A 914,117-nucleotide genomic window follows, 5' to 3' on the forward strand; every position below is an offset into this window, starting at 1 on the left:
TACTACGTTCCGGAGGCGGCCCACCCCTGGGAGATCTTCCGCAAGGCCGGCTACGAGGTGGACGTCGCCAGCGTGCGGGGCGGGCAGCCGCCCCAGGACGGGTTCGACGCCGCCGACGAGACCCAGGTGGCCTTCCTTGCCGCGATCGGGGAGCGGGACACCGACCGCCTCGCGGACGTCGACGCCTCCCGTTACGACGCCGTGCTCTACGCCGGAGGCCACGGCACCATGTGGGACTTCCCCGACGACCCGGACGTCATCCGCGTCGGGCGCGAGGTGTACGAGCGGGGCGGCGTGGTCGCGGCGGTCTGCCACGGCCCGTCCGCGCTGGTGAACCTGACCCTCTCCGACGGCTCGTACCTGGTGGCGGGCAAGCGGGTGGCGGCCTTCACCAACGAGGAGGAGCGGCTGCGCGGCGTGGCCGACGTGGTGCCCTTCCTGCTGGCGGACAAGCTGGTCGAGCGTGGCGCCGAGCACCAGCCGGGCGCCAACTGGCAGGCTCAGGTCGTGGTGGACGGCAGGCTCGCCACCGGCCAGAACCCGGCCAGCGCCGCGCCTCTGGCGGAGCGCGTCCTCGACGTCCTCGCCGAACGGCGGGACTGAGGAGCGCAATCGCCGCCGGATGGCGGTTGTGTGCCACGGCGCGGGCTCTGACCATCGAGGAGTAGCCCCATGGAAGGGATATCAGATGGCATTCCACCCCAACCTCGACCCGGAGATCCGCGCCTTTCTCGAGCGGACTCCGCTCCCGCAGTTCGACCTGGCGAACCTGGCGCCCGAGGAGCTGCCCGGGCACCGGGCGCAGGTCAACGCGTTCCTCGCCGCCGCGCCGCCGGCCGACACCGACGTGGTGATCGAGGACCGGCACGTGCCGGGCCCCGACGGCGCTCCCGACGTGCGGGTACGGATCTACCGCCCGGCGGGCGGCGGCGAGGGGCGGCCGGGTCTGTACTGGATCCACGGCGGCGGGATGATCATCGGCACGCCCGAGATCGACGAGGCGATGATGATCGGCTACGTCGAGGAGCTCGGGTGCGTGGCGGTCTCCGTCGACTACCGGCTGGCGCCCGAGAACCCGCATCCCGCGCCGGTCGAGGACTGCTACGCCGGGCTGGTGTGGACCGCCAAGGCGGCGGGTGAGCTGGGCATCGACCCGGCCAGGATCGCGGTCGGCGGCGCCAGCGCGGGCGGGGGGCTGGCCGCCGCCACCGTGCTGCTGGCCCGCGACCGGGGCGGCCCCGACGTGGCGTTCCAGCTGCTGGTCTGCCCCATGCTGGACGACCGCAACATCACCCCGTCCAGCCACGAGTTCACCGAGGCGGTGGTCTGGGACCGCAGCGCGAACCTCTTCGGCTGGACCGCCCTGCTGGGCGACCGGATCGGCACCGACGACGTGCCCCCGTACGCGGCTCCCGCCCGGGCCACGGATCTGGCCGGGCTGCCGCCGGCGTTCATCGACGTCGGCGAGCTGGAGGTGTTCAGGGACGAGGACGTCGACTACGCGCTGCGGCTGTCGCAGGCGGGGGTGTCCACCGAGCTCCACCTCTATCCGGGGGCCTTCCACGGGTTCGACGGGATGGTCCCGGACGCCGAGCTGTCGAAGCGGGCGCGGGCGGCCCGGCTGGCGGCGCTCAAGCGGGCGTACGGGCTCTGAGGATTCAAGCGGCCGGGCTCTGCTCAGACGGGCGTACGGGCTCTGAGGACTTAAGCGGGCTTTGAGCTCAGGCCGGCGTGCCGGACCTGAGGTTGGCGCGCAGCCGTACCAGGGCGAGGGCCAGGTGGGCGCGCAGGCGGCCGGCCGCGTCGGCGAGCGAGAAGCCCAGCACGGACTCGGCCCGGGCGATGCGCGCGGCCATCGAGCTGTGGTGCAGGTGCACGGTGGCCGCCGCACCGCGGACCGAGCCGGCCAGGCACAGCGCCCGCACCGCCGCCAGGGACTCCTCGCCGAGCCGCTCCATCGCCCGGACGTCGGCCAGCCCCGCGACCGCCGCCTCCGGCAGGTCGGCGAACAGCGCCAGGGCCCCCAGCTCCGACCAGCGCATCACGCGATCGTGCGGGCCGGTGAAGCGGAGCGCGGTCCGCGCGCCGGCCCACGACTCGGCCGCCCGCGCGCCCGGCAGCTCGGGCCCGATGCCCACCCGCGACCCCTCGGGAAGGTCGCGGGGCAGGGTGGTCGCCACCAGGACCGCTTCGGTGTCGCCGATCCTGGTGGCGCGCACCTGGTGACCCATGGCGCGCAGGCCGGCGGCCAGTCCCCGGTCCGGCCCCCGGTCCGGCCCCCGGTCCGGCCCCCGGTCCGGCAGGGCGATCGCCAGGGCCTGCAGCGGGGTGGAGGGGGCGAAGCCGAGCAGGCGCAGGGCGCGGGCGCGTTCGGTCTCGCCGGTCTCGGCCGACAGCACCAACTCCACCAGCGCGGGGTCCTGGCCCGAGCGCGCGAGCGCGGCCGCGCGTTCCAGGGTGACCTCGGCCGCCACCGCGTACCGTTCGAGCACGATCTCGTCGAGCCCGTGCGCCGGCCCCTCGCGCTCCATCCAGACCGCCCCGAGCCCGTCGCTCAGCTCCCTGACCTGGGCCGGGGCCTCGGCGGGCGTGTCCACGGCGCCGTGGGGCGACGTGCGGGTGCGGCGGCCGGTGGCCGCGTCGAGCAGCCCGACCGGGCACTGCGCCAGCCGGGCCGTGGCCGCGAGCAGCGTGGGCACGCTCACGTGGTCGCGAAGGAGCGAGTCGAAGTAGGCGATCACCCGCACCGCGCTCTCCGCGTCGGCGTCGAGCGTGGACAGCTTCAGCAGCAGTCCCTGCATGGCCAACAGACTATGTCCGCCAACCGCTGTTCGGGTTACCAAGCGTGCGCTAGGTTGGTTATGTGGATCTCGACTTCTCCCCGGCCGAACAGGGCTTCCGCGCCGAGGTTCGCGACTGGCTGCGCGCGCACGTGCCCGGACCGCTGCCGTCCATGGACACCCCCGAGGGCTTCGCCGCACACCGCGCCTGGGAGGCGCTGCTGGCGGGCGCGCGGCTGTCCGTCGTCTCCTGGCCCGAGGAGTACGGCGGGCGCGGCGCCTCCCTGATCGAGTGGCTGATCTTCGAAGAGGAGTACTGGGCCGCCGGAGCCCCCGCCCGGGTCACGCAGAACGGCATCTTCCTGCTGGGCCCCTCGCTGATGCGCTTCGGCACGCCCGAGCAGCGCAGACGGTGGCTGCCCAGGATGGCCAGAGGCGACGACGTGTGGGCCCAAGCCTGGTCGGAGCCGGAGGCGGGCAGCGACCTGGCCGCCCTCACCTCCCGCGCCGAGCCCGTGCCCGGCGGCTGGCGCCTGTACGGGCACAAGACGTGGAGCTCGCGGGCCGCCCACGCCACGCACGGGTTCGGCCTGTTCCGCACGTCGGGGACGCGGCACAAGGGGCTCACCTACTTCCTCTTCCCCCTCTCCGAGGTCGCCGTGCGGCCGATCGCGCAGCTCGACGGGCTGCCGGGGTTCGCGGAGCTGCACTTCGACGGGGTGTTCACGCCTGACTCGATGGTGCTCGGCGAGGTCGGCGCGGGCTGGCGGGTCGCGATGGCCACCACGTCCTCCGAACGCGGCCTCACCCTGCGCAGCCCCGGCCGCTTCCTGGCCACGGCCGACCGGCTGGTCGCGCTGGCCCGCTCCGCGGGCGACCCTGTGGCGGCCGATCGGGCCGCCAGGTGCTGGACCGAGGCGGAGGCGTACCGGCTGCACACGTTCGCGACGGCGCGGCGGCTCATGGCAGGGGAGGACATCGGGTCCGCGGCCAGCATGGGGAAGGTGTTCTGGTCCGAGCTGGACCTGCGCATGCACACCCTGGCCATGGAACTGCTGGGGGACCGGGCCGGGGAGGAGGGCTGGCTGGACGGGTTCCTGTTCTCGCTGGCCGGGCCCATCTACGCGGGCACGAACGAGATCCAGCGCAACATCGTCGCCGAGCGGGTCCTGGGGCTGCCACGGTCAACTACCACCGGCTGAGGCCGGTGGTTTGCTCTCGCGGTCCCGTCTGGCTGAAGGGAGGCCGGTAGCGTGTGGCTGGTTGACAGCAGCCCAGCCCGCAGCGCCGCGTGTGGCGATGTTGCGGGCCGCGATGTGATCGGCGTGCCCAGCGAGGCCACACCCAGTACAGACGAATCGACCCCGCGCTGGCCGATTTTCCCTGGCCACACACCCGCACCGCGGACAAGCCTGCGAGGTATAGGCGGGGTCAACCAGCAGAAGAGCGACCCCGGCCCGCGCGGCCTTGTAACTGGTGAAATCGATCATCTGGGCAAACGCCCAGCTGTGAATGGTGCGCCGCTGGAGCCGGTGAGCCCTTACCCGCCCGCGGATGCCCTGGAGATCCTCCAGGGCGATCCCGCGGCCGGTGCGTTCGGCTTCGCGCACCACATAAGTGGAGATTTGGTGGTTGACATCGGTCATCATCCGGTGCTCGCGCCCGGACAGGCGGCGCAGTACCCGCCGCGCCGAACTCGTGCCCTTCTCCTGCAAACGTTGGCGCTGTCGGTGACGGCGCTCGCGCAGGGCGCGGGCGTGGTGGTTGCCGCCGATGGTGCCCGTGAGCACCGGACCGGGCAGCACCACACCGTCAGAGGTGACCGCCAGGTTCGCCACCCCTTGATCCACTCCGAGGAAGCCATTGACCGGCTCGCGCACTGCTGGTTTGGGCAGGGTGACGGCGACCTGCAACAGCCACATGCCGCGCCGGCATATCAAGTCGGCTTCTCCGATTGGCAGCGTGTCGAGAGCTTTGAGGTCTTCCTGTCGCCCGGCATAGGAGACGTGTACGCGGCCGGTAGGAGTCCACAGCGACACGGTGCGGGTGTCTCGGGACCAGCTCATAAGGCGAGCGTCATAGGAGATGGCGCCGAGTGGACGGAAGATGTGGGCGCGCTTCTTGCTGGCGCGGCGGTTGGCGTAGGCGCCGGCAACCCGGGCGATAGCCCGCACGGCCGCTTGGGCGCCCAACTCGGGCAAGTGCGCGCGCGCCGGGTAGTAGGCGAGCCTGTGCAACTCCAGCACCGTGAAAGTGTGCTGCTGCCAGGCCAGCCGCGAGACGAAGGTAGCCGCTTGATTACACACCCGCACCGCATTGGCCAGGGCGTCAGCCTGAGCCGGAGTGGGGGAGAGCAGCAACTGCACCACCGAGGGCAGACCGCGCTGCTTGACGACGGAGCGACGAATCGCCATCGCGCACCTCCTGTCACCGCGGCATCACACAGCGCACACATTACCGACTGTTGCCGATGTTTTCCATACTGTTTTCGAAAGGGGGTGGCGCTTCCTTCCGTTCCTTAAGGAGCGGTCGCCGCGCCAAATTCGGATGAACTTTGGATTTGCGGATGAGCAGCTGGCGCTGGCCGCGACGGTGCGGGACGTGCTGCGGGCGCACTGCCCGCCGGCGGCGCTGCGGTCGGAGCGGCGGCCGGCCTGGGAGCAACTGGCCGCGCTGGGGTTCTTCGGCCTGCTGGCGCCTCCCGAGTCCGACGGGCTGGGGCTCGGGCTGGCCGACGTCCTGCCCGCGCTGGAGGAGACCGGGCGGGCGTGCCTGCCGGGGCCGGTGGTCGAGACCGCCGTGGTGGCGCCGTACCTGCTGCCGGACAACCCCAAGCTGGCCTCCGGCGCCCTGTGCGTCGCCGTGCTGCCGCCGGGGCAGGCGTACGCGCCGGACGCCGACCTGGCCGACCTGCTGCTGGTGGCCCGGGACGGCGGGTGGCGCCTGGTGGCCAGGGAGTCCGTACGCCTGGAGCCCAGGACCGGTGTGGACCCGTGCCGTCCCGTGTTCGAGGTGGCCTTCGACGAGTCCGAGGAGCTGGGCGGTCCGGCCGCGCCGGCGCTGCGGCGGGCCACGGTGGCGACGGCGGCGCAGCTCATCGGGGTCGCCAGGGAGCTGCTGGCGGTCACCGTCGCCTACGCGCGGGTCCGGACGCAGTTCGGCGCGGCGATCGGGTCGTTCCAGGCGGTCAAGCACCAGCTCGCCGACGTGGCCGTGGCGGTGGAGTTCGCCGCGCCGCTGGTGCACCGGGCAGCCCTGTCGGTGGACCGGGCCGTCGGGAGCGCCGATCGGGACGTGAGCGCCGCCAAGGCCGCCGCCGGTGAGGCCGCCGTGCTGGCGGCCCGGGTGGCGCTGCAGGTGCACGGTGCGATCGGCTACACCGAGGAGCTGGACCTGCGGTTCTGGCTCGCGCGGGCCTGGTCGCTGTCGAGCTCGTACGGCACCACGGCGTTCCACCGCGAGCGCCTGCGCGCCGCCGTGATGGCCGGTGACCTGCGGAGGTATCCATGAAGTTCGGGGTGCCGCTCGGGCTGGTGCATCCGGCCGCGTGGAAGGACGTGGCGGTGGCGGCGGACGAGCTGGGGTTCGAGTCGGTGTGGCTGCCCGAGCACCTCGTCTTCGCCACCGACCTGTCGCTCGCCCACTACCCGGGCACGTCCGACCCGGGGATCAAGCCCGGCACGCCGCTGTTCGACGCGCCCGCGTACCTGTGCTGGCTCGCCGCCTTCACCTCCCGCGTCAGGCTCGGCACGGCGGTGCAGCTCCTCGCCCTGCGCCACCCCTTCGTGTCCGCCCGCGCGTTCGCCACCCTGGACGTGGTCTCGTCGGGACGGGCGATCTGCGGGGTCGGCGCGGGCTGGTACCGGGGTGAGTGGGAGGCGGCCGGCGTCGACTTCCGCACCAGGGGCGCGCGGCTGGACGAGGCGATCGAGGTGGTCAGGCGGCTCTGGAGCGAGCCGGTGGTCACCCATTCCGGGAGGTTCTACTCCTTCCCCGAGGTCGCGTTCGAGCCCAAGCCGGTGCAGCGGCGGCTGCCGGTGCTCGCGGGCGGGGAGTCGGCCGCCGCGCTGCGCCGGGCCGCCCGGCTGTGCGACGGGTGGATCAGCATGCCGCACACCCTCGAGTCCATCAAGCCGCAGCTCGACCGGCTGGGGGCGGGGGTGCCGGTGACCGCGCACGCGTACGCGCTGGCCTCGCCCGACGAGGTGCCCGCCTGGGCGGCGCTGGGCGTGGAGCGGTTGATCGTACGGCCCTGGGGCCGCAGCCGGGACGCGGTGTCCCGGCTGGCCGCCTTCGCCGCCGACTACGGGGTGGGGGACGCCTCGTGAGGGCCGCTCACGCGCGGTGGTGTCCCGCTTCCGGGTGGGGGACGCCTTCTGATGGCCCCTCACGCGCGGTGGCGGCCTCGCCTGCGGGGCTGGCCGGGGGTGTTCCTGCCAGGCTGACTCGGGGCGCTCCGGCCGGGCTGGCCGGTGGTGCTCCTGGCCGGGTGGCCGGAGGTGCCCCTGCCGGTGCCGCCCGTGCCGACCAGCTGGCGCTCGTCCTCGCGCCGGTGCGGCTGCGGGGACCCGGCGGAGGCGTGGCGGTGGCCCGCCAGGGGGGCGTCCTGCGTGAACGGCTGCGCGCCGCCGATGTGCATGCCCTGGGTGGGCGCCGGACGGCGGTGGCGGCGGCCGCGCAGCGGAACGTCGGCCGTCCCGGACTCGTCGGCGGGGCGCCCGCGGCGGCGGCGTCCCTGGTAGGTGGCGCCGATGTCGGGAATGTCGCCGCCGCTGCCGGCGGTCGGGCTGAAGGCGTCGAACGCGCTGGTCGCCTGGGGGATGACGATGCGCTCGAACGGCCCGGTGTCCACGATGCGCTCCAGCGGCCCGGTGTCCACCAGGATCTCGACCGGTCCGTCCCCGGCGGGCTCGGTCGGCCGGGAGGCAAGGAAGGCGTCGAACGGGTCGATGTCGGCGAGGTGGCGGTGCAGGTCCGAGAGCTGGTCCGAGAGCTGGCCCGGGTGCTGGGCCAAGGGCCGGTCCACGGTCGCGCGGCGTGGCGCGTCCGTGGCGAGGTCGAAGGGGCGCGTGTCGAGCGAGCGCCTCCGGCGTCCGGCGGCCCGGGCGGCAGGCCGGACGGCGTCCAGGGCCGTTGCCGGCTGGAGGGCGTCGAGGGTGCTCGCGGGCTGGAGGGCGTCCAGGGCGGTCGCGGGCTGGAGGGCGTCCAGGGCTGCGGGGGCGAGGGCGGCGGTGTCCAGGGCTGTGGCGGGCTGGAGGGCGTCCAGGGCCGCGACATCCAGGGCGGCGGTGTCCAGGGTCGCGGCCGGCTGGAGAGCGGCCGTGCGACGGCTCGTACGGACCGGCTCGACCTCGAGCTTGCGGCGGCGACGGCGGCGGTTGGCGGCCGAGCGGGTCGCCGTGGCCCCAGCGGTGACCCCAGCGGCGACCCCAGCAGTGACCGGGGCGGTCCGCAGGCGGCGGGTCTTGGCCACGGCGAGCAGCGCCAGGGCCGCCACCAGGGCCGAGCCGACCAGCGTCGGAGAGGAGATGGCCGGCATGGGGCCGGTGGCCGAGGCGTCCGCGTGTGTGGGCAGCGGTTCGGCGGTCGCCGCCGTGGTGTCGGCCGTCGCCGGCTTGGCGTGCTTGGCCTTCTTCGGCTGCTTGGGGCTCTCCGCGGTCGTGTTGTCCGAGACGGAGCCGATGGCGGTCTTGGGGGCGGCGGGCGAGGGCGCGGCCTGCGGCTCCTTCTTCGCGGGGGAGCTTCCGGTCTCAGGGGCCCGGGCGGGCTCCTCGATCTCGCTGCGCGGGATCAGGGAGGTGAGCAGCTCGTTCCCACTGGGGAACTGGAGCATGCCGACGTCGGTGCCCGGCCCCGGCTTCAGGGCGGCCTGCTCCTCGGCCTTCTTCTGGGCCTCGCGCTGCTGCCGGGCCGCCTCCTCGTCCAGGCGGGACTTGATGCGCTCCGGGTAGCCGTACCCGACGACCTTGCTGGTGTCACGTTCCTTGCGCTTGGCGACGCCACCGTCGATGTTGCCCTCGATGGTGAAGATCGTGTCGCCCTCGACCCTCGTCACGATGCCGACGTGGTCGATGTTGTCGATGCTGTTGGAGCCGCTCCAGTCGTAGAAGACGAACGCCCCGGGCTTGGGCTTGTGACCCCACGCCCCCTGCTCCTTGAACCACTCCGCGTGCGACACCGTCCACGCGAACTGCCCGATCCAGTCCTCGTAGCCGAGCTTGTGCGCGGCCCAGGAGAGGTACATGTCGCACCATGGGGCGGAGCTGTAGTCGGCGTCGAACTCGACGTTCTTGCCGTACCAGGCACCGAACTTCGTGTACGCCCCTGATTTCTCGGCATACCCGAGCTGGCTTTCCAGCAGCTCGATGTACTTCTGCATCTCTGGCGTCATGGAGGTATGGGGACACCTTCCGGGCAAGACCGGTTTTATCCGCATAGATCCCGGGTAAAGGGACACCCTGTGACTACTGGGACAAAACCGGAGGCTTGTCGTCTTCCGTGATGAGCGAGGCTACCGTGCCGTCCCGGCAGGTCAAGCCAACCCCAAGAGACGTCCAAGCTTTCCTGGACCAAGAACCCGCTGGTCAAAGATGCTGCCAGAAATGTCCAAGCGAAGGAGGTTTAATCCAAAAAGATCTATCTAGTGCCAGGTGAGAGGCTTGCCCTGAGTCAGTAGCCCGCGCCCGTGAGCAGCCCGCCGTCCACGGTGAACTCGCTGCCCGTGCAGTAGCTGGCCCGGTCCGAGGCCAGGAAGGCCACCACGTGGGACACCTCCACCGGCTTGGCGAAGCGCTTGATGACCATGGACTTCACGAAGGCGTCGGCGTCGACCTCGTTCATCAGGTCGGGGTCCATCGCCATCGAGGTGTTGATCGCGCCCGGATGCACCGAGTTCACCCGGATCTTGAACCGGGCCAGTTCCCGCGCCGCCGACTTGGTCAGCCCGCGCACCCCGAACTTCGACGCCGAGTACGCCGACAGCCCCTCGGCCCCGACGTAGCCCTCGATCGAGGAGATGTTCACGATGGCGCCCCGCCCGGCCGCCTTCATGGGCTCGATCACCGACTTGATGCCCAGCCAGGTGCCCTTGAGGTTGACGCCGATCACCCGGTCGAAGTCCTCGGGCGACATATCGCCAATGCGCCGAAATTTCAGGATCCCGGCGTTGTTGACCAGTACGTCCAGCCGGCCGTGCAGCTCGGTGGCCGTCGCCACCGCCCGCTCCCACTCCTCGACGCTCGTCACGTCATGATGGACGAACGCCGCCCCCGTCTCCTCGGCCAGCGCCTTCCCCTCCTCGTCCAGCACGTCACCGAACACCACCCGCGCGCCCTCCTCGAGGAACAGCCGCACGTGCGCCGCCCCCATCCCGCGAGCGCCACCGGTGATCAACGCGACCTTGCCGTCAAGCAACCCCATAACGCCCTCCAGCCGCGACGGCCACCGCCGCCGCCTCCATGGAGCGGTAGACGGGGATCCCCGCCTCCGCCGCGATCCGCCTCACTTCGTCCTCGACGCCCGGGGGCGCGCACTCGCCGTTCCTGGTGACGAGGGTGATCCTGGTGCCCGCCAGCGCGGCCTGCGCCTGCGCCACGGCCCGCGCGTACGCGTACAGGGGCTCGGCCGCGTCCCCGTACGTGAAGAACGCCTGGACGTTCACGTGCAGGACCACGTCCCCGTACGGCCGGCACCGCAGCAGCGCGGAGACCACCTCGGGCACGAGCCCGGCCCGCCCCATGGGCCCGACCGGCACTTCGAGCGGGTTGCCGGAGGCCACCACCCCGAGCCCGCGCAGCGCCGCCGGCGCTTCCGGCGGCAGCGGGTCCAGCCGCACCCCCGCCACGTCGAACGCGTCCGCCGCCAGCACGCTCGCGCCCCCGCTCGGCCCCACCACCAGCACGCCGCCGCGGGCGTCGCGCGAGCCGTGCGCCTGGAAGTACGCCAGCACCCCGATCAGGTCGTCCTGGCTGGCGACCAGCACCGCCCCCGCCTGCTCGGCCACCGCCTCCCACACCCGCCGGTCGCTCACCATGCCGCCCGTGTGGGACGCGGCGGCCTCCTGCCCCTGCCCGCTCCGCCCGCCGACCAGCAGCACCACCGGCAGCCGCGCGGCGCGCAGCGCCTCGAACAGCTCGCGCCCGTCCCGCGGGTCCTCCAGGTACAGCCCGACGGCCCGCGTCTCCTCGTCGCGGGCGAGCCAGCGCAGCAGCTCGGCGGGGGTCACGTCGGCCGAGTTCCCCACGGTGACGACCCGGCTGAACGCCAGCCCCCGCCGCTCCCCGACCTTGATCACCTCGCCCGCGAGCCCGCCGCTCTGCGAGATCAGCGCCACCGGCCCGGCGGGGCCGAGCCCGCCCCCGACGAACGTCTGCCGTCCCCGAGGGCTGTACACGCCCATGCAGTTGGGCCCCAGCAGTCGCGTGCCCGCCGCCCGCGCCGCCTCGACCAGCCCCTCCTCCAGGTCCGGCCGGCCGGTCTCGGCGAACCCGCCGCTCATCACCTGCACGAACGGCACCCCGCGCGCCTCCCGCACCACCTCGGCGCACCGCTCGGCGGGCACGGCCACGAGGGCGTAGTCGACGTCCGCCTCGGCGAGGGACGGCACCGCCGGCACCCCCGCCACCTCGGCCGCCGTGGGGTGCACGGCCACCAGTGGGACGCCCGCGGCGCGGTAGAAGCCGAGGAACATGTTCCCGAAGTTCGGTCTGGTCGTGGAGGCTCCGACGACGGCCACGGCCTTGGGCTCGAAGAGCGGCAGGAAGTCCGTCGCCGCACGGGGCACGCCCGCCACGGGTCCCGGGGAGGGCAGGTGGCGGGCGTCGACCGCGATCACCCCGGAGGGGCCGGCGATCACCGGGTTCAGCTCGAACTCGCCCAGTTCGAGCCGTTCCCACAGCCCGCCCGGGCCGCCGACCGTCATGAGCAGCTTGACCACCGCGTCCACGTCCACCGGCGGGCCGCCACGCGTCCCGTACAGGAGGGAGGACCCGCGCAGCGACGCCAGCATGCGCCGCGCGTCCTCCTCCGAGATCGGGCAGAGCCGCAGCGCCGTGTCGCGCAGCGCCTCCGTCCACACCCCGCCCAGCCCGGTGAGCAGCACCGGCCCGAAGCCGGGGTCCCGCACCAGGCCCACGATGAGCTCCACGCCGGCCTCGGCCTGCTCCTCGACGAGGAAGCCCGCGACCTCCAGCCTGGCCCGCATGTCGGCCGCCTTCGCGGCGAGGTCCTTCCTGGAGAGCCCCAGCGCGACGGCGCCGACGTCCGACTTGTGCACCAGCCCCGGCCCGAACGCCTTCAGCACCAGCGGCTCGGCCAGCTCCCCGGCCCGCTCGAAGTCCAGGCCATCCACCACGACCCCGCGCGGCACCGGCACCCCGGCCGCGGCGATCAGCGCCTTGACCTCGTGCTCGTACGCGCTCACCCGAGCAGCTCGCGGATCTTCCCGCGCAGCAGCTTGCCGGGGCCGCCGGAGGCGTCCTGCGAGTGCGGCAGCGCGTCGGCCACCACGATGTGGTCGGGCCGTTGATGGGCGGGCAGCGTGTCGGCCAGGGCGAGCGCCAGCTTGGACGCGTCCAGCGTGTGCCCCGCCCGCGGCACGACCGCCAGCAGGATTTGCTGCTCGGAGGCCCCCTCGGGCACGCCCACCGCGCCGGCCTCGGCCACCCCGTCCAGCGCCGAGACCGCCTCCTCGATCACGACCGGCTGCGTCCAGACGCCGCCCTTGAGTATCGCGTCCTCCCGCCTGCCCAGCACGCGCAGCACGCCGTCGGGGGAGAGCGTGCCGAGGTCGCCGCCGACGTACCACTCGCCGCGCAGCACCTCGGCCGTCCGCTCGGGCAGGCCGTCGTAGCCGGTCATCCGGTGCGGCCCGGCCAGGTTGATCTCGCCGACCTCGCCGATGACGCGCTCGCCGTTCGGGTCCGTGATCCGGACCGCGTTGCCGGTGCGGGCGCGGCCCGAGGAGCCGAGCGGGATCGTGCCGTCGTCGACGCGGCCCATGCACGTGTACGGGGCCTCGGTCTGGCCGTAGTACGAGTACACGCCCGCCTGCGGCAGCCTGGCCTTGATCCGTTCGAGCATGGTCGCGGTCAGCGGCTCGCCGCCCAGCATGATCACCTGGATGGACGACAGGTCCACGTCCTCGTGCTCGGGGGAGGCGAGCAGGGCCGCGTAGAACGAGGGGATCTGCGAGAGATGCGTGACCCGTTCGCGGGGGACGACGCGCAGGAAGTTCGCCGGGCCCCAGTCCTGCTCCAGAACCAGCCGCATCCCGGCGTACAGGGCGGGCCCGGCGATGGCGGGGAAGCCGATGCCCCAGATGATCGCGCCCGTCCCGAACACCGAGTCGGGGCCGCGCGGCACGTCCAGCCAGATCTGCGCCGTGGCCAGCGACGAGGCGTGCGTGTGCACGACGGCCTTCGGCAATCCCGTCGTGCCCGAGGTGTAGTAGAGCGCCAGCGGGTCGTCGTACCAGCCGCTGATCGGCGGCTCCTCGTCGGAGGCGCCTTCGAGCTCCCGCACGTCGATCCACGTGGTCACGCCGGGGAGCGAGTCCCTGATCTGCCCGACCACGCCCTCGACCGTCGCGTCGTACACGAACGCCGTGCACCCCGAGGCCGCCACCACGTCACGCAGCGTCTCCACCGGCCAGTACGGGTTCAGCGCCGCCGTCACCGCCCCGATCTTGGCCTGCGCGAGGTAGACCTCGGCCACCCGCAGCGTCTCGTTGAGCAGCGCCGCCACCCGCCGGCCCGGCCCGACCCCCTTCCCCAGGAGGGCGTGGGCGCGGCGGTTGACGTTCCTGTTGAGCTGGTCGTAGGTGAAGCTCTGCTCGCCGCAGTACGTGAGCGCGACCTGGTCGGGCGTGCGCAGCGCTCCGGCGGTCAGGATCGCGTGGCCGTAGTTGCCGTAGGGTGATCGCGCCATGGGGGAGGCCTCCAGTCAGAGGGGCTGATAGAGCACGAAGACGTTTCCTGAGGGGTCGCGCAGCACCGCCCGGATCTCATGCGGCCCCTTCTCGGGCTCCCGCACCACCTCGCCGCCGCGTGCCGTCAGCTCCCGCACGGCGTCCGCCACGTCGTCCACCTTGTACGACGGCGCGACCGAAGCCGTGACGTGCTCGGCGGGCCCGGCCAGCGCCACGGTGAAACCGCCGCCGTCGAGCGCCGCGAACCTGTCGCCGTCCCTGAACTTCACCGGCAGCCCGTAGAAGGCGATCGCCTCGTCCAGGTTCGCGACGGGGATGAGCACGTTGCCGAGCTTCACGCGGGCCTCCAATGGGGGAGTTCGTCGATGAACGTCACGCGTACCGGCATGCCGACGCGTACCTCGCCGGGGGCGCAGCCCACCACGTGCCCGAACGCCCGCACGCCGGCCGGCAGGTCCACCCAGGCCATCACGTACGGCTCCCGGCCCCGGTAGGCGGGAGCGAACGAGCGGTGCACGACGGTGAAGGTGTGCACGACGCCCTCGCCCTCGACCGGCTCGAAGACGAGCTCTCCGCCACCGCACCAGGGGCAGGCCGCCTCGGGGAGGTGGACGCGGCGGTCGCAGGACGTGCAGCGCTGGACGACCAGCTCGCCGCGCTGGCAGGCGGCCCAGTACGCAGAGGAGTCACCGCTCATCGCTTGCCAAGCTAGCGCACGCTTGGTTGCCTCACAAGGCCCCGTCTCTCCGAAGGACCCGGCCGAAGCGCGCCGCTAAAGGGGCGGCTCCTCCTCGGGCGTCGAAAGGAGCATCATGGGCTCCTCGGAGGCCTGGTCGGTGGGCTCGTCCGACGGCTGGGAGAGGGCTTCCTCCGACGGCGTGGGCGTCCCGGCGGCCGTCCTGCTGTGCTCCTCGCTGGGCGTGGGCGTGGGCGTCGGCGTCGGCGAGTGGGAAGTCGGCGTAGGCGTCGGGCAGGCGGGGCCGTCGACGGCGACCTCGCTCACCTGCGGCCCGTTCCCCGCCGCCGGCTCCGTCATCACCACGATCCCGACATACACCCGCTTCCCGCAGGAAACACCCCCAGGGTCGTGCGTGACGGCGCTGGCGTACGCCGTGCTCCCCCGTAAGGTCCGCGTCTCCTGCCGCACCGTCCGGGCCGCCCCGCCCTCCCCCTCCCGCCGCGTGTAGGAGATCCGCAGCCGCACGGGCCCCGTCCCGTCCGCCGAGACCCTGATCGTCCCCGCCGTGCCGCTCCACCCCACGATGCCGGCGGCCCGCACCGCGGTCGGACGCGGCACCGAGGTCCCGCCCTGCCGCACCGTGGGAGGAGGGCTGGGGGGAGGGCTGGGAGGAGGGGAGACGGTACGCGCGGGCGTGCTGCGCCGGGGAGCCGCGGACGTCCGGGTACGGGCGGGCGTGGCCGCGTCCACGGGCGCCGGCTCCGGCTCGCTCTGCGCCGTCTTGGGCGGCGGCATCAGGATCGTGCCCGGCCCGGGAGGCAGGCGCCCGCCCGACATCATGAGCGAGATCGCCACGGCGACCACCGTCGCCCCGGCCACCCACAGGTGCGGTGGCAGCCGGGGTATGCGGTCGCGGATCGTGCGGCCGGCTCCGGAGGCCCGTTCGGTCCTGGCCAGCGGGAAGCGCAGGGCCAGGAGCGTGGCCAGCTCGCCCAGGTGCCGCCGCCCGCGCTTCTCCCAGTCCGGGCCGTACCCGGCGACCGCGTCCTCCTCCAGCTCCGCCGCGAACTGCCTGGCCGAGGCGTACCTGGTCGCCGGGTCCTTGGCCATCCCGCGCCTGAGCAGGTCGCGCAGCGAGTCGGGCGCGACCTCCAGCGGCACCGGCTCCGCCAGGTGCCTGTCCCGCACGGCCGGGACGTCCAGCGCCCCGTCCTCCTTGACGGCCCGGTACGGGGGCCGCCCCCTGACCGCCTCGAACAGCACGCACGCCGCCGCGTACACGTCCGCCGGCGGCCCCGCCCTGCCCTGCGTCCACAGCTCGGGCGACATGTACTCGGGGCTGCCCGCGGGCACGTCCGGCTCCTCCGCGTGCACGACCACGCCGAAGTCCGCCAGCTTGCTGGTGCCGTCGGCCTGGACCAGGATGTTCTCCGGATTGACGTCGCGGTGCGGCACCCCGCGCTCGTGCGCGGCGGCCAGGGCCAGCAGCGTGCTCTTCAGCACGGTGAGGGCGGCCTCCGGGCTGATCCCGCGGTGCTCGGCCAGCAGCGTACGCAGCGACACGCCGTCCACCAGCTCCATGACGACGGCCGCCCTGGTGGGGGTCTCGACGTACTCGTAGAGCCGGACCACGTTGGGGTCGTCGATCTCCACGAGCTCGTGGGTGTCCGACCGGAAGCGGTCCATGAACTCGGCGTCCCTGCGCAGGGTGGCGTTCAGGTACTTGATCGCCACGTAGGCGCCCGTCTGCTGGTAGGTGGCGAGGAACACGCGGCCGGTACGGCCGGCGCCGAGCTGGCGTACTTCACGGTAACCAGGGACCAAGTCGAACCCCCATCAGCGGCCGTCATCGATTCGACGGTCTCACCCGGGGTTCGGGTTGTCACGACTGGAGATATTTCGCCGGGCGTTAATCCGAAATAACCCTGTGTCGCGGGTGATATGCTGAGGCGTCCCAAGCAAGCGCTCGGCTAAATCTACGGAGGTCGCCCGTGGAGCGCGTGGCCCTGCTGGTGATGGAGATGCAAAGGGGCGTCGTTGGCGATCTCACGAAATTTCCGGATCTGGTGGCGGCCTGTGGGCGGCACGACGTCGTCGCCAACGCCGCCCGCCTCCTCCACACGGCCAGGTCGGCCGGGCTCCCGGTGATCCACTGCACGGCGGCCTTCCGCCCCGACCGGTCCGGCTCCCACACCGGCAACTGCCCGTTCATCGTCTCCCTGCTCAAGGACCCCGGCCACATGCTGGAGGGCACGGCCGCCACCGAGGTCCTCCCGGAGCTGTGGGACGGCGGCGACCTGGAGAGCCGGCGCCACCACGGCTTCTCCCCGTTCACCGGCACCTCGCTCGACATGACGCTGCGCTCCCTGGGCGTCTCCCACGTGGTCGCGCTGGGGGTCTCGCTCAACCTCGGCATCCCCGGGCTCGCGCTGGAGGCGGTCAACCTGGGCTACCGGGTGACCGTGGTCAGGGACGCGGTGGCGGGCATCCCGGAGGAGTACGCGCAGGCCGTACTGAGACACACGATCAGCCTCCTCGCCACCCGCGCCACCACCGCCGACCTGATCGAGGAGTGGAAGTGATGGACGGGCTGCGCCTGGACGGGCGCGTCGCGGTGGTCACCGGGGCAGCGGGCGCGATCGGCGCGGCCATCGCCACGGACCTGACCGCGCTGGGCGCGGAGGTCGTCGTCGCCGACGTGGACCTGCCGAACGCGGAGAAGGTGGCCTCCGGCCTGCCCGGCGCGCGGGCGCTGCCCGTGGACCTGACCTCGCCGGAGTCCGTCGCGGAGTTCGGCGGCGCCGTGGGGCCCGTGGACATCCTGGTGCACAACGCCGGGGTGTCGATCGTGGAGCCGTTCACCGAGAGCGACCCGGCGAACTGGGACCTCATGTGGCAGGTCAACCTGCGCGGGCCCATGCTGCTCACCAAGCTGCTGCTGCCCGGGATGGCGGCCAGGGGGCGGGGGCGGCTGGTGTTCATCTCCTCGGACGGCGCCAGGGCGGGGTCGGGCGGCGAGGGTGCGTACGCGGCGACCAAGGCGGGGCTGTTCGGCCTGGCCAAGACGCTCGCCCGGGAGGCCGCCAAGGCGCACGTCACCTCCAACGTGGTCTGCCCCGGCCCCACGGACACGCCGATGCTCCGCCGGGTGTCGGCGGCCGAGCCGGGGCTGGTGGACAAGATCGCGCGGGGCATCCCGCTGCGCCGCCTCGGCACGCCCGCCGACGTGGCGGGGCTGGTGGCCTACCTCTGTACGGATCGCGCCGCGTACATCACCGGGCAGACGCTGTCGGTGAGCGGCGGCGTGACCATGCAGTGAGCGGCGGTCATGCGGCGGTCAGAGCGAGTCATAGACGGCCTGCACCAGGCGCAGGCCGCGCATGTTGCCGGAGACGGCGTTGGCCATCTTGTTCATGACGTAGCCGATGCCCAGGCCGCGTTCCGGATCGCCGATGCCGAGGGAGCCGCCCAGCCCCGAGTGGCCGAACGTGGTCGCGGACGGCATCGGGAACGTCATCGACGGCCGCATGTAACCCAGGCCGAACGACGTGTCCAGGAAGAGGATGCGGTCGGGGCCGTCCACGCGGGGGCGTACGGCGTCGCGCAGCGTCTCGGGGCGCAGCAGGTCGCCCGCGATCAGCGACCGGTAGAACCCGGCCAGCCCCCTGGCCGTGGTGACGACCCCGGCGGCGGGCCAGCCGGCGCGCAGGATGTCGGGGTGGTTCGCGCCGCCTTTGAGCCGGTGCATGCCGGGATTGCCGAGCGCCCGGTTCATGAGGCTGTGCGGATCGAGCGCGGCCTTGGCCATCTCGGCCACCACGGTCGGCACGGCTTTCTCGGCCTCACCCTGCTCCTCGGTCTCGGCCTGCCCCTCGGTGGCCGCCGGGCCTGCGCCCGTTTGTGGGCGTTCGCCGGCTTGGAGGCGGGCCGTACGGGCGATCACCGAGTCCGGCGCGCCCACCCACAGCTCCAGCCCCAGCGGCCCGGCGATCTCGGCGGACACCAGCTCGCCGACCGACTTGCCGGTCACGCGCCTGACCACCTCGCCCACCAGGAACCCGTACGACAGCGCGTGATACCCGTGCGCCGACCCCGGCTCCCACAGCGGCGCCTGACCGGCGAGCCGGGCGGCGATGGCCGCCAGGTCCCCGAACTCCTCCACCGGCACCGGCTCCTCCACCACCGGCAGCCCGCTCTGGTGCGTGAGCAGGTGCTCGACGGTGATCGCCCCCTTGCCCCGGGCCGCGAACTCCGGCCACACGTCCGCGACGGCCCCCCGGACGTCCACCAGCCCCCGCTCGGCGAGCTGCAGCAGCACGGTGGCGGTGATCGCCTTGGTGCAGGAGTAGGCGAAGGCGGGCGTGCCGTGCTCCCACGGCCGGCCCGTGTGCCGGTCGGCGACGCCGCCCCACAGGTCCACGACCAGCTCGCCGTCCAGGTGGACGGCGAAGGCGGCACCCAGCTCCGCCCCGTCGGCGAGCTGGCGCTCGAACACCTCGCGCACGCGGGAGAAGCGCGGATCGCAGTACATCAGACCTCCGGGAAAGGAAGCGCTTACTTGGTTCACGAGCCTAACAACTGGGGACGATTCGGCCCAGACGATCAGCGCGGCACTCTCAACCTCCTCACCCCGGCCGTGGTGCTCGACGCCCTGCGCAGCGCCACCACGGGCGAGGTGCTGAGCCTGGCCATGCCGATCAGGGGCGCCACCTCCTCGCCCGCCCCCACGACGGTGCCGCACCTGCCGGGCCGCCCGCTGCCGCAGCACTTCATGTCCGTGGACGGCGGCGACTACGCGGCCGGCGCCCGCGCGATCGGGGAGGGCCTGTACGTGGCCGACGACGCGCTGGTCGTCAGCCATCACGGCACCACGACCCATATGGACGCGCTGTGCCACATGTGGTCGGGCGACGAGCTCTACAACGGCCACCCGGCGGCCCGGGTCCGCTCCTACGGGGCGACCAGGTGCGGCATCGAGCAGGTGGGCGGCGTGGTGGCCAGGGGAGTGCTGTTCGACGTGCCGCGGCGCCTCGGCCTCGACCACCTGCCCGCCGACTTCCGGATCCCGGCCGAGCTGCTGGCCGAGATCGCCACGCCGCGGCCGGGGGACGCCGCCGTGATCCGTACCGGATGGCCCGCGGTGTGGGGGCGCTCGCGCGAGGAGTACTGGTCGGGCCAGCCCGGGCTGTCGGCGGAGGCGGGCCGCTGGCTCGCGGCGCACGACGTGTCCGTGGTGGCCTCGGACAACGCGGCCATCGGCGGGCTCAACGCCCGCGGCCTCGCCGACGAGGGCCTCGCCGACGACCTGCACCTCATCCTGCTGCACCGGCACGGCGTCCACCTGATCGAGATGCTGTGGCTGGAGGAGCTGGGGGAGAGGGGGTGTACGGAGTTCGTGTTCGTGGTGGCGCCGCTCAGGATCGAGGGCGGGACGGGCAGCCCGGTGACCCCGCTGGCCATCCTCTGAACGGCCGCGACCAGGCCCTGGAACGCCTCAGTCGATAGTCGGCCACGTCACTGGCAGGCACCGCACCCCGTACACCGAGGCGTCGTGCTTCAGCGGCACCTCGGCGGCGGGGACGGCCAGCCGCAGGCCGGGGAAGCGCTCGAACAGCGCCCGGTAGCCGATGCGCAGCTCGTTCCTGGCAAGCTGCTGCCCCAGGCACTGGTGCACGCCGTGGCCGAACGCCAGATGCCGCCGCGCGTCCGCCCGGTCCAGCCTGAGCACGTCCGGATCCTCGAACACCGCGCCGTCTCGGTTGATCACGGGCAGGGACAGGGCGACCGTCTCGCCCTTCCTGACCAGCTCGCCCGCCACCTCCACGTCCTCCAGCGCCGCCCTGGACGGCGCCCCCTGGTGCAGGATCGACAGCCACCGCAGCAGCTCCTCCACCGCCGCCTCCACTGGGCCCTCCTCGAACGGCAGTCCCTCCTTCAGCAGCGCGAACACGCCCAGGGCCAGCATGTTCGCGGTGGTCTCGTGGCCCGCCACGAGCAGGATCAGCGCGACGTAGGTCAGCTCCTCGTCCGTCAGCTCGCCGGTCAGGCCGCTGATCAGGTCGTCGCCCGGCTCGACCCGCTTGCGGCGTACCAGCTCGCCGAGGTACGCGGTGAGGTCCGCCGTCGCCTGCGCGCCGTCCCCGTCCGGGGCGACGAGGGCGGCGCTGCGGTCCTGGAAGAAGTCGTGGTCGGCGTACGGGACGCCGAGCAGCTCGCAGATGACCAGCGACGGGATCGGCAGGGCGTAGGCCGTCACCAGATCGACCGGCGGGCCCGCCTTGGCCATGGCGTCGAGATGGTCGGCCGCGATCTGCTCGATGCGCGGCTCCAGCAGGCGCATCCTGCGCAGCGTGAACTGCCCGGTGAGCAGGCGGCGGTAGCGCGTGTGCTCGGGCGGGTCGGTGGCGGCGAAGAACCCCGGCGGGGCGGGCCGGGCGGGACCGCCGGGCCGCGCGACGTGCATGGCGGTGTGCTTGAGCTCCTGCCTGGCGCTGAACCTCGGGTCGCCCAGCACGGTACGGGCCGCCGCCATCGTCGTGGCCAGCCAGCCCAGGTGCCCGTCGGCCATCTCCAGCCGGGCCATCGGCGGCAGGCCGCGTAGCCCTGCGGGCGGGTCGAAGGGGCACTCCTGGTTGCGTTCGATGGGAAGTCGCATGATTTTGAGAGTAGACTCTCAATTAAGAGTTGTATAGCTATTCGTGGTCTTCTCCTGCGACTGGACTCTGGGGGCCGGACATCGGAGAATTGCCAGTCATGAGCGATCGACCGGGCCTGCGCGAGCGGAAGAAGGCCAAGACCAGGGCGCTGATCCAGAAGGAGGCGCTGCGGCTCTTCCGGGAGCGGGGGTACGCCGCGACGACGGTCGAGCAGATCGCGGAGGCGGCCGAAGTGGCGCCGAGCACCGTCTTCCGCTACTTCGCCACCAAAGAGGACCTGGTGCTGGTCGACCAGTTCCCGCCCTTCATGGAAGCCCTCCAGTCGGTCCCCGCCCACCTCAAGCCGGTGCCGGCGGTGCGGGCCGCGATGCGGGCGGTGCTGGCCGGGCAGACGGCGGAGGAGTTCGCCGAGAGCGTGGAGCGGGAGAAGCTCATGTTCACGGTGCCCGAGCTGTGGGCGGCCAGCCTGGACAACATCAGCGGCGTGGTCAGAACCATGCACGAGCAACTGGCGGCCAGGGAGGGGCGAGCGGCGGATGATCCGGAGTTGCGCAATGTCACGGGGGCGATCGTGGGGGTGTTGATGGCGGTATGGCTTGACTTGGTAAAGGATCCGACTTTGGACGCTGCCGCCGAACTCGACCAGGCCCTGGCCCACCTGGAAGCAGGCCTCCCCCTATAGCCCCCACCTGCCCCTCACACGCCCACGCGCCCACCACCCTCGCAGGCCCGTCCACCCGCGCCCGTCCACCCGCGCCCGTCCACCCGCGCCCGTCCACCCGCGCCCGTCCACCCGCGCCCGTCCACCCGCTCCCGTCCACCCGCTCCCATGCGCTCGCGTCCGTTCGGTCGTTGGGTGGCCGTGGCAGGCTGGGGTGGTCAGGTGCCGGGGTAGTTGCCGCCGCCGTGTGCCGCGTCCAGGGCGTCGTAGTCGGGGGTGAAGCCGCGCTTCGGTATCGCGTCCACGAACGCCACGTGGCTCGGTTTCTTGTACGACGCCAGCTGCGTCCTGACGTGGTCGACGAGCTCGTCCGCCGTGGCGGTGGTGTCGGGCTTGAGGGCGACGACGGCCTTGACCGCCTGGTGCCAGGTGGGGTCCGGGACGCCGATGACGGCGGCGTCGGCCACGGCCGGGTGGGACTTGAGGACGCGTTCCACCTCGGCCGGGTAGATGTTCTCGGCGCCCGATTTGATCATCCGGAGCTTGGGGCCGATGAAGGTGATGGTGCCGTCGGGTTCGCGGCGGCCGAGGTCGCCGGTGTGGTGCCAGCCGTACGCGGACTTAGCCGCATTTAAGTCGGGCCGGGCGAAATATCCGGAAAAGAGGGTCTTGCCGCGGGCGCAGATCTCGCCCACCTCGCCGGGCGGCAGCTCGGTCCCGTCCGGGGCCAGGATGCGTACCTGGACCAGCGGAGAAGGACGCCCCGCGAAACCCGAGCCCCCATCCGCCAGCCCGAGGAACGTGAGCATCCCGCCGACCTCGGTCTGCCCGTACCCGCCCATCTTGGACCGGCACCACGGAGAGCCGTCCACCGTGATCATGCTGTCCCACTCGGCCGAGTGGGAGACGAACCGCAGCGACGACAGGTCGTACTTGCCCCCGGCGTTCGCGGCCGTCACCGCGTCGATCATCGGCCCGAACAGGAACGCCTGCGTCACCCGTTCGGCGTCGATCAGGCGGCAGACCTCCTCGGCGTCGAAGGCGGGGGTGAACACGTTCGTGCCGCCGATCTGGAACGTGGCCAGGCAGAACATCATCGTGCCCACGTGGAAGAGCGGGCCGTTGTTGAGGAAAGTGAAGCCGGGCTCCATCTGGCGTACGACGAGGAGCGAGGCGCTGTGGGCGACCAGGGCGGCGCTGCTGAGCAGGGCCGCGTTCGGGCGTCCGTCGAAGGCGGCGGTGTAGAGGGCGAGGACCGGCTCGCCGTCGTCCACCTGCGGGAAGTCCCTCGGGGATCCGCTCGCCACCAGCCGCTCGTACTCGTCCCCGGCCCGCACCCACGTGCTCTCGGACACGGCCGTCGTGGCGTCCGAAGGCTCCCATACGACGACCTTGGGGGTCAGATCGGACAGTACGAACCGCAGCTCGTCCTCCGACTGCCGCCAGTTGGCCGGGCAGAGGATCGCGCCCAGGCGCGAGCAGGCCAGCAGCAGCTCCAGTACGGCGTGGGAGTTCTGGCCGAGCCACACCACCCGCTCCCCGGCCGCCACACCTCGCCCCGCCAGGGCGTCGGCCAGCCGGGTCACCCGGGCGTCGAGCTCGGGGTACGTACGCCGTACATCCCCGTCCACCACCGCCGTGACCTGGGGACGGCTGCGGGCGTGATCGGCGAGGAGGTCCGACAGGGACAGGCTGTGGATCATCTGAGCCTCCCGAGGGGTTACCGGAACGCGGGCATGACTTCGGCGGCGAAGAAACGCATGATCCGCTTCATGTCCTCCAGCGGCATCGGGCGGGTGCTGCCGAAGTCGCACAGGAGGTTCGAGAAGCCGGAGTCGCGCAGGAGGGAGATCTGCTCGATGGCCCGCGCCGGGTCCCCGATCACGTCGAGTTGCTCCCACCGGAAGTCGGTCGACAGCGTGCCGCCCTTGAGGTAGCGGTCCTGGTAGTACTCGAAGCCCTGCGCGGCCCGGCCGGTCTTCGGGTCGATGGGGGCGCTGCGCTCGTTGAAGATCCGCGAGCGGTCGAACGACGCCTCGAACCGCGCCTGGTCCTCGCGGGCCTGTTCCAGCGTGGGGGCCACGTACACGCTGCGCGCCACCACCAGCTCCGCGCCCTCGGGGTGGCCCGCCTGCGCGGCCGTCTCCCGCCAGGTCTCCGCCGCCTTGACGACCTTGCGGAACGGCGCCGCCGGGTCGGCGAGAATGGGCAGCCCGCGCTCGGCGTACATGGTCACGGTCTCGGGGGAGACGGCCGCCACGTGCATCGGCGGGTGCGGCGACTGCAGCGGCCTCGGGACGAGGCTCACCTCGGAGCCGGTCTTGTAGAACTTCCCCTCATGCTGGTACGACTCCTGCGTCCAGAGCCCGACGATGACCTCCAGCGCCTCGTTGAACCGGTCGCGCGCCTCCGCCAGGTCGATCCCGAACCCCTCGAACTCGAAGCTCTGATACCCCCGCCCGATCCCCAGGTCCAGCCGCCCTCCGGAGAGCACGTCCACCATCGCGGCCTCCTCGGCCACGTGAACCGGGTTGTGCAGGGGCAGCACCACGATGCCCGTGCCGAGCCGGATGCGGGAGGTGCGGGCGGCGGCGTGGGCCAGCATCGTGAACAGGTTGGGGACGACGCCGTAGTCCCGGAAGTGGTGCTCGGCCAGCCGTACCCCGTCGAACCCCAGCTCCTCGGCCAGCTCGACGAGCTCCAGATGGTAGTCATAGACGTCCTTGAAGCTGTGGCCGTCGAAGCGGTGGAAGAGGTGGAAGGTCGAGAACTTCATGCGGCGACCTCTCGGCAGGCAACTAAACCAAGCGCTCGCTTGGGAGCGTACCACGCCGGCCAGGAACGCCCCAGGGCCCGGGAGAAACGCATGACCTTCCACGAAGGCGGCGCTTCGCGCCAAGGGGCTCCAGACAGCGCCTCCCAGGAGGGACTCCGCCCCCCTTCGACCCCCCGAAACCCCCGCTCGCTTCGCTCGCCAGCCCCCACCCCTTACTCGATTACCGGCCTGACCTGCTGGAGCTTCGCTCGCCACAGACCGCCCGTTGCGTGGTTACCGGATGGGCTCGCTGGAGCCCTCTCCCGCCCGCGAGAGGACGGTCGGCCTGCGGATCGGTGCGGCAGGCCTATGCGAGGCGACCGAAGGCGTGGAGCGGTGATGCCGGCGGGACCGCGGTCGTGGGCGTCTACGCCTCTGTAAGGGCGTAGAGCAGGGCGTTCATGCTGGTCCCGCTGACGAGGTCACGCTTGTCGATCAGACGGCGGATGTCCGTGAGCGGCACCCACTCGATGCGTTCGGACTCCCACGCCTCGGTAGGCGGGCCGATGTACCGGGCGCTGTCGGCGCGGAAGATGTGATGCTCGGAGTCGGAGATGCCGCTGGTGGGCTGTGTGTAAAGCAACGGACGCAAGGGACCGGGCCGCCAGCCGGTCTCTTCCTCGACCTCCCGGGCAGCGGCCGCGATCGGCTCCTCACCGTCGTCGACCTTGCCGATGGGGAGTTCGACGAGGCGCTCGGATGAGGACCGGGGCCGCCGGTCGCGTCGATCCGCTGCAGCGCGCTCACGAACCCGGCCAGTTCCTCCGTGGTCTCATCTGGCAGCCACCAGTAGACCGACCAGGGGAACGGGTAGACCTCCCCGGGCTCGCCCTTCGCGAGCGGCTCGGAGATCGGCAGCGGCAGGTGCGGGGCGAGCCGCGGCAGCCATTCGTGCTCGCGGTCGTAAGCGCCGTGCGCGGCGCCGCCGGACCGGCGGCGCCGCGCTGGGGCAGATCACCGACGCCCTGTTCGAGACGGGCGGTCAGTACCGCCGCAACGTCTAGCAGTAGCTGGCGCCATTGAACTTGCGCGGCGCCTTGGGCACGGTGCTGGAGATGGTCTGGCCGGGGTCGACGGTGAAGCAGCGGCCGTCGGCCCCGTACGACCAGTCGATGCGGTAACGCATCCGGCGGCCGCAGTCGTTGCGGGCGTAGCCGGTCTTCTTGACCCAGCCGCTCTTCTGCCAGATGGCGACGCAGGCGGGGGTGTTGCCCTGTGCCTTTGCGGCTTCGGCGACGGCGCTGGTCGGGGCGGCCGTCAGCATGGCGATGGAGGCCGCGCCGCCGATGGCCAGGGCGCTGAGCGACTTGCGAAGCTTGATGTTCATCGTCGTCTTCCTCTCGTGTGTTGTGGCTGATGAGAGGAAGGTAGGTGCGGCAGTGTTGAGCCCATGTTGAGGATTCGTCGAGGCGGATGCCCGGGCACGTGACGGCCCGTACGGTCAGTACCTCGCGCGCCGGCCCATCGCGCTCACGCCGCAGCTCGGCCATGCGGGCATGACCGGCGCCCAAGAGAGGACCGTCGGGTACGTCGACGACGTGCCGGCCGCCGGATTCGTCCCGCACGTCACCGCGAGGTCAGGGTGAGGCTCCAGGCGAGCAGCCCGAACGCGGCGGTGGAGGTGACCACCCGGACGAGGTTCCAGCCGATCCACCGGGCCTCGTCGAACCGCTCGCGTACGGCCGCCACGTCGATGCGCGCGGGGTCGCCAGCGTTCTTGATCATGTCGTTGAGCGGCACGTTCACGGCGATCGTGATGACCACCGCGACCGCATAGAGGATCAGCGCGGCCACGATCCAGGGCAGGGCCCGCTGCCCGATGTGGGTGAACGCGGCCAAGGCGGTGAAGATCAGGGCGCCGAAGAAGCAGAGGCCGATGAACCACACGTTCATGATCGCGCGGTCGGTCGCCTGGAACGCTGCCACGAATGTCCGATCGTCGGTCCGCCCGAGACCGGGCATGATCGTATGCGCGTACAGGGCGAACGCCCCTGCCGCCAGGCCCATCGCCAGCGTGGCGGCCATCAGGGTGGTGACGCGAAGAGTTTCCATGATCGTTCTCCTCAGGAGTTCCAGATACCGGTGGACGCCGTCTCGCGGGCGTAGTCGTCGAAGTCGCGGGGCTCCCGGCCCAGGGCGCGCTGGACGCCGTCCCCGAGGTGGGCGTTGCGGCCGTCGAGCACGGTGGTCAGTACGTACATGATCAGTTCGGCCAGCTCGGCGGGGACCTGCTCGACCGCCAGCGCCGCCGCGTACGCCTCCTCGGAGACCCGCGTGAAGGCGAGGTCGCGACCGCTCGCGCGCCCGATCGCCGCCACCGCCTGCTCGAACGTCAGCAGCCGCGGCCCGGTCAGCTCGTAGATCTCCCCGGCGTGGCGATCGGAGGTGAGCGCGGCGGACGCCACGTCGGCGATGTCCTCGACGTCGACGAACGGCTCGCCCACCGGCCCCACCGGGAGCGCCACGCGGCCGGTGCGTACGGCGTCGAGCAGGTAGTTCTCGCTGAAGTTCTGGTTGAACCAGGCACAGCGGACCACCGTCCACTCCGCCCCCGAAGCCGCGACCGCCTTCTCGGCCAGCCGCGCCTCCTCCTCGCCACGGCCCGAGAGCAGGACCAGGCGGCGTACGCCGATCGAGACGGCCAGGTCGGAGAAGGCGGCCACCGCGTCGGCGGAGCCGGGCAGGGCCAGGTCCGGGTAGTAGGAGACGTACGCGGCGGTGACGCCTTCGAGCGCGTGCTCCCAGCTGTTGCGATTCGCCCAGTCGAAGGGGACGCCGCCCGACCGGGTGCCGATCCGCACCGGTACGTCACCTCTGGTGAGCCGCTCGGTGATCCTGCGTCCGGTCTTGCCGGTACCGCCGGTGACCAGGGTCAATGTCGTGTTTCGCATGCCTTTACGATCTCGGCCGCGAGGCCCGGCAACAACGAGCGGATCGGCAACGATCGTTAACCTGGGTATTTATGGAACGCCGTGACCTCGAGATCTTTCTGATCCTCGCCGAGGAGCTGCACTTCGGCCGTACCGCCGAGCGCCTGCACGTCTCGACCGCCATGGTCAGCCAGACGATCAAGAGCATCGAGCGGCGCATCGGCGTACCGCTGTTCGAGCGGACCAGCCGGCGGGTCGCGCTCACCCCCGTCGGGCGCCGCCTGGAGGAGGACGTACGGCCGGCGTTCCTGCAGATCGAGGAGGGCATCGCCCGGGCCGTGGCGGCGGGCAGGGGCGTCACCGGGACGCTGCGCGTGGGCTTCGTCGGCACGGCGATCGGCCAGTTCGTCATAGGGGTCGCCGACCGGTTCTCGGCGCGCCACCCCGAATGCGAGGTGCGGATCATCGAGAACCGGTACGCCGACGGCACGTCACAGCTGCACGCCGACGAGATCGACCTTCTGCTGGCCGGTGCGCCGTCCCTGGAGGACGACCTCGCCGAGAGCCCCGTGCTGTTCCGTGAATCGCCGGTGCTGGCCGTCTCCGCGCGCCACCCCTTCGCCAGGCGCGAGTCCGTGGCGATGGCGGACCTCACCCGCGACCAGGTGCTCATGCCGCGCTCGCTCAGCCAGGAGGTGGACGAGCTCGTCGTGCCACCGCTCGAAGGGCTGCGCCGCGGGCCGTCGTTCAGCACGATCCAGGAGATGCTCGCGCTGATCGGAGCGGGTAAGGGCGTCTTCCCCGTGCCCGCGCACGCCGTCCACTACGACTCGCGGCCGGACGTCGCCTATGTGCCCATCCGCGACGGGCAGCCGTTCGCGTGGCGGCTCATCTGGCGCGCCACGGCGGAGTCGGCCCGCATCCGCGCCTTCGTCCAGGCGGCCGAGGACGCCGTCAAGGACGACCCCAGCCCCCTGATCCCCTGACCGCGGCACGGGCGGCCTCGAACAGCAGCCGGCTCGGCAGCCCGCATTTCAGCTGGGTGTTTCGCCACGCTCCTGCGCGGAGCCGGATGACCCTTGGAATCCGCTTTGAGGCTGACGAGGTCTTGGTGTGCGGCTTGTTCGGGGGGAGTGTTCCGCCCGTCGAATACGGGAGCTCCTGCACACCCCGTTGTTCCCGCGATGACTGCATCGCTCGGGCCCCGCCCACCCCGGAGTACTCCCACGCCCTCGTCGACCTCGCTCCAGGTGCGGGGCGAGCCGCGGCAGCCATTCGTGCTCGCGATCCACCTGCCCGACCCACCGGGGATAGCGCGGCAATCGTACGGACATGTCCGTGCCGAGCCGGAACGTCGCGTTGTCCATCCCGGATCGCGGCACGGCGGAGAGAGGCAGACCGGCCCACTGGGGGAACTGCGCCTCCAGTAGGCGGCGGACAAGGGCCTCATCGATCAGCAGGGTGGTCGGGGTCGAGCGTTGGCACGGACGTCTCCTTCTGAGGAGAGCGGTGCGATCAGCAGGTGGCCGGGGTCAGGCGTCGACACGGACGTCTCCTTCTGAGGAGAGCGGTGCGATCAGCAGGTGGCCGGGGTCAGGCGTCGACACGGACGTCTCCTTCTGCGGGAGAGGTGCGGGAGGGGCGCAGGACCGGGGCGAGCAACGTCAGCAGCACGACCACGCACGTGATCAGCGCGAACGCGGTGGGGTAGCCGAGCGCGCCTGCGACCCAGCCCGTCACGGCCGGGGCGATCAGGCCCGACAGGTACGTGATCGTCGCCACGCCCGCCACGCCCTCGCCCGGAGTCGTGCCCGCGTTGCCCGCCGCCGCGATCACGAGCGGCACGATCACCGCGATGCCCAGCCCGACCAGGGCGAACCCGGCGATGCCGAGTGCGGGCGTGCGGGCCGCGACCACGAGGGCGCCACCGACCGCCGCCACGGCACCGCCCGCCCTGACAGTCGCCACCGGACCGATCCGGCGGATGACGTGGTCGCCCAGCAGTCGCGTGCTCGCCATGCAGAGCATGAAGACGGTGTATCCGGCGGCGGCCAACCCGGGACCGGCGGCGGTGACGGCGGTGAGGTAAACGGCGGACCAGTTCGAACTGGCGCCCTCCGCGAACGTCGCGCAGAACCCGACCAGCCCGATCACCAGGATCCCGCGCGTGGGGAGCGCGAACCGCCGCGGCGCCGGCACGTCGCGCCGGGCACCCGCCCTCCCGCTGTCGGGGAGGGGGTTATGCCCGGAGCTCGCTATTCCGCTGTCGGGAAGGGGAGTGTGCCCGGCCCCTGCCATTCCGCTGTCGGGAAGGGGAGTGTGCCCGGCCCCTGCCATTCCGCTGTCGGCGAGGAGGCCGCGTCCGGCCCCTGCTATCCCGCTGTCGGGAGGGGGGTTGTGCGCGGAGTCCGCCATTCTGCTGTCGGGGAGGAGGCCGCGTCCGGCCGCCGCTCCGAGGCCGAGTAACGCGAGCGACATGGCTCCGAGGTGGATCCGGGCGTCGATGCCCGCGTGTGCGGCCAGGGCGCCGAGTCCGCCGGCGGCCAGGCTGCCGACGGACCACATGCCGTGCAGCCCCGACATGATCGAGCGGCCCAGATGCCGTTCGAGGAGGACGGCGTGCGCGTTCATCGCGACGTCGCACATGCCCGCCGCCGCCCCGAACAGCAGGAAAGCCCCGAACAGCCACACGGGCGACGGCGAGAGCGCGGGGAGGGCCAGACCCGCGCACCACAGCGCGAGGAGGACGCGGGTGGCGGCGCGGTTGCCGAAGCGGTAGGCGAGGCGGCTGGCCATCGGCATGCCCACGAAGGCGCCGATCGACGGGCACAGGAGGGCGAGGCCGAGGGCGCCAGGGGTGAGGTGCAGGTGCTCCTGGATCCAGGGGATGCGCGTGGACAGGCTGCCGGCGACGGCGCCGTGCGCGACGAAGACGGCCGCGATGGCACGGTGATGGCTCATGAGCCGAAAATTATCAGGCAGGCTTCCTGATGAAAAGAGGTTTTAGGCAGGGTTCCTGATTATTATGGGGACCGTGAAGACCGCCACCCCCGCCCTGGCCCGAGCGATCAACGACCGGCTGGCCCTCGACCTGCTGCTGGAGCACGGGCCGCTGACCGCGCCCCAGCTCCGCACGCTGACCGGGTTGTCCAGGCCCACCGTGTCCGACCTGATCGAACGGCTCATTGCGGGTGGCCTCGTCGAGGTCACGGGCGAGAGCGGCGAGGTTCGGCGGGGGCCGAACGCACGCCTGTACGGGCTGGTGGCGGACCGGGCCCACGTGGCCGGGGTGGACGTACGGCGCGACGCCGTCAACGTCACGGTCGCCGACATCGCCGGGCGGGTGGTCAGCGAGGCCAGTACGACGATCGGCGCGAGAGCCGACCTGGCGGCCCTCATCGCGAAGGTGGTCGGGGACGCGGTGGGCCGGCGGGCGCTGGACACGGTCGTGGTCGGAGCGCCGGGGCTGGTCGATCCGCGTGATGGGGAGCTGGTGTCGCCCAACGACGTGCCCGGGTGGCGGCGCGGCATGATGGGGTCCGTACGCGAGCGCCTGGGCGTGCCCGTGATCCTGGAGAACGAGGTCAATCTCGCCGCCATCGCCGAGCTCCGCACCGGAGCCGCCGTCGGGAGCGAGGACTTCGTGCTCCTGTGGCTGGACGACGGGGTGGGAGCGGCGGTCGTGCTCGGGGGCCGGCTGCGCCGGGGGGCGTCGGGCGGCGCGGGGGAGATCGGGTTCCTGGAGGTCGGGGGTGTGGCGTTCTGCGAGCTGTTGAACGCCGAGATCACACGGAGGTTCGACCAGGACGAGCTCGCCCGGCGGATCGCCCAGGGTGCCTTCGCCTACGCCACCCTCCTCGACCCGGGGCTCGTCGTCCTCGGCGGGAGGACGGGGCATGAGGGCGGGGACGGGCTGGCCGAGCTGGTGGCCGACCACTTGCGCGCCCTGGCCCCGGCGCCCACGGAGGTCCGCGCCAGCACGGTCACGGGCAACGCGGTCCTCCAGGGTGCCGTGCTGACCGCCCTCGACGTGGCCCGCGACCGCGTCTTCGGCTGACGTTCCTGTCACGTCCTGCCTGGTGGTCGAACCGCCGACCCCGTCCGCCCGACCCCGGTCTGTCGACCCGGTCTCCCGATTGCGACACTCGGCGGTGACCTCCGGCGGTGACCTCCGGCGGTGACCTCCGGCGGTGACCTCCGGCGGTGACCTCTGGCGGTGACCTCTGGCGGTGACCTCCGGTGGTGGGCTCCGGCGGGGTGACGTGCCGCTTGTGAGTGCCCCGCGCCCATCCTGAGGCCGTCGGGTGGGCGGTTGCGTTTCCCTGGAGGGGTCAGGTGAGGGCGGTGATCAGGCCTATGGTCAGTGCCGTGCGTTCCGCGATGTGCTCCACCAGCACATGCTCGTGCCGCGCATGCGCCCCGTCCCCCACCGCACCCATCCCGTCCAGCACCGGCCGGCCCAGTGCCGAGACGAAGTTCCCGTCGCTGGCGCCCCCTACCGACACCTCGTCCAGCAGCCAGCCGAAGCTGGCCGCCACCTCCTGGGCCTCCTTGAACAGTCGCTGGGAGGCTGCGTTCGGTGTCATGGGCGGGCGGTTCCACTCGCCGGTGGCCGAGATGGTTACCCGGGGGTCCGACGCCTTCAGGCCGGCGAAGACGTCGTCGATTCGTCCCATCTCGGCTGGATCCGTGACGCGTACGTCGATTCCGCAGCTCGCGTCCCCGGCTGTCACGTTGCGTCCGGTGCCGCCGCTGATCAGGCCGACGTTCACGGTGGTCCCGCGCTCGCGGGAGCCGGCCCGGGCCAGGGTGGTGACGATCTCGGCCAGGGCGTGGATGGCGCTCGCCCCCGCGTACGGGTCGAGCCCCGCGTGCGCCTCCACCCCGGTCACGCTCACATTGAACAGCCCCACGCCCTTCCTGGCGGTCTTGAGCGCTCCGTCCTGGGAGGCTTCGAAGACGAGGGTCGCCAGCGCGTACTCGCTGGCCGCCTCGATGTGCGCGCGAGAGGCGGGGCTGCCGATCTCCTCGTCCCCGTTGAAGAGGTAGCGCACGCTCGGATGCGGCAGCCCGAGCTCGCGCAGCCCGCGCAGGGCCCAGATCGACTGGACGAGGCCCGTCTTCATGTCGAACACGCCGGGCCCCGTCGCCTTGCCGTCCACCACCGCGAACGGCCACGCGGCCAGCGTCCCCGTCGGCCAGACGGTGTCGTAGTGGCTGAGCATGAGCACGGTGCCGGGCGCGGTGCCCCGGTAGATCAGCTCCAGGATGTCGCCGTACGACCCGCCGTCGTGCAGAACCTCCTCGTCCGGTGTCCCGAGGCGTTCGACGGCCCGGCCGCGGATCTCGCGCAGCCCCTTGACCAGCATGGCCTTGTCGTAGCTGTGGGTTTCCAGCTCCACCGCGGCCTTGAGGTCGTCGAGCATGGCCGGGAGGGCCTGCCGGGCCCAGTCGGTGATCAACACGAGGTCCTTTCTAGGGAATCGGGAGGTGGAAAGGAGGCGGAGGAGTCCGGGGAGGAGGCGGAGCGGGAGAGTTCCGCGGAGGGCGGGAATGCGGGGGAGGTCGGGAAGTGGGAGCCAGGGGCGAGGGGGAGGCCGAAAGCTCCGGGGAGGAGGAATCGGAGAGTTTCCGAGGAGGAGCGGGAGACGAGGGAGTACGGGAAGCCCGGGAACCGCAGGGAGGAGGGGGAGGCCGGGGAAGTGGGGGCCGGGGGCGAGAGGAGGCCGAAAGGTCCGGGGAGGAAGTTTCGAGGAGGAGCGGGCGACGAGCGAGTCCGGGAAGCTCGGGAACCGCGGGAAGAGGGGGAGGCCGGGGATGAGGAGGCTGGGGGCGAGGGGGAGGCGGTTGGCGGGGCGATGGGTATTGACTCGACCTGGCGCGCCAGCACGCGCTCCGTGACCACGGTGATCGTGGCCGCCAGCACCAGGGAGGAGGCCAGCGAGAAGAAGTAGTTGGCCAGCGGCGTCACCGCATAGGCCGGATCGACGGTATGCGCCGCAGCCGTCGTGAGCCCCGACAGGATGGCGTCGGTCGGCGTGATCAGCGGGTTGGCGTCGTACCCCGCCGAGATCGACACGGACGCCACCACGATGCCCAGGAGCGGGCTGCGCCCCACCGCGCGGAAGGCCAGCGCGCCGAGCGGGATGAGCACGACGTACGCGGCGTCGGAGGCCACGTGCGCCACCATGCCGGTGAACGCCGGCGCGAACGTCACCCACTTCGGCGACACCCTCGACACCCCGGCGCGCAGCACGGCGGCCAGCAGTCCCGATCGCTCGGCGACCGCGACGCCGAGCATGACGACCAGGATCGTGCCGGGCGGCGGGAACGAGGTGTAGTTCGTGACCGCGTCCCCGACCATCATCCGCACGCCGTCGGCGGACAGCAGGCTCTCGGCCACGACGGTCTTGCCCGTCGCCGCATTGACCGCCGGCACCCCCTGCCGCCGGCAGACCCCAGCTGACCAGCGCAAGTAACGCGGCCAGGATGGCGAACAGCCAGAACGGATGGGGCAGCCGGTTGCCCAGCCGCTCGATCCCGCCCAGCAGCCGAAGGAGCGCGTTCAGGGACCCCGAACGAGTCACCATCTCGGACGCGCCTCCTTCCCGCATTTCGGTCAACCATTACATGCGGTAAGGAAGCGTCCTGACAAGAGTCAGGTCAAGGCGACCGGCTCGCGGAGCGGGAGCCGTACCTCGAACCAGGTCTCGCCCGGAACCGAGCGCACCTTGATCTCCCCGCCGTGCCGCCCGGCCACGATCCGGTACGAGATGTCCAGGCCGAGACCCGTGCCCTGACCCACGCTCTTCGTCGTGAAGAACGGCTCGAAGATCCGGTCCTTGATCGCCTCGGGCACGCCGGGGCCGGTGTCGCCGATCTCGACGATGGCCTCGTCCTCGTCGTGCGCCGTGCGGATCGTGAGCGTGCCCTCGTCGCCCATCGCGTCGAGCGCGTTGTGGATGAGGTTCGTCCAGACCTGGTTGAGCTCGCCCGCGTAGCAGGGGATGGGCGGCAGCGTGCGGTCGTAGTCGGTGACCACGGTGATGCCCGGCGGGATCTTGCCGCGGAAGATCGCGACCGTGCTGTCGAGCAGGTCGTGCACGTCGGCCTGCTGGAACGGCGCCCGGTCCATCTGGGAGTACTGCTTGGCCGAGCCGATCAGCGACGTGATGCGCTCGGTGGCCTCGGTCACCTCGTTGAGCATCTGGGAGATCTCGATCGCCTTGGCCAGCCACTGCACCGCGGCGGGAGCGCGGTCCTCGCCCACCTTGGCGCGGATCTTGTCCAGCGCCTCGGACGTGAGCCCGGCGGTGACCAGCGCGGGCGCCAGGTCCCACGCGTCCTCGACGCCCAGCTCCTCCAGCGCTTCGCCCAGCTCGTCCTCGGCGTCGGACATCTCCAGCGGGCTGCGCTGGGGCAGCTTGCCCAGGTTGGCCGTGCAGGACTCCTGCCACTCGATCAGCGTGCGCAGCTTCTCCGGCGGGATGCCCTCCTCGGCGAGCTGGGCTAGCTGGAGCCGCGAGGTCTTGATCAGCGAGCGCAGCTCGCTCGCGGCGCGCACCGCCGCGGCGGCCGGGTTGTTCAGCTCGTGCGTGAGCCCGGCCGTGATCGTGCCGAGCGCGGTCAGCCGCTGCCGCCGGTCGATGATCTCCCTCTGCATCCGGCCGCCCGACAGCATGCCGTCGAGCAGGTGCATCGCCATCGGGAACCACTCGGCCACGATGTAGGCGAACTTCTTGGCCGGCAGCATGAACATCCGCGTCGGCGCGGTGGTCCGCAGCGTGTGCTGGTACGTCTGCGGCGCCCGGTCGCCGAGGTAGGCGCTGGTGGCGCCGCCGTAGACGCCCGGCTGCGACGTACGGGGCATCGCCACGGTCCCGGCGCTGACCGTCTCGCTGATCATCTGGATCTCGCCGTCGAGCAGCACCGCGAAGCACTCGGCCGGCTCGCCCTGCTGGAGGATCACCTCGTCCTGGCCGAACGTGCGTACCTGCCCGCTGTTGGCCAGCTTGGTGAGCTGCTCGTCGTTCAGCCGCTCGAAGAGGAAGAGCTTGCGCAGTTCATCGATGTCGATGTTGGTCATTGCTTCTCCAAGTAGCGATGCACGAGCGCGACGGCCATCGCGCCCTCGCCGACGGCGGAGGCCACTCTCTTGATCGAGTCGGCGCGTACGTCACCCGCGGCGAGCACCCCGGGCACGTTCGTCTCCAGGAAGTACGGCTCGCGCCGCAGCGGCCAGTTACGCGGCCGCTTCCCGCCCTGCACCAGGTCGGGCCCGGTCAGCACGAACCCCTTCTCGTCGCGCTCGATCGTGTCGCCCAGCCACGAGGTGTACGGCTCGGCCCCGATGAACACGAACAGCCACTGCGCGTCGACCGTGCGCTGCTCGCCCTTGGTCGAGAGCGTCAGCCGCTCCAGGTGGTCGTCGCCTTCGCCACCGACGACCTCCGTCTGGAGGTGCACCTCGATGTTGGGGATGGCGGCGATCTGCTCGATGAGGTAGTACGACATGGACTTCTCCAAACCGTCACCCCTCACCAACAAGTTGACCTTGCTCGCGAATCCCGACAGGTAGACGGCGGCCTGACCCGCCGAGTTGGCCGCACCCACGATGTAGACGTCGGTGTCCTGGCAGGAGGGCGCCTCGGTCAGGGCGGCGCCGTAGAAGACGCCCCGGCCGGTGAACTCGTCGAGCCCCGGCGCCTCCAGCCGGCGGTAGGTGACGCCGGTCGCCAGGATCACCGCGTGCGCGGCGATCTCCCCGCCGTCCTTGAACCCGACCACCCGAGCCTGCCCGCGCGGCTCCAGCGAGACGACCTTGCGCGCGGTCAGCAGCTCCGCCCCGAACTTCAGCGCCTGCCTGCGCGCCCGGTCCGCGAGCTGCTGCCCGGAGACGCCGTCGGGGAAGCCCAGGTAGTTCTCGATCCTGGAGCTCTGCCCCGCCTGGCCGCCCGAGGAGTAGGCCTCGACCAGCACGGTCTTCAGCCCCTCCGAGGCGCCGTAGACGGCCGAGCCGAGCCCGGCCGGCCCGCCGCCCACCACGATCAGGTCGTAGAAGTCGGTGGCCGGAGTGGTCGACAGGCCCACCACCGCCGCCAGCGCGGCCTGGTCGGGGGACTCCAGGGTGGTGCCGTCGGCGGTGACCACGAGCGGCAGGTGGCAGCCCTCGCCGGCCGCCTTCACCAGCTGCACGCCCTCCGGGTCCTCCGCCAGCATCCACCGGTACGGCACGTGGTTGCGGGCCAGGAAATCACGCACCTTGTACGACTGCGCCGACCACCGGTCGCCCACCACCCGCAACTCGGACCGCTCGATCCGGTCCGTGCGCATCCAGGCGTCGAGCTGGCCGTCGATCACCGGGTAGAACTTCTCCTCCGGCGGGTCCCACGGCTTGAGCAGGTAATGGTCCAGGTCCACCACGTTGATCGCCTGGATCGCGGCGTCAGTGTCGGCGTAGGCGGTCAGCAACACCCTGCGCGCGTACGGATACATGTCCATGGCGGCTTCGAGGAACTCCACGCCGTTCATCTGCGGCATGCGGTAGTCGGCCAGGATGGCCGCCACCTCGTCGCCCCGCAGCCGCATCTCCCGGACGGCCTCGATGCCGTCCCGGGCCGCCTCGGCGCGGACAATCCGGTATTCCTGGCCGTAGCGGCGTCTCAGGTCGCGGGCCACCGCCCGAGAGACGCCCGGATCGTCATCAACGGTAACGATGACCGGCTTGTCCATGTCTTCTCCCCACTCGTCCCTACAGGAAGCATGTCATGTGCGGGGGAGTCAGTAAGCACTCGCTCATATCATGGTCGGATGCGTACACGCGATCGCATCGTCGACGCCGCCGAGCAGGCGATTCGGGAGTTCGGCATCGCGGGTGCCACCACCAAGCGTATCGCCCAGCAGGCCGGCTGCTCCGAGGCGCTGCTCTACAAGCACTTCGCCGGCAAGGAGGCGCTGTTCCTCGCGGTGCTGCTGGAGCGGCTGCCCGCGCTCCGCCCCGCGCTGGAGCGGCTGCGGGCGAGCATCGGGCAGGGCGACCTGGCCGGCAACCTCGCCGAGTTCGCGCTGATGGCGCTGGAGTTCTACACCAAGGCCGCGGCCATCGCCTCCGGCCTGCTGGCCGACCCGTCGCTCATGGCGGGGTTCAGGGGCATGCTGGCCGCCAACGACATGGGCCCGCACCTGCCGATCCGGGCGCTGGCCGAGATCCTGCGGGCCGAGCAGCGCGGCGGCCGGCTCGACGAGGGGATCGACGCCGACGCCGCCGCGTCGATGCTGATGGGCGCCTGCTTCCACCGGGCGAACCTGTCGTACTACATCGACCTGCCGGAGGCGGACGAGACCTGGGCCGCCGCGATCGCGCGCACCCTGGTGCGCAAGTGACGCCCGTCAGGCGATGACGCGGCTCTCGCCGCCGTCCACCAGCATCGAGATCCCGTTCACGAACGAGGCCCGCTCGCTGGCCAGGAACGCCACCACGTCACCGACCTCCTCCGGGCTGCCGACGCGCCCGATCGGCACCGCCTCGCCCCGCCGGGCCAGCCCCTCCTCGTCGCCCGCCAGCGTCCGCAGCCGATCGGTGTCGATCGGGCCCGGCATCACGTTGTTGACCAGCACGCCGTCGCGGGCGACCTCGCGGGCCAGCGTGCGCACGACGCCGGCCACGGCCGAGCGGGTGGCGTTGGACAGGGCCAGGCCGTCCAGCGCCTCGCGGGCCGACCTGCTGGTGATCGTGACGATGCGGCCCCAGCCGCGCGAGCGCATCTCGGGCAGGACCGCGTACATCAGGCGTACGGTGCCGAGCAGGTTGCGCTGGACGGCCACGTCCCAGTCGGCCAGGCTCGTCTCGTCGAAGCGGCCGGCCGGCGGCCCGCCGGAGCTGGCCACCAGGATGTCGATCGGGCCGAGCACGTCACGCGTCTCCTCGACCACCCGCCGGGCCGCGGCCGGGTCCTCCACGTCGGCCAGCACGGCGTGCACGACCTTGCCGTACTCCTGCAACTGCACGACCGCCTCCGCGAGCCGCTCCGGGTTGCGGGCGGCGACGCAGACGTCGCAGCCCTCCCGCGCGAGGCTCTTGGCGGCGGCGAGCCCGATGCCCGCGCTGCCTCCGGTGACGAGGGCGACCTTGCCCGAGATGCCGAGATCCATAGGGGCGACTATAGATCGTCAGGGGGGGCCGCGACCTCTGCGTCGGGGGTGACGCGGGTGAGCTTGTCGGGGTTGAGCAGGCCGTAGATGCGCGTGATGAGGCCGTCGCGGATGTCGATCAGCACGACCTGGCGGTTGCCCGCGACCCGCGTCCAGAGGGCCGGCTGGCCGTTGACCTCGATCAGCCGGGAGTCGGCGAAGTCGTAGCGGCTGAGCAGGCCGTTGAGGAAGGCCACCACCTTGTGGCGCCCGAGGATCGGCCGCAGCGCGGCCCTGACCTTGCCGCCGCCGTCGTTGTAGGAGACGACGTCCTCGTGCAGCAGCTCGGTGAGCGCCGCGAGGTCGCCGCCCGCCGCCGCGTCCATGAACTTCGTCAGCAGCTCGGTGTGGTCCTCGGCCGACGGCTGGAACCGGTCGCGCCCCTCGGCGAGCCGGACGGAGGCCCGGCGGTGCAGCTGCCGGGCGTTGGCCGCGGAGGTGCCGACGATCTCCGCGATCTCGTCGTACGGGAGCTCGAACGCCTCCCGCAGCACGAACACCGCCCGCTCCGGCGGCGACAGCCGCTCCATCAGGTGCAGGGTCGCGTACGAGACGGTGTCACGCAGCTCGGCCGTGTCCAGCGGCCCCGCCTGCGCCGTCATCACCGGCTCGGGCAGCCACGGCCCCGTGTACGCCTCGCGCTTGACCCGCGCCGAGCGCAGCTGGTCGAGCGCCAGCCGCGAGACCACGGTCACCAGGAAGGCGCGCGGGTCCTTGATCTCGCTCCGGTCGGTGCCCTGCCAGCGCAGCCAGCCCTCCTGCACGACGTCCTCGGCGTCCCACATGCTGCCGAGCAGGCGGTAGGCCAGCCCGAGCAGCATGGGGCGGTGCTCCTCGAAGTCCACGCTTGGCATCATGCCCGGTCACCCAGGAGGGGGCCGAAGCGGGGGATGTGAAAGGTCACGGGTGGAAAAGGCGCGGTAAGCATGATGAGCTTGGCGGGTGGCGAGAAATCTGATCCTGTCAGGAGGCCTGTTCCACGACTTCGCCGCCACGTCGGCCGCGCTCGCGGAAGTGCTCGCCGAGGTGGGGGTCGAGTCGGAGATCACCGAGGACATCGCGGGCGCGCTGAGCGAGCCGTCGGAGGTCCAGCTCATCACCGTCAACGCGCTGCGCTGGCAGATGGGCCACGACCGCTTCGCCGACCTGCGTGACGAGTGGCGCTTCGCCTTACCGGCGCAGGCCCGCACCACGCTCCTCGACCACCTCGACCGGGGCGGCGGGCTGCTGTGCATGCACTCGGCGTCGATCTGCTTCGACGACTGGCAGGGCTGGCCACGCGTCCTGGGCGGCTGCTGGACCTGGCCCAAGTCCCACCATCCGCCGCTGGGGTGGACGGGCGTGCGGGTGCACGGCGATCACCCGGTGGTCGACGGCCTGCGGGACTTCGACGTGGTGGACGAGGTCTACAGCGACCTCGACATCCTGCCGGACGTCGAGCCGCTGGCCTCCTCGAACGGCCAGCCGCTGATCTGGGCGCGGCCGGTGCGGCGCGGCCGGGTGTTCTACGACGCGCTGGGCCACGACACCAGGTCGTACGGCAACGAGGTGCACCGCACGCTGCTCCAGCGGGCCGCGCTGTGGCTGCTGAAGCGGCCCGTCACCATCACGGAGTGAACGACCAGCCGCTCCAGCGGGTCACGTCCACGAGGATCACGGGGCCGCCGGGCCGGTGCTCGCGGTACTGGCCGTACTTGGCCGCCAGCGCGTCGAGCGCCGACTCGCGCTCCGGCCCCTCCTCCACCACCGTGGCCAGGCCGTCGGCGCGGGCCCACCACAGCCGGGCCCAGTCGTCCTCGTAGTGGTCGGCCAGCAGGCTGACGCGCGGGTTCTCCCGGATGTTGCGCGTCCGTCTCAGCTCGGTGGTGGTCTTCGGTTTGTGATCGATCGCGGTCACCACCCGGTCCGCGACCACGGCGAAGGTGACGGGCACCAGGTGGGGCGTCCCGTCGCCGCTCGCCGTGGCCAGCCGCGCCACCCGCTCGCCCCGGAACCTCGCGCGGGCCCGCTCGCCGTCCATGCGCCCATTCTCACCGCAGGCGGATCGGTCCGGAACTTACAAGACCGCATGTCGCGAACGTGGGCACGATGAGCTCATGAACGTGAACCTTTCCGCGATCCCCGGCTTCCTCGCCGGGCACGCACGTGTTCTGGACCGCCGCCGCTACGACCTGCTCATGGGCGACGGCGACGCCGCCTCCGCGCTCGGTGCGCTGGAGGCCTACCGCAACCCCGACGGCGGCTACGGCTGGGGCCTGGAGCCGGACCTGCGCACACCCGAGAGCCAGCCGGGGGCGGCGCTGCACGCCTTCGAGGTGTTCGCGGACGCCGGCCCCGTGACCTCGCCGCGGGCCGCGGAGCTGTGCGACTGGCTCGACTCGGTCACGCTGGCGGACGGCGGGGTGCCGTTCTCGCTGCCGCTCACGGTCGGCGAGGCCACCGCGCCCTGGTGGGCGGGTGGCGACGCGGACACCTCGTCCCTGCAGATCACCTCGATCTCCGCGGCCGCCGCCCACCGCGTCGCGGCCCACGACCCGGCCGTCGCCGCGCATCCGTGGCTGGAGCGGGCCACGCGATACTGCCTCGACGCGATCCAGGAGCTCGACCAGGCGCCGCACGCGTACGTGCTGGCGTTCGCGGTGCGCTTCCTCGACGCCGTGTACGACACCCAGCCCAGGGCGGCCGGCCTGCTCAAGCGGCTCGCCGCGCACATCCCCGCGGACGGGCGGGTGCCGGTCGAGGGCGGCACCGAGAACGAGACGCTGCGGCCGCTGGACTTCGCGCCCCACCCGGGCCCGGCCCGCGACCTGTTCGAGCCCGACGTGATCGCGGCGGACCTCGTACGGCTGGCGGGGCAGCAGAAGGACGACGGCGGATGGGATGTGGACTACGCGCGCATCTCCCCGGCCGGGGCGCTCGACTGGCGCGGGGCCGTCACCGTGAACAATCTCGCCCTGCTGCGCGAGAACGGCCTCGTCTAGGGGGACAGGCGGCGGGCCGACTCCGACTCCTGGGCCATGCGGCGCAGCGCCTCGAACGCCTTGCCGTACAGGACGGTGCCGAGCACCAGGGCCTCTACGGCCGCGTCGCGCGGGCCGTCGAAGGGGATGGTGTTCATCTCGACCTCGGAGACGAGCTTCTGCGCGATCCCGACGTACGGCTTCAGGTCGACGGGCAGGCCGAGCTGGCGCATCCGGACGATCGTCTGGGCCAGCTCGTCGCGGGCGGGGGCGGCCGGCGTGACGTCCCAGCCCTGGTCGGCGATGAGGCGGTCCACCTCGTCGCGGGCGATCTGCCACTCCTCGCCGGGTTCGGGCTCGACCGTGGCGCTCAGGGCGTAGTGGGCGGTGCCGAGCAGCAGGTGCAGGGGGAGCGACTCGTCCTCGACTGCTTCGATGATCTTCTTGATCGAGGCGACGGGGAGCCGGCCCACTTCGAGCAGGGCTCGGATCAGGCGGAGTCTGCGCAGGTGGGACTCGTCGTACTCGGCTCTGGTCGCGGCTGTCTGCTCGCCGGGGTGCAGCAGGCACTCGCGGAGGTAGTACTTGATCGTCGGAATGGCCACACCGGACTTGGCGCTGAGTTCGGAGATGCGCATCACTAGATAATAGCGCTATCCAGAGCGGGCGAGGTGGCGGGCCGCGCTGAGGAGCTCGTGGACGTCCGTCTGGCGGTTCCAGAGGAAGACCACCTCCAGCGGCGGCACATCCTCTTTTATAGGGACAAATGCGAGTGTGTCGGGGATTGTGGTGCCCTCGTGGACGCACAGCGCGTAGCCCGCGCCCTCCTCCACCATCTTGATGACCAGGTCGTGCGTGGCCGCGGCCGGGCCGAGGCGGGGGTGGAGGCGGTGCCGTACGAATCCCTCCAGGAAGCGGCGGGCCCCGGCGACCGCGTCGGACTCCGGCATCACCAGCGGCTCGCCCGCCAGGTCCGCCAGGGACAGCGCCTCGTACGACGCCAGGGGGTGATCGCGGCGGAGCAGGGCGCGCACCGGGAACCGGTGGACCAGCATGCGGGCCACACCCCTGGGCAGCGAGCCCGGCGCGTAGCCGAGCCCGGCCTGCAGGGTGCCGTCCGCGATGGAGACGATCTGCTCGGCCGTCCCCATGGGGGCCACGCGCAGGTTGGAGGTCTGGAGCTGGGAGAGCAGCCGGGCCACCACGTCCGCCAGCCCGTCGGCCACGCCCAGGCGCGCGGTCGTGTCCCGGTTCCTGGCGGCGGCCACGGCGCGGTCGAAGGCGTCGACCGCCACGGTGGCCTGGGCCAGGAAGGCCTCGCCCGCCTCGGTCAGCTGCACGCCGCTGGACGACCGGCTGAACAGCTCGACGCCGATCTCCTTCTCCAAGGCTCTGAGCTGCTCCGACAGCGTGGGCTGTGCGATGTGCAGCGCGGTGGCGGCGCGGCGGAGACTGCCCGCGCGAGCGATCGCCATCGCGTACCGGACGTAGCGTAGATCCATCCCTCACCTCAGCGTGATGATGGGCTTATCGGTTGATCACTCCTCCGTATTACAAGAGGACCTGCCTCCCGTGAAGATATTCAGTTATCCACTGGTGGCGACATTTCCGGATTGAATGCGGTCGCCGAGCAAGCGCTTGTCTCAACCGCTCGGCGCGGGCTAGCGTGCCTCTACGGAGCGGGCCACGGACGTGGGAGGCGGCGGATGCAGCCGTTTGCGGGGCTGGCGGCGGTGGCCGGGGTCGGGATGACGGCGCTGACCAGGGAGTCCGGGCGTAGCGAGCTGGAGCTGGCGGTCGAGGCGTGCCGGGCGGCGTGCGCGGACGCGGGCATCGGGCCGCGCGAGGTGGACGCGGTGCTCAGCTACCACCTGAACGACTCCGCCCCCGTCGTCCAGGTCGCGCGGGCCCTGGGCATCGAGCGGCTCGGGTGGCACAACGACATCGCCGGGGGCGGCACGCAGGCGGCGTCGATCCTGGGCGACGCGGCGATGCTCATACACGCCGGTTTGGCGCGAAATATCGTGGTGTATCGGGCGCTCAACGGCCGCTCCGGCAAGCGCATGAACACCGTCTCCACCGGCCCCCAGGAGCGTTTCACGTACGGGCTGGCGGGCCCGATCCCGCTGTTCGCCCTGGCCGCGACCCGCTACCTGCACGACACGGGCCTCACGGAGGAGCACCTGCACGCGGTCGTCGCCCAGTCCAGGGAGAACGCCAAGACCAACCCCCGGGCCCTGCGCCGCGAACCCCTCGAACTCGCCGACTACCTCGCCCGGCCGTACGTGAGCACCCCGCTCCGCACGGTCGACTGCTGCCAGGAGACCGACGGGGCCTGCGCCCTCGTGGTCAGCGGCGTGCTGGACGGGCCGCGCGTGCGGGCGGTCGTGCGCGGGGGCGGCCCCGGCTGCTCGTCGATGGACCGCGCCCCGGACGTCACCGCGATCTTCTCGGCGTACGTGGCGCCCATGCTCTGGGAGGCGTCCGGCCTGCGGCCGTCGGACGTGGACGTGGCGCTGCCGTACGACGCCTACTCGTGGCTCGTGCCCCGGCAACTGGAGGACTTCGGGCTGGTCGAGCGCGGGGACCTGGGGGCGTACCTGCTGGAGCGCCGCCACGCCTGGGTGAACCCGCACGGCGGGCTCCTCTCGGAGGGCTACGTACACGGCCTGAACAACGTGGCCCAGGCCGTCCGGGAGCTGCACGGGGGCCGTGCGGTGGCCCTCGTGACGGGGTTCGGCGGCAGCTACGGGAGCGCGGCCCTGCTCGTACGGTGAGCAAGCCGATCGGGGTGCTTCGTGAACGCCGCGTGGAGTGCCTGGGCGTCGGCCTGGGGGAGCAGTTCGCGGGCTGCCAGCCAGGCCGCGCCGTCGGCCGTGTCCCCCGCCGTGACGGCGTCCGGCAGGAGGTCGTGGACCGCTCGCCTGACGGGGCCCTCCGGCGTGAGCACGCCGCCGGCGAGCACGATGGGCAGGCCGGGCTCGTGTACCTGGGCGGCGGTGCTCGCCAGCCGTGCCGCCGCCTCGGCGACGAGGGCCTGGGCGACCGGGTCGCCCGCTTCGGCGGCCTGGCTGACGAGGGGCGCCAACTCGGCGAGCGCGAGCGGTGGCCGGGCGTGCACCGCCGCCGCCAATTGCGCGACCGGATCCTCGCCCACGCCTTCGGGCAGCAACTGTCGGACGACGAGCGCCACCAGCCGCCCGTCCCCTGACGTCGGTGCGGACGGCGGACGGGCGGTGGCGAGGGGGTCGGGGATGGTGTGAGTGGCGAGGGGGCCGGTGGTGGCGAGGGTGTGGATGGTGGTGCGGGCGGCGGCGTGGCCGAGCCAGAAGCTCGACCCCTCGTCCCCGAACAGCCACCCGTACCCGTCGGCGGTCGCCGTCTGCTCGTGATTGGTAATTTTTGCCGCGATCGCCCCCGTCCCCGAGATCAGCACGGTGCCCGACGGCGCGGCGGTGCCGGCGGCGAACGCGGTCACGGTGTCCCCGACGACCCGTACCGGCGGCCCCTGGGGGAGGAGCGGGCGCAGGACGCGCGCGGCCAGCTCCCGGCACGCCCCCGGATTCCCCGCCAGCCCTAACACCACCGCGCTGACGTGCGGTAACGAGGCCGAACCAGCCTCCTGGACGGCGGCGGTCAGGTGCGCGCCGGCCTGGTCCATGCCGAGCGTCACCGGGTTGGCGCCGGGCGCGTGCCCCCGCCCGACCGGCGCTCCGTCCACCGTGAACAGCGCGGCCCGCGACGAGGTGCCGCCGGCATCCACTCCCAGTACCAGCATGTCAAAAATTATTGCCCAAACGCCTTGACGATGCCAGATCCTGGTCATAATTTTCATCGCGTGGAACTACTCAACCGCATCCAGGCCGAACAGCCCGACATGCCCGAGGCGCTGCGCAAGGTGGCCGAGGTGATCCTGGCCGCGCCCGCCGAGGCCGCCCGGCTGACCATCGTCGACCTGGCCGAGCGGAGCGGGACGTCCACGGCGACCATCACGCGCTTCTGCCGCGCCCTCGGCTTCACCGGGTACGCCGAGCTGCGCGTGGCCGTCGCCACCGAGACCGGCCGCAAGGCCCAGCAGACCTGGCACACCGACATCGGCCAGGAGATCCTCCCCGACGACAGCCTCGACAAGGTGCTCGGCGTCGTGTCCGGCAACGACATCCGCCTGATCCAGGAGACCGCCGACCAGCTCGACCTGGCCGTGGTGGACAAGGCCGCCCAGGCGGTGGCCAGGGCCGGGCGGGTGCTGCTGTTCGGCGTGTCGAGCAGCGCGGCGGTGGCCAGCGAGATGGAGTACCGGCTGCAGCGCATGCGCGTACCGACCTGGAGCAGGTCCGACGCCCACAGCGCGCTGACGGACGCCGCGCTGCTCGGACAGGGTGACGTGGCGATCGGCATCTCGCACAGCGGCCGCACGCGCGAGGTCATCGAGGTGCTCGCTGAGGCGAGCAGCCACGGCGCGATCACCGTGGCCGTCACCTCGCAGCCGCGCTCGCCGCTGGCCGAGGTGGCCGAGCTGGTGCTGACCACGGCCAGCCGCGCGACGAGCTTCAGGTCGGAGGGGTTCGCCGCGATCCACTCGCAGCTCCTGGTGCTCGACGTCGTGTACGTGTCGGTGGCCCAGCGCACCTACGAGCGCACCAGGCAGGCGTTCGACGTGACTGTCCGGGCGGTGGCCGGACATCGTCTCCCGGAAGGGGATTTATGACAGTAGATCCAGCAAAATTCGCTCAGCACATCGCCGACCTCGTCCGGACGATCCCGGAGGATCCGGAGATCGCCCGGGCCGCCGGCCTCTTCACCAAGGCGGTGCTCGGGGGCGGCGTCATCCAGGCGTTCGGCTCCGGCCACTCGGAGGCCGTCGCGATGGAGATCGCCGGCCGCGCCGGCGGTCTCGTGCCCACCAGCAAGCTCGCGCTCAGGGACCTCGTCCTGTACGGCGACGCCCCCCGCTCCGAGCTGGACCGCTACGACCTCGAACGCGACCCGTCCGTCGCCCGCGCCATCCTCGACCTGGCGCCCGTCCACCCCGGCGACCTGTTCGTCATCATCTCCAACTCGGGCGTCAACGGCGTGGTCGTCGAGCTGGCCACGCTCGTCAAGCAGCGCGGTCACGACCTGATCGCGATCACCTCGCGCGCCCACGGCGAGGCCGTCGCCTCCCGCCACCCCTCGGGACGCAAGCTCATCGACCTGGCCGACGTCGTCCTGGACAACCGGGCGCCCTACGGCGACGCCGTGCTCGCCCTGCCCGACGGAGGCGCCTCCGTCGGAGCCGTCTCCACCATCACCTCGGCGCTGCTGGCCCAGCTCGTGGTGGCCCAGACCGTACGCAACCTGCTCGAAGCGGGTGAGGTGCCGCCGGTCTACCTGTCGTCCAACGTCCCCGAGGGCGACGCCCACAACCTCAAGCTGGAGGCGCTGTACGCCGGTCGCATCCGGCGCGGCGCCTGAGCCTCCCGCAAGCCGCCACGAGCTCTGTTCGGCATGCCCGAAATTCGGGGCCGCACCTCGCAAGGAGAACCCCCCATGTACCGAAATATCGGAAAAGTTGTCCTCTCCTTAGCCCTCCCTCTCGTCCTCGTCGTCGTGGCCCTGGTCGCCCCGGCCAGCGCCCAGCAGTCCGTACGCCTCCAGTACCGCACCAGCGCCCCCGGCGCCACCACCGCCCAGGCCGAGCCCTGGTTCCAGCTCTTCAACGACGGCACCACCGCGATCCCGCTCAACCAGGTCAAGATCCGCTACTACCTGACCGGCACGGAGACCTACCGCTTCGCCTGCTCCTGGGCCGTGGTGGGCTGCTCGACGGTGACCGGGCAGTTCGTCCGCCAGTCGGGCGCCGACCAGTACCTGGAGGTCGGCTTCACCTCCGGCAACCTGGCCCCCGGCGCGAACACCGGCGACCTGCAGCTGCGCTTCTACCGCGCGGACTGGCAGACGTTCACGCAGAGCGACGACTACTCCTACGGGTCCGGCACCGCCTACACGAACTGGGACAAGGTCACCGTCCATGTCAACGGCCAGCTCGCGTGGGGCCGGCCGAACGGCACCGAGCCCACCCCCACTCCCACGCCCACGGTCCCTCCGACGGGCTCGGCGGGCGTGCTGTTCGACGACTTCACGTACTCGGGGTCGAGCGACCCGCGCCTCGCCCAGCGCGGCTGGACGGTGCGCTCCAGCTCGGGCGGCCCCGGCGTGCCCGGCGCCACCTGGTCGCCCTCGGCGGTCTCGTTCCCCGGCGGCCTGCTGACGCTCGACTCCACCACGAACGGCACCGCCGCCGGCACCGTGCAGACCGAGCTGTCCACCGCGAACCGCAAGTTCTTCGAGGGCACCTACGCCGCCCGCGTCCGCTTCAGCGACGCCCCGACCGGCGGCCCCGACGGCGAGCACGTGGTGCAGACGTTCTTCACCATCACCCCGCTGCGCTACAACCTGGACCCCGACTACGGCGAGCTCGACTTCGAGTACCTGCCGAACGGCGGCTGGGGCGAGCCGTCCAACATCCTCTACACCACCAGCTGGGAGACCTACCAGGCCGACCCCTGGCAGGCCGTCAACACCCACACCGAGGAGCGCGCGAGCTTCGCCGGCTGGCACGACCTGGTGATCCAGGTCTCCGGCGGCCGGATCAGGTACTACGTGGACGGCCGCCTGTTCGCCGACCACGGTGACGGCTACTATCCCGAGACGCCCATGTGGATCATGTTCAACCAGTGGTTCATCGATCTCCAGGCCGCCACGGGGACGCGTACGTACCGGCAGCAGGTGGACTGGCTCTACTACAGCAAGAACGAGGTCGTCCCGCCCGCCGACGTCACCGCCCGGGTCGCCTCCCTGCGCGCCGCCGGCACCTCCTTCACGGACACCGTCCCCAACCCGTGACAAGGATCGCCATGAAGAACCGCATCCTGGCCCTGGCGGCCGTCTTCGCGGTGGCCGCGTGCGGCGCCGCCGAGGAGCCCAAGACGTCGGCGGGTCCCACGAAGCTGACCGTCTGGATCATGGACGGCAGCGTCACGCAGGACCTGCTGAAGAAGTTCGAGACCGAGTACGAGGCGGCGCACAAGGGCGTGGACCTCGACATCCAGATCCAGGCGTGGGACGGCGTCGGCGAGCGCGTCACCGCGGCCCTGGCCAGCACCGACGCCCCCGACGTGATCGAGGTGGGCAACACCCAGGTCGCCCAGTACTCGGCCAGCGGCGGCGTCACGGACCTGACCGCCAAGGTCGCCGAGCTCAAGGGCGAGGACTGGCTGCCGGGCCTGGCCCAGCCGGGCAACGTCGACGGCAAGCAGTACGGGATCCCCTGGTACGCCGCCAACCGCGTGGTCGTCTACAACAAGGACCTGTTCGCCGGGGCGGGCATCAAGGAGCCCCCGAAAACGCGGGACGAATGGCTAAATATCACTGCAAAGCTGAATAAAAACGGAAATCAGGGCATTTATTTGACCGGGCAGACCTGGTACGCCCTGGCCGGCTTCATCTGGGACGAGGGCGGCGACCTGGCCGTCCAGGAGGGCGGCAAGTGGAAGGGCGCCCTCGACACCCCGCAGGCCCTGGCCGGCATGGACTTCTACAAGCGCCTCCAGGCCCTCGGCAAGGGCCCCAAGGACGCCGACGAGGCCAACCCGCCCCAGCACGAGGTGTTCGCCCAGGGCAAGGTGGCCCAGATCATCGCCGTCCCCGGCATCGCCGCCCGCGTCCTGGAGGTGGACGGCAAGCTGAAGGGCAAGATGGGCTTCTTCCCCATCCCGGGCAAGACGGCCGACAAGCCCGGCACCGTCTTCACGGGCGGCTCCGACCTGATCGTCCCGGCCGCGTCCAAGCGCCAGGAGGCGGCGTACGAGCTGGTCAGGGCCCTGGCCGGGGAGCAGTTCCAGACCGAGCTGGCCAAGGCGATGAGCTTCGTGCCCAACCGCACCTCGCTGGCCGGCGTGCTGTCCGGCGACGAGGGCACCGCGGCCATGGCCAAGGGCGCCGCGGGCGGCCGCGCCACCCCGAACACCCCCAACTGGGCCGCCGTCGAGGCCACCTCCGTGATCAAGCAGTACATGACCGCCGTGCTCACCGGCGCCGACCCCGCGACGGAGGCGAAGAAGGTCTCCGAATCCATCACCACGACCCTGAACAGCGGGTCCTGAATGCGCGGCACCAGGAGCCTGTGGCCCTACCTGCTCATCGCCCCCACGGTGGCGGGCGGGGCCTTCCTCCTGCTCTACCCGATGCTCAAGGCCGCGGTGATCTCCTTCCAGCACTTCCGCATGGGGGAGCTGATCAGGGGCGGCGCGGCCTTCGCCGGTCTGGACAACTACGCCGAGCTGCTGGCCGGCGCGGAGTTCTGGCAGGTGCTGTGGCGCACGCTGGGCTGGACCGCGGTCAACGTGGTGCTGATCGTGGTCCTGTCGACGGGCGTGGCGCTGATGCTCGCCCGCCTGCGCCGCGGCCTGCGCCTGGCCCTCATGAGCGCCCTCGCCCTGGCCTGGGCCACCCCGATCATCGCGGCCACGACGGTGTTCCAGTGGCTGTTCCAGTCGGAGCTCGGCGTGGTGAACTGGCTGCTGGCCGCGCTCGGGTTCGACTCCTTCCGCGGCTACACGTGGTTCGCCGACGGCACGGCCACGTTCGCCGTGCTCGTGGTCCTCGTCGTGTGGCAGTCGGTGCCGTTCGCCGCGCTCACCCTCTACGCCGGGCTGACCACCATTCCGGTGGAGCTGTACGAGTCTGCCCGGATCGACGGCGGCACCGGCCGGCAGGTCTTCTGGAAGGTCACCCTGCCGATGCTGCGGCAGCTGTTCGCCCTGGTCGCCTCGCTGGAGGTGATCTGGGTGGCCAAGTGCTTCCCGCAGATCTGGGTGCTCAGCCAGGGCGGCCCGGACGGCGCGACGACCACCCTCCCGGTGTACGCGTTCAAGATCGCCCGGGTGCTGCACCGGTACGACCTGGGCTCGGCGGTCGCCATGCTCACCGTCGTCATCCTCGCCGTCGCCCTGGTCAGCAACCTGCGAAGGATGGTCCGCCAGTGAAGAGGCTGACGCTCAACGCGGCCGCGGTCGCCGTGCTCGTCATGACGATCTTCCCTGTCTACTGGATGTTCCTGACCGCGTTCAAGCCGACCGGGGAGATCCAGGCGGCCACGCCGACCTTCTGGCCGGCGCACCCGACCCTGGAGCACTTCGCGACGGCGGTGAACGCGCCGGGGTTCTGGACCTACTGGCGCAACAGCCTCGTCGTCACCGTGGTCGCGGTGCTGGTCGCGCTGGTGACGGCGCTGCTGGCGGCGTTCGCGGTGGCCAGGATGCGCTGGCGGGGGAGAGGGGCGTTCGTGGTCGCGGTGTTCGGGGCGCAGATGGCGCCGTGGGAGGCGCTGCTGGTGCCGGTGTTCATCATCGCCAGGGACACCGACCTGCTGGACTCGCTGGCGATGCTGACCGGCGTCTACTTCATGATCACGTTGCCGTTCACGATCGTGACGCTGCGCGGGTTCCTGGCCGCGATCCCGCCGGAGCTGGAGGAGGCGGCGCAGGTGGACGGGTGCGGCCGCCTGGCCGCCTTCCGCCGGGTGGTCTTCCCGCTGCTGGCGCCCGGGCTGATGGCGACCTCGCTGTTCGGGTTCATCACGGCGTGGAACGAGTTCGCGTTCGTGAACGTGCTGATCATCAAGGACCAGGACAAGCGCACGCTGCCGGTGTGGCTGTCGTCGTTCCGCGACGTCTTCGGCACGGACTGGGGCGCCACGATGGCCGCCGCCAGCCTGTTCGCGCTGCCCGCGCTGCTGCTCTTCCTGTTCCTGCAGCGCCGGGTGGGCACGGGGATGACGGCGGGGGCCGTCAAGGGCTGACGGCCGTGAACGCGGCGTGCAGGGCCTTCGCGCCGGCCTCCGGGAGCAGGTCCCGGGCCGCCAGCCAGGCCGCCGCGCCCGCCGCGTCACCCGCCGTCGTGACGCTCTCGCCGGCCAGCAGCTCCGTCACCGCCCGGCGTACCGGACCCTCGCTGGTCAGCACGCTCCCCGCCAGCACCACGGGACCGGACTCGTGCACCCTCCTCAGGGTGGCGGCCAGGCGCTCCGCGGCCTCTGACGCGATCTCGAGCGCGGCTGGGTCGCCTGCCTCGGCGGCCTGGCTGACCAGGGAGGACAGGGCGGCCAGGCGCATGTGGTCGGCCTGCGCCAGCCGTACGATGCGGTCGGCGGCGGCGCGTGACGCGGCCGGCCGATCGTCGCCGAGGAAGTGCTCCACCACCAGCTCGGCCAGACCCTCGCCACGCGGGGGCGCGCCCCGGTCCAGGGCGTGGACCACGGACCGGACGGCCCGGCGCCCGATCCAGAAGCCCGACCCCTCATCGCCCAGCAGCCAGCCCAGCCCGTCGGCGACCATGTCGACCTTGAACTCCACGATCCTGGCCGCCACGGCGCCCGTGCCCGACAGCAGCAGCGAGCCGTCGGGCTCCGCGGAGCCCGCGGCGTAGGCGATCGGCACGTCGCCCATGTAGCGCGGCCCCTCGGCGATGCCGTGCCCGGCCCAGACCTTCGCCACCTCGGGCACCATCTCCGCCACGTGCCCCGCCACCCCGGTCAGCGAAGCGACGACCCGCCCGCCGTCATGCGCCCCCAGCGCCTCGGCGAGCGCTGCCGCCACGTTGGCCACCGCCTTGTCCACGCCGTGAGCAGTGGGATTGCCCGCGCCGGCCCGCGCGTAGCCGACCCTGGTGCCGTCGAGCGTGTGAACGGCGACCCGCGTGGACGTGGCCCCGGCGTCGACACCGACCACTAGCGATTCAGTCACGGTCCGAGTCTGGGGGTTGACGCGGACCGGAAGCAAGAATAATTTTCGCCAGAAGACCGGGTATTCGGAAGGAATATTCGTGACTTCAGGAGCGCTAGGGCGCGTCGAAACAGAACTACCCGGTTTGCCGGAGGCTTTGCGCAGGGTCGGCGAGGTGATTCTCGGCGATCCGGCCGAGGCGGCGCGCTCGACCATCATCGCGCTCGCCGAGCGGGCCGGCAGCTCGCCGGCGACCGTGACGAGGTTCTGCCGGGCGTTCGGCTTCTCGGGGTACGCCGAGCTGCGCGTCGCGCTGGCCACCGAGACCGGCCGGGCCGCGCAGGCGGGCTGGGGAGCGGGCGTCGGCCACGAGATCGGCCCCGACGACCCGCTCGACTCGGCCATCGAGGTGATGGCCGCCGCCGACGCCAGGCTCATCCAGGACACCGCCGCGCAGCTCGACCTCGACGTCGTCGCCAAGGTGGCCGACGCGATCGTGGCCGCGCCGCGCGTGCTCCTGGTCGGCGTCTCCACCAGCGGCAACGTCGCCACCATGTTCGAGGGCCGGCTGCGCCGCATCGGCGTCCCCGGCTGGAGCGCCGGCGACGCGCACGTGGCCCTGTCGGAGGCGGCCCTGCTCAAGGACGGCGACGTGGCCATCGGCATCAGCCACCGGGGCCGCACCCGCGAGGTCATGGAGGCGCTGGCCGAGGCCGGCAGCCACGGCGCGCTGACGGTCGCGGTCACCTCCTTCGCGCGCTCGCCGCTGGCCGAGCTGGCGGACCTGGTGCTGACCACGGCCAGCAGGGAGACCACGTTCAGGCTCGGCGGGCTGGCCGCCGTCCATTCGCAGCTGTTCGTCCTGGACGCCGTGTACGTGGCGGTGGCCCAGCGCACCTACGAACGCACCAACGAGGCGTTCGAGCGCACGATCAGCGCCGTGGAGAGCCATCGGGTGGAGAGAGGCTGAATGACGTACGCAACCGAGGTCCTCGATCTGGCCCGCCAGGTCACGCAGAGCCAGGCCGAGCCGGTACGGGAGGCGGCCGCGCTGGTCGTGGCCTCGATCCGGGCGGGGGGCGTGGTCAACGCGTTCGGCTCGGGGCACTCCGAGGCCATCGCCATGGAGATCGCCGGACGGGCCGGCGGCCTCGTCCCCAGCAACCGACTCTCGCCCAGGGACCTCGTCCTGTACGGGGGCCACCCGCCCGGCGTGCTGACCTCCGAGCTGGAGCGCGACCCGGCCATCGCGCACGAGATCTACGACCTGGCGCCGGTGGCGCCGCAGGACGTGTTCGTGCTGATCTCCAGCTCCGGCGTGAACGGCACGGTCGTCGAGCTGGCCACGCTCGTCAAGGAGCGCGGGCACCCGCTGATCGCCCTCACCTCGGTCAGGCACAGCACACAGATGACCTCGCGCCACCCGTCGGGCCGCAAGCTGCTCGACCTGGCCGACGTCGTGCTGGACAACGGGGCGCCGTACGGCGACGCCATCCTCGAACTCCCCGGCGGCGGCACGTACGGAGCCGTGTCCACGGTCACCTCGGCGCTGCTCGCGCAGATGGTGGTCACCCGGGCGGTGGACGAGCTCGTGGCCATGGGCGAGACGCCCCCGATCTACATGTCAGTCAACGTGACCGGCGGCGACGAGCACAACAAGGCCCTGGAGAGCCGCTACGCAGGCCGGATCCGACGCGGATCATAGAGAAAGTCAGGAGCAGTCAGATGCCCAACACCCCCCATATCAGCAGGCGTGAGCTCCTTCGCGGCGCCGCACTCGTACCCGTGGCCGGGGCGCTGGCCGCCTGCGCCACGCCGGCCGCCAAGCCCACCGCGTCGTCCTCGGCGGCGCCGGTCGCCACCAGCGCGGCCAACCCGTTCGGCATGGCGGACAACAAGCCGCTGGAGGTGTGGATCTTCGACGGCGGCTTCGGCCAGGACTACGCCAAGAACATCCACCAGCCGCTCTTCAAGGGCAAGCACCCGAACGTCGAGATCAAGCACAACGCGACCAAGGAGATCACCAAGGTCCTCCAGCCGCGCTTCGCCGGCGGCAACCCGCCGGACGTGATCGACAACTCCGGCGCCAACGCCATGGACTTCGGCGCGCTCGCCCAGGACGGCCAGCTCCAGGACCTCACCCCGCTGCTCGACGCACCCAGCTGGGACGACCCGAACACCAAGGTCCGCGACACCATCGACCAGGCCGTCATCGACCTCGGCACGTACGACGGCACCTTCAGCGTGCTCGGCTACGTCAACTACATCTTCGGCATCTGGTACTCGCAGAAGGCCTTCCGTGACAACGGCTGGGAGGCCCCGAAGACCTGGGACGAGTTCCTCAAGCTCTGCGAGACCATCAAGAAGTCCGGCAAGATGGCGCCCTTCACCTATGCCGGGAAGTTCCCGCAGTACCTGTACGAGCCGCTGCTCACCATGGCCGCCAAGATCGGCGGCGCTGAGGTGCTCGTCAACATCGACAACCTCGAGGACGGCGCCTGGAAGAGCGACGCCATGAAGACCTCGGCCACCGCCTGGGCCGAGGTCGGCGCCAAGTACCTCATGGAGGGCACCGCCGGCCTCGACCACGTGCAGACCCAGACGGCCCAGAACAAGTACAAGGTCGCCATGCTGCCCTCCGGCTCCTGGCTGGAGAACGAGCAGAAGACGACCACCCCGGCCGACTTCGAGTACGGGATGTTCCCGATCCCCGACTTCGGCAGCTCCGACAAGCTGCCGTACGGCACCCTGCACAGCCAGCCGAGCGAGAACTTCATCGTGCCCTCCAAGTCCCCCAACCCGCAGGGCGGCATGGAGTACCTGCGGGCCATGCTGTCGAAGAAGGCGGCGGGCGACTTCAGCGAGATGGTCAAGACGGTCTCCGTGGTCAAGGGCGCGGGCGAGGGCCGCCAGCTGTCGCCGGGCGCCGAGAGCGCGACCAAGGCGTTCGCCGCCGCGGGCACGAACGTCGTCTACTACCGCTGGCAGACCTGGTACGCCCAGCTCAAGGACGAGGCCATCGCCGCCACCGGCGAGCTGATGACCGGCGGGCTCAAGCCGGACGCCTACCTCGAGCGCCTGCAGAAGAAGGCCGACGAGATCAAGAACGACTCCTCGATCAAGAAGTACAAGCGTTGATGATCTTCAACAGGTATCGCCGCGGGCTGTTCATCACCTCGTTCCTGGCAGCCCCGGTGATCCTCTACCTGGTCTATGTGATCTCGCCGTACATCCAGGCGTTCTACATCGCGATGACCGACTGGCGCGGCGTGACGGCCACGCCCACGTTCATCGGCCTGGACAACTTCAAGCGGCTCTTCAGCGACGGCACGTTCTGGAAGGCCGTCACGCACAACGGCGCGCTGCTCGTGCTGCTGCCGCTGATCACGATCGTCATCGCCCTGTTCTTCGCCTTCCTCCTCAACGTGGGCGGCGCGCAGGGCACGTCCGGGATCCGCGGGTCGAAGTTCTACCGCGTGGTGTTCTTCTTCCCGCAGGTCCTGGCCGTCGCGGTGGTGGCCGTGCTGTTCCAGCAGGTGTTCCGGCCGGACGGCAGCGGCATGCTGAACGGCCCGCTGATGGCGCTCGGGGTCGGGCCGATCGGCTTCCTGTCCGATCCCGACGTGGCGTTCTGGTCGGTGCTGGGCGTCATGGTGTGGCAGGCGGTCGGCTTCTACGTGGTGCTCTTCTCCGCCGGCCTGGCCTCCATCCCCAGGGACATGTTCGAGGCCGCGCAGATCGACGGGGCCGGCCGGGTGAGCCTGTTCTTCCGCATCACGCTGCCGCTGCTCTGGGACACCGTGCAGGTGGCCTGGGTCTATCTGGGGATCCTGGCGCTGGACGTGTTCGCGATCGTCTGGGTGATGACCGACCAGCACGGCGGGCCCGACTGGTCGACCACGGTCATGGCCGCCGAGATCTACCGCAACGCGTTCCAGTACTTCCGCTTCGGCTACGCCTCGGCGCTGGGCGTGATCATGTTCTTCTTCACCGTCGGCTTCGCGATCCTCTCGCTGCGCCTCTCGCGGCGCGAACGAATCGAGTACTGATGACAACGACGATGCCGTGGACGGCGGCGAACTCGCGGAAGCTCGCCCGCCAGGAACGCCGGCGCCGGCTCGGCCCGATGGGCGTGCTGACGCACGTCGCGCTGCTGGTCTGGACGCTGCTGGTGATCGTGCCGATCCTGTGGACGTTCCTGGCGTCGGTCAAGAGCGAGGACGAGATCTTCGGTGACGCCTGGTCGCTGCCGGCCACGCTGCACTGGGACAACTTCGCCAGGGCCTGGGAACAGGCGCACATCGGGCAGTACATGCTCAACAGCGTCATCGTCGTGTCGTTCAGCACGTTCGGGACGATGCTCATCGGGTCGATGGCGGCGTACGTGCTGGCGCGTTATCCCTTTCGCGGCAACCGGGCGATCTACCTGCTCTTCGTCTCGGGGCTGGCCTTCCCCGTCTATCTGGCCCTGACCCCGCTCTTCTTCGTCGTCCAGAACATGGGCAACGTGCCGCTCATCGGCCCCTTCATCGGCCTGAACACGCACGCGGGCCTGGTGCTGGTCTACATCGCGTACTCGATGCCGTTCACGGTCTTCTTCCTGTCGGCGTTCTTCCGCACGCTCCCGACCGCTGTGGGAGAGGCCGCGATGGTGGACGGCGCGTCGCACACCAGGGTCTTCTTCCAGATCATGCTGCCGATGGCCAGGCCGGGCATCATCAGCATCACGATCTTCAACATCCTGGGCCAGTGGAACCAGTACCAGCTGCCGCTGGTGCTGCTGCAGGAGCGCGACAAGTGGGTCCTCACCATGGGCATCGCCGACATCTCCACCGCCGCCGGATACGACCAGGACTGGTCGGCCCTCTTCGCCGCCCTGACCCTGGCGATCCTGCCGATGCTGGTGGTCTACACGGTCTTCCAACGCCAGATCCAGAGTGGCCTGACGTCCGGAGCCCTCAAGTAGCCGCTGGGGTTTTAGGCTGCGGGTGTGAATGGCGAAATCCGTGCGCTGCTGGCCCGCCATCTGCCCGACTACCGGGTGCGCTCCATCGATCGGCTGGGCCAGGGCCTCGACAACACCGTGTACGAGGTCAACAACGAATTACTGGTACGGCGTAACAAGGCGACGACGCCCGAGGAGACCCGCCAGGAGGTCGCCCGCCTGGCGGCCGTCAGGGAGTTGTCCCCGCTGCCGGTTCCCGAGGTGGTCTTCGCCGACGAGTCGGGGGTGATCGCGTACAGCAAGCTCCCGGGCGAGCCCCTCAACCGGCACCCCGTGGCCGACCCCCGGCTCCTGGCCCGGCCCCTGGCCGACTTCCTCAGCGCCCTGCACGGCGCCTCCCCTGACCGGATGCGCGACCTCGCGCCGCTGGACACCTACCCTGCCCCGACCCTCCTCCAGGACGCCGAGCTCGACTACCGCGATGTCGAGGCCCACGTCCCGGAGGACCAGCGCCACCTCGTGGAGCGCTTCCTCGGGGAGCCGCCGCCGGACGAGCCTGCCGAGCTCCGCTTCTGCCACAACGACCTGGGCGCCGAGCACCTGCTGGCGGACGCGGCCGCCAGCACGATCACCGGCGTCATCGACTGGACCGACGCCGCCATCACCGACCCGGCCCACGACTTCGCCCTGATCTACCGCGACCTGGGACCGGAGGTCTTCGAGCTGACGGTGTCGCACTACGCCTTCGCCCTGGACGAGGCGGACCGCGCCCGGGTGCTCTTCTACGCGAGGTGCGCGCTCATCGAGGACCTGGCGTACGGCCTGAGCACCGGCCCCCACCACTACGCCGAGGCCGCCCTGACCCACCTGGCCTGGACCTTCGGCTAGGCCCCCCACCCGCTGCCCTGCCACGGGGTGGGCCTGCTGGAGCCCGCCCCGAGCGGTCCTCGCTCCGCTCGGGCTGTTCGCCTTGGGGGCGCGCCTGGCGGCGCGCACGGTCTTCGCCTGGGGCGCTTCGCGCTCAGAGACCTCAGCCGTCCCCCCAGTCGGGCCGGGTCCCGACCCCTGGAGGCCTTCGCTTCGCGAAGACGTCCTTATCCAGGCGCAGGCTTCGCCCGCGCATACCCGTCGGGGATCTGGCCGAGCGCATGGGGGTTACCAAAGGCCGTATTTCGCAGATCGAGCAGGGCAAGATCTCGGGGCAAGACGTCCTCGCTCGCTACGCCAGCGCCCTTGGCGGGCGGCTGCACCAGGCGATCTACTTCGACGACGGCGACATTGCCGCTATCGCCTGATCGTTCTCGCCGACGCCGCTCGGCCTGCTCGTCCCACCCGCCGCCTCACCGAATACCGAGCCGATTCCGGGCCACCTGGTAATACCGCGGACCTGGGTTGGGTGCCTCGACGAGTACCTTGTCCCGACACCACTCACGGCGCGTGCTGGCCGGGCTCCGGTGGAATCCGGCCGTGACAGCGTTGAGATCTTCATACGGGAAGATCTCCCCAGCCTCCGTTCCGGACGGCACAGGATCGAGCGGGAAGCACATGAGCATGGGTCGGCGAACGATCGGACTAGCTCTCGTGCTGACAGCATCGGTCTCGGTCATTGGCCCGCATGCCGAAGCCGTCACCCGTCCCGATCCGATCGCGGCGCTGAAGCGGCAACTCAACGGTCACGGCGGAGTACGGCAGAGTTCGGTGTATCGATTCGTCTGGGGGCCGAAGAAGGATCACGTCACCAGCCGATCGCGGGCCGTCTACGAGTTCGGTGGCGGTGGGATCGTGGCCGTCGACCTCCGCTACTCGAAGTTCTCCTCCGGCGACTCTCGGAGCATCATCTTCCCCGACCGCGCCTACGGCTGGGAGCGCGACCGCCCCGACCATCTACCGGCGGGCAAGTCCTGGATTGTGGAAACCAAGAAGAACGACTTGGAACTGGCGTGCGGGAAGATCAGGCTGAGCGATCCCGCCACCCTCCAGCACGTGCTAGCCACCACGACGGTCAAGCGGCCCGCCGGCGTCTACGACGGCACCCGCACCACCCTCTACGAAGGCAGCACCACCATCGGCGAACTGTACAAGCTGAACCCTCGCCTGCAGGTAGGCGACTTCGAAAAGCCCACAGGACAGTACGCGAGCTACACCAAGTTGCCCGTGAAGTGGCGGCTGTGGCTCGGCTCGGATCAGCTCGTACGCAGGTGCCAGACGCGGTATGACGAGCCCGACTCCCTCTGGAACACCAAAGACCGCGATCTCGAGACCGCCGATGTGCGGTTCTCCGGCTGGGGCGACGCGATCCACATCAAGCCGCCTCCCGCCGAACTTGTGGCGACGCCCGATGAACTGGTCTTCTCCAACGACGACTGAAACGCGGGGAGGCTGCCGCCGCACACTTGCGCCCCTCGACCCGGTGGCACGGGGTCGAACACGCACCGGCCCGTCCACTTTTTCCTGCAACGGTCCGGATGATCAAACTGAGGCCGAGACACCTGCCTGACCGCGCTCTGTTACTGACATGTTGTGTCACGGCCAGCTGACGCTATCGTGCCGCTCAACACGAGCCACGGGCTCGATCCAGCGCAAAGTGCCTGATCATGTGGCAGGTGGGGATGTTATCGTCCATCGCATGATCGAACTGATCGCACCCACGGGACGGCTCCACTCCTCGTGGCTCGCCGCGCGTGACGAGTGGCCGCCCGGTGCTCATCAGGACGGGGCCGGCTTGCGGCTGGTCGCTGACGTTGACCTCGACAGTTCTGAAGGGTTCGCCTCATGGGTCGAGCGACTGCGCCGGCAGTCAGATCGGTCGCTGCCCGTCGGGGAAGGACGCGTCCACGCCACCCACTGGTGGATCGCCGACGGTGAGACCTACCTCGGAGCCATCGACCTTCGACACTATCTGAACGCCTTTCTGCTGGAAGGCGGCGGGCACATCGGCTACAGCATCCGGCCTTCTGCCAGAAGGCGGGGACTGGCCACGTGGGCACTGGGAGCGGTGCTGCTCAAGGCGCCGGCGCTCGGTCTGGACCGGGTCCTGCTCACCTGTGACGACGGCAACGTCGCTTCGGCGCGCACCATCGAAAGTAACGGCGGCGTCCTGGAAGACGTGCGCAGCACCGAGATCGGGGTCAAGCGCCGCTACTGGATCCCCCTCGATGACGTTGAGAACAGCCGTTCATCGATGGCGGCGCCGAGGACGGTCGTCTCGTAGCGGACGGCGAGCTCGTCGTGTCTCGCGGCCACGGCCTCTGGAGGCGGTTGATGCCGCACCCCACCGGGCTGCCGCGAGGGCGTCCGTGGCCGTGGTCTGCTGGCTCGATGGGGACGACTCCGGGCGGCTTCTCCTCGGACTGGCGGCGGCGCTGGTGGGCCAGGCGAATAGTGGAGTCGAGGTTCTGGGCCTGCAGCCGGGTGAAGATGCCGTCGGGGTCAAGTCGGCGGACATCCCGCTGGTCTTCGACGATGGACGACGCGACAACCGTGCCGCCGCCCTGACGTCAGATCTGCCGGCGCAGCCACTCCAGACCTCGTTCGGCGTGGGTGACGATGGTGAAGTGGCTGTCGCCCTCGCAGAGCCGCAGCTCGGCGGTCGGGCAGCGGGCGGCGAGCCACGACCCGTGACCGGCGGGGATGATCCGGTCGTCGGTGCCGTGCAGGAGGAGGACCGGGGCGTCGACAGTGCCGGGATCGCAGCCCCAGGGAAGGGTGTAGGAGACGTCGTCGTCGATCTGGCCGTACGGACCGGCGGCGAGAGCCGGTTGCCCGACCTTCCCCAGCCATCCCCACGGCCCCTCGAACAAGGCCAGATCGTCCTTGGTGAACTCGCAATCGTAGATGAAGTCGGACGCCTGCAGCGCCGCCCTCGCCTCGCGGCCCTCCGCCGCTGCCCTCAGCGCGGCCAGGCCTGACGGAATCATCCCGGCGAACCAGTCCAGTCCGGTCGCGCCGTACGGGGCGATGGCGGCCAGGCCCAGCACGGCCTGGACGCGACTGCCCAGAACCGCCGCGCACCCGAGAGCATAAGACCCGCCGCCCGAGTACCCCGCGACGGCGAACCGATCGATGCCGAGCGCGTCCGCGACCGTTGCAGCGTCGGCGGCGACCGACGCGATCGTGCGCCCTGGCGCGACGCTGGAGCCGCCGTAGCCCGGCCGATCGAATGACACCCAGCGCAACCCCAGCTCGGCGGCCGCGGTGAAGAGCGGCTCCGGAGGCGCCCCCACGTTGGGGGTGCCGTGATGCCACATGACAGGCAACCGCCCGCTCTGCTCCGGGGCGGTGTCGTAGACGTGCAGCGTGCGGCCGCCACCCGCGGGGACGTCCAGCTCGATCATCTCATCGCCTTTCGTGGTCGACGTTCACGGAAACCTGACCCCCAAGGCGGTGTCAGTCGTCCCAGCGCTGGGCGTTCTGGTCGTTCAGGGAGCCCGGAGGCTGGGGGATGACGCAGAAGGGCAGTCCGGCGGGGTCCTCCATGATGCACCAGTGGTCGTTGACCAGCCGCAGGCGCCGGGCACCGAGGGCCTCCAGGCGCGCGGTCTCCGCCTCCAGGTCGTCGGTGTGGATGTCGAGGTGGACCCGCGCGGGGCCCGTCCCGAGTCGCTGGACGAGCAGGGCGAAGACGTCACCGGGTAAGGAAGCGCCGTGGTACTCGGGGTACCGCTCGAACTGGGTCAGCGTCTGACCGGTCGCCTCCTGCCAGAACGTCAGTTCCTTGCCGTGATCGCCCTCCGGGACGTCGATCACGACCTTGTAGAGCCTGCTGTAGTGCGTCATGACACCCATCCTCCTGGATGGGTGTCATCCCCGGGACCGGGTCCTGCCGGGGGCGAGGGGCATCCGCACTTCGGCGAGTCCGGACGTGCTCCCAGAGTCCAGACGTGCCGCCAGAGTCCAAACGTGCTCCCAGAGTCCAAACGTGCTCCCAGCCGGGCGGCGCGGCCCACCCCCTGCACGGCTTCGCTGCGCCTGCACGGCCGGTCGGCTGCACGGCCGGACGGTCGGGCGGTTGGACGGTCGGGCGGTCGGGCGGCTGGACGGCTGCACGGCCGGACGCTTGGACGGCCGGATGCCCGGATGCCTGGATGCTCAGGCGTCAGTGGCCGAGGAGGGTGAGCACTCCGGCGCCCAGCGGGCCGAGCCACTGGGCGATGCGGCCCAGGGCGTCGATCAGCGTGGCGCCGGCCCCGGCGAGCGCTCCGGCGCGTTCCAGCCCCGAGGTGAGCTCCTGGAGATGGTGACCGGCCTGCTCCCTGTCGGGTGTCTCTCCTCCCACCGCGGCCTCGACCGCCGACAGTTCGCGTTCCGCGCTCCGGCGCTCGGCCGCGGACAGTCTCAGCTCGTCCAGGGCGCTCCTGATGGCCTCCAGGTCGGCGTGGAGGCCCGGGCCGGCGAGCTGGTGTCCCGCGACGCCGTGGATGTCCCGCCCGGCGGTCTGGTGGTGTCCGCCGACGTACTGTGTGCCGCTCCCGGCGTTCACCGGCCCGCTGACGTTCCCGAAACGGAAGTTTTCCCCCATTACCGCCACCCCTCCCTAACGCCGCGGCCCGTGCCGCCGCCGTCTGCGCTGCTCCGCGCGCTTGCGCGCGGCCTTGGACATGGACGAGCCGATCGCCGCGAGCACCCCGCCGGCCACGAAAAGGCCGAAACCCGCCGGCGCCTGGGGAACGCCGGGAATCAACTCCTGCGTGAACGGGTCCGAGAAATCGTTGGAGGTCATGGCGCCGAAGATGAGGGACGACCAAATGGCGAACCCGACGAGCGCGATCAACGAGCCGAGGACCAAGAGAACGCGCCCGAACCCTTTTCCCTGGAAGACTTCGTCAAACGGCTCATAATCGGCACTGACTTGAATGTCGTAATTGTCGCCATAAATGTCTCGGCCGGCGTTCTGGTGGTGCCCGCCCACGTACTGGATGCCGCTTCCCGCGTTCACCGGCCCGCGCACGTCCCCGAACTCGTAACCCGCCGACGGACCCGCCGCGGCCGGCTGGACGAACCGCAGCTCCGCGTACCCCATCCGCAACTGATCCCCGTCACGGAGCACTTGACCACCGACGATCTTGTGACCGTTGAGCCAGGTCCCGTTCCGCGACCCGAGATCGTTGATGACCACGTGGTCGCCGTTGCGGTCGAGCGACGCGTGCCGCCGGCTGACCCCGTCGACCTCCAGCAGGATCCCAGAACCCCGCATACTTCCGATCTCGGTGTGCCCGCCGGGAATGTCGAACCTGATCCCGGCCATTCCTCTGCTGACAACGAGCAGCTGGGGCTGAGAACCCATGCGCGCCTCCCCATGGCCCCGGCCCACGAATGACGAACAGCGCAATCAAAGCAAATAATAGAGCTCGATCCGACGGGATTTTTATAAGAGCTGCCGAATCCCCGCAATAGGGTGGCTCCGAAATGAAAGGCCTGCGGATCATGACGCCGGCAGACGGCCAGGGCCTCGTCGCGTCGTAGGTGCGCTTGACCGGGGCGCATGGTCTTCGTCGGTGAGTTCGCCGTCGCCTGGATTCCTACTCGTTTGATAATCTCGGAACCATGGCTGAGACCTTGTACAGCATCGGTGAGGGTCCCTCGACCCGGGTGAGCCTCTCCTTGGCCGAAGGGACGGCCGAGGCGATCCGTCGCCGGGTGGGCAAGAGGGAGTTCTCCGCGTTCATCGCCGCGGCGGTGGAACGCGAGCTGCGTGGCCAGATTCTGGACGAATACCTGGCCGACTACGAGCGCCGGAACGGTCCTGTGCCGGCGGAGGAACAGGAGCGGGCCCGCCAGGTGTTCGATGAGGTGTTCTCGGAGGAGGAGGCGTGGCGGGCCGCAGGCTGACGCATGAGGGGACTCTCGTCCTCGACTGCGAAGGGTTGTCGAAACTGCTGGCCGATCAGCCCTCCGTCGTCGCCATGGTCGCGGAAGCGCGAAGTCGCGGGATGGAAGTGGTGGTCAGCGCCCTCACCATCATCGAGGCCGCCCACCGCCGGACGGATCGATCCCGGCTCGCGTGGTTGTTGTCCGGCACCCGGATCGTTCACGTCGGGGAAGAGGAGGCGAGGGCCGCCTCGGCGATGCTGGTCGGGGCGGGGCTGCACGGCCACAAGTACGCGATCGACGCCGTGGTGGCGGAGATGGCGGTACGGCAGCGGCGGCCGGTCGTCCTGCTCACCTCCGACATCGACGACATGGCCAAGCTCTGCGGCGAGCGAGTGCGACTCGTGGCGGTATAGCGACGCGCGCCTGCCGGGAAAACCGTTGGCCGTGGGCTGCGGAGGCGTGGTTTGCTGCCGGGCATGACGTCGGCATGGGTAGGTCAGCTCGTCCGGTTGCGCGCCATCGAGCCCGAGGACTGGGAGACGTTCCACTCCTTCGACGAATACTCCGACGCGGTCAGGAACGGCCATCAGCTCCACCCGCCGCAGTCGGCTGCCCAGGCCAGGAAGTGGGCCGCCGAGCTGGCCGAGCGGACCCAGGACCTGGACGAGGTGCGCCTGGTGATCGCCACCCGGGAAGGGAACACCCCGGTCGGCATGCTGAACACGCACGGCGTCGACCGGGTGCACGGCACCTTCTCGTACGGGATCGGCATCGGGACGCCCCACCACCGCAAGGGGTACGCCGGTGACGCCGTCGTCCTGCTCCTGAGGTACATGTTCTTCGAGCGCCGCTTCCAGAAGGCCGAGCCGAGGGTCTACGGCTCCAACGAGGGGTCACTGGCGCTGCACCGGCGGCTGGGGTTCGTCGAGGAGGGCCGCCGGCGCAGGTGTCACTACGCCAACGGCCGTTACGACGACGAGGTCCTGTTCGGGATGACGATCGAGGAGTTCACCGAACGCCATGTCTCCTGAAGGACGCCACGCCTCTTAAGCCACGCCGCTTAAAGAGCGTGGAGGTCCGCGCGGACCCGGCGGGTGGCCGTGACCACGTTCGCCAGTGACGCCTCGACCTCCTCGTACGTCCGGGTCTTCAGCCCGCAGTCCGGGTTGACCCAGACCCGCTCCGCCGGCAGCACCGCCAGCGTCCGGCGCAGCAGGTCCTCGACCTCCGAGGCCGCGGGCACCCGCGGCGAGTGGATGTCGTAGACGCCGGGCCCGAGCCCCCGGCCGAAGGCCCCTACGGTGCCCAGGATGCGCGCGCCCGAGCGGGCCGACTCGATGGTGGTCACGTCGGCGTCCAGGCCGTCGATGGCGGCCAGGATCTGGTCGGCGTCCGAGTAGCACAGGTGGGTGTGGATCTGCGTGCGGTCGCCGGCCCCCGACGTGGCCCGGCGGTACGCGGCCACCGCCCACTCCAGGTAGTCGGCCTGCGCGGCCCGCCGGAGCGGGAGCAGCTCGCGCAGGGCGGGTTCGTCCACCTGGATGACCGACACCCCGGCCGCCTCCAGGTCGCGGACCTCCTCCCGGACGGCGTCCGCCACCTGGAACACGACGTCGCGCAGCGGCAGGTCGTCGCGGACGAAGGACCAGGCCACGATGGTGACGGGTCCGGTGAGCATGCCCTTGACCGGCTTGTCCGTGAGCGACTGCGCGTACGTGGTCCACCGCACCGTGATCGGCGACGGGCGGCCGACGTCCCCGTGCAGGATCGGGGGCCGGGTGCAGCGGGAGCCGTACGACTGGACCCAGCCGTTCCTGGTGACGGCGAACCCGTCGAGGTGCTCGGCGAAGTACTGCACCATGTCGTTGCGCTCCGGCTCCCCGTGCACGAGGACGTCGAGCCCGAGGCGTTCCTGGACCCGGATGACGCGCTCGATCTCGGCCTCGACCTGCTGCTCGTAGCCGGCCTGCGAGAGCGTGCCCGAAGCGACCGCGGCCCGGGCGGCGCGCAGCGAGCCGGTCTGCGGGAACGAGCCGATCGTGGTGATCGGCAGCGCGGGCAGCCGCAGGTGCTCGGCCTGCGCCGCCGCCCGCACCGCGTACGGGCTGCGCTCCTCCGGCACCACGGGCGCGGGCAGCGCCACGGAGGGCGCGGTGTGCGGCGTGTCCCGCAGCGGGGAGCGCGCGAGCGCCACCACCTCCGCCACCTTCTGCTCCGCGAACGCCAGCCGTTCCTTCAGCGCGGGGTCCAGCTCCGGCTCGGCCTCCACGTCGTAGGGGACGTGCAGCAGCGAGCACGACGTGCTGACCACCACCTCCGAGGCGCGTACGGCGCCCAGGGCGGCCAGGGCGCGATCGGGGGAGGTGCGCCACACGTCGCGCCCGGACACCACGCCCGCCACCACGGTCTTGCCGGTCAGGTCGAGCACGGGCACGGCGCCGCGGACGAGGTCGATCCCGATGGCCTCCACCGGCGTCTCGGCCAGGACCGGGAGGGCCTCCCCGAGGTCGCCGAAGTAGGAGGCCACGAAGAGCCCGGGCCGGGTGGTGAGGGAGCCGAGCCGGGAGTAGGCGGCGCGCACGGCGGCCAGCTCTTCCGCGGTCCGGTCGCCGACCAGCGCGGGCTCGTCGAGCTGGACCCACGAGACCCCCTCGGCGGCCAGCGCGGACAGCAGCTCCTCATAGCAGGCCAGCACGTCGTCCAGCCGCTCCAGCGCCGACCCCAGCAGCAGGAACGTCACCGGCCCCACCACCACGGGCCGCGTCTCGTACCCCAGCGCCCGCGCCTCGCGCACCTCGGAGAGCGGCTTGGCCGCGTCCAGCTTGAACACGGTGTCGGGGCCGATCTCCGGCACGATGTAGTGGTAGTTCGTGTCGAACCACTTCGTCATCCGCAGCGGCGCCAGCCCCTCGGTGCCCCTGGCCATCGCGAAGTAGGGGTCGCCGGCCTCGCGGTAGCGGGCGGGCACCGCGCCCAGCAGCACCGCCGTGTCCAGCACCTGGTCGTACAGCGAGAACGTGTTGGACGGCAGCCCTTCCAGCCCCAGCTCGGCCAGCCGGTGCCAGGTCCGCTCCCTGATCTCGGCCCCCACCCGCTCGAGCTCGGCGCGGCTCGACCGCCCGTCCCAGTACGACTCCAGCGCCCGCTTCAGCTCCCGGCGCGGCCCGATCCTCGGATATCCGAGCACTGTGGTCTTGGGGAATGGGGACATGTCTCTGGCTCCCTTGTCTGGGTTCGGCTGATCGCAGGCATCCTGCCGAGCACTCGGGAGGTCATGCATCATGGATTGGTGCTGCTTATGCTCAAGGAGCTGCTCTGCTTCGCCAGGGTCGCGGAGCGGCTCAGCTTCTCCGGGGCCGCCGCCGACCTGGGGATGTCCCAGCCGGCCATGAGCCAGGCCATCACCCGGCTCGAGCGTGCCGCCGGGGTCAGGCTCTTCGAGCGGTCGGCCCGCGACGTGCGGCTGACGGCGGAGGGCAAGGCGCTGCTGCCGTACGCGGAGCAGGTGATCGAGTCGGTCGGCGCCTTCGAGGCCGAGTCGGCGCGGCTGGCCAGGCCGACCATTCATCTGGCTTATCCACCGCTCGTCGGGGCGCTGGCGGCGCGCATCGTCAGGCGGCTGGCGGGCCGCACTCCGGCGATCGGCGTGGAGCTGCGGGCGGCGGGCCGGGGCACGGCGGTGCGGGCGCTGGCGGACGGCGAGGTCTCGGCCGCGATCCTGGCCACTCCGGCGCCGGCGCAGTTCGTGACGGCGGCCAGGTTTCACGTCACGGTCGACCACCTGGCCGTGCCCGCGGGTCACCGGCTGGCCGCCCGGCCCAAGGTCGCGCCCGGCGAGCTGGGCGGGCAGGTGCTGCTGACGCCGGGCAGCCGCCCGTGGCCGGGGCTGCCGGGGCGCTCGCGCATGGCGGCCGACGACGATTTCGCGGCCGCGCTGGACCTGGTGGCGGCGGGCGCCGGGCTGCTGCCGATCCCGCAGCTCCTGGTCAGGACCATCAGGAGGGACGACGTGCGCTTCGTGCCGCTCGACGCCGGCGACCTGCGCATCACGTACGCGCTGGCCTGGTCGAAGGAGCGGGTGACGCCGGAGCTGATGGCCCTGGTGCAGGCCGTCCAGGACGCCCTATGGACTAGATGACAGGGTGGACTAGGTGAGGGGAACGTTCTTCAGCGCCTCGCGGCGGCTCAGGCCCGTGAGGCCCTTGGCGTTGACGTAGCGGAGCACTTCGGCGGGATTGGTCTTGGCGTATTCGCGTAACGCCCAGCCGATCGCCTTGCGCGCGAAGAAGTCGTTGTCCGACAGGCTCGGCTCGATGCACGCGTACAGCAGGGCCGTGTCGGTGCGCTCCTTGAACCGGTTCTGGCTGAGGATCGCGGTGCGCCGCTTCCACAGGTCGCCGTCGTGCGCCCACTCCAGCATGAGCGGCCGCATCGAGTCGGGGTAGGCGGCCAGCAGCCCGCCGACGCGGTGGGTGGCCAGCTCGTCGACGAGGTCCCACCAGGCCCCGGTGACGATCATCTCCTCGTACATCGGCACCGTGTAGAGGGTCTGGTAGTCGCGGTAGAGGTGGTAGCCGGACAGCTCGACGGCGGCGTAGCGCTCCTCGCGGTATTCGGCCTCCCGCCACAGCGCCAGCACGGCCCGCCGCCACTCCGGCGCGGTGTCCAGCCGGTGTTCGGCGAACACCCGCCGCAGCACCGCCCGCCTGCGCACCGCCTGGACGCCGAGGAACGGCATCGTGGACTTCATGTACGTGCGCATCGTCTCGGCCTTGCCGGGCTCCGCGGCCTCCTGCAGCGCCAGCCGCACCGCCTTGCCGAGGCTCATCCCTTTTGTGTGGTGCGCTCGCCGGTGGCGAGGCCGTCGAAGAGCACGGTGATGTAGTGCTCGGCCAGGCCGGTGGTGTTGAGCCGGCCGCCGGGGCGGAACCAGCGCACCGCGACCCAGATCGTGTCGCGGATCATGCGGTAGGTCAGCTTCGGATCGACGTCGGCCCGGAACAGCCCGGCCGCCTGGCCCGCCTTGATCTGCGTCACCCAGATCTGCTCGACCTCGTCCTCGGCCTTGACCAGGTAGTTGAACCGCTCGAACTGCCGCAGGTAGTTCCAGTCGTTCTGCATGACGGTGATCGCGGCGCGGTGCGGCTCCAGCGTGCCGAACCCGATGCGGACCATCTCCGACAGCACCGTGCGGGCGTCGGCGCTGGTGTCGACCGCCGCGCGGTAGCGGGCGATGAGGTCGTCGAGGAAGGTGGACAGCACCTCGTCGACGATCGTCTCCTTGGAGTCGAAGTGGTGGTAGAGACTTCCGGAGAGGATGCCCGCCTCGTCGGCTATCTCACGTACTGTCGTGGCCTGGAAGCCCTTGCGTGCGAAGAGCTCCGCGGCGAGCTTGACGAGGTGGTCGCGGCGCTCGGAGGCGGACCCCGATGAGCTGGCGCGCTGACGCTTGGCCGGGGTGGTCGTGGTGCCGGAGTTCTTACGCGTGGTCACGACACCATTATGAGCCCTCGCACAATCGCTTGTTCACCTAACCGGCCCAGCTCATGCGGCATTCCGTTCTGTACCAAGCGCTTGCTACGATGCGGTGATGGTGAACGAGGCGTACATCGTGGGAGCCGTCCGCACCCCCGTCGCGCGCAGGAACGGCGGCCTGGCCGCGGCCCACCCCGCCGATCTCGGCGCGCACGTGCTCAGGGAGCTGATGCACCGGACGGGCGCCGATCCGGCGGCCGTCGACGACGTGATCTTCGGCTGCGTGGACACGATCGGCCCGCAGGCCGGGGACGTCGCCCGTACCTGCTGGCTCGCGGCCGGGCTCCCCGAGGAGGTGCCCGGCGTCACGGTGGACCGCCAGTGCGGCTCGTCCCAGCAGGCGCTCCACTTCGCCGCGCAGGCCGTGCTGTCCGGCACGAGCGACCTGGTGGTGGCCGGCGGCGTGCAGAACATGAGCATGATCCCCATCTCGGCCGCGATGCTCGCGGGCCGCGCCTTCGGCCACGAGACGCCGTTCGGGGGGTCCAAGGGCTGGGTCGAGCGGTACGGCACGCAGGAGGTCTCCCAGTTCGCGGGGGCCGAGCAGATGGCCGTCACCTGGGACCTGTCGCGGGAGGAGATGGAGCGGTACGCGTACGAGTCGCACCGCCGGGCGCTGCACGCCATCGACGCCGGGCACTTCGTGCGCGAGATCGCCCCCTATGAGGGCGTGACCACGGACGAGTGCCCGCGCCGGGACACCACGATCGAGCGGATGGCCGGGCTCAAGCCCCTGGTCGAGGGCGGCCGGCTCACCGCGGCCCTGGCGTCCCAGATCTCCGACGGCGCGGCGGCCCTGCTCGTCGCCTCACCCAGGGCCGTACGGGAGCACGGCCTGACCCCGCGCGCCCGCGTGCACCACCTGTCGGCCCGCGGCGCCGACCCGATCGTGATGCTCTCCGCCCCCATCCCGGCCACCGCCCGCGCCCTCGGCATGACGGGCCTGTCCATCGGCGACTTCGACGCCATCGAGATCAACGAGGCTTTCGCGCCGGTCGTGCTGGCCTGGATCAAGGAGACCGGCGCGGACCCCGCCAGGGTGAACCCGAACGGCGGCGCCATCGCGCTCGGTCACCCGCTCGGCGCGACCGGCGCCGTGCTGGCGGTGAAGCTGCTGCACGAGCTGGAGCGCACGGGCGGCCGGTACGGCCTGCAGACCATGTGCGAAGGAGGAGGACAGGCGAACGTCACCGTCATCGAGCGGCTCCCCGCCTGAAGGCGGGTGCTGACGTCAGAAAATGACTCTAGCAAATAGGAAACTTTCCTATTAGATTTCGGGTCATGCCCTTGAGCGGTGACCTGCTTCGCCTTGCCGACGCCGTCCTCTTTCCCGGTTTCACCGGGCACACGCCTCCCGACTGGCTGCGCCGCCGGCTCGGCGAGGGGCTGGCCGGCGTGGCGCTGTTCTCGCGCAACATCGCCGACCCGGCTCAGGTGGCCCGGCTGACCGCCGCGCTGCGCGCGGAGAACCCCTCGGTGCTCGTCGGCATCGACGAGGAGTCGGGGGAGGTCACGCGGCTGGAGGCGGCCACGGGGAGCAGCCGCCCCGGAGGGTACGCGCTGGGCGTCGTGGACGACGTCGCCCTGACCGAGGCCCTGGCCAGGGACCTCGGCGGCGACCTGGCGGCGGCGGGCATCACGCTCGACTTCGCCCCCTCGGCCGACGTGAACTCCAACCCGGACAACCCGGTCATCGGCCTGCGGGCCTTCGGCGCGGACCCGGCCCTGGTGTCCCGGCACACCAGGGCGTTCGTACGCGGCCTGCAGTCGGCGGGCGTGGCCGCGTGCGCCAAGCACTTCCCCGGGCACGGGGACACCTCGGTCGACTCGCATCACGGCGTCCCCGTGGTGGCCGACGACGGGATCGAAGCCGCGCTGCTGCCCTTCCGGGAGGCGATCAAGGAGGGCGTCAAGGCCGTCATGACCGGCCACCTCCTCGTGCCCTCGTACGACGCCGAGCTGCCCGCCACGCTCAGCCCCAAGGTGCTCACCGGGCTGCTGCGGGAGGAGCTCGGGTTCGAAGGAATGATCATCACTGACGGCATCGAGATGGCCGCGGTGTCGGGGGCGTACGGGATCGGGGGCGCCTCCGCCCGCGCCATCGCCGCCGGGGCCGACGCGATCTGCGTCGGCGGCGAGCGGGCCGACGAGGCCACCGCCGCCGGCATCCGCGACGCGATCGCCACGGCGGTGACCCAGGGACTGCTGCCCGAGGAACGGCTGGCCGACGCCGCTCGAAGGGTCCGCGAGCTGGCCTCGTGGGCCGCCTCCTCGGGCAGCCAGGCGCCCCGCGACGGCTCCGTCGGCCTGGCCGCCGCGCGCCGCGCGATCCGGATCACCCGCCGCTCCACCGCCCCCGTGCTGCCGCTGGCCTCGGCCGCGACCGTGGTGGAGCTGGCCCCCGAGATGAACCTGGCCATCGACAGGAACACGCCGTGGGGCGTCGGGCAGCCGCTCGCCCGCCTGCTGCCCGGCACCGCGGTGACCCGGCTGGCGGTGGGGGACTCGACGGGGCCGGCGCTGGAGCGCCTGCTCGGGGAGGCCACCGGACGGCCGCTGGTGATCGTGGTCCGCGACGTGCACCGGCACGCCTGGCAGGAGCAGGCGCTGCGGCACCTGCTCAGCGCCCGGCCCGACGCCGTGGTGGTGGAGATGGGGCTGCCCGAGCGGTCGGACCTGGGCGCCGTGCACATCGCCACGTACGGCTCCGCCCGGGTCTGCGGGCAGGCGGCGGCGGAGGTGCTCACGGGTAGGGTTTGATCCCGTGAACTTCGACGGCGAGGATCTTTCCCGCAAGGCGCTGGCCGACCGTCTCCCCGCGGACGAGACGCATTTCTTCCGCGAGTGCGACCTGACGGAGACCGACCTGTGGGGCGCTCCGCTGGCGGGGGCCAGGTTCGAGTCGTGCGTGCTGGACCAGACCGACTTCCGCAAGGCCGACCTCGACGGGGCCACGTTCGCGGGCGGGGGCGGGATGCGGACCCGCTTCAACGACGCCGACCTCATCGACGTGACGTTCACCGACGTGGACCTGTCCTCGGCACAGTTCGGCGGCGCGCTCCTCACGGACGTCTCGTTCACGGGGTGCCGCATGATCGGCGCCGCGCTGACGGGCTCGCGCGGCACCGGCTTCAAGGTCGCCCGCTCCAACCTGACCCTGGCCAACCTCGGCGGGTGCTCCCTGCGCGGGGAGGTCGTCGAGGGGGTCCGCTTCGACGACGCCGACCTGTCGGGGTGCGACTTCACGGAGGCCACGTTCAGCGACTGCCGGTTCATCGGGACGCGCCTGCTGCAGACCAAGTTCAACAAGGCCGATCTGCGCGGCGCGGACCTGGGCGAGCCGGACGACGCGAAGCTGCGGGCGTTCGCGGGCGCCATCATCAACCAGACCCAGGCCAACGCCATCCTCGCCGCCCGCGGCATCACCGTGCTCTGAGCCCGGCCAGTGCGTCAACGCGCGCCGGCTCACCCGGAGGGCGCGGTCAGGGCGCCTCCATTGTGCGGCCCAGGTGGGTCAGGGTGGTCTCGGCGTCGGTCATGATGCGGTCGATCAGCTCGCGGCAGGACGGCAGGTCGTCGATCACGCCCACCACCTGGCCCGACGCCATCACCCCGAGGTCCGCCCGGCCCTCCACCATGGCGGCCCGCAGCAGCACCGGCGTGTTGGCCGCCTGCAGGACCTGGGCCCAGGTCAGGTCGCGCGCCTGCCTCATCCGTCGGCCCTCGCGCAGCATCTCGCCCCACGACAGCCCCGACAGCCGCCTGAACCTGGCCCCGTTCACCACCGCCCTGACCAGGCGCGAGCGCTCCAGCGACGCCACGAACGGGGTCAGCAGGACCCGGTGGGGCACCCCGTCCACCTTGGTCGTGACGACCGTGTCCCGCGTGGCCAGATAGAGCTTCTTCACCTCGTCGGGCACGGGGGAGTCGCTGGTCAGCAGGAACCGGGTCCCCATGGCGATCCCGCAGGCCCCGTACGCCAGCGCCGCCACCAGCCCCCGCCCGTCGAAGAAGCCCCCGGCCGCGATCACCGGGATGTCCACCGCGTCCACGACCTGGGGCAGCAGCAACGTCGTGGCGACGGAGCCGGTGTGGCCGCCGCCCTCCCCGCCCTGGACGATCACCGCGTCCACGCCCCAGCCCGCCACCTTCTCCGCGTGCCGGCGCGCCCCGACCGACGGGATCGTGACCACGCCCGCGTCCTTGAGCCGGGCGATCAGGTCCCGCTTGGGCGCCATCGCGAACGACGCCACGCGCACGCCCTCCCTGATCAGCACCTCGATCCGCGCGGCGGCGTCGTCGGCGTCGGACCGGAGGTTCACCCCGAAGGGCGCGTCCGTGCGCTCCTTCACGCGCCTGATCGCGGCGGTCATCTCCGCCACGGACATCGTCGCGGCGCCGATCACGCCCAGACCGCCGGCCTGGGAGGTGGCCGCCGCCAGCCGGGCGCCGGCGACGTACCCCATGCCGGTCTGCACGATCGGGTGGCGGCACCCGACCAGGGACGTCAGCGCGGTCCTCACGCGAACTCCCGGTCCCGCAGTCGCCCGGGGTCGAGGCGGTCCAGGACCTCCAGCTCCTCGACGGTCGGCCCGCGCGTCCGGGGCACGTTGGTGGGAATGTCGAGCTCGAAGCCGGTCGCCGCCACCACGTCGTCCACCTCGGCCCCCGGGTGCACCGACACCAGGCGCATGGTGCCGCCGGGGGTGCGGAAGTCCAGCACGGCCAGGTTCGTCACGACGCGGCGCAGGTCGAAGGCGCCCCTGTCGGTCCCGACCCCGCTGACCAGGTCCACCGAGGGCACGAACACCCGAGGGGAGTGCCGGGGGATCCAGTAGCTGGTGGGGTCGCAGCGGGTGTTCCCCGGCGCGCCCCGCACGCCCAGCAGCTGCGCCTTGGGGCGGGCCCAGTCGCCGATGCAGGAGATGTTCGTGTTGCCGTACCGGTCGATCTGGCTCGCCCCGAGCATGACGTGCCGGCGCCCGTTCAGCACCAGCCACAGGTGCTCGCGGAACGGCAGCCACCCCTCCACCACCCCGGGCGCCTCGCCCAGCGCGGGCACGTCGCCGGTGAGCAGGCAGGTGCCGTCGTGCGTGAGCAGCTCCGGCTCGAACGTCAGCCGCGCCAGCCGCGCCGCCAGCACCGTGACCGGCCCGCCGATGCCCGCCGCCAGGATCTCGCCGTCGCCCCGGAACGCCTCCGCGCACGCCACCACGCACACGTCAGCCCTGCTGCTCATCGAACTCCTCCCAAGGCGTCTCCACGTAGCGCCGCTGCAGCGCCTCGTCGCGCCCGTAGTCGGGCTCGCACGCGGTGAAGCCCGCCCCGCCGGGCGCCTCCACCACCCCCGCCACCGTCGACCGGTTGATCAGCAGCGACTGCACGGGCCCCTCCTTCAGCAGGTTCTCCACGACCCGCTCGCAGGAGACGTAGCAGCGCCGCGCCGCCTTGGCGTAGAGGTCGTCGAAGTACGGGTCGGGCCCCAGGTACTGGGCGTTGCCCCGCGCGTCGGCCCGGTTCAGGTGGACGAGGGCCACGTCCATGGTCAGCGCGGGCACCGCGACCAGCTCCTCCCCGTCCGCGTACGGCGAGCGCACCGTCCGCAGCCCGGGGTTGACGCGCAGCACGTCCGACCCCAGCCCCGCCCGCGTCGGCAGGAACGGCAGCCGGTGCGCCCCCGCGAGCAGCCCGAACATGAACATGCCCTCGTCGTACTCCACGAACTCGATCTCCCCGGCCTGCCTGGCCCGCCGGAAATGGGGCTCCAGGGGGATGGAGTCGAGCGTCACGAACGGGGCCACGACCTTGCGCACCTTCCTGGCCGCGCAGAGCATGCCCACGTCCGGGCCGCCGTACGAGACGATCGTGAGGTCGGTGGCGGGGGAGCGCAGGAGTGCGCGGACGAGGGCCATCGGCTTGCGCCGCGAGCCCCAGCCGCCGATCCCGACCGTCATCCCGCTCTCGACCGTGCCCGCGACCTGCTCGGCAGACATCAGCTTGGTCACGTGAATCGCTCCCTGTGCCGGTCTCCGGCGCCCATCAGGTTCAGCTCGAAGGTGAAGCCCTGCTCGAAGCGGTAGCTGCGCTTGACGTCCACGGGGTCGATGCCGTTGAGGGACTCCTTGGCGCGGCGGATCACGTACGGGTCCTTCGCGGCGATCTGCCCTGCCACCTCCAGCGCCGCGTCACGCAGCTTGTCGCGCGGCGCGACCTCCAGCACCGACCCGAACGCGTGCAGCTCGGCCGCCGTCACGTTCCTGCACGTGTAGACCATGGCCCGCATCAGGTGCTGCGGCACCAGCCTGGCCAGGTGCGTGGCCGCGCCCAGCGCGCCCCTGTCCACCTCGGGCAGCCCGAAGTACGCGTCGTCGGCGGCCACCACGATGTCGGCGTTGCCCGCCAGGCCGACGCCGCCGCCCAGGCAGTGGCCGTGCACCGCCGCGATCACCGGGACCGCGCACTCGTAGACGGCCGCGAACGCCGCGTAACAGGCCCGGTTGACCCCGACCAGCGCCTCGTACCCCTCGGCGTCCCGCAGCTCCTTGATGTCGACCCCGGCGTTGAACCCGCGCCCCTCGGCCCGCAGCACCACCACCCTGGTCTCCGGATCGTCCCCGGCCCGCCGGACGGTCCAGGCCAGCTCCTCCCAGCCGCGCACGGTCAACGCGTTCACCGGCGGCACGTCCACGACCACCTCGGCGATCGGCCCGGCCCGCAGAGTGATCCCCATGAGACTCCCTGGTTGCACCTAACGCTTGCTTGGTACGGTAGCACCCGTGACCGTGACTTACGACTACACGGGCAGGGCCGTCCTGGTGACCGGCGGCACCCAGGGCATCGGCGCGGGGATCGCCCGCGCCTTCCGGGAGGCGGGCGCCGACGTGACGGTCTGCGCCCGGCGCGAGCCGGCCGCGCCGGTGCCGGGGATCCGGTTCGCGCGGGCCGACGTGCGGGTGGCCGAGGACGTCGAGCGGCTGATGTCCGGGTTCGACCGGCTGGACGTGGTGGTCAACAACGCCGGCGGCTCGCCGTACGCGCCGCTCGACGGCACCTCGCCGCGCCTGCACGCCCGCGTCGTCGAGCTCAACCTGACGGCCCCGCTGCTGGTCTCGCAGTTCGCCTACCCGTTGCTCGCCCCCGCCGGCGGGGCGATCGTGATGATCGGCAGCGCCAGCGGCGCCCGCCCCTCGCCCGGCACCTCCGCGTACGGCGCCGCCAAGGCCGGGCTGCACCACCTGGCCCGCTGCCTGGCCGCCGAGTGGGCCCCGGAGGTGCGCGTCAACACGGTCGTCGTCGGCCTGGCCGCCACCGAGCATGCCGCTTCCCACTACGGCGGGCAGGAGGACGGGATGGGGGCGGCCATCCCGGCAGGCCGGATGGCGACGCCCGCCGACGTGGCGGCGGCCTGCCTGTGGCTGGCCGCGCCCGGCTACGTCACGGGCGCGGAGGTGCGGGTGGACGGCGGCGGCGAGATCCCCGCCTGGCGGCACCTGGCCTCCGGCGACATTTCCTGATATCTCTGCATGATCCTTCTGGGAGGTCTGGGTGGGAATCTGTGCTGGCCGCGTGGTGATCGTGACGGGCGCCGGACGCGGGATCGGGAGGGAGCACGCGCTGGAGTTCGCCCGGCAGGGCGCCCGCGTCGTGGTGAACGACCTCGGCACGGGCCCCGGCGGCGAGGGCGGCTCGGGAGCCCCCGCGCTGGAGGTGGTCGCGGAGATCGAGGCGCTCGGCGGCCAGGCGGTGGCCAACTGCGACGACGTGTCCGACTGGGGCGGCGCGGCCCGGCTGGTCAAGACGGCCGTCAGCGCGTACGGCCGCCTCGACGTCCTGGTGAACAACGCCGGCTTCCTCAGGGACCGGATGCTCGTCTCCATGACCGAGCAGGACTGGGACGACGTCGTCCGCGTCCATCTCAAGGGCCACTTCCTGCCGCTGCGCCACGCGGCGGCGTACTGGCGGGAGAGCGCCAAGGCGGGCGAGCGCGTCACGGGCCGGGTGATCAACACCTCGTCCGGCGCGGGCCTGCTCGGCAGCGTCGGCCAGGCCAACTACTCGGCCGCCAAGGCGGGCATCGCCGCGCTGACCCAGGTGGCAGCGGCCGAGCTGGGCAGGTACGGCGTGACCGTGAACGCCATCGCCCCCGCCGCCCGCACCCGCATGACCGAGGAGGTGTTCGCCGCGACCATGGCCAGGCCGGAGTCCGGCTTCGACCCCATGGACCCGGCCAACATCGCCCCGCTCGTCGTCTGGCTCGGCTCCGAGGGGTCGGGCCACGTGACGGGGCGGGTGTTCGAGGTGGAGGGCGGCTCGATCGCCCTGGCCACGGGCTGGCGCCACGGCGAGCGGGCCGAGCGCGACGGCCGCTGGGACCCCGCGGACGTCGGCGACGCGGTCGACGGGCTGCTGGCCGCCGCCCCGTCGCCGGAGCCCGTGTACGGAGCGTGAGCCCCGCGGGTCAGCGCATGGCCGAGCGGGCGGTCGGGTGGAGCAGGATGCGCTCGGGGGCGGCCGTCAGGCGGGGCTTCACCATGGGGAGGTCCACCTCCCGCTCCTCCTCGGCCGCGTCGAAGCGGGCGAACCACACGAACACGTTCTCCCCGGTCCGGATCGGATGCCGGGGGAAGTTGTTCTCCGAGTGCTCCGTCTCCAGGCACGCGACGGGCGGCACGCCGGCCTCGGCCAGCACGGGCGCGACCTCGCGGGCGAAGAAGGCGGAGAAGCCGTCCTCGACGTGGTAGATCGTGGCGGCGTACAGGGACTTCGGCAGCTCGGTCGCGCCCGCGGGCGGCCGCTCCCAGGCGGGCGGCTCGGCCCCCACGGAGTGCAGCAGGAGCACGTCGTCGGTGTCGACCATGGTGGCCCTGGCGGCGTCCCGGTGGGCCTCCCATACGGGCCCGTCGTAGAAGGCCTCCAGCGCGTCCTTGCGGGCGGCCATCGACCGGTGCGCGCGGAGCCAGGCGAACCGGTCGGGCGCGCCCCCGACGCGGAAGGTGCCGGTGACCCGCATGCCCGTCGCCTCCTGGGTCTCCACGAATTCGCGCTCGAAGAGCTCGATCAAGGTGTCCCGCTGCCCGGGCCGCAGCGTGTACTGGCGCAGTTCGTAGATCATGCGGCGGACGTTAGGCCCGGGTCGCTGACACCTTCTGTCAGCGTATTGAGCGAATAATATTCTGGTAACAGACAGCTACCGATCCACAACTCACGGTTATATGCTCGCTGTGACCTTGATCTCCTGCGGTCAAGGAAGGTCAAAGGGGCGGCGCGCCCGTGCGCGCCGGCCCTGAACCCTACCGGCTAAGGAGCGGAAGTTGATCAAAAGAGCGTGCGCCGCCGCGGCCGTGCTGGCCGCGGCCGTCGGCGGCGCACTCCTGGCTGCCCCGGCGCACGCCGACGACTGGTGGGGGCCGCTGGGCGGCGACACCCGCGCCGGCAACTGGAGCGGCAACAGCGACTCGGCCCAGTCCGGAAACAACTTCGGGAATGTCACCGGCGTCAACCGCGGCCGAGACTTCTCGACCAACGTCAACAACGTCAACGGCATCGCACCGACCGCCACCAACGGTGGCATCACGGTGACCTACATCTTCTACTGACCGGCTGACGTCCAAAGCCAACACGATCCGAAAGGACCATGACCATGGTGAAGAAGCTCTGCGTGACCGGTCTCGTCGCCGCCGCGGCTGCGGGGGTGACCCTGCTGTCGGCCCCCGCGTACGCGGACGTCAACGCGGGTAATTCCAGCTCCAACCGCGGCTCCTCGCAGTCGGGCAACAACTTCGGCAACGTCGTCAGCAGCAACGTCAGCGGCCGCGGCGCGACCGGCGTCAACAACGTCAACGGCAACGCCGCGACCGCCACCAACCGCAGCGTTGTGGGCATCGACGACATGGTCGATTTCGACTAGCCGGGAGGGGTGCGGGCCAGGTCCCCGTCACGGCCTGGCTCGCACCCCGTACTAGCATCCGTGGGTGGTTCTCTGTGCTTATGTAACGTTTGAAGATCCCCACGGCGTCGACGACGAGCGCGACCCGGTCCTTTCCGCCTGGCGCGAGGCGGGCATCGAGGGGCGGGTCGAGCGCTGGGACGACCCCGCCGCCGACTGGAGCGCGTACGACGCCGTCGTCGTCCGCTCGGTCTGGGACTACTCCCTCAGGCGGGCGGAGTTCCTGGAGTGGGCGCGCGGCGTGGAGTCCGTCACCAGGCTGCTCAACCCGGGCTCCGTGCTGGAGTCCAACACCGACAAGACCTACCTGCGGGACCTGGGCGTGCCCGTCGTGCCGACGCACTGGTCGTCGCGGGACCTGCCGCACTGGCCCGAATACGTCGTCAAGCCGGCCATCTCCGCCGGTGCCCGCGACACCACCAGGACCACCGATCGCGACGAGGCCCGGGCGCTGGCCGCCGCGATCGAGGCCGGCGGGCGCACGCCGATGGTGCAGCCGTACCTCGACATGGTCGAGGCGGAGGGGGAGACCTCGCTGCTGTACTTCAACGGCCGCCTCAGCCACGCCGTCCGCCGCGTCCCCATGCTCGCCCCCGGGGCGAGCGAGCAGGACAACGCGCGGGCCGAGCGGCGCACCCCAGCCCCGGACCAGGTCGATCTCGCGGAGAAGGTGCTCGCCGCCGTACCTCAGCCCCTTCTCTACGCCCGGATCGACCTGGTCCGGCTACCCGGGGGCGAGCCGGCGGTCATCGAGGTGGAGCTGACGGAGCCGTACCTCTACCTGCGGTGGGAGCCGCAGGCGCCGGCGAGCTTCGCCAGGGCGCTACGCGAGCTGCTCTGAGTCCTTCACCCACAGGCGCAGCAGCCCCCTGAAGTGCTCGACGAAGCGGTCACGCTCGTGGGCCGGGTACGTGGCGGTCACGGTGTCCACCAGTAACCGGTCGAACTCGGCCCCGGCCACCCACTCCAGCACCACCTCGTCGAGGTGCGCCAGGCGGTCCTGGCAGAACTCGTGGTAGCGGTCGGTCTCGAAGTACGCGTCGGCCAGCTGGCGGTATTCGGCCAGCCGCTCCTCGTACGTCCCCGCCACGGAGAAGTAGTCGTGCGTCTCCAGGTCGATGCGCGGCCGGCGCCGGGTGGCCACGCAGAACACGCTCCACTTCACCAGCGTCTTGATCGCCCAGGGGAAGTAGTAGTGCAGGCTGGTCAGCGCCACGTCGGGGCAGGCGTTGGCGTAGTCGATCGGGTGCACGTCGGAGCCCTTGACCAGGGTCTCGCAGGAGTTGAACTCCCACCGGAAGAACGCGTTCACCAGCTTCCCGATCGTCACGACCTCCTCGCCCACGGACGGCGACAGGAACGCGTGGTCGACGGCGTAGCGGGCGTGCATCGGCTCATCGGGCCTGAAGCGCATGACCATGGTCTCCGCGCCGATCGACAGGGACCTGGCGAACGCGTCGTACCCGTCGATGGCCTGCTGGAGGTGCATGAGCATCTCGCCGCTCTGGTCGTAGGCCCGGTGCAGCTCGTCCCGGTCGCGCACGAGTGACACGCCGCGCCAGGCCCCGCCGTCGTAGGGCTTCATGATCAGCGGGTAGCCGATCCGCTCCGCGACCTCGTCCAGGTCGAAGGGCTGGTTGTAGCGGGCCGCCGTGTAGGCGTACCGCGCGTTGTCGACCGGGTTCTTGAACGGCACCAGCACCGTCTCCGGCACCTTGAGCCCGAGCCGCATCATCGCGCAGTACGCCGTGTGCTTCTCCATCGACTGGAACGTGAACGGGCTGTTCAGCAGGTAGACGTCGTCCATCATGGCGACCTTCTTGAGCCACTCGCGCGGGTGGTAGTACCAGTACGCGAGCCGGTCGATCACCAGCTCGTGACGCGGCTTCGCGCGCAGGTCGAACGGCTCGATCGTGAGCCGCTCCACGTCGAACTCGCCCACCCCCTTGATGGGCCCGAGCCGCCGCAGCACGGTCTCGAACGCCGACGGCCAGTCCTCCTCGGTCCCCAGCAGCAGCCCGATCAGATGTCGCACGACGCCCCTCCAGCCTGACCGCCCGCGCGGCGGCCGGGGTCAGACGCCAGGGAGCCGGCCGTTGCGGAACAGGTCGACGAACCGTTGATGGTCTTCCCGGGCCTGTGCCCCGTACCGATGGGCGAAATCCACCAACATCCCGATAAATCCGGGTTTGTCGTTGCCGATGACCGCCACGATCGCCTCCTCCGTCGAGAAGTCGACCAGGTCGTGGCTGGACTCGTCGTCGGCCACCGAGTGCATGCGCGCCACCGCCCGCCCCAGGTCCTGCACGATCGAGCGCAGCTCGGCCGGCTCGTTCACGTCGTCCCAGTCCAGGTCCGCCGAGTACGGCGACACCTCGGCCACGAGCTGCCCCACGCCGTTGAGCGTGGTGTACCCCAGCCAGGGATCGGCGTACGCCTGCAGCGCCCGCTGCGACTCCGCCGTGCGATGCCCCTGGTGCAGGAAGTACGAGGCCACCTTCTCGTCGGCGACGTGCCGGGCCACCGCGGGCACGGCCGCCTGCTTCATGTAGAGGATGACGTCGTTCTCCAGCGCCTGCGAGCGCCCTTCGAGCAGCAGGTTGTACGAGGGCAGCCCCGCGGAGCCGATGCCCACGCCCTTGCGCAGCGCCACGTCCTTGATCACGTGCTCGACCGGGTTGGCCTGCGCGGGCAGCGTGGTCAGGTACCCCTCGAACGCGGCCAGCACCGCCTGCCTGGTCGCCGCGTCCACCGGCTCCCGCCCCTCCATGAGCGCGAACCGCCGGTCGTAGTCGTCGATCACGGTCTCGACGTCCAGCAGCGCCACCCGCGTGCTGAGCCGGGCCGTCTGGAGCACCCGGTGCAGCACCCCGCTGGTGGTCTCCAGGGTGAGCGAGCCGATCGCGTCGTCCCCGCCCGCGGCGAGGGCGCCCAGCTCGACCAGGTACGCGGCGGCGAAGTCGGTGACGAGCACGCTGATCGAGTCGTCGGACAGCGCCTTGGCGTAGCCGATGAGCGCCACGCTGGCGGCGAAGCGCTTGAGGTCCCAGACATACGGGCCCACGTAGGCCTCGTCGAAGTCGTTGACGTTGAAGACGAGGACGCCGGAGGCGTTCATGTACGTGCCGAAGTTCTCCGCGTGCAGGTCGCCGTGGATCCACACCCGGCTGGTGGGTTCGTCCAGGTAGGAACGGTCCGCGTAGGACTCGGCCATGTCCGCGTAGAACAGGCAGGCACTGCCCCGGTAGAACGCGAACGGGGAGGCCGCCATTTTCCGAAATTTCCGCCTGAAAGCCGCGGGGTCTCGCTTGATCGACTCGCCGAACTCTGCCATGAGGACATCGAGCAGGAAAGAGGAGCGTGCGCCCATGTCTCGGACACTAGATCCCCGGAACCTTGCCGACCACCCTGATCTTTCCCTGACACGCGGACGTCAGCTCCTCAGGGGTGCTGCGAGGAGACCGAGACCACCTCTCCCGTCATGTACGAGGAGTAGTCGCTGGCCAGGAAGACGATCACGTTCGCCACCTCCCACGGCTCCGCCGACCGCCCGAACGCCTCCTTGGCCGCCAGCTCCGCCAGCAGCTCCTCGCTGGTCACCTTCGCCAGGAACGGGTGCACCGCCAGCGAGGGCGCCACCGCGTTCACCCGCACGCCGTGCTCGGCGGCCTCCAGCGCGACACACCTGGTCAGCGCCATCACCCCGGCCTTGGCGGCGGCATAGTGCGACTGCCCCCGCTGGGCCCGCCAGCCGATCACCGAGGCGTTGTTCACGATCACGCCGGAGCCCTGGGCGGTCATCTGCCTGAGCGCGGCCCTGGTGCAGCGCATGGTGCCGTTGAGGGTGACGTCGATGACCGCGTGCCACTGCTCGTCGGACATCTCGGCCAGCGGGGCCGTACCGCCGAGACCGGCGTTGTTGACCACCACGTCGAGCCTGCCGTGCGCCTCCACCACCGCGTCGAACAGCGCCAGCACCTGCGCCTCAGAGGTCACGTCGCACGGCACGGCCAGCGGTTTGACGCCGGTGAGCTCGGTCAGCGCGTCGGCGGCGGCGGCCAGGCGGCGCTCGTGCCGGTCCGAGACGACGATCGTGGCGCCCTCCTCGGCGCAGCGCCTCGCGGTCGCGTAGCCGATGCCGGCCCCTGCGGCGGCCGTCACGAGCGTCACCTTGCCGTCGAGCAGTCCGTGCGCCTTCGGGTACGGGGGCATCCGTGCTCCAATCAGCGGGGGAGTCCCAGGGTGCGCTCGGCGATGATGTTCCGCTGGATCTCGCTGGATCCGGCATAGATCGTGTCGGCGCGGCTGAACAGGTAGAGCCGCTGCAACTCGTTCAACTCGCCGTCGGCGGGCTCGGCCACCAGTCCGGCCTTCCCCTGCACGGCCTGTGCCAGCTCGCCCAGCCTCCGGTGCCACTCCGACCAGTAGAGCTTGGCGATCGACACCTCGGGGCCGGGGTCCGGCCGCAGCATCCGCAGCGCGTTCAGCCGCATGATCTCCAGCTCCAGCCACGACTGGACGAGCCTGTCACGCAGCACCGGGTCGTCGATCGCGCCCGTCCGCCCGGCGGTCTCGATGACCTTGGCCAGCTCCCGCCGGAACCCGATCTGCTGCCCGAGCGTCGAGGCGCCGCGTTCGTAACCGAGCGTGGCCATCGCGACCCGCCAGCCGTCGCCCGGCGCTCCGAGGATGTTCCCCGCCGCCGTGCGCGCGCCGTCGAAGAACACCTCGTTGAACTCCGACGTCCCGGTGAGCTGCACGATCGGCCGCACGTCCACGCCCGGTGCGTCCATGGGGACGAGCAGGTACGACAGCCCCTGGTGGCGCTGCGAGCCGGGCTCGGTACGGCACAGCACGAAGCACCAGTCGGCCACGTGCGCCAGCGACGTCCACACCTTCTGCCCGGTGACGATCCACTCGCCGCCTTCCAGGTGCGCCTTCGTCTGCACGTTGGCCAGGTCGGAGCCCGCCTCGGGCTCGGAGTAGCCCTGGCACCAGAGCTCGTCGCCGCGCTGGATCGGCGGCAGGAAGCGGTCCTTCTGCTCGTCGGTGCCGAATTCGAGGATGGTCGGGCCGATCAGCCCCTCGCCGATGTGGCCCACCCTGGCGGGGGCGTCGGCCCTGGCGTACTCCTCGTAGAAGGCGACCTGGTCCTCCAGGGACGCGGCGCGGCCGCCGTACCGCTCGGGCCAGCCCAGGCAGGTCCAGCCGGCCTTGCCGAGGTGGCGCTCCCACGCCTGCCGCAGCTCGTGGCCCTCGTGCTCGCGCCCGGGCCCGCCGAGCCCTCTGACGTTCGCGAACTCGCCGCTCAGCGCCTCCTCCAGCCAGGCCCGCGCCTCTTCCCGCAGCCCTGCCCGAGGAACGTGCCCGTGGTCCGCGCCCCCGTCAGAGACGCTCAACGAAGCCTCCGTAGCCCCCGCGGAAGAACAGCAGCGGGCCACCCTCGGAGTACGTGTCGAGCTGGAGCACCCGGGCCACCACGATCATGTGGTCGCCAGCCGGGTGCTCGGCCTCGATCGCGCAGTCGATCCAGGCCAGCGCGCCTTCGAGCACCGGGTTGCCGCCGGGGGAGCCGCTCCACTCCAGGCCCGCGAACTTGTCGCCGCCCTTGGTCGCCAGCTGGGCGCACACCGCCTGCTGGTGCTCGGCCAGCACGTTCACGGTGATGACCTTGGCGCCGCGTACCTTGGGCCAGCTGGAGCTGGTGTAGGCCACGCAGAACGCCACCAGGGGCGGGTCGAGCGAGACCGAGGTGAAGGAGTTGGCCGCCAGGCCGCACGGCAGGCTGTTCGCCGGATCGACCGCCGTGATCGCCACCACACCCGTCGCGAACCTCCCGAGCACCTGCCGGAAGCGGCGGCTGTCGAGGTGACCGTTCGCGCTGTGAGGTGAAGGGCCGGTCGGCATTGCGGCTCCGTTGCGAATCCTGCGCTGATGGGGCGTCGGAAGGCCGCGACAGCCGTCCGGCGCGACGAGCCGGGCAGCGTGTGTGCTCATGGTCCGCCTCCTAGTCCACCGTCTGCGCTCTATCATACCAAGCGCTTGCTTGGACGCTAGGGCGAACCGGGAAACCATGTCAAGTTCGCATGCCGCTGCGGGGGCGGACGGTCAGGGGTGCGTTGACATAGGGGAAATTTCCGGCCTAACGTGACGTTTGTGCCCAAGCGCTTGCTTGACATCCGAGACCGCGCCGCGATAGCCGGGGTCGGCTACACCCCCTTCACGAAGGACTCGGGCGTCAGCACCCTCACGCTGGCCTGCCGCGCCGTGCTGGCCGCGCTGGAGGACGCGGGCCTGGCGGTGGACGAGGTGGACGGGCTGGCCACGCACCGCGTGGGCGACTCCGCCGCCCCCACGCTGGTGGCCCCCGCGCTGGGCCTGACCGACCTCTCCTGGCACCTCGACCAGTTCGGCGGCGGCAGCGTCTCGCACGCCGTCGTAGGCCAGGCAGCGCTGGCGGTGGCGGCCGGAGTGGCCGAGACGGTGGTGTGCTACCGGGCCATCAACGCCCGTTCCGAGTTCCGCATGGGCGGCACCGACCGGAGCGTGCCGGTGAGCCCGGAGGTGCAGTATCAGGCGCCGTACGGGTACGTGGCGCCGCCGCAGCAGTACGCCATGTACGCCCGGGCCCACATGCTGAAATATGGCACTCAAGCCGAGCATTTCGGGCAGTTGGCCGTCACCCAGCGCGCCAACGCGGCCAAGAACCCCCGCGCCCTCATGCGCACCCCCATCACGCTGGACGACTACCTGGCGAGCAGGTGGATCGCGGAGCCGTTCCGGCTGCTGGACTGCTGCCTGGAGACGGACGGGGCCTGCGCCGTGGTCGTCACCACGGCCGAACGCGCCCGCGCGCTCCGCCGCCCACCGGTGCTGATCTCGGGCGCGGCCTGGGGCGGCGGCACCTCTCACCTCTCGGGCCCGTCCGCCGACCCCACGGTGACCGCGGCCGCCGCCCTGGCCCCGCGCCTCTACGCGCAGGCCGGGCTGGGGCCGGCGGACATCGACGTGGCCGAGCTGTACGACTGCTTCACGTACTCGGTGATCGTCCAGCTCGAGGACTACGGGTTCTGCGAGAAGGGCGAGGGCGGGCCTTACGTGGCCTCGGGCGCGACGGCGCCGGACGGCGCGCTCCCGGTCAACACCCACGGCGGCTTCCTGTCCGAGGGCTACGTCCACGGCATCAACCACATCGCCGAGGCCGTCTCCCAGCTCAGAGGCGACGCGGGGGACCGCCAGGTGCCCGGAGCCGAGGTCGCGCTGTCCACGGCCCAGCCCGGCTACATCCTCCCGGCCACCTCCGCCCTGATCCTGAGGAGATCATGATGACGGCCTACCGGCCCGAACCCGACCGCGACTCCAGGCAGTGGTGGGAGCGGGTCGCCGGGCAGGAGTTCGCCGTCCAGGAGTGCGAAGGATGCGGGGCGGTGCGCTTCCCGGCGCGGTCGTTCTGCCCCGAGTGCCGCACGGAGGCGTGGCACTGGCGGGAGGTGGAGCCCGAGGGGGTGGTCGAGAGCTGGATCGTCAACCATCAGCCGTTCATGCCGGGGTTCGAGGTGCCGTACGTGGTGGTGATGGTCCGGCTGGCGGCGGTGCCGGGGTGCTTCGTGTACGGGAACTGGCGCGGCGACGGCCCTCCGGAGCGCGGCTGGCGCGTCCGGGCCGCCTACCGCCGGGTCGACGAGCGGTTGACCCTGGTGGACTGGGCGCCGGATGATCATCCGGTGGGGCGCAAATCCTCCCGCTAGTTGACCTTGCTCCGGAAATTGGATTGGTACCGGAAAATCCCACCAGTCCCACCATCACGAAGGGGCCCCCAGGTTCGGCTCCGAGGGTTGATGATGATGGTGGAAGGCGTCGACGCGGACGGCTCGGACTGGCGGCGAACGATGACTGATGGGAAGTCGGTGGCGGGCGTGACCTGCGGGTCACGAGTAACGATCCTGCCTGCCCGCCGGTCTTCGACAGAACCACCCAGCCGGTCGTGCCGTGCCGTGACGGCGCCCGGCCCCGCACACCGGAGAAGCGTCTCCCTGGACGGGGCCCGGCCGTGGTCGGCGGATGGGGCCGCCCGTGGTGACCGTAAGAGATGGGTTGTGCCGTTCTGGGCGACGGCGAGTGCTTCGGGATCGGCGAGGAACCTCGGTGGCGTGCGCATCCGGAGGGCGGCGGGCACCTGGGGATCGGCGAGGACCCGAAAGTCGGCGAGCGCCCGGGGATCGGCGCGGTCGGCGGTCACTCACGCGCCCGGGGCGCGGGATCCGCCTGGAAGGGCCCGGCCCCCGCCCGAGGCGGGAAGGCGTGCTGCCCTGCGTTGGTCCCTTGGAGGAAAACGCGCCCTGGCGGGCGTGGGGGACCCGCCAGGACGCGCTTCCTGTCCCGTGCGCGACGGCGCCAGGACTCCGGCGAGGGATGGAGTCCTAGACCGTTGGTTCGCGCACGGAGTCGATGGGGGAGTGTGAAAGCTCCCGTTGCCGGTAACGTGCGGCGATGCGTTGAGCTGCACCAACCGGGTCATCAATGGGGTGCGTGACGGGGGCGCCACCCTCCTCATTCCAGACAAAGGATCCGTCATTGCACCACACGGTCAGCTCAGTCAACACCGATAGCTCGCGCACACCGATGCCCATGCTCTGGTAGGTGTGGGTGAACCCCTGGCGACGCAACCCGTAACGCAGTAAACGTGTTGCTTCGCAAGGGGCATGCCAGGGCAGGTACGGCGTACCCGTGCGGACCGGCAACACTGGCCTTCACCCCCTCACCGGCCTTTAGATGGATTTGTACCAACGAATGGATGATGGGCCGGTGGAGGCGGTTCGGTCAAGGGGTTGTGGCCTGCTAGAACCAGATCGTCTAAATTGTTGGAACAAAAGGGGTGAAAGTGGCAAGGTCGGTGCTGTATCAGCAGGTGGCTGCGGAGTTGCGTCGAGCCATCTACTCGGGTGTCCTCGGCCCGGGATCACAGCTGCCGACCGAGGCGCAGCTCATGGAAGACCATGGGGTGAGCAGGAACACCGTAAGGCTGGCCCTGGGAGAGCTCGTCAATGAGGGGCTCGTTACGCGCACGCCGCGGCGCGGAACCGTGGTCAGAGACCGCAGACCGCTGCTGATCTATCCGCAGCGGGAGCTGGAGCCACAACCTTCTGGGGAACTGCGGGAAGCCTTCGCCTATGCCGTGGCGCAGGAAGGCCGCGAGCCCAGCCAGTACATCGAGGTGCTGACGGTTTCTCCCGTTGAGGAGATCGCCAGCAGGCTGGAGCTGGCGGACGGGGAATTGGCGGTGGTGAGGCGTCGTCTGCGTTTCGTGGACGGCCAGCCGTACAACACCAACGATTCCTACTTCCCTCGTGATCTGGTTGCCGACTCCGAGATCGCCAGGCCCGGAGACATCGCACGAGGGGCGAACCGGGTGCTGGAGGAGCTGGGGCATGCGCAGGTGCGCGTCACCGACGACATCTGGGCCCGCATGCCCAACCAGGAGGAGGCCGAGCGCCTCCAGCTCGAGCTCGGCACGCCAGTCATGGTGTACGTCCGAGTCGGATTCGACGGGGCCGACATGCCAGTGCGTGTCGCGGTGTCGGTGCTGCCCGCCGACAAACATTTGATCAGATACGAGCTCGATGGCCGCTAACGAGCTCGGTTGAAGGGGTGATCCCGCCGGCTGGGGCCGGGCGCAGCGAGAAATTAGCCGCCTCGCTGGCCTAGGGGAGTCGTGCATACTCCCCTAAATCGCCATTTATCCATATATATCGGGTTGAGGCCCCATTTTCGGCTACGCGCACCATTGCGTCATCACGCTTTGTGTATGCGCGCAAACCCTACGCAACGGGAGTTTCATTATGCACACCAACACGCTGCTCCACCCGCTCGCGCTCCGCAGAGCGGAGCCCGAGGACCTTCCCGGCGTACTCACGCTGCTCGCGGACGCCGCCGAGTGGCTCTACTCGCGGGGAGTGCGGCAATGGCCGCGCGGGGGGTTCGGCCCCGAGCGCATCGTGCCGCTCATCGAGGAGAGGGTGCTCTTCCTGCTCGACGACGAGCTCAGATACCTCGATCCCGACGAATCGGCCCCGCCGGTAGCCACGATAGCCGTCGACGACCACGCGGACCCCGAGTTCTGGACACTCGACGACGACCCCGGAGCTGCCCTTTATGTCCACAAGCTCGCCGTGGCCCGTCCCTGGTCCGGCAGCGGCCTCGGGGACGCCCTCCTGGACTGGGCCTGCACCTACGCCCACACGGCCGGCCTGCCGTACCTGCGCCTGGACTGCGCCAAGGACAACTGGCGGCTGCAGGAGTACTACCGCAGGCGCGGGTTCCGCCACGTCCGTACGGTGGACCTCCCCCACCGCGCGTCCGGCGCCCTCTTCGAGCGCCCGTCGCGGGACCTGACCACCACGGCCTTCCGTGACCTGACCATGGCCGAACTCATCTCCGCCTGACACCTCGCACCCACGGCCCCGATCCCGCCGGGATCGGGGCCGAGGCCCACCAGGGCCGCCTCCTCGCGCCGTCACGGGCGTCGCGGGCGGGCGGCCCAGGCCGGCCACGGCCCTCCGCGGATGTGCGCCGGCCGGGCTGTGCTTCCGCCCCACAGGGCGCGTGGTGGGCCGCGGGCTGTCCGGCGGGGTCCGGCAGCGGGCGCCGGTCGTGCGGGCGCTGTGGGAGCGTTCGGGGGCCTGGAGCGGGGCCCTGGGACGGGGAGCGAGGCCGTTGGCGGGGACTTTTTGGTGTGATCAGCGGCGGAATGGTGCAGAGCACCATATAACCTCTCCTCCATGACCGGATCCCTGCTCGAGGTGATCGCCCTCAACGTTCGTGACGCCGTGGCCGCCGAACAGGGTGGAGCCGACCGGCTGGAGGTCGTCGCCGACATGGCGGCCGACGGGCTGACCCCCTCACCGGAGACGGTCGCCGCGATCGCCGCGGAGTGCCCCCTCCCCCAGATGGTGATGCTCCGCTGTGACGCCAACTTCATCGCCGACTCCGACGTGCTCGACCGCCTGAGCCGGGACGCCAAGGCATTGGCGCAGGCGGGGGCGGCGGGGTTCGTGTTCGGGTTCCTCGACGGCTCGGGGAAGGTCGATCTCACGGCCACCGAGGCGCTCATCCACGCCGTCTCGCCGCTCCCGTGGACGTTCCACCGGGCGGTCGATCACGCCGCCGACGTCCAGGCGTCCTGGCGGGCCGTGCGGCTGCTGCCCAACCTGGCCACCGTGCTCACCTCGGGCTCGCCCAACGGGGTGGGGGAGGGGCTGCCGGTGCTGAGGGCGCGCGCCGAGGCCGGTGACGGCTCGATCATCCTGGCCGGGGGCGGGCTGAAGCCGGCGCACGTGCCGGCGCTCCTCGACTACGGCATCCGCGCCTTCCACGTGGGCTCCGCCGTGCGGGCGAGCTGGTCGGATCCGGTGGAGTGGCGCCTGGTACGCCAGTGGCGGTCCCTGGTCGAACGCGACTGAGACCGCCAGGGCGACCGCCAGACCGCTAGGGCAGGGCCGCGTCCGCGCGCCTGAGAGCGGCCACCAGCGTGCGGATCGTGGCGGGCTCGTCCATGACGCCGCCCCCCGCATCCCGCTGCTCCTCCCACGCTCTCACTCGCTCCTGGTAGGCGTCGTAGCGCTCCAGGTGGAAGGCGTAAACGGTGGCGAAGCGGCTCACCAGGTGGGAAGGGTGCATGTCCCACCCCTGGTAGAAGCCGTGCCCCAGGGAATGCCTGACCAGCTCGGCGTGCCGCCGCCACAGCGCGTGCACGTCACGGGTGAGCCCGGAGGCGGGCGAGGCGGCCAGCGACCCGTCCGACAGCTCCACCCGCGTGCCCGCGAACGCCGTCTGCATCACGTGCCGGGCGTGATCGCACGCCGGATGGTCCAGCCGCTGCTCGTGCGGCGGCAGCCCGATCGCGGCCGTGTAGTCGAAGACCCCGAAATGAGCCGCCGCGAGCCGCCCGCCCAGCGACTCGGCCAGGTCCCCGCGCAGGAAGTGCAGCGTCTGCGGCGCCTCCACCTGCATCTCGAACCGCAGCCGCACCCCCAGCTCGTCCTCCAGCCCGGCCAGCACCTGCGTGAAGAGACCGAGGTAGGCCTCCATGAGGACCTTGGGAAAGGTCACCGTGAAGCCCGGCGGCAGCTCGCCGGCCCGCTCCATCAGCCCCGACAGGAACAGCTCGAGCGTGCGCACCGACCGCTCGGGGTCCCCGTCGGCGAACGACTTCACCCGAGGCCCCCACCGCCGCGGCAGCGTGCCCGCCGCGTGCATCGTGGCCACCGCCTCGACGGCCTGCGCCACGTGCTCGTCCTCCACCAGGCCGGGACGTACGCCGTACCCGTCCTCGAAGTCGATGCGCAGGTCCTCGATCGGCTCCGAGGAGAGCTTCTGGACCACCTTGGGGTGCACGGCGGCCGCCAGCCCGCCGGGCACCCCGAAGACCTCCGCCAGCGTGGCCGGATCGGCCAGATGCGCCTTGACCAGGGACATCGCCTGGTCGCGCCACTCGGAGAGGGTGTGGATCGAGAACCGGTCGGCCGGGACGTAGACGGTGTGGACCGGCTGCCGGCCCTGGCCGGTGGAGGGGAATCGGGCCTGCTGGACCCGGTAGACCTCGTCGAACCCCTCAGGAACGGAACGCACGGAGCATTGCCTCCAGGCCGACCAGCTTGACGCGTTCGCCCCGGCCCAGCGACCTGGCCAGCTCGGCCTCGGCCGCCTCGATCGCCAGCCAGTCGTCGTACGTCACCGGACGCACCCCGCGCGCGGCCAGCAGCGCGTCGATGGCCCCGCCGCTCACCCGCGGGCGATCCGAGAGGTCGGCGAGGAGCGTGCGGACCGTCTCCGCGGCGTCGGACTTGTTGGTGCCGATGACCCCGGTGGGACCGCGTTTGAGCCAGCCTGCCACGTATTCGCGGTCGCGCACCCGCCCGGCCTCGTTCGGCACGGTCATGGTCTGGTCCGAGAACGGCACCCCGGGCAGCGGCACGCTCTGGTAGCCCACCGAACGCAGCACCATGCCGACCGGCAGCGTCTCGAACTCGCCCGTGCCGACCACGCGCCCCTCCTCCGACAGGCGGGTGCGTTCGAGCTTGAGGCCCTCCACCCGCTCGGTGCCGAGGATCTCCACGGGCCGCAACCAGAAGCGCACGTCGAGGCGGCGCGGGCGGCCCACCGGCTCGCGGGCGGCCCATGACTGCAGGACCTTGATGTTGCCCTGGACCTGGCGCGGGAAGTCGACGCCCAGGACGACTGCCTCGTCAGGGCGGACGCAGACGTCGGCGTTGGCCAGCTCGCCCAGCTCGCGCAGCTCCTTCAGGGTGAACTTGGCGTGCTCGGGGCCGCGGCGGCCGATCATGTGGATGGCCTTGACCTGGCTCGCCTCGAGGCGTTCGAGCACGTCGTGCGGCACGTCCGTGGAGCGCAGCTCCTCGTGGGTCTTGGCCAGGACGCGTACGACGTCGACCGCCACGTTGCCGACGCCGATCACCGCGACCTCGGAGCTGTCGAGCGTGAAGCGCCCCGGATCGACGTCGGGGTGCCCGCAGTACCAGTTGACGAAGTCGGTCGCCGCCACGCTGCCGGGCAGGTCCTCGCCGGGGATGCCGAGCTTCCTGTCGACCATCGCGCCCGTGCAGTAGACGACCGCGTCGTAGGCGCCCAGCAGGTCATCCACGGAGACGTGCTCGCCCAGCGTCACGCCGCCGAGGAAGCGGACCTCGGGCAGTTCGAGCACTTTCCGCAGGTAGTTGGCGATCGACTTGATCGACGTGTGGTCGGGCGCGACGCCGTACCTGACCAGCCCGTACGGGGTCGGCAGGCGTTCGAGGACATCGACCTCGACGGGCTCGGCCGACTGCTTCACCAGAGCCTCGGCCGTGTAGATCCCGGCGGGGCCCGACCCGATGACCGCCACGTGCAACGCCACGCTGCCTCCTAAGACTCGGTTACACGCGTCCCACCAGATGTAACCGGCCGGTGTGATCCAGGTATCCCCGATCGCCGGTCCGGATGAACCCGTCTCACGCGAACACCGCATGATCGGTGTTCTTGCCAACGTAGCCGTTCATCACCGCCTCGGAGCGGAGGAGCACCTCACCTTCGCCCTCATCTGACAGTACGCGCCCGCCGGCGTTCCTGATCGACACGTCCACGCCGTCGCGTGGCCTGCCGGCACGGACCTCGGCGTCCTCGGGCGGGTCGTCGGCCCGGGTGCCGAGCCCCAGCCCGGCTTCGGGGCAGATGTAGCGGTTGCAGCCAGGCACGCAGTATCTGTCCCCAGCTCGGGCGCGGCGGGCGCGCCGGAGGACAGGACGAGGGCTAATTCGACCCTACTCGCCCCGGAGCCTCGGCAGACGGCTTCGCGCCCCCGTTCTCACCTTGCCGGAGATGGAGCTCACTCCCTCAGGAGAGCCTCGGCCGAAGTACGCAGCGCCGGCTTGTCCACCTTGCCGTTCACGTTCACCGGCAGCGAGTCCACCACCACGACCCGCCTGGGAACCTTGTAGGCGGACATGTTGTCCCTGGCCCAGCCGATCAGCCCCGCCGGATCGACGGTGACCCCGGGCCGCGGGACGACGTACGCCACCCCCGCCTCCCCCCTGGCAGGGTCGGGCACGCCCACGACCGCCACCTGCGCCAGCGACCCCTCCCGCAGCAGCAGCGACTCCACCTCGGCCGGCGAGACGTTGAACCCGTTGACGATGTAGAGCTCCTTCTTGCGGTCCACGATGGCGAGGTTGCCGGCCGGGTCCAGCACCCCCACGTCGCCCGTGTGCAGCCACCCGTCGCCGTCGAGGACCTCCGCCGTCCGCGCGGGCTCGCCCCAGTAGCCCCGCATCACCCCGTAGCCCCGCTCCAGGATCTCCCCGCGCTCCCCGGGCGCGACGTCCTTGCCGTCGTCGTCCACGATCCGCACCTCGATCCCGGGCACGGTCCGGCCGGTGGTGTTGGCGATGACGTCGATGGGGTCCCCGGCGCGGGTCATGGAGACGACCGTGCCCTCCATCAGCCCGTACGCGTTGATCATCCGCTCCAGCCCCACCCGCTCCACCAGCCGCGTGATCAGGCCGGCGGGGACGGCGGCGGCGCCGCAGATGGCCACGCGCAGCGAGGACACGTCCCAGGACCCGCGGTCCAGTTCGTCCAGTATCCGGTGGAAGAGCGTCGGCGGCCCGGCCAGCACCGTGATCCGCTCGGAGGAGATCAGCGACATCACGGCGTCGGGCGTGAAGACGGCGATCGGCATCATCGTGGCGCGGCGCAGGACGCAGGCGATGAGCCCCGCGTTCAGCCCGAACCCGTGGCTGAACGGGGCGACGATCGGATAGCGGTCGCGCTCGTCGAGGGTGACGATCTCGGACCAGTCCCAGTAGCCGCGCAGGACCTGCGCGTGGTCGATCATGACGCCCTTGGGCGTGCCCGTGGTGCCCGACGTGGACATGATCTCGCACAGGTCGTCAGGCCGTACGGCCAGCGCCCGTCCCTCGGCCTCCCGGGCCGAGACCCGCGTGCCCAGGGCGGGTAAGTCGTCCGGGCGCCGCAGCCCGGACAGGGGCGGCAGCAGGCCGGCGAGGGGAGTGGCCGACGGGCCCGCCCCGGTGATGAGCACCTTGGCGCCGGTCTTCTCGATCAGCTGGGCGGCCTCGATGCCCTTGAAACGGGACGAGAGCGGCACGATGACCGCCCCCGCGTCCCAGATCCCGAACGCGTGCCGCACCCAGAACGCCGAGTTCACCCCCCACAACGCCACCCGGTCACCGGGCGCGACGCCGAGGGCGATGAGGCCGCGGGCGATCTCGGCCGCCGAGGCCCGCAGCTCGGACAGCGTCATCCGGGTGCCGCCCTCGGCGACCACGACGGCGCCGGGGTGGTTGTCTGCCTGGTCGCGAAGCATGCGGGGGAGCGTTCCCCAGTCCGGCATCGGTGCCATGTCACCCCTAGGTGATGAGAGCGCGGTCCCTTCCGAGGTGGTGGCCGCGCAGGTCGTTCACCGTGCCCGGCGCGGGGGTCTCGGAGACGTCCTGGGCGATCTCCACGTCGATCGATATGGGCGTCAGCGCCTGGACGGCCTGCTGGATCCTCGACTTCCACATGGGGTTGCGGACCAGGCTCCCCCGGCTGAACGTGACCGTGAGCACGGCCGCGTCCAGCGTCCCCTGGCGGCTGATCGACAGGTCCCAGCCCGAGACGCCGTCGATCTTGGAGAGCGCCTTCTCGATGCGCGGCAGCGCCAGCCACACGCCTCTGACCAGCACGTGGTCGCCCACCGTGTGCGCCGGTGCGGGTATGCCCGCGCCGCCGACCCTGGCGACCTGGCCGGTCCTGAGCACGGTGTCGCCGGCCGCGGAGGTGACGACCAGCTCGGCGAGCTCGGCCGCGGAGTCGGGGGAGTCGTCCTTGGTCAGCGCCGCCAGGCCCAGCACGTCGTCGGCGAGCGGGGTGAGCGGGTCCTCCTCCGACGCCCGCCACGCCAGGGCCCCACCGGTGAACGGGCTCGCGAACACCTCCGTCACCCTGGCCTCGAACTCTCCCGCCAGGTGGGCGATCGTCCGCTTGGAGGCGATCTCCCCGGTGAGGACGATGTTCCTGAGCCCGAGGTCCAGCGGGTCCAGCAGGAACTCCAGGTGCAGGCGGGCCAGGAAGTCCATCGCGCCCGTCGGGGTGATGACCAGGGTGGAGGCCTTGAGGGCGGTCAGCGCGTGGTGCAGGCGCATCCGGCCGCGCGGGCCCACGTCGGCGGCGGCCTCGGCCACGTCGGCCGCGGCGGCCGTCCAGAGCGCCCCGGCGGGTTCGGCGAGTGCCACCACGACGCGCTCGCGCTCTCCGGCGCCGCACTCGCGCAGCGCCTTCGCGGTCAGTACGTGGTCGCGGGGGTCCAGCGGGACGGCGCTCGACAGGTCGGGGGAGACGAGCAGGAGCCCGGTGGCGGTGCGCGCGGTGGCGCCGAGGTCGTCACGGGTGAGCCAGCGGGCCATCGAAGCACCTATCTCCGTAGGTCGAGCGTCCGGGGCAGCGGGCGAGGGCGGGCCGTCGACGCGGTCAACGTGCCACCTCGGTCATGAACAGCGTCATCGAGTCGCACACCCGGTCATGCGCCAGCCCGCCCACCTGCGCCTGGATGATGAGGTCCGTCGCGCCCGCCTCGGCGATCCTGGCCAGGGCCTTGCGCGAGCCCTCCACGTCGTCGACCACCACCATCAGGTGCTCGCGCAGCGTGGCCATGGACTCCTCGGGCGGCATCCCGGCCGCGAGCTGCCCCAGCACCCGGTGGGTGGCGTGGCGGGCGTCGTAGTAGTCGGGCGGGGTGACGAGGTTGACCTGGCGGCGGATGTACCACAGGACGGCGTCGGCGGCCGAGGCGGTCGCCTCGTCGCGGGTGGGGGCGACGTACCAGGGGATCATCAGGGCGACGCGGCGGCTCGCGGGGTCGAAGCCGTGCTCCGCCAGACATTCCCGATATTTCGTGATGTCGGAGGCCACGTCGTCGATGCCCTTGAGCATGGTCATGCCGAGCAGGTTGTACCCGTGCCTGGCCGCCGCCAGATAGCCCTCCAGCGAGGTCGAGGCCACCCACACCGGCGGGTGCGGCCGCTGGGCCGGGCGCGGGTAGACGGCCACGTCGGGGATCTCGAAGAACTCGTTCGACCGGCTGATCGGCTCGCCGTCGGCCTGCCAGATGGCCAGCGTCGCCTCCAGCGAGTCCTCCCAGATCTGCCGCGACTTCTCGAACGGCCGCTGGAACGCCTGGTACTCCAGGGGCGAGGCCCCCCGTCCCGTGCCGAACTCCACCCGGCCGCCGCTCAGCACGTCCAGCGTGGCGACGCGCTCCGCCGTGCGGATCGGGGACTGGAACGGCAGCAGCACCACGCCGAGCCCCAGATGGATGCGCTCGGTGCGCTGCGAAATGGCGGCCAGGACCAGGTCGGGCGCGGAGGAGTGGGAGAAGCCCCTGGTGAAGTGGTGCTCCACGAACCAGGCCGTGTCGAACCCCAGCCGGTCGCCCAGCACGACCTGCTCGATCACGTTCTGGAACGTCTGCTGCTCCACTTCGCGGGTGCGACCGCGAACCTCCAGCTCATACCCCAGGCTGATCCTTAGGGACGTCATCGCGCCTCCGAAGTAGTGAACCAAGCGCTCGCTTGGTAGAGCGTATCAGCAGCGAAGACTTGCGGGAAGGGCGCGGAGCCGATCAGAGTGGATGCCTGTGAAGCGAAAGCACGCGCTGCGGCGGCCTAAGGACGGCCCGTTCCCCGATTCCGCCGACGACGACCTCTCGCTCACCAGCGCCCGCAGGTATGAGGCGTTCGGCCGGGTGATGGCCGCGCTGGCGACCGAGGCCGACTTCATCGAGTCGTGCCGCGACCTGACGTGGTGGCGAGGGGCCGATCACAGCTGGCACATCGAGTGGCGCGACGGCCCGTACGCGTCCGAGGTGGCCTTACTGCTGGCCCAGCAGGTGCGCGACCCCGACTACGACGGCCCGCTCGTCACCGAGGCCGGGCCGGGGAGCAGCGGTTCGGCGGTGCTCGACGTGATGGGCGTGCGGTTCGAGCTGCGGGCCATCGACCCGATCGGGCGGGCCACCGTACGGGAGCGGCCCGGCTTCTGGCGCCTGGCCGAAGCCCTCGACACCACCCGCCGCACCAACACCCGCCACCCGTGGGAGGAACTGCTCGGCGGCTGACCCCGTACCCATGGGGCGCGGGCGCTAACCGAGGGCGTGGGCCGCCAGGCGGGCGCGATGGGCCTGCGGCGGCCCGAAGAGCTGCGCGTCCGAGGTGGCCCGCTTGAGGTAGCGGTGCGCAGGATGCTCCCAGGTGATCCCGATCCCGCCGTGGACCTGGATGTTCTCACCCGCCGCCGCCAGATACGCCTCCGTGCAGTACGACCCCGCGATCGCCGCGTACACCCCGTCGGCCGCCGCCGCCCCCGCGGCCGACCTGGCCGACTCCACCAGCAGCAGCAGATCGGCGAGCTTGTGCTTGATCGCCTGGAACGACCCGATCGGCCGCCCGAACTGCCGCCGCCGCTTCGCGTGCTCCACCGCCATCTCCAGGCACCGCTGCGCCCCGCCCACCTGCTCGGCGGCCAGCGCCGCGATCCCGAGGTCGCGCACGCGGGGCCACGACGAGCCGTCGCCGAGCCGCCGTGCCGGGGTGTCCTGGAAGGAGAGCTCCTGCAGCGGCCGGCTCTCGTCCATGGTCCGGTACGTCCTGCGCCGGGCGGGCACGGCCGCCACCAGCAGCCCGTCCACGTAGACCAGCGCCAGCTCGCCCGCCGGCACGTACGGGACCACCCCCGTGAGCAGGCCGGACTCCAGCCGGAGGGTCCCCTCGCCCGGCGGCACCACGGTCGCGGTCGTGGCGCCGCCGACCAGCGCCGGGAGCAGGTCGTACGCGCCGCTCGCCCTGAGCGCCTCGACGGCCATCACCGCCGTCTGCAGGAACGGGTGGGGCGACAGCGCCCGGCCCAGCTCCTCGCCCACGGCGGCCATTTCGGCCGGCCCGCATCCCGCCCCGCCGTGTTCCTCGGGGACGAGCAGCCCCGCGATCCCCACGTCGCGCGCGAAAGCCTGCCACGGTGCGTCCGGCCGGTCGGCGAGGTAGTCGCGGACGACGGCGCGGAGCTCATCGGGAAGTGCCACGGGCCCATACTAACCAAGCGATTGTTTGTTTGACATCCGGGTGACCGAAATTTGCCTTTTTTGTACAGTCACATAATCTGGCACTGGTCATCCCAAGGGTTACCCGGGGGAGGGTTGACCAGGGACATGGATATGAACGAACCCAGCATCGACTACGCCGACCTCGCCGAGTACGACCGGCGGCAGCGCGGCATCGAACGTCACCTTCTGTCGGCTTTCTTCGGAGGACTCGCCGTCGGGCTCGTCGGCATGCTCATCGCCGGCGAGGTTCCCGCGTGGGTCGGCCAGCTCTACGACCCGTACGCCTACCTCGGCCTGTCGCTGGCCGTGGGCGCCACGGCGTCGGGGTTCGGGTGGGCGCTGCTGACGACGTTCCTGGCGGTGGCCTCCACGCTGGTCGCGGCCATGGGCGCGAGCGCGCTGAGCGGCGACATGGCCTTCGAGATCGTCGGAGGCAGCGCCGCCGGGCTCAACTGGACGCTCGCCCTGCTCGTCACCCTGGGCCTGCTGGCGTTCGCCACGCGCAGGGAGGACGTCTGGGGCGACCTCGCGGCGGGCGCGGTCGGCGCGGCGCTGATCGCGGACGTGGTGGACCGGGCGACGCCGGGGTTCATCGACAGCGAGCGGTCGTTCTGGCCGGTTCCGGCGCTGTTGATCGGATTGCTGTCCGTCGGGCTGGTGCTCGTGCTGCGCAGGAACGCCTGGGGCCGGGTACGCGCGCTGGCGCTGTCGGCGGTGTTCTCCGCTCTGTTCACGGTGTTTCTGGCCGCCTTCGTGTCCGGCTGGATCCCGTTGACGGTCTGAGTCCTGCGGGACCTGTGGATAACCTCGCGCGCGGCGCCACCCGGAGTCGATAGCCTGTAATCCTTCACATCCAGGTTCGAGCAAGGAGTAGCCGTGTTGCTGCGCATGTCGTCGTTGTTTCTTCGCACCCTGCGGGACGACCCGGCAGACGCGGAAGTGCCGAGCCACAAGCTCCTGGTCCGCGCCGGCTACGTCCGCCGGGTGGCGCCGGGCATCTACTCCTGGCTGCCCCTCGGCAAGATGGTGCTGGAGAACGTCACCAGGATCGTCCGCGAGGAGATGAACCGGATGGGCGGTCAGGAAGTGCTCTTCCCCGCCCTGCTGCCCCGCGAATACTACGAGGCCACCGGCCGCTGGACCGAATACGGTGACACGCTCTTCCGGCTCCAGGACCGCAAGGGCGCCGACTACCTCCTCGGTCCCACGCACGAGGAGCTCTTCACCGACATGGTCAAGGGCGAATACTCGTCGTACAAGGACTATCCGGTCACCCTCTACCAGATCCAGACGAAATACCGCGACGAGGCCCGGCCCAGGGCGGGCATCCTGCGCGGGCGCGAGTTCCTGATGAAGGACTCCTACTCGTTCGACCTCGACGACGACGGGCTCAAGCACTCCTACGAGCAGCACCGCGACACCTACATCCGCACCTTCGACCGGCTCGGCATCAACTACAAGATCGTCTTCGCCCAGTCGGGGGCGATGGGCGGATCGGCGTCGGAGGAGTTCCTGGCGCCCACGCCCACGGGCGAGGACACGTTCGTGGCCTGCCACTCGTGCGGCTACGCGGCCAACGCCGAGGCCGTCGTCACGCCCGCGCCCGCCGCCCGTCCGCTCGAGGACGCCGCGCCGCTGCAGGTCATGGACACGCCCGACACGCCGACCATCGAGACGCTGGTGTCGTACGTCAACGAGCACCACGGCCTGTCCGTCACCGCCGCCGACACGCTCAAGAACGTCGTGGTCAAGGTCACCACGCCCGGCTCCGACAAGGTCGAGACCCTGGTCATCGGCGTGCCCGGCGACCGCGAGGTCGACTTCAAGCGCCTGGAGGCGGCGCTGGCGCCCGGCGAGCCCGCCATCTTCGAGGCCGCCGACTTCGCCAAGCACCCCGGGCTCGTACGCGGCTACATCGGGCCGCAGGTCCTGCGCTCGCTCGGCATCCGCTACCTCGTCGACCCCCGGGTCGTCACCGGCACGTCCTGGGTGACCGGCGCCAACGAGCCGGGCAAGCACGCCGCCAACGTGGTGGCCGGGCGCGACTTCACCCCCGACGGCACGATCGAGGCCGCCGAGGTGCGCGCCGGCGACCCCTGCCCCCGGTGCGGCTCCGGCCTGTCCATCGACCGCGGCATCGAGATCGGCCACATCTTCCAGCTCGGCCGCAAGTACGCCGACGCCGCCGGCCTCGACGCCCTCGGCCCCGACGGCAAGCCGATCCGCATCACGATGGGCTCCTACGGCATCGGCGTCTCCCGGGCCGTGGCGGTCATCGCCGAGCAGGCCCACGACGCGCTCGGGCTCGTGTGGCCCCGCGAGGTCGCTCCCGCGGACGTGCACATCGTCGGGACCGGCAAGGAGAACCAGGTGGAGGCGGCCCTGGAGCTGGGGGCCGAGCTGGAGTCGCGCGGGGTGCGGGTGCTCGTGGACGACCGGCCTTCGGTTTCGCCCGGGGTGAAGTTCAAGGACGCCGAGCTGCTGGGGCTGCCGACCATCGTGGTGGTCGGGCGCGGGCTGTCGCAGGGGGTCGTGGAGCTTCGGGACCGGGTCTCCGGCGAGAAGTCGGAGATCCCCCTGTCCGAGGCCGCCGACCGCATCATCGCCGCCCTGGCCTGACCTTTCCCGCCGGGCCCTACGAGGCCCGGCCCGCCGTCCCTTCGATCCGCCTCCGGGGGTAACGCACCCCTGGAGGCGACGCGCCCCTGAGGTGAGGCACCCTCGAACACCCCGCACTTTGGGCGGTGACGCGCCCTTGGGAGGCGTCGGGCTACGGGTAGTGGTGCGCCGCGGGACATGACCACGCCGCACCCACCTCTCGCCACCGCGACGGCCAGGGGCTGGATGGCGGCGTGGCGGCGAGCGCCGCTTGTGTGGTTGGCCGCCGTGCAGGTGCGCCGGGCTCCGCCGTACGTCGTCTCGCCGACGCGGCGCGTTTGGGTGTCTCCCAAGGAGGCCGTGATTTGGGGGCGTCTCCCACGGCGATGCTGCGTTGCGCCGTGCGGGTCACCGCCATATCGTGCGGCCGTGAGACTTCGGTGCGCCGCTGCCGCCGCATCCCGCTAAGCGGCCCGTCACGCCCCGTTGCCCCTGGACGCCGTTGCCGTCGAACGTCGTCGCCCGTTCCCGGTCGGGTGGCAGGGGGAAGGCACGCGGGGGCGTCAGGTGGCGGTGGGGACGGGGGGCTTGGTGCGGCGGCGGAGGAGGGGTGGGCCGATGAGGCAGGCGGTGGCGATGAGGAGGATGGTCAGGGAGACCGGACGGGTGACGAAGATCGACGGGTCGCCCTCGCTGAAGGCCAGGGCGCGGCGGAACTGGACCTCCATCAGCGGCCCCAGCACCGCCCCCAGGATCAGCGGCGCCACCGGGTACCGGGCCCGGTGCAGGATCCAGCCCAGCAGCCCGAACCCGTACGCCACCAGCACCTCGAAGACGCTCTGGGAGATCGAGTAGACCCCCAGCGTGGCGAAGGTCAGGATGGCGGCCGTGAGGAGGGCGGCGGGGACGGTGAGGAGCTTCACCCAGACCCGGATCAGCGGCAGGTTGAGCACCAGCAGCATCACGTTGCCGATGTAGAGGCTGGCGATCAGCGTCCACACCAGCACCGGTTGCTGGTCGAAGAGCTGCGGCCCGGGCTGCACGTTGTAGATCTGGAACGCGATCAGCAGCATGCTCGCCGTGGCCGACGTCGGGATGCCCAGCGTCAGGAGCGGCACCAGGACCCCGGAGAAGGCCGCGTTGTTGGCCGCCTCCGGACCGGCCACGCCCTCGATCGCGCCCTGGCCGAACTCCTCCTTGTGCTTGGACAGCCGCTTCTCGACGTTGTAGCTCAGGAACGTGGGAAGCTCGGCGCCTCCGGCGGGCAGCGAACCGATCGGCAGGCCGAACAGGGTCCCGCGCAGCCAGGGCTTCCACGACCTGCGCCAGTCCTCGCGGGTCATCCCCACTTTCCCGGCGACCGCGACCGGAGGTTGCGCCGGCTGGTGCCGGGAGGCGGCCGTGGAGATGGCCTCCGCCACCGCGAACAGCCCCACGGCGACCGCCACCACCGACAGCCCCTCGTAGAGGTCCGGCACGCCGAACGCGAAGCGCGGCTGCCCGGTCATCTGGTCGATCCCCACCATCCCGATGGTCAGGCCGAGGAACAGGCTCGACAGCCCCCGTACGATCGAGTCCCCCATGAGCGAGGTCACCGTCACGAACGCGAGCACCATGATCGAGAAGTACTCGGCCGGCTGGATCAGCTTGGCGATGTTCGACATGCCCGGGGCCAGGAACGTGATGACGACCGTCGAGATCGTGCCCGCCACGAACGACCCGATCGCCGCCGTGGCCAGGGCCGCCCCGGCCCGGCCGCGCCTGGCCATCGGATAACCCTCGAGCGTCGTGGGGATCGAGGCCGTCTCGCCCGGGATGTTGAGCAGGATCGCGGTCGTCGAGCCGCCGTACATGCCGCCGTAGTAGATCCCGGCGAACATCACGAACGCCCCCACCGGGTCGAACACGAACGTCAGCGGCAGCAGCAACGCGATCGTCGTGGCGGGCCCGAGCCCGGGAAGCACGCCGACCAGCGTGCCGACGGTGACGCCGAGCATGGCGAGCAGCAGGTTCTGCAGGCTCAGCGCGTGGCCGAAGCCGTCCAGCAGGTTGCCGAGCACGTCCATCTCAGATCGCCAATCTGACCAGGCCCGGCGGCAGCGTGATGCCGAGGAGCCGGTCGAACAGGAAGTACGTGGCCAGCGCCAGCGCCAGCCCCACGAGCAGGTCGCGCACCAGCCTCCTGCTGCCCAGCACCCGGGCCACGGCGACGAAGAAGGCGGTGGTCGCCTGCCAGTAGCCGGCCGGGACCAGGAGGAGCGCGTAGGCGGCCAGGCTGCCGATCAGGAGGAGGACGGAGGGCCAGTGCGGCTTCTCCGCCGCCTCACCGCCGCCGTCCTCGGGAACCCCGGCGGTGGCGGGGGCCCGCGTACCAGGTCTGAAGGCCTGGACGACCCCGATGACGGACACCACCGCCAGCCCGCCCCCCACCAGCAGCGGGAACGCGCGCGGCCCCACCGCCTGGTAGCCCTCGCCCTGCTGGATCGCGAACGCCTGGGCCAGCACCACCACGGCCGCCGCCAGGAAGCCGAGCGAGACGATCCGCTGGGTCACTTGCCGAGCCCCAGTTCGCCCAGGATGGTCGTGACCTGGGTCCGCTGCTGGGCCAGCACCTGGCCGAACTGGTCGCCCGGCCGCCAGTCCTCCACCCAGTTGTTGCGCTCGAGCACCTTCTTCCAGCAGGAGGTCTGGCGCACCTTGTCCAGCAGGCCGATGACGTCCTGCTGCTGCTCCTTGGTCAGGCCCGCGGGCGCGAGCACGCCGGCCAGCGTGGAGATCGCCGCGTTGGCCAGGCCGAGCTCCTTCATGGTGGGCGCGTCGATGCCCGCGACCCGCTGCTCGGAGTCCACCGACAGCACCCGCAGCTCGCCCGCGGAGATCTGCGCGCGCAGCTCGGCGACGGTGTCGATGCCGGCCGTGGCGGCGCCGCTGAGCAGCAGGTTCAGGGACTCGCCGCCGCCCGCCGTGGGCACGAAGTTGACGTCCTTGGCGGCGACGTCACGCTCCTTGGCCAGTCCCGCCACCGTCATCTGGCCGGGCCCGCCGAGGGAGCCGCCCGTCCACTTGACGCTGTGGGGCTTGGCCTCCATGGCGTCCAGCAGCGACTTCAGGTCCTTGTACGGCGACTTCGCCGCCACCACGATCGCGGTCGGCCCCCGGCTCAGCCCGGCCACGGGGGTGAGGGTGGCCAGGTCGACCGGCGACTTGTTGTTCACGATGCCGCCCAGCATGGTCACGCTGTCCATGACCATGAGCTGGTACGGGTCGCCCTTCTTCTTGGCGAACTGGGCCAGCCCGATGGTGCCGCCCGCGCCGGGCACGTTCGTGACCGTGGTGTCCACGTCGGCCACCTTGCACTCGCTGAGCGAACTGGCGATGCCGCGCGCCCGCGTGTCCCAGCCGCCGCCGGGGCTGCCCGGCGCCATGATCGACAAGGGCTTGCTGGGATAGCCGCCACCTGATTCGGCGGCCTCGCCCACGGCGCAGCCGCTGAGCGTCACGGCCACCGCGGCGGCGGCCAACAGCTTGATCTTCATGATGTCTCCCGGGGGGTGAGGATCGATGCGAAGAAGTCCTTGACCGGCTCGAGCACCAACATCGGGTCGTGACCCACGCCCGGCACGACGTCGAACCGGACCTCGATGCCATGGGCCGCGAAGTTGTCGCGCAGCGCGGCGAGCCGTTCGATGCGGGTGACGCCGTGGGCGTCGGCGCCGTCCATCCAGTTGGAGTCGCCCTGGTTGTTGATCTCCCAGGTCTCCACGTCCGCACTGCCCACGACCATCTGCACCGGCACGTCACGAAGCTCCTCGAATCTGGGAGCGCTGCCGAACTCCTCCTCGAACCCCTTCAGCCCGATCCACCACGGGCTGCTGGGATCGATGTACGTTATCCGCCCTGGTGCACCGATTGACAATCCGGCGAGCCGGTCGGGGTGCAGGTAGGCGAAGCGGTGCACGAACTGGCCGCCGCCGGAGAACCCGTGCAGCAGGAACCGCTCGGTCCGTACGTTGAAGCGCTCGCCGACCTCCTCCACCATGGCCAGCAGCGCGTGGTCGAAGCGGATGTCGCCGTACTTGAGGAACTTGAAGCCGTGCAGGTCGTGCGGGTCGCCGCCGATGCCGGCGGGGAAGAGCGGGGCCAGGACGAGGCAGCCGTGCTTCTCGGCCCACTCGGCGAAGTTGTCCCGGTACTGGGGGCCGCGCCGTCCCGTGCCGTGCTGGAGAACCGCCAGCGGCAGGGGAGTGCCGTCCGGGTCGTGCGCCGACGGCACGTACAAGCAGTAGGAGAACCTCTGGTCGTACCTCGACGCGAAAACGGTCGTCGCACCCGCCGAATAGAAGCCGGTCGGATGCCTGACCACGTGCAGTTCCTCAGCCATGACGCCACAGCCTGGGCAAACGCCGGGTGACTCTCAAGCAGATTGACGTCAACGCGGTAATGTTCAGGGTGGCCGTCACGCTCCTCCTCGACTCCCCCGGCACCGGATCCATCGCCGTCCAGCGCTCGCCGCTGGCCGAGCTGTGCGCCTGCCTGCACGCCCTCGACGAGCCCGGCCACCACCCCGGCAGCGCGAGCTGGGTGGCCAGGGCGCACGCCGGGCTGGACAGCGAGCTGCTGGCCACGGCCGCCGCCTGGGCGCCGCTCTGGGGCGCCTTCCGCGCCCGCTACCTGCTGCCGCTGTCGGCGGGGCCGGCGCGCACGCTGGCCGCCGAGCTGCGGGAGGTGGCGGCGCTGCCCATCGGCGACTTCGTGGCGATGACCGTGCAGGCCCTCATCGGGAAGAACGACACCGAGCTGGCGCCCAGGCTCAGCGGCGAGGTGCTGCAGCGGCTGCGCCTGATCTCCACCAGCCGCATGGAGATCGGCGCCAGGCTGCGCGCCGACCCCGAGGCGTTCCGCGGCGAGCTGCTCGGCTTCCTCGCCGACTTCGCCGCCGCGGCCTTCGACGCCGAGTGGCCGTCGCTGCGCGCGGCCCTCGACCGCGACCGCGCGGAACGCGTACGCGACCTGCGCCGGCGCGGCGCCCTCGTCCTGGCGGACCTCCCGACCGCCTCCGCGTCGTCCGGCGCGCGCAGGCCGCTGCGCATCGTGTTCGACAAGCTCTACAACGCCACCGCCCGCGTGGACGAGGGGCGGCCCTGCCTGCTCGTCCCGACCGTGCACGGCCGGCCGCACTTCGTGATCAAGCACTATCCCGGCTACCCGGTCGTCATCCAGTACAGCGCCGACGGCGCCGCCGTCCCGACGCTGGAGACGGCCAGGCGCCGGCTCGCGGCGCTCCAGGACCCGACCAGGCTGCGGCTGGCGTACGCGATCCTGCGCAACCCCGTCGCCACCTCCGAGCTGGCCATCCAGCTCGGCATGACCGCGCCCCAGGTCTCCCGGCACCTGCGCAGGCTCAGGGAGGCCCAGCTCGTGCACACCCACCGGCGCGGCTCGGTCGTCTACTACCAGCTCGACGCCGGCGCCGTCGAACGCCTCGGCCCCGACCTGCTCTCCGTCCTGTACCGGTGACAGGCCTGTACCGGTGACAGGCCTGTACGGGTGTCAGGCCCTGCCGGTCAGCCGCCCTGCTGCGACGCCGAGGGCGACGAGGGCGGGGACGCGGGCGGCGCCGCCGCGGGCATGCCGGGGAAGGCCGGGGGCTGGGCGGGGCGGAAGGCGTACGAGCGGGCCGTCGCCTCCTGCATGGCCTGCGCGGCGTAGCGGCGCAGCGTGACGTCCTGCGCGGCGGCCAGCTCGAGGTAGGCGGCCGTGACGCCGGTCTCCAGGTGCACTGCCAGCTTGGCCGCCAGCGCCGGCCCGGAGGGGAAGAACGGCAGCGCGTAGGACGCGTCGGGCTCGACCGGCCGTCCGCCCCGCGCCGTGATCAACGTGCGGAGCTGGTCGCGGCATGCCCGGTGGGCGTCGAAGGCCGCGCTCATCCTCGCCCGCAGCGACCCCGACGTCCGCGCCCCCAGCAGCCCGTACGCGAACAGCGCGGCGTGCTCGGCGGCCAGCGCCTTGCGGAGCTTCTCGACGTCGTCGGGGTTCACAGCGACCTCGGCAGGGCCAGTGCGTGGGCGGCCTCGCAGGCCCCGATGCTGGCGATGAGCTGGGCCACGCCCGGCGAGACGCCGTCGAGCTGGCGGATCCGCAGGGCCGCCGCCTTGCGCTCCAGGTCGCGCAGGCGCGACAGGGACGCCTTGGGGGTGGGGGCCGGGGTGGCGGTGCCGGTGGCGGTGCTGGTGGTGGTGGCGGGCGGCGCCGAGGCCACGGTGACGTACTTGCGCAGCTCGTTCACGTGGGCCTGGTGGCGGTCGCGGAACGGCGCCAGTTTCTGCGCCCCGCCCGAGATCAGCGACGAATAGAGCGCGATCGTCCGCTCCTTCTCCGCGATCAGGCCCTTCAGCAGCGTGGTCTCAGGGGAGTCGGAGGCCTGGACGGACGGCTGCGGCGGGCCTGCGGTGCTGCAGGCGGTGAGAGCGGCCGCTCCGCCCACCAGCAAGACTCGCCGGGAGAGGTGACGCGGGCGCACGGGCTAGGACCTCCAGTGACGGTGGAGCCGACCGACGGGAAAACCGCCCATGGGCAGGCGCGCCCGATCGACGCCGCGGCGGCGGCCCTTCGGGGGCTTTCTCGTCGGTAGCATCGTACGGGCTGGTGCCCGCGATCGCTGTCAGGCGACGCTCCGCCATTCGACCATGACGAGTGGCGCTCTTTCCGTGCCCCCATACAGATAGGGTGTCAACTGTCGTCGCTGGCTGAGCGGCCAGACGGCGGAGAGCCAGAGGCGAGGTCCGCCCGGCTGAGACATGACAATAGGGGAGGTCGATATGGGCAGCGCATCACCCCGCGACCACCTGATGAAGCTCCTTGAGCCTGTGGTCAGCGCGGAGGGCCTCGATCTTGAGGACATCACGGTCACCCAGGCCGGCAAGAGACGGCTGCTGCGCGTGATCGTCGATCGCGACGGCGGCGTGAGCCTCGACGACGTGGCCGACGTGAGCCAGGCAGTCTCCGCGGCCCTCGATGACGACGACGCGATGGGCCAGGCGGCCTACACGCTGGAGGTCTCCTCACCGGGCGTCGACCGCCCGCTCACCGAGCCGCGCCACTGGCGCCGCGCGGCGAAACGCCTGGTGAAGGCCGAGATGAGAGACGGCACCGTGGTGGAGGGGCGCATCCTGGCCGCCGACGAGGCCGGTGTCGACCTCGACGTCGAGGGCGCCGCACGCAGGCTTGATTACGAGGACCTGACCCGGGGACGGGTACAGGTGGAGTTCCGCCGGATCGACGACGTCGACGGCGACGAAGGCTAAGGGGGAGCCGTCGTGGACATCGACATGAGCGTCCTGCGCAGCCTCGAGCGAGAAAAGGACATCTCCTTCGACCTGGTCGTCAAGGCGATCGAGGACGCGCTGCTGATCGCCTACTTCCGCACCGACGGCGCCGCCGCCAAGGCGCGCGCCGAGCTCGACAGGAGCAGCGGTCACGTCACGATCTGGGCCGCCGAGCTGGACGAGGACGGCGAGGTCGTCAGGGAGTACGACGACACACCGGGCAACTTCAGCCGGATCGCCGCCACCACCGCCAAACAGGTCATCCTGCAGCAGCTGCGCGACGCCGAGGACGAGATCAACTTCGGCGAGTTCGCCAGCCGCGAGGGCGAGCTGGTCTCCGGCGTGATCCAGCAGGGCAAGGACCCGCGGGTGGTGCTGGTCGACCTCGGCAAGATCGAGGCCGTGCTGCCGCACGCCGAGCAGGTCCCCGGCGAGGACTACGTGCACGGAGAGCGCATCCGCGCCTACGTCGTGCAGGTGAAGAAGGGCCACAAGGGCCCCTCGGTCACCCTGTCGCGCACGCATCCCGGGCTGGTGAAGAAGCTGTTCGCGCTGGAGGTGCCCGAGATCGCCGACGGCACCGTGGAGATCGCGGCGGTGGCGCGCGAGGCGGGCCACCGTACCAAGATCGCGGTCCGCTCCCGCAAGCCCGGGGTCAACGCCAAGGGCGCCTGCATCGGGCCGATGGGCTCGCGGGTGCGCAACGTGATGACCGAGTTGCACGGCGAGAAGATCGACATCATCGACTGGTCGGAAGATCCGGCGGAGTTCGTGGGGAATGCCCTGTCACCTGCGCGCGTTTCCCATGTCGAGGTGCTCGATCTCGAGGGGCGCGTCGCACGCGTGACCGTGCCCGACTACCAGCTTTCGCTGGCCATCGGGAAAGAGGGCCAGAACGCCCGGCTCGCCGCGAGACTCACCGGATGGCGGATCGACATCCGGCCGGACACACAGGCCGAAGATGCCGCCGGTTCCGTAGATGCGTCAACACGGTAAGCTGGAATATGGTGGCCAAGCGACCCCTCAGCGCACCTGTGTGGGCTGCAGGGTTCGTACGGCTAAGTCCGAGCTGCTCCGTCTGGTGCGGGTCGAGGACCATGTGGTCCCTGACCTGCGAGGACGGCTTCCTGGCCGTGGTGCATCGCTGCATCCGTCCTTGAGCTGTCTGGAGCTTGCCGAGCGTCGCCGAGCGTTTCCGCGCGCTTTCCGCGTGGCGGGACCGCTTGACGTCTCGCGCGTGCGGGCGCAACTGGAGGGAGACCACGCAAATGTCATGTAGGACGCCGAGTTGATGGGCGGAGTCAGATTGCTATGAGCGCCTGATGAGCACGCGGCGATGAAGACGTCAAGGTAGCGACGGTCCGGACGGCATAGCCAGCCTCCCGGGCCGAGTAAGGGAGTGCAGTGGCGAAGGTCCGGGTATACGAGCTCGCTAAGGAGTTCGGCGTAGAGAGCAAGGTCGTCATGGCCAAGCTCCAGGAGATGGGAGAGTTCGTCCGTTCGGCGTCCTCGACCATCGAGGCGCCGGTGGTCCGCAGGCTCACCGAAGCTCTGGGCGCATCGAAGGGTGGGCCCTCCAGAGGCGGCGGACAGCCGTCGAACAGGCCGCAGCCGCCCAAGGCTGCTCCCCGGCCGGCAGAAGGCCAGGCCGGTAACGGCGCCGGACAGGCGCCGGTCCCCACAGCCCCGCGTCCGGGGCCGGGCCCCAGGCCCGGTCCGGGGCCGCGTCCGGGTCCCGCGGGCGGCGGTCAGCCGCGCCCGCCGGTGCCCATGCCTCACCAGCAGCCGCAGCAGCCTGAGGCCGCTCGCGGTGAGACGTCCGGGGCTCCGCAAGCACGGTTCGAGAGCGGCGCGCCCGCGCGCCCGACTCCGGGCCCGCGTCCCGGCCCCGGTGGTGGCGGTGGCGGTCGTCCCGGCCCCAAGCCGGGTCCCGCGCCCCGTCCGGGTCCCAGAGACAGGGACAGGGACGGTGGCGGCGCCCCGCAGGCGCCGCGTCCCGGCGCGCCCACCGGCGGCGGTCCCCGTCCCGGTCCGGGCCCCAAGCCGGGCCCGCGTGGTCCGCGCCCCGGTAACAACCCGTTCTCCTCGACCGCCAGCGGCATGGGCCAGTCCCGCCCGCCGCGTCCCGGCGGCCAGCGCGACGGCGGCGGTCCCGACCGCCGCGAGCGCCGCGACGGCCCGCCGCGCGACGGCGCGATCCCGCGCCCGCCGCAGGGCCGCGGTGGCACCGGTGACGCCGGTCCCCGTCCCGGGCCGCGTCCTGGCCCGCCCGGTGCGGGCGGTCCGCGTCCTGGTCCCGGCGCGGGTGGTCCCCGTCCCGGCGGTCCGCGTCCCAACCCGATGATGATGCCGCAGGGTCGTCCTGCCGGTCCCGGTGGCGGCGCAGGCCGTCCGGGCGGCGGTGGCGGTGGCGGTCGTCCCGGCGGTGGCGGCGGTGGCCGTCCCGGCGGTGGCGGCGGTGGCGGTCGTCCCGGTGGCGGCGGCGGCTTCGCCGGTCGTCCCGGTGGCGGCGGCGGCACCGGCCAGCGCACCGGCACCGGTGGTCCCGGTGGCGGCGGCGGTGGCTTCGGCGGTCGTCCCGGTGGCGGCGGTCGCGGTCGCGGCGGCGGCACCGCAGGCGCCTTCGGGCGTCCCGGCGGCCGTCCGGCCCGCGGGCGCAAGTCGAAGCGGCAGAGGCGCCAGGAGTTCGACAACATGTCGGCGCCGGCGATCGGCGGCGTGCAGGTCGCTCGCGGCAACGGCGCGACGATCCGCCTTCCGCGCGGCGCGTCGCTGTCCGACTTCGCCGACCGCATCGGCGCGAACCCCGCCTCGCTCGTGCAGATCATGCTGCACCTCGGCGAGATGGTGACCGCGACGCAGTCGGTCAGCGAGGACACGCTGCAGATCCTCGGCACCGAGCTGGACTACAACATCCAGGTCGTCAGCCCGGAGGAGGAGGACCGCGAGCTTCTCGAGGCCTTCGACATCGAGTTCGGCGAGGACGAGGGCGACGAGGCCGACCTGGCCGCGCGCCCGCCGGTCGTGACCGTCATGGGTCACGTCGACCACGGTAAGACCAAGCTGCTCGACGCCATCCGCAAGACCAACGTGGTGGCGCGCGAGGCGGGTGGCATCACCCAGCACATCGGCGCTTACCAGGTCGCCACCGAGCACGAGGGCGAAGACCGGAAGATCACCTTCATCGACACCCCGGGTCACGAGGCGTTCACCGCCATGCGTGCCCGAGGCGCCAAGTCCACCGACATCGCGGTGCTGGTGGTCGCGGCCGACGACGGTGTGAAGCCGCAGACGATCGAGGCTCTCAACCACGCCCAGGCGGCCGACGTGCCGATCGTGGTCGCGGTCAACAAGATCGACAAGGAGGGCGCCGACCCCAACAAGGTCCGTGCCCAGCTCACCGAGTACGGTCTGGTGGCCGAGGAGTACGGTGGCTCGACGCTGTTCGTCGACATCTCGGCGAAGAACGGCACGGGCATCGACAACCTCCTCGAGGCCATCCTGCTGACCGCGGACGCCGAGCTCGACCTGCGGGCCAACCCGACGATGGACGCCCAGGGCATCGCGATCGAGGCGCACCTCGACCGTGGTCGCGGCCCCGTCGCGACCGTCCTGGTCCAGCGCGGCACGCTGCGCGTCGGCGACAGCATCGTCTGTGGCGAGGCCTTCGGCCGCGTCCGGGCGCTGCTCGACGACAACGGCGACGCGGTCGAGGAGGCCACGCCGTCCCGTCCGGTCCTGGTGATGGGTCTGACGGCCGTGCCGAGCGCCGGTGACAACTTCATCGTGGTCACCGACGACCGGATGGCCCGGCAGATCGCCCAGCAGCGCGCGGCGCGCAAGCGCAGCGCCGACATGGCGAAGTCGAGCCGTCGCCGCAGCCTCGAGGACATCTTCAAGGACCTCGAGAAGGGCAGCGTCGACGAGCTCAAGCTCATCATCAAGGGTGACGTGTCCGGTTCGGTGGAGGCCCTGGAAGACGCCCTGCTCAAGATCGACGTCGGCGACGAGGTCAGGCTCCGTGTCCTGCACCGCGCGGTCGGCGCGATCACCGAGTACGACGTCAACCTGGCCGTCGCCGACGACAACGCGGTCATCATCGGCTTCAACGTCCGCCCCGAGCCCCGGGCGCGCGACCTGGCCGAGCGCGAGGGCGTCGACATCCGCTACTACTCGGTCATCTACCAGGCGATCGAGGAGATCGAAGCGGCGCTCAAGGGCATGCTCAAGCCCGAGTTCGAAGAGGTCCAGCTGGGCACCGCGGAGATCCGCGCGATCTTCAAGGTCCCGAGGATCGGCAACATCGCCGGTTCGCTGGTCCGCTCCGGCAGGATCGTGCGCAACAGCAAGGCGCGCCTCATCCGCGACGGTGTCGTCGTGACCGACAACCTCACCGTCTCCTCGCTGCGGCGGGAGAAGGACGATGTCACCGAGGTCCGCGAGGGCTTCGAGTGCGGTATCGGGATCGGCTACAACGATCTCAAGGAAGGCGACGTCATCGAAACCTTCGAGATGCGGGAGAAGCCGCGAGACTGACGCGCGGCTCGGCGCCCGGCGGGACATCCGCCGGGCGCCTCTCGCACGCCCTGGCCTGGTCCCCACCGCAGCAGGCCGGGCGTGCGCTCACCACACCAGGCCAAGCGGTGGTTACCAACGATGTATGTGGGTGCTCTGACCCTGGACATCCTGCTCGGCGACGTCAGGTCGCTGAAGCAGAAGCGCTCTGTCGTACGGCCGCTGATCGCCGAGCTGCAGCGCCGTTATCCCAGCATCGCGGTGGCTGAGACCGGCCATCTCGACCTGCACCGAAGGGCCGAGGTCGGCCTCGCGGTGGTCTCCTCCTCCGCGGGTAACTGCAACGAGGTCATGGACGCCTGCGAGCGGATGGTGGCCTTCCGGCCGGAGATCGAGCTGCTGTCGGCCAGGCACCGGCTCTACAACGACGAAGATTGAACGACTGCACGGCCACGTCGTGCGTGAGGGGGAGCGAACATGGTGGATGCCGCACGAGCGCGGAAGCTCGCCGATCGCATCCAGCAGATCGTCGCCGAGATGCTGGAGCGCCGGATCAAGGACCCGCGCCTGGGCTTCGTCACCGTGACCGACACGCGTGTCACCGCCGACCTGCGCGAGGCGACCGTGTTCTACACGGTGTACGGCTCCGAGGCCGAGCGGTCCGACAGCGCGGCCGCCCTCGAGAGCGCCAAGGGGATCATCCGCTCCGAGGTGGGCCGCCAGACCGGCGTGCGCTTCGCCCCGACGCTGACGTTCAAGCACGACCCGCTACCCGACTCCGCGCGTCACCTCGACGACCTGATCAGCGCCGCCCGGTCCCGGGACGCGGAGGTGGCGCGCCAGGCCCAGAGCGCCTCCTACGCCGGCGAGGCCGATCCTTATCGCAAGCCCGAGGAGGGCGAAGCGGAGCTGGGCGAGGACGACCAGGCGTGACGCCCGACGTGCGCGACAGAGCGGATCGCCCGTTCCGTGCGGACCCCCGTACGGTCACCGGCGGCGCGATCCCCGAGGCCGCATGGGACCGGGCCCTGCGGCTGATCGGCCAGGCCGACGAGATCGCGCTGGCCTGTCACGTGACGCCCGACGGCGACGCCCTCGGGTCGATGCTGGCCGTGGGGTTCGTGCTGCGGTCGATGGGCAAGCGGGTGGTGGCGTCGTTCGGCGACCACCATTTCGTGGTGCCGCGGCTGCTGCGCTTCCTGCCCGGCCAGGACATGCTGGTGCCGCCGCAGGACTATCCCGCGGCGCCGGAGCTGATGATCACCTTCGACGTCTCGACGTTCGAACGCCTCGGGCTCCTGCGCGAGAACACCGCCAGGGCCCGCGAGGTCATCGTCATCGACCACCACCCCTCGAACGAGGGGTTCGGCACGCTCAGCCTCATCGACTCCACGGCCGCCGCGACGGCCGTGCTGGCCGAGCAGCTGATGTACCGGCTCGGCGGGCGGCTCGACCGCGACATCGCCGTCTGCCTCTACACCGGGCTGGTGACCGACACGGGGTCGTTCCGGCACTCCTCGACCACGCCGGCCGTGCACCAGATGGCGGCCAGGCTCGTGGCGACCGGGCTGCGCACCGACGAGATCGCCCGCGAGCTGTGGGACCGTTCCCCGTTCGGCTACCTCCAGGTGCTGGCCGCCGCCCTCGAACGGGCGGCGCTGGAGGACGGGCTGGTCTGGACGTACGTGACGCGGGTCGACCGGGCCGCGCACGGGCTCCCGTACGCGGAGCTGGAAGGCATCATCGACATCGTGCGGCGCACGGACGAGGCCGAGGTCGCGGTCGTGCTCAAGGAGGACGACCAGGGCGACTGGCAGGTGTCCACCCGCTCCAAGGGCAAGGCCGACGTCGGGGCGGCGTGCGCGGCCCTGGGCGGCGGCGGGCACCACAACGCGGCCGGTTACACCTCGCACGAGACCGTGGAGGCGACCATGGACGCCTTCCGGCGCGAACTTGGGAAGGTCGGATGGCCGAGAGCGGGCTGATCATCGTCGACAAGCCGGGCGAGTGGACGTCCCACGACGTGGTGGCCAAGATGCGGCGCATCGCGGGCACCCGCCGCGTGGGCCACGCGGGCACGCTCGACCCGATGGCGACGGGCGTGCTGGTGGTCGGCGTGGAGAAGGCCACCAGGCTGCTCGGCCACCTGACGCTGACCGAGAAGGTGTACGAGGCCACGATCAGGCTCGGCGTGAGCACCAACACCGACGACGCCGAGGGCGAGGTCACCGCCACGGCCCCGGCGTCCGGCGTCACGGCGGCCGAGATCCACAAGGGCGTCGCGGCGCTCACCGGCGAGATCATGCAGATCCCGCCGCAGGTGAGCGCCATCAAGGTCAACGGGCAGCGCGCCTACAAGATGGCCCGCGCGGGCGAAGAGGTCGAGCTGCGGGCCCGGCCCGTCACCGTGCGGTCGTTCGAGGTGCTCGACATCCGGGCGCACGACGACGTCGTGGACGTGGACGCGGTCGTGACCTGCTCCAGCGGCACCTACATCCGGGCGCTGGCCCGCGACCTGGGCGCGGCGCTCGGGGTCGGCGGGCATCTGACGGCGCTGCGGCGCACCCGCGTGGGCCCCTACGGCCTGTCGCTGGCCAGGACCATCGACCAGCTCGCCGAGGAGTGCGTGATCCTGCCCATCGGGGAGGCGGTGGCGGCGGCGTTCCCGCGCCGGGACGTGACGGCCGAGGAGGCACGCGTCATCGGGCACGGGGGACGGCTGGCGGCCGCCGGGCTGGGCAAGGGGCCGATCGGCGTGTTCGGGCCTGAGGGCGAGCTGCTGGCCCTGGTGGAGGAGCACGGTCGAGTGGCCAAACCCCTCGCCGTCTTCGTCTCCTAGACCCCTCTCAGGCCGCCGCAAGGGGTCATGAGGGCTTGCGGGCGACGATGAGGTCGCGGACGATCGCCTGGTCGACCCAGTGCTCGAAGTCGGGGTAGTCCATCACCTGCAGGCCCGCCCCCTCGAGGATCTGGGCCAGCTCCGAGGTCTTGCCGCCGTAGGTGTTCCACGAGATCCCCATGGCCCCGCCCGGACGCAGCAGCTCGGCCCAGACCGGCACGGCCTGCCGCAGCAGCTCCATCGGGCTGCGGGACAGGCCGCCGCCGCCCTTGCTGCCGTGCTGGACCCCGTAAGGCGTGTCGGTCACCAGGGCGTCGAACGAACGCGGCTTGAAGAAGTCCCTGCTCTTGAGGGTGTCGGCGTTGACCACGGCCAGGTGCTGCACGTCGCCGGCCTTGACCGCCTCCTTCGACAGCCCGAACGTGACGTTGAGCCGCCGCCCGACCAGGGCTCGCTCGCGCCGCACCGGCACGGTCTCGGCGGTGTGCTTGAGCCGCTTGTTGCGCAGCCAGGTCTTGATGAACGCGGTGTACGCCTCGAAGTCCTTGCCGTCGACGTCGAGCCCGTAGGCGTCGTAGCCGTACATGAGGGCCTGGTTGAGCGTCGTGCCGCGCCCGCACAGCGGGTCGAAGACCGACAGCCGCTCGCCCAGCCCCTTGGCCCCGGCGAGCAGGGTGACGTTGAGCAGCAGCTTGGTGAAGTGCTCGTTGGTCTTGCCGGCGTATTTCTGGATGGTGATGAGGTCGCTGCTCAACCGGTCGAGCGAGGCCATGGAGAGCGGCCGGAGCAGGTCCCCTTCAATCCCGAAAATCGCATAAACAGAGGAAAGGTTCGACAAAAGAGAAATGTCCGGCTGCGTCAGCGGCTCGGATGTCTCGAAAGTCACATACGGCACACCGCCGATGGTGGTCTCCTCGCTGGCGAGGATCTTGCCGCCCAGGCCGTACGTGCTGAAGACCGCCAGCTCACTCCTGGTCAGCCGGATGGAGCTCTCCCCGTAGACCCGGTTGAAGGCAGGCAGGATCAGAAGCGCGTAACGAGGCATGATGCCCGATCCTATCGCCCTCGATTGGAGCGAACGGTGACGCGCGTGGCAGGCTTGTGGGGGATTGATCCGCCACGAGCGAATGGGGCCTAGCGTGCAGGGTTCGGGAAGGTCTGTCGTCACCATCGGCGTGTACGACGGGGTCCACCGCGGGCACCGGCGGGTGGTCGAGCGCGCTGTCGCCATCGCCCGCGAGCGGGGGCTGCGCAGCGTGGCCGTCACGTTCGAGCCGCACCCCGACGAGGTCGTGCGGCCCGGGACGCATCCGCTGCGGCTCACCAGCCCCCGGCGCAGGGCCGAACTGCTGGCCGGGCTCGGGGTGGACGAGATCGACGTGGTGGACTTCACGCTCGACCTGTCGCGGACGAGCCCGGACGACTTCGTCCAGGCCGTGCTGGCCGAGCGGCTGGCGGCGGCCGTCGTGGTGGTGGGCGAGGACTTCCTGTTCGGCCACGAGGCCGGCGGCGACGTCGAGACTTTGCGGACGCTGGGCGACAAATACGACTTCGAGGTGGAGGCCGTGCCCCTGCTCGACGCCGTCTCCTCCGCCTCGATCCGCGAGCGGATCGTCGAGGGCGACGTCGAGGCCGCCGCTGAGCAGCTCGGGCGGCCGCACCGGGTGGAGGGCGTGGTCGTACGCGGCTACCAGCGCGGACGCCAGCTCGGCTTCCCGACGGCGAACGTCGAGACCCCCCAGCACACCGCCATCCCGGCCGACGGGGTCTACGCGGGGTGGCTGGAATGTGTGGCGATGGCCAACCTGCCCGCGCTCTACCAGGGGGAGCGGTGGCCGGCGGCGATCTCGGTCGGGACGAATCCGACGTTCGAGGGAGTGCCGCGGACAGTCGAGGCCTATGCGCTGGATCGGGATGATCTGGAGCTTTACGGGGTGCACGTGGCGGTCGAATTCCACGCCCGGCTACGCGGCAACACGCGATTCGACTCCATCGAGGCGCTGATCGAGCAGATTCACGCCGATGTCGACGCCGCCCGCCGCCTCACGAGCTGAAACCCGCCGATTCGCGACGCGGACAACGCCGTGATAATGAGCGCCCGAGCACCGCGCGTGAAGTGGTAACCTTGCATGTCGGCTCAGTAGCGGCGCCGCTGCGCGCTGCCCATGACGGCCTTCACGCGGCGACTGTAGGCACGCACGGTCGTTCGCATCTTTCATCATCGTTCGCGCGTGCCCGTAGCTCAAAGGAGAGCCGTGTCCCTCGACACCGCTGCCAAGAAGTCCATCATCGGAGAATACGCGACGGCCGAGGGCGACACCGGGTCGCCCGAGGTGCAGATCGCACTGCTGAGCAAGCGCATCAGCGAGCTCACCGAGCACCTGAAGACGCACAAGCACGACCACCACAGCCGTCGTGGCCTGCTTCTGCTCGTCGGTCGCCGGCGTCGCCTGCTGAAGTACCTGCAGAAGGTCGACATCCAGCGCTACCGCTCGCTCATCGAGCGGCTCGGCCTGCGCCGATAGCATGAAAGGGAGCGGCGAACGCGCCGCTCCCTTCTCATATGGGTAAGCCATATGGTCGGATATGTGGCGATGTGGATACGTTGTCACCTCTGACCTACAACTGAATATCCGAGACACACAGCCCCCGCGTCCGTTCAGCACCATGCGACCCGCGACGCCTGCGGGCCGGTCCTCGGTAGTGGCTTCCGGTAGGAATTCGACAGTGAAATGAGACCGGGCGCTTCGATCGAAGACCGGCGCTGCACCTAACGAGGGTGCCGGTGAGAAAAAAGGGCGCGGGAGACCGACCACAAGGAGGTCCCCCGTGGAGGGTGTCCACACCGCTGAAGCCGTCATAGACAACGGCTCATTCGGCACGCGCACGATCCGGTTCGAAACCGGTCGTCTCGCGCGCCAGGCGGCCGGCTCCGCCGTCGCCTACCTCGACAACGACACGATGGTGCTCTCTGCCACCACCGCGTCGAAGTCCCCGAAGGAGAACTTCGACTTCTTCCCGCTCACCGTCGACGTCGAAGAGCGAATGTACGCCGCGGGCCGCATCCCCGGCTCGTTCTTCCGGCGTGAGGGCCGTCCCTCCGAGGACGCGATCCTCACCTGCCGCCTGATCGACCGGCCGCTGCGCCCGTCGTTCGTCAAGGGCCTGCGCAACGAGATCCAGGTCGTCGCCACGGTGATGGCGCTCAACCCCGACCACCTCTACGACGTGGTGGCGATCAACGCCGCGTCGCTGTCCACCCAGCTCGCCGGTCTGCCGTTCTCCGGCCCGATCGGCGGCGTGCGCGTCGCGCTGATCGACGGCCAGTGGGTGGCCTTCCCGACCCACCACGAGCTGGAGCGGGCCACGTTCGACATGGTCGTCGCGGGCCGCGTGCTCGAGGACGGCGACGTCGCGATCATGATGGTCGAGGCCGAGTCCACCAAGGACACGCTGAAGCTGGTCGCCGAGGGCGCCGTCGCGCCCACCGAGGAGACCGTCGCGCAGGGCCTGGACGCCGCCAAGCCGTTCATCAAGGTGCTGTGCGAGGCCCAGTCGCGCATCGCGCAGGTCGCGGCCAAGGAGACGGCCGAATACCCGGTCTTCCTCGACTACCAGGAGGACGTCTACGCCGCGGTCGAGGCCGCGGTGAAGACCGAGCTGGCCGCCGCGCTGACGATCGCGGGCAAGCAGGAGCGCGAGAACGAGCTGGAGAAGGTCAAGGCGCTGGCCGCCGAGAAGCTCCTGCCCGAGTTCGAGGGGCGCGAGAAGGAGATCTCCGCCGCGTTCCGCTCGGTGATGAAGAAGCTCATGCGCGAGCGGGTCATCAAGGAGGGCATCCGCATCGACGGCCGCGGCACCAAGGACATCCGCGCCCTGTCGGCCGAGGTCCACGTGGTGCCCCGGGTGCACGGCTCGGCGTTGTTCGAGCGCGGCGAGACCCAGATCCTGGGCATCACCACTCTGAACATGCTGCGCATGGAGCAGGTCATCGACACGCTCAACCCCGAGCGGACCAAGCGCTACATGCACAACTACAACTTCCCGCCCTACTCCACCGGTGAGACCGGCCGGGTGGGCTCGCCCAAGCGCCGCGAGATCGGTCACGGCGCGCTGGCCGAGCGGGCGCTGATCCCGGTGCTCCCGACCCGCGAGGAGTTCCCGTACGCCATCCGCCAGGTCTCCGAGGCGCTCGGCTCCAACGGCTCCACCTCGATGGGCTCGGTCTGCGCGTCCACGATGGCGCTGCTGGACGCGGGTGTGCCGCTCAAGGAGATGGTCGCGGGCATCGCGATGGGCCTGATCGGCGAGGGCGACTCGTACGTCACCCTGACCGACATCCTCGGCGCCGAGGACGCCATGGGCGACATGGACTTCAAGGTCGCCGGCACCAAGGACGTCATCACCGCCCTGCAGCTCGACACCAAGCTCGACGGCATCCCCGCGAGCGTGCTCGCGGGCGCGCTCAAGCAGGCCAAGGGCGCGCGCCTGGCGATCCTCGACGTGATGCAGGAGGCGATCAACTCTCCGGCGGAGATGAACCCGACCGCGCCGCGCATCATCACCATCAAGGTCCCGGTCGACAAGATCGGCGAGGTCATCGGCCCGAAGGGCAAGATGATCAACCAGATCCAGGACGACACGGGCGCCGAGATCACCATCGAGGACGACGGCACGATCTACATCGGCGCCACCGACGGCCCGTCGGCCGAGGCGGCCCGTTCGGCGATCAACGCCATCGCCAACCCGCACATGCCGGAGGTCGGTGAGCGCTACATCGGCACGGTCGTCAAGATCGCGGCCTTCGGCGCGTTCATCTCGCTCCTGCCCGGCAAGGACGGCCTGCTGCACGTCTCCCAGATCCGCAAGCTGCACGGCGGCAAGCGCATCGAGAACGTCGAGGACGTCATGAGCGTCGGCGAGAAGATCCAGGTCGAGATCGCCGAGATCGACGCCCGGGGCAAGCTCTCGCTGGTGCCGGTCGAGGTCATCGAGAAGGAGGCCGCCGAGAAGGAGGCGAAGGCCGCCGGGGCCGCCGAGGGCGGCGACGGCGCCGAGGCCCCGCAGGCCGAGGAGGCCGCCGCGGCGCCCGCCGAGGACAAGGCGGAGCGGCCCCGCCGCACCCGCACCCGCGTGCGCACCCGCGGCAGCAGCGCTGACGGGGACGACCGGAACTCGTGAGTACCACCACGTTGCACCCCGGCCGGGACGGGGCCGGGGTGGTGAGGCGCACCGTCCTCCCAGGTGGGCTGCGCGTGGTGACCGAGACCATGCCGACCGTGCGTAGCGTCGCGGTCGGCATGTGGGTCGGCATCGGCTCGCGTGACGAGGCCCCCGAGCACATGGGGGCCACCCACTTCCTCGAACACCTGCTGTTCAAGGGCACCCCCACGCGCGACGCCATGGAGATCTCCGCCTCCATCGAGGGCATCGGCGGTGAGATCAACGCCTTCACCGCCAAGGAGTACACGTGCTACTACGCACGCGTGCTCGACGAGGACCTGCCGGTCGCGGTCGACGTGCTGGCCGACGTGGTGACCAGCTCGCTGGTGACCGAGGAGGACGTCGAGTCCGAGCGCGGCGTGATCCTCGAAGAGATCGCCATGCACGACGACGACCCTTCTGACGTGGTGCACGAGCAGTTCGCCGCCGCGCTCTACGGCGACTCGGCCATCGGCCGGCCCATCCTGGGCACGGTCGAGTCGATCAACGCCCTCGGGCGCGAGCGGATCGCCGAGTACTACCACCGCTTCTACCGGCCCCGCCGCACGGTCGTGTCCGTCGCGGGCAACATCCGGCACGAAGAGGTCGTCGAGCTGGTCACCAGGGCGTACGAGCGGGCGGGCGCGCTGGGCGGCCCGGCCGAGTTCGCGCCCCCGCGCACCAGCGGTCCCGGGGCCGAGACGCGTTCCGGGGTGCGGGTGCTCGACCGGCCGACCGAGCAGGCCAACCTGGTGCTCGGCACCACCGGCCTGTCCCGTACGGACGACCGCAGGTTCGCGCTGGGCGTGCTCAACGCGGCGCTGGGCGGCGGCATGTCGTCCCGGCTCTTCCAGGAGATCAGGGAGAAGCGCGGCCTGGCCTACTCCGCCTACAGCTACACCTCCGCCTACGCCGACACCGGCCAGTTCGGGATCTACGTGGGCTGCCTGCCGTCGAAGATCGACGACGTGCTCAAGATCTGCCGGGACGAGGTGTCCAGGGTGGTGGCCGACGGCCTGAGCGCCGACGAGATCATGCGCGGCAAGGGCCAGATGCGCGGCGGGCTCGTGCTCGGCCTGGAGGACACCGGCTCGCGCATGTCGCGCATCGGCAAGAACGAGCTCGTCTACGACGAGCTGATGTCGGTGGACGAGGTGCTGGCACGCATCGAGGCGGTCACTCCCGACGAGATCGACGAGGTGGCGCGGGACGTGCTCAAGCGGCCCCTCACGCTCGCCGTGATCGGCCCGTACGGCGACAAGGACTTCGCCGAGGCCGTCCGCCCGTGAGGACGAACCCGCCACATGGGTCCTGAACGGCCACGACAGTGAGCCGGCGGTCCCATGGGCGGGTTTTCCCGCTGGTATAGGGTTGGCCTGTGATCAGGGTAGGTGTGCTGGGCGCCCGCGGGCGCGTCGGCGTCGAAGTGTGCAAGGCGGTCGAGGCGGCCTCCGACCTGGAGCTGGTGGCCGCCCTCGACAAGGACGACTCCATCGAGGGGCTCGAAGGCGCCGAGGTGGTGGTCGACTTCACCCATCCCGATGTCGTCATGGGCAACCTCGAATGGGCGATCCGGCACGGCATCCACCCGGTGGTGGGCACGACCGGGTTCGACGAGGGCCGGCTGGAGACCGTGCGCGGCTGGCTGGCCGAGTCGCCGGGCACCCACTGCCTGATCGCGCCCAACTTCGGCATCGCGGCCGTGCTCATGATGCACTTCGCGCAGCAGGCGGCCCGCTACTTCGAGTCGGTCGAGATCGTCGAGCTGCACCACCCCAAGAAGGCCGACGCGCCGTCCGGCACGGCCCGCCGCACGGCGGAGCTGGTGGCCGAGGCGCGCGCCAAGGCGGGGCTCGCCCAGATGCCCGACGCCACGAGCACCGCGCTCGACGGCGCCCGCGGGGCCGACGTCGGGGGCGTCCACGTGCACGCCGTGCGGCTGTCGGGCCTCATCGCGCACCAGGAGGTGCTGCTGGGCGGGGAGGGCGAGATCCTCACGATCCGGCACGACACGATGACCAGGGCGTCGTTCACGCCGGGCGTGCTGCTCGGCGTGCGCCGCGTACGCGAGCTTCCGGGGCTCACCGTGGGCCTCGAGCCGCTCCTCGACCTCTGACGCTCCCTGACCTCGACAGGGGGCCGCACACGACGTGCCCACAACCGTACGGTCGTGGGCACGTCGTGAGGAGAGGGCCCCGGCTCCGCACAGCCGGGCCTTACGATCATCAACATTAAAATATGAGCGGCGGGATCCGGCTCCACCATGAGATCGTGTCGGCATGGTGCGATGGGCCGAGGCGGATGAGCTCTCCGGGCTGACCGCGATCGAGCTGGCGGCGGACAGGCTCTTCGAGCAGGTGGACATCGTCTTCCCGCCCGGCACCACCATGATCGAAGAGGTCGACGACCCCCTCAGGGTGCTGGTCGAGGGGACGCCTCCCACGGGGTTCGCGCTGATCGGGTGGGTGGACGGCAACCTGCACCTGGAACAGCTCGCCGTGCGTCCCGACCACATGCGCCAGGGCATCGGCGGGCGGCTGGTCGCGGCGGTGCTCGACCACGCGCGGGCCGCCGGGGCGCCTGCCGTGACCCTGACGACCTACCGCGACGTGCCCTGGAACGCGCCGTGGTACGCGCGGCACGGCTTCTCGGTGCTGGCCGAGGAGGAGTGGGGCCCGGAGCTGCGCGCGCTGGTGGAGCACGAGCGGGAGCTGGGCATCGAGCTCGCGCCCCGCGTGGTGATGCGCCACTAGCCTCGCAGGCCGGGCTCGGGGAGGTGTCGCGCGCCCGGGCGCCGTGGTCAGCGGCGCCGTGGTCAGGGGTGCGGTGCGCGGTTGGTGGCGAACCAGGCGGCGGCGTAGTCGACGGCGGCGGTCAGCGGGAACAACCGGGCCCGCGCCGCGCCGACCGGCCCGCACCGTACGCCCACGGCCCGCTCGAAGTCGGCCCCCAGGCGCGCGAAGTCGCTGTCGTCCACGTGCACGTCCTCGAACTCGCACCACGCCCGCCCCTCCCCGTCGTCCACCACGGCGCGGTAGCTGCGGCGCGGCGGGTCGGGGTGGTAGCGGTATTCGGCCAGGTGGAACGCGGTGCACTTGTCGTAGCCGACGCCGAGCAGCAGGACGAGGGCGCCGGCCTCGTAGAGCCGGGCGAGCGGTGAGCGCTCGCCGAGCAGGCAGTCTCGCGCGTGCCCGTCGATGATCGCCGCTGAGTGCGGCCCGACGGCGGCGAAGGACGTCTGGGGATGGGCGCTGCGCCGCGCTCCGGGCAGAGTGCGCACGTGCTCGGCGATCACGCCCATCAGATTGGACGGGGTGGAGGCGGGGGCGTAGGCCGGCATGCGCGAGCGGTGGCCGGCGATCTCGTCGGCGCTCATGCCCGCCACGGCAGCCCGGTAGATCGGCGAGGTGTCGGAGTTGGCCGAGGTGCCGGTGGGCACCGCGAGCGTGCCGTGCGGCCCCAGCGACTCCCTGAGCGCCGCGACCACCGTGTGCTCCCCGCCCTCGACCCAGCCGATGCTGCTGAGTGAGGAGTGCAGCAGCACGACCTGCCCCGGCTCGACGCCCAGAGCGGAGAAATCCCGACTTATGCGGGCATAATTCACCATGATCTTCTGACCGGGCACCGCGTCAGCTTAACCTCCGCGTCCCATTGGCGGGCGCGTCCTTCGCGGTTATCGAACGGCGGTGGCGAGGTAGGCGTCCACCTCGGCCAGATAGGCGTCCTTGAGGTGCCGGGGGAGCCAGGTGATCTCGAAGGCGTTCCGTTCGAGCTGGGCCAGCTCCTCGTGGGTGAGCTGGAGCGCGCCCTGCAGCGCCTCGAGGTTCTCCCCGACGTAACCAGCGAAATAGGCGGGGTCGTCGGAGTTGATCGTCACCCGCACGCCCAGGTCCATCAGCTTGCGGATGGCCTCGGACTTCATCGAGTCGGTGACGTAGCCGTTGGAGATCGGGCAGCAGGTCAGCCCCATGCCGCGCTCCAGGACGACCTCCACGAGCCGCTGGTCCTCCAGGATGTTGACGCCGTGGTCGACGCGGTTGACGCCGATGTCCTCGACGGCCTGGCGGATGTGCTCGATCGAGTTCTCCTGGTCGACGTCGCAGTGCATGGTCAGCAGGTAGCCCTCCTGCCGGGCGCGCTCGTACACCGCCGCGAACTTGACCGGCGGGTTGCCCTTCTCGTCGGAGTCGAGCCCAACCCCCGCGATCCACTCCTTGTACGGCAGCGACTCCAGCAGCGTCGCCATCGCGTATTCGGCCTGGAAGTCACGCAGGAAGCACATGATGAGCTGCGCCCGCACCCCGAGCCGCGCCTCCGCGTCCATCAGCGCCCGCCGCAGCCCGCGGATCACCACGTCGAACGGCACGCCGCGCGAGGTGTGGGCCTGCGGGTCGAAGAAGATCTCGGCGTAGCGGACGTTCTGCTCGGCGGCCTTGCGCAGGTAGGCCATGGCCAGGTCGTAGAAGTCGGGCTCGGTGCGCAGGACCTGCATGCCCTCGTAGTAGACCTTGAGGAAGGACGGCAGGCTGTCGAAGGCGTAGGCGGCCCGCATCTCCTCCACGGATGAGTACGGCAGCTCCAGGCCGTTACGCCCGGCCAGCTCGAACTTGAGCTCGGGCTCCAGCGTGCCCTCGATGTGCAGGTGCAGCTCGCACTTGGGCAGCCCCGCGATGAAGTCCTTCACACGCCCAAGCTTAGAAGACGAGCGCCAGCCCCACGGCGAACAGGAGCCCGTACGCCATCTGCAGCTTGCCCGTCTGCTGCAGCACCGCGATCAGCGCGGGGCCCACGGCCTTGCCCAGCACGGTCCTGATCGGGCTGATCGCCAGCGGCGCGGCCAGCAGCACGAGCGCGGCCCACGGCGTCACCGGGACCATCGCCAGGGCCACCACGAACGGCACCACCTGGCAGGCCACGTAGAGCGCGCGGGTGCGCTCGGCCCCCAGCACCACGGCCAGCGTGCGCTTGCCGGCCTGGCCGTCCGTGCCGACGTCCCGCAGGTTGTTGACCACGAGCATCGAGCACGAGAGCAGCCCCACCGGGATCGAGGCGAAGAACGCCGGCCAGCTCAGCGACTCCGTCTGCACATATGCCGTGCCCACCACGGGGACGATCCCGAAGAAGACGAACACGGCTATCTCGCCCAGCCCGCGGTAGCCGTACGGGCGCTTGCCGCCGGTGTAGAACCAGGCGGCGGCGATGCACGCCGCTCCCACCAGCAGGATCCACCACGCCCGCGTGACGACGACCAGGATCAGCCCCAGCACCGCCGCGACCGCGAAGCAGCCCAGCGCCGCGACCAGCACGTCACGCGGGCTCGCCGCCCGCGAGCCCACCAGCCGCATCGGGCCGACCCGCTGGTCGTCGGTGCCGCGGACGCCGTCGCTGTAGTCGTTGGCGTAGTTGACGCCGATCTGCAGCGACAGCGCCACGAACAGCGCCAGGATCGCCCGCCACCACACGAAGCCGCCCTCGCCGATCGCCACGCCCGTGCCCACCATGACGGGCACGACGGCGTTCGGGAGGGTACGCGGGCGCGCGCCCGCGATCCACTGGCCAGGGGTTGCCATGTCTGTCGTTCGTCCTCTAGCTGATGTCCGTCGTGAGCCTGATCATCCGGATCGGACGGCCCATGTCGAGCACGCGCTCGGCCATGTCCTCGCCCCAGCCGGCCGACTCCAGGAAGCCCAGCACCGCGTAGTTGTCGGCGAACACCCAGGTGACGATCTGCCGGAAGCCGTCCTCGCGCAGGTAGTCGACGGTCGCGTTGAGCAGCCGGCTGCCGTGGCCCCGGCGTACGAAATCGGGGTCGACCAGCAGCGTCAGCATCTCGGCCACCACAGTGGGGTCGAGGTCGGGATCCTCCGCGGGAGCATGCGAGGCCAGCCCGACCACGCGCTCACCACCACGAGGGGTCGTCAGCGCGGCGCTGCCGCCCGCGCCCAGGGCGGGGAAGCCCTCGGTGTCGAGGATGGTCTCCACCGCCACCAGCACCCGGTGCCTGGGGGTGGGCGGGGCCACGATCGCCTCGTCCCACTGGCGCAGCCACATCTTCTCGGCCGCCGCGCCTGTCATCTGCTCGAGTGGCCCCTCGGGGAGGAAGTCCCGATAGCCGTAGCGCCAGGCGCGGATCTGAGTATTCGCAACCTGGAGCACATCCTCGCGCCGGGCCGCCCGGACGCCTACGTCTGCCATCTCGGCCCGCTCCTTCGCCTGCCGTTCGTGCCACAAGGCACGAGTTACACCGTATCGGTGTTTGACCCTTGGAGACGACGCGAACCCCTCTTCGGAGCCGATCTCGCCCAGAGCTTCCTCAGCCGGTCCGCGTCGCCTCAGCCGACGCCCGGGCGAGTCGTCGCACCCCCTCGTGCAACTCGGCCAGATGGGCGGCGGCGATGTGCGTCACGCGGATCCTCGGCCCCGGCGGCTCCGACGGGTAGTACAGCCTGCCCGGGCTCACCAGCGCGCCGTTCCGCCTGGCGGCCTCGACCAGCGCGTTCTCGTCGATCTCGGCGGGCAGGCGCACCCACAGGTGCATCCCGCCGATGGGCAGCAGGTGCACCTCCGCCCGCGGCATGTGGGTGGCGAGCGCGGCCGCGAGGGCGTCGCGCCTGGTCCTGATCTCGCTGTGCACGGCCGCCAGATGCCGCTGCCAGGCCGGCGACCCCACGAACTCCAGCGCCGTCTCCTGCAGCGGCCGCGCCACGAAGAACGACTCCACGAGCTGGCTCGCCCGCAGCCGGTGCGCGGCGGGCCCCCTGGCGATCACGGCCGCCACCCGCATGCTCGGCGACAGGATCTTCGTCAGCGACCTCACGTGGACGACGGTGCCGTGCTGGTCCATGGAGGCCAGGGACGCCGGCGCCTGCTCGGTCAGGTAGCGCGCGAAGTCGTCCTCGACCACGAACGCCCCCGCCGCCCTGGCCACCTGGAGCACCTGCTCCCTGCGCTCCACCGGCAGGGTGGCCCCCGTCGGGTTCTGCAGGGTGGGCTGGCAGAAGAAGACCCTTGCGCCCGTGACGGCGAACGCCTCGGCCAGCAGCTCGGGACGTACGCCGTCCCGGTTGACGGGCACGGCCGTGGGCCGCAGCCCGGCCGCCCTGGCCGCCGCGAGCGCGCCCGGGTAAGTGGGCGTCTCGACCAGCACCGGCGTGCCCGGAGCCGCCAGCGCCCGGAACGCATGAGTCAGCGCCGCCTGGCCCCCGCTCACGATCAGCGCGTCGGCGGCGGTCACGTCGCCCCCGGTCTGCCTGGCGAACCACCCGCGCAGCTCCTGAAGCCCCGCCAGGGGCGGCATGGCCCACGCGTCCGGCCTGCGTACCGCCCGCGCCGCCGCGGCTCCCAGCTGCCTGTCCGGCCGCAGGCCCGCCGGCAGATACCCGCCGGTGAGGGGTACGACCCCTTCGGCCGCCGCCCCCAGCAGCGTCGCCACGGGCTCCTCGTCGACCACCCGGTCCCCGAGCGCGACGGTCTGCCATGAGAGATCGACCGCCTCCTGCGCGGCGGCCACCTGAGGCGTCACGAACACCCCGCTGCCGGGCCGCGCGACGACCCTGCCCTCGGCGGCCAGCTGTCCGATGGCCCTGGACACGGTGACGGGGGAGACGTTGTGCCGCCGCATGATCTCCCGGCTGGACGGCAGCCGGGCCCCGGGCCCCACCCGGCCGGCCTCTTCGCGCAGTATCGCGGCGATCTGGGCGATACTGCTATCGTTGTCCATGAAGAGACAGAATAGCGCTACTGCCCCCGATGGAGTAGCACTCCCTCCCGTCCTGGATCGCGCCGCGCAGGGCACGTCCCTGGCCTTCCTGGGCGTTCTGGCCTTCTCCGGGTCCTTTCCCGCCACCGTGTACGCCATGGAGGGCTTCCATCCGTGGCTGGTGGCGATCGGCCGTGCCGCCATAGCCGGATTTCTCGCGCTTCTTTGCCTTAAAGTCGCAAAAATCGCGATAATTCCGGCAAGGCGTGATTGGACGTCGTATGCCCTCATCTCTCTGGGCGTGGTGTTCGGGTTTCCCGTCTTCAGCGGCCTGGCTCTGGCGCTGGGCGCCAGCACGTCGCACGCCGCCGTCGTGATAGCCCTCCTCCCGGCCGCCACCGCCGCCTGCGCCGTCCTCAGGGCGGGGGAACGTCCCCGTCCCCTCTTCTGGGTGGCCTGCGCCGCGGGCGCCCTGGCCATCACGGCCTTCACCCTCACCCAGAACCAGGGCCTGCCCACCTGGCCCGACCTGCTCCTGGTGGGCGCGCTGCTGTCGGCCGCGATCGGCTACACGGAGGGTGGCCGGCTGTCCAGGCGGACCCCGGGCTGGCAGGTCATCTCCCACACCCTCGTCCTCTCCCTGCCCCTCACCGTCCCCCTGACCGTGGGGCTGGCCCTCCTCACGCCCATCACCCCGACTCCCGCCGCGATGGCGGGCTTCGCGTACGTGTCGCTGATCTCGATGTTCCTCGGCTTCATCCCCTGGTACGCGGGCCTGGCCCGGGGCGGCATCGCCAGGGCCGGGCAGACGCAGCTCACCCAGCCCCTCCTGACCCTGCTGTGGGCCTGGTTCCTGATGGGGGAGCGGTTCGGGCCGGCCACGGTGGCCGCCGCGCTGGCCGTGCTCGTGTGCGTGGCCGTCACTCAGCGTGCCCGTACTTGAAAGGCGTGACGCCTGCACGCAGGATGGGGGAGGAGGTGTCACAACAATGGCGGACCTCACGATCCCAGAGGGCGGCTTCTGGCCCGCGCCGGAAATCCCGCAGCCCAACATCTATCCCATGGAGTGGCGGGTAGAGACCGAGAAACTCGCCGCGATCTACGAAAAGTCCAAGCGCGTGGTCTGGAACCCGGCCGACCTGCCCTGGGACGGCCTGGACCCGGACGACTTCACCCGGGAGCAGCGGCTGGGAATCATGTACTGGTTCGCGGTCCTGGCGAACTTCGACGCGTCGGGGCCGGCGGTGTTCGCCCGCGCCACGATCCAGGCCTTCGAAAAGCACGAAGAGGACCCGGTCAGGAAGTGTTTCTTCTCGATCACCCGTGACGAGATGAACCACGAGGAATGCTGCCAGCGCACCATCGCCAAACTGTGGCCCGGCGGCCCGCTCGACTGGACCCCGTCCGACGATCTCGAAAGAGCCGCCCACAACAACATCGGCTGGCTCTACCACAACGGCGGCCGCTACTGGAACGGCTACACCTCCGCCGTCGGCAAATATTCACTCCCGGTCCTCTTCACCAGCTTCATGATGGGGGAAATGGCCGCCTCGACGCTGTTCAGGGGAATGTCGTCGGGCACGCAGCACCCGGTCTTCAGCGAGATGTTCCAGCGAATAGGCCGGGACGAGTCCCGCCATCTCCAAATCTGCATGACCATTCTGGAGAACGAATGGCCGGGGCTCACCGACGAGACCCGTACCCTCATCACCCGCCAGCTCAGAGCGGGCTTCGTGTTCCTCAGCATGATTCTGTGGGAGCCGCCCGGGGGTTTCTGGGAGCTGCCGCCGTACTTCCTGCCCAACCATCGCGTTCTCATGGACCACGCCAGGCAGGCGGGCCTGGGCGTGCTGTCGTACGAGGAACAGGCGGAGAACTGGCGCGTGGCCATGGCCAGGGTCCGCGCGATCGTGGAACGCTGGGGCATCGCCTTCCCCGCCATTCCCGAGCTGGACCTGGAAGGCGTAGAGGTGGACTTCATCGATCCGGAGGACATCATCCCGGTCTTCTAATATGCGTCCTATGTGGCCACGCATCGACGGACTCAGGGTTCTGGAGTTGGGCACGCCCGGCGAGTTCCGTACCCAGTTGACCGACCTCACTCTGGCGGGCGAGAAAACGGCCACGGCCGGTCTGCTGCCCCTCGACTACCACGCCGAGGGCGAGAAGGTGGAGCACGTCGGCGAGCGCCTGGTCCTCGTGGACGACGCGGGCGCGCGGGTGGCCGAGATAGAGGTGACGCGGGTGGAGCTGACCCCGTTCGCGGCGGTCACCTGGGAGTTCGCCCAGGCCGAGGGCGAGGGCTTCCGCTCGGTGGAGCACTGGCGCGAGGGTCACCGCCGCTACTGGAAGAGCCAGGGGTACGCGGTGGACGACTCGACCACGGTGGTCTGCCTGTGGTTTCGCGTCGTGGATCAGGAAGTGGGCCGGCGCTCCTCGGGCGCGACGTAACTGCCACGGTGCGGGACGGTGAACACCCAGCCCTGCTCCCGCAGCAGCGCTATGGCCCGCCGTACGGTCTCGCGGGCGGCACCGTACTGGCGCACCAGCGTCACCTCGCGCGGCAGCGGCCGGTGCGCGGCCAACTCGCCGGCCATGATGCGTTCCCTGATCTCGTCGGCGATCTGCCGGTAGAGCGGAATCTGCTCGGCCCCTTCGCCGGGGGTGCTGACGAATGTGCCCTCGCCCTGGCGCGTGTGGACCAGCCCCTGGTTGCGCAGCACCCGAATCGCCCGGCGCGCCGTGGTCCGGGCCACCCGGAACTCCCGCTGGATGCCCGCCTCGCTGATCAGGAGATCCCCTGGGGAGAGTTCGCCGGTTATGCGTGACTTGAGAACTTCGCTGATCTGCAGATAGAGGTACGTGTCACCCGAGCGATCCAGCACATCTCAATGATATACAAGCAGCCTGACATAGGAGTGCGATTAAGAATCCCTATTCCTGGGCCACTTTTCCGGCTCATTCACAAAAGTGCCCCTATAAGGGACGGTGAACACCCATCCCTGCTCCCTGAGATGCGCGACCGCCTGCCGCACCGTCACCTTGGCCACGCCGTATTGCCGCATCATCACTTTCTCGCCGGGAATAGCCCGGTTCGGCGAGATCTCGCCCTGGATGATACGCGTGGAGACCTCCGCGGAGATCTGCTGATACAGCGGCACCTTCCTGGGTGAACGCGGAGTCCCCGGCCGCCCGACGAACGTCCCCTCGCCCTGAATGGTGTGCGCCAGCCCCTGCTCCCGCAGTTCCCGAGCCACCCGCCGGGCCGTGGTGCGCGCGATGCCGTAATCCTTCTCGAGCGTCGCCTCACTGGGCACCGGATCGCCGGCTTTGAGTTCACCCCGCTCGATCTGATCGCGCACCAGGTCAGCGACCTGCTTGTAGATAGGCACGGGGCCTTCGCGATCTAACACGGTACGGATCGTAGACGAAACCGTACAGACCTGCACAAGGAAAACGTCTAGTGGAAGGGTGGATACGTGCCCTAAACATACGGACTCAGCATGAAGCGAGAACCCACGACCACCCGAGCAGTCCCATCGCCCCACCCGTCCACCGCGCCCGCCCTTACCGCCCGACAACGAAAATCGGCGACTCCGGCTCGCACTCCCACGGAATTGAAGCGACTCGGCTCAGGCGGTGGCGGCTCGCCGGTTGCGGCACCCGCCGTCGCGGGGACCGGCTGGCAGTGCGGGATTGGGTGGGGGCGGGGACTGGCTGGCAGTGCGGGACCCGGCCGGGGGCGGAGACTTGCCGGCGGACGGGACTTGCCGGTGGTGGGGACTTGCCGGCGGTGCGGGACTTGCCGGTGGTGGGGACTTGCCGGCGGTGCGGGACCCGGCCGGGGGTGGAGATCTGCTGGCGGTGCGGGACTCGCCGGGGGCGGAGACTTGCCGCGGTGAGGACTTGCTGGCGGCGGAGGCTTGCTGGCAGCTGCAGTAACTCGCTGGGCCGGCCGCAGGGAAGATCCCCTTCCCCTGACCGCCATCCTGCGGGCGAACCCCTGGCCGCCTTCCTGCGGGCGAACCCCCTGGCCGCCTTCCTACGAGCGGAAGATCCACTCCTTCGGTCGCCCTCGTATCAGCCGTTCCCGACATCGCTCACTGAGTCCAGCCCCAACGCGACCTCCTCATTCATCCGCAACGCGCACCCGGCGGCCTTCCTGGCCCAGTGAGGCGCCGCACCTCCCCAAGAACACAGGTGGGACAGGCGCAGCGGAGCACAGGGCACGCCGGAGCACAGGGCGCAGCGGAGCACCAGGGCACGGCGGGGCACAGGGCACGGCGGGCACAGGGCGCACCGGAGCACCAGGGCGCGGCGGGACACAGGGCACGGCGGGGGTACAGGGCACGGCGGGGGTACAGGGCACGGCGGGGCACAAGGCGCAGGAGGCCTATCGGGCGCCCTCGCGCGACGGCCACTTTCCTGGCTCATTCACAAAAGTCCCCCTATAAGGGACGGTGAACACCCACCCCTGCTCCCTGAGATGAGCAATGGCCTTCCGGACCGTGACCTTGGCAACCCCATGCCGCAACATCAAGGTCGTATCGCTCGATATCGAGCAGTTCGGCCGGAACTTACCGCACCTGATCTTCGCAGCGATATCATGGGCGATATCAAGATAGAGGGCCCTCTTCGGCCTTATCCGAGGAATACCCACAGGCCCAACAAAAGTGCCTTCCCCTTGAACGGTGTGGACAAGGCGACGCTCGCGCAGCTCCCGAACCACATTGCGTGCCGTCGATCGCGCGACACCGAACCTCGCCTCCAACGCCGCTTCACTCGGCACGGCCTCGCCGGCTCGCAACCGCCCACCGACGATCTGCTCCTGGATCGCATCGGCAATCTGTACGTAGATCGGGACCGGCCCGTCGCGGTCGAGCATGCTCACAGCGTAGACGTCTGGATACAAGCAGGCGAGCACAGTCAGCCCTGGGGCCACGACTCCTTCGGCGACACGTAACTGCCTCGCTGCGCAACCGTGTAGATCCACCCTTGCTCCCGCAGGAGCGCCATGGCGCGCCGCACGGTCTCCCGGGCCACGTCGTACTGCTCCACCAGCGCCGACTCACCCGGTATGGGACGTCGCGGCAAGAAACGTCCTGCCTTGATCTGCTCGGCGACGTCCGTCGCGATCTGCTGGTATAGAGGGACTTTCCGCTGCTTACGAGGCGCTTCGTCCGGCCCGCCGACAAAGGTCCCTTCGCCCTGAACGGTGTAGATAAGCCCTTCCTCGCGAAGTACGTGCACCGCCCTCCGAGCAGTGGTCCTGGCGACGCCGAACTCCTGCTGGATGTCCGCCTCACTCGGCACCGGGTGTCCGGACGCGAGACCAGAGACTCGTTGCCGAAGGATCTCGGCGATCTGGAGGTAGATGTGGGTGTCCCCGTCATAGTCGAGCACGCCTGCAACTTAGACCAACAGGTGCAAGACCTACCATATCGTTCTGTCTCTATAGACAGACAGTCCCTACTCAGTAGACAAGAGGAGACGACCAGACGTACTGTTCACCCATGCCCAAGCCCCTCGACTGGCCCTGCTGCGAGATTGCGGTCCATGTCGCTGACCTACAGCCCGACCACGCGGTCATCAGGTGGGATCCCGCGTCGCCCCACGCCGTACGTGTGCGAGTCCGGGAATACACATGCGCTTGTCTGCCGACGTTCTACGAGCTGTGCCAGAGCGGCGGCCAGTTCTTCATCCGCAGAACTCGTCGCCTTCGTCAAAAGGCGGTGATCCACGAAAGCCTCCGAACCACTTACGCAAGCGCGCTGGCCACCTGGACCGATTTGCTGAACGGCGCAGCCCACTGATCGCATCCCGGGCTGCTCGAGCGCTACCAGCGTCGAACGAGCAGGCTCACCAGCCAGCTGGGCGCAGTGGTCAAAAACAGGCTGGGCGGACGGGCGCTCGGCTTTCAGCTCATGCGGCTGCCGCTGCCACTGCTACGGATTCTGCGCGTGCTGGGTGTCAATGATTTCGCTCTCAAGCGCCACCGCCGTTATGCCACCATCCTTACCGGCGCCGAGGCTGGGGAGCGGATGCGGTGCAGGTCGGCGACCGGTGGCACCTGTGGGCCAACTTCTGCGACAAGGCCCTCGCTGAGGTTCGTTCCCGCAGCGTCTGCTGGGCCAAGGTCAACCCGTCCCGGCCCGCCGGCAGACCACCCGGCAGCGTTGCGGGGAAGATCCACGACCTGCTGGACAAGGGCGTCGGTCTCGTCGACGAGTGCGCCCGCCGCCGGAATATCCCTCACACCATCAAGCGCTACCCCCGCACCCGGGAACCCGATGCCTTACGCCGCGCCACTGGCCCACTCTGGTCCCATAGCTGCTACGTCGGCGAACACCGAGGTGTCCGCAGGGGGCAGCAAGCGTCTTGCACCCGAGCAGGTGTCCGTACGACGCCGTTCCGCCAGCGGCGGATGGACTCCATGGCGGGACACGGCGGTGTCGTGGTCAGTGCCGACGTTGACCGGGCCGCTGTCGGCGCTCAGGTCGAAAATGTCGTACGGGATGGCCTTCCCCATCGCCGCACGCCCTACGGACAGGGCTCTCCGCTTGCCGTGGGCAGGGAGAGGAGGAGAGGTGTCCGGTTCGCGCTTTGGCCGCCGAGCGCGCGAACCGGACACCCTAGGTGATGGCAAACGCAGCTGCCATCGGGGGCGCACCTTGCGATCCCAGGCGACGCGCCTGCCCGAACGTCCGCCGAAGAGCGCCGGGCTTCGCCTGAGATCGGTGCGAGTGACGGGCATGGCCCCGAGCCCTCCGGAGGCAAGGGACCATGCCACTGCGAGTAATGGCCGGCTGACGTCCGTAACGGCCTACCCGCGCTATTAGATTCTCATGGCCGTCACTTGGAAAACTGCAGTTCGGCGCTATACACAGGATGATTCCCTTTGGTGTTCGGTGGGTTCATGGTCCCTAGAGGAATCGATTTATGTAGGGATCCTCCGCCAGGCGGCGTCCGTGATGATCAGGTGGTCGAGCAGCCGTAGTCCCACCGTCTCGGCAGCTCGGACGAGTTGGGCCGTGGCCTCGAGGTCGGATTGGCTCGGTTCGAGGGAGCCGGCCGGGTGGTTGTGCGCGAGGCCGAACATGGCCCCGCTCGCGGTGAGCACTTCCGTGATCACCTCCCGGATCGGCACCGCCGTGTGGTCGGACGCGCCTTCGGTCAGGATCGAATGCTTCAGCACCCTGCCACGCGTGTCGCACACCACCAGGACGAGCCGCTCCTGTTTGCGGCCGCGGAGCAGCGGGGCGCAGTGGTTGGCGAGATCGGATGTGCTTGTGATCCGTTCGCGCTCGGGCCACGCGTCCGCACGGCGTACGAGATGAAAGGCCGCGGCGACTCGCGCGGCCTTGGCGGGGCCCACTCCGGGCACGGCGAGTAACCGATGCGGGTCCGAACGGCGCAGACCATCGAGATCTCCGCAGTGCTTGATCACCTGGCTGGCCAGATCCAGCGCACTCGACCCTCGAAATCCCGAGCCGAGCAGCACGGCCAGCAGCTCGCGGTCCGCCAGCGCGGCGGCGCCGCTGGCCATGAGCCGTTCGCGTGGCCGGTCGCTCTTGGACAGGTCTTTGACTCGCATCGGCAACCTCCGCGACCGTTGTATCAGCGCGCACCGACAATCTCTGACCTGCACTTTTACCGGAATCCAGCGTTCGTCGCCGGATGGGCGAAATGTGTCAGCCCGGCGCGTGCTCGGATCAACAGCATGCGTGGATTGAGGCACATCGTCTCGTAGAGGGAATGACCATGAGAGCGCTCGTGGCCAAGCAGTGCGGCCCGCCGGCTCCCTTCACCAATCGAGGATCGTCTCGCCCCGGACAGCTCCAGGTTCGGGTGCGAGGCCTCGATCAACCCTGCCGACCCGCTGTTGGCCGATGGGACCGTGCAACCTGGTGCCGCTGGACTTTCCGCACATATCGGCACCGACTTCGCCGGAACCGTGACGAAGCTCGGGCTGGACGTGGATGGCTTCGAGGTGGTCGAGGTGTTGGGGTTCTGCGCCCCGCCGTCCTACGCGAGCGGCGCTGGCCCTGGCGCTCAGGGCGAGCCGTTGATCGCAGCTGCCACGGTGATCCGGTCTGGAGGGCGGCTGCTCAGCACCATGCCCGGAACGCCCGAACAGTCCGCGTTCGGCCGGGAAGATCTCTCGGTGTGCACGCTGAAGGTCCAGAACCATCCATTCCCGCCATCGCCGCCCGCCTGTCCGAAGGAATCCGGTCAGCCGCCGGTACGGATTCGATGATGCTGTTCGGGCTTTTCCGGATCTCGCCGGTACGCGGCACGATGCCGGTCGGATGACGCGCGTCGTCGGACACGAGTGGCATGGGGACGCCGGTGAGCTGAACGTGCATACCCGCCTCCGTTCGATCCGATACCTGGAGAGGCCTCGTCCGCAGATCCTTGCGTGAACTCGGCTGGTCGGCGCCGGCCGGCCCAGCGTCGCTGTGGGCGCATCGCAACGCCGTACGCCTGCGGTCCGCTGCTCGTCACCGTTGGTGTGGGCAGCCGCGCGCTTCAACTCGGCCAGGCCATGGCGCATCATGGTCACCGCCAGCGCCGCGAACGCGCAGTGCTGCCGCGATCTCGACGCCGCCTGCCTGAGCGACGATGTGGCTCCCGTCAGGCTGGACGAGGATTTCGATGCGATCCTCGACGCCTACGGCGGTTCGCTGGACGCGTATCGTCACCAGCTCCGTCGCGGAGGTGGAAAGATGACCGCGTCGACCGATCGGGTGAAGTTCGAGCTGTCGGCGGCCCGGCGTGTCCGCCTGATGATGGCCTGCTTCGTGCGCTCGCAGAATTCGTAGACCAGTGCAAATGTGCCCGATCACGGACCGGATTGACCCGCTGGAGAGCCTCGCGGCGGCTCACCAAACCGCCCCCTGCCTGGCCGAATGGAGGCGATCGCCGCCATACCCCGACTGAGGGGCTCCGGGCGAGAAGGGGCTTCGCCCGGAGACGTCCGCGTCCGATATATCAGACGGGCATGCTGTACGTGACTCTGAACCGGTCGCCTGGAACGACGATGTCGCTCGTCTCGACGGGACGGTCACCTGCCCAGTGGGTGCGTTCGATGTGCAGTACGTGAACGCCGGCCGCCAGATCGAGCGCGTCGCTCTCCGCGGGGCGCGGAACCCGCGAGTGCACGCTCTCGACGACTTCGGTGATCTTTATGCCGTGCGCGTACATCCTGGCGACCAGGCTCCGCCGCTCCTCCTCGGAGTGGGGGGTGAACTCCAGCGGTTCGTACGACGTGGCGAGCTGCAGCGGTCTGCCCTCGCCGCGAAAGATGTAGTGCGTTCTGGTCAGCGTGGTCGACTCGCTGAGGCGCAGGCGTCTGGCGATGTCGGGCCCCGCTTCGGTGGGTTCGCTGTGCCAGTCCCATGTCACGCGTCTGCCCTGTGACTGCAGGTCGGCCGCGAACGGGGCAGGGTGATCGAGAAAGCGCCATCGGTAGAGCGGGGTCAGGTCGGGGCGTTCCCTGACGTAATGGCCCGAGCCCACGCGGCCGATGATGAGGCCCTCGCTCGCGAGCACGCGCAGCGCGTGCCGGGCAGCGGTCTCTCCGACCTGATATTTACGGGTCAGCTGCGCTCGTGATGGGATCGGCGCGCCGGGGGGAAGGGTGCCGTCGGTGATCTGCCGCCGAATGTCTTCGACGACACGCAGGTAGACCGGATCTGAGGTGGCCACTAGTCCATCCCTGGGGGTTCGTGTGAGGCGTTGCCCCATGTTGCCGTATTCGGCAGGTAACCGACCGTCATCGATGGGCGTTGGAGCCCCAACTTTGCGATGGCAGAAAATTATCGGAGAAACCCTGTAACGCCGGTGTAAGAGGGGCCGATTCTCCGGTAGAGGTCGTCGATGTGTGTACCCCCGAGCACATATCGGCGGCCTCTTCCAATTTGCGCACCTGCGGCCGCGGCGGCGCCCTGACCAGCCGCTGACCTGGCCCTTTAAGGGCATCCGCACCGTCCGGCCGACACCTCGCCGGTCGAGACCTACACGGACTGCGGAGCTGCCTGAGTGATCTTGACGTGAGGTGCCTGCCTGCACGTTACCTCGCGAGGCGCGCGATGGGCAGGACTTCAAAACGAGCGGTGGGTGCGCTTTCGCGCGGGGTGTGCAGCTGTTTGAGTCCGCCGGTGGCTGTGGCTTGGAACGCGGTGGCTGCGGGCCCGAGTTGAGTCGGCCTGGCTGGTGAGGCGGTGACTGGGTGCTGCTGGGTGGCGGGCTGCCTTGTGAGGCATGCGATGGGCGGGCTGTCGAGGCCCACGATGGCCGGCGATGCCCGGTTGAGGCGCCTTGCTGGTGAGTTGTTGGCTGGTGAGCGCCTGCGGCGGGAGCTGTTGTCATGCGGGGCCTGCGGTCGGAGTGGGTAGCCGCCCACGTCAGCGCTCCTGGCGACTGACCACCAGGCGCAAGTGGTCTTCTGGTCTCACCGCGGAGTGGCCGTACCTCACTGGGCCACTTTTCCCTAAGTTGGTGGTGCTGACTCCGACATAGATCACTCTCCGGGGCATATCGCGCAGCGCCGTGCCAAGCCACAGCTGACCTGTGCTCCTCAGAGATGTCCAAGCAAGAGGAACTTTCATGATCGACATAGGCAAGCTCCTTCCATCCGATCGGGATGTCTGGGAGGACTTGTTCCGCGCGTACATCGACTTCTATCAGCGGATCGAACCGGACAAGATGTACGACCGCGCATGGCAGGAGTTCCAGGCGGACACCCGCCTGCACGCGTTCGGGGCGAAATTGGACGGCAGGCTCGTCGGCATCACGCACTTCTTCACCCACGCGAACACCTCAGCGCCCGACACCAACGTCTGTTACCTCCAGGACCTGTTCACCGCTCCAGACGTCCGAGGCAGAGGCGTGGCTCGCGCGCTGATCGAAGCTGTGACCGCCTGGGCCCGAGAGCGCGGCTGCTCCCGCGTGTACTGGAACACGCACGAGTCGAACGCGACAGCACGCCGCTTGTACGACAAGGTGGCTGAGAATCGAGGATTCATCAAATACCAGATCGAACTGTCGTAGCAGTAGCCTCTCGAGGTGACGGGGTCACCGTGCGCAGCCGGGCTCGCCCTCGGAGCTGGGGGAGCGTAACGGCCGCTGCGCTCCTCTGAGGCGTCCGCCGGGGCGAGAATGTCTCGCAACCGCCAGATGCGGCTTCCCTCCAGAGTGAGGGGCGTGGGCTGACGGGGGGTACGCACCGGATCACCGAAACCGCCGGCCGCTCGGCCGGCTGGGCGCTGCGGCCGGAACCGCCACCTGCGGCTTGGTGTGGTTTTAATGGTCGTATGCGGCCTGGCAGGTACTTTGGCTGCGGGGGAATGTCGGGTAGCCGGTGCTGTCATCGGCTGTGACGGTGGGATTCGGCACACTATGCGATCCGACAGGTGTTCGGTTGCGGTGGGAAGGCACGGCAGTCCGTTCTCCTTTTCGGCTGCGACAGCAAGACGTAGGGCTCTTTGTGGCCTGATGGGTGCTTTGGACGCTGCGGCGAGATCCGGCACCACGCGTGACCGCCATTCGGGCTTGCTGGTCAGGCGCGGGGCCCCGCCTGGCCGCCGTACGGGCGTGGCGGGCCGGCGTGATGCGCGGCGTGGCTTGATGGGTGCGGTCGCTGTAACCTGGCGATCAGTGGAGCAGGTGCCGATGCAAGGTGAGATGGATGTCGTCGTCAGGGAAGGCTCTGAGATGCCCGCGAAAGGGGGCAAAAAGCGGCTCCAGGCAGGCAAAGCGGGGTGGCGGCGTCCAATGGATTTCTGAATCCAGGTAGCGTTCGCACTATGGCATCGCCAACTGGAACCACAGACGCGCCCTTCGGCCGCATGTTGACCGCCATGGTCACGCCGTTCACTCCTGACGGCGAGGTCGATTATGTGGCCGTGCGACGTCTTGCCGCCTATCTGGTGGACGAGCAGCACAACGACGGCTTGATCGTCAACGGGACGACCGGTGAGTCGCCCACCACGTCGGACGAGGAGAAGCAGCGCATCGTCAGCGCCGTTCTCGAGGCGGTAGGCGATCGCGCGACTGTGGTCGCAGGGGCGGGCACCAACGACACCCGCCACAGTGTCGAGCTCGCGAAGCAGGCGGCACGTGCGGGCGCGCACGGTCTGCTGGTGGTGACGCCCTACTACAACAAGCCCCCTCAGGAGGGGCTGTACCAGCACTTCACCGCCGTCGCCGACGCGACCGATCTTCCGGTGATGTTGTACGACATTCCGGGACGCAGTGGTGTGCCGATCAAGACCGAGACTCTGCTGAGGCTGGCGCAGCACGAACGCATCGTGGCCGTCAAGGACGCCAAGGGTGATCTGTTCGCCGCCAGCCAGGTGATGAGCGCGACCGATCTGGCGTTCTACTCCGGCGACGACCTGCTCAACCTGGCCTGGCTCTCCCTGGGGGCGGCCGGGTTCGTCAGCGTCGTCGGCCACGTGGTGGGCGCCGAGCTGGCGCGGATGATCCGCCTCCACAAGAACGGTGAGGTCTCCCAGGCCCTGGCCGTACACAGCCAGGTGGCCCCCGTGGTAGACGGGATCATGCTGCGCGCCGGTGGCGCGATCATGGCAAAGGCGGCACTGAGCATGGTGGGCGTACCGGTGGGTTCGGTACGACTGCCGCTCGTGGACGCGACAGAGACGCAAATCGCCGAGCTGCGTGCTTGCCTGGTAGCCGGCGGGGTGAAGTTGACAGACGCATAGGAACGGGGAGGAACCGGGAGTTTTGAGAACACGATCTGACCGTGGGGGCCAGGCATGAGCCATCCGCATCCTGAGCTTGGTCCCCCGCCGGTGCTGCCTGACGGCGGCTTGCGCATCGTCGCGCTCGGCGGATTGGGGGAGATCGGCAGGAACATGGCCGTCTTCGAATACGACGGCCGCCTGCTGATCGTCGACTGCGGGGTGCTTTTCCCCGAGCCCGATCAGCCGGGCGTCGACCTCATCCTGCCCGACTTCGAATACATCAGGGACCGGCTCGACGACGTCGAAGCCGTGGTGCTCACGCACGCTCACGAAGACCACATCGGGGCGGTGCCATACCTGCTGCGCGAGCGGCGCGATATCCCGCTCATCGGATCGAAGCTCACGCTTGCCCTGATCGAGGCCAAGCTCACCGAGCACAGGATCCAACCGACCAAACTCGAGGTCGTCGAGGGAGAACGGCACACCTTCGGGCCGTTCGACTGCGAGTTCCTCGCGGTCAACCACTCGATCCCCGACGCACTGGCCGTCGCCATCAGGACGCCTGCGGGCATAGTCCTGCACACCGGCGACTTCCGCATGGACCAGTTGCCGAGCGACGGCCGCCTCACCGACCTCGGCGGTTTCGCCAGGCTCGGCACCGAGGGCGTCGACCTGCTGATGTCCGACTCGACCAACGCCGAAGTACCAGGGTTCGTCACCAGCGAACGCGAGATCGGGCCGGTCATCGACGAGGTGATCCGTACCTCCGAACAGCGGGTCATCGTGGCCAGCTTCGCCTCGCACGTGCACCGCATTCAGCAGGTGATGGACGCGGCCGCCAAGCACCGCCGCAAGGTGGCGCTGGTCGGACGTTCGATGGTCCGCAACATGGGCGTGGCCCGCGACCTGGGTTATCTCAAGGTGCCGCCGGAGCTGATCGTCGACTCGCGTGACATCGAGGAGTGGCCGCCGCAGGACGTGGTGCTCATCTGCACCGGCTCTCAAGGCGAGCCCATGGCCGCGCTGTCCAGGATGGCCAACCGCGATCATCCGATCCGCATCGCCGAGGGCGACACCGTACTCCTGGCCTCGTCGCTGGTTCCGGGGAACGAGACCGCGGTCAACAAGGTGATCAACGGACTGACCAGGTGGGGCGCCCGCGTCGTGCACAAGGGCAACGCCAAGGTGCACGTCTCCGGCCACGCGGCCGCCGGCGAACTCCTGTACGTGCTCAACCTGACCCGCCCGTCGAACTTCATGCCCGTTCACGGTGAGTGGCGTCATTTGCGTGCGCACGCCAAGCTGGCCGCCCTCACGGGCGTGCCCGAGGACCACATCGTGATCGCCGAGGACGGCGTCGTGGTGGACCTGGTCGACGGCCGGGCGAAGATCGTCGGTGCGGTTCACGCCGGGTACGTCTACGTCGATGGCTCGTCGGTGGGCGAGATCACCGACACCTCGCTGAAGGACCGCAGGATCCTCGGCGACGAGGGGTTCATCTCGGTGGTCGTCGTGGTCGACTCCAACACGGGCAAGCTCACCGCCGGCCCCGAGATCCACGCGCGTGGTTCCGGCATCGACCCCGCCCAGTTCGAGGAGTTCATCCCGCAGATTCAGCGAGCTCTCGAGGAGAAGGCCGCGGACGGGGTGGTCGACATGCAGGAGATCCGGCGGGTGGTCCGCCGTACGGTGGGACGCTGGGTAAGCGACACCTACCGCCGCCGCCCCATGATCATCCCTGTGGTCCTGGAGGTCTGAGCCCTCCCACGGTACGGCAGGCGCGTTCGTCTGCCGTACCCCTGGGGGAGCAGGGTGTGGGACGTACATCCGCGCATGTCGCCTGGTCGGTCGGGAGGCCGGCGGAAGGCCGGGCGTTTCGCTTTGTGCCTTGGTCATGTCCCTACTACTGCTCCGGCCGTCCTTGCACTCGCGAGCGGGACCGGTGGCTTTGGTGCTGGTGGGCGTCCCAAGGGGTCGGCAGGAACCGTGCCTGCGAAGGAACGGCGACGTTACGAGCGACCCGATTCGTTGGGCGTTGCTGGCTGTCGGAGACGGTTGGGCTCGCTTGGCGCTTTTACGCGAGGCAAGCCGACGGCGCGCGCTGGTCGGACCGGATGCCGGGGACGAGTGGTCCTTCTCGGTTCGCAAGGTGACAGTGAGTCCATGGATCCTGCCGGCGCCTTCGCGTTCGGTGAACAGGCATGCTCGCTTGGCCTGTGGTGCCGCTGCGACGGTGTTGCGGCGTACCTCCGGGAGACCGCTGATGCGGCGGATAAGTTGCCAAGCGAGTCTGAGCCGGGAAGTGGCGCTCGGCCTGATGTGGTCTTGGGGCGGTCGCATCGAGGGCTCCGGGGTGGACATCTCAGGCGTCTTTCCGATTTGCCAGCCATATCGCCGCTGCCAAGGGGAGCACTGCGTGCGTGGCCAGGACTGTGGCAGCTGCGGGGGATAGGAGGGAGCCGTTTGCTGATGTGGTGTTGTGGTGGTGGCGTCGAAGGCTTCGGGGTGGACATCTCAGGCGTCTCGTCGGCCTACCAGCCATATGGCCACTGCCAAGGGGAGCGCTGCGTACGCGATCAGCACCGCGGCGGCCGCTGCGGGAGATAGGAGCGAGCCGTATACCGAGGTATTGATCAGGTCGCCAGTGATCTCGCGGGGAAGTGCGCCGATCATCACAGAGCCGAGACGTTCACTCCATGGCTCCGGGATGTTGCCAATGATTATGGGGATCACGTAGACGAGGCCGGCCAAGGAGGCGATCGAGGCGGCGGTCGAGCGGAAGAGCGCGCCCAAGCCCAAGCCGAGCAGCGCGAACGTGGGCACTGTGAGACTAATGGCAGTGAGGAGCGGCAGCCGGTCCGTGAAAGCGTCGGTGTACGCGCCGGAGAAGCGGTCGCCGATCACCCATCGGGTGACGAAGTAGGTGCCGAAGACTGTCACCAAGCCGATGATCAGACCCAGCGTGCCGACAATGGCGGATTTGGCGACGAGGACGGGCCAACGGCGCGGGACGATGGTCAAGCTCGTTCTGATCAAGCCGGTCACGTATTCGGAAGTGATGGCAAGCGTGCCCAGGATGCCCATGCACAGTTGGGGCACGATCACGATGACCTCCTCCAGGTCTGCGATCCGAGCGCCGGGTCGCTGGGCGGCGGGGGCGGTGTCGTACATGTTGGCGGCCATCACGGCGAGCGCGAACCCCAAGACAACCGTGCCGAGGCTGAGGCTGACAATCAGGTGCGTGGAGCGGAGGGAACGTACCTTCAGCCATTCCGAGGTGAGAACGCTCATGCTTGCGTCCGCTCTGAGCTCAGGATGCCGATGGGGGTAGCCATTCTTTGGATGAGTGAGGTCATGTGGGGTGGGTCCGTTCGTTAGGGAAATGCTTCGTTATGCCTGTGTCTGAGGCAGGAGCGTGCGTGTGGCCTTGCGTTCCCAGGGCCGTTGCCGTGGTGTGGGGAACGTTCGGTTAGGTGATGGTGAGGACGCTCGTGCGGCCGTGGTTCTTGCGCTTGCTGAAGACGCTTGAGCGAGGGCATGCCGTCAGCTCCGCTGGGGGCTCTCAGACCCGTGGCTCTTTGCGCTGTTGGGGGATGCTCATACAAGCGTCCCTTCGTGGGCAGAAGTCGTGCTTCCCGCTGTTGCTGCGGCTGGGGCATTCACGGTGCTTGGTGTGAGGATGCTTGAAGGGTTGTGCACCTGAGGGTGAGAGCGTTCGTTTAACTGGCTGCTCATGTGGTGAGAGCGGGCTTTGCTGTCCTTGCTGTCCTTGCTCCAGTGCTTGGAGCGGGCTTCGCTGTTCGCACTCCAGCAGCGACAATGGCCTCGCGGCCTGCGCTTCGTGGTGAGAATGCGTCTGTGGTTGCTCGAGCGTGACGTGGGGGCCGCTCGTGTCGCTCCTGCTGCTGGATGCTCCCTGCGGCATTTCGGTTCACATGGGGGTGCCTGCATGAGCGTTTGTTTGGGGCTGACGGCGCTCTATAGCTGCTTGTCTCGTTTTGTGTGGTGGCGGTGCTGGTGATCGTCATGGAAAGGGATGGGAGGGCTCAGACATCTCTTCGGTTGAGTTGGTGGTAGCCGATGGCGAGGGCGACGAGGGGGTAGGCGAGGAGGGCGGCTAATGCGGCCCAGGGAGGCAGGAGACCGTCACCCAAGCGTGAGGAGAGGCGCTGGTCGGCTATTTGGGGGACGAGGTTCGGTAGGAGGAGCGTGGCCACGCGGGTGTTCCAGGGTGGGGGCAAGTAGTTGACGACACCTGGTAGCACGAACAGCAACGCAACGATCGAGACGATTGCTCCCGCTGTTGAGCGGATCGCGGTGCCGAGGCCGAGGCCTACCAATGCCAGGGCAGTCACCGAAAGGCCGGAGGCGAGCAGCATGGGTAGGTCGTCGGTGATCGAGGTGTTGTTGAAGCCCAGCTTGTGACCGCTCGCTATCAAGCGGCTCGCCGAATAGGTGACCAGGAGAACGGCGTTCGCGGCTGTCAACGTGGCCAGGCCGACGATGCCGGCCTTGGCCAGAAGTAAGGTGTCGCGTTTCGGGACGGCGATCAGACTGGTGCTGATCGTGCCCGTGGCGTACTCGGAGGTGATCGCGAGCACGCCCAGCACCGCCAGGCTGATCTGGACGAGCGGAAGGAAGCCCTGTTCTGGAGCCGCTGCCCGCAGCTCGCCTCGCTCGTCGGCCAGGCCGCTCACGTAGAGGGTCCATGCCGCGCCCAGCAGCACTGTGAGGGCCGCCGTACCCAACGTCTGGTAAGTAGAGGTCACTGAGCGCAGCTTCAGCCATTCGGCGGCGAGGACCGCTTTCATCGGGACGCTCCGTACTGCACGCTGCCGGCGGTCAGGGCCATGTAGGCGTCTTCGAGCGAGGGATAGTGCGCTGTCAGCTCCGTGACGGTGGCCTCGGCGATCAGCTTGCCTCGGCCTACGATGATGATGCGCTCCGCGGTGAGGGCCATCTCGCTCATCAGATGGCTGGAGAGCAGGATCGTGCGCCCTTCTGCGGCCAGAGAGCGCATGAGGTCGCGGATCCAGCGAACGCCATCTGGGTCCAGACCGTTCACCGGCTCGTCGAACATCAACACGGCTGGATCGCCGAGCAGCGCCGACGCGATGCCGAGGCGCTGTTTCATGCCGAGTGAGAACCCGCCCACCCGTTTTCGGGCCACGCCTGCCAGGCCGACCTGGTCGAGCACCTCGGCCACCCGCGTAGGGCCGATGTCATTGGTGCGGGCCAGGGACAGCAGGTGGTTGTAGGCGCTGCGGCCGCCGTGGACGGCACCCGCGTCGAGGAGGGCGCCCACCTCGTGCATCGGCTTGGCGATCGACGTGTATCGGCGCCCGTTGACCAGCGCCTGGCCGGAGGTCGGGGCGTCGAGGCCGAGGATCAGGCGCATCGTGGTGGACTTGCCCGCGCCGTTGGGGCCGAGGAAGCCGGTCACGTGACCCGGCTCGACCTTGAACGACAGGTCGTCCACGGCGAGGGTGCCGCCGTAGCGCTTCGTGAGGTGCTGGAGTTCGATCACGCCGTAAAGAATGCGGGACGGCGGGCCGCCAGCGCGTCGGACCACGGTTCGAATCTCAAGGTCAGACCCTGGGTTGACGTGAGGAGGCAGCCGCAGCGGCTACCGTTCAACGCGTGAACGACACCCATCCCTTCTTCGCCAGGCGATTGAGCCGTAGCCAGCTGATCATGCTCGATCTGGCAGCGGGGATGTGCTTTGCCTTTGTTTCTTTCACGGTGGCGGTGAACGCCACCGCGCTGCCGCCCTGGATGAGGATCGCCATCCCTTTCTGGCTCGGGCTGCCGCTGGGGCTGCGAAGACTATGGCCGCTGCCCGTCTTCTGCTTCACGCTTGTGGTCGCCGTCTTCGCCGCGCTGGTCGACGCCGTGGGATTCGCCTACCTCGCGCCCGCGTACGCCCTTTATATAATCGCCCTCTCCGACAGATTCGGGGCTGTGGTCCCGACCACGGCCATCGGCGTATCGAGCCTGGTCACGGTCCTCGGCCTGGCTCTAGCAGGTGCGCCGCGTGACACCGCTCCGGGATGGCTGTTGCATCTTGACCAGCCACTCATGGGGATCGCAGCGCTGGGCGGCGCTTGGACGGTCGGCCGGGCCGTGCAGGAGCGCCGGCTCTACGCGGCCCGCGACGCTGAGCGGTTGGCGGCACAGGCGGTGACGGACGAGCGTTTACGGATCGCTCGCGAGCTGCACGATGTGGTCACGCACAGCGTGGGATTGATCGCCGTCAAGGCCGGCGTGGCCAATCACGTGATGGCGACCAGGCCGGACGAGGCGCATGACGCGCTGCGTGTGATCGAGACGGCCAGCCGGAGCGCGCTGGTTGAGATGCGCTATTTGCTCGGTGTGCTTCGATCTTCGTCCAAACCCGACCTTGTCCCCGCGCCTGGCCTGGCGGGGATCGAAGGGCTGGTGGCGCAGGCTCGGCTGGCTGGGGTCGAGGTCAGGCTCGAGGTACGGATCGGGAACGACGATGGAGGCGTAGAAGGGGACCCCGAAAGGCGAGGGCGGATCCCTGAGGGTGTGGGGTTGTCGGTTTATCGCATCGTGCAGGAAGCGCTGACGAATGTCATCAAACATGCCGCCCGCGCTCGCTGCCGGGTGTCCGTGGTCGCCGATGGTACGAAAGTGCGGATCGAGGTGGTGGATGACGGGACTGGCGGTCGTACGTCGTCTGCTGCCGGCACCGGGCATGGTCTGATCGGGATGCGGGAGCGGGTCATGATGTACGGCGGGACGTTTGAAGCCGGGCGTCTTTCTGGACGAGGGTTTCGTGTTTTCGCCGAATTGCCTTATGAGGAGGTCCCATGATCCGGGTCGTTATCGCCGACGATCAGGCATTGCTCAGGGGAAGCTTTCGAGTGCTCGTGGACTCCGAGCCGGATCTGGCTGTCGTCGGTGAGGCGTCCACTGGAGTGGAGGCTGTTACTGTTGCTTTGGAGCAGCGGCCGGATGTCGTGCTTATGGACGTTCGAATGCCTGAAATGGATGGAATTGAGGCTGCTCGGCGCCTCCGGGATGTTTCGCGAGTGCTGGTCGTGACGATGTTCGACCTCGATTCTTACGTCTATGATGCACTGAGGGCCGGGGCTAGCGGATTCTTGCTGAAGGACACGCCGCCGGCGGATTTGCTCGCCGCTATCCGCGTGGTCGCGAGTGGGGAAGCTTTGTTGGCGCCTACGGTTACGCGCAGGTTGATTGAGGAATTCACGCGTACGCCTGTTCTGCCGCGGGTGAAGGGGTTGGACGGGGTTACGGAGCGGGAGCGCGAAGTCCTGATGTTGATCGCGCGGGGCCTGTCCAATGGGGAGATCGCGGAATATCTTCAGGTGAGCTTGGCTACGGTGAAGACTCATATCACCCGGTTGCTGGCCAAGCTGGAGGCCCGAGATCGGGCGCAGCTTGTTATCGCGGCGTATGAAAGTGGACTCGTTTCTGCTGCAGGCTAAATTCGTGCACATCGGTGCCGAGTTTCGGGGTTGATGCTGGAGTTGTCAGCGTTTTGTTAGCGCGATATTGGGGGCCTTGCGCGAGGAATTGGCCAAGGTCTCGGGGGGTCTTGGATGACGCCATAGCGGGATGTGGCACGGTGGCGCGATATGGCGCAGTTGGCGAGATGTCGGGCAACTATGGGGGATCGGTTCTGCTGTGTCCCAGTAATGAGATGCGGCGATGCGGTGTATGCGGTGTGGAGCTGGGATGCGGCGCTGTGGTGTACGCGATGTGGCGGTGTGGACGCGACGCAGTGGTGGCGGGATGCCCTGTGGTGGTGGGATGTGGCGCTGTGGTGAGGCGTCCTGTGGTGGGGCGCGGCGCTGTGGTGGTGGGATGTGGCGCAGTGGTGGGACGCAGTGGGGGATGGGATGCGGCGGGATATGGCGTGGCAGTGGGATATGGCCGGGGCGTAACGGTGCGGGTTCTCGTGAGTTGGTGGGGTAAGGGCTGAGGTGATCAGGTGGTTTTGGCGAGCCACTCGAGGTGGGCGCCGCCGAATGGGCCCTTTCTGTGGCCTACTGCGTCGAGTAGCCAGCGGGCAGTGGCTTCTGCCTGGGTGATGAGCTCGGGGGGATAGCCCAGGAGGACCTGATGTTCGGCGAACTCGTCTTCGTCGTCGAGGATGAGCCGGCCGTCTCGCATCCTGATCACGTCGAGATCGAGGTCGAGCATCGTCACCTCACCGTCTCTCCATTCGGGGATGGTTGTGACGTCGACGTAGATCTCGCTCCGATGGGGTGGTGTGTTGAAGGACGCAGTCCACCAGGCGTTTCGAGGGAATAGCATGATCGCAGTGGTCTCCCACGTGACCGGTGGGCCTTCGCCCTTGCGGGCGACCGTTCCGCCGGGGATTTCCGCCCAGACTCCGTGTTCGTCCTCGCCCAGCAGTCGGCCGGGGTGGTTCCAGTGCAGCGCCCCGCCGTACTTTCGGTACACAATTCGCACATTGGTCACATATGGCAACTTAGCCGTGTGTGGGGCGCAACGCTCAAGGCCCCACGCATTGCGCAGGGCCCTGGTTTGTGGAGTTCGGTTCTCAGTGGGAATTCGGGTGGCTGGGTTTGCCGCGTTAGGGGTGCTGGCGTAGGGCCCCTGCGATGGCGGCCAAGCGCTGTGGGGAGGCCAGGCCGGCGTGGTACAGGTGAAACTCGGTCGCGCCTGCCTTGGCATAGGTACGGAGTTGGTCGGCCAGGACCGTGGCATCGGCCGGACGAGGGGGCAGGGCCAGGACGTAGGCACCAATTCGCTGGCCGGGAGTGGATAGGTCCTTGAGTTGGGCGAGGCGGGTGGCATCCGTGGCGGGGTCGCCCCAGCAGTTGGCCACCAGCACGTCTGCTCCCGGTTCGCCCGACGGCAGTGGTGCGAACGCGCCTGCTGCCCAGGGGTTCGGGTTCGCGTGCAGGGTGATGGGGGTGTTGGGGGCGGTCCTACGGGCGACGGCGATCAGGCGGTGGCGGAGAGAGTCGGACAGGCTTACGCGAACGGCGCGTACCTCGTCGGTCAGATCGCCGAGAGCCTGTTCGATCGTGAGTGGGTGAGTGTTGGGAGTCGCGGCGTTGGCCGTGAAGCTGCTGCCCCTGGTGCTGCTGACCCTGGTGGTGCTGCCCGTGGTGGGGGTGCCTGTGGTGGTGCTGCCCGTGGTAGTGGCGCTTCTGGTAGCGCCTGTGGCGATGGTGCCTGCGGCGGTGTCGGCCGTGGTCCTGCTGGCACTGGTTGTGCTGCCCCCGGCGGTGCTTTCGCTGGTGGTGGTGCTGGCGGGGGTGGCGGAGATGGAGCGTGTGGAGTGAGTTGTCGTGGGGGTGGCTGGTGAGGGTTGCGTGGGGTGGGTGCGGTCTATGGCGGCGCGGACCCTGTCTTGGGTGGCTGCGGGGTAGCGGTCGGCGCAGGCGGTGCAGAAGCACAGGGAGAGGAGGTCTGAGTCGGTGGGTGTCCAGTCCGCACCGGAGGTCTTCTCGTGGACGCTCTGGTGGCCGAAGCCCATGGGGCCGCAGGCTTCCAGGATGAGGCCGTCCGGCTCGCCTACCGTGAGGATCTCCTCGACCAGGCGTTCGCAGTACTCCAGGACGTCCTGGTGGGCGGGGCAGAGTGCGTACGGATACGGGTCGCCGAAGGCGTTGCGTACGACCAAGTCGGGATTCGCGGTGCCCAGGTGGGAGTTGTGAGTGAGGACGGTCCAGGCGTGCACCTGGAGGCCGACCGCCTTCAGAGCGTCTCGGGCCTGGAGGTATGCGTCCTCGGGGGTCCACGTGGGGGCCGCGGGGACCAGACGGGACCAGGACGACGGGCGGATCGGGAGGTAGAAGGCCGGATAGGGAACGTCGAGTACGCGGTGGGACGGGTGGTTAGGCGTGGCCGCTCTCGTCGAGTGGTAGCTCGCTGCCAGAGCTACCGCCTCCACGCCCAGGCCGGCCAGGCGGTCGGGGGCGGAAGGGTCGCCGACGATGTCCCAGGGGTAGACGTAGGCCACGTTCACCAGCGCGGTCTCCTTGTGGAAAAGGTGGGCTCGAAGCGTTGCATGTAACTCGTGTCGTCGCGGGCGGAGATCCCGCACTTCTCGTACTGCTCGTTCATGACGGCCAGCGCGTCCCGATCGAGCTCGACACCGAGGCCGGGGCCGGTGGGCACAGGGACGGCGCCGTTCACGAAGCGCAGGACGCCGGGCGCGACCACGTCCTGGCCATCCTGCCAGGGGGTGTGCGTGTCGCACGCGAACGTGAGGTTCGGGGTGGCGGCTGCCAAATGGGTCATGGCGGCCAGGCTGATCCCGAGATGGGAGTTGGAGTGCATGGACAGCGCCAGGCCGAATGTGTCGCACAAGGTGGCGACGTGCGCGGAACGTACGAGGCCGCCCCAGTAGTGGTGGTCGAGGAGGAGTACGCCGATCGCGCGGGATGCGATGGCGGGAGGGAGGTGTTCATGGGTGACCACGCACATGTTCGTGGCGAGCGGCATGGGGACGGCGGCGGCCACTTCCGCCATGCCGGAAATGCCGGGAGTGGGGTCCTCCAGGTATTGGAGGGTGCCTTCCAACTCCTGGCCCACGCGGATCGAGGTCTCGACCGTCCAAGCGGCGTTCGGATCCAGGCGGAGGGGCACCCCGGGGAATGCCTCGTGAAGCGCGCGGGTTGCGGCTATTTCCTGGTCGGGAGGGAAGACGCCGCCTTTGAGCTTGATGGACTCGAAGCCGTATTCCTTGATGAGGAGGGACGCTTGTTCTACGAGACCCGATTCGTCCAAGGCCGCGCCGAACCGGTCGGGGTCCTGGCCGGGGTGGCCCGCCCACTTGTAGAAGAGGTACGCACTGTACGGCACCGCATCCCGGACACGGCCGCCCAACAGGTCGCTCACCGGGACGCCGGCCGCCTTGCCCCGGATGTCGAGGCACGCCACCTCGAAGGGGGAGAAGACCCGGTCGATGCTCTTCTCCTTGGTGGCGACACCGGTCAGTCCGTGCAGGTCGGTCACCGTCTGACCGACGATCGCGCTGATCCGGGCGTACATCGTGTTCGTGGCGTGTACGTCGAGGCCGATCAGGGCCTGCGCGCACTCGCGTACCTTGCCCAGGTGCCCGAGGTCTCCATAGGTCTCCCCCAACCCGGTCAGGCCCTCATCGGTGACGACCTCGACAATGGTACGGAGGGCCCACGGCTCGTGGACTCCGGCGGCGTTCAGGAGTGGCGGATCCCGGAAGGCGACAGGGGTGACGTGAATCTGTCTGATGATCATTTAGACCGCCGTCCAGATATGTGAACAATAGCCAGATTTGTGGACAAGTTGCCGCAACTGTAAGAATCAAGCTGAAGAAGTGTCAAGCTCGGAAGGGCCTTTCGATGATCTACGGACACGACCCCAGGACCGGCGAGACCGTTGGCGCCGCACTGCCGGAGACCGACAGTGCCGGGGTCGACTTGATCGTTTCCGCCGCGGCCGCCGCCGGCGCTGCCTGGCGGGCGACTCCGGCGGCTGAGCGGGCGACCGCGCTCGAGGCCGTCGCCGATGCGCTCACCGCGCACGTGGACGAGCTGTGGCAGCTCGCCGACCAGGAGACCGCGCTCGGCGAGGGACGGCTGCGCGGCGAGGTCGCGCGTACGGCGGGGCAGTTCCGGCTCTTCGCCCAGGTCCTCAGGGACGGCGGTTACGTCGAGGCCATCATCGATCATGCGGATGCCTCGCTCACGCCGCCCCGGCCCGACGTGCGGCGGATGAAGCACGCGCTGCCGGGCGTGGTCGCGGTGTTCGCGGCCAGCAACTTCCCGTTCGCATTCTCGGTGGCCGGCGGTGACACGGCGTCCGCGCTGGCGGCGGGATGTCCGGTGGTCGTCAAGGCGCACCCTGGGCACCCGAACACCTCCGAGCGGGTGGCGAAGATCGTCCGGGACGCGCTCCCGTACCCCGACCTGCTGGGTCTGGTGCAGGGCATGCAGGCGGGGATCGATCTCGTGCAGCACCCCGCGGTGGTCGCGGCCGGGTTCACCGGGTCCGTGGCCGGGGGCAAGGCGATCCAGCGCCTGATCGACGAGCGGGAGGTGCCGATCCCGTTCTACGGCGAGCTGGGCAGCGTCAACCCCGTCGTCGTGCTGCCCTCCGCGCCGGCCAAGGATGTGGCCACGGGGTTCGCCGGGTCGCTGACGCTGGGGGTCGGGCAGTTCTGCACGAACCCTGGGCTCATGTTCGTGCCCGAGGGCGACGAGCTGCGCAAGGCCCTGGCCGAGGCGGTCGAGGGGACCAGCGGTGGACCCATGCTGGCCGAGCGGATCAGGGACGGGTACCTCGGCGGTGTCGAGCGGCTGGGTGAGCTGCAGCTGCTGGCCGAGGGCAAGCCTGGGGAGGGGAGCTGGGCGGTCACGCCCAAGGTGTTCACCGCCGATCTCGACACGTTCGAGGAGAAGCTGCCGCGGATCGCCGAGGAATGCTTCGGGCCGGCGTCGATCGTGGTGACGTATCGCGAAGTTTCCGATTTGCGGCCCGTGCTTGAGCGGCTGGAAGGGTCGCTGACCGCCACCGTCCACGGCACTGATCCGGAGGAGGCCGGCGAGGTCGTCGAGGTGCTGGGGAGGAAGGCCGGCCGGCTCATCTGGAACGGGTGGCCGACCGGGGTGGCCGTGTGCTGGGCGATGCAGCACGGTGGTCCTTGGCCTGCTGCCACCACGACGTCCACCTCTGTCGGGGCGACGGCGATCGATCGGTGGCTGGCGCCCACGGCGTACCAGGACTGGCCGGAGGCGCTGCTGCCGGACGAGCTCAAGGACGACAACCCGCTGTCTGTTCCGCGGAGGGTTGACGGTCGTCTGCAGGTGTGAGCGGGTCACTCCCGAAGTGGGGGTGATGGTGGTCGCGGGCTGACGGCGGGGTGGTGCCGGCCGTTCGGGCGCGTGGTGATGGGGTTCGTGCGGCTGACTGGCCAGCTGTGAGGCTGGCTGGTTGGTCGGTCGCGGTTCCGGGGACGGCCGTGGGCGACGGCGTGGGATGGGGCTGGGGCCGGTTGGCTGGGGGTGTCGGCCCAGGGTGTGAGCCGGCTGTCGGTCTCGGGATGAGGTGGGGTTGGGCGCTGGCTGTGTACGGGGGTGAGCGTCGGTTCTGGGGTGGGGTTGGGCGCTGGCTGTGTACGGGGGTGAGCGTCGGTTCTGGGGTGGGGTTGGGCGCTGGCCGTGGATGGGGCTGAGCGTCGGGTTCTGGGGCGAGGTTCGGCGTCGGCTTGGGGTGAAGGTCCGGCGTTGGCTTGGGGTGGGGCTGAGCGTTGGCTTGGGGTGAGGGTCAGCGGTTGCTTGCGGGGTGGGGGTGGGTGTCGGTTTGGGGTGAAGATCAGGCGTCGCTTGAGGTGAAGGCCCGGCGTCGGCTTGGAGCGCGGGTTGCGCGTTGGTTTGGGGTGAAGGTCCGGTGTCGGCTTGGGGTGGGGGCTGAGTGTTGGTTTGGAGTGGGGGTTGGTGGTTGCTTTCGGGGTTGGTTGGGTGTCGGGTCGGAGCGGGGGTTAGCCGTCGGTTTTGGGTTGGGTGGGGGGTGGGCTGGGCGGTTAGGTGTTGGTTATGGCTAGGCCGCTGGTGATGATGCGTTCCAGGGAGGCCGTGTGCTCGGGGGTCGGGTCCAGCAGGGGTGGGCGTACGCCTCCCACCTCCACCCCCCGCAACCGCGCCCCCGCCTTCACCAGCGAGACCGCGTAACCAGGCACGAGGTCGCGGAGCTCCACCAGCGGAAGGTAGAAGTCGGTCAGCAGCCGTTGCGTCAGCACCTCGTCCCCGCCCGTCACCGCCTTGTAGAAGGCCAGGGAGATCTCGGGTGCGAACGCGAACACCGCGCTGGAGTACAGGTTGACGCCGAGGCCGCGGTAGGCGGGGACGGTCAGTTCGGCGGTGGGGAGGCCGTTGAAGAAGGTGAAGTCCTTGTCGGTGGACCGGCGGACGGTGAGGATGATCCGTTGCAGCAGGTCGAAGTCGCCCAGGCCGTCCTTGAAGCCGACGATGTTGGGCTCCTCGGCGAGTTCGGCGACGGCTGAGGGGGTGAAGCGGGTGGTGCCGCGCTGGTAGATGATGATCGGCAGGTCGACGGTCGCGGCCAGTTCGCGTACGTAGCGCACCAGGCCCGCGGGCGGGCCGCTGACCAGGTAGGGCGGCATGAGCAGCAGCCCGTCGGCGCCCTGGGCGGTGGCCGCACGGGCGATGGCCTTGGCGGCGGGCAGCGGGCCGCCGGCGCCGGCGAAGACGGGGACGCGGCCCGCGGCGGAGGCGACGGAGACGCGCACCACCCGGGTGTACTCGTCGAGGTCGAGGGCGTTGAACTCGCCGGTGCCGCACGCGGCGAACACTCCTCCCGCTCCCGCCGCGACTCCGTCGGCGACGTGCCGGGCCAGCGTGGGTTCGGCGAGGTCGCCATCAACTTTGAAGGGGGTCACCGGGAAGAAGAGAACACCATCCAGCCGCATCGACGGTCCTTTCTAGCGGATGCCCTCCCTGCGAAGAGTGGCAGCCAGCTTGCGGGTGTGTTTGATCACTGCCTCGGTGATCCGCTCGACCTCGGCGGGCGCCAGCCTCGCGGGCATCGAGCAGCTGATCGCGTCCGTGGCCGGGATGCGGTAGTCGACCGCCACGGCCACGCAGGCCACGCCGCGGGTGCCCTGCTCGCGTTCGTACGCCCAGCCGCGGGTGCGGACCTGGTCGAGCTCGCCGGTCAGTTTGTGCAGGTCGGTGATGGTGTAGTCGGTGAGCGAGGACAGCGGGTCGGGGAGGATGGCCATGACCTCGTCGTCGGTGAGCTGGGCGAGCAGCACCTGGCCGAGCGCCGTGACGTGGGCGGGCAGGCGCCGGCCCACCCTGGGGATCACGTGGTCGGCCTCGCGTGACTCGCGGGTTGCCAGGTAGAGCACGTGCGCTCCGTCCCGGCGGGCGAAATGGGCGGTCTGGCCGATCTCTGCCCGCAGGTCCTCCAAGGTCTCCTGCGCGAACGGCAGCGCGGGATCCTTGTCGAGGTACGCGGTGCCGGTGAGCAGCGCGTGCGGCCCGATCCCGAACGCGGACCTGGCCGAGTCGGTCTCAACCCAGTTGAGCTCGACCAGCGTCCGCATGAGGGCGTGGAGGCTGCTGCGGGGGAACCCGGTGCGCTGCTGGAGCTCCGACAGCGTCAGGCTGTCGTGCGAATCGGCCAGGGCCTCCAGGATGCGCACCGTCCGCTCCGCGGACTTGACCAGCTGAGGCTCCATACTCATCCCATCTACTGCTGCGGGTTCGACATCCAGGATATGGGATAGCGTCCAGATACGTGGACGCTTAACCCTTGATGGCACCGCTTGTCAGACCTCGCATGAACTGCCGCTGGAAGGCCAGGAACGCGATGATCGACGGCAGCAGCGCCAGCAGCGAGGCGGCCAGCAGCACGCCGATCCCCACCTCCTCGTCCGAGCGGAGCGAACGCAGCGCGATGGGCAGCGTCCACATGCTCGACTCGGGCGCGACGATCAGGGGCAGCAGGTACTGGTCCCAGATCATCGTGAACCCGAACACCCCGATCACGCCGAGCGCGGGACGGCACAGCGGCAGGATGATGGTGGCGAAGATCCTGATCTCGCCCGCGCCGTCGATGCGCGCGGCCTCCTCCAGTTCGACCGGCACCTCCTTCATGAACTCGGTCATGACCAGGATGGAGAAGCCCCAGGCGCCGACCGGCAGGATCATGCCCGCGTACGTGCCGATGAGGTTCACGTGCAGCAGCGGCATGTCGGCCAGGACCAGCGACAGGGGGATCGCGATGATCTCCTCGGGGAGCATCATCGTGGTGAGCATGAGCAGCAGTACGAACGTCATGCCGCGAAACTTCTTGCGGGCCAGCGAGTACGCGGCGAAGACGCTCACCAGCATCTGCAGCAGCAGGCCGAAGCCGACGACGATGAAGGAGTTCAGCAGGTAGAGGTAGACGTTCTTCTCCTTGGCCTGGACGAAGTTCTCCAGCGTGAAGTCGTCCGGCCACAGGGAGAAGGAGGTGGGGTCGAGCGTCTTGCTGAAGGCGCTGACGAGCAGCCCGACCAGCGGCCCGGTGAAAACCACCACCATAAAGCTATAAATCAGGACTTTTCCGCCGACGGCCAGGGGCCCCTTGCGCGACTCCAGCCCCAGCGCGCTGTCGAACCTCATGTCGCCTGCCTCCTGCGCAACATCTGAGCGACCAGCGTGAGCACCAGCGTGGCCAGGAACAGCACGATCCCGCCCGCCGAGGCCACGCCCAGGTCGTTCTTCTGGAACCCGAGCTTGTAGATCAGCGTCATCAGCACCTCGGACGACCCGTTCGGACCGCCGTTCGTCAGGACGTACACCTCGACGAAGACCCGCAGCCCGCGGATGGCCGCCAGCGTGAACAGGATCCAGAACACCGGCCGCAGGGCGGGCAGCGTGATGTGCCGCAGCCGGTGCCAGGTGGAGGCGCCGTCCACGGCCGCGGCCTCGTAGAGCGTGCGGTCGACGCCGACCAGTCCGGCCAGGAAGATCATCATGTCGTACGGGGTGCCGCGCCAGATGCTCATCAGCATGATCGACCACAGGGAGGAGTGCTCGCTGGCCAGCCACGGCTGCGGATCGATGCCGGCCCAGCCGATGATGACGTTCAGCATCCCGCTGTCGGCCGGGTGGAACATGATCCGCCACACCTCGGCCACGGCCGCCATCGTGGTGACGACGGGCAGGAAGGCCGCGGTGCGCACGAACCACAGGTAGCGCGCCGGCCCCTCGATGAGCAGCGCGAACCCCAGCCCCAGGACGAGCGAGCCGACCGTGGTGCCCAGCGCCAGCAGGATGCTGTGCCAGATGGCCGCGGCGAAGTCGGCGTCGCTGATGATCGTCCGGTAGTTCTGCAGGCCCAGCCACTCGTCACCGAGGAACGTCTGGACCTTGAAGAAGCTCTTCCACAGGCCCACGAACATCGGGATGAACTTGAAGTACAGGAACAGCAGCAGCGCGGGCGCCAGGAACAGCCACGCGACCAGCGGCCCCCGCCACCGCACCCGCTTGGTGCGGCGGTGGGGGGTCGCCGTACGGCTGCGCGCCTCGGTCAGTGTCGAGGTCATGACGCTTTCTGGCTCTGGAGTTCCTGGGTGAGCTTGGTGTTGAGCTGGTCCATGGCCGCCTTGACGTTGGAGGAGCAGTCGGCCCAGACCGCGTTGATGGAGTCGGCCGAGTCCTGGCGGATGGGCGCCCAGTTCGGCACGGGCGGGGCGTAGACGGCGTTCGCGTACGCGTCCTGGAACACCTTCCAGCGCGGATCCTGCCGTTCGGCGGCCATGTCGACCTGCGTGTTGACGGGCAGGCGGACGATGGCGCCGTTGGCGTCCTTGTTCATGCCGATCTTCTGGCCTTCGGGGGAGATCGCGAACTCGGCGAACTTCTTCTGCGCGTCCTGCTGGTCGGAGCCGGCCATCATGTAGACGTTCTCGCCCTCGCCGAGGGTGCCGGGACCGCCGGAGGGGCCCTTGGGCAGGGGCAGGACCTCGATCTTGTCGGTGCCGATGCTCTTGACGAACCTGGCCAGCACGTACGGGCCGACCAGGTAGATGCCGCCCTGGCCCTTCTCGAACACCTCGTGCGTGACGGTCGTGTCGTTGCTCACGGCGCCGGGGTTGACGGTCTTGGACTTGCAGAACTGGTCCTGCAGGTACTGGACGGCCTCGACGGTCTTGGGGTCGTTGACCGTGGCCTGGAAGTGGCCGCCGCCGGTGCTCTTGATGAAGTCGCCGCCGTTGGCGTAGATGAGGGAGGAGGCGTACCAGGAGGCGTAGCCGCGTTTGGTGCCCGCGGGGATGACGAAGCCGGCCGTGTCGGCCTGGCCGTTGCCGTCGGGGTCCTTCTCGGTGAACGCCTGCGCCAGCTTGGCCAGGTCGTCCCAGGTCTTGGGCGGCTCCATGCCGACCTTCTCGCGCCAGTCCTTCCGTACGATCAGCGCGAAGGCCTGGGCGGAGAACGGGGCGGCGTAGAACTTGCCGTCGCTGCCCGTGGCGGCCACCCACGCGCGGTCGGACAGCTTGTCACCGCCGGCCAGCGCCGCCTTGTCGACCTCGCGCAGCCAGCCCTGCGAATGCATGTTGCCGAGCTGGGCGGTGTCGTTGATCACGATGTCGGGCAGCTTCTTCTGGGCGGCCTGCTGGTTCAGCTTGGTCTCGAAGTCGTCGAATAGCGCGACGACTTTCGTCTTCACCCCGCTGGCCTTCGTGAATGCGTCGGCGAGTTTCACCGCCGTCTTGGCGGAGTCGGAATCGGGCGCCTGCCTGATCCAGATCTCCAGTGCGTTGTCTGTACTTGATCCCCCGGAACCGCAGCCTGTCAGCGTTACGGCCAGGGTCGCTGTCACCGCGACCCCGAGCAGACGACGTGACATCAGACCGCCTCCCGTTCACATACGTGGACTTGAGTCGTGGACTTGAACTCGTGGCTGTGAACGTAACTACTTGCATGGTTCACGGTCAATATTCAAGGATGTGAATTTCGGCCAGAATCGTGTACACCATGAGACATGCGCATTCTTATGACCGGAGCCGCTGGAAAAGTTGGCACCCTGCTCCGCCCACGGCTCGCCCGTGACGGCCGCACGCTGCGGCTTTCCGACCTTCACCCGATCGAGCCGGGCCCCGGCGAGGAGTGGGTGACGGCCGACCTCGCCGACCCGGCCGCGGTGGCCGAGGCGATGAAGGGCGTGGACGCGGTCATTCACCTTGGCGGCCAGAGCCGGGAACATCCTTGGGCTGACATCGTGCAGGCCAACATCAACGGCACGCAAGTGCTGTTGGAGGCGGCGCGCCAGGAGGGCGTCCAGCAGTTGGTGCTCATGGGCAGCCACCACGCGGCCGGCTACCACACGCGGCCCGCTGACGGCTCCGACCTGCCTGACTACGCCTTTCCCCGGCCTGACACCTTTTACGGGGTGAGCAAGGTCGTCATGGAGGCGCTCGGGAGCCTGTACCACGACCGGTTCGGCATGAACGTCACCGTGGTCCGGCTCGGCACCTGCAACGAGGCTCCCGGCGACACGCGCGGGCTGGCCACGTGGATCTCGCCCGACGACCTGACCCGGCTGATCGAGGCGGCGCTGACCGCGCCCGGGTACCACGTGGTCTGGGGGGTCTCGGACAACGCGCGGCGGTGGTGGTCGCTGGAGGAGGCCAAGGCCATCGGGTACGAGTCCCGCGACTCCTCCGAACCCCGGGCGGCGGCGCTCATCGCCGAGTTCGGGGAACCGGATCTTTCGGAGCCGCTCCACGACCGTGCCGGAGGGGTGTTCACCCTCAACGAGCTGGGGGGTCGCTGGTAACCCTGGGTTGGTTTGCGGCCGTTGCCGCTCTGGGTCGGCCCGGATTCTCGCGGGCGCCGCCGCTGCACACAGGCGTGAAGTGAGCGGCGGTGCGCAGGGGTGGGGAGGGGACGGGCCGTCGCGGCGGGGCGCGGCGGCGCAAGGGGGCGTGGCCGGGCGGGGGTGCGCTGCGGCGCGGTAATAGGGCCCCTCGTACGGCTTTTTGGAGCGGGCTAGGGAGGGGCTGTCGTGAGGGTATATGGCAACCGGTTGCAAGAACCTTGACGAGGGGAGGCGCGAAGGTCAAGGTTTAGTCTGGCAACCGTTTGCAAGGGAGAACGACGATGGCGGCGACGATCAAGGACGTGGCCCGCGCCTGCGGCGTGCACGTCTCCACCGTGTCCCGCACCTTCTCCGCCCCCCACCTGGTCAATCCTGCCACCAGGAGCCGCGTGCTGGCCGCCGCCGACGACCTCGGTTACCGGCCCAACCGCGCCGCCAGGGCGCTCACGACCGGCCGTACGTTCAACATGGGCCTGATCGTGGCCGACATCGCCAACCCGTTCTTCCCGCCGCTCATCAAAGCCGCCCAGTCGCAGGCCAGGGGCCGTGACTACCACGTGTTCGTGGCCGACACCGACGAGGATCCGCGCGTCGAGGAGGAGCTGATCAGGACGTTCACCAAGCAGGTGGACGGCGTCCTGCTGTGCAGCCCCCGCCTGTCGAACAAGATGATCGAGCGGCTGGCCGAGGACGTGCCGTTCGTGGTGATCAACCGGCGCATCCGGGGCATGCCCGCCGTCCTGATGAACGTCGCCCAGGGCGCCAAGCTGGCGCTGGAGCACCTGGTCGGGCTGGGGCACCGCAGGATCGCGCTCGTGTCGGGGCCGATCGGCTCGTGGACCAGCAACGAGATGCAGGGCGCCGCGGCCGAGGCGCCCGGGCTCGACCTCGTCTTCTTCGGCCCCAACCAGCCCACGGAGTCGGGCGGCCTGGCGGTGGCCGCCGACGTGGCGGCCTGCGGGGCCACGGCGGTGCTGGCGTACAACGATCTCGTCGCGCTTGGCCTCGTTGAGGGGCTGTCGGAGATGGGGATAGGGGTACCAGACCAGATAAGTGTGATCGGGTTCGACGACATCCTGCCGGGACGGCTCAACCGGCCCAAGCTCACCACGGTGGCCATGCCGGCCGTGGCCGCCGGGAGGATGGCCGTCGACCTGCTGCTCCAGTCCGGGGGCGAGGGCGCGACAGTGACCCTCGACACCGCCCTCATTGTCAGAGAGTCCACGGGAAGGGCCCAATCATGAACTTCGGAACGCTGCCGTCGGGGGAGAGCGTCGAGCTGGTGGAGCTGTCGTCGGGACGGCTGCGCGCCGAGGTGCTCACGTACGGCGCCATCGTGCGCTCGCTGGAGGTGTCCGGCCGCAACGTGGTGCTCGGCCTGGACACGCTGGAGGACTACCAGACCCGCAGCCGCTACTTCGGCGCGGTCGTCGGCAGGTACGGCAACCGCATCGCGGGCGGCCGCTTCACCCTCGACGGCGTCGAGTACGAGCTGGCCGTCAACAACGGCACCGCCCACCTGCACGGCGGCATCGTGGGCTTCGACAAGAAGGTGTGGTCCATCGAGTCCAACGACGACAGGTCGGTGACGCTGAGGCTGATCAGCCCCGACGGCGACGAGGGCTACCCCGGCACGCTGACCGCCCGGGTGACGTACACGCTCGAGGACGACGCGCTCCGCATCGACTACGAGATGGAGACCGAGGCCCCGACCGTGGTCAACCTGACCAACCACTCCTACTTCGACCTCTCGGGCGAGGGCGACGTACGCGACCACGTCGTGCGGATCGACGCCGACCACTACCTGCCGGTGGACGACGCCAAGATCCCCACGGGGGAGCTCGCGCCGGTCAAGGGCACCGCGTTCGACTTCACCGAGCCGCACGCGGTGGGGGAGCGCAACGACGGTGCCTACGACCACTGCTACGTGCTCGGCGGCGGCGGTGCCACGGTGACGGCCGGCGGCCTGACCATGGAGGTCACGACGACCGAGCCGGGCGTGCAGTTCTACACCGGCCACATGCTGGACGGGGACGCGACGCCGTACGGGCCCTTCGGCGGGCTGTGCCTGGAGACGCAGCACTTCCCCGACTCGCCCAACAAGCCCCAGTTCCCCTCCACCGTGCTCCGGCCGGGCCGTCGGCGCACCTCGACGACCACGTACAAGTTCATCTAGGCGAGGCCTTGATCACCAGCAGGGCCACGTCGTCCTGCGGCGGCTCCTCGGCGAACGTCTCGACCGCGTGCCGCACGCGTTCGGCCACCGCGTGGGCGCTCAGCCCCGCGCAGCCGGACAGCAGCTCGGCCAGCCCGTCGCCGTCGTCGAGCAGCCGGTCGCCGTCGCGCCGCTCGGTCACCCCGTCGGTGACGCACAGCAGCAGCTCCTCCGGCGCCAGCTCGAACGTCTCGACGTAGAACCTGGCGCCGGACTCGATGCCCAGCAGCAGCTGCGGGCTCGCCATGGGCTCGACCTTGCCGTTAGGCCGCAGCAGGAGTGGGGGCGGGTGGCCCGCGGAGGCGATCGTGCAGAGCGCGCCGCCCTGCGGCAGCGGGGTGAGCTCGCCGCACAGCAGGCTGAGGAACCTGCCCTCCTCGCCCTCCTCCAGCAGCGCGTGGTTGAGCCGGTCGAAGATGTCGGCCACCGTGTAGTGCTCCTTGGCCAGCAGGCGTACGGCGTGGCGGGCGAGCCCGGTGACGGCGGCCGCCTCGGGCCCGCTGCCGCAGACGTCGCCCAGCGCGAAGCACCAGTGGTCGGCCACCGTGAACAGGTCGTAGAAGTCGCCCCCGACGTGCGCGCCCTCCTCGGCCGGCTCGTAGACGACCGCCGACTCCAGGCCGGGCATGGGCGCCACGCGCATGGGCAGCAGGCTGCGCTGCAGCACCCGGGAGGTGGTCGCCTGCCTGGCGTACAGCATGGCGGTGTGCAGGTTGAGCGCCACCAGGCGGCACAGGTCCGACAGCAGGTCGGCCAGCTCCAGCGGCAGGGTCGGCTCGGTGCGGCCGATCACCAGCGCCCCGTGCGACCTGCCCTGCGTGAGCAGCGGGAACGACAGCACGGTCTCGGGGCCGACCGGCCAGCTCACCTCGCTGAGGGCGGTGCGCGGGATGGCGGGCAGCGACTTGCGCAGGTCGGCGTTGTGGCGCTCCTCGCTGTGCCAGACGTGGGCGAGCCTGGTCATACCCGCGAGGTCGGTCAGGTAGACGGCCGCCCAGGTCGCGATCTTGGGTACGACGAGCTGCGCGGTCAGCGCCGCGATCAGCTCCTCGTCGTGCACGCCCGCCAGCAGCTCGCCCGCCTCGGCCAGGAACGACAGCCGGCCCCGGTGCGCGCGGTCCTGCTCGGCGAGCCGCTCGCGCTGGACGGGGACGGCCACCTGGCCGGCGATGTGCTGGAGGCTGACCGTGAGCTCCTGGTCGAAGCGGTCCGGCTGGGCGGCCGTCACCACGAGGTAGCCGGCCAGCTCGCCGCCGGCCAGCAGCGGCGCGCACGCCAGCGACCTGGCGCGCAGCTGCTGGGCCAGCTCGACGTCCACGGCGAGCAGGTCCTCGATCATCGTGGGGGTCGTGCGCTCCGCGCCGAACACGCCGGTGGCCAGCACTCCCACCAGCCCCGCCGTGGCCCCCGCGCCCGCCGCGACGCCGAACCTGTTGCCGCCCTCCGCGGCGAGCAGCACGTACGCGGCGTCGCCCCCGCTGGAGACCTGCACGATCCGGGCGATCGTGTCGAGCAGCTCGGCGAACGGCATGTCCTGGTCGAGCAGGTCCTTGATGCGCCGGCCGGCCCCGCCCAGCCGCGGCGCCGGCGGCGGCGTCAGCACGTAGGCGTGGTCGGCGGCCACCACCATCCAGATCGAGCAGCGCTGCCGGCTGGAGCGCAGGTGGGAGACGTAGACGGGGACCAGCCGGCCGTCCTGGTGCCGCATGCGCGCCTCGCCCCGCCAGCGGCCCAGGCCGAGGGTGTCGGCCAGCGACAGCGCGTGCGGCCCGTGGCCGCGCCAGGCCACTAACCGCTCGAGGGAGCGGCCGACCGCCTGGTCGGCCCGCCAGCCGAGCAGTTTCTCGGCCTCCGGGTTCCAGGACCGCACGACCCCGTCGCGGTCGGCGACGATCACGCCGACGTGCAGGGTCTCGATGGGCGCCGCGCTGGGCGGCGCGGGCGCGGCCTCCTGGACGTCGCAGCCGTCCGAGATCTCCATGCGCACCCAGACGCGCTTGGCGGTCCTCGTGTACGTGACGCCCCAGGCGTCGGCCAGCATGCCGGCCAGGGCGAGGCCGCGCCCCGACGTACGGGTCGGCTCGGGCGCGGGCCCGGCCGCCAGGACCGTCCGCGCGGGGTGGCGGTCGTCGACCTCGATCTCCAGCTTCGGGGGGCTGGCCGTCACGTCCAGGCGGCAGGTCAGCTCGACGCCGGTGCCCGCGTGCACCACGGCGTTCGTGACGAGTTCGCTGGTCAGCAGCACGGCGTCCTCCGCCAGATGGCTCAGGCGCCATTCGCCGAGCACCTGGCGGACGAACTTGCGCGCGTGAGCCGGGGCATGGGGCGTCCCGTCGAAAGCCGTGCTCGACACCCTGGTCGTGTCCACTCTGCGTCCTAGAACATCACTCGATGTGGCAGTACGGTCACTCTCAGAGTGTCAGAATGGTGTCGTTGATACCTCCTGTTGTGAAAGAAGGCGCGCTCAGGGGACGAGGGCGGCCCTGAGACGGTCCGCGTGCGCCTTGGTGAGGCCGTGGGCCAGCAGGAGCCGCTCCGCGCCGCCGAGCTCGCCCAGCGCGGCCAGGAACGTCCGCATCGCGCTCTCCGGCGCCTCCAGCAGCGCGGCGGGCGCGTCCCGCGACGGCGTGAGGTCCAGCATGAGCATGACGTCGGGCAGTGCCTTCGCGGTGAGCGCGTAGTCGCGGACGATGGCCTCGTGCTCCACGCCGAGCAGGTCGAGGATCAGCGCGACGACGATGCCGGTGCGGTCCTTGCCGGCGGCGCAGTGGACGAGGGCGGGCAGGCCGTCGGCGATCTCGGCGACGACGCCGGCGAACCAGGTCGTCCTGTGCCGCAGGAGGCCGACGTACAGGTCGCCGAGGGTCAGGTCGGCAGGCAGCGCCGCGAGCTGGGCGGGCGCGGCGTCGGAGGAGCCGGCGCCGAGCAGCGCGTGCCGCACGGCGCCGCCGAGGACGGGCGCCCAGTCGCCGGGGCCGCGCTCGTTGTCGCCGCGCAGATCGGCGATGAGCCGCAGCCCGGCCACCAGCTTCGCGTCGTCGGCCGTGAGGGTGTGCGGCTGCGCGGAGCGGTAGAGCACGCCGGGGCGCAGCGCGGTCTCCGTCGCGACGTCCCGGAGGTTGAGGAGAGGCATAGGACCATTCAGGAAGGAGTTGTCTGCGGCCGCACGGCTTTTACGTGGACATCGGGTGAACCTTCCCGGGATCTTCGTGCCCGTTCGGCAGGGTCGTCGGCGAGCCTCCGCGCGATCCACGGTGTCTCCGACGTACCTTTGGCATCATGGCCACCCGTACGCCGAAAAGCGCATCGAAGGGGCCGGCGAAGCGGTCGACCTCGTCTCGCTCGACCCCCGCCAAGCGCGGGACCTCGTCGACGGGGCGTCCCAGGGCGGCCTCCGGTCGCAAGCCTTCGATGACCCACCAGGACCCGATCAGCTGGGTCTTCACGATGATCGGCAAGCTGATCGTCGGGCTGTGGATGCTGCTCGCCAACGGCATCGGCAGCACGGCTCGCGCGCTGGGCAAGAACGCCCGCGAGCTCGATCCCGCGCACCGGCGCGACGGGGTGGGCCTGACGGTGCTCGCCGGAGCGATCGTGCTGGCGGCCATGACCTGGCGCAACGCCGAGGGCGCCGTCTCGGGCGTGGTGAACGCGACCGTGCACGGCGTGTTCGGCTCGCTGGCGTGGGCGCTGCCGCTGCTGTTCGGGCTGCTGGCCTGGCGCTACCTGCGCCACCCCGACCAGAACGCCGACACCGGGCGCATGGTGATCGGATGGGCCGCGCTGATGGTCGGCGTGCTGGGCGTCATCCACGTGGCCAACGGCACCCCCTACCCGGCCGGCGAGGGCCAGGGCATGGACAAGGTGTCGCAGGCCGGGGGCATGATCGGGTTCATCGTGTCGGCGCCGCCGATGAGCATCCTGCCGCCGTGGATCACGATCCCGCTGCTGCTGCTCCTGTCCGGGTTCGGCGTGCTGGTGATCACCGCCACCCCCGTGCACCGGATCCCGGAGCGGCTGGCCGAGCTCAGGCACATGCTCTTCGAACGGCACGCCGAGCCTGAGCCGCGCCAGCCGGGCAAGAAGCGGGTCAGGACCTCCAAGAAGCCGGCCGAGGAGGGGGCCGACTTCGTCAAGCCGTACGACACCCCGGTCCTGTCGGACAAGACCGACAAGCGGCCCGAGCACTCGCCCGAGATCGTGCCCGGCCTGACGGACGAGGAGGAGCCGCCCGCCGCCGAGGCCGAGAAGCGGCCGGAGCCGCCCCAGCCGACACCCGCGCCGCGCAAGGTGGAGCAGCTCGTGCTGTCGCCGCAGGCGGGCCCGTACAGCCTGCCCGACCTGCAGTTCCTCAAGCAGGGCACGGCGCCCAAGCCGCAGACCAAGGCCAACACCACCGTGGTCAACGCGCTGACCAGCGTGCTCGAGCAGTTCGCCATCGACGCGCAGGTGATCGGGTTCACCCGGGGGCCGACGGTGACCCGCTACGAGATCGAGCTGGGGCCCGCGGTCAAGGTGGAGAAGGTCACGGCGCTCACGAAGAACATCGCGTACGCCGTCAAGTCCGCCGACGTCCGGATCCTGTCCCCCATCCCGGGCAAGTCGGCGATCGGGGTCGAGATCCCGAACGCCGACAAGGACCTGGTGGCCCTGGGCGACGTGCTGCGCGCGCAGGTGGCGCAGGCCGACCACCACCCGATGATCGTCGGCCTGGGCAAGGACGTCGAGGGCCGCACCATCGTCGCGAACCTCGCCAAGATGCCCCACCTGCTCATCGCGGGCGCCACCGGCGCCGGTAAGTCCGTCTGCGTCAACGGGCTGATCACCAGCATCCTGATGCGGGCCACGCCCGACGAGGTGCGGATGGTGCTGGTGGACCCGAAGCGGGTCGAGCTCAGCGTGTACGAGGGCATCCCCCACCTGATCACCCCGATCATCACCAACCCGAAGAAGGCCGCCGAAGCCCTCGAATGGGTCGTGGGTGAGATGGACCGGCGCTACGACGACCTGGCGGCGTCGGGGTTCCGGCACGTCGACGAGTTCAACAAGGCCGTACGGGCCGGCAAGCTGCAGCCGCCGCCCGGGAGCGAGCGGGTCTACCAGCCGTACCCGTACCTGCTGGTGATCGTGGACGAGCTGGCCGACCTCATGATGGTGGCCCCGCGCGACGTCGAGGACTCGATCGTGCGCATCACGCAGCTGGCCCGCGCGGCCGGCATCCACCTGGTGATCGCCACCCAGCGGCCCTCCGTCGACGTCGTCACCGGCCTGATCAAGGCGAACGTGCCGTCCAGGCTGGCGTTCGCCGTGTCGAGCCTCACCGACTCCCGGGTCATCCTCGACCAGCCGGGCGCCGACAAGCTGGTCGGCCAGGGTGACGCGCTGTTCCTGCCGATGGGCGCGAGCAAGCCCATCCGCATCCAGAACGCGTTCGTCTCCGAGAAGGAGATCGCCGAGATCGTCGCGCACTGCAAGGCGCAGATGCAGGTCGAATACCGCGACGACGTGGCCGCCGCGCCGGTCAAGCGGGAGATCGACGAGGACATCGGCGACGACCTCGACCTGCTGATCCAGGCCGCCGAGCTGATCGTGACCACCCAGTTCGGCTCGACCTCGATGCTGCAGCGCAAGCTGCGGGTCGGGTTCGCCAAGGCGGGACGGCTGATGGACCTCCTGGAGAGCCGGAACGTGGTCGGCCCCAGCGAGGGTTCCAAGGCCCGCGAGGTGCTGGTCAAACCGGACGATCTACCGGGTTTGCTCGCCGACCTGCGTGGCGAATGACCCCAATGCGTGCCTGCCGGGTAGTAACTGGTTGAATATAAATCACTACCCATTGTGGTAGCAGGTGCAGGTGCCGTGGGGGAGGCGTTCGTTGTGCAGGAGCAGAGCATCGGGGCCATGCTGGCGGCAGCCAGGCAAGCGGCCGGGCTGACCGTCGAGCAGGTCAGCGCGGCCACCAGGATCCGCGAGGCGATCATCCATGGCCTGGAGCAGGATGACGGCAGCCAGTGCGGTGGCGACTTCTACACCAGGGGGCACGTCAAGGCCGTGGCCAAGGCGGTGGGGCTCGATCCGGAGGCCACCGTCCATCTGTACGACCAGCAGCACGGCGGGGCGCCCAGGCCGGTCGCGGCCTCGGCCGTGTTCCAGGCCGACAAGAAGATCAACGTGCCGGAGCGGCGCGGACCCAACTGGACGATGGCGCTCGGGGTCGCGCTGGCGATCGTGGTCGTCTTCGGCATGATGCGGGTGCTGGGCGGCGCGAGCGACCAGGTGCGGACGGCCGACGTGCAGGTGGCCTCGGCCCGGCCCAAGGTCCCGCCGAACATGCCCGTCGAGCAGCCGAAGCCGGCGGCGGCCAAGGCGGTCAAACGCACGGTGACCATCGAGATCAAGGCGAAGCGGTCGTCGTACGTCCAGGCTCACGACGGGACGGGGCGCAAGCTGTTCGCGGGCACGCTGAAGGCCGGAAAGTCCGACACGTGGCGTGCGGAGGACAAGGTCAGCGTGCTGCTGGCGGACGCCTCGGCCGTTACGCTGCAGGTGAACGGCAAGAAGGTGCAGCTGGACGCGGGCAGGGGGGAGATGCTGCGGCGCTCGTTCGGGCCGCCCAAAACGACCGAGCGATAGCCATCTGGCGGGAGCCAGTGCATCGGGTGGTGGCCAACTCCCGATACCGTAGTGTTCACCATGTCATCCCGCCGAACCGCATCGCTGATCACGCTGGGCTGCGCCCGCAACGAGGTCGACTCCGAGGAGCTGGCCGCGCGACTTGAGGCTGCCGGTTGGCAGCTGGGCGACGACGACCCCGATGTCGTCGTCGTCAACACGTGTGGCTTCATCGACTCGGCCAAGAAGGACTCCATCGACACGCTGCTGGCCGCCGCCGACACCGGCGCGAAGGTGGTCGCAGCGGGCTGCATGGCCGAGCGCTACGGCAACGAGCTGGCCGAGGCGCTGCCTGAAGCCAGCGCGGTGATCTCCTTCGACGACTACACGGACATCGGTGGCCGCCTCGACGACGTGCTCGCCGGGCGGCCGCTGAAGCCCCACACGCCACGTGACCGCCGCACCCTGCTACCCATCTCGCCGGTGGATCGTGCCAGCGCGCCCAAGGCCAACATCCCCGGTCACGGCGATCTGCCCGAGGGCCTGGCGCCCGCGAGCGGCCCGCGCGTGCTGCGCAAGCGCCTCGACGAGAGCCCGGTGGCCTCGCTCAAGCTGGCCTCCGGCTGCGACCGGCGCTGCACGTTCTGCGCCATCCCGGCCTTCCGCGGCTCCTACGTCTCGCGCCGGCCCGACGAGCTGCTGGCCGAGGCCGACTGGCTGGCCCACCGCGGCGTGCGCGAGCTCGTCCTGGTCAGCGAGAACTCCACCTCCTACGGCAAGGATCTCGGCGACCTGCGGGCGCTGGAGAAGCTGCTGCCCGAGCTGGCGGCCGTCGAGGGCGTCTCCCGGGTGCGGGTCAGCTACCTGCAGCCCGCCGAGCTGCGTCCGGGGCTCATCGACGTGCTCACGGGCACCGAGGGCGTCGCCCCCTACTTCGACCTGTCCTTCCAGCACGCCAGCGGCAGCGTGCTGCGCAGGATGCGCCGCTTCGGCGACCCTGAGCGCTTCCTGGGGCTGCTCGAGAGCATCCGCGAGCGCGCCCCCGAGGCGGGCGTGCGCTCCAACTTCATCGTGGGCTTCCCCGGCGAGACCGAGGAGGAGTTCGGCGACCTGGTGGGCTTCCTGGAGGCGGCCAGGCTCGACGTGATCGGCGTGTTCGGCTACTCCGACGAGGACGGCACGGAGGCCGCGGGGCTGCCGGGCAAGCTCGACCAGGAGGTCATCGACGAGCGCGTGCGCGTGCTCACCGAGCTGGCCGAGGAGCTGACCGCCCAGCGCGCGGAGGAGCGCATAGGCACCGAGGTCGACGTGCTGATCGACGACGACCTGGGCGACGGGGGCTACGAGGGCCGGGCCGCCCACCAGGGGCCCGAGGTCGACGGCTCCGTCACGGTGCAGGGCATCGGCCTCGTCAGGGGGCAGATCGTGCGCGCGGTCGTGGTCGACTCCGAGGGGGTCGACCTGATCGCGCGTATCAAGGCAAGTCCATGAAAAGGGACGAGCGCCGCGTCGTAAGCCCGTGGAACATCGCCAACGTCCTCACGGTTCTCCGGTTGGCGCTCGTCCCCTTCTTCGTCTTCTGTCTGTTCCTGCCGGGCACGGGCTGGCGGGTGGCCGCGCTGGCGGTCTTCGCGGTGGCCTCGATCACCGACCACCTCGACGGTGAGCTGGCCAGGCGGTACGGCCTGATCACCGACTTCGGCAAGATCGCCGACCCGATCGCCGACAAGGCGCTCACCGGCGCGGCGCTGGTGAGCCTGTCCATACTCAACGAGCTGCCCTGGTGGGTCACGATCCCGATCCTCGGCAGGGAGGTCGGCGTCACGGTCCTCAGGTTCGTGCTGCTGCGGCGCGCGGTCATCCCGGCCAGCTACGGCGGCAAGGTCAAGACCGTGCTGCAGATCGCCGCGATCGTGCTCTATCTCCTGCCGTGGGTGCCGGGGCCCGTCCGGTGGGTGGTCATGGGGGCGGCTCTGGTGGTCACCGTGGCCACCGGGGTCGACTACGTCATCAGGGCGACGCGGCTGCGCAAGGTCGCCAAGCAGGTGCGCGGGGAGTGATCGATGGCCGAGGTGGCCGAGGTTCTGACGATGCTGGTTGGCCGGTCCGCCACGGTGGCGGTGGCCGAGTCGCTGACCGGCGGGCTCATCGGGGCCGCCATCACGTCGGTCTCGGGGTCGTCGAAGGCGTTCCGGGGCGGGGTGATCTCGTATGCCACCGATCTCAAGCAGGAGCTGCTAGGGGTGCCGGGGGAGTTGCTGCGGCGCGAGGGGGCCGTACATCCTGAGGTGGCCGCGGCCATGGCGGCGGGGGTCGCGCGGCTGTGCGGGGCCACGTACGGGCTGGCCGTGACGGGTGTGGCCGGTCCTGAGCCGCAGGACGGCAAGCCCGTCGGCACCGTCTACGCGGCCGTCTGCGGGCCGGGGGGCAGGATTTGGGGGCGTGAATTGAGACTTTGCGGGTCGCGCGAACGTATCAGGGTAGAGACGGTGGACGAGGCAGTCGATCTACTGTCAGGTGTGCTGAAGGCGAACATAGGGGAACATTCCGGGTGATTACCGTGTTACGTCCCGAGCGAACATGCGAAGCACGGTCTGACGCGGTGTCGGTGGATACGGGTACGGTGGAGCTGTGAGTGAGGTCCGTGAGCCAACTGCAAGCACCGAGCGCCCGGCCGGCGGGCCTGATGAGTCGCGAGCGGCGGTCCAGGGGCGGTCACGCCCCATGATGACGGCGAGGAGTATGTACGAAGCTAAGAAGACCACAGTGCGGCACGATCCGATCGCGCGGGGCGTGGTGAAGTCATCCGCGCCGGGGAGGGAGCGACAGATGATTCTGCTGCGTCAGCTGCTCGGCGACGTGCTGAGGCGGTTGAGGGTGCGGCAGGGACGCACGCTACGCGAGGTGTCCACCCAGGCACGTGTCTCGCTCGGCTACTTGTCCGAGGTCGAGCGCGGCCAGAAGGAGGCCTCGTCGGAGCTGCTGGCGTCCATTTGCGGTGCACTCGAAGTGCCTCTTTCGCAGGTGTTGCGTGAGGTTTCCGACCAGTTCGCGCTGGCGGAGCTCCAGGCTGCCCCTGTGCTGGCCGACGTGCCCGATCGCGAACGGCTGCCCCTTACGGAGACGGTTCCCGGGTCGATTTCCGACTCCGTGTTCCCCGAAGTCAAGGACATGGTGGCTGCCTAACCCAGCTGGCAGCCAGCACACCACAGGATCAGCCGTTCCTGTGGCTGCGCCCCCATCTCCCCACGGCTGATGCGGGTGCCGCATCGGCGACAGGGCTTCCCCGCCCTGCCGTAGACCCACGTCTGGTTCGCCGGGCGGCGATCGCCTGTGGTCACCGTGCCCGCATGTCCCTTGTTCGCGTCCAGCAAGCGCTGGGCCAGTGACACGAGCCCGTGGAGATCCTTGATCTCCCCGACCTTCTTCCACGGCCAGATACCGCGCAGGAACAGGGTCTCGGCGCGATAGATCGTGCCGATCCCAGCCAGGTTGCGCTGATCGAGCAGCGCCTCCCCGATGGTCCTGTCGGGCGCCCCTCGCAGCCTTCGCACGGCCTCATCCGGGTCCCAGTCCGGGCCGAGCAGATCCGGCCCCAGGTGGCCGACCAGCCGCTCCTCCTCGCCTGTCCTGACGAGGTCCACCATTCCCAGCCTGACCCCCACCGCCTGCCACCGCTCGTTGGCCAGGATCAGCCTGACCTGGTCGCCCGGCGCGGTCCGGCGTCCGGCCGCCATCACCTGCCAGCTCCCGTCCATGCGCAGATGGGTGTGCACGGTCAGGTCGCCTTCGACGCGGGTGAGCAGGTGCTTGCCCCTGGAGACCGTGGTGATGACCGCACGGCCGGTCAGGTCGGCCGTGGCGTGCCTGGGGACGCGGAAGTCCGACCTGGTGAGCACCTGGCCGTCCAGCGCGCCGCGCAGCTTCGCGGCCGTGCGGTAGACGGCGTCTCCTTCGGGCACCCCTCCAGTCTAGGAACGCCCGCCCGCCCCGTGGGCGGCCACCCAGCCGTCCACCAGCGCGCACAACCGGTCCAGCGCCTCCTCCGCCCGCTCGCGCTCGCCGGTCGTGAGGAAGTCGATCTGCAGCTCGGAGCTCCACGCTGGTCAGCTCGGCAGCGCCTCGGCCTCCGGGACGCCCCGATCGCGCAGCAGGCGCACCACGAACTCCGACCGGTCCGCCGGCAGCCGGGGCACGTGCCCCATGAGCCGTGCTCTCGCGGGTCAGCCGGGCGAATCACGCTGTGGACCTTCGGGGGCTGGGAGGAACTGATCGTCTCGCCCGGCGGCGGCTACGTGGCCTCGCTCTCGGCCACCCGCTTCCGCGCGCCCGACTTCGAGACCCTGCGGATACGCGACCGCGTCACCGGTCAGGACCGGCAGATCCGTACCGTCGACAAGTCCGCCACGCTGTTCCGCCCGAACTGGCCACCGTCATCGAGGATCGGGAACCGGACCGCGTCGTGGGCTTCGCGGTCGTGGACGTCGTCGCGGGCACCGTCAAGCTCACCGAGGTCGCCGGCGGGAGCGAGGCCAGCGGTGTCCCACGGGTGACTCGACGACGCCCACTTCCTGGCCGGCACGCCCGACGGCAAGGACACCGACGTGGTCCTCGCGGACGCCACCGGCCGCACCGTGCGTAAGCCGGCCGCCGGGCCCAAGGCCGAGATCGACCGGGTGACGCTCTGGTTCACCCGGAAGTGATCAGTCCCAGGCGGCCGGGTCGGCGGCGAGCTGGCGGACCCGCTCGGGCAGCGCCCCGGAGGCGACCTGGTCGAGGGTGACCTCCTCCAGGATGGAGCGCTCGGTGGCGCGCAACGCGATCCACACCTGCTGCAACGACTCGGCGGGCCCCCGGTAGCCGACGTGCTCGGGCCGCTCGCCGCGGACGTTGGCCAACGGGCCGTCCACGGCCCTGATCACATCGGCCAGCGAGATGTCGGTGGCGGGCCTGGCCAGCACGTAGCCACCCTCGGGCCCCCGCTGCCCGCGCACGAGCCCGGCACGCCGCATCTGCAACAGGATGTTCTCCAGGTATTTGGGCGGCATGTCCTGTTCCTTGGCGAGTTCGCCCACGGTAGTCGGGCCTGCACCGGCTGCGGCGAGTTCGGCGGCGGCACGGAGGGCGTAGTCGACACGAGCGGAAAGGCGCATGTTCTCGATTATCCCCCCTGGTCAACACTGGTTAGGCGCAAGCTCGTCAGAACGGGCACCCGATCCGAATGCACGCGATGGTGAGAGCGCTAAACTTCCAGCAACCTTTTCGATCGAGAACGCCGGGCGCGTGGCTTCAGCTATGGGGGTAAGCCCGGCGCGGGAGTGCCCGCCAGGGCGCGAGCGTAGATCGACGGGAATCGACTGCGGTGACGTGCCCGGCGTTAGTATGGTGGATCGTGGTCGAACACGTGAGTGATAACCAAGCTCGCGAGGGGGACCGGGCAAGGATCTACTCACCGCTGGGAGGGCGGAGCACGCACAACTCAGACCGGGTGCGCGTGTTGGGGCGTGGAAACCCGCGAAAGCGGGGCCGGAAGGTGAATCGCCAAGCGACAGCGTCGCGACCATGCGCGTAGCCGCACGGTTGGGACGGCTGGAATCCCCCGGATTCATCCGTGGGGAGCACTTCAAAACAGCGGTTCTATGAGACGGCGGAATTCAGCGTGGAGCGACGCCCTGGTGTGCCCAGACTGCTCAGGGAGATCAACGACCGGGCCGCGCTGGACCTGTTGCTCGCCACAGGCCCCATGACCCGTGGCCAGATCGGCGATCTGACCGGCCTGTCCAAGGTCACGGCCTCGCAGACGCTGGCCAGGCTGGAGGAGCGCGGCCTGGTCGAGGTGGTCGGCACCCAGGCCGGCGGGCGGGGGCCCAACGCGGCCCTCTACTCCGTGATCCCCTCCAGCGCGTACGTGGCCGGCCTCGAGGTCGGCCCCGAGCTGATCTCCACCGCGGTGGCCGACATCCACGGCCACACGATCGCCGAGGTCACGGTCGACCCCGGCGGCCACGACGACCCCGTCTCGGTGGTCCACGGCGCGATCGTCAAGGCCTGCCGCAGCGCCAAGATCAGCCTCTCCAAGCTGCGCGGCGTCGTGATCGGCACCCCCGGTGTGGTCGACCCGCGCAGCGGCGACGTGCGCTTCTCGTTCGACCTGCCGGGCTGGCACGAGGGCATCCACGAGGCCCTGGCCGGCGACCTGCGGCGCGAGGTCACCATCGAGAACGACGTCAACCTCGCCGCCATCGCCGAGCGAGCCGACGGGGCGGCCAAGGGGCTCGACGACTTCGTCCTGCTGTGGTCCAGCCGCGGCCTGGGCCTGGCGATCATGCTGGGCGGCAAGCTGCACCGGGGCCGCTCCGGCAGCGCCGGCGAGATCGGCTACCTGCCGGTGCCCGGCGTCCCGCTGCCCGAGGACATCCGCACCGAGCCGGGGCGGCTGCCCTCGCTGGCGGGCGGCCTGCAGTCGCTGGTCAGCGCCGAGGCGGTGGCGGAGCTGGCCCAGACGTACGGGTTCGCGGCCGACAGCGCGGGCGAGTGCGTCAAGGTCGCCATGGCGGCGGGCGCCGCGGGCGAGCCGCTGCTCGACGAGATCGCCAACCGGCTCGCCCTGGGCGTCGCCGCCGTGTGCGTGATCCTGGACCCCGGCCTGGTCGTGCTGGCCGGGGAGATCGGCCATGCCGGCGGACCCGCGCTCACGTCCCGGGTGGAGGAGGCCGTGGCCCGGATCTGCCCGGTGCGCCCGCAGGTCGTCACGACGAAGGTGACCGAGGCCAATCCCGTGCTGCGCGGCGCCGTGCTGGCCGCCCTCGACCAGGCCCGCGAGGAACTGCTGGCGCCTTAGCCCGCGAGAGGCTACGCGGTGAGCAGTTCGATCGCGGCCTGGGCGTTGGCCCGGGCGGCCCCGTACGTGGCGATGTAGGCGGCGCTGTCGGGGCGCCACACGGGCAGCCCCATCTCGATCACCGTCGCGTCCGGGCGGGCCGCCACCAGCGCGGAGACCAGTTCCTGGCTCGCCTGGTGGCGGTGCGCGTCCTTGACCACCACGACCAGGGACCGGTTCACGGCCTTGGCCAGCAGGGCAGGGACGTCGGCGGCCGCGGGCTTGACCCGGACGATCTCCGCGTCCGGCAGCCACGGGCCCACGCCCCACGGCACGTCGCCCACGGCGATCGTCGGCGGGGTGTCCACCTCGATCACCAGGGGCTCGACCAGGGGCTCCGCGGCTCCGGTCAGCCGCACGGCGCGGCGCGCGGCGTGCAGGCCGACCACGTTCTGCTCGGCGGCGACGGACGCGGGCGCACCGAACCAGGTCCGCAGCGCCGCCACCCGCGCCGCCGCCTCCTCCAGCCGGGAGAGCGGCAGGCGCCCCTCGCGCACCGCGGAGACGATCTCCGCGATGATGGCCTGGACGTCGTCGTAGGTCGGCAGCGGCCCGAGGCACAGCAGGTCGGCCCCGGCCGCGAGGGTCAGTACCGCGCCGCCGGCCAGGCCCACGCTCCTGGTGATCGCCCGCATGTCGAGCGCGTCGGTGATGACCACGCCGTCGTAGCCGAGCTCGCCCCTCAGGAGCCCGGTGAGCGCGGCGCTGGACAGCGTGGCGGGCGTCTCGCCCGTCACCGCCGGCACCGCGACGTGCGCGGTCATCACCGACCTGGCCCCCGCGCCGACCGCCGCGCGGAACGGGGCCAGCTCCCGCTCCCGCAGCACGTCCAGGTCCACGTCCACGACGGGGATGGCCAGGTGGGAGTCCACCCGGGTCGCGCCGTGGCCGGGGAAGTGCTTGACGCAGGCGGCCACGTTCACCGACTGCAGGCCCTCCACTGCCGCCACCGTGTGCCTGGCGACCAGCTTCGCGTCGGCCCCGAACGACCTGGTGCCGATCACCGGGTTGTCGGCCTCGGTGTTGACGTCGGCGCTGGGCGCCATGTCCAGGTTGATGCCGCAGGCGGCCAGCTCCGAGCCGATCGCGCGGTAGACCCGGCGGGTCAGCTCGACGTCGTCCACCGCGCCCAGCGCCGCGTTCCCCGGGTACGGGCTGCCGACGTGGTACGCCAGCCGCGTCACGTCGCCGCCCTCCTCGTCCAGCGAGATGACGGGCTCACCGGCGCCCCGCAGCGCGGCCGTCAGCTCGCTCACCTGGCCGGGATCGGCCACGTTGAAGCCGAAGAGCGTGACGCCGCCCAGGCCCTGCTCCAGCTCGCGCAGCACCCATTCGGGCGCCACGGTGCCCTGGAAGGCGACGAGCAGCGTGCCGGCCGCGAGACGGCGCAGCCCCCGATCACTCTGACTCATGGCTCCTCTTCGGAATTCAGGCCCAAAAGATGGGCCCAATGATGGGCAGGGTCGAACAAGGCGTTCGCCCTGCGGAGGTCAGCCCTTCACGGCCCCGGCGACCAGGCCGGAGACCATGCGGCGTTGTACGAGAAGGAAGAAGACGACGACCGGGATGGTCATCATCGTGGAGCTGGCCATGATGGCGCCCCAGTCGGTGCCCTTCTGCCCGAAGAAGTACTGCAGGGCGACGGGCATCGTGTATTTCGTGGGGTCGTTGATCAGGTACAGCGCCATGATCAGCTCGTTCCACGCGGTGATGAACGAGAAGATGCTGGTCGCGACCAGCCCCGGGGCCACCAGCGGGAAGAGCACCTTCCAGAAGGTGGTGAACCGGCTCGCGCCGTCGATCCAGGCCGCCTCCTCCAGAGACTTGGGCACTGCGGCGACGAAGGTACGCAGCATCCAGATCCCGAACGGCAGCGTCAGCACCACCTGCGTGATGATCAGGCCGAGCAACTCGTCGTACAGGCCCAGCCGCTTGACGCCGAGGAACAGCGGGATGACCAGCGCCTCGGCCGGGATCATCTGCGCGACGAGCAGCAGGGCCAGGTACGCCGTGCGCCCCTTGAACCGGAACCTGGCCACGGCGGTGGCCGACAGCAGCGCGAAGACCGCGCCGATCAGGACCGTCCCGAGCGCGACGATGGCGCTGTTGCGCATGTAGAGCCAGATCGAGTGCCCGGCCACGCCGTCGGTGAGCACCCGCGTGATGTGCTCGAAGGTGAAGTGCGTGGGGAACGGGATGAATTCGGTGGTGAAGATCTGGTCGTTCGACTTGAAGGCGGTGGAGACCATGAAGTAGACGGGGAAGACCGCCACCAGGAAGACCAGCACGCCTGCCGCGTTGAGCGCGACCTTGCCCAGGCGCCTGCGGGCCAGCGGGCTCATCACAGCTCCTCCTGCTTGAACATCTGGCGGATGTAGGCGGCGGTGACGATGAGCAGGATCACGGTCAGCACCACCGCGATGGCCGCGCCCGATCCCATCTTCGGCGGGGCCTTGAACGCCTCGGTCACCGCGTACATCGACAGGTTGTAGGCCTCCCGGTTGGTGGTGCCGGCCAGCACGTAGAGCTGGGCGAAGACCTTGAAGTCCCAGATGATCGAGAGCACGGTCAGCACCGCGAACACCGGCTTGAGCAGCGGGAAGGTGATCTTCCTGAACGTGCGCCACGGCCCGGATCCGTCCACCTTGGCCGCCTCGTACAGCTCGGCCGGGATGCCCTTGAGCCCGGCCAGCACCGAGACCGCGATGAACGGGAAGCCCGCCCAGACCACGCAGATGATCAGAACCATGTAGATGGACCAGGCGTCGTTGAGCCACGGCTCACCGGTCCAGTCGGCCCGGCCGAACAGGGCGTTGGAGAGCCAGTCGGGCAGCAGGTTGAGCGCCCAGTTGACGATGCCTCTCTCGGCGTCGAACAGCCAGCGCCAGATGACGCCCTGGGCCACCGGCGGGACCGCCCAGGCGAACATGATGCCGATGATGACGAGCAGCGACATCTTCTTGCCGAGCCGGTGCAGCAGGACGCCGACGCTGGTGCCCAGGATCAGCGTGAGCGGCACCGCGATCACCGCGAACACCACCGTGTTGCGCAGCGAGGACCAGAAGATGTCGTTCTCGAAGACCTTGGTGAAGTTCTCGAGTCCGACCCAGGTGGCCGGCTTCTTGCCCGAGATCTGGACGAGGCCGACCTTCTGGAAGGAGATGATCACCATCTGGATCAGCGGCCACAGCAGCAGCGCGCCGATGACCAGCAGTCCCGGGATCAGCAGGACGTAGGGGATCGACCAGGCGGGCAGCCCGCTGGCCCGTGGTGGCCGGTGTGAGCGGCGCCGTCCCGGGGTGGAGGCGCGGCCTCCGCCCCGGGGGGCGAGCGTTGACGTGTTCGTCATAGGTCTCAGGAAGCGTTGAGGATGTCTTCGAGTTCCTTGTTGGCCGCGGCCAGCGCGTCATCCGCGCTCGCCTTGCCCTCGATGACCTTGCGGGCCGCGTTCTGCAGCACCGCCTTGGTCTCGTTGGCCTCCGTCCACTGCGGGTCGGCGGGGAAGGCCTTGGCCTTGGCGAAGGCGGCGGCGAACGGCGCCTGCGCCGGGTCGCTGGACAGCGCGGCGAGGGCCTCGGGGTAGACCGGGAGCAGGCCGCCGTCGGTGGCGTACTTGACGCCCCACTGCTTGTTGGAGGCCAGCTTCACGAACTCCTTGGCCGCGTCCTTCTCCTTCGCCGAGCCCCAGACGGCGATGTCGTTGCCGCCCAGGAACGACTGCGCCTCGCCGCCGTCCTTCGCCGGGAGCGGGAAGAAGGCCAGCTTGTCACCCTTGAGCTTGCCCTTGCTGTCCTCCTCGATCCCCGGCAGGTCCCACGACGCGGTGAGGTACATGCCGACCTTGTTGTTGGCGAAGCGGGTGCGGATCTCGGTGGTGTTCTGGTTGAGGCGCGACTTGCTGGACAGCCCGTCGGTGACCAGCCCGGTGTACTGGGCGAAGCCGGCCTTGAAGCCCGGGTCGGTGAGCTTGCCGACCCACTTGTCGCCCTCCTTGACGGCGTAGTCGCCGCCGGCGGTCCAGGCGAGGGCGCCGAGCAGGTGGTTGGCGTCGGAGCCGCCGTTGAAGGCGAAGCCGTCCACGTCCTTGCCCTTCTTGGCCTGGATCTTCTTGGCGGCCGCCACGAGCTCGTCCCAGGTCTTGGGGATCTCGATCTTGAGCTCCTTGAACCAGTCGGCGCGGTAGAGCACCGCCCGGCTGCCGCCGCCCCACGGCACGGCGTACGTCTCGCCGTCGATGGTCTCCAGCCCCATGAGGTTCTTGGGGATCTGGGCCTGGTCGCCGCTCGCCACGATGTCGGTGATCGGCTCCAGGGCCTCCTGGCTCTGCCACAGCGGGACCTGGTCGTTGCCGATCTCCGTCACGTCAGGGCCGGTGCCGCCCGCGGCCGCGGCCGTGAACTTGTCGTTGACCTGCGGCCAAGGGATCCACTCGACGTTGACCTTGGCGCCGGTCTGCTTCTCGAACTCGGCGACCAGCTCGTCGGTGTACTTCTGGGCGGCGGGGTTGGTGTCCCCGAGGCGCCAGAACGTCAGCGTCTTGCCGGCGTACTTGGGGCCGCTGCTGGCGGGTGCGGCGGCGCTGGGTGAGGACGAGGGGGTCTCGCTTGAGCCACAGGCGGCCAGGCCGAGGGCCAGCGCGGCCGTGCTGACCGTAGCGGCTGTGATCTTCGCGATCCTCACAGGGTTCTCCCTTCCCGGGTGCCGGCCTACGGTCCGCACCAGGCTGATCGTCAAATGTCGAAAGACGCTGCTAAACTAACAAGAAACTTTCTTAAAAGAAACGCTCGTTAGCCATTCGTGACGAGAGGGGTGCGGTAATGAGTCGAAGCCCGGGAGTCCCCCGGCTGCTGCGCCGGTTGAACGATCGCGCGGCACTCGAACTCCTCCTGACGGACGGCCCGCTCACCCGGGCCGAGCTGGGGGAACGGACCGGGCTCTCCAAGGTAACCGCAGGTCAGCTGCTTGCTCGCCTGGAGGAGCGGGGGCTGGTCGAGGTCGCGGGGGAGCGCGCAGGAGGCAGGGGGCCGCACGCCGCCCTGTACGCCGTCGTTCCCTCCAGCGCGTACGTCGCCGGGCTCGAGGTCCTGCCCGACAGCCTCAAGGTCGCTGTGGCGGACATCACAGGCAGGGTGGTCGTCGAGATCACGCTCAACCCGTCCGACGGCCGCGATCCGGTCAAGGCGGTCCACGAAGCGGTGCAGCGCGCCTGCGACACGGCGAACGTCAGCCTCTCGCGGCTGCGCGCGTTCGTCATCGGCACCAGGGGCGTGGTCGACCCGGTCACGGGGGACGTGCGCTGGTCGTACGACCTGCCGGACTGGCACGTCGGCGTGCTGGCCAGCCTGCGCGAGACGCTCGGCGCGTCCGTCACCATCGAGAACGACGTCAACCTGGTCGCGCTCGCCGAGCACAAGTACGGCGCGGCCGTCGGCCACGACGACTTCGTGGTGCTCTGGGCCGGCGTCGGCCAGGGCCTCGGCGTCATGCTGGGCGGCCGGCTGCACCGGGGCCTCAGCGGGGGAGCGGGCGAGATCGGCTGGCTGCCGGTCCCCGGCGAGCCGCTGCCGACGGACGTCTCGGAGCCGCAGTCGGGCTCGTTCCAGCGCCTGGTGGGCCACGACGCGCTGCGCGGCCTGGCCGACCGGCGCGGCGTGACCGGCAGGACGGTGCCCGACCTGGTGCGCGGCGGCGACGACGGCTATCTGGACGAGGTGGCGGGACGGCTGGCCGTGGGCGCGGCGGCGGTGACCGTCGTGCTCGATCCCGGGCTGATCGTGCTCAGCGGCGACGTCGGCCGGGCGGGCGGCGCGCGGCTGGCCGCCAAGGTGCAGGAGGCGGTGGCCCGCGTCTGCCCCAGCCGGCCCACCGTGGTGACGACCCAGGTCGCGGGCAACCCCGTGCTGCGCGGGGCGCTGGTGGCCGCTCTGGAGCAGGCCCGGGAGCAGGTCTTCTCCGACACTGTGTGAGAATTTCTGCTCATGTGGCAGTCCCCCAACGATGTCGTGCTCATCTCCGACCCCAGGGTGACCGCGCTTCCCGTGCGCGAGTGCGGCGAGCCGCTGGCCGACGTGCGCGGGCGGCTGCGCGTGGACCCGCGGCTGGCCGACGACGAGGGCGCGTACGCGCACCTGCGCTCCGGCCTGCTCGACCGGCTGGAGCGGGCCGAGCGCTCGCTGCCCGGCGGGTTCCACCTGCTGATCGTCGAGGGTTACCGGCCCATCGCCACCCAGCGACGAATCTTCGAGACGTACCGGGCAGAACTCCACACCACATTCCCCGAAATTTCCCCCGACGAGTCATATATCGCGGCGAGTCGGTACGTGTCCCCGGTCGAGGTCGCCCCCCACACCGCCGGCGCCGCCGTGGACCTGACCCTGTGCGACACCGACGGCGTCGAGTACGACATGGGCACCCAGGTCAACGACAACCCGGAGCAGAGCGACGGCGCCTGCTATACGGCCGCCCCCAATATCTCCGCCGACGCCCGAGCCCACCGCAAGCTCCTCGCCGCCGCTCTGGAGCCGGTCGGCCTGGTCAACTACCCCACCGAGTGGTGGCACTGGTCGTACGGCGACCGCTACTGGGCCATGTCCACAGGATTTCCCCACGCCCACTACGGGCCCCTCTAAGCAACCGTTTGCTTGACGGGTTTTCCTCGGGGCGCGCGCCGGGCACAACCTTCAGTCGGAGCGTTTGGACTCCCAGCGAGGTGTGGGCATGGTTCCGTTGATCGGGATCGAAGAGGAATACCTCGTAGTCGATCCCCGCACCCGCCACGTGGCTCCCCGAGCGGCCGATGTCCTGGCCGCGGCGACGGATGTGCTCGACGTGGTGCAAGAAATCACGCGTTTCCAGGTGGAGGCTCGCACGCCGCCCTCCGCCGACCTCGGCGAGCTCGGCTCGCAACTGCGTTCCGCGCGGCAGGAGGTGGCCTCCGCCGCCCGTTCGTGCGGACTGGCCGTCGTCGCGAGCGGCATCCCCGTGCTGGGGAACGTCATGCCGCCGCCGCTGGCCGACGACGATCGCTATCACCGAGGGAGGACGCTCTATCGCGCACTTCATGACGAGATCAGCATCTGCGCCCTGCACGTACACGTGGACGTGCCCGACGAGGAGCACGCCGTCTACGTCGGCAACCACCTGCGTCCCTGGCTGCCCACGCTGATCGCGCTGGCCGCCAACTCGCCGTTCTTCGTGGGCCGCGACACCGGCTACGCGTCCTGGCGGGTGATCAGCTGGGGTCGCTGGCCGGTGTCCGGCGCGCCGCCGTACTTCCCGTCGTTCGGCGACTACGAGCTGGCGGTACGCGCGCTCACGGACTCGGGCGTGCTGCTCGACGCCAAGACGGTCTACTGGGACGCCCGGCCGTCGTCCCGGCTGCCCACGGTCGAGATCAGGGTGGCCGACGTGCCGCTCGACGTGAGCGACAGTCTCACCCTGATCGGGCTCATCCGCGCGCTGGTGGTGACCGCGCTGGCCGCGGTGGAGCGGGGTGACCGGGGGCTGCCGATCCCGGCGGAGGTGCTGCGCGCCGCCTACTGGCGCGCGGCCCGCTACGGGCTGACGGGCGACAGCATGGACGTGCGGCACGGCACCCTCGTGCCCGCGCCGGTGATGGCCGGCCGCCTCCTGGAGCACGTGCACAAGGCGCTGGCGGAGGCCGGCGACCTGACGTTCGTCCAGGAGGGGCTGGACCGGTTGCTGCGCAAGGGCTCGGGAGCCATGCGCCAGCGCCGGGTGCACGCCAGGGGCCACGACCTGGCCGACGTGGTGGACGACCTCATCGTGGCCACGGTCGCGTAGCCACACCACCTGACGCACGGCTCGACGCAGGGCCTAACGCAGGGCAAGCGCCACGGCCACACCCAGGCCGAACGCGACAACGACGCCGCGCAGGACCTTGGCCGACATGAGTCTGGCCAGACGCGTGCCCAGGAACCCGCCGGCCAGGCTGGCCGGCGCGATCACCGCCACGGCCTGCCACTGCACGGGGCCGAACAGGGAGAACGCCACGACCGACACCGTGCTGATCACCAGGGCGAGCGTGGCCCGCACGGCGTTCACCCGGTGCAGGCTGTCGTGCAGGAACATGCCGAGCACCGTCAGGAGCAGCACGCCCATGCCGCCGTTGAAGTAGGCGCCGTAACAGCCGCCGAGGAAGACCCCGGCGTACACCAGCTTGCTGGGCGGCCCGTCGGCCTCACCGCCGAAGAGCCTGCGCAGCCACGGCTGGACCAGCAGCGCCAGGCTGGCGAAGGCCACCAGCCACGGCACCAGCGACTCGAACAGCCGGCCGGGCGTGAGCAGCAGCAACGCGCTGCCCACGCCCGCGCCCAGCACGGCCGTGACCGACAACGCCGTCGCCCGGCGCCGCTGGCCGCGCAGCTCGGCCCGGTAGCCGAGCACGCCGCCCAGGTAGCCTGGCCACAGCGCCACCGCGTTGGTCACGGACGCGGTCAGGCTCGGATAGCCCAGCGCCAGCAGCGCCGGGAACGAGATGAGCGTCCCGCCGCCCGCCAGCGCGTTCACCACGCCGGCCAGCAGACCGGCGCCCAGCATGAACAGGAGATCCGTCATCGGCCGACTGCGTAGCCCTGGGCGCCGCGCGGGTTGGCGCCGGCCTTGAGGAACTCGCCGTCACGGGCGACGGCGCTGAGCCTGCCGAGCGTCCACGGGCCCTGCACCTCGACCTCGTGCCCGCGCCGCCGCAGCTCCGCCGTCACGGCCGGGTCCACCCGATCCTCGATGTGCAGCACGCCGGGACGGGAGCCGCGCGGGAAGAACGAGCTGGGGAAGTGCTCGGAGTGGAACATGGGGGCGTCGATGGCCTCCTGCAGGTTCAGCCCGCCGTGGACGACCGCGAGGAAGAAGTTCAGGCTCCACTGGTCCTGCTGGTCGCCGCCGGGGGTGCCGAACGCCAGCCACGGCCTGCCGTCCCTGAGCGCGAACGACGGCGTCAGCGTGGTACGCGGGCGCGTGCCGGGGCGCAGCGAGGCGGGCAGCCCCTCCTGCAGCCAGAACATCTGCGCCCTGGTGCCCAGGCAGAAGCCCAGCTCGGGGACCGTGGGGGAGCTCTGCAGCCAGCCGCCGCTGGGGGTGGCGGAGACCATGTTGCCCCACCGGTCCACGACGTCGAGGTGGCAGGTGTCACCCTTCACCGTGCCGTCGCGGGCCACGGTCGGCTCGCCGACGCCCTGCGGGGAGCGCGCGCCGGAGATGCCGGGGGCGTCGCTGGCCGTGCCGGGCGCGGGGTAGTCGGGCAGCCTGGGCGCGCGTCCGCCCGGGGCGCCGGGGCGCAGCTCGAAGCTGGCCCGCGCGCCGACGAGCTTGCGCCGTTCGGCGTTGTAGGACTCGCTGAGCAGGTCGGACACGGGCACGTCGGTGTCGCCGTACCAGGCCTCGCGGTCGGCGAAGGCGAGCTTGGCGACCTCCGTCACCGTGTGCACGTAGTCGGCGCCGAGGAACTCCATCCCGTCCAGGTCGAAGCCCTGCAGGAGCGCGAGCTGCTGCAGGAACACCGGCCCCTGCCCCCACGGCCGCGTCTTGCAGACGGTGTGGCCGCGGTAGTCGAAGGTGAGCGGCTCCTCGACCGACGCCGACCACCGGGCCAGGTCGTCGCCGGTGAGCAGCCCGCCGTGCACCTCGCCGCTGCTGTCCCGCCAGGCCGTCTTGGCGCAGAACTCGGCGATCGCCTCGGCCACGAACCCCTCGTACCAGGCGCGGCGGGCGGCGGCGAGCTGTCCCTCGCGGGTGCTCGACGCGGCCTCGGCCTCGGCGACCACCCGCCGGTAGGTGGCCGCCAGCACCGGGTTGGCCAGCTTCGACCCGGCCGCCGGGGCCCGGCCGCCGGGCAGCCAGGTCGCCGCCGACGTCGGCCAGTCGTCGGTGAACAGCCCTTCGACCGACTCGATCGTGGCCGCGATGCGCTCCAGCACCGGCACGCCGTGCTCGGCGTAGTGGATCGCGGGCGCCAGCACGTCGGCCAGCGACCAGGTGCCCCAGCGCTCCAGCATGAGCATCCAGCCGCCGAACGCCCCCGGCACGGTGGCCGCCAGCAGCCCCGTGCCGGGCACGATGTCCAGGCCCAGCCCGGTGTAGCGCTCGATGGTGGCCGCGGCCGGCGCCACGCCCTGCCCGCACACCACGGACACCTTCTGCTCGTCCTCGCTCCACAGCAGGATCGGCACCTCGCCGCCGGGGCCGTTCAGGTGCGGCTCGGCGACCTGCAGCACGAACCCGGCGGCCACCGCCGCGTCGAAGGCGTTGCCGCCGCGTTCCAGCACGCCCATGCCGGTGGCCGAGGCCAGCCAGTGCGTGCTGGCGACCATGCCGAAGTCGCCCGTCAGCTCGGGCCTGGTGGTGAACAAGATCTCTCCTTCTAGTGATGGGCGGCCGCGTCGGGGACGTGGTCCGCCGTTACCAAGTGGCACGCGGCCGGATGGCCGTTCCCACGTGGATCGGTCAGGGGCGGCTCCTCGGTGCGGCAGGCGTCGTACGCCAGCGGGCACCGCGTGTGGAACCGGCACCCGGACGGCGGGTCGACCGGGCTGGGGACGTCCCCGCCGAGCACGATCCTGCGCCGCTCCCGCTGCCGCACCGGATCGGGCACGGGCGCCGCCGACAGCAGGGCCTGCGTGTACGGGTGCCGCGGCGCGGCGAAGATCTCGGCCGTCGGGCCGGACTCGACGATCTTGCCCAGGTACATGACGGCGATCCGGTCGGCGAGAAACTCCACCACCGACAGGTCATGCGTGATGAACAGGCACGAGAACCCCATGTCCCGCTGCAGGTCCGTGATCAGGTTGAGCACCGACGCCTGCACCGACACGTCCAGCGCCGACACCGGCTCGTCCGCCACGACCAGCTTGGGCTCCAGGATCAGCGCCCTGGCCAGCCCGACCCGCTGCCGCTGCCCGCCGGACAGCTCGTGCGGGAACCGGGAACGCATCTCCTGCCGCAGCCCCACCTTCTCCAGCATGGCGGACACGCGGCCGGAGACCTCACGCCGGTCGGCCACCTTGTGCCGCAGCAGCGGCTCGGCGACGATCTGCCCGATCGTGAAACGCGGGTTGAGCGAGGAGTAGGGGTCCTGGAAGACCATGTGGACGTCCCTGCGCAGCGGGCGCATGGCCCGGCGCGACAGGTGGGTGATGTCGCGGCCGGCCAGCTCGATGGCCCCCGCGGTGGGCTCGGTCAGGCGCAGGACGCACTTGCCGACGGTGGACTTGCCGCTGCCCGACTCGCCGACCAGGCCGAGCACCTCGCCCTGGGCGATCTCCAGCGACAGGCCGTCCACGGCGCGTACCTGGCCGTAGTGCTTGACCAGGTTGTCGATCCGCAGGATCACTGCGTGCCTCCCGGGTGGAAACAGGCCGCCAGATGGCCGTCCGCGTGCCGTTCGAGCGGCGGCCTGGCCGCGCGGCAGTCGTCCTGGGCGCGCGGGCAGCGGGCCTGGAACGCGCACTCGCCGGGGTCCGACAGCGGCGAGGGCACCATGCCGGGGATCTCGGCCAGGCGGCCGTTGACCGCCGCCGACGGGAGCGCGTTCATCAGGCCCAGCGTGTACGGGTGCCGCGGATTCGCGAACAGCTCGGCCACCGGGGCCTGCTCGACGGCGCGGCCGGCGTACATGACCACGGCCCGGTCGGCGATGTCGGCGACCACGCCCAGGTCGTGCGTGATGAGGATGATCGCCGTGCCGAGCCGGTCGCGCAGGTCGCGGAAGACGTCCAGCACGCCCGCCTGGATCGTCACGTCGAGCGCCGTGGTGGGCTCGTCGGCGATCAGCACCCGGGGCGAGCAGGCCACCGCGATCGCGATCATCACGCGCTGGCGCATGCCGCCGGAGAGCTGGTGCGGGTACTCCTTCATGCGGCGTTGCGGCGCCGGGATGCCGACCAGCTCCAGCAGCTCGACGGCGCGGCTCCTGGCGGCCTGGCGCGAGAGGCGCTCGTGCCTGCGCAGCACCTCGGTGATCTGGTATCCGACGCTGAACGACGGGTTCAGCGAGGTCATCGGCTCCTGGAAGACGACCGAGACCTCCTTGCCGCGTACGTGCCGAAGGTCCGCCTCGGGGAGCGAGGTGAGCTCGCGCCCGTCCAGCTTGACCGAGCCGGACAGCCGGGTCGTCTCGGGCGGCAGCAGCCTGGGCACCGACATCGCGGTGACCGACTTGCCGCAGCCGGACTCGCCGCACAGCGCCAGGATCTCGCCCTCGTCCAGCGTGAGCGAGATGTCCCTGACCGCCTGCACCAGGCCGTCCTCGGTGTCGAAGCCGACCTTCAGGTCGGTGATCTCCAGCAGGCTCATCGGCCGCTCCTCGGGTCCAGGACGTCCCGCAGCCCGTCGCCCAGCAGGTTGAAGCCGAGCGTGGCCAGCGCGATCATGATCCCCGGCCAGACGGCCAGCCAGGGCGCGTCGCTCAGATACTGCTGCGCGGTCGTCAGCATCACGCCCCACGAGGGCGTCGGCGGCTGCACGCCCAGCCCCAGGAACGACAGCGTGGCCTCGCCGATGATCGCCCCCGGGATCGCCACGGTGGCCTGCACGATGAGCGGGTTGAAGCAGTTCGGGAGCACGTAACGGAAGATGAGGTGCCCGTCGCCCGCGCCGTCGGCGACGGCCGCGGCCACGTAGTCCATCTCCCTGACCGCCAGCACCTCGCCACGGGTGATCCTGATGACGGCGGGCAACTGCGCGAAGCCCAGCGCGAACACCACGCCCTTCAGCGAGGGCCCGATGATCGCCGCCAGGCCCACCGCGAACACCAGGAACGGGAACGCCAGCGTCACGTCCACCAGCCGCATCACGACCGGGTCGAGCCAGCGCCGGTAGAACCCGGCGACCAGGCCGATCGGGATGCCCACCGCCATCGCCAGCAGCGTGGACAGCACCCCGGCCTGCAGCGACACCTGCGCGCCGTGCGCGATCCTGGCGAACGCGTCGCGGCCCAGGTCGTCGGTGCCCATCGGGTGCGCGCCCGACGGGGGCGCGAGCGTGGCCAGGTAGTCCTGCGCGGTGGGGTCGCCGGTCACCAGCGGCCCGATCAGCGCCAGCAGCACGAACGCGACCACCAGCACCAGCCCGGCCATCGGCATCGGGCGCCTCTTGAAACGCCGCCACAGCCTAGTCATTCGCGCCCCCCGACAGCCTGATCCTGGGGTTGAGGAACGCGTACACGATGTCGACCAGCAGGTTGACCAGCACGTACCCGACGACAGTGATCAGCACGACGGCCTGGATGACGGGGTAGTTCCTGGTCAGCACCGCGTCCACGGTCAGCTTGCCGAACCCGGGGATCACGAAGATCTGCTCGGTCACCACCGCGCCGCTGATCAGCGCGCCGAGCTGGAGGCCGAGCACCGTGACCACGGTCGTCAGGCTGTTGCGCAGCGCGTGCGCGCCCACGACCTTGACCTCGGACAGCCCCTTCGACCTGGCGGTCCGGACGTAGTCGGCCGAGAGCGCGCCGAGCATGGCAGAGCGGGTCTGCCGCATGAGGATGGCGGCGAAGCCGGTGCCGAGCACGAGGGCGGGCAGGATCATGCGCTGGAGGTTCTGGCCGGGATCCTGGGTGAAGGGGACGTAGCCGGAGGCGGGTAGGACCCGCCAGGTGACCGCGAACAGCAGGATGCCGAGCAGGCCGAGCCAGAAGTGCGGCACCGACAGCCCGGCCAGGCCGAACCCGGTGGCCAGGTAGTCGGCGAGCCGGCCGCGCCGGACGGCCGCGACGATGCCCGCGCCCACGCCGACGACGATCGCGACCAGCATGGCCAGGGCCGACAGCTCCAGCGTCACCGGCAGCCGCTCGGCGATGATGTCGATCACCGGGAGCTGGTCCTGCGTGGAGCGGCCGAAGTTGCCGGTCAGGGTCTGGCCGACGTAGTCGAGGTACTGGGCGGGCAGCGGTTTGTCCAGGCCGAACTCGTGCCGGATGGCCTCGACCACGGCGGGCGAGGCCTCCTCGCCGGCCATCACCGTGGCCGGGTCGCCGGGCAGCGCCCTGATCCCGAGGAAGATCAGGACGCTGGCCAGGAACAGCACGATCACGGCCGATCCGCAGCGCCTGAGGATGAACCAGAGCATTACGCGGTGAACCCGGCGGTGACGAAGCGCGGCAGGCCGTCCTTGAAGTACTGGACGCCGGCCACGTTCTTGCTCATGCCCAGGTAGTACTTGTTGTGGTACAGGTACAGAACCCCTCTGACCTCGGCGGCCTTCTTCAGGGCGCCCGCGTAGAGCTCTGCCCGCTTGGCCGGGTCCGACTCGGCGGCGGCCTGCTTGATCGGGTCGTCGATGCCCGGGTCGGACATGCCGCTGTAGTTGTTGCTGCCGCGGCTGGTGATGAGGTTCGTGAGGTTGCCGTCCGGGTCCACGCGGCCCGACCAGCCGTTCAGCAGGACGTCGAACTTGCCGGACTTGCCCTGCTCAAGCGTGCTGACGAACTCGGCGGTCTGCACGCTCACGTTGAAGCCCGCCTCCTTGGTCATCTGCTGGATGACCTGCGCCAGGCGCACGTTGGTGGCGTCGTTCGGGCTGGTGAGCGTGACCGGGACCGGCGTCTGCACGCCGGACGCCTGCACCAGCTGCTTGGCCTTGGCCAGGTCGCGCGCCGGGCACTGCAGGTCCTTGGCCCGGTAGGGGCTGTCCACCGGCACGGGGAAGCAGTCCACCTCGTGCAGGCCGTTGTAGACGGTCTTGTTGATCACGTCGCGGTCGAGGGCCAGCTCGAACGCCTCGCGCAGCTGCGGGCTCTTGGCCAGCGCGGTGTTCACGGTGCCGGGCTTCTCGGTGGATCCGTCGGCGTTGCCGGTGTTGATCGTGATGCCGTAGTAGCCGAGGCCGCCGCCGGACACGACCTTGAGGTTCGGGTCGCTCTGCACGCCCTTGACCGTGGTGGTGGCGAGGTTGTCGCCCACCTGGACGTCGCCGGACTTCAGGTTCGCGGCCCGTACGTTCGGGTCCACGATGATTTTGTATACGAGCTTGTCGAGCTTGACCTTGGCGGCGTCGTAGTAGTCGGGCGCCTTCTCCAGCACGATCTGGCTGCCGGACGTACGGCTCGCGAATTTGAACGGCCCGACGCAGACCGGGCTCGCCCCGAAGTTGTCACTGTTCGCGTCCAGGGCCTTGGGCGACATGATCATGCCGGCGCGGTCGGCGAGCTGCGCGGTCAGCGGCGTGAACGCCTGCGTCAGCGTGAGCTTGACCGTCGTGGAGTCGACCACGCTGACCTTGGACACCGCCGCCAGGTCGGCCTGGCGCGCCGACTTCTCCCAGGTGCGGTGCCGGTCCAGCGACTTCTTGACCGCCTCGGCGTCGAACGCCGTGCCGTCGTTGAACTTCACGCCCTCGCGCAGCTTGACCGTCACCTCCTTGCCGTCGCCGGAGACCTCGGGCAAGGCGCTGGCCAGCTGCGGGACCAGGCTCGACTGCGCGTCGATGTCGAAGAGCTTCTCGCACATGTTCGCGAACACCTCGCGCCCCACCAGGGTGGTCGAGATGCTCGGGTCGAGCGCGTCGGGGTCGGCGCTGAGCGCCACGTTGAGCGTGCCGCCCGCCTTGACCGGCCGGTTGTCGGCCGAGGCGTCGGCTATGGAGGGAGGGGCCGCGGGGGTGCCGCTCGATCCGCCTCCGCCGCAAGCTGCCAGCACAAGGGGGAGAACGGCGAGCGCCGCGACGAGCCTGGGGGACGGTCTCATGGGGCCTCCGTTGAAAGGTTTAGGAGACTGTATACAAGACCTCACATTTCACGGGTGTTTCATGGCCCTATGTTGTTATCTGAGTGTTTTCTAATCGTTCGGGGGATTTGGCGTGCGGATCGCCGTCAGGAACGACCGCCTGGCCGCCGCCACGTGCGCGATCGCCCTGGCCTGCGCCTCGTCCTCGTCCCCCGCCGCGATGGCCTCGCACAGGCTCAGGTGCTCGGTCCAGGAGTGCGGCCCGCGGGCGGCCGCCGTCTGGCTGAAGACCCACTGCGCCCGCAGGAGCATGGGCTTCATCATCAGGCTGAGGTACGAGTTGCCCGCCGCCTCACCGACGGCCAGGTGGAAGGCCGTGTTGAGATCGGCCACCTCCTCCAGCCGCCCGTTGTCCACGGCCTCCTTGGCCTGCTCCAGCACCCGCCGCAGCCGCTCGGCGGACTCGGGCGTGCACTTGCGCGCGGCCAGCCGCGCCGCCAGGCCCTCGACCGCCATGCGCACGTCGAAGAGCTCCTCGCCCTCGGCCGCCGACAGCCGCGCGACGGTGGCGCCGAGCCGGGGCACGACCTCGACGAACCCCTCGGCGGCCAGCACCCGGATGGACTCGCGCACGGGGTTGCGCGACACGCCGAGCAGAGCGGCCAGCCGGTCCTCGACCAGCCGCTGACCCTGGGGGAGCTCGCCGGAGAGTATGCGTCGCCGCAGCTCCTTGGTGACCTCGTCGCGCAAGGTCGAATGGGCCGCGCCCAGCGTTAAATCAGTCATGAGGCGACAATCGTATACAGCACGCCCCACTCCTCCACCTCCACCCGAACCTCATCCTCCACCCGAACCTCATCCTCCACCTCCACCCCACCGCCCGCCCGCACCCCCGGCACCCACTCCGGCACCCCACCCCCGCATCCCACCCCCGGCACCTCACCCCCGCATCCCACGGCCCCGACCCTCGACCTCCGCACCTCCGGCGCGGGTCCCCCCACAGTTCGCTGATCGCGGCGCCGATCCCCTTGTCGCTGATCTCGACCAGCGGCCGGTCGCGGCCGACCAGGGTGGCCTGGCCCACCACGACGCGCGACAAGCATCCGGACGCCCCCGCTAGCCCGCCGAGTCGATGTCACCGTCGGCGAACGCGAGCGCCGTCGGGAGCAGCAGCATCCAGAGGAAGGCCGCGAACGGCAGCTCGTTGGCGGCCAGGCCGAAGTAGTAGCTCGTACGGCCCAGCGGGCGTGAGAACGGCACGGCCGTGGCATGCCACGAGCACACCAGCAGGGCGGCCGACGAGCTCCGCGTCGCCCAGCCCTCGCCCAGCCCTCGCCCCCGGACCATCGCGCGGCTGGGGGCCGACCGAGGGAGATCGGCTTGGTTTCGCGCCGCACGGGCTCAGGCGCGCAGGCGCAGCCCCCGGGGGGTGGGGTGGAAACCGGCCGCCTCCAGGGCCGCCGCCAGGGGCGACTCGACGATGGACGTGCCGTCGGCCCGTTCCACGGTCAGCTTCCCGAGCGCCCCGTCCCGCACGGCCAGCGCTAGGGCGTCGACGGCGGGCTGCAGCCGGTCGTCGTCGGTGAAGGACAGCAGCGTCTTGCCGCCCCGTTCGACGTAGAGCACCAGATGCCCGTCCACGAGCACGACCAGCGAACCGGCCTTCCGGCCGGGCTTGTGCCCGAGCTCGCCGGGGTGCTGCGGCCAGGGGAGCGCGGCGCCGTACGGGCTGGCCGGATCGGCGGCGGCCAGCACCACAGCCCGCCGCCCGCTCCCTGAGCCAGGCCCCAAACCTCCGCCACCTGAGCCCGGCCCGAAACCTCCGGCCGCTGGGGCGGGCGCCGGGCCGCCGGACGGGGCGAGGCCGGGTGCCATGGCGCGCATCCGGTCGACCGCTCCGGGGAGGGCGAACTGCGCGCCCCCGAGGCTCTCGACGAAGTAGCCCCGGCGGCAGCGCCCGCTCTCCTCGTACGCCCGCAAGACCTGATATATGGGCGTAAATCCCCCAGGAAGTCGTTCCGAGGTCACCGCGCCCCGGGTCACCACGCCGTGCCGTTCCAGCAGCACCTCGGCCTGCGCGTGCACCCGCTGGGTGGTGTCGGCGGCGGGCGCGGGCAGCAGCCACCACCGGCCGCCCACCGTGGGCGGCCCGCTCCTGCTCGGCAGCACGGCCCGGCGCCGCCGCGTGGTCGCGGGCCGGTGCGCGGGACGGCCGGTGCCGAGCGTGGCCCGCAGTGGCGCCAGCGTGTCGCCGGAGATCCGCCCCGCCCACACCAGATCCCACAGCGCCGCCGCCAGGGCCGCGTCGTCCAGGGAGCCGAGCTGGTCGGACAGGCCGCGGAAGAACAGCGCGCCGCCCCCGCCCAGCAGCTCCAGCACGCGTTCGTGCAGCGGGGTCATCGTGATCTCGGCGGGCTCGGGCATCAGCAGCGGCGCGGTGTCGGCGTAGTAGAGCGACACCCACCCGTCGCCGCCGGGCAGCGAGCCCTGCCCCGCCCACATCACCTCGCCCGAGGAGGTCAGCTCGTCGAGCAGCGCGGGGTGGTAGCCGGGCACCCGCGCGGGCAGCACCAGCGTCTCCAGCGCGGACGCGGGCACGGCGGCCCCCTGGAGCTGTTCGATCGAGCGGACCAGCGCGTCCATGGCGCGGGCCGCCTCGCTCGCGCCCCGGCCGCCGACCGCCCCCGCGGCGCCCGAGCCGGTGATGCCGTGCCAGGCGGGCAGGAAGCGGGCCAGGGTCTCCGGCGCGACCGGCTCCACCTCCTTGCGCAGCCGGGCCAGCGACCTGCGGCGCAGCATCCGCAGCACCCCGGCGTCGCACCACTCCTCGCCCCGCCCGCCGGGCCGGAACTCCCCGTTCACGACCCGCCCGGACGCGGCCAGCCGGCGCAACGCGTCCGTCACCACGGCCACCCCCAGCCCGAACCGGGCCGCGGCCGAGCCCGCGTGGAAGGGCCCGCGGGTGCGGGCGTGCCGCGCCACCAGGTCGGCCAGCGGATCGGCGACCGGCTCCAGGAACGCGTGCGGCACCCCGACCGGCAGCGGCACACCCAGCGCGTCACGCAGGCGGGCCGCGTCCTCGATGGCCGCCCACTGCTCCTCGCCGGCGACGCGTACGCGGATCGCGCGGCGCGAACGTTCGAGCTCCTCCAGCCAGGCCGGGTCGCCGCCGCGCACGCTCACGTCGGGCGCCAGCAGCGGCCCGTGGGAGCGCAGCAGGTCGGCGAGGTCCTCCAGATCGCGCAGCGGCCGGTCGAGCCTGGCCAGCTCGCGCTCGGTGTCGGAGATCACGTCGGGGTCGAGCAGCTCGCGCAGGTCGGCCTGGCCCAGCAGCTCGGCCAGCAGCGTGGTGTCCAGCGCCAGCGCCTGGGCGCGCCGCTCGGCCAGGGGCGCGTCGCCCTCGTACATGAACGCGCCCACGTAATGGAACAGCAGCGTCGCCGCGAACGGGGAGGCCTGCGAGGTCTCCACCTCCACCAGCCGCACCCTTCGCGCGGCGATGTCGCGCATGAGCTGGACGAGCCCCGGCACGTCGAAGACGTCCTGCAGGCACTCGCGCATGGTCTCCAGCACGATCGGGAACGAGGCGTACTGCGAGGCCACGCCCAGCAGGTGGGCGGCGCGCTGGCGCTGCTGCCACAGGGGGCTGCGCTTGCCCGGCGTGCGGCGCGGCAGCAGCAGCGCCCGCCCCGCGCACTCCCTGAACCGGGAGGCGAACATGGCCGAGCCGCCCAGCTCCTCCGTGACGATCTGCTCGATCTCCTCGGCGTCGAACGCGGCCACGTCGGTCGGCGGCTCGGCCAGCGTGTCGGGGATGCGCAGCACGATGCCGTCGTCGGAGTGGACCGCCTGCACGTCGATGCCGTAGCGCTCGCGCAGGCGCCGGTTGATCGCCAGCGCCCACGGGGCGTGCACCCGCGCGCCGTAGGGGGAGTGGATGACCACGCGCCAGTCGCCGAGCTCGTCGTGGAAACGCTCCACGAGCAGGGTGCGGTCGTCGGGGACGTAGCCGGTGGCCTCGCGCTGTTCGTGGAGGTAGGCCAGGAGGTTTCCGGAGGCGAACTCGTCGAGCCCCGCCTCGCGCATGCGCTCGGTCGAGCCGTTCTTGGCCTGCTCGCGCAGGAACTGCCCGATCGCCCTGCCCAGCTCGGCCGGGCGCCCGGGCGCGTCACCGTGCCAGAACGGCAGCTTGCCCGGCTGGCCCGGCGCGGGCGAGACGAGCACCCGGTCGGCCGTGATGTCCTCGATCCGCCAGGACGTCGCGCCGAGCACGAACACGTCGCCCACGCGCGACTCGTAGACCATCTCCTCGTCCAGCTCGCCCACCCGGGAGGCCTTCTCGCCCACCAGGAAGACGCCGAACAGGCCGCGGTCGGGGATCGTGCCGCCGTTGGTGACCGCCAGCCGCTGCGCGCCCGGACGGCCCTGGAGGGTGCCGGTGACCCGGTCCCACACGATGCGCGGCCGCAGCTCGGCGAACTCCTCGCTCGGATAGCGCCCGGCCAGCATGTCGAGCGTGGCCTCCAGGGCGGTCCTGGGCAGCGTGGCGTAGGGGGCGGCCCGCTTGACCACGGACTCCAGCTCGTCGACCGTCCACTCGTCGAGCGCGGTCATCGCCACGATCTGCTGCGCCAGCACGTCGAGCGGATTACGCGGATAGCGCAGCTCCTCGATCTGGCCGCTCTTCATCCGCTCGGCCACCACGGCCGTCTGCACCAGGTCGCCCCGGTACTTCGGGAAGATCACACCCTTGGACACCGCCCCGACCTGGTGACCGGCCCGGCCGATGCGCTGCAGCCCGCTGGCCACGCTCGGCGGCGCCTCCACGCACGCGACCAGGTCGACCGCGCCCATGTCGATGCCCAGCTCCAGGCTGGACGTGGCCACCACGGCGGGCAGCCGGCCCGACTTGAGCGCCTCCTCGATCTGCGCCCGCTCCTCCTTGGAGACCGAGCCGTGGTGCGCGCGTACGATCTCGGTCACGACCCCCTTGCTCGCCCCGGCCTGCGCCATCATGTCGGCGGGCATCCGCTGGGGCTGTTGCGGCGATGGGGGCGTCTCCCAGATGGACAGGTCGATGGCCTCGACCCCGCCGCCCTCTCGCTCGTACGCGAGCTCGTTGAGGCGGGTGCACAGCCGCTCGGCCAGCCGCCGCGAGTTGGCGAAGACGATCGTCGAGCTGTGCGCCCCGATCAGGTCGAACAGCCGGTCCTCCACATGAGGCCAGATCGACCGGTTGCCCGGCTCGGGCGCGAACTCCTCCCCGCCCTCCGGCTGCGGCCGGCCCTCCATCTCCGTCATGTCCTCGACCGGGACGACGACCTCGACCTCGATCCGCTTCTCCGACGGCGGCTGCACGACCGTGGCCGGTCGCGTGCCGCCCAGGAACGCCGCCACCTCGCTCACCGGCCGCACCGTCGCCGACAGCCCGATCCGCTGCGCCGGCTGGTCGAGCAGCGCGTCGAGCCGCTCCAGGCTGAGCGCCAGATGAGCGCCGCGCTTGGTGGCCGCGACCGCGTGGACCTCGTCCACGATCACCGTCTCCACCCCCCGCAACGCCTCCCGCGCCTGGCTGGTGAGCAGCAGGAACAGCGACTCCGGCGTCGTGATCAGGATGTCGGACGGCTTGGCGGCGTAGCGTCTGCGGTCTTGCGAGGGGGTGTCGCCCGAGCGGATCGCCACCGAGATCTCCGGCACCGGCAGCCCGAGCCGCCGCGCCGTCTGCTTGAGCCCGGCCAGCGGGGCGCGCAGGTTGCGCTCGACGTCCACGGCCAGGGCCTTGAGCGGCGACACGTACAGCACCCGCGTCCCCTTCGGCGCGCCTTTGCCCACGCCGGCGGCCTCGGGCGCGGCGGGCCGGGCCTCGGGTGATGCGGCGGCGGGCCCGGTTTTCTCGAACGCCAGCCTGTCGAGCGACCACAGGAAGGCCGCCAGCGTCTTGCCCGACCCGGTGGGAGCGACGACCAGGGTGTTGTCACCGCGCGAGATCGACTCCCACGCCCCCTCCTGGGCGGCCGTGGGAGCGTGGAAGGCTCCGGTGAACCATTGCCTGGTCACCTGGCTGAACTGGTCTAGGGAGCTCACCTGCACATATTGCCTCGTGCCACCGACAGAAAACGCATTTGGCGCCCCGGCGGGCGGTTGAGCGGGGGCCCTGGCGGACATACAGCGACCGTGACCATTGACTACGCGGCCATCGAAGCCCGCCGAGCGGAGATGCGACAGCGCTACGTCTTAGCGCACCGGCCATCGAGCAGCGCCCGGGGCCTGCACCACATGGCCCTGCTCTCGTCGGACGTGGAGCGCACCATCAAGTTCTACCAGGAACTCCTGGAGTTCCCGCTCACGGAGATCATCGAGAACCGCGACTACAAGGGCTCGAACCACTTCTTCTTCGACATCGGCAACGGCAACCTGCTCGCGTTCTTCGACTTCCCCGGCCTCGACCTCGGGCCGTACCAGGAGGTACTGGGCGGGCTGCACCACGTCGCGATCTCCGTCGACCCCGCCACCTGGGAGAGGCTGCGCGGGAAGCTGGAGATGGCCGGCGTGCCGCACCAGATAGAGAGCGGCGCCTCCATTTACTTCAAGGACCCCGATGGCGCCCGGCTGGAGCTGCTCGCCGACCATCTCGGTGAGATGTACGGCTCGCGTGTGCTGTGACCGCGGGTCCGCCCTAGCGCCGCGACGCCCTGCGCGTACGCGGCTTGCCCGCACGGGGCTCCTGCCTGACGCCCGCGTGCCTTTCTGATCGCTCAGACTTCTCCTTCTGTACGGCGAGGCGCAGCGTGTGCAGTAATCGGCGGCGTCTGGCCCTGTGGGCCTTGCTCTCGGCTGTCTTCGGTGGCGAAGACTTGGGGGTCTTTGGCATGGGGATGTCCTACCCACACCCCAGGCGATTCCATACTTGAATCCATGCGCCTGACGGAGTTCTGGAGACGGATGAACGCTCACTTCGGCGACACGTATGCCGAGTCGTGGGCCCGCGACTACGTGCTGGCGCCGTTGGGCGGGCGGACCGTCATGCAGGCGCTGGCCGACGGGGAGAGCGCCAAGACGGTCTGGCGCGCGGTCTGCCAGGTGGAGGACGTCTCACCCAAGCTCCGCTAGCCGCGGCGGCGTCAGGGCTGCGACACGTCCAGGGCCTGCCGCAACGCGGCGGCCGTGACCTCCAGCTCGTCCACGCTGCCCTGCCCTCCGGGCGACCACAGGAACGTCCATCCTTTGTGGGACGGGGTGGCGAAAATGATCGTCTGACGGCCCGTACGCGGGTGCCAGACCCACAGCACCGGATCGTCGTTGCCGACCAGGCGACTGACCAGGCCGTGATGGGGGAGCACCTCGGCGAGCGCCTCCAGATGGGTGCGCCGTTCCCCGGTGTAGCCGCTCGCCACTCGCCGCCTCCAACCCTCGGCCCCTGCAGTGAGTCTCCCCAGCTCACCGCCCGGGCAACACGTTGGGGGCCAACATCGGAAAGGCTTGTTCATGGGGATGCGCATGCGTTCGAAGTCGAACGTGAGCGCATACGGCTCGATGAACCCGTTCGCGGGCGGGCCCTCGACACGGAAGCCGAAACCGTGCTCGAACCACGCGTCGGGCGCAGCCAGGTCGGCCCCTCGGGCAGCGCGAGGGCCACCACGTCCACGGCAGCCGGTCGAGCGCCGTCGCCCGGGGATCGGGATCCCTCGGCCGCCTCGAAGGCGGAGCGGTGAAGCCGAGATCGCCGCCCCCGATGTGACGAGAAGCTCCATCACGGTGCGGGAAGCTCCAGCACGGTGCGGTGGGACAGCAGGAAGCGGTCGCCCGGGCACCACATCGGACGCGCCGAGCCCCGGCCGTTCCGCGCAGGTGCAGCTTCCCGCGCAGGTGCAGCTTCCCGCTCGGGTGCAGCTTCCCGCGCAGTCCAGCCCGCTCGGGTGCAGCCTCCCGCACGGGTCCAGCTTCCTCCCGCACGGGTCCAGCTTCCTCCCGCACGGGTCCAGCTTCCTCCTGGACAGGTCCAGCTTCCCGGCCAGACACACCGACACGTTCACCGCGGCCACGTGACGACCAGCTCAGCCGATCGTGGACAGGAAACGCGACCGAACACCTCGCCCCTGCCTGGATGACCCTAGCCGCCGCCCAAGGCGGGGTGATTGACGGCGACCTGCGTGTTCCTGCTGTGATCGAACAGCCGTTCGGCTACGATGGATTTCGCCCGAGCCACGTCTTCCCCGGCAGTCGCATGAAAAATGTCGGTGGCAGGCCGTAGCTTTCACTCGACTGATCGGACCACGACCCTCCAGGGGGAGTTCCCATGGCTATCAACGACCGCGAGAAGGCCCTCGAGACCGCGCTCGCTCAGATCGAGCGACAGTTCGGCAAGGGCTCAGTCATGCGCCTGGGCGATGACGCCCGAGCTCCCATCGAGGTGATCCCCACCGGGTCGATCTCCCTTGACGTGGCCCTTGGCATCGGCGGCCTGCCGCGCGGCCGCATCGTCGAGATCTACGGCCCCGAGTCCTCCGGTAAGACCACGATCGCCCTGCACGCGGTGGCCAACGCCCAGCGCGCCGGCGGCATCGCGGCGTTCATCGACGCCGAGCACGCCCTCGACCCCGAATACGCCAAGAAGCTGGGGGTCGACACCGACGCCCTCCTGGTCTCCCAGCCCGACACCGGTGAGCAGGCGCTGGAGATCGCCGACATGCTGATCAGGTCCGGCGCCGTCGACATCATCGTCATCGACTCGGTGGCCGCGCTGGTGCCCAAGGCCGAGATCGAGGGCGAGATGGGCGACAGCCACGTCGGCCTCCAGGCCCGCCTCATGTCCCAGGCCCTGCGCAAGGTCGCCGGCGCGCTCAACAGCACGGGCACCACCGCCATCTTCATCAACCAGCTCCGCGAGAAGATCGGCGTCATGTTCGGCAGCCCCGAGACCACGACCGGTGGTAAGGCGCTCAAGTTCTACGCCTCGGTCCGGATGGACATCCGCCGCATCGAGACCCTCAAGGACGGCACGGAGGCGGTCGGCAACCGCACCAGGATCAAGGTCGTGAAGAACAAGATGGCCCCGCCCTTCCGCGTGGCCGACTTCGACATCCTCTACGGCGTGGGCATCTCCCGCGAGGGCGGCCTCATCGACATGGGGGTGGAGCACGGCTTCGTCCGCAAGTCCGGCGCCTGGTACACGTACGAGGGTGACCAGCTCGGCCAGGGCAAGGAGAACGCCCGCAACTTCCTGAAGAACCACCCCGACATGGCCAACGAGATCGAGAAGAAGATCAAGGACAAGCTGGGCGTGGGCCCCCGCCTCGACGCCCCGGCCGAAGCCGCCGCAGCCCCTGCCCCGGCCCCGGCAGCCGCTCCTTCCGGCCGCGGCTCGAAGTCCACCCCGAAGCCGGGTGACGTCTGATCGTCCACCCATGAGCGACTGTGCCCCCTCCCATGAGTGACCCGCACCGGCCACCGGCGCCCCAATCCGGGGGCGCCCGGCCCGCCCCTCCCCCCTCCCGGGGCCGCGACCTGGCCCGCTCGGCCGCGGACGGCTGGCCATCGGTCGACGAGTGGCGCGAGCACCGCACCCGCCAACGCGCCTCGGCCGAGAGCGAGGCCGCCACAGACAAGGAAGGAAACCGCGACAACCCCACCCCCACAGCCGCCCAGCACGCCACCGCCACCGGCGACCAGCACGACAAGCGCTCTGCCATAGACGGGCAGCACGACAACCCCACCGCCACAGGCGAATGGGACGATGAGCGTGCTGCCACAGACGGGCAGGACGATGGGCGCATCGCCACTGACGGGCAGCTCGATGAGCGCGCTGCCACAGACGGCCAGCACGACCAACGCACTGCCACAGACACGCAGCTCGATGAGCGCGCTGCCACGGACGGGCAGGACGCCGTGCATGCCGTCACGGGGGAGCCGGACGACATCCGTACCTCCATAGGTGGACAGGACGGCGTCCGCAACGACGATCATGTGACCACCGGCATCCGGGAGGCCACAGGCAACCTCTACCGGGAACGCACCGGCAGACACCCCTTCTTCGGGGACGACCCCGGCGATCAGGACGGCCCCCGCATCACCGCCGACACCCAGGCCCGCTCAGCCAGTCAGCACGATTCCCGCACAACCGCCGACACTCAAGCCCGCTCAGACGACGGGTACGACTCCCGCACAACCGCCGAGGCCCAGGCCCGCTCAGCCAGTCAGCACGATTCCCGCACAACCGCCGACACTCAAGCCCGCTCAGACGACGGGTACGACTCCCGCACAACCGCCGAGGCCCAGGCCCGCGCGAATGATCAGAGTGCACCCCGGATCACTGCGGAGGGCCAGCCCCTCGCAGACGATCAGCAGGATTCGCGCAACGACACCCAGGCTGGCCCAGACGCTGAGGCAGCCGGGCACCCCGGCGACGGTGACTCCGCTGACGCCGACCCGAGTCCTGCCGGCGCCGACCGGAGGGAATCGGACGGCGGATGGGTCACCACGCAGGTCTCGCATTCCGCCGACGAAGCCCTGCCTGCCGTGCTTGCCGGTCGGGGAGACGGCGGGTGGCACTCCGAAGTGCTCGCGGGCAGCAGCTGGTTCTCGGCCGAACAGCCGGACGACGGCGAAACCGGTAGGAAACGATCGGGCAGAGGGCGCCGATCCGCCCGCTCCAACGGACGAACCGGGCGAAATACCCGCGAGCGCGGCTGGCCATCCGAAGAACCGGACGCCGAAGGCCGTCCCGAAACCCGCCAAGACAGCGGGCCCTCCGCCGAAGCTGCGCAGCATGGCCACGACTTCGCCAGGGCGGCGCAGGACGGTGTTGATTCCGCTTGGTCTCGGAGATCAGGCGGATCCGGGCGGCGAGGGGGGAGGTCTCGCGGATCTGGGCTGAGTGGTGAGGGCTTTGGCGGAGGTGGGCAGGACGCTGATCCGGAGTCGGTGGCGCGGGCTATTTGTCTTCGTCTGCTCACTATGGCGCCCAAGACGCGGGCTCAGCTTGCCGAGGCGCTCCGGAAACGTGATGTGCCCGACGAAGCTGCCGAAGCGGTCCTCAGTCGCTTCTCCGAGCTGGGGCTGATCAACGACGAGGCGTTCGCTGCGGCCTGGGTCGACTCGCGACACCACGGGCGGGGGCTGGCCAAGCGTGCCTTGGCCGCTGAGCTACGTCATCGCGGCGTGGACACCGACACGGTCAAGGAGGCAGTCGAGCGGCTGGATCCGGACCAGGAGGCGGAGACGGCGCGGCGGCTGGTGGAGCGCAAGCTCGCCTCGACCCGGTCGCTCGACCCGCAGACCCGCACGCGGCGGCTGGCGGGCATGCTGGCACGCAAGGGGTACCCGTCGGGGCTGGCTTTCCGCGTCATCCGCGAGGCGCTTGAGCAGGAGGGGATCGAGATGGATGAGGACTTTCCGTAACATCTCGTGCTCCACGGCGGGTCTCGGATCCACGGCTGGCCTCGGCTCCGCGGCTCGTCCCTGCTCCACGGCGGGTCTCGGATCCACGGCGGGTCTCGGATCCACGGCGGGTCTCGGCTCCACGGCTCGCCTCGGCTCCGCGGCTCGTCCCTGCTCCACGGCGGGTCTCGGCTCCACGGCTCCCCCCGGCTTCACGGCTCGCCTCGGGCTTCACGGCGGGTCTCGGCGCCACGGCTCGCCTTACCTTCGCGGCTCCGCGGGTGGCTCCGGCTCCTCGGCTGGTTCCGGATCCAGGCTCTCTCCAACGGCCCGGAGGAAAGGCGCTGGGGTGGTGGTCGGCCGCTTCTCTCCTACAACGCCCGCAGCTACGACCGATGGCCGAAGGGCCCCACCGGGTCGCGATGAACTGGCCTGGCTCTGCCCATCGTGATGAATGAGCACAGCCCCGTGGCCAGCTTCCGTGGTTAGCCCAACCCCGTGGCCAGCTCCCGTGGGTAGCCTCGTGGTCGGCTCCCGTGGGTCGTCGGCTTCCGTGGGTCGTCAGGTTTCCGAGGCTCGTCGGGCTTTCGTGGGTCGTCGGGGTTCCGTGGGTTCACGCGTTCTGGGGCTCCCTTGTTCTGTGGGGCCCGCGCTCCACGGTTTCCTGGGGCCACCTGCGGCTCCCCGCGTTTTTACTGGGTTGCCCCGTTGTGTGGCTCGTCTCGTTGTGTGGCTCGCGCGTTCGGGGGGCTTGTCGCGTTGTGTGGATCTGGGGGTCTCTGGGGCGGGGGTTTTCGTCGGATTGCTAGGGCTGCATGTGCTCATGCAGCTGCATCTGCGAATGCTGCAGGGATTGCGGGTGCATATGCGGATGCGGGTGCTTTTGCACTCGCACAGGGTCCCTTGTCCATGCGCGTCCCCTGTCTTGCCTGTAGGTGTCGGTAGAGATGCAGGCCCGTAAGACACGCTTGATGACGCGTTTGCTTGCTCGTGACCTGTTCGACGCATAACCTCGACGGCAGTGAGGAGTTACTCCGCGCAGTGCGGATTGCCATACCGGTGAATGACGGACGAACGAGGCTGGTTGATCTAGGCGGGCGAGGTGTCGGCTTTGCGAGTCGACGCCCGGTCAGCCTTGGCTGTATATCGATCCAGACGCCGACCGGGCTATTCGTGGCGCGCTTGTGACCCCTCCCGTTTGTGGCCGCGTTATGAGGTGTTGACGACGCGAGGAGGGCGGGGCGCACATGGGGCCGCTTGTCGTGGTGCTGATGGTGGCGGTGCTCGTGCTCGCGTTCGGGATGATCGTCGCGCTTCTCGTCGTCATAAGGCGCACCTCGAGCAGTCTGCCACGCGTGTCCAAGGCCACTCCCGAGCAGCAGCAAGCCGTACACGAGGAGCTTGAGCAGGCGCGGGAGGAGGCGCGGGAGATCCGGCACAAGGCCGAGACCGACGCCCAGGAGATTCTGCGCAGGTCGGAGGCCGCGGCCGAGAGCGCGGCGCAGATGCGGCGGGAGGTCGAGGAGGAGAGCCGGATACTCAAGTCCGAGCTCAAGGCGCTGCGCGCCGACCTGGAGCGCCGGGAGGCCCGGCTGGCCGAGCGGGAGCAGCGGCTGGACGAGGAGGCCAGGCGGCAGTCCGAGCGGGACAGGAAGCTGGCCGAGACCGAGGTCGAGCTGGCCGACCGGCGCGAGGAGCTGCTGCAGGTCGAGGAGGAGCGGCGGGCCATCCTCGAACGGGTCGCCGGGCTGACCGGCGACCAGGCCAAGGCCGAGCTGGTCAAGGAGATCGAGAACCAGGCCAAGCGCGAGGCCGCGCTGATCGTCCGGGAGATCGAGAGCGATGCCCGCAAGGAGGGCGAGAAGCGGGCCACCAAGATCGTGACGCTGGCCGTGCAGCGGGTGGCGGCGGAGCAGACAGCGGAGTCGGTCGTCAGCGTGCTGCATCTGCCCGGAGACGAGATGAAGGGCCGGATCATCGGGCGCGAAGGGCGAAACATTCGGGCCTTCGAGTCCACGACCGGCGTGAATCTCATCATCGACGACACCCCTGAGGCCGTGCTGCTGTCGTGTTTCGATCCCGTGCGCCGGGAGACGGCCCGGCTGACGCTGGAGAAGCTCGTGCTGGACGGGCGCATCCACCCGCAGCGCATCGAGGAGGCGCACGATCGCAGCCGCCAGGAGGTGCAGGATCTGTGCGCGCGGGCCGGCGAGGACGCCCTGGTCGAGCTGGGGATCACCGACATGCATCCCGAGCTGACGCTGCTGCTCGGGCAGCTCAGGTATCGGACGTCGTACGGGCAGAACGTGCTCAAGCACCTGATCGAGTCCGCGCACATCGCCGGGATCATGGCCGCCGAGCTGAGGCTGAACCAGGCGCTCATGAAGCGCTGCGCCCTCCTCCACGACATCGGCAAGGCGCTCACGCACGAGGTCGAGGGCAGCCACGCGCTGATCGGGGCGGAGATCGCCCGCAGGTACGGCGAGGAGGAGGACGTGGTGCACGCCATCGAGGCGCACCACAACGAGGTCGAGGTGCGTACCGTCGAAGCGGTTCTCACGCAGGCCGCCGACGCGATCAGCGGCAGCCGTCCGGGCGCCCGCCGCGAGTCCCTGGAGGCGTACGTCAAGCGGCTGGAGCGGCTGGAGGAGATCGCGCAGTCGTACGAGGGCGTGGAGAAGGTCTTCGCCATGCAGGCCGGGCGGGAGATCCGGGTCATGGTCAAGCCGGATGCGATCGATGACATCCAGGCGCAGGTGATCGCCCGTGATGTGGCCAAGCAGGTGGAGGAGGAGCTGACGTATCCGGGGCAGATCCGCATCACCGTGGTGAGGGAGTCCCGGGCCACCGAGTTCGCGAGGTAGGCCGGGCCCCCGTCGCCGGTGCCGGTCTGGAACACTGCGGCGGGTGCACGGCTCGACCGTCGTTCGTGGAGGGCCGGCGGGAGTGGAGGGCCGGCGGGAGTGGAGGGCCAGCGGGTCGGCGGGTCGGCGGGTGTGGTGGGTCAGCGGGTCGGCGGGCAGCGGGGGCGGAGGGCCAGCGGGGGTGGAGGGCCGGCGGGCGTGGGGGTGCCTGAGGGAGGCTGAGGCGCCGGGGTACGCCCGCCGGGGTCTGACAATCGGGCGAGCGTCAGGCCAGGCGGATGCGGGGGTCGAGGAGTCCGTACGCCACGTCCACCAGCAAGTTCGCCACCACCACCGCGGTCGTCGCCAGCGTGACCACGCCCATGATCACGGGCAGGTCGCCGCTGACGAACGCCTGCACCACCGCCTGCCCCACGCCGCCCAGCCCGAAGACCGACTCCGTCACCACCACCCCGCCGATGAGCGTGCCGACGTCCACCCCGAGCTGCGTCACCACCGGTGTGAGCGCCGCCCGCAGGCCGTGCCGGTAGATCACGCGCCGCTCCGGCACCCCCTTGGCCCGGGCCGTGCGGATGTAGTCCTCGCCGAGCACGTCCAGCATGGAGCCGCGGGTGAGCCGGGCGTACGACGCCGCCTGGACCGTGGCCAGCGTGATCCACGGCAGGATCAGGTGACGGGCCCATTCGGCGGGGTTCTGCGAGAACGGCACGTACGAGTCGGGCGGCAGGACGGGCACTCCCGCCATGGTGAGCTGGAAGAACAGGAAGTACAGCAGCAGCAGGCCCACCACGAAGGTCGGCATGGAGACCCCGGCCAGCGCCAGCAGCGTCAGGCCGCGATCCACCAGCGACCGGGCCCGGGTGGCGCTGAGCACCCCCGCGCCTACGCCGAGCGTGAACCACAGCGCCGCGCCCCCCAGCACCAGCGAGAACGTCGGCGGGAAGTCGGCGGCCAGCAGCTTGCCGACCGATTCGCCGGAGAAGTACGACTGGCCGAGGTCGCCGTGGAGCAGCCTGCCCAGGTAGTCCAGGTACTGGACGAGGGTGGGCCGGTCGAGGCCGAGGTTGTGGCGGATCAGCTCCACCTGCTCGGGAGTGGCCTGCCGCCCGGCCAGCGTCCTGGCGGGATCGCTCGGCGCGACGAAGAACAGCAGGAACGTCCCGAGGGTGACCAGCCAGAGCACCAGCAGGCCGAGCAGGGCCCGGCGCAGCAGGAACGCGCGTAGCATCACGCCCCCTTACGCGTACGGCGGCGGCGGCCGAACAGGCGCTCCATCCGCGGATCGATGGCGTCCCTGATCCCGTCGCCCACCAGGTTGAACGCGAGGGTGGTGACCAGCAGCGTGGCGGCCGGGAACCCCAGGTACCAGTACGCCACCCGGTAGAACCCCTGCGCCTCGCTCAGCAGGTTCCCCCACGACGGGGTGGGCGGGACGATCCCCAGCCCCAGGTACGACAGCGTCGACTCGAACACGATGGCCGCCGGCACCAGCAGCGTGGTCAGCACGATGACGGGAGCGAGCAGGTTCGGCAGGATGTCCACGAACATGATCCGGAAGTCGCCGGCCCCCATGGACCGGGCCGCCTCGACGTACTCGCGCTCCTTCACCGACAACGTCTGCCCGCGCACCACGCGGGCGATGGCCGCCCACGAGTAGAACGCGATCACCCCGATCGTGGCGGTCAGCGAGGGCCCGGCGATGGACACCACCGCGATCGCGAAGATCAGGTACGGGAACGACAGCACCACGTCCATGAGCCGCGACAGCACGGTGTCCACGACGCCGCCGTAGTATCCGGCCAGCAGCCCGACGACCACCCCGACCAGTGCCGCCAGGCCGGTGGCGACCACGCCGACGAGCAGCGAGACGCGGGCCCCGTACAGGACCCGGATGAACAGGTCGCGCCCGAGCCGGTCGGTGCCGAACCAGAACTCCCCGTTCGGCGGCACGGGCAGCCCCTGGGCCGTGATGCCGGTGTCGCGGAACTGGTCGTCGGGGCCGTGGCCGTTCCAGGCGGCGATGAGCGGCGTGGCCAGCGCCAGCGCGCACAGCAGGATGACGACCAGGCCGGAGACCATGGCGACCCGGTCGGTCCTGATCCGGCGCCAGGCGAGTTGCCAGGGCCCGCGCCCGGCTATCGCCTGGGAGGTGACGGCGCCCGGTCTGATCTCGGTGAGTGTCATACGACCACCTCAATGGGGAAGTGGCAGGCAGCGGCCCTTTCAGACGGCCCCTCGAGCTGGGGCTCCACGGACGAGCAGACCTCCTGGGCCCGCGGGCAGCGCGGATGGAACCGGCACCCGGACGGCGGATCGATCGGCGAGGGCACGTCCCCGGTGAGCACGATCCGCTGCCGCCGCTCCGCCTCGTCCGGGTCGGCCACCGCCGTGGCCGACAGGAGCGCGTTCGTGTACGGGTGCCGCGGCCGTTCGTACACCGGCTCCGCGTCCCCCAGCTCGACCACCTTGCCCAGGTACATGACCGCGATCCGGTCGCTGATGTGCCGCACCACGGACAGGTCGTGGGCGATGAACAGGTACGTCAGCCCGAACTCGGCCTGCAGGTCCTTCAGCAGGTTGAGGATCTGCGCCTGGATGGACACGTCGAGCGCCGACACCGGCTCGTCGCAGATGATCAGCCGGGGCCGCAGCGCGAGCGCCCTGGCCACCCCGATCCGCTGCCGCTGCCCGCCGGAGAACTCCGCGGGGAAGCGGTTGTAGTGCTCCGGATTGAGCCCGACCCGCTCCATCAGCTCCTGCACGGTCCGGCGGAGCCGCTCGCCGCTCATGACGCGGTGGATCACGAGCGGGTCGGCGATGATCGACCCGACCCGCCGGCGCGGGTTCAGCGAGCCGTACGGGTCCTGGAAGATGACCTGGATGTCGCGGCGGTAGGGCCGCATGCGCTTCCTGGGCAGGCTCGTGATGTCCGCGCCGTCGAACCGCACGCTGCCGGAGGTGACCGGATGCAGCCCGGCGACGCAGCGGGCGAGCGTGGACTTGCCGCAGCCGGTCTCGCCGACCAGGCCCAGCGTCTCGCCGGGGGCGAGCGCGAAGCTGACCCCGTCGACCGCTTTGACCTGCCCGACCACGTGCTTGACCAGCGCGCCCGTGGTGATGGGGTAGTGCTTGACCAGGTTCGAGACTTCGAGCAGCATCACGACTCCTTCGCCTTGAGCCGCAGCGCGTCGGCCGCCGCGCCCAGCCCGACCGCCTCGTGCGGCAGCCAACAAGCTGAGGCGTGGCTGCCCTCACCTGTGACCGTGGCCAGGGGCGGGCGTTCGGCCGAGCAGACCGGCATCGCGTACGGGCAGCGCGGGTGGAACGCGCACCCGGACGGCAGCGCGATCAGGCTGGGCGGCGAGCCGGGGATGGGCCGCAGCCGCCCGCCCCGGTCCCCGCTGCTGCCGGGGATCGACTCCAGCAGGCCCTTGGTGTACGGGTGGTGCGGCCGGTAGTAGAGCGTGCGCCGGTCGGCCCGCTCCACGGCGAGCCCGGCGTACATGACCAGCACCTCGTCGGCCATGCCCGCCACCACGCCGAGGTCGTGGGTGATGAGGATGAGCGCGATCCCGAACTCCGCCTGCACCCGTGTGATGAGCTCCAGGATCTGCGCCTGCACGGTCGCGTCGAGCGCCGTGGTCGGCTCGTCGGCCACGATCAGCTTCGGGTTGAGCGCGAGCGACATCGCGATCATCGCCCGCTGCCGCATGCCGCCGGAGAACTGGTGCGGGTAGTCGTCCACCCGGCGGTCCGGCCGGGGGATGCCGACCAGGCCGAGCAGCTCGACCGCCCGCCTCCGGGCCTCGGCGCGCGAGGTGCCCGGCCGGTGCACCCTGATCAGCTCCTCGATCTGCCAGCCCACCTTGTAGAGCGGGTGCAGGCTGGTCAGCGGGTCCTGGAAGATCACGCTGATCTCGGCGCCGCGGATGTGGCGCAGCCGTTCGCCGTCGAGTTCGAGCAGGTTGACGCCGTCGAACACGGCGCTGCCCGAGATGTCGGCCCCGGGGGTGAGCCCCAGGATGGCCTGGGTGCTCACCGTCTTGCCGCTGCCGGACTCGCCGACGATCGCCAGCGTGCGGCCGCGTTCGATGCGGAACGACAGCCCCCGCACGGCCTGCACCACGCCGTCGGACGTGGGGAAGGCCACGCGGAGGTCGGTCACCTCGAGCAGGCTCATCACGGGTTGTTGGGGTCGAGCCAGAGGTTGGTGAAGTCGTAGAGCTGGAACGCCGGCAGGTACAGGGCGTTCTGCACGCGCTTGCTCTTGTAGATCGGCGTGTTCTGGTTGTTGAGCGGCACGATCACCGCGTCACCCATGACCGCCGTGTCGACCTGGTGCCACAGCGCGGCCGCCTTCGTCTGGTCCTGCTCGGCCAGCGCCTGCTTGATCAGCGAGTCCACCTTGGGGTTGCTGTAGCAGCCGTAGTTGCTGGTGCCGGGGTTGCAGTTGGTCTCGAACAGCGGCTGGACGACCGCGCGGCCGTTGTTGCCGTACCAGTCGGGGACCCAGCCGGGCGCCGAGATGTCCCACTTGCTGGCCTTGGCGATGGACGGGTTCTGCAGGAAGGCGCCGTAGTAGTCGCCCTGCCGGACCGGCAGCCCCTTCACCGTGATGCCGCACTTCTGCAGGTCCGCCGAGTACGACTGGAAGTTGGCCGGGTGGTTGCCCGCGTTGCGGAAGGCGCCGATGAGGGTCAGCCCGTTGGGGTAGCCGGCCTCGGTGAGCAGCTGCTTGCACCTGGCCGGGTCGCCCGCGTCACCAGGGCTCGGGTACGGGTTGTACTCCTGGTATCCGATGTTGCCCGGCGGGATCGCGGTGTGCAGCGGCGTGGCCACGTCGGAGCCGCCGTAGACCTTGGCGATGGCGACCTTGCTGACCGCGTACTCGATGGCCTGGCGGACCTTGAGCTTGCCCATGGCGCCGCCGGCGTTCTTGCTCTGCAGGTTGAAGACGATGTACGGGTTGCTCACCGCGCCCGGGAAGATCGTGAAGTTGGGATCGCCGGAGCTCTTGAGCCGCGGGATCTGCGCGGTGGGCACCGGCAGGTCCCATGACAGGTCGGCGCTGCCGGCCTCGAGCTGCTGCTGCACCGCGTCCGGCTCGTTGACGCCCATCTTGACCTCGATGGCGTCCACGTACTGGTGCCTGATCGGGTCCGACTCCTGCTTCCAGGCCGGGTTCCGCTCCAGCCTGATCGACTTGGTGGCCACGTACTGGGTGATCCGGTACGGGCCGTCGGAGATCGTGTGCTGGCGGAACGTGGCGTCGTCCGGCACGTACTGGTCGTACTCCTTGGGCGCGGCCACGGAGAAGTTCAGCGCCAGGATGTTGAGGAAGTCGCTGGCGGGCTGGGTCAGCGTGAACACCAGCGTCTTGTCGTCCTTGGCCTGGACGCCCGCGATCTCGCGGGAGTTCTGGAAGCCGGCCAGCGCCGCGGCGGTGGGCTTGGCCTTGGTGAACGCCTTGGTGTACGCGTCGCAGTACGCCTTCATGCCCTTGATCGTGCTCGTGTAGTAGCCGGGCGCGCCGGAGCCCGCCACCGGGTTGCAGATGCGCTTGAAGCCGCGGACGAAGTCGCCCGCCGTCACCTCGCGCGGCGGCTGCGTGTCCCACTGCACGCCGTCACGGAGCTTGATCGTGTACGTGAGGCCGTCGGCGCTCAGGCCGCCGTTGCCCGTCGTGGGCAGTTCGGAGGCGACATCGGGGACGAGCGCGAAGCCCTTGGTGGTGTCGGACCCCTTCGCCACCCCGTTGAGCCCGAAGAGCCCGCGGGCGTACGTGCGCAGGATCCCGTTGGTGACCGTGTAGTACGAGCTGGTGGGATCGAGGTGATCGACGTCCCCGCCGCCCACGAGCCTGAGCGTGCCCCCGGAAACCGGCTGGCCGGGGGCGGCGGAGGTGGGCGGGGCGGAATTCCTGGCTCCGGTGTCCGTCTGGCAGGCGGTGGCGAACAAAGTTGCGAAGACCGCCACGGCAATGCTGAAATGGCGCATGCTGGCCATCTGGCCTCCCTCGTGCCGAGATGCGGGGCGTGCATGGCTGGCCGTGTGGGGCGTGCGCCGTGGCCGCGGAGCACGTCCCACCTTGCATGGTCACGCGCGAGGGAGCGCAATTGAAAAGCCGGTTATGCAACCGATGATGATTAGCGACTGGCAAGTAATATCGATTTGGTACGAATTCTGTTAAAGAATTACGACATTAGCTAAAAAGCTGCTGGTAGAAGGCCAATTCGGCGGCCAGCGCGGCCACCCGCGTCTCCGTGCGGCGGAAGCCGTGCGACTCGCCCTCGAACGCCAGATACGTGCACGGCACGCCGCGCTCCGACAGCGCGTCCGCGAACGCCGTCGACTGCTCGGGCGGCACCACGGGATCGTCGAGCCCCTGCAGGAGCAGCATGGGGCAGCTCACGCCGCCCACGAGGGCGAGCGGCTCGCGGGAGGCGTACACCTGCGGGTCCTCCGGCCCCACCAGCCACTCCACGTAGCGTGACTCGAAGTCGTGGGTGTGCGCCGCGAGGGGCGCGAGCGCGCTGACGCCGAAGTACGACACCCCGCCGGCGAACACGTCGGACCGGCAGCAGGCCGCCATCACGGTCCACCCGCCCGCGCTGGCCCCGCGCACCGCGATCCTGCCCGGGTCGGCCAGCCCCTCCGCGGCCAGCCACCGGGCGGCGGCGATCGTGTCGGCCACGTCCACCAGCCCCCACTGCCCCTTCAGCCGCTCGCGGTAGGCCCTGCCATAGCCGGTCGAGCCGCCGTAGTTGACGTCGAGCACGCCGATGCCGCGCGAGGTCAGGAACGCCTTCTCCAGGTCGAGCGCGGTGTCGGCGTGCGCGGTCGGCCCGCCGTGCACGAAGATCACATAGGGCGGCGTGCCGTCGGTCGCCGGACCGTACGGCGGGTAGAGGAAGGCGGGCGCGGGCGACTCGACCGCGCGTGGAACGGGCAGCAGAGCCTGCTCGGGCAGCCGCGAGAGGTCGCTCTTGAGCGCGCCGGCCACGCCGGAGGCGACGTCCACGCTGACGACCGACCGGGGGAGCGTGGGGGCGTACCCGATGCCGACCACGGACGTGCCCTCGGCGGCCAGCGCCGCGTCCCACCCGTCGTAGGGCACCTCGAGGTCGGCGAGCGTGCCCGAGCCGGGGTCCAGCACGCCCAGCCGCAGGTCGCCGCGGCCGTGCAGGACCGCGAGGCGGCCGTCGCCGAGCACGGTGTACGGGTGCCCGCCCAGCCGCCACGGCGGCAGCGTGAACTCCTCCTCGGCGGCGTGGATCGCCCGCAGCCCGTCGCCGCGCAGGCCGACCTCGTAGAGGTTCCACCAGCCGGAGCAGTCGGAGACCAGGTAGAGGCTGGAGTCGTCCTTCCAGGCCGGGGCCAGCACCGACTCGGCCGGGCCGCCCTTCACCGTCCAGGCGCCGCCGCCCGGCAGCCGGGTGACGCGCAGCTCGGTGCCGTCCCAAGGCATGCGCGGGTGGTTCCAGCAGACGTAGGCCAGGTGCCGCCCGTCAGGGGAGAGGGCGGGGGAGGCGTAGAAGTCGCTGCCGGTGGCCCACTCGTGGATCTCGCCGGCGTCCAGCGAGATCGACACGATCGCCCGGGTGACCTTGCCGTCCTCGGCGTGGTGCTCGCGGACGCACCAGACCCGGCCGTCGCGCACCAGCGGGTCCGCGTAGCGGCACCCCTCGGCCGTGATGGGTTTCGGATCGCCGTAATCGCCCAGAATGTACAGGCGCTGGTCTTTGAAGTTGGCGAAGACCACTTCGCCCCCTGGCGTGATGGCATACGGTCTTCCGCCGTACTCGTGGACTCTGGTACGCGCGCTCCACGGGGCCCGCAGCAGGTCGTGCAGGGTGCCGTCGGCGTCGCGGCGCACGATCGTGGTGCGCCCGCCCTCGTCCGGACGGTCCTCGGTCCACCAGATCCGGCCATCCTGGGCCGTGGGCCAGCCGGGGCGCACGCCGGAGGCGGCCACGTCTCTGGTCGAGATGGGGGAGGGCCAGAAAGGCATACCCGCATCCTGCCGGAAGATCGGCAACGGCGTGGGGCGGTCCCCACAGTTCAGGGGCACCCCACGGGCGCCGGCCGGTGCGACGGCAGCTTGAGCCCCGTCTTGCCGAACCACCTGCGCAGCAGCCGCGTGGCCGTGCCGTCGTGCCACATCTCGGCGACCGCCTGGTCGACGGCCTCGCAGGTGGCGGTGTCGCCCTTCTTGATGCCGACTCCCCAGGTCTCGTCGCTGACGGGGTCGTTCAGCAGCCGGAAGTGGCCCGGCTCCTGCTCGGCGAAGCCCGCCAGGACCAGGTTCTCGGTGCTGACCGCGTCGAGCCGGCCCTCGGCGAGCTTGCGTACGCAGTCGGAGTAGTTGGCCGCGGGCACCAGCCGCATGGGAAGGCTCAGCTTGCCGTTGGGCGGGGGATCGACGATCCGCCGGTACGAGTTCGAGCCCTCCGCCAGGCAGAGCCGCTTGCCCCGCAGGTCGGTCACCTTCTTGATGCTGGTGTCGTCGGCGCGGACCATCGTGTCCTGCGGGGTGACGATGTAGGGCCCGCCGAACGTCACCTTGGGCAGGCGCGACGGGGTGATGCTGTAGCTGGCGACGATGAGGTCCGCGCTGCCGTTCTGGAGCAGCGCCTCACGGGCGGAGGAGGGCGACTCCCGCCAGGTGATCTGCACCTGCCGGCCGCGGGCGAGATGGTCGACGATGTACTTGGCCACGTCCACGTCGAAGCCCTCGGGAGGGCCGTCCCCGGTCTTCAGGCCCAGGCCCGGCTGGTCCCACTTGGTGCCGACGACGACCCGGCCGGCGTTCCTGATCTTGTCCACGACGGTGGCGTAGGAGCCCGCGCCGCCGCACGCCGCGGCCAGTACCACCACGGCCGCCCCGGCGAGCGCCACCCCACGCATGGAGACAGTCTGGGGGCTGGGCAAACCGTGCGGGTGGTTCCAACAGAGAAATGGGGTGTTCTTGGAGATTTGCGGACGTACGGGCGCTGCTGCGCCCGTACGTCCGGTCACTCCACGGAACGGTCGGGGCCCAGCCCGGCGTCCTCGGTACCCTCACCCGCACCCACGCTGACCTCGGCCGAGCCCGGCGCCACGACCGGGGCGGCGGCCGTCTTACGGCTGCGCCTGCTGCGCCGCTCCAGCCACGTGGCCAGGTAGCTCAACGCCATGTTGAGCGCCACGTAGATGATCCCGATGACGATCGCCGCCGGGATGAGCGAGCCGAAGAAACGGGCCGGCAGGATCTTGAAGCCGGTGTTGAGCAGGTCGACGTAGGCGATGATGTAGCCGAGCGCGGTGTCCTTCAGCAGCACCACGAGCTGGCTGACGATCGCCGGCATCATCGCCGTGACGGCCTGCGGCAGCAGCACCAGGCGCATGACCTGGTTCTTGCGCATGCCCACCGCGAACGCCGCCTCCGACTGGCCGCGCGGCACCGCGTGCACGCCCGCCCTGACCACCTCGGCCAGCACCGAGCCGTTGTAGAGCATCAGGCCGACCACGACCGCCATGAACGAGTAGTCGCCGCTGCCGCCCACCGCCGGCGCGAGGTAGAAGATGAAGAAGATCAGCAGCAGCAGCGGGATGGCCCTGAAGACCTCGACCACCACGCCCGCCGGGACCCGGATCCAGGCGTGGTCGGAGAGCCTGGCCAGGCCGAAGACCGCGCCGAAGACCAGCGCGAGCACCGCGGCCACCGCGGCGGCCTGCAGCGTGCCGAGCAGGCCGGGGAAGATGTAGGTCTCCCACGTCTCCCACTGCAGGAACGGCTGCCAGATCTTGCCTTCCCACTGGCCCTTGGCGTCGAAGCCGCGGTAGATGCCGTACAGGACGGCGCCCACGGCCACGACGCTGATCACCGTGAGGAGGCCGTTGCGCACCCGCGCGCGCGGCCCGGGGGCGTCGAACAGGACTGTGGTGCTCATCGCGCCACCGCCAGACGCCTGGCCAGCCGGCCGGTGAGGAAGCCGATGGGCAGCGTCACGGCCATGAAGGCGGCCGCGATGCCGAGGAAGATCGGGATCGACGCGCCGACCTGGTCGAAGGCTTCCTTCATCTTGCTCGCGGCCTCGAAGGCGGCCCCGCCGGCGGTCGCCACGGTCGTGTTCTTGATCATGGCGATCATCACGCTGCCGAGCGGGGCGATGACCGTGCGGAACGCCTGCGGGAGGATGATCATCCGCAGCGACTGCATGAACGTCAGCCCGATCGCCCTGGCCGCCTCGGCCTGCCCGAGCGGCACCGTGTTGATGCCCGAGCGCAGCGCCTCGCAGACGAAGGCCGCGGTGTAGGCCGACAGGCCCATCGCGACGATCCAGAACGAGTTGGTGGTGGGCACGTCGGAGAAGACGAGCCCGAGCTGGTCGCTGAGGCCGAGCGCGGAGAAGGCCAGCACCAGCGTGAGGGGGGTGTTGCGCACTATGTTGACGTAGATCGTGCCGGCCGCGCGCAGCACCGGCGTGGGGGAAACTCTCATCGCCACCAGGACGGTGCCGAGAATGAGCGAGGCGATCGCGGCCACGAGGGAGAGCTTGATGTTCTCCAGGAACCCCAGCGCGAGGTCGGGCGCGTATCTAATCAGATCTTCCATCGTGCTCCACCGCATAGGGGAGCGGCGGCCGGTTCACCGGCCGCCGCCTCTGGTGTGATCAGCTGCAACCCTCGGCGGGCGGTGCCGTCTCCGACAACTTCAGGCCCTGGATGCCGCCGAACCACTTGTCCAGCAGCTGCTTCATGGTGCCGTTGTCCCACAGCTTCTTCACCGCGGTGTTGACGGCCTCACACGTCTTGGTGTCGCCCTTCTTCAGGCCGACGCCGTACTTCTCGTCCGTGAAGCCCTGGCCGAGCACCTTGAAGCTGCCACCGGCCGCCTGGGCCTGCTTGGCGAAGCCCGCCAGGATCAGGTCGTCGGTGGTGACGGCGTCGAGGTTGCTGCCGGTCAGCTTCTGCACGCACTCGGAGTAGTTGGCCGCGTCGACGGTGGTGGCGTCGATGTCGAGCTTGCCGTCCGGCGGCGGGTCGGTGATCCGCTTGTAGGAGTTGGAGCCGGCCGCCTTGCAGATCTTCTTGCCCTTGAGGTCCTGCGGGGCGTTGATCGCGGTGTCGTCCTTGCGGACCATCACGTCCTGGTGGGCGACGACGTAGGGGCCACCGAAGGTGACCTTGCCCTTGCGCTCCTCGGTGATGGAGTAGGTGGCGAAGATGATGTCAACGGTGCCGTTCTGGAGGAACGGCTCGCGGTTGGAGGAGGCCGACTCCTTCCATTCGATCTGCGGGTCCTTGCCGCCGTTCATCTCCTTCAGCACGGCCTTGGCCACGTCGACGTCAAAGCCCTCGGGCCCGTTGCTGCCCTTCAGGCCCAGGCTCGGCTGGTCCCATTTGGTGCCGACCACGATCGTGCCGCCGTCTTTGACCTTGTCCACAACGTTCGCGTAGGTCTTGCCCCCGCCGCCGCAAGCGGTCAGACCGGCGGCGAGTGCCGCAAGCGAGAGCACTGCTCCCGTTCGACGCATGTGCATGTGTACCTGCCTCAATGATCAGTGCGTGAGGATCTTGGAAAGAAAGTCACGCGCCCGGTCTGTCTGCGCGTTGGTGAAGAACTCGTCGGGAGTGTTCTCCTCCACGATCTGGCCGTCGGCCATGAAAACCACCCTATTGGCAGCTCTCCGGGCGAAACCCATCTCGTGAGTGACGACCATCATGGTCATCCCGTCGCGAGCCAGCCCGATCATGACATCGAGCACCTCCTGCACCATCTCGGGGTCCAGAGCGGAGGTCGGCTCGTCGAACAGGATCATCTTCGGCTCCATGGCCAGCGCCCTGGCGATGGCCACGCGCTGCTGCTGGCCGCCGGAGAGCTGGGCCGGATATTTGTCCGCCTGCGCCGCGATGCCCACGCGCTCCAGCAGCTCCATCGCCCGCTTGTTGGCCGCATCTTTAGAGACGCCGCGCACCTTGAGGGGGCCGAGCGTGACGTTGTCGCGGATGGTCTTGTGCGCGAACAGGTTGAACGACTGGAAGACCATGCCGACGTCGGAACGCAGCTTCGCCAGTGCCTTGCCCTCCTGGGGGAGCACCTGACCGTCAAAGATGATCTGGCCCTCGCTGATCGTCTCCAGACGGTTGATCGTGCGGCAGAGCGTGGACTTGCCTCCGCCCGAGGGACCGATAACGACCAGCACCTCGCCGCGGGAGACGGTCAGGTTTATGTCCTTCAGGACGTGCAGCGCCCCAAAGTATTTGTTGACGTTCTCCAACCGTACGAGTGGAGCGTCGTTACCGTTCTCCGTCATGCGTCAAACCGTAGACGCTCTCAAGAGTACTGGTCACTAACCAAGCAATACCGATCCGATCACATCATGCCATCAAGCTGGCCTTTTAGCGCAGCCGGGACTGTCCGGAGCCGGACAGCGACTACCCTTGAACGTGCCATGACTGTGACCCAGGAGGGCGCCCGCACGTATGAAGTGCGCACATACGGGTGCCAGATGAACGTCCACGACTCCGAGCGGCTGTCCGGTCTGCTGGAGGACGCCGGCTACGTGCCGGCTCCCGAGGGGGAGACCGCCGACGTGGTCGTGTTCAACACGTGCGCCGTGCGGGAGAATGCTGACAACCGCCTCTACGGCAACCTCGGCCATCTCCGGCCCGCCAAGGTGAGCAACCCGCGCATGCAGATCGCGGTGGGCGGCTGCCTGGCGCAGAAGGACCAGGGCGAGATCGTCCGCAAGGCGCCGTGGGTCGACGTGGTCTTCGGCACCCACAACATCGGCTCGCTGCCGGTGCTGCTGGAGCGGGCCCGCATCGAGGGCGAGGCGCAGGTCGAGCTGAAGGAGTCGCTGGAGGTCTTCCCCTCCACGCTGCCCACCAAGCGCGAGTCCGCCTACGCCGCCTGGGTGTCCATCTCGGTCGGCTGCAACAACACGTGCACCTTCTGCATCGTGCCGTCGCTGCGCGGCAAGGAGAAGGACCGCCGCCCCGGCGACATCCTCGCCGAGGTCCGGACGCTGGTCGACCAGGGCGTGCTCGAGGTCACGCTGCTGGGCCAGAACGTCAACACCTACGGCGTCGAGTTCGGCGACCGCCTGGCCTTCGGCAAGCTCCTGCGCTCGTGCGGCACGATCGACGGCCTGGAGCGCGTGCGCTTCACCTCGCCCCACCCGGCGGCCTTCACCGACGACGTCATCGCCGCCATGGCCGAGACGCCCAACGTCATGCACCAGCTCCACATGCCCCTGCAGTCGGGCTCCTCGCGCGTCCTGCGCGCGATGCGCCGCTCCTACCGGGCCGAGCGCTACCTCGGCATCATCGAGCGGGTGCGCGCGGCCATGCCCGACGCGGCCATCTCGACCGACATCATCGTCGGCTTCCCGGGGGAGACCGAAGAGGACTTCCAGGCCACGCTCAACGTGGTCCGCGAGAGCCGCTTCGCCAACGCCTTCACCTTCCAGTACTCCATCCGCCCCGGCACCCCGGCGGCCACCATGCCCGACCAGGTGCCCAAGGAGGTCGTGCAGGAGCGCTACGAGCGGCTCGTGGCCCTGCAGGAGGAGATCTCCTGGGAGGAGAACAAGAAGCAGGTGGGGCGCACGCTGGAGGTGCTGGTCGCCGAGGGCGAAGGCCGCAAGGACGACGCCACGCGCCGCCTTTCTGGCCGCGCCGCCGACAACCGCCTGGTCCACTTCGCGGTCGGCGCCGAGACGCCGCGGCCCGGTGACATGGTCACGGTCGAGGTCACGTACGCGGCCCCGCACCACCTGGTGGCCGACGGCGCGGCGGCGACGGTCCGGCGCACGAGGGCCGGCGACGCCTGGGAGGCCCGCCAGGGCGGCGCGAAGCCGGCGCCGGGAGTTCTGCTGGGCATGCCCACCATCGGCCGCCCGGCCCCTGCCCCCGCCGCCCCTTCCGGAGCCTGCTCGGCGCACTGAACGCCGCCCTGGGTCCCGCCGCCCCGGTCAGTGGGTGAGGCGGTTCAGGTAGGCGTAGCAGGGCTGCCGGCGGAAGTCGTGGAACGTGGCGCAGGGGTCGGCCCCTCCCGAGATCGCCGGGGGCGGGTCCGCGCGCCGGTCCGGCTCCGGGTCGGCGCGCACCTGCGGTGGTGCCTGGGGCGTGGGTGAGCTCGCCGGTGGAGGCACGGCCACCTCCCTCCGGGGTGGCGCCGAGCGCTTCGGGACCGTTCTCGCGGGCGGTGGCGGCGTGGCGATCGAGGCGGAAGGCCGGGGCATGGGGGCGATCCGGTCCGGGACGGGCGCCGGCGGGTCGCCGTAGATCGAGGCCGGCGGGCCCGGGTCGAGGGACGGTACGGCGTAGATTGAAGCCAAGGGGTCCGGGGTGATGGACGCCCCGGGGCCTCCGGGCGAGGGCACGGCCTGGATCCAGGACAGCGGCTCCAGGGTGGATTCCAGGGTGGATTCTTGGAACGATCCATGCGACTGATCCGGGGTCGGGGTCGCGGAAGAAGAATGCGATCTTGGGGTAAGCGGGCTTTTCTGATCGAATTCCGGTGGGCTTTGCGCGGGCGGTTCGGCGGAGTTGGTAAATGCCAGGAATATGCCCGTGATCGCGGTCGCGAGCACCCCGGCGACTCCGGCGACCGGTGCGAGGTGGGCGCGGCGACCTGGGTAAACGGATCCACGGGGGGACATGTCGTGATTCCTTTGTGATTGGTGTGCGAGCATTCATCCGTTGCGGCTAGTGTGGTCCATCACCCGCGGAAGCCGGTTAGCTTTCGCCGATACGACCGCAGGGAGCTGCACCACCATGCGAGATCCGATCGAGCCGGATCGTCAGGAGATCCTGTCCGGGCCCGGGGACACCCGCCTGGCGGAAAAACCCCGAAAGGGCACGAAGAAGACCATCGCCATCGCCGCCTCGGCGCTCGTCGCCGTGCTCGCGGCGGGCGGCGTCGGCTACATGCTGGCCGCGAACCCCACCGGCACCGCCCAGCCGGGCGGCGCCCGTCCCGCGCCCGCCCAGAGCACCGCGGGGAGCGAGGACCTCGGCGACGACGACGCCACCATGGGTGACGTCACCACCGACGCCCCCGAGGGCGATCCGGCGGCCGGCGCCCCCGACGACGCCCCCGACGACGGCAGCATGGGGGACGCCGCCCCCGACCTGGGCACGGGCGACGAGCCCACGGGCAGCGACCGCGGCACGGACTCCGCCCCGGGTGGCAAGCGGCCCGCCACGACGTCCCCCGCCAAACCGGGCCCCACGAAGTCGGCGCAGCCGTCCGACGGTGACAACCCGGCAGACGGTCCGGCGGGCGAGCTCAGCGGCCAGTGCTCCAAGAGCGGCTGCTGAGCCGGCCTGGTCAAGTGGCTCGCCGGTTATCGGTGGCATTGGCCCTACGGCGACAGCCGCCCCGGTCCGTAGGGTCGGATCATGACGACTGACAGAGCCTCCGCCCTGCGCGCGCTGCACGTGCCGGGAGACCCCGTGATCCTGCCGAACGTCTGGGACGCCGCCTCCGCCCTGGCCGTGCGGGAGGCCGGGTTCCCCGCGGTGGCCACCAGCAGCGCCGCCGTCGCCCGGGTCCTGGGGTACGAGGACGGCGAGCGGACGCCGGTCGGCGAGATGATGGCGGCCGTCGCCCGCATCGCCAGGGTCGTGGACGCGCCCGTCACCGCCGACATCGAGCGCGGCTACGGGCTCAAGCCCGCCGAGCTGGTCGAGCGGCTGCTCGCCACCGGAGCCGTGGGCTGCAACCTGGAGGACTCCAGCGCCGGCGGGCTGGTCGATCCCGGCGAGCAGGCGGACTTCCTGGCCGAGGTCCGGGCCGCGGCGGGGCAGGCGCTCGTGATCAACGCGAGGGTCGACACCTACCTGTTGGGCCCGAAGACGCGCGAGGCGGCGCTGGAGCGCGGGCGGCGGTATCTGGCGGCGGGGGCCGACTGCGTCTACCCGATCGGGCTGGCCGCCGAGGAGGAGATCCGGGCCCTGGTGAGCGAGCTGGGCGCGCCGGTGAACGTCTACGCCCGGCCCGGCGCCGCGGAGCCGGCGCGGCTCGCCGAGCTCGGCGTGGCCCGGATCAGCTTCGGCAGCGGTCTGCACCAGGCCGTCCACGTCCACGCCCAGGGGCTGTTCGCGAAGGTCAGGGCAGGTCGCAGTCCCTACTGAGCCGGCCGCCGCGTACGCTTGCCCCGTGCTTGTCGCCGCGGCCGTCTGCCCGCCCACCCCGCTGATCACGCTCCAGCTCGACGACCTCCGCTCGGCCTGTCACACGGCGATCGCCGCGCTCCACGACGCCGGTCCCGACGCGCTGATCGTGGTGGGCGGCGCGGAGACCGCGGCGGCGTACGGAGGCCAGGCGGCGGGCACCCTGCGCCCGTGGGGGATCGACGTCACGGCCGGCCGCGCGGACCCCGTGCTCCCGCTGTCGCTGACCGTGGGCCGCTGGCTGCTGGGCGACCGCGCCCCGGACGGCTTCCAGTCCGTCGCGCTCGACGCGCCGAGCGCGGAGTGCCTCCAATTGGGCGAAAAACTAGGAAAAATCGCGCAAAAGGTGGCGTTGCTGGTCATGGCCGACGGCTCCGCCTGCCTCAGCGCGAGGGCCCCCGGCAAGTACGACGAGGCCGCGGGACCGTACAACCACCTGATCGCGAACGCCGTCGCCCGGGCCGACCCCGCCGCCCTCGCCGCCCTCGACCCCGCGCGGGCGGACCGGCTGTGGGTCGGCGGGCGGGCCGCCCTCCAGGTGCTGGCCGGCGCGGCCGGCACGCAGGGGTACGAGAGCCGCCTGCTCATGGAGACGGCCCCGTACGGCGTGGGCTACTTCGCCGGCCTGTGGACCTGACGCCGCGGCACCGGGATCTTCATCAGGTCGCGGGCGAGCACGACCTCCCCGTCGAAGTGCCGGCGCACCTCCGCCACGAAGGCCGGCTCGTCGGCGAACCCGTAGCGCTCGGAGAAGTGCGTCAGCACCAGCCTGCGCACCCCCGCGTCCGCCGCCACCAGCCCCGCCTCGAACGCCGTCAGATGCCCGTACTCCTTGGCCAGCGCGCTCTCCGACGACAGGAACGTGCACTCGATCACCAGCAGGTCCACGCCCCAGGCCAGCTCGAACACGGTGTCGCAGAGCCGCGTGTCCATGACGAACGCCGCGCTCTGCCCCGGTCTGGGCACGCTGCACTGGTCGAGCGTGACCCCGCGCACGGAGCCGGTGCGCTGGAGCTCGCCGACCTCAGGGCCGCGGATGCCGTACGCGGCCAGCCGGTCGGGCAGCATCGTGCGGCCGGCCGGCTCCTGGACGCGGTAGCCGTACGACTCGACCGGGTGGGACAGGCGGCGCGCGGTCAGCGCGCCGACGGAGGCCAGGTCGCCGGAGAGCGGGTGCTCGGAGATCACCGAGGTGTCGGCGAAGGCGGCGGCGTGGCGGAGCCTGCGCCAGTATTCGGCGCCGGAGCCGGGGAAGACCGCGCGCACCGGGTGCCTGACCTTGTCACGCGCGATGCGCTGCACGACCCCGGGCACGCCCAGGCAGTGGTCGCCGTGGAAGTGCGTGACGCAGATCCAGTGCACGTCGTTCGCGCTCACCCCGGCGTGCAGCATCTGCCGCTGCGTGCCCTCGCCGGGGTCGAAAAGGAAGCCTTGTCCATCCCAGCGCAGAAGGTAACCGTTGTGGTTACGGTGTCTGGTAGGAACCGCGCTGGACGTCCCCAGCACCACCAACTCACGCGAGGACATGATGACCACAGTCTCGTTCGCCGAGGTGCCGACGCCGGTAGGGCCGTTCGTGCTGGCCGTCACCGAGGTCGGGCTCGTCGCGTCGGGCTGGAGGTCCCGGCCGCGGCTGGACGAGCGGCTCGGCCTGGCTGAAGTCCATGATGCGGATCGTACGGCCTTCGTGGTCGCCGAGCTGAACGCTTATTTCGCCGGCGAGCTGAAGACCTTCGAGACGCCGGTGGACTGGCGGCTGATGTCCGGCTCGCGGCTGCGGGTGCTCCAGACGCTGCACGAGGTCCCGTACGGCACCGCCGTCACGTACGGCGAACTGGCCACGCGCAGCGGCTCCGGCGTGCCCGCCCGCGGCATCGGCTCGATCATGGGCTCCAACCCCATCCCCATCATCGTGCCCTGCCACCGCGTGATCGCGGGCAACGGCCTGGGCGGGTTCAGCGGCGGTGAAGGCGTGGAGACCAAGCGCTGGCTGCTCACCCACGAGGGGTACCTGCAGCCGACACTGCTTGACTTCTAGCAGACTTGCTCTTGTGCGCCAGCAGCCAGTCATCGCCGTCGTGGGCCCCACGGCGGCCGGGAAGTCCGACCTCGCCGTGGACATCGCGCTCCGCCTCGGGGGCGAGTGCGTCAACGCCGACTCCATGCAGCTCTACCGCGGCATGGACATCGGCACGGCCAAGCTCACCCCCGCCGAGCAGCGCGGGGTCCCGCACCACCTGCTGGACGTCTGGGACGTCACGGTCACGGCCAGCGTGGCCGAATACCAGAAGCTGGCCAGGCAGGTCATCGACGCCGTCGAGGTGCCCGTGCTGGTCGGCGGCAGCGGCCTGTACGTGCGGGCGGCCATCGACGAGCTGGAGTTCCCCGGCACCGACCCGGAGATCAGGGCCAGGCTGGAGGGCGAGCTGGCCGAGCGCGGCCCCGCCCCGCTCTACGAGCGCCTGCGCGACCTGGACCCGGTGGCCGCGGCGGCGATCCTGCCGAGCAACGGCCGCCGCATCGTCCGCGCGCTGGAGGTGATCGAGCACTCCGGGCGCCCGTTCTCGGCCACCATGCCGGGCTACGACGCCGTCTACCCGAGCGTTCAGATCGGCCTCGAGGTGCCCAGGCCGGAGCTGGACGAGCGGATCGCGCTCAGGGTCGAGCGCATGTGGCGGGCGGGCCTGGTCGAGGAGGTGCGGGGGCTGCTCGGGCAGGGCCTGGCCGAGGGCCGCACGGCGAGCCGCGCCCTGGGATACGCCCAGGTCATCCGCTTCCTGGAGGGGGAGTGGAGCGAGGAGCAGGCGATCGAGGAGACCGTCAGGACCACCAGGCGCTTCGCCCGCCGCCAGGAGTCGTGGTTCCGCCGCGATCCCAGGGTGCGCTGGCTGCCGTACGACGCGCCGGATCTGCTTGCGCGGTCCCTGGCGCTGATCTCCGCAAACCCGTTCGCATAAGCTTGTAAAATGCGGTTTCTTAAGGGGCACGGCACCGAGAACGACTTCATCATCCTTCCCGACCCTGGCGGAGAGGCGGGCGTGACCGCCTCGCTCGTCGCCAAGATCTGCGACAGGAGGGCCGGCATAGGGGCTGACGGCGTGCTGGTGGTGACGCGCACCAAGGAGAGCCCTGAAGTGGCCGAGCACGCCGCCGTGGCCGAGTGGTTCATGGACTACCGCAACGCCGACGGCAGCGTGGCCGAGATGTGCGGCAACGGCGTGCGCGTGTTCGCGCGCTACCTGCTCGACGAAGGGCTGGAGAAGCCCGGCGAGTTCATGCTGGCCACGAGGGGCGGCGTGCGCAAGGTCCGCGTCGAGCCCAACGGCGACATCACCGTCGACATGGGCAAGCCCGTCGTGCGCGGCGAGAGCGTGGCGACCGTCGGCGGCCAGGAATACCGGGGGATCCACGTCGACATGGGCAACCCCCACCTGGCCTGCGCCATCGGCGATCCCGTCGTCCAGCTCGACCTCCACTACCAGCCGGGCTTCGACACCGGCGTCTTCCCCGCCGGGGTCAACATCGAGCTGTTCAACCCCGTCGGCACCCGCCGCGCGGTCATGCGCGTCCACGAGCGCGGCTGCGGGGAGACCCGCTCCTGCGGCACCGGCACGGTGGCCACGGCCGTCGCCGCCGCAGCTCTGACGGGCGAGACCACCGGCACCTGGACGATCGAGGTGCCGGGCGGCACGCTGACCGTCGTCCTGGAGGAGGAGACGAGCTACCTTTCGGGCCCCGCGGTCATCGTGGCCCGCGGCGAGCTGATGCTTGCAGAATAATGTTCTCTTGAGGGATGCTGGGTCCACTTCGCGAACTGAGAGGTGGACCATGGCTGACCCACGCACCACCGCGAGGCAGGTCAAAGCGGCGATCGGCCAGTACGGCGGCGGGTTCATGATCTCCCGAGAGGCCAAGGCCGTCTGCGAGGAGTACGGCCTCGGCGCCCGCGAGCTCTACTTCCGGGGCCGCTGCGGCGTGCTCGGCGAATGCGACGCCGACGTGGTCAATTCGGTCGTCGTTTTCTTCCCGCCCGACCACGTCGAACAGAGCTGGAACGGCGGCCGCAAGCTCCCCGTCGAGCAGGCCGTCGAGCTGTACGCCGAGATCTGCAGGGCCTGGGGCCGGCGCAAGCTGGGCGGCTACGACGGCTGCGCGCGGCTCGCGGAGCTGCTCCAGCCGGTCGTCGAAGCCGCCCCGTGCGCGGGCGTCCCGCTGTTCGCGGGCTGGCGGGCCGTGCCGCTGCCCGACGACCCGCCCGCGCGGGCCGTACAGCTCATGCACGTCGTACGCGAGCTGCGCGGCGGATTGCACGCCAACGCCGTGATCGCGGCCGGCCTGCACCCGCTGGAGGCCACGCTCGCCAGCGGCCACGACGCGACACCGTTCGGGGCCACCACGGGAGAGATGATCGCCAGGTTCTTCCAGTGGCCGGAGCCGTACGCCACGCCGGGTCCGGACGTCGTGGCGCGCCGCGCCGCGGTGGAGGAGACGACGGACGACCTGATGGCACCGGCCTTTTCGGTCCTTGACAGCAGCGAAACGGACGAGCTGATCGGCCTTCTGCGTTTTGGGGACGCTCGTTGACCTGGCAGACTGGCTGCCCATGGACGTGGACATCTGGGCCTGGGTCGGCGAAACCCAGCAGCAGCTTTCCGAGGCGGGCAACGTTGGCCTCGCCATGGCGCTGGGAGACCTTCCCGCACAGGCCTATGAGGGCCGATACCCGCAGCTCGACGTCATGGCCCCGGCCATCGCGCAGCAGGCCGAGGCCCTTGAGCTGCCCTGGCTCGAGTTCTACGCCCGCTACTGGCACCTGATCGGCCGCATCGGCGACCGGGCGCAGGGCGCGGTCGCCCTCGACGACGCGCAGCAGCTGCTGGCGTTCGCCCAGCGCGAAGACGTACGCGAGTGCCCGGCCGCCCCGGCGGCGGTCGAGGCCCTCGCCGTCGCCTGGGCCAACACGGACGGCCCCGGCTACGCGAGCGAGCGCCTGGAGGCGCTGGGGGCGCACCTCGAGGGCATGAGCCCGGAGAAGTCCGCCTTCGCCGGCCTGGTCACCCAGTACGTCGCCGCGCTCATCGACGCCGGCAAGCCGGGCGAGGCCGTGACCTACGCCGAGTCCGCCGTCGAGCGGCTGCGGGTCGCGGGCCGCGAGGCGAGCTGGGAGCTCGGCGCTGAGAGCGCCCGCGCGCTGCTCGCCGCGGGCCGCGCCGAGGACGCCCTCACCGCGCTGCAGGCCGCGGCGGAGTTCCAGGCCGACGACCCGGTGGCCAAGGCGCACCGCGACGGCGTGCGCCGGGCCCTGATCCTCGCCACGCTCGGCCGCACCGCCGAGGCCGTGGACGCGCTGCCCGACCTCGACGTGGTCGGCGAGCACCCGCGCGTGTTCGTGGAGTGGTCGCAGGCGGTCAGCAAGCTGGCCGGCTCCTCCCAGATCACCAACACCTGGCAGCTCGGCCGCGTGCTGCGCCAGTGGATCGACTACTTCGGCATGATGGGCGGCTACCGCGCCCGCGTCGAGCTCGCGCTGGTCGCCGGCGACCTGGCCATCGCCAGGCAGGGCGTGTGGCAGGCCCGGCTGCTGGCCGACCTGACCGAGTCCGCCGCCGCCGAGCTGCGCGAGACCGAGGGCGTCGCCGACCGCGTCGCCGCCCTGCGGGCCGCCGCCGACGCCACCTCCGAGCCCGAGGCCCCGGGCGAGCTCGGCGAGCGCGTCGGCCTCTTCGACGCCGCCGACGGCTTCAACGCCGACCCGGAGCGGTGGGTCGGCTGGCTGGCGCCGCTGTCCGGGAAGGACCTGGAGGCCACCCGCCGCCACACCACCACGCTCGGCTTCCTCGGCTACCCCGCCACCGGCGCCGACATCTACTGGAAGATGCTGGTCGACACCGGCGACATCGCCACCGCCGACTCCGACGACGTGGCCTACCTGACCACGCTGCTCATCGAGGCCCGCCAGGACGAGCGGCTCGAGCAGATGGCCGCGATGCTCCCGCACGCCGCCCAGCACCTCGCGCTGGCCCGGCTGCACAGCGCCCGCGAGCGCTGGGAGGAGACGGTCGAGGCCGCCGAGCACGCCGTCGCGGCCGGCGCCGGGCTCGACGCCCGCCGCCTGCTGTCCGGCGCCGCCCAGCAGCTCGACGCCAACTCCAGGGCCGCCGAGGTGCTGCTGGAGGTGATCGACGAGCTCGCCGACGAGGACGTCTGGCGCATGATCGTGATGGCCACCTCGGCGGAGGACTGGGAGACCGTACGCAAGGGCGCGGCCAAGATCGGCATGCCGATCAAGTCCACGGAGGGCCCGATCGAGGAGGAGATGGGCCTCATCAGGGTCATCCTCCCCGCGCCCGACGGCGGCCAGCGCCAGGTGCTGTCCATCCGCACCGGCCCCGCCACGGCCCGGCTCGCCCTGCCGCAGCCACGCGGCATGGACTACAACGCCGGCGACCTGGTCGTCTTCGACCCGCAGCTGCTGGAGCCGGTGCCCGACGACCCGCAGGAGCAGCAGAACTTCGTGCCGCCGTTCGCCGCGGTGCGCATCCTGCGGCCCGGCGGCTACACCAGCTACTTCTTCGACGGCGCCGCGCCGAGCGAGGAGGACTGGGCGGAGTTCACCGAGGTCATGGCCGAGCGTGGCTGGCCCATGTGGGTCTACAGCGACGAGAACTACACCGTCACCCACCCGAGCACGGGCGAGACGCTGCCCGGGGTCTTCGGCTGGGTGGCGGTCCCGCCGGACGTGTCGGCCTCCGAGGTCGACGCGCTGCTCGACGACGCCACGGAGCGGTGGGTGCACCCGCTGGCCTGGCTCGACCTGGCCCGCGAGATCGACGTCGAGGTGGAGCGGCACGAGCGGATCGTCAAGGAATACGGCCTCTGACGGCGGCCCTGGGCATCGCCCCCTGAGCAAGGGTCCACCGGCCCATCCCCGCACGGTATGCGCGGGGATGGGCACGTTGCGCTCCTGCCCCGTGCGGGGCATTCTGGAGCGCCGCGTCGGTGGGTGGCAGGGATGAGCGGGAAGGCGGGATGTGACGTGCTGGAGCGGTTCGCGCTCGACGGCAAGGTGGCCATCGTCACCGGTGCGTCCTCGGGGCTGGGCGTCGCGTTCGCCCGGGGTCTCGCGGAGACCGGCGCCGACGTCGTGATCGGGGCCCGGCGTGCCGACCGCCTGGAGGAGACGCGGCGGCTGGTCGAGGAGACCGGCAGGCGATGCCTGGCCGTCGAGACGGACGTGGCCCGCCCGGAGGACTGCGACGCGCTGGTGGCCGCCGCCGTCGACGCCATGGGCGCCGTGGACGTGCTGATCAACAACGCCGGCATCGGCACCGCCGTGCCCGCGCTGCGGGAGACGCCCGAGGAGTTCCGGCAGGTCATCGACGTCAACCTGCTCGGCACGTACTGGATGGCCCAGGCGTGCGCGCGGGTGATGCGGCCCGGCTCGTCGATCGTGAACATCGGCAGCATCCTCGGCGAGACCACGGCCGGGCTGCCCCAGGCCGCCTACAGCGCCTCGAAGGCGGCGATCATCGGCCTCACCAGGGACCTCGCGCAGCAGTGGACCGGCCGGCGCGGCATCCGGGTCAACTGCCTGGAGCCGGGGTTCTTCCACTCGGAGATGACCGAGCAGTTCAAGCCCGGCTACGTGGAGGCGGTCGTCGAGTCCAGGGTGGTGATGAAGCGGCCGGGCGATCCGGCGGAGCTGGTGGCCGCGGCGGTCTTCCTGGCCGGTGACGCGGCCTCGTACATCACCGGGGTGACGCTTCCGGTGGACGGCGGGGTCCTGCTCACCTGACGCCGGCGGCTACGAGCCGAAGCCGGCCACCGGCAGGCCGTCCGAGCAGGCGATCTCGAGCTCGACGTCCACGCCTTCCTCCGGCTCGAACTCCACCTTGGCCCTGCGGGCGGGCCCCGGCTCGACGTGGTCCACCGAGTAGTTCTGGGCGGGGCTCCACGAGCGCAGCGTGACCAGGTCGCCCTCGCACGAGGCGATCACGGTGCCGCCCGGGGTGCGCAGCAGCTTGCCCTGGGCCGTCTGCGACGGTGTCCCCGGCGCCGGGGTGGCGTCGTCGGCCGGGGTGCCGGTGGCGCGCTGGGTGGCGGTGTTCAGGGCGGCGCGGACCTCGGCCGGGCTGAGCACGTGGCCGGAGTCGCCGGTGAGGCCGGTGCCGAGCAGGGCGAGCACCGCCACGGCCGCGCCGGTCGCGGCGACGGCGGTGGCGACCCAGGCCAGCACGAGTCTCTTCATGGTCGACCACCATCCCCCATGTACGGCTAACGCCAGGTTAAGGCGGCGCTAAGGCTGCTCGGGGCATCGTCATCGACCGTCTACGTTCTTGTATATGGCTGACATCCTGCTCATCGAGGACGACGTGGCGATCCGTACGGCGCTCAGCCGCGGCCTGCGCGAGCTCGGTCACGCCGTCTCCTCGTCCCCCACGGCGCTGGACGGGCTGCGGCTGGCCGTGCAGGACCGTCCCGACCTGATCGTGCTCGACCTGGGCCTGCCTGATCTGGACGGGGTGGAGCTGCTGCGGATGTTGCGGGCGGTCAGCAGGGTGCCGGTCATCGTGGCGACCGCGCGTGACGGGGACGCCGAGATGGTGCCGGTGCTGGACGCGGGGGCCGACGACTACGTGGTCAAGCCGTACAGCGCGGCGCAGCTCGACGCGCGGGTGCGGGCCGTGCTGCGGCGGGCCGGGGGGTCGGCGCCGGAGCCGGCGCTGGCGGTGGGGGCGTTGCGGGTGGACCCGCGGGCGCGTACGGCCACGCTCGACGGGGCGGCGCTGGATCTGACGCCGCGCGAGTTCGACGTGCTGCACTATCTGGCCGCGCGGCCCGGCGAGGTGGTGACCAAGCGGGAGCTGCTGACGGAGGTGTGGCAGCTGCCGTACGGGGGCGCGGACAAGACCGTGGACGTGCACCTGTCGTGGCTGCGCAGGAAGCTGGGCGAGACGGCCGCGGAGCCCCGCTACCTGCACACCGTGCGCGGGGTCGGCGTCAAGCTGGTCGAGCCGTCATGACGCGCGTGAGCGCGGCCTCGGGGAGGGGGCGGGCGTGAGGCGGTGGCTGGCGTTGCTGGTGGCGGCCACGACGTCGCTCGTGCTGATCGCGTTGCTGGTGCCGATGGCGCTGCTCATCCGGGCCGTGGCCGAGAACGGCGCGATGGGCAGGGCGACCGCTGCGGCCGAGTCCGTGGCGGTCGCGGTGGGCACGCCCGACCTGGAGCTGGCGATGGCGCAGGTGTCGCGTCCGGTGACGGTGTTCCTGCCGGACGGGAGCACGGTGGGCGCGGCGGCGGCCCGTACCGACGCCGCGCGCCTGGCCGCGACCGGGCGCAGCGTCACCGCCGCGGCCTCGGGCGGCAGGGAGGTGCTGGTCTCCGCGCAGTCGTCCGGGGGGACGGCGGTGATCAGGGTGTTCGTGCCGGACGCGGAGCTGACGAAGGGCGTGCGCGAGGCGTGGCTGGGGCTGCTCGTGCTGGGGATCGTCCTGGTGGTGCTGGGGATCGTGCTGGCGGACCGGCTGGCGCTGGCCGTCACGCGGCCGGTGGACGGGCTGGCCCGGGTCTCGCACCGGCTGGCCGGGGGTGACCTGACGGCCCGGGCGGAGCCGGGCGGGCCGCCCGAGGTGCGTTCGGTGGCGCTGGCGCTCAACCATCTGGCGGGGCGGATCGACGAGCTGCTGGTGGCGGAGCGGGAGTCGGTGGCCGACCTGTCGCACCGGCTGCGTACCCCTTTGACCGGCCTCAGGCTGGACGCCGAGTCGCTGCGGGACCCGGAGGAGGCGGCGCGGGTGCAGGCCCGCGTGGACGCCCTGGAGCGGGCGGTGAGCGCCGTCATCACGGAGGCGCGGCGACGCTCGGCCGGGCGCGCGTCGTGCGACGCGGCGGCGGTGGTGGGGGAGCGGGTGCGGTTCTGGTCGGTGCTGGCGGAGGACCAGTGCCGCGAGCTGTCGATCTCGCTGCCCGACGGGCCGCTGCCCGTCGCGGTGAGCGCCGAGGAGCTCGCGGCCTGCGTGGACGCCCTGCTCGGCAACGTCTTCGCGCACACCCCGGAAGGGGCCTCGATGGCGGTACGGCTCACGCCGCACCCGTCGGGGGCGGTGCTGGCGGTCGAGGACTCGGGGCCGGGCTTCGACCCGGAGCTGCTGGAACGGGGCAACAGCGGGGGCGGTTCGACCGGCCTCGGCCTCGACATCGCCCGCCGTACCGCCGAGTCCTCGGGCGGCCACCTGGCCGTCTCCACGCCCGAAGGGGGAGGCGCGCGGGTGGAGATGGTCTTTACCGCCGCTTAGCGCGCGATTATCGGAGATCGCGATTTCGTGGAGTCATGCAGATCACGAAGAAGTTCATCGTCGTCGGTGCCGGGATCGTCGCGCTGGTCGCGGGCGGGGGCGTCGCCTTCGCCGCCACCACGTCCACGGCCGCCGCGCCCAAGGTCACGGCCGAGCAGGCCATGGAGATCGCGCACAAGCAGGTGGCAGGGGCCTGGGTCAGCGAGATCGACTACCAGAACGGGGGCACGCGGCCCGACGTGTGGGAGGTCGAGCTGACCAAGGGCACCGAACGGCACGAGCTGGACGTGGACGCGGCCACCGGCAAGGTCACCAAGCACCAGACGGACAAGGACGACGACCACGGCCGCGACGACCACGACGACGACTGACGGCGTCCCCCGCGGCCACCAGGCCCACCGCGCTCGGCGGTGGGCCTTCCGGCCGTCAGCGGGTCATCTTCATGACGATCGGACGGTGGTCGGACAGGGTGCTCGACAGGACGGAGCCGCTCGTGATGGTGACGCCCTTGGTGTAGATGTAGTCGATCCGGGCGTCCCCGTGGGTCGGCTTGTTGGCGTACCTGGCGCCGGTGTCCACCCAGCCCGCGCTCACGAACTTCTTCGACAGCGCGTCCGTGGGCGGCGCGTTGAAGTCGCCGGTCAGGATCAGCGGGGACCGGTTGGCGAGGTAGTTACGGACCTTGTCCGCCTGGGCCTCGCGGCGGGCCACCGAGGTGGCCGACAGGCCCGGGGACAGGTGGGTGGTGAACACCGTGATCGTCGAGCCGCCGCCGAGGTCGAGCTTGGCCCCGGCCATGGAGCGGTTGACCGGACAGGTCTCGAAGTCACTGATCGGGATCGTCACGCGCTCAATGATCTTGAACGAGGACAGGATCGCGTTGCCCGCCTGGCCCGGCTGCGGATCGTCGCAGGGGCCGGGGTTGTCGCCCGCGCCGAAGTGGGCATTGGCCGTGATGTCCCAGCCGAGCTCGTCGGCTAACTGCCTGACCTGGTCCGCTTCCGGCTTGCGATGAATCTCCTGCACGGTCACGACGTTGGCGCCGCTGCCGCGGATCACCCCGGCGATGGCCTTCATGTCGGCGGTGTCGCCCGCGATGTTCCAGTTGAGGACCACCAGGTTCGTCGTGGCGTGCGCCGGGGCGGGCAGGGCGGTGGAGGCGAGCACCATGACCGCGGCGGCCATCATCACTTTGATCCGTTTTGTCGCATACATGCCGTTTGATCTTACGGACCGCGTGACTGTTCGTATAGATCTTCAGCAGCTCGACAGGATGCTCTCCATGGCGTCCTTCTCCGCCGACGTCACCCAGACGCCGTACTTCGTCTTCACGTCGATCTGGCGGGCGATGTAGGTGCACCGGTACGACTTGCGCGGCGGCAGCCAGGTGGCCGCGTCGGAGTCGCTCTTCTGGCCGTTGAGCGGGCCGTCGACGGCCATGAGGTTCAGCGGGTCGTTGGCGAACTCCTTGCGCTTGTCCGCCGCCCACTGCTGCGCGCCCTTCTGCCAGGCGTCCGACAGCGGGATCACGTGGTCGATCTGGACGGCCGTGCTGGTGTCCTGGCCGCGCTTGAAGTTGATCGTCTTGCCGCTGTACGGGTCGTGCAGCGTGCCGCTCAGCACGATGCAGTCGTGGGTCCCGGCCTTGAACTTCTCGTCCACCAGGTCCCGCTTGAGTATGTCGTTACGGGTGTCGCAGCCGTTGTGGTCGACGTCCGCCCACGCCGGGCCGAACTTGTCCCGGTCGAACCCGGTCTTCGGGGCCCGTCCCTTGACGGTTAACTTCTCGAGCTTCTTGCGGGCGTCCGAGACGGAGACCGAGTCGGACTTGCCTCCCTTGTCGGTGCCGGCCGAGGACTGCCCCTGCAGGCCGCCGCAGCCCGCCAGCACCGCGACCGTGGCCATACCGGCCATGAACGCCCGAACCCGTCGCCCCACGCCCACTCCCCAGAGTTCGCCCTACCTCCGTAAAGTCTAGGTCAAGTGCCCGCAAAAGGCCTTTCTACGCGTACCGTGCACCTCCGGACAAGGCTGCCTTAGTCTGAAGGCGGATCATGGCATGCCGGAAAGAGGGGACATGGCGCAGCGGCGCTTGCTGGAGGGACTCGGCGTCACCGTCGCCGAGGAGACCGCCTACCGCGCGCTGCTCAGGCACGGCCCGGCGACGCTGAGCCAGCTCGCCGCCGAGACCGGCTCGTCCGCCGCGGCCATCCGCCGCATGCTGCCCAGGCTGGAGGACCTCGGCCTCATCTCCCGGGTGGCCGGCCGGCCGCTGCGGCTGATCGCCACTCCGCCGAATGTCGCCATCGACATCCTCGTCGCGCGCCGCCAGGAGGAGATCACGCACAGCAGGGCCGCCGCCGCGCTCCTGGCCACCGAGGTCGCCGAGCGCAACGGGCCGCACCCGGAGGAGGTGCTGGAGGTCGTGAGCGGGCGTGACGCCGTGGCCCGCCGCTACCTCCAGCTGGAACGCAACGCCACGCGCGAGATGCTCGTGCTGGTGCATCCGCCGTACGCGGTGGACGTGAGCGACGACCGGGAGAACCGCAGGCGGGCGGCCCGCCAAGGGGCGCCCACCCGCGGCATCTACGGTCCGCAGGCGTTCGAGCACCCCGGCATGCTGGCCCACACGCGGCGGGCCATCGCCGACGGCGAGCAGGCCAGGCTCGGGCAGGTGCCGGTCAAGCTGGCCATCGCCGACGCCCGCACGGCCATCCTGCCCCTGGTCTCCGACGAGGACCAGGCCGTGGAGAGCGCGCTCGTGGTGCACCCGTCCGCCCTGCTGGATGCCCTGGTGGGGCTGTTCGAGACGCTGTGGCGGGCCGCCGTGCCGCTCCGCCTGACCGCCGCGGACGGCCTGGAGCCCGAGGTGTGGCCGCGCACCCCCGACACGGAGGTGCTGGCGCTGCTGGCGGCCGGGATGAAGGACGACGCCATCGCCAGGCAGCTGGGGCTCAGTCCGCGTACGGTGCAGCGCCGGGTGCAGGTGCTGTGCGAGCGCCTGGACGCCAGGACCCGCTTCCACGCGGGCTTCCTCGCCGCCCAGCACCGCCTGCTCGAATGAGCTAGACCTCGGCGCTCAGGGCCGTCTTCGTCAGCTCCGCCTGGCGCTGGATCTGCCCCAGGACGATGGGGTTGACCCCCTTGGCCTGGAACGTGGCGACCATCTGGTCCATCACCGCGTTCGCCCGCTCCAGGTCCCCCTGCCGGGCCTCCGCTCTGGCCAGGCGGCGCATCACCAGGTTCAGGGTGATGTTGTCGATGCTCGCGTCGCGGGCGACCCGGCTGAGGTGCTCGATGCCCTGCTTGGGATCCGGCGGCCGGACGCGCAGCCGCTTGGCCGCCGTCACCGCCTTGAACTCCCGCTCGGCGTTCAGCCCCTTGACCAGGCGGGCGTAGACGGCCAGCGGGTGGTCGCCGTAGCGGTCGATGACCTCGTCCAGGGCCTCGTTGCCCGAGCGCAGCGCGGGCGAGTCGGAGCCGAGCAGCGAGAACAGCTGCCCCTGCTCCTCGCCCAGCATCAGCTCGGCCACCCGGTGGTCGTCGCGGCCGACCGGGAAGCGCACCCTGACCAGGCACGCGGGGGAGACGATGCGGGAGCCGTCCGCGGCGATGTACTGGGCGCGCACGTGGTACTCGCCGGGCTGCTGGAAGTAGTGCCCGTCGCGGCCGTGCCCGATGTACGCGCTGCGGTACATGGCCGGGTTGCCCTCGTCCAGCCGGATCTCCGGCGAGGCGTCCACGCAGTGCCGCATCATCGGCCGGTACAGCACGGTCCTGCCGCCCGGCTGCGTGATCGACACCTGGGTGAACTCGGTGTCGGGGTGCAGGTGGCCGTGCGTGACGCGGGGCTCGCCGGCGCAGGACAGCCTGAACTCGACCACGACGGGCTCGCCCAGCTCGAACGACTCCTTGGCACGCAGCTCCAGCCGCAGCCCGGAGCGGTCCTCGACGGGCTGCTCGAACGGCGCGATCTCGGCGGCGCCGGTGCCGAACGCGTTCGCGCCCATGGCCACGTCGCGGTAGAAGCCGTGGCGCAGGTGGACCAGCTCCGGGTCCGTGAACTGGAACGGGAAGGCGGCCCAGTACGCCGGCTCGCCGCCGGGGCGGTAGTTCTGCACGTAGTTCATCCACGACAGGTCGCCGAACCCGCCGTCGGGGCCCAGCGGCTGGGGTGGGGTGCCGAGGTTCTTCTGCCAGGAGTGCAGCAGGTTGAAGGCGTGCCCGAGCTCGTGCACGTACGTACGCAGTTGCGCCCGCTGCGCCTGCGGCGTGGTCCCCTTGATCACGTCGTAGAACACCGCGGACCCCTGCCGCTGGTGCGCGTCGTTGTAGTCGAACATGATGCCCCGGTAGCCGCCCACGTGCTTGCTGGCCACCAGCAGCCACACCCGCCAGGCCGGCGCCTCGCCGAACGAGCTGAACTGCTGCGTCATCGCGTGATGCAGCTCGGCGTCGTCCCACGCCAGGTCCGCGCCCGAGCCGTCCACCGGGATCACCCCCGGCTGGGCGAGGGTGAGCTCGATGCCCGCCTCCGCGTACGCCGCCCGCACGCTCAGCTCCCTGGCCGGTGAGCCGCCCGGCCCCGCGAGCGTGCCGGTATGGTACGACACGAACGGCACGGTCCCGATCACGGAGTCCTGCTCCAGCAGCACGCTGCGGAAGTAGGGAGAGGCGAAGGCCACCTGGTAGGCGCGCCCCGCGACCTCGGCCGTACCCGACCCGTCGGCGATCGTGACGCTCACGTCCTTCACCGGGGTGTCGAACGTGAAGACCCCGCGCCCCTGGATCCGGCCCCCCCGCACGGTGGGGGCGTTGACCACGAACGAGCCGGCGTAGGAGATCGTCGCGCCCGCCACGGTGAACAGGTCGCCGCTCACCCGCCCGGTCGGCCTGGCCCCGTCGATGTCGACCCGGAGCGCCAGCTGCGAGTCGCCGTCCTGTCCCTGGTACAGCCCGCTGATCATGGGCGCTCCCTCGCTCGGGGCCTACACGAGGGAACACTTCACCGACCGCGGGTGCCTGTCAACGCGATCCGCGAACTTGGAGCGCGCCGAGCAACTCCTCCGACGCCTTGGTGATCGTCTCCACCGCCCGGTCGAACGCCTCGGCGTTGTGCGCGGCGGGCGCGCGGAAGCCGGAGATCTTCCTGACGTACTGCAACGCCGCCGCCCGCACGTCCTCCTCGGTCACGCTCTCGGTGAACGGGGGGCGCAGGGTCTTGATGCTTCTACACATGCCTTTACCGTAACTTCGTTCAGCGCGTGTCGACCGCCGGACCGAGCTCGTTGCCGAAGTCGAGGGCGATCTTGCGCATGCCCTCGGCCAGGTCGTCGCGGTCGATCGCGTCGATCCGCTCGGCGGGCCCGGAGACCGACATCGCCGCCACCACCCGGTCGCCGTCCCACACGGGCACGGCCAGGCAGTGCACGCCGAGCTCCTCCTCGCCCAGGTCCATGGCGTGACCCTGCGCCCTGACGAGCTCGAGCTCGGCCAGCATGGCCGTCAGGTCGATGATCGTGTTGGGGGTGCGGCGGGGCATGCCGGTGCGCTCGAAGACGGCCACCGCCTCGGCCGCGGGCCGCCCGGCCAGCAGCACCTTGCCCACGGCCGTGCTGTGCGGCAGCACCCGCCGGCCCACCTCGGCGAACATCCGCAGCCTGCGCGGCGAGGGCACCTGCGCCACGTAGACGACGAAGTCGCCTTCGAGCACGGCCAGGTTGGCGGTCTCGCCGGACAGCTCGACCATCTTGGCCAGGTACGGCTGCGCCCACACGCCGACCATGCTCTCGGCGATGCCGCCCAGCCGTACGAGGCCGCCGCCCAGGGCGTACCTCTTGTCGGATTCCTGCCGCACGTAGCCGCGGGCGAGCAGGGTGCGCAGCAGCCGGTGGATGGTCCCGTACGGCAGGCCGGTCCTGGCGGCGATCTCCGACAGGCCCGCCTCGCCCCCGTGCTCGGCCAGCGCCTCCAGCACGTCCAGCGCCCGCTCGACCGACTGGACACTCACTGGCCCTCCTCCGTCGGGCCAGTGAGCACACTCCCGTGCTTATCGGGTCGCTCGCTTCGCTCCCCTAGCGAGACCCCGCGCAGCGAGGCGTCGAGCACTTCGGCCGTGTGGGCCACTCTGATGTCCGAGCCGGCGCGCCGCATGGCCGCGGCGATCTGCATCGTGCAGCCGGGGTTGGCCGAGACCAGCAGCTCGGCGCCGGTCGTGGCGACCGAGGCGGCCTTCCTGTCGCCGAGGTCGCGGGCGGCCTGCGGCTGGAAGATGTTGTACGTGCCCGCCGACCCGCAGCAGATGGCCGACTCGGGGATCTCGCGGACCACCAGCTCGGGGATGCCGCTCAGCAGCTCGCGCGGCTGGGCGCGCACGCCCTGGGCGTGGGCCAGGTGGCAGGCGTCGTGGTAGGCGACGGTGAGCGGCAGCGGGTGCCGCTTGGCCACGGGCCCCAGCTCGGCGAGGTATTCCGACAGATCGACCACCCTGAACCCCGGCTCGCGCCCGAGCAGCTCGCCGTACTCCTTCATCGACGAGCCGCAGCCGGCCGCGTTCACCACGACGGTGTCGACCCCGGCCTGCTCGAACGTCCTGACCGTGCGCCGCGCCAGCCGCCTGGCCTGGTCGTCGCGCCCTGAGTGCACGCTGAGCGCCCCGCAGCAGCCCTGGCCGCGCGGGATGACCACGTCGCAGCCCTCCAGGGAGAGCACCCGCGCGGTGGCCGCGTTCACCTGGGGGAAGAACTCGCCCTGCACGCATCCGGTGAGCATGCCCACCACGGCCCGGCGCTCGCCCCTGGCCCTGACGACGCGCGGCATCCGCTGCCGGTGCTCGACGCGCGGCGCGAGCGCGGCCATGGCGCCGAGGCTCGGGTGAACCCTGGCCAGGAACGGCGCCATGCGCTCGGCCAGCCACATCCCCGGCCGCAGCAGCCGCAGCCGGCGCGGATAGGGGAACAGGCCGAACACGATCCCGCGCACGGCCCGCTCCTGCGGATCCCGCACGTGCCTGCGCTCCACCTCGGCCCTGGTCTGCTCGATCAGGCGGTCATACCGGACCCCGGACGGGCAGGCCGTGACGCACGCCATGCACCCCAGGCAGGCGTCGAAGTGCCCGGCCATCTCCGGCGTGACGGGGGTGCCCTCGACGTGCTGCTTCATCAGGTGGATGCGGCCGCGCGGCGAGTCCATCTCCTCGCCCCACAGCACGTACGTCGGGCACGTGGGCAGGCAGAACCCGCAGTGCACGCAGTCGTTGATCAGCTCCGGATCCACTTAGATCCCTCCCAGGAACCGGCCGGGAGACATCCTGCGCCCGGGATCGAACCGTTCCTTGACCCGCCGCATCAACGGCAGCCCGCTCACCTGCCCCCACCTGTCGACGCCCTCGTACGGCGTGGCCAGCACGTTCAGCCGCCCGCCCAGCGTCTCGATCCGCCCGCGCAGCCCTGTTACGGCCGCCGCCAGTTCCTCCTCCGAGACCTCGTCCCAGAGCTCCAGGTACGCCCGCCCCGCCGCGGCCGACCCGCGGAAGGCGAACCCGGCCTCCCCGGCGGCGGCCAGCGCCCCGGCCGCGCGGGCGGGCGGGAACCGGGCCTCCAGCAGCACGTCGTCCCTGAGGATCAGCCCCCACCACTCCGGCGCCTCGGCCGTGACCGTGCCCTCGCCCAGCACCTCGCGCAGCGCCAGCGCGCGCTGCTCGGCCGCCGAGCCCTCCACCAGCACCGCGACCGTCGCCTCCTTGCCGTCGGGGCAGTCGATCTCCACGGCGGACGGTTCGGCCTGGGAGGCGGCCAGGCGGAGCAGCACGTCGTCGGCCGGTGGGGTGGTCGCCACGAGCCAGCGCCGCTCGGTGGGCAGCGGGTGCAGCCGGAACGTGGCCTCCGCGATCACGCCGAGCGTGCCCTGGGAGCCGGTGAAGAGCTTGCCGAGGTCGTAGCCCGCGACGTTCTTGACCACCCGGCCGCCGGACCTGGCGATGGTCCCGTCGGGCAGCACGACCGTGATGCCGATGAGCAGGTCGCGGGCGGTGCCGTAGCGGAAGGCGCGCGGGCCCGCCGTCGCGGTGGCGAGCGTGCCGCCGACCGTGGTGTGTTCCCTGAACGGCGGGTCGAGCGCCAGCTCCTGGCCCTGCTCGGCGAGCGCGGCGGCCAGCGCGTCCATGGTCAGCCCGGCCTGCGCGCGCACCACGAGATCGCCGGCGGCGTGCTCGATGAGGGAGTTCATGCAGCACAGGTCGATGAGCACGTCGCAGCGCTCGGGCGGGGCGCCCCAGTGCAGCTTCGTGCCGCCGCCCGCGGGCACCGCCGCCAGGTCCTGCTCGGCGCAGGCCCGCAGCACGGCCGAGATCTCCTCCACCGTCTCGGGCAGGGCGACCCAGCGGGGCCGCACGCCGTTGACGGCGTCGTCGGCGTCCGCCTGCCTGATGGTCACCCCCGTGTCGGCCAGCATCAGAACTGCTCCGCCTTCCCCGACTCCACCAGCGGGTGCACGCCCTTGCGCACTCCCGGCACCTCGCCGCACAGGCGCGGGGTGGGGAACACCTTGCCCGGGTTCGACAGGCCATGGGGGTCGAACGCGCACCGGACGAGCTGCATGGTGTCCAGGTCGTCCACGCTGAACATTTTCGGCATATAGCGGGATTTATCCACCCCGACTCCGTGCTCGCCCGTGATCGAGCCGCCGTGCTCGATGCACAGGTCGAGGATCGCCCCGGAGACCACCTCGGCCCGCTCGCCGGCCCCCGGCTCCGCGTCGTCGAACAGCACGAGCGGGTGCAGGTTGCCGTCTCCGGCGTGGAAGACGTTCGCCACCCTGATGCCGTGCTCGTGCGAGAGCCGGTCGATGGCCGCCAGCACGCCGGGCAGGGACGTGCGCGGCACCACGCCGTCCTGCACGATGTAGGCCGGGCTGATGCGCCCGACGGCGGCGAACGCCGACTTGCGGCCCTTCCAGATCGCCGCCCGCTCGGCCGGGCCGGCGGCCACCCGCAGCTCGAAGGCGCCCGAGCAGATCTCCGTGAGCCGGGCGAACTGCTCGTCCACCTCCGCCCGCGGGCCGTCCAGCTCCACGATCAGCACCGCGCCCGCACCCTCGGGGTAGCGGCAGGCCACCGCCGCCTCGGCCGCCTCGATGGCCAGCGCGTCCATCATCTCGATCGCGGCGGGCACGATGCCCGCGCCGATGATCGCCGAGACGGCCTGGCCGCCCTGCTCGATGCTCTCGAACGCGGCCAGCACCGTGGTCACGGCCTCGGGCGCGCGGCTGAGGCGTACCGTGATCTTGGTGGCGACGCCCAGCGTGCCCTCGGAGCCGATGAACGCGCCCAGCAGGTCGTAACCGGGGTCCATGCGGTCGAGCGTGACTAGGTCGCCGTCGGGCGTGACGATCTCGCAGGCCTCGACGTGGTTGACCGTGAAGCCGTACTTGAGGCAGTGCGCGCCGCCGGAGTTCTCGGCGACGTTGCCGCCGATGGAGCAGACCTGCTGGCTGGAGGGGTCGGGCGCGTAGTAGTAGCCCCGGTCGCGCACGGCCTCGGTGATGGCCAGGTTGGTGACGCCGGGCTCGACGACCGCCCGGCGGTTGTCCAGGTCGATCTCCAGGATCCTGCGCATCTTGGAGGTGACGATGAGCACGCCGTCCTCGCGGGGGAGCGCGCCCCCCGACAGGCCGGTGCCCGAGCCCCTGGCCACGAAGGGCACGCCGAAGTCGTTGCACACGCGGACCACGCGGGCGACCTGCTCGGCCGTGTCGGGCAGCACGACCACGCCGGGGGTCGCCCGGTGGTAGGTGAGGCCGTCGCACTCGTAGGTGCGCAGGCGTACCGGATCGGTGATCACCGAGTCATGGGGCAGCAGCGAGCGCAGGGCCGCTGTCAGCGTTTCCAGCACCCGATCCCCCTCTTTTTCCTAGTTCTACGGCATTTGAGCATAGGCGGGAAGCGTCAGGAATTCGGCGAAGTCGTCGTCCAGCGCCACCTCCTTGAACAGCGCGGTCGCCTGACCGTACAGCTTCTCGTCGTAGCCGGGCTCCTCGGCGATCTTGGCGAGCTCCTCCGCGATGATCTGCTCGACCAGTTCCTTCGTCACCTGGGCGCCCGTGTCGGCGAGCGTGATGTCGTTGTGGATCCACTGCCAGATCTGCGAGCGCGAGATCTCGGCGGTGGCGGCGTCCTCCATGAGGTTGTGGATCGCCACCGCGCCCAGGCCGCCCATCCAGGCGGCGAGGTAGCGCAGCGCCACGTCCACGTTGTTGCGCAGCCCGGTCTCGGTGATCTCGCCCGGCGTCTCGGAGACCGACAGCAGCTCGGCCGCGGTCACGTTGACGTCCTCGCGCAGCCGGTCGAGCTGGTTGGGCCGCGACCCCAGCACGCCGTCGAACACCTCACGGCACACCGGCACCAGGTCGGGGTGCGCCACCCACGAGCCGTCGAAGCCGTCGCCCGACTCGCGCGTCTTGTCCGCCCGCACCTTCTCCAGCGCCACGGCGTTCACCTCGGGGTCGCGCCGCGAGGGGATGAAGGCCGCCATCCCGCCGATGGCGTGCGCGCCCCGCTTGTGGCAGGTGCGCACCAGCAGCTCGGTGTACGCGCGCATGAACGGGGCCGTCATCGTGACCGCGTTCCGCTCGGGCAGCAGGAACTCGCGGCCCCGGGTCCGGAACTTCTTGATCACGCTGAAGAGGTAGTCCCAGCGGCCCGCGTTGAGCCCCGCCGAGTGGTCGCGGAGCTCGTACAGGATCTCCTCCATCTCGAACGCGGCCGGGTAGGTCTCGATGAGGACGGTCGCCCTGATCGTGCCGTACGGGATGCCGAGGAGCTCCTGAGCCCGGGTGAACACGTCGTTCCAGAGCCGCGCCTCCAGGTGGGACTCCATCTTGGGCAGGTAGAAGTACGGGCCCTTGCCCTTGTCGATCTGCCGCTGGGCGCAGTGGAAGAAGTAGAGCCCGAAGTCGAACAGCGAGGCCGAGACCGGCTGCCCGTCCACCCGGGCGTGCTTTTCGTCCAGGTGCCAGCCGCGCGGGCGTACGACGACCGTGGCCAGCTCGTCGTCGGGCCGGAGCGCGTACGTCTTGCCGCCGGTCTCGAAGTCGATCGTGCGGTCGAGCGCGTCGCGCAGGTTGAGGTGGCCGCTCACGCAGTTCTCCCAGAGCGGAGAGTTGGCGTCCTCGAAGTCGGCCAGCCAGACCTTGGCGCCGGAGTTGAGCGCGTTGATGGTCATCTTCTTGTCGACCGGGCCGGTGATCTCCACCCGGCGGTCCTCCAGACCGGGCGCGGGCGGCGCGACCTGCCAGTCGGCCTCTCTGACGTGCTTCGTCTCCGGCAGGAAATCGAGCAGGCCGCCCGCGGACAGCTCCGCCTGCCGCGCCTGGCGGGCCTGCAGCAGCTCCAGCCGCCTGGCGCCGAACTCCCGCTGGAGAGTCGCCACGAAATCGAGCGCCTCAGGAGTGAGGATCTCGTCGAACCGGTCGAGCATCGGGCCGGTGATCTCCATGGGGTGCCTTTCCGCTTCGTGGAAAATGACTTCTGGATTGTGGAAGTGAAATTACTCCCCTAGTAGTCCCGGGTCAAAGGTTGGGGTTCCTTCGGGGAGTCGTCGGGGGCATCCCCGATGTGGCCGGGGGCATGCGCGGACAAGATTGACGGCATGAAGACCATCGCGATCGCGGGCGGGCTGCTGGCCTCCACACTGATGCTGACGGGATGCGGGCTCGGGAGCATCACCGGTCCGAGCAGCGAGGAGACCGCGTCCTACGAGGTGACGGACAAGGTCGCCAGGCTGCAGGTCAAGAGCGGCGCGGGCGAGACCGTGGTCACCGAGACGGGTGGCGGTGCCGTACGCGTCACCGAGACGCTGCGCTGGCGCGGCGACGACAAGCCGAAGCCGGAGCACAGCGTCGAGGGGAACGCGCTGCTCCTGTCGTACGACTGCCCGTCGAACCTGGGCAGCTGCAGCGTCGACTACAAGATCGAGATCCCCAAGGGGCTGGCCGTCGACCTGAACAGCGGCTCGGGCGACGTCACGCTCAGGGGGCTGACGGGGGAGCTCAACGTGAACGTCGGCTCCGGCGACCTCGACGCCGCGGAGCTGGCGGGCAAGAAGCTCGTCGCGGAGGCGGGGTCCGGGAAGGTCGAGCTCAAGTACACCGCCGCCCCCGACAGCGCCGAGCTGCAGGCCGGCTCCGGCGACATCGTGCTCCGCGTGCCCGACGGGGCCTACGACGTGAGGACCCAGGTGGGCTCCGGCGACGCGGACGTCTCGGTCAGGAAGGACAGCTCCTCGCCGCACAAGATCTCGCTCAAGGCCGGATCCGGCGACGTCACGGTGGCCGCCGGATAAGGGGGTGATTGTGGCGGGGGTGTCGTGCCACCATCGTGGGAAGACACCGAGGTGTCCAGACGTTCCCTAATAGAGATGACACGAATGCACGATTACACCGCGCTCGACCTCGACGAGTTCGAGACCGGCGACATGGACCTCGAGGAGCGCCAGGCGCTGCGCCGCGTGGCGGGCCTCTCCACCGAACTCCAGGATGTCTCCGAGGTCGAGTACCGGCAGCTACGGCTGGAGCGGGTCGTCCTCGTCGGCGTCTGGACGTCAGGCACCGTGGACGACGCGGAAAACTCCCTGCTGGAGCTGAAGCTCCTGGCCGAGACGGCTGGGTCCCAGGTGCTCGACGGCCTCATCCAGCGCCGCCAGAAGCCTGATCCGGCCACCTACATCGGCTCGGGCAAGGCGCTCGAGCTGCGCGACGTGGTCGAGTCGACCGGCGCCGACACCGTGATCTGCGACGGCGAGCTGACCCCCGGCCAGCTCCGCCAGCTCGAGGAGACGGTCAAGGTCAAGGTCATCGACCGCACCGCGCTGATCCTCGACATCTTCGCCCAGCACGCCAAGAGCCGCGAGGGCAAGGCCCAGGTCGAGCTGGCGCAGCTGCAATACCTGCTGCCCCGCCTGCGCGGCTGGGGTGGCAACCTGTCCAGGCAGGTCGGCGGTCGCGCCGCGGGCGGCGTCGGCATCGGCGGCCGCGGCCCCGGTGAGACCAAGATCGAGCTGGACCGGCGCCGCATCCGCGAGCGCATGGCCAAGCTGCGCCGTCAGATCAGCGGCATGTCCACCTCGCGCGACACCATGCGCTACCAGCGCCAGCGGCGCGAGGTCCCCGCCGTGGCCATCGCCGGCTACACCAACGCGGGCAAGTCCTCGCTGCTCAACCGCGTCACGGGAGCCGGGGTGCTGGTGGAGGACGCGCTGTTCGCCACCCTCGACCCGACCGTGCGGCGGGCGCGCACGCCCGAAGGCCGGCTCTTCACGATCGCCGACACCGTGGGCTTCGTGCGGCACCTGCCGCACCAGCTCGTCGAGGCGTTCCGCTCGACGCTGGAGGAGGTCGCCGAGGCCGACCTGATCCTGCACGTGGTGGACGGCTCGCACCCCGACCCGGAGGGCCAGCTGGCCGCCGTACGCGAGGTGCTCGCCGACATCGAGGGCGCCTCGGACATCCGCGAGATCGTCGTGATCAACAAGGCCGACGCGGCCGAGCAGGACGTGATCGACCGGATCATGCGGCGCGAGCGCGACTGCGTCGTGGTGTCGGCGCGGACCGGTCGCGGCATCCCCGAGCTGATGGAGGTCATCGAGCGGGAGCTGCCCCGGCTGGACCACGAGATCCACCTGCTGGTGCCGTACAACAGGGGAGACCTGATCTCCCGGGCCCACAAGGAGGGCGAGGTGCTCTCCATGGACCACGTGGAGGACGGCACGATCCTGCACGCCCGGGTGCTGCCCAGCCTGTGGCAGGAGCTCGAGCGGGTCGGCAAGCCCGTGGAGCGGGTCTTCTAACCCTCCGGTCAGCCCCGGTTTTCGTCGTTGCGGCCGGGCGACTCCCACGCAAGCGGTACGGTGGGGTCGCCCGGCCGAACACGTTCGGGCGGGTCTGCCGTGACGGTCGGCGAACGACGGCACTGGTCGGGCGCGACGGCGGCATGTGGCAGGCTGGAACGTCGGCGGCGAACGTTGTGTACTGGGTCGGCCCGCGCCGCAAATCACGCATGGCTACCCAAAAGCGGCAGTGGTCCCCGAACCCTGAGGTTGCTAGAATCGGCCAGACCCCTTACGCGGTCGGGTTTCTAGGTTTGGGTCTGGGTTTCGGATGATGACTCGTGTGATCAAAGTCGTCAACGGGGGCCTTGGGGACGAGGTGGGGCTGGGTGACGGTCGGGATCAGTGGTCTTTCTTCCGAATAACCCTGTACAGCAAGCCCAGCTGTGAAATAACGTAACTGAACTGAAATCGCCGGATCATGACTCTGGCGATACGGTCACCGCACAACTCGATGCGGATGAGAGCAGGAGACCCCCCATGTCGTCCGGACCCGGAGCGGACTCAGTGGGCGCGGCACAGCCCCTGAGCTGTGCGCTGCGCCCATGCCGGTGCGCGGGCGAGGGCTCACGCAGGGCGGTGATGCGGTGACCGTTCGACTGCTGACCAACATCGGCCGCCTGTGGACCGGCAACGAGGTCCTCAGCAACGCCGCCATCCTCGTGCACAACGACCGCATCGCGTGGGTCGGGCGGGCGCCCGACCTCCCGCAGAGCGTCCCCGGAGTCGTCGATGACATCGTCGACGTCGACCACGTCGAAAACCTCGGCGGCGCCCTCGTCACGCCCGGTCTCATCGACGCGCACACGCACCCCGTCTACGCCGGCAACCGCTACGCCGAGCTGGCCATCCGCACCGGCGGCTCCAGCGCCGCCTCGATCACCGCGGCGGGCGGCGGCGTGGGCTCCACGGTCACCGTTACCCGCGGCACCGACCCGTGGACCCTGTGCAACGGCGTGCGCGAGCGGCTGCGGAGCTGGCTGCTCAGCGGCACCACCACGGTCGAGGCCAAGACCGGCTACCACCTCACCCGCGACGGCGAGCTGGCCGACGTGCGGCTCCTGCGCGAGCTGGAGAAGGAGCCGATGATGCCGCGGGTGCATGTCACCTTCCTCGCGGGGCACGTCGTGCCACCCGAATACTTCGGCCGCCAGCGCGAATACGTCGAGGCCGTGGGCTCCTGGTGCGCCGACGCCGCCGCGGCGGGCGCCGACAGCGTCGATGTCTACTGCGACGAGGGCCACTTCACCACCGAGGAGTCCCGCTGGGTGCTGGCCTCCGGCCGCAACGTCGGGCTCCTGCCGCGCATCCACGCCGGCCTCTTCAGCCGCCGCGGCGCCGTCCAGCTGGCCGCCGAGCTCGGCTGCGCCTCCGCCGACGGGCTGCACCACATGTCGGACGAGGACATCGCGATCATGTCCCGCTACGGCGTGCCCGCCGTCGTCTGCCCGGCCACGGCCCTGCAGCGCGGCCACCTCCCGCCGGTCCGCCAGATGATCAAGCACGGCGTCCAGATCGCCCTCGGCAGCGACCACAACCCCGGCTTCTGCGGCATCACCTCGATGTCCCTGGTCATCGCCATGGCGGTGTCGGCGTTCGGGATGAGCGTCAACGACGCCCTGCGTGCGGCCACCCTCGGCGGCGCCACCGTCCTGGGCGCTCCCGACCGCGGCGTCCTGGCGCCGGGCCGGCTGGCCGACATCGTGCAGTGGGACGCCGACCACGAGGGCGCCTTCGCCTGGTCCTTCGGTCTCAAGCCGCGCCGCGTGTGGCGGGGTGGGACGCCGGTCCAGTAGTTACTCTCGGGTTATGCCGCCCTCGGTCGCCGTGGTCACCGACTCGACCGCCTACCTGCCTGCCGTGCCGGGGGTCACGGTCGTCCCCGTCCAGGTGATCGCCGGCGGGGTCTCGTACGACGAGCCGCTGTTCACCGGCGACCTCGCCGCCGCCACCACCTCCCGCCCCGCCCCGGAGAGCTTCGCCTCCTGCTACGCCTCCCTGGCGGCCGCGGGCGCGACAGCAATCGCCTCGATCCACGTTTCCGGCGATATGTCCGGCATCGCCGATTCCGCCCTGACGGCCGCGTCCGGCGCCCCCGTACCCGTGGAAGTGATCGACAGCCGCTCGATCGCCATGGGCCTCGGCTACCCGGTCCTGGCCGCCGCCCGCGCCGCCGCGAGCGGCGCCGCCCTTTCGGCGGTGACGGCGGCGGCCCGGCGCTGCATGGAGACCACCCGGACGTTCTTCTACGTGGACACCCTCGACGCCTTACGGCGCAGCGGCCGCATCGGCACCGCCGCCTCCCTCGTCGGCTCGGCCCTCATGATCAAGCCTCTGCTCCACATCGGCGACGGCCGCATCTCGCTCCTGGAGAAGGTACGCACGTCCTCCCGCGCCATCGCGCGCCTGGAGGACCTCGCCGTCCACGCGGCCGGCGAGGGGCCCGTGGAGGTGGCCGTACAGCACCTCGGGGCGAGCGACCGCGCCGAGGCCCTGGCGGAGCGCCTGCTGAAGCGGCTGGCCGGTCTGGCGGAGTTGCGGGTGGTGGAGGTGGGGGCGGTGATCGGCGTCCACGTGGGGCCCGGCATGCTGGGCCTCACGGTCTCCTCGTGCGCCCCCTGACCAGGTGGGTCATCGTAGGCTCTGGTTCCGGCGTGCACCCCATACGGCCGCCCCGGCCGCCAGGAGCAGAACGCCGGCGAGCCACAGGATGCCCTGGAGCGGCAAGGCATCGACGATTGCGCCGCCGGCGAACGCGCCGAGACCGATCGAGAGGTTGAACACCGCCACCCACAGCGCGGAGGCTTCCTCGACCGCCTGCGGTGCGGCCTTGATCATCCAGGTCTGGAGGCTCGTGGAGACCCCGCCGTACGCCAGGCCCCATGCGACGAGCAACGCCACCCCGCCCACCGCGGTGAGACCTGCCACGGGGTAGAGGAGCACGATCACTCCCAGGGCGGTGGCGATGGAGAGCACTGTGCGATGGAGCCGGTGCGCCACAGTGGCACCCGCGATGAAGTTTCCCGCGATGCCCGCCACGCCGAACCCGAACAGCAGCGGCCCGACGAATTGCGCGTCGATGCCGGACAGATCCTGCAGCACGGGGCTGATGAACGTGTAGGCCGAGAAATGGCCGGTCACGATCAGGAACGTGGCCAGGATGCCGACCCGGACGCCCTGGTTGCGGAACTGGCCGGCCAGCCGCCGCAGGCCGACGGGCTGAGCGGCGGTCAACGGTGGCAGCACGGCCAGCAACGTGACCAGCACGGCAAGCGCGAGGGCGCTCAGCGCGCCGAACGCGATCCGCCAGTTCGCCAGCCCGCCGATCATCGTGCCGATGGGGACGCCGAAGACGTTCGCGGCCCCGACGCCGCCGAAGATGATCGCGGTGGCCCGCGGTACGCGCGAGGCCGGGACGAGCCGGACGGCCAGCCCGCCGGCGATGGCCCAGAACCCGCCGATCGCCACCCCCACCAGCACGCGGGCGATGATCAGGAGCGGATAGTCCGGGGCCAGGGCGGAGGCCAGGTTGGCGAGCGTCATGAGTCCCATCAAGGCGACGAGCAGGAGCCTGCGATCCATCCTGCCGACGAGTATCGGGACCACCGGCGCCGCGACGGCGGCGACGATGCTGGGGACCGTGACCATCAGTCCTGCCGCGCCTTCGGACACCGATAGGGCCGATCCGACGGGGGTGAGCAGCCCGATGGGGAGCTGTTCGGCCGTCACCAGCAGAAATGTGCCAAGGGCTACGGCGGACACCGCGATCCATTGACGTTTCGCCGATGCGTCCCGCTCGGTCGGCGTGCGGTCCGTTGCCGTCACGTCGAGCCTCCTTCCGTCATTTGGGAGCGTTCGCTCCCATATGGCGGCACACACTAATACGGGAGCGATCGCTCCACAACTTTGGTAGGGTGGCGACCATGGCACGGCCCAGGGAGTTCGACGAGCAGGACGTGATCGCCAAGGCGACCCACCTGTTCTGGTGTCGCGGCTACAACGCCACGTCGGTCCGCGACTTGGGCGCCGAGCTGAGGCTCAAGCAAAGTAGCCTGTATCGCACTTTCAACGACAAGCACACATTGTTCCTGCGGACGCTGGACCACTACCGGGCGACCGAGTCCACCCAGGCTGAAGAGCAGCTCAGCGCCCCCGGCCCCAGCCTCGAAGTCTTGCGGGAGTGGCTGATCTGGATGGTCAGCCACGAGGCCGGTCGCGGCTGCTTCGTGGTCAACACGGCCACCGAGCTCGGCACCACCGACCCCGAGGTCCGACAGAGGACCGAGGCCGCGTTCGAAGTCACCCGGAAGGCCCTGGCGTCGCTGCTGCGCCGCGGTATCCGTGACGGTGACCTGCCCGCGACGTGTGATGTCGACGCTGCGGTGGAGTTGCTGTTCACGACCGTGCTTGGGCTGCGCGTACGCGAACGCGCCGGACACGATCCCCAACGGCTGGCCACGACTGTCGACTTCACGATCAAGATGCTCGCGGCATCTGCGACCTGACCGCATATCGCCACCGAGGACGGCGATGCGAGCGAAGATCGGGTTGGCGGAGCATGCGGAGGTGGTGGCGTGTGCGCCGACGGGCAGCGGCAAGGTCCTCGGGAGCGCGCAGACGGGCAGCTGCAGGCTCGTCACGAGTGCGCCAACGGCGCGGCAGGCTCGTCGCGTGTGCGCCGACGGCGCGGCAGGCTCGTCGCGTGTGCGCCGACGGCGCGGCAGGCTCGTCGCGTGTGCGCCGACGGCGCGGCAGGCTCGTCGCGTGTGCGCCAACGGGCAGTGGCAAGCCCGTCGCGATGCGGGCGAATGGTGAGGGTGCGACCGGCCTCGGCCAGGGCGCGAGCGTGGTGGGCAGCCGGTGGTGAACGCCTGGCGCGGCAGGTTCCGGCCTGACGGCGTCGGCAAGGGGACGTGGCGCGCAACCGGGCAGGTCACCGTGCCGTCAGCGGTGTCGATGGCGAAGTCATCGAGCTCGATCCCGCCGGGCTGGAGCGCGGCACGGCGGCGCGAGCTTGATCACGGCGCGATGCCCGGGGACGGGCGTCGGCCGGTGCAAGCGGGCGGTGCAAGCGGGCGGGGCGAGCAGGCAGGGCGAGCAGGCAGGGTTGGCGGGCGGGGGGAGCAGGCAGGGGTTGGCGGCCTGGTGGGGCTCGACGCCTGCTCGCCCTGCCAGGCCGCCGTTTTCGCGGGTCCGGGAGCGGGCCCCGTAGCGCCCTGACCTGCGAAAACAGAAACGATGGACCACCTGCGGGCCAACCGGACGAATCCTGGGCAGCGTAGCCCTAAAACCCCAGGTCAACCTTGTGGATAACCCAACGTTCTCCCCAGAACGGAGTTCGGAACCTCCGCGATAACCGGTGAGGACCTACATTCTCAGCCGTGCGAACCCCCGACCCCACGGCAGAGCGGACCATAGCCGAGTCCCGGCTACGGTCGATCACCGCGCCTTCCCGCCGCTCCCGCCACCCTCTCGGTCGGCTCACCGGTGCCATGACCGAGCCGACCGGGGCCAGGCACGGAGCCACGTCGCAGCGCGCCAAGCCACCGGACGGCCTTCATCCGAGCCGCGACAGAGAGAAGCTTGGGACGGTTCCGCCCCCACCACCCAGCGCCAGGGAAGCCGCTGGGAGGACCCTGCACCCGCAGCACCAGGTGAGGAAAGCCGCTGGGACGACGCTCCCCCCAGGACACCTCCTGAGCGGCCTGACCATGATGAGGCCGTCGGCTCACGCTCACCCCGCAAAAGCCCCAACCAGCGATCAAGTGCATCACTGTCACCTGACCAAAAGCGCGGTCCCGCCCCGGTGCCACCTACCTTCCAAGCATTCCGCGCAGCCATCACCTCCCAAGCCCCAGCCCTGGACCCGGGCAAGCCCGGCCTCCGAGTCCTGGTGGCCTTGGGAGCCCTCGCCGCAGCCGTAGCAGCGTTCTTCCTCTGGCGCTCCCAGCCCGCACCGCAGCCCTTGCCACCTCCCACCCCGATCTCGCAGCCACCAAAATCGCCGTCCCCCACCGCCGTCGCCAAGGTGACCGTCCACGTCACCGGCAAAATCCGCAAACCGGGCGTCTACCTACTCCCCGCAGGCGCCCGAGTCACGGACGCGGTGGCAGCAGCCGGAGGAGTGTCCCGCGGCGCCTCCACAGGAGCACTCAACCTCGCCAGACGCCTGATCGACGGCGAGCAGATAGTCGTGGGCGCCCCCGCCGGCCAGGCAACTGAAGGCTCACCCACCGCAGACCCGGCCACCACCGTTCTCGACCTCAACTCCGCCACCACCGACCAACTCGAACAACTCCCAGGAGTGGGCGAGGTCCTGGCAGCCCGCATCGCCGAGTTCCGGGACACCCACGGCGGCTTCACCGCCGTCGAACAACTACGCGAGGTGAGCGGCATAGGCCCACGAAAGTACGACGAGCTCAAGCCAAAGGTCCGCGTCTGACATGGCCACCCCGCGTACCAAGGACACCCGCCCAACACCTCCAAGCCGAGACAACGCCAACTCGGCACTCGACAGCGCCCGCACTGCCGACGGAGCCAGCACGAACACCGAAGCCAGCACGAACACCGAAGCCACCCACCCTGACCCCGACGCTGCCCAGCGTGACCGCAGTTGGCCCCTTATGCTTCCCGCACTGGCCGCCTGGGCAAGTGCCTTGGTCCTACTCGGCTGCTCCGCCCGCACATCCCTGATCGTCGCCATGTCCACAACCCTGGCCGCCTCAGCCGTAGCCTGGCCCGCCCGCTCCGTAATATGGCCCGCCCGCTCCGTAACGTGGCGCGCTCGGTCCGTATGGTGGCGTGTTCGCGTCCCAACCCGGCAAGCACGCCCCAACACTGGGGCCTGCCAACGCGAGAGCCCGACCACGAAGCACGGAGCTCCGGCCCCCTGGCGCAACATCACCATTGCCGCCCTCATCTGCGCGGCCGCTGCCTCGGCGTCGATCGCCCTCAGAGTTCACGCCCTGACCACGGGCCCAGTAGCCGCCTTGGCCAAGCAGAACGCCACAATCAAGGCCCAGATCGCCCTAACGGACGACCCCAAGCGCAGACAGAACAGAAGCGGTCACTTCAACCAAGAGAGCTACGTAACCCCAGCCACCCTGGAGATCATCCAAACAGCCGGCAACCGGCAGGCCGTCAACGTCCCCATCACCGTCTTCGCCAACGGACACGACTGGAGCACCCTGCTCCCCAGCCAGCACGTCGAAGTGACCGGCCGCCTGGCCAAGCCAACCCCAGGCGACCTCGTCGCAGCCATCCTCCTGGTGCAAGGCCCGCCACGAGTCCTGACACCCCCGTCCCTGCTCCAAACAGCAGCGGGCAGCCTCAGAGCGGGCCTACGGGCGGCCGCCGCCACCCTCCCCACCGACCAGCAAGGCCTTCTGCCGGGTTTGGTCGTCGGCGACGTCTCACGCATGGATCCCCAAGTGTCGTCCGACCTCAAGGAGGCCGGCCTGAGCCACTTGAACGCAGTGAGCGGGGCAAACCTCGCAATCGTGGCAGGCGCCGCCCTTGCCCTCTCCCGCCTCATCGGGCTCCCCCTCCCGGCAAGGGCCGTCTTCGCCGCCGTCGCGATGCTCGCGTTCGCCGTGGTCGCCCGCCCCTCCCCAAGCGTTCTACGCGCCCTCCTGATGGGCCTTGCCGCCACCATCGCACTGGGTACAGGCCGAGCGAAGGACGGCCTCGCGGCCCTCTCGGCAACGGTCCTCCTCCTGGTGCTGTTCGCCCCGGAACTAGCCCGTTCGTACGGCTTCGCCCTCTCGGTAGCAGCCACCGCCGGGATCCTCATCCTCGCCCCACGCTGGCGCGACCGCCTGACATCCCCAAAAGCCGAGGACGACACCGACAATCAGAACAACACAAGACACGGTAAGCCCGCTGATCGTGACCCACAGGGCGAGCCAGGTCTGCGCGGACAGCGCGCCCCCAGCGCGGACGACAGCCTGTACCCAGACGACAGCCTGTCCCCAGACGGAAGCCTGCAACCAAAAGGAAGCCTGCGCCCTGACCGAAGCCTGCACCGGAACCCCGACCTGCACCGGGACTTGCACCGGGACCTCGACCTGCACCGGGACCTGCACCGGGACCTCGACCTGCACCGAAATCTCGCAGTGCAACCTGATCACATCCCGCGCCCAAATCCTGATCTCCAGTCGGAGCGTGCTCTGCCGCAATCGACGACTGAGGGCGGCTCCAGGGTGCCGTATCGGTTGCCGCGGTGGATGGCGGAGGCCGTTGCTGTACCGGTGGCCGCGCAGGTGGCGGTGACGCCCATTCTGGTGCTGATGTCGGGGCAGTTGACGCCCGTCGCCGTGATCGCCAACCTGCTTGTCGCCCCCGCAGTAGCCCCTGCGACGTTGCTCGGTTTCGGTGCCGCCCTGGTGGCACCCGTCTGGCCCGGCGGCGCGGAGCTTCTCGTCGTCCCGGCCGGTTATGCAGTCGGATGGATCATCATCGTCGCCCGCTGGGCGGTGAACCTGCCTTTCGCCACCCTGCCCTGGCCCGGCGGGCTCCCGGGATTGGGGTTGCTGCTGCTCGCGGTGGCGATCGCCGTGCCGATCCTGCGGCGCAAGGCATGGAGGACCGTGGCGGTGACCGTGGCGGGGGCGGCCTTGGTCGCCGTACTGGTGATCCGGCCCATCGTCGGCTCCTGGCCGCCCAAAGGGTGGTTGATGGTGATGTGCGATGTTGGGCAGGGAGACGGGCTCGTCGTGGCGGCGGGACCTGGAAGAGGGATCGTGGTCGACACCGGGCCCGATCCGATCGTCATGGATCGGTGCCTGCGTAGGCTCGGCGTCGACGACGTACCCCTCCTGATCCTCACCCACCCCCACGCCGACCACGTGAACGGCCTCCCCGGCGTCCTCCGCAACCGGCGCGTAGGCGCCGTGGTCGTCAGCCCGCAGCGCACGAGCGCGCGAGCCATCGCGCATCTCTCCGCCACGCTGAAACGCCGTGGGATACCGGAATGGACGGCCTCACCCGGGACTCGTTGGCGCTTCGGCCCGTCAGAACTGGCCGTACTCGGCCCCGACCCCGCCATGGACGAGATGAGCGGGCAAGGGGAGGGAAGCGCGATCAACAACTCCAGCGTCGTCGTCCACGTACGCTGGCAGGCCGGGTCCATTCTGCTCAGCGGTGATCTGGAGACAGAGGCGCAGGACGACCTTTTGCGCCGGACGGCGGTACGAGCCGACATCCTCAAGACCCCGCACCATGGGTCCAACCGGCAATCCGAGGCCTTCTTGTCGGCTGTCGGCGCACGAGCGGCCTTGATCAGCGTGGGCGCCGACAACGACTACGGCCATCCCGCCTTGTCCACGCTTGCTGTCCTACGACGGCTGGGAGCCAGCGTCTACCGGACAGACCAGTCCGGCGACCTGGCCATCGTGGAGCGGGAGGGTCAAATGGCAGTGGTTCCTCGCGGCCCGTAGCCCGCACCGTCCGTACCCACACCGTCGGCGGCTGCACGGTCGGTGGCCACACGGTCGGTGGCCACACGGTCCGTAGCCCACATGGCTCGTAGCTTCGCGGCCCGTGGCCCACACAGTCGGTGCCTGCACGGTCGGTGGCCACACGGTTGGTGGCCACATGGCCGGTAGCCACACACCCGTAGCCCACATGGCTCGTAGCTTCGCGGCCCGTAGCCACACCGGCCGCAGCTCCACCGCTGCACTTCCGCAGCCCCCCAGCTCCGCATCCCGAACTTCCGTAGCCCGTAGCCCAGCTCTTCGTAGCTCCGTAGCTCCGTAGCTCCGTAGCTCCGTAGCTCCGCCGCCCGCCGCCCGCCGCCCGCCGCCCGCCGCCCGCCGGATATGGCGCGCGTAGTGGGTGGCCCCTTGGATTGCGGGGGCTCAGATGAGCGCGTCCAGAGGCACCTGGCACGCCTGGCGTACCGGGTGGTGGCGCACCCTGAACTGGGCGGGCTGTGTCCAGGGAATTATGGCCCTGGGAGGCGGTGCTGTGCGTGGTCGTTTCCGTCGTGTCGCGACAGTGAGTGCATGCAGCGGGCCGGGTCTCAGGGCTGGGGTGTGGGTTGGAGCTGGCAAGGGTGTCAGGCCGGTGGCGTGTACGGGCTGCGCTCCGAGTACCTAGTTGTCGGCGGCGCATGGCATGCTGCCTGACATGGCGGGAACCGATCCAGCACCTGTGACCCTGGTCCTCGGCGATGAGGAGCTGCTGGCCGAGCGGGCGGTTAGTGGCGTCGTCGCGGCTGCGCGGGCCGGCGACCCGCAAGCCGAGGTGCATGACCTCATGGGCGGGAAGGTCGGGGTCGGTGAGTTGACGCAGCTTACCTCTCCGTCGCTCTTCGGCGACCGTTCCGTAGTGGTGATCCGGTCGGCCCAGGATCTTTCCAAGGACGTCATCGCCGAGATCGTCACCTATGCCAAGCGCCCCTCCGACGACACCGTGCTCGTCCTGTCGCACCCGGGCGGGGTGAAGGGGAAGGCGCTGGTCGACGGGGTGAAGAAGGCCGGGGCCAAGGTGGTCACGGTCAACAAGGTCACCAAGGCGGGGGAGCGGCTGGACTTCATCAAGGGGGAGTTCAAGCGGGCCGGGCGGGGCATTGCGGGGGACGCGGCCCAGGCGTTGCTCGATGCTGTGGGCAACGACCTGCGGGAGCTGGCGGCGGCGTGCAGCCAGCTGATGTTCGACACGGAGGACAAGACGATCAGCACGGCCGCCGTTGCGCGCTATCACAAGGGGCGGGCCGAGGTCACCGGGTTCAATGTGGCCGACTCCGCGGTCGAGGGGCGGCTGGCCGACGCGCTGGAGCAGCTGCGGTGGGCTCTCGGCACCGGGGTCGCCCCCGTGCTGCTGGTGAGTGCGCTGGCCGGTGGCTTGCGGTCGCTGGCCAAGGTCGGCAGCGCACCGCGCAACCTCCGAGGCGGGCAGTTGGCCAGTCATGTCGGCATGCCGCCGTGGAAGGTCGATCGGGTGAAGCGGCAGCTGAACGGGTGGGGGCCTGAGGGGCTGTCCCGGGCGATCCAGGCTGTGGCGAGTGCGGATGAGCAGGTCAAGGGTGGGGGCGCGGACCCGGCGTACGCGTTGGAGCACGCCGTGCAGGTGGTCGTGGCCAGCCGCACGGGACGGTAGCCGGCGGTCGGTGCCCCGGCCCCGGGTCTCGGCAGGGACAGACCGGGGAGGTCCATACCGACTGGCTGTATCAGGCCATCAATGTCGGGCTGGGCGTCGGCTCGGCGTATCGGGTGGTGCGGTGTACAACGCTGGTTGGTTTGGTGGGGTGGTCGGCAGTGCACGCGGGGAGGCGCGCTGTGCTCGGCGCGGTCCGGCGGTCAGGTCGGCTTCGTCGGAGTTTCCTACGGCGGCCCTCTGGAAGTCGGCACGATGTTCAGCTCGAACGTCGGCGTGTGCGGCGGCGTCGCACCCGTCCGCAGCTACCTCGACGAGCTCCTGCCCGACGTTCTGGACGGCACCATCCAGCCGGGACGCGTGTTCGACGCGGAGATGCCCCTGTCCGACATCGCCGCCGCTTACGCCGGGATGGAGGAACGGCGCGCGGTCAAAGTGCTTCTCCATCCGTAAAGCCCCATGTAGTCCTGTGGGGTCGGACGTGGTCGCTCGCGTGGTACGGGCGTCGAACGGGAGTCTCGCTCGCCCCGCCTACTTCGCGGCCGGGCGGAGAGGGCGGAAGAACGTGGTCAGTTCCTCCTGCATCAGCGCAGGCTCCTCCAAGGCCAGGAAATGGCCGCCGCGGCCGGGTTCGCTCCAGTGGCGCAGGTTGGTGCAGGCGCGCTCGGCGATCGAGCGGGGGATGCCGGACATCACTGGTTCGTGGCTGAGCGTGATGGCGGTCGGCACCGTGATGGGCGGGCGAGGGGTGTTGTGCTCCCAGTCGTAGTACTGCCGGAAGGAGGTGCCGATGGAGCTGGTTGCCCAGTACAGGGTCAGGATCGTGAGCAGGGTGTCGCGGTCGAAGCGGGACTCCAGGTCGCCGTTGCAGTCGCTCCAATCCCGATATTTGTCGATTATCCAGGCGGCGAGTCCGGCCGGCGAGTCCATCAGGGCGGCGGCGATGGTGTCGGGCCGGGTCCCCATGATGGCGCTGTAGCCGCCGTCGAGCTCGTCGTACGCCTCCTCGGCCGCCACGAACGCCTGCTCCTCCGCCGACATCGGCGGGTCGTCGAACGACGCGGGGAACGGGGGATGGATCAGGTGGATGCCGATCACCTCCTCCGGGTGGAGCGCGGCCAGCCATTGGGTGGCCGCCCCGCCGATGTCGCCGCCGAAGGCGGCGTACCGGTCGTACCCCAGGGTGTCGGTCATCAGCGTGTGCAGCATCCGCGCCATCGCCGCCCGGGTGAGCGGCTCCGGCGGCAGATCGGAGTAGAGGAAGCCCGGCATGGACGGGATGACGACGTCGAACGCGTCGGCCGGGTCGCCGCCGTGGCGGGCGGGATCGGCGAGGCGGGCCGCCAGGGGGAGCATCTCCAGGAAGCTGCTGGGCCATCCGTGGCAGAGGAGGATGGGCATGGGCGCGGGGCCGACTCCGGCGATCCGGACGAAATGCAGGCCCCGCTCGCGGTAGTGCGGCAGCGCGTTGAGCTCGTCCTCCCGGGCGCGGTAGTCGAATTCCTCCGCCCAGTACGTCACCAGTTCCCGCAGGTACGCGGGGTCGGCCCCGGCCTGCCACGGCTGCGCCCCGCTGCGATCGGTGAACCTGGTCGCCCGCAGGCGAGCCCGCAGGTCGTCCAGAACGTCGCCGGGCACCTCGATGCGGAAGGGGGATTGAACCACGCATTGCCTCCGATAGCCGGAAATTTCAGGACTGGCTTACCACCGCCGGCCTGCCTCCCTCAAACGGATTACCGGTGCGGTCAGTGGCCGGTTTCCGTCTTCACCAGGAGCCGTTTGAGCAGGCCGTCCAGCAGGGCCTGGTCCGCGGGCGGAAGGGTGTTCACCAGGTCGGCCTCCACCTCCCCCCGGATCGTCATCGCGTCCATCCAGAGGTCGTGTCCCTTGGAAGTGAGCTCGACGTCCACCCGCCGGCGGTCCTCCGTGCTGCGCACCCGGCGTACCAGACCCGCTCGCTCCAGGGTGTCCAACCGGCCCGTCATCCCGGCAGGGGAGAGCAGGAGGTCGGCGGCCAGCTCGGACGGGGTCGCCGAGCCGTCGCGCGCGACGAGCCGGTGCAGCGTCTCGAACTCGAAATCCTGCATCCCCACCTCCTTCAGCGCCGCCTCCTTGGTGTGGGCCAGGTGCTTGACGAGGAACTGCATCCGCGTCACGACCGCCTCCACCCGCTCGTCGAAGGGTGCCCTGCCGCGCCAGCGGGCCAGGTGACGATCGACGGAGTCCTCCATGCGACGGATCATACGGCGATAAGTATTTTGTTGACGAAACATTCGCTGGCGAAATACCGTACTGACCCGTGATCCAGAGACTCCTGATCGGGCGGTGCCTGTCCGCGCTCGCCACCGCGCTCATCCCCACCACCCTGACGCTCGCGGTCCTGCGGGCGACCGGGGACGGCGGGGCGCTGGGCATCGTGCTGGCGAGCGAGATGGTGCCGCTCCTGCTGCTCCTTCCCGTGGGCGGCGTGCTGGCCGACCGGATCCGGCCCGAACGGGTCGCGCTCCTCGCCGACCTGACCCGGTGCCTGTCGCAGGCCGCCATCGCCATCGAACTGCTGCTGGGCGTGTACCGGATCCTCGATCTGGCGGTGCTGTCGGCCGTGGCGGGGATCGCCATCGCGTTCGGCAGCCCGGCCGTGCCGAGGCTGGTGGTCGCGGTGGTGCCCGGCCAGGACAGGTTGCGGATGAACGCGCGTATCGGCGTGGCCACCAGCCTGTCCGCGGTCGTCGCTCCGGCGCTGGCGGGGACGGTCACGCTGGCCGCCGGTCCCGGCTGGGCGGCCGCGCTCACGGCGGCGCTGTTCGCCTGCTCGGCGCTCACTCTCGGTGGCATCAGCAGCACGCCCGCGGCGTCTCACGTCAAAGCGGCGCCTCACGCCGATGCGAGGCTTCAGGTCAATGCGGTGCGTCAAGTCGAAAAGGCGGCTCAGGTCAAAAGGGTCAGCGCCTTCGGCAGGGACGTGGCCGAGGGGTGGCGGGAGGTCAGGGGGCGCCGATGGTTCCTGGCCTGCACGCTCGCCCACGGCGTCTGGCACTTCATGGCCGGACTGTTCCTGACACTCGCCCCCATGACAGCCGTGCGGGAGCTGGGCGGCGAGGTGAGCTGGACGGTGATCGTGCAGAGCGGCACGGTCGGCCTGGTCCTGGGCGTGCTGGCCGCTCCTCGGCTGCCCATCCGCAGGCCGCTGGCGGTGGTCCAGGCCGGTGCCGCCTGCTACCTGCTGCCCATGGTGGCCCTGGCCGTGACGGCGCCCACCGCGGTGATGGCGGGCGCGTACTTCGTGGCGATGTTCGGGCTGGGACTGCTCAGCCCGCTGTGGGAGACGGTGGTGGCCGAGGAGATCCCGGAGCGGGCGCTGGGGCGGGTGCGCTCGTTCGACCAGCTCATCTCGTTCGCGTCGCGGCCGTTCGGGCTGGCGGTGGCGGCGCCGCTGGCCGGCGTCACCGGGGTGACCGCCCTGGCCCTGACGGGCGGCGTGCTGGTCGCCGTCGCGAACCTCGCCGCCATCCTCCCGTCGCGCTCCTCCCTCCGGCCCGCTCCCGCGGAAGCCGCCCCGGCGAGGGTCAAGTGAGCGCCGCCTCCCGTACGACGCCGTCGTTGATCTCCAGGACCCGGTCGGCCAGCGTGATCAGGCTGGGGTCGTGGGTGGCGACCAGGGCCGTGACCCCCTCACTCCGTACGAGGGCCCGCAGCAGCTCCATGATCTGCCGCCCGGTCTGCGAGTCCAGCTGCCCCGTGGGCTCGTCGGCCACCAGCAGCCGGGGCCGGTTCGCCAGGGACCTGGCGATGGCCACCCGCTGCCGCTGCCCCCCGGACAGCTCGTACGGCCGCTGGTTGGCATGCTGCTCCAGCCCCACCAGCGCCAGCAGAAGGCGTACGCGGGCCTCGCGCTCCTCCGACGGCGTCCGCAGCAGCCGCATCGGCACGCCGACGTTCTCCGCCGCGGACAGCACCGGGATCAGCCCGAACGACTGGAACACGAACCCCACCACGTCGCGGCGCAGGGCCAGCAGGTCGTCCTCGGACATGGCGGTGACCTCGTGCCCGGCGACGACCACCCGTCCGGCGTCCGGCCTGTCCAGGCCGCCGATCTGGTTGAGCAGGGTCGTCTTCCCGGACCCCGACCGCCCGCGGACCGCGACGAGCTCGCCAGGGAACACCGAGAACGACACCTCCCGCAGCGCCACGACCTCCTTGGGCCCGGTCCGGTAGACCTTGCGCAGCCCTTCCACCTCGACCAGGGGCGAGTCAGTCATCAGAGGGCTCCTCCCGGGCGGGCCACACGCCGATGTGGTCGGATTCGAGCTCGAGGCGCACCCGCCGCTCCATCTCGAGCGCGTTCATGAAGTCGCGCGGCAGTTGCAGCCGCCCGACCCGGTCCAGCACGGCGTACTCCTCGGCGACGATCTGCCCCTCGGCGCCCTCGCGCCGCAGCGTCTCGCTGCTGGTACGCCCGTCGCGAATGCCCACCGTACGGTCCACCTGCTCCGACACCAGCGGGTCGTGCGTCACGACGACCACGGTCACCCCCAGCTCCCTGTTGGCCTTGCGCAGCGCGTCGAACACCTGCTCCGACGTCTCGCTGTCCAGCTCGCCGGTGGGTTCGTCGGCGAGGACGAGCTGCGGGGAGTTGGCGAGCGCGACGGCGATGGCGACCCGCTGCTGCTCGCCGCCCGACATTTCGGGAATCTTGCGGTCTGCGCAGTACCCGACGCCCAGCAACTCCAGCAGCTCCAGCGCGCGACCCCCGCGGCGACCGGCCAGCTTCATCGGCAGCTCGACGTTCTCCCTGGCGGAGAGGTACGGCAGCAGGTTCCGCGCGGTCTGCTGCCAGATGAAGCCCACCACGGACCGCCGGTACCGCAGCCGGTCGCGGGCGTTCATCGACAGCAGGTCCATCCCCGCCACCCTGGCCACGCCGGCCGTCGGCACGTCCAGCCCGGACAGCACGTTGAGCAGGGTCGACTTGCCCGACCCCGAGGCGCCCACGATGGCCACCAGCTCGCCCTTGTCGATCACCAGGTCGAGCCCCTGCAGCGCGACGACCTCCACGCCCTCGGTCTTGTAGATGCGTACGAGGTTGTCGCACACGATGTGCGCGTCACCGCCGAACGCGGCCTTCTCCCGCGTGGCCCTGGCTTCCAGCTCGGACAGGGTCGGGTTCATGAAAGATCCCCCACTCGAAGGACGGCGCCGAGGTTGCGGCGGCGGCTGATGGCGGTGTGCGCGTACGCGCCGAGCACGGCGACGGTGGTGAGCCCGCCCGCCAGCAGCGCAGGCACGAGCAGGTCGAGCGAGTAGTCGCCGACGGGCAGGCCGCCGGCGTACGACGACAGGTCCACGCCGGCCCCGAGCGCGAACGGCAGGCCGAGGCCCAGACCGAGCCCGACCAGGGCGGTGACGAGGATCATGGGCAGGATCTCCAGCACGGTCAGCCGCTGCGCCTGCCGGTCCGACAGCCCGAGTGTGCGCAGGAACGACACCGCGCTGGCACGCTCGGCGGCGCCGATCACGAGCGCCAGCACGACGGCGACGAGCGCGTACGAGCCGAGCGCCACCGTCACCACGAGCAGCGTCCAGCGCACGGTGCTGGTGAGGGGGTCGTCCTGGATGGCGCTCAGCGCCCGCTCCTGCGTCTCCACGGTCGCCGACGGGACCAGCCGCGCCAGCACGTCAGGGGAGACGTCGCCCTTGATCAGCAGGGTGTTCGGGGCGGGCCGGGTCAGCACGCCCAGCGGCACCACCATGAACTTCCCTTGGGTGAAGAAACTGGGCACCGACTCGACCACGCCCCGCGTGGCGAGCTTCACCCGCGACTGCCACCCGATCTCGAACGTCCCCCGTCCCCGCAGCTCGGGGGAGACCAGCGCGCCGTCGGACAGCGGAGGCACGCTGATCGGGGCCCCGTCCAGGATCCGCCGCCACTGCGCCACGTCCACGGCGAGCGCCTCGGCCCGCTCCGCGCCGTACCCGACCTGCACCCGCCCGGTCTGCGCGATCACCACCTGCTCGACCCCGGGCGTCGCCCGAATCCGGTCGATCGAGGCGGCGGGGATCTCGACGTTCGACGTCACCTTGATCGGCGCGCCCACCTGCTGCCAGGACGCCAGCCGCTGCGTGTCCGCGATCCCGCCGGAGATCACCGCGGCGAACACCGACACGCCCAGCGCGGGCAGCAGGATCAGCACGGGCAGCACGCCGGCGGAGCGCGCCCTGGCCGCCCTGGTCAGCCCCAGGAACGGCACGGCCGCCCGCCCGCGCGCGGCCAGCCGTACGAACAGCCGCAAGGGGTACGGATAGCAGCGCAAGGTGATCAACGCCGCCGCCAGCGTCAGCCCGACGGGCACCAGGAGCAGGAACGGATCCTGCGACGCGCCACGGGCCCGCAGGAGGTACGCCCCGACCAGGGCGAGCACCACGACCAGCACCTCCAGCGTGACCCGCCGGGCGGAGGGCCGGCCGGCGGACACGTCGTCGCGGCGCTCGTGCAGCGGCGTCCGATGGGTCAGGGCCAGCCGCGCCCCGGCGAACCCGACGGCCGCCACGACCACGACCAAGGGCCCCAGGTGCACGATGGGCAGGACGGGCCCGGGCACCAGGAACGACAGCCCGTACCCGGCCAGCGCGGCGGGCAGCACCGCGACGCCGGTCAGCAGCGCCCCGGCCCCGGCCACCTGCCGCAGCGACCCGCCCCGCGCCCGCGCCAGCGACAGCGGTTGGTCGAGCCGGTTGCCCAGCAGCAGCACGACCAGCGCGATCACGCCGAGCGCCACCGCCAGCAGCCCGCCGAGCACCAGGTACGTCACGGTCTGCGCGGTGGCCACCTCGGCGAGGAAGTCGCCGAGCAGCTTGGAGAGCCCGGTGTCCAGGTGGTACGGGCTGGCCGTCGACTGGAGCGCGGCCACCCGCCCGAACTCGGCGACCGCCGCCTGGAGGTCGGGCGCGGCCAGCGCGCTCGCGGCGCGGGCGTCGATCGGCAGGATCCAGTGGTAGGACAGGTTGCGCCCCTCGCCGCTGAGCGCGGTCAGCCCCGCGTCGGGGATCAGCGTCGTGATGCGCTTCTCGAGCTCGTCGCTGCCCGGCGTCTGCGCCTTGACGACCTGGAGGATGTCGACGTTGTGGGACCAGTAGCGGTCACGGGGGTCCTTGGCCTTGAAGGCGCCGACGATCTTCAGGGCGGCGTAGTCGTTCTCGCCGACCATCTTGGTCTGGCCCACCTCGAAGCCCAGCTCGGGCAGGGCGTCCGCGACGATCCCCACCTCGAAGACCGGGATCGTCGCGCCCTCGTACCGCATGGTCGAGGGCTTGCCGGGCGCCCGCCCCTGGACCCAGTCCACGCGCCGGTCCGCGTCGGAGAGCCAGCCCAGGTTCATGTGGGTGTGGCCGGAGGTTCCGGTGACGGGCGTGGAGGTGGTCTTGGCGCTCATGTGGCCCGCGCCGGTCGCCAGCGGGCGCAGCGCCGGCGGCAGGATCTGGCGCCAGCGGCGGTCGCGGGCGTCGAACTGACCGCGTTCGTGCAGGTCCTCCTCGGACGAACGCGACTCCACGGACACCGTCAGGTCGGCCTGCACCGCGGGGGCGCTGACCAGCGAACGGCGCAGCGCCTCGTCGAACGACGCCTGCATCGCCCTGGGCAGCCCCGCGACCAGCAGGCAGGCGCTCAGCGCCAGCACGAACAGCACGGCCATCGTGCCCAGGTGCGCGCGGGCGAGCAGGGCGATCCTCACCGTTCCTCCACGAGTTGCCCGTGCTGCCCGCGCAGGCGGCGGGCCAGCCCGGCCACGATGGCGAGCAGCACCGCGGCCACCAGCGCCAGCATCGCCGCGGTGGCCGCCCACGGGATGTCGAGCACCACGCCGGGGGTGACGGCCGAGGCCTGCCCGGTCAGTACGATGTGCGGCACGACCAGCACGCCGACGACCACGGCGAGCCCGGTGCCCGCGACGAGCGACAGCCCGATGACGAACGCCTGCTCGACCGCCAGCACCCCGAACACCTGCCGGGAGCTCACCCCGAGCGCCCGCAGGATCGCGAACTCGCCCATGCGCTCCCGGGCCGCGACGGTCGCGTTCACCAGGAACCCGAGCGTCGCGAACACCAGCGCCGCCGCGAACCCGAGCATCAGCGCCCCCTGCAACCCGCTGGCCAGGGGATCGTCCCGCAGCTCGGCCGCCAGCCTGCGCTGGTCGAGCGCGGTCACGTCCCACTCGGGCCGCGTCTGGAGCGCCTTGACCGCGGGCGCGGTGTCACCGGCCGCGAGCCACCATTCGGTGGCGGGCCTGGGCAGCTGCGCCGAGGCCAGCTCGTACGTCTGCAAGGTCGCCCAGTCGGCGAGCACCGCCTTCTGCCCCGCCGGGGTGGTCGGCATGCTGTCCACGACCCCCACCACCTTGACCTGGAGCACCCTGCGGTCGATGCTGGCCGGCCCGACCTGGCCGACGGCCAGCTTGAGCGAGGCGGCCAGGTCGGCGGTGAGCACCACCGGCAGCGGTCCGGGCTTCGGCAGCGGCGCGAGGCCGGCGACCGCGGGCCGCACCACCTTCATGGACACCGGCGGCGCCGCCACCTCGCGGCCGTCTGCGCTGAGGCCGGTCAGGGTCAGGTTCACGGGGCTCTGGGGGGTGCCAGCGACGAGGCCGCGCAGCGACAGCGGGTACGTGATCTTCCCGGTACGCCCGGCCAGCGCCCGGAGGTCGACGTCGATCCGGTTCTCGCCCTTGCGCAGCACGCCGAGCGGCACGTCGCGCCACACGCCGAGCGCGTCGGAGAGCACCAGCCGCAGCGGCAGGACGCCGTCCGCTCGCGCCCGCAGCGTGAGCGCCGACGGCTGCCCGGGAAGGTCCAGCTTGCCCGCCCGGTCTCCGGCCAGCGCCCGCGACATCTCCCCGACCGGCTGCGCGGACAGGTCGGCACGCAGGTGGAACAGCTCGCCCAGCCTGCCCGCGTCCAGGCCGAGCAGCAGCGCGCTCTCGCCGCTCACCTCGGTCTGCCCGCGAAATCCCGGCGAGTACGCCGTGACCCCGGGCAGCGCGGTGAACGCCGTCCCGCGCCCGAGCGCCCCCAGCTCCGGCCCGTCAGGGGGACCGGACAGCCGCAGGTCGGCCCCGGCCTGGTGACGGGCCTGGTCGGCCTGCGAGGCCCGCCAGGTGGACGCGGTGGCCATGGACACGATGCCGATCGCGATGGCCATGGTCAGCAGCAGCGCCGGGCCCGCGTACTTGAGCGGCCGCCTGCTCACCTGCCAGGCCCCCAGCGCGGGGGCGAGCGCCGGCCGCCTGGACGTCACCCGCTCGGCCAGCTTCGAGACGCGCGGCACCAGGCGCAGCCCCAGCATGCCGCCCGTGAGCAGGGCCAGGGCCGGCCCGGAGATGATCAGCGGGTCGATGCCGAGCCCGCCCGCGGCCGTCGCGGTCACGGGCGCGCCGTAGCGCTGGAGCTGCCAGATCGCCAGCCCGGCCACGACCAGCAGCGCCAGGTCGGCGCCCGCCCGCTCGATCAGCCCGCGCCCGCCGCCGCGCCCGCGCGCCGACTGCTCCTCCACGTACGTGCGCCGCGCGCCCGCCAGCGCCGGCAGCACCAGCAGGACCGCCGCGGCCAGGGCCACGCCGAACGAGACGAGGAACGTGCCCAGGTCGGCCGAGGGCGCCAGCCGTACCCCTGACGCCCTGATCCAGGGCAGCAGGTTGACCAGCGCGAGCAGCGGCGGGCCCAGGAACGGCGCGACCACCGCGCACGGCACCGCCACCAGCAGCGCCTCGCCGCCCGCCAGCGCGGCCAGCCGCACCGTGCCCGCGCCGCGCGAGCGCAGCAGCGCCACCTCCATGCGGCGGTGGTCGGCGAGCAGGCGGGCGGTGAGCATCAGCGCGTACGCGGCCAGCAACAGCAGCTGCAGCACCGGGATCAGCATCGTGGAGCGCGCGACCAGGGACGCGGTGTCGAGCTGGGTCAGGATCTCCGGCAGGTGGCTGGCGGCCACGCAGCTGCCGCAGCCGTCCGCCTTCAGCCGCGCGCCCAGCCGGTCGATCGCTCCGGCCAGCGGGCGCAGCTGGGCGGGCGTGAGCGCGCGCAGGTCGGGCACGGCGGTCCAGGTGGCGTTCACGCTCGTGGCGAAGCGGGCGACGAACGTCTCGCGCGGCACCATCAGCGGCCCGTACGTGGTGAACTCGCCGCGCTCCACGCCCCGGCTGAGCAGCTGCTCACCCGCCCACCGCTCGCCGAACGGGTCGTTGAGCTGGAACACGCCCACGACGCGGACCGTGACCGGGCGCGGGTCGAGGCGGCCCTTCGTGGTGAACTCCTGCCCCGCCTTGAACCCGGTCGCCGAGGCCGCCGACAGCGAGATCGCGGCCTCCACCCGGTCGCCGCCGGCGCGCGGCCAGGAGCCGGAGACGAGCCTGGCGTGCTGGTCGAGCCCGTCGTAGCTGCCGAACCTGAGCAGCTCGGGGCGCTCCTGGGCGTCCTGGCCGGGCAGGACGTAGGAGTCGGAGCGGAAGCTGGTGGTGACGGCGGGCGGCCGGGTGTAGGCCCTGGCGAACTCGGCGCGTACCGACCGGTCGAACTTCGGGAACGTCTCGGCCGTCACGGGGGCGCTGACGGTGGCGGCGGTCTGGCGGTACGAGGCCGTCTCCATCGTCCTGCGGACACCGGCGTCCGCGATGGAGGAGGCGTACATGGTGAGCGCGACCAGCGTGGTCGTGGCCAGGAGGATCGAGCCGAAGGCGGCCAGGAGGAGCAGCGGCTCGTTGAGCGCCCGTTTGACGACCAACGGCCCCCGCATGTGTCCCCCTTCGCCCCGTTTAGTGCACCTTCGGGCAGGGCTGGGCGACGGGGCAAGGTGATCTCTGGAACGGTGACGCACCCGATACGGCCGTGTGATATCGAAACTGTGACAAAAGGGTGCGAAAACGAGAACGCCGCACCCCCGGAGGGAGTGCGGCGTTTCCTGTGCCAGGCGTTCCGCTTGGCGGCCGGCTTACTTGGCGGCCAGCGACGCGGCCTGCTTGGCGATCGCGGACTTGCGGTTGGCGGCCTGGTTCTTGTGGATGACGCCCTTGCTGACGGCCTTGTCGAGCTGGCGGGCGGCGGCCCGCTGCAGCACGGCGGCCTGCGCGGCGTCGCCCTGCTCGGCGGCCTCGCGGAACTTGCGGACAGCCGTCTTCAGAGAGGACTTGACCGCCTTGTTGCGCAGGCGAGCCTTCTCGTTCTGCTTGTTGCGCTTGATCTGGGACTTGATGTTCGCCACGAAGAAGCCTCGGTGAAAGTCTGGGTGATGGATGGGGCGCGCGGGCTCGAGAGAGGGCGCGCCACACGCAGTTGAACAGGATACCAATAACTCAGGTTGGCTCTCAAATCAACCGCGTGGTGGAGCATCGGCGTTTCCGATGCTCGGCGCCCGAAAGCCCCAGGTTAGCCGATTACCCACCGCGTGGCGTACTCACGCCAGTCCTCCTCCGTGGCGGCGAAGTCCACATAGAGGGCCAGGCCGAAGCGCTCGCGGCGGCCGTGCTCCGACAGCGCGAGCCGGGCGCCCTCGGCGGCCATGGCGACGCTCTCGGCGTTGTCGAGCCAGGGCACGCCGTGGTCGTGGTAGGCCGGGGCGCCGATGTAGAGGGCCTTGGCGGCGGGCACCAGGTCCAGGGCCAGCTCGGACTGGCGGGCGACGTAGCCGCCGTAGAGGGACTGCAGCGGGGTGAAGGAGTCGTACGTCATGACGGCGACCTGGTCCACGCGGTCCACGACCTGCTTGAAGTAGCCCTGGGACCAGTACTTGTCGTGCGCCAGCACGGCCCTGGCGGTCAGGCGCAGGCCCGGGTACGGCTCGATCTGCGGGGTGGAGGCGGACAGCAGGGCGGTGTGCCGGCGGGTGCGCTCCAGCAGCTCCAGGAACTCGGTGTCGCCGTCGCCGATCGGCTCGAAGTTGTAGTGGATGCCGTCGTAGCCCTGTTTCATGATGGCGGCGACGCCGGACAGGACGTTCTCGCGGGACTTGGGGTCGTCGAGGTCGAGGCCGTTCTTGACGGACTGGCCGAGCCAGGCGGAGATGCGGACCGCGGGGAGGCGCTCGCGAAACCATTTCACGAAATTTCCGGCGTTGGGGTATTTGTCTGGGCTTAAGGTGCCGTCCCAGTTGAAAGGGCCGGAGTGGACGTACACGTCCTTGATCCCGGTGGCGCGCAGCCGTACCGCCAACTGCTCGACGTCACGCTCCGTGCGGCGGCCGTCCACCCACGCGTGGCCCAGCCAGAGCGCGTCGTTGCCCGTGCTCTTCGCCCAGGCCGCCGGCGCACCGGTAAACTGGAGCCGGAGCGCGGCGGCGAGGAGGCCGACCAGCGCGGCCACGATGGCCAAGGCAAGCGCGAGCAGGCGCAGGCCGCGGCGGATGACGGTTCGGGCAGTCACCCGGGCATGTCACCATGAAAGACTGCTTGACCTCAACCCTGTCGAAACGGACTTCGGTGCGCACTCAGCCTGGCCAGACCGACCCCGCGTTGATCCGCAACTTCTGCATCATCGCGCACATCGACCATGGCAAGTCGACCCTTGCCGACCGGATGCTGCAGATCACCGGCGTGGTCGACGACCGCTCCATGCGTGCTCAGTACCTCGACAGGATGGACATCGAGCGCGAACGCGGCATCACGATCAAGTCGCAGGCCGTGCGGCTGCCGTGGGACGGCCACGTGCTCAACATGATCGACACGCCCGGCCACGTCGACTTCACCTACGAGGTGTCCCGGTCGCTGCAGGCGTGCGAGGGCGCGATCCTGCTGGTAGACGCGGCCCAGGGCATCGAGGCGCAGACGCTGGCCAACCTCTACCTGGCCATGAACGCCGACCTGCACATCATCCCCGTCCTCAACAAGATCGACCTGCCGGCGGCGCAGCCGGAGAAGTTCGCCGAGGAGCTGGCGGGGCTGATCGGCTGCGACCCGTCCGACGTGCTCAAGGTGTCCGGCAAGACCGGCGAGGGCGTGCGCGAGCTGCTCGACCACGTGGTCCAGGAGGTGCCCGCCCCCGTCGGCGTCGCCGACGCGGCGGCCCGGGCGCTGATCTTCGACTCCGTCTACGACACCTACCGCGGCGTCGTCACGTACGTGCGGGTCGTGGACGGCCACCTGAGCAAGCGCGAGCGCATCCTCATGATGTCCACCGCCGCCACCCACGAGACGCTCGAGATCGGCGTCATCTCGCCCGAGCCCAAGACCTCCGACCTGGGGCTCGGCGTCGGCGAGGTGGGCTACCTGATCACCGGCGTCAAGGACGTGCGCCAGTCGCGCGTGGGTGACACGGTCACCTCGTCGGCCAAGCCCGCCCAGGAGATGCTGGCGGGCTACGAGCACCCCAAGCCGATGGTGTTCTCGGGGCTCTACCCGATCGACGGCGACGAATACCCCGAGCTGCGCGAGGCCCTCGACAAGCTGCAGCTCAACGACGCGGCGCTGGTCTACGAGCCGGAGACGTCGGCGGCGCTCGGGTTCGGGTTCCGGGTCGGGTTCCTGGGGCTGCTGCACATGGAGATCGTGCGGGAGCGGCTGGAGCGCGAGTTCGGCCTGTCGCTGATCTCCACGGCGCCCAACGTGGTCTACCGCGTGGTCATGGAGGACGGCAAGGAGCTCACCGTCACCAACCCGTCGGAGTTCCCCACGGGCGGGAAGATCGCGCAGGTCTTCGAGCCGGTCACCAAGTCGACGATCCTGGCGCCGTCCGAGTTCATCGGGGCGATCATGGAGATCTGCCAGGGGCGGCGCGGCCAGCTGCTCGGCATGGACTACCTGTCGGAGGACCGGGTCGAGATCCGCTACACGCTGCCGCTGGGCGAGATCATCTTCGACTTCTTCGACCAGCTCAAGTCGCGCACCCGCGGCTACGCCTCGCTCGACTACGAGCCCGCCGGCGAGCAGGAGGCCGACCTGGTCAAGGTGGACATCCTGCTGCAGGGCGAGCCGGTCGACGCGTTCAGCGCCATCGTCCACAAGGACAAGGCCTACACGTACGGCGTCGACATGGCGAAGAAGCTGCGCGAGCTGATCCCCAGGCAGCAGTTCGAGGTGCCGATCCAGGCCGCCATCGGGGCCCGGGTCATCGCCCGCGAGAACATCCGCGCCATCCGCAAGGACGTCCTGGCCAAGTGCTACGGCGGTGACATCTCCCGTAAGCGGAAGCTGCTGGAGAAGCAGAAGGAAGGCAAGAAGCGGATGAAGATGGTCGGGCGCGTGGAGGTGCCCCAGGAGGCCTTCGTCGCCGCGCTGTCCACCGAGTCGTCCACCGACAAGAAGAAGTAGGGCTTTCGGGGTAGGCGACTACCCTGAAAGCATGGAAGTGGTGCAAACCGCGCGCATGGTCCTTTCTCGGGTCACGCTCGACGATCTAACCGCTGTCCATGAGCTTCACTCCGACCCCCGTACCAATGTGTACAACCCCGGGGGCCCCAGCGTCGACCTGGTGTCCAGCCGCGCCATGCTGGACCTGTGGCTCGCCGACTGGGCCGAGCGCGGCATCGGCTACTGGGCCGCGCGGGCGATCGGCGGGTCGGAGGTGCTCGGGTTCGGGGGACTGCGCCGCGCGATCGTCGGCGGAGACGAGGTGCTGAACCTTTACTACCGGTTCCGGCCGTCCGCCTGGGGTCACGGGTACGCGGGGGAGCTCGTGGAGGCGGCGCTGCGGGTCGGCAAGGAGCTCGGGACCGTCGTCGCGGTCATCCGGCCCGACAACCTGGCCTCGCTGAAGGTGGCGGAGCGGGCGGGCATGCGCAGGGACGGGACGATCCCGTACGGGGGCGTCGAGAGCGTCGTGTACGTGGCCTGAGCGCCCTACCCGCGATTTCGGATTACGTACCCCACCAGCACCAGAGCGCCCGCGGCGGCCTGAGCCGCCAGGAAGCCGCCCAGCGGGCCCGGCGGGGACAGCAGCGCGGCGACGGCGGGCAGGCACCCGAGCACGGCCAGGTCCACCCCGGTGAGCGCCCACCGCAGCGGCCCGGTCGGGATCGCGCCGCCCGGGGTGTCGATGATCGGCATGGAATGGTCGATCGGACCCCTCCTGGCCATCCGCAGCGCGGCCGCGGCCAGCGTGGGGGCCGCCAGTGGCCCGAACAGCCACCACGCGCCCGGCAGCGCGCCGCCCACGCTCAGGGCGGCCAGCCCGAGGGTCGCCCACGCGCCGCCCAGCAGCATGGGCAGCACCGCGCGGGCCGCGAGCGCCTGGCGACGGTCCACGCCGAGCAGCCTGGACAGGGCCGGATTGTCGCCGTCCCTGCGCGCCCCCGACACGCTCATCGCCGCCACGGCCAGCGAACCCGCCAGCACGGCCGCTCCGAGCGTCACCGGAGCGCCGCCCGCCTGCGCCAGCACGGCGGGCAACGCGGACATCGCGAACATGACCCCCAGGCGTCCCGGCCTGCGGCCCACCCGGCGCCAGTCGTGCCAGGCCAGCGCGAGGGGCGCGGGCAGCGACGGCCACCGCCGCGAGCTGAGCTTCCTGGCCCGCCAGTGGTTGTCCTCCGCGATCCAGGTGAGCACTTCGGGGTCGAGGCCGACGGCCGCGTCCGCGACGTGGCCCGCCCGGGTCGAGGCGGTGACGAGGGTACGGGTGGGGATCCGGTCGAGCGACGCCCACGCGTGGCGTACCAGCAGGGTGGAGGACGCCGCCGCGAGGGCCGCGGCGACGGCCACCGCCGACAGGGGAGCGCTCGCGGCGACGGCGAGGACCGTGCGCAGCTGGCCGCTGACGGTCACGACGGCGGCCACCAGCAGCGCGACCGTCGCGGCCGTCAGCCAGACCTGCCACGACTGGGACGCCTGACCGAGCACGGCCAGGGCCATCCCGCCCGCGGTCGCCGAGACGCCCACCACCAGCGCGCCGAGCAGGCGCCACACGAGCTGGTCCGGGGCGCCCAGCACGGCGACCAGCCCCAGCCCGAGCAGCAGCCCGGCCGCCACCGCCACCGCGAGCAGCACCCGAGCCGTTCGCCCGAGCAGGTGCCGCCGGTTCAGCGGCGAGGGCAGCAGCCAGGAGGCGTCGGGGGCGGGCAGCATCACGGGTCCCGCCGCGCGGGCCGCGGCCAGGAAACCGGCCAGCGCCAGCGCGAGCAGGGCCGCTCCGGCGCTCACGCGGGCGGGATCGGCGGCTCCGGCCAGCCCTTGGAGCACGGTGGTGAGCGGCTGGCCGAGCACGGCGGCGAGCATCGCCAGCCCGAACCCGGCGACGTACCGATCGAGCAGGCCGCCGCGGGCCGGGCCACGCGAGCGGAGATACGCCCGCACCACCCGCACACTGCCCGCCGCCCCGCTCACGCGCCCACTCCCGACGGTGGGGGTACGTCGGCTCCGCTCATGCGGCCATCCCCGACGGCGGGGGGCGCGTCGGCTCCGCTCATGCGTCCACCCCTGACGGTGAGACCTGGCGGGCGCGGCCGGCCAGGCCATGATCGTGCGTGGCCATCACCACGGTGCCTCCCTCACTCGCGTACTCCTCGAGCAGATCGCCCAGCCGGCCCCGGAAACCGGCGTCCAGGCCGCGTTCCGGCTCGTCGAGCAGCAGCAACGTGCTCGGCCTGAGCAGCGCGGAGGCCAGGGAGAGACGCTGGCGCTGCCCGGTGGACAGGTTCAGCGGCGGCGCGTCCGCCCGCTCCACCAGCGCGAACACCTCCAGCGCCGCCTCCACCTCCATCCGCGCCTCGGCGTGCACGGCTCCCATGAGCTCCAGGTGCTCGCGGGCGGTGAGCCCCGGATACCAGGCGGGCTCGTCGCCGAGCATCGCCACCCGGCGCCAGAAGGCGGCGTCATCGGCCGGTGGCTCCCCGAACACCCTGACCTGGCCGGAGGTCGCCGGCTGGAGCCCCGCCAGGCAGCGCAGGAGGGTCGACTTGCCGCTCCCGTTCGGGCCGACGACCGCCACGATCTCGCCCGGTGACACGGTCAGCTCCATGTCCCGCAGCACGGGGTTGCCGCCGAGTTCGACCGTGAGGTCGTGAACGCTGATGATCGAGTCGTACACGGTTCGAGCCTAGCCAGCCGGGCGCGCGGCTGATCGCGACGATTTTCTGTCGGTGCCATCGCCTACCTTCTATTCCGAACACCTGTGCGACTGGAGGGTGACGTGATTGCTTCTGAGCGATTCGAGCGTGCCGCCGTGTTGGGGGTGGCTGTGGCTGAGGAGACTCGGCGGCTGCTGAGGCTCCACCTGGCTCCGGGGGAGGAGGGAGGCGACGGCACCGTGCTCGTCGACGTGCCCTATCCCGACGCGGCCGTGGTGGCGGCGCTGCTCGACGTGGCGGCGGAGTGTTTCGGCGAACGGGGTGACTCCGTCGAGGAGACCAGGCAGGCGGCGTTGGAGACGTTGTTACAACTGGCCGGGTTCGACGGCGAGTCCCAGCTCAGGCGTCCCTGATCGGCCGGCTCACTGGGGGCGCGCCACTCCGTGCCGGAAGGCGTAGGAGACGGCCTGGGCGCGGTCCCGCAGTCCCGCCTTGGCGAAGAGGTTGTTGATGTGGGTCTTGACGGTGGCCTCCGAGATGTAGAGGCGGGCGGCGATCTCGGTGTTCGAGAGGCCGTCGGCGATGAGGGCCAGCACCTCGCCCTCGCGCGGGGTCAGCCCGTCGGGGAGCCCGTCACGGACGATTCCAGGAGGAGGAGGAGGGGTGTTTCCGGTTGTGGCCGGGGGTTGCCTCGGGGGCACCGACATGGTGTCCAGGAGGCGGCGTTGGACGGTGGGGTCGAGTTGGGCGTCGCCGCGCTTCACCGTGGCGACGGCCCTGGCGATGTCGTCGGCGTCCGCGTCCTTGGTGAGGAAACCGCGCGCGCCCGCTCTCAGCGCCGCGAAGACGGACTCGTCGTCGGAGTACGTGGTGAGCACCACGACCTGGGTGCCCGGAAACTCGGCGCGGATGCGGGCGGTGGCCTCCACGCCGTCCATGCGGGGCATGCGCAGGTCCATGAGCACCACGTCCGGCCGCCGCTCCCCGACCAGCCGCAGCGCCGCCTCGCCGTCGCCGGCCGAGCCGACCACCTCGATGTCCGGCAGCAGCCCGAGCAGCAGCACCAGGCCCTCGCGCACCACGGCCTGGTCGTCCACCACGATGACCCTGGTCATCCGGGCGCCCTCGGTCATGCCGGCACCTTCAGGCGCACCTGGAAGCCTCCGTCGCGTTCGCCTGCCGACAGCGTCCCGCCGAGCAGCTCGGCCCGTTCACGCATGCCCACGAGACCGTAGCCGCCCCCGGGCGAGCCCTTCTCGGGGGAGGCCGGGTTGGTGATGCGCAGCTCGCACCAGAGCCGGTCAAACTCGAGCTCGACCGTGGCCGGGCTGCCGGGGGCGTGGCGGCGTACGTTCGTGAGGGCCTCCTGGGCGGTGCGCACCAGGGCGAGCTCCGTCTCCGGCGGCAGGCGGTGCTCGGGGCCGCAGACGCGCAGCGTGCAGGTCTGGTGGGCGGCGCTCTCGAAGTCGTCCGCCAGCGTGCGCAGCGCCACGGGGAGCGCGGGCGGGTCCTCGCGCAGCGCCTGCACCGCACGCCTGGCCTCGTCGAGCCCAGACTTGGCCAGGTCGCGGGCCTGGGTGACCCGATCGAGCGCCTCGGCCGTCCGCTCGGCGCGCAGCAGCAGCTTGGCACCCTCCAGGTGGACGAGCTGGGCCGAGAGGGAGTGGGCGAGGATGTCGTGGATCTCCCTGGCGATCCTGGCCCGCTCCGCGAGCACGGCCTCCCGCGCCTCGGCGGCCCTGGTGGCCTTGCGCTGCCTGGCCGCGTACGAGAGCAGGAAGATCAGGCAGGTGCTGAGGACGAGGGGGAGGTCGCGGGCCGGGTTGCCGACGATCGCCCCCGCCACGACCAGGCCCCCGACGGCCAGCAGGCCGATCGGCAGTGCTTGGCGCAGGGTGAAGCGGGTCACGGCCAGGCTGACGCAGATGAGCAGAGCCCCGATCGCGGCGCCGCCGTCGGTCAGGGTGCTGAGGACGATGGAGAGGATCACGGCCAGGGCGAGGGCGATCAACGCGACAGGCACCCCAAAAACCTGCAGCCCCCGCAACTCCCCCCACCCCGCCCCCGCGCCCGCCTTCGCGCCCGCCTTCGCGCCCGTTCCCGCGCCCGCCTTCGCGCCCGTTCCCGCGCCCGCCCTCGCGCCCGTCCCCGTCCCGGCGCCCGCGCCCGCCTCCGCCACGCCACCCGGCGTCCGCAGCCTGCTCGATGCCGCCGGCCCCGGCCGCATCGCGCCGCCGGTCGTCGGCGACCCTGGCCGCGTCGGACCGCCGGTCGTCGGCGACCCCGGCTGCGTCAGGCCGCCGTGCCCTGACGGTGCCGGGGCGACGGGTTCCGACGATCCCGACACCGTCAGGCCGCTGGTTGCTGGTCCTGACGGTGCCGGGGTGACGGGTTCCGATGATCCCGATGGTGCCGGGCCACCGGTTGCTGGTGCTGACGGTGTCGGGCTGCTGGATGCCGGGGGCTCTGGCTGCGGTTGGTTGGCCGGTGTCGGGGCTTCCAGTCGCTGTCGGCTGCCTGACTCCGGAGCTCCTGGGGCCGTCGGGGTGCCTGGCGCGGACCGCTGCGGTGGGCTGCTTGGCACTGGCACTTCTGGCCGCGGCGGACTGGCCGGCGCCAACGGCTGCGCCAGCGAGCCTCCTGCCCGCCGACCCTCCGCGTGGCCCTCCGGCCGGACCTCCCACTGGCTCTCGGGACGCGCCTCCTGTCGTCCCTCTTGCCGGGTCGCTCGTGAGGCTTCCCGTGGGGTCTCTCGGTGGACGGGATGGGGCTGGGTGCGGCGGTCGCGGAGGGACAGGAACAGGGTGGCGAGCAGGGCGAGGCCCAGTCCGGCGGTCAGGAGGGTGATCGCCAGTCCGGTGCCGGTCAGGCCGGGTGCGGGGGTCGCTCCCAGCTGGGCCACGATCAGCAGCGCGATCACCCCGAGCTGCAACGCGAGGGCGATTCCGTACGGCGCACGCATCACCCCACGACGGTATCCGGTCGCCTGGCCGTGCTCGAAAGCGCACGCCCCCTCTGAGCGATGACGTACGACTGGGCGCCGATGGTGAGGCCGATGAACAGCAGGATCCCGCCGGTGGAGAGTTCGAGGCCGAGGGCGCCTCCGGCGAAGTACAGGCCGACGCGGATGGCGATCGAGGCCAGCCACACCAGCATGGTCCAGGCCGTGGCCTTCGACCAGGAGACGCCGGAGTCGTCCAGCCACACCCGTACGGTCGTCGCCCGCCACACGCCCAAGGCGACGGCGATGGCGGCCTCCACCAGGACCAGGCTGATGCTGAGCACGAGGTGCCGGGGATCGATGGCCCCGCCGGATGCGATGCCGGCGACGATCATGGCGGCGGCGGTGTAGAGGATGCCCCGCTTGGCGGTGGGACGGGTCTTCATCTGGCGGTAGACGACGAACACCACGGCGAGGAGGACCAGGGGAGTGATCAGTATGGGTTCCACGGGTTCGACCGTAGGGATCGGCGGGGCGTACCGGATCGGCCCGGGGGTTGAGTGCGCGGATCTCCACCCTGGGGTGGAGATCGAGGTGAGAGGTAATCGGGTCGCTGGGGGAGCGGGCCGTCCAAATATCGTCGTTGTCTCCGTAAGCGTGAGCCAAGCGGTCGAAGCTGGGGCGTACGGCGATCGACAAGCGGGCGGTCATGCACCGGGTGGCCGTACTGGCCAACCCAGACAGCCGCACATCCCCAGGTGGGGAGGTGCTGGGTGGGCCGGGCGGCAGCGGTGTGCGCCCGGCTCAGGCCAGGGCTCGGAGCTGGGTGGGGTCAGTGGAGGATCGAGTACAGGGCTGAGGTGAGGGAGGCTCTGGTGTCGTCCTGGTCGATGGACCACATCATCGAGCCGCCCAGCCCCTTGAGGCGGATGTACGCCGCCTTCTGCAGCAGCACCGCCGGATCGTCGTACGACCAGAACTCGTTCCCGTCATACAGCCACAGCGTCCCGGTCCGCAGGTCCCGGTAGCGCTTGCCGGGCTTGGTGACCAGGTCCTTGTAGTCCTCGGTCCCGGGCCCCCACTTCCCGGCGGCGGGGCCGGTGGCCGGCTTGTAGAGGCCGTCGCCGCCGCCGGTGACCCCCGTCCAGCCCTGGCCGTACGCGGGTACGCCGACCACGATCTTGCGGCCGGGCGCCCCGCGGGACAGGTAGTCGCGTACGGTCTGGTCCACGCTGTAGCGCACCGGGTTCGGATCCCGCCGATCGGTGAAGAGGTTGCCGTTGTGCCCGGTCTGCGCCTCCCACGTACCGTGCAGGTCGTACCCCTGGACGGTGGCGAAGTCGAGCGCCCTGAACACCCGCCGCACCTCGAACCCGGTGTCGATCTTGGCGGCCGCGGCGGGGAGGAAGGCCGAGAGCTGCGCGCTCGAGGAGAAGGCGGTGAGCTGCGCCCGCAGTTCCTCCGCGAACAGCGTGAAGTTCCGCCTGTCCTCCGGCCGCACGACGTTCCCCTCGGCGCCGGAGGAGCCCGGCCACTCCCAGTCCAGGTCGATCCCGTCGAACACCCCGGCTCCGGCTCCGGCGGGCAGGTCCGGCAGGTTGCCGCGCAGCCACAGGTCGATGCAGGAGCGGGCCAGCGCGGCGCGGGACTCGGCGGTGAGGACCGCGTCGGAGAAGTACTTGGAGCCGGTCCAGCCGCCCAGCGAGATCAGCACCTTGAGCCCCGGGTGCTTGGCCTTGAGCTTGCGGAGCTGGTTGAGGTTGCCGTTCAGGGCCTGGCCGGGCGCGTCGGCCACGCCGTCCACGCTCTGCTCCGCGGGCACGGGCCGCTGCCAGTCCGCCCACGGGTCGGCCGAGTAGCAGGCGCCCTCGGCGTTCACGAACCCGAACGCGTAGTTCAGGTGCGTGAGCTTGGCCGCGGCGCCCGTGGCGTCCACGTCCTTGACGTGGTAGTTGCGCCCGTAGACGCCCCACTGGATGAAGTACGCGACCCGTTTGAAGCCGGTGCGGGCCTCGGCGGGCACGGAGATCGCCGTACAGCCGAGTAAGAGCGAGAGTGCGAGGAGGATCGTCTTCTTCACGGGGCGACTCCCGGGGTGCATTTATAGGAAACTTTCCTAAAAGTAGGGCGCAGGCCCGCCGCCGTCAACGATCCGCGCCACCTCCTCGGGGCTCGAGATCACCGCCCACGCGTACGCCGGGTTCGCGAACAGGCCGAGGACCAGGTCCGCCACGTCCTGCCTGGTCGTGGCCGCCAGCAGCAGGGTGACGACGTGCGCGGCCGGCGGCCGCAGGAACGCGTTGGTCCAGTCGGTGACCGGCGCCGCCGCCTCCCACATCCGCTCGGCCGTGGCGCGGCCGAAGGCGGCGTCGTACGGGCCGCCCGCGGCGATGGCGTCGGCCGCGATCCAGGCGCAGGCCGAACCCAGGTTCGCGCCCTGGCCGGTCAGCGGGTCGTTGGTGATCCAGGCGTCGCCGACGGCCAGCGCGATCCGCCCGCTGGGCAGCTCGGCCACCGCCTCGCGAACGACGGGCGTGATCGCCCCCTGCAGCAGGTCGTCCTCGCCCAGCAGCTCGAAGCCGCCGTCCAGCCGCTCGGCCAGCCGCGGCGCGTGCTCGGCGAGCAGACCGGCCAGCTCGCCGGCGACCTCGGCCGCGGGCAGGTGCGAGAGCGCCTCCAGCGGCCCGCCGGGAACCGCCTCGACCAGCACGCCGGAGACCACGCCGCCCCTGGTCATCATCGGCATGCGGAGGATCTCCCCGCACCCGGGCGAGACGTTGTAGCTGAACACGGGGCCGAGGTCGAGGCCGCCGTACAATCCGGCCGTCAGGACGCGCTGCGGCCGGTCGAACGGCGAGCGCGCCGGGTCGCGCGGGAACAGCTCCGCCACCGAACGCCGCCCGGCCGTCACCACCATCAGCTCGTGCTCCCGGGACCAGCGGTCCATCCGCGCCGCGTCCGCCGGCGCGCCGGTGACGACGACCTCGCCGCCCCGGCCGGTGAAGTCCTCCAGGTACGCCGGCAGCAGCAGCCGGAAGTCGACCGCGTGGAACGGCTCGGAGATCCTGGCCAGGAACTCCAGCGGCGGATCCCCCTTGATCGAGAGCCTGGCGGATCCCATCAGGCAGGCGGGATCCCGGTAGTGCTCGCTGCCCAGCTCCCGCTCCCGCGCCAGGGTGTGCCCCATCCTGCTCACCGTGTTGGGCAGCCGCCCCGAGCGCAGGGAAGCGGCGTCCCGCTCGCTGTAGAGCGTGGCCTCGACGCCGAGCTGCTGCAGGCGCAGGGCGAGGGTCAGCCCCGAGATTCCCGCGCCCACGATGCCGATGCCGGCCATGTGATCAACTCCCTCCCAGGTAGTGAACCTCTCGGGGGTTGCAGTTCGATAGCACCCTCGAACACCCGGCACACTGAAGGGGTGCCATCCACCCTGCCTGACGGCGATCCCGTGCCCGCTTCGGGCGAGCTGCCCGACAGCGCCCTGAGGGGCCTCGGCGAGCGTCCGTTCGGCTTCTATGTGCACGTACCGTTCTGCGTGACCCGCTGCGGCTACTGCGACTTCAACACCTACACCGCTGCCGAGCTGGGCCCCGGCGCCTCGCACCGGGACTACGCGGACACCGTCGTCGAGGAGATCCGCCTCGCGCGCCGCGTCCTGGGCCAGGCCGAGCTGCCGGTGGAGACGGTGTTCTTCGGCGGTGGCACGCCCACGCTGCTCCCCCCGGAAGACCTGGCCAGGATCCTGGCCGCGATCGACTCGGAGTTCGGGCTGAGCGCGGGGGCCGAGGTGACCACGGAGGCCAACCCCGAGTCCGTCGACCCCGCCTACCTCGACAAGCTCCGGCAGGGCGGCTTCAACCGGGTCAGCTTCGGCATGCAGAGCGCGGCCGAGCACGTTCTCCAGGTGCTCGACCGCCGGCACACCCCCGGCAGGGCGGCGGCGGCCGTCAAGGAGGCGAGGCAGGCCGGGTTCGAGCACGTCAACCTCGATCTGATCTACAGCACGCCCGGCGAGTCCGACGACGACTGGCGGGCCTCGCTGACCGCCGCGATCGAGGCCGGGCCCGACCACGTGTCCGCGTACTCGCTGATCGTCGAGGAGGGCACCAGGCTGGCGGCCAGGATCCGGCGCGGTGAGCTGCCCATGCCCGACGACGACGTGGCCGCCGACCGCTACCTGATCGCCGACGAGCTGCTGTCCCAGGCCGGGTTCGACTGGTACGAGGTGTCCAACTGGGCCACCTCCGACCGGGCCCGCTGCCGCCACAACCTCCTCTACTGGACCGGCGGCGACTGGTGGGCCGCCGGGCCCGGCGCCCACAGCCACGTCGGCGGCACCCGCTGGTGGAACGTCAAGCACCCGGCCGCCTACGCCCAGCGGCTGGCCGCGGGCGCGTCGCCCGCCCACGCGCGTGAGGTGCTCGGCGACGACGACCGGGCGGCCGAGCGGCTGATGCTGGAGCTGCGGCTGTCGTCCGGCTACCCGCTGGCCGACGTGGCCCCGGCCGCGCGCCCGGCCGTGGCGAGCGCGCTGGCACGCGGCCTGCTGGAGCCCGGGCCGTTCAGGTCGGGCCTCATGGTGCTCACGCTCCAGGGACGGCTGCTGGCCGACGCGCTGATCAGGGATCTGCTGGTCTAGGTGATCAGGCGGATGGCGAACGGGTAGCGGTACCTCTCGCCCTTGTTGGTGGCCATGGCGGCCTGGATGTGGAAGATCAGGGACAGGATCCAGATGGCCGGCAGCAGGAGCAGGCCGATGAAGATGATCGTCAGGAAGCCGGCCACGACGTAGCCGATGAACATCGTGATCTGGAAGTTGAGCGCCTCCGCCGCCTGATCCCTGACGTAGGGGGACTCGTCCTTCTTCATCAGGTAGATGATCAGCGGGCCGACCCAGGAGACCACCAGGCCGAGCACGTGAGAGAGCATCGCCATGGTGGTGTCGTCGGTGCCCGGACGGGGGCCGAACCTGCCGGGGACGTACGGCTCGCCGGGCGCGCCGTACCCGTAGCCGGGCGGCTGCGGCGCGGAGCCGTAACCGGGCGGGGGAGGGCCGTAACCCTGGGACTGCTGCCCGCCATAGCCGGGCTGGCCGTAGCCGGGCTGGCCATAACCGGGCTGGCCGTAGCCGGGCTGGCCCTGGCCGGGTTGCCCGTAGCCGGGTTGCCCGTAGGGCGGTTGGCCGTAGCCGGGCTGGGACCCTGGCTGCTGGCCGTACCCCGGCTGGCCGTAATGGGGCTCGGAGCCGGGCTGCTGGCCGTAAACCCCAGGCTGTCCGTAGGAGCTGGGCTGCTGGGGGCCGGAGCCCTGGCCGGGCGGGATGCTCGACGGGGGGACGAAGCGGGTGGCGTCGTCGTCCGGCGGCGGTTGCGGCGGGCCCTGGCTCATGATGCCTCCGTAACGAAGTCGATCAGTTCCTCGACCCGGCCGAGCAGTTCCGGCTCCAGGTCTGTGTACGTGGAGACGGCCCCGAGGATCCGCCGCCACGCCTCCGGGGGCTCCATGCGCCAGCCCAGGGCGGCGATCACGCCCTCTTTCCACGGCACCCCGCGCGGCACCGCGGGCCAGGCGGGAATGCGCAGCACGGACGGCTTGACCGCCTGCCAGATGTCGATGAACGGATGCCCCACGACGAGCACGTCCGGCGAGGTGATCTCGGCGGCGATCCTGCTCTCCTTGGAGCCGGGCACGAGGTGGTCCACCAGCACCCCCAGCCGGCGCCCCGGCTCGGGGCCGAACTCCGCCACGATGGCCGGCAGATGGTCCACGCCCTCCAGGTATTCGACCACGACTCCCTCGACCCGCAGGTCATGGCCCCAGATCTTCTCCACCAGGGCGGCGTCGTGCACGCCCTCCACGTAGATGCGACTCTCCCGGGCGACCCTCGCCCGCAGCCCCTCCACGGCGATCGAACCCGACGCGCTGCGCCTGGGCCCCGCCGGGGCCGCCGTCGGGCGTACCAGCGTCACGGTCTTGCCCTCCAGCAGGAACGCGGCGGGCGCGAGCGGGAACAGCCGGCGCTTGCCGAACCGGTCTTCGAGCGTGACGGCCTCCTTGTCGCAGGCCACCACCGCGCCGCAGAAGCCGCTGTCGGCGTCCTCCACGACGAGGTCCAACTCGGCCGGCACCTTCGGGATCTTGCCCTTGCCCGGCCGCCGCCAATTCCCCGCCAGCACATCGCCCTCGTACACACGGGGACCGTAGCAAATCACCCGCCGACCGCAAGGCGCTTGCGCGCGCCGCTGCGGCGGACCAGCACGATGATGGTGCCGGCGATGGCGACGAGCAGTCCCGCCCCGGGGATCAGGATGAGCGCCATCACCCCGCCGGCGATGCCGCCCGCGGCCGAGGTCAGCTCGCGGCCCACGCCGTACCGCACGTCGGCCTGTTCCTGGGTGGTGCAGGACAGCTGGTAGTCGCCCCTGCTGGGCGCGTTGATCACGAGGATCTGCTCCCACTTGACGGACCCGGACGTGACCGTCTGGGTGCCGGTGGTCTTGGCGAGCCTGGCTCCGTTCGAGATCTGGCACTCGTAGTGGACGGCGGTGTCGCTGGAGAGGTAGACGGCGGGTTTGTTCGCCGGGTCGATGGGCACCGTCACGGTTTCGCCGGACGCGAACGTCTTGGTGGGGGCGATGTTGCTGACGCTGCTGACGATGCCGTTGGTGAACAGGACGACGCCTGCGATGGTGCAGGCCACGGCGATGCCCCAGACGAGAGCGATCCACCAAAGTCGCGGTTTGATGGCTTTCGAGTCGATTCGCGCGGGGAATTGGGGTTGTTGGCCGTACTGTCCGTACTGAGGAGGTGGGCCGTATTGGGGCGGCGGGCCGTACTGAGGCGGGGGCCCGTACTGCGGTGGCGGGCCGTATTGAGGCGGCGGCTGGCCGTAGCCGGGCTGGGACCCGGGCTGAGGGCCGTAGCCGGGCTGCGAGCCGGGCTGAGGCCCGTAACCCGGCTGGGAGCCGGGCTGTGGGCCGTACCCGGGCTGGGAGCCGGGCTGGGGCCCGTACGGCGGCGGCGGGGAGTTGTCGCTCATGTCGGCAAGTGTGGTACTTGCCCCTTGTAAGAAGCTAGGAGCTGGGTTGCGACCTTGTGTTATCGCACCTTGTGGATGAGAGCCGTACACTTGGCACTCAGGAACACAGAGTGCTAGATGGTTGCGTTCCTCGGATGTCAGAGGCAGGAGGTGAGCACGTGCTCGACGATCGGAAGCTGGCGGTGCTCCGCGCCATTGTCGAAGACTACGTGTCCACCAACGAACCGGTGGGCTCCAAGGCGCTCGCTGAGCGCCACAACCTGAAAGTCTCCCCGGCGACGGTCAGGAACGACATGGCCGCGCTGGAGGAGGAAGGCTACATCACCCAACCCCACACCAGTGCGGGGCGCGTGCCGACCGACAAGGGCTATCGGCTGTTCGTCGACCGGCTCTCGCAGGTCAAGCCCCTGTCGTCGGCCGAGCGCCGGGCCATCGAGACGTTCCTGGCCGGCGCGGTCGACCTCGACGACGTGGTCACCCGCACGGTCCGGCTGCTCGCGCAGCTGACCAGGCAGGTGGCGGTGGTGCAGTATCCGACGCTGACGCGTTCGACGGTCAGGCACGTCGAGCTGGTGCCGCTGAACGACCGGCGGGTCATGCTCGTGCTGATCACCAACACCGGCCGCGTCGAGCAGCGCGTCATCGAGCTGCCCGAGGTGATCGAGGACACCCGCATCGCCCACCTGCGCGCGGTGCTCAACGCCTGCCTCGACGGCTGCGGCCTGAGCAACGTGCCCGAGCTGGTCGCCGACCTGCCCGAGCGGCTGCCCATCGAAGACCGGCCCGCCGCGGCGACGATCCTGTCGGTGCTGCTCGAGACACTGGTCGAGCGGCACGACGAGAAGATCGTGTTCGCCGGCGCGGCCAACCTCGCGGGCGCCGACTTCGCGACCGGCCTGCGCGACGTGCTCGAGGCGCTGGAGGAGCAGGTCGTGCTCATGAGACTGCTCGGTGAGACATCCGCAGACACACCGTCCGCGCTCACCGTGCGCATCGGCTCCGAAAACCCCTATCTGCGGGGGACATCCATAGTCGCGACCGGATACGGTTCAGGCGACAACCAACTGGCCCGGCTCGGCGTGTTGGGGCCCACGAGGATGGACTACCCAGTGACGATGGGAGCCGTGCGCGCGGTGGCACGCTACGTCAGCCAGATCCTGGCTGCATCATAAGAGGTCGATAAGTGGCAAACAGCGACTATTACGCCACCCTCGGGGTGCGCCGTGACGCCAGTCAGGACGAGATCAAGAAGGCCTACCGCCGACTTGCCCGTGAGCTGCATCCCGACGTGAACCCCGATCCTGAGACCCAGGAGCGGTTCAAGGAGATCACGCAGGCTTACGAGGTGCTGTCCGACCCGAACAAGCGCCAGATGTACGACCTGGGTGGCGACCCCTTCGGCGGCGCCGGAGCAGGCGCGGGCGCCGGCGGCTTCGGAGCGGGCTTCCCCTTCAGCGACATCATGGATGCCTTCTTCGGCACCGCGACCGGCGCCAGGGGGCCGCGCTCGCGTGCCCGCAGGGGACGCAACGCCACCATCCGGGTCGAGCTCGACCTGCGCGAGACGGCGTTCGGCACCACGCGTGAGCTGGTCGTCGACACGGCCGTGCTCTGCGAGGTCTGCCACGGGGCCGGCGCGGCGCCCGGCACCCACCCCGACACCTGCGACATGTGCAACGGGCGCGGCGAGATCTCCCAGGTCACCCGCTCGTTCCTGGGCCAGGTCATGACCTCGCGGCCGTGCCCGCAGTGCGGTGGTTTCGGCACCATCATCCGCCACCCCTGCCAGGAGTGCTCCGGCGACGGCCGGGTGCGCACCCGCCGTACGATCAAGGTCCGCATCCCCGCGGGCGTCGAGGACGGCACCCACATCCAGCTCGCCGGCGAGGGCGAGGTCGGCCCCGGCGGCGGCCCGCCCGGAGACCTGTTCCTCGAGATCGTCGAGCGCGCCCACGAGATCTTCGAGCGGCGCGGCGACGACCTCCACTGCACCGTGCAGATCCCGATGACGGCCGCCGCGCTCGGCACCATCCTGGCGGTCGAGACGCTCGACGGCTCGGAGGAGGTCGACGTCCGCCCCGGCACGCAGTCGGGCCAGGTCATCACCATGTTCGGGCGGGGCGTGCAGCGGCTCAACGAGTCCGGCCGCGGCGACCTGCTGATCCACGTCAACGTCGAGACCCCGACCCGCCTCGACCCCGCGCAGGAGGAGCTGCTGCGCGAGCTGGCCAAGCAGCGGGGCGAGGAGCGGCCGCCGGGCAAGTTCGCCCCCGGCCAGCAGGGTTTTTTCTCGCGGCTGCGCGACGCCTTCAACGGCAGGTGACGTGACCGTCCCGGTGTTCCTGTCGCAGGAGCTGGACGGGCCCGAGCTGACGCTCGGCGGCCCGGAGGGGCGCCACGCGGCCTCCGTGCGGCGCCTGCGGGCCGGCGAGCGGATCGATCTGACGGACGGCGCCGGCGCGGTCGCCGAGTGCGTCGTCCGCGAGGTCCTCAAGGACGCGCTGAGGCTCGACGTGCTGCGCCGCTACGAGGTCGAGCCGCCGCGCCCGCGGCTGGTCGTCGTCCAGGGGCTGCCCAAGGGCGACCGGGGCGAGCTGGCCGTCGAGATGATGACCGAGGCGGGCGTGGACGTCATCGTGCCCTGGGCGGCCGCGCGCAGCATCACCCAGTGGAAGGGCGACAAGGTCGCCAAGGGGCTGCACAAGTGGCGCTCGACGGCCCGTGAGGCGGGCAAGCAGGCCCGCAGGTTCCACCTTCCCGAGGTGGCGGAGCCCGCCACCACCGCGCAGGTCGACAAGCTGCTGGCGGGCGCGGCGCTGGGGCTGGTGCTGCACGAGGAGGCGGCCGAGCCGCTGTCCGGCGTGGCGCTGCCCGCGTCGGGCGACATCGTGGTGATCGTGGGGCCCGAGGGGGGCGTCTCGGACGACGAGCTGGCCGGGTTCCGGGCGGCGGGGGCGGTGCCCGTGCTGCTGGGGCCCACGGTGCTGCGTACGTCCACGGCAGGGGTGGCGGCGGCCTCCGTGCTGCTCACGCGTACCGGACGCTGGTAGGAGCCTTCAGGGCGCCGTGTGCGAGGCGTCCACCAACGGGCTGGTCACGTCGGTCGGACTGTCGGTGATGTCGTCGGGCGGGCACTCGTCGGCCGGGCACGCCGTGGGCTGCAGGGTCTCCTCCACCGACTGCGACGGCGTCGGGGTCGGCGAGACCGTGGGGCAGTCGGACGGCGGCTCGGCCTGCTCGGCCAGGGGCGACGGGCACTCGGTCGCCGTGGGAGTGGGGGTCGGCGAGGGCCTGCTGGTCGACTCGGCCCTCTTCGTGGGCCGGGGCGTCGGGCTCTTGGAGGGGACCTCGGGGACCCCGACCGGGTGCTGGTCGTGGCTGGTCGGCTGCCTGGGCGGCGGCTCCTGGGAGCGCGTGGTGGAGGAGTTGGACGGGACCTTGGAGGTCGTCTCGCTGTCCACCCCGATGATGGGCTGGTCGATGATCTGCTGGCGCAGGCTGGGAACGGCCATCACGATCGTCCCCGCCACCAGGAGCGCGCTGGCGGCGGCCGCGCCCGCTCGCCACCAGAACAGATTGCGGACACCGCGCCGCTCGATGCGGGCGCGGATGATCTCCAGTCCTTCCGGCGAGGGCACGACCGCGTTCGCCTCCGCGCGGAGCGCACGGCGCAGGAGATCTCCGTGCTCGTCGGGGGGCTGGGTCATGACATTTTCTCCAGAACGGATCGCAAGGCGGCCATGCCACGTGCGGTGTGGCTCTTGACCGCGCCCTTGCTGATGCCCATCGCGTGGGCTATCTCAGCTTCGGACAGATCACCGTAGTACCGCAGAACAAGTGCTTCTCTCTGTCGGGTCGGCAGGGCCCGTAACGCCTCGATGACGGCGGAGCGTTCCAGCTCGCCGATCGCGCCGTTCTCGGCGCTCGGAGCATCCGGCAGACCTTTGGGTGCGTACTTCTCGACGACCGCGCGGTGACGCAGCACGGAACGGGACCGGTTGACGACGGATTGACGGAGGTAGGCGAGTGCTTTGTCGGGGTCCCGCAGTCTGCGCCAGGCGCCGTGAATGGCGACGAACGCGTCCTGCACGACTTCCTCAGCTGTTGCTATGTCTCGCACCAGCAACACGGCAAGACGCACCAACGACCGAAAATGCGCGCTGTAGAGCGCGGTAACGGCCATGTCGGCATCCCACCCGACCGGCACCGCCCCCATCGACCTGTCGGCCAGAAGGGTTTCGGTGGTCACATCAGTGGGACGCGCGGCCTTCCCAGAGGGTTTACGCTCTTCCGGTTCTTGAGGTTTCCCCGGTTCCTTAGGGTGCATTACCCAGTCGTGTCCTCGCCAGGTGGCGCTCGCCCGACCCTGAATCGTCTCTTTTTTTGCTGAAGTGTCGCACACTTACCCTAACCGTGTGGATCTTCCTGCGCACGACACAGCTGATTACCGATTCGCAACGGGTTCCCTACGTCGGGTGTCTCGATAGGGTGGCCGGGTGAGCGATTGCCTCTTCTGCCAAATCGTCGCCAAGGAGATTCCCGCCGAGATCGTTTACGAAACCGGCAGGACGCTGGCGTTCCGCGACCGCAACCCGCAGGCCCCGACCCACGTGCTGGTCATCCCGAAGCAGCACCACCGCGACGCCGCGGAGCTCGCCGGGGCCGACGACGGGCTGGCCGACGACGTGCTCAAGACCGCCCACGCCGTGGCCGTGCAGGAGGGCGTGGCCGAGGGCGGTTACCGCGTGGTGTTCAACACCGGGCCCGGCGCCGGGCAGACGGTCTTCCACGTGCACGCCCACGTCCTGGGCGGGCGTGGCCTCACCTGGCCCCCCGGCTGATGCCGGCCGGCTGATATTGGGGAGAGCAATCGGGCTGCTCCCGGATACCATGGGCTCAGAAGAACAACGCAAGAGACCTGGAGGCATCAGGCCGCGGGCCTGCCCATGTCCGAACTACACGAATCCCGACGTACGGCACCTCCCTCGCGCACTCAAGCCAAGGTGCTGATTCCGGACGAATACCCGATGGTCAGCCTCCTGGGCTCCCGCGACGAGCTGCTACGCGTCATCGAGGGTGCCTTCAGGGCCGACATCCACGTACGGGGCAACGAGATCACCGTCACCGGCAGCCCCGACGAGAGCGGCACCGTGGTGCGGCTCTTCGAGGAGCTGGTCGAGGTCCTGCGCAGCGGCGGCGAGCTCACCCCCGATGCGGTCGAGCGGAGCATCGCCATGCTCCGCATGACCTCCGACCGTCCCGCCGAGGTGCTGTCCCTCGACATCCTCTCCTCGCGCGGGCGCACGATCCGGCCGAAGACGGTCAACCAGAAGCGCTACGTCGACGCGATCGACAAGCACACGGTCGTGTTCGGCATCGGCCCCGCCGGCACCGGCAAGACCTATCTCGCGATGGCCAAGGCCGTGCGGGCGCTGCAGGAGAAGCGGGTCAACCGGATCATCCTGACCCGCCCGGCCGTCGAGGCCGGCGAGCGGCTGGGTTTCCTGCCGGGCACGCTGTACGAGAAGATCGACCCCTACCTCCGGCCGCTCTACGACGCCCTGCACGACATGGTCGACCCCGACTCGATCCCCAAGCTGATGGCCGCGGGCACGATCGAGGTCGCGCCGCTGGCGTACATGCGCGGTCGCACGCTCAACGACGCGTTCATCATCCTCGACGAGGCACAGAACTCCTCGGCCGAGCAGATGAAGATGTTCCTCACCCGGCTCGGGTTCAACTCCAAGATCGTGGTGACCGGTGACGTGACGCAGGTCGACCTGCCCGCCGGCACGGTGAGCGGGCTGCGGGTCGTCCAGGAGATCCTGGACGGCATCCCCGACATCCACTTCGCGCGCCTGTCCAGCGCCGACGTGGTCCGCCACAAGCTGGTGAGCGAGATCGTGGACGCGTACGGGCGTTACGACGCCACGCAGGCCGCGCAGGAGCCCAAGAGCATCCAGCACCGGGGGAAGCGGCGGCCATGAGCATCGAGATCAACAACGAGTCGGGCGTGGCGGTCGACGAGGAGAAACTCGCCGCCCTGGCCGCTCACGTGCTCGGCGAGATGGGCATCAACCCGCTCGCCGAGCTGTCCATCGTGGTGGTCGACGAGGACGCCATGGCCGAGCTCCACGAGAAGTGGATGGGCGAGCCGGGCCCGACCGACGTGCTGGCATTCCCGATGGACGAGCTGCGCCCTGGCGGCGGGGCGCGCGGCGACTCGGAGAGCCCCGCCGACCCGGCGCTCCTCGGCGACGTCGTGCTCTGCCCGCACGTGGCCGCCCGGCAGGCCAAGGAGGCGGGCCACAGCGCGGCCGACGAGCTGGAGCTGCTGTGCACGCACGGCATCCTCCACCTGCTCGGCTACGACCACGCTGAGCCCGAGGAGCACAAGGAGATGTTCGGCCTGCAGGCCCGGCTCCTGGAGTCGTGGCAGGAGGTGCGCAACCCGCGGTGAACGCCTGGTTGCTGTCGGCCATCGCGCTCGTGATCATCGGTGGCCTGATCGCCAGCGCGGAGACGGCACTGACGCGCATCTCCAGGGTGCGCACCGAGGAATACGTGCGTGAGGGCCGGCGGGGCGCGAAGCGCCTGCAGGCCATCGTCGACGACCCGCCCCGCTACCTCAACCTGCTCCTGCTGCTCAGGCTGAGCTGCGAGCTAGTGGCCACGGTCATCGCGACCCTGCTGTTCATCGACCTCATGCACGACCAGGGCTGGGCGTACGTCTGGGCCGCGGTCGTGATGATCGTGGTCAGCTACGTCGTGGTCGGCGTCATGCCGCGTACGCTGGGCCGCCAGCACGCCGAGCCGGTCGCGCTGGCCAGCGCCCCCATCGTCTACGGCCTGACCCGCATCTTCGGCCCCCTGCCCAAGCTGCTCATCCTCCTCGGCAACGCCCTGACCCCCGGCAAGGGGTTCCGCGACGGGCCGTTCACCTCGGAGGCCGAGCTGCGCGAGCTGGTCGACCTGGCCGAGGAGCGCCGGGTGATCGAGCCGGACGAGCGCGAGATGATCCACTCGGTCTTCGAGCTGGGCGACACGCTGGTGCGCGAGGTCATGGTGCCGCGCACCGACATGGTCTACATCGAACGCGGCAAGACGATCAGCCAGGCCCTGTCGCTGGCGCTGCGCAGCGGGTTCTCCCGCATCCCCGTCCTGGGCGAGAACGAGGACGACGTCATCGGCATCGCCTACCTCAAGGACATCGCCCGCAAGATCCACGAGTCCGGCGAAGGCGGGGGCGAGGACACGGTCGAGTCGATCATGCGGCCGGCCGCGTACGTGCCCGAGAGCAAGCCCATCGACCAGCTCATGCGGGAGATGCAGGCGCGCCAGATCCACATCGCCATCGTCATCGACGAGTACGGCGGCACCGCCGGGCTGGTCACGATCGAGGACGTGCTGGAGGAGATCGTCGGCGAGATCACCGACGAGTACGACCAGGAGGCGCCCCGCGTCGAGCCCATGTCCGACGGCGGGATGCGGGTTACGGCCCGGATGCCGGTCGACGAGCTGGGCGAGCTGTTCGACACGGAGATCGAGGTCGACGACGTGGAGACCGTCGGCGGGCTGCTCGCCCACGCTCTGGGCCGGGTGCCCATCGCCGGCTCGCAGGCCGAGGTGGCCGGGCTCGCGCTCACCGCCGAGAGCCTGGCGGGCCGCCGCAACCGCATCAGCACGGTGGTGGTCCGCCGCGCCAAGCCGCCGGAGGACGACGCCGAACCGGTCGGCGCCGAGCAGGACTGACCTGTCTCACGGCGGGTCGGGACGAAGGCGGACGAAGGTCGCAAGCGTTCTACAAGTCTTCTGCAAGCCGGGCCGGGCACTCTCTAACCACGGCATCCAGTGCGGTGGGTGTCAGAGGGGAAGGCATCCGAACGCCGGGTGGGGTTCGCGGCGAGAGGATGCGCCTGGGGGGACGACAGTGTCCCGGCCGGCTGCCCAGCCGGCTGGGACGCGGGTCGGCGTAAAGGGTGTTCTCGTCCGGAAAACCGGGTGAGGGCACCCTTTTTGCGCATTGGTGGAAGCTCCGGTGGATTGCCGCATTCGTCGGTGGGGGAGGCTGCGATCCAGGGGGAATCATGAAACGCGAGATCATCGCCGGTGCCCTGCTGGCCGGCGTACTGGGGGGTTGCGTCAGCGGCGGGAGGGGGAGCGCTCTCGACGCGCAGGCCACCGCGCACCTGCGCGAGGTGCTCAGCAAGGAGCCGCCGTTGCCCGACGGGTTCACGGCCAGGCCCGAGCAGGCGTGGCGGATGCCGTTCGCGCAGGCCGACAGCAACTGCAAGGCCGTGCTGGAGCCCGTCGGGGGGCTCGCGCCGCGGCAGGCGCTGACGGCCGAGGCCGCGGTCAGCTACCGCGGCGACGGGCTGGGGGAGCAGGCCGGGGTGGGGCTGGCCCGGTACGCGGACGGGGAGGCGGAGGAGCACCTCGACGCGCTGGCCGAGGCCCTGGAGTCGTGCCGGGAGGTACGCACGTCCTCCGGCACGGAGCTGCGCTCGCAGGAGCTCCCGGTCGAGAACGCGGCCGACGAGACCGTGGGCGCGCGGCTGACCGGACGCCTGAACGGCTACCCGTACGCGATGGACGTCGTGCTGTCGCGGGTGGGCGACACGCTGGTCTCGGTCGTGCACACGGGCATGAACGACGTGGACGCCGCCCGTACCAGCGAGGTGGTCGACGCGGTCATCTCCATGGCCGGGACGCACTGACTCGCATCGTCTGCTGCCAGGCCTGGTCGAGCCCGCCTGGCGGATTTCTCGTTAGCCTTGTCCCCGTGACACTCGATCCTGAAGACAGCAAGATCATCACTCTGGCCCGGGCCGCGCGGGCGCGTAACGAGTCCGCGGAAGGGGCCGCCGTACGCGACGAGACGGGTCGTACGTACTCGGCGACCAACGTGGCGCTGGATGCGCTCACGCTGTCGGCGGTGCAGGTGGCCGTGGCCATGGCCGTCTCCAGCGGCGCGCGGTCCCTGGAGGCCGTGGCGCTGGTGAGCGAGGGCGCGCCGAGCGCCGCCGACGAGGCCGTGGCCGCGGAGCTGGGCGTCAAGGCGCTGCTCGTGGCCGGTCCCGACGGGAAGCTGCGGGGCTGACCATGCCGATGTCGCCATTTTTGGCGAAATTGCGGGAAAAGGTTGGCTCTGACCTGCTCATGCTGCCGTCGGCGGCCGCGTTCGTGTTCGACGACGCCGGGAGGCTCCTGCTGGCCAGCCACGGCGACGTGGGCCTGTGGGCCGCGCCCGGCGGCGGCATCGACCCGGACGAGCGGCCCGAGGACGCCGTCGTCAGGGAGCTGCGGGAGGAGCTCGGCCTCGACATCGAGGTACGCGGCCTGATCGGCGTGTTCGGCGGCCCCGAGTTCCGCACCGTCTACCCCAACGGACATCAGGTCGGCTACGTCATCGCCGCCTACGCCTGCGCGATCGCCCCCGGCTCCGCCGGGCCGGAGCCGGACGGCGTCGAGATCAACGACTTTCGATGGGTGACCGAGCAGCAGCTCTCGGAGCTGTCGACGACGCCCTGGACCCCGATCGCCGCGCCTCGGGCGTTCGCCTGGTGGCGTGCGCATGCCCGCTGATAGGCCACAATGCAGAATGTGACTTCGCCAGACAACCATCGCGCCGGATTCGCCTGTTTCGTGGGGAGGCCGAACGTCGGCAAGTCCACGCTCATGAACTCCCTGGTCGGCAGCAAGGTGGCGATCACCTCGTCCAAGCCGCAGACGACCAGGCGCACCATCAGGGGCATCGTGCACCGGCCCGACGCCCAGCTCGTGATCGTCGACACGCCTGGTCTGCACCGGCCGCGCACGCTGCTCGGCGAGCGGCTCGACAGCCTGGTGCTGTCCACGCTGACCGAGGTCGACGTGATCGGCTTCTGCGTGCCCGCCAACGAGCCGATCGGCAAGGGCGACCGGTTCATCGCCGACAAGCTCGCGGCGGTGAAGAAGACGCCGGTCGTGGCGGTCGTGACCAAGTGCGACCTGGCGTCCAAGGAGCAGATCGCGGAGCAGTTGCTGGCGGTGTCGCAGGTGGGGGAGTTCGCCGCGATCGTGCCGGTGTCGGCGCAGTCGGGCGAGCAGCTCGACGTGCTGGCCGACGTGCTGATCGAGCACCTGCCCGAGTCGCCGCCGCTCTACGAGGACGGCCAGCTCACCGACGAGCCCGAGCAGGTGCTGGTGGGCGAGCTGATCAGGGAGGCGGCGCTGGAGGGCGTACGCGACGAGCTGCCCCACTCGATCGCCGTGGTCGTCGACGAGATGATGGCCCGGGAGGGGCGTGACGACCTGCTGGACATCTACGCGCACCTGTTCGTGGAGCGGCCCTCGCAGAAGGCGATCGTCATCGGGCACAAGGGGGAGCGGCTGCGCGAGGTGGGCACCAAGGCCCGCAAGCAGATCGAGGCCCTGCTCGGCACCCGCGTCTACCTGGACCTGCGGATCAGCGTGGCGAAGGACTGGCAGCGCGACCCCAAGCAGCTACGGCGGCTGGGCTTCTACGACTGATCCGCTCCGGGGCGGCGACCCAGCGCCAGCAGGCCACGACCGCTGACCATCGTCAGGGCGGGCAGCACGACGGCCGCTGACCAGCTCAGGGGCGGCGGACCAGCGCCTGGGCGGGGAGCGCGAGGACCGCTGATCCGCTCACGGGCGGTGGACCAGCGCCTGGGCGGGGAGCGCGACGATCGCTGATCCGCTCACGGGCGGCGGACCAAGGCCAGGACGGACAGCACGACGACCGCCACCGCGCAGCCCATGGCCGCGAACCAACCGAACTTGATCACCGGCCCGACCGACAGCACCTGGCCCAGGTCGAACGAGAGCCGGTCGCGGACGCCGCTCCCGTCGGTCATGAAGAGCACCAGCACCGCCACCGCCGCCACCCCCGGGACGGCGGCCAGGGCGGCGAGCCTGGGACGGGTGAGCAGTCCGGCGATGCCGCAGCCCAGCGCGGCCAGGCCCGCCACCAGCGTGTAGACGCCGAAGGTGTCGTCGATGCCGCGGATCTCGTTGGCCAGCCCGCCGCCGATCAGCTCGCTGCGCACCTCGAGCCCGGCCCACGGCAGGACGGCACAGAACACCAGCAGCGCTCCGGCCACCACGACGGCCAGGGCGTAGCCGCGATGGGCCGCCGGCTTGGCGGGAGCGGGCTGGAGGTAATCGGCCACACGATCACTGTAAGCCGGACACACGCCTCCCACCACCGTACGCAACGGGGTCGTCACCATCACCCCCAACCGCCGCCCCCAACCGCCGCCCGCCCCGCCGACTGCTCCCGACCACACCGCCAACAGCCACCGCCCCGACCGCCGCCGGTTGTCATCGCCACCCCCGCCGCCGCCTCCGACTGCCGGACGCCTCCGCCGGACGCCGCCGCCGACCGTCGCCCGTCGCCCGCCTACCTGCTGCCTATCGCTGGCTGCCACCTATCGCCGGATGCCGCTGGCCCGCCGTCACTGGCCGCCGTCACTGGCCGCCGCCGCTGCCGGGCGCCGCTGCCGGGCGCCGCTGCCGGGTGCCGCCGTTGGGTACCGGGATCGGGCGGTACGGGGCGATTGGGGCATATCGCCGGTCACCCGCCATCCCCGGTCGCCCGCTCCACCGCCTTCGTACGTCCGACAGCAGGCGGGCTTGAGGGCGGCTGGGCTACGGGGGCGGGGTGAGGGTGGTGCGTTCGCCCCATTCGAGGCGGGAGCGGAGTTGGACGGCGTCCGTGGCCAGGGCGGATACGAGCGTGCCCGGACCGGCCAGGGGTAGCACGGCGACGCCCTCGGCCACCACCGGCTCCTTGGCGGACGTCGTGAGGTACGTGGTGCCGACGCAGCGGGCAGAGCCGTAGACGGCCGGGGAGGTGTCCACGGCCGGGTCGCCCACGGTGAACTCCTGCCGGAGCACCGGGCGGCCGTCGCACGTCGCGTCGAAGCGGGCGTGACAGCGCCCCGAAGCCTCGCCGTGGCGGCCGAAGACGATCTCCTCGCGCCACAGCACCTCGGCGTCCGCCGCCAGTTCGAGGCGTACCAGGAGCCGGTGCTCGCAACCGGCGGCGAGCACCGTGGGCTCCGGGGTGAAGCGGAGTGTGGCGCCCGCCCCCACCCGGGCCGTGACCAGCATCTCGGACGTGCCGTCCCCCGGCAGGACCAGGGTGCTGGCGACCGAGCCCAGCTCCAGGGTGGTGCGCGGGGCGACGTCCAGGTCCAGGGAGAGCCGGTCGCCGCCGAGCGGGCCCGCCGCCGTGGAGATGAGATGCACGGTGTACGGCCCCGTCTGGCGCAGCGTCAGAGGGGGCGCCGAGGCCAGCCGGCGGATGAGGGTCCGGCCGTCCGGGGACGAGGCCGTCGCGACGGCGGCGCTCGCCCTCATCCCGCGGCGGCCGGGCCGGACGCTGGCGGGCATCAGGAGACGGGGGCCGCGTGGGAGTGGGACCAGGCCGTCACCTGCTCGGACACCCAGGCGGCGACCGTGGCGGCGGTGGGCTCCTGCCTGATCGAGGTGAACAGCACCGGCCTGTCACCGCGTACGGCCGCCGCGTCGCGGTCCATCACGCCCAGGTCGGCGCCCACCATCGGGGCGAGGTCCGTCTTGTTGACGATCAGCAGGTCCGCCGTCGTCACCCCGGGACCGCCCTTGCGCGGCACCTTGTCGCCGCCCGACACGTCCAGGACGAAGATCTGCCTGTCCGCCAGCCCCCGGCTGAACGTGGCCGTCAGGTTGTCGCCGCCGCTCTCCACGATCACCAGGTCCAGCGGGCCGAAGCGGTGTTCGAGGGTCTCCACGGCGTCGAGGTTCGCGGCGATGTCGTCGCGGATGGCGGTGTGGGGGCAGCAACCGGTCTCGACGGCGAGGATGCGCTCGGGGTCGAGCACGCCCGCCCGGCGCAGGAAGTCGGCGTCCTCGGTGGTGTAGATGTCGTTGGTCACCACCCCGAGGGACAGCGACGGGCCCAGCGTCCTGCACAGCGCGGCGACCAGGGCCGTCTTGCCGCTCCCTACCGGGCCGCCCACCCCCAGCCGCAGCGCCCGGCCACGGCCGTCGGGGGCGTGGTGGTGGTCGTCGTGATTGGCACCCATGTCTGGGGATCCTTCCTTAGGAGACGAACAACCTGACCTCGGCGCGCGCATGCTGCTCGGCCAGAAGGTCAAGGGCTGGGGAGGAGTACGCGGGCAGCGCCGCCAACCAGGGGCGCGGATCCGCGGGGTCCGGGGGCCGGCTCGGGAAGCCGGGGTGGGTTGAGGATTCGGCGTCCGCCACAGCGGTGGAGCGGGCTTTCGTCACGGTGAGGTGGGCTTCGGTGGCGATGGCCGTGAGGTGGGGGGTGAGGTCGGCCAGGAGCCCGTGTACGGCCACCGGGTCGAGGCCCAGGAGTCGCACCGCCGCCGTGGCGGGGCCGCTGATCGCGTGGTACGCCGCCGCCATGGCCGCTTCCTCGGCCGTGGCGCCCGCCGCGTACGCCACCGCGCCGAGGGCGATCGGGTGATGGGGGCTCGGTACGGCCCGCGCCAGCTCCTCCAGCACCGGTGACGGCCACACGCGACGGGCGACCCTGAGCAGGAGCCTGCCCTGGGTCCTGGACGCGTCCCGCTGGGCGGGGGCGGCGGTCCTGGCATCGACCTCGGCGTCGAGCAGCACCCACGGCGACCCGGACACGGGCTGACCGACTCCGGCGTTGGCCCGTGTCCCGGCGTCGGTGCTCGGCGGGCTGGTGGCGGGGGATCGGGTGGCGGCCGGTGGCAAGTTGGATGCCGATGTGGTCGGCGGTGCCGCAGCCGGTGGTGGGATCGAGGTCGTTGCTGGGGTGGTGGGTGGCGGGGTGATGGGCGGTTGGGGGATAGGTGGGGATGTGGTGGTGGCGTGGGTGTGGGCGGCGGCGGTGAGGGTGGCGGTAAGGGCGCCGGTGGTGTGAAGGCGGCCGTGAAGGAAGCGGGCCAGCGAGGGCACGTCGAAGACAGCCCCCGACGCGATGGCCCGTTCGGTGCCGCCCGAGTGGGCGTGGCCGCCGGCCGGGAAGCGGGAGTCGGCCAGGAGGAGCAGCGCTGGGTTCATCACGTCAGAAGAGGAAGTAGCGCTGGGCCATGGGAAGGCGGGTGGCGGGGGCCGGTTCGACGGGGTCGCCGTCGATGCGGACCTCGAAAGTGTCGGGCGCCACCTCGATCCGGGGCATGGCGTCGTTGAGCGGCATCGAGGACTTGCCGCGCCGCCGTACGTCCGCCACCGGAGCCAGGCGCCGGCGTACGGACAGCCGGTCCGCGAGGCCGGACTCCAGGGCCGCCGGCGCGACGAAGTGGAGCGAGGTGGCGGCGGCGGTCACCGGTGAGGCGCCGAACATGGGGCGGGGCAGCACCGGCTGCGGCGTCGGGATGGAGGCGTTGGCGTCGCCCATCTGCGCCCAGGCCACCACGCCGCCCTTGAGCACGAGGTCGGGCTTGACCCCGAAGAACGCCGGGTCCCAGAGGACGAGGTCGGCGAGCTTGCCGCGTTCGACGGAGCCGATCTCGCCGTCCAGGCCGTGGGCGATAGCCGGACAAATCGTATATTTCGCGATGTAGCGGCGGGCGCGCAGGTTGTCCGCGGGGCCACCGAGCGACCCCCGGCGCCCCTTCATGACGTGCGCGGTCTGCCACGTACGGATGATCGTCTCCCCGATCCGCCCCATCGCCTGCGAGTCCGACCCGATCATCGAGATCGCCCCCAGATCGTGCAGCACGTCCTCGGCCGCCATCGTCGTCGGCCTGATGCGCGACTCGGCGAACGCCAGGTCCTCCGGGATCGACGGGTTGAGGTGGTGGCACACCATGAGCATGTCGAGGTGCTCGTCCAGCGTGTTGACGGTGTGCGGCCGGGTGGGGTTGGTGGAGGAGGGCAGGATGTTGGGGGAGCCGGCGACGCGGATGATGTCGGGAGCGTGCCCGCCACCGGCCCCTTCGGTGTGGTACGCGTGGATCATCCGATCCCCGATGGCCTTCAGCGTCGACTCCACGAACCCCGCCTCGTTCAGCGTGTCCGTGTGCAGCGTCACCTGCACCCCCGACGCGTCCGCCACGCTCAGGCAGGCGTCGATGGCGGCCGGCGTCGAGCCCCAGTCCTCGTGCAGCTTGAAGCCGGAGGCCCCGGCCTCGAGCTGCTCCATCAGGCCGTCGGCGGAGACCGTGTTGCCCTTGCCGAGCAGCGCGAAGTTCAGCGGGTAGGCGTCCAGCGACTCCAGCATCCGGCCCAGGTACCAGGTGCCGGTGACGGTCGTCGCCTTGGTGCCCTCGACGGGTCCGGTGCCGCCCCCGACGATCGTGGTGACACCGGACGCGATCGCCTCGTCGAGGACCTGCGGGCAGATCAGGTGGACGTGCGAGTCGACGCCCCCGGCGGTGAGGATCTTGCCGTTGCCCGCGAGCACCTCCGTGGACGGCCCGATGACCAGGTCGACGCCGTCCATCGTGTCCGGGTTGCCGGCCTTGCCGATGGCGTAGATGCGGCCGTCGCGGATGCCGACGTCGGCCTTGACCACGCCCCAGTGATCGAGGATCACCGCGCCCGTGATGACCAGGTCGGCCGCGCCCTGCGCCCGGGTGGTCCGCGCCTGTCCCATGGACTCGCGGATGACCTTGCCGCCGCCGAACACCGCCTCGTCCCCCGGCCCGGCGGGCCCGATCGACAGGTCCTCGGTGACCTCGATGAACAGGTCGGTGTCGGCCAGGCGGATCTGGTCGCCGACCGTGGGGCCGTAAAGCGCCGCGTACCGGGCGCGCGAGATCTCAGCCATCCAGCGGCCCCGCCCACTCCGGCCGCAGCCCGGGCACGACCCGGTTGCCCGCCAGCGGCACGAGCGTCACGTCGCGTTCGACGCCCGGCTCGAACCTGATCGCCGTCCCCGCCGGCACGTCCAGCCGCATGCCCCAGGCCGCCTTCCTGTCGAACTCCAGCCCCGGGTTGGCGGCCGCGAAGTGGTAGTGCGAGCCCACCTGCACCGGCCGGTCCGCCGTGTTCACCACCCGCAGCGTGCGGCGCTCGCGCCCGGGGTTGAGGGTGTGAACGCCCTCGGGGTGCACGTACTCGCCCGGGATCACGGGATGGGCCTGTGTACGGTGACCAGCTTCGTGCCGTCGGGGAACGTCGCCTCGATCTGCACGCTCTCCAGCATCTCCGGCACGCCCTCCATGACGTCGGCCCGGCCGAGCACCGACCGTCCGGCCTCCATCAGGTCGGCCACGGAGCGCCCGTCCCTGGCCCCCTCCATGAGGAACGACGCGATGATGGCGGTAGCCTCGGGGTGGTTCAGGCGCAGGCCCCTGGCCTGCCGCTCGCGCGCCACCCCGGCGGCGACGTGGATGAGCAGCCGTTCTTGCTCGTGTGAGGTAAGCCGCATGGCCGGACCATAGGAACCGGCGGTTTCGTGGCTGTTGCCGGGGCATGTCGTGTTGGTTTCGCGCTGTGAGTGAACCCCCTTATTTCGGATTTTGTGCATTTGTGAATTTTTGGCAATTGCCTCTTAACATACGGGATCTTCTCGAGAAATGTCCTGGAGTCACCTTTCTGGCAGTACCGGTCGGCGAGGAAAGGAACGGCTGTGCGCATCTCCCGTCCGATTGTCACCGCGACCCTGGTGTTAGCCCTCGCGGCCTGCGGTGCCGACGCCAAGCCCGCCGCCGACTCCAAAGAGATCAAGGTGGGCCTCCTCCACTCGCTCAGCGGCACGATGGCGATCAGCGAGGTCACCGTCCGCGACGCCGAACTGCTGGCCATCGAAGAGATCAACAAGGCCGGCGGCGTGCTCGGCAAGCAGCTCGTCCCCGTCGTGGAGGACGGCGCCTCCGACTGGCCCACGTTCGCGGAGAAGGCCACCAAGCTGATCAGGCAGGACAAGGTCGCCACCGTCTTCGGCGGCTGGACCTCGGCCAGCAGAAAGGCGATGCTGCCGGTCTTCGAGCGCTACAAGGCCCTGCTCTGGTATCCGGTGCAGTACGAGGGGCTGGAGAGCTCGCCGTACATCTTCTACACGGGCGCCACCACCAACCAGCAGATCATCCCCGGCCTCGACTACCTGAAGGAGCAGGGCAAGAAGAAGCTGTTCCTGGTGGGCAGCGACTACGTCTTCCCGCGGACCGCGAACAAGATCATCAAGGCGTACGCGGCGGCGAACGGGATGGAGATCCTCGGCGAGGAGTACACGCCGCTCGGCCACACCGAATACTCCACGCTGGTCAACAAGGTCCTGCAGGCCAAGCCGGACGCCGTCTTCAACACCCTGAACGGCGACAGCAACGTGGCCTTCTTCAAGCAGCTCAAGAGCGCGGGCTCGTCCGCCGACAGCCTGCCGGTGCTGTCGGTGAGCATCGCCGAGGAGGAGGTCACCGGCATCGGCGTGGACAACATCGCAGGCCAGCCGGTCGCCTGGAACTACTACCAGACCACCGACACCCCGGCCAACGACGCGTTCGTCAAGGCGTACAAGGCCAAGTACGGGCAGAACAAGGTCACCTCCGACCCCATGGAAGCCGGCTACAACGCGGTCTACCTCTGGGCCGAGGCGGTCAAGAAGGCGGGCAGCACCGAGGTCGAGGCGGTAAAGAAGGCCGCGCCCGGCATCTCGCTCGAACGCCCCGAGGGCCTGGTCACCATCGACGGCGAGAACCAGCACATGTACAAGACCGCCCGCATCGGCATCATCCAGCCCGACGGCCTGATCAAGCAGGTGTGGGACTCTGGCAAGCCGATCAAGCCGGACCCGTACCTCAAGGGCTACTCCTGGGCCTCCGGCCTGGCGGCGGGACAGTGATGCCGGCCTTCCTCAACCAGCTCCCCATCGGGCTGTCCATCGGGGCGGTGCTGCTGCTCATCGCGCTCGGGCTGACGTTCACGTTCGGGCAGATGGGCGTGATCAACATGGCGCACGGCGAGTTCATCATGGCGGGTGCCTACACCGCGTTCCTGCTGCAGGACCTGGTGCTCGCGCTGCCCGCGGCGTTCCTGGTGGCGGGGCTCATGGGGCTGATCCTGGAGCGGGCCGCCATCAGGCACTTCTACGGCCGCCCGCTGGACACGCTGCTGCTCACCTGGGGTGTCAGCCTGGTGCTGCAGCAGCTCGCCCGCGACCTGTTCGGCGCGCCGAACGTGCAGGTGCCCGCCCCCTCCTGGCTCGCGGGCGGGATCGGCATCCTGCCCTACAACCGCCTGTTCATCATGGGGCTCGCGATCGCCGGCGTGGTGGCGGTCTGGCTGTACCTCAACCGCACCGGGCTCGGCCGCCGGACCCAGGCCGTCGTGCAGAACCGGCAGCTCGCCGCGACCAGCGGCATCGACACCGGCCGGGTGGACATGCTGACGTTCTTCATCGGGTCCGGGCTGGCGGGCGTGGCCGGGGTGGCGCTGACGCTGATCGGGCCCGTCGGGCCGGCGCTCGGCACGTACTACATCGTGGACGCGTTCCTCGTCGTCGTGGCGGGCGGGCTCGGGCAGCTGCGCGGCGCCGTGCTGGCCGCGATCGGGCTGGGGCTGCTGAACTCCTACGCCGAGTTCTGGTCGGACGCCTCGCTGGCGAAGGTCATCGTGTTCGCCGTGATCATCGCGTTCCTGCAGGTACGCCCGCAGGGCATGTTCGTGCTGCGGTCGAGGGTGCTCACATGATCAAGAGAAATCTGCCCTTCGCGACCGTGTTCGCGACCGTGGCCGTGATCGCCCTGGTGGCGGCCCCGCTGCTGCTGGAGCCGTTCCGGCTGGGGCTGCTGGCGAAATACCTCTGCTACGCGATCGTCGCGCTCGGGATCGGGCTGGCCTGGGGGCAGGGCGGCATGCTCACCCTCGGCCAGGGCGTCTTCTTCGGGCTCGGCGGCTACGCCATGGCGATGTACCTCAAGCTCACCGAGGCCGGCGGCGGGCTGCCCGACTTCATGGTGTGGAGCGGGGTGGAGCGGCTGCCCGCGCTGTGGGCGCCGTTCGCCAACCCGATCTTCGCCCTCGCCATGGCCGTGCTCGGGCCCGTGGCGATCGCGCTGCTGCTGGGCGCGCTGGTGTTCCGGCAGCGGGTACGGGGCGCGTACTTCGCCATCCTCACCCAGGCACTGGCCGCCGCCCTGGTCATACTGCTCGTCGGCCAGCAGGGCCTGACCGGCGGCACCAACGGCATGACGAACTTCTTCGAGCTGTTCGGCCAGGACCTGGCCGAGGACTCCACGCAGCGGACGCTCTACCTCGTGGTGGCGGTCGTCCTCGGGCTCCTCTACCTCGCCACCCGCCAGCTCGTGAACAGCCGCTACGGCCGGCTCCTCGTCGCGGTCAGGGACGGCGAGGACCGGGTGCGCTTCCTCGGCTACGACCCGGCGCTGGTCAAGACCGTCACCTTCGCCGCCTCGGCGGGCATGGCGGGGCTGGCGGGCGCGCTGTTCGTGCCGGTGGTCGGCATCATCTCGCCCGCGCTGCTCGGCGTCGTGCCCTCGCTGGAGCTGGTCGTCGCGGTGGCGGTCGGCGGGCGGCACGCGCTGGCCGGCGCCGTGCTCGGCGCGGTCGTCATGGGCTACGCCAAGACGGCGTTCAGCGAGCAGTTCGCCGACGGCTGGCTCTACCTGCAGGGCGCGCTGTTCATCCTGGTCATGACGCTCGCCCCGAAGGGCATCGTGGGCGTGCTGGGGAGGTGGCGGCGTGCTCGAACTACGTGACGTCCAGGTCGTGTTCGACGGCTTCCGGGCGCTCGACGGCGTGGACCTGACCGTGCCCGAGGGCGAGCTGCGCTTCCTGATCGGGCCCAACGGCGCGGGCAAGACCACGCTGATCGACGTGATCACCGGCCTCACCAGGCCGGCGGCGGGCAGCGTGCGGTTCGGCGAGCACGACCTGGTCGGCAGGAAGGAGCACCAGATCGTCCGCCTGGGCGTCGGCCGCACGTTCCAGACGTCGGTCGTGTTCGAGGAGCTGACCGTGGTCGAGAACCTCGACCTCGCGGCCAGCTTCCGCCAGCCGCTCTGGTCGCTGGCCAGGCGGCGCAAGGGCGTGTCCGAGGCCGTCGCGGAGGCGCTGGCCAGGACCGGACTCGAAGATCTCGCCGAACGTTCGGCCGGCGTTCTCTCGCACGGCCAGCGCCAGTGGCTGGAGATCGGCATGCTGCTGGCGCAGCGCCCCCGGCTGCTGCTCCTGGACGAGCCGGTGGCGGGCATGTCCAGCGACGAACGGGAGCGCACGGGGGAGCTGCTCACCCGGATCGCCGACGACCACACGGTGATCGTGGTGGAGCACGACATGGAGTTCCTGCGGCGGCACGCCTCGACGGTGACCGTGCTGCACGAGGGCAGGGTGCTCGTGGAGGGGTCGGTCGACGAGGTCAGCGCCGACCCCCGCGTCCAGGAGGTCTACCTGGGAAGGAGAGCCAGCGATGCTGTCGGTGACCGGCCTTGAGTCGGGGTACGGGAGGGCACGCGTACTGTTCGGGGTCTCGCTGGAGATCGGGCCGGGACAGCTCGTGTGCGTCATGGGGCGCAACGGCGTCGGCAAGACCACGTTGCTCAACACCGTCATGGGCGTGCTCCCGGCGACGGCCGGCACGGTCACGTTCGACGGCCGCGACGTCACCAGGCTGAAACCGCACGAGCGGGTCAGGCTCGGCATGGGGTACGTCCCCCAGGGCCACCAGTGCTTCCCCCAGCTCTCGGTCCTGGGCAACCTGCTGGTCACCATGGAGGCCGCCAAGGTGACCAGGGAGGCCATCGACGAGGCCCTGGACGTGTTCCCCGCGCTCAAGCCGCTGCTCAAACGGAGCGCCGGCCACCTGTCGGGCGGCCAGCAGCAGCAGCTCGCCATGGCCCGAGCCCTGGTCACCAGGCCCAGGATGCTCATCCTCGACGAGCCGACCGAGGGCATCCAGCCGTCGATCATCCTGGAGATCGAGGCGGCGATCGAGCGGCTGCACGCCTCCGGGCTGGCCGTGCTGCTCGTGGAGCAGTACCTGGACATCGCGCTGCGGCTGGCCGACACGTTCGTCATCCTCGACGGCGGGCACGTCGTGCGCACCGGAGCCGCCGAGGAGCTGCACCGGGAGGACGTCCGCCGCCTGCTCGCGGTCTAACCCTGGGCCAGCACGGCGCGGGCGTTGGCGGCGCCCTGGCGGTCGCCGGTCTCCTCGAACACCTCCAGCGCCGCCCCGGCCAGCTCCCGCGCCCGCCCCGCCGCGCCCTCGGCCCGGTTCACCCTGGCCAGGGCCAGCAGGGCGTGCGCGTCCAGCAGCCGGTCGCCGAGGCGTACGGCGATGCTCCTCGCCTGCTCGGCGGCGGCCCTGGCGTCCGCCTTGGCGGCCCGCGCCAGGTGCGTCGCGGACAGGTCGAGCAGCGTGTCGGCCTGCCGGTGCCGGTCGCCCAGCTCCTCCAGGTGCTCGACGGCGGCCCGCAGGTGCTCGGCGGCCTCGTCGAGCCGCCCCGCGCGGCGCAGCACGACGCCGAGCACGTGCTCGGCGTCGGCGGCGTCCCGCTGGTTGTCGGCGCCCTCCAGGCAGGTGCGCAGGGCCCGCTCGGCGTCCTCCAGGCGTGCCTGCCCCAGGTGGACGCGGCCGAGCCGGCGCCTGGTGTGGTTCACCTCGCGGGTGCGGCCCTGCCGCAGGAACATGCCCAGCGCCAGCCGCAGCCGTTCGTGCGCGCGCTCCCACTCCCGCTCGGCCAGGTGCAGGTCGCCCTGGTCCAGCAGGATCAGCGCCTCGCCCCGGTCGTCGCCCGACCGCCGCGCCGACTCCAGCGCCAGCGCGGCCACCGCCCGCCAGTCGTCCAGGAACCGGTGGCGCTCCAGGTAAGGAGCCAGCAGGTGCGCCAGCCGCCAGCACCCGTCGTCGAGCCCCGCCGCGTGCAGGTCGGCGACCAGGCTCACCAGGAACGCCCGCTCGGCCGCCAGCCACTCGACCGACTCCCTGATGTCCCTGGTGGCCACGGCCGTGGCCGGATCGCCCGACACCAGCGAGAACCGCGAGGCCCGCACCCTGGCCAGCACCACCTCCGACAGCCGCCCCAGCACGCCCGGCACGGGCTGCTCGCGGGCGAAGAGCCTGGTCAGGTCGTGCAGCCGGTAGCGGACCTGGCCCGCCACGTCCACGCCGTGCGTCTCCAGCAGGCCCGCGTCCACCAGCGCCTCGGCCTGCCCGCCGAGCTGCTCGGTCACCCAGTCGGCGAAGTCGGGGGCCGACAGCGCGCCGAGCCCGCGCAGCGTCAGCCGGGCGGCCTCGGGCAGCCCGTCGAAGCCGATCGCGAACACGCTGCGCACCGCCTGGTCGCCCGCGTGCAGCCGGTCGAGCCGCCCGTGCTCGTCCTCCAGCAGGCCCACCAGGTAATCGACGGTCCACTCCGGCCGGGCGGCCAGCCGGGAGCCGGCGATGCGCAGCGCGATCGGCAGGCCGCCGCAGAAGCGGGCCAGCCGGGTCATGGCCTCGTCGGCCGGCCGGCCCGAGCTGCTCACCAGCAGGTCGATCGCCTCGCCGGCGCCGAGCACGCCCACCGACAGCCGCCGCGCGCCCGTCAGGCCGCCGAGCGAGGACCGGCTGGTCACGATCGTCGGACACGAGGTCAGCAGCGGCCGCACCTGAGCCTCGCCCGAGGCGTTGTCGAGCAGCACCAGCAGCCTGCGGTTGGCCGTGTAGGTGCGGAACAGCCTCTCCCGCTGCTCCGGCGAGGCCGGGATCGCCTGGGCCGGGCAGCCCAGCCAGCGCAGGAAGTCCTCCAGCACGGCCGACGGCGCGGTCGTCTCGCGCAGGTCGGCGTACAGGATGCCGTCGGGGAAGCTCTCCCGCTCCCGCCAGGCGGCGTGCACGGCCAGCGCCGACTTGCCCACGCCCGCCTGCCCGTGCACCACGACGTGGCCGCCCACCACCGCGTCGAGCAGCTCGCCCCGGCCGGTGAAGCCGGTCACGTCGGGCGGCAGCAGCACCGGCGGGCCCGCCGAGACGTGCAGCGACACGTCATCGTAGAGCATGCGGTGATAGAGCAGCTGCAGCTCGGAGTCGGGCTCGATCGCGTGCCCGCCGTCGAGCTGGTCACGCAGCACCGCGTACGCGGCCAGCGCGTCCACCCGGCGGCCGCTGCGGTAGAGGGCCAGCATGTACTGGCCGCGGAAGCGCTGCCACGTCGGATGCTGCCTGGTCAGCCGGCGCAGCTCGGCGAGCAGCTCGCGGTGCCTGCCGGCGTCCAGGTCGGCCTGCACCCGGCGCTCCAGCGCCAGTAACCGCAGCTCCTCCAGCTCCTCGCGCAGCCGGCGCGTCTCGACCCACCGCTCGCCCTCGGGATCGACGTCCTCCAGGACCTCGCCCCGCCACAGGCTCAGCGCCTCCTCGTAGGCCCCCTTGTCCACCAGCAGCCGGAACCGGTCGACGTCGAGCTGCCCGTCGCCCAGCGCCAGCACGTACGAGCCCGCCACCGTCGTGATCACGTCTTTCCCGACGAGCTGGCGGAGCTGGCCGACGTAGCCGCGCACCAGCGAGTCGGAGCGCTCGCCGCCCTCGCGCGGCCACAGCAGCCTGCGCAGCCGCTCGACCTTGAGCGGGCGCCCGGCGTTGAGCAGGAACATCGCCAGCAGGTCGCGGTGTTTCGGCACGGTGGGGGTGCGGTCCTGTCCGTCGCCGTCGAGCACCTCGAGCGGCCCCATGATGCGAAATTCCACGCGACCTTCCTTGGGGGAGGAGACGTCGATCAGAATGGCACACCTGACGGCTGACCTCTGCCCTTAGGCGGTCCAGGCGCGGGCCGACCTGACGATCTCCTCCAGGTGGTCGCTGTGCGCGCCGCGCCAGTAGACCTGGCCGCACTCGCCGCACCGCCCGTACGCGTCGTAGTTGCGCTCCGTGCCCGCCTCCAGCAGCGACGCGACCTCCTGCTTGGCGACCGGCCGCAGCTCGCCGTTGCACGCCGTGCAGCGCGTCCACGGGCGCAGCGGCGGGGTGAAGCGTTCGAGCAGGTCGCGGAGCTGGTCGGCGGGGCGGGAGCCGCGTACGTACGCGCCCAGCCACAGCGCGCGCCGGCGCAGCAGGCCGCGGTCCTGCGTGAGCAGCACCCGGTGCTCCTCGTTGGCCTGCACCACCAGCGAGGGGTCGTCCATGTCGTTGTGGTAGGCCGCGTCGATGCCGAGCAGCCGCAGCCGCCGCGCCAGCGTGCCAAGGTGCACGTCCAGCAGGAACCGCGGCTCCTCCGGCAGTGGCTGCGGGCGGGGCACCGGGTGGACCTCCACCACGTCGCCGGCCACGAGCTGGTACGACGGCGGCACCCCGCGGCCGTCGGCGACCATCGGCCCCACCTCGGTCAGCGGGATGCCGAGCGACTCGACGTGGTGGCCCAGCGTCGAGGTGCCGTCCAGCGTCACCCGCTGCCACTCCTGGCGCCGGCTCACCGGAAGGAACATCGTCAGCTCTGAGGCGATGAGTAGGCGTGCGTCCCGTTCGCTCACATGTCCATTCTGGTGGACCGGATAACGTAATTTCATGCCGATATCTCGCCGTGCCTTTCTCGGGCTCGCCGCGCTGGCGGCCGGGTGCTCGGCGGCCGACGGCAGGCAGGCCGAGTTGCGGCTGGCGACGGGTGTGACCGGTGGCATCTACGAGCAGCTCGGTGACGGGCTCGCGCGGGAGCTGCGGCAGGACGGGCTCACGGTGCGGGTGATGAAGACCGCGGCCAGCGTGCAGAACCTGACGATGATGACCGACGGGCGGGCCGACGTGGCGTTCGCGCTGGCCGACAGCGCCGACGACGCCGTCAGGGTGCGCCACCAGCCGGTGTCCGCGCTGGCCAGGGTTTACATGAACTACGTCCACCTGGTGGTGCGGCGCGGCTCCGGCATCGTGGCGGTCAAGGACCTGGCCGGGCGGGCGGTCTCCATCGGGCTGGAGGGGTCGGGCACCGCGGTGACCGCCACCCGCGTGCTGGCCGTGGCCGGCCTGGCCGAGCCCGCCGAGGTCAGCAGGCTGGGCCTGGACGAGTCGGTCAAGGCGCTGCTCGACGGCCGGATCGAGGCGTTCTTCTGGTCGGGCGGGGTGCCCACGCCGGTCCTGACCTCGCTGGGGGACATCGAGCTCGTGCCGCTGGAGCCGCTGGTGACGGTCCTGCGCCGCCGGTTCGGCCCGCTCTACGAGCACGGGCTGGTGCCCGCCGGCGTGTACGGCAGCGGCCGGCCGGTGCCGACCATCGGCACGCCCAGCTACCTGATGTGCCGGTCCACGCTCCCGGACGATCTGGCGTACGTGATCACCGAGACGCTCTTCGGCGCCCGCGACCGCCTCCAGGCCCCGTCGGCGCCGGGCGGGCGGCTCGACATGCGCTACGCCATCGGCACCGGCGTCGTCCCGCTCCACCCGGGCGCCGCCCGCTATTACCGCTCCGCCTACGGCTGAGCCCTCAGGCGCAGCTCCACGACCAGGCCGTGCGGCACGGCGGGCAGCAGCGCCAGCGTGGCCCCGCACGCCCTGGCCAGCTCGGCGGCGATGGCCAGGCCCAGGCCGCTGCCCGGCACGTTCGCGTGGGCCCCGGACCGCCAGAACCGGCCCAGCGCCTCCGCCCGCTCCTCCTCGCCGAGCCCGGGCCCGTCGTCCGCGATCCGCAGCACCCCGTCCTCCAGGGTGACCGTGACGGTGCCGCCCTCGGGCACGAACTTCTGGGCGTTGTCGAGCGCGATGTCCGCGACCCTGGCCGCCGCCTCGGGAACGACCGACATTTCCGAAATTTCGGTTATGAGGTGGACGCCCTTGGCCGCGTACACCTCCCGCCACGTCCCCAGCCGGGGCGCCAGCGGGACCTCCTTGCCCTCGACGCCCGCGCCCGCCTCCACCTTCGCCAGCGCCAGCAGGTCCTCCACCAGCAGAGCCAGCCGGTCCAGCTCCGCCATCGCCTCCTCGAACTCGGCCGTCCCCTCGCCCCGCAGATGCGGCTCCAGGTTCTCCAGCCGCAGCCCCAGCACCGTGAGCGGGGTGCGCAGCTCGTGGGAGGCGTCCGCCACGAACGCCCGCTGCCGCTCCATCGCGTTGGAGACCGCGTCGGCCATGGCGTTGAAGCGCTCCTCCAGCCGCCGCAGCTCGGAGGGCCCGGCGCCGGGATGCGCCCGCGCGTCGAGCCTGCCCTGCGCGATGGCCCGCGTGGTGCGGTCGAGCTCGGTGACGGGCCGCAGGATCCAGCGGGCCAGCCGCCTGGCCGCGAGCGCCGAGTAGCCCAGGGCCACCAGCGCGCCGACCAGCAGCGCGCCCCACACCAGCGACACGTCCTGCCTGGCCCGGTCGGTGGGCACCTCCAGCAGCACCACGCCGGACAGCTGCGCGTCCCGGCCCGCGGGCTCGGCCAGCAGCACCGTGGCCGGTCCGAACGGGCTGATCGTGGGCAGGTCCTCGGTCGTGCGGCCGGCCAGCGCCAGGCGGGTGGCCTCCCGGTCGTCGGCCTCGAAGCGGCCCGCGGTGGCCAGGACGGTGCCGTCGCGGTCGCGTACGCGCACCGCCGCCCCGTAGAGCTCGGCGTAGCGGTCGATCTCGGCGATCAGCCCCGAGCGGTCGTCCTCCCTGGCCGCCTGGTCGGCCAGCTCCGCGAAGCGGGTGGCGTCGGCGCGGCGGTCGAGGAGCAGGCGGTTCGTACGGTGGGAGGCGTAGGCCAGGCCCAGCGGCACGGCCAGCGCCGCGATCAGGAAGACGATCAGCGTGGTGAACGTGACCACCAGGCGGGAGTTCACGCCGTCGAGCCCAGGCGGTAGCCGGTGCCGCGCAGCGTCTCCACCAGCCCCGGGCGGCCGGTCTTGGAGCGCAGGTTGGCCACGTGGACGTCGAGCGAGCGGGACGCCGACAGCAGCGGATCGCCCCAGACCTCGTCCAGGATCTCCTCCCGGCCGCGCACCACGCCCGGCTCGCGCGCCAGCATCGCCAGCACGTCGAACTCCCGCCTCGTCAGCGTCACCGGCTCGCCGTCCACCGTGACCTGCCGGGACTCCAGGTCGATGCGGACGTCGCCGACGCTCACCACGTCGTCGCGGGCCGGCATCGGCCTGGTGCCACGCCGCACCACCGCCTCCATGCGGGCCATCAGCTCCACCGTGCGGAACGGCTTGACCAGGTAGTCGTCGGCCCCGGACCGCAGCCCGCGCAGCACCTCCCGCTCCTCCGTGCGGGCCGTGACCACGATGAGCGGCACCGCCGACACCCGGCGCAGGCGGCGCAGCACGTCGAGGCCGTCCATGTCGGGCAGGCCCAGGTCGAGCAGGACGAAATCGACGCCCCCCGCCAGGCGGAGGGCGTCGACGGCCAGCCCGGCACGGGTGACCTGATGGCCGTGCCGGGCGAGGGCCGTGGTGAGCGCGGACGCGAGCCGATCGTCGTCCTCGACCAGGAGAACTCGCATGGCCCCAGGTTAGACGCGGGCCGCCACCGCATCCTCCGACGCCTGCTCGGCGCGGGAGAGGGCGGCGTCCCTGGTCTCGCGCATGGTGAGGTAGACCACGAGCGACACGGCGGCGCAGGCGGAGACGTACCAGAAGTAGCCGGACTCGATCTTGTTGTTCTTGAACCACAGCGCCACGTACTCGGCGGTGCCGCCGAACAGGGCGTTCGCGATGGCGTAGGGGAGGGCGACGCCGAGCGCGCGCACGTTCGTCGGGAACAGCTCGGCCTTCACCACCGCGTTGATCGAGGTGTAGCCGGTGACGATGACCAGGCCGATCAGCGAGAGCACCAGCGCTCCGGCGAACCCCGTGACCCCGCCGAGCGCCGTCATCAGCGGCACCGTGCCCAGCATCGACCCGATCCCGAACGTGATCAGCAGCGGCCGGCGCCCGATCCGGTCCGACAGCCCACCGGCCAGCGGCTGCAGGCACATGAAGATGAACAGCGCGCAGAAGCTCACCAGCGTGGCCGTCTCCTTGGGCAGGCCGGCGCTGATGCTGAGGTATTTGGTGAGGTACGTGGTGTAGGTGTAGTACGCGACCGTGCCGCCCATCGTCAGGGCGATGACCAGCAGCGCTTCCTTCTTGTGGGCGAGCAGCTGCTTGATCGTGCCGCGGCCCTGGTGCTCGACCTCGCGCTCCTCCTCGTCGTACGCCTCCGTCTCCAGGAGGTTGCGGCGCAGGTAGAACACGACCGCGGCGCCCAGCGCGCCGATCACGAACGGGATGCGCCAGCCGTAGGAGTCGAGGGCCTCCGCGGACATCGTGTTCTGCAGGATGATCTGCAGGCCGAGGCCGACGAGCTGGCCGGCGGTCATGGAGACGTACTGGAAGCTCGAGGCGAAGCCGCGCCGGCCGCGCGGGGTGGCCTCGGTGAGGTACGTGGCGCTGGCCGCGTACTCGCCGCCGACCGAAAGCCCCTGCAGGAGGCGGGCCACCACCAGCACCACGGCGCCGAAGTAGCCGACCGTCTCGTACGTGGGGGCGATGGCGATCAGCAGGGCGCTGGCCGACATGAGGGTGACGGTGAGCGTGAGCGCCGCCTTGCGGCCCTTCCTGTCGGCGTAGCGGCCGAGCAGCCAGCCGCCGAGCGGGCGCATGAAGAATCCGACGGCGAAGATGGCCGCGGTGTTGAGCAGCTTCGCCGTGTTGTCGCCCTCAGGGAAGAAGGACGCGGCGAAATAGACGGCGAAGCTGGTGTAGACGAACCAGTCGTACCACTCGACCAGATTGCCGACGGAGCCGCCGATCACTGCCTTCCACGGCACGCGTGCTTTGCTCACGGGGTCCTCCTGTGTGGAGCCTGGGGGGAGTAGGTGCAGGCCAGAGCCTCTCCGCAGAAGGATGTTCGGACAAGGGCAGGTGGCCGAGATCTAACGTCCGCTTAACATGGGCGCAATCTCGGGCTTGCCCCGGCCCCTCACAATGGCGGGTTGGCCTTCTGGGCCCTCTCCAGCGCCAGCTCCGGCCACCACTGGCCGGCCTCCGGGGACACCACGCCGCGCTCCGGGTCCTTCTCGCCGTCCTCCCCGCGCCTGCACCGGCCGCTGGACGAGCCCGCCCGCGCGATCCACAGGTAGGCGTCCACCAGCTCCTCACCCGTGTCGGTCGTGGGCCGCTCGCCGACGCCCCGGCCCGGCGGGTTGCACCACGTCTGCGGGTCGGGGTACTTCTTCGTCGGGGTCCACGAGCCCTGGCCGTTCCTGGCGGTGTCGACCACGAAGTGGGGCATGGTCGCCGGGTCGACCTTCCCGTCCGCCGGGCAGTCCTTGGCGCCCGTGGCCCGCTGGACGCTGATGCAGGCCGACAGCGCCTTGCCGTACGCGACGCTCTTCTCCGTGGGGTGGTAGGCCGCCGTGTTGAGGAAGAAGCCGTCCGCCCGGTCGATGCCCGCCCTGATCAGCCGCTCGGCCATGATCGCGGTGCCCGGGTAGAGGTCCTGGCTGCCGTCGAGGTAGACGGCCGTGTTCGGGTTGGCCTTGAGGGTCTGGACGGCCTGGCTGAGGTCCCTGTAGCGCGGGTCCACCGAGCCCTGCGGGTCGCACTCCTTGACGCCGGGGACCTTGACCGTGGCGCCCGGTTCGAGGATCACCACCGCCTTGGCCTCGCCTATCGTGCTCGCTATGCCCTTGATCCACTCCTGGTACGTCGCCAGCTCGGCGGCGGTCGCCGGGCGGCACTCGCTGCCGGGCAGGGAGTTGATCAGGAACACCGGGACGCCGCCTTCCTTGCGGGCCTCGGTGATGGTGGCGTCGACCTCCGGCCTGACCTCGGGCGCGTTGAGGCGGATGGCGTGGGGGACGGCGGCCAGCTTGCGCATGAGCTCGGCGTCCTTGGGCCGGTCCTTCTTCCACTGCTCGGCCTGGCGGTTGGCGGCCGGCTCCGGCGGGGAGTAGAACGTGATCTTGCCTGGGGCTCTGAGCGGGTTCTGGGGCTTGGCTGCCTGCGTGGTGGAGTGGGTGGTTTGGGTGGTGGTGGTCGTCTGGGCGGGAGTGCGGGCGCTCGACGAGGTGCCCAGGGTGCGCCAGGCGACGGCCACGGACACGCCTCCCACGGCCACGGCGACGGCCGCCGCGGCGGCGAGCACCCTCCTCCGGTTCCCCGCCACCCCGGGGCCGGGGAGGGAGGGGCTGCCGGGCGGCGCCGTCGCCGCGCCGGGCGGTCGCGGGCCGTCAGCCGGCGCCGTCGTCAGGTCGGCGCGTGCCGGTTGGCCGGGCGCGTCCGTGCCTGTGCCCGTGCTCGTGCCTGTGCCCGTGCTCGTGCCTGTGCCCGTGCTCGTGCCTGTGGGATCCGGCGGGGGAGTGCCGCCTGGGGCCAGGCCCGGGTCCGCCACGCTGAGGTGGTCCATCAGGTCCTGGGCCGTGGGGCGTTGATGGGGGTTCTTCGTCAGCGAGGCGAGCACCAGGTCGCGCAGCGGGCCCGAGAGGCCGTCCAGCTCCGGGGCCTCGTTGAGGATGCGCAGGAGGATCGTGGGGACCGAGCCCGAGCCGAACGGCGGTCTGCCGCTGGCCGCGTAGGCGACCGTGCAGCCCCACGAGAAGATGTCCGAGGCCGGGCCGATGGTGGCGCCCGACACCTGCTCGGGCGACATGTACGACGGCGTCCCCACGATCGCGCTGCTCATCTCCGCGTCCATGAGCTGCGCGATGCCGAAGTCGATGACCTTGGGGCCGACCTGGGAGAGCAGCACGTTCGACGGCTTGAGATCGCGGTGCACGACCCCCGCGCCGTGGATGGCGCGCAGGGCCATGGCCATCGCGGCGGCCAGGCCGTCCAGCGCCGAGCCCTTCAGCGGCCCCGACTCGCGGACGGCGTCCCCCAGGCTGGGTCCCTCGACGTACTCGGTGACCAGGTACGCCACGTCCCCCTCGACGTCGGCGTCCAGGACGGGAGCGGTGCAGAAGCGGGCGACCCGCTTGGCGGCGGCCACCTCGCGGGCGAAGCGCCGCCTGAAGTCCGCCTGCGCGTCCATCCTGGCGTGGATGAGCTTGACCGCCACCCGCGTGCCGTCCGGTGCCTGGCCCAGGTAGACGACGCCCATGCCGCCCTCGCCCAGCCGGACCAGGAGTGTGTACGGCCCCACCTGGCGCGGATCCCCGTCCCTCAACGCCTCCAAGGTCATAAAGGGTCAGGTTAGTCCCCCGTCCCCTAACGGCCTACAGCTCCAGCCGCCATTCGTTCCATTCGTCGAGGAGCTCGAAGCCCATGGCCTCGTTGATGGCCAGCATGTGGGCGTTGGAGGTGGCGTTCCAGGTGATGATCCGCTCCAGGTGGGGCTCGTGCTCGCGGAGCCAGAACAGGTTGGCGAGCTTGAGCAGCAGCCCGAGGCGGTGGCCACGGTGCCCGGCCAGCACGGTGGTGTCCGCCTGGTGTCCCCAGCCGTCGGAGCGGTCGGCGCCGAGGTAGATCCGCGTGTATCCGGCGGGGGCCCCGTCGGAGTCGCGGCGGGCGATCATCGAATAGCTGGTGAAGCCGCGGTCCTTGATACCCTCCTCGCGGTCGCGGATGCGCTCGGAGCTGAAGTCGAAGTCCTCGATGCCGGCGTCGCGAGGGGCGTCGTTCATGCCGTTCATCAGGGTCGAGAGGTCGGGGATCAGGCCGGGGTCGGCCTGGCCGATCCAGCGTTCGAGACGGTAGCCCTCGACGGTGGGGAGCATGCGTCCGAGGGCGTCCCAGTCGGCCTTGTGGAGATCCAGCACGCGGCGGGCCTCGGCGACCGCCACCGTCATGCCGTGGGCGAGCGCGAAGCGGGCGCCCACGCCGGTGGTCGGCGTCTCCGTGAGGAGCAGGCTCCTGCCGTGGTGGCGCAACCTCTCCAGCGCATGCTCGAACAGCGCCGAGCCCAGCCCCCGGCCGCGCCGCTCGGGGCGCACGACGAGGGGGAAGAGCCAGCCCATGTGGGTGTTGTCGAGCTGGGAGAGCGACAGTCCGTAGCCGCCGACGACCTCCCCGCCCTCGACGACGGCCCACAGCTCGGCCCGGTTACCCGGCGAGTGCCTGGCGATGTCGTGGCGGAAGTGGGCGAGCGACATCAGAGGGCCCGGATCGTCGGAGTAGGCCACCGTGTACGCCTCGTGCAGGCCCGTGACCAGGTCGCCCGGCCGGTCGAGATCGATGGGCTGGATCCACATGTGCCCAGCAAATCGCACGGGCGATGGCCGGGGCGAGCGAATTTACTGGCGGTAGTTCTCGACCTCGTTGGCGGGGCGGGCGGCGGCGTTGTCGGGGTCCTCGCCCGCGCTCCGCCTGGCCCGGCGCTGCCTGAGCAGGTCCCAGCACTGATCGAGCGCCGTCTCCAGCTGCTTGATGCGCTCCTGCTCCTCGTCCGTGGTCACCTCGCCTTGGGTCAGCCTGTTGCGCAGCTCGTGCTCCTCGTCGACCAGAGCACTGATCCTGGTGAGAATTTCGTCGTCCCGCATGCCTGAACTCTAGTCACCGGTCCCGCCCAGCCTTCCGCCCCGGTGCCCGTTTCCCACCGCACTTCGGCTGAGGTCCCTTGGGAAGGGGGAAGGCGCGCCGTCGGCGACGGGATCCGTCGGTGGGGCGCGGTGGCGGGCGGCCGGTGGCGGTGCGGTGGCGGCATCCCTCGGTGAGGCCCGGCGGCGGAGGCCCGGCGGCGACGGCCCGGTGGTGGGGTGCCGTGGCGCGGAGGTCCGATGGCGAGCAAGGGGCCGGGGACGAGGAGGCCGGGCGGCGGCGAGGGTTCGGTGGCGGGGTCCGATGGTGGGGAGTCCAACGGCGGAGGGCGGTGGTGGGGTGCGGAGGTGCAGCGGTGGGGGGTTGGCGGGGCGAGGGGCGGGGAGGGGAGTGGGGTCTTGGGGGAATGGGCGGTGGTGCGTGATAGAACACGGCCATGTCCGGCCTTGCGCTCGTCAGGAAACCCGGCCCCCGGATCGCCGAGGGCATCGTCACCCACATCCAGCGCGAGCCGGTGGACCCGGAACGGGCGCGGCACCAGCACGACGCCTACGTGGGCGCGCTGGCCGCCGCTGGGTGGCGGGTCACGTACGCGCCAGATGCCGACGAGCTGCCCGACGCCCCGTTCGTGGAGGACGCGGTGGTGGTGTCGGGGCGGCTCGCCGTACTGACCAGGCCGGGGGCGCCGGAACGGCGGCCCGAGGTGGAGTCGGTGGCCGCGGCCGTGCGGGAGCTGGGGCTCAAGGCGGTCAGGATCGTGCCGCCCGGCACGCTCGACGGCGGCGACGTGCTGCAGGTCGGGCCCACCGTGTACGTCGGGAGGTCGGCCCGCACCAATGACGAGGGGATCGCGCAGCTCGCGGGCCTGCTGCCGGAGCGCGAGGTCGTGCCCGTGGACATGACCGGCGTGCTGCACCTGAAGTCGGCGGTGACCGCCCTGCCCGACGGGACGCTCATCGGCGATCCACGCCACGTGGACCTGCCGGGGCTGCTCGCGCCGCCGGAGGAGTCGGGCGCGCACGTGGTGCTGCTGGGCGGGGGCCGCGTGCTGATGGCCGCCTCGGCGCCCCAGACCGCCGCAATGCTCGAAAAACGCGGATTTATCGTGACGAAGGTAGATATTTCGGAGTTCGAGCGGCTGGAAGGATGCGTGACCTGCCTCAGCGTCCTGATCCCGGACTGACGGCGACCCGCCATCTTCTCAGGATCCGAGATCCAGGGCAACGCATCCCGAGACGTCTGGTAACGTGCATGGCATGCTGCGTGGGCTGCTTCTTAGCTGCCGCGGCGGGGGCCACTGAGGCCGGCTCCCTCGCCGCGGAGCCAGTCATGCGCGTCGGCCGTTTTCATCAGACCGACGAGGAGCCAGCAGACATGACCGCTCAGCAGCCCAGCCCGATGCCCATCCATCGCTATCAGGCGTTCGAACCCATCCGCCTGACCGACCGCACCTGGCCCGACAAGGTCATCACCAAGGCGCCCCGCTGGTGCGCGGTGGACCTGCGGGACGGCAACCAGGCCCTGATCGACCCGATGGACTCCCACCGCAAGCTCCAGATGTTCGAGCTGCTGGTACGCATGGGCTACAAGGAGATCGAGGTCGGCTTCCCGGCCGCCTCGCAGACCGACTTCGACTTCGTCCGCCAGATCATCGAAGAGGGCCGCGTCCCCGACGACGTGGTCATCCAGGTGCTGACCCAGGCCAGGCCGGAGCTGATCGAGCGCACCTTCGAGGCCATCGAGGGCGCCAAGCAGGCCATCGTCCACCTGTACAACTCGACCTCCACCCTCCAGCGCCGCGTCGTGTTCGGCCTGGACAAGGAGGGCATCACCGCCATCGCCGTCGAGGGCGCCAAGCTGGTCAAGAAGCTCGCCGACGCGACCGACGTCGACGTCTACTTCCAGTACTCTCCCGAGTCGTTCACCGGCACCGAGCTCGAATACGCCGTCGAGGTGTGCGACGCGGTCAACGACGTGTGGCAGCCCACCCCCGACCGCAAGGTCATCGTCAACCTGCCGGCCACGGTCGAGATGGCCACCCCCAACATCTACGCCGACCAGATCGAGTGGATGCACCGCAACCTCAAGCACCGCGACTCGATCGTCCTGTCGCTGCACCCGCACAACGACCGCGGCAGCGCCGTGGCCGCCGCCGAGCTGGGCTACATGGCGGGCGCCGACCGCATCGAGGGCTGCCTGTTCGGCAACGGCGAGCGCACCGGCAACGTCTGCCTGGTCACCCTGGGCATGAACCTGTTCTCCCAGGGCGTCGACCCCGAGATCGACTTCAGTGACATCGACGAGATCCGCCGCGTCACCGAATACTGCAACCAGCTGCCCGTGCACCCGCGCCACCCGTGGGGCGGCGAGCTGGTCTACACCGCCTTCTCCGGCTCCCACCAGGACGCCATCAAGAAGGGCTTCGAGCACCTGGAGCGCGACGCGGCCGCGGCGGGCGTGCCGGTCGACCAGTTCACCTGGGCGGTGCCGTACCTGCCGATCGACCCGAAGGACATCGGCCGCACCTACGAGGCCGTCATCCGCGTCAACAGCCAGTCGGGCAAGGGTGGCGTCGCGTACATCATGAAGGCCGACCACCAGCTCGACCTGCCGCGCCGGCTGCAGATCGAGTTCTCCAAGGTGGTGCAGGCCCGCACCGACAGCGAGGGCGGCGAGATCAGCCCCGCCGCGATGTACGAGATCTTCCGCGACGAATACCTGCCCAACCCGGCCAACCGCTGGGGCCGCCTCAGCCTGATGGCCCACCGCCACGAGTCCACGGTGGACGACAAGGACCGCATCGGCGCCGACGTCCGCATCGACGGGGAGATCCGCGAGATCTCGGGCGCCGGCAACGGCCCGATCTCGGCCTTCATCGACGCCCTGGCGGGGGTCGGCATCCAGGTGCGCGTGCTCGACTACGTGGAGCACGCGATGAGCGCCGGCTCCGACGCCAAGGCCGCCTCCTACCTGGAGTGCGAGGTCGACGGCCAGGTGCTGTGGGGCGTCGGCGTCGACGCCAACACCACGACGGCCTCGCTCAAGGCCATCATCTCCGCGGTCAACCGCGCCTCGCACTGACCTCTGATTCGCTGTAACCGGCCCTGGCACCGACCTGCCGGGCCCGGTTTATCCGGTACGCGCCCACAAGGCCTCGTACCCATCACTCGACCGCGCCCCCACGAACAGCGGGAGGCGCGGTCGAGGTGGTTGCGCGCTGAATTGCTATGTGCCAGGAGTGCAGTTGTACAGCTTGCCGTAGCGTTTTTGGGCGATGCGCATGAGCTCGGTCATATCCTTGAACGCATCCCTGCCTTTGGCGACTTGGGCCAGGTAGATGTCGATCATGCGGTCTTCGTCGCCGCAGCCGAACTTCGCGCTCACCCGGTATGGCTGGTCGGCCAACGGGCTATTCGTCACGTAGGCGGCCATGCCTTCACCAAGTTCTGTAGGAAGTTCGACTCCGCTGTGCCGTGTGTAAACGCTGCGTCTGTCGGTCATGAGGAAGCGTAGATGCTCCTGACCGGTCTCGCCGTCCGCTTGCAGCCAGTTCACTTGAAGAGGCCAAGGTGCTGTGTCAGGAGCCCAGCATTCGCCGCTTTCCGTGCTACCGGCGGTCCTTTCCGCGAGAGGCCGGGTTACCCCGCTCACCAGGCGAAACGCTTCTTCAGGGATGAACTTGCAGATATACGGCGGCACATCCTGGATCAGCTGAGGTGCCCGAGTCGGTGTGGAAACGATGTCGGTCCCCGAGGTGCATGCTGCCATGGATAGAACAAGAGCGATCAGGGCGACAGGCAGACGAGAATTCCTCATCTTCTATCTCCAGTGGATGACGGAATCTGCAGGCCGAGATAATCGTCCACCTCACTGGTCCTGCGGAATGTACCACCGAAACGATCGAGCAGGCCACTGCTTCCGCCTTTGTCTCGGACCCAACGAAGGAACTCGCTGTATTCCTGCGGGCTCATCTCAGCGAAGGGCTTGATCGTCGGTGGTGTTCCGGTCATGAATATCTCCCCTCTCCGGGAGAACTCATCGAGCAAACCCTTGTTCAACAGGGAACTGGCGAGCATCTGCTCCGCCAGTCTCTCCACCGCCAGCCTGTTGTCTCCCAGCGTCCGGTGTGTCTCGTCCAAGCCTCGCCCGCGTTGGGACATCTGCTGGGCGATATGTTCCGCGACTGCGTCATATGCCGTTCCGGCGAGCTTGTCGTATCCCTTGCCGACCAGATCGCCAAATGCCCCGATGGCCAGCTGGCCCACCTGCTTGGCTCCCGGCACCGGCAGTAGTCCTATCGCGTCGCCGACCATGGTCTTCAGCGCTTCGTCCGCTTTCTTGTCGTCCAGTCCCTGGGCGATCAGCACCTGGCGGCGGATCTCCACGATGTGGGAGAAGGGACGTGCCTCTTCCACAGTCCGATCCGTCAGGAACTGCATGATGTCGGCCTTGTCGACTCGCCCGTCCCCGTCGAAGTCGAACTCTTTGACGTCGTCCTTTGTGAAGCCGAGCCGCTCGGCGTTGGAGGCGTTGAGACCGACCGGAGGCAGGGTTCCGAGGGCTGCCCGCATGTGTTCGGTCTGCGCTCGCACCAGCGCCTCGAACCCGGCGTCGTTGGAGGTGGCCAGTGCCAGCGCGTAGGACATGTCCTTGGCTGAGACCTGGCCGAACGTCGCGTGGTTCAGGAGAAGCCGGGAGAGCTGGTCGATGTTGGCGGCGATCGCGCGGCTCAGGGGATAGCTCAGGGCCGCGTACCGATCGAAGGTTTCCCTGTTCTTGATCTCCAGGTTGCCGCTGTCGGCTTTGCTGAAGGCGCCGCGCATCTCGTCGGCGAGGATCTTGGTCATCTCGGCGGCCAGTTTCTTGGAGGTCGCGTCCTGGCCGGTCGTCGCGGTCACCAGCATGTCGCTGATCGGCTTGTAGTCGCCCAGAAAGCGGGAAGCGTCCCACCGGGTCGTCAGCAGATAGTCCAGCACGGACTCCTTCCATCCCGCCGGGGTGTGGTTCAGGAGTGCGTGAGAGGCTTCGCGGCTGGACTTCGCCGCATGGAACAAATCCTCCACCACCGATGCCTGGTTCTTCATGTCCGGGCTGCTCGCCTGCGAGTCCGGCCTGAGCATGGTGCCGAAACCGAGCGTGCCGGCCAGGTCGAGTATGGGGAGTTGAATTCCCCCGAAGGGACGGCCCAGCGCGTCCTTGCCCGCCGCCCATTCGTCCTTGCGCTGTTCGTTCTCGTAGACGATCACGTCGCGCCCGACGACCTCCATGAACTCCTTCGAGAACGGCGGCTTCCCGTCGTGGGCACGCCAGATGAGCGCCTGAGCCTGGTAGCCCGAGTACTTCGTGTCGCCCGCCTTGTGCTCGGCCCGGCCCTCCGTCACCAGCTCCTTGAGGAGGTCATCGCCCATGTACGCGGGATTCTTCGGATCGGTTCCTCTGGCCAGAGCCGTGCTCAGCATGCGCAGGGCCTTCTTGCCTTCGCTGGAAATCCGAGCCATGCGATCACGGTCTCCGTGGACCTGGGCGTCGCGCAACTGCATGGCGAGCGAGCCGGGCAGTCGTGTCACACCCTGGGCGCCGAGTGCGCCGAGGAACGCCTTGACGAACTCCGCGTCCCCGCTCCGCGACGCGTACTTCTCCAGCTCTGCCAGCGCTTTGGCGTCTCCGTACGCGGCCTTCAAGGCGGCACGACCTGCCAATGTCCCGTCCAGCAGCCCTTTGGCGGCGTCCAGGTCGTCAGGCATCTCCAGGAAGCTTCCGGCGGGCGTGCTTCTGCCGAAGGTGACCTTCTGCCGCTGCAGCTCGTGGACCAGTCTCTGCCGCCGCCGCAGGTCCTCGGCCTGGGTGGTGACCCGTCCGGCCAACTGCCGCAGCCGCGCCGCCGGGGAGGTGTCGAGCCCGGCGCTCTGCAACTCGCTGTGCAGCGCCTGCGCCAGCTCCTCCAGCCGCCTGGCCGCCTCGGTGTGCTTGCTCGCCATCGTGTCGAATTCGGGCTGTTTGACCCCGGTGAACTCGGTCATGGCGTGTCCTGAAGCGATGCCAGCTTGGTGTTGGCGCTGTGGACGGCCTGCGTGAGCATGCCCCGCAGCTCCTGCTGGTCGGCGTGGACCTGGGTGCCGAACCGGGTGCCCGTCGGGCCCACCCACGCGTCGTTCTCCATCAGGCGGCAGGAGAGATCGAGCGCCCACCAGTGCTCGTCCGACAGCCGCTGGATCCGCTCCGCCACGGCCCGCATCGCCTGGCGATCGAGGTCGGCCAAGATGATCCCCTCGTACGGCTCGCTGCACCAGAACAGACCAGGAGGCGGCGTCTCCCCAGCGCTCACACCGTAATCAACAACACGTCAACAGAACAAGCTTAAATGCAGTGAAAGGCTTGGCGCGTTCGAGTTTTGTTCGATAATGGGTCGTTCTGTCCGGCCATAGCGTGCCCTCGGCTCATCGCAAAGAGGGAGAGATGCGCGGAGTCAACGTTACGGTCTGGTAGAGATGTGATCTTCCGACGGTCTTGTCGGGTAATAATTGGCCGTGGCCAAGGGGTTTCTCTTCCCCTGACGAAAATGAAATCCGGCGGGCGCTCGTTGAGCATCAACTGAAACAGTTCGGATGGAACCGTGACCACCTGGTCGACGACGGACGGAAACATCCTGGCCGCCGACGGCAAGCCGAGGCAGGAAGCACAACTGCGCGGACTACGTGCTCGAATATCGCCCGGGCCCGCCCATTGCGGTGGTTGAGGTTAAGTGGACCTCTTTCAGCGGCCGAAGACGGCGTCGAGCAGCCAAGCGATACGCCAGAAAGCTGGAGGTGTCCTTCGCCTATGCGACGAACGGGCTGAAGATCCGGGAGATCGACCTCAACCCGGGTCTCATCACGGAGATCGACGCCTATCCTTCACCGGATGAGCTGTGGGCCTGCTACCGCCAGGCGAAGGGCCTTGACGTGCAGCTCGCCACCGACCTCGTCCTCACGCCGTTCGATCAGACACCCAAGAGGTTCGCTGTCCACAAGGGGGTCGAGGCCATCGGGAGAGGCAAAGATCGTGTCCTGCTCGTCTTGGCCAGGTCATGGGCGGACTCATGAAAGCGGTTATGGCGGATGAGCGTGCGTCGCGCTGAAGACCCCGTTGCTGAACAAGGCATCCAACGGGGAGCTTTGAGAAGCAATACGAGGGCGGCCGGCTGTTGATCGGAGGGCTGTTCGGAGAGGGACTCCGAGGAAGGTCTGCGTGAGGCCGAGGATCTTCCTCGGAGGAGAGGGGCTCGTGGTGCCTAGTCGAACTCACCGTTTCTTACGCCGTTGATAAAAGCGTCCCATTCTCCTGAGGTGAAGACCAGCGCTGGGCCGGTGGGGCTCTTGCTGTCACGGACGCCTCGGCGTCCGCCGGACAGCTCGGCAACTTCGACGCAGTTGCCGCCATCGGGGCCCGAGCGGGTGGATTTTCGCCACGTTGCTGCGTTGAGTTCTTGGGTCAGCTCGTCCATCGCTGCAGCGTCTCCTTGATCAGTTCTAGGGATTCGCGTTGGGGCAGTGCGTCGGAGCGAATCGCCTCGTATCTGTATGTTAGGACTCTTACGTCCTCTGGTCGCTCTGTTACTCGGCTCATAACCCCGGCAGACTCCACATATGCCGTGTCAAAGACCCCGTGAGCTTGTGCGATGGCGAATCCGCCGGCAAGACCGGTTGTGGAGTAGGCATTGTGAGGAAGGACCCTGCGCCGACATGACCGTGGGGCTGCCGATCGGTCGATGCAGAAACCCTTCATCGATCACGACCCAGAGCAAAGGTGGTTTGGGGCGCCTGAGGATGCTCTGGCGTTCCATCCGAGCGATCACATGCTCCTCTACCTGTTCAGGTTCCGCGCCCACATCGCCGCTCAGCACCGCTCTGGCGTAATCTTCGATCTGGAGCAGGCCAGGCACGACGAGCGGCTCCCAGGTTCGGATCGCTTCCGCCGTGGCCTCCACGTCGAGCCAGGGGCGGAACCACGGCGGGGCCGATGCGTGGCTGACCATTGGCCAGAGCCGCATCAGTGCCCCCTCTGCCTCCAGCGCCTCGTCGCAGTGGCGGGCGAACTCCTCCGTCGGTGACCGCCGGGCCGTCTCGATCATGCTGATCGTGCCGACGGAGTAGGACACCTCCTTCGACAGGCGGAGCTGGGACCAGCCTCGGGCTTTGCGGTGTCGTCGCAGTTCGAAGCCGAAGGGCGCGGTCGGAGAATCAGCGGGGCATAGTTCGCTTTCCTTTGGCACCTGACCTCCCGGGGGATCGCCACCGTTTCAACGAAGCTTTCACCGAAACAGCTGATGGCTGATTGAAGTCAATTGACTACTTAACGTAGTCGAAGCTTGGGATGGTGGGAAGGCAAACGAGGCTGTCTCTTCGAGGTTTGGTGAAGCCATGAAAACAGCCAGCGCGGAGCCGAGGGTCATCGGTTCGATTCGTCTGGTGGGCATCCGTGAGTCCGTCTCGCACGCCCGCTCCGAAGTGCGCAAATGGCTCGGAGACGACCACCCTTCTGTCGACGACGTCGTGCTGGCGGCATCCGAACTCGTGACCAACGCACTCCGGCATTCAGACGCCAGGCCGTACGACCTCATCGGCCTCACCGTCACCGCGGCGGAGGGCATGGTCTACGTGGAGGTGCTTGACCCGGGTTCGATGTTCTCCGCGCCGCACATCCGGCAGGAACCGGAGGCGGTGGACGGACGGGGGCTGCTGATCATCCGTGAGACTCCCAGGGCTGGGGAATGCGAGAGCATGGCCGCGGGCTTGGTCGTACCGTCTGGTGCGCCATCCAGGCCGTCATTCCTTCCCCTGATCCGCCCGCTCCCGAAACGGTCTCCGGATCGGTCGGCGAACGCGGCTCTGGCTGAACGCAACCAGTCAGGGCCAAGGGCTCCGTCTTCTCATGGAGAGGGAGAGGCGAGAGCCGCCGAGAAACGTCCGGCCTGGGATCTCCCCCCAGCCTCAGGCCGGGCATGGCCCCCGATGGGCGAGCCCATCACACCCTCATTGGGGGCCGTCTCCATACCCCTGGGCGGCTCGGCGGATCGGGCGGGGCGGCGAGTCCGGCGAGTTTCAACGTGCGGTGGTGCAGGGTTTCGGAGCGGATCCGTAGAAACTCCTTGTAGTTGATGCGCGCTCGGGAGGCGGGATCGGGGCTCAGAACCGCAGCTCAGCCCAGCCGATGGTGAGCAGCAGCGGGTTGGTGATCGCAGGGGCGGGGTCGGCCTCTTTCATGAGCGTTCCCACGTGTTTGTAGAGCATCGAGGCGAGGTCGAGCCGGTAGCGCTCGATGGTGGACACGCCGCGCGCGGAGTTTCTCTCCCCGCTCCCGATACAGCACGACGTCGGGGCGGCGGTTGAGTAGCGGTACGTCTCGCAGCCGGAGGTCGACGTCGTTGTTGACGGTGAGGCACTCATGTCCACGGCTCATCGCGTCCCTGGCGTAGCGCTCCAGGGGGTTGGCCAGCCGCCTGCCTGCGCTCTGATGATCGGGAGTGGGAGCCTCGCAGTAGACCACGTAACCGTCTGCGATCTCCTCCGGGAGCTCCTCGTACTCCTCGGCAGTGACCCGGCTGGGTTGAGGGCGGATGCTGTGGAGCCAGCTGTCTTCCGGCAAGGCTGTCATCGGCAACTCCTCGATCGCAGGCGGCAAGGCAAGCGTACGGAGTCAGGGGGTTGGGTGAGGGCTGTTGCCCGGCAGCCTCGCCCTCGGCATTAGTGAACGTTGCGTTTCTTCGAGTTGAATTCTATGCTCCTTAGAGAACGACTCGTTCTCTAAGGAGGCCCCATGCGCGCCGTGCTGTCCGGCCTGATGCTGGCGATGCTGCTGGGCGCGCTCGATCAGACGATCATGGCGCCCGCGCTGCCGGCCGTGGCGGGCAGCCTGGGCGGGCTGGGCCAGATGCCCGCTGTCGTCAGCGCCTACCTCGCCGCCGCCACCGTGGTCATGCCCGTCTACGGCAAGCTTGGCGACCGGTACGGCCGCAAGCCCACCATGCAGGCCGCCATCGTCGTGTTCGTGACCGGGGCCGTGCTGTGCGCGATGGCCACGTCGATGCCCCAGTTCATCGCCTTCCGCGCCGTGCAGGGCCTGGGGGGCGGCGGGCTGATGATCGGGGCGCAGGCGATCATCGGCGAGGTGGTGAGCCCGCGCGAGCGGGGCCGCTACCTCGGGCTCATCGGGGCCATGTACGTGGTAGCCGCCGTGGGCGGGCCGCTGATCGGAGGGTTCTTCGTCGACCGGCTGAGCTGGCGGTGGATCTTCGCGATCTACCCGCCGCTCGGGGTGCTGGCGCTCGTCGTGCTGAGCGTCACCCTGCGGCTGCCGAGACCGCGCGGGCAGGCGGGCCGGGCGCCGCTCGACGTCGCCGGGGCCGTCACGCTGGCCGTCGCCGTGGTCGGGGTGGTCCTGCTGGGGCAGACCAGGAACCCCGTCTACCTCGGCGTGGCGGCCGCCGGGGCGCTGGCGTGGCTGGTCAGCGCCCGGTTCGCCAAGGACCCGATCCTGCCGCTGCGACTGTTCCGCGACCGGGCGTTCGCGGTGCCGGTGTCGATCAGCCTGCTCATCGGGTTCGCGTTGTTCGGGACGATCACGTACATGCCGGCCTACCTGCAGATCGCGCTGCGCTCCAGCGCGACGGGGGCGGGGCTGCTGGTGACGGCGCTGATGGCGGGTGTGCTCGCCACGACCGTCGTGTCCGGGCGGCTGATCACGCGGACCGGGAGGTACCGGCCGTACCCGATCGTGGGCACGGCCGTGGCCGCCGCCGGGCTCGGGCTGATCGGCCTGGCGGGCCGCGACCCGCTGGCGCTGGCCGGCGCGATGCTGGTGACCGGGCTGGGGGTCGGGCTCGTCATGCAGACCATGGTGCTGGCCGCCCAGAACGCCGTGGAGTACGCCGACCTGGGCACCGCCACCTCGTCGGTGACTTTCCTGCGCCAGATCGGCGCGTCCGCCGGGGTGGCGCTGGTGGGCGCGCTGATCACGCTGAGGTCGGGGATCTCCGCCACGAACCCGTCCGACGTCCCCGACAGCATGCGGGACGCCTTCGCCGCGGCCGTGCCGCCGGTTTTCGCGGCCATGGCGCCGCTGCTGGCCGTGGCGTTCTTCCTCGCGCTGGCGCTGCCGGCGCGTCCGCTTCGCACCACCGCCTACGCCGAGGAGAGATCGTGAAACTCGTCGCACCGCTGCACTCCTTCGGCCGGGGCGACCTGGCCATGGCCGGAGGCAAGGGCGCCAACCTGGGCGAGCTCGTCAGGAACGGCTTCCCCGTCCCCGGCGGCTTCGTCGTCACCACCCACGCCTACGACGTGATCGCCCAGGGGCACGGCACGCGGGCGTACTTCGAGCAGGTCGAGCTGCCCGACGAGCTGCGGGAGGCCGTCGCGGGCGCGTACGCCGCCCTCGGCGGCGGGCCCGTGGCCGTGCGCTCCAGCGCCACCGCCGAGGACCTGCCGGGGGCCGCGTTCGCCGGCCAGCAGGACACGTATCTGAACGTCGTGGGAGAGCAGGCGGTGCTCGACGCCGTACGCCGCTGCTGGGGCTCGCTCTGGACCGACCGCGCCGTCGCCTACCGCGCCCGGCTCGGCATCGACGACTCCGAGGTGCGGATCGCGGTCGTGGTGCAGAACATGGTCGAGGCGGACCTGGCGGGCGTCATGTTCACCGCGAACCCGGTCACCGGCGACCGCGCGCAGCTCGTCGTCGACGCCAGCAGCGGGCTCGGCGAGGCAGTCGTGTCCGGCCTGGTCACGCCCGACCACTACGTGATCTCCGACGCCGGCACGGCCTTCACGCCGGGGCGCCGCGAGGTCGTCATCAGGGGCGCGGCGGACGGGGGAGTGACGCGCGAGACAGGCTCGGCCGCTCAGGAGCGCCTGCCCGACGCGGCGCTTGGGGAGCTGGTCAGGCTGGGGAAGGAGGTCGCCGCGCACTTCGGGCGGCCCCAGGACATCGAGTGGGCGTACGCGGGCGGTCGCGTCCACCTGCTGCAGGCCCGGCCCATGACCGCGCTCCCGCCGCCCCCGGTCGGGAGGCTCAACCGGGTCCAGCGCCGCATCGCCACCGTTCTGATGGAGTACCTCCCGGAACGGCCCTATCCGATCGACATGACGACCTGGATCCCGTACGGGCCCGTCGGGCTGATGGCCAGGGTGGCGGCCAGCTTCGGCATGGCCGGCGTGTTCGACGGGTTCCTCCGGGAGGAGGACGGCGTCGTCTACCAGCTCGTTCCGCAGAAGCCGCGCCCCACCCTGAAGCTGCCGGCCGTCCCGTTCAGTCTGCTGGCCAGGGCCAGGAGGTTCGACCCCGCCCGCTGGACCGAGGACCCGCGCTTCCGCGCCTACCTCGCCGGGGTCAGGGAGCTGGCCGCCCGCGACCTGGCGGAGCTGCCGTGGGCGGAGCTCGTCCGCGTGCCCAGGCAGGCCCTGGACCTCGTGGGTCCGGTGACCGGCCTGCGCACGGACTACCTGCCCGGCACCGGCCTCGCGCTGCTGCGGCTGCTGGTGGCGGTCAAGCTGCTCGGGCGCGGCCGGCTCTTCGGCGACCTGCTGCACGGGGCGCGTACCCGCACCACCGACGCCAACCAGGCGCTGGAACGGCTGGCCGAGCTGGCCAGGCGGACGGGCGCGCTCGACGGGGGCCCGAGGCCGGCCGAGTTCGAGGAGGGGCTGCGGGCGTTCCTGGCCGAGTACGGCCACCGCGAGACCTCGAGCCCGATCCTCGTCACCACGCCCACCTGGTCCGACGCCCCCGGGACCGTCATCGACCTGATCAAGGTGCTGGCCGCCGGGCCGCCCGCGCGGAAGGACGGCGACGACGCCCTCGGCCGGCTGCTCCGCCACCCGTGGCTGAAGGCCGCAGGTCGCGCCCGGATGCGGCGGTGGGTGGAGGCCGCGCGCGCGGGCGTCGCCTTTCGCGAGGACAGCCACTTCTCCTTCATGATGCCGCAGCCCATCCTGCGCAGGTCCCTCCTGGAGATCGGCCGCCGCCTGCGCGGGCAGGGCCTGCTCGACCGGCCGGAGGACGTCTTCCACCTGCGGCTGCCGGAGCTGGAGGCCATCCGCGACGTGACCGCGATGGCCGGCGCGGACCGGGAACGGCTGCGCGAGACGGTCAGGGCGCGGGCGGCCAAGCGGGAGGAGCTGTCGGGCGTGCGGCTGATCGACCCCGCGGCCGTCTTCCCCGTCCGCGAGACGGGGGACGCGCTGGTCACCGGCGCGCCGGCCAGCGGCGGCGTGACGACCGGGCCGGTGAAGGTGATCAGGGAGCCGAGCGAGTTCGCCAGGCTGGAGAGCGGCGACGTGCTCGTCTGCCCGTACACGAACCCGTCGTGGACGCCCCTGTTCCAGCTGGCGTCGGCCGTGGTCGTGGACGCCGGCGGCGCGGCCTCGCACGCCGCGATCGTGGCCAGGGAGTACGGCATCCCGGCCGTCATGGGCACCGGCAGGGCCACCTCCGTGCTGGTGGACGGCCAGCCGGTGACCGTGAACGGCGACACCGGTCGCGTCACCCGCGCTCTCTAAAATGCCATGGTGACCGACCACCGCAAGCTGCCGCGACGCCGGGGCGAGGCGCTGAACGCCGCGATCTTCCAGGCGACGCTCGACGAGCTGGCCGAGGCCGGCTACGCCGGGCTGACCATGGAGCGCGTCGCCGAGCGGGCCAAGGCCAGCAAGGCGTCGCTCTACCGGCGCTGGCCCACCCGCATCGAGCTGGTGATGGACGCGGTCTACAACTCGCTGCCCACCCCCGGGTCGGCGCCAGACACCGGCAACCTGCGCGACGACCTGGTGGCCATGCTCAGGATGACGTCGAAGGCGCTGTCGGGCCCGGCGGGCGAGGCCATGCGAGGGCTGCTCGGCGAGGCGCTGAGCAGCGGCTCCCCGCTGCGCGCCCTGCGCAAGGACTCCCAGAGCACCAGCAGGAGGCTGATGGCGGAGGTCGTCGGCCGGGCGGTCGAGCGCGGTGAGGTCGCCCCCGAGGCCGTCACCCCGCGCCGCCTCGACGCCGGTCACGCCCTGCTGCGCCACCACTTCCTCTTCGAGGGCTCGCCCATCCCCGACGAGCTCGTCGTCGCGATCGTGGACGAGGTGCTGGTGCCGCTGTTCACGCGGGGCTGAGCCGGCCCATCACGGTCCTGCCACGCCTGATCGCGCTCCTCGCCACCAGTGCGGCCATCCACACACTCACCAGCGCGCTCGTCGTCACTGTCCCCACGAACGACCACCACACGTTCTCCCGGCCCATCACCAGCAGAATCGCGACAGGCACCCAGGCGAGCGTGTTGCAGATGGCCGCCGTCGCGAGGACCTGGCCCGTGCGGCGCACCTCGGCGCCGAACGCCGGCGAGTCCGCCGCCGTCATGGGCAGCGCCAGCACCAGCGCCATGATGGGCGGGACCAGGAAACCACCGACCATCGCCTCGCCCAGCGGTCCGGTGGGATAGCCCACGTCCAGGTACGCCGTGCTGACGAAGCCGAGGCCGACCAGCCCGACGGGGATGACGAGCGCCACGGCCGTCACGATCACTGTCCGCGCCGTCATCCGGTTGATCGGATCCTGTGCGGAACGCCGCCGGGCCGCGAAGCAGGCGGAGAGCAGCGGCGTCACCGAGAGCACGGCCATGGCGCCCGCCCCGGCGTGGAGCAGCCGCGCCAGGTCGTGCAACTGGGTGGCGATCGAGCCCGCGCCCGCCGCCCCGGCCCATGCGCCACGCATGCTGACCAGGTCGGCCGTGTCGCGCAGGCCAGGGTTCCACAGGAGGAGGAGCGCCGCCCCCATGCAGGCCAGGACCGCCGCGAACGGAACCGTCAAGGTCCCGGCCGCCGGGCCACGCCGGTGGTGCAGCCACGCGTCCGCCGCGCCCGAGACCAGGTCGAGCACCGTGCGCACGCCTGCCGGGCGCGAGGCGACCAGGTCGGCGACCTCCTCGCCGTAGCGCTCCCGCCACGCCCTCGGGTAGAGCGTGAGCATCGCCATCGCCACCGCGCGCATCATGCGAGCCCCCAAGCCGCTCCCGTGCGCCTGGCACCTGCCTGCTCGATGCGGCGCAGGGTGGCGAGCTGCTCGCCCAGCGCCGAGCGTCCGCTCTCGGTGAGCCGGTACGGCTTGCGCCGCTCGGCCGACTCGACCGGCTCGATCCAGCCGCGCTCCTCCAGCCGCATCAGCGCCCCGTAGAGCGTGCCGGGCTCCAGCGAGGTTCCCGAGAACTCCTCGATGTCGCGTGTTTAAGTCTTACTGAGCAAGCCCGAACGTCGAGCCCGCCAGCCGCATCGAGTGCTCGAACGCCGCCCGCCGGTTCTCGATCGTGTTGTTGAACTGGCCGAACACCTCGAAGTTGACCCACCCGTACAGCGCGGTCCACGCGGACAGGCCGCGCCAGAGCAGGTCGTCGGGCACGCCGGGCATGAGCCCGCGGAACGCCTCCACCTCCGGCGCCAGCTCGCGCGGGGCCTCGCCGGGAGGGGGTTGGAGCGCGCCCGCGGCCCAGGCGTCGGAGAGGATGCGGCCCAGCACGGTGACGTCGCGCACCCGGGCCGCGATCGTGTCCTGCGGCGCCTGGTAGCCGGGCACGGGGGAGCCGTAGAGCAGCGCGTACTCGTGCGGGTGTGCCAGCGCCCAGTCGCGTACGGCGTGGCAGGCCGTCATCCACCGGCGCGGGTAGTCGTCCTGCCGGCACGCGGCGTCGGCGCGCTCCACGCTCTCGCCGAGCGCGTTGTAGCCATCGATGATCAACGCGGTCAGCAGGTCGTCACGGCTCGGGAAATAGCGGTAGATGGCCGAGGAGACCATGCCCATCTCCCGGGCGACCGCCCGCAGCGACAGGCCCCCGGCGCCCTCGGTGGCGAGCTGGCGGCGCGCGATGTCGGTGATCTCCCTGGTGAGCTCCGCCCTGACGCGTTCTCTGGCGGTACGGCTGGCTGTCATGAAAGCAGGCTATCAGAGCGGTGCAAGAAAACGAGAGCACTGCTCTTGACGATCGCCGCTCTTTTGAGAGAGCATTGCTCTCGTAAGCGAACGACAGTTCACGGAGGACCGAAATGCTCGGCATCGTCAAAGGCGCCAACGCCACTCTGATGTTCTTCCTGGAGCTCGGCGTGCTGGCCTCCGTGGGATACTGGGGCTTCACTCTGAGCGCCGCCTGGTGGATCAAGCTGCTGGCCGGGGTGGGCGCCCCGGCGCTGTTCATCGCCGCCTGGGCGCTGTTCGGGGCGGGCGGGGGCGCCAACGCCACGTTCCCCCTCACCGGCCTGGCCCGCGCCGCGCTGGAGATCCTCTGGTTCGGCGGGGGCGCCGCCGCGCTCTACGCCTCCGGCCTGGTGACCCCGGCCGTCGTCTTCTTCGCTGTGTTCGTCGTCAACGCGGTTCTCCGCATCGTCTGGAAGCAGGTCTGATCATGGGTAAGCACGTCGTCGTGGGCTCCGGCCAGGTCGGTACGCATGTGGCCGCCAAGCTTCTCGCCCAGGGGCACGAGGTCACCGTCGTGACCCGCTCGGGCAGCGGTCCCGAAGGGGCCGTCAAGGTGGCCGCCGACATCTCGGACAAGGCCCGGCTGATCGAGGCGGCCAAGGGGGCCGACGTCCTCTACAACTGCGTCAACCCCAAGTACCACCGCTGGCTCACCGACTGGCCGCCGATGGCCGAGTCGTTCCTGGCCGCCGCCGAGGCGAGCGGCGCCGTGTACGTGATGCTCGGCAACCTCTACCCGTACGGGCCCGTCAGCGGCCCCATGACCGAGGACCTGCCCCTCGCCTCCGCCAACCCCAAGTTCCGGGTGCGGGCGAAGATGTGGCGGGACGCGCTGGCCGCGCACGAGGCGGGCCGGATCAGGACGACCGAGGTGCGCGGCTCCGACTTCTTCGGCCCGGGCGCCAGCGACCAGTCCTACCTCGGCGACCGGTTCATCGTGCCGCTCAGGGCGGGCAAGGCCATCCAGCTGGTCTACCCCCCGGACATGCCGCACAGCTGGACCTACCTGCCCGACGTGGCGGACGCGCTGATCGTGGCCGGCGGCGACGAGCGGGCCTGGGGCCGGCCGTGGCACGTGCCCACCGGCGACCCGCTGAGCTTCCGCCAGATGGGGGAGCGCATGGCCGCGCTGCTCGGGCGGCCCGCGCCCAGGTTCGCACGGCTCCCGTGGCCGCTGGTCAGGGTGGCCGGCCTGTTCTCGCCCATGCTCGGGGAGCTCGGCCACGTCAGGTACCAGTTCACGGCGCCGTTCGTGCTCGACTCCTCGGCCTTCCAGACCACCTTCGGTGTCGCGCCTACGCCGATCGAAGTGGCGCTCAAGGCTACGCTCGAGGCGTGAAGATAGCCGTGATCGGCCTGGGCGACATCGCGGAGAAGGCGTACCTGCCCGTGCTCGCCGCCCAGCCCGCCCTCGACCTGCACCTCTGCACGCGCAACCGGGCTCGCCTGGATCGGCTCGGCGACACCTACCGGATCGCCGGGCGGTCCACGAGCGTGGACGAGGTGATCAAGGCGGGGGCCGACGCGGCGTTCGTCCACGCGGCCACCGAGGCGCACCCGCAGATCGTGGAACCCCTGCTCAACGCGGGGATCCACGTCTACGTCGACAAGCCGATCGCCTACACGCTCCAGGACTCGGAGCGGCTCGTACGGCTCGCGGAGAGCGTGGGGAGGTCGCTGATGGTCGGCTTCAACCGCCGGTACGCGCCCGGATACGCCGGGCTCGCCGCCCATCCCCGGCACCTCGTCCTCATGGAGAAGAACCGCGACAACCAGCCCGACGAGCCGCGCCGGGTGATCTTCGACGACTTCATCCATGTGGTGGACACCCTCAGGTTCCTCGCCCCCGGCCCCGTGACCGGCACCAGGAGCAGGACCCGCGTCAAGGACGGCCTCCTCGAGCACGTCGTCCTGGAGCTGACCGGCGACGGCTTCACCGCCATCGGCGTCATGAACCGGGCGAGCGGGGCGAGCGAGGAGACCTGCGAGGCCATGGGCGACGGCGCCAAGCGCCGCGTGGCCAACCTCGGGGACGTCGTCGACTACCGGGGCGGCGAGACGCTCGCCCGTCGTCCCGACTGGGTGCCGGTGGCCAGGCAGCGCGGCATCGAGCAGATCTGCCTCGACTTCCTCGCCGCCGTGCGCGAGGGCCGCCGGATCGCCGCCGACGACGCCCTGGCCACCCACGCGCTCTGCGAGGAGATCGTCAGCCGGGCAGCTTGAGCATCTCCTTGTCGGCCCTGGCGAGCATCCGCCCGAACACCGACCCGCCCAGCCTGGTCAGCACGGTGTAGCCCTGGGTGTCGCTCATCGGGCTGGACGACGACACGACGCCGGCCAGCGCGTCGCCGTACAGGGCGGGACCGCCGCTCCCGCCGGCGGCGGCGTGGCAGTTGTGCGTGATCATCAGCCCGGGCCCCTCGGACAGGCCCTCGCTCGCGTCGCCCACGCACCGGTACATCTTCGTGCCCGGATAGCCCTTGCCCGCCGGATAACCGAGCAGTTCGAGCCCGCGCAGCTTCGTGCCCCTGGTGGTGGGCATCGGCCGCAGGCCCTTGCCGGTGACGGCCTCCAGCGGGCGCTCGCGCCGCGCCACACCGACCAGGCCGACGTCGTACGGCAGCAGACTCGGCGAGTACGGCTCGGTGCGCCACTTGGCGGGCACCCACACGCGCACGGCCGGCCAGACCCCCAGCTTCGGCTGCCCCAGGTCGTAGCCGGGCAGGAAGGTCACCTGCTGGAGCGAGCGGCCGTGCTGGTGGAGGCAGTGCGCCGCGGTGACCACCAGGCTGCGGCTGCGCGAGCCGATCACCGTGCCGCCGCACAGCACGTTCGTCCGCGTCACGGGGTCGCGGCCGAGCAGGACCCCCGTGAGGCGCCGCGCCCCCGTGTAGGGGCGCGGGACCGGCGCGTAGCCCAGGCGGTCGCCGTCGGGGGTCAGGACGCGCGGGACGGGGACGTTACGTTGCGACACCTCGGCGACGGCGGTGGGGTCGAGCAGGACCAGAGACAGCACCAACCTGAGCACACTCCCACCTTAAGGTGACGATGATCAGTGCTCTGACCTGCGACATCAATCTTTACCTCAACTTGTGTACCGAGAGCCCAGCGCGCGCAGCCGGGCGTGCGCCCACGGTCGGCGGGATCGTCCCGCCGTCGCCGAGCGCGTCGCCGACGTGGGCTGGGGTTCCTTGTGGGCGAAGGGCAGGGCCGCGCAGTGGGACGGTCCGTCGCCGTCGAGGGGTGGGGTTCCTTGGGGGAGAAGGGCGGGGGGCGTTGTGGAGGGGGTCAGCGGGTGAGGGTTCTGGCGAACAGGGCGGCGTGGGCCTGGATGCGGTCGCGGGCGCGCTCGCGCTGGGCCTGCGTGGCCTCCCCGTGCAGCCACAGCAGCCGGGCGTGGGCGATCGGGGCCAGCAGGGCGTAGGCGAGGTCGTCCGGACTGCCCAGGTCCGTACGGATCCGCTGCTCCGACTGCCACCGCGCGAACACCTCGGCGAGATGGCCCAGTACGTTCTCGATGCCCGCGGCGAGTGTCTCGTCGTGGATCAGGCCGTCACGTGAGACCAGGCTCATGACCTGCCTGGACCGCGGGGTGTCCCACGCGGCCAGCAGCCGGGCCGCGAACGACTCGACGAAGGCCGCCGGCTCGTCCGGGGCCTCGTCGAGCGCCACGTCGGCCGCCTGCGGGCCGGCCAGGGACATGGCCGCGTCGTAGATCGCCTGCTTGCCGGCGAAGTGCGCGTAAAGGACGCTCTCGCTCAACCCCACCTCTCTGGCGATGGCCCTGATCGAGGTGCCCGCGTACCCCTTCTGCGCGAACAGGCGCAGTGCGGCGTCCAGGAGTGCGGCCTTGGTGTCGCCGGCCTCGGCCTTGGAAGGACGGCCCGGGCGGCGGCCGCTGGTGATGCTGCTCACGAGGACATCCAATCACCTTGAAAAATAATCGCTCGTTCGATTAGTTTAAAGGCACGGAGAGAGATGGGAGCGGAAATGTTCACTTCGCGGATTCCCGAGCGTGAGATCGCCGAGCGGCCGGCCGGTTACGGCGGGCCGAACCTGTCGCCGGTGGGTCTGGAGCTGGTGCCGCACGCGTTCGCGGAGGGCGTGTACGCGTTGATGGCGAACCTGCCGCCGAAGGACAACAACGGGGTGGTGGCCGGGCGGAACGCGGCGCTGGTCGTCGACGCCGGGATCACGCCCGAAATTTCGGCAAAAATCCAGGGGGTCGCCGCGGGCCTGACCGACCGGCCCCTCCGCTACCTGGTCAACACCACGTACCACGGCGATCACAGCTTCGGGAACGCCGCGTTCCCCGACGAGGTCGTCGTCGTCTCGTCCCGGGCGAACCGCGACAACATGGCCGACCTCGCGTACGAGAAGCAGACCAGGTCGGCGAACATGTACGGCGACGACGCCCTGCTCGACGCGGTCACCACGTGGCGCCGGCCCGACCTCGTGTTCGACGCGTACGCGGAGATCGACCTCGGCGGGCGCGTGGTCCAGCTGCACCACTTCGGCCCCGGCAACGGGCCGGGCGACACCGTCGTGTACGTCCCCGACACCCGTACCGCCTGGACCGGCAACTTCCTGTGTCACGCGGGCACGGCCCACATGCTGCTCCAGGGCGGTCCCGAGCCGTACCTGGGGTCGTTGCGCAGGATGCGCGAGGCGCTGCCCGAGCTGGAGACCATCGTCCCGGGTCACGGTCCGATGGGGGACGGGCCGGCGGCGGTGGACGCCCTCATCGGATATCTGGAGCGACTGCACGACGAGGTGCTGGCCGCCGTGGAGGCCGGGCGCAGCCTGGAGGAGGCGTACGCGGCCTGCACCGATCCGTGGGCGGAGGCGCTCGATCCCGGCCTGGCGGCGGCCCTGGCCCGTTATCCGGTGCCGCGGGGTCTGGCCGAGCAGGGGATGCTCGCCCTCTGCCGGGACCTCCACCGGCTGAACATCCTTGCCACGTACCGCCTCTACGAGCAGCACCGGTAGGCGTCCAGCGTGTCGGGCGTCCTTCGGGGGAGGGGTGGGCGCGCGGTGGTGGCGCGCGCCCACCGTCGTTCAGCCGGTGGGGCTGAGGTGTGGTTACGGGTAGAGGCCGCGGAGCTGGTGGGCCTCGACGACGCGGCCCACGCCGATGACGTGTGCCGCCTGGCGGAGCGTCAGGCCGCGTTCGGCCGCCACCGACTTCACCTCGGCGAAGGCCTCCAGCATGAGCTCGCGCAGCTTGAGCTCGACCTCCTCGGCGCTCCACGAGTAGGCCTGCAGGTTCTGCACCCACTCGAGGTAGGACACGATCACCCCGCCCGCGTTGGCGAGGATGTCGGGCACCACCGTGGTGCCGTTGGCCGTCAGGATCTCGTCGGCCTCGGGCGTGGTGGGGCCGTTGGCGCCCTCCACGATCAGCCGGGCGCGGATCCGGGGCGCGTTGGCCTCGGTGATCGCACCTTCGAGGGCCGCCGGGACGAGGATGTCCACGTCCAGCTCCAGCAGCTCGTCATGGGTCAGCGCGTCGGCCTCGCGGAAGCCGCGCACGCCCCCTGCCTCGGCCGCGTACGCGACCAGGGCGGGGATGTCGAGGCCGCCGCAGGCGTACACGGCGCCCGTGACGTCGGAGACGGCCACCACCTTGCAACCCGCGTCGGCCAGGAACTGCGCGGCCGGCGCGCCCACCTTGCCGAAGCCCTGCACGGCGACGGTGCTGCCGGCGGGCGAGCGGCCGAGCGCGGCCAGCGCCGCGATCTGCACGCCGCGCGAGGTGGCGGACAGGCGTCCGTGCGAGCCGCCCAGCGTCTTCGGCTTGCCGGTGACGACGCCGGGCACCGGGAAGCCGGTGTGGACGCTGTAGGTGTCCATGATCCAGGCCATGGTCTGCGCGTCGGTGCCGACATCCGGAGCCGGGATGTCCTGGTCAGGGCCGATCAGCGGCATGACCTCGTTGACGTAGCGGCGGGTCAGGCGCTCCCGCTCGCGCTCGGTGAGTGTGGACGGATCCACGGCCACGCCGCCCTTGGCGCCGCCGTACGGGATGCCGACCAGCGCGCACTTCCACGTCATCCACATCGCGAGCGCGGTGACCTCGTGGATGTCGGTGTCCGGATGAAAACGGAGCCCGCCCTTGGCGGGTCCTCGCGAGACGTTGTGCTGGACGCGGAAGCCCTGCACGACGTCCATGCGGCCGTTCTCGCGCCGGACCGGCACCGAGACGGTCAGCGACCGCCGCGGCGTGGCCAGCATCGTGCGGAGCCCGTCGTCGAGTCCGAGCTGCTCGGCGGCCTGGTCGAGCTGGTGGAGTGCGGAATCGAGGGCCTGGCGGCCCGGGGTGATCAGGGCCGGCGTCTTTGACGGCACCATGATGCTCATGGAAGAGAATCCTCCTGCTATGACGCCCTTTTTAAAGAGGGAAGCGCCATTGCCTCCCACTTTGGGCGTTGTTGTCTCGATCATCCTAAGGCGGAGGGTTTGACCTTGCCTAGCAGTCGATGAAATCCCGAGGTGCTGTGGACCGTGCCACTCTGGCAGGCTTGCGTCCGGTCAGTGTGCCGAATCGTGAATATCTCGGGGAGTGAGATGCCCGCACTCGTGATGGGGCCGATGCTGCGATACGTGGACTCGGTCAGCGCCTCGATCTGGGTGGAGACCGCCGAGCCCTGCACAGTCACCATCGAGGCGGACGGCAGGTCTTACCGGTCGCCTACCTTCACCGTGCACGGTCACCACTACGCGATCGTGGATCTCGTTGAACTCTCCCAGGATATCGGGTCGTATTCGGTGAGGCTCGACGGGGAGCAGGTATGGCCTCTGGCGGGTCGGCCGCCGAGCCGGATCCGGCTGCTGCCCGCCGACGGGGTGCGCAGGCTGGCGTTCGGCTCGTGCCGCACCAGCGTCCCGCATGACGCCGCGCACCTCCTCACCCACGGCGACGACGTTCTGCGCGCGTACGGTGAGCACCTCCCCACCGCGGACGACGAGGAGTGGCCCGACCTGCTGGTGCTCCTCGGCGACCAGGTCTACGCCGACAACCCCTCGCCCGCGATGCTCGACTACATCCGCGCCCGCAGGAGCACCGAGCCGCAGAGGGAGATCGCCGACTTCGAGGAGTACGCCGAGCTCTACCGCCTGGCCTGGACCGACGAGGAGATCCGGTGGCTGCTGTCCACCGTCCCGTCCGCGATGATCTTCGATGACCACGACCTGCGTGACGACTGGAACACCTCGCAGCCCTGGCGCGAGCAGATGGCCGCCGTGCCGTGGTGGCAGCGCCGCGTCGTCGCGGGGCTGGGGGCGTACTGGATCTATCAGCACCTCGGCAACCTCTCGCCGGCCGAGCGCGCGGAGGACCCGCTGCTGCGCAAGCTGATGGACGGCGACGGCGGCGCGGCCCTGGACGAGTTCGCGGAGAAGGCCGACGCCGAGCCGAGCAGCAACCGCTGGAGCTACGCCCGCGACCTCGGCAACGCCCGCCTGATCATGGTGGACACCAGGTGCGCCAGGCAGCTCACGCCCGGCGACCGCCGCATGCTCGACCCGGGGGAATGGGCCTGGCTGGAGGAGCAGGTCGCCGCCCCGGCCGAGCGGCTGATCATCGGCTCGTCGATCCCGTTCCTCCTCCCCGAGGGCGTCCACGGCGTGCAGAACTGGAACGAGGCCCTGTGCGACGGCCGGTGGGGCCCTCTCGCGCGGCGGTGGTCGGAGAAGTTCCGCCAGGCCATCGACCTGGAGCACTGGGCGGCGTTCCGGCGTTCGTTCGAGGACTTGTCGAGGCTGCTGGCGAAGGTCGGCAAGCCCGTGCTGATCCTCTCCGGCGACGTCCACTACTCCTACCTGGCCAAGGCCGGGGCTGGGCAGATCTACCAGATCGTCTGCTCGCCGATCCGCAACCCGCTGAGCCGCATGCTGCGCTGGGCCAACGTGTTCACCCAGTTCTCGATCGCCACGCTGGTCGGCGGCCTGCTGGCGCGGCTGGCGGGCATCCCGAAGCCGCCGTTCAGGTGGCGGGTCACGAACGGGCCCTGGTTCCAGAACGCGGTGGCCACGCTGACCCTGCCCGACGAGGTCACCTGGTACGAGTCCGTCGGCGATGCGGTCAGGCCGATCGACTCCGTCCGCCTACGCTGAAGCGCATGCACAAGGATGATTACGCCGCCGCCGTGCCGTTCTACGACCTCTGGCACGAGGACGGGCATGTCCCGATGGTGCGGGAGCTGCTTCCCCTGCTGCTGAAGGGGGTGCGGCGGAGCGTGCTCGAGATCGGCGCGGGCACCGGCCTGATCACCGAGCTGCTGGCCAGGGAGACGCCGGCCGAGATCTTCGCCGTGGAGCCGTCACTGGGCATGCGCTCGGTCCTGGTCTCCCGCCTGGCCTCCGACCCCGCGACGCTGCGGCGGGTGACCGTGCTGCCTTATGGGGCGCTCGACGTGGAGGTGGACGAACCGGTCGAGGCGATCGTGATGATCTCCGTCCTGCAGAGCTTCGACGCGGAGGAACGGGCCGCGCTGTGGCAGGTGCTGGGCAGGCAGCTGGAGCCGGGCGGGCGGCTGGTGTTCAACTGGCGGGAGCGGTCCGCGCCGGTGCCGGGCGATCTCGAGGTCCTGGGGTCGTACCAGGTCGGCAGGCACGCGTACGAGGTGGCCGGGCAGGTGCTGGAGGCCGAGGGGGAGAGCGTCACCACGCGCTTCGTCTACCGGATCAGGCAGCACGGCGTGGCCATCAGCGAGGACGAGGTGGTCCTCACCAACCACTGGCCCGCCCGGGCCCGGCTGGTCTCGGAGCTGGAGACCGCGGGCTTCACCCCGGAGCCGGCTCCGGAGGGGATGGAGGTGTGGCGCCTCCCGTAGCCGGTCGGAAGAAAGGTGGAACCGCCCTCCGACGTGCGGCCAACAACAGGGTGACCGCATGAGAGAGGACCGGCAGAGTGGTGGGTGTTCAGGATGTGCCTGAGACGCTGGATGACTCGACGCTGATCGGGCATTCGCTGGCCGACCCGGAGAGCTTCGCGGCGCTGTTCGACCGGCACGCCGACGAGATCCACAGGTACGCGGCCCGGCGCCTCGGGAGCGAGCTGGCCGACGACGTGACGGGGGAGGTGTTCCTCGTCGCGTTCCGCCGGCGGGCGCGTTACGACCGCTCGTGGCCCGATGCCAGGCCATGGTTATACGGCATCGCGACCAAGGTCGTCGCCCAGCACCGCAGGGCCGAACGGCGGCGCACCGCCGCCATGGCCAAGGTGAACGTGGAGCGCCCCGGCACCTTCGACGACCGCAGCGCCGATCGGGTGACCGCCGAGCAGCTCCAGCCCAGGCTGGCCAGGGCGCTCACCCGGCTCAGCGCCGGCGAGCGCGACCTGCTGCTGCTCGTGGCGTGGGCGGACCTGACGTACGAGGACGCGGCGCTCGCGCTCGGCGTGCCGGTCGGCACCGTCAGGTCCAGGCTCCACCGGCTCCGCGTCAAGGTGCGCAGGGCTCTCGGCGGCACCGATCCCTTCGCAGCAGAGGAGCCCCAGCATGGATGAGGACGAGATCCGCATGTTCGCCGACGGCCGGCCCGCCGTGCCGCCGTACGGGGCCGAGGCGAGGGCCACGGCGCGGGAACGGCTGCTGGCGCAGGCGCGAGGCGGGGGCCGCTTTCGCCTGCCCGGATTCGGCTGGCAGGCCGCGGCCGCGTTCGGGGTCACGGTCGCCCTGGTCGGCGGGGTGGCCATGGCGCTGACGAACCAGGGCCACGGGGGCACCGGCCCCGCCACGGCGGTGACCCAGTCGGCCGCCGTGGCGTCGTCCGACGAGCCGGCGCCCCGTCCGGGCCAGTTCGTCCTCATCGAGTCCGACACCATGTACCGGTCGATGGCGGCCGACGAGAGCGGCAAGACCTCACGCCACCTCTACCGGACCCACAGGAAGATCTGGCAGTCGGCGGACGGGAGCGCGAACGGCCTGCTGCTGATCGAGGGCCGCGAGCCCCGGCCGTGGCCGGGCGAGCAGCTGCCGGCCGACGCCGGGAACTGGCAGGGCTCCGACTGGCACGTGCTGCCGTCCTGCCCCTCCCCGCTGGGCGAGAACCGCACCGACTACGCCTACCTGAGCACCCTGCCGACGGACGCCGCCGGGATGCGGGCACGCCTCTACAAGATGCCCGCGGCGGCGGGCGAGGCCAAGGGCGACGAGAACGACCGGGCCGCCTTCGACCATCTGACGGACCTGGTCAGGGAGACGTACCTGCCGAAGGCGCAGCGCGACGCGCTCTTCGAGGCCGCCAAGTCGATCCCCGGCGTCCAGGTGACCGAGGGGGTGGAGGACTCGGCGGGCCGCAAGGGGGTGGCGCTCGGCCGGGTCGACCCCCAGGGGATCCTCAGGCAGGCCATCTTCGACCCGGCCACGCACGTGTTCATGGGAGAGCGGGAGACGGTCGTGGACGACCGGCTCGCGGGGGCTCCCAAGGGGAGCGTGCTGGCGCTGACCGCCCAGTTCAAGGCGTCGGTGGTGGACGCGCTGCCGCAGGCGACGCCGTCGTACAAGGGCGAGGCGGTCTGCGCCCCGTCCAGCGCCGAGCCCGCCCCGGGCGAGACGAGCTCAGCCGTTCCGCTGCCGAGCGACGAGACCGTCTCGAAGCCGGTGCCGACCATGACGGTCTCCCTGGAGGCGACGAGCGACCCGTCCGCGGGGGAGCCGGGGCCGACGATCACAGTGAAGCCGACGCAGGCGCCGGCACCGAAGCCGACGGCCACCGTGAAGCCGACGCAGGCGCCGGCACCGAAGCCGACGGCCACCGTGAAGCCGTCACAGGGGCCGGCAGCAAAGCCGACGGCCACCGTGGCGCCGTCACAGGGGCCGGCACCGGCGAAGGCGTCCCCGGCCGGCGAATGACCACCCAGACGGGCAACCGGGCGCCGTAACGGCGCCCGGCCCCGTAAACCGGAGAAGCGTCTCCCTGGACAGGGCCCAGCCACGTGCGGCGGTTGGGCCCTCCCGTGCTCCGCCGTAAAAGACCTTGAAACCTCAGGCGGTGGTCAGCTCGTAAAGGGCGTCGGCGAGCTGGTTGACCGCCCAGATCAGGTCCTCCTCGGAGACCACGATGGGCGGGGCGAGGCGGATCGTGGAGCCGTGGGTGTCCTTGGCGAGCACGCTCCGCGCCATCAGCGCCTTCGACACCTCCCGCCCCGTCGCGAGCTCCGGGTCGATGTCCACGCCGGCCCACAGCCCGCGCCCGCGCACCTCCACGACCCCCTTGCCGATCAGCTCGCGCAGCCGGGCGTGCAGCACCTCGCCGAGCTTGGCGGCCCTGGCCTGGAACTCGCCGGTGTTGAGCAGCTCGATGACCGCGATGCCCACCGCGCACGCCAGCGGGTTGCCGCCGAACGTGGACCCGTGCTGGCCGGGCTGGATGATCCCGAGCACGTCGCGGTTCGCGGCGATGGCCGAGACCGGTACGACGCCGCCGCCGAGCGCCTTGCCCAGGACGTAGACGTCGGGCACGACCCCTTCGTAGTCGCACGCGAACGTCTGCCCGGTGCGCCCCAGCCCCGACTGCACCTCGTCGGCGATCATCAGGATCCCCTGCGCGGTGCAGAGCTCCCGGATCTCGCTCAGGTACCCGTCCGGCGGGACGAGCACCCCGGCCTCGCCCTGGATCGGCTCGACCAGCACCGCGACCGTGTTCGGGTCGACGGCCTGCCTGATCGCCTCGGTGGAGCCGTACGGCACGAGCCGGAAGCCCGGCGTGTAGGGCCCGAAGTTGTCGTGTGCCTCCGGATCGGTGGAGAAGCTCACGATCGTGGTCGTGCGGCCGTGGAAGTTGCCTTCCATCACGATGATGTTCGCCTGGTCGGGCTCGACGCCCTTGACCTCGTAGCCCCATTTGCGGGCCACCTTGATGGCGGTCTCGACGGCCTCGGCGCCGGTGTTCATGGGCAGGATCAGGTCCTTGCCCGTGAGGTCGCCGAGCCCGGCGCAGAACTGCGCGAACTGGTCGTGGTAGAACGCGCGGCTGGTCAGGGTCAGGTTGTCGAGCTGGTCGCGGGCGGCCTCGATGATCTTCGGGTGTCCGTGGCCGAAGTTGAGCGAGGAATAGCCGGACAGGCAGTCCAGATATCGCTTGCCCTCCACGTCGGTGACCCAGGCGCCGTGCGCCTCGTGGATCACGACGGGAAGCGGATGGTAGTTGTGCGCGCTGCGGCGCTCGCTCATCTCGATGAGCTCTGCGCTGGTGGTCATGGTCAGTTCTCCCCCCTGATCTCCAGTGTGCAGCACTTGGGTCCGCCGCCTGCTTTACGCAGCTCCGACAGGTCGACGGGGATGACCTCGTGGCCGCGCCGCTTGAGCTCCAGTTGCAGGTTCGACGCCTCGGCGTTGATGACGACGTTCCTGCCGTCGCTGACCGCGTTCAAACCGAGCACCTCGGCGTCCTCGGCGGTCGCGATCACCGCGTCCGGGAACAGCTTGCGCAGCACCTTCCTGCTGCCCTCGGAGAACGCCTCCGGGTAGTACGCGACATTGCGCCCGTCGAGCGGGAACAGCGCCGTGTCCAGGTGGTAGAAGCGCGGGTCCACCAGCGTCAGGGAGATCACCGGGCGGCCCAGGAACTCCTGCGCCTCCTGGTGCGCCACCACGTCCGTGCGGAAGCCCGTGCCGGCCAGGATGACGTCGTCGAGCGTGAGGAAGTCGCCCTCGCCCTCGTTGACGTGCAGCGGCTCGCGCGCCGGGTAGCCGCGCTCGGTGAACCACCGCAGGTAGGCGGGGCCCTCGGGGCCGCGCTCGGCGTGGGCGAACCGGGCGCCGTAGACGCGGCCGTCCACGACCAGCGCGCCGTTGGCGGCGAAGACCATGTCGGGCAGCCCCTCGATCGGGTCGATCAGGCTCACCTGGTGCCCGAGCTCCTCGTACGCCGCCTTCAGGCCCTCCCACTGCCGGACCGCCAGGTTGCGGTCCGCGCCTGCCTCGGGATCCATCCACGGGTTGATCGCGTACTCGACCGTGAAGTAGTCCGGACGGCACATCAGGAAGTGTTTGGGCATGCAGGTCTCCGTCGAGGTTTATGGGTGGATGTCCTTTTCGAAGGGACGAAGACAGCCTAGGAATGCATGTTTATGCAGGCCAAGTGTTTGGCATTGCGTGTTCGCGCAGGTCTGTTGCGTCTTTCAGAGCTGGGCGGGCGATCCGTTGCGCGGCTCGGGGACGGTGGTGCCGGGAGGTGCGTCCACGAGCCGCGAGAGCACGATGGAGCTCTTGGTCCGCACCACGAACGACTCCGCCGCGATGCGCTCGATCACCCGTTCCACGTGGCGCACGTCCGTGGCCCTGATGTGCAGCAGCGCGTCCGCCTCGCCCGTGATCGTGGCCGCCCCCACCACCTCGGGGAACTTCGCCACGGCCAGCGCGATGTCCGACGGCTTGGTCTTGCCCTGGCAGAACAGCTCCACGTACGCCTCGGTCGTCCAGCCGAGCGCCTGCGGCGCCACCCTCGCGCTGAACCCGGTGATCGCCCCCGCCTCGCGCAACCGGTCCACCCGGCGCTTGACCGCCGACGCGCTCAGCCCCACCTGGTGTCCGATGTCGGCGAAGGTCGCGCGGGCGTCCTCGACGAGCGCCGCGATGATGTCACGATCGAGCCGGTCCAGTTCCACGCGCTCTGTATACCGCCTGGCCAGGCTGGCGCGCGACGAGCGGCACGCGGGAGACTAAGCGGGCAGACAGTCATCGGAGGGTTCCGCCAGAATGAGCACCGCAAGCTTCCCCGAGGGTTTCGTGTGGGGAGTCTCCACCTCGGCCTTTCAGATCGAGGGGGCCACGTCCACCGACGGCCGCGGGCCGTCCATCTGGGACGTCTTTTCCGCCGACCGCGCCGAGGCCTGCGACCATTACCACCGCTATCCCGAAGACGTGCGGTTGATGAAAGACCTGGGAATGGCCGCCTACCGGTTCTCGGTGAGCTGGCCGCGCGTTCTCCCCGACGGCTCGGGCAAGGTGAACGAGGCCGGGCTCGACTTTTACGACCGGCTGCTCGACGAGCTTCTCGCGGCCGGCATCACGCCTTATGCGACCCTTTATCACTGGGATCTGCCGCAGGCGGTGGAGGAGCTCGGCGGCTGGCCGTCCCGCGACACCGCCCGCCGTTTCGCGGACTACGCCGCCGCCGTGCACCACCGGCTCGGCGACCGGGTCGACACCTGGTTCACGCTGAACGAGCCCTGGGTGGCGGCATTCCTGGGATACAGCGACGGAAGCCACGCGCCGGGCCGGAAATCGGCCGCCGAGGCGTTCAGGAGCGCCCACCACATGATGCTCGCGCACGGGCTGGCCGCGCAGGCCCTGCGCTCCGGCGGGGCGGCCCGGGTCGGGACGGTGCTCAACATCTCGCCCGTTCTGACGCCCGCCCAGGTCAGCGACTTCGGCAGGCAGCTGTCGGAGGAGGACGCCGAGGCCGTGGCCAGGATCGATGCCCTGGCCAACCGGCAGTTCCTGGAGCCGATGCTGCGCGGCTCGTACCCCGCCGAGCTCCTGCCCATCATCGAGCGCAACGGCGGCCTCGGCCACGTCCGCGACGGCGACCTCGACATCATCGCCCAGCCCCTCGACCTGCTCGGCGTCAATTACTATTCGCCTTCGGTGGTGCAGGCCCAGCCCAGCGAGCCCGCCTCCCCGGCCTATCCGGGAAGCGAGGGCGTGCTGTTCTGCACGATTCCGACGGCGGTCACCGCGATGGGCTGGCCGATCGTGCCCAATTGCCTTTCGCTGGTGCTGCGGCGCCTTTCCGCGGAATATCCCGAGCTCGACCTGATGGTCACCGAGAACGGCGCCGACTTCGTCGACGTGGTGACCGGCGACGGCATTCACGACGTCGAGCGCATCAGTTTCGTCGAGGAACATCTGCGGGCCTTGTTGTCGGCCGTCGAGAGCGGCGCCCGCGTTCGCGGATATCTCGTCTGGACGCTGCTCGACAACTTCGAATGGACCGAGGGCTACCAGCGGAAGTTCGGCCTCGTGCACGTCGATTTCGCCACCCAGAAAAGGCGGCCGAAGGACAGCGCGCTGTGGTATCGCGACGTCATCCGGCGCAACGGCCTCACCGAGACCCGGCCCAAGCGGCCCACGCTGGAAACCGTCGCCGCCCGCTCCGGCGTCTCCCGCGCCACCGTCTCCCGCGTGGTCAACGGCGAGGCGTCGGTGAGCCCCGAGGTCCGCACGGCGGTGATGCGGGCCGTCAAGGAGCTCGGCTACGTGCCCAACGCCGCCGCCCGCAGCCTGGTCACCCGGCGGACCAACGCCATCGCCCTCGTCCTGTCCGTCCCCAGGCAGGGGGACGCGCTGACGGCCGCCGTCGTGCAGTACGTCACCAGCATGCTGGAGGGCGCGGGCAAGCAGATCACGCTCATGCTGGCCGACACGGCCGAGAGCCACCGGCGCATCGTCCAGCAGGCCGAGGCCCGGCTGGTGGACGGCGTCGTGCTGCTGCCGCCCGACCGGGGCGACACGCTGGCCGAACGGCTCTCGCGTACGGACGTGCCGATCGTGCTCCTCGGCAAGCCGGCCGTCGCCTCGCTGGTGCCGTACGTGGACGTGGACAACGCCGGCGGCGCGGCCGCCGCCACCGAGCACCTCCTCGCGAGCGGGCGCCGCCGCATCGGCATGATCTGCGGCCCCATGGACCTGGTCGCCGTCCAGGACCGCCTGGCCGGACACCGGGCGGCGCTGCAGCGGGCGGGCGCGCAGCCGTTACTGGCCCTGGCCGACCTCACCCGCGCCTCGGGCGCGGCGGCGGCCCGGCAGCTCCTCGGCGACGAGCCGGCGCTGGACGCCGTGTTCGCCGCCACCGACCAGCTCGCCATCGGGGCGCTGCAGGCCGCGCGGGAACTGGGCCGGCGGGTGCCCGAGGACCTGGCGATCGTGGGCTTCGACGACATCGACGCCGCCTCGGCCACCACGCCTGGGTTGACCACCGTGCGGGTTCCGCTGGCGGAGCAGGCGCTGGCTGTGGCGCGGCTGCTGCTGTCGCGGCTGGAGGGCCGCCACACCACCTCCGTCGTACTGCCGACCCGGCTCGTGGTCAGGGAATCCGGCTGAGCCCCGCACCGGGCCGGGCCCCCTGGATCCCCCACTCGCTACGGCCTCCGGACCCCGGCCCGCTCGGCCCGCTCGGCCCGCTCGGCCCGCTCGGCCCGCTGCTCGTCGTCCCGCTCGTGGAAACGCGGCCTGCTGCCGGTCTGGAGGGCGAGCGTGTCGATCTGGCCCTCGACCGCACACCGCGGGCCGCCTGCCCCCGGCGGCACGCCGTCGGCCGCCTGCCCTCGGCCGAGCTCGTCCTCCTCGTGCCGGCGCCGCGCCCAGCCGGGCAGGCGGTAGAGGTCGCCGGGAGTGGGTGGATGTCAAAATGACGATGTGAGCGAATTGCCGGTGATCGACGTCTCGTCCCTGCTCGCCACCGACCCCACCGACCCCGCCGCCGCCAACCCCGCCGCCACGGACCGCGCCGACCCCGCTGCCGCTGGCCTTGCCAAGCGTGCCGTGGCGGAGGCGATCGGGGAGGCGTGCCGGGACAGCGGTTTCTTCTACGTCTCCGGCCACGGCGTGCCGCCGGAGCTGCCGCGCCGGCTCGACGCCGCCAGCAGGCGCTTCTTCGCCCTGCCCGAGGAGGTGAAGGCCGAGATCTCCATGGAACGCGGAGGCAAGGCCTGGCGCGGCTTCTTCCCGGTCGGCGGCGAGCTGACCTCGGGACGGCCCGACCTGAAGGAGGGCATCTACTTCGGCGCCGAGGAGCCGCCGAGCCCGCTGCCGCTGCACGGCCCGAACCTGTTCCCCGCCCAGGTGCCCGAGCTCCGCGACGCCGTACTCGACTATCTCGGCACGATGACCGCGCTCGCCCAGGCCGTCATGTCGGGGATCGCCCTGAGTCTCGGCCTGGACGAGGACTACTTCCGTTCCGGCTACACGGCCGAGCCGACCGTGCTTTTCCGGATATTTCATTATCCGCCCGCCCCGCCGGACGACCCCGACACCTGGGGCGTCGGCGAGCACACCGACTACGGCCTGCTGACCCTCCTCCTCCAGGACGCCAACGGCGGCCTCCAGGTACGCACCCCGCGCGGCTGGATCGACGCCCCGCCCCTGGAGAACACCTTCGTCTGCAACATCGGCGACATGCTCGACAAGCTCACCGGCGGCCACTACCGCTCGACCCCGCACCGGGTGCGCAACCGCAGCGGCAACGAGCGCCTGAGCTTCCCGTTCTTCTTCGACCCCGGCTGGGACAGCGAGGTACCGCCGCTGCCGTACGCCCCCGGCCACCGCTGGGACGGCCAGGTCGACTTCACCGGCACCTACGGCGAGTACCTGCTGTCCAAGGTCTCCAAGGTCTTCCCGCGCCTTTTCGAGACCCTCTGAGAGCCTCAGCTGGTCGAGAACGTGAACCAGTTGACGTTGACGAAGTCCGCGGGCTGACCGCTGCTGAAGGTCAGATAGACGGTGTGCGTGCCGGTCACGCCCGAGATGTTGGCCGGCACCGTACGCCAGCTCTGCCACCCGCCCGTATTGGCGACGGCGAAGTCCCCGATGGGAGCGGCGGTGGGGCTGTCCAGCCGGACCTGCACCAGCCCGCTCACCCCGGCCGCGGCCCCGGACGCCACCCTGGCCCTGAACTGGCGGGCGGCCTCCGTTCCGAAGTTCACGCCGTCGAACCGGAGCCAGTCGCCGTTGGCGATCGCCCCGACGTTCTGGCCGCCGCCGGTGTCCGTGGTGGTCTCGACGATGGTGCCCGACTGAGCCTGGTACTGCTCGGCCTGGATCGTCGAACGGGCGTCCACGCCCCCGGGCGGGTTGGTCGGCGGGGTGCCGCTGCCGCTCTGCCACACCGCCACGTAGTCGACCAGCATCGGCCGCCCCGGTACGGTCGCCGCCGTGGGCGTCTGGCCGCCGAGCGCGTTGGGGAACGCCCCGCCCATGGCCACGTTGAGCAGCAGGAAGTAGCCCGCGTGCCCCGTCATGTTGGACCAGGTCGCCGCGTCGAACTGCGACTGGCTCACGCTGTGGAACTGCTGCCCGTCCACGTACCACCGCAGCTGGTTGGGGCTCACGCTGCGGTCCCACTCGAAGCGGTAGGTGTGGAAGGCCGCCTGGCACGTCGAGCCGGGGCAGGCGCGGTTGGCGCCCAGGCCGGTGGTCTCCTGGCACGGCCCGCCCGGGTTGACGCCGCAGTGGAGCACGCCCCAGACGGCGTTGATGCCGTTGACGTTCTCCATGATGTCGAACTCGCCGATGCCGGGCCAGTTCCAGTAATTGCCCCGGTACGGCGCCCCGAGCGCCCAGAACGCCGGCCAGTAGCCCAGCGCGGCGTCGCCGGTCACGTTCGGCATCTGGATGCGTCCTTCGATGCGCAGGATCCGGCCGTCGGCGGGCTTGAAGTCGGCCCGCCTGGTCTCGACGCGCGCCGAGGTCCACTCGCCCGAACTGCTGCGCTGCGGCGTGATGCGGAGGTTGCCTCCGCCGTCGAGGCTGAGGTTGGAGGTGCTGGACGTGTAGTTCTGGATCTCTCCGGTGCCCCAGTTGGCCGGGCCGCCGGGGTAGGAGTGGCCCGTGTCGACGATCCAGTTGGCCGACGAGGGCAGCGTGTTGGCGGCGCCGTCGAAGTCGTCCGACCAGACCAGCGACCAGCCGGACGGGGTGGGCGGGACGGCGGCCGAGGCGCTGACGGCCACATTGACGAGCAGGCCGCTGAGCGCCACGAGCGCCACGGCCACCGCCGCCAGTCGGCGCCGGCGCCGGTGCCGGATGGCTGTTGTCATCGTTGCTCCATGGGGGGGTGGGGGCTTGAGAGAGAGCGCTCTCTGGGCCGATGTCAACACAGTCTTTACGTGCTGTCAACGCTGAATACGCGTGGGAGCGCGCTCTCCAGGAGCAGATCCGCCGCCCCGAGGCGCGATCGTCCGACGCGGCGGCGGAGCGCTATGCCGAACAGTGAAGAGCTGAAGGACGCCAAGTGGCGCAAAGCGCGTGCGTCGGGCGGCCACGGGGGCGACTGTGTCGAGGTTGCTCCGCTCTCCGGAGGCCGCGTCGCCATCCGGGACAGCAAGGACAAAGATGCGGGGCCCGTCCTCGTGTTCACCGGGTCCGAGTGGGCGGCCTTCAAGGACGGGATGAGCAAGGGTGAGTTCGACTTCTAGCCGGATCGACAAAGGAAGCAGTGCACCTGCCCATGCCGATACGTGGTCTTATGGTCACAGTGAGAAGTCATTTTGGTGAGGGGAGGCCCCGGCGTGGGCAAGCAGGAAGGTGACAAGAAGAAGGACAAGCCCTTCAAATCGGAGCCGGTCAAGCCTCAGCAAGGTGACAGAAACCCAAGGGGCGGCCAGCACGGCGGCAGTAAGAAGTGACACCGCAGAACGTTGGGCAGCGGATCGAGCAGATGATCGCGGAAATTCCGCCGGCCGCTCAACGTACTGAACGCATCTTCGATGCGATGCGGGCTGTGCCCCGCCATCCCTTCATTCCCAGGTACGCGCAAGCCCTTCTCGGCGCCGCAGAGGTCGAGCAGATCATCGACCGTGACGCCGACCCGGAAGCATGGTGGAACGCCGTCTACAGCGACTCCGTGATCGTCACCCAGGTCAGCGACGGGGCAGGCGAGATCATGCCAGGTTCGAACGACCCCACCTCCTCGGCATCCGCGCCCAGCACGGTCGCGGACCTGCTGGGATGGCTGGATCCGGTGCCCGGACAGAGCGTGCTGGAGATCGGCACCGGCACCGGCTGGACCGCCGCGTTGCTGACGCATCTCCTCGGCGAGCACGGGTCGGTGACGACGATCGAGGTGGACGAGGCCGTCGCCGAGCAGGCGGCCAAGAACGTGGTCGCGGCCGGAGCCCAGCCACACATGATCATTGGTGACGGCGCGAAGGGCTGCCCAGACCGTGCGCCGTTCGACCGAGTTCACGTCACGTGTGGCGTCCGCACCGTGCCCTATGCCTGGGTCGAGCAGACCAGGCCGGGCGGCGTGATCGTGCTGCCGTACTGTCCAGGACTCGGAAACGGACACGGGCTGCGGCTCACCGTGATGCCGGACGGCACCGCCCACGGCCGATTCCCGGGCTTCGCGGCGTACATGATGATGCGCTCCCAGCGCCCGCCCGATGCCATCCCGGACGACGGCAACGGCCAGGACCTCACCACCCGGATCGACCCGCGCACGATCGCTTACGCTCCCGCAGGGGCGTTGCTCGCGATGGCCGCCCTCACGGGCTTGCAGGTCACCTTCAAGGGGGAGGGCGACCAGCTCTTGCTATGGGTGATGGACCAGAGCGATCCTGGCGTGTGGACGCTGGTCACCTACACGCCCGGTCATCAGGAATATGAGGTGTACCAGCTCGGCGACCGTCCCCTGTGGGACGAGGTCACAGGCGCCTACTTTCGCTGGGTGAGCTGGGGAGAGCCGGGCCGCGACAGCTTCGGCATGAGCGTCACGCCCGATGGGCAGCGGATCTGGCTCGATGCCCCGGAGCGCGCGATTCAGTTCCCATTGCCACGCGGCAGCTAGTGCCGCATCAGAGAATATTTGCCCCGTAGTGACGTGACGCGCCGGGTCGGTGGTGACCTGGCGGCGGGCCCAGATGGTGCTGCTGTCCGCGCAGGGCATGCCGGTTGGAAAGATGCGAACAACGTCGAACTCGCCTACACGCCGACCGACAGCTCCCGGCTCAACCGCATCGATCCCCACTTCGTTCGCCGCTCATCAGGGCAGGCGGGCGTGTTCGGCTCGGGTGGCAGCGATCCGCTCACGCGCGAGCGTACGGGCCCGTTTGGTGTCGTCGCCGGTGAGTCGGGCGAGGATCGTTGCGAGCGGCCTGATCTGGCCCCAGCCGCCCCAGTGGCCCTCGGGGATCTCGGTGGGGAATACCCAGATCCGGCTGGCGTCACGCGGCCAGGCGCCGTTCTCCGCGTCGAGGATCGCCTCGGTGACCTCGGCGATGACGCTCGCACGCTTCTGCTCGTCGAGCTGGCCCTCGGGGACGGACGGGACGACCTTGTAGCGAGGTGCGTCCGCGGGTTCTCCGCCGACGTAGATGCCGGCCGGTCGGTGCAGCCAGAGCCAGGAGACGGAACGGCTCACCGGGTCGGCGGGGTCGAATCCCTCGTTGCGGACGAGGATCTCGGTGATGCGGTTGAGCAGGGCCGCCTCGGCGTCCGGCTGGAGCGCGCCGTCGGGAATGTACACGTCGAGCATGGGCATGGTCGATCTCCTATATGAGTTTAGTTCTTCAACTCAGGCCGGGAGTCTACGAGGGCTAAGTACAACTTGTAAACCCAGATGGGTACACTCGTCCCATGGAGACGCGGCGAATCGACCCAGTGAACTGCTCGGTGGCGCGCGCCCTCTCGGTGGTGGGGGAGCGCTGGTCGCTGCTGATCGTTCGTGAAGCGCTGGACGGCGCGCGCCGGTTCGGAGAGTTCCACTCCCGCCTCGGGATCGCCAGAAATCTCCTGGCGACCCGGCTCGAGACCTTGGTGACCGCGGGAGTGATGCGCCGCGTGCCCTATCAGGAGCCCGGGGATCGGCAGCGCTTCGCCTACGAGCTCACCGAGCAGGGCCGGGCGTTGCGGCCCACGCTCGTGGCGCTCCTGGAATGGGGCGACACGTACCTCGCCGACCCGCAGGGCCCGTCGGTCATCGTCCGGCACCGGCCCGTCGACGATGCGAGCTCCTGCGACGAGCCGGTCAAGGTCGTCCTCGAGTGCGCTGCGGGGCACAGCCACCTCGCCCCGGAAGACATCTGCCGCACGCCCGGGCCGGGCGCGCGCTTCGTGGAAAGCTCCTGAGATCCCAGGATCGTACTGAGCAGCTCTTATCGCGAGAAGCATGATCCAAACAGCGACGCCTGGGCCATGGGGTAAACGTTGGATGCTGCGGCACCAGGTTGCCCGGATCAGGCGCTGAGGTCGAGATCCGATCCGTCGTGCTCGCCCTGTCAAGCGGGACGTCGACCTGGTCGCCGGCCCAGCCGCTGCCGGTCGTGCAGGTCATCGAGATGCCGAAGGCGTGATCCAGCAGCTCGACCGCCCAGCGGTCTTTCGGTGTCGTGGGCAGCGCGAGGAGCGGATCCATCTCGTCGAAGCTTGCGGGATCCGACCAGCAGTTCTGGCCCGTCGCGGACTGGGTGGCGCTTCACGGCAGGTCGCTGGGGTCGCGGTCAGGCCAGCGGGTGGCCGGAGGCGTGTCGGTCTGGGTGGGTGTCAGTCGGCCCACCGCCTCGCCGGTCAACGGGTGGGCTGCGCGATGGCGCCGTAGGCGCGGGGGTTGCGCCGGAAGGCGCCTGGATGAGAACGCCTGAGCCCCGAGCGCGAAGCGCTCCCCTCGGGAAGCCCTTTGTGCTCGGGGCGGGTGTCAGCAGGCCCACTTGGTAATCGGGCAACGGGCGGGTGGCCCCTGGCCCACCTACCCCTTGTCCGCCTCGCCGGTGGCCTGTTCGAGCTGGTCCTCCGGGGAGGCCTCGAGGTCCTGCTCGGCGTCGGCGCCCGCCTGGGCGGAGGCCTTGTCGAGGCGGACCCAGCTGGTCACGCTCTCCACGGCGAACAGCACGAAGAGGTACGCCGTCAGCACCGCCAGCACGGGCGTCAGGATGTCGAGCGCGGCGCCCAGGCCGATGACCAGCAGGCGCACCTCCCAGCCCAGGCCCGCGTGGAACACCCAGGCGGGCGGCCAGATGCTCTGCCGGGTCCGGTAGACGGTGTCGTACGTGTGGTAGCCCACGACGTAGACGAGCACGAACAGCAGCCACTTGGGCGCGTCCGCGGCCAGGCCGATCGCGATCATGGCGAGGAACTCGGCGCCGCGCAGCAGCGGCGGGGTCAGCCAGTCGAAGCGGCCCAGGTGGTCGCGCGGCGTGGTCGGCAGCACGAGCAGCAGCGTGGTCGCGACGGGCAGGAGGAGGATGGGGCCGCCCTGGTCGAGCAGGCCGGTGACCAGGAAGGCGACCACGGCCAGGAGGGCCACGAGCGTGGCGGGCACGGGCGGCAGGCCCTTGCCGAGCTTGCCGGCGAGGGCGTGGGCGAGCGGGCCGTCGTCACGGTAGGCGAGCAGGCGGGCGGTCTGGATGCGACGGCGTTCCTCGTCGGGGTCCGGCGTGGGGGTGGCCATGGCCTGCGGTTGGGTGATCATACGAGCGACCTCATGAGGCGTCCGGTGAGAGTGTAGGCGGCGGCGACGGAGCCCCAGATCACCAGGGTGATGAAAGTGATCCGGGCGTCGAAGAGAGCGGCGGTGATCGCGATGGCCGCGAACCGCTCGCCGATGGGGAAGACGATCATCTTGCGGGCCCAGTGGACGGCGCGGAACTTGCCGGCCTTGGTCCACATCTTGAGCACGCCCCGCAGACCCTGGCTGCGCTCGACCTTGCGGCGCGTGAGGGCCTGACGCAGGGCGCGGTCGTCGGGCGCGTCCAGTGCCAGCGTGGGCAGCGGGGACGGGGGCTTGCGGCGGTTGGCGACGCCGAAGGAGAAGTCGAGCAGGTGGCGTACGGACTGCAGGCCGATCGCGGCCAGCGCCAGGATCCAGATGTCGTCACTGTTGCCCGAGACGACCCAGCCGATGGCGAGCCCGGCGAAGACCACGTACTCCTTGAACCGGTCGAACGTGGCGTCCAGCCAGGCCCCCAGCACGCCGAACTTGCGCGCGTAGCGGGCGACCTGCCCGTCCACGCAGTCGAAGACGAACGCGAAGTAGATCAGCACGCCGCCCAGCACCATCCACGGCCGGTCGCCGGTGGCGAAGCAGGCGGCGGCGGCCACGCCGAGCGCGATCGAGATCAGCGTCACCTGGTTGGGCGTCAGCCCGCGCCGGGCCGCCCAGCGGGCGATGAAGCGGGAGTAGGTGGAGACGAAGTACGTGGTGAAGAAGCCGTCGGCGCCCTTGACCGCGTTGTTGAGCCTGGCCCGGTCCTCGTCCATGCCGGCCATCTCGGCGCCGGCCTCGTTGACCTCTTCCTGGGTCGTGACCCGGCGGTAGAACAGGTCGCGCCGGCCCCTGATGCCGACCGACACGCCGTTGCGCACCAGGCCGAACACGATCAGCTGCACCAGGTCGTCGTCCTCGCCGAACGTGTCGGCCATCGCGGCCAGCTCGCGGCAGGTCTGCGCCAGGACGGGCGCGTTGCGGGCGCTGACGTGCAGCGGGCCGAGCAGGATGGCGTTGGGCCTGGTCACGGCGTGGCGAGCGGTGCCCACCGAGACCACGCGCGACTTGCCGACGCGCGAGCGGACGGGCAGCCCCTCGAGGCGGCCGAGGCCGATCTCGGGCTCTGCCTCGTCGATGGGGACGACGTCCTCCTGCGCCTCCTCTGTCACCTCCGGCCGCGGCTCTTTGGCGACGAGCGCCAGCGCGCCGCGCTTGGCCTTGGTGATCTGGTAGATCAGCTCGTCGTGGACGACGGAGTTTTCCGGGATGATGAAGAGGTTCTCCGTCGCGGCCTCCGCGACGTCGGCCAGCGCGCGCAGGGCGGCGGCCACGTCGCCTGACTCGATCGTGGCGAGCCGCGGATCCATGGAAGTGAGCTGGCTGCGCAGGCGTTCGGCCACGGTGGGATTGCCTGGCAGCGCGGCCAGCCTCAGGCCGGTCGGAGAGGTGTCGGGGCCGGGCGAGGCGCCCAGCAGGACCACGCGGGTCATGACTCCCTTTCGAGGCGGTAGCGGGGGGTTGAACAACGGGTAATCCGGGGACAGACGTCAAAGTCTAGTGAGGGTGACGTAAAGTCGCGTCACCAGAGCATGCCCGTAACGTCGCTTGGGTGCGGCCGTAAGATGTCCGAGTGAGTCTCTACCGTGACGAAGGCGTAGTTCTACGCACCCAGAAGCTCGGTGAGGCCGACCGCATCGTCACCATCCTGGCCAAGCGCACCGGCAAGATCAGGGCCGTGGCGAGGGGCGTGCGCCGCACGAAGTCCCGCTTCGGCGCCAGGCTGGAGCCGTTCACGCATGTCGACCTGCAGCTCCACACCGGCCGTACGCTCGACGTCGTCACGCAGGCGGAGACCATCAGACCTTACGGCGAGACGCTGGCCGCCGACTATCCCCGCTACACCGCCGGCAGCGCGATGCTGGAGACCGCCGACCGGCTGACGCACGGGGAGAAGGAGCCGGCGCTGCGGCAGTTCCTGCTGCTGGTGGGCGGGCTGCGCACGCTGGCCGACCGCGGCCACGAGGCCCGGCTGGTCCTGGACGCGTACTTCCTGCGCTCGCTGGCCGTGGCCGGCTACGCGCCCGCGCTCGACGCGTGCGCCAAGTGCCAGGCGCCGGCGATCAGGGCGTTCGCCATCGTCGCGGGGGGCGTGGTGTGCGGGGCGTGCCGGCCGGCCGGCTCGGCCGTGCCCGCCGGGGAGACGATCGGGCTCATGACGGCGCTGCTGCGGGGCGACTGGGCCACCGCCGACGCCTCGGAGCAGCGTCACCGGAGCGAGTGCAGCGGGCTCGTTGCCGCATATCTGCAATGGCACCTCGAACACGGAATACGCTCTCTCCGACACGTCGAAAGGGAGCCTGTGTGAACGTACGACCTCCGACCCCGCATCCGTCGGGCGCGACGCCCCCGCCGATCCCGCGCGACCTGGTGCCCAAGCACGTCGCCATCATCATGGACGGCAACGGCCGCTGGGCCAAGGCCCGCGGGCTGCCCCGCATCGAGGGGCACAAAGCGGGCGAGTCCTCGCTGTTCGACGTCATCGAGGGGGCGCTCGAGCTGGGCATCCCCTATCTGAGCGCGTTCGCGTTCTCCACCGAGAACTGGCGGCGGTCGCCCGACGAGGTCCGCTTCCTCATGGGGTTCAACCGCGACGTCATCCGGCGGCGGCGCGACGAGCTCAACGCCATGGGCGTGCGCGTGCGGTGGGCGGGCAAGCCGGGGCGGCTGTGGAAGAGCGTCATCTCGGAGCTGCAGGCGGCCGAGGAGATGACGGTCGGCAACAGCAAGCTGACGTTGCAGTTCTGCGTCAACTACGGCGGGCAGGCCGAGATCGTCGAGGCGGCGGTCAAGCTGGCCGAGGACATCGCGGCCGGGCGGGTCAAGCCGTCCAAGGTCAACGAGAAGGTGTTCGCGCGTTACCTGGACGAGCCGGAGATCCCCGAGGTGGATCTGTTCGTGCGGTCGTCGGGGGAGCAGCGCTTCTCCAACTTCCTGCTGTGGCAGTCCGCCTACGCCGAGATGGTCTTCCTCGACCGGCTGTGGCCCGACTTCGACCGCAGGGATCTGTGGGAGGCCTGCGAGACCTTCGCCAAGCGCGACAGGCGCTACGGCGGGGCGCTGCCCAACCCGGTCTGACCGGCCCCGATCTGGAGATCGGGGCCCAGGGCTGGCTGGCGCCTATACGCGGGTATAGCCTGCTGTTCACCGGAACAGTTGGCTGTACTCGTGAGTAGGAGCTGATGCCGAATGGCTGACGCACGAAAAGGCCGGGCCGGAGCTCTGGCGGGCACCGGCCACCTCGTCCGCCTGGCGCTGCGCCGCGAGCGGGGCATCGCGCCCTGGTGGATCCTCCTGATCGTGGCCCTGGCCCTGGCTCTGGTGTCCTACGTCAACCGGGCCATGGGCACGTACGAGCTGAAGCTCACCTACGTCGAACTCGCCACCAGGAACGTCTTCCTGCGGGCACTCGGCGGCGGCCTCATCGAGCCGCGGCTGGAGGTGATCGCGACGTGGCGCAGCGGCGGGTTCCTGTACGTGGCGAGCGCGCTCGCGGCCCTCATGTCGGTCGTCCGCCACACGCGCAGGGAGGAGGACGAGGGGAGGGCCGAGCTGGTCCGCTCCGGCATGGTGAGCCGCCACGCGCCCCTGACCGCCGCTCTGCTGGTCGCCGGCGGGATCAGCCTGGCCGGCGGGGTGCTGACCGGGGCCGTGCTCGTCGGGCTCGGGTTCGAGCTCGTCGGGACCGTCGCCTACGGGGCCGCGATCACGGTCGCGGGCTGGGTGTTCGGCGCCGTCGCGGCGGTGGCCGCGCAGCTCGCGCGCAGCGCCCGCACGGCCACCGCGATCAGCCTGGCCGCGCTCGGCGCCGCCTACGTGATGCGTTACGCCGGTGACGCGACCGGACAGTACTGGCTGAAGGCGCTGTCGCCGATCGGCTGGAGCCACCTGGTGCGGGCCTACCAGGACGAGCGGTGGTGGCTGCTCGGCGTGTCGGTGCTGGTCAGCGTGGTCCTGTACGCGGTCGCGTACCGGCTGCTCGACCGCCGCGACCTCGGCGAGGGCCTGCTGCCCGAGCGCCTGGGCCGGGAGTCGGCGCCGGAGCTGCGCGGCCCGATCAGCCTGGCCTGGCGGCTGCACCGCGCTCTGCTGGCCAAGTGGGCGGCCGGGGTCGCGTGCTTCGCCGCGGCCGGAGCCGGGCTGAGCCCGCTCGCCCAGGACCTGCTCTCGCGGCCGAGCCTCGTGGTGCGGAGCATCACGAGCCTCCTCGGCGTGTCCGACACGTCCACCGCGCTGGGCGCGTACTCGTGGTACCTGATCCTCATCATCGCGTACGCCGTCGCGCTCTACCCGGTGCTCATGACGCTGCGGCTGCGTTCGGAGGAGACCTCGGGCCGCGCGGAGACCGTGCAGTCCACCCCGATCACCCGCCTGCGCTGGGCGGCCGGTCACCTGGTCGTGACCGGGCTCGGCACGGCGGCGCTGATGGCCGTCGCCGGGCTCGTGTTCGGCGCGCTGTACTCGCTGCTCGTCGGCGATCTCGCCCGCGACCTGCCCCGCTTCCTGGTGGGAGCGCTGAGCGCCGTGCCGGCGGCCTGGTGCGTGGGGGCGGTCTGCGCGCTCGCGTACGGGCTGCTGCCGAGGGCGAGCGTGGCGATCTCCTGGATCGTCTGGCTCCTGACCGCCGGGCTCGGCAAGGTCGTCAGCCCCCTGTACGGGCTGTGGCACGGGACCCCGCTGGAGCCGTTCCACTACATCCCCAACCCGATGCTCGGAACGCCCTTCGACCTCCGCCCGGCCCTCACCCTGACGGCCCTCACGGCGCTGCTCGTCGGCGGCGCCCTCGCGGCTCTGCGCCGCCGCGACTTCGGGTGATTGCTCTAGCATGTCGTCCCATTCGACAAGATCGGGGGGCGGATGGGCGGCCATTCCATCGAGGTGCGGTCCGACGTGGTGATCAAGCGATACCGGTCGTCGGGCTACGGCGAGCCCGAACGCGAATGGCGCGCCCTGGAGCTGCTGGACGAACACGATCCCGGCCTGGCCCCCGCGCCGGTGACCGCCGAGCTGGCGGCCGATCCGCCGACCGTGGTGATGTCCCGCCTGGACGGCGCGACGGTGAGCGGGGAGATCGCGGGGAAACGCGTCGACGCCCTGGCCGAGGCCATCACGGGCGTCCAGCACTCGATCCCGTCCCGGGTGCTCGACCGGGTGCCGGCGCGTGCCGGGCACCCGGTCCATCTCCTTTCGCAAGTACGCGATTGGGCTTCCGCGGCCACGCCCGAACCCGCGACCGCCGAGGCCCTCCGCGCGGCCACGGACTGGGTGGCCGGGCCGGGCCTGGAGGCGATGTTCGCGCAGCCGGGCACCCCGGTGTTCGGCACCGGCGACGGGAACCTGGCCAACTACCTGTGGGACGGCACCCGGGTCCGGGTCATCGACTTCGAGTACTCCGGGCGCAGCGACCGCGCGTTCGAGCTGGCCGAGGTCACTGAGCACATCTCGGTCTGGGAGAACGATCCGGCCGGGTTGACCGCCGTACTCGACCGGTTGGAGCTGACCGCCGGGGAGGCGGCCAGGCTCACGGAGTGCCGGCGGCTGATGGCGCTGTACTGGCTGCTGCGCTGCCGCCCGGAGATCCGGCCCGCGCAGGCGGACCGGATGCTGGCCCTGCTGTAGGGCTTCCCAAAGGGCGCCCCACTTCCCTCAGGAGGGCGGTTCCCAGCCGAGCACGCGACGCGCTGGCGTCAAAGGGTGCTGACCACGTCCGCCAGCCGGTCCACCTGATCCGGGTCGCTGCCGTAGCAGTAGAGCATGACCTCCTCCACGCCGAGCTCCGCGTACTGCGCGACGCACTCGCGGATCTGCCCGGGCGTGGTGAGCATCCCGGCGACCATCCGCTCCGCCATGCCGGTGAACTCGTAATAGGCGCCCATCGCCGTACGGGCCTCGGTGACGACGTCCTCGGAGCCGAGCGCGACGTTCACCTGGGCGACGATGCGGGGCGCGCCGGACCGTCCGGCTTCCCGCCAGAACCGCCGGACCGTGTCGATGAGCCCGCCGGCCCACGACGGCGCGGCGGCGGCGAGGAACCCGTCGCCCCAGCGCGCGACCCGCGCCAGCGCGGCCGGCTGGAAGCCGCCGAAGAGCACCTCGGGCCCGCCCGGCCGGGCGGGCAGCGGTCCGATCATGCCGGCGCCGGCACCGTACGGCTCGCCGGACCACAGCCGCCGCATGACGGCCATCTGCTCGTCGAGCCGCCGTCCCCGGGTACGGAGGTCGGTGCCCGCGACCAGGTGGTCGTCCTCGCGGCCGCCCACGCCGAGCCCCAGCACCAGCCGCCCGCCGGACATCCGGTCCAGGGTCGCGGCCTGCTTGGCCAGCAGGGCGGGCTCGCGCAGGGGCGCGAGCAGCACTTCGGTCTGCACGCGTACGCGGGTGGTGGCCCCGGCGACGAGGGCGAGGGCGATCAGCGGTTCGGGGTTGTCGTAGACGAGCCGGTCGAGGAGACCGAGGGTGGTGAAGGGGCCGGCGTCAGCGCGCCGGGCCCAGTCGAGCAGCGCCGCGGGGTCGCTGATGGGCAGGCCAAGACCGACGTTCATGAGGTACCTCCGTGAAGGGGCATGCGGAATCGATGCCGCCCCTCCAGGCCCTCCACGACGGGGAGGCAGGGCTCCCGTTCTGCGGCGCACTTCTGGGGAGCTCCTGATCAGAGTGATCCTCACTCTAGGGCAATCCGCCGCCCGCGCAAAGCCGGGCTCACCCGCGATCGCTCCCGGCCGTGGCGCCCCAGTCCCAGAGTGCTTGGAGGACGGGCCCGAGGCGGCGCCCGTGCGGGGTGAGCCGATAGTGCGTACGGGCCGGCCATCCAGACCTCCGGTGACGTTCGAGCACCCCGGCGTCGATGAGCTGCGCCAGCCGATCGGACAGCACCTTGTCCGACAACTCCGGCAGCGCCCGGCGGAGCTCCGTGAACCCGCGCTCGCCCCGCAGCAACTCGCGGATGACGAGGGTCGTCCACCGCCCGCGCAGCGCCGCGAGCGCGATCTCCACCGGGCACGACGGGTCCGGCTCGGTGACCTCGGCCCGAGGATCGTCGGGCAGGCCGGGGTGGCCAACCGTTTGGTGAGTCACGAGGGCGCCTCCTAGCGTTTCCACATCCACCCGATTTCTACCTGCCGGAAGGACGTGCAGACTGCGATGCGCCAACTCGCCGAACGCCCCGAGGACGTGCCTGCCGCGTTCGCCGACCGCTTCAACACCGGCGACCCGGCGGCCGTGGCCGAGGTCTACGAGAGCGGGGCGGTGTTCGTACCCGAGCCCGGCACCCCGCTGACCGGCCCGCAGGCCCAGGCCGCCAACGCCCGCTTCATGGCCCTGGGGGTGCCGATCACGGTCCGGCCGCGGCACGTCTACGCCGCGGGCGACACGGCCCTGCTGATCGTGGACTGGGTCATCGACGGTGTGGACCGGGACGGGCAGCAGGTCCACATCGAGGGCACCGCCACCGACGTCGCCCGCCGCGGAGGGGACGGGCACTGGCGGTACGTCATCGACAACCCCTTCGGCGTGGCATGACGGCGGCCGGGAATCAGAGGCCTCTCGGCGGACCTCGTCCCGCGCTGCGCCCCCACCGAGCACGACGAGGAAGCCGGCACGTTCCGCAGAGGCGCCGTGCATGACTTCTCGGCACGAGTGCTCGGCGGAGTATGCGGAAGTGCCGGTGTCTTCTCCACGGTGGCCGACCTGGCGAAGTTCCTGCGGCACTTGCTCGAACCCGGCGCCGGATCCGGCTTCGGCCCCGCCAGGGTCCAGGAGTCCCTGCGGATCCACACCGGCGACCTCCGGCCGGCGTGGGGCCTGTTCTGGCACCCGGCTTCCGGCGCCGACCCGCTGGACGGCCTGTATCGGCACTACGGCTTCACCGGGACGGGCATGTGGATCTCCCTCGAGCAAGGACGCTGGGCCGTCCTCCTTCGCGTAGATCGCCCGAGAACGCTGGTCATCGCTGTGTCGTCATGCCTCAGGGCTCGACGAGGCCGACCACGAACGCGTAGTCGTCCAGGATGAACTGACTGATGCCGGTGATACGCAGGGCCTGCACCCGGACGGTGTAGGTGCCCGGGCCCAGAGGGGCGGAGAACCGTTCGAGGGCGTGCGCCTCCTCGGCGCCACCGGGGCTGTCGAACCTGTAGTCCGTGCTCGTGACCGGCTGCAGTTCGGTGGTCGTCCCGGCGGAGTTGGTCACGACGATGCGCACGGAGCACCATGCGCTGGCGTCGCCGGCACAGACGGACTCGGCGGTGAAGCGGGCATCGATGAATCGCGTCGTTCCCGAGGGGACGGTCACGTTGACAACCGCCGTCGGGATGTTCCCCCAGGCCCCGACCGTCTGGGCGGTCCATGGGCTGCTCTCCCCGGTGTAGGACTGGACGCTGGTCTGCGTACCGGACTGGGAGCTGGACACGGCGGCGGCGGCCGTGACCGTCAGAGCGAGAGCGCCGGACAACGCCGCCGCGGCGAACGCGGCCTTGGTGAGTCTGGACAACGGGGTTCCTCTCTGCTCGCGCGAAGCCGTGCGCTCCGCGACGGGTCGCTGCTGGAACCACGCTGACGAAAACCCCCCGGCCGGTGAAGCCCTGGCCGAATCATCCGTACAAGTCCGTACAAGCGCCGGGCGGAGATCGAGGGGACCCCGGGCTTCGTCGGGGTCAGGCGCGGCGGCGGGCGCGGTAGGCGGCTACGTGCATGCGGTTGCCGCACGTGCGGCTGTCGCAGTAGACGCGGGACCGGTTGCGGGACTCGTCGACGAAGACGCGGTCGCAGTCGGGGGCCGAGCAGGTGCGCAGGCGTTCGACCTCGCCCTCCACCAGCAGATGGGCCAGGGCGACGCCGCAGTCCGCCGCCACGTGCTCCGCCAGGGTGGAGTCCGCGGCGAAGTAGTGCACGTGCAGCGGGTGGCCGTCGTGCTCGGTGAGCCGGGGCGTGATGCGCGTCTCGGCGAGCAGGGCGTTCAGGGTGCGGACCGCCGTGGGCTGGTCCGGGGCGGTGAAGACGCGGTGGAACGCCTCTCGTACGATCCGCACCTGGCCCAGGTCGCGGGGCGTCAGCTTGGTGACGCCGCTGATCTGGCGGGACTCCACGAACGCCTGCAATTCGGCCAGGCCGGCCAGGCCCTCCTCGCCCCCGGTGGAGGGCGAGGTGTTGACCAGCTCGACAACGGTGGCCAAAGAATGCACCATGTCATGGCCAAACGGCATGTTGACTCCTGTCCGCGCCGGGTTCTAGCGTGGTCGCACTGTATCTCCTGCATGGCCGTACGGGGGTTTCTATGAGTGCACATCGCCGTATCGTGCTGATCGCGATCGTCGGTGCACTGATCATCTCCACCTCCGCCCCCTTGGTCCGGCTCTCAGGTGTATCGCCTGCCACGTCCGCGTTGTTCCGTTGCGCGTACGCCGTGCCGCCCATGATCGTGCTGGCCTGGCTGGAGCGGCGCAGGCTGGGGCCGCTGCCGCTCAAGGGGCTGGTGCTGGCCTGGCCGGCGGGCGTGGTGTTCGCGCTCGACCTGCTGTTCTGGCATCACGCGATCGACTACGTGGGCGCGGGGCTGGCCACCGTCCTGGGGAACCTGCAGGTGTTCCTGGTGGCGTTCGCGGCCTGGGCGCTGTTCGGGGAGCGGCCGTCCTCCCGGTTGATGGTCGCGACGCCGGTCGTGTTCGCGGGGGTGGTGCTCATCTCCGGGGTGTTCGACAGCGCCGCCTACGGGCGCGATCCGGTCATGGGCGTGCTGGCCGGGGTCGCCACGTCCATCTCGTACGCGGCGTTCCTGCTGCTCATGAAGGCCGGGCCGCAGCGGTCGGTGGGGCCGCTGGCGCACGCGACGGTGGTCGCCACCGTGGCCATCGCCCTGCTGAGCCCGCTCTTCGGTGGCGCCGACCTCGTGCCGAGCTGGCCGGCGCACGGGTGGCTGCTGCTGCTCGCGCTGGGGCCGCAGGTGCTGGGGTGGTCGCTGATCACGTTCTCGCTGCCGCGCCAGCCGGCCGCGCTCACCGCGTTGCTGCTGCTCATCCAGCCCATGACGACCGTCGCGCTGTCCGCGGTGGCGCTGGGGGAGCGGCCGTCGGCGCTGCAGCTCGCCGGGTGCGCGGTGATCGTCCTCGGAGTCCTGTACGGCTCCCGCACCCGCTCGCCGGAGCCCGGTGAGCCCCGCCGGAAGGAGACCCACCGGCAGGAGGTGTCGAAGGCCCCCAAGGGCTGACGCCGGTCAGCCCTTGGAGCAGCCGGCGCAGGTGCCGAAGACCTCGACCGTGTGGGTGATCTCGGTGAAGCCGTGCTCGCTGCCCACCGCCTCGGCCCACCGCTCGACCGCGGGCCCTGCCACCTCCACCGTGTGGCCGCAGCGGCGGCAGACCAGGTGGTGGTGATGGACGTCGCTGGCGCACGCGCGGTAGACGGACTCGCCCTCGTCCGTACGCAGCACATCGACCTGCCCGCCGTCGGCCAGCGCCTGCAGGGCGCGGTAGACGGTGGTCAGGCCGATCTTGGCCCCGTGCAGGCGCATCTCGGCATAGACGTCCTGCGCGCTGCGGAACCCCTCGCTCCTGCGGAGGGTGTCGTGCACAGCGTCGCGTCTCGTCGTCATGCGACCTCCTCCACGCGCATCTTCGGTCGCTCGCTCACTGTCGACTCCTGGGTACGGCCTCGCCGTACGAATTTACCGACACCGAGGGCCAGGACGAAGCCGGCGAGAGCAAGAAGCACGATCGCCGCGCCGGGAGGCACCTTGGCCGAGTAGGTGGAGGCGAGCAGACCGCCCACCGAGGCGAGCACCCCGAACAGCATGGCCAGCCCCATCGTCGTGCGGAACCCCCGGGTGAGCTGCTGGCTGGTGGCCACCGGGATCACCATCAGCGCGCTGACCAGCAGCAGGCCCACCACGCGCATCGCGATCACGACGGTGAGCGCGGCGGTGACCGCGATCAGCAGGCTGAGGAAGCGGACCGGCAGGCCGCTCGCCCTGGCCATCTCCTCGTCCTGGCAGAGCACGAACAGCTCCCTGCCGAAGACCACGACCACGCCGATCACGGCCACGGCCAGCGCGGCGATGACCCAGATGTCCTGGACCGTGACGCTGGCGATGGCGCCGAACAGGTAGGAGTTCAGCTTGGCGTTGCTGCCGCCCGGCGCGATGGCCATGAGCATGACGCCGCCCGCGATCCCGCCGTAGAACAGCAGCGCCAGCGCCACGTCCCCGCTGGTGCGCCCGCGCGCCCGGACCAGCTCGATGGCCACCGCCCCGACGACGGAGACGATCACGGCGGTGAGCACGGGCGTGGTGCCGGTCAGGAAGCCGAGGGCGACGCCGGTCAGCGCCACGTGGCCGATGCCGTCACCCAGCAGCGCCAGCCTGCGCTGCACGATGAACGTCCCCACGGCGGGCGCGCACAGGCCCACCAGCAGCGCGGCCACCAGGGCGAGCTGGAAGAGCTGCTCCTGGAGCAGATCCATGATCATCGTGCTTCCCTCCGTCGGCGGCCGTTCACGGCGCCTCCCCCTGCCAGCCGGTCAACGGCCCCGCGGCCGGTGTGGCCGCGTGCGGATGCTGGTGTTCGTGGCCAGGCCGGGCGCAGTCGCCCTCCGGGCGCGGCGGCCTGCCGTCGTGCGCGACGCGGCCCTCGCGGATCACCACGCCGCGCGTGATGATCGGCTCCAGCGGCCCCAGCTCGTGCGCGACCAGCACCACCGTCTTGCCGTCGCGCACCAGCCCGGCCAGCGTGTCGGCCAGCAGCTGCTGCGTGTCGGCGTCCACGCCCGCCGTCGGCTCGTCCATCACGTACGTGTCCGGCTCCCCGGCCAGCGCCCGGGCGATGAGCACCCGCTGCTGCTGGCCGCCGGACAGCGACTGGACGGGGTCGTTCGCGCGGTCGGCCAGCCGGACGGCCTCCAGCGCATCGGCCACGGCGGCCTTGTCGGCCGGGCTGGTCCGGCGAAAACGGCTCTGCCTGGCGATCCGGCCGGAGGCCACGACCTCGCGTACGGTGGCGGGCACGCCGCCCCCGACCTGGAGCCGCTGCGGCACGTAGCCGATGCGCCACCAGTCGCGGAACCTGCCCGGCGGGGACCCGTACATCAGCGTCGAGCCGCCGGTCAGCGGCGTGATGCCGAGCAGGGCGCGGACCAGCGTCGACTTGCCGGAGCCGTTGGCCCCCAGGAGGGCGACGACCTCGCCCGGGCAGACGGTCAGGTCGATCCCCCGCAGGACGGGCTTGCCGTCGAAGGAGACCCGGCCGTCGGTCATCGCGAAGGCCGTTTCGCTCATGCCGTACACCCCAGTGCTGTTTGTAGGGTTTTGAGGTTATCGCGCATGGCGGACAGGTAATCGCCGGAGGGGCGGCTCTCCAGCGGGTCGAGCACGGCGGTCTTGGCGCCCACCTGGTTCGCGAGCACCTCGGCTACCTTGGGGCTGACCAGGGACTCGGTGAAGATCGTGGTCACGCCCTCGGCCTTGGCCAGCTTGGCCACCTCGGAGATGCGCGCGGGCGACGGCTCGGTCTCGGGGTCGAGCGTGATGCCGACCTGCTTGAGCTTGTAACGGTCCGCCAGGTAGCCGAACGCCTCGTGCGCCGTGACCAGCGACCTGGTCCTGCACGTGCTCAAACCCTTGGCGAACTCCTGGTCGAGCGTTCCGAGCGCGCCCGCCGTCTTGGCGGCGCGGTCCTTGTACGCCTGCGCGTGCGCCGGGTCGGCGGCCGCCAGGCGCTCGCCGAGCTTGGTGGCGACGGTGGCCAGGCGGGTGGGGTCCAGCCAGAGGTGCGGGTCGTACGAGACCTCGTGGCCGTGCTCCTCCTCACCCTCCTCGTGCCCGCTCGCGGGCAGGGTCGTGACGGCCGTGGCGGCGTCGAAGCTCTTGTCGGCCTCGACCGCGTCGTCCACGGCGGGCTGGACGCCCTTGATGTAGACCGTGAGCGTCGCCTTCTGGAGCTCGGTCACCTGCTGGATGCTCAGCTCGAGGTCGTGCGGCTCGACGCCGGGGGCGGTCAGGACGGTCACGTGGGCGTCGGATCCTCCCACCTGCTCGGTCAGCCATTGGAGCGGGTAGAACGCGGCGACCACCTCCGGCCGGCCCCCTGCGGCGGTCTCGGCGGAGCCGGATCCGCAGGCGGCGGTGGTGAGGAGGGTGGCCCCGGCCAGCAGTCCGACAGCGTACGACCGGGAAAATCCTGACATCATGTGAGTCAGTATGCGCCAAAATGAAAACGGTTGTCAAAATCCTCCCCTGGCTCGGAGCGACCGAGCCCGCCTCCACGGAGTGGAGGCCATAAGCAGGGAGGGGATGCCGACGGCGGCTGGGGGCCAGAGCGCCGTGCGGCATCCCGCCATCACCCCGGTGAGTGCGCGCCGGCCGAGCCATAGCCGGCGCCCGAGGCGATGCTCAGGCGGCGCTCGCCCGTGTAGACGTTCATCGAGTCCCCGCGCAGGAACCCGATGAGCGTCAGCCCCTCCTCCGCGGCCAGTTCGACCGCGAGCGACGACGGCGCCGAGACCGCGGCGAGCACCGGGATGCCCCCCATGACCGCTTTCTGCACCAGTTCGAACGAGGCCCGGCCCGACACCATCAGCACCGTCCCCCGCAGGGGGAGCCGGTCGTTGCGCAGGGCCCAGCCGAGCAGCTTGTCCACCGCGTTGTGCCGGCCCACGTCCTCGCGCACGCACAGCGGCTCGCCGTCGGACGTGAACAGGCCGGCCGCGTGCAGGCCCCCGGTGCGGTCGAACACCCGCTGGGCCGCGCGCAGCCGGTCCGGCAGGGTGGCGACGGTCGGCTGCGCCAGCTCGACCGGGTCGTCCGCGGCGCTCCAGCGAGCCACCGTGCGTACCGCCTCCAGCGACGCCTTGCCGCAGACGCCGCAGGAGGACGTGGTGTAGAAGTTGCGCGGCGCGGGCGCCGCCACGCCGGGCGCCAGCCGCACGTCGAGCACGTTGTAGGTGTTGCCGTCGTCCACCGTCGCGCCCGCGCAGTAGCGGATCGTGGCGATGTCGTCCGCCGCGCCCACGGCCCCCTCGCTGACCAGGAACCCGGCGGCCAGGTCGAAGTCGTCGCCGGGGGTGCGCATGGTGACCGTCAGCGGCGTGCCGTCGAGGCGGATCTCCAGCGGCTCCTCGGCGGCCAGCGAGTCGATCCTGGGGGTGCGGGCGGTGTCCTTGACCCGCAGGATCCGCCGTTTCACCGCGACCCTAGACATGAGCGCTCCCCCCGGCCCGGACGAGCGCCCTAGACATAGCCGTACCCGAAGCGGCCCTTGACGCACAGGTTGCCCTTGGTCACCGGGTTGTCGTGCGGCGAGCTCACCTTGACGATCTTGTTGTCCTGCACGTGCAAGGTCAGGTTGCAGCCGACCCCGCAGTAGCTGCAGACCGTCGTGGTCTCGCTCTGCCGCGACTCGTCCCAGGTGCCCTCGGCCCGCATGTCGAACTCGGTCTTGAACGACAGCGCGCCCGTCGGGCACACCTCCACGCAGTTGCCGCAGTAGACGCAGGCCGAGTCGGTGAGCGGCGCGTCGAACTCCGTGGAGATCGTCGCGTCGAACCCGCGGCCCGCCACGGCGATGGCGAAGGTGTTCTGCCACTGGTCGCCGCAGGCGTCCACGCACTTGTAGCACAGGATGCACTTGCTGTAGTCGCGCACGTAGAGGTCGTTGTCCACCTTCGCGGGCTGTTCGACCGTGGCCGCGTCGTCGCCGTAGCGGGCGGGGTCGGCGCCGTACTCCTCGGTCCACTCGGCGGCGCGGGGGGTGGTCGACAGGTCCACGGAGGAGCCGAGCAGCTCCAGCACCACCTTGCGGCTCTGCCGGGCCCGCTCGGTATCGGTGCCGACCTTCATGCCGGCCTCGGCCTTGCGGGAGCAGGCGGGCGCCAGCGTCCTGGCGCCCTCCACCTCCACGACGCAGACGCGGCAGGCGTTCTTCGGGGTCAGCGTGTCGCCGTAGCAGAGGGTGGGGATGTCCTTGCCCGCCGCGTGGCAGGCGTCGAGGATCGTCGAGCCCTCCGGCACGCGTACGTCCTCGCCGTCGATCTGGACGTCGATGAGCCGCCGGGGCGGCTGGAGCGGGATCATTTGAACACTCCCAGACGGTCGATGGCCGATTCGACGGCGTTCCAGGCGGTCTGTCCGAGGCCGCAGATCGAGGCGTCCCGCATGGTCTGGCCGACCTCGCGCAGCAGCACGAGATCGTCGTCAGAGACCCGGCGCGAGAGCCGGTGCAGGGCCTCCTCCTGCCGTACGGTGCCCACCCGGCAGGGCACGCACTGGCCGCAGGACTCGTCGCGGAAGAACTCCGCGATGCGCAGCAGCAGCCGCTTCATGTCCACGGTGTCGTCGATGACGAGCACCACGCCGGAGCCGAGCGTCGCCCCGGCGTTCCTGGTGCCCTCGAAGGTGAGCGGGATGTCCAGGTCGGTGACGAACGCGCCGGCCGCGCCGCCGAGCAGCACCGCCCGGGTGGTGCCGGTGGTGCCGGTCAGGTCCAGCAGCTCGCGCAGGGTCGTCCCGAACGTGAGCTCGTACACGCCGGGCCGCTCGACCGCGCCCGAGACGCAGAACAGCTTGGGCTCGGCCGCCGCGTACGCCCGGGCGCCGCGCTCCAGGATCGGCAGCACGTTGACCAGCGTCTCGACGTTGTTGACCACGGTCGGCTTGCCGAACAGCCCCTTCTCCACGGGGAACGGCGGCTTGCTGCGCGGCTCGCCGCGCTGCCCCTCGATGGAGTTGAAGATCGCGGTCTCCTCGCCGCAGATGTACGCGCCCGCGCCCCTGCGCAGCTCGATGTCGAACGACAGGCCCTTGCCGAGGATGTCGTCGCCGAGCAGGCCCCGCGCGCGGGCGGTCGCGATGGCGTGCTGGAGCCGCGCGGTCGCCCTGGGGTATTCGCCCCTGATGTAGAGGTATCCCTTGGCGCAGCCGGTGGCGTAGGCGGCGATCGTCATCGCCTCCACCAGCGCGTACGGGTCGCCCTCCATGATCACCCGGTCCTTGAACGTGCCGGGCTCGCTCTCGTCGGCGTTGCAGACCAGGTAGTGCGGGTGGTCGGGCTGGCGGGCGGTGGCGTCCCACTTGCGGCCGGTCGGGAACGCGGCGCCGCCCCTGCCGACCAGCCCCGACTCCAGGACCTCCCGGATGACCCCGGCCGGCCCCAGCTCGAACGCCCTCCTGAGCGCGGTGTAGCCGCCGGCCGCCCGGTAGTCGTCCAGGCTCGCGGGATCGGTCGTGCCGACCCTCCTGAGCAGGGTCAGCCCGTCCTGCCCGGCCTGCGGCACGGCCGCCGCCACCGGGGCGTCACCGGCGACGTCGAGGCTGGGGGTGGTGCCGTTGGGGGTGGGGGAGTCGAGGGTCAGGGAGGCGTTCGCGGGCGCGTACACCTGGGCCTTGGGCGGCGTGCCCGCCTCCAGGGCGAGCGCGGCGGGGGCCCGCTCGCACAGGCCCAGGCAGGGGCTCTCGTGCCACGACCTGCCGGGCGGGCCGAGCCGCTCCTCCACCCGCCTGCGTACGTCCTCGCCGCCCTTGGCCTGGCAGGCCAGGTCGGTGCAGACGTGCAGCACCCGCTTCGGCCGCGGCTCCATGGAGAACAGCGAGTAGAACGTCGCCACCCCGTACGCCTCGGCGGGCGGCACGGTCAGGCGGCGGCAGATGTAGTCGAGCGCGCCCTCGCTGATCCAGCCGACGCGGTCGTTGACCGCGTGCAGCGCGGGCAGCAGCATGTCGCGCTGCGACTCGGCCCGTACGGCGACCCGCAGGTCGGCCTCGGTCCTCCCGCCGCCGTCCCATGCCGACGCGGGCGGCCCGAGCAGGGCGTCGACGGCCGCGCGCTCCTCCTCGGACGGCTCTGCGCCGCGGAACCTCAGATCCATCTGATCACCCGGCCTTCACGAGCTTCTCGACGCGTACGGCCGCCGCCTTGAACTCGGCGGTGCCCGCGATCGGGCAGGTGGCCTCGATGGTGAGGGAGTTGGTGTCCACCTCGTCCGGGAAGTGCATGGTCATGAACACCAGCCCCGGCCGCAGGGCGGGGTCGATGAACACCGGCGCGACCACCGACCCGCGCCGCGAGGTGATCCGCACCTCCTCGCCGGCGACGACGCCGAGCCGGTCGGCGTCCTCGGGGCAGAGCTCCACCGTCTCGCCCCGGCGCAGGGGAGAGGCGAACCCGGAGGACTGCACGCCCGTGTTGTACGAGTCGAGCCGCCGCCCGGTCGTCAGCCGCAGCGGATACTCCTCGTCCAGCAGGTCCACCGGCGGCGAGTGGCGCAGCACCGCGAACGGCGCCGGCGTGCCCCGCTTGACCGGGTCGCTCTCCCACAGCCTGCCGTGCAGGTAGGGCGGCTCCAGCGAGTCCTCCGACGGGCAGGGCCACTGGATGCCCTGCAGGTCGGCCAGCCGCTGGTAGGTCATGCCGTGGTGCTGGGGCGACATGGCGCGCAGCTCGTTCCAGACCTCCTCGGCGCCGTCGTAGTGCCAGTCGTGGCCCAGCCTGCGGGCCAGCTCGCACATGATCCAGATGTCGTCGCGCGCCTCGCCCGGGGGATCCAGGGCCTTGCGCACCCGCTGGACCCGGCGCTCGCTGTTGGTGAACGTGCCGTCCGCCTCGCACCAGGCGGCGCTCGCGGGCAGCACGACGTCGGCCATCTGGGCGGTCTTGGTGAGGAAGATGTCCTGCACGACCAGGTGGTCGAGCATGGACAGTCGCTTGATGCAGGCCAGCGAGTCGGCCTCGGACTGCACGGGGTTCTCACCGATGAGGTAGCAGGTGGTCACCTCGCCCTCGGCCATGGCCTCCAGCATCTCGGTGAGGTTGAGGCCGTAGCGGGGCTGGATCTCCCTGCCCCACGCGCTCTCGAAACGCGCCCGGATGGCGGGGTCGAGGAGGTCCTGGAAGCCGGGCAGGCGGTTGGGGATGGCGCCCATGTCGCCGCCGCCCTGCACGTTGTTCTGGCCGCGCAGCGGTGACAGGCCGGAGCCGTAGCGGCCGACGTGGCCGGTGAGCAGGGCCAGGTTGATCAGGGCCCGTACATTGTCCGTGGCGTTGTGGTGCTCGGTGATGCCGAGCGTCCAGCACAGCTGGGCGCGGTCGGCGCGGGCGTAGGCGTGGGCCAGCTCGCGGATGGCGTGCGCGGGCACGCCGGTGACCTGCTCGGCGACGGTCAGCGTCCAGGGCTCGACCGACTCCTTGAACTCCTCGAACCCGCTTGTGGCCCGTTCGATGAACGCCTCGTTGTGCAGCCCGGCGTGGATGATCTCCCTGGCCACCGCGTGGGCGAGGGGGATGTCCGTGCCGACGTTCAGCCCCAGCCACAGGTCGGCCCACTGGGCGGTGCCGGTGCGGCGCGGGTCCACCGCGAACATCCGCGCGCCGTTGTGGATGCCCTTCAGCACGTGCTGGAAGAAGATGGGGTGGGCGTTACGCGCCGCCGAACCCCACATCACGATCACATCGGTGTCCTCCACCTCCTGGTAGGAGGACGTGCCGCCACCGCTGCCGAACACCGCCGACAGCCCCGCCACGCTCGGCGCGTGGCAGGTGCGGTTACAGGAGTCCACGTTGTTGGTGCCGATCACCACGCGGGTGAACTTCTGCCCGACGTAGTTCATCTCGTTGGTGGAACGGGCGCACGACAACATGGCGAAGCAGTCGGGCCCATGTGCGGCGAGGTTGCGGCGGAAGCCCTCCGCCGCCCGCTCCAGGGCCTCGTCCCAGCTCGCCCTGCACAGCACGCCGTTCTCACGCACCAGTGGATGGGTCAGGCGGTCATAGCTCATGATCCCTCCATTCTGTATACAGGCTACGGTATTCCTCGCTAGACCGCGCGGACAAGGTTGGCGTTGAGGAGGTCGCTCACCGCGTGGATCGCGCGCAGCGTCGGCACCTCGGCGCCGGTGAGGTCGGCCAGCTCGACCACCGCCGCGAGCAGCACGTCCAGCTCCAGCGGCTTGCCCTTCTCCAGGTCCTGCAGCGTGGAGGTCTTGTGCTCGCCCGCCTTCTCCGCCCCCTTCAGGCGGCGCTCGATGGAGATCCCCGGGTCGCAGCCGACCCTCCTGGCCACCTCGACGGTCTCGCGCATCATGGCCACGACGAGCTCCCTCGCGCCGTCGTGGCGGCAGATCCCGGCCATCGTCGCCCTGGCCAGCGCGCTGATCGGGTTGAAGGCGATGTTGCCCATGAGCTTGATCCACACGTCTTTGCGCAGGTCGCGCTCCACCGGGCACTTGAGCCCGCCGGCTGTCGCGGCCTGGCTGAAGGCGGCGCACCGCTCGGTCAGCTCGCCGTCCGGCTCGCCGATGGAGAAGCGGGTGCCCTCCAGGTGGCGGATCACGCCGGGCCGCTCGATCTCGGTGGCGGCGTACACGACGCAGCCGACGGCACGGTTCAGGGGCAGCGCGGCCGTGACCGCGCCGCCCGGGTCGACGCTCTCGATGCGGTAGCCCTCGTAGGGGCCCTTGAGCCCGTGGAAGTACCACCACGGGATGCCGTTCTGCGCGGCGATGATGCTCGTGGTCTCGTGCAGGAGCGGCCTGATCATGGGGCCCGCCGAGGCGTAGCTGTTCGCCTTGAGGCCCAGGAAGACGTGGTCCACCGGGCCGACCTGGGTGGTGTCGTCGGTGGCATGGGGATGGGCGGTGAAGTCGCCTCTGGGGGTGAGCACCCGCACACCGGCGCGCCGGATCGCCTGCAGGTGCTCGCCTCTCGCGATGAGGTGCACCTCGACTCCCGCCCGGTGGAGGGCGGCCCCCACGTATGCGCCGATGGCGCCGGCGCCAAGAACAGCGACCTTCATGCTGCGCTCCGTTCTCGCGTCGGATTTGCATTCGGTATACAGTATGGAAAAACGCGGGTCAAGGAGCATGCCTGTGACCGTTCTTCGGCATGATCTAGTGGTGGAATCGACGACCTGGGTGACCGCGCGGGCCCTCGCGAAGGGGGCCGCGGCGCCCCTGGAGCCCGCCTCCGTGTCGCTCGCCGACGCTCTCGGCGGCCGTCTGGCCGCGCCTTTGACGGCGCTGGTGGCGGTGCCCGGTGTGGACGTGTCGGCGATGGACGGCTACGCGGTGGCCGGCGCCGGGCCGTGGCGGGTGGTCGGCCGGGTTCTGGCCGGTGGCGCCTGCTACGGGGGCGAGCTGCGGCCGGGGGAGGCGGTCGAGATCGCCACCGGCGCTCCGACGCCCGCGGGGGCCTCGGCGGTGCTGCCGTACGAGCACGCGGCGGTGGACGGGGCACGGGTGAACGGCGCCGTCGAGATCGGGCGGCACATCCGGCGGCGGGGCGAGGACATCGCCGAGGGCGCGGTCGTGCTGGGCGCGGGCGCGGTGGTGACCCCGGTGGCGCTCGGGCTGGCCGCCGCGCTGGGCCACGACGAGCTGCTGGTACGGCCCCGCCCGCGGGTGGCGGTGCTGATCACCGGGGACGAGGTCGTGCGCGAGGGCCTGCCCGCGCCGGGCCGGGTGCGCGACGCCATCGGCCCGTTCCTGCCCGGCCTGGTGGCGTGGGCCGGCGGCCGGGTGGCGAGCACGGACGTGCTGCCCGACGGTCGGGAAGCGCTCCGCGCCGCGCTGGAGACCGGGGTGGCGGACGTGGTCGTCGTGTGCGGCGCGTCGTCCAAAGGGCCCGCCGATCACCTGAGGGCCGTGCTCGGCGACCTCGGCGCCGACGTGATCGTCGACGGAGTCGCCGTGCGGCCCGGGCACCCCCAGCTCCTGGCCCGGCTGCCGGGCGGGAGGCTGGCCGTCGGCCTGCCGGGAAACCCGTTCGCGGCCCTCGGCGCGGCCCTCACGCTGCTCGCGCCCATCCTGCGCGTGCTGGCCGGGCTCCCCGTCCGCACGGAGACGTCGGCGCTGGCCGGAGCGGTGCGGGCGCATCCGCGCGACACGCGGCTCGTGCCGGTCAGGCGGTCGGGCCGGGGCGTGGTGCCGGTGGGGCACGACCGGCCGGGTTCGCTGTGGGGCGCGGCGCTGGCCGACGCGCTGGCCGTCGTCCCGCCGGGGTGGGCCGGTGAGCAGGTCGAGCTGATCGAGTTGCCTCCTGGGGGCTAGACAGGCCGAACGGGAGGGAGTAACCATTGCGGTCATACGGTATGCAGTATGCGGAAGACAGCCGACGCCGGAAAGGGTGGCATGATGTCGGAAACGATCTCTGGTGGTCATCTCGTAGCCAAGGCACTCAAAGCCGAGGGCGTGGACGTGATCTACACGCTCTGCGGCGGCCACATCATCGATATCTATGACGGCTGCGTCGATGAGGGCATCGAGGTCATCGACGTACGCCACGAGCAGGTGGCGGCGCACGCGGCCGACGGGTACGCGCGCATCACCGGCAAGCCCGGCTGCGCGGTGGTCACCGCCGGGCCGGGCACGACCGACGCGGTCACCGGCGTGGCCAACGCCTTCCGCGCGGAGAGCCCCATGTTGCTCATCGGCGGCCAGGGAGCGCTGAGCCAGCACAAGATGGGCTCGCTGCAGGACCTGCCGCACGTGGACATGATGAGCCCGATCACGAAGTTCGCGGCCACGGTGCCCAGCACGGAGCGGGTGGCGGACATCGTCTCGATGGCCTTCCGCGAGTGCTACCACGGCGCTCCGGGGCCGTCGTTCCTGGAGATCCCGCGCGACGTGCTCGACGCGAAGGTCCCCCTGGAGAAGGCGCGCATCCCCAAGGCCGGGCACTACCGGGCCTCGACCCGCCAGCAGGGCGACCCCGAGGCGATCGAGCGGCTGGCCGACATGCTGGCGCACGCGGAGAAGCCGTGCATCCTGCTCGGGAGCCAAGTGTGGACGTGCCGGGCCACGGACGCCGCGATCGACTTCGTCCGCGCCCTCAACGTGCCCGCGTACATGAACGGCTCGGGCCGCGGCACGCTCCCACCCGGCGACCCGCACCACTTCCAGCTCAGCCGCAGGTACGCCTTCACCAACGCCGACCTGATCATCATCGTCGGCACCCCGTTCGACTTCCGGATGGGCTACGGCAAGCGCCTGTCGCCGACCGCCGCCGTCGTCCAGATCGACCTCGACTACCGCACCGTCGGCAAGAACCGCGACATCGACCTGGGGATCGTCGGCGACGCCGGCCTCGTCCTCGCGGCGGCGGCCCAGGCCGCCAGCGGCCGCATCGAGAACGCGGTGACCAAGCGCAAGGAGTGGATGGACGAGCTGCGCGCGGTCGAGACCCAGGCGTACGAGAAGCGCCTGCCCCGCCAGCTGTCCGGCGCCCAGCCCATCGACCCCTACCGGCTGGTCCACGAGATCAACGAGTTCCTCACCGAGGACACGATCTACATCGGCGACGGCGGCGACATCGTCACCTTCTCGGGCCAGGTCGTGCAGCCCAAGTCGCCCGGCCACTGGATGGACCCGGGACCGCTCGGCACGCTCGGCGTCGGCATGGCGTTCGCGATGGCGGCCAAGCAGGCGCGGCGCGACAAGGAGGTGCTCTGCCTGTTCGGCGACGGCGCCTTCAGCCTGACCGGCTGGGACTTCGAGACCATGGTCCGCTTCGACCTGCCGTTCATCGGGGTCATCGGCAACAACTCGTCCATGAACCAGATCAGGTACGGCCAGGCCGCCAAGTACGGCGAGGACCGCGCCCGCGTCGGCAACACCCTCGGCGACATCCGCTACGGCGACTTCGCCAAGCTGCTCGGCGGCTACGGCGAGGAGGTGCGCGACCCGGCCGAGATCCGGCCCGCGCTGGAGCGGGCCCGGGAGTCGGGCAAGCCCTCGCTGATCAACGTGTGGGTCGATCCAGAGGTCTACGCCCCCGGAACCATGAACCAGACGATGTACAAGTAGGGGAGCGCCAAGATGAAGGCTCTCGAAGGTGTCCGCGTCCTCGACATGACCCACGTCCAGTCGGGCCCGTCCTGCACCCAGCTGCTCGCCTGGCTGGGCGCGGACGTCGTCAAGCTGGAGGCCCCGACCGGCGACATCACCCGGCAGCAGCTCCGCGATCTGCCGGACGTCGACAGCCTCTATTTCACGATGCTCAACTGCAACAAGCGCAGCATCACCCTCAACATGAAGAGCGAGCGCGGCAAGGAGATCTTCACCGAGCTGGTGAAGAGCGCCGACATCCTGGTCGAGAACTTCGGCCCGGGCGCGGTCGACCGCATGGGCTTCACCTGGGACCGCCTCCAGGAGCTCAACCCGCGCCTGATCTACGCCTCGATCAAGGGCTTCGGCACCGGCAGATACGCCAAGTTCAAGGCGTACGAGGTGATCGCCCAGGCCATGGGCGGCTCGATGGCCACCACCGGCTTCGAGGAGGGCCCGCCGCTGGCCACCGGGGCGCAGATCGGCGACTCGGGCACCGGCATCCACGCGGTCGCCGGCATCCTGGCCGCCCTCTACCAGCGCCAGCAGACCGGCCGCGGGCAGCGCGTACAGGTGGCCATGCAGCACGCCGTGCTGAACCTGTGCCGCGTCAAGCTCCGCGACCAGCAGCGCCTGGCGCACGGCCCGCTGCGCGAGTACCCGAACAAGACCTTCGGCGACGAGGTGCCCCGCTCGGGCAACGCCAGCGGCGGCGGCCAGCCCGGCTGGGCGGTGCGCTGCGCGCCCGGCGGGCCCAACGACTACATCTACGTGATCGTGCAGCCGGTCGGCTGGAAGCCCATCTCGACCATCATCGGACGGCCCGAACTGGCCGACGACCCCGAGTGGGCGACGCCCGAGGCGCGGCTGCCGAAGCTGGACAAGATGTTCCAGCTCATCGAGGAGTGGACGATCCGCCACGACAAGTGGGCGGTGCTCGACCGGCTCAACGCCGAGAACATCCCGTGCGGGCCGATCCTGTCCACCAAGGAGCTGGTCCAGGACGAGAGCCTGCGCGAGGAGGGCATCGTCGTCACGGTCGACCACCCGGAGCGCGGCGAGTTCGTGACCGTCGGCAGCCCGTTGCAGCTGTCGGACTCCCCGGTCGACGTCCGCACCCCGCCCCTGCTCGGCGAGCACAACCAGGAGATCTACGGCGAGCTCGGCGTCAGAGCGGAAGAGCTGGCGGAGCTGAAGACGAACGGAGTCATCTAGTGGAGCGGCGAGTAGGGTCCGACAGCGGCAGCTTGCGTAACCAGGGAGGACCCGTAGGGAGCGCGACCATGGGCGCAGTCCGCGAAGTCATCGAGAAGGCGCTCGCCGAGGGCCGCACGGCCCTGACCGCCCCCGAGGGGCGCAGGATCTGCGAGGAGTACGGCATCGCCACCCCCGGCGAGGGCCTGGCCACCTCGGCCGACGAGGCGGTCTCGATCGCCGAGCGCATCGGCCTCCCGGTCGTCCTGAAGATCGTCTCCCCGGACATCCTGCACAAGACGGACGCGGGCGGCGTGCTGGTCGGCCTGAAGAGCGCCGAGGAGGTCCGCGCGGGCTACGACACGATCCTGGCCAACGCCCGCGCCTACAACCCCGACGCCGCCATCGACGGCGTCCAGGTGCAGCAGCTCGTCGGCGGCGGCCACGAGGTCATCGTCGGCGCCGTCACCGACCCCACCTTCGGCAAGGTCATCGCCTTCGGCCTGGGCGGCGTCCTGGTCGAGGTGCTCAAGGACGTGACCTTCCGGCTTGCCCCGGTTTCGGGTGAAGATGCCCTTGGGATGCTGGACGACATCAGGGCGGCGGAAGTGCTCCGTGGTGCCCGTGGCGCGGAGCCCGCGAACCGGGAGGCGCTCGCGGAGCTGATCGAGCGCGTCGGCAGGCTGGTCTCCGACTTCCCCGAGATCGTCGAGGTGGACCTCAACCCCGTCTTCGCCGACGCGAACGGCGCGGTCGCCGCCGACGTGCGCATCCTCATCGGGGACAAGCCCGCGGAGGTCGCCCGCCTGCCGCGGGAGGAGATCCTCCGGCAGATGACGCGCATCTTCAAGCCGCGCTCGGTCGCCGTGATCGGCGCCTCCGCCGAGACCGGCAAGATCGGCAACTCGGTCATGCGCAACCTCATCAACGGCGGCTACCAGGGGCAGATCTTCCCGATCAACCCCAAGGCCGACGAGATCATGGGGCTGACCGCGTACAAGAGCATCTCGGACGTGCCCGGCGACGTGGACGTGGCCGTGTTCGCGATCCCCGCCAAGTTCGTGGCGCCGGCGCTGGAGGAGACCGGGCGCAAGGGCGTGGCGGGCGCGATCATGATCCCGTCGGGGTTCGCCGAGACGGGGAACGTCGAGGGCCAGAAGGAGATCGTCGAGATCGCGCGCAGGCACGGCGTGCGCATGCTCGGGCCCAACATCTACGGCTACTACTACACGCCGGAGAACCTCTGCGCGACGTTCTGCACCCCGTACGACGTCAAGGGCAGCGTGGCGCTGACCTCGCAGAGCGGCGGCATCGGCATGGCCATCCTGGGCTTCAGCCGCACCACCAAGATGGGCGTCTCGGCCATCGTCGGCGTCGGCAACAAGGCCGACGTGGACGAGGACGACCTGCTGACCTTCTTCGAGCAGGACGACAACACCAAGGCCGTCGCCATGCACCTGGAGGACCTCAAGGACGGCCGCGGCTTCGTCGAGGCCGCGCGCAGGGTCGTCAGGCAGAAGCCGGTCATCGTGCTCAAGGCCGGCCGCACCGCCATGGGCGCCCGGGCGGCGGGCTCGCACACGGGCGCGCTGGCGGGCGACGACAAGGTCTACGACGACATCCTGCGGCAGGCCGGGGTCGTGCGCGCGCCGGGGCTCAACGACATGCTCGAATACGCCCGAGCGCTGCCGATCCTGCCCGCGCCCAAGGGCGAGAACGTCGTCATCATCACCGGGGCGGGCGGCTCGGGCGTGCTGCTGTCGGACGCCATCGTGGACGCCGGGCTGACGCTCATGGACATCCCGCCCGACCTGGACGCGGCCTTCCGCGCCTACATCCCGCCGTTCGGCGCGGCGGGCAACCCCATCGACATCACCGGCGGCGAACCGCCCTCGACCTACGAGAACACGGTCCGCCTCGGCCTGGCCGACGAGCGCATCCACGCGCTCGTCCTGGGCTACTGGCACACGATCGTGACGCCGCCGATGGTCTTCGCCGAGCTCATCGCCCGTGTCGTGGCGGAGGAGCGGGCGAAGGGCAACGTCAAGCCGGTCGTGGCGTCACTCGCCGGCGACACCGAGGTAGAGGAGGCCAGCGAGTACCTGTTCGAGCACGGCGTGGTCGCGTACCCGTACACGACGGAGAAGCCCGTGGCGGTCCTCGGCGCGAAATACCGCTGGGCCAGGGCCGCCGGACTGCTGCGCTAAGAGCCGAGCGCAACAGGTCGGGCGAAGGGGGCTATTCGGGGCGCACGAGGAAGCAACAACCCCCCAGGAGGTCCGTAGGTGGACACATCGAAAACACCACCGGCGACGGCCACGCCGCCGGTCGAGGACGAACGAGTATGGAAAGCGGGCCGGCTCGCGCCGATGCCCATCAGGAAGCTGCCCGACGCGCCTCCGTCGGTGCACATTCTCGGGCCGACGGTCTTCCTCGTCGCGCTGGGCGTGGGCATGGGCGAGTCGTACATGTGGCCCAGGCTGGTGCTGCTGTTCGGGCCCGAGATCAGGTGGCTGTTCCTCATCGGCGTCACGCTGCAGGCCTTCGTGATGCTGGAGATGGCGCGCTACGCCATGGCGACGGGGGAGAGCATCTTCTCCGGCGCGGCCCGGGTGTTCAAGCCGCTGATGTGGTTCTTCTTCATCGTGGCCATCGCCGTCTACATCTGGCCGGGACACCTGTCGGCGGGAGCGGCGGCGTTCGAGGAGATCACCGGGATCCCGTGGATGGTGACCGCCGTCATCGGGCTCATCCTGGTCGGCGTGGTGTTCAGCCTGGCCAAGGTGATCTACAACGTGCTGGAGAACGTGCTGTCGCTGCTCATCGGCACGCTCGTGCTCGGCACGGCGGTGGTCGCGGCCATGGTCGGCTCCTGGGGCGACGTGGCCTCGACGCTCTCGGGCATGTTCTCCTTCGGCTACTTCCCGTCGGAGGCCATGTCGGCGGCCTGGTTCCCCGTCATCGTGGGGGCGTGCGCCTTCGCCGGGCCCTCCGGCATGCAGCAGATGTGGTACACGCTGCACCTGCGTGACTCCGGAGCCGGCATGGGCGCGCACATCCCGCAGATCCGCGGGCTGCGGCACGCGGGGCAGGAAGAGGAGATGCCCGCGCGCGGGTTCATGTTCGACACCGAGGACCCGGCCGAGATGGCCAAGTGGAAGGGGTGGCGGCGCTGGGTCACGTTCGACGCGCTGCTGCTGTTCTGGGGCGTCACCATGCTGGTGACGATCTCGTTCACGGTGATCGCGCAGTCGGCCGTGCGGCTCAACCCGGGCGTGCGGACCGTCATCCAGGGCGACGACCGCGAGGTGGCGCTCACCGCGATGGCCAACGCCGTCTCCCACGCGGGCAGCTCGGTGCTCGGGTCCGTCTTCCTCGGGTTCATCGCGCTGATCGGCCTGAACGCCACCCTGGGACTGTTCGACTCCTTCTCCCGGGGCCAGGCTGACATGACCTACCACTTCGTGCCCGGGGCGAAGAAGCTGGGCATGTCGCGCCTGTACGGGGTCTTCCTCTGGGGCGTGATCCTCTTCGGCATCCTGATCCTGCTGTTCGGGCCGGCCGACGGGCCGAGCGGGATCCTGGACACGCTGGCGTTCCTGTCGACGTTCGCGATGGGGGCGTACTGCGTGACCCTGCTCCTGGTGAACAACCGCATGCTGCCCAAACCGATCAGGCCCAAGTGGTGGACGAACGTCATCATCGGCTTCGGCGCGGTGTTCTACCTGGGGATGCTGTTCTACAGCCTGTTCGCCTTCGGCGTGGTCGTGGGCTGATGGACGGACGGCACAGCCTCGAACTCGCCCTGCCAGGGGCGTCGATCGGAGCCGTCGCCGGAGCCATGGCCGGTGGGCTGACCCTGTTCGCGGGGCAGCCCACCGGGATGGCCGCGCTGTCGGCACTGTCGCTCGCCCTGCCGCTCGCCCTCTTCGGCGGCCTGTACGGCGTGCTGCTCGGCCACGGCGTGTTCCGTCCGGGGACCTTCGGGCCGGTCGGCCTGTACTGGGTGGTGGCCTTCCCCGTGGCCCGGCTCGCGCAGGAGAGCCTGGTCGGGATCGGCCTGGCCGACGGAGTGCTGCCGTTCCTGGCGTACCAGGCGATGGTGAGCCTCGGCTTCGCGATCGGCTTCGTCTGGCTGCACGAGCGGATCATGCCGCACTGGCTGATCCGCCGCGCCGCCGCCAACCCGGTGGCCAAGGACCTGCTCGGCCTCTACGTCCGGCACGCCGGGATGCTGCGCGCACGGAAGGGGGCCCGCCGGTGAACCTGCCCCCCTGGATCTGGCTGGCCACCATCGGCGGCTTCGTCGTCGTGCTCGCCGTGGACTTCTGGATCGTCGCCAGGAGGCCGCACGAGCCGTCCATGAAGGAGTGCGTGGCCTGGGTCTCGTTCTACGTCGCCCTGGCCGCGGCCTTCGGCGCGGGACTCCTGCTGCTGTCGGGCCCCGCGCACGGCGGGGAGTTCTTCGCCGGCTGGATCACCGAGTACTCGCTCAGCGTGGACAACCTCTTCGTCTTCCTGCTGATCATGAGCCGCTTCCAGGTGCCGCGCGAGTACCGCCAGAAGGTGCTGCTCATCGGCATCATCCTGGCGCTGGTCATGCGTGGCGGGTTCATCGCGGCCGGCGCGGGCGCGGTGGCCAGGTTCGACTGGCTCTTCTACGTGTTCGGCGCCTTCCTCGTCTACACGGCGTGGAAGCTGATGGGCGGCGAGGACGACGAGGCGGAGTTCTCCGAGAACGTCGCCCTGCGCGCGGTGCGCCGGGTGCTTCCGACCACGGACACCTATCACGGCGCCCGGCTCACCGTGCACCTCGGACGCAGGATGGTCACCCCGATGCTGATCGTCATGGTCGCCATCGGGACCACCGACCTGCTCTTCGCGCTCGACTCCATCCCGGCCATCTTCGGCCTGACCAAGGAGCCGTACCTGGTCTTCACCGCCAACGCCTTCGCCCTCATGGGGCTGCGCCAGCTCTTCTTCCTCATCGGCGGGCTGCTCGACCGGCTCGTCTACCTGAGCAAGGGGCTGTCGGTGGTGCTGGCCTTCATCGGCGTGAAGCTGATCCTCGAGGCCCTGCACCACGACGGAGTGTCGTGGGCGCCGGAGATCCCGATCCTGGTCTCCCTCGGCGTCATCATCGGCACCCTCGCCGTCACCACGGTGCTGAGCCTCATCAAGTCGGCCCGCGACGCGAGGGCGTCCGCCGCGGCCTCGGAGGGGGTGGAGCCCGAGCCCGTGGAACGCTGACCACGCCGCGGCCTCGGGGCGATCGCCCCCGCCGCGGCTTCTCAGTGACGCGTTCTCAGTGATGGGGGCAGTCGTGTACGTCGTGCTCCGCGGCTGCCCACTCGCGCAGGTAGCGGTCCGCCTCGTCAGCGGAGTAGTGCTTCTTGAGAGCTGTGCTCAGACCCAGGCCGATCGCCCGGCCGTCCGCTGCCTGGCCTGGGGGATCACCGAGGAGAAAGCGGATGAACGCCTTCATGTCGCGCGCCTCCTTTCGTCCGGCTCCATCCTCTACCCGAGGTGTTTCGGAGCATGCGGTCTCTTGTGAACGACAGATCAACCCGGCTGTCGCGTCCGGCGCCGCCGCACCGGCTTGGGCGCCGGCTGGACGGGCTCCTGCTCGCGCTGGGCCATGTACGAGGCGCGGGTGTGCTCGGTGTGCTCGCGCATGATCTTGGCCGCCCGCCGCTCGTCGCCCGCCTCGATGGCGTCGATCAGCGACGTGTGCTCCTCCCACGACGCCATGCCGCGCCGGCGGGCCACCGGCGTGTGGTACCACCGCACCCGCCTGGCCACCTGGCTGGCCAGCTCCGAGAGGACCTTGTTGCCCGACAGGGCGGTCACCAGGGCGTGCAGCTCGGAGTTGGTCGCCACGGCGGAGTCGACGTCGTCGGCCTCCACCGCCGCGATGCCCCGCGCGCACAGGGCGCGCAGCCGCTTGACGCCGTCCTCGCCCGCGTGCTTGGCGGCGAGCCTGGCGGACTCGGTCTCCAGCAGCGTGCGCACGGCCAGCAGCTGGTCGGCCTCCTCCACGGTCGGGACGTGCACGAACGCGCCCTGGCCGGGGAACAGGTCGACCCAGCCCTCGCCGCTGAGCTGCTGCAGCGCCTCGCGGACCGGCTGCCTGGAGACGCCGAGCAGCTCGGCCAGCTCGCTCTCCACGAGGTGCTGGCCCGGCTTGAGCTGCCCGGAGACGATGAGCTCCTGGATAGCCTCGATAACGCTCTCGCGGAGCGTGGCAGGGCGGGGAATCTTGGCGGCCGTCGCCTGACCGGCCTGATCCGACAGCAACATGGTCACGTCTCCAGGGCTGCGTTACGGTTTTTCGTCGACTGCCTACAGCATACCGTCCAGGGGTCTCTCCTGGTCGTGAGCCTCATCACAGGCGCCCCTGCGGGGCGGGGGTGTCACAGGGGGATGGTGGCCGGGAGGCCGGGGATGCGCAGGCGGGGGATCGCCAGGGCCGGGAGGGCGGCGAGGGCGGCGGCGACGGCGAGCGCGGTCACGGGCGTCCCGAGGGCGAGCAGGGCCAGGGCGGCGGCCCCCGCTCCGGCCAGGGCCTTGGCGCTGTAGACGACGGCATGGATCTCACCTGCCCGCTCGACCCCGAAGAACTCCCGCACCAGGCTGGCGAGCAGCGGGTAGAACGCCCCGCCCCCGAGCCCGGCGGCCACCGCCCCGAGCCACAGCAACGGCCCCCCGGCCATCACAGGCCCGGCGTCCGGGGGCGTGGTGGCGAGGGCGGTGGCGAGGAGCACCTGGCCGGCGGCGAGAGCGGTCAGGACGGCCGCGAGCACGCGGCGCCGCCCGAACAGCTCCGAGCAGCGCATCGCCACCGACCGGCTGGCCCCGTTCAGCGCCACCAGCACGGCCAGCGCGCCCCACGACCCGGTCCCCGCGACCACGATCACGTCGACGACCGACACCGCGCCCGCGCACGTCAGGATCAGGGCCAGCGCCGGCAGCGTACGCGTGCGCAGCGCCTGCGCCGGCCCGAACTGCCGGGCCGCCTCAGGCGTCGTGCGCAGCCGCGCCGCGTCCAGCGCGTGCGAGCGCGGGTCCACGTCCTCGGGCCACCACAGCGCGGGCGGCAGGCGCAGGTGCCGGGCCGCGGTCCCGATGACCGCCAGCGCGACCACCGCCGCGACCAGGAACGCGGTGGACGTGGCGGCCGGCGCGATCCCGGCCCAGACGAGCAGGGGCACCGCGCCGTACCCGAAGGCGCCGGTGATCAGCCCGACCCGGGCGGCGGGCCGTTCCGGGTACCAGGCGGAGACGACCTCGCCGCAGACCCCGTAGACCAGGCCCGCGCCCAGGCCGCCGAGGAGCGCGTACCCCACGAAGGCGCCGGGAGCGCTCAGCGGGAGCGCCGCCGCGGCGAGGCCGGCGAAGCTCAGGGCGGCTCCCGCGGCCAGGCTGGTACGGACGCCGAGGCGGCCCCGCCGTACCAGGTGGAGCGCGGGGAGGGCGCCCGCGGCCTGGCAGGCGATCCAGACGGCCAGGAGGGTGAGCCCGGTGGCCTCCTTGGCGAGGAGGGCGGCGTAGCCGTACTGGAGCGGGCTGATCGCCGCCATGGCGCCCCAGGCCAGCCAGAACATGCGCGTGCGGTCGGCGGGGACGGGTCCGGGGAGGTACGAGCGACCGCGCCAATCTCTAACTGCATTCTCCATACTGTATGGAATATCCAGTAGACGAGAGCCTGTCGAGACCCTAGACGAGGGATTTTCCATACGGTATACCGTCTACAAAGGAGGCTCGAATGGACCTGTACGAGTACCAGGCGAAGGAGCTCTTCGGGCGTCATGGGATCCCGGTCCCGGCAGGCAGGCTCGCGGCCACCCCGGCGGAGGCCCGCGCGACAGCCGCCGAGCTGAACGCGCCCGTCGTCATCAAGGCCCAGGTGAAGACCGGCGGACGCGGCAAGGCTGGCGGGATCAGGACCGCGGCCGGGCCGGTCACCGCCGAGGCGGAGGCCGAGCAGGTGATCGGGATGGACATCAAGGGGCACGTCGCGCGCAGCGTGCTGGTCGAGACGGCGACCGTGCCGTTCGAGGAGTACTACGCGGCTTTCCTCGTCGACCGGGCCGAGGGCGGTTTCCTGGCGATGGTGTCCGGCCGGGGAGGCATGGAGATCGAGGAACTGGCCGCCACCGACCCCGACGCCCTGGTGAGGCTGCCGGTCGACCCCGTGACGGGCGTGGACGCGGACACCGCGCGCCTGCTGGCGGCCAAGGCGGGGCTGCCCGAGCAGGCGGCCGAGGTGCTGGAGAAGCTGTGGCGGGTCCTGGTCGCCGAGGACGCCCTGCTGGTCGAGGTGAACCCGCTGATCTGCACCACCGACCAGCGCATCGTGGCCCTCGACGGCAAGGTCACCCTGGACGACAACTCCGCGTTCCGGCACGCCTGGGAGTACGGGGAGACCACCGGCAGCCTGGAGGACCGCGCCCGGGCCAAGGGGCTGAACTACGTCAAGCTCGACGGCCGGGTGGGCGTGATCGGCAACGGCGCCGGGCTGGTCATGAGCACGCTCGACGTGGTCGCCGGGGCCGGGGCCGCCCCCGCGAACTTCCTGGACATCGGCGGGGGCGCCTCCGCCAAGATCATGGCCGACGGGCTGGAGATCATCCTGGCCGACCCCGACGTGCGCTCGGTGCTGGTCAACGTCTTCGGCGGCATCACCGCCTGCGACGCGGTGGCCAGCGGCATCGTCACCGCACTCGAGCTCCTCGGCGAGCGCGGCCTGGCCAGGCCCATCGTCGTACGCCTGGACGGCAACAACGCCGAGGTGGGCCGGCGCATCCTGAGCGACGCCCGGCACCCGGCGGTCCGGCAGGTCTCCACCATGGACGGCGCCGCCGAGATGGCGGCCAGACTCGCGGCAGGTGCGTGATGGCGATCTTTCTGACCAAGGACAGCCGGGTGCTCGTGCAGGGCATGACCGGCGCGGAGGGCACCAGGCACACGGCCCGCATGCTGGCCGCGGGCACCGACGTCGTGGCCGGGGTGACGCCCGGCAAGGGTGGCCGGTCCGTGGACTTCGGCGAGCGCACCGTGCCCGTCTTCGGGTCCGTGGCCGAGGCGATGGCGGAGACCGGGGCCGACGTCTCCGTGGTGTTCGTGCCACCGCGCTTCACCGGCCCGGCCGTGGAGGAGGCGGTCGAGGCCGGGATGCCCCTGTGCGTGGTGATCACCGAGGGCGTCCCCGTGCACGACGCGGTACGCTTCCGCGCCCTCGCGCACGGCCGCACCAGGATCATCGGCCCCAACTGCCCGGGGCTCATCAGCCCGGGGCAGTCCTCGGCCGGGATCATCCCCGCCGACATCACCTCCGCCGGGCGCATCGGGCTGGTGTCGAAGTCGGGCACGCTGACGTACCAGCTCATGTACGAGCTGCGCGACCTCGGCTTCTCCACCGCCGTCGGCATCGGCGGCGACCCGGTCGTCGGGACCACCCACATCGACTGCCTCCAGGCGTTCCAGGACGACCCCGGCACGGACGCCATCGTCATGATCGGCGAGATCGGCGGCGACGCCGAGGAGCGGGCCGCCGCCTACATCGCCGCGAACGTCAGCAAGCCCGTGGTCGCCTACGTGGCCGGGTTCACCGCGCCGGAGGGCAAGACGATGGGGCACGCGGGCGCGATCGTGTCCGGCTCGTCCGGCACCGCCCAGGCCAAGAAGGAGGCGCTGGAGGCGGCCGGGGTCCGCGTCGGCCGCACCCCGTCGGAGACCGCCCGCCTCATGCGCTCGGCGATCTCGCGAGGGAGCGCCGTCGCCTGGAGGAGCGGCGGGAGCGTAGCGACCAGAGCGGGGGAAGGCGACGGCATCAATGGCGACCGAGCCCGCCTCACGGAGTGAGGCCATGAACGCTGTGAAATTCGCCGTCAACCTCTCCATTCTCCTCACGGACCTGCCGCTGCTGGAGCGGCCCGCGGCGGCGGCCAAGGCCGGGTTCGACGCGGTCGAGCTGTGGTGGCCGTTCGACGGGCCGGAGCCGCCGAACAGGGATCTGGCGGCGCTGCGGCAGGCGATCGAGGACGCCGGGGTGCGCCTGACCGGCCTCAACTTCGACGCCGGCGACATGGCCGCCGGCGAGCGCGGCCTGCTGGCCAGGCCGGACGGCTCCGCCCGGTTCCAGGCCAACATCGACGTGGCGGTCCGGCTGGCGGGCGAGCTCGGCTGCGGCGTGCTCAACGCCCTGTACGGCAACGATCCGGGCACCGACCGGACCCTGGCCGTGGCGAACCTGCGCAGGGCGGCCGACGCGGCGGCCTCGATCGGGGCGACCGTGGTCGTCGAAGCCCTCAACTCCCATGAGAACCCGAAATATCCGATCACGTCGTCGCAGGCGGCGTTCGAGCTGATCGACGAGGTGGACCGGGAGAACGTGGCCCTCCTGGCCGACCTCTACCACCTGCACCGGATGGGCGAGGACGTGCTGGAGCTCATCGACCGGCACGGCGCCGGGTTCGGCCACGTGCAGATCGCCGACGACCCCGGCAGGGGACGGCCCGGCAGCGGCCGCATGCCGTACGGCGAGATCTTCGCCCGGCTGGCGGCGGCGGGCTACCAGGGCCACGTCGGCCTGGAGTACCGGCACGAGGGGCCGGGCGCGTTCGACTGGAGGCAGGCGTGAACATCGGGTTCGTCGGCTTGGGGATCATGGGCAGCCCGATGGCGGCCAACCTCCTCAAAGCCGGACATGTCGTGACCGGTTATGACGTGAGCGCCGAGCGGGTCGAACAGCTCGTCGGCCTGGGCGGCAAGGGCGCCTCCGGCGTGGTCGACGCGGTCGGCGGCGCCGAGGTGGTGATCACGATGCTGCCCGACTCGCCGCAGGTGGAGGAGGTCGCGCCGCTGATCGTCGAGTACGGCCGCCCGAACCTGCTCTACATCGACATGAGCACCATCAGGCCCGAGACCTCCCGCTGGGTGGCCAGGCAGGCGGCGGCCGCCGGCGTACGGGCGGTGGACGCCCCCGTCAGCGGCGGCGAGCGCGGCGCGATCGACGGCACCCTGTCGATCATGGTGGGCGGGGCGGCGGAGGACGTCGAGGCGGCCCGCCCCGTCCTGGGCACCCTGGGCACGACCGTCGTGCACGTCGGCCCGGCCGGCGCGGGACAGACCGTCAAGGCGGCCAACCAGCTCGTCGTCGGCGGCATCTACGGGCTCGTGTCGGAGGCGATCGTGCTGCTCGAAGCCTCCGGCGTGGACCCCCTGGCGGGCCTGGACGTGCTCGCCGGCGGCCTGGCGGGCTCCAGGATCCTGGAGCTCAAGCGGCACACCATGGTCAGGCGGGAGTTCAACCCCGGCTTCCGGATCGACCTGCACCACAAGGACATGGGCATCGCCGTCGCCGCCGCCCGCGAGGCCGGCGTCAGCCTGCCGCTCACCGGGCAGGTCGCCCAGCTCGTGGCCGCGGCCCGGGCGCAGGGCCACGGCTCGCTCGACCACTCCGCCCTCCTGAAGGTCGTGGAAAGGCTCAACGGATGAAAAGAATTCCGTGCATGGAGGCCGTGGTGGCGGTGCTGGAGTCGGAGGGGGTGGACACCGTCTTCGGCATCCCGGGCGCGGCCATCCTGCCGCTCTACGCCGCGCTCCAGCACAGCTCGATCAGGCACGTCACCGTACGCCACGAGGAGGGCGGCACCCACGCGGCCGACGGCTGGTCCAGGGTGACCGGGAACGTCGGCGTCTGCATCGGCACCTCCGGCCCCGCCGGCACGAACATGATCACCGGCCTCTACACCGCCCTGGCCGACTCGATCCCGATGATCTGCGTCACCGGCCAGGCGGTCTCCTCCAAGCTGCACCAGGAGGCGTTCCAGGCGGTGGACATCGTGGAGATCGCCCGGCCGGTGACCAAGTGGGCGGTGCAGCTCAAGGAGCCGGCGCAGGCGCCGTGGGTGTTCCGGGAGGCGTTCCGGATCGCCCGGTCGGGGCGGCCCGGCCCGGTGCTCATCGACCTGCCGGTGGACGTGCAGCGCGGGACCTGCCTGTACGACCGGGAGCTGGACGCGCCGCTGCCCGTCGAGGAGCCCGCGCCGCTGCCCGGAGCCGTGCGCAAGGCCGTGGACCTGCTGGCCGAGGCCAGGCGGCCGATCATCCTGGCCGGCGGCGGCGTGATCATCGCGGACGCGTCCGACCAGTTGCGCGCGCTGGCCGAGCACCTCCAGGTGCCCGTGCAGGTGACGCTCATGGGCAAGGGCGCCTTCCCCGAGGACCACCCGCTGTTCGCGGGCATGGCGGGCATCCAGACCCAGACGCGGTGGGGCAACGCCGCGTTCCTGGAGAGCGACCTGGTGCTGGCCGTCGGGGCCCGCTTCGGCGACCGGCACACCGGCGACCTCGACGTCTATCGCCGGGGCCGCACGTTCGTGCACGTGGACATCGAGCCCACGCAGATCGGCCGGGTCTTCGAGCCCGACCTGGGAATCGTCGGGCACGCCCGGCCGGTGCTGGCGGAGCTGCTGCGCGAGGCGCGCCGGCGCGGCGGGCCGCGGCAGCCGGGCAAGTGGGTGCGGAAGGTCGCCGACCTGCGCAGGACGATGGCCCGCCGCGACGACTTCGACGACGTGCCGATCAAGCCGCCCAGGGTGTTCAGGGAGATCAACGAGTATTTCGGCAGGGACACCACGTTCGTCACCGCCATCGGGCTCTACCAGATCTGGTCGGGCCAGTTCCAGACGACCTACCTGCCGCGCCGCTACCTGGTGTGCGGCCAGGCCGGGCCGCTGGGCTGGGAGGTGCCCGCGGCGATGGGCGTCAAGTGCGCGCATCCGGAGCGGCAGGTCGTGGCGGTGGTGGGCGACTACTCCTTCCAGTTCCTCATGGAGGAGGTGGCGGTGGCCGCCCAGTACCGGATCCCGTTCGTCATCGTCATGATCAACAACGAGTACCTGGGTCTCATCCGGCAGGCCGAGATCCCGTACGGCATGAACTACGCCGTGGACCTGCACTACGGAGAAGGCGGCATCGACCATGTCAAGGCCATGGAGGCGTTCGGCTGCCCGGCGCGCCGGGTGGAGCTGCCCGGCGACATCCGGGACGCGCTCGCCTGGGCGACGGCGGAGTCGGCGCGGGAGCGGCTGCCGGTGCTGGTGGAGGTGATGGTGGAGCGCGAGGCCAACGCCGCCATGGGGCCCTCGCTGGAGGCGATCAAGGAGTTCGAGCCGCTGCCCGAGCTCATCACCGCCGACTGGTCAGACTGAGGAGGAGCGCATGCGGCTCAAGCCGGGTACGGCCTGGCGGGACGCCTACGAACGGTGCTGTTCGGCGGCCCCCGAGGCATTCCACGACGACCGGGTGCTCAACCACTGGGGCGGCATCTGGCACCGCGACGGGCGCCCCGTGCCCGGCTTCTCGCCGCTGGACGGCACCGCCATCGCGGGCCTGCCCCGGATCGACCGGGCGGGCGCGGGACGGGCGGTGGCGGGCGCGGTGGAGGAGCACCGGCGCTGGCGGCACCTGCCGCTCGCCGAGCGCAAGGCGATGGTCTCGGCCGCCGTCGAGTCGATGGCCGCCCACCGCGACCTGCTGGCCCTGCTGCTGGTCTGGGAGATCGGCAAGCCGTGGAAGACGGCCTGCGCGGACGTGGACCGCTGCCTGGACGGCGTGCGCTGGTACGTGGCCGAGATCGACCGCATGGTCGCCGGCCGGACGCCGCTGCCCGGGCCCGTCAGCAACATCGCGAGCTGGAACTATCCGATGAGCGTGCTCATGCACGCCATGCTCGTGCAGGCGCTGGCCGGCAACGCGGTGATCGCCAAGACCCCCACGGACGGCGGCCTGTGCTGCCTGACGCTCGCCTGCGCGCTGGCCGTGCGCGAGGGCCTGCCGTTCACGCTGGTGAGCGGGGGAGGGGCGGAGCTGTCGCCGGTGCTGGCCGGCGGGCGGGCATTGGGCAGCGTGTCGTTCGTGGGCGGCCGGGACGCGGGGGCCAAGGTGGCGACCTCGCTGGCCGACCTCGGGCGCCGGCACGTGCTGGAGCAGGAGGGGCTGAACTGCTGGGGTGTGTGGGAGTACGGCGACTGGGAGCTGCTCACGAGGCAGATCCGGGCGTCGTTCGACTACGGCAAGCAGCGGTGCACGGCCTATCCGCGGTTCGTGGTGCAGCGGTCGCTGTTCCACGAGTTCCTGGGGGCGTACCTGGCGGCGGTGGGGTCGCTGCGGTTCGGCCATCCGCTCGCGGTGGCCGATCCCGATGATCCGCTGCCGGAGCTGGACTTCGGGCCGCTGATCAACGCCTCCAAGGCCAAGGAGCTGGCCGATCAGGTGGACGAGGCGGTGGCCAGGGGCGGGGTGCCGGTGCACCGGGCGTCGCTCGATGCCGGACATTTCCTGCCGGGGCAGGATATTTCGGCGTATGTGGCGCCGACGGCGCTCCTCAACCCGCCCCGCTCCTCACCCCTCTTCCACGCCGAGCCGTTCGGGCCCGTGGACACCATCGTGCTGGTGGACACCGAGGCCGAGCTGCTGGCCGCCATGAACGCCAGCAACGGCGCCCTGGTGGCCACGCTGTCGTGCGAGGAGGAGGAGACGTTCCACCGGCTGGCGCCGGAGGTGCGGGCGTTCAAGGTCGGGCACAACCGGCCGCGCTCGCGCGGCGACCGCGAGGAGCTGTTCGGCGGGCTCGGGGCGTCCTGGCGCGGCGCGTTCGTCGGCGGCGAGCTGCTGGTGCGGGCCTCCACCGCGTCCTCCACCGCGTCCTCAATTGGGGGCCCGGACGGCGAGCGCCTGCCGGGCAACTTCCCGCACTACACCCTGTTGCCCGAGGGGTCGCCCTAGAGACGGCTCTTACGGGGCGATGAGGCCGAAGCGGGTCGCCGCCAGGAGCAGGAGGAAGGTCAGCATGGCGACCCGCATCACCTTCCCGCCGATCCCCAGCGACGGCCACGACAGGTACGCCAGCCAGCCGATGAAGGCGATCACCGGCAGCACGGCCACGCCGCCCAGCGGGTTGGCCACGGCGAACCCCACCAGCAGCAGCACCACCAGCACCGTCGGCGCCGTCCAGCGGGGCACCTGCGTGAACAGGTAGGTCATCGGCACGGCGCTGCGCTGCTCGACGGCCTTGCGCAGGCCGGTCGCGCCCGGCGTGAAGAACTGCTCGCCCTTGGGAAGCGGGCGCTTGCTGTCTGGGGCCACACCCAGAGCCTACGGGAGAAGGGGCGCCGAGCGGGCGGGCCGCCTTATGGGCCGCCTTGTGGGGCGGGCGCGTCAGACGGGCGTGACGCGTTTAATCTGGTCGGGTGCTCGCCGTGATCCGATACACCGTTCCAGAGTCCCAGTCCCAAGACTTCCTCAAGCAGGGCCACACCATCCTTGACACGTTCGCCGCCCAGCCGGGCTACCAGCGTGGCAGGCTGGCCCGTTCGGTCGATGAGCCCAACCTGTGGGCCCTGGTCACGGAGTGGGAGGGTGCCGGTTTCTACCGCAGAGCGCTCTCCGCCGCCCGGATGGTGATGTATCCACTGATGATTCTCATGGTCAACGAACCCAGTGCGTTCGAGGACGTTTACACGCAGGAAGGCGCTTAACGATTACTGGCGCGCGAGAGGGTCCGCGCGTCCCCTAAGCTGGGATCTCACCAATTTCACTCGCCGACCTCCAGCCGGAAAGAGAATCAACCAAAATGGCACGACGCACCGACGTCATGGACACCATCGTCAGCCTCGCCAAACGCCGCGGGCTCGTATACCCGTCGAGCGAGATCTACGGCGGACTGCGCGCGTCGTGGGACTACGGTCCACTGGGTGTCGAGCTCAAGAACAACGTCAAGCGGCAGTGGTGGCTGTCGATGGTCCAGTCGCGCGACGACGTGGTGGGCCTCGACTCCAGCGTGGTCCTGGCCCCCGAGGTGTGGCGGGCCAGCGGTCACGTCGAGACCTTCACCGACCCGCTGACCGAGTGCCTCTCCTGCCACAAGCGCTTCCGCGCCGATCACCTGATCGAGGCGTACGAGGAGAAGAACGGCAGGGAGCCCGAGGGCGGCCTGGCCGACATCACCTGCCCCAACTGCGGCAACAAGGGCACCTTCACCGAGCCCAGGCAGTTCAGCGGCCTGCTCAAGACCTACCTCGGCCCGGTCGAGGACGAGTCGGGCCTGGCCTACCTGCGCCCCGAGACCGCGCAGGGCATCTTCATCAACTACCTCAACGTGCAGCAGTCGGCGCGCAAGAAGATCCCGTTCGGCATCGGCCAGATCGGCAAGTCGTTCCGCAACGAGATCACGCCGGGCAACTTCATCTTCCGCACCCGCGAGTTCGAGCAGATGGAGATGGAGTTCTTCGTCAAGCCGGGCACGGACGAGGAGTGGCACCAATACTGGATCGACGAGCGCTACCGGTGGTACTCCGACCTGGGCATCAACAAGGACAACCTGCGCCTTTACGAGCACCCCAAGGAAAAGCTGTCCCACTACTCCAAGCGCACCGTCGACATCGAATACCGCTTCAACTTCACCGGCTCCGAGTGGGGTGAGCTCGAAGGCGTCGCCAACCGCACCGACTTCGACCTGACCGCCCACTCCAAGGCGTCGGGCACCGACCTGAGCTTCTTCGAGCAGGACACGGGGGAGCGCTACGTCCCCTACGTCATCGAGCCCGCGGCCGGTGTCGACCGCGCCACGCTGACGTTCCTGCTCGACGCCTACAGCGAGGACGAGGCCCCCAACGCCAAGGGCGTCATGGAGAAGCGCACGGTCATGCGGCTCGACCACCGGCTCGCGCCGGTCAAGGCCGCGGTGCTGCCGCTCTCGCGCAACGCCGACCTGTCGCCCAAGGCCCGCGACCTGGCCGCGCAGCTGCGCCGCCGGTGGAACGTCGAGTTCGACGACGCGGGCGCGATCGGCCGCCGCTACCGGCGCCAGGACGAGATCGGCACGCCGTTCTGCATCACGGTCGACTTCGACACGCTCGAGGACCAGGCGGTGACCATCCGCGAGCGCGACTCGATGGCCCAGGAGCGCATCTCCATCGAGGGCGTCGACTCCTACCTGCGCCAGCACCTGAATGACTGATCTCGCGTAGCGCCCATCTCACGGGCCGCCCGCCGTTCTCGCGGTGGGCGGCCCGTTGTGCTTCAAGACCCGTCCTTTACGGCTGCGCACGGTGGGCTCCACCCGCCGCAGCGGCCTGAGGGCCCTCCAGGGTGACGCTTCTCCGCCTCACCGCCGCGCCGCCGTGACGCGCGCAAGCTTGACCGGCGCCGTGGTTGTCCGAGGCGGGGACCGAAAGATCATGTAAAGACGGCGGTTACGCGGGTTTTCGCGGTCGCTTGATGACATGCGTTCTATGCGTACATCACGTTTCGCTCTTGTGCTGTTGGCCGCGGGCGCCGTGCTCATGACGGGAAGCGCCGCGTTCGCCGATCCCGAGCCGTCCGCGCTGGAGCTGCGGGTGGTCGTGGACGACTGCGACCACGCGGTGGTGCAGCCATGACCGATCCCGCGCTGCTCGAACGGGCGTTGTTCGAGGTCAAGCGGGTGATCGTGGGGCAGGACCGCATGGTCGAGCGGCTGCTCGTGGCGGTGCTCGCCAAGGGCCACTGCCTGCTGGAAGGCGTGCCCGGCATCGCCAAGACGCTGGCCGCCGAGACCATGGCCACCGTGGTCGGCGGCACGTTCGCCCGCATCCAGTTCACTCCCGACCTGGTGCCCGCCGACATCGTCGGCACCAGGATCTACCGGCCGTCGACCGAGACCTTCGACGTCGAGCTCGGCCCGGTCATGGTCAACCTGCTGCTCGCCGACGAGATCAACCGGGCGCCCGCGAAGGTGCAGTCGGCGCTGCTGGAGATCATGGCTGAGCGGCAGGTCAGCATCGGCGGGGTCTCGCACGACGTGCCGAAGCCGTTCCTGGTGCTGGCCACCCAGAACCCGATCGAGTCCGAGGGCGTCTACCACCTGCCCGAGGCGCAGCGGGACCGCTTCCTCATGAAGATCGACGTGGACTATCCCAGCGAGTCGGAGGAGCTGGCGATCGTCTACCGCATGAGCGTGGACCCGCCCGTCCCGCACGCCGTGCTGGACGCCGCTCAGGTCGTCGCGCTCCAGCGGCGGGCCGAGGAGGTCTTCGTGCACCACGCGGTGGCCGAGTACGCCGTCCGCCTCGTCTACGCCACCCGCGATCCCGACCGGTTCGGGGTGGCGGACGTGCGGCGGCTGCTGGCGTTCGGGGCGAGCCCCAGGGCCACGCTCGGCCTGCTGGCGGCCGGGCGGGCGCTGGCCCTGCTGCGGGGGCGCGACTATGTGCTGCCGGAGGACGTGCGCGACCTGGCGCACGACGTCATGGCGCACCGGCTCGTGCTCTCCTTCGACGCGCTGGCCGACGGGGTGGCGCCCCGGCAGATCGTGGACCGGGTGCTGGCGGCCGTCCCGCTGCCCGTCATCGCCCCCCAACAGCAAGCACAGCAGCAGGCCCAGCAGCAGGCCCAGCAGCAAGCACTGCAGCAGGCCCAGCAGCAGACACAGCAGAACGAAGCCGTGGCATGAGGCCGTACCTGATGGCCGAGCCCGCGCTGCGCCGGCTCGAGCTGACGATCACCAGGAGACTGGATGGACTGCTGCAGGGGGAGCATCTGGGGCTGGTTCCGGGGCCGGGGAGCGAGCCGGCGGAGACCCGGCCGTACCAGGCGGGCGACGACGTGCGGCGGATGGACTGGAACGTCACCGCCCGCACCAACGAGCCCCACGTCCGGGACCTGGTCGCCGACCGCGAGCTGGAGATCTGGGCGCTGCTCGACGCCACCGCCAGCATGGACTTCGGCACTGCGGCCATGGAGAAGCGGGAGCTGGCCGTGTCGGCGCTGGCGGCGGTCGGCTTCCTCACCCAGCGGACCGGCAACCGGATCGGCACCCACCTGCTGCACGGCGGCGGCGTCAGGACGCTGCCCGCCCGGACGGGCCGGCCGCACCTGATGGCGCTGCTGCAGGCGGCGTTCGCGCTGCCCCGTACCCCGCCCGGGGTGGCCGAGCCGCTGCTGGGCGTGGCCGCCGACCAGCTCGGCCGGGTGGTACGGCGCCGCGGCCTGGTCGTGGTCGTGTCGGACTTCCTCGACGCGCCCGAGACCTGGGAGCTGCCGCTGCGCAAGCTCACCGCCAGGCACCAGGTGCTGGCCGTGGAGGTGCTCGACCCGCGCGAGCTGACCCTGCCGGACGTCGGGATCCTGACGCTGGTCGACCCGGAGACGGGGCGGCGGCGCGAGGTCGCCACGGGGAGCGCGCGGCTGCGGCGCAGGTACGCGGAGGCGGCGGCGGAGCAGCGGGACACCGTGGCGCAGGCGCTGCGCCGGGCCGGGGCGACCCACCTGCGGCTGCGCACCGACCGGGACTGGGTGCGCGACCTGGTCCGGCACGTCATGCGCCAGCGCCGCCTGGCCGTGCTGGCCCGGCCCTCCGGGGGAGGAGGTGGTGCGGCGTGACGCTGATCGCGCCCCTGTGGCTGCTGCTGCTCGTCCCCGTGGCCGTGCTGGCCCTGGCGTACGTGGTCATGGCGGTGCGGAGCAGGACCGCGTACGCCGTCAGGTTCACCAACCTCGACCTGCTCGACAGGGTCGCCCCGAGGCGGCCGGGCTGGCGCAGGCACGTTCCCGCGGCGGCGCTGCTGCTGATGTTCGTCCTGCTCGTGATCGGTTTCGCCCGGCCGACGGCCGAGGTGCGGGTGCCGAGGGAGCGGGCGACGATCATGGTGGCGTTCGACGTGTCGGCGTCCATGAGCGCCACCGACGTGCGGCCCAACCGGTTCGAGGCGGCCAAGCAGGCGGCCAGGCAGTTCGTGGCGGGCCTGCCGGAGCGGTTCAACCTGGGCCTGGTGTCGTTCTCCTCGTCGGCGTCCGTCGCCGTGCCGCCGACCACGGACCGGCAGGCGGTGCTGAGCGCGCTCGACCGGCTCAGCACCGCCTCGGGCACCGCCATCGGCGAGGCGGTCTACTCCTCGCTGGACGCCATCGCCGCGCTCGACTCGCAGGAGGAGACGCCGCCCGCGCACATCGTGCTGCTGTCCGACGGCTCCAACACCACGGGCCGCACGGTCGGCGACGCGGCCGCGGCGGCCTCCGGGAGGGGCGTGCCGGTCACGACCATCGCGTACGGCACGGCGGACGGCACGATCGACATCTCGGGACGCGAGATCCCGGTGCCGGTGGACGCCCCGGCGCTGCGCGGGCTGGCCGAGGCGGCCGGCGGCGGTTTCTACGAGGCGGCCAGCGGCGACGAGCTTCAGGCGGTCTACGAGGACATCGGCACGTCGGTCGGCTACCGGACCGAGCGGCAGGAGGTATGGATGTGGTTCGTGGCGGCGGGGATGGCCTTCGCGCTGATCGCGGCGGTGACGTCGATGCTGTGGTTCTCGAGGCTGCCATGAGGGGCCTGGGCAGCCCGCGCGGGCCGGAGTTCGTCACCCCGCCCGCCGCGGCCATCGTGCCGCAGGACCTGCCGCGGAAGGGGGCGCCGCCGCCCAAGGGACGCCTGCTGGTGACCGTCGCGCTCGTCGCGGCGCTCACCGGGGCGACAGCGGGCGTGGCGGCGGGAGCGGCGGGGGCGTGGCTCTCCGAAGGGGCCGGGCCGGCCCCCGCCGCCCTCCCCAGGGCGGCGCCCGCGCCGTCGGCCGGTCTCAGCGGGCTGAGCGCGACGGCGGCCCGAGTGCTGCCCAGCGTGGTCTCGGTGGAGACGGGCGGCGGGGGCGGCTCGGGTTTCGTGGTGGACGGCCGCGGCCACATCCTCACCAACGCGCACGTGATCAGGGGCAGCGACCGGGCGACCGTCGTGCTGAACGACGGCCGCCGGATCAACGCCCGTGTGATCGGCGAGGACGACGACGAGGACCTGGCCGTGCTGGAGGTGGACTACCCGAGGGAGCTCACGCCCGCCACCCTCGGCAGGTCCGGCGACCTGGCCGTCGGCGACCAGGTGCTCGCGATCGGCTCCCCGCTGGGCCTGTCGGGCACGGTCACCGCCGGCATCGTGAGCGCTCTGGACCGCGAGGTACGGTTGGGCTCGGTGCGGCGCACGGCCGTGCAGACGGACGCGTCCATCAACCCCGGCAACTCGGGCGGCCCGCTGGTCAACGCCCGGGGCGAGGTCGTGGGGGTGAACACGGCGATCGCGTCCGGGCGGGGCGGCGGCAACATCGGCATCGGGTTCGCCATCCCCATCGACCGGGCTGCCCCGATCGCGGAACGAATCATCCGAAACTAGGGTGCGGGGCATGCGACTGCTTGTGGTGGAAGACGAGGAGGACCTGGTCGACGCGTTGCGCGTCGGCCTCGTCCGTGCGGGTTACGCGGTGGACGTCGCCTACGACGCGCCTTCCGCGCATGAGAAGTTGCAGGTCAACTCGTACGATCTGGTCCTGCTCGACCTCAACCTGCCCGGCGGGGACGGCTTCCAGCTGTGCCGCAGCGTGCGCGCCGCCGGGCAGGGCGCGCGGATCATCATGGTGACCGCCCGCGACCGGCTGGACGACCGGGTGCGCGGGCTCGACGAGGGGGCCGACGACTACCTGGTCAAGCCGTTCGCGTTCCCCGAGCTGCTGGCGCGGGTGCGGGCGCTGCTGCGCAGGGACTCCGGCGCCGGCACGTCGGTGCTGGAGGTGGGCGGGCTGCGGATCGACACCGCCAGGCTGGAGGTGTCGCTGCACGGCAGGTCGCTGGCGCTGACCCCCAAGGAGTACGGGGTGCTGCACTACCTGATGCGCCGCCCCGGACACGTGGTCTCCTCCGAGGAGCTGCTCGAGCACGTCTGGGACGAGCACGCCGACCCGTTCACCAGCACCGTGCGCGTCACGGTCGGCAACCTGCGCCGCAAGCTGCAGGAGGAGGGCCTGATCGAGACCGTGATCAGCCGGGGCTACCGGCTCAGGGAACCGGCGTGATCCACACCATCCGCTTCCGGCTCACGGTCCTGTACTCGGGGCTGCTCTTCGTGCTGGCCGCGCTCGTGCTCGGCGGCACCTACTTCGCCGTGTCCAAGACCACCGACCAGCGCCCGATCACGACGGAGTTCGCCAAGACCTACAGCGGCACCACCTACCTTGGCAAGCGCGAGGTGGTCTTCGTCGAGGAGGTCGAGAACGCGGTCAACGTCCGGACGATGGCCACCCTGCGCGACTACTCGCTGATCACGCTGGCCGGCCTCTACGTCGCCAGCCTGGGCATCGGCTGGGTGCTGGCGGGCCGCGTGCTGCGGCCGGTCAGGTCGATCACGCGTACGACGGAGGAGATCCAGGCCACCGACCTCAAACGGCGCATCAAGCTGAACGGGCCGCGCGACGAGCTCAAGGACCTGGCCGACACCATCGACACCATGCTGGACCGGCTGGAGGAGGCGTTCAGGGCGCAGCGCCAGCTCATCGACGACGCCTCCCACGAGCTGCGCAGCCCGCTGACGATCATCCGGGCGAACGTGGACGCCGTGCTCGCCGCGCCCGAGGCCAGCGACGAGGAACGGGTCAGGGCCGTGGCCATCGTGGACCGCGCCACCACCCGCATGACCAGGCTCGTCGAGGACCTGCTGGCCAGCGCCAGGCGGCAGGGCGGCGCGTTCGCCGACGCCGACCTCGACCTGGCCAGGGTGGCGGGCGAGGCGTGCGAGGAGTACGCGACCCCGGCCGCCGCCCGCGACCTGACGATCACCCGGCAGCTGGGGTCGGGCCTGGAGGCGACCGGCGACGCCGACGCGCTGCGCCGCGCCGTGGCGAACCTGCTGTCCAACGCCGTGCGCCTCACGCCGCCCGGCGGGACGATCCGGGTCTCGGCGGGCAGGTCGGAGGGCTGGCTGTGGGTGGCGGTCCGCGACGACGGCCCCGGGATCGAGGCGGCCGACCAGGCGCGGGTGTTCGACCGGTTCTGGCGCGGCGAGTCCAGCCGCCGCGACCGCCACACGGGCCTCGGCCTGGCCATCGTCCGCCAGATCGTGGAGTCGCACGGAGGGCGGGTGGCGGTGTTCTCGCGGCTGGGGGAGGGGGCCACGTTCGTGCTCTGGCTGCCGCCGCGCGACGGCGTGGCCGGGGCGCCGCCCGATCACAACCCTCTTTGACCGGCACGCCCGCGGCAGACCGCCCGGGCGATCAGGAACGCCGCCACCGGCACCACGAACACGGCCACCCGCAGCCCGAGCACGATCATCACGTAGGTGTCGTGCGGCACCGTGAGCAGCGCGTGCGGGGCCGCGGGCGGCTGCGGGAACCCGGGCGCGGAGTGCATCGGCGGCGCCGCCTCCGAGACCCACGTGCCCGCCCACAACACGGTGAAGAACGCGAGGACCGCGACGCCCAGCGCCGTGCGCACCGGGGCCTGCGAGGGCCGGTCGAGCAGGTGGTGATCGTCGCCGTCGCCGGTGAGGCGCCGCTCGAGGAACGGGTAGAGCAGCAGGATCCCGAAGAAGACCGTCAGGATCAGCGGCGGGATCCAGAGCCCGGGCTGCAGGACGTACCCGCCGACCGTGATCTCCCACGGCGGGACGAGCCGCTGCGCGCCGTCCAGCACCCCGAAGTACCAGAACGGCTGCGCCGACGGGACGTAGCCGCCGGGGCTGTACGCGCCGTGCTCCCACACCGGGTTGACCCGGACGAACGTGGCCAGCGCCGCGATGGCCCCCACCGTGAACAGCGCCGTCGCGCCGTTCTTGACCGCGAAGTAGGGGAAGAACGGGCCGCCGGTGACCCGGTCTGGTCGGGAGCTCCTTCGCTCGTGTTCATGGTCGCGACCGCTTCGCTCGTGTTCATGGTCGCGACCGCTTCGCTCGTGTTCATGGTCGCGACCGCTTCGCTCCTCGTTGGCTCGTCCCTCGCTCTCTCGTCGCGAGCTCCTTCGCTCGGTGTGCTTCTGCCGCCAGGTGAGGATCAACGCGTGCAGCGGCACCACCGCCATCAGGATCCCCGGCACCAGCAGCACGTGGGTGACGAAGATCCGCGGGAGGACCTGCCCGGGGAACTCGCCGTCGAAGGCGAAGGCCGACAGGTACGTGCCCACCAGCGGGATCGACAGCAGCAGCCCCTGTGCCTGCCGCAGCCCGGCCATCGCGAGCTGGTCGCCGGGCAGTGAGACGCCCAGGAACGACTCGAACAGCACCAGCCCGAACAGCACCACCCCGAGCATCCACGTCAGCTCGCGCGGCCGCCGGAACGCGCCGGTGAAGAAGACGCGGCACAGGTGGGCCACGATCGCCAGCACGAACACCGTCGCCGACCAGTGGTGGAGCTGCCGCAGCAGCAGCCCGCCCCGCACGTCCAGGCTGATCTCCGCCGCGGAGGCGAAGGCCACGTCGGGGTTGGGCTTGTAGAACAGCGTGAGGAACGTGCCCGTCAGCACCAGCAGCGCGAACGAGTAGAGCGCCAGCTCGCCCAGCAGGAACGACCAGTGGCTCGGGAACAGCTTGCGCAGCTGGGGGCGGAGCCAGCGGGCGAAGGGCAGGCGGTCATCCAGGTAGATCGCCGAATCGACGGCCGTTTTTGCGGATCCCGCGACGATACGGGCGCCTCGCTTGGGCTTGGTAGGAGTGGCCATGGGGGCCTCCTGGTGGGGGTGTGATCCGATTCTGCCCCCATACGCCTCCTTTCTCAAGAATTGGTGTAAACCAATTGGTCTAATCCAATTTCCTGGCTTCTAGAACTATAATTGGATTAGACCTTTCATGAGGCTTTGACCAGCACAAACGAGGACTTATCCGAGGAGTGCAGTTTCATCATCAATTTCGCCGGTAGAGTCCGGGCAGAGGCGTTGATTGGAGCGTGTGGTGGCCAAGTACGTTTACGACTTCACCGAGGGCAACAGGAATCTCAAGGATCTTCTTGGCGGCAAGGGAGCGAACCTTGCCGAAATGACCAACCTCGGGCTCCCCGTTCCCCCCGGATTCACGATCACCACCGACGCCTGCCGCCATTACCTGGCGGCAGGCGTCGTACCGGACGGCCTCGATCAGGAGGTCGCCGAGCACCTGGACGCGCTCGAGAAGCAGATGGGCAGGCGGCTCGGGCAGGCCGACGACCCGCTGCTGGTGAGCGTGCGCTCCGGGGCGAAGTTCTCCATGCCCGGCATGATGGAGACCGTCCTCAACATCGGGCTCAACGACGAGTCGGTGCACGGCCTGGCCAAGCAGGCGGGCGGCAACGACCGCTTCGCATGGGACTCCTACCGCCGGCTCATCCAGATGTTCGGCAAGACGGTGCTCGGGATCGACGGCGACCTGTTCGAGCACGCGCTCGACGCGCTCAAGGGCAAGCGCCAGGACACCGACCTCGACGCGGGCGAGCTGCAGGGGCTCGTGGAGACGTTCAAGGGCATCGTCCACGAGCAGACCGGCAAGGACTTCCCCACCGACCCGCGCGAGCAGATGCGCCTGGCCGTCATGGCGGTCTTCGACTCCTGGAACGCTCCCCGGGCCATCCTCTACCGCCGCCAGGAGCGCATCCCCGCCGACCTCGGCACCGCCGTGAACATCGTGGCCATGGTCTTCGGCAACGTCGGCAACGACTCCGGCACCGGCGTCGCCTTCACCCGCGACCCGGGCACCGGCACGCAGGGCATCTACGGCGACTACCTGCAGAACGCCCAGGGCGAGGACGTGGTGGCCGGCATCCGCAACACGATCCCGCTGGAGGAGCTCGAGCGCATCGACAAGCGCTCGTACGACGAGCTGCTCGGGATCATGGAGACCCTCGAGAACCACTACCGGGACCTGTGCGACATCGAGTTCACGATCGAGCGCGGCAAGCTGTGGATGCTGCAGACGCGGGTCGGCAAGCGCACGGCGGCGGCCGCGTTCTGCATCGCCACCCAGCTCGTGGACCAGGGCCTGATCACTCTCGACGAGGCCGTCACCCGCGTCACCGGCGACCAGCTGGCGCAGCTCATGTTCCCCCGCTTCGACGGCGGCGCGGACAAGAAGAAGATCGCCAAGGGCATGAACGCCTCGCCCGGCGCGGCCGTGGGCAAGGCCGTGTTCTCCTCCGAGCGGGCCGTGGAGCTGTCGGAGCAGGGCGAGGACGTCATCCTCGTCCGCCGCGAGACCAACCCCGACGACCTGGCCGGCATGATCGCCGCCAAGGGCATCCTGACCAGCCGGGGCGGCAAGACCTCGCACGCCGCCGTGGTGGCCAGGGGCATGGGCAAGACGTGCGTGTGCGGGGCCGAGGAGCTGGAGGTCTCGACGAGCGAAGGCCGCTTCACCGCGCCCGGCGGGGTGGTGGTGTCGGAGGGCGACGTCATCTCGATCGACGGGACGTCCGGGGAGATCTACCTGGGCGAGGTGCCGGTCGTGGACTCGGCCGTGGTCGAGTACTTCGAGGGCGCCGAGCCGCAGGACGAGCTGGTCAAGGCCGTGGACCGGATCATGAGCCACGCGGACTCGGTCCGGCGGCTGGGCGTGCGGGCGAACGCGGACACCCCGGACGACGCGGCGCGGGCCCGGCGGTTCGGGGGGCAGGGGATCGGGCTGTGCCGGACGGAGCACATGTTCCTGGGCGAGCGCCGGCAGCTCGTGGAGGACCTGGTCCTGGCCTCGACGGACGAGGCCCGCCAGGCGGCCCTGGACGCGCTGGAGCCGCTGCAGAAGGCCGACTTCACCGAGATATTTCGGGCTATGGACGGAAATCCCGTCACAATTCGGTTGATCGACCCGCCGCTGCACGAGTTCCTTCCCGACATCGTGGATCTGTCGGTCAAGGTCGCCACGGACGGAGCCACCGACAAGGACCGCCGGCTCCTGGCGGCCGTGAAGCGCCTCCACGAGCAGAACCCGATGCTCGGCCTCCGCGGCGTCCGCCTCGGACTGGTGATCCCGGGCCTGTTCGCCATGCAGGTGAGGGCCATCGCCCAGGCGGCCAAGGAGGTGCCGGGCGCGCGGCCGGAGATCATGATCCCGCTGGTGGCGGCCGTACAGGAGCTGGAGTCGGTACGCGAGGAGGCGGCCAAGATCCTCGCGGAGACCGGCGTGGAGGCCCTGATCGGCACCATGATCGAGGTCCCCAGGGCGGCCCTGACCGCGGCCCAGATCGCGGAGGCGGCGGAGTTCTTCTCCTTCGGCACCAACGACCTGACCCAGATGACCTGGGGCTTCTCGCGGGACGACGTCGAGTCGGCGTTCTTCTCCCGCTACCTCGACCAGGGCATCTTCGGCGTCTCCCCGTTCGAGACCCTGGACCGGGAGGGCGTCGGACGCCTGATCAGGATCGCGGTCGAGGAGGGCCGCTCGACCCGCCCGGACCTCCACCTGGGCATCTGCGGCGAACACGGCGGCGACCCCGACTCCGTCCACTTCTGCCACGACGTGGGCCTGGACTACGTCTCCTGCTCCCCGTTCCGCATCCCGGTGGCCCGCCTGGAAGCAGGCCGCGCCGCCCTGACCGACTCCGACTCCGACACCCGCTGACCCCGGACCCGTTGCGTGGTTACCGGGTGGGCCTGTTGGATCCCGCCCGGAAACCCCCGCTCGCTTCGCTCGCCAGCACCCACCCGTTGCGTGGTTACCGGGTGGGCCTGCTGGAGCCCGCCCCGAGCCGCGGGCGAGGTGGCCTGCCGGCCCCCTCGCGCTCCCCCGGCTGTCGGCCACCTTCACAGGAGTGTCGACCGGCGTTCTACCGGAGAGATGATGCTAGGCGGCGTGAGCCTCGAACCAGACCGATCCGAGATCATGGCCAGAGGTGAGCCGGACGTCGGCCTCCAAGGCCGCGGCAAGGCGGTGTAGCAGCGCGACGGTCGGTGCCGTCCCACCTTCCTCGATGCACTCGATCTCATCCTCGGTCATCATCGCCCGATCGGCCAGCTCCGCTACGCTCAAGCCAAGTGCGACGCGACGATCGTAAAGCGCCTTGCCGAAGGCCAGCGCCTCGCGGGTGGCGATGCGTTCGGGATCTTCCGCCTGCTCAGAAGGGCGGACCCAGCGAGTGTGGTAGCCGGACATCACATCTGCCTTTCAAAGGTCTGGGTCGCTGGACCCAAGATCGCGCTCGCAGAGGTTCTGCGCTCGGACTGCTCGGTCGATCTGCCTTCGGTCATGCTGCCTGGTCTTGCGGAGGCTTTCAGGACGCGGGAGAGGAGTCTCGGCTGAGGGCCGTGCGCTCGAGAGGCCTGAGCGGTCCAGATGATGATCGGAGGCGATGCGGCTCGGGTCGGTGGCGGTCTCAAGGCGGTGATACCGACGAAGCGGGTCGCGGTATTCGACCTCGTAGGCACCGTCTCCAAGGCAGGTGACTGAGGTGAACCAGGTGGGATCGTCTCTGCCGGGTCGTGTTCGCCCTCTGGGCGGCGAATTCACGTGGGGATCGCCACTGCCCGGACACGGCTTGCGGGCAGCACGGTCGCCAGCACCGCGAGCACGGAGCAGAGGGCGATCACCCCGATGACCGGTTGCCAGGGCACCTCGATCGCCACGGGGCCCGCCAGTTGCAGCAGCGCGGCGTACAGTCCGAGCAGCCCGAGCGCGGTGGCGAGGGCGGCGAGGAGCACGCCGACCGCCACGACAAGCAGCGCCTCGGCCACGACGTATCGCAGGACCTGCCCCTTGGTGGCGCCGAGCAGGCGTAGCGCGCCGTGCTCGCCCGCCCGGTCGGGGGCCGCCATGAGGAGGGTGTTGACCTGCGCGATCACGGTGTAGCTCAGCATGATGCCGAGTACGGCGAGCAGGCCAAGACGGCTGGCCGAGGCGGCGCGGTCGGTGACGGTTCCGGCCCAGGCGGACTTGGTCATGGAACGGGCGTTGTGCCCCGTTACGGCCTGCTCCAGCGCCTTGGAGGCGGAGGCGGAGGCGCCGGGGCGTAGCTTCACGTACGCGAGCGAGGGCCGGGCGGACAAGGCGTGCGTCGGGGTGACGTACGCGTCCGCGGTGGAGTCGGCGCCGAGCAGCGCGACGACCGTCAGGGACACCTGGCTGCCGTCGGCCCGCCACAGCCGTACCCGCTGGCCAAGGCTCACCTCCCAGGTGGGGGAGACCGCGATCGTGTCGTCGCGCAGCTCCTTGAGCGACCCGGCGGTCACGGGCACGGACAGCGCAGTCGTGAGCGTGGCCGGGTTCACGGCCTCGGCGGGCCGCTGGATGAGCTGGGTCCCGGCGCCTTCGAGCGTGTAGAGGCTGGTCGGGGTCACGGTGGTGACGTCGGCGCCGGGGATGGCGCGCAGGCGTTCGCTGAGTTGCCGGTCCAGCCCGGCCGGGCCGGACGGCAGCACCACATAGTCGGCGCGTACGGGGTCGATCCGCATCGCGGCCTTGGTGGCGTCGGTCATGGCCGCGCCGCCGAGCAGGGTGGCGGCCAGCGCGACGGTCATCAGGACCGGCGCGGCCGTGGCGGCGGTACGCCTCGTGGAGGCGACGGCGCCGGCGGGGACCACGAGAGCGCCCGCGCCGCGCAGGCGTCCGAGCGGGGCGGCGAGCAGGTTCGCGACCGGGCGGACGACGACCGGGGCCAGCAGCCCGGCGGCGGCGATGAGCAGCATGACGATGGGCATGAAGGTCTTGTTGTTGGTCGCGCCCGACGGGTCGCTGACGGCGTTGACGGCCATGCTGATGACGGCGGTGGCGAGCAGGCCGCCGCCGGCGATCCAGCGTCCGGGCGTCATGGCCCGCGGTTCCACCGCCGCCTGGCGCAGCGCCTCCGCGGGCCGCACGCGGCCCGCCCGCCAGGCGGCCACGACCACGCCGAGCACGGCGACCAGCACTCCAGTGCCGAAGGCCACGTACGAAGGCACCGAGGAGGTGGAGGGCAGCAGCCAGGCAGGCGCCATGCCGAGCGAGCTCAGCAGGTCCAGGATCGGCCGGGTGGCGAGGGGACCGGTCAGCGCGCCGAGCGCCGAGGCGGCGATCGCGACCAGGAGCGCCTCGCCGTACACCATGCGCCTGACCTGGCCGGTGGTCGCGCCGACGGTACGGAGCAGGGCGAACTCGCGCTGCCGCTGCCCGACCGCGAAGGCGAAGGTGGAGGAGACCACGAACACGGCGATGAACCCGGCGAAACCCGCGGCGATGCCGGCGATCGTGTTGGCGTTGTTGCGGGCCTGCTCGTCGCTCTCGCGGGACGGGTCGAGCAGCGCCCGCTCCTGGCCGGTCAGCACCTTGACCTCGGTGGAGACCACGGGCGTCCCGCCCTGGCGCGGTGCCGCCCCGGACGCGATGACCTGGCCAGGGGCGGCCTGGTCGGAGGTGGGCTGGTCCGCAGAGGCTTGGTCCGTAGAGGCGTGGTCCGTAGAGGCGTGGTCCGTAGAGGCGTGGTCCGCGGAGGCGTGGGTCGCGGATGCTTGGGCCAGAGCGGTGCGGACCTCGGTGGCGGGGCGCCACACGGCCAGCGCGTCGATCCGCGGTGACAGCCGGGCGGCCCGCCCGTCGGTGAAGAACACAGTCGGCTGCGGCCCCGCCGTGGCGATCCCCACCACCCGGTACGACCGGCTCCCCGCCGCGGTCACCACCTGCACCCGCCGGCCCACACGCGCACCGGCGGTGACGACGATCTCGTCGTCCGCGGCGGGCGCCCGTCCCGACGTCAGCCGCTGCGGCGCCGTACGGGCAGCAGACCAGGGACGGCCGACGGCGGGTGGTCCACCGGCGAGCTGCGCTGCGAAGATCCGATCCACCACGGCCCCGGGGATGCGCCGGGCCAGCTCGGGATCCAGCCCGCGCGGCTCGGCCAGCGGCGCGCCGCGCTCGCCGAACGGGGTCCGCAGGGTGAGCCGTTCGTCGGGCGCCACCACGACGGGTGCGGCGGCGTACCGCTGCGGCCCCCGGTCGGGTGAGGTGATGCTGGAGGCCAGCACCTGGCCGAGCGCGGCCATGAGGGCCGCGCCGAACGCCAGGGCGACGAACGTGCCGGCGAAGGACGACCACCGGACGCGCAGCGTGGACCAGGCGATCCTCAGCACGACGCCTCCAACTGCAGCATCCGGGTCGCGACCTGCTCGGCGCTCGGGTCGTGGAGCTCCCCGTAGACCCGGCCGTCGGCCAGGAACACCACGCGGTCGGCGTGGGCCGCGGCCACCGGGTCGTGGGTGACCATGATGATGGTCTGTGCCTGCCGGTCGACCAGGTCGCGCAGCAGGCGGAGCACCTCGCGGCTGGTGTTGGCGTCCAGGGCGCCGGTGGGCTCGTCGGCGAACAGCACCGCCGGCCGGGTGACCAGGGCCCGGGCGATGGCGACGCGCTGCTGCTGGCCGCCGGACATCTCGGCGGGCCGGTGGTCGACGCGCCCGGCCAGGCCCACGGCGGTCAGGCTCTGGCGCACCTGCTGGGAGTCGGGGCGGCGGCCGGCCAGGCGCAGGGGGAGGGCGACGTTCTGGGCGGCGGTGAGCGACGGCAGCAGGTTGAAGGACTGGAAGACGAACCCGATCCGGTCGCGCCGCAGCAGCGTCAGCTTCTTGTCGCTGAGCGTCGCCAGGTCCCGGCCGTCCACCGTCACCCGCCCCGAGCTCGGCCGGTCGAGCCCCGCGGCGCACTGCAGCAACGTCGACTTGCCCGACCCCGACGGTCCCATCACGGCGGTGAACGTGCCGGCGGCGAAGCCGATCGACACGTCGTCGAGCGCCGTGACGCCGTGTGCGTAGTGTTTGGTGACCGAGCTCAGGTCGACCGCTTGCGTGGAATTCATGACGGCGACACTATGAAGGCGGGCACCTGGGCGGTACCGGATGAATGACTAGGATTCGTCCCATGCTTCGGGGGCGGGAGTCTGAACAGCAGGCCATTGACGTGCTGCTTGACCAGGCTCGCGCCGGACGCTCCGGCGTGCTGGTGCTCGGAGGCGAGCCGGGGATCGGCAAGACCGCCCTCCTGACCTACGCCGGGGAACGCGCCCAGGACATGCGGGTGCTGCGCGGCCTGGGCGTCGAGACCGAGGCCGAGATCCCGTACGCCTCGCTCCACCTGCTTCTGCGCGGCGCGCTCGGCCACCTCGATGCGCTGCCCGAGCCCCAGGCGGCGGCGCTGGCGGGCGCCCTGGGCCTGGCGCCCGCGCGGGCCGACGATCGGTTCCATGTGGGCGTGGCCGTGCTGTCGCTGCTGGCGGAGCTGGCCGAGGACCGGCCGCTGCTGTGCCTGGTGGACGACGCGCACTGGCTGGATCCGGCTTCGGCCGTCGTGCTGCGCTTCGCCGCGCACCGGCTGCACGCGGAGGGCGTCGTGATGCTGTTCGGCGCCCGCGACGGCTTCGACCCGGGGGGCCTGCCCGAACGGCGGCTCAGCGGCCTGGACGACGGCAGCGCCGCGCGGGTGCTCGCCGACGCCGCGCCCGGCCTCACCGGCTCGACCCGTCTGAAGATCCTCAAGGAGAGCGCGGGCAACCCGCTCGCCTTGCTCGAACTGCCGCGCACCGCCGACCTGCCGTTCTACGACCACAGCCCGCTGCCGCTGCCGGAACGCCTCCGCCTGGCCTACGCCGCCCGCGTCGGCCGCCTGCCCCAGGCGGCCCGGACCGCGCTGCTGGTCACCGCGCTGGCGGACGACGGCGACCTGAACATGATCACGAAAGCCTGCGCCGCGCTCGGCGTCGAACTCGCCGCCCTGGGCGCGGCCGAACGTGCGGGCCTGGTCACGATCGCCGGCCGGCAGGTGCGCTTCGCCCATCCGCTCATGCGCGCGGCGGTCTTCCAGCTCAGTACGTACGACCTGCGCCTGGCGGTGCACCAGACCCTGGCCGGTCTGCTGGCCGATCGGCCCGACCGGCGGGCCTGGCACCTGGCCGCCGCCGCGACGGGTCCCGACGAGGCGGCCGCGCGAGCGCTGGAGGACCTGGCCCGCCGAGCCGGGGAGCGCGGCGCGAGCGTCAGCGCCTGCACCGCGTTCGAGCGGGCGGCCGAGCTGAGCCAGGATGAGGAGCTCAAGGGGCGGCGGCTGCTCTCGGCCGCCGTGCACGCCACCGAGGCGGGCCAACCGCAGCGGGCCCAGCGGCTCGTCGAGGCCGCCACCGCGCTCGTGCCGGCCACGTCGGCCCGCACCACGCTCCCCAAGCTGCGGGCCAGGATCGCCCTCGACCAGGGCGCCCCGCACCTGGCCCACGACCTGCTGCTCAAGGGCGCCGCGGACGTGGCCGGCGACGACCGCGCCGCCGCGGGCCTGATGCTGGTCGAGGCGGCCCGCAACGCCAACCGGTTCGGCGACGCCGCCAGGCTCGTCGAGGCCGCCGACCGGCTGCGCGAGCTGGACCTGCGCCCGGAGGACGACCTCGACCTCGCCAGACAGGCCGCCCTGGGAACGGCGCTGCTGCTGACAGAAGGCCCCGCCGCCGCCCTGCCGATCATGCGCGAGCTGGTGTCCAAGGGCAGCCGGATCACGCCGGAAATGCACTCACGCCGGATCAACGCCTCCTACTTCGCCCTCCAGACCGGTGACTTCCAGGCCGCATGGGAGATCGCCCGCGCCGCCGCCGACGAGTGCCGCGCCAACGGCGAGCTCGGCAAGCTGGCCGTCCTCCACATCACGCTCGCCGCCAGCGAGATCTTCCTCGGCAGGTTCACGGACGCGACGGCCACCGCGACCGAGGGCCTGCACCTGACCGCCGAGACCGGCCGGCCGAGCCGGGCCGGCTGCATGCGGGGCATGCTCGCCTGGATCGCCGCCGCCCGGGGCGACGCGGACCGGTGCGCCGAGCTGGCCGCCGCCGCGCACGAGCACTACGACGCCAACGGCATCGTCAACGGCCTCGCCTGGGCCCAGTGGGCGCGGGCCCTGCTGGATCTGGGCCTGGGCCGCCACGCCGAGGTTCTGGACCGGCTGGAGACGGCCCTGGCGGGGCCGGCGCGCCACCAGTTCCAGGCCGTCCACTTCGCCCCCGACCAGATCGAGGCCGCGGCCCGGCTCGGCCTGCCCGCGGACCGGCCGCTGCGCCGCTACGAGGCGTGGGCGGAGGCGTCCGGCCAGACCTGGGCGCAGGCCGTACTGCACCGTTGCCGGGCCCTGCTCGAACCCGACGGGGAACGAGCGCACGACCACTTCCGCACCGCCGTACGGCTGCACGCCGGCGGCGGCCACCCCTGGGAGTCGGCGCGCACCGCACTGGTCTACGGCGAGCGCCTGCGCAGGGACCGGCACAAGGGCGCGGCCCGCGCCCAGCTGCGCGCCGCGCTGGAGACCTTCCAGCGCCTGGGCGCGCGGCCCTGGGCGGACCGCGCCGGCAACGAGCTGCGTGCCGCCGGCGACACCGGTCTCGTCGCAGCCGGGGCCGACGCGCTGTCGGCGCTCTCCCCGCAGGAGCTGCAGATCGTTCGCCTGGCCGCGGCCGGGCGCACCAACAAGGAGATCGGCGCGCAGCTCTTCCTCAGCCCCAAGACCGTCAGCTATCACCTGTATCGGGCCTTCCCCAAGCTCAACGTGACCAGCCGGGCCCAGCTCGCCGGCCTCGACCTGGCGTGAGCGGCTCCAGAGGGCGATGTCCTCGCCCTCCTGAACGGCGTCGGGCGAGGCCGGAGATTCGGCTGCTCGGCAACGCCGGCACGGCGGCCGTTTGTGAAGTGGCGGCGGAAGTCGCGTACCGCGCCGGTGGCCGCGACCGGGTCGCCGTCCAGGCCGGCGGCGCGGGGGCGAGGAGCGTGTGTTTCCGGAAGCTGGTCCGAACGGTTCTGTGATCTCCGAGGGCGCGTTTCCGGAAGTCATCCGCCCGGCCTACTTCCGCAATTGTGTGTTTTTCGGAAGCAAGAGGTAGGTTGAAAGCACCGAGGTCTCTTCGAGCGTTGGCATTCGGGTCTGCGTCGCCCCCGGCGAACCACTCATCGTGGCCCTCCCCTCGGGGCCTGGACAGGTCAGACGACCATGACGCCGACACTGCTCTCTCAGCGCGTACCGCTCGGCTCCGGCTCGTCCGCGATGCCGCGGGTCGATTCGGCACTACGGCTCAGTCTCCACCCTTTGCTGGATCGGCGGGCCGTCGTGAACGGGGCCTGGTGGCCCTACTCCCACGACGCGGCCGCCGAACTACCCGATCTCATCGCCGCCGTCGACCAGCGGCTGCAGCGGACCACGATGCTGGTAGGAGTGCACCGGAACGCGTGGCGGCGTATCCCGCAACGGATCCCGGCACGTGGACGGACGGTACGCGTCGGATGGTTCCGGCATGCCGACCCCCACGTGATCGTTCTGTTCTTCACCTCCGACGAGCCGGTCACCCTGCTGATGATTCCGCCGGACACCGCCGCCGGCCCTGCCGAGGCCGCGCTCAAGCTCACCGCCCGGAACACCGCCGACCTGAGTGACGATGCCATCTTCGCCCTGGCGCACCTGCCGCCCGATCCCGCTCTCCGCGCGACGGCCGAAAGCATGGCCTGCTGCGAGAGCGAGACCCGGTCCTCCACCAGCCGGCCGTCAGCGCCGGTGTAATCCACGTACCGTCCGCCGGCCGATCGAGCCGGGTTCAGCCAGAGCAGTCCCGACGGCGGACCGGAGGGCAGCTCAGCTTCTCCAAAGGGAGACTTCCATGACCGTCATCGAGACCGCGCCACTCGGCGTGGCCGACCCGTCAAAGCCGACCACCGTTCACCTGTCCGGCGAGATCGACATCTTCACCAGCGCGGCGCTTCGCCGGCAGCTGCTCGACACGCTCGACCACAGCACGAGCGTGCTCATCATCGACCTGTCGCAGGTGTCGTTCTGCGATGCCGGAGGCTTGGCCGTCCTGGTCGGTATCCAGCGCCGCGCCCGGATGATGGGCATCACCTTGGCCCTGAGCGCTCCCCGCCCGTTCATGTCCCGGCTGCTGCACATCACCGGCCTGGAGCGTGGCCTGCCGATGGTGGTGTGAGCGGGGTACGCGCCCAGGCTCCAGGCCACCGCTCTGGATCAGCTTGTCGCGCCTGGCCTTGCAGCCGGCCAGGAAATCGTCACAGTGCCAGCACGGTGCCGAGCCGGCGGATCACCTCGGCCTCGCCGGGGTCGGCGTCGTCGCCGGACGGCGCGTGTTCGGTGATGGCCGCCCCGACGACGTCGTCCACCTGGGCGAGGAGGTCGGTGAGCCGCTGCGGCCGGACGCCGTCCGGCTCCGGGTAGCAGGTCGAGCCGAAGGCGGTGGGCTCCAGGACGTCGAGGTCGACGTGCACGTACACGGGGCCGCGCAGATCGTCGAGGACGCGCTCCAGGTCGTCGACGCCGTACCTGCGCAGGCCGGTCCTCGCGAGGTACTCGTGCTCGGACGCGTCGCCCGCCCGCTCCCCGGCGATGATCACCTGCTCCGGCCGGAGCGGCCGCTCCGGCGTGAGGCCGGCCGGGCCGTCCCCGAGCAGCGCGCGCACCACCATGCCGTGGAAGGCGCCCGACGGCAGCGTAGGCGGGCTGTAGACGTCCGGGTGCGCGTCGATCCACAGGACCGTCAGAGCGTCCCCGTGGCGGGCGTGGGCGGCGTCGATCGGCGCGATGTCGACCGCGCAGTCGCCGCCGACGGTGATCACCCGGTCGTCGATGCCGGCCAGCGCCTCGCGCGCGCGCCGCTGGTTCTCCACGAGCACGTCGTACGCGCGGACCCCAGCGACCTTGTCCCCGCCGGTCTCGACCACCGGCACGGTCACCACCGCGTCGGCGGGGACGAGCGCGGCGGCACGGCGGGCGCCGGCCATCAGCCGCGGCGCGCTGCCGGACGCCGAGCCTTGCCATTGCGGTACGCAGAGCACAGTGGTCATGCGGGCGACGATACGAGGCGCCAGATCAAAGTGCTAGATCGTTCTCCAGGAGGTCCAGGTCAGGCGGGACGAGGGTGGTCGACTCCACCAGGCCCCTGAGGAGGTTGTGCAGGAGGTTGTTGTCGTACGGGCGGCCTTCCGACCGGTCGTGGCGCAGCGGGTACGGGAAGCCGGCGGCGTGGAGGCGGTGCCGGACGGCCTCGATCCGGTCCTCGATGATGCCCGCCCGCCACTTCTCCCCGGGCCGCAGATAGGCCAGCCGGGCCTCGGCCTGTTTGTACGTCAGCGGGCGCGGCGCCTCCTCGTACAGCAGGTAGCGCTCGCCCAGCACCACCAGGAGCAGGCGTTCGGTCTCGCTGAGGCCCCAGATCTTCGGCGGGTTGGTCGCGGCCGCGTGCAGGTCGGTCTGGGGATTGCCGTAGACGCCCGTGACGTGGAGCTCCACCAGGTGCTGACGGTAGCCGGAGCCCCTGATGAACAGCGGGGTGTAGCCCGGCTCCAGCGGCACGGGGTCGGTGGACCTGTGCATCAGCTGGCCGCGCGGCAGGCGGATGAGCTGCTGTCCCAGGTTGCGCAGCCACCACCGGCTGTCCTCGTACGTCACCTCGGCGTGCAGGCGGCTCACCGACTGGTCGTCCGCGCCCACCCGCAGATCGACGTTCGGGCGCTGGTCGCGGCCGAAGCGGACGTGGCGGCCGGGGCGGGGCGCGACCCTGATGCCGCCCATGACGGTGCGGGCGTGCAGGGTGCCCGGGGCGGCCGGGTCCACGCCGTGGGCGAGGCTGGGGGGAGCGCTCATTTGTTCGCCTCCTGAGTGCTTGTCGGACGCAGCCGTATGATGCCCCAACCTGTCCGGGACCCTCCCCGGATGCGCGGCCCGGATGTCAATGTCACCCACCTCAGCGGTCACTTCCATGGAAACCCTTGCCGCATCCGGATCGTAGTCGTACCGTCACGGATAGCGTTTCCCGGGATATGGAGGTGGAGCTGTGGGGAGGCACGAATGCGGGCGTCTCGCGAACGGGGAGGTGTGATGTTCACGCACATCGCGTGGCGGCTCGACGCGATGATCGCGGCGATCACGGACCATCGGCCGCCGCTCACCCGCCCGATCGAGCAGGCGCTGCGGGCGGTCCCGCGCCACTGGTTCGTGCCGCCGGTGGGGGAGTCGCCCGAACGCGACGGGCGAAGCGCGCCGATCGACCGGGAGGCCGACCCGCCGGCCTGGTGGGACGCCGTCTACGCCGGCCGCCCGATCGTCGCCCCCGACGGGTGCTCGTGTCCCGCGCCCAGCGCGGTCGCCGACCTGCTGGAGCTGCTCGGGCCGGTGCCGGGGCAGAGGGTGCTGGAGGTGGGCACGCGTACGGGATGGACCGCCGCCCTGCTGTGCCGGCTGGTCGGGCAGTCGGGGAGCGTGACCTCCATCGAGGCGGACCCCACCGTGGCCGAGCGGGCCGCCAAGAACCTGGCCGCCGCGGGAGCGCTCCCGCACCTGGTCGTGGGTGACGGCAGGGCGGGCTGGGCCGAGCGGGCGCCGTACGACGGGGTGCACGCGACGTACGCCGTGCGGACCGTGCCGTACGCCTGGATCGCGCAGACCAGGCCGGGCGGGGTGGTGGTCGCGCCATACGGCGACGGGCACGCCCTGCGGCTCGTGGTCGGGCCGGACGGCACGGCCGGCGGCCGGTTCTCCCCGCTCACGACCATGACGTGGACGCGGCGCGACACCCCGCCGGGCGCCGTCCTGACCGAGGACGTCCTCGCCGAGCCGGGCGACGCCCGCCGGACGTGGGCGGACTGGGGCGAGCCGGAGCGGGAGCGGTTCGGCGTGACGATCACGCCCGACGGGCAGCGGGTCTGGCTGGACAGCCCCGAGCGGGTGATCGGCTGACCCCGCTGAAATTCGGTTGACCCCGCGCGGAGCCCGTCAGAAGGATGCGGGGGTGCAGATCGAGTTCACGCGATTCTCCCCGGACGACGTCGAAGCGCTCGTCGGCTTCCTCACCGGGCACGAATGGCCCTTTCACGCGGGCGTCCAGGACGCCGGGACCGTGCGCGAGCGCGCCGCGGACGGCCGCTACGACGACGAGGAGTCCAGGACGTTCTGGGTGCTCGCCGACGGGCAGCGCGCGGGCCTGGTCCGGCTGCAGGACCTCGCCGACGACACCCCCCTGTTCGACCTGCGGATCGGGCAGGAATGGCGGGGCCGGGGCCTCGGCGCCGCGGCGGTCGCCTGGCTGACCGGATACCTCTTCACCGAGCTGCCGCGGATCAACCGGATCGAGGGCACGACCCGCCAGGACAACCACGCGATGCGGGCGGTCTTCCGCAAGAGCGGATACGCCAAGGAGTCGCACTACCGGGAGTCGTGGCCGGGCCTGGACGGCACGGTCCACGACGCCGTCGGCTACGCGATCCTGCGCCGCGACTGGCTCTCCGGCACGGTGACGCCTCCCGACTGGGACGACGAACCCCGCTGACCGCGGGCGGTGCGCCTGGCCGGAGACCGGCCAGGCGCGGGGGTCAGGAGGTCTTGCGGGGGCGGTGGCGGGCGACGGCGCGGGCGTGGGCCTCGGTCAGGAGGGGGCGGGCCTGCTCGCCCGGGTTCACGATGGCGATCCAGCCCTGGGCCGCGTACTTGGGGTGGGGCAGGACGCGGTCCTCGGCCGTGTAGTCGACCTCGGAGCCGTCGCCGGCGAGCCGCTGGAGGGTGGCGCGCCCGACGGCGATGTTGAGCCGGAACACGCCCGGCCTGTTCAGGTCGGAGAAGGTGTCCCAATCCGGGTAGTCCTTGATGATGATCGTGGCGAACGGCTGCCTGGGGTGGGTCTCCAGGGTGCCTTCCGGGTCGTAGAAGAAGAACGTGTCGCCCCAGGCCACCTCGGGGGCTTCGCTGTTCTCCTCGATGGTCTGGGTCACGACTCCGGGGAAACCGGACACGAACTCGATGATCTCGCTCTCAGTCATGCCTTCAAGTGTTTCATTGCACCACCCTGTGAGACTTTCCGCGCTGAACAGGCCATTTGCCAGGTGAAAGCCTCAAACCGCGTACCTATGCGGCAGTCTGGAGACCATGTCGGAGACACACCTTCCCGGGGGTTTCGTCAACGCCGTCGTCCGGGTCGGCGACACCGTCCGCCGCACCCCCGGGCAGCGGGCCGCGTACGTGCACGAGCTGCTGCGCCTCTTCGAGCGGAGCGGGTGGGCGGGCGCGCCCCGGTTCCTGGGCCTCGACGGGCGCGGGCGGGAGATCCTGAGCTTCCTGGACGGCCACGTGGCCTGGGAGGACGTCCAGCCGGACGGGGTCGCCTCGGACGAGAGCCTGGCGCGGGCGGCGGAGCTGGTGCGGGAGTTCCACGACCTGACCGCCGGCACCGCACTGGCCAGGGAGGAGGAGGTGGTCTGCCACAACGACCTGTCTCCCAAGAACACCGTCTACCGGGGCGAGGAGTTGCGGCCGGTGGCGTTCATCGACTGGGACCTGGCGGGGCCGGGACGGCGCGTCCACGACGTGGCGCACGTCTGCTGGCAGTACGCGGGCCTGGGCCCGCTGATCGCCGACCCGGCCGACGCGGCCCGGCGCGTGCGGCTGATCTGCGACGCCTACGGGCTGCGGGAGCGCGGGGAAGTGGTCGAGACGATCCTGTGGTGGCAGGACAGATGCCGGCGCGGCATCGAGCAGGAGGCCGCGGCGGGGCTGGCGCACGCGGTCAGGCTGCGCGAGCAGGGGGTGGTGGCGCAGGTGCGCGCCTGCCACGACTGGGTCGCCGCGCACCGCGCCGGGTTCGAGCGGGCGCTGCGCCAGGGCTAGGGAGTGACGGCCTGGGCGGGATGCCCGGGGGAGGGCTCCTCGATCGGGACGTAGTCGTGGCGCATGCCGTGGTCCCCCAGCCAGCGCCGCAGCCCGGCGACGGCGTCCGGATTGGCCGACACCTGGGCCGCGTACTCCGACAGCGCCACCTCCTCCCCGTCGTCGAACAGCAGCCGCGCCGGCCCCGACCACGACAGCGTCCACTTGGCCTCGCCGAGCTGGATCAGCACCGCCTCCAGCGCCTGCCCCAGCACCCCGGCGAGCAGGGTCTCCGAGGCGTTCCAGCCCTGCTCGCGCAGGACGGCCTCCAGCTCCGCCTGCCGGCCGCGGGCGATCGCCTCGAAGGCGGCGTCCAGGTACGGCCGCGCGGCCCCCATCACCCGCTGGCCGGCCACCGCCAGGTCGTGGAGGGCGTCGGCGTTGCGGCCCGCGTACATGGCGTGCGCCACCAGCTCCTCCCACGCCACCGGCCGCAGCCCGGTCAGCGCCTCCGGCGTCCACATGGACTGCTCCACGGCCTGCACCGCCACGTTCGCGTCGCGCAGCAGCGTCAGGGCCGAGCGCGGGTCGGGGACGTGCGGCGGCTCCGGCAGGTGCTCGATGGCGGCCAGGCGCTCGGCCAGGCTCGGGTGGGAGTCGTACGGCGAGACCTCCTGCGGCTCCTCGCCCAGCTTGGCGATCTCGGCCTGCCGCTCGGAGTCGCTCATGAGCGCGTGGAAGCCCCCGAACACCGAGACGGGCCTGGTGCCGCCCGCGCCGGTGAGCGAGAGGTAGTTGGCGACGTAGAGGTCCCAGCCGGTCGCGGTGGCCTGGATCTTGCGCAGCGCGCCCGCCATGGCCTGCCGCCCGCCGATCGCGACCGCGAACTGGTCGGCCTCCAGCTCCTGCTTGCGCGAGACGGCCTGCGAGACCCGCAGGTAGAACTTGGCGTACCAGGTGAACAGGCGCTGGACGAACGGGTGGTTGTGCAGCCCCTGGACGGTGGCGAGGAGCGCGACCCGCCCCCGGTAGACCGGCGCGCCCAGCCGCGTGTGCGCGCCGCTGTAGTGGCCCAGCTCGTGTCCCAGCACCGCGCGCATCTCGTCCACCGTCAGCGTCTGCAGCAGCGGCAGCCCGATGAACATCCGCCGCCGCGTCGCCTTCATCCCCAGCCAGCGCGTGTCCTCCGACACGGCCGCGTTGACCTCCGCCACCAGCCGGATCTCGTCCGGCGGCGCCGTGCGCACGCGCTGGGCGAGCTCCTCGACCGTCTGCCACAGCACGGGCTCGTGCTCGCGCCCGATCGGCACGCCCGGCTGCTCGCCGCCCTGTCGGCGGCTCACCACGAACAGGGCCCGTACGAGCGCGCCCGCGACCAGGGTGAGGACGATCGCGGCCTTGAGGGCGTTGGCGTGGAAGTCCACGAGGAGCAGGACGTCGAAGAAGACGGCGGCCACCAGGAAGAGGCCGACCAGAACGTAGAAGCCGGCGAGCAGGATGAAGGCCAGCACTGCTCGGAACGCTGTCGTCATGGGGTGAGGGCTCCCGGGGAAGGGGTTCTCGCGAGGCTCGACCTTAGCGGAGACCGGAAACTGGATAAAATCACCAAAGCAATGCCGTACTACGATGATCACGATCAGGAGCGCTGGATTCCGGAACCTCCCGGCAATCCTGAGCGCTCCGCGTTCGAGCGCGACCGCGCCCGCGTGCTGCACAGCGCCGCCCTGCGCAGGCTTGCCGCGAAGACGCAGGTCGTCGGCCCTGCCGAGTCCCTCGGCGGCGGCCAGCACATCCCGCGCACGAGGCTCACGCACTCCCTCGAATGCGCTCAGGTCGGCAGGGAGATGGGCGCCACGCTCGGCGTCGATCCCGACCTGGTGGAGACCGCGTGCCTGGCGCACGACCTGGGGCACCCGCCGTTCGGCCACAACGGGGAGATGGCGCTCAACGCGCTGTCGGCCTCGTGCGGCGGCTTCGAGGGCAACGCGCAGAGCCTGCGCCTGCTCACCAGGCTGGAGGCCAAGGTCCTCACGGAGGACGGCCGCAGCGCCGGGCTCAACCTGACGCGGGCGGCGCTCGACGCTTCCATCAAATATCCCTGGACATGCGAAAAATCTGCAAAATTCGGCGTATATGACGATGATCTACCTGTGTTCCGGTGGATCCGGGACGGCGCGCCGGACGGGAGGGTGAGCTTCGAGGCGCAGATCATGGACTGGGCCGACGACGTCGCCTACTCCGTGCACGACCTCGAGGACGCGCTCCACTCCGGCCACGTCACCCCGGAGGCGCTGCGCTCGCCCATCGAGCGCACGCTGGTGTGCGAGACCACCCGCACCTGGTACGCCCCGAACGCCGACCTCGGCGAGCTGGAGGAGATCTTCGCCAAGCTGATCACCGACCCGCTCTGGCCGCGCCGCTTCGAGGCCACGCTCGCCGACCTGGCCGGGCTCAAAGCCCTCACGAGCGGCCTCATCGGCCGCTTCTGCCGCTCGGCCCAGACCGCCACCAAGGAGGTGTACGGCTCCCGCCACCGCGCCGACCTCGTCGTGCCCCGCGCCACCCGCCTGGAGTGCGCCCTGCTCAAGGGCGTCACCGCCCACTACGTCATGGCCACCAGGGACCACAACGCCAACCAGGCCAGGCAGCGCGAGCTCATCAGCGAGCTGGCCTCGATGATCACGCTGGGCGCGCCGGGCACGCTGGAGCCCGCCTTCAGGCCCGCGTTCCTGAACGCCGCCGACGACGCGGCCCGCGTCCGCGTGGTGATCGACCAGATCGCCTCGCTCACCGACACCTCGGCGGTGGCGTGGCACCGCAGGCTCTCCCGCTGACCAAGTTTCCCCATGAGCCGCTACACCCGGCTTTCCCCATGACCCGCACGGGCGGATACTGCGCCCATGGCCACATATGTGATCGTCGGTGCCGGACTCGCGGGGGCCAAGGCCGCGGAGACGCTGCGCGAGGAGGGCTTCGACGGCGAGATCGTGCTGATCGGCGCGGAGAACGAACGGCCCTACGAACGACCGCCCCTGTCCAAGGAGTACCTGCAGGGCAAGAGCGAGCGCGAGAGCATCTTCGTCCACGGCCCCGAGTGGTACGCGGACAACGCCGTCGACCTGCGGCTCGGCACGCGCGTCACGCGCATCGAGCTCGACAGGCACCTGGTCAGGCTCGGCGACGGGTCGCGCCAGCCGTACGACAAGTTGCTCATCGCCACCGGCGCCACGCCGCGACGCCTGCCGGGGCCCGCGTACTACCTGCGTACCGTGCACGACAGCGAGGCGCTCAAAGAGCGCCTGGCCGGCGCCAGCAGCGTGCTCATCGTCGGCGCGTCCTGGATCGGGCTGGAGACCGCGGCGGCCGCCCGCGCGGCCGGCTGCGAGGTCACCGTCGTCGAGCCCGAGCCCACCGCGCTCAACCGGCCGCTCGGCAACGAGCTCGGCGACCTGTTCGCCCGCCTGCACCTCAGCAAGGGCGTGGACCTGCGCTTCGGCACCGCCGCCGCCGAGATCACCGAGACGGGCGTGCGGCTCAGCTCGGGCGAGCGCCTCGCCGCCGACTTCGTCATCGCCGGCATCGGCGCCGTGCCCGAGGTCGGGCTCGCCCGTGACGCCGGGCTCGACGTCGGCCAGGGCATCCGCACCGACGCCGCGCTGCGCACCTCGCACCCCGACGTGTTCGCCGCCGGCGACGTGGCCGAGTCCTTCCACCCCCTGTACGGGCGCCGGCTGCGCGTCGAACACTGGGCCAACGCCCTGCACGGCGGCCCCGCCGCCGCCCGCTCCATGCTCGGCCAGGACGTGGTCCACGACCGGATCCCGTACTTCTACACCGACCAGTACGAGCTGGGCATGGAGTTCTCCGGCGACATCGAGGGCTACGACGAGATCGTCTACCGCGGCGAGCCGGAGAGCCTGGAGTTCATCGTGTACTGGCTGCGCGAGGGCCGCGTGATCGCCGGCATGAACGTCAACGTCTGGGACGTCGTGGACGAGATCCAGGAGCTCATCAGGTCACGCGTCATCGTCAACCAAAAGGAGCTGTCGACGGGGTGATGGTGACCACGCCCGGGTCGGTGCGCTTCGGCTTCGGCTCCTGGGTCTTGCCGGCCTGCGGGACCTTCTTCGTCCCGCCGCACTGCACGGCGCAGGCCGGCGTCTCGCCCAGCTTGCCGCGCAGCGCCAGCGTCTTGTCCCTGGGCGAGTACGTGCGGTTGCCCGTCGCCCAGGCGTCGAGGTAGTCCCACGGTTCGACCATGCCCCTGCGTACCCACCAGAAGGCCGGGCCCGTCTTCCACGAGATCGCGAAGTAGAGGTTGGGCCCGGTGTCGCGGGCGTTGCCCGTCCGGCCCACGCGTCCGAGCAGCTGGCCCGCCTTGACCCGGACGCCCGGCTTGACGCCGTCGGCGACCGAGTCGAGGTGACCGCCGAGGTAACGCACGCCGTCCTCGCCGATGATCGTGACGAACCTGCCCTCGCGGGTGGCCCCCGCGTCGGTGGACGGGCTCCACCTGTCCTGGAGGTTCACCTCGTCCACGACGCCGCCGATCGGCGCCACGAACGCGCATCCCTGCGGCGCCCAGATCGTCGTCTTGGGCAGTACGAGGAGTTTGCGCTGGTAGGTCGTCTTGCAGCCCTTGACCGGGAAGGTGTACTCGTACTTCGACAGCTTCGGCGGCGGCACCTTCACCGGGTCGTCGCCCTTGGGCGGCTGCTCGGCCGCCTGGTGCTCGGGCTCCGCCGATTCGCCGGACTGCGCGGCGGCCGGGGGGCTCGTGGCCGGCGGGGTGGAGGGCGACGTCGCGTTGACCCCCGCCAGGCCGGTGGCCTGGGAGCAGGCGCCGGTCAGCAACAGGGCGGCCGTGACGGCCGCCCATCGTCCGAGATGCCCCGTACGCATGATCTCCACCCGTGTCACCGTTTCCACCGACAACCTTTACCTTTGTAGCCGACCGGGAGCCCCCGCAGAGCCGGTTTCCCCCTTTAGCAACCGACAGGTAATGTCCGCCTACCCCGTACCGGGGCCGCGCGGGGCGGAACCGTCGGTGGGGCGGAATAGACTCACCGGCGTGGCTGGCCGGATCCGTGATGTCGACATCGCGCTCGTACGCGAGCGTTCACCCATCGCCGACGTGATCGGCGAGCACATCCAGTTGCGCAACGCAGGGGGCGGCAACCTCAAGGGCCTGTGCCCCTTCCACGACGAGAAGAGCCCGTCCTTCAACGTCACCCCCGAGCGCGGGATGTACTTCTGCTTCGGCTGCTCCGAGGGCGGCGACGTGATCACGTTCGTCGAGAAGATCGAGCATCTGTCGTTCGGCGAGGCGGTCGAGCGGCTGGCGCAGCGGGCCGGGATCACGCTGCAGTACGAGCAGGGCGGCTACGTCCCCCGGCGCGACCACGGCGAGCGGGCCCGGCTGATCGAGGCGCACAAGGCGGCGGCGGAGTTCTACGCCGACAAGCTGCTCGTGCCCGACGCGGCGGCCGGGCGGCGGTTCCTGTCGGAGCGGGGCTTCGAGCGGGCCGACGCCGAGCTGTTCGGGGTGGGCTACGCGCCGGCCGAATGGGAGGCGCTGACGCGGCATCTGCTGGGGCGCGGGTTCACCACCGAGGAGCTCGTCAAGGGCGGGCTGGCCAAGGAGGGCCGGCGGGGGCCCATCGACCGCTTCAGGGGGCGGCTGATCTGGCCCATCAGGGACGCCACGGGCGATGTGATCGGGTTCGGCGCGCGGAAGTTGCTCGATTCCGATGATGGTCCGAAATATCTGAATACGCCTGACTCGCCGCTTTACAAGAAGAGCCAGGTGCTTTATGGGATTGATCTCGCCAAACGGGAGATCTCCAAGCGTGCCCAGGCCGTGATCGTCGAAGGCTATACCGATGTGATGGCCTGCCATCTGGCCGGCGTGCCGACGGCGGTGGCCACCTGCGGCACGTCGTTCGGCGAGGAGCACATCAAGATCCTGCGCAGATTCCTGCTCGACCAGGCCGAGTTCCGGGGCGAGGTGATCTTCACCTTCGACGGCGACGCGGCCGGGCAGAAGGCGGCGCTGCGGGCGTTCGCCGACGAGCAGAAGTTCGTCACCCAGACCTACGTCGCGGTGCAGCCCGACGGGCTCGACCCGTGCGACCTGCGGGTCAAGCAGGGCGACGCGGCCGTGCGGGACCTCATCGCGAGCCGGGAGCCGCTCTTCCAGTTCGCGATCAGGAGCACGATCTCCCGCTACGACCTGCGCAGCAACGAGGGCAAGATCGCCGCGCTCGACGCCGCCGCGCCGATCGTGGCCGGCATCAAGGACGTCGGGCTGCGCAAGCGCTACGCCATCGACCTCGACCGGTGGCTGGGGTTCATGGACGAGCGGTTCGTGATGCAGCGCATCGCCGAGGTGGGCGGGGCGCAGCAGGGCCGCCCGCGGCGCGCGCCCAAGGCGGCGCCCGTCGATCCGAGCGTGCGGGTGGAGGGGGAGCTGCTCAAGCTCGCCGTGCAGCGCCCGGCGCTGCTCGGGCCCCGCTTCGACGCGCTCGACCCGCAGGCGTTCACGGCTCCCGACCACGTGATGCTCCACAAGGTCATCCTCGCCGCGGGCGGCGTGGCCGCCGGCGCCTACGGCGGGCGCGAGTGGGTCGACCGGCTGCTGGAGCACGCGCACGAGGAGGGGGCGCGGGGGCTGGTGACCCGCTTCGCGGTGGAGCCCATCCAGGCGGACGCGCACGCCGAGGAACGCTACGCCGGCGCCATGCTGGCGGCCATCGAGGCCATCGCCGTCGACCGGGCCATCGCGCAGGCGAAGTCGCGGATGCAGCGGCTCAATCCGGTGGAGGAGCAGCAGGAGTACAACAAGCTGTTCGGGGAGCTGGTGGCGCTGGAACAACAGCGCCGCGTCCTCCGCGACCGCGCCGCCGGCAGCTGACCCCACCCCCACCGCCCACGACTCCTGCCCACCCGCCAACCGGCCACCCGACCGCCCCAGCAACCCCAACCCGCTGCATGACCACCGGGCCCGCCGGCGCCCCGGGCACTCGACCACCCGCCCTGCGCCGCCCGCGTCTGTGGTCGCTCGGTCGGTGGTGTCGCCCGTCGTGGCGCGCTCACCTCGGCCCGGTACGCCACCGAGGCCGACGGGACGCGGGCCGACGAGGTGGCGGACGATCCGGCGCCGTTCGAGGTCAGCGGGACGGCGGCACCATCGCCTACGTCAGGGCCCGCCACGGCCGGGTGGTCGTCGCGCGGTGGCCGGGCGGCAAGGCGACCGTGCTGCCCTTACGGCACGCGGGGGTGCCTAAGTGAGAGCGAGTCGCCTTGCCGTCGTGGCCGCGCTGCTGGCGCGGTTCGCGATCACGTCGGCCGCGGGGGCCGCGAGCGACCCGATCCGCTACGCGGCGCCGCTCAAGGGCAGGACGCTCCAGGTCGTGCTCCGCAGCGGCGCCACGCGCACGGTGCGGGCGCTGGGGGAGGGACACATGCCGGTCGCGGTGAGCGCCGACGGGGCCCGGATGACGTACTTCAGGGCCGGGGACAGGGCCCTGGTGACCTACCCCTCCGGCAGGCGCGTGGGATCGATCAGGCAGCCCAGGAACGAGGTGGGCGTGGACGAGACGACGCTGGCCTGTTTCGGCAACGACGGCTCCAACCGGGGCCGCGTGTTCGACGCCGTCACCGGGAAGAAGATCGGCTCGCTGCCAGCCCCCGTCAACTGGCACCCGGCCGGGTTCAGCGGCGGCGGCGGTGAGGTGCTGCTCGTCCGGAGCGGCTCGACCACGGAGCTGCGCGGGCGCGTGCTGCGCCGCGACACGCCGCCCCAGCTCGTGGGCTTCGACCTGCCCGCGTGGGAGGGCGACGGCAAGGTGGCGGCGCCGGCGGCCGACGGGCGCAGGATCGCCGTGTACGTGCCGGGCCAGGCCCCGGGCCTGGTGGTGTACGACCTGGCGAGCAGGCAGGCAGGCGAGAAGATCGCCGTACGGAAGCCCGCGGCCGCCACCTGGACGGGCGAGCGGGAGGTGACGCTCCGCGTGGACGGCGGCGGCCGGACGCGGCGGGTCAGGGTCGACGTGGACAGCGGCGCGAGCCAGGTCGCCCGACGACTACCGAACCCCTGTGAAGCGGGCATACCACGCGGGCGGTTGATAACAGTTCGGCCGCGATGACAAGCGGGATACCAGGGCGGTTGACCAGGGAACTGGCGCGGTCCAATAAGCGGCAAAGAGGAGGGGCGACGACTTCCGGGCAGCAAAAGAGTTGCGTCCGGCCGGGGGGTGGTGCCGGGCGCCGGGAATCAGACCGCGTAATTGACTTTACTTTCCTGATCAAACTCCGGCTAAACCTTTAAGTGATCTCAATTCGGTAAGGACGTTGGTCTTACCTTCGGTGACAAAAATGGGTCTGCCATTTGATGGAACCAATACTGCAGACTGTCTCCCGTGGGTGCATCGGTTCTGCCAAGTAGTCCGCCGTCGGTAGATCAGGTGGCGGATCTCGTCGCGAAGGGAAGAGAGCGCGGGAGCGTAACCGTCGATGACGTCGCAGCCGCGCTTGACCGATCCGAGTTGCCGTCCGACGCGCTGGAACGCGTCGTGCGCATGCTCGCCGAGAACGGCGTGGAGGTCCTCGAGCCCCAGGGCGACGAGGAGACCACCCGCGCCGATGAGGAAGACGTTGGCAAGCGGGCGCCGACCAGCGATCTGGTCCGTATTTATCTACGGGAGATCGGCCGCGTGCCTTTGCTGACCGCAGAGGAGGAGGTGGAGCTCGCCAAGTCGATCGAAGCCGGTCTGTTCGCCGAGGACAAGCTGGGCAGCGGGGTCTCGCGCCTGGCCTTTCCGGAGTTCAGGGAGCTCGTCTGGCAGGGCACCCGGGCCAAGCAGCGGCTCATCGAGGCCAACCTCAGGCTCGTGGTGTCGATCGCCAAGCGGTACGTGGGCCGCGGCATGCTGTTCCTGGACCTGATCCAGGAGGGCAACCTCGGGCTCATCCGGGCGGTCGAGAAGTTCGACTACACGAAGGGCTACAAGTTCTCCACCTACGCCACCTGGTGGATCAGGCAGGCGATCACCAGGGCCATCGCCGACCAGGCGCGGACGATCCGCATCCCCGTGCACATGGTGGAGACCATCAACAAGCTCGTGCGCGTGCAGCGCCAGCTCCACCAGGACCTCGGCCGCGAGCCGATTCCCGAGGAGATCGCCAAGGAGATGGACCTCCCTGTCGATCGCGTGGTGGAGATCCAGCGCATCGCCCAGGAGCCGGTGTCGCTGCAGTCGCCGATCGGTGAGGAGGACTCCGATCTCGGTGACTTCATCGAGGACGCCGACGCCGTCGTGCCCATGGAGGCTGCGGCCTTCATCATGCTGCAGGACCAGCTCGACGACATCCTGGCCACGCTGTCCGACCGCGAGCAGCGCATCATCCAGCTCCGCTTCGGCCTCGCCGACGGCCATCCGCGCACGCTGGAGGAGGTGGGCAGGGAGTTCGGGGTCACGCGGGAGCGCATCCGGCAGATCGAGTCGAAGACCCTGGCCAAGCTCCGGCATCCGACGCGGGCGCAGATGCTGAGGGACTATCTGGACTGATCCGGAGGGTCCCAAGGGAACGGGCCCGGGCGCCTCGCCCGGGCCCTTCCCATGTCCGCGGCCGTCAGGAGCAGCCCTCGAACTGCGGCACCGCGACCGTCGACAGGTCCAGCCCCGACTTGCCGAACCACCGGTGCAGCAGCCGCGCGGCCGTCCCGTCCTGGTACATGTCGGTGATCGCCCGGTTGACCGCCTCGCACCCGGGCACGTCGCTCCTGCGCATGCCCACCCCGGTGCGCTGCTCGTTGAACTGCGCGTTGGCCAGCTTCAGCCCCGTTCCGTCCTGGTTGGCCAGGCCCGCCAGGATGACGTCGTTGGTGGTGACGGCGTCGACCTGCTTGCTCTTCAGCGCCGTCAGGCACGCCTTGTAGTCGTCGAACGGCACCAGCTGCGCCGGCACCTCGCGCTCCTGCACGACCCGCTGGGCCGCGTTCGAGCCCTTGACCGCGCAGATCCTGCGGCCCTTGAGGTCGCGCACGTTCTTGATGGTCTCGTCGGGCCGCTGCAGGATGTCCTGGTAGGAGACGTGGTACGGCCCCGCGAACAGCACGTCCTTCTTGCGCTCCTGGTCGATCGTGAACGTGGCCAGCACCAGGTCGGCCTTGCCGTCGGTGATCACCTTCGCCCGGTCGGCGGCCAGCACCCCGATGTAGGAGGCCTGCTTGTGCAGCTTGCGCGCGATGTAGGCGGCCACGTCCACGTCGAAGCCCTCGAACCTGCCGTCGGGGCGGCGGAACCCGACCGACGGCAGGTCCGGCCGTACCGCGATGACGATCTGCTCCTTGTCCAGGACCGATTCCTGCCCGTCCGTGCCGCAGCCCGCGACGACCGTCGCGACCAGGGCCAGCACCGCCGCCAACGCCCGCTTCACCGGTACTCCTTGAGTCGTGGCCACACCCCTGCGATCACCAGCAGGCCGATCGCGCCGATGGCGAACGGCAGCAGCCGCCACAGGTTGTCCAGCGAGCCCTCGCCGGTCGTGATCGCCCGCGTGAACACGGCCTGGTGCCCGGCGGACAGCGACACCAGCGCGCGGTCATAGGCGTCGAACGCCTGGGCCACCGGCCCGAGCCGCTCGGCGACCGCCTCGTTGGTCCTGCCGGCGGCCACCAGCTCGCGGAACTTCCCGTCGGCGGCCTGGAAGCTCCGGTACGCCTCCATCGCCTGGTCGCCCTGCGTGCCGACGAGCTCGGGCCCCAGCAGGCCGAGGACGTCGTCGTCGCCCTTGACGACCTGGTCGTGGTAGGTCCGCAGGTTGCCCGCCTTGAGGTAGACGACCGACATCGCCTTGTCCAGGAACGTGTGCTCGTAGGTGTCGGCCCACTCCTTGTCGAGCAGGTAGCGGCTCTGGTCGCCCTGCATGCTGTTGCTGATCGAGCGCGCCTTGGCCAGCGTCAGCACCGAGTCGAACCCGGCCGACTTAGCCGTGCGCAGCGCGTTCTCGTCCTGCGAGAGCACGTTCGTCCCGATGAGCAGCGCGGCCGCGGTCGTCACGGTGGCGACCAGCAGCGCCGGGCCGAACACCCGGCGGAAGCGCCGCGCGAGGAAGACCTGCAGCCAGATCAGGCAGCCCAGCGCGAGCAGCCCGGCCACCACCACGGCGACCCGCAGCAGGGGCACCATGACGGCCTTGTCGTCGTAGGTGGCGCGCACGATCGTGCCGCTCTCCAGGGTCAGGTTGTACGCCTGGGGCAGCAGCTCGACCCGCATCAGCTTGGTGGCCTCGCGGTAGGTGAGCACCACGTCCTGGGGCGGCGGCCCCGGCGCGTGCTTGGACCGCTCGTCCAGCAGCAGCGCCTGGCCGGTCAGCCGTTCGTAGCGGCCCAGCCGGTCGAGCACCGAGTGGACCGTCTCCTGCTCCGCCTTGGTGTCGGCCAGCGACAGTGCCTGCATCAGCGCCTCGTTGGCCCTGGACCGCGCCGCCTCGTAGCGGTCGAGCGCCTGCGCGCGCTGCGGCGCGTACTGGTCGCCCATCACCAGCACGTTGGCCACCTGCGCGTCCATGTCGCTCAGCGCCAGGTACAGATCGGCGGTGGCGACCACCTGCGGGCCCGCGTCGCGCCCGATGACCTGCAGGCCCTCGCGGGCGGTCGTGCTGCCGACCGCGAGCGCGCCGAAGAGCAACGCCAGCGAGGCGACGGTGATGCCGGTGATGACCCGGATCCTGCCGGGCACGCTCCGCCGCGCCGGCGGCGGGCCGCCCGCCGCCGGCACCGCGGGCGCCTGGGGCGCCTGGGGCTGTGCGAGGGTCACGGCGTGCCCTCCCTGATGGTGATGACGGTCCACGCGCCCAGGTGGATCCGGTCGCCCGCGCCGACCCTGACGGGCACGTTGACCTTGACGGGCCTGCCGTTCACCTGGGTGCCGTTGGAGGAGCCGGGGTCGACCAGCAGCCACGAGCCGTCCGGCTGCGCCAGCAGCACGGCGTGCAGGTGGGAGACGCCCGGGTCCTCGGGCGGCCCGGTCAGGTCGATCTCGGGGGCCACGTTCCTGGCCCTGCTGCGCCGCCCGATGCGTACCTGCTCGCCCACCAGCGCGAACGAGCGCTCGGGGCAGTACGGCGGGAACGCCATGGCCGCCGCGTCGGGCCCGCCCTCGGCGACGACCTTCTCGTAGTAGGTCCGGTCGGCCGCCGTGACGGCCTCGAACCGCACCCCTGTCACGGGGACCGAGACGGGCGCGCTGCCGCCGGTGAAGTCGTGCCCGCACACCTCGCAGAACTGCCCGGCACGCGGCGTCTGGCAGACCGGGCACGCCTCCACCGACGGGCCCGGAGCCTGGGGCTGGGGCGCGGCCGCGGGCGCGCCCCCCATCTGGGCGCCGCAGACGTCGCAGTAGTCGTCGGCGCCTGACGGGTGCCCCTGCGGACAGGTGGCCATCAGTTTCCTTCCTTGCGCAGCCGGCTGGTACGGACGGAGCCGGTGTCGAGCTCGAGCTCGTCGGCCTTGTCCACGTTCCTGCGCAGCCTGGCCGTGCCGGTGGCCGGATCGACCTCGACCACCTTCTCCAGCAGCCTGGCCGTGTCCTCGCGGCCCGACTGGGCGGCCAGCTGCTGGGCCTTGGCCAGGCGGGCGGTCGCGGTGTCGACGTCGCCCATGGCCCGGGCGCTGAGGCCGTCCTGGATGAGCTCGTGCAGCTCGGCCTGGCCGGTGTAGTGGGCGACCTTGCCGTTGATCCGGGTGGACTGCGCCAGGTCGTCGGTCCACTGGGCGAGCACGTTGCCGCTGGCCAGGACCTCCTGGGTGTCGGGGCGTACGAGCTTGACCCAGCCGGCCCTGATCTCGTGCCCGATCTGCCCCGGCGGCACCTCCACGCAGATGTGGTACTCGCGCTCCTCCGTGCCCCAGGAGCCGGTCGGGTAGTCGCCGGTCAGCGGGTTCACGTCGGTGCGCTTGCCGGTCAGGTCGAGCAGCGTGGGGGAGACCTGCTTGACGAACTTCAGCGTCGCGGTCTGCGGCACCCACACCCGCAGCGACAGCTCGGCCACGGTCTTGCTCATCGACGTCTGCGTCAGCCTGCGGAAGAACTCCGACAGATCCCCTTGGTTGCGTACGTAGTCGAACGAGCCGAGCATGGCCTCCGCGACCTTCCGCAGCTCGGCGGGCACCCAGTCCTCGCCGATCCCCAGGGAGTCGCAGACGAACTTGCCGCTCCAGCCCGCCAGCACCGAGGCGAACACCTCGGGCCGCTCGTTGTTCTGGCCGTCGGTCATCAGCAGCGCGTGCCGGATCGCCGACGGGTGCGCCGCGAGGAGATGCCCGGCCAGCTTCAGCCACTCGCCCATGGCGGTGCCGCCGTGCGCGCTCAACCGGCTGATCGCCCGCTCGGCCTCGGCCCTGGTGGCCGGGCTCGCCTTGACCAGGTTGGCGTTGCCGCCGGGGTAGACGACCTTGGCCCGCTCGGTGCCGGCGACCACCGCGAAATACACCCCGTCGCGCAGGGTGTGGACGGCGGCCGTGGCCGCCTGCCTGGCCTCGCGGATCTTGCTGCCGCTCATCGAGCCGGACGTGTCAATAATGATCACTTCGGCAGCCTCGGCGGTGACGGACTGCGTGGTGACGCCGCCGGTGGAGCTGACCGTGAGGATGGCGTGCACGTCGCGGCCGTCGGTGGCGAGGTACTTGTTCTGGTCGATCGTCAAGGTGAAAGTCGGCTGCTCACCCATGCGTCACTCCTAAGGGGATCAAGGCGATGGTCACGTTGTCCTGGCCGCCGGAGTCGAGCGCGTGGCGCAGCATCTCGCGGGCCATGTCGAGGGGGGTTCCGGAGCTGGGGAAGGCGTAGCCGTCCAGATAGCGCCACAGGCCGTCGCTGCAGACGAGCAGCAGGCCCGGCTCCTCCGGGGTGAGGGTGCGTACGTGGAGCGGGACGTCGACCGCGTCGGCGCCCAGCCAGCCGGTGATCTCGCCGGTCTCGATCGCGTCGTCCACGGTCAGCATGACGACGGGCCGGTCCGGCGGGCCCGGCAGCCAGTAGGCCCTGGTGTCGCCGGCCCAGCCGAGCGTGATCCGGCCCGGCTCGACCACGGCGGCGACGTACGTGCAGGCTGGGGCGTCGTCCACGGACGTGGCGAGCTTGGTGACCGCGCGCCCGGCCAGCGCGAACGCCTCCTCCTGCCCCAGCCCCCTGGCCAGCGCCGCCGAGGCGGTCTCGACGGCCACCGCGGACGCCTCGTCGGCCCTGGGTGAGCTGCCCACGCCGTCGCAGACCACGGTCACGATCGTGTCGCCGGACGCCAGCAGCGCCACCGCGTCCTCGTTGCGGCTGCGGCGCAGGCCCTTGTCGGTCACGGCCGCCGCGCCGCCGTCGATCACGGTCTCCGCGTGGTCCCTGCCGGTGGGCTGGCGCAGGCCGCACCGCTCGCAGTAGCCCTCGGCGTCCACGGCCGCCGCGCCGCACGACGCGCAGGTGGGCGCGCCCAGGGTGTGCCCGCACGCCTCGCAGTACGTGTCACCCGCCAGCACGGGCGCCTCGCAGACGGGACAGCTGGCGCTGTTTTGCCGAGCTGCGCTCGGAGTGTTCTGATGGATGTCCTCGCTCCGCTGCGGATCCATCAGAACCAGCTCCTCGGTCGTACCGCGTTCGCCTGGTCGATGAGGGCGTGGCGCTCCTGGCGGGACTCGGCCGCGACGGCCAGCCTGCGGAAGATCGACTCCAGCCGCCTGCGCAGCCCCTGCTCGGTGAACGGCGCCCCGGCCAGTTGCGCGCCCTTCGGCGGAGAGTTGCTCTCGAGCCAGGCCAGCGCCGAGGTGAGCAGCTCGGCGGTCAGCAGGTCGCGGCGGCGCGGGTCGAGGTCGGCCTGTTTGGCCAGCCGGTCGGCCGAGCCCACCAGGTCGTCCGTGGTGAGCGTGCTCAGGTCGGCCCCCCGTACGGCCGAGACCGCCAGCGCGACCTGCGCCCGCGCCCGGTAGACCGAGTGGGCGGGCACCTCGTCGAGCACGCTCATCCGGCCCGACCTGGCCAGCCCGAACACCGCGCTCACGTACGAGTGGTCGGTCCGCCAGACGGCCTCGTACCAGCCGGCGGCGGGCTTGCCCGCGCACTCCAGCGCGAACGCCAGCGCCAGCTTCGGCGCCAGCTCGCCGGGCAGTGCCGACAGGCACGCGTCGAACATCGCGACGGCCTCCTCAGGCCGCGCCGTGGTCAGGTACAGCACCCCGCGGTACCAGGTCACCCGCCAGTCGCGGGGCAGCTCGATGTCCAGCTCGTTCAGCGCGACGGGGGCCTCGGACGCGGCCCCCTCGGCCAGCAGCCTGGCCCGCATCAGCTTCGTCTCGGGCGTCTTCGGCAGCGCGGCGAGCTGGTCCATCAGCTCCTTGCCGTCGCTGCCCAGCAGCCCGGCCAGCGCGCCCGCCGCCGCGTCGGCAGGATCGACCAGCGGCACCGGCAGCGCCTGCGCGACGGCCACTGGGTCGAGCGGCCCGAACACCACGTCGCTCTCCTCCGCCAGCGCCGTGCCGACGGCGGTCCGCTCGGGCCCGAACATCGGCGAGGGCGCCGGGTACGGGACGTTGTCCTCGATGGCGCAGACCTCCCGCAGCACCCCGACGAGCTGCTCCTCCATCTCCTCCGCGCTCTGGAACCTGTCGGCGGGATTGACGGCGGTGGCCTTGCGCAGCAGCCGGGTGAACGACGGGTGCCCGCAGTCCTCGGGCAGCGGGGTGGCCACGTTGTTCGCGTACGGGGAGAAACCGGGGATCGCCAGCACCGCCAGCGTCCTGGCCACGGTGTAGAGGTCGGCGGTGACGGCGGCGGGGTGGGCCTCCACCTCGGGGGCGTGGTAGCCGGGCGTGGCCCAGCCCGAGCCGGGCGGCGCGCCGATGGGCAGCACCGCGCCCAGGTCGATGAGCTTGAGCCGCTTGCCGACCCTGATCACGTTGGCCGGCTTGAGGTCGCAGTAGACCATGCCGTGCTCGTGCAGGTAGGCGAACGCCTGCAGGATCTCCCGGCCGTACATGAGGGCCTCGCGCAGCGGCAGCGGGCCCTGGCGGCGCAGCTCGTGCAGCGACTGGCCGCCGACGTACTCCATGACGATGTAGCCGAAGCCGCCTGAGCGCTGGAAGTTGAGGATCTTGACGATGTTGGGGTGGTCGACGGTGGTGAGGAACTTCCGTTCGGCCTCCGCCGCCGCCAGCGCCTCGGCGTCGTTGGTGTTGAGCAGGCCCTTGAGCACCACCCACATGCCGTCGAGGTTCTCGTCGGAGGCCAGGTAGATCCAGCCGAGCCCGCCGTGCGCCAGGCAGCCCAGCACGCGGTACTGGTCCGCCACCAGGTCGCCCTTGCCCAGCTTGGGGGTGAACGAGAACTGCGTGCGGCAGTGCGGGCAGAACCCGTCCGTCAGCCCCGGCCGGCCCTCCCTGGACCGCCCGACCTCCTTCCCGCACGCCGGGTTGGCGCAGTACCGCTTGTTCTCGGGCACCACGGGGTCGGCCATCACCGCGGTGGCCGGGTCGCGGTAGGGCACCGACGGCAGCTCGGCGATCGTGGCCAGCACGCCGGGCCGCGACCTGCCGCTGCTCACCGGAGAGGTGACGGACCGGCTCACCGGCTGCGTCTGCAGGGGGACCGAGACGGGCCCAGAAATGGGCCCAGAAATGGGCGCAGAAGCGGGCGCCGGCGCCGGGGTGCTCGCCGAGTGGCCGCACAGGTCGCAGTAGCCGTCCTCGATCGTGCCCGTGCAGCCCGGCTGCGCGCATCGGGTCATGGTCTACCTCCGTGGATCGCGCGCTGGTACGTCTCGACGGCCGCCGCCGCCCTCGTCAGGTCGCAGGGCGCGGTCCACAGCAGCACGCGCGCCCGTTCGAACAGCTCGCCGGCCGCCGGGTCCTCCGCCAGGCCCTTGCGCACCGCCATCACCTGGCAGGCGCCGAGCCGCCCGCGCAGCTCGTCGCGCCTGCTGACCAGGCCGTAGAGCGCCTTGGCCGTGGTCTGCGACTGCTCGGCCGCCTTGCGGGCCTCCTCCTCCAGCGCCGCCAGCCGCTTGGCCCGCAGCACCCAGGTGTCGGCCGAGGCGTCGAGCGCGTCCAGCTCGGCGGCCAGGGACTCGGCCCGGCCGCGCGGCTGCGCCTGCGGCGGCAGGGCGATCTTCACGACGACCGCGCCGTGGGCCAGCCTGGCCTCGCTCTCGGCCGCCCGCACCCGGTCGAGCGCGGCCACGAGGTCCTCCCGCCGCCTGGCGAACTCGTCTTTTACGGTGAGCGCCAGCTCCAGCTCCGCGCGGGAGCCGGCCAGCAGCCGGGTCAGCCGGTCGAGGTCCGGCTCGGCGGACGGGCCCAGCGGGTCTTCGAGCACCGAGCCGCGCAGCCGCTTCAGCTCGGCCTCCTGCGCGGTCAGGTCGGCGCCCTCGCCGAGCCGGCGTTCGAGGTCGCGGATGTGGCGCAGGTCGCTGTCAGCGCCGTCGAGGCGGGGCAGCACGGCGTTCCAGACCGCGTCGATGTCGTTGAGCGTGGAGGTGACCTCGCGGAAGGCGGCGTCCATCCGGGCCAGGGTCTGGTCCAAGGTCAGCCGCTCGTCCTTCTGGGGGAGCAGCGAGCGCTGCTCGACGGGCTTGGCGGTGGCCCGCAGCACCACGGACGGGCCCGAGAGCAGCTCCGTCAACTGGCTCAGCTGTTCGGGGGTCAGCCTGGCGCGCGTGGCCCTGATCTGCTCCGCGTCGCGCAGCACCCCCCGGTACGCGTCGTTCAGGGACCACAGCGTGACCAGCGACTCCTGTGCCGCGGCCCATCTGCGCTGCGTCTCCCCGCGTAAGGAGGCTCCCTTGAGCACCTGATAGGTGGTGTGGGATTCGAGATCGAGCAGGTCGCCCGAGACGCGGTCGCGTTCGTCGGCTCGAGCGCGCAGTGCGTGCTCGACGCCCTCCCTGCTCATAGGTGGTCCCAGGCTCATCACGCTCCCCGTGAAGCAGGCCGCCCCCGAACCCTCGCTCCTACCGGCACAACGGGGGGATCGGCCGGTTGGTTCCAAGAGTAGGGGTGACCCCTGACTTGTCCCTGATTCAACCCTGCATCGCCTGCAATTCGCTTAAAGGATCTTTTACCGTTGCGGGCATGGGACGAATTCTGCTGATCATCGCGGCCGTCATCGCCGCACTCGTACTCCTCGGGCCCCTTGTGGGCTTCGCTCTCACGCTGCTCAAGTGGGGACTGATCATCGGTGCCGTGGCTTTCGGGGTCATGCTCCTGTCGAAGTGGGTCAAGAGGACATAGCGTCCTGGCGTTTCCCCAGGCATAGTTGTGTGATGGAGGCGCGGCCCGCGGTCGACGATGCCGCGCTCGGGCGCGAGGCACTGGCCGTGCTCGAGGCGAACTGGACAGGCACGGGCACCGTGCCCGCGCCAGGTCTCTATCCGCACCAATGGAGCTGGGACTCCGCGTTCGTCGTCATCGGTCTGGCCAGGCACCGGCCGGACCGGGCCCGCGACGAGCTGCTCAGCCTGCTGCGGGGGCAGTGGGCGACCGGGATGGTGCCGCACATCGTCTTCCACACGCGGGAGGCGTACTTCCCGGGGCCGTCCGTGTGGCGCTCGCAGGAGCACGAGGCCGCGCCACGCGTGCTCACCTCGGGACTCACCTCGCCGCCGCTGCACGCGCTGGCGCTGTGGTGGTTCTACCGGCACACCGGTGACGTCGCGTTCGTCAGGAAGGCGTACCCGGCGCTGGTGGCCCAGCACGCCTACCTCTCCTCGGCCCGCGATCTCGGCGGCGCGGGCCTGGCGGCGATCGTGCACCCCTGGGAGTCGGGCATGGACGACAGCCCCTCCTGGGACGAGCCCCTGAACGCGCTGCCCGCGATCAGGTACGGCTACCGCCACGTGGAGCTCGAGCAGCGCCACCCCGACAGCGACCACGACCGCTACGTCTGGCTGGCCATGCGCTACCGGGACGCCGGATACCGGGCCGAATACCTGCGGGACGAGCATCCGTTCGCGATCGAGGACCCGATGTTCAACGGGATCTGGCTGGCCTCCTGCCAGGCCCTGGCCGAGCTGGCGCCGCTGGCGGGCGCCGACCCCGTACCCCACGCCGAGCAGGCCGACCGCATCAGGCAGGCCATGCTCGACCGCCTGTGGGACGGCTGCTTCTACGCCCGCGACCTGCGGACCGACCGGCTGATCCGGGTCTGCACCGTGGGCGGGTTCGGGCCGCTGCTGGATCCCGGGCTGCCCAGCGACCACCTGCACACGGCGGTGGAGGTGCTGGAGTCGGCCAGGTTCATGGGGGCCACCGGCTATCCGGTGCCGAGCTGCGAGATCCGGGCGCCCCAGTTCGACCGTACGCGCTACTGGCGGGGCCCCTCCTGGGTGAACACCAACTGGCTGCTGCGCAGGGCCGCGGCCGTGCACTCGCTCGACCAGCTCGGCCGCCAGCTTGCCAACGGCACCCTGCGCCTGGTCCGGCAGGCCGGATTCCGGGAGTGCTTCGACCCCTTCGACGGCAGCGGGCGCGGGTGCAGGGACTTCTCCTGGAGCGCGGCGCTCACCCTCGATCTGCTCGCCGATAACGTGGAGGAATGAGCATTTTCCGCCGCCTGCCCGCCGACGTCCGCAAGTCCCTGGCCACCGAGCCCGGGGAGCGGGTGCTGACGTTCGCCGCCGGGGCGGTCTCCGGCTATGTGGTGGCCACGGACCTCGCCCTGTACCTGACGGACGGGACGCGGGTGCCGTACGAGAAGGTCGACAAGGCGTCGTGGGACGACGACGGGGTGCGGATCCTCACCACGGACGGCACGTGGCACGCCGAGCGGATCACCGATCCGCGGATGCTGCCCGAGACCGTGCGGGAACGCGTCAACTCCACGATCGTGGTCAACAAGCACGTGAAACTGCCGGGGAGGGGCGGCGTGCGGCTGGTGGCCAGGCGCCGGCCCGGCGGCGAGGTGCGCGGCTGGACCTTCGTCTTCGACGACGGCCTCGACCCAGAGGACCCGGGCCTGCGCGCGCAGGCCGAACAGGCCCTGGAAGGGTTGCGGCGGAGCATGGGCGTGTGACGCCAGCCCAGCCGGCGGGTGGCGGAGCATGGGCGTGTGCGCCCGCCCAGCTGTGGACGCCCGTACGGAACCGTGTGGGGCGCCCACGCCCATGCCCTGCCGTGCCTTGTCGGACTTCTGTCGGATCAGTAAGGGATGCCGCTCTCGCGGGCCTTCTTGTCCACGATGTCCTCTTCAGGCCAGCCCGTGCCCGTGTCGGGGTGGTGGTTGTCGGCGCTGAGGAACGGGATGCGGTGTTGCAACGTCGCCCCCATCTTCGACTTGGCCACCCCGGCCAGCCTCGACGCCTGCGCGCCCACCACCCCGGCGACCTCCTGCACCCTGGGGTTGTCGGCGACACGCTGCGCCGTCCGCCTGATCTGTTCGTACCGTTCGCGTCCGGCCCGGCTGCCCAGCACGTAGCCGACCGCCAGTCCCACAGCGAATGTCACTCGATAACGCATTTTGCACCTCCGCTGTCTCCGGGCCTACCCCGCTTACGATGCGACACGCACTCCAGGAGTGCGCTAATCTATTCCTGCGCACGACGAAGGGCCCGAAAGCCCCGAGGACATGCGCAGACGCACGATCCCGCGTAGCTCAACGGCAGAGCAGCCGGCTGTTAACCGGCAGGTTATAGGTTCGAGTCCTATCGCGGGAGCTGCAGTCAACCAAGAGGTTGGCAGTTCAGGCCCTCTCACCGGCAACAGGTGGGAGGGCCTGAGCCGTTCCGGGAGCCAGCGGGGGAGCCACTACCCGGTTTGATCATCCTTGCCGAAGACGGCGTCCATGGTTTCAGCTCCATGCACGATGACCGGCCTGATCTGGTGCCGGTAGACGGTCTGCGTGGTGGTGGGTGTCGAGTGCCCGACGAGATCGGCGATACGTTCCACCGAGACATCCCCGTCACTCAAGATCGAGACGAAGGAATGCCTCAGTTCCCGTACCTTCCAGCGGTTCCCGATACCGGCCTTCTTCGTGATCACTCGCAGGCCGCGCAGTACGCGCATCGGGTCGAGCGGGGTTCCGTCATCACGTGCGAAGACGAGATCATGCTCCTGCCACGCCTCGCCAGCGAGCAGCTTCTGAGCGGTCTGCCCTGCTCGGTGCCGTTTGAGTTCATCGACCACGAGGGCAGGAAGAGCGAGCGCCCGACGTGACTTCTTGGTCTTGGTGTCGCCGCCGACTCGATCGGCGCGCAGGACCGAGATGGACGGTGGCTTCCCGCGCAGATCCACGGCCTCCCAGAGGAGCTTGCGAGCTTCCTCGGGCCGGATTCCGGTGAGGAGTGAGGTGATGACATACGCGCCGAACTTTTCACCCTCACAGGCCTTGAGAACCGCGACGGCCTGGTCCAGCGTGAGGGACCTGCTCGGCCGTCCTTCCTGTCCGTGTGGTGTCTCGCACAGGGCCGAGACGTTGCGGCCGACGAGTTCACGCTTCTCCGCCATACGGATGGCTCGGGTCAGAAGGTTGTGAATCTGGATGATCGTCTTGGTGGCGAGGGTCTCGGCGAGTTCATCGAGCCAGAGATCGACATGTTCGGCTCGAAGGTCCTTGAGCCGATAGTTACCGATCTTCGGTTTGATCTGATTCTCGGCCATTGACCGAGCGTGCGTGATGGTGCCGAGGCTGCGGCCTTTGAGTCCGTGAGTGAGGAAGTCCTCCACGGCGTCACTCACGCGGTAGTTTGCCTTGGTCTTGATCCCTTTTTCGGCCTCTTCGCGGAGCTTCTTGACCTTGGGGGTCAGCAGCTTGATCGCCTGTTCTCGCTGTTCGCCGACCGGACGATCTTGCCACTTGCGGGGCAGGACAACCGATGCCTTGCGACGGACACGACGGCCGGCGCCGTCGAAGCCGAGAGACACGGCCGCGATCCAGGCGTTCTTGCTCGCGTCGAAGTAGATCGAGAAGTCGAGGTCCTCTGTGCTCATGCCGCCCTCCCTTCGAGGCGAGCGACGTACTCGGAGAGTGCGGCTACCGGGATACGCCGACAGCCGTCGATCTTCACTGAGCGGATCTCCCTGCTCCGGAGTAATGCATAGACCTTCGTTCGACTGATCCGAAGCTGGGTTGCCGCCTCTTCGGGCTTGTAGAGCAGCGGCAGGACCGTTGAGTCGGGCATGTAGTGCTCCGTTCGCGTTCTGAGGGTTGGTCAGGCGGCGAGCGGTGTGGACGAGCTCTGTTCCCAGGCGTGGTGGGCGAGTTCTTCGCGTCCTGCTCGGGTGCGTTCGCGGGCTTGTGCCGCTGCCGTGTTGGCGAGGAGTTGGTCACCGGTGCTGTGCCAGCCGGTGCCTGCATAGGCGAGGAATCCGATGATGAGGGTGGTTTCCTCGGTTTTGGTGTCAAGGTCTGCTTGACGCTGGAATGGCGCTGTTTCGGGGTGTCCCTCTGGCCTTGGGTGGCCGTCGTTGAGGGCCTGTGTGCGTCTGTAGGCGGCTCGTTGTGCCCGGATGGAGCCGAAGGTGATCGAGTAGCGGCGGGCTTTGGTGAGGAAGTGTCCGCCGAAGCCGAGCATATGGGCCCACCTGCGTAATCCGGCCCATTCGGGTGCTTGGCCGAGGGTCCAGGCGGCGGCGATGAGGCGTTCGGGATGGGCGCCGTGGGGGTTGGCGTACAGGTCGATGGTGTCGGGGGTAAGTCGCCGGGAGGCGTGGCCGGTGGCTTCGGTGCCTTTGGTGGAGTACTTGGCGAGGTAGGCGGCGACGGCCTGGTCGTCGAGGGCGTCGCCGGAGGCCGACAGGGTGATGGACCGGATCTCGTGTTGGTCGCCCCAGGCGATGCGCCAGCCGTCGGGGCGGGTGGGGTGGGGGTCGGTGGTGTAAACGATGGTGGTGACGGCCAGAGTGACGGCGGCGATGACGTCGTCGGCGGTGATGCCGTCCGGGGGCGCGATGATGGCGTCGGGCATGTCGGGGTCGATGCCGTCCAGGCGCAGCAGGACGTGGAAGTGGACCGCGCCGCGTGCTTGATATTCGGCGGCTTTGCCGTGAGAGAGCCGGATTTTGGGCAGACCGCGTTGCCGAGCGAGCCGGTTGAGGTGGCGTTCGGCGTGTTGCTTGGTGCGGCGCCAGAGTTCTCCGGCCTGGTGGTTCCAGACGACGTGGTGGGCGTGGTCGTAGCAGTCGGCGCATAGTGGCCGGCCGAGCTGCTCGTCACCGACGGCGTGACGTTGCCAGCAGGCCAGCGGGGTTCCGTGGGGGCAGGTGGGGGCGTCGCGGCGGGCATGACAGGGGGTAGGTCGGCAGGTGCAGCGGGTCTTGTCGCGGCAGGCGCAGCGGCGCACGTCGCGAGTGTGGACAAGGCCGAAGGAGGGGGCGGTGAGGGTGGCGAAGACGGCCGGGTGGGTGCGGACGCTGTCGGGGATGGTCTTGCCACCAACGAGTCCGGCGCGGACCAGGTGGTAGGCGTCGTGTTGGTAGGTGGTGGCGCAGGCGGGGCAGACGGTGTGGCGGCGGTTGCCGCAGGCTTTGTAGATGACGCCGTCAGGCAGGGTCGAGGTGTGCCGGTGGGCGAGGATCTCGCCGGTGCCCGCGTCGACGGTGGCCAGGTGGCCGTGCAGGCGGATTGGGTTCGTGCAGGCGGCGGCTGATTCGACGTGACGGAGCCAGGCGGGGTAGTCGGGGCGTGCGGCGCATTGCAGGGCGGTGCGGATCTGCTGGCTGGGTTCGTGCGCGAAGGGGCTGGACAGGTGGGTTTCGGTGTTCGCCCCCACGCCCGGGGCCGGGGAAACGGTCCCGGGGGTGAGAGCCAGCGCCGAAGCGGTGTCGAGCTGGGTGGGCATGGGTTAGTGCTGTCCTTCCAGGGCGTGAGCGGGCAGTTGGAGAACTGGCAGGACCGGCAGGGCCGGGGGCTGCTCCTGGAGGGTGCGGTGGTCAGTGTGCTCGTGGTCCTGGCGCTCGAGGCCGAGGGGCGTTACCGCAGGTTCAGACGTGGGTTCCGGGTCAGCTTCGAGTGCGGTGGCCTCTTGAGGTGTCGCCGGTTCGGTGGTGGGGATGCGTGAGAGCACCAGCTTGGTGAGGGCGAGGAAGGCCAGTGCGGGGATGGCGGCGATCAGCCAGCCGGTGGGGTGGGGTTTGGCGACGGCGATCTGTGCCGCGACGGACAGGATGGCCGAGGCGATGAGAACAACCATCGGGTACGTGATGGGTTGGCCGTTACGCTTGCGGCGTCGAACTTCCAGGCCGGAGGCGGTGGGGGTGAGTTCGGAGATGACGGCGTTGGCCCAGCCGAACCATTCGCCGGTTCCTTCGGGGCTGTTGGCCATGGTCCAGTCGTGGACGTGGGTGAAGGAGGCTGCTCCGGCCATGAGGCCGACCAGGAGCAGGATGAGGAGCTGAACGCCGGATTCGATGCGTTCGGAGCGGTTAGACGGTGAGGGCATGGCGTTCCCCCTGGGCGTCGCGAGTGAGTGGGACGACGGGTTGGTGGCAGTCGCCGCAGGTGAAGGAGGCTGTGGCGAGCAGGTCTGCGGCGACGGTGATGATCCGGTTGCATGCGCAGGTGGCGGCCACGAGGTTGATCGCGTAAAGCGTGCTGGTGTCTCCTGGTGCCGGGTGGTCATGGTCTGCCGGCTCCCAGCCGGTGACACGCGGGGTGACTCCGCATAAGGGGCAGGATCGTGAGGCTCCGCCCCGGTTCTTCAGGGAGCGTTCGAGGTTACGTCCGCCGTTCCAGACACGGGCGACGACGAAGTCGATGCCTGCGGCGGTGATGACTTGGAGCAGACGGGCGCCGGTGCCGTTGCGGTGCTGGCGGAGTCGCCGGGTCAGGTCTCCGGGCGTCCAGCCGATGTAGTGGCGTGCGTGCTTGTAGGGCCGGTCGAAGTGCAGCAGGTAGACGGTTCCGCTGGAGCTCATGTGCTCTCACCGCCCCAGCGCTGTTGGGCGGCCTGCCGTGTGATGCCGAGAGGCCGGGCGATGTCGGCCCAGGAGTAGCCGTACTCGGCTCGCAGCTGGATGACGGCCTGGGCGATGGCGTGGTCGAGTTCGGCGACGACGCCTGTCAGGTCGGCGAGGGCTTCGATGTCGCCATCGGCGATGCGCTTGCTGTAAGCGCGGATGATCCGCTTGAGGAAGGCGGCGTAGTCGGGGTTTTCGATCGAGCGGCTCATGATGCGCTCCGCTCGTTTCGGCGGGCGCGGCGAGCGCGCAGGGCTTTGCCGAGGGCGTCGAGCTGCTTGCTGGTGGGCTTGCGCTTGGGCAACGCGCGGGCGATGTCGTAGAGGTAGGCGACGCGGCCGCCTTTGCGCCACAGGATCTGGGCGACGGGAGCTTGTCCGCCGGGGCGCAGGCCGAGGGCGGCGAGTTGGCGTCGGGTCTTGAGGTTCTTGGGGGCCCACTTCCAGGGGTAGGTGGGCAGGCCGTGTTCGCTGCCGGTGGGGTCGTAGAAGACGACACGGGTACCGGGGGTGGCGTTGAGCCGGTCGAGTTGCGGTATCCGGGCAGCCGAAGCGCCGCTAGTGTGCATGGTGTGTTCTGCTCCTTTGCTTGATCGCTGGGAGTTGGAATGGGAAAGGCGGGGGCCGGAGATCTTTGGCGAGAGGTCCGGCCCTCGCTTGCGTGTTCAGTCAGTGCCGTCAGGCGATGGGGTCGCCGCAGCAAGCGCAGTGCCAGCCGTCGGCGGTCAGGTAGGTGGAGCGGCACTCTCCGTCGCACAGGACGAATTCAGCGGTGCCGTGGCTGTTGGTGCCGAGGGTGAGCTGCGGGGAGCCGCAGGCGGGGCAGACCAGGGCCCAGGAGATCAGGCACATGGCGAGCACGTCGGCGCAGGCGGGGCAGTAGCAGCGCGAGTTCTCGCGTCTGCCGATGGACCAGCCGGACGGTGTCGCGTTCAGGATGGGGATCATGTTGGGGCAGCCGTTGTCGCACTGGACCATCCAGTTGCGGAGGTCGGGGCTGCCGTTGGGGTGGTAGGCCTTGTGGATCACAGTGGCCTCCAGTGGGGGTCGTCGTAGGCGGAGGCTGGAACGGTCATCGCGGTCATGTCTTCGCCGGTGTCGATGTCGTTCTTGAGCCAGAACATGGGCAGGCGCCAGGTGTAGGGGCGGCTGAGTTCGTCGTACCAGCGGGTGTGACCGATGATCTGCGGGCTTTCCAGCCAGGTGATCGCGGGGGTGGAGTCAGCGGTCATTGATGTACACCTCCTGGCACCAGGTGCATTCCAAGGCGCTCTCGCGGCCTCGGTCGGTGGTGATGATGATTTCGACGAAGGTGTCATTGCTGCACTCGACGCAGCACAGGGCGAGCACCTCCAGGTCATGGGGTGGCTGGTCGGGCCAGGGCACCTCACTCAGGGCCGGGACCATGTCGTGGTCGTGGGGCATGGTGGTTCTCCGTTCAGGCAGCCAGGGGCACGGGGGCTGGATCGCCGTTGCGGCGGATCCAGGTGACGTAGTCGACGAGCTGGTGGATCTGCTCGTCGGTGAGGTAGGCGGCTTTGACCAGATGGGGGATGCCGCCTTCGGCGATGAGGTAGAAGACGCCAGGTGTGCTCGGGCTGATGGCTTGGGCGTTGAATCCGGCCGAGGCCCAGCCGTGGCCGAGGATGATGTCGGAACTGTTGGGGGTGGTGCAGCGGAAGGCTGCTCGGTAGCCGAACAGGTCGCGTAGCGAGGTGGGGATGATGTCCACGCTGGGGCGTTGGGTGGCGGCGATGACCGGCATGGCGCAGGCACGGCCTCGTGCGACCAGGTCGCGGACGAGGGCGATGAACTCTTTCTGCTGCTCAGGTGTGCCGGTGGTGGCGGTGTAGTAGGCGAGTTCGTCGATGAAGACGCCGATGACTTTGATGAGGTCGCTCGGCAAGAACTTGCGGCGGCCATGCGCGACCAGCCAGGAGTAGCGTCGGTCCATCACCTTTTGCAGGCGTCGCAGGACGCGAAGGCCCTTGTCGATGTCGGGGCCGACGAACACGCCGCCGGCTGCTTCGGCGGCTTCCATCCACATCCCCAGTTCGACCCACTTGGGGTCCAGCAGGACCGGGGTGAAGTCGTGGCACATGAAGGCGTGCCCGACGAGGTTTTGGATCAGTACGGACTTGCCGCCGCCGGGTTCTCCGGCGTCCAGCAGGTTGTGGTACACCAGGTCGAGGTAGACCGGGTTGCCGAATTCGTCGATCCCGATGAACACCGGGTCGAACATGGACATGGTCGGCGCTACCGGGATCGTGACCGGGAGTTCGGGAAGAGCCGCGCGCATGGCAGCGTCACCTCTTACGTGTCTGAAGGCGTGTGAGAGGTGCTACCGGGAGGGGCAAACGAGGTTCTCCCGGTAGCGGACGACGCGTCAGATCCAGTCGAGGTCGGAGTTGTCCGTGGCCGTCTTGGCGGGGGCGCCGGTGACGGCCGGGGGTCGGCCGTTCTTCTTGGCCGGACGCTCGGTGGGGTCGGTGTCGTCGATGTCCGGCACGTCAGCGAGATCGAGCTGCGCCGGAACGGTTGCGACCGGCCGGGGGATGGCCGGGACATCGGTCGGCAGGTCCTCGGTGAGGGGGGAGCCAACCAGGCCGCCGAGGACATCACGGCGTTTAATGTCCAGGTAGATGGCGGCGGAGTTGGAGGAACGAGCCTTGGTCACGGTGACCGAGGCGGCCCAGCAGGCGACGGCGATCTTGTCGAGTTGGGATTCGATCTGTTCCAGGGATAGGCCCGGGCGCAGCCAGACCCAGACGCGTTCCCCGACCGGGATGGGCTTGGCCACGCCGATGAAGGGCAGATGGCCGTGCCGGTCGGCGGGGAGGAAGGTGTTGAAGCAGGTACGCAGGCGATGCCGGACGATAAGGCACCACAGCAGCGCCAGCATGTAACGACGCACGACCGGCACGAGGCCGATAGAGGCGATCGTGCTGGCGTAGATGACGCCTGTGATGATCGGGTTGATCTGGTCTTGGAGGTACACCCAGCCGCCGATCAGCAGCATGGCGAGGGTGATTTCCGGCAGCCACCACCAGATGGCACGCAGGACGGGCCAGATGGCGATGATGCAGGCAACCAGGCCGCCGACGATGGTGCCGGCTATCAGGCCGAGCGGCACGGCGGCGAGTGGGTGCAGGTATTGGGTGGCGATGACGGCGGTGAAGGGGCCGACGATGGCCATCACGACGTAGAAAGTGATCTTTGCGGTGCGCAGGTAGCTGTACTGCACGTTGGTTTGGATCACCGTGACGGCGTTACCGCGACGGCCGATGCCACCTCTGTTGTTGTGGTGCGTGCCGAAGGTACGCTTGGACATGGCTCTCCTCCTGTCGAGGGTGGGGAATTGAGGCGGGACCGTGGCGTGTGGCAACAGGCACGGTCCCGTCCATGTCTTCAGGAGAGGCTGATCAGCCCTCCAAAGTAATCAGTGCAGGTCCTCTTGCGGGTTGGCGAAGCGGCACGTAACCGCCTCGGGCGGACCCTCGCATACGACTGCAGATGGATCCTTGCGGGGCTCCTTCTTCTTTTTCGCGGGCTTATCGCTGCCGCGATGCACGGAAGGTGCCGGGTCCGCCGGGGCGGACGTGGTGTTGAGGGACTTCAGCTTGTCGCTGATCCGATCGCCGAGGTCGTTCATCTCACCGCTGTTCATGGCTCCGAACGCGAACGCGATTGCGACGATGACGATGAGAAGCTGGATACCCAGGCCGACGTTCTGAGTCGTGGAGACCTTGTCTCTGGCCATCACACAGACACCCCCAGGGCGTCGGGTTCGAGGCTGAAGTACAGGATGCTCAGCTGCTGTACGCCGAGCTCGCGCTTGATGCGGTTTTCGACGATGTGGGTGTAAACAGCCAAGCGGCTGGTTCCCGGCTTTGCGTCGAAGGTGCCGGCGACAGTGGCTTGCGCACTGCCGATGAGCACGGTCATGAGGTACATGTACCGCGTGGTGGTTTGCGTGTTGGCGTTCATGCAGTCTCCGTTTCAACGGGCGCTGACTGCTGATCCGGGTCCGGAACCGGCCTGGATGTGAACATCAGCGCCGATCCCGAATCTCCGGTTGGTTGCCTGGAGATGTGGCAACGAATCTCCAGGTGATCTCGTTGTGCGATCTTCGACAATTCGACCGACGAAGATCGGGAACGCGGTCTACTTACTGGCGGGAGCGCCAGCGGGCTTGATGTCAGCCGCGCGGAAGGCCACGCCGTTGCGACCGTTGGTCGCCCAAGGCAGTGCCTCCAGCTTGAACAGGGCGACCTGAGAACCAACGGTCACCGTAGGCCTTTCACCGGCCGTGGTGATGTTGATCATCTCGCCGCCCGTCTCGTCCAGCGCCATGACCTGCGTGACCCACATCGGTCGGCCGGTCTCCCGCTCGGACTTCTGACGCCCGTTCTGGTCGGACTTCTCGACCGCTTCCTTCGTCACCATGAACGACTTGCCGGTGACGTCGATGAAGAGCTTCACAGAGCTCACCTCCGAATCGAGGGCCGCACCCCTGTGGTGCGAACTCCCTGTGAGCTCCATGAAACTGTCATCACGTGGCATTACGGCAGCCGACAAAACTCAACATGACTTAACGAAGCTTGTTAACCCTGCGCGAGCAGCACGTTCATAGGGCATCATAGGTTTGCTAAGGGGTTGACAACCGTAGGCCGGGCCATTGCGAGGTGCGATGGATATTCCAAACTTGCTCAAGCAAGCCCGGAAGCGGCATGGCTGGTCCCAGGAGCAAGCCATCGTCCGTTTCGAACAGATTGGCCGCGCACTAGAGATCGACATTCCCTCTCGGTCCAGCTTGCGCACTCTGTTCTCCATGTTTGAGAACAACCGTCGAGAAGTTCCCGAGACTTACCGACGGATATTTTGCGAGCTATACCGAGCCTCCGACACCGACCTCGGACTTGACACAAGGTCCGGGATCATCATGGCAACGCCGCCCACACTGCCTCAAGCTCTACCGGGTGCCCCTTCACCCGAGGTGATCACCTATCTTGCGAACGTGCTGGCTGAGCACACGCGGGCCGACACTCTTCTTGGCCCGCTCTACCTGGTACCAGCCGTACAAGCCCAACTTCCGCTAATAGATCGACTTGTGCAGTCAACCCGTGGAACCGACCGCCGCCAGATGCTCGAAGTTGCTGCGCGGTTCGCCGAGTTTTGTGGCTGGCTCTACCAAGACTCTGGTGACCCGGAATGCGCGATGCATTGGACCAACCGGGCACTCGACTACGCTCAAGAATTGGCAGACCCTCAGGGCGTGGCCTACATCCTCATGCGAAAGAGCAACATCGCCACCGAGGCCGGGCAACCCGGACAAGGTCTAGGCCTAGCCAACGCCGCACTCAATGCCGCACCGAACCTCACTCCACGACTTCGTGCCGTCTCTCTCCGGCAACTCGCCAACGCACACGCTCTTCTCGCCGAACCCCGCGAGTTCGAGTCCGCCATAGATCAAGCCATTCAGTACGCCACTGACGGTATGACCCAGCTCGCAACAGACAAGGCGCGCTACTGCACGCCCTCGTACGTCGAGATGGAAGCCGGCATGTCCTGGGTACTTCTCGGCAAGCCAAGCGCCGCCGTGTCCGTCTTCGAACACAGCCTCACACAGTGGCCTGAAGCCGCTCAGACCCGTGACAAGGGTCTCTGTCTAGCTAGGTTGGCCACCGCAGCCGCAGCCCAAGGCGAGATCGAGCGCGCCCTTCAGGCCGGCACCGAGGCCTTGACCATCGCCCAGAAGACCGGTTCAGCTCGAATCCGAGCACAGTTGGCAGCTCTTCGCGATCGCTTGACACCTGTCGCCCAGCTGCCTTCCGTGCAAGACTTGTGGAAACAGTTAGCCCAGGTCACGCATCACGCCGCATAAGCAACACGCTTCGCTGCAAGGAGACATCGTGAATCATTTGCTGCCAACTCAAACAACCAAGGATGAACATGCGCGAGACGCGCACGTCGCCATCCTGCCGATTGGCAGCTTTGAACAACATGGTCCGTATCTGCCGCTAAGCACTGATGCGGCCATCGCGTCGATCATCGCTCGCGAAATCGCGCAGCTCTACCCGGTACGCCATTTGCCACCAATCACCATCTCCTGTTCCCATGAACACAAAGCTTGGCCCGGAACAGTGAGTATCTCAGCGAGGACGCTCTTCGCTCTCATCGCAGACATCCAGGCTTCTCTACGAGCATCTGGCATCGACAAGCTAGTGTTGATTAACGCCCATGGTGGTAATTACGTGCTCTCCAACGTCGTGCAGGAAGCCACCGTCACCGAACGATGCATGGCACTCTTTCCAACCAATGCCGACTGGAAAGCAGCACGCGCTAAGGCCGAAATGGAAACCACCAGCCACGAGGACATGCACGCTGGCGAACTCGAAGTTTCCATCCTCTTGGCGACTAACCCCGAGTTGGTGCGAGACGGCTACGACACTGTCGATCACATAGCCGACGATCGCAACGATCTTCTTACCGTCGGCATGGAGGCATACACCAAAACAGGTGTCATCGGTCGGCCCTCACTGGCCACCGCCGACAAAGGCCGAACCGTCCTTGACCACCTCGGCAAGGCATTTCGTTCCTGCCTCCGAAGCATCGATGTAGTCGTGTGACGTGTGAGAACTTTCTCTACAAACTTAAAGCGGCCCGAAAGCGGGCCGCTCGGGCGGCCGACCTGGGGGAAAGCATGAGGTGCTGGGACTTGGGGTCCCAGCACCTCAGCCGCGTCACCGCGCCCCCGCGTCGGCTCGCCCGACAACCAAGCAGATCGGGCCGCAAGAGATTCAGAAGGCCGCGAAGCTGAGAAGAGGGCGCACTATTCGGGTCACGGGGCCGAGCTCGCTAAGCGCACGCGTGCCCAGGCGCCGGCGGGGCCTTACCGCATGCCTCCGGCGGGGGCGCTCCGGCTCCGGGCAGCTGGTGGAACCTGCCCGCCTGCCGCCGTCCCAGAGCAAGCCCTAGCAGACCAGCCGCGGGGCCGCCTCCGCTCCATCACGACGCTGACATCGGGCGCGCGGCCGGGGCAGCCCCGCGGCTGGCCCGCTACCCGTGGGGTGGGACGACAGCAGACGGGCAGGCGCTGTCGCGGATGAGCTCGACGCCCAGCATCCCAGTCAACATCAAGCACCGCCGTTGGTAGTCAATGCGATGATCGTGATGACGACAGCGGCAGCTAGCGCAAGGCCGGTAAAGAAGCCGCGCTTTATCCATATCCATCCCGCAGGCGACGGTGGCCACTGCGTATGGCTCTGAACCTCGTCGGCCTGGATCGCACGCAGCTCTTGGAGCTCCTGGACGACCTCCTCGATACGTACTGTCGCCTTATTCAACGCGAATGACCCAGAGTCAGCATATCCCGAGTTTTGGGACGAGAAGGAGGCATTGTTTGAGCTTTCAACAAAGCTTTCCAGGAGATGCCAGGGAATCTCATTAGCTGCGGAGCGGAACATGTAAATGCGATCGCCCAAGCCCTCCAGCTGTCTTGTTGCATCCAACAGAAGTGAAGTATTGTCTTCCAAATTCCCGAGTTTTTGGGATGCGCTGTAAAGAAGAGAAGTATTGTCCTGAAGATGCGACAAGCGACGGGCGGCTTCGTAGAGAAGATGGGTATTGTCTTCGAGATGACGCAATCTAGAAGCGGCCTCATAGAGCAACTGAGCACTGTCATACGGTCGATCGAAAGCTTCGAGCATCAGAGACCGGAGAGTCTCTACCGTTTCCTTGCTGCTGGACTTCAGATCGTTTACAGCCCCGAGAAGGTCATGTTTAGTTGTTGTGATGGCTGTCAGCATTAGATCTTTTAGTCTGTCTTCAGTAAGCCCCGAGATCCTATTTAGTGCGGACGCGGCGTCTCCCTCGTGCGCCTTCTTCCATTCATGAAGAAGTTCTTTTGGAAACTTCTTCTCATTATCTTTGTTGTCGATTTGAACATGATGACCTTCGCACAGCAGGAGCATGTTACCGAAACTTGTGCGAATCTCTTTCGGCATCGTCGGGTCATGTCGTGGACCGCCTGGTTCTCCACATATATGTGCGATCTTCCCGTATACATACGGGTTCCCGTCTTCGAGCATTTGAACTACTGGTCGAGGACACTCCGGGGCATAGCACTCCCCTCGACTGAGGAGGAAGAGAGCCTTCTGGACAGCAGCAGGAATGTGATCTTTGCTCATGTTTGCTCCGGCTGGGAGGACGACAACGAAGCGGGGAAGAGCGGTTGAAGGCCATCGTAGAGACGCAGCCCGACAGTTTCTGTCCAGACCGTCGCGCAACACTCCAGCTGGGGAAGAAAGATCGAGCGATCGAGTGACAAACTGAGTGACATCGAGGATGCCCCTTGTCGCACAACCATGCACCTCAGTGCATGCCGAGCCCTGAGCTGAGCAGCAAAAACCGCAGTTCCTATGATCGAATAGCTACTCTTACAAGCGAAGGGTCACGAGGTGGCCCAACCAGCGCATGTCAGCTTTCGACACGTGATTGGCTGACGGGGCGAAGGGGAGCCAAGTGGGGAGCCACGCCAGGTGAACGAGTCTGAACCGGACGGAACTCAGTAGACCGACCAACGGCGTCTCTGAACCCCTATGGACTGATCAGAACGGCAAGAGCCTGGTTCGAGTCCTATCGCGGGAGCTTCGGTAGAGCTCAGGCCCCCTTCCTGGATCAAGGACAGGGGGCCTGCGCCGTTCCAGGAGCCGTGCCGAAAGCTCCCTTCCCGGGGGCCTTTGGCGTTTGCGGTGGTCAGGAGGGGCGTTTGGCGACGATGCCGGTCAGCGCCCAGCCGAGGCCGACGACGAGGCCGCCGACGATGGCGACGACGCCGACCCCGCCGGTCTGGAGCAGCGCCAGCAGGGCGATCACCACCCCGTAGACCACGGTCAGGGCGAGCATCAGGCGGAGATACGTCTTCTGGGTCATACGCACACGATCGCGCGGCGCAGGACAGTGGTCTGTCCCCCGATCGGTGGACATGCTCCCGGTAAAATGTCGATCATGGGCAGTCCCGTGGACGCGCGGGCGGAGAACGCCTGGTTGCGGTCCTATCCGTTCTGGGACGCATACTTCGCGATCGTGCTGATCGCCACCATCATCACCATCGTGGTGGACGGCGGCGCGCCGGCCGCCGTCATCCTGCTGCTCCTGATCACCGTCTCGTACGCGCTGTGGGGCCGCCAGGCCGTGCGGGCGCCGGTCGCCCCCACCAAGGAGGGCTGGTGGCACGCCGCCGCGATGATCGTCCTGTTCACCGCGGCCGACCTGCTCGCGCCGCAGTCCGCCGTCGCGCTGTCGGCGCTGATCCCCATGACGTTCATGGCGCTGCGGCGGGCGCGGGCCGTGGCCGTGACGGTGGCCATGTTCACCGGGCCCGCGATCCAGCTCATGGCGGACAACGGCTCGCACCCGCTGCTGATCGCGGTGGCGATCGTGCTCGGACTGTCGGCCAGCACGCTGCTCGGGGTGTTCATCGACCGGCTCGGGCGGCAGAACACCGAGCGGGCCCGGCTGATCGCGGAGCTCGACCGCACCCGGGAGGAGCTGGCGGAGGTGAGCAAGGAGGCCGGGATGCTGGCCGAGCGCGAGCGGCTGGCCGGTGACATCCACGACACGCTGGCCCAGGGGTTCGCGAGCATCGTGATGCTGCTGCAGGCCGCGGGGGACGGGCACGACCCGTACGTGCGGCGCGCCATGGAGACGGCCAGGGAGAACCTGTCCGAGACCCGCGCGCTCATCGCCGCCCTGGCGCCGCCCGCGCTGGAGGGCGCCTCGCTGGAGGAGGCGCTGGGGCGGCTGGCCAAGGGGTTCGAGCTGCCCGTGGAGGTGAGCGTCGCCGGGGCCGCCGACGTGCCCGCCCTCGTGGCGGAGGCGCTGGTGCGGGCCGCCCAGGAAGGGCTGGCCAACGTCCGCAAGCACGCCCGCGCCCGCTCCGTACGGCTGGCCCTCGAACACGTGCCGGGCCCGGCCGTACGGATGTCGATCGCCGACGACGGGCGCGGCTTCGACCCCTCGGCCGGCGGCGACGGGTACGGCCTGCGCGCGATGCGCAACCGGGTGACCCGGCTCGGCGGCACCGTCCGGATCACCGGCTTCCCCGGCCAGGGGACCACGCTCGCGGTGGAGCTGCCGTGCTCCGGGTGATGCCATGCTCAGAGTGATGATCGTCGACGACCATCCCGTGGTCCGCGAGGGGCTGCGCGGGATGCTGCTGGCCGAGCCGGACCTGGAGGTGGTCGGCGAGGCCGGGTCGGGGGACGAGGCCGTGGTCGTCGTGCCCCGGCTGCGGCCCGACGTGATCCTCATGGACCTGCGCATGCCGGGCGGCGACGGGGTCAGCGCCATCGAACGGCTGGGGCCCGGCCACCGGGTCATCGTGCTGACGACGTACGAGGACGACGGGGAGATCCTGCGGGCCGTCTCCGCGGGCGCGGCCGGATACCTGCTGAAGGACGTGTCGCGGGCGGACCTGGCCTCGGCCGTGCGGGCGGCGGCCGGCGGCCGGACGGTGCTCTCGCCCTCGGTCGCCGCGCGGCTGGCCGGGCGGCTGGTTGGGCGGCGGCCCGCCGTGCCGGTGCTGTCGGAGCGGGAGCGGGAGGTCCTGGAGCTGGTGGCCCAGGGGCTCACGAACGGGGAGATCGGCAGGCGGCTGTTCATCGGGGAGGCGACGGTCAAGACGTACCTGCTGCGGGTGTTCGGCAAGCTGGGCGTCTCCGACCGCACCTCGGCCGTCCTGGCCGCCCTGGACCTCGGCCTCGTCCACCGCCGCCCCTGACCGTTCCTGAAGATCTCTTCGGGTGCGTTAAGCCCTCCTTCAGGTGCGGCGCGCCACCCTCGGGCTGTCTCATCGACTCGGGGAAGGAGACCCCAATGTTCAAGCGACGCGCCGCCGTCGTCCTCACCGCCGCCGCCCTCGGACTCGCCGGCATGGCCGGGTCCGCGCTGGCCGACGACGGTCCGGTCGAGGTGCGCGGCGAGGGGCTGGTCACGGTCCACGGCGAGCCGGCCTTCCCGGCCGGCCCGCTCACGTGCTGGCTGGCCGACGGCAAGGTGGTGAAGTTCTCCAAGGCCAGGGTGGCCGAGCTCGTGGACGAGGAGTACGTAGAGCCGGCCCGGCCCGTGACCGTGGGCGGCGTGACGACCTTGCCCGCGGACCGGCTGTCGATCAGCGTCCCGGCCGGGGAACTGCCGCGCGAGGTCAAGATCGGCAAGCGCTGGCACCGCGGCCGCGTCATCCACCTCACGTGCGTGTGGAAGGACCACGCGAGCCGTTAGCCGCTCATCGCGCCCCGGAGCCTGCCGGCAAGCGGCGCCGGGGCGCGTTCATTTCATGGTTTGGCGGGACAAAGCAGAGAGCGGCTGGTAAGGATGGGTTACCGGTCCTGTGGGCCGGGAGCCGCGGGCAGGTCGACGGGGGCGAGGAGAGGGCGCCGCCACCAGGACGTGTCGCCGACCCGGAATCGGCGGGGCGATCCGATGACGGAGAAGTGCTGATTGCCGCGTGCGTACCTGGATTACGAGCCTGCGCCCCTTCGATGCCCTGACCGCGCAGGCGGTGCTTGAGCGAACCACCGACTTCCGCGAGGCGGAGCGCTTCATCAGGCTCTTCCACGCCGAGAACCCCCAGGCCGGAGGCCTGCACGCCCGGCTGCGCGACGTCTCCAGGGACGTGGCGCGCCACGGGACCTACACCCATACCTACGAGGAGCTGGAGTTCGGCGCCCGGGTGGCCTGGCGCAACAGCAACCGGTGCATCGGGCGGCTCTACTGGCGCTCGCTGAAGGTGCGCGACCGCAGGCAGGTGACCACGGCCGAGGGGGTCGCCCTGGAGTGCGTGGAGCACCTGCGGGTGGCCACCGGGAACGGCAAGATCAGGCCCACCGTGACCGTCCTGCCGCCCGACACCCCGGCGCTGCGCGGCCCCCGGATCCTGAATGACCAGCTCATCCGGTACGCGGGCCATCGCACCAAGGGGGGCCGCATCGTGGGGGACCCGCGCAACGCGGAGCTCACCGACCTGGCCAAGGCGCTGGGCTGGCAGGGCAGGTCCGGCCGGTTCGACGTGCTGCCGCTGATCATCCAGCCGAGCCTGGGCGATCCGCTGCTGTGCAACCTGCCGGGGGACGCCGTGCTGGAGGTGCCGCTGGTGCATCCGGAGTATCAGTGGTTCGAGGAGCTGGGCCTGCGCTGGCACGCCGTACCGGCTATTTCCGACATGTGCCTGGAGATCGGCGGCATCTGCTACCCGTGCGCGCCCTTCAACGGCTGGTACATGGGCACCGAGATCGGCGCCCGCAACTTCGCGGACGCCGACAGGTACGACCAGCTCAAGGTCGTCGCGGAGCGGCTCGGGCTGGACACCTCGACCGAGCGGACCCTGTGGCGGGACCACGCGCTGGTGGAGCTGAACGTGGCGGTGCTGCACTCGTTCGAGCGGGAGGGGGTCACGATGACCGATCACCACACCGAGTCGCGCCGTTTCCTCACTCACCTGTCGCGCGAGGAGAAGGCCGGGCGCGTCTGCCCGGCGGACTGGTCATGGATCGTGCCGCCGATGTCGGGCGGCGTCACCCCCGTCTTCCACCGCTACTACGACACCAGCGTGCTGAGCCCGGCCTTCGTCCATCACCGCCAGCCGCCGTCCTTGCCTTCCCAGGCTAGAACATGGTTCGGTTAGGGCATGGCAGAACTCGTGCTCTCATCCCTCGACCAGGGCGTACTCACGCTGACCTTCAACCGTCCCGACACCCTCAACGCGTGGACGGACGCCATGGGGCGGCGCTACTTCGACCTGCTGACGGAGGCCGAGAAGGACCCGGAGGTGCGGGCCGTCGTGGTCACGGGCGCGGGCAAGGGGTTCTGCTCGGGCGCGGACTTCAAAGCCCTGGCGGCGATCCGGAACGGCACCTACGACGAGGAGCCCGATCCGCGGCCCAACACGTTCCCGACCACGGTGGGCAAGCCGATCATCGCCGCCGTCAACGGGGCCTGCGCGGGGCTGGGCATGGTGCACGCGCTCGTCTGCGACCTCGTCTTCACGGCCGCGGACGCCAAGTGGACCACGGCGTTCCCGCGCCGGGGACTGATCGCCGAGTACGGGCTGTCGTGGGTGCTGCCCAGGCTCATGGGGCAGCAGCGGGCCATGGACGTCCTGCTGTCGGGGCGGGTGTTCACCGGGGCCGAGGCGTACGAGCTCGGGCTGGTCAACCGGGTCGTGCCGGGGGAGGGCGTGCTCTCCGAGGCGCAGGCGTACGCCCGGGAGCTGGCGGCCTACAGCTCGCCGGCGTCCATGGCGGTGATCAAGCGGCAGGTGTGGCGCGACTGGGACGCCTCCCTGGAGGACTCCGCCGCGGCGGCCGTCCGGGAGATGATGGCCTCCTTCGGCCGCCCCGACTTCGCTGAGGGCGTCGCCAGTTACCTGGAGCGACGCCCCCCGAACTTCCCGCCCCTATGAGCGGCTCAGGCCAGGCGGTGGGCGCCGCGGGCCGGGGTGGCGGGAAGGAAGCGCGGAGCCTGGAAGCCGTGCTCCGCGTACGCGGCGGTCACCGACTCCTCGACGCTGGACAGGCGCTCCACCGGCACCAGGGCGATGGCCGAGCCGCCGAAGCCGCCGCCCGTCATCCGGGCGCCCCGCGCCCCGCCCCTGACGGCCGCCTCGACCGCGACGTCCAGCTCCGGCGAGGAGACCTCGTACTGGTCGCGGAGCGACAGGTGGGAGGCGTTGAGCAGGGCGCCGATCTCGGTGACGGCGCCCGCGCGCAGGAGGCCGATGAGGGCCTCGACGCGGTGGTTCTCGGTGACGATGTGCATCGTGCGCTTGCGCTCGTCACCCTGGAGCTGGTCGAGGGCCGCCGCCAGGTCCGTGACGTCGCGCAGGGCCGGGACGCCGAGCTTGCGGGCCGCCGACTCGCACTCGGCGCGGCGCTTGGCGTACTCGCCGTCGGCGTGCTGGTGGTGGACCTGCGTGTCGATGATCAGCATGCTCAGCCCGTGGGCGGCCAGGTCGAGCGGGATGTTGCGGGAGGCGAGCGAGCGGCAGTCGAGGAACAGCGCGTGGCCCTCCTCGCACAGCGCGGAGGCGGCCTGGTCGAGGATGCCGCAGGGCATGCCGACGAAGTCGTTCTCGGCCTTCTGGCTGAGCAGGGCGACCTCCATGGGCGTCAGGCCCAGGCCGTGCAGGTCGTTGAGCGCCGAGGCGACGGCCACCTCGAGGGCGGCGCTGGAGCTGAGGCCGGCGCCCGGCGGGACGTCGCCGTCGATCGCGATGTCCGCGCCCCGCACGCGCTCGCCCAGCATGGCGAAGACGCCGACGACGTAGCGCGTCCAGCCCGCCGACTGGTCGTGGCTTGTGAGCGTGACGGGCTCGCCGGGAGCCTGGAGGGACAGGAGCCGGATGGTGCCGTCCGTGCGCGGCGTGATCGCGGCCGTGACGCCCCACGGCACGGCGAAGGGGAGGACGAAGCCGTCGTTGTAGTCGGTGTGCTCGCCGATCAGGTTGACCCGGCCGGGCGCACGCCAGACGGTCTGGGGGTCCGCGCCATAGGCGGCACGGAAAGCTTCAACAACGCGCATAATCGAACACTCCTCAACACAGGCTCGACCGTAGACTAGCGCCATGGAAGAGCTCCTGGATCCCGGGCTCGGCCGGGTCCGGCTGTTCCTGATGCAGGACGACAACAAACCCCGCAAACTCCGGTACAACCTGGGCCATTCCCGCCTGCTCACCTTCGGTGGCGCGTACTCCAACCACATCAGGGCCGTGGCCGAGGCGGGGCGGCGGCACGGGATCGAGACCATCGGGGTCATCCGGGGCGAGGAGCACCTGCCGCTGAACCCCTCGCTCGCCCACGCGAAGGCGTGCGGGATGACCCTGACCTACCTCGACCGCGCCTCCTACCGGCTCAAGCACACCGAGGGCGTGCTGGCGGCGCTGCGGGCGCGCTGGGGCGACGACGTGGCGATCCTGCCCGAGGGCGGGAGCAACGCGGCCGCCGTGCGCGGGTGCGCCGAACTGCCGGGGGAGATCTCCGCGGAGTACGACGTCATCTGCTGCCCGGTCGGCACCGGCGGGACGCTGGCCGGGATCTCGGCGGGGCTGCCGGAGGGGAAGCGGGCGATCGGGTTCGCGGTGCTGAAGGGGGCGGGCTTCCTGGCGGGCGAGGTGGCCAGGCTGCAGCGGGAGGCGTACGGGCGCACCTGGGCGAACTGGGAGCTCAACCTGGACTACCACTTCGGCGGCTACGCCAAGTCGACCCCCGCCTTGGACGCATTTATCCGGAAATATCGTGTCGAGGGCATCTATGTGGCGAAGATGCTCTACGGGATCCTCGACCTCGCCCGGCAGGGCGCCTTCCCCGACGGCACCCGCATCGTCGCCGTGATCACCGGTCAGCCCTCCACGCCCGTCTCGGCGTGAGCGGCCCCCACCGGCTTCGACTCGGGTGACCCCCGCTGCCGCAGGTAGATCGAGAGCACCACCATCGACAGCACCGCGAGCAGCTCCGACTGCCAGTTCTGCAGGGTCCGGTCCCAGAACTCGGGCGCGGTCACGTACGACCACCACGAGAGCGGGTCGCGCAGGTCGCCGAGCCGATCCGAGTTGTACGCCGCCTGCCCCGTCACCGACTGCGCCAGCCACGACAGCACGAAGATGGCCCCCATCACCAGCCCCAGCGAGTTGCTGTAGACCCACAGCCTGGCCCCGCCTGCCCTGGCCCACCGGGGCGAGCGCGGGCCGGCGTGCGCCCCGATCCGCTGGTCCTCATCGGACTCCGTCCCCGCCCGATCCAGCTCCTTGGACTCGGGCGACCCCTTCTGCACGAGCCAGACGGTCAGCATGATGAACAGCAGGAACTGCAGGTACTCCGACTGCCAGTTCTCCGAGACGTCCACCGCGAACGGCGACGACGTCACGTACTGCGCGAACGAGACCTCCTCCGCCCCCTCGGCCCGCTGCACGTCGTTGTACTCCAGCATCCCGGCCAGGGCCTGGCCGCCCAGCGACAGCAGGAACATGACGAGGAACGCCAGCGCCAGCGAGTTCTGCTTGACCCACCTCATAGTCGCGAGAGCCCCACGACGAAGAAGAACGCCAGCCCGATCACGATGATCAGCATGGTGATCGTGAACATCGCCCGCATCAGTCCTCCACCTCGCAGTCGTAGGGGAGGTCGCGCACCGGCTCGCACCCGGCGGCCTTGACCCGCCAGCCGTCGGTGAAGCGGTGCAGGAAGAGCGTGTCGCCGGCCAGCCGGACCTGGGCGGCGTCTCCCCACACGCTGACCGACGTGACGGACCCGCCGGGCCCCAGCTTCGCCTCGCGCAGCGCCTCGGCGCAGGTCTGGCCGGGATCGGGAAGTTTCTCGGCGGTCTTGCGGGTGAGCATCGCGCACGCGGCGTCCTCGTGGTGCGCGGAGAGCGCCGCGTGGAAACGCTCGGCCGCCCGCGCCGGGGCGGCCGTGTCAGGGGCGCACCCCACGGTGACCAGCGCGAGCGCCGGCCAGATGAGCAGGTTCCTCATGGACCTCCGCTACCCCTGGATCACCCGCGCATGCTAGCCGCCGAGCTGGTCGAGGACCGGTGACACCAGCGCGTTGAGCTCGCGGGTCAGCACCACCACCGCCCGGTGCGCGCGCTGCTCGACCTCGTCGTGCGGCCCCTCGGGCTCGGGTGGCAGGTCGTCCAGGGGCACGGGCACCTCCAGGAGCAGCGAGGCCCGCAGGAACGGGTGCCGGGCCAGGTCCTGCTGGGTCGGCTCGACGTACTGGCCGAAGGTCTCCTGCCAGCCCAGCCACCCCCGGTCGCGCCACCAGGCCCGCGAGCGGGTCAGCTCCTCGGGCAGCGGCGAGACGACCCTGACCCGCGCGTAGAGCGAGCCGTCCCAGGTGTTGCGGTGGCAGGTGGCGTCGAGCACGCGCCGGTCCCACCGTACGTAGCCGGGGGTCAGCGCCGGCGGCGTGGCCAGCCGCCACGCGGCGCACGCGAACCTGACGGGGGCGATGTCCCCCCATTCGAACTCTTCGAGGTTCTTGCGAACGTGTACGGCATAGCGCCCGTCACGGTCTCTGTCGAACTCTTGATCGATCCAGAACGCCTTGCCCATGAGGACTACGCTACGGCCTCCCCCCTCGGCCGGGGCTCCAAAAGCACGCGCCATCTCCACAAATGACCTGTGACGGACGTGACACATGTGTAGCTTTTTCACATTGTTGGATGACTTTGGAGTGAGCAATGGCGTCAGAACAGCTCGACGCGGCCATGAGCCACTGGCAAGCGGGAGATCTCGACCAGGCCGCCGCGCTGTTCAGGCAGATCGCGGCCACAGGGGACCCGGAAGCCTCACACCTGCTGGCGGGCCTGCTGCAGGAGCAGGGCGACCTCGACGGCGCCGAGGCGGCGCACAGGTCGGTGATCCAGTCCGGCGACCCCGTGTTCGGGCAGCGTTCGGCCATCGCCATGGGCATGATGCTCGTCGCGGCCAAGGAGTGGCCGGCGGCGCACCGGGTGCTGACGATCGCGTCCGACGGGGCCGACTTCGAGGTGGCCGCGCTCGCCGACACGGCGATGGTGCTGGTGCTCACGCAGCTGGGCGACGTGGAGGGCGCGCAGGAGGCGCTGGAGCGGGCCCGCAGGTGTGACAGCTCGGCGGTGGCCGAGCTGGCCGCGCGGCTGGAGCTGCCCGAGTTCCACTTCCAGGACCCGGCCTCGGCCCGCGAGCTCTATGAGGAGGCGGAGGACGAGGACGACTTCCGGGCGCTGCTGACCTGCGGCGACCCCGACGTGGTGTCGCTGTCGGCGTTCCGGCTGTACCAGATCTACGCCGAGGAGGAGGAGTTCGAGCAGGCCAGGCAGGTGTGCGAGCACGCCATCGCCGTCGGGCACCCCGACCACCTGGCCATGGCGCACAAGCTGCTCGGCGCGGTGCTGGTGGACCTGGGCGAGTACGCCGAGTCCGCCGCCGCCTACCGCGTGGCCGCCGAGGACCCGAGGCCCGACCTCCGGTTGCCGTCGCTGATCGAGCTGGCCAAGGTGACCGCGTCGCTGGGCGACGTGGAGGAGACCAGGGCGATCTTCCGCCGGGTGATCGCCAGCGGGCAGCGCGAGTACGTCGTGCAGGCCCAGGCGTGCCTGGCCCAGATGCACGTCGAGGCGGGCGAGACGGCCGAGGCGCTGGCCGCGCTGCGCGCGGTGCTGGAGGCGGGGGAGGACGAGTGGGCGTCGATCTGCGTCACGCTCCTCGGCCTGCTGCTCGACCAGCATCCGGAGGCGTACGACGAGGCCATGGAGCTGGCGCGGTTCGCGTCCGCGCACGACGATCCCGACGCCGCGTTCAAGGCCACGCTGCTCCTGGAGCACGCCGCCAGGCAGCAGCCGCTGGCCGACCCCGTCGAGGAGCAGGCGCTCCAGGACACCGACGAGGGGCTCGCCCGCCTGCAGGCCGGTGACGTGGCCGGGGCCAGGCGGCTGCTGCGCAAGGCCGCCGACTCCGGCGCGGCCACGCAGTCGCTCAGGGCCATGGCGACGCTGGCCCAGCTGGAGATCGGCGAGGGCGACCGGGAGCAGGCCGACGAGCTGCTCGCGTACGTGGCCGAGGGCGACGACGTGCTCCAGGGCTTCAGCGCGGCCTTCCTGCTGCACCTGCTGCGCGAGTCGGGCGAGGAGCCGCACCCCGTGCTGGCCGCGATGCTCGACCACCAGCGGCTGGGCAGGGAGGAGGGGCTGGTCCGCTACCGCGCGGCCATGGACCATCCCGATCCGGCCGTCGCCGCGATCGGGTCCGCCGTGTTCGCACAGGTGCTGGCCTCCATCGGGTACGACCTGTCGGACGCGGCCAAGCTGTTCGAGTCGGCGGCCGAGAGCGGGGACCCGCTGGCGCTGTCGTACACGGCGGTGATCTGCAAGGAGGTGCTGTCCGACGGGGAGGCCGCGCTCGCGCTGCTGCGCCGGGCCACGGCGGAGGGGCATCCCGTGCTGGCGCCGTGGGTGGGGTACGCGCTGGGCGGGCTCGTCATGGAGCACGACCTGGGCGAGGCGCGGGCCGCGTACACGGCGGCCCTGGACGGCGGCAACCGCGGGCTGCGGATCGAGGCGACCGCCTCGCTGCTGACGGTGCTGGAGCGGCAGGGCGACCTGCTGGCCGTCTGCCGGCTGCACGAGAGGCAGATCGAGGAGGAGACCTCCGCGGACGACCGCTCGCGCGGCGCCTGGCTGCTCGGGCTGCACCGGGTGCGGGTCGACGACCTCGCCGCCGCGCGGGCGGCCTTCGAGCTGGCGACGGGGGAGCCGCGGGAGATGGGGCGCTTCGCCCGGTTCCTGCTCGACCGGGACCTCGACGCCGCCGCCGAGGCGCTGGCCGAGATCGAGGACGAGGGCAACGCGTTCCTGGTGAGCATGCTGGCCATGGAGAGCGCGCACGCCTGGCAGCGGCGCGGCGAGATCGCCGCCGCCGACGCGGCGCTCTCCATGGTGCTGGCCGCCGGGCACCCCAACTACCGGCAGGAGGCCGGCTGCTACCTCGGCGCGCTGCGGAACGAGGCGGGCGACAAGCGCGGCGCGCTGGAGGCGTGGGAGCAGGTCGCCGAGGGCGACGACGAGCGCCTGGCCGCCATCACGCTGCGCGACATCGGGCAGGTGCGGCAGGAGCTCGGGCTGCTGGTCGAGGCGGCCGCCGCCTACCGGGGGGCGCTCGGGGAGCTCGGCGAGGCGCGCAGGAAGGACGCGACCGTGCGGCTCGCCGAGGTGCTCGTCGCGAGCGGGGCGGCGCAGGAGGCCGGAGAGCTGATGACGGAGGAGTTCGGCGCGGCCGGGCGGCTCAAGTTCGCCGTCATTCTCCGCGACCACGGCGACCTGGGCGCCGCCCTGTCCCTCCTGGCGCCCGGCTCGGGCGACACGCTCGAGGAACAGGTGCTCGGGGAGCTGCTGGCCAGGACGGGCGACGTGGCGGGGGCGCGGGAGGCGTTCGAGCGGGCCGTGGCCGCCGACCCCGAGTCCGCGTCCGGTGCGCTGATATGGGCGGCCCGGACGCTGGCCGAGGCGGGCGACGACGAGTACGCCCGCTCCGCCTACGAACGGGTCGTCGCCCTGGACGACGACGAATGGCTCACGGCCGTCGCCCGCGTCCGGCTCGGCACGGCGTCGGCCAAGGAACGCGGATGGGTGCTGGCCGACGACGGTGACCGGGAGGGGGCGCTCGCGGCGCTGACCGAGTTCGCCGGGTCGGAGCTGATGGCCGAGGTGCTGCTCGCGCTCGACGAGGGCGACGCGAAGGCCGTACGCCGCCTGGTGGCCGCGGCGGACCCGCGGGACCGGCGGGAAGCCCTCGCCGAGACCCTGGAGCGGGCCCGCGGGCTGCGCGACGAGCACGCGGCCGCGGCGCTCTGCCGGGTGGTCGTCGAGCTGGGCGAGCCCGACCTCGCCGCGCAGGCCGCGGTGGACCTCGGCGTGGTCCTCGCCGAGCGCGGCCACCACTGCCGGGCCGAGCTGAGCACCCTGCCCGCCACCGAGCATCCGGGCACGGCCGAGATGGCCTGGCGCAACATCGCCATCCTCCGCCACCGCCGCGGCGACCTCGACGGGGCGATCGGGGCGGCCCGCGCCGCGATGCCCGCCACCGCCGTCGTGCTGGCCGACCTCCTCAACGAGCGGGGCGACACCGAGGGCGTACGCGAGGCGCTGACCGCCGGGGCGGCGGCCGGGGACCTGGAGAGCGAGCGCCACCTGATCGCCCACCTGCTCCTCGTGGAGGACCACGACGCCGTGGTGGCGGAGGCCGAGCGGGCGATCGGCACCGGCGACCCCGAGACCGTGTCGATGGGCTACTGGGCGTGGGGCGACGCCTACAAGGCGCGGGACGACCTGGAGAACGCGGCCCTCATGTACCGGCGGGGCGTGGAGACCGGCTTCCCCGCCACCTCGGCCGGCATCCGCGTGGACCTCGCCAAGGCCCTGCGCGGGCTGGGCGACGCGGCCGGCGCCGTCCGGGAGGTGCGGCTGGCCATGGAGTCCGGCGCGCCCGACGCGGTGGACCGGGGCGGCGTGCAGCTCGGCATCTGGCTGTACGAGGAGGACGACCACATGGGCGCCGCCCAGGCGTTCGCGGCCGCCGCGGGCGCCGGGTCCGAGGTGGCGGCGGGCAACCTGCGCGTGCTCGCCCACCAGGCGTCCGGCCGCGGCGAGCACGACCTGGCCGTGCGGATCCTGCGGCTGATGGGCGACGAGGCCGCCGCCGTGGCGCGCGAGCTGGGCGAGCGGTGCGAGGACCCGGCCGCCGTACGGGCCTACTTCGAGCTGGCCGAGCGGGGGGCGTTCACCGAGCTGGACGTCGCCGACCGGCTGGCGGAGCTGGGCGAGCACGCCGAGGCCCGGGCGATCTACGAGCGGCTCAGCCGGCACGACGACGCGGACGTACGCTTCGTCGCCGGCGGCAGGCTGCTCGAACTGCTCGACGACGAGGGGGACGACGAGGCGTTCTTCGACGTCGCGCAGCGGGCGGCGGCCGACGCCGACAGCCCCATCCAGGGGGTGTTCGGGAGCCTGCTCGGCATGCTGCAGGACAACCGCGGGGACACCGAGGCGTCCCTGGACACGTTGCGGGCGGCGGCGGCCGGGGGCGAGCCCATCGCGCTGGCCACGCTGGCGCAGACGCTGGTCGGGGCCGGGCTGGTGGACGAGGGGCGGGAGGCGTACCTGCGGGTGCTCGCCGCCGGCGACGCCGAGCTCGCGGCCCGGGCGGCGATCGCGCTGGGGCAGACGTACCACGAGGAGGACGAGGAACGGGCCCGGCACTGGTACCTGAGGGGCGTCGAGGAGGCCGAGGGGCACTACAGCGCGCTCGCGGCCATGTACCTGGGCGCGCTGGCCAAGCGGAACCGGGACTTCCCCGAGGCGCTCACCTGGTACCAGCGGGTCATCGACGCGGGCGACACCGAATCGGGGCTGGCCGCGGCGCACCTCGGCGAGCTGTGCTACTGGCTCGGCGACCACGACGGCGCCCTGCGCTACTACGAGCTCACGCTGGGGCTGACCGAGCAGGCCGACCTGGTGGCCGAGGCCGCCTGCCGGATGGGGGAGATCAGGTACGCCCGGGGTGACATGGAGCTGGCCCGGCGGCTGCTGGTGACGGCGGTGGAGACCGGCGACCCGTCCTTCGCCTCCCCGGCCTCGACGCTGCTGGCCAAGCTCGGGTAAGCCCGGGCGCGCGGCGCTTCACCGCTCTCGGCCACCCTTGGGGGAACTTGTCATTAATTTAATGACCCATTAGTCTCATCTGGTCAAACAAATGAGGTGAGACGGATGGTCAAGGTAGGACGGCCACCGCAGGACCCGGCCCGGCAGCTGGAGCGGGCCCACCGGATCCTCGACGCCACCGCCGAGCTGGTCCTGCGCTGGGGCTACGGCAAGACCACCATCGACGACGTGGCCAAGCGGGCAGGCGTCGCCAAGGGCACCATTTACCTGCACTGGAAGACGCGCGACGAGCTCTTCGCCGCGCTGCTGCGCCGCGAGCGGGTCCTCATGCTGGCCGAGGTCCGCCAGGGCGCGCCGGCCACGCTGGGCGAGCTGTACGGCGGGTACGCCCGCGCGCTCCTGCGCAGGCCGCTGCTCCAGGCGCTCATGCGGGGCGACTCGGACCTGCTGGGCAAGTTCACCCGCCAGAGGCAGCAGGCGGGCCAGTCGCCGACGATGGGCGCTCCCCTGGAGGCGTACGTGGCGGAGCTGGTCAAGCTGGGCGCGGTGCGCGCGGAGCCGGGCGACCACGCCATGGTGGCCAACGCCGTCCTGTACGGCTTCCTGTTCGTGCCGGACGGCCTGTCCCGGGAGGAATCCGCCGACCGGATCGCGTTCCTGGTGGCCGACACCATCGACCGGACCATGAGCACGGGCCGCCCCCTGTCCGGCGACGACGCGGACGCCGTCGCGCGGGCCACCCTCGACTTCCTCGCCGCCGCGCAGGAGATCGCCGAGCAGCGGCTGGCGGCCTCCATGGGCGGCACGCAGAAGGCTCAAAGGAGCGTGTGACGTGAAGGCCGTACTCCCTCTCGACGACGTGGCGGCCGACCTCGCGACCGTCGGCGGCAAAGGCGCGTCACTGGCCAGGCTGAGCAGGGCGGGGCTGCCCGTTCCCGCCGGGTTCCACATCACGACCGAGGCCTACCGGGCGTTCGTGTCGGCCTTCCGCGACGAGCTCCCGCACGCGCAGGACCCGCGGGCGCTGTTCGCCGCGCACGACCTGCCCGCCGGGATCGCCGCGGAGATCCGCCGGGCGTACGGGGCGCTCGGCGACGACGTGCCGGTGGCCGTGCGCTCGTCCGCCACCGCCGAGGACCTGCCGGACATGTCGTTCGCCGGCCAGCAGGACACCTACCTCAACATCAGGGGCGACGCCCTGCTCGACGCGGTCAGGCGCTGCTGGGCCTCGCTGTGGAACCCGCGCGCCATCGCCTACCGCGACCAGAACGGCGTCCCCCACGACGACGTGGCGCTGGCCGTGGTGGTCCAGGAGCTGGTGGACGCCGACGCGGCCGGCATCATGTTCACCGCAAACCCGATCAGCGGCGCCCGCGACGAGACCGTCGTCAACGCCTCCTGGGGGCTCGGCGAGGCGGTCGTCGGCGGCCAGGTCACCCCCGACACGATCGTCGTGTCCGGCGGTGCCGTCACTCAGGAGCAGGTCAGCGACAAGACGGTCATGACCGTGCGCACCCCCGGCGGCACCCGCGAGCAGCCCGTCCCGGAGGAGCTGCGCCGCGCGGCCGTGCTCGACGCCGCACAGGCCGTGGAGCTGGCCGCGATCGGCGCGCGCATCCAGAGCCTGTACGGCACGCCGATGGACGTCGAGTGGGCCAGGCGCGACGGGAAGCTCGCCATCGTCCAGGCCCGCCCGATCACCGGCATCAAGCCGCAGGTCGAGGAGTGGAACGACAGCCTCAAGGGCGAATACCTGTGGACCGGCGGCAACCTGGGCGAGGCCATCCCCGACGTGATGACGCCCATGACGTGGTCGTTGGTGCGCCTGTTCATCCATGAGGCCATGTCCGCCTCGGCCCTGCCCGGCTTCGACATGGTCGGCAACATCGGCGGCCGCTTCTACATGAACCTGAGCGTCGTCCACTCCATCGCCGGCGCCCTGGGCATGCGCGGCAGGCTGAGCGCGACCGAGCAGGTCTTCGGCAAGCTGCCGCCGGGGCTCGTCGTGCCGATGGTGCCGGTGTCGCGCTGGGAGATCATCAAGCGCGTCCTGCCCATGGCGGTCGGCGTCCGGCGCCGCGTACGTACCAACCTCAAGGGCATGCGCGCGTTCCTGGCCACCTCGCAGCGGCGCTGCGAGGAGCTGCGCGCCACGATCGCCGCCACCGGGTCGGGCCCCGAGCTGGCCGGGCTGTGGGACCGCGAGATCAGGCCCCACCTGGTCACCTCCTGCCGCATGCTGGAGGCCGCCGGCCGCCAGGGCGGCGCCACCCTGGTCTGGACCCGCGACCGGCTGCGCAGGATGATGGGCGAGGTCGACGCCGAGGCCATGCTGACCGGCGTCAACACCGGCGGCGAGCTGGCCAGCCTGGGCCCGGTGATGGGCCTGTCCAGGCTGGCGCGCGGGGAGATCACCAGGGACGAGTTCGCCCGCACGTACGGGCATCGCGGCCCCCACGAGTTCGAGGTGTCGATCCCGCGGCCCGGCGAGGACGACGCCTGGATCGACGCCCAGCTCGCGGGCCTGCGCGACCTGCGGGCCGGCACCGAGGCGCTGCTCGCGCGGCAGCGCAAGGCCAGGGAGGAGGCGTGGGCGCGCTTCGCCCGGCGCTATCCGCGCCAGGAGGCCAGGATGCGCGCCAGGGTGCGGCGCTGGAACGCGGTCGTGCGGGACCGCGAGTCCACGCGTTCGGAGAACATGCGGGCGTTCTGGGTGCTGCGGGCCTTCGCCGTACGGGCCGGGGAGCTGTCGGGCCGGGGCGACGACGTGTTCTTCCTCTACCTGGACGAGCTGCTGGCCCTGCTGCGGGGCGACCCGTCCGCGCTGGAGCGGGTGCCGGTGCGGCGGGCCACCTACGAGCGGTACGCCGCCCTGCCGCCCTACCCCGCGCTGATCGTCGGCCACTTCGACCCCGTGCGCTGGGCCGCCGACCCCGACCGGCGGGCCGACGTCTACGACGCGCGTGGCACGGCCGTGCCGGTGAGCGACACCGTGAAGGGCTTCCCCGGCGCCCCCGGCATCGTCGAGGGCGTCGCCCGGGTGATCTCGGGGCCCGAGGAGGGCGACCGGCTCAAGCCGGGCGAGATCCTCGTCACGACGCTCACGAACGTGGGCTGGACCCCGATGTTCCCCCGTGCGGCGGCCGTGGTGACCGACATGGGCGCCCCGCTGTCGCACGCCTCGATCGTGGCGCGCGAGCTGGGCATCCCCGCCGTGGTCGGCACCGGCAACGCCACCATGCGGGTGCGCGACGGCGACCGGATCAGGGTGGACGGCGAGCGGGGCACGGTCGAGTTGCTGGCGTGAAAAGTCTCCGCCAAGTCGACCGCTTTATCGAGTGGCATGGGATGACCTTGGTGCCCATGATCGAATGGTGGACTCCACAGGACGTGTACGAGCTCGAGGCGCGCTGCGCCCGATTCCGCATTGCCAAGCTGGCGCTCGATCGGGGCGCCGAGGAAACGGACAGGGAGGATGAGGCCGACCCGGCGGCGTGAGTTCGCCGAGCTGCCGCCGTCGCTCGTGGCCGAGGTGGAGCGCAGGCTGGGCGCCGTGCGCGGGTTCGAGGAGCGGCGGGGCGGCTTCTCGGACGGCGTGCTCGGCGTGGCCGCGCTCGCCGGCGGGGAGCGCGTGTTCGTCAAGGCCGTCCCGGCGGACGGCGGGGACGCGGACGCCTACCGGGAGGAGGCCGCCGTCAGCGCGGCGCTGCCTCCCGGGGTGCCCGCGCCGCGCCTGCTGTTCACGGACGAAAGGGACGGCTGGCTGCTGATCTGCTCCGAACTGGCGCCCGGGCGGGTGCCGCACGAGCCGTGGCGCCCCGAGGAGCTGGCGGCGGCGCTGGACCTGCTCACGGTCTGCGCCAGGGAGCTGACCCCGGCGCCGGTCGACGGCCTCCCGACCGTCGCCGCGCGCATGAAGGGCCGCTGCGAGCTGTGGCAGGACCCGGGCAGCGCCCGGCTCGGCGCGTGGGAACGCGACCACCTGGCCAGGCTGGCGGAGGCCGAGCGGGAATGGGAGTCGCTGGTCACCGGCGACACGATGCTCCACTTCGATCCGCGCTTCGACAACATCCTCATCGACGAGCGCGGCACGGCCCGGCTGGTGGACTGGGGGCGGGCCTGCGTGGGCCCGGACTGGGCGGACCTCGTCTGCCTGCTGCTGGAGTCCGAGCTCGGGGACCCCGATCCGGAGGAGGTCTTCACCGGGCACCCGCTCGGGCGGCGGGCGGCGCCGGAGTGCGTGGACGCCCTGCTGGTGACGCTCCTGGGCTACTGGACGCGTACGGCGGTGCTCCCCGGGCCGGCGCACGCGCCGCACCTGCGGGAGCGGCGCGAGCACTCCCGCCGCGCCACCCTCGCCTGGCTCGGCACCCGCTGGGCGTGAAGGGCCTGCCGGGCGTGAAGAGCCTGCCGGGCGGGCGGAGCCCGCTAGCCGCCGACGTGGATGCCGGGCCGCGCGGCGGGGTCGGGCTCGCTCTTGCGCAGGATCTCGCGTACGACCGGCGCCGTGTCGCCGCGGCCGAGGATGAGATAGCGGAACAGGTGCACCAGCGGCGAGCCCTCCGCCCACGCGAAGTAGCAGTGCGGCCGCACGCCGCCGGCGTCGCGGAGCGCGAGCAGGATGGCGGCGATGGCGTTGGGCGCGGCCGGGCTCTCCGCGCGCAGGACGCGGTACTTGTCCACCTCCACCCCGCGCACGTGGAGCGCGCCGCTGAAGTCGGACGGGTCGATGACGTCGACCTCCAGGAACAGGATGTCCGCCCGGCCCGGGACCGGGTTGACCCCGCGCTGCTCGACCTCCTTGTCGGCGTACTCGGCCGCGTCACCCGCCTGGCGGCGGTTGGCGATGATGTTGAGCGCGCCGTCGTAGTCGAGCGAGTCGGCGATGAACCGCCGCGCCGCCTCGTCGAACTCGATCCGGTCGGCCCGCAGCTCGGTCGTCCGCGAGACGCGCGAGATCAGCGAGATGGCGACGATGCCCAGGATGAACAGCGCGGAGATGGCGATGCCGTCGGGCTTCTCCCGGATGTTCTCCACCAGCGCGTACACCAGCACCAGGGTGAGCACCGTGAAGCCGGCCGTGGCGGCCCGCTGGCGGCGGCGGACGGCCGAGATCGTCACCGCGACCGCGCCGGAGACCATCATGGCCAGGATGCCCGTGGCGTACGCGCCGGCCTGGGCGTCCACGTCGGCGTCGAACGCGATGGTGAGCACCACGCAGATGCCCGTGTAGACCAGCACCACGGGCCGCACGGCGCGGCCCCAGTCGGGCGCCATGCCGTAGGAAGGCAGGTAGCGCGGCACGATGTTGATCAGGCCGGCCATCGCCGAGGCCCCGGCGAACCACAGGATGAGGATCGTGCTGATGTCGTAGACCGTGCCGAACACCTCGCCGAGCCGCTCGTGCGCCAGATAGGCCAGCGCCCTGCCGTTGGCCTCGCCGCCGGGCCGGAACTCCTCGGCCGGGATGAGCACCGTGGTCACGAAGCTGGTCGCGATCAGGTAGACGCTCATGATGAGCGCGGCGCAGGTGAGCAGCTTGCGCGTGTTGGCGACGCGGGACTCCAGCTGCTCCTCGGCGGTCTTGCCGGCGGCGGCCACCAGCGGCATCATGCTGACGCCCGTCTCGAACCCCGAAAGGCCCAGCACGAGCAGCGGGAAGGCGAGCACGGCAGGTCCGATGAGGCCGCCGAAGCCGCCCGTGCCGCCGGCCAGCGCGTCGGTCCAGCGGGAGAGCGCGTCCGGCGAGGTGAAGACGTCGCCCAGGCCGACGGCGACGACGACCGCGTTCAGCACGAGGAAGATCGCGACCAGCGGGATGGCCACGCCGACCGCCTCGCTGAACCCGAGCAGGAACACCCCGCCCAGCACCAGCAGCAGCACCACGGTCAGCAGGACCTCGTGGCCGTGCAGGAAGCTCGGGAAGAACGGGTTCTCCACGACGTGCACGGACGCGTCGGCCGCCGACAGCGTGATCGTGATGATCCACGACGTGGCCACGAACCCCAGCAGCACCAGCACGAACAGCTTGCCCTGCCAGAACGGCAGCAGCCGCTCCAGCATCGCCACGGAGCCCTGCCCGTTCGGGCTCTCCCGGGCCACCCGCCGGTACATCGGCAGCATGCCGAGCAGCGTCAGCGCCACGATGAGCAGCGTGGCCAGCGGCGATAAGGCGCCGGCCGCCAGCGCGGCGATGGCGGGCAGGTAGGCCAGCGTGGAGAAGTAGTCGACGCCGGTCAGGCACATGACCTTCCACCACGCCTGCGGCTCGGCGTGCGCCTCGCTGGCCTCCGGGCCCGTCGGCTGCACGCGAAGCTGCAGCAACCAGCGCGCCAGGCCGTTGGACGGGGGCGCTGGAGGGTTCGGGCTTTCGACGACCGCGGGGATCGTACGCCCACCGGTACCGCTCACCGGATCTTCCTCTCTCATCGAGAACGCACCCCACCCTAGGGGGTCCGGCGCGCTGCCACGCGGCTGGTCCGGCGAATCTCCTCACATGCCCCCGAACACCACATACCTCAAGCGCAGAGGTTCAGGCGCCGTCCTTGTCGGAGTCGGCGGAGAAGACGATGACGCCGAGGTAGCCGTCGTCCTCCTGGGTGATCTTCATGAGCATGCTGTCGTCGTAGATGGTGTCGTCGTCGTTGAACGTGTCGCGCCCCGTGTGCTCGGAGTACGGCGACTTCGCCATGACCGCGCTGTTGAGCTTCTCGTCGAACATCAGCTGCGTGGTCAGCACGCGCTGGTTGCTGAAGTGGACCATGGCGTGGATGTGGATCGTGCGCCCCCGGTACCAGCCCGGCCAGATCGTGGTGAACTCCACGATGCCGTCACCGTTGGTGACCTGGGCGCCGCGGAGGTAGCGCTTGTCGTCGGTGGGCGTCAGATCCGCCATGTCGCCCCCGCCGTTACCGCCCCCGCCACTGGGCCCGCCGCCCGGCGGGGCGCTCGGGGGAGTGCCCCCGCCGGGCGGGTTGCCGCCGCCCCCGCCGGTCGAGGCCGCCTCGGCCCCCGAGTAGAGCCCGGCCGCGTCGCAGTGCCAGATCTCCACGACCGCGTTGCCCAGCGGCTTGCACGTCTCGCTGTCCTGCACCTTGATGGCCACCCGCAGCCGCACGCCCGGCCTGTCCTCGCGGATGTCGCTGCGGATCTTGTCGGCGTCGAAGTAGTACGGGCCCTGCGTCGTGGTGCTGGTCAGCTTGCAGGTGCCGGCCCCGTCGAACAGCGAGGTGAGGTCCTGGGCCGTGGTGGCGGCCGGCGTCACGCTCGCGCCCGTGGACGTCGTGACGGTCGCCGTGCCCTCGGCGCTCGAACAGGCCGCCAGCAGGCTGCCGAGCCCGAGCGAGCTGATGCCGGCGAACAGCCGCCGCCGGCTGACGCGCTGACCTTCGTGATCGTGTCCCACTGTGGTGTCCTTGTCCGGGATGCTCTGGTGTTCCGGACCTCACCGTAGGACGGGACCTCTTGGGGCCTCCTTTACCTCGGATGAAGTTCTCATGAGTTGGGTACGGCGTCAGCCGCCGTCCCGATCGGAGTCGGCGGACAGGATGATCGTGCCCAGGTAGCCGTCGCCGTCCTCGATGACCTGCAGCATCATGCCGTCCCGGAAGATGTTGTCGGCGCTGTTGAAGGTGTCGCGCCCGGTGTGCGCCGCGTAGGGCGGCGTCGCCAGCACCTTGGCGTTGAGCGCGTCGTCGAACATGATCTGCGTGTTCAGCACGCGCCGGTCGCTGAAGTGGACCATGGTGTGGATGTGGACCGTGCGGCCGGGATACCAGCCCGGCCAGATGGTCGTGAACTCCACGATGCCGTCGCCGTTGGTGACCTGCGCACCCCGCAGGTAGCGGGAGTCGTCCGAAGGTTTCATGTCGCTCATGAAGGCCACGTCGGTGAAACCGCCCGGGGGAGGGCCGCTGGCGGCGTCGTCCTTCGACTCCTTCTCCGCCCCCGAGTAGACCCCCGCGGCGTCGCAGTGCCAGATCTCCACGACGGCGTTGCCCATGGGCGAGCACGTCTCGCTGTCCTGCACCCTGATGCCCATCCGCAGCCGCACGCCCGGCTTGTTCTCGCGGATGTCGCTGCGGATCTTGTCCGCGTCGAAGTAGTACGGGCCCTGCGTCGCGCTCGGGGTCAGCTTGCACACGCGCGACCCGGCGAGCAGCGAGGCGAGATCGCCGCCCGCCGCCCTCGACGCCGCCCCGGCGCGGGCGCCGGGCGCCGACAGTACGGCACCGAGCCCGAGCGAGCTGATCCCGGCGATCAGCCGCCGCCGGCTGACCCGCTGACCTTCGTGATCGTGTCCCACTGGAGTTCCTTCTGGCGTTCCTTCTCTCAGACGAACCTCTCACGGGAGGACCGCCTTTCAGCGGAGGCGCGTCCTGCGGCCGATGACATTCCAGCCGAAACCCTTTTCGGTGATATGAAACTGTAACCAGGCTGCTCGCGAGCTGATCAGCGACCGTCAGGCCGGATAAGCCCAGTGTAAAGGCCATGCACACAGTTGCAGTGGCCGATTGACAGCCCCTGTCTGGTCGTTCTACTTTCCCGAAAACCTTTTAGGTTCACCGCTTCGATCCCTGTCCGTGATGTTAGCGCTAACAAAAACAATCGCTAGGTTGTAAGGGGCGAACACATGAGACGACGCTGGGCAGCGGCCCTCACCGCGGCACTCGTGCTCATCCTCGGCACCGCGACGCCCGCCAACGCGGGCGCGCCGATCACCACCGCGATCTACACGGCCGACCCGGCCGCGCTGGTCGTGGGCGACACCCTGTACCTCTACACCGGCCACGACGAGGCCCCCGCGGGCGGCACGAACTTCGTCATGCGCGACTGGCACGTCTTCACCTCGACCGACGCCACCAACTTCACCGACCAGGGCGCCAAGCTGTCGATCTCGAACTTCTCCTGGGCGGGCGCCGACGCCTGGGCGGGCGAGGTCGAGCGCGGCGCCGACGGCAAGTACTACTGGTACGTCCCCGTCAACGGCAACGGCGCCGGCTGGATGGACATCGGCGTGGCCGTCGGCGACAGCCCGCTCGGCCCGTTCCGCGACGCCAAGGGCGGCCCGCTGATCAGCGACAGCACCCCCAACTCCTCGCCGCTCAACATCGACCCCACCGTCTTCACCGACGACGACGGCCAGGTCTACATGTACTGGGGCTCCTACTACGGCCTGCGCGCCGCCAAGCTCAACGCCAACATGACCTCGCTCAACGGCTCGGTCGTCACCCCGAGCGGCGTGTCGAACTTCTGGGAGGCCCCCTGGATGTTCAAGCGCAACGGCGTCTACTACCTCGCCTACTCGGCCAACGACTCGGCCTGCTCCGCGCCGGGCTACGCCTGCATCAGGTATGCCACCGCCAGCAACCCGCTCGGGCCCTGGACGCACCGCGGCGTCGTGCTCGACCAGGTCAGCTCCACCACCAACCACCCGGCGATCATCGAGTACAAGGGCCAGTGGTACATGGTCTACCACAACGCCGCCGCCCCGGGCGGAGGCAACTTCCGCCGCTCGGTGACCATCGACAAGCTCTACTTCAACGCCGACGGCACCATGCAGAAGGTCGTCCAGACCGGCGGCCCCACCACCCCGGGCAACCTGGCGGCCAGTGCCACCCCGTACACCTCGTACGTCTCGTCCTGGGAGACGCTCGGGGCGATCAATGACGGCTACACCCCGGCGAACTCGGCCGACCACAGCCACGGCGCCTACGGCAACTGGGACCACCAGGGCACCGAGTGGATCGAGTACCGCTGGCCCAGCGCCCAGAACATCTCCAGGATCCAGACCTACTGGTTCGACGACGACCAGGGCATCGACCTGCCGGCCTCCTGCCAGGTGCAGTACTGGAACGGCAGCGCCTACGTCAACGTGCCGGGCCAGTCGTCCTGCGGCGTGGCGGGCAACACGTTCAACACCACCACGTTCACCTCGGTCAACACGACCCGGTTGCGGCTGAACATCACCTCCAAGTCCGGCTTCTCGACCGGTGTGCTCGAATGGAGGGCCTTCTCATGAGGCGCGCCCTATTAGCCCTGCTGCTCGTGGTCGGGATGCTCGTCGCCGGTGCGCCGGCGTACGCGGACCAGACCATCGGCTACCCGACCTTCAGCGGCCCGGCCGTCCCCGCCCCGCCGGGGTCGTACACGCCCGGCAACACGATGCAGGCCATCTACGACGCCGAGAGCTCCGGCACCGACTTCTGGATGGACCGGCTGCTGGCCCGCTCGGGCAACGACCCGGCCGGCACGTGGCTCATGACGCGCGGCCGGGCGCTGTTCATGAAGACCCACACGCCCGGCACGCTCGGCTTCGCCGGGCAGGTGGCGTACTGGGAGAGCATCAGCAACAACAACGCCTTCACCGTCGCCGTCACCCCCGGCACGTTCACCGAACAGGTGAACTCGCGCTGGCAGGCGCCCAGCTACTGGAAGAGCCGGCACACCAGCGGCTCGATCACGATCGACCAGACGAAGTTCATCACCGACAACAACGTGGCGGTGGCCAACCTGGCCATCACCAACGGCGGCTCCGCCTCGACGACGCTGCAGTTGCGCGCCACCTCGCCGTACGCCACCACCGGCAGCGGCAGCGAGCTGACCGGCCAGGTGAACGCCTACAACAACCTCACCACCATCTACCCGAGGCTGACCGGTGACGGGTTCACCGTCTCCAGCGGCGGGCTGAACAGGTCCGTCACGGTCGCCGCCGGGGCCACGGTGACCGTCAAGGTCGTCATGGGCTTCGTCACCAACGAGATCCCGGCCTCCCGCACCGACTACGACGCCTACGCCGGCTACACGCCCGCCACCGCGTTCGCCACGCACGTGCGGGCCTACAACAAGTGGTGGGCCGACAACATCCCCTACATCGACGTGCCCGAGCCCGGCATCAAGAAGAACATCTACTACCGCTGGTGGCTGATGCGCTTCAACCACCTGGACGCGGACATCCCCGGGCAGACCTTCCAGTTCCCCACCTCCGTCGAGGGCGCGCTGGGCTACAACAACGCGATCGCGCTGACCCAGCCCATGCACATCGACGACCTCAAGTACCTGCGTAACCCGATCTACTCGTACGGCGACTGGCTGAGCGTCGGGCAGATCTCCAAGAACGGCCGCTTCCTGGACAACCCTGGCGACCCGGAGAACTGGTCGAACAGCTACACGCAGTACATCGCCGAGGCGGCCTGGAAGAGCTACCAGATCCACGGCGGCCAGCCCGCCATCGCCGCGAACCTGGCCCGCTACGCCGAGCAGGACGTCAAGGGCCAGCTCTCCTACTACGACCACGACAACAACAAGCTCATCGAGTACGACTGGGGCGCCCTGACCGGCAACGACGCCGACGCCGTGTCCTTCCACTGGAAGCCGGGCAACATGGACCGCGCCGAGGCCGCCTACCAGTACAGCGGGGCGCTGGCCGCCGCGCAGGCGTACGACGCGGTCGGCAACACGGCCAAGGCGAACGAGATGCGCACGCTGGCCACGCAGATCCAGAACGCCATCGTCAACGTGCTGTGGAACCCCAACAGGCAGCTCTTCGAGCACCGGCTGAAGTCCACCAACGAATGGGTGCCGTGGAAGGAGATCAACAACTACTACCCGTTCGCCGTGGGTGCCATCCCCAACACCTCCACCTACAAGCAGGCCCTGCGCCTGTTCGACGACCCGGCGCAGTATCCGATCTTCCCCTTCTACACCGCCAACCAGGCCGACAAGGCGGCCTCGGGCACCGGCAGCAACAACTTCTCCACGATCAACTCCACGGTGCAGTTCCGCCTGCTCTCCTCGGTGCTGCGGAACTACCCCAACGAGTGGATCGACCCCACCTGGTACAAGAAGCTGCTCTACTGGAACGCCTGGGCGCAGTACATCAACGGCAACACCCAGTGGCCGGACGCCAACGAGTTCTGGGCCGACTGGAACGGCTCGTCCATCACCTACCGCTCGTGGATCCACCACAACATCCTGGGCAGCAGCAACTGGACCGTGATCGAGGACGTCGCCGGCCTGCGGCCGCGCAACGACGCCAAGGTGGAGCTCTCGCCGATCAACATCGGCTGGACCCACTTCACCGTCAACAACCTGCGCTACCGCAACGCCGACCTGACCATCGTCTGGGACGACCCCTCCGACGGCGTCGTGCGCTACCCGGGCGTGCCCGAGGGCTACTCGATCTACATCAACGGCAGCCGGGCGGCCACGGTGTCGTCGCTGGTGCCGTTCACGTGGGACCCGGCCACCGGTGACGTCACCACCAGCGGATCCGTCACCTACCACGTGGCCGTGCCCGGGCTGCAGGCGCCCGCGCAGGTCACCCAGAACAGCGCCCGCATGGTCGACATGCTGGCCAAGGCCGGCGTCGACCTGACCGCCAACCTCACCAACCTCGCCGCCGGCGCCACCGCCACGGCCTCCACCACCGCCTCGGGCAGCACCACCGCGGGCGCGGTGGACGGCTTCCCGATCAACGAGCCGTTCTGGGGCGGCACGACCGCCGGGCAGGACTGGTACGAGCTGAACTTCGGCTCCGCCAAGACGGTCAACGAGGTGCGGCTCTACTTCAAGGACAGCCGCCCGGCCAGCGCCACCTACCGGGCGCCGGCGTCGTACGACATCCAGTACTACAACGGCAGCGCCTGGGTCAGCGTGCCCGGCCAGGCCAAGACGCCGTCCGCGCCGCGGGCCAACTACAACGTGGTGCAGTTCACCGCGGTCAGCACGCAGCGCCTGCGGGTCCTGGCCACGGCGGCCTCCGGGGCCAGGACGGGGCTCACCGAGATCAAGGTCTTCAACCGGGGCGGCGTGCAGCAGCCGAATCCCACCAACCTGGCGTCGTCGGCCACGCCGTCGGCGTCGAACACCTCGTCGTGGGAGAGCGTGGCCGCGATCAACGACGGGATCGACCCGCCGTCGTCCAACGACACCGTCAATCCGCGCTGGGGCTGCTGGCCGGAGACCGGGCAGCAGTGGGTGGACCTGACCTGGGGCTCGGCCCAGAACCTGAACCGCGCCGAGGTGTACTTCTTCGACGACGACGAGGGGATCGACATGCCCGCGTCGTGGAAGCTGCAGTACTGGAACGGCAGCGCGTACGTGGACGTGCCGGGCGCCTCGGCGTACACGCTGACCAAGAACGCCTACAACAGCGTCACCTTCAACGCCACGAGCACGACCCGCCTGCGGGTGCTGCTCACCGGCAACGGCAGCAATTCCGTCGGCCTCCTGGAGGTCAAGGCCTACGGTCCGTGACACCACGGTGGGGGCGCGCCGCTGCGCGCCCCCACCCCCGCCCCGTCAGCGTTGCCTGGCGGGGCGGATGATCATCTCGTTCACGTCCACCTCCGGCGGCCGGCCGATCGCGTACGCGATGGCGTCGGCGATGGCCTCCGGCGGGATCGAATCCGCCCGGTACGCGCGCATCGCCTCCTGCGCGCCCGGCTCGGTGATCGTGTCGGCCAGCTCCGACTCCACGACGCCCGGGGAGATCGTGGTGACGCGGATGCTCGGGTCGAGCTCCAGGCGCAGCCCCTCGGTGATCGCCCAGGCGGCGTACTTGGTGGCACAGTAGACCGCGGCCGTCGGCACCACCCCGTGCGCGCCGATCGAGGCCACGGTGACGAAGTGGCCGCCGCCCTGCCGCTGGAAGTGGGGCAGCGCCGCGGCGATGCCGTGCAGCAGGCCGCGCACGTTCACGTCGATCATCCGCTCCCACTCGTCCACCAGCAGCGAGTCCAGCCGGGACAGCGGCATCACGCCCGCGTTGTTGACGATCACGTCCACCCGGCCGTGCCGCTCCGCGGCCGTGTCGGCGAACCTCGTGACGTCCGCGCGGTCCGTCACGTCGAGGGGGTGCACCTCCACGCTGCCGCCCTTGTTCCTGATGCTTTCGGCGACGGCGGCCAGCCGGTCCTCGCGGCGGGCGCCGATGACCAGGTGGTGGCCCTCGCGGGCGAGGCGCACCGCGGTGGCCTGCCCGATGCCGCTGCTGGCGCCGGTGACCAGGACGATCTTCTTCATAGGTGTCTCCAGGTAGATGGGCATGGCGAAATGGCGCCCCGGCGGGGCGCGGTCAGTGAAGGGTCGTTCAGCCGGCGGTCAGGGAGCCCAGCAGGGACAGCGCCTCTTCCGACGGGCTGCCCGGGTCGGCCTGGTAGACGACGAGCTGCCGGCCGGGAGAGCTGTTCACGGTCAGCGACTCGTAGTGCAGGGTCAGCTCGCCCACCAGGGGGTGGCGGAAGCGCTTGGTCTCGTGGGTCTTCTGGCGGATGTCGTGGCGGGCCCACAGCCTGCGGAAGGGCTCGCTCTTGACCGACAGCTCGCCGACCACCTCGATCAGCAGCGGGTCGTCCGGGTCGGCGCCCGCGCCGGCCCGGAGCCCGGCGACCGTGTTGACCGCCACCCTTTCCCAGTCGGGGTAGAACTCCCGCGCGTCCGGGTCGAGGAACACCAGCCGGACCAGGTCCCCGCTGTAGGCGTGGCCGTCGAACAGGGCCCTGCCGAGCGTGTTGGCGGCCAGCACGTTCAGGCGGCGGCCCAGGACCACCGCGGGGGTGTGCGGCCAGCACTCCATCATGCGCAGCAGGTTCGGGCTGACCGGCTCCCGCCTGGTGGCCGCCCGCCTGCGCCGGACCGGGCGGGCCAGCCGGTGCAGGTGCGCGGCCGCGTCCTCCTCCAGGGCCAGGGCGTGGGCGAGCGCGTCGACCACCTGGGCGGAGGGGTGGCGCTCGCGGCCCTGCTCCAGCCGTACGTAGTAGTCGGTGCTCACGCCCGCGAGCCGGGCGACCTCCTCCCGGCGCAGCCCCGCCACGCGGCGCCGGGTCGTGACCGGGACGCCGGCCTCCTCCGGCTGGAGCAGCTCGCGACGGGCTCGCAGGAACTGGCCGAGTGGGTTGTCCCTGTCCATGTCTTCGAGGTTAGGCCAGGTCCGGGGGTTCCCCGGGGGCTGAAGGTGGCCGCGCCGCACCCACCTTGCGGGGCGGGGCCGCCTCAGTGCAGGCGGCCCGCTCCGGCTCTCGCCGGGACGAGGGCGCGCAGCGCCTGCGGCGGGTGGACGCGGGTGAACAGCGCCGGGGTCCAGCCGGCGTCCGGCCCGAGGGCCGTGCCGTGCGCGGCGTTGTACGCGGCCACCACGTCGGCCGGTGCGCCGTTCACCAGGTTGCCCTTCGCGGTGATCGCGGTGCCGTTGAACACCGACAGGACCTTGTCGGCCGCGATGCCGTCGAAGGCGTTGTTCTCGGCGTAGACCTTGGAGCCGAAGCCCACACCGATGCTGTAGCCGTGGCCTTCGCCGCCCGTGTAGTAGTTGTTGTAGACGTGCACCTGGCCGAAGCGCACCCTGGGCGCGCGCTGGCCGAGGCCCTCGAAGTAGTTGTGGTGCAGGGTGACCTTGAGCTTGTCCGCCTCGCCGTACCGCGTGGGGCTGTCGGTGTTGCCGATCAGGGTCACCTTGTCGTGGTCGCTGAGGTGGTTCCAGGAGAGCGTCACGTACGTGGAGGCGCGGACGACGTCCAGGAGGCCGTCGTGCACCTGGTACGGGCGGCCGAAGTAGCGCGGCTGGCCCGAGTCCGGGTTGTCGCCGTCGTTGAGCGTGTTGTGGTCGAGCCAGACGTGCGTGGATCCGGAGACCTCGACGTTGTCGAAGGAGGCGTTCCAGTTGCCGTCCGCGCCGTCGGTCGGGTCCCACTGCGGGAAGCAGTCGGAGGTGTCGGTGATGGTGAGGTTGCGGACGATGACGTTGTCGGCGTTGCTGACGCGCACGCCGAAGCTCTTCAGCGCCGCGTCCGCGCCGAGGCCCATGAGGGTGACGTTCGAGCCGACGGTGACCGTGACGTGCTCGGCCATCTTCGCGTACGACGCCTTGCGGGCCTCCTCCAGCGGACCTGAGGGGACACTGGTCCGGCCCCAGACGGCCGGGTCGTAGGCGGCCAGGTAGGCGGGCAGGCTGTAGCCGTTGACGGCGTAGTCCGCGCAGGTCAGCGGGGTTCCGTCGGGAGCCGTGTCGGCGTCTATGGCGCCCTTCACGTACACGATCCTGGGGGTGTTGTCGGCCGGGTCGCCGAGCGCCGCGACCAGCTCGGCCCTGGTCCTGACCACGTGGACGTCCTCGGGGCGGGCGGCCGAGCCGCCGGTGGTGCCGGTGGTGGCCGCCGCCCAGCCGTCGTCGCGGGGGAGCACCTCGCGGCCGGGCTCGCGCGGGACGGGGCGGTGGCGGCGGATCGGGTTCCAGCCGTCACCGCCCGCCAGGTACCGCTCCGGGGTGAAGGCGGCGGCCTGGCCGGGGGTGAGCTGCGGCCGGTCGTCGTTGACGGTCGCGCCGGGGCCGTGGTTGCGGTACTCGGACAGGCGCGCGTCCCGCCAGCTCAGGCCGGACATGTCGGTCCAGGGGGCGTCCTTGACCTGCTGGCCCAGCCACGACTCGCGCACCAGCACCTGGCCCCGGGCCGTGGCGGAGCCGCCGGCCGGCCACGGGCGGCCCAGGTGGAAGGTGCGGGCGGGCGCGTCGCTGGTGAGGTGGCTGCGGTAGATCAGGAAGCCGTACGGGTTGCTCAGCTCGGTGCTGGCGGCGGTGACGTAGCCGTTGTTGTCCGCGCTGCCGCGGGTCCTGCCCTTGATCACGCAGTGGTCGAAGACGGCGGTGGCGCGGCCGAAGATGAAGTCGACGTCGCCCTCGACGTAGCAGTCGGTGAAGTACTGCCTGGCGACCGTCGTGGCCGAGGCGGTGTTGGCGTACAGGGTGTCCTGGTTTCCGAGGAACCGCACGTTGTCGTACACCTGGCGGTCGCCCGTCGTCCGCACGGCCACCGCCTGGCTGTAGCCGTGCGCGGCCTCGTCGTAGGCGTTCTCGAAGGTGAGGTTGCGGGCGGTGAAGTCGGGGGCGCTGATCGTGTACGAGGCGCTGCCGGAGGTGCCGTACGGGCCCGAGCCGTCCGGCTTCTGCGTGGCCGCCGAGGCGTCGAACGTGAGCACCACCTCGCGCGGGTCCCGCGTGGCGCCGACCAGGGAGATGTGCGGTTTGTCGGCAGGGATGACCACCTGCTGCCGGTAGGTGCCCTTGCGGACCAGGATGGTGACCGGGCGGGCGTTGCCGGCGGGGACGGCGTCGACCGCGGCCTGCACGGTCGTGTGGTCGCCCGTGCCGTCCGCCGCGACCACGATGGTGGCGGCGGACGTGGCCGCTGTCACAGGGGGCAGGGCGAGCAAGGGGAGAAGTAGCAGGAAGCGCATGAGGCGACCTCGCCGATGGGGTGCGGCAATCGGTTGCATGAAACGCTGACTCAGCCACCTCATTCCGTCAATGCCCTGCAGTGAAACTGCACCACGCTGCAACAAGCGATTGCAAGATTACGAGTGATCTTGACCGCCGGACCGCACCGATCTACAGTCCGCCTGATATTTATCGGCGCTTCGCTGAAACTTTCATCGGGAGCATCGTGCGCACCCTTCGAGCCCTGGTGGCCGCCGCCCTGTTGTGCCTCGTGCCCGCGCTCTCCGCGCACGCGGCGGCGGACCTGACCTACGACTTCGAGAACGGCACCACCCAGGGATGGGGGCCACGCGGCGACGGCGTCTCCGTCACGGTGACGCCGGACGCCGCCCACGGGGGCACGAGCAGCCTCCTGACCACCGGTCGCACCGCCACGTGGCACGGCGCGTCCATCGCCGCGCCGTTCGTCCGGGGTACCGGCTATGCCGTGACCGCGTACGCGCGGCTGGTGAGCGGCCAGCCGGCCGCCACGATCGCGCTGACCGTCCAGCGCACCCCGGCCGGGGGCAGCACCACGTACGAGCGGGTCGCGGCGGCCACCGTGACCGACGGCGGGTGGACGCGGCTGTCGGGGAACTACCAGTTCACCGCCGAGTCCGCCGACGTGCAGCTCTACGCCGAGAGCTCCGACGCCACCGGCGAGTTCTACCTGGACGACATCGTCGTCACCCCGCTGGGCGACCCCACGCGCGAGCCCGTCAACAGCGACTTCGAGGACGGCACCGCGCAGGACTGGACGTCCAGAGCCGCCGCCACCCTCCAGCCGAGCGCGGAGGCCGCCCACGCGGGCAGCCGCTCGCTGGCCGTGAGCGGCCGCTCGGCCTCCTGGGACGGACCCGCGCTCAACGTGTTCGGCCGGATGGCCAAGGGCGACAAATACGCCCTGTCGGTGTGGGTGCGGCTCGGGCCGGAGGCCACGGCGGGCCGGCTCGGCCTGTCGATCGAGCGCAGGACCGGCGACACCCCGAGCTACGAGCGCGTGGCCTCGCCGAAGGACGTGCCGGCGGGGGAGTGGGTGCAGCTGTCGGGCACGTACACGCTCGCGTACGACGTCGACTTCCTCAGCGTCTATGTCGAGTCCGAGACCGGCACCTTCCCCTTCTACCTGGACGACTTCTCCATGAAGTACGTCCAGCCCAAGCCGATCCAGACCGACATCCCCGCGCTCAAGGACAAGGTGCCGTTCGTCATGGGCTCGGCGCTCACCAGACCCGACGCGCTCGGCGTCCACGGCGAGCTGCTGGCCAGGCACTTCAGCGGCGTCACCCCCGGCAACGAGCTCAAATGGGACGCCACCGAGCCCCGTGAGGGCGAGTTCACCTTCGCCGACGGCGACTTCCTGGTGGACTTCGCCACCCGGCACGGCATGACGATCCGCGGCCACACGCTCGCCTGGCACAGCCAGACCCCCGACTGGGTTTTCCAGAACGCCGACAAGGAGCTGCTGCTCAAGCGCCTGGAGACGCACGTGCGCACGCTCGTGACCAGGTACAAGGGCAAGATCGCGGCCTGGGACGTGGTCAACGAGGTCGTGGACGAGAACCAGCCCGACGGCCTGCGCCGCTCCAAGTGGTACGAGATCGCCGGCCTCGACTTCATCCGCACCGCCTTCCGCGTCGCCCGCGAGGCCGACCCGGACGCCAAGCTCTTCATCAACGACTACAACACCGAGTTCCCGCGCAAGCGCGAGGCCCTGTACGCGCTGGTCAAGCGGCTCAAAGGGGAAGGGGTGCCGATCGACGGCGTGGGCCACCAGCTCCACCTGAACATCGAGCACCCGCCCGCCTCCTCCGTCGAGGCCACGATCGAGCGCTTCGCCACGCTGGGGGTGGACCAGCAGGTCACCGAGCTGGACGTCAGCGTCTACACGGACTTCGTGTCGTCGTACGACACGATCCCGCCCGAACTGCTCGTCCAGCAGGGCCACCGTTACAAGGAGCTGTTCGACGTCTTCCGGCGGCAGGCCGCCAAGCTCAGCTCCGTGACCGTCTGGGGCGAGTCCGACGACGTGAGCTGGCTGCGGTCGTGGCCGATCCCGCGGCTGAACGCGCCGCTGCTGTTCGACGACGACCTGCAGGCCAAGCCCGCCTACTGGGGCGTCGTGGACCCGTCCCGGCTGCCCCCGTCGGTGCGCAGGCTGGAGGCGCCCGCCGGGACGCCCAAGGTGGACGGCAGGCGGGACCTCGAGTGGGACCTGCTGCCGGACTCGCCGATCGCGCGGGTGGGCGCGGTGTCCGCCGGGTTCCAGGCGCGTTCGTCCGGCAAGGCGCTGTACGTGCTCGCCGAGGTCACCGACCCGACGGCCGGCAAGGACGACCGGGTGACGTTCACCGTCAACGGCACCCCGTACGTCGTCAAACGGACCGGCGCCTCGTACGTCGCCAAGCGGACCGGCACCCCGGACACCGCCAAGGGGACCGGCGGCCCCAAGGCGGCGGTGCGGCCGACCGCAACCGGCTACCGCGTCGAGGCCCTGATCCCGACCGGCACCGACGCGGCCGTGACCACAAGCGACTCCATGGCCGCGACCGGCACCGACGTGGACGTGACCGCAAGCGATTCCACGGCCGCGACCGGCACCGACGCGGCCGTGACCACAAGCGACTTCGTGGCCGCGACCGGCACCGACGTGGACGTGACCGCAAGCGATTCCACGGCCGCGACCGGCACCGACGTGGACGTGACCGTGACCGACTCCGCCGGCGCGAGCACCTCCTGGACCGGGAAGGTCACCACCGCGCCCGCGGTCAAGCTCACCTCCGCCGCCCACCGCACGCCCGTGCTCGACGGCACCGTGGACCGGACCTGGTCGGCCGCACCGGAGATCCGCCCCGCGACCTGGATCCAGGGCACGTCCGGCGCGACCGCCAGGGTTCGCTCACTGTGGAGCGGATCCACGCTGTACGTGCTCGCCCAGGTCACCGATCCGACGCTGAGCGAGCAGTCCCCGAACCCGTGGGAGCAGGACTCCGTCGAGATCTTCGTGGACCCCGGCAACGGCAAGACCAAGGGCTACGAGGACGACGACGGCCAGTACCGGATCAGCTTCTCGGGCCGGATCACGGTCGGCGGGACGTTCGACGCGAGCGGGGTGAAGGACCACGTGAAGGCGGTGACCAGAACGGTGCCCGGCGGATACGTCGTCGAGGCGGCCATCGACCTACCCACGATCACCCTCGCACCGGGCACGCTGCTGGGCTTCGACATCCAGGTCAACGACGCCACGGGCACCACCCGTACCGGCGCGGTGACCTGGAACGACAACACCGCCCGAAGCTACCTGGACACCAGCCACTGGGGCGTCCTCCGCCTCACCCAGGGGTAGGCGGGCCCGGAGCCACCCGCCCGTTGCCCGGTTACCGGCTGGGCCTGCCGATGCCCACCCCGGACCGGGATGCCTTCCGGGGCACCCTGCAGCCTCCCAACCGCAGGTCTTTGCTTGCCTCCGCAAGGTACACCCGACATTCTGCGGCCGGAGTACGTCTGAGCTTCTCTTTACCCTCTGATCTTCGTATTCGCCCTGGTTGGCTCCATCGCATGGCCGCCCCCCGCAGCAGTGGAACGGCTGGAGATCTCCACTCCTACCTGGCGGATCGCGCTGGGCACGAACGTGGGATCCTCCAGATAGACGCGACCAGCAACCACGGCCACGACCAGGACGCATTGCGGCACGTGCGCACGATTTAGGTCACTCGGGAAAGCCTGCGGGCAACGCTAATCGCCTCCCAGTACGTGGCTTGGGCGCACTTCACTCAGCTCTTTCTTCTCCTCTTGCACACTAAAGATGGCGGCAGCGCCGGCGGGATCCTGGCGAAGAACCGGGTTGGCCTCAAGGTACCGGAGTTCTTCCAGGGTCAACTCGCGGACCCGCAGTTCAGATTCGGTCTTCACGATGAGGATTGATCCGATCTGGATGACAGCCGCCCGCGTCTTCTCCAACTTCTCGATCAAGTTTGCGACGGCGTTCAAGTTGGTTTCGTTCACCGCAGCCTGGCGCCGCTGCAACTGTTCCAGTTCGACAGCGCGCAGGGCCTTGTTCGCGACCCCATCAAGTCCGGCCCCTGAAATCTCATCATCGGCGCGGGCGATCATCCGCTTGAACCACGACCCGAGGACTGGCGGGTAATCGAAGTCGACCTTGAGGCCCGCTTCCTGAAGCACCTCCCTGACGGCTGCTTCAATCTCCGGCGACGCTGCCTCATCCTCCAGGTAGATCGAGACGGGAACTTGGCCGAGGAGTGAGCCCGTCATGGATGGCAACGCCGGATGAGGGTGGCCCTTAACGGGTTCGGGTCCGCTCGTGTCTTCTGACGCGGGCCAAGAAGGCGCCTTCTGTGGGAGACTCGGCCGTCCGGAAGTGCTGTCTTGGGCTTCGGACAGGTAGGCTCCGCCCACGACCAGAACCGCCTCAGCTTGTGGCCCCGTTCGTCCTTGCGTGATCTCGAACTCGACGCGCTGGCCCTGTTCGAGAGAGCGGTACCCGTCCATCATGATCGCTGAGTAGTGGACGAATACATCCTTACCACCGTCTACCGCGATGAAGCCGTAGCCCTTGTCTACGTTGAACCATTTCACGATGCCTTGTGCCATCGAGACTCCTCGACCCTCGACTCATGGTGAAAGCAGCCTGAACAAGAACCCGAAGGTGCGCATTGCTCATCGACACAAGCAGCCACCTTCCAACAAAGGAACTGGTCATGATGGTGGACTTCAAAGGGCCTGGTCTTGACGGCAAAGCGCGATGGGCGGAAACAGGATGTTCGTGCGCCCACTGCACGCATGCCCTGAAACCGAGCAATAGTGCGCCGACCCGAATTCAAAATCTACTGTTCGGCGCACCTTCGTAGCCGCTGGGACCCCGACGGAGAGCTGACCTGCGCTAAGGTTCTGCGCCTTGCCGCTGTCTGTGATCCGATCTTCGTGCAAATATGAGAAGAACATCCTTTCCCGGTTCTCCTATGGCGAGCGATCAGGCTGATGAGCCGGAAGCTCACACGGGGAAGGCCGCCCGGGCATGAACCACTGGCGAGCGAGCAACTCGCGTTCGTGCTCCATGACCGAACCGGCGGACGGAACTTCACGACGAAGGGGGACGCATGGTCAACGAAACCGGCCGTGGCAAGACACGGATCGCCGTACTCGTCCTATGGAAGCCGATCGTCATCGGGACGTAGAGCCAAGACCGCCCCGCACCTCGCGTGACCGAAGCGCGGAGAAGGTCATATCTTCTTGACGAGGATTGAGTCCGGGAGCAGCTTCTGCAGGTCGTCCACGTCCGAAGTGAAGACGGTGACCTGCCCTCTCTGCTGGCGTGCGATGACGGCGAGCACCGCGTCGATCGCGTACTTGTGGCCGTGCAGCTTGGCATCGGCCAGGAGCCGGCGGGCCTGGCGGGCCTCGTCTTTGCCGATGCCGGCGACGTTGAGCCGGGACAGTACCCAGTCCCAGCGTTGCTCGGTGATCCTGCCCTCGTACGCCTCGATCACCGTCATCGGAGACGTCACCACCTCCGCCTGCCCTCGGGCTGCGAGGTCGAGCCATGCGATCATCTTTCTGTCGCCCCGCACGGCCAGGGACAAGGCTTGGCAGTCGAGTACGAAGATCCGCAGCGGCGGCTGCCTGTGCTCACCGCTTCGCTTCGTCACGCAGCCTCTCCTGCGTCGCGCTTTTCGTTGGTGTGGCGGCGCTCGTGCTCGGCGTCGAGATCTGCCAACTCCTCAATTGCCGCCGCGCGCTCGTCTTCGGTGACTGGCCCGTATTCTTCCTCCAGCCAGCTCACCAGTTCCAGCAGTCGGTCCCGGTCGCGCTTGAAGCGCAACGCCTCGGCGACGTACGCCGACAGGCCACGGTCTGCCGCCTCTGCGCGGATCTCTTCAAGGAGCTCCTCGGGGATCGTCACCGTTACCTTCTTAGTCGCCATACTATCGACCATACTATGGGTATCGATCGTCGTACCAGCGCATCGAGCGTCGCCTGTGGTGAGAGTGACTTCTCGGATCCCTTGAAGGGAGCGGCTGCTCGCTGAGCCGCTTGCGCGGGGTCGCGAAAGGGCAAGCCCAGCCCTCAAGATGTTGATCATCGGCTCACGTCGGCGTGCGCCTCGTGTCCGCATGCCGTACACGGGAACTCGCCCTGGGGGCGCGGTTCTCGGCCTCCCGGTGTCCGCGAGGAGTGGGGCGCCAGGCGATGACCCGCTCACGCGGCTCATGGACGAGACGCGGATCGCCGTACTTGAGGATCCGGCCGCTGCTGGGGGAGCCGGTCATGGCAGGCGCAGGTTGGGGCTCCGCTTGAGTCCGAGGAGGCCGAGCAGGTCGTCGATCATGTGCTCGAACAGCGGCTGCGGGTCGTCGAAGGCGAACTTGTGGTGTCCGTAGACGGCCATGCAGAGCAGCCCGTAGATCTGCCGCCAGCAGACGACCATGTGGAACACCACGCCGATGGGGAACTCCAGGCCGACTTCCGAGCGGTAGGTGCGCAACTGTGCCGCGAGGGCGGGGTCGATCTCCTCGTCCGCCGGGCAGGCCAGCCGCCCCTCGTTCCACAGGCGGGCGAACAGCTGCCCGAACAGGCCGCCCAGCTCGCGCGCGATGACCACCGGGATGCCCTCCTCCGACTCGGCGATCTTGGCGAAGCCGGCGCCCATGAGCAGGTCGAACTCGACCTTGTTGGCCACCGACCAGTCGAGCACGGCCTGGGTGGCGGCGTGCAGCTGGGCGCTGATGTCGTCAGGGTCCTGGAGCCGCGCGGCCCCGTTCACGGTGTCGATGAACTCCGCGGTTATGTCGTCGTAGATGGCGCGGATAAGGCCCGCCCTGCCGTTGAAGTAGCGGTAGAGGGCCGGGGGCGTCACGCCGACGCCGCGGGCCACGGCGGCGAGGGTGAGACCCTCGATGCCTTCCTCCGCGGCGATCCTGCGGGCGGCGGCCTTGGCGTCGCGTTCGAGCTCGGCCCGCAGTCGTTCCCGTCGCGTCAACGCTGTCACCCGACCATCTTGTCTGGTCTTGCCTGCCGCGGCCACTTGCAGTGAAGGGGCGACACATGGTTAATGGTATTCACTCTTTTATGGATCATCATTGACGGCGTGAAGGAGATCTTGGATGAGTTCCCGTAGGGGTGGCCGGCCTGCCGTGGCGGCCGCGATCCTCCTGGCGGCAACCGGCTGTTCGGCGGCCTCCGGCCCCGTCGCCCTGTCGCAGCCGAGCCCGCGCGCCGCCACCCCCACTCCGGACGCCAGGAAGACGGCATTGGCCGAGACGGCGAAGGGCCTTCCGGCCGTGCTCGCCGCCCAGGGGCCGGTCGCCTGCTCGTGGAACGACAACGGGTGGCGGGCCACCGCCTACGACGACGCCTTCCGTACCGGTGTCGCGAGCTTCTCCAGCGTGACGCTCGCGCCGCTCCTGACCGAGATCGCCGCGAAGGCGGGCGGGGAGGAGGCCGTCGTCCGCAGCCTGTGCGGTGAGGAGGGAGATCCCGGCGTCAGCCCGGTCTCGCCGGACGGCCGCCGGGTCGCCGTCCAGGTGGATTTCCCGTCCAGCGGCGATCCGACGCACGTCGGCTGGCTCGACCTCGGCACCGGGGCGTTCGTGGACCTCACCGACAAGTCAAACAAGAAGGGATACGTCAAGGAGACGTTCTCCGACAAGTACCCCGGATTCGCGCCCGACGGGTCGTTCTGGTTCCTGCGCGACTCTCAGCAGTACTTCTCGGCGGACCCGAACGGCCGGCTGACTCCGCGCAAGCTCAGCCTGGCCTGTTTCAGCAACAGCAACGAGGACACCTTCTACCGCGTCGTGGGATCGGTCGCCGTCATGTGCCCGGGCACCGTCCATCCCTCCGGGAGGTTCGCGGCCGACCCTAGCCGGGCGGCCGTGGGGATGAACCTGGTCCAAGGGGCCGAGCTGGACATCCTCGGCAACACGGTGGACCGCTATGAGGACGCTCCGCTCCAACTGCCGTTCGGCATGAAGATCGTCGTGCGCGACGGCGACCTGCGCCACTGCGACCCGCTCGCCTGGATCAACGCGACCGACCTGCTCTGCGCGGGCGGCGGCAACGACTTCTACACCGCGCGGATCGACCCCCGGCTCGCCCGGAACGACATCGACTACGTGCAGCACACCGAGGTGAAGGTGAAGAACGAGATCGCCCCGGCGACCGAGTCGTCGATCATCACGGTGGCCGTCTCCCGGGACCGCCGCTCCCTGATCATCGCAGCCGACGAGAACGACGACTCCGCCACGGCCAAGCTCTACCGCGCCGACCTGACCTCCCCCTCCGCTCCCGTGGAGATCGGCCCGATCCCGGCGGAGTCGAGGGACCACTTCACCCTCCTGAACAACTACCAGCAGCCTGTCGGCGCCGCCCGCACCTCGCCCTGACGCTGCGACGGTCGCGGAGCCGCTCCCGGCCCACACTCGTCGACCCGACTAGCATGTGACCGTGACCACGAGCCCCCGACATGTCCGTAAAGGGGCCGTCCCGAGCATCCGCGACGTCGCCGCTGCGGCCGGCGTCTCGCATCAGACCGTCTCCCGCGTCCTGAACGACTCACCCCGGGTGCGGCCCGACACCCGGGCCGCGGTGCTGGCCGCGATCGACCGGCTGGGGTTCCGCCCCAACCGGGCCGCCCGGACGCTCGGCCTCGGCCGCGCCAGCGGCGTCACCGTCGTGACCTCCAACACCATGCTGTACGGGTACGCCTCCACCCTCCAGGGCATCGAGGAGGCCGCCAGGACCGAGGGCGTGGCGCTGGGGATCAGGGTCGTGGAGTCGGCCGAGGTCCGGCAGACGGTCGACTACGTCAGCGACCCGAGCGCCGGCGGGCTGGTGGTGATCGCGTTCGACCCGCTGGGCACGGCGGTGGTGCAGGCGCTGCCGCCGCACGTCCCGGCCGTGGTGGCCGCCGAGCCGGTCGCGCCCGACCTGGGGCGGGTGGCGATCGCGCTGGACGAGCGCCGGGCCGCAGCCGACGCCACCCAGCACCTGCTCGACCTGGGGCACCGTACCGTCCACCACGTGGCCATCCCGTCCGAGGGCCGGGCCGGCGGCCGGCACGCGGGCTGGCGCGACGCCCTGCGGCAGGCGGGGGCGGAGATCCCCTCAGTGCTGGCGTGCGGGTGGGACATCGAGTCGGCGTACGCGGCGGGGGAGCGGCTGGCCCGCTCGCCCGGGGTGACGGCGATCCTGTGCGGCAACGACGACATCGCGCAGGGGGTACGGCGGGCGCTCTACGACGCGGGCAAGGACGTTCCCGGGGACGTCAGCATCGTGGGCTTCGACGACATCCCCGGCTCGGCCTTCTGGACCCCGGCACTGACCACCGTGCGCATGGACTTCGTGGGGCTGGGCCGGGCCTGCTTCCACGCGGCGCTCGCCGAGCTGAGCGGCCAGCCGCAGCCGGACATCTCCCTGGTCCCGCCCCGCCTGATCGTCCGAGAGTCCACCGCCCCACCACGGCAGTAGGCGGGCCGGGGTCCGCCCGCCCGTTGCCCGTCTGGGTGGTGGGCCTGCTGGAGCCCGCCCTGGGCCAAAGGGCTTCGCCATGAGAGCGCTTCGCGCTCGGGGGCTCAGGCGTTCTTGTTGAGGCGCCTTCGGCGCGACGACACCTTCGGTGTCCAGTCGCGCGCCCACCCGTTGACCGTCTGGGTGGTCGGCCGACTGATGCCCACCCCGGACCGGAATGCCACCGGCACCGTCGTTGACCACGGGCAAAGGCGTAGTTGGCGGCCGAGTCGCCAAGGCGCGTCCAGACGTCAATCCCGATCCGAGGAAAGAGTCGTTCTCATGTCCGCAACCCGCGAACGGATAAGGGCACAGTGCGACTCCCAGTTATAGATGGCGGCTGCGACCTAGGTGACCGGCGGAGCTGTGGTGCTTCCCAGAGTTTGTTGGCGGAAGTTCCCAGATATTCTTGGCGGCTCCGTACATGATCTTGATCCGACGTGGAGCCTGGCCACGTATGAGAAACCTCAGCCGCCCGGCAGTAGCTCCAGCAGGGTCGATCAGCCCAGTGACGCCGTTGCCGTACGCAAATCCCGCAGGGCGGACAGCGCGTGGTAGGCGAGCCCGCGCGTGTCATCGCGGTCGCTTTCTGACCACTGGGCGTAGCCTCGCTTGAAGGCGAGGACGCCCAGCTCGGCCGCGAGATGCGCGGTAGGGTCCGGGACGCCGCGGGCGACGAGTGCGGCGGTCATGGCGGCGGCCAGGCCGACGCTCTTGAGCGCGTCTCGCTCCTGGAGTTCGGTGCTGGCCGCTATGGCTGCTCTCAGCCGGGGGCCGAGTTCGCGGTTTGCCGGTCCCATGGCGCTGGATGCGCGTTCGAGACCGGCCGCGACCGCCTGCAGGGGGCTGGCGTCGGCGGGCGCCTCGGCGATTCCCTCGGCGAGCAGTCGGCTCAGGGTCTCCTGGCCGGCGACCAGCAGCTCGCGCTTGTCCGAGAAGTGCCGGAAGAAGGTGCTCTTGGTAACGCCGGCGCGCTCGGCGATCTGCGCCACCGTGGTGGCGTCGTACCCCTGCTCGGTGAACAGGTCCACGGCCGCGACGATGAGTCGCTGGGTCGTCTCCGGTTGCCATCGGGCCATGAACCACATCATAGGTGATGGGACAAGAGTCCCATCACTGTGTATGGTGATGGGACAAAAGTCTCGTCACTTCGGGAGATTCTCATGCACGTTTTCGTCACCGGCGGTACCGGCACGATCGGCTCCGCCGTCGTCGCCGAACTCCTCACCCATGGCCACACCGTCCTCGCGCTGGCCCGCTCGGACAAGTCCGCGCAAGCCCTCACCGACGCCGGCGCCCAGGTGCTGCGCGGACAACAGGCCGACCTCGACGTCCTGCGCGCCGGCGCCGCGCAGTCCGACGGCGTGGTCAGCCTGGCCTTCGGCAGCGACTACAGCACCGACGCGGCCCTCGCGCGGTCGATCGCCGAAGAGGGCGCCGCACTGGCCGCCCTGGGTGAGGAACTGCTCGGCAGCGATCGCCCGATCGTCACGGTCTCGGGCACGCCCTGGGTGCCGGGCCGCCCCTCCACCGAGGCCGACCCCGCGCCGACCGACGGACCGGTGGGTGGCCGCGGCCGTTCGGTCAACGCACTGCTGGATCTGGCCTCGCGCGGGGTGCGCGCGATGGCTGTCCGCATGCCGCGCACGGTGCACAACGAGGGCAAGGGCGGATTCGCCGGCCTGTTGACGGACCAGGCGCGCCGCACCGGCGTGTCCGGCTACCCCGGCGACGGCACCCAGCGCTGGCCCGCCGTGCACGCGCTCGACGCGGCGGTTGTGTTCCGGCTGGCTCTGGAGTCGGCACCCGCCGGAACGACCTGGCACGCCGTGGCCGACGAGGGCGACGCGGTACGCGACATCGCGACCGTCATCGGCCGGCAACTCGGACTACCGGTCGAGCAGGTGCCGCAGGAGAACTTCGGCCCGTTCGGCCCGATCTTCGCCATGGACCAACCGGCCTCCAGCGCCCACACCCGCCAGGTCCTCGGGTGGCAGCCCACACACCCCAGCCTCCTGGAGGATCTGGAGAACATCCAGCCCTGAACAGGGCATTCTCTCTGAGCCCCGTCCGGTCAGATGTCGGACACTTGCTTGTCCATGTCGCGACTCGGCCGGGACAGCGTGAAAAGGGCGGGTTCGGGTCGCCGGGGAAGCAGGATGCTGGAGTCCTCAAGTACCGGGCCCGGTCACGATGCATAGCGGCCGGCGCTCAAAGCCGGACCGGACGGAGACTCACAGAACGACCACTGAGTGCTCGCTCGTGAGATCCGACTCGAGCGCTGCCCGTTGATTTCGATTCGGGATCAACCGCTGGGACTGCGTCACCGGATCATGAAGCTGCATGGTGTGGTTCCGTGGTGACCCTTGGCGACGCCTCGGCGGTGTGGTCGGATCGATGGGGTTGGGCGGAACTGCTCGCGGGTGGCGATGCTCTCGGGGACGGGCGTGAGTCGCTGGCGTTGGGTGAAGGTTGGCCTCGTCGGTGGACCACACACTGGAGATTCGAGGGCGGGCCAGTGGTCTGCCCGATCCGGGATCTGGCGACGATGCCGATCCAGGGTGCTCAGCCAGTGCGCCGGTTTTCGTGGCGGACCTCGCAGTCCCATCGGCCGGGACTGCAGTTCATGGTGAGTACCGGCCGCCACCATGGTTTCGAAAGCCATGCCGAGCAGCAGGTGCTGCTGGCGTTGGATTTCGCGGGTGATGTGATCGAGATGTTTTCTCAGCCGTTTCGTCTGGCCTTCGACATGGTCGGCGGGCTGGGGGAACATATCCCCGACTTCCTCGCCATGACTCGACACGGTCCGTGGTTGATCGACGTTCGTCCGGGCGGCCGGATCAAGGCGGAAGACAGGGTACGGTTCGCGGCCACGGCTGAGGTCGCGCTGTCGTGCGGGTGGCGGTATGCGGTGGCGGCTGACTGGCGATCACATGTTCAGACGACGCTCGACACCCTCTCCTCCCAGCGTCGGTCGTTGAGCGATCCGCTGGGCCTGCAGACCGCGCTGCTGACGGTGGTCAGAAAGAGGCCGGTCCCGTTGGGCGCGCTGGTGGAGCAAACCGAAGTTCCCGCGATCGCGCGGGCGCAGGCCCTGCACCTGATCTGGACCCGCCAGATGGGCATCGACCTGGCCGCTCCGTTGAACGATCAGAGCCTGGTCCGCCCTGGTCGAGGCGGCGGCCGATGAGATCGGTGACGCTGGAGTTGGCCGAGGGCCGCGAGCTGATCATGGACGGCGAGTCTTGGCAGGTGGAGCGGCTTGAACCCTATTGGGGGAAAATGATGCTCCGCGCGGTTGGCAGATCGGATGGGCGGACCCGGCAGACCACGATCGCTGCGCTGATGCGCCATCAGGACTGCCGGGTCTCCGCCACGTCGCTGCCAAGGCTTCCCGCTGCGGCACGAGGCCGCCAACCAGCGACCTGGAAAGACCTGTCCAAACAGCGCCAGCAGTTGCTTGAGCTGCGATTGGCACATCTGCCGGAAGTCGAGACAGGCTTTCGGAGCGGTGACCCGTTCCGGGCCGGTCCGGATGAGCCACGGCCCCAATACGATCCTGGGCTTGTTCCGCTGGTGACCGATCGGCGCCTGGCGAAGGTCGCCGAGCTTGCTGAGCTGCGCGAGCGGGAGCCTGAGCATGGACCCGTCTGGAGCCGGGGCTGTGGAGGAGTAGACGGACGTATGTGGCCGGCGATGTACTGTCCGACGTGATGGGTGTACAGCAGCATGCGGTGTCGCCGCACGAGAACTTCTATCGCGCCTACTCGGCGACACAGGTGGGTGCCATCGTCGATTCGCTCAACGACCGTGCCGAGTTTCCGTACGAACTGACCTACCTCGGCGACGGGAGCGAGATGTGGCGCGAAAGCGAAGTGCCGTCCAACCCCGAACTCGCACCGATGCTGAGCGACTTCGACACGCTCCTGACTTGCCACGCCGAGCAGCTCCTCACCCTTGCGCCGTCATCATCGCCGGTGCAGATCGTCGATCTGGGGCCGGGAACGACGCGTCCCGTGCGCGGGCTGATCCGCCACCTGCTGGACAGGTCCCGCCTGACCGGCTATCGCGCGATCGACATCAGCGCAGAGATCCTTGAGCTGGCCAGGGAGAACCTCCGAGCTGGCTTCCCCGCTCATGTGGAGCGCTTCGAGCTGTGCCGCGGCGACTTCACCGGCCCCGATCTCGCCCGCGTCCTCACCGCCAAGCCCATGCTCGGCCACGATGGTGCCGATCCGGTCCGCTTCGTCGTCCTGGCCGGCGGGACGCCGTACAACTTCGCCGAGCCGGCCCAGGTCCTGCGCCACGTATGTCACGCCATGAGCGACCACGACGTGCTGTTGCTGACGCTGCGCATCGACACCGGCGTCGACAGGCCCCCCTTCATGGATCAGGTCAGCGTCGGCGGCCCGTACAAGCCCCAGCAGCTGGTGGGACTGGACCTGCTCGCCATCGACCGCTCCTGGTACGTCACGGAAACAGGGTTCGACCGCGTTCGCAGCGAAGTCTTCGTCCGGGTACGGTTCATCGAGCCGGTCACCGTGACCTTCGACGTCGAAGATGACCGGAGGAGGGTGTCGTTCGAGCCGGGCGACACAGTGCTCGTCTGGCGCTACCTCTACCACGACAGCGCGGCGGTGGCCGACCAGCTCACCCGCTGTGGGCTCCAGGTACGCCTCTTCGAACACGGTCAGGACAGGCAGGTGGTCCTCGTCGCCGCGACGCCGGCGCAGTGAACGTCGAAGCCCGCGCCCGGATTCCGACGGGAAAGATCTTCTCAGGAAGATCAGACTTGGCTACGCTCAGCGTGGGATCGCCGGTGCGCTACCGGCCGACGACAGAAAGGTTGGCGGATGAATCTCAACATGCCCACCGCAACCCAACTCCGTGGCGAGCTCTCCAACTTGCTCCAGATGACGATCAAGGACACCGTCTGGAGCGTCAAGCTGAAGGACAACGACGACCTCGAGCCCGCCGACGTCCACGGCGCGTGACGGTTCAGATTGAGCCGTCTCACCACTGTTGACCACACCGACAGCGGCATGGCGGACAACCTGTCGGGCGGGGACGGAGTGCTCGCACACCCCGTTCCCGCCCTCGACGAGATCCGCAAAGCCTGCGTGTCCGGCACCCACCGCGTCCTGACCCCGGCAGACACGCTGCGCCGGATCCAGCCACTCTTCCCGATCGTCGGTATCACCCGGCTCGCCGACGTCACTTGGCTCGACGAGATCGGCATACCGGTCCACCAGGCCGTCCGCCCGAATTCCCGGACGGTGTCGGTGAGCCAGGGCAAAGGCCTCACTCACGACCTCGCCCAGGTCTCGGCTGCCATGGAATCGATCGAATCTTGGCACGCCGAGCGCATAGATCCCGGCGAGACGACCGCGACCGTTGCCGACATGGAACGCGCGTGCGGCTACCGCGTCCACGAACTGCCCCTGGAACCCCGCCACCACCTCCGGCCGGGCCTGGAGCTTGAATGGACCAGGGCAAGCCGCCTGGACGACGGAACGGACACCTTCCTGCCGACCGACCTGCTGCGCCTTGACGGCCGTGTGCGCGACACCTGGGCACCACCCCTGTTCGCCCAGAACAGCAATGGACTCGCCAGCGGTAACACCTTCGCCGAAGCGGCACTCCACGGCGTCTACGAGGTCATCGAACGCGACTGTCTGACCCGCGCCAAAAGGAACCCATCACCGGCCCTGGACCTGGCCACCGTGGACGGTCCAGCCCAGGAGCTGCTGGGCCTCATGGACGCGGCCGCGGTCGAGGTCCGGGTCGAAGTACTCCCGTCACCCACCGGGCTCGCCTGCTTCCTGGCCACCATCTGGAGCGAAGAGTTCCCGGTGCTCTTCGCCGGCGCGGGTGCCCACCTTGACCGTGACGTCGCCTTGTGCCGGGCCCTGACCGAAGCCGCGCAGTCGCGCGCCACCCAGATCGCCGGAGCCCGGGACGACCTCACCACGGGGGCCTACCGGCGCGCCGTCTCGAGCGAGTCCGCGCGTCCCGCACCGCTCTCGAAAGCCGACCGGCTCAGTTACGACGAGATCGCCTCCGTCCGCAACGAAACCCTCGCGGACGACCTGCGCACCACGGTCACCCGCGTCCTCGCCCTGACCGGGCGATCTCCGCTGGTCGCGGACCATACCAGGCCCGACCTCGGCATCCCCGTCGTACGAGTGGTCTGCCCCGGGCTTCTCTGCGAACCGGCGTTCATGTGATGACCCGGTACCTCTTCGTCGGCCCCAGCCTGCCGGAGGCCGCCGACCTGCTCGCGGCGGACGACATCACCGTCCTCCCACCGGTAGCGGCAGGAGACCTGCTGAAACTCGCGCCCCAGCAGGGAGACGTCGTCGGCATCATCGACGGCTACTTCCGCCAGACCCGCGCCGTCCGGCACAAAGAGATCCTCTCCCTCATCCAGACCGGCGTGACAGTCCTCGGCGCTGCCAGCATGGGCGCTCTGCGCGCAGCCGAACTCGACACCTTCGGCATGCACGGCGTGGGACGCATCTACCGCGACTACCTGGAAGGCCGGCTGACGGCCGACGACGAGGTGGCCCTCCTGCACGGTCCAGCGGAGGAACGCTACCGGCCGCTCTCCGAAGCCCTCGTCAACATACGCGCGACCCTGAGCCTGTGCATACAGGAAGGGATCCTCGACGAGCCCACCGCCGCTCACCTCGTCGCCGTGCTGGCCCGGCGGCCGTACCGCCTGCGCTCCTACCCGGAACTCATCCAGCTCGCCCGCGAGGCGGTCATACCAGCCGCAAAGGTCGAAGCGCTACGGCTTCTGTGCGCGACCCGGGCCGTCAACCTCAAACGCGACGACGCACTGCAACTGGTCCACAGATTACGCATGCCCCATGAAAGCCGCGCGAACGGCACCACGCACCCCTCGCCCAACTTCACCATGGCACCCACCGTCTACGTGCACCGCTGGCAGCTGGGAGCACGCAGCCTCGACACCGAGGACGGCCGGACCGCCGAGATGAGCGTCCTGCGGATGTGTCAGCTCTTCGCCCGGGACTACCCAGACTTCTACCGGGACCTGGTCTTCAACCATCTGGTCCAGGAATGTGCCTCCAACTGCCGGACCCAGCACACGGAGGCGACCCTCGACAGAGCGCTGGAGCACGCACGGCATCGCAACGTCATCCCGGATCCCCGATCTGACAACCTCGAAGAGCTGAGCTTCCTCGACCTGTGGCTGACCCCGTCAGAGCGAACCTCACGCCCGCTGAAGGACCAGCTCGGCACCTTCCTGGTGCGCAGCTTCCAGCTGACGCCTGGGGCTCCCGCGGACGGCCTGGCGCTGGACGCGCTGCGCCGGCGGCCAATCGTCTCGACAGCGGCGAAGCTCGTCAACGCCGCGAAGTCGGTGAACGAGCACGCACAGCAGACTCAGTCCATCTTCGACATCCATACCTTGTCGGCGGACCGCATTCTGACCCATATCAGCGAACGATGGGGCGCCGAACCCGGAGCCCTGGAACTACACGCACTGGACCGGGGGATAGGCTCCCGGGACGTCCTGGTCGCTGCGGCCCGACCGTACTACCTCCTGGCAAGGTACAACCCGGACCTCATGGACCTGCGCATCGACCACTCGAACGTGAGCCCTTCATCGCCTGCGGAGACTCAATCGTCAGCGCCCGGCAAGATGTAGATGGTCGCCGGAGGCTCACTCGGCGAAGCGGCTGGCTTCCTCGGCATTGCCGTCACACACACCACATGGCAAGGCCGGATCTATTCCGGCGCAGGTCACGTCCACAGCAGCGCCCAACGCCAGGCCGACCCTCTCGCCTTCGAAACAAGCCTCAAGAGCCTGGCCGCCAAGCTCGATGAACCGACATTCCCGCTGATCAACTACCTGCGGCGGCGCCAGGCACTCGCGATCTGGTCCATCGACGAACCCACCTGGAACGACCTGGTTGCACGACTTCCGACCGTCCCTGGTCCACAGCGTTCCGAACTCGGCGACCGGAAACGCCAGCTCGCCTCCATCTTCGCCTGGGTCGAGCTCACCGCAGGCGAGCATCGCTTCGCTCCCCGGCCAATCGAGGCCGCCAACCTCCAGAAGTCCAGCGCGTCTGGAAGCTTCGACTGGACACAATGTGGTCCCTGCTGCAGCGTGATCGCCCCGGCCCTCACTACGCCAACCTCATGATCGAGCTCCGCAAGCTCGGCACGTCCCTGACGAGAATGATCGACACCGCCTGATCATGACCGCTGCTACCCAGCCGCCAACAAAACCTGGGAACCGCCATCTATAACTGGGGGTCGCACACAGGCCAAGATCAGAGCTTCCGTACCATTCGTCTGTCAGCCGCCGGCGCCAACTATCGCTCACAAGAACACGCCATCCCGGTCTGAAGTACCCACCGCCCGCCTCAAGTGCGAAATGGTGGGCGGAAGCGGCTCAATCGCATTGGGGAGGCAAAGTTCGGACGTCATCCAAGGAATCATAGGTACGTGGCGTACTTGACGTACTTGGCCAAGGAAGGCATCCTAGAGATACGTTCAGTGGAGGTGTTCACATGACTGCCGTGCATTTCGACAGCTACACCGAGGCTCGTGCGCATCTCAAAGCGCTCTTGGATGCGGCTGAACGCGGCCGTGTGGCCACAGTGCGTCGGGAGTCGGCCACGACCGCCCTCGTAGATGTCGACAGACTGCGCCACTATCTCGCCGCGGTCACTCCATCTCACGCACAAGCGGTTCCCGAGGACGGCGGTTGGTCGATCTTCATTCCTGGACTGCCCCTCGCAGCCGACGGCCGGACTTTCAATGAGGCCATCATCGAGATGGTCGATACGCTGCGCGAATACGCCGAAGACTGGCAGGACCACTTGCTCGACGCCCCCAACCACCGCGAGAACTGGGGGCTGGTGCAGTTGATCAGCCTCAGTGATGACGATCAGCTGCGTGAATGGCTGGTAGGGAAGGCCCGGTGACCTGGCCCCAACCCACGCGCCAGGAACACGATCGGTTCTGTCGGATCGAAGGCTGGCGTCCGGTGCGGGACGCTCGCGGGCGAACTGGGACTCACCATGTGACCTATGAGCTCAATCTTCCCGATGGCCGGATCCTGAGGACCCGGATCTCCCATCCGGTCGATCGAAGCACCTACGGCCGGAGCATGTGGAGTCACATACTGCGTGATCAGCTACAGGTGGACGAAACGACGTTCTGGGCATGCGTCAAGGACGGCGCTGTACCCGATCGCGGGACGCCCAAGCCGCCCTCAAACGCATTGCCCGCTGATCTTGTTCAGCTGCTGATCTCTAAGGTGGGCCTGGATGAGGCCGAGGTCGCAGTGATGAGCAAGGAAGACGCCGCCGCCAGGATGCAAAAATACTGGGCTGAAGGCGTCTGATCTATCCCGCATCCAGTGAGGGCAACCCGGACGAGCCGGCACGGCTTCGGCCTTGGCGGAAACGGGTACAAGCGGCCACTGCGCCAGGCGCCGCTTCCGCCCGACGCCTGAAGAGTTTCCGGGCAGCGGGGAAAACTGCCGTCTTCGGAAACGCTGGTGTGCCTGGCGACGCTGCAAGCCAGGCACCACCGGTGGCGGCCACAGCCGCTTGCCACGAACTGTACGGTGTGCCTCGGTGGTCAACGACGGTGCCGGTGGGATTCCGGTCCGGGGCGGGCTCCAGCAGGTCCACCACCCAGACGGGCAACGGGCGGGTGAGCCCGGCTCACCTACTGCCCTCGTAGTGGGGGCCGGACGGAGTTGCGGACGACGATGTGGGTGCCGAGGACCACGTGCTGGCGTTCCTCGCGATTCAGCGCGAGCCGGACCGCCGTCCGTCCCAGCTCCTCCGTCGGGATGTGCACCGTCGTCAGCCCCGGCTCCAGGTCGGCGGCGAACGGGATGTCGTCGTAACCGGCCAGCGACACGTCGTCGGGCACCCGCCGCCCCGCCTCCCGCAGCGCCGCCAGCACCCCGATGGCCACCATGTCGGTGGCCGCGAACACCGCGGTGAACTCCGCGCCGAGCGCGATCAGCCGGCGCGCCCCCTCGTAGCCGTCGGCGCGGCCGAACCCGGTGGGAATGATCAGATCGGGGTCGTACGGGACGCCGAACGACTCGTGCGCCCGGACGAACCCGCGCACGCGGTCGAGCTTGGTGGTGCTGGCGTGGCCGGGAGCGTCGGAGCCCAGCATCGCGATGTGCCGGTGTCCCTGCGACAGCAGGTGGCTCGTCATGGCGTACGCGCCGCCCTCGTTGTCGTACTCGACCACGGTGGTCGGCACGTCGCGGCCCAGTGGCGGGCGCCCGCACAGCACGAGCCTGGAGCCGGCCTTGTCGAGGGCGTGGGCGAAGTGCGTCATGCGCTCGACGTAGGCGTCGTCCAGCGAGCCGCCCCCCACCAGGATCACCGCGTCGGCCCGCTGCTCGCGCATCGCCTCCACGACGGCCAGTTCCCTGGCCGGGTCGCCGTGGGTGGTGCACACCATGCACAGCCGTCCCTCGGCGGTGGCCTGCTGCTCGACGCCCTTGGCCACGTAGGCGAAGGACGGCCCGGTGACGTCGTCCAGCACGAACGCCACCATCTTCGTGCTGGCCCCCGACAGGGCGCGGGCGTGCACGTTGAGCACGTAGTCGAGGTCGCGCATCGCCCGCAGCACCCGCGTCCTGGTGGCCTGGGCGACCGGGTAGTCGCCCTTGATCACCCTGGAGACCGTGGTGGCCGACACGCCTGCCCGGGCGGCCACGTCGCGGATCGTGACACGCTCGTCGTCGGTGAGCACCCCTTTTGTGCTTACTTTTCGCGACAAGGTCGGCCCTTCACGGTTTTCGGCAGACGGAGCAGTGCGGGTGGATCATGGGAGGTTACGCCTCCCCGAAGTCTATGGCCAGGGAGATCCACGGGCGCAAGACGCGCGTTCTCCACGCCCGGCCTCACCCTGCCTGGCAGGGCGGGCTGTACGGGAGCCCGGGCACGTACTGGGACCACTCGCTCCGGGTGATGGCCATCCCGGACACCTCGCAGACGCGCTGCCGGGCCTGCTCCACGTCCATGCTCCAGAGCTGCGCCGTCCCGCTGCCGGACGCGCTGGCCAGCACGTTCCCGTCCGGCGTGAACGCCACGCCGTTGACCCAGTTGGGCCCGGCGAGCACCGCCCACGTGGCGGGCCGGGCCTGGTCGGCGAGGTTCCAGATCCGGATGGTGCCGTCGCGCGCCCCCGTGGCCAGCCTGCGCCCGTCGGCGGTGAAGGCCACGCTGCCCACCGCGCCCGTGTGCCCCAGCAGGACCGCCACCTGCGCCGGCCGCTCGGGGCGGGTGAGGTCCCAGAGCCGGGCCGTCCCGTCGGAGCCCGCCGACGCCAGCGTCCTGCCGTCCCGGCTGTACGTGAGCGCCAGCACGCTGTTGGTGTGCGCGGAGTAGTTGGCCAGCAGTCGCGGAGCGGCGGGCCTGGACACGTCCCAGAGCCGGATGGCCCCGGTCCCCGAGCCGATCGCGAGCATGCGACCGTCGGGACTGAACATGGAGGCGTTCAACCAGTTGTCGGCCTCGCCCGGCGAGGAGAGCAGCTTGGGGGCCCGGGGATCGGCCAGGTCCCACAGGTACGTGCGGCCGTCCCGCGACGTCGTCACCACCGTCCGCCCGTCCGGGCTGAAGGCGCCGGACTCCACGACGTTGACGTGCTTCTTGATCGTCGCCAGCAGCGTCGGGGCGGCCGGCCGGGAGACGTCCCACAGCTTGGCCGTGCGGTCGGCGGAGCCGCTGACGAGCCTGCGGCCGTCCGCGCTGAACCGCACCGTCTCGACGATGTCCGTGTGACCGGACAGCGTGGACAGCGACCTGGCCAGGCCCGGGTCGGAGACGTCCCAGAGCTTGACGGTCCGGTCGCCGGAGGCGGTGGCCAGGACGCGGCCGTCCGGGGAGATCGAGAGCGCGTTGACGGGGCCGGTGTGCTCGCCGAGACCGGCGCGGTAGGAGACGCGGGCGGGGTCGGAGACGTTCCACAGCCTGGCCATGCTGTCCGCCGACGAGGTGGCGAGCGTCCGGCCGTCCGGGCTGAACGCGGCCGCGGTCACCGTGTTCGCGAACCCGGTCAGCGTGGTCGTGCGCCGCGGCTCGGCCGGGTTCGAGACGTCCCACAGGGTGACGGTGGCGTCGGTGGCGGCGGCGGCCAGCAGCTTGCCGTCGGGGCTGAACGTGACGTCGTACACGAAGAAGCCCCGGCCCGGCGCGGTGCCGACGCGCTTGGCGGCCGTGACGTCCCAGAGGTACAGCGCGCCGGTGGTGGAGGCGGTGGCGAGACGGAGGCCGCCGGGGTCGAAGGTCACGCTCCAGGTGCCGCCGTCGTCCGGCGCGCTCAGCACCGTCGGGTCGCCGGGCCGCGCCGGGTCCAGCACGTCCCAGATCGTGGTGCTCCCGTCGCCCGACGCGGTCGCCAGCAGCCGCCCGTCGGGGCTGAAGGCGACGTCGTTGAGCACGTCCTTCTGCCGCAGGCGGGCGATCTGGGCGGGCCGGGCGGGGTCGGCGATGTTCCACAGCCGGGTCGTCCCGTCGTAGGAGACGGTGGCCAGGACGCCTCCCTTGGGGCTGAACGCGACCGAGCTCACCTTGTTCGTGTGGCCCTTGAGCGTGGCCAGGGCGCGTGGCCTGGCCGGGTCGGAGACGTCCCAGAGCCGGGCGGTCCGGTCCACGGACGCGGTCGCGAGCACCCGCCCGTCCGGGCTGAACACCGCTCTCACCAAGCTCGCGGCGTGGCCCTTGAGCTCGCTCACGGCCCTGGCGCGGGAGAGGTCGGAGACGTCCCAGAGCCGGGCGGTGGCGTCGCTGGAGGCGGTGGCGATCATGCGGCCGTCGGGGCGGTAGGACACCCACTCGACCGGGCCCCGATGCCCGATCAGGCGGGCGCCGATCGGGTGCGCGAGCGTGCCGAGCAGCGCGCCGCGGGCCTCCGGGGTGTCGGCGATGCGGTAGGCGACCAGGGAGAGCTGGGCGCCGAGCGAGGCGTCGGCGGCGCCGTTGGCGGAGCCGGCGATCTGCGTGGCGACGGCCTGGTCACGTTGCCTGGTCACCTCGCCGGTCTGCCGCAGGGCCAGGACGCCGGCGGTCACGGCGGCGAGGAGGAGGACGGTGAGGGCGGCGATCACCTGGCGGACGACCCAGGTCCGCCGCCTGCGCCGCCGCAGCGCCGCGTCGAGGAACTCCCGCTCGGTCGCCGTGAGCCCGCCGCCCCAGCCGCCCTCCCCGCCGGCCTCAGCCCCCGGTCGCGCGCCCTGCGCTCCCTGGGCTCCCTGCGCTTTCTGCGCTTTCTGAGCGACTGCCTGGGCCGCCGCCAGGCGGCTGTCCGCGTACAGGTACGCCGGGTCCCTGCCCTGCCGCTGCCACGTCTCCGCGTCCTCGGCCAGGCGCTGGCGGACGAGCAGGTCGACCCGGTTGGTCTCGATCCAGTTGCGGAGCCTGGGCCAGGCGCGGATGAGGGCCTCGTGGGCGATCTCCGCCTCGTCCTCGTTCACCGTGAGGAGCCGCGTGCGCACGAACTCGTCCAGGACCCGCCGCGGGACGCCCGCCGGAGCCAGGTCGGCCAGGGCCACCCGCTTCCTCGTGTCGTCGGTCTGCTCGTCGAGGTGCACGAGCCGGACCAGCAGGTCTCGCGCGATCGGCGCCACGTCCGCGCCGAGGTGCCGCAGCGTCTCCTCGGCGCTCGTGGCCAGCGCCCGCGCGATGCCGCCCGAGGCCCGGTACGCGGCCATCGTCAGCGTTCTGTCCGTACGGCGCTGCCAGGTGGCCAGCAGCGCGTGCGACAGCAGCGGCAGCACGCCGCCCGAGTGCTCCACGCCACCGGCTCCGACGTCTTCGAGCAGCAGGTCGGTGAGCCCCGGCTCCAGCGAGAGCCCCGCCCGCGCGGCCGGGCCCTCGATCGCGGCGCGCAGCTGCGTCACGGTCATGGGCCCGACGATCGCGGGCCGCTGCATCGCCTCCAGCAGCTCCGGGTACGACGCGCAGTGCCCGAAGAAGTCGGCCCGGACGCAGGCCACCACGGCCGCCGACCTGGAGAGCGCGGCCAGCTCCGCGACGAAGCGCCGCCTGGCCCGCTCGTCCGCGCACGCGGTGAAGACCTCCTCGAACTGGTCCACCACCAGCAACAACCGCCGGCCGCCCGGGGTGAGCCTGCGGGCCAGCTCCGCCGACGGGTCCGCGCCCGGGGCCAGCACGACGCACGACAGCTCCTCCGCCATCTGGTGCCGCAGCGCCGGGATCAGCCCGGCCCGCAGCACCGACGACTTCCCGGCCCCCGAAGGACCCGTCACGATCAGCGGGCGTCCGCTCCCGAACGCCTCCCGCACCCGCGCCACCAGCGACCTGGTCAGCTCCTGCCGCCCGAAGAACACCTCCGCGTCCTCGGGCCCGTACACGGCCAGCCCCCGGTACGGGCTGGCCTCGTCGCCGGTCTCCGCGACCGGCGGGACCGGCCGGGAGCGCGGGGCCACGTAGGCCGGGTTGACCGCGAACGCGCGACGATCGCCCAGGTCGGTGGCCTGGCGGCGAGGGGGGGGAAGCCGGCGTCGGGGAGCCTGCGGGCCAGGGTGTGGTAGACGTGGTCCAGCGTGAACACCGAGGGCCCCGCCGGGTCGCCCGCGTTCAGCAGCCGCAGCAGCGCGCCGCTGAAGGCCGTGTGCCGGACGCCGGGCAGCGCCCAGGAGTTCTCGTCCCTGCTCGACGACGTGATCAGGTACGCGCCCTGCCACATCGAGTCGAACACCCGCTCCACCGCCTGCGACGACGCCCCGTGGGCGCGGCCGGCGAAGCAGCAGTCCAGGACCACGACGACGAGCTCGGCCCGCGACGCGGACAGGATCTGGCGCACGACCCCGTACGGCAGCGCCTGGTATCCGGGCGCGCCCCGGCCGAGGTCCACGGTGGCGCGGGTGGCCAGGTGCAGCTCGTTGTCCGGGCCGATCAGGCCGTGGCCGACGTAGTAGAACATCAGGACGGACGTCGCCTCCTGGGCCAGCCGGTCCAGCGCCTGCCCCAGGTCGGCGGGGGTCGCCGGGTCCAGCCGTACGGTCAGGTGGGCCGGCGCCAGCCCGCCGCGCTCGACCAGGCAGCGCCCGACGTCCGCGACCGTCGCCGGCACGGCGGGCACCGCCGGCAGCGGCGAGCCGGGCCGATGCGTCCCCGTGCCCGCCACCAGGACGCGGGCGCCACCGGACGACAGTAGGAGAGGTGGACCGTTCCAGCGCGGTCGGGGCCTCTCGACGGTCGCGAATTCGTCGTCGGTCATCCGGCGCTCCACGGCGAGGAAGGTCGGCGGGCGGCACGTGCCACGAGGCGCCGCTCCGAGCGCGCCCCGTGATCCCCCGACAACTTCCGGTTGCCAGGGTACGCACCTTTCCGACCTTCCGTCGAGATCCCGCGCCGGGCCGGGGATCACCAGTTGGCGGGCAGCCCCGGCGTCGTGGCCGGCAGCTCGTGGCCGGGCGGGTGGATGATGTACGTGACGCCGCCGCTGCTGGAGCTCCGCAGCCACACGTTCTCGAAGTCCGCCCGGGGATAGACGTGCCGCACGGCGGCGTTGGAGGACGACGCGGGATCGTTGGCGATCACGTCACCCGACGAGGTGAAGCCCACGATCGCCATGAGGTGCCCGTTGGTGCCGTAGCCGGCGCCGGGCAGCTCGCCCTTCTTGAACGACTGCGAGGTGATGACCGGGATGCCCGCCTTGATCAGCTGCTCCAGCTCGGTCAGCGACCGCAGCCGCGTGACGAACCCGTCCATCCCGTAGCGTCCGGCGTAGGCGGTGTTGAACGGCCAGTTGCCGGCGCCCTGGTAGGCGTGGTCGTAGGTGTAGCGGGCGGCGTAGTCGACCTCTGGGTTCGGGTCGGAGGGGGCGACCCAGGCGGTGTCCTGCGCGCTCGGCCACCTGTCCCAGTAGCCGAGGACCATGGTGGTCGAGGTCGGGCTGCACCAGGCCTCGCCGCCGCCGTCCCACTCGGGGTAGTGGCCCTGGTGGGCGTTCTGGGAGCGGCGCGGCACGGCGAGCTCCGTCCCCCACGCGCCCCCGCCCGGGCTGACCGGCACGGTCTTGCGGTCGGGCACGTTGGAGGCCATGACGCCGGAGGTGCGCACGCGCGGCGTGACCGCGGAGCCGGGCGCGCGGTAGAGGGTGAGGCGCAGCTGGTAGGCGGTGACGGGCTTGCCTGCCGCCGCGACCAGCGTGTCCACCGAGACGTTCGCGTCGGCGTCGCCCTGTCCCGGCACGGAGGTGCGGCGGATGTCGCCCTCCGCGTACGCCCAGCGGCCGAGCGAGAACCACTTGGTCAGCCCCTCGGCGTTCCTGGCCCGGGCCTCGACCTGCATCCAGCTGCCCGGGGGCACGTCCGCGGTCCAGGAGGCGATCAGCTCGGTGGCGTCGAACCCGATGGCCCGCTCGGGGCCGGTCCAGCGGGCGTACTCCCAGGTCCTGGTGCCGAGCGCGTCGGTGTAGGAGACGGTGCCGGCGGCCGTGGCGAACGACAGGCCGTCGCCGGCCGTGGTGCCCTCGTACGTGCCGGTGGCGAAGTCGGCCCGCTGGAAGACGACGTCGGACGTCAGGGCGAGCGGTTTCGCCCCGGCGGGAGCCGAGAGTGTCGTGGCGAGGAGCAGGCTGGACAGGAACACGGTCAGCGCGCGCATGAACCCACCTTCCGGCACAACCGCTGTGTGAAGCATCCGGAAATCTACGTATCAACTCACGCTGCGCAAGTTTCACGAGGAATGAAATGTTTCGGTAAGAGTTCTCCCACGTTATAGCAGGTAGTCGCGATCGGCGGCGGCCTACGCGCCCGATACGTTTCTATGATTTATTGACACATTTCGGAAATTTCCGCAAACTGGCAGTTCACCCCCTCGGTGAAGGACGTGTGTGGTGTGGTGTGCTCCGGGTGCCGCCACACCACACACCTTCGATGAGCTGGCCGTGGGAGTGTGGGTCATATGCGCAAATACGTGATCCTCGGCGTTCAGGGCAGCGGCAAGGGCACCCAGAGCGCCATGCTCGCCGGCGACCTCGACCTCGTGCACATCAGCGTCGGCGACATCTTCCGCTGGCACGTCAAGAACCACACCAAGCTGGGCGCCCAGGTCCGCCGCCTGGTCGCGGCCGGCGAGCTGGTGGGGGACGACCTGGTGGAGTCCGTGGTCAGGGACCGGCTCCAGCAGCACGACTGGAACTACGGCTTCATCATCGACGGCTTCCCCCGCAACCGCCGCCAGGCGGAGTTCTTCCTGGAGAGCTACGACATCGACGGCGTGATCCACCTGGACCTGCCGGACGAGGAGGTGCGCCGCCGCGTCCTGGCCCGCCGCCTGTGCTCACGCTGCGGCATGGACTACAACCTGATCGCCCACCGGCCGGCGGAGGAGGGCCGGTGCGACGTGTGCGGCGGCGAGCTGGTCTCGCGCGCGGACGACACCCCGGACGCCCTGGCCAGACGCCTGCGCGAGCACCACAGCAAGATCGACCCGGTGGTGGAGCTGTTCCGGCGCAAGGAGTACGTGATGACCGTCGACGCCCGGGCGGACAAGGCGACGGTCCAGCGGGCCATCCGCACCCGCTTCAACCTCCCGCCCTACCTTCCGCCTCAGTGAGTGATCAGGGTGGTGAAGCGGTAGAGGTCGACGGCGAGGAGGAGGGAGAAGCCGACGAACGCCGACGTGCCCCCTGGGACGCCCTGGCCGCCGCTAACTCTCCCGCCATCTCCGGATTTCTCACGACAACGCCCCCGCTTCCTGTCATTCCTTGACGCACTTCATGACGAGGAACACGGGGAAGCGGGCAGCTTCCGGCCGTTTCGCCGCCCATTCGGGAGCCGGCTCGGGCTCGGCGAGCTCGTCCACCCACAGGCCGTGGCGGCGGAAGGTGTTGACGTACGTCGAGAGCGTACGGTGGTTGGCGCCCACCTGGCGGCGCAGCGCGGAAAGCTCCCCGTCGGCGCGCCACCAGCCCTCGGCGTGGTAACGCGCGTCCCCCGGCCAGGAGCCGGACACCCCCGGGCCGCCGGGGAAGCACGGGTGCAGGATCGAGCAGGCGAAGACCCCTCCGGGCCGCAACGCGCCGGCGGCGGTCGCGACGGCGCCTTCGAGGTCGTCGATGTCGGAGAGGCAGAAGTTGCAGACCACCGCGTCGAACGGGGGGAACTCCCGCAGGACCGAAGGCCGGGAGGCGTCCGCGTGCAGGTAGCGGATGCCCAGCGGCGCGTCGCGCTCGGCGGCCCTCGCCTTCGCGATCAGGGCCTGTGAGACGTCCACGCCCACGACGGCGGCGCCCCGGCGGGCCAGCTCGCGGCTGACGCGGCCGTGGCCGCAGGCGATCTCCAGCACCCGCCCGCCCGCGACCGGCCCCAGCAGGTCGAGCAGGCGGGCGGAGGCCGGGTCGTCGATGGCGTCGGTCCAGCCGGAGGCGTAGAAGTCGGCGATCTCGTCGTAGCGCGCGACATCGGGCATGACCCCGACGGTACGCGTCCTCGATCCGCGGCGAGCGGATGTTCGTCGAGCGCGGAACGCCTGCCGGGCGGGTGTTCGGCGGGGGACGCCTGCCGGGCGGGTGTTCGGCGCGGGACGCCTGGCGGGCAAAGGGTTCGCCATGGCGGCGCATGGTTCCGGTCGGGCCGCCCCGCGGGCCGGGCGGGTGAGAGGAGGATCGTCCCCGGTCGAGCGGCGCGGTCAGGCGGGAGGACGACATGGGCATGCCCGGGATCGCGGCGGTCATCGCGCTCCTCGCCGTGGGCGGGTGGACGGGAGCGTACGGCTCCGCCCCGCCGCCGCTGTCCGGCGCCGTTCCGGCCGCGTTCCACGTGCCAGGAGGCCCGGACCTGCGGATCATCGGGACCGTCAGCCCGGAGCCGATGGTCATCGGCGGGGAGTCGGTCTACGCGGTCACCGTCACGAACGCCGGAGAGCGGGCCGCCCAGAACGTGACGGTCATCGACACCCTGGACCGCAACGCCATCCCGGGCCCGATCCCCGACGACTGCTCCCTCATCAGGCACGGCGGCGCCGTCGCCTGCGGCGGGCCCGGGCTGACGCTCCCCGCCGGGCAGAGCGTGAGCTACGAGATCCCGGTGAGGATCGACCCGGAGCTCCCGGAGGGCGCGCACGTCCTCAACCGCGTCGAGGTCACGGCCTGGGGGATGGGCAGCGGCACGACCCGGATGGTCAGCCCGACCCGAATGCGGGTCAGGGGCCGTCCGGAGGCCGCAGGCCCGGACGGCGCGGTCGACGACTGCGGCCCCGGCAACCCGGGCGGTTCGGAGGACGCGCCGGTGGAGGGCCCCGCCGGGGGCGGCGGCTGCGCGTCCGCGATACCCGATCCGGCCCCGGCCCCACGGCCGACGCCGAGCCCCGACACTCCCACGGAACCGGCCCCCGGCCCCACGGCCGACCCGGTGCCCTCCGTCACGGCCGAGCCGGGCCCCGCTCCGGGTCCCACTGCGGGCGACGACGCCGGGCCGGCGCAGCCCGTCCCCGGTGAGGATGACGTTCCGCTCCCGCCCGGCCAGGACCTGCTCCAGCCGGTCCCCGCTCAGGACCCGCTCCAGCCGGTCCCCGGCGAGACGGACTTCGGCGAGGAGGCCGGACCGGGCGCGGTGCCGTACCCGGAAGGTCTCCATGAGGGCGGCTACCAGGTGGGGGTCGGCGGGGTGCCCGCCCGCCGCGGGTCCCGGCCGGCGTCCGGCGGCGAGGAGCCGGAGCCGGAGGGCGACGACCTCCCCCTGGCCGGGGTGTCGAGCTGGGGGCTCGGCCTGGGCCTCGCCGTCCTGCTGGCGATCAGCCTGCTCGTCTGGCACTTCTCCCGCCGTGAGCAGGCGCGAGACCGTACCCGCAACCGGGCCCCCGCCGAAGCGGGCAAGAAGCGGTGAGGCTCAGCGGGCGCGACGGGACAGCGCCTCGCGGGTCCACGAGCCGAGCACCAGCAGCGTCTTGGTCCCGGTCACGTCCCCGGCCCGGCGCAGCCGGTCGATGACCTGCTGCAGGTGCCCGAGGTCGCGTACCCGCACGTGGATGAGCGCGTCCGGGTCGCCCGCGATGGTGAACACCGCCTGGACCTCGGGCACGTCCGTGGCGGTGCGGACGATCTCGCTCACGGGAGTCGTGCCCGGATAACGTAGCTCCGTGAACGCCTCGATCCCCCACCCCAGCTTGGCGTAGTCGATCTGCACCGTGAACCCCGTGATCACGCCGAGCTCCCTGAGCCGGTCGACCCGCCGCTTCACCGCCGCGACCGACAGCCCCACGAGCTCCGCCATCTCCGAGAACGTCCTGCGCCCGTCCTCCCGCAGCAGCCGGAGGATGCGATGATCGACGTCGTCCACATCAGGCATGCGAGAACCCCCTCGTCCGGCGCAAAGAACATCAGCCACCATGGGCAAGTGTTCACATAGTTTGCGTCTTGCGGGCACTTTCTCATCTAATACTTGCGCATATCATCCCGCGTTGCTGTGCTTGGCACACACGTACGAGGCCAGGAGGTTCGACCGTGAGCGAGCCAACAGTGTCGCTCGACGACAAGTACACGGCGCACGACGGCCGGGTCCTCATCTCCGGTATCCAGGCACTGGTGCGCCTGACGCTGGAGCAGCGCCGGCTGGACGAGGAACACGGGCTGGACACGCGCGTGTTCGTCACCGGCTACCAGGGTTCGCCGCTGGGAGGCGTGGACCTGGAGATGAAGCGGGCGGCGCGGTTCCTGGAGCCGGCCGGCGTGGTCTTCCAGGCGGGCCTGAACGAGGAGCTGGCCGCCACGGCGGTGGCCGGCACCCAGCTGCTCGACCAGGTGCCGGGCCGCCGCCACGACGGCGTGACCGGCTTCTGGTACGGCAAGAACCCCGGCCTCGACCGCGCCGCCGACGCCATCCGGCACGCCAACACGGCCGGCACGGCGCCCCTGGGCGGCGCGGTGGCCTGGATCGGCGACGACCCCGGCTGCAAGTCCTCCACGCTGCCCAGCACGTGCGAGCCCATGTGCCAGAGCCTGTCCATGCCGCTGCTCGCGCCCGGCTCGGTCGCGGAGATCGTCGAGTTCGGGCTGCACGCGGTGGCCCTGTCGCGCGCCACCGGGCTCTGGGCCGCGCTGAAGATCGTCGCCGACATCGCCGACGCCTCCGCCACGGTGGACCTCGGCCCGCTGCGCGCCGGCATCCCCGAGCCCGACAAGAGAGACCGCGGCGCCGTACCGCTCCTGCTCGGCCCCGCGGCGCTGGACGCCGAGCACGACATGCTCACCCGCCGCCTCGACCTGGCCCGCGCGTACGCCCGCGAGCACGGCCTCAACCGGGTGATGGCGGGAGCGGGCAACACCGCCCTGGGCATCCTGGCCTCCGGCACCACGTACGCGGTGGTCCTGCGCGCCCTTGCCGACCTCGGCCTGGACGAGACGGCGCTGGACGAGCGCGGGATCCGGCTGATCAGGCTCGGGATGCCGTTCCCGCTCGCCTACGACGACCTGGCCGCCATGACCGCCGACCTGGACAGGGTGCTGGTGGTCGAGGACAAGGTGCCGTTCCTGGAGGGGCAGCTCAAGCAGGCCCTGTACGGTCGGGAGCGGGTGCCGGCGGTCGTGGGCCGGGACCTGCTGACCGCCCGCGGCACCCTGGGCGCCGAGGACGTGGCCAAGGCCGTCGCCACCTGCCTGGGCATCGACCCGGCCCCGCGCAAGAAGGTCCGGCCGAGGCGCATGCTGCCCCTGGTGGCCGCGCGCACCCCGTACTTCTGCTCCGGCTGCCCCCACAACACCTCCACCCGCACCTCCGACGGCACGCTGGTCGGCGTCGGCATCGGCTGCCACGCCATGATCGCCCTGGACGGCCACGGCCGCGGCACCCAGGTGGGCCTCACGCAGATGGGCGGCGAGGGCGCGCAGTGGTTCGGGCTGGCGCCGTTCACCGAGGACCGGCACTTCGTGCAGAACCTCGGCGACGGCACCTTCCACCACTCCGGCTCCCTGGCGATCAGGGCCGCGGTCGCCGCCGGGGTGACGATGACGTACAAGCTGCTCTACAACGACGCCGTGGCCATGACCGGCGGCCAGCGCGCCGAGGGCCGGCTGGACGTGCCGGCGCTGACGCACGAGCTGGCCATCGAGGGCGTGCGCCGGATCGTGGTCACCTCGCCGGAGCCGGAGACGTACCGGGGGGTGCGGCTGGCGGGGATCGCGTCGGTGCGGCACCGCGACGACCTGCCCGAGGTGGAGAAGGAGCTGGCCGCCCTCGACGGCGTGACCGTGCTGATCCACGACGACCGGTGCGCGGCCGAGGAGCGGCGGCTGCGCAAGCGCGGCAAGCTGCCCACTCCCACGGAGAAGGTCGTGATCAACGAGCGGGTCTGCGAGGGCTGCGGCGACTGCGGCGAGGTGTCGACGTGCCTGTCCGTGCAGCCGGTCGAGACCGAGTACGGCCGCAAGACCCGCATCCACCAGGCCTCCTGCAACTCCGACCTGAGCTGCCTCAAGGGCGACTGCCCGTCGTTCCTGCTGGTGGAGCCGGGTACCGTACGCCGTCGCCAGGCTCCGCCGCCGCCCGCCGACGTGCCGGAGCCCGCGAGCCGCCCCGGCGAGGCCCTGGTCCGGATGCCCGGCATCGGCGGCACCGGCGTCGTCACCGTCTCGCAGATCCTGCAGATGGCGGCCCACCTCGACGGCCTGCACGCCTCCGGGCTCGACCAGACCGGGCTGGCGCAGAAGGGCGGCCCCGTGGTCAGCGACGTGCGGATCTCGGCGCGGCCCCTGGAGGGCTCCGTGCGGGCCACGCCGGGGAGCGCGGACGTGCTGCTCGGGTTCGACCTGCTGGGCGCGGCGGCCGAGTCGAACCTGGCCACGGCCTCGCCCGAACGCACCGTCGCCATCCTGAACACCGCCATCGTCCCGACCGCCGCCATGGTGACCGGGCGCGCGGCCGTGCCGGGGCACGCGGACGCGGTCGCCCGCGTCGAGTCCGCCACCAGGCGCGTCGAGTGCCTGGACGCCCAGGGGCTGTCGGAGAGCCTGTTCGGCGACCACATGCCGGTCAACCTGCTCCTCCTCGGCGCCGCCTACCAGCACGGCTGCCTGCCGGTCTCCGCCGCCGCCATCGAGCGGGCCATCACGCTCAACGGGGCCGCCGTCGAGCAGAACCTCGCCGCCTTCCGCTGGGGCCGCGCCACCGTGGCCGGGACTCCCGCTCCCTCGGAGACCACGGTCTCCGAGAGACTGGACGAGGGACTGGACGACGGGCTGGACGACGGGCTGGACGCGGTGCTGGCCACCCGGGTCGCCGACCTGACCGGCTACCAGAACGCCGCCTACGCCCGTTCGTACGAGGAGGACGTGCGGCAGGTGGCGGCCACCGCGGTCAAGCGGGCGGGCGAGGAGGCGGGCGCCCGGATCGGGCTCGCGTACGCCCGCGCCCTGCACAAGCTCATGGCCTACAAGGACGAGTACGAGGTCGCCCGCCTGCACCTCGACCCCGCCGAGAAGGAGCGCAGGGAGCGCGAGTACGGCCCGGACGCGGTCGTGTCGGTGCTGCTGCACCCGCCGCTGCTGCGGGCGATGGGGCTCAAGCGTAAGATCAAGGTACGCCGTTCCGCCGGGGTCCTGTTCCGCGGGCTGCGGGCCGCCAGGGTGCTGCGCGGCACGACGTTCGACGTCTTCGGCCACGCCCGCGTACGCCGGGTCGAACGCGAGCTGGTCGTCGAATACCGCGACCTGATGCGGACCGCGCTGGACAGGCTCACGCCCGGCAGCGCCGAGACGGTCGCGGAGATCGCGGGCCTGCCCGACCTGATCCGGGGGTACGAGGACATCAAGCTCGCCCGGGTCGCCGAGTTCCGCGACCGCGCCAGGGCCGCGCTCGCGCGGCTGGACGAGCCCGTTACGAGCCAGGAGAGATCGTGACCGTTGACCGGCTGCTGCCCGACCAGGACGCCAGGGATCTCATCGAGCTGACCCGCGAGATCGCCGACAAGGAGCTCGCGCGCCGGGTCGACGAGCACGAGCGGGCCGAGACGTACCCGGAGGGGCTGTTCGCCACGCTGGGCGCGGCGGGGCTGCTCGGGCTGCCGTACCCGGAGGAGCTCGGCGGGGGCGGGCAGCCGTACGAGGTCTACCTGCAGGTGATCGAGGAGCTGGCGATGCGGTGGGCGGCCGTCGCGGTCGCCACCAGCGTGCACACCCTCGCCTGCTTCCCCGTCGCCGCCTACGGCACCCCCGCGCAGCGGGAGCGGTGGCTGCCCGACATGCTGGCCGGGCGCCTGATCGGCGGCTACAGCCTGTCGGAGCCCCAGGCCGGATCCGACGCCGGGGCGCTGACCTGCAAGGCGGAGCGGGTGGAGACCGGCTACCGGATCACCGGCAACAAGGCGTGGATCACCCACGGCGGCCTGGCCGACTTCTACGCGCTGTTCGTCCGGACGGGGGAGGGGGCGCGGGGCATCTCCTGCTTCCTCGCGCCGGGGGCCGCCGACGGGCTGACGTTCGGGCGGCCGGAGGAGAAGATGGGCCTGCACGCCGTACCGACCACCAGCGCCCACTGGGACGGGGCGGTCCTGGAGGAGGAGCGGCTGATCGGCGAGGAGGGCCAGGGGCTGCAGATCGCCTTCAGCGCGCTCGACTCGGGCCGCCTCGGCATCGCCGCCTGCGCCACCGGCCTCGCACAGGCCGCGCTCGACGAGGCCGTGGCCTACGCCAAGGAGCGCCAGACGTTCGGCAAGCGGATCATCGACCACCAGGGGCTCGGGTTCCTGCTGGCGGACATGGCGGCGGGGGTGGAGAGCGCGCGGGCCACCTACCTCGACGCCGCCCGGCGCCGCGACGCGGGCCTGCCGTACAGCAAGCAGGCCAGCATCGCCAAGCTGGTCGCGACGGACACGGCGATGAAGGTGACTACGGACGCGGTGCAGGTTTTCGGGGGGTATGGGTATACGCGGGAGTTCCGGGTCGAGCGCTACATGCGCGAGGCCAAGATCATGCAGATCTTCGAGGGCACCAACCAGATCCAGAGAATGGTCATCAGCCGCCACCTGGCCAAGTGACCTTCGACCTGCGAAACCCCGCCTGCCGTGCCGGCGCGGTGTTCTCGGCCATGAGCACGCGCGCAGAGTGATCAGCTCCTCGCGCGACAGCTCCTCCAGACCGGACGCGTGGACGATTCGGCGGCACGGACTCCTTGACGTCATGGGTGGTCCCTCGCCGCAGCAGTCTTTTCCTGGAAAGATTTGGTGTGGCGGTCGGGGGGTCGCAGTCCCGCACACAGGCGTCCGACGGGCGCTTGCATTCCGCGTCCCTCAGTCCGGACGCTGAGCGGCAGGAGAAGGCATGGACGCCGAGCTTCGCATCAGCCACAGCGACCCGATCGGCGAGATGGCTTCGCTGACCGCCTGGTTGCGGAGCCAGCGGGACCTGCAGGGACGTGTACGCCCGCAGGCGCGCCCACCCGGGCCGCAGGAGCTCGGCGGAGCGGTCGAGCTGCTGTCGGTCGCCTTGGGATCGGGCGGCGCGGGTCTTGCCCTCGCCAGGGCTCTGACCACCTGGCTGACCAATCGCCACTCCGATGTGAGCGTCACCGTCACGACGGAGACGGGCAGCGTGACGGTGGACGCCAAGCGGATCGGTGACGTCTTACCACTGCTGCATGAGGTGCTCAAGCCTGGGACCGACGGCAATGAGCGGACCTGACCCGCACTGGGCTGACTCTCGCGCGATCCTCATCGGGGTGTCCGTCTATCGCGACGAGCGTTTCCCCGCCGTGCCCGCCGCCTCCAACAGCCTCAGGGCCATGGAAGCGGTTCTCACGGACCAGCGCCTCTGCGGCTGGCCGGCCGACCGCGTCACCGTGCTGGCGAACCCCTCCGACAACCGGCAGGTGGCCACGACGATCCGGCGGCTCGCCCAGGAGACCGGCGACGTGTTGCTGTTCTACTACGTCGGCCATGGCACCCTGACCCCCACCGGCGAGCTGTGTCTCATCTTGTCCGACACCGACGCCGACGCCGCCGACCTGACCAGTCTGGAGTACGCCCGGCTCAGGGCCGCCTTCCGCGACAGCCCGGCCCGGGTGAAGGCGGCCATCCTGGACTGCTGCTATTCGGGCCGAGCCATCGAGACCCTCGCCGACGAGGCGGCGCTGCTCGCCGACTACACCGACGTGCGTGGCGTGTACACGCTGACCGCCAGCGACCTGGCCGCCCACGTGCCGCCGCCCGACGAGCAGGCCACCGCCTGCACCTCTTTCACCGAACAGCTTCTGGACTTGATCCGCTCCGGCATCCCCGGCCAGGGCGACCCTCTCACGCTGGGCACCCTGTACACCCATCTGCGCCGGCGCCTGCGCGCCCTCGGCCTGCCGGACCCCAACCAGCGCGGCACCGACACCGCGCACAGCTTCGCCTTCACCCGCAACGCCGCCGCCCACCCGTTCCCGGAGGATGACGCCACACGGCCGCTCAGGGCGCGAAGGTCCACCCCGCCTCCCGATACCGCGTCCCCCGCGGTGCCGGAGCAGAAGCGGCCGCAGCTGAGCCGCCGCCGTCTGCTGATCGCCACGGGTACGGTCGCCGGCGCCACGGCCGCCACGGTCGCCACGGTGGCGGCCATCAACATCCCGGCCTGGCTGAGAAACGCAGGGACCGCCCTGCCGACGGGCACGGGCTCATCCGGTCCGAAGCCTGGTGCCACGCGTACCGCCGGCGTCCCTGACTACGGCACAAGCCTTGGCCCAACCATGTCCGCCGACCCCGACATGTCGATCTACGCCGTGGCGGCCGGCGCCCTGAACGGCAGGGTGATCGCCGTGACAGGCGACGGCCTGCCCCATGGGAACCCGCCCATGCCGGATGACCCCGACCAGGGCACTTTGCGGGTATGGGATCTGGTCGCCGGAAAGCAGGTCGCCTCCGTCAAGACGGGCAGCAGGGTCGAGACGGTGGCCCTCGGCAGGCTCCGGGGGCAGCCCATCGCCGTCACCGGCTGCTGGGACGCGGGGGTGCGGCTGTGGAATCTCAACGACCTCAAGCAGATCGGCTCCACGTTGAAAGCCACCGAGGACATCTTCGCTGTGGCAGTGGGCGGCCTGAACGGCAAGGATGTCGCCGTCGCCCTCAGCCGGGTGGACATACGCGTCTGGGACATGAACAAGGGCACCCAGATCGCCGCGGCCATCGAGATGCCAGAGCATTACCAGATCAACGACATGGCGCTGGCTCAGGTGAAGGGCAAGACCGTGGCCGTCGTCGGCGGGTACGATCACGAGCTGCGGCTGTGGGACCTCGACACCAGCGGCGAGGTAGGCAAGGCACTGCGCCACGGCAAGACGATTTACGGGCTGGCCGTCAGCACGCTCAACGGGAAGCCGGTCGCCGTCGCTTCCTACGGCGTCGGCATGCGCATGTGGGACCTGGTTGCCGGGAAGCTCATCGGCACGACCTTCGGGTCGACCGCGGTCAGCAGGATCGCGTCCGGGACGCTGAACGGCCGCCCCATCGTCGTCGCCGACCATGTCAACGGGGGGATCCAGGTGTGGGACCTGACCACGAGAGGAGAGGTTGGAGACGCGTTGCGGTCAGGAGAGATCACGGCGCTCACCGTCACCGCCTTCAACGGCGTCAGCATCGCCGTCGCCTGCACGGAAAGCACAGTGCGGGGGTGGGCTCTGGGGGCGTCGTGACGACGTACGGGCGGATGACGGCATGCCGGTCGTGACCGCCCGCCTGCCTGCGGCGTGCGGACGGGCTCATCGCCCGGTCTCCCTGGAACGGGAACGCAAGGGCGGACCTGCCGTTCACGCATCGCGCGTATATCCAAGCAGCTCCATGGCCGTGACGTTGTCGGGGCGGGACCAGAAGAGCTGGTGCAGCTCCTCTGGCAGCTCGTCCGAGTGTGTGCCCGTGTGTCCTCTCCGGAAGAAGCCGCCATCGACCTGGTGGAGCTCTGCGAAGGTGGGAATGCGGGCGTCAGGCAGTGGCCGTAGGGCCGGCGCCAGCGTGGCCAGCACCTTCTCGACGGTCCGTCGCGGCTCGCGGATCAGCTCCTCGTAGCGGAGCATCACGCGATGGGGCGCGGGCGGACGTAGCCAGCTCAGTACGTTCCGGCCCCAGCTGCCCGTCCCTACCTCGTCACGCCGGTTGATCATCGTGCGGATCTCGGCCTCGATATCAGGCGCACCGGTCAGGTGGGCCCATGAGGTTATGGAGTCGCGGCCGTCTCGGACGAGACAGATCGCGCGATCCTCTTCCCCGGCACGCTGCCGGTGCGTCTTGACGAAATGCAGCTTCTCGGAGGCGCGCATTTCCTCGATCGAAGAGGGGCGCTCCTCGAAGCCGATCAGGTCAGGGCCAAGCCGCGCGGCCACGCCGTCTACGTCGTAGACGGTGGAGGTGCGCACGCCGTACAGCTGCTTGAGGATGATGCGGAGGAAGGTGTTGCCTGATCGGGGGAACGAGGCGACCCAGATGATCACGATGTTAACGATAATGTCTGCCACCTGAGCATGTCTGCAAGGTCGCGCTCACCAAGGGATCTGCGCAGGCATGCCGTATCGTCACAGGCGCCTCTGACAGCGCAGATGCCCTGGACGGTCTCGAAGACCGCCGGGGGACAGCCGGGTTCCCGACGGCCTTTTCGCTCTTGTGCTTCCTCGCGGACCGGCAAGGAGTCAGGCGGTGAGGCTGCCCTGGCGTACAGAGTGATGCCGGGGAAGGGGTACGGCCGGCCAGGCCGAGTCATGTGCCTTGACGCGATCTGAGCGGCGATGAACGGCGCGCGCACGTTGATGGCGAGGCTCGTCGCGGGGTCACCGGCGTCGGCCTGGAGGACCACGGCCCGGCGCCCCAGTGCCTTGACCTGCTCCATCACGGCGCGGGCCTGGTCGGTGCCGTGCCGGCAGGTCACCGCCACATCCGCCCAGTCCGCGGCGAGCGGAGCGCGATCGCCTTGCCGATGCCGCGGCTGCCGCCGGTCACCGGCGCTGCCTTGCCGTCCAGAACTGCGGACGTGTCGGACTCCCATCATGGGCGAGGAGCCAGGGACGGATGTGCCCTGCGAACCCCGGCTGTTCGCCCGCAGCGCGGGCCTTCCGGTCGGTGACGGGGCTGGGGTGACCACCGTCGCCACCGGAAGGCCGCTCTGTGCCGCGGGAGATTCGCTCTACGTCACCCCGCGTGTCATGTCATCAGCGCTGCAGGGTCAGCAGGCCCGGCCGGTAGGGCAGGAGGCCGTAGTCGCCGCCGGAGCTGGGGTTGCGTCCCTGGTAGAGCAACTGCAGGTTGCAGGGATCGACGGTCATCGTCTGGTCGGGGTTGCTGCGGACCAGATCGCCGTGGCTGATGTCGTTGGTCCAGGTGGCGCCGCTGTTGGCCTTGCCGGCGAAGGGGTTGCTCTCGGTTGCGGCCTGGGGGGTCCAGGAACCGTCCAGGCTGGTGGCCGTGAACGAGCGGAAGTAGCGGCCCTGCGCGCCGATCGCCTCGACGAGCATGAGGTATCGGTTCTGGCCCTGGAGCTTGTAGACCTGGACGGCTTCGAACAGGTTGTTCCTCGAGTCGCTCATGATCACCGTCGAGGTGCTGCCGAAACTGCCCGGGAAGTTTCCGATGGGCATGCTGGCCCGGTAGATCTTGCCGTTGTCCCCGGCGAAGAACAGGTACATGTTCGTGCCGTCACCGATGAGCGTCTGGTCGATGGGGCCTGTTCCGGAGTCCGAGATGCTTCCGGAGAAGAGCGCCTGTGGCGATGACCAGCCGTTCGGGTTGGTGGGGTCGCTGGAGGTCCGGTAGGAGAAGGCGGTCGCGCCCCACTGGTAGGCGAGCACCCAGATGTTCTTGGGGGCGAAGTAGAAGAGCGTGGGCGCGACGGTGGACGAGGACATGGTGTTCTGGCTGGCCGAGGCCATGTCGGACCAGTTGGTGAAGAGGCTGAAGTTCATCGAGCCCCACGCCGTTCCCATGTCGTGCGTCGTCCCGTAGACGAGATGCTTGCCGTTGTAGACGACGGTGGAGAAGTCCTTGAGTGAGACCCACCCGGACTTCGGGGTCGCCAGCGGGCCGGTCGAGGTCCAGCGGTACGTCGACGGAAGGGTGCACGTGCCGGTCGGGGTGGGCGTCGGTGTGGGGGTGGGGGTGGGGGTCGGCGTGGGGGTGCCGGGGTTGCCGCAGGTCACGCCGTTCAGGGCGAACGACGTGGGCACTGGGTTGCTGCCGGTCCACGAGCCGTTGAACCCGAAGTTGACGCTGCCGCCGGAGGGGATGGAGGCGTTGTAGGAGACGTTGGTGGCGGTCACCGACGAGCCCGACTGGGTCTGGGTGGCGTTCCAGATCTGGGTGATCTGCTGGCCGGCGCCGAAGGACCAGGTCAGCCGCCAGCCGTTGACAGCGTCACCGAGGTTGTTGATGGTGACGCCGGCGTTGAAGCCGCCCGACCAGCTCGAACTGATGGTGTAGTCGACCCGGCAGGCGACGGCGGCCTGGGCGGGTTGCATGGTCAGCAGGCCCGCTCCGGCGAGCAGGACTGCGACGGCGCCGATCACGAGGCCGCGACGCGAGGCCCGCCGGGGCGGCGCCGCGGTCGTGCCGGCGGAGGGGCGCGGTGGCCGCGCTCGCCAGGGCAGACGCATCTGTACTCTCCTCATCGTGGTCGACCGCCGTCAGGGGCTGGTGCAGGTGGCGGTCGGGGTGGCCGCGGTGCCGTTCGCGGTGAACCCGAAGGTCGTGGAGCCGCCGGCGGCGATGGAGCCGTTGTAGGCGGCGTTGCGTACGGTGACGCTGGAGCCGGACACGCTGTGCTGGCCGTTCCACAGGCTGCTGATGCTCTGCCCGCCGGGCCAGGTCCACCGCACGGTCCATCCGTTGATCGGCGCGTTGCCCGCCCGGACGGTCACCGTCGACTGGAAGCCACCCTGCCAGCTGTTGGTCGTGGTGATCGTCGCCTCGCAACCGTCCGGGACCGGAGTCGGCGTCGGGGTCGGGGTCGGGGTCGGCGTGGGGGTGGGGTCGGGGTTGGGGTTGGCGGCGTTGAGGGCGTTGAGGACCGCGTCGTAGGCGGGCTTCTTGTTGCCGCCGCTGAACAGCAGCGGGGTGTCGCCCGAGCGCCAGGAGTCCTGGTCGCGTACGCCCCACACGGTGATGCCGGCGCAGCGCGGCACGGCCAGGCAGTCGTTGGTCACGGCGGCGTAGGTGGTGGGGGAGGCGCCCTGGATGTCGAGTTCGGTGATCTGCACGTCGACGCCGAGGGCGGCGAAGCTGGAGATGGTGGTGCGGTAGTTGCTGTTGTACGGGCTGCCGCTGTTGAAGTGCGACTGCAGGCCCACGCAGTCGATCGGCACGCCGCGCTGCTTGAAGTCCCGGACCATGTTGTAGACGCCCTGGGTCTTGGCCCAGGTCCAGTTGTCGATGTTGTAGTCGTTGTAGCAGAGCTTGGCGGCCGGGTCGGCGGCGCGCGCGGTGCGGAAGGCGACCTCGATCCAGTCGTTGCCGGTGCGCTGCAGGTTGGAGTCGCGCCGGCCGCCGGAGTTGCCGTCGGCGAAGGCCTCGTTGACCACGTCCCAGGCGTAGATCTTGCCCTTGTAGTGGGCCATGACGCCGTTGATGTGGTCGATCATCGCCTGGCGCAGCGAGCTGCCCGACAGGGACTGCATCCAGCCGGGCTGCTGGCCGTGCCAGGCCAGGGTGTGGCCGCGGACTCGCTTGCCGTTCTGCACGGCCCAGTTGTAGACGCGGTCGCCGTTGGTGAAGTTGAACTGGCCCCGGTTCGGCTCGGTGGCGTCGATCTTCATCTCGTTCTCGGCCGTCACCATGTTGAACTCGCGACTGGCGATCGTGGTGTACTGCGAGTCGCCGAGCCTGCCCGCGCTGATGGCGGTGCCGAAGTACCGCCCGCTCTGCGCGGCGGCCGCGCCGAGCGTACTGGCCGCCGCACCGGCCGGCGCGGTCGGTACCGTCACCGCGATGGCCACGCCGATCACGCCGGCGGCGGCGATCAGGAGCCGCGAGCGCTTGAGAGGCCGCGGCGGAAGTATGGCTTTGTCGCCCATGACTGAGTGCTCCAGACTGAATCACGGAAAAAGCGGATACGCGATCGACGCCGCGTCCCGTGCTCAGGGAACGCACACCACCAGGGCATCGTGAACGGCAGTCCTCACCGCGCACCACCACCTGGCGGGAGGAGGCCTTCTCGGGAATACAGTCTGGAAACCTCTCCGAAAGTTGTCAAGCATGGGCGAAAGTTTCAGAGAGACGCCCTTGCCGTCACGGCGGGCGACCCCCGATAACGCCTGATGAGCCGCACGCCCGTCCGTCGCCCCGCCGCGGGCGCGAGGTGCCCTCCTTGACGTCGCCTCTTCGTCTCGTATTGGCTCGACCTGCCACCACAGCCGTCTGACAGAGAAGGAACCGCGACAGGGAAGAAGAAGTGTGAGCGCTAACAGCCGACTCGGGGCCACCACCCGGCGGCCATTGGTGCGGGGCGGTCCGGGGAACAGACACCACGTCCCTGGAACCGCCCTCTCGAAGCGTCACCGAGGGGAGTCGCACAAGCGGAGTGCCGGACAAGCGACCTCTGTCAAGATCCTGAACCGCCGAACGATGTTCCGCAGTGTCGGCCAATCTCTCTATTAACACGGTGCTCTTGCTGGGTGACGGTGAGCGCGTAAAGATCCCCCATGCAAGGAGATCGCCATGATCCGCGCACTCAACAAGCTGGGAGACCGCCTCCTCGACAAGTTCCTGCCGTCGGCCAACGCCTCGGCCGCGTGCTGGACCGACTGGTGCTGCCAGGGCAAGTTCTGCCGGACCTGCTGCTACCACGACTCCACCGGCACGACCAACTGCGGCAGCTTCGACTACTGCTGACGCGCCCTACCGACAGCCCCCAGGACAGTGGCGGCCGGCCTGGTGCCGGCCGGCACCGTCTTGCTGCGCCACCCCAGCCGCGCCACCCCTGAGGAGCCCGCATGCCGTATCTCGTCGCCGCCGTCGCCGTCGTCGGATTGTTGTGCCTGGTGGATCTGGTGCTGACCCTGGCGGTGATCCGCCGCCTGCGCGTGCACACGCTGCGGCTGGCCGAGCTGGCGCCGACGGGCGCCCCGATGGTGCAGCCGGGAACGACGCTCGGCGAGTTCAGCGCGACCGCCCTCGGCGGCGAGACCGTGTCGCGCGCGTTCTTCTCGGGGCCCTCCGTGGTGGCGGTGTTCTCCACCGAATGCGCGTCCTGCCACGAGCGGCTGCCGGAGTTCACGTCCTACCTGGCCGACACCCGTCCAGAACGCGTGCTGGCCGTGGTCACGGGCGACCCCGACGAGGCCCGGCAGTTCACCAGCGAGCTGACCTCGGCCACCGTCGTGGTCGAGCCGATGGGCGGCCCGGTGAGCAGGGCGTTGCAGGTCTCCCGGTTCCCCAGCTTCTACCTGGTCGACGGTGACGCGGTGGTCGTCGCGGCCGACACCGCCCCGGGCAGGCTGCCGGCGTCCACGCGCCGATGACCTCTCCTGCCGGGTACGGCGGCGCCGCGCCGCGACGGCGCTTCCGCGCGGCCGCGGCGTCGGCCTGGCGGGCGCATCCGGCCGCCGTACTGGCCTCCGGGATCACGGTGCTGCTCATGGGCCTGGTCCCGGTGGTCACCGCGTGGCTGACCAAGCTCGTTCTCGACGGCCTGGCGGCCGGGGCGGGCCTTGCCGAGCTGCTCCCGTACGGTGTGGCCCTCGGCGCGGCCGGCCTGGCGGGCGCGGCCCTGCCCGCGGTCGCCGAGTACGCCCAGGAGCAGCTGCGCCGCGCGCTCCAGGTGCTGATCCAGGACCGGCTCTTCCAGGCCGTCAACGCCCACCCGGGGCTGAGCCGGTTCGAGAACCCGGCCTTCCACGACCGCGTACGGCTGGCGCAGGAGGCCGGCCAGAACGCGCCGCAGCGGATCGTCCGCTCCAGCCTGGGCATCGCCCAGGGAGCCGTCACCCTCGCCGGATTCACCGCGGCGCTGGCCGTCCTGGCGCCGGGCATGATCGTCGTCGTGGCGCTCTCCGCGATCCCCTCGGTCCGCGCCCAGCTCGACCTGTCCCGGCGTCGCGCCGGGATGATGTGGGGCGTCAGCTCGAGGTCCAGGCGGCAGATCTTCTTCGCCGGCCTGCTCACCAGCCCTGACGCGGCCAAGGAGATCAGGCTGTTCGGCCTCGGCGACTTCCTGCGCGCCAGGATGCTGGGCGAGCTGCGCGCGGTCAACGCCGCCGAGCAGGGGCTCGCCCGCAGGACGCTGCGTACCCAGGGGTCGCTGTCGCTGCTCGGGGCGGCCGTCGCCGCGCTCGGCCTGCTCTGGGCGATCAGCGGCGCCGCGTCCGGCACGCTGAGCGTCGGCGACGTCGCCGTGTTCGTCGCGGCCGTCGCCGGGGTGCAGTCCGCGCTCGCGTCGATCGTCGGCCAGTCCGCCGACGCGCACAACGCGCTGCTGATGTTCGGGCACTACCTCGAGGTCGTGGCCGACGCGCCGGACCTGCCCGTCCCACGGCATCCGCGCCCCGTCCCCGCGCTGCGCGAGGGCATCGAGGTGCGCGACGTGTGGTTCCGGTACGACGACGCGCATCCGTGGGTGCTGCGCGGAATCGACCTCTTCATCCCGCGTGGCGGCTCCCTCGCCCTGGTCGGGCTGAACGGCGTGGGCAAGAGCACCCTCGTCAAGCTGATCTGCCGGCTGTACGACCCGGTACGCGGGTCCATCCACTGGGACGGCGTCGACCTGCGGGAGCTGGACCCCGCCGAGCTGCGGGGCCGCATCGGCGCGGTGTTCCAGGACTACATGTCGTACGACCTGACCGCGGCCGAGAACATCGGGCTCGGCGACGTCGCGGCGCTCGACGACCGGGACCGGGTCGAGGCCGCCGCCAGGCTGGCCGGTGTCCACGAGACGGTCGCCGGGCTGCCACGGGGCTACGACACGCTGCTGAGCCGGATCTTCTTCGGCGACCGGGACGACCCCGAGGCCGGGGTGGTGCTGTCCGGCGGGCAGTGGCAGCGCCTCGCGCTGGCCCGCGCCCTGATGCGGAAGGGGCGGGACCTGCTCGTGCTCGACGAGCCGAGCTCCGGCCTGGACGCGCAGGCCGAGCACGCCATCCACCAGAGCCTGCGCCGCCACCGCGCGGGACGGACCAGCCTGCTGATCTCGCACCGGCTCGGCGCGGTGCGGGAAGCGGACGTGATCGTCGTGCTCGCCGGGGGGCGGATCGCCGAGCGCGGCTCGCACGCGGAGCTGATGGCGCTGGGAGGGGAGTACGCGGGGCTGTTCACCCTGCAGGCCCAGGGCTACGAGCCGGCGGATTCGGCGGAGGGGGCGAGCCGGCGGACGACGACGCCGAGCACGCGGTCGAAGGGCACGTAACCCCACGCCCGCGAGTCCTCGCTGACCGGCCCGTCACCGAGCACGACCAGCCGGCCCGCCGGGACCGGGTCGCCGGGCGCCGCCTCCACCCGGGCCATGACCTGGGCGGGCACCGGGTCACCCGGCACGGCGACCGCGCGCTTGATGAACCACCTGGCCGCCCCCGGCGGGGGCAGCGGCCCCGTACGCCACTTCCCCCCGGGCAGCGCGGTCTGCAGCACGACGACCTGGCCGCGCCTGACACCCGCCCCCGTGGTCCTGCGGACGAGCACCCGGTCGCCCGTCCGGTAGGTCGGCAGCATGCTCGCCCCGCTGATCCGGACGACGACGAACCGCCGCCGGGCGACGACCAGTCCGGCGGCCAGGGCCGCGATCGGGGCCAGCAGGATCATGACGCGCCGCACGGCGCCCTCCAATGTCGATCATCACCGGTGGACTGCCGACACTAACGCCCGATCCGCACCTGCGGGGTGGGGGTTCGGCGCACCCGTACCGCCAGCACGATCAGGACGACGGGGAGGAGCGTGTACAGCGCCCACGGGAGCGTGACCGGGTTGACCGTCCCCTCCTCGGAGGGCTGCGCGCACCCGAGCACCGGCATCCAGTTCATCGCCAGGTCCCTGAGCACCATGGGCGCCACCGTCAGCCAGCCGACGAGCCGGCCCAGCGGCCGGTGGCCGGTGCGGGCCAGCAGCGCCCACAGCCCGAATCCCACCGCGACCACGATCGGCTGCGGGATCAGGACCAGGACGGCCGTCGCGAACATGATCTCCTCCGTGCCGCCGAAACAGTCGCCGTTCATGATCATGATCGAGTACTCCATCGTTTCGCCGGCCAGGGGCGCCAGGAGCATCGCCAGAGGGATGCTCACCAGTACCAGGGCGACGCCCCACATGACCAGCGGCCACCGCCAGCGCAGCGGAGGCCTGCCCTCCCGGCGGACGGTCTGGCCGAGCGTCAGGAGCAGGGCCGCTGTGGCGAGGCAGGCGAGGGCGATCAGCAGCAGGTCGTCGGTGTCCCAGGGCAGGATGCGCAGATCCCCGAAGTCGACCGGTCTGCCGCCGGCGCTGTGGCCCGCGACATAACGCGCGACCTCCTCCTGGGAGGGTTTGCCGAGCCCGCTGATCGGCGTCGCGGCGGCGGCCACGGCGAGCAGGGCCAGCAGCGCGGCGCCCAGCCGGGGCGCCCACAGCCGGCGGCGCAGCACCACGACGGGTACGACCAGGAGCGCGGCGACGGCCGCACCGGTGACGACGTTGGCGGCCGTGGGCGCGATGGCGGCGGGGACCAGCGGCATCAGGAGCGCCGCGGCGCATAAGGCAGGAACGGAGATCTTCGACGACACCAGCGACGCATCTATCGGTCGCGATGCGATCATGTCAAGCCGCACGCAGGTCTGCTTCAGCGGACGAGCAGGTTGACGCGGGGCCGCAGGATCACCGATGCATCATCCCCCCGCGGTCCCGCTTGACGCGGCCGGAGACGGCGGGGAGCAGGCCGCGGGGCAGGAAGAGCACGACCAGGATGAGGACGAGCGCGTACACGGCGTACGACAGCACGCTGGGCGCGTACGACGGCATCCCCGGCAGCGCGGCCAGGCTGTTCAGCCCCTGCACGAGCAGCGTGATCGCGGTCGCGCCGACCACGGCGCCCCAGATCGTGCCCAGCCCACCGACCACGGCCATCACGATGTACTGGATCGAGATGAGCACGGGGAACGAGCCCGGCGCCACGTACCCCGTGTAGAAGCAGTAGATCCCGCCCGCGAGCCCCGCGAACGCCGCCGACAGCGCGAACACCACCAGCTTGTACCGCCCGACCGGGATCCCCGAAGACGCGGCGGCGGTCTCGCTGGTGGCCAGCGCGCGCAGGGCGCGGCCCGGCCGCGAGGTGATCACGTTCCGGGTCACCAGCATCACCAGCGCCAGCCCGATCCAGGTCATGTACGCGTACGCGGACGCGCCGCCCGCCTCGAACGACCCGACCGAGAACTGCGGGATGGCCTGCAGCCCGATGTCCCCGCCGGTGACCTCCAGCTGCCCGGCCAGCGAGAGCAGGATGAGCTGCATCGCCAGCGTCGCGAACGCCAGGTGGTGCCCGCGCAGCCGCAGCAGCGGCACGCCGATCACCAGCGCGGACGCGGCCGCCACCACCGGCGCGGCGACCAGCCCGGCCAGCGGCGGCACGCCGTGCAGGGCCAGCAGCGCGGCGGTGTAGGCGCCGACGGCGTAGAAGGCGCCCTGGCCCAGCGACACCTGCCCGGCGTAGCCCATCAGCAGCGACACCCCGACGGTGACCATCGCGGCCAGCCCGAGCAGGATGTACACGGCCAGCGCGCTGTCGTCGAGCACCGCGGGCAGGGCCAGCGTCACGGCCGCGACCAGCAGCCCGGCCACCAGGCGGATCATGTCTGCTCCTGCGCGACGGCCGGGCTCCGGCTCGCCTGTACGATCATGACGACGATCATGAGGCCGAGCGCCACCTCCAGCTGGTGCGATCCGTAGCCGTACCCGGCGGCCATGGTCTCGGCCACGCCCAGCAGCAGCGCTCCGGCCAGCGTGATCACGGGCCGGGTGAGCGCGCCGAAGACGGCCGCGGCGAAGGCGTTCACGATGAGCGTGACGTCGGTGTCGAACGAGATCGGCCGCAGCGGCGTCACCAGCACCCCGGCGATCCCGCCGAGCAGCCCGCCCAGCGCGAACGCCAGCAGCCCCATCAGCCGCGTGTCGATCCCGACCACGCGGGCGGCGTACGGGTTGGAGGCGCACGCCGTCAGCGCCTTGCCCAGGTAGGTGCGCCCGAAGAAGAGCGCCAGCAGGGCGAACGCGGCCGCCGTCACGCCGATGACCAGCAGGTGCTGCGTCTGGACGCGCGCGCCCGCCAGCGTCACCGAGCCCGCCAGGCCGGGCGCCGAGCGTGGCTGGTCGCCCCACAGGACGATCTCGACGGCGTACGCGAGCACGCCCACGCCGAGCGTCACGATCAGGGACGACAGCGGCGTGGTGCCCCGCCGGCCGATGGCGGCCAGACCGGTCAGCAGCCCGGCGAGCGCCGCGACCAGGACGGCGGCCAGCTCGCTCAGACCGTGCGGGAACCCCATCCCGAGCAGCGAGGACGTGCACAGCCCGGCCACGACCGCGAACGTGCCCTGCGCGAAGTTCACCACGCCCGTGACGCGGTGGATGACGACCAGGCCGCTGGCGATGAGCGCGATCGCGCACCCGACCGCGAGCCCGTTCAGCAGATACGTGAGGAAGGCGCTCATGTGATCGCCCCGCCCAGGTACGCGCTGGCCACCCGAGGGTCGCCGGCCAGCTCCGCGCACTCGCCCTCGGTCACCACCCGCCCGGACTCCAGCACGTACGCCCGCCGGCACAGGTCGAACGCCAGCCGCGCGTTCTGCTCGATGAGCAGCACGGTCAGCCCCTGCTCCCGGCTCAGCTCGGCGAGGTGGCCGGCCAGGTCGGCGGTCACGTTCGGGGCCAGGCCCAGCGAGAGCTCGTCCACCACGAGCGCGTCGGGCCGCGACATCAGGGCCCGCCCGAACGCCACCATCTGCTGCTCGCCCCCCGACAGCACCCCGGCCCGCCGCCCGGCCAGCTCCGCCAGCCGGGGCAGCAGCTCGTACACGGACGAGGGGTCCCGCAGGCCGGACCGCCAGCCGCCGAGGGCCAGGTTGTCGGCGACCGACAGGTCCGGGAAGAGCTGGCGGCCCTCGGGGATGAGCGCCAGCCGGCCCTCGATCCCCACCGTGCCCGAGGCGGGCCGCAGCAGTCCGGCGAGGGTGTTGGCCAGCGTGGACTTGCCCGCGCCGTTCGGGCCGAGCAGGGCGACCATCTCGCCCCGCCCCACCGTGAGCGTGACGTGGTCGAGCGCGGTCGCGGTGCCGTACGAGACGACCAGGTCCTTGACGTCGATCATGCGCTCTGCCCCAGGTAGGCGGCGAGCACCAGCGGATCGGCCCGCACCTCTGCGGGCGAGCCGTCGGCGATGACCCGGCCCAGGTCGAGCACCACCACGCGGTCGGCCAGCCGGGTCACGAACGCGACGTCGTGCTCCACGAGCAGGATCGTCAGCCCGTCCGCGCGCAGCTCCTCCACCAGCGCCGCGAGCCGTTCGCGCTCCTGGCCGCGCAGCCCCGAGGCGGGCTCGTCGAGCAGCAGCAGCCGGGGCCGGGCGCACAGGGCGCGGGCCAGCTGGAGCGCCCGCTGCTGGCCGATGGGCAGCAGTTCGGCGGGCCGGTCCGCCCACTCGGCCAGCCCCACGCGGCCCAGCACGGCCTCCGCCTCGGCGGTGATCTCGCCCTCGTCGCGCCGGTGCCGCGGCAGCCGCAGCGCCGCCGACACGAACCCGGCACTCGTACGGCCGTGCATCCCGACCATGACGTTCTCCCTGACCGTCATGCCGCGGAACACCCGGGCCGCCTGGAACACGATCGACATGCCGAGCCTGGCCCGCCGGTGCGGCGCGAGCCGGTCCACCCGCTGCCCGCGGAACGAGATCTGGCCGTGGTCGGCCGTCAGATGCCCGGTGACGAGGTTGAACAGCGTGGACTTGCCCGCCCCGTTCGGCCCGATGACGCCGCAGACTTCGCCGTCCGCGACGGCCAGGGACACGTCGCGGACGGCGTAGACGCCCCCGAAAGAGCGGGAGAGGCCGGTGACCGTCAGCACCGGCTACCCCGCGCCGACGGTCTTGGCGAGCTGCTCCTTGGCCCAGTCGGTGGGAACGAACTTCCCGTTCTGCACCGTGTTGACCGAGATGAACTCGGGGGAGAGCCCGGAGTGGTCGGTGGGGGAGTAGCGGAAGCGGCCGTTGGGCGTGACCAGGTCCATGGTCTCCAGGGCCTGCTGCACCTTGGCCTTGTCGGTGCTGTTCGCCTTCTTGATCGCCTCGAAGAGCAGCAGGCTCGCGCTGTAGCCGTCCTGCGCGAACTGCGGCGGTGGATAGCCGTGTTTCTGCTGGTACGGCTTGGCCATCTGCTCGATGATCTGTTTCTGCTTGCCGTCGGGCAGATATTCGCCGACGACGCCGATGGCGCTCTGCACCGTCATGCCCTCGGCCGCGCCGCCCATCGGCTCCAGCCACAGCTTGCTGGCCTGCGAGGCGGTCAGGAACAGCGGCGTCTTGAGCCCCGAGGCCACGTACTGCTTGGCCGCCGTCACGCCGGGCGCGCCCGAGCCCCAGAACACCAGCGCCTCGGCGGCGGAGTCGCGCACGTGGGTGAAGAGCGGGCTGAAGTCGGAGGTGGTCGTCTCGTACGGCTCGTCCACGGCGATCTTCACGCCGTACTTGGGCGCGAGCGCGACCATCGACTTGTGGCCGGAGACCGAATAGGCGCTCTTGGAGTCCCAGGCCACGGCGATCGTCTTGATGCCCTTGGCCTGGATGTACTGCAGGTAGCGCTCGGCGTACATGCTGGACAGGGCGGGGGTGACGAAGATGTACGACTTGATCGGCTCGACCTGCTCCTGGGCGGGGGCCAGCGACAGGTACGGCATCTTGTCGCGCTGCGCGAGCGGCTCGACAGCCAGGGCCGAGTTGGAGAACACCGGGCCGATCAGCACGTCGATGTCGCCCTTGATCTGGTTGTAGGCCACGATGCCCTGGTCGGGGGCGGTCTTGTCGTCGCGCGCCACGAGCTCCACCTTGCGGCCGAGCAGCCCGCCCTGCGCGTTGACCTGCTCGACGGCCAGCTCGACGGCCTTCTTGTCCTCGCTGCCCAGCGGCGTGTAGTTGCCGGTGAGGGAGACGATGAGGCCGACCTTGATCGGGTCTTGGGCACCACCACCGGAATCACCGCCACAGGCGGTAGCGGCCAACGCCAGACAAACCAGAGACGGGAGCAGCCTGCGCATCAGGACCCTCCAAGCCGGGATGTGGCCCTGAATGTAGGCAGATATATTACGGCTGTCAATAGAGTGCCCAAGATAGGGGGAGGGCTCCGATGCGGCCTCAGTCGGTGATTCTGACGTTCCTCGGCGATCACGTGTACGGCCGCGGGATCTGCGTGTCCTCGGGCAGCTTCATCGAGGCGTTCGCCAAGGTCGGCATCTCGGAGGAGGCGACGCGTTCGACGCTGACCCGGATGGTCAGCCGCGGCCTGCTGCGCCGCCAGCGCTCGGGCCGTCGCATGTACTTCGGCCTCACCCCGACGAGCACCGAGGTGCTCAAGGACGGCGAGCGGCGCATCTGGCACAGCGGCGTCGTCAACGACGCGGACGAGGACCGCTGGACGCTGATCGGCTTCTCGCTGCCCGAGTCCTGGCAGCGGCAGCGGCACGAGCTGCGCTCGCGGCTGGTCTGGGCCGGGTTCGGGCCGCTGCAGAACGGCCTGTGGATGGCTCCCGGCGACGTGGACGCCGCGCACGTGATCGACGACCTCGGCGCGAACGTGAAGGTCTTCTCCGCCGAACCCCGGGACCCCACCGACATGCAGGCGCTGGTCGGGGACGCCTACGACCTGTCGGGCCTGGGCGAGCGCTACCGCGGGTTCCTGCGCCGGTGGGACCGGGCCGACCCGGCGCCGGACGCGCCCGACGACCTGGCGCGCTCGCTGACGCTGCTGACCGGCTGGCTGGAGATCATCAGGGCCGATCCGCGGCTGCCGCTGCGGTACCTGCCGCACGACTGGCCGGCGGAGAAGGCCCAGCGGGTCTGCCACACGCTGCACGAGCGGTTCAGGCCGGAGGCGGGGCGGATCGCGGAGCGGCTCCTCGACGTCGTGCCGGATGAAACTTCGGCAGAACGGTGACAGCCGTCGCCCGGTGGCCTAACTTGATGGCTTGAGCGTCAAGGAGCACCGATGCGGAATCAGGGGATTGGCTCATGGCCCGCACGCCGGGCCCGCATGACGCCCGATCGGGTGGCGATGACGTACCGGGGACACGACCGCACGTACCGTGAGCTGAGCGAGCGGACGTACCGGCTGGCCTCGGCGCTCGGCGTGGGACGCGGCGAGCGGGTCGCCTTCCTCGGGGTCAACCAGCCCGCGCTGGTGGAGACCTTCTTCGCGGCGGGGCTGGTGGGGGCCGTGTTCGTGCCGCTGAACGCCCGGCTGGCGCGGCCGGAGCTGCGGTTCATCCTGGAGGACGCGCAGGCGTCGGTCCTCGTGCTGGGCGAGGAGCAGGACGGCGAGGGGCTGCCGGGGCGGCACGTCACGGCCGCCGCGTACGAGGTGCTGCTCGCCTCCGGCTCGCCCGAGCCGATCGACGAGCCGGTGCGCCAGGACGACGTGTGCCTGATCATGTACACGTCCGGGACGACGGGCCGCCCCAAGGGGGCCATGCTCACCCACGCCAACCTGACCTGGAACACCTTCAACCTGCTGGTCGACGTGCCGCTCGCGCACGACGAGGTCACGCTGGTCAGCGCGCCGCTGTTCCACATCGCGGCGCTGGCCCAGACGCTGGTGCCGACCGTGCTCAAGGGCGGCCGGGTCATCCTGGAGCCGTCCTTCGACGTGGAGCGGACGTTCGACCTGATCGAGGCGGAGCGGGTGACGGTGATGTTCGGGGTGCCGTCGATGTTCGGCTTCCTGACGCGCTCGCCGCGCTGGGCGGGGGCCGACCTGTCGAGCCTGCGGCACCTGCTGTGCGGGGGCGCGCCGGTGCCCGAGCCGCTGATCCGGACCTATCAGGAGCGGGGGCTGACGTTCCTGCAGGGGTATGGCATGACCGAGACCGCGCCCGGCGCCCTCTTCCTCGGGGCCGAGCACTCGATCGATAAGGCGGGCTCGGCCGGGGTGCCGTGCTTCTTCTCCGACGTACGGCTGGTCGCGCCCGACGGCTCCCCGGCGGGTCCGGGGGAGCCGGGCGAGGTGTACGTACAGGGGCCCAATGTCATGACCGGCTACTGGCGGCGGCCGGAGGAGACCGCGAAGGTGCTGTCGGCGGACGGCTGGTTCCGCTCGGGCGACGTCGGCGTCGCCGACGAGGACGGCTACGTGCGCATCTCCGACCGCCTCAAGGACGTGATCATCTCCGGTGGCGAGAACATCTATCCCGCCGAGGTGGAGAGCGTCCTGTTCGGGCACGACGCGGTCGCCGAGTGCGCGGTGATCGGCGTGCCGGACGACACGTGGGGCGAGGTGGGCAAGGCGCTGGTCGTGCCGGCCCCGGACGCCGCGATCGAGCCCGATGAGCTGCTGGCGTACCTGGACGGCCGGCTGGCCCGCTTCAAAATCCCGAAATATCTGGAATTCGTCTCTGAATTGCCGAAGAACGCAGCGGGCAAGCTGCTCAAAGCCCACCTCAGACAGCTCTACGGGCACAACCTCGACGACCAGAGGAGATGATCTGCGAATGCGCACCTCGCCGCCGTTCCGCGCGGACCACGTCGGCAGCCTGCTCCGCCCGCCCGCGCTGCTCCGCGCCCGCGAGACCCTCACGGGTGACGCGCTGCGGGAGGCCGAGGACGAGGCCATCAGAGAGGTGGTACGCCGCCAGGAGGAGATCGGGCTGCAGAGCGCCACCGACGGCGAGTTCCGGCGGGCCTCGTGGCACATGGACTTCATCTACCGGCTCGGCGGCATCGGCCAGGCCACCGACGAGCACATCACGGTGCGCTTCCACAACGAGCAGGGGGACATCGAGTTCACCCCGGCGGCGCTGCGGGTGCACGAGCGGATCCGGCTGAACGAGCCGATCTTCGCCGACGACTTCACGTTCCTGCGCGACACCGTCACCAGCCGTGGCAGCGGGGTCGTGCCGAAGCTGACCATCCCCTCGCCGAGCATGGTCCACTACCGGGGCGGGCCGGCGGCCATCGACCCCGCGGTCTACCCGGACGTGGAGGAGTTCTGGCGGGACCTGAGCGCGGCCTACGCCGAGCAGGTGCGCAGGATCGGCGCGCTGGGGTGCACGTACCTGCAGTTCGACGACACGAGCCTGGCCTACCTGAACGACCCGGCCCAGCGGGCGGAGCTGAGCTCGCGCGGGGACGACGCCGAGCACATGCACCTGCGCTACATCAGGCAGATCAACGCCGCGCTGGCCGCCAAGCCCGCCGGGATGACGATCACCACCCACATGTGCCGGGGGAACTTCCGCTCCTCCTGGGCCGCCTCGGGTGGCTACGACCACGTGGCGGAGGCGCTGTTCGGCGAGCTGAAGGTGGACGGGTTCTTCCTGGAGTACGACGACGAGCGGTCCGGGGGCTTCGAGCCGCTGCGCTTCGTGCCGCCGGGGAAGATGGTGGTGCTGGGGCTGGTCACGACCAAGCGGGGCGAGCTGGAGTCGAAGGACACGCTCAAGCGGCGGATCGACGAGGCCGCCAAGTTCGTCGACCTCGACCAGATCTGCCTGTCGCCGCAGTGCGGGTTCTCCTCGACGGTCGAGGGCAACCAGCTCACGGCCGACGAGCAGTTCGCCAAGCTCCGCCTGATCGTCGAGACGGCCCAGGAGGTCTGGGGCTAGCCGCACGGGGCGCGTGACGAGAGCCCGGGCCGGCACCTGCCCGGGCTCTCGGGGCCTCGTTACCGGATGACGACCGTGGTGAGCGCCCGCGGCTGCAGCGTCACCGTGCGGCCCGTCACCGGGGACGGGGTGAGCGAGTTGGCGCCGTCCGTGAGGTACGCGGTCGCCCGGCCGCGCACGCCCTGCCACGTGACCGGCGCGGTGCCCGTGTTGAGCACCTCGACGACGCGCGAGCCGTCCGGGTTGCGGAACGCGGAGACCTTCAGCGCCGGATCCGCCGCCGCCGTGTCCAGCCTGACCGCGCCCGGCCGGATGAACCTGCTGTACGCCGCCAGCGCCCACAGCCGCTTCGACACGCGATACGTCTTCGCCGTGTCGTCGAGCTGCAGCAGCGCCCGGGTAGCGCCGCGCGAGCCGCCCAGCCAGTAGACGTAGCCGCTGACGTTCCCCAGCGTGAGCGCGTCGTGGACGGCCTGGGCGATCGCGAAGCCGTCGTAGCCGCTGCCGTCGTCCCAGTTCTCGTTCCAGGTGCTGCCGTTCGGGTTCCACTCCGACATCCAGGTCTTCCTGGTGGTCGGCAGCGGCGCGTCCACGGGGCTGGCGTAGGTGTGCCCGGTGTGGGTCTTCACCCAGCGGCGGGCCTCGGGGTCGGCCTCGATCGCGGCCGTGTACGCCTTGGCCTGGTTCCAGCCGAAGGAGTCGCAGCAGGCCACGCGCACGCCCTTGGCCACCGGGCCCAGCACCTTGGCGAACTGGGCGGCCTGCTCCGGGGTGAAGCGCATGGAGGCGTAGGAGGCCGTCCAGTCGGGCTCGTTCGTGAACCCCAGGTCGGTGATCTTGATGCCTTCCCTGGCGTAGAACTTCGTGTACGCCACCAGGTAGTTCGCGTACGCCCGCTGCCACTCCGGCTTCAGCGTGCCGCCGCCCTTGTCGTCGCCGTTGTCCTTCATGTAGCCGGGCGCGCTCCAGGCGTCGGCGAAGAACCGTTTCACGCCGTACGCCTGGGCTGCCTTGGCCACCCACACCTGGCTGTTGTCGTCGCCGTCCCACACGTACTTGGGCGGGGCGTCCGGGCCGCCGGGGTCCTCGGGCTGGATCGACACCATGTGGTCGTACGGGCTGCCGGCCGGGGAGGAGCCGATGCCGAGCCGCAGGATGCTGAGCCCGGCGCCCTTCTCGCGGTCGAACCACAGGTCCAGGACCTCGCGCTGCTGCGACTCCGGCAGCGCCTTGAGCAGCTCGTTGCGCCGGAACGCCTGGGAGATGCCGAAGCCGTCGATCTCCTGGTGCCTGACGTGCTCGTTCACGGTGATGGCGGGGGGCTGGGAGGGATTCACCGCAGGGAGGCCGAGCAAGGCGACCGCGACGACTCCACGAAACATGACGCCTCCGAAAGTTTCGGATTCGTATCGATATATTTCATCGATATCGCCGGAACCGTAAGCGGTCCGGACACCTCCCGTCAACCGGTGTCAAAACCGAGCGGGCCGGGGCCGTGTGTCCACGCGCCCCGGCCCGACCCTGGTGTGTCAGCGGCCGAAGGCGATGGTCCGGCCCGCCTTGACCCGGTCCGCCTGGTAGGTCACCTGGTCGATCGAGGTGCCCTTCGGGTCCGCCAGGACGATGGTGTCGCCGCCGTTGTCCAGCCGCAGCGCGCCGTCCAGCGTCACCCGCAGCGCGGCCCCGGCGTCGATGCGGCCGGTCAGCGGCTTGCGGCCGCCGGCGGCGTCCGACAGTGCCCAGCCCTCGAGGTCGACCGCGGCCGCGGTGAGGTTCAGCAGGGTGACCGTCTCCTGGCCACGGTCGGCGCCGGCCGGGTCGGGCAGGGCCGCCACGATCAGCAGGTCCCCGGTCGCGACCAGCGGCGGCTTGACGGCGGTGCCCGGCGGCGCCGGGTCCGGGGCGATGACGAACTCCTCCGGCCACACCGTGAGCTGGATCTGCTGCCCCGCCCCCTTGATCACGTCGTGCAGGTTGCCGCGTTCGAGCTTGGTGAGCAGGAACACCTCGTCGTCCCGGTTGACCGGGTCCGCGCGCAGCCAGGCGTCGAAGCCGTCGAAGTCCGTGAAACCGGCCGCGAGGTACGGCACCACGCGGCGGAACAGCTTCGGCCACGTCACCAGGCTCTCGGCGTCGGCCAGGCCCGTGACGGTGGCCGCGCCGTTGGGGTCGGCGGTCGAGCCGGGCCAGATGCCGGCGGCCTTGCGCCTGGCCGCCTGCGACACCTCCGCCAGGTGCGTACGCAGCTCCGCCGGCAGCGTCGCGTAGAACGCCGGATAGACCAGCCCGCCGGCCAGCAGCGTGCCGTTGACGGACGCGTCCACGAGCGCCGGGTCCAGGAACACCGAGGCCCCGTCGGCCCCAGGATGGTCACCGGCGTAGGCGAACCCGATCAGCCGGCCGTTCGCGTCGACCCCGTTGGTCAGCACGTGCCCGCGGACGGAGTCCTGGCCCGCCGACTGCACCTTGTTGGGCAGGTCCTCCCAGTAGCGCACGTTCGTGAACCCGAGCAGGCGCAGCAGCTCGTCCCTGGCCGCGTTGGCCCCGGCGAGCTGCTGGTGCGTCTCCTCGAAGTGGGTCTCCAGCGCGTCGATGGCCTCCAGGCGCACGGAGACGCCGCGCCGGTTGATCTTCGGCGGGTGGCCGGAGCGCCGCGGCAGCGTCTCCACCAGCGCGGGCGAGTCGGGCAGGAACTTCACGGTGTCGCCGTCGGGCTCGGGGCCCTGCCGGGGGAGATCCGCGTACCGGATCACGAAGTTCCCGCGTAAAAGCGTGTAAGTCATGGATTGCCCCCCATCTTGTGGCGAGCGGAGCGTAACCCGCGCACCTCGCGCCGTCCATGGGGGGCGCGGCCGATCAGTCGAGGCAGAACTCGTTGCCCTCGGGGTCGGTCATCACGATGAAACCGGCGCTGAGCGGGGGAGCGGGCTCGTGGCGCTCGTGCCGGGCGGCGCCGCGGGAGACGAGCCGCTCGGCCTCCGCCTCCAGGGCCGCCATCCGCGCGTCGCCCTCCAGCCCGGGGGCGGCCCGCACGTCGAGGTGCACGCGGTTCTTGGCCTGCTTGCCCTCCGGCACCCGCTGGAAGAACAGCCGCGGCCCGACCCCGTCGGGGTCGACCACCGCCGAGGCGTTGTTGCGGCGCTCGGGCGGCACGCCCATCGCCTCCAGGGCCTCCTCCCACGACTCGAAGCCCTTGGGCGGGTCCTGCAACCGGTAGCCGAGCGCCTCGGCCCAGAACGCGGCCAGCCCGGCCGGGTCGGTGCAGTCGAAAGTGATCTCGATGTCGCGGGCCATGTCAGCTCGCCTCCTGGTGGGTGTGCAGGTAGAGGTCGCGCAGCAGGCATACCTCCGCCAGATGGTGGATCAGTTCGCGGTTGATGTGCAGCACCAGCGCCGCCAGCGGGAACTCGGCGTACGGTCCCTCCGCCGGCCCGCACGGGCGGGCGAGGCCGGCCTCGCCGAGGGACTCGACCCCGGCCAGCCATGTGGCGTATTCGGCGTCGAGCTGGGCCAGCGCCGCGTCAGCGGTCGGAGCGTACTCGAACGACTCGTAGCCGGTGGGCGGGCCGCCGAAGTGCGCGGCGTTGCGCATCGCCAGCACGCCGACGATCACGTGCCCGAGCCGCCAGGCGATCGTCGTCAACGGCGGCGGCTCGGGCATCGGCATCGCGTAGTCGATGCTCATCGCGCCGGACCCGGCCCGCACCGGCGCGGCGCCGGTGCCGCGCGGCCGCACGCTCCAGCAGCCGGGCGCCGGCTCCCAGAAGTACTCGTCATCGGTGAGCCCGTCGAGGCGATCGCGCAGCTGATGGGTCCAGTGCCAGGCGATCTGATCTCGGAGCAGGGTGTTCCAGCTCTGGTCGGTCATGGCTTCACCCTGCCCCATATAGCGGACAGGATCGGTCCGTGATCTGTGGAACGATGAGCACGTGAGTGTCGAGTCGACGACCGAGCGGGTGCTGCGGCTGCTGGCGCTGCTGCAGCGCCGTCCGTCCTGGACCGCTGTCGAGCTCGCCGCCGAGCTGGGCGTCACCGACCGCTCGGTGCGCCGCGACGTGGAGCGGCTGCGCGCGCTCGGCTACCCCGTCCACGCGACCGCGGGCGTCGGCGGCGGCTACCAGCTCGGCGCGGGCACCCGGCTGCCGCCGCTGCTCCTCGACGACGAGGAGGCGATCGCGACGGCGGTGTCCCTGCGGATGGCGGCGGGAGGCACGGTCGCCGGGGCGGGCGAGGCGGCGCTGCGGGCGCTCGCCAAGCTCGACCAGGTGATGCCGCCCCGGCTGCGTGCCGAGGTCCGGGCGGTGTACGGCGCCACCGAGACCCTGGTCGGTCCCGGGGTCGAGATCGACGCGGAGCTGCTGACGACGCTCGCGCGGGCCTGCCGCGACGCCGTGCGGGTGCGGTTCCGGTACGCCGCGCCCTCCTCACCGACGCACGACGGCGGGGAGCGCGAGCGCACGGTCGAGCCGGTGCGGATGGTCTCCACCGGCCGCCGCTGGTACCTGATGGCCTGGGACGTCGACCGCGACGGCTGGCGCACCTTCCGGCTGGACCGGATGCGCGAGGTGGAGGCGACGACCTGGCGCTTCCGGCCGAGGGAGCACCCGGACCCGGCCGCTTACGTGCAGCGGTCCGTGGCCGAGGCGCCGTACCGCTATCTCGCCCGGGTGCGCCTGCACGCCCCGCCCGACCGGGTGCGGGAGCTGGTGCCGCCCCACGTGGGGCGCGTCGAGGACGATCGCGACGGGTGGTGCGTGCTCGTCGCCGGCGGGCAGGACCTCGACTGGCTGGCCGTCCACGTGGCCCGGCTGGGCTTCGAGGCGGAGGTGCTGGAGCCCGCCGAGCTGCGGCAGGCCGTCGCCCGGCTCGCCCGCCGCCTCGCGGCGATGGCCGAGCCCCGCTGAGGAGTGCGGCCGGGCTCAGCCGAGGCGGGACTGGAGGCCGTCGAGGACCCGCTGGAGGCCGTACTCGAAGCCGTCCTCGTTGGACTCCGCGGAGAGCTGGTTGCGCTGGGCGGCGTAACGCGCGCGCAGGCGCGGGTAGTCCTGCACGGCCCGCTCGGCCGCCGGCCACAGGTGCTCCACCCACTCCTGCTCGGTCTGACCGCTGCGGGCGATCATGGACAGGATCGCGGCCTCGCTGGTGGCGACGCCGAGCACGTAGGCGATGAGCGTGCTCATCGCTTGGTCGGCCTCGTCGAGCGGGAAACCGGCGGACTCGAAGACACCGAGCATGTGCTCCGTCTGGCGCAGCATGTTGGGCCCCAGGTAGGCCAGCCCCACCTCCCCCAGCTTGGCGGCCATCCAGGGGTGGCGCAGGATCGTGGCGCGCAGGCCGTGGGCGATGCGCGCGATGACCTCCCGCCACCGGGTGGCGTCGGCCTCCTCGGGCAGCGGCAGCTCGCCGTAGACCGCGTCCACGGCCAGCTCGATCAGCTCGTCCTTGTTGGCCACGTGGCGGTAGAGGGAGGTCGCCCCGGCGTTGAGCCGGCTGCCGAGGCGCCGCATGCTCAGGGCGTCGATGCCCTCCTCGTCGAGCAGCCGGACGGCCTCGGCCACGATCTGGTCGCGGCTCAGCGCCGGCTGCTCCCGCTCGCGGCGGGGCCGCGCCCACACCGAGGGGATGGACTGCTCGTCTTTCGCCATGCCCTTCACCATAGCGCACATTGTACGCATATGCGAACAGTGTCAGCGCCGACGCTTCTGCTTGCGGTTGTGCTCCTGGGGACGGTGGCCGGTGTTGCCGGGAGCGGGGCCGTAGCCGATGGCGCCCATCATGCCCTGCTCCTGGTGATACAGGTTGTGGCAGTGGAACATCCACTCGCCGGGGTTGTCGGCGAGCACGTCCAGGTGGACCCGCTGGCGCGGCTTGACGTTCACGGTGTCCTTGCGCGGCCCGCGCCCGTCCGGCATGCGCAGCTGGAACGTGTGGCCGTGCAGGTGCATCGGGTGCCACATGGGCGACTGGTTCTCCACGACCAGCCGGACCGTCTCCCCCCGGTCCACGCGCAGCCGCAGGTGGTCACCGGCGACCTTGTCGTTCATCGTCCACTCGTTGCCGGACGGGCGCATGCCGAGCGTCACCGTGATCGACCTGGACGGGCGGGGGAGATCGAGGGACGACGGGGCCTCCAGGTCCCGGTAGGCCAGCATCCGCTCGGTCAGCTCCGGCACCTGGACGTCGCTGGCCGGCGACTGCGCCCGGCGATCCGTCCGCACCACCGCGAACGCCCGCCCCCGCTTCCCCTCCGCCACCGCGACCAGCGGGAACGCGCCCGAGTCGAGCCGGGTCAGGAAGTCGTAGCGCTCGCCCATGCCGATGAGGAACGTGTCCACGTTCACGGGCCGGCACGGGAACCCGTCGGTGTGGGTGACGGTCATGCGATGCCCGCCGAGCGCCACCCGGAAGGCTGTGTCGGACGCCGCGTTGATCACCCGGAACCTGACCAGGCGGCCCGGCGCGGTGCGGAAGGTCATGGGGGTGTCCGGCGCCCGGCCGTTGACCAGGTAGAGCGGGTGCGTCATCTCCGCCGCCACGCCGCCGAGCGCCTCGCTGCGCAGGGTGTCGTCGTGGTCGGTGGAGGCGTTCAGCCGGGCCAGGGCGTCGTCGGGAGTGCCGTCGATGCCGTCCAGCCAGTCGTCGAGCACGACGGTGAACTCCTCGTCGTACTCGAGCGGCTCCCGCGGGTCGAGCACGACCAGCGTGCCGTACAGGCCGCGGTCGGGCTGGGTGCCGACGTGCGAGTGGTAGAAGTACGTGCCGGGATCGGGCACGGTGAAGTCGTAGTCGAACGTCTTGCCCGGCTGCGTCGCCTCCTGGCTGAACCCGGGCGCGCCGTCCATGGGGAAGTCGAGCCTGATGCCGTGCCAGTGCACGGTGGTCGCCGCCGGCAGGTCGTTGACCAGCTTCGCGCGGACCCGCTCACCGGCCATGACCCTGATCTGCGGGCCGGGGACCTCGTCGTTGTACGTCCAGGTGCGCACCGTGCGCCGCCCCAGGGAGACCGTCGCGGGCCGGGCCCGCAGCACCATCGCCCGGGGCCGCGGCGCCGCCGCCGCGGGCGGGCCGCCCAGCAGGGGTACGGCGCCGGCCAGCGCACTGGCGAATGTGCCGGTGACGAACGCCCGGCGGGAGACCCGCCCGCCCGAACTCCACGAACTCGACCAACCACCCACGAGATCTCTCCCTCCGCTCACCAGGCGAGATTACGGAGGGTAACGGGCGAAATCCCCTCGCCACGCCGATGGAGATCCCTAGCGCGTGCCGGGCGGGCGCTGGTGGCCGAAGCGGACCGGCTTGGAGCCGCTCAGCCGCACCTCCGGGTCGGTCATCGCCTGCGGCGGCGCCGGGCGCTCGACGGCCGGCTCGATGACCGGCTCGGCCCCCTCGGCCTCCGCGATCCGGCGGACGAGCCGCTGCCGCAGCTCCGCCGCCACCCCGGCGTGCGACGGGAACCCCGCCAGGTTGACCAGCTCGTGCGGGTCGTTGTCCAGGTCGTACAGCGCCTGCTCCCGGTAGCGGTCGGAGGCGGGGTCGTCCCACGGGTGGGCGCCCTCGGCGACGGCGTAGTACTTCCAGCGCGAGGTGCGGATCCCGCGCCCCACCTCCGACTCGCTCACCTGGAAGAACACCTCCTCCGGCCACGCCGCCCGGGGGTTGCGGACCAGCGGGAGGAACGAGCGGCCCTGCATCGACTCGGGGACGGGCAGCCCGGCGGCCTCCAGGAGCGTGGCAGGCAGGTCGATGGTGCTGACCGGGCGGGAGACGGCGCCGCCGCCGTCGAATCCGGGGCCGCGCAGCGCCAGGGGCACGCGGAGGGAGGCGTCGTGGCACGAGCGCTTGTACTCGCCGTTGCGGGTCTTGAAGTGGTTGCCGTGGTCGGAGGTGTACGCCACGATCGTGTCGTCCAGCAGGTCCATGCTGCGCAGCGCGTCCAGCAGCCGCCCGAGCCCCTCGTCCAGCCGCTTGACCTGCCCCAGGTAGCCGCCCAGGTGCTGGTGGGCGGTGCCGCCGAGGGCGGCCAGGTCCGGCGGCGTCCAGCGGCCCTGGTAGCGCTCCTCGTAGCCGTCGGGGGCCGGGTAGTTGTCCACCTCGTTCTGGTGGTGCGGCTCCAGGAACGACACGAACAGGAAGAACGGCTCCTCGTGGTGGTCGGCGACGTACCTGATGGCCGCGTCCACGAGGGCGTCGGAGCGGTAGCCGGGCAGCAGCACGGGATCGTTCGCCTCGTCGTAGACGATCGTGCGGTAGGCGTCCGAGGTGTGCTCCAGCGCGTTCGCGGCCAGCCACGACTGGTAGCCGCCGCGCCGGTCGGCCGGGACCGGCTCGCCGCCGCCGAGGTGCCACTTGCCGATGTAGCCGGTGGCGTAGCCGGCCGCGCCGAAGTGGTGGGCCAGCGTGCGCTCCTCGGGCGGCAGCACGCGGCCGTTGCGGTGGACGCCGGTCGTGGTCGGGTAGCGGCCCGTCTGCAGCGCGGCGCGGGCGGGCGCGCACACCGGCTGCGGCGTGAGCGCGACCGTGGCCTGCGTGCCGTGCCTGGCCATCCTGTCGAGGTTGGGGGTGAAGGGGCCGACGGTGTCCCACCGCTGCTGGTCGGTGAAGAACACGATCACGTTCGGACGCAAGAAATGACTCCTTCTGCAGGTCTACGAAGAGCCCCGCCGCAGGAAGGTCCAGGAGCGGACGATCTCGCGGGCGGGGGGCTGCTCCTCGGCCTGGAGGCGGTCGAAGAGCAGGCGTGCGACGTCGGTGTAGTCGTGTCGGAGCGGGCCGACGGTGCTGAGCTGCGGATTGCTGATGAGACCCTCGTCGATGTTGCCGGCGCCGACGATCGCGACGTCGCCGGGCACGCTGAGCCCGGCGTCCCTGGCGGCCCAGATCGCGCTGATCGCGGCCCGGTCGGAGGCCGCGAAGATCGCGTCGGGGCGGTCGGGCGTGCGCAGCAGCTCGGAAGCGGTCTGGTAGGCCGCCACGCGGTCGTCCGCGCCCGTGGTGATGATCCGCTCGCTCACGCCGTGCCGGTCCAGGGCGGTCGTGTAGCCGAGCAGCCGGCCCGCGGGCTGTTCCCGGTGGAGCTCGTGGCGGTGCGCCAGGAACGCGATGCGCCGCCGGCCCTGGGCGAGCAGGTGCTCGACCGCCTCCGCGCACGCCTCCGCCTCCGGGGTGCGTACGAGGTCGCAGCCCTCCAGCCCGTCCTCGTTGCTCAGGACCACCATCGGCAGCCCGGTCCCGGCGAGGCCGGTGACCAGGTCGCGGGTGAGGTGGTCGCCGGCCAGGTTGATCAGCGCGCCGTCGGCGACGCCGCCGCGCAGCACGTCGACGGCGGCGTTCGCGCGGGCCTCGGAGTAGACGGCGAGCGTCACCACGGAGTAGCCGCGGGCGTCGGCCATCTCGTGCAGGTCGGTGGCCAGGCGCTCGTCGCTCGGCACGCCGCCGAGCGAGCTCAGCACCAGGCAGATCCGCTGGGTGCGGCGCTTGCGCAGGCTCCTGGCGGCCTGGTTGGGGGTGTAGCCGAGTTGCCTGGCTGCCTCGAGTACCCGCTGCCTCGTCTCGGCGGCAACGGGGCGATCCCGGCCGCTGAGCACGTAGGAGACGGTCGCCACTGACACGTTCGCCAGCTCGGCCACTTGTCGCGCTGTAGCTCTCATGTTAATCGATTAACACGGTATGCCTCCGGTGTTCGCCGGATCAACCCCATCGCCCGGGATTTCCCTAGGACCTGCACGGTGGCGCGTGGGCATGGGCAATCGCTAGCTTGGGTAGCCGTGACGCCTCTTTTGCCGGGCGACCCGGCACAACTGGGCGAGTACTGGCTGGCGGGCCGGCTGGGCGCGGGCGGGCAGGGGGTTGTGTACGACGCCTACGACCAGGCCGGCCGGCGGGTGGCGATCAAGGTCATCCGCCCGGAGCTGCTGGAGCACGCCGGGGCACGGGCCGACCTCGTCAAGGAGGTGGCGGCCGCGCGGAAGGTGGCCTCGTTCTGCACGGCCCGCATCATCGACGCCGACCTCGACGGGCCCGCGCCGTACATCGTGAGCGAGCACATCGAGGGGCCCAGCCTGCGCACGGCCGTCGAGCGGCACGGGCCGTTCGACGCCGACCGGCTGCACCGGCTGGCCGTCGGGGTGGCCACGGCGCTGGCCGCCATCCACGACGCGGACGTGGTGCACCGGGACCTGAAGCCGGGCAACGTGCTGCTCGGGCCCGACGGGCCGCGGGTGATCGACTTCGGGCTCGCCAGGACGGGCGAGATGTCGCAGACGACCGAGGGCGAGTTCGCGGCGGGCACGCCGCCGTACATGGCGCCCGAGCGGCTGGCCGGGCAGCGCGGCGGATCCGCCGTCGACGTGTGGGCGTGGGGCGCGATGATGCTGTACGCGGCCACCGGGCGACCCCCGTTCTCCGGCGACCTGGCCCTCCTGCGTTACCAGGTGGCCGGCACGCGGCCCGACTTCACCGTGCTGGCGGAGCCGCTGCGGCACCTGGTGTCCGAGGCGATGTCGCTGGACGCCGAGGCCCGCCCGCCGGCGCGTTCCCTCCTGCTCGACCTCATCGCCATGAACACCGCCGCCAGCGGGCCGGGCCTCTCGCAGGGCGGCCTCTCCGGGCTGCTCACCAGCGGGAGCCGGGCCGCCGGCGAGGTCAGGCCCGCCGCCGATCCGGCCGCCGAACCGGCCGCGCCGTCGCCGGCCGAGGTCGCCGAGGCCGTCTACGGGCGGCTCAGCCCGGAGGACCAGGCGCTCGTCCCCTCGGCGCTGCTGCGCATGGTCCGCTCCGACGAGAGTGCCGGGACCGCGCTCAGGGAGGCGGCGACCCGGGATCTCGTGGACGGCGCACGGGACCCGGCCGGCGTGCAGCGGGTGCTCCAGGCGTACACGGACGCGGGCCTGCTCGTCCACACGGGCGAGTCGATCACGCTGGCGGGGGCGGCGCTGCTGCGGGCGTGGCCGCGCCTTCGGGGCTGGGTCGAGGCCGACCGCGCGGCGCTGAGCGTCCACCACGCCCTGAACAGGGCGGCCACCGCGTGGCACGCGAACGGCCGCCGCCCCGACGACCTCTACCGGGGCACGATCCTGGACGAGACCGTCGAATGGGCCGCGAACGGGCGCGGGCCGCTCCGGCCGAACCAGCGCGAGCAGGCGTTCCTGGACGCCTCCCGCGCGCGCACCCGGGACCTGGCCAGGCGGCGCCGGCGCGTCCGGGGCACGATCGCGGCGCTCGTCGCGGTGCTGCTGGCCGCGATGGGCGTCGTGGTCGTGCAGAACGTGCTGGGCACGCGCCAGCGGGACACGTCGGCCGCCCGCCGGGTGGCCGCGCTCGCGAACCGGACCCGGGCCGCCGACCCGCTGACGGCGCTGCTGCTGAGCGTGGCCGCGTGGCGGATCGCGCCGGTGGCCGAGGCGCGCTCCGCCATGTACGCCTCGCTGGCCCAGCGCGAGCGCTCGGCCTTCCGCCCCGGTCCGGTCTCGGGCTCGGCCCGCTTCGACCTCAGCGACGACGGCACGCGGCTGGCCGTGCTGGACGGCGGCAGGTTCACGCTGTGGGACGTGACCGCCGGGCGGCCCGCTCGCGCCTTCGTCGGGGTGAGCGGGCCCGCGAGCGCGATCGCGCTCAGCGCCGACGGCCGCAGGCTGGCCGTGGCCGGCGAGCGGTCGATCTCCGTCTGGGACGCCGAGCGCGGGGTGCGGGTCGCCGAGTTCGGGGAGGGGGCGCAGCGGCTGGCGTTCAGCCCCAGGCGGCTGCTGCTGGCGGCCACCACGGCCGAGGGCCGCGTGCGGGTGTGGGACCTCACCAGCCAGCGCCCGCTGGCCGTCGGCGACGCCACCGAAGTCGCCTTCTCCGCCGACGACGGCCTGATGGCCGCCACCCTGCCCGGCGGGCGGATCGAGCTGCGCGACTGGCAGGGCGTGCTGGCCCGGCTTCCCGGTGCGGCGCTCGCGTTCGACCCGGCGCGGCGCGAGCTGGCGGTACGGGCGGGCGGCGAGGTCCGCTTCTGGGACCTCGCCGCGCGGCGCTGGCGGGAGCCGGTGCTGAAGGGGTTCGGGGCCCGCGCGCTGCGCTTCAGCCAGGACGGCCGCTACCTGGCCGCCTACGACGGGTCCCACCTCGCCCTCTGGTCGCGCAACGGCACCCGGCTGCTGTCCCATCCGGTCGGCGAGCTCGTGTCCGGGCTCCGGCTGGGCCCGGGCACGCTCGCCTTCGGCCTGCTCGACGGCACGGCCGTGACCCTGGACGTCTCCGACCTCACCCGCCCGCGCACGCTGGCGCCCGGGGTCGAGGCCGGGCTGATCGACCCCGCGCGGCGTACCGTGATCGTGCGGCGGCCCCGGGTGGAGGTCTGGCACCTGGGCGGACCGGAACGGCCGGCGGTCCTGCCGGTCACCCCGACCGCGATGGCGCTGGATCCCGGCGGCACGCTGCTGGCCGTCGGGACGGCCGGCCCCGCGCGGGTGACGCTCTGGAACCTGACGACGGGCACGAAGGAGCGGACGTTCCCCATCAAAGGCGCGAGCGAGGTGGGCGGGCTCGCGTTCGCCCCCGACGGCACGACGCTGGCGGTGGCGCCCTTCCAGGAGACCGTCACCCCGCCCGCGAACAACTGGCGCGACATCCAGCTCTGGGACGTGCGCCGCGGGGTCAGGACGCGGACGCTGAACGTCCCCGGCGGCTCCGGCCTGACCTTCCGCCCCGACGGGCGGGAGCTGGCGGTGAACGGCGTGGACGGCGCGCTCGCGTCGCTGGGCGGGGCCGAGCCTGTCACCAGGCCGTTCGGGGAGAGCGCCGACGGCGTGCGGGCCATCGCGTACAGCCCGGACAGCACGGTCATCGCCACCGGCGCGCTGGCCGCCGGGGTGACGCTCTGGAACGCCGCCGACCGCCGGCAGCTCGCCCACCTGCCGCTCAAGGGGTTCGGCGCGGTGGACGTGCTGGCGTTCTCGCCCGACGGGCGGACGCTGGCCGTCGGCGGCTCGAACCGCGTCCAGCTCTGGGACGTCGCCGAACGGGCCCCGCTCGGCTCGCCCGCCGTGTACCCCGCGGGCGAGGTGGTGGCGCTGGCCTTCGACGCCGGGCAGCTGCGCTGGCTGCGGACCGACGGCACGCTCGGCGACCAGCCCGCCACCGCCGCCGGCGTGGCCGCCGCCCTGTGCGCCAGGGCCGGGCGCTCGCTCTCCCGGAGCGAGTGGGACCGGCTCGTCCCCGGCACGCCCTACCGCGAGATCTGCTGACAGGAGGAGAACATGCAGCCTTCGCCCGACATCGTCGCCATCCAGGTGACGCCGCAGCCGGTCGTCCTGGACACCGGCGAGGTCGCGCTCCGGATCGAGGTGTCCACCGCGAACGCCACCCGGTTACGCGGCCGGCTGCTGAGCCCGGACGGGACGCGCGTACCGCTCGAGTTCGCCGCCCAGCCGCCGCCGTGCGACTGGCTGGCCACGCACACCCTCCGGCCCGCCGACGCGGAGGGGACCTGGCAGGTCGAGGCGCGGGCCGGCCGGGCGACGGCCGTGCACGAGTTCGACGTCGACCGGCGCGGCGCGAAGGCCGAGGCGCGGTTCGAGTCCTTCGACGCGCAGCCCCGGCAGGTTCCGAGGGGCGACCTCATCCGGCTCGTCGGCCGGCTGGAGCTGGTCAAGAATGGCGCCTCCGGCCCGGCGGCCGGCCTGCCCGTCGTGATCGCGTTCCAGGAGCAGGAGACCTGCGGCCGGCGCGAGCTCGCCGACGCGGTCACCGACGACCTCGGCCGGTTCGCCGCGCAGGCGCCCGTCATGGAGAGCGGCGACTGGCGCGCCGAGGTCCGCAGCGGCCCGGAGGTGATCGGGGCGGTGAGCGCGGCGGTGTTCGTGGAGGCGACGGCCGAGCAGCGGTACGCGACGCGGCTCGACTACGCGGTACGGCGGGCGGGCGGCAGCACCGTCCACTCGGGACGGCTGCGCGGCAAGCCGGGCGCGTCCTGGGAGGGGCTGGGGAACCAGCGCATCTGGGTCTTCTACCGCAAGCCGGGCGCGCCGTCCGGGGCGTTCAACTCGGTCGACAAGAGCACCCTGACCAGGGACAACCCGGTCCTCAGCAAGGGCCGCTTCGAGCTGCGCACCGGGACGAAGAGCGGGGGAGCGTGGCGGGTGCAGTACTTCGGCACGAACCTGGCGGCGGGCGTCGTCAGCGACGCGAAGCCGGCACCGTGATTGGGCGTCGCGCGGCGCCCACGGGAAGATGGGAGATGCGTAAACGGCCCAGATCACAGCGAAACGGGGAACCGTATGTCCATAGAGCTCCAGTCCACCGGCACGTTCACCATCGGTGACAAGACCGTCCACCGGCTCGGCTTCGGGGCCATGAGCCTCACCGGGCCCGGGGTCTGGGGGCCGCCGCGCGATCGCGACGAGGCCGTGCGGGTGCTGCGGCGGGCCGTGGAGCTGGGCGTCGATCTCATCGACACCGCCGACTCCTACGGGCCGTACGTCAGCGAGGAGATCATCCGGGAGGCGCTGCACCCGTATTCGGAGCGGCTGCTGATCGCGACCAAGGCCGGGTTCGTGCGGCCGGGGCCGGCGCAGTGGGTGGTCGTGGGGCGGCCCGCGTACCTGCGGCAGGAGGTCGAGATGAGCCTGCGGCGGCTCGGGTTGGACCGGATCGACCTGCTGCAGCTGCACCGCATCGACCCGGAGGTGCCGCTGGAGGACCAGCTCGGCGAGCTGAAGGCGCTGCGGGACGAGGGCAAGATCGGCAGCATCGGCCTGTCGGAGGTGACCGTCGAGGAGCTGGAACGGGCGCGGCGCATCGTCGAGATCGTCACCGTGCAGAACCGCTACAGCCTCACCAACGGGTTCTCGGAGGACGTGCTGGAGCACTGTGAGGAGCAGGGGATCGGGTTCATCCCCTACAGCCCCATCGCCAAGGGCGCGCTGGCGGTGCCCGGCAGCCCCGTGGACCACGTCGCCAAGGCCGTCGGGGCCACGCCCGCGCAGGTCAGCCTGGCCTGGTTGCTGGCGCGTTCGCCGGTGGTGATGCCGATCCCGGGCACGTCGTCGGTGGCTCACCTGGAGGAGAACCTGGCCGCGTCCACCGTGGAGCTGACGGCCGAGCAGGTCAGCGAGCTGACCGCGGCCGCCCGCTGACGGCTCTCTGGCGGGCCCCTGGCGGGGGCCCGCCAGAACGCCGGGTCAGCTCAGGCCGGACTTCATGGCCGTGAGGAGCTCGGCGTTCGTGGTGTCGCCGCTGAGCTCCCAGAAGAACGCGCCGCCGAGGCCCTGGCTCTTCGAGTAGCTCATCTTGCCGCCGATCGTGCTCGGCGTGTCATAGCTCCACCACTGGCCGCCGCAGTACGCGTACGCGGTGCCCGCGACCGTGCCGGTGGACGGGCAGCGGGTCTTGAGCACCTTGTAGTCCTCGATGCCCTGCTCGTACGTGCCCGGCGCGGGTCCCGAGGCCGTGCCGCCGGGCGCGGCCTGCGTGACGCCGGCCCAGCCGCGGCCGTAGAAGCCGATGCCGAGCAGCAGCTTGCTCGCCGGCACGCCCTTGCTCTTGAGCTTCTGGATCGCGGCGTCGGAGTAGAAGCCCGGGGTCGGGATCCCGGAGTAGGAGGTGAGCGGTGAGTGCGGGGCGGTCGGGCCCTGCGGCGCGAAGGCGCCGAAGTAGTCGTACGTCATGACGTTGTACCAGTCGACGTACTGCGCGGCGCCGGCGTAGTCGGCCGCGTCGATCTTGCCGCCGTTCGTGCCGTCGGCGGTGATGGCCGCGGTGACCAGGTTGCCGGAGCCGAAGCGGGAGCGCAGCGCCGACATGACGTTCTTGAACGCCGCCGGGCCGCTGGAGTCGCAGGTGAGGCCGCAGGCGTTCGGGTACTCCCAGTCGATGTCGATGCCGTCGAACACGTCCGCCCAGCGCGGGTCCTCGACCAGGTTGTAGCAGGAGTTGGCGAAGGCCGTGGGGTTCTGCGCGGCCTGGGTGAAGCCGCCGGACCAGGTCCAGCCGCCGAAGGAGAACAGCACCTTCAGGTTCGGGTACTTCTTCTTGAGCTTGCGCAGCTGGTTGAAGCTGCCGCGCAGCGCGCCCGCGTCCCACGTGTCGGCCACGCCGTCCACGCTCTCGCCCGCCTGGTAGAAGCGGTCGTAGTCGGCGTAGCTGTCGCCGATCGTGCACTGGCCGTTCTGCACGTTGCCGAACGCGTAGTTGATGTGCGTCAGCTTGGCCGCCGAGCCGCTCGTGTCGATGTTCTTGACGTGGTATCCGCGCTGGTAGACGCCCCACTGCACGAAGTAGCCGAGCACCTTGTTCCCGCCTCCGCCGCCGCCCGTGGTCGTGGCGGTGACGGTGTTGCTGTTGGCGGAGCGGTTGCCGGCGGCGTCGCGGGCGCGGACGGTGTAGCTGTAGGCGGTGTTGGCGGCCAGCCCCGTGTCGGTGTGGGTGGTGCCGGTGACGGTGGTGATGAGGGTGCCGCCCCGGTAGATCTCGTAGCCGGTGACGGCGACGTTGTCGGTGGAGGCGTTCCAGGCCAGGGAGACGGTGCTGCCGCTCACGCCGGTCGAGCGCAGGTTGCCCGGCACGGTCGGCGCGCTGGTGTCCGTGCCGCCGCCCGTCGTGGTGGCGGTGACGGTGTTGCTGTTGGCGGAGCGGTTGCCGGCGGCGTCGCGGGCCCGGACGGTGTAGCTGTAGGCGGTGTTGGCGGCCAGCCCCGTGTCGGTGTGGGTGGTGCCGGTGACGGTGGTGATGAGGGTGCCGCCCCGGTAGATCTCGTAGCCGGTGACGGCGACGTTGTCGGTGGAGGCGTCCCAGGCGAGGGAGACGGTGCTGCCGGTCACGCCCGTCGAGCGCAGGTTGCCGGGCACCGACGGGGCGGTGGTGTCGGTGCCGCCGCCGGTCGAGGGCTTCCACAGGGCGGGCACGTTCGGGGGCTCCCAGCCGGGCTGGGAGGTGTGGCTCTGGACGCACTCGTACTCGACGCCGTTGTACGTGACGTGCGTGCCCGCCGTGTACGCCGTCCACGGGGCCCACTCGGCGAGGGCGGCGTACGCCGAGGCGGAGGCCGGCGGCGGGGCCACCGCCACGGCCGTGAGGGGCAGCAGTAACGCCACCAGGATCTTGCTCAGGACACTGTGTCTCATGACGCTCCGACATCCGGTTGGGGGTGTACGAGGGGTGGGATGCCAGGAAACTATTAGGAAAGTTTCCTTTAAGTTATGAGACGACGTTAGCCTCTGCCTGCGGAGGCGTCAATGAGTGAAATCCCCGAGTAAACCCGAGTACCGCTTCGGCGGCGGCGGGGCGTACTCGCCGCGCGTGCTGGTCCGCAGCCCGAGCGACACCAGCGACTCGACGAGCTTGGTCGCCGCCGTCACCCCGTCGATCACGGGCACGCCCGTCTCGCGCGACACCTCGGCGCAGGACGACGCCATGCCCGCGCAGCCGAGCACTACCGAGTCGCTCCCGTCGCGCTCGACCGCCGAGGCGCACAGCTCGGTCACGGTCTTGCGGGCGGCCGGATCCTCCAGGTCGAGCACCGGGATGTCGCAGGCGTGCACGCCTCGGCAGGCGGCGGCGAATCCATATCGGTGGGCCAGCTCCCAGGCCCGGCCCACGGTCCTGGACAGGGTCGTGACCACGCTGAACGAGCGCCCGACCAGGGTGGCGGCGTGCATGGCGGCCTCCGCGATCCCGACCACGGGGCCGGTGGCCAGCTCGCGGGCCGCGTCCAGGCCCGGGTCGCCGAAGCAGGCGATCACGTACCCGTCCACGCCGTCGCGCTCGCCCGCCGCGACCTCGGCCAGCACCCCCGGCACGGCGAGCGCCTCGTCGTAGTGGCTCTCGATCGACTCCGGGCCCATGCTCGGGCTGACGGCCGTGACGACGGTGCCCGGCGACGCCACCGCCCTGGCGCATCGGCCGATGGACTCGGTCATGGCCAGGGCGGTGTTCGGGTTGATCACTTTGATGCGGTACGTCATGCCGCGGCGATCCTGGGCACGCGCCGCTCCAGGGTCACCAGCGCCACGAAGCCCAGCCCGCAGCCGATGAACCAGCTGTAGTCGGCGATCCACGTCAGGTCGGCCGTCGTCACACCGAGGTCGAGCAGCATCTTGGGCACGAGCACGGAGGCGATGGCGGGCACGCCGCTCGCGACGGTGGCCCAGATCGCGTTGGGGTTGTAACCCTTGCTGAACCAGTAGCGGCCGGACCGGTCGAGGGTGAACAGGTCGTCCACCGCCACCCGCTGCCGCGCGCACACGTAGTAGCCCGCGATTAGGATCCCGAACAGCGGGCCGATCAGCGCGCCGAGCAGGCCGAGCGTGTAGTGGATGGCGTCGGGGTTGCCGTACCAGTTCCACGGCGTGAGCAGCACCGAGCCGACCGCCGCGATCATCCCGCCGGTGCGCCAGCTGATCCGCTGCGGGCTGACGTTGGAGAAGTCGAACGCGGGCGAGATGAAGTTCGCGACGATGTTGATGCCCACGGTCGCGATCACGAAGGTCAGGCCGCCGAGGAGGATCGCGAACGGCGTGTCGATGCGCTGCACGGTGTGGATCGGGTCGGTGATGAGCTCGCCGAAGACGGGGACCGTGGCCGAGGCGGTGATGACCGTCAGGATCGAGAAGAACAGGAAGTTGACCGGCAGGCCGAGGAGGTTGCCCTGCTTCACCGCCCGAAATGACCGGCCATACCGCGAAAAATCGCCGAAATTCAGCATCGGCCCGGAGAAGTACGATACGACCAGGGCGATCGCGCTCAGCATGACCGGGATCGACTCGCCGAACCCGAGGCTGTCGCCCTGCGACAGGTCCAGGCTGATGTTCTCCCAGCCCGCCTTGCTCACCAGGTAGATGGCCAGCGCGACCATGACCACGTACACCGCGGGCCCGGCCCAGTCCACGAAGCGCCGGATCGCGTCCATGCCCCGCCAGAACACGGCCGCCTGCGCGACCCACAGGATCGCGTAGCAGATGTACCCGAGCGCGGACAGGCCGAGGAAGCTCGGCCCGTTCAGCGCGGCGGTGGCCGGCCAGAACTTGAGGAAGACGATGATGAGCGACTGCGAGGCCAGGTATGTCTGCACGCCGTACCACGCGATGGCGATGGCGCCGCGCACGATGGCGGGGATGTTCGCGCCGAGCACGCCGAAGACGGCGCGGTTGATCACCGGGTACGGTACCCCGGTGACCTGGCTGGGCTTGGCCACCAGGTTGCAGAAGACGTTGACGATGACGATGCCGGCCAGCAGCGCGAAGAGCACCTGCCAGCTCGCCAGCCCGAGCGCGAACAGGCTGCCCGCGGTGACGTAGCCGCCGACGCTGTGCACGTCGGACATCCAGAAGGCGACGATGTTGTACGACGACCAGGTCTGCTCGCGCAGCGGCGCGAGGTCCTCGTTCGTCAATCGAGGGTCGTAGGCAGGGGGCTGCGTTACCGAGACGGTGGGCTCTGTCATGTGCGGCATCCTTGGGGGGTGACGTGCGTCCGAGTGTTAAGTGATCGCTTAACACCTGCTGTTAATGTATGCCTTGACATCCGATTGATGATTGCGCCCGTGTTAAGCCCTTGTGACGGAGACGATGGACAGCCCAACTGACCTGGAAGCGGTCGGCAACGAGCGCCTCGGTCAGCGGCTCCGCGAGCTCCGCACCCGCTCGGGGAAGTCGCTGCGGGCGGTGGCGCGGGAGCTGGGCATCTCGGCCAGCGCGGTGTCGCAGATCGAGCGGGGGACGATGCGCCCCTCGGTGAGCCGGCTCATCGCGTACGTCTCCACCATCGGGGTGCCGCTGGCGGCCGTCTTCGACGCGCAGGAGGAGCCCCGCACGGACTCCGCGTCGCCCGGCTTCGCGATCAGGCGGGCCTGGGAGGTCGCGCCGATACAGCTCAGCGGGGGAGTGACGTTCCGCCGGCTGTCACCGGGGCCGACGCCCGACGTGGAGTTCTTCGAGTCCACCTACCCGCCGAACGCCGTCTCCACGGCTCACGGGCAGTTCCTCAAGCACGAGGGGTACGAGGTGGGCACGGTCACGGAGGGGGAGCTGACCATCGAATTCGAGTCGGAGGTGGTGACCCTGTCCAAGGGCGACTCGATCACCTTCCCGTGCAGCCGGCCGCACATCATCGGCAACCGCTCCAGCACCGTCACCGCCGTCGCCACCTGGCTGATCGTGCACCGCTGAGCAGCACCCGAGGGCGATGGGCGGGGTGCCGTGGGTGTGGAAGGAGGCGATGGTCTTCAGCCCCCACGCCTGGCCCTTGGCCCGCTCGGCCTCCGTCCACGTGATCGTCCGCCAGTCGGGCGCCAGGATGAGCCTCGTCAGCGGGTTGCACAGCTCGACGCGGTTGCCGCCGGGCTCGTAGACATACAGGAAGAAGGTCTGCTGGATGGCGTGCCTGTGCGGGCCGGTCTCGATGAACACGCCGCTGTCCAGGCAGAGGTCGGCGGCCGCGGCCTCGGCGGCCAGGAAGTTGACGTGGTCGAGGCGGCGCACGCCCACGCCGTGGCCGGGGAACGCCTGCGGCTGGTTCTTCAGCGCGGGACGCAGCTCCCCGGGGGGCTCGTACCACTGCGACTCCCAGTAGAGGCGCAGCTCGTGGCCGTCGGGGTCGCGGAAGGCGTACGTCGGGCCGCGGCCCGGGGCGCCGTGCCGCCAGCCGATGCCCAGGCCGGCGTCCTTGATCGCGCGCACCCGGCGCTCCAGCGCCTCCTGGCTGCTCGCCCGCAGTCCGGTCGAGCCGATGCCGGAGGTGCGGTGGGCTGTCAGCGTGAGGCTGTGGTGCTCGTAGTCTTCGTACGTGCGCAGGTGGATCGAGTCGCCGGCCTGTGCGGCGGCGGTCATGCCGAGGATCTCGGTGAAGAACCACAGGCTGCGCTCCTGCTCGGGCGTGCGCAGCTCGACGTCGCCGAGGTGGGCGATGTCATGCAGCAGAGCGTTCATCGCCGGTGACGTCGCCGAGCCCCATGAGCTTGCCCGCCCGGACGCGCAACGACTGCACGCGCTTCCGAGGGTCGCGGGGGAGGTCGCGGGCCAGGAAGTAGGCCCCTTTGGAGGTGCCGCCACGCATCACCATGCATCGCACACCGCCGTCGTCGCCCGTGCGCACGCCGTCACATCGGTCCGTACTCGGCGGCCGTCACGTACGTAATGCCGAGTCCGGGCAGTCGCTCGCGCAGGCCGTAGCGGTCGAGCCCCAGCTCCCCCTTCGCGAACGCCTCCCGCGCCGCGGCCTCCTTCGCGGCTCTGGCGGCGGAGGCGGAGATGGCCCGCTCCAGGTCGCCCCCGCGGCACCACCAGCACCCCGTCGTCGTCGCCGAGGATCGTGTCGCCGGGCCGGACGAGCTGCCCGCCCACGGTGACGGGCACGTTGACGGCGCCGGGCGTCGCCTTGACCGTGCCCTGGGCGCTGACGGCCGCGCTCCACACCGGGAAGCCCATGGCCCGCAACCCGGCGACGTCGCGTACGCCCGCGTCGATCACCAGCCCGCGCACGCCCCGGGAGCGCAGCGAGGTGGCCAGCAGCTCACCGAACATCCCGTCGGTGGACGGCGAGGTCGTGGCCACGACCAGGACGTCCCCCTCCTGGCACTGCTCGACCGCGACGTGGATCATCAGGTTGTCGCCCGGCCAGCACAGCACCGTGACCGCGTTGCCGCCCGTGCTGCACCTGGGCCACGCGGGGCGCAGCCCCGGCCCCAGGTAGCCGGTGCGGCCGAGCGCCTCGTGGACGGTCGCGACGCCGTACGCGGCCAGGGCGTCGATCCGGTCGAGGCTCGACCGCGGCGTGCCGGTGACGACCACGTGCCTCATGCCAGCACGTCCGTCACCTGCGGGTAGAGCCGCATGTACGCCTCGCCCATGGTGTCGTGCGGCAGGCCGAGGTTGGGGCCCGCGTTGCGGCGCAGCTGCACCCCGCGGCGCTTGGCGAGGTCGGTGTAGTAGTCCCACATGTGCTGCTGGGCCGGCAGGCACTCCATCGCCTTGCGCTTCCTGTCGAACACCGGGGTGATGTCGAGCAGCACGTCGGGCTTGAAGTCGCACTGCTCGGGCTGGTGCGGCTCGAAGAAGAACACGGGCGGCGCGCCGAGCGGCTCGCCCGGCGCGTCGTAGCCCGCGGCCTGCGCCAGCACGCGGGCCTGCAGCGCCATGCGGGCCGCCGCGGGGTGGTCGCCGTTGTACGGGTCGGCCAGCGGATGCGTCAGCACCACGTCGGGCTCGACCTCCCGGTAGATCCGCACCAGCCGGTCGACCAGCTCCGGGGTCTCCACCAGGGGATAGTCGCCCGCGTCGAGGAACTCGATCTCGGCGCCCAGGGCCGCGGCCGCGTTCTGCGCCTCCTCGCGGCGGATCGCCTTGATCTCGTCGAGCGTACGGCCGGCGCGCCACGCCTTCGCGGACTCGCCGCGCTCGCCGAAGCTGAGACAGACCACCTTGGCCAGCTCGCCGCGGCCGGTCGCGAGCGCGATGGCGCCGCCCGCGCGCCAGACGAAGTCGCCCGCGTGGGCGCTGATCACCAGAAGTGTGGGGGTCTTTGCCGAGGTCACTCGCTGACGCTACGAGCCGATCGATCATATTGTCAACAGTTTCATCGGCAATCCGGCTGGATGCTCGACAGTGGGGCTGGTCGAGGGCGTGATTCGACAATATTGTCAACGATATGGCTATTCTCATGCAGGTGGCGGTGCTCGGCTACGGCGAGGTCGGCCGCGTCCTCGCGCGTGGCCTCGCGCCCCGGGTGCGCCTTCGGGTCTACGATCCCGCCCACCCGCCGTCGCCGTCCGGCGGGCCGCCGCTGGTCGCGTGCAACGCCGAGGCCGTACGCGGGGCCGACGTCGTCATCGCCGTGACCACCGGCGCCGACAGCCTGGCCGCCTGCGAGGAGTCGCGCCCCAGCCTGAGGCCCGGCGCGCTCTACGCCGACCTGTCCACGAGCGCGCCCGGCGACAAACTGCGCATCGCCGAGCTGGTGGCGTCGGCGGGCGCGTCGGCCGTGGACGGCGCGATCATGGCGCCGATCCCGCTGCGGGGCCTGGCGACCCCGATCCTGGCCAGCGGCGGCGACGCGGCCCGCTTCGCCGCCTTCGCCGGCCGCCACGGCATGGACGTGACGCCGATCGGCGGCTCGCCCGGTGACGCGGCGGCTCGCAAGCTGCTGCGGAGCGTGCTGGTGAAGGGGTTGAGCGCGCTCGTCATCGAGTCCCGGCGGGCCGCCGAGGCGGCGGGGCTGGGGGAGTGGTTCTGGGAGCACCTGCTGGAGACGGTGTCCGCGGCCGACGAGCGGTTCGTGGTGCGGCTGCTGGAGGGGGCGGGGCAGCACAGCGTGCGCCGGGTGCACGAGATGCACGCGGCCACCCGGATGCTGGAGTCGCTCGGGGTGCCCCACGCCATGACCGCCGCCACGGCCGTCACCCTGGAGGACGTGAGCCACACCGGCCTCCCACCCGTCCCGGGCGGGCCATGAGGCGGCCCGTCAGCGGGGCGGCCTCCAGAGCGGCGGTGGCCGTCAGTCGGTGGCCTCCAGGGCTTTGGCGACGCTGCGCAGGTGCTGCTGCATGGCCGTCTGTGCCGCCTCCGGGTCGCGGGCGACGATGGCGGCCACGATCAGCTCGTGCTGCGGCAACGACAGCGCCGCCCGCCCCGGCTGCCGGGCCAGGCGGAACTTGTGCCGGATCACCTGCGCCCCCAGCCGCTCGATGATCGACGCCGACGTCTGGTGGGCGGCGATCTCGCGGACCTTGGCGTGCAGCGCCGCGTTGAGCTCGGAATATCGGTCGAGGTCGTTGCGCTCCACGGCGGCGCGCATCTCGGCGACGATCTCCCGCAGCCGCCCCGCCTGCTCGGGGGTGACGCGCTCGGCGGCCTTGGCGGCGGACAGGCCCTCCAGCACCATCCGCACCTCCGTGATCTCGACGGCCTCCGCCTTGGAGATCGCCCGGACCCGGGCGCCCTTGTTGCGTAGGATCTCGACCAGCCCCTCCGAGGCCAGCTCTCTGAACGTCTCGCGCACGGCCGCGCGGGTGGCCCCGAACTGCTCGCACACGTCGGCCTCGACCAGGCGCTGGTTGGGCACGAAGTCCCCGCCGAGCACGGCCGCTCTGAGCCGGTCGGTCAGCGTCTCCTCCAGCGGGGACTCAGGGGTCACGGAATCCTCCTGTACTTCGAGTTTCGTTGACAATATTATCGACAATTATCCTCGGAGCCGCGAACCCGCGAGGACCTTGGGCTTTGATCGTTTAGGCCCGATCTGTCGGTGAGCTCCGGTAAGTTCCCGGATCATTGATCAGCCGGTCACGAAGGCGCACGCATTCCCGCATGCGCCCGTGCGCCGGCCGGGGCGGGAGGGTTCGAGGTCGTGGACGCGGACAGAGCCGCGTGGGAGCAGCGCAGCGTGGTGCGGGTGGTGCCGCCTGTCGAGCCGAGGAAGCTGGCGAAGGTGCCCTTCGTCGAGCTGGCCGACGGGCGGTTGCAGGGGGTCGTGTCGAGCGGATCCGACATCGAACGGGTCTACGTCTCCTCCATCACCGCCGGCACCCACGCCCTGAGCTGCAGCACCAACAACAACCGGCCGTGCGGCGCGCTGCACGGTTACGCCTGTAAGCACATCCACCAGCTGGCCGACGAGGCCGTCCTGCAGTACGGGCTGGACCGGGTGTCCCGTTACCTGGGGGTGGAGGTGCCGGAGGGCCAGTCCCTGATGTCCGCCATCAAGGGGCCGGTCGAGCGCACCCCGGCCGCCGTGGTGTTCAGCAGGTTCCTGCGCCACCTGGCCTACCTGGAGGTGCCCGACAGCACGGAGCCGCTGGCCGAGCTGCACTGGTTCCCCGCGACGAGGGCGGTGCGCTGATGCTCGACGTACAGCTCGGAGAGCTGCTGGGCGACGCCCCGGCCGGGGCCGGCGAGGCGCTCGACCTGGTGGCGGGGTTCGACGACGCGCTCACCCACGGGTTCGCCCGGCTCGGGGAGGAGGCGTCGGCGGCGCTGGCCGCCCTGGCGGGCGCGCTGGCCGGCAGCCCGCTCGGCGACCGGCTGGCCGAGGCGGCGGAGAAGGTGAGCGCCGGGTCGGTCGGCGACGAGCACCTGGCGGCGCTGGCCGGCGGCCGGGCTGCGCTGCTCGGCGCGGTGCACGACGCGCTGCTCGCCCGGTTCGACACGGCGCTCGGCCGCACCCGCGCGACCTGGGAGGCCGCCGCGGACGCGGGCGACCCGGCGGGCGTGCTGGCCGCGTGCCGGGGCTGGCTGCGCGAGCTGGCGATCACCGGCTGGCGCGGCGTCGACCACGACGTGGTCTCCTCCGCCGATCCGGCGATCGAGGCGCTGCTGGCCACGCCCGAGCTGCGCGGGCTGGCGGTGCTGCTCGACGGCCTGGCGGCGGAGCTGCGGGCGTCCTGCCCGGTGGGCACGATGGAGCGGCTGCCCGTCCGCAGGTGGGCCGACCTGTGGACGCGTGCCCTGCTGCTGTCCCAGAAGGGCACCTGGCACGGCGCCGCCGAGCCGGTCTCGGGCCGGCTGCTGATCCTCGGCGCCGACGTCCACGAGCACGCCACCGTGGTGCGGGTGCAGGTCCACGGCATCCTCGAGCCCGCGGGCGGCGCCCCCTCCCGGCTGGTACGCACGAGCGTGGCGGCCGCGAAGGTGGACACGATCTCCGGCCCGTCCGTGTGGCGGCTGATGGGCGACCACCCCGTGCTCATGGGCGCGCTGGCCGGGCACCTCAGCCTGGAGCTCACCGACATGCCGCTGCTGCCGGGCGGCGACCTGGTGTGGCACGACGGCAAGGCGAGCACGGGAGCGGCGGCCGACCCGTTCGCGACCGCGCGGGTCCAGCTCGCCGAGGCCGTGGCTCCGGCCACCCCGCCGCTCGACCGCCATCCCGTACGCATCGCGGAGCCGGTCTTCCTGGAGGGCTACACGATCCGCGACGAGACGCTCGACCTGGGCGGCAGCTCGCTCCCGGTGGCCCTCGACCGGCTGCCGGCCTGCGGGCCGCTCACGCCCGAGCTGGTGTCGGCCTCCTCCGCCTGCATCGGCCTGATGCGCTGGGACGGCGGGCAGTGGCTCCTGCAGCCGCTCGCCGTGCAGGCCACGGTCAAGAAGAAGGGCGTCACCGCGCACAACGGCGACTGGGCCATGGGCCCCACCGACCCCAAGGTCGTCAAGGCCGAGGCCAGGGCCGGCGACGCGGTCGCCGTGCTGCGCGAGCGGGCAGGGCGGCTGCTGCGGAAATGACCGACACCCACAGCGCCACCCACAGCGACACCGGCAACGACAACGTGCAGGGCGCCGACGCGACCCGGCGCCAGGTGCTCTACTGGCGCCTGCTGTCGCGCGTGTTCGGCGCCGACGAGCAGCCCGCTCTGGAGCGGGCGAGCGTGGCCATCGTCGACGACCTCGGCCTCCCCGCCGGCCTGCTCGACCCCGGCGTCTCGATCGACAACCTCGTGCAGCGCTTCCCCGGCTTGGCCGACGAGCTCCAGGACCTCATGGCCGAGAAGGAGCACGAGGACGGCGACGAGGTGCGCCGCGCGGTCCTGGTCTCCAAGCTGCTGCTCAACGTGTTCTCCACGGGCACCGGCAACGTCACCGCGAGCAAGCTGGAGAGCTGGAAGAAGGACGCCGGCTGGTTCGAGCGCGGCATGGGCTGCGAGCCGGGCGGGCTGCGCCACAGCCCCGGCGACGAAGAGGTGGCCGCGGTCCTGGCGGGCATCGAAGGCGACCTGGTCAAGCGCATGCACCTGCGCGAGGTGCTGGCCGACCCGGCGCTGGCCCGGCAGCTCACGCCCAGCATGTCGCTCATCGAGCAGCTGCTGCGCGACAAGTCCAACCTGTCGGGCGTCGCGCTGGCCAACGCCAAGGCGCTGATCCGCAGGTTCGTGGACGAGGTCGCCGAGGTGCTGCGTACCCAGGTGGAGAAGACGAGCGTGGGCGTCATCGACCGGTCGGTGCCGCCGAAGCGGGTCTTCCGCAACCTCGACATCGAGCGGACCATCTGGAAGAACCTCACCAACTGGAGCCCGGAGGACCAGCGCCTCTATGTCGACCGGCTCTACTACAAGCAGACCGCCCGCCGCACCACCCCGGCCCGCCTGATCGTGGTCGTCGACCAGTCGGGCTCGATGGTGGACGCGATGGTCAACTGCACCATCCTGGCGTCGATCTTCGCCGGGCTGCCCAAGGTGGACGTGCACCTCATCGCGTACGACACCCGGGCCATCGACCTGACCCCGTGGGTGCAGGACCCGTTCGAGGTGCTGCTGCGCACCACGCTCGGTGGCGGCACCGACGGCACGGTGGCGATGGCCCTGGGCCGGCCGAAGATCACCGATCCGCGCAACACCGTGATGGTGTGGATCTCCGACTTCTACGACAACCGATCGCTGATCAACGACTTCGCGGCGATCCACCGCTCGGGGGTCAAGTTCATCCCCGTCGGCTCGGTCAACAGCTCCGGACACGCGAGCGTCGACCCGTGGTACCGCCAGAAACTCAAGGACCTGGGCACTCCGGTGATCTCAGGCCATATCCGCAAGCTCGTCCTCGAGCTCAAGAACTTCCTCGCTTAGGAGACCTCACCCATGAGTGACGACATGCTGCGCGCCCCCGCAGAGGTGAAGTACGCGGAGGAGCTCGACTGGCTGGAGTCGATCGACGACAGCCCCAAGCCGTTCTCGTGGCGGCTGAGCCCCCGCATGATCAGGCTGTTCATCCTCGGTTCCGAGCGCTCCGACGGGCTCGACCGGGAAATCTCCCAGAAGTGGTTCGGCGACCGCAGCTTCGTCGAGCGCAGCATCGTGACCCTGGCCTCCGACCGGGGCCTGCTGCTGATCGGCGACCCGGGCACCGGCAAGAGCTGGCTGGCCGAGCTGCTGGCCGCGGCCATCTGCCGCAACTCCACGCTCGTGGTCCAGGGCACGGCGGGCACGACGGAAGACCACATCAAATACTCCTGGAACGTCTCCATGGTCATCGCCAAGGGCCAGTCCCGCCAGTCGATGATCCCCTCGCCGATCATGACGGCGATGGAGAAGGGCGTGATCGGCCGCTTCGAGGAGCTGACCCGCTCGACCAGCGACGTGCAGGACGCGCTGATCTCGATCCTGTCGGAGAAGTACGTCTCCATCCCCGAGCTCGACGACGACAACATCGTCTTCGCCCAGCCCGGCTTCTCCATCATCGCCACCGCCAACAGCCGCGACCGGGGCGTCAACGACCTGTCCTCGGCCCTCAAGCGCCGCTTCAACTTCGTCCGCATCCCCGTCGTGACGAACAAGAAGAGCGAGGCGGAGATCGTCCGCTTCCGCACCGAGGAGCTGCTGCGCCGGCACAAGATCGAGCTGGACCTGCCGCCGACGCTGCTGGACATCCTGCTGCAGAGCTTCGCCGACCTGCGCTCGGCCGCCGCGTCGGCCACCAGCGACGACGAGAAGCTGGAGTCGGCGCTGTCCACGGCCGAGCAGATCGGCGTGCTCGAGGACGCCATCCTGCACAGCAACTTCTTCGGCGACCGCGTGCTGCGCGCGCAGACCCTCGCCGGCTCGCTGGTCGGCTCGCTGGCCCGGCGCAGCCCCGAGGACCTCGCGATCCTCAACAAGTACTGGCACGGCGTCGTCGAGCCCCGCAGCAAGAAGGAGGGCGGGGAGTGGCCGGAGTTCCTCGAGGGCGGCCGCGAGGCCATCGCCACCCTCTCATGACCGGCCAGACGAGCCCGTTCGGCGCGCTGCGCGAGCAGCTCCTCGACGCCGCCGCCGCGTTCGCCGGCAGTCCCGTGGCCGTGTCGGACATCCTGTCCGGCCTGGTCGACGACGTGGACCGGGCGCTGCGCGAGGAGCTGGAGATCTTCCCGGTCTGCCACCACTCGCCGGCCTCGGCGCTGGCGATGGTGCGCAGGCTGCGGGAGAAGCAGCCGAAGGTCATCTACCTGGAGCTCTGCGAGGACCTGCAGCCGCTGCTGACCGAGCTGCGCAACTGCCGGCTGCCGGTGGCGGTGCAGGCGTTCGCGACCCAGATCGACGGCTTCCCGCCGTCGTGGGCGCCGCTCAGCGTGGTGGCGCCCATCACGGAGGCGTCCGCCGAGTACCAGGCCATCTCGTACGCGCTGGAGACCCCGGGCGTCGAGCTGGTGCTGGTCGACCGCTCGACGGACCACGTCTTCCAGTGGGCGCCGAACGAGGAGCCCGGCAAGAAGGAGCACGCCGAGGAGGCCGGCCTGCACGGCGACGCGGTGGGCGTCGAGCTCGGCGACCTGCGCCCGCGCTTCGCCGAGCTGGAGGAGCACCTGCTGCACCACGGCAAGGTGCGCCACTGGTCCGAGTGGTGGGACCAGTACGTCGAGCAGCCGCTGTCGGGCGCCGACTACGACACCTACCGCCAGGTCATGGTGCTGATCGGCAGCCTGTTCCGCCGCCTCGACCGCGACGGCGGCCGGCGGCGCGTGGACGAGGACCGCGAGCGCTACATGTGGACCAGGATGCGCGAGCACCTGGCCGCCTCGGGCGCCGACCCGGCCGACTGCCTGTACGTGTGCGGCGCCTTCCACGCCGCCAGCCACGTCGAGCAGTTCGGGCTGAGGTCCACGGCGACCTTCGAGATCACCCCGCGAACCGGCACGAAATGGCTGTACGGCCTCATCCCGTCCAGCCACTCGGCCATCGAGGCCCAGTTCGGGCTGGCCTCCGGCTCGGTGTCGATCGCGGCGGCGACCTGGGACAAGTCGCTGACCCGCAGCAAGCTGACCCCATTCCAGCTGGCAGGGCAGAGAGGCACGCGCAAGCGCGCCGGAGCTCGGGCCAAGCTGCCCGCGCCCGTCCCCCAGGGCGAGGTGGCCGACCGGCTGACCGGGTTCCTGTCGAAGCCGCCCGCGCTCGACGAGCTGGACGAGGCCGAGCTGCTCGGCTGGAGCGTGGAGATCGTCCGGCTGGCCCGCCGCAACGGCTACCTGGCCAGCACCGCCGACGCGATCGCCGTGTTCGAGACCTCGATCCTGCTCGCCGGCATGCGCAACCGGGCCAGGCCGACCCCGTACGACTTCCAGGACGCGGCCGTCACCTGCATCGAGAAGGACGTCGTGCCGGGCCGCCGCGACGTGCGGCGGCTGTGCGAGATCATGCTCGGCGGCGACCGCGTCGGCGAGGTCGGCTACGACGCCCTGCCGCCGCTGGCGCGCGACGTGTACGACCGGCTCGCGCCGCTCAAGATGGACCTGGAGAAGCGCACGATCCAGCGGGCGCTGCTCGACCTCAACGCCAACCCGGAGCTGGTGCCCTGCTCCGACCTGCTGTGGATGCTGCGCTACCTGCTGCCGTCGGACGCCGTGCGCCCCATCATGGGTGAGCGCAGGCTGGGGGAGCGCTCGATCCAGGAGAGCTGGGACGTGGCGTTCGGCAAGCACCAGCGCTCGATCATCGAGCTGGGCTACGAGGGCGTCACCATCGAGCAGGTGATGGAGCAGCGGCTGCGCCGTTCGGTGTGGGACCCCAAGGCCACGGCGGCCGTCGCGCTGGCGGCCGTCGAGGACGCGGTGCTCTTCCTCGGCAGCCGCCGCTTCGCCGACGAGCTGGGGCAGCGGGCCGTGGAGCTGCTGGCGAGCGAGCGGAGCGTGGACGACGCGCCTGAAGTGCTGCGCAGGATCCGGCGGCTGATGTCCTACTACCGCGCCCACGAGCCGGAGCTGCCGGCCTGGTGCGAGGAGTTCGCGACCTCCGGCTACGCGCATTACTGCACCCTGCTGCCGACGGCCTTCGTGGACGACGACACGGGGGCGCGGCAGGTCGGGGCCATGCTGGGGTTCCTGTTCTCGATGGAGAGCCTCGCGCTCTCGCTGGGCTGCGACCGGGCCCAGCTGGAGCTGGCCGTGCAGCAGTCGCATCCGGAGGCGCCGGACAAGGTGGCGCTGCTGTGGGCGGCGCGGACCCAGCTCGGGCTGCTGCCGCTGGCCGAGCTGCGGGCGCGGTGCGACGAGCTGCTGGCCAACCCGCTGGTGGTCCCGTCGTTCCCGCTCTACATCCTGGGGTTCGTCCAGGCGATGGAGCCCGTTCCCGCCCTGTCGGGGTTCGTGGTGGAGGTGATCTCGAAGGCGTTCGGGCAGCTGCCCGACCGGGTGCTGCTGCCGTGGCTGCCGAAGCTGATCACGACGCTGCGGGACCAGGCGGGCGAGCTGATGCCGGTGCTCGTACGCGAGGCCGGGCGCACGTTCCCCGGCACGCTGGCCGCCGTGGACGGCTGGGTGCCGCCGTGGACGGCGCGTCCCGCCGCCGCGGCACCGGCCGGGTCGGGGCCGGTCGCGTCGGGGCCCGTAGCCGAGCTGCTCCTGGGGCATCCGGCCGCGTGTGACGCGGTGGCGGGGCTGCTCGGCTGCGAGGGCTCGTGGCAGGCCCCGGCGCCGGGGCGCGGGGAGGTCGCCGCGCTCCTGGCCGGCCACCCGGAGCCCGCTCTGGCGGTGGCGGGCCTGCTCGCCTGACGCTGCGGGCGGCCCCGTCAGGTACGGGGCCGCCCGCGCTCTCCGGGAGATGAATCACCGGGAAACAGCGCATGACGTTTCTCTGACCAGGGCAAATATGTCCATTTATGTCGCCCTCCGGGGTAATCCACGAGGGCCTTCCGAATCGTAGTATCCGGTGCTACAGCTCCTGCGCGATTCGAAGAGGGAACCAGTGTCGCGTCCGCAATCGGGGGACCACCTCGGCCAGATCGCCGCCTACCGCCTCATCCGGTTCCTCGGCGAGGGCGGGCAGGGCGTGGTCTACGTGGGCCTGAGCCCGTCGGGCGACGAGGTCGCGATCAAGGTGCTGCACGCCCGGCTCTCGGACGATCCCGAGGCGCGGCGCAGGTTCTTCAGGCAGGTGGACCTCGCCCGCCGGGTCGCCCCGTTCTGCACCGCGCGGGTGCTGGACATGGGAATGCAGGCCGACCGGCCGTACATCGTGAGCGAGTACGTACGCGGCGAGTCCCTCGAACGCGCGGTCAGGCAGGACGGCCCCCGCACCGGCGGCGGGCTGGAACGGCTCGCGGTCGCCACGGCGACGGCGCTGGCCGCCATCCACCGCGCCGGGGTCGTCCACCGCGACCTGAAGCCGGGCAACGTCATCCTCGGGCCCGAGGGCCCCGTGGTCATCGACTTCGGCATCTCGCGCGCGCTCGACCACGCCGTCACGCAGACCGGGGCGTTCGGCACGCCCGGGTACATGGCGCCCGAGCAGGTGAGCGGCGGGGAGGTGGGGCCGGCGGCGGACGTGTTCAGCTGGGCGGCCACGATGGTGTTCGCGGCGACGGGGCGGCGGGCGTTCGCCGGGGAGTCGGTGGCGGCGGTGCTGCACGCGCTCCTGTACGACCCGCCCGACCTGTCCGGAGTGCCCGCCCCGCTCCGGTCGCTGGTGACCACGTGCCTGGACAAGAACCCCGCCCGGCGGCTCACGGCGGACGACCTGGTCCGCGCCCTGACCGGCGGCGACACCCTGACCCTGCCGGCCGCTCCCGAGCCTGACTTCGAGGGCACGCCATCCCGCCGGGTGCCGCGCCGCGCGGTGCTGGCCGTCGGAGCGGCCGCCGCGGCAGCGGCCGTGGCCGTGGCGATGTGGCCGCGCGAGCGGGATCCGGTACGTCCGGCCGCCCCCGCCCTCCGGTTCGGTGCGGAGCTCGGCAAGCCCCTGACCGGCCACACCAACGACGTGCGGGCGGTGTCCCTGGGCACCCTCGACGGCGTCCCCGTCACCCTGACCGGCTCGGACGACGAGACCGCCCGCCTGTGGAACCTCCGCACCTCCCAGCAGATCGGCCGGCCGCTCGCCGGCCACACCGAATGGGTCAGATCGGTCGTCCTCGACCAGCTCGACGGCGTGCCGATCGCCGTCACCGCCAGCGACGACGACACCGCCCGCGTCTGGGACCTGCCCGCCGGCGGGTCCCGCGTCCTGGCCGGGCACGAGGGCGACGTCAAGTGCGTGGCGACCGGCCGGATCGGCGGCCGGCACGTCGCCGTCACCGCCTCCACCGACGGCACCGCCCGCGTCTGGGACCTGCGTACGGCCAAGGAGTACGGCAAACCGCTGACCGGCCACGAGGGCGGCGTGTGGGCGGTCACCGTCGGCCAGGCGGCCGGCACGACCGTGGCCGTCACCACCGGCGACGACGGGACCGTGCGCGTCTGGGACCTGGCCGCCAGGAAGCAGCTCGGCCGGTCGCTGACCGGCCACTCCGGCTGGGTGCGGTCGGTGGCGCTGGGCTTCATGAACGGCACGCCCGTGGTGGTCACCGGCGGCGAGGACATGACCGCCCGCGTCTGGGACCTGATCGCCTGGAAGCAGCTCGGCGCCCCGCTCACCGGCCACACCGGCGTCGTGTGGTCGGTGGCGATGGGCAACCTCGACGGCACGCCCGTGGCGGTCACGGCCAGCGAGGACAGAACGGTACGCGTGTGGGACCTGAACACCAGGAAACCGCTCGGCGCCCCGTTCACCGGGCATTCCGACTGCGTCTGGTCGGTGGCGGTGGGCCTGCTCGACGGCCGGCCGGTGGCCGTCAGCGGCAGCCGCGACCAGACCGCCCGCACCTGGAACCTCGCCCCGGTCCGCTGACCGCGATCCGCGACGTTTCCGTGGTCAGGCACGCGCTCCGGCGGGCGTCCGCATCTCGCGTTCCATGCGCTGGAACTCCTGGGGCAGCTCCTCCCGCGTCTCCTCGATACGCACGGCGGTGCCGAGCGCGAACAGCGCGGGAGCCCACTGCCCGACGAAGATGCCCCACCGGTCGGCCCGGTCGATGCCGGCGCGCTCGTACTTGAGCGAGGCGGTCCAGGCCGCGACCGACAGCCCTATCGAGGCCAGGCCTGCCGCGTACAGCATGCTGGACCGGATCCCCATCTTGTGGAGCGTTCTGATCATGGCGTTCCCCCTGAGAGCGAGCGAATGTTGCTGCCTACGCCTCGCTGCCCGCGACGGGTGGACCGATGTGGCGGTTGCCGGAAGATTGACGTCCGGGGGTGGGGTCTTTGCTGTGTGGTCGCGGCTCACGCTCCGCCGTCGCGGGGCAGCGTCTCCCTGCGGTGGAGCGCGATGGCCAGGCCGATCCCCAGGGCGGCGGTCACCACCAGGAACGCCGGGCCGCCGCCGTAGCGGTCGCCGAGAGGGCCGGCCAGCGTCGCGCCCGCGGCACTGCCGATCTGCCCGGCGGTCGTCAGCCAGCCGAACAACGTGCTGCTGCGCCCGCCGGCGACCTGGGCCGCCAGGTGGTCGTTGGTGGCCAGCCACGGCGAGAGCGCGACGCCGAACAGGGTGATCGCAACGGCCATCGCCGCGATCGTGGTCGGCATGGCCAGTGGCAGCGAGGTCGCGGCGAGCGTTGCGAGCAGCCACAGGTAGCGGTCGCGCTGAGGACCGTGCGCGCCGCGCGCCGCCATGATCAGACCTCCGGCGAGGCTGCCGGCCGACCAGAGCGCGACCAGGAGGCCGGACTGGTGCGGCGCGCCGGCGTGGGCGGCGAAGGCGGGCAGGAGCACCCACATCGCGCCCATGCAGATCCAGTAGGCGAGGTAGGTGGCGCCGAGAGTGCGTACGGCGGGGATGGCCAGCAAGGACGGCCCGGCGGGGTGGACCCGGTGCGCCAGGGCGGGCACGAGCGCGATCCCGGCCGCCAGGGCGACCGCGCCGATCAGCGCGCTGGCGACGAGCGCGGCGGCGGGACCGGCGAGCGCCACCCAGCCGCTCACCCATAAGGGCGATCCGATGTAGACGGTCTCGACCGCGACGGCGTTGACGGCGTAGGCCCTGGACGGGTCGCCGGAGGAGGTGAGGTGGGGCAGCATCGAGCGGACGCTGCTGGAGATCGGTGGCGTGCACAGTCCCGACAGGGCCGCCGCGCCGATGGTCTGCAGCGGGCCGTGACTGGCCGCGAGGGCCAGCTCGGCGGCGAGGAAGAGCGTGCCTGAGACGATCAGAACGCGCCGGTCGCCGAAGCGCGGCAGGCCGCGCGACCACCACGGCGCCGACAGCGCCATGCCCGTGGCCGCCGCTCCACTGGCGAGTCCGGCAGTGGTGAAGCCGCCTGCCTCGGCTCCCACCAGCGCGATGAGCAGCGGCCGCATCGCGACGGGCAGTTGCGCGAGGTTGAGGCAGACAATCAGCCCGAAAAGGCATACATTCATAAGTTATGAATGAACGGGATCAGCATGCCGCAAACCTGCTGGGCGCATCCGCGCTGCTCGTGGCGGGTATGGTCCGGGAGGCGGTGACCGCCTCGGTCGGCGCGGGCGGCTCGCTGGGCGAGGCATTGATCGCCATCAAGGATCAGCCGGGCCGCACGGCGGACTGGCTGGCCACCGTGTTGCAGATCTCCCAGCCCGGCACGGCGCACCTGATCCGCCGGCTGACCGAGCAGGGGTGGGTCGTGCGCGGCAGCGAAGGACGCGCCCGCCCGCTGCGCCTCACCCCCGAAGGCGAGCGCGTGGCGGCGGCGGCGCTGGAGGCCCGGCAGGCCGTCGTGCAGCGGTTGGTCGATCGGCTGACCGGCGAGCAGCGCGAGCAGCTGGTGGCGATCGCCGGTGCGCTGCTCGGGCCGGAGGCGCGCAGCGAGGAAACGCTGGCCAGGCTGTGCCGGCTGTGCGACCGGGCCACGTGCTGCGAATGCCCCGTCTATGAGGGATTGCGGGGGTGATCGGCCGTTCCGGCACCGCGTGCGCAGCCCGCGCGGGCCGGCAGCCCGGCCGGCCCACGCGGTGTCCCTGCTGCCGGTGACGCATCCTTTCTCGTCGGCGCCTAAGCGCGATCACCGCTCACATCCGGAGATACGGGGAGGATGCGAGAGGGGTTCACGCTTGGCCGGAAGAATTGATCAGTGCAGCTCAGGCGGGGCGGCGTCGAAGACGAGGCGCGGCGGGTGACCGCCGAACAGCTCGCTGACGGTGACGAACCGGTAGCCCCGCCCGGCCAGCTTCCGCAGCACGCGCGGGATGGCCCGCACGGTCGTCGGGTGGATGTCGTGGAACAGGACGACACTGCCGGGCCGCACCGCCCTGAGCGCCCGGCGGGCCACCCTGGCGCTGCTGCGGTAGCGCCAGTCCAGGGTGTCCACGCTCCACAGCACCATCGGCCGGCCGGTCTGGCGGCGCACGGTGGCGTTGAACGCCCCGTACGGCGGGCGCACGAGCCGGGGCACCACGCCCGTGACCGCCCTGATCGCCTGGTCGGTGCGGCCGAGCTGGGAGCGCACCCGGGCGGGCGACAGCATCGTCAGGTCGGGGTGCGACCAGGTGTGATTGCCGATCTCGTGCCCGGCCGCGGCGGTGCGGTGCAGGACGCCGGGGTACGCCACGACGTTGCCGCCCACGACGAAGAACGTGGCGCGGGCGCGGTAGGCGGCCAGGTAGGCCAGCAGCGTGTCGGTGTAGGGGCCGGGGCCGTCGTCGAACGTGAGCGCCACGCACTTGACGCGGCGGCAGTCGACGCGGGGCCGCGGCCGGGCCTCGGTCCTGTCGTCGGGGGCGAACAGCGCCGCCGCACCCGGCACCGCACCCTGCGCGCCGGATGCCGCCGCGCTCGACGCCGCGCTCGACGCCGCGCTCGACGCCGCGCCCGACGCCGCGCTCGACATCGCGCCCGGTGGCGGCGCCGCGTGGGCGGCCTGGGAAGGCGCCGCCAGCGCGCTCGCGCCGCAGGTCATCGCCACCAGCACAGCCGTGGCGACCGTCCTGGCCGTCCCTCGCCTGGCCCCGCCCAGGAAGGGCGGGCGTGACCTCGCACCGATGTCCATCGATCCCCCTTGCGCGCCGCCCCCGGCGCGTCTTCCATAGTGACGACCCCGGTGGGGATCGTTCCACTGAGTACGACAACCGCCGCCCACTCCTGGTTCGCCGGAGACCGCTTTCCAGATGACGGAACCCGGGCGCGACCGGCCCTATGGGCTTGACAGGGGGGTGGGGCTGGTCTTGTCTCTACCCATCGGTGGTCTGGAGGGGAGCCCGGCATGCCTGCGATCCGACGGTCCGTCCTTGCCCTGATCGTCTCCGCCGCGCTGGTCGCCGTACCGGTCGATCCCGTCCTGGCCGCGGCCCCCGCGCCGGGCGCGCCCGGCACGCCCTCCCACTTCGGCCTGGCCCGCAAGGACTGCGTGGGCACGGCCACCGGCAGGACCTCCAAGGTCTGGTACACCGTCGCGGGCGGCGTCCTGTCCGACGTGTACGAGCCCACGATCGACAACACGAACGTCGAGACCATGCAGTTCGTCGTGACCGACGGCAAGACGTTCACCGAACTGCAGGCCCGCGACACCACGTACCAGGTGAGCACCGACCGTTCCGGCATGACCTGCACCATCACCTCCGCGAGCAGGAGCGGCCGCTACCGCCTGACCACCACCTACGTCACCGACCCCGACCGCGACGCCGTGGTGGTGCGCACCCGGCTCCAGCCCGCCGGCCTCCGGCTGTACGTGCGGCTGGACGCGAGCGTGAACGGCAACGGCGGCGGCGGGCAGCCCAACGGCGGCCCCGACACCGGCGTGGTCGACGGCCCCACCGGCGCCCCCGTGATCTCCGACGACAACACCGAGACCTCCGCCCCCGCCCGAGACTACGCCGTGCCCACCCACCTGGCGCTGCGGGCCGAGCGGCGGCTGCCGCAGGCGAGCGTCGGCTACGCGGGCACGTCCGGCGACGGTGCCGCCCAGCTCGACGCCGCCCGCGAGCTCACCCCCTACCCGCAGGCCCCGGCCGGGAACGTGGTCGCCACCGCCAGGCTGCCGATCGACGGGAAGGGCGAGGTGACGTTCGCGCTCGGGTTCGGGCGGACCAGGGCCGCCGCGCTGCGGACCGCGGGCGAGGCCGCCGCCCGGCCGTTCGAGAGCACCCGCGCCCGCTACGAGTCCGGCTGGGCCGCCTACGACGCGCGCCTGCGCAGAGCGCCGGGCGAGCACGCCGACCTCTACCGGCTGTCCGCGAACGTGCTCAAGGCCGGCGAGGACAAGACGTTCCCCGGCGCGGTCGTGGCGTCCCTGGCCAGCCCCTGGGGGCAGGCGGTGGGCGCGGGCGACCTGGTCGGCGGCAAGGCGGTCTACTTCGGCTCCTATCGCGAGGTGTTCGCCCGCGACCTGTACGAGGCGTTCACCGGCTTCCTGGCCGCCGGCGACGTGGCCACGGCCCGCGACACCGCCCGCTTCCTGCTGGAACGTCAGCAGCTGCCCGACGGCAGGATGCCACGCAACTCGCTGCTGAACGGCAGGCCGGCGCCCGACTCCGGCGGTGACCAGCTCGACGAGACCGCGTACCCGATCCTGATGGCCTACCAGTCGGGACTCACCGGGGTGTGGGAGCGCGTGCGGGCGGCGGCCGACTTCCTGGTGGCGCACGGACCGGCGTTCGGCGTGGAGCGGTGGGAGGAGCAGTCGGGCCACTCGCCGTCCACGATCGCGGCCGAGATCGCCGGGCTCGTCGCGGCGGGCGAGCTGGCCGCCCGGGCCGGCGACCAGGCCAGGGCCCGGATCTACCGGGACACGGCCGACCACTTCGCCCGCTCGATCAAGTCGTGGACGGTCACGACCACCGGCCCGTACGCCGCGCGCTACTTCCTGCGCCTGTCACGCGGCGGCGACCCGAACGCGGCGGAGTCGTACAACCTGGGCAACGGCGGTCCCACCGAGGACCAGCGGAGGGTGGTGGACGCGGGCTTCCTCGAGCTCACCCGGCTCGGCATCCTGCCCGCCGACGACCCCGACGTGCTGGCCAGCCTGCCGGTGGTGGACCGCGTGCTCAGGCGTACGACGGCGAGCGGCCCCGGCTGGTACCGCTACGGCTCCGACACCGCGGGCACCGAGGACGGCTACGGCGACTGCCACGAGCCCGACCCCACCTCGTGCGCGCCGTCGGGCCGGCCCTGGCCCACCGGCAACACGGGCTCCGGTCACGTGTGGCCGGTGCTCGCGGGCGAGCGGGCCGAGCAGGCGCTCCAGACCTGTGATGGATCCGCAGCGGAGCGAGGACATCCATCACAGACCTCCGAGCAAGGCTCGGCAATCAGACGCTGTGACTCGAGGACGGCGGCCACGCTGCTGGCGGCCATGCGGGCCATGTCGTCGGGCACCGGCCTGATCCCCGAGCAGGCGTGGGAGAACCCGGACCTGGCCGCCTCGCCGTACGGCACCGACCCGGCCACCGCCTCGATCGGGTTCCGCGACGGCGGCCCGGCGGGCTCGGCGTCCCCGCTGACCTGGGCCCAGGCCCAGGTCGTCCGGCTGGTCCTGGCGCTCGGCTCCACCCGCCCCGTCGAGCAGCCGGACGTCGTACGGCTCCGCTACGCCGCCCGCGGCCTGCCCCAGGCGGCCCCGCTGGCCGTCACCGCCCCCGCGGACGGCACGGCGGTCGCGGGCACGTCGGCGACCGTGGCGGGCACCGCGTCACCGGGGGCGCGGGTGGAGGTCGCGGCCACGCCCGTCGACACCGGCGCGCCCACCCGGGTCGTCTCCGTACGCGCCGGGTCGGACGGCGCCTTCACCGCCCAGGCACCCGTGTCGTTCGGCGAGGTCGTGCTCACCGTGACGGCCACCGCACCGGACGGCCGCACCGCCTACGCCCGGCGCACGGTCGTCGGGGACATCGTGGGCGCCACGACCGTGCTCGACGTGGCCGATCCGGAGGGCGACGACAACGGGCCCGGCACGTACGCGTACCCGACCGCCGGGGACTTCCACCCCGGGGCGTTCGACCTGCGCAGGTTCCAGGTGATCACGGACGCGACGACCGTCTACCTGCGGGCCGAGCTGCGCGATCTCAGCCCGACGTTCGGCAACCAGATGGGCGCCCAGCTGCTCGACGTCTACGTACAGGACCCGGCCGTGGCCACGCGGTCGGACGGCGCGGCGTTCCCCCAGCGCAACTACCGCCTGGGGGACGCCTGGTCGCAGCGGGTGGAGGTGCAGGGCTTCGCGGCCCCGGTCTGGGTGACGGCCGCGGGCGCGGCCCAGGCGGGCGCGGCCGTGCGCTCGTCCGGGACGGCGCGGACCATCACGGTCGCCCTGCCCAGGGCCGCCTTCGGGACGCCCGGCCCCGGGTGGCGCTTCGCCGTGGTGCTCGCCGGGCAGGACGGCTTCAGCGCCGACCAGGCCCGGGGGTTCGCGGCGACGCCGCAGCCGTACCAGTTCGGCGTCTGCGCCCAGGGCGGCACCGGGCCGCTGTGCTCGGCAGACCCCGGCACGGTGCCCAAGGCGCTCGACGTGCTCGTCCCCGCGGGGCAGTCCCAGGCGGACGTGCTCAACCCGCTCCTCGGTCCGGTCACGGTCCCCGCCGTCGCGGTGCCGTGACGAACCCTGCGGCGCGGCGGGCCCGTCAGCGGGACCAGGAGCGCTGGACGGCGTCGTGGACGCGGCGGCGGGCCGGGGGAGGCACGTCGCCATCGGCCGCCACCGGGAGGGCGGGCCGCGCGGGCGGCACGAGCACGGCGGACTCCTCGTCCGTCACCGGCCGTTCGATCTCGGTGAACGCGCCGTCCGCGCCGCGCACGATCACGCCGGTCTCCACCCCGTGCGCCACCGTGTGCCGGTCGCGCGCCAGCAGCCCGAGGCAGATCCTGCGGGCGATCACGAACCCCAGCACCGGCCCCGCGACCACCAGGGCCCGGAAGATCCACGTGGTCGCGTAGAGCGAGATGTGGAAGGTCGAGGAGAGCAGGTCGTTGCCGCCGGCCAGCCAGAGCACGCCGTAGTAGACGATCCCCGCGACCCCGAGGCCCACCCGGACCGGCGCCTCGCGCGGCCGGTCCAGCAGGTGGTGGATCGCGTGGTCCCGGGTGATCCACCGCTCCACGAACGGGTACACCGCCAGCGCCGTGAACAGCAGTCCGGGCGCCCCCAGGGCCGGGATCAGCACGCTCATGGTCACCGTGTGCCCGAAGACCGTGAACTCCCACGGCGGCATGATCCGCAGCGCGCCTTCGAGGAAGCCCATGTACCAGTCGGGCTGCGAGCCGGCGCTGACCGTGCTGGGCGCGTACGGGCCGTACAGCCAGATGGGGTTGACCTGGAACACCGTGGCCAGCGCCGCCACCACCGCGAGCACCCACAGGAAGAACACCGTCGTCTTGGCCAGGAACGCCGGGAAGAACGGCGCGCCCCGCACCACCCCGTCGTTCAGCCCCTTGGCCCTGAACTGGGTGTGCGTCTGCCGCCACGTGAGCACCACCGCGTGCAGCGGCAGGAGCACGAGCAGCAGCCCGGGGATCAGCAGCACGTGCAGGCTGAACAGCCGGGAGATGATGTCCTCGCCGGGGAACTCGCCGCCGAACAGGAACATCGCCAGGTACGTGCCCACCAGCGGCACCGAGATCGTGACCCCGTGCAGGATCCGCAGCCCCGCGCCGGACAGCAGGTCGTCGGGGAGCGAATATCCGAACAATCCGTTGAGCATCACCAGCCCGAACAGGGCCACGCCGATCAGCCAGTTCAGGTCGCGCGGCTTGCGGAAGGCGCCGGTGAAGAAGTTGCGCAGCAGGTGGATGACGATGGCGCCCAGGAAGACGAGGGTGGCCCAGTGGTGCATCTGCCGCATCAGCAGGCCGCCGCGCACCTCGAAGCTGATGTCCAGCGTGGAGGCGTACGCCTGGCTCATCTGGACCCCGCGCAGCGGCACGTAGGCGCCGTCGTAGACCACTTCCTCCATGGTCGGCTTGAAGAAGAACGTGAGGAAGACTCCCGTGAGCAGGACGACCACGAACGCGTACAGCGCGATCTCGCCCAGCAGGAAGGTCCAGTGATCGGGAAAGACCTTCCGCATCGCCTTCTTCAGGAACCCGGCCCCGCCGATCCGATCGTCGAGCGCCTGGGCCAGTGAGCTGACCTTCATCGTCACCCCGCCTATGACTGGATGGGTATGTCACAGACAAGACGGAATGGGGCGGGAAAATGTGACAGTCAGGCGAAACGTTCTACGGTGACCGGAATCAGGCCCTGCTCGCGGATCGCCTGCCGGTGGTGGTCCAGCAGCGCCCCGAGCAGGCCCGCCGGGGCGCTCCCGAGGCGTACGGTCACGTCCACGCACCACGCGATGCCCGCGCCGATGCTGCGCAGCTCCCAGGCGAAACCGTCGCCCGACGCCCGGCCCGCCACGCGCGGGTCGTCGGCGGGCTCCAGGCGCAGGGCCGCGCGGGCGTTCGCCAGGCCGTCCGCGTCGAAGTCGCCCGCGAACAGGATGCGGTAGCGGCGCGCGTCCGGCGACGAGCCCAGGTCGAGCGGGGCGGCCGTGGGCAGGGGCTGGCGCTGCCGGAAGAGCCCGCGCAGCCGCTCCTCCTCGGGCAGCTCGCCCCCGCCGAGCCGCGCGTACGCCCGCGCCGCCGCGCGCCGGTCCACCGGGGTCGCCAGCGCGCGGAGCCGGGCGTCGGAGCGCAGCTCGCGGCTCACGTCGGGGGAGGGGTACCACCTGCCGCTCTCCGGGCTCCACCCGGCGCTGTCGATGCCGGCGGCGGTGTAGTCCTGGTGGAGGGCGAACTCCTCCACGAGGATTCCGTCGGGGCCGGAGATCAGGTAGTAGTCCATCCGCCCCATGATTGTCCGGGGCGGAGGGCACGGCAATCTCCCACGCGCGCCGCATGCCCGCAGCCGTCGGGGGCAGAACTGCACGGGGCTATAGAAATGCCGTCGTAATGTGAAATGTCCCTATTTGTCAGGTTCTGGGAGGCATCAGCGATGCGGAACGGCCGGACCCTACTCGCCGGCACCTTCGCCACGGCCCTGCTCCTCGTCGCCGGCTGCAGCTCGGACGGCTCGGGCGGCGGCCCGGGCGCGCCCGCCAAGTCGCAGGAGCAGGGCCCGGTGGCCAAGCTGTCGATCACCCCGGCGAACGGCACGAAGAAGGTGGCCCCCGACACGGGGGTCAGCGTCAAGGCCACCGACGGCAAGGTCACCAAGCTCACCGTCGCCGACGCCAAGGGCCGCGAGGTACGCGGAGCCCTGGGCGCGGACGGGACGTGGCGTCCCGCGTGGCCGTTGCGGCCCTCGACGGCGTACACGGTGAGCGCGCAGGCCACCGGCACGGACGGCAAGCCCGTCACCGCGCGGTCCACGTTCACCACGCTCAAGCCGAAGCGGGTGCTGGAGAGCGGCATGTCCCCGCTGGACGGTGAGAAGGTCGGGGTCGGCATGCCCGTCCAGCTCCTGCTGTCGCAGCCCGTGACGGCCAGGAGCGACCGGGCCGCGGTCGAGCGGTCGCTGGAGGTGCGGATGTCCAAGCCGGTCGAGGGCGCGTGGAGCTGGGTGAGCGACCGCGAGGTCCAGTTCAGGCCGCGCGAGTACTGGCCGGTCGGGGAGAAGGTCACGGTGGTCGCGCACCTGGCCGGGCTGCGGGCGGGGCGGGACGTGTGGGGCACGAAGGACCGCAGCCTGACGTTCACGGTCGGTGACGAGCACATCACCAAGGTCAGCAACGCCACCCACGAGGCGGTGGTGCGGAAGAACGGCGAGGTCGTCAAGACCATCCCGGTCAGCCTGGGCAAGCCCGGGGACGACAGCTGGTCCGGCGTCATGATCGCTCAGGAGAAGGCCGCGGAGACCATCATGGACTCGGCCACCATCGGCAAGCCTGGCGAATACCGCATCCGCACCAAGTGGAACGTCCGGATGACCTACAGCGGCACCTTCTTCCACGCCGCCCCCTGGTCGACCGGTGCGCAGGGCAACAGCAACGTCAGCCACGGCTGCGTCAACGCCAGCCCGGCCAACGCCCGCTGGTTCTACGAGTTCACCCAGCGAGGGGACATCATCGAGGTCAAGGGCACCTCGCGGAAGCTGCAGTTCGGCAACGGGCCGACGCCGTGGGCGAAGTCGTGGGACGACTGGCTGGCGGGCAGCGCCCTGGGCAAGCCGATCAATGGCTAGTCGCCCTGTTTACGTCACCATCCGGGCCGGGCATGGTCTGGGAGGCACACTGGAAGTGTCATCACCTTCGAGGGAAGGGCGTTGTGATACTGCGTGCCGAATGACGGAATCGGACGGGGAATGGCCCGGCTTCCCGCCGTGGCCCTGTGGCTGCTGATCTGGGTCCTGAACGCCTACGAGTTCCTGCTGACGATCTAGGCGCCCGTCCCCGGGACCACCAGGCCGGACTCGTACGCGACGACGACCAGCTGCGCCCTGTCGCGCACGCCGAGCTTGGTCATCGACCTGCTCACGTGGGTCTTGGCGGTGGCACCGCTGATCACCAGGTGCTCGGCGATCTCCTCGTTGGACATGCCCCGGGCCACCAGGGTCACGATCTCGCGCTCGCGGCCGGTCAGGCGGTCGAGGCCGGGCGCGGGGGTGGGCCGGGGAGGGGTGCTGACGTACTCCTCGATGAGGCGGCGGGTCACCGAGGGCGACAGGAGCGCGTCGCCGCGGGCGGCCACCCGCACCGACTGGAGCAGGTCGCCGGGCTCGATGTCCTTGAGCAGGAAGCCGCTGGCCCCGGCCCGGAGGGCGGCGAAGACGTACTCGTCGAGCGCGTAGTTGGTGAGGATGACCACGCGGACGCCGTCGAGGTCGGGGGCGGCGCCTATCCTGCGGGTGGCCTGGATGCCGTCGAGCAGCGGCATGCGCACGTCGAGCAGCGCCACGTCCGGGAGCAGGCGCCTGGCCAGCTCCACGGCCTCCACGCCGTTGGCCGCCTCGCCGACCACGGTGATGTCGTCGGTGAGCTCCAGCAGCGCCCGGAAACCCGCCCGGATCAGCGGCTGGTCGTCCGCCAGCAGAACCCTGATCACCCCTGGACCCGCCGTCACGCCGGGCCCACCGCCCGCCCCGTCGGACGCCGTCATGCCGGGACCGTCACCGCCCCCATCGGCCCTCGTCATGCCGGGACCCGGACGGGCAGCTCGGCGCGGACCGCGAAGCCGCCGTTCTCGTGGGGGCCCGCGGTGAGCGAGCCGCCGATGGCGACCGCGCGCTCGCGCATCCCGATCAACCCCATCCCCGGCCCGGCGGTGCCCGCCTCGCCGTCGTTCTCCACCCGCAGCACGATCCGCGCCGGATCGTATTCGACCGCGACCGTGACCGTCGCGGCGCCCGCGTGGCGCAGCACGTTGGTCAGCGCCTCCTGGGCGATGCGGTACGCGGCCCGGTCCACCTCGGGCGGCAGCGCGTACGGCGTGCCGGCCACGGTGTGCGCCACCCGCAGCCCCGCGCTCTCGGCCCTGGAGACCAGGCGCGGCAGCCTGGACAGCCCCGCCTCCTCCGGCTCGCTCTGGCGCAGCACGCCCAGCGTGGCCCGCAGCTCGCGCATCGCCTCGTGCCCCGACTCCTTGATCGCGGCCAGCGACTCCCTGGCCCGCGCCGGGTCGCGCTCCAGCAACTGCATGGCCACCGCCACCTGGACGTTGACCACGGAGATGCTGTGGGTGAGCGAGTCGTGCAGCTCCTGCGCGATCCACAGCCGCTCCTCGCCGGCCCGGCGCAGCGCCGCCTCCTCACGGGTGCGCTCGGCCTCCTCGGCGCGCTGCTCCACGGCCCGCAGGTAAGCCCGGCGGTGCCCGGCCAGCTCGCCGATCACCACCATGGCCACCAGCCACCCGCTCAGCAGCCCCGTCCAGCTCCCCGGGGGCGGATCGTCCTCGGCGATCGCCATGAGCCCGTACACGCCCGCGGCCAGCGCCACCGACAGCCAGATCGCCGCCCTGCGGCGGCCGAGCGCGGCCAGCGTGTAGATCGAGGCCAGCGCGGGCGCGGAGGTGAACACGCCCGGGTAGTGCAGCGCGTAGTAGACGACCCCGGCGGCCGCCGCGACCACGCCCGCCGCCAGCGGCGCGGTGCGCCGGAAGGCCAGCGTCAGCGACGCGACCACGATCAGCGTCAGGCCCATCGGGTCGAGCGGGCGCTCCAGCGGGCCGGTCCACGAGAGGTTCGCGTACGTCCCTCCCGTGATCGCCGCCAGGGCGGCCGCCGCGACGAGGGCGTCCGTTCTCCGGCTGTCCATGCTGACAAGGTAGGCGACCGGGCCCGGGCCGGTCGTCGCCCCACGGTCGTATGTTCGCGGCCCTGGTGCAGGCCAGGCGTCATCCCACGGTCGTACGTCCGCGGCCCCGGACGGGCGGCGTACTCCACGGGGCGTATGCCGGGAAGCCCTCCCCCGTGGGACGCGGCTCCAGGGGGCCTGCCTGGAGCATTCCGTGCATGACCGCAACACCCTCCCCTCCACCCGGCTGGATCGTCTGGTCGCTGCGGGTGCTCGCCACCGCGCACCTGGCCGGAGTGCTCGGGCAGGCCGCGCTGGCCGGGTTCTTCGCCACCGGCGACGTCGACCTGCTGGCCTGGCACCAGAACAACGCCGGGTTCACGCACGCCCTGCTCTACCTGCAGCTGGTGGCGGCCGTCCTGCTGTGGCGGCCGGGGCGGGGGCCGGGCCGGCCCGCTCTGGCCAGCCTGGGGCTCGTGGCGCTGGAGACGGCGCAGGTGGCGCTGGGGCAGTGGCGGGTGCTGGGGCTGCACTTCCCGATCGGCATGGCGATCTTCGGGCTGTCCGCCGTCTTCACCGTCTGGACCTGGCGGGCGTTCCGCCGCCGCGGAGCCGGCGCGGACGTCTCAGCCGGCGCCGACCGCCCGAGCGCCGCATGAGCGCCCTGACCAGGCGAGGGTTCCTCGGGGTGCTGGGCGGGGCCGCGCTGGCCGCCGCCGGGTGCGCCGAGATCTCGGGAGAGCTGCTGCGCAGCCGGCTCACCCTGCCCCGGCCGTTCACCGTGCCGCTCCCGATCCCCGAGGTCGCCCGCCCGGTACGCCCCGGCCGCTACGAGGTGACGCAGCGGGCCGCCCGGATCGAGATCATCCCCGGCACCACCACCGAGGTCCTGGGCTACGGCGGGACGTTCCCCGGGCCCACGTTCGACCTGCGGCGCGGCAGCCGCGTCACGGTCGCCGTGCGCAACGAGCTGAGCGTGCCCACCTCCACCCACCTGCACGGCGGCGTCACTCCGCCCGGCTCCGACGGCTACCCCACCGACCTCGTGGCACCCGGAGGCGGCGCGAAGGACTACGACTACCCGCTGGAGCAGCGGGCCGCCACGCTGTGGTACCACGACCACCGGATGGACTTCACCGGGCCGCAGGTGTGGCGGGGGCTGGCCGGGATGGCGCTGGTGCGCGACGAGGAGGAGGACGCGCTGCCGCTGCCGAGAGACGAGCGGGAGCTGCCGTTGATGATCTGCGACCGGGCGTTCGACGAGGACGGCTCCTTCCGGTACCCGAGCCCGCCCGGCGCCGGTCACGCCGGTCACCGAGGTCACATGATCCCGGTCGGGGGCGACTACATGGAGGGCGTCGAGGGCGACGTGATCCTCGTCAACGGGGCGCCCTGGCCGGTGGCCGAGGTGACGGCCACCCGCTACCGGCTGCGGCTGCTGAACGCCTCGAACGCCCGCCGCTACCGGCTCCGGCTCGCCCCCGGCGGCCGGTTCACGCAGATCGGGAGCGACTCCGGCCTGCTGGCCGCGCCCGTCACGCACGACGAGCTCCCGATCTCGCCGGGCGAGCGGTACGACGTGGTGGTGGACTTCTCCGCCTACCCCGTGGGCAGCGCGGTCACCCTCGTCAACACCCTCGCCGGCGGCCCCGCCCGCAACGTCATGCGCTTCGTCGTCGCCCGCCGGGCCGCCGACGACACCGCCGTACCGGCCGTGCTGTCCCGCCCGCCCGGGCGCGTGGCGCCCGTGACCACCCGCGGGTTCGACTTCCGCAGATCGTCGGAGGGGGTCTGGACGATCAACGGCCGCCCCTACCGGCCCGGCGTCCCGCTGGCCCGCCCCCGGCTGGGCACCGCCGAGGTCTGGCGCCTGTCCAGCGACTTCCACCACCCCGTACACGTCCACCTGGCCCATTTCCTGGTGCTGGCCAGGAACGGCCGGGCCCCCGCCGCCTCGGACGCGGGGTGGAAGGACACCGTGGACGTGCGCCCGTACGAGGTGGTGGACGTGCTGGCCCGCTTCGACGGCCACCGCGGCCGGTACATGCTCCACTGCCACAACCTGGAGCACGAGGACATGGCGATGATGGCCGACTTCGAGGTGATCTGACCCGCCAGAAGCCTGCCCGGCCGGGTAGGGAAGACTCTCATCAGACTCGTCTGATGAGAATGAGGAGCAGGCATGCACATCGTACGGTTCGTCAGCCCTTTGACCGACGCTCCCGCGGTCGGCGTCGACGACGGCGAGCAGGTGGTGGAGCTGGCCGGCGTCACGACCGTGGCCGAGCTGCTGCGGCTCCCGGTCGAGGGGCTGCGCGAGCGGCTGGCGGGGGTGGACGGGCCGGGCCACCCGTCCGCGTCCGTGCGGCGGCTCGCGCCGGTGGACGGGCTGATGGAGGTCTGGGCGGCCGGCGTGACGTACCGGCGCTCGCGCGAGGCGCGGGTGCTGGAGAGCGAGCGCGCCGCCGACGTGTACGAGCTGGTCTACGACGCCGAGCGCCCGGAGCTGTTCTTCAAGTCGGTGGCCTGGAAGGTCTCAGGTGACGGCGGGCGCATCGCGGTGCGGTCGGACTCCGAGATCGACGTGCCGGAGCCGGAGCTCGGCCTGGTGCTGAACACGGCCGGGGAGATCGCCGGCTACACGGTCGTCGACGACGTGAGCTCGCGCACCATCGAGGGCGTCAACCCGCTGTACCTGCCGCAGGCCAAGATCTACCTGGGCGCGTGCGCGGTCGGCCCGGCGATCAGGCCGGTGTGGGAGGTGTCCGACCCGTACGCGCTGGACATCACGCTCACGATCGCCAGGGGCGGCGAGACGGTGTGGGACGGCAAGGCGTCCACGTCGGGCCTGCACCGGCGCCTCGACGAGCTGGCGGGCTACCTGTTCCGCGCCGACTCCTTCCCCGACGGCGCCGTGCTGGCCACCGGCACCAGCCTGGTGCCCGACCTGCCGTTCACGCTGCAGGACGGCGACGCGGTGACGATCGGCATCGCCGAGGTCGGCACCCTGACGACCACCGTGGTCAGGGGCCTGGAGGCCATGCGCCGCCCGGTGTGAGCCCCGCCGCCGCCCTCCTCGGGAGGAGGAGGGCGGCGGCCCGGGGTCAGTCGCGGTAGGTGCGGACGTAGTCGAATTTCGCGAGGGCTCCCGACCGGTTCATCGAGATCAGCCCGATCCTGAGCGGCCCCTTCGCCGGAAGGGTCCACACGCCGTTGCGCACCCAGCGCCGGCCGTCCCGGCTGGTCGCCGCCCGCACCTCGTTCTCGCCGTTGGCCGCGTCGAAGTGGTACGACATCCGCAACCACATCGTCCCGGCCGCCGGCCCCCCGAACATCGGCCCGTTGAACACGGCGGTCGGCGGGGTGGTCGTCGGCCGCTCGCCCTCCTTGAGGAACTCGCTGACCTGCAGCACCGCGCCGTTGCCGCGTGCCAGCGGCAGCACCGAGTGGGCCATCTTGAAGTACCGGTCGTCGTTCTCGTACAGCACGAGCCCGGCCTGCTGGTTGCCCTCCGTCGGCGCGAAGTCCAGCTTCGCCTCCACGGTGTAGTCGCCCTGCGGCGCCTCCCGCAGCAGCACCGACGCCGTGTTGGTGCCCCGGTGCAGCTCGGCGTTCTGGGTGGGCCAGGACAGCACGCCGCCGGAGACGGCCGCCCCGGCGGCCGGGCCGCGCACCCACTGCCACTTCGCGTCGATCGCCGTGCCGTCGAACTCGTCGCTGAAGCCCGGCAGCAGTGCCCCGGGCGTCGGCTCGGGCACCCGCCGCGTGACGGGCGTGTACAGCGTGGCGGCGCCGACGTTGTCGGCGTCGGCCGCGCCGCGCGCCACCGCGCCGACCGAGCCGGGGCGGGCGGCGGCCCGCGGCAGGGTGCGCGTCTGCTCCGCGACCGGGTCGCCGAGCTTGTCGCCGCTCACCTGGACGGTCAGCCGGGTGCCGCGCAACTCGGCGACCACGGTGTGCCAGGTGCCGAGGTCGAATCCGGCGGGCAGCGCGGTCACCTGCGCGCCGCGGCTCGTGCCGCCGATCACCACGTCGGTGACCAGGGCGTTGCGGTCCCTGTCGAGCCAGGCCACCACGTGGTTGTTCCGGTTGACGTGGGCGAGCGTGAGCCCGGCCGCGCCCGCGGACACCCGCAGGTCCGCCTGCGCCCGCACGTCGGCGGCCGGCGCCTTCCTCGCCGAGACCACGTAGGACAGGGCGCCCGTGTGGCCCGCGTACCCGTGGGCGTCCTGGCCGGTCCTGGCCTGCCAGCCGGGGCCGGCCTGCCAGCCGTTCAGGGAGCCCTCGCCGAAGGTGCCCCCGGCGTCGTACGAGGTGACCGGCGCGGGCTGGGCGCCCTCCGACGGACCGGCCCCCGCGCGGACCACGGGCCAGCCGTCGATCCAGTCCAGCCGGTCGATCAGCAGCGGGCGCTTGGTCAGCCCCGACGGCCCGTTGGTGATCGGCGGGAAGTCCGGGTCGGCCGTCGAGATGGCGTGGTAGACCAGCCAGTCCTGGCCGGACAGGTCCGTGACGAAGCCGCTGTGGCCGGGCCCGGCCCAGCGGTTGCCGTTCGCGCCGACGACGATGGCGCCCTTGGTGGTCAGCTCCATCAGGTCCACGCCCTCGTCGTCCGTGAACGGGCCGAGCGGGCTGGTCGCGCGGCCGGCCTTGACCTGGTAGCCGCTGTAGGAGCCGTCGCAGCAGCCGGCGTCGGAGTAGAACAGGTAGTAGAAGCCGCCGCGGCGGACCACGTACCCGCCCTCCATCCGGCGACCCCTGGCCACCTGCGTCACCGGGCCCTCGACGCGGGTGGCGTCGGCGTTCATCCGCGCGGCGCAGATGGTGTCGTAGCTGCCCCAGTACAGGTAGTGGCTGCCGTCCACGTCCGTGAACTGGGCCTGGTCGATGTTGAACGTCGGGCAGGCGTCCTGGGCGGCGGCCGGGAGCACGTCGCCCCGGTCGGTCCACGGCCCCGTCGGGCCCGGCGCGGTGGCCAGGCCGACGTCGCCGGAGGCCAGCGAGTAGTAGAGGTAGTACTGGCCGCCGACGTACCGGATGTCGGGGGCCCAGAGCCGGGCGCCGCCGTGCCAGGCGGGCTTGGTCTGAGGGGTGAAGACCTCGCCGGCGTACTCCCAGCTCACGAGGTCCTTGGAGCGCAGGATCGGCAGCATCCGCTCGCCGGCCTCGCCCTTGCTGTTGAACACCGGGTTCTGGGTGCCGTAGGCGTACCAGAGCCCGTCCCTGGCGTGGATCACCGTCGGGTCGGGCAGGGAGTCGACCACGCCGGCCGAGACCGGGTTGGTGAACAGCCCGGACAGCAGGGCGGCGACGCCTAAGAGGATCTTCATCGGGTGGTGCCCTCTTTCTCGAAAGCGCTCAGCGTGGGGTCGTAGTCGGAGGGGCCGATGTCGTACATCGGGGTCATCCAGTGGTAGAAGTTGTCGCCGCGCTCGCGCAGCAGGTCGTACAGCCTGCGCATCAGGCGGCGGCGGACCGGGGCCAGCTCGGGGTGGGTGTAGCGGTTGCCGAGCTCGTATGGGTCGGCGTGCAGGTCGTACAGCTCGTTGACCGACTCCGGGTTGACGACGAGCTTGTAGCGGTCGTCGCGGAGCATCCGCTGCGGGTAGGGGAAGTGATGGCCGTGGAACTCGGCGAGCAGCTCGCCCGGCCACTCCGGCCGCTCGCCCCGGACCAGCGGCACCAGGCTGCGGCTGTCCACCGCCGGCCCGGTGTCGCAGCCCGCCAGCTCCAGGATCGTCGCGGTGCAGTCGGTGAGCGTCACGAACTCGGTCCTGACCTGCGGTTCCTCGCCGGGGATGCGGACGATGCCGGGGATGCGGTAGATGTCCTCGTACATGGCCGGGCCCTTGTCGTGCAGCCGGTGCGCGCCGGTGAACTCGCCGTGGTCGGCGGTGAAGAAGACCGAGGTCTCGCCCGACAGGCCCAGCTCGTCGAGGCGGTCGAGGATCCGCCCGAGCTGCCGGTCGATCAGCGTCACGTACCCCCAGTAGACCGCGATCAGCTTCCGCGTGACCTCGATCGGGATCGTGTCGAACGTCCAGTGCTCGCTGTAGTTGCGCTGCACCGGCGGTTTGCCCTCGAACGTCTCCGCGATCGAGGGCGGCAGCTCGACCAGCGCCGGGTCGTACATGTCGAAGTACTCGTCCGGCAGCAGATAGGGCAGGTGCGGTCCGAAGAAGTGCGCGGCCAGGAAGAACGGGCGGCCGTCGGCCGCGTACCTGTCGAGGTGCTCGATGGCCCGCGTCGCCAGATAGTGCTCGAACGTGGCCTCCTCCGGCTGGTGCAGCCGGGCGGCCAGCAGGTTGCCCTGGTTGCCGTTGGGCGTGGTGCCCCGGATCAGGTCCGAGATCCGGTACGGCGGCAGCCCCCGCTCCTCCAGGTACGCCAGGTAGTCGGGATGATCGACCGGGTTGTGCCAGCCGGGCAGGTCGGGCCCGTCGAAGCCGTAGGAGGCGGCGTTGCGCGTGGTGCCCCCGTGCCACTTGCCGATCAGCCCCAGCTGGTAGCCGCGCTCCTTCAGCGCGCCGGGGAAGGTGAACGCGTCCTCCCGCAGGTCCTCCAGGTAGCCGACGTTGCGCTCGTAGTTCGCCAGCAGCCGGTGCCGGAACGGCGCCTGCCCGGTGAGCAGGCTGGCCCGCGCCGGTGTGCAGATGGCCGTCGGCGTGTAGAACCGGTCGAACCGCGTGCCGGTCGCGGCCAGCCTGTCCAGGTTGGGCGTGGCCACGTGCGGGTTGCCGTAGCAGCCGAGGGTGTCGACGCGGTGCTGGTCGGTCATCAGGAACAGCAGGTTCACTTGCTGAACGCCTTCTCGTAGAGGTCGCCGGTGTAGTACGTGGCCGGGTCGGGCCGCGACTTGAGCTGGCCGGTGCCGACGAAGAAGTCGCCCAGGCTGTTCAGCCACTTGGCGACCGTGCCGTCCTTGGTCTTGGCGACCAGGTCGGCCGTCGTCATCGTCTGGACGTTCGCCGCGTCGGCCTTGACCTTGGCCGGGTCGAGCTTGAGCAGCGTGGCGGCCTCGGTGATCGCCTCGTCGGGGTGGGCGGCCCGCCAGTCGTTGGCCTCCTGCAGCACCTTGATGACCTTGCCGGTGAGCTCCTGGTCCACCTTGGCGCCGCCGACGAACGCGGTCGGGAACGAGTTCTCCGGGAACTCCCTGGTGCTGGCCACCTCCACCACGCCCGGCACCTTCTGCTTGATCGTGTCGATCAGCGGGTACCAGATGCCGGCGCCGTCGATCTGCCCGGCCGAGAACGCCGACACGATGGTGGCCGGGTCCATCGGCACCTTCTGGATGTCCTGGACGGTCATCCCGGCCTTCTTCAGCGCCAGGTTGAGCACCATGTCGCCGGAGGTGCCCTCGGGCACGCCGACCTTCTTGCCCTTGAGGTCCTGCATGGTGGAGATGCCGGGGCGGCCGATGACGCGGTCGGCGTAGGCGAGCGTGTTGATCGCGACGACCTTGGCCTTGCCGGAGGCGGGCAGCCACATGGCGCCCGGGCCGATGTAGCCGAAGTCGAGGTCGCCGGCGCCGAGCGCCTGGATCTGCAGCGGCCCGTTGGTGAAGACCTTGATCTCGGGAGTGAGGCCCTGCTTCTTCCACAGGCCCTGCTTGTTCGCGATCGCGAGCAGGCTGGCGCCGTTGTAGTCGCTGATGTAGCCGAAGCGGACCGTGGTGCCGTCGCCGGAGCAGGCGGTCACGGAGAGTGCCAGCACGGTCGCCGCCGTGGCGGCCGTCAGGGCGCGGCGAAGAGAACGCATGGCGGGTGGCTCCTTTCGGGAGAGGGTCAGGCCGCGGGAGCCTGGTGGTAGACGGAGTGCCAGACCTCGTTGCGGATCCGCCCGAACTCGGGCGACAGCCGCATCTCCTCTGTCCTCGGGTAGGGCAGGTCCACGTCGATGACCTGCTGGACGCGGCCGGGCCTGGCCGCCATGACGATCACGCGCCTGGCCAGGTAGACGGCCTCGTCCACGTCGTGGGTGATGAACATGACCGTGCGCTGCTCCTGGCTCCAGGTGTCGAGGAGCTGGTCCTGCAGCTGCACCCGGGTGAGCGCGTCGAGCGCGCCGAACGGCTCGTCCATGAGCAGGACCTGCGGGTTCACCGCGTACGCGCGGGCGATCGCGCAGCGCTGCTTCATGCCGCCGGACAGCGTCTTGGGCAGCGCGTCGGCGAAGTCGGACAGCCCGACCAGCTCGATCGCCCGCTCGGCCCGCCGCCTGCGCTCGTCGGCGGGCAGCTCGGCCAGCTTCAGCCCGAACTCGACGTTCTTGCGCACGGTCAGCCACGGGAACAGCGCGTACTGCTGGAAGATCACCCCGCGCTCGGGCCCCGGCCCGGTCACCGGCACGCCGTCCACCAGCACCTCGCCCGACGTGGGCTCGACCAGCCCGGCCGCCATGCTCATCAGCGTGCTCTTGCCGCACCCCGACGGGCCCACGACCGTGACGAACTCGCGGTCGGCAATGTCCAGGGACACGCGGTCGAGCGCGGTGAACGTGGTGTCCTTCATCGGGTACGTCTTGACCACGTCCCGGAACGAGATCTTGCTGTTCATCGGCGTTCCTGCCAGTCGGTGAGGTGGCGCTCGGCCAGCAGCAGCAGCCGGTCCATCAGCAGGCCGAGCACGCCGATGGCGATCAGGCCCACGAAGATCGTGGACAGGTCGTAGTAGAGCTGGGCCTGCTGCATGCGGAAGCCCAGGCCCTCCTGGGCGGCGATCAGCTCCGCGGCGACCAGCGTGCCCCAGGCCGAGCCGAGCCCGACCCGCATGCCGACCAGGATGAACGGCGTGGAGGCCGGCACCACGACCTTGAGGAAGATCGTCCGGTCGGACGCGCCGAGCACGCGGGCGGCGTTGATCAGGGTCCTGTCCACGTCCACCACGCCCTGGAAGGTCGCCACGACGCTGGACAGGAAGGCCGCCAGGAAGATCACGAAGACCTTCGGCACCTCGCCGATGCCGAGGAGCACGATGGCCAGCGGGATGATCGCCAGGGGCGGGATGGTCCGGAAGAACTGGATGTAGGGCTCGAGCAGGCCGCGGGCGGTGGCGTACCAGCCCATGAGGAAGCCGACCGGGACGGCCAGCAGGGTGCCGAGCAGGAAGCCCAGCAGCACCCTGCGCAGGCTGGCCAGCGCGTCGCCCAGGAGCGTGCCGTCGGCGATCAGCTCGCCTGCCTTGGCGGCGACCTCGAGCGGGGTCGGCAGGGCCTGCACGCCCAGAACGCCCAGCAGCGTCCAGACGGCCAGCCCGGCGGCGACCGCGATCAGGTTGAGCGCGACGGCCCGCTGGGGACGCCTGGGGGAGCGCCGCACCGCCGGGGGTTTGGCCAGCGTGGTGAGCTGAGTCATGGGTGCCTCTGCTTGGTGTCCTCGAGGAGGTCGGGCGCGAGATCGGGGCCCGCGGGGTAGCGGGACAGCAGCGGGGACTCGTGCAGCACCAGGGCGATGCCGCCGAGGGCGCCCGCGGCCTCGCCGAGCGTGGCCCGGCGCAGGCTGACGCGGTGCCTGGAGACCGGCATGACCTGGGCGCGCAGCGCCCGCTCGACCGGCTCGATCAGCGCGGGACCGGTCTCCGCCAGCTCGCCGCCGATCACGATCACGGAGGGGCCGATCGCGTTGCACACGGCCGCGAGCACGCCGCCGATCGTGCCGCCGACGCCCTTCAGGAGGGTCAGGGCCGTGCCGTCGCCCGCCCTGATCGCCTTCACCAGCTCGGGCACGTCGTCGGCCCGCCCGCCCGCGGCGCGGTAGGCGTCCAGCACGGCTCTTATCGAGGCCACGGTCTCCAGGCAGCCGGTTCCGCCGCAGCCGCAGGGCGCGCCGTCCGGGTCAACCGTGATGTGGCCGAACTCGCCGGACAGCCCGTACGCGCCGCGGTGCAGCGCGCCGCCGACCACCAGGCCGCCGCCGACACCGTGGGACAGGCGCAGGTAGAGCACGTCCCGGCCACCGGCGGCGGCGCCCCAGATCGCCTCGCCCAGAGCGGCCAGCCTGGTGTTGTTGTCCAGCAGCACCGGCGCGCCGAACCGCTCGCGCAGCAGCGACTGCACGGGGTGGGCGGGCTCGTCCGCTTCCAGGTCGTCCTCGGGCTCCGGCCAGCCGACCGGGCCGACCACGCCGGCGCCGATCGCGCTGAGCGCGCCCAGCCGCAGGCCGCCGTCGTTGAGGGAGCCGACGAGCCGTTCGGCCAGGTCCACCCGGCGCTCCCAGGACAGGTCGGCGTCGTGCGGCTCGCTGGCCGAGCCGACGATCTCGTGGGCCAGGTTGACGGCGGCGACGTGGACCGCGCGGCGGGCGAAGTCGATGCCGATGGCCTGGCCGGCCTCCGGGTTGAGGGTCAGCGTCTCGGCCGGCCGGCCGCGCCCGCGCGGGGCGTCCTGCGGGCCGGTGGTGACGACCGCGCCACCGGCGACCAGCCCGGCGAGGATGTCGTACAGGGTGGTGCGGGACAGCTGGCAGAGCTTGCCGAGCTCGCCCCGGCTGAGCGGGCCGTGCTTGCGCAGCAGCCCGAGCACGAGCTCTTCGTGCCCGCGCCGCAGCTGTGCCAAGGGGCCACGGGGGTGTGACATAACGCGAAGTGTGCCGACCTCGCGTGTTTTTCGTCAATAACCCGGAAAAAACACAAATACGGCGATGAACTGGGAGAACGCCGCGCGAAGGGTTTCGCGACGCTCGTAACGTTCCGGTAACAGGCCGTGCGCGGTGATCGTCGCGCAGGTCTCATCCGTTGACTTTTGTTTGGATGGTCGCCAAATTAAAGACAGTCCGCAGCCGACCCTGGAAGGCGACCATGAGGCGCTTGCTCGCGGTGTTCCTGGTCCTGCTCTGCGTCCTGCTGGGAGCGCCCGCGGGCGTCGGCGCGGCCGCGCACGAGGTGACGTACGACCGGTACTCGCTGAAGGTGGACGGCGAGCGGCTCGTCCTGCAGTCGGCCGAGTTCCACTACTTCCGGCTGCCGAGCCCCGAGCTGTGGCGGGACGTGCTGGAGAAGTTCAGGGCGGCCGGGTTCAACGCGGTCTCGATCTACTTCTCGTGGGCGTACCACTCGCCGAAGCCCGGCGTGTACGACTTCACCGGCGTGCGCGACGTGGACCGCCTCCTGCGGACCGCCCGGCAGGCCGGCCTGTACGTGATCGCCCGCCCCGGGCCGTACATCAACGCCGAGAGCACCGGCGGCGGCCTGCCCGCCTGGGTGAAGACCGTGCCGGGGCGGGCCCGCAGCAGCGCGCCCGGATACCGGGCCGCCTACCGCGAGTGGCTGCACCGGATCAACCCGATCATCGCCCGGCACCAGGTCACCCGCGGCGGCCCGGTCATCCTCTACAACGCCGAGAACGAGTACCAGGTCAACACCGACGCCGCGTACATGCAGGACATCCAGGACCAGGCGCGGGCGGACGGCATCGACGTGCCGATCACCACCAACGACTGCTGCGACGCCGGGAGCTGGAGCTCGACGTGGGCGACCGGCCCCGGCGCCGTGCAGATCCCGGGGGTGGACGACTACCCGCAGTCCTTCGAGTGCGCCGACCCCGGCGTCTGGGGACCCTGGGGCGAGGGGCTGACCGAGCGGCTGCGCGACGACATCCCCGTCTTCGCCGCCGAGTACCAGGCGGGCGCGATCGACCTGGGCAACGCCGGGTACGACAAGTGCCGCGAGCTGACCGGCCCGGCCTACATGAAGTACTTCTACAAGAACAACCTGGTCACGACCGGGGCGACGATGTTCTCGTACTACATGGGGTACGGCGGCACGAACTGGGGCTGGCTGGCCCAGCCCAACGACGTCTACACCTCCTACGACTACGGCGCCGCCATCACCGAGGCCCGGCAGCTCACGCCCAAGTACGACGAGTTCAAGCGCCAGGGCTACTTCCTGGAGGCCGTCGCGCCGCTGGCCAAGACCGAGCCGATCACCTCGCCGGCCGCGCCTGACAACCCCGCCCTCACCACCACGGCCCGCGCGAACCCCGACACCGGCACCCAGTTCGTCCTGGTGAAACATGCCGACCGGGCCGCCACCGGCACCGACGACGCCACCCTCGACTGGGCCGCCCCCGACGGCCGCCACCGGGTGCCCGTGCGGGTCAGGGGGCGCGACGCGCACGTCCTGGTCGCCGGGTACGACCTGGGCGGCCAGCGCCTGGTCCTGTCCACCTCCGAGATCATGACGCACGCCCTCATCGGCGGGCGCGACGTCGCCGTCCTGTACGGCACCGCGGGCTCGCCCGGCGCCACGATCCTGCGCTACGGCTCGCGGCCGGCGGTCAAGGTGCTCGAAGGGGACGTGCGGGCCGAATTCACCGGGAGTGACCTGCGCCTCGACTACACGCACGACAGGCTTGCGCGGGTGCTCGTCACGGGTGGCGGGCGGCGGCCGCTGCTGCTCCTGCTCGGCACGGACGAGACGGCGGCCGGGTTCTGGCGGGCCGGGACGGGGGCGGGGCCGGTGCTCGTACGCGGCACCGAGCTGGTCCGCTCGGCCTCGGTGAGCGGCGAGACCCTGAGGCTGGCGGCGGACACCGCGGGCGGGCCGGTCGAGGTGTTCGCGGGCCCCGCGGTGAGGCGGCTGCGGATCGGCGCGGAGGACGTACCCGTCACCCGTACCCCGAGCGGGTCGCTCGTGGGCGCCACCCGAGCCCCCGAACCGGTCCGGCTGCCCGCGCTGACCGCCTGGCGCTCCCGCGCCGAGGCCCCGGAGGCCGCGCCCGGCTTCGACGACTCCCGCTGGACCGCCGCCGACCACACCACGACCATCAGCCCGCACCCGCCGAAGACCCTGCCGGTCCTGTACGCCGACGACTACGGCTACCACTACGGCAACGTCTGGTACCGGGGCCACTTCACCGCCGCCGGATCCGAGACCAGGATCGACCTGAACGCCGTCACCGGCCTGCGCGGCAACTACCTCGTCTGGCTGAACGGCCGCTATCTCGGCTCGGCCGCCGGAGGCGTGGAGGCGGACTCCGGCGACGCGTCGACCCCGCCCAACCCCGATCCGGGCCCCGGCCACTTCGACGTCCCGCCGGGCGTGCTCAGGCCGGGCGCGGACAACGTGATCTCCGTCCTCGTCGCCAACATGGGCCACAACGACGACTGGATCGCCGACGACCTGCGCTTCAAGCAGCCGCGCGGCCTGGTGGCCGCTTCCGTCGGCGGCACCCCGATCTCGTGGCGCATCCAGGGCTCACCGGGCACGGACCCGCTGCGCGGCCCGCTCAACAACGGCGGCCTGTACGGGGAGCGGACGGGCTGGCATTTGCCGACTTATCCCGATAAATCATGGAAAACCGCCAGCGCTGAGCTGGCCCCCGGCGTCACCTGGCTCCGGACCGCGTTCCGCCTCGACCTCCCCAAGGGCCAGGACGCGCCGGTCGGGCTCCGCTTCGGCGGCGAGCCGTCACCCGCGTACCGGGTGCAGATCTTCCTGAACGGCTGGAACGTCGGCCAGTACGGCGGCGACATCGGCCCGCAGCGCGACTTCGTCCTCCCCGCCGGTCTCCTGGACGAGCACGGCACCAACACGATCGCCCTGGCCGTCACCGCCGAGCAGCCCGTGACGGGCCCCGGGCCGATCACCCTGTTCACCTACGGCAACGTCCGCACCACCCGGTAGGACCCGTACTCCGGCGAAGGTCCCTTCGGGGGGAAGGGGGCGGCCGCCGCGCTCGGCCCCCGAGACTTCGGAGGCCGGCCGTCGCGCCCGGGCTCCGGGACTTCGGGGGGCTGGCCGTCGCGCCCGAGCTCCGGGACTTCGGGGGGCAGGCTGTCGCGCCCGAGTCCTTGGACGTCGGGGGCCGGCCGCCGCGCCTGAGCCCGGGGTTACGGAGGGCCGGCCGTCGCGCCCGAGCCCCGAGGATACGGAGGGTCGGCCGCTGCGCGCTGGCCGCTAGTCGTGGTCCGGGACGGCCAGTTCGCCGAGCAGGGACCAGTCGTTCTGCGGGACGGTGGCGTTCACGATGCGCGGCGTCTCGGCGAGGTGGGGCGGCAGCGTCTGCTGGGCCTGCTTGAAGTGGGCCGACTGGACGTGCGCCGCCCCGGCGTCGCCGTCGCGGAACGCCTCCACCAGGACGTACTCCACCGGGTCCTCGACGCTGCGCGACCAGTCGAACCACAGGCAGCCCGGCTCGGCCCGGGTCGCCTCGGTGAAGTCGGCGACGATCTCCGGCCAGCGGTCGGCGTGCTCGGGCAGGACGCGGAACTTGGCGGTAATGAAGATCATCGGGCTGGCTCCTTCGAGTCCGTGAGGATCAAGCGTCTGCGACTCTTTATATTTACCTGAGCACCTCTGGCAAATCGGGCGGGCGTGGCCGTGGCGGGCACCGTCCGCTGGTCGGGCACACGGCTGGAGGCCTGTGAGGTGCGGGTGCGGCGGGCGCCCCGGGCGGCCCGGGTGGGCTTGCGGGAGCGGCGGGCGCGGGCCACGCTGCCCTCCACCACCAGCTGGATGGTGCGGGTTCCGGTGGCGCGGTCGGTGCGGGTGGCGTGCTGGCGAGCAGGCCACGGGCGAGGGTGCGTTCGGCCGCTGCCCAGTCCCGGTCGCATGACAGCCCGCACGCGCGGCAGCAGGCCCACGCCCAGCCCTTCTCGGCGGCCCGCTCGGGCGCCGGGCAGTGGGTGACGATCGAGGTGCACCGCCCAGTGCCCGCCTACCCCCTCGGCCCGCCGGTCGTACCGTGACGTCGTAGGGCGGGAACGGGTTGGCCGCATCGTCGCGCCCCGCTGGCCCCGGCTGCTTCTAAGCGGCCTGGTCGTGGTGCGCTTCGGTACGGCCGTGCCCGATACGGGTGCCGGGATCAGCGGCGCACTTCGCCGCGCCCGCTTGGCGCCGTAACCCGAAAAGCAGTGGCCGCGCTGGCTCGGGCCCACATACGTTCGCCGCCATGATTGACGCAAATTTCGGGCATCCGCGCCTCGCCGCCATCTACGACCCACTCGATCCGGACCGCAGCGATCTCGACGCGTATCTCGCGATGGCGGAGGAGTTCGGCGCGCGGTCCGTGCTGGACATCGGGTGCGGTACGGGCGTGTTCGCACTGCTGCTGGCCGAGCGCGGGATTACGGTCACCGGGATCGATCCCGCGCGGGCGTCCGTCGACGTCGCGCGCGGCAAGCCGGGCGCGGAGCGGGTGCGCTGGCTCGACGGCGACGCGGGGGACCTGCCGCCCATGCAGGTCGACCTGGTGACGATGACCGGGAACGTCGCCCAGGCGATCGCCGATCCGCAGGCATGGCGTACGACGCTGCGCGGCGCGTACGAGGCGCTGCGGCCGGGCGGGCGGCTTGTCTTCGAGACACGCGATCCGGCGCAGCGCGTGTGGGAGGAGTGGGCGGAGTGGACGCGCGAGACCACGTACCGCATGACGGACATCCCGGGCGTCGGCCACGTCGAGACCTGGGCCGAGTTGACGGACGTGAGCCTGCCGCTGGTGAGCTTCCGGGGCACGCACGTGTTCGCTGCGGACGGGGAGGTACTGACCTCGGAATCGACGCTTCGCTTCCGCGAACGTACGGAGATCGAGGGGGACCTGCACGAGCACGGCTTCGTCGTCGAGGACGTACGCGACGCACCCGACCGGCCGGGCAGGGAGTTGGTGTTCGTGGCGCGGCGCGATACCGCGGAGCCCGTCTCTCCCGGAATGCCCTAGGGAGCGTGCGCACCACACAGCCACGGGAAAGAGCGCCAGATCGGCTGCTGTGCGATGGTTCACCCACTCTACGATCCCCGCCTCGCTGCCGCCGTCCGGAAGGTCGTCGTGCTCGACGGTGGCTGGCTGTGCCCGGATGTGGGCCGGGCCGGGTGACCATCTGGTCTTGGAGGCAGCACACTGACCGGCCGATGCGCGTGATCTCAGGGCCGCTGCCGGAACGGGGCGAGCGTGGCGCGCACGAGATCGGCGGCGCCCCAGTCGGGGTCGAACTGGGCGATCACGGCCAGGTGCTGGCGCAGCTGGAGGATCGGCATGCGTTCGCGCCAGTCACGGTCGAGCCCGGTCAGCTCGGCATACAGCTCGAAGAACACGTGCGCCTCGGGCGGCGGCGCCGTCGTCCACAGGTGGGCCAGGTCGACCTCGGCCCACGTGTACGACACGGCCGGGTCGATCAGCGCGGGCCGCCCGTCGGGGGTGGCCATGACGTTCAGCGCCCACAGGTCGCCGTGCGTCAGGCACGCGGGCCTGACCGGCAGCAGCTCGGGCAGCCGGTCGCACAGCCGCTCCAGCGCCGCCCGGTCCGCGGCGTCGAGCGCTTCCTGGACGCGACGCTCGCCGAGCCAGCGCAGCAGACGGTGCTGGGCGAAGAACTCGAACCCGTCGTCATCCCAGGTGTTGACCTGCCGACGACGGCCCAGCCAGTTGTCGCGGTGCCACCCGAATCGGGGGTATCGCGTGGTGGTGTGCAGGTGGGCGAGCGCATGCGCGAGCTGCTCCCAGAAGGCCTCGGTGCCCGGCCGGGGCGGCAGCGCGGACAGCACGAGCAGGTCGCGGTCCGCGAGGATGATCTCGGGCGTGGGGATGCTGCCCGCCTCGCGGAGCACGGTGAGCCCTTCGGCCTCCGCGGCGAAGGCGTCGTCCGATGGCGGCTCGCCGAACGCCTTGACGAACACCGACGTGCCGTCACCGCGGCGCGCGAGCCCCGCGGTCGCGGCGAGGCCTCCAGTGGCTGGCTCGACCGCGACAACGTCGGTCAGGCCGGCCGCGTGCAGGCGTTCGAGCAGGAAGGACGTCGCGTCTGTCAAGGTGTGCTTCTCTCTGCTGGTCACGCGTCATGGCAATCATGGCCGAGCCAACGGCGGCTCACTCATTGGTACCGGCTGTGCCCCTCTGTTGGGTGCGCTCGCCCTCGGCAAGTTCGCCGTCGACGTAGGCGACCTGTCCGCGGTAGCGGACGTGCAGGTTCCGCTCGATCCGCCGCCGCTCGTCATCGACCGCCTCCAGCACCTCCGCCCGCGTCCGCGGGCGCGCTCGCCCGTACCGCCGGACAGCGCCCGCCGGCGCACGCCCCCGGCCAGACCCGGGGCGACGATGCCGCCCAGCCGGCGGTTGACCCGGACTCGATCGGCCTCGGCCGGTCGGCCGGCGCCACGGAACGCCCAAGGCCGGAAACCGCGCGGCGACAGCACACGGAAGGTTTCCACACAGCTGGCCAACCCCGGTGTCCTGGTGGATACCGCCGCACCGGTTCGCCTCAGCCGGGCCGTGGTGTCCGCGCGTGGCATGGGTTCTCTACTCGGCGTGCTCGACTGCGGCTTTCGGGAGTGCGAGCATCACGAGGGCCGTGATCAGGTAGAGCGCGGCGGAGGCGATCAGGACGATGCTGAGCGCGTGACTGTAGCCGGGCAGCACCGGTGCTCCGGTGGCTGAACCGGTGACGGAGGTGAAGAAGATCGTGCCGAGCACGGCGATGCCGGCGGCGCCGCCGATCTGGTTGACGGTGGAGAGCACCCCGCCCGCGGCGCCTGCGTTGCGTCCGGGGACGCCTGAGAGGACGACGTTGACGAGAATGGGTGCGGCGAGACCGAGCCCGAGGCCACCGATGAAGAGGGCGAGGGCGAGGAGCCAGTATCCGGGATCGTCGCCGTCCTTGACGATGGCCCACAGGACAAGCTGAGATGCCGCGATGGTGAGAGAGCCGGCGATCAGGAGCGTTCTGCCCGCCTTGGCGGCGAGAGCGACGCCGAGGCCGGAGGTGATGATCGAGCCGAGCGCGTACGGGAGGATCACCAGGCCGGTCTCCCATGCGGTTCGGCCGGTTCCGTTCTGGAGGTAGATCGAGAGGGTGAGGAAGTACGACCCGATGCCGCCGAAGAAGAGCGCCGAAGCGCTCAGGCCGACTGCGAAGGCGCGGATTTTCAGCAGGGCTGGGTCGAAGACAGGTTCGTTTCCGCGTCCGGTGAGACGGCGCTCGTAGGCGAGGAAGATCGCGAGCACGATGGTTCCGGCTGTGAGGAGGGCGTAGCCGGCCCAGGTCCATCCCCATGTCTCGGTCTGGATGATGGGCAGCAGCAGGAGAAGGATGCCCGTGGCCGCGAGGAGCGCGCCTGGGAGGTCCAGTCGCGCGATCGAGGCGGAGCGGGACTCCGGCAGGACCTTCCCGCCGATGATGAGCGCCAGGATCGAGACGGGCACGTTGATCCAGAAGATCGTGCGCCAGCCCAGGTCGAACAGGTTGATGTCGACGAGCAGCCCGCCCAGCAGCGGGCCGGCGACCGAGGCGAGGCCCTGGACGGCTCCGTAGGCGCCGAACGCCTTGGCCCGCTCGCCCGGAGCGAAGGAGGCCCGGATGATCCCGAACACCTGCGGGACCATGATCCCGGCGGTCAGTCCCTGCCCGGCCCGCATGCCGATGAGCATCCCCGGATCGACGGCCAGCGCGCACAGAGCCGAGGTGAGTACGAACCCGGCCAGCCCGATCAGGAACAGCCGCTTGCGGCCGTACTGATCTCCGAGCCGTCCGCCGGTGATCAGGCCCGCGCCCAGGGCGAGGGTGTAGGCGGCGATCGTCCACTGGATCTGAGCGGCGCCGGCACCCAGATCCTGGGCTATCGCCGGGGCCGCGACAGTGACGATCGTCGCGTCGAGAAGGTCCATGAAGGAGCCGAAGAGCACCACCAGCAGCGCCATGGTCGTGCCGGCGCCGGCGCTGAGTGTCGGAGATGCCCCAGTGGCGCGGGTGCCCTCTCGGGGGCTTGGTGAATCGGTCATGCCGGCCACCATCGTCGGCATAGTTGCCATGGAGTGACCGCTTTCGGTGAGAGGATCGGAGAATCATGGCTGCTACTTCCGCGCGGACGCTCAAACTGCTGTCGATCTTCGGGCTCGGTGCGACCCTGACCGCCGCGGAACTCGCCACCCGGCTCGGAGCGTCGGTGAGAACCGTGCGCCGCGACATCGATACACTCCGGGACCTCGGGTACGAGATCGAGGCCGTCCGCGGCGCGGGTGGCGGATATCGGCTCGGTCGCGCCACCCGCTTGCCGCCGGTCGTCTTCGATGAGGACCAGGCCGTCGCCACGGCCGTCGCGCTCCAGACCGTGCCGACGGTCCTTTCCGGCATCCGCGAGAACGCGGCCCGTGCTCTCGCCACGCTGCACCAGGCGATGCCCGCGCGCAGCCGCCTGCACGCCGAAGCGTTCACCGTCTCCTCAGCTCGCAACTACTGGGAGTTCCCCGCGCCACCGATCGACGCCGAGATCGTCCGCGCCGTTGGCAGCGCGATCAACCGGCAGCACCTCGTTCGGGTGGACTACACCGGTGACGGCGAACCCGCCACGCTCACGCTGGAGCCGCACGACCTCGTGGTCTGGGCCGCGCGCTGGTACCTGGTCGCCTTCGACCCGAACGCGAATCGATGGCGCGCGATGCGCGTGGATCGCTTCACACCGCACATGCCCACACACACCCCCTTCGAGCGACGTGACATCCCGCATGGCGATCCCGTCGCCTTCGTCATGGCCGCACACGACCGCGGAGACGCCGCCGCCGAATGGCAATGCCGCGGCTCAGCCATCCTCGCCCTGCCCGCCTCCACCGTCGCCCGGTTCGCCCCCGGCGGATCAACAGTCGAGTACGACACCGAAACCACGTGCCGACTCACACTCGGCGCATGGTCATGGCCAGGACTGGCAGGACTGCTCCTCACTTTCGACGCCGACATCACAGACCTCGAACCGGCCGAACTCAGGCAGGCCCTGCGCTCCCTGCGCACCCGAATCAGCAGGGGACTCGAACCCGTGGGTGGTCAAAGAGGAGGAGATGGGCCGCTCGTCTCGGATCGTGCTGCAGCACCAGCCAGTTGAGGGTGTTGCGGCCGTGGGCACCCAAGGAGACTCCGGCATCAGCACACGCTTCCAGTAGGCGGGGCATCGTCAAGCCATGGACGGTCCGGCCCGGGCCCGGTCCTCGGTGATCTTGCGGATGACGCCGATCGCCAGCACGGCGACCACCCAGGTGCCGATCAGCCAGGCGGCCCACCAGGCGTTGAACAGCCCCCGAGGCCGGGACAGGTCGTCAGGATGGCCGGGATGACCTCGGCCACGTCCATGTCAGCGAGCCGTTGGCGACTTGTCGACTTGGCGTAATGTCCGAGTTGTCGGGCTGTGCGGAGAATCGGCCCATGCGTAAATCTTCCGCTGCTGTCGCCGCGCTGATGGCGGCCCTGGTCGCCGGCACCGTCACTCCCGCCTCGGCCGATGCCCAGGAGAGCCGCGGCCCGTCTCTCAGCTTCGCCCTGCTGGGCGACACTCCGTACGGCGCCGACCAGCGAGCGGCGTTCCCCGCGCTGGTCGACGCGGTGAACGCCGACCCGGACGTCCGCTTCGTCCTGCACGCCGGTGACGTCAAGGACGGCGGGTCCACCTGTGACGACGCGCGCTTCGCCGACCTGGCCAAGCTGTTCGGCACCTTCGACGACCCGTTCGTGCTGACCCCCGGCGACAACGAGTGGACCGACTGCCACCGCACCGCCGCGGGGGGCTACGTGCCCACAGAGCGGCTCGAGGCGGTCCGCACGTTCTTCTACCCGAAGGCCGGTCACACGCTCGGCCGCAACCCGATGGGCGTGCGGACCCAGGCGTCCGACAGCCGGCACGGCGCCTACAAGGAGAACGTGCTGTTCCGCCGCCAGGGCGTCGTGTTCGCGACCGTGCACGTGGTCGGCAGCGAGAACGACCTGGCGCCGTGGTCCCAACTGCCGGGCGGTGACCGTCCCGACCTGCGACTGGCCGAGTTCACCGCGCGCAAGGCGGCGGCCCTGGACTGGATCGACACCGCTTTCGACACCGCACGGCAGACGAACGCGCCCGGCGTGCTGCTCCTGATGCAGGCCGAGCCGACCGACACTCCGGGGTTCTCCGAGATCCGCGCCCGGATCACCGACCGTGCCAAGGCATACGGCAAGCCCGTGCTGCTCGTGCACGGTGACGAGCACGTGTACGAGGTGGAGACCGGCTACGCGGGCGTCCCCAACCTGACGAGGCTGGAGACCTACGGCGTCACGGCGACCCAGTGGCTGCGCGTCACGGTCGAGCCCCGCTCGCGCGCGGTGTTCTCATGGCGGCCCCAGACGGTGCCCGCCTCCTGAAAGGCCGCCGGCCCGGAGCGCTCGCTCCGGGCCGATGGCGTCCAGCTCCAGCGCGTCGAACAGGTGCGGCGGACGCAGGGTCGGTCCATGTCATGTGGAGAGGGCGTTGACAGGCATTCATGCATTACCTACCGTTTGGCTAGGTAATGCCTCGGCCCCAAGGAATGCGTGTGAAGCGACTCAAGGGCATCGCCCCCTTCGTCCTCGTCGTCTCCCTGACCGCCTGCGGCTCTCAGCAGCCCGCCCAGCAACCCCAGGACACCTCCCTGACCTGGGCCATCGAGACGCAGCCGCTCACCCTGAACCCCCAGCAATGGGGTCAGAACAAGGTCAGGCTGCTCGTGTTCAACCAGTTCGACGCGCTGCTCTCGCGCCAGAAGGACGGCACGTTCCAGCCCTGGCTGGCCAGGTCGTGGAAGGTGTCGGACGACGGTCTGACGTACACGCTGGAACTACGCGATGACGTGACCTTCCACGACGGCACGAAGTTCGACGCGGCGGCCGTCAAGGCGAACCTGGAGCAGTTCCTGGTGCCCGGCTACAACCCCGGCATCGCCTCCATCCAGCTCAAGTCCTTCGCCAGGGCCGAGGTGAAGTCGCCGACCACAGTCGAGATCACGCTGAAGGAGCCGGACGCGCTCTTCCTCGACTTCCTCGCCTCGCCCCTCGCGGGGCAGGTCTCGCCGAAGTCGCTGAAGGCGGCCAAGGACCTCAAGTTCGGCGGGCCCGACCTGGTCGGCACCGGGCCGTTCATCCTGGAGTCGTACGTGCGGGGCCAGGAGATCCGCTACCGGCGCAACCCGGACTACAAGTGGCCGCCCGCCGGGGCCGGGCACCAGGGGCCGGCCTACCTGTCGCGGATCACGTACCGGTTCCTGCCCGAGGCGGCGGTGCGCGTCGGCGCGCTCACCTCGGGGCAGGTGCAGGTCATCGAGGGCGTCCCGGCCACCGACGCCGCCATGATCAAGCAGGATCCCGGTCTGACGTACCAGACCTCGCTCAACTCGGGAACCTCCTTCTCCTACTACTTCAACACCACCCACGCCCCCTTCGACGACCAGCGCGTACGGGAGGCGTTCCGCGAGGCCGTGGACGTGGACGCGGTGCTGAAGGCCGTCTACCAGGGCACCGCCACCAGGGCGTGGAGCATCGTCACCAAGGGCGGGCCGTTCTACGACGCCTCGCTGGAGGGCACCTTCGGCGGGGACACCGCCAAGGCCAACGCCCTGCTCGACGCGGCCGGCTGGAAGCAGCGCGACGCCCAGGGCTACCGGGTCAAGGACGGCAGGCGGCTCACCGTGCGCTCGGTCGCCTCGGCGCCGTTCGTCCGCGACCGCCGCGACATCCTCGCCCAGGCCATCCAGGCGCAGGTCAAGCAGAGCGCCGGGATCGACTTCCAGGTCAAGATCGTGGACCAGGGAACGGCGCAGAAGGCCTACACCGAGGGCGAGTACGAGATCTTCGAGAACTCCCGCGGCGACGCCGACGCGGGCGCCGCGCTCAACCTGATCCTGCCGGGCAAGGGGCCGATCAACCGCACCGGCTTCTCCGACCCCGGCGTGGAGAAGTGGCTGGCCACGGCCGCGGCCTCCGCCTCCCTGGAGGAGCGCAAGGAGCTGTACGCCAAGGTGCAGCAGGCCGTGGTGAAGGACAAGGCGATCGTGTTCCCGGTCTACGTGCCCGCCGACCAGATCGCGGCGCAGAAGAGCGTCCAGGGCCTGGGCTTCGAGGCCGGCTCCGGCACGCCGCGCAGCGCGTACGACGTCCGGATCGGCACATGACCGCACGGCCGGCGGCGGCCTGGGGGAGAGGCGTCGTCAGGCGCCTGCTCGCCGGGCTCGCGGTGCTGTGGGCGGCGGCCAGCGCCTCGTACGTCGCGCTGCTGCTCGCGCCGGGCGACACCATCGACATCCTGGTCGGCGACGGGCCCGACACCCCCGAGATCCGGGCGCGGATCGTCGCCGAATGGGGGCTCGACCGGCCGGAGGTCGTCCAGTACGTGTCCTACCTGTGGCGGCTGCTCCACGGTGACCTCGGCCGCTCGTACCAGCTCCAGCTCGGCGTCGGCGAGATCCTGTCGACCCAGGTGGGCCCGACCCTGCAGCTCACCCTGGCGGCGGCCGCGGTCGGGGTGTCGCTCGCCGGGATGATCGCCGTCGTGACCGCGGGGCGGGGCCGGTGGCTGCGCGGGGCGGCCTCGGCGGCCGAGCTGGTCTCGGTGTCGGTGCCGCCGTTCCTGATCGGGCTGGTGCTGCTGGCGGTGTTCTCGTTCACGCTCGGCTGGTTCCCCGTCTCGGGCGCGTCCGGGCCGCAGGCGCTCGTGCTGCCCGCGCTCGCGCTGGGCCTGCCGATCGCCGGCGTGCTCGGCCAGGTGCTGCGCGGCGGCCTGGAGCGGGCGCTGGAGCAGCCGTTCGCGGTCACGGCCAGGGCCCGCGGGCTGAGCGAGCCGCGGCTGGTGGCCAGGCACGCGCTCCGGCACGCGCTGATCCCCGCCGTGACGCTGGCCGGCTGGTTCACCGGCACGCTGCTCGGCGGGGCCGTCATCACCGAGGTGCTCTTCGGCCGGCCGGGGCTCGGGCAGGTGGCGATGCAGGCCGTCACCGGCCGGGACATGCCGGTGGTGATGGCGGTCGTCCTGCTGTCGGCCATCGTGTACGTGACCATCAGCACCCTCCTCGACCTGGCCTACCGCGCCATCGACCCCCGGATCGGAGGCCGGCCGTGACCTCGTCGCGCTCATTGCTCGCGCCCGTGACCTCGTCGCGCGCGCTGCTCGCGCCTGCGGCGTTCCTCGTGCTGCTGGTGGTGGCGGTGGCCGCCCCCGGGCTGCTGACCGGCGTGGACCCGCTGGCGGCCGACCCGATGAGCGCGCTCGCGCCGCCCGGCGGCGCGCACTGGTTCGGCAGCGACCACCTCGGCCGCGACGTGCTGGCCAGGGTCGTGCACGGAGCCCGCCACTCGCTCAGCATCGGCGTCACCGCGACCGCCCTGGCGGTGGCCGCCGGGGTGCTGCTCGGCCTGGCCGCCGGGCTGTCGCCGAAGTGGCTGGACGAGGCGCTGGCCAGGTCGTTCGACGTCCTGTCCACCCTGCCGGAGCTGCTGCTGGCCCTGCTCGTCATCGCCGTCACCGGCCCCGGCACGGGCAACGTCATCGTCGCCATCGCGGTCGCCCAGGTCCCCAACTACGCCCGCGTCATCCGCGCCCAGACCTTCGTCGTGCGCCACGCCGGATACGTCGAGCAGGCCGTCACGTTCGGCCGCTCCAGGGCCGCGATCACGGCCGGGCACGTGCTGCCGAACGTGCTCGGGCCGATCCCCGTCCTGGCCACCATCGGGCTCGGCCAGGCCGTCATCGCGGCCTCCGGGCTCAGCTTCCTCGGCATGGGCCCGCAGCCCCCGGCCGCCGAATGGGGCGCGATGCTCTCCGAGGCCCGCAACTACCTGCGGGTCGCCTGGTGGGAGGCGCTGTTCCCGGGCGTCGCCATCACGCTGACCGTGGTCAGCCTCACCGTCGTCGGCCGCCGGCTCCAACGCCGCTTCGAGGGGAGAACCCCATGACCACCTATGTCTCCCCTCCGGCGCTCGCCACCCTCGTCACCGTGGAGGACCTGCGCGTGAGCTTCGGCGGGACCGAGGTCGTGCGCGGCGTCTCCTTGTCGCTCGCCCCCGGCGAGTGCGTGGCCGTCGTCGGCGAGTCCGGGTCCGGCAAGAGCGTCACGGCCCGCACGCTGCTCGGCCTGGCCGGGCCGGGCGCCACCGTGCGGGCCGCCGCGTTCAGCGTCGGCGGCCAGGACGCGCTCGGCTTCGGACCGGCGCGGTGGCGCCGGTTGCGCGGCGGGTTCGCCGGGCTGGTGCTGCAGGACGCGCTGGTCTCCCTCGACCCGCTGCGTACCGTGGGGGCCGAGATCGGCGAGGTGCTGGCCGTCCACGACGTCGTCCCGAGGGCCCGGCGCCGCGACAGGACGCTCGAACTCCTCGACGCGGTCGGCGTGCCCGATCCGCCGCTGCGCGTCGGGCAGCACCCGCACCAGCTCTCCGGCGGGCTGCGGCAGCGGGTGCTGATCGCCTCGGCCATCGCGGCCGGGCCGGAGCTGATCATCGCCGACGAGCCGACCACCGCGCTCGACGTCACCGTGCAGGCCCAGATCCTGCGGCTGCTGGCCGAGCGCCGGGCGGCCGGCTGCGCGCTGCTGCTGATCAGCCACGACCTGGCCGTCGTCGCCTCGATCGCCGACCGCATCCTCGTCATGAAGGACGGCCGCGTCGTCGAGGAGGGTCCCACGGGGAGCGTGCTGTCGGCGCCCTCGCACGACTACACCCGCTCGCTGCTGGCCGCCGTCCCGTCGGCCGCCTCCCGGGGCACCCGCCTGTCCGCCGTGCCGCCGGGCTCGCCGCTGCCGCGGCGCACGCCGAACCCGTCGGCGCCGGTGCTCACCGGCACCGGCCTGTCCAGGTCGTACGGGCCGCGCCGGGTCGTCGACGACGTCTCGTTCACCCTGTGCGAGGGCGAGACGCTGGGCGTCGTCGGCGAGTCGGGCTCGGGCAAGACCACCCTGGCCCGCCTGGCCCTCGGCCTGCTCGAACCCGACGCGGGCCGGGTCGCCCTGCACGGCCGCCAGTGGAGCCACGTGCCCGAACGCCGGCGCCGCCCGCTCCGCCGCCGGATCCAGCTCATCTCCCAGAACCCGCTCGACTCCTTCGACCCCCGCCACACCGTCGGCCGCCTGGTCGCCGAGCCGCTCGACCTGCCGAAGGCCGAGCGCCGGGCGCGGGTGCTCGACCTGCTCGAACGCGTCGGCCTGCCGCCCGGCGTCGCCGGCCGCCACCCGCGCGAGCTGTCGGGCGGCCAGCGGCAGCGCGTCGCCATCGCCAGGGCCCTCGGCCCCCGCCCCGACGTGCTGGTCTGCGACGAGCCGGTCTCCGCGCTCGACGTCTCGATCCAGGCCCAGGTGCTCGACCTGCTGGCCGAGATCCAGGCCGAGTACGGTACCGCCATGCTGTTCATCAGCCACGACCTCGGCGTGGTGCACCACGTCAGCGACCGGGTCCTGGTCATGAAGGACGGCCGGGTGGTCGAGGAGGGAGACGTGACGGAGGTGTTCACCCGGCCCCGGCACCCGTACACGCGGGAACTGGTCGCGGCGGTTCCCCGGCTTACCTGAATTTCCTACCAAATGTGTGGGATACTGGACGGGTGAGTCTGGACAGGATCCGCGCATCGAGCGCCCGAGCCGATTCCCCGCTGACCGCCGCCATCCTGGCGGGGCGATGGATCAGATCCGCCGCGGCCGACGACCAGTACGGAAGGCGCTGGCTGGCCAATCCCGATCCGCACGGCGGGTCGGCGGTCACCTCCGAGCCCTGGTCCCTCTACTCGGGGGCGGCGGGCGTCGTGCTGTTCTTCCTCGAACTGGCCGCGGCCACCGGCCACGAGGCGTACCTGGAGGACGCCAGGCAGGGGGCCCGCAGGCTCGCCGCCACCTGGCGCGAGAAGCAGGACGACCTCTCCCTCTACCACGGCCTGACCGGCACGATGGTCGCGCTCATGGAGGCGGGCTGGGTGCTCGGCGAGGGCGCGTTCGAGGCCGAGGCCGCCGCCATCGCCGACGTGATCGTCCGCCGGGGACGGGAGTCCGAGGGCGGCGTCGGGTGGTCGCGGGATCCCGCGCAGCGCGGCGAGGGTGGCGTCATCCTCGGGCTGCTGCGGGCCGCCGCCCACCTCGGCGTGCCCGCGTACGAGGAGGCGGCCGTCGAGGCCGGCCTGCGCATCGCCCGGCTGCCCGTCCCCGGGCACCGGTTCGGCGACTGCGCCGACCTGCCCGTGGACGCCGTCACGCCCGGCTTCCTCGCCGGCACGGCCGGGACCGCGTTCCTGCTGGCCCGCCTGTACGGGGTGACCGGCGACGAGCGCTTCCTGTTCGCCGCGCGCAGCGGCGCGGCCTTCGTCCGCGAGATCAGCGTCGTGTCCGGCGGCTGCGCGGTCGTGCCGCACCACGTGCCGCACGCCAGGGAGCTGCACTACCTGGGCTTCTGCTCCGGCTCGGCGGGCGTGGCCAGGATGTTCTACGAGCTGTACCGGGTGGGGGGCGACCCCGGCGACCTGGAGTGGGTGGAGCGGCTGGCCAAGGGCATCGTCAAGAGCGGCGTGCCGCGCCGCCGTACCGAGGGCTACTGGAACGTGGCCTGCCAGTGCTGCGGGACGGCCGGGCTCATCGAGTTCTTCGTGGGGCTGTGGGCGGCGACGGGGGAGGAGTCCCACCTGGAGTACGCCCGCGGCCTCGCCACCGACCTGATCGGCCGGGCCACCGACCATGACGGGCGCGGCTACCGCTGGTACCAGGCGTACCGGCGGCTGCGGCCGGGCGAGGTGACGGCCGACACCGGCTACATGGTCGGCGCGGCCGGCATCGGCGCCGCCCTCCTCCACCTCGACGCCGCAGGTCAGGCCGACCGCCCGCGCCGCGTCATCCTGCTGCCCGACAACCCGTTCCCCGCGATCCCGTTGCCTGGTTCCGTGCTCCGTTGACAGTGATACCCAATTTTCCTACTGTTTAACTGGGTATTGACCAAGGAGCACGTTATGACTGGTTCCGCATGAAGCAGGTCCACCTGGCCGCGCACTTCCCCGGCGTCAACAACACCACCGTCTGGGCCGACCCCCGCTCCCGCAGCCAGATCGACTTCCAGTCGTTCGTCGACCTGGCCCGCACCGCGGAGCGGGGCAAGTTCGACTTCTTCTTCCTGGCCGAGGGTCTGCGGCTGCGCGAGCTGAAGGGCCGCATCCACGACCTGGACGTGGTCGGCCGCCCCGAGTCGCTCACCGTGCTGGCCGCGCTCGCCGCCGTCACCGAGCGCCTCGGGCTGGCCGCCACCGTCAACGCCACCTTCAACGAGCCGTACGAGCTGGCCAGGCGGCTGGCCACGCTCGACCACCTCAGCGCGGGCCGGGCGGCCTGGAACGTGGTCACCACCTCCGACGCCTTCACCGGCGAGAACTTCCGCCGCGGCGGCTACCTGGACCGTTCCGAGCGCTACACGCGGGCCGAGGAGTTCGTCCGGCTGTCGCGCGAGCTGTGGGACTCCTGGCGGCCCGACGCCGTGCTCGCCGACCAGGAGAGCGGGCGGTTCCTGCGGCCCGGGTCCGTCTCGGCGGTCAGCCACCGGGGGCGCCACTTCACCGTCGAGGGGCGCTTCAACGTCCCGCGCAGCCCGCAGGGCCACCCCGTGATCATCCAGGCGGGGGACTCCGACGAGGGCAGGGAGTTCGCCGCGGCCAACGCCGACGTCATCTTCAGCCGCCACGGCACGCTGGAGGAGGGCCGGGCCTTCTACGCCGACGTCAAACGCCGGCTGGCCGCCTACGGGCGGGAGCCGCACCAGCTCAAGATCATGCCGGCGGCGACGTTCGCGCTCGGCGACACCGACGCCGAGGCGGCCGAGCGCGCCGCCGAGATCCGCCGCCAGCAGGTGGGGCCGCAGACCGCGATCGCCTTCCTTGAGCAGATCTGGGGCCGGGACATGTCCGCCTACGACCCCGAAGGACCGCTGCCCGACGTGGAGCCCGCCGTCGAGCAGGGCGTCTCCCAGGGCCGGGTCCAGGTGGCCGACCGGGTCGCCGTGGCGGCGCGCTGGCGGGCCGTGGCCGAGGAGAAGGAGCTGAGCATCCGCGAGCTGGTGATCCACATGACCGGGCGGCAGTCGTTCGTGGGCTCGCCCGCGACCGTGGCCGCGCAGATCGAGGAGTTCGTGCGCACGGACGCCGCCGACGGGTTCATCCTGGTCCCGCACCTCACGCCGGGCGGGCTGGACGACTTCGTGGCCGAGGTGGTGCCGCTGCTGCAGGAACGCGGCGTGTTCCGTACCGACTACGAGGGCGCCACGCTCCGCGACCACCTCGGGCTGGGGGACGCGGCATGACGCGGGCACCCCTGCACCTGGCCGTCGCGCTCGACGGCGCCGGCTGGCATCCGGCCGCCTGGCGGGACCCGGCCTTCAACGCGCGGGAGCTGTTCACCGCCCGCCACTGGGCCGGGCTCGTCGCCGAGGCCGAGCGCGGGCTGCTCGACTTCGTCACCATCGAGGACGCCCTGGGCCTGCAGACCACGCGCCTCGACGGGCCAGACGACCGCACCGACGAGGTGCGCGGCCGGTTCGACGCGGTGCTGCTCGCGGCGGCGCTCGCGCCGCTCACCACGCGCGTCGGGCTGGTGCCCACGGCCACGACGACGCACACCGAGCCGTTCCACGTGGCCATCGGCATCGCGAGCCTGGACCACGTCAGCCTGGGGCGCGCCGGCTGGCGGGTCCAGGTCTCGGCGCGCGCCTGGGAGGCCGCCCACTTCGGCCGCAGGGAGATCCCGGCGCTCATCCCCAAACGGGACACGGCGGGCCGGTGGGAGCCCGACGAGGAGGCCCGGGGGCTCATCGCGGACCTGTTCGAGGAGGCCGCCGACGCCGTGGAGGTGGCCAGGCGGCTGTGGGACAGCTGGGAGGACGACGCCGAGATCCGCGACGTGGCCACCGGCCGGTTCGTCGACCGGGACAAGCTCCACTACATCGACTTCGCCGGATCCAGGTTCTCCGTCAAGGGGCCGTCGATCACGCCCAGGCCGCCGCAGGGGCAGCCGGTCGTGACCGTGCTCGACCATGGCGGGTCGCCGGTGCCGTACGAGCTGCCCGCCCGCGCCGCCGACGTCGTCCTCGTCACCCCGCACAGCCGTGACCACGCGCGGGACATCGTCGAGCAGGTCAGGAGCCGTCCCAGGGACGGGCACCCGCTCAAGATCCTGGCCGACCTGCTCGTCCACGTCGGCGACGACGCGGCCGAGCGCAGGGCCCGGCTCGACGGGCTCGCCGAGCCGCCCGAATCGGACGCGTACACCTTCGCCGGCACCGCCGCCGAGCTGGCCGACCTGCTGCTGGACTGGCGCGAGGCCGGGATCGAGGGCTACCGGCTGCGGCCCGGCGCCGTGCCGTCCGACCTGGCGGCGATCACCCGTCAGCTGGTCCCCGAGCTGCAGCGGCGCGGCGCCTTCAGGAGCCGGTACGAGGCCGCCACCCTGCGCGGGCACCTCGGCCTGCCGCACGCGATCAACCGTTACGCCTCCCAGAAAGCGGACATTGCGTGAAATTTCTGGCCATCACCTTGATCGTGCATGACGGCCGCAAGTCCACCAACGAGCGATTCCGCGAGGTCGTCGCCAACGCGGTCCTGGCCGAGGAGCTCGGGTTCGACGGGTTCGGCGTGGGGGAGCGGCACGAGCGGCCGTTCATCTCCTCCTCGCCGCCCGTGGTGCTCAGCCACATCGCCGCCCGGACCTCCCACATCCGGCTGTTCACCGCGGTCACCACGCTCAGCCTGCTGGACCCGGTCCGGGCGTACGAGGACTACGCCACCCTCGACCACCTGTCCGGCGGGCGGCTCGAACTGATCATCGGCAAGGGGAACGGCGCCGCCCAGGCCCAGCTCTTCCACGTCACCGCCGAGGACCAGTGGGAGCGCAACCGCGAGTCGTACGAGCTGTTCCGCAGGCTGTGGCGGGAGGACAAGGTCACCTGGGAAGGGCGGTTCAGGCCGTCGCTGACCGAGGCCGAGACCTGGCCGCGCCCGCTCCAGCAGCCGGTGCGCGTCTGGCACGGCAGCGCCACCAGCAAGGAGTCGGTGGACCTGGCCGCGCGCTTCGGCGACCCGCTCTTCTCCGCGAACGTCACCAACCCCATCGAGCCCTACGCCGAGCTGATCGACCACTACCGGGAGCGGTGGGCGCACTACGGTCACGACCCGGCCGAAGCCCTGGTCGGGGCGGGCACCGCGGGCTACTACGCCGCGAAGACCTCGCAGGAGGCCATCGAGACGTACCGGCCGATCTTCGAGGCCCGCCAGGAGACCTTCAAGCGGTACGGGGCGCCGCTCGTCTTCCACTCGCTGGAGGACGCCATCGAGCGCAGCTCCATCCTGGTCGGGAGCCCGCAGCAGATCATCGACAAGGTGCACCGCTACCACGACCGGTTCGGGCACGAGGTCATGCACCTGCACGCGGACGCCGACGGGCTGACGGACGCGCAGCACCGCGCGGCGCTGGAGCTGTTCCAGTCGGACATCGCTCCGGTGCTGCGCAAGGAGATACCCAGCAGGCCGTTCCCCGGAGGTTCCTCATGACGGTCCCCCTGTCCATCCTCGACCTCGCGCCGATCCCCTCCGGCGGGACCGCCCGGGACGCGATCCGCAACACCGTCGACCTGGCGCGGCGGGCCGAGTCCTTCGGCTACCGCCGGTACTGGCTGGCCGAGCACCACTTCGCGGCCGGCGTGGCGAGCTCGGCGCCTGCCGTGCTCATCGGGCTGGTGGCCGCGGCGACCAGCCGGATCCGGGTCGGCTCGGGGGCGGTGCAGCTCGGCCACCAGACGCCGGTGGCGGTGGTGGAGCAGTTCGGCCTCCTGGACGCGGCCCATCCGGGGCGCATCGACCTGGGGCTCGGCCGGTCCGGCCGGCGCCGCGCCGAGGAACGTCCCCCGGCCCCTCCTTCTTCCGAGGCGAGGGTGGTGGACGGGCTGCTCATCCCACCCCCGTTCGACTTCTCCGCGCTGATCAAGGCGGCGCCGCACCTCGCCTTCCAGGCCTCGCTCCTGCAGCAGCCCGGCGCCGAGACGCCGGACTTCGCCGACCAGCTCGACGACGTCCAGGCGTTCCTGGCCGGCACCTACACCTCTCCCGACGGGCAGAGCGCCCACGCGATCCCGGGCGAGGGCGCGGAGGTCGAGCTGTGGATCCTGGGCAGCAGCGGCGGCCAGAGCGCGCAGGTGGCGGGGGAGCGGGGCCTGCCGTTCGCCGCCAACTACCACGTCAGCCCGGCCAGCGTCCTGGAGGCGGTGGAGGCGTACCGGGAGGCGTTCAAGCCGTCCGGCGTCCTGGCGGAGCCGTACGTGATCGTGTCCGCCGACGCCGTCGTGGCGCGGGACGAGGCCACGGCGCGGGAGCTGGCCAAGCCCTACGGCCTGTGGGTACGCAGCATCCGCACCGGGCAGGGCGCGATGCCGTACCCCACGCCGGAGGAGGCCGATGCCCACGTGTGGAGCGAGGAGGACAGGAAGCTGGTGGCCGACCGCCTCGACACCCAGTTCGTCGGCGACCCGGAGGCGGTGGCGGACGGGCTGCGGGTGCTCCAGCGGGTCACCGGGGCCGACGAGCTGCTGATCACCACCATCACGCACGACCATGACGACCGCGTCCGCTCGTATGAGCTGCTCGCGGAGGCCTGGCGGTAATTCATGTATGTCCAGTAGGAAAAGTTGACTTTAGGGGCCGGGGAACGTAGTTTCGTGGGCATGGGCCTTTACCTGACCCGGCGCCCGCACGTGGACTTCGGCCACGTCGCCAGCGCGCAGTGTCGCTGATCACGTACCGCTGAACCCCCTCTCTCCCCCTCAGAGGACACATCGTGATCAAGACCAGACATGCCCTCCTGGCCGCCTTGATGCCCGCCGTCCTGGCGGCCTGCGGCACGGCCCAGGCGAACCCCCAACAAGAGGTGAAGGTGCTGCGCTACCAGGGCAGCGTCGGCAACGTCACCTTCCCCGAGCTGGCCGAGGAGCTCGGCTATCTCGGGGACGTCAAGCTGAAGTGGGTCGGCAACACCACCTCCGGCCCCCAGGACATCCAGTCGGCCGCGACCGGGCAGACCGACTTCGGCGGCGCCTTCAACGGCGCCATCGTCAAGCTCAAGGCCGCCAAGGCGCCGATCAAGGCCGTGATCGGCTACTACGGTTCCGACCAGGCCACCTACAACGGCTACTACGTCAAAGACGACAGCCCGATCAGGTCCGCCCGGGACCTGATCGGCAAGAAGATCGGCGTCAACACCCTCGGCGCCCACCACGAGGCCGTCATCAAGGAGTACCTCAAGCGCGAGGGGCTGACGCCCGAGGAGATCAAGCAGGTCCAGCTCGTGGTGATCCCGCCGGTCAACACCGAGCAGGCCCTGCGCCAGGGGCAGCTCGACGTCGGCACCCTCGGCGGCGTGCTCAGGGACAAGGCGCTGGAGCGCGGCGGCCTGCGCCCCCTGTTCAAGGACGTGGACCTGTTCGGCCCGTTCACCGCCGGGTCCGTCGTGCTCCGCGAGGACTTCATCGCCGCCAACCCCCACACCGTCAAGACGTTCGTGACCGGATTCGCGAAGGCCATCGAGTGGGCGCGCACCCACCCGCGCGAGGACGTCGTCGCCAAGTTCCAGCAGATCATCGCCAAGCGCGGCCGCAACGAGAGCGCCGACGCCGTGCGGTTCTGGAAGAGCACCGGCATCGCCGCCAAGGGCGGCGTCATCGCCGACCAGGAGTTCAAGACCTGGACCGACTGGCTGGAGCACGAGGGCGAGATCAAGCCCGGCCAGGTCAAGGTCTCCGACCTCTACACCAACCAGTACAACCCCTATGCCGGCGGGAGCGGGTCATGACCAAGATCAGCATTCGGAACGTGACCAAGACGTTCCAGGTCAGGGATGCCGACCAGCCCTTCACCGCGCTGTCCGGCATCGACCTCGACGTGCGCGAGGGCGAGTTCCTCACGCTCGTCGGGCCCAGCGGCTGCGGCAAGTCCACCCTGCTCGACCTCATCGCCGGGCTGACCGCGCCGACGTCCGGGGAGATCCTCATCGACGGCGCGCAGGTGACCGGGCCCGGGCTCGACCGGGGCATCGTCTTCCAGCAGTACGCGCTGTTCCCCTGGCGCACGGCGCAGTCCAACGTCGAGTTCGGGCTGGAGGCCAAGGGCGTGCCCAGGAAGGAACGGGCGCGGCAGGCCCGCGAGCACCTCGCGCTCGTGGGACTGGCCGGGTTCGAGGAGCGCTACCCGCACGAGCTGTCCGGCGGCATGCGCCAGCGGGTGGCCATCGCGCGCAGCCTCGCGTTCGACCCCGACGTGCTGCTGATGGACGAGCCGTTCGCCGCCCTGGACGCGCAGACCCGCGAGTCCCTGCAGGAGGAGCTCGTACACGTGTGGGAGCAGACCGGCAAGACCGTCGTCTTCATCACGCACGGCATCGACGAGGCCGTCTACCTGGGACAGCGGGTCGCCGTGATGACCTCCCGGCCGGGCCGGATCAAGGAGGTCATCGACGTGGGCTTCTCCTCGCGGGAGGGGGATCTGCGGGCGGATCCGGCGTTCGGGGAATACCGCCACCGGGTGTGGGGGCTGCTGCGGGAAGAGGTTGCGGCGGCGCAGGTGCAGGAGCGGAAGGTGGCGACGACCCGTGGCTGACCAGAAACTGCTCGCCGGCGACGTTCACCGGCACCACCTCCCGGCCGCCGAGGCCCCTCCGGCTCCGGCATTGGCCTTGAGGGAGCCGGCGCGGCGGCGGTTCGCCGGCGGGCGGCTGCTCAGGCGGGCCGTCACGAACTCCACCGCCATCCTGCTCCTCCTCGCCGCCTGGGAGGTGCTGCCCAGACTCGGCGTCGTCGACCCCGTCTTCGTCCCGCCGCTCTCGGAGAACCTCGTCGCCTGGTACGACCTCCTCGTCGGCGGCCAGCTCCCCGAGCACCTCGAGGCGTCCCTCGCCCGCTCGCTGTCCGGCTTCGGCCTGGCCATCGTGCTGGCGATCCCGCTCGGCCTGCTGATCGGCTGGTACAAGCCGGTCGCCGACTTCCTCACCCCGCTGCTGGAGCTGTTCCGCAACACCTCGGCGGTGGCTCTGCTGCCGGTGTTCACGCTGATCCTGGGCATCGGGGAGACGACGAAGGTCACCTTCGTGCTGTACGCGTGCGCGTGGCCGATCCTGCTCAACACGATCAGCGGCGTGAAGACCGTCGAGCCGCTGCTCATCAAGTCGGCCAGGTCGATGGGCCTCGGCCCGGTCCGCCTGTTCCAGAAGGTGATCCTGCCCGCCGCCGTGCCCACCATCTTCACCGGGGTGCGGCTGGCGGGCGCGTACTCGATCCTCGTCCTGCTCTTCGCCGAGATGGTGGGCGCCAAGGCCGGGCTCGGGTATCTCATCCTCGACACCCAGTCCAGCTTCCGCATCCCCGACATGTACGCGGGAATCATCACGATCTCCGTAGTCGGCCTGCTGTTCAACCTGCTCCTGGTCGGCGTCGAGCGCCGCTTCTCCACCTGGAGGACCACTTGACGAGAAAGCTCCACCTGAACGCCTTCCTCATGGGCGTCGGCCACCACGAGGCGGCCTGGAGACATCCCCAAACCGAACCCGCCCGCCTCACCGACGTCCGCCACTACCAGGAGCTCGCCAGGATCGCCGAACGCGGCAAGCTCGACTCCGTCTTCCTCGCCGACGGCGTGGCCCTGCACGGCAACGTCCGGCACAACGCGCTCGGCGGCCTCGAACCCCTGACCCTGCTGTCGGCCCTGGCCGCCGTCACCGACCACATCGGCCTCATCGCCACCGTGTCGACGACGTACAACGAGCCCTTCCACGTGGCCCGCAAGTTCGCCTCGCTCGACCACATCAGCGGCGGCCGGGCCGGCTGGAACATCGTCACCTCCGCCGGCGAGGCCGAGGCCCGCAACTTCGGCGTCGTCCGTCCCTCCCACGCCGACCGCTACGCCAGGGCCGCCGAGTTCCTGGAGGTCACGCGGAAGCTGTGGGACAGCTGGGAGGACGACGCGATCCTGGGCGACCGCGTCGCCGGCTACTACGCCGACACCGGCAAGATCCACCCGATCGAGCACGCGGGGGAGCACTTCTCGGTCAGCGGCCCCCTGAACACCTCCCGCTCGCCCCAGGGCCACCCGCTCCTGGTCCAGGCCGGGTCCTCGGAGGACGGCAAGGAGTTCGCCGCCCGCTACGCGGAGGCCGTCTTCACCGCCCAGCAGACCCTGACGGAAGGGCAGGAGTTCTACGCCGACCTGAAGCGGCGGCTGGCCGCCTACGGGCGGCGGCACGAGGACGTGCTCATCCTGCCGGGCATCTCGCCGATCATCGGCTCGACCGAGCGCGAGGCGCTGCGGCTGGAGAAGGAACTGGAGGATCTGATCATTCCCGCGTACGGGCTGGCACAGCTCGCCCACATGACCGGCATCGAACTCACCGAGGACGCGCTGGACGGGCCCCTGCCCGACGTACCCGTGGAGACGGAGGGCGCGCAGAGCCGCCGCAAGCTCGTCGTGGACCTGGCCAGGCGGGAGAACCTCACGGTCAGGCAGCTCCTCAACCGCCTGGCGGGCGGCCGGGGCCACCGCGTGGTCGCGGGGACGCCGGAGCAGATCGCCGACCAGCTCCAGGAATGGTTCGTGGCCGGCGCGGCCGACGGGTTCAACATCATGCCGCCGATCCTGCCCGGCGGCCTGAGCGACTTCGTCGACCACGTGGTGCCGGAGCTGCAGATCAGGGGCCTGTTCCGGTACGAGTACGAGGGGCGCACGCTCCGCGAGAACTACGGCCTGCCCAGACCCCCGTCCCGGTACGCCGCCGGGCGCGCTGCTCGGCGCGAAGTGGCGGTGGCGCGATGAGCATCGTGACCCTCGTGGGCAACCCCCGTCCCGGCTCCCGCACGCTCTCGGTGGCCACCTCCGCCACCCAGGCCGTCGGCGACCGCCTGAGTGCCGCCTCGGAGGCGTACGAGGTCGTGGACCTGTCGGACCTCGCGCCCCACCTGCTCTCGCCCGTCAAGCACCCCGACGTGGGCGCGGCCCTGGAACTGGTGACCGGGGCGAGCGTCCTCGTCGTGGCGAGCCCCACCTACAAGGGCACCTACACGGGGCTGCTGAAGTCGTTCCTCGACCGCCTGCCGCCGGACGCGCTGGCGGGCACGGCGGCACTGCCGCTCCTGGTCATGGGGGACCCCAAGCATTCGCTGGCGGTGGAGGTGCACCTGCGCCCGCTGCTGGTGGAACTTGGCGCCTTCGTGCCGACACCGGGGCTGGCGGTGCTGGAGTCGCAGATTCCGGAGCTGGGAGAGGTGGTGGCGGGGTGGGGCGATCGTGTGGCGCCGCAGGTGACCGCTGTACTCAAGGAAGGGGCGCTTTCGTGACGGAGACGGTGGCCGCCCGGGAGGCCCGCCGAGCCAGAGAGGCCCGCCAGGCCCGGGACGCCCGACGCACCGCAGACCCCCGCCCTGTTCCCGGCTCCCGCAATGGGCACGCGTCCGAGGCGCCGGCGGTGCCTGTGGCGCGCCCGGCCCTGGAAGCGCCGTCGAGCGAGGGGGAGCCGGCGACGGGTGCGGTCGACGCCGACGGGTTCCGCCGGGCGCTCGCCGTACACGCCGCCGGTGTCGTCATCATCACCGCCCAGTCCGACGGCATCCCCGTCGGCCTCACGGCCACGTCCTTCTCCTCCGTCAGCCTCGACCCACCCCTGGTCTCGTTCTACGTCGACCAGTCCTCCACCACCTGGCCCCGGCTGCGCGACGCGGACCACTTCGCGGTCAACGTCCTGGCCAGCGACCAGGCCGACCTGGCCGCCAGGTTCGCGCGCAAGGACATCGACCGGTTCGCCGAGCCCACCAGCTGGCGTCCCGGCCCCCTGGGCGCGCCCCTGCTCCAGGACGTCTCCGCCCACCTCATCTGCCTCCCGCACGAGACGGTGGACGTCGGCGACCACATCCTGGTCGTCGGCCTGGTCGCCGAGGCCAGGGTCCACAGCCCCGGCCGGCCCCTCATCTACCACCAGGGCCGCTTCGGCCGCTTCATCGCCCACCCGTAGAGAAACGACCCAGGGCCGCTTTCCCGACCGGCAAGCATGTGGTCCTGCGAGCCCTGGTCACAGCGTCGTTCGCGCCAGTTCCTCAAGCTGCTGGACCACCTCGTCGATCGGCGCGCAAGCGTCGATCTCGACAGTGGAGGTGGCCCTCAGCAACGGCTCCACGTTCGCCAGGTCGCGCAGGATGGCCTCACGCTCCTCGGGGCGCTTGCCGAAGGGGTTGTTGGTCCGCGTCGCGATGCGGGCGAGCATGATCTCAGCGGGAGCGCTGAGCAGGACAACGTGGTCAAATTGAGGATAGAACCGACCCTGATTGGATTTGCAGCCGGCCACGAAGAGGGCGCCCTCACGGTGGTCGGCGAGCAGGTCGCTGATGGCCGGCTCCCGCCATGCCCAATCGGTGGATCCGTCCGGCAGGGTGACCCAGTGGCTCCATTGGTCGGTGTCGGTGTCGACGGCGCGATGGCCTCGGGTCGTCAGCATCTCCATCGCCGTGGACTTGCCGGTGCCCGACATCCCCGTGACCAAGATCTTCGCCATCGGCCGAAACTACCGGACAAGTCGGTATCAGGTGCGCGGCCAGTGCCGGAGGGCCATGTCGGCCACCAGGCGGAGGTCGTCGCGGGTGGCGCCGCCGGCGGCCTGAACGGCGATGCCGTTGGCCACGGCCATGAGGTAGCGGGCGAGCAGGCCGGGATCGGCCTCCGCGGGAAGGTCGCCCTCATCGACGGCCCGCTGGAACCGCTCCCGCAGGAGCGAGATGCCGTTGTCACGCCAGGCCGCCAACGTGTCCCGGGCGCTGAGGCCGGCCTCGCCCGCCGCCAGGGAACCTTGGACACCGAGGCATCCGGCGGGACAGCCGGGAGTGGTGGTGGCCTGGACGGAACCGTTGAGGAACGCTGTGGCCACCTGCCACGCCGTCGGCTGCTCCAGGGCCCGCGGGACGTACGAGGCGGGGCCGTCGGTGTAACGCTGCAGCGCCTTGTGGAACAGGTCTTCTTTGCTGCCGAAGGCGGCGTACATGCTGGTGCGGCTGATGCCCATCGCCTCGGTGAGGTCGGTGAGGCTGGCGCCCTCGTAGCCCTGCTCCCAGAAGACACGCATGGCCTGGTCGAGCGCCTTGTCGGCGTCGAAGCCGCGTGGCCGGCCGATCGGCGCCTTCCCCCGGGTGTTCACGCGATCGATCATACCTCTTTTGTACCGATCGGTGCTGAACTGCTATCGTCCATTTCGGAACCGATCGGTACAGATATCTGTAGAGGTGAAAGCAGTGGGGCAGTTGGAAGGCAAGACCGCCGTCGTCACGGGCGGCGGAACGGGGATCGGTCTGGCCGCCGCCATACGGTTGGCGGCCGAGGGCGCGCACGTGTTCATCACCGGCCGCCGGAAGGAGATCCTTGACGCCGCGGTGGAACGCATAGGCCCGGCGGCGGTGACCGCCGTGCAGGGCGACATCTCGGACCTGGCAGACCTGGACCGGCTCTACGCAGAGGTCCGGGCTCGGGGCCGGGGCCTGGACGTGCTGTTCGCCAACGCCGCCGCCGCGTCGTTCGCGACGCTGGAGCAGGTCACCGAGGAGCACTTCGACGAGATCTTCGGAGTCAACGTCCGGGGCACCTTGTTCACGGTGAAGAAGGCGCTGCCGCTGCTCAACGACGGCGCATCGGTGATCCTGAACAGCTCGGTGCGCGCCGGTGACGGTGTCGCGGCGTTCGGCGCGTACGCGGCCTCCAAAGCGGCGATCCGGTCCTTCGCCCGGACCTGGGCCAACGAGCTCAAGGGCCGGAACATCCGGGTCAACGCGATCTCCCCGGGCACCATCGACACTCCTGGACTCGACGGCGTGGTGGCGACGGGGGACGGGTCCGTCACCAAGTCGGATTTCGCCGCAGCGGTCCCACTCGGCCGGATCGGACGCCCGGACGAGATCGCCAATGTGGTGGCTTTCCTCGCTTCCGACCAGGGCAGCTTCTTCCTCGGCGCCAACTTGGTCGTTGACGGAGGCGAAATGCACATCTAACGGGTGTCGTCGTACGACTTGGCCTTGGACGGCCCGGACGTGCGTATGGCCCTGACCGCGTCATTGAGGTCAGGGCCATACACATGGAGCAGGGGTCAGGCGGCGATCGGGGAGTAGGCGGCCGCGTCGCCCTTCAGCACGACACTGGGCCGCCCGTCCACGCCCACCGGCACGTCACCGGCGATCGTGACCCGGTGCAGCCGCCTCGGGCGGCCGCCGAAGTCGTGCACCACCCGGTGCTGCGTCGCCCGGTTGTCCCAGATGGCGACGTCGCCGGGCGCCCAGCGCCAGCGCACGGTGTTCTCGACCTCGGTGACGTGCTCCTGGATCAGCCGGATGAGCGAGGCGGACGTGTGCGCCGACAGCCCCACCAGGCGCTTGGCGAAGTCCCCGAGCAGGATCGAGCGCTCGCCGGTCTCCGGGTGCACCCGCACCACGGGGTGCTCGGTCTCGAACACCGTGGAGGCGAACACCTCGGCGCGCTCCCGCGCCCGCTCGGGATCGTCGGAGGCGGCGATGCGGACGTAGTCGTGCTGGTTGGTGTGTACGGCCCGCAGCCGGTCGAGCAGGTCCCGCAGCTCGGCGGGCAGGTGCTCGTACGCGGACACGGTGTTGGTCCACAGCGTGTCGCCGCCGGCGGCCGGAACGGTGACGGCCCGCAGCACCGACGCCAGCGGCGGCCGGTCCACGAACGTCACATCCGTGTGCCAGCGGTCCACCTTCTGGCCGTCGCTGTAGTCGAGGTCGAGGACGTGGTCGTTCCCGTCGAGCGAGGGGACGGTCGGGTGGGCGGCGGTCGGTTCGCCGAGGAGGCGGGCGAAGGCCACCTGGCTCCGCTCGTCGAGGTGGTCCTGCCCGCGGAAGAAGACCACCTTGTGGCCGAGCAGCGCCAGGCGGATCTCCGCGACGACGTCGGCGGGCAGGTCGCCGCCGAGCCGGACGCCGGAGATCTCCGCGCCTATCCGGCCGGCGACAGGGGCGATGGACAAGGATGACATGGGATTTTTCCTTCCATTAGAGGGTTTGCCTGCGGTCGGAAGGAAGGACAGAGCGCGCTGGCCACGCGGCAGAAGTCCACGTGACCCCGGATGGTCAGAGCCGTCGTCGTCACGCCATCAAACGTAGATCGCCCCACCGTTAAAGTCAATTGAATTGGTAGGTAATTAGGGTTTTTCAGGTGCAGGTGACCGAGTACGTCATCGGGCCGGAGGCGACGACGTTGGGCAGCCTGGTCTCCATGTATCCGGTGACGGTCCTGCCCGTGGACTCGTCCACCGTGAACTCGCGCTCGATGACCTTGGTCAGCGGATCGCCCGGCGGGAAGGCAGCGCTGTCGAGCCAGGCGGCCAGAGTCTCGTCGAAGAACCACTGCGCGTACACCGTCTGCTCCATCGGCCCCGACACCGTCACCCTGGCCCGCGCCTTCAGGGTGACCGGGCACTCGCCCCGGTAGTTCGCCGGGGTGACGGAGGCTTCGGTGACCGAGACCACGCGCGGGTAGGAGCCCGCGGGCGGCTTGCCGCAGTCGACCTCGTAGCCGACCGCCTCGCCGCGCGTGACCCTGTCGTTCGCCGTCACCTCCAGCCAGATCTTGCCGGTCTTGCTGATCCACTCGTCCCAGACCCGTTGCGGACGGAGCGTGGCGGCCTGGGTGAAGGTGTGGGTGAACGGCGCGGTGTAGCTGCCGTCCGCCCAGCGCCACCGGTAGCTGATCGTGAGCGGCAGCGTCGCGGAGGGCGCCGGGGTGACCTGCGAGATGATCGTGTACTGCCTGGACGTTCCCGGGCAGGGCTGCGGGTTCCGGCTTTCGACGACCTGGGTTCCGGTGATCGTGACCGCGTCGCCGTCCCGGCAGGCGATCGTGAAGGCGGCCGGCCGCGTGGCGGTCGCGTTCGGGGTGAGCACGCGCAAGTACGCCGAACCGCCGCCCACCTTCGAAGGGTCCGTCACCGTCCAGGTGTTCTCCAGCACCGTGGTCAGGTCTCCTCCGAGCACGACCTCGCCGGGGACCGTCGTGCCGTCGCCGCGTACCCACTGATAGGTGACCTTGGCCGGCCTGGTGACCGCGAGATCGACGCGGAACACGAACGCGACCGGCCGTCCGCACGGCCCCTCGTACCGCGCGGGCGTCACCCGCGGGTTGGCGGCGGCAGCGACCGGGCCCGGCTCGGGCGGGTCGGTGCAGGTCACGCGGTAGGTGACCTGGGCGGAGTCCGTCACGCGGCCCCTGGCGTCCAGGACCTCCAGCCGGCGGTGGCCGGAATGACCGGTCAGGAACGTACGGCGGGAGCTGACCGCCGTGCTTCGCGCGGTGAGCCACAGCCGCTCGACCGGCTCGGCGCCGCCGTCACTGTCCACCCACCGGTACGCCACCGCGGCAGGCGTCCTCGACACCGTGATCCGCCCGTCGAACGTCACCGTCCGGCCGGGCGGACGGCACTCTCCCCGGTACGGCGCGGGCGTGGCCAGGGTGACCCCGACGCGCGCTCTGTCCTCGGAAACGTCCTCCAACCGGAGGGGGTCACACGACACCGTGAAGCGGCTCTTGGCCGAGGTCGCCTTCCGGGGGCTGAGCACCTGCAGCGCCTGCCATCCCGACGTGCTCGCCGCGAACATCTGCCGATCCCGTACGACCACCGCCCCGCCCTTGACCTGCGCGGTGCGGATCGGCCCCTTGGTGCCGTCGCCGCGCAGCCAGCGGTAGCTGATCCTTTTCGCGCCCCGCACCGCGACCTTGGCCGCGAACGCCGTGGTGGCCGGACACGAGCCCGCGTATCGGGCGGGTGCGGCCGTCACCCTGCCCACTTTCACCGATGCGGCCGCGGCCTGCGCCGGCGCGGCGGCCAGGCCGCCGGCCAGCACCAGAGCGGCGGCCAGCGCCGTCCATGCTCTACGCACCTCGATCTCCTCAATCTCCTCAAGATCGGACTGATCCCGGGAGTTTCGCGGGAGAGGGTTGCGCGGGACTTGGGCGAAAACCTGCGGCCGGACCGGGCGGCCCAAGTCCGCCTCAAGTCAGGCGTGGTGGCCGCGCAGCCGATCGAGCGTCGGGCACCTCCCGGTAGCGCGCCCGCCGGTGCTGCTGGTGAGCTCGCCGCCGGAGACCCGCGGCACGAAGGCGTCGCCGCCAGGTGCTGCTTGATCCTGCGCGCCGGGTCGAGTTCCGGCGACGAGACGAGCAGTTTCTCCCCACCCCGGCCACCGGCCTGCGGGCGGGCCTCTGGGATACTCCCGCGCATGACAACAGACGGGGGGCGGCCGGGATTCGCGACGCACGGGATCGGGTCCGACCACCCGATGACGTGGACGCTGCGCCGCGCGGAGCCGGGAGACGTCGAGGCGATCGCCGACCTACGCGCGTCGGTCATGCGCCCGGACCTGCAGCGGCTGGGCCGCTTCGACGAGCACCGGGTCCGGCAGCGGTTCCGGGACTCCTTCTCCCCGGACCACACGTCGGTCATCGAAACGGACGGCGGCTTCGCGGGCTGCGTGACGTTCCGCCCGGGCCAGGACGCGTGGTGGCTTGAGCACTTCTACCTCGCCCAGGAACTCCACGGCCGCGGCCTCGGCACGGCCGTGCTGCGCGAACTGCTGGAGCGGGCCGACGCCGAAGGCGTGACCGTCCGGCTGAACGTCCTGCAGGGGAGCGCCGCGCAACGGCTGTACGAACGCCACGGGTTCACGGTGGAGACCGAGGACCCGGTCGACGTCTTCATGGTGCGGCGACCCCGATTTTCCGAACGTGTGACGCCTCGGCGGAGAGCGGCGCGCCGTCCTGGCTGAGCGGGCGGAGCTCGGCCAGCTCCCGCCCTTGGCCGTCGACGAGGACGGAGTGCGGCTCGTCCGGGGCGAAGGCGTGGCGCTCGCCCCATTGGCGGAGGGCGACGACGGCCGTGAAGAGGTCCTGCCCGGCTTCGGTGAGCCGGTACGTGTGTCGCCTGCCGTCGTCGCCGGCGGCGCTCTTGTCGAGGATGCCGTGCTCGACGAGCTTGCGGAGCCGGTCGGTGAGGATGTTGCGGGCGATCCCCAGCCGCTGAAGGAACTCGGTGAAGGTCGTCGCCCCGTCCATCGCGTCCCGGATGATCAGCAGGCTCCACCGGTCGCCTATCAGGTCGACCGTCCGTGCGACCGGGCAGGCCGGGTCGGTCCAGGCGCTTCCCGCGGCGAGTGTGACGTCCACCGGCCCCCTCCGAGATGAGTTGCAATCTGAAACCAGTATGCCCTAGCTTCGGATGAGTTGCATTTTGCAACCTACTGGAGGGCGATATGTCGTCAGGGTTGACGGGAAGGCAGCGGGCCGTGCTCGCGCTGGTGTGCGCGGTGGCGGTGTCGGCCATCTACGGCATCCAGCCGGTCCTCGAAGCCGCGGGCCAGGATCTCGGGCTGGGGGAAGGAGCGCTGGGCTGGCTGGTCGCCGCCGGTCAGATCGGCTATCTCGCGGGGCTGGTGCTGCTGGTCCCGCTGGGTGACCTGTTCGACCGCCGCAGGCTCATCACGGTGCACCTGCTGCTCACGGCGGCAGGCGCGGGGGTGACCGCCGCCGCACCCGGCGGTGGCGTCGCGATCGCGGGCCTGGCCCTGGCCGGACTGTTCGCCGTGGTCGTCCAGATCACGGTGGCCTACGTCGCCGCCGTCTCACCGGCCGGCGAGCGTGGCCGCAACATCGGAGCGGTCACCTCGGGCGTGGTCATCGGGATCCTCGGGGTACGGGTGGTCGCGGGCACGCTGGGCGAGCTGGCCGACTGGCGCATGGTCTACCTCGTCATCGCCGGGCTCTGCGCGATGCTCGCGCTCGCCGCCCGATTCACCCTCGGGGCCGACCTCCGCCGCCCCCGAGCCCGGTACGGGCAGCTGCTGTCGTCGCTGGGTCGTCTGGCCGTCGGCGACCGGCTCTTCCTCAGCCGGGGACTGGTCGCGTTCTTCCTGTTCGCCTCCTTCGGCACGCTGTGGAGCGGGCTGGCGCTCCCGCTCGGCGACGCGCCCTGGTACCTCGGCACCACCGAGATCGGACTGTTCGGACTCGCCGGTCTCACCGGGGCGCTGGGCGCGGCCCGGGCCGGCCGGTGGGCCGACCGGGGCCTGGCGCCCTCGGTCACCGGCTGGTCGCTGGCCCTGCTCACGGCCTCGTGGCTGCTGATCGCCCAGGCGGGGTCCTCGCTGTGGCTGCTGATCGCCGGCGTCGTCGTCCTGGACTTCGCCGTGCAGGCCGTTCACGTCAGCAACCAGCACCTGCTCACCGACGCCCGCCCCGACCAGAGCAGCAGCGTCATCGGCGCCTACATGGCCTGCTACTCCCTCGGCTCCGCGCTCGGTGCGATCACCACCACCTGGGCCTACAGCGCTGCGGGATGGCCGGCCGCCAGTCTGCTCGGCGCGGCCTACGCCGCACTGGGACTCCTCGTCGCCACCTCGACCCGACGTTTCACCCTCCGGGCGATCGTCGGCTCCGGGAGAAGTGTCACATGACAGTTGTCACAGGGGTTCGTGTTAGTTGTTTCTACCGGCGAAAGGCCCGGCGCGCGAGGCTTGACCTGCAACAAGGGGCAGCGAGCAGTCCAGATGCCCGCTGCCACTCCCATCGGATCTCGGCTGCGAGCCGAGGCGGAAGGAGAGTGGGCCCGATGGCCGAAAGCCTCTACATTCTCGGTGACGAGGACCGCAAGAAGTTCGCCAGGCTGATCGCCGCCGCCTGGTCAGAGGAGGACGTGAAGAGCCGTTACGGCCGCGAGCCTCGCCAGATGCTGGCCGAGTACGGCATCGCGTACCCCGAGGGCGTGGCCACGCCGCCGCTGCCCCCGAAGCCCGCCGGCGAGTTCAGCATCGAGGAGCTCGAGGTCGCGGCCGGCACCGAGGCCCCGGCCGACGGCTGCTTCGGCTCCGCCAGCTCGGTCAGCTGCTTCACCGGCTGCGTCGCCACCGCCTCCACCTATGGCTGCGCGGGAGCCGCGGAGGCCTGACGGCGCCGCTGGGGCGCGGCCCGGCCTGTCGCGCGATCCGGCCCGAGGCCGGGCCCGCGGTCCGAACCCGCGGTCCGGCTCGTGGCGCGCCCCACGCCCCTGGCATGGCACCCGGCGGCCCGCCGCCGCCGGGTGCCACCGTCGCCTCGCCCCCGCAGGGCAGGCAAGCGGCTCCCGACGTCACCCCCGGGGTCGGGATCGCGGGTGACGGTCAGCGGCGCCGCGGTCAACGGCACCGGATTTGTTCGGTGCGGAAGCCGCAAAAACCCGAAATATGCGAAAAGTCGCCAGTGATGCGTTGCCTCTGTCCAGATCGGTTGTCATGATCCGCTTGTGACCCAGACAGGGGCTCCCGGTTCGAGGGTGACGGCTCGCGCGCCACTGGAAGTGCGGCTCGGCCGTGCGGCGATCGTGGCGTTCGCCATCTACCTGATCTTCCCCACGTTGGCGTACTACATCGAGAATCCCCATCCCTGGCGCATCCCAGGCGTCCTGCTGACGATCGCGGCCCTCGCCCTCTACATCGCGGCCGGCTGCACCGGCCCGCGCGGACCGTGGCACCGGTGGGCGGTGGGGGTCATGGCGCTCCTGGTCTACCTGCCGCTTCCGTTCCTGGGCGAGTGGTGGGCCGCGTCGGGCGTGCTCCTCGCCGCGATGGCGCTGGGGATCCTGCCCAGGCCGTACCCCCTGCCGGCGTTCCTGCTGGTGGCCGTCGCCGAGACGGCCAAGTCGATGCTGCTCGGCGACGATCTCGTGGGAGGGCTGTCCTGGACCCTGTCCGTCTCCGTGGCGGCCATCCCCCTGGCGGGCCTGACGCATTTCGCCGAAACGGCGCGGGTCCTCTACGCGACCAGGGCCGAGCTGGCCATGGTCGAGGTGGCGGCGCAGCGCGCGCGGGCGATGGGCGAGCTGGAGGGCATCCTCGGCAGCCGGATCGACGCCATCGCCGAGCAGGGCCGCAGGGTCGTCGCCGGCGTGGAGGGCGACGCGGAGAACGTCAAGACAGAGCTGGGCCGCATGCTCGACATGGCCCGCGAGGCCCAGAGAGAGATGCGCGACTTCGCGCATCGGGAGCAGGGGCTCCCATCAGGAAATCCTGACTACCAGAAATGATGAACATCACGATACGTCGGTGTTAGTTGTTTCTGGCGGCTTTTGCCGCTGATGACGAATCTGGACCTCGTAGGCGGCCGTCCCTGACCGACCCGGAACCCCGGGGCCTCACCAACGAGGTGACCTCATGCCAGAAGACCCCACCCTGTCCCCGGAACTGCGCCGGCAGATCGCCAGATTCGTCGCACGCGCCTGGTCCGACGAGTCGCTCAGGCGGGAGTTCGAACGAGACCCGCGCGCCGCCCTCGCCGAAGCGGGCGTCGACTGGCCACGCGAGCTCGCCCCGCCCGACCTTCCTGACCACCCCGGCCAGGCCATCGACCTGGAGAGCCTCGAATCGTCCGCGGGCGGCGCCCTCGGCACGATCGGCACGGTGAGCTGCCCGACCGGATGCTTCTCCGGCGGACAGAACGCCTGACGACCTCGCAAGGCGTGGTGGTGGACAGTCCAGATGCCCACCACCTCGCCAGACCAGCATCTCACACACCCGCGGCGGGAGGACTTGTGATGACTGTGGACACCATCGGCTGGGACACGACTCAGCGCAGGGCGTTCGGCGAGCTGACCGCGAGGTCGTGGCTCGACGCCGACTTCAGACTCCGGTACGAGCACGACCCCCTCTCGGTCCTGGCCGAGTACAACCTCCGGCTGGCCGACGGGGCAGTCGCCCCGGCGCTGCCGCCGGAGCCCGGCAGCGAGCTCGTCATCGAGATCCTCGACGGGTCCGAGGCGATGCCGCCGCCCCCTCCGTGCCTGCTCAGCCTCTGCTTCTGCCTGTACACGCCGACCCCGGGAGAGTGACACGCGATGACCATGACCGCGACGGAGGCGCCGGGAGGCGAGCGGATCGACGAGCTCGTCTCCACGGTGCGGGCCAAGGCGTGGCTCGCCGCGGCCGCGCTCATCCTGGTCGCGGGCTGCGCGGCGAGCTGGACCTGGCTGGGCCAGGTCCGCGACGTGGTCTCCGGCACCGGCGTGCTGGTGGCGGGCGCCGGTCCCGTACCGGTGGCCGCCCCCGTGCCCGGCAGCGTGGCCGAGCTCCTGGTCCGCGTGGGCCAGGAGGTGACCCCGGCGACGCCGCTGGCCGTGCTGGCCGACGAGCGGGGACGCCGGCACGTCGTGACGGGCACCGCGACGGGACGGGTGCTGCGTACGGCGGCCCCCGGCGCGGTCCTGGCCGCGGGCGGCACCGTCGCGGCGGTCGACCCGGCCGCCGGCCCCCTGCGGGCGCTGCTCATGGTCGGCCGGGACCGGATCGGCGCGCTCGCCCCAGGCCAGAGCGTCACGTTCGGCGGCACGGGCGCGCGGGGCCGGGTGAGCGCGGTCGAGCCGTACCCCGCCTCGGGCGAGCTGCTGCGCCCGCTGTTCGGCGAGGCCCTGCGGGCGGACGGGCGGCACCTGGTGACCGTCGACCTCGACCGGCCGGCCTGGCCGGGCGCCACGCTCACCCCGGTGTCGGGGGAGATCACCGTCGCCGTCGTCCGCCCCGTGGACGCCCTGTTCGCCGGAGGGCGTCGTGGCTGAGCACGCGACCAGGCCGCGGCCGGTACGCACCGAGCGCCGGCCGCAGATGGAGGACGCCGACTGCGGGCCCGCCTGCCTGAGCACGATCTTCGCCCACCACGGCCTGCGCGTCCCCGTACGCGACATCAGAGAACGGTGCGGAGTGGGCAGGGACGGCCTCACGGGAGCCGGGCTCAAGGCGGCGGCCGAGGAGTACGGCTTCACCATCGGCGGCTGGCGAGTGGAGGCCGACGCGCTGGAGAGCTTCCCCGTCCCCTCGATGATCTTCGTCGACCAGCGGCACTACGTGGTGCTGGAAGGCATGCGCAAGCGGTGGGCCTACCTCAACGACCCCGCCGTGGGCAGGATCCGGCTGAGCAGAGAGGAGTTCCGGCGGCGATTCAGCGGGATCGTGCTGGTACCACGCCCGGGCGAGGGCTTCACACCGGGCGGGCAGCGGTTCCCCATGGCCCGCTCGGTGCTGGCGAAGGTGCGGCCGTACCTGTCCACGCTGCTCGCCATCGCCGTCATGGCCTTCATGCTGGCCCTGCCCGCGGCGGTCACCGCGCTGCTGACCCGGCTCCTGCTGGGCAAGGTGCTGGTCGAAGGCGGCGCGGCCTGGTCCGCGCCCGTGCTCCTCGGGCTGCTCGGCTGCGTCGGCTTCACCCTGGCCGGCATGTGGGCGCAGCAGCGGCTGCTCGGTGCCGTGCAGCTGGCGATGGCGGCCGACCTGTCCGGCCGGTACGTGTGGCGGCTGCTCAGGCTACCGGGCGACCACTTCCACCGGCGGCAGACCGGTGGCCTGGTGACCAGGACGTCCTTCGGCGCGGGGCTGGCCCTGCTGCTGTCGGACCGGGTCGCCGCCGTCATCGCGGCCCTGCTCACCATGGTGGTGCACTCGTCGATCCTGTTCGCCTTCCACCCGGCCTTCGCCGCCGTCGCCGTGCTGCTGGCGGCGGTCAATCTGGTGGCGATGCGCGCGGTCAGCCGCCGCACCGCCCCGCACCAGCAGCGGCTCATCTTCGACGAGCACCGCAGGGACAGCATGGCGTTCAACGGCGTCTCGATGGCCGAGTCGCTGAAGGCCGACGGCGCCGAGGGATGGTTCTTCGCCAAGTGGGCGGGGCTGTCGGCGCGGACCATGTCGGCGGCCCAGGAACTGATGCGGGTCACGCAGGCGCTGATGGTGGTGCCCGCCGCGCTCGGCTCCCTCGCCGGGGCCACCATGGTGATCACCGGGGCGGTGCTGATGGCCCGCGGCGAGGTCACGATGGAGACCGTCATCGCGGCGCAGCTCCTCGTCGGCGCCTTCCTCGTACCCATGTCCTCGCTGGTCGGGGTCGGCGCCGAGGCGCAGGTCGTGGTCGCGCAGACCGGCATGCTCGACGACGCGCTGCAGGCCGAGCCCGACCCCCGCCACGCCGAACCCCCCGGCGCCCCCGAGGGGGCGGGGGGCCTGCGCGGCACGGTGGAGTTCGACGGGGTCACCTTCGGGTACGACCGCCAGCACGGGCCGGTGATCGAGGGGCTGTCGTGGCGCGTGGAGCCGGGCCAGCGCATTGCCATCGTCGGCCGCACCGGCAGCGGCAAGTCCACGGTCGCCCGCCTGCTCACCGGAGCGGTCGTGCCGTGGTCCGGGCAGATCAGGTTCGACGGCGTGCCGAGGGACGAGCTGCCCAGGGAGACGCTGTCCACCTCGATCGGCTACGTGGAGCAGAACCTGCAGGTGTTCGAGGGCACGGTGGCCGACAACCTCACGCTGTGGGACCCGACGGTTCCCGCGTACCGGCTGCGCCGGGCGGTCGGCGACGCCTGCATCGCCGAGGTGGTCCACCGCAGGGGCGGGCTGTCGGGCGGCCTGGTCGAGGAGCGGGGCCGCAACCTGTCGGGCGGCGAGCGGCAGCGCCTGGAGATCGCCCGGGCGCTCGCGCTGTCCCCCTCGGTGCTGGTGCTGGACGAGGCCACCAGCGCGCTCGACGCGGAGACCGAGGCCCTGGTGGACGCCAACCTCAAAGCCAGGGGCTGCACGTGCGTGGTCATCGCGCACCGGCTCAGCACCGTACGCGACAGCGACCTGATCCTCGTGCTGGACCGCGGCAAGGTCGTCCAGCGGGGAACCCACGCCGAGCTCATCGCTGAGCCCGGCCCCTACCGCACACTCGTCGAGGAAGCGGCATGAACGGCTACCCCGTCAGCGAGATCGAGCTGATCGACCCCTATGCCTGCTGGCACGTCGTCAGCGGCTCCGTCGACGTCCTGCTGGCGCCCGTGGACGGCCAGGGCCCCCGCCGCCGCGTCGTCCGCGTGGAGAGCGGCCAGCTCATGCACGGCTTCGCCGCCACCGACCTGCCGCAGGGCTACACCGTCCTGGCCGCCGCGGCCGACGGGACGTCGGTGCGCCGCGTCCGCAGGGACGCGGGCGCGCTGTCGGCCTGGGCGCGCCGCCTCCACCGGCCCGGCGCGCAGGACGGCGCGGGCGGCGGCCGGCCGGCGGCGCCCCGCCCAGGCCGGCAGGGGGCCGGCGCGGCGCAGGACCCGCCGAGCGACCGCGAGCTGCGCGCGCTGCACCGCGGGGCGCTGGAGCAGGTGCTGCTGCTGGCCGAGGCGGAGGAGGCCGACCGGGACAACTGGCGCGCGGCCAGGGTGGCGGCCACGAGCGAGACGCTCCGGCGGTCGTTCGCCGATGTCGGGGTCGCCGCCGGCGCTCCACCCTCCCCCGACCGGCCCCGGACGACCGCCGAACACGCCGCGAAAGTGGTCAAGACGCTCGGCGACCACTGCGGGTTCGCCGTGCGGGACAGCGCCCCGGACGCCGGCCCCGACGCCGACTCCGGCTCTGGGCCCGGCGACCCGCTCGGCGCGGCGCTGGACGCCGCCAGGGTCAGGCACCGGCGGGTACGCCTTTCCGGACGATGGTGGCGCGAGGCCACCGTCCCCATGATCGGCTTCACCCGGGAGGGCGGCCGGCCGGTGGCGCTCCTGCCGCACCGGGGCGGCTACCGCGCCGCGGACCCGGCGGCGGACCCGTGCCGGGTGACCGAGTCCGTGGCCGCCGGCCTCGCCCCCGACGCCTGGCAGATCTACCCGCCGCTCGGCGAGGGCGTCGCCACCCCCGTCGCGCTGCTCAGGTTCGGCCTGCGCGGCGCGGGCAGGGAGCTGGCCTGGCTCCTCGCGGCCGGCGGCGGCGCCGGGCTGCTCGCGCTCGGTGTCCCCCTGCTCACCTTCGGCCTGCTGACCTCCGCGGCCAACCCCGCCGACCGGCCCGCGACGATCTGGACCGCGGCGATCATCGCCGCCATGGTGTGCGCGAGCGCCCTGCTCCTCGCCGTGCGCAACTCGGTGCTCGTACGCGTCCACAGCCGTCTCCAGGAACGGCTCGAACCCGCCGTCTGGAGCCACCTCATCTCCCTCGACCTGCCGTTCTTCAACCGCTACAGCACCGGCGAGCTGGTCCAGCGCGCCAACGCCATCGCCGACATGCGCAAGGCGCTCGGCGAGGCCGCGGTCAACTCCCTCCTCGGCGGCATGTTCTCCCTGTTCGGCCTGCTGGCGCTGCTCGCCGTGGACTGGCGGCTGGCCCTGGTCGCGCTGGGCGGGGTGGGCGCGCTGCTCGCCGTGCTCGCCGGGCGCGCGGTCCGCCAGCAGCGGCACGAGCTGGTCATGCACGAGCAGTACGGCAAGGTCTACTCCCTGCTGTACGCGTGCCTCGGCGCGATCGACAAGATCCACGTCGCGGGCCGGGAGGCCCAGGTGTTCGGGCTGTGGTCCCGGCTGTTCGCCACGCAGCAGCGCGCGGCCGAGGCGATCCAGCGCGAGCGGGCGGTGTCGGCGGCGATCGGCGCCTCGGCGCAGCCGGCGCTGCTGCTGCTCCTGGCCGCCACCGGCCTGACCTGGGGCGTCCCGACGGCGTCGTTCGTGATCGCCGCCGTGGCGCTCGGCCAGTTCGTGCTCGCGCTCGGCCAGATGAACAGGGCGGTGGAAGCGGCCTTCGCCCTCCTGCCCCGGTTCGAGCGGCTGCGCCCGGTGCTGGAGCGGGCGCCCGAGACGTCGCCGGGCGCCAAGGACCCGGGCGAGCTGGGCGGGCTGGTACGGCTCAGCGGCGTCTCCTTCGCCTACCCCGGCACCGCGATGCGGATCCTCGACGACGTGTCGATGGTGTTCAAGCCGGGCGAGTTCGTCGCGGTCGCGGGCCCGTCCGGCGCGGGCAAGTCCACGCTGGTGCGCCTGCTGCTGGGCTTCGAACCACCCCGCACCGGCCAGGTCCTCTACGACGGCGGCGACCTGCGCGACCTCGAACTGCGCCGGGTGCGCGCCCAGGTGGGCGTCGTGATGCAGCAGGCCAGGGTGCTCAGAGGCTCGATCCTGGAGAACATCATCGGCGACGTGCCCGGCGCCACGGAGGAGGACGCCTGGTGGGCGGCCCGCCTGGCCGACCTGGACGGCGACATCGCCGCGATGCCCATGGGCATGCACACCGTCGTCGGAGAGGACAACGCGTCCTTCTCGGGCGGCCAGCTCCAGCGGCTGCTCATCGCCAGAGCGCTGGTGAAACGCCCGCGCATCCTCATCCTCGACGAGGCGACGAGCGCCCTGGACAACCACACCCAGGCGCTGGTCAGCCGGAGGATCGCCGAGTTGGACATCACCCGGATCGTGATCGCGCACCGGCTGAGCACCATCAAGTCGGCGGATCGGATCTACGTACTCGACCAGGGGAGGGTCGTCGCCGACGGCCCCTTCGAGGAGCTGGTGGACGACAGCCGGCTCTTCGCCCGCATGGTCCGCCGACAGGAGGTCTGAGATGACGGTCTCGGTTCACGCCGGATACGCCGAAGCGCAGGGGGAGGGTTTGCTCGCGGTTCCGGGCGGTGACGAACGGCTGATAGCCGTGCTCGCCGCCGCGGCGCCCTTCCCCGAACGCGTGTCGGGAGAGTTCTTCGTCCCCGTGGCGGGGCGCAGCCCGCGCCAGGCGTCCGAGCGCACCAAACGCTGGCTGAAGGCCGCCGTCGGCGACGACGAGGACGCCAAGCGGGCGCTGCTGCACCACCGCAGGCGCTCCGGCCGCGACCTCGGCGCCGGGCTCGTCGACGTCCGGCTCGCCGACCCGCGCAGGCTGCCCGACTGGGGTTACGCCCTGGTGGACTTCCTGCTCGCCCAGCCGCCCACGGCCGCGGCCGACCCCGCGTCCGGGCGGCCCGGCTCCCCGTTCGTGGCGTTCAGGCGCGCCGTCAACCGGCTGGTGGACATGAAGGACGGGACGGTACGCGGAGTCCCCGTCACCCCCGAGGCGTGCGAGGACATCGCGGGCCAGCTGATCGAGCGCCTGACGCAGGTCTGCTTCTCCGGCTTCGCGTTCGAGGCGCAGCTCGCCGGCACCGCCAACGACGTGTCCGCCTGGCTGCAGAGCCCCGGCCTGGACGTCAGCCAGTCCGGCTGGCTCGACCGGCTGGAGACGCTCCCGGGGCTGGCCTACGTCATGGGCATGGCCTGCCTGCAGTGGCGGCGCGTCGTTCACGAGCTGTTCGACCGGTTGAACGCCGACCTGCCCGAGCTGCGCAGGACGCTGTGGGGCTGGACCGCCCCCGGACCGGTCACGGGATACTCCGGCGACTCGGGCGACCCGCACAACCACGGCCGGGTGGTCACGCTGCTCACCTTCGCCTCGGGCGAGCGGGTCGTCTACAAGCCGAAGGACCTGCGCTCGGTGGTCGGGCTGATGGACGTGTGCACCCTGCTGAACAACCACGGGCTGCCGCTCACCCTGCACACCCGCACGGTCGTCCTGCGTGACGGCTACGGCTGGGAGGAGTACGTCACCGCCGAGCCCGCCACGGACGAGGACAGCGTACGGCGCTACTACACGCGCCTGGGCATGCTGGCCAGGCTCGCCCAGTTCCTGGAGTGCCGCGACCTGTGGGCCGACAACCTGGTCGCCAAGGGCGACACGCCGGTCTTCATCGACCTGGAGAACGTCCTGCAGGCCCGCATCAGCAAGCCCGCCCTCATCGGCGACCGCATCCAGTCCCTGTGGGGGCAGGTCGAGGAGACGGTGGTCAAGACCGCCGTCATCAGCTTTCCCCGGGTGATCGCGGGCGGCGTCCAGGCGCACGACATCGGCTGCATGGCCGGACTGCAGGAGCAGGTCGCGCAGAGCCCCCAGTTGTACCCGCTCGGCTGGGAGGCGCCGCCGTACCGGCCCACGTGGGGCGCGGGCGAGCTGGCCGACCCGAGCCGCTACGCCGACGAGGTGGCCGAGGGCTACCGGCAGATGCAGGACTGCCTGACGCGCAACCGGGAGCTGCTGGCCGACGCCCGCGGCCCGCTCGCGCTGCTGGAGGACGCGCCGGTCCGCTACATCTGGCGCAGCACCTGGGACTGCGTCGAGCTGCTCGGCATGAGCCTGAGCCCGGGGGCGCTGATCGACGGGATGGCCAGGGAGGTCACCCTCGCCCACCTGTTCCGCAGCGCCCGCGAGACGCTGCGGCGGGACCCGGGGCGCGAGGACATCCTGGAGATCGTCGAGCAGGAGATCGACGCGTTCCGCCGGATGGACGTCCCCCTGTTCGTCTCCAGGCCCGGCTCGGACTCGGTGTTCACCCCCGACGGCGTCGAGATCCCCGGGCACTTCTCGGGCACGGCGTGGCAGCGGCTCCAGGACCGCCTCGCCGACCTGGCGGGGTTCCCGGTGGACGAGCAGCTCGCCGTGCTGGAGACCTGCCTGGACTTCACGGGCGCGCGGCAACTGCCCACCCTGTTCCCCGGCCCCGGGCCCCGGCCCCGCACGGTGCGCGAGATCGGCCAGTACGTCTACGACCTGTCGGGACGGCGGGCGGAGCCCGAGGCCGAGGTGCTGCTCGCCCGCGCCGGCGAGCTCGCCGACCAGGTGCTCGCCAGCGCCGTCCCGCTCGGCACGCCCAAGGGCGGCCCCGTCGGCGAGCGGTCCGGCTGGATCGGCGTGGTCACCTATCCCGCGCACGGCCTGGACCAGGTCGAACCCCTCCAGGGCGACCTGCTCACCGGCACCGCCGGCCTCGCCGTCTTCCTCGCCGAGCTGTACGCCAACACGGGCGCCCCCGGCCACTGGACGGCCGCGCAGGACGCGCTGGACGCCTCGGCCGAGTTCGCGACGCTGTCCACGCAGTCGGGCGTCTACCGCAGGATGTGCGGGACGCTCGCCCCAGTCGGGGCGTTCGTGGGCCTCGGCTCGACCATCTACGCGCTGAGCCGCTGCGGCGCCACCCTGGCCGACACCAGGCTCGTCGAGCGGGCGGTCGCGCTGGTGCCGCTCGCCGAGGCCCAGCTGGCCCTGCCGACCTGCGCCGAACCCGTGCTGGGCCGGGCCGGGCTGCTGCTCGCCCTGCACAAGCTGCGCGAGGCCGCGCCGACGGCGGTCCCCGAGGCCGAGGCGCTCGCCGCGAGGCTGCACGAGGAGCTGCTGGCCGAGCTGGCCGGCGGCGGCGCGGCCCGGTCGCCGTACCCGCCGGGCGTGGCCGCGCTCGACGGGGTGCCCACCGGGGTGGACGGGCTGGTGTGGGCGCTGGCCGCCAGCGCGGCCGCGCTGGGGGAGACCGGCTCCGGGAAGAGCGGCCCCGGGAAGAGCGGCGCTGACCTCGCGCCGCTGCTGGCGCACCGGTTCGCCCTCGACACGCCCGGCTCGCTGCTCGCCGCCGTCGCCACCGCCCACCTCCTCACCGGCGAGGTGCCCGGCGACCTGCGGGAGCGCGTGGCCAGGTACTGCGCCCCCGACGCCGCACGTTCCTGCGCGCGGCTCGTCGTGGACGCCGAGGTGGCGCTGCACACCGCCCGCCTGACCGGCGACGAGGCGCTGGAGCGCTCCGCCCGCGAGCTGGCCGCCGAACTGCTGCGCCGCCGCGACCACACGGGCCGCTGGTTCGCCGACCGGCGGCGCGCCGACCGCCTGTCCCTGTCCGCCACCGACGGGCTCGCCGCGGCGGGGCTCACCCTCCTCCGGCTCGCCGACGACCAGGTCGCCTCGCTGCGCCTCGTGCACTGACCCGGGACGCACTGACCGCGTGCACTGACCCGGGTGCACTGACCGAAAGGAACGCCATGGACGCCCGACCATCTTTCCGCCGCCACTTCAGGGTCGAGGTCATCGAGGGAGACGGGGTCTTCCTGATCAACGAGCGCGACACCCACGTGCTCACCGGCCGGTCGATCGAGGCGGTGGCCGGTCTGCTGGACGGCAAGCACACCGTCGACGACATCCTGGTCGCGGTGGAGCCGGACATCCCGCCGGAGAACGTCTACTACGTGCTCCACACGCTCAGGCAGCGCGATCTGCTGGTCGACGTCACCGAGGACGTGGAGCGCAGGGCGGCCGCCTACTGGGAGATGGCGGGACTCCAGGCGCAGGAGGCGGTCGCCGCGGTGCGCGGCGGACGGGCCGAGCTGCTCACCGTGGGGGACGTGCCGGCCGAGGAGCTGCGGAGCCTGCTGGTCGCCGAGGGGGTGGAGGTGACCGGCCCCGGGGAGGACGCGGCGCTGACCGTCGTGCTGACCGACGACTACCTGCGCGGCGAGCTGGCCGACGTCAACCGGCGGCACATGGCGGAGCGACGGCCATGGCTGCTGGCCCGCACGACCGGCCCCGTCCTCTGGCTGGGCCCCGTCTTCCAGCCGGGGGAGGGCGACGGCGGCTGCTGGCGATGCCTGTCCCAGCGGATGGAAGGGCACCGGCAGTCGCTGACGTACGTGGAGGACCGGCTGCGGGCCGGCCGCCCGCTGGCCCTGCCCGCCGCCGACCTGGCGCTGACCCGCGGCGCGGGCGTGCGGCTCGTCGCGGCCGAGGCGGCGAAGTGGCTGGCCGGGGCGAGGAGCCCGCAGCAGCGCGATCTGATCACCTTCGACACCATGCACCTCGGCGCCACCCGCCACGAGCTGCGACGCCGGCCGCAGTGCCCCGAGTGCGGCGACGCCGGCCTGATGGCCGCGGCCGCGCACTCCCCGGTCGAGCTGCGCTCGCGACCCAAGACCTTCACCGCCGACGGCGGCCACCGTTCCCGGCACCCGGAGGACACCGCCGAGCGGTACGCCCACCTGGTCAGCCCCGTCACCGGCGTCATCCGCGAACTCACCCGGATGGACACCAGAACGCCGTTCGTCAAGGCGTACGTGGCCGGGCACAACTTCTCCCGGGAGACCCGCGACCTGTCCATGCTGCGCAAGGGCCTGCGGACCCAGAGCGCCGGCAAGGGCATGACCGACCTGCAGGCCAAGGTCAGCGCCATGTGCGAGGCGATGGAACGCTACTCGGGAATCTTCCAGGGCGACGAGGCCCGGCGCACGGCGAGCCTGCGGGAGCTCGGCGCGGACGGCGTACACCCGAACTCCTGCTCGCTCTACAGCGACGCCCAGTACCGCACCCGCCGGGAGGTGCGCGCCACCAACAGCTACTCCTACGTCAGCGACCCCTTCGACGAGGACGCCGCGATCGAGTGGACGCCCGTGTGGTCGCTGACCGAGCGGCGGCACAAGTACCTGCCCACCGGCTACCTGTACTACTACTACAACGACTCCCGTTCCACCGGCCCGCTCTACACCTGGGCCGACTCCAACGGCAACGCCGCCGGCTCCTCCCTGGAGGACGCCGTCCTGCAGGGCTTCATGGAGCTCGTCGAGCGGGACGCGGTGGCCGTGTGGTGGTACAACCGCGTGCGCCGGCCCGCTTTCGACCTCGGCACCTTCGCCGACCCGTGGATCGCAGAGTTCCAGGAGGTCTACGCCGGTCTCGGCCGCGACCTGCACGTGCTCGACCTCACCAACGACCTCGGCGTCCCGGTGGCCGCCGCGGTCAGCCGCCGGGTCGACGGGCCGACCGAGGACATCCTCATGGCCTTCGGCGCGCACTTCGACGTGCGCATCGCCGTCCAGCGCGCTCTGGCCGAGCTGAACCAGTTCATCCCCGCGGTCATCGACGTCGGCGCGGACGGCGTCACCCGTTACCGGTTCCCCGAGCCCGACCAGATCGACTGGTGGACGAACGCGCGCATCGCCGACCACCCCTACCTTTCGCCCACCACGACCTCCGTGCCCGCGTCCGCCTACGAGCGGCCGGCCACCTCCGACCTGCTCGACGACGTCGAAGCGGCCCGCGCGCTGGTCGAGGAGCGCGGGATGGAGATGCTCGTGCTCGACCAGACCAGGCCCGACATCGGCCTGCCGGTCGTCAAGGTCATCGTGCCCGGCCTGCGCCACTTCTGGCGGCGGCTGGCCCCCGGCCGCCTCTACGACGTGCCCGTACGGCTCGGCTGGCGCGCCGAGCCCACCCCGGAGGAGCAGATGAACCCCATCACGATGTTCCTGTGACCGGCGTTCCTGTGACCGGCCCCGCGGTCCCCGCGCCCCTGCCGATGGTGGGCCTGCGCGAGGACGCCGTCGTCGCGTCCGCGGACGGCGTCCTGACCATCGCCCAGCCCTTCGGCGCGGTCACCCTGCGCGGCCTGCCGCAGGCCGTGGAGTCGCTGCTGCGCGAGCTGCCCGGCACGCTGGCCGACCAGGACGCTCTGGCCGAGCGGCTGCTCGCGGCGGGCGGCAGCAGCCACGACGCCGCCCTGCTGTACCTGACGCTGTCGCGGCTGAACCCGGTCCTCGTCCACGCGGTCGAGCCGCTGCTGCGGGTGGTGCCCATCGCCCGCGACGCCCGCTTCCGGCCGCCCGCCCTCGCCCCCGGCGACACCGTGCGCCTGTCGAGGTTCGCGCTCGTCCGCAGGGCGGAGGAGGGACTCGTCCTGGAGTCGCCGCTGTCCCGGCACCGCGTCACGCTCGCCGAGGACGCCATGCCGCTGCTCGCGGCGCTCGGCCGCCCCGTCATGGTGAAGGAGGCGCCGGAGGCGATCGGCCACCTCGTCGCCGCCGGCATGGCCTTCGCCGGGGACGCCGAGGAGCGCGACCCCGCGCTGCGCTCGTGGGACTTCCACGACCTGCTCTTCCACGCCAGGAGCCGGGCGGGGCGGCACGACCAGCCGTTCGGCGCGACCTTCCGCTTCCTGGACGAGACGCCGCCGCCACCGGTGATCAAGCAGCCTCCCGAGGGCGCCGCCGTCGAGCTGTACGCGCCCTCCCTGGAGGAGGCCGCGGCGGCCGACCCGCCGTTCACCACCGTGCTGGAGTCGCGCAGATCGGTGCGCCAGTACGCCGCCCCGCCGACGGTCCGGCAGCTCGGCGAGCTGCTCTACCGGGCCGCCAGGGTCAGGCGCGTCTTCGGGCCGGCGCCCGGCATGCCGTACGAGGCCAGCAGCAGGCCCTACCCGGGCGGCGGCGCCGTCTACGAGCTGGAGCTGTACCTGACCGTGGCCCGATGCGAGGGCCTGGACAGCGGCGTCTACTACTACGACCCGCTCGGGCACCGGCTCGTCACGCTCCCCGCCAGGGACGAGGACGCGCGGGCGATGCTGACCGCGGCGAGCCTGGCCACGGGCGGGACGGCCAGCCCGGACGTGCTGATCACCATCACCTCGCGCTTCCAGCGCATGTCGTGGAAGTACTCCTCGATCGCCTACGCCGCCACGTTGAAGACCGTCGGCGCGCTGTACCAGACCTTCTACCTGGTGGCCACCGCGATGGGCATGGCGCCCTGCGGGCTCGGCAGCGGTGACGCCGACCTGGCCGCCCGCACCCTCGGCCTTGACTGGGCCACCGAGTCGTCGGTCGGGGACTTCCTCGTCGGCGGCGCCCCCGCAGAGTCCGATCCGCACAGACAAGGAGAGCGTTGATGGCCGAAAGCATCTACATCCTGGGGGACGAGGACCGCAAGAAGTTCGCCCGGCTGGTGGCGGCGGCGTGGCAGGACGCCGACCTGCGGGGCCGCTACGAGAGCGACCCCAGGGCCCTGCTGAGCCAGTACGGCATCGCCTACCCCGAAGGCGTGCCCACGCCGCCGCTGCCGCCCAAGCCGGAGGGCGAGTTCGACATCACCGACCTGGAGACCGCCGCCGGCACGTCCGCGCCCAGCTCGGTCAGCACCGTACTCACGCTCACCACCATGACCGGGCCGAGCGTCCCCAACACGGCAGGCGACACGTTCTGACCCGATCGCGCTCGTATCCACGCATAAAAGGAGAGCTCTGATGGCTGAGAGCAGGTACGTCTTCGGGGACGAGGATCGCAGGAAGTTCGCCCGGCTGGTGGCGGCGACGTGGCAGGACGGCGGGCTGCGGGGCCGCTACGGCGGCGATCCCAGGGCCTTGTTGAACCAGTACGGCATCGCCTACCCCGAGGGGGTGCCCACGCCGCCGCTGCCGCCCAGGCCGGACGGCGAGTTCGACATCACCGAGCTGGAGTCGGCCGCCGGCTCCGTGGCCTACACGACGGACGGCACGGCCAGCTCGATCGGCACCGCCCTGTGCGGTTCGGCCTGCTTCGGCGACCCGCAGTGAGCGACACGGTGATCGAGGTCCTGGGACTTCGCAAGCGCTACGGCGATTTCACCGCCGTGGACGGCGTCTCCTTCGACGTCCACGCGGGGGAGGTGTTCGCCCTCCTCGGCACGAACGGCGCGGGCAAGACCACCACGATCGAGATCCTGGAGGGCTACCTCAGGCCCTCCGGGGGCACGGTGCGGGTGTTCGGCGAGGACCCGGCGGGACACCGCGCCCCGCGCGCCAGGATCGGCCTGGTGCTGCAGGAGTCCGGCCTGTTCGGCGACCTGTCGGCGGCCGAGACGGTGGCCGCCTGGAGCAGGTTCACCACCGGCGCCAGGCCCGTGGCCGAGGCGCTGGAGCTGGTGGGGCTGTCCGGCCAGGCCCGGACGCGGGTCAAGCGGATGTCCGGCGGCGAGCGGCGCAAGCTCGACATCGCGCTGGCCACGCTCGGAAGCCCCGACCTGCTGTTCCTCGACGAACCGACCACGGGGCTCGACCCCGAGGCCCGCCACCGGGTCCGGGACCTGGTCAGGGACCTCGCGGCCGGCGGGATGACGGTGCTGCTCACCACGCACTACCTGGAGGAGGCCCAGGAGCTCGCCGGCCGGGTGGCCATCATGGACAAGGGCAGGATCGTCACCCAGGGCACGATGGCGGAGGTGCTGGGCCGGGGCTCGGGCCGGGTCGCCTTCGAACTGCCCGACGACACCGCCCTCGAAGGGCTGCCGGTGGGCGAGCGGGACGCGCTCACCGTGACCGGGCGGCGGTGCGTCATCGTCACCGCCGAGCCCGAGTCGGTGGCCCACGCCGTGCTCGGCTGGGCGCACGCGCGCGGCGTGCGGCTCAGCGGCCTGGACGTCCGCCAGGCGACGCTCGAAGAGGTCTTCCTCGACATCGCCGGCGCGCACGGGGAGGAGGTCAGGACGTGACCGCCTACACGATCGCGCACTTCCGGCTCACCCAGACGCTGTTCTGGCGCACGCCGGTGTCGGTCGGCGTCGCCCTGTTCTTCCCCGTCGTGTTCGGCGGGCTGATGCCGCTGATGCTGCCGGGCGGGACCAGGGACGGGGCGCCGGTCGATGTCGCCATCATGACCGGCGTCATCGTGATGGGCATCGCCAACCTGGGCTTCATGACCCTCGTGGAGTCCTTCGTGGCGCGGCGGCAACAGCTGATACTCAAGCGGCTGCGCGGGACGGAGCTGCCCGACCTCGCCATCTTCGGCGGGGAGATCCTCACCGTGCTGTCGATCGGCCTGCTGCAGCTCGTGCTGATCGTCGGCCTGGCCAGGGTGATGCACGGCGTCGCGCTGCCGGACAATCCCGCCCTGCTGGTCGTCACGGTGCTCCTCGGGCTCGCGGTGTTCGCCGCGATGGCCGTCGCGGTGAGCGGCAGGATTCCCGCGCAGGGCTCCACGGTCGTGGTGAGCCTGCCGTTCCTGCTGCTCGCCATCGGCCTGTCCGGGTTCGCCTACCCCGTCTCGGCGTTCCCCGGCTGGTTGCGGATCGTGTCCTCCTTCCTCCCGTTCGGGCGGGTGGCCGAAGGGGTCAGCACCGCCTATCTCGGGCGGGACTACGTGGGACACGCGGGAGCCGGCGTGCCCCCCAAGGTGGGGATCCTGGAGGGCTTCCTGGTCATGTGGCCGGGGTGGCTCGTCCTGGCCGCCTGGCTCGTCCTCTCATTGCTCGCCGCGAGAAGGTGGTTCAAGTGGGAGCCTCGCAGAGGCTGAGGGGCGTCGGGCCGGGCACCGTACGGCTGGCCCGCGCCACGGCCGGGGTCTTCCTCGTCGGCATGGCGGCCTTCGCCGCCGTGCCGCTCGCGGAGGCGCTCGGCGCCTACTCCTCCGTCAGGGTCGCGACCGCGGTCGTCCTCATCATCGGCCTCACCGGCTGCTACCTGTGGCTGGCGGTGCGGGCCGTGCTCGACCGGGGTTCGCGGTGGGATCTCGCGGTGCTGGCCGTGATGTGCGTGCTCGCCCTCGCCGTGCCGTTCGCCGCCGGGCCCACCTGGCTGAGCGTCGGGTTCATGCTGCCGCTCGCGTTCGCGGTCACGCTGCGGGGCCGGTGGGCGGCGCTGGGGTTCTTCGCCTCGCTGGCCGCCGGCCTGGTCCTGCCGGCCTCGCAGGACCTGAGCTGGGTGCTCTTCGGTTCCCTGCAGAACCTGCTCACGGCCGGCGCGCTCGCGGGCCTGACCATCTTCGCGACCTTGCTCGCCGAGTTGCAGCGCACCCGCGAGGAGGCCGCCAAGCTCGCCATCACCGAGGAGCGGCTCAGGTTCGCCCGCGAGCTGCACGACGTGCTGGGGCACAACCTGTCGGTCATCGCCATGCGGACCGAGCTGGGCATCCGGATCCCGCCCCAGGAGATCGGGCGGCTGCGCCGCGAGCTGACGGAGATCCACGACATCGCCAGCCGCTCGCTGCACGACGTGCGGGCGGTGGTCAAGGGCTACCGCGAGATGTCGCTGGAGAGGGAGCTGAGCGGGGTGCGCCGGGTGCTGGAGACCGCAGGCGTACGATGCGACTTCGCCGAACTGCCGCCCTCGCTGGCGCCGGAGGTCCGCGTGGCGCTGGCCTGGGCGGTGCGCGAGGCGGCCACCAACCTGCTGCGCCACAGCGACGCCACGGTCTGCCTGCTCGGGGTCGAGACCGACGGCGACCGCATCACGGTGACCGTCGCCAACGACGGCGTGCGCCCGGACACCGGCTCCCTCGCCACCGGCGCCGCCGTTGCCGAGGCGGCCGTGGGCGGGAGCGGCCTGGCCGGGCTCGACGAGCGGCTCGCGCAGGTGGGCGGGAGCTGCGGGCGGCACACCGAAGACGGCTGGTTCACGCTGTCGCTGGACGTTCCCGGCCGCCTCCCGGCGGCCACACTCACCTCTGCTACAGGAGACCGGAGATGATCAAAGTTCTGATCGCGGAGGACCACGACCTCATCAGAGGTGCCCTGATCGCCCTGCTGTCGGAGGAGCAGGACATCCGCGTGGTCGAAGAGGTGTCCAGGGGCGACGAGATCGTGCCCGCCGTCGTCGGCTCCAAGCCGGACGTGGCGCTGCTGGACATCGGGCTGCCGGGCATCGACGGCCTGGAGGCGGCGGGCCTGATCAAGGAGCTGGAACAGCCGCCGCCGGTGCTCATCCTCACCAGCGTCGGCACGCCCGGCAACTTCGAGCGGGCCATGGCCGCGGGGGTGCGCGGCTTCCTGGTCAAGGACGCGCCCGCCCACCGGCTCACCGACGCCATCCGGGTGGTGGCCAGGGGCGAACGCTACATCGACTTCGACGTGGCCGCCGACGGCGGCGAGCAGGAGGTCAGCGCCAATCCGCTGACCGCGCGGGAGATCGCCGTGCTGTCGGCCGTCGCGGCCGGTGGGCGGGGCAGCGACCTGCGCAGCACCTTGGGGCTGTCGATCCACACGATCAGGAACTACCTCGCCGCCGCCCGCCTGAAGACGGGCGCCCGCACCGACGAGGACGCCGTGCGCATCGCGCGGGCGAACGGGTGGCTGAACGAGGGACCGGTGGCCGCCGGTAGTTGATTCGCGGGCCAGGAAGGCGTCACGATCGGTACGAAATCATGATGCATCCTGACATATGGGAGTCCACCGGTGGCTCAGGACAGCGAAGCGCAGGTCAGGTGGTTGACCACGGCCGTCGTCGCGGTCACCGGGGCGCTGTGGGGGCTCACCCCGCTCGCCTTCCTGCTCGACGGCGATCCGCGCCGGGCCCTGGTGGCGCTCGTACTGCTGGGAGGGCTGCTCGTGGTGTACGCCAGGATCGTCGCCCGGCACATCGCGGGCACGAGCCAGGGGCCTCACCGGGCGCGGACCTTCCTGCTGTTCGCCGTCGTCGTCTACGGGGCGATCCCGTTCCAGGGATCGGTGTGGATCTACACGCCGCTCATCGTCGCCACCGCCGGACTCCTCCTGCTGCCCTTCCGGTACGGCGTCATCGTGCTCCTGGTGGTGGCCGCCGCCGAGTACCCGCTGACGCTCGTCGAGTGGGGCCCCCTGGCCTCCTCCGCGGCGCAGCGGAGCGCCGGGGTGCTCGTCGCCGCGGTGGTCGCCGCGGGCATCGTGCACTACGCGAGGTTCGTCCGGGAGCTGCGCGAGCTGCGGGTCGCGCTGGCCGAGATGGCCGTGGACCAGGACCGGCTGCGGCTGGCGGGGCAGCTGCACGACCTGCTCGGCCAGACGCTGGCGTCGATCACCCTGAAGACGGAGCTGGCCCTGGCCCTGGTCGACGTGGACCGCAAGCAGGCCGCCGCCGAGCTGGAGGGCACGATCGCCATCGCCGGCGAGGCGCGCGCGGAGATCGGCGACGTCGTGGAGGCCAAACGCTCGCTCGACCTGGGCGCGGAGCTGACGGCGGCCGCCGCGCTGATCGAGCTCACCGGCGCGACCTGCGACCTGCGCCTGGGCTTCAAGGAGATCGACAAGGAGACCGGCGACGTGCTCGGCTGGACGGTACGCGAGGCGGCCACGAACATCGTCAGGCACAGTGACGCCCGGCACTGCCTGATCGAGCTGGACGAGGTCGACGGACGCGTCCAACTGCTGGTGCGCAACGACGGCGCCCGCGGCGAAAGGGACCATCAACCCGGTTCGGGGCTCGCCGGGCTGCGCCGGCGGGTGGAGAAAGTGGGCGGATCCCTGGAGGCGGGCGCCACCGGGGAAGGCGTGTTCCAGATGCGGGTGTGCCTGCCCGCCGTACACGATCGGGAGAGTGGTCACCGGTGATTCGCGTCCTGCTCGCAGAGGACCACGGCGTCGTCAGGGGCGCCCTGACAGCTCTACTGAACCTCACGGGCGACATCGAGGTCGTGGCCGAGGCCGACCGAGGTGACAAGGTCGTCCCGCGCGCCCTCGCCTGCAGCCCGGACGTGGCCGTCATCGACATCGAGATGCCGGGCGTCGACGGCGTCGAGGCCACCCGCCGTCTCAGACCGGCGATGCCGGACTGCCGCGTGCTCATCCTCACCGGCCTCGCCAGCGCCGCCCTGCTGAAGCGGGCGATGGAAGCGGGAGCGAGCGGATTCCTGCTCAAGGACGCCCCCACGGAGCGGCTGGCCGAGAGCATTCGCCGCGTCTCCCAGGGCGAGCGGGTGATCGACGCCTCCCTGGCCCTGGCCGCGATGAGCGCCACGGTGACCCCGCTCACCGAACGGGAGGTGGCCGTGCTGGGGCTGGTCGGGTCGGGCGCCAGCACCGGCGAGATCGCCGCAGAACTGCACCTGTCGGCGGCGACGGTCCGCAACTACATCTCCAGCGCCATCACCAAGACCGGCGCCCGGAACAGGACCGACGCCGTCCGCATCGCCGCCGAATCCGGCTGGATCGAAGGCCTCCGCCACCCCTGACCGCCCCTCGCCCCACCGACCCTCGCCCATCCGGCACCCCCATCCCGGGAGCGACCGGGCGCGGCGAAAGCGCGACGACAACGCCACGACAACCCCACGACAGGTCCACTTCCTAACGTGTCCGTGCAAGGGGGACCCGGTTCGACACGGAGGGGAAAACACATGCGTGGAAGGCAACTCACCCTGGTCGTGGCTTCGGCGGCCGTCGTCACGGGGGCGCTCCTGACCGCCCCGGCCGCAGCGGGGGCGGCGACGACCACGGGCACGACAGCGACGACGGGGCGCGGGCGGCGGCAGGGCCGATCGACTGCGGCGGCTGGTGGCACTACACCGGAAACAACCCGCAGTCCGTACGGATGGTGCGGTGGGGCGGCGCCAACGGGCGTCCCCAGTTCAACGTCATGTCCGGCTACATCCAGGGCATCCAGCACGGCTGGGCCCAGCTCTCCGGAGCCAAGAAGGGCGACTGGGTCACGCTGGACGTGACCACCGACGGCGGCAGGACGTGGGGCTACTGCGGGCCGTTCGAGGCACGCTGGGACGGCGAGATCGTCATAACGCCGGCCGCGCGCACGTCAAGCGACCCGAACCTGAAGTTCCGCGCCTGCGGTGCTCCGGCGGGAGTCCCCGGCAGCCGGGCGGTCTGCACGACGCCCTGGTGATCTGACCCGGGGGACACGTCAGTGAGAGGTTGAGTGGCGTTGCGGGCGCGGCGCCGGCCCTGGGGCGCCTGGCACCGGGGCCGGCATGCCCGTCAGTTTCCCGGCGACGTGCTCGTGGTCGTCGCCGGGGGAGAGGCACAACGCGATCACCAGGTCAACGGCCAGCTGCGTGGGGAGCTTGCGAACGCGACGCTCCCGGCATCCGTGCGTGGCGATGGCCGCGTCCAGGACCTGGCGAGGGATCCCCGAGGTCAGCGCGCCAACCGCGACCAGATCCGTCAACCACCCCGAACCGCCTGCGTCACCCGGCAAGATCACCGGGCGACGCTACCAGCAAGATCGCTGTGTAAACGGCATTCGAGCGCTTACCGGTCTCCTAAGCGGGTGCTGCAGGCTCGAATCCTGCCGGGGGCACTCGTCTCGATCAGGCAAAACAAGCCCCTGACCAAGCGAAACATCGGTAGGGGTATCCGACGGTGTACGGCTACCGCCGATCGTTTGCGGACGATCCTTAACAATGCCTTCCCACGGGATGCCCCGTCGGAGTCACGGGGTCCCGTCGAAAGATCCTCGCCGAGCGCGAGTACGTCGTCGGGGGACGATCCCCGCGCCGGCGGGGGTCCCGGCGTCAGCTTCCGCGCGCGTGCACGGCGATGCCTGGATCGGCAACGCGGTGGGCCGACGGCGGCGAGGTGGTGCTGGATCAGCCGCGGGCTCTGCCGCGAGCACGTGTTCCGCGCTCCTGGGTGGAGTGACGCACGTCACGTCGGGTCCTGTCACGTCGCTCCGACCCCCGGTGTCTTGAGGGCATGACCGAACACAACACCTCCCACAAGGTCGTGGTCATCGGTGGCGGTTACGCCGGAACGCTGGCGGCCAACCGTCTGCGGATGCGCGACGACGTCGACATCACCCTGGTCAATCCGCGCCCGGAGTTCGTCGAACGCATCCGGCTGCACCAGTTCGTGGCCCGTACCGGCGACGTTACGATCGACTACGACACGCTGCTCGGCGAGGGCATCCAACTGGTCGTCGACAGCGCAACGCGCATTGACACCGCCGCCCGCACCGTGCGGCTGGCGTCGGGCCGCGCGCTGGACTACGACTACATCATCTACGCCGTCGGCAGCACCGGCGCAGTCCCGTCGGTGCCAGGCGCGGCCGAATTCGCTTGGCCCATCGCGGAATTGGAGTCCGCGCAGCGGCTGCGCGCCAGGCTGGAGGAGCTGCCCCTCGATGCTCCGGTCACCGTGGTCGGCGGCGGATTGACCGGCGTCGAGACGGCCGCCGAACTGGCCGAACAAGGGCGCAAGGTCACGCTGGTGTGTGGCCGGACCCTGGCGCCCTACCTCAGCGCAGGGGGGCGCCGATACGTCGCCAAATGGCTGACCCGCCATGGTGTCGCCGTGCTCGAGGGCGGCGCGGTGACCGAGGTTCGGCCGGACGCGGTCGTCCTGGCCGACGGTTCTGCCGACAGCGTGGTGCGTCCGAGCGCACTGACCATCTGGACGGCCGGTTTCGGCCTGCCGGAGCTGGCGGCGGCGAGCGGGCTGCGCACCGACGCGCTCGGCCGGCTGCTCACCGACGAGACGCTGACCAGCATCGACGACGACCGCATCGTCGCGGCCGGCGACGCCGCCGCACCGTCGGGCCAGCCGCTGCGGATGAGCGGCTACGCCGCAGGGCCGCTCGGGGCGCAGGCCGCCGACACCGTGCTGAGCCGCATCGCGGGGACCGAACCGGCGGTGATCAACCTGGCCTTCACAGGCGCGTGCGTCAGCCTCGGCCGGCACGCCGGCATCAGACAGATCGCCGGTAAGGACGACACCGCGGTGAACATCTACATCCCCGGCCGCATGGGCGCAATAATCAAGGAAGTGACCTGCAAGTTCGTGGTGTCGAAGAGGATCCGCGGTGAGGCAGGCAAGCCAGGTTCCATGGGCTGGCCCAAGGGCGGCCCGCGCCCCGAACAGCTGGCCTCCGCTGCACGGGGGGTCACCTCCCCGTGAGCGCCGACGAGCACGCCGAGCGATTCACCGTGTTGCGGCCGCTGCTGTTCACCATCGTGTACGAGATACTCGGCTCGGCGACCGAATCCGACGACGTGCTGCAGGACAGCTATCTGCGGTGGGCCAAGGTGGATCTCGCGACGGTGCGGGACACCAAGTCATATCTGGCGCGGCTGGTGACCCGTCAGGCGCTCAACGCCTTGCGGGCGAGCACGCGCCGTCGCGAGGAGTACGTCGGCTCCTGGCTGCCCGAGCCGCTGCTGCTGGAGGAGAACGACGCGTCGGCCGATGTGGTGCTCGCCGAGTCGGTGTCGATGGCGATGCTCGTGCTGCTCGAAACGCTCACCCCCGATGAGCGCGCGGTGTTCGTGCTGCGCGAGGTGTTCGGGTTCGACTACGACGAGATCGCCGCAGCGGTGGGCAAGTCCGTGGTGACGGTGCGCCAGATGGCGCACCGCGCCCGCGGGCACGTACAGGCGCGGCGTAAACGTTTCGACCCCGTCGACGCTGGGACGACCACGCGGATCACCGAGCAGTTCATGTCCGCGGCGGCGACCGGTGACATGGAAGGGCTGCTCTCGCTGCTCGCGCCGGACGCCACGTGGACCGCCGACAGCGGCGGCAAGGTCACCGCGGCGCGCCAGCCGGTGGTGGGCGCGGAGAAGGTGGCCGGGCTTGTCATGGAACTGTTCCGCGCGGGACGGGTGCCGGACGCGCGGATCGAGATGGTCAACTGCAACAACGCGCCCGCGATGGCCGCCTACGACGGCGATCACCTGGTAGGCGTCTGCCTGTTCGAGGTTGGCGACGGGAAGATCACCAACTTCTACGTCATTCGCAACCCGGACAAACTCCTCGCATTGACGGTTCCGCGTCAGATCAGCCGGTAGGAGTCGGCAAGCCGCAGCGCAGTAGGTCGCGATCGCGCATGTCTGGCGCAGGCGGAGTTGCCGCTGCAGACGCGGCGCGGCAGGTGACACGTCCTGTGGCGATCGACGAACGCGTCTCTCCCCCTGCGCGTGTGTTGACCAATTCGACTGAAGGATGACCAAGGAGTTGACCATGACCGATACACAGGTAGTGATCGCCGGAGCGGGGCCGACCGGGCTGATGCTCGCGTGCGAGCTGGGGCTCGCCGGGATCGACGTGCTCGTCCTCGAGCGGCTCCCGGAGCCTCGAACGGTGGAATCGCGGGCCGGAGGCCTGCACATCCGCACGATGGAGGTGCTCGATCAGCGGGGTCTGCTCGACGGGTTCCTCGAACGCGGACGGCCGAGGCAGGACGTGCACTTCTCCGGACTGGGTCTCGACTTGTCCGATATGGCGACGCGATATCCGTACGCTCTGCTCATCTTGCAGGCCGAGGTGGAACGGCTGCTGGAGGAGCGCGCGGCGCAGTTGGGGGTACGGCTGCGCCGCGGCGCCGAGGTGACGGGGTTCACCCAGGACGAAACGGGTGTCACGGTGGAGCTCGCGGACGGGTCGCGCGTCCGGGCGGACTACCTCGTCGGCTGCGACGGGGGCCGCAGCACCGTGCGCGGGCTCGCCGGCATCGAGTTCCCCGGCACCCCGGCCACGATGACCGCGATGCTCGGCGACGTCGAGCTCGCCGAGCCGCCCGGGGCCGACATCTTCCAGGAGCGGCGCGAGCACGGCAGATTCTCGGTGCTGTCGTACGGTCCGGGCTGGTACCGGGTGCTGACCAACGAGTTCGATCACGTCGCCGGCCGGGACGAACCGGTGACCCTGGAGACCCTCCGCAAGGCCATGCTCAAGATCGCCGGTACGGACTTCGGGATGCACTCACCGCGCTGGCTCTCCCGGCACGGCGACGCGGCACGCCAGGCCGACCGTTACCGCGTGGGCCGGGTTCTCCTGGCCGGCGACGCCGCGCACGTCCACTTCCCGGCGGGCGGTCAGGGCCTGAACACCGGCGTGCAGGACGCGGTCAACCTCGGCTGGAAGCTCGCCGCCGTCGTCCGTGGCCACGCCCAGGACCTGCTGCTCGACACCTACCACGCCGAACGCCATCCGGTCGCCGCCCGCGTCCTGCACAACACCCGCGCCCAGACCGCACTCTGGCGGGTGGACGACCACACCTCCGCTCTACGCCAGATACTGGACGATCTCATCGGCATCGACGAGGTACGGCTGCGCCTGGCAGGCATGATCACGGCAACCGACCTCCAGTACCCGATGGAGGGGACCGACGACCTTCTCGGCCGCCGGATCCCGGATCTCGACCTCGACCGCGGCCGCGTCTACGAACTCCTGCACCGCGCCCATGCGGTTCTGCTGGATCTTGGCGGTCTCCCACCGCTCGACAGCGTCGTCACCGGCTGGGCGGACCGAGTGGATCTCGTTCGCGCCCGTCCTGCCGAGGGCTCCGATCTAGGCGTGGACGCCGTATTCATCCGTCCCGACGGACATGTCGCCTGGGTGACCCGCGCCGGCGAGCGGCCAGACTTCGACGCGCTCCGGACCGCCCTCACGACGTGGCTCGGCCCGGCCGGCCTTGGCGGTGCGCACGTACACCACCGGCCCGCCCCGCGGGCCACGCCAACCCCGGATTAGTGCACAAATCCCGCCCCAGCCAGCTCATCTGGGCTGTCCTCGACCCATGTCCTTGCCACCAGATCGAGCCCATGACGTTCTAGCGCTGCTGCTGCGCCCCGCCCGCCGAACCAGGCGCTGTACGCGTTCTCGACTCCCCGGACCCTTCGTCTCGATCTATCAGAGTGCACCGTGGAGGTCGCTGGCCGGGAACTCGTGGTTGGCGACGTGATGCTGTGTCGTCGCCACGCGTGTCGTCGTCGCGGACCCAGAGAGCGCCTTGGAGGCGCTCGATCCCGGCAGGGCCGAGGGCCATGTGGTGAGCCTCCGGCCCGAGGGCAACGAACACTTCCTTGCCTTCATGCCGGCCAAGTGGCCCAGCGATCACATGGTCTGTAGTTCCGACGCCGTGGGGTCGACCGGAGTTGACCGAGCCCGCGGCCCGAACGGAATCCGAGCCTTCCCAACGACGGTAACCAACGTGTCATCTATGACAAAGACGCAGGTGGACAGCATGATCGAGCTCTGTAGCTCACTGGACTCCTAAAGCGGGTCCGCAGACATCCGATCTGCCTAGAGTGTCAAATCCTTGGCACTGGCGAAGCCTTCAAGATCGGTGCGCGGGATTATGGACGGATGTCTGGGCCAAGAATCCGCGTCGCTGCCTACGTCCTCCGCTACCGGTCCACCCCGGAGCTCCTTGTCTTCGATCATGTCGACGCACCCGAAGCCGGCACCCAAGTGCCGGCGGGAGGGGTCCTGCAAATCACTAAGCTCCCGAATGCGATGTCACACCTCCCTCATCAGCCACGTCGAAAGAGGGCGACGAACGCCAACGCTTGAGTTCGCCGAGGCTGCGGATCGAGCCTTCGAACTCGACGGCCACTTCGTACACCTGTACAGGCAGATCTCCCAGTCACCCGCTCTGGGCTGGTTTGCGCGATGGGTGGAGGAGATAGAGCCTCAGGCGGTCATCCTTCAATCGTGGGATCCGCTACTGGTTCCGGGATTGCTCCAGACTCCGGAGTACGCGCGAGCCATCTTCTCGACGACATCACCTCCTGACCGCGTGGAGGACCGAGTCCAGGCTCGAATGCGACGCATGCAGATCTTCGACGGGCCGAGCCCTCCAGCGTTCCTTGCGCTGATCGACGAGAGCGTGCTCGATCGCCCTATCGGAGGACCGGCAGTCCTCCTGGACCAGCTTCTCTACCTGCAAAAACTGTCGCAGCACCCGCGAATCACCATCCAGCTGGTGCCCGTGGCGGCTGGATGTGTAGTCGGCATGATCAGCGCATTTGCGCTCGCCCGTCTACGCGACGGCACTGAGGTGGTGTCGGCAGACTCGATCCTGTCGGGCCACGTCACCGGCGATCACGATGCAGTAGCGCAACTCAAGGTGAGATATGACAGCATCAGAGCGGACGCACACCCACAAACAGTCTCACAACGGGCAATAGGGGATGCGATAAGGAAATGGTCAAAGTGAACTTGGATCAAGCGGAGTGGCGTAAGGCGGCTGCCAGTGGCGATACCGGCCAGTGCGTCGAAGTGGCAACCAACCTGCCGAATGTCGTAGCCGTACGTGACAGCAAGAATCCGACTGGGCCTGCGCTGGTCTTCACCCGCGATGAATGGAAGGCTTTCCTCCACGGCGTCACCCACGGCGAGTTCGACGTCTGATCGTCCAGAACCCCTCGTGGTTCCACTGCTTGTTACGCGTGGGCTGCACGGGCGTAGCCGGCGGCCCTGTCCGCCGGTTGCGGTCCGTGGTTCAGCGCCGCTGAGGGTTTGTCGGCTGTCACTTGGCACACGCCGTACGGGCCGCTGCTCTTCGCTTCTCGCACCACCTGGCCGTCAATCTTGATGCGGCATTCCACTACGCCCTCAGTGCCGGCGTTCTGCACTCCTAGGGTGCCATGTAGCGGACTGATCGCCGCAGAAGGAAACCAACGTCAGCGTAAGACCGCTCGCCAACAGCACGCCATCGCAATCTCGTCCCCCGCATAAACCGCCCGTTGCATCCTGTGCAACGAGACGAGGAACCATCAAGGGCTCCGGCCATCCGAGATGACGTTCTACTAGTAGCAATCGGGGACCGCACACGAATCGTGATCGTTTCCCGATGCCTTCACAGAGAGGAATATGCGGCATAGCTTTGGCGACAAAGCAGCAGGTGGGAGGCGGGATCAGCCTCTATGGTTCATCGGGCTCCTAATACTCCAGTGACATTTCGCGATCATGACTCAGATCTGCGCTGGTAGTGACAGCGTCGGGCGGTGGCTTGGTGTCGGCGGCGCCAGTCTGACCAGCGCAGGACATGGGTGATCGAGCGGTGCCAGGTCAGCACGAGTACGGTGAGCAGCCGGCGGATCTCGGGCAGTGTCAGCGGGATGCGGTCCTGGTCACTGGGTGGCTGGGCGGCGGCGACGGCCACCAGCAGGGTCAGCGCGAGCATGGCCAGGGTGATGTGCCGGTGCCAGGCCGTCCAGCCGCGTACCTGGTAGTGGTCCAGCCCGACCTGGCCCTTGGCGGCTTGGAAGGACTCCTCAACCGCCCATCGGATTCCGGCGATCTTGACCAGGGCCATCAGGGGCTGCCGGGTGGGCGCGTAGCAGCGGTAGAACGCCAGCTCGCCGGTGGTCAGGTTGCGTCGGATCAGCAGCCACCGATATCCGTGGGCCTCGCTTTCGTTGATCCGTGCCCAGGCCCAGGCGTACCAGCGGGGGCCCTTGGCACCTTGACCGGCGCGGTAGCGGTGCCAGTGCCGATCGGACACTCGCATGGCGACCTCGGCCGCGCTCACCTGGGCGCCCTCGAGTTCGACCCGCCGGTTGCCCGCGATGGCCAGCACGTACCCGATGCGGCGCGCTTCCAGGGCGGCGCGCAGGCGCGGGTCTTGCCCGTAGACCTCATCGCCGGTCACCCAATGGGCAGGCACGCCGGCCTCGAGGGCGGCCAGCACCATGGCCGTGGCCAGGGCGGGCTTGGTGGCGAAGGCGATCTCGTCCGGGACACCTGCCGCGAGGCAGCGGCCGGGGTCGGCCAGCCAGGTGTGCTCGGGCACGTAGAGCCGCCGGTCCAGCAGCGCGCGTCCCGCCGGGGTGGCGTAGGCGAGGAACACACCGATCTGGCAGTTTTCGATCCGGCCCGCGGTGCCGCTGTATTGTCGCTGCACCCCGGCCGAACCGACGCCCTTCTTGACGAATCCGGTCTCGTCCACGATCAGCACGCCGTCGGGATCGAGCCGGTCGACGGTGAAATCGCGGACGTCATCGCGCACCGCGTCGGCGTCCCAGCGGGCGGTGCGCAGCAGCCGCTGTAGCGCCTGCGGCCCGGTCAGCCCGGCGTGTTCGGCCAGGTTCCAGCAGTTCTTGCGGTCGATGTCAGCCAGCAGCCCGCGTACATGGGCGGTTGCCGCACGCCGCGGTTCGACGCGGCCGAACCGGCCGGCGATCCGAGCCATCAGCTCGTTGAAGATGACCATCCAGCCGTCAGGGTCTACGCTGTGGCTCGCGGCCACCGCACGATCTTTGGTTGTTCTCACAAACTCCGAATGATCACGCGGTGGCCGTCGCCATGTGACCCCAAGTCCTCAAGATCGCCAAGTGTCACTGGAGTACTAAGCCTCTCGAGAAACGCTCAGCGGCCCCAGGCTTCTGCTGGAACGTCGTAGCGAACCCGGGTCGAGGAGAACCACTCCCGGTCGAGGAAGCGCCCGGTGATCCGCCCTGCCATGCAGAGAAGGAGGTGAAGTTCCTGCGTGCTGGACATGCCGAGCTCCAGCTCGAGTCCTTCCGCGTAAACCGCGTACTCGGGCACGCTCACCGGGGCGCCACCGCCGACGTACGGCGGATCGATCTCGTTGACGAGCGCGCCGTCCTGATACAGGTACAGGTGGTCGAGCTCGCTCAGTCCTCCGTTGTAGAACATGGTGAGCAGCCGCCGTCCTCCCACGCTGAGCGCCTTCGCCTCCGCAGTGGTGTGAAAGGCGCTGAGCCAGAGGATGTGGGTCCAGCCGGGCGCATGGGGCCCGATCCAGACCACCTCGTCGTCCAAGGACTGCTCGTACCGGGTCATCGCCTCGGCGAAGCCGCACTCCACGCGCGAGCCCGGATCCACCCGCAACCGCCGCGCCACTTCCTCCGGGTCGTCGCCCTCGACCCATATCCCGGCGAACCCACTGCTCAGGCCGAATTCCCGTAAGAGGTCCCACTGATTCTCCGGGGGCAGCAGCCCGGCCATGTCGCCGTCACAATCTCCGCCGAGCCGGCGGATGCCTTGGGGAAGGGAACGTGCGGTTGCCGGGCTGATCGCCGGGCAACCGCACGTCAATATACCGCGCACGGCGGCGATTATGAGTCGGCTATTGCACGATCATCATCCAGAACGGGCTGTCCTCCGTATTGTCGCCGACCTCGTCGGGAGTGAGGCGATACTGGGAGTAGAAGGTTTTGAGATAGTTGCCGTGGCTCCGGTTCTGATGCAGGTCGACGCCCCGCACCGAGTAATTCAACTTGTCCTTCGCCGCTCCTTGTTTGGTGGACGCGTACGGATACTCGTCGCAGTCGTAGACGCCGGTGTAGTTCTCCTTGAACTTTTCCTCGTATTCGTAGTACTTGCAGTAGTTCGTCGACCTGGACGCGCGCCAGAACTTCTCCTCGGTCGTGCCGTGGTCCGACCAGAACTGATGCTTGGAGAAGATCGCCCGGTTGGCCTCTTCGTCGGCATTGGTGCCTCGGTGCAGCGGCTTGCCCTGTGGCGTGTTCGGTGCCGCCGCCCAGTTACCGGGAATCGCCTTGGCCAGCAAGGTGCCGGCTGCTTTCTTCCGCGGCGGATACTCGGGATCCCGCGACGCCGTGGTGTCGCCTTGCCGCAAGGGCGGGAACGTATTGATGTTCTTGGCGGGATCCATCGCGTCCTCGATATGCTCGATGACCTCGATGAAGGCTCTGTTCGAGCTCTTGGACATGGTCCAGACCCGATGCGCCCGGGTGTTGACGCATCCTCCGGTATGGTCCGGGACGCCGTCGTTGGCGGTGTCGGACTTCCCCAGCGTCTGCCAGTCGCATCGGAAGTTCGGAGCCCACGCGCTGTCGGCCGCGGGCGGCGGATCCCCGTTCCGATAGACGCCGACGCGCTTCCCCTCCCGGTCGAGAACGTCCTGCGACCATAGACGTCCTATGTAACCGACGCCACCGATCGAGGTGATGAGCGGTTTGATGGTGCACACCGCGTTCTTCTTGGCCGCATCGGGATAGCCCCTGGTCATGACGGTGACGTGACTCGTCGCCTCCCAGCTCGCAATGGATTTAAGATGGTCGCTGTCTCCTTCGACCGCGCACCGAGAAGAGGTCGCGGACGACACCGTGAGGTCGAAGCCGATATTCATTTGCCGAAGTCCTCGGTCGAACCTGGTCTGCCTCACTCCGTTCTGGAAGATCCCGAAGTCCTGGAGCCGTACGAACGCCTTGACATGCTGCGGCTTTGTGGTGCCGTCGCCGTCGACGACTCCATCTCCGGCGGCGTTGCCCAGATAGCTGTGCATGACCCAGGTAACGCGGAACGAGAAGATCATGTCATCGGTCAGAGAGTCGACCGCCACGTCCGCCAGCTCCGCCGCGAGCTGGATGGCCCGAACCTTCCCTCCCTTCTTGAGCTTCTTGGTGGTGTCGTCGTCGTCCGCGTACGCGCCGATGGTGTAGTACGACGACCAGCAGGACGAGTACGTGCGCTCCTGGATACGGGCCTTCTCGGGCTGGCCGTAGACAGGCGGTGAGTTGTAGCAGGTCTCCAGTGATATGTGATCATCGGAGGTGGCCGCACTGGCCTTCGACGTGGACGTACCGGGCGGTGCGAACCGTTCAGAAGAGCTCTCCCGCATGGTGTTCACGCCGCTGAAAAGGGCGGTGACGTCGGCCGCCGCCAGCGCTCGCTGGTAAAGCCGCGCCTCGTCGAGGTCGCCCCGTACCCGGGTGCCCAAGGTCATGGCGGAGTTGGCATGCCACGGGGACACGGTGATCGGCTCCGACTTGACCAGGGCTCCGTTCAGGTACAGCGAGGCAGTCTTTGCTGTGGCGTCGTATACGCCGGCCAGCTGGAACCACTCGCCGACCGGTGGTTCGACGCCGGACAGCACGCCCTCGACCGTGGCGCCGACGGTGTCAGCGCTTGTGAGGGTGAACACAAGGCCGTGGTCGGGGGTGTTGCCGAGGCGGAAGGGCGCCTGGTGGGTGCCCTTCTGCTCCAGGACGATGTAGTCGCCGTCCTTGTCGCTCCACCGGAGCCAGGCGGCGGCGGTGAAGCTTTGGTCGGTGCGGATCACCGGTCCGGCGGTCTGGGCCAGGGGCTCCTCGCCGGGCTGGGTGACGTCCACGGTGACCTGCCGCCAATCCGACCAGGCCGAGGCGGCCTGCTCGCCGACCGCGCGCAGGCGCCAGCGCACCTTCCACCCGTCCGACAGCTTGCCGGCCGGGACGGTGATGCTCGCCTGGGTGCCGGAGGCGACGTCATCGACTCCGCCGGCCCAGATCTGGCCGGTGCCCTGACCGGTCGCGGCGGGGTCGTGCTCGATCTCGGCTTCGGCGCGTAGCGCCTGGCCGGTGGGGTGGGTGAGGGTGGCCTGGAGCGCGGGCGTGAGCGTGTCGGTCACCGTGACGCCGTCCACCACCTTGGACGGGGTGATGGCCAGGCCGGTGGCGGTGGGCTTGGGCAGGCTGACGGTGAAGGACTGCCAGTCCGACCAGGCCGAGGTGGCGGTGGCGGAGACGGCGCGGGCGCGCCAGCGCACCTTCCACCCGTCGGTCAGCTTGTCCGCCGGGACCGTGATGGTCGCCTGCGTACCAGCCGGGACGTTGTCGGCGCCGCCGGTCCAGATCTGGCCGGTGCTCTGACCGGTCGCGGCCGGGTCGTGCTCGATCTCGGCCTCGGCCCGCAGCGGCTTGCCGGCGGGGTCGCTCACCCGGGCCAGCAGCGTCGGGGTGAGCGTGGGTGTGACGGTGGTGCCGTCCACCTGCTCGGACGGGGTGATCTGCAGCGCGCCGACGGCCGGTTCGGAGACCGGGTCCGGCACGTCGATGGTCATGGCCTGCCAGCTCGACCACGGCGAGCCGACTGTGGTGCTGGTGTTGACCGCACGCACGCGCCAGCGCACCTTCCACCCGTCGGTCAGCTTCCCGTCGGGGACGGTGGCCGACGCCTGGGTGCCGGAGGCGACGCCATCGATGCCGCCGGCCCAGATCTGGCCGCTGCTCTGCCCGGTCGCGGCCGGGTCGTGCTCGACCTCGAATTCGGCCCGCAGCGGTTGGGCGGCCGGGTCGGTGACCGTGGCGTGCAGGGCCGGGGTCAGGCTGGTGGCCACGGTGCCGCCGTCCACCACCTGGGACGGGGTGACCTGGAAGGGGCCGACCGCCGGGTTGGGCACGTCCACGGTGGCCGTCTGCCAGTTCGACCATGCCGAGGTGGTCGATGCGGCGGCGTTGGCCGCGCGGGCCCGCCAGCGGATCTTCCACCCATCGGTCAGCATGCCCGCGGGGACGCTCACCGCGGCCTGGCCGCCGGAGGTGACCTCCGCCGAGGCGCCGGTCCAGATCTGGCCGCTGCCCTGCCCGGTCGCGGCCGGGTCGTGCTCGACCTCGAACTCGCCCGTGAGGCTGCCGCCGGCGGTGTCGGCGACGGTCGCGGCGAGTTGCGGGGTGAGCGAGGTCGTCACCGTCGCGCCGTTCACGGTCTGCGCCGGGCTGATTGCCGGGGCGGAAACGGTCGGCGCGGACGCCGGGCCGCTGGTGGTGAGGGTCAGCTTCGGCGGGCTGCCGAACTCGTCGGTGTTCTCCGCCGAGGTGAAGACGCGGTAGTTGTTGATGTTGGCCTCGCCGGGGGACTTGAGCACCAGGCCGTGGTCGGCGGCGCCGGCGGCCCAGTCCTGGGCGATGCCGGTGACGTTCCACTCCATGCTGTCCGGCCAGGTGGCGCAGTCCATGGTGACGCCCTTGAAGTTGGTCGAGGCGTCCTCGGTGGTGAAGGCGGGCTTGTTGGCCCAGTACACGTTGTCCGGGTCCCAGGCGCCGGTGAGGCGGGCGACCTGGATGCCGTTGGCGAGCGCGGCGCCGCAGTTCTGGGCGTCGATGGTGTTCATCGACAGCTTGGCGTCGGTGACGGTGGAGCCGGTCAGATTCGGAGTGTCGAACTTCAGATGCACCCGGTGCTTGAACCCGCCGGTCCTGGTGCCGGCCATCATGTACGCCGCCGTCGGGTCACCCGGGAAGTCGGCGTCGTTGTCGGAGGTCACCTCCACATCGGCGTTCACCGGCAGCGTGACCGCCGCCGCCACCCGTACCGGATAGGTGGTGCCGGCGTCGGCCAGGAACGCCTGGTCCGGCCTGACCACCAACTCCGTGCGGCCGCCCTTGGTGACCACATCGGTGTCGGCCTCGCCACGGTTGACCGACGCGGGACGGCCCTTGCCGGCGCCGTCCGACACGGTCGGCCGGGTCCCGTTGGCGACCGGCTTCTTGTCCCTGCCCTTCAGCAGCAGCCGTCCGCCCTTGCCCTCGGTCAGGGTCAGGCCCTCGTCTTCGACGCCGATCCGCAGCTCCACCTGCTTGGCGGGCCGCTGGCGCAGCACCACCTCGTGCCGGAACCCGGTCGGCAACGCCGTCACCACCAGGTCGGCCCCGACCCCCGCGGCGTCGGTATAGGTGGCCACACTGCCTTTGACCGTCGGCTTCGGCAGCGGCGTCGGCCACCGCAACGCGTACGACTTCCCGTCGACCGACATCTTCACGAACGGGTCCGTGCCGCCGGCGGAGAGTTCCACGATGGCGCCCTCGGCGAGGGTCTTGGGCCGCAGCTTGCCGCCCTGCTCGGCCAGGGTGGTGTCGATCGGCACCCAGCCGCTGCCCTGCCGGGTGCGTACCGGACCAGTCGTGACCTCGGTCTTGAACGTCTTCCCGTCCGGCTGGGCGTAGGTGACGCTCATCGCCGTCGTCTCGTCAGCGACCTCGACGGCCTTACCCTGCTGGGCCGCCGCCTGGGAGGCGGCGATCCGCGCTTGTGACGGTACGTTGGAGACCGCGTTTCCGCTCTTCCCCGCGATCCACGCCGCGGTGGCGTTCAAACTCGCGTCCTGATCATTGCCTGAAGAGTCGGCAGCCGTACGGCCCTCTCCCTCATCGAACGTCCACTGAGCCGCCGACTGCTTGAGCGTGGCGAAGGACGAGGTGTACGGGGCCATGATGTTCTCCCACGAGTCCATCGCCCCCGAGACCTCGACGGTGTACGCGGTTCCCGCCTTCAGAGCTTGCTCTGGGTCGAAGGTCAGTACCGTTTCCGTGCTGTCGTACGTCAGTGTCCCCGCCGCCTGCGCGCCCGCGGCGTCCTTGACAGTCACCTGAGCCTCGCCGACCGGCTCCGAGAAGGTGATTTTCACCGGGGCATCCAGCGGTACGTCGACTGCGCCGCCTTCCGGCTCGACCGCGATCACCCGCGGCGCACCGGTGTCCTCACCGTCGCCGCCACCTCCGATGCCACTCTCGTCGAAGTCGAGTTTGTCGGTGCCGATCCGGTACTCCTGACCGTCACGCTGCCCGGCGATACGGGCGGCCACCTCCTTGGTGATCGTGATGTCCTCGTCGCCCCCGAGCGGCTGATACATCGACATGGCGATGGCGTCCTCGTACTCGGGAAGGTTCGTCAGCTGCGTGCCGGTCAGCATGACGACTTCCTCCGCGGGGCCTTCCATCTCGAAGTCCACGGTCAGGATGGGCGGATGCTGCTGGAACTTGCAGCCTTCCAGCGGCGTGGTCATGCAGCCGCCGGCGTCCTCGGAGGTGTAGCGCCGCCAGTTGCGCAGCTCCGACTCGTTGCCGGCGGTGAGCTGGATGCCGTAGTTGGTGGCGCCGTTGACCCACTCCTGGACAATGCCGTTGAGGGTGTGGGTCAGGTTCCAGGGGTAGTTCATGGAGCCGGTGCAGTCTTCGCTGTAGGCGCCGTATTCGGTGTCCGCGCCCACGCTGGTGACGGACGGCTGGCTGCTCCAGAGCAGCGTCATCTCTTCCCAGTAGGAGGTGATCCGCCGCGCCGTGATGCCGGAGCCGACCGAGATCCCGCACTCGTTGGACTGGTAGTTCCACAGGTGCAGGTCGGCGTTCTCCACCTTGCTGCCCGCGAACTCGGCGGGAATGTTCGGGAACTTCAGGTAGCCGCGCCAGCGCTTGGCGATGCTACTGGCGTAGGACTTACCGACCACGATCTGGGTCTGATGGAAGGTGTCCCAGCTGTCCTGGTAGTCGTAGTCGTTGATCCAGGTGTCCATGCCACCCTTGGAGACCTGGCCGGTGTGGCCTTCGTACCAGTCTGACACCGCGGCGGTCACCGTCACCGGGTATGTCGTCGCAGGGTCGGCCAGGAACGCGGCGTCCGGCGTGAACACCAGGGTCTTGCCGTCCTCGGCGAGCGTGACGGCGGCCTTGCCGGCCTTGCCCGCGTCGATCGGGGCGCCCGCGTCGGCGGCCTTGGCGTCCTGCAGCAGGGTGGGCCGAATCTCCGTGAGCGTCTTGCCGTCCTTGCTCACGATGGTGGGTCTACCGGCGGCGTTCTTCTTGAACGACAGCCCTTCGGGCAGGTCCACCGGAACCTGGAAGAGATCGGTCCGGTGGGCCGTTCGGCGATGGTGATCTGCTGGCGGAAGCCGGTCGCGCCGGCGGTCACCACCAGGTCGCGGCCCTCGCCGTAGGCGTCGGAGTAGGTGGCGGTGTTGCCCTTCAGCCGGGGCTCAGGCAGCGCCGACGGCATGGTGATCTTCGCCGTGGCGTCGCCCGCCGAGCCCTTGAGCAGGGTCTTGTCCCGGCCAGCGGACAGGACCAGACCGCCGTGCGCGGCCTTGGGCTTGATGGCGCCGTCCGCCTCGACGAGGGTGGTGTCGATCGGCGTGAAGCCCTTGCCGTCGGCGTTCTTGACGCGGATCGGCTGGGTGCTGAGCTCCATCCGGACCGTCTTGCCGTCCGGGTTGGCGTAGAAGGTGGCGCTCTCCGAGCGCATCGACTCGATCTCGACGCGCCGGTTGTCCTTCTTGGCCTGCGCCAGCGCCTTATCAGTGGGCGTGGCAGGGGCGCTCGGCGGCGACGTGGTGGGGGGTGGCGTGGGGCCCTGGGCGATCGCGGGCGCGCTCATCAGCGAGAGCGACAGCGTAAGAGCCGCGATCAGGGCAGCGCGGCGGCGCGTCCGGGTGGATAAACCGGACGCCGTTGGTGATGTGTTCACTCGCACCTTTCGAACAGATGTGGCAAAACGGAATGATCATCACACATGTCGGGAAATGGAAGTAAAGATCCCCTTTGTGTAACGGGAAAGGTGGCCTCCGTAGCCGCATGCAGCGCTCGTTGCCGCAGGGCGGACAGGGCCCGCGACTCCCTCGTCCGCGGCCCTCATCCCGCCTCATGGGAGGTGGCGCACAAGCTCGGAAGGCGCCGGTCCGGGGCAGGCATCAGACGGTCCACCGCTTCGGAGGCCACAGCGGGTGGTTCTCGGCTCACCTGCCCGGCCAGCTTACGCGTGACGTATTAGCCTGATAATTGCGTCCCGTTTTTTTGGATGGGAGGGTGGATGAAGGCCGATCCCGTTGTTCTGCTTACGGCGGTGTTCAGTCTCCTTCTCGGGCTCGGTGCCTTCGTCTGGCAGTGGCGGGCGCCGGACGGCGGGAGCGAGCGGGTGCATATGATCTCCTGGACCCTGCTCGCGCTCTTTCCCGTCACGCTTCTGTTCTCATTCTTTCCGCAGAGCCAATTCTCTGCCGAGATCAAGGGTGCCACCATGACGGGCGCCGTCGGGTTATGGGCGTTCATCTGGTGGTACGGGCTGCGGTCCCTGCGGACCGCGGGGCGGGCCGACGAATACCGGAAGGAGATCCGGGCGCTGCGGGAGCGGATCGACACGCATGCCAAGATGCGGCGGCCGCAGCCCATCGAGGAGACGCGCACGTACGAGTACGCCGTCCACGGCCGCCCCTCCCGGCGGCTCGTGCTCATCACCGGCGACCTGCGCAACGTCAAGGACGTGGACGTCTGGGTGAATTCCGAGAACACCGACATGCAGATGTCCAGGTTCCACGAGCGGTCGATCTCCGCCGTCATCCGGTACGAGGGCGCGCGGCGCGATCCCCTGACCGGGCGGGTGGTCGAGGACTGCGTGGCCGACGAGCTCGGCCGGCGGGTGGGCGCCAACGTGCCCGTGGAGCCGGGAACCGCCATCGTGACCGGGGCGCACCAGCTCGCCGAGCGCAACGGGGTCATGGGCATCGTGCACGCCGCCGCCGTCCACGGGGCCGCCGGTGTCGGGTACCGCCGGGTGGACGATCTCGGTACGTGCGTGCGCAACGTGTTCCTGCGGGCCGAGGAGATCGCCGGCGGCGGGCGGCGGGCCGGTTCGATCGTGTTTCCCATCTTCGGGACCGGGGAGGCGGCGGCCGACGTCGAGTCCACGGTCCAGAGCATGCTGACGGCTATTGTCGCCCACCTGACCGACAGCCGCCCCCGGCACGTCGAAACCGTCTATTTGCTGGCCTACACCGACGCGGAATTAGCGGTCTGCGAAAAAGCACTTGACGCGTGTGCGCATATCTCTTCGGTCGGGAAGGCCGGGAAGAAACGTACCCGCCAAAAATAGGTGTCGCCCGGCGGGCCGGATTCCTTAATCTCGATGCCGTGGACACCCCGACTCTTCTCCAGCATTTCCGGACGCACGACGCCCCTTTGGTCCTGTCCAGGGGCGGCGAACTGGTCTGGGACGACGCGGAGCTCCACCGGAGTGCCCGGCTGAGCGACCCCGAGGGATACGCGCTGCTGGCGCTGGTGCCCGGTGTGCTCCCCTGGCAGCGGGCCCGCGTGCTGCTGTGCACGCTGGCCGCCTCGCAGGACGGCCTGGACGAGCGCACCCGCGCGACCCTGGCCAAGGTCACGAGGGCGCTCATGTTCGACCTGCCGCCGGCGTACGCGGTCACCGCGCTCCTGGCGCTGCGGCGGCTGCGCGTCAACCACAAGCACGCCACGCGGGCCGTCGTCACGTTCGTCCTGGAGCACCCGGAGGCCGACGCGCTCATCGAGGCGCGCCGGCCGGCGCTGGTCGACTGCTTCGAGCACGCGCTCGGCAAGGCGACCGCGCGCGGGTGCGCGCGCCTGATCGCGGAGGGCGACACCGGCTCCGGCCGGCTGCGCAGGAGCCTGCTGCGCTTCACCTCCGACCCGGCCGTGGCGGTCGGGCGGGTGCGCGCGCTCTACGCGCCCGGTACGTACGGCGCGGTAGCCCCGCAGGAGCCGCCGGCCCCGCTCGACCAGGTCGGAGAGCGTCCGGCGATCGTCACGCCGACCAACCGGGGCGACATCGCCGCGACGCTGGTCCACCTCTACCGGGGCGGACCGGCTGCCGAGCTGCGTCCCGCGCTGGCGGGCTACGTGGCCGAGGCGACGCGCGGGCTGCCGCGCCTGGCCGGCCACGTGGCCGTGGTGCTCGACACGTCGGGCTCGATGCGGGGGTACGGCGACCGGGAGTGGGCGGTCATGTCGCAGGCGGCGGCGCTGAGGCTGGTCCTGGCCGAGGTCTGCGAGCGTCTCACGGTGGTGGAGACGGGTGAGGTTGGCGACCGCCTGACGGTGGTGGAGACGGGTGAGGTTGGCGACCGCCTGACGGTGGTGGAGATGGCTGAGGTTGGCGACCGCCTCACGGTGGTCGAGACGGGTGAGGGCGACCGCCGCGCGATGGCCGAGACCGCTGGTGGCTACGACCGCCTCGCGATGGTCGAGACCGCCGAAGGCGCGACCGACCTGGCGACCCGGCTGCTCGACGCCCTGGACACCCGTCCCGACCTGGTGGTGATCGTGACCGACGGCTACGAGAACGTCCTGCCGGGCGACCTGGCCAGGGTCGTGGCCACGCTGCCCCGCGCGGGCGTCACCACTCCGGTGGTGCTCTGCCAGGCCACCTTCACCGCCGGTGACGACGTGACCCTGCGCGACCCGGCGCCGCAGCTGCCGCGCCAGCCGTTCTGGCACCAGGACGACTTCGCGGGGCTGCTGCCGTGGCTGTTCGGCCACTGCGCGCCCGGCCGTGACTGGATCCGTACAGCAATGCTGAGCCGACTCGAAGGCCGACTGGAAGGAGGACGCACATGACCGCACTAGAGACGCTCCTGCCCGCCCCGCTGGACCTGCGCGGCTACCGCGCGGGCACGCCGCAGCGCGCCGGGGCGCTGACCATGGTGCCGATCTGGGGCCCAGAGCGGCCCGGCATCGTGCCGCCCCGGTCCGGGCTGAAGCTCAAGCGGGTCGTCGGGTACGGCCAGGTCGAGCTGCTCAACGGCGCCCGCGAGGGCGTGGCGATCGTCCCCCTGCACATCGGCTACATCCAGGACGCCGCCCAGAACCACGCCCTGTGCTCCGCGGCGCTGATGGGCGCCGGGCAGACCAGGCGGTTCGACGACGCCTGCTGCGTGCAGGCCGGCCAGGGCGGCTACCTGGAGGGCCGCGACCAGTGGTTCTTCGTCCTGCCGGTCGAGCTGCGGGCCAAGGCGCTGGGGCTGCGCGGGCGCCGCGACTACGCCAAGCTGTGGCCGGACATCTCCGAGCTCAACGCCGCGTGCGGGCTGCCGTCGCGCGGGCACCTGGAGCAGATCCTGTCGCGCAAGCGGGCGACGCTGACCCAGTTCCAGAGCCGGCTGGAGCTGCTGCCAGGCCAGCTCGGCGCGCTGTTCTTCGTGGGCGACAGGTTCGCGGGGCTGGAGCTGGCGCCCGATCCGGGGTACTTCGCCGAGGTGTGGATGGCGCTGGTCTGCTTCGCGTACGGGGTCGCCGCCTGGCGGGCCGAGCCGGCGCGGGCCGGCGCGGCGCCGTACGACGCCGGCAGCCTGGCCGAGCTGCGCGCCGAGCTGGCGCGCGACCGGGCCGCGCGCCAGGCAGAGGTGGCCTCCTGGTTGCCCGCGCCGGCCGGTGACGTACGCATGGTCGAGGAGGAGCGCTACCTCGACCTGCGGCTGTCCACCGTGACCGGCGACGGGCTGGCCGGTCAGGTGGTCACGGAGCACGGGCGGCCGGTGTACGCGTCGCTGTTCGCGAGCCGGTAAATCCGGTTGCGGCGGCTCCACGACGGCAGGTTGAATGATCAGTGCGGGAACTGCGCCGGGCGCGGCGGGCTCAACCCCCTCATTCCACGTAAGGGATGCTGCGACTATCAGCGGCTTCATGGTTCGCCGAGGCGCCGGCCACCGGTCCCGCACTGAGATCTTGTCAGCCTCCTGACTGGGTGTTACCTCTTGCGGGATGCGTGCAATCCGTGCATCCCTGAGACGCAGGAGGGAAATACGTGTCCTGGTTACGCAGTGCACTCGTCGCCGTCGCGCTTGCCGCGTCGGCCCTACCCCTCGCAGGGCCCGCCCGGGGCGAACCCGGCGGGCAGGCCCCCATCCATGACTTCCAGGCCGAAGAGCACGGCAAGCCGGACGTGGACAACCGGCAGGGCAGGGTCGCCCCGCCCGCCGGACTGAACGCCCGCAGCGCCGGGACGGCGGCTGAGATCCGCTGGAACGCTCTCGGCACTCCCGCGGCCGTCACCAGCGCCGAACCGCTGGCCGAAGGACTCGGGTCCGATCCCGAGCAGGCCGCCCGCACGTACCTGAAGAACAACCCCGCCGTCTTCGGGCTGTCCGCCCAGGCGGTGGACGCGCTGGAGCGGGTCGCGGTCAACCCGATCGGCGCGGGTCACGCCGTACTGCTGCGCCAGCGCTTCGGCGACCTGCCGGCCGGCGTGGACGGCCTTGTCGCGGTCGGCGTGGTGAACGGCCAGATCCGGCACGTCACCTCCTCGCTGTCGCGCGAGACGGACGCACCGCCCGCCGCGACGATCACCGCGCAGCAGGCGCTGGAGATCGCGGCCAGGGACGGCGGCATCGACCTGGCCACGGCGGTCACCAAGCAGGCCACGCCGGTGGCGGTGCCCGCTCCCGACGGGGTGCACAGCGCGTACCAGGTGGTCCTGATCGGCGGCTCGCGCGGCGAGGCGGCGGGGTACACGACGCACGTGGACGCGGTCAGCGGCGCCATCCTCGTACGGGAGAACCTGGTCGACCACTTCGACCCCGACAACCCGCGCTGGAAGGCCTTCCCGGCGAACCCGCGCGACGACTACTCCTCCCGCGACACCCGCCAGACCTGGTGCTTCGCGGCCGGCCCCGGCTGCGACTACGTGACCGGCGGCGACCCGGCGACCGGCAAGGCGTGGGACGTCGACCACGCCACGGACGCCTCGACGAACACCAGCGCCGGCAACTCGACCAGGACGACGGAGAACCGGGCGAACGGCGACCCGTTCAGCGTCGGGACCCGCACCAACGTGCTCACCCCGAGCCGTAACTACCTCTTCCCGTGGAAGAACACCTGGCACGAGTCCAAGTGCGACCCGGCGGTGTTCGACCAGGAGGGCGAGGCCGACCTGGAAGCCGCCATCGCCAACCTGAACGCGATGCACAACCGCATGCACGACTGGTCGTATCGCCTCGGCTTCACCGAGACGGCCTGGAACATGCAGGCCGACAACGGCGCTCGCGGCGGCCTCGGCGGCGACCCCGAGCAGGGGAACGCGCAGGCCGGCGCGCGGGTGCTGTCCGTGCGCGACAACGCCAACCAGATCACCGGCCCTGACGGGATCGCGCCGATCACGAACATGTACCTGTGGCAGCCGATCGCCGGCTCGTTCTACTCGCCCTGCGTGGACGGCGACTACGACATGTCGGTCATCGGCCACGAATACACGCACGCGATCTCCGGCCGCATGATCGGCGGCCCGAACGCCGGCTGGAGCGGCGCCCAGGCCGGGGCCATGAACGAGAGCACCTCCGACCTGTTCGCGATGGAGCACCTCTTCGAGTACGGCTTCCGCCCCTCGGGCCTGACCCCGTACGTGACCGGCGGCTACGTGACCGGGGACAAGGAACGCGGCATCAGGAACTACGACATGTCCAAGTCGCCGCTGAACTACAGCGACGTCGCGTACGACATCGTCGGCCAGCAGGTGCACGCGGACGGCGAGATCTGGTCGGCCACCCAGTTCGACGTGCGCGCGGCGTTCGTCAAGCGGTACGGCGACGGCACGGCCAGGCAGCAGCGGGCCTGCGCGGACGGGCAGACGCCGGTCGAGCTGTGCCCGGGCAACCGGCGCTGGGCGCAGCTGTCGTTCGACGCCCTGCTGCTGATGGCCTCGGGCGCGGTCAGCTACGTCGACCACCGCGACGCGCTGCTGGCGGCCGACGCGATGCGGTTCGGCGGCAAGAACCAGGACATCATGTGGCGCGCGTTCGCCGAGCACGGCCTGGGCCAGGGCGCGGCCAGCAACGGCCCGAACGACGCCGACCCGACGCCGAGCTTCGTCAACCCCGCGGGCAAAAACGGCTCGCTGCAGCTCAAGCCGCTGGGCGAGGCGAAGGGCGCGGCGCTGCGGCTGTACGTGGGCGACTACGAGGGCCGCGCGGTCCCGGTCGCCGACACCGACCCGGCGACCCCGCTGGGGGACACGGTGGAGATGACGCCCGGTGTGTACTCGTTCATCGTGGCGGGTGACGGGTTCGGGCACACGCGGCTGAAGTTCGTGGTGGTCGGCGGTGTGCGGCTGCCGCTCCCGCTGCCGCTGACCCGCAACCTCGCCTCGGCGGCGGGCGGCGCGACGGCCACGGGCGACGGCGTCAACCAGGCCAAGCTGATCGACGAGACCGAGGCCACGAACTGGGCCTCGCTCACCGGCGCGCCCGCCGGCAAGTCGGTCGTCGTGGACCTGGCGGGCGACGCGCCGGTCAAGGTCCGGCGCGTCCAGGTGAGCGCGATGCTGCGGCCCAACGTCAACGACGCGGCCGACCCGGGCGGGCAGAACCGCTTCTCCAGCGTGCGCTCGTTCGAGGTGCTGGCCTGCAGTTCGGGCTGCACGGATCCGGCGAACTTCACGAAGATCTACACCAGCCCCTCGGACGCCTTCAAGTCGGGGCTGCCGCGTCCCCGGGGCGCCGACATGATCTTCAAGTCGTTCGACGTGCGGGCCACCAGCGCCACGCATCTGATGTTCCGGGTGCTCAGCACGCAGTGCACCGGCAATCCGCTGTACGCCGGTGAGCAGGACCGGGATCCGAACTCCGCGACGGACTGCGCCACGGCCAGCCCGCAGCGGGAGCAGGTGAGGGCGGCCGAGTTCCAGGCGTTCTCGCACTGAGGTCGTGACTCCGTACGGCCCGCGTCCTCGGGGCGCGGGCCGTTCGCGTGCTTGCCCGTAGGTAGTTCGAGGCTCCGTGGCGTCCGGGTCTTCGACGGCGAGCGGACCGTGCCGGCGGCCGACGTGGTGATCGACGGCGACCGCATCGGCACGGCCGCCGGAGCCGTGGACGCCGTGATCGACGGCGCCGGGAAGACCCTGCTGCCGGGCCTGATCGACGCGCACACGCACGCCTTCGAGGGCGACCTGGCCGAGGCGCTGACGTTCCGCACCCTCGACACGGTGGCCGACCCGGGCGAGGCCAAGGCGTTCGTGGAGGCGCGGCTGGCCGAGGGCGTCGACTACCTCAAGATCGCCATCGACGACGGCGGGTCGTCGTCAGGAGCCGAGGCGTGATCTTCCGCGGTGAGCTTGGCGGGGTTCACCATCCACGGCACCTGGTCGCTTCGCCCCGCCCCGCGCCCGCCACGGGGAAGCCGGAGTCGACGCTGGAACGCGGGCGACCGGGCGGAGGCGCGCGCTGAGGCTGATGCTATTGCGCTACTGTTGGTATCGATACTTGAGGTAGCGAAACTGGCGGGCTGGGGAGGACACATGGGCACCACGATGGAGCGGCCGCCGCTGGGCATCCGGTTGATGTATGCCCTCGGCAAGGAGCCGGACTGGCTGACGATGACGGCCGGGGAGCTGGTCGCCCTCCGCGACGCGGTGAACCGCAAGCGGTCCTCCCGTCTGGCCCGGCTGATCACCGGGTTCCCGGACCGCGGCGCCACGATCCGGTGGCAGGAGGTGGCGCTGCCCGACCGCAGGCTCCGGGTCCGGGTGTACCGGCCCTCGGCCGGGCAGGCCGGCTTGCCTCTGGTGCTCCACGTGCACGGAGGCGGATTCGTGGGCACGGCGGTGCAGAGCGACTGGGTCAACAGCCACCTCGCCGCGCGGCTGCCCGCGCTCGTCGTCTCCGTCGAGCACCGCCTCCTCGACCAGGAGACCCCGCTGGCCGCGGCCGTCGACGACGGCTGGGACGCGCTCCGGCACGTGGTACGGCACGCCGGGCAGTGGGGAGCCGACCCGGCGCGGGCCGCCGTCTTCGGTGAGAGCACCGGCTCGTTGGTCACGGCCCTGGCCGCGATCCGGGCCAGGGAGTCCGGCCTGCCCCTGCGGGCGCAGGTGCTGGTCAACGCCGCTGTCGACCTGACCTCGGCGGGGTTCGAACATGCCTCCATGCGCCGGCACGCCCACAGCCCGACCCTCACCATGACGCAGATGCGGCTGTTCCAGCGGCTGGCCGTTCCGCCGGGAACGGATCCTCGTACGGTGTCGCCGCTGCACGCCGGCGACCTGGGCGGGCTGGCCCCGGCGCTCGTGGTGGTGCCGACCATCGATCCGGTGGCCGACCACGGCCGCTGTTACGCCGAACGGCTGCGGGCGGCCGGGACGCCCGCCCGCCTCACCGAATATCCCGGGGCGACGCACGCGTTCCTCAGCATGCCGGGCGTCGTGCCGCAGGCGAAGGCCGCGCGGGCGGAGATCGTCGAGTTCCTTCGAGAGGTCTTCGCCGGATGAACGAGGATCCGGGAGCCGCGTGAGCGCACGAGAATAGGCGCGTGACTCACCTCCACATCGTCTACGCGCATCCGAGGGGTTCGCGTACAAGCCCGCAAGCCTCCGCGTGGCTCGGCAGGCGCTCGTCCTGTGCACGGCCGGGTACAGCGTCGCCGAGCTCGACGCGTCGGGCTGCCACCAGGCGATGAGGACGGCCATGCTCACCGACCGGATCGGAGGGCGGGCGCGGTCGAGCGAGTTCGTCGTGTTCGGTGGTTCGGTGCTGCGCAATGGCGAGAGCGACCCCGATGAGTGGGCCGCCGTCAAAGCGGGGCACCTGGCACGGGCGGCCGAGCTGGCGCGGTCTCTCTGACCGGCTGATGACCGGAAAGGCCCGGCGCGCGGGGCGCCGGGCCTGAGGATCAGTAGATGCGGTACTTGCGGCCGCAGTTGTCGAACTTGCCGGCCCAGCAGGTGAACGTGTAGACCTTCTTGATCCCCCTGCCGCTCCAGCTCCCGACCACCTTGCCGTCGAACGAGCGGTTGAACTTGTGCCAGCTGCCGTTCTTGTAGAACTCGAACCACACCCAGCCCTTCTTCCCGCCGACCTTGTCCACGCCGTACCACTTCGTGTGGACCACGCCGCCGCTCTTCCACGTCTTGCCGAACGTGTAGGCCTTGTGGTCACTGGAGAAGAACTTCCCCCAGCTCGTCCCCGTCGAAGTGGTGGCGGCCTGGGCGGCGGCCGGGCTCAGGGCGAGCCCGGTGACGGCCATCGAACCGGCCAGAGCCGCGATCGCAAGGGTCTTACGCATTGGGTTCCTCCCCGTTGTCGTGCGCCGGTTGATCCCGGCAGCAGGGACATTACGGAGATCCCGAGCGGTCAACTGTGGACAAATCCGCACTACGAGAGTGATTGACAGCACACCTGTCAGGCGATCACTTGATGGTGGCGGGAGGCACGTCCAGCGGGAGCGGGATGAGCGGGAGCTGGGAGGTCCTGGCCTGCGCGGGCGTGGTCCCGCACAAGGCCAGGAGCCCGTGCGCGCCGATCGCGTAGTCGATCGGGCTCGGAACGATCTGGCCGTTCTCGTCGATCTGCTGGTACTTCGTGCGGTTCACCCCGTACGACAGCTGGCGGTTGCCGTCCGGGCTGGACAGCGACTCCGTGCTCATCCCGAACACGCCCCCGCTGTGCCCCCAGAAGCGGCCGCATGGCGCGTCGACCGAGTAGATTCCGAGGCCGTAGTCGATCAGACCTCCGCCGGCCAGCACCGGCACCGTCTTCTGCATCTCGGCGAGCTGTGCGGCGCCGACGAGCTCGCCGCGCAGCAGCGCGCGGTAGAAGCGGTTGAGGTCGTCCATCGTGGACACGATCGCGCCTGCCGTCCCGCCCCACGACATGTTGTAGACGCTGTAGTCACGCGGCGGGTCGATGAGGCCGTACAGCGACTCGTACGCCTTGGAGTGCGGCCCCGGGATGACCGGGGTGCGCGGGAACGACGTGTGCCGCAGGCCCGCCTTGCGGATGACGTTGCGGGTGACGTACCGCTCGGCGTCCGTGCCCGTCACCTTCTCCAGGAGCAGGCCGGCCAGGATGTAGTTGGTGTTCGAGTACGACCCGGGGGTCGCTCCGGGCTCGCCGGTCGGGGCGGCGGCCAGGCCCAGCCCGGCCAGCTCCTTCGGGGTGAACGTGCGGAAGCGGTTGTCGTCCAGGCTCTTGCCCGATCCCTCCAGCAGCGACGGGAACGCCGGAGCGATGTAGTCGCCGATGTGGCTGGTGTGGTTGAGCAGCATCCGTACGGTGATCCGCTGACCGCGGTCGCCGGGGACGAGGTCGGGGAGGTAGCGGCCGATCGGGGCGTCCAGGTCGATGGCGCCGCGCGCCACCTGCTGGAGGATGGCCACCGAGACGAACGTCTTGGTGATGCTGCCCACCCGGTGCACCATGTCGGGCCGTACGGGGCGGCGCGTGTCGACATCGGCCACGCCGGACGCGCCCTGCCAGGTCTGACCCTGGTCGCGAACCTGCGAGTAGATGCCGTACATGCCCGCCTCGTGGACGGCGTCCAGGGTCTTCCGGAGCGCCTGCCGGTCCAGCCCGCCGTCCTGGCTCGTCCCGGTGGCGCTCGCCGTCCGCGCGGCGGCCGGTGCGGTGAGGGTCGCCGCGGCGAGCACGGCCCCCATCCCGGTCGCGAGGGCCAGCCGTCCGGCACGGCCCACGGTCGATAGCACTGTCCTGAATCGGAGGGATGTCATGCTCGTCAGCATGATCGAGCCGGGCTCGTGAGGTTAGTCCGCTGTGTCACCGGGTCCCCATGACACAGGTCATCCCGAACCCATGACATCCTCGGCCTCACGGGTGAGGTGCCTGGCGGCTGCCGGACGACAACACCTGGTCGTGGGAGGAGGCCGCAGGGCGTCACGCCGTCGCCGTCGGTCACCATCGAGCGGGCCGGCGGCTCGCTCGACCAGTCGGGCACGGCCATGAACGCCTCGGTCTTCGCCACCTGGTGGAGCACCCAGCTCAGCTCGCTGACCACGGCGAGCGGCGCCAGGCTGAAGCTGCTCAGGCTCCCCGGCGAGTCGCAGGCCAAGTCGCCCGGCGCGTACTTCAAGTCCTCGATGTACTGGTCGATCTCGGCGCGCAGCAAGCACCCGGCCGAGGCCGCGCTGTTCGTGGACTTCCTGGCCAACAGCCAGGAGGCGGCCGACATCCTGCTGACCGACCGCGGCGTCCCCGCGAAGCTCACTGAAACGGACAAAGCCGCAGCGGAGTACCTGGACACCGCCAAAGTCGGGCAAGCCCCTAGAGTGACCCCGAACGGCGCCAGCGATCTCGAAGCCATCATCAAACGGCACACGGAAGAGGTGCTGTTCGACCGGGAGACCCCGGAGCAGGCGGCCAGGTCGTTCATCACGGAACTGCAGGCCGAGATCGACGGCGCCTGACAGACCCCCACAGAGGAGCAACATCTTGAGTCAACGGAACTACCGGGCCGCGATCGTCGGGACCGGCGCGATCGCACACGCGCACGCGCAGGCCCTGCTCGGGTCGGGGCGGGCCGAGCTCGTGGCGGTGGCGGACGTGGACGCCCGCCGGGCGGCCGAGTTCGCCGGGAAGTACGGCGGGCCCAGCACCCACGCGGGCCTGGACGACCTGCTGCGGGAGGAGCAGGTGGACGTCGTCCACCTGTGCACGCCGCCTCAGCTGCACGCCCCGCTGGCCATCGCGTGCCTGGAGGCCGGGGTCACGGCGCTGGTGGAGAAGCCGCCGACGCTCTCGCTCGCGGAGTTCGACGCGGTGATCGAGGCGGAGCGCCGCTCGACGGCGCACGTCGCGACCGTCCTGCAGCACCGCTTCGGGGCGGGCGCGCTGCGGCTGCGCCGCCTGCAGGAGGCCGGCGAGCTGGGTCGGCCGCTGCTGGCCACCTGCAACACCCAGTGGTACCGCGACGAGGCCTACTACGCGGTGCCGTGGCGCGGCACGTGGGAGTCGGAGGGCGGCGGCCCGACGATGGGGCACGGCATCCACCAGTTCGACCTGCTGTTCTCGGTGCTCGGCCCGTGGCGGGAGGTCACGGCCGTGGCCGCCCGCCAGGCGCGCCCGGTGGACACCGAGGACGTGTCGCTGGCGCTGGTGACGTTCGAGAACGGCGCCGTGGCCACGATCGTCAACTCCGTCGTGTCCCCGCGGCAGACCTCTCAGCTCCGTTTCGACTACGAGCGCGCCACCGTCGAGGTGGAGCACCTGTACGGCTACACCGACGACGACTGGACCGTGACCCCGGCGCCGGGCCAGGAGGGCGTGTCGGAGCTGTGGGCGGAAGGCCGCACGACCACGTCCAGCGGCCACGACGGCTGGCTCGCCGCCGTCTTCGACGCGCTCGACCGGGGCGAGGCGCCTCCGGTCACCGCCGAGGACACCCGCCGGACGATGGAGTTCATCGCCGCGCTGTACGCCTCCGCCTTCACCGGCGAACGCGTGCAGGCCGGACAGATCGCTGCTGACAGCCCGTTCGCCCGGCGCATGGACGGCACGGGCGCCCCCTGGGAGAAGGTGAGGAACCCGTGACCCCGCAGGCCACCCACGCGCTCGGCCGGTCGGTGACCGTCGCGGCCGGCGGCGTCGAGCTGTTCACCTACGTCTACAGCCCCGACACGCCGGTGCTGGAGTCGCCCAAGCCGTAACTGCACCCTCTGCGGCCGGCCGGTGTCGCTGTTCCGGCCGCACGACCACGTCTGGCACAAGGGCATCGCCTGGTCGCTGCCGCACGTCGGGGAGCACAACTTCTGGGGCGGGCCGACGTACGTGCACGGCCGGTTCTACGTGCAGCTCGACAACAACGGCAGCGCCACGCACCTCCGGTACGCGGTCGTGATCGCCGGCGGCGACCGCGGCGAGGAGGGCATGGAGCTGCTGGCCAAGCAGGGGAGGGCGGCGCTGGCATGACGTTCCCCGGAGGCACGTCCGTCAGCCGCCTGTCGGTCTACTCGGGCAGCCCGTGCGCCGACGGCCTGGAGGGCGACACGCCGCATAGCGCCGGGACGACGGCTGGTGGAGCGGGGGCTGGCGGACGTGGAGGCGGTGTTCGCGGTCAACGACGTGATGGTGATCGGCGCCCTGACGGCCTTCCGCGACCGTACGACGAGGGCGGGGACGACGTGCGGCTCCCGGCCCGCGTCGTCCTGCGCCAGAGCACGCCCGCTACCACTTTCCTATAAGGAAAGTGGATGGTACTTTCCTTATAGGAAAGTAGTCGACCACGGGGTGGCACATGAATCCGCAGGACGCCCAGGCTTCGCTTGATCAGATCCGCGCCTTCCAGGACAGGACCCGCGAGGAGATGGTCCGCAAGATCTTCCCCTGGCCTTTTGTGATCGTCTCGGCGCTCGGGCTCTTCGCCGTGTTCGCGTCGATCGATCTCGGGCAGCCTTGGGACTCCCTCGCTCGGGGGCTCGGGCTCGCGGTGTTCATGGCCTCGGGACTCCTGCACGCGTTCCGGATCACCGTCCTCCCGAGGCCCACGGCCCTGATGATCGCGATCCTCATCGGCATCACGCCCGTTCACTTCGTGGCCTTCGTCATCGGCCGGGTCGCCGGCTTCTCCTTGTTCGGTCTGCCGGCGCACGGATTCCTGTCGCAGGCCATGGTCGGGGGCGCCCTGGCGGCCTTGGTGTACATTGCGATCATGCCCTTGGTCAGCAGGATCATCGCGTGGATTGCGCTGCGGGGTCATGGATCCACAGTTCGATGAGTTCCTGCACGTGCCCGCGCGGCTGTCGGTGGTCGCGGTGCTGGCGCCGGCCGACTGGGTCGACTTCGGCTTCGTGCGGGACACGATCGGCACCAGCGACTCGGCGCTGTCCAAGCAGGTCTCCGCGCTGGCCGGCGCCGGGTACGTGGAGGTGCGCAAGGGGCAGGACAAGCGGGCGCGGCGCACGTACGTGCGGCTGACCCCCGAGGGGCGGCTGGCGTTCCAGCGGCACGCGGCGGCGCTGGAGCGGATCGTCGCGCTCTCCCGGATGCCCCCGCCGGAGGGGCCGCCGCCCTAGTGACCGGGCGAAAAGGACGTGCGGGACGGCCGCTCGCCGGGGCACGATCATGATCATGGGCTACGAGGAGCTGATCCGCGACGCGCTGGCCACGCCGTTCGAGGGATGGGACTGGGCGGTGTTCCGCGGCCGGATGACCACGGCCGACGACCTGCCCTGGGACTACGAGCGGCTGGTGCGCGACCGGCTACCGCATACGCCGTCCCTGCTCGACCTGGGCACCGGAGGGGGCGAGCTGCTGGCGTCCCTGACGCCGCTCCCGCCGCGTACCGCCGCCACCGAGGGCTACCCGCCGAACCTCCCGATCGCCCGGGACCGCCTGGAGCCGCTGGGCGTCGAGGTGGCCGAGTCGGCCGGGTGCTTCCCCGACGGATCGTTCGAGCTGATCGTCAACCGGCACGAGTCGTACGACCCGCACGAGATCCGCCGCCTCCTGGCCGAGGGTGGCACGTTCGTCACCCAGCAGGTGGCCGGGCGCGACCTGGAGGAGCTCAACGCGGCGCTGGGCGGCCCGCCGCACGAGGACCGCGCCTGGGACCTCGCCACCGCGGCCGCCGCGCTCGACGCCGCCGGACTCGAGGTCACCTGGAGCGCGGAGGCCGGCTACCCCGTCGAGTTCCACGACGTCGGAGCGCTCGTGCTGTACCTGCGGGTCGTCTCCTGGCAGGTCCCGGGCTTCGAGGTCGAGGCGTACGAGGACCGCCTCCGCGCCCTGCACGATGACATGCCGCTCAGAGCGACCGCCCGCCGATTCGCCCTGACGGCCCGGCGCGGCTAACGGTCGAGCTGGGGCGGCGGCGTTCTTCAGCGTGTTGACGAGGTCGACGACGGGGGCGAAGGGGCCGTGGACCTCCCGGTATGACACCTCAAGCTCCTTGCCGCCGCGCTCCAGCAGGCCGAAGCAGCCGTCGGCCGGCGCGGCATTCTGCTCGAAGTCGGGCATTGGTCAGATCAACGAAACTCCGCACGCTTCAACTTTTTCCGAAATGGCGGGGCTCCCCCGTACTCTCCCGTCGCAGAGACCCGGGAGGTACGGTGAACGACTTCGACCCCGAAGAGCTGGAACGGATCACCGCGCGGGCGGAGGACATGCTGGCCCGCGTGGAGGAGCTCAGGAGCGAGATCGACGTGGTCGTCGGCCGCGGCGAGGCGGCGGACGGCCAGGTACGCGTGACCGCCGGCGCGTCGGGCCGGCTCATGGACGTCGTCCTCGCGCCACGGGCCATGCGCCTGGACAGCCAGAAGCTGGCCGAGGCCGTGCTGCGGGCCGCGCAGGAGGCCCAGGACGACGTCGCCGCCAAGGTCGACGCCGTCATGGCGGAGACGCTGGGCGGCGCGCTGCCCGGCAGGGAACTGCTCGACGAGCAGTTCGGCAGCGTGCTGGAGTCGTTCGAGTCGTCCATGGACGAGCGGTTGCGGGCCATCGACGACCGGACGCGCGACAGCCGGTGATCGGACACTTCCAGGTTATTTGAAGGAACCTCGCGATCCGCGGACGCCACCCTAGGGTGTCCGCGGGCACGTACACGTACGGGATGTGAGTCGGTGGCCATTCGGTGGCGGAACGCGGTGGGGCGGCGGGCGGCGGGAATCGTCGCGGGCGCCCTCGTCGCCGTGCTGGTCGGCGTCGGCCTGTTCCTGGGCCAGGGCGTCTCCAGCGCCCGCCCCAAGCTCTCCGATGTCGGGGCGTGGCTCGGCAGCGCGCTCAACGGCGAGGTGGTGCACGCCAACGGCCTGTCCGGACAGCTGGACGGCCGCGTGGACCTGGCCTCCGCCGAGGGTGAGCCGCTCAAGGTGGTGCAGGACGGCAACAACGTGCTCGTCATGGACTCCACGGGCAAGGTCGGCCGCATCGACCCGACCCAGCTCGAGGTCGCCCAGACCAACACGCTCGGCGCGGGCGGCATGCAGATCGTGATGGGCGGCGGGAAGGCGTACGGGATCGACCCGCGGGCCGGCACCGTCCAGCAGCTCGACCCGCTGACGGTGAGCACGATCGGCTCCCCGCTCACCCTCAAGGCGCCGCTCGGGCAGGCCGGCCTCGGCAAGGACGGCACGCTGTGGGTGCCGGTGCCCGAGGAGGGCACGCTCGTCCAGGTGCAGGACGGCCGGCAGGTCAAGGCCGTGACGGTCGGCGAGCCCGGCGACCCGCTCACCCTGACGCTCGCCAACGGCGCCCCGCTGGTCACGAACTCCGCCGCCGCCTCCGCCATGCTGATCGGCCCGGCGGGCACCCGGCTGCAGGTGTCCCTGCCCAGCACGGTGACGGGCGCGGGCGGCGGCGGCCTGCTGGTCCCGCCGGTGGCCGAGAGCCAGATCGTGCCGATCCTGGAGCCCAGGAAGGGCGCGCTCGTCCTGGTCGACACCGCCGGCGGCGGGCTGACCACGGTCTCGGTGAAGGGCGGCAAGCTGGGGGCGCCGCAGGCGCTCGGGCGGCGCGTCTACATCGCCGACGAGAGCACGGGCCGGCTCATCGTGTACGACACGGTGGCCAAGGCGTTCGAGCCCGAGAAGGTCGTCACGGGCAAGGCGGGGCCGCTGGAGGTGTTCGTCAAGGACGGGCTGCTCTGGGTGAACGACCAGTTCAGCGAGACCGCCCTGGTCATCGAGCAGGACGGCAGGGGGCACCGGGTCGGCAAGTACGACGAGGCGCTCGGCCAGAAGGACACGCCGACGCCGCTGCCGATCCCCACCTCGATGCCCACGGTGGTGCAGCCGACCCTGGTGCCCACCCGCTCGACCAAGCAGCCCACCGGGAAGCCGACGTCCGTGCCGACGAAGACGAAGACGGCCGTGCCGACGGTGACCGTGACGAAGACCCCCACCTCGACCCCCACTCCTTCGGACACCCCGACCCCGACGCCCACCCCCACGCCGACCCAGACGCCTGATCCGCCGGGATCGGTGACGGCCAAGTCGGGGCCCGGCTGGATGGAGGTCACCTTCACGCCCTCCCGCCAGGGCACCGTCAAGGGCTACTCCCTCAAGGGCGCGTCCGGCGCCGCCGACGTCACGCCGTCGCGGGTGCAGCCCGACGGGCCGTACCAGTTCCGGGTGAACGGCGGCCGGTGCGACCAGGAGTACACGTTCCGGGTGGTCGCCGAGTGGTCCGGCGGCGAGGTGGAGTCGCAGTCGTCGGTGCCCGTGCGCCCGTGCGTCGCGCCGGGCCGGCCGTCCGGCTTCACCGCCAAGGGCAAGAACCACGGCGCCGACCTGACCTGGTCCGCCCCGGAGAACGCGCGGGACGGCGGCGTCACGTACACGCTGGACGGGCCCGGCAGCCACCCCGGCTCGCCCGACGGCACCAGCGCCGAGGTCACCGGGCTCAAGAACGGCCAGTCCTACACCTGGACGCTGCGGGCCAAGAACGCGGCGGGCGAGAGCGAGGAGCGCGCGGAGGCCACGGCCGACCTGCGTCCGCCGCCCGCCCAGTTCAGGAACGCCAACAACAACGACCGGGACACCCTGATCCGCTCCGGGCCCAGCGCCGGCGCCGAGGCGGGACGCATCCCCAAGGGCGTGTACATCACGATGACCGTGCTCTGCCAGCAGAAGGGCGCCGCCTACACCGACACGGACACGGGCATGAGCAGCGACGTCTGGAACAAGGTGGAGTCCGCCAACGGCAACGGGTGGCTCAACGACGTGCTGATGGACACCCCGAAGGGGGGCTTCCCCGCGGCCCCGCTCTGGGAGTGCGAATGATCACCAGGGCGGGGTGGGGCCTGGCGGCCGCCTCGGTGCTGGTCTACGCCGTGGGAGCGCCGTTCGGGTACGCCCAGGCGGCGGTCCTCGCGGTGGCGGGGCTGGCCGCCGTGGGCGCGAGCGCGCTGTGGACGCTGCGCGGAGCCGGGCTGGACGTGCGCCGGGAGCTGACGCCGGTCAAGGTCACCAGGGGCGAGCCCGCGGTGGCCCTCCTGCACGTGCGCAACACCGGCCGCCGGCGCCACGCCGGGCTGGTGGCCCGCGACACCTGCCGGGGCACGTCCGTCACGGTCGAGGTGCCGGCGCTGGCGCGCGACACCGCGCGGACGGTGTCGTACCGGCTGCCCACCCGGCGGCGCGGGGAGACGCCCGTCGGGCCACTGCTGCTCGACCGCACCGACCCGTTCGGGCTGGCGCGGCGCTCGATCGCGTACGGCCGCACCGACCTGCTCCTGGTCCGGCCGCGTACGGTGCCGCTCGCGCCCCCGCACGCCGGCCGCCGCAGGCACCTCGACGGGCTCGACTCGCGCTCCGCGCCGAACGGGGCGATCAGCTTCAACGGGCTGCGCGACTACGTGATCGGCGACGACCTGCGGCACGTCCACTGGCGCTCCACGGCCCGCACCGGCGTCCTCATGGTCAAGGAGCTGACCGACGTCAACCTGCCGAGCACCGTCACCGTTTTGGACACGCGGCACTCGTCGTACGACGGGGACGACGAGTTCGAGCTGGCCGTGGACGTGGCGGCGTCGGTTGCCTGCGCGGTGACGCGCGACCGCTTCCCCGTGCGGCTGCTCACGGGGGCGGGGGAGCTGCTGCACGCCAAGGGCGGGCCGGGCGAGACCGAGGAGGTCCTGGACCGGCTCGCCGTGGTGGAGCGGTCCGAACAGGCGGACGCGCCGCTCCACGCCCTGCGCCGGGCGGGCTCGGGCGGGGCGCTGGTGCTGGTCAGCGGCACGTTCGCGGGTCTCGCGGACGCGGCGGCCGTGCGGCGGCGCTTCGACGAGGTGCTGTTCGTGCGGGTGGGCGAGCCGGTGGAGGGAGGGCGGCCGGCGGCGGCCGGGGTGACCGTCATCGAGGTCGGCGACCTGGCGGAACTGGCGGCGGCATGGCCCCGCTGACCGGGCCGCCGCCCCACGACATCGCGGTGCCACAGGGGCGCACCGCGCCGCCACCGGGAGGTCTTTCGGGTGTCGGGCCGGTGTCGGGAGGCGCGTCGGGTGGCGGGCCCGCGTCCGGAGGCGCGTCGGGTGGTGGGCGGGCGTCGGTGGGTGTGGCGGGGGTTGGGCCGGTGTCGGCGGGGGAGCCGGGGGAGGGCGGGGCGTCGGGGTTGACGGGGCCGGGAGCGGTGAGTGCGGGGGCGTATGCGGCGGGGGCGCCGGTGCGGGGGCTGGTGTCCGTGGGGGTCGTGGCCTTGCTGGCCGCGACGGCCGGGCTCGCGTTCGACGGGGTGTTCCCGTTCGCCGCCCTGCTCCCCGTGGTCGGCCTGGCGGCCGGGGCGCCGTGCGTGCTGTCGGTGCTGCTGTACGGCCGGTTGCCGCTCTGGGGAACGGTCCCGGTCAGCGTGCTGGGCTGGCTGGTGGCGGTGTCGGCGACGCTGTTCAGGTCGGAGGCCTGGCTCGGGTTCCTGCCCGGCCCGGCCGCCGTACGCGCGGCCCTGCTCGGCGTGCGCGACGCGGGCGGCCGGCTCCTGACCACGATCCTCCCTGCGGCGCCCGACAGCACGGCCGTCGTGCTGGTCAGCTTCCTGGTCTGGGCCGCCGCCCTGGCCGGGGCGGAGATCGCGCTGCGGTCCAGGTCCGTCATGCTGCCCGCCCTGGCCGCGCTCCCGGTGCTCGCCGTCGCGGTCGTGCTGGGGGTCGCCGGGGCCGGGTCCGTGGTGCCGTACGCGGCGGTGTTCGCCGGGCTCACCCTGCTGCTCGGCCTGGTCAGGGCGGCCAGGTCGGCGGGAACGATCGCGGTGGGCGTGCCGCTGCTGGCCTGCCTGGTGTCGGCCGCCGTCGCCACCGCGCCCGCCCTGCCCATGGCCGAGCACCCGTACGACGTGCGCCGGCTCGTCGAGCAGCCCCCGCCGCGGCCGATCAACGGCGTGAGCGCGCTCGACCAGGTGTCGACGTGGCTGCAGAACCCGCAACGCGAGCTGTTCACGGTCGTCACCGCCTCCGACGCGAACCTGCGCCTGGCCGTCCTGGACACCTTCGACGGCGTCACGTGGACGTCGGGCGCGGGGTTCGTCCCGACCGGCGGGCGGGTGCCGGGGCAGGAGGGCGGCGGGGACCCGGTCACGCAACGGTTCACCCTGCAGAGGCTCCCGGGCCCCTGGCTGCCCGCCGCCGACCGGCCGCTGCTGGTCAAGGGCGCGGGCATCGTGGTCGATCCCGCGACGGGCATGCTGGCCGGCACGCAGACACGCGAGGGCATGACGTATGAGGTCACCTCGGGGATCCGCCGCTACACGGCGGAGGAACTGCGCGCGGCCGTCCCCGCCGCCGACCCGGCCGCGCTGCGACTGCCGGACGGGCCGGACGGCCGCACGCCGCCGCAGCGGGCCCGCCTCCTCGCCCTCGCCCGCCGCGCCACGGCCGGGGCGCAGAGCCCGACGCAGCGGGCCGCCCGGCTGGCGGCCTACCTGCGCAAGCACGCGGTGAACGACGTCAACTCGCCGCCCGGGCACGGCTACCGCAGCATCGAGTTCTTCCTGACGGAGTCGCGCAGGGGGACGACGGAGCAGTTCGCCGCCTCGTTCGCGCTGCTGGCCCGGGCGATCGGGCTGCCGAGCCGGATCGTCGTGGGCTTCCGCCCGGGAACCGGCTCGGGCTCGGGTTCCGGGTCCGGTGGGGTGCGGCAGGTGCGGGGTGGGGACGTGCTGGCCTGGGCCGAGGTCGAGTTCGAAGGGATCGGGTGGGTGCCGTTCTACCCGACGCCGTCGCGTACGCGCTCAGGAGGGGGCGGCGATGTGGCCGAGGGCGCGCCGAAGCAGGCCCGGGAGATCGAGCAGGCGATCAACAGCGACTCCGCCGAGCCCAAGCCGACCCCGACGGCCGCCAACCGGGCCACCCCGACCCCGGCGCCGCGTCCCGGCGGCTCCGCGGGCCCCCTCCTCTGGGCGGCCGTGCCCGCCGCCGCGCTCCTGGCGTACCTGCTGGCCGTGCTCGTCGTGCCGCCGCTGAGGCGGATGCGCCGCCGCCGGGCCGCCGCGCCCGCCGCCCGGGTGGTGGGGGCGTGGCGGCAGACGGTGGCCAGGCTGCGCGTGGCCGGGATCCCGGTGCCCGCGGACGCGCTGACGGCCGGTGAGGTGGCGTCTTTGGCCGAGTCCGTCCTGGGTCCTGCCGCTCGCGAGCCGCTCACGACGCTCGCCGACCTGGCGAACCTGGCGACGTTCGGGGGAGCGCCCGTGGACCAGGCCGACGCCGACCTCGCCTGGCGCCACTTCGGCGGCGTGGACGCGCTGGTACGCCAGAAGGCCGGCCTCGCGAGCAGGCTCGCGCACCGCCTGTCGCCGAGATCCCTGGTGGCCTAGCTCTCCTTCAGGAGGGTGGCGGGGTGGCCAGGGGGAGCACGATCGGGGGCTGGACCTGGTCGTCCTGGCCGCCCGGGCTCGTCTCCGCGGCACCGCGGATGCACAGGGCCGACGACCACGCCACGGACGAGGGCTGGCCGAGGGTGACCACGGCGCCGACCTTGAAGCAGTAGCCCGTGGCCGGGTCGAGGCCGCCCAGGGTGTAGGTGTTGCTGCCGCTCGCCGCCGACACCAGCCGGTTGCCGGGGGCCTGCTGGATCACCACGGGATAGCCGCTCTTGCGTACCGCCTTCCAGGCGAGCGTCACGGTGGTGCCGTTGTCGGACACCACCTTGAGGCTCTTGGGACGGTACGCGGCCACCGCGGCGGGATCGACGGTCTGGCGGCGTGCGGGCGGCTCGGACGGCATGCTCGTCTGCGGTCGCGGCTCGCTGGGCGGTGTCGGCCGGTCCGTCGGCTGGTCCGCCGGTTGGTCCGTGGGCTGGTCTGGTGGCTGGTGGTCGGCCTGGGGTGGGGTGCCGGAGGTCGTGGGGTCGAGGGCGGCGGCCGTCGCGCCGGCGGGTTGCGATGCGCCGGGCCGGCCGTTCATCGCCAGTGCCACGCTGCCCGCGCCCACCAGCACGGCCAGTGCCGAGGCCGTGGTGACCAGCAGCGGGACCCGGCTCCTGCGGCCCTGCTCGGCGACGGGGGCGTGGGGTGCGGAGACCTCGGCGGGAGGCTGGGAGAAGGGCTGGGGGCCGGCGGGCGGCCTGACCTGGGAACGGTCGGGGTCCACCGTCCAGACCAGCTCACGGGGGCCCGACCGCTCCACCGCTCCCGAGTCCTCCAGCGACGGGGAGGGGGAGGGGAGACGCGCGGTGAGGGGCTGCCCCGCGTCCCCAAGGGGCAGGCGGGCCGGATCGCCGAGGGGCAGGCGGGCCGTCGCAGGCTGCCCCGCGTCCCCGGCGGGGAGGCGGGCGGTCGGCGGCTGGGCCGGGTCTCCGGTGGGCAGGCGGGTGGTTGGCGGGTGGGGGGTCAGGAGGCGGGAGGCGACGGTGGACAGGTCGGTGGCGGTCGGGCGGGCGTCCGGGGCCTTGGCCATCGCCTTCAGCAGGGTCTCGGCCAGGTCCGGCGGCACGCCCGGCGGGAGCGGCGGCGGCGCCTCCGTCAGCACCCCGAGCACGAACTTGGCCGTGCCCCCCGCCCCGTCCAGCGGGAACGCGGGCCGGCCCGCCAGCAGCTCGTACGCCATCGACCCGAGCGAGTACACGTCCGAGGCCGGCACGGGCGGGTGGCCCTCCAGTTCCTCCGGCGCCGCATGCACGGATGGAAGGGTGCCGTCGGGCAGCTCCACGATCGACATCAGCGCGGACATGGCGAACCCCGTGAGCGCCACCCCGCGACCGGCCACGACGACGTTCTCGGGCGTGACCCGGCCGTGCACGCCTCCGGCCGCGTGCGTGGCGGCCAGCGCGTCCGCCACCGCCCGCAGCACCCCCAGCACCTCGTCGAGCGTCATCGGCTGGCTCCGTCCCGGCCGCTCGGCGAGCGTGAGACCGCCGTGGACCGGCGTCACCAGGTACGGCCGCCCGTCGCCGGTGGCCCCCACCTCCAGCACCGGGATCACGCCGTCGTGGGCCGCCAGCGCCTCGGGGAAGCCGAAGCCGCGGACGATCCGCTTCAGCGCCCGCCGGTCCGCCCGGTGGCACGCGAGCGTCTTGACCAGCACCTCGGCCCCCGTGGCCGCGGACTGAGCGAGGTGCGCGGTCCACGGGCCGTCCTGGCCGGCCCGCTCCAGCAGCCGGTAGCCGCGGACCCGCTCGGTCGTCACCGTCATGCGATCACGGACGGGCCGCCCATGTCATCGGTCTCGAACGACTCGTCCTCCACCAGCGGGAACCTGGCCCTGTCGCGGTCCCGTTCGGTCCCGTTCTGGCCGCCGCCCATCATCGGCGGGATCATGCCCATCCCCATGCCGGCGGCGCCCAGCCGGCCCGCGCCGCCCGCGGGCGATCCCGAGCCGCTGAGCTGCGTGGCCGGGACGCTGCCCGGCAACGTGCCGGGGCCGCCGCCGGTGGGCTGGCCGGTGGTCGCGCCGGGGGGCAGGTTCGTCTGCGGCAGGCCCGTCTGGGGCGGCAGGCCCGCCAGGTTCGTCGTGGGCGTCTGGGGCAGTTTGGGGGTGTTGAGTTCGGGGTTCTTCAGGTCGGGGGTCTGCGGGGTCTGGAGCGAGGGATCCTTCAGCGAGGGGTCCTGCAGTGACGGATCCTTGAGCGACGGGTCCTTCAGCGAGGGGTCCTGGAGGGAGGGGTCCTGCGGCGAAGGGTTCTGAAGCGACGGATCCTGGAGGCCGGGGGTGTCGAGGCCGGACGGGGTGCCCGGCAGGCCGAGACCGGGGGTCCCGTACGGGGAGCCCAGGCCGGAGCCCTTGTACGGGTCGCCGGTCAGGCCGCTCGGCAGCCCCGGCCCGAGCGGGAGGGACGGGCCGGTCACCCCCGCCTGCGGGGCCGTGGACCGCTGCTCCACGTAGCCCGCGATGGCCCCGTACACCTCCCCCATGAACCTGTTGAGCTGCCGCAGGTGATGGCGGGCGAGCGCGTGGCCGTTGGTGTCGCTGCCGAAGGCGTCGCCGATGTCGTCGTCGAGGCCGACGCTGCCCGTCCGCGGCACGTTGTTGTGGAACCAGGGGAGCACCTGGGCGCCGTACCACTCCAGGGGCACGCCGACCGAATCGGCGGCGATGCTGATGCGCGCGAGGTCGCGCTGCAGCTCGCCGACGGTCTCGAAGATCTTCTGCAGGGACTCGCCGCCCAGCGTCTCCGCGATGCGCCCGGCCTGGGTGTGCAGGAGTTCCACGGACTCGGCGCACATCTCGGCGATCTCCTTGTACCGCTTGCCCGCGTCGGCGACGCGGCCCGGATTGGTGCCCTGGATCAGGGCGGCCACGCCGTCGCTGCTGTCGGAGTCGCCGTTGCCGGTCGGCGCGATGTCGTCGATCTGCGGCGCCCGGGTGTCCTTGAGCGCGTCCGTCCAGTAGTCGGTCATTCGTCCCCCGTCAGTTACGCGTGCGCAGGCCGCCCGCGATGGACTGGTCGGCGCTCTTGGCGGTCTTGACGGTGTCGTCGAGCGCCTGCACCACGGCCGCGTACACCGAGTAGACCCGGTTGATGGCGGCGTCCAGCGTGCTCTGCGCCTTGTCGGTGGTCGCCTTCATGTCGGCGGCGGCCTGCCAGCTGCCGAGGTCGCGCTCCGTCAGCCCGGCGAGGGTGAGCCGGACCTTCAGGCTCTGGCCGCCCACCTCGCCCTGCAGGCGCTTGAGGTCCTGGCGGAGCTGCTCCACGGGCGACGACGGGAGCGGCCTGCCGGTGGCGGGGTCCTCGTACTCGCCGATCTTGATGAACATCTCCTTCTTCGCCGTCCCCGGGTCGACCGGGTTGCGGGCGAGCAGGGCCTCGCGGTCGGCGTCCGTCGGCGTCCGGGGCGCCTCGGGGGGATAGTCGCCGTTGCGGTGGAAGTGGATGTGGTCGGCGTACGACTCCTCGATGTTGTCCGGGTCGAAGTCGTACTCGGCGTCGCTGAAACCGCCTTCGTAGGTCTGGGTGATCTGCGGCCGCTGGTATACCGACAGGCCGAGGCCCGGCCTGGGGTTGCCGTGTGCGTCGCCTCCCTCGGCCTCAGGTGTCGACATGCTTCCTCTCCGCGGTCGAAGGACATACCGGCACTTGCCTATCTCGTGCTCCACCCGGCGGCGCTTCATTTCAAGATATTTCTAAGAGAGCGGCCACGGATCGGAAATGTCGGCAGACTGCCCTACCGTGCCCTTCTTCTGGTACGGCGCCGCCGCCATCGGCCTGGTGCTGGCCCTCACCCCGACCCCTGGGCCGACCCCTGTGTCCACCCCTGGGCCCACGCGCATGGTCACGTGCGAGCCCCAGCCCGGCGTGGCGGAGGTCACCGGCAAGCCGTGGCCGCAGGAGAGGCTGAGGTTCGAGCGGGTGTGGCGCTTCACCAAGGGCGAAGGGATCACCGTCGCCGTCGTGGACAGCGGCGTGGACGCCACGCATCCCCAGCTCGCCGGCGCCGTCACCGCCCAGGTCGATCTCACGGGCACGGACCTGCGCGACTGCGTCGGGCACGGTACGGCGGTGGCCGGGATCATCGCGGGCCGGGACCTCACCGCGCGCGGCGTGCCCGTCACGGGCGTCGCGCCGGCCGCCCGGATCCTGTCGATCAAGCAGACCGAGGGTAGCTCGGGTGACGTGTCCCGGCTGGCCCAGGGCATCAGGCGGGCCGCGGAGATGGGCGCGGACGTGATCAACGTGTCCGTGCAGGCCCACGACCATCCCGCGCTCAAGGCCGCGGTGGCGTACGCGCAGGCCAAGGACGCGGTGATCGTGGCGGCCGCCGGCAACGTACGGCAGGACGACGGCGTGGTCACGCCCGCGTACCCGGCCGAGTATCCCGGCGTGATCGCGGTCGGCTCGGCCTCGCCCGACGGCGGCAAGTCGGAGTTCTCCAACGGCGTGACCCGCATCTCGGTGACCGCCCCCGGAGCCGGGATCACGAGCGCGTGGACCGGCGGCGGCTACCGTACGGAGCTGGACGGCACCAGCTTCGCGGCCCCCTTCGTGGCAGGCGTCGCCGCCCTGGTCAGGGCCCGGCACCCCGAACTCGACCACTGGCAGGTCAAGCGCCGGCTGGAGCGCACGGCGGAGGGCGGCGGCGCGGCCGGCACCGGCGCCGGGCTGGTCAACCCGCTGCTCGCGGTCACCTCGGTGCAGCCCGACGCCCAGGAGAGCGCGCCCGCCGCGCCGCCGATCGTGCTGGCCAGGGCCCCGGTGCCGGACCCGCGCACGCGCGGCGTCGCGGTGGCGATCACGGCGGGGGCGGTGGGGGCCACCGCGCTGCTGGTGTTCCTGGCGTTGATGCTGCCCAGGGCCCGTCGCAGGGGCTGGCGGGCCGGAGGGGCCACGACATTTACAGGAAAGTTGAAATCGTAGCCCTGCCCGCTTTGACCCATTTACTTTGATCCGCAGTACGGGAAACCCGGTCGAATTCGGGTTCACGAGATCCGAGAGGTGCACGTGGCAGAGCCGACACGTTATCAAGAGGGCAGCCAGCACAGCGCGGCCGAACGCGCGCTCATCGCACACCAGAACATCACGCAGATCCACAACAGGCTCACCCAGATTCCCGCGACGCTCGGCGCCGCCTGGCAAGGCGAGTCCGCCAACATCTACCGCCAGGTCCTCGACGAGTGGAACCCGCAGTTCAAGAAGGTCATCGACGCGCTGCACACCATCGCCGAGAACCTCAAGGGCTCGGGCATCACGTACACCGAGGCGAACACCCAGGCCAGCGAGGTCGCCACGAAGCTCAAGGCGGCGCTCGGCGGCGGCCAGCTCTGACGAACGGAGAATCACCATGACGGGTGGCGGAGACATCATCCTCGCCAATTTCGACGAGATGGACGAGATCGCGTCGGAGCTCGGCCGGGCCTACGCCAATCTGGTCGGCGAACTGGCCGACCTCGAAGACGACCTCAAGGTCCTGGAGACCTGGGACGGCTCCGCCAAGGAGGTCTACCGGACGGCCAAGGACCAGTGGAACAACGCGGTCGTGGCCATGGGTGACACCATGCAGCGCCTCGGCCCCGCCCTGCACGACGCCACGGAGATCATGCGCGACGCGGAGGCCGCCAACATCCGCCGCTGGGGCACCTGAACCCGGTGGACCAGCCTCTCATCGACCCGGCCACCGCGGGCGACACGGCGATGTGCAAGCCGGAGGCCCTGCTCGACGTGGCCGGCAAGCTCGGCGACAGCCTGCTGCCCCGGTTGCGCGCGGCGGCGTACCAGGTGCCCGACCTGTCGCCGGCCGCCCCGGGGAGCTGGGACATCGCCCAGGGGTACGGCGAGACCGTGCGCAGGGCCCGGGTGGCGACGGGCGATTCGCTGCAGTTCGTCATGGAGCAGGTCCAGCGGATCGTCGACGACCTGGCCGCCACCGCGAACACCGTGCGGGACGCCGACCAGCGGGCCGCGGGCGCGGTGCCGCGTACGTGATGTGAGGGACCGTTGCCGCAACCACAACCGATCAAGCACGGCTGCCTGCAGGGCGGGAACGTCAACGCGTACGGCGGGCGCGAGGAGATCCGGCGGCTGGTCATGGGGACCGGGCCGGAGGAGTTCGCGCCGGTCGTGGACGCGTACAAGAAGACGTCGCAGCTGCTCACCGACACGATCGCGGCGCTGGGGGACAGCGCGGCGCGGCTGGTGGCCGACGGGAACTGGGGCGGGGAGTCCGCCCGGGCCATGCTCACGCGCATGAACCGGCTCCAGGCGTACCTGCAGTCGCTGCGGAACGGCGTGGACGGCGTCCCGCCCGGGCTGGAGGCGGTGGGCGCCGAGCTGGCCTCGGCCAAGGAGCGCTTCGACAAGGCCACGGAGCAGCAGGAGTACTGGGTGGAGGCGAGTGGCATGGGCGCCGGGTCGATGGAGCCGCTCAACGATCCGGACGCGGACGCGCGGGCCTTCATGCAGCAGCTCAACGGCGTGTTCCAGCGGGCGTACACGGCCATGCCGGACGCCCTGGCGTGGGACCCGGAGCTGGCCTCGCCGGCCCCCTACCTGCCGCCGCCGGTCGACCCCGCCTCGGGGCCCGCGCAGGGCGGCGACCTGCCGTTCGAAAGCACGGTGCCGGTGCGGTCCCGCACCGATCTCGCCGGCACGCCCGGCGACCCATTGACTCCCGCGGGCCCGCTACCCGGTCAAGCTGCGGTGCCGGGTGCGCCCGCGGGGGCGTCACCACCCACCTCCCTGGCGAGTTGGCCGGGTGTGCCGCCCGCCGGCGGCCCCGCCGCGGGAGGCGGGCAGCCCGCCCCGGCCGGGAACGTGCCGCCCGCCGGGCTGCCACCGTCACCCGGTACGGCGTCACCCGGTACGGCGCCACCAATGCCCGGCGTCACGGGGACCACCCCGGCCGGGAGCACGAGGCCGCCAGGCAACCAGGGCAACCAGGGCAACCCGGGCGATCCGGGCGCCGGCCGCCCGGGGACGAATCGCCCGGCGGATCCCTATCAGAGTCCGAGCACGAGTGCCGCCCAGGAGCCGAAGCCGTCCGGGCCGTCCGTGCGGCCGGGCAGCGTGCCGGTCGTGGACGGCTCATGGCCCCCGGCCAGGTCACCCGTCGCCGGCGCCGAGCCCGGCGCGACGGCCGCCGGCGGCGTGCCGTTCCTGCCCATGGGCGGTACCGCGGACGGCGGGCAGAACGCCCGCAGGTCCACCGCGTCGAAGGGCGCCGACGACGACTTCTTCCGCCCCGCGGTCGTGCACGGCCCGCCGGTGGTGGGGTGAGGCCATGTCCGGCGACTTCGTGGCGACGCAGGCCGGCTCCATCCGCGAGATGGGCCGCAACATCGCCGCCGCCCCCATGCGGGATCTGGAACGGATGTCCTCGGCCATCAGGCACGTCAATCTCTCCGCCGGCGCCTATGGCGCGTTCGGCCTGCTCGGCGGCTCGCTGGAGCAGGCGTTCGACGACGTCAAGCGGGCCGCGCTGACGTATCTGGCCGCCAAGCGGGCCGAAGTGTCCGGCATCCACGACAAGGCGTACGGCACCGCCAACACCTACGTGGACGGCGACGCGAACGCCGGCCGGACGGCCGCCGACATCACCAGGACGTGAACATGCTCGAACAACCGTGGTCCGTCATCGAGGGCTCGGCGATGGCCGTGACCGGCTCCATGCTCCTCGGCTGGAACCGGGCCCGTTACGCCACCCTGGTCCTGCCCCTCATGTACGGCGACACCGCCCAGCAGCGGGCGGCGGCCGAGGCGTGGGAGGAGCTGGCCGGAGCCCTGCGGGCACACCCGAAGACCGTCGACGACTCCGTCAGGAACGTCGAGTGGACCGCCCCCAGCGCGGAGCTCTACAAGGGCACCGTGCAGCAGTACGCCGACGACGCCGCCGACAAGTCCGCCTCGCCCAAGGCCTCGGCCGACACCCTGCGCGTCACGGCCGGCGTGTACGACGTCCTCGGCAAGGCCGTCTTCCTCACCGGCGCGAGCATCCTGACCGCCGGGGTGATGCACAAGGTCGCCCAGCTGAACCCGTACACCCGGGTCGCCGCGGAGGTGGCCGCCTCCGGGTTCGGCCGCCGGGCCGACCACCAGGCCGGCGCGATCGCCGCCAGGGCGCGGGCCTTCGCGGAGGGCGGCAAGGGCGTGCTGGGCAAGGTGGCGCAGAAGCTGGTGCAGATGTCGCCCGCCAAGCAGGCGCTCGTGGGCGGCGCCGCGGCCGTCACGGCAGGGGCGATGGGACAGTCGGCGGTCGCCGACCAGTTCAGCGGTACGAAACTCGAGGCTCCGACTCCGGGGGTGAAGGCATGACGGCGTTCGACGAGAGTGCCATGGACCGGCTGATCGCCGAGGCGCAGCGGCCGGCGGGCGGGCTGGACGACCTCTACGCGCAGGTCCTCGCCGTCAAGGGGGCCGCGCAGGACCCGGACAAGCTGGTGCGGGTCGAGTGCTCGGCGCAGGGCGTCACCGGGCTGGACATCGACCCGAGGGCCATGCGCTGGGGCTCGCAGCGCCTCGCCGAGACCATCCTGGTGCTGATCGCCGACGCCCTGGCCGACATGCAGGCCAGGTCCGCCGAGCTCCTCGGGGACGTCCTGGGGGAGGGCCCGCTGGACCTGGCCGCCGAGAACAACCCTGCCGACCTGCGCATGCGGGAGGCGCGGGAGGCGTACGAGCAGGCCATGGACCAGGCGATGGCCGAGCTGGGACGCATCGGGCGCGACCTCGACCGCTAAGGGCCGGGGTCGAGGTAGGCGGTCTGGACGAGCTTCTCGCCCGACCGCCGGTCCACGTAGAGTCCGCGCCCGGGCGGGAGCTGGCGCGGGCGCACGTTCCCGAACAGCTGCCCCTCGTCGCGGGGCCCCGACAGCATCACGGCGGGCGAGTTCATCTCCTTCAGCCGCCGCACGATCGGGTCCAGCATGCTGCGCCCGGCCCCGCCCATGGCGCGCGCCAGGACCAGGTGCAGCCCGATGTCCCTGGCCTGCGGCAGCAGCTCGCCGAGCACGGCCAGCGGGTTGGCCGAGGTCGCCACGAGGTCGTAGTCGTCCACGATGACGTACAGGTCCTGGCCGGTCCACCAGCTGCGCGTCCGCAGCTGCTCCGAGGTGAGGTCCGGCGGCGGCAGCCGCGTCTGCATCACCTCGTGGACGCCCTTGAGCAGCTCCGCGGCGGCGGCGCTGGAGGCCGCGTACCCGATCCGGTGCTCGGTGTCGGTCGCGTCCAGCAGCGAGCGCCGGTAGTCGATGACGATGAAGCGCGCCTCCAGCGGCGTCTTGCCGTTCGCGATGCCCCGGGCGAGCACCCGCAGCAGGTTGGTCTTGCCGCTTTCGGTGTCGCCGAACACCACGAAGTGGGGGTCGGCGTCGAAGTCCAGCAGTACGGGCGCCAGCGCGGCCTCGTCGATCCCGATCGGGATGCGCGTGCCGCCCTCCGGGGGAGCGGGCAGGGTGTGCGCGGGCAGCAGGGCGGGCAGCAGCCGCACGGGCGGCGCCGGATGCCCGCGCCAGGCCGCCGCCACGGCCTCGACCAGGGCGGCGACCCCGTCGGTGAGGTCGTCCACGGTGGAGCGGCCGTCGATGCGCGGCAGCGCGGCCAGGAAGTGCAGGGCCTCGCGGGTGAGCCCGCGCCCGGGGGCCCGCTCGGGCACGTTCGAGGCCGCCTTGCGGTCGATCTCGGAGTCGAAGGAGTCGCCGAGCCGCAGCTCCAGCCGGGTGCCGAGCAGGTCGCGCACCCCGGCCCTGAACTCCATCCACCGGTTCGCGGTGCCGATCACGTGGATGCCGAACCCCAGGCCCCGGGTGACCAGGTCGCCGAGGTCGGGTTCGAGCAGCTCGTACTCCTGGCGCAGGATCGCCCAGCCGTCCACCACGATGAACACGTCGCCCCAGCCGTCACCCTCGTAGGCGCCCGAGGCGACCATCCTGCGGTAGGTGGCCATGGAGTCGATCCCGCGCTCGACGAACAGCCGCTCGCGGCGGTCGAGCAGCGTCTTGACCTCGGCGACCGTCCTGCGCACGGCGTCGGCGTCCAGCCGGTTGGCGACCCCGCCGACGTGCGGCAGCCCGGTCAGCGACGACAGCGTGCCCCCGCCGAAGTCCAGGCAGTAGAACTGCACCTCCTTGGGGGTGTGCGTGAGCGCGAGCGAGGCGATCAGCGTGCGCAGCAGCGTGCTCTTGCCGGTCTGCGGCGCGCCGACGATCGCGACGTTGCCCGCCGCCCCCGACAGGTCCAGCCAGTACGGATCCCGCCGCTGGTCGAACGGGCTGTCCACGATCCCCGCCACGGCGTGCAGCCGCCCCGGCCGGTCCTGGGCGGTGCCCGCGGCCGTCAGCCCGTGCTCCGGCGTAACCTCGACGGGCGGCAGCAGCTGGTCGAGCGAGGCGGGCTCCTTGAGCGGCGGCAACCAGATCCGGTGCGCCGCCGGACCCTGCCCGGCCAGCCGGCCCACCACGATCTCCAGCAGGCTGTCCTTCCTGCCCTTGCTCTCCTCGACCACCGGCGGCGCCTGCTCGGCGGGCGGCATCGGCACCCGCTCCGGCCCGTACCAGACGATCTTCCCGCGGTGCCCGGCGCGCGCCGTCACCGCCGGCCCCTGCGCCGAGGCCGGCTGGTACGGCCCCGACACGTACGCCGCCTTGAACCGCGTCATGCCCGTGGTCTCGAACATCAGGTAGGCGTTGCCCGGCTCGGGCGGCAGCGAGTACGCGTCCGCCACCCCCAGCACGGCCCGGCTCTCGGCCGCGGAGAACGTCCGCAGGCCGATCCGGTACGACAGGTGCGTGTCGAGCCCGCGCAGCCGCCCCGACTCCAGCCGCTGCGAGGCCAGCAGCAGGTGCACGCCCAGCGACCGGCCGAGCCGCCCGATCATCACGAACAGCTCGATGAACTCCGGCTTGGCCGACAGCAGCTCGCTGAACTCGTCCAGCACGATGAACAGCGTCGGCAGCGGCCGCAGGTTCGCCCCCTGCTCGCGGGCCTGCTCGTAGTCCCGCAGCGAGGCGTAGTTGCCGGCCGCGCGCAGCAGCTCCTGGCGGCGCACCAGCTCGCCGTGGAGCGCGTCGTGCATGCGGTCCACCAGCGGCAGCTCGTCCTCCAGGTTCGTGATGACCGCCGAGACGTGCGGCAGCGTGTCCAGCCCGAGGAAGGTGGCGCCGCCCTTGAAGTCGACGAGCACGAAGTTCAGGGTCTCGGAGGAGTGCGTGACCGCCAGCGCCAGCACGAGCGTGCGCAGCAGCTCCGACTTCCCCGAGCCGGTCGCGCCGACCACGAGCCCGTGCGGTCCCATGCCGCCCTGGGCGGCCTCCTTGATGTCCAGCTCGACGGGCCGCCCGTCGGCGCCCAGGCCGATCGGGACGCGCAGCCGGTTCCTGACCGGGCGGGGCTGCCACGTCTGGGCGGGCGCCAGCCGCCGCGCGTCGCCGATCCGCAGCAGGTCGGTGAGCGTCGTGTTCGTGGCGAAGACGTCCCGCGCCTCCTCCGCGCCCGCCCCCGACCCGGTCCGCATCGGCGCGAGCTGCCTGACCAGAGCGGCGAACGCGGGCGGGTCGAGCCGGTCCGGCCGCCCCAGCCCCGACCTGACCTCCTTGCCGAGCTCGTCCTCGGCCACCCGGACCACCTGGTCGGGGCCGACCTCCAGCCGCAGCGTGAGCTGCGCTGGCACCTGCGCGGTGCCGCCGCCGACGTCGATCACGGTCACGCCCTCGATGACGTCCAGGCCGAGCTGGCTGCCCGCGGGCACGGTGCCGCCGTCCACGACGACCACGTGGTACGGCAGCGCGTCCGCCGAGAGCCCCTTGCTGAAGCGCGGCCGGTCCTTCAGCTCGAACCCCAGCAGGTCGTCCAGCTCGCCCAGATCCCCCGAGACCAGCCGCACGGGGCCCGCCCCGTCCTCCTCGGTGGGGTGCAGGGCGTGCGGCAGCCACTTGACCGGCTCCCACTCGCGGGCCCTGTCGGCGCCCGCGCACACCGAGATCCGCAGGTCCTCCGGCGAGTGCAGCGCCGCCGCCTGGGCCAGCAGGGCCCGTACGAGCCCGCGCGCCGCCGCCGGGTCGCCCGTGATCACGATCCTGGCGAACGAGTGCAGCGCCAGCGCCACCGGCAGCCCGGGAACGGTGGCGTGCGTGCGGACGAACCGCCGCAGCGCGCCCGCGGTCACCGGGTCGAGGTCCTCGATCGGCTTGGTCTCCGGCGGGATCAGCGGCAGCGCCAGCCGCTGCGCCGAGGTGGCGATCCTGACCTGGGCGAAGTCGTCGTCGCGGGGCCGCCGCTCCCACAGCCGGGTCGTCATCACCAGCGACCACAGGGCGGCCGGGTCCGGATGGTTCCAGGTCATGGCCTTGTGCTGCTGCGCGGCGGCGGCCCGGACCCGCTTCCTGACCTGCTCCAGGTAGCGGTAGTAGTCGCGGCGCTGGCCGTTGAGCTGGCTCTTGCGCTCGCCCGCGCCGCGCAGCATCTGGCCCACGGTCATGCCGATCATCGAGACCGCGAACAGGCCGCTGGAGACCAGCATGATGGGGTTGTTCGTGGACCCGCCGGTGAACATCAGCGCCATCGCGCCCGCGCCCGCCAGCATCGGCAGATACGTCAGGAGCTGGGTCAGCCCGCCGCCCGTCACCGTCTCGGGGATCTCGGGCGGGGACTCCAGCAGGACCTCGCCGCCGGGAGGCTCGGGTGGCCGGCGCCGCTCCGGCCTGCGGACCACGATCAGGCTGCCGCTCACGCCGCCATACAAGCCGTTGACGTAGCGAAACAGGCGATATTTCAAATTTCCTGTACGTATTAAGCCCGTCGCGTTCGGTGTCCGATCCATACACTCGTCCGGGTGAGCGCCACCGGAACCGACCTGTGCCGGGTCACCGTCGTGACCCCGCGTGGATTCCTGGACCTGGGTCTGCCGCCGGACATCCCGCTCGGCAACATGCTGCCCACGCTGCTGCGCGTCGCCGGCGAAGGGCTCGCGGAGGCGGGCCTGGCCCACGGCGGCTGGGTGCTCCAGCGCCTGGGTGGCCCGCCGTTCGACGTGAACGCGACCCTGTCGGAGCTGGCCGTCCACGACGGCGAGATGCTGCACCTGCGGCCGCGCGGCCACGAGCTGCCGGAGGTCGTCTTCGACGACGTCGCCGACGCGGTGGCGACCGGCGTGCTGGAGCGCACCGGCCGCTGGCAGCCCGCCACGACCAGGGCCTACGGGCTGCGCGCCGCCGCCACCCTGCTCGGCGCGGGCGCTGTCGCACTGGCGGCGACCGGCCCGCCCTGGCTGCCCACCGCGCTCGTCGCGGGCGCCGTCGCGCTGGTCCTGCTGCTGGTGGCCGTGGCGCTGTCGCGGGCACTCGGCGACGCGCGGGCGGGCGCGGTGATCGGGTACGCGGCCCTGCCGTACGGGTTCGTCGCGGGCCTGACCGGGCCGGCGTCGGCGGCCGTCGTCCAGCCGGACACCCTGCTGTCGGCCTGCGGCGTGGTGCTGATGCTGGCCACGGCCACCGGGTTCCTGGTCGCCCAGGGGCTGCCCACGTTCCTCGGCGTGGCCGCCGCCGCACTGTCCGGGCTGGTGGCGTCCGGGCTGGTCATGGCCTTCGACCTGCCCGCGGGCGGGGTCGCGGCGGTGCTCGCGGCCCTCGCGGTGGGGCTGACCACGGCGATCCCCTCGCTGTCGTTCCGGCTGGCGGGCATGCCGCTGCCCGCGCTGCCGACGACGGCGGAGGAGCTGCGCCGCGAGAGCGGCGACCTGGACGGCGCGCTGGTGATCGACAAGACCGTGGTGGCCGACCGCTTCTGCACGGGGCTGGTCGCCGGCGTGGCGGTGATCGTGCTCGCCGCCCAGGTGCTGCTCACGGTGGCGGGCACCTGGGCCGCGCTCGCGATGAGCGCCGTGCTGTCGCTGTCGCTGCTCATGCGGGCCCGCGTGTTCGAGGGCCGCGGCCAGCGGGCCTGGCTGCTGACGGCTGCCCTGCTGGGGGTGGCCCTGCCCGCCGCGGCCGCGGTGGTCACGGCGGCCGACGGGGTGGTGCTCTACGGGATCGTCCCCGGGCTGGTCGTGCTGGCCCTGGGCGTGGTGGGGACGGCGCTGTGGCTGACGTCCGCGCGGCCGTCCCCCTTCTGGGGCCGCGTGGGCGACATCTTCGACATCCTGCTGATGATCGCCCTGATCCCGCTGGCGCTGGCCGTGCTGGACCTGTACGAGACCATCCGGGGCCTGGTGAGCTAGCTACGGCTCCTGACCACGTCCTCGAGGCTCATGTCGCCGCCCGGCGCCTTGACCGTCCACTGGAAGGACCCCGTGCCGGGCGGGAGCGGCTGCCCCTGCGGAGGGGCGGCGAACGTCCCCGCCTTCGCGGGGTCGACGGCCCCCGTGCCGAAGTCGATCGCCGCGGCGCCGGTCGGGCGCATGAAGGCCAGCTGCACGGCGGCCGTCCCGCCGACGCCCGCCGCGACGCCGCCCAGCACGTCCTTGAGCCCGAGCGAGCCGAGGAACCGCTTCAGCGCGCCGGTCGAGGCGGCCAGCGACGCGCTCGCCTGGACCCCCGTCCTGCGCATGGCGATCCTGGCGGCCAGCCTGGTCTGCGGCGCCAGCGCGAGGACCTGCAGCGCGGCCAGCCGCAGGTACGTCTCCTGCGCGATCTTGGCCGCCGCCCCCCAGTAGACCATGAACCCGTCGCCGATGCTGTCCACGTGCCCCGCCACCCACTGCACGTTGGTGCGGAAGGCATCGAGCTCGGCCCGCAGCCGGTTGGCCGCGCTCGCGAACTCCTGCTGGTCGCCGGCGATCCAGTTCTGCCCCGAGTTGTTGATCACCATGGTCAGCGAGTTGTTCGCGCCCTTGTCGAGCCGCCCGCCCGCGCCCGCCTGGAGGTTGGCGGCCGCCTCCCAGATGCCGGGCACGTTCGCGACCGCGGGAACGGTGGCCAGCAGGCCGACGGCGACCGACGGCTCCATCCGGGCCGCCTTGCGCAGGACACCCTGCACGGCCTCGGGGTCGGGCGGGTTCTTCGACAGGCGCAGGGGAGAGCCGTCCCGGGCGCGCCCGGCCACCCTGGGCCTCACGGTTTCTTCACCCGCTGGACGATCAGGTCCTCGGCGGTGCGCCAGTTGCGCTCGGCGAAGGCCAGGTCCTCGCCCTCCCACTTCCGCATCACCGCGAGCGCCGTCTCGGTGTCGCGGACGAACGAGTCGAGCAGCGACCGGTACAGTGCCCCGACCGTCCACTCGCCCAGCGGCCCCCAGCCGGGGAAGCCGACCGTCCGGTTCTCCTCGAAGATCTGGCGCACCTCGTCGAGAACCGGCAGGAGGTCGTCCCTGATGCCCCGCCGGACCTCGCCGATCGCGTCGGGGGTGATATAACGCGTATCCGGATTCACGGTCATCAGCCTGTAGCGTGCCGGGCGCGCGGGACAGGGACGTCATTCACTGGTCGTTGATCATTCTCAATTACGAAACCAGACAGCTTCTCCGTATTTATCCCGATAAATTGGGTTAAGTAGGGAGTCATGTGATCCAAGGGGCGGGAGTTGCACAGCCAGCGCGACCTTTATCAGGCGTACCGCCTCACCGTTCAGCGCATCGGCCTGGCGCTCCTGCGCGCCCAGCCCAACCAGCCCGAATGGCCGCTGCGCCGCCAGAACATCGGCTTCCTCGCCGGCATCATGGTCGCGGTGCTGCTCTGCGTCGGCTTCGCGGTCTTCGGCCTGCTGCGCCCGGGCGGCACGAAGGCGCTGGAGGAGCCCGGCACGCTGATCATCGAGCGCGAGACCGGCGCCAGGTTCGTCTACAGCCAGGAGCAGCGCAGGCTCATCCCCGTCGCCAACTACGCCTCGGCCCGCCTCGTGCTCGCCTCCCAGGACGTCAAGGAGCGCGTCGTCGCGCGGGAGGCGCTGGCCACGTACGAGCGCGGCGCCCTCATCGGCATCCCCGAGGCCCCCGACTCGCTGCCCGGCCCCGCGAACCTGGCCCGCGGCCCCTGGGCGGCCTGCGTCCAGGAGCGCGCCGAACCGACCGGGCGCAAGCCGTACGTGACGCTGGTCGCCGGGCGCGACCTCGGCGGCGCGCCACTCGCGGAGGGGAACGCGCTGCTGGTCGACGTGGGCGGGCAGCGGTGGGCGATCTGGCGGGGCACCCGCATGCGCGTCCCCACCGGCATCGCCCGCGGGCTCACCTCGGCCGTCCCCGCCGCCGTGCCCGTGGCCTGGCTGAACGCGCTGCCCGAGGGGCCCGACCTGGCCGCGCCCGACGTCCGCGGGCGCGGCCGGCCGGTGGCGGGGCCCGGGGGCAGGACGGCGGCCGTGGGGCAGGTCTTCCGCGCGGGCGGCGTGGCCGGCGGCGAGGACCGCTGGTACGTGCTGCTGGACGACGGCCTGGCCCCCATCACGCAGGCGCAGGCCACGCTGCTGCTGAGCGACCCCGACAGCAGGGCGGCCTACGGCGGCGGCGCGGTCAGGGAGATCGCCGTCGACGCGGCCTCCGCCAACGCCGCCCCCCACTCGCGGACCGCCGTCCCCGCCGACGGCCTGCCCGCTGTCATGCCGCGCATGACCGCGTACGACCCGGCCAGTCCCATCTGCGTCGTCTACGCCGACACGGGCACCGGCTCCACCCGCGTCCGGCTCACCACCGGCGCCAAGCTGCCCGAGCCGCGCGGCGACGCGACCGACCTGGTACGCCTGCCGCCGGGCCGGGCGGTGCTGGCCGGCGTCCTGCCCGGCGACGGGCAGCTGACCGCGGTCCAGTCCTACTACCTGGTCACCGCCGAGGGCCGCCGCTACGCCGTGCCGGGCGCCGACGTGCTGGCCAAGCTCGGCTACGCCCCTGGCCAGGCCACCCCGGTGCCCGCCAACGTGCTCCAGCTCATCCCCGAGGGGCCGGTGCTCGACCCGGCCAGGGCGGCCAGGCCCCTGCTCGAAGGGGGCCGGCCGCAGGCCGCGGGTCAGTAGCCGCGGTAGTCGTTGCCGGTCTTCAGCGCGACCACGCCGGGCACGTTCGAGACCGAGCCGTACCTCTCGATGGCGTACCGGACGCCCGCGATGATGTTGTCCACCGGGTTCCAGATGTTGCCGTGCCCCGGCAGCTTCCACCGCTCGAAGGTGGGGTCGATCGTCTGCATCAGGCCCTTGGACGGCGTCCCTCTGGCCGCGTTGGAGTCCCAGGTGTTGATGCTGTTCGGATTGCCGCCGGACTCCTTCCGGATGATCGTGTAGATGTCGTTGACGTTCATCTTCTCGACCGGGTAGCCGTTGGCCTTGAGGATCTCGACGGCCTGGTTGATCCAGCCGGCGATCTCCGGTGGCGGGGCGGGGCCGCCGCCGGGCGGGGGCGGGCCGCTGGAGCCGTACCCGCCGAACCCGGCGCCCGACGAGCCCGAGCCCGTGGCCGCGGCCAGCGCGGTCGTGCCGGGCTCCGGCCGCGCGGGCGCCCAGCCGAGCGCTCTGCCCGAGCGGGGGGCGAAGGGTTGCGCGTCGGGCTCGCCAAGTTCGGCGGCGACGTCCGGGATCGTGCCGAGCGCCTTCTGGATCTTTCCCGCGGTGTCGGACAGGGTCGTGCCGGTGGCGGCGACGAGCTCCTTCAGCGTCGCGCGGGCCTGGTCCAGCGCGGGTTTCAGGCTCTGGGCGACCTGCTCCTCGGTGGGCCGCGGCTCGCGGCCCCGCACCTCCTGCGCGGCGGCGGCGTAGCCGTGGCAGATCTCCAGCGCCCGCGACTCGGCCGAGCGCAGGGTGCTCGCGGCGGCGTCGAGGTGGCCCGCGCACTCCTGCAGCGCCTGGCGCAGCCCGTCGCCGCAGCGCACCACCTGGCCCATGTAGCCGGTGAACGCCTCCGCGCTGCCGCCCTGCCACGCGCCGCCCACGCCGGCGGTCGCGGTGCGGAGCGCTTCGGTGTGCCGCTGGCCGGTGCCGGCGGCGGTGCGCCAGGCGTTCGCCGCCGAGGCGATCCCGCCCGGGTCGCCGATCACCTTGGCCGCCAGGTCGGCCAGCTCCGCGCCTCCCGGCGCGGCTCTGACCTCGTCGAGCGGGCTCATGCTCGAACCGCGCCGCCGTCGGCGTCGATCACCGTACGCCGGACGGCGTCGAGCGTGTGCTCGACCGCCTCCAGCCGGCCGCCCAGGGTCCGCGCCGCCAGCTCGGAGACCCGCGCCAGGTCGGCCGCCGCCGTGGCCATGGCCGCCGACCCGGACACGTCGCCGAACGCCGCCGCGCCCGGCGCCTGGCCCTTGATGCCCGAGAACGCGCCGGCCGCCGCACCGGCCGCCTCGGCGCACCCGGCCAGCGCGTCGCGCTGGAACTTGAGCATCCCGCTCCTTCCCGTCAACGCCGGAACAGCTCCAGCAGTTCGTCCGCCCGATGGGTGCGGGCGATCCACACCTCGCGCCCGCGCCGCTCGCGCGTGATCAGCCGCCCGGCCCGCAGCCGGTCGCAGTGGTACGTGAGGCCGCTGGGCGCGATCTTCATGTCGGTGGCCAGCATCGACATGGTCATGGGCTGGTCGAGCGCGCACAGCAGGTCCGCGCGGACCGGTCCCACGAGCGCCGACAGCTCGTCCACCGCCGGCGCGACGGGCTTGCGCCACAACGAGTCCGCCCCGCGCACGGGGTAGGCGATCCACACCGCCTCCGGGTGGTCCATGCTGAGGATCAGGGCGTCCTTGCCGGCCAGCATCGGCACCAGGACGATCTTGCGGTCGCCCAGCTCGAACGTGCCTGGTTCGAGGTCCGGGACGAGCAGGCCGCGCTCGCCGTACACGAGGCGCTCGCTGAGCGCGCCGAGCAGGAGCTCGGGGCCGCCGCGCACGGTGGCGACGCCGACCCGTTCGATCTCCCTGTCCAGCAGCGGGCGGCCGCGCTTCCACAAGGGCTCGGTGGTGCTCCAGACATCGGCCAGGGCGCCGGCGTAGCCGAGCAGCCAGCGGGCCGGCCGCTCGGCCGCCGCCCGCCAGTGCGCGGGCAGCGGCCCCGGGCCGAACGCCTGCTCGAGGTCCCTGAGCAGGCGGTCAGGGGGCATGTCGTGCAGGGCGCTGATCTGGGCCTGCATGGAGACGTCCTGGCCGACGGGCGTGTGCGGCACCAGGATGTCCGGCGCGACGGAGTAGCCGGGCGCGGCCAGCGGGCGTACGGCCTCGTGCCCCAGCGGGCCGACGCGCGAGCTGATCGCCCGCCGCCAGAGCTCGGGCAGGCCGCGGCGGCGGCCGGCGAGGGCGTCGGCGATCATGGCGAGGACGGTCAGGTTGGGTGAGATGGAGATATAGAGCTTGGGCGTGGAGCTCACGCGCAGCTCGCTCCATACCTTGGTGCTTGTTACTTGGGCCCCCACAGGTAGGACTGTAGACAGGGAAGACATCTCCGGAGGAATGCTTCGAGAATGCTCGAAACATCCGTAAGCGGGATGATCAACTTCTACGTGATGCGAACGCTCCGGCTTTCCGGGACGTGCGTCCGCCGCTCTGGGATCACGTTCATGATGTGTCCTCTTTGTGGTGCTGTGCTGTGATTTATGGAGAACTTACGCCCCTCCACTAACTTCTCGCTTAAAAGGCTCTAACAGACACTTGTCCATCACTGGCCCCATAGGTCCCACCGAGGGTCGGCAATCTTGCACCCCGGGCCAAGAGATCGTCTCCTGTGAGTGGGTTTTTCCAACCTCCCTCGTCCCCGGCCCAGTGGCCGGGTCACCCCTCCGGATGCAAGGCTTCCCGCATCCGCCCCGGTCCTCCTGCGAACGGGTGGCCGGGGTGGAATCCCCGCAGGGCGCTGGAAGGAGTGCGTATGACCCAAGTAGCCGGCCGCGTCGAGGCCAAGCGGATCAACGACCACGTGGAGCTCATCCACGTCGACAACCCGGACGCGGTGTTGGAAGTACCGCGCCGCGACTGGGAGTCGTTCACCGCGGCGGTCAAGGCGGGCTCGTTCGACCTCGAGACGCTCAACCGGTTGGCCGAGGAGAACGTGGCCTGACGCCCCGCCGCACGAAGAGGCGCCCGCTCCCAGCGCAGTGGAGCGGGCGCCTCCGTGGTGCGGCGTCCTGTCATGGGGCGGACGTCAGCCGCGGCCGGTCCAGTACGCCTTGGCGCGGTCCCAGGCCGCCGTGCCGACGGCGCGGCCGAGGGCGCGGCCCTGCAGGTCTCCCAGGCGGAAGTGGATGCCGCCGTACCGGCGCGACATCCCGGCCTCGTCGGCCGCTTCGGTGAACGTGCGCCAGTGCAACGTCACGTCCTGCGCCGGCGTCACCCCGGGCTCCACCTGCGAGGAGCCCTTCACGACCACGGCCTGCCCGCCGAAGGTGTCGGCGCCGGTGAAGCGCTTGAGCACCTCGGCCGCCGCCGCGCTGAACGTGCTGTGGCCCGAGACGTACTCCGCGAACGGCGGCGTCGGGAACGTCGGCGCCTGGAACGGCACCCACGTGGCCCCGTCGATCACCCGGCCGCCCCACGTCGGGATCTGCTGCCCCTTGTACAGGAACCGGATCGCGGTGATCGGGCGGCCCGAGTCGTGGTCGCGCTTGACCTCCCACGAGGCGATCCCGGCGTCCATGACCGAGTTGGCCAGCGCGAAGAACAGCTTCACGTCCTGGTCGATGCCGTGGTGGTCGCGCGCCGAGATCTGCTGCGCGAACAGGCTCCAGTGGCCGGGCGGCGTCTCGCTGCTGGGGCCGTCGGCCCAGTATTCGGCGATCGACTTCTGCCGGTCGGTCAGCGCGGCCGTGGTGGACACGATCTCGGCGGCCTGCGTGCGGAAACCGGACGAGCCGTAGGCGTACGGCGGGGGCACGGCGTCGGCGAGGCCGCGGGCGGTGCCGCTGAAGGAGGCCACCTGGCCCCAGTGCGGCGCGAGGAACGGCGGCGTGACCGTCGCCCCGGCCCGGTTGACGTACGTCAGGGGCGCCCACCGGCCGGGATCGTTGAGCGAGGTCAGCGGGTCGGCCACGACCACGGGGGCGTTGACGGGCGCGTAGCCGGTGGTGTCGGCGTAGCCGCCGAGCTGGTTGGAGCCGTCGGTGTGGCGGTAGTCGAGCACCGCCTGGCACGCGGTGACGCCGGTCTGCGCCGGGACGCTCGACGCGTCGGCCGGGTCGTAGCCCAGCTCGGTCATCAGCGCGTCGAACGTGGCCCGCTGCGCCGGATAGAGGTCGACCGCCGCCAGGTGGGCGGCGAAACTGATGGCCGCGGCCTTGTTGGCGTCGGTGCGCTCGGCCGCGGGCCGCCGCAGCGAGCCGCCCAGGCGGGTGCCGACGGCGACCGCGTCGTAGGCGGCCCACGCGTCGTAGGCGCAGGTGTGCACGATCGCCAGCGCCCTGGCCACGAGTGGCGGGCCCAGCGTGCCGGTGCGCACCGCGGTGAGCAGCGTCTGGTTCCACCGGACGACCACGTTGGGACCCGTGGCCTGGGCGGGTAAGGCGGGCAGGGCGAGCGCGGCGGCGCTCACGAGCGCGAGCGCGGCCACGCGTAAGGATCTCAGCACGGGCAAGACAGTTCCCCTCGTTGTCAGCGAGCCCCGGGGTGCCTCCGGGGCATGACGACGATTCCATACTCGAACACGTTTTCGGGCTAGCCTTCCGGTGACAGTCGCCTGCCGTTGCGGTGACCCCCGCTCGATCTTTCGCCGGCGCGTCCTGGGGGCTGACCTGGCCAGTGTGCCTGCGCGGGAGCGGGGTCGGATTTTTCGCGATTTTCCTTGATAACGGCGCTGTCCGAAAGTTTCGGTGGTTCATCGAAATATTCTTGACGGCTTTCGCGGTGGGCACTTAGAGTCCGAAATCAATGATCGGAATGAGCTTTCGGAAGGCTTCAGAAGGAAGGCCATGACATCAGTGAACGCGCCGGGTCTGGCGCCCTGGCGGGACAGCGCGCGGACGGTCGGCGAACGGGTCGAGTCCCTCCTCGCGGAGATGACGCTGGAGGAGAAGGTCGCGCAGCTCGGCTCCGTCTGGCTCCGGAACGGGCCCGAGCACGGCAACGTGGCGCCGATGCAGGACCGCTTCGACACGGCCGAAGGGCTGGACGAGCAGCTGGCCCACGGGCTCGGGCACCTCACCCGCGTGTACGGCACCGCCCCGCTGTCCGCCGCCGAGGGCGCGGCCCGGCTGCGCAAGCTCCAGGAGCTGGTGGTCACGTCGAACCGGCTCGGCATCCCGGCGATCGCCCATGAGGAGTGCCTGACCGGGTTCGCGACGTTCGGGGCGACCGCGTACCCGACGCCGCTGGCCTGGGCGGCCACGTTCGACCCGGACCTCGTCGAGCGCATGGCCGCGGCGATCGGCGCCGATCTGCGGGCCGCGGGCGTCCACCAGGGCCTGTCGCCGGTGCTGGACGTCGTACGCGACTACCGCTGGGGGCGGGTCGAGGAGACGCTGGGCGAGGACCCGTACCTGGTGGGCAAGATCGGCGCGGCCTACGTGCGCGGCCTGGAGGGCGCCGGGGTCATCGCCACCCTGAAGCACTTCGCCGGCTACGGCGCCTCGCGCGCGGCCCGCAACCACGCGCCCGTAAGCATCGGGCCGCGCGAGCTCGCCGACGTGATCCTGCCGCCGTTCGAGGTCGCGCTGCACGAGGGCGGCGCGCGTTCGGTGATGAACTCCTACACCGACCTCGACGGCGTGCCGGTCGGGGCGAGCGCGGACCTGCTGCGGCGGCTGCTGCGGGACGAGTGGGGGTTCGACGGGACCGTGGTGTCCGACTACTGGTCCGTCCCGTTCCTCGCCTCCACGCACCGGGTGGCCGAGGACGACGCCGCGGCCGGGGAGGTGGCGCTGCGGGCGGGCGTCGACGTGGAGCTGCCCGAGACGGTGTCGTACGGCGCGCACCTGGTCGCGAAGGTCCGCGCGGGCCACGTCGAGGAGGCGCTGGTCGACGAGTCGGTACGCCGGGTGCTGCGCCAGAAGATCGAGCTCGGCCTGCTGGACGGCGCCCCGCTCGTCCCGGACGGCGCGGACGACGTCGATCTGGACAGCCCGCGCAACCGCGGGATAGCCGCCGAGATCGCGGAACGTTCCATCGTGCTCCTGGGCAACCCCGACGGCCTGCTGCCCATCGGCCCCCGCACGACCGCCCGGCTCGCCGTCATCGGGCCGTGCGCCGACGATTCGCGTACGCTCATGGGCTGCTACGCCTTCCCCAACCACGTGCTCGACCGCTACCCGGAGCACGGCATGGGCCTGCCCATCCCGTCCATCAAAGAGAGCCTCACGCTGGAGTTCCCCTACGCCGACGTGCGCCACTGCCTCGGCGCCGAGGTGTCGGGCGACGACGCGTCGGGCATCCCCGGGGCCGCCGAGGTCGCGGCGGAGGCGGATCTCGCGCTCGTGTTCGTCGGCGACCGGGCCGGGCTGTTCGGCGGGGGCACGTCGGGGGAGGGCTGCGACGTGGCCGACCTGCGGCTGCCCGGACTCCAGCCCGACCTGGTCGAAGCGGTCCTCGCGACCGGCACGCCGACCGTGCTGGTGGTGGTCTCGGGCCGGCCTTACGCGCTCGGCGCCTACAAGGACCGGGTGGCCGCGCTGGTCCAGGCGTTCTTCCCCGGCGTGGAAGGCGCGGCCGCGGTGGCGGGCGTGCTGAGCGGGCGGGTCAACCCCTCGGGACGGCTGCCGGTGCAGATCCCCGGCACGCCGCCGATCAGCCCGTCCACCTACCTCCAGCCGCCCCTGGGGAGGAAGGCGGAGGGCATCACGGTGCTCGACCCCACTCCGGCGTACGCGTTCGGGCACGGCCTGTCGTACTCGGCCGTCGAGTACGTGGCCATGACGACGGACGTGGCCGAGTGCCCCACCGACGGCTCGGTCGAGGTCCGGGTGAAGGTGCGCAACACCGGCGCCAGGCCCGCCGAGGAGGTCGTGCAGCTCTACGCCTCCGACCCGGTCGCGCAGGTCGCCAGGCCCGTCGTGCAGCTCGTCGGGTTCGCCAGGGTGGCGCTGGAGCCGGGGGAGGAGCGGGCGGTGGTGTTCGGCGTGCCCGTGGACGCGTTCTCGTACACCGGGCCCGACCTGCGGCGCATCGTCGAGCCGGGGGCGATCGTGCTCTCCGCCGGGCCCTCCGCCGGGGACCTGCCGCTGCGGGCCGCCGTCCGGCTCACCGGCGGGACCGTCGTGCTCGGCTCGAAGCGGCGGCTCACCACTCACGCCTAGCCGGCCCGCCGGCCCGCCGGGCCGGCTAGGGCAGGCGCAGCTCGGCGAAGACGCCGCGGTGGTCGGTCCTGGGCACGTCCACGATCTCGACCCGGTTCACGGCCACCCGCCGGTCGGCCAGGACGTGGTCGATGGAGATGATGGGCGGCATGCCCCGGCCGTTCGGCCAGGTCGGGATCAGGCCCTTGCCCACCTGGTCGGCGGCGTCCACGTAACCGCGGTCGAGCAGGTCGCGGAAGGCGCGGTGGTCGAGGCTGGCGTTGAAGTCGCCGGCCAGCACCCGGATCGCCGACGGCGAGGCCGGGGGGAGCGCGCGCAGGGAGGCCTTCCACTCCGCCTCCATGCGCCCGAGCGGCGGGTTGGGGTGGACGGCCACGACCTCGACCTTGCCGCCGCCGGGCAGCGCCACGGTGGCGGCGGGCATGTTGTGGCCGATCGGGGTGAACAGGCCGGTCAGCTCCGTCACCGGGTGCTTGGAGTAGATGCCGCTGCCGGTGGCGCCGAAGTCGGCCTGCAGCACCCGGTACGGCAGGAGCTGCTTCAGCCCGGCCGCGTCCAGGCGCTCGACCTCGGCCGGGGTGAGCTCCAGGGCGCTGAACACCTCGACGTCGAACCTGCGTACCAGGTCGACGACGGTCTGCGCGTCACCGCGGCCGAACAGGTTGACCGACAGCACCCGCAGCGGCGCGCCCTGCGCGGGCGGCTGCTCGGCGCTGAAGGCCCGCGGCGTCACGACCGACACCAGCACCGCGCAGACGAGCGCCGCGGCGAGCGCGGCCGGGCGGTTGCGCCGCAGCAGCGACAGGATCGCGGTCAGCGCCGCCAGCCCGGCCCCGATGGGCGTCACGGTCATGAGCTGGGTCAGGAACGAGCCGCCCTCGATGCCGGCGACCCTGATGACGGCCCACAGGGCCAGCAGCGCGACGACCGTCCACGCGAGCCACCGCCTGCGCCGCTTCCTGGGAGCAGGGGAGCCGCCGTCCGCGGCCCGCCCGGTCTCCACCGTTGTGCTCACTCCGCCGTCCCGTCCGCGCATCCTTCCACTGCTTGAACCCTAAACCGGCGCGGGACGGCGCGCGCCGCGTCCACAGCTCGCTCTCAGGGTCCGGCGTCGGCGCAGGTCAGCGACGTGCGCCTCGATGCAGGGGGCCCTGCCCTACAGCGTGCTGCTCAGCAGCGCGCTGGCGTGCGTCGGTCACGATGGGGTCGTTGCCGGCGTAGACCACGCGGGAGACCGAAGGAACCGGTCTGCCCAACCGACGACCATCGGCTGATGAGCGCTACGAACGGAGACCGGGACCTCCGCCCAGCCGGGTCCCGGCCCGCGTGGGCGTCTCAGGCGGTGGCGTAGTCGGCGATGATCACCGTGGCGTCGTCCTTGGGGTCGGCCGCGGCCATCTCGTCGTACAGCCGGTCCAGGCACGCGCCCGGCGACATCCCCACGGTGAACAGCTCCTTCATGCGCGCCGCCCCGAGCGCCCTGATCGCGCCGCTCGTGACGACCACGACGCGGTCGCCAGGACGGAGCGGAACGGCGCCGACCTCCGGGTTGAGCTGCGCCGGCAGGCCGATCCCGCGCAACGGCGGGCCGTCGCCCAAGGAGTGTGACGTGGTGAGCGGCCGCGGCTGCGCGCCTTTCCGGCAGTGCCAGATGGCGCCGTCGCCGACGTGCGCGAAGCGCAGGCGCGGGCTCTCGCCCGGTTCGAGGACGATCACGTCCAGGCTGGTGACCAGGGCGGATCCCGCGCCGCCGCGCACGGACGCGGTCCGCACGGCGCGATGCGCCGCCTGCGCGCACTCGTCCAGATCCTCCTGGTACTGCGGCCTGGCGCCGACCACGGCGCCCAGGGCCAGGGCCGCGGCGGTGTGGGCCGGCCCGCCGCCGGCCGCGCCGTGGGCCGCCGCGACCAGCCGCTCCTGGACGACGTACGCGTCCGACGGCCGGCCGCGCGAGCCCTCGTACGTGCCTCCCACCGCCACCAGGCGCGGCCGGGCCACCGGCATGCCGGCCGGCCAGTTCCCCCGCCGGCCGCGGACCGTCATCACCGACAGGCAGCCCACCAGGATCGAGATCACCAGCAAGGTCATGAGGTCCCCTTTCGCCGCATCGTCGCGACCCGCAGCCCAGTACACAGCGCTGCTGAGCAGACGCGACTGACGGCTGATCGGCCGTCGTAGCGAATGACGGCCGATCAGCCGTCATGCCGGGGGACGCTCGGGGAGCCAGGGTGCGGAGAGGCGGTCAACACCGCGAGCAGAGCCGGCACGAGGGAAACGACGATGCGACCCATGTCTCCACCCGGCGCCACAGAGACGCTCTTACGTTATTGTGAAGCCCGTCTTGTGCTGTCATCGCGAGCGGGCGGCTCATGTCTCTCCCCGGTTCCACGAGATACGACTCCGCGACCAGGCACATGGCGCGGACCATCGCGCGCACCGGTGCGGGGGCGCGGGGCGTGGTGGGGTTCGTGGCGATCGTCGCCGCGACCCTCGGCGCCGTTCCACCGGTCTCTTTCGCCTGGCTGGCGCCCGCGCTCGCGGCCGACCTCGTGTGGACGGGGCTGTTCCTGTGGGTGGCCTGGCGCGGCCGGCGGCTTCCGGCCTGGCTGGTGGCCGGTGACGCGGTCATCACCGTCGCCCTCTGCCTCGCGCAGGGTCACCTCGTCGGCGGGGCCGCGCTCGAGGGCGGTTCGAGCTGGATCGCGGGGCTGGTGACGATGACCATCGTCGTATCGGGGGTCACGTGGCGGCCGTGGGTGGCCGTGCCCGTCGGGCTCGTCGTGGCGGGGGCGTACCTGGCCGGGATGCGGCTGGCGGCCCCGTACCAGGAGGTGGCCGGGACGCTGGGGATCCACCTCGTGCAGATCCTCTGCATCGCGCTGCTGATGACGTTGCTGCGCCGCTCCGCCGCCTCGGCGGACGCGTTCCTGCGGGAGAGCGCGCGCGCCGAGATCGCGCTCATGGCCGAGCGGCTGCGCCGCGAGGACGAGCTGCGCCAGGTCGGCAGCGTCCACGAGACGTCGCTGCACACGCTGACGATGGTCGGGCTGGGCACGTACGACAAGCCCTCGCCCACCCTGCGCCGGCAGGCGCTGGCCGATCTGGCGGCGCTGGAGAAGCTGCGCGCCAGGCCGAGCGCCGAGTCCGCGCCCATCGCCCTGGACGCCCTGCTCGACGAGGTGGCCGGGCGGGTGACGGGGCTGGACGTCCGCAAGCGGCTGACGCCGGAGACGGTGCCGGGGGAGGTCGCGGAGCGGTTCGCCCGCGCGGTCACCGAGGCGCTGGCCAACGTGGCGCTGCACTCCGGGGTGCGCGAGGCGGAGTTGGTCTCCAGCCGGTGCGACGGCGAGATCAGGGTGGAGGTCGCGGACGCGGGGGGCGGTTTCGACGTGGAACGGGTGCCGTCGGACCGGTTCGGCGTGCGCGGGTCGATCCTCGACACCATGCGCTCGCTCCCGAACGCGGGCGCCGACATCCGCTCCGGCGACCAGGGCACCCGGGTGAGCCTGTGGTGGCGGCCATGACCGGGGGCATCTCACGGCGCGGGGCGGTCAAGACCGGGGGCATCTTGCGGCGAGGGGGCGGCCATGCCCGATGACATCGAAGAGGTGGCGCAGCGGTACGCCCGCTACACCGCGATCGGCGCGGTCGTGATCACCGGGGTCTGGCACACCGGCTACGACCTCACCGTCACCGTCTCCGGCTGGCCCGCCTTCCGCTGGCCGTGGCTGGTGGCGGCGGCCTGGATCGCCTACACGGCGGTCGTCGTGGTCGCCGCGCGATCGCTGGTCACGGCGTTCGAGGGGCCGGCCAGGGCCCGCTCGCTGGCCGCCGTCGTGCTGGCCGCGGACATCGCGGTGATCGTCTCCTGCCGCCCCGAGGACCTGCTCGGCCCCAGCGACTGGGCCTGGGGCTCGGTGGGCTGGGTCGGTGTCCTGCTCCTGTGGAACCGGCCGGCCTGGCGGCGCGAGCTGATCGCGTTCCTGTCCCTCAACGCCGCGATCATGCTGGCGGCGATGATCGTGACGGGGACCGTCGACCGGGTCTCCATCGCCAAATACCTCATGGTCATGGTGGGGAGCATCACGCTGCAGCTCGGCTACGCGGCGGGCTGCCACACGCTGCGCGTCCGCGCCGAGGACGCCGCGCTGCTGGCCCGCCGGCTGGCCGCCGACGACGCCTGGCGGGAGTCCGCCCAGCGCATCCATGCCGACCGGCTCCGCCGCTACGCCGCGATCCGAGACGTGGCGGAGTCGCTGCTCGAACAGCTCGCCGACGGCGCCGACCCGGGTGATCCCCGTGTACGCGAGGACTGCACGGCCGGGGCCATGCGGCTGCGGCGGCTCATCACGGAGCGGGAGGACGTACCGGACGAGCTGGTGTCGGTGCTGCGCGAGCGCATCGACGCGGCCGAGCGGCGCCAGGTCCTGGTGACGGCGCCGCCGTTCGGGGAGCGCATGCCCGCGCTGCCGGACGGCGTACGGGAGGATCTGCTCAGAGCACCCGTGCGGGCGCTGGACGGGGCGAGGTCGCGAGCCCGGGTCACGGTGTCCGCGATGTCCACAATGGTGAGTGTGGCCGTCGTGGCCGACAACGACGACCTGCCCGTCAGCGCCACCCCGGTGCGGGAGCCGAGCGGGGTCGTCGTCACCTATCAGCGGCAGGGAGGGGAGGTATGGGTCAACAGCATCTGGGAGGGCCCGCCGGCGGAGGGGCGGGACGCGTGACGGTAGCCCTGGTGGAGGACCATCAGGTGGTGGTGGACGGCGTGAGGTCGTGGTTCGGGCCGCCGAGCCCGGTGGAGCTGGTCGCGCAGGGGCCGACCATCGAGTCCGTACGCGGTGTGCAGGCCGACGTGCTCCTGCTGGACCTCAATCTCAACGGCACCATGGTCGTGGACCGGGTCGCCGAGCTGTGTGCCGGCGGCCAGCGGGTCATCGTCTTCTCCGAGCACGAGGAGCCGGAGACGGTGCGCGCGGTGCTGGACGCGGGGGCGTCGGCGTTCATCGGCAAGGGCCGGGCCACCCGGGAGTCCTGCCTGGAGACCATCCTGGAGGTGGCGGCCGACCGGCCGTCCGTCACCCCGCCCATGGCCCAGGCGATCGCCACGGACGAGGGCCCGCACCGGCCGCAGCTGTCCGACAAGGAGCGGGCGGCGCTGCTGTACTGGTTCCAGTCGATGTCGAAGGCGTCGGTGGCGGCCAGGATGGGCATCAAGGAGCGCACCGTGCGCCAGTACATCGACCGCGCCAGGGTCAAGTACGCCGCCGCCGGCCGCCCCGCGCCGACCAAGGAGAAACTCCTCATCTGCGCCATCCAGGACGGGCTGGTCCAGCCGGACGAGGTGACCGTCTACACCTCCCTGGCCGCCCGCGCGACGCCGTCCGAGGAGTTCCGCCCTGGGTGAAGGCGTTATGCCGTGGGCGATGTGGGGCTGCCTGGGCCGATCCGGAAGGGCAAGGTGATTCTCGAACGGGCGGCCGATCGAGAGGTGGTGTCACGTCATGGCGGTGGCGGAAGTGCTGGGACCGGGGGATTGGCTGGGCTCGCAGCTGCGCGACGACGCCAGCTGGCGCATCCGGCTCACGGAGGCGCACCGGCGGGAGGTGCTCGCCGCCGTCCACGCGGCGGAGGGCGAGGCCACGGAGGCGCACCGGCGGGAGGTGCTGACCGCCGTCCATGCGGCGGAGCGCGAGGTTACGGAGGCGCTTGCGGCGGGGAGTGAGGTCACGGAGGGGCACCGTCAGGAGGTGCTTGCGGCGGGGCGCGAGATCACGCGAGAGAGGTTCCGGCTGCCGACGCTCGGCCCCGTCCTGCGGCGGGTGCGCGACGAGCTCACGCACGGCCGCGGCTTCGTCCTGCTCCAGGGGGTGCCCGTCGAGGGGCTGAGCGAGCGCCAGTGCGAGACGGCCGCCCTCGGCCTCGCCGCCCACGTGGGTGGCATCGTCCCGCAGGGTCCGGAGGGGGCGCTGGTGATGCACGTACGCGACACGGGCGCCGACCCGTCCCACGCGCGGACCAAGAGCTACCAGCACAGCGGCCGGCTCGGCTACCACAGCGACCCGACCGACGTCGTGGCCCTCCTCTGCGTCCGCCCGGCGAAATCCGGCGGCCTCAGCGCCGTCGTCAGCTCCGTGGCGGTGCACAACGAGGTCGTGCGCACCCGGCCTGACCTGGCAGAGGTCCTCTACGAGCCGTGGTGGCACGACCGCCGCACCGGCGACGGCCCCGACAGCTTCTACACCAAGCCGATCTGCGCGGCTCGCCCCGGGGGCGGGGTGTCCATCGCGTACGGCCCCGACTACCTACGCTCCGCCCAGCGCGGCGCCACCGTGCCGCCCTTCACCCGGGCGCAGGAGGAGGCCATGGCTCTCCTCGACGACCTGACCAACGACGCCCGCTTCACGCTCACCATGGATCTGCGACCGGGCGACCTGCAGTTCCTCAACAACCACGTGACCTTGCACAGCCGCACCGCCTACGAGGACCACCCCGAGCCGTCCCGCCGCCGCCACTTACTCCGCCTCTGGCTCACGACGGGCTGAGGCGGGGTCAGCGTCGCTGGCACTCAAGATCGGCAGGATCGAAACTTACGGGGAAGGGTGTCGTCAGGTTCGCTATCTCACCTGCCTTGTAGGCGGTCGGAGGGTCGTAGCTCTCGCCGTTGAGCTCGTAGACGTAGACCGTCGGTCCTTCCCCCATTTCGACTCGCCAGTAGCTGGGGATGCCTGCCGCCGCATACGCCATGACCTTGAGGCCCCTGTCCCTCATCTTGGTGCTTGGGCTGACCACTTCCGCCGCGAGCAGGATCTCTTCTGGCGAGTACATCAGCTGATCCCTGTCTGCGGGCACGATGACAAGGTCAGGTATGTAGTAGTCCTTATCGGTGACGCGGAGATTGACGGTTGCCAGAGGCTCCAGCTCGAGTGGCGCCGCATCGTCGAGGATGCGCTGCAGTCGATAGATGGCGCGCTGGTGGGGAGATGTGGGGGAAGGGCTCACCAGTAGGCTCCCGTTGAAGAGCTCGTAGCGGTTCCCGTCGTCGGGGAACTTGAGCAGGTCGTCGACTGTGTACGGCGGCGCAGGAAGGACAATCTCGCGCCTCGTGGTCGGTTCGATCGTCGCCATTGCGGTCACCCACCAAGTATCGGGAACCTTACCCTCGCCCACATGCTACTTCCCCAATTCTCATCACTTTAAGTTCTGGTCCAGTCACGTATTGATACATGCCCTCCGGATCGGACATAAGTGAAAGTTTCAGTCAATGAGCGAGTTAGTGGGAAAGCCCTTTCCCCTGCTCATCCGGCACGCCGACCTGGGTATGTGGAGAGATGACCATGAGCTGACATAGCCCGTCATTTGTGTGGACTTGCGGGGTCAGATACGGTCGCCCCGCGGAGCGCTCCCCTTTCCCGGAACCCCCCGACCGGAACACGGAGATCGCACTATGCCCCAAGCCGGACCCCACCGCTGGGCGCGGCGCGCCCTCGCTGTGCTGCTGACCACGGCGATGATCTTCGCCGTGCCCCTGGCCGAGTCCGCCTCGGCACACGGCTCGGTCGTCGACCCCGCCTCCCGCAACTACGGCTGCTGGCTGCGCTGGGGCAACGACTTCCAGAACCCCGCCATGCAGCAGCAGGACCCCATGTGCTGGCAGGCGTGGCAGGACAACACCAACGCCATGTGGAACTGGAACGGCCTCTACCGCAACGGGGTCGGCGGCAACCATGAGGCCGTCATCCCCAACGGCCAGCTGTGCAGCGCGGGCCTGACGGAAGGCGGCCGTTACCGCTCCATGGACACGCCGGGAGCATGGACGATGGCGAACCTGACCGGCAGCACGTTCAACATCCGCCTGAACGACCAGGCCAGGCACGGCGCGGACTACATCAAGGTCTACATCACCCGCCAGGGCTACAACGCCGTCACCACGCCCCTGGGCTGGAACAACCTGGAGCTGGTCCGCACGACCCCCAAGTACGCGCCCGGTGACGTGTACACGATCAGCAACATCAGCAAGGGCTCGCGCACCGGCCGTCACGTGATCTACACGATCTGGCAGGCCTCGCACATGGACCAGTCGTTCTACTTCTGCAGCGACGTCAACTTCGGCTGAGCCGCTACGGGCGGGGGCGGGTCGAGGCGCGGATGGAGAGCTCTATCGGGTGTACGCGTTCCGTGCCCACGGGCGCGGCCCCGGACAGCAGCTCGAACAGCAACTCCGCGCAGCTCGCCCCCGCTTCCTTCGGGCGCAGGTCGATCGCGGTGATCGGCGGGTCGGACTGGCGGGTGGCGGCGCTGTCGACGCACGAGGCGAGCAGCACGTTCACCCCGGCCTCCCGCAGCAGCGGCGCCACCTCGGTCGCCGCCCCGGCCGGCGCACAAACCAGGGCATCCAACGGCCCGTCCCCGCCCCTCCCCAAAGCCACCGCCCCGGCCGGCGCACGCACCGGGCCATCCAAAGTCCCGTCCCCGCCGTTCCCCAAGGTCACCGCCCCGCCCGGCCGCTGATCGGCGTCTCGGCTGATGGAGCGGCCATTGCCCCGCTCGGCCCCTCGGGAGGTTGACCGGCCGTCGCGGTGCGCGGCCTCTTGGTCGGTGGAGCGATCGTCGCCGTGCTCGGCCCCTTGGTCGATGGCTCGATGGTCGCCGGGTTCGGTGCCTCGGTGGGCGCCTCCGGCTTCGAGGAGGGCGCGGGCGGCGGCTCGGACCTCGTCGCCCGAGGCGTCGAAGGACACCCGCCGCACCAGCGGCACCACCCCGTGCGCCGCGCACCACTCCAGGTAGCCCCGGTGCACGCTCGCCGCCCAGTCGCTCTCATCCCCGGCCACGATGAGCGCCGGGCGTGACGCGCCCGACTCGCGCAGGTGGTCGAGGAGGCGGCCCAGCATCGAGGCGTGTTCCGACCAGACCACGCCGTCCGCCTGCCGGGAGCCGGGGAAGCGTTCGCACGAGACCGTCGGCAGGCCCGTCGCCATCAGGCTCTCCACCACGGGGTCGCCTCCCAGCGGGTCCCCGAGCACGAGGCCGTCCACGCGGGGCGGCCGTGAGCGGCGCTGGCCGGAGGTGATCAGCGTGACGTCGTAGTCGTGCCGCGCCGCCTGCTCCACCACGCCGAACACGAACGACATGTAGTAGGAGGAGCGGGTCAGGACTTCGGGAACGTGCAGGCCGATGGTGCCGGTGCTGGCCTTGCGCAGGTGCCTGGCCGAGCCGTTGGGTACGTAGCCGAGCCGCTCGGCGACCTGCGCGACCGCCTCCCGGGTGCGCTCGGAGACCCGCCCGGAGCCGCGCAGCGCGTCGGAGGCCGTCGTCTTCGACACCCCCGCCTCCCTGGCGACGGTGAGGATCGTGACCGGCTCCTCCGTGCGCACGCCTGCCCGCTCGCGCCCCTCGTCTGCTCGCACGCCCCGATGCTAGCGGCCCTGATCGCCCACTTCCGCCGCGCGAGGCGCCGCACCCCGCACCGGGCCGCCAGGCGGTCTCCGCGTCTTACGGTGGCGGGTCCTTCGGGGGTCTCGCGTTTCGGGTGTGGGCGGTCGGTTCGGTGGTCTGCCCGTTTCGGGGGGTGGCGGGTCCTTCGGGGGTCCGCGTTTCGGGTGTGGGTGGTCAGTTCGGTGGTCTGCCCGTTTCGGGGGGTGGCGGGTCCTTCGGGGGTCCGCGTTTGCGGTGTGGCCGGTCAGTTCGGCGGTTTGCGCGTCGTGGGAGGCAGGCCCCTTCGGTGGTCCAGGTGTTTTCCCGCGCGGCGGGGCCCTTCGGTGGTCCAGGCGTTTCCTGCGCGGCGGGCCCTGCGGGGGTCCAGGCGTTTCCTGGGCGGCGGGGTCCTCCGGTGTTCTGGCTCGTCCGGTGGTGCGGCCGTGGGTGGGAGGGGCGGTAGGGGGGTTCGGTAAACGGTCTGTTTCGGGTGGGGCTTGGGTCTTGTCTCCGTCCGGGAGTCGCAACTAAGTTAGCCCAAACCTTGCCGGAACGTTCCGGCATCAGAAAGGGGCGGAACGTTGCACCTGACCACCGGGAAGCACCCCCATCCTCTCGACCCCCTCGCCGCACAGGAGATCGACGAGGTCAGGCGGATCCTGATGCAGGAGGGCCTGCTGACCGACACGGTGCGGGTGGCCTACCTCGGCCTGGAGGAGCCGCCGAAGGATGAGGTCCTGGCGTACGAGCCGGGCGCCCCCGTCGGACGCCGGGCCCGCGCGTTCCTCCTGGACCTCGCCACCGACACGGCCGAGGACGTGATCGTGTCGATCAGCGCGGGCACGGTCGAGGAGCGCAGGCCCATCGACCCGCTCACCGACGGCCAGGTGCCCATGCTGGACGAGGAGCACGCCCTGGTCAGGCGGGTGCTGAGAGAGGACCCGGCCTGGGCGGAGGCGCTGCGGCGCCGGGGGATCGAGGACCCGGCGGGCGTCTACCTGGCCGCGCTGAGCGCGGGCAACTTCGGCCTCCCCAAGGAGGAGGGCCGGCGGGTGGCGAGGGTGCTGGCGCACCTGATGCCCACGCCCGAGAGCCTGCCGTGGGCCCACCCCGTGGACGGCCTGGTCGCGTACGTGGACCTGGTCAAGGGCGAGGTCATGGAGATCGTGGACACCGGCCCCCAGCCGATCCCCGCCGAGCCCGGCGACTACCACCTCGGCCCGCACCGGACCACGCAGAAGCCCATCCACATCACCCAGCCGGACGGCCCCAGCTTCACGGTCGACGGCCCCCTGGTCACCTGGGAGAAGTGGAGCCTGCGCCTCGGCTACGACATGCGCGAAGGGCTCACCCTCCACCAGATCGGCTTCGAGGACGACGGCCGCGTCAGGCCGATCGTCTACCGGGCGTCGGTGGCGGAGATGCTGGTCCCGTACGGCGACCCGAGCCCGATCCGGTTCTGGCAGAACTACTTCGACACCGGCGAGTACCAGCTCGGCAAGCTGGCCAACTCCCTGGAGCTCGGCTGCGACTGCCTCGGCGAGATCACCTACTTCGACGCCGTCGTGACGGACGGCGCCGGCGTGCCCAAGGTGATCACGAACGCGATCTGCATGCACGAGGAGGACTACGGCGTGCTGTGGAAGCACACCGATCCGGCCAACGGCTCCAGGGAGACCCGCAGGCAGCGGCGCCTGGTGATCTCGTTCTTCGTCACGGTGGGCAACTACGACTACGGCTTCTACTGGTACCTCTACCTCGACGGGACCATCGAGCTGGAGGTCAAGGCCACCGGCATCGTCTTCACCGGCGCCTACGACGACCGCGCCGCGCCCTACAGCTCGGAGGTCGCCCCGGGGCTGGCGGCGCCGTACCACCAGCACCTGTTCAGCGCCCGGCTGGACATGACGGTGGACGGCGTGGCGAACGCGGTCGACGAGGTGGAGGCGGTCGCGGTCGAGAGCCCGTACGGCAACGCCTTCGGCCGCGCCGTGAAGCGGCTGCGCACCGAGGGGGAGGGGCGGCGCGACGCCGACCTCGCCAGGGAGCGCACCTGGCATGTCGTCAACCCCGACGTCCGCAACCGCCTCGGCCGCCCGGTCGGCTACGCCCTGCACCCCGAGGGCAAGCCGGCCCTGCTCGCGCACCCGAAGTCGTCGATCAGCAGGCGGGCCGAGTTCGCGACCAGGCACCTGTGGGTGACGCGGTACCATCCCGCGGAGCGCTATCCTGCCGGTGACCTGGTCAACCAGCATCCCGGCGGCGCGGGCCTGCCCACCTACACCAGGGCCGACCGCGACATCGACGGGCAGGACATCGTGCTGTGGCACACGTTCGGCCTGACGCATTTCCCCCGCACGGAGGACTGGCCGATCATGCCGGTCGACACGTGCGGCTTCGTACTCAAGCCGGTCGGGTTCTTCGACCGCAACCCCACGCTCGACGTCCCGCCGAGCGCCGCCGAACGTTCCTGCCACTAGAGGAGAAGAGGCCCATGCGTCCCATACGCCTGGCCTGCGGTGTCATGGCAGCCCTGCTGGCCTCGGCCTGCGCCGCCACCGGAACGACCACCACCCCCGCCACAGCCTCCGACCAGCCCAACCCGACCGGTTACCTCGCCACAGCCGACCAGTCCCTCCCCGTCGGCGGCACGCTCAACCTGGCCGTGCACATCGACAGCGGCGCCGCCACCGGCTACGACCCGCAGCTCGCCGACGTCGCCACCACCTGGCAGCTGCTCTCGCTCTCCTACGAGACGCTCGTCACGGTGGGCCCCGACTTCAGCATCCAGCCCATGCTGGCCGAGAAGTGGGACACCCCCGACCCCAAGACGTACGTCTTCCACCTGCGCGACGGCGTCACCTTCTCCAACGGCCGCGAGATGACGGCCGACGACGTCGTGGGCAGCCTGAAGCGGCTGCTGGCCTCCAAGTCGGTCTGGCGCGGCCAGCTCGGCCCGGTCAAGTCGGTCACCAAGGACGGCGACCGCGCCGTCAAGGTCACCCTGAACGAGCCGTACACGCCGTTCCTGGCCGCCCTCGCCAACATCCCCGCCGCCGTCCTGCCCATGAAGGAGATCGACGACAAGTCGGTCGACCCGGCCAAGACGCTGCTCGGCACCGGCCCGTACGTGGTGGAGAACCACCGCCAGGACGTGTCGTGGACCTTCAAGCGCAACGACAAGTACTGGGCCAAGGGCAAGCCGGCCGCCGAGGCCGTCAACGTGACGATCGCCCCGGAGGAGGCCGCGCGCATCGCCGCCCTGCAGAACGGCAGCGCCGCCCTGGCCACGCTGGGCAACGTCGACTCGGCGACCATGCTGGCCGGGGCGAAGAACGTCCAGGTCGTCACCCAGGCCACCACCGACTTCTACTACCTCATGCTCAACACCCAGGCGCCGAGCTCCAAGTTCGCCGACCCGAGGGTGCGCCAGGCCGTCGCCATCGCGCTCGACCCGAAGCAGATCGCCGACGTGGCGCTCGGCGGCAAGGGCAGGCCGACGGCGATCACCCCGGCGGGCCTGCCGGGCGCGTGCGACCCCGCCGCGCTGCCGTCGTCGTCCAAGAGCGTGGACGAGGCGAAGAAGCTGCTGGCCGACGCGGGCGCCCAGAACCTGACGTTCACGCTCAGCATCTTCTCCACCGAGCCCGCCCCGGCGGTCGCCCAGGTGATCCAGCAGAACCTCCAGCAGGCCGGCATCACCGTGAAGATCGAGCAGCTGGACGAGGCGAGCTGGTCGGGCAAGGTGTACGGCAAGGCGCCCGCCGAGTTCGACGCCGCGCTGTCCTGGTTCGCCGGTTACGCCGACCCCGGCATGGTCACCAAGTGGTGGAACCCCGAGACGGCCGGCTTCAACGTCGGCTTCATGAAGCCGGACAAGGAGCTGAACACCCTCATCGACGCGGCCGGCAAGGAGCCCGCGGGGGCCGCCCGCGACAAGGCGCTGGCGGCCGTCTGCGCCAAGGCCGACACCGACGCGCAGATGATCCCGCTGGTCACCCGCCCGGCCACGATCGCGTTCCGCACCGACGCGCTCAGCCCCAGCCTGTACGCCACCGAGGGGTACGGCAACGTGCTGCGCCTGATCGCCGACGCCCGCGTGAAGAAGACCCAGTAGCCATGCGCCTGCTGATGTGGTGGTCCGGCCGGGCGCTCAGCTCGGCCGCCACGCTCCTGGGCGTCTCCGTGCTGATCTTCACGGCCGTGCGCCTGATGCCCGGCGGTTTCGCGGAGACCGTGCTGGGCCCGTTCGCCACGGCCGAGCAGAAGGCGGAGCTGGCCGCCCGCTACGGGCTCGACCAGCCGGTGTTCATGCAGTACGGGCACTGGCTGGCCGCCGTCGCGGGCGGCGACTTCGGCATCTCGATGATCAGCCGCCAGCCGGTCGGCGCGGAGCTCCTGGCCCGGCTGCCGGTGACCGGCGAGCTGACCGTGCTGGCCGTGGTCGCCAGCGCGCTGGTGGGGGTGCCGCTGGGCGTGCTCACCGCCGTGCGCGCCCGGCCGGGCGGCGGGGGCGCGGCGGGGCGGCTGCTCAGCGGGCTCGGCGTCAGCGTGCCGGAGTTCGTGCTGGGCAGCCTGGTCGTGTTCGTCTTCTCCCGGTACGCGCTCGGCCTGCAGGTCGGCACGTGGGTGCCATTCACCCGGGACCCGGCCGCGAACCTGGCCACGATGGTGCTGCCGGCCGCCGTCCTGTCGGTGTTCGCCATCTCCGTCACCGCCAGGACCACCCGGGACGCCGTGCTCGGCGTGCTGGTCGAGCCGTACGTCACGGCCGCAGTGGGGCGCGGCGAGTCGCCGTGGTTCATCGTCCGGCACCACATCCTGCGCAACGCCGCCGCCCCGGTGGTGACGCTGCTCGGCACCATCACCGCGTACCTGCTGGGCGGGGCGCTCATCGTGGAGCACGTGTTCAACCTGCCGGGCGTCGGCTCCTACATCGTGCAGGCCGTCGGCCGCCGCGACTACGCGGTCGTGCAGGCGGGCGTGCTGCTGGCGGCGGCGGTGTTCATCGTGATGAACGTGCTGATCGACTTGCTCGTCGGAGTCCTGGACCCGAGGCTGGGCGTGCTCGCGGGGAGGCGTTCATGAGGAAGCTGGACCGGCTGTCCATCGGCGGGCTCGTCTGCCTGGCGGTCCTGGTGGTGTTCGCGCTGGGCTCGCTGGTCGGGGCCGGGGGAGACCCGGACGCGATCGTCGGCCCGCGCCTGCAGCCGCCGGGGCCCGGCTGGTGGCTGGGCACCGACAACCTGGGCCGCTCGGTGCTGCCGCGCGTCATGGAGGGCGTGGGCACGACGCTGCTGCTGTCGTCCGTCGCCGTGCTGGTGACGGCGGCGCTGAGCGCGACGTTCGGCATCATCGCCGGATACCGCGGCGGCTACCTGAACGAGCTGGTGATGCGCCTGGTCGAGGTGCTCTACTCCTTCCCCGCCATCGTGCTCGCGATCCTGGTCGCCGCGGTGCTCGGTCCCGGGCAGACGGCGGCGCTGGCCAGCATCGTGCTGGTCACGATCCCGCTGATGACCCGGCTGGTGCGGGCCGCCGCCGTGGCCGTCTCGCAGCGCGACTACGTCACCTCGGCCGTCATCAGCGGGGCCGGGCTGCCACGCGTGCTCGGGCGGCACGTGCTGCCCAACGTGGCGGGCACGATCGCGGTGCAGGGCACGTACGCGCTGTCGGTCGGGATCGCGGTCGAGGGCGGGCTGAGCTTCCTCGGGTTCGGCGTCCAGCCGCCGCAGGCCTCGCTCGGCGTGCTGATCCAGCAGGGCGGCACCTACATGATCGCCGCGCCCTGGCTGATCCTCGGCCCGGGGGTCGTGCTCGTGGCGGCGATCCTGGCGATCAATGTGGTGGGCGACGGGCTGCGCGACCGCCTCGAACCCCGGGAGACGAGGTCTTTGACATGAGCCTGCTCACGGTGCGGAACCTGGTGATCGACTACGCCGGGACCAGGGCGCTGGACGGCGCCGACCTGGAGGTGGCGCAGGGGGAGACCGTCGGCCTGGTCGGCGAGAGCGGGTCCGGCAAGTCCACGCTCGGCTCCGCCGTCGGCCGGCTGCTGCCCAGGGCGGCCCGGCGGAGCGAGGGGGAGGTCGTGGTGGCCGGGGAGCCGGTGTTCGACCTGCCCGCCGACCGGCTGCGCCGCCTGCGCAGGAAACATCTCGGGTTCGTCTTCCAGGACCCGATCGCCTCGCTTGACCCGACCATGCGCGTCGGCGACCAGCTCCGCCTGGTGCTCGGGCGCGGCGCCGACGTGGGCTTCCATTTGGGGCGGGTCAAGCTCGACGACCCCCGGGTCATGCGCGCGTACCCGCACCAGCTCTCCGGCGGCATGGCGCAGCGGGTGGCCATCGCGATGGCCATGGCCACCGGGCCCGAGCTGCTCGTCGCGGACGAGCCCACCGCCGCGCTGGACAGCCAGGTGCGCGAGGAGGTGCTGAACGTGGTCTTCTCCCTGGCCGCCGCGGCCGGGACGAGCATCCTGTGGCTCAGCCACGACCTGCCCGCCGTCGCCCGCAGGTGCGACCGGGTCGCGGTCATGTACGGCGGCCGGGTCGTCGAGACCGGGCCCGCCCGCGAGGTGCTGGGCAATCCCGCCCACCCCTACACGGCGGCGCTGGCCGGGTCGGCGCCCGCCGCCGCGGCCCACGGCGTCCGCCTGGAGCCCGTGCGCGGCCGCCCGCCCGTCCTGACCGGGCCGTCGCCGGGCTGCGCCTTCGCGCCGCGCTGCCCGTTCGCGGAGGAGCGCTGCGAGCACGAGCGCCCGGAGCCGGTCAGGGTCGGCGAGCAGGACGTGCTCTGCCACCGGGCCCCGCGACGGATTCCAGCGACCGAGCCGCCGAACGGAGTGAGGCCATGAGCAGGGCAGGTGACTGCGGCGTGATACTCGAACTCGATGACGTCACCGTCACCTTCGCCGCAGGCCCGCCGCTGCGGCGGATCCATCTGGACGCCATGCGGCACGTGTCCCTGTCCGTGGCGGAGGGGGAGACGCTCGGCCTGGTCGGCGAGTCCGGGTCGGGCAAGACGACCACCAGCCGGGTCGCGCTCGGCCTGCAGCGGCCGGCGTCCGGCACGGTCAGGTTCGACGGCCGGCCCTTCCCCAAGCGGCGGCGCGAGCTGGCGGGGCGGATGCAGGCCGTGCTGCAGCACCCCCACTGGTCGCTCAACCCGCGCATGCGCGTCGGCCAGAGCGTCGCCGAGCCGCTGGACGTGCTCGGCCGCCCGGCCGGCGACGCGGTCACCGAGATGCTGGAGCACGTGGGGCTGGAGGCGTCGTTCGCCTCGCGCTACCCCCATGAGCTGTCCGGCGGCCAGCGGCAGCGGGTCTCCATCGCCCGTGCGCTGGTCACCCGGCCCAGGTTCATCGTCTTCGACGAGGCCGTCAGCGCGCTCGACGTCTCCGTGCAGGTGCAGATACTCAACCTCATCAAGGACCTGCAGGCCGAGTACGGCTTCAGCGCCCTGTTCATCTCCCACGACCTCGGCGCGGTCCGCTACGTCGCCGACCGGATCGCCGTCATGCGCAAGGGCGAGATCGTCGAGACCGCCGACACGGCCACCTTCTACACGGCACCCGCCCACGAGTACTCGAAGCAGCTTCTGGAGGCCCTATGAACAAGTCGGTGACGAACGAGCCCCGGCTCGCCACCCCGTCGTCGTTCGCGCCCGGCGTGCCGCGCAACGCGGACCTGCCGCTGACCCCGCAGGCCAGCCCCGGGCGCGGGTCGGTCGCGTTCGACCTGCCCGGCGTGCTCGTCGGCACGGCCGAGTACGCCGAGGGCCCCACCGGGTGCACCGTGATCCACGTACCGGCGGGCGCGCGCACGGCCGTGGACGCCCGCGGCGGCGCGGTCGGCATGAGCGGCGGGTACGACTACAACCACGCCATCTGCTTCGCCGGCGGCTCGGTGTACGGCCTGGCCGCCGCCGCGGGCGTGAGCGACGAGCTGCTGGCCCGCAGGGACAACCGGACCCGCTGGGACGACCTCCAGCTCGTGTCCGGCGCGGTGATCTACGACTTCTCGGCCAGGGAGACCGCCGTCTACCCGGACGGCGAGCTGGGCCGGGCCGCGCTCCGCAACGCCGTCGAAGGCGAGTTCCCGGTCGGCCGGTGCGGCGCGGGCCGCACGGCGAGCGCCGGCAAGGTGGACTTCGGCCGGGCCGAGTTCGCCGGCCAGGGGGCCGCGTTCGGCGTGTTCGGCGAGGCCAAGGTGCTGGTGGCGACCGTGGTCAACGCCGTCGGCGCGGTCGTCGACCGGCAGGGCGGGATCGTGCGCGGTAACTACCACGCCGAGGACGGCGCCCGCCGCCACCCCGGCGCCGACTACGCCGCGATGGTGGGCGACCCGGCCCCGGCCGTCATGGGAAACACCACGCTGACCGTCATGGTGACGAACGTGAAGCTGACCGACGTCGAGCTGCTCCAGGTGGGCCGGCAGGTGCACAGCTCCATGCACCGCGGCATCCAGCCGTTCCACACCATGAACGACGGCGACGTGCTGTTCGCGCTGACCACCGACGAGGTGGACCTGATCAGCGTCAAGCCCACCGGCCTCGGGACGCTCGCGTCGGAGCTCGCCTGGGACGCCGTCCTGAGCGCGGTGGAGTAGCCCCGTGCACGTCTTCCCCCGTTACGCCGCCAAGGACCCGGCCCAGGCGGTCGAGCTGGTCAGGCGTAACCCGTTCGCCCTGGTCGTCAGCACGGTGGACGGCGTGCCGGTCGCCACGCACGTCCCCGTCATCCTGGAGGGCGGCGTGCTCGAAGGCGGCGCGTTGCTCGGCCACATGGCCCGCGCCAACCCGCACTGGCGCTCCTTCGAGTCCTCGCCCGAGGTGCTCGTCGTCTTCTCCGGCGCGCACGGGTACGTCTCGCCCACCGTGTACGCGACCGACCCGGCCGTCCCGACCTGGGACTACGCGGCCGTGCACGTGACGGGACGGGTGGAGCTGCTCGACGACGCGCTCGACGTGGTGGAGCGCACGGTCACGGCCCTGGAGTCGCTCCGTACGCCCTCCTGGGAGCCGACCCCTGCGTCCAGGGACAGGTTCGCCGCGCTCTTGCCGGGGGTAGTGGCTTTTCGGGTGCATGTGCATACCGAGAAGAGCATGTTCAAACTGAGCCAGGACATCGACGCCGAGCGGTACGCGCGCGTCCGCGCCTCGTTCGCGGCCGAGAACCCCAGGCTCGCCGACCTGATGGATGGTTCATGACTTTCCCCACCTTCACGTCCACGCAGATTGACCCCCGAGCCCGCGGCAAAGAACTCGGCACGCACAGGAGCAAGGCGATCCGTGCCAACCTCTCCGGTTACTCCGACCTGTTCACCGTCGCGGGCGCCACCGCGACGCAGGTCCGCGCATGGGGCGAGGCGGCCCTGGAGCGCACCGCCGAATGGGCGCCGCACCTGGCGGAGGAGATCGCGGGGATCGCGGGCGGCGCCGGCCTGGAGCCCTGGCAGGTCGCCGTCGTCAACGCGCGCACGGAGATCCTGGCCGCCATCGACGCGACCGGCGAGGGCGAGTGCTCCACCTCCGTCGTGCTGCCCGGGGCGGGGGAGGCGCCGCGCACGGTGCAGACGTGGGACTGGCACGACCACCTGCGCGACGCGCCCATGCTCTGGGAGCTGGAGCCGCGGCCTGGGCACGTCGTGCGCACGTTCACCGAGGCCGGGGCGCTGGCCAAGATCGGGGTGAACACGGGCGGGCTCGGCATCCACTTCAACATCCTGCGTCACGACTCCGACACGGCCGACCTCGGCGTGCCCGTCCACCTGATCGCCCGCAGGATCCTGGACGAGGCCACCACGGTGGCGGAGGCCGCCGACATCGCGCGCTCGGCCACCGTCTCGGCCTCGACCGTCATCACGGCCGTCACCTCGTCGGACGCGGCCTCGATCGAGATCTCCCCGGCCGGGGTCGCGGTCATACCGCCGGAGCCCGACGGCGTGCTGCAGCACTGCAACCACTTCCTCGACCCCGCGCTGGCCAAGGACGAGCGGCACTCCACCGACCGGCCCAGCACGTACGTCAGGTTCCAGCACCTGCGGGCCAACATCGAGGGCCTGAGCAGCGACGACCACACCAAGCGGGCGCTGGCCATGCTCAGCCACGGCCCCGACGACGCGCCCGTCTGCGCTCACCCGGACCAGACGATGCCGATCAACCAGCGGTGGGAGACTGTCGCGACGATCGCGCTCGACCTCGTCGGCGCGCGGCTGCGGGTGCACCAGGGCGGGCCGTGCCAGGTCACCGAGGCGACCTGGCAGACGTTCTGATCAGTGGAACGCGGCGATCCCGGTGAGCGCCTTGCCCAGGACCAGGGAGTGGATCTCGGACGTGCCCTCGTAGGTCAGCACCGACTCGAGGTTCACGGCGTGCCTGATCACCGGGTATTCGAGGGTGATGCCGCTCGCTCCGAGCAGCGTGCGGCACTTCCTGGCGATCTCCAGGGCCTCGCGCACGTTGTTCAGCTTGCCGGCGCTCACCTGCTCGGGGGTGATCGTCCCGGCCTCCTTCAGCCGGCCCAGGTGCACGGCGAGCAGCAGGCCCTTGCCCAGCTCCAGCGCCATGTCGGCGAGCTTCTCCTGGGTGAGCTGGTACGAGGCCAGCGGCCTGGCGAACACCTCGCGGTCGCCCGCGTACGCGATGGCCGTCTCCAGGCAGTCGAGCGCCGCCCCCATCGCCCCGAACACGATCCCGAACCGCGCCTCGTTCAGGCAGCCGAGCGGCCCCGACAGGCCCCTCGCGCCGGGCAGCAGGGCCGCGTCCGGCAGGCGCACCCCGTCGAGCACCAGCTCGCTCGTCACGCTCGCGCGCAGCGAGATCTTGTGCTTGACGTCGTTCACGGTGAAGCCCGGGGTGCCCGCCGGGACCAGGAAGCCCCTGACGCCCTCGTCCGTACGCGCCCACACCACCGCCACGTCCGAGACCGAGCCGTTGGTGATCCACATCTTGGTGCCGTTCAGCACCCAGTCGCCGCCCTCGCGCTTGGCCGTGGTCCGCATGCCCGCCGGGTCGGAGCCGAAGTCGGGCTCGGTCAGGCCGAAGCAGCCGATGCGCTCGCCGGCCGCCATCGCGGGCAGCCACTCCTGCTTCTGCTCCTCGCTGCCGTACTTCCAGATGGCGTACATCGCGAGGGAGCCCTGCACCGAGACCAGGCTGCGCAGCCCGGAGTCGGCCGCCTCCAGCTCCAGGCAGGCCAGCCCGTACGAGACCGCCCCCATGCCCGCGCAGCCGTACCCCTCAAGGTGCATGCCGAGCACGCCGAGCGAGCCGAGCGTGCGGGCCAGCTCGCGGGCCGGCAGCTCACCGGTCTCGAACCACTCCGCGACGTGCGGGCGGATCTCCCGGTCGCAGACACGCCTGACCGTGTTCCTGATCTCGCGCTCCTCCTCGGTGAGCAGCGTGTCGAAGGCGAAGAGCGCGGTCGGAGTGATCATCGAATGGCCTCCGTATTTTGGATCCAATATTGAAAATCCAATATGGCACAGTTAGGGTTCGTTGACCATGGACGTTCTGAATCTGATCGGCGGCCGCTGGGTCGAGGGCGACGGCGAGGAGTTCGCCGACACCAACCCGGCCCGGCCCGGTGAAGTGGTCGCCCGGGGGCGTTTCGCCGCCGCGGCCGAGGTGGAGCGGGCCGTGGCCGCGGCCCGCGCGGCGGCGCCCGGGTGGGCGGCGACGCCGCACCACGCCCGCGCGGCGGTGCTCGTGGCCGCCGCCGACCTCGTGGACGCCGCCGCCGACGAGTGGGGCGCCGAGCTGGCCCGCGAGGAGGGCAAGACGCTGCCCGAGGCGGTCGCCGAGGTGCGGGGCTCGGCCCGGATCCTGCGCTACTACGCGGGCGAGGCCGACCGCGAGAGCGGCGAGATCTTCGCCTCCCCACGGCCCGGCGAGAACGTCCTCGTGGTCCGCAAGCCGATCGGCGTGGCCGGGCTGATCACGCCGTTCAACTTCCCGATCGCCATCCCCGCCTGGAAGATCGCGCCCGCCCTCAGCTACGGCAACACCGTCGTGTGGAAGCCGTCGTCGCTCGTGCCGCTGCTGGCCTACCGGCTGGCGAGGGCGCTGACCTCGGCGGGGCTGCCGGACGGCGTGCTCAACCTCGTGTACGGCGAGGCCGAGGCCGGCTCGGCCATCGTGGACCACCCCGGCGTGGACGCGATCTCGTTCACCGGCTCCACCGCGGTCGGCCGGGCCGTGATCGCGCGCTGCGGCGAGCTGGGCAAGCCGGTGCAGACGGAGATGGGCGGCAAGAACGCCTCCGTCGTGCTCGCCGACGCCGACCTCGACCACGCGGCCGAGCAGGTCTGCCTGGGCGCGTTCCGCTCCACGGGCCAGAAGTGCACGGCCACCTCGCGGCTCATCGTGGCCGCCCCGGTCGCGGACGAGCTGCTGGCGCGGGTGGCCGAACGGGCCGCGCGCCTCGTGGTCGGCGACCCCCTGTCGCCCGGCGTCGAGATGGGCCCGCTGGTCAGCTCGGCCGCCCGGGACCGGGTGACGTCCGGGGTGGCGCGGGCCGTGGACGAGGGGGCCAAGCCGCTGGCGGGCGCCTCCCCGTACGACGGCGAGGGCTGGTTCGTGCCGCCGACGGTGCTCGACCTGCCGGGGACCGGGGTGGACTTCTGGCGTACCGAGCTGTTCGGGCCCGTGGTGGGCGTGGTGCGGGCGTCGGGGACCGAGGAGGCGCTGGGGCTGGCCAACCTCAGCGACCACGGCCTGTCGGCGGCCATCTTCACCAGGGACCTGGGCGTGGCCCTGCAGGCGGTCGAGCGGTTGGACGTCGGCGTACTGCACATCAACTCCGAGTCCGCCGGGACCTTCCCGTACGTGCCGTTCGGCGGGGTCAAGCAGAGCGGGTTCGGGCCCAAGGAGCAGGGGCGGGCGGCCCGCGAGTTCTTCACCCACACGATGACCGTCTACCTGGGGGCGCCGGCGTGAGTGGTGCGCTGTCGGGGTTGCTGGTGGCGGACTTCAGCCGGGTGCTGGCAGGGCCGTACGCCACGATGCTGCTGGCCGATCTGGGCGCGGAGGTGGTCAAGGTGGAGCGGCCGGGCGCGGGGGACGACACCCGCGCCTGGGGGCCGCCGTACGCGCCCGACGGCGAGGCCACGTACTTCCTCGGCGTCAACCGCAACAAGCGCTCGATCGCCCTCGACCTGCGGGCCGACATCGAGGTCGCGCGGGCCCTGGCCGCCCGGGCGGACGTGCTGGTCGAGAACTTCCGGCCCGGCACGATGGACCGGCTCGGGCTCGGCTACCCCGCGCTGCGCGAGCTCAACCCGGGGCTGGTGTACTGCTCGATCACCGGGTTCGGGTCGGGACCCGGTGCCGGGCTGCCCGGCTACGACCTGATCGCGCAGGCGGTGGGCGGCCTGATGAGCGTCACGGGCGAGCCCGGCGGGCCCGGCACGAAGGCCGGCGTGGCGCTGGTGGACGTGATCACCGGCCTGCACGCCGGGCTGGGCATCCTGGCCGCGCTCCGCCACCGCGACGACACCGGCGAGGGGCAGCACGTCGAGGTCTCGCTGCTGTCGTCCCTCCTGTCGGCGCTCACCAACCACGCCTCCGCCTACGCCGCCGCCGGAGTGGTGCCCCAGGCGATGGGCAACCGGCATCCCAGCATCGTGCCGTACGAGGTCTTCGAGGCCGCCGACCGCCCGATCGTGATCGCGGCCGGCAACGACCGCCAGTTCCAGGCCCTCTGCAAGGCGCTGGACCGCCCGGACCTCGCCGGCGACCCCCGCTACGCCACCAACGCGGACCGGGTCGCCGGCCGCGTCGGGCTCGTCGCCGAGCTCAACGCGGCGCTGGCCGCCCGCACGGCCGACGAGTGGTTCGAGACGCTCACCGCCGCCGGGGTGCCCTGCGGCCCGATCAACGACCTGGCCGCCGCCTTCGCCCTGGCCGACGACCTCGGCCTCGAACCCTCCGTACAGCTCGACGGGGTCGGCCAGGTCGCCAACCCCCTGCGGCTCAGCGCCACGCCGCCCTCCTACCGCCGCCGGCCGCCCCGGCTGGGGGAGGACGAGGACTGGGTTCGTGAGATATTGGGGCGATGAGTTCGGACGAGGCAGGACGCAGGCCGCCGACGGCCCAGCAGTTCGTGCTGGCCGAGCTCCGCCGTGCCATCACCACCGGCCGCCTGCGTCCCGGCGCCCCCATCCGGCAGGACGCGCTGGCCGAGGAGCTGCAGGTCAGCCGCGTTCCCCTGCGCGAGGCGCTCAAGACGCTCGAAGGCGAGGGCCTGGTCACCTACAAGGCGCACAAGGGCTACTGCGTCGCCACGCTCTCGCTCGACGACCTGCGCGAGGTCTACCGCATCCGCGAGCTGCTGGAGGAGGAGGCCGTCCGGCGGGCCGTCGAACGGCTCACCGACGCCGACCTCGCCCGGCTGGAGTCGGCCCAGGAGGAGGTCGAGCGGGCCGCCGCGGCGGGCGACGTGCTGGCCATGGCGATGGCCAACCGGCTGTTCCACATGACGCTGTTCGACTGCGCGGGCATGCCCCGGCTGGTGCGCCTGATCAGGACGCTGTGGGACACCACGGACGCCTACCGCTCGATGTACTACGGCGACGCGGGCAACCGGGAGCGGGTCGTCAAGGAGCACCGCGCCACCCTCGACGCCCTGCGCCGCCACGCCGCCGACGAGGCCGTGACGACGCTCGACGTCCACCGCGCCCACGCGGTCGCCGAGCTGGAGTCACTCCTTCCCCACCCCTCCTGATCGGGGCGGCCGGAGCGGTCACGGCGCGCAGTTGTCGCGGCAGCCGCCGAATCGCGCCAGGTCCGGTTCCGTGAACGCCGTGCCCGGGCTGCCGGCCAGGGCCTCCGCCATCGAGGACGTCCAGATCGGGCCGGGGATCGACGTGCCCTCGACCTGCCGGTAGCGGCGGCCGCCGATGGTGATGTCCGACAGCTTGTGCTTGACCGCGCCGCGCGGGTCGCCGAGCGCGACGGCGGCGGCCAGGTCGGGGGTGTAGCCGGCGTACCAGGCGCTGGAGAATTCGTTCGTGGTGCCCTCCATGCCCGCCGCGTCCCGGCCGAGCCCCTTGAGCGGGCCCTTGGCCAGGGCCTCCGCCAGCACGCCGGTCACCGCGTCGGCGACCGCGGGCTCCAGCGCCTCCTGGCAGCGCGCCGGGAAGGCACGTACGACACCCGTGTCGCCGCGCACCTCCGTCACCAGCCGCGGCTCGCACCGCCTGCCGCGCGCCGCGAGGGTGGCGTACGAGCCGGCGAGCGCGACCGGGTCCACCTCGTTGACCCCCAACGAGAACGTCTCGTATTCCATCAACGGCAGGTCGTCGGCCCGCTTCAGCCCGAGGCGCTGGGCCATCTGGACGCTTTTGCACAGACCGACCTTCTCCGTCAGCTTCATGAAGAACGTGTTCTCGGCGGCCCGGGTGCCCGAGCGCAGGGTCGTGAACGCGCCGTGGTCGCGCTGCCGGTTGAGGATCGAGAATGACGGCTCGGCGACGTTCTGACCTTTGCAGTTCTTGAACGCGTGGTAGTTCGCCGCCCGATACTGGCTGAGGTAGGGGAAGCCGTCGTCGTAACGCATGCCGCTCTCCAGCGCGGCCGCCAGCGTGTACACCATCGCCGTGGTGCCGTGCTGGAAGCCGAACCGGCCGCCGGGCAGATTGTTGCCGGGACCGAGCGCGCGGCTGGCGGCCAGGGCCCTGATCTCGCCGGTGCCCGGCACGATCATGGCCTGGGCGGCGACCGGCGCGTCCTCGCGGCGCACGTACCGGTCGATGCCCTGCTGGGCGGCCCGCTGCGTGCGCTGGTCGATCGCCGTCGCGATGGTCAGGCCGCCGCGGCGGAGCAGGTCCGCGTCGAGCTCCTCCTTCGCCCGCATGCAGACGTACGGGTAGCGGCTCGCCGAGCAGTCGCCGGCGAGCTCCTCCAGGACCGCGCCCTGGGCGTCCACCAGCACGTTGGGGCGCACGACCACGGGCGCGACCGCCAGGTGGTCACGCGGCGGCGGCGCGGTGTCGCCGCCGCGCAGTAACAGGAAGCCGCCGGCCAGCAGCGCCGCCGCCCCCACGGCGGCCACGACGACGCGGAGCGGTTTCATGGCTCACCTCAGGGCTCGCGGATCTTCAGGGACAACCCGCATTATGAGCCCTCATGACTGCAGAGAGCCCCAGAAGGCGCAATTGCTGGCGCCGGCCGTGTCGGTCGGGTGGATGCCGCCGCGTCCCGGCGCCAGGCTGAGCACGTCGCCGGAGCCGCGGAAGAGCGGCCAGCGCGGGGCCCAGGGGGCGTTCGGGTGGCCGTCGCGGGCGAACGACGTCCAGTAGCCGATCATCGCGTTCGACAGCCGCTCCTGCTCGGCGTTGAGCCGGCCGGTCAGGCCGGGGAACAGGTAGATCAGCTCCGTCGCGTGCTCGGCGCCCTCCTCGAAGCCGGGCACGTCCATCAGCGGCGGCGCGGTGCGGTCGGCGAACTGGTAGGCGTAGACCTCCACCCCGGCCCGGGAGAGCAGGCCGAAGGCGTCCTGGTGCGCGCAGGTGGCGAGCGGGCCGGTGCCGTCGGTCAGCAGGGTGGCCAGCCCGATCCGCGGGTCGGGATGGCCGGTGGCGGGATAGCGGCCCAGGACCTGCTCGGCGTTGCCCCCGTACGTGCCGCGCACGAGCTGCTCGTACTGCGCCTGCGTGATCGGCTTGGGGTAGGTCAGGCCGGTGTACAGGCGCATCTCGTCGAGCGTGTTGCCGTGCATGACGGGCACGCGGTTGATCCGGCCGCTCTCCAGCGCCGCGCGGGGCTGCAGCGGCAGCACGTGGTCGCCGCCCGCGACCGGGTACGGCTGGTGGCCCCGGAACGCCTCCAGCAGCGTCTTGACCGGCAGCGCCCGCAGGCAGGCGGCGGCCCCGGCGGCGCACCCCACGGCCTCGGCGAACCTGGCCCCCTCGGCCTCGGCCTCCTCCTCGGTGCGCGTGGGGGAGGAGCAGCTGAAGCTCTGCACGATCGCCTTGTCGAACAGCCCGGCGGCGGTGGGCGAGGCCAGACCGGCGCAGATGTCGGCGGCTCCGGCGGACTCGCCGAACAGCGTCACGTTGCGGGGGTCGCCGCCGAACGCCGCGATGTTCCGCCGCACCCAGCGCAGCGCCGCCTGCTGGTCGAGCAGCCCGTAGTTGCCGCTCTGGTAGCGCTCGCCCGTCTCGAGCGCGGAGTGCGCCAGCCAGCCGAGCGCGCCCAGCCGGTAGTTGACGCTCACGACCACGACGCCGCCCCGGGTCGCCAGCCTGGTCAGGTCGTAGAGGGCGGGGTTGCCGCTGGCGTTGCCGCCGCCGTGCAGCCACACCATGACCGGCCGGTCGCGCCCCCTGCGCGGCGCGGTGACGTTGAGGTAGAGGCAGTCCTCGCCGTACGACGTCTTGCCGCCGTAGACCTCGGCGAGCTGCGCGCACTGGCTGCCGTAGGCCGTCGCGTCGCGGACGCCCGTCCACGGCTTGGCCGGCTGCGGCGGCCGCCAGCGCAGCGCGCCCGTGGGCGGCTCGGCGTACGGGATGCCGCGGAAGGCCCGGTGGTCCTTGCTCACCTCGCCCTTGACCACGCCCTTGTCGGTGTGCACCAGCGCGGACGGAGCCGACTCCGCGACGGCGGGAGTGGTGGTCATGACCAGGGAGAGCGCTGCCGCTGCGGCGCGAACGAGTCTCACTGGGCCCCCTGATACTACGGTACGTAATCCTTCCGTTCCTGACCGTACCCGCAGAGGGGGCGTGGGACTACTGATTTGTTCGCCCGGCCAGGTCGACCACGGCGCCCACGACCTCGTCGCCCGCCAGCATGACGAGGTCGTTGTGGCCCGCCCCGGCGACCTCGACGGTGGTGGCCCGCTCTCCCGCCGCCTCGGCGACCGCCCTGCTGAGCCGCGGGGGCACGATCGTGTCGTGGGTGCCGTACACGACGACGACCGGCGCCCGCACCCGCCGGATGCCCTCCGCGACCGGGAAGCGGTCCCGCAGCAGCGTCCTGACCGGCAGGAACGGGTAGTTGGCCCGGCCGGCGGCGGCCAGGTCGGTGAACGGGGAACGCAGCACCAGGCCGCCGGGCGGGCGCTCCAGGGCGAGCCGGGTGACCACGGCCGCGCCCAGGCTCTCGCCGAAGTAGATGACACGGGTGTCGCCGAGGTGGTCACGGGCGGCCAGGGCGTCCCGGTGCAGCCCTTCCTCGGTCGGGGTGCCGGGGTTGCCGCCGTAGCCGCGGTAGTCCATGAGGAGCACCGCGAACCCGCGGTCCGACAGCGCGCGGGCCAAGGGGGCCCGGTCGCGCCGGTTGCCCGCGTTCCCGCCCGCGATCAGGACGGTCACGCCGCGGGTGCCGGGGACGTACCAGGCCGCCAGCCGGAGCCCGTCGCCGGTCGTGAACGTGACGTCCCGCGCGCCCGGGACGACCTCGGCGGCGGGCGGCACGGGCGCGCTGTCGGGCAGGTAGATCAGCCGCCGCTGGAACACCCACAGCAGGGCGAGCAGCAGGAGCAGCACCGCGACCACCACGAGGGCGGCGCGCGTCAGCGTCGTCACCCTGCCACTATGCAACGCCGCCCGCCCCGGAGCGGGCCCCGGCTCAGCCGGAGACGACCCGGCCCGCCTGGACGACGTGCTTGAAATGGGCGGGGTCGGCGAGGACGCCGATGTCGGCCAGCGGATCGCCGTCGAGCACGAGCAGGTCCGCGTGCGCCCCCACGGCCAGCGTGCCGACCTCGCCCGCCATCCCGACCAGCTCGGCCGCCCCGGCGGTCGCGGCCCGCAGCACGTCGATCGGCTGCTGCACCTCCCGCCGCAGCCGGAACTCGTGGTTCTGGTGCCGGTGCATGCCGCCGAGCAGGTCGGTCCCGTACGCCAGCCGCACCCCGCCCCGCGCGGCCCGCTCCAGCGCGACCAGCCCGGCCTCGAGCACCTCGTCCACCTTGCGCCAGCTCCGCTCGGGCAGCCCGAACGTGAGCCCCTCCTCCTTGAGCGCCCAGTACGTCACCAGCGTCGGCACCAGGAACGCGTCGTGCCGCCGGAACAGCTCCACGCTCGTGTCGTCGATCAGGTTCCCGTGCTCGATCGAGCGCACTCCGGCTTCCAGCGCCCGGTTGACGGCCCGGGCGGTGTAGGCGTGGGCGGCGACGTACCGGTTGGCCGCCTCGGCCTCCTCGACGGCCGCGCGCAGCTCGTCCATGGAGTACTGGGTCGAGTCGATGCGGTCGGTCGGGGAGGCCACGCCGCCGGAGGCCATGACCTTGATGTGGTGCGCGCCCTTGCGCAGCTCGTCGCGGGCGGCGACGCGGACGGCGTCGACCCCGTCGGCCACGCGGCCGACACCGGCGCAGCACGGGTGGTCGTCATGCTGGTGCTCGCCCCGGCCGCGGAAGTCCGCGTGGCCGCCGGTCTGGCTCAGCCCCTTGCCGCAGAACAGCAGCCGCGGCCCCCGGATCAGCCCCTCCGCCTGCGCGTCGGCCAGCCCGAAGTCGGCGCCGGACGCGTCGCGCACCGTGGTGAAGCCCCGGTCGAGCATCCCGCCCATGATCTGGGCGCTGTGCGCGGCGACGTAGGCGGGGGACATGGAGCCGAGCGTGCCGAGGTTCGCGGTGGAGGCGGTGACGTGCACGTGCGCGTCGATGAGCCCCGGCACCACGTGCGCCCCGGCGACGTCGATCACCCGCGTGCCGTCCGGCGCGCTGAGCCGGGGGCCCGTCTCGGCGACCCGGCCGTCCGCGCAGCGCAGGTCGCCCTCGGCGTACTCGCCGCTCGTCACGTCCAGGATCAGCGCGTTACGCAGCAGCAGGCTCACGCGGCACCCCCGCGAAGGGCCGGGACGGCGAGCGGCGCGAGCGAGCGCGCCACGGCCACCGACTCCTCGTCATAGCTTCCCTCGGCGTCGAGGATGTTCAGCACGCCGAGCACCTCCCCTTGGTCGACCACGGGGACGTTGATGATCGTCCCGCAGCCCAGGCTCTCGATCAGCTCGTGGTCGGCGAAGATCTCCCGCACCGCCGCCCGGTCCCTGCCGAAGTACGGCTCCCGGCCCTCGATGCACCGCGCCAGCCAGCCCTGGGCGACCTCCACGGTCTTCTCCCCACCCACCGGATACTGCTCGGGATGGCTGGTGTGGACGCGGCGCAGCGCCCGCCGCTCCGGCACCCAGGCCAGGACCGTGAACAGCCGCACTCCCACCTCCCGCCGCACGGTCTCCTCGAGCTCGCTCAATCCGGTCATCTGCTCGCCTCCTTGGCGGGTTCCGTCAGTTCCTCAAGTGATCTCCCGGCCGTGGCCAGGCCGAACACGACCACGCACACCACCCCGGCCACCAGCACCGCCGTGGTCAGGCCGAACACGCCGCCGAAGCCGAGGTTCGCCGCCGACAGCCCGATGATCGTCGGGGCCAGGATGCTGCCGACCCGCCCGAACGCGCTCGACAGGCCCGTCCCGGTGGCGCGGATCCAGGTGGGGAAGACCTCGGGGGTGTAGGAGTAGACGCCCGCGTACGTGCCGTTCAGGAAGAACGACAGCACCGCGCCCGCGAGCGTGATCGTGGCGGGCGAGTCCATCTGCGACAGCCAGAACGCGCTGACCGCCGAGCCGGACAGGTAGATCGCGATGGTGTTCTTGCGGTCGAGCCGCTCCGACAGCCAGGCCGCGGAGAAGTAGCCGGGGACCTGCGCCAGGTAGATGATGATCGAGAACTCGAAGCTCTTGGTCACCGTGATGCCGCGCTGCACGAGCAGGGTCGGGATCCACGAGAAGAACCCGTAGTACGAGAACGTGATCACGAACCAGATCAGCCACGTCACAGCCGTCCGCCTGGCCATGACCGGGCTCCACAGGAACCGCAGCGCGCTGAGCAGGTTGACCCCGGCTGTTTTGGTGGCCGCGTTGGTGACGGGCTGGGCGGCAGACTCGGGCACCGGCGGGAGCGGTTGGCCGGTGGCCCGCTCGACGCGGCGTTCGAGGTCGGCGACCACCGCCTCGGCCTCGTCCACGCGGCCGTTCTGCAGCAGGAAGCGCGGCGACTCCGGCAGCGAGCGGCGCCACCACAGCAGCATCACGATCGGCAGCGCGGTGATCACCTGCGCGATCCGCCAGCCGTCGTCCATCGTGGGCACCACGAAGCGGCCGATCAGGGCCGCCATCACGAACCCGAACGAGAAGAACCCGGCCAGCGCGCCGATGAACCATCCGCGCCGCTTCGCCGGCACGAACTCCGACAGGAAGGGCGCGATGATCGCGCTCTCCGCGCCCGCGCCGGCCCCGGCCAGCACCCGGGAGCCCAGGAAGACCTCGTAGTTCGGGGCGAACGCGGCGACCACGGAGAAGACGGCGTAGAAGGCGAGCGCGTACATCATGACCTTCTTGCGGCCGATGCGGTCGCCGAGCAGGCCGGCGACGGTCGCGCCGAACAGGAACCCGAACGGGGTCGCGGACCCGATGAGGCCGAGCTGGCCGTTGGACAGGCCCCACGCATCCTGCGCGCTGGGGAGCAAGAATGCCACGACGGCCGAGTCCATGCCGTCGAAGGTGTAGCCGAGGCCGCCGATGAGGAGGAGCAGGTAGTGAGGACGGCTCAGCGGGAGCCGGTCCAGACGGGCCAACAGGGTCATAGAACAACACCTTCCCGAGGTCATGGCCCCTTCAGGTTGATTGCGCAGCAACATATAGTGCGAAATGTCAGAAATGCAATGGTCTTTGCAGGTTGGCAGTGGAAAGGGACACGGTGACAGAGCAGGCCGCGGACAGCTTCGAAGACTGGTTGCGCACCCGGGTGCCCCCGCGGGGGCTGCGCGGCAAGGCGGCCGCGGTGCTGGAGATCCTGCTCTCCCAGCCGCGGCGGGCGTCGTTCGAGTCCGCGGCCGAGCTGGCGCACGTCGCCGGGGTGAACGTGGCGACCGTGACGCGCACGGCGCAGGCGCTCGGGTTCGCCGGGTGGCCGGCGCTCCAGCAGGAGCTGCGGGCGCGCTACCTGTCCTCGCTGAGCGCCGGCCAGGTGGCCGCCGAGCACCGCGGCACCGGCTCGCCCAGCTCCCGCTCGCTCCGGCGCGACCTGGACAGCCTCGCGCTGCTGAACCGCCGCTTCGACGAGCGGGTCCTGCTCACGATCGCCGAGGCCGTCGCCGCGGCGGGCCGTACCGTGATCGTCGCCGACGGCAGCTACGCGGCCGTCGGGCTGGCCCTGGCCCACAACGCCCGCCTGGCGGGCTATCCCGTCACGGCCGTGACCAACGGCGACGCGGAGCTGGCCAACGCGGTGGCCGCGCTCGGCGCCGGGGACGTGCTGGTGGCGATCAGCTTCTGGCGCCTGTACGAGAGCACGGTCCTGGCCGCGAACGTGGCCCGCGCGCAGGGGGTGCGGGTGTTCGCCCTCACGGACGCGGCCAGTCCCGCGCTGGCCGAGGCGGCCGAGGAGGTGGTCATGGTGCCGGCGGAGGGGGAGGCGTTCTTCCCGTCGCTGACGGCGGGCATGGCGGTCGCCCAGGCGCTGGTCACCCAGCTCGCCGCCGTGGACCCGGCCCGTACGGGCGCCTCGATCGAGGCGGCGGAGGCCATGTGGACCCGCTTCGGCCTGCTGCACCGCCGCCCGGCCACCCCTAACCACCCCAGTTAGTTAAGTGAGCCTTGCCTATTCGAGAATGCCTGTAACAAAATCGATCGCAGGCGGAAACCCTCGAAGCGCGGAGGCTCACCCATGACGATCACCGCCGAACCGGCGGCCCCCGTGGCGGCACCGCCCGAGGACAGCGGGCCCGCTCCCGACCGCGCCGCGTTACTGGCGCTGCTCGCCCCCATCCGGCCGAGGCTGGTCGCCGCCGCCGTGCTCCAGGTGGTGTACGCCGTCTCGGCGCTCGTGCCGTTCGTGTGCGTGGCCGAGCTGGCCAGGGTGCTGCTCGGCCCGGCCCCCGAGACCGGCCGGGTCTGGCTGATCGCCGGGATCGCGGTGGCCGGGCTGCTGGTCAGGTTCACCTCGTTCGGCCTGGCCGGGGCGATCACCCACTTCGCGGACGCCGACCTGCAGCTCCACCTGCGCCGCCGGATGGCCGCGCACCTGTCGCGGGTGCCGCTGGGCTGGTTCGGCGAGCGCAACTCGGGCCAGGTCAAGAAGGTCCTGCAGGACGACGTGCGCGAGATGCACCACCTCGTCGCGCATGCCCTGCTCGACCTGCTCGCGGCCGTGGTGACCCCGCTGGCCGCGCTCGCCTACCTGCTGTACGTCGACTGGCGGCTCACGCTCGTCGTGCTCATCCCCGTGCCGCTGTTCGCCGCCGCGTTCGCGGTCATGATGCGCGGCTACGACGAGCAGATGCGGCGCTGGAGCGAGGCGAACACCAGGATCAGCGCCGCCGTGGTCGAGTTCGTCCAGGGGATCGCGGTGATCAAGACGTTCGGGCAGGCCAGGCGCTCCTACCGGCGCTTCGCCGAGGCCGCCGACGACTTCGCCGAGTTCTTCGGCGCCTGGGTGCGGCCCATGCTCAGGCTCAGCGGCGTCTCGAACGCGCTCATCTCGCCCCCGACCATGCTGCTCGTGGCCACCGCGGGAGGCGTCGTGTTCGCCGCGAACGGCTGGCTGGCGCCGGTGGACGTGCTGCCGTTCGTGCTGGTCGGGGTGGCGCTGACGGCGCCGTTCCTCACCCTGGACATGGGTTCGATGCGGCTGCGGCGCGCGGCCGAGTCGGCCGGGCGGGTGGCCGCGCTGCTGGCGACGCCGCCGCTGCCCGAGCCGGCCGAGCCGACCCGCCCGCAGGGCCACCGGGTGGAGTTCCACGACGTGTCGTTCTCGTACGACGGGAGCACGCCGGTGCTGCGCGAGGTGAACCTCACGCTGGCGCCCGGCACCGTGACCGCGCTGGTGGGGCCGTCGGGCTCGGGCAAGTCCACGCTGGCCAAGCTGCTGCCCCGCTTCTACGACCCCGGCTCGGGCCGGGTGACGGTGGGCGGCGTGGACGTGCGCGACATCGGCTCCGCCGAGCTGTACCACCACGTCGGCTTCGTCCTGCAGGACGTGCAGCTCCTGCGCGCGTCCGTCGCGGACAACATCGCGCTCGGCCGCCCCGGCGCGGGACGCGAGGAGGTCGAGCGGATGGCCCGCGCGGCCCAGATCCACGATCGGATCACGCAGCTGCCGCGCGGCTACGACTCGGTGATCGGGGAGGACGCCCACCTGTCGGGCGGCGAGGCGCAGCGCGTGTCGATCGCCCGCGCCCTGCTGGCCGACGCGCCGATCCTGGTGCTGGACGAGGCCACCGCGTTCGCCGACCCGGAGTCGGAGTCGGCCATCCAGGACGCGCTGTCCACGCTGGTGGCCGGGCGCACGCTGCTGGTCATCGCCCACCGGCTGGGCACGATCACGGGCGCCGACCAGATCGCGGTGCTCGACGGCGGCCGGATCGTCGAGCGCGGCACCCACGACGAGCTCCGCGCGGCCGGCGGGCTCTACGCCCGGCTGTGGGCGGCCCACGTACGCGACGACGATCGGGATTGGACCCGGGCATGATCGGAGAACTGGGCGCCGTACTCGGCCCCGAACACGGCGCGCGCCTGCGCCGCAGCCTGCTCGCGATGATCGTGTACGGCGTGCTGCAGGGCGCGTCGTTCGCGATGCTCGTGCCGGTGCTGCGCGCGCTGCTGTCCGGCGAGGCGGCCGGAGCGTGGCTCGCGGCCTTCGCCGCCGTGGTCGCCGCCACCGCCGTCGCCTCCTACGTGCAGTCGCAGTACGGCTACGCGGTCGGCCTGGCCGCCCTGCGCACGCTCTACCACCGGATCGGCGACCACGTGGCCGGGCTGCCGGTCGGCTGGTTCAGCGCCGACCGGGTGGGCCGGCTCGGGCAGCTCGCGGGCAAGGGCGTCATGGACGTGATGAGCGTGCCTGCCCACCTGCTTCAGGTCGTGGTGACCTCGGTGACCGCGCCGGCGACCGTGCTGGCGTGCATGTTCGTCTTCGACTGGCGGCTGGGGCTGGCGGCCCTGGTCACGGCGCCGTTCCTGTGGCTGGCCTTCCGCTGGACGCAGACCCTGGTGCAGCGCAGCGACACCGCGATGGACGACGCGGGGGCCGAGGGGGCCGACCGCGTGGTGGAGTTCGCCCGGCAGCAGGCGTCCCTGCGGGCGTTCGGGCGCACGGCGGACGGCTACGACCTGCTCGACGGCGCGCTGGTGCGGCAGCGGTCGGTGCTGCGGCGCCTGCTGCGGACCACGCTGCCCGGCCTCGGAACGGTCGCGCTGACCGTGCAGCTCGCCTTCACCGCGATCCTGCTGGTGGGCTGCTCGCTGGCGCTCGGCGGCGCGGTGGACGTGCCGGAGCTGGTCGGGGTGCTCGTCCTGGCCGTGCGGTTCACCGAGCCGCTGCTGGCCGCCGCCGACGTGGGCGGGGAGCTGCGCATGGCACGCGGCGCGCTGCGGCGCATCCGCGACGTCCTGACCACGCCGCCGCTGCCGTCCGTCGGGACGGCGCGGGCCGGCGAGCCGTCGATCGAGCTGGACGGGGTGAGCTTCGCCTACGACGAGCGGCCGCTGCTGCGGGACGTGAGCTTCACCGTCGCGCCCCGCACGGTGACCGCGCTGGTCGGGCCCTCGGGGTCCGGCAAGACCACGCTCACCCGGCTCATCGCCCGCTTCTGGGACGTCTCCGCCGGATCGGTCCGGGTCTGCGGGAACGACGTGCGCGACTACGCGCCCGAGGACCTGATGGCCCAGCTGTCGATCGTGTTCCAGGACGTGTACCTGTTCGAGGGCACGCTGGAGGACAACATCCGGCTGGGGCGGCCGGACGCCACGGACGAGGAGGTCCGCCGGGCGGGCCGGCTGGCGCGGGTCGAGGAGATCGCCGAGCGGCTGCCCGGCGGCTGGCAGGCGAGGATCGGCGAGGCCGGGGCGACCCTCTCCGGCGGCGAGCGCCAGCGGGTGTCCATCGCCCGCGCGATCCTCAAGGACGCGCCGATCGTGCTGCTGGACGAGGCCACCGCCGCGCTGGACCCGGAGAACGAGTCCGCCCTGATGGACGCGCTGGCCACGCTCGCCCGCGACCGGACGCTGCTGGTGATCGCGCACCGGCTGACCACGATCGCCGCCGCCGACCAGATCGTCATGCTGGAGGGCGGCGTGATCACCGAGCGCGGCACCCACCAGGAGCTGCTGGAGGCAGGCGGCCGGTACGCTGCGTTCTGGGAGGAACGCGCGCGGGCCCGCGGCTGGCGCCTCGTACGCGCCTGACCGGTGGGCGGCGCGACGTGATCGACACGCGCCTGACCGATGGGCGGCGCGACGTGATCGACGGAGGCAGGGGGCTCGATGGGTGAGGAGACGACGGCGCGGGAGTGGCGCGTGCTGGGCCGCCCGCGCGGCCGCCCGCCGCGCATCACCCGGCCCGACATCGCCGACGCCGCGCTGGCCGTCGGGTTCGACAACCTGACCCTGGCCACCGTGGCCGACCGCCTCCGGGTCGCCCACTCGGCCCTCTACCGTCACGTGGCCGACCGCGAGGAGCTGGTCATCGTGGCCATCAACCGCGCGATCGGCAAGGCGGACTGGCCGGAGCCGACCGGCGAGTGGCGCTCGGACCTGGAGGCGCAGGCCGGGGCGCTGTGGGCGCTGCTGGAGGCCCACCCCGGCCTGATCAAGGAGTTCCTCAAGCTCAAGCGCTTCCCCGACGAGGTGATGCACCGCTTCGGCGCGGCCGTCCAGCGCCTGATCGGCTACGGGTTCACGGTGGAGGACGCGTTCCTCGCCGTCGACACCGTCTTCGACCTGGCGATCGACGTCTTCGGCAGGGGCCAGCAGCTCGACGCGCCCGCGGGCGGCTCCGCCGGCCCGGCCAGGGTCCGCGACGGCTCGGCCGACGCCTGGGCCGAGGCGGTCGGCCCCGAGGTGGCGCCCGTCATGCGGCGGGCGCTGTCAGAACCGGCCGCCGTGTGGTTCAACCGCAAGCTCGGCCTCGTCCTGGACGGCATCGCGGCCGGTCTGGCCCCCTAGAAAGTCACAACCAGCTCGCGCGGACGCTGGTCGCCGGCGCGTCGTCCGGCGGGGTGGCCAGGGCGCCGGAGTGGACGCCGTCGAGCAGGCGGGCGACGGTCTCGACGATCTCCTGGGCGCGCTCGCGCAGGCCCGCCACGTCCGCCGGGCTCACCTCGCCGCGGTCCACGCCGACCTCGTCGAGCACGCCCTCCAGGTCGGCCAGCCGGCTGCTCAGCCACTTCAGCGGCTCGCCGGACAGCTCCTTGTCGAACACCCGCCGCCCCGGCTCCCACCCGTCGATGCCGGGGTGATGGTGGGTGCGGTCGAAGCTGCCGGGCGTGCTGTTGACCGATTCCAGCAGGTCCACCCGCCAGAGGGGGCGTTCGACGGTGATGGGGCGGGCCGAGTAGATCGACCCCTTCAGCTCGCCGGGATCCAGCTTCCGCAGCTCCAGGCGTACGCCCCGCTCGGCGCCCTCCTGTCCCTTGATCGGGTCGGGGTCGAGGAAGTAGATGTCGCTCACTGCCACGCCGATCCGGTCGAAGCCGAAGACGTAGAGCATGGGGAACCACTCCTTCATGAAAGCCGGGAGTCGGGGCCTTCATGGACGTACCCACTTGAAGCGCGGACGATCGCTCAGTGGAGCCGGTAGCCGATCTGCCCCGCCGGTTCGGCCGGGCCCCGGCTCAGCAGCAGCGTGCCCAGCCAGATGAGCGCCATGCCGACCGGCGTCAGGGCCGGCTCCAGCAGCCCCCCGATCAGCACCGCCACGCCCGTGGCCGTGACGGCCGCGCTCAGCACCGTGACGCGGTGCAGCACCGCGAGCACGGACGCCAGCGCGACCAGGGCGGCGAAGGCGGCCCCGTAGACGAACGGCTCCCACGCCGCGACGCGCGGGCTCTCGAACCTGTTGTAGAGGTCGACGGCGAGACCGATGGCGTTGGCGGCCGTGCTGAGCAGCGCCATCGCCGTGGCGACGTCCGCTGCCGCCCGCCACCCGCCCGTCACTGGCCCGGCCATGCGGCGCAGCGCCAGGAGCATGACGCCGAACATCAGGAACCCGGCCAGCAGGACCGCGTGCGCGGCCGCCCACCACGGCCCGCCGACGGCGTCGGCGCCCGGGAGGCGCTTGAGGAGACTGCCGGCCAGCAGCGCGGCGGGGGCCGCGGTGAAGGAGATCTGGGTGAGGCGGTTCATGAGGCCCACGATGCCCCGTCGGGTCAGGGGCGCTCATCGGTGATCGCCCCTGACTTTCCCCTGATCTCCCCGTCAGGCGAAGTAGCGCAGCCAGACGTACGCCCAGGCCATCAGGGTGCTGATGACCGTCACGACGATGCCGTACCGGGTGAACTGCCAGAAGGTGATCTTGTGGCCGGACCGCGCGGCGATGCCGAGGGCCACCACGTTGGCGCTGGCCGCCACCGCCGTGCCGTTGCCGCCGAAGTCCGCGCCCAGCGCGAACGCCCACCACAACGCCTGGCCGGTGCTGGGGTCGGGGATCTGGGCGACCACGCCCTCCACGATCGGGGCGGTCGTGGCGACGTACGGGATGTTGTCGAAGAACGCGCCCAGCACGCCCGAGCCGAACAGCAGCGCCGTCGCGGCGACGAAGTAGTCGTCGCCCAGCGCGTCCAGGGCCCACGTGCCGATCGCCGCGATGACACCCGTGTGGACCAGGCCCGCGACCATGATGAACAGGCCCATGAAGAAGACCAGCGTGGACCACTCGACCTCGCGCAGCACCTCGTTGACGTCCGTGCGCGAGACCATCAGCATCACCCCGGCCCCCACGAGGGCCACGATCGACGGGTCCACGTGAGCCACCGCGTGCAGCGCGAACCCGGCGATCACCAGGCCCAGCACCACCAGGCAGCGGGTCAGCAGCCGCGGGTCGGTGATGGCCCGCCGCTCGTCCAGCGCCATCACCGCCGCGGCGTGCCCGGCGTCGTAGTGGAACGACCCCCGGAACAGCACCCGCGTGAGCAGCACGAACACGGCGAAGACGACCACCACGATCGGCGCCATGTGGACCAGGAAGTCGTTGAACGTCAGCCCCGCCCGGCTGCCGATGATGATGTTGGGCGGGTCACCGATGAGGGTCGCGGCGCCGCCGATGTTGGAGGCCAGCACCTCCGCGATGAGGTACGGCTGGGCGGGGATGCGCAGCCGGTCGCACACCATGATGGTGACCGGCGCGACCAGCATGATCGTGGTGACGTTGTCGAGGAAGGGCGAGGCCACGGCGGTGATCGCCATCAGCATGACCATCAGCCGGTACGGCCTGCCCTGCGACCGCTTGGCGGCCCAGATGGCGAGGTAGTCGAAGACCCCCGTCTGCTTGATGATCCCGACGATGATCATCATGCCGAACAGCAGGAAGATGACGTTCCAGTCGACGCCTTCGTGCTCGGAGAAGAACACCTCCGCGCCGGGGACGAGGCCCAGGACGGCCATCAGCCCGGCGGCGATGAGCACCACCTTGACCTTGTCGGCCTTCTCCGTGGCGATGAAGAAGAACGCGACCAGGAAGATCGCGAGGGCTACGAATGCGCTCATCCGTCAAGCCCCGGCGGCCCGGACCGGGCGGCGGGGCATGACGGTACAAGGTGGGATTGGCGGCACACGGCTATCGACCTCCGGAGTCGAACGGTTTCTGGCTTGGTGAGCCGCCGCTCCAGGATGATCGTCTCGTGCGCGCGCCGCATCGAGGTCATCCTTCGCGGGCGGCGGCTCCGCTCCAGTCTCGTCGTCCGGGCGGGCCCGGCACCATCGGGTCCAGCACCCATCTGGGGAGGGTCGGAGCATGTAGGGGCGTCGCGCAGGATGGGGGTCAGGCCGGATCGACAACCGTACCGGGAGACAAAGAGGCTGGTGAAATGACCGAGGGGGCGAAGAGAACGACCAGGAGCCCGGCGCAGGCGCTGTTCCGGCGGCTGTTCATGATCAATGGGCTGGTGTTCGCGGTGGCCACGCTCGTCCTGGCGATCTCACCGGCCACCGTGTCCGCGCCGCTCGTGCTGGCCGAGGTGCCGGTGCTGATCGTGGGCCTGGCGCTGATGCTGGCGGCCAACGCGCTGCTCCTGCGCCGCAGCCTGGCCCCGCTGGACGCGCTGACCACGCTCATGCAGCGGGTGGACCTGCTGCGTACCGGTGACCGGCTGCCCATTGGCGGCAACAGCGACCTCACCCACGTGATCGCCACGTTCAACGCGATGCTCGACCGCCTGGAGGCCGAGCGCAGCGCCAGCAGCGGCCACGCCCTGGCCGCCCAGGAGGGCGAGCGGCGGCGCATCGCCCGCGAGCTGCACGACGAGATCGGCCAGAGCCTGACCGTGGTGCTCCTCGGCCTGAAGCGGGTGGTCGACCGCGCGCCCGACGACCTGCGCGAGGACCTGCACGGCGTGCAGGAGACCGTGCGCGCCAGCCTCGACGAGGTCCGGCAGGTCGCCCGCCGGCTGCGGCCCGGCGTGCTGGAGGACCTCGGGCTGCACGCCGCCCTCGCCGCCCTGTGCAGCGACGTCTCGCAGATGAGCGGCGTCCAGGTGGCCCGCGCCGTCCAGCACGACCTGCCCGAGCTCGGCGCGGACGTCGAGCTCGTGCTCTACCGGATCGCCCAGGAGAGCCTCACGAACATCGCCAGGCACGCCCGCGCCACGCGGGCCGAGCTGTCGCTGGGCACGCGGGACGGGCGGCTGACCCTGCGCGTCACCGACGACGGGCAGGGCGGCGCGCGCCAGGACGGGGCCGGGATCCGGGGCATGCGCGAGCGCGCCCTGCTGATCGGCGCCCGCCTGGCCGTCGACTCCCCGCCGGGGGAGGGCACCCGCGTCCACCTGACCATCCCGAACGATCGGAGCCCAACGCGGTGAGCACTGCCAAGACCAGGATCCTGCTGGCCGACGACCACGCGCTGGTCCGCCGGGGACTGAAGATGATCCTCGACGCGGAGCCGGACCTGGAGGTCGTCGCCGAGGCCGCCGACGGCGCGGAGGCCGTCGCGGCCGCGTCGGAGGACGCGGTGGACCTGGCCATCCTGGACATCGCGATGCCGCGGATGACCGGGCTCCAGGCGGCCCGCGAGATCTCCCGCCGCGCGCCCGGCATCCGCATCCTGATCCTGTCGATGTACGACAACGAGCAGTACTTCTTCGAGGCACTCAAGGTCGGCGCCTCGGGATACGTGCTCAAGTCGGTCGCCGACCAGGACCTGCTGGAGGCGTGCCGGGCGACGATGCGCGGCGAGCCGTTCCTGTATCCGGGGGCGGTCACCGCGCTCATCCGCGACTACCTGCAGCGTTCGCGCGAGGGCGAGCGCATGCCCGAGAGCATCCTGACGCCCCGGGAGGAGGAGATCGTCAAGCTGATCGCGGAGGGCAACTCGGCCAAGGAGATCGCGGAGACGCTCGTCATCAGCGTCAAGACCGTGGACCGGCACCGGGCGAACATCCTGCAGAAGCTCGGCATGCGCGACCGCCTCGACCTGACCCGCTACGCCATCCGCGCCGGCCTCGTCGAGCCCTGATCAGAGCATGCGCTGGATGACCTGCGGCACGGCCGGCACGTCGTCGTTGTCGATCGAGTGCCGCTCCTCGGCGCTGATCAGGCCGAGGCCGTGCAGGATGGCGGCCGACCTGCGCCAGAGCCGGCGGGCCTCGTCGCACTCGCCGCTCTCGCTCAGCGCCTGCCCGAGCCCCCACAGGCTCTCCGCCTCGACGTAGTCGCCGCCGTGGCCCGCGGCCCGGTAGCGGGCCAGCGCCTCGCGGTGGTGCGCGACCGCGCGGCCGGGGTCGCCCGCCAGCCGGTACGCCTCCGCGAGGTTGGCCAGGGCGATCACCACGTCGATCGCCGCGCCCGTCTCCTCCAGGATCGCGACCGATCGCACGCCGGCCTCGACGGCCTCGGCGAACCGCCCGGCCCGCTGGTAGACCAGCCCGAGATGGGTGAGGATGGCGCCCTGCCCGTAGCGGTCGTCCATGAGCTCGATGGCCTGCCGATGATGGTCGGCGGCCTCGTCGAAGCGGCCGGCCCCGCGGTAGGCGATGCCGAGGTGGTCGAGCAGGGCGGCCGCGCGGCGCTTGTTCCCCAGCCGCCGGTGGATGGCCAGCGAACGGTTCATGTGGGCGATGCCGACGATCTGGTTGCCCACGCACACGTGCGCCCAGCCGAGGTCGCCCAGGACCACGGCCTCGTCGAACGGCTCCGCGGTGTGCTCGGCGGCCCGCAACGCGGCTTCGCTGAGGGCCAGCAGCCCGCGCCAGCGGCCCGTGGAGTAGAGCGGGACCGCGAACGTCACCGCCAGCGCGACCCCGAGCCCGGCCGCCGGCGTGCCGCGCGTCTGGCCGACGGCCGCGAGCAGGTTGTCCTCCTCGGCGTCGACCCAGGCCCGCAGGTCCTCGTTCGTCTCCAGCGCCAGCCCGGGACGCGTGAGGGAGCTCGGGCCGACCTCGTTGCGCCACGTGTAGGCCGGCTTCAGCATCTCGATCGCCGTGCGCGCGGTGGCCAGGTGGTGGTGCAGCACGCGCTCCACGGCCTGCCGCCTGGCCGGCTCGCTCTCCTCCTCCGCCGCCCGCTCGCGGGCGAACAGCCGCAGCAGGTCGTGCAGGTTGTAGCGGTCGGGGGCGCGCTCCTGCACGAGCCGCGCGTCCACCAGGAGGTCGAGCAGGCGCTGGGCGCCTTCCTCGGGCAGGCCGGCCAGCGCGGCGGCCGCGGGCAGGCCGAGGTCGGGGCCGTCCAGCAGGCCGAGCAGCCGGAACATGCGCGCCGCCGCGACCCCGTCGGCGTCGGACTTCAAATCCTGGTAGCCGGCCTGGAAGCTGGCGCGCAGCCCCCGGTCGTCGGCCCGCAGCTCGTCGAGGCGGCGGTGGGCGGAGGCCAGCCGTCCGGCCAGCGCCGACACCTGCCACGACGGCCGGGCCCGCAGCCGGGCCGCGGCCAGGCAGAGCGCCAGTGGCAGGCCGCCGCACAGCCGGACCACGTCGGCCGCGGCGGCGGGCTCGGCGGCGATCCGCCCGTCGCCGACGATGCCGCCCAGCAGGGCCAGGGCGTCGCCGTCGGGCAGCACGTCCAGCGACACCTGCGTGGCGCCGTCGAACGAGGTGAGCATCCGGCGGCTGGTGATCAGCACGGCGCAGGTCGGGCTGCCGGGCAGCAGGGGCCGCACCTGCGCGGCGTCCCTGGCGTTGTCCAGGATGACGAGCATCCTCCTGCCGACGGTCAGCGAGCGGAAGCGGCCCGCGGCCTCCTCCAGGTCCGTGGGCACCGCCGACCCGGCCACGCCCAGCGAGCGCAGGAACCGCCCGAGCGCCTCGACCGGATCGACGGGGGCGACCTGCGGCGAGGCGCCGTGCAGGTCCACGTACAGCTGGCCGTCGGGGTAGTGGCCGGCCAGGGCGTGGGCGACGTGGATGGCCAGGGAGGACTTGCCGACGCCGCCGATGCCGCTGATCTGGCAGATCCGCACCGCGCCCGGCCCGTCGCCGGCCAGCGCCGCGCTCACCCGCGCCACCTCCTCGGCCCGCCCGGTGAACGACGCCACCGCGGCGGGCACCTCCGCCGGCACCGTGGCCCCCGCCCTGCCCTCCACTGGGCCCTCCACTGGGCCCTCCACTGGGCCCCCGGTGGCCGGCGCCGCCGGGGGCTCGGCTTCCGGCTCCTCGCGCAGGATGCGCTGGTGCAGCTCCTGCAGCTCGCCGCCCGGCTCGATGCCCAGCCCGTCGACGAGCCGCCGCCTGGCGTCGCGGTACGCCTCCAGGGCGGCGGCCCTGCGCCCGTCCTGGTGCAGCGCCGCCATCAGCAGGTACGCCAGCCGCTCCCGCAGCGGATGCTCGCCGATCAGCACCGGCAGCTCGGCCAGCGGCTCCCGGCACAGCCCGAGGCGCAGATCGGCCGCGATGCGCTCCTCGACGGCCGCGAGCCGCTCCTCCTCCAGCGGCCCGCCGAACGTCTCGCGCAACCACTCGCCGGCGACCCCCGCCAGCGGCGGCCCGCTCCACAGGTCCAGCGCCCGCCGCAGCAGCGCGCCCGCCTCGTCCTGGCCGGCCGCCCGCGCCCGCTCGACCAGGTGGCGCGACAGGTAGAGGTCGACCCGCAGCGGGTCGAGGTCGAGCCGGTAGCCGGGCGGGGAGGTGGCCAGCTCGGCGTCGGGGACCCCGGCCAGGACCCGGCGCAGCCGCGACACGTACCCCTGGATGGCGTTGCGGGCCGACGGCGGCGGCTCCTGGCCCCACACGGCCTCCACCAGCCGGTCGAGCGGCACCGTGCGGCCCGGGTGGAGCAGCAGCATGGCCAGCACCGAGCGCTGCTGCGCGGTCGAGGGCCCGAGTGACCTGCCGCCCGACCAGATCTCCACGGGCCCCAGCAGCCGGAACTCCGCACCGCCCAACGGCCGCCCCTCTCCGTGATCGGCTTTCACCTTACCCAGTCGGCGATCATCGTGGGCGGAACCGCCTCATCCTCCGGAGTCCACGCGGCGGCCGTTGATCCACACCTCGCGCAGCACGAGCCCCGTCACGCCGCGTACGACGTCGTCCTCGGCCATCTCCTCGAACACGCTGTCGGCCACCCGCACGCCCCTGATCGGGTTGCCCGGGTTGCCGATCAGGTTGAACGCCCTGGGCGCCCGCCCGGCCCGCAGGCGGCGCACGTCGATGGCGCCCACGTCGGGGAAGTACGGGCCGGTGTCCTTGTTCTCGTAGTTCAGGGCCACCTCGATCACCGCGTCGGCCGCCTGGCCCACCGTGATGTCCCTGAAGTACACGTCCCTGACGTAGCCGCCGCGGTCGGGGTTGGTCTTGACCCGGATCGCCCGCTCCAGGCGGGGGCTGCTCATCGTGCAGTTCCAGGCGTAGACCCAGCGCACGCCGCCGGTGGTCTCGCTGCCGATCGTCACGCCGCCGTTGCCGTCGCGCATCACGCAGGAGTCCACGAGCACGTTCATGGAGGGCGCGTTCACCCGGCGGCCGTCGGCGTTCTTGCCCGCCTTGATCGCCACGCAGTCGTCGCCCGTGTTGAACTCGCACCGCTCGATGAGCACGTCCACGCAGGACTCGGGGTCGCAGCCGTCGTTGTTGGGGCCGTTCGGGCTGTCCACGGTGACCTCGCGGATGGTCACGTTGGTGCACAGGACCGGGTGGATGTTCCACATGGGGGAGTCCTTGACCGTCACGCCCTCGATCAGGACGTTGCGGCAGCGGTAGAGCTGGATGAGGTTAGGGCGCAGGTAGTGGCCCGCGCCGAACACCCGCTCGGCCACCGGGACGCCCTGCTCGGCCATGGCCGCCAGCAGGTTCTTGTCGGGCCGCTCGGACGGCGGCGGGTCGCCCGACCAGTCCCACCAGTGCGTGGCGTCGGCCCGGCCGTCGATCGTGCCGCTGCCGGTGATCGCGACGTTCTCCCGCTCGTAGGCGTAGACGAACGGGGAGTAGTTCATCAGCTCGACGCCCTCGTAGCGGGTGTGGACGACCGGCAGGTAGTCGGCGGGGTCGCGGCTGAACCGGATCGTGGCGCCCGCCTCCAGGTGCAGCTCGACGTTGTCGGCCAGGTGGATCGCGCCGGTGAGGTACGTCCCCGCGGGCACGAGCACGCGCCCGCCGCCCGCCGCCGCGCAGGCCGCGATCGCCTGCCTGAAGGCGTCGGTGCACATCGCGGTCCCGTCGCCGACCGCCCCGTGGCGCGTGACGGGGAAGGTGCGGCGGGGGAAGCGGGGCGGCCTGATCCGCCGCCGGATCCCCGGCACCCTGGCCCAGCCGTCCAGGTCGGGGGCCGCCTCCGCCCGGCCGGCCGGCTGGGGCGCCAGCACGGCGCCGGCCGCCGCGGCCAGGAAGCTCCTGCGTGACTTCACGGTGTGCTCCTATCCATGGGCCAGGGAGATGCCGCGCCGCTCGACCAGCGTGTGCTCGCCGACCTGGTACGGCTCGACCCGCCGTACCGCCGTGTAGAAGTGGTGGGGCCGCCCGGCGTGGGTGACGAGCGCGGGCTTGTGCGCGTAGGTGTCGTCGGCCGAGCCCGGCGGGCCCACGTCGATGAGGATCTCGCCGCTCTTGCGCCAGGTACGCAGGTCGCGCGAGACCGCGAAGCTCTCCCGCGCGTGCCCGTCGAAGGAGAGCCCGAAGTAGAACATCACCCACCAGTCGCCGTCGCGCAGCACGCACGGGTCGGAGGCGAAGCGCTCGTCGAACTCGCCCGGGCCGCCGTGCGGGACGACCGGGCCGGGGTCCGGGCGCTCCCAGCGTTCGAGGTCGGGGGAGACGGCGTAGCCGATCTGCTCGCGCCAGCCGTCGTAGGTGCGGTTCTTGGCGTTGTAGAAGCAGTAGTAGAGGCCGTCGTGGCGCAGCAGCCACGACTTGTACAGGCCGCCGCGCTCCCACGCGCCGCCGTCCTGCGGGCGCAGCACCGACCCGACGTCCGTCCAGGTACGCAGGTCCTGGCTGGTCACGAACCCGATGACCGCCGCGCCCACCTCCATGCCCGCCTCGGGGTAGGCGTGGTACGTGCCGACCGCCCGGCCGTCCAGCCAAATCACCTGGCCGGGGGAGTCGAGGCGGTTGTCGCGGACGATCGACGTGAGCGCCGCGTTGTAGCCCCGGTACGGGTGCGCGGGGTCGCGCGGCAGGATCACCTCGCCCGGCGTCCACGACACCAGGTCCGCCGATCGGCTCAGCGCGGTCTGGTAGCCGGTCCCGTCGAAGCCGACGTACGTCATCAGGTATTCGCCGCCGTCGGAGCACACGAACGGGCAGTCCACGAAGAGGCTGTCGAACCTGCCCGGCTCCCGCGACCCCTCGACCAGCAGCCTGCCGGCCTTGTGCGGCGTCCTGACGCGGGCGGCGTCGTACGTGCCGATCACCGGCCCGCCCCGAACGTCCACCGCCCGGCCGGCACCTCGTAGGCATGGGCCCCGAGCTTGACCGCCGCGTCCGGCACCGCGTGCCGGGCGAGCCCGAGCTCGGGCAGCCGCACCTCGGCCGACGAGCCCGGCGGGACCGTCACGTCGAGCGTGAACTCACCGTCCGCGCGGGTCCAGGACACCTCGACCCCGCCGTACGGGGTGACGGTGCTCGCCCGCACCGACTCCAGGTCGCCGGGCGCGGCGGGCTCGATCAGCAGCCTGCGGAAGCCGTTCGAGCCGGGCGCCTGGCCGATGCCGCCGAGGCCGCGGTAGAACCAGGCGTCGACGGCGCCCAGCATGTAGTGGTTCTGCGACAGGCCCCTCGTCGGCCCGTCCCACGCCTCGGTGAGCGCGGTGGCGCCGTGCCGTACCTGGTAGCCGTAGCTGGGGTGGCTGGTCGAGGTGGCGAACGCCCACAGGGCGTCGTGCCGCCCCGCCCGGCCGAGCACCCTGAACAGGGCCGGCAGCGCGATCTCGCCGACCGTGATGCCGCCGCCCGCCACCGCCTCGGAGATCCGGTCCAGCGCCCGCTCGTCGGTGCTGACCCCCATGTCGAGCGCCAGGATCTCCGACGCCTGGCTGCGGGCACCGGAGAAGGCATGGGCGAACGCGGCGGTGATCTGCTCGGACAGGGCCCGGTAGCGCTTGGCGTCGTCGTCGCGGCCCAGCACGCCGGCGGCGCGGGCCATCGTGCTCGCGGCCCGCCAGTAGCCCCAGGTCGAGACCAGCGGGACGGGCGTCGAGTCGTCCAGGCCGATCCAGTCGCCCAGCCCGTGGCCCAGGACGCCGTCCTCGGCCTTGGAGGTGAGGTAGTCGACGTAGCGGCGCATCGCGTCGTAGTGCGTCTGCATCGCCGACGGGTCGCCGTACCAGCGGTAGAGCTGCCACGGGATGCGGACGATCGCGCCGCCCCAGTTGGGGTCGTCCCTGAAGGGCGCGTCGAAGACCAGGAACTCCGGCGCGATGTCCGGCACCAGCCCGTCCCCGGTCTGCGCCTCGGCGATGGTGACCAGCAGCTCGCGGTAGTAGGCGGCCACGTCGTAGTTGTAGGCGACGACGTCGAAGAGCAGGTGGGTCTGCTCCAGCCAGCCCAGCTTCTCCCGGTGCGGGCAGTCGGTGAGGACGCTGTACATGTTGCCCCGCACCGCGCGGTCGATGATCGTGTGGATGTCGTTGACCAGGGCGTCGGAGGTCTCGAACGTGCCGGTGGGGGTGTTGTCGGCGCGCAGCACGAGCGCGGTCACGGCCTCCGGGCCGACGTGCTCGGGCAGGCCCTGGACCTCGACGTAGCGGAAGCCGTCGTAGCGGAAGCTCGGGTGCCAGGTCTGCGGGCCGTCCTTGGTGACGTACGTGTTGAAGATCGGCGCGCCGGTGGTGGGCTTCGACTGGATGACCCGGCCGTAGTCGTCGAGCTGGTCGCCGGGCACGAGCCGCAGGCAGCGGCCGGCCGGGAGGTCCAGGCTCAGCTCGGCCCAGCCGGCGACGACCGTGCCGACGTCGAAGACCGGCGTGCCGTCGCCGGCGGTGAGCCGGGCGGTCGCGGGCAGCCGTTCGGTGACCCTGATGGGCGGGCAGGCGCGCGACCTGAGCACGTCCTTCGTGCCGGGGACGACGGTGGCGGGGCGCCAGCCGGCGGCGGTGCGGCGGGCGTCGTGGTCCTCGCCGCCGTACCAGTGGGAGCGCACGGTCGGGCCCTCGGCGGCCCGCCAGTCGGGACCCGTGACGAACCGGCCGAACGAGCCGTCGGCGTAGTCCAGTTCGAGCTGCGCGATGGCCCGCGGGGCCGCCTTGGAGCCGAAGAACTTCATGTACCGGTCCTGGTGCGGGAAGACGTGCGCGATCCCCGGCCCCAGCTCGACGCCGAGCGCGTTGCGGCCCTCGCGCAGCAGCTCGGCCACGTCGTGGGTGGCGTACACGACGCGCCTGGCGAAGTCCGTGTACGGCGGCTCCAGCACGGCGTCGGTCACCGGCGCGCCGTTCACCGTGGCGACGTAGACGCCGAGGCCCGCGACGTGCAGCCGGGCGCGGGTGACCGGCTGGGGCAGGACGAACTCGCCCTTCAGCAGCGGGAGCGGCCTGCCCTCGCCCGCTCGCGGGTTGCCCTCGTCGTGCCAGTCGGGGTGGGTGATCCACGAGGCCGTCCAGTCGTCCGCGCTCAGCAGGCCCAGCTCGAAGCGGGCCGGCGGGCTCCAGCCGGACCACCGGCCGCCGGCGTCGCGGATCCGCACCCGCCAGCTCGCCGCCGTGCGGGAGGTCAGGGGCCGCCCGCCGTACACCACGCGCTGGTCGGCTGACTCGACCTCGCCGGTGTCCCACAATCCGGGCTCGACCTGTACGTGGTAGCCGGTCTGCGCCGTGGTGCCGGTCAGCTGCCAGCTGAACGCCGGGCGGGTGAGCTCGATGCCGAGGGGGTCGATCAGGTCGCACGTTCGCAGGTTCGTCACCATGACTGGACTCCCTAGGTGATCTTGAGCATGTACGCGGCTTTCGTGGGTGGCGTCGGGGGCAGGTCGGCGTAGAGGGCCTCCGCGGCCAGCCGCCAGGTGACGGGGCCGTGGCCCAGGAGCTCGACCCTGGCGGGGCGGCGCTCCAGCAGCCGTTCGCCGGTGCCCAGGCTGGTGATGACGGCCGTCCCGCCCGCCGGCCAGGCGAGCAGCGTGGCGTACACCGCGTCGCCGCGCCGGGTGAAGCGGATGTCGCCCGGCCGGTAGGCGCGGTCGGCCTCGTTGTAGCCCTCGTAGCCCCTGGTCTCGCCCAGGCCGGTGGCGCCCTCGGCGGCGCGCTTCCACGGCGTCGTGCCGTACACGCCCTCGCCGCAGATCCGCAGCCAGTCGCCCACCTCGCCCAGCAGGGTGCGGGCGCGGGCGTCCACGGTGCCGTCGGCGCGCTGCGGGACGTTGAGCAGCAGGGTGCCGTTCTTGCTGACCACGTCGATGAGCGTGTGGACGACCTGCTGGGACGTCTTGCGCGGGTGGAACATCGGGTCGTCGTCCGAGCAGTCGAACCACTCGCCGTCGCTGGTGTCGAACTGCCAGGGGTACGGCTGCGCCGCGTCCAGCTGGCGGCGCTCGCAGTCGAGGACGACGGCGGTGCGGTCGGCGTCGGGGACGTCCTTGACGGTCACCAGGCCGCCGGTGAGGCAGGTGTTGTAGTAGTGGGCGAGCAGGTCGAGACCGCGCGTGCTGACCGGCTCCGACTCGACCACGCTGCCCGCGTCGAACGGCAGGCGGCCGTCGTCGAGGTAGACCAGGTCGGGGCGGTAGCGGTCGATCGCCTCGCGCACCCGGGTGTAGAAGCGGTCCGCCACCTGGGGCGGGGGCTTGGCGCCCGGGGCGTGCCTGGCCGGGTAGAGCTCGGCCGGGTCGAGGCCCTCCCACCAGGTGCCGGCGCCGTCGCCCTTGGTCAGCCCGCCGTCGTGCGGCTCGCCGGTGACCGGGTCGGCGCCGTGGGCGACGTCGAGCCAGCGCCAGGTCCAGTTGTTGTGGAAGCTGAGCCCGAACGGCAGCCCGGCCGCGCGGGCCGCCTTCTCCCAGGCGCCGACGATGTTGCGGCGGGGGCCGATGCGGGTGGCGTTCCAGGCGTGCTGCCCGGAGTCCCACAGGTCGAAGTTGTCGCAGTGGGCGGCCAGGGCGACGAAGTAGCGGGCGCCGGCGGCGACGTACAGGTCGATCAGCTCGCCGGGGTCGAAGCGCTCGGCGCGCCAGCGCGGGAAGAGGTCCTTCGCGCCGCCCGCGCCGTAGTGGGCGCGGTGGTGGGCGTGCTGGCGGTCGGCGCGGCGGCGTTCCCAGGGCTCGGAGGCGGGTTGCATGCCGTAGAGGTGGCGGGCGTACCAGTCGCCCGAGCTCGCCACGGACTGCGGGCCCCAGTGCGACCAGATCCCGAACTTGGCCTCTCCGAACCAGTCGGGGATGTGGTGACGGCGTAACGATTCCCAATCCGGCAGAAACCCTCGCATGGGCCCACCCATCTTATTCAAACGATTTAGGCGAAGTATATTTATTCAGTATCTGATGTCAATGCATGACGGGCTGGAAGGCGGGGGATCTTCGCGTATAGGGTTAAAACGTTTTGTCTCGGAGGGACGATGGTTGACTTCCACGAAGACCCCGGGCCGGGCTCCGGACGGCGGGCGCCACGCGCGGACTTCCTCTCCGACGCGCCACGCCTGTCGCTCAACGGCCGGTGGCGCTTCCGGCTCTCCGGCACGGCCGAGGGCACGGGCCCTTCGCTGCCCGACCCGGCGCTCGACGACACCGGCTGGGAGACGATCCGGGTGCCGTCGCACTGGGTGCTGGAGGGGCACGACCGCCCGCTCTACACCAACACCGCCTACCCGTTCCCCATCGACCCGCCGCACCTGCCCGAGGGCAACCCCACGGGCGACTACCGCCTGCGCTTCGACCTGCCCGTCGACCTGCCCGTCGGCTGGCCCGTCGGCTGGCCCGGCGGCAGGGCCGTGCTGCGCTTCCAGGGGGTGGACTCCTGCGGCACGGTCTGGCTGAACGGCTCGTTGCTCGGCCACTCGAAGGGGAGCAGGCTGCCGTTCGAGTTCGAGGTCACCGGGCTCGTCCGGCCGCGCGGCAACCTGCTCGCCGTACGCGTGCACCGCTGGTCGTCGGGCAGCTACCTCGAGGACCAGGACATGTGGTGGCTGCCGGGCATCTTCCGCGACGTGGAACTGCTCGCCCGCCCCTCCGGCGGCATCGACGACTTCACCGTCCGCGCCTCCTACGACGCCTCCGACGGCTCCGGCACCCTCCTCGTCACCGCCGACGCCCCCGGCCTGGTCGAGATCCCCGAGCTGGGGCTCGCGGTCGCCACCGGCGAGGAGGTCACCGTCCCCGGCGTCGAACCGTGGAGCGCGGAGCGCCCGCGCCTCTACCGCGGCACCCTCACCGCGGCAGGGGAGACGATCGACCTCCCGATCGGGTTCAGGACCGTCGAGATCGCCGGCGGGCGGCTGCTGATCAACGGGAGGCCGGTCCTCTTCCGCGGCGTCAACCGGCACGAACACCACCCGGAACGCGGCCGCGCCCTCGACCGCGACACCATGATCCGCGACATCGTGCTGATGAAGCGGCACAACGTCAACGCCGTGCGCACCGCCCACTACCCGCCGCACCCGGAGTTCCTGCGGCTGTGCGACGAGTACGGGCTGTGGGTGGTGGACGAGTGCGACATCGAGACCCACGGGTTCATCTACGCCGGCTGGGAGGGCAACCCGCCGGCCGAGCCGATGTGGCGCGACGCCCTCCTCGACCGGGCTCGGCGCATGGTCGAACGCGACAAGAACCACCCCAGCGTCGTCATCTGGTCGCTGGGCAACGAGAGCGGGAGCGGGCCGGCGTTCGGCGACATCGAACGGTGGATCCGGGCCCGCGACCCCGGCCGGCCGCTGCACTACGAGCGCGACCCGAGCTACCGGCACTCCGACTTCCACAGCCTCATGTACCCGTCGCTGGACGACCTGGAGCGCATCGGGCGGCGCGAGGAGGACCCGCCGGACGGGGTCGTGCCGGAGTCGGCCGACGACGTGCGCCGTCGCGGGCTGCCGTTCCTGCTGTGCGAGTACGTCCACGCCATGGGGAACGGGCCCGGCTCGCTGGCCGACTACCAGGCGATCCTGGAGTCGTACGAGCGGTTCTGCGGGGCGTTCGTGTGGGAGTGGATCGACCACGGGCTGACGGGGCACGACGCGCAGGGGCGCCCGTACTTCCGGCACGGCGGGGACATCGACCACCAGCCGAACGGCGGGCGGTACTGCCTGGACGGGCTGCTGTTCCCGGACCGCACGCCGTCGCCGGGGCTGGCGGAGCTGCGCAAGGCGATCGAGCCGGTCGGGATCGCGGTGGACGTGGGGGCGGGGGAGGTGGTGGTCGCCAACAAGCACGACCTGATCGACCTCGGGCACCTGGAGTTCCGGTGGTGGGTTGAGGTGGACGGCGTCCCCGCGTCGGAGGGGGGCGTGCTGCGGGTCCCCGGGTGCGGGCCGCGGGAGACGGTGCGGGTGCCGTTGCCGGCGGTCGCGGTCGCGGCGGATGGCGAGACGTGGATCACGATCGAGGCCGTCCTCGCCACCGCGACCGGCTGGGCGCCGGCGGGCCACGTGGTCGCCTTCACCCAGTCCCGCCTCGGCCCCCCGACCCCTTCGCCCACCGCCCTCGCTGCTCCCCAGCCGGCGGGCGGAACGGCGGATGGCCTTGCGGGCGGCCCGCTGCCGGGCGGCATCGCGAGTGATGCGGCAAGCGCCGTGGGCCGTGCGCCGGGGGGCGGTGGCGGGGTGCGGGTGGGTGGGGCGGTGTTCGATCGGCGGAGCGGGCGGTTGGTCCGGCTGCACGGGGTCGAGGTGGACGGGCCGGTGCTGGACGTGTGGCGGGCCCCGACCGAGAACGACCGCGGCCAGGGCCCCAGGAACGCGCTCGCCGCCGACTGGGAGGCCGTGGGGCTCGACCGCTTCCTGCACCGGACCGGCGCCCTCGAAAGCCCGGACGACCGCACGCTCGTCGTCCGCGGCCGCAGCGGCCCCGCCACCCGGACCCTCGGGTTCCGCACCACGTACACCTGGCAGTGGCGCGACGGCGCGCTGCACCTGCGGATCGAGGCCGAGCCCGTCGGCGACTGGCACGACACCGCGTACGGCCACCTGAGCGTGAGCCCGCCGCGCATGGGCGCCAGGTTCGCCCTGCCCGGCGGCTACACCGACGTCACGTGGTTCGGGCGGGGCCCCGGCGAGTCGTACGCCGACAGCCGGGACGCCGCGCGGGTGGGCCGGTTCGCGCGGGCGATCGACGCGCTCCAGACCCCGTACGTGGTGCCGCAGGAGAACGGCAACCACGTCGAGACCCGCTGGCTGGAGCTGTCCGGCCCGGGGCTGCCGACCCTGCGCGTGGACGGCGAGCCGCACCTGGACTTCACCGCCCGCCGCTGGACCAGCGAGGCGCTGCAGGCCGCCGGCAGGCCGCACGACCTGCGCGACTCCGGGCGCGTCTGGCTCAACCTGGACCACGGGCAGCAGGGCCTCGGCAGCGCCTCCTGCGGCCCCGCCCTGCCCGAGCGGTACCGGCTGCCGGTCCGCCGCTACTCCTGGTCGATGACGTTGACCGCCTGAGAGGATGTTTCTCGCATGACGAAGTTCGACTTCTGCCCGTGGCTGTACTGGGACCACGCGACCGAGGAGGACCGCCGCGCCCAGGAGAGCCACCTGGAGGAGCTGCGGACCAGGTTCGACCTCAAGGCGGGCAAGGTGTTCGTCTCGCCGCTGGCGGCCGTGCACGCCGACCGCCTGCGCATGGGCGACCACTGCTACATCGCGGCCCACGCGTACGTCACCCACGACGTCGTCATGGGCGACGACTGCACCGTCAACCCGTACGCCGTGGTGCGCGGGAACATCGTGCTCGGGAACGCCGTGCGGATCGGCGCGCACACGTCCCTGCTCGGCTTCAACCACGGCACCGCGCCCGACCGCCCGGTCTTCCGCCAGCCGACCACGTCGAAGGGCATCCGGATCGGCGACGACGTGTGGATCGGCTCGAACGTGGTCGTGCTCGACGGGGTGACGATCGGTGACCACGCCGTCGTCGGCGCGGGCGCGGTCGTCACCAAGGACGTGCCCGCCTGGGCCATGGTCGCGGGCAACCCGGCCCGCCGCATCCGCGACCGCCGGAGCCCAGCGGGCGGCGGGCCATCCGCGGCCGGCTCGGGGGGCGACCTGGAAGGGCTGCTCGCCGGGTTCGCCGCCCGCGCCAGGGAGCAGGCGCAGGACGTGCTGGGGCGCTGCTGGACGGGGGAGCGGTACGTGGACCGCCCGGATGCCCCGCCGACCGTGCGCGCCTGGTGCGACGCGGTGGAGATCGCCGACCTCCTCCTGGACGGCCCGCTCCCGACGCCGGCGCGGGAGGAGATCGTCGCGTTCCTGCGGGACCGCCAGGACCCGGCCACGGGCCTGGTCCCCGAGGTCGACGCCTCCGAGCCACCGTCGCTGGACGGGATCAGCGCCTATCACGTGCTCTGCGTCGGCTACGCCCTCGACCTGCTCGGCACCCGGTTCCGGCACCCGGTCCACGCCGTCGCGAACGTCGACTCGCAGCAGTTGATCGCCTCGCTCGACGCCCTCGACTGGGAGCGCAACGCCTGGACGGCGGGCTCGTGGGTGGACGCGTTCGGCACCGGTCTGCACCGCAACCTCGCCGACTTCGGCGTGCGCGGCGAGCTCGAGACCCTGTACGGGTGGCTGCTCACCCGCTGCAGCCAGGCCCACGGGATGTGGGGCGAGCCGGACCCGGACGCGGGCTGGCTGCAGGTGGTCAACGGGTTCTACCGGCTCACGCGGGGGACGTTCGCGCAGTTCGGGGTGCCGGTGCCGTACCCGGAGCGGGCCGTCGACACCGTGCTGGCCCAGGCCCGCGACCCGCGCTACTTCGGCCCGGACACCGGCAACGCCTGCAACGTGCTCGACGTCATCCACCCGCTGTGGCTGCTGGGCAGGCAGACCCGGCACCGCCGCGAGGAGGGCGCGGCGTGGGCGAGGGAGCACCTCGTCCGGGCGGTCGGCGGCTGGCACGACGGGGCGGGCCTCAGCTTCGCCCTGACCCGGGGGAGCGGCGCGGCCCGCACGCCGGGGCTGCAGGGCACGGAGATGTGGCTGGCCATCATCTGGCTGCTCGCCGACTACCTCGGCGTCTCCGACGCGCTCGGCTACCGCCCCCGGGGCATCCACCGCCCGGAGCCGGCGGCGCGCCTGCCCAGACCCGGCCGCTGACCGGCCGCGCCGAGCAGCACGCGCGGTTCGAGCGCGGCGGCCATCGCCCGGTGGCCCGCCGCGCTCGGATGCAGGTGGTCGCCGCAGTCGTAGCGGGGCAGCAGGCGGCGAGGGGCGGCGGGGTCACGCAGCGCCGCGTCGAAGTCGGCCAGCCCGTCGAACACGCCGCCGTCCCGTACGAACGCGTTCACCGCCTCCCGAGCCCGCTCGCCCCCGGCCGTGTGGTACTCCGCGCCCGCGAACGGCGGGAGCGTGCCGCCGATCACGGCCACCCCGGCGGCGTGCGCCCGCTCGACGATGCGCCGGTAGGCGGCGACCAGCGGCTCCGCCCGCGCCCCCGCCCCGAGGTCGTTGACGCCCGCCAGCAGGATCACGGCGCCGATGCCCGGCTTGGCCAGCACCTCGGCCGCCAGCCGCTCCTCGGCGTGGCGGCCCGTCCCGGCGGCCAGCACCCGGCCGCCGGACACGCCCTCGTTCACCACGGCGAGCGGCCACGACTCCAGCAGGGCCCGGTCGGCGAGGAGGTCCGGCCAGCCGTGACCGGTCTCGGAGCCGACCCCGGTCGTGATCGAGTCCCCGAGCACCGCCACGGCCGACACCGGCTCGGGCGCGGTGACGATCAACGCGTCCAGCCAGTGCCAGACCGCCACCCCCTCGACGTACGCGGCCCCGCTCTCGTCGGCGGCGTGGTCGCCAGGCAGCGACCGGTAGGCCGGGTCGTCCGGCGGGGCCGTGGCCCGGTTGCGGCCGGTCAGGACGCCGCCGTCGCCCCGCAGGTGCAGGCTGACGGCCAGGCGCTGCCGCGGCGCCACCAGGCCGGGCAGCGGGTCCCCGAGCGCGGTCGCGCCCGGGGCCAGCGTCGCCTCCGGCCGCCCGCCGAACGTCACCCTCCGGTTCGACCCCGGCACCAGTGCCGCCCCGGAGCGCGGGACGCCCACGCGGACGTGCCCGAACGTCACCGGCCGGTCCCCGAGCGCGTTGGTCAGCCGCACCCGCAGGCCAGTCCCGCCCGCGCCGGTCCGCACCAGGTTGCGCACCGTGAGATCGCGCAGCCCGGCCCCCGCCCGCTCGGCGGCGGCCGCCCACGTGGTCACCGGGCGGCCTTGCGTCATCGCTCCCACGCCGCGGTGAACTCGTAGCGGCCGGACGCGACCCGGCACACCAGCGCCTCGCCGTCGATTTCACCGGTCACGGGCGCCACCCGGCACACCAGTGCCTCGCCGCTGACCTCGCCGGTTACGGGCGCCACCCGGCACACCAGTGCCTCGCCGTCCCCCTCACCGGTCACGGGAGTGCCGGACTCGCGGACCGACGCCGGATCGGTGGTCGGCACGTACACCGTGGCCTCGGCCCCGGGCGGGATGCGGACCTCCAGCCGGAGCGTGTTCCCGTCCACCTCCCACCGGCTGGCCAGCCGCCCCAGCGGCGTGTCGTACGAGGCCGCGGCCCACCGGAGCCGCCCGCCGGGCAGCGGCCGGACGACCGGGCGGCGGAACCCGACGGACCCCTCCTCCTGCCCGATCCCCGCGACCCCGCCGTACAGCCAGGCCCCGACGGACCCCAGCGCGTAGTGGTTGAAGGAGTTCATGGCGACGGGGCCGAAGCCGCCCTCCTCCGTCCACCCGTCCCACCGCTCCCAGATCGTGGTCGCGCCCCGCTTGATCGAGTACCCCCACGACGGGTAGCGGTCGTCGTGCAGCAGCGAGTAGGCCAGGTCGTGGTGGCCGTGCGCGGACAGGACCGGGCCGAGCAGCCCCACCCCGGCGAAGCCGGTGGTCAGGCGTCGCCCACGCCGTTCGAGGTCGGCGACCAGGTGCCCGACGGCCGCGGGGACGAGGGGCTCGGGGATCAGGCCGTGCGCGAGGGCCAGCAGGTAGCCCGTCTGCGTGTCGCCCGTGACGCGGCCGTCCGCCGAGACGAAGGCCCGGACGAAGGCGTCCCCGATCCTCGCACGCAGCCCGGCGTAATGGGAGGAAGCGGCCACGTCGCCCACCACGGCGGCGGCCTTCGAGGTCAGCTCCGCGCTCAGCGCGAAGTACGCGGTGGCCATCACCTCGCGCGAGGTCCGCACGCCGGCCTGCAACCAGTCGCCGTAGTGGCTGCCGGTCCGGTTGCGCCAGATCAGGTCGGGGTTGTGGCGTTCGACGTGGTCCACCCAGCGCCGCATGCTGGGCAGGCTGTCGCGTAGCACCCGCTCGTCCCCGTACACGCGGTACAGGTGCCACGGGACGACGGTGGCGGCGTCGCCCCAGCCGGGCGTGCCGTGCCGCTCGGTCATCACGTGCGGGACCACGTCCGGCACCGCGCCCTCGTCGGTCTGCGCGCACCGCAGGTCCGCCAGCCAGCCGGTGAAGAACGCGGCCACGTCGGCGTTGTAGCAGGCGGTCGGCAGGAACACCTGCGCGTCGGCGGTCCATCCGAGGCGTTCGTCGCGTTGCGGGCAGTCGGTCGGCACGGAGACGAAGTTGCCGCGCTGGCTCCAGCGGATGTTGCTCATCAGCCGCCGCACCATGTCGTCCGAGCAGGAGAACTCGCCCGCGACCGGCGTGTCGGAGTGCAGCACCCGCCCCACGACCTCGACGTCCGCGTGCCCGCTGACCTCGACGTACCGGAAGCCGTGCACGGTGAAGCGCGGCTCGAACGTCTCCACCGGCGCCCCGGCCGCCACATAGTGGTCGGTGGCCTCGGCCGAGCGCAGGTTGGCGGTGTAGAGGCCGCCGTCGTCGTCCAGCGCCTCGCCGTGGCGCAGCGTGACCCGGGCGCCCTCCGGGGCGCCGCGCAGCACCAGGCGGACCCGGCCGGCGATGTTCTGGCCCAGGTCGACGATGGTACGGCCGCCGACCGGCCGGACGGCCACCGGGACGAGGTCCTGGGTGACGCGGACGGGCTCGGCGGCGGACGGGACGAGGACGTCGTGCGCGGTGTCCACGACCCCGGCGGGGGCCCAGGAGGTGTCGTCGAAACCGGGCAGGTCCCAGCCGGGCTGTTCGAGGCGGGCGTCGTACCACTCGCCCATGAGCAGGTCGGCGTGGCGCAGCGGCCCGGTGCTCTCCCGCCAGCGCCCGTCGGTGCCGACGACCGTACGGGAGCCGTTCTCGTGCTCGGCGACGAGCTGGACCAGCAGCTGCGGGCGCCGGCCGTACCGCTGCGCCTGCTGCCGCATGTCCCAGCCGAGGCTGCCGGACCACCAGCCGTCCGCGAGGATCGCCCCCACGCAGACGGGACCGTCGCCGGCCAGGTCCGTGACGTCGTACACCTGGTACGGCACGCGCTGCCGGTAGTCGGTCCAGCCCGGCGTCAGCTCGCCGTCGCCGACCCGGTGGCCGTTGACGCGCAGCTCGTACAGCCCCCGGGCGCTGCACGCGATCCGCACGGCGGTCGCCGGGGGCAGGTCGAGCACGCGCCGGAAGTACCGGGGCGCGGGCAGGCCCGCGGTGCGGGCGGAACGCGGCTCGCCCTCGTCGGTGGGCGGCTCGAACGGCGGCTCGGTCTCGGGATCGTGACCGATCCACGCCGCCACCCACTCGTCCTGGTGCATCACCCCGGTGTCGAACCACGACTCCGCCGCCCCGCCCGGCCCCGTCTCGATCCGGGTCTCGACCTTCCAGGTGTAGCGCGTGAACGACGCCAGCGGCGCGCCACCGTAGTCGGCGCTGACGTCCTGGCCCTCCACCCAGCCGCTGTCCCACACCAGCGCGCCACGCGCGTGGACCCGGATCCGGTACGCCTCCTGCGCGTCGCCGCGCCGGTCCGAGGCCAGCCGCCAGCTCAGCCGGGGCACGGGCGTGCCGATGCCGAGCGGGGTGGCGCGGTGCTCACAGCGCAGGTCGTACGGCCGCAGCGCCGCGCCGGCGGGCACCTCGGGCAGAGACCAGTTCACCATTCCCACTCCTTCGCCGGCCGGGCCGGCGTGTAGTCGCGCCGGGGCGCGGTCGGATGGATCTTGCGCCCGCTGTACATCGGCCGGGCGGTCCCCTCCGGGCTGATGCCGATCACGTCGTCACCCCGCCAGCGCACGCGGTACTCCCGTCCCGCCGCCACCTCGGTGGTCGCCGTCTCCGGCACGGGGAACGTGACCGTGACGCGCTCGCCCCGCCGAGGCGCGGGGATCGACAGGTAGCCGTCCGCCGCCCACGCCCCGGCCTGGGTCCCGTCGAAGCCCCCGCTCTCCCGGGCGACGCGCACCTTGGCGTACCCGGCCCAGTCGGGCACCCGCACCCGCAGCTCGCGCAGGTCCTCGTGGACGTCCAGGTCGACGCGGCCCTCGTGGGGGAGGTGGCTGAGCACGGTGACCTGCCGGGTGGCCCGGGTGAGGAGCAGGTTGACCCGGACGGCGCGGGGATCGGCGGTGACGATCGAGTTCCAGCCCCAGAACAGGCCGCGCACCCCCGAGCCGACGCAGCACGCCTGCACGTCGGCCGTGTGCCCGCGGCCCAGCTCCACGTCGCAGACGTAGTCGTTGGGGGCGCCGTACCCGGCGAAGGCCCCGCGTACCCGCTCGCCCACCCGCACGTGGGTGACCCAGCCCGGCTCGTCCCCCGACGCGTCGGGCGCGGACTCCACCCAGCTCAGGTCCAGGAGCTGCGACTCCACGAGGTGGTTGCGCAGGAACCGCTCCACCACGCCCCAGTACGCGGTGTGCCCCGACCCGGCCAGCGTGGTCCCGGTGCCGATCAGGTCCACCAGGGAGCAGCTCTCGTGCTCGTAGCGCTGGTCGGCCAGGTCGCCGGGCGTCCAGCCGAACGCGGTGGCCTGCCCGAGGGCCCAGTCGTAGGAGCGGCGGACGTACGCGGTCAGCTCGTGGTCGCCGACGTGGCGGGCGTAGCGGGCGAGCCCTTCGAGCGTGCCGAGCCGGGTGTGGAAGTGGGCGCTGCGGTACGCGCGGGCGGGGTTGAAGGAGCCGTCCTCGTTGAAGACGCCGCTCTTGTGCACGATCAGCCGGGCGAACCAGGCGCACAGCTCCAGCGCGTCCTCGTTGCCCGTCGCCTGGTGGTAGCGCAGCAGCGGCATGACGAGCCGGCCGCTGAACGAGGCCGGGTCGGGGGCGAGGTGCAGCGCGATCGCGTTCGGCGAGGGCCAGCCGCCGGGGGTGTACTCGGAGGCGGGGTAGAACCACACGTCCCGCTCCTTGATCGCGATCCGCTTGAGCGCGGCCACGTGCCGGTCGGCCAGCCTTCTGGCCTCGGGGTCGCCGTCGGAGACGTACCAGGTGGTGAGCGACAGCAGGACCGCCCGCTGGTCGATGAGGTTGGCGTTCGCAGGCCAGCCCACCTCGGGGCGGGCCAGGCGGTAGCTCAGCCCGTCGTCGCCGAAGAAGCCGATCAGCCGCCGCCTCAACCCCTCCTCCACCTCCCGCCAGGTGTCCTTGCCGGTCATGTGGCGGGCGAGCACGCAGGCGTCGAGGAGCCGTCCGTGGCTGGAGCCGTAGTCCCAGTCGCCGTGCCGCAGCGCCGCGGGGCGGGCCAGGAGGTCGGCGCTGAAGTACGGGATGCCGTCCATGTCCTGGTCGGGCAGTCCGGCCACCGCGTTCATCGCCAGCTCGGCCCGTTCTTCCAGCAGCACCGTGTCGGGGATTTGGGGCATGGGCGTCCCTTCGCATAGATATTCAAGCATGCATAGACGTCCCCTCAAGCCTCCTTCGTCCCTCCCGCCCCGTCAAGGTGCCGGTTGTGGTCCCTTCTCGCGCCCCTCCCGAAGGACGGCAATCCGGTCGGCGGGTGCCCGGATGCACGGCCGATATGGGCATAAATATTCGGCTCTTGTTGGATATATGGACCTGAGGCAGGATGAGCAGCATGAGCGATGATCGGATGTCTTCGGTCGTACGGCCCGGCCCCGACGCGGCGGTGACCCTGCGCCCCCTGGCGGGCGCCCGGGTCGAGGGCGGGTTCTGGGGCGCGCGGCAGCGGGTCAACCGCGAGGTCACGATCCCGCTGGGCGGCGAGCGGGTGCGCGAGTCCGGCGCGTTCGACAACCTCAGGCTGGCGGGCCCGCATCGCGGCAAGGTGTTCGCCGACTCCGACGTCTACAAGTGGCTGGAGGCGCTCGCCTGGGAGCGCGGCCGGGCCGACGACGACGACCTCGCGCGGCCGTACAAGGAGGCGTCCGAGCTGGTCGCGGCCGCCCAGTGCGACGACGGCTACCTGCACACCCACACTCAGCTCACCGGCGCCGGGCGCTACTCCGACCTGGCCTCCAGCCACGAGCTCTACTGCGCGGGCCACCTCATGCAGGCGGCGGTGGCGGGCAGCCGGGCGGTCGGCGACCGTACGCTGCTGGGGGTCGCCACCCGGTTCGCCGACCACCTGGCGGCGGCGCTGGCCCCGCACGCGCTCGACGGCCATCCCGAGGTCGAGATGGGCCTGGCCGAGCTGCACCGGGAGACCGGCACGCGCGCGTACCTGGACCTCGCCGCGCGCCAGGTCACCGCCCGCGGCCACGCGCTCATCCCGCTCAAGGGCCACCACGGGCCCGGCTACCGGCAGGACCGGGTGCCGGTGCGCGAGGCCGTCACGGTCGAGGGGCACGCGGTGCGCGCCATGTACCTGGCCGCCGGGGCGGCCGACGTCGCCGTGGAGACCTCCGACCTCGAACTGCTCGCCGCCCTGGAGCGGCAGTGGCAGGACATGGTGGCGACCAAGACGTACCTGACCGGCGGCCTCGGCTCGAACTGGTACGGCGAGGCGTTCGGCGGCCACCACGAGCTGGCCCCGGACACCGCCTACTGCGAGACCTGCGCGGCCATCGGCAGCGTCCAGTGGTCGTGGCGGATGCTGCTGGCCACCGGCGCGCCCGGGTTCGCGGACCTGATCGAGCGCACGCTCTACAACGCCGTCCTGCCCGGCGTCTCGCTCGGCGGCGACCGCTTCTTCTACGTCAACGCGCTGCGCGTGCGCGCCGGCGCCGACCCCGACGACCTGCGCTCGCCGGCGCGCGGCCGCCAGGACTGGTACGGCACCGCCTGCTGCCCGCCCAACGTGATGCGCCTGCTCTCCTCCCTCGACCACTACCTCGCCACCGGGGACGGCGACGGCGTCCAGCTCCACCTGTACGCGCCCGGCACCGTGCGGGCAGGCTTCGTGGTGCTGGAGGTGGCGACCGGCTACCCGTGGAGCGGCCGGATCGAGATCACCGTCAGGGAGACCCCCGACCGGCCGTGGACGCTCTCGGCCCGCATCCCCGCCTGGGCCGACGCCGCCGGCGTGGACGACCGGCCGGCCGAGCCCGGCACCTACCACCGCGTCCGCAGGACCTGGCGGCCCGGCGACCGGATCGTGCTCGACCTCGGGATCCGGCCCCGGCTGACGGTGGCCGTGCCCCGGCTGGACGTGGCCCGCGGCCAGGTGGCCGTCGAGCGCGGCCCGCTCGTCTACTGCCTGGAGCAGGCCGACCACCCCGGGGTCATCGTGGACGACCTGTGCGTGGCGGGCGCGGACCTCCGCGACGGGACCGCCGTCACCGGCCTGCCCGCCGAGGTGGTGCCGGTCATCGCGCGCGGCCGGGCCCACGTGCACCGGGAGGAGGACGGCGGCTTCCCCTACCGCACCGCCGCCGCCCCCCGCGAACCGGAGCACGCGGGCCCGGTCGACCTCACGTTCGTGCCGTACTACGCGTGGGCCAACCGGGGAGCGGGGCCGATGACGGTCTGGGCGCCGATGCACGGCTGACCGCCGCCCGCGCCCAGGCGGGTCCTACTCCCGAGGCGCGGCGGCCACCGTGACGCCGGCGACCGACAGGTCCTCGACGTTCTCCGCCACGTCGGCCCGCAGCACCCCCGTGAACGAGCTGTCCCGGATCGTGATCCCCCGTAGCGGCTGCTCGGGATAGCCCCGCAGCAGGTACGCGCTGCGCGTCCGGTCGCTGCGCAGCCCCGCGACGTTGATGTTGCGGATGAGCGGCGCCTCGTCGCCGTTGTGCCCGTCGCCGTGGTAGAGATCGATCGAGACCGCCTCCTTGGTCAGCTCGCTGATCTCGATGTCCTTGACGAAGACGTTCTCCACGAAGCCGCCGCGCACCGAGTTCGTCTTGATGTAGAGCCCGAAGTACAGGCCGGGCCCGCCCCAGCGGCAGCGGCGGACGAAGACGTTGCGGATCCCGCCGGTCGTGTCCGTGCCGATCGCGACCGAGCCGTACCGGTAACGCATGTCGCAGTCCTCGATCAGCACGTCCTCGCACGGCACCCCGACCCGCCGCCCGTCGGGGCCGCGCCCCGCCTTGATCGCGATGCAGTCGTCGCCCACGTCGAACACGCATCCCGAGATCACCACCGAGCGGCACGACTCGGGGTCGCAGCCGTCGTTGTTGGGGCCGCGCGAGTAGATCGTCACGTTCCTGACCAGGACGTTCTCGCAGCGTACGGGGTGGATCTCCCACATGGGGGAGCGGACGACGCGCACGCCCTCCACCAGCACGCCGCGGCACAGGTACGGCTGGATCAGGTTGGGCCGCAGGTAGTGGCCCGCGCCGAACACCCGCTCCTCGACGGGCACGTTCCGTTCGGCCATCCGCTGCAGCGCGGCCCAGTCCGCGGCCTCGTGCGGCGTGCCCGGCCGCCAGCCGAACTCCGGCGTGCCCACCCACGGCCACCAGTGCTCGGGCCCCGCCCCGCCGTCGAGCGTCCCGGCGCCGGTGATCGCGATGTTCTCCTGGCCGTAGGCGTAGATGAAGGGGGAGTAGTTGTAGCACTCGATGGCCGAGAAGCGGGTGTGGACGGCGGGGAGGTAGTCGGCGGGGTCGGTGCTGAACAGGATCGTCGCGCCCGCCTCCACGTGCAGGTCCACGTTGCTGAGCAGGTGGATGGCGCCGGTGGGGTACGTGCCCGGGGGCACCCGCACGTGCCCGCCGCCCGCTCCATGGCAGGCCTCGATGGCGGCGCGGAACGCCTGCGTGCCCGAGCCGAACTCGGTGACGTCGAACCAGCGGTCGGGGAACTCCGGCGGCCGAACCCGGTCCCGGAGCTCGTCGGCGTACCGCCACGCCTCTTCCTCCGTCATGTCACCTTCCTCATGCGCAGTGCGTGGTAGAGGGGCAGCGCGATCACCCAGGACGGGTTCCACGTGTTCGCCTCGCCCTTGCGCTGCCAGTTGGTCTGGAAGAAACCCTCGCCCTGCTCGCCGGGCGTCTGGAAGCCCCAGTCGCCGGGCTCGCGGCAGATGCCCTGGCCCATGGCGTGCAGGATCGTCTCGGCCCTGGCCGCGTACCGGGGCCTGCCGGTCATCAGGCCGAACTCCATCAGCTCGGAGGTCGGGAAGAACACGTCGAGGTGGTGGTTCTGCACGCTGACCGACGGCCAGCCGCACGCCCTGAACCCGCGCCGCCCGAACGTGCTGCCCGCGTCGAACTCCGGCGACCACACGTAGACGAACGTCAGCAGCCAGTCCGCCGCCGCCTCCGCCCACTGCGCGTACAGGTCGCGGCCGGTGAGCCGGTAGAGCTCGAAGGCGGCCAGGAAGTAGTACATCCCGGCCTCCTTGTCCTCGCCGGAGGCGTCCAGCGTGGCGTGCGCGAACGGCCGCTCGAACGTGGCCGCGTGCAGCCGGTAGTAGCGCCCCAGCACCTCCTCGGCCCGCCGCAGCCACACCCGCTCGCCGCTCAGCCGGTACGCGCCCAGCATGGCCTGGACGCAGGCGATGCCGGCCGCGCTGACCATGGCCGAGAACGGCCGCCCGTCCGGCGTCCAGCCGATCGGGACGATGCCCTCCTGGAGCCTGGTCCGCCAGAAGAAGGCGGCGGCCTCCTCCACGGCCTCCTCCCACGCGGGCGGGACCGGCAGCCCCGCCTCCCTGAAGTGCAGCGCGATCCCGGCCAGGTCGGCGACCGTCTCGCCGTGGGCGCGGCTGGAGACGAAGTCCGCGCCGCCCTTGCGGAAGGTCTCCCACCGGCCGTCGTCGAGCAGGTACCGGCCGTGCCGCAGGCCCGGGGTCCGCGTCCGGCTGCCCTCGACGTAGAAGTCCGCCGCCCGGCGGGTCCGCTCCGGCCGGCCGAGCAGGGCGTCGCACAACGCGAGCTTGAGGCACTGGCCGGTCCAGCCGTACAGGTACGACCGGGGCCGCCCGTGGCGGGTGCCCTCGTAGGCGAGGTAGCCGTGGCCGGTCCAGCGCGCGTCCATGGCGCCCGCCTTGAGCCGGACGATGTCCTCCCGGGCGAGCGGGCGGGCGCCGTCGTCCTCCTGGTGGAGCCGCGTGTGCACGAGCTTCCTGAAGCCGTGGCCGCGCGGCTCGACGGGGCCCCAGTCGAGGGTGTGCCTGGTGGTGATGCTCTCGCCCGGGGCCAGGGTCCGGTAGCCGATCGCGTCGTCCGCGACCTCGGCCTTGCTGACGTAGCAGACGTCGGGCCTGCCGTCGAACATGAGCACGCCGGTCATCGCCGCCACCGTCAGGCCCGGTTGCCTGATGACGCCCAGGGAGTCGTAGGTGACCTTGCCCTCCGCGTCGTGGCGGCGTTCGGGGTGGGCGAAGAGGCTGACGTACCGGCCGGACCAGGCGGCGTTGACGGCGGGGATGGGCAGGCGGTCCTGCTCGCACACGAACCCGCCGCCCGGCTCGACGCGGGGGACCCGGCGGTGGGGGTCGGAGGAGGGGTTGCCGTTGTAGAGGACGCCGGGCATGGTGACGTTCGCGTCGCCGGTGGGGAGGGGGAGCAGGAGGCCCGCCGCCACGTCGGTCACCTCGCGCCCGGAGTCGTTGTGCCAGGTGGCGGTGAGGGTGAGCAGGCCGTCCGGGGTGAAGGCCAGCTCCAGCCGGGCCCCGAGCGGCCCCGTCCGCGCCGTCACCACCAGGGCCTCGCCCCGTTGCGCGAGGTGGACGGAGCCCGGGTGCTCGATCCGCCAGGGGCGGCCGGTGGAGGCGGTGAGCAGGCCGCGCAGCGGCGCCCGCAGGTGCGGGCCGTCCGCGTCGCGGTGGCGTGGCCCCACCTCAGGGTCGTCCGCGTCGCGGTGGCGCAGTCGCACCTCGGGGCCGTCCGCGTCGCGGTGGCGCAGCCGCACCTCGGGGTCGTCCGCGTCGCGGTGGCGCAGTCGCACCTCGGGGCCGCCCTCGCCGGGCACCACCTCGACGACCTTCCCGCCGGGCTCGGTGAGGGCGGCGACGACGCCCGCTGCGACGACGCCCGGTGCGGGCGCCCGCCCGGGTGGCGCCGGCGCGGGCACCCGCCCGGGTGGCGCCGGGGCGGGCGCGCCGTTCGAGGGCGCCGTCATGGGCGCCGCCTGAGGCGGACGGCCTGGGCCCCGGTGGCCGGCAGCGGGACCGTCAGCGTCCCGCCCTCCTGGACCCCCAGCGAGCCGACCGTCATCTCCCACGTGTCGATCACCTCGACCTCGTACCGCCCGGCCGGCACCTCGTACACGCGCTCGGGGAACCGGTGCTCCCCGCAGTACTCCAGGTAGAACTCCCCGGGCACCTCCAGCATCGGCGCGTCCCGATCCCGGTACCGCGCCTGCTCGGGCGTCCCGGCGATCACCTCCCGCAGCAGTCCCAGCCGCGCCACGGCCGCGCCCGCCAGCGTGCCGCCGGCCTCCGACCAGGTCAGCCCCTCGTCGTCGAGGTACGACTCCCCGTGCGTGACGTACCGGCGCCGCACCGACCCGTCCCATGCCTGGGAGACGACCTCCTCGGGGGTCAGGCTGTGCCACGGATCGTCGGAGTCCCCCTCGTACCCGCACATGTCCATGAGCACCGGCTTGTGGTGGTCGCGCGTCCGCACCCAGGCGTCGCGCGGGCTGCGCGCGGCCACGCTGCCGTGCGTGAACGCGCGCCGCCACAGCAGCGGCGAGCCCGCCTCGGCGGTGATCGACAGCGGGTGGTGCCCGGGGTCCTCCTCGGCGACCAGGTCTGCGAGCCGTACCCAGTCGTGTTCCGAAATTTCAGGAAAAGGGGCGGGGTCGGCGGCCAGCGACCACCACACGTTCGCGTGCGCGGCCAGCCGCGGCACCACCTCCGCCACCAGGCGGGCCGCCGCGTCCACGTCCCCGATCCCGTCGGCGGGATGCAGCAGGACCAGCTCGGCCGTCACGCCGATCGCGTCCAGCTCCGCCACCCGCTCCTCCAGCGAGTCCAGCGAGCACCGCGTCGCGAACGCCGCCATCCGCACCCGGTCGAACGGCGACGACTCCAGCGTGGCCAGCGTCCGCGCCCGCCGCTTGGCACCGTGCAGGTGCCAGCCGAGCGCGGTGGTCGCCATCGAAACCATGATCACACCCTTGTCATTCGCAGCGCCAGGTACGGCCGGCCCGGCAGCCCGACGCGCACCCGGTCCCGGTGCACCCCGTCCACCGGGGTGATCGTCATGTTCCAGGCGTCGATCAGCTCCACCTCGTAGACCCCTTCCGGGAGCTCGACGGTCACGCAGGAGGGCCGGCGCCGCCCCAGGTAGCGCAGGTGCACGCCGTCGCGGCGGGCCTCCACGATCTTCCGTAGGAACGCGATCCTGGCCGGACTCTCCCCGTACAGCCCGCCGCCGTTGCCGATCCACGCCCGTTCCTGGAAGCCGGCCAGGCTCTCGCCGTGCCCCACGTAGCCGCCGCGTGTCACGCCCTCCCAGAACCGGTCCACCAGCTCGGCGCCGGTGATGTTGCCCCAGCGTCTGCCGATGTTCCCCTCGTAGGAGATCTCGTCGATCACCACCGGCTTGGGGCAGGCGCGCAGCCACTCGTCCGTCAGCGTGGCGTCCCAGTGCTGGATGCTCTGGTGGGTGATCCACGGCTTGGTGTTGTCGTACAGGGACGCCACCTCGTACATCCGGGTGCCGTTGTGGATGGACCGCAGGTGCTCGTACGGGTCCAGCCGCTGGATCGTGCGCAGAATGTCGTCCCAGTCGCGCACGGTCTTGGCGTGGTTGAAGTCGTACTCGTTGGCGGCCGACCACCACACGTTGCGGTAGGCGGCCAGGCGGGCGATGACGTGGCGCAGGTAGGCGTGGTCGGTCTCCCGGCCCATGTCCTCCACCCCGCGCAGGCCGCCGTCGTACGGGTGGAAGAGGATCACGTCGGCCTCGATCCCGAGGTCCCGCAGGTCGCGGATCCTGGCCTCCAGGTGGCGGAAGAAGACCGGATTGAACCGGTTCTTGTCCAGCCCATCGGGGTCCCGCCCGGCGAACGGCACCTCGGGGGGCGCCATCTGTCCCGTCGGCAGCACGCACATGCGGAGCTTGTTGAACGGCGAGGCCGCCAGCGTCCGCAGCGTCTCGCGCTCGCGCTCCTCGTTCATGTCGTGCGTCCAGTGGTAGCACGTCGTCCCGAACGGCAGGTACGGCGTCCCGTCGGCGTACGCGAAGTCCGTCCCCACGGCCCGCACGGGACCGTGGTTGCCGTTGGAGGCGGGCGTCACCTCGAAGCCGCCCGCGTGCCCGTCCAGCTCGCTCGCGTTGCTGACGGTCGTGAACCGCCACGGACCCACCGCGTCCGGCATGAACCGGACGCGGTAGACACCGTCGCCGTCGTAGAAGCCCTCGGCCTCCACGACGCGATTGCGGTAGCGGTACCGGGCCGACAGGCGCACTTCCGCGAAGGGGTTGCCGCCTGCCGGTCCGGCCAGCTCGATCTCGTGGACGCCCCAGCGCTCCACGGTCGCGGGAGAGGTCACCAGTCCTTCCCGGCGGCGGCCTGCGCCTTGATGTAGGCGGGGATGTCCTCCTGCTCGGAGACGGTCAGCGACTGCTCGGCCGTCATGCCGTCACGCAGCACGTGCTGGCGGAAGACCGAGTACAGCGGCAGGTCCCAGAACTCGGTGTTCTGGTAGTTCGTCACGGTGGCGTTCTCGCCCCAGTACACGGCCGAGGTGTCGATGCCGGCCAGCTCGGGGACGCTCTTGCCGAAGTTCGACACGACGTTGTCGGTCTGCAGGACGGCCTTGATGCCCTGCCTGGACAGCTCGGTCTGGGCCTCCTCCGAGACCAGCCACTTGACGACCTGCAGCGCCTGCTCCTTCTTCGCAGAGGACGGCGGGATGAACGCGGCCCGGGTGTTCGGCTGGTAGATCGCCTTGGAGCCGCGCTTGAGCACCGGGATGGAGGTGACCCCGATGTCGACGTTCTTGGCCTGCTCCTTGAACGACTCCTCGTCCCCGTCCTCGATGAACAGCTCGTTGCCGGCGTACATGTTCAGCCGCGACAGCGTCTCCACCGCCATGGCCAGGTGCCCCGGCCGGCTCATGTCGCCCTTGAAGAAGTCGGTGACGGTGGTGAAGTCGTTGCGCGGGATCTCCAGGAAGCGGTACAGGTTCTCCACGTACTGCTTCCAGCCGTCACCGCTGATGCTGACCTTGACCTCTTCGGGCTTCGGCTCCTCGCTCGTGGTGGGCTGGAACGGGTAGAGGCCGAGCTGGTTGAACTCCAGGTACTGGTCGGGGTGCTGCATGTAGCCCTTGTAGTGGTCCAGGCCGTCGTCCCTGGTCAGCTTCTTGGCCAGCTTGTACGCCTCGTCGTACGTGGTGCCGAGCCTGGGGTACTGCACCCCGAACTTGTCGAAGATCTTCTTGTTGTAGAGCAGCACGTGCTCGTCGATGAACAGCGGCACGCCGTAGATCCCGCCGTCGGAGCGCGACTTGACCAGCTCCACGCTGGCCTTGTTGAGCTTGCCCAGGTCGATGCCGGCTTTCTGGAGGTCGGCGGTGAGGTCGCCGACCCAGCCCATCGGCTCCAGGTCGCGGTCGATGCGGGACTTCGGGTCCTCGATGATGAGGTCGGGGGTGACGCCGGCGCTCTTGAGGTTCTCGTACCGTACGGGGAGGTCCCACGTCGCGTACTTGATCTTGACGCCGGGGAAGGCCGCGCGCAGTTTGTTCCCGATGACCTCGTCGAAGACCCTGGTCCCCTGCCTGTTCCCGTCGATGCTCGACTCGAACGGCTTGTAGTTGGCGGCGAAGATGAACAGCTCGTCGTCACAGACGCTGAACGGCTGGTTGTACTTGTTCGGCACGTCCTTGCACGTCGCGGCAGAGGCGTTCGCGGGGGCGGCGACGAAGGTCAGAGCGAGGGCGAGCAGCGCGAGCCCATGGGTCTTGCGGATCATTCGGTCTCCCCCTTGGAAGGCGTGTAGCTGCACTGGCGCACGACATTCCGCCGGACGCCGTTCTTGAATTCGGTGATCGTGTGTTCGGGCCAGTTCGACAGCAGGCCCACGGCGTCACGGAGGTAGGACTCGTTGAAGACGACGTGCCGGATGTTGTTGCGGTTGTAGGAATAGACCAGGTGGATGAAGCCGTCGCCGCTCTGCGTCAGCACCGGATAGGTGAACTGCGGCCCCGACTGCGCCTCCACGTCGACGGAGTTCTCCCAGGTGCGGCCCTTGTCGGGGGACAGCGACACCCGCATGGGGGAGCGGTGCTCGACCCAGGGGTTGTAGGCCAGCACCAGCTTGCCGTTGTCCAGCTTGAGCGCGGCGATGCGCGAGTTCGGGTTGCCGATGGGCTCGGCCACGGGGGCGCTCCACGTGCGGGCGAAGTCGGTGGACTCGCTCTTGTAGATCGCGCCGTCACCGGTGCGCATGTAGGCGACCAGGCGGCCCGGCTCGACCTCCACGACCGTCGGCTGGATCGAGCTCCTCGCTGTCTTGATCCAGCTCGTGTGCTCCTCCGGGTACGCCTTCCACGAGCTCATGTCCTGGCTGAAGACGTAGAAGCCGGAGCTGGACTCCGCCTCGTCGTAGATCGGCAGCAGCACCTCGCCGTTCGACATGCGGATCGGGTTGGTGCCGACCATCCACCCCCACTCCTTGCGGATGGAGGCCGGCTCGCTCCAGGTGCGGCCGCCGTCGTCCGAGGTGATCAGCCGGATGGGCGCCTGTTCCCAGCCGTGCCCCTCGATCGTCACGAAGAACAGGTAGAGGCGCTTGCCGTCCGACCACAGCACCGGGTTGCCGTCGGCCTTGCCCGGCTCGTCGAACACCACCTCGGGCTTGGACCAGGTCTTCTTGCCCACCGCCAGGCGCGACAGGTAGAGCGCCTGGTTGGGCGCGCCCTCCGAGGTGCCGCCGTAGTAGACGGTCAGGATGTCGCCCGCCGGCGCCTGCGCGATCGCGGCCGCGTGCACCTTGGGCACGTTCGGGTCGGGGGCGGCCACGTCCTGGCGGCAGGCGTACGAGCCGGTCGGCTCCACCCTCACCACGCCGCCGCCGTCGTCGGTGAGGTACGACGGGACGGCCACGGCCACCGCCAACGCGCCGTACAAGATGCTCTGCCTGAATCTCATGGCTGGCCAATCTCCAGATATTTGATGGTTTTCCGCAGGTAGGAAAAGGCGACGTGGAGGCGTCCATCGCCGCCGTCGACGACGCTCGGGTAGGAGTAGCCGAGCTCGTTCTGCCAGTACTCGGGGTCGGCGTCCTGCAGCACCCGCCGGTGCGGCCACCGGGCGCCGCCGTCCTCCGACACCGCGAGGACCAGCGGGGTGCGCAGCGCCTTCCTGCGCCGCTCCCCGTTCTTGGTCACCCATCTGAACTGGTCGCGCTCCAGGCTCGCGTCGTTGTAGACGAGCGCGAGCCGGCCATCCACCCTCGTGAGCTGGACGGAGGAGTCGTTGTTCGGCAGGTCGGTCCGTTCGGGAGCCGACCACGTACGGCCGTCGGCGGAGGACGAGGCGTGGATGCGGCCCGCCCTCCGGTCCCTGAACAGCGCGAGCAGCCGGCCGTCCGGCCGCCGCGCGATCGTCATCTGCACCAGGTCGCGGCTGCCGGGGACCGGGTGCTCGGTCCACGTGCGCCCGCCGTCCGCGCTGACCTCGACGACGCTGCGGTCACCGCAGGCCCCGCAGTGGTAGGCGGGCAGCAGCCAGGTGCCGTCGTCCAGGATCAGCGGCGGGTGCCGCACGAAGATCCCCGGCTCGGCGAGCAGCACCCGGGGTACGCTCCACGTGCGTCCGGCGTCCGCCGAGGTCCTGGCCACGACGTGCGCGCTCTTCTGGTCGTAAGGCTCGCTGGAGGTGTGCAGCAGCCAGAGCAGCCCGTCCGCCTCGAACAGCACCGGGTTCTGCTCGCTGCGCTCCGGGTCGGCGGCGATCACCTGGGGCGGTTCCCAGCGGTCGCCGGCCAGCCGCGACAGCACGACGTCCGTGCCGGGGTGGCCCTCCTCGGGGCCGCTGAACCAGGTGCACAGCAGGTCGCCGCCCTGGGTGCGCAGCAGGTTGGCCGCGTGGTTGTCCGGGCCGTGCGGCGCGGGCAGCAGCGCCTCGCGCACGCCCGGAAGGTCCGGTGACGGCCGGATGACGCCGTCGAAGCGAGGGTCGCTCATGCCTTCACCTCCCGTACGTCGGGGTCCGGCACGCCGCGCAGCTCCAGCTCCTCGGCCAGGTGGCAGGCCACCCGGCGGCCCCCGACCGCGCGCAGCGGCGGCGGCTCCGTACGGCAGGTGTCCCCGGCGTACACGCAGCGCGGGTGGAACGGGCAGCCCGGCGGCACGTGCGCAGGGTCGGCGATGTCGCCGAGCAGCTTGATCCGCTCCCGGTGCCGCTTGGCCGCCGGGTCCGGGTCGGGCACCGCCGACAGCAGCGCCTCGGTGTACGGGTGCAGCGGCCGCGTGTACAGCTCCTCGGTGGGGCCCTGCTCGACGACCTTGCCGAGATACATGACCGCGACCACGTCCGAGACGTGCTCGACGATGCCCAGGTCGTGGCTGACGAACAGGTAGGCCAGGCCCGACTCCTCCCGCAGGTCCGTCAGCAGGTTCAGGATCTGGGCGCGGACCGACACGTCCAGCGCGCTCACGGCCTCGTCGGCCACCACCAGCCGGGGCGACAGGGCCAGCGCCCGCGCGATCCCGACGCGCTGGCGCTCGCCGCCGCTGAAGGCGTGCGGGTAGCGGTTGGCGTACTCGGGGCGCAGGCCCACCCGGTCGAGCAGCTCGCCGACGCGCTCGTCGATCTCGTCCTTGGAGCCGTACCTGTGGGCCCGCATCGGCTCGCCGATGATCTCGCGTAGCGTCTTGCGCGGGTTGAGCGAGGAGTGCGGGTCCTGGAAGATCATCCGTACCTGCGCCCGGTACGGCTTGAGCTCCTTCTCCCTCAGCCCCGCCACGTCGATGACCGAGCCGTCCGGCTGCCGGTAGAGCATGCGCCCGCCGGTCGGGTCGTGCGCCCGCACGATGCACCGGCCGAGCGTGGTCTTGCCGCAGCCGGACTCGCCGACCAGGCCGAGCGTGCTGCCCGGCGCGATGGCCAGGTCGACCTCGTCCACCGCCTTCACCGCGCCCACCTGGCGGCCCAGCAGCCCGCTGCGGATCGGGAAGTGCTTGGTCAGCCCCTCGATGCTGAGCAGGGGTTCCGTGCTCACGCTTCCTCCTCGTAGAGCAGGCAGGAGACCTCGCGGTCGGCCATGGGGACCCGGCGCGGCAGCACGACGTCGCACTTCCCGGCCACGACGGAGTCGCAGCGCGGGTGGAACGGGCAGCCGTCCGGCCGCGCGTACGGCGGGGGCACCATGCCCTTGATCGCCGTCAGGCGGGTCCGCGAGGCCCGCCCGAGCCGGGGCATCGAGCGCAGCAGCGCCCGCGTGTACGGATGCCGGGGCGCGGCCAGCACCTGCTCGGCCGCCCCGTACTCCACGACCCGGCCCAGGTACATGACCGCCATGCTGTCGGCCACCTGCGCGGCCACTCCCAGGTCGTGCGTGATCAGCATGATGGCCATGCCGAAGTCCGCCTGCAGGTCCCGCAGCAGCTCCAGGATCTGCGCCTGGGTGGTCACGTCCAGCGCCGTCGTCGGCTCGTCGGCGATGAGCAGGCTCGGCCGGCACGACAGCGCCATGGCGATCATCGCGCGCTGCCGCATCCCGCCGCTCAGCTCGAACGGGTACGCGTCCACCCGGCGCTGCGGCATGGGGATGCCGACCCGGTCGAGCATCTCGATCGCGCGTTTGCGGGCGGCGGCCTTGCCGACGTTCTCGTGCAGCCGGACCGCCTCGACGATCTGGCTGCCGATCGTGTGCACCAGGCTCAGCGACGCCATCGGCTCCTGGAACACCATCGCGATGTCCCGCCACCTGACCTGCCGCAGCAGCCTGCGGTCCGCGCCGACCAGCTCGACGGGGCCGCCCTCGCGGTGCAGCGTGATCCGCCCGCCCTCGATGTGGCCCGGCGGGTCCACCAGGCGCAGGATCGAGCGGGCCATGACGCTCTTCCCGCAGCCGGACTCGCCGACGATGGCCAGCGTCTCGCCCTTGCGCACCCGCAGGTCCACGCCGTCCACCGCGCACACGACGCCGTCGTCGAGCAGGAAGTGGGTACGCAGGTCCTGGATCTCAAGCAGCACGTCGTCTGCGGCCACGCCGGATCCTCCTGTTCCCGTAAGGATCGGCGGCGTCCCGCAAGCCGTCGCCGAAGAAGTTCATGGCCACCACGACCACCACCACCGCGACGCCCGGCGCCAGCAGCCAGGGCGCGTTCGCGACCACGCGGACGTTCTGGGCGCCCTCCAGCAGCACGCCCCAGCTCACCGCCGGCGCCTGCAGGCCGAGCCCGAGGAAGCTCAGGCTCGTCTCGCCGAGGATCATGCTCGGGATGGCCAGCGACAGCGACGCGATGATGTGGCTGGCGAACGACGGGATCATGTGCCGGAAGATGATCGACAGCCGGCCCACGCCGTCCAGCCGGGCGGCCATGACGAAGTCCTCCTCGCGCAGCGACAGGAAGCGGCCGCGCACGTCCCTCGCCAGCCCGGTCCACCCGATCAGCGACAGGATCACCGTGATGGCGAAATACCTGGTCAGCGGCCCCCAGTCGGTCGGGAGCGCGGCCGAGAGCGCCATCCAGAGCGGCAGCGTCGGGATCGCGATCAGGAACTCGATGACCCGCTGCACGGCGTTGTCCACGCCGCCCCCGAAATATCCGGATATGCCGCCTATGAGCATGCCGAGTAAGAAGCTGGCCGCGACCCCCACCAGGCCGATCGACAGCGACACCCGGGCCCCGTGGATGAGCCTGGACAGCAGGTCGCGCCCGTTCTGGTCGGAGCCCAGCAGGAAGACCGGATCGCCCTTGGTGACCGGGCCGATCAGGTGGAGGTCCGACGGGATCAGGCCCAGCAGCTCGTACTCGTCGCCGTGCACGAACAGCCCGACGTCGATCCGCCGGCCGGGGTCCTCGGTGTAGCGCTGCTCGTACGTCTTCGGGTCCCGCTCGGTGCGGTAGCCGTGCACGTACAGGCCGAGGTCGCCCGAGAAGCGCAGCACCTGCGGCGGCGCGTACGTCATCGACGTGTTCGCGGTCGCGCTGGACATCGGCGCGAAGAACTCCGCGAAGATCGCCACGAAATACACCGGCACCAGGATGGCCATCCCGGCCAGCGCGAGCCGGTGCCTGCGGAACTGCCGCCACATCAGCCGCCACTGCGGCAGCGTTCCCACTTCCTTGGTCGGTCGCCTGAGGAACATGCGCCGCTACTCTCTCTTGTACCGTTTGCGGATTCGCGGGTCCCACCACGCCAGCGCCAGGTCGCTCACCACGGTTCCGATCACGGTCAGCGTGCTGAGGATCATGATGAAGCTGCCGACCAGGTACATGTCCTGGTTCATGACGCCGTTGAGCAGCAGCGGGCCGCCGGTCGGCAGGCTCATGACCACCGACACGATCGTCTCCCCGCCGATCAGGCCGGGCAGCAGCCAGCCGACCGTGCTGAAGAACGGGCTGAGCGACATCCGCACCGGGTACTTCAGCAGCAGCTTCCACTCCGGCAGGCCCTTGGCCCTGGCCGTGTGCACGTACGGGCGGTAGAGCTCGTCCAGCAGGTTCGCCCGGGTCACCCGGATCATGCCGGCGGTGCCCGACACGCCGATCACCACGATCGGCACCCACAGGTGGCCGAGCAGGTCGAGGACCTTGCCCAGGTTCCAGGCGGCGTCCTGGAACTCGGGGGAGAACAGGCCCCCGACGCTCTGGCCGAAGAAGCGGAAGCCGACGTACATGAGGATCAGCGCCAGCATGAACTCCGGCACCGCCATGCCGATGAACCCCAGGAACGAGAAGCCGTAGTCGCCCCACGAGTACTGCTTGACCGCGCTGTAGATGCCGATCGGGAACGCGATCGCCCAGACCATGAGCAGCGAGCTGATCGACAGCACCGCCGACAGCGCGACCCGCTCGCCGATGAGCGTGGAGACCGCCTGGTTCCAGGCAAACGATTGACCAAAATCGCCGTGCAGCAGGATCGCCGTGATCCAGCGCCAGTACTGCACCAGGAGCGGGTCGTCGAGGCCGTACCGGTGCCTGAGGTTGGCGATCTCCGCCGGGGTGAGGCCCTCGCCGCCCGCCTGCGCGTTGGCCACGAGCGTCGAGACGTAGTCGCCGGGCGGCAGGTTGATGATGACGAACGTGACGATCGAGATCGCCCAGAGCGTCACCACCACGTAGACCAGGCGGCGGCCGAAGTAGCCCAGCACGTCGGCCCCTCAGAGGGAGTACTGCTCGGGCTGGGTCGGCCCGGGCGTGGTGAGCGCGTTGGCCATCGAGTCGGGCACGTTCTTGAAGCTGTTCGACACGATGCCGTACTCCTCCGGGTACGTGCTGATCCCGATCGCGTAGAACTGCCGCGCCGCGATCTCGACCACCTTTCTGGCGGACTCGATCGCCTTGGTGGTGTCGGGCTCGGTGCGCATCCTGGTGAACGCCTCCAGCTGGTCGCGCACCTCCTTCGGCGGCTCGTCGCCCGCCTTGCCCTTGCTGCCGTACCACTGCGCCCAGCGGATGGCGTAGCGGGCGCTGCCGGAGTTGCTCGGCACGTAGTAGTGGTCGCCGCCGCTGCCCGTGATGACGTCGAAGTCGCTGCAGGTGTACGTGGCGGCCTGCGGCTGGTTCGCCATCGTGCGCTCGGTGAACAGCGTCCCCGCGACCGGGTCCACCCGCAGCCCGACCCCGACCGCCTCCCAGCCCTTCTTCACGAACTCCAGCGCCTCGGTGTGGTGCGGGAACTCGGTGCTGGCCATGACCGTGACGACCAGCGGCTTGCCGTCGGGGCCCAGGCGCTTGCCGTCGGCGTCCTTCTCGGTCAGCCCGGCCTTGTCGAGGTGCTCGTTCGCCTTCGCCGCGTCGAACTCGGTGTACTGCTTGGCGAACGCCTCGTCGTAGACCACGTTCCGCCTGGACGGGGCGGCCTGCCACGGCTCGCCCTGGCCCGCGTACACGCCGTCGATGATCTCCTTGCGGTTGATCGCGTACGACAGCCCGATCCTGAAGTCCTTGTCCTGGAACAGCTTGCGCAGGCCCTCGTCCGCGATGGTCTGGTTGAACTGGATGATCATCGTGTTGCTGAGCCGGCTCGGCACGTCGAACAGCCGGTACTTGCCCTTGGCGGCGTTCTGGGAGACCAGCGGCTTGTTCTCCGGCGTGTTGAAGTTGCGCAGCTGCATGCCGATCTCGCCGTTCATGATCTTCAGCAGCTCGACCTGGACGTCGCCCAGCACCTCCGCCCGGTAGCGGTCGATGTAGGGGAGCTGGCGCCCCTGCTGGTCGACCTTCCAGTAGTACGGGTTGCGCTCGGCCACCAGCGCCGTGCCCTTGCCGATCGGGTTGGTCACCTTCCAGGCGTGCAGCGTGGGCTGGTCGGCGTTGTGCCACGGGTCCTGCTTCAGCATGAACAGCTGCGTCCAGTCCTCGAGCTGCTGGTCCTTGGCGAGCTGGTCGGCGTCCGGGTTGTACTTCTTGTGGAACTGCTTGAGGTAGTGCTTGGGCAGCAGGACCCCGCTCAAACCGGGCCGCTCGAACGTCGCGACCGCGATCTGGTACAGCAGCCCCGCCTTTGGCTCCTTGTAGACGTAGCGGACGGTCCGGTCGTCCACCTTCTCGACCTTCACCCGCTCGGTGGTGCTGCCGTTCTCCAGGAAGAGGTCGTAGATGCCGGTGGTGTGCAGGTCGTGGTACGTGGCCACGTCCTCGAAGGCGAACAGCAGGTCGTCGGCGGTGCACGGCTGGCCGTCCGACCACTTGAGGCCCTCGCGCAGGCGGAAGACGTATTCCCGGCCCCCGTCCTTGACCTCGAACTCCGCCACGTTGGCCACGATGTCGTCGAGGCCCTTCTGGCCGTTCGTGCCGGGCTTGAGCCTGACCAGCGGCTCGTACCCGAGGGTGTTGATCAGCCAGTCGATGTCGTCGTCGCCGACGATGGCCGAGGCCCAGGTGCCGCCGTACGTGCCCGGCTCCTTCAGCGGCGTGACGACGAGGGGGTTCTTCGGCAGGCGCTGCTCCAGCGGCGGCAGCTTGCCGCTCTTGACCAGCTGCGCGAGCGCCGGGGACTCCTTGGCGGACATGTCGGCGGCCTGGGCGGCGCCGCCCGTGTCGGGGCTGGTGTCGAAGAAGCTGCAGCCGGAGGCGGTCGTCAGCAGGAGGAGACCGCCGCCGCGGAGGAGGTTCCTCCTCGTCAACGGGTGGTGAGTCATATGGGGGTGCTCCGTTCTAACGATTGACCTTCACCAGGCTGAACCTGGCCGTGGTGTAGGCGTGGACCGCGTTCGCCTCCTGGTTCCCGTCGACGGCGAGGCCGATGTAGAACCGGCCGGTCCGCATCGCGATGCGCTCGTAGCCGATGCGGTCCCAGTTCAGCGAGTTGGACGACAGGAAGGCCTCGAACTCGTTGTCCCCGGCCGGCAGGCTCCGGCAGACCAGGCGCAGCCAGTACGGCTTCTTCGGGTTCAGCGGGTCCTCGCCGGCGGCCGGCCAGATGCCGACGCTGGGCTGGTTGCCGTTCGAGGCGACCCTGATGGCCTTGGCGCGCATGCCGGCGCCGTCGTCGCCGCTCGCGGACAGACCGATGCCGGCCATCATGAACGGCGAGTTCGGCGCGAGGTCCTGGCGCACCATGATGCCCGCGACGGCGTCGACGTGCGCCGTGCTGATGCCGTCCACCCGCGCGGTGATCTCGATGACCTCGCCCCGCTGGCTGAACCCGACGGCCTGGTAGGCGAAGTGGAAGGAGTCCTTCCAACCGGCGATCTTCCCGGACCCCTTCAGCGTGAACACGCCGTCCTTCAGCGCCGTGCTCCCGGGGATGGCCACCTCGCCGATGTCCTTCGCCGTCCATGGCTTGTGGGTCATGGTGCGGGTGACGTGGATCGGCACCAGTGACGAGGTGGTCGCCGACCCGGTGCTGTCGGTGGCGCGGGCCGTCAGGGAGTAGGTGCCGTCGGTCGCGTCCGCCCAGGTCGCCTGGTACGGCGCCGCGGTCGCCTCGCCGATCTTCTTGTCGCCGTGGAAGAACTCGACCCTGGCGATGGACGCGCCGTCGAGGGCCTTGGCGTCGGCCTGGACGACGATGGACTGCTGGTCCGTGGCCGCCGCGAACACCTGGTCGGTCTTGGGGGAGACGATCGCCACCTCGGGGTTGCGGGCCCCGGCTCGCTGGATGGAGTTCAGGTAGCGCTCCAGGTTCGTGTACCCGCTGCCGTCCACCGTCTGTGCGTCGTCGGCGCTCTGCGGGTTCAGCCCCTGGGCGGTCTCCCACTCGTCCGGCATGCCGTCGTGGTCGCTGTCGGCGGGCGCGGGCACCTCGGGCGGCGACGGCAGCCAGCCGCCCACGTCCTTCTGGGAGTTGATGTGGCGCCCCGTGCCGGTGCGCGCCTCGTTGATCAGCCTGGCGTCGATGGCGTCCCGCCGCGGCAGGATGGCTCCGGCCTGCTCCAGGACCGTTGCGAACGCCTGCTCCGCGGACTGCTCCGTGATGCCGTTCTCGAACTCCACCGGCCTGGGCCGCAGCGTGATGCCACCGGTCGGGTAGCTGATGCCGCGCGTGTTGTCGGCCGTGATGTCGGCGTGGCCCTCGACGGTGTTGCCGCTGACGTGCCACTCGCCGAACCGGCCGGGGGCCACGATCGTCCTGGCGATCGGGGCCAGCGTGTTGGGGCCGGGCTTGTAGTAGTTGCCGACGATGTTGATGCCGTTGGCCCACTCGCCGCCGTAGCAGGACGTGATCCCGGGGTTGTAGATCACGTTGTTGCGGTGGTCCACCACCAGGCTCATGCCCTCGGTGAAACTGAAGCGCGGGTTGCGGCCGTTCTCGTGGATGAGCAGGTTGTGGTGGTAGGTGATGGTGTCGCCGCCCCACAGGCCGCCCATGCCGTGCCTGCCCTTGGGGTGCACCGAGTTCACCAGGCCCTCGGAGATGATGCACCACTGGACGGTCACGTTGGTGTTGCCGTAGACGGAGAAGCACTCGTCCACGCCCCAGCTGAAGGAGCAGTGGTCGATGATGATGTCGCGCACGCCACGGGCGCCGAAGGTGTCGATGGCGGTGCCGAGCTCGTCGCCGCCGCGGAAGCGCAGATGGCGCAGGATGATGTTGCTGCCCTTGATCTGCGTCTCGTTGCCGATGACGGTGATGCCGTGGCCGGGGGCGGTCTGACCGGCGATGGTGAGGTTCGAGCCGGTGATGTCGAGGCCGCCCTTGATCCTGATGTTCCCGGAGACCCGGAAGACCACCGTCCCGTCGGACTTCGCCACCGCCTCACGTAACGACCCGGGGCCGTCGTCGTCGAGGGTGGTCACCTCGTAGAGGGCGCCACCCCGGCCGCCGGTGGTGTACATCCCGGCCCCCTCGGCGCCGGGGAAGGCGGGCACCCCCTTCGCCTTCACCTTCGGCGCGACGGTGGGGCTCGGGCTGGGCGTGGGGCTCGGCCCGGCCGCCGCCATGCCAGAGGTGTCCGCCCATGCCACGGCGGGCGGAACCAACGCCGCGGACCGCACGAAATCCCGGCGACTGAATGCGGATTGCTGGCGATCGAAGCCTTCGGCCTCGCTCATGCGAAACGCTCTCTTTCTGCCCTGAATAGACAGGGCTGTGCCGTCTTTCGGCACGACTCCGGACCATGCTGTCGCTAAGTGAGAATTTTTATTCAGCCATGAATGGAGTGGATTCATCACATCGTGAACGACACCGTTGTGACTGTCAAGAGCGCTTTCCAACCCGCCAGACCCCCCGTCAACCCCACCCACCCACCCAAAGCCCCCACCCACCCACCCACCCAAAGCCCCCACCCACCCACCCACCCAAAGCCCCCACCCACCACCCACTCCCCAGGCCACCATCAGCCCACCCCGCCCGCCTCAGCCCACTCAGGCCGTCTTCGGTCCGCTCCCGTGCACCTCATGCCACCATCAGCCCATCCCGCCACCGGAATCCCCGCCACCTCACGGCACCATCAGCCCGCCCCGCCCTACGAGCAGGAAGGCGTCCGGCCCTCAAGTCCGGCGGCGGCGTCCGGCTGCCCGAGCCCGACGGCATCCGGTCACCCGAGCCCGACGGCGGCGTTCGGCACCCCAGCCCCGCCCTCCCGCCTTAGGAGCCCGACGCCCTCCGCCATGCGGGATCGCCGCCCCGCCACCTAAGCCCGGCAACCTCCTGCACCCAAGCCCGGCGACCTCCGCCACCCAGGCCCCGCGACCTCCGCCGCCCAGCCCCCGCGACCTGCAGCGCAAGGCCGACAACCCCAGCTGCCCAGGCCCGGCCCCCTTCGGCACGCAAGCCCGGCACCCCTCCGGCACGCGGGCGCGGCTCGGCGCACGGCGCACGGCGCCCAGCCGAAGCGTCCCCATGCCTCCCGCGCCCAGCTGGGCCCAAGCGAGGCCGCCCCAGCGAGCTCGCCCTGACCAGGCGAAGATCAGCCCTTCGGAGATCAATCCTTAAGAAGCTGCTCAGCCACACCCACATCCGTGATGAGCGTGTTCACCCAACCCCCGCGAAGCGCCGCCCGAATGGCCGCCGCCTTCCGGCGGCCCCCCGCGATGGCGATCCGCCGCGGCACCCGGAGCAGATCAGCCGCCGAGATACCAAGGATGCGCTCCTCGAGCGGCGAGGCGATCAACCGTCCCTCCTCGTCGAAGAAACGCAGGCACACGTCCCCCACCGCCCCCAACTCCCGCAACGTCTCGAAGTCCTCCTCCGAGATGGCGTTGCCGCTGTCACGCAGCAGCGGCGACGGATCCAGACTCCCGATCCCCACCAGCACCGTGGTCAGCCGCGACCAGGCCTCCACGACCTGCCGTACGACCTGATCGTCCGAAAGCGCCTGCCGGGCGGCCGCGGACCCGACCAGGCCGGGCGCGGGCAGGAAGACGGGCTCGGCGCCCGTGAGGTCGGCCAGATGGGCGGCCAGGCGGGTGGCCTGGACCTGCGCGGACCCCTTGCCCACCCCGCCGATGAGCTGGACGACCTCCTCCGCAACCTGCACCGGACGGCGCTGCATGGCCTCCACCGTGGCCAGCAGGCTGGCGCTCCAGGACGAGATGCCCAGGTGCTCGCCGCCGATCAGGGTGGCGTCCAAATACGTGGCGCCGGCCGAGCCCAGCGCGGCCACCACGTCGTGGTTGTCACCGGTGGCGTCCACGACGATGATCTGCTCCACGCCGTACTTGCGCTCGAGGTCCTCCTCCAGCAACGCGTGCACGCCGCTGGGCACCACGACCACCGTGCGTACGATGCCGATCTCCGCGGCCTCCTTGAGCAGCCGCGACACCCGCGGCTGCGAGATGCGCAGCTGCGCCGCGATCTGCGGCTGGCGCACCCCGTGCTCGTGATAGAGGCGGGCGACCCGCACCAGGAGCCGCATGCGCTCCGACTCCTGGCCGAGCCGGCGACCGCCGAACCTCATGGGCTCGCCGCCGGAGCGGCCCTTCTCGAACTGCTGACTGTCAGCTCCCACGATCGCCGGCCTCCGCTTCGGCTTCACCGCTCATGCTGGTCCGGCGGCGAGCCCGGGCCACCGCTCGCGCCATTCTGCTAACCCGCCACGACGCCCGCACCACGATGGCCCAGGTACGCAGCACACCACACCCCGCCCCCAGCCCAAGGCCCGGGGGAACCGCACACCGACCCCGGCCCCACCAAACCCGCCAGCTCCATCCCTCGACCACCCCACAACCGCCCCAGCACGTCACCCTGCGGACCGGTTCCCGCAGCCGTCCCAGCACCGTCGCCCCACCCAGGCCGCCCAGACTGGCCTGGCACCGTCGGAGGGCTCGTTCGACGTCGTCGGCCGGGCGCCGTCGCCCCGCGCCGAGCTCGCCGTCGCCGGTCCGGCACCGTCCGAGGGCCCGTTAGAGGTGGCAGCTCCAGCACCATCGGCCCGCCGCCTGTTCGACGTGGCCGCTCCAGCATCACCGGCCCGCCGCCTGTTCGACGTGGCCGCTCCAGCATCACCGGCCCGCCGCCGGCTCGACGTCGTCGGCCCAGCGCCACCGGCCCGGGGCCCGTTTGACCTGGTCGGCGCCGCGCTGAGGCCGCCGATCGACGCCGGCACGGTATGCAGCCCACCCCTCCACCCCAGGGTCGCGAACCGGGAGAGCCCCGCCCGATCCGCAGCCCCCAGCGAGGTGCCCGCTCGCCCCACTCCAGCTCCGGCCTAGGATCCGGCCCAGTCCCAGGCCCCTGCCCCCCCAACGTCAGCGAGCCCACATCGCACCCTCCTCCCCCCGCCATCGCGCTTAACGCCGGGCGAAGGCCTGTGACTTCGCGAAAACGTCCTCGAAGATGAACCGCGCGTCGGTCGAGTCGTACGTACGGATCGCCCGATTTCGAGGGAGAAGTCGTACGCCCCGTCGTGGCGGAAGTTCACGGCCGGCGCGCTCCACCCACGTCCCGCAGTCGGGGGGGAGCGTCAGCCCGATCGCGGGGGAGTCCCCGAGCGCGCGGAACTCGATCGACCCGCTGTGCCGCTCGTTCCACTCGACGAGCCGGCGCACGAGATACTCGCCGATCTCTCCGTACAGCGCCACCTCGCGTCGAGTTCGGCGTATCCGACCTCCGTCATCCGGTACGTCGGCGCCGGCGCGGCTTTCCTCCAGGCTCGACTGGGTGCGGCGATTGCCGAAAGGCGCGGCGATCAGCCCGCGAATATCAAGGCTCGGTGAGAGCAGGGAGTGCACGATGGCGAATTGATCGTCCGCCTCGCTTTTGGCGTCGATGTTCACGATCGCTCTGTGCCGTTGGGAAAAGGTATGGCCCGCCATGCACACCCTTCCATCGGCTGGAATATACATTCAAGAGCGAATCTATATTCCGATATTATATTGTGACATTTGTGGCGTCAAGGTCCCAGAGAATCACGGACAGCGCGAACGGCGAGATGGTGTGGTCGTCGTGCGTGGCGTCCTCCAGGAGCTCCCACCGCCCCTGGTCGGACCGCCCGCCGGCGAGCAGCGCCACCCGATCGCGTACCGGAGCCTGGTAGACGCGGTGCCCGACCCCGTTGAAGCAGCACTCGTCGAACCGGTTGAGGATCTGCACCTGCCCGCGCCCCGGCCCGACGGACGCCAGCACGTACATGTCGAGGAAGTCGTCGGAGGCGGCGGCGTAGAAGCCGGGCAGCGCCTCCTTGGTCTGCTCCCAGTCGCCGGTCGTGGGGCGCGGCTTGGGCGAGGCGGGACGCAGGAAGAACGGCAGCGACCCGGCCGTGGGATAGCTGCGGGTGACGCGCGGGTCCAACGCCGCGAACACCGTCGTCGTCCAGCCCCCGCCCGACAGGCCGATCATTTCGACGGAGACCGGCCGGTACGTGGCCTTCGCGTAGTTGAGGGTGACCGTGAGCGGTTCCAGGAAGAAGGTGAGGGCGGAGAACTCGGCGCTCTCCCAGGGCGGGAGCTCGCGGTGGGAGGGGTTCGGCAGCAGCTTCGCCGGGTCCTTGGGGTCGGCGATCTGCTGCTGGTTCCAGTGCTGGAACGGCATCGCGTACGCCATCACCCGATAACCGCGGTCCAGCAGGGCCTGGACGGTGCGGAGCATGGTGTCGAACGGCTCGCCGTGACCGTTGTGATAGAGCGCGAGACGCCGGTTCCACGCGCGGCGCGGGACGATGTCGTACACCTTGGCCGAAACCTGGTACCGCAGCGGGACCGTCAGCCGGTCGATCCGGCGAACACCCGTCAGCGAGGCGAAGTCAGGAGCCGACATATCGGTCTCGACGGTGGGAAGCGTCTTCGGCTGACCCGCGCCCTTCCAGATGTAGTCGATCATGCCCTTGCGCCTGGCGGCGATGTCGGCGGCCGACGCGATCCCGATCAGCGGCTCGATGTCGACACCTGCGACGGCGGCCGGCAGCGTCTTGTACTCGGGCCCGAACCTGGTCGCCACCTCCTGATTGACCGGCGCCACCGGCCGCGGCGCCCCCTTCCCCCCACGCACCCCCTCATCCACCCCACCGTTCTCCGCCGCACCTGCAACTCCGGCGGCACCCCTCGCCCCGGCGGCGCTCCCGCTCCCGGCGGGACCCACAACCCTGGCCTCCGCACCGGTACGGCTCACCGACTCGGCCGGCCCCGCGACGACGGCCGCCCCGACGCCACCCAGCACCCCGCCCAGCAGAGCACGCCTACTCGCCGACTTGTCCATCTCATCCATTCCTTCCACTAGGTCAAACCCGTGATCTCCGGACCCACCCACCACACCAGCCCAGCCCCGGGATGCGCGCTGCCCTGGCTCGTGGCGGAGAGGCGTGCTGCCCTGGCTCGTGGCGGGGGGACGCGTTGCCCTGGCTCGGCCGCCGGAGCCGTATCGCCTCGGTCTGGTGGCCGAGATGTGCTGCCTTGGTTCGGTGGTCGGGGGGCGCTCCGTTCCCCGACCCGGTCGCTGGGAGTGGTACCGCCCTGGCTCGTGGCGGGGGGACGCGTTGCCCTGGCTCGGTTGCCGGAGCCGTATCGCCTCGGTCTGGTGGCCGAGATGTGCTGCCTTGGTTCGGTGGTCGGGGGGCGCTCCGTTCCCCGACCCGGTCGCTGGGAGTCGCGCCGTCCTGGCTCGGTGGCCGGAGGTGCACCGTCTTGGCCCGGTGGCTGGAGGGTGTATCGCTCCGCTCCGGTGGCCGGGAGGCGGACCGTCCCTGGATTGGTTGCCGGGGGCGCATCTCTCCGGTTCGGTGGCTGTGGAGGGACGCCGCTCCTGGTTCGGTGGCCGGGGCGCACCGGTTCTGGCTCGGCCGTCGGAGCCGTAGCGCCCTCGTCCGGTGGCCAGGGGCGCATCGGCCTGTCGGTGGTCGGATGGGTGCCGGCATCGGGCTCAGCGTGGCTGGGGATTCCAGCCGCCCAGGACGAACGACGGGTCGCTCCACTTCTCCGCCTCGGTGGTCGTCAGCTGGCGGGAGCAGGGCAGCCGTTGTGCGGTGTCGATGGCGCGGCCGGTGGTGAGGTCGGTGCTGCCGTACTCCCAGAAGGAGAGCGTCTGTGCCTGCGCGCAGTCGTTCGGGTCGATGGCCCAGCCGACAGGGGCGATGTGGCCGTCCATCTTGGTGTCGATGAACACCGCCTGGCTGTGCGTGAACCGCCACACCGCGCTGCGGCTCAGCACCACCGAGCCGTCCGGTACGCCGGGGGCGCGCGTCAGCTTGGTGCGGACGAACACCGCGCCCGGCCGGGTCGCGTCGTTACGGCTCTGCGAGATGTAGCCGGCGTCCGTCGACTCCAGCACCGAGTCCTGGATGAACACCGTGCCGGTGCCCCACACGAAGTCGGTGTCGCCGCTGATCCGGCTGCCGGTGACGAACCCCTTGCCCTGCAGGCGCAGGGTGTCCTGGTGGCTGCGCAGGTCCACGCGTTCGAGGGCGATCCGGTCGTTGTTGCCCCGGAACGCTTCCGCCTGCGAGCCGCCGTCGGGGGTCGTGTTGTGAAGTGTGAGGTTCTGAATGCGGAAGTCCGCCGCGTCCACCCCGAACATGGCCCGCCAGCAGTTGTGCAGGTCCGAGGTCTCCAGCACGCGGCGCGGGCACACGTCGGCGGGGCCGCCCTGGCGCAGCGCCGCGTCGCCGTTGCGCAGGTCGTTGTTGGCGTACTGGATCACGGTACGGCCCGCGCCCGCCCCGCGCACGGTGATGTGCGGCCGATCCTCGCGTACGTAGACGATCTCGGTGTAGATGCCCGGCCGGACGTCGATCGTCACGGGCGACTTATTGCCGGTCGGCACGGCGTCGATGGCGCCCTGCACCGTGCAGAAGTCGCCGGTTCCGGATGCGGAAACTGAGAGGTGGCGCTTTTGAAGTGCTCGGTTCCTGGTTTTGAAGTTCCATTTTCTGGCCTCTTGCATCCCGCCGAATCCCGTGAACACCTCGGGGTCGATGGTGACGTAGTACTCCTGCCCGTACTCGAGCTGCCGGTGCAGGTAGACGTTGGCCGTGTTGCCGTCGATCATGATTGATTCGTACGAGAAGTCGTGCGGCAGGCCCGTGTCGGAGACGGCGGCGCCGATGTTCTTCTTGTCGGTTCTGGCTATGGCGGCTTCGATCCGATCGACCAGCGCGCCGTCGGCGGCCCGGTGTACTTCGATCGCGCCAGAGGAGCCCAGTGTCGGGGGCGCCGGGAAGCTGATCTTCAACGGGGCGTCGACGCAAGTCCCCCTCGCCCGCCCCGGCACGGAGAACCGCACCCCCGTCCCATCGGCTACTTCTGGGCTCTCGGGGGTTTTCGGCCCGTTGGCCGTGTCCTGGTCTCTGGGGGTTTCCGGCCCGTTGGCCGTGTCCTGGTCTCTGGGGGTTTCCGGCCCGTTGGCCGCGTCCTGGTCTCCGGTGGTTTCCGGCCCACTGGCTACGCCCTGGTCTCCGAGGGTTTCCGGCCCGCTGGCCACGTCCCGGTCTCCGAGGGTCTCTGCCTCCTCTGTCATGCTCGCCGCCCCGACCTCGGCTGCGGCTCTGCTGGTCGTTGTCGTCCCGTCGGTGGTGGCTGAGGTGTTGCTGACGAATGCGGTCCTGATGGCGGCTACTGGCTTGGTGGTGGTCGAGGGCGTTTCGGCGGTGCCTGAAGCTGCTGCCGCACGGGGTGCTGTGTTCGCGTTGGTGCTGGCTAGGGGGGTCGTTCCTGGGGAGGTGAAGGGTTGTGGAGGCGTGGGGGATAAGGCGAGCGCTGTGGTGAGGAGCGCGGTGATCGGGGCCTTCACATTCACCTCTCAAGGAGCGAATGGATAGTTGGCTTTGAATATATATGTAGACGTCTCGACAAGATCGGTCAAGGGTGGGAGGTCTTGTCGGTTCGTGGGGGTTCGTGGCATGCTTGGCGGCCATCGTGGATGTGACACGTGTAGAGTCGGCGCTTGGCCTGGTCAGCGGCCGGAAGGCTGAAGGAGAGAAGCCATGAAGAAGAGCCTGGCCCTGGTGAGCCTCCTGGCCGTGCTGGCGGCCGGGTGCGGATCCGGCGGGGGTGGAGGAGATTCGGCGTCGAAGACGCTGCGGTTCACCGGGCCCGAGGAGCCCAAGACGTTCCAGCCGGTCATCGACGGGTTCCAGGCCAAGAACCCCGGCGTGAAGGTCGCGTACACGCAGATCCCCTTCGACCAGCTCAACAGCACGCTGCAGCAGCGGCTGGCCGCCAAGGACGAAACGATCGACGTCTACACCGTCGACCAGCCACGCGTCGCGGCGCTGGCCACCCGGGGGTTCCTGGTCGACCTGAGCGACTGGAAGGACCGCGTCAAGCAGGCGGCCCTGCCCGCCCAGTACGAGGTCAACGAGCACAACGGCAAGCTCTGGTCCGTCCCCATCTGGACCTCCGACCAGTTCCTCTTCTACAACAAGACCCTGCTGAAGAAGGCCGGGATCACCCCGCCGCCGAGCGACCCCGCCAAGCGCTGGACGTGGGAGCAGACGATCGAGGCGGGCAAGAAGGCCCAGGCCGAGGGCGGCGCGCAGTGGGCGTTCATCCCCGAGCAGATCGAGCAGTACTACCAGCTGCAGAGCCTGGCCGAGTCGCTCGGCGGCGGCTCCGGGATCACCGGGCCGGACATGCTGACGCCCGACCTGACCACTGACGGCTGGGTGAAGGCGATGACCTGGTACCGCGACCTGTTCGCGAACAAGCTGGCACCGCGCGGGGTCGGCTCGTTCCAGACCTCCCCGCTGTTCAGCGAGGGCAAGGTGGCCTTCTTCGCGGGCGGCCCGTGGGATGTGGGCGTCTTCTCGGCGGCCAAGGACCTCGACTGGGGTGTGGCGCCGTACCCCTACTTCAAGGGCGGCAAGCAGGTGACGCCGACCGGCTCGTGGTCCTGGGGCATCAACCCGGCCTCGGAGAACCAGCAGCTCGCGCGCAAGTTCCTCGAGTACGCCTCCCTCGACCCCGAGGGCAACCTGCTGACCACCAAGGCCACCACGATCATCCCCTCGAACCGGGCCGCCTTCGAGAAGTACGTCCCCACCCTCGACGCGCTGGGCGGTGACAAGAGCAAGGGGGTCGGTGAGATCCTCACGTACGACGCCGACCACACGGCGGTCGCGCGGCCCAGGTCGGTGGGGTACATCCAGTTCGAGGACATCATGACCAAGGCGTTCGCCGACATCCGGAACGGCGCCGATGCCAGGACCCGGCTCGAACAGGCCACGCAGGAGATCAAGACGGCCTGGGCCCAGCTGCGATGACGGGCATGCCGGGTGTGTCGGGTGTGTCGGGCATGCCGGATGGGCACCCGTCGTCTGGGGGCGTGTCGGGCGCGTCGGGTGGGCGCCCGTCCTTTGGAGGCGTGCCGGGCGCGTCAGGTGGGCGTTTCTCGTCAGGAGGCGGGTCGGACCGGCGCCCATCCTCTGGAAGCGCGTCGGGCGGGCGCTCGTCGTCCCGAGGTAAGCGGAGCGGTCGGGTCGTCGGCCGGCCGGTGCTGGTGTCGCTGGCGTTCCTGGCGCCCGCCCTGCTCGCGCTCCTCGTCCTGCGCCTGATCCCGGCCGTCATGGCGTTCGCCAGCAGCCTGAGCCACACCAGCCTGGTCACCGGCGAGACCGCCTTCGTCGGCCTGGGCAACTACGCCACCCTCTTCGCCGACCCGACGTTCCTCCAGAGCGTCCGCGTCACGCTCGTGTTCAGCCTGATCGTCAACCCGCTGCAGATCGCCGCCGCCCTCGCCCTCGCGGTCCTGTTCACCCGCCGCTTCGCGGGCGTCCGGTTCCTGCGGGTGCTGGTGATCCTGCCGATCGCGGTGCCTCCGGCGGTCTCGGCGGCCATCTGGAGCGTCGCGTACCGGCCGGACGGCCTGCTCAACTCGGTGCTGAGCGTGCTGGGCATCCCGCCGCAGCCGTTCCTCACCTCGCCGGGCCAGGCCCTGTGGTCGCTGATCGTGCTGCTGTCGTGGATCGGCGTCGGCTACTGGATGATGTTCCTCATCGCCGGACTCCAGGACATCCCCACCTCCCTGTACGAGGCCGCCGCGATCGACGGGGCGTCGGCCTGGGCGCGCTTCTGGCACGTCACGCTGCCGCTGCTGCGCAGGCCACTCGCGTTCGTGCTGGTGGCGGACACGGTCTCGAACTTCCTCGTCTTCGCCCCCGTACAGATGCTGACCAACGGCGGCCCCCAGGGCTCCACCAACGTCACCATGTTCGACATCTTCACCCGCGCCTACTCCGTGGGTGACCTGAACCTCGCCCAGGCCGAGGTGATGCTGCTGGTCCTGCTCGTCCTGGCCGTGGTGATCGTGCAGTTCCGGCTGCTGCGGGGGAGGGACTGAACCGTGTCCAGACGTCTGTACGCCCTGCTGGGCACCATCATCGGCCTGGCCTTCGCGCTGCCCCTGCTCTGGGCCCTGTCCAGCTCGTTGCGCGGCGGCTCGGAGATCTTCCGGCACATCTCGCGGCTGTCGTGGGAGACGCTCGTGCCGGCCGATCCCACCCTCGGCAACTACGCGAGCCTGGTCACCGGCGATTTCGGCCGCGCGATACTCAACTCCCTGCTCGTGGCGCTGGTCACCGTGGCCGTGGGCCTGCTGATCTCGGCGGCGGCCGCGTTCGGGCTGTCGGCGGTGCGGTTCAGGGGCCAGGGGGCGCTGTTCGCGATCGTGGTGCTCAGCTTCCTCATCCCCTTCGACGCGATCGCGATCCCGCTCGCCACGCTGTTCCGCGACTGGGACCTGACGAACACCTACGCCGGGCTCATCCTCCCGGGCCTGGGCCACGGCCTGGCCATCTTCCTGCTGCGCCAGTTCTTCCTGGCCATCCCCAAGGACCTGGTGGAGGCGGCGCGCATCGACGGGCTCGGCTGGTTCGGCGTGTTCGCCAGGATCTACCTGCCGCTCTCGCGACCCGCCCTGGTGAGCGCGGGCCTGACGCTGTTCATCTTCCAGTGGCAGTCGTACGTCTGGCCGCTGCTCATCGGCACCGACGCCGCGCACCAGCTCGGCCCGATCGCCTTGGCGAACATGCGCGGCCAGTTCACCATCGACTACGGGCAACTGTTCGCGGGCTCGATCGTGCTGACGGTCATCCCGCTGCTGATCATCCTGCGCTTCCAGCGTCACTTCACGCAGTCCATCGCCACCACGGGTCTCAAATAACCTCCGAGAACAAGCTCCGAGAAGGGTCTCCATGAGTTCTTCGACCATGCGCGTCATCTTCGACACCGACATCGGCTCCGACGTGGACGACGCGCTGGCGCTCGCCGTCCTGCTCGGCTCGCCGGAGGTGGACCTGGTCGGCTGCACGACCGTCTACGGTGACACGTTGCTGCGGGCGCGCCTGGCCAAGCGGCTGGTACGGCTCGCGAACCGGTCCCTGGCCGTCATCCCGGGAGCGGCCAAGACCCTGACGGACCGGCCCGTCTGGTGGGCGGGCCACGAGGGCAGGCTCTTCACCGACCTGGAGACCGAGGCGGTCGACTCCGGGGACGCGGCGGCGTACCTGGTGGAGCAGGTCAGCCGCGCGCCCGGCCAGGTGGACGTCGTGGCGGTCGGCCCCCTCACCAACCTCGCCAACGCCCTGACGGCGTCGCCGTCGTTCGCCCGGGACGTCCGGCATCTGTGGATCATGGGTGGTCGCTTCGACGGCCCCGAGCCGGAGCACAACCTGCGCTGCGACCCGGAGGCGGCGGCCGTCGTCTTCGGCTCGGGGGCGCCGATCACGGTGACCGGCCTGGAGATCACCACCACGGTCCGGATGGACGCCGCCGACGTGGCCGCCATCGCGGGCGCCGGGGCGCTGGGGGAGGCGCTGAAGGCGGAGATCGAGCAGTGGTGGCGGTTCTGGAACGAGGAGTGGAACAGCCCGCACGACCCCATCACGGTGCTGAGCATGCTGGTGCCGGACCTGTTCGCCTTCAGCCCGGAGGGGCGGGTGGAAGTGGGGGAGGACGGCTCCAGCACGTTCGTGCCCGGGGGCGGCCGGACCCGGGTCACCGTCTCGGGCTCGCCGGAGCCCATCACCCGGGAGATCGTCCGCCGGATCGTGGCCGCCGCGAAGACGTGACCTCCACCGAGCGCCCGAGGTGAGCGGGATCCACACCCGGTGGAGACCGCCGCCGGTGCGCCGGAATGACCGGCGACGCGGACGTGCACCAGCCGGCTTGGGGATGTGCACCCGCCTGAGCGCACTCACCGGGTTCCAGCCGGCCAAGAAGCGCAGCCAGGCAACAGCTCCGTCCCCACCATGATGGCCGGCATCAGCAAGCCGGTCAGCAGGTCAGCGCCGGTCTGGGGTCCTCTCGAGCGCTTCACGGAGACTACGCCTCGTCGCGTCGAGCGATGGACCGCGTCATCCTGCGTCGTGGCTGTTCCCCTACGGCCGGTCCCCCGGCCTGTCGACAACCTGGCTCTCCATGTTCGCGGTCCACACCGTCGGCGTGCCTGCCCTGACCGTCATCTTGCTGACGGGGAACGTACGATCGGCGACGGTCTCGCCATACGTCCCCAAGAACCGGTAGTCCTGCGCACTCACAATGATTTCGAAGCGCTCCCAGGCTCCCGTGTAGTCGAACGCGACCCCGTGGCGGCCTGCCGCGTCGATCGCGTCCTGCTTGACCGAAACCCCCTGGATCATGGGCAGCGCCCGGAACAACGCGGCCCGCACGTCGGCGACCAACGGCTGCTCGCCCAGCAACTGGGAGATCGTCCGGAAGATCCGCTCCTGCCTGGTCGCGTCGGCGTCGGCGAACTCCGTCACAGGGGTCGCATCGACGCTCGCCCCGATCCTGGCGATCATTTCCTCGGGGGTGACCGGCGCCCTGGCCAGGTCCGCGCCCGTGACGCCGGGGCCGTACTCCTCCGTGACGAGCTTGCCCCGTCCGTCGTCCAACGCGATCTGCTTGCCGTCCAAGCTGTGCCACGTCTCAAGAGTCATGCGCTTGTCGCGATCCACCTCGGGCTCCGGCTCCTTGCGGAGCGGAGCGATCGTCTGCTTCACGTACAGCCAGCGGCCCGGCGACGGCGTGATCTCGTACGGGTCGGTCTCGGCGCTCCTGGCCGCCTTGTCGCCGAGATCCCGAACGCCGGCGACCGGGGTGGTGGCAGGTTGTTCATCGCCGCGCACCGCGAGGACGCCCGCGCCGACGGCCAGCGCGACCGACGCAGCCAGCGCCAGACGCCAGGCCAGGCGCGGCCTGCGCCGCCTCGGCGGGGTCATCAGCGGGGGCATCGGCGACATGGGGACCGGCTCACGGATGGCCTGCAGCAACCGGGTGCGCGCCGCCTCCTTCGCCTCACCGGTGATCGCCGGGGTGGCCTCGAGGAACCGTCCGAACTCATCCATCATGCATCCTCTCTCGTATGATGGCCGGTGCCGAGGGCGGCCCGCGCCTGCTTGCGGGCCCGGTGCAGGCGCGAGCGCACGGTCCCGATCGGGATGTCGAGCGCCCGCGCCACCTCGTCGTAGGCCATTTCCGCCAACGCCACCAGCAGCAGCACGTCGCGATCACCACTGGCCAGACCCGTCAGCGCCCCCGCTAGCCGGCGATCCTCGGCCTGCGCGGCCACGCGCCCGATCACTGCATCGGCCATCGACTCAGGCGGCGGCTCCACGCCGGTGCGCGCCAGCGCCCGCAAGAAGCGCTCCTCATCGCGCCGCTGCCTGGCGATGAGGTTGGTCGCGATGCCGTACAGCCATGGCCTGGCCAGCGGCTGCGCGTGATCGTAGGAGGCGCGGCAGCGGAAGGCGGTCAGGAACGTCTCCGCCACGATGTCGTCGGCGGCCTGCACGCCCAGCCTCCGCGCGACATAGCGGTGGATCTGCTCGACATACCGGTCGAACACGCCGGCGAACTGCTCCGGGTCGTCGAGTGACCGGCGGATGAGCTCGGCGTCATCCGCCTCGACCATCTCCTCCGGTGGGGTTCGTGTCATGCCTGCTGTTTCCCGATGGGACGAATCGAGTTCTCGATGGCCACGAGCCCGGTGCGTGAACTCGTCCAGGACCTGCGGGCAACAACGGACCAGCCAATCTTTCCGTGCCCGAGAGGCCCACGATGACCTTACGCAATGCGCTCATGGCCGCCCTGCTGGCGGGAGCGGCCGCGGCAACCCCCACGCCCTCATCCGCCGCGCCCGCCGGCACCGGCACGTCGAACAGTGTGACGTTGATCACCGGCGACCGGGTGATGGTCGCCGGCAACGGCTTCCGCGTCGTTCCCGGCCCCGGCCGGCAGGTGGACTTCACCAGCCAGATGCGCCAAGGGCATCTGTACGTGATTCCGTCCGACGCCCGGACGCTGGTGGCCGGAGGCATGCTCGACCGGCGGCTGTTCGACGTCACCCAGCTGCTGGCCTGGCGCTATGACGATGCCCGCAGATCCGACATACCGCTGATCGCCCAGTCGGCGCAGGTGCCCGCGGCTGCCCGCCAGGCCCGGCAACTGGCCGGCGCCGGCATGACCACGCTGCGCGTGCCGAAGGAGAGCGCGGGCCAGGCGTGGAAGGACCTGACCAGCGGCGCCCGCGCCCTGGGCACCGCGAGGACGAAACTCTGGCTGGACGGCCGCCGCTCCTTCGACCTCGATCAGAGCGTCAAGCAGATCGGAGCGACCACGGCCTGGGGGCTCGGCCTGACCGGCAAGGGCGTCACCGTAGCCGTACTCGACTCCGGCTACGACCCCGACCACCCAGATCTGAAGGGAGCGGTGGCCTACGAACGCAACTTCAGCGAGGATCCTGACATCCGCGACACTCTCGGCCATGGCACCCACATCGCCTCGACCGTCGCCGGAGCCGGGCAGAAATACCGGGGCGTCGCGCCCGACGCCAAGCTGGCCATCGGCAAGGTCGGCGGCGAGGACGGCATCGCCGACTCCGCTGTGCTGGCGGGCATGGAGTGGGCCGCCCTCGAAGTCAAGGCCAAGATCGTCAACATGAGTCTCGGCGGGCCCGACACGCTGGAGCTCGACCCCCTGGAAGAGGCCGTCAATTCCCTGTCGGAGCGGACGGGCACGCTGTTCGTCGTCTCCGCCGGCAACAGCGGACGGCCCGGCACGATATCGAGCCCCGGCAGCGCCGACGCCGCTCTCACCGTCGGCGCGGTCGACAGGTCGGACCGGATCGCCGACTTCTCCAGCCGGGGACCGCGGCAGGGCGATCACGCGATCAAGCCGGACCTCACCGCGCCGGGCGTGGACATCGTCGCCGCGGCACCCGGCGGCGCCTACCAGACGCTCAGCGGCACCTCGATGGCCGCGCCACATGTGACGGGAGCCGCCGCGATCCTGGCCCAGAAGCACCCCGAATGGACCGGCCAGCAGCTCAAGGCGGCGCTCATCGGCAGCGCCGCGCCCTCGGCCGGTGCGACGCCGTACCAACAAGGCACCGGCCGGGTGGACGTGGCCCGCGCCGTCGACCAGCAGATAGTGGCCCTACCGGGCGATCTATGGGCCACCTTCCCCTGGAACGGCCAGGGCGAGCGGGTGGCCACCAGGACCCTCACCTACGCCAACACCGCAGACACCCCGGCCACCGTCGACCTGGCCGCCGAAGGGGAGACGCTGAAGCTGTCCACCCAGCGGCTGGAGGTGCCCGCGAAAGGCGAGGCGTCGCTCACCCTCACCGTCGATGCCCGCCAGAAAGCGCCGGGCGACTACCCCGGCGTCGTCACCGCCAGGTCCGGCCAGAGCGTGATCCGCACGCCGGCCGGCGCCTACGTCGAGCCGGAGTCGTACAACCTCACCGTGAGCGTCGTCGGCAGGGACGGCAACCCCGCCCATCCGTACGTCGAGCTGTACGACCCGAAGACCGGCGCCGTCCACGAACTCGCCTTCCAGAACGGCATCGGCAAGGCCCGCCTGCCCGTGGGCGAGTGGAATCTGTACGCCGACTTCAGCGAGCGGGCGTACGGCAAGACCGTCGCACACACCGCGGTGCGCATCGCCGACCGCGACCAGCAGGTGGTCGTGGACGCACGCAAGGGCAATCCGGCACGGGTCACACTGGACGATCCGAGCGCGGCCCCCGCACGCGGCCACTCGCTGAACCTGTCACACGGCGCCTGGGGCATCGCGAGCTGGTCGAGCGAGGACCCCAACACCAGGCTCTTCATCGTCCCCGCACGCCAGGAGGGCCTGCGCTACCTGCTGCGGACCATCTGGTTCAGCAAGGACGCCGTGCCGAGCCCGTACCTGTACGACCTCGCCGACCACCGCACCGGCGGGCTACCCGAAGATCCCACCTACGCCGCCAGGCAGAAGGACCTCGCCACGGTGAGCGCGACCTTCCGCGCGTCCGCCACAGCAGCCACCGGCCTGCCCCTCAGCGGCCCGCGCTTCCGCGACGACTGGCCGGTGTCCCTGGCCTCGCCGCCGCAGAACCTGGACCTGCCCGGTACGCTCACCTACTACCGCACGCCCGGCCTGACCTGGGACAGCCTGCTCGAGCTCGGCACGTACACCCTCGCCGACGACGGCCAGGCCATGAAGCCCGGACAGCACACCCGGCAAACCTGGAACGCCGCGGTGACCGGTCCCGCGACAGCCGGGATTCGCGGCAGCCGTACCGGGGATACGCTGACCTTCTCCACCGTCGGGCTGTTCACCGACTCCGCCCCTGGCAGGGTCGGAACGGACAGCGCGGCCACCGGCACCGCCACCCTCAGCCGGAACGGGCACGTGCTCGCCGAGGCACCCCTCGCCGGCTGCGCCCTCGACCGGTGGGAAAGCTGCCGCCTCCAAGCCGCGCTGCCGGCGGAGTCGAGCGTCTACACGTTGCGGGCGTCCACGCGCCGGCAAGTGCCCGGCTCCGCGCTGTCCACGGCGGTGGAAAGCGTGTGGACCTTCCGGTCAGCGCGTACAGAGACCGAGCGGCCGCTACCGCTGATGGCGGTGCGCTACGCGCCCCGCGGACTCGACGACCTCAACCGCGCCACGCCCGGCTCACTGACCGAACTGCCCATCAAGGTCGAGGGCGCTCCCTCCACGCTCAAGCTGGAGCTCTCCTCCGACGACGGCACGAGCTGGCGTACCATCCCGGTCCAGCGCACCGCCACGGGATGGACCGCCACGATACCCAACCCGCGCACGCCCGGGTTCGTCTCGCTGAGGGCTACTGCCCACGGCACGTCCGGCACCACCCTGACCCAGACGATCATCCGAGCCTACGCCGTCGGCCCGGCCTGACCTCGCAGGCCCGGCTCGTCCGCACCAAGACCCCGCCGTCGCTGCGCCCACGCGCTGCCGCTTCACATTCCGGACCAGCCAGGTTCCAAGGCGATGCGGTCGAGGTCGGGGGCCGGGGTCGTGTCGTTGTGGAACTTCACGGTGTTGGTGCCGGCCTTCAGCGTGACGGGCAGGCTGACCGTGTACGGGGTCTTGTTGCCCACGCCGTTCACCTTCACCTCGATCGGCGTCGCGCCGTTGACGGTGACGAAGTACGAGCGCGGACCGTTGACGGTGAAGTCGGCGTACAGCGTGTACCGCCCGGCGGTCTCGACGTTCACGTCCTCGAACAACACGTACGCGTCCGGCTCGCTGCCCTGGTCGGGGCCGCCGCCGATGTTGCGTACCTTCTGGCCGCCCGAGCAGGCCGCGCAGGCGGTGATCCCGGCCTGCCCGATCTTGTTGCGGGAGTCCTCGGCCTCGCGCATGAACACCCGGTCGGCCGGGCGCCTGCGCACCTGCAGTTGCCCGGTGACCGTGCCGGGACGGCCGAGCGAATGGAACGAGGCCTTGACCGGGATGTCGGTGGGTTCCACGTCCTTGCCGGGCGGTGAGGTGAGCGTCCAGGTGCCCGTCAGCGTCTGCCCGAGCCGTACGGTGTCGGCCGTGATCGCCTGGCCCTGAACCGTCCAGCCCGCCGGGACGTCCGGGGCCAGGGCGACCTGGTCGAGCACGTCGTCGCTGTCCAGGCGCAGGGTGGCCGTGACCTTCCACGTCTGCTGTCCGGGGCCTGCCCACTGCAGGCCGGAGGGGTCGACGGTCATGGTGGTCCTGGGCGTGTACGAGGCGGGCGGCATCGGGGCGACGGCGATGCGGTCCACTCCGGCGTCCCCGGACGGGGTGCCGGAGAGCGCGATCGTGTTGGCGCCCGCGTTCAGGGTGACGGGCAGGGCGGTGGACATGGGCACGTCCTTGACGCCGGCCGGCACCTGTACCTGGAGCGGGGCCGCGCCGTTGACGGTGATCGAGACGGTAGCGGGCGCGGTGGAGGTGTGGTCGAGCTGGAGGCGGTACTCGCCCGCCGCCGGAGCCGTCACGTCCCGGTAGGTCACGGTGCCGCGGCGCAGCCCGGTCACCTGGGCGCCGCCCGAGCAGGCGGGGCAGTCCTCGACTCGTGCCGTGCCGGAGCGGCGCTGCCGTTCGGCCTCCAGCGGCAGGGCGTCGCGCGAGAGCGGGTAGGACCTGGCGACCTGGATCTCGTCGATGCGCAGCTTGCGGTAGAAACGCGGGGCCTGCGCGCCCGCCCAGGTGCTGAGCACCTCCAGCTTCACATAACGGCCGTGCCGCTCGCCCAGGTCGATGACCTGCGTGCCGCGCGCGCTGGGCAGCACGCCGGACCGCGCCGGCGCGCCCCAGCGGCGGCCGTCGTCACTGACGTAGACGCGGTAGTCCTTGATCCGGGCGGAGTCCTCGGGCCGCCCGAAGGTGCTCCTGGCATGGGTGGGCGACCATTCGCGCTGGTTGACGGCCAGGTACGCCACCTTGTCCCGCCTGCCGAGATCCAGCGTCACGGATACCGGCAGGCGCCCGCCCGAGTCCCAGTAGCTCTCGAACGAGCCGTCCACCAGCGCCGGGGCCGAGGACCTGAGGGCTTTTCGAGGGTAGAAGCCTTGGCGGCCGGCCGTCTCGACCTTGAACACCGTGTCGTAGTCGTCCCACCGCGTGATGCCGAGGATCGTCAGATAGCCGCCGGACTGGGTGAAGCGCATCGGCTCGCCGGTGCGCAGGTCGCTGATCCCGGTGACCCGGTAACCGTTGTCGCGCAGGCGTACCTGGTCGGTGCTGGGCCTGGTGATCACGTGTACGTACTGGAGGTTGCCCGAGCGGGGCAGGGTGATCACGCCGTGCGCGCCGTCGTTCCAGGAGCCGGGCTGCATGCCGCCGTACATGTAGCCGCCGCCCTCGGTGGCCCGCAGCGACTCCTGGATCGGCGGCAGCCAGGTGGACATGAAGGCGTTGAACCTCTCCTGCTGCGGCGGGAACCTGCCGTTGACCATCGCGGTCTCGGCCATCAGCGACTTCATCGAGGAGCCGGCGTTGGTGACGTAGCGGCCGGTGGACAGGCGGAAGTCGACGGGGTGGTCGCCGCCGTCGTACCACCAGTCGCCGGTCGTGGGCAGCTTGTAGTCGGCCTCGACCAGGCGCGGCATCGGCGTCCAGGCCGCCTGCGGGTAGTCGTAGGCCGGGATCATGCCGGTCTTCTGCTCGTTGCTGACCGTGTCCATGATCGGGGTGTCGGTGTTGTTGTTGCTGAGCAGCCAGTCCGGGCGCTTGGCGCGGACCTTCTCGTACAGGCCGTTCTGCTGCCAGTACTCGTTCTCGTTGTCGATCCAGAAACCGGCCAGGTCCGGATACCTGTCCATGACCTCCAGGAACAGGTCGTAGCTGTACTCGCCGAACCCGGGCCGGGTGGTCAGGTCCACCTGGCGGCCCTTGTAGGCGGAGTAGGCGGCCGAGTCCAGCATCTCCACGCCCGTGTTGTCGTGCCACTGCGGGTCGTCGGTCATGTAGAGCATGATCCGTACGTTCTTCGCCCGGCCGGCCTCGACCAGCTCGCCGAGGAAGTCGCGGCGGGTCGAGCAGCTGCCCGGGACGGCCGACGGCCAGGGCCGCGCGTAGCCGAGCGCGCTGTGGAAGGTTGCCAGGACGATGTACGAGGCGCCCAGGTCACGGGCCTGGTCGATCCAGTAACCGGGGGTCCAGCCGCCGTCGGTGACGTCCTTCTCCCAGGCGGCGCAGTCCGTATGGCGGGGCGCGGTGAACATCCCCCAGTGCAGGAACAGGCCCGCCGTGGAGTCTCGTAACCACTGCTGGCGGGGGTGGACGACTTCGGCGTTGGCGGGCAGGGCCGTGAGCAGGCCGGCCAGCGCGACGAGGGCGACGACAAGGCGCAGTCGCATGTGAGACCTCCTACTTGGCGGCGCGCTGGACGGCGGCGACGGCGGTGGCGGCGGCGTCGCGCGGAGAGGACTGTCCGGCGAGCACGGAGCTCCACGCCTCGGCCACCGGCTTGCGCATCTGGGTCAGCTCGGTGCCGAAGCCGGGGATCAGGTACGGCACGCCGTGCTCCAGGGCCTTGTTGAACTGACTGTAGATCGGGTCCTTCATGCCTTCGGTATCGGCCAGGTCCTTGCGCACCGGCATGCTGCCCGCCTCCAGGGCGGCCAGCTCGCCTTTCTTGCTGAGGAACATGGCGGCGATGGCGTTGAAGGCGGCGTCCTTGTCCTTGGTGAACGCGCTGATGTGGACGTTGTCGCCGAACTGGTAGACCTTGGCGGGCGAGGTGGCGCCGGGCACGGGCACGACGCCGTACGTGAAGGAGGCGGTCTTCTTGGCGTTGCCGTACTGCCAGTTGCCGCCGACCACGAAGGCCATGCCGCCCGCGGTGAACTTCTGGAAGGCGACGTCAGGCGTCCAGGTGGCGGCGTCGCTGGGCACGTAGCCCTTCTCGGCCCAGCCGCCGACCAGCTTGAAGGCGTTCTCCAGGGCGGCGGCGTCGGGCTTGGCGTAGTCGAAGCCGTAGGCGGTGATGAAGGAGAAGGCGTTGACGTCCTGGTCGCCCTGACCGGCCAGGCCGATGCCGACGTACTTCTTGCCGATCTTCTCCAGGGCGGCGTTCAGCTCGTCCATCGTGGCGGGCGGCGCGATGCCCAGCTCGTCGAGGATCGTCTTGTTGTACCAGAGGGCCGTCGTGTTGTTGAAGCCCTGGACCCCGTACACCTTGCCGTCCTTCTTGATGACGTTGGCGTCGGGGATCTGCGCCTTGTCCTTGAACTTGTCGAACTGGGCGGTGAAGTCGGCGATCGCGCCGGCCTTGGCCAGTTGCAGCAGGTCGGCGCCGCCCTGGACGAACACGTCGGGACCCTGCCTGGTGGCCGCCTGGGAGATCACCTTCTGGGTCAGTTGCTCGGCGGGCACGTACACGGCGTTCAGCGGCTTGGCCGGCTTGGCCTTGGCGTAGACGTCGTTCAGGTCCTTGGTGAACTTGGCGGTGGCGGGGATGCCCTGGGCGTAGTAGTGCCAGAAGGTGATTTTTCCCGATGAACCGGACGTCCCGCAGGCGGCGAGGACGCACAGGGCCGTCACACCGCCCAGGACGCGGAGTCTTGCAGAGATCAACGGACGCTTCCCATCGTGATACCGCCGACCAGCAGCCGCTGCCCGAACAGGTAGATCAATACGGTCGGGACCGAGACCAGGACGGAGACCGCCATGAGGCCCGGCCAGTTCACTCCGTAGGAGGACATTTGCTGCGCGAGCAGCGCGCTGACCGGGTACTGGCCCGGGTCGCTGAGAAAGGTGATCGCGTACAGGAACTCGCCCCACGCGCCGATGAAGGTCAGGGTGGCGACGGTGGCGATCCCGTTGCGGGTGATCGGCAGCACGATCTTCACGAACCGCTGCCACCTGCTCGCGCCGTCGCTGGCCGCGGCCTCCTCGACGGCGATCGGCACGCCGGTGAAGAACGGCCGCAGCAGCAGCATGCTGAAGGGCAGGTTGGTCGCCGCGATGGCGATCGCGACGCCGTACAGGTTGCCGATGAGCCCCCACTGGGCCAGCAGCCGGTTCAGCGGGATGAGGGTGGAGGTGGCCGGCACCATCTGCAGGACGATCAGCGCGGCCAGCCCGCCGGTCACCACCGCGCCGTTGAGCCTGGCCAGGCCGTACGAGGTGGGTACGGCGACGACGAGCACGATGACGGTGGTGGACACCGCTATGATCACCGAGTTGACCGCCGCGGTGGCGAAGCCGCCGTTCCACACGTCGATGTAGGCCTGGAGCGTCGGCTTGAAGACGATGGCCGCCGATCCGGCGAACACGTCCTTCAGGCTCTTGAACGAGGTGGCCAGCAGCCAGTACAGCGGCAGCGCGTAGACCGCCAGCAGGACGACGCAGCCGACCACGGTGACCGCCGTGTTGCGCCTGGCATCGGTCATGTCTGCTCACCTCGGTTCATCCGCAGGTAGACGGCGCTCAGGAACAGCACGATGACCAGCGACAACGTGGCGGTGAACGAGCCCTGGCCGAACTCGTAGAACTTGAACGCCTGCTGGTAGCCCAGGTACGGCAGCGTGGTCGTCGAGGTGCCGGGACCGCCGCTGGTCATCACGAAGATGAGGTCGAAGGAGCGGAAGGCGTTGATCACCACGAGCACGCCGAGGATGGAGATGACCGGGCGCATCAGCGGCAGCACGATGTGCCTGGTCGCCCTCCAGCCGTCCGCGCCGTCGAGCGCGGCGGCCTCCAGCAGCTCCTCGGAGACGTCCAGCAGCGCCGCCCGCAGCACCAGGGCGCAGAACGGCACCACCATCCAGGCGTTGACCAGCCCGAGCACCACGATCGCCAGCGTGCCGTTGGCCAGCCAGGGGATCGGCCGGTCGACCACGTGCAGCCACAGCAGGACGGAGTTCACCGGACCGCCCGACTCCAGCAGGAACTTCCACAGGTTCCCGGCCACCACCGCCGGCAACGTCCAGACGAACACCATCACGCCGAGCGTCACACTGCTCAGCCGGGTGCGCGGGCGCAGCGTCAGCGCGGCGGCGAACCCGCCGGCCAGCCCGACCACGAGCACGATCACGACGATGACCAGCGTCTGGAGCACCACGCGACCGAACGACGGATCCTCGACGACCCTCCACATGTTGTCGAGCCCGTTGGACGGCCGCTCGCCCAGCAGGTTCTCGGCGGTCACGTCGGAGAAGGCCGTACGGATCAGGTCGATGAGCGGGTAGACCGACAGCACCGCGAGGTACACGGCGCCCGGAAGCAGGAACAGCATGGTCCTGCGGCCGAACAGCACGCGGTTGGCCGGGCCTGTCACCATCGCCGGACCTTCGCGCGCTCGCCGGTGCGCGCGGAGTCCAGCGCGGCCTCCAGCATCGCGACGCTGCGGGCGTTGTCGGCGGCCGGCGAGGTCGGCTCGCCGGAGCCCTCGACCGCGTCGAGGAAGGCCCGCAGCACCCCGGCCCGTTCGAACAGCGGCAGCTCGGGCACCTCGACCGCGCTCACGTTCCCGTCCGCGTCCGTGATCGACACGCTCCGGTGGTCGTCCGGCGCGGCTCCCCACTGCAGCAGCCCCTCGTCACCGGAGATCCGCCACACGCCTGGCCATGGCGTCTGCGGGCCGACCCCTTGGCTGGACAGCACGTAGTCGATCGTGAGCCCGCCGTCCAGCTCGACGATGAGGCTCGCCCCCGGGGTGCGGTCCTGGGCCGTGCGCACCGGCGTGACCGGCACGCACGTGATCGCCACCCCCTCCCGCCCGAACAGGTGCCGCATCAGGTCGAAGTGGTGGATGGCCAGCTCGACCAGCGCGTTGGAGTCCCGCACGCCGGAGTGGTGGCGGTGCCATTCGAGGGAGACCCGGCGGATCGTGCCGACGGCCCGCCGCTCCAGCAGGTCGCGTACGACCGGGACGCCGGGGAAGAGCCGGTAGTTCTGGTCGATGGCGAAGACCAGGCCCTTGCGCTCCGCGAGGCCGGCCAGCTCCCTCGCGGTGGCGGTGTCCAGGGTGAACGGCTTCTCCAGCAGCAGGTGCGCGCCGGCCTCCAGGACCTGCCGGGCGACGGCCGCGTGCGCGCCGATCGCGACCGGCGCGATCGCGGCCACGGCCCCGGTCGCCGCCAGCGCCTCCTCGACGCCGGCGTACACCTCGCCGCCGGTGAACGCGGCCCGCGCCTCGGGGGAGGCGTCCACCCAGCCGACCACGTCGGCGTCGGGGAGCTGCGGCAGGATGTTCGCGGCCCAGTCGAGGCCCCAGGGGCCCAGGCCGATCTGGATGAGATCCGTCATGCCTGCACCCACCAGTTCTTCGGGTACTCCCCTGACCTGGTGCTCTTCGGCTGGGGCTGCGCGGACGGGGCCGCCCACCGTACGGCGTTGGCCAGGATGCGCCTGATCTCGGGCTGGAAGTAGATCGGCGCCTCCTCGTGCCCGGGGGCGAAGAAGAAGACCCGGCCTCTGCCCCGGTGCCAGCCGCAGCCGCTGCGCAGCACCTCGCCGCCCTCGTAGGAGCTGATGAAGACCAGCTCGTCCGGCGCGGGGATGTCCAGCGGCTCGCCGTACATCTCGCCGCTGGGGATGACCACGGGGTTGGGTACGCCGGCGACGATCTCGTGGCCCGGCAGGACCGTCCACAACAGCTCGCTGTCACCGTGCCGCCAGCCGGTCATCGCACCGGACGTGCCCAGCAGGGCCTTGGCGATCTTCGACCCGATGGCCGAGTGGAGGATGAGCAGCCCCATGCCGTCCAGCACCCGCCGCCTGACCCGCTCGACCACCTCGTCGACGACCTCGTCGTCCTTGAGATGGCTCCACCAGAGCAGGACGTCGGTGTCGTCCAGGACCTCGGGGCCCAGACCGTGCCCGGGTTCCTCCTGGAGCGCGACGCGCACCTCGGCGCCGGGGTCGAGATGTTCGATCAGCGCCTGTCTCAGCACGGTGTGCAGGCCGTCCGGATACACCGAGGACACGCTCGGATACGTCCTCTCCTCGAAGAACTCGTTCCACACGGTCACCTTCATGCGATCCCTCCGAGCTCGATACATCGGAGGTATCGTAGAAACCCTCCCCATATTATGCAAGCGTTCTTCATAATAGGATATGGTCGAGCCGAGATCATGACCAGGGGCGATGACTCGGCTGTCGAGTCAGGACCAAGGCGTAGTGAAGGGGTGGGATGACGAAGTCCTCCGATGCCACGCGGCGCGTCGTCCATCTGCGGTCCGCGGGTACCGCGCTGATCCTCGACCTCCGGCAGACCGGGCTGCCCACGGTGGTCCACTGGGGCGCCGACCCCGGGCCGTGCGACGAGGCCGAGCTGGAGGCGGTGGCGGAGGCCGCCGTCCCGCCGCACGTCATCAACCTCGTCGACGGGCCCGTCTCCCACTCGGTGCTGCCGGAGGGGCACACCGGGTGGTTCGGCATCCCGGGCCTTTCCGGTTCGCGCGGGGGCCAGGCGTGGGCGCCGCGCTTCACCGTGAGCGAGGCCGTCCAGGAGGGGCGGCGGCTGACCGTCGAGGCGGCCGATCCGGCCACCGCGCTCGGGCTGCGGCTCACCGTCGAGCTGACGGGCAGCGGGCTGGTCCGGCTGCGCACGGCCGTACGCAACGACGGGAACGACGACTGCCGCGTGGACGCCGTGTCGGCCGTGCTGCCGGTGCCCGACCGGGCCGTGGAACTGCTCGACCTGACCGGCCGCTGGTCGCAGGAGCGGCAGCCGCAGCGCGGGCCGTTCCCCGTCGGGGTGCACCTGCGCGAAGGACGCCGGGGCAGGACCGGGGCGGACGCGGCGACCGTACTGGTGGCGGGGACCACCGGGTTCGGGTTCCGGTCGGGGGAGGTGTGGGCGGTGCACACGGCCTGGAGCGGCAACCACCGCACCTGGGCCGAGCGTACGGGCGAGGGCTTCAGGACGCTCGGCGGCGGCGAGTCGCTGCTGCCCGGCGAGATCGTCCTGCGGCCGGGGGAGAGTTACCAGACGCCCGAGCTGTACTTCGGCTGGGCGGACGGGCTGGACGAGCTGGCCGCCCGCTTCCATCGGCACCTGCGCGAACGGCCCGGACATCCCCGCTCACCCCGGCCGGTGAACCTCAACGTGTGGGAGGCCGTCTACTTCGACCACGACCTCGGCAAGCTCCTCACGCTGGCCGAGCGCGGAGCGGCGATCGGGGTGGAGCGGTTCGTGCTGGACGACGGCTGGTTCCACCACAGGAACGGGCCGGACCGGGGGCTGGGCGACTGGTTCGTCGACGAACGGACCTGGCCCGGCGGCCTGCATCCGCTGGTGAACCGGGTCAAGGAGCTCGGCATGACGTTCGGGCTGTGGTTCGAGCCGGAGATGATCAGCCCGAACTCCCAACTCGCCGTCGAGCACCCCGAGTGGATCCTGCGGGCCAGGCCCCAGCTCCCACCGGCCTCACGCTGGCAGCAGGTGCTCGACCTGGCCGAGCCGGAGGCGTTCGCGTACGTGCTCGAGCGGATGTCCGACATCATCGCCGAATACGGCGTCGGCTACCTCAAGTGGGACCACAACCGCGACCTGATCGAGGCGCCTGGCGTCCACCGGCAGACCCTGGCCGCCTACCGGCTGATGGACGAACTGCGCGCCGCGTTCCCCGGCCTGGAGATCGAGTCGTGCTCCTCCGGCGGCGCCCGCGTCGACCTCGCGATCCTGGAGCACACCGACCGGGTGTGGGCCTCCGACTGCATCGACCCGCTCGAACGGCAGTCCATCCAGCGCTGGACCAGCCAGCTCATCCCCCTCGAACTCATCGGCGGGCACGTCGCCTCGGCCGTCTCGCACACCACCGGCCGGCGCCACGACCTCGCCTTCCGGGCGATCACCTCGCTGTTCGCCCACTTCGGCCTGGAGCTCGACCTGACGGCACTCGACGACGCCGAGACCGCCTCGCTCGCCTCGTGGATAGCGCTGTACAAGCACTACCGGGAGTTGCTGCACTCCGGCACACTCGTCCGCGACGAGCACCCGTCCACCGGACGCTGGCTGACCGGGGTGGTCACGCCGGAACTGGCGCTGTACTCGGTGGCCGCCGTGCGCCGCTCCCGCGAGGAGCCCGCCGGACGGATGACGTTTCCCGGGCTCGACCCGGCCCGCCGGTACGCGATCCGCCTGGTCGGGCCGGACCGCGACGACCTCGGCAACCCGCCCCGCTGGCTGGACTCCCCGGCCGTGTTCGGCGGCGCGACCCTCGCGACGATCGGCGTACGACTGCCGAGCCTGCTTCCCGAGACGGCGATGCTGATCGAGGTCGCGGTGGTCCCGTAGCCCCCGTCTCCACCCCAGCCCTTGCTGCCGGGGACGGGCGTACGGACCAGACTGTAGGAGACGGAAAGGAGCAGGTTCCATGGCAGGACCGGCGACCCAGCTCAGCGGCGACGCCTCCGTGCTGCGCACGCTCAACCTGCGGTCGGTGCTGCGCGTGCTGTACGGCGGCGGGAAGAGCCACACCATCACCGAGATCGCCGCCGCCGCCAGCGTCTCGCGCCCCACCGCGAACCAGGCGATCTCCGACCTTCTCGCCGCGGGCTGGATCCGGCACTCCCCGCAGACCGCCGGCGCCAAGGACGGGCCGGGACGACCGGCGCAGCGCTTCGAGTTCCGCCCCGGCGCGGGCCACGTGCTGGGCGTGGACATAGGCGGCCACAAGGTGCTGGCGCTGGTCAGCGACCTGTCCGGCGAGATCGTCGCCGAACGCCGGGCGACACTGCGCCCGTCCTCACCAAGGTCCAGACGGCTGGCGATCATGAACCAGGCGATCGCCGAGGCCCTGGACGCGGCCGGGCTGCCGGCGGCGGACATCTCCTGCGCGGCGATCGCCACCCCCGGCGTGGTCGGCCCCGACGGCAAGGTCGCCCACGCCCCGGCCATCCCCGACTGGGTGGGCGTCGACCTGGGCGAGCACGTCCGCAGCCGGTTCGGTGTCCCGACGCAGGTCTTCAACGACATGCGCATGGCCGCGCTCGCCGAGCACTGGAAGGGCGTGGCGCGCGACGCCTCCGACGTGGTGTACGTCCACGTCGGCCGTCGCATGGGCACCGGCCTGCTGGTCTCGGGGAGGCCGCACGCCGGCCGGCACGGCGCCGCCGCCGAGATCGGTCTCTGGCGCGGCCTGCCGTGGGCGCACGCCTACGAACGACTGCTGGAGCTGGCCCCCGGCAGAGCACCGGCCCCCGAAGCGCCGGACGAGCGCGGTGACGCGATCCAGGCCGTCTTCGAGGCGGCCAGGGCGGGCGACGCGGCCGCCCAGTCCGGCATCGAGGCGTTCGCCGACCTGCTCGTCAAGGGCCTGGCGCCGGTCATGGTGACGATCGACCCCGAACTGGTGATCATCGGAGGTGGCATCTCGGCCGCCGGGGAGGCCATCCGCGAGCCGGTGCGCATCAGGGTCGAACGCGAGACGGACTTCCCTCCGAAGGTAGTCTGCTCGGTGCTGGGCGACCACTCCGCCGCGATCGGCGCGGTGCGCAGCGCGCTCGACGTGGCCGAGGAACGCCTCTTCTCCGGCCTGAAGCCGCCCTGACACGGGTTCAGGGACCCCCTCCGCAGCCGTCTGGCCGCCCCAGGTGGTCTCAGGCCGGGACCAACTGCCATTGCTGGTTGGCGCCGCCGTTGGAGGTCCACTGCACGACCTGGGCACCGTCGGAGGTCGACGCGCCGTACACGTCTGCCAACAGCCCGCTGCTGTAGCTGACGATCGTGTAATAGCCGTCGCCGGTGGACCGCAGGTACCACAGCTGGTTGGTGCCGCCGTTGGCGGTCCACTGCTGTAGTTGCAGCCCTTCGGTCGTACTGCCGCCGTTGACGTCGAGGACCTTGCCGGTGGGGACGTAGCGCAAGGTGTACGCACCGCCCTGACCGCTGGTGACGGTCCACGCGGCGGAGCCGGACTGCTGTACGGCCTTGGCGCCGTCGGCGGAAGAGCCGCCGGCCACGGCGAGCGGCTTGCCGCTGTTGCGGTTGACGATACGGTAGGCCGCGCCCGACACCGGGCCGCCCGAACCGGACCCGAGATTGAAGTACTCGACCGCGTCGGTGAACGTCGTGGCACCCGACTTGGTGGTCGTCAGTATCAGGTACACCCGTGAGCCGCCGGCAGGTGTGGTGAAGGTGATCGGCTGGGTGACCCGTGAGCCGAGCGGGATGTTCAGTGTGGTCTGCCCTGACGCGATTACGGTGCCCTCGGGCCGGTCAAGCCGCGCCGACCAGGAGAATCCGACTGAGGTGCCGCGGAGGTCGTCGTTGAAGACGGTGATGTCGCGGGTCACGGAGGTGTTCTGGGGGTAGGTGCTCACGGCCTGCGGCAGCGGGAAGGTGCCGTTGGCGTCGGAGATCCCGGACGCCGACCAGTAGGGCAGGTCGATCGCCGCGACCGGATTGAACGCGGCCTGGACGCGCTGGATCTGGGGGTTGCTCCAGGGATCGGGCAGGTTGTCCGCGCCGTAGACGGCGCGGCCGCCCTCCTCCGGCACGAAGTCCGTGGTACGCACGCCGGGCACGACACTGGCCCACGCGGACAGCAGCGTGTACGGGCGCAGGTCGGCGGCGTCCTTGGCACGCTTGGCGGCCGTCGCCGTGGCGAACCACATGAAACCCTGCTTGGTGTTGCACTTGTTCCAGATGTACTCGCCCTCGCCGTCGGGTCGGCCGGTGACGGGCGCCACCCGCTCACCGTACTGTCCGACGCCGTCGAGGTAGTGCGAGAAGACCGCGAAGTTGGCGTACCTCATGTTCGGGTACCTGCTGGGCGAGTCGGCGCCGGGCGCGGCGTCGAGGCTGACCGGGCGGGTGCCGTCGTTGCCGTTCATCGCCGCGTAGAGATCCTGCTCGAACTGCTCGGAGTCATTGCCGAAGGTCGGTTCGTTGGCCTGGCTCCAGCGGATGACGGCGGGATGGTTGCGGTCCCGCAATGTGAGCGCGCGGGCGTGCGCGACCATGTGGTCATGCCCTGCGACGAAGTCCTGGGCGCTACCGCGGATGCCGGTCTCGTCGATGATCATCAGGCCCATCTCGTCGGCCACGTCAAGCATGTACGGGCTGGCCGGCTCCTGGTGGATGCGCACCACGTTGTAGTTGAGCCGCTGGTAGTTGTCCACGGCCTGCGGCCAGCCGCCGTTGCTCGCCGAAGGCGGGAGGAAGCCGGGCAGCGTGTCGTAAGCGTCGCCCTTGCCTCCGTTGTCGACCCGGTCGTAGTCCGCACCCTGCAGGCTGTCACCACGGAAGTTCACCCGGACGCCGTTGATGTAGTAGTACTCGCCGTTCTGTGTGGTCTCCCGGAACCCGAACCGGTACGTCGCGTCACTTGTCCGGCCGTCGTCGGTCGCCGCGCGAACCTTGAGACGGTGAAGCTGCGCTCGATACCCCGATCGGTATGGGACGTTCGGCCACCAGTACGAGGTGCTGCCGAGGTCCCACGGGAGGGAATCGACCGTGACCTTGGCCGTCGACCGCGCCCCCACGGTCACGGTGCGGGCCGTCGGCGCCGGGTAACTGAACGTCCCGCCGCCGTCCGAGGATAACTCGCCGGTCACCGTCACCGATCGAGCGCTGCTCGAGGTGTTGGTCACCCACACGTCGTAGCCGAGGGTCTGATTCGCTACCGACGTGCGGATGAACGTGTCACTGACGTACACGGCCGGATACACCCGCAGGAACGCGGAGCGGAAGATGCCCTGCGGGACCGCCTCGGACCAGTCGGCGGCCACGGGCACGATGTACTTGCCGTTCGCCGGGTTCTTCAGCGCGCCGCGGCCCTTCACGTCAACGGTGATCGTATGAGTGGTGCCCGGGGCGGCGTAGGCGCTGATGTCGAACTTGGATGGGGTGAAGGCCGTGGTCTGCGTCGCGACCACCCGGCCGTCCACCGACAAGGTCGCCTGGTGGTTCACGGCGCCGAACTCGATCCACGTCGACTGCGGCTGCCCTGAGTCCGGCACCGTCACCGTACGCGAGTACACCGCCTGGGACACATCGGTGAAACCCTGCTTGTACCAGCCACCTCCGGGCACCTTGATCGACGTCGTCGACCGGCCCGCCGGGGTGAAGCTCCACGTCCCGGCGAGATCAACCGAGGCGATCGCGGCATTGCCCGCGGTGAAGCCGTCGATGTCCCCAGCGGCGGCGGCAACCGTCGCGGTGGACTCCGACGGCGCAGACTGCTGTGCCACCGCAGCCGGCTGAGTCCCGAACATCGCGACCAGGAAGACCGCCATCACAGCTGGCCACCTGCTCACCGAACGTCGAGGACGGGAGGAGGGATCGCTCCGCTTCATGGGTAATCCTTTCGGGTGAATCCCTTGTGTGATGCACTTCTCGGTCCGGCCGCCGCCCGGGACGCCATCCAGCGGCGGCGTGCAGGCGTCCGTCCGTCACGCTCGCGGTGATCGTGCCGTCGCCGTTCGTCTGCGATGATCGACGGCTTGATGGGGACACACTGTCTCCTGGCAAGGGGAGAGTCGTATCGATTCGACGGCATCGCCGGACATCAGACGTACGTCCCGGGGTCCCTCCTGTCAAGGCTCACGGTTCCGCAGAGATGGGATTACTTCGGGCCATACTGTTCCACTACAGGCCATTTCACGTCAGGAAGGTCCGGCGTTATGTAACTTTCAGCCCGCGTCAGATACCTCGTACATAGGATGTGTCAGCGGTTTCGAGATCGAGAACCGGAAGCGCATGCGGACATCTCTAGAAAATCGATTCGATGCCATCGGGCAGTGGGGCTTGGTCGAACGCGCGGGACTCGGCCTGCTGATGCGCAGGCCGGTGTCCGAACCGCCGCCGGGAGGGAACGGCGCAGCGCGCATGCGGTCAAGCATCCGCGCCCAGAGCCTTCGACTCGCCCAGCAGCCGCAGGAATGGGCGGACGGTGTTGTACTTGTCGACCAGCGCCGCCCGCAGCACGGTCCGACTGCACGCCGCACCGATCATGACCCTGCCGGCGGTTTCGGGTAAGACAGCTCCATCGGAATGAGGGCAGACGGGTACGCACACCTGCTCACACTCTCGGGGCCCTAAAGGGAATCCGCGCTTTTCGCCATCAATGACCGCGGTTGGCGGCGCAGCTCACGGGAGGCGGAGCGGGCAACGTGATCGGTTGCTGCTGCCGGTACTGTTCCAGGTCGATGAGGTTCCCGTTGATTGCGTTGCGCCTGTGGAGCTCCGCCCAGTACACCGGGTCGAGGAAGATCGCGGGGTTCCACAGCGACTGTGTCAGCTCCGTCGGTTGCCCCAGGTACAGCACGGCGTCGGCCAGCTTTCCCAAGGGGAGGCCGCACAGCCGCGGCGCGTCCATGAACTGCCCTGCGTCGGTGGATTCCAGCCAGTTGCCCGAGCACGGGATCACGGTGCGCCGTGGACAGGTCGCCAGGCGGGGATGGCTGCCGGTCACGATCACGTAGACGTGCCGGCCGGTCTGTTCCTCGATCAGAGGGACTGCGTGGTCGGCGTTCTGTCCCGGCTGCGGCGAGTGCATCACGTGCCCGCTGCCGTAGCAGATCAGTGCCCGGCGCTTCTTGGCGAGCACTTCCCGTTTCACCACTGACGCCATGTGGGCGTCACGCTGGGCGAGAAAGGCATCCACTTGGTCTTGGGTGGTGATGCGGGACCAGTCGATCGGCGGATCCCCGAGCAGCACCCGGATCCTTCGCCGCGCGGGCAGCGTCCAGTTGACCGCGCGGACCGTCCGGAAGAACTGTTCACGGATCGGGTGGTCGCCGGTGGCCCCGGGCGACTGCGTGGTGTTGCGCCAGACCTGTCGCAGCGCGTGGTCGTCCACGGCCCCACCGGCGACGAACCGGTCGACGATCGGCTGGTACAGCGCATTGCCGAACTCGACGACGATGTCGTCGACCACCTGCGGCAACCGCGGATCCGCAAGCAGCATCTGCTGCGCGTCACCGTGTTCCTGCTGGCCGTGTGACTCACCGATCGCAACGAGCCGGTGGCGCTCGAAGGCCGCGAGCACCGCCTGGGTGAGGTCGCGTGCGACCACCTCGGCGCTGCCCGTCAAGCTGCCCGTCAAGCTGCCCCTCATGCTGCTCGTCGAGCTGGTGGTCAGGATTGCGCCGGTTGCCGTACTGGCACCGGTGAGCGCGAGGAACCTACGCCGCGTCAACCGTGCATCGTTCACGTCTGGTCCTTCCTGAAGGGGGATGCCGCTCATGGACGCCTTCCGGGGACGGTTGTACGGCACGGCCGGTGTCGGCCGGGTGTCAGCTGCCGACACCCGGCCGACACCGGCTCCCTGGCATGGTGAGCAGTGCGGAACGCGGTGGACGGGACGGCACCACCACCGGGCGAGAAGGAGGACACACGTGCGAGTTCTGGTCGTCGAAGACTTCGAGGTCCTGGCCAGGACGATCGGGACCGGGTTACGCCGCGAGGGCATGGCCGTGGACGTCGTTCTCAACGGCGATGACGCTCTGGCCCGCCTCGCTGGCACCCGGTACGACGTGGTGGTGCTGGACCGCGACCTGCCCGGCACATCCGGCGACGAGGTGTGCCGTGACATCGCCGCCGGCGGCTCCGGGTCGCGGGTGCTGATGCTCACCGCCGCAGGCACCGTACGGGACAGGGTCGAGGGCCTGAGCCTGGGCGCCGACGACTACCTGGCCAAACCGTTCGACTTCACCGAACTCGTGGCCCGCGTGCGCGCGCTGGGGCGCCGCTCGGCGCCCGCCGTGCCTCCGATCCTCCGTGCGGAAGATCTGATGCTGGACCCGAGCCGGCGGACGGCCTTTCGCGGCGGGCGGCGCTTGGAGCTCACCCCGAAGGAGTTCGCCCTGCTGGAATGCCTGCTGGCCGCCGGTGACCGGGTGGTGTCCGCGGAGGAGCTGCTGGAACGGGTCTGGGACGAGGCCGCCGACCCGTTCACCACGGCCGTCAAGACGACGGTGCGCCGGTTGCGGGCCAAACTCGGCGAACCTCCGGTGATCGAGACCATCCGTGAGGGCGGCTACCGGATCGGAGTCCCGCGATGAATCCGGCGGTGGACCCAACAGCGACCGGCCCTGCCGGGCGCGTCCGACGCCACCTGCGCCGGCCGTCCCTGCGCACGCAGCTCACGACGCTGTACGCCGGCATGGTCCTGGCCGTCGTCGTCCCGATGCTGCTGCTCGCCGGCTTCCTGTTCGGCAGGGATCAGATCCGCCTCCGGGCCGGGGACGCCGTCCCACCGCCCGACCCGGCCACCCAGCAGGTCGATGCCGCGCTCGCGATCACCGCGTTCATCGTCGTGGTCCTCACCGTGCTGACCGCGTGGTGGCTGGCCGGGCGCTTCCTGCGGCCGCTGCGCGCCATGACCGTGACAGCCCAGGAGATCTCCGCCACCAACCTCAACCGGCGGCTCGGCCTGCGCGGCCCGGACGACGAGCTGACCAAGCTGGGGCGCACCCTCGACGACCTGTTCGAACGGCTGGACTCCGCGTTCGCGGCCCAGCGCCACTTCGTGGCCAACGCCTCACACGAGTTGCGCACCCCGCTGGCCGGTCAGCGCGCCGTACTCCAGGTCGCGCTCGCCGACCCCGAGGCGAGCACGGCCAGCCTGCGAGCCGCGTGCGAGGAAGCGCTCGGCCTCGGAGAAAGGCAGGAACGTCTGATCGCCGCCCTGCTCACGCTCGCCGAAGGACAAAAGGGCATCGAACACCGGGAAGTGTTCGACCTGGTTGATGTCATCAAGGCGGAGATGCAGTCGCACCATGCCGAGGCCACCCGGCGAACCATCACGCTCCAGGCGTCGTTGGACCCGGCACCGATCAGCGGTGACCCCGATCTGATCACCAGCATGATCCGCAACCTGGTCGACAACGCGCTCCACCACAACGTTCCCGATGGCCACCTCACCATCACCACCGAACGGATCAACGGGTGTGCCCGCCTATCGGTCGCCAACACCGGCCCGACCATCCGATCGCAGGACCTGCGACGGCTTTTCCAGCCGTTCCAGCGACTCGGCACCCAGCGAACCCACACCGCCGACGGCCACGGACTGGGCCTGGCCATCGTGCAGGCCGTCGCCGACGCACACGGCGCGCAACTGACGGCCCGCCCACGTCCCGGGGGCGGCTTGGACGTGACAATACTGTTCGGCTGATTCCACCCGGCCAATGCCTCCGCCGTTGTGGTCGGGGCAACCGGCGACGGCCCGACGCGATGCGTGGGCCATTCGTCGTGGTGGCGGGTCCATCGTGCCTCAGGGGTTCGTGCGGTGTCGTGTCTGGTCTTATTGTCGCGGTTGCCCCGCCGCAGTGGGCGGGCGATCGGCGTCCGGGTGCCGGGCGACCGACTCGATGCCGGACTCAGGCAGCACCACGCCCCGGACGCCGTCCCCCAGATCATGGCTCACGTCGATCGGCTCCGGCAGAACCAGCCCGGTGGCAGCCTGGGCGACTGCCAGTTGTCCTCGCGCCGCGCGCACCAGCGCAAAATTTGTTCCACGGGCGAGGATGAGGTTGCCCATGATTCGGTACGGGCTCCCGATATGCCCCTTGACCAGGCATATCGTCCGGGTCATCAGCGCCCGTCATGGGCATATGTTGGTTATATCGGCTCTTGGTGGCGTATGGCGACCCACTCGCCAGGAGCCGATGCGAGGCATCGATGACCATTGCCACGTTGCGCGCTTCGGCGCAGACGCACGCCGGCGGTCTGCCCGCTGAGGTGACCAGTTTCATCGGGCGCCGGCACGAAGTAGCGGCGGTCAAGCGCCTGCTGTCCGAGGCCCGCATGGTCACCCTCACCGGTCCGGGCGGCGTCGGCAAGACCCGGCTGGCCCTGCGCGTGGCCACCGACCTGCGCCGGGCCTTCCCCGACGGCGTCTGGCTGGTCGAACTCGCCGAACTGGACAACCCGGCACTGCTGCCCCAGGCCACGGTCGCCGCGCTGAAGATCCAGAGTCACTCCGCCCGGCCGCCCCTACAGGTGCTCACCGAGCACTTGCGCGAGCGGCGGGCGCTGGTCGTCCTGGACAACTGCGAGCACGTCCGCGACGAGTCCACCGTGATGGCCCAGGCGCTGCTGCGTTCCGCCCCGGACCTGCGCATCCTGGCCACCAGCCGGCAGCCGCTGGGGGCCCCCGGAGAGCAGGCGTTCCCCGTGCCCACGTTGCCGCTGCCGGGCGGCGACGCCCAGCCCGACACGGAGCCCTCCGTGTCCGACGCGGTACGGCTCTTCGCCGAGCGGGCGGCGGCCGTGCTGCCCGAGTTCACCGTCACCAGCGAGAACCAGGACCTGATCGAGCAGATCTGCCGCCGCCTGGACGGTCTGCCGCTCGGCATCGAGCTCGCCGTCGTACGGCTGCGCGTGCTCTCGATCCACCAGCTGCTCGACCGGTTGGACGATCTGTTCGGCCTGCTCAGCGGGGGACCGAGCGCCACGGTGTCCCGCCACCGGACGCTGCGCGCCCTGATCGACTGGAGTCACGGGCTCTGCACCGAGCAGGAGCGCCTGCTGTGGGCGAGCCTGTCGGTGTTCACCGGCAGCCTGGATCTGGAGGCGGTCGAAGCGGTCTGCGCCGGGGCCGGCATCGCCCGGGACGAGATCCTCGACCTGATGATCGGCCTGGTGGAGAAGTCCGTCCTGATCCGGGAGGAACATCCGTACGGAGTGCGATTCCGGCTGCTGGACACGATCCGGCAGTACGGGCGTGAGCGCCTGGTGGCCTCCGGGCAGGAGCGGGAGCTGAAACTCCGGTATCGCGACTACTACCGGCGGCTCTCGCGTGAGGCGCAGGCGCAGCTGTTCGGCCCGGCGCAGGCCAAGCTGCTGACCCGGCTGCGCGTCGAGCACCCCAACCTGCGCACCGCCCTGGAGTACTGCCAGGCCGAGCGCGCCGGGCTGTGCATCGACATGGCGAGCGACCTGCTCGACCACTGGATCACGAGCAGCCACCTGGGCGAAGGCCGCGACTGGCTCGAACAGGGGCTCGCCGTGGCCGCCGGCCGGTCCGAGGTCAGGGCGCGGGCGCTGTGGGCGTGCGGCTCGCTCGCCATCATCCAGGGCGATCAGGCCTCGGCCGTCGGGCTGCTGGCCAAGAGCAGGTCGCTCGGCGAGAAACTCGGGCTGGAACCGGTGCTCGGCTACGTCGCGCTCTACTCCGGAATGGTCGCCATGCACGCGGGAGACACCGAGTCGGCCATCAAGTCCTTCGAGGAGGCGGTGACCCATCATCGCGCCGGCGGCGACCCGGCGGGCGAGGTGCAGGCGCTGACCTGGCTCTGCCTGGCGCACTCGTTCCTCGGCGGCTCGGAAAGCGCCGTCGCCGCCGCCGAGGAGGGCATCGCCATCTGCGACGCCCACGGCGAGAGCTGGCACCGGGCGTACACGACGACGGCGCTCGGCATCGAACGCTGGCGCCAGGGCGACGTGCGGTGCGCGACCGCCTTGGAGCAGGAGAGCCTGCGCGTCTTCCACTCCCTGGACGACTCGGTCGGGGTCGGGCTCACGATCGAGGTGCTGGCCTGGATCGCCGCCGCACAGGAGGAGTACGCGCGGGCCGGCACGTTGCTGGGCGTCGCGCGCAACGTCTGGGAGGCGATCGGCACGCCCCTGCTGGGATTCGGACACCTCATCGCGTACCACGACGAATGCGAGGCCCGTACCCTCCATGCCCTCGGCGAACACGCCTTCCAGGCGGCCGTCAAGCGCGGGGCCAGGCGCTCCCCCGGCCAGGCGCTCGCGTACGCCCTCATGGAGGAGGCGCCATCGAGCGGCCCGGCCGGCGCGGCGGACCAGTACGCGCCGCTCACCCCACGCGAGAGCGAGATCGCCCAGCTCATCGCGCGGGGCATGCGGAACAAGGAGATCGCGGCGGCGCTGGTGATCGCTCAGCGCACCGTCGAGGGCCACATCGAGCACATTCTGTGCAAACTCGGCTTCAACTCCAGGACCCAGATCGTCGGCTGGGTCGCAGAACAGGCCCGCCGCGCCGGAGGCGAATGATCGTGACGGTGAAGGACACGATCTGGAGCGCTCCGGACGCCGAGGAGCCGGCGGCGGACCGGCGGCAGCCCGATGCTCCCGGCTTCGTCGGGCGGCGGCACGAGATCGCCCAGGTCAGAAGGCTCCTGGCCAAGACCCGCCTGCTGACCCTGACCGGCGTGGGCGGGGTCGGCAAGACCCGGCTGGCGCGACGCGCCAGCGACCTCCTGCTCCGGAGGTACCGGGACGGCGTCCGGCTGGTGGAGCTGGCCACCATCGACGACGAGAACCTGCTGGCCCCGGCCGTGGCCGCCTCGCTGGGCATCCACGACCGCACGCCGGACCTCGTGGCCCAGCTGATCGAGCACCTGGCGGACAAGCAGCTGCTGCTGGTACTGGACAACTGCGAGCACCTGCTCGGCGCGTGCGCCCGGCTGGCGCAGCAGCTGCTGCACGGCACCTCGCGGCTGCAGATCCTGGCCACCAGCCGGCAGTCGCTCGGAGTGTACGGCGAGCGGGTGCTCCCGGTGCCGTCCCTGCCGATACCGCGGCCCGGCGACGGCACCCGCGACATCGCCCGGCGCGACGCCGTGCGCCTCTTCACCGAGCGGGCGGCGACGATCCGGCCCGGCTTCCACGTCGACGCGGCCAACGCCCGGGCCGTCGCCCGGCTGGCCCGGCGCCTGGACGGGATCCCGCTGGCCATCGAGCTGGCGGCGGTACGGCTGCGGACGACGTCGGTGGAAGACCTGGTGAACGAGCTCGACGAGCGCCTGGAAGCGGTGGCCCTACCGGCCGGAGAGGTCGGCCCCGGCACGCTGGCCCGCCACCAGACCCTGCGGGCGACCATGGAGTGGAGCTTCGGGCTGTGCTCGCCCGGCGAGCGGCGGCTGTGGGAGCGGCTGTCGATGTTCCCGGGGGGCGTGGACGTGGAGACCGCCGAAGCGGTCTGCCCCGGGCAGGGACTGGCCCGCGAGGACGTGCTGGATCTGATGATGGGACTGGTGGACAAGTCCATCCTGGTCGTCGCGGAGGCGTACGGCGCCGGGTCCCGCCACCGCATGCTGGAGACCATCCGCGCGTACGGCCGCGAACAGCTGCCCGCCGCCGACGCGGAGGCGCTGCGCGAGCGGTACATCGACCACTACCGCCGGCTCGTCGAGCGGGTGCGCGTGGACCGGCTGGAGCCGGACCAGACCGATCGCCTGCGGATGCTGAAGCCGGAGCTGCCCAACGTACGCGTCGCCCTCGACCTCTGCCTCGGCCGGCCCGGCGACGCCCCCGCCGGCCTGGAGATCGCCTCTGAGCTGTGGTCCACCTGGCTGGTCACCGGTGCTCTCAGCGAAGGCCGGTACTGGCTGAAGCGCGGCCTCGCGCTCGTGTCCGGAGCGAGCGTCGCCAGGGCAATGGGCCTATGGGCCGACGGGCTGCTCGCCCACTACCAGGGCGACGCGGCGGCGGCCGACGCGCTGGGGTGCCTGGCGCTCGCGCGGCAGCTGAGGGACGAGAGGGCGCTCGCGTTCGCCGTCCAGCTCGCCGGCGTCGCGGCGTTGTCCGGGGGCGACGTCGAGGGCGGGCTCGCGCTCCTGGAGGAGGCCCGCACCCGGCACTGGGCGAGAGGCGACGTCCACGCCGTGGCGGTCACCCTGTACCTCGCCGCCCTCTTCGGCGCCACGATGCGCCCGGACCGGGCCGCCGGGTATGGAGAGGAGCTTGTGACGTTGTGCGAGAGTCGCAACGCGACGCTCTTCCGCGCGTACGCACTGTACGCGCTCGGCATGGCCCGCTGGGAGCAGGGCGACTGGCGGCAGACCGAGGCCAGGATGCGGGAGGTGGCCGCGTTCTGGAGTGGCACGGAAGACCGGTGGGGCCTCACGCAGTGCCTGGAGGCGCTGGCCTGGACGGCCGGGGTACGCGGCCGGTACGAGCGGGCCGCCCGGCTGCTGGGCGCCGCCCACCTCCTGTGGGAGGCGGCGGCCTCCTCGCCGACGCGGCTGCCCTACCAGGTGAGATCGCACCAGGAGTGCGCCGAACGGGCCCGCCGGGAGCTGGGGGCCCAGGCGTTCACGGCGGCTTTCCGGGACGGCACGCGGCTCGGGCTCTCCCGGGCGGTCGCGTACGCGCTGGAAGAGTGACGACGCCGCGCGGCGGGGCGATCAGCGGTGCAGGCGGGGCTCGGGACAGCCGCAGGAGCCGCGGGTGACCAGGGTGGCCGAGAAGATCTTGGTGACCGGCTCCACGCCCTCCGACTCGATGGCGCCGACCAGCGTCTCCGTCGCGTGGCGGGCCATCTCGTCTATCGGCTGGCTGATCGTCGAAAGCCCCGGCACCGTGTACGCGGCCTCCCGCGCCCCGTCGAACCCCACCACCGCCACGTCCCCGGGCACCCGCAGCCCGAGATCGGCGGCGGCGCGCATCGCGCCGATGGCCTGGCCGTCGATGGAGGCGAACAGGGCGGTGGGACGCGACGGCGCCGACAGCAACCGCAGCGCGGCCTCGTATCCACCCTCCAAGCTCAACTCACCCTCCTCGACCAGCCCCGTCTCCTCGACCAGCCCCGTCTCCTCGACCAGCCCCGTCTCCTCGACCAGCCCCGCCTCCTTGGCAAGCTCCGGCGCGGCACCGGCCTCCTGGAGCGCACGGCGCCAGCCCGCCGCCCTGAGCCGCACCGGAGTGATGTCCAACGGGCCGCCGACGAAGCCGATACGGCGGTGGCCGTGCTCCAGGAGATGCCGGGTGGCCTGATAGCCCCCCTCCTCGTCATCCACCGCGAGCCGGGAGAAGAACGGCGGCGCCGCATGGTCGATGGTGACCACCGGAACGCGTCCCCGCATCTCCTCCGCCTGATCGGCCGAGACCGGCACCCGCATCAGCACCAGCCCGTCGACCTGCCGCTCCAGGAACCCCCTGACATAGCCCTCCGCCCGCGCCGGATCCTCGGCGGAGTTGCCGAACAGCACCGAGTAGCCCCGCTGCCAGGCCACCTCCTCACAGGCCCGGGTGAACTGGCCGAAGAAGGGACTCTTCCCGCCGGCGCTGTCGGAGGCGATCACCCCGATGGTCCACGAGCGTCGCGAGCGCAGCGACCTGGCCACGGCGTTGGGGCGGTAACCGAGCTGCTTGATGGCGTCCAGCACCCGCTGCCGGGCCGCCGCCGAGACCGGCCGGGGCCCGTTGTTGATCACGTAGCTGACCACGGCGGGCGAGGTGCCCGCCAGCCGCGCCACGTCGTTCCGCGTCACCACTGGCGTCTCACTCCGGCATTCACGAACCCAGCTTATGGGCCGGAGCACCCCGTACAGGTCCGCGGGAGAGCGGCGCCGGACCGGGCGTGGAGATCACAAGCGGTCCAGCATGGTGATCAAGGTGGGCCGGCGCTTGTGGCGCAGCCGCAGCTCCTCCAGATAGGTACCGAACCCGGCTTCGTCGTGCGCCCGCCGCTGGGCCGCGCGGAGCCGTACCAGCAGTTCGACGGCCTGGTTGTAGTGCGTCTTGCCGGTTCCGGCGAGGGACTCGTCGATCAGACGTCGATAGGGGCCGATCACCTCGGCGGGGTGATCGTGCTCGCGTTCGCCGATCAACGTCAGCCACTGGGACGCGGGCACGTCGCCGGGGGAGGCCAGGGCGAGCCGCCAGGCCTCCTCGGCCAGGCCCTCGGCCCTGAGGACGGAGATGACGTGGGAGATGTGCGCTTTGGTGCGGAGATGGTCCAGGGCCGCGGCCCGCATGGACGTCCAGGTGCCGATCTGCTCGGCGGTCTCGCGCAGCCTCTGGTAGTGGTCCGGGCTGGGAACCTGCTCGAAGACGGATCGGCGCACCGCGAGGGCGTCGTCGGTGGCCCCACGTTCAAGGAGGAGGTCCACCAGCAGGTCGCGGAGCTTCTCCGTATCGGAGGGGTGAGCTGATTCGGCCAGGCCTCGCCGGGCCCATCGCTCTGCCTCAACCGGTCGCGAGCTCGCCCGGAGCACCGTCACGATCGTCACGAACTGGGCCGTGCTCCCCAGGTTCTCCGCCAGGACGGAGACGTGGGCGTCGACGTCGCCGCTGAGCTCGGCGAGCTGCTCGCGCAGGTCGCGGACACCCCAAGTGGCCGTCCACGAGCCGGGATCTTCGACGGCGCGGCGCTCCTCGACCAGCCGGGCACACTCGGCCAGCCCGGCCGGGCCGAGGGCGGTGGCGAAGTCGCGCAGCCGGATCCTGGGCCAGCCGGGGCCGTCGAGCTGCATGCCGACAAGCCAGGCGGCCAGGCTCCGCGCGGGTGGGGGAGCGGCCGCGCAGGCGCGGGCGTACAGGGCCACGAGCTCGGCGAGGCCGTCGCCGACGATTCCGGAGGAGTCGTCCATCCTGGTGAGCGCGTCGGTGACGCGTTCGACGGCGCGACGGAGCTGGTCGCGTACGGCGTCGGCGTGGCCGTTCTCGAGGGCGCGTTCGCCGTGGTCGAGCACCTCCCGCAGGCGGAGCGCGTATTCGCGGCGTCCCCGGTAGGGGTCGGCACGCCGGTCCCGGCGTAGCCCGTTGACGAGATCCCTCAACCCGTCGGCGTCGGCTCGGCGGATGTGCGAGACCAGCGCCGCCAGGCCGTCCTCGCCGTGTTCGCGCAACAACCGGGCCAGCTCGGAGGCCAGCATGGGGTATTCCTGCCGCAGGGCTCGTCCACGTTCCGCGTCCACGAACTCCAGCGTAGGGGCCTGTCACTGCTGTTAGCTGGACGTGTGCATGAGCCAGACAACTCCCCGGTGGTGCGGGAGCTGCGCGCATTCACCGAGTGGGTCGGCGCGGACCGGAAACCGACCGCCACCGGCCAGATCACCCTGGCCGACGCCAGGACCCTGGTGGGGCGACGGCCTGCTGGATGAGACCACGACGGGCCCTGGCCGTGGTGGCGGGCGGTGCGGGCACGCGGATCGGCTGGGAGCACGACTTCGGCGACAGTTGGGAGCACGAGATCGTCCTCGAGCGGGTGATGGCGGCCGAGGAGGGTGTCCGTATCCATCGCTCGTGGCAGGAGAAGGCGCCTGCCCGCCGGAAGACTGCCCCGGGCCGTGGGGATACCGCGGATTCCGGGCCGCCCTGGCCGATCCCCGCCATGAGGAGTACGAGCACTTGGTGCGATGGGCGGGGTTGACCACCGCCGCGGAGCGTTTCGATCTGGTGGTGGTCCGACGAGGTGCTGAACATCGTTTGATACCCGAGCCTCAGGCTCCGTTGCCGCCGCGGTGTACGACGACGGAGCCTTTGCCGCGCTTGGTGATGATCAGCCCTTGCTCTCGAATGATCTTCATGGCAAGGCGCACAGTTGGCCGGGCGACGCCGAACTCCTGTTCAAGGGCCACTTCGGATAGGACAGTTTGCGGCGGGTAGACGCCAGATCGGATGCGCTCGCTAAGGATCTGCGCAATCTGCTCGTACTTGTAGAGCGTCGCGTCCCATTCGATGCCTTCGGAGTTCGTCACATACATAACGCTACGAAGCCATTGACGTGCAGGCATAGAACTGCTAAGGAGCTCTTGTGAGCTCATATCTATAGACATGACCTTACAGGTTGGCAGTAGGTGACGCTTGGCGATCCAGTCAGCGCTGGCCATACGGAAGGAGATCACGCGATGGATCTGTACGTCGGACAGCTGGGCGACGTGCCCTTCACCAAGATGTGCGGCGGAAACCAGCAGGAGGGGGAGATGGAGAGCTGTGTCCTGATCGCTCCGATCCCCGGTGTAGCGGACGCCTACGCCCTGCGTGACTCGAAGAATCCGGACGCCGGGACCCTCCGGTTCACGGGCGACGAACTTCGCGCGGCCGGGATAGCCACTATCTAGGCGTCCTCTGCGGACGGCGGTCCCTGCTTGATCCAAGCAAACAGGGACCGCCCCCTGGATCGTACGGGAGCTTCCCCGCCATGCACTGGCACGCCTACCACTGGATGGGTGCGGGAGTCGATCGAGCCAATGAGGCCGAGCGCCGGCCGAGTTCGTCCGAGTTCCTCTCCTCGATGCTGCCACCGATGCGGACCGGAGACTGGCTGGCCAAGCCGGCATCGCGCATCGCGGCGACGTTCCATGAGGTCGAGCAGGCGGTGGACTGGATGGCAGGTGAATACGCGAAGGTGCGCGAGGCGCTTCTGCTGCCTGACCGGGTGCCTCTTGGGGACCGGCTGGAGATCGCCCTCGATCTGCTCCCCCGAGGTGTGGACGTCCAGTGGGGCGAATGGCTGCAGGGCGGCCGGTTCGTCACGATCGGCGTGATCTGCTGCCCGAACCGGCATGTCGCCCACCCCTGCCCGGCCCGCTCAGCGAGACCACCGCGTTGAGCGACGTCTCGTCGCCCGGATGCGATATCACGATCGGCCCTGGAGGTCGGCATCACGATGGAGGAATTTCACGGCCTGCACGTGAAGCAACTGAGAGAGGGGCACGTGGCCATCGACTGGTCCGGCCCAATGGGCAGATTCAAGTCCGTCAGGGTTCGCGGCTACACGTGCGACTGCTTGCCGACGGTGTACGAACTCTGCGTGGCGGGTGGCCTCGGCCATATCCGCCGCACGGAGAGGTCGTCCAAGGGAGACCGGGTCAGCGAGAGTCCTTGGCTGCGCGACGCGGAGGTGAAGCACCTCTGGCACAACCTTCTTGAGGGGCACGCACGGTAGCGTTCTCGCAGGTGAACGAGCGCGGGCGGCGTTCTGGAGGAAATTGGCCCGGTAACTGCGCCTTATCATGCTCGGCCGTCCGGTGGTGGCCGCCGATAACGGTTGGTTATGGCATGCTTCCGTACAGTGACGACTGTGTCACCGTACAAGGCTGTGGCAGGTGACACGGCAGGGTTGGAGGAGGCCCTGGCTCGGGTGGTGCGGCTGGCCGGCGATCACGTCGGCGCGCTCGACTCCGGCATGCGTTACATGGCGGCACACGCCTGGGTTGGCGGCGGCGCCGGCCCCTTCACCCAGGTCATGGGGGACCAGCGGGCGCGGCTGCAGCGTGCCTTCGAGACCGCGGCCGGGCAGATCGCCGACCGCATCCGCGCCCTCGGCGGGCACGCCGCCCCGCCGTCGCTGTCCACCCCGCTCCCCGCCGCCCCGTCCGCGCACGGCGGCTACGCCGGGATGGACGTGGAGGCGATGACCCGCATGGTGGCGGACCTGGAGCGCGCCGGTCACGCACTCCCCGCCGCGGGAGGCCTGCTCTCGGCGGTGCTGAGCTCCGCGGGCGTCAGCGCCATGCCCGCCCAGCAGGTGGGGGACGTGGGTGCCTGGGCTGCCGGACAGGTCGCCGACCTGCGCAGACGGCTGACCCTGCTCCAGCGTCGCCCCGATGGAGAGGCGGCCACCGCGGCCGTGCTCGGTTTCGGGCTGTTCGGCGGGTCCGCTCCGGCCCCGGGCACCATCGGCGACCTGATGGCCGCCGCCGCGGCCGGCGACACCTCGGCGCTGGAGAAGCTGGTGGCGGCGCAGAACGCCGGCCAGGACCCGACCCTCGCCGCCCGGGTCAGCGCCTGGTGGCAGCTGCTCGACCCGGCTGCCCGCCGGCGGCTCATCGACACCGCGCCGCAACTGGTCGGCTCGCTCAACGGCGTGCCCGCCGCCACCCGCGACAGCGCGAACCGGGCCTACCTGGCCCAACGCAAGGACGCCATCGCCAAGCGGCTGGCGGTGCTCCGGGTCCTGGACGAGTCCCTGGCGAAGGGGATCATCGCGGCGGACACGTGGCGGAGGATGAGCACGCGCCGCGAGATCGAGGAGCTGGAGAGGCAGCAGCGGCAGATCGAAGCCGTCACCGAGAGCCTGGCCATGGGCGGGGTCAACGGCCGCCCGCCCGCGCTCCTGCTCGCCCTTGAACTGGGCGGGCTCGGCAAGGCCGCCATCTCCTTCGGCGACCCCGACAAGGCCGACTCGGTGGTCACCTCCGTGCCCGGCACGGGCAGCACTTTGGAGGGGATCGGCGCCGACGTCGCTCGCGCCGGAACGCTCTGGGACCAGGCAAGCCGTTCGGCCCCCCACACGAAGACCGCCTCGGTCTTCTGGTTCGGCTACACGGCCCCGCAACTCGACGCCGGGATCCTCCGGGCGGACACCTCCGTCGCCTCACCCCATCTCGCCCAGGCCGGAGCCGGCCCGCTGGCCGGCTTCCTGGACGGCCTGCACGCCACCCACCAGGCGGCCGGCACACCCAGGTTCACCGTTCTGGGCCACAGTTACGGCAGCGTGGTCGCCGGCATCGCCGCCCAGACGCGGAAGGGGGCGTTCGCCGATCAGCTCATTCTTGTGGGCAGTCCGGGGACTATGGCGATGCAGGCCGGAGATCTGGGGGTCAAGCAGGTGTGGGTGGGGGAGTCGCCGCAGGATCCGGTGGCCGACCTGGGGCATCTTCCGTTGAGCGGTGGACGGCACCCTATCTCGGGCGTGCTGCAGCCCGCCCTCCCGAACGGCCCCGGGCCCTTCGGCACCGACCCCAGCAACATCGCCTTCGGCGCCAACCGCTTCGTTGTCAGCCCCACGCGAGTTTCAGGCTTCCTGGCCTTTACTGGGTATGACATCGGGACACACTCCGGTTACTGGAACGATGAGTCGATCTCACTGAGGAACATGGGATTCATCATCGCTGGTCGGTATGACCAAGTGACGAAGCTGCCGACGCCGAAGCAGGTGCCGACTCCGACACCCTTGCCGACGCCCTCGCAACCTCCGGCACGTCCTTCTTCGGAACCCGTGGCCTCGCCGTTGCCCGCCCCGCAGCCTTCGCCGACCCCGCCAGGAGACTAGATGTTCCGCTCCGTCAGGTTGATCATCGCAGCCGCGGTTCTTGTCGCCGGATGCGCGCCCGGCGGAGCTCTGGGAGGAGCAATGAACGCATCGGCCGACAAGCCGACGATCACCAAGGCTCAGGCACTGGCCCGGATCGAGCAGCTCATCAATGGGACCGTCAGTGTCATCCGTCCCAAGCCCGAGCTGGAGCTACACCAGCCCAGCCTCAACGACAGCCTCTGCCTCGACCCCGTCGACGGAGGTTCTGAAGATCGGCTCATCATCAATCGCACGTACTACCTGCGCGGGCTGCCCAAGGACTCGCTCAAGAAGGTGATCGCCGAGGTGAAGGCGTACTGGCAGAGCCAAGGCCACTACATCGAGGCCCAGTCCGGCAACGGTCTGCAACTCTACGGGCGCTCCCGCCCTGACGACTTCTTCATCACTATCGGCTGGACGGAGGGCGACGTGCTCACCCTAAGCTCCACCTCGACCTGCCTGTGGCCCAACGGTACCCCCGAGCCCTCGTCCACGCCCTGAACCTGACAGATCTTTCCGTTGGGCGATGGTGATCGAAGAGGTGTCAGGCTGCGCTGTCTACAGGCTTCTCGGTGACAGAAAATCGCAAGTCCGGTTGCCGAAGTCGACGACCAAGCCGAGGCGTGCGCCGAGTGTTGGGACATAGCGAGCGGTGACATCGAGAGGCCTTGTCACTGCCCAGGGCGTGTTTCAAAAGAACGGCCCCGTCTGAGACTCCGTGTTTGAAAGGCAGTCTCAGACGGGCTGTTTTGCCGTCCTGCGATCGGTTGGCCTCCCGGGTCGCTAGTTGATCGCTTCGGGTGGGAGCCCGCCGAGTCTGTGCAGCAGCTCGGACTGGATGGCGGCGAAGCGGTCGTTCATATGGCGGTGAAGGGCGGCGAGTTCGTCACCGAGGGCCGCGAGGTCTTGTCTCATCTCGGCCCGGATGTCGGCGAGCTCCGCGAGCACCAGCGCAATGCTGATCGTCTTGGAGCTGTCGTCTCGGGGCTGCATGCTCTCCTCGAGCGCCCGGATACGCGTTATCAAAGCGAGGATCTGTGCCTCTATGTTCACCGCATTCCTGCCTTTGCGAAGGTGGGAAGGGCGCTCCCGTCCCGGTGGGCGGGTGCAAGGTCTGACGGTGAGCACAGTGCCACATCTTTGGAGTTTGTGCAGGTCATCGCTTTGCGCTCGGGTGTGATTGTTTCTCCTGGCGTCCGGCGTGTTTCTCCCGCGGGATGTGATTAGGTGTGGGCGGCTCGGGCGCGAAAGGGGCCCGTTCTGGCGAAATGAGGGCAGGGTGGATCTGGGTTCGGCTGAACGTCAGATCGGCCAGTTGCTCGGTGATGGCACGATCACCGACCGGGAGCGGAGTCAGCGCATGCTCATTGGCAGGATGATCATGGTTTGGGGTTTGGGTGCAGGCGGGCCTCGACGTACGGGACGAGGCGGACGGGGCCGAGGAGGCCGTAGGGCTGGCGGGGCAGGCCGCCGTAGACCGTCGGGTCCGTCACTCTGAGCCGGTTGCCGAGGGGGGTGGCCACTTCCACCTGTAGGGTGCGGACGTCCCGGCCCAGGTCCACGACAGGGTTGAGCTGGTTCACGGGGGGCAGGGGGCGGCCGTTGGCGAGGACGCGGCAGGTGTCGGTGACCGTCCCGAGTTCCAGGTATGCCCCGCATTCCAGCTGTACATCGGTGGTGTAGAGGCCGATGCCGGATGTGTCGGCCAGGTCGGGGATGTCTGACCAAGGGGTGAGTTGGTCGAGGGTGAGCTGGTGCATGGTTGTGCCCTCCGGGCGCCAGTCCTCGACCTGTAGCTGCCACGACGACAGGGGCACTGGCTCGGGCACTGCGCCGATCACGGTGGTGATGGTGCGGCCGTTGGACAGCGTGGTGGTGTAGGTGCCGGTGCGGGAGGCGCGCACGACCAGGGTGCCTCGGTCGTATCGCACCAGTTCGGCGTCCGTTGAGATGGCGTGGGGTTCGTTTACCGGGCCGGTGCCGAAGAGGCCGGGGTGGCCGATGGCCAGTACCGTCGACTCGCCGGGGCGCAGCTTCACTCGTAGTCGGATCCCGTCGGCGTCCGCTGTGTAGAGCGCGAGGCGCTCGGCGTGGCCGGTCCACGGGTTCAGGAGGTACGGGACGCCGTCGCGGGACGTGCGTGCCAGCGTGACGTCGTGGTCGATGGGGGTCACCGGCGGCTTCGGGTTCTCGGTGTGCTTGCCGTTGCAGAGGTAGTAGTAGTCCACGTCGCCGGCCACCCGGCGGGCTGCGAGGAGGGTGGAGGTGGTGGCGTAGCGCAGGTCGGGACGTACGCCGAGGGTGGCGAGCGCGACCGGGACCTCCGCCTGGTCCGTGACCAGCCGGACGGACGGCTCGGCCAGCAGGTCGGTCAGGGCCGCTCGGAGCCGTTCGTTCTCGCCCTCCGTGGCCACCCCCGGTACCGAGGCGGATTGCCATGCGCCGAGGAGGACGATGGGCAGTCCGGACCGGGCGTACGACAGCAGTCGCCGCGCCACCGCGACCGTCATCGTGCACTCGGAGGCGTTGAAGCGGTCGCCCTCCACGAACAGCGCCTTGTACGCGGGCCCGGAAGGCGCCAGCCGGCGGCCCGAGACGCGGGCGGAGGGCAGGTCGAGCAGGGGTGCGCTGATGAACTGGTGGGTCCACCCGGTGGGCACGCCGCTCGCGGTGAACCAGGCGGCGCCGATGCCGGTCTTGGTGTAGCCGGTCTGGCGTAGGACCGCCACGTCGGCACGTGGCACGCCTTCTCGGAGAATCTGGTGTATTCGAGCGAAATATCCGGAAATGTCGGCGATGTGCCGCCAGGTCGGCTGGCGCGGACCCCAGGACTCGGCATAACCGACCGTACCGGAGTAAGGGGTGAAGGCGGCGAACCCGGGCCAGGCCGCACCGGGCGCCGTGGCGTAGGAGAAACCGTGCAGGACGGTCTGGTTGAGCCCTGCCGCGTACGCGCCCCCCACCGTACGCAGCAGCTTCGTCCAGGTCGTCGTGTACGCCCCGCCCGCGTACGCCCCCGCCTCGCACGACATGACCTCGCGCCCCGCCAGGTCCCGGCCCCCGGCCAGGCAGCGGTAGTCGTCGAGGTTCTTGAAGCCGAGCGACTCACCCTCGGGCACGTCAAGGATGGCCGCGGCGGCGATGGCGTCGGTCTGCAGCCCGTACGGCTGCGCCCGCAGTTCCAGCCCGATCGAATGCGCCCAGTCGCGCAGCATCCCGAAGTGGTGCTCGTTGAACAGCTCGGAGACCGTGTCCCAGTAGTCCTTGCGGGCATGCCTGGTCAGCACGGCGTCGTACGCGAAGACCGGGTCCTCCTCCGCCAGCACCACCACCGGCAGGTACGGCGCCAGTGAGTACCCCCGCCGCCGCTCGAACTCCGCGAGCAGCCCCGGCGTCCACGGCAGCGCGTCGCTCTCGATCTCGATGGAGTCCTCGAACAGCGCACCGCCCGCCCGCTTCAGCAGCCTCCGCACGGCGGGCGTGAGCAGCGTGGACTCCCAGTAGTCGATCACCGCCCGGGTGCCCGCCCGGCTGAAGTGGTCCACCACGTACGCCTCGGGCACGGTGTGCGGACCGGACTCCGGACGCTGGCCCGAGCCCCGCTCCCAGTACGCGATCAGCACCCACTCGCCCCCGGCGGGCGCCGTCCAGTCGACGCGCCCGCCGCTCACGGGCACCCGTACCACCGAGGCGGGGTCGAGGCCGGTCTCCTTGCGGGTGGAGTTCGCGGGATCGAGCCGGGCCGCCTGGACCAGCAGCAGCGTACGCGCGGGATGACCGGCGACGGCGGGCGGCGGCACCTCGCCCGCGTACGTGCCGCCCCCGGCCACGGTGACCGAGCCGTGCGCCAGCTCCTTCACGGCGGCCGGGTGCTCGGGCGTGATGGTGGGGACGGCGGCCGGCCAGGAGGGGCCGATGGTGAGGTCGATGGTCAGGCCGCGCCGGGCCGCCTGGTCGAGCGCGGCCTCGACGGCGGCGTTCCAGGCGGGGGTGCCCCAGCCGTGCCGGGCCGGGTCCAGCACGGACTTGTCGCGGATGCTGTGGTGCACCGCCGCGATCTCCGCCCCGCCGAACCCGGCGTCGGCGAGCACGTCCACCTCCCGCCGGATCTCGGCGGGATCGACGTGGGCATCGGGCCACCACCAGCGCACCATCGGCCGCACGGCCCGGCGCGGCCGGGCGAACCACCCCGCCCCGGGAGCACCGCCGGCGGAGGCGGGCGAGCCGGAGGTGAGGGTGGCGGAGGCGGGTGAGCCGGTAGCGAGGGTGACGGAGGCGAGGGTCGCGGTGAAGAGGAAGCCGCGGCGCGGGAGGTCGTCCATGATGCGTGCGCTCCAGGGGGTGCGGCGCCCGCGCGACGGACGCGGGACACAGGCTGCTCGGAGGCCGGATAAGCGGGCCACCCCCGCCGCGATGCGACGTCGGGCGTCGGACGGTGGGTGTCGGATGGTGGATGTCGGGTGGCGGATGGCGGGCGGTGGGTCCGGGCGGTGGGTGTCAGGCGGCGGTGGCGTGGGGCGAGGGCCGGCTCGGTCGGGGCGGGCCGGACCCTCGCGACTCGCGTCTAGCTAGGGATCGGGTACGGGAACGCGCTCGTCACACCGATCTTGTCGTACTCCATCTTCGAGGTGTCGAACCCATCCGCCCAGTTGGCGTTCTTGACCTCGTTGCACTTGTAGGCCTGGTACTTGTCATCACTGACCTTGCCCACCTCGACGTTCTCGATCGAGAACCCGCAGCCCCCCGCGTCCATGTGCACGCCGCGCGTGCCGGAGTCCGGCATCTGCCCCGCGGGGTCGTTGATGACGTCGCCGATCACCATCTGGGAGACGTAGTTGTCGATCGGGTGCGGTTCGACGTTGTGCACGCCGTAGGTGTAGAAGGCGCCCATGTCGCCGCTGTCGAGGCCGGTCTCCTCCAGGCGGATGTAGGAGAACCGGTTGTTGCGGGCGTAGTTGTCCTCGTTCTTGATCTCGGGGCGGACCTCCAGGCTGATGCCGTAGCGGGCGCTGTGCTTGACGACGATGTTGCTGACCTGGTTGTTGCCGGTGTTCATCATCTCGATGCCGGCCGCGTCGCCGGGCACCAGCTCGCCGACGTGGTAGATGTAGTTGTTGGCGAACGTGTGGTGCCCGGTGATGTCGCCCTCGCCGGGATAGCCGCCCTCCACCTTGATGCCGTCGCCGCCGATGTTGTCCAGCAGGCTGTCGGTCACCTTGACGCGCTCGTTGGCGAACAGCAGGAAGACGCCCGTGAAGCCGCTGTCGGACAGGTGCAGCCTGGTCAGGTCGATGTCGCGGGAGTTCGTCACGGTGATCATGCCGAACCGGTTGCGCGGCAGCTCGATCTGCCGGTCGTAGATCGGGTACTTGTGCTCGTAGCCCGAGTCGCCGGGGCCGTTCCACCCGTAGCGGTACCAGTCGACGAAGTCGGAGTACTGCAGCGCCAGCCCGTCGAAGGAGAGGTTCTGCACCCGCTTGTCGGGCGAGGACCCGGCCAGCGAGATGAGCGTCTTGACGGTGGGCGCCACGACCTTGTCGATCGAGCCCTTCGGCCAGTAGTAGACCTCGCTGTTGGCGAAGTCGAAGTAGTACTCGCCCGGCTGGTCGAGGAAGCGCAGCGTGTTCTGCAGGAAGTAACGCGAGCCGCTGCGGCTGTTGACGAGGCTGAAGCGGGCGTCGTAGTTGAGCGTGAAGAAGTTCTTGCGGAAGTCGGCCCCGCCGAGCGGCACGGTGTCGGTGAACCAGCTCCACGACCCGCCCGACCAGACGACCATCTGGGCGTTCTTGTCGAAGTCGGCGTCCCACTCCTTCGGGACGTCCTTGGCGTCGAAGAAGAGCCAGTTGTGCACGGCCTGGTACTCCGCCTCGGGCATCACCGAGAACAGGTACGGCGACCAGAGGTCGTCGCTGGTCCTGTTGGGGTAGCGGGCGGTGGTGGCGCGCTTGCCGTCCTCGAAGAGGGTGTAGAAGTTCCGGTCGACCTTGGTCTTGTAGATGTTGTCGTCGTACTTCTGCCAGCCGGTCAGCGGCCTGGCCCCGAGCAGCCTGGCCTTGCCGGGGCCGTCGGCGCTGCGGTAGATGATCTTGTGGCCGTTCTCGCCGGAGTCGGCCTCGGTGAAGGTGATCGTCTTGTCGACCACGTAGTCACCGGTCTTGAGGTTGACCACGATGTCGCAGTTCTGGTGGTACTTCTTCTTGGCCCGGAGCTGGTCGCGGGCCTGTTCGATGGACTTCCACGGGCGCTGGGCGCTGCCGTCGCCGCGGTCGCCGCCTGAGGGGGAGACGAAATAGTCGCACGTCTTGGCGGCAGCCGCCGGGGTCGGGGTCGTCAGCCCGCCCAGGAGTAAGACGACCGCGCCCAGGGACCTGAGGATCACTGGCTCTCCTTAACTTCCCGCCACCGCTCGTACTCGGCGCGGGTCTCGGGGGTGAGTGGGTAGTAGTCGGAAAGCGCCCCGCCCTCCTCGATGCGGGCGCGGCTGTAGCGCTCCCACTGCTCGTGGTCGGCGGCGGCTTCGAGCACCGACGCGGCGCGCCGGCGCGGCACGACCACGGCGCCGTCGTCGTCGGCCACGCACAGGTCGCCGGGCAGCGCGAGCGCCCCGCCCACGGCCACCGGCACGTCGTACGCCCACGGGAACAGCTCCGCCTGCGAGGCATAATGAGGGGTCGCGCCCGTCGTCCAGAGCGGCAGCCCGATGCCGCTCACCCGGGGCAGGTCCCGGATCCGGCCGTCCACGACGATGCCCGCGCCGCCCTTGCGCTTGAAGTAGCGCACCAGCATGTCGCCGAAGCAGCCGGTGTACGCGCTGCCGTACGCCTGCACGAGCAGCACGTCGCCGGGCTCGATCGTCTCCAGCACGGCCCACAGCGCGGTGTGCCGCTCGACGTACTCCTGGCCGAGCCCGGAGGCGATGTCCTCGCGCTGCGGCATGAACTGCAGCGTGCGGACCCGCCCGGCGATCTTCTGCCCCTGGGCGATGGGACGCGGTCCCTCGATGAAGGTCCGCCGGATGCCCTGGGCGTGCAGCTTGGCGCAGGCGGTGGCTGAGCTGATCCGCCTCAACCCCTCCACGAGGACGGGATCGGGTCCGGCGGGCAACTGCCCGCGAACAGGCAGATCCCAGATGGCGTCGTCCATGTAACTCCTCAGATGTACTGGTGTGACGGCGTGCGGACGCGCGCGGTCGTGTGCAGGTCGAGCCGGATGCGGCGGCCGGGTGGCAGCTCGACGACGAGGCGCGGCCCGTCCACCGTCACCTCCCGCTCGGACTCGGTGATCGGGGGAGTGGTGTAGGCGCGCGGGTCTCCTGGGTAGCCCTCATCGGCCCGGGTGACGACCGCGCGGTCGATGCGGTGCTCGCCGAACGCGCCCGCCTGGAGCACGACCCTGCGGGTGTGGGTGAGGCCGAGGTTGACCAGCTCGACGCGGGTGCCGCCGGGGCGTACCGAGTCGACCAGCGCGGCCACGTCCCGGGGCAGCCCCGGGCGGTGGCGGTCGGCGTCGAAGTAGGCCAGCCGGGTGGGCAGCAGCCCGCCGTTGTAGAGCACCTGCGGGGTGCCGGTGACGAGCTGCAGCAGCGCCTCGGTGAGCACGGGGTTGAGCCGCTGCCAGTGGTGGACGTGGACGGCGGACAGGTCCTCGTGGTCGGCGTCGATGAGCGCCATCCGGCGCTGCACCTGCCCGAGCGCGGTGGACAGCATGGCCTCGGGGAAGCCGGGGTTGGCGCCGCGCAGGAACTCCAGCCAGGGCGCCTCGTGCCCGGCCTCCTCCTTGTTCCGGAACGGGCGCACCCTGGCCCAGTCGTATCCCGAGGCGGCCCTCAGCCGGTCGAGCCGCTCGGCATCGTCTCCCGCGAGAGAGGCGTGCCACAGCCAGACGGGCAGGCCGAGCTGCGGTGGCTGGAAGTCGAACCAGCCCCCGTCGTCGTGCCGGTTCGGCACCAGCATGGTGGGCTTGCCGGCCTCGTCGCCCAGCTCGGCCAGCCAGCGGTCGCTGATGCTCATCTCCGTCTCGGTCACGCCGGCCTGGACGGCCTTGTCGTACACGATCTCCAGGGGGTCGCGGCCGATGGCGAGCGCGGCGTCGTCGCCGGTCAGCAGGTGGGCGTTGACGGCGGCGATCGCGGCGGCGGCGCCGACGCTGTAGAGGCCGTGCGGCCACTGCCAGCCGTACAGGCCGCCGTACCAGCGGCCCCCGTGCAGCTCGCCGACCTCGCCGGACGGGCCCACGTTGTCGGGCAGGATCCCGCCGTTGGCCGCGGCCCGGCGCTCCCAGGCGCCGATGTAGCGCAGGGCCCAGTCGCGGTAACGGTCGTCGCCGTCGTACAGCCAGGCGTTGACGGCCAGGCTGGTCGCGGCCAGGTTGACGGCCACGTCGCCGCGGCCGAGGCGTTCGTTCATGGCGGCGCCCATGCGGGCGGCGTTGCTCGGGTCGCCCAGGTCCGCCCATTCCGCGATGCCCGGCAGGTCGCGCAGCGGCAGGCCGTAGGGCCGCATGCTGACCAGGTCGGTGTGGTAGGACGCCCACTCCCACTGCAGGCCGTAGCGGGGGCCGCCGCCGCCGTTGTGCGGGGCGCGGATGATGTCGTGCTCGGCGTCGTAGTTGGCCGAGCCGGGCAGGTAGAGGTCGGCGAAGCGGCGGGCGCGCTCGCGGAAGCGCTCGTCGCGCGGGTCGGCGGCGCAGATGCCGTAGAACAGCAGCAGCGACTCGCCCTGGTGGAACCAGTCATAGCCGCGCTCGAACTCGTCCACCAGGTAGCCGAGCTCCGTGAGCTGCGCGGTCACGCCCTCCCAGTGGTGCTTCGAGGCGTCCAGCAGGTCGTCGGCCCCGCCCAGCTGGTAGAGCGTGGGCCAGTTGAAGAACGCCTCGTAGAAGTCGTCGGCGCCGTCCCGGTCCGCGGCCGGCCCGTGGTAGATCAGCCGCCCGTCGGGGCCGCAGTAGCGGGCGGCGAAGGCCCGCCAGGCCTCGTCGAGGGCGTCGAACAGCCTGCGCTCGAGCACCGCCCAGACCGGTGGCACGCCGAGCGGGACGGTCGCCGTGACAGAGGGACCGTTCGCGGGTCCCGGAGATACTGTCCGCATCTTCACCCTTTCGTTGCTCCGGCGGTCAGGCCGCTGATGATGTGCCGTTGCATGAAGACGAAGAAGACCAGCAGCGGGGCGATGGCCAGCAGCAGCGTCGGGAAGACCACCGTGTAGTCGGTGGAGTACTGGCTGACGGCCGCGTAGACGCCGGTGGTCACGGTGTAGAGGCCGCTGCCGGGGCCCAGGATGATCTGCGGGTTCACGAAGTCGTTCCACACCGAGAAGGTGTTGAGGATGACCATCGTGGCGACCGCGGGCCTCATCAGCGGGAAGACGATCTGCCAGAACGTACGCAACCTGCTCGCGCCGTCCACGGCCGCCGCCTGGTCGAGCACGGCCGGGATGGTGGCGATGTAGCCGGCGTACAGGAAGATCGAGAACGGTAGCGTCAACACGGTCTCGAACAGCACGAACCCCCGGATGGTGCCCATCAGGCCGAGGGTCTTGAGCACGTACACGACGGGGATGACCAGCACCTGGCCCGGGATGAACGTGCCGGCCAGGAAGAACAGCATCAGCACCCGGAAGCGGCGCTTCGGGCTGCGCGCGATCACGTAGGCGGCCGGCGCGGCCAGCACCACCGACAGTACGTTGACCGCCACCACGAACAGCAGCGTGACCGCGTACCCCTTGACCACGTTGAACTGCGGGTTCGTCAGCGCCCTGGCCAGCGGCTCCAGCGTGAGGCCCCCCAGGCCGAACGGGTCGGTCAGGATGTCCTGCTGGCCCTTGAACGCGTTGACGGTCAGCACGTACAGGGGGATGAGCATGAAGGCGACGGTCGCCCAGAGGAACGTCCTTCTCACTGGTGGACCGCCAGTTCCCCGCGCCTGCGCAGCCTGGTCACCACGAACGCCAGCGCCGCCGTCACCAGCATGAGCAGGACCGACTGCGCGGAGCCGAAGCCGAGGCGGGCGTCGTGGAAGGAGTTCCACAGGATGAGGTAGGCGACGGTCTGCGTCTGCCCGGCCGGGCCGCCCGCGGTCAGCGACACCACCAGGTCGTACGTCTTGAGCAGCGTCACCAGCGACAGCACGATGTTGACCGTCACGGACGGGCCGAGCGCCGGCAGCGTCACGTTCCTGAACACCTGCCGGCGCGTCGCGCCGTCGATGCGCGCCGCCTCGATCAGGGAGTGCGGCACGGCCTGCAGCCCCGCCAGGTAGAGCACCACGTTGACCCCGAACCCGGCCCACACCAGCACCCCGATCATGGTGACCGTGGCCCACATCGGGTCCGACAGGAACGGCAGCACCTCGCCGCCCCACTTCGTCACCAGGTTGTTGACCGCGCCGTTGGTGCCGAGGATCGCCGACCAGAGGAAGCCGACCACGAGGGCGCTGAGCACGTGCGGATAGAACAGGACGATCCGGAAGAACGTGTTCGCCTTCGAGGCGCCGTTCACCAGGAGGGCGAAGCCGAGGCCGAGCAGGTTGAGCCCGGCCGTGCCCGCGGCGGCGACCAGCAGGGTGACCAGGGCGGCGCGGCGCAGCTCGGGGTCGTCGAGGAGGTCGAGGTAGTTGGCGGCGCCGACGAAGGCGGGGTCGGCGCTGAAGCCGTCCCAGTCGGTGAGGCTCAGGTAGAGCGCCAGGCCGACCGGGACGATCAGCATCACGGTGTAGAGGACGGTGGCGGGGGCGACCATGATCGTGTTGGCCCACCCGTCGCCGCGCTTTCTTCTCGGAAGGGCCGGAGCCTCGGGGATGGCTGGGGGTGCTTCCCGGGTGAGCGTCATTTGCGGCCGGCCAGCCAGCGGTCCACGCCCTCGGCCACTTCCTTGGGCGACTTGCCCACGTACAGGCCCTGGACCTCGGTGTTCCACGCGGCGTTGAAGCCCTTGGGGAGGGTCGCGTCGCCGTACCCCTCGCCCTGCGGGACGCCGGAGGGGGCGCTGTCGAGGATCTGCTGCACCTGCTTCTCCAGCGGGGTGAACTCCCGCTCCACGCCGGCGCGGAAGTTGCCGTCCTGCTTGAGCTGGCTCTTGACCGCCGCCTGGTCGGTGACGAGCCACCGCACGAGCTTGAGCGCCGCGTCCTTGTTCGGGGTGGACTTGAGGATCATGTACGGGGCCGCCATCGTGGCGCCCTGCGGCCCCGGGTACGCCTGGCCCTTGTCGACCGGCGCCGGGAAGACGCCGACCTCGAAGTCCTTCTTCGTCTTGGCCTCGGCGGCGGTGAACCAGCTGCCCATCACGTACATGGCGGCCTTGCCGGACAGGAACGCGGTCTCGGCGTCGGCGTACTTCGTGCCCAGGGCGTTCTTGTCGACGTAGCCCTTGTCGATCCAGGTGCGGTAGCGCTCCAGGTAGGGCAGCAGCGACTCGCCGGCCTTGAGCTTGCCCGCCTTGACGTCCTGCTGCCAGGTGGGGTGGAGCTGGGCGCGCGACGGGCCGGAGAACTGCAGCAGCTGGAGCCCGGTCAGGAACTCGCCGCCGGTTTGCAGCGGCAGCCACCCGGCCGCCTTGAGCTTGCCCATGGCGGCGTCGAACTCGTCGAGCGTGGTCGGCGGCTTGTCGATCCCGGCCTTGTCGAACGCGCTCTTGTTGTAGAAGACCAGCGACTGCGCCTGAACGCCGACGCCGACCGTGTAGATCCTGCCGCCCAGGCTCGCCTCCTTGGCCAGCGGCGTGTCCTTCGCCCACGGCTGGTCGGTCAGGTCGAGCATCTGCTTGGAGAGCGTCTCGTCCACCGTCAGCGTCTCGACCACGTCGGGCGCGTTGCCCGCCGCGAGCTGCTGCGGCAGCGTGTCGGCCACGCCCTTGCCGGTCGGCGCCTCGACCTTGACGTCGACGCCGGGGTTGGCCTGCTCGAACGGCTTGACCAGGCCGTCCCAGTACGCCTGGGTGAGGTTCGGGGTGATGTTGACCAGCATGCGCACGGTGATCTGGCCGCCCTCGCCCTGCTTGGCCTGCGAGTCGCCGGCGAAGCCGCCCCCGCCGCAGCCGGTGAGCAGGAGCAGGCAGCCGAGGGCTGTGGGGGCGAGGAATGGATGGGGGGAACGCATCGCACCTCCAAGGGGGCGAGATCTGCGACGCCTTTTAATGGGTCGATACTCGATTAGCGATTATTTAATACGTTGGTCACATACCCTCGTCAAGGGGATATGTGGCGCTACAAATAAGTTTCCAGTGAGTGACTGAGTCATAAATACGTTAAGGTAGGGCTGTGGCTGGACGCGATGACGACAAGCGGCTGGTGCTGGGCGAGGAGGAGCGCTCCGCGCTGCGCGAGTGGGCCGAAGGGTCCTCCGGGGGGCTGGCGCTGCGCAGCCGGATCGTGCTCGCCTGCGCGGACGGGCTGCCGCGCAAGGAGATCGCCGACCGGCTCGACGTGAGCCCGGCGACGGTGGCCAAATGGCGGGCCCGCTTCGTGGAGCGCGGGCTCGACGGGCTGGCGGACGCGCCACGGCCCGGCCGCCCGCGCAGCGCGGAGCGGCAGGAGGCCGAGCGCGTGATCGCCGCCGCGGCCGGCGGCACGGCCGTGCCCTCGACCCGTACGATGGCGCGGCAGCTCGGGCTCTCGCAGTCGACGGTGGCCCGGATCTGGCAGGAGCAGCAGATCGCGCCGCCCGCGGCCCGGCTGCTGCCCAGGGAGCTCCTGTCCGACCGCGTCTACGCGCTGCTGCGCGGGTGGATCGTCTCGGGGGAGCTGGTGGCGGGGCAGCGGCTGGTGGAAGCGGAGATCGCCCGCCGGGTCGGCACCAGCCAGGCCCCGGCGCGTGAGGCGATCAAGCGGTTGGCGCACGAGGGGCTGGTCATCTCCTATCCCAACCGGGGGAGCTACGTCGCGGAGATCTCGGACGAGCAGGCCCGGGAGGTCCGCGACATCAGGGTGCTGCTGGAGGAGTATGCCGCACGGGGCGCGGCCGTCCGCATCCAGGCCGACACCCTGCGGGAGCTGTCGGCCGACGTGCTGGCCATGCGGCAGGCCGCCCAGGACGGCGACATCGGCGCCTTCCGCGACGCCGACCTGGCCTTCCACCGGCGGGTCTGCGCGGCCTGCGGCAACTCGTTCCTGCTGCGGCTGTGGCGGACCATCGAGTCGAACCTGTGGAGCCTGCACGTGGTGGGCAACCCGCTGTACGACGGGGACTGGACGGCCATGGCGGGCCACCACGACGACCTGGTGGCGGCCCTGGCGTCGGGCGACCCGGACGAGGCGGCCCGCCTCTTCGCCGCCCACGCCCGCGGCGAAGCCTCCCGCACCCGCCCCCGCACCCCCCTGCCACCCCCCACCGCCACCGTTTGAACGGCGCCGCGTCGGCGGGGTGATGCGCCGGCGCCCGGCGCCCGCCCGAGCGCCGCCGCGCCCGCCGGGAGTGACACCCGTCCCCGGCGTGGCGCGCCGTCGTCGGTGGGGCAGGGCCGTGTGAGTGGTGGCGTTCTCCTAAGCGGCGCCGCGTCGGCGAGGTGGGGTGCGGTGGAGTCCGGCGCTCGTGCACGGCGCCCGGCCGAGCGCCGTCGCGCCCGCTGGCGGGGACGCCTGTACGGGCGCGGCGGGCAGGGGGTCAGGGGGAAGGGGTGAGGTCGTAGAGGGTGCCTCGGTGGGTGTTGAGGACGACGACGTTCGGCTCCGGGCGGGAGACCGTGACCGGGCGGCCGCCTGACGTCACCGTCACCGGCGCCCCCGTCCGGAGGGTGAGCCGGCGGCCCAGGTCCGAACGGATCCGCCCCCGTGTCAGCGCGCCCCCGCTCCACGACAGGTCCACCTCGAAGCCGCCCCGAGCCCGGAAGCCCCGGATCGACCCGGCCGGCCAGGCGGCGGGCAGGGCGGGCAGCAGGTGGACCTGGTCCCCGTGGCTCTGCAGCAGCATCTCCGTGATCCCCGACGTCCCGCCGAAGTTGCCGTCGATCTGGAACGGCGGATGCAGGTCGAACATGTTCGGCGCCGTACGGGCGGGCAGCAGCAGGTTCGACAGCCGCTTGTACGCCTCGGGAGCGTCCAGCAGCCGCGCCCAGAAGTTGATCTTCCAGGCGAGCGACCACCCGGCCCCCGCCTCGCCGCGCAGCTCCAGGGTGCGCCGGGCGGCGGCGGCCAGGTCGGGTGACAGGCGGGGGTCGATCTGGTGGCCGGGGAAGAGGCCCCACAGGTGCGAGATGTGGCGGCTGCGCGAGAGCGCCGCGTCGCCCCGGTAGTCCTCCTGCCACTCCTGGATCTGCCCCAGGTGCCCGATCTGGTTCGGGACGAGCCTCGACCGGGCGTCCGCAGCCTTGGCGCGCATCTCCGCCTCGACCCCCAGGATCTCCGACGCCTCCCCGAAGGCCCCGAACAGGTCCCGCAGGATCTGCATGTCCATGGTGGGCCCCGCGCAGATGCTGACGTTCTCCCCGCCGTCCTCGTGGTGCCCGACCTCCGGGGAGTGCGACGGGTTCGTCACCAGGTAGCCGCTGCGGGGATCGGTCTGCAGCGTGTCCAGGAAGAACTCCACCGACCCCTTGATCAGCGGGAAGTGCTCGCGCAGGCGCCGCTCGTCCCCCGTGTAGAGGTAGTGCTCCCAGAGCATCAGGCACAGCCACGCCCCGCCGGTGGGCCACACGCCGTAGAAGGCGAAGTCCACGGGCGCCGTCCCGCGCCAGCCGTCGGTGTTGTGGTGCGCCACCCAGCCCTTCGCGCCGTACTGCGTCGCAGCCGTCCTGGCCCCCGTCTCCGCCAGATCCTTGATCAGGTCGAACAGCGGGTCCATGCACTCGACCAGGTTCGCGGGCGCGGCAGGCCAGTAGTTCATCTCGCAGTTGATGTTGATGGTGTACTTCGACTCCCACGCGGGCGTGAGCGAGTCGTTCCAGATGCCCTGCAGGTTGGCGGCGTAGCCGGGCGAGCGGGAGGAGGAGATCAGCAGGTAGCGGCCGAACTGGTAGTACAGGGCGGCCAGCCCGGGGTCGGTGTCGAGCTGCTTGCGCGCGATGCGCTGGTCGGTGGGGAGCGCGGCGGCCTCCGAGGTGCCCAGGTCGATGTCGAGTCGCCCGAAGAGCCGCTGGTAGTCCCGTACGTGCTTGCGCTTCAGCACCTCGTACGGCTGCCCGCCCGCCCGCGTGAGATGCCGGCCCGCCACCTCGGCCGGGTCGCCGCCGACGTCCTTGTAGCTGCGGTAGCTGGAGCCCATGGAGATCAGCAGCGTGACCTCGTCCGCGCCCTCGACGATCAGCGTGCCGCCGTCGGTGCGGACCGCGCCGCCGCGGGTCCGCGCCCTGGCCAGGGCGCGGAAGCGGACCTCGCCCTTCAGGCCCTGCGTGTCGGTGCTGACCCCGTCCAGGGCGATCGAGTCGCGGCCGGCGGAGGAGGTGGAGGACGCCTGCGGGCTGGTGAAGGCCGCCTGGAACGTCACCGAGCCGGGCTTGTCGGCCGTGTGGCGGACGACGACGACCTGGTCGGGGTTGCTGGCGAAGACCTCGCGCGTGTGGCGCACGCCGTCGCGCACGTACGTGACCGTGGTGACGGCCCGGGACAGGTCCAGCTCGCGGCGGTACTCGGTGAACTCCGCCGCGCCCGGGAAGGTCAGCGTGAGGTCGCCCAGCACCTGGTACGGCGCCTGCTCGCTGGGCTTGCCGAGGAACTTCTCGTCCGCCAGGTTCTGGGCGGCCTGCCACTTGTCCTCCCAGACCAGCCGCCTGATCTCGGGGAGTGCGGCCAGGGCCTCGGGGTTGTCGTAGTCGTGCGGCCCGCCGGCCCAGATGCTGTCCTCGTTGAGCTGCAGGCGCTCGGTGGCCACGCCGCCGAAGACCATGGCCCCGAGCCTGCCGCACCCGACCGGCAGCGCCTCCAGCCAGGCCGCCGCCGGGCGGTCGTACCAGAGCTTGAGCGGGCCGGCGGCCGGGGAGGCGTGCGCGGGGGTGGTCACGAGCAGGGATCCGGCCGCGGCCCCTAAGCCGGTCTTGAGTACGCCTCGTCGTGTGTAGCCGTCGTTGGACACCGTCACTCCTGTTCCAGAACACGGTGGAGGGGGAGCGCAGGGATGCGTACGACCTGTCCGGCTCAGCAGCCGCTCACAGGGACGCCACAAGCGCGGTGAACGTAGGATGTATCTTTACGCTACAACGTCATCTGATGTCCATACCGCCCGTAGATCTAGCCGAAAGATGGGACCTCTGCTAGGTTGCCGATCATGGAGAAGCTCGGGCGCAGCGGCGTTGGCGTTTCCCGGATCGGCCTCGGCACCGCGCCCCTGGGCGGGCTCTACACCGCGGTCGGCGACCAGCAGGCCGCCGCCACGCTCGAAGCCGCCTGGTCCGCGGGCGTCCGCTACTTCGACACCGCCCCCCGCTACGGCTCCGGCCTGGCCGAAAGGAGGCTGGGAAGCTTCCTCGCGGGCGTCGACCGGTCCGAGGCGACGGTGTCCAGCAAGGTCGGCGCGCTGCTCGATCCCGCCAGGCGCGACTACACCGTGGAGGGTGTCTACGCCTCGCTCGCCGCCAGCCTCGAACGCTCCGGGCTGGACGCGTTCGACATCCTGCTCATCCACGACCCCGACGACCACTGGGAGGAGGCCGTGCGGCACGCCTACCCGGCGCTCGCGCGGCTGCGCGAGCAGGGCGGGGTGCGGGCGATCGGCGTCGGCATGACGCAGGCGGAGATGCTGGTCAGGTTCGTGCGGGAGACCGATGTCGACTGCGTGATGGTGGCCGGCCGCTACAGCCTGCTCGACCGTACGGCGGCCGACGAGCTGCTCCCGCTGTGCGCCGAGCGCGGCACCGGCGTGCTGGTGGCGGGGGTGTTCAACGGCGGCATCCTGGCCGACCCGGGGCCCGGCGCGTACTACGACTACGCCCCGGCGCCCGAGCCCGTGCTGAAGCGGGCGCGCGGCCTGGCCGAGCGCTGCGCCGCCCACGACGTGCCGCTCGCGGCGGCCGCGCTCCAGTTCCCGTTGCGCCACCCGGCGGTGACCGGCATCGTGGTCGGCGCCCGCAGCCCCGAGGAGGTGGCCGAGGACCTCGCCCTGGCCGCCACCCCGATTCCCGAAGCCCTCTGGACCGAGTTGGACTGAGCCATGACCCGTATCGACGCCCACCACCACGTCTGGGACCTCGCCGCCCGCCCGCACGGCTGGCTCGACCCCGAACCGCTGGCGCCCATCCGGCGCACGTTCACCCTCGACGACCTCGCCGGGCCCGCGGCGGCGGCCGGGGTGAGCGCCACCGTGCTGGTGCAGGTGCTGCCCGATCTGACCGAGACGCGCGAGTTCCTGGCCCTGGCCGCGGAGTCCGACCTGGTCGCGGGCGTCGTCGGCTGGATCGACCTGACCGCGCCCGACGCCGCCGACACCCTGGCGGGCCTGCCGGCCGGGCTGGTGGGCGTCCGCCACGGCGTCCAGTCCGAGCCGGACCCCGACTGGCTCACCCGGCCCGACGTGCGCCGCGGGCTCGCCGCGGTGGCCGAGGCCGGGCTGGCCTACGACCTGCTCACGCTGCCGCACCAGCTCCCCGCCGCCGTCGACACCGTGACGGCCATGCCCGAGCTCACGTTCGTGCTCGACCACCTGTCCAAGCCGCCGATCGCCGCCGGCGAGCTGGAGCCGTGGCGCAGCCGGATCCTGGAGCTGGCCGCCCGCCCGAACGTCTTCTGCAAGCTGTCCGGCATGGTCACCGAGGCCGACTGGAAGTCCTGGCAGGTGGCCGACCTGCGGCCGTACGCCGAGACCGTCCTGGAGGCGTTCGGACCGGAGCGGGTGATGTTCGGCTCCGACTGGCCGGTGTGCCTGCTCGCGGCCGGCTACGACCAGGTCGCACAGGCCGCGGACGACCTGTGCGCCGGGTTGTCGGAAGGCGAGCGGGCCGAGGTCTTCGCCGGTACGGCCCGCCGCGCGTACCGGCTGCACTAGGCCGTCCTCATGGGGAGACGCGGAAGGTCGTCCGGTACGTCCGCGACTCCTGCGGGCCCAGCCAGATCATGCTGCCGTCCTCCCGCGCCGCCGCGTCGCCCGACACGTGGTGGGTGGACGGCTCCAGGCCGACCGCGTAGTTGCCCGAGCGCAGGTTCAGCCACTCGAAGAAGTACGGGAACTCCGCCGCCCGCCACTCCACGGTGACCTTCATCCCGAGCCGGTCGTTGGCCACCGCCACCCGGTGCAGCCCGTCGGCGCCGGGGTTGAGCGCGTGCTCGTACACCTGCTCCACGAATCCCGGCGCCGGCCCGGGGAAGGTCACGTGGTCGGCCTTCTGCTCGGCCACGCTGTCGCTCTGCCAGAGCGTCTCGCGGATGTCGGCCTCCAGCCGCGCGCCCTCGTCCAGCAGCGGCCAGCCCAGGTTGATGTGGTAGAGGAACATGTGCGGCGCCGGTTCGAACCCGGCGTTGGTGACGGTGTCGACCAGCCTGATCTCGTCGCCGCCCAGGTCGGCCTCGATGCGGCGGACCAGCCGCAGGTTCTCGGCGAACACCGCGGCCTGGCGCACCTCACCCTCGGCCCACAGCACGCACCGGTCACCGTCCCAGCGCTCGCCGTACCCGGTGAGCCGGGCCGGGAGGTTGCCCGCGCGGCCGTGCAGCCCGTGCCGCACCGACCGGCGGGGCGGGTAGCGGTAGGTGTCGGCGGGCACCTCGCCCCCGAACAGCGTGTGGTCGAGCCCGGCCGTGACGACGAGCCCGGAGAACGAGCGCAGCCAGGACAGCCCGTCCTCGTCGGCGTTCTCGTGCAGCCCGGGGTGGCGGAAGCCGGTGGGGGAGCGCCAGCCGAACGAGCGCCCGGCGTGCTCGGCGTGCCCGATGTCCATGCACCTGTCCACCAGCACGTCGAACGCCAGCCCCGAGCCGGTGCGGAACTCCAGCGTCCTGATGCCCCGCTCGACCCCGTCCCCGAGCGTCACCAGCCGGACCCCGCCGGCCGCGCTCAGGTCCCCGGTCAGCTCGGCCAGCCGCCTGCGGTCCGGCGTCATGCCATCACCCACCCTCCGTTGACTTCGATGGTCTGGCCCGTGACGAACGACGCGTCCGGGCCCGCGAGGAACGACACCACGGCCGCCAGCTCGTCGGGCGTGCCGCGCCGCTGGAGCGACTGCCGCTCCAGGACGAACCGGTTGTACGCCTCGGGATCCTCGTGGATCTCCTCGGCCGCCGTCGGGAACGCGCCCGGCGAGACGCAGTTGACCCGGATCTCCCGCGGCCCCAGCTCGCGGGCCAGCGCCCTGGTCAGCGCCGCCGCCGCGCCCTTGGTGGCCACGTACGCGGCCAGGTCGGACCAGCCGCCGTGCATGGTGATCGAGGCGATGTTGACGATCGCGCCGCCCGCGGCCATCTGCCTGGCCGCGTGCTGGGCGGTCAGCCAGTAGGCCCGCTGGTTGACCGCGTGCACGTCCTCGTACTCGGCCAGCGGCACCTCCAGGAACGGCCTGGCGGGGTAGATCGCCGCGTTGTTGACGAGGATGCCGACCGGGCCGAGCCGCGCGGCCGTCTCGGCGAACGCGGACTCGATCGCGGCCGGGTCGCGCAGGTCCACCTTCAGGTTGAGCGCGCCTTCGAGGAAGCCGGGGTCGAGGTCGAGCGCCGCCACCTGGTGGCCGTCGGCGGCCAGCCGGCGGACGATCGCCCTGCCGAGCGCTCCGGCGGCGCCTGTCACGAGCGCCGTGGTCATGTCTGCCTCCATGTCTTGTGCAGGTCCCTGAGCAGGTCGCGGGGCCGGACACGGGCCAGCAGCCCGTCGCGGAGCAGCGCGGACGACCGCTCCTGCAGCGCGATGTAGCCGGGGAAGCGCGGCCTGATCCAGGCGGCCTCCAGGGTGGCGAGCGTGGGGTGGCCCTGCCAGGCGGAGCGGGCCGCGGGCTGCCCGCCGGTGGCCGGGAACAGCTTCGTCTGCACGGGCTCCGACACCAGGCGGCGCAGGTGGGCGCGGACGGCCTCGCGGATCGTGTCGATGCGCCGCCTGGAGACCACGAGCCCGGTGCCGCCGAGCACGCTCCCGGGCGGCTCGCCCGGCCAGGCGGGGGCGTCCGAGAAGGTCAGGGGGTAGGTCACGTAGCCGTACAGGAGAGGACAGCAGTCCACCCCGCCGGCCGTCATGGTGTCGAGCACGCCGATCGGGTTGAGCAGCGACACGTCGCGGTCGGACCGCGCGAGCAGCTCCGACATGAGCTCCAGCGCCCGCGTCCCGGCCGCCTCGTCGAGGAAGTCACCCGAGCACAGCGCGCAGAACATGAGGAACGCGTGCGGCCCGCCCAGGCACAACGCCATCCGCGCCTCCCGCGCGAATTCCGCCAGCTCCGGCCACGTCCCCGGGACCTCGACGCCGGGCCCGGCCGCGGCCACCTGGGTCGCGGCGTCGAGGGGCAGCGCCCACTGGCGGCCCTCCAGGTGGTAGCTCTCGTAGCTCCTGCCGACGAAGCGGTTCTCCACCGGCTCGTCGAACAGCTCGTCCATCGGCACGAGCGCGTCCATGGCCGCGCCCAGCCCGGGATGGTCGATCACGAGCACGTCGTACGTCTCGCACAGCTTCGCGATCGGCTCCGACTCGAACCCCTCCAGGGGCTGCCGGTCCCACTGGATCGGCTCCGGAACGTCCCCATAGGGGTTGTCCCCGGCCAGGTCGAGCCGCGTCAGCTCGTCCAGCGGCGCGTACCCCCGGGGATGGTCCCAGGTCAGTCCTCGCATGCCAGCACGCCCTCCGCGACCAGCTCGGCCGTGCGCTCCGGCGGGTAGCCGAGCTCCTCCAGCAGCTCCCTGGTGTGCTCGCCGACCAGCGGCGCGCCCCGGCGCACCCGCGGCGGGGTGGCGCTGAAGCCGTAGGGGAAGCCGGGCGTGGTGACCGTGCCCTCGGTGCGGTGCTCGTAGGTGACGAACGAGCCGTTGTGCTTGACCTGCGGGTCCGCCACCAGCTCCGCGTACCCGTACACCGGGCCCGCCCACAGGTCGTGGCGGGCGCAGATCTCCAGCCACTCGGCCGTCGTCCGCTCCGGCAGCCGCCCGGCGACCATCGCGGTGATCTCGTCGCGCCTGGTGTGGCCGTCGGCGTCGCCGTCCATGGCGGCCAGCTCCGGCAGGTCGAGGGCGAGCGCGAGCGCGTCCAGCCTGGGCATGCCGAGCGCGAGGTAGCCGTCCTTGGTGGCGAAGACCCCGTACGGCGCGCGGATGTAGGTGTGGCCGTGCGGCTCGTGCCCGCGCCGCTGCGGCACGCCGCCGACCGTGAAGATCGACAGCTCCTGCATCTGCACGGCGACGGCCGCGTCCAGCATGTTGACGCTGACCCGCTGCCCCTCGCCGGTCCGCTCGCGGTGCAGCAGCGCGGCCAGCGCGCCCTCGAAGGCGCTGTAGGCGGTGATGGCGTCGACGGCGTACGTGCCCGCGGGGGCGGGCGGGTCGCCGTCGCGGCCGGTGCTCAGCATGGCGCCGCTCATGGCCTGCAGGAGCAGGTCCTGGCCGGGTCTCGACACGTACGGGCCGCTCTCGCCGTACCCGGACATGGAGACGTACACGATGCCGGGGTTGATGGCGCGGATCGTGTCGTAGTCCATGCCGAGCCGCTCGGCCACGCCGGCGCGGTAGTTCTGCAGGAACACGTCCGCCGTCGCGGCGAGCCTGTGCACGATGGCGCGGCCCTCGGCGGACTTGAGGTTGACGGCGAGGCTGCGCTTGTTGCGGTTGAGGGACAGGAACGAGGCGTTCACCTTGTTGCCCGTCGCGCCTCCCGCCGGGGCGTGCCGCTGCCACTCGCCGGTCACCGGCTCCACCTTGACCACGTCCGCGCCCAGGTCGCCCAGGCGCATGGCGGCCAGCGGGCCCGCCATGGCGATGGACAGGTCGACCACGCGGTAGCCGTCCAGGACGCCCATCAGCGCCCCTCGAAGACGGGCTCGCGGCGCTCGGCGAAGGCGGCCCGGCCCTCGGCCGCGTCCTGCGTGGCGAAGCAGACGGTCTGCAGGTCGCGCTCGTACTGGATGGCCTGGTCGAGCGGCATCGAGTAGGCCGCCTTGAGGTTGGCCTTGGCGGTCTGCGCGGCGATCGGCGGGCGCTTGGCGATCGTCGCGGCCAGTTCGAGGGCCGCCGGCACCAGCTTCTCCTGCGGGTACACGTCGGTGACCAGCCCCCAGCTCAGGGCGCGGCCGGCGTCGACGGGGTCGCCGGTGAGCAGCATCGTGGCGGCGTTGCCGGGCCCGACGGAGTGGGCCAGCAGCGCCGACTGGCCGCTGCCGCCGATCCAGCCGAGCTTGATCTCCGGCGCGGCGAACGTCGCCGTCTCGGCCGCCAGGCGGATGTCGCAGGCCATGGCCAGCTCCAGGCCGCCGCCGTAGGCGTAGCCGTTGACGGCCGCGATGATCGGCTTGCGCAGGGCGCGGACCGCGTCGCCGTAGTCGCCGCGGTTGCGGAACTCCCACGGCGTGGCGTACTCGTCCAGCTCGCGGATGTCGCTACCGACGCAGAACGAGCGCTCGCCCGCGCCCGTGAGCACCGCGACCCGGATGGCGGGGTCGGCGTCCACCCGGCCCAGGCAGGCACGCAGCGCGGCGGCCATGTCAGGGGTGATCGCGTTGAGCTTGGCGGGTCTGTTGAGGGTGACGACGGCCACGGGGCCGTCCACGTCGATGAGGACGTCCAAGGTTGACTCTTTCTTGCTGGAGGCGGCTAGCAGCAGAGGCGTACGTGCTGCTCGGCGTCGGCGCGGGCGACCTCGACCACCTCGCGCATGGCCTCCTCGGCCTTGCGGTGGTGCCGTCGCCTGATCGCCAGCGCCACGCGCTCGTGGCCGGGCAGCGTTTCCTTGTTGTGCGCGACCGAACGGGTGTGCACCTGCCGTACGGAGCGCAGGGCGATGCTGATCATGTCGTAGATGTAGAGCAGCAGGTCGTTGTCCGCCGCGGCGAACACCGCCTTGTGGAAGGCCAGGTCGGCCTCGATGAAGGGTTCGGGGTCGTCGGCTGTGGCGTACAGCGCGGCCAGGGCCTCGTCGATGCGCTGGACCGCGACCGCGTCCGCCCGCTCGGCCGCCACCCTGGCGGCGCCCGGCTCCAGCGCGACCCGCAGGTCGGCCAGCATCTGGATGTCGCGGGGGCGCGGCTCGGGCTCGAACCGCCAGCTCAGGACGTCGGGGTCGAGCAGGTTCCAGGACTCGCGCGGGCGGACCCTGGTGCCCGCGCTCCGCCTGGTCTCCAGCAGGCCCTTGCCGGCCAGGACCTTCACGCCCTCGCGGACCGCGGAGCGGCCGATGCCCAGCTCGCCCACCAGGTTCTCCTCGATGGGGATGGACGTGCCGGGAGCGAGCTCGCCCGTGACGATGCGGGGACCGAGGGCCTGGACCACCTGGGCGTGCCTGTCCCGTTTGGGATCGATTGCCACGCTCCGGACGCTACCGCTCCCGCCCGATTTTTCATAGCATTTCATCCGATGAAGATGACATTTCATCGGATGAAGTGAGGCTCATGACGAAGAGGCTGGGACTGATCCACACCTCCGCGACCCTGGTCGACGTGTTCGCCAAGCTGTGCGCCGAGCACCTGCCGGGAGTCGAGACCTTCAACATCGTCGACGACAGCCTGATCAAGAACACCATCGCCGCCGACCACCTCACCCCGCGGACCGCCCGCCGCGTCGCCGGCCACATCGGCTCCGCGGAGGCGGCCGGGGCCGACCACATCCTGGTGACGTGCTCGTCGATCGGCGCCGCCGTGGAGGCCGCCGAGCCGCTGACGGACGTGCCGGTGACCCGGGTGGACCGCCCGATGGCCGATCGCGCCGTCGCCCTCGGCCGCCGGATCGGCGTGCTCGCCACCCTGTCCACCACCCTCGAACCCACCGCCGACCTGGTACGCCGTCGCGCCGCCGCCTCGGACAAGGAGGTCTCGTTGACGGCCAGGGTGTGCGAGGGGGCGTTCGAGGCCCTGATGGGCGGGGACGCCGCCACGCACGACGCGCGGGTGGCCGAGGCGCTGGCCGCGCTGGGCGCGGAGGTGGACGTGATCGTGCTGGCCCAGGCGTCGATGGCCCGCGTGGCCGGTACGGTCGAGGCCCCCGTCCCGATCCTCGCCAGCCCGCCGCTCGCCATGGAGCACCTGGCGGCCGTGCTGTGAGCGAGCAGATCGTCGCCACGTACCGCGTGCTCACCCGCCTGCCCCTGGAGCAGGCCGTGAGCGCGATCGCGGGGGAGCAGAGCACCGGCACCTTCGTCAGCGTGCGCGGCGAGACCGACGAGCTGCGCGCCCGCCACAGCGCCGTGGTGCTGTCCATCACGCCGACCCCGCCCGGCTCCGAGCCCCTGCCGGGGGCGATCGGGGACGGGCCTCTCGCGGCGGCGCTGGTCAGGATCGGCTTCCCGCTGGCGAACACCGGGCCCTCGCTCACGAACCTGCTCCCGGTGGTCGCGGGCAACCTCTACGAGCTGCGCGAGCTGGCCGGGCTCAAGCTGGTGGACCTGGAGCTGCCCGCGGCCTTCGGGACGGCGTACCTGCCGGCGGGGTTCGCCGTCGAGGGCACCCGGCGGCTGGTCGGCCGTCCGGAAGGCGTGCTGATCGGCACCATCGTCAAGCCGAACGTCGGGTTGCGCCCCGCCGACTACGTGGACCTGGTGCGCGAGCTCGGCCTGGCCGGCGCCGACTTCATCAAGGACGACGAGGTGAACGCCGACTGCCCGCCCGCCCCGCTCCCCGAGCGGATCCGCGCGGTGACGGCCGCCCTCGACGAGGTGGAGCGGCGGACCGGGCGGCGGCCGATGTACGCGTTCAACATCAGCGACGAGCCCGACCGGATGCTGCGCAACCACGATCTGGTGGTGGCCGCCGGCGGCACCTGCGTCATGGTCAACCTCAACGTCGTCGGCTTCCCGGCCGTCGCCATGCTGCGCCGGCACGCCAGGGTGCCGATCCACGGCCACGTCACCGGCATCGGGGCGCTGGCCCGCCACCCGGGGCTCGGGATCGGGCACGTGGCGTACCAGAAGCTGGCCCGGCTGGCCGGGGTCGACCAGCTGCACTGCGGCGGGTTCCACAGCAAGTTCTACGTCACGGACGACGAGGTCGCCGCCACGGTGGCGGCGGTCCGCGAGCCGCTGCTCGGCGGCTTCCCCTGCCTGCCGGTGCTGTCGTCCGCCCAGTGGGCCGGGACCGCGCCGGTCGCCCTGGACCGTACGGGGACCACCGACCTGCTGGTGCTGGCCGGGGGCGGCGTGCTCGGCCATCCGGACGGTCCGGCGGCGGGGATCACCAGCATGCGCCAGGCGTGGGCGGCCTCCGTGGCGGGCGTGCCGCTGGACGAGGTGGACGAGCCGGAGCTGCGCGCGGCGCTGGCGCACTTCGGCGGGGTGATCCGGAAGTGACGGCGAAAGGGGTGGGGTGGCCGTGACGTCGTTCGCCTTCGTCGCGGACGACTTCACGGGGGCGACCGACGCGTTGTGGCAGTTCAGGCGGTTGGGGTTGACCGGCTCCCTGGTCACGGACGCGAGCCGCCTGGACGACGCGTACGACGTCATCGGGATCGCCACCACCGCCCGGGCGGCCGCGGACCCGGTGCCGGTGGTGCTGCCCGTGCTCGAGGCCGTGGCCGCGCTGCGGCCGCTGGTCATCCAGTACAAGGTCTGCTCGACGTTCGACTCCTCACCCGCGCACGGGAGCATCGGGGCGGTCATCGCGGCCCTGCACCGTGCGGGGCTGGCGCGGGGCCCGGTCCCGGTGCTCGCCGCCCAGCCGGAGCTGGGGCGTTACACGTGGTTCGCGAACCACTTCGTACGTTCGGGCGCCGAGGTCCACCGGCTCGACCGTTACCCGCCCATGCGCGACCACCCGGTCACCCCCGCCTCGGAAGCCGACCTCCGGATCCGCTTGGCGGAGCAGGGCGCGGGGCGGGTCGGCTGGCTGCCCGCGTCGCCCGCGCCGTCGGAGGAGGCGTACCGGGCGCTGGGGGAGGACGCTTTCGTGGCGGACGCCCAGACCGAGGAGCACGTCCGCGCGCTCGGCCGCCTCCTGCTCGCCGACGCGCGGAGCCGGGGCGGGCCGCTGTACTGCGTCGGCTCCGGCGGCCTCAGCCACGCCCTCGCCTCCGCCCACGTGGCGGCGGCCGGTGCGGGGAAGCGGCCGGAGCCCGAGCCGCTCGCCCCCGCCGCCCCCGTGCTGGTCGTGTCGGGCAGCCGCTCTCCGATCACCGCCCGGCAGATCGACACGGCCGAGCGGGCGGGGTGGCGGGTGCTGGACGCCTCCGGCGGCCTTCGCGACGCGACCCGCGGTGGTTCCTTCGCGGGCCTTTTCGCCGAGGTGGCGGAGAGCCTGGGGGAGGGGCGCCACACGATCGTCCAGTCGACGCGCGGCCCGGCCCGGGACCCCGCGGCCATCGGGGACCTCCTCGGGCGGATCGCCTCGGTGGCCGTCCGGGCCGGGCTGGTCGGGCGGCTGGTGGTGGCGGGCGGCGACACCTCGGGCGAGGTCGTGGCCGCCCTCGGCGCCCGCTCCCTGGACGTGGTCGCCGCGCTGGCCCCGGGCGCGCCGGTATGCGTGCTGACCTCGGACGATCCCGCGTACGACGGGCTCGAAGTGGCGCTGAAGGGAGGCCAGGTCGGCGGCGACGACTACTTCTTGGCCGTCGCACGCTGAAGAGCCGATGGTGGAAAGGGTAGAACCTGAGTAAGGAGAGGGGTTGTGAGCCTGAATATCAAAAATCCTGAGGCCGAGCGGCTGGCAGCGGAGATCAGCGCGCTCACGGGAGAGAGCAAGACCGCCGCCGTCATCTCCGCCCTACGTGAGCGGCGTGAGCGTCTGCTTGCCAAGCGGATGGAGGAGGAAGACGCCACGATGGCGGAAGAGCTACTCGCGCTCGCCGCGAAGATCCGTTCGAGATTGGGTGATGCGGATCTGTCCACGGACTTCCTGTATGACTCCGAGACCGGGCTCCCCGCGTGATCATTGACACCAGCGCGATCGTCGCGATCCTCAAGGGAGGGCCGGATGCCGCCGCCTTTGCCGAAGCGCGCCGGGCTTACTGGGACTACGGCAGGGGGAGCGGTCACAAGGCTGGGCTGAATTACGGCAACTGCTTCTCCTATGCGCTGGCAAGAGATTGTCATGAGCCACTGCTCTTCAAGGGCGATGACTTCGTTCACACCGACGTCACACCGGTGCTGTGACGACTACGTCCTCCGCTCCGCCGCGCTGACCTACCCTCGCGTACGACCTACGGAGTACGGACCGTGCCCCTGGCGCACGCCCGCGGGCGCAACCGGAAACACCCCTCGCGCCTGATGCACCAAGCCCCCCGCACAGGGCAACGTTGACTCGCAAGGGACGGGTCGCGAGTTGGCGAGGGAGTGGAAGTCATGATGTATCCGGATCTGCAGGGCAAGGTAGCGCTGATCACCGGCGGTTCCGGGGGGATCGGGCGGGAGACCGCCCGGGTGCTGGCCGAGCAGGGCATGCGGGTCGTCGTGAACGGGCGCGATCCCGGCGCGATCGAGGCGGCCGTGAAGAGCATCGGCGGCGGGGCGCTCGGCGTCGCCGCCGACACCACCGACTTCGCCGCCGTCGAGGAGATGCGGGCGGAGGTCGAGCGCAGGATCGGACCCGTCGACGTGCTGGCAATCTTCGCCGGTGGCGGCGCCGGGATCCCCCGGCCGATCGACCAGACGAGCGAGGAGGACTGGCACGCCACCATGCACGCCAACCTCACCTCGACGTTCCTGGTGATCAAGGGCTTCCTGCCGCGCATGAGAGAGCGGCGCAGCGGGTCCATCATCACGATGTCGTCGCTGGCGGCCCGCACCCCGACCTCCGCCTCTGTGGCGTACACGGCGGCCAAGGCCGGGATCATCGCGCTGACCAGGCAACTGGCGCACGAGCTCGGCCCGGCTGGCATCCGGGTCAACTCGGTCGCGCCTTCGACGATCATGACGGACCGGCTGGCGGAGCGCATGCCGCGGGAGTACCAGGAGCGCATGCTGGCCGAGCACCCGCTGGGGCGGCTCGGCACCCCGCTCGACGTCGCGAACGTGACGGCCTTCCTCGCCTCCGACGCCTCGTCCTGGCTCACCGGCCTCACGATCGACGTCGCGGGCGGCAAGTGGATGCCGTGACTATGCCGGGGGTGGCGCGGACAGGACAGTGGTGAGCGCGGCGAGCAGGTCCGCGGTGGGGTCCGCGGCCGGGCCCGGGCTCCGCCAGGCCACGAACCCGTCCGGTCGTACCAGCACCGCGCCCCTCGGGCCGATGCCGTGCCGGGCCGCCGCGCCGTCGATCTCCAGCCGCCGGGCGGTCACCGGCACGGGCAGCTTGTCCGCCGCCGTCGCCCAGTCCTGGCCGTCGTGGCCGGTCAGCAGGACGAAGCCGGCGCCGTACAGGTCGATCGTGGAGCGCTCGCCGGAGCCGGCGAGCGGGAGGTGCGGAGCCCTGGTGCCGGGCTCCCCGCACAGGCCGGAGACCGCCACCGGCGCGGTCACCCCGCTCGCGCCGCCGATCACCGCCGTCGACCGGTAGCGGTGCCCCATCATCACGGTCGAGCGGTCCACCGGCAGCTCGTCGGTCACGGGCAGTTGCGCCAGGCGGGACCCGTATCGGGCGAGCGCCTGCCGCAGGGCGAACTCCGCGACCGGGCGGCGCTCGTCCTCGTACGTGTCGAGCAGCCGCTCCCCGGCGTGACCATGGACGACGGCGGCCAGCTTCCAGGCCAGGTTGTGCGCGTCCTCCACGCCCACGACGCCGCCGAATCCCCCGGTCGGCGGCATCAGGTGCGCCGCGTCGCCGATCAGGAACACCGGCCCCCTCCGGTAGGCGGCCGCCACGGCCGCGCCGACCTCGAAGCGCAGGACGGTCCTGGTGGTGCCGGGTATCTGCGGCCGGAGCGTCACCCGCGCCTGCGGCAGGCCGGCCGCGGCGCGCACCAGCTCGACGCACGCGTCCTCGTCCGGCTCGGCGCCGTCCGGGTCGTCCGTGGTGCCGAAGACCCAGCGCTGGCCGGTCCGGTCCAGTGCCATCAGGTACGTCCTCGGCCGGGGCCGTTCGAGGAAGGCCATGTGCACGGTACGGCCGGCCAGCGCGGGACGGAGGTCGGCGTCGACCATGAGCGTCAGCAGGCGGAAGAAGTCGACCTGCCCTTCCATCGGGATGCCGAGCCCGTGCCGGACCGGGCTGCGCCCGCCGTCGGCCGCGACGACGTATCGGGCCAGGAGCCGATGCCCGGTGCCGTCGAGATCGCGCAGGTGCGCCTCCACCCCGCCCTCGTGCTGGGAGAGGTCGCGTACCTCGGTGCCGAACCGGATCCGCGCGCCGAGCTCACGCGCCCGGGTCCGCAGCAGATCCTCCACCCGGTTCTGCTCGATGGGCGTGCCCGAGCAGGGGCTGAAGGCGGCCGTCCGCGCGGCGTCGTCCTGCTGGTCCACGGGGAGGTGCCGCGCGCCGGCCAGCGTCTCCGCGCGGATGGCCACGTACTCGGCGGAGCTGGCGAAATCCACCCGGTTCTCCCGGATGCGGGACTCCAGTCCGACCTGCCGGTAGATCTCCATGAGGCGCGGGACCAGGCTGCGCTGCCTGGGGTGGCTCAGCAGGTCGGGGTGGCGTTCCACGAGCGTGCACCGCACGCCGTGCCGGGCCAGGAACAGCGCGCAGGACAACCCGGTCAGGCCGCCCCCGACGACCAGCACCTCGGTGTCGTGGAGCATCGGATGACCCCCGTTCGTTGTCGTTGCCCGGGCCAGGCCGTGGCCTGATCGCGCAGGATCAGGCCACGGTGTGAATGGTCAGTACCAGTACCGCATGGCGCACCTCCTTGACTTGCCGCTGCCGTCCGCCGAGGTCCGGCGGACGTTTTCCGAGGCCCGAACGGCGCCCGGCAACCTGGCAGGTGGCCGCGGACGTCCACGGAGGGCCTCGAGCTCAAAGCCGGGCGATCAGCGTTCCCTTGTCGTCGAGCGGGGTCACCTCGCCGGCGACGGCCGAGCCGCCCGCGGCGGTCAGGCCGGCCGCGCGCAGGTCGGCGAGCACGCCGGCGGGCCGATGGAGGTGGTAGTCGCCGTCCACGGTCTCGGTGGCCACCAGCGTGCCGCGGTGGTAGGTGCGGTAGACGCGCCGCACTCCGGCCAGGTCGGGGCCGAGCGGCCGGACGGCCGACGACAGGGTGTAGCGGCACTCGCCCTGGTGCGCGCTGCGCACCTCACGTTCGGGATGGTCGGGTACGGCCTCGTCCGTCACCATGTCCATGGCCAGCACGCCACCCGGCGCGAGGTGCCCGGCCAGGCCGGCGAAGAGCGGCCGGCGCGCCCGCGGCGGCACGTCCTGCAGCACGGCGGCCAGGTAGACGTAGTCGAAGCGCCGGTCGAGAGGGAAGTCCGGCGCGGCGCCGGCGAGCACGGTCACCCGGTGCCGCAGCTCCGGCCGCCCGGCCAGCTTGGTCATGAGCACCGCCCGCATCCCGGGGGAGGGCTCCAGGCAGTGCACGCTCGCCGCGCGCCCGGCCACCGCCAGGGTCATCCGGCCGGTGCCCGGGCCGATCTCCAGCGCGTGCCCGCCGGGCGGGGCCAGATCGGCGAAGAAGGAGACCAGCGCGGCCGAACGGGGGCCCACGTGCAGGTGGTCCCAGTGCGCCGCCACCACACCGTAGGGGTCGGTGAGCGCCACTTCCTCGTCCTCTCTCACCGCTGCGGGAGCACCCCGGCCTGTTCGGCGCGGCGCAGATAATCGTCAGTGGTGTTCGCCACGGGGAAGGGCAGGTCCGGCACGCCGGCTCCCAGGCCCGCGCAGAGCGGCTCCCAGCCGTGCGACGGCTCGACCTCGACGAGCTGGCCGGCCGGCACGGCCTTGCGCACCTCGTCCAGATGGGTCCGGTAGACCGCGATGGCGTGGTCGCGGTCCTCGAACCGCCCGGAGAACGTCCCCTGCCAGACGATCTTCTCGATGACCTGGTCCCGGACGGCTGCCTCCTGGCCGGTGTCCACGGGCCTGGTGCGGTACAGGGTGCGGCTCATGCTGGCGTACCACGAAGCCGGATCCCGCACGATGAGCAGGACCTTCGCCTCGGGAAAGGCGGCGGCCAGCTCCCGCCAGTAGAATGCCGCCGGCCACGCGATTGTCGCGGCGAAACCGTCGAGCAGCCGTTTCCAGTCGGGTTTTCCGCCGTCGGCGACCCGGAGCCATTCCCGGGCGTGCGCGGGGTCGGTGAATAGCTCTTTCATGTAATGACAGGGGCCGAATCCGAGGGTCTCCAGCGCTAATCTGACCGAAGAGGTCCCGGTACGCCCGAACGATGCTCCGACGACCTTCAGCACGTAAACCTCCTTCACCGAAGGACAACCTCGAAACGCTCGATGCTGCGGGCGGTCAGGTTCGGGAAATACGTCGGCGCGCCGAGCGCCCTGATGCCGGGACAACGTTCGGCGAGGACGCGGAGCACCACCCGGGTGAAGATGGCTGTAAAGGGGGAGCCGAGACAGGACTTCGGCCCCCTGCCGAAGCCGAGATGCGGATTGGGATGCCGGTCCAGCCGCACCGTGTCCGGGTCGGGGAACCGCGCGGGGTCCCGGTTCGCCGCGCCCAGCAGCAGCGTGACGGCCTGCCCGGCGCGTACCGTGGTCCCGCCCACCTCGGTGTCGCGCACGCACGCGCGGGCGACCGCCTGGATGGGGGAGGCGTAGCGGACCAACTCGTCCACGGCGCGGGCGGTGTCGGCCGCGCCGAACCGCCCCAGCTCGGTGGCCCGCTGGTGGAGCAGGGCGATCGCCACCAGCCCGAGCAGCTTGCTGCCGGAGCTGTAGCCGCTGAACAGCAGCCCTCGCACGGTGTTGGCGACGATGTCCGGCTCCACGCCGCTGCCGGCCGCCCGCCGCGCGATGGCGCCGACGACGCCGGAAGGCGGCGGATCGGCGAGCCAGCCCTCGACCAGCACGGCCAGCTCTTCCTGCGCGGCCACCACGGGTCGCGCCCGCTCGGGCCAGAGCCCGGCGTCCATTCCCGCGACGATGTCGCGGGCGGCCCGGCTGGCCCAGGCCGGGTCCGGCATCGGCACGCCCAGGTACGCGGAGGTCGTCGACAGCGCGAGCGGTTCGGCGAATTCCGTGAGGAACTCGAACGACGGGCGGCGCGCGAGAGCTTCCAGCAGCTCGGTCGTGTGGTGGGCGATCATCCGCTCCAGGGCCGGGTGGTCCTGCGCGCGCAGGGCCTCCATGAACAGCCGGCGGACCACGGTGTGGTCCGGCGGGTCCAGGGTCAGCATGTTGATCGCCCGCGGCGGCATCGTCTCGCCGACGCGGCGCCAGTCGGCGGCGAAGTTCGCGCTGTCCTTCAGCACGGCGACGCAATCGTCGTACCGGCTGAAAACCCATGAGTTAAGTCGGTCGTAGAAAAAGGCGGGGCGTTCCCGGCGGAGGTTTGCGTACCAGGGATAAGGGTCGGCAAGGAGTTCGGGAGAGGCTAGGAAGATAATGGGGTCGTGGTCAACAATTTCCGACAAGAGGCCCCTCTAACCGGCTGTTCAGCCTAATCAGGCTCAAGCTCTCCAGAGAGATGATCCCTCGCGACCGGTGTGCTGTAAAGGGCGTCAACTCGACCCAGCACTGTGAATTCTCTCGGTGAGTAAACCGGTGCCCAGGGTGATCACGAGCGGCCCTTTTGCGGGGTTCGCAGCGCCGCGGGACGGTGGTGCGCCCCGGCTGACCGGCCACGACTCGCCTCGTACGGGTGGGGTGCCGGCCCGCGGGTGGGTGGGGGATCACCCGAGAGGGTGTGGCGGGCGTCGCCGAGATGGTGTCCGAACTCACTTGACGAGGAGATCAACGTGAAGTGGATCACTTTGCGTAGTCGCCAATTTATGTCCGGGTTTCGTGACACAAGCCCCCGGATGGATCCCGAAAAGTCCGCCTAAAGTGGCACGTTTCCGCAGGTCAGAGGGGGTGTGGTAAGCGATCGTTCCGGTCTTGTCGATCTATTGCGAGTGACCTTACCGTTATGTCGGACGGTTTCTGACTGTTACATCTTTGCTTATATTCTGCGCGTTGATCGCCGTCTCGTTGCAAGTCGTTTTTGCGCCGCGAGACGGGTTTTCGTTGCGGGGACGCCACTCCGGCCCGGAGGTCCGCGCCCCCCGTCAGCGCGAACGGAGAGTAATGGGCAAGTACCTGCTCCGCAGGTTGGCAATAAATGTGGTCTTGGTGGCCATCGCGGCGAGCCTCGCGTACATGCTCGCGGCCAGCACCATGAACCCGCGAGCCGCGTATCAGGCCCGCCAACCTCCCATCGCCGAGTCGGTCATCGACTCCACGCTGGACGCCTACAACCTGAACGACAAGGTCCCGGTGCTCGTGCGGTACGGGACCTGGGCGAAGGGCGTCATCACGGGAGACTTCGGCAAGACCTGGAACGGCGGGTCGGTCAATCAGGAGATGGGCCGGCGGATCATGGTCAGCCTGCGGCTGCTGCTCATCGGCACGCTGCTGGGCTTCGCCATCGGGGTGGCGCTGGGTGCGATCTCGGCGGTGAAGCAGTACAAGTTCAGCGACCGGTTAATCGGTGTCAGCTCGTTCGTGATCATGGCGATCCCGGTGTTCGTGCTGGCCACGGTGCTGGCCATCGCGACGTACAGCCTCAACGACGGGCTCGGGTTCACGCTGATCGAGTACACCGGCGAGTACAACCCGAAGCTGGAGGGCTGGGACCAGTTCCTCAACCGGCTGAACCACCTGATCCTCCCCACGATCTCGCTCAGCCTCGGCTCGATCGCGTTCTACAGCCGCATCCAGCGCAACATGATGCTCGACGTGCTGGGTCAGGACTTCGTCCGCACGGCGATGGCCAAGGGCCTGCGGCGCAGGACCGCGCTCACCAAGCACGCGCTGCGCACCGCGCTGATCCCCTCCGCCACGTACTTCGCCTTCGCGTTCGGCACGATGTTCACCGGTGCCACGTTCACCGAGAAGATCTTCGCCTGGCACGGCATGGGCGCCTGGCTGGTCGAGTCGATCAACTCGAACGACGTCAACTCCGTCGCCGCGGTGACCTTCTTCACCGCCGTGTGCGTCCTGTTCGCCGCGTTCCTGTCCGACGTGCTGGTCGCGGCCCTCGATCCTCGGGTGCGGGTGAGCTGAGATGCGTTCGAAAGTCGTCCTGCGGCGCCTGTTCCGCAACAAGCAGGCGCGTTACGGCATCGTGGCCCTGGTCCTGCTGGTCCTGCTGGCGTACGTCGGCCCCTACTTCGGCTCGTACGACTGGACCGACAAGGACTTCATGGCCTTCATGTCGGCCCCGGACGCCGACCACTGGTGGGGCACCACCTCGATCGGCCAGGACATGTACGCGGTCACGCTCCGCGGCATGCAGAAGTCGATCATCATCGGCCTGCTGGTCGCGCTGATCGCCACCGGACTTGCGGCGGTCGTGGGAGCGTTCGCCGGATATTTCGGCGGCTGGATCGACAGGGCGCTCATGTGGGGGGTCGACCTGCTGCTGGTCCTCCCGAGCTTCCTGATCATCGCCATCATCTCGCCACGGCTGCGGGACGCCTCCTGGCTGTGGTTCGTGCTGCTGCTCGCCGCGTTCTCCTGGATGATCACCTCCCGGGTGGTGCGGAGCATGACGCTCTCGCTGCGCGAACGGGAGTACGTCCTGGCCGCCGTCTACATGGGCATCCCGCGCTGGAAGATCATCTTCCGGCACATCGTCCCCAACCTGTCCTCCTTGCTGATCATCGACGCCACGCTCAACGTCAGTGGCGCGATCATCGGCGAGGCGGCGCTGTCCTTCTTCGGCTTCGGCATCCAGCCGCCGGACGTCTCGCTCGGCACGCTGATCGCGGAGGGCTCGCGCAACGCCACCGGTTACCCGTGGCTGTTCGTCTTCCCGGCCGGCCTGCTGGTGGCCATGGTGCTCGCCGTGAACCTGATCGGCGACGGCCTGCGTGACGCACTCGACCCGGGGAGCAACTCGTGAGCATCTTGGAGGTCAAGGACCTCACCGTCACCTTCCCCGGCGGCATCGAAGCCGTGCGCGGCGTGAGCTACGAGGTCGAGCGCGGCGAGGTGCTCGGCATCGTCGGCGAGTCCGGCTCCGGCAAGTCCGTGACCTCGCTCGCCGTCATGGGCCTGCTGCCCCGCAACGCCGTGGTCAGCGGCTCGGCCAAGCTGCACGGCCGCGAACTGCTCGGGATGGACGAGGACGAGCTGATCAAGGTGCGCGGCAAGGCGATCAGCATGATCTTCCAGGATCCGCTGTCGGCTTTCACGCCCGTCTACACGATCGGCGACCAGATCGCCGAGGCGGTGCGCATCCATCAGAAGGCGTCCAAGGACAAGGCCGCCAAGCGGGCCGTCGAGCTGCTCGACCTGGTCGGCATCCCGAACCCGCACCTGCGGGCCAAGGCGTTCCCGCACGAGTTCTCGGGCGGCATGCGGCAGCGGGCGATGATCGCCATGGCCATCGCCAACGATCCCGACCTGCTGATCTGCGACGAGCCGACGACCGCGCTCGACGTGACCATCCAGGCGCAGGTGCTGGAGGTGCTCAAGACCGCGCAGCGGGAGACGGGCGCCGGCATCGTGATGATCACCCATGACCTGGGCGTCATCGCGGGCATGGCCGACCGGGTGCTGGTCATGTACGCGGGCAAGCCGGTCGAGCAGGGGCCCGTGGACGACATCTACTACCGGCCGCGCATGCCGTACACGATGGGTCTGCTCGCCTCGATCCCCAGGATCGACGGCGAGGAGGGGCCGCTCGTGCCCATCGAGGGCAACCCGCCCTCGCCGTCGGCGCTGCCGCCGGGCTGCCCCTTCGCGCCGCGCTGCCCGATGAAGGTGGACATGTGCGACGACGAGGAGCCGCCGCTGACGCCCTTCGGCGGCGGCCGCCACGTGGCGTGCATCCGCTCGCACGAGATCGAGCACAAGGGCCTGACCGGGGCCGACGTGTTCCCCCTGCCGGTCATCCCGCCGAGCGACGTCGTACGCGTGCCGCGCGCCGAGCGCGCCACGGTGCTCGAGCTCGACGACATGATCAGGCACTACCCGCTGATGAAGGGCGCGGTCCTCAAGCGGCGCGTCGGCACCGTGTTCGCGGTGGACGGCATCAGCTTCGACATCGCCGAGGGCGAGACGCTGGCCCTGGTCGGCGAGTCCGGCTGCGGCAAGACCACCACGCTCCAGCAGATCATGCAGCTCCAGCCGCCGCAGGGCGGGCGGGTCGTCGTGCTCGGCAAGGACAGCGCCAAGCTCGACGCCGGGGCTCGCAAGGCGCTCAGGCGCGACCTGCAGATCGTCTTCCAGGACCCGATGGCCGCCCTCGACCCGCGCATGCCGGTCAGCGCCATCATCGCCGAGCCGCTGCGCGCGCACGGCCGCAAGGACGTGGCCGCCCGGGTCGCCGAGCTGCTGCAACTGGTCGGGCTGTCGCCGGAGCACGCCGACCGCTATCCCCAGCAGTTCTCCGGCGGCCAGCGCCAGCGCATCGGCATCGCCCGCGCGCTCGCGCTGGAGCCGAAGCTGCTGGTGCTGGACGAGCCGGTCTCGGCGCTCGACGTCTCCATCCAGGCGGGTGTCATCAACCTGCTGGAGGAGCTGAAGAACCGGCTGGGGCTGTCGTACCTGTTCGTGGCCCACGACCTGGCGGTGGTCAGGCACCTGGCCGACCGGGTCGCCGTCATGTACCTCGGCAGGATCGCCGAGATCGGCACGGTCGACGACGTCTATGACCATCCAGCCCACCCCTACACGCAGGCGCTGCTGTCGGCGATCCCGCTGCCGGACCCCGAGATGGAGCGGACCCGGAAGCGGATCCTGCTCGAAGGCGACCTGCCCAGCCCGGCCGACCCGCCATCGGGATGCCGGTTCCGTACTCGCTGCCCCAAGTTCGCCCTGCTGAGCGAGGCAGAGCAACGGCGGTGCGTGGACGAAGAGCCCTCGGTTGCCCGGCTCGCGAACGCCGTTGACCACGGCGCCGCCTGCCACTACGCGGAGGAGATCGAGGTCATCACGGCCTCGGACGATCAGGAGGAAAAGTGAAGGTTCGTTACCGGGCGGCTGCGGGCATCGCGGTCCTGGCCATGGCCGTCGCGGCCTGTGGCGGAGGTGGCGGCGCAGCCAAGAAGCCGAGCGCCGAGCAGTCGCAGCAGGCTCAGCAGCAGATGGCGGAGACCCCGTCGATCAGCATCAACCCGGTCGCCTACGACCAGGTCAAGGACGGCGGCACGCTGACCCTGCCCATCGGGCAGTGGCCCACCCAGTGGAACGTCAACCACGTCGACGGCAACCAGGCCGACACCGCGGACATGCTCGACCCGATCATGCCGCAGCTGATGGTGTCCGACGACAAGGCCAACTTCACGCCGAACCCGGACTATGTGACCGACGTGAAGAACGACATGTCGTCGGGCAAGCAGGTCGTGACCTACACGCTCAACGAGAAGGCCAACTGGTCGGACGGCACGCCGATCACGTGGAAGGACCTCGAGGCCGCGTGGAAGATCAACAACGGTAAGGACAAGAAGTACAAGCCGGCTTCCACGGACGGCTGGGACAAGATCGAGTCGGTCACCAAGGGTGACTCCGACAAGGTCGCCATCGTCACCTTCGCCAAGCCGTACCTGGAGTGGCAGGGCCTGTTCAACCGGGCCACCAACCACCTTCTGCCCGCCTCGCACGTGCTCGACCCGGACAAGTACGAGAACGACTACAAGCAGAAGATCCCGGTCACCGCGGGTCCCTTCAAGGTCGAGAAGATCGACGAGGGCACCAAGACGCTCACCCTCGTGCGTGACGACAAGTGGTGGGGCAAGAAGGCCAAGCTCGACAAGCTCATCTTCCGGTGGATGGACCCCTCCGCCGCGGTGAACGGCTTCGCCAACGGCGAGCTCGACGCCACGGACATCCTGGCCGGCGCCCCCGCCGACCTGAAGCGCGCCAAGGAAGTCCCCAACTCCGACATCCGCAAGGCGCTCAGCCCCAACTGGCGGCACATCACGGTCAACAACCAGAGCGCGCTCCTGAAGGACAAGTCCGTCCGCCAGGCCGTCGCGTACGCGATCAACCGTGACGTGATCACGCAGTCGGACCTGAAGGACATGGACTGGCCGCTGCAGACGCTCGGCAACCACGTCTTCATGAACAACCACAAGGCGTACGTCGACAACTCCGGCGACATCGGCAAGTACAACCTGGACAAGGCCAAGCAGCTGCTGGACGCGGCCGGCTGGAAGCAGGAGGGCGACTACCGCAAGAAGGACGGCAAGGAGTTCGACCTGACCTTCGTCATCCCGACGGACACCCCCGTCGCGAAGACGGAGGGTGAGCTCACCCAGGCCATGCTGAAGGAGGCCGGGATCAAGGTCACGGTCCGCCCGGTCCCGGTCGACAAGTTCTTCACCGACTACATCATCAAGGGCGACTTCGACCTGGTGCCGTTCACGTGGATCGGCACGCCGCTGCCGCTCGGCGGCCTGCCGCAGATCTACAAGACCGGCTCCGAGAGCAACTTCCCCAAGAGCAACGACCCTGAGCTCGACAAGGCCATCGAGGCCGTGGGGAACGAGACGGACCAGACCAAGGCGAACGAGCTGGCGAACGCCGCCGACAAGATGATCTGGGACCTGGTGCACACCATCCCGCTGTACCAGCGCCCGGAGATCTGGGCGACGAAGAAGACGCTCGCCAACTTCGGCGCTCGCGGCTACAAGTACTACGACTGGTCGGCGGTCGGCTTCACCGGCTGATCCCCGCCCTGACCGAACCCCCGGCCGCTCCTCGGCCGGGGGTTCCCCCATTCGCCCAGAGTCATGGGCGTGCGGCCGCCGTAGCGCTCGATGCTCTCGGTGACCCGGTAGAGCGGGTGGTCGCCGGAGCCGATGAGGCGGAAGATCGCCCACAGGTGCGTCAGGTGCTCGACCGTGTACGGGTCGCCGTAGACGCGCAGCGCCCGCGCCTCCCACTCCTCGGGCGGCAGGTCGGCGTACGAGAGTCCGAGCGCGTCCGCCGCCTCGCCGATCGTCGCCATCTGCCCGGTCACCAGGCACACCGGGTCGGCGGGTCCGGGGGCGAGCAGGAGTCCGGCGGCGACCCTGGCCACGTCCTCGCCCGCGACCAGCGGGATCCGCGTGTCGCGCGGCCCCAGCGGGAGCGCCAGCGTGCCGCCCGAGGCGGCGACGGACAGGTTCTCGAAGAAGACCGCGGCCCGCAGGTGCACCGCGCCCACCCCGGCCCAGTCGAACACCTGCTCCGCCACCCAGTGCCGGCGCATCCGCGGCGTGAGGGCCTCGGGGGACGCGTCGAGCTGCGACACCTCGACGACGCGCGTCACCCCCTCCTCCCTGGCCGCGGCGGCGAACACCCCCGTGGCGTCGAGCAGCCCCGCCGTCACCGGATAGGTGAAGAACGCCCGGCTGATCCCGCGCATGGCGGGCCGCACCGACGTAATCTCCCTGAGATCGCCGACCACCACCTCGGCCCCGAGCTTGCGCAGCTCCTCGGCCCGCTGGTCGTCGGAGTGGACGAAGGCGCGCACCGCCTCGCCGCGTTCCAGCAGCAGGTTCGTGACGTGCCGGCCGGTCGAGCCCTGCGGGCCGCCGGCCGCGCCCGTGACCAGGATCATCGCGCCTCCTTGTTCGGGAGGGTGACGGTGAACAGGCCGAGCTGTTCCAGGTCGCGCAGGAACGGTTCCGCCGGGAACGCCTCGGCCGGGGCGTACACGCCGGGGCTCCCCGGATCCGCGGCCAGGCGGACCGCGGCCTCCACCGAGGTCAGCGCGCTCATGCGCCACAGGTCGCGCCCGCTGACCTGCCCGGCCCTGCCGCCGTCCGCGGTGATCACCTGCGCGGCGACCGTGAACGCGGAGCCCGCGCGCGTCTCGGCGTCCGCGTCCTCGCTGCTGAACACCTGCTCCTCCTGGAAGGTGTCCGCCGTGAGCTGCGCCTCGACCCTGCGCGTGCGTACGTGCCTGGGGACGGTGACGACCTCCGAGAACGGGACGGGGGCGATCATCGTGCGCGGGCCGAGCGGCGGCGGGAACGGGAAGACGGCGTTGCGCGGCTCGACGTAGCCGACGTGCTGCTCGCCGTCGGTGTAGGTGATGCGCCGGGTGTCGGCGAACAGCAGCTCGGCGGTCTGCTTCGCCCCCGTCGTCAGCCGCCAGCCGGACACCGCGTAGGCGGTGATCACCCGTTCGACGTCCGTCAGGCCGTCGGCCACGGCGGCGGCGAGCAGGTCGCCCGTCCCGCCGTAGAAGCTCATCGCGGTGACCATGGTGATGCCCGCTCTCCTCGCGGGCTCCTGCATCGTGTCGAACATCCACTTCGTGTGGTGCTGCTCCAGGGCGTGGTCCACGTAGTGGCAGCCGCCCTCGGCCGCCGCCGTGGCGACGGGCTTGCCGGTGTGCGTGAACGGGCCCGCGCAGTGGATCAGCACGGCCGCCTGCTCCGCGAGCGCGCGTAACGCGGCGGGGTCGTCCAGCGGGGCCTGGTGCACGGGCACCCCGCCGAGCTCGTCGGACAGGGCCTTGAGCGCTCCGTCGTCGCGACCGGCCAGGACGATCTCCTTGCCGCGGGCGCGCAGCTCCGCCGCGACCAGCCGCCCGGTGTGGCCGGTGGCGCCGTAGACGGCGATGCGCGGTGAGGACGAGGGGGACACGACTCACCTCCATGTTTCATACTGGCGGTACGTAACTGTGCTTCGAAGTTACGTACCGCGAGTATGCAAGTCAATGGGAGCACGATGATCCGCCGTACCCAGGCAGAGCGATCGGACGAGACGACGGGGCGGCTGGTGCGGGCCGCGCGGGAGCTGTTCGGGGCCCATGGTTACGCGCTCACGTCGATCGACGCGGTGGCCGCCGCGGCCGGGGTGACCAAGGGTGCGGCCTACCACCACTTCAACGGAAAAGTCGCGCTATTTCGGGCGGCGTTCGTGGGGGAGCAGGAGGAGGTCGCCGCCGCCGTGGAACGGGCGGCCCTGTCGGAGCCCGACCCGTGGGCGGCGCTGCGGCGCGGCTGCCGCACCTTCCTCGAGCGCTGCCTCGACCCGGGGTTCCGGCAGATCGTCCTGCTCGACGCGCCGTCGGTGCTGGGGTGGGAGACGGTCCGCGAGATCGAGTACGCCCACACGCTACGAGTCCTGCTCACCGGCCTCCACCTGGCCACGGCGGGCGAACAGCCGGCCGGCCCGGATGCGGCGGTTGGGGATCTGGCCGACGGCGGCCTCTCCATGCGCGCCCAGCTCGTCTTCGGCGCGTTGTGCGAGGGCGGCATGCTGCTGGCCCGCTCCGCCGACCCGGCGGCCGACCTGCCGCGGCTCGCCGCGGAGGCCGACCGCTTCCTGGCGGCGCTCAGGCCGTGATCAGCCGTGCGAGTCGGTCTGTGCCGCCTTGACGGTCACTCCCTCAGGGGGGAAGCACGACGGGCCGTTCGGGCCGTCGAAACGGACGGAGTCGAAGAAGTCGCGGAACGGGGTGTAGAAGTTGCCCTTCCCGCCGGCCGAGGTCACGGCCGAGCAACCGCCGTAGTTCGCCTCCGAGTAGAGGTGGATGGTCGAGCCCGTGCGGTTCCAGTCGGACTTGGCGCGGTCGGCCATGTTCAGGGCGGCCAGGTCGGGGGTGTTGCCCTGGATCTGGACGATGTCGCCGGTGCCGTCCAGGCCGGAGAACAGACAGTAGTAGTTGGCGGGGCAGCGGTCATAGCCGTCGGCCGCCTGCGCGGGAACGGCCGTCAGCGCCAGGGCCGCGGTGGCGATCGGTAATGCCAGAATGTGAAGCTTCTTGCCCAACGCTCCTCCATGGGTGAAACTTTCTTTCGGGTCGAACATACAGGGCGAGATCTTGTCAGGAAAGAGGCTCGACCAACCCGCCCTCCCCGCCTTGCGCCTCCCCGCTCTGCGCCTCCCCGCTTGCGCCTCCCCGCCTTGCGCCTCCCCGCCTTGCGCCTCCCCGCTTTGCGTTGCCGCGCCGTCTCCGTGCTGCGCCACGAGCGCCCCGCCCCCGCACCGCCCCCGCACCGCCCCCGCACCGCCCCCGCACCGCCCCCGCACCGCACCCGCATCACTCCGCCGCCGCGCCGCCCAGCGCGCACTACCCCTCCGTGCCCTGCACAGCCCCGCTCTGCCGCCCCGGCCGCTCTGCCGCCCCGGCCGCTCTGCCACCCGGACCGCCCTGCCGTGCCGGGCCGGGTCGCCAGCGGGACCGCCCCGCGCCGCTGCCGTGCCGTCGCGACCGTTGCCGTCTTGCGCCACCGCTGCGTCCGCTCCGCCGGCCTACCGCGTCGCGCCGCCCTGCGTCTCCCAACCCGGCGTCTCCCGGCCCTGCGTCTCCCCGCCCGGCGTCTCCCCGCCCTGAGTCGCCCCCTAGGTCACGCCGCTCCGACCGCACCGCCCCGCGTCACGTCGCCCCGACCGCACCGCCCCACCCGGCGGGACCCCCGCACTGCCGCCGGGCGCGCGATGGGCCCGGCGGCGGGAGCGGGGGGTTAGAGGCGGGCGCCTACGTCGGTGCCGTTCTTGGGGCGGAGGAAGGTGGACGGCGGGATGGAGCCGTCGGCGCGGCGGGGGCCGGTCAGGGTGGCGGGGTCGGTGCTGGCCAGGGAGCTGTCGTCCCAGGTGCCGCCGAGGTCCCACGAGTTGCCGCTGCCCGACGACGACGAGCCCAGGTCGACCGCCTTGGCGTTGGTGGCGGCCAGGTTGCGGGTGAGGGTGCCGTCGGCGTCGGCGAGGTCGAAGCCGGTCCCGCCGTTGCGCCAGGCCGTGTTGCGCGTCAGCGACAGCCCCCCGGGGTTGGCGTTGTCGATGAACCCGCCCACCGCGTTCCGGAAGGCCATGCTGTTGCAGTTGTCGCGGGTGACAAGCCGGTCGAAGACGTTGTTGTTGCAGCCCCGGCAGAAGATCCCGTACGGGCCGTTGGCGATCTCCAGCCCGGTGATGCGCCAGTAGGAGGCTCCATCAGAATCTCCTGAGGGAACCGTCGTCTTCAGGCGACGGGGGAATGGGGAGCGGGAGGGCCGCCAAGGCCCGAGCGCGCCCTGACCTGTCAGCTTCGGGCGTCACAGATTTCCTTCCGGTTTTGTCGGTGCCGGCCGATATCGTGGTGGTCTCGTTACCGAGCGTGGGGGGGGGGTGGGGTGTGCGCAGGTCGTTCCAGTTCCTGCTGCGCCCCACCGGCAAGCAGGCCGCCGCGCTCGCGCAGTGCCTGGAAGATCACCGGGTGCTGTACAACGCGGCTCTCGAACACCGCCGTACGGCCTACCGCAAAGCCGGGGTGGCGGTGCGCTACGGCCAGCAGTCGGCGGAGCTGAAGCACATCCGCGCCGACGACCCCGACGGTCAGGGCCGATGGTCGTTCTCCTCCCAGCAGGCCACCCTCCGCCGTCTTGACAAGGCGTACCGGGCGTTCTTCGACCGCGTCCAAGCAGGCCGCACGCCAGGGTTCCCGCGTTTCAAGGGCCGGGGCCGGTTCGACACGGTCCAGTGGCCCAAGGACGGCGACGGCTGCCGGTGGCACTCCCAACCACACCATCCGACGGCGACCTACGTGCGGTTGCAGGGCGTCGGGCATGTGCGGGTCCACCAGCACCGCCGGGTGCTCGGCACCGTCAAGACGATCAGCATCAAGAGGGAAGGAGCCCGCTGGTTCCTCGTGCTGTCGTGCGATGAGGTGCCCGCACAGCCCCTTCCCGCTACGGGTGCGGTCGCGGGTGTTGACGTGGGTGTCGCCTGGCTGGCCACGACCAGCGACGGCGACCACCTCGACAACCAGCGCCACCTCGCCACCTCCGCGAGCCGTCTGGCGGCGGCCCAGCGGGACCTGGCCGGTAAGAGACGAGGATCCAACCGGCGCGGTAAGGCCGTCGCGCGGGTGGCGGCGCTGCACGCCAAGGTGCGGCGGCAACGCCTCGACTCGGCGCACAAGGCCGCGCTGGCGCTGGTTCGCGGCTACGACGTGATCGTGCACGAAGCGCTGAATGTGGCGGGCATGACCCGGCGTGCCGCGCCGCAACCGGACGGCGAAGGCGGCTACCTGCCTAACAGGCAAGCGGCTAAATCGGGGCTGAACAAGAGCATTCTCGACGCGGGTTGGTCGGCGTTCTTGACGATCCTGTCGCACAAGGCTGAAAGCGCCGGTCGACAGCTGATCGCGGTGAACCCCGCCAACACCTCCCGTACGTGCTCGCGCTGCGGGCACTGCGCGGAGGACAACCGTGTCAGCCAAGCGGTCTTCCGATGCACGGGGTGCGGGCACGAGGCGCACGCCGACGTGAACGCGGCGATCAACGTCTTGAGGGCAGGGCTTGCCCTTCGTGAGGCTGCGCAAGCGGCTTAGCGAGAAGCCGCTTCCTTCAGGGAGCGGAGGAGTCACGTGGATGGCTCCGCGCTGCGCGTGGGGATGCTGCCGCCGACCGGGGCCGGCGTGTTCGGCAGGGCCTCGCCGTCGATCAGGACCCGTTCCGTGCCGTACGCGGCCAGCGTGATGGGGCTCGACGAGGTGCCGCTCTTGGTGATCTGGATGTTGGACGTGAGCGCGTACGTGTCCCCGCGGACGGAGATGACCGTGCCGGGCTGGGCGAGGTCGACGGCGCGCTGGATGGTGGCGAGCGGACGGTCGAGGGTGCCCGGGTTGGCGTCGTTCCCGTTGGTGGCGACGTAGAGCTGGGTCGCGGCGGCGGCGGTCGCCGCCAGAGGGGTGATCTTGCCGTAGCCCGCCCCGGCCCGGACCGCCGCCGGGACGTTCTGCGGCGGGTCGACCGTGTAGCCGTAGTACGTGCCCGGCTCGACGACGGATCCCGCGGTCTCCGGCGTGCCGGAGTTCACGAAGATGTTGTTGCGCTGGACGGCCCGGCCGGGGCCGCTGTCGCCGTACCCGCCGGCCGAGTAGAGCGGGTGCGCCACGTTCTCGAAGTAGTTGCCCTCGACCACGACCCCGGCGTTCTCGGTGGAAGCCACCCCGTACAGCTCGTTGCCCAGGAAATAGTTGTTGTAGACGTGCACCGGCTCCCCGAACCTGATGCGCGGGTGCCGCTGGCGGCTGTTGTCGAAGAAGTTGTGGTGGATGGTCACCTTGAGGTGGCCGACGTCCGTGCCGGCGGCGCCGTCGGAGTGGCTGATCAGCATGGACTTGTCGGAATGGTCGAAGTGGTTCCAGGAGACGGTGACGTAGTCGGCGCCCCTGACGATGTCCACGGACCCGTCCACCGCGCCGGAGAACGTGTTGTGGTCGATCCAGATGTGGTGGGACTGCTGGCCGATGTTGACCGCGTCGTCCTCGGCGTTCGTGAAGCGCAGGTTGCGGACGATCACGTTGTACGAGCGGTAGAAGTCCAGGCCGCCGCCGGTGATGTGGCCGGTGTTGCCGACGCCGACGATGGTCTTGTTGGGCCGCACCCCTTGCTTGCTGGTGATCGAGATCGTGCCCGACACCTGGATGACCAGGGGTTCGAGGCTGTCGATGTACTCGAGGAACTGCGTGGCGTTCGTGGCGGTGACGGTCCTGCCGCCGACGCCGCCCGTGGTGCCGTTCTGGCCGAGCGCGTTGACGGCCGCGAAGCCGGTCGGCCCGTCGGCGGCCACTGCCTGCGCGGCCACTGCCTGCGCGGCCACTGCCTGCGCGGGTACTGCCCGCATCGACGGTACGGCGATCGCGGCCGCGACGAGGACGGCCGTCCAGCGTGGGGCGCGTAACGAGGTGAAGGGCATGGTGCTCTCCGTCTGCCGGGTGCCTCCAAAGGTCGCCGGAAAGCGCTTTCCTCCACGTATTATTCGCACAACCTCACAGGCGGTAAAGCCGCGGTGAAAGTTTCAGGCCGCCCCCATCGCCCGGAGGCCGTGGATGAACAGCTCCAGGTGGCGCCGGGCGAGCGCGTGTTTGGCCTCGTCCGTGAGCGGCCCGGGGAGGGGGCGGGCGATCCGTACGAGCATGGTCGTGATGTCCATGAACGTGACGCCCTCGGGCAGCGTGCCCGCCGCATGGGCGTCGGAGATCATCCGGCGTATGGTGCGGGCGGACTCCTCGCGTACGGGTGACAGCAGCGGATCGTTGGCCGGGTCCACCGCGTCGAGCAGGGCCGGGAGCACGGCCGAGACCCGCAGTTCGAGCGCCTCGCGCAGGTAGCGCGCCAGCGCCTCGAACGGGTCGCGCTCCTCCTCGGCCGCCGCCTTGGCCGCGGTGGCCGTCCTGGTCAGGGCGTCGAGCGCGACCGCGCGCAGCAGGGCGTCGCGGTCGGGGAAGCGGCGGTAGAGCGTGGCGCTGCCGACCCCGGCGCGGCGGGCGATGTCGTCGAGCGGGACGTCGGGGCCGCGCTCGGCGACCATGTCGCGGGCGGCGAGCAGGATCTGCTCCAGGTTGCGCCGCGCGTCGGCCCGCATGGGCTTGCTCATCACACTCACCAGCATATGGGGGAAATCTCCCCGGTTGGGGTTGTGTCGGGTGTCGATGTCTGCCAGATTTAAGTGGGGAGATTTTCCCCGGTTAAGAGAGGGGCAGATCATGAGCAGTCAGGAGCAGGTTCTCGACCTCGTCCGCCGCTGGGCGCGGGCCGAGCTCGACGGTGACGCGGACGCCTTCGACGACCTCCTCGGCGAGGACTTCGCGGGAATCGGCCCGGTGGGGTTCAAGCTGGACAAGCGGCAGTGGGCCGCACGTCACCGGGGCGACCTGAAGAACCACCACTTCGAGATCCTCGACCCGCAGGTGCGCCTCCACGGCGACACCGCGATCGTGGGCGGCGTGCAGGAGCAGCGCACTTCGGTCAGAGGGCACGAGGTCAACGACTCCTTCCGGCTGACCCTGGTCGCCGTCAAGCAGGGCGAGCGCTGGGTGATCGCCAACATCCAGCTCAGCGGCCCGCTCCAGGACCCGTCCGCGCCACCGCCGTTCGCCCGCAAGCAGGGGTGAAACTTTCAGCCCGTCTGGGCGGGAGCGGCGGCCTGTTCTAGAGTTGTGGGAGCGCTCCCAACCGTGCGCCCTCACAACCTCTGGACGTGCCATGCGCAGCAGACACTGGGCGATCAGGGCGGCCGTGCCGCTGCTCGTCGCCGCCGGACTGGTCGTTCCCCGGGCGTCCGCCGCGTCCTGGAATGCAGCCGCCCCTTACCAGGACCCCAGCCTGCCCGTGCCCACCCGGGTGGCTGACCTCATGTCCAGGATGACGCTGGACGAGAAGCTCGGCCAGATGACCCAGGCCGAACGCGGCTCGGTCAGCAACGCCGACGTCACCACGTACCGGCTCGGGTCGGTGCTGTCGGGCGGCGGCTCCGCGCCGTCGCCCAACACGGCCGCGTCCTGGGCGGACATGTACGACGGGTTCCAGAACGCGGCCCTGGCCACGCCGCTCGGCATCCCCATCCTGTACGGGGCGGACGCCGTGCACGGCCACAACAACGTCGTCGGCGCCACTATCTTCCCGCACAACATCGGCCTCGGCGCCACCCGCGACCCCGCCCTCGTCGAGCGCATCGGCCGGGCGGTGGCCGAGGAGGTGTCGGGCACCGGCGTCGACTGGGACTTCGCCCCCTGCCTGTGCGTGGCCCGCAACGACCGGTGGGGCCGCACGTACGAGTCGTTCGGCGAGACGCCGGAGCTGCCCTCGTCCATGGCCACGATCGTGACGGGCCTGCAGGGCGCCACGCTGAACGGCCCCGCGTCCGTGCTCGCCACCGCCAAGCACTACGTCGGCGACGGCGGCACCACGGGCGGCGTGGACCAGGGCGACACCCAGCTGTCCGAGGCCGACCTGCGGGCGATCCACCTGCCGCCGTTCAGGGCCGCGGTGGAGCACGGGGTCGGCTCGGTGATGATCTCCTTCAGCAGTTGGAACGGCGCCAGGCTGCACGGCCACCAGTACCTGATCACCACGGTGCTCAAGGGCGAGCTGAGCTTCTCCGGGTTCGTGGTCTCCGACTGGAACGGCATCGACCAGATCGACGGCGCCCCCGGTACGTCCGCGCTCGACGTGCGCACCGCCGTGAACGCGGGCGTCGACATGGTGATGGTCCCCACGGCCTGGCGCCAGTTCATCGACCTGCTGCGGGCCGAGGTCCAGGCCGGCCGGGTGACCACGGCCCGGGTCGACGACGCGGTACGGCGGATCCTCACCAAGAAGTTCGAGCTCGGGCTGTTCGAGAAGCCGCTGACGGACCGCTCGTACACCTCGACCGTGGGCAGCGCCGCGCACCGCGCGCTGGCCCGCGAGGCGGTCGCCAAGTCGCAGGTCGTGCTGAAGAACGCCGGCAACGTGCTGCCGCTCGCCCGCGGCGGCAAGATCTTCGTGGCGGGCAGGAGCGCCGACGACATCGGCTACCAGAGCGGCGGCTGGACGATCTCCTGGCAGGGCTCGTCCGGCAACATCACGCCGGGCACCACCATCCTGCAGGGCATCAGGAACAGCGCGGGCTCCGGCACGACCGTCACCTACAGCCGGGACGGCACCGGCATCGACTCCTCCTACCGCGTCGCCGTCGCGGTGGTCGGCGAGGCGCCGTACGCCGAGGGCCAGGGCGACCGGCCCGGCAGCCTGGGCCTGGAGGCCGCGGACCTCAACACCATCGCGAACCTGCGCGCCTCCGGCGTCCCGGTCGTCGTGGTGCTGGTCTCGGGCCGCCCGCTCGACATCGCCTCCCAGCTGTCCGGCTGGAACGCGCTGGTCGCCGCCTGGTTGCCGGGCACCGAGGGGCAGGGGGTGGCGGACGTGCTGTTCGGGACCGTCCAGCCGGCCGGGAAGCTGCCGGTGACCTGGATGAGCAGCGCGTCCCAGCAGCCGATCAACTCCGGGGACGGGAAGACGCCGCTGTTCCCGTACGGGTTCGGTCTGACGTACGCGAAGGAGGACTCCAGCCCGCCCACCGCGCCCGGCACGCCCGCGGCCTCCGCGGTCACCTCCTCGTCGGCGACCCTGACCTGGGCCGCCTCCAGCGACGACGTGGGGGTGGCCGGGTACGACGTGGTCCGCGTACAGGGCTCGACGGAGACGGCCGTGGCCACGAGCGCGACGGCCTCGGCCACCGTCACGGGGCTGGCGGCGGGCACGTCGTACACCTTCGCCGTGTACGCCAGGGACGCGGCCGGCAACCGCTCGCCGCGCTCGGGAACGGTGAGCGTGACGACCGGCGGCGGCCAGGCGGGCGGCTGCACGGCCGCCGCGTCCGTGCAGAGCCAGTGGAGCACCGGGTACGTCATCCAGGTCACGGTGACCAACACCGGCACCACGTCCCTGACCGGGTGGGGCGTCACCTTCACGCTGCCGCCCGGGCACGCGGTCACCGGGTCGTGGAACGTCACGATGACCACGTCCGGCCAGGCCGTCACCGCCCGCAACGCCGCGCACAACGGCTCGCTCGCCCCGGGGGCGAGCACGTCGTTCGGCTTCCAGGGCAGCCGGCCGAACGGCGACACCCGCCTGCCGTCCGGCTACGCCTGCGGGTGACGGCGGCCCGGTATGTCCGGCTACGCCTGCGGGTGACGGGCCCGGCTACGCCTGCGGATGACGGCGGACCCGATGCCGCGGGCCCGCCGTCACCGGGAAGAGGTCAGCGGTCGACGTGCAGCCGGCCGAACTCGACCTCCGGCGCGCTACCGGCGAAGTTGCGGTCGACCTCGGCCCGCTCGGCGGCGCTCGGGTTCGCGTTGGTGCAGCTCACAGGCGCGCTCGACCCCGACATGAGGTCGGAGCACAGCCCGGTGCGCCGGTCGGGCAGGCCCAGGATGTGGCCGATCTCGTGGGTGGCGATGCGCAGCGGGCTGTAGCCCTGCGTGGTGGCCTGCCGGCCCATCCAGACCGTGCCGCGGCCCAGGCTGGTGGGCAGCGCGCGCGGCCAGCCGTTGTCGGCGTACACGACGAAGTCGGCGGGCGTTCCCTGGACGAGCCGGACGTTGACGACACTGGAGTTCCAGACCTGGGCGGCCTGGTTCACCACGGACACGAACTCGGCCGCCCGGCTCGGGTCGTACCTGACGACCCTGACCAGGGCCGCGGCCTGCGCGGGCGCGGTGACGAGCAGGAACGTGAGGCCGAGTAAGAGGGAGAGCGCGAGACGAAGGGGTCTGGGCACGGAGCCTCCTCCGGGAGTTGGGGGTGCCGCCACGGTATGCGCGCCCTCCGGCCTCGGGAGAGGTACCAGATTGCCCCTATCGCGGTGGTATGGCGGGGGAGTGCGTAGCGCCTTGCCCGTCCCGCAGGGCAGCCGGGTGAAAACTGTCAGTGGTCGAACGCATACTCAGAGCATGCAGGATGAGCCTCTCGAACTCGGCGAGATCGCCACCCCCACCTGGAACGTTCACAACGACAAGATGGCGGAGGTCGGCTTCCTGACCATCGCCCGCCGCCTGCCGTCGCTCGTGGCACAGGCGATGCGCATGGCCTGGGGCGCGAGCCGGCGCGACACCATGGCCACGATCACGCTCAACCTCCTCGGCGGCGTCTTCACGGCCTTCGGCCTGCTGGCGACCACCGGCGTCCTCACCGCCCTCTTCAGCGAGGGCCCGACTCCCGACCGCGTGCTGGCCGCGCTGCCCAGCCTCGTCCTGGTCGGCGGCGCTGCCGTGCTGCGCACGACCGTTCAGGCGGGCGCGGGCTGGGCGGAGTCGCGCCTCACCCCGCAGATCACCCGGCTGACGGAGGAGCGCCTGTTCGGGCTGACCAGCCGGGTGGAGCTCGTGGCCTACGACGACCCGGAATTCCACGACGCCCTCGAACGCGCCAGGGCGCGGGGTGCGGGCGTGGCCGACTGGGTGGTGTCGTCGGCCATCGACGTGGTCACGGCCGCGGTCGGCATCGCGGCCGCGGCCGGCGTGCTCGGCCTGCTCCACCCGGTGCTCCTGCCGCTGCTGCTGCTCGCCGTCCTGCCCGACGCCTGGGCGGCGGTCCGCAGCGCGCGCATGCGCTACTCGACCATGTACGGCCTGATCCCGGCCCGCCGCCGCAAGTGGATCATCGCGGAGCTGCTGGCCGAGCGCGAGGCCGCGGCCGAGGTCCGCTCGTTCACCATGCGCGGCTTCCTGCTGCGCATGTACGACGCGGTGGCCAGGGCCGAGCAGGACGTCCTGCTCCAGCTGGCCAGACGCCAGACCGTCGCCCGGCTCGTCGGCGAAGCCCTCGGCGGCCTCGGCGCCGCGCTCGTCTACGTCGCCCTCGGCATCCTCCTGGCGGTGGCCGCGATCCCGCTGGCGGTGGCGGGCACCGCGGTCCTGGCGATCAGATCGGGCCAGAGCTCGCTGAGCAGTTTCCTGTACGCCACCAACAGCCTCTACGAGCAGGGCCTCTACTTCACCGACTTCTTGGAGTTCTGCGAGGACGCCGAGCGCCGCCTGACCGGCCCCCGCCCGGCCGCGGCCCCGGTCGGCTTCGACCGCATCACGGCCGATGACATCACCTTCACCTACCCCGGCGCCGAGGAGCCCGCCCTGCGCGAGGTGTCCATCGAGATCAAACGCGGCGAGGTCATCGCCTTCGTCGGCGAGAACGGCTCCGGCAAGACCACCCTCGCCAAAATCCTGTCCGGCCTGTACGAACCCGACACCGGCACCGTCCGCTGGGACGACACCGACCTGCGCCAGGTCAACCCCGAAGACCTGCGCCAGCGCACCGCCGTCATCGCCCAGGACCACACCCGCTGGCCCCTCACCGCCCGCTACAACATCACCATGGGCACCGGCAAAGGCGAGCAGGCCCTGCACGCCGCCGCCGCGGTCGCCGGCGCCGACCAGGTCATCGCCGACCTCCCCCACGGCTACCGCACCCTGCTCGACCGCCGCTTCAAAGACGGCCACGAACTGTCCGGCGGCCAATGGCAGCGCATCGCCGTCGCCCGCGGCTTCCACCGCGACGCCGACCTGCTCATCTGCGACGAACCCACCGCCGCCCTCGACGCCCGCGCCGAACACGCCCTCTTCGAACGCATCCGCCACCACTCCGACGGCCGCACCGTCCTGCTCATCACCCACCGCCTGGCCAGCGTCCGCTACGCCGACCGCATCTACGTCCTCGACCACGGCAAGATCACCGAACAGGGCGACCACCACACCCTGATGTCCCTCAACGGCCTCTACGCCGACCTCTACACCCTCCAGGCCGCCGCCTACCGATGACCCTCCCTCAATCGCCACTTGCACAATGTTCAAGTCGCCCCTACCGTCGGACTTGAACATTGTGCAAGTCGTCGTCCCCGGAGGGTCCCGTGCCGCTTTCCGTCGTCATCGCGTCCACGCTGCAGTACGCGCTCGCCGTGCTGTTCCTCGTCCTGCCCGTCCTCGTCCACACCCACGGGGAGCGGGCTCAGCGCGCGGCCGAGGTGGTCGTGACCCGGCAGGGCCTGCCTGCCGGCGTGCTCGCCCGGCACGGGGTCAAGTTCGCCGAGAGCGTCGTGGAGCTGCTGTTCCCGCTCGCCATCTGCGCCGCCCTGGCGACGCTGGCCTCGCTCGGCCTCGCGGGTAACGGAGTGGGCCGGATCCTGTCGTGGATCGCCGCCGGGCTCCTCATGACCGCGGGCGCGTTCGTCACCGGCAGTCAGGTCCTCGCGGCCCGCTACGTCGAGGCGGCCTTCAAGAAGTCCGAGGAGCCGGGCGTGCGGGAGCTCGACGGGAGAGCGGTGGTGCGCGCGGCGCAGGAGGCGTTCCCCGCGATCCTGCGGCCGCTGATCGTGATCCGGTTCGTGCTGACGACCGCGGGCTCGGCGGCCGTCATCGTCCTGCTGGCGACTCCGGCCGCGAGCGCGTACTTCCACTAGCCAGCCGCGCCTCCAGCCCGTCGAGGATCGTGCGCAGCCCGAACTCGAACGAGTCCTCGTCCGGCAGGGAACGGGCGGCCTCCACCGACGGCGTGGCGCGGGCCTTCAACCGGGGGAACTGCTCGGCGATCTCGCTGATGCGCGCGATGGTGTCACGCAACTGCTGCTCCTCGTCCGCCCCCGCCCTGCGGAGCCGGGCCCGCCACGCCAGCTCGGCCGCCTCGCCCTGCGCGGCGCCGATGACGAACATGAGCACGGTCGCCGCCGCCTGGTCCGCGTCCGGCCCACTGAACCCGGCGGCCTCGTAGACGGCCAGGCAGCGGTCGTCGTAGCGGGCCTTGTTGGGGCCGTGGATGAGGTGGGTGCTCATGGCCGGGAGCATCCAGAAGTGGCGGCCCAGCATGTCGTGCGCACCGCCGGCCAGCGCCGCCGCGGCCGCCCGCCATCCGACCTCGGCGAGGTCGGGCAGCTCGATCTCGTCCCACACGTGGTCGGCGGCCAGCACGACCAGCTCGTCCTTGCTCTTGACGTGCCAGTACATGGCCGTGGCCGCCGCGCCAAGCTGGGTGCCGAGACGCCGCATGTTCAACCCGTCCACACCTTCGGCGTCGAGCACCGAGACGGCGGCCCGGACGATCTGGTCCCGGGTCAGGGTGTCACGCGGCATGCCCCCCAACCTACCGTCCCCGCTCGCGCGATCACCGCTGGCGCGGTCACCGCTCGTGTGGCCCATGTTTGTGCAGTCACCACTCGCACGGTCGGCGCTCGTGCGACCACCGCTCGCACGGTCGGCGCTCGTGCGATCAGCCGACCGCGGGATCACCGCTCGGCGGGTCAGCCGCTGGCACGACCCGCCCGCGCGATCAGCCGCCCGCACGATCATCGACTCACAGCGCCCACGCCCACAGCGCCCACCCCGACACCCGCCCATCCGGCTCCCGCCCGCTACCCGAGGGACTGACTCCCGACTCATCGCATCCAGGGCCATTTGCCCCGAGCCATCGCCTCCAGGGTTGCCGTCTTCCGCCCTGCCGTCTTTGGGGCTTCGACTCGTGAGCAGTTGCCTTGTGCTCGTTCACCTTGCAGTCGTGAGCCACGCGAGCCCATCGCCACCCGGCGGACCTCCAGCGCGCCGGTAGTGACGGGTGGCGGCGAGAGAGGTCCGTGAGGTGGGAGAGGACAAGGGGGCTTTTCAGGCTTCGTGCGGTGAGTTCGATCAGCGTTGCGTTTCTTGCAGGGGGGCCTCCCAGGTGGCGGTGATGTCGCGGGCGACATCACGTAGGAGGTCGATGAGCATGTCCGCGAGTGGTGTGAGGCTGGCGTCGGTTTTGGTCACGGCGTAGAGCTGGCGGTAGGGCCTGGGGTGGGCCAGTTCGCGATGGGTGGTGCCAGGCGCGTGGGTCAGGGCCAGGCGCGAGACCAGGGCCACTGCGATACCAGTGCCGACGAGGGCCTGGGCGACGTCGTAGGACTCGGTCTCGAACCGCACGGTGGGAGTGAAGCCGGCCTCGCGGGCAGCGTCGTGGAACTGTTCGCGGGCGGCATGGCCGGCCAGGATGGAAACCCACGATTCGTCGCGCAGTTGTTCCAGGTGAAGTTCGGTGTCCGCGGGCTGCCCGGTGGCCAGTGGATGGTCATCGGGGAGAACGACGACCATCGGGTCCAGCAGGAGCGAGTGGGCCCGTAGGTGTGGGGGCGGCGCGAGTGGTGTGCCCCAGGACGCGACGATGGCGAGGTCCAGGCGCCCCGCGCTGATCTCGTCCGCTCCGCGTCCGGACACCACGTCTACGACCGAGACGTCGGCGTCCGGATGGCGGTGCCGCAGGGCCGTCAGGGCCGGTGGCAGCAGGTGCAGGGCAGCCGCCTGGAACGTCCCGATCCGCAGACGGAGCGAGAGGTGGCCGAGCAGTGCGGCCAGTTGCGCCTCGGCCTTGTCCGATGCCTCCTCCACGGTTCGACCGTGGGAGGCGAGCAGCGCACCGGCCGCGGTGAGCGTTGCTCCGCGAGGACCACGGATGACCAGGGGCACCTGCCAGTCGCGCTCGGCCTTGGCCACCTGCTGGGTGACCGCCGCGGGCGTGAGCCGGAGTGCGTGAGCCGCCGCCGTCAGGGAGCCGTGCCGCTCGATCAACGCGAGAAGCCGCAGCTGTCCCGGATCCACCACCATTCACTAATTCTAATGCTGCACCCTTCTCTTTTAACTTCTCTTAGGGGCGCGGTATTGGAAGCCTGGTGGGACATCCATCGGCCGCAATTCCCGGAAGGGGTTCTTTCCCCATGCCCACGCATGTGCCCGTTTTCATCGTCACCACCTTGCTGCTGGCGATGCTGCCAGGCGCGAGTCAAGCCCTGATGATCCGGCAGGCTCTGGAAGGCGGCCAACGTACGCTCCGAGGCACGCTCGCGGGCAATGCCAGCGGCTTCCTGCTGTGGTCCACGGCCGCCGCGGCCGGGCTGTCCGCCGTCCTGCTGGCCAGCCCCACCGCGTACGCGGTGCTCCGGATCGCAGGCGGCATCGTGCTGATGATCCTCGGGGTGAACACGCTGCGGACCGCGCTCACCACCGTCTCCACCCGCCCGACCCACGAGGGCGGGCGCCGCACCGGCTTCGCGGGCGGATACCTCATCGGCCTGAGCACCAACCTCGGCAACCCCAAGGCGGGCGTGTTCGCCGTCTCGGTGCTGCCCCAGTTCGTGACCGAGGAAGGTCCGGTGTTCCTGTCAACCGTCGCCCTGGGCGCCCTGTGGGCGCTCGTCAGCGCCTCCTGGTACATGTTGCTCACCTGGGCCGTCGGCCGAGGGCGCGCCCTGGTATCGCAGCCGGCCGTCATGCGGGGACTCAGAGTGACCACGGGCGTCGTCCTGCTGGGGCTGGGCGCCGCGGTGGCAGCAGGTTTCTGAGGGCCGGGCCGGTACTTCTTCCAGCGCCCGACCGTTCAAGGCATTTGCCGCCCTTGTGTCCTGACAGCGATGAGGTTGCCTTGTATGGCCGGTGGCGACGAAGCACACCGAAACGATGTGCCTGGTGGCGGGGCGGAGGCGGTCAGGTTGGGGTGGTCCAGTCGGGTGTCGGTCGGGGCGGGGGCGATGGGGGCGGTTCTCCCAGGCGAGAGCGTCAGGGGGAGCGGGCGGCTCAGCAGGGGTCGCCGGCGTCGACGGGGCCGAGTGATTCGTGGGTCGTGCCGCTGAGGGCGGCGAGTACGGCCTCTTCCACCGTGGTGTGTACGTGCAGGACGGTGTGCGCCCACGTGAGTTCCATGATCCGGGCCAGCTTCGGATCGGGGGCGGCCAGGTGCAGGCTGCCGCCGTGCTGGCGGGCGTAGGCGTGGGTGTTGAGCAGGACGCGAAGGCCCGCGCTGCCCAGGAACTGCGCCTCGCTGAGGTCGATCACCACGTGCTCGCCGGGCTGCCGCCTGCTGTCGCGGATATGGCGATCGAGTTGTCCGGCCGTCGCGACGTCGACCTCGCCGGCCACCGAGATCACGCTCACGCCCGGCAATCTCTGAATGGCGAACGTCAGATCCGGCATGCGGTGCCCACCGATCGGAACCCGGAGACGATGCACTGTTATGGCTTGCCCGTATCGCACCATATCCGGGCGCCCGCCTTTCGCCTAGACATCAGCACTTACTTCTTTCCGGCCGGGGCCTCGCGCCCGGCGCGCCCGAGGTGAGCAGGGGATTCATGGAACCCACACGATCCGTGCAAGACCGGCCCGGCACAGTGGAAGGTACGGGACGAGTGATTGGCGGTCGGACATATTCAGCGCTTACCCACGGACGGAAATACGAATATCCGCGACGCCGCGAATTTCGGTGTCGCTCTCCCCGAGTTTGACCGTGCTCGCCATGATCACGGATGCGCTCGCGGGCCGTTGTCGCGGTCTGCCCCAATCGTGGCGAAGGACGGTGCAGGCACGGTCCGGCTGGCGGTCGAAGGAGGTGGTGCGGCCCCTGGGCGCACCCGGCCATGCGGTGGTGCCGGACAGCGTCATGCCGTGCGCTCCCGTCGGTGACGTCTCCGTCCAGGAGCAGATCGATCGCTTGCATGACATGTCGCCCGAGCTCCTGCTCAAGGACCTGGAGCAGGCGTTCGGGCCGCTGCCCGCGCACTGGCGGGCCGCCGCCGACCGGCCCGACCGCTGGCTGCGCGGGTACGCGGGCGCGCTCGCCGACGTGTGGGCCGTCGCCGAGCCGCTGTGGAGCAGGGCGCGCCCGCTCCTCGACAGGGAGGTCGCGCGGGTGGGCGTCGCGAGCGTGCGCGGCGGCGCGGACGCGCTCCTCGGCTCGCTCGCCGGGCGGCTCGCCCGCACCGAGAACGGCCTGGTCATCGAGGGGGTCGCGGCCGGTGTCCACGAGCTGGGGCGCCGGTCGCTGGTGCTCGTGCCGATGCTGGCGGGCAAGGACGCGCTGATCGTCGGGCTGGACGACCCGGAGGCCGTGTGGATCGCGTATCCGGTTCCCGCGGCCGGGAGGCTGTGGCGTACGGACAGCGATGACCTCTCGGAGCTGGTGGGACCCGTACGGGCGGAGCTGCTGCGTACGCTCGACCATCCCATGACCATGACCATGCTGGCCGGCGGCATGAACATCCCGCCCAGCAGCCTGACGTTCCACTGCGACCGGCTGGTCGCGGCGCGGCTCATCGCCCGTGAGCGGCGCGGCCGAGAGGTGTGGATCGACCGCACGCCCCGCGCGGGGGCGCTCCTGGAGCTGTGCCTCCGCTGAATCGTCCAAAAGGTACGGGGGCGCGCCCGCGAGCCGGCGCGCCCCCGTACGACGAGCTGCTGCTCAGCCGGCCTTGCTGAACTGGTTGAGCAGTTGGCCGTCGAGCTTCCAGCCCGGCTCGTTGGCCAGGATCTTCTGGGTGTGTGAGTCGATGGCCAGGCGCCACTTGTTGTTGTTCGACAGGCGGAAGATCTTCACCGTCTCACCGGGGGAGGCCGCGGCGGGCGCGTACCCGAGGATGCCTTCGTAGCGGAACTTGCCCGAGCTCACGAGCGACTCCCGCTCCGAGATGGAGCCGGTGACGATGTAGGAGGCCTTGTTCTCCCAGCGCAGCCGGAAGAGCGGCTTGCCGCCGGCGAAGGGGGCGCGCGAGATGTAGTACATCGGGGTCTGGGTCACCGACCAGCCGTGCTTGTTGATCGCGCTCTCCTTCTCCGCCTCGTTGCTGGTGTAGAAGAAGCCGCCGTCCTTCGTCACCAGCTCGTAGACCCTCACCCGCTGCTCGGCGACGCTCTGGGCCGACGACGCCGTCGTGGCGGACGCCTGCGTGGCGGTCCCGAAGGACAGCGTGGCGCCGAGCGCCACGGCGAGGCCGAGGCCGACGGGACGGGTCATGCGGCCGAACGATATAGCCATGAAGCTGTTTCCCTCCGTATGGATGGCGATGCCCGGCCAAGCTAGCAATGCGTTGGGTGACCACCTTGTCCATTTCGAGTAACGTCTAAGGGTTACTTGGCCAGCCTGGCGCGCAGGCGGTCGGCGTCCGGGTGGTTGAGCTGCTCCAGCAGCTCAAGGGCGCGGCGGAACGTGTCGAGGGCGGTGGCGCGGTCGCCGGCGGCGTCGTACATCTCGCCGAGGTGGACGGTGGTGTCGGCCTCGTGCCAGCGGTTCCCGACCTCCTGGAACAGGCCGATCGAACGCCGGTAGAGCTCGGCGGCCTCGGCGAAGCGGCCGAGGTGGTGGTAGGCGTAGGCGAGGCTGTCGCCCGCGCTGGCCTGGCCGTGCCGGTAATCCAGCTTCGCGTGCAGGTCCAGGGCCTCCTGGCAGTACGGGATGGCCTCCTCGTACTCGCCGAGCAGGACGAGCTGGTAGCCGATCGAGTTCAGGAACAAGGCCGCGCCCGCCTCGTTGCCCGCCTCGCGGTGGAGCGCGAGGGCCTGATGGAACTGGTCGAGGGCGGCGCGGGGCCGGTCCTGCTTCTGGTGGACGAAGCCGAGGCCCAGGTGCGCACGGGTCCGGCCGTCGCGGTCGCCCAGCTCGGTGAACAGGGCGATCGCCCGCTCCAGGTAGGCCCGCGCGTCGTCGAGCCGGCCGAGCCTGATGAGGGCGCGGCTCGCTCCGGCATGGGACTGGGCTTCGCCGAACCGGTCCGCCTGCGGCCGGGTGACGGCGAGCGCGGCGCGGTGGGCGGCGAGCAGGTCGAGCCAGCGCCCCTGGCGGTCCAGGTAGTCGCTGAGCGTCCAGCCGATCTGCCACGCGCGGGTGCCGAGGCCGGCGTCGGCGGCGTGCCGGACGGCGGCCATGAGCGTGGGGTGCTCGGCGGCGAACCACTCCATCGCCTGTTCGTGGTCGGCCGGGTTCTCCGGGGACGTCCCCGGGTGGGGCTCGTCCAGGGGCAGCGGCTGGCGGCTGCGGTTGATGGTCAGGGCTGCGGCGTGGGCTGTGTGCAGGTAGTGGTCGAGCAGGCGGCACGTCGCGGCCCGCCGCTGGTCGGAGGGGGAGCCGGGGCCATCGAGGGTGGCGGAGTCGGTGTGGGCGGCGGGATGGGGCCAGGCGCGAGGGTCGGCGGGGGCGGCGTGAGCGCCCGGTAGGACCAGGAGAAGACCGCGCGGAGGCTGGCCGTCTGCTCCCCGGCGTCCAGGAGGTCGAGCCGGGAGGAGTCCTCGCGCAGCTGCCCGGCGAGCACGGCCAGCGGGAAGCCGGGATGCATGCGGGCGCGGGCCGCGACGATGCCCAGCGCCAGCGGCAGCCCGCCGCAGCGGTCGAGCAGGTCGGCCACCGCGTCCGGCTCGGCCCGCACCCGCTCCTCGCCCAGCAGGCGGGTGATCGCCTGGCGGGCCTCGTCCGGGTCGAAGGCGTCGAGCGGGATCGGCCGGGCGCCGTGGCCGGTGATGAGGCCGGGCAGCTGGCGGCGGCTGGTGACCAGCACCGCGCAGGACGGGCTGCCGGGCAGCAGCGGGGTCACCTGGTCGGTGTCGCGGGCGTTGTCGAGCACGATCAGCATCCGCTTGCCCGCCACCAGGCTGCGGTAGAGCGCGGCCTGCGCCTCCAGGCCGACGGGCACCGCCGCGGCGTCCACGCCCAGGGCGTCGAGGAAGCCGTGCACCGCCGTCTCGGGCGGCATGGGCGCGTCGGAGGGGTCGAAGCCGCGCAGGTTCACGTACAGCTGGCCGTCGGGGAAGCGGGGCAGGTTGCCGTGCGCCCAGTGCAGGGCGAGCCAGGTCTTGCCGACGCCGCCCGTGCCGCCGATGGTGGAGATCACCACCGTGTCCCCGGGCGCGGCCATGATCCGATCGAGGGCGGCCAGCTCGCGCGAGCGCCCCGCGAACGACGGCGGCGGCGGGGGAAGCTGGCGGGGCACCGGAACGGGGCGCGGGGTGAGCGTGGTTTCGGCGCGGAGCATTCGCAGGTGCAGCCGCCGCAGGTCGGGGCCGGGGTCGGCGCCCAGCTCCTCGGCCAGCCGGCGGCGGGTCCGCTCGTAGCGGTCGAGCGCCTCGGCCTGGCGGCCGTTGCGGTAGAGGGCGAGGATGAGCTGTCCGACGAGGCGCTCGTCGAGCGGGTGGCGATCGGCCAGTACGGTCAGCTCGGGCAGCAGCTCGGCGTGCCGGCCCAGCCGGAGCAGGACGTCGTGGTGGTCGAGCCGGGCGGACAGGCGTTCGGTCTGGAGCGTGTGGCGCAGGGCGGCCAGCCACGGGGTGTCCAGGTCGGCGAACGGCTCGCCGCGCCACAGGCCGAGCGCGGCTTCGTACAGCCGGGCGGCCTCCTGGTCGTCGCCGGCTCGGGCCCGGGCCAGCAGCGCGCGGAAGCGGTGGAGGTCCACCGCTTCCTCCCGCACGCGCAGGAGGTAGCCGGCGGCGCTGCGGTGGATGCCGCCGGAGGGGGATGGGTCGGCAGCGGGCGGGATGGTGGGGGACAGGATGGAGCGCAGGCGGGACAGGTAGCTGTGCAGCGTGCCCGCGGCCCGTTGCGGCGGGGCGTCCCCCCAGACGCGGTCGGTCAGCTGGTCGAGGGAGACGGGGTGGTTGGCGTCGACGAGGAGGGCCGCCAGCACGCAGCGCTGCCGCGCGGGCCCGAGGTTGATCGGCCGGCCGTCCGCCCACGCGCTGACCTCGCCCAGGATCCCGAACTCGACCCCCACGGGACTCATCCTAGGGCGCTGCCGTCACCGCGACAGGAGCGGTTTGGACAGCTCGAACACCCCGCCGACCCCTCTGCGGGGCAGGTCGAAGACGACGGCGGCCAGGTCCTTGGCGGCGATCACGTGGGTGCCCGTGGCGCCCCGGCGCGCGTTCGGGTCCCAGACGGTGATCGTGCCCTTCGCGGTGTCGTAGCCGTAGGCGACGATGGCGTGCCCGAAGTCGTGCTTCTTCCTGCTCCAGGGCAGCCGGTTGCCGAGGACCGCGACGATCGTGGGCTTCCCGAGCACGCCGACCGCCTGGGAGACCCGCGCCATCAGCGCCGCGGGGTCGTCCTTCGCGTACGTCAGCCGGAACTGGTAGCCCTCCGGCCTGACGTACGCGTTGAGCACGCCCAGCATGTCCTCCCGCTTGGTCGAGCGGGTCTCGGCGCTCGTCTTCATCTCCTCGGCCAGCTGGTCCTGGCTGCGCTTGACGCCGAACGCGCGCAGCACGATCGCGCTGGACGCCGGGGCGCAGTAGTAGCTGGTCCGCTGCGCCTGCCCCTTGATCCCCACCGAAACCACGCCGGGCGCGGCGAGCCGCGCCCTGACCGGCGCCGGCACGGTCGCGGACCCGGCGACGAGCGGTGCGGTCGCGGACCCGGCGACGAGCGGTGCGGTCGCGGACCCGGCGACGAGCGGTGCGGTCGCGAAGGCCGTGGCCGGGGGAGCGGTGATGGGCAGGAGACCGGCGGCGAGGGCGGCGCCGAGGACGAGTCTTGCGGAACGCACGCGGTCTCTCTCCGTGTTGCAGGCGATACGGAAGTGACCAAAATACACACTTCAGCGGCTCAGCTGCTCGTTCATGATGAGGAACGCCCCCAGCCCGTGGAAGTCGTTCACCGGCCGGGCGCGCCCGAAGTAGTAGCTGAGCGAGTCGCTGGCGTTGGTGCCCTCGCTGACGCCCACGAGGTTGGTCCGCCCGTCGGAGCCGAGCGACACCTGGGCGAGCACTCCCTGGTAGCCGCGTTCGGCGTTCGCGCGGTAGGAGGCGTCCACGTAGCCGCGCTCGACTGCCCGCGAGATCGTGTACGTGTACATCGCCGAGCATGACGTCTCCGTCCAGTTCGACGGGTTCGACGGCTCGGTGACCACCTGCCACCAGCGTCCCGTGGCCGGGTCCTGCCAGCGGGCGTACGCGGGCACGAGCTCGCGCAGGATGTCGATCAGCGCCGCCCGGCGCGGATGGTCGGCCGGGATCAGCTCGAGGATGTCGGTCACGGCCATCCCGAACCAGCCCATCGCCCGGCACCAGGAGATCCCGTTCGTGTTGCCCAGCGAGGGTTTGACCCAGGACGCGGTGGGGCCGCCCGGCTCGTCGTAGGCGTGGTAGAGCAGCCCGGCGGCCTGGCCCGACGTGCGGCGCAGGTGGCTCCAGTAGATCTCGAGCTGCCTGGCCGGCTCGGTGCCGGTGAAGGAGTCGGCCGCCACCCACGCGCCGTACCGGGCGAGGAACGGGTCGACCATGTAGACGCCGTCGCCCCAGAGCTGCCCCTCGCGGGAGGTGGAGGTGGAGTGCCACCAGCCGCCGTCGGAGGTGCGCGGGTACGTGTTCAGCCGGGTCCTGATCTTGGCCGCGGCGGTGCGGTAGCGGGCCTGCCCGGTCTCCCGGTAGAGGGCGAGCAGGACGTTGCCGGCCTGCATGCTGTCGAGGTTGCCGAAGCTCTGGGAGATGCCGCCGGAGGAGTCCACGAACCGGTCGGCCCAGTCCTTGATGTACTGCAGGTAGCGCGGCTCGCCCGTGCGCCGGTAGACGAGGTACTGGCCCCAGAGGTAGAGGCCCTGCGGGTAGCTCCAGCCGCCGAGCGTGCTGGGGGAGAAGCGGGCCATCGTCGAGTCGACCACCGCCCTGGACCAGTCGGTGCCGGTCGAGGAGGGGTCCACGCTGAGCGAGTCGAGGTTCGGGCCGCCGTTGGCGGTGGTGGACGTGGCCTTGACCGCGTTCGCGCCGGCTGTCAGCGTGACCCGTACGGTGGCGGTCCGCCACGTGGTCCAGGAGCCGGTGCCGGGGAAGGACAGGGTGGTGCCGGTGCCGCCGGCGGTGAGGGTCATCGGGCGGTCGGCGGCCGTCCCGTTGGCGTAGCGGAGGACGAGCGTGACCGGGCCGGGGTCCGCCGCCTGGATGGTCCACTCGACGGAGGAGCCGGCGACGTTGTCGAGGTTGACGAACCCGGAGCCGGTGAACCCGGCGTGGTTCGACTCCACGACCCCCTGCGAGATCGTCCCGTTCTCGGCCTCGTAGAGGGTGGCTGCCGCGGCCGAGCTGACGGCAACCGGTTGCAGAAATAACAGGCCGCCGAGCGTCGCGGCGGTGATTGCGCGAAGACGTCCCATGTATCACTCCGGGGTCTGACGAGCTGTGATGCCGTGCACGCCGGTGCGGTCCTGCTCGATCGGCGGCCATGGCTCCGATCTCCTTGCGCACCTCAGGCATACATCGCGGCGTGGCGCCCTGTCTACCGGTCGATGTCATCCGATGTATCGATGCGGTAAAGTTAGGAAACTTTCCTAAGCAATGGACCGTTCCAACTATTGACGCGCCTGTCGGTTTATGGCAAACGTTTGGAAAGCTCCCCTTCCTTACACCCGGCATCACTCTCAGCCAGGAGCGCCCGATGAACTTCAGCAAGTCCCGGGCCTGCGTCATCGCCTGCTTACTCGCCCTGGGAATGGCCCCGGCCCTCCCGGCGGACGCGGCGCCCACCCGGTACGAGGCCGAGAACGCGACGATCTCCCAAGGCGTCGTCGAGTCCAACCACGCCGGCTACTCCGGCACCGGCTTCGTCAACGGGGACAACGTCGCCGGCTCCTACACGCAATGGACGATCAACGCGCCCGCCGCGGGCACGGCCACGCTGGCCTTCCGCTACGCCAACGGCACCGGCGCCGACCGGCCCAGCGACATCGCGGTCAACGGCACGACCGTCGCCGCCGCCCGCTCCTTCCCCGCCACCGGCGCCTGGACCACCTGGACCACGATCACGCTGACCGCCCAGGTCAACGCCGGCACGAACACGATCAGGGCCACCGCCACCGGCGCGGGCGGCAACCCGAACTGGGACTACCTCGACGCCGAGGTCCAGTCGTCGAACTTCACCGACTACCAGGCGGAGTCCGCGACGATCTCGCAGGGCGTCGTCGAGTCCAACCACGCCGGGTTCACCGGCTCCGGCTTCGTCAACCTCGACAACGTCACCGGCTCCTACGTCGAGTTCGCCGTCAGCGCGGCCGCCGCCGGCACCCAGAGCCTGACCTTCCGCTTCGCCAACGGCACGACCACCGACCGGCCGATGACCATCGCCGTCAACGGCACCGCGGTCGCCACCGCCCGCTCCTTCCCCGGCACCGGCGCCTGGACGACCTGGCAGGAGATCACCGTGAACGCGCCGCTCAACGCGGGCGGCAACACGGTCAGGGCCACGGCCACCACCGACAACGGCGGCCCGAACCTCGACCGGCTCCGGGTCACCGGCCCCGGCGACACCGAGAAGCCGACCTCGCCGGGCCAGCCGACGTGCTCCGACATCACGCACAACGCCCTGACCCTGGACTGGCCGCCGTCCACCGACAACATCGGCGTGGTGGCCTACGACATCTACCACCAGGGCCAGCAGATCGCGACCGCGACCGCGCCGCCGTACCGGCTGACCGGGCTCAACCCGAACTTCTCCTACCAGCTGTCGGTCTTCGCCCGCGACGCCTCCGGCAACGTGTCGCTGAGCAGCCCCGAGGCGAACTGCCAGACGCTGCCCGCGCCCGCCGACAACCCGCCGTCGCAGCCGGGGCAGCCCACCGTCAGCGGCGTGCAGTCCGCCTCCGCCACCGTGACCTGGGGCGCCTCCACTGACGACAACGGCGTGCGCGCCTACCTCGTGCGCGACAACGCCACCAACGCCGTGCTCGCCACGGTCACCGGCACCCCGCCGGCCACGACGGCCAGCGTGCCGCTCGAGTGCGCGCGCACGTACCAGGTGCACGTGGTCGCGCGTGACACGGCCAACCAGCTCTCCACGCCGAGCGCGCCGTCCGCGTCGTTCACCACGGGCAGCTGCGGCACCGTGCCGCAGACGCCGACCAGCATCGCCGGCGGCTGGGACGTGCCCTGGGACATCTCCTGGGCGCCCGACGGCACGTACGCGCTGGTGACCGAGCGCGACACGTTCAAGGTCTTCAAGATCACCCCTTCGGGCACCAAGACGCAGGTCGGCACCGTGCCCAACGTGCAGACCACCGGCGGCGAGGGCGGCCTGATGGGCCTGGACTTCTCGCCCACCTGGAACGGCACGACCGACCAGGAGGTGTTCTTCATGCACACCGCCTCCGAGGGCAACCGGGTCGCGAAGATGAACTTCAACGGCACCGCGCTCAGCGGCTACGCCACCGTCCTGCAGGGCATCGACAAGAACCGGTACCACAACGGCGGGCGCATCAGGTTCGGCCCCGACGGCTACCTGTACGTCACCACCGGCGACGCCCAGCAGTCGAGCAACGCCCCCGACCTCGACTCGCTCAACGGCAAGATCCTGCGCATCACCAAGACCGGCGCCGCCGCGCCCGGCAACCCGTTCGGCACCCGCGTCTACAGCTACGGCCACCGCAACCCGCAGGGCCTGGCCTGGGACTCGGCCGGCCGGCTGTGGGAGTCGGAGCTGGGCAACTCCTCGCGTGACGAGCTCAACCTCATCCAGCCGGGCAAGAACTACGGCTGGCCCACCTGCGAGGGCACCTGCAGCACGTCCGGCATGACGAACCCGAAGTACACCTGGAGCGTCTCCGAGGCCTCGCCGAGCGGCATCGCCATCGTCAACAACACGGTGTTCATGGCGGCGCTGCGCGGCCAGCGGCTGTGGCGCATCGTGCTGAACGGCGAGAACGTCTCCACGGTCAACTCGTACTTCAACGGCACGTACGGCCGGCTCCGCGCGGTCGAGAAGGTGCCCGGCGCCAACGCCATCTGGTTCGGCTCCACCAACTCCGACAACAACGGCGACGGCTCGGCCGACACCATCCGCCGCTCCAACATCCAGTAGTCACCCCCCTCATCGCCGGCGGCCGCGCCAGCGCGCGGTCGCCGGATCCACCCCCCGGAGCCTCCGATGCATCCCTCCAGAAGGGCCGTGCTCAAAGGAGCGCTGCTCGTCCCCGTGCAGGCGGGCGCCGTGCTGCCGCCGGCGCCCGCCACGGCCCAGGCGCTCGACTCCCCCTGGGACCAGGTGCCCGCGATCCTGGCCAGGATCGTGCCGCCGGCCTTCCCCGATCGCACGTTCCCGATCACCGATTACGGTGCCAAGCCGGACAACTCCACCGACTGCACGGCCGCCTTCCGCTCCGCCATCGCGGCCTGCAACGCGGCGGGCGGCGGCACGGTGCTCGTGCCCGGCACCGGCAAGTTCCGCACCGGCAAGATCCACCTGCTGTCCGGCGTGCGGCTGCACGTCGAGGCGGGCGGCACGATCCGGTTCAGATCGGACGCGGGCTCGTACCTGCCGGCGGTGTTCACCCGCTGGCAGGGGATCGAGTGCTTCAACTACTCGCCCTTCATCTACGCCAGGAACCAGACCGACATCGCCCTGACCGGCACCGGCACGATCGACGGGAACGCGGCGGCCGGGCCCTGGTTCGGCTTCGACGACCAGCGCGGCCCGGACTGGGACCGGTTGCAGCAGCAGGCCGTGGACGGCGTGCCGGTGGAGCAGCGGCAGTTCGGCGACGGCCACTTCCTCAAGCCGAACCTGATCCAGTTCTACGGCTGCCGGAACATCCTCGTCGAGGACCTGGACATCAGGAACCCCGCGATGTGGACCATCCACCCCGTCTTATCCCGAAATATCACGATCAGGCGGGTCAAAATCTATAGCCGGGGCGCGATGGTGGACGGCGTCGACCCCGAATCCTCGTCGGACGTGCTCATCGAGGGCTGCACGTTCGACACCGGCGACGACGGCACCGTCATCAAGTCGGGCCGCGACACCGACGGCCGCCGCGTGGGCGTGCCGTCCACCGACATCGTCATCCGCGACAACACCTACTACGGCCGCTGGGGCGCGATCACGGTCGGCAGCGAGATGTCCGGCGGCGTCCGCAACGTCTTCGCCGAGAACAACCGCATCCTCGCCGGCTCCAGCTACCACTCCTTCTACGCCCTCTACCTGAAGACCAACAACCGGCGCGGCGGGACGGTGGACGGCGTGCACGTCCGCAACCTGACGGGCGGCCCGTGCGACCGGGGCGGCTTCTACATCGACATGAACTACAGCCTGACCGGCCCCGGCAACGGCCCGATCGTCGACCCGGTCATCCAGAACATCACCGTGGACGGCCTGAACATCGCCGGCTCGCCGTTCGCGATCAAGCTGTCGGGCTCCACCGCCAGCCACATCCGGAACGTCACGATCGCCAACAGCACCTTCACGCAGATCGACACCCCCGCCCCCCAGCTGTCCAACGCCGACAACGTCGTGCTGCGCGACGTGCGCATCAACGGCGTCCTGTACGGGGGCTCGCCGCCGGGCAACCGGTACGAGGCCGAGAACGCGACGATCTCGCAGGGCGTGGTCGAGTCCAACCACGCCGGCTTCTCCGGCACCGGGTTCGTCAACTACGACAACGTGGCCGGCTCGTACGTCGAGTTCACCGTGAACGCGGCCGCGGCGGGGACGGCGACGCTCACCCTCCGCTACGCCAACGGCACCACGGCCAACCGGGCGATGGACATCGCGGTCAACGGCACGGTCGTGGCGGCGGCCAAGCCCTTCAACGGCACGGGGGCCTGGACCACCTGGCAGTCCACGACGGTCTCCGCCCAGCTGATCGCCGGCGCCAACACCGTCAGGGCGACCGCCACCACCGCGAACGGCGGCCCCAACCTCGACTACCTGGAGGTCCAGACATGAACGTGACCCGCCGCCAGCTTGGCGCCCTGGTGGGGGCCGCGTTCCTCGCCCCCGCCCTGCCCGCCAGGCCCGCCTCGGCCGCCGCCCCCGCCTGGAAGCTCATGTGGGCGCCGGACCCGGCCGCCGTCGGGCTGCGCGCGTTCGAGACGATCGAGGACGACCGCGCCGACTCGCACCCGGCCGGGCAGCCCCACATCTACGTCGAGGGCGACGCCTTCCGCTTCAACATGCACACCGCCGACCGCGACACCTCGACGGACCGGCAGCGCCAGGAGGTCACCGGCAACCGGAACCCGGACGGCTACCTGCGCTGGCTGGCGGGGGAGACGTGGCGGGTCACGTACTCGATGTACATCCCGAGCTCGCTCAAGGCCACCACGACCTTCACCCACATCAGCCAGACCAAGATGCCGGGCACCGGCACCAGCCCGATCACGGTCACGTCGCTGCGCCGCGTGAACGGCGTGCAGACCATCGAACACAAGATCTTCGAGTCCGACACCCTGGTGGGGCGCACCGAGCTCGAGCCGCTGCACGACAAGTGGATCGACACCGAGTACGAGATCAAGATCGGCGACGGCGGCTCGGGCTCGGTGCGGTGGGTGCTGCGCAGTGGCGGCGCCACGCTCGTGGACGCCACCAGGACCGGCGACACCTTCCTCGGCGACCGGGTCCGCCCCAAGTGGGGCATCTACCGCTCGCTCGGCGACACCTCCGGCTCGCTGCAGAACTGCTACCTGCTGCTGCGTGACATGCGCGCGTACAAGCAGGTGCAGGCCACCGCCACCCGGCTGGAGGCGGAGAACGCGACGATCTCGCAGGGCGTCGTCGAGTCGAACCACGCCGGGTTCTCCGGCGCCGGGTTCGTCAACACCGACAACGTGGCGGGCGCCTACGTGGAGTGGCGGCACACCGCCGCCGCGGCCGGTCCCGCCACGCTGACCGTCCGGTACGCCAACGGCACGGGCGCCGACCGCCCCGCGGACCTGGCCGTCAACGGCCGGGTCGTGGCCTCCGGCCTGTCCTTCCCCGCCACCGGCGCCTGGACCACCTGGGCGTCCCGGAGCGTGGTGGCCGACCTCGCCGCCGGGGCCAACACCGTCCGCCTCACCGCCGCCACTGCGGGCGGCTGCCCGAACCTCGACTACCTGGAGGTGGTCCAATGACGATCTCCCGGCGCGACCTGATCAAAGTGGGCGGCGCCCTCCTCGCCGGCACCGGTACGACCGGCGGCCCCACGTACGCCGAGTCCGTCGCCCCGGGTGCGGCGGGCTCGGCCGGCAAAGCCCCAGCCGCCACCGGGGCCGCCACCGGGGCCGCCACCGGGGCCGCCACCGGGGCCGCCACCGGGGCGGCGTCGCCGTGGGACCGGGTCCCCGAGATCCTCGCCAGGATCGTGCCGCCGGCCTTCCCCGACCGCGCGTTCCCGATCACCGACTACGGCGCCAAGCCGGACAACTCCACCGACTGCACGGCCGCGTTCCGCGACGCCATCGCCGCCTGCAACGCGGCGGGCGGCGGCCGCGTGGTGGTGCCGTCAGGGACGTTCCGCACCGGCAAGATCCACCTGCTGTCGAACGTCAACCTCCAGGTGAACGGCACCATCAGGTTCCGCACGGACCCCGGCTCCTACCTGCCGACGGTGCTCACCCGCTGGGAGGGCATCGAGTGCTACAACTACTCGCCCTTCATCTACGCCAACGGCCAGACCAATGTCGCCATCACGGGCACGGGCACGATCGACGGCAACGCGCCCGCCGGCGACTGGTCGTCGTGGGGGAGCGGCGGCGCGGACCGCGACCAGCTCCGCGAATGGGGCGCGAACGACCACCCGGTGGCGCAGCGCCAGTTCGGCAGCGGCCACAAGCTGCGGCCCAACATGATCGGCCTCTACAACTGCACGGCGGTGCTCGTCGAGGGCGTCAACCTGCGCAACCCGGCGATGTGGACCCTGCACCCGGTCTACTGCACCAACGTCACCGTCCGGAACGTCACCTTCTACTCCACCAACTCCCAGGGTGACGGCTGCGACCCCGACTCCTGCACCGACGTGCTGATCACCGGCTGCAAGTTCGACACCAACGACGACTGCGTCCCCATCAAGTCGGGCCGCGACCGCGACGGCCGCCGGGTGAACCGCCCCTCGCAGAACATCGTGATCCAGAACTGCAAGTTCAGCGGCCGGTGGGGCGGCGTGACCATCGGCAGCGAGATGTCCGGCGGGGTCCGCGACGTGTTCGCCGAGGACTGCGAGTGCAACGCGCCCGACTTCCCCGGCCGCTACCCGGTCAAGTACGCCCTCTACGTCAAGACCAGCTTCAACCGCGGCGGCTTCGTGGACGGCGTGCACCTGCGCCGCATCACCGGCCACGACCTGGAGCGCAGCGCCCTGTACGTCACGCTCAACTACGAGACCTCGGGCTCCCTGCCGCCGGTCGTGCAGAACTTCACCGCCGACGGCCTCACGATCGACGGCGCGGCGAAGGCGTACGACCTGGACGGCCGCCCGACCGACCACATCAAGAACGTCACGATCTCCAACAGCACGTTCACCGGGATCACGACGGCCACGCCGACCGCGTCGAACGTCGACAACCTCGTGCTGTCCCGGGTGAGCGTCAACGGCAAGGACATCTCCAACACCCAGCCGCCTGCCGGGACCCGGTACGAGGCCGAGGACGCCGTGATCTCCCAGGGCGCCGCCGAGTCGAACCACGCCGGGTACTCCGGCACCGGCTTCGTCAACACCGACAACGTGGCCGGCGCCTACGTCGAGTTCGCGGTGAGCGCGGCGGCGGCCGGCAGCAGGTCCCTCACGATCAGGTACGCCAACGGCACGAGCACCAACCGGCCGTTCGCGGTCACCGTCAACGGCACCGCCGCCGGATCCGCCCTGAACGCCCCCGGCACCGGCGCCTGGACCACCTGGGTGTCCACCTCCGTCACCGTGCCCCTCGTCCCCGGCGCCAACGCCGTCCGGCTCACCGCCACCACCGCCGGCGGCCTGCCCAATCTCGACTACGTGGAGCTCCAGCCATGAAACCGCTCGCCCGAGCCCTGCTGGTATGCGCCCTGGCCCTGCTCGGAGCCACACCCCTCCCCGCGCAGGCCCTCGCCGAGTTCAACGTGCGCGACTACGGCGCCACCGGCAACGGCTCGACCAACGACGACGACGCCATCGACCGCGCCATCAACGCCGCCAGCGCGGCCCCCGGCGGCACCGTCGTCTTCCCCTCCGGCCGCTACCGGGCCCGCACCATCCACCTGAAGTCCCACGTCACGCTCAGGCTCGACTCCGGCGCGACGCTGCTGGCCGCGAGCAGCGGCATGGACGCCGCAGAGTCCAACCCCAACGACGACTACCAGGACTACGGCCACAGCCACTTCCACAACTCGCTCATGTGGGGCAGCGGCATCACCGACTTCCACATCACCGGCACCGGCACGATCGACGGCGACGGCAACCTCATCACCGGCAACCCGTCCTCCGGCCAGGCCGACAAGGCGCTGACCCTCACCGAGTGCTCGAACGTCAGCCTCGAAGGCGTCACGTTCCGGCGCGGCGGCCACTTCGCCGCCCTGATCAACGGCTGCCACGACGTCACGATCGACAACCTCAAGACGATCAACTCCAGCAGCGGCGTGCGCGACGGCATCAACCTGATCAACAGCTGGAACGTCACCGTCACCAACAGCCGCATCGAGGCCAGCGACGACGCCCTGGTGTTCAAGAGCGACTACGCGCTCGGCCACACCTACACCAGCCAGAACGTCCGCGTGCGCGACACGACCGTCTACTCGCACGAGAACAACGCGCTGCAGTTCGGGTCGGAGACCTGCGGGAGCTTCCGCGACTTCCGGTTCGAGAACATCACCGTGCTGGGCGCGGGCAAGGCCGGCATCGGCATCGTGTCCATGGACGGGGCGATCATCGAGGACGTCCACTACGACAACGTGACGCTCACCAAGACCACGTCGCCGTTCTTCTTCAAGATCGGTGAGCGCAAGCGCTGCCCCGGCTCGCCCCCCGCCGGACGGATCCGGAATATCACGATCTCCAACGTGACCGGGACCAACCTGACCGCGCCCGTGGTCACCGGCACGGTGGGCGCCTCCGACTACACCAGCACGCTGACCGGCACGCCGTCCGTGGACCTCGGCCCCGGCATCACGTTCCAGAACGTCGACCTCACCGTCCCCGGCGGCCACCCCGCCTCGGAGGCCACCCGGGTGCCCGGCGAGTTCCTCACCACCTACCCGCCGCGCGACTACGGCGCGCGCCCCTCGTACGGCTACTGGATCAGGCACGCCACCGGCGTCACGCTCAACGGCGAGACCCGGTTCGAGGACAACGACAACCGGCCCTACGTGATCGCCGACGACGCCTCCGACGTGCGGCTGAACGGCGTCGTCGCGCAGCGCGGCAGCGGGAGCCCCTACGACGTCGGGTTCAGCGGCGTCAGCGGCTACGCCGTGCGCGACAGCGCCGACTCCTCCGGCGGCGCGCTGCGCGTGCGCGCCACCAACTCCACGCCCGTCCCCGGCACCCCCGACAGCCTGTACGCCGAGGCGGAGGCGGGCACGGTCACCGCCCCCATGCAGACGGCCGCCGACCAGGCCGCGTCCGGAGGCTCGTACGTGACCGTCGCCGCCGGCAACAACAGCAAGTCCAGCGCGCCCTCCACCGGCTGGACGACGATCCCGTTCACGGTCGAGCACGACGGCACGTTCGCCGTCTGGGCCCGCGTGATCGCCGCCAACGACGGCGACGACTCGTTCTGGGTGCGCTCGGGCACCGGCTCGTGGACGAACTGGAACAACATCCCGATCGGCACCTCCTGGCACTGGGCCAAGCTGCCCGTCACGTACGACCTGGCGGCCGGAGCGCGCACGATCACCTTCGCCTACCGCGAGGACGGCGCCCGCCTCGACCGGGTGGCCATCAGCAGTGACCCCGCGTTCGACCCCGGATCCTAGGAGACGCACCATGAGACGCACGGCGATGCTCGCCGTCCTGGCGCTCGTGCTCGGCCTGCTCACCGCCGCCCCGGCGCGGGCCGACCTGCAACACCCGCGCCAGGCTTTCCTGCGCAACTCGATCGCCGGCCTCTTCCTGCACTGGGGCGAGCGGACCTCGCCGCAGCACACCAGCTGCAGCGCGTGGGAGGCCGACGTCACCAACGGCGGCTGGAGCGCCTCCTACTGGGTGAACGAGGCCAAGAAGCTGCACGCCCAGTACATCGTGCTGGCCACCTTCCACAGCCGGCTCGGCTACGCCCGGCCGTACCCGTCGGCGATCCCGGGCTCCTGCCGCACCACGCGCGACTTCCTCGGCGAGCTGATCGACGCCGCCGACGCGCAGGGCCTGAAGGTCATCCACTACATGACCGACGACCCGCAGTGGCACAACGAGGGACTGTCGTCGGGGTCGTGGCTCAACTCCTCGGCCTTCTCCAGCTACGTCGGCCACGACGTGGACCTGACCACCCGTGACGGGTTCGGCGAGTTCAGCTACCTGCAGTTCTTCGAGCAGATGCAGCGCTATCCCAAGCTCGCCGGGTTCTGGATCGACAACGACAACGCCTACTGGGAGCGCAACGACCTCTACGCCAAGATCTACCAGCAGCGCCCCGACATGACGATCTCGAACAACAACGAAGACACGCCGATCATGGACATGATCAGCAACGAGCAGAAGACCGGCATGACGCCGTCGTACGACTACCCGCAGGCGGTCTACACGGCGCTGCCCCGGCTGATCGAGGCCGACTTCAAGCTGCCCACCGGCGGCCCCTGGTGGTACGGCGGCTCCGACCAGGCCGTGGACCGCAAGCTCACGCTCGGCCGGCTCATCACGAACGCGGGCTCGTCGGTCAAGGCGCTGATGGCCGAGACGCCCATGGTCAACGGCAAGTTCCCCGCCCAGCAGGTCAGCTTCAACAACTTCGCGAACACGTACCTGGGGGAGATCTGGGAGTCGCTCGGCGGGACGGAAGGCGGCGGCTACATGTTCGGCGGGCTCAAGCCGGGCTTCTGGAACAACGGCGCGCACGGCGTGACCACCGTCGCCAAGGACGACCCGAACCGGCACTACATCCACGTGATCACGCCGCCGTCCGGCAGCACGCTGTCGCTGCGCGACAACGGCTACCGGGTCAGCTCGGTGACGAACCTGCGCACGGGCGCGCCGGTCGCGTTCACGCAGTCGGGCGGCACGCTGACGCTCAGCGGGATCTCCGGCTGGGACCAGTACGACACCGTCTTCAAGGTCC

At 71.1% G+C, this 914,117-nt stretch carries 805 protein-coding genes, 1 tRNA gene and 9 pseudogenes (2 of these 815 cut by a window edge); 409 read left to right on the forward strand and 406 right to left on the reverse strand.

Annotated features, from left to right (window positions below; all coding sequences use genetic code 11):
- Positions 1-603, forward strand: partial view of a type 1 glutamine amidotransferase domain-containing protein gene (locus HD596_RS24635; RefSeq protein WP_246554783.1) — the 3' portion only. Its footprint begins 66 nt before the window's first position; only the last 603 of its 669 coding nucleotides appear in the window; its start codon lies beyond the left edge, outside the window; it ends in the stop codon at positions 601-603.
- 85 nt (positions 604-688) lie between these two features.
- On the forward strand, positions 689-1,654 hold the full coding sequence (locus tag HD596_RS24640) for an alpha/beta hydrolase (RefSeq protein ID WP_185071688.1): 966 nt from the start codon (positions 689-691) through the stop codon (positions 1,652-1,654).
- 67 nt (positions 1,655-1,721) lie between these two features.
- Here HD596_RS24640 and HD596_RS24645 read toward each other — a convergent pair whose 3' ends face one another.
- Positions 1,722-2,801, reverse strand: a complete 1,080-nt coding sequence (locus HD596_RS24645; RefSeq protein ID WP_185071689.1) for a helix-turn-helix domain-containing protein — start codon at positions 2,799-2,801, stop codon at positions 1,722-1,724.
- A 62-nt stretch (positions 2,802-2,863) separates the two neighbouring features.
- On the opposite strand from HD596_RS24645, the gene HD596_RS24650 reads away from it, so the two are divergent.
- Positions 2,864-3,982, forward strand: a complete 1,119-nt coding sequence (locus HD596_RS24650) for an acyl-CoA dehydrogenase family protein (RefSeq protein ID WP_185071690.1) — start codon at positions 2,864-2,866, stop codon at positions 3,980-3,982.
- On the opposite strand, the gene HD596_RS24655 is transcribed toward HD596_RS24650, so the two are convergent.
- Positions 3,965-5,194 (reverse strand): RNA-guided endonuclease InsQ/TnpB family protein, encoded by a 1,230-nt coding sequence (locus HD596_RS24655; protein WP_246554786.1) that lies wholly within the window; start codon positions 5,192-5,194, stop codon positions 3,965-3,967. The two genes, HD596_RS24650 and HD596_RS24655, sit on opposite strands and share 18 nt — an antisense overlap.
- A gap of 133 nt (positions 5,195-5,327) precedes the next feature.
- On the opposite strand from HD596_RS24655, the gene HD596_RS24660 reads away from it, so the two are divergent.
- Together HD596_RS24660 and HD596_RS24665 are read left to right on the forward strand one after the other, a co-directional pair.
- Positions 5,328-6,290, forward strand: coding sequence for an acyl-CoA dehydrogenase family protein (locus HD596_RS24660; RefSeq protein ID WP_185071691.1), 963 nt, complete (start codon positions 5,328-5,330; stop codon positions 6,288-6,290).
- Positions 6,287-7,108, forward strand: coding sequence for a TIGR03619 family F420-dependent LLM class oxidoreductase (locus HD596_RS24665; RefSeq protein WP_185071692.1), 822 nt, complete (start codon positions 6,287-6,289; stop codon positions 7,106-7,108). Before HD596_RS24660 ends, HD596_RS24665 begins: the two co-directional genes overlap by 4 nt.
- Before the next feature lie 59 nt (positions 7,109-7,167).
- Here the strand turns inward: HD596_RS24665 and HD596_RS24670 are convergent, their stop codons facing one another.
- The 7 genes from HD596_RS24670 to HD596_RS24700 all read right to left on the reverse strand — a co-directional run bounded on the left by HD596_RS24670 (position 7,168) and on the right by HD596_RS24700 (position 16,210).
- Positions 7,168-9,171 (reverse strand): CHAP domain-containing protein, encoded by a 2,004-nt coding sequence (locus HD596_RS24670; protein ID WP_185071693.1) that lies wholly within the window; start codon positions 9,169-9,171, stop codon positions 7,168-7,170.
- 278 nt (positions 9,172-9,449) lie between these two features.
- Positions 9,450-10,199, reverse strand: a complete 750-nt coding sequence (locus tag HD596_RS24675; RefSeq protein ID WP_185071694.1) for a glucose 1-dehydrogenase — start codon at positions 10,197-10,199, stop codon at positions 9,450-9,452.
- Complete coding sequence (locus HD596_RS24680) at positions 10,186-12,201, reverse strand: acetate--CoA ligase family protein (RefSeq protein WP_185071695.1); 2,016 nt, start codon at positions 12,199-12,201, stop codon at positions 10,186-10,188. Before HD596_RS24680 ends, HD596_RS24675 begins: the two co-directional genes overlap by 14 nt.
- Positions 12,198-13,706 (reverse strand): class I adenylate-forming enzyme family protein, encoded by a 1,509-nt coding sequence (locus HD596_RS24685; RefSeq protein ID WP_185071696.1) that lies wholly within the window; start codon positions 13,704-13,706, stop codon positions 12,198-12,200. Before HD596_RS24685 ends, HD596_RS24680 begins: the two co-directional genes overlap by 4 nt.
- 15 nt (positions 13,707-13,721) lie before the next feature.
- Entirely contained in the window at positions 13,722-14,045 is a 324-nt protein-coding gene (locus HD596_RS24690; RefSeq protein WP_313044672.1) for a VOC family protein, read from the reverse strand.
- The gene (locus HD596_RS24695) at positions 14,042-14,404 is read right to left on the reverse strand and encodes a Zn-ribbon domain-containing OB-fold protein (protein ID WP_185071698.1); all 363 of its coding nucleotides are present in this window, start codon (positions 14,402-14,404) and stop codon (positions 14,042-14,044) included. The genes HD596_RS24690 and HD596_RS24695 overlap by 4 nt, the downstream gene beginning before the upstream one ends.
- A 75-nt stretch (positions 14,405-14,479) precedes the next feature.
- The gene (locus tag HD596_RS24700; protein ID WP_185071699.1) at positions 14,480-16,210 is read right to left on the reverse strand and encodes a serine/threonine-protein kinase; all 1,731 of its coding nucleotides are present in this window, start codon (positions 16,208-16,210) and stop codon (positions 14,480-14,482) included.
- 167 nt (positions 16,211-16,377) lie between these two features.
- Between HD596_RS24700 and HD596_RS24705 the strand changes: the two genes are divergently transcribed.
- Both HD596_RS24705 and HD596_RS24710 read left to right on the forward strand, forming a co-directional pair.
- Positions 16,378-16,968 carry a cysteine hydrolase family protein gene (locus HD596_RS24705; protein ID WP_313044673.1) on the forward strand — a complete coding sequence of 197 codons (591 nt, stop codon included), beginning with the start codon at positions 16,378-16,380 and terminating at the stop codon, positions 16,966-16,968.
- Positions 16,968-17,705 carry an SDR family NAD(P)-dependent oxidoreductase gene (locus HD596_RS24710; RefSeq protein ID WP_185071700.1) on the forward strand — a complete coding sequence of 246 codons (738 nt, stop codon included), beginning with the start codon at positions 16,968-16,970 and terminating at the stop codon, positions 17,703-17,705. Before HD596_RS24705 ends, HD596_RS24710 begins: the two co-directional genes overlap by 1 nt.
- 18 nt (positions 17,706-17,723) lie before the next feature.
- On the opposite strand, the gene HD596_RS24715 is transcribed toward HD596_RS24710, so the two are convergent.
- Positions 17,724-18,917 carry a serine hydrolase domain-containing protein gene (locus HD596_RS24715; RefSeq protein ID WP_185071701.1) on the reverse strand — a complete coding sequence of 398 codons (1,194 nt, stop codon included), beginning with the start codon at positions 18,915-18,917 and terminating at the stop codon, positions 17,724-17,726.
- Between the two features lie 27 nt (positions 18,918-18,944).
- Here HD596_RS24715 and HD596_RS24720 point away from each other — a divergent pair, with 27 nt between their 5' ends.
- Positions 18,945-19,853 carry a cyclase family protein gene (locus tag HD596_RS24720; RefSeq protein ID WP_185071702.1) on the forward strand — a complete coding sequence of 303 codons (909 nt, stop codon included), beginning with the start codon at positions 18,945-18,947 and terminating at the stop codon, positions 19,851-19,853.
- A gap of 27 nt (positions 19,854-19,880) precedes the next feature.
- Here HD596_RS24720 and HD596_RS24725 read toward each other — a convergent pair whose 3' ends face one another.
- The gene (locus HD596_RS24725) at positions 19,881-21,041 is read right to left on the reverse strand and encodes a cytochrome P450 (protein WP_185071703.1); all 1,161 of its coding nucleotides are present in this window, start codon (positions 21,039-21,041) and stop codon (positions 19,881-19,883) included.
- Between the two features lie 98 nt (positions 21,042-21,139).
- Here HD596_RS24725 and HD596_RS24730 point away from each other — a divergent pair, with 98 nt between their 5' ends.
- Positions 21,140-21,724, forward strand: a complete 585-nt coding sequence (locus tag HD596_RS24730) for a TetR/AcrR family transcriptional regulator (protein WP_185071704.1) — start codon at positions 21,140-21,142, stop codon at positions 21,722-21,724.
- Between the two features lie 197 nt (positions 21,725-21,921).
- Here the strand turns inward: HD596_RS24730 and HD596_RS24735 are convergent, their stop codons facing one another.
- The 7 genes and pseudogenes from HD596_RS24735 to HD596_RS24765 form a co-directional block, all read right to left on the reverse strand.
- Positions 21,922-23,406 carry an AMP-binding protein gene (locus HD596_RS24735; protein ID WP_185071705.1) on the reverse strand — a complete coding sequence of 495 codons (1,485 nt, stop codon included), beginning with the start codon at positions 23,404-23,406 and terminating at the stop codon, positions 21,922-21,924.
- 17 nt (positions 23,407-23,423) lie between these two features.
- Positions 23,424-24,479 (reverse strand): LLM class flavin-dependent oxidoreductase, encoded by a 1,056-nt coding sequence (locus HD596_RS24740; RefSeq protein WP_185071706.1) that lies wholly within the window; start codon positions 24,477-24,479, stop codon positions 23,424-23,426.
- 406 nt (positions 24,480-24,885) lie between these two features.
- Positions 24,886-25,203: pseudogene (locus tag HD596_RS24745) on the reverse strand (NUDIX domain-containing protein); the annotation flags it as partial.
- Between the two features lie 14 nt (positions 25,204-25,217).
- Positions 25,218-25,445, reverse strand: a pseudogene (locus HD596_RS65715) (phosphotransferase); the annotation flags it as partial.
- A gap of 73 nt (positions 25,446-25,518) precedes the next feature.
- Positions 25,519-25,845 carry an alpha-amylase inhibitor gene (locus HD596_RS24755; RefSeq protein ID WP_185071707.1) on the reverse strand — a complete coding sequence of 109 codons (327 nt, stop codon included), beginning with the start codon at positions 25,843-25,845 and terminating at the stop codon, positions 25,519-25,521.
- A 239-nt stretch (positions 25,846-26,084) separates the two neighbouring features.
- Positions 26,085-26,570: an anthrone oxygenase family protein gene (locus HD596_RS24760; protein ID WP_185071708.1), complete on the reverse strand. Its 486-nt coding sequence runs from the start codon at positions 26,568-26,570 to the stop codon at positions 26,085-26,087.
- 11 nt (positions 26,571-26,581) lie between these two features.
- Entirely contained in the window at positions 26,582-27,409 is an 828-nt protein-coding gene (locus HD596_RS24765) for an NmrA family NAD(P)-binding protein (protein WP_185071709.1), read from the reverse strand.
- A gap of 71 nt (positions 27,410-27,480) precedes the next feature.
- Between HD596_RS24765 and HD596_RS24770 the strand changes: the two genes are divergently transcribed.
- Complete coding sequence (locus HD596_RS24770) at positions 27,481-28,374, forward strand: LysR family transcriptional regulator (protein WP_185071710.1); 894 nt, start codon at positions 27,481-27,483, stop codon at positions 28,372-28,374.
- A gap of 607 nt (positions 28,375-28,981) precedes the next feature.
- Here the strand turns inward: HD596_RS24770 and HD596_RS24775 are convergent.
- Positions 28,982-30,349, reverse strand: coding sequence for an MFS transporter (locus HD596_RS24775; RefSeq protein ID WP_185071711.1), 1,368 nt, complete (start codon positions 30,347-30,349; stop codon positions 28,982-28,984).
- A gap of 73 nt (positions 30,350-30,422) precedes the next feature.
- Here HD596_RS24775 and HD596_RS24780 point away from each other — a divergent pair, with 73 nt between their 5' ends.
- Positions 30,423-31,445: an ROK family transcriptional regulator gene (locus HD596_RS24780; protein ID WP_221519497.1), complete on the forward strand. Its 1,023-nt coding sequence runs from the start codon at positions 30,423-30,425 to the stop codon at positions 31,443-31,445.
- 274 nt (positions 31,446-31,719) lie between these two features.
- Here HD596_RS24780 and HD596_RS24785 read toward each other — a convergent pair whose 3' ends face one another.
- The 4 genes from HD596_RS24785 to HD596_RS24800 form a co-directional block, all read right to left on the reverse strand.
- Complete coding sequence (locus tag HD596_RS24785; protein ID WP_313044674.1) at positions 31,720-32,853, reverse strand: M20 family metallopeptidase; 1,134 nt, start codon at positions 32,851-32,853, stop codon at positions 31,720-31,722.
- Positions 32,847-33,827 (reverse strand): AbgT family transporter, encoded by a 981-nt coding sequence (locus HD596_RS60450; RefSeq protein WP_313044675.1) that lies wholly within the window; start codon positions 33,825-33,827, stop codon positions 32,847-32,849. Before HD596_RS60450 ends, HD596_RS24785 begins: the two co-directional genes overlap by 7 nt.
- 219 nt (positions 33,828-34,046) lie before the next feature.
- A complete protein-coding gene (locus HD596_RS24795; RefSeq protein ID WP_185071713.1) occupies positions 34,047-35,474 on the reverse strand; it encodes an ATP-binding protein in 1,428 nt (475 codons plus the stop codon).
- Positions 35,471-37,120, reverse strand: a complete 1,650-nt coding sequence (locus HD596_RS24800) for an NAD(P)/FAD-dependent oxidoreductase (protein WP_185071714.1) — start codon at positions 37,118-37,120, stop codon at positions 35,471-35,473. Before HD596_RS24800 ends, HD596_RS24795 begins: the two co-directional genes overlap by 4 nt.
- Before the next feature lie 78 nt (positions 37,121-37,198).
- On the opposite strand from HD596_RS24800, the gene HD596_RS24805 reads away from it, so the two are divergent.
- The gene (locus HD596_RS24805) at positions 37,199-37,771 is read left to right on the forward strand and encodes a TetR/AcrR family transcriptional regulator (protein WP_185071715.1); all 573 of its coding nucleotides are present in this window, start codon (positions 37,199-37,201) and stop codon (positions 37,769-37,771) included.
- Between the two features lie 6 nt (positions 37,772-37,777).
- On the opposite strand, the gene HD596_RS24810 is transcribed toward HD596_RS24805, so the two are convergent.
- On the reverse strand, positions 37,778-38,539 hold the full coding sequence (locus tag HD596_RS24810; protein ID WP_185071716.1) for an SDR family oxidoreductase: 762 nt from the start codon (positions 38,537-38,539) through the stop codon (positions 37,778-37,780).
- A gap of 8 nt (positions 38,540-38,547) precedes the next feature.
- Positions 38,548-39,432 (reverse strand): RNA polymerase sigma-70 factor, encoded by an 885-nt coding sequence (locus HD596_RS24815; protein ID WP_185078703.1) that lies wholly within the window; start codon positions 39,430-39,432, stop codon positions 38,548-38,550.
- Between the two features lie 88 nt (positions 39,433-39,520).
- On the opposite strand from HD596_RS24815, the gene HD596_RS24820 reads away from it, so the two are divergent.
- Entirely contained in the window at positions 39,521-40,195 is a 675-nt protein-coding gene (locus HD596_RS24820; protein WP_185071717.1) for a ThuA domain-containing protein, read from the forward strand.
- Here HD596_RS24820 and HD596_RS24825 read toward each other — a convergent pair.
- Positions 40,185-40,598, reverse strand: coding sequence for a TIGR03668 family PPOX class F420-dependent oxidoreductase (locus tag HD596_RS24825; protein ID WP_185071718.1), 414 nt, complete (start codon positions 40,596-40,598; stop codon positions 40,185-40,187). The two genes, HD596_RS24820 and HD596_RS24825, sit on opposite strands and share 11 nt — an antisense overlap.
- A gap of 76 nt (positions 40,599-40,674) precedes the next feature.
- Here HD596_RS24825 and HD596_RS24830 point away from each other — a divergent pair, with 76 nt between their 5' ends.
- Positions 40,675-41,559, forward strand: coding sequence for a prenyltransferase/squalene oxidase repeat-containing protein (locus tag HD596_RS24830; RefSeq protein ID WP_185071719.1), 885 nt, complete (start codon positions 40,675-40,677; stop codon positions 41,557-41,559).
- Here HD596_RS24830 and HD596_RS24835 read toward each other — a convergent pair.
- Together HD596_RS24835 and HD596_RS24840 are read right to left on the reverse strand one after the other, a co-directional pair.
- A complete protein-coding gene (locus HD596_RS24835) occupies positions 41,556-42,176 on the reverse strand; it encodes a MerR family transcriptional regulator (RefSeq protein ID WP_185071720.1) in 621 nt (206 codons plus the stop codon). The two genes, HD596_RS24830 and HD596_RS24835, sit on opposite strands and share 4 nt — an antisense overlap.
- Before the next feature lie 15 nt (positions 42,177-42,191).
- Complete coding sequence (locus HD596_RS24840; protein ID WP_185071721.1) at positions 42,192-43,040, reverse strand: LysR family transcriptional regulator; 849 nt, start codon at positions 43,038-43,040, stop codon at positions 42,192-42,194.
- A gap of 204 nt (positions 43,041-43,244) precedes the next feature.
- Between HD596_RS24840 and HD596_RS24845 the strand changes: the two genes are divergently transcribed.
- On the forward strand, positions 43,245-44,315 hold the full coding sequence (locus HD596_RS24845) for a thiolase C-terminal domain-containing protein (protein WP_185071722.1): 1,071 nt from the start codon (positions 43,245-43,247) through the stop codon (positions 44,313-44,315).
- On the opposite strand, the gene HD596_RS24850 is transcribed toward HD596_RS24845, so the two are convergent.
- On the reverse strand, positions 44,285-45,316 hold the full coding sequence (locus HD596_RS24850; RefSeq protein ID WP_185071723.1) for an N-acetylglucosamine kinase: 1,032 nt from the start codon (positions 45,314-45,316) through the stop codon (positions 44,285-44,287). The genes HD596_RS24845 and HD596_RS24850 overlap by 31 nt on opposite strands.
- A gap of 60 nt (positions 45,317-45,376) precedes the next feature.
- On the opposite strand from HD596_RS24850, the gene HD596_RS24855 reads away from it, so the two are divergent.
- The 6 genes from HD596_RS24855 to HD596_RS24880 all read left to right on the forward strand — a co-directional run bounded on the left by HD596_RS24855 (position 45,377) and on the right by HD596_RS24880 (position 51,379).
- Complete coding sequence (locus tag HD596_RS24855; protein ID WP_313044676.1) at positions 45,377-46,246, forward strand: SIS domain-containing protein; 870 nt, start codon at positions 45,377-45,379, stop codon at positions 46,244-46,246.
- Positions 46,243-46,992 carry a sugar isomerase domain-containing protein gene (locus tag HD596_RS24860; RefSeq protein WP_185071725.1) on the forward strand — a complete coding sequence of 250 codons (750 nt, stop codon included), beginning with the start codon at positions 46,243-46,245 and terminating at the stop codon, positions 46,990-46,992. Before HD596_RS24855 ends, HD596_RS24860 begins: the two co-directional genes overlap by 4 nt.
- Before the next feature lie 75 nt (positions 46,993-47,067).
- Complete coding sequence (locus HD596_RS24865; RefSeq protein WP_185071726.1) at positions 47,068-48,423, forward strand: cellulose binding domain-containing protein; 1,356 nt, start codon at positions 47,068-47,070, stop codon at positions 48,421-48,423.
- 11 nt (positions 48,424-48,434) lie between these two features.
- Positions 48,435-49,682 carry an extracellular solute-binding protein gene (locus tag HD596_RS24870; RefSeq protein ID WP_185071727.1) on the forward strand — a complete coding sequence of 416 codons (1,248 nt, stop codon included), beginning with the start codon at positions 48,435-48,437 and terminating at the stop codon, positions 49,680-49,682.
- Entirely contained in the window at positions 49,683-50,564 is an 882-nt protein-coding gene (locus HD596_RS24875) for a carbohydrate ABC transporter permease (protein WP_185071728.1), read from the forward strand.
- Positions 50,561-51,379, forward strand: coding sequence for a carbohydrate ABC transporter permease (locus tag HD596_RS24880; RefSeq protein WP_313044677.1), 819 nt, complete (start codon positions 50,561-50,563; stop codon positions 51,377-51,379). The genes HD596_RS24875 and HD596_RS24880 overlap by 4 nt, the downstream gene beginning before the upstream one ends.
- Here HD596_RS24880 and HD596_RS24885 read toward each other — a convergent pair.
- The gene (locus HD596_RS24885; RefSeq protein WP_185071729.1) at positions 51,369-52,322 is read right to left on the reverse strand and encodes an N-acetylglucosamine kinase; all 954 of its coding nucleotides are present in this window, start codon (positions 52,320-52,322) and stop codon (positions 51,369-51,371) included. The genes HD596_RS24880 and HD596_RS24885 overlap by 11 nt on opposite strands.
- A 79-nt stretch (positions 52,323-52,401) precedes the next feature.
- On the opposite strand from HD596_RS24885, the gene HD596_RS24890 reads away from it, so the two are divergent.
- The 9 genes from HD596_RS24890 to HD596_RS24930 all read left to right on the forward strand — a co-directional run bounded on the left by HD596_RS24890 (position 52,402) and on the right by HD596_RS24930 (position 60,457).
- Positions 52,402-53,271, forward strand: coding sequence for a MurR/RpiR family transcriptional regulator (locus tag HD596_RS24890; RefSeq protein WP_185071730.1), 870 nt, complete (start codon positions 52,402-52,404; stop codon positions 53,269-53,271).
- The gene (locus HD596_RS24895) at positions 53,272-54,006 is read left to right on the forward strand and encodes a sugar isomerase domain-containing protein (protein ID WP_185071731.1); all 735 of its coding nucleotides are present in this window, start codon (positions 53,272-53,274) and stop codon (positions 54,004-54,006) included. It abuts the gene before it with no gap.
- A 20-nt stretch (positions 54,007-54,026) separates the two neighbouring features.
- Positions 54,027-55,439, forward strand: a complete 1,413-nt coding sequence (gene ngcE / locus HD596_RS24900) for an N-acetylglucosamine/diacetylchitobiose ABC transporter substrate-binding protein (RefSeq protein ID WP_185071732.1) — start codon at positions 54,027-54,029, stop codon at positions 55,437-55,439.
- Entirely contained in the window at positions 55,439-56,350 is a 912-nt protein-coding gene (locus tag HD596_RS24905) for a carbohydrate ABC transporter permease (RefSeq protein ID WP_185071733.1), read from the forward strand. The genes ngcE and HD596_RS24905 overlap by 1 nt, the downstream gene beginning before the upstream one ends.
- Entirely contained in the window at positions 56,350-57,267 is a 918-nt protein-coding gene (locus HD596_RS24910) for a carbohydrate ABC transporter permease (RefSeq protein ID WP_246554793.1), read from the forward strand. The genes HD596_RS24905 and HD596_RS24910 overlap by 1 nt, the downstream gene beginning before the upstream one ends.
- Before the next feature lie 24 nt (positions 57,268-57,291).
- A complete protein-coding gene (locus tag HD596_RS24915; protein ID WP_185071734.1) occupies positions 57,292-58,134 on the forward strand; it encodes a phosphotransferase family protein in 843 nt (280 codons plus the stop codon).
- The gene (locus tag HD596_RS64880) at positions 58,038-58,541 is read left to right on the forward strand and encodes a helix-turn-helix domain-containing protein (protein WP_313044678.1); all 504 of its coding nucleotides are present in this window, start codon (positions 58,038-58,040) and stop codon (positions 58,539-58,541) included. Before HD596_RS24915 ends, HD596_RS64880 begins: the two co-directional genes overlap by 97 nt.
- Positions 58,542-58,827: 286 nt before the next feature.
- Positions 58,828-59,613 carry a hypothetical protein gene (locus tag HD596_RS24925; RefSeq protein ID WP_185071735.1) on the forward strand — a complete coding sequence of 262 codons (786 nt, stop codon included), beginning with the start codon at positions 58,828-58,830 and terminating at the stop codon, positions 59,611-59,613.
- Positions 59,614-59,872: 259 nt separating this feature from the next.
- Positions 59,873-60,457, forward strand: a complete 585-nt coding sequence (locus tag HD596_RS24930) for a GNAT family N-acetyltransferase (protein WP_185071736.1) — start codon at positions 59,873-59,875, stop codon at positions 60,455-60,457.
- 286 nt (positions 60,458-60,743) lie between these two features.
- Here the strand turns inward: HD596_RS24930 and HD596_RS24935 are convergent, their stop codons facing one another.
- The 4 genes from HD596_RS24935 to HD596_RS24950 all read right to left on the reverse strand — a co-directional run bounded on the left by HD596_RS24935 (position 60,744) and on the right by HD596_RS24950 (position 63,529).
- On the reverse strand, positions 60,744-61,580 hold the full coding sequence (locus HD596_RS24935; protein WP_185071737.1) for an alpha/beta fold hydrolase: 837 nt from the start codon (positions 61,578-61,580) through the stop codon (positions 60,744-60,746).
- Between the two features lie 52 nt (positions 61,581-61,632).
- Complete coding sequence (locus HD596_RS24940) at positions 61,633-62,022, reverse strand: VOC family protein (RefSeq protein ID WP_185071738.1); 390 nt, start codon at positions 62,020-62,022, stop codon at positions 61,633-61,635.
- A gap of 319 nt (positions 62,023-62,341) precedes the next feature.
- Positions 62,342-62,764 (reverse strand): hypothetical protein, encoded by a 423-nt coding sequence (locus HD596_RS24945; RefSeq protein WP_185071739.1) that lies wholly within the window; start codon positions 62,762-62,764, stop codon positions 62,342-62,344.
- Between the two features lie 15 nt (positions 62,765-62,779).
- Positions 62,780-63,529, reverse strand: coding sequence for an FHA domain-containing protein (locus HD596_RS24950; RefSeq protein ID WP_185071740.1), 750 nt, complete (start codon positions 63,527-63,529; stop codon positions 62,780-62,782).
- Positions 63,530-63,789: 260 nt separating this feature from the next.
- Here HD596_RS24950 and HD596_RS24955 point away from each other — a divergent pair, with 260 nt between their 5' ends.
- From HD596_RS24955 to HD596_RS24965, 3 genes are all read left to right on the forward strand, one after another.
- Positions 63,790-64,074, forward strand: coding sequence for a hypothetical protein (locus HD596_RS24955; RefSeq protein WP_185071741.1), 285 nt, complete (start codon positions 63,790-63,792; stop codon positions 64,072-64,074).
- On the forward strand, positions 64,056-64,469 hold the full coding sequence (locus tag HD596_RS24960) for a DNA-binding protein (RefSeq protein WP_185071742.1): 414 nt from the start codon (positions 64,056-64,058) through the stop codon (positions 64,467-64,469). The genes HD596_RS24955 and HD596_RS24960 overlap by 19 nt, the downstream gene beginning before the upstream one ends.
- Before the next feature lie 63 nt (positions 64,470-64,532).
- Positions 64,533-65,087, forward strand: a complete 555-nt coding sequence (locus tag HD596_RS24965; RefSeq protein WP_221519501.1) for a GNAT family N-acetyltransferase — start codon at positions 64,533-64,535, stop codon at positions 65,085-65,087.
- A gap of 29 nt (positions 65,088-65,116) precedes the next feature.
- Here HD596_RS24965 and metE read toward each other — a convergent pair whose 3' ends face one another.
- The gene (gene metE, locus HD596_RS24970) at positions 65,117-67,267 is read right to left on the reverse strand and encodes a 5-methyltetrahydropteroyltriglutamate--homocysteine S-methyltransferase (RefSeq protein ID WP_185071743.1); all 2,151 of its coding nucleotides are present in this window, start codon (positions 67,265-67,267) and stop codon (positions 65,117-65,119) included.
- Between the two features lie 87 nt (positions 67,268-67,354).
- On the opposite strand from metE, the gene HD596_RS24975 reads away from it, so the two are divergent.
- Positions 67,355-68,194, forward strand: a complete 840-nt coding sequence (locus HD596_RS24975; RefSeq protein WP_246556683.1) for a LysR family transcriptional regulator — start codon at positions 67,355-67,357, stop codon at positions 68,192-68,194.
- 9 nt (positions 68,195-68,203) lie between these two features.
- Here the strand turns inward: HD596_RS24975 and HD596_RS24980 are convergent, their stop codons facing one another.
- The gene (locus HD596_RS24980; RefSeq protein WP_185071745.1) at positions 68,204-68,884 is read right to left on the reverse strand and encodes a DNA alkylation repair protein; all 681 of its coding nucleotides are present in this window, start codon (positions 68,882-68,884) and stop codon (positions 68,204-68,206) included.
- Positions 68,881-69,549: a TetR/AcrR family transcriptional regulator gene (locus tag HD596_RS24985; protein ID WP_185071746.1), complete on the reverse strand. Its 669-nt coding sequence runs from the start codon at positions 69,547-69,549 to the stop codon at positions 68,881-68,883. The genes HD596_RS24980 and HD596_RS24985 overlap by 4 nt, the downstream gene beginning before the upstream one ends.
- 100 nt (positions 69,550-69,649) lie before the next feature.
- Here HD596_RS24985 and HD596_RS24990 point away from each other — a divergent pair, with 100 nt between their 5' ends.
- The 3 genes from HD596_RS24990 to HD596_RS25000 all read left to right on the forward strand — a co-directional run bounded on the left by HD596_RS24990 (position 69,650) and on the right by HD596_RS25000 (position 73,027).
- On the forward strand, positions 69,650-70,807 hold the full coding sequence (locus HD596_RS24990; RefSeq protein ID WP_185078707.1) for an acetyl-CoA C-acetyltransferase: 1,158 nt from the start codon (positions 69,650-69,652) through the stop codon (positions 70,805-70,807).
- Between the two features lie 65 nt (positions 70,808-70,872).
- Entirely contained in the window at positions 70,873-72,351 is a 1,479-nt protein-coding gene (locus HD596_RS24995; RefSeq protein ID WP_185071747.1) for a glycoside hydrolase family 3 protein, read from the forward strand.
- Between the two features lie 4 nt (positions 72,352-72,355).
- On the forward strand, positions 72,356-73,027 hold the full coding sequence (locus tag HD596_RS25000; protein ID WP_185071748.1) for a pentapeptide repeat-containing protein: 672 nt from the start codon (positions 72,356-72,358) through the stop codon (positions 73,025-73,027).
- A gap of 46 nt (positions 73,028-73,073) precedes the next feature.
- Here the strand turns inward: HD596_RS25000 and HD596_RS25005 are convergent, their stop codons facing one another.
- The 4 genes from HD596_RS25005 to HD596_RS25020 are packed head-to-tail and all read right to left on the reverse strand — an operon-like array spanning position 73,074 to position 76,321.
- On the reverse strand, positions 73,074-74,114 hold the full coding sequence (locus tag HD596_RS25005) for an NAD(P)H-dependent flavin oxidoreductase (RefSeq protein ID WP_185071749.1): 1,041 nt from the start codon (positions 74,112-74,114) through the stop codon (positions 73,074-73,076).
- A complete protein-coding gene (locus HD596_RS25010) occupies positions 74,111-74,830 on the reverse strand; it encodes a CoA-transferase subunit beta (protein WP_185071750.1) in 720 nt (239 codons plus the stop codon). The genes HD596_RS25005 and HD596_RS25010 overlap by 4 nt, the downstream gene beginning before the upstream one ends.
- Positions 74,814-75,584 (reverse strand): CoA transferase subunit A, encoded by a 771-nt coding sequence (locus HD596_RS25015; RefSeq protein WP_185078708.1) that lies wholly within the window; start codon positions 75,582-75,584, stop codon positions 74,814-74,816. Before HD596_RS25015 ends, HD596_RS25010 begins: the two co-directional genes overlap by 17 nt.
- 8 nt (positions 75,585-75,592) lie before the next feature.
- Positions 75,593-76,321, reverse strand: coding sequence for an enoyl-CoA hydratase family protein (locus tag HD596_RS25020; protein WP_185071751.1), 729 nt, complete (start codon positions 76,319-76,321; stop codon positions 75,593-75,595).
- A gap of 46 nt (positions 76,322-76,367) precedes the next feature.
- Between HD596_RS25020 and HD596_RS25025 the strand changes: the two genes are divergently transcribed.
- On the forward strand, positions 76,368-77,105 hold the full coding sequence (locus HD596_RS25025; RefSeq protein ID WP_185071752.1) for an SDR family oxidoreductase: 738 nt from the start codon (positions 76,368-76,370) through the stop codon (positions 77,103-77,105).
- Between the two features lie 31 nt (positions 77,106-77,136).
- Positions 77,137-78,039, forward strand: a complete 903-nt coding sequence (locus tag HD596_RS25030; protein ID WP_185071753.1) for an SDR family oxidoreductase — start codon at positions 77,137-77,139, stop codon at positions 78,037-78,039.
- A gap of 10 nt (positions 78,040-78,049) precedes the next feature.
- Here the strand turns inward: HD596_RS25030 and HD596_RS25035 are convergent, their stop codons facing one another.
- Entirely contained in the window at positions 78,050-78,703 is a 654-nt protein-coding gene (locus HD596_RS25035) for an NIPSNAP family protein (RefSeq protein ID WP_185071754.1), read from the reverse strand.
- A 199-nt stretch (positions 78,704-78,902) separates the two neighbouring features.
- Here HD596_RS25035 and HD596_RS25040 point away from each other — a divergent pair, with 199 nt between their 5' ends.
- The 3 genes from HD596_RS25040 to HD596_RS25050 all read left to right on the forward strand — a co-directional run bounded on the left by HD596_RS25040 (position 78,903) and on the right by HD596_RS25050 (position 80,378).
- Positions 78,903-79,187 (forward strand): hypothetical protein, encoded by a 285-nt coding sequence (locus HD596_RS25040; RefSeq protein WP_185071755.1) that lies wholly within the window; start codon positions 78,903-78,905, stop codon positions 79,185-79,187.
- Between the two features lie 44 nt (positions 79,188-79,231).
- Positions 79,232-79,498, forward strand: a complete 267-nt coding sequence (locus HD596_RS25045) for a hypothetical protein (protein ID WP_185071756.1) — start codon at positions 79,232-79,234, stop codon at positions 79,496-79,498.
- Positions 79,499-79,562: 64 nt separating this feature from the next.
- Positions 79,563-80,378: an ATP-grasp domain-containing protein gene (locus HD596_RS25050; protein ID WP_185071757.1), complete on the forward strand. Its 816-nt coding sequence runs from the start codon at positions 79,563-79,565 to the stop codon at positions 80,376-80,378.
- On the opposite strand, the gene HD596_RS25055 is transcribed toward HD596_RS25050, so the two are convergent.
- From HD596_RS25055 to HD596_RS25075, 5 genes are all read right to left on the reverse strand, one after another.
- Entirely contained in the window at positions 80,361-81,572 is a 1,212-nt protein-coding gene (locus HD596_RS25055; RefSeq protein ID WP_185071758.1) for an ATP-grasp domain-containing protein, read from the reverse strand. The two genes, HD596_RS25050 and HD596_RS25055, sit on opposite strands and share 18 nt — an antisense overlap.
- A 39-nt stretch (positions 81,573-81,611) precedes the next feature.
- Positions 81,612-82,907, reverse strand: a complete 1,296-nt coding sequence (locus HD596_RS25060; RefSeq protein WP_185071759.1) for a DUF2252 domain-containing protein — start codon at positions 82,905-82,907, stop codon at positions 81,612-81,614.
- Positions 82,908-82,978: 71 nt separating this feature from the next.
- Positions 82,979-83,749 carry an SDR family oxidoreductase gene (locus HD596_RS25065; RefSeq protein ID WP_185071760.1) on the reverse strand — a complete coding sequence of 257 codons (771 nt, stop codon included), beginning with the start codon at positions 83,747-83,749 and terminating at the stop codon, positions 82,979-82,981.
- Between the two features lie 11 nt (positions 83,750-83,760).
- Complete coding sequence (locus tag HD596_RS25070) at positions 83,761-84,936, reverse strand: acyl-CoA dehydrogenase family protein (protein WP_221519504.1); 1,176 nt, start codon at positions 84,934-84,936, stop codon at positions 83,761-83,763.
- Positions 84,923-85,444 carry a flavin reductase family protein gene (locus HD596_RS25075; RefSeq protein ID WP_246554799.1) on the reverse strand — a complete coding sequence of 174 codons (522 nt, stop codon included), beginning with the start codon at positions 85,442-85,444 and terminating at the stop codon, positions 84,923-84,925. The genes HD596_RS25070 and HD596_RS25075 overlap by 14 nt, the downstream gene beginning before the upstream one ends.
- A gap of 249 nt (positions 85,445-85,693) precedes the next feature.
- Between HD596_RS25075 and HD596_RS25080 the strand changes: the two genes are divergently transcribed.
- From HD596_RS25080 to HD596_RS25100, 5 genes are all read left to right on the forward strand, one after another.
- Positions 85,694-86,863, forward strand: a complete 1,170-nt coding sequence (locus tag HD596_RS25080) for a thiolase C-terminal domain-containing protein (protein ID WP_313044679.1) — start codon at positions 85,694-85,696, stop codon at positions 86,861-86,863.
- Positions 86,860-87,285: a Zn-ribbon domain-containing OB-fold protein gene (locus HD596_RS25085; protein WP_246554808.1), complete on the forward strand. Its 426-nt coding sequence runs from the start codon at positions 86,860-86,862 to the stop codon at positions 87,283-87,285. Before HD596_RS25080 ends, HD596_RS25085 begins: the two co-directional genes overlap by 4 nt.
- 1,145 nt (positions 87,286-88,430) lie before the next feature.
- Positions 88,431-89,168 (forward strand): GntR family transcriptional regulator, encoded by a 738-nt coding sequence (locus tag HD596_RS25090; RefSeq protein WP_313044680.1) that lies wholly within the window; start codon positions 88,431-88,433, stop codon positions 89,166-89,168.
- Between the two features lie 208 nt (positions 89,169-89,376).
- The gene (locus tag HD596_RS25095) at positions 89,377-89,979 is read left to right on the forward strand and encodes a GNAT family N-acetyltransferase (protein WP_185071763.1); all 603 of its coding nucleotides are present in this window, start codon (positions 89,377-89,379) and stop codon (positions 89,977-89,979) included.
- 336 nt (positions 89,980-90,315) lie between these two features.
- Positions 90,316-90,996, forward strand: coding sequence for a copper homeostasis protein CutC (locus HD596_RS25100; RefSeq protein ID WP_185071764.1), 681 nt, complete (start codon positions 90,316-90,318; stop codon positions 90,994-90,996).
- A gap of 25 nt (positions 90,997-91,021) precedes the next feature.
- Here the strand turns inward: HD596_RS25100 and HD596_RS25105 are convergent, their stop codons facing one another.
- The 6 genes from HD596_RS25105 to HD596_RS25130 all read right to left on the reverse strand — a co-directional run bounded on the left by HD596_RS25105 (position 91,022) and on the right by HD596_RS25130 (position 97,630).
- Entirely contained in the window at positions 91,022-92,164 is a 1,143-nt protein-coding gene (locus tag HD596_RS25105) for a DUF6986 family protein (RefSeq protein ID WP_185071765.1), read from the reverse strand.
- Entirely contained in the window at positions 92,148-93,449 is a 1,302-nt protein-coding gene (locus HD596_RS25110; RefSeq protein WP_313044681.1) for an FAD-dependent oxidoreductase, read from the reverse strand. Before HD596_RS25110 ends, HD596_RS25105 begins: the two co-directional genes overlap by 17 nt.
- Before the next feature lie 94 nt (positions 93,450-93,543).
- Positions 93,544-93,786 carry a hypothetical protein gene (locus tag HD596_RS25115; protein WP_185071767.1) on the reverse strand — a complete coding sequence of 81 codons (243 nt, stop codon included), beginning with the start codon at positions 93,784-93,786 and terminating at the stop codon, positions 93,544-93,546.
- Between the two features lie 131 nt (positions 93,787-93,917).
- Positions 93,918-95,417 (reverse strand): AMP-binding protein, encoded by a 1,500-nt coding sequence (locus tag HD596_RS25120; RefSeq protein WP_185071768.1) that lies wholly within the window; start codon positions 95,415-95,417, stop codon positions 93,918-93,920.
- A gap of 43 nt (positions 95,418-95,460) precedes the next feature.
- Positions 95,461-96,498 carry a hypothetical protein gene (locus HD596_RS25125; RefSeq protein WP_185071769.1) on the reverse strand — a complete coding sequence of 346 codons (1,038 nt, stop codon included), beginning with the start codon at positions 96,496-96,498 and terminating at the stop codon, positions 95,461-95,463.
- A gap of 64 nt (positions 96,499-96,562) precedes the next feature.
- The gene (locus HD596_RS25130) at positions 96,563-97,630 is read right to left on the reverse strand and encodes an LLM class flavin-dependent oxidoreductase (RefSeq protein ID WP_185071770.1); all 1,068 of its coding nucleotides are present in this window, start codon (positions 97,628-97,630) and stop codon (positions 96,563-96,565) included.
- A 91-nt stretch (positions 97,631-97,721) separates the two neighbouring features.
- Between HD596_RS25130 and HD596_RS25135 the strand changes: the two genes are divergently transcribed.
- Entirely contained in the window at positions 97,722-98,207 is a 486-nt protein-coding gene (locus HD596_RS25135; RefSeq protein ID WP_185071771.1) for a hypothetical protein, read from the forward strand.
- 24 nt (positions 98,208-98,231) lie between these two features.
- Here HD596_RS25135 and HD596_RS64885 read toward each other — a convergent pair whose 3' ends face one another.
- Positions 98,232-99,167, reverse strand: a complete 936-nt coding sequence (locus tag HD596_RS64885; protein WP_185071772.1) for an acyl-CoA dehydrogenase family protein — start codon at positions 99,165-99,167, stop codon at positions 98,232-98,234.
- Positions 99,168-99,299: 132 nt separating this feature from the next.
- Between HD596_RS64885 and HD596_RS25145 the strand changes: the two genes are divergently transcribed.
- Both HD596_RS25145 and HD596_RS25150 read left to right on the forward strand, forming a co-directional pair.
- Entirely contained in the window at positions 99,300-99,971 is a 672-nt protein-coding gene (locus tag HD596_RS25145; protein ID WP_185071773.1) for a hypothetical protein, read from the forward strand.
- A gap of 93 nt (positions 99,972-100,064) precedes the next feature.
- Positions 100,065-101,807 (forward strand): proline--tRNA ligase, encoded by a 1,743-nt coding sequence (locus HD596_RS25150; protein WP_185071774.1) that lies wholly within the window; start codon positions 100,065-100,067, stop codon positions 101,805-101,807.
- 542 nt (positions 101,808-102,349) lie between these two features.
- Here the strand turns inward: HD596_RS25150 and HD596_RS25155 are convergent.
- The 4 genes from HD596_RS25155 to HD596_RS25170 are packed head-to-tail and all read right to left on the reverse strand — an operon-like array spanning position 102,350 to position 106,167.
- Positions 102,350-103,852 (reverse strand): tripartite tricarboxylate transporter permease, encoded by a 1,503-nt coding sequence (locus HD596_RS25155; protein WP_185071775.1) that lies wholly within the window; start codon positions 103,850-103,852, stop codon positions 102,350-102,352.
- A gap of 1 nt (position 103,853) precedes the next feature.
- Complete coding sequence (locus tag HD596_RS25160) at positions 103,854-104,339, reverse strand: tripartite tricarboxylate transporter TctB family protein (RefSeq protein ID WP_221519505.1); 486 nt, start codon at positions 104,337-104,339, stop codon at positions 103,854-103,856.
- Positions 104,336-105,322, reverse strand: coding sequence for a Bug family tripartite tricarboxylate transporter substrate binding protein (locus HD596_RS25165; RefSeq protein WP_185071776.1), 987 nt, complete (start codon positions 105,320-105,322; stop codon positions 104,336-104,338). Before HD596_RS25165 ends, HD596_RS25160 begins: the two co-directional genes overlap by 4 nt.
- Positions 105,319-106,167, reverse strand: a complete 849-nt coding sequence (locus HD596_RS25170) for an alpha/beta hydrolase family protein (RefSeq protein ID WP_185071777.1) — start codon at positions 106,165-106,167, stop codon at positions 105,319-105,321. The genes HD596_RS25165 and HD596_RS25170 overlap by 4 nt, the downstream gene beginning before the upstream one ends.
- 26 nt (positions 106,168-106,193) lie before the next feature.
- Here HD596_RS25170 and HD596_RS25175 point away from each other — a divergent pair, with 26 nt between their 5' ends.
- On the forward strand, positions 106,194-107,303 hold the full coding sequence (locus tag HD596_RS25175) for an ArsR/SmtB family transcription factor (RefSeq protein ID WP_221519506.1): 1,110 nt from the start codon (positions 106,194-106,196) through the stop codon (positions 107,301-107,303).
- 47 nt (positions 107,304-107,350) lie between these two features.
- Here HD596_RS25175 and HD596_RS25180 read toward each other — a convergent pair whose 3' ends face one another.
- Positions 107,351-107,824, reverse strand: coding sequence for a ferritin-like domain-containing protein (locus HD596_RS25180; protein WP_185071778.1), 474 nt, complete (start codon positions 107,822-107,824; stop codon positions 107,351-107,353).
- Complete coding sequence (locus HD596_RS25185) at positions 107,821-108,306, reverse strand: hypothetical protein (RefSeq protein ID WP_185071779.1); 486 nt, start codon at positions 108,304-108,306, stop codon at positions 107,821-107,823. The genes HD596_RS25180 and HD596_RS25185 overlap by 4 nt, the downstream gene beginning before the upstream one ends.
- A gap of 298 nt (positions 108,307-108,604) precedes the next feature.
- On the opposite strand from HD596_RS25185, the gene rimP reads away from it, so the two are divergent.
- The 8 genes from rimP (at position 108,605) to truB (ending at position 116,465) form a co-directional block, all read left to right on the forward strand.
- Complete coding sequence (rimP, locus tag HD596_RS25190) at positions 108,605-109,090, forward strand: ribosome maturation factor RimP (protein WP_185071780.1); 486 nt, start codon at positions 108,605-108,607, stop codon at positions 109,088-109,090.
- A gap of 12 nt (positions 109,091-109,102) precedes the next feature.
- A complete protein-coding gene (gene nusA, locus HD596_RS25195; RefSeq protein ID WP_313044682.1) occupies positions 109,103-110,107 on the forward strand; it encodes a transcription termination factor NusA in 1,005 nt (334 codons plus the stop codon).
- Positions 110,091-110,390, forward strand: coding sequence for a YlxR family protein (locus HD596_RS25200; RefSeq protein WP_185071781.1), 300 nt, complete (start codon positions 110,091-110,093; stop codon positions 110,388-110,390). The genes nusA and HD596_RS25200 overlap by 17 nt, the downstream gene beginning before the upstream one ends.
- Before the next feature lie 125 nt (positions 110,391-110,515).
- Positions 110,516-113,647 carry a translation initiation factor IF-2 gene (infB, locus tag HD596_RS25205; RefSeq protein WP_185071782.1) on the forward strand — a complete coding sequence of 1,044 codons (3,132 nt, stop codon included), beginning with the start codon at positions 110,516-110,518 and terminating at the stop codon, positions 113,645-113,647.
- A gap of 120 nt (positions 113,648-113,767) precedes the next feature.
- Positions 113,768-114,064, forward strand: a complete 297-nt coding sequence (locus HD596_RS25210) for a DUF503 domain-containing protein (RefSeq protein ID WP_185071783.1) — start codon at positions 113,768-113,770, stop codon at positions 114,062-114,064.
- A gap of 39 nt (positions 114,065-114,103) precedes the next feature.
- Positions 114,104-114,559 (forward strand): 30S ribosome-binding factor RbfA, encoded by a 456-nt coding sequence (rbfA, locus tag HD596_RS25215; RefSeq protein ID WP_185071784.1) that lies wholly within the window; start codon positions 114,104-114,106, stop codon positions 114,557-114,559.
- Positions 114,556-115,611: a DHH family phosphoesterase gene (locus tag HD596_RS25220; RefSeq protein ID WP_185071785.1), complete on the forward strand. Its 1,056-nt coding sequence runs from the start codon at positions 114,556-114,558 to the stop codon at positions 115,609-115,611. The genes rbfA and HD596_RS25220 overlap by 4 nt, the downstream gene beginning before the upstream one ends.
- Positions 115,593-116,465: a tRNA pseudouridine(55) synthase TruB gene (truB, locus tag HD596_RS25225; protein WP_185071786.1), complete on the forward strand. Its 873-nt coding sequence runs from the start codon at positions 115,593-115,595 to the stop codon at positions 116,463-116,465. The genes HD596_RS25220 and truB overlap by 19 nt, the downstream gene beginning before the upstream one ends.
- Positions 116,466-116,490: 25 nt before the next feature.
- Here the strand turns inward: truB and HD596_RS25230 are convergent, their stop codons facing one another.
- A complete protein-coding gene (locus tag HD596_RS25230) occupies positions 116,491-117,510 on the reverse strand; it encodes a TRM11 family SAM-dependent methyltransferase (RefSeq protein WP_185071787.1) in 1,020 nt (339 codons plus the stop codon).
- 82 nt (positions 117,511-117,592) lie between these two features.
- Here HD596_RS25230 and HD596_RS25235 point away from each other — a divergent pair, with 82 nt between their 5' ends.
- The 6 genes from HD596_RS25235 to HD596_RS25260 all read left to right on the forward strand — a co-directional run bounded on the left by HD596_RS25235 (position 117,593) and on the right by HD596_RS25260 (position 124,420).
- On the forward strand, positions 117,593-118,519 hold the full coding sequence (locus tag HD596_RS25235; RefSeq protein ID WP_185071788.1) for a bifunctional riboflavin kinase/FAD synthetase: 927 nt from the start codon (positions 117,593-117,595) through the stop codon (positions 118,517-118,519).
- A gap of 201 nt (positions 118,520-118,720) precedes the next feature.
- On the forward strand, positions 118,721-118,990 hold the full coding sequence (gene rpsO, locus HD596_RS25240) for a 30S ribosomal protein S15 (protein ID WP_185071789.1): 270 nt from the start codon (positions 118,721-118,723) through the stop codon (positions 118,988-118,990).
- 304 nt (positions 118,991-119,294) lie between these two features.
- Positions 119,295-121,646: a polyribonucleotide nucleotidyltransferase gene (locus HD596_RS25245; protein ID WP_185071790.1), complete on the forward strand. Its 2,352-nt coding sequence runs from the start codon at positions 119,295-119,297 to the stop codon at positions 121,644-121,646.
- Positions 121,643-122,956 carry a M16 family metallopeptidase gene (locus tag HD596_RS25250; protein ID WP_185071791.1) on the forward strand — a complete coding sequence of 438 codons (1,314 nt, stop codon included), beginning with the start codon at positions 121,643-121,645 and terminating at the stop codon, positions 122,954-122,956. Before HD596_RS25245 ends, HD596_RS25250 begins: the two co-directional genes overlap by 4 nt.
- An 89-nt stretch (positions 122,957-123,045) precedes the next feature.
- Complete coding sequence (gene dapB, locus HD596_RS25255; protein ID WP_185071792.1) at positions 123,046-123,783, forward strand: 4-hydroxy-tetrahydrodipicolinate reductase; 738 nt, start codon at positions 123,046-123,048, stop codon at positions 123,781-123,783.
- Between the two features lie 163 nt (positions 123,784-123,946).
- A complete protein-coding gene (locus tag HD596_RS25260; RefSeq protein WP_185071793.1) occupies positions 123,947-124,420 on the forward strand; it encodes a GNAT family N-acetyltransferase in 474 nt (157 codons plus the stop codon).
- Between the two features lie 62 nt (positions 124,421-124,482).
- Here HD596_RS25260 and HD596_RS25265 read toward each other — a convergent pair whose 3' ends face one another.
- The 5 genes from HD596_RS25265 to HD596_RS25285 all read right to left on the reverse strand — a co-directional run bounded on the left by HD596_RS25265 (position 124,483) and on the right by HD596_RS25285 (position 129,387).
- On the reverse strand, positions 124,483-125,292 hold the full coding sequence (locus tag HD596_RS25265) for an AAC(3) family N-acetyltransferase (protein ID WP_313044683.1): 810 nt from the start codon (positions 125,290-125,292) through the stop codon (positions 124,483-124,485).
- A 48-nt stretch (positions 125,293-125,340) separates the two neighbouring features.
- Complete coding sequence (locus tag HD596_RS25270) at positions 125,341-126,351, reverse strand: adenosine deaminase (RefSeq protein WP_185071794.1); 1,011 nt, start codon at positions 126,349-126,351, stop codon at positions 125,341-125,343.
- A gap of 10 nt (positions 126,352-126,361) precedes the next feature.
- Positions 126,362-127,237: a 1,4-dihydroxy-2-naphthoate polyprenyltransferase gene (locus HD596_RS25275; RefSeq protein WP_185071795.1), complete on the reverse strand. Its 876-nt coding sequence runs from the start codon at positions 127,235-127,237 to the stop codon at positions 126,362-126,364.
- Positions 127,238-127,253: 16 nt separating this feature from the next.
- The gene (locus HD596_RS25280; protein WP_185071796.1) at positions 127,254-127,862 is read right to left on the reverse strand and encodes a GNAT family N-acetyltransferase; all 609 of its coding nucleotides are present in this window, start codon (positions 127,860-127,862) and stop codon (positions 127,254-127,256) included.
- Positions 127,863-127,980: 118 nt separating this feature from the next.
- Positions 127,981-129,387: an aminotransferase-like domain-containing protein gene (locus tag HD596_RS25285; RefSeq protein WP_185071797.1), complete on the reverse strand. Its 1,407-nt coding sequence runs from the start codon at positions 129,385-129,387 to the stop codon at positions 127,981-127,983.
- Between HD596_RS25285 and HD596_RS25290 the strand changes: the two genes are divergently transcribed.
- Genes HD596_RS25290 through HD596_RS25300 form a run of 3 tightly spaced genes read left to right on the forward strand, consistent with a single transcriptional unit; the run spans position 129,386 to position 131,817 of the window.
- The gene (locus HD596_RS25290) at positions 129,386-130,309 is read left to right on the forward strand and encodes a DMT family transporter (protein WP_185071798.1); all 924 of its coding nucleotides are present in this window, start codon (positions 129,386-129,388) and stop codon (positions 130,307-130,309) included. The two genes, HD596_RS25285 and HD596_RS25290, sit on opposite strands and share 2 nt — an antisense overlap.
- Positions 130,310-130,355: 46 nt before the next feature.
- Entirely contained in the window at positions 130,356-131,378 is a 1,023-nt protein-coding gene (locus tag HD596_RS25295) for a hypothetical protein (protein WP_185071799.1), read from the forward strand.
- 10 nt (positions 131,379-131,388) lie between these two features.
- Positions 131,389-131,817 (forward strand): ASCH domain-containing protein, encoded by a 429-nt coding sequence (locus HD596_RS25300; protein WP_185071800.1) that lies wholly within the window; start codon positions 131,389-131,391, stop codon positions 131,815-131,817.
- Here HD596_RS25300 and HD596_RS25305 read toward each other — a convergent pair.
- From HD596_RS25305 to radC, 6 genes and pseudogenes are all read right to left on the reverse strand, one after another.
- Positions 131,781-132,251: a GntR family transcriptional regulator gene (locus HD596_RS25305; RefSeq protein ID WP_185071801.1), complete on the reverse strand. Its 471-nt coding sequence runs from the start codon at positions 132,249-132,251 to the stop codon at positions 131,781-131,783. The genes HD596_RS25300 and HD596_RS25305 overlap by 37 nt on opposite strands.
- A 39-nt stretch (positions 132,252-132,290) precedes the next feature.
- Positions 132,291-132,779: a GntR family transcriptional regulator gene (locus HD596_RS25310; RefSeq protein WP_313044684.1), complete on the reverse strand. Its 489-nt coding sequence runs from the start codon at positions 132,777-132,779 to the stop codon at positions 132,291-132,293.
- Between the two features lie 980 nt (positions 132,780-133,759).
- Positions 133,760-134,251: a winged helix-turn-helix domain-containing protein gene (locus HD596_RS25315; RefSeq protein WP_185071802.1), complete on the reverse strand. Its 492-nt coding sequence runs from the start codon at positions 134,249-134,251 to the stop codon at positions 133,760-133,762.
- A gap of 41 nt (positions 134,252-134,292) precedes the next feature.
- Positions 134,293-134,769, reverse strand: a complete 477-nt coding sequence (locus HD596_RS63850) for a GntR family transcriptional regulator (protein WP_185071803.1) — start codon at positions 134,767-134,769, stop codon at positions 134,293-134,295.
- Between the two features lie 1,011 nt (positions 134,770-135,780).
- Positions 135,781-135,895, reverse strand: a pseudogene (locus HD596_RS66145) (ISAzo13-like element transposase-related protein); the annotation flags it as partial.
- Between the two features lie 408 nt (positions 135,896-136,303).
- A complete protein-coding gene (radC, locus tag HD596_RS25325; protein ID WP_185071804.1) occupies positions 136,304-136,960 on the reverse strand; it encodes a RadC family protein in 657 nt (218 codons plus the stop codon).
- Between the two features lie 360 nt (positions 136,961-137,320).
- Between radC and HD596_RS25330 the strand changes: the two genes are divergently transcribed.
- Both HD596_RS25330 and HD596_RS25335 read left to right on the forward strand, forming a co-directional pair.
- The gene (locus tag HD596_RS25330) at positions 137,321-137,623 is read left to right on the forward strand and encodes a hypothetical protein (protein WP_185071805.1); all 303 of its coding nucleotides are present in this window, start codon (positions 137,321-137,323) and stop codon (positions 137,621-137,623) included.
- Between the two features lie 298 nt (positions 137,624-137,921).
- Positions 137,922-138,188, forward strand: coding sequence for a hypothetical protein (locus HD596_RS25335; RefSeq protein WP_185071806.1), 267 nt, complete (start codon positions 137,922-137,924; stop codon positions 138,186-138,188).
- A gap of 169 nt (positions 138,189-138,357) precedes the next feature.
- On the opposite strand, the gene HD596_RS25340 is transcribed toward HD596_RS25335, so the two are convergent.
- Positions 138,358-139,074, reverse strand: coding sequence for a GntR family transcriptional regulator (locus HD596_RS25340; RefSeq protein ID WP_185071807.1), 717 nt, complete (start codon positions 139,072-139,074; stop codon positions 138,358-138,360).
- A gap of 900 nt (positions 139,075-139,974) precedes the next feature.
- Between HD596_RS25340 and HD596_RS25345 the strand changes: the two genes are divergently transcribed.
- The 3 genes from HD596_RS25345 (at position 139,975) to HD596_RS25355 (ending at position 143,831) form a co-directional block, all read left to right on the forward strand.
- Positions 139,975-140,418 (forward strand): GNAT family N-acetyltransferase, encoded by a 444-nt coding sequence (locus tag HD596_RS25345; RefSeq protein ID WP_185071808.1) that lies wholly within the window; start codon positions 139,975-139,977, stop codon positions 140,416-140,418.
- 755 nt (positions 140,419-141,173) lie between these two features.
- Entirely contained in the window at positions 141,174-142,091 is a 918-nt protein-coding gene (dapA, locus tag HD596_RS25350) for a 4-hydroxy-tetrahydrodipicolinate synthase (protein ID WP_185071809.1), read from the forward strand.
- Between the two features lie 54 nt (positions 142,092-142,145).
- Positions 142,146-143,831 carry a ribonuclease J gene (locus HD596_RS25355; protein ID WP_185071810.1) on the forward strand — a complete coding sequence of 562 codons (1,686 nt, stop codon included), beginning with the start codon at positions 142,146-142,148 and terminating at the stop codon, positions 143,829-143,831.
- A 756-nt stretch (positions 143,832-144,587) separates the two neighbouring features.
- Here HD596_RS25355 and HD596_RS25360 read toward each other — a convergent pair.
- From HD596_RS25360 to HD596_RS25370, 3 genes and pseudogenes are all read right to left on the reverse strand, one after another.
- Positions 144,588-145,364 carry an ABC transporter permease subunit gene (locus tag HD596_RS25360; RefSeq protein ID WP_185071811.1) on the reverse strand — a complete coding sequence of 259 codons (777 nt, stop codon included), beginning with the start codon at positions 145,362-145,364 and terminating at the stop codon, positions 144,588-144,590.
- Positions 145,365-146,119: 755 nt separating this feature from the next.
- On the reverse strand, positions 146,120-146,884 hold the full coding sequence (locus tag HD596_RS25365) for a DUF2705 family protein (protein ID WP_185071812.1): 765 nt from the start codon (positions 146,882-146,884) through the stop codon (positions 146,120-146,122).
- 68 nt (positions 146,885-146,952) lie between these two features.
- Positions 146,953-147,600, reverse strand: a pseudogene (locus HD596_RS25370) (ABC transporter ATP-binding protein); the annotation flags it as partial.
- Between the two features lie 113 nt (positions 147,601-147,713).
- On the opposite strand from HD596_RS25370, the gene HD596_RS64890 reads away from it, so the two are divergent.
- Both HD596_RS64890 and HD596_RS25380 read left to right on the forward strand, forming a co-directional pair.
- A complete protein-coding gene (locus tag HD596_RS64890) occupies positions 147,714-148,910 on the forward strand; it encodes a sensor histidine kinase (RefSeq protein ID WP_221519509.1) in 1,197 nt (398 codons plus the stop codon).
- Positions 148,907-149,548: a response regulator gene (locus HD596_RS25380; RefSeq protein WP_185071814.1), complete on the forward strand. Its 642-nt coding sequence runs from the start codon at positions 148,907-148,909 to the stop codon at positions 149,546-149,548. Before HD596_RS64890 ends, HD596_RS25380 begins: the two co-directional genes overlap by 4 nt.
- A gap of 502 nt (positions 149,549-150,050) precedes the next feature.
- On the opposite strand, the gene HD596_RS62035 is transcribed toward HD596_RS25380, so the two are convergent.
- The 3 genes from HD596_RS62035 to HD596_RS25395 all read right to left on the reverse strand — a co-directional run bounded on the left by HD596_RS62035 (position 150,051) and on the right by HD596_RS25395 (position 153,320).
- On the reverse strand, positions 150,051-150,548 hold the full coding sequence (locus tag HD596_RS62035; protein WP_313044685.1) for a DUF402 domain-containing protein: 498 nt from the start codon (positions 150,546-150,548) through the stop codon (positions 150,051-150,053).
- Positions 150,549-150,663: 115 nt separating this feature from the next.
- A complete protein-coding gene (locus HD596_RS25390; protein WP_185071816.1) occupies positions 150,664-152,067 on the reverse strand; it encodes a glycoside hydrolase family protein in 1,404 nt (467 codons plus the stop codon).
- Positions 152,064-153,320: a glucarate dehydratase family protein gene (locus HD596_RS25395; RefSeq protein ID WP_185071817.1), complete on the reverse strand. Its 1,257-nt coding sequence runs from the start codon at positions 153,318-153,320 to the stop codon at positions 152,064-152,066. Before HD596_RS25395 ends, HD596_RS25390 begins: the two co-directional genes overlap by 4 nt.
- Positions 153,321-153,424: 104 nt before the next feature.
- Between HD596_RS25395 and HD596_RS25400 the strand changes: the two genes are divergently transcribed.
- The gene (locus HD596_RS25400; RefSeq protein WP_185071818.1) at positions 153,425-154,894 is read left to right on the forward strand and encodes an aldehyde dehydrogenase (NADP(+)); all 1,470 of its coding nucleotides are present in this window, start codon (positions 153,425-153,427) and stop codon (positions 154,892-154,894) included.
- Positions 154,895-155,604: 710 nt separating this feature from the next.
- Here HD596_RS25400 and HD596_RS25405 read toward each other — a convergent pair.
- From HD596_RS25405 to HD596_RS25425, 5 genes are all read right to left on the reverse strand, one after another.
- Complete coding sequence (locus tag HD596_RS25405; protein ID WP_185071819.1) at positions 155,605-156,510, reverse strand: 5-dehydro-4-deoxyglucarate dehydratase; 906 nt, start codon at positions 156,508-156,510, stop codon at positions 155,605-155,607.
- Positions 156,511-156,522: 12 nt separating this feature from the next.
- Complete coding sequence (locus tag HD596_RS25410; protein ID WP_185071820.1) at positions 156,523-157,284, reverse strand: IclR family transcriptional regulator; 762 nt, start codon at positions 157,282-157,284, stop codon at positions 156,523-156,525.
- Between the two features lie 67 nt (positions 157,285-157,351).
- Complete coding sequence (locus HD596_RS25415; protein ID WP_185071821.1) at positions 157,352-158,212, reverse strand: carbohydrate ABC transporter permease; 861 nt, start codon at positions 158,210-158,212, stop codon at positions 157,352-157,354.
- Positions 158,209-159,138 (reverse strand): carbohydrate ABC transporter permease, encoded by a 930-nt coding sequence (locus tag HD596_RS25420; RefSeq protein WP_185071822.1) that lies wholly within the window; start codon positions 159,136-159,138, stop codon positions 158,209-158,211. Before HD596_RS25420 ends, HD596_RS25415 begins: the two co-directional genes overlap by 4 nt.
- The gene (locus HD596_RS25425) at positions 159,135-160,442 is read right to left on the reverse strand and encodes a sugar ABC transporter substrate-binding protein (RefSeq protein WP_185071823.1); all 1,308 of its coding nucleotides are present in this window, start codon (positions 160,440-160,442) and stop codon (positions 159,135-159,137) included. Before HD596_RS25425 ends, HD596_RS25420 begins: the two co-directional genes overlap by 4 nt.
- Positions 160,443-160,577: 135 nt before the next feature.
- Between HD596_RS25425 and HD596_RS25430 the strand changes: the two genes are divergently transcribed.
- The 3 genes from HD596_RS25430 (at position 160,578) to HD596_RS25440 (ending at position 163,590) form a co-directional block, all read left to right on the forward strand.
- Positions 160,578-161,372, forward strand: a complete 795-nt coding sequence (locus HD596_RS25430) for an NAD-dependent epimerase/dehydratase family protein (protein ID WP_246554811.1) — start codon at positions 160,578-160,580, stop codon at positions 161,370-161,372.
- 323 nt (positions 161,373-161,695) lie between these two features.
- On the forward strand, positions 161,696-162,658 hold the full coding sequence (locus HD596_RS25435; protein ID WP_185071824.1) for a LacI family DNA-binding transcriptional regulator: 963 nt from the start codon (positions 161,696-161,698) through the stop codon (positions 162,656-162,658).
- Positions 162,655-163,590, forward strand: coding sequence for an aldose epimerase family protein (locus HD596_RS25440; RefSeq protein ID WP_185071825.1), 936 nt, complete (start codon positions 162,655-162,657; stop codon positions 163,588-163,590). The genes HD596_RS25435 and HD596_RS25440 overlap by 4 nt, the downstream gene beginning before the upstream one ends.
- Here the strand turns inward: HD596_RS25440 and HD596_RS25445 are convergent.
- Both HD596_RS25445 and HD596_RS25450 read right to left on the reverse strand, forming a co-directional pair.
- A complete protein-coding gene (locus HD596_RS25445; protein ID WP_185071826.1) occupies positions 163,583-165,997 on the reverse strand; it encodes a SpoIIE family protein phosphatase in 2,415 nt (804 codons plus the stop codon). The two genes, HD596_RS25440 and HD596_RS25445, sit on opposite strands and share 8 nt — an antisense overlap.
- Positions 165,998-166,093: 96 nt before the next feature.
- Entirely contained in the window at positions 166,094-166,762 is a 669-nt protein-coding gene (locus HD596_RS25450; RefSeq protein WP_185071827.1) for a tyrosine-protein phosphatase, read from the reverse strand.
- 146 nt (positions 166,763-166,908) lie between these two features.
- Between HD596_RS25450 and HD596_RS25455 the strand changes: the two genes are divergently transcribed.
- From HD596_RS25455 to HD596_RS25480, 6 genes are all read left to right on the forward strand, one after another.
- A complete protein-coding gene (locus HD596_RS25455) occupies positions 166,909-169,410 on the forward strand; it encodes an FtsK/SpoIIIE family DNA translocase (RefSeq protein WP_185071828.1) in 2,502 nt (833 codons plus the stop codon).
- A 75-nt stretch (positions 169,411-169,485) separates the two neighbouring features.
- Entirely contained in the window at positions 169,486-170,259 is a 774-nt protein-coding gene (locus HD596_RS25460) for a helix-turn-helix domain-containing protein (RefSeq protein WP_185071829.1), read from the forward strand.
- Positions 170,260-170,319: 60 nt separating this feature from the next.
- Positions 170,320-171,729 carry a 30S ribosomal protein S12 methylthiotransferase RimO gene (gene rimO / locus HD596_RS25465; protein WP_185071830.1) on the forward strand — a complete coding sequence of 470 codons (1,410 nt, stop codon included), beginning with the start codon at positions 170,320-170,322 and terminating at the stop codon, positions 171,727-171,729.
- Positions 171,726-172,298, forward strand: coding sequence for a CDP-diacylglycerol--glycerol-3-phosphate 3-phosphatidyltransferase (gene pgsA, locus HD596_RS25470; RefSeq protein ID WP_185071831.1), 573 nt, complete (start codon positions 171,726-171,728; stop codon positions 172,296-172,298). The genes rimO and pgsA overlap by 4 nt, the downstream gene beginning before the upstream one ends.
- Positions 172,299-172,301: 3 nt before the next feature.
- Complete coding sequence (locus HD596_RS25475; RefSeq protein ID WP_185071832.1) at positions 172,302-172,793, forward strand: CinA family protein; 492 nt, start codon at positions 172,302-172,304, stop codon at positions 172,791-172,793.
- 274 nt (positions 172,794-173,067) lie between these two features.
- Positions 173,068-173,424: a helix-turn-helix domain-containing protein gene (locus HD596_RS25480; RefSeq protein WP_185071833.1), complete on the forward strand. Its 357-nt coding sequence runs from the start codon at positions 173,068-173,070 to the stop codon at positions 173,422-173,424.
- Here the strand turns inward: HD596_RS25480 and HD596_RS64895 are convergent.
- The 3 genes from HD596_RS64895 to HD596_RS25495 all read right to left on the reverse strand — a co-directional run bounded on the left by HD596_RS64895 (position 173,421) and on the right by HD596_RS25495 (position 175,391).
- Positions 173,421-174,200 carry a DNA-formamidopyrimidine glycosylase family protein gene (locus tag HD596_RS64895; RefSeq protein WP_185071834.1) on the reverse strand — a complete coding sequence of 260 codons (780 nt, stop codon included), beginning with the start codon at positions 174,198-174,200 and terminating at the stop codon, positions 173,421-173,423. The genes HD596_RS25480 and HD596_RS64895 overlap by 4 nt on opposite strands.
- A gap of 407 nt (positions 174,201-174,607) precedes the next feature.
- On the reverse strand, positions 174,608-174,838 hold the full coding sequence (locus tag HD596_RS25490) for a hypothetical protein (protein WP_185071835.1): 231 nt from the start codon (positions 174,836-174,838) through the stop codon (positions 174,608-174,610).
- Between the two features lie 103 nt (positions 174,839-174,941).
- Positions 174,942-175,391, reverse strand: a complete 450-nt coding sequence (locus HD596_RS25495) for an RrF2 family transcriptional regulator (protein WP_185071836.1) — start codon at positions 175,389-175,391, stop codon at positions 174,942-174,944.
- 506 nt (positions 175,392-175,897) lie between these two features.
- On the opposite strand from HD596_RS25495, the gene HD596_RS25500 reads away from it, so the two are divergent.
- On the forward strand, positions 175,898-177,079 hold the full coding sequence (locus HD596_RS25500) for an ROK family transcriptional regulator (RefSeq protein WP_185071837.1): 1,182 nt from the start codon (positions 175,898-175,900) through the stop codon (positions 177,077-177,079).
- Positions 177,080-177,090: 11 nt separating this feature from the next.
- Here HD596_RS25500 and HD596_RS25505 read toward each other — a convergent pair whose 3' ends face one another.
- The 4 genes from HD596_RS25505 to HD596_RS25520 all read right to left on the reverse strand — a co-directional run bounded on the left by HD596_RS25505 (position 177,091) and on the right by HD596_RS25520 (position 181,798).
- On the reverse strand, positions 177,091-178,530 hold the full coding sequence (locus tag HD596_RS25505) for a glycoside hydrolase family 3 protein (RefSeq protein ID WP_185071838.1): 1,440 nt from the start codon (positions 178,528-178,530) through the stop codon (positions 177,091-177,093).
- A gap of 78 nt (positions 178,531-178,608) precedes the next feature.
- A complete protein-coding gene (locus HD596_RS25510) occupies positions 178,609-179,460 on the reverse strand; it encodes a carbohydrate ABC transporter permease (protein WP_185071839.1) in 852 nt (283 codons plus the stop codon).
- Positions 179,460-180,467 (reverse strand): carbohydrate ABC transporter permease, encoded by a 1,008-nt coding sequence (locus tag HD596_RS25515; RefSeq protein WP_185071840.1) that lies wholly within the window; start codon positions 180,465-180,467, stop codon positions 179,460-179,462. Before HD596_RS25515 ends, HD596_RS25510 begins: the two co-directional genes overlap by 1 nt.
- Before the next feature lie 5 nt (positions 180,468-180,472).
- The gene (locus tag HD596_RS25520) at positions 180,473-181,798 is read right to left on the reverse strand and encodes an extracellular solute-binding protein (protein WP_185071841.1); all 1,326 of its coding nucleotides are present in this window, start codon (positions 181,796-181,798) and stop codon (positions 180,473-180,475) included.
- 137 nt (positions 181,799-181,935) lie between these two features.
- Here HD596_RS25520 and HD596_RS25525 point away from each other — a divergent pair, with 137 nt between their 5' ends.
- From HD596_RS25525 to HD596_RS25535, 3 genes are all read left to right on the forward strand, one after another.
- Positions 181,936-183,084 (forward strand): ROK family transcriptional regulator, encoded by a 1,149-nt coding sequence (locus HD596_RS25525; protein ID WP_185071842.1) that lies wholly within the window; start codon positions 181,936-181,938, stop codon positions 183,082-183,084.
- Positions 183,085-183,096: 12 nt separating this feature from the next.
- Positions 183,097-183,747 (forward strand): M15 family metallopeptidase, encoded by a 651-nt coding sequence (locus HD596_RS25530; protein WP_185071843.1) that lies wholly within the window; start codon positions 183,097-183,099, stop codon positions 183,745-183,747.
- Between the two features lie 88 nt (positions 183,748-183,835).
- On the forward strand, positions 183,836-184,921 hold the full coding sequence (locus tag HD596_RS25535; RefSeq protein WP_185071844.1) for a carboxylate-amine ligase: 1,086 nt from the start codon (positions 183,836-183,838) through the stop codon (positions 184,919-184,921).
- Positions 184,922-184,954: 33 nt separating this feature from the next.
- Here the strand turns inward: HD596_RS25535 and HD596_RS25540 are convergent, their stop codons facing one another.
- The 10 genes from HD596_RS25540 to HD596_RS25585 form a co-directional block, all read right to left on the reverse strand.
- A complete protein-coding gene (locus HD596_RS25540; protein ID WP_185071845.1) occupies positions 184,955-185,695 on the reverse strand; it encodes a sulfite exporter TauE/SafE family protein in 741 nt (246 codons plus the stop codon).
- Positions 185,692-187,446, reverse strand: coding sequence for a gamma-glutamyltransferase family protein (locus HD596_RS25545; protein WP_221520694.1), 1,755 nt, complete (start codon positions 187,444-187,446; stop codon positions 185,692-185,694). Before HD596_RS25545 ends, HD596_RS25540 begins: the two co-directional genes overlap by 4 nt.
- A gap of 50 nt (positions 187,447-187,496) precedes the next feature.
- Complete coding sequence (locus tag HD596_RS64900) at positions 187,497-188,465, reverse strand: ABC transporter ATP-binding protein (protein ID WP_313044690.1); 969 nt, start codon at positions 188,463-188,465, stop codon at positions 187,497-187,499.
- Positions 188,462-189,427, reverse strand: coding sequence for an ABC transporter ATP-binding protein (locus HD596_RS64905; protein WP_185071847.1), 966 nt, complete (start codon positions 189,425-189,427; stop codon positions 188,462-188,464). The genes HD596_RS64900 and HD596_RS64905 overlap by 4 nt, the downstream gene beginning before the upstream one ends.
- Positions 189,424-190,251: an ABC transporter permease gene (locus HD596_RS25560; RefSeq protein ID WP_185071848.1), complete on the reverse strand. Its 828-nt coding sequence runs from the start codon at positions 190,249-190,251 to the stop codon at positions 189,424-189,426. The genes HD596_RS64905 and HD596_RS25560 overlap by 4 nt, the downstream gene beginning before the upstream one ends.
- On the reverse strand, positions 190,244-191,203 hold the full coding sequence (locus HD596_RS25565; protein WP_185071849.1) for an ABC transporter permease: 960 nt from the start codon (positions 191,201-191,203) through the stop codon (positions 190,244-190,246). Before HD596_RS25565 ends, HD596_RS25560 begins: the two co-directional genes overlap by 8 nt.
- On the reverse strand, positions 191,203-192,819 hold the full coding sequence (locus tag HD596_RS25570) for an ABC transporter substrate-binding protein (RefSeq protein WP_185071850.1): 1,617 nt from the start codon (positions 192,817-192,819) through the stop codon (positions 191,203-191,205). Before HD596_RS25570 ends, HD596_RS25565 begins: the two co-directional genes overlap by 1 nt.
- A gap of 90 nt (positions 192,820-192,909) precedes the next feature.
- The gene (locus tag HD596_RS25575) at positions 192,910-193,584 is read right to left on the reverse strand and encodes a GntR family transcriptional regulator (protein ID WP_185071851.1); all 675 of its coding nucleotides are present in this window, start codon (positions 193,582-193,584) and stop codon (positions 192,910-192,912) included.
- A 330-nt stretch (positions 193,585-193,914) separates the two neighbouring features.
- The gene (locus HD596_RS60460) at positions 193,915-194,145 is read right to left on the reverse strand and encodes a hypothetical protein (RefSeq protein ID WP_221519510.1); all 231 of its coding nucleotides are present in this window, start codon (positions 194,143-194,145) and stop codon (positions 193,915-193,917) included.
- Between the two features lie 54 nt (positions 194,146-194,199).
- Positions 194,200-198,888 (reverse strand): ATP-dependent helicase, encoded by a 4,689-nt coding sequence (locus HD596_RS25585; RefSeq protein WP_376775883.1) that lies wholly within the window; start codon positions 198,886-198,888, stop codon positions 194,200-194,202.
- 84 nt (positions 198,889-198,972) lie between these two features.
- Between HD596_RS25585 and HD596_RS25590 the strand changes: the two genes are divergently transcribed.
- Positions 198,973-199,461 carry a VOC family protein gene (locus HD596_RS25590; protein ID WP_185071853.1) on the forward strand — a complete coding sequence of 163 codons (489 nt, stop codon included), beginning with the start codon at positions 198,973-198,975 and terminating at the stop codon, positions 199,459-199,461.
- Between the two features lie 252 nt (positions 199,462-199,713).
- Positions 199,714-199,908, forward strand: a complete 195-nt coding sequence (locus tag HD596_RS25595; RefSeq protein WP_185071854.1) for a DUF3046 domain-containing protein — start codon at positions 199,714-199,716, stop codon at positions 199,906-199,908.
- 11 nt (positions 199,909-199,919) lie between these two features.
- Here HD596_RS25595 and HD596_RS25600 read toward each other — a convergent pair whose 3' ends face one another.
- Positions 199,920-200,192 carry a hypothetical protein gene (locus tag HD596_RS25600; protein WP_185071855.1) on the reverse strand — a complete coding sequence of 91 codons (273 nt, stop codon included), beginning with the start codon at positions 200,190-200,192 and terminating at the stop codon, positions 199,920-199,922.
- A gap of 902 nt (positions 200,193-201,094) precedes the next feature.
- Here HD596_RS25600 and recA point away from each other — a divergent pair.
- From recA to rny, 3 genes are all read left to right on the forward strand, one after another.
- The gene (gene recA, locus HD596_RS25605; RefSeq protein WP_185071856.1) at positions 201,095-202,192 is read left to right on the forward strand and encodes a recombinase RecA; all 1,098 of its coding nucleotides are present in this window, start codon (positions 201,095-201,097) and stop codon (positions 202,190-202,192) included.
- A gap of 32 nt (positions 202,193-202,224) precedes the next feature.
- Positions 202,225-204,195 carry a RecX family transcriptional regulator gene (locus HD596_RS64910; RefSeq protein WP_185071857.1) on the forward strand — a complete coding sequence of 657 codons (1,971 nt, stop codon included), beginning with the start codon at positions 202,225-202,227 and terminating at the stop codon, positions 204,193-204,195.
- A 1,226-nt stretch (positions 204,196-205,421) separates the two neighbouring features.
- Positions 205,422-207,038 carry a ribonuclease Y gene (rny, locus tag HD596_RS25615; RefSeq protein ID WP_185071858.1) on the forward strand — a complete coding sequence of 539 codons (1,617 nt, stop codon included), beginning with the start codon at positions 205,422-205,424 and terminating at the stop codon, positions 207,036-207,038.
- Positions 207,039-207,303: 265 nt separating this feature from the next.
- On the opposite strand, the gene HD596_RS25620 is transcribed toward rny, so the two are convergent.
- From HD596_RS25620 to HD596_RS25670, 11 genes are all read right to left on the reverse strand, one after another.
- On the reverse strand, positions 207,304-208,266 hold the full coding sequence (locus HD596_RS25620; protein ID WP_185071859.1) for an ABC transporter permease: 963 nt from the start codon (positions 208,264-208,266) through the stop codon (positions 207,304-207,306).
- Positions 208,266-209,222 carry an ABC transporter permease gene (locus HD596_RS25625; RefSeq protein ID WP_185071860.1) on the reverse strand — a complete coding sequence of 319 codons (957 nt, stop codon included), beginning with the start codon at positions 209,220-209,222 and terminating at the stop codon, positions 208,266-208,268. Before HD596_RS25625 ends, HD596_RS25620 begins: the two co-directional genes overlap by 1 nt.
- Complete coding sequence (locus HD596_RS25630) at positions 209,219-210,196, reverse strand: ABC transporter ATP-binding protein (RefSeq protein ID WP_185071861.1); 978 nt, start codon at positions 210,194-210,196, stop codon at positions 209,219-209,221. The genes HD596_RS25625 and HD596_RS25630 overlap by 4 nt, the downstream gene beginning before the upstream one ends.
- Positions 210,196-211,218 (reverse strand): ABC transporter ATP-binding protein, encoded by a 1,023-nt coding sequence (locus HD596_RS25635; protein WP_185071862.1) that lies wholly within the window; start codon positions 211,216-211,218, stop codon positions 210,196-210,198. The genes HD596_RS25630 and HD596_RS25635 overlap by 1 nt, the downstream gene beginning before the upstream one ends.
- Entirely contained in the window at positions 211,218-213,044 is a 1,827-nt protein-coding gene (locus HD596_RS25640) for an ABC transporter substrate-binding protein (RefSeq protein ID WP_221519511.1), read from the reverse strand. The genes HD596_RS25635 and HD596_RS25640 overlap by 1 nt, the downstream gene beginning before the upstream one ends.
- A 196-nt stretch (positions 213,045-213,240) precedes the next feature.
- A complete protein-coding gene (locus HD596_RS25645; protein ID WP_185071863.1) occupies positions 213,241-215,049 on the reverse strand; it encodes a S9 family peptidase in 1,809 nt (602 codons plus the stop codon).
- A 50-nt stretch (positions 215,050-215,099) separates the two neighbouring features.
- Positions 215,100-215,945 (reverse strand): glutamate ABC transporter substrate-binding protein, encoded by an 846-nt coding sequence (locus tag HD596_RS25650; RefSeq protein ID WP_185071864.1) that lies wholly within the window; start codon positions 215,943-215,945, stop codon positions 215,100-215,102.
- A 107-nt stretch (positions 215,946-216,052) separates the two neighbouring features.
- The gene (locus tag HD596_RS25655; RefSeq protein WP_185071865.1) at positions 216,053-216,970 is read right to left on the reverse strand and encodes an amino acid ABC transporter permease; all 918 of its coding nucleotides are present in this window, start codon (positions 216,968-216,970) and stop codon (positions 216,053-216,055) included.
- Positions 216,967-217,635, reverse strand: coding sequence for an amino acid ABC transporter permease (locus tag HD596_RS25660; RefSeq protein ID WP_185071866.1), 669 nt, complete (start codon positions 217,633-217,635; stop codon positions 216,967-216,969). The genes HD596_RS25655 and HD596_RS25660 overlap by 4 nt, the downstream gene beginning before the upstream one ends.
- Positions 217,636-217,693: 58 nt before the next feature.
- Positions 217,694-218,563, reverse strand: coding sequence for a glutamate ABC transporter substrate-binding protein (locus tag HD596_RS25665; protein ID WP_185071867.1), 870 nt, complete (start codon positions 218,561-218,563; stop codon positions 217,694-217,696).
- An 18-nt stretch (positions 218,564-218,581) separates the two neighbouring features.
- Positions 218,582-219,337 carry an amino acid ABC transporter ATP-binding protein gene (locus tag HD596_RS25670; RefSeq protein ID WP_185071868.1) on the reverse strand — a complete coding sequence of 252 codons (756 nt, stop codon included), beginning with the start codon at positions 219,335-219,337 and terminating at the stop codon, positions 218,582-218,584.
- A gap of 138 nt (positions 219,338-219,475) precedes the next feature.
- Between HD596_RS25670 and miaB the strand changes: the two genes are divergently transcribed.
- On the forward strand, positions 219,476-220,972 hold the full coding sequence (gene miaB, locus HD596_RS25675) for a tRNA (N6-isopentenyl adenosine(37)-C2)-methylthiotransferase MiaB (RefSeq protein WP_221519512.1): 1,497 nt from the start codon (positions 219,476-219,478) through the stop codon (positions 220,970-220,972).
- Positions 220,973-220,999: 27 nt separating this feature from the next.
- Here the strand turns inward: miaB and HD596_RS25680 are convergent, their stop codons facing one another.
- Complete coding sequence (locus tag HD596_RS25680; RefSeq protein WP_185071870.1) at positions 221,000-221,365, reverse strand: hypothetical protein; 366 nt, start codon at positions 221,363-221,365, stop codon at positions 221,000-221,002.
- 439 nt (positions 221,366-221,804) lie between these two features.
- On the opposite strand from HD596_RS25680, the gene HD596_RS25685 reads away from it, so the two are divergent.
- The 3 genes from HD596_RS25685 (at position 221,805) to HD596_RS25695 (ending at position 223,842) form a co-directional block, all read left to right on the forward strand.
- Complete coding sequence (locus HD596_RS25685; RefSeq protein WP_185071871.1) at positions 221,805-222,350, forward strand: hypothetical protein; 546 nt, start codon at positions 221,805-221,807, stop codon at positions 222,348-222,350.
- Positions 222,351-222,431: 81 nt separating this feature from the next.
- On the forward strand, positions 222,432-223,166 hold the full coding sequence (locus HD596_RS25690; protein WP_185071872.1) for an isocitrate lyase/PEP mutase family protein: 735 nt from the start codon (positions 222,432-222,434) through the stop codon (positions 223,164-223,166).
- Positions 223,167-223,191: 25 nt separating this feature from the next.
- Positions 223,192-223,842 carry a class III extradiol ring-cleavage dioxygenase family protein gene (locus HD596_RS25695; protein WP_185071873.1) on the forward strand — a complete coding sequence of 217 codons (651 nt, stop codon included), beginning with the start codon at positions 223,192-223,194 and terminating at the stop codon, positions 223,840-223,842.
- On the opposite strand, the gene HD596_RS25700 is transcribed toward HD596_RS25695, so the two are convergent.
- Positions 223,818-224,732, reverse strand: coding sequence for a ribonuclease Z (locus HD596_RS25700; protein ID WP_185071874.1), 915 nt, complete (start codon positions 224,730-224,732; stop codon positions 223,818-223,820). The two genes, HD596_RS25695 and HD596_RS25700, sit on opposite strands and share 25 nt — an antisense overlap.
- On the opposite strand from HD596_RS25700, the gene HD596_RS25705 reads away from it, so the two are divergent.
- The 6 genes from HD596_RS25705 (at position 224,731) to HD596_RS25730 (ending at position 231,000) form a co-directional block, all read left to right on the forward strand.
- A complete protein-coding gene (locus HD596_RS25705; RefSeq protein WP_185071875.1) occupies positions 224,731-225,243 on the forward strand; it encodes a methylated-DNA--[protein]-cysteine S-methyltransferase in 513 nt (170 codons plus the stop codon). The genes HD596_RS25700 and HD596_RS25705 overlap by 2 nt on opposite strands.
- A gap of 13 nt (positions 225,244-225,256) precedes the next feature.
- Positions 225,257-226,162, forward strand: a complete 906-nt coding sequence (gene miaA, locus HD596_RS25710; protein ID WP_185071876.1) for a tRNA (adenosine(37)-N6)-dimethylallyltransferase MiaA — start codon at positions 225,257-225,259, stop codon at positions 226,160-226,162.
- 9 nt (positions 226,163-226,171) lie between these two features.
- A complete protein-coding gene (gene dapF, locus HD596_RS25715) occupies positions 226,172-226,984 on the forward strand; it encodes a diaminopimelate epimerase (protein WP_185071877.1) in 813 nt (270 codons plus the stop codon).
- A gap of 49 nt (positions 226,985-227,033) precedes the next feature.
- On the forward strand, positions 227,034-227,789 hold the full coding sequence (locus HD596_RS25720) for an SCO6745 family protein (RefSeq protein WP_246554812.1): 756 nt from the start codon (positions 227,034-227,036) through the stop codon (positions 227,787-227,789).
- A gap of 19 nt (positions 227,790-227,808) precedes the next feature.
- Complete coding sequence (locus HD596_RS25725) at positions 227,809-230,085, forward strand: tetratricopeptide repeat protein (RefSeq protein WP_185071878.1); 2,277 nt, start codon at positions 227,809-227,811, stop codon at positions 230,083-230,085.
- Between the two features lie 132 nt (positions 230,086-230,217).
- A complete protein-coding gene (locus HD596_RS25730) occupies positions 230,218-231,000 on the forward strand; it encodes an SDR family NAD(P)-dependent oxidoreductase (protein ID WP_185071879.1) in 783 nt (260 codons plus the stop codon).
- 9 nt (positions 231,001-231,009) lie between these two features.
- On the opposite strand, the gene HD596_RS25735 is transcribed toward HD596_RS25730, so the two are convergent.
- Positions 231,010-231,453, reverse strand: a complete 444-nt coding sequence (locus HD596_RS25735) for a hypothetical protein (RefSeq protein WP_185071880.1) — start codon at positions 231,451-231,453, stop codon at positions 231,010-231,012.
- Positions 231,454-231,547: 94 nt separating this feature from the next.
- Between HD596_RS25735 and HD596_RS25740 the strand changes: the two genes are divergently transcribed.
- Genes HD596_RS25740 through HD596_RS25750 form a run of 3 tightly spaced genes read left to right on the forward strand, consistent with a single transcriptional unit; the run spans position 231,548 to position 233,872 of the window.
- A complete protein-coding gene (locus HD596_RS25740) occupies positions 231,548-232,228 on the forward strand; it encodes a response regulator transcription factor (RefSeq protein WP_185071881.1) in 681 nt (226 codons plus the stop codon).
- A gap of 34 nt (positions 232,229-232,262) precedes the next feature.
- Positions 232,263-233,501: a sensor histidine kinase gene (locus HD596_RS25745; RefSeq protein WP_185071882.1), complete on the forward strand. Its 1,239-nt coding sequence runs from the start codon at positions 232,263-232,265 to the stop codon at positions 233,499-233,501.
- A gap of 35 nt (positions 233,502-233,536) precedes the next feature.
- Positions 233,537-233,872, forward strand: coding sequence for a PepSY domain-containing protein (locus HD596_RS25750; protein ID WP_185071883.1), 336 nt, complete (start codon positions 233,537-233,539; stop codon positions 233,870-233,872).
- A gap of 55 nt (positions 233,873-233,927) precedes the next feature.
- Here the strand turns inward: HD596_RS25750 and HD596_RS25755 are convergent, their stop codons facing one another.
- Positions 233,928-234,716, reverse strand: coding sequence for an endonuclease/exonuclease/phosphatase family protein (locus tag HD596_RS25755; protein WP_185071884.1), 789 nt, complete (start codon positions 234,714-234,716; stop codon positions 233,928-233,930).
- A gap of 42 nt (positions 234,717-234,758) precedes the next feature.
- Positions 234,759-235,439: an HNH endonuclease family protein gene (locus HD596_RS25760; RefSeq protein WP_313044691.1), complete on the reverse strand. Its 681-nt coding sequence runs from the start codon at positions 235,437-235,439 to the stop codon at positions 234,759-234,761.
- 139 nt (positions 235,440-235,578) lie between these two features.
- Here HD596_RS25760 and HD596_RS25765 point away from each other — a divergent pair, with 139 nt between their 5' ends.
- Positions 235,579-236,565: a helix-turn-helix transcriptional regulator gene (locus tag HD596_RS25765; protein WP_185071885.1), complete on the forward strand. Its 987-nt coding sequence runs from the start codon at positions 235,579-235,581 to the stop codon at positions 236,563-236,565.
- A 1-nt stretch (position 236,566) separates the two neighbouring features.
- On the opposite strand, the gene HD596_RS25770 is transcribed toward HD596_RS25765, so the two are convergent.
- Genes HD596_RS25770 through aceB form a run of 7 tightly spaced genes read right to left on the reverse strand, consistent with a single transcriptional unit; the run spans position 236,567 to position 244,993 of the window.
- Entirely contained in the window at positions 236,567-238,468 is a 1,902-nt protein-coding gene (locus HD596_RS25770) for a hypothetical protein (protein WP_185071886.1), read from the reverse strand.
- Between the two features lie 58 nt (positions 238,469-238,526).
- Positions 238,527-238,739, reverse strand: coding sequence for a DUF2277 domain-containing protein (locus HD596_RS25775; protein WP_138672144.1), 213 nt, complete (start codon positions 238,737-238,739; stop codon positions 238,527-238,529).
- Positions 238,740-238,758: 19 nt separating this feature from the next.
- Positions 238,759-239,511: an IclR family transcriptional regulator gene (locus tag HD596_RS64915; RefSeq protein WP_185071887.1), complete on the reverse strand. Its 753-nt coding sequence runs from the start codon at positions 239,509-239,511 to the stop codon at positions 238,759-238,761.
- On the reverse strand, positions 239,508-240,776 hold the full coding sequence (locus HD596_RS25785) for a (Fe-S)-binding protein (protein WP_185071888.1): 1,269 nt from the start codon (positions 240,774-240,776) through the stop codon (positions 239,508-239,510). The genes HD596_RS64915 and HD596_RS25785 overlap by 4 nt, the downstream gene beginning before the upstream one ends.
- Positions 240,777-241,952: an FAD-binding oxidoreductase gene (locus HD596_RS25790; protein WP_185071889.1), complete on the reverse strand. Its 1,176-nt coding sequence runs from the start codon at positions 241,950-241,952 to the stop codon at positions 240,777-240,779.
- On the reverse strand, positions 241,952-243,388 hold the full coding sequence (locus tag HD596_RS25795) for an FAD-linked oxidase C-terminal domain-containing protein (RefSeq protein WP_185078723.1): 1,437 nt from the start codon (positions 243,386-243,388) through the stop codon (positions 241,952-241,954). Before HD596_RS25795 ends, HD596_RS25790 begins: the two co-directional genes overlap by 1 nt.
- 27 nt (positions 243,389-243,415) lie before the next feature.
- Positions 243,416-244,993 (reverse strand): malate synthase A, encoded by a 1,578-nt coding sequence (gene aceB, locus HD596_RS25800; RefSeq protein WP_185071890.1) that lies wholly within the window; start codon positions 244,991-244,993, stop codon positions 243,416-243,418.
- Between the two features lie 153 nt (positions 244,994-245,146).
- Between aceB and HD596_RS25805 the strand changes: the two genes are divergently transcribed.
- From HD596_RS25805 to HD596_RS25820, 4 genes are all read left to right on the forward strand, one after another.
- Complete coding sequence (locus HD596_RS25805; protein WP_185071891.1) at positions 245,147-245,839, forward strand: DUF4097 family beta strand repeat-containing protein; 693 nt, start codon at positions 245,147-245,149, stop codon at positions 245,837-245,839.
- A gap of 84 nt (positions 245,840-245,923) precedes the next feature.
- On the forward strand, positions 245,924-247,342 hold the full coding sequence (hflX, locus tag HD596_RS25810) for a GTPase HflX (RefSeq protein ID WP_376775884.1): 1,419 nt from the start codon (positions 245,924-245,926) through the stop codon (positions 247,340-247,342).
- 626 nt (positions 247,343-247,968) lie between these two features.
- Entirely contained in the window at positions 247,969-249,177 is a 1,209-nt protein-coding gene (gene hutI / locus HD596_RS25815; protein WP_185071893.1) for an imidazolonepropionase, read from the forward strand.
- Positions 249,178-249,190: 13 nt separating this feature from the next.
- On the forward strand, positions 249,191-250,003 hold the full coding sequence (locus tag HD596_RS25820; protein WP_185071894.1) for a DegV family protein: 813 nt from the start codon (positions 249,191-249,193) through the stop codon (positions 250,001-250,003).
- Between the two features lie 9 nt (positions 250,004-250,012).
- On the opposite strand, the gene HD596_RS25825 is transcribed toward HD596_RS25820, so the two are convergent.
- The gene (locus HD596_RS25825) at positions 250,013-251,206 is read right to left on the reverse strand and encodes an MFS transporter (protein ID WP_185071895.1); all 1,194 of its coding nucleotides are present in this window, start codon (positions 251,204-251,206) and stop codon (positions 250,013-250,015) included.
- A 98-nt stretch (positions 251,207-251,304) separates the two neighbouring features.
- On the opposite strand from HD596_RS25825, the gene HD596_RS25830 reads away from it, so the two are divergent.
- From HD596_RS25830 to HD596_RS25855, 5 genes are all read left to right on the forward strand, one after another.
- Positions 251,305-251,886, forward strand: a complete 582-nt coding sequence (locus tag HD596_RS25830; RefSeq protein WP_185071896.1) for a TetR/AcrR family transcriptional regulator — start codon at positions 251,305-251,307, stop codon at positions 251,884-251,886.
- A 1,523-nt stretch (positions 251,887-253,409) separates the two neighbouring features.
- Positions 253,410-253,823 carry a ComEA family DNA-binding protein gene (locus HD596_RS25835; protein WP_313044692.1) on the forward strand — a complete coding sequence of 138 codons (414 nt, stop codon included), beginning with the start codon at positions 253,410-253,412 and terminating at the stop codon, positions 253,821-253,823.
- A 547-nt stretch (positions 253,824-254,370) separates the two neighbouring features.
- Complete coding sequence (locus HD596_RS62045) at positions 254,371-256,818, forward strand: ComEC/Rec2 family competence protein (protein ID WP_246554816.1); 2,448 nt, start codon at positions 254,371-254,373, stop codon at positions 256,816-256,818.
- A gap of 691 nt (positions 256,819-257,509) precedes the next feature.
- Entirely contained in the window at positions 257,510-258,481 is a 972-nt protein-coding gene (gene holA / locus HD596_RS25850) for a DNA polymerase III subunit delta (RefSeq protein ID WP_246554818.1), read from the forward strand.
- Between the two features lie 252 nt (positions 258,482-258,733).
- Complete coding sequence (locus tag HD596_RS25855; RefSeq protein WP_221519515.1) at positions 258,734-258,931, forward strand: hypothetical protein; 198 nt, start codon at positions 258,734-258,736, stop codon at positions 258,929-258,931.
- Between the two features lie 78 nt (positions 258,932-259,009).
- On the opposite strand, the gene HD596_RS25860 is transcribed toward HD596_RS25855, so the two are convergent.
- Complete coding sequence (locus tag HD596_RS25860) at positions 259,010-260,143, reverse strand: epoxide hydrolase family protein (protein ID WP_185071898.1); 1,134 nt, start codon at positions 260,141-260,143, stop codon at positions 259,010-259,012.
- An 80-nt stretch (positions 260,144-260,223) separates the two neighbouring features.
- The gene (locus HD596_RS25865) at positions 260,224-260,709 is read right to left on the reverse strand and encodes a MarR family winged helix-turn-helix transcriptional regulator (RefSeq protein ID WP_221519516.1); all 486 of its coding nucleotides are present in this window, start codon (positions 260,707-260,709) and stop codon (positions 260,224-260,226) included.
- 68 nt (positions 260,710-260,777) lie between these two features.
- Between HD596_RS25865 and HD596_RS25870 the strand changes: the two genes are divergently transcribed.
- Positions 260,778-262,052: an MFS transporter gene (locus HD596_RS25870; RefSeq protein WP_221519517.1), complete on the forward strand. Its 1,275-nt coding sequence runs from the start codon at positions 260,778-260,780 to the stop codon at positions 262,050-262,052.
- On the opposite strand, the gene HD596_RS25875 is transcribed toward HD596_RS25870, so the two are convergent.
- The 6 genes from HD596_RS25875 to HD596_RS25900 form a co-directional block, all read right to left on the reverse strand.
- Positions 262,045-262,737: an ABC transporter ATP-binding protein gene (locus HD596_RS25875; protein ID WP_185078726.1), complete on the reverse strand. Its 693-nt coding sequence runs from the start codon at positions 262,735-262,737 to the stop codon at positions 262,045-262,047. The two genes, HD596_RS25870 and HD596_RS25875, sit on opposite strands and share 8 nt — an antisense overlap.
- Complete coding sequence (locus tag HD596_RS25880) at positions 262,730-263,647, reverse strand: ABC transporter ATP-binding protein (protein ID WP_185071900.1); 918 nt, start codon at positions 263,645-263,647, stop codon at positions 262,730-262,732. The genes HD596_RS25875 and HD596_RS25880 overlap by 8 nt, the downstream gene beginning before the upstream one ends.
- A complete protein-coding gene (locus HD596_RS25885) occupies positions 263,644-266,208 on the reverse strand; it encodes an FtsX-like permease family protein (protein ID WP_185071901.1) in 2,565 nt (854 codons plus the stop codon). Before HD596_RS25885 ends, HD596_RS25880 begins: the two co-directional genes overlap by 4 nt.
- Complete coding sequence (locus HD596_RS25890; RefSeq protein ID WP_185071902.1) at positions 266,205-269,258, reverse strand: FtsX-like permease family protein; 3,054 nt, start codon at positions 269,256-269,258, stop codon at positions 266,205-266,207. The genes HD596_RS25885 and HD596_RS25890 overlap by 4 nt, the downstream gene beginning before the upstream one ends.
- Before the next feature lie 195 nt (positions 269,259-269,453).
- Positions 269,454-269,723 carry a 30S ribosomal protein S20 gene (gene rpsT, locus HD596_RS25895; RefSeq protein WP_185071903.1) on the reverse strand — a complete coding sequence of 90 codons (270 nt, stop codon included), beginning with the start codon at positions 269,721-269,723 and terminating at the stop codon, positions 269,454-269,456.
- 164 nt (positions 269,724-269,887) lie between these two features.
- Complete coding sequence (locus tag HD596_RS25900) at positions 269,888-270,880, reverse strand: glycoside hydrolase family 18 protein (protein WP_185071904.1); 993 nt, start codon at positions 270,878-270,880, stop codon at positions 269,888-269,890.
- A 56-nt stretch (positions 270,881-270,936) separates the two neighbouring features.
- Between HD596_RS25900 and lepA the strand changes: the two genes are divergently transcribed.
- Together lepA and HD596_RS25910 are read left to right on the forward strand one after the other, a co-directional pair.
- Positions 270,937-272,763, forward strand: coding sequence for a translation elongation factor 4 (lepA, locus tag HD596_RS25905; protein WP_185071905.1), 1,827 nt, complete (start codon positions 270,937-270,939; stop codon positions 272,761-272,763).
- A gap of 31 nt (positions 272,764-272,794) precedes the next feature.
- Entirely contained in the window at positions 272,795-273,286 is a 492-nt protein-coding gene (locus HD596_RS25910) for a GNAT family N-acetyltransferase (protein WP_246554819.1), read from the forward strand.
- 5 nt (positions 273,287-273,291) lie between these two features.
- Here HD596_RS25910 and HD596_RS25915 read toward each other — a convergent pair whose 3' ends face one another.
- Positions 273,292-274,773: a DUF6297 family protein gene (locus HD596_RS25915; RefSeq protein ID WP_185071906.1), complete on the reverse strand. Its 1,482-nt coding sequence runs from the start codon at positions 274,771-274,773 to the stop codon at positions 273,292-273,294.
- A gap of 79 nt (positions 274,774-274,852) precedes the next feature.
- Complete coding sequence (gene ccmA, locus HD596_RS25920; RefSeq protein ID WP_185071907.1) at positions 274,853-275,476, reverse strand: heme ABC exporter ATP-binding protein CcmA; 624 nt, start codon at positions 275,474-275,476, stop codon at positions 274,853-274,855.
- 150 nt (positions 275,477-275,626) lie between these two features.
- On the opposite strand from ccmA, the gene HD596_RS25925 reads away from it, so the two are divergent.
- Positions 275,627-275,869, forward strand: coding sequence for a hypothetical protein (locus HD596_RS25925; protein WP_185071908.1), 243 nt, complete (start codon positions 275,627-275,629; stop codon positions 275,867-275,869).
- Between the two features lie 9 nt (positions 275,870-275,878).
- On the opposite strand, the gene HD596_RS25930 is transcribed toward HD596_RS25925, so the two are convergent.
- The 5 genes from HD596_RS25930 to HD596_RS25950 form a co-directional block, all read right to left on the reverse strand.
- The gene (locus HD596_RS25930; protein ID WP_185071909.1) at positions 275,879-276,589 is read right to left on the reverse strand and encodes a response regulator transcription factor; all 711 of its coding nucleotides are present in this window, start codon (positions 276,587-276,589) and stop codon (positions 275,879-275,881) included.
- Positions 276,586-277,683, reverse strand: a complete 1,098-nt coding sequence (locus tag HD596_RS25935; protein ID WP_185071910.1) for a sensor histidine kinase — start codon at positions 277,681-277,683, stop codon at positions 276,586-276,588. The genes HD596_RS25930 and HD596_RS25935 overlap by 4 nt, the downstream gene beginning before the upstream one ends.
- Positions 277,684-278,417: 734 nt before the next feature.
- Complete coding sequence (locus tag HD596_RS25940; protein ID WP_185071911.1) at positions 278,418-278,906, reverse strand: hypothetical protein; 489 nt, start codon at positions 278,904-278,906, stop codon at positions 278,418-278,420.
- A gap of 323 nt (positions 278,907-279,229) precedes the next feature.
- Positions 279,230-280,477: a glycoside hydrolase family 18 protein gene (locus tag HD596_RS25945; RefSeq protein ID WP_313044695.1), complete on the reverse strand. Its 1,248-nt coding sequence runs from the start codon at positions 280,475-280,477 to the stop codon at positions 279,230-279,232.
- A 36-nt stretch (positions 280,478-280,513) separates the two neighbouring features.
- Positions 280,514-281,731, reverse strand: a complete 1,218-nt coding sequence (locus tag HD596_RS25950; RefSeq protein ID WP_185078728.1) for a styrene monooxygenase/indole monooxygenase family protein — start codon at positions 281,729-281,731, stop codon at positions 280,514-280,516.
- 81 nt (positions 281,732-281,812) lie between these two features.
- Here HD596_RS25950 and hemW point away from each other — a divergent pair, with 81 nt between their 5' ends.
- Positions 281,813-283,033 (forward strand): radical SAM family heme chaperone HemW, encoded by a 1,221-nt coding sequence (gene hemW / locus HD596_RS25955; RefSeq protein ID WP_185071913.1) that lies wholly within the window; start codon positions 281,813-281,815, stop codon positions 283,031-283,033.
- Here the strand turns inward: hemW and HD596_RS25960 are convergent.
- The 3 genes from HD596_RS25960 to HD596_RS62050 are packed head-to-tail and all read right to left on the reverse strand — an operon-like array spanning position 283,030 to position 285,433.
- The gene (locus tag HD596_RS25960) at positions 283,030-283,782 is read right to left on the reverse strand and encodes a DUF4870 domain-containing protein (RefSeq protein ID WP_185071914.1); all 753 of its coding nucleotides are present in this window, start codon (positions 283,780-283,782) and stop codon (positions 283,030-283,032) included. The genes hemW and HD596_RS25960 overlap by 4 nt on opposite strands.
- Complete coding sequence (locus tag HD596_RS25965) at positions 283,779-284,585, reverse strand: DUF3097 domain-containing protein (protein WP_185071915.1); 807 nt, start codon at positions 284,583-284,585, stop codon at positions 283,779-283,781. The genes HD596_RS25960 and HD596_RS25965 overlap by 4 nt, the downstream gene beginning before the upstream one ends.
- A gap of 17 nt (positions 284,586-284,602) precedes the next feature.
- A complete protein-coding gene (locus HD596_RS62050; protein ID WP_246554833.1) occupies positions 284,603-285,433 on the reverse strand; it encodes a hypothetical protein in 831 nt (276 codons plus the stop codon).
- A 158-nt stretch (positions 285,434-285,591) separates the two neighbouring features.
- Here HD596_RS62050 and hrcA point away from each other — a divergent pair, with 158 nt between their 5' ends.
- From hrcA to HD596_RS25985, 3 genes are read left to right on the forward strand one after another with little or no spacing between them, the layout of a single operon-like run.
- On the forward strand, positions 285,592-286,605 hold the full coding sequence (gene hrcA, locus HD596_RS25975; RefSeq protein WP_185071916.1) for a heat-inducible transcriptional repressor HrcA: 1,014 nt from the start codon (positions 285,592-285,594) through the stop codon (positions 286,603-286,605).
- Positions 286,606-286,616: 11 nt separating this feature from the next.
- A complete protein-coding gene (gene dnaJ / locus HD596_RS25980) occupies positions 286,617-287,756 on the forward strand; it encodes a molecular chaperone DnaJ (protein ID WP_185071917.1) in 1,140 nt (379 codons plus the stop codon).
- Between the two features lies 1 nt (position 287,757).
- A complete protein-coding gene (locus HD596_RS25985) occupies positions 287,758-288,483 on the forward strand; it encodes a 16S rRNA (uracil(1498)-N(3))-methyltransferase (RefSeq protein WP_185071918.1) in 726 nt (241 codons plus the stop codon).
- 6 nt (positions 288,484-288,489) lie between these two features.
- Here the strand turns inward: HD596_RS25985 and HD596_RS25990 are convergent, their stop codons facing one another.
- Positions 288,490-289,140 (reverse strand): hypothetical protein, encoded by a 651-nt coding sequence (locus HD596_RS25990; RefSeq protein WP_185071919.1) that lies wholly within the window; start codon positions 289,138-289,140, stop codon positions 288,490-288,492.
- A complete protein-coding gene (locus tag HD596_RS25995; RefSeq protein WP_080047132.1) occupies positions 289,137-289,649 on the reverse strand; it encodes a SigE family RNA polymerase sigma factor in 513 nt (170 codons plus the stop codon). Before HD596_RS25995 ends, HD596_RS25990 begins: the two co-directional genes overlap by 4 nt.
- A 280-nt stretch (positions 289,650-289,929) precedes the next feature.
- Between HD596_RS25995 and HD596_RS26000 the strand changes: the two genes are divergently transcribed.
- The 8 genes from HD596_RS26000 to era all read left to right on the forward strand — a co-directional run bounded on the left by HD596_RS26000 (position 289,930) and on the right by era (position 295,945).
- Positions 289,930-290,274 carry a histidine triad nucleotide-binding protein gene (locus HD596_RS26000; protein WP_185071920.1) on the forward strand — a complete coding sequence of 115 codons (345 nt, stop codon included), beginning with the start codon at positions 289,930-289,932 and terminating at the stop codon, positions 290,272-290,274.
- Between the two features lie 105 nt (positions 290,275-290,379).
- Positions 290,380-291,420: a PhoH family protein gene (locus HD596_RS26005; RefSeq protein ID WP_185071921.1), complete on the forward strand. Its 1,041-nt coding sequence runs from the start codon at positions 290,380-290,382 to the stop codon at positions 291,418-291,420.
- Positions 291,417-291,893, forward strand: coding sequence for an rRNA maturation RNase YbeY (gene ybeY / locus HD596_RS26010; RefSeq protein ID WP_185071922.1), 477 nt, complete (start codon positions 291,417-291,419; stop codon positions 291,891-291,893). The genes HD596_RS26005 and ybeY overlap by 4 nt, the downstream gene beginning before the upstream one ends.
- Positions 291,890-293,185 carry a hemolysin family protein gene (locus HD596_RS26015; protein ID WP_185071923.1) on the forward strand — a complete coding sequence of 432 codons (1,296 nt, stop codon included), beginning with the start codon at positions 291,890-291,892 and terminating at the stop codon, positions 293,183-293,185. The genes ybeY and HD596_RS26015 overlap by 4 nt, the downstream gene beginning before the upstream one ends.
- Positions 293,186-293,520: 335 nt before the next feature.
- On the forward strand, positions 293,521-294,150 hold the full coding sequence (locus HD596_RS26020; protein WP_185071924.1) for a hypothetical protein: 630 nt from the start codon (positions 293,521-293,523) through the stop codon (positions 294,148-294,150).
- A 65-nt stretch (positions 294,151-294,215) separates the two neighbouring features.
- Positions 294,216-294,533: a cytidine deaminase-like protein gene (locus tag HD596_RS26025; protein WP_185071925.1), complete on the forward strand. Its 318-nt coding sequence runs from the start codon at positions 294,216-294,218 to the stop codon at positions 294,531-294,533.
- A 29-nt stretch (positions 294,534-294,562) separates the two neighbouring features.
- Positions 294,563-295,018 carry an NUDIX domain-containing protein gene (locus HD596_RS26030; protein WP_185071926.1) on the forward strand — a complete coding sequence of 152 codons (456 nt, stop codon included), beginning with the start codon at positions 294,563-294,565 and terminating at the stop codon, positions 295,016-295,018.
- Between the two features lie 18 nt (positions 295,019-295,036).
- Positions 295,037-295,945, forward strand: coding sequence for a GTPase Era (era, locus tag HD596_RS26035; protein WP_376775886.1), 909 nt, complete (start codon positions 295,037-295,039; stop codon positions 295,943-295,945).
- Between the two features lie 191 nt (positions 295,946-296,136).
- Here era and HD596_RS26040 read toward each other — a convergent pair whose 3' ends face one another.
- From HD596_RS26040 to HD596_RS26070, 7 genes are all read right to left on the reverse strand, one after another.
- On the reverse strand, positions 296,137-296,607 hold the full coding sequence (locus HD596_RS26040; protein ID WP_185071928.1) for a hypothetical protein: 471 nt from the start codon (positions 296,605-296,607) through the stop codon (positions 296,137-296,139).
- A gap of 478 nt (positions 296,608-297,085) precedes the next feature.
- Positions 297,086-297,832: an urease accessory protein UreD gene (locus HD596_RS26045; protein WP_246554835.1), complete on the reverse strand. Its 747-nt coding sequence runs from the start codon at positions 297,830-297,832 to the stop codon at positions 297,086-297,088.
- Positions 297,832-298,506 (reverse strand): urease accessory protein UreG, encoded by a 675-nt coding sequence (gene ureG / locus HD596_RS26050; protein WP_185071929.1) that lies wholly within the window; start codon positions 298,504-298,506, stop codon positions 297,832-297,834. The genes HD596_RS26045 and ureG overlap by 1 nt, the downstream gene beginning before the upstream one ends.
- Before the next feature lie 16 nt (positions 298,507-298,522).
- Positions 298,523-299,479, reverse strand: coding sequence for an urease accessory protein UreF (locus tag HD596_RS26055; RefSeq protein ID WP_185071930.1), 957 nt, complete (start codon positions 299,477-299,479; stop codon positions 298,523-298,525).
- A 4-nt stretch (positions 299,480-299,483) separates the two neighbouring features.
- Positions 299,484-301,190, reverse strand: a complete 1,707-nt coding sequence (locus HD596_RS26060; RefSeq protein ID WP_185071931.1) for an urease subunit alpha — start codon at positions 301,188-301,190, stop codon at positions 299,484-299,486.
- Positions 301,183-301,494, reverse strand: a complete 312-nt coding sequence (locus HD596_RS26065; protein ID WP_185071932.1) for an urease subunit beta — start codon at positions 301,492-301,494, stop codon at positions 301,183-301,185. Before HD596_RS26065 ends, HD596_RS26060 begins: the two co-directional genes overlap by 8 nt.
- Positions 301,491-301,793: an urease subunit gamma gene (locus HD596_RS26070; RefSeq protein WP_080041930.1), complete on the reverse strand. Its 303-nt coding sequence runs from the start codon at positions 301,791-301,793 to the stop codon at positions 301,491-301,493. The genes HD596_RS26065 and HD596_RS26070 overlap by 4 nt, the downstream gene beginning before the upstream one ends.
- A 201-nt stretch (positions 301,794-301,994) precedes the next feature.
- On the opposite strand from HD596_RS26070, the gene urtA reads away from it, so the two are divergent.
- From urtA to urtE, 5 genes are read left to right on the forward strand one after another with little or no spacing between them, the layout of a single operon-like run.
- Positions 301,995-303,203, forward strand: a complete 1,209-nt coding sequence (gene urtA, locus HD596_RS26075; RefSeq protein ID WP_185071933.1) for an urea ABC transporter substrate-binding protein — start codon at positions 301,995-301,997, stop codon at positions 303,201-303,203.
- Positions 303,203-304,051, forward strand: coding sequence for an urea ABC transporter permease subunit UrtB (gene urtB / locus HD596_RS26080; protein WP_185071934.1), 849 nt, complete (start codon positions 303,203-303,205; stop codon positions 304,049-304,051). The genes urtA and urtB overlap by 1 nt, the downstream gene beginning before the upstream one ends.
- Complete coding sequence (urtC, locus tag HD596_RS26085; protein WP_185071935.1) at positions 304,048-305,079, forward strand: urea ABC transporter permease subunit UrtC; 1,032 nt, start codon at positions 304,048-304,050, stop codon at positions 305,077-305,079. The genes urtB and urtC overlap by 4 nt, the downstream gene beginning before the upstream one ends.
- Positions 305,063-305,812: an urea ABC transporter ATP-binding protein UrtD gene (urtD, locus tag HD596_RS26090; RefSeq protein WP_185071936.1), complete on the forward strand. Its 750-nt coding sequence runs from the start codon at positions 305,063-305,065 to the stop codon at positions 305,810-305,812. The genes urtC and urtD overlap by 17 nt, the downstream gene beginning before the upstream one ends.
- Entirely contained in the window at positions 305,790-306,479 is a 690-nt protein-coding gene (gene urtE / locus HD596_RS26095; protein ID WP_185071937.1) for an urea ABC transporter ATP-binding subunit UrtE, read from the forward strand. Before urtD ends, urtE begins: the two co-directional genes overlap by 23 nt.
- Here the strand turns inward: urtE and HD596_RS26100 are convergent.
- Positions 306,476-309,046 (reverse strand): AfsR/SARP family transcriptional regulator, encoded by a 2,571-nt coding sequence (locus HD596_RS26100; protein ID WP_185071938.1) that lies wholly within the window; start codon positions 309,044-309,046, stop codon positions 306,476-306,478. The two genes, urtE and HD596_RS26100, sit on opposite strands and share 4 nt — an antisense overlap.
- A gap of 63 nt (positions 309,047-309,109) precedes the next feature.
- A complete protein-coding gene (locus HD596_RS26105) occupies positions 309,110-309,862 on the reverse strand; it encodes a Mut7-C RNAse domain-containing protein (protein WP_185071939.1) in 753 nt (250 codons plus the stop codon).
- Here HD596_RS26105 and HD596_RS26110 point away from each other — a divergent pair.
- Positions 309,861-310,766: a TAXI family TRAP transporter solute-binding subunit gene (locus HD596_RS26110; RefSeq protein ID WP_221519521.1), complete on the forward strand. Its 906-nt coding sequence runs from the start codon at positions 309,861-309,863 to the stop codon at positions 310,764-310,766. The genes HD596_RS26105 and HD596_RS26110 overlap by 2 nt on opposite strands.
- Here HD596_RS26110 and HD596_RS26115 read toward each other — a convergent pair.
- From HD596_RS26115 to HD596_RS26140, 6 genes are all read right to left on the reverse strand, one after another.
- Complete coding sequence (locus HD596_RS26115) at positions 310,757-312,085, reverse strand: sensor histidine kinase (protein WP_185071940.1); 1,329 nt, start codon at positions 312,083-312,085, stop codon at positions 310,757-310,759. The genes HD596_RS26110 and HD596_RS26115 overlap by 10 nt on opposite strands.
- Positions 312,082-312,747 (reverse strand): response regulator transcription factor, encoded by a 666-nt coding sequence (locus tag HD596_RS26120; protein ID WP_185071941.1) that lies wholly within the window; start codon positions 312,745-312,747, stop codon positions 312,082-312,084. The genes HD596_RS26115 and HD596_RS26120 overlap by 4 nt, the downstream gene beginning before the upstream one ends.
- Positions 312,748-312,756: 9 nt before the next feature.
- Positions 312,757-314,070 carry an MFS transporter gene (locus HD596_RS26125; RefSeq protein WP_185071942.1) on the reverse strand — a complete coding sequence of 438 codons (1,314 nt, stop codon included), beginning with the start codon at positions 314,068-314,070 and terminating at the stop codon, positions 312,757-312,759.
- A 137-nt stretch (positions 314,071-314,207) separates the two neighbouring features.
- Positions 314,208-316,409 (reverse strand): glycoside hydrolase family 6 protein, encoded by a 2,202-nt coding sequence (locus HD596_RS26130; protein WP_185071943.1) that lies wholly within the window; start codon positions 316,407-316,409, stop codon positions 314,208-314,210.
- A 34-nt stretch (positions 316,410-316,443) separates the two neighbouring features.
- Positions 316,444-317,418 carry a GNAT family N-acetyltransferase gene (locus HD596_RS26135; RefSeq protein WP_185071944.1) on the reverse strand — a complete coding sequence of 325 codons (975 nt, stop codon included), beginning with the start codon at positions 317,416-317,418 and terminating at the stop codon, positions 316,444-316,446.
- A gap of 42 nt (positions 317,419-317,460) precedes the next feature.
- On the reverse strand, positions 317,461-317,706 hold the full coding sequence (locus HD596_RS26140; RefSeq protein WP_185071945.1) for a DUF2630 family protein: 246 nt from the start codon (positions 317,704-317,706) through the stop codon (positions 317,461-317,463).
- A 434-nt stretch (positions 317,707-318,140) separates the two neighbouring features.
- Here HD596_RS26140 and ddaH (HD596_RS26145) point away from each other — a divergent pair, with 434 nt between their 5' ends.
- Both ddaH (HD596_RS26145) and leuA read left to right on the forward strand, forming a co-directional pair.
- A complete protein-coding gene (gene ddaH, locus HD596_RS26145; protein ID WP_185071946.1) occupies positions 318,141-318,887 on the forward strand; it encodes a dimethylargininase in 747 nt (248 codons plus the stop codon).
- Positions 318,888-319,078: 191 nt separating this feature from the next.
- A complete protein-coding gene (gene leuA / locus HD596_RS26150; RefSeq protein ID WP_185071947.1) occupies positions 319,079-320,785 on the forward strand; it encodes a 2-isopropylmalate synthase in 1,707 nt (568 codons plus the stop codon).
- A gap of 144 nt (positions 320,786-320,929) precedes the next feature.
- Here leuA and HD596_RS26155 read toward each other — a convergent pair whose 3' ends face one another.
- From HD596_RS26155 to HD596_RS26165, 3 genes are all read right to left on the reverse strand, one after another.
- The gene (locus tag HD596_RS26155; protein ID WP_185071948.1) at positions 320,930-321,259 is read right to left on the reverse strand and encodes a hypothetical protein; all 330 of its coding nucleotides are present in this window, start codon (positions 321,257-321,259) and stop codon (positions 320,930-320,932) included.
- A 257-nt stretch (positions 321,260-321,516) separates the two neighbouring features.
- A complete protein-coding gene (locus tag HD596_RS26160) occupies positions 321,517-323,724 on the reverse strand; it encodes a hypothetical protein (protein ID WP_185071949.1) in 2,208 nt (735 codons plus the stop codon).
- Positions 323,721-323,963 (reverse strand): hypothetical protein, encoded by a 243-nt coding sequence (locus HD596_RS26165; RefSeq protein ID WP_185071950.1) that lies wholly within the window; start codon positions 323,961-323,963, stop codon positions 323,721-323,723. Before HD596_RS26165 ends, HD596_RS26160 begins: the two co-directional genes overlap by 4 nt.
- Before the next feature lie 436 nt (positions 323,964-324,399).
- Here HD596_RS26165 and HD596_RS26170 point away from each other — a divergent pair, with 436 nt between their 5' ends.
- Positions 324,400-324,786: a hypothetical protein gene (locus tag HD596_RS26170; protein ID WP_185071951.1), complete on the forward strand. Its 387-nt coding sequence runs from the start codon at positions 324,400-324,402 to the stop codon at positions 324,784-324,786.
- Between the two features lie 188 nt (positions 324,787-324,974).
- On the opposite strand, the gene HD596_RS26175 is transcribed toward HD596_RS26170, so the two are convergent.
- Both HD596_RS26175 and HD596_RS26180 read right to left on the reverse strand, forming a co-directional pair.
- On the reverse strand, positions 324,975-325,187 hold the full coding sequence (locus HD596_RS26175; RefSeq protein ID WP_185071952.1) for a DUF397 domain-containing protein: 213 nt from the start codon (positions 325,185-325,187) through the stop codon (positions 324,975-324,977).
- Positions 325,175-325,955, reverse strand: a pseudogene (locus tag HD596_RS26180) (helix-turn-helix domain-containing protein). Before HD596_RS26180 ends, HD596_RS26175 begins: the two are co-directional and overlap by 13 nt.
- Before the next feature lie 148 nt (positions 325,956-326,103).
- On the opposite strand from HD596_RS26180, the gene HD596_RS65720 reads away from it, so the two are divergent.
- Positions 326,104-326,841 (forward strand): ATP-binding protein, encoded by a 738-nt coding sequence (locus tag HD596_RS65720; RefSeq protein WP_185071954.1) that lies wholly within the window; start codon positions 326,104-326,106, stop codon positions 326,839-326,841.
- Between the two features lie 27 nt (positions 326,842-326,868).
- Here HD596_RS65720 and HD596_RS62055 read toward each other — a convergent pair whose 3' ends face one another.
- On the reverse strand, positions 326,869-327,012 hold the full coding sequence (locus tag HD596_RS62055) for a hypothetical protein (RefSeq protein ID WP_246554837.1): 144 nt from the start codon (positions 327,010-327,012) through the stop codon (positions 326,869-326,871).
- Positions 327,013-327,499: 487 nt separating this feature from the next.
- On the opposite strand from HD596_RS62055, the gene HD596_RS26195 reads away from it, so the two are divergent.
- From HD596_RS26195 to HD596_RS26205, 3 genes are read left to right on the forward strand one after another with little or no spacing between them, the layout of a single operon-like run.
- A complete protein-coding gene (locus tag HD596_RS26195; protein WP_185071955.1) occupies positions 327,500-328,885 on the forward strand; it encodes an MDR family MFS transporter in 1,386 nt (461 codons plus the stop codon).
- A 44-nt stretch (positions 328,886-328,929) separates the two neighbouring features.
- Positions 328,930-331,236 (forward strand): PEP/pyruvate-binding domain-containing protein, encoded by a 2,307-nt coding sequence (locus tag HD596_RS26200; protein ID WP_185078732.1) that lies wholly within the window; start codon positions 328,930-328,932, stop codon positions 331,234-331,236.
- A 6-nt stretch (positions 331,237-331,242) separates the two neighbouring features.
- On the forward strand, positions 331,243-331,833 hold the full coding sequence (locus HD596_RS26205; protein WP_185071956.1) for a TetR/AcrR family transcriptional regulator: 591 nt from the start codon (positions 331,243-331,245) through the stop codon (positions 331,831-331,833).
- On the opposite strand, the gene HD596_RS26210 is transcribed toward HD596_RS26205, so the two are convergent.
- From HD596_RS26210 to HD596_RS26220, 3 genes are read right to left on the reverse strand one after another with little or no spacing between them, the layout of a single operon-like run.
- Positions 331,820-332,710, reverse strand: coding sequence for a hypothetical protein (locus HD596_RS26210; RefSeq protein WP_185071957.1), 891 nt, complete (start codon positions 332,708-332,710; stop codon positions 331,820-331,822). The two genes, HD596_RS26205 and HD596_RS26210, sit on opposite strands and share 14 nt — an antisense overlap.
- Positions 332,707-332,931 carry a PadR family transcriptional regulator gene (locus HD596_RS26215; protein ID WP_185078733.1) on the reverse strand — a complete coding sequence of 75 codons (225 nt, stop codon included), beginning with the start codon at positions 332,929-332,931 and terminating at the stop codon, positions 332,707-332,709. Before HD596_RS26215 ends, HD596_RS26210 begins: the two co-directional genes overlap by 4 nt.
- A gap of 16 nt (positions 332,932-332,947) precedes the next feature.
- Positions 332,948-333,640, reverse strand: a complete 693-nt coding sequence (locus HD596_RS26220; protein WP_185071958.1) for a TetR/AcrR family transcriptional regulator — start codon at positions 333,638-333,640, stop codon at positions 332,948-332,950.
- Positions 333,641-333,753: 113 nt separating this feature from the next.
- Between HD596_RS26220 and HD596_RS26225 the strand changes: the two genes are divergently transcribed.
- Genes HD596_RS26225 through HD596_RS26235 form a run of 3 tightly spaced genes read left to right on the forward strand, consistent with a single transcriptional unit; the run spans position 333,754 to position 335,905 of the window.
- Complete coding sequence (locus tag HD596_RS26225; RefSeq protein ID WP_185071959.1) at positions 333,754-334,107, forward strand: YrdB family protein; 354 nt, start codon at positions 333,754-333,756, stop codon at positions 334,105-334,107.
- A 2-nt stretch (positions 334,108-334,109) separates the two neighbouring features.
- Positions 334,110-335,021, forward strand: coding sequence for an NAD-dependent epimerase/dehydratase family protein (locus HD596_RS26230; RefSeq protein ID WP_185071960.1), 912 nt, complete (start codon positions 334,110-334,112; stop codon positions 335,019-335,021).
- Entirely contained in the window at positions 335,018-335,905 is an 888-nt protein-coding gene (locus HD596_RS26235; RefSeq protein WP_185071961.1) for a Gfo/Idh/MocA family protein, read from the forward strand. Before HD596_RS26230 ends, HD596_RS26235 begins: the two co-directional genes overlap by 4 nt.
- Here HD596_RS26235 and HD596_RS26240 read toward each other — a convergent pair.
- Together HD596_RS26240 and HD596_RS26245 are read right to left on the reverse strand one after the other, a co-directional pair.
- A complete protein-coding gene (locus HD596_RS26240) occupies positions 335,889-336,710 on the reverse strand; it encodes a trypsin-like serine peptidase (protein ID WP_185071962.1) in 822 nt (273 codons plus the stop codon). The two genes, HD596_RS26235 and HD596_RS26240, sit on opposite strands and share 17 nt — an antisense overlap.
- A 260-nt stretch (positions 336,711-336,970) precedes the next feature.
- Positions 336,971-337,597, reverse strand: coding sequence for a TetR/AcrR family transcriptional regulator (locus HD596_RS26245; RefSeq protein WP_185071963.1), 627 nt, complete (start codon positions 337,595-337,597; stop codon positions 336,971-336,973).
- Between the two features lie 75 nt (positions 337,598-337,672).
- On the opposite strand from HD596_RS26245, the gene HD596_RS26250 reads away from it, so the two are divergent.
- Positions 337,673-338,671, forward strand: a complete 999-nt coding sequence (locus tag HD596_RS26250; RefSeq protein ID WP_185071964.1) for an MBL fold metallo-hydrolase — start codon at positions 337,673-337,675, stop codon at positions 338,669-338,671.
- 93 nt (positions 338,672-338,764) lie between these two features.
- Here the strand turns inward: HD596_RS26250 and HD596_RS26255 are convergent, their stop codons facing one another.
- The gene (locus HD596_RS26255; protein WP_185071965.1) at positions 338,765-340,042 is read right to left on the reverse strand and encodes a Glu/Leu/Phe/Val family dehydrogenase; all 1,278 of its coding nucleotides are present in this window, start codon (positions 340,040-340,042) and stop codon (positions 338,765-338,767) included.
- A 207-nt stretch (positions 340,043-340,249) separates the two neighbouring features.
- On the opposite strand from HD596_RS26255, the gene HD596_RS26260 reads away from it, so the two are divergent.
- The 4 genes from HD596_RS26260 (at position 340,250) to HD596_RS26275 (ending at position 344,538) form a co-directional block, all read left to right on the forward strand.
- Positions 340,250-341,797 carry an alkaline phosphatase D family protein gene (locus HD596_RS26260; protein ID WP_185071966.1) on the forward strand — a complete coding sequence of 516 codons (1,548 nt, stop codon included), beginning with the start codon at positions 340,250-340,252 and terminating at the stop codon, positions 341,795-341,797.
- 5 nt (positions 341,798-341,802) lie between these two features.
- Positions 341,803-342,516 carry a class I SAM-dependent methyltransferase gene (locus HD596_RS26265; RefSeq protein WP_185071967.1) on the forward strand — a complete coding sequence of 238 codons (714 nt, stop codon included), beginning with the start codon at positions 341,803-341,805 and terminating at the stop codon, positions 342,514-342,516.
- Between the two features lie 95 nt (positions 342,517-342,611).
- A complete protein-coding gene (locus HD596_RS26270; RefSeq protein WP_313044698.1) occupies positions 342,612-343,190 on the forward strand; it encodes an RNA polymerase sigma factor in 579 nt (192 codons plus the stop codon).
- Positions 343,183-344,538: a CU044_5270 family protein gene (locus HD596_RS26275; protein ID WP_185071969.1), complete on the forward strand. Its 1,356-nt coding sequence runs from the start codon at positions 343,183-343,185 to the stop codon at positions 344,536-344,538. The genes HD596_RS26270 and HD596_RS26275 overlap by 8 nt, the downstream gene beginning before the upstream one ends.
- A gap of 132 nt (positions 344,539-344,670) precedes the next feature.
- On the opposite strand, the gene rocD is transcribed toward HD596_RS26275, so the two are convergent.
- The 3 genes from rocD to HD596_RS26290 form a co-directional block, all read right to left on the reverse strand.
- On the reverse strand, positions 344,671-345,885 hold the full coding sequence (gene rocD, locus HD596_RS26280) for an ornithine--oxo-acid transaminase (protein WP_185071970.1): 1,215 nt from the start codon (positions 345,883-345,885) through the stop codon (positions 344,671-344,673).
- Between the two features lie 2 nt (positions 345,886-345,887).
- Positions 345,888-346,685, reverse strand: a complete 798-nt coding sequence (gene ddaH / locus HD596_RS26285; protein WP_185071971.1) for a dimethylargininase — start codon at positions 346,683-346,685, stop codon at positions 345,888-345,890.
- A 123-nt stretch (positions 346,686-346,808) separates the two neighbouring features.
- A complete protein-coding gene (locus HD596_RS26290; protein ID WP_185071972.1) occupies positions 346,809-347,294 on the reverse strand; it encodes an Lrp/AsnC family transcriptional regulator in 486 nt (161 codons plus the stop codon).
- 91 nt (positions 347,295-347,385) lie between these two features.
- Between HD596_RS26290 and HD596_RS64920 the strand changes: the two genes are divergently transcribed.
- A complete protein-coding gene (locus tag HD596_RS64920) occupies positions 347,386-349,731 on the forward strand; it encodes a GH1 family beta-glucosidase (protein WP_185071973.1) in 2,346 nt (781 codons plus the stop codon).
- A 38-nt stretch (positions 349,732-349,769) separates the two neighbouring features.
- Here HD596_RS64920 and HD596_RS26300 read toward each other — a convergent pair whose 3' ends face one another.
- The gene (locus HD596_RS26300; protein WP_185071974.1) at positions 349,770-349,937 is read right to left on the reverse strand and encodes a hypothetical protein; all 168 of its coding nucleotides are present in this window, start codon (positions 349,935-349,937) and stop codon (positions 349,770-349,772) included.
- Between the two features lie 109 nt (positions 349,938-350,046).
- Here HD596_RS26300 and HD596_RS26305 point away from each other — a divergent pair, with 109 nt between their 5' ends.
- Positions 350,047-351,048 (forward strand): isopenicillin N synthase family dioxygenase, encoded by a 1,002-nt coding sequence (locus HD596_RS26305; RefSeq protein WP_221519523.1) that lies wholly within the window; start codon positions 350,047-350,049, stop codon positions 351,046-351,048.
- Between the two features lie 5 nt (positions 351,049-351,053).
- On the opposite strand, the gene HD596_RS26310 is transcribed toward HD596_RS26305, so the two are convergent.
- Positions 351,054-352,445, reverse strand: coding sequence for a glycoside hydrolase family 16 protein (locus HD596_RS26310; RefSeq protein WP_185071975.1), 1,392 nt, complete (start codon positions 352,443-352,445; stop codon positions 351,054-351,056).
- Positions 352,446-352,607: 162 nt separating this feature from the next.
- Here HD596_RS26310 and HD596_RS26315 point away from each other — a divergent pair, with 162 nt between their 5' ends.
- Both HD596_RS26315 and HD596_RS26320 read left to right on the forward strand, forming a co-directional pair.
- Positions 352,608-352,823 (forward strand): DUF397 domain-containing protein, encoded by a 216-nt coding sequence (locus tag HD596_RS26315; RefSeq protein WP_185071976.1) that lies wholly within the window; start codon positions 352,608-352,610, stop codon positions 352,821-352,823.
- 206 nt (positions 352,824-353,029) lie between these two features.
- On the forward strand, positions 353,030-354,193 hold the full coding sequence (locus HD596_RS26320; protein ID WP_185071977.1) for a methyltransferase domain-containing protein: 1,164 nt from the start codon (positions 353,030-353,032) through the stop codon (positions 354,191-354,193).
- 195 nt (positions 354,194-354,388) lie between these two features.
- On the opposite strand, the gene HD596_RS26325 is transcribed toward HD596_RS26320, so the two are convergent.
- Entirely contained in the window at positions 354,389-354,886 is a 498-nt protein-coding gene (locus HD596_RS26325; protein WP_185071978.1) for a tautomerase family protein, read from the reverse strand.
- A 95-nt stretch (positions 354,887-354,981) separates the two neighbouring features.
- Between HD596_RS26325 and HD596_RS26330 the strand changes: the two genes are divergently transcribed.
- A complete protein-coding gene (locus HD596_RS26330) occupies positions 354,982-355,473 on the forward strand; it encodes a winged helix-turn-helix transcriptional regulator (protein ID WP_185071979.1) in 492 nt (163 codons plus the stop codon).
- A 616-nt stretch (positions 355,474-356,089) separates the two neighbouring features.
- On the opposite strand, the gene HD596_RS63880 is transcribed toward HD596_RS26330, so the two are convergent.
- Together HD596_RS63880 and HD596_RS63885 are read right to left on the reverse strand one after the other, a co-directional pair.
- A complete protein-coding gene (locus HD596_RS63880) occupies positions 356,090-356,812 on the reverse strand; it encodes a DUF5941 domain-containing protein (protein ID WP_185071980.1) in 723 nt (240 codons plus the stop codon).
- A complete protein-coding gene (locus HD596_RS63885; RefSeq protein ID WP_185071981.1) occupies positions 356,809-358,317 on the reverse strand; it encodes a CDP-alcohol phosphatidyltransferase family protein in 1,509 nt (502 codons plus the stop codon). Before HD596_RS63885 ends, HD596_RS63880 begins: the two co-directional genes overlap by 4 nt.
- Before the next feature lie 140 nt (positions 358,318-358,457).
- On the opposite strand from HD596_RS63885, the gene recO reads away from it, so the two are divergent.
- The 4 genes from recO to HD596_RS26360 all read left to right on the forward strand — a co-directional run bounded on the left by recO (position 358,458) and on the right by HD596_RS26360 (position 362,503).
- Positions 358,458-359,192 (forward strand): DNA repair protein RecO, encoded by a 735-nt coding sequence (recO, locus tag HD596_RS26345; protein WP_185071982.1) that lies wholly within the window; start codon positions 358,458-358,460, stop codon positions 359,190-359,192.
- On the forward strand, positions 359,189-359,962 hold the full coding sequence (locus tag HD596_RS26350) for an isoprenyl transferase (RefSeq protein WP_185071983.1): 774 nt from the start codon (positions 359,189-359,191) through the stop codon (positions 359,960-359,962). The genes recO and HD596_RS26350 overlap by 4 nt, the downstream gene beginning before the upstream one ends.
- A 111-nt stretch (positions 359,963-360,073) precedes the next feature.
- Complete coding sequence (locus HD596_RS26355) at positions 360,074-361,699, forward strand: ABC transporter permease (protein WP_185071984.1); 1,626 nt, start codon at positions 360,074-360,076, stop codon at positions 361,697-361,699.
- 42 nt (positions 361,700-361,741) lie between these two features.
- Positions 361,742-362,503: a phosphotransferase family protein gene (locus HD596_RS26360; protein WP_185071985.1), complete on the forward strand. Its 762-nt coding sequence runs from the start codon at positions 361,742-361,744 to the stop codon at positions 362,501-362,503.
- A gap of 68 nt (positions 362,504-362,571) precedes the next feature.
- Here the strand turns inward: HD596_RS26360 and HD596_RS26365 are convergent, their stop codons facing one another.
- Both HD596_RS26365 and HD596_RS26370 read right to left on the reverse strand, forming a co-directional pair.
- Positions 362,572-363,426 carry an LLM class flavin-dependent oxidoreductase gene (locus tag HD596_RS26365; RefSeq protein WP_185071986.1) on the reverse strand — a complete coding sequence of 285 codons (855 nt, stop codon included), beginning with the start codon at positions 363,424-363,426 and terminating at the stop codon, positions 362,572-362,574.
- 157 nt (positions 363,427-363,583) lie between these two features.
- Complete coding sequence (locus HD596_RS26370; protein WP_185071987.1) at positions 363,584-363,958, reverse strand: winged helix-turn-helix transcriptional regulator; 375 nt, start codon at positions 363,956-363,958, stop codon at positions 363,584-363,586.
- Positions 363,959-364,024: 66 nt separating this feature from the next.
- Between HD596_RS26370 and HD596_RS26375 the strand changes: the two genes are divergently transcribed.
- Positions 364,025-364,402, forward strand: coding sequence for a YybH family protein (locus tag HD596_RS26375; RefSeq protein WP_185078735.1), 378 nt, complete (start codon positions 364,025-364,027; stop codon positions 364,400-364,402).
- A 12-nt stretch (positions 364,403-364,414) separates the two neighbouring features.
- On the forward strand, positions 364,415-364,894 hold the full coding sequence (locus HD596_RS26380) for a serine hydrolase (protein WP_185078736.1): 480 nt from the start codon (positions 364,415-364,417) through the stop codon (positions 364,892-364,894).
- Here HD596_RS26380 and HD596_RS26385 read toward each other — a convergent pair.
- Together HD596_RS26385 and HD596_RS26390 are read right to left on the reverse strand one after the other, a co-directional pair.
- Entirely contained in the window at positions 364,848-365,372 is a 525-nt protein-coding gene (locus tag HD596_RS26385) for a hypothetical protein (protein WP_185071988.1), read from the reverse strand. The two genes, HD596_RS26380 and HD596_RS26385, sit on opposite strands and share 47 nt — an antisense overlap.
- 163 nt (positions 365,373-365,535) lie before the next feature.
- The gene (locus HD596_RS26390; RefSeq protein ID WP_313047585.1) at positions 365,536-366,063 is read right to left on the reverse strand and encodes a CGNR zinc finger domain-containing protein; all 528 of its coding nucleotides are present in this window, start codon (positions 366,061-366,063) and stop codon (positions 365,536-365,538) included.
- Positions 366,064-366,155: 92 nt separating this feature from the next.
- On the opposite strand from HD596_RS26390, the gene HD596_RS26395 reads away from it, so the two are divergent.
- Complete coding sequence (locus HD596_RS26395; protein WP_185071990.1) at positions 366,156-367,085, forward strand: DMT family transporter; 930 nt, start codon at positions 366,156-366,158, stop codon at positions 367,083-367,085.
- Positions 367,086-367,091: 6 nt separating this feature from the next.
- On the opposite strand, the gene HD596_RS26400 is transcribed toward HD596_RS26395, so the two are convergent.
- The 9 genes from HD596_RS26400 to HD596_RS26440 all read right to left on the reverse strand — a co-directional run bounded on the left by HD596_RS26400 (position 367,092) and on the right by HD596_RS26440 (position 376,651).
- Positions 367,092-367,469: a Fur family transcriptional regulator gene (locus HD596_RS26400; protein ID WP_185071991.1), complete on the reverse strand. Its 378-nt coding sequence runs from the start codon at positions 367,467-367,469 to the stop codon at positions 367,092-367,094.
- Entirely contained in the window at positions 367,466-368,338 is an 873-nt protein-coding gene (locus HD596_RS26405) for a metal ABC transporter permease (protein WP_313047587.1), read from the reverse strand. The genes HD596_RS26400 and HD596_RS26405 overlap by 4 nt, the downstream gene beginning before the upstream one ends.
- A gap of 28 nt (positions 368,339-368,366) precedes the next feature.
- A complete protein-coding gene (locus HD596_RS26410) occupies positions 368,367-369,146 on the reverse strand; it encodes a metal ABC transporter ATP-binding protein (protein WP_185071993.1) in 780 nt (259 codons plus the stop codon).
- Positions 369,143-370,057 carry a metal ABC transporter substrate-binding protein gene (locus HD596_RS26415; RefSeq protein WP_246554843.1) on the reverse strand — a complete coding sequence of 305 codons (915 nt, stop codon included), beginning with the start codon at positions 370,055-370,057 and terminating at the stop codon, positions 369,143-369,145. Before HD596_RS26415 ends, HD596_RS26410 begins: the two co-directional genes overlap by 4 nt.
- Positions 370,058-370,206: 149 nt before the next feature.
- Positions 370,207-371,067: a formate dehydrogenase accessory sulfurtransferase FdhD gene (gene fdhD / locus HD596_RS26420; protein ID WP_185071994.1), complete on the reverse strand. Its 861-nt coding sequence runs from the start codon at positions 371,065-371,067 to the stop codon at positions 370,207-370,209.
- Between the two features lie 29 nt (positions 371,068-371,096).
- Entirely contained in the window at positions 371,097-371,939 is an 843-nt protein-coding gene (locus tag HD596_RS26425; RefSeq protein WP_185071995.1) for a 2Fe-2S iron-sulfur cluster-binding protein, read from the reverse strand.
- A complete protein-coding gene (locus HD596_RS26430) occupies positions 371,936-373,729 on the reverse strand; it encodes an NAD(P)H-dependent oxidoreductase subunit E (protein WP_185071996.1) in 1,794 nt (597 codons plus the stop codon). Before HD596_RS26430 ends, HD596_RS26425 begins: the two co-directional genes overlap by 4 nt.
- A 4-nt stretch (positions 373,730-373,733) precedes the next feature.
- On the reverse strand, positions 373,734-375,635 hold the full coding sequence (locus tag HD596_RS26435; RefSeq protein ID WP_185071997.1) for a molybdopterin oxidoreductase family protein: 1,902 nt from the start codon (positions 375,633-375,635) through the stop codon (positions 373,734-373,736).
- Between the two features lie 38 nt (positions 375,636-375,673).
- Positions 375,674-376,651 (reverse strand): 2-dehydropantoate 2-reductase, encoded by a 978-nt coding sequence (locus HD596_RS26440; RefSeq protein ID WP_185071998.1) that lies wholly within the window; start codon positions 376,649-376,651, stop codon positions 375,674-375,676.
- Between the two features lie 67 nt (positions 376,652-376,718).
- Here HD596_RS26440 and HD596_RS26445 point away from each other — a divergent pair, with 67 nt between their 5' ends.
- The 7 genes from HD596_RS26445 to HD596_RS26475 all read left to right on the forward strand — a co-directional run bounded on the left by HD596_RS26445 (position 376,719) and on the right by HD596_RS26475 (position 386,123).
- Positions 376,719-377,903 carry a molybdopterin molybdotransferase MoeA gene (locus tag HD596_RS26445; protein WP_185071999.1) on the forward strand — a complete coding sequence of 395 codons (1,185 nt, stop codon included), beginning with the start codon at positions 376,719-376,721 and terminating at the stop codon, positions 377,901-377,903.
- Positions 377,904-377,951: 48 nt separating this feature from the next.
- Positions 377,952-379,658, forward strand: a complete 1,707-nt coding sequence (locus HD596_RS26450; protein WP_246554845.1) for a thiamine pyrophosphate-binding protein — start codon at positions 377,952-377,954, stop codon at positions 379,656-379,658.
- Positions 379,659-379,670: 12 nt separating this feature from the next.
- Positions 379,671-380,894 carry a formyl-CoA transferase gene (gene frc, locus HD596_RS26455; protein ID WP_185072000.1) on the forward strand — a complete coding sequence of 408 codons (1,224 nt, stop codon included), beginning with the start codon at positions 379,671-379,673 and terminating at the stop codon, positions 380,892-380,894.
- Between the two features lie 68 nt (positions 380,895-380,962).
- Entirely contained in the window at positions 380,963-383,080 is a 2,118-nt protein-coding gene (locus HD596_RS26460; RefSeq protein ID WP_185072001.1) for an acetate--CoA ligase family protein, read from the forward strand.
- A 78-nt stretch (positions 383,081-383,158) separates the two neighbouring features.
- A complete protein-coding gene (locus HD596_RS26465) occupies positions 383,159-384,649 on the forward strand; it encodes an Nramp family divalent metal transporter (protein WP_313044699.1) in 1,491 nt (496 codons plus the stop codon).
- Complete coding sequence (locus tag HD596_RS26470; protein ID WP_185072002.1) at positions 384,649-385,137, forward strand: hypothetical protein; 489 nt, start codon at positions 384,649-384,651, stop codon at positions 385,135-385,137. Before HD596_RS26465 ends, HD596_RS26470 begins: the two co-directional genes overlap by 1 nt.
- Positions 385,134-386,123 carry a TerC family protein gene (locus HD596_RS26475; protein ID WP_185072003.1) on the forward strand — a complete coding sequence of 330 codons (990 nt, stop codon included), beginning with the start codon at positions 385,134-385,136 and terminating at the stop codon, positions 386,121-386,123. Before HD596_RS26470 ends, HD596_RS26475 begins: the two co-directional genes overlap by 4 nt.
- Positions 386,124-386,178: 55 nt before the next feature.
- Here the strand turns inward: HD596_RS26475 and HD596_RS26480 are convergent, their stop codons facing one another.
- The 3 genes from HD596_RS26480 to HD596_RS26490 all read right to left on the reverse strand — a co-directional run bounded on the left by HD596_RS26480 (position 386,179) and on the right by HD596_RS26490 (position 388,477).
- The gene (locus HD596_RS26480) at positions 386,179-386,358 is read right to left on the reverse strand and encodes a hypothetical protein (RefSeq protein ID WP_185072004.1); all 180 of its coding nucleotides are present in this window, start codon (positions 386,356-386,358) and stop codon (positions 386,179-386,181) included.
- 77 nt (positions 386,359-386,435) lie between these two features.
- Positions 386,436-387,173: a GntR family transcriptional regulator gene (locus HD596_RS26485; protein ID WP_185072005.1), complete on the reverse strand. Its 738-nt coding sequence runs from the start codon at positions 387,171-387,173 to the stop codon at positions 386,436-386,438.
- Positions 387,174-387,286: 113 nt separating this feature from the next.
- Entirely contained in the window at positions 387,287-388,477 is a 1,191-nt protein-coding gene (locus HD596_RS26490; protein ID WP_185072006.1) for an MFS transporter, read from the reverse strand.
- Positions 388,478-388,638: 161 nt separating this feature from the next.
- Here HD596_RS26490 and sucC point away from each other — a divergent pair, with 161 nt between their 5' ends.
- The 6 genes from sucC to HD596_RS26520 are packed head-to-tail and all read left to right on the forward strand — an operon-like array spanning position 388,639 to position 395,666.
- A complete protein-coding gene (gene sucC, locus HD596_RS26495) occupies positions 388,639-389,769 on the forward strand; it encodes an ADP-forming succinate--CoA ligase subunit beta (RefSeq protein WP_185072007.1) in 1,131 nt (376 codons plus the stop codon).
- Positions 389,769-390,737 carry a succinate--CoA ligase subunit alpha gene (sucD, locus tag HD596_RS26500; protein WP_246554847.1) on the forward strand — a complete coding sequence of 323 codons (969 nt, stop codon included), beginning with the start codon at positions 389,769-389,771 and terminating at the stop codon, positions 390,735-390,737. Before sucC ends, sucD begins: the two co-directional genes overlap by 1 nt.
- Positions 390,738-390,741: 4 nt before the next feature.
- Complete coding sequence (locus HD596_RS26505; RefSeq protein WP_185072008.1) at positions 390,742-391,515, forward strand: hydroxypyruvate isomerase family protein; 774 nt, start codon at positions 390,742-390,744, stop codon at positions 391,513-391,515.
- Positions 391,512-392,372, forward strand: coding sequence for an NAD(P)-dependent oxidoreductase (locus HD596_RS26510; protein WP_185072009.1), 861 nt, complete (start codon positions 391,512-391,514; stop codon positions 392,370-392,372). Before HD596_RS26505 ends, HD596_RS26510 begins: the two co-directional genes overlap by 4 nt.
- The gene (gene gcl / locus HD596_RS26515; RefSeq protein ID WP_185072010.1) at positions 392,369-394,090 is read left to right on the forward strand and encodes a glyoxylate carboligase; all 1,722 of its coding nucleotides are present in this window, start codon (positions 392,369-392,371) and stop codon (positions 394,088-394,090) included. Before HD596_RS26510 ends, gcl begins: the two co-directional genes overlap by 4 nt.
- Before the next feature lie 10 nt (positions 394,091-394,100).
- On the forward strand, positions 394,101-395,666 hold the full coding sequence (locus HD596_RS26520) for an aldehyde dehydrogenase family protein (protein WP_185072011.1): 1,566 nt from the start codon (positions 394,101-394,103) through the stop codon (positions 395,664-395,666).
- Positions 395,667-395,675: 9 nt separating this feature from the next.
- On the opposite strand, the gene HD596_RS26525 is transcribed toward HD596_RS26520, so the two are convergent.
- Positions 395,676-396,026 carry a DUF6703 family protein gene (locus tag HD596_RS26525; RefSeq protein WP_185072012.1) on the reverse strand — a complete coding sequence of 117 codons (351 nt, stop codon included), beginning with the start codon at positions 396,024-396,026 and terminating at the stop codon, positions 395,676-395,678.
- Between the two features lie 104 nt (positions 396,027-396,130).
- On the opposite strand from HD596_RS26525, the gene HD596_RS26530 reads away from it, so the two are divergent.
- The 9 genes from HD596_RS26530 (at position 396,131) to HD596_RS26570 (ending at position 403,914) form a co-directional block, all read left to right on the forward strand.
- Positions 396,131-396,418: an antibiotic biosynthesis monooxygenase family protein gene (locus HD596_RS26530; RefSeq protein WP_185072013.1), complete on the forward strand. Its 288-nt coding sequence runs from the start codon at positions 396,131-396,133 to the stop codon at positions 396,416-396,418.
- 95 nt (positions 396,419-396,513) lie between these two features.
- Positions 396,514-397,899, forward strand: coding sequence for a glycine--tRNA ligase (locus tag HD596_RS26535; RefSeq protein WP_185072014.1), 1,386 nt, complete (start codon positions 396,514-396,516; stop codon positions 397,897-397,899).
- 274 nt (positions 397,900-398,173) lie between these two features.
- Entirely contained in the window at positions 398,174-398,320 is a 147-nt protein-coding gene (locus HD596_RS26540; protein ID WP_185072015.1) for a hypothetical protein, read from the forward strand.
- Entirely contained in the window at positions 398,317-399,372 is a 1,056-nt protein-coding gene (locus tag HD596_RS26545; RefSeq protein ID WP_185072016.1) for an AAA family ATPase, read from the forward strand. Before HD596_RS26540 ends, HD596_RS26545 begins: the two co-directional genes overlap by 4 nt.
- The gene (locus tag HD596_RS26550) at positions 399,369-400,301 is read left to right on the forward strand and encodes a DUF58 domain-containing protein (RefSeq protein WP_185072017.1); all 933 of its coding nucleotides are present in this window, start codon (positions 399,369-399,371) and stop codon (positions 400,299-400,301) included. The genes HD596_RS26545 and HD596_RS26550 overlap by 4 nt, the downstream gene beginning before the upstream one ends.
- Positions 400,298-401,242 carry a VWA domain-containing protein gene (locus HD596_RS26555; protein ID WP_185072018.1) on the forward strand — a complete coding sequence of 315 codons (945 nt, stop codon included), beginning with the start codon at positions 400,298-400,300 and terminating at the stop codon, positions 401,240-401,242. Before HD596_RS26550 ends, HD596_RS26555 begins: the two co-directional genes overlap by 4 nt.
- Positions 401,221-402,075, forward strand: a complete 855-nt coding sequence (locus tag HD596_RS26560) for a S1C family serine protease (RefSeq protein WP_221519525.1) — start codon at positions 401,221-401,223, stop codon at positions 402,073-402,075. Before HD596_RS26555 ends, HD596_RS26560 begins: the two co-directional genes overlap by 22 nt.
- Before the next feature lie 10 nt (positions 402,076-402,085).
- On the forward strand, positions 402,086-402,751 hold the full coding sequence (locus HD596_RS26565) for a response regulator transcription factor (RefSeq protein ID WP_185072020.1): 666 nt from the start codon (positions 402,086-402,088) through the stop codon (positions 402,749-402,751).
- The gene (locus HD596_RS26570) at positions 402,748-403,914 is read left to right on the forward strand and encodes a HAMP domain-containing sensor histidine kinase (protein WP_185072021.1); all 1,167 of its coding nucleotides are present in this window, start codon (positions 402,748-402,750) and stop codon (positions 403,912-403,914) included. Before HD596_RS26565 ends, HD596_RS26570 begins: the two co-directional genes overlap by 4 nt.
- Here the strand turns inward: HD596_RS26570 and HD596_RS26575 are convergent.
- Positions 403,899-405,383, reverse strand: coding sequence for a cytochrome b (locus HD596_RS26575; RefSeq protein WP_185072022.1), 1,485 nt, complete (start codon positions 405,381-405,383; stop codon positions 403,899-403,901). The two genes, HD596_RS26570 and HD596_RS26575, sit on opposite strands and share 16 nt — an antisense overlap.
- Before the next feature lie 229 nt (positions 405,384-405,612).
- Here HD596_RS26575 and ppdK point away from each other — a divergent pair, with 229 nt between their 5' ends.
- The gene (ppdK, locus tag HD596_RS26580; protein ID WP_185072023.1) at positions 405,613-408,246 is read left to right on the forward strand and encodes a pyruvate, phosphate dikinase; all 2,634 of its coding nucleotides are present in this window, start codon (positions 405,613-405,615) and stop codon (positions 408,244-408,246) included.
- A 222-nt stretch (positions 408,247-408,468) separates the two neighbouring features.
- Here ppdK and HD596_RS26585 read toward each other — a convergent pair whose 3' ends face one another.
- The 3 genes from HD596_RS26585 to HD596_RS26595 form a co-directional block, all read right to left on the reverse strand.
- A complete protein-coding gene (locus tag HD596_RS26585) occupies positions 408,469-408,777 on the reverse strand; it encodes a helix-turn-helix domain-containing protein (protein ID WP_185072024.1) in 309 nt (102 codons plus the stop codon).
- 350 nt (positions 408,778-409,127) lie between these two features.
- Positions 409,128-411,722, reverse strand: coding sequence for an ABC transporter permease (locus tag HD596_RS26590; protein WP_185072025.1), 2,595 nt, complete (start codon positions 411,720-411,722; stop codon positions 409,128-409,130).
- Positions 411,716-412,444 (reverse strand): ABC transporter ATP-binding protein, encoded by a 729-nt coding sequence (locus HD596_RS26595; protein ID WP_185072026.1) that lies wholly within the window; start codon positions 412,442-412,444, stop codon positions 411,716-411,718. Before HD596_RS26595 ends, HD596_RS26590 begins: the two co-directional genes overlap by 7 nt.
- A 62-nt stretch (positions 412,445-412,506) precedes the next feature.
- On the opposite strand from HD596_RS26595, the gene HD596_RS26600 reads away from it, so the two are divergent.
- From HD596_RS26600 to HD596_RS26610, 3 genes are all read left to right on the forward strand, one after another.
- On the forward strand, positions 412,507-415,203 hold the full coding sequence (locus tag HD596_RS26600) for a helix-turn-helix transcriptional regulator (RefSeq protein WP_185072027.1): 2,697 nt from the start codon (positions 412,507-412,509) through the stop codon (positions 415,201-415,203).
- 450 nt (positions 415,204-415,653) lie between these two features.
- On the forward strand, positions 415,654-416,163 hold the full coding sequence (locus HD596_RS26605) for a DUF5994 family protein (RefSeq protein ID WP_281398674.1): 510 nt from the start codon (positions 415,654-415,656) through the stop codon (positions 416,161-416,163).
- A 97-nt stretch (positions 416,164-416,260) separates the two neighbouring features.
- Positions 416,261-416,584 carry an STAS domain-containing protein gene (locus HD596_RS26610; RefSeq protein WP_185072029.1) on the forward strand — a complete coding sequence of 108 codons (324 nt, stop codon included), beginning with the start codon at positions 416,261-416,263 and terminating at the stop codon, positions 416,582-416,584.
- 79 nt (positions 416,585-416,663) lie between these two features.
- Here HD596_RS26610 and HD596_RS26615 read toward each other — a convergent pair whose 3' ends face one another.
- On the reverse strand, positions 416,664-417,455 hold the full coding sequence (locus tag HD596_RS26615) for an arginase family protein (RefSeq protein WP_221519527.1): 792 nt from the start codon (positions 417,453-417,455) through the stop codon (positions 416,664-416,666).
- Positions 417,456-417,480: 25 nt separating this feature from the next.
- Complete coding sequence (locus HD596_RS26620) at positions 417,481-418,254, reverse strand: FHA domain-containing protein (RefSeq protein ID WP_185072030.1); 774 nt, start codon at positions 418,252-418,254, stop codon at positions 417,481-417,483.
- 234 nt (positions 418,255-418,488) lie between these two features.
- Here HD596_RS26620 and HD596_RS26625 point away from each other — a divergent pair, with 234 nt between their 5' ends.
- Together HD596_RS26625 and HD596_RS26630 are read left to right on the forward strand one after the other, a co-directional pair.
- Positions 418,489-419,346 carry a protein-L-isoaspartate O-methyltransferase family protein gene (locus tag HD596_RS26625; RefSeq protein WP_246554849.1) on the forward strand — a complete coding sequence of 286 codons (858 nt, stop codon included), beginning with the start codon at positions 418,489-418,491 and terminating at the stop codon, positions 419,344-419,346.
- Between the two features lie 52 nt (positions 419,347-419,398).
- The gene (locus HD596_RS26630) at positions 419,399-419,935 is read left to right on the forward strand and encodes a GNAT family N-acetyltransferase (RefSeq protein WP_185072031.1); all 537 of its coding nucleotides are present in this window, start codon (positions 419,399-419,401) and stop codon (positions 419,933-419,935) included.
- Between the two features lie 43 nt (positions 419,936-419,978).
- Here HD596_RS26630 and HD596_RS26635 read toward each other — a convergent pair whose 3' ends face one another.
- A complete protein-coding gene (locus HD596_RS26635; protein ID WP_185072032.1) occupies positions 419,979-420,422 on the reverse strand; it encodes a DUF6194 family protein in 444 nt (147 codons plus the stop codon).
- Positions 420,423-420,528: 106 nt separating this feature from the next.
- On the opposite strand from HD596_RS26635, the gene HD596_RS26640 reads away from it, so the two are divergent.
- Positions 420,529-421,266, forward strand: coding sequence for a phosphotransferase (locus HD596_RS26640; protein ID WP_185072033.1), 738 nt, complete (start codon positions 420,529-420,531; stop codon positions 421,264-421,266).
- On the opposite strand, the gene HD596_RS26645 is transcribed toward HD596_RS26640, so the two are convergent.
- Entirely contained in the window at positions 421,263-422,777 is a 1,515-nt protein-coding gene (locus tag HD596_RS26645; protein ID WP_185072034.1) for a M48 family metallopeptidase, read from the reverse strand. The genes HD596_RS26640 and HD596_RS26645 overlap by 4 nt on opposite strands.
- Positions 422,778-422,858: 81 nt before the next feature.
- Between HD596_RS26645 and HD596_RS26650 the strand changes: the two genes are divergently transcribed.
- Positions 422,859-424,079, forward strand: a complete 1,221-nt coding sequence (locus HD596_RS26650) for a deoxyguanosinetriphosphate triphosphohydrolase (RefSeq protein ID WP_185072035.1) — start codon at positions 422,859-422,861, stop codon at positions 424,077-424,079.
- A gap of 66 nt (positions 424,080-424,145) precedes the next feature.
- The gene (locus HD596_RS26655) at positions 424,146-425,303 is read left to right on the forward strand and encodes an NAD(P)/FAD-dependent oxidoreductase (RefSeq protein ID WP_185072036.1); all 1,158 of its coding nucleotides are present in this window, start codon (positions 424,146-424,148) and stop codon (positions 425,301-425,303) included.
- On the opposite strand, the gene HD596_RS26660 is transcribed toward HD596_RS26655, so the two are convergent.
- Complete coding sequence (locus tag HD596_RS26660) at positions 425,275-426,174, reverse strand: M23 family metallopeptidase (protein WP_313044703.1); 900 nt, start codon at positions 426,172-426,174, stop codon at positions 425,275-425,277. The two genes, HD596_RS26655 and HD596_RS26660, sit on opposite strands and share 29 nt — an antisense overlap.
- Before the next feature lie 142 nt (positions 426,175-426,316).
- On the opposite strand from HD596_RS26660, the gene dnaG reads away from it, so the two are divergent.
- From dnaG to rpoD, 3 genes are all read left to right on the forward strand, one after another.
- On the forward strand, positions 426,317-428,158 hold the full coding sequence (gene dnaG, locus HD596_RS26665) for a DNA primase (protein WP_185072037.1): 1,842 nt from the start codon (positions 426,317-426,319) through the stop codon (positions 428,156-428,158).
- A gap of 373 nt (positions 428,159-428,531) precedes the next feature.
- On the forward strand, positions 428,532-429,392 hold the full coding sequence (locus HD596_RS26670) for a hypothetical protein (RefSeq protein WP_185072038.1): 861 nt from the start codon (positions 428,532-428,534) through the stop codon (positions 429,390-429,392).
- Between the two features lie 318 nt (positions 429,393-429,710).
- Entirely contained in the window at positions 429,711-430,814 is a 1,104-nt protein-coding gene (rpoD, locus tag HD596_RS26675; protein ID WP_185072039.1) for an RNA polymerase sigma factor RpoD, read from the forward strand.
- Positions 430,815-430,878: 64 nt separating this feature from the next.
- Here the strand turns inward: rpoD and HD596_RS26680 are convergent, their stop codons facing one another.
- From HD596_RS26680 to HD596_RS26710, 7 genes are all read right to left on the reverse strand, one after another.
- A complete protein-coding gene (locus tag HD596_RS26680; protein WP_185072040.1) occupies positions 430,879-431,685 on the reverse strand; it encodes a transporter substrate-binding domain-containing protein in 807 nt (268 codons plus the stop codon).
- Positions 431,682-433,067 (reverse strand): GlnX family signal transduction membrane protein, encoded by a 1,386-nt coding sequence (locus HD596_RS26685; protein ID WP_185072041.1) that lies wholly within the window; start codon positions 433,065-433,067, stop codon positions 431,682-431,684. Before HD596_RS26685 ends, HD596_RS26680 begins: the two co-directional genes overlap by 4 nt.
- Entirely contained in the window at positions 433,064-433,693 is a 630-nt protein-coding gene (locus tag HD596_RS26690) for an FHA domain-containing protein (RefSeq protein ID WP_185072042.1), read from the reverse strand. Before HD596_RS26690 ends, HD596_RS26685 begins: the two co-directional genes overlap by 4 nt.
- Positions 433,693-434,979: a vWA domain-containing protein gene (locus HD596_RS26695; RefSeq protein WP_185072043.1), complete on the reverse strand. Its 1,287-nt coding sequence runs from the start codon at positions 434,977-434,979 to the stop codon at positions 433,693-433,695. The genes HD596_RS26690 and HD596_RS26695 overlap by 1 nt, the downstream gene beginning before the upstream one ends.
- A complete protein-coding gene (locus HD596_RS26700; RefSeq protein ID WP_313044709.1) occupies positions 434,972-435,778 on the reverse strand; it encodes a protein phosphatase 2C domain-containing protein in 807 nt (268 codons plus the stop codon). The genes HD596_RS26695 and HD596_RS26700 overlap by 8 nt, the downstream gene beginning before the upstream one ends.
- An 89-nt stretch (positions 435,779-435,867) precedes the next feature.
- On the reverse strand, positions 435,868-438,018 hold the full coding sequence (locus HD596_RS26705; protein ID WP_185072045.1) for a serine/threonine-protein kinase: 2,151 nt from the start codon (positions 438,016-438,018) through the stop codon (positions 435,868-435,870).
- Positions 438,015-439,181, reverse strand: coding sequence for a hypothetical protein (locus HD596_RS26710; RefSeq protein ID WP_185072046.1), 1,167 nt, complete (start codon positions 439,179-439,181; stop codon positions 438,015-438,017). Before HD596_RS26710 ends, HD596_RS26705 begins: the two co-directional genes overlap by 4 nt.
- A gap of 179 nt (positions 439,182-439,360) precedes the next feature.
- Here HD596_RS26710 and HD596_RS26715 point away from each other — a divergent pair, with 179 nt between their 5' ends.
- From HD596_RS26715 to HD596_RS26725, 3 genes are read left to right on the forward strand one after another with little or no spacing between them, the layout of a single operon-like run.
- Positions 439,361-439,519, forward strand: coding sequence for a hypothetical protein (locus tag HD596_RS26715; protein ID WP_185072048.1), 159 nt, complete (start codon positions 439,361-439,363; stop codon positions 439,517-439,519).
- A gap of 32 nt (positions 439,520-439,551) precedes the next feature.
- Positions 439,552-440,826, forward strand: coding sequence for an amylo-alpha-1,6-glucosidase (locus HD596_RS26720; protein ID WP_185072050.1), 1,275 nt, complete (start codon positions 439,552-439,554; stop codon positions 440,824-440,826).
- The gene (locus HD596_RS26725; protein ID WP_185072052.1) at positions 440,823-441,299 is read left to right on the forward strand and encodes a hypothetical protein; all 477 of its coding nucleotides are present in this window, start codon (positions 440,823-440,825) and stop codon (positions 441,297-441,299) included. Before HD596_RS26720 ends, HD596_RS26725 begins: the two co-directional genes overlap by 4 nt.
- A gap of 125 nt (positions 441,300-441,424) precedes the next feature.
- Here the strand turns inward: HD596_RS26725 and HD596_RS26730 are convergent, their stop codons facing one another.
- Complete coding sequence (locus HD596_RS26730; RefSeq protein WP_185072053.1) at positions 441,425-441,742, reverse strand: YtxH domain-containing protein; 318 nt, start codon at positions 441,740-441,742, stop codon at positions 441,425-441,427.
- A gap of 125 nt (positions 441,743-441,867) precedes the next feature.
- On the opposite strand from HD596_RS26730, the gene HD596_RS26735 reads away from it, so the two are divergent.
- Positions 441,868-441,939: transfer RNA gene (locus tag HD596_RS26735), tRNA-Asn, on the forward strand.
- Between the two features lie 91 nt (positions 441,940-442,030).
- Here HD596_RS26735 and HD596_RS26740 read toward each other — a convergent pair.
- From HD596_RS26740 to HD596_RS26810, 15 genes are all read right to left on the reverse strand, one after another.
- A complete protein-coding gene (locus tag HD596_RS26740) occupies positions 442,031-443,212 on the reverse strand; it encodes a tyrosine-type recombinase/integrase (RefSeq protein ID WP_185072054.1) in 1,182 nt (393 codons plus the stop codon).
- The gene (locus tag HD596_RS26745; protein ID WP_185072056.1) at positions 443,209-443,403 is read right to left on the reverse strand and encodes a helix-turn-helix domain-containing protein; all 195 of its coding nucleotides are present in this window, start codon (positions 443,401-443,403) and stop codon (positions 443,209-443,211) included. The genes HD596_RS26740 and HD596_RS26745 overlap by 4 nt, the downstream gene beginning before the upstream one ends.
- A gap of 30 nt (positions 443,404-443,433) precedes the next feature.
- Positions 443,434-444,993, reverse strand: coding sequence for a replication initiator (locus tag HD596_RS26750; protein ID WP_221519529.1), 1,560 nt, complete (start codon positions 444,991-444,993; stop codon positions 443,434-443,436).
- A gap of 72 nt (positions 444,994-445,065) precedes the next feature.
- Positions 445,066-445,662: a DUF2637 domain-containing protein gene (locus tag HD596_RS26755; protein ID WP_185072058.1), complete on the reverse strand. Its 597-nt coding sequence runs from the start codon at positions 445,660-445,662 to the stop codon at positions 445,066-445,068.
- A complete protein-coding gene (locus HD596_RS60465; protein ID WP_221519530.1) occupies positions 445,646-446,137 on the reverse strand; it encodes a GIY-YIG nuclease family protein in 492 nt (163 codons plus the stop codon). Before HD596_RS60465 ends, HD596_RS26755 begins: the two co-directional genes overlap by 17 nt.
- A complete protein-coding gene (locus HD596_RS26765) occupies positions 446,134-446,391 on the reverse strand; it encodes a hypothetical protein (protein ID WP_185072060.1) in 258 nt (85 codons plus the stop codon). Before HD596_RS26765 ends, HD596_RS60465 begins: the two co-directional genes overlap by 4 nt.
- The gene (locus HD596_RS26770) at positions 446,388-446,747 is read right to left on the reverse strand and encodes an RRQRL motif-containing zinc-binding protein (protein WP_185072062.1); all 360 of its coding nucleotides are present in this window, start codon (positions 446,745-446,747) and stop codon (positions 446,388-446,390) included. Before HD596_RS26770 ends, HD596_RS26765 begins: the two co-directional genes overlap by 4 nt.
- A 109-nt stretch (positions 446,748-446,856) precedes the next feature.
- A complete protein-coding gene (locus HD596_RS26775; RefSeq protein ID WP_185072064.1) occupies positions 446,857-447,207 on the reverse strand; it encodes a hypothetical protein in 351 nt (116 codons plus the stop codon).
- Positions 447,204-447,410, reverse strand: coding sequence for a hypothetical protein (locus HD596_RS26780; RefSeq protein ID WP_185072065.1), 207 nt, complete (start codon positions 447,408-447,410; stop codon positions 447,204-447,206). The genes HD596_RS26775 and HD596_RS26780 overlap by 4 nt, the downstream gene beginning before the upstream one ends.
- Entirely contained in the window at positions 447,400-447,603 is a 204-nt protein-coding gene (locus HD596_RS26785; protein ID WP_185072066.1) for a hypothetical protein, read from the reverse strand. The genes HD596_RS26780 and HD596_RS26785 overlap by 11 nt, the downstream gene beginning before the upstream one ends.
- A 13-nt stretch (positions 447,604-447,616) precedes the next feature.
- The gene (locus tag HD596_RS26790; RefSeq protein WP_185072067.1) at positions 447,617-448,477 is read right to left on the reverse strand and encodes an FtsK/SpoIIIE domain-containing protein; all 861 of its coding nucleotides are present in this window, start codon (positions 448,475-448,477) and stop codon (positions 447,617-447,619) included.
- Positions 448,478-448,564: 87 nt separating this feature from the next.
- Entirely contained in the window at positions 448,565-449,509 is a 945-nt protein-coding gene (locus HD596_RS26795; protein WP_185072069.1) for a hypothetical protein, read from the reverse strand.
- A 108-nt stretch (positions 449,510-449,617) separates the two neighbouring features.
- Positions 449,618-449,938 (reverse strand): hypothetical protein, encoded by a 321-nt coding sequence (locus HD596_RS26800; protein WP_185072070.1) that lies wholly within the window; start codon positions 449,936-449,938, stop codon positions 449,618-449,620.
- Positions 449,938-450,165 carry a hypothetical protein gene (locus HD596_RS26805; RefSeq protein WP_185072072.1) on the reverse strand — a complete coding sequence of 76 codons (228 nt, stop codon included), beginning with the start codon at positions 450,163-450,165 and terminating at the stop codon, positions 449,938-449,940. The genes HD596_RS26800 and HD596_RS26805 overlap by 1 nt, the downstream gene beginning before the upstream one ends.
- A gap of 177 nt (positions 450,166-450,342) precedes the next feature.
- Positions 450,343-450,660: a hypothetical protein gene (locus HD596_RS26810; RefSeq protein ID WP_185072073.1), complete on the reverse strand. Its 318-nt coding sequence runs from the start codon at positions 450,658-450,660 to the stop codon at positions 450,343-450,345.
- A 208-nt stretch (positions 450,661-450,868) separates the two neighbouring features.
- Here HD596_RS26810 and HD596_RS26815 point away from each other — a divergent pair, with 208 nt between their 5' ends.
- Positions 450,869-452,062, forward strand: a complete 1,194-nt coding sequence (locus HD596_RS26815) for an NsdA family TPR-like regulatory protein (protein ID WP_185072075.1) — start codon at positions 450,869-450,871, stop codon at positions 452,060-452,062.
- Between the two features lie 28 nt (positions 452,063-452,090).
- Entirely contained in the window at positions 452,091-452,807 is a 717-nt protein-coding gene (locus HD596_RS26820) for a creatininase family protein (RefSeq protein WP_185072077.1), read from the forward strand.
- A gap of 507 nt (positions 452,808-453,314) precedes the next feature.
- Here the strand turns inward: HD596_RS26820 and HD596_RS26825 are convergent.
- Entirely contained in the window at positions 453,315-454,184 is an 870-nt protein-coding gene (locus tag HD596_RS26825) for a hypothetical protein (protein ID WP_185072079.1), read from the reverse strand.
- Between the two features lie 751 nt (positions 454,185-454,935).
- Positions 454,936-455,112, reverse strand: a complete 177-nt coding sequence (locus HD596_RS26830) for a hypothetical protein (RefSeq protein WP_185072080.1) — start codon at positions 455,110-455,112, stop codon at positions 454,936-454,938.
- Between the two features lie 75 nt (positions 455,113-455,187).
- On the opposite strand from HD596_RS26830, the gene HD596_RS26835 reads away from it, so the two are divergent.
- From HD596_RS26835 to HD596_RS26855, 5 genes are all read left to right on the forward strand, one after another.
- Positions 455,188-456,330: a sensor histidine kinase gene (locus tag HD596_RS26835; protein ID WP_185072081.1), complete on the forward strand. Its 1,143-nt coding sequence runs from the start codon at positions 455,188-455,190 to the stop codon at positions 456,328-456,330.
- Positions 456,331-456,334: 4 nt separating this feature from the next.
- On the forward strand, positions 456,335-456,961 hold the full coding sequence (locus HD596_RS26840; RefSeq protein ID WP_185072082.1) for a response regulator: 627 nt from the start codon (positions 456,335-456,337) through the stop codon (positions 456,959-456,961).
- A 95-nt stretch (positions 456,962-457,056) separates the two neighbouring features.
- A complete protein-coding gene (locus HD596_RS26845) occupies positions 457,057-457,461 on the forward strand; it encodes a hypothetical protein (protein WP_185072084.1) in 405 nt (134 codons plus the stop codon).
- Between the two features lie 226 nt (positions 457,462-457,687).
- The gene (locus HD596_RS26850; protein WP_185072085.1) at positions 457,688-458,863 is read left to right on the forward strand and encodes a nitric oxide synthase oxygenase; all 1,176 of its coding nucleotides are present in this window, start codon (positions 457,688-457,690) and stop codon (positions 458,861-458,863) included.
- A 3-nt stretch (positions 458,864-458,866) separates the two neighbouring features.
- Positions 458,867-459,640, forward strand: a complete 774-nt coding sequence (locus HD596_RS26855) for an enoyl-CoA hydratase-related protein (RefSeq protein WP_185072086.1) — start codon at positions 458,867-458,869, stop codon at positions 459,638-459,640.
- Positions 459,641-459,645: 5 nt separating this feature from the next.
- On the opposite strand, the gene galK is transcribed toward HD596_RS26855, so the two are convergent.
- Positions 459,646-460,758 carry a galactokinase gene (gene galK / locus HD596_RS26860; RefSeq protein WP_185072087.1) on the reverse strand — a complete coding sequence of 371 codons (1,113 nt, stop codon included), beginning with the start codon at positions 460,756-460,758 and terminating at the stop codon, positions 459,646-459,648.
- 43 nt (positions 460,759-460,801) lie between these two features.
- On the opposite strand from galK, the gene HD596_RS26865 reads away from it, so the two are divergent.
- Positions 460,802-461,602, forward strand: coding sequence for a 1-aminocyclopropane-1-carboxylate deaminase/D-cysteine desulfhydrase (locus HD596_RS26865; protein WP_185072088.1), 801 nt, complete (start codon positions 460,802-460,804; stop codon positions 461,600-461,602).
- Here the strand turns inward: HD596_RS26865 and HD596_RS26870 are convergent.
- The 3 genes from HD596_RS26870 to HD596_RS26880 all read right to left on the reverse strand — a co-directional run bounded on the left by HD596_RS26870 (position 461,575) and on the right by HD596_RS26880 (position 463,288).
- Positions 461,575-462,246, reverse strand: coding sequence for a DUF6766 family protein (locus HD596_RS26870; protein WP_185072089.1), 672 nt, complete (start codon positions 462,244-462,246; stop codon positions 461,575-461,577). The two genes, HD596_RS26865 and HD596_RS26870, sit on opposite strands and share 28 nt — an antisense overlap.
- A gap of 79 nt (positions 462,247-462,325) precedes the next feature.
- Entirely contained in the window at positions 462,326-462,706 is a 381-nt protein-coding gene (locus HD596_RS26875) for a hypothetical protein (RefSeq protein ID WP_185072090.1), read from the reverse strand.
- 33 nt (positions 462,707-462,739) lie between these two features.
- Positions 462,740-463,288: a hypothetical protein gene (locus HD596_RS26880; RefSeq protein ID WP_185072091.1), complete on the reverse strand. Its 549-nt coding sequence runs from the start codon at positions 463,286-463,288 to the stop codon at positions 462,740-462,742.
- Positions 463,289-463,416: 128 nt separating this feature from the next.
- On the opposite strand from HD596_RS26880, the gene HD596_RS26885 reads away from it, so the two are divergent.
- From HD596_RS26885 to HD596_RS26900, 5 genes are all read left to right on the forward strand, one after another.
- Positions 463,417-468,372: a hypothetical protein gene (locus tag HD596_RS26885; RefSeq protein ID WP_185072092.1), complete on the forward strand. Its 4,956-nt coding sequence runs from the start codon at positions 463,417-463,419 to the stop codon at positions 468,370-468,372.
- A 105-nt stretch (positions 468,373-468,477) separates the two neighbouring features.
- Positions 468,478-469,203 (forward strand): TetR/AcrR family transcriptional regulator, encoded by a 726-nt coding sequence (locus HD596_RS26890; protein ID WP_185072093.1) that lies wholly within the window; start codon positions 468,478-468,480, stop codon positions 469,201-469,203.
- 1 nt (position 469,204) lies between these two features.
- Positions 469,205-471,679, forward strand: a complete 2,475-nt coding sequence (locus HD596_RS64925) for a PEP/pyruvate-binding domain-containing protein (RefSeq protein WP_185072094.1) — start codon at positions 469,205-469,207, stop codon at positions 471,677-471,679.
- Between the two features lie 56 nt (positions 471,680-471,735).
- The gene (locus HD596_RS63900) at positions 471,736-471,870 is read left to right on the forward strand and encodes a hypothetical protein (protein WP_281398277.1); all 135 of its coding nucleotides are present in this window, start codon (positions 471,736-471,738) and stop codon (positions 471,868-471,870) included.
- On the forward strand, positions 471,848-472,756 hold the full coding sequence (locus tag HD596_RS26900) for a phosphotransferase (protein ID WP_185072095.1): 909 nt from the start codon (positions 471,848-471,850) through the stop codon (positions 472,754-472,756). Before HD596_RS63900 ends, HD596_RS26900 begins: the two co-directional genes overlap by 23 nt.
- Positions 472,757-472,800: 44 nt before the next feature.
- Here HD596_RS26900 and HD596_RS26905 read toward each other — a convergent pair whose 3' ends face one another.
- From HD596_RS26905 to HD596_RS26915, 3 genes are all read right to left on the reverse strand, one after another.
- Positions 472,801-474,783, reverse strand: coding sequence for an amino acid transporter (locus HD596_RS26905; RefSeq protein WP_313044732.1), 1,983 nt, complete (start codon positions 474,781-474,783; stop codon positions 472,801-472,803).
- 121 nt (positions 474,784-474,904) lie between these two features.
- The gene (locus tag HD596_RS26910) at positions 474,905-475,777 is read right to left on the reverse strand and encodes an intradiol ring-cleavage dioxygenase (protein ID WP_185072097.1); all 873 of its coding nucleotides are present in this window, start codon (positions 475,775-475,777) and stop codon (positions 474,905-474,907) included.
- A 108-nt stretch (positions 475,778-475,885) separates the two neighbouring features.
- Entirely contained in the window at positions 475,886-476,677 is a 792-nt protein-coding gene (locus HD596_RS26915) for an intradiol ring-cleavage dioxygenase (RefSeq protein ID WP_185072098.1), read from the reverse strand.
- A 327-nt stretch (positions 476,678-477,004) separates the two neighbouring features.
- On the opposite strand from HD596_RS26915, the gene HD596_RS26920 reads away from it, so the two are divergent.
- Together HD596_RS26920 and HD596_RS26925 are read left to right on the forward strand one after the other, a co-directional pair.
- A complete protein-coding gene (locus HD596_RS26920) occupies positions 477,005-478,393 on the forward strand; it encodes a glycoside hydrolase family 43 protein (protein ID WP_185072099.1) in 1,389 nt (462 codons plus the stop codon).
- Positions 478,390-481,629, forward strand: coding sequence for an MGH1-like glycoside hydrolase domain-containing protein (locus tag HD596_RS26925; RefSeq protein ID WP_185072100.1), 3,240 nt, complete (start codon positions 478,390-478,392; stop codon positions 481,627-481,629). The genes HD596_RS26920 and HD596_RS26925 overlap by 4 nt, the downstream gene beginning before the upstream one ends.
- Before the next feature lie 45 nt (positions 481,630-481,674).
- On the opposite strand, the gene HD596_RS26930 is transcribed toward HD596_RS26925, so the two are convergent.
- From HD596_RS26930 to HD596_RS62075, 3 genes are all read right to left on the reverse strand, one after another.
- Complete coding sequence (locus HD596_RS26930; RefSeq protein WP_221519532.1) at positions 481,675-482,397, reverse strand: SDR family oxidoreductase; 723 nt, start codon at positions 482,395-482,397, stop codon at positions 481,675-481,677.
- Between the two features lie 67 nt (positions 482,398-482,464).
- Complete coding sequence (locus tag HD596_RS26935; RefSeq protein ID WP_185072102.1) at positions 482,465-483,283, reverse strand: helix-turn-helix transcriptional regulator; 819 nt, start codon at positions 483,281-483,283, stop codon at positions 482,465-482,467.
- Between the two features lie 83 nt (positions 483,284-483,366).
- On the reverse strand, positions 483,367-485,604 hold the full coding sequence (locus tag HD596_RS62075; protein WP_246554855.1) for a pectinesterase family protein: 2,238 nt from the start codon (positions 485,602-485,604) through the stop codon (positions 483,367-483,369).
- 206 nt (positions 485,605-485,810) lie between these two features.
- Between HD596_RS62075 and HD596_RS26950 the strand changes: the two genes are divergently transcribed.
- Positions 485,811-488,969, forward strand: coding sequence for an endo-1,4-beta-xylanase (locus HD596_RS26950; RefSeq protein WP_185072103.1), 3,159 nt, complete (start codon positions 485,811-485,813; stop codon positions 488,967-488,969).
- Between the two features lie 1,067 nt (positions 488,970-490,036).
- Here the strand turns inward: HD596_RS26950 and HD596_RS26955 are convergent.
- The 4 genes and pseudogenes from HD596_RS26955 to HD596_RS26970 form a co-directional block, all read right to left on the reverse strand.
- A pseudogene (locus HD596_RS26955) lies at positions 490,037-490,234 on the reverse strand (cold-shock protein); the annotation flags it as partial.
- 629 nt (positions 490,235-490,863) lie between these two features.
- Complete coding sequence (locus HD596_RS26960) at positions 490,864-491,289, reverse strand: PIN domain-containing protein (RefSeq protein ID WP_185072104.1); 426 nt, start codon at positions 491,287-491,289, stop codon at positions 490,864-490,866.
- On the reverse strand, positions 491,286-491,564 hold the full coding sequence (locus HD596_RS26965; RefSeq protein ID WP_185072105.1) for a CopG family transcriptional regulator: 279 nt from the start codon (positions 491,562-491,564) through the stop codon (positions 491,286-491,288). Before HD596_RS26965 ends, HD596_RS26960 begins: the two co-directional genes overlap by 4 nt.
- A gap of 342 nt (positions 491,565-491,906) precedes the next feature.
- Positions 491,907-492,629 carry a TetR/AcrR family transcriptional regulator gene (locus HD596_RS26970; RefSeq protein WP_185072106.1) on the reverse strand — a complete coding sequence of 241 codons (723 nt, stop codon included), beginning with the start codon at positions 492,627-492,629 and terminating at the stop codon, positions 491,907-491,909.
- A 115-nt stretch (positions 492,630-492,744) separates the two neighbouring features.
- Here HD596_RS26970 and HD596_RS26975 point away from each other — a divergent pair, with 115 nt between their 5' ends.
- Entirely contained in the window at positions 492,745-494,025 is a 1,281-nt protein-coding gene (locus tag HD596_RS26975; RefSeq protein ID WP_185072107.1) for a hypothetical protein, read from the forward strand.
- A gap of 61 nt (positions 494,026-494,086) precedes the next feature.
- Positions 494,087-495,109 carry a LacI family DNA-binding transcriptional regulator gene (locus HD596_RS26980; protein ID WP_185072108.1) on the forward strand — a complete coding sequence of 341 codons (1,023 nt, stop codon included), beginning with the start codon at positions 494,087-494,089 and terminating at the stop codon, positions 495,107-495,109.
- Positions 495,110-495,648: 539 nt separating this feature from the next.
- On the opposite strand, the gene HD596_RS26985 is transcribed toward HD596_RS26980, so the two are convergent.
- Positions 495,649-496,227: a TetR/AcrR family transcriptional regulator gene (locus HD596_RS26985; RefSeq protein WP_185072109.1), complete on the reverse strand. Its 579-nt coding sequence runs from the start codon at positions 496,225-496,227 to the stop codon at positions 495,649-495,651.
- 84 nt (positions 496,228-496,311) lie between these two features.
- Here HD596_RS26985 and HD596_RS26990 point away from each other — a divergent pair, with 84 nt between their 5' ends.
- The 10 genes from HD596_RS26990 (at position 496,312) to HD596_RS60470 (ending at position 504,533) form a co-directional block, all read left to right on the forward strand.
- Entirely contained in the window at positions 496,312-497,193 is an 882-nt protein-coding gene (locus tag HD596_RS26990) for an SDR family oxidoreductase (RefSeq protein WP_185072110.1), read from the forward strand.
- A gap of 311 nt (positions 497,194-497,504) precedes the next feature.
- Positions 497,505-498,338 (forward strand): TnsA-like heteromeric transposase endonuclease subunit, encoded by an 834-nt coding sequence (locus tag HD596_RS26995; RefSeq protein ID WP_313044741.1) that lies wholly within the window; start codon positions 497,505-497,507, stop codon positions 498,336-498,338.
- A 5-nt stretch (positions 498,339-498,343) separates the two neighbouring features.
- Entirely contained in the window at positions 498,344-498,862 is a 519-nt protein-coding gene (locus HD596_RS27000; RefSeq protein ID WP_185072111.1) for a hypothetical protein, read from the forward strand.
- Positions 498,835-499,884, forward strand: a complete 1,050-nt coding sequence (locus tag HD596_RS27005) for an L-histidine N(alpha)-methyltransferase (RefSeq protein WP_221519533.1) — start codon at positions 498,835-498,837, stop codon at positions 499,882-499,884. The genes HD596_RS27000 and HD596_RS27005 overlap by 28 nt, the downstream gene beginning before the upstream one ends.
- Positions 499,885-500,001: 117 nt before the next feature.
- The gene (locus HD596_RS27010; protein ID WP_185072112.1) at positions 500,002-500,142 is read left to right on the forward strand and encodes a hypothetical protein; all 141 of its coding nucleotides are present in this window, start codon (positions 500,002-500,004) and stop codon (positions 500,140-500,142) included.
- A 126-nt stretch (positions 500,143-500,268) separates the two neighbouring features.
- A complete protein-coding gene (locus HD596_RS27015) occupies positions 500,269-501,375 on the forward strand; it encodes a YcaO-like family protein (RefSeq protein ID WP_185072113.1) in 1,107 nt (368 codons plus the stop codon).
- Positions 501,375-502,823, forward strand: a complete 1,449-nt coding sequence (locus HD596_RS27020) for a TfuA-like protein (protein ID WP_185072114.1) — start codon at positions 501,375-501,377, stop codon at positions 502,821-502,823. Before HD596_RS27015 ends, HD596_RS27020 begins: the two co-directional genes overlap by 1 nt.
- Positions 502,824-503,324 (forward strand): hypothetical protein, encoded by a 501-nt coding sequence (locus HD596_RS27025; RefSeq protein WP_185072115.1) that lies wholly within the window; start codon positions 502,824-502,826, stop codon positions 503,322-503,324.
- A gap of 370 nt (positions 503,325-503,694) precedes the next feature.
- A complete protein-coding gene (locus HD596_RS27030) occupies positions 503,695-504,111 on the forward strand; it encodes a RelB antitoxin-like protein (protein ID WP_185072116.1) in 417 nt (138 codons plus the stop codon).
- Between the two features lie 98 nt (positions 504,112-504,209).
- Entirely contained in the window at positions 504,210-504,533 is a 324-nt protein-coding gene (locus HD596_RS60470) for a hypothetical protein (RefSeq protein ID WP_313044743.1), read from the forward strand.
- A gap of 329 nt (positions 504,534-504,862) precedes the next feature.
- Here the strand turns inward: HD596_RS60470 and HD596_RS27040 are convergent, their stop codons facing one another.
- The 4 genes from HD596_RS27040 to HD596_RS27050 form a co-directional block, all read right to left on the reverse strand.
- The gene (locus tag HD596_RS27040) at positions 504,863-505,915 is read right to left on the reverse strand and encodes a LacI family DNA-binding transcriptional regulator (RefSeq protein ID WP_185072118.1); all 1,053 of its coding nucleotides are present in this window, start codon (positions 505,913-505,915) and stop codon (positions 504,863-504,865) included.
- A 151-nt stretch (positions 505,916-506,066) separates the two neighbouring features.
- Positions 506,067-509,540, reverse strand: a complete 3,474-nt coding sequence (locus HD596_RS62080) for an nSTAND1 domain-containing NTPase (protein WP_376776151.1) — start codon at positions 509,538-509,540, stop codon at positions 506,067-506,069.
- Complete coding sequence (locus HD596_RS62085; protein WP_246554865.1) at positions 509,492-510,409, reverse strand: caspase, EACC1-associated type; 918 nt, start codon at positions 510,407-510,409, stop codon at positions 509,492-509,494. Before HD596_RS62085 ends, HD596_RS62080 begins: the two co-directional genes overlap by 49 nt.
- A 146-nt stretch (positions 510,410-510,555) precedes the next feature.
- Positions 510,556-511,800: a C39 family peptidase gene (locus tag HD596_RS27050; protein WP_185072120.1), complete on the reverse strand. Its 1,245-nt coding sequence runs from the start codon at positions 511,798-511,800 to the stop codon at positions 510,556-510,558.
- A 300-nt stretch (positions 511,801-512,100) separates the two neighbouring features.
- Between HD596_RS27050 and HD596_RS27055 the strand changes: the two genes are divergently transcribed.
- On the forward strand, positions 512,101-512,754 hold the full coding sequence (locus HD596_RS27055) for an adenylate kinase family protein (protein ID WP_185072121.1): 654 nt from the start codon (positions 512,101-512,103) through the stop codon (positions 512,752-512,754).
- Positions 512,755-512,898: 144 nt separating this feature from the next.
- Here the strand turns inward: HD596_RS27055 and HD596_RS27060 are convergent, their stop codons facing one another.
- A complete protein-coding gene (locus HD596_RS27060) occupies positions 512,899-513,609 on the reverse strand; it encodes a class I SAM-dependent methyltransferase (RefSeq protein ID WP_185072122.1) in 711 nt (236 codons plus the stop codon).
- A 236-nt stretch (positions 513,610-513,845) separates the two neighbouring features.
- Between HD596_RS27060 and HD596_RS63910 the strand changes: the two genes are divergently transcribed.
- Positions 513,846-515,024, forward strand: a complete 1,179-nt coding sequence (locus tag HD596_RS63910; protein WP_185072123.1) for a DUF11 domain-containing protein — start codon at positions 513,846-513,848, stop codon at positions 515,022-515,024.
- 3 nt (positions 515,025-515,027) lie between these two features.
- Here HD596_RS63910 and HD596_RS27070 read toward each other — a convergent pair whose 3' ends face one another.
- The gene (locus tag HD596_RS27070; RefSeq protein ID WP_185072124.1) at positions 515,028-515,486 is read right to left on the reverse strand and encodes an Lrp/AsnC family transcriptional regulator; all 459 of its coding nucleotides are present in this window, start codon (positions 515,484-515,486) and stop codon (positions 515,028-515,030) included.
- Between the two features lie 155 nt (positions 515,487-515,641).
- Here HD596_RS27070 and HD596_RS27075 point away from each other — a divergent pair, with 155 nt between their 5' ends.
- From HD596_RS27075 to HD596_RS27090, 4 genes are all read left to right on the forward strand, one after another.
- Entirely contained in the window at positions 515,642-519,031 is a 3,390-nt protein-coding gene (locus tag HD596_RS27075; protein ID WP_185072125.1) for an indolepyruvate ferredoxin oxidoreductase family protein, read from the forward strand.
- The gene (locus HD596_RS27080; protein WP_185072126.1) at positions 519,028-520,167 is read left to right on the forward strand and encodes an acyl-CoA dehydrogenase family protein; all 1,140 of its coding nucleotides are present in this window, start codon (positions 519,028-519,030) and stop codon (positions 520,165-520,167) included. Before HD596_RS27075 ends, HD596_RS27080 begins: the two co-directional genes overlap by 4 nt.
- Before the next feature lie 283 nt (positions 520,168-520,450).
- Positions 520,451-520,810 (forward strand): effector-associated constant component EACC1, encoded by a 360-nt coding sequence (locus HD596_RS27085; RefSeq protein WP_185072127.1) that lies wholly within the window; start codon positions 520,451-520,453, stop codon positions 520,808-520,810.
- The gene (locus HD596_RS27090) at positions 520,797-522,797 is read left to right on the forward strand and encodes a caspase, EACC1-associated type (protein WP_246554873.1); all 2,001 of its coding nucleotides are present in this window, start codon (positions 520,797-520,799) and stop codon (positions 522,795-522,797) included. Before HD596_RS27085 ends, HD596_RS27090 begins: the two co-directional genes overlap by 14 nt.
- A 114-nt stretch (positions 522,798-522,911) precedes the next feature.
- Here HD596_RS27090 and HD596_RS27095 read toward each other — a convergent pair whose 3' ends face one another.
- The 3 genes from HD596_RS27095 to HD596_RS27105 all read right to left on the reverse strand — a co-directional run bounded on the left by HD596_RS27095 (position 522,912) and on the right by HD596_RS27105 (position 527,153).
- Positions 522,912-523,589 carry a sulfotransferase domain-containing protein gene (locus HD596_RS27095; protein ID WP_185072129.1) on the reverse strand — a complete coding sequence of 226 codons (678 nt, stop codon included), beginning with the start codon at positions 523,587-523,589 and terminating at the stop codon, positions 522,912-522,914.
- A 711-nt stretch (positions 523,590-524,300) separates the two neighbouring features.
- Positions 524,301-525,737 carry a non-reducing end alpha-L-arabinofuranosidase family hydrolase gene (locus HD596_RS27100; RefSeq protein ID WP_185072130.1) on the reverse strand — a complete coding sequence of 479 codons (1,437 nt, stop codon included), beginning with the start codon at positions 525,735-525,737 and terminating at the stop codon, positions 524,301-524,303.
- 30 nt (positions 525,738-525,767) lie between these two features.
- Positions 525,768-527,153 (reverse strand): glycoside hydrolase family 10 protein, encoded by a 1,386-nt coding sequence (locus HD596_RS27105; protein ID WP_185072131.1) that lies wholly within the window; start codon positions 527,151-527,153, stop codon positions 525,768-525,770.
- Positions 527,154-527,796: 643 nt separating this feature from the next.
- On the opposite strand from HD596_RS27105, the gene HD596_RS27110 reads away from it, so the two are divergent.
- The 3 genes from HD596_RS27110 to HD596_RS27120 all read left to right on the forward strand — a co-directional run bounded on the left by HD596_RS27110 (position 527,797) and on the right by HD596_RS27120 (position 530,479).
- Entirely contained in the window at positions 527,797-527,970 is a 174-nt protein-coding gene (locus tag HD596_RS27110; protein WP_185072132.1) for a hypothetical protein, read from the forward strand.
- Between the two features lie 101 nt (positions 527,971-528,071).
- Positions 528,072-528,599, forward strand: coding sequence for a TlpA family protein disulfide reductase (locus HD596_RS27115; protein ID WP_185072133.1), 528 nt, complete (start codon positions 528,072-528,074; stop codon positions 528,597-528,599).
- On the forward strand, positions 528,596-530,479 hold the full coding sequence (locus HD596_RS27120) for an ABC transporter ATP-binding protein (protein ID WP_185072134.1): 1,884 nt from the start codon (positions 528,596-528,598) through the stop codon (positions 530,477-530,479). Before HD596_RS27115 ends, HD596_RS27120 begins: the two co-directional genes overlap by 4 nt.
- Here HD596_RS27120 and HD596_RS27125 read toward each other — a convergent pair.
- The 7 genes from HD596_RS27125 to HD596_RS27155 all read right to left on the reverse strand — a co-directional run bounded on the left by HD596_RS27125 (position 530,404) and on the right by HD596_RS27155 (position 536,301).
- Positions 530,404-530,883: a S26 family signal peptidase gene (locus HD596_RS27125; RefSeq protein WP_221519535.1), complete on the reverse strand. Its 480-nt coding sequence runs from the start codon at positions 530,881-530,883 to the stop codon at positions 530,404-530,406. The two genes, HD596_RS27120 and HD596_RS27125, sit on opposite strands and share 76 nt — an antisense overlap.
- A 41-nt stretch (positions 530,884-530,924) precedes the next feature.
- Positions 530,925-531,824 carry a hypothetical protein gene (locus tag HD596_RS27130; protein ID WP_185072135.1) on the reverse strand — a complete coding sequence of 300 codons (900 nt, stop codon included), beginning with the start codon at positions 531,822-531,824 and terminating at the stop codon, positions 530,925-530,927.
- A 91-nt stretch (positions 531,825-531,915) separates the two neighbouring features.
- Complete coding sequence (locus HD596_RS27135) at positions 531,916-532,887, reverse strand: branched-chain amino acid ABC transporter permease (protein WP_185072136.1); 972 nt, start codon at positions 532,885-532,887, stop codon at positions 531,916-531,918.
- A complete protein-coding gene (locus tag HD596_RS27140) occupies positions 532,884-533,744 on the reverse strand; it encodes a branched-chain amino acid ABC transporter permease (RefSeq protein WP_185072137.1) in 861 nt (286 codons plus the stop codon). Before HD596_RS27140 ends, HD596_RS27135 begins: the two co-directional genes overlap by 4 nt.
- Complete coding sequence (locus tag HD596_RS27145; protein WP_185072138.1) at positions 533,741-534,400, reverse strand: ABC transporter ATP-binding protein; 660 nt, start codon at positions 534,398-534,400, stop codon at positions 533,741-533,743. Before HD596_RS27145 ends, HD596_RS27140 begins: the two co-directional genes overlap by 4 nt.
- The gene (locus tag HD596_RS27150) at positions 534,397-535,152 is read right to left on the reverse strand and encodes an ABC transporter ATP-binding protein (protein WP_185072139.1); all 756 of its coding nucleotides are present in this window, start codon (positions 535,150-535,152) and stop codon (positions 534,397-534,399) included. Before HD596_RS27150 ends, HD596_RS27145 begins: the two co-directional genes overlap by 4 nt.
- A gap of 3 nt (positions 535,153-535,155) precedes the next feature.
- Entirely contained in the window at positions 535,156-536,301 is a 1,146-nt protein-coding gene (locus HD596_RS27155; protein ID WP_246554882.1) for an ABC transporter substrate-binding protein, read from the reverse strand.
- A gap of 125 nt (positions 536,302-536,426) precedes the next feature.
- On the opposite strand from HD596_RS27155, the gene HD596_RS27160 reads away from it, so the two are divergent.
- The 3 genes from HD596_RS27160 (at position 536,427) to HD596_RS27170 (ending at position 539,895) form a co-directional block, all read left to right on the forward strand.
- Entirely contained in the window at positions 536,427-537,233 is an 807-nt protein-coding gene (locus HD596_RS27160; RefSeq protein WP_185072141.1) for a PaaX family transcriptional regulator, read from the forward strand.
- 96 nt (positions 537,234-537,329) lie between these two features.
- Positions 537,330-538,775, forward strand: a complete 1,446-nt coding sequence (locus tag HD596_RS27165) for an acyl-CoA synthetase (protein WP_246554884.1) — start codon at positions 537,330-537,332, stop codon at positions 538,773-538,775.
- A 7-nt stretch (positions 538,776-538,782) separates the two neighbouring features.
- The gene (locus HD596_RS27170) at positions 538,783-539,895 is read left to right on the forward strand and encodes a 5-methyltetrahydropteroyltriglutamate--homocysteine S-methyltransferase (RefSeq protein ID WP_221519536.1); all 1,113 of its coding nucleotides are present in this window, start codon (positions 538,783-538,785) and stop codon (positions 539,893-539,895) included.
- Positions 539,896-539,954: 59 nt separating this feature from the next.
- On the opposite strand, the gene HD596_RS27175 is transcribed toward HD596_RS27170, so the two are convergent.
- The 4 genes from HD596_RS27175 to HD596_RS27190 all read right to left on the reverse strand — a co-directional run bounded on the left by HD596_RS27175 (position 539,955) and on the right by HD596_RS27190 (position 543,763).
- Positions 539,955-541,232 (reverse strand): glycoside hydrolase family 30 protein, encoded by a 1,278-nt coding sequence (locus tag HD596_RS27175; RefSeq protein ID WP_313044755.1) that lies wholly within the window; start codon positions 541,230-541,232, stop codon positions 539,955-539,957.
- A gap of 192 nt (positions 541,233-541,424) precedes the next feature.
- A complete protein-coding gene (locus tag HD596_RS27180) occupies positions 541,425-542,678 on the reverse strand; it encodes a lamin tail domain-containing protein (RefSeq protein WP_185072144.1) in 1,254 nt (417 codons plus the stop codon).
- A gap of 73 nt (positions 542,679-542,751) precedes the next feature.
- Positions 542,752-543,189: a VOC family protein gene (locus tag HD596_RS27185; protein ID WP_185072145.1), complete on the reverse strand. Its 438-nt coding sequence runs from the start codon at positions 543,187-543,189 to the stop codon at positions 542,752-542,754.
- 1 nt (position 543,190) lies between these two features.
- Positions 543,191-543,763, reverse strand: a complete 573-nt coding sequence (locus HD596_RS27190) for a DinB family protein (RefSeq protein ID WP_185072146.1) — start codon at positions 543,761-543,763, stop codon at positions 543,191-543,193.
- A 61-nt stretch (positions 543,764-543,824) separates the two neighbouring features.
- Between HD596_RS27190 and HD596_RS27195 the strand changes: the two genes are divergently transcribed.
- Positions 543,825-544,799, forward strand: coding sequence for a helix-turn-helix transcriptional regulator (locus tag HD596_RS27195; RefSeq protein WP_185072147.1), 975 nt, complete (start codon positions 543,825-543,827; stop codon positions 544,797-544,799).
- A 15-nt stretch (positions 544,800-544,814) separates the two neighbouring features.
- Here the strand turns inward: HD596_RS27195 and HD596_RS27200 are convergent, their stop codons facing one another.
- The 4 genes from HD596_RS27200 to HD596_RS27215 all read right to left on the reverse strand — a co-directional run bounded on the left by HD596_RS27200 (position 544,815) and on the right by HD596_RS27215 (position 549,521).
- A complete protein-coding gene (locus HD596_RS27200; RefSeq protein ID WP_185072148.1) occupies positions 544,815-545,540 on the reverse strand; it encodes a TetR/AcrR family transcriptional regulator in 726 nt (241 codons plus the stop codon).
- A 42-nt stretch (positions 545,541-545,582) separates the two neighbouring features.
- Positions 545,583-547,070: a multicopper oxidase family protein gene (locus HD596_RS27205; RefSeq protein ID WP_185072149.1), complete on the reverse strand. Its 1,488-nt coding sequence runs from the start codon at positions 547,068-547,070 to the stop codon at positions 545,583-545,585.
- A gap of 78 nt (positions 547,071-547,148) precedes the next feature.
- Positions 547,149-548,519: a sulfatase family protein gene (locus HD596_RS27210; RefSeq protein WP_185072150.1), complete on the reverse strand. Its 1,371-nt coding sequence runs from the start codon at positions 548,517-548,519 to the stop codon at positions 547,149-547,151.
- A 21-nt stretch (positions 548,520-548,540) separates the two neighbouring features.
- Positions 548,541-549,521 (reverse strand): LacI family DNA-binding transcriptional regulator, encoded by a 981-nt coding sequence (locus HD596_RS27215; RefSeq protein ID WP_313044758.1) that lies wholly within the window; start codon positions 549,519-549,521, stop codon positions 548,541-548,543.
- A 138-nt stretch (positions 549,522-549,659) separates the two neighbouring features.
- On the opposite strand from HD596_RS27215, the gene HD596_RS27220 reads away from it, so the two are divergent.
- The 3 genes from HD596_RS27220 (at position 549,660) to HD596_RS27230 (ending at position 555,011) form a co-directional block, all read left to right on the forward strand.
- Positions 549,660-553,121, forward strand: a complete 3,462-nt coding sequence (locus HD596_RS27220; RefSeq protein ID WP_185072152.1) for a WD40 repeat domain-containing serine/threonine protein kinase — start codon at positions 549,660-549,662, stop codon at positions 553,119-553,121.
- A 12-nt stretch (positions 553,122-553,133) separates the two neighbouring features.
- Positions 553,134-554,078 (forward strand): hypothetical protein, encoded by a 945-nt coding sequence (locus tag HD596_RS27225; RefSeq protein ID WP_185072153.1) that lies wholly within the window; start codon positions 553,134-553,136, stop codon positions 554,076-554,078.
- A 75-nt stretch (positions 554,079-554,153) separates the two neighbouring features.
- The gene (locus tag HD596_RS27230) at positions 554,154-555,011 is read left to right on the forward strand and encodes an aldo/keto reductase (RefSeq protein WP_185072154.1); all 858 of its coding nucleotides are present in this window, start codon (positions 554,154-554,156) and stop codon (positions 555,009-555,011) included.
- Positions 555,012-555,056: 45 nt separating this feature from the next.
- On the opposite strand, the gene HD596_RS27235 is transcribed toward HD596_RS27230, so the two are convergent.
- From HD596_RS27235 to HD596_RS27245, 3 genes are all read right to left on the reverse strand, one after another.
- On the reverse strand, positions 555,057-556,997 hold the full coding sequence (locus HD596_RS27235; protein WP_185072155.1) for a glycosyl hydrolase family 18 protein: 1,941 nt from the start codon (positions 556,995-556,997) through the stop codon (positions 555,057-555,059).
- Positions 556,998-557,105: 108 nt separating this feature from the next.
- Positions 557,106-557,837 carry an aspartate/glutamate racemase family protein gene (locus tag HD596_RS27240; RefSeq protein ID WP_185072156.1) on the reverse strand — a complete coding sequence of 244 codons (732 nt, stop codon included), beginning with the start codon at positions 557,835-557,837 and terminating at the stop codon, positions 557,106-557,108.
- Positions 557,834-559,315, reverse strand: coding sequence for an NCS1 family nucleobase:cation symporter-1 (locus HD596_RS27245; protein WP_185072157.1), 1,482 nt, complete (start codon positions 559,313-559,315; stop codon positions 557,834-557,836). The genes HD596_RS27240 and HD596_RS27245 overlap by 4 nt, the downstream gene beginning before the upstream one ends.
- Before the next feature lie 124 nt (positions 559,316-559,439).
- Between HD596_RS27245 and HD596_RS27250 the strand changes: the two genes are divergently transcribed.
- Positions 559,440-560,039, forward strand: a complete 600-nt coding sequence (locus tag HD596_RS27250) for a helix-turn-helix domain-containing protein (RefSeq protein ID WP_221519537.1) — start codon at positions 559,440-559,442, stop codon at positions 560,037-560,039.
- Between the two features lie 417 nt (positions 560,040-560,456).
- On the opposite strand, the pseudogene HD596_RS62100 reads toward HD596_RS27250, so the two are convergent.
- The 3 genes and pseudogenes from HD596_RS62100 to HD596_RS27270 form a co-directional block, all read right to left on the reverse strand.
- A pseudogene (locus tag HD596_RS62100) lies at positions 560,457-560,798 on the reverse strand (VOC family protein); the annotation flags it as partial.
- A gap of 126 nt (positions 560,799-560,924) precedes the next feature.
- Complete coding sequence (locus HD596_RS27265; protein WP_281398278.1) at positions 560,925-561,668, reverse strand: 4-carboxy-4-hydroxy-2-oxoadipate aldolase/oxaloacetate decarboxylase; 744 nt, start codon at positions 561,666-561,668, stop codon at positions 560,925-560,927.
- Positions 561,665-562,402, reverse strand: coding sequence for a PIG-L deacetylase family protein (locus HD596_RS27270; RefSeq protein ID WP_313044766.1), 738 nt, complete (start codon positions 562,400-562,402; stop codon positions 561,665-561,667). Before HD596_RS27270 ends, HD596_RS27265 begins: the two co-directional genes overlap by 4 nt.
- Positions 562,403-562,515: 113 nt before the next feature.
- Between HD596_RS27270 and HD596_RS27275 the strand changes: the two genes are divergently transcribed.
- Positions 562,516-563,319, forward strand: coding sequence for an NAD(P)-dependent oxidoreductase (locus HD596_RS27275; RefSeq protein WP_185072159.1), 804 nt, complete (start codon positions 562,516-562,518; stop codon positions 563,317-563,319).
- Between the two features lie 42 nt (positions 563,320-563,361).
- Here HD596_RS27275 and HD596_RS27280 read toward each other — a convergent pair whose 3' ends face one another.
- Positions 563,362-564,000, reverse strand: a complete 639-nt coding sequence (locus HD596_RS27280) for a GntR family transcriptional regulator (RefSeq protein ID WP_313044768.1) — start codon at positions 563,998-564,000, stop codon at positions 563,362-563,364.
- A gap of 210 nt (positions 564,001-564,210) precedes the next feature.
- Here HD596_RS27280 and HD596_RS27285 point away from each other — a divergent pair, with 210 nt between their 5' ends.
- From HD596_RS27285 to HD596_RS27310, 6 genes are all read left to right on the forward strand, one after another.
- Positions 564,211-564,702, forward strand: coding sequence for a hypothetical protein (locus tag HD596_RS27285; protein WP_185072160.1), 492 nt, complete (start codon positions 564,211-564,213; stop codon positions 564,700-564,702).
- Positions 564,702-566,084 carry a hypothetical protein gene (locus HD596_RS27290; protein ID WP_185072161.1) on the forward strand — a complete coding sequence of 461 codons (1,383 nt, stop codon included), beginning with the start codon at positions 564,702-564,704 and terminating at the stop codon, positions 566,082-566,084. Before HD596_RS27285 ends, HD596_RS27290 begins: the two co-directional genes overlap by 1 nt.
- Positions 566,081-567,418, forward strand: coding sequence for a VWA domain-containing protein (locus tag HD596_RS27295; RefSeq protein ID WP_185072162.1), 1,338 nt, complete (start codon positions 566,081-566,083; stop codon positions 567,416-567,418). Before HD596_RS27290 ends, HD596_RS27295 begins: the two co-directional genes overlap by 4 nt.
- A gap of 12 nt (positions 567,419-567,430) precedes the next feature.
- A complete protein-coding gene (locus HD596_RS27300; RefSeq protein WP_185072163.1) occupies positions 567,431-568,546 on the forward strand; it encodes an ATP-binding protein in 1,116 nt (371 codons plus the stop codon).
- Complete coding sequence (locus tag HD596_RS27305) at positions 568,543-571,311, forward strand: DUF5682 family protein (RefSeq protein WP_185072164.1); 2,769 nt, start codon at positions 568,543-568,545, stop codon at positions 571,309-571,311. The genes HD596_RS27300 and HD596_RS27305 overlap by 4 nt, the downstream gene beginning before the upstream one ends.
- Positions 571,312-571,504: 193 nt before the next feature.
- A complete protein-coding gene (locus HD596_RS27310; protein ID WP_185072165.1) occupies positions 571,505-573,424 on the forward strand; it encodes a serine/threonine-protein kinase in 1,920 nt (639 codons plus the stop codon).
- A 24-nt stretch (positions 573,425-573,448) separates the two neighbouring features.
- On the opposite strand, the gene HD596_RS27315 is transcribed toward HD596_RS27310, so the two are convergent.
- Both HD596_RS27315 and HD596_RS27320 read right to left on the reverse strand, forming a co-directional pair.
- The gene (locus tag HD596_RS27315) at positions 573,449-573,730 is read right to left on the reverse strand and encodes a hypothetical protein (RefSeq protein WP_185072166.1); all 282 of its coding nucleotides are present in this window, start codon (positions 573,728-573,730) and stop codon (positions 573,449-573,451) included.
- Between the two features lie 125 nt (positions 573,731-573,855).
- A complete protein-coding gene (locus tag HD596_RS27320) occupies positions 573,856-574,989 on the reverse strand; it encodes an MFS transporter (protein ID WP_185072167.1) in 1,134 nt (377 codons plus the stop codon).
- A gap of 5 nt (positions 574,990-574,994) precedes the next feature.
- Here HD596_RS27320 and HD596_RS27325 point away from each other — a divergent pair, with 5 nt between their 5' ends.
- Complete coding sequence (locus HD596_RS27325) at positions 574,995-575,498, forward strand: MarR family winged helix-turn-helix transcriptional regulator (protein WP_185072168.1); 504 nt, start codon at positions 574,995-574,997, stop codon at positions 575,496-575,498.
- A 177-nt stretch (positions 575,499-575,675) separates the two neighbouring features.
- Here the strand turns inward: HD596_RS27325 and HD596_RS27330 are convergent, their stop codons facing one another.
- The gene (locus tag HD596_RS27330) at positions 575,676-576,593 is read right to left on the reverse strand and encodes a polysaccharide deacetylase family protein (protein ID WP_246554894.1); all 918 of its coding nucleotides are present in this window, start codon (positions 576,591-576,593) and stop codon (positions 575,676-575,678) included.
- 213 nt (positions 576,594-576,806) lie between these two features.
- On the opposite strand from HD596_RS27330, the gene HD596_RS27335 reads away from it, so the two are divergent.
- Positions 576,807-580,133 (forward strand): glucodextranase DOMON-like domain-containing protein, encoded by a 3,327-nt coding sequence (locus HD596_RS27335; protein WP_185072169.1) that lies wholly within the window; start codon positions 576,807-576,809, stop codon positions 580,131-580,133.
- A 25-nt stretch (positions 580,134-580,158) separates the two neighbouring features.
- On the opposite strand, the gene qcrB is transcribed toward HD596_RS27335, so the two are convergent.
- Positions 580,159-581,670: a cytochrome bc1 complex cytochrome b subunit gene (gene qcrB / locus HD596_RS27340; protein ID WP_185072170.1), complete on the reverse strand. Its 1,512-nt coding sequence runs from the start codon at positions 581,668-581,670 to the stop codon at positions 580,159-580,161.
- 68 nt (positions 581,671-581,738) lie between these two features.
- Entirely contained in the window at positions 581,739-582,359 is a 621-nt protein-coding gene (locus HD596_RS27345) for a hypothetical protein (protein ID WP_185072171.1), read from the reverse strand.
- Between the two features lie 150 nt (positions 582,360-582,509).
- On the opposite strand from HD596_RS27345, the gene HD596_RS27350 reads away from it, so the two are divergent.
- Complete coding sequence (locus HD596_RS27350) at positions 582,510-583,697, forward strand: L,D-transpeptidase (protein ID WP_185072172.1); 1,188 nt, start codon at positions 582,510-582,512, stop codon at positions 583,695-583,697.
- A 194-nt stretch (positions 583,698-583,891) separates the two neighbouring features.
- Here HD596_RS27350 and HD596_RS27355 read toward each other — a convergent pair whose 3' ends face one another.
- Both HD596_RS27355 and HD596_RS27360 read right to left on the reverse strand, forming a co-directional pair.
- On the reverse strand, positions 583,892-584,557 hold the full coding sequence (locus HD596_RS27355; protein ID WP_185078752.1) for a response regulator: 666 nt from the start codon (positions 584,555-584,557) through the stop codon (positions 583,892-583,894).
- Between the two features lie 86 nt (positions 584,558-584,643).
- On the reverse strand, positions 584,644-585,765 hold the full coding sequence (locus HD596_RS27360) for a sensor histidine kinase (protein WP_185072173.1): 1,122 nt from the start codon (positions 585,763-585,765) through the stop codon (positions 584,644-584,646).
- Positions 585,766-585,962: 197 nt separating this feature from the next.
- On the opposite strand from HD596_RS27360, the gene HD596_RS27365 reads away from it, so the two are divergent.
- The 3 genes from HD596_RS27365 to HD596_RS27375 all read left to right on the forward strand — a co-directional run bounded on the left by HD596_RS27365 (position 585,963) and on the right by HD596_RS27375 (position 588,802).
- On the forward strand, positions 585,963-586,403 hold the full coding sequence (locus HD596_RS27365; RefSeq protein ID WP_185072174.1) for a hypothetical protein: 441 nt from the start codon (positions 585,963-585,965) through the stop codon (positions 586,401-586,403).
- Positions 586,400-587,854 (forward strand): multicopper oxidase family protein, encoded by a 1,455-nt coding sequence (locus HD596_RS27370; RefSeq protein WP_185072175.1) that lies wholly within the window; start codon positions 586,400-586,402, stop codon positions 587,852-587,854. Before HD596_RS27365 ends, HD596_RS27370 begins: the two co-directional genes overlap by 4 nt.
- A gap of 72 nt (positions 587,855-587,926) precedes the next feature.
- The gene (locus HD596_RS27375) at positions 587,927-588,802 is read left to right on the forward strand and encodes a fumarylacetoacetate hydrolase family protein (RefSeq protein ID WP_185072176.1); all 876 of its coding nucleotides are present in this window, start codon (positions 587,927-587,929) and stop codon (positions 588,800-588,802) included.
- A gap of 46 nt (positions 588,803-588,848) precedes the next feature.
- On the opposite strand, the gene HD596_RS27380 is transcribed toward HD596_RS27375, so the two are convergent.
- From HD596_RS27380 to HD596_RS27405, 6 genes are read right to left on the reverse strand one after another with little or no spacing between them, the layout of a single operon-like run.
- Complete coding sequence (locus tag HD596_RS27380) at positions 588,849-591,074, reverse strand: family 43 glycosylhydrolase (protein WP_185072177.1); 2,226 nt, start codon at positions 591,072-591,074, stop codon at positions 588,849-588,851.
- Positions 591,071-592,540, reverse strand: a complete 1,470-nt coding sequence (locus HD596_RS27385; RefSeq protein ID WP_185072178.1) for a sulfatase family protein — start codon at positions 592,538-592,540, stop codon at positions 591,071-591,073. The genes HD596_RS27380 and HD596_RS27385 overlap by 4 nt, the downstream gene beginning before the upstream one ends.
- Entirely contained in the window at positions 592,537-593,505 is a 969-nt protein-coding gene (locus tag HD596_RS27390; protein WP_185072179.1) for an aliphatic sulfonate ABC transporter substrate-binding protein, read from the reverse strand. The genes HD596_RS27385 and HD596_RS27390 overlap by 4 nt, the downstream gene beginning before the upstream one ends.
- Before the next feature lie 26 nt (positions 593,506-593,531).
- On the reverse strand, positions 593,532-594,302 hold the full coding sequence (locus HD596_RS27395; protein ID WP_185072180.1) for an ABC transporter ATP-binding protein: 771 nt from the start codon (positions 594,300-594,302) through the stop codon (positions 593,532-593,534).
- Complete coding sequence (locus tag HD596_RS27400; protein WP_185072181.1) at positions 594,299-595,099, reverse strand: ABC transporter permease; 801 nt, start codon at positions 595,097-595,099, stop codon at positions 594,299-594,301. The genes HD596_RS27395 and HD596_RS27400 overlap by 4 nt, the downstream gene beginning before the upstream one ends.
- Positions 595,096-596,319, reverse strand: coding sequence for an ROK family transcriptional regulator (locus tag HD596_RS27405; protein ID WP_185072182.1), 1,224 nt, complete (start codon positions 596,317-596,319; stop codon positions 595,096-595,098). Before HD596_RS27405 ends, HD596_RS27400 begins: the two co-directional genes overlap by 4 nt.
- Positions 596,320-596,540: 221 nt before the next feature.
- Here HD596_RS27405 and HD596_RS27410 point away from each other — a divergent pair, with 221 nt between their 5' ends.
- Positions 596,541-599,366: a beta-galactosidase gene (locus HD596_RS27410; RefSeq protein WP_185072183.1), complete on the forward strand. Its 2,826-nt coding sequence runs from the start codon at positions 596,541-596,543 to the stop codon at positions 599,364-599,366.
- A 273-nt stretch (positions 599,367-599,639) separates the two neighbouring features.
- Here HD596_RS27410 and HD596_RS27415 read toward each other — a convergent pair whose 3' ends face one another.
- Positions 599,640-599,972 carry a putative quinol monooxygenase gene (locus HD596_RS27415; protein WP_185072184.1) on the reverse strand — a complete coding sequence of 111 codons (333 nt, stop codon included), beginning with the start codon at positions 599,970-599,972 and terminating at the stop codon, positions 599,640-599,642.
- A gap of 290 nt (positions 599,973-600,262) precedes the next feature.
- Here HD596_RS27415 and HD596_RS27420 point away from each other — a divergent pair, with 290 nt between their 5' ends.
- Both HD596_RS27420 and HD596_RS27425 read left to right on the forward strand, forming a co-directional pair.
- The gene (locus tag HD596_RS27420; RefSeq protein ID WP_185072185.1) at positions 600,263-600,430 is read left to right on the forward strand and encodes a hypothetical protein; all 168 of its coding nucleotides are present in this window, start codon (positions 600,263-600,265) and stop codon (positions 600,428-600,430) included.
- A 203-nt stretch (positions 600,431-600,633) separates the two neighbouring features.
- Positions 600,634-601,398, forward strand: coding sequence for a class I SAM-dependent methyltransferase (locus HD596_RS27425; protein WP_185072186.1), 765 nt, complete (start codon positions 600,634-600,636; stop codon positions 601,396-601,398).
- 203 nt (positions 601,399-601,601) lie between these two features.
- Here HD596_RS27425 and HD596_RS27430 read toward each other — a convergent pair whose 3' ends face one another.
- The 3 genes from HD596_RS27430 to HD596_RS27440 form a co-directional block, all read right to left on the reverse strand.
- On the reverse strand, positions 601,602-602,486 hold the full coding sequence (locus HD596_RS27430; protein ID WP_185072187.1) for a fructosamine kinase family protein: 885 nt from the start codon (positions 602,484-602,486) through the stop codon (positions 601,602-601,604).
- A gap of 58 nt (positions 602,487-602,544) precedes the next feature.
- On the reverse strand, positions 602,545-602,688 hold the full coding sequence (locus HD596_RS27435) for a hypothetical protein (protein ID WP_185072188.1): 144 nt from the start codon (positions 602,686-602,688) through the stop codon (positions 602,545-602,547).
- 285 nt (positions 602,689-602,973) lie between these two features.
- Positions 602,974-604,452 (reverse strand): MFS transporter, encoded by a 1,479-nt coding sequence (locus HD596_RS27440; protein WP_185072189.1) that lies wholly within the window; start codon positions 604,450-604,452, stop codon positions 602,974-602,976.
- Between the two features lie 65 nt (positions 604,453-604,517).
- On the opposite strand from HD596_RS27440, the gene HD596_RS27445 reads away from it, so the two are divergent.
- The 17 genes from HD596_RS27445 (at position 604,518) to HD596_RS27525 (ending at position 623,478) form a co-directional block, all read left to right on the forward strand.
- Positions 604,518-605,546 (forward strand): helix-turn-helix transcriptional regulator, encoded by a 1,029-nt coding sequence (locus HD596_RS27445; RefSeq protein WP_185072190.1) that lies wholly within the window; start codon positions 604,518-604,520, stop codon positions 605,544-605,546.
- A 317-nt stretch (positions 605,547-605,863) separates the two neighbouring features.
- Entirely contained in the window at positions 605,864-606,829 is a 966-nt protein-coding gene (locus HD596_RS27450; RefSeq protein WP_185072191.1) for a metallophosphoesterase family protein, read from the forward strand.
- Positions 606,830-606,993: 164 nt separating this feature from the next.
- On the forward strand, positions 606,994-608,610 hold the full coding sequence (locus HD596_RS27455; protein WP_185072192.1) for an ABC transporter substrate-binding protein: 1,617 nt from the start codon (positions 606,994-606,996) through the stop codon (positions 608,608-608,610).
- Positions 608,607-609,554, forward strand: coding sequence for an ABC transporter permease (locus HD596_RS27460; protein WP_185072193.1), 948 nt, complete (start codon positions 608,607-608,609; stop codon positions 609,552-609,554). The genes HD596_RS27455 and HD596_RS27460 overlap by 4 nt, the downstream gene beginning before the upstream one ends.
- 26 nt (positions 609,555-609,580) lie before the next feature.
- The gene (locus HD596_RS27465; RefSeq protein WP_313044785.1) at positions 609,581-610,387 is read left to right on the forward strand and encodes an ABC transporter permease; all 807 of its coding nucleotides are present in this window, start codon (positions 609,581-609,583) and stop codon (positions 610,385-610,387) included.
- Positions 610,384-611,991 carry a dipeptide ABC transporter ATP-binding protein gene (locus HD596_RS27470; protein WP_185072195.1) on the forward strand — a complete coding sequence of 536 codons (1,608 nt, stop codon included), beginning with the start codon at positions 610,384-610,386 and terminating at the stop codon, positions 611,989-611,991. Before HD596_RS27465 ends, HD596_RS27470 begins: the two co-directional genes overlap by 4 nt.
- Positions 611,992-612,023: 32 nt before the next feature.
- Positions 612,024-613,355 carry a lanthionine synthetase LanC family protein gene (locus HD596_RS27475; protein ID WP_185072196.1) on the forward strand — a complete coding sequence of 444 codons (1,332 nt, stop codon included), beginning with the start codon at positions 612,024-612,026 and terminating at the stop codon, positions 613,353-613,355.
- A 68-nt stretch (positions 613,356-613,423) separates the two neighbouring features.
- Positions 613,424-614,746, forward strand: coding sequence for an NtaA/DmoA family FMN-dependent monooxygenase (locus HD596_RS27480; protein WP_185072197.1), 1,323 nt, complete (start codon positions 613,424-613,426; stop codon positions 614,744-614,746).
- On the forward strand, positions 614,743-615,957 hold the full coding sequence (locus HD596_RS27485; RefSeq protein ID WP_185072198.1) for an LLM class flavin-dependent oxidoreductase: 1,215 nt from the start codon (positions 614,743-614,745) through the stop codon (positions 615,955-615,957). The genes HD596_RS27480 and HD596_RS27485 overlap by 4 nt, the downstream gene beginning before the upstream one ends.
- Complete coding sequence (locus HD596_RS27490) at positions 615,954-616,988, forward strand: LLM class flavin-dependent oxidoreductase (protein ID WP_185072199.1); 1,035 nt, start codon at positions 615,954-615,956, stop codon at positions 616,986-616,988. Before HD596_RS27485 ends, HD596_RS27490 begins: the two co-directional genes overlap by 4 nt.
- Positions 616,985-618,094 carry an LLM class flavin-dependent oxidoreductase gene (locus HD596_RS27495; RefSeq protein ID WP_185072200.1) on the forward strand — a complete coding sequence of 370 codons (1,110 nt, stop codon included), beginning with the start codon at positions 616,985-616,987 and terminating at the stop codon, positions 618,092-618,094. The genes HD596_RS27490 and HD596_RS27495 overlap by 4 nt, the downstream gene beginning before the upstream one ends.
- 173 nt (positions 618,095-618,267) lie before the next feature.
- Complete coding sequence (locus HD596_RS27500) at positions 618,268-619,278, forward strand: ABC transporter substrate-binding protein (RefSeq protein ID WP_313044788.1); 1,011 nt, start codon at positions 618,268-618,270, stop codon at positions 619,276-619,278.
- Positions 619,275-620,081 carry an ABC transporter ATP-binding protein gene (locus tag HD596_RS27505; protein ID WP_185072201.1) on the forward strand — a complete coding sequence of 269 codons (807 nt, stop codon included), beginning with the start codon at positions 619,275-619,277 and terminating at the stop codon, positions 620,079-620,081. Before HD596_RS27500 ends, HD596_RS27505 begins: the two co-directional genes overlap by 4 nt.
- The gene (locus tag HD596_RS27510; RefSeq protein ID WP_185072202.1) at positions 620,074-620,946 is read left to right on the forward strand and encodes an ABC transporter permease; all 873 of its coding nucleotides are present in this window, start codon (positions 620,074-620,076) and stop codon (positions 620,944-620,946) included. Before HD596_RS27505 ends, HD596_RS27510 begins: the two co-directional genes overlap by 8 nt.
- A complete protein-coding gene (locus tag HD596_RS27515) occupies positions 620,943-622,286 on the forward strand; it encodes an LLM class flavin-dependent oxidoreductase (protein WP_246554896.1) in 1,344 nt (447 codons plus the stop codon). Before HD596_RS27510 ends, HD596_RS27515 begins: the two co-directional genes overlap by 4 nt.
- Positions 622,283-622,807, forward strand: a complete 525-nt coding sequence (locus HD596_RS27520) for an NADPH-dependent FMN reductase (protein WP_185072203.1) — start codon at positions 622,283-622,285, stop codon at positions 622,805-622,807. Before HD596_RS27515 ends, HD596_RS27520 begins: the two co-directional genes overlap by 4 nt.
- A gap of 134 nt (positions 622,808-622,941) precedes the next feature.
- Positions 622,942-623,478, forward strand: coding sequence for a flavin reductase family protein (locus tag HD596_RS27525; protein ID WP_313047592.1), 537 nt, complete (start codon positions 622,942-622,944; stop codon positions 623,476-623,478).
- A gap of 57 nt (positions 623,479-623,535) precedes the next feature.
- Here HD596_RS27525 and HD596_RS27530 read toward each other — a convergent pair whose 3' ends face one another.
- Both HD596_RS27530 and HD596_RS27535 read right to left on the reverse strand, forming a co-directional pair.
- Positions 623,536-624,015, reverse strand: a complete 480-nt coding sequence (locus HD596_RS27530) for an AAA family ATPase (protein ID WP_185072204.1) — start codon at positions 624,013-624,015, stop codon at positions 623,536-623,538.
- Positions 624,016-624,042: 27 nt separating this feature from the next.
- Complete coding sequence (locus HD596_RS27535; protein WP_185072205.1) at positions 624,043-624,663, reverse strand: TetR/AcrR family transcriptional regulator; 621 nt, start codon at positions 624,661-624,663, stop codon at positions 624,043-624,045.
- 7 nt (positions 624,664-624,670) lie between these two features.
- Between HD596_RS27535 and HD596_RS27540 the strand changes: the two genes are divergently transcribed.
- The gene (locus tag HD596_RS27540) at positions 624,671-625,495 is read left to right on the forward strand and encodes an SDR family NAD(P)-dependent oxidoreductase (RefSeq protein WP_446685864.1); all 825 of its coding nucleotides are present in this window, start codon (positions 624,671-624,673) and stop codon (positions 625,493-625,495) included.
- Between the two features lie 95 nt (positions 625,496-625,590).
- Here the strand turns inward: HD596_RS27540 and HD596_RS27545 are convergent, their stop codons facing one another.
- Positions 625,591-626,493: a TauD/TfdA dioxygenase family protein gene (locus tag HD596_RS27545; RefSeq protein WP_185072206.1), complete on the reverse strand. Its 903-nt coding sequence runs from the start codon at positions 626,491-626,493 to the stop codon at positions 625,591-625,593.
- 175 nt (positions 626,494-626,668) lie between these two features.
- Positions 626,669-628,393, reverse strand: coding sequence for a hypothetical protein (locus HD596_RS27550; RefSeq protein ID WP_185072207.1), 1,725 nt, complete (start codon positions 628,391-628,393; stop codon positions 626,669-626,671).
- Positions 628,394-628,732: 339 nt separating this feature from the next.
- Here HD596_RS27550 and HD596_RS27555 point away from each other — a divergent pair, with 339 nt between their 5' ends.
- Positions 628,733-629,278, forward strand: a complete 546-nt coding sequence (locus HD596_RS27555; RefSeq protein ID WP_246554899.1) for a GNAT family N-acetyltransferase — start codon at positions 628,733-628,735, stop codon at positions 629,276-629,278.
- Here the strand turns inward: HD596_RS27555 and HD596_RS27560 are convergent.
- Entirely contained in the window at positions 629,208-629,675 is a 468-nt protein-coding gene (locus HD596_RS27560) for a winged helix-turn-helix transcriptional regulator (protein ID WP_185072208.1), read from the reverse strand. The genes HD596_RS27555 and HD596_RS27560 overlap by 71 nt on opposite strands.
- An 86-nt stretch (positions 629,676-629,761) precedes the next feature.
- On the opposite strand from HD596_RS27560, the gene HD596_RS27565 reads away from it, so the two are divergent.
- The 20 genes from HD596_RS27565 to HD596_RS27660 all read left to right on the forward strand — a co-directional run bounded on the left by HD596_RS27565 (position 629,762) and on the right by HD596_RS27660 (position 652,469).
- The gene (locus HD596_RS27565) at positions 629,762-630,961 is read left to right on the forward strand and encodes an MFS transporter (protein WP_185072209.1); all 1,200 of its coding nucleotides are present in this window, start codon (positions 629,762-629,764) and stop codon (positions 630,959-630,961) included.
- Between the two features lie 155 nt (positions 630,962-631,116).
- On the forward strand, positions 631,117-631,452 hold the full coding sequence (locus HD596_RS27570) for a thiocillin family RiPP (RefSeq protein ID WP_185072210.1): 336 nt from the start codon (positions 631,117-631,119) through the stop codon (positions 631,450-631,452).
- Positions 631,453-631,785: 333 nt separating this feature from the next.
- A complete protein-coding gene (locus tag HD596_RS27575) occupies positions 631,786-632,565 on the forward strand; it encodes a sensor histidine kinase (protein WP_185072211.1) in 780 nt (259 codons plus the stop codon).
- Between the two features lie 127 nt (positions 632,566-632,692).
- Complete coding sequence (locus tag HD596_RS27580) at positions 632,693-632,983, forward strand: hypothetical protein (protein WP_185072212.1); 291 nt, start codon at positions 632,693-632,695, stop codon at positions 632,981-632,983.
- A gap of 89 nt (positions 632,984-633,072) precedes the next feature.
- Positions 633,073-633,366, forward strand: coding sequence for a putative TOMM peptide (locus HD596_RS27585; protein WP_185072213.1), 294 nt, complete (start codon positions 633,073-633,075; stop codon positions 633,364-633,366).
- 6 nt (positions 633,367-633,372) lie between these two features.
- A complete protein-coding gene (locus HD596_RS27590) occupies positions 633,373-634,089 on the forward strand; it encodes a hypothetical protein (RefSeq protein WP_185072214.1) in 717 nt (238 codons plus the stop codon).
- On the forward strand, positions 634,082-636,247 hold the full coding sequence (locus tag HD596_RS27595) for a cysteine peptidase family C39 domain-containing protein (protein WP_185072215.1): 2,166 nt from the start codon (positions 634,082-634,084) through the stop codon (positions 636,245-636,247). The genes HD596_RS27590 and HD596_RS27595 overlap by 8 nt, the downstream gene beginning before the upstream one ends.
- Positions 636,244-638,868 carry an ATP-binding cassette domain-containing protein gene (locus HD596_RS27600; RefSeq protein WP_185072216.1) on the forward strand — a complete coding sequence of 875 codons (2,625 nt, stop codon included), beginning with the start codon at positions 636,244-636,246 and terminating at the stop codon, positions 638,866-638,868. The genes HD596_RS27595 and HD596_RS27600 overlap by 4 nt, the downstream gene beginning before the upstream one ends.
- Before the next feature lies 1 nt (position 638,869).
- On the forward strand, positions 638,870-642,082 hold the full coding sequence (lanM, locus tag HD596_RS27605) for a type 2 lanthipeptide synthetase LanM (RefSeq protein WP_185072217.1): 3,213 nt from the start codon (positions 638,870-638,872) through the stop codon (positions 642,080-642,082).
- A gap of 56 nt (positions 642,083-642,138) precedes the next feature.
- A complete protein-coding gene (locus tag HD596_RS27610) occupies positions 642,139-644,397 on the forward strand; it encodes a TOMM precursor leader peptide-binding protein (RefSeq protein WP_185072218.1) in 2,259 nt (752 codons plus the stop codon).
- Complete coding sequence (locus tag HD596_RS64930; RefSeq protein ID WP_185072219.1) at positions 644,394-645,803, forward strand: SagB/ThcOx family dehydrogenase; 1,410 nt, start codon at positions 644,394-644,396, stop codon at positions 645,801-645,803. Before HD596_RS27610 ends, HD596_RS64930 begins: the two co-directional genes overlap by 4 nt.
- Entirely contained in the window at positions 645,803-646,117 is a 315-nt protein-coding gene (locus HD596_RS27620; protein WP_185072220.1) for a hypothetical protein, read from the forward strand. The genes HD596_RS64930 and HD596_RS27620 overlap by 1 nt, the downstream gene beginning before the upstream one ends.
- A gap of 40 nt (positions 646,118-646,157) precedes the next feature.
- The gene (locus HD596_RS27625) at positions 646,158-646,466 is read left to right on the forward strand and encodes a hypothetical protein (RefSeq protein WP_185072221.1); all 309 of its coding nucleotides are present in this window, start codon (positions 646,158-646,160) and stop codon (positions 646,464-646,466) included.
- Positions 646,463-647,380 (forward strand): ABC transporter ATP-binding protein, encoded by a 918-nt coding sequence (locus tag HD596_RS27630; RefSeq protein WP_185072222.1) that lies wholly within the window; start codon positions 646,463-646,465, stop codon positions 647,378-647,380. The genes HD596_RS27625 and HD596_RS27630 overlap by 4 nt, the downstream gene beginning before the upstream one ends.
- The gene (locus HD596_RS27635) at positions 647,377-648,180 is read left to right on the forward strand and encodes an ABC transporter permease (protein ID WP_185072223.1); all 804 of its coding nucleotides are present in this window, start codon (positions 647,377-647,379) and stop codon (positions 648,178-648,180) included. Before HD596_RS27630 ends, HD596_RS27635 begins: the two co-directional genes overlap by 4 nt.
- A complete protein-coding gene (locus HD596_RS27640; protein ID WP_185072224.1) occupies positions 648,159-649,352 on the forward strand; it encodes a sensor histidine kinase in 1,194 nt (397 codons plus the stop codon). Before HD596_RS27635 ends, HD596_RS27640 begins: the two co-directional genes overlap by 22 nt.
- On the forward strand, positions 649,349-649,987 hold the full coding sequence (locus HD596_RS27645; RefSeq protein WP_185072225.1) for a response regulator transcription factor: 639 nt from the start codon (positions 649,349-649,351) through the stop codon (positions 649,985-649,987). Before HD596_RS27640 ends, HD596_RS27645 begins: the two co-directional genes overlap by 4 nt.
- A 69-nt stretch (positions 649,988-650,056) precedes the next feature.
- Positions 650,057-651,187 carry a sensor histidine kinase gene (locus HD596_RS64935; protein ID WP_185072226.1) on the forward strand — a complete coding sequence of 377 codons (1,131 nt, stop codon included), beginning with the start codon at positions 650,057-650,059 and terminating at the stop codon, positions 651,185-651,187.
- Complete coding sequence (locus HD596_RS27655; protein WP_185072227.1) at positions 651,184-651,807, forward strand: response regulator transcription factor; 624 nt, start codon at positions 651,184-651,186, stop codon at positions 651,805-651,807. Before HD596_RS64935 ends, HD596_RS27655 begins: the two co-directional genes overlap by 4 nt.
- A 356-nt stretch (positions 651,808-652,163) precedes the next feature.
- Positions 652,164-652,469, forward strand: a complete 306-nt coding sequence (locus HD596_RS27660) for a hypothetical protein (RefSeq protein ID WP_185072228.1) — start codon at positions 652,164-652,166, stop codon at positions 652,467-652,469.
- 18 nt (positions 652,470-652,487) lie between these two features.
- On the opposite strand, the gene HD596_RS65725 is transcribed toward HD596_RS27660, so the two are convergent.
- The gene (locus HD596_RS65725; protein ID WP_185072229.1) at positions 652,488-652,787 is read right to left on the reverse strand and encodes a transposase domain-containing protein; all 300 of its coding nucleotides are present in this window, start codon (positions 652,785-652,787) and stop codon (positions 652,488-652,490) included.
- Positions 652,788-653,278: 491 nt separating this feature from the next.
- On the opposite strand from HD596_RS65725, the gene HD596_RS27670 reads away from it, so the two are divergent.
- The 5 genes from HD596_RS27670 to HD596_RS27690 all read left to right on the forward strand — a co-directional run bounded on the left by HD596_RS27670 (position 653,279) and on the right by HD596_RS27690 (position 658,714).
- Positions 653,279-654,478, forward strand: a complete 1,200-nt coding sequence (locus HD596_RS27670; RefSeq protein ID WP_185072230.1) for an NAD(P)/FAD-dependent oxidoreductase — start codon at positions 653,279-653,281, stop codon at positions 654,476-654,478.
- On the forward strand, positions 654,475-655,368 hold the full coding sequence (gene sigJ, locus HD596_RS27675) for an RNA polymerase sigma factor SigJ (protein ID WP_185072231.1): 894 nt from the start codon (positions 654,475-654,477) through the stop codon (positions 655,366-655,368). The genes HD596_RS27670 and sigJ overlap by 4 nt, the downstream gene beginning before the upstream one ends.
- 172 nt (positions 655,369-655,540) lie before the next feature.
- Positions 655,541-657,052 carry an FAD-dependent monooxygenase gene (locus HD596_RS27680; RefSeq protein ID WP_185072232.1) on the forward strand — a complete coding sequence of 504 codons (1,512 nt, stop codon included), beginning with the start codon at positions 655,541-655,543 and terminating at the stop codon, positions 657,050-657,052.
- Between the two features lie 760 nt (positions 657,053-657,812).
- Positions 657,813-658,520 carry a DUF5753 domain-containing protein gene (locus HD596_RS60485; RefSeq protein ID WP_246556888.1) on the forward strand — a complete coding sequence of 236 codons (708 nt, stop codon included), beginning with the start codon at positions 657,813-657,815 and terminating at the stop codon, positions 658,518-658,520.
- Complete coding sequence (locus HD596_RS27690; protein ID WP_185072234.1) at positions 658,508-658,714, forward strand: DUF397 domain-containing protein; 207 nt, start codon at positions 658,508-658,510, stop codon at positions 658,712-658,714. The genes HD596_RS60485 and HD596_RS27690 overlap by 13 nt, the downstream gene beginning before the upstream one ends.
- Positions 658,715-659,270: 556 nt before the next feature.
- Here the strand turns inward: HD596_RS27690 and HD596_RS27695 are convergent.
- The 4 genes from HD596_RS27695 to HD596_RS27710 all read right to left on the reverse strand — a co-directional run bounded on the left by HD596_RS27695 (position 659,271) and on the right by HD596_RS27710 (position 668,200).
- Positions 659,271-660,497: an IS701 family transposase gene (locus HD596_RS27695; protein ID WP_185078758.1), complete on the reverse strand. Its 1,227-nt coding sequence runs from the start codon at positions 660,495-660,497 to the stop codon at positions 659,271-659,273.
- Positions 660,498-660,673: 176 nt separating this feature from the next.
- Positions 660,674-661,276: a hypothetical protein gene (locus tag HD596_RS27700; RefSeq protein ID WP_185072235.1), complete on the reverse strand. Its 603-nt coding sequence runs from the start codon at positions 661,274-661,276 to the stop codon at positions 660,674-660,676.
- A 121-nt stretch (positions 661,277-661,397) separates the two neighbouring features.
- Positions 661,398-667,658, reverse strand: coding sequence for a DNRLRE domain-containing protein (locus HD596_RS27705; protein ID WP_185072236.1), 6,261 nt, complete (start codon positions 667,656-667,658; stop codon positions 661,398-661,400).
- Complete coding sequence (locus HD596_RS27710; RefSeq protein ID WP_185072237.1) at positions 667,598-668,200, reverse strand: hypothetical protein; 603 nt, start codon at positions 668,198-668,200, stop codon at positions 667,598-667,600. Before HD596_RS27710 ends, HD596_RS27705 begins: the two co-directional genes overlap by 61 nt.
- Before the next feature lie 639 nt (positions 668,201-668,839).
- Here HD596_RS27710 and HD596_RS27715 point away from each other — a divergent pair.
- The 7 genes from HD596_RS27715 to HD596_RS27745 all read left to right on the forward strand — a co-directional run bounded on the left by HD596_RS27715 (position 668,840) and on the right by HD596_RS27745 (position 677,183).
- Positions 668,840-669,691: a macro domain-containing protein gene (locus tag HD596_RS27715; RefSeq protein WP_185072238.1), complete on the forward strand. Its 852-nt coding sequence runs from the start codon at positions 668,840-668,842 to the stop codon at positions 669,689-669,691.
- Positions 669,692-669,729: 38 nt separating this feature from the next.
- Positions 669,730-671,193 (forward strand): vWA domain-containing protein, encoded by a 1,464-nt coding sequence (locus tag HD596_RS27720; protein ID WP_185072239.1) that lies wholly within the window; start codon positions 669,730-669,732, stop codon positions 671,191-671,193.
- Positions 671,190-672,140 (forward strand): ARPP-1 family domain-containing protein, encoded by a 951-nt coding sequence (locus tag HD596_RS27725; protein WP_185072240.1) that lies wholly within the window; start codon positions 671,190-671,192, stop codon positions 672,138-672,140. Before HD596_RS27720 ends, HD596_RS27725 begins: the two co-directional genes overlap by 4 nt.
- Positions 672,141-672,379: 239 nt before the next feature.
- Entirely contained in the window at positions 672,380-675,268 is a 2,889-nt protein-coding gene (locus HD596_RS27730) for a M36 family metallopeptidase (protein WP_185072241.1), read from the forward strand.
- A 51-nt stretch (positions 675,269-675,319) separates the two neighbouring features.
- On the forward strand, positions 675,320-675,664 hold the full coding sequence (locus HD596_RS27735) for an amidohydrolase family protein (RefSeq protein ID WP_185072242.1): 345 nt from the start codon (positions 675,320-675,322) through the stop codon (positions 675,662-675,664).
- A gap of 198 nt (positions 675,665-675,862) precedes the next feature.
- Complete coding sequence (locus tag HD596_RS27740; RefSeq protein WP_185072243.1) at positions 675,863-676,831, forward strand: alpha/beta hydrolase; 969 nt, start codon at positions 675,863-675,865, stop codon at positions 676,829-676,831.
- A gap of 106 nt (positions 676,832-676,937) precedes the next feature.
- Positions 676,938-677,183 carry a hypothetical protein gene (locus HD596_RS27745; RefSeq protein WP_185072244.1) on the forward strand — a complete coding sequence of 82 codons (246 nt, stop codon included), beginning with the start codon at positions 676,938-676,940 and terminating at the stop codon, positions 677,181-677,183.
- Positions 677,184-677,232: 49 nt separating this feature from the next.
- On the opposite strand, the gene HD596_RS27750 is transcribed toward HD596_RS27745, so the two are convergent.
- On the reverse strand, positions 677,233-677,625 hold the full coding sequence (locus HD596_RS27750; RefSeq protein WP_185072245.1) for a hypothetical protein: 393 nt from the start codon (positions 677,623-677,625) through the stop codon (positions 677,233-677,235).
- 124 nt (positions 677,626-677,749) lie between these two features.
- Positions 677,750-679,069: a serine hydrolase domain-containing protein gene (locus HD596_RS27755; protein ID WP_246554902.1), complete on the reverse strand. Its 1,320-nt coding sequence runs from the start codon at positions 679,067-679,069 to the stop codon at positions 677,750-677,752.
- Between the two features lie 108 nt (positions 679,070-679,177).
- Here HD596_RS27755 and HD596_RS27760 point away from each other — a divergent pair, with 108 nt between their 5' ends.
- From HD596_RS27760 to HD596_RS27805, 11 genes and pseudogenes are all read left to right on the forward strand, one after another.
- Positions 679,178-679,762 (forward strand): type 2 periplasmic-binding domain-containing protein, encoded by a 585-nt coding sequence (locus HD596_RS27760; protein ID WP_185072246.1) that lies wholly within the window; start codon positions 679,178-679,180, stop codon positions 679,760-679,762.
- 25 nt (positions 679,763-679,787) lie between these two features.
- Entirely contained in the window at positions 679,788-680,885 is a 1,098-nt protein-coding gene (locus tag HD596_RS27765; RefSeq protein ID WP_221519542.1) for a Gfo/Idh/MocA family protein, read from the forward strand.
- Entirely contained in the window at positions 680,882-681,001 is a 120-nt protein-coding gene (locus HD596_RS62115) for a PmoA family protein (RefSeq protein WP_246554904.1), read from the forward strand. The genes HD596_RS27765 and HD596_RS62115 overlap by 4 nt, the downstream gene beginning before the upstream one ends.
- Before the next feature lie 16 nt (positions 681,002-681,017).
- Positions 681,018-681,263: pseudogene (locus HD596_RS62120) on the forward strand (DUF6807 family protein); the annotation flags it as partial.
- 325 nt (positions 681,264-681,588) lie between these two features.
- On the forward strand, positions 681,589-682,068 hold the full coding sequence (locus tag HD596_RS27775; protein WP_185072247.1) for a hypothetical protein: 480 nt from the start codon (positions 681,589-681,591) through the stop codon (positions 682,066-682,068).
- Entirely contained in the window at positions 682,049-682,366 is a 318-nt protein-coding gene (locus tag HD596_RS27780) for a winged helix-turn-helix domain-containing protein (protein WP_185072248.1), read from the forward strand. Before HD596_RS27775 ends, HD596_RS27780 begins: the two co-directional genes overlap by 20 nt.
- A 55-nt stretch (positions 682,367-682,421) precedes the next feature.
- Complete coding sequence (locus tag HD596_RS27785; protein WP_185072249.1) at positions 682,422-683,144, forward strand: class I SAM-dependent methyltransferase; 723 nt, start codon at positions 682,422-682,424, stop codon at positions 683,142-683,144.
- A 257-nt stretch (positions 683,145-683,401) separates the two neighbouring features.
- Positions 683,402-683,818 (forward strand): YbaB/EbfC family nucleoid-associated protein, encoded by a 417-nt coding sequence (locus tag HD596_RS27790; protein ID WP_185072250.1) that lies wholly within the window; start codon positions 683,402-683,404, stop codon positions 683,816-683,818.
- Between the two features lie 93 nt (positions 683,819-683,911).
- Positions 683,912-686,071, forward strand: coding sequence for a hypothetical protein (locus tag HD596_RS27795; protein WP_185072251.1), 2,160 nt, complete (start codon positions 683,912-683,914; stop codon positions 686,069-686,071).
- On the forward strand, positions 686,068-687,192 hold the full coding sequence (locus tag HD596_RS27800; protein ID WP_185072252.1) for a DUF58 domain-containing protein: 1,125 nt from the start codon (positions 686,068-686,070) through the stop codon (positions 687,190-687,192). The genes HD596_RS27795 and HD596_RS27800 overlap by 4 nt, the downstream gene beginning before the upstream one ends.
- 227 nt (positions 687,193-687,419) lie before the next feature.
- Positions 687,420-689,591 carry a transglutaminase TgpA family protein gene (locus HD596_RS27805; RefSeq protein ID WP_185072253.1) on the forward strand — a complete coding sequence of 724 codons (2,172 nt, stop codon included), beginning with the start codon at positions 687,420-687,422 and terminating at the stop codon, positions 689,589-689,591.
- A gap of 7 nt (positions 689,592-689,598) precedes the next feature.
- Here the strand turns inward: HD596_RS27805 and HD596_RS27810 are convergent, their stop codons facing one another.
- The 3 genes from HD596_RS27810 to HD596_RS27820 are packed head-to-tail and all read right to left on the reverse strand — an operon-like array spanning position 689,599 to position 693,255.
- Positions 689,599-691,407, reverse strand: coding sequence for a protein kinase domain-containing protein (locus HD596_RS27810; RefSeq protein ID WP_185072254.1), 1,809 nt, complete (start codon positions 691,405-691,407; stop codon positions 689,599-689,601).
- Entirely contained in the window at positions 691,404-692,612 is a 1,209-nt protein-coding gene (locus tag HD596_RS27815) for a hypothetical protein (protein WP_185072255.1), read from the reverse strand. The genes HD596_RS27810 and HD596_RS27815 overlap by 4 nt, the downstream gene beginning before the upstream one ends.
- Before the next feature lie 10 nt (positions 692,613-692,622).
- Positions 692,623-693,255: a hypothetical protein gene (locus tag HD596_RS27820; RefSeq protein ID WP_185072256.1), complete on the reverse strand. Its 633-nt coding sequence runs from the start codon at positions 693,253-693,255 to the stop codon at positions 692,623-692,625.
- 127 nt (positions 693,256-693,382) lie between these two features.
- Between HD596_RS27820 and mycP the strand changes: the two genes are divergently transcribed.
- The 8 genes from mycP to HD596_RS27860 all read left to right on the forward strand — a co-directional run bounded on the left by mycP (position 693,383) and on the right by HD596_RS27860 (position 698,382).
- Positions 693,383-694,567 carry a type VII secretion-associated serine protease mycosin gene (gene mycP / locus HD596_RS27825; protein ID WP_185072257.1) on the forward strand — a complete coding sequence of 395 codons (1,185 nt, stop codon included), beginning with the start codon at positions 693,383-693,385 and terminating at the stop codon, positions 694,565-694,567.
- Between the two features lie 84 nt (positions 694,568-694,651).
- Positions 694,652-694,975, forward strand: a complete 324-nt coding sequence (locus HD596_RS27830) for a WXG100 family type VII secretion target (protein WP_185072258.1) — start codon at positions 694,652-694,654, stop codon at positions 694,973-694,975.
- Positions 694,976-694,991: 16 nt separating this feature from the next.
- Positions 694,992-695,291, forward strand: coding sequence for a WXG100 family type VII secretion target (locus HD596_RS27835; RefSeq protein WP_185072259.1), 300 nt, complete (start codon positions 694,992-694,994; stop codon positions 695,289-695,291).
- 5 nt (positions 695,292-695,296) lie between these two features.
- Complete coding sequence (locus HD596_RS27840; protein ID WP_185072260.1) at positions 695,297-695,632, forward strand: hypothetical protein; 336 nt, start codon at positions 695,297-695,299, stop codon at positions 695,630-695,632.
- Positions 695,633-695,644: 12 nt separating this feature from the next.
- Positions 695,645-696,922 (forward strand): WXG100 family type VII secretion target, encoded by a 1,278-nt coding sequence (locus tag HD596_RS27845; protein WP_185072261.1) that lies wholly within the window; start codon positions 695,645-695,647, stop codon positions 696,920-696,922.
- A gap of 4 nt (positions 696,923-696,926) precedes the next feature.
- Positions 696,927-697,253, forward strand: coding sequence for a hypothetical protein (locus tag HD596_RS27850; RefSeq protein WP_185072262.1), 327 nt, complete (start codon positions 696,927-696,929; stop codon positions 697,251-697,253).
- Positions 697,254-697,255: 2 nt separating this feature from the next.
- The gene (locus tag HD596_RS27855; RefSeq protein ID WP_185072263.1) at positions 697,256-697,957 is read left to right on the forward strand and encodes a hypothetical protein; all 702 of its coding nucleotides are present in this window, start codon (positions 697,256-697,258) and stop codon (positions 697,955-697,957) included.
- Positions 697,954-698,382, forward strand: a complete 429-nt coding sequence (locus HD596_RS27860; RefSeq protein WP_185072264.1) for a YbaB/EbfC family nucleoid-associated protein — start codon at positions 697,954-697,956, stop codon at positions 698,380-698,382. Before HD596_RS27855 ends, HD596_RS27860 begins: the two co-directional genes overlap by 4 nt.
- On the opposite strand, the gene eccCa is transcribed toward HD596_RS27860, so the two are convergent.
- Positions 698,379-702,368 (reverse strand): type VII secretion protein EccCa, encoded by a 3,990-nt coding sequence (eccCa, locus tag HD596_RS27865; protein ID WP_313044828.1) that lies wholly within the window; start codon positions 702,366-702,368, stop codon positions 698,379-698,381. The two genes, HD596_RS27860 and eccCa, sit on opposite strands and share 4 nt — an antisense overlap.
- A 102-nt stretch (positions 702,369-702,470) precedes the next feature.
- On the opposite strand from eccCa, the gene eccD reads away from it, so the two are divergent.
- Positions 702,471-703,853 (forward strand): type VII secretion integral membrane protein EccD, encoded by a 1,383-nt coding sequence (gene eccD / locus HD596_RS27870; RefSeq protein WP_185072266.1) that lies wholly within the window; start codon positions 702,471-702,473, stop codon positions 703,851-703,853.
- On the opposite strand, the gene HD596_RS27875 is transcribed toward eccD, so the two are convergent.
- Together HD596_RS27875 and HD596_RS27880 are read right to left on the reverse strand one after the other, a co-directional pair.
- Complete coding sequence (locus HD596_RS27875) at positions 703,850-704,689, reverse strand: hypothetical protein (RefSeq protein ID WP_185072267.1); 840 nt, start codon at positions 704,687-704,689, stop codon at positions 703,850-703,852. The two genes, eccD and HD596_RS27875, sit on opposite strands and share 4 nt — an antisense overlap.
- Positions 704,686-705,009 carry a hypothetical protein gene (locus HD596_RS27880; RefSeq protein ID WP_185072268.1) on the reverse strand — a complete coding sequence of 108 codons (324 nt, stop codon included), beginning with the start codon at positions 705,007-705,009 and terminating at the stop codon, positions 704,686-704,688. Before HD596_RS27880 ends, HD596_RS27875 begins: the two co-directional genes overlap by 4 nt.
- Before the next feature lie 144 nt (positions 705,010-705,153).
- On the opposite strand from HD596_RS27880, the gene eccB reads away from it, so the two are divergent.
- Positions 705,154-706,572, forward strand: coding sequence for a type VII secretion protein EccB (eccB, locus tag HD596_RS27885; protein WP_185072269.1), 1,419 nt, complete (start codon positions 705,154-705,156; stop codon positions 706,570-706,572).
- Here the strand turns inward: eccB and HD596_RS27890 are convergent.
- From HD596_RS27890 to HD596_RS27900, 3 genes are read right to left on the reverse strand one after another with little or no spacing between them, the layout of a single operon-like run.
- Positions 706,566-707,651: a transglycosylase SLT domain-containing protein gene (locus HD596_RS27890; protein WP_185072270.1), complete on the reverse strand. Its 1,086-nt coding sequence runs from the start codon at positions 707,649-707,651 to the stop codon at positions 706,566-706,568. The genes eccB and HD596_RS27890 overlap by 7 nt on opposite strands.
- Positions 707,648-707,923 carry a hypothetical protein gene (locus tag HD596_RS27895; RefSeq protein ID WP_185072271.1) on the reverse strand — a complete coding sequence of 92 codons (276 nt, stop codon included), beginning with the start codon at positions 707,921-707,923 and terminating at the stop codon, positions 707,648-707,650. Before HD596_RS27895 ends, HD596_RS27890 begins: the two co-directional genes overlap by 4 nt.
- Positions 707,924-707,937: 14 nt before the next feature.
- Positions 707,938-708,894, reverse strand: a complete 957-nt coding sequence (locus HD596_RS27900) for an ArsR/SmtB family transcription factor (RefSeq protein WP_185072272.1) — start codon at positions 708,892-708,894, stop codon at positions 707,938-707,940.
- Between the two features lie 497 nt (positions 708,895-709,391).
- On the opposite strand from HD596_RS27900, the gene HD596_RS27905 reads away from it, so the two are divergent.
- Entirely contained in the window at positions 709,392-709,580 is a 189-nt protein-coding gene (locus HD596_RS27905; protein WP_185072273.1) for a hypothetical protein, read from the forward strand.
- Positions 709,581-709,664: 84 nt separating this feature from the next.
- Here the strand turns inward: HD596_RS27905 and HD596_RS27910 are convergent, their stop codons facing one another.
- Entirely contained in the window at positions 709,665-711,083 is a 1,419-nt protein-coding gene (locus tag HD596_RS27910) for a vanadium-dependent haloperoxidase (protein ID WP_185072274.1), read from the reverse strand.
- A 340-nt stretch (positions 711,084-711,423) separates the two neighbouring features.
- On the opposite strand from HD596_RS27910, the gene HD596_RS27915 reads away from it, so the two are divergent.
- Positions 711,424-713,742, forward strand: coding sequence for a beta-xylosidase/alpha-l-arabinosidase (locus HD596_RS27915; RefSeq protein ID WP_185072275.1), 2,319 nt, complete (start codon positions 711,424-711,426; stop codon positions 713,740-713,742).
- A gap of 25 nt (positions 713,743-713,767) precedes the next feature.
- Here the strand turns inward: HD596_RS27915 and HD596_RS27920 are convergent, their stop codons facing one another.
- A complete protein-coding gene (locus HD596_RS27920; RefSeq protein WP_313044833.1) occupies positions 713,768-714,757 on the reverse strand; it encodes an endonuclease/exonuclease/phosphatase family protein in 990 nt (329 codons plus the stop codon).
- Positions 714,758-715,077: 320 nt separating this feature from the next.
- Positions 715,078-715,830: a PP2C family protein-serine/threonine phosphatase gene (locus tag HD596_RS27925; RefSeq protein WP_185072277.1), complete on the reverse strand. Its 753-nt coding sequence runs from the start codon at positions 715,828-715,830 to the stop codon at positions 715,078-715,080.
- 281 nt (positions 715,831-716,111) lie between these two features.
- On the opposite strand from HD596_RS27925, the gene HD596_RS27930 reads away from it, so the two are divergent.
- The 4 genes from HD596_RS27930 (at position 716,112) to HD596_RS27945 (ending at position 720,287) form a co-directional block, all read left to right on the forward strand.
- Entirely contained in the window at positions 716,112-717,266 is a 1,155-nt protein-coding gene (locus tag HD596_RS27930) for a sensor histidine kinase (RefSeq protein WP_221519543.1), read from the forward strand.
- A 63-nt stretch (positions 717,267-717,329) separates the two neighbouring features.
- Positions 717,330-718,469 carry a hypothetical protein gene (locus HD596_RS27935; RefSeq protein WP_185072279.1) on the forward strand — a complete coding sequence of 380 codons (1,140 nt, stop codon included), beginning with the start codon at positions 717,330-717,332 and terminating at the stop codon, positions 718,467-718,469.
- Positions 718,466-719,149: a response regulator gene (locus HD596_RS27940; RefSeq protein WP_313044836.1), complete on the forward strand. Its 684-nt coding sequence runs from the start codon at positions 718,466-718,468 to the stop codon at positions 719,147-719,149. Before HD596_RS27935 ends, HD596_RS27940 begins: the two co-directional genes overlap by 4 nt.
- 97 nt (positions 719,150-719,246) lie before the next feature.
- Positions 719,247-720,287, forward strand: a complete 1,041-nt coding sequence (locus tag HD596_RS27945; RefSeq protein ID WP_185072281.1) for a TauD/TfdA family dioxygenase — start codon at positions 719,247-719,249, stop codon at positions 720,285-720,287.
- 7 nt (positions 720,288-720,294) lie between these two features.
- On the opposite strand, the gene HD596_RS27950 is transcribed toward HD596_RS27945, so the two are convergent.
- Positions 720,295-720,870 (reverse strand): Uma2 family endonuclease, encoded by a 576-nt coding sequence (locus HD596_RS27950; RefSeq protein WP_185072282.1) that lies wholly within the window; start codon positions 720,868-720,870, stop codon positions 720,295-720,297.
- 319 nt (positions 720,871-721,189) lie between these two features.
- Here HD596_RS27950 and HD596_RS27955 point away from each other — a divergent pair, with 319 nt between their 5' ends.
- Entirely contained in the window at positions 721,190-721,858 is a 669-nt protein-coding gene (locus HD596_RS27955) for a lytic polysaccharide monooxygenase auxiliary activity family 9 protein (RefSeq protein WP_185072283.1), read from the forward strand.
- Positions 721,859-721,862: 4 nt separating this feature from the next.
- Here HD596_RS27955 and HD596_RS64940 read toward each other — a convergent pair whose 3' ends face one another.
- Positions 721,863-723,149: a LacI family DNA-binding transcriptional regulator gene (locus HD596_RS64940; protein WP_221519544.1), complete on the reverse strand. Its 1,287-nt coding sequence runs from the start codon at positions 723,147-723,149 to the stop codon at positions 721,863-721,865.
- A gap of 588 nt (positions 723,150-723,737) precedes the next feature.
- Between HD596_RS64940 and HD596_RS27965 the strand changes: the two genes are divergently transcribed.
- From HD596_RS27965 to HD596_RS28005, 9 genes are read left to right on the forward strand one after another with little or no spacing between them, the layout of a single operon-like run.
- Positions 723,738-725,636: a primary-amine oxidase gene (locus HD596_RS27965; RefSeq protein WP_185072284.1), complete on the forward strand. Its 1,899-nt coding sequence runs from the start codon at positions 723,738-723,740 to the stop codon at positions 725,634-725,636.
- 14 nt (positions 725,637-725,650) lie between these two features.
- A complete protein-coding gene (locus HD596_RS27970) occupies positions 725,651-727,273 on the forward strand; it encodes an ABC transporter substrate-binding protein (protein ID WP_185072285.1) in 1,623 nt (540 codons plus the stop codon).
- A 2-nt stretch (positions 727,274-727,275) separates the two neighbouring features.
- The gene (locus HD596_RS27975; protein WP_185072286.1) at positions 727,276-728,244 is read left to right on the forward strand and encodes an ABC transporter permease; all 969 of its coding nucleotides are present in this window, start codon (positions 727,276-727,278) and stop codon (positions 728,242-728,244) included.
- Entirely contained in the window at positions 728,241-729,059 is an 819-nt protein-coding gene (locus HD596_RS27980; protein ID WP_185072287.1) for an ABC transporter permease, read from the forward strand. The genes HD596_RS27975 and HD596_RS27980 overlap by 4 nt, the downstream gene beginning before the upstream one ends.
- Positions 729,056-730,012 (forward strand): ABC transporter ATP-binding protein, encoded by a 957-nt coding sequence (locus tag HD596_RS27985; RefSeq protein ID WP_185072288.1) that lies wholly within the window; start codon positions 729,056-729,058, stop codon positions 730,010-730,012. Before HD596_RS27980 ends, HD596_RS27985 begins: the two co-directional genes overlap by 4 nt.
- Positions 730,009-730,770, forward strand: coding sequence for an ABC transporter ATP-binding protein (locus HD596_RS27990; RefSeq protein WP_185072289.1), 762 nt, complete (start codon positions 730,009-730,011; stop codon positions 730,768-730,770). Before HD596_RS27985 ends, HD596_RS27990 begins: the two co-directional genes overlap by 4 nt.
- Positions 730,767-731,765, forward strand: a complete 999-nt coding sequence (locus HD596_RS27995; protein ID WP_185072290.1) for a P1 family peptidase — start codon at positions 730,767-730,769, stop codon at positions 731,763-731,765. The genes HD596_RS27990 and HD596_RS27995 overlap by 4 nt, the downstream gene beginning before the upstream one ends.
- 4 nt (positions 731,766-731,769) lie before the next feature.
- Positions 731,770-732,366: an FMN-binding negative transcriptional regulator gene (locus tag HD596_RS28000; RefSeq protein WP_185072291.1), complete on the forward strand. Its 597-nt coding sequence runs from the start codon at positions 731,770-731,772 to the stop codon at positions 732,364-732,366.
- On the forward strand, positions 732,363-733,430 hold the full coding sequence (locus tag HD596_RS28005) for a C45 family autoproteolytic acyltransferase/hydrolase (protein WP_185072292.1): 1,068 nt from the start codon (positions 732,363-732,365) through the stop codon (positions 733,428-733,430). Before HD596_RS28000 ends, HD596_RS28005 begins: the two co-directional genes overlap by 4 nt.
- Here HD596_RS28005 and HD596_RS28010 read toward each other — a convergent pair whose 3' ends face one another.
- Positions 733,431-734,594 carry an acyl-CoA dehydrogenase family protein gene (locus HD596_RS28010; RefSeq protein WP_185072293.1) on the reverse strand — a complete coding sequence of 388 codons (1,164 nt, stop codon included), beginning with the start codon at positions 734,592-734,594 and terminating at the stop codon, positions 733,431-733,433. It lies immediately after the preceding gene.
- A 67-nt stretch (positions 734,595-734,661) separates the two neighbouring features.
- Between HD596_RS28010 and HD596_RS28015 the strand changes: the two genes are divergently transcribed.
- Genes HD596_RS28015 through HD596_RS28025 form a run of 3 tightly spaced genes read left to right on the forward strand, consistent with a single transcriptional unit; the run spans position 734,662 to position 737,881 of the window.
- Entirely contained in the window at positions 734,662-736,095 is a 1,434-nt protein-coding gene (locus tag HD596_RS28015) for an aldehyde dehydrogenase family protein (protein WP_221519545.1), read from the forward strand.
- Positions 736,092-737,216 (forward strand): CaiB/BaiF CoA transferase family protein, encoded by a 1,125-nt coding sequence (locus HD596_RS28020; RefSeq protein ID WP_185072295.1) that lies wholly within the window; start codon positions 736,092-736,094, stop codon positions 737,214-737,216. The genes HD596_RS28015 and HD596_RS28020 overlap by 4 nt, the downstream gene beginning before the upstream one ends.
- On the forward strand, positions 737,213-737,881 hold the full coding sequence (locus HD596_RS28025) for a GntR family transcriptional regulator (protein ID WP_185072296.1): 669 nt from the start codon (positions 737,213-737,215) through the stop codon (positions 737,879-737,881). The genes HD596_RS28020 and HD596_RS28025 overlap by 4 nt, the downstream gene beginning before the upstream one ends.
- An 18-nt stretch (positions 737,882-737,899) precedes the next feature.
- On the opposite strand, the gene HD596_RS28030 is transcribed toward HD596_RS28025, so the two are convergent.
- From HD596_RS28030 to HD596_RS28055, 6 genes are all read right to left on the reverse strand, one after another.
- Positions 737,900-739,231: a penicillin-binding transpeptidase domain-containing protein gene (locus HD596_RS28030; RefSeq protein WP_185072297.1), complete on the reverse strand. Its 1,332-nt coding sequence runs from the start codon at positions 739,229-739,231 to the stop codon at positions 737,900-737,902.
- 51 nt (positions 739,232-739,282) lie between these two features.
- A complete protein-coding gene (locus HD596_RS28035; RefSeq protein ID WP_185072298.1) occupies positions 739,283-740,818 on the reverse strand; it encodes a carboxylesterase/lipase family protein in 1,536 nt (511 codons plus the stop codon).
- 67 nt (positions 740,819-740,885) lie between these two features.
- Positions 740,886-741,683: an alpha/beta hydrolase gene (locus HD596_RS28040; RefSeq protein WP_313044843.1), complete on the reverse strand. Its 798-nt coding sequence runs from the start codon at positions 741,681-741,683 to the stop codon at positions 740,886-740,888.
- A 43-nt stretch (positions 741,684-741,726) separates the two neighbouring features.
- Entirely contained in the window at positions 741,727-742,938 is a 1,212-nt protein-coding gene (locus HD596_RS28045) for a metal-dependent hydrolase family protein (protein ID WP_185072299.1), read from the reverse strand.
- Complete coding sequence (locus tag HD596_RS28050; protein ID WP_185072300.1) at positions 742,935-743,363, reverse strand: GAF domain-containing protein; 429 nt, start codon at positions 743,361-743,363, stop codon at positions 742,935-742,937. Before HD596_RS28050 ends, HD596_RS28045 begins: the two co-directional genes overlap by 4 nt.
- Positions 743,360-744,745 (reverse strand): MFS transporter, encoded by a 1,386-nt coding sequence (locus tag HD596_RS28055; RefSeq protein ID WP_185072301.1) that lies wholly within the window; start codon positions 744,743-744,745, stop codon positions 743,360-743,362. The genes HD596_RS28050 and HD596_RS28055 overlap by 4 nt, the downstream gene beginning before the upstream one ends.
- Before the next feature lie 113 nt (positions 744,746-744,858).
- Here HD596_RS28055 and HD596_RS28060 point away from each other — a divergent pair, with 113 nt between their 5' ends.
- The 4 genes from HD596_RS28060 to HD596_RS28075 all read left to right on the forward strand — a co-directional run bounded on the left by HD596_RS28060 (position 744,859) and on the right by HD596_RS28075 (position 750,104).
- Positions 744,859-745,746 (forward strand): MurR/RpiR family transcriptional regulator, encoded by an 888-nt coding sequence (locus tag HD596_RS28060; RefSeq protein WP_185072302.1) that lies wholly within the window; start codon positions 744,859-744,861, stop codon positions 745,744-745,746.
- An 81-nt stretch (positions 745,747-745,827) separates the two neighbouring features.
- Positions 745,828-747,630 carry an ABC transporter ATP-binding protein gene (locus tag HD596_RS28065; RefSeq protein WP_185072303.1) on the forward strand — a complete coding sequence of 601 codons (1,803 nt, stop codon included), beginning with the start codon at positions 745,828-745,830 and terminating at the stop codon, positions 747,628-747,630.
- Entirely contained in the window at positions 747,627-749,345 is a 1,719-nt protein-coding gene (locus tag HD596_RS28070) for an ABC transporter ATP-binding protein (protein WP_185072304.1), read from the forward strand. Before HD596_RS28065 ends, HD596_RS28070 begins: the two co-directional genes overlap by 4 nt.
- A gap of 78 nt (positions 749,346-749,423) precedes the next feature.
- A complete protein-coding gene (locus tag HD596_RS28075; protein ID WP_185072305.1) occupies positions 749,424-750,104 on the forward strand; it encodes a TetR/AcrR family transcriptional regulator in 681 nt (226 codons plus the stop codon).
- A 4-nt stretch (positions 750,105-750,108) separates the two neighbouring features.
- Here HD596_RS28075 and HD596_RS28080 read toward each other — a convergent pair whose 3' ends face one another.
- The 3 genes from HD596_RS28080 to HD596_RS28090 all read right to left on the reverse strand — a co-directional run bounded on the left by HD596_RS28080 (position 750,109) and on the right by HD596_RS28090 (position 752,642).
- Positions 750,109-750,648, reverse strand: a complete 540-nt coding sequence (locus tag HD596_RS28080) for a hypothetical protein (RefSeq protein ID WP_185072306.1) — start codon at positions 750,646-750,648, stop codon at positions 750,109-750,111.
- A 74-nt stretch (positions 750,649-750,722) separates the two neighbouring features.
- On the reverse strand, positions 750,723-751,283 hold the full coding sequence (locus HD596_RS28085; RefSeq protein WP_185072307.1) for a hypothetical protein: 561 nt from the start codon (positions 751,281-751,283) through the stop codon (positions 750,723-750,725).
- A 72-nt stretch (positions 751,284-751,355) separates the two neighbouring features.
- Positions 751,356-752,642, reverse strand: a complete 1,287-nt coding sequence (locus tag HD596_RS28090) for an ArsB/NhaD family transporter (RefSeq protein WP_185072308.1) — start codon at positions 752,640-752,642, stop codon at positions 751,356-751,358.
- Positions 752,643-752,962: 320 nt separating this feature from the next.
- Here HD596_RS28090 and HD596_RS28095 point away from each other — a divergent pair, with 320 nt between their 5' ends.
- Positions 752,963-753,955: a HAMP domain-containing sensor histidine kinase gene (locus tag HD596_RS28095; protein WP_185072309.1), complete on the forward strand. Its 993-nt coding sequence runs from the start codon at positions 752,963-752,965 to the stop codon at positions 753,953-753,955.
- Entirely contained in the window at positions 753,952-754,608 is a 657-nt protein-coding gene (locus HD596_RS28100) for a response regulator (protein ID WP_185072310.1), read from the forward strand. The genes HD596_RS28095 and HD596_RS28100 overlap by 4 nt, the downstream gene beginning before the upstream one ends.
- Here the strand turns inward: HD596_RS28100 and HD596_RS28105 are convergent, their stop codons facing one another.
- The 5 genes from HD596_RS28105 to HD596_RS28125 all read right to left on the reverse strand — a co-directional run bounded on the left by HD596_RS28105 (position 754,609) and on the right by HD596_RS28125 (position 763,927).
- Positions 754,609-757,467 (reverse strand): AfsR/SARP family transcriptional regulator, encoded by a 2,859-nt coding sequence (locus tag HD596_RS28105; protein WP_185072311.1) that lies wholly within the window; start codon positions 757,465-757,467, stop codon positions 754,609-754,611.
- A 66-nt stretch (positions 757,468-757,533) separates the two neighbouring features.
- Positions 757,534-758,925 carry a glycoside hydrolase family 28 protein gene (locus tag HD596_RS28110; RefSeq protein ID WP_185072312.1) on the reverse strand — a complete coding sequence of 464 codons (1,392 nt, stop codon included), beginning with the start codon at positions 758,923-758,925 and terminating at the stop codon, positions 757,534-757,536.
- A gap of 9 nt (positions 758,926-758,934) precedes the next feature.
- The gene (locus HD596_RS62125; RefSeq protein WP_185072313.1) at positions 758,935-759,951 is read right to left on the reverse strand and encodes a glycoside hydrolase family protein; all 1,017 of its coding nucleotides are present in this window, start codon (positions 759,949-759,951) and stop codon (positions 758,935-758,937) included.
- The gene (locus HD596_RS28120; protein ID WP_185072314.1) at positions 759,927-762,419 is read right to left on the reverse strand and encodes a family 78 glycoside hydrolase catalytic domain; all 2,493 of its coding nucleotides are present in this window, start codon (positions 762,417-762,419) and stop codon (positions 759,927-759,929) included. Before HD596_RS28120 ends, HD596_RS62125 begins: the two co-directional genes overlap by 25 nt.
- Before the next feature lie 11 nt (positions 762,420-762,430).
- The gene (locus HD596_RS28125; RefSeq protein ID WP_185072315.1) at positions 762,431-763,927 is read right to left on the reverse strand and encodes an alpha-L-fucosidase; all 1,497 of its coding nucleotides are present in this window, start codon (positions 763,925-763,927) and stop codon (positions 762,431-762,433) included.
- 129 nt (positions 763,928-764,056) lie between these two features.
- On the opposite strand from HD596_RS28125, the gene HD596_RS28130 reads away from it, so the two are divergent.
- Positions 764,057-767,080, forward strand: coding sequence for a glycoside hydrolase family 2 TIM barrel-domain containing protein (locus HD596_RS28130; protein WP_185072316.1), 3,024 nt, complete (start codon positions 764,057-764,059; stop codon positions 767,078-767,080).
- 15 nt (positions 767,081-767,095) lie between these two features.
- Entirely contained in the window at positions 767,096-768,733 is a 1,638-nt protein-coding gene (locus HD596_RS62130; protein WP_185072317.1) for an acyltransferase, read from the forward strand.
- On the opposite strand, the gene HD596_RS28140 is transcribed toward HD596_RS62130, so the two are convergent.
- Genes HD596_RS28140 through HD596_RS28150 form a run of 3 tightly spaced genes read right to left on the reverse strand, consistent with a single transcriptional unit; the run spans position 768,670 to position 774,316 of the window.
- A complete protein-coding gene (locus tag HD596_RS28140) occupies positions 768,670-769,845 on the reverse strand; it encodes a GDSL-type esterase/lipase family protein (protein WP_185072318.1) in 1,176 nt (391 codons plus the stop codon). The genes HD596_RS62130 and HD596_RS28140 overlap by 64 nt on opposite strands.
- A complete protein-coding gene (locus HD596_RS28145; RefSeq protein ID WP_185072319.1) occupies positions 769,842-772,616 on the reverse strand; it encodes a family 78 glycoside hydrolase catalytic domain in 2,775 nt (924 codons plus the stop codon). The genes HD596_RS28140 and HD596_RS28145 overlap by 4 nt, the downstream gene beginning before the upstream one ends.
- Complete coding sequence (locus HD596_RS28150) at positions 772,610-774,316, reverse strand: glycoside hydrolase family protein (protein WP_185072320.1); 1,707 nt, start codon at positions 774,314-774,316, stop codon at positions 772,610-772,612. The genes HD596_RS28145 and HD596_RS28150 overlap by 7 nt, the downstream gene beginning before the upstream one ends.
- 212 nt (positions 774,317-774,528) lie before the next feature.
- On the opposite strand from HD596_RS28150, the gene HD596_RS28155 reads away from it, so the two are divergent.
- Positions 774,529-776,400 carry a glycoside hydrolase family 127 protein gene (locus HD596_RS28155; RefSeq protein WP_221519547.1) on the forward strand — a complete coding sequence of 624 codons (1,872 nt, stop codon included), beginning with the start codon at positions 774,529-774,531 and terminating at the stop codon, positions 776,398-776,400.
- A gap of 24 nt (positions 776,401-776,424) precedes the next feature.
- Here the strand turns inward: HD596_RS28155 and HD596_RS28160 are convergent, their stop codons facing one another.
- The 17 genes from HD596_RS28160 to HD596_RS28240 all read right to left on the reverse strand — a co-directional run bounded on the left by HD596_RS28160 (position 776,425) and on the right by HD596_RS28240 (position 800,989).
- Positions 776,425-777,726, reverse strand: a complete 1,302-nt coding sequence (locus HD596_RS28160; protein ID WP_185072322.1) for a glycoside hydrolase family 28 protein — start codon at positions 777,724-777,726, stop codon at positions 776,425-776,427.
- Positions 777,723-779,927, reverse strand: a complete 2,205-nt coding sequence (locus HD596_RS28165; RefSeq protein WP_221519548.1) for a hypothetical protein — start codon at positions 779,925-779,927, stop codon at positions 777,723-777,725. Before HD596_RS28165 ends, HD596_RS28160 begins: the two co-directional genes overlap by 4 nt.
- Positions 779,924-780,910, reverse strand: a complete 987-nt coding sequence (locus HD596_RS28170; RefSeq protein WP_185072323.1) for a DUF5605 domain-containing protein — start codon at positions 780,908-780,910, stop codon at positions 779,924-779,926. Before HD596_RS28170 ends, HD596_RS28165 begins: the two co-directional genes overlap by 4 nt.
- Before the next feature lie 11 nt (positions 780,911-780,921).
- Entirely contained in the window at positions 780,922-782,310 is a 1,389-nt protein-coding gene (locus tag HD596_RS28175) for a DUF5060 domain-containing protein (RefSeq protein ID WP_221519549.1), read from the reverse strand.
- On the reverse strand, positions 782,307-783,737 hold the full coding sequence (locus HD596_RS28180) for an ABC transporter substrate-binding protein (protein ID WP_185072324.1): 1,431 nt from the start codon (positions 783,735-783,737) through the stop codon (positions 782,307-782,309). Before HD596_RS28180 ends, HD596_RS28175 begins: the two co-directional genes overlap by 4 nt.
- Complete coding sequence (locus HD596_RS28185) at positions 783,734-784,915, reverse strand: sialidase family protein (protein WP_185072325.1); 1,182 nt, start codon at positions 784,913-784,915, stop codon at positions 783,734-783,736. The genes HD596_RS28180 and HD596_RS28185 overlap by 4 nt, the downstream gene beginning before the upstream one ends.
- The gene (locus tag HD596_RS28190) at positions 784,912-785,952 is read right to left on the reverse strand and encodes a sialidase family protein (protein ID WP_185072326.1); all 1,041 of its coding nucleotides are present in this window, start codon (positions 785,950-785,952) and stop codon (positions 784,912-784,914) included. Before HD596_RS28190 ends, HD596_RS28185 begins: the two co-directional genes overlap by 4 nt.
- Positions 785,949-786,989, reverse strand: a complete 1,041-nt coding sequence (locus HD596_RS28195) for an ABC transporter ATP-binding protein (protein ID WP_313044851.1) — start codon at positions 786,987-786,989, stop codon at positions 785,949-785,951. The genes HD596_RS28190 and HD596_RS28195 overlap by 4 nt, the downstream gene beginning before the upstream one ends.
- Positions 786,986-787,981 carry an ABC transporter ATP-binding protein gene (locus tag HD596_RS28200; RefSeq protein ID WP_185072327.1) on the reverse strand — a complete coding sequence of 332 codons (996 nt, stop codon included), beginning with the start codon at positions 787,979-787,981 and terminating at the stop codon, positions 786,986-786,988. The genes HD596_RS28195 and HD596_RS28200 overlap by 4 nt, the downstream gene beginning before the upstream one ends.
- Positions 787,956-789,086, reverse strand: coding sequence for an ABC transporter permease (locus HD596_RS28205; protein ID WP_185072328.1), 1,131 nt, complete (start codon positions 789,084-789,086; stop codon positions 787,956-787,958). Before HD596_RS28205 ends, HD596_RS28200 begins: the two co-directional genes overlap by 26 nt.
- 6 nt (positions 789,087-789,092) lie before the next feature.
- Entirely contained in the window at positions 789,093-790,091 is a 999-nt protein-coding gene (locus tag HD596_RS28210; RefSeq protein WP_185072329.1) for an ABC transporter permease, read from the reverse strand.
- A 9-nt stretch (positions 790,092-790,100) separates the two neighbouring features.
- Positions 790,101-792,068 (reverse strand): ABC transporter substrate-binding protein, encoded by a 1,968-nt coding sequence (locus HD596_RS28215; protein WP_185072330.1) that lies wholly within the window; start codon positions 792,066-792,068, stop codon positions 790,101-790,103.
- A 31-nt stretch (positions 792,069-792,099) separates the two neighbouring features.
- Positions 792,100-794,352 carry an Ig-like domain-containing protein gene (locus HD596_RS64945; protein ID WP_185072331.1) on the reverse strand — a complete coding sequence of 751 codons (2,253 nt, stop codon included), beginning with the start codon at positions 794,350-794,352 and terminating at the stop codon, positions 792,100-792,102.
- A gap of 959 nt (positions 794,353-795,311) precedes the next feature.
- On the reverse strand, positions 795,312-796,337 hold the full coding sequence (locus HD596_RS28225) for a sugar-binding transcriptional regulator (protein ID WP_313044857.1): 1,026 nt from the start codon (positions 796,335-796,337) through the stop codon (positions 795,312-795,314).
- A gap of 781 nt (positions 796,338-797,118) precedes the next feature.
- Positions 797,119-797,604 (reverse strand): hypothetical protein, encoded by a 486-nt coding sequence (locus HD596_RS28230; RefSeq protein ID WP_221519550.1) that lies wholly within the window; start codon positions 797,602-797,604, stop codon positions 797,119-797,121.
- 94 nt (positions 797,605-797,698) lie between these two features.
- On the reverse strand, positions 797,699-799,021 hold the full coding sequence (locus HD596_RS28235; protein WP_185072333.1) for a hypothetical protein: 1,323 nt from the start codon (positions 799,019-799,021) through the stop codon (positions 797,699-797,701).
- 660 nt (positions 799,022-799,681) lie between these two features.
- Positions 799,682-800,989: a pectinesterase family protein gene (locus HD596_RS28240; protein WP_185072334.1), complete on the reverse strand. Its 1,308-nt coding sequence runs from the start codon at positions 800,987-800,989 to the stop codon at positions 799,682-799,684.
- Between the two features lie 751 nt (positions 800,990-801,740).
- Here HD596_RS28240 and HD596_RS28245 point away from each other — a divergent pair.
- The 4 genes from HD596_RS28245 (at position 801,741) to HD596_RS28260 (ending at position 805,823) form a co-directional block, all read left to right on the forward strand.
- Positions 801,741-803,018, forward strand: a complete 1,278-nt coding sequence (locus tag HD596_RS28245; protein ID WP_185072335.1) for an ABC transporter substrate-binding protein — start codon at positions 801,741-801,743, stop codon at positions 803,016-803,018.
- 230 nt (positions 803,019-803,248) lie between these two features.
- Positions 803,249-804,094, forward strand: a complete 846-nt coding sequence (locus HD596_RS28250; RefSeq protein WP_313044863.1) for a carbohydrate ABC transporter permease — start codon at positions 803,249-803,251, stop codon at positions 804,092-804,094.
- A 3-nt stretch (positions 804,095-804,097) separates the two neighbouring features.
- On the forward strand, positions 804,098-804,916 hold the full coding sequence (locus HD596_RS28255; protein WP_185072337.1) for a carbohydrate ABC transporter permease: 819 nt from the start codon (positions 804,098-804,100) through the stop codon (positions 804,914-804,916).
- A 31-nt stretch (positions 804,917-804,947) separates the two neighbouring features.
- Positions 804,948-805,823 carry a nucleoside hydrolase gene (locus tag HD596_RS28260; RefSeq protein WP_185072338.1) on the forward strand — a complete coding sequence of 292 codons (876 nt, stop codon included), beginning with the start codon at positions 804,948-804,950 and terminating at the stop codon, positions 805,821-805,823.
- Positions 805,824-806,132: 309 nt separating this feature from the next.
- Here HD596_RS28260 and HD596_RS28265 read toward each other — a convergent pair whose 3' ends face one another.
- Together HD596_RS28265 and HD596_RS28270 are read right to left on the reverse strand one after the other, a co-directional pair.
- The gene (locus HD596_RS28265) at positions 806,133-807,104 is read right to left on the reverse strand and encodes a CU044_5270 family protein (protein ID WP_185072339.1); all 972 of its coding nucleotides are present in this window, start codon (positions 807,102-807,104) and stop codon (positions 806,133-806,135) included.
- Positions 807,101-807,691, reverse strand: coding sequence for an RNA polymerase sigma factor (locus HD596_RS28270; RefSeq protein ID WP_185072340.1), 591 nt, complete (start codon positions 807,689-807,691; stop codon positions 807,101-807,103). The genes HD596_RS28265 and HD596_RS28270 overlap by 4 nt, the downstream gene beginning before the upstream one ends.
- A 122-nt stretch (positions 807,692-807,813) precedes the next feature.
- Between HD596_RS28270 and HD596_RS28275 the strand changes: the two genes are divergently transcribed.
- Positions 807,814-810,942, forward strand: a complete 3,129-nt coding sequence (locus HD596_RS28275) for a S8 family serine peptidase (RefSeq protein WP_185072341.1) — start codon at positions 807,814-807,816, stop codon at positions 810,940-810,942.
- 62 nt (positions 810,943-811,004) lie between these two features.
- Here HD596_RS28275 and HD596_RS28280 read toward each other — a convergent pair whose 3' ends face one another.
- The 6 genes from HD596_RS28280 to HD596_RS28305 are packed head-to-tail and all read right to left on the reverse strand — an operon-like array spanning position 811,005 to position 818,507.
- Positions 811,005-813,881, reverse strand: a complete 2,877-nt coding sequence (locus tag HD596_RS28280; RefSeq protein ID WP_185072342.1) for a CBM35 domain-containing protein — start codon at positions 813,879-813,881, stop codon at positions 811,005-811,007.
- A gap of 10 nt (positions 813,882-813,891) precedes the next feature.
- Entirely contained in the window at positions 813,892-815,100 is a 1,209-nt protein-coding gene (locus HD596_RS28285; RefSeq protein ID WP_185072343.1) for an ABC transporter substrate-binding protein, read from the reverse strand.
- Positions 815,097-815,918, reverse strand: coding sequence for a carbohydrate ABC transporter permease (locus tag HD596_RS28290; RefSeq protein ID WP_185072344.1), 822 nt, complete (start codon positions 815,916-815,918; stop codon positions 815,097-815,099). The genes HD596_RS28285 and HD596_RS28290 overlap by 4 nt, the downstream gene beginning before the upstream one ends.
- Positions 815,915-816,808 carry a carbohydrate ABC transporter permease gene (locus HD596_RS28295; protein WP_185072345.1) on the reverse strand — a complete coding sequence of 298 codons (894 nt, stop codon included), beginning with the start codon at positions 816,806-816,808 and terminating at the stop codon, positions 815,915-815,917. Before HD596_RS28295 ends, HD596_RS28290 begins: the two co-directional genes overlap by 4 nt.
- Complete coding sequence (locus HD596_RS28300; RefSeq protein ID WP_185072346.1) at positions 816,802-817,776, reverse strand: Gfo/Idh/MocA family protein; 975 nt, start codon at positions 817,774-817,776, stop codon at positions 816,802-816,804. The genes HD596_RS28295 and HD596_RS28300 overlap by 7 nt, the downstream gene beginning before the upstream one ends.
- Complete coding sequence (locus HD596_RS28305; RefSeq protein WP_185072347.1) at positions 817,773-818,507, reverse strand: ThuA domain-containing protein; 735 nt, start codon at positions 818,505-818,507, stop codon at positions 817,773-817,775. The genes HD596_RS28300 and HD596_RS28305 overlap by 4 nt, the downstream gene beginning before the upstream one ends.
- A gap of 155 nt (positions 818,508-818,662) precedes the next feature.
- Between HD596_RS28305 and HD596_RS28310 the strand changes: the two genes are divergently transcribed.
- Positions 818,663-820,771, forward strand: coding sequence for an alpha-galactosidase (locus HD596_RS28310; protein WP_185072348.1), 2,109 nt, complete (start codon positions 818,663-818,665; stop codon positions 820,769-820,771).
- Between the two features lie 79 nt (positions 820,772-820,850).
- Entirely contained in the window at positions 820,851-822,026 is a 1,176-nt protein-coding gene (locus HD596_RS28315) for an ROK family transcriptional regulator (RefSeq protein WP_185072349.1), read from the forward strand.
- Positions 822,027-822,075: 49 nt separating this feature from the next.
- Here HD596_RS28315 and HD596_RS28320 read toward each other — a convergent pair whose 3' ends face one another.
- Together HD596_RS28320 and HD596_RS28325 are read right to left on the reverse strand one after the other, a co-directional pair.
- A complete protein-coding gene (locus HD596_RS28320; RefSeq protein ID WP_246556984.1) occupies positions 822,076-824,715 on the reverse strand; it encodes an RICIN domain-containing protein in 2,640 nt (879 codons plus the stop codon).
- A gap of 827 nt (positions 824,716-825,542) precedes the next feature.
- Positions 825,543-826,634, reverse strand: a complete 1,092-nt coding sequence (locus HD596_RS28325; RefSeq protein WP_185072351.1) for a hypothetical protein — start codon at positions 826,632-826,634, stop codon at positions 825,543-825,545.
- A gap of 184 nt (positions 826,635-826,818) precedes the next feature.
- On the opposite strand from HD596_RS28325, the gene HD596_RS28330 reads away from it, so the two are divergent.
- Both HD596_RS28330 and HD596_RS28335 read left to right on the forward strand, forming a co-directional pair.
- Positions 826,819-827,484 (forward strand): response regulator transcription factor, encoded by a 666-nt coding sequence (locus tag HD596_RS28330; RefSeq protein WP_185072352.1) that lies wholly within the window; start codon positions 826,819-826,821, stop codon positions 827,482-827,484.
- Positions 827,485-827,492: 8 nt separating this feature from the next.
- Positions 827,493-828,596, forward strand: a complete 1,104-nt coding sequence (locus tag HD596_RS28335) for a sensor histidine kinase (protein WP_313044871.1) — start codon at positions 827,493-827,495, stop codon at positions 828,594-828,596.
- Between the two features lie 129 nt (positions 828,597-828,725).
- On the opposite strand, the gene HD596_RS28340 is transcribed toward HD596_RS28335, so the two are convergent.
- Positions 828,726-828,962, reverse strand: a complete 237-nt coding sequence (locus tag HD596_RS28340; RefSeq protein ID WP_185072354.1) for a hypothetical protein — start codon at positions 828,960-828,962, stop codon at positions 828,726-828,728.
- Positions 828,963-829,102: 140 nt separating this feature from the next.
- On the opposite strand from HD596_RS28340, the gene HD596_RS28345 reads away from it, so the two are divergent.
- Both HD596_RS28345 and HD596_RS28350 read left to right on the forward strand, forming a co-directional pair.
- Entirely contained in the window at positions 829,103-831,442 is a 2,340-nt protein-coding gene (locus tag HD596_RS28345; RefSeq protein ID WP_185072355.1) for an ATP-binding protein, read from the forward strand.
- A gap of 8 nt (positions 831,443-831,450) precedes the next feature.
- Positions 831,451-833,556 carry an ATP-binding protein gene (locus HD596_RS28350; protein ID WP_185072356.1) on the forward strand — a complete coding sequence of 702 codons (2,106 nt, stop codon included), beginning with the start codon at positions 831,451-831,453 and terminating at the stop codon, positions 833,554-833,556.
- Positions 833,557-833,577: 21 nt separating this feature from the next.
- On the opposite strand, the gene HD596_RS28355 is transcribed toward HD596_RS28350, so the two are convergent.
- Positions 833,578-834,663 (reverse strand): LacI family DNA-binding transcriptional regulator, encoded by a 1,086-nt coding sequence (locus HD596_RS28355; protein ID WP_185072357.1) that lies wholly within the window; start codon positions 834,661-834,663, stop codon positions 833,578-833,580.
- Positions 834,664-834,759: 96 nt separating this feature from the next.
- Entirely contained in the window at positions 834,760-836,091 is a 1,332-nt protein-coding gene (locus HD596_RS28360) for a DUF6880 family protein (protein WP_185072358.1), read from the reverse strand.
- Between the two features lie 42 nt (positions 836,092-836,133).
- Here HD596_RS28360 and HD596_RS28365 point away from each other — a divergent pair, with 42 nt between their 5' ends.
- Positions 836,134-836,277 (forward strand): hypothetical protein, encoded by a 144-nt coding sequence (locus tag HD596_RS28365; RefSeq protein ID WP_185072359.1) that lies wholly within the window; start codon positions 836,134-836,136, stop codon positions 836,275-836,277.
- Positions 836,274-836,557 (forward strand): annotated as a pseudogene (locus tag HD596_RS65730) (plasmid pRiA4b ORF-3 family protein); the annotation flags it as partial. The gene HD596_RS28365 and the pseudogene HD596_RS65730, both read left to right, overlap by 4 nt.
- A gap of 59 nt (positions 836,558-836,616) precedes the next feature.
- Here HD596_RS65730 and HD596_RS28375 read toward each other — a convergent pair.
- Positions 836,617-836,874 carry a GntR family transcriptional regulator gene (locus HD596_RS28375; RefSeq protein ID WP_313044874.1) on the reverse strand — a complete coding sequence of 86 codons (258 nt, stop codon included), beginning with the start codon at positions 836,872-836,874 and terminating at the stop codon, positions 836,617-836,619.
- A 150-nt stretch (positions 836,875-837,024) separates the two neighbouring features.
- Here HD596_RS28375 and HD596_RS28380 point away from each other — a divergent pair, with 150 nt between their 5' ends.
- From HD596_RS28380 to HD596_RS28395, 4 genes are all read left to right on the forward strand, one after another.
- Positions 837,025-837,237: a DUF397 domain-containing protein gene (locus tag HD596_RS28380; protein ID WP_185072361.1), complete on the forward strand. Its 213-nt coding sequence runs from the start codon at positions 837,025-837,027 to the stop codon at positions 837,235-837,237.
- A gap of 80 nt (positions 837,238-837,317) precedes the next feature.
- The gene (locus HD596_RS28385; protein ID WP_185072362.1) at positions 837,318-837,728 is read left to right on the forward strand and encodes a hypothetical protein; all 411 of its coding nucleotides are present in this window, start codon (positions 837,318-837,320) and stop codon (positions 837,726-837,728) included.
- Positions 837,729-838,199: 471 nt separating this feature from the next.
- Entirely contained in the window at positions 838,200-840,173 is a 1,974-nt protein-coding gene (locus HD596_RS28390; protein ID WP_313044876.1) for an alpha/beta hydrolase, read from the forward strand.
- The gene (locus HD596_RS28395) at positions 840,174-840,695 is read left to right on the forward strand and encodes a hypothetical protein (RefSeq protein WP_185072364.1); all 522 of its coding nucleotides are present in this window, start codon (positions 840,174-840,176) and stop codon (positions 840,693-840,695) included.
- A gap of 282 nt (positions 840,696-840,977) precedes the next feature.
- On the opposite strand, the gene HD596_RS28400 is transcribed toward HD596_RS28395, so the two are convergent.
- The 8 genes from HD596_RS28400 to HD596_RS28435 form a co-directional block, all read right to left on the reverse strand.
- Positions 840,978-841,247 carry a hypothetical protein gene (locus HD596_RS28400; protein ID WP_185072365.1) on the reverse strand — a complete coding sequence of 90 codons (270 nt, stop codon included), beginning with the start codon at positions 841,245-841,247 and terminating at the stop codon, positions 840,978-840,980.
- A gap of 326 nt (positions 841,248-841,573) precedes the next feature.
- Positions 841,574-844,516 (reverse strand): glycosyl hydrolase, encoded by a 2,943-nt coding sequence (locus HD596_RS28405; RefSeq protein WP_185072366.1) that lies wholly within the window; start codon positions 844,514-844,516, stop codon positions 841,574-841,576.
- A gap of 242 nt (positions 844,517-844,758) precedes the next feature.
- On the reverse strand, positions 844,759-846,573 hold the full coding sequence (locus HD596_RS64950) for a right-handed parallel beta-helix repeat-containing protein (RefSeq protein ID WP_185072367.1): 1,815 nt from the start codon (positions 846,571-846,573) through the stop codon (positions 844,759-844,761).
- On the reverse strand, positions 846,570-847,337 hold the full coding sequence (locus HD596_RS28415; protein ID WP_185072368.1) for an RraA family protein: 768 nt from the start codon (positions 847,335-847,337) through the stop codon (positions 846,570-846,572). Before HD596_RS28415 ends, HD596_RS64950 begins: the two co-directional genes overlap by 4 nt.
- An 8-nt stretch (positions 847,338-847,345) precedes the next feature.
- Positions 847,346-849,280, reverse strand: a complete 1,935-nt coding sequence (locus tag HD596_RS28420) for a DUF8034 domain-containing protein (RefSeq protein WP_185072369.1) — start codon at positions 849,278-849,280, stop codon at positions 847,346-847,348.
- A 2-nt stretch (positions 849,281-849,282) separates the two neighbouring features.
- Positions 849,283-850,053, reverse strand: a complete 771-nt coding sequence (locus HD596_RS28425) for a carbohydrate ABC transporter permease (protein ID WP_185072370.1) — start codon at positions 850,051-850,053, stop codon at positions 849,283-849,285.
- Positions 850,054-850,085: 32 nt separating this feature from the next.
- Positions 850,086-851,018 (reverse strand): carbohydrate ABC transporter permease, encoded by a 933-nt coding sequence (locus tag HD596_RS28430; protein WP_221519553.1) that lies wholly within the window; start codon positions 851,016-851,018, stop codon positions 850,086-850,088.
- On the reverse strand, positions 851,015-852,286 hold the full coding sequence (locus tag HD596_RS28435) for an ABC transporter substrate-binding protein (RefSeq protein WP_185072371.1): 1,272 nt from the start codon (positions 852,284-852,286) through the stop codon (positions 851,015-851,017). The genes HD596_RS28430 and HD596_RS28435 overlap by 4 nt, the downstream gene beginning before the upstream one ends.
- Before the next feature lie 161 nt (positions 852,287-852,447).
- Here HD596_RS28435 and HD596_RS28440 point away from each other — a divergent pair, with 161 nt between their 5' ends.
- Positions 852,448-853,530, forward strand: coding sequence for an FCD domain-containing protein (locus HD596_RS28440; protein ID WP_185072372.1), 1,083 nt, complete (start codon positions 852,448-852,450; stop codon positions 853,528-853,530).
- 259 nt (positions 853,531-853,789) lie between these two features.
- Here HD596_RS28440 and HD596_RS28445 read toward each other — a convergent pair whose 3' ends face one another.
- Complete coding sequence (locus HD596_RS28445; RefSeq protein WP_185072373.1) at positions 853,790-856,192, reverse strand: glycoside hydrolase family 95 protein; 2,403 nt, start codon at positions 856,190-856,192, stop codon at positions 853,790-853,792.
- 192 nt (positions 856,193-856,384) lie between these two features.
- Between HD596_RS28445 and HD596_RS28450 the strand changes: the two genes are divergently transcribed.
- Together HD596_RS28450 and HD596_RS28455 are read left to right on the forward strand one after the other, a co-directional pair.
- The gene (locus tag HD596_RS28450; protein WP_185072374.1) at positions 856,385-857,263 is read left to right on the forward strand and encodes an aldo/keto reductase; all 879 of its coding nucleotides are present in this window, start codon (positions 856,385-856,387) and stop codon (positions 857,261-857,263) included.
- 3 nt (positions 857,264-857,266) lie between these two features.
- Positions 857,267-858,097, forward strand: coding sequence for an amidohydrolase family protein (locus HD596_RS28455; protein WP_185072375.1), 831 nt, complete (start codon positions 857,267-857,269; stop codon positions 858,095-858,097).
- Positions 858,098-858,104: 7 nt separating this feature from the next.
- On the opposite strand, the gene HD596_RS28460 is transcribed toward HD596_RS28455, so the two are convergent.
- The 6 genes from HD596_RS28460 to HD596_RS28485 are packed head-to-tail and all read right to left on the reverse strand — an operon-like array spanning position 858,105 to position 863,535.
- Positions 858,105-859,148, reverse strand: a complete 1,044-nt coding sequence (locus HD596_RS28460) for an aldose 1-epimerase family protein (protein ID WP_185072376.1) — start codon at positions 859,146-859,148, stop codon at positions 858,105-858,107.
- The gene (locus HD596_RS28465; RefSeq protein ID WP_185072377.1) at positions 859,145-859,843 is read right to left on the reverse strand and encodes an SDR family NAD(P)-dependent oxidoreductase; all 699 of its coding nucleotides are present in this window, start codon (positions 859,841-859,843) and stop codon (positions 859,145-859,147) included. Before HD596_RS28465 ends, HD596_RS28460 begins: the two co-directional genes overlap by 4 nt.
- A complete protein-coding gene (locus HD596_RS28470; protein ID WP_185072378.1) occupies positions 859,840-860,856 on the reverse strand; it encodes a type 2 periplasmic-binding domain-containing protein in 1,017 nt (338 codons plus the stop codon). The genes HD596_RS28465 and HD596_RS28470 overlap by 4 nt, the downstream gene beginning before the upstream one ends.
- Positions 860,844-862,034 carry a CaiB/BaiF CoA transferase family protein gene (locus tag HD596_RS28475; RefSeq protein WP_185072379.1) on the reverse strand — a complete coding sequence of 397 codons (1,191 nt, stop codon included), beginning with the start codon at positions 862,032-862,034 and terminating at the stop codon, positions 860,844-860,846. Before HD596_RS28475 ends, HD596_RS28470 begins: the two co-directional genes overlap by 13 nt.
- Entirely contained in the window at positions 862,034-862,798 is a 765-nt protein-coding gene (locus tag HD596_RS28480; RefSeq protein WP_221519554.1) for an enoyl-CoA hydratase/isomerase family protein, read from the reverse strand. Before HD596_RS28480 ends, HD596_RS28475 begins: the two co-directional genes overlap by 1 nt.
- A 26-nt stretch (positions 862,799-862,824) precedes the next feature.
- A complete protein-coding gene (locus HD596_RS28485) occupies positions 862,825-863,535 on the reverse strand; it encodes a FadR/GntR family transcriptional regulator (RefSeq protein ID WP_185072380.1) in 711 nt (236 codons plus the stop codon).
- An 83-nt stretch (positions 863,536-863,618) separates the two neighbouring features.
- On the opposite strand from HD596_RS28485, the gene HD596_RS28490 reads away from it, so the two are divergent.
- From HD596_RS28490 to HD596_RS28515, 6 genes are all read left to right on the forward strand, one after another.
- Complete coding sequence (locus tag HD596_RS28490; RefSeq protein ID WP_185072381.1) at positions 863,619-864,266, forward strand: aspartate/glutamate racemase family protein; 648 nt, start codon at positions 863,619-863,621, stop codon at positions 864,264-864,266.
- Positions 864,263-865,507 (forward strand): RuBisCO large subunit C-terminal-like domain-containing protein, encoded by a 1,245-nt coding sequence (locus HD596_RS28495; RefSeq protein ID WP_185072382.1) that lies wholly within the window; start codon positions 864,263-864,265, stop codon positions 865,505-865,507. The genes HD596_RS28490 and HD596_RS28495 overlap by 4 nt, the downstream gene beginning before the upstream one ends.
- 22 nt (positions 865,508-865,529) lie before the next feature.
- Positions 865,530-866,774 carry a four-carbon acid sugar kinase family protein gene (locus HD596_RS64955; protein ID WP_185072383.1) on the forward strand — a complete coding sequence of 415 codons (1,245 nt, stop codon included), beginning with the start codon at positions 865,530-865,532 and terminating at the stop codon, positions 866,772-866,774.
- A 45-nt stretch (positions 866,775-866,819) separates the two neighbouring features.
- Complete coding sequence (locus HD596_RS28505) at positions 866,820-867,080, forward strand: type II toxin-antitoxin system VapB family antitoxin (protein WP_185072384.1); 261 nt, start codon at positions 866,820-866,822, stop codon at positions 867,078-867,080.
- A complete protein-coding gene (locus HD596_RS28510) occupies positions 867,077-867,304 on the forward strand; it encodes a type II toxin-antitoxin system VapC family toxin (protein WP_185072385.1) in 228 nt (75 codons plus the stop codon). The genes HD596_RS28505 and HD596_RS28510 overlap by 4 nt, the downstream gene beginning before the upstream one ends.
- Before the next feature lie 189 nt (positions 867,305-867,493).
- Positions 867,494-868,246, forward strand: a complete 753-nt coding sequence (locus HD596_RS28515) for an SDR family NAD(P)-dependent oxidoreductase (protein WP_185072386.1) — start codon at positions 867,494-867,496, stop codon at positions 868,244-868,246.
- On the opposite strand, the gene HD596_RS28520 is transcribed toward HD596_RS28515, so the two are convergent.
- The 4 genes from HD596_RS28520 to HD596_RS28535 form a co-directional block, all read right to left on the reverse strand.
- Complete coding sequence (locus HD596_RS28520; protein WP_185072387.1) at positions 868,247-869,827, reverse strand: FAD-dependent oxidoreductase; 1,581 nt, start codon at positions 869,825-869,827, stop codon at positions 868,247-868,249.
- 214 nt (positions 869,828-870,041) lie between these two features.
- On the reverse strand, positions 870,042-870,800 hold the full coding sequence (locus HD596_RS28525) for a class I SAM-dependent methyltransferase (protein ID WP_185072388.1): 759 nt from the start codon (positions 870,798-870,800) through the stop codon (positions 870,042-870,044).
- Complete coding sequence (locus HD596_RS28530) at positions 870,797-871,444, reverse strand: sulfotransferase family protein (protein ID WP_185072389.1); 648 nt, start codon at positions 871,442-871,444, stop codon at positions 870,797-870,799. The genes HD596_RS28525 and HD596_RS28530 overlap by 4 nt, the downstream gene beginning before the upstream one ends.
- Positions 871,441-872,448, reverse strand: a complete 1,008-nt coding sequence (locus HD596_RS28535) for a cytochrome P450 (RefSeq protein ID WP_185072390.1) — start codon at positions 872,446-872,448, stop codon at positions 871,441-871,443. Before HD596_RS28535 ends, HD596_RS28530 begins: the two co-directional genes overlap by 4 nt.
- 814 nt (positions 872,449-873,262) lie before the next feature.
- Here HD596_RS28535 and HD596_RS28540 point away from each other — a divergent pair.
- The 4 genes from HD596_RS28540 to HD596_RS28555 are packed head-to-tail and all read left to right on the forward strand — an operon-like array spanning position 873,263 to position 878,853.
- A complete protein-coding gene (locus HD596_RS28540; protein ID WP_185072391.1) occupies positions 873,263-874,240 on the forward strand; it encodes an ABC transporter permease in 978 nt (325 codons plus the stop codon).
- Position 874,241: 1 nt separating this feature from the next.
- Positions 874,242-875,081: an ABC transporter permease gene (locus HD596_RS28545; protein WP_185072392.1), complete on the forward strand. Its 840-nt coding sequence runs from the start codon at positions 874,242-874,244 to the stop codon at positions 875,079-875,081.
- The gene (locus tag HD596_RS28550; RefSeq protein WP_185072393.1) at positions 875,078-877,147 is read left to right on the forward strand and encodes an ABC transporter ATP-binding protein; all 2,070 of its coding nucleotides are present in this window, start codon (positions 875,078-875,080) and stop codon (positions 877,145-877,147) included. Before HD596_RS28545 ends, HD596_RS28550 begins: the two co-directional genes overlap by 4 nt.
- Positions 877,144-878,853, forward strand: a complete 1,710-nt coding sequence (locus tag HD596_RS28555; protein ID WP_185072394.1) for an ABC transporter family substrate-binding protein — start codon at positions 877,144-877,146, stop codon at positions 878,851-878,853. The genes HD596_RS28550 and HD596_RS28555 overlap by 4 nt, the downstream gene beginning before the upstream one ends.
- On the opposite strand, the gene HD596_RS28560 is transcribed toward HD596_RS28555, so the two are convergent.
- Both HD596_RS28560 and HD596_RS28565 read right to left on the reverse strand, forming a co-directional pair.
- Complete coding sequence (locus HD596_RS28560) at positions 878,820-879,728, reverse strand: NAD(P)H-binding protein (protein WP_185072395.1); 909 nt, start codon at positions 879,726-879,728, stop codon at positions 878,820-878,822. The genes HD596_RS28555 and HD596_RS28560 overlap by 34 nt on opposite strands.
- Entirely contained in the window at positions 879,725-880,762 is a 1,038-nt protein-coding gene (locus HD596_RS28565) for a saccharopine dehydrogenase NADP-binding domain-containing protein (protein ID WP_221519556.1), read from the reverse strand. Before HD596_RS28565 ends, HD596_RS28560 begins: the two co-directional genes overlap by 4 nt.
- A gap of 84 nt (positions 880,763-880,846) precedes the next feature.
- On the opposite strand from HD596_RS28565, the gene HD596_RS28570 reads away from it, so the two are divergent.
- Positions 880,847-881,467, forward strand: a complete 621-nt coding sequence (locus HD596_RS28570) for a TetR/AcrR family transcriptional regulator (protein WP_185072396.1) — start codon at positions 880,847-880,849, stop codon at positions 881,465-881,467.
- On the opposite strand, the gene HD596_RS28575 is transcribed toward HD596_RS28570, so the two are convergent.
- Positions 881,468-881,893, reverse strand: coding sequence for a peptidase inhibitor family I36 protein (locus tag HD596_RS28575; RefSeq protein WP_185072397.1), 426 nt, complete (start codon positions 881,891-881,893; stop codon positions 881,468-881,470).
- 695 nt (positions 881,894-882,588) lie between these two features.
- Positions 882,589-882,936 carry a hypothetical protein gene (locus HD596_RS28580; RefSeq protein ID WP_185072398.1) on the reverse strand — a complete coding sequence of 116 codons (348 nt, stop codon included), beginning with the start codon at positions 882,934-882,936 and terminating at the stop codon, positions 882,589-882,591.
- Positions 882,937-883,238: 302 nt separating this feature from the next.
- Here HD596_RS28580 and HD596_RS28585 point away from each other — a divergent pair, with 302 nt between their 5' ends.
- Positions 883,239-884,435: an RNA-guided endonuclease InsQ/TnpB family protein gene (locus HD596_RS28585; protein ID WP_185072399.1), complete on the forward strand. Its 1,197-nt coding sequence runs from the start codon at positions 883,239-883,241 to the stop codon at positions 884,433-884,435.
- Between the two features lie 32 nt (positions 884,436-884,467).
- Here the strand turns inward: HD596_RS28585 and HD596_RS28590 are convergent, their stop codons facing one another.
- Both HD596_RS28590 and HD596_RS28595 read right to left on the reverse strand, forming a co-directional pair.
- Positions 884,468-885,805, reverse strand: coding sequence for a pectate lyase family protein (locus HD596_RS28590; RefSeq protein WP_221519558.1), 1,338 nt, complete (start codon positions 885,803-885,805; stop codon positions 884,468-884,470).
- Between the two features lie 102 nt (positions 885,806-885,907).
- Positions 885,908-886,486, reverse strand: coding sequence for a TetR/AcrR family transcriptional regulator (locus HD596_RS28595; protein ID WP_185072400.1), 579 nt, complete (start codon positions 886,484-886,486; stop codon positions 885,908-885,910).
- Between the two features lie 109 nt (positions 886,487-886,595).
- Between HD596_RS28595 and HD596_RS28600 the strand changes: the two genes are divergently transcribed.
- Together HD596_RS28600 and HD596_RS28605 are read left to right on the forward strand one after the other, a co-directional pair.
- Positions 886,596-887,003 (forward strand): nuclear transport factor 2 family protein, encoded by a 408-nt coding sequence (locus tag HD596_RS28600; protein WP_185072401.1) that lies wholly within the window; start codon positions 886,596-886,598, stop codon positions 887,001-887,003.
- A gap of 91 nt (positions 887,004-887,094) precedes the next feature.
- A complete protein-coding gene (locus HD596_RS28605) occupies positions 887,095-889,530 on the forward strand; it encodes a glycoside hydrolase family 3 N-terminal domain-containing protein (RefSeq protein WP_185072402.1) in 2,436 nt (811 codons plus the stop codon).
- A gap of 103 nt (positions 889,531-889,633) precedes the next feature.
- On the opposite strand, the gene HD596_RS28610 is transcribed toward HD596_RS28605, so the two are convergent.
- Complete coding sequence (locus HD596_RS28610; protein ID WP_185072403.1) at positions 889,634-890,155, reverse strand: snapalysin family zinc-dependent metalloprotease; 522 nt, start codon at positions 890,153-890,155, stop codon at positions 889,634-889,636.
- A 172-nt stretch (positions 890,156-890,327) separates the two neighbouring features.
- Between HD596_RS28610 and HD596_RS28615 the strand changes: the two genes are divergently transcribed.
- Positions 890,328-892,190 (forward strand): ABC transporter ATP-binding protein, encoded by a 1,863-nt coding sequence (locus HD596_RS28615; RefSeq protein WP_185072404.1) that lies wholly within the window; start codon positions 890,328-890,330, stop codon positions 892,188-892,190.
- A gap of 89 nt (positions 892,191-892,279) precedes the next feature.
- Positions 892,280-892,828 carry a hypothetical protein gene (locus HD596_RS28620; protein WP_185072405.1) on the forward strand — a complete coding sequence of 183 codons (549 nt, stop codon included), beginning with the start codon at positions 892,280-892,282 and terminating at the stop codon, positions 892,826-892,828.
- On the opposite strand, the gene HD596_RS28625 is transcribed toward HD596_RS28620, so the two are convergent.
- Entirely contained in the window at positions 892,782-893,495 is a 714-nt protein-coding gene (locus HD596_RS28625) for a TetR/AcrR family transcriptional regulator (RefSeq protein WP_185072406.1), read from the reverse strand. The genes HD596_RS28620 and HD596_RS28625 overlap by 47 nt on opposite strands.
- Positions 893,496-894,044: 549 nt before the next feature.
- The gene (locus HD596_RS28630; RefSeq protein WP_185072407.1) at positions 894,045-894,995 is read right to left on the reverse strand and encodes a LysR family transcriptional regulator; all 951 of its coding nucleotides are present in this window, start codon (positions 894,993-894,995) and stop codon (positions 894,045-894,047) included.
- A gap of 110 nt (positions 894,996-895,105) precedes the next feature.
- On the opposite strand from HD596_RS28630, the gene HD596_RS28635 reads away from it, so the two are divergent.
- Positions 895,106-895,729 (forward strand): LysE family translocator, encoded by a 624-nt coding sequence (locus tag HD596_RS28635; RefSeq protein ID WP_185072408.1) that lies wholly within the window; start codon positions 895,106-895,108, stop codon positions 895,727-895,729.
- Positions 895,730-895,961: 232 nt separating this feature from the next.
- Here HD596_RS28635 and HD596_RS28640 read toward each other — a convergent pair whose 3' ends face one another.
- On the reverse strand, positions 895,962-896,420 hold the full coding sequence (locus HD596_RS28640; protein WP_313044893.1) for an STAS domain-containing protein: 459 nt from the start codon (positions 896,418-896,420) through the stop codon (positions 895,962-895,964).
- 349 nt (positions 896,421-896,769) lie between these two features.
- Between HD596_RS28640 and HD596_RS28645 the strand changes: the two genes are divergently transcribed.
- A complete protein-coding gene (locus HD596_RS28645) occupies positions 896,770-897,555 on the forward strand; it encodes an ArsR/SmtB family transcription factor (RefSeq protein ID WP_185072410.1) in 786 nt (261 codons plus the stop codon).
- Positions 897,556-897,618: 63 nt separating this feature from the next.
- Here the strand turns inward: HD596_RS28645 and HD596_RS28650 are convergent, their stop codons facing one another.
- From HD596_RS28650 to HD596_RS28665, 5 genes are all read right to left on the reverse strand, one after another.
- Positions 897,619-898,170 (reverse strand): hypothetical protein, encoded by a 552-nt coding sequence (locus HD596_RS28650; protein ID WP_185072411.1) that lies wholly within the window; start codon positions 898,168-898,170, stop codon positions 897,619-897,621.
- 113 nt (positions 898,171-898,283) lie between these two features.
- Positions 898,284-899,111 (reverse strand): tetratricopeptide repeat protein, encoded by an 828-nt coding sequence (locus HD596_RS60500; RefSeq protein ID WP_221519560.1) that lies wholly within the window; start codon positions 899,109-899,111, stop codon positions 898,284-898,286.
- Positions 899,112-899,197: 86 nt separating this feature from the next.
- A complete protein-coding gene (locus HD596_RS28655) occupies positions 899,198-900,913 on the reverse strand; it encodes an AfsR/SARP family transcriptional regulator (RefSeq protein WP_221519561.1) in 1,716 nt (571 codons plus the stop codon).
- 24 nt (positions 900,914-900,937) lie between these two features.
- Complete coding sequence (locus HD596_RS62145; RefSeq protein ID WP_185072412.1) at positions 900,938-901,684, reverse strand: C39 family peptidase; 747 nt, start codon at positions 901,682-901,684, stop codon at positions 900,938-900,940.
- Positions 901,685-901,735: 51 nt separating this feature from the next.
- Positions 901,736-903,286, reverse strand: coding sequence for a glycoside hydrolase family 88 protein (locus HD596_RS28665; RefSeq protein WP_185072413.1), 1,551 nt, complete (start codon positions 903,284-903,286; stop codon positions 901,736-901,738).
- A gap of 281 nt (positions 903,287-903,567) precedes the next feature.
- Here HD596_RS28665 and HD596_RS28670 point away from each other — a divergent pair, with 281 nt between their 5' ends.
- The 6 genes from HD596_RS28670 to HD596_RS28700 all read left to right on the forward strand — a co-directional run.
- Entirely contained in the window at positions 903,568-905,982 is a 2,415-nt protein-coding gene (locus tag HD596_RS28670; RefSeq protein WP_221519562.1) for a PQQ-dependent sugar dehydrogenase, read from the forward strand.
- A 66-nt stretch (positions 905,983-906,048) separates the two neighbouring features.
- Positions 906,049-907,845: a glycosyl hydrolase family 28 protein gene (locus tag HD596_RS28675; protein ID WP_185072414.1), complete on the forward strand. Its 1,797-nt coding sequence runs from the start codon at positions 906,049-906,051 to the stop codon at positions 907,843-907,845.
- The gene (locus HD596_RS62150; protein ID WP_246554917.1) at positions 907,842-909,011 is read left to right on the forward strand and encodes a CBM35 domain-containing protein; all 1,170 of its coding nucleotides are present in this window, start codon (positions 907,842-907,844) and stop codon (positions 909,009-909,011) included. Before HD596_RS28675 ends, HD596_RS62150 begins: the two co-directional genes overlap by 4 nt.
- The gene (locus tag HD596_RS28690; protein WP_185072415.1) at positions 909,008-910,885 is read left to right on the forward strand and encodes a glycosyl hydrolase family 28 protein; all 1,878 of its coding nucleotides are present in this window, start codon (positions 909,008-909,010) and stop codon (positions 910,883-910,885) included. Before HD596_RS62150 ends, HD596_RS28690 begins: the two co-directional genes overlap by 4 nt.
- Entirely contained in the window at positions 910,882-912,822 is a 1,941-nt protein-coding gene (locus tag HD596_RS28695) for a glycoside hydrolase family 28 protein (RefSeq protein WP_185072416.1), read from the forward strand. Before HD596_RS28690 ends, HD596_RS28695 begins: the two co-directional genes overlap by 4 nt.
- Before the next feature lie 10 nt (positions 912,823-912,832).
- A protein-coding gene (locus HD596_RS28700; RefSeq protein WP_221519563.1) for a discoidin domain-containing protein crosses the window boundary here: on the forward strand, positions 912,833-914,117 show its 5' portion. Its footprint extends 848 nt past the window's final position; only the first 1,285 of its 2,133 coding nucleotides appear in the window; the start codon lies at positions 912,833-912,835; its stop codon lies beyond the right edge, outside the window.

The organism is Nonomuraea jabiensis (assembly GCF_014204795.1).
Lineage (GTDB): Bacteria > Actinomycetota > Actinomycetes > Streptosporangiales > Streptosporangiaceae > Nonomuraea > Nonomuraea jabiensis.

Excerpts from the sequence above, each read along its gene's own strand:
- HD596_RS27290 (WP_185072161.1), top strand. The coding sequence starts at position 564,702 with ATGCTCGACGTACAGCTCGGAGAGCTGCTGGGCGACGCCCCGGCCGGG.
- HD596_RS26985 (WP_185072109.1), bottom strand. The coding sequence starts at position 496,227 with ATGGCCCGATGGCAACCGGAGACGACCCAGCGACTCATCGTCGCGGCC.
- HD596_RS28095 (WP_185072309.1), top strand. The coding sequence starts at position 752,963 with ATGACCGAGGGGGCGAAGAGAACGACCAGGAGCCCGGCGCAGGCGCTG.
- HD596_RS24735 (WP_185071705.1), bottom strand. The coding sequence starts at position 23,406 with ATGATCCACAGCCTGTCCCTGTCGGACCTCCTCGCCGATCACGCCCGC.
- HD596_RS25155 (WP_185071775.1), bottom strand. The coding sequence starts at position 103,852 with ATGGACGTGCTCGGCAACCTGCTGGACGGCTTCGGCCACGCGCTGAGC.
- HD596_RS25360 (WP_185071811.1), bottom strand. The coding sequence starts at position 145,364 with ATGAGCGTTCTCACCTCGGAATGGCTGAAGGTACGTTCCCTCCGCTCC.
- HD596_RS25655 (WP_185071865.1), bottom strand. The coding sequence starts at position 216,970 with ATGAGCACCACAGTCCTGTTCGACGCCCCCGGGCCGCGCGCGCGGGTG.
- HD596_RS28625 (WP_185072406.1), bottom strand. The coding sequence starts at position 893,495 with ATGCCGCGTGACACCCTGACCCGGGACCAGATCGTCCGGGCCGCCGTC.
- HD596_RS26715 (WP_185072048.1), top strand. The coding sequence starts at position 439,361 with ATGGGACGAATTCTGCTGATCATCGCGGCCGTCATCGCCGCACTCGTA.
- fdhD (WP_185071994.1), bottom strand. The coding sequence starts at position 371,067 with ATGTCTAGGGTCGCGGTGAAACGGCGGATCCTGCGGGTCAAGGACACC.
- HD596_RS25085 (WP_246554808.1), top strand. The coding sequence starts at position 86,860 with ATGATGACGGCCTACCGGCCCGAACCCGACCGCGACTCCAGGCAGTGG.
- HD596_RS28675 (WP_185072414.1), top strand. The coding sequence starts at position 906,049 with ATGCATCCCTCCAGAAGGGCCGTGCTCAAAGGAGCGCTGCTCGTCCCC.
- HD596_RS27405 (WP_185072182.1), bottom strand. The coding sequence starts at position 596,319 with ATGTCACACCCCCGTGGCCCCTTGGCACAGCTGCGGCGCGGGCACGAA.
- leuA (WP_185071947.1), top strand. The coding sequence starts at position 319,079 with ATGACCGCTCAGCAGCCCAGCCCGATGCCCATCCATCGCTATCAGGCG.
- HD596_RS25300 (WP_185071800.1), top strand. The coding sequence starts at position 131,389 with ATGTGGCCACGCATCGACGGACTCAGGGTTCTGGAGTTGGGCACGCCC.
- HD596_RS25415 (WP_185071821.1), bottom strand. The coding sequence starts at position 158,212 with ATGAGGTTCGACAGCGCGCTGGGGCTGGAGTCGCGCAAGGGGCCCCTG.
- HD596_RS24910 (WP_246554793.1), top strand. The coding sequence starts at position 56,350 with ATGACAACGACGATGCCGTGGACGGCGGCGAACTCGCGGAAGCTCGCC.
- dapF (WP_185071877.1), top strand. The coding sequence starts at position 226,172 with ATGCGGTTTCTTAAGGGGCACGGCACCGAGAACGACTTCATCATCCTT.
- HD596_RS26520 (WP_185072011.1), top strand. The coding sequence starts at position 394,101 with ATGCGGCTCAAGCCGGGTACGGCCTGGCGGGACGCCTACGAACGGTGC.
- HD596_RS62050 (WP_246554833.1), bottom strand. The coding sequence starts at position 285,433 with ATGAGCGACAACTCCCCGCCGCCGCCGTACGGGCCCCAGCCCGGCTCC.
- HD596_RS27055 (WP_185072121.1), top strand. The coding sequence starts at position 512,101 with ATGCGCAAATACGTGATCCTCGGCGTTCAGGGCAGCGGCAAGGGCACC.
- HD596_RS25720 (WP_246554812.1), top strand. The coding sequence starts at position 227,034 with ATGGCTGACCCACGCACCACCGCGAGGCAGGTCAAAGCGGCGATCGGC.
- HD596_RS27855 (WP_185072263.1), top strand. The coding sequence starts at position 697,256 with ATGCTCGAACAACCGTGGTCCGTCATCGAGGGCTCGGCGATGGCCGTG.
- HD596_RS27915 (WP_185072275.1), top strand. The coding sequence starts at position 711,424 with ATGACATCAGTGAACGCGCCGGGTCTGGCGCCCTGGCGGGACAGCGCG.
- HD596_RS25170 (WP_185071777.1), bottom strand. The coding sequence starts at position 106,167 with ATGGCTGAGGAACTGCACGTGGTCAGGCATCCGACCGGCTTCTATTCG.
- HD596_RS27240 (WP_185072156.1), bottom strand. The coding sequence starts at position 557,837 with ATGACGTACCGCATCAAAGTGATCAACCCGAACACCGCCCTGGCCATG.
- HD596_RS62150 (WP_246554917.1), top strand. The coding sequence starts at position 907,842 with ATGAACGTGACCCGCCGCCAGCTTGGCGCCCTGGTGGGGGCCGCGTTC.
- HD596_RS25120 (WP_185071768.1), bottom strand. The coding sequence starts at position 95,417 with ATGCTTCGCGACCAGGCAGACAACCACCCCGGCGCCGTCGTGGTCGCC.
- HD596_RS28600 (WP_185072401.1), top strand. The coding sequence starts at position 886,596 with ATGAGCAGTCAGGAGCAGGTTCTCGACCTCGTCCGCCGCTGGGCGCGG.
- HD596_RS28270 (WP_185072340.1), bottom strand. The coding sequence starts at position 807,691 with ATGACACGAACCCCACCGGAGGAGATGGTCGAGGCGGATGACGCCGAG.
- HD596_RS27200 (WP_185072148.1), bottom strand. The coding sequence starts at position 545,540 with ATGGCGAAAGACGAGCAGTCCATCCCCTCGGTGTGGGCGCGGCCCCGC.
- HD596_RS25430 (WP_246554811.1), top strand. The coding sequence starts at position 160,578 with ATGCGCATTCTTATGACCGGAGCCGCTGGAAAAGTTGGCACCCTGCTC.
- HD596_RS24640 (WP_185071688.1), top strand. The coding sequence starts at position 689 with ATGGCATTCCACCCCAACCTCGACCCGGAGATCCGCGCCTTTCTCGAG.
- HD596_RS25660 (WP_185071866.1), bottom strand. The coding sequence starts at position 217,635 with ATGGAAGATCTGATTAGATACGCGCCCGACCTCGCGCTGGGGTTCCTG.
- HD596_RS26965 (WP_185072105.1), bottom strand. The coding sequence starts at position 491,564 with ATGGCGACTAAGAAGGTAACGGTGACGATCCCCGAGGAGCTCCTTGAA.
- HD596_RS28180 (WP_185072324.1), bottom strand. The coding sequence starts at position 783,737 with ATGATCCGCAAGACCCATGGGCTCGCGCTGCTCGCCCTCGCTCTGACC.
- HD596_RS28425 (WP_185072370.1), bottom strand. The coding sequence starts at position 850,053 with ATGCTCATCCCCCTGTACGTGCTGACCGTCAACGCGTTCAAGGGCCAG.
- HD596_RS26575 (WP_185072022.1), bottom strand. The coding sequence starts at position 405,383 with ATGGCCACTCCTACCAAGCCCAAGCGAGGCGCCCGTATCGTCGCGGGA.
- HD596_RS27170 (WP_221519536.1), top strand. The coding sequence starts at position 538,783 with ATGCGCACCTCGCCGCCGTTCCGCGCGGACCACGTCGGCAGCCTGCTC.
- frc (WP_185072000.1), top strand. The coding sequence starts at position 379,671 with ATGAAGGCTCTCGAAGGTGTCCGCGTCCTCGACATGACCCACGTCCAG.
- HD596_RS27185 (WP_185072145.1), bottom strand. The coding sequence starts at position 543,189 with ATGGCCCGCGACATCGAGATCACTTTCGACTGCACCGACCCGGCCGGG.
- qcrB (WP_185072170.1), bottom strand. The coding sequence starts at position 581,670 with ATGAAGGTCAGCTCACTGGCCCAGGCGCTCGACGATCGGATCGGCGGG.
- HD596_RS25440 (WP_185071825.1), top strand. The coding sequence starts at position 162,655 with ATGAACTTCGGAACGCTGCCGTCGGGGGAGAGCGTCGAGCTGGTGGAG.
- HD596_RS27580 (WP_185072212.1), top strand. The coding sequence starts at position 632,693 with ATGCCAGAAGACCCCACCCTGTCCCCGGAACTGCGCCGGCAGATCGCC.
- HD596_RS26105 (WP_185071939.1), bottom strand. The coding sequence starts at position 309,862 with ATGAAATTACGTTATCCGGTCCACCAGAATGGACATGTGAGCGAACGG.
- HD596_RS25060 (WP_185071759.1), bottom strand. The coding sequence starts at position 82,907 with ATGGGCGCACGCTCCTCTTTCCTGCTCGATGTCCTCATGGCAGAGTTC.
- HD596_RS28125 (WP_185072315.1), bottom strand. The coding sequence starts at position 763,927 with ATGCGAGGGTTTCTGCCGGATTGGGAATCGTTACGCCGTCACCACATC.
- HD596_RS26360 (WP_185071985.1), top strand. The coding sequence starts at position 361,742 with ATGGGCGGCCATTCCATCGAGGTGCGGTCCGACGTGGTGATCAAGCGA.
- HD596_RS26250 (WP_185071964.1), top strand. The coding sequence starts at position 337,673 with ATGTTCACTTCGCGGATTCCCGAGCGTGAGATCGCCGAGCGGCCGGCC.
- HD596_RS28455 (WP_185072375.1), top strand. The coding sequence starts at position 857,267 with ATGACCCGTATCGACGCCCACCACCACGTCTGGGACCTCGCCGCCCGC.
- HD596_RS28435 (WP_185072371.1), bottom strand. The coding sequence starts at position 852,286 with ATGCGTTCCCCCCATCCATTCCTCGCCCCCACAGCCCTCGGCTGCCTG.
- HD596_RS26395 (WP_185071990.1), top strand. The coding sequence starts at position 366,156 with ATGAGTGCACATCGCCGTATCGTGCTGATCGCGATCGTCGGTGCACTG.
- HD596_RS27570 (WP_185072210.1), top strand. The coding sequence starts at position 631,117 with ATGGCCGAAAGCCTCTACATTCTCGGTGACGAGGACCGCAAGAAGTTC.
- HD596_RS24930 (WP_185071736.1), top strand. The coding sequence starts at position 59,873 with ATGATCGAACTGATCGCACCCACGGGACGGCTCCACTCCTCGTGGCTC.
- HD596_RS26645 (WP_185072034.1), bottom strand. The coding sequence starts at position 422,777 with ATGACGACAGCGTTCCGAGCAGTGCTGGCCTTCATCCTGCTCGCCGGC.
- HD596_RS28235 (WP_185072333.1), bottom strand. The coding sequence starts at position 799,021 with ATGGACAAGTCGGCGAGTAGGCGTGCTCTGCTGGGCGGGGTGCTGGGT.
- HD596_RS24725 (WP_185071703.1), bottom strand. The coding sequence starts at position 21,041 with ATGCGACTTCCCATCGAACGCAACCAGGAGTGCCCCTTCGACCCGCCC.
- HD596_RS25635 (WP_185071862.1), bottom strand. The coding sequence starts at position 211,218 with ATGAGCCTGCTCGAGGTGACCGACCTCCGCGTGGCCTTCCCCACGTCC.
- HD596_RS28085 (WP_185072307.1), bottom strand. The coding sequence starts at position 751,283 with ATGAACCGCCTCACCCAGATCTCCTTCACCGCGGCCCCCGCCGCGCTG.
- HD596_RS27985 (WP_185072288.1), top strand. The coding sequence starts at position 729,056 with ATGAGCCTGCTCACGGTGCGGAACCTGGTGATCGACTACGCCGGGACC.
- HD596_RS24980 (WP_185071745.1), bottom strand. The coding sequence starts at position 68,884 with ATGAGCCTCGGCAAGGCGGTGCGGCTGGCGCTGCAGGAGGCCGCGGAG.
- HD596_RS27990 (WP_185072289.1), top strand. The coding sequence starts at position 730,009 with ATGAGCAGGGCAGGTGACTGCGGCGTGATACTCGAACTCGATGACGTC.
- HD596_RS27225 (WP_185072153.1), top strand. The coding sequence starts at position 553,134 with ATGCAGCCTTCGCCCGACATCGTCGCCATCCAGGTGACGCCGCAGCCG.
- HD596_RS26690 (WP_185072042.1), bottom strand. The coding sequence starts at position 433,693 with ATGGCCACCTGTCCGCAGGGGCACCCGTCAGGCGCCGACGACTACTGC.
- HD596_RS25425 (WP_185071823.1), bottom strand. The coding sequence starts at position 160,442 with ATGTCACGTCGTCTGCTCGGGGTCGCGGTGACAGCGACCCTGGCCGTA.
- HD596_RS27070 (WP_185072124.1), bottom strand. The coding sequence starts at position 515,486 with ATGCCTGATGTGGACGACGTCGATCATCGCATCCTCCGGCTGCTGCGG.
- HD596_RS62075 (WP_246554855.1), bottom strand. The coding sequence starts at position 485,604 with ATGCGCTTCCTGCTACTTCTCCCCTTGCTCGCCCTGCCCCCTGTGACA.
- HD596_RS27980 (WP_185072287.1), top strand. The coding sequence starts at position 728,241 with ATGAGGAAGCTGGACCGGCTGTCCATCGGCGGGCTCGTCTGCCTGGCG.
- HD596_RS25530 (WP_185071843.1), top strand. The coding sequence starts at position 183,097 with ATGTGGCAGTCCCCCAACGATGTCGTGCTCATCTCCGACCCCAGGGTG.
- HD596_RS27850 (WP_185072262.1), top strand. The coding sequence starts at position 696,927 with ATGTCCGGCGACTTCGTGGCGACGCAGGCCGGCTCCATCCGCGAGATG.
- HD596_RS26865 (WP_185072088.1), top strand. The coding sequence starts at position 460,802 with ATGGAAGAGCTCCTGGATCCCGGGCTCGGCCGGGTCCGGCTGTTCCTG.
- HD596_RS26805 (WP_185072072.1), bottom strand. The coding sequence starts at position 450,165 with ATGAACGCCAACACGCAAACCACCACGCGGTACATGTACCTCATGACC.
- gcl (WP_185072010.1), top strand. The coding sequence starts at position 392,369 with ATGAAAAGAATTCCGTGCATGGAGGCCGTGGTGGCGGTGCTGGAGTCG.
- HD596_RS26225 (WP_185071959.1), top strand. The coding sequence starts at position 333,754 with ATGCTCGGCATCGTCAAAGGCGCCAACGCCACTCTGATGTTCTTCCTG.
- HD596_RS28560 (WP_185072395.1), bottom strand. The coding sequence starts at position 879,728 with ATGATCCTGGTCACGGGCGCGGCCGGCGGCCCGCAGGGCTCGACCGGC.
- HD596_RS27600 (WP_185072216.1), top strand. The coding sequence starts at position 636,244 with ATGAACGGCTACCCCGTCAGCGAGATCGAGCTGATCGACCCCTATGCC.
- HD596_RS26160 (WP_185071949.1), bottom strand. The coding sequence starts at position 323,724 with ATGACCGAGTTCACCGGGGTCAAACAGCCCGAATTCGACACGATGGCG.
- HD596_RS24715 (WP_185071701.1), bottom strand. The coding sequence starts at position 18,917 with ATGTACTGCGATCCGCGCTTCTCCCGCGTGCGCGAGGTGTTCGAGCGC.
- HD596_RS27880 (WP_185072268.1), bottom strand. The coding sequence starts at position 705,009 with ATGACCGTGAATCCGGATACGCGTTATATCACCCCCGACGCGATCGGC.
- rimO (WP_185071830.1), top strand. The coding sequence starts at position 170,320 with ATGTCATCCCGCCGAACCGCATCGCTGATCACGCTGGGCTGCGCCCGC.
- HD596_RS60500 (WP_221519560.1), bottom strand. The coding sequence starts at position 899,111 with ATGGAGTGGTTCGCCGCCGAGCACCCCACGCTCATGGCCGCCGTCCGG.
- rbfA (WP_185071784.1), top strand. The coding sequence starts at position 114,104 with ATGGTGGATGCCGCACGAGCGCGGAAGCTCGCCGATCGCATCCAGCAG.
- HD596_RS26400 (WP_185071991.1), bottom strand. The coding sequence starts at position 367,469 with ATGACGACGAGACGCGACGCTGTGCACGACACCCTCCGCAGGAGCGAG.
- HD596_RS25805 (WP_185071891.1), top strand. The coding sequence starts at position 245,147 with ATGAAGACCATCGCGATCGCGGGCGGGCTGCTGGCCTCCACACTGATG.
- HD596_RS28165 (WP_221519548.1), bottom strand. The coding sequence starts at position 779,927 with ATGACGGCGCCCTCGAACGGCGCGCCCGCCCCGGCGCCACCCGGGCGG.
- HD596_RS26200 (WP_185078732.1), top strand. The coding sequence starts at position 328,930 with ATGGCCGGAGGCAAGGGCGCCAACCTGGGCGAGCTCGTCAGGAACGGC.
- HD596_RS25865 (WP_221519516.1), bottom strand. The coding sequence starts at position 260,709 with ATGGAGGACTCCGTCGATCGTCACCTGGCCCGCTGGCGCGGCAGGGCA.
- HD596_RS27565 (WP_185072209.1), top strand. The coding sequence starts at position 629,762 with ATGTCGTCAGGGTTGACGGGAAGGCAGCGGGCCGTGCTCGCGCTGGTG.
- HD596_RS27695 (WP_185078758.1), bottom strand. The coding sequence starts at position 660,497 with ATGGCTCGGATCGCCGGCCGGTTCGGCCGCGTCGAACCGCGGCGTGCG.
- HD596_RS28260 (WP_185072338.1), top strand. The coding sequence starts at position 804,948 with ATGAGTTCTTCGACCATGCGCGTCATCTTCGACACCGACATCGGCTCC.
- HD596_RS26900 (WP_185072095.1), top strand. The coding sequence starts at position 471,848 with ATGAGGCCGACCCGGCGGCGTGAGTTCGCCGAGCTGCCGCCGTCGCTC.
- HD596_RS27485 (WP_185072198.1), top strand. The coding sequence starts at position 614,743 with ATGACGCGGGCACCCCTGCACCTGGCCGTCGCGCTCGACGGCGCCGGC.
- HD596_RS25765 (WP_185071885.1), top strand. The coding sequence starts at position 235,579 with ATGGCGCAGCGGCGCTTGCTGGAGGGACTCGGCGTCACCGTCGCCGAG.
- HD596_RS25200 (WP_185071781.1), top strand. The coding sequence starts at position 110,091 with ATGCGTCAACACGGTAAGCTGGAATATGGTGGCCAAGCGACCCCTCAG.
- HD596_RS28205 (WP_185072328.1), bottom strand. The coding sequence starts at position 789,086 with ATGTTCCTCAGGCGACCGACCAAGGAAGTGGGAACGCTGCCGCAGTGG.
- ddaH (WP_185071946.1), top strand. The coding sequence starts at position 318,141 with ATGTCCGGCCTTGCGCTCGTCAGGAAACCCGGCCCCCGGATCGCCGAG.
- HD596_RS25020 (WP_185071751.1), bottom strand. The coding sequence starts at position 76,321 with ATGGGGATCACTCTGCGGGCCGGGCCGATCGCCGAGGTGGTCGTGGAC.
- HD596_RS28340 (WP_185072354.1), bottom strand. The coding sequence starts at position 828,962 with ATGGGCAACCTCATCCTCGCCCGTGGAACAAATTTTGCGCTGGTGCGC.
- HD596_RS25035 (WP_185071754.1), bottom strand. The coding sequence starts at position 78,703 with ATGATCTACGAACTGCGCCAGTACACGCTGCGGCCCGGGCAGCGGGAC.
- HD596_RS25495 (WP_185071836.1), bottom strand. The coding sequence starts at position 175,391 with ATGCGCCTTTCCGCTCGTGTCGACTACGCCCTCCGTGCCGCCGCCGAA.
- HD596_RS26260 (WP_185071966.1), top strand. The coding sequence starts at position 340,250 with ATGCCCGCACTCGTGATGGGGCCGATGCTGCGATACGTGGACTCGGTC.
- HD596_RS24870 (WP_185071727.1), top strand. The coding sequence starts at position 48,435 with ATGAAGAACCGCATCCTGGCCCTGGCGGCCGTCTTCGCGGTGGCCGCG.
- HD596_RS26070 (WP_080041930.1), bottom strand. The coding sequence starts at position 301,793 with ATGCGGCTTACCTCACACGAGCAAGAACGGCTGCTCATCCACGTCGCC.
- HD596_RS28245 (WP_185072335.1), top strand. The coding sequence starts at position 801,741 with ATGAAGAAGAGCCTGGCCCTGGTGAGCCTCCTGGCCGTGCTGGCGGCC.
- HD596_RS25645 (WP_185071863.1), bottom strand. The coding sequence starts at position 215,049 with ATGCCTTTCTGGCCCTCCCCCATCTCGACCAGAGACGTGGCCGCCTCC.
- HD596_RS25420 (WP_185071822.1), bottom strand. The coding sequence starts at position 159,138 with ATGACCTCGACACTGACCGAGGCGCGCAGCCGTACGGCGACCCCCCAC.
- HD596_RS25960 (WP_185071914.1), bottom strand. The coding sequence starts at position 283,782 with ATGAGCCAGGGCCCGCCGCAACCGCCGCCGGACGACGACGCCACCCGC.
- HD596_RS24655 (WP_246554786.1), bottom strand. The coding sequence starts at position 5,194 with ATGGCGATTCGTCGCTCCGTCGTCAAGCAGCGCGGTCTGCCCTCGGTG.
- recA (WP_185071856.1), top strand. The coding sequence starts at position 201,095 with ATGGCTATCAACGACCGCGAGAAGGCCCTCGAGACCGCGCTCGCTCAG.
- HD596_RS28395 (WP_185072364.1), top strand. The coding sequence starts at position 840,174 with ATGTTCCGCTCCGTCAGGTTGATCATCGCAGCCGCGGTTCTTGTCGCC.
- HD596_RS26695 (WP_185072043.1), bottom strand. The coding sequence starts at position 434,979 with ATGGGTGAGCAGCCGACTTTCACCTTGACGATCGACCAGAACAAGTAC.
- HD596_RS27775 (WP_185072247.1), top strand. The coding sequence starts at position 681,589 with ATGAATCCGCAGGACGCCCAGGCTTCGCTTGATCAGATCCGCGCCTTC.
- HD596_RS27100 (WP_185072130.1), bottom strand. The coding sequence starts at position 525,737 with ATGCGTCTGCCCTGGCGAGCGCGGCCACCGCGCCCCTCCGCCGGCACG.
- HD596_RS26330 (WP_185071979.1), top strand. The coding sequence starts at position 354,982 with ATGGAGACGCGGCGAATCGACCCAGTGAACTGCTCGGTGGCGCGCGCC.
- metE (WP_185071743.1), bottom strand. The coding sequence starts at position 67,267 with ATGTCCCCATTCCCCAAGACCACAGTGCTCGGATATCCGAGGATCGGG.
- HD596_RS24975 (WP_246556683.1), top strand. The coding sequence starts at position 67,355 with ATGCTCAAGGAGCTGCTCTGCTTCGCCAGGGTCGCGGAGCGGCTCAGC.
- HD596_RS27645 (WP_185072225.1), top strand. The coding sequence starts at position 649,349 with ATGATCAAAGTTCTGATCGCGGAGGACCACGACCTCATCAGAGGTGCC.
- HD596_RS26205 (WP_185071956.1), top strand. The coding sequence starts at position 331,243 with ATGGTGACCGACCACCGCAAGCTGCCGCGACGCCGGGGCGAGGCGCTG.
- HD596_RS28055 (WP_185072301.1), bottom strand. The coding sequence starts at position 744,745 with ATGACCCTGTTGGCCCGTCTGGACCGGCTCCCGCTGAGCCGTCCTCAC.
- HD596_RS25280 (WP_185071796.1), bottom strand. The coding sequence starts at position 127,862 with ATGGCAGACGTAGGCGTCCGGGCGGCCCGGCGCGAGGATGTGCTCCAG.
- lanM (WP_185072217.1), top strand. The coding sequence starts at position 638,870 with ATGACGGTCTCGGTTCACGCCGGATACGCCGAAGCGCAGGGGGAGGGT.
- HD596_RS24895 (WP_185071731.1), top strand. The coding sequence starts at position 53,272 with ATGACGTACGCAACCGAGGTCCTCGATCTGGCCCGCCAGGTCACGCAG.
- HD596_RS24660 (WP_185071691.1), top strand. The coding sequence starts at position 5,328 with ATGAACTTTGGATTTGCGGATGAGCAGCTGGCGCTGGCCGCGACGGTG.
- HD596_RS24955 (WP_185071741.1), top strand. The coding sequence starts at position 63,790 with ATGGCTGAGACCTTGTACAGCATCGGTGAGGGTCCCTCGACCCGGGTG.
- HD596_RS24840 (WP_185071721.1), bottom strand. The coding sequence starts at position 43,040 with ATGGATCTACGCTACGTCCGGTACGCGATGGCGATCGCTCGCGCGGGC.
- HD596_RS25145 (WP_185071773.1), top strand. The coding sequence starts at position 99,300 with ATGAACGAACCCAGCATCGACTACGCCGACCTCGCCGAGTACGACCGG.
- HD596_RS24730 (WP_185071704.1), top strand. The coding sequence starts at position 21,140 with ATGAGCGATCGACCGGGCCTGCGCGAGCGGAAGAAGGCCAAGACCAGG.
- HD596_RS27295 (WP_185072162.1), top strand. The coding sequence starts at position 566,081 with ATGACCGACACCCACAGCGCCACCCACAGCGACACCGGCAACGACAAC.
- HD596_RS27835 (WP_185072259.1), top strand. The coding sequence starts at position 694,992 with ATGACGGGTGGCGGAGACATCATCCTCGCCAATTTCGACGAGATGGAC.
- HD596_RS26635 (WP_185072032.1), bottom strand. The coding sequence starts at position 420,422 with ATGACTGAGAGCGAGATCATCGAGTTCGTGTCCGGTTTCCCCGGAGTC.
- HD596_RS27860 (WP_185072264.1), top strand. The coding sequence starts at position 697,954 with ATGACGGCGTTCGACGAGAGTGCCATGGACCGGCTGATCGCCGAGGCG.
- HD596_RS25235 (WP_185071788.1), top strand. The coding sequence starts at position 117,593 with ATGGGGCCTAGCGTGCAGGGTTCGGGAAGGTCTGTCGTCACCATCGGC.
- HD596_RS28695 (WP_185072416.1), top strand. The coding sequence starts at position 910,882 with ATGAAACCGCTCGCCCGAGCCCTGCTGGTATGCGCCCTGGCCCTGCTC.
- HD596_RS25650 (WP_185071864.1), bottom strand. The coding sequence starts at position 215,945 with ATGCGTGGGGTGGCGCTCGCCGGGGCGGCCGTGGTGGTACTGGCCGCG.
- sucC (WP_185072007.1), top strand. The coding sequence starts at position 388,639 with ATGGACCTGTACGAGTACCAGGCGAAGGAGCTCTTCGGGCGTCATGGG.
- HD596_RS28430 (WP_221519553.1), bottom strand. The coding sequence starts at position 851,018 with ATGACGCTCACCCGGGAAGCACCCCCAGCCATCCCCGAGGCTCCGGCC.
- HD596_RS28290 (WP_185072344.1), bottom strand. The coding sequence starts at position 815,918 with ATGACCGATGCCAGGCGCAACACGGCGGTCACCGTGGTCGGCTGCGTC.
- HD596_RS25380 (WP_185071814.1), top strand. The coding sequence starts at position 148,907 with ATGATCCGGGTCGTTATCGCCGACGATCAGGCATTGCTCAGGGGAAGC.
- HD596_RS25750 (WP_185071883.1), top strand. The coding sequence starts at position 233,537 with ATGCAGATCACGAAGAAGTTCATCGTCGTCGGTGCCGGGATCGTCGCG.
- HD596_RS28595 (WP_185072400.1), bottom strand. The coding sequence starts at position 886,486 with ATGAGCAAGCCCATGCGGGCCGACGCGCGGCGCAACCTGGAGCAGATC.
- HD596_RS27725 (WP_185072240.1), top strand. The coding sequence starts at position 671,190 with ATGACCGCACTAGAGACGCTCCTGCCCGCCCCGCTGGACCTGCGCGGC.
- HD596_RS28590 (WP_221519558.1), bottom strand. The coding sequence starts at position 885,805 with ATGCCCTTCACCTCGTTACGCGCCCCACGCTGGACGGCCGTCCTCGTC.
- HD596_RS25130 (WP_185071770.1), bottom strand. The coding sequence starts at position 97,630 with ATGACGTCCCTAAGGATCAGCCTGGGGTATGAGCTGGAGGTTCGCGGT.
- HD596_RS25285 (WP_185071797.1), bottom strand. The coding sequence starts at position 129,387 with ATGGACAACGATAGCAGTATCGCCCAGATCGCCGCGATACTGCGCGAA.
- HD596_RS63910 (WP_185072123.1), top strand. The coding sequence starts at position 513,846 with ATGGGCATGCCCGGGATCGCGGCGGTCATCGCGCTCCTCGCCGTGGGC.
- HD596_RS26195 (WP_185071955.1), top strand. The coding sequence starts at position 327,500 with ATGCGCGCCGTGCTGTCCGGCCTGATGCTGGCGATGCTGCTGGGCGCG.
- HD596_RS27785 (WP_185072249.1), top strand. The coding sequence starts at position 682,422 with ATGGGCTACGAGGAGCTGATCCGCGACGCGCTGGCCACGCCGTTCGAG.
- HD596_RS24825 (WP_185071718.1), bottom strand. The coding sequence starts at position 40,598 with ATGGACGGCGAGCGGGCCCGCGCGAGGTTCCGGGGCGAGCGGGTGGCG.
- HD596_RS27590 (WP_185072214.1), top strand. The coding sequence starts at position 633,373 with ATGACCATGACCGCGACGGAGGCGCCGGGAGGCGAGCGGATCGACGAG.
- HD596_RS26565 (WP_185072020.1), top strand. The coding sequence starts at position 402,086 with ATGCGACTGCTTGTGGTGGAAGACGAGGAGGACCTGGTCGACGCGTTG.
- HD596_RS27375 (WP_185072176.1), top strand. The coding sequence starts at position 587,927 with ATGCACATCGTACGGTTCGTCAGCCCTTTGACCGACGCTCCCGCGGTC.
- HD596_RS27470 (WP_185072195.1), top strand. The coding sequence starts at position 610,384 with ATGACCACCTATGTCTCCCCTCCGGCGCTCGCCACCCTCGTCACCGTG.
- HD596_RS27700 (WP_185072235.1), bottom strand. The coding sequence starts at position 661,276 with ATGGCCGGGCTGCTGCCCCCGGAGAATCAGTGGGACCTCTTACGGGAA.
- HD596_RS26490 (WP_185072006.1), bottom strand. The coding sequence starts at position 388,477 with ATGTTCTGGCTGGCCTGGGGCGCCATGGCGGCGATCAGCCCGCTCCAG.
- HD596_RS28275 (WP_185072341.1), top strand. The coding sequence starts at position 807,814 with ATGACCTTACGCAATGCGCTCATGGCCGCCCTGCTGGCGGGAGCGGCC.
- miaB (WP_221519512.1), top strand. The coding sequence starts at position 219,476 with ATGACTGTGACCCAGGAGGGCGCCCGCACGTATGAAGTGCGCACATAC.
- HD596_RS26620 (WP_185072030.1), bottom strand. The coding sequence starts at position 418,254 with ATGAGCGCTCCCCCCAGCCTCGCCCACGGCGTGGACCCGGCCGCCCCG.
- HD596_RS28075 (WP_185072305.1), top strand. The coding sequence starts at position 749,424 with ATGGGTGAGGAGACGACGGCGCGGGAGTGGCGCGTGCTGGGCCGCCCG.
- HD596_RS25930 (WP_185071909.1), bottom strand. The coding sequence starts at position 276,589 with ATGACCGAGGGCGCCCGGATGACCAGGGTCATCGTGGTGGACGACCAG.
- HD596_RS27810 (WP_185072254.1), bottom strand. The coding sequence starts at position 691,407 with ATGACGGTGACGACCGAGCGGGTCCGCGGCTACCGGCTGCTGGAGCGG.
- pgsA (WP_185071831.1), top strand. The coding sequence starts at position 171,726 with ATGAAAAGGGACGAGCGCCGCGTCGTAAGCCCGTGGAACATCGCCAAC.
- HD596_RS25950 (WP_185078728.1), bottom strand. The coding sequence starts at position 281,731 with ATGGCCGGCATCGGCATCGTGGGCGCGGGAATCTCGGGGCTGACCCTC.
- HD596_RS24765 (WP_185071709.1), bottom strand. The coding sequence starts at position 27,409 with ATGCGAAACACGACATTGACCCTGGTCACCGGCGGTACCGGCAAGACC.
- HD596_RS28475 (WP_185072379.1), bottom strand. The coding sequence starts at position 862,034 with ATGGGCGTCCTGGACGGCTACCGCGTGGTCGACCTGTCCATCGCCATG.
- HD596_RS26640 (WP_185072033.1), top strand. The coding sequence starts at position 420,529 with ATGTCGGAGACACACCTTCCCGGGGGTTTCGTCAACGCCGTCGTCCGG.
- HD596_RS26880 (WP_185072091.1), bottom strand. The coding sequence starts at position 463,288 with ATGGGCAAGGCGTTCTGGATCGATCAAGAGTTCGACAGAGACCGTGAC.
- HD596_RS25625 (WP_185071860.1), bottom strand. The coding sequence starts at position 209,222 with ATGACACTCACCGAGATCAGACCGGGCGCCGTCACCTCCCAGGCGATA.
- HD596_RS28450 (WP_185072374.1), top strand. The coding sequence starts at position 856,385 with ATGGAGAAGCTCGGGCGCAGCGGCGTTGGCGTTTCCCGGATCGGCCTC.
- HD596_RS28130 (WP_185072316.1), top strand. The coding sequence starts at position 764,057 with ATGGTTGACTTCCACGAAGACCCCGGGCCGGGCTCCGGACGGCGGGCG.
- HD596_RS28280 (WP_185072342.1), bottom strand. The coding sequence starts at position 813,881 with ATGCGACTGCGCCTTGTCGTCGCCCTCGTCGCGCTGGCCGGCCTGCTC.
- HD596_RS28315 (WP_185072349.1), top strand. The coding sequence starts at position 820,851 with ATGGCAGGACCGGCGACCCAGCTCAGCGGCGACGCCTCCGTGCTGCGC.
- HD596_RS28540 (WP_185072391.1), top strand. The coding sequence starts at position 873,263 with ATGGGCAAGTACCTGCTCCGCAGGTTGGCAATAAATGTGGTCTTGGTG.
- HD596_RS25640 (WP_221519511.1), bottom strand. The coding sequence starts at position 213,044 with ATGGCCAGCATGCGCCATTTCAGCATTGCCGTGGCGGTCTTCGCAACT.
- HD596_RS24875 (WP_185071728.1), top strand. The coding sequence starts at position 49,683 with ATGCGCGGCACCAGGAGCCTGTGGCCCTACCTGCTCATCGCCCCCACG.
- HD596_RS26130 (WP_185071943.1), bottom strand. The coding sequence starts at position 316,409 with ATGACCTTGGAGGCGTTGAGGGACGGGGATCCGCGCCAGGTGGGGCCG.
- HD596_RS25630 (WP_185071861.1), bottom strand. The coding sequence starts at position 210,196 with ATGCTGCTCGAAGTCTCGAACCTGGTCAAGCACTACCCCATCACCACG.
- HD596_RS26740 (WP_185072054.1), bottom strand. The coding sequence starts at position 443,212 with ATGAGCACAGAGGACCTCGACTTCTCGATCTACTTCGACGCGAGCAAG.
- ureG (WP_185071929.1), bottom strand. The coding sequence starts at position 298,506 with ATGGGTGCCAATCACGACGACCACCACCACGCCCCCGACGGCCGTGGC.
- HD596_RS28305 (WP_185072347.1), bottom strand. The coding sequence starts at position 818,507 with ATGAAGGTGACCGTGTGGAACGAGTTCTTCGAGGAGAGGACGTATCCG.
- HD596_RS63880 (WP_185071980.1), bottom strand. The coding sequence starts at position 356,812 with ATGATCACCCAACCGCAGGCCATGGCCACCCCCACGCCGGACCCCGAC.
- HD596_RS28650 (WP_185072411.1), bottom strand. The coding sequence starts at position 898,170 with ATGACCCGTCCCGTCGGCCTCGGCCTCGCCGTGGCGCTCGGCGCCACG.
- HD596_RS27455 (WP_185072192.1), top strand. The coding sequence starts at position 606,994 with ATGCGTGTGAAGCGACTCAAGGGCATCGCCCCCTTCGTCCTCGTCGTC.
- HD596_RS26425 (WP_185071995.1), bottom strand. The coding sequence starts at position 371,939 with ATGATCCCGCTCCAGCCGCCCCGGCGGCTCATCGACGTCCAGATCGAC.
- HD596_RS26275 (WP_185071969.1), top strand. The coding sequence starts at position 343,183 with ATGGATGAGGACGAGATCCGCATGTTCGCCGACGGCCGGCCCGCCGTG.
- HD596_RS27335 (WP_185072169.1), top strand. The coding sequence starts at position 576,807 with ATGCCTGCGATCCGACGGTCCGTCCTTGCCCTGATCGTCTCCGCCGCG.
- HD596_RS27740 (WP_185072243.1), top strand. The coding sequence starts at position 675,863 with ATGGGCACCACGATGGAGCGGCCGCCGCTGGGCATCCGGTTGATGTAT.
- HD596_RS25065 (WP_185071760.1), bottom strand. The coding sequence starts at position 83,749 with ATGCCCCCGTACCCGAAGGCGCACGGACTGCTCGACGGCAAGGTGACG.
- HD596_RS27020 (WP_185072114.1), top strand. The coding sequence starts at position 501,375 with ATGACCCGGTACCTCTTCGTCGGCCCCAGCCTGCCGGAGGCCGCCGAC.
- HD596_RS27505 (WP_185072201.1), top strand. The coding sequence starts at position 619,275 with ATGACCAAGATCAGCATTCGGAACGTGACCAAGACGTTCCAGGTCAGG.
- HD596_RS24950 (WP_185071740.1), bottom strand. The coding sequence starts at position 63,529 with ATGGGTTCTCAGCCCCAGCTGCTCGTTGTCAGCAGAGGAATGGCCGGG.
- HD596_RS28460 (WP_185072376.1), bottom strand. The coding sequence starts at position 859,148 with ATGACGCCGGACCGCAGGCGGCTGGCCGAGCTGACCGGGGACCTGAGC.
- HD596_RS28265 (WP_185072339.1), bottom strand. The coding sequence starts at position 807,104 with ATGATGGATGAGTTCGGACGGTTCCTCGAGGCCACCCCGGCGATCACC.
- HD596_RS28005 (WP_185072292.1), top strand. The coding sequence starts at position 732,363 with ATGACTTTCCCCACCTTCACGTCCACGCAGATTGACCCCCGAGCCCGC.
- HD596_RS26610 (WP_185072029.1), top strand. The coding sequence starts at position 416,261 with ATGACCGTCATCGAGACCGCGCCACTCGGCGTGGCCGACCCGTCAAAG.
- HD596_RS27350 (WP_185072172.1), top strand. The coding sequence starts at position 582,510 with ATGCGGAACGGCCGGACCCTACTCGCCGGCACCTTCGCCACGGCCCTG.
- HD596_RS26885 (WP_185072092.1), top strand. The coding sequence starts at position 463,417 with ATGGCGTCAGAACAGCTCGACGCGGCCATGAGCCACTGGCAAGCGGGA.
- HD596_RS26745 (WP_185072056.1), bottom strand. The coding sequence starts at position 443,403 with ATGCCCGACTCAACGGTCCTGCCGCTGCTCTACAAGCCCGAAGAGGCG.
- HD596_RS26600 (WP_185072027.1), top strand. The coding sequence starts at position 412,507 with ATGCTTCGGGGGCGGGAGTCTGAACAGCAGGCCATTGACGTGCTGCTT.
- HD596_RS26550 (WP_185072017.1), top strand. The coding sequence starts at position 399,369 with ATGAGGCCGTACCTGATGGCCGAGCCCGCGCTGCGCCGGCTCGAGCTG.
- HD596_RS26890 (WP_185072093.1), top strand. The coding sequence starts at position 468,478 with ATGGTCAAGGTAGGACGGCCACCGCAGGACCCGGCCCGGCAGCTGGAG.
- HD596_RS28300 (WP_185072346.1), bottom strand. The coding sequence starts at position 817,776 with ATGACGGATCTCATCCAGATCGGCCTGGGCCCCTGGGGCCTCGACTGG.
- HD596_RS28415 (WP_185072368.1), bottom strand. The coding sequence starts at position 847,337 with ATGGACGACGCCATCTGGGATCTGCCTGTTCGCGGGCAGTTGCCCGCC.
- HD596_RS27315 (WP_185072166.1), bottom strand. The coding sequence starts at position 573,730 with ATGATCAGAACGCTCCACAAGATGGGGATCCGGTCCAGCATGCTGTAC.
- HD596_RS26825 (WP_185072079.1), bottom strand. The coding sequence starts at position 454,184 with ATGCCGAAAGAGATTCGCACAAGTTTCGGTAACATGCTCCTGCTGTGC.
- HD596_RS26055 (WP_185071930.1), bottom strand. The coding sequence starts at position 299,479 with ATGAACCCAGCGCTGCTCCTCCTGGCCGACTCCCGCTTCCCGGCCGGC.
- HD596_RS25125 (WP_185071769.1), bottom strand. The coding sequence starts at position 96,498 with ATGGCCCGCTGGCTCACCCGTGACGACCTCGGCGCCACCGCGCGCACC.
- HD596_RS28515 (WP_185072386.1), top strand. The coding sequence starts at position 867,494 with ATGATGTATCCGGATCTGCAGGGCAAGGTAGCGCTGATCACCGGCGGT.
- HD596_RS27275 (WP_185072159.1), top strand. The coding sequence starts at position 562,516 with ATGGCTATTCTCATGCAGGTGGCGGTGCTCGGCTACGGCGAGGTCGGC.
- HD596_RS26480 (WP_185072004.1), bottom strand. The coding sequence starts at position 386,358 with ATGAAGGCGTTCATCCGCTTTCTCCTCGGTGATCCCCCAGGCCAGGCA.
- HD596_RS28665 (WP_185072413.1), bottom strand. The coding sequence starts at position 903,286 with ATGGGACGTCTTCGCGCAATCACCGCCGCGACGCTCGGCGGCCTGTTA.
- HD596_RS27415 (WP_185072184.1), bottom strand. The coding sequence starts at position 599,972 with ATGATCTTCATTACCGCCAAGTTCCGCGTCCTGCCCGAGCACGCCGAC.
- HD596_RS25685 (WP_185071871.1), top strand. The coding sequence starts at position 221,805 with ATGCGAGATCCGATCGAGCCGGATCGTCAGGAGATCCTGTCCGGGCCC.
- HD596_RS25770 (WP_185071886.1), bottom strand. The coding sequence starts at position 238,468 with ATGATCAGCGGGCTGTACCAGGGACAGGACGGCGACTCGCAGCTGGCG.
- HD596_RS62130 (WP_185072317.1), top strand. The coding sequence starts at position 767,096 with ATGACGAAGTTCGACTTCTGCCCGTGGCTGTACTGGGACCACGCGACC.
- HD596_RS26175 (WP_185071952.1), bottom strand. The coding sequence starts at position 325,187 with ATGGACGAGCTGACCCAAGAACTCAACGCAGCAACGTGGCGAAAATCC.
- HD596_RS24995 (WP_185071747.1), top strand. The coding sequence starts at position 70,873 with ATGCCCTTGAGCGGTGACCTGCTTCGCCTTGCCGACGCCGTCCTCTTT.
- HD596_RS24865 (WP_185071726.1), top strand. The coding sequence starts at position 47,068 with ATGTACCGAAATATCGGAAAAGTTGTCCTCTCCTTAGCCCTCCCTCTC.
- HD596_RS28630 (WP_185072407.1), bottom strand. The coding sequence starts at position 894,995 with ATGGTGGTGGATCCGGGACAGCTGCGGCTTCTCGCGTTGATCGAGCGG.
- sucD (WP_246554847.1), top strand. The coding sequence starts at position 389,769 with ATGGCGATCTTTCTGACCAAGGACAGCCGGGTGCTCGTGCAGGGCATG.
- HD596_RS27410 (WP_185072183.1), top strand. The coding sequence starts at position 596,541 with ATGAGGCGCTTGCTCGCGGTGTTCCTGGTCCTGCTCTGCGTCCTGCTG.
- ybeY (WP_185071922.1), top strand. The coding sequence starts at position 291,417 with ATGAGCATCGAGATCAACAACGAGTCGGGCGTGGCGGTCGACGAGGAG.
- dapA (WP_185071809.1), top strand. The coding sequence starts at position 141,174 with ATGGCATCGCCAACTGGAACCACAGACGCGCCCTTCGGCCGCATGTTG.
- HD596_RS25450 (WP_185071827.1), bottom strand. The coding sequence starts at position 166,762 with ATGCCTCTCCTCAACCTCCGGGACGTCGCGACGGAGACCGCGCTGCGC.
- HD596_RS26535 (WP_185072014.1), top strand. The coding sequence starts at position 396,514 with ATGGCACGACGCACCGACGTCATGGACACCATCGTCAGCCTCGCCAAA.
- HD596_RS26705 (WP_185072045.1), bottom strand. The coding sequence starts at position 438,018 with ATGACCCGATGCGCGCAGCCGGGCTGCACGGGCACGATCGAGGACGGC.
- HD596_RS28615 (WP_185072404.1), top strand. The coding sequence starts at position 890,328 with ATGCAGGATGAGCCTCTCGAACTCGGCGAGATCGCCACCCCCACCTGG.
- rocD (WP_185071970.1), bottom strand. The coding sequence starts at position 345,885 with ATGACCACCAGCGCAGAGCTCATCGAGATGAGCGAGCGCCGCAGCGCG.
- urtB (WP_185071934.1), top strand. The coding sequence starts at position 303,203 with ATGCCGGCCTTCCTCAACCAGCTCCCCATCGGGCTGTCCATCGGGGCG.
- HD596_RS28320 (WP_246556984.1), bottom strand. The coding sequence starts at position 824,715 with ATGGCGGTCTTCCTGGTCGCGATGTTCGGGACTCAGCCGGCTGCGGTG.
- HD596_RS24940 (WP_185071738.1), bottom strand. The coding sequence starts at position 62,022 with ATGACGCACTACAGCAGGCTCTACAAGGTCGTGATCGACGTCCCGGAG.
- HD596_RS27245 (WP_185072157.1), bottom strand. The coding sequence starts at position 559,315 with ATGACAGAGCCCACCGTCTCGGTAACGCAGCCCCCTGCCTACGACCCT.
- HD596_RS27820 (WP_185072256.1), bottom strand. The coding sequence starts at position 693,255 with ATGTCGACACCTGAGGCCGAGGGAGGCGACGCACACGGCAACCCCAGG.
- HD596_RS25670 (WP_185071868.1), bottom strand. The coding sequence starts at position 219,337 with ATGACGGAGAACGGTAACGACGCTCCACTCGTACGGTTGGAGAACGTC.
- HD596_RS28470 (WP_185072378.1), bottom strand. The coding sequence starts at position 860,856 with ATGCGAGGACTGACCTGGGACCATCCCCGGGGGTACGCGCCGCTGGAC.
- HD596_RS26045 (WP_246554835.1), bottom strand. The coding sequence starts at position 297,832 with ATGCCCGCCAGCGTCCGGCCCGGCCGCCGCGGGATGAGGGCGAGCGCC.
- HD596_RS24645 (WP_185071689.1), bottom strand. The coding sequence starts at position 2,801 with ATGCAGGGACTGCTGCTGAAGCTGTCCACGCTCGACGCCGACGCGGAG.
- HD596_RS27620 (WP_185072220.1), top strand. The coding sequence starts at position 645,803 with ATGGCCGAAAGCATCTACATCCTGGGGGACGAGGACCGCAAGAAGTTC.
- HD596_RS27945 (WP_185072281.1), top strand. The coding sequence starts at position 719,247 with ATGGCGGTGGCGGAAGTGCTGGGACCGGGGGATTGGCTGGGCTCGCAG.
- HD596_RS28385 (WP_185072362.1), top strand. The coding sequence starts at position 837,318 with ATGCACTGGCACGCCTACCACTGGATGGGTGCGGGAGTCGATCGAGCC.
- HD596_RS26545 (WP_185072016.1), top strand. The coding sequence starts at position 398,317 with ATGACCGATCCCGCGCTGCTCGAACGGGCGTTGTTCGAGGTCAAGCGG.
- galK (WP_185072087.1), bottom strand. The coding sequence starts at position 460,758 with ATGCGCGTTGTTGAAGCTTTCCGTGCCGCCTATGGCGCGGACCCCCAG.
- HD596_RS28010 (WP_185072293.1), bottom strand. The coding sequence starts at position 734,594 with ATGATCACTCCGACCGCGCTCTTCGCCTTCGACACGCTGCTCACCGAG.
- HD596_RS26790 (WP_185072067.1), bottom strand. The coding sequence starts at position 448,477 with ATGCGCGCGGCTCTTCCCGAACTCCCGGTCACGATCCCGGTAGCGCCG.
- HD596_RS25875 (WP_185078726.1), bottom strand. The coding sequence starts at position 262,737 with ATGACTGACTCGCCCCTGGTCGAGGTGGAAGGGCTGCGCAAGGTCTAC.
- HD596_RS27670 (WP_185072230.1), top strand. The coding sequence starts at position 653,279 with ATGACCGAACACAACACCTCCCACAAGGTCGTGGTCATCGGTGGCGGT.
- HD596_RS24670 (WP_185071693.1), bottom strand. The coding sequence starts at position 9,171 with ATGACGCCAGAGATGCAGAAGTACATCGAGCTGCTGGAAAGCCAGCTC.
- HD596_RS28690 (WP_185072415.1), top strand. The coding sequence starts at position 909,008 with ATGACGATCTCCCGGCGCGACCTGATCAAAGTGGGCGGCGCCCTCCTC.
- HD596_RS25135 (WP_185071771.1), top strand. The coding sequence starts at position 97,722 with ATGCCTGTGAAGCGAAAGCACGCGCTGCGGCGGCCTAAGGACGGCCCG.
- HD596_RS25315 (WP_185071802.1), bottom strand. The coding sequence starts at position 134,251 with ATGCTCGACCGCGACGGGCCGGTCCCGATCTACGTACAGATTGCCGAT.
- HD596_RS26435 (WP_185071997.1), bottom strand. The coding sequence starts at position 375,635 with ATGAGCTATGACCGCCTGACCCATCCACTGGTGCGTGAGAACGGCGTG.
- HD596_RS27110 (WP_185072132.1), top strand. The coding sequence starts at position 527,797 with ATGATCCGCGCACTCAACAAGCTGGGAGACCGCCTCCTCGACAAGTTC.
- HD596_RS27380 (WP_185072177.1), bottom strand. The coding sequence starts at position 591,074 with ATGAAGATCCTCTTAGGCGTCGCCGCCCTGCTGTCCGGGCTGTTCACC.
- HD596_RS27320 (WP_185072167.1), bottom strand. The coding sequence starts at position 574,989 with ATGAATGTATGCCTTTTCGGGCTGATTGTCTGCCTCAACCTCGCGCAA.
- HD596_RS25725 (WP_185071878.1), top strand. The coding sequence starts at position 227,809 with ATGGACGTGGACATCTGGGCCTGGGTCGGCGAAACCCAGCAGCAGCTT.
- HD596_RS26365 (WP_185071986.1), bottom strand. The coding sequence starts at position 363,426 with ATGAACGTCGGTCTTGGCCTGCCCATCAGCGACCCCGCGGCGCTGCTC.
- HD596_RS26020 (WP_185071924.1), top strand. The coding sequence starts at position 293,521 with ATGAAACGCGAGATCATCGCCGGTGCCCTGCTGGCCGGCGTACTGGGG.
- HD596_RS28635 (WP_185072408.1), top strand. The coding sequence starts at position 895,106 with ATGCCCACGCATGTGCCCGTTTTCATCGTCACCACCTTGCTGCTGGCG.
- HD596_RS25365 (WP_185071812.1), bottom strand. The coding sequence starts at position 146,884 with ATGAAAGCGGTCCTCGCCGCCGAATGGCTGAAGCTGCGCTCAGTGACC.
- HD596_RS26220 (WP_185071958.1), bottom strand. The coding sequence starts at position 333,640 with ATGACAGCCAGCCGTACCGCCAGAGAACGCGTCAGGGCGGAGCTCACC.
- HD596_RS27530 (WP_185072204.1), bottom strand. The coding sequence starts at position 624,015 with ATGGCGAAGATCTTGGTCACGGGGATGTCGGGCACCGGCAAGTCCACG.
- HD596_RS28080 (WP_185072306.1), bottom strand. The coding sequence starts at position 750,648 with ATGCTCTACGTCTTCGGCTTCGACCGGATCGGCGTGGCAGTGAGCGAC.
- HD596_RS27925 (WP_185072277.1), bottom strand. The coding sequence starts at position 715,830 with ATGACCTTGCTGGTGATCTCGATCCTGGTGGGCTGCCTGTCGGTGATG.
- HD596_RS25210 (WP_185071783.1), top strand. The coding sequence starts at position 113,768 with ATGTATGTGGGTGCTCTGACCCTGGACATCCTGCTCGGCGACGTCAGG.
- HD596_RS26110 (WP_221519521.1), top strand. The coding sequence starts at position 309,861 with ATGCCGATATCTCGCCGTGCCTTTCTCGGGCTCGCCGCGCTGGCGGCC.
- HD596_RS27975 (WP_185072286.1), top strand. The coding sequence starts at position 727,276 with ATGCGCCTGCTGATGTGGTGGTCCGGCCGGGCGCTCAGCTCGGCCGCC.
- HD596_RS26120 (WP_185071941.1), bottom strand. The coding sequence starts at position 312,747 with ATGCGAGTTCTCCTGGTCGAGGACGACGATCGGCTCGCGTCCGCGCTC.
- HD596_RS25475 (WP_185071832.1), top strand. The coding sequence starts at position 172,302 with ATGGCCGAGGTGGCCGAGGTTCTGACGATGCTGGTTGGCCGGTCCGCC.
- HD596_RS24845 (WP_185071722.1), top strand. The coding sequence starts at position 43,245 with ATGCAGCCGTTTGCGGGGCTGGCGGCGGTGGCCGGGGTCGGGATGACG.
- HD596_RS24835 (WP_185071720.1), bottom strand. The coding sequence starts at position 42,176 with ATGCGCATCTCCGAACTCAGCGCCAAGTCCGGTGTGGCCATTCCGACG.
- HD596_RS28160 (WP_185072322.1), bottom strand. The coding sequence starts at position 777,726 with ATGACGGAGGAAGAGGCGTGGCGGTACGCCGACGAGCTCCGGGACCGG.
- HD596_RS24805 (WP_185071715.1), top strand. The coding sequence starts at position 37,199 with ATGCGTACACGCGATCGCATCGTCGACGCCGCCGAGCAGGCGATTCGG.
- HD596_RS26795 (WP_185072069.1), bottom strand. The coding sequence starts at position 449,509 with ATGTCCAAGCGTACCTTCGGCACGCACCACAACAACAGAGGTGGCATC.
- HD596_RS27955 (WP_185072283.1), top strand. The coding sequence starts at position 721,190 with ATGCCCCAAGCCGGACCCCACCGCTGGGCGCGGCGCGCCCTCGCTGTG.
- HD596_RS28185 (WP_185072325.1), bottom strand. The coding sequence starts at position 784,915 with ATGAGATTCAGGCAGAGCATCTTGTACGGCGCGTTGGCGGTGGCCGTG.
- HD596_RS27750 (WP_185072245.1), bottom strand. The coding sequence starts at position 677,625 with ATGCGTAAGACCCTTGCGATCGCGGCTCTGGCCGGTTCGATGGCCGTC.
- HD596_RS27800 (WP_185072252.1), top strand. The coding sequence starts at position 686,068 with ATGATCACCAGGGCGGGGTGGGGCCTGGCGGCCGCCTCGGTGCTGGTC.
- HD596_RS26930 (WP_221519532.1), bottom strand. The coding sequence starts at position 482,397 with ATGAAGAAGATCGTCCTGGTCACCGGCGCCAGCAGCGGCATCGGGCAG.
- HD596_RS26845 (WP_185072084.1), top strand. The coding sequence starts at position 457,057 with ATGTTCAAGCGACGCGCCGCCGTCGTCCTCACCGCCGCCGCCCTCGGA.
- HD596_RS26210 (WP_185071957.1), bottom strand. The coding sequence starts at position 332,710 with ATGATGCGCGCGGTGGCGATGGCGATGCTCACGCTCTACCCGAGGGCG.
- holA (WP_246554818.1), top strand. The coding sequence starts at position 257,510 with ATGGCGGGAACCGATCCAGCACCTGTGACCCTGGTCCTCGGCGATGAG.
- HD596_RS28345 (WP_185072355.1), top strand. The coding sequence starts at position 829,103 with ATGACCATTGCCACGTTGCGCGCTTCGGCGCAGACGCACGCCGGCGGT.
- HD596_RS26975 (WP_185072107.1), top strand. The coding sequence starts at position 492,745 with ATGAGTTCCCGTAGGGGTGGCCGGCCTGCCGTGGCGGCCGCGATCCTC.
- HD596_RS25540 (WP_185071845.1), bottom strand. The coding sequence starts at position 185,695 with ATGACGGATCTCCTGTTCATGCTGGGCGCCGGTCTGCTGGCCGGCGTG.
- HD596_RS25595 (WP_185071854.1), top strand. The coding sequence starts at position 199,714 with ATGCGCCTGACGGAGTTCTGGAGACGGATGAACGCTCACTTCGGCGAC.
- HD596_RS27305 (WP_185072164.1), top strand. The coding sequence starts at position 568,543 with ATGACCGGCCAGACGAGCCCGTTCGGCGCGCTGCGCGAGCAGCTCCTC.
- radC (WP_185071804.1), bottom strand. The coding sequence starts at position 136,960 with ATGCGAGTCAAAGACCTGTCCAAGAGCGACCGGCCACGCGAACGGCTC.
- HD596_RS25400 (WP_185071818.1), top strand. The coding sequence starts at position 153,425 with ATGATCTACGGACACGACCCCAGGACCGGCGAGACCGTTGGCGCCGCA.
- HD596_RS27120 (WP_185072134.1), top strand. The coding sequence starts at position 528,596 with ATGACCTCTCCTGCCGGGTACGGCGGCGCCGCGCCGCGACGGCGCTTC.
- HD596_RS24740 (WP_185071706.1), bottom strand. The coding sequence starts at position 24,479 with ATGAAGTTCTCGACCTTCCACCTCTTCCACCGCTTCGACGGCCACAGC.
- HD596_RS27895 (WP_185072271.1), bottom strand. The coding sequence starts at position 707,923 with ATGCTCAAGTTCCAGCGCGACGCGCTGGCCGGGTGCGCCGAGGCGGCC.
- HD596_RS26840 (WP_185072082.1), top strand. The coding sequence starts at position 456,335 with ATGCTCAGAGTGATGATCGTCGACGACCATCCCGTGGTCCGCGAGGGG.
- HD596_RS27690 (WP_185072234.1), top strand. The coding sequence starts at position 658,508 with ATGGTCAAAGTGAACTTGGATCAAGCGGAGTGGCGTAAGGCGGCTGCC.
- hflX (WP_376775884.1), top strand. The coding sequence starts at position 245,924 with ATGCACGATTACACCGCGCTCGACCTCGACGAGTTCGAGACCGGCGAC.
- rimP (WP_185071780.1), top strand. The coding sequence starts at position 108,605 with ATGGGCAGCGCATCACCCCGCGACCACCTGATGAAGCTCCTTGAGCCT.
- HD596_RS63900 (WP_281398277.1), top strand. The coding sequence starts at position 471,736 with ATGATCGAATGGTGGACTCCACAGGACGTGTACGAGCTCGAGGCGCGC.
- HD596_RS27715 (WP_185072238.1), top strand. The coding sequence starts at position 668,840 with ATGACGGGCGCCGTCGGGTTATGGGCGTTCATCTGGTGGTACGGGCTG.
- HD596_RS25100 (WP_185071764.1), top strand. The coding sequence starts at position 90,316 with ATGACCGGATCCCTGCTCGAGGTGATCGCCCTCAACGTTCGTGACGCC.
- HD596_RS24775 (WP_185071711.1), bottom strand. The coding sequence starts at position 30,349 with ATGAGCCATCACCGTGCCATCGCGGCCGTCTTCGTCGCGCACGGCGCC.
- HD596_RS25935 (WP_185071910.1), bottom strand. The coding sequence starts at position 277,683 with ATGCGGCCGGGGCCGGCGGCATCGAGCAGGCTGCGGACGCCGGGTGGC.
- HD596_RS25395 (WP_185071817.1), bottom strand. The coding sequence starts at position 153,320 with ATGATCATCAGACAGATTCACGTCACCCCTGTCGCCTTCCGGGATCCG.
- HD596_RS26355 (WP_185071984.1), top strand. The coding sequence starts at position 360,074 with ATGGCTGACGCACGAAAAGGCCGGGCCGGAGCTCTGGCGGGCACCGGC.
- HD596_RS24665 (WP_185071692.1), top strand. The coding sequence starts at position 6,287 with ATGAAGTTCGGGGTGCCGCTCGGGCTGGTGCATCCGGCCGCGTGGAAG.
- HD596_RS25015 (WP_185078708.1), bottom strand. The coding sequence starts at position 75,584 with ATGTCTGCCGAGCAGGTCGCGGGCACGGTCGAGAGCGGGATGACGGTC.
- HD596_RS27555 (WP_246554899.1), top strand. The coding sequence starts at position 628,733 with ATGACAACAGACGGGGGGCGGCCGGGATTCGCGACGCACGGGATCGGG.
- HD596_RS27190 (WP_185072146.1), bottom strand. The coding sequence starts at position 543,763 with ATGACCGACCAGAGCTGGAACACCCTGCTCCGAGATCAGATCGCCTGG.
- HD596_RS28670 (WP_221519562.1), top strand. The coding sequence starts at position 903,568 with ATGAACTTCAGCAAGTCCCGGGCCTGCGTCATCGCCTGCTTACTCGCC.
- HD596_RS26450 (WP_246554845.1), top strand. The coding sequence starts at position 377,952 with ATGCGGAAGACAGCCGACGCCGGAAAGGGTGGCATGATGTCGGAAACG.
- HD596_RS27950 (WP_185072282.1), bottom strand. The coding sequence starts at position 720,870 with ATGGCGACGATCGAACCGACCACGAGGCGCGAGATTGTCCTTCCTGCG.
- HD596_RS28015 (WP_221519545.1), top strand. The coding sequence starts at position 734,662 with ATGGACGTTCTGAATCTGATCGGCGGCCGCTGGGTCGAGGGCGACGGC.
- HD596_RS25410 (WP_185071820.1), bottom strand. The coding sequence starts at position 157,284 with ATGGAGCCTCAGCTGGTCAAGTCCGCGGAGCGGACGGTGCGCATCCTG.
- HD596_RS27440 (WP_185072189.1), bottom strand. The coding sequence starts at position 604,452 with ATGACCGATTCACCAAGCCCCCGAGAGGGCACCCGCGCCACTGGGGCA.
- HD596_RS25570 (WP_185071850.1), bottom strand. The coding sequence starts at position 192,819 with ATGAGACCGTCCCCCAGGCTCGTCGCGGCGCTCGCCGTTCTCCCCCTT.
- HD596_RS28155 (WP_221519547.1), top strand. The coding sequence starts at position 774,529 with ATGAGCGATGATCGGATGTCTTCGGTCGTACGGCCCGGCCCCGACGCG.
- HD596_RS26325 (WP_185071978.1), bottom strand. The coding sequence starts at position 354,886 with ATGCCCATGCTCGACGTGTACATTCCCGACGGCGCGCTCCAGCCGGAC.
- HD596_RS27545 (WP_185072206.1), bottom strand. The coding sequence starts at position 626,493 with ATGTCATCCTTGTCCATCGCCCCTGTCGCCGGCCGGATAGGCGCGGAG.
- HD596_RS25515 (WP_185071840.1), bottom strand. The coding sequence starts at position 180,467 with ATGACGAACACGTCAACGCTCGCCCCCCGGGGCGGAGGCCGCGCCTCC.
- HD596_RS24850 (WP_185071723.1), bottom strand. The coding sequence starts at position 45,316 with ATGCTGGTACTGGGAGTGGATGCCGGCGGCACCTCGTCGCGGGCCGCG.
- HD596_RS27365 (WP_185072174.1), top strand. The coding sequence starts at position 585,963 with ATGACCGCAACACCCTCCCCTCCACCCGGCTGGATCGTCTGGTCGCTG.
- HD596_RS27400 (WP_185072181.1), bottom strand. The coding sequence starts at position 595,099 with ATGACTCAGCTCACCACGCTGGCCAAACCCCCGGCGGTGCGGCGCTCC.
- HD596_RS25435 (WP_185071824.1), top strand. The coding sequence starts at position 161,696 with ATGGCGGCGACGATCAAGGACGTGGCCCGCGCCTGCGGCGTGCACGTC.
- HD596_RS24695 (WP_185071698.1), bottom strand. The coding sequence starts at position 14,404 with ATGAGCGGTGACTCCTCTGCGTACTGGGCCGCCTGCCAGCGCGGCGAG.
- HD596_RS25665 (WP_185071867.1), bottom strand. The coding sequence starts at position 218,563 with ATGCACATGCGTCGAACGGGAGCAGTGCTCTCGCTTGCGGCACTCGCC.
- HD596_RS28520 (WP_185072387.1), bottom strand. The coding sequence starts at position 869,827 with ATGCTCCACGACACCGAGGTGCTGGTCGTCGGGGGCGGCCTGACCGGG.
- HD596_RS62085 (WP_246554865.1), bottom strand. The coding sequence starts at position 510,409 with ATGACCGACGACGAATTCGCGACCGTCGAGAGGCCCCGACCGCGCTGG.
- HD596_RS26770 (WP_185072062.1), bottom strand. The coding sequence starts at position 446,747 with ATGCACACTAGCGGCGCTTCGGCTGCCCGGATACCGCAACTCGACCGG.
- HD596_RS25820 (WP_185071894.1), top strand. The coding sequence starts at position 249,191 with ATGCCGCCCTCGGTCGCCGTGGTCACCGACTCGACCGCCTACCTGCCT.
- HD596_RS26835 (WP_185072081.1), top strand. The coding sequence starts at position 455,188 with ATGGGCAGTCCCGTGGACGCGCGGGCGGAGAACGCCTGGTTGCGGTCC.
- HD596_RS24800 (WP_185071714.1), bottom strand. The coding sequence starts at position 37,120 with ATGGACAAGCCGGTCATCGTTACCGTTGATGACGATCCGGGCGTCTCT.
- HD596_RS60460 (WP_221519510.1), bottom strand. The coding sequence starts at position 194,145 with ATGGTCCGGGGGCGAGGGCTGGGCGAGGGCTGGGCGACGCGGAGCTCG.
- HD596_RS25700 (WP_185071874.1), bottom strand. The coding sequence starts at position 224,732 with ATGTCCTCGCGTGAGTTGGTGGTGCTGGGGACGTCCAGCGCGGTTCCT.
- HD596_RS26470 (WP_185072002.1), top strand. The coding sequence starts at position 384,649 with ATGGACGGACGGCACAGCCTCGAACTCGCCCTGCCAGGGGCGTCGATC.
- HD596_RS27755 (WP_246554902.1), bottom strand. The coding sequence starts at position 679,069 with ATGACATCCCTCCGATTCAGGACAGTGCTATCGACCGTGGGCCGTGCC.
- HD596_RS28295 (WP_185072345.1), bottom strand. The coding sequence starts at position 816,808 with ATGGTGACAGGCCCGGCCAACCGCGTGCTGTTCGGCCGCAGGACCATG.
- HD596_RS26605 (WP_281398674.1), top strand. The coding sequence starts at position 415,654 with ATGCCGCGGGTCGATTCGGCACTACGGCTCAGTCTCCACCCTTTGCTG.
- HD596_RS26875 (WP_185072090.1), bottom strand. The coding sequence starts at position 462,706 with ATGAGGAACCTGCTCATCTGGCCGGCGCTCGCGCTGGTCACCGTGGGG.
- HD596_RS27025 (WP_185072115.1), top strand. The coding sequence starts at position 502,824 with ATGGTCGCCGGAGGCTCACTCGGCGAAGCGGCTGGCTTCCTCGGCATT.
- HD596_RS27780 (WP_185072248.1), top strand. The coding sequence starts at position 682,049 with ATGGATCCACAGTTCGATGAGTTCCTGCACGTGCCCGCGCGGCTGTCG.
- HD596_RS27180 (WP_185072144.1), bottom strand. The coding sequence starts at position 542,678 with ATGACTTACACGCTTTTACGCGGGAACTTCGTGATCCGGTACGCGGAT.
- HD596_RS25230 (WP_185071787.1), bottom strand. The coding sequence starts at position 117,510 with ATGCCTCGTTACGCGCTTCTGATCCTGCCTGCCTTCAACCGGGTCTAC.
- HD596_RS26060 (WP_185071931.1), bottom strand. The coding sequence starts at position 301,190 with ATGGCTGAGATCTCGCGCGCCCGGTACGCGGCGCTTTACGGCCCCACG.
- HD596_RS25730 (WP_185071879.1), top strand. The coding sequence starts at position 230,218 with ATGAGCGGGAAGGCGGGATGTGACGTGCTGGAGCGGTTCGCGCTCGAC.
- HD596_RS25755 (WP_185071884.1), bottom strand. The coding sequence starts at position 234,716 with ATGTATGCGACAAAACGGATCAAAGTGATGATGGCCGCCGCGGTCATG.
- HD596_RS24770 (WP_185071710.1), top strand. The coding sequence starts at position 27,481 with ATGGAACGCCGTGACCTCGAGATCTTTCTGATCCTCGCCGAGGAGCTG.
- HD596_RS26785 (WP_185072066.1), bottom strand. The coding sequence starts at position 447,603 with ATGCCCCACGACCACGACATGGTCCCGGCCCTGAGTGAGGTGCCCTGG.
- HD596_RS27145 (WP_185072138.1), bottom strand. The coding sequence starts at position 534,400 with ATGATCGACGTCAAGGACCTGGTCGTCTCGTACGGCACCGCGACCGCG.
- HD596_RS28090 (WP_185072308.1), bottom strand. The coding sequence starts at position 752,642 with ATGAGCGCATTCGTAGCCCTCGCGATCTTCCTGGTCGCGTTCTTCTTC.
- HD596_RS28025 (WP_185072296.1), top strand. The coding sequence starts at position 737,213 with ATGAGTTCGGACGAGGCAGGACGCAGGCCGCCGACGGCCCAGCAGTTC.
- HD596_RS25575 (WP_185071851.1), bottom strand. The coding sequence starts at position 193,584 with ATGACTGATTTAACGCTGGGCGCGGCCCATTCGACCTTGCGCGACGAG.
- ddaH (WP_185071971.1), bottom strand. The coding sequence starts at position 346,685 with ATGCCCAAACACTTCCTGATGTGCCGTCCGGACTACTTCACGGTCGAG.
- HD596_RS25525 (WP_185071842.1), top strand. The coding sequence starts at position 181,936 with ATGAGTCGAAGCCCGGGAGTCCCCCGGCTGCTGCGCCGGTTGAACGAT.
- HD596_RS25095 (WP_185071763.1), top strand. The coding sequence starts at position 89,377 with ATGCACACCAACACGCTGCTCCACCCGCTCGCGCTCCGCAGAGCGGAG.
- HD596_RS27610 (WP_185072218.1), top strand. The coding sequence starts at position 642,139 with ATGGACGCCCGACCATCTTTCCGCCGCCACTTCAGGGTCGAGGTCATC.
- HD596_RS26925 (WP_185072100.1), top strand. The coding sequence starts at position 478,390 with ATGAGGCGCGCCCTATTAGCCCTGCTGCTCGTGGTCGGGATGCTCGTC.
- HD596_RS26440 (WP_185071998.1), bottom strand. The coding sequence starts at position 376,651 with ATGAAGGTCGCTGTTCTTGGCGCCGGCGCCATCGGCGCATACGTGGGG.
- HD596_RS27680 (WP_185072232.1), top strand. The coding sequence starts at position 655,541 with ATGACCGATACACAGGTAGTGATCGCCGGAGCGGGGCCGACCGGGCTG.
- HD596_RS28405 (WP_185072366.1), bottom strand. The coding sequence starts at position 844,516 with ATGGACGACCTCCCGCGCCGCGGCTTCCTCTTCACCGCGACCCTCGCC.
- HD596_RS25880 (WP_185071900.1), bottom strand. The coding sequence starts at position 263,647 with ATGAACCCGACCCTGTCCGAGCTGGAAGCCAGGGCCACGCGGGAGAAG.
- HD596_RS27425 (WP_185072186.1), top strand. The coding sequence starts at position 600,634 with ATGATTGACGCAAATTTCGGGCATCCGCGCCTCGCCGCCATCTACGAC.
- HD596_RS28030 (WP_185072297.1), bottom strand. The coding sequence starts at position 739,231 with ATGAAACCGCTCCGCGTCGTCGTGGCCGCCGTGGGGGCGGCGGCGCTG.
- HD596_RS26375 (WP_185078735.1), top strand. The coding sequence starts at position 364,025 with ATGCGCCAACTCGCCGAACGCCCCGAGGACGTGCCTGCCGCGTTCGCC.
- HD596_RS28190 (WP_185072326.1), bottom strand. The coding sequence starts at position 785,952 with ATGAGCGACCCTCGCTTCGACGGCGTCATCCGGCCGTCACCGGACCTT.
- HD596_RS26410 (WP_185071993.1), bottom strand. The coding sequence starts at position 369,146 with ATGAGCGAAACGGCCTTCGCGATGACCGACGGCCGGGTCTCCTTCGAC.
- HD596_RS26815 (WP_185072075.1), top strand. The coding sequence starts at position 450,869 with ATGGATATTCCAAACTTGCTCAAGCAAGCCCGGAAGCGGCATGGCTGG.
- HD596_RS28120 (WP_185072314.1), bottom strand. The coding sequence starts at position 762,419 with ATGGTGACGAACCTGCGAACGTGCGACCTGATCGACCCCCTCGGCATC.
- HD596_RS63885 (WP_185071981.1), bottom strand. The coding sequence starts at position 358,317 with ATGACCCGCGTGGTCCTGCTGGGCGCCTCGCCCGGCCCCGACACCTCT.
- HD596_RS25740 (WP_185071881.1), top strand. The coding sequence starts at position 231,548 with ATGGCTGACATCCTGCTCATCGAGGACGACGTGGCGATCCGTACGGCG.
- HD596_RS24675 (WP_185071694.1), bottom strand. The coding sequence starts at position 10,199 with ATGGGGTTGCTTGACGGCAAGGTCGCGTTGATCACCGGTGGCGCTCGC.
- HD596_RS25345 (WP_185071808.1), top strand. The coding sequence starts at position 139,975 with ATGATCGACATAGGCAAGCTCCTTCCATCCGATCGGGATGTCTGGGAG.
- HD596_RS27535 (WP_185072205.1), bottom strand. The coding sequence starts at position 624,663 with ATGATCGATCGCGTGAACACCCGGGGGAAGGCGCCGATCGGCCGGCCA.
- HD596_RS27160 (WP_185072141.1), top strand. The coding sequence starts at position 536,427 with ATGCGGCCTCAGTCGGTGATTCTGACGTTCCTCGGCGATCACGTGTAC.
- HD596_RS26430 (WP_185071996.1), bottom strand. The coding sequence starts at position 373,729 with ATGGATCTGAGGTTCCGCGGCGCAGAGCCGTCCGAGGAGGAGCGCGCG.
- HD596_RS26615 (WP_221519527.1), bottom strand. The coding sequence starts at position 417,455 with ATGACCACTGTGCTCTGCGTACCGCAATGGCAAGGCTCGGCGTCCGGC.
- HD596_RS26655 (WP_185072036.1), top strand. The coding sequence starts at position 424,146 with ATGGCCACATATGTGATCGTCGGTGCCGGACTCGCGGGGGCCAAGGCC.
- HD596_RS26310 (WP_185071975.1), bottom strand. The coding sequence starts at position 352,445 with ATGACAACAGCCATCCGGCACCGGCGCCGGCGCCGACTGGCGGCGGTG.
- HD596_RS25335 (WP_185071806.1), top strand. The coding sequence starts at position 137,922 with ATGGTCACCGCCAGCGCCGCGAACGCGCAGTGCTGCCGCGATCTCGAC.
- HD596_RS28490 (WP_185072381.1), top strand. The coding sequence starts at position 863,619 with ATGACGAAGAGGCTGGGACTGATCCACACCTCCGCGACCCTGGTCGAC.
- HD596_RS24860 (WP_185071725.1), top strand. The coding sequence starts at position 46,243 with ATGACAGTAGATCCAGCAAAATTCGCTCAGCACATCGCCGACCTCGTC.
- HD596_RS26755 (WP_185072058.1), bottom strand. The coding sequence starts at position 445,662 with ATGCCCTCACCGTCTAACCGCTCCGAACGCATCGAATCCGGCGTTCAG.
- HD596_RS25910 (WP_246554819.1), top strand. The coding sequence starts at position 272,795 with ATGGAAGTGGTGCAAACCGCGCGCATGGTCCTTTCTCGGGTCACGCTC.
- HD596_RS26140 (WP_185071945.1), bottom strand. The coding sequence starts at position 317,706 with ATGCGGGACGACGAAATTCTCACCAGGATCAGTGCTCTGGTCGACGAG.
- HD596_RS24795 (WP_185071713.1), bottom strand. The coding sequence starts at position 35,474 with ATGACCAACATCGACATCGATGAACTGCGCAAGCTCTTCCTCTTCGAG.
- HD596_RS27710 (WP_185072237.1), bottom strand. The coding sequence starts at position 668,200 with ATGAGCGCGCCCGCGATCGCCCAGGGCCCCACGCCACCCCCCACCACG.
- urtC (WP_185071935.1), top strand. The coding sequence starts at position 304,048 with ATGATCAAGAGAAATCTGCCCTTCGCGACCGTGTTCGCGACCGTGGCC.
- HD596_RS26870 (WP_185072089.1), bottom strand. The coding sequence starts at position 462,246 with ATGAGGTGGGTCAAGCAGAACTCGCTGGCGCTGGCGTTCCTCGTCATG.
- HD596_RS27235 (WP_185072155.1), bottom strand. The coding sequence starts at position 556,997 with ATGAGACACAGTGTCCTGAGCAAGATCCTGGTGGCGTTACTGCTGCCC.
- HD596_RS26650 (WP_185072035.1), top strand. The coding sequence starts at position 422,859 with ATGCCGTACTACGATGATCACGATCAGGAGCGCTGGATTCCGGAACCT.
- HD596_RS26595 (WP_185072026.1), bottom strand. The coding sequence starts at position 412,444 with ATGAATTCCACGCAAGCGGTCGACCTGAGCTCGGTCACCAAACACTAC.
- HD596_RS24965 (WP_221519501.1), top strand. The coding sequence starts at position 64,533 with ATGACGTCGGCATGGGTAGGTCAGCTCGTCCGGTTGCGCGCCATCGAG.
- HD596_RS27345 (WP_185072171.1), bottom strand. The coding sequence starts at position 582,359 with ATGGACTACTACCTGATCTCCGGCCCCGACGGAATCCTCGTGGAGGAG.
- HD596_RS25510 (WP_185071839.1), bottom strand. The coding sequence starts at position 179,460 with ATGAGCCCGCTGGCCCGCAGGCGCCTGGGCAAGGTCGCGCTCAACGCG.
- HD596_RS65720 (WP_185071954.1), top strand. The coding sequence starts at position 326,104 with ATGAAAACAGCCAGCGCGGAGCCGAGGGTCATCGGTTCGATTCGTCTG.
- HD596_RS24905 (WP_185071733.1), top strand. The coding sequence starts at position 55,439 with ATGATCTTCAACAGGTATCGCCGCGGGCTGTTCATCACCTCGTTCCTG.
- HD596_RS27970 (WP_185072285.1), top strand. The coding sequence starts at position 725,651 with ATGCGTCCCATACGCCTGGCCTGCGGTGTCATGGCAGCCCTGCTGGCC.
- HD596_RS28170 (WP_185072323.1), bottom strand. The coding sequence starts at position 780,910 with ATGGCGACCACCGCGCTCGGCTGGCACCTGCACGGTGCCAAGCGGCGG.
- HD596_RS27480 (WP_185072197.1), top strand. The coding sequence starts at position 613,424 with ATGAAGCAGGTCCACCTGGCCGCGCACTTCCCCGGCGTCAACAACACC.
- HD596_RS27030 (WP_185072116.1), top strand. The coding sequence starts at position 503,695 with ATGACTGCCGTGCATTTCGACAGCTACACCGAGGCTCGTGCGCATCTC.
- HD596_RS24830 (WP_185071719.1), top strand. The coding sequence starts at position 40,675 with ATGAACGTGAACCTTTCCGCGATCCCCGGCTTCCTCGCCGGGCACGCA.
- HD596_RS24935 (WP_185071737.1), bottom strand. The coding sequence starts at position 61,580 with ATGATCGAGCTGGACGTCCCCGCGGGTGGCGGCCGCACGCTGCACGTC.
- HD596_RS26230 (WP_185071960.1), top strand. The coding sequence starts at position 334,110 with ATGGGTAAGCACGTCGTCGTGGGCTCCGGCCAGGTCGGTACGCATGTG.
- HD596_RS25690 (WP_185071872.1), top strand. The coding sequence starts at position 222,432 with ATGACGACTGACAGAGCCTCCGCCCTGCGCGCGCTGCACGTGCCGGGA.
- HD596_RS24810 (WP_185071716.1), bottom strand. The coding sequence starts at position 38,539 with ATGGATCTCGGCATCTCGGGCAAGGTCGCCCTCGTCACCGGAGGCAGC.
- HD596_RS27140 (WP_185072137.1), bottom strand. The coding sequence starts at position 533,744 with ATGAGCGCCTTCCTCACGTATCTGCTGAACGGGCTCGCGGTCGGGTGC.
- HD596_RS28640 (WP_313044893.1), bottom strand. The coding sequence starts at position 896,420 with ATGGTGCGATACGGGCAAGCCATAACAGTGCATCGTCTCCGGGTTCCG.
- HD596_RS25830 (WP_185071896.1), top strand. The coding sequence starts at position 251,305 with ATGGCACGGCCCAGGGAGTTCGACGAGCAGGACGTGATCGCCAAGGCG.
- HD596_RS28150 (WP_185072320.1), bottom strand. The coding sequence starts at position 774,316 with ATGCCCCAAATCCCCGACACGGTGCTGCTGGAAGAACGGGCCGAGCTG.
- HD596_RS27370 (WP_185072175.1), top strand. The coding sequence starts at position 586,400 with ATGAGCGCCCTGACCAGGCGAGGGTTCCTCGGGGTGCTGGGCGGGGCC.
- HD596_RS26800 (WP_185072070.1), bottom strand. The coding sequence starts at position 449,938 with ATGGCCAGAGACAAGGTCTCCACGACTCAGAACGTCGGCCTGGGTATC.
- HD596_RS26920 (WP_185072099.1), top strand. The coding sequence starts at position 477,005 with ATGAGACGACGCTGGGCAGCGGCCCTCACCGCGGCACTCGTGCTCATC.
- HD596_RS25560 (WP_185071848.1), bottom strand. The coding sequence starts at position 190,251 with ATGACTAGGCTGTGGCGGCGTTTCAAGAGGCGCCCGATGCCGATGGCC.
- HD596_RS25405 (WP_185071819.1), bottom strand. The coding sequence starts at position 156,510 with ATGCGGCTGGATGGTGTTCTCTTCTTCCCGGTGACCCCCTTCAAAGTT.
- HD596_RS26255 (WP_185071965.1), bottom strand. The coding sequence starts at position 340,042 with ATGAGCATCATGGTGCCGTCAAAGACGCCGGCCCTGATCACCCCGGGC.
- HD596_RS24685 (WP_185071696.1), bottom strand. The coding sequence starts at position 13,706 with ATGGCGCGATCACCCTACGGCAACTACGGCCACGCGATCCTGACCGCC.
- HD596_RS28465 (WP_185072377.1), bottom strand. The coding sequence starts at position 859,843 with ATGACCACGGCGCTCGTGACAGGCGCCGCCGGAGCGCTCGGCAGGGCG.
- HD596_RS27265 (WP_281398278.1), bottom strand. The coding sequence starts at position 561,668 with ATGAGGCACGTGGTCGTCACCGGCACGCCGCGGTCGAGCCTCGACCGG.
- HD596_RS27995 (WP_185072290.1), top strand. The coding sequence starts at position 730,767 with ATGAACAAGTCGGTGACGAACGAGCCCCGGCTCGCCACCCCGTCGTCG.
- HD596_RS25775 (WP_138672144.1), bottom strand. The coding sequence starts at position 238,739 with ATGTGTAGAAGCATCAAGACCCTGCGCCCCCCGTTCACCGAGAGCGTG.
- HD596_RS25455 (WP_185071828.1), top strand. The coding sequence starts at position 166,909 with ATGGCCACCCGTACGCCGAAAAGCGCATCGAAGGGGCCGGCGAAGCGG.
- HD596_RS60465 (WP_221519530.1), bottom strand. The coding sequence starts at position 446,137 with ATGAGCTCCAGCGGAACCGTCTACCTGCTGCACTTCGACCGGCCCTAC.
- rny (WP_185071858.1), top strand. The coding sequence starts at position 205,422 with ATGGGGCCGCTTGTCGTGGTGCTGATGGTGGCGGTGCTCGTGCTCGCG.
- HD596_RS26585 (WP_185072024.1), bottom strand. The coding sequence starts at position 408,777 with ATGTCCGGCTACCACACTCGCTGGGTCCGCCCTTCTGAGCAGGCGGAA.
- HD596_RS27460 (WP_185072193.1), top strand. The coding sequence starts at position 608,607 with ATGACCGCACGGCCGGCGGCGGCCTGGGGGAGAGGCGTCGTCAGGCGC.
- HD596_RS27890 (WP_185072270.1), bottom strand. The coding sequence starts at position 707,651 with ATGAGCCCGCTCGACGAGGTCAGAGCCGCGCCGGGAGGCGCGGAGCTG.
- HD596_RS28140 (WP_185072318.1), bottom strand. The coding sequence starts at position 769,845 with ATGACGCAAGGCCGCCCGGTGACCACGTGGGCGGCCGCCGCCGAGCGG.
- HD596_RS28050 (WP_185072300.1), bottom strand. The coding sequence starts at position 743,363 with ATGACCGGATTGAGCGAGCTCGAGGAGACCGTGCGGCGGGAGGTGGGA.
- truB (WP_185071786.1), top strand. The coding sequence starts at position 115,593 with ATGGCCGAGAGCGGGCTGATCATCGTCGACAAGCCGGGCGAGTGGACG.
- HD596_RS27050 (WP_185072120.1), bottom strand. The coding sequence starts at position 511,800 with ATGCGCGCGCTGACCGTGTTCCTGTCCAGCCTGCTCCTCGCCACGACA.
- HD596_RS25295 (WP_185071799.1), top strand. The coding sequence starts at position 130,356 with ATGGCGGACCTCACGATCCCAGAGGGCGGCTTCTGGCCCGCGCCGGAA.
- HD596_RS27010 (WP_185072112.1), top strand. The coding sequence starts at position 500,002 with ATGAATCTCAACATGCCCACCGCAACCCAACTCCGTGGCGAGCTCTCC.
- urtE (WP_185071937.1), top strand. The coding sequence starts at position 305,790 with ATGCTGTCGGTGACCGGCCTTGAGTCGGGGTACGGGAGGGCACGCGTA.
- HD596_RS25505 (WP_185071838.1), bottom strand. The coding sequence starts at position 178,530 with ATGAGTCAGAGTGATCGGGGGCTGCGCCGTCTCGCGGCCGGCACGCTG.
- HD596_RS25790 (WP_185071889.1), bottom strand. The coding sequence starts at position 241,952 with ATGCTGGCCGACACGGGGGTGACCATCAGGCAGGCGGACGCCGACGAC.
- HD596_RS27060 (WP_185072122.1), bottom strand. The coding sequence starts at position 513,609 with ATGCCCGATGTCGCGCGCTACGACGAGATCGCCGACTTCTACGCCTCC.
- HD596_RS26780 (WP_185072065.1), bottom strand. The coding sequence starts at position 447,410 with ATGACCGCTGACTCCACCCCCGCGATCACCTGGCTGGAAAGCCCGCAG.
- HD596_RS64920 (WP_185071973.1), top strand. The coding sequence starts at position 347,386 with ATGAGCACCGCAAGCTTCCCCGAGGGTTTCGTGTGGGGAGTCTCCACC.
- HD596_RS26415 (WP_246554843.1), bottom strand. The coding sequence starts at position 370,057 with ATGATGTCAGGATTTTCCCGGTCGTACGCTGTCGGACTGCTGGCCGGG.
- HD596_RS24815 (WP_185078703.1), bottom strand. The coding sequence starts at position 39,432 with ATGCCAAGCGTGGACTTCGAGGAGCACCGCCCCATGCTGCTCGGGCTG.
- HD596_RS25165 (WP_185071776.1), bottom strand. The coding sequence starts at position 105,322 with ATGAAGATCAAGCTGTTGGCCGCCGCCGCGGTGGCCGTGACGCTCAGC.
- HD596_RS25355 (WP_185071810.1), top strand. The coding sequence starts at position 142,146 with ATGAGCCATCCGCATCCTGAGCTTGGTCCCCCGCCGGTGCTGCCTGAC.
- HD596_RS25990 (WP_185071919.1), bottom strand. The coding sequence starts at position 289,140 with ATGACCCAGCCCCCCGACGAGCACGGAGATCTCCTGCGCCGTGCGCTC.
- HD596_RS27390 (WP_185072179.1), bottom strand. The coding sequence starts at position 593,505 with ATGCGTTCTCTTCGCCGCGCCCTGACGGCCGCCACGGCGGCGACCGTG.
- HD596_RS27165 (WP_246554884.1), top strand. The coding sequence starts at position 537,330 with ATGACGCCCGATCGGGTGGCGATGACGTACCGGGGACACGACCGCACG.
- HD596_RS24755 (WP_185071707.1), bottom strand. The coding sequence starts at position 25,845 with ATGAACATCAAGCTTCGCAAGTCGCTCAGCGCCCTGGCCATCGGCGGC.
- HD596_RS27660 (WP_185072228.1), top strand. The coding sequence starts at position 652,164 with ATGGTGCGGTGGGGCGGCGCCAACGGGCGTCCCCAGTTCAACGTCATG.
- HD596_RS25855 (WP_221519515.1), top strand. The coding sequence starts at position 258,734 with ATGTTCAGCTCGAACGTCGGCGTGTGCGGCGGCGTCGCACCCGTCCGC.
- HD596_RS25045 (WP_185071756.1), top strand. The coding sequence starts at position 79,232 with ATGGTGAAGAAGCTCTGCGTGACCGGTCTCGTCGCCGCCGCGGCTGCG.
- HD596_RS27445 (WP_185072190.1), top strand. The coding sequence starts at position 604,518 with ATGGCTGCTACTTCCGCGCGGACGCTCAAACTGCTGTCGATCTTCGGG.
- HD596_RS27230 (WP_185072154.1), top strand. The coding sequence starts at position 554,154 with ATGTCCATAGAGCTCCAGTCCACCGGCACGTTCACCATCGGTGACAAG.
- HD596_RS28310 (WP_185072348.1), top strand. The coding sequence starts at position 818,663 with ATGACGAAGTCCTCCGATGCCACGCGGCGCGTCGTCCATCTGCGGTCC.
- HD596_RS28065 (WP_185072303.1), top strand. The coding sequence starts at position 745,828 with ATGACGATCACCGCCGAACCGGCGGCCCCCGTGGCGGCACCGCCCGAG.
- HD596_RS27300 (WP_185072163.1), top strand. The coding sequence starts at position 567,431 with ATGAGTGACGACATGCTGCGCGCCCCCGCAGAGGTGAAGTACGCGGAG.
- HD596_RS26720 (WP_185072050.1), top strand. The coding sequence starts at position 439,552 with ATGGAGGCGCGGCCCGCGGTCGACGATGCCGCGCTCGGGCGCGAGGCA.
- HD596_RS26460 (WP_185072001.1), top strand. The coding sequence starts at position 380,963 with ATGGGCGCAGTCCGCGAAGTCATCGAGAAGGCGCTCGCCGAGGGCCGC.
- HD596_RS27115 (WP_185072133.1), top strand. The coding sequence starts at position 528,072 with ATGCCGTATCTCGTCGCCGCCGTCGCCGTCGTCGGATTGTTGTGCCTG.
- HD596_RS28605 (WP_185072402.1), top strand. The coding sequence starts at position 887,095 with ATGCGCAGCAGACACTGGGCGATCAGGGCGGCCGTGCCGCTGCTCGTC.
- HD596_RS28380 (WP_185072361.1), top strand. The coding sequence starts at position 837,025 with ATGGATCTGTACGTCGGACAGCTGGGCGACGTGCCCTTCACCAAGATG.
- HD596_RS26265 (WP_185071967.1), top strand. The coding sequence starts at position 341,803 with ATGCACAAGGATGATTACGCCGCCGCCGTGCCGTTCTACGACCTCTGG.
- HD596_RS27360 (WP_185072173.1), bottom strand. The coding sequence starts at position 585,765 with ATGGACAGCCGGAGAACGGACGCCCTCGTCGCGGCGGCCGCCCTGGCG.
- HD596_RS28580 (WP_185072398.1), bottom strand. The coding sequence starts at position 882,936 with ATGGCCTTCCGGAACGCGGTGGGCGGGTTCATCGACAACGCCAACCCC.
- HD596_RS26710 (WP_185072046.1), bottom strand. The coding sequence starts at position 439,181 with ATGAGCAGGGAGGGCGTCGAGCACGCACTGCGCGCTCGAGCCGACGAA.
- HD596_RS27625 (WP_185072221.1), top strand. The coding sequence starts at position 646,158 with ATGGCTGAGAGCAGGTACGTCTTCGGGGACGAGGATCGCAGGAAGTTC.
- HD596_RS26505 (WP_185072008.1), top strand. The coding sequence starts at position 390,742 with ATGAACGCTGTGAAATTCGCCGTCAACCTCTCCATTCTCCTCACGGAC.
- HD596_RS27085 (WP_185072127.1), top strand. The coding sequence starts at position 520,451 with ATGGACGCCGAGCTTCGCATCAGCCACAGCGACCCGATCGGCGAGATG.
- HD596_RS25480 (WP_185071833.1), top strand. The coding sequence starts at position 173,068 with ATGATTCTGCTGCGTCAGCTGCTCGGCGACGTGCTGAGGCGGTTGAGG.
- HD596_RS26445 (WP_185071999.1), top strand. The coding sequence starts at position 376,719 with ATGCCTGTGACCGTTCTTCGGCATGATCTAGTGGTGGAATCGACGACC.
- HD596_RS28070 (WP_185072304.1), top strand. The coding sequence starts at position 747,627 with ATGATCGGAGAACTGGGCGCCGTACTCGGCCCCGAACACGGCGCGCGC.
- HD596_RS25535 (WP_185071844.1), top strand. The coding sequence starts at position 183,836 with ATGGTTCCGTTGATCGGGATCGAAGAGGAATACCTCGTAGTCGATCCC.
- HD596_RS26625 (WP_246554849.1), top strand. The coding sequence starts at position 418,489 with ATGTTCACGCACATCGCGTGGCGGCTCGACGCGATGATCGCGGCGATC.
- HD596_RS26830 (WP_185072080.1), bottom strand. The coding sequence starts at position 455,112 with ATGACCCAGAAGACGTATCTCCGCCTGATGCTCGCCCTGACCGTGGTC.
- HD596_RS26935 (WP_185072102.1), bottom strand. The coding sequence starts at position 483,283 with ATGGACAGGGACAACCCACTCGGCCAGTTCCTGCGAGCCCGTCGCGAG.
- HD596_RS27935 (WP_185072279.1), top strand. The coding sequence starts at position 717,330 with ATGCCCGATGACATCGAAGAGGTGGCGCAGCGGTACGCCCGCTACACC.
- HD596_RS25620 (WP_185071859.1), bottom strand. The coding sequence starts at position 208,266 with ATGCTACGCGCGTTCCTGCTGCGCCGGGCCCTGCTCGGCCTGCTGGTG.
- HD596_RS25565 (WP_185071849.1), bottom strand. The coding sequence starts at position 191,203 with ATGCTCTGGTTCATCCTCAGGCGCTGCGGATCGGCCGTGATCGTGCTG.
- HD596_RS25260 (WP_185071793.1), top strand. The coding sequence starts at position 123,947 with ATGGTGCGATGGGCCGAGGCGGATGAGCTCTCCGGGCTGACCGCGATC.
- HD596_RS64905 (WP_185071847.1), bottom strand. The coding sequence starts at position 189,427 with ATGAGCCTGCTGGAGATCACCGACCTGAAGGTCGGCTTCGACACCGAG.
- HD596_RS27905 (WP_185072273.1), top strand. The coding sequence starts at position 709,392 with ATGACCCAAGTAGCCGGCCGCGTCGAGGCCAAGCGGATCAACGACCAC.
- HD596_RS28545 (WP_185072392.1), top strand. The coding sequence starts at position 874,242 with ATGCGTTCGAAAGTCGTCCTGCGGCGCCTGTTCCGCAACAAGCAGGCG.
- ngcE (WP_185071732.1), top strand. The coding sequence starts at position 54,027 with ATGCCCAACACCCCCCATATCAGCAGGCGTGAGCTCCTTCGCGGCGCC.
- HD596_RS25075 (WP_246554799.1), bottom strand. The coding sequence starts at position 85,444 with ATGCCGACCGGCCCTTCACCTCACAGCGCGAACGGTCACCTCGACAGC.
- HD596_RS27815 (WP_185072255.1), bottom strand. The coding sequence starts at position 692,612 with ATGACCGACTACTGGACGGACGCGCTCAAGGACACCCGGGCGCCGCAG.
- HD596_RS60485 (WP_246556888.1), top strand. The coding sequence starts at position 657,813 with ATGCGATGTCACACCTCCCTCATCAGCCACGTCGAAAGAGGGCGACGA.
- HD596_RS24945 (WP_185071739.1), bottom strand. The coding sequence starts at position 62,764 with ATGGGGGAAAACTTCCGTTTCGGGAACGTCAGCGGGCCGGTGAACGCC.
- HD596_RS25290 (WP_185071798.1), top strand. The coding sequence starts at position 129,386 with ATGAAGAGACAGAATAGCGCTACTGCCCCCGATGGAGTAGCACTCCCT.
- HD596_RS27325 (WP_185072168.1), top strand. The coding sequence starts at position 574,995 with ATGAATGAACGGGATCAGCATGCCGCAAACCTGCTGGGCGCATCCGCG.
- aceB (WP_185071890.1), bottom strand. The coding sequence starts at position 244,993 with ATGGAGATCACCGGCCCGATGCTCGACCGGTTCGACGAGATCCTCACT.
- HD596_RS27105 (WP_185072131.1), bottom strand. The coding sequence starts at position 527,153 with ATGGGCGACAAAGCCATACTTCCGCCGCGGCCTCTCAAGCGCTCGCGG.
- HD596_RS26005 (WP_185071921.1), top strand. The coding sequence starts at position 290,380 with ATGTCCGAACTACACGAATCCCGACGTACGGCACCTCCCTCGCGCACT.
- HD596_RS27585 (WP_185072213.1), top strand. The coding sequence starts at position 633,073 with ATGACTGTGGACACCATCGGCTGGGACACGACTCAGCGCAGGGCGTTC.
- HD596_RS25010 (WP_185071750.1), bottom strand. The coding sequence starts at position 74,830 with ATGAGCAGCAGGGCTGACGTGTGCGTGGTGGCGTGCGCGGAGGCGTTC.
- HD596_RS27090 (WP_246554873.1), top strand. The coding sequence starts at position 520,797 with ATGAGCGGACCTGACCCGCACTGGGCTGACTCTCGCGCGATCCTCATC.
- HD596_RS26315 (WP_185071976.1), top strand. The coding sequence starts at position 352,608 with ATGCCGAACAGTGAAGAGCTGAAGGACGCCAAGTGGCGCAAAGCGCGT.
- HD596_RS26725 (WP_185072052.1), top strand. The coding sequence starts at position 440,823 with ATGAGCATTTTCCGCCGCCTGCCCGCCGACGTCCGCAAGTCCCTGGCC.
- HD596_RS24710 (WP_185071700.1), top strand. The coding sequence starts at position 16,968 with ATGGACGGGCTGCGCCTGGACGGGCGCGTCGCGGTGGTCACCGGGGCA.
- HD596_RS24760 (WP_185071708.1), bottom strand. The coding sequence starts at position 26,570 with ATGGAAACTCTTCGCGTCACCACCCTGATGGCCGCCACGCTGGCGATG.
- HD596_RS25735 (WP_185071880.1), bottom strand. The coding sequence starts at position 231,453 with ATGAAGAGACTCGTGCTGGCCTGGGTCGCCACCGCCGTCGCCGCGACC.
- HD596_RS64910 (WP_185071857.1), top strand. The coding sequence starts at position 202,225 with ATGAGTGACCCGCACCGGCCACCGGCGCCCCAATCCGGGGGCGCCCGG.
- HD596_RS27495 (WP_185072200.1), top strand. The coding sequence starts at position 616,985 with ATGACGGTCCCCCTGTCCATCCTCGACCTCGCGCCGATCCCCTCCGGC.
- HD596_RS27450 (WP_185072191.1), top strand. The coding sequence starts at position 605,864 with ATGCGTAAATCTTCCGCTGCTGTCGCCGCGCTGATGGCGGCCCTGGTC.
- HD596_RS27395 (WP_185072180.1), bottom strand. The coding sequence starts at position 594,302 with ATGAACAGCAAGATCTCGTTCCGGGACGTGGTCAAGACGTACCCGATG.
- HD596_RS28570 (WP_185072396.1), top strand. The coding sequence starts at position 880,847 with ATGATCCGCCGTACCCAGGCAGAGCGATCGGACGAGACGACGGGGCGG.
- HD596_RS26540 (WP_185072015.1), top strand. The coding sequence starts at position 398,174 with ATGCGTACATCACGTTTCGCTCTTGTGCTGTTGGCCGCGGGCGCCGTG.
- HD596_RS27520 (WP_185072203.1), top strand. The coding sequence starts at position 622,283 with ATGAGCATCGTGACCCTCGTGGGCAACCCCCGTCCCGGCTCCCGCACG.
- HD596_RS28145 (WP_185072319.1), bottom strand. The coding sequence starts at position 772,616 with ATGGTGAACTGGTCTCTGCCCGAGGTGCCCGCCGGCGCGGCGCTGCGG.
- HD596_RS26730 (WP_185072053.1), bottom strand. The coding sequence starts at position 441,742 with ATGCGTTATCGAGTGACATTCGCTGTGGGACTGGCGGTCGGCTACGTG.
- HD596_RS27135 (WP_185072136.1), bottom strand. The coding sequence starts at position 532,887 with ATGATCCGCCTGGTGGCCGGGCTGCTGGTCGCGGCCGTGACGCTGGCC.
- HD596_RS26990 (WP_185072110.1), top strand. The coding sequence starts at position 496,312 with ATGCACGTTTTCGTCACCGGCGGTACCGGCACGATCGGCTCCGCCGTC.
- HD596_RS27930 (WP_221519543.1), top strand. The coding sequence starts at position 716,112 with ATGTCTCTCCCCGGTTCCACGAGATACGACTCCGCGACCAGGCACATG.
- HD596_RS28420 (WP_185072369.1), bottom strand. The coding sequence starts at position 849,280 with ATGCGGACAGTATCTCCGGGACCCGCGAACGGTCCCTCTGTCACGGCG.
- HD596_RS25275 (WP_185071795.1), bottom strand. The coding sequence starts at position 127,237 with ATGGCAACCCCTGGCCAGTGGATCGCGGGCGCGCGCCCGCGTACCCTC.
- HD596_RS26135 (WP_185071944.1), bottom strand. The coding sequence starts at position 317,418 with ATGTGGATCCAGCCCATCGATCTCGACCGGCCGGGCGACCTGGTCACG.
- HD596_RS27330 (WP_246554894.1), bottom strand. The coding sequence starts at position 576,593 with ATGGACATCGGTGCGAGGTCACGCCCGCCCTTCCTGGGCGGGGCCAGG.
- HD596_RS26485 (WP_185072005.1), bottom strand. The coding sequence starts at position 387,173 with ATGTTGCTGTCGGATCAGGCCGGTCAGGCGACGGCCGCCAAGATTCCC.
- HD596_RS27250 (WP_221519537.1), top strand. The coding sequence starts at position 559,440 with ATGGACAGCCCAACTGACCTGGAAGCGGTCGGCAACGAGCGCCTCGGT.
- HD596_RS26765 (WP_185072060.1), bottom strand. The coding sequence starts at position 446,391 with ATGAGCCGCTCGATCGAAAACCCCGACTACGCCGCCTTCCTCAAGCGG.
- HD596_RS26855 (WP_185072086.1), top strand. The coding sequence starts at position 458,867 with ATGGCAGAACTCGTGCTCTCATCCCTCGACCAGGGCGTACTCACGCTG.
- HD596_RS25890 (WP_185071902.1), bottom strand. The coding sequence starts at position 269,258 with ATGCGGGGGCCGTTGGTCGTCAAACGGGCGCTCAACGAGCCGCTGCTC.
- HD596_RS25545 (WP_221520694.1), bottom strand. The coding sequence starts at position 187,446 with ATGGTCGCCAGCACGCACTGGCTGGCCTCGGCCACCGGCATGGGCGTG.
- HD596_RS25705 (WP_185071875.1), top strand. The coding sequence starts at position 224,731 with ATGATGACCACAGTCTCGTTCGCCGAGGTGCCGACGCCGGTAGGGCCG.
- HD596_RS25995 (WP_080047132.1), bottom strand. The coding sequence starts at position 289,649 with ATGGGGGCGGTGCCGGTCGGGTGGGATGCCGACATGGCCGTTACCGCG.